The sequence below is a fragment of the Flavobacterium sp. M31R6 genome (genome assembly GCF_013284035.1).
Taxonomy (GTDB): domain Bacteria; phylum Bacteroidota; class Bacteroidia; order Flavobacteriales; family Flavobacteriaceae; genus Flavobacterium.
Map to the genome: position 1 here is coordinate 288,357 of NZ_CP054141.1, position 922,746 is coordinate 1,211,102.

The window sequence follows — 922,746 nt, forward strand, 5'->3', positions numbered from 1 at the left end:
TTGCATGGAAGCCATAACGGCCAATTCGTCGCATCTTTCGTTTTGAGGGTGATTATTGTGTCCTTTAATCCATTTGAAATCTACCTGATGTTTCCTGTAAGCAACTAAGAAGCGCTTCCATAAGTCAGGATTTTTTTTACCTGCGAATCCTTTCTTCTCCCAACCAAAAACCCATTTTTTTTGTACCGAATCCACAACATATTTTGAATCTGAGATGACCAAAACAGTAGTATTCTCTTTTTTCAATTTTTCTAAACCAACAATTACACCCAACAATTCCATCCTATTATTGGTTGTATATCGAAAGCCCTCATAAAATTCTTTTTTATAAGGTTTTCCAACCCATTCCATTACCACACCATAACCACCATTACCGGGATTGCCTTTGGCAGCACCATCCGTATATATATGTACGTCGTATTCCAAAGTATGATATTAAAGGTTAGAAGTTAGTAGTTTTTCAATAATAACCGGAAAATATTCTTGTTCCAATGCGTGGATTTTGACCGCTACCGATTCTGGGGTATCGGTTTCAGAAAGAGCAACACTTTGTTGAAATATAATATTACCTTCATCATAGTTTTCATTTACATAATGAATGGTAATCCCTGTTTCTTTTTCATTATTTTCCACTACCGCTTTATGAATGTAAATACCATACATTCCTTTACCTCCAAATTTTGGCAACAGTGCAGGATGTATATTTACTATGCGATTTGGATAGGCTTCAATCAAATTTTCGGGAAATTTTAATAAAAAGCCAGCCAAGACTATCAAATCAGGTTGAAAATCATTAACTTTTTGTAGTGTTTTTCCTGAATTTAATTCTTCTTTTGAAAAAATAACAGTTGGAACAGCTAATTTTTTTGCTTTATCAAGAACTGTTGCATTCGAATTATTTGAAAAAACCGCTACCACAGTTCCGGTAGATCTATTGCCAAAATATTTTATAATATTTTCAGCGTTAGTCCCCGATCCAGAAGCAAATATCAGTATTCTTTTCATAATTCGTTATTTAAAATTTATGCAAAAAAAGGAATAAAAAACGAAAATAAATAGATTTAAGAAATCTTTGTTGAAATAAATTTTATAAATTAGTACACACATTTATTCACTAAATAGTTGTTTTAAAATAAAGTTGTTTTATTTTTGCCAACAAATTAAATTCTAAAATTAAAAGATTATGTCAGACATTGCATCAAGAGTAAAAGCGATTATCGTAGACAAATTAGGTGTTGACGAAAACGAAGTTGTAACAGAAGCAAGCTTCACTAATGATTTGGGAGCTGACTCATTAGACACTGTTGAGCTTATTATGGAATTCGAAAAAGAATTTGATATCCAAATTCCAGACGATCAAGCAGAAAACATCGCTACTGTAGGTCAAGCTATCTCTTACATCGAGGAAGCTAAAAAATAATAATGACACACCCGATTTCTAAAATTTTAAAGTTTTAAGAATCGGGTGTTATTATTTGATTAAATAAATTTTTCGATTGAACTTCAATCAAATTATATTTACATTATAATACCCATGTCTCTTTTAGTTACTTCTTATAGTATAGAAAGCATGGGCTTTATTTGTTAAAAGATAACAAAAATAAAAACGTTATGGTTTTAAGAAGAGTTGTTGTAACAGGCCTTGGTGCTCTTACTCCCATTGGTAATAATATTGAGGAATTTTGGAATGGTCTAATCAATGGTGTTAGCGGAGCTGCTCCAATAACCTATTTCGATGCTTCAAAGTTTAGAACTAAGTTTGCTTGTGAAGTTAAAAACTTCAATGTTGAAGACTTCATAGACAGAAAAGAGGCAAGAAAAATGGACCGTTACGCACAATACGCTATGGTTGCATCGGAAGAAGCTTTAAAAGATGCCGGTTTCGATTTTGACAAAATAAACAAAGACAGAGTAGGTGTTATTTGGGGTTCAGGAATTGGAGGATTAGAAACTTTTCAAATAGAAGTTCTTAATTTTGCAGCCGGAGATGGTACTCCAAAATTTAATCCTTTCTTCATACCAAAAATGATTGCAGATATTGCAGGCGGTCTAATTTCAATGAAATATGGATTTAGAGGACCAAATTTCACAACAGTTTCGGCTTGTGCATCCTCAACAAACGCAATCATTGACGCTTTCAATTACATTAGATTGGGTCATGCCGATGCAATAGTAACCGGTGGTTCAGAAGCTGCTGTAACAATTGCAGGAATGGGCGGTTTTAATGCTATGCATGCCTTATCTACCAGAAATGACGATCCAAAAACAGCTTCTAGACCTATGGACAAAGACAGAGATGGATTTGTGTTAGGTGAAGGTGCCGGAGCACTAATCTTAGAAGAATACGAACATGCTGTGGCTCGTGGCGCCAAAATATACTGTGAAATTGGTGGAGGCGGAATGTCTGCAGATGCTTATCACATTACTGCACCACATCCTGAAGGATTGGGAGCTAAAAATGTAATGTTAAACTGTTTAAGAGATGCTGGTTTAGAGCCAACTGATGTAGATGGTGTAAATATGCATGGAACCTCAACTCCTCTTGGTGATATCGGGGAATCAAAAGCAATTCTACACGTTTTTGGTGAACATGCTTACACAATGAATTTGAATTCAACAAAATCAATGACTGGTCACTTACTTGGTGCTACTGGAGCAATTGAAGCTATATCTTGTATTCTTTCATTAAAACATGGTATTATTCCTCCAACAATCAATCATTTTACAGATGATGAAAACATTGACCCAAAATTAAACTTTACTTTTAACGTTGCTCAAAAAAGAGAAATGAACGTTGTCATGAGTAATACATTTGGTTTTGGCGGCCACAATGCTTGCGTTTTGGTAAAAAAATTAGATTACAAATCATAAATGCGTATACTTAAAAAAATATTCTCAAAATCCCGTTCTCTAGAAGACGGGATTTTTTTTGATGCTATTCAACCTATTCTCGGTTTCGATCCTGTAACGCTAGAATGTTACAAAAAGGCATTTACCCATCGCTCATCCAATCGTATCGATTTAAAAGGAAATCCTGTTAATTACGAAAGACTTGAATTTCTAGGAGACGCAATGCTAAGTGCCGTAATTGCAGCCTACTTATTTAATGAAGCTCCGCTTGGAGACGAAGGTTATCTAACCAAAATGCGTTCTAAAATAGTCAGCAGAGAACATTTAAATGAGTTAGGTAAAGATTTAAATTTAATCCAATTTGTCGAAAGCAAAGTTCCTGTTCATCATTTTGGCGAAAACATACATGGCAATATCTTCGAATCTTTGATTGGGGCCATTTACTTAGATAGAGGATATGAATATTGCGAAAAATTCATCCAAAAGAGAGTAATTGTCCCTTATGTTGACATTGCTCGACTTGAAGGAAAAGTAATTAGCTACAAAAGCCTTGTTATCGAATGGTGCCAAAAAGAGAAAAAACAGTTTCACTATGACATATTTGAAGACAATGCTATTGATGGCCAACGCCTATTTGGTGTAAAACTTAGTATTGATGACAAAGTAATTGCAAAAGCCAGAGCTACTTCAAAAAAGAAAGCAGAAGAAAAGGCATCTCAACGTGCCTACTTTGCATTTCAAGAGAAAATTGACAGAAAATAACTATTCTATTATCAATACTACATCGTTTTCGTTAATAAAATATCAAAATCATAGCCGCCTAGCAACCTTTTGCGACAATAGAAATACTATATTTACATCTTATTTTTTAATGAAATGGCAATTCATAAACTGGATTTTGGCGAATTTGACGAAATAGATTATAGTCTTATTGCTATTCACACTTCATTAGAAGATTACCGATTGGCTTATTTTATCAATCAAAAACTTCATGTTAATCTGAATAAATCTATAAAAGAAATTCAAATTACAGTTAAGGAAGGGGAAGCTCATTTTTCTAGATTTCATTATTATGAAAAGAAAAAAGAGATTTCCTGGGATTTGATACAGAATAAAAACGAAGTCATTCAACAACAAAACGAGGAAAATCAGAGTTTGTTTTCGAATGTAAATTTAGAAGTTGTCACAAAAGTGTATATGCTTCCTGAATTTAAAAAAGTAGATTACTTTTTGAAAATAGAAAACAGCGATGAGAATTTAAATCTTTTGAAAATACAGAATGAACTGAATACAATAGACAATATAGCAACGGTCTATATTGTTGACATAAATAAAATAAAATCTAAAAACAATTTAATTTTTTAATACCAATGCATACTAACAAAAAGACCAAAATTGTAGCCACACTTGGGCCTGCATGTAGCACACGAGAAATCATAAAAGACATGATTGAAGCAGGTGTAAATGTATTTAGAGTAAATTTTTCCCATGCTGATTACGAAGACGTAAAAAATAAGATAAGCATTATCCGCGGTATAAACGAAGAATTTGGATATACTACCGGAATTCTAGGAGATTTACAAGGACCTAAACTACGTGTTGGAGTAATGGAAGATGGAGTTGTTGTAAATGATGGTGATTTAATCACTTTTACAACTGCAGAAGATATAATCGGTACTTCAAAGAAAGTATTCATGAAATACCAAAATTTTCCTAATGACGTAAATCCTGGTGAAAGAATATTATTGGACGATGGTAAATTAATCTTTGAAATTGTTTCAACTGATAAAAAATCAGAGGTTGTTGCTCGTGTTATTCAAGGAGGCGAATTGAAATCAAAGAAAGGGGTAAATTTACCTAACACTAAAATTTCATTACCTGCAATGACCGAAAAAGACATCGCTGATGCCATTTTTGCAATAGAAATGAAATTAGACTGGATTGCTCTTTCATTTGTTAAAACACCGAGAGATTTACAAGACCTACAAGAATTGATCGCTAAACATTCTGAATATAAAATTCCAATTATAGCCAAAATCGAAATGCCAGAAGCATTAGAAAATATGGATAGAATTGTAGCTTATTGTGATGCTTTGATGGTTGCCAGAGGTGACTTGGGTGTTGAGTTACCAGCTCATGAAGTACCATTGGTACAAAAAGAATTGATTCGTAGAGCTAAAACAGCTAGAATTCCAGTTATTGTTGCCACTCAAATGATGGAGACTATGATTACTAGTTTGACTCCAACTCGTGCTGAAGTAAATGACGTAGCCAACTCTGTAATGGATGGTGCAGATGCAGTAATGCTTTCTGGAGAAACTGCCACTGGAAACTATCCGGTCCAGGTAATCCAAAAAATGACTCAAATACTTGAAGCAGTTGAAGATTCACCGCTTATCCAAGTTCCTCAAAACTCCCCTCAAGTAAGAACAAACCGTTTTATCACTAAAACTATTTGTCAACATGCAGCCATTATGGCCAATGCAATCAAAGCAAAAGCAATTTGTACCTTAACCAACAGCGGTTATACAGCGTTTCAAATTTCAGCATGGAGACCTTCTGCACACATTTTGGTTTTCACTTCTAATAAAAGAATTTTAACTCAGCTTAATTTATTATGGGGAGTAAAATCATTCTATTACGAAAAATCAGTTAGTACAGATGATACTGTTACGGATGTAAATAACATCGTAAAAGAAAAAGGGTTTGTAAAAAAAGGTGATTTCTTAATCAACTTAGCTGCAATGCCAATTTCCGATAAAGGAATGGTTAATACCTTAAGAGTTTCTGAAATAGAATAACTTTTAGCGCATTAAAATATAAAACCGTCTTAAATCTTTTAAAGATTCAAGACGGTTTTTTGGTTTAAATTTTTAATTATTTTTACAGGAAACAAATCCAACTTTAATGAATCGCTTTTCACTGTTTCTTATTATTTCACTTCTATCATTTCCCTTATTTGCTCAAAATAATTCAAATAATCTATTGCTTGAAATAGACAAGACTATTGAAAACAATTCCTATTATACACAAAAGAAAGAACACGGAATTACGCAGCTTAAAGTACAATTAAAACGCACCAATGATCCTGAGCAAAAATATAAGATTACACAAAAACTATATAATGACTACCAATCGTATCAATCAGATTCTGCATTGGTATATGCCAGAAAGAATTTTCAAATAGCGGAAAATCTGAATAAGCTTGAAAAATTAAATCAGGCTAAATTTAACCTCGTTGCCATAATGGGAACATTAGGCATGTACAAAGAAGGAATTGATGTTCTGAATGCCATTACCATTGCAGCTACTCCCAACTTAAAAGGTTCTTTTTATGGTGTTAGTAGAGTAATTTATGGTCAAATGGCCGACAATGCTTCTTCCCAACAAGAAAAAGAAAAATACCTTTTGTTTTCAAAAAAATACCGAGATTCCTGTGTGAATTTTTACCCCCATAATTCCACTCCATTCATTATTGCTAAGGCCGATTGGTATTTAGATAATAAAAACCCCGAAGAAACTCTTGACTTATTACTTCCTTTTTTTTCTAAAATTAAACAAAGTGATCCTAATAGAGCTATAATATCCTATATCATTTCACAAGCATACAAGCTGAAAAAAGATAGAAATCAAGAAAAAAAATGGCTAAGTATCTCGGCGCTATCTGATTTACAGTTGGCAAAAAAAGAATACATTTCGCTTCGATCATTGGCCTTTCTACTTTATGAAGATGGTGATATTGAGCGAGCTTATACCTACATAAAACGTTCTCTAGACGATGCAGTTATCTGCAATGCACGCTTGAGAACCTATGAAATATCGAAGATGTTACCCATTATCAGCGAATCGTATCAGCAACAAAACGAAACCAACAGGTATCAATTGATGGTGTTTTTAATTAGTGCAGGTTTTCTAGTACTCGTATTACTTGCCCTTCTGTTTTTACTCTTTAGACAAATGAAAAAATTATCAAAAGCAAAAAGCGATTTAAGCTCCGCCAATGATAAACTTTCCGAATTGAATGTTGAATTAAACACTTTTAATGAAAAACTAAATCTGTCCAACAACACTTTGACGGAAGCCAATTTTTTAAAGGAAATATATATCGGTCGATATATGGACCAATGTTCAGATTATTTGGGAAAACTTGATGAATACCAACGAAAATTAAATGTATTGGCAACTACTGGAAAAATCAATGATTTGGTAAGTGCGGTAAAATCAAAAGAATATATCGAAAATGAATTAAAAGAGTTTTATGCAAATTTTGACAAAACCTTTTTGCAACTCTTCCCTAATTTTATTGATGATTTTAATGCTTTATTAATCCCCACAGATGCCATTCAGCCAAAAGAAGGCGAACAGCTTAATACCGAATTAAGGATTTTTGCACTTATTCGTTTGGGAATAAAAGATAGTGCCAAAATTGCTGTATTCCTCAGATATTCCATTTCCACTATTTACAATTACCGTTCGCAACTCAAAAACAAATCGGCTGGACCTAGAGATGAATTTGAAGAAAAAGTGATGCAAATTGGAACAAGCAATAAATAAAATTTGTCATTTTAGTAATTTATCGCGATTATATCTATTCCTCTTTTAAATTTGGATTCACTTTTCTGCCACTTTTTTTTTAATTAAAAAATAATCAACTCATTGATTATAAGTGTTTTAAATTGTATTTTTGAAATTACAATCTACTTTTTTAAAACGATTGAATTTTTCAAACTCTAAAGCGTATACTTTTACTTTCACGAAAACGATATATCTTTTTTAACAATTAATAAATCGATTTCGCCGAAAGCCATTCAAAAAAATCAATCTCTAATTTATATTAAAAACAATGAAACATTTACTTTATACAGCTCTGTTCTGTTTTTTGGTTTTGCAGTCTGTCAATTCCCAACAGTTGAAATCCCCTAATGGAAAATTCATTATGGAATTTACTCTACAAAAAGACGGAACTCCAAGTTATAGCTTAAACTACAAAAACAAAACTGTCATAAAGCCAAGTAAATTAGGCCTTGAACTTAAAGACGACAAAAAATCGTTATTGAATGATTTTACAATAATTGATACCAAAACAAACTCTTTTGATGAAACTTGGAAACCTGTTTGGGGCGAAGTAGAAAACATCAGAAATCAATATAACGAATTAGCCGTTACGCTAAAACAGAAGGAAACAGACAGACAAATCATTATTCGTTTTCGCCTGTTTAATGACGGTTTAGGATTTCGATATGAATTTCCAACACAAAAAAACTTAGTTTATTTTGTCATAAAAGAGGAAAGAACTCAATTTGCAATGACTGGAGATCATACTGCTTTTTGGATTCCTGGAGATTATGACACACAAGAATACGATTACACCACTTCTAAATTATCAGAAATAAGAGGACTAACCGAAAAGGCGAAAACTGATAATTTATCCCAAACTTCCTTTTCACCAACTGGTGTACAAACTTCCCTTATGCTGAAAACAGCTGACGGATTGTATATCAATTTACACGAAGCTGCATTGATTAATTATTCTTGTATGCACTTGAATTTGGATGATAAAAATATGGTGTTTGAATCTTGGCTAACTCCTGATGAAAAAGGCGCCAAAGGATATATTCAAGCTCCAGCACATTCGCCTTGGCGTACCATTATTGTAAGTGACGACGCTAGAGAAATTCTGGCTTCAAAAATGACTTTAAATTTGAATGACCCTTGTAAAATCGAAGATACCTCTTGGATTAAACCGATAAAATACGTTGGTGTATGGTGGGAAATGATTTCTGGAAAAAGTTCATGGTCTTATACAGATGAATTTCCATCAGTACAACTTGGTGTTACTGATTTTTCTAAAGCAAAACCTAACGGTACACATGGCGCAAACAATGCAAATGTGAAGAAATATATTGATTTTGCTGCCGCAAATGGTTTTGGGGGAGTATTGGTTGAAGGCTGGAATGAAGGTTGGGAAGATTGGTTTGGTCATTACAAAGACTATGTTTTTGACTTTGTAACTCCTTATCCAGATTTTGATGTAAAAGCCTTGCATGAATATGCAAAATCCAAAGGTGTAAAAATGATTATGCACCACGAGACATCTGGGTCGGTTCGCAACTATGAACGTCATATGGATAAAGCGTATCAATTCATGAAAGACAATGGATATGATGCCGTAAAAAGTGGCTACGTAGGTAGTATCATATCGAATGGCGATAATCATTACAACCAATTTATGATAAACCATTATCAATATGCCATAGAAAAAGCAGCTGAATATAAAATTATGGTTAATGCCCATGAAGCGGTTAGACCAACAGGTATTTGCAGAACCTATCCAAACTTAATTGGTAACGAAGCTGCGAGAGGAACAGAATATCAAGCTTTTGGCGGATCAAAACCAAACCACGTTACATTATTGCCTTTTACTAGATTAATTGGCGGACCAATGGATTATACTCCAGGAATTTTCGAAATGGATTTGAGCAAATTTAGTCCCAACAATAAGTCGCACGTAAACAGTACTATCGCCAATCAATTGGCATTATACGTAACGCTTTACAGTCCATTGCAAATGGCGGCAGATTTTCCGGAACACTACAATAAATTTCCTGATGCATTCCAATTCATTAAAGATGTAGCGGTAGATTGGAGTGAAAGCAACTATCTAGAAGCAGAACCTGGTCAATATATAACAGTAGCAAGAAAAGCAAAAGGAACAAATAACTGGTTTATTGGGAATGTAAATGGGTACGAACCTCGTACTTCGAACATCAATTTTTCTTTCTTGGAAAAAGGAAAAAAATACACCGCCACAATTTATGCTGATGGAAAAGATGCCAATTACAAAACAAACCCACAAGCATATACTGTTCGAAAAATACAGGTAACCAATACCTCTAAACTTTCACAATTGAGTGCCTCAGGAGGCGGTTACGCAATAAGTATTATTGAAAACAAAAAATAAGAAATCGCCATAGACAGATTAAGATTGGCTTTCTGAACTCAGATTCCACAGATTTTCACAAAGTATTTTGTGAAAATCTGTGGAATTTGTGTTTAATTACTTATCCCCATAAATCTGAACATCGTCCACTTGAAAAGCACCATCCAAAGCAAGGTTTTTACCCGAACCCGTGTACTTGAACGCAATGTTTATTTTCCCAGTATAACTTGATAAATCCACTCCGCCAGAACCCACAAACTGATACCAAGGTGTCGCTTGTTTAGGCAATGTAACTTTGAGCGGAATCCACGTGGCTTTGTCAATATTCAAGCCGTCAAAGTTTTTGGAGACATACACTTCTAGCGAATTTAAAGGTGAATCCACATCCAGGTGATGCTGCGCCGATCTAAAAGTAAGCACTTCATTGGTATGTACATCCATATCAATTTTTGGAGAAATCAACCAAGCTATATTGGACGCTACTTTTGTTCCTGTTGTATTAAACTCCGCATATCCATTTCCTGCATACATTGTCCCAAGCCAAAACTTTGTTCCTTTTTGTACCATGTTTGTCCAGCCCGGAAGATTGAGTTTGGTATTGGTTTCGACACTTTGAAAGTTTTCGGAAAAGAACGGGACTGCAGCAGCACCTGTAAGGTTCACATCTTTTTCGGATCGTGCCAACAATTGATAATCTGAACCAAACTTGGTCAAAACTCCTTTTACTTTTCCCCTTCCGTCGGGAACAATTTTATCAGCAAAATCAGCAAAACTACTAGTTCGAAACAACACCCGATTCCCTAATTTATCCATCAAACTCCAATTGGTTCCACCACCAATATCATTGGATTCTTCATAATAATGTCTCCCAATCGCATCATTTGTAAATTGTACCTCCGACAATTCAACCAACGTATTGATGTTTGAATCCTGCAGCAAATCGGTTATTGAAATAGGCCGAACTAAAAGTTCCTCACTCACCATTGTGCAAGAAGCGTTCAGTACTTTTTTATAATCATTTGGAGAAATTCGTCCAACGCCACCTTCATTATACGTATTCACATAAATACTTCCTATACGCATTCCTCCGAAGTAAATATCCGTGTATTGATTTTTTATTTTGATATAAACTTTATTCCCTAATCGAAAATCAATGTATGTATTCGAAGCATCAACAGGAACGCTAAAACCCATCGCTGGAGTTGTGGCGGTTGCCAATGTTTGAAACGATATCGTTTTGAAAAAATTCCCAGCCTCATCACTGGAAACCACATATGCTTCAATAACATCATCGTAGGTGTATTGAGTCACTATGGAACTTGTCGCAGCTCGCACTTCTTCAACAGTGCGGTTTACTTTCAAATCGGGTTGAGTGCAGGTTAGTTTTGGCACATCAAATTCTTCCCTTGCACAGCTAGCAAAAGTTATTGCAATTCCTAAAAAAACAGTGTAGAATTTTAAACTCATCTTCTTCTATTTTAAAATTTATAAATTGATGTACAGGTTTACAAAATACGTCCGCCCGTAACCATAAAAATATTTGTTGCCAAAATTGGGAGTCCCACTGGAAACATCTTGGTTGAGTTGTCTGAAATTGGCATTTCTAGCTTGCTCATATCCTCCTGTTTTGTATTTCAAATCCAAAACATTATTTAACGTTGCAAAAAGTCCGATATTCTTTCCTTTAACTTTCCATGATTTCCCTCCTGAAATGTTCAACAAAGTAATGGGCTCAAACTCTTCTTGACTCAATAACTCCCTCGCTCTTTCCTCTGAAGCTTCAGGAAAATTGAAACCGCTTGCAGGATTTTTATAAAATGTAGCCGTTCTTGAGATAGGCGAAATATCTATAAAACTATTTGCTAAATAATTGATATTGGCCCCAATCCACCAATATTTGGGATCTCTATATTCGATTCCTAAAGCAAAAGCCTGTTGTGGCATTCCCGCCTGATTATAGTTTTTCATTGATGAAGTTCCAAAATCAAATACGGGATTGGGATTTTCAGCAGTGGCTTGAGCGTCATTGGTTATGGTGACATTCGGATTGCTGTCAAACGTAAACTGACCGTAAGCTGCCGAAAAATTAGTCATTAGCGTTGGGGTTAATTGGTATTGAAAACTAAATTCGGCACCGAAATTCTTTATATCCAAATGTGTTAAAGTCTGGCTTACAAAAGCATCTGTATTTGCATATCCTGCTCCATCATCAAATATTCCTTCAGCATAAAAGAAAGAAGTTTGTGTAACGTTCTTTATTTTGGCATAAAAAAGAGTGAGACGGGTTTGCCATCTTGGAGTTCTGTAAAAATAACTCGCATCGAAACTATTTATGTTTTCATTTTGGATACCCGCAACTACCGAATTGTTTAATCTCGCATTGGGAAATGTATTTCTGATGGCTGGAGCATTAGAAAGATAAGCACCATTAAAACTAAACTGCTGCCTACCCGAAATTTTGAAAAGAATTCCGCCTTTAAAACCAAAATTTTCAAATTGAACTTTCTCACTTTTCCCAAAAGAATTCGTCGGATAAATTCCGTTTTGATACAAACCTTCACGTTGATAATTCGTACTTATGAAATTTTGTGCCAAATAAAAATCGACTTTATCATATGTAAATTTAAAATTGGTAAAAACGTTGAACGTATTCGCAACATAATTAAAATTGTAACCATACGTATCACCTTCAACAACCTGCCTGTCGGGATGATTCAAATCCGATTGCGCTTGATTTCCATTATAAAAAACATCGATATCATCAAAATACAAACCTCCTAATAAGTCCGTTAATTGTTGGTAATTATGGGATTTTAAATGACTGTAAAAACCTCCTGCCGTCAAGAAAAGATTGTCACTTATTTGTGTATTGAAGTTAGAATTGGCCGTTATCGTTTGGTCGTCCGTTCGATCTTCGTACAAAACACAATTGCTTTTGGCGGGAATATAGCCTGTTATTTTCCCATTGGAATCCAAAACTGGAGTTTGATTCGCATTGTACAAAGCATTCCAATCGATTTGGCTATTTGCTAGAAACTGTTCCCTGCTTTTCCCAGCATTCTCATAATCGGGAGTAAATTCTCCAGAAAACTCTCCGTTATCCGGCGCATACATCGAACTGTAATAGCTCGGCATTTTTCTGTAATATGTTGGATCCGGGCTGTTGCCGTTTTGATAGTCGATGTTGCTATTGGTAATTTTTCCAAATTGATAGGTCAAACTCGAATTCAGCGTCGAATATTCATTGATGGTATAAAAATGATTCAGCATCAAAATAGGCTCCTCAATAGTTTTAATTCTGGCATTACGCTTTTTGCCGTCCTGCCAACCCCAATACGAATTGTACTTTTCGCTCGTTAATTCAGTTACTTCAGCGGTATTTGGTGAATTTTTGGCTCTCGAATTGGGTGTATAAAATCCGGAGAAATTCAAAGAATGGTGGTCATTTATTTTCTTTTCCACACTGATAAAACCCGCTAAAGCATTATAATTTGTTCCTTCAAAATATCCTTCCTCAGCCCAACGCGTTCCTGCCGAAACCACAAATGCCCAGCCTTTATTGTTCATTCCAGAAGCGTAGGTTCCCATCATTCGCCAATCGTAATTGGTATTGGTTCCCGAAAAAGATAAAATCATTCCAGGTTTATAAATCGAAGCACGGGTATTAATTTCCTGAGTGCCCAAAATCCCGCCAAAAGCATAATCTGAAGGAAAAGAACCTACCGTGAATTCCTGATTCCGAACCACATTATTCAATCCGCCCCAATTGCCCCATTGCGGCCTCCCGTCAAATAATTTGTTCATCGTAACACCATTGATCATCGTCGTTGCATATTGACTGTCTAACCCACGAATCCTAAATCGAGCCTGACCCCAATTGAAAGCCGCCGCTTGTTGAAAAGCATCTCTGGAAGATTGTAGAAGTCCCGAAGTGCTCTCGGAACCACTATTATCATCGCTTAAATCACTTTCGAGAAGCGCGATTGTTCCCGCCTGTTGCTCCGAAGTTTGATTATCCTCTAATGGAACAGCGCCCAAATCCAACATTTGGTCTTGTGTAATTACAACAGGAAGTATTACGTCCTTAAATCCTTGACTATGCAAAAGCAACAATTGATTTCCAGGAACCACAGCATAAAAACTAAAAACACCATCACTTGACGTGAGTTGCATCAACTGTGTGTTTGAAATCGTAACCACTACATTTTCTAATGGCTTTTGAGTTTTAGCATCAATGATTTTTCCCTTAATTCCTGTTGGTTTTTGGGCACAAACAAAAGACATTTTCAATAATAAAAGTATTCCTAACAAAAATTTACCCATACTTGTTTTGTAAACATATGGAACACATTGTATGCAAAATACAACGCCTCCAAAAATTAGATTTGTTTAAAAAAAGGATAAAATAGTTTTGGAAAAAAGAATTGTAAAGACCTAAATTAGGTGTGGCATCTTAATTTTCAATCGAATAAAAAAAGTATTCAATTAAATTTCAAGCGATAAACTTAAGAAAAAAACTATTAAGTAGTATAACAAATAGAAAAAAATTCTTAGTATTTAATCAATAGCTTTAATTCGGCTAACCATAAAAGCGATAAAAAAACCAAAAATCCCAATAAAGGCGAATGAAAATCGCAAACTAAAAAGTTCGGCAATGTACCCTATAACAGGTGGACCCATCAAAAATCCAAGAAAACTCACACTTGAAACAGTGGTCAAAGCTTCGCCAGTTGGTATTGTTGGATGTTTACCTGCAATGCTATACAAAGTAGGCACAACTGTAGAAACTCCCAATCCAATAATCATAAAAGCAATCATTGAGGGTATTATATAAGGAAAAGCAACTGCGGTAAAGAAACCGGATGAAATCATAATTCCACTAATTTTGATTACCGTTTTTCGCCCAAATCTATTGATTAATTTATCTCCGAAAAAACGACCACTCGCCATCATAATCATAAATGAAGTGTAACCTAAAATTATTAAAGCGCCAGGCGCTTTGACTATGTCTTTAAAAAAAACACCACTCCAATCAAACATAATTCCTTCACTGGCCATACAACAAAATCCAATAACTCCAAGCAAAACTAACGTAGCATCTGGTTTACTGAATCCTTTTTTCTTCTCTGTTTTAATGGTTTCTTTGGCCTTAATCAAAAATTTAAAATTTGATGCAATCAACAAAAATGCAATAAAAGCAACAATTAGGAAATGGGTATATGTACTGAGTTGCAATGCCAACATTCCCAATCCTACCAATGCACCAGTAAATCCTGCCAAACTCCACATCCCGTGGAATGAAGACATAATTGTTCTTCTAAAAAGTCCTTCTGTATAAACCCCTTGAGTGTTTACAGAAATATTAGTCAGGTTACCAAAGATTCCGAAAGCATATAATCCAAGCGCCAATTGCCACGCATTTTGCGCCAGTCCAATATTCGTTAAACTCACCGCATACATCACAATTGCAAAAGGCAAAATCCGATGACTTCCATAACGAGTAACCAATTTACCTGAAAAATACATCATCGTTAATTGTCCAACAGGCAAAGCAAAAAGAATGCTTCCTAATTGACCATCGCTTAAGTTCAAGGCTGCTTTTATGGTTGGAATACGACTTGCCCAAGTAGCAAAACACAATCCCATAGCAAAATAGAACATTGATACTGCCCATCGAATTCTAACCAAATAAGACGCTTTCGCATCTCGATAGTTTTTCTTGTATTTGCCCTTGGCCTTAAACCGACCTAAAAAATTTAAATCTATCAAAATAGTTGTTTTTTTTGGGAATCCTTTGTGTCAAAAGTACGAAAAGAAACAATCCAAAGACACAAACCCTTCCTCAACAATAAATTACAACGTTATTGTTAGAAAAACAAACCAATTTTATCCAAAATAAAAATAGTCTGGGGGTGCCACCATTAGAAAAATGGGCCAACTTAGCATATCGCTTAGTCGGCCCATTTCCCTAATGCTGTCGGGCTATCCGCGCTACTTCGGTAGCTAGCTTTTATCCCTCACCCAAGCTATAAAACGAGATATTGAGTGCTAAAAAACATCATTCATTACAACATAATGACTTTTCCTTGAGCATTACTTTCAATAGCAGCTTCAATAATTTGCATTACCTGCAATCCTTCTTTAGCTGTAACCGGTTCTTTGGTATCACTAATAATTGACTGATAAACACCTTCAAAAAAATCATAATAATTTCCCTGTAATGTTTCGACTTTCTCCTTAATAATTCTTCCGTCTATCTCTGTATGCAACAATCCTTCGTTACCCGGAGCTTCAGTACCCCACGTGGTAAGATTTGGTTTCTTCCCTAGTTTTAAATCATCTTCCTGAACATCACCACGTGGTTTCAGAAAAGAACCTTTTTTCCCGTGAATAACATACGCAGGATTAGCTTCTCGAACAAAAAAGCCAGCTTTTAATCGCACTCTAAAATCTGCATAATATAGCAAAATATCAATCCAATCATCTACCAAAGAATGTTCTCGTGTTACTCGAATATCGGCAAAAACACTTTGGGGAAACCCAAATAAAAACAATGCTTGGTCAATTAAATGTGGCCCTAAATCCTTCAGAATTCCAGCACCAGAATTAACAGTTTCCTTATGTCCTTTTGGACTCAAAAGTGGATTATAACGATCAAAATGAAATTCGGCTTCCACCAATTCGCCCAATACTTTATCGGCAACCACTTTTTGTACGGTTTTAAAATCACTGTCCCATCTTCGATTTTGGAAAACCGAAAGCTTCAATCCTTTTTCTTTGGCCAAATTCACTAATTCCTGAGCTTCGGCAACTGTAGTAGTAAAGGCTTTTTCCACCACCGCATTTTTCCCGGCAAGCAAAACTTGCTTGGCATATTCAAAATGAGTTCCAACCGGCGTATTTACAATAACCAAATCAATATCATCCTGAAGCACTTCTTCTAGAGTTGGATAACTTTTTACATTTGGATAATCCAATTGAATTAATTGTTTACTTCTTTCCCAAGAACCAACCAATTCAAATCCTGGATGAAAATCCAAAAAAGGAGCATGGAAAACTTTTCCAGACATTCCATAAGACAGTAGTGCGGTTTTTATTTTTTGCATATCTTTTTATGGTAGTTTACAATCCTGCAAGGTTTCCAAAAACCTTGTAGGTATGATTTTAAATTTAATACCTACAAGGTCAAAAAAAGATCTTGCAGCAAAACGTTTAAACAAGAACTTATCTCATTTTAGCTCTGTCATATTGTTTCGGCCATTGAACATCAACACCCAATTCCTGAGCAAAAGTCAATCCTAAATTCGGATTTCTAAGCGACTCTCTCGCAAATAAAACGAGATCCGCTTTACCGCTCGCTACAATCGCTTCCGCTTGTTGAGAAGTAGTAATCAAACCAACCGCTCCGGTCAAAATCCCCGTTTCCTTTTTAATTTTTTCGGCAAAATGAACTTGATAATTAGGCCCTAAAGGAATTTGTTGATGAGACACCAAGCCACCTGAAGAAACATCAATTATATCGACTCCTTTCTCCTTCAAAATTTTAGAAAGTCGCACTGATTCTTCAGCGTTCCAACCTCCATCAGCCCAATCTGTAGCTGAGATTCTCACCATTAAAGGAAGTTCTTTGGACCATTCAGACTGAACCGCCTGGAGCACTTCCAGAAGTAATCGAATACGATTTTCGAAAGCCCCCCCATACTCATCCGTTCTCGAATTGGACAAAGGCGACAAAAATTGGTGCAACAAATAACCGTGTGCTGCGTGAATTTCAAGGACTTGATATCCTGCTTTCTCGGCTCTTCTGGTGGCCAATTTAAAATCGGCAATTACTTTTTGGATTCCCGCTTTATCCAATGCAGTAGGAGTTTGCTCATTATCGTGATAACCAATTGCACTTGGTGCAAAAGTTTCCCATCCACCTTGATTTTGGGTCAATTTTTTATTACCGTACCAAGGTGACGAAACACTGGCTTTCCTGCCGGCGTGAGCCAATTGTATTCCTGGAACTGAATCCTGACTAATGATAAACTTAGTGATAGACTGTAATTTTTTGATATGATCATCGCTCCAAATACCTAAATCACTAGGAGAAATTCTCCCTTCAGGAGAAATGGCTGTGGCTTCCTGAATGATTAAACCTGAGCCACCCGTAGCCCGACTGCCAAGGTGTACCAAATGCCAATCATTGGCAAAGCCATCCTCCGCCGAATATTGGCACATTGGTGAAACTGTAATTCTGTTTTTGAGTGTGATACTTTTTATTTGTAATGGAGAAAATAATTGTGAAGACATAAATACAAGTATATTAATGTTTTAAGCCAAACAGCATTAAAACAAGATTTTTATGTAGTAAAGTTATTGCACTAACTTTAAAATAAAAATGAAAAATGCATTAATTAACAAACATTTAAAACGATCCAAAAAAATATAGCGCAAATAATAAAATAGAAAATAGTACTTTTGTCCGTCATTAAAGAACCGAAAATTAAAAAATGGAAATAGTTATCAAGCTTTCTCAATTTTTATTGAGCTTATCATTACTTATTATACTTCACGAATTAGGGCATTTCATTCCTGCAAAATTATTCAAAACCAGAGTCGAGAAATTTTATTTATTTTTTGACTTAAAATATTCCCTTCTAAAAAAGAAAATTGGCGAAACCGAATACGGAATTGGCTGGTTGCCTCTTGGCGGTTATGTAAAAATATCCGGTATGATCGACGAAAGCATGGACAAGGAACAAATGGCTTTGCCTGCACAACCCTGGGAATTTAGATCCAAACCAGCTTGGCAACGTTTGATAATAATGTTGGGTGGTGTAACGGTAAACTTTATACTTGCTTTCATTATCTATATTGGTATGGCTTATGCTTATGGAGATTCCTATATTTCAAATGCCGATATGAAAGACGGTCTTTTGATCGAAAATCAAGCGATGATAAATGCGGGATTCAAATCGGGTGATAAAATCGTTGCTGTTGATGGAGAAAAAATTGTACGTTTTGACAAGGAAATCAGTTCTAAAATTATCTTGGCTAAAGATGTGGTTATTGAAAGAAACGGCATCGAACAAACAATAAAAATGCCAAATGATTTTATAGATCAATTATCTAAATTCGAGAAAGCTCCTTTGGTAGCAATACGAGTTCCATTTGCAATCACAGAAGTTCCAACAGAATCTTTAAACAAAGAGCTTAAAGCAAAAGATATTATTGTGTCTTTAAATGGTCAAAAAACAAAATATCTTGATGAAGTACAATCTGTTTTAGAAAAAAACAAAAACAAAACCATTCCTGCTGTCGTTTTACGTAATCAAAAAGAAGTAGCTATTAACGTAGTTGTTTCGAATGTTGGAAAAATGGGAGTTTCAATAGGCGCTTTAGGACTTGAAACACTTGAGAAACTGGGTTATTACAAAATTACGCATCAAAAATACAGTTTCCTTGAATCAATCCCTTTTGGAATTGAAAAAGGAAAAGACCAATTGGTTGGATACGGAAAACAATTAAAAATGATTTTCAATCCAGAAACCAAAGCGTACAAACAAGTAGGAGGATTTCATGCCATTTATAATATTTTTCCAAGTTCTTGGAGCTGGGAAGTTTTCTGGAGCATCACGGCTATATTATCGATAATGCTTGGAGTTATGAACTTATTGCCTATTCCGGCACTTGACGGAGGACATGTGATGTTTTTATTGTTTGAAATCGTAAGCGGTAAAAAACCAAGCGACAAATTCCTTGAAAATGCCCAAATGGTTGGTTTTGTACTACTTATCAGTCTATTGCTTTTTGCGAATGGAAATGATATTTATAAAGCGATTGTAGGTAAATAAAAAAGAATGTTATTTTTGCTTTTTTTGTTTGCTACATTTAAATTTAATCCTATATTTGCACTCGCTAAAAAGAGCAACAACTTCCTCCTTAGCTCAGTTGGTTAGAGCATCTGACTGTTAATCAGAGGGTCCTTGGTTCGAGCCCAAGAGGGGGAGCAACTTTTTTTAGCAAACATATTTACCTTTAAGGTGATTCCTTCTTAGCTCAGTTGGTTAGAGCATCTGACTGTTAATCAGAGGGTCCTTGGTTCGAGCCCAAGAGAGGGAGCTTATTAAAAAGACTATCAGCGATGATGGTCTTTTTTTTTGCTCAAAACTCAACTCTTTTTTATCCAAAAAAAAATGATTCAAGATCTAAGTTGATTCAAGCCTAATTCCACAAATTAAGCTTATCTTCCATGAAGATACTTATATCTTCAATTATCAAAATGACCTGATAATTATGATATTATCTCCCATTTCATTTGAAGTTTGTTTAATAAATCACTAAATTGGTACTTCTCTAGCTTGTGCAATTATAGAAAAACGTTTTCCCAATATTTCCATAAACTAAAGCACTTCAAAACGTAAACTTATTTCAATCATTAATTTTCTCCGTTATGAAAAAACTCTCTATTTCATTTGTGCTTATTGCATTGATTTTTTCTTTGATATGCTGTCAAAACAACAAGTTATCAAATAACGACGACAACAGTCAAATCGACGGTCATCCCGCTTGGATCATGCAAGGCAATATTTATGAGGTCAACGTTCGCCAATACACGCCTGAAGGGACTTTCAATTCATTTGCAAAACATCTTGACCGGCTAAAAGCGATGGGAGTCCAAACGATTTGGTTCATGCCAATTAATCCTATCAGTAAATTGGACAGAAAAGGGTCTTTAGGAAGTTATTATGCCGTTTCCGACTATACCGCGGTTAATCCTGAATTTGGCACAATGGATGACTTTAAGAAACTTGTAGAGGCTATTCATGAGAAAGGAATGAAAGTATTAATTGATTGGGTACCCAATCACACCGGAGCAGACCATCGATGGATTACGCAACACCCGGATTTCTTCCTAAAAGACAGCTCCGGCAAACCGGCAGTAGCATTTGATTGGGCAGACACAAGACAATTAAATTATAAAAATCCTGTATTGCAGGACAGTATGATTCGCGCAATGAAATACTGGATTGAAGACACGAATATAGACGGATTTCGATGTGACGTTGCCTGGAACGTTCCGGCTTCTTTTTGGCGTAAGTCCATTCCGGAACTGAAAAAAATGAAGAATATCTTTATGCTCGCCGAAGGAGACAGCACTTACCTACCAAAAAGCGGTTTTGATGCCGTTTACCCTTGGCACATGTTCAAAATGATGGAAAAAGTAGCCAAAGGCGAAAAATCAGCCCTTGCTTTGGACAGCATCAACAAGGAAAATGAAACCTTATACCCAAAAAATACGATTCAAATGTATTTCACCAGCAATCACGATGAAAATAGCTGGAATCATGCCGATTTTGGAACTTTTCCAGGAATTATTCATGAGCCGTTTGCGGTATTTACTCAAACCATGAAAAACAGCATTCCATTAATTTACAGTGGACAGGAAGAACCCGTTTTAAGGGCATTAAAGTTTTTCGACAAAGATCCTATAAAGTTTAAAAATTTTCAAAGAGAAAAATTCTACACGACATTGCTGAATCTAAGAAAGAACAACGAAGCACTTTCCGCTAATGCCTCCTTCAAAAAAGTACACTTGGGAGACGACAAAGCGATTTACGCCTATGTAAGAGAAAAAGGAAACAAAAAAGTTTTAGTAATTCTTAATTTTTCCGCAAACGAACAAGCTGTATCCATAAAAGACAATTCTTTGACAGGAAAAGCACATAATGTCTTCAAAGAAAATGAAGAAACTTTAAGCTCCAAAGAATGGAAAATGAAACCTTGGGGTTATGAAGTTTATGAATATTGATTTGTAAAACAAATAAACAGCAGATTCAGTTAAGAAATACAACTTTCAAAAAAGACCATCACAATGATGGTCTTTTTTTGCTTTAATCTTTCTTTCTTTAATTCAAAGTATTAAAATCTTTATCACCACTCCCTATTAAAAAACGAAACTCATTTTAAAATCAAACTACAAAATACCCACTATTTAAATTGCTACAGTCTTAAAAACTCAATTTAGCGAATGCGAAATCAAAAAAAAATTGAATCAAAAAAATTAGAATTGATAAAAAAAGTTTGGCTAAAAAAGAAAGTCATATAAATTATCAAATAATCACATCATTAACTATTTCAGTGATAATAATTTAATAAATTAGTTCAAAATTCAGCCTTAACAGCTCATATTAAACTGAAATATTAATTATTTAATACTGAGAAATATGATGAAATTGGTACCACAGCTAAACCCAAAAGGGTGGGACGAGATGTTCTCAAATGAAGGCGTTAGAGATTCCTATGCTCAAGTTCTTCACACATTACAAAATCTAAATCCGGAAAGTCTAAACGATAAACAAATTCAGGCTTCGGATTTGTTCATGAATCAAGGTATAACATTTACAGTTTATAGCGACAATAATCAAGGAATAGAAAGAATTTTCCCGTTTGACATCATTCCCAGAATCATCACAAAAGCTGAATGGAGCGAAGTGGAAACTGGAATCAAACAACGATTAAAAGCCCTTAATTTATTTTTGGAAGATGTTTATAATGGACAACACATTGTAAAAGATGGCATAATCCCCGCTTCATTAATAGCATCTTGCCCTCATTATATACAAGAAGTTCACGGGATAAAAGTGCCGCATAATATTCATGTGCATATCGCAGGAATTGATTTAATTCGGGGGGCAAAGGGAGAATTTTATGTACTTGAAGACAACCTGCGATGTCCCAGCGGCGTGAGTTATATGTTGGAAAACCGCGAAATCACCAAACGAATTTTCCCAGATATGCTTACCTCCAATAAAGTAAGCATGGTAGGAAACTATCCGATGATATTTCATAACATATTGGTTTCGCTGTCCCCACGAAATGTATCCAATCCTAACGTGGTTTTACTTACACCTGGTGTCTATAATTCGGCTTATTATGAACATACTTTTTTAGCCCGTCAAATGGGAATTCCACTTGTGGAAGGAAGAGACTTGGTGGTTAATAATAATAAAGTATACATGAAAACCACTTCGGGATTACAGCAAGTAGATGTTATTTACCGCCGTTTGGACGATGAGTATCTCGATCCATTGGTTTTTAAACCCGAAAGTACACTGGGCGTACCAGGACTGATTAGTGCTTACCGTCACGGAAATGTAGCCTTGGTGAATGCTGTCGGTAATGGTGTTGCCGATGACAAAGCCGTCTATGCTTACGTCCCAGATATGATAAAATATTACCTTAACGAAGAACCTATACTTAAAAATGTTCCAACATACCAAATGGAAAACAGAGAGGAAAGAGAGTTGGTATTTGCCGATATGGAAAATATGGTAATCAAAGAAACCAATGGAAGCGGCGGATATGGAATGATAATGGGAAACAAAGCTACGCAAGAAGAACTAGAAAATGGTAAAACAGCCATTTTGGCCAATCCCAGAAATTTTATCGCACAACCGATCATTCAACTCAGTACCGTTCCCTGTTTAATAGATGGCCAATTGAAATTACGCCATGTAGATCTAAGACCGTATGCTTTATGTGGACCCAATGGAGTAGAAATTGTGCCTGGAGGATTAACTCGAGTCGCATTGACAGAAGGTTCATTGGTCGTCAACTCTTCGCAAGGAGGAGGAAGCAAAGACACTTGGATCATAAAGTAATTTCATTTTAATTTTTAAAATGAATCAAAATGAAAACAACTGCCTTAAACACAGAAAAAAACGAAAGCAAAAAGTTTGCCTTTTTACCCGAAATGGTTTTAGAACATTTAAACGACGCGAAACCAACTGAAACAACAGTAGAAAATTCAAATGAGCCTGAAGTTAAAAAAATAACAATAACAGCAGATCCAGATATACCAAATTTAGATTCAATTCCAGTTCCCGAAAGTGTTTCAAAAAAAGAAGAAATAAAACCCATTGAAACTGTAGAGGAATCCGATTTGGAAACAGCAAAAAGTGAAGCAGAAGAAAATTTAATCAAGCGATTTATAAATAAAATCAAAATCTATTAATCTTAATTTTAAAACCAATTCAAATGAAAACAACTATGCAAAGTGGAGTTACAAACGGGATGTTTTTACTCTACAATTACACAGATTCTCAGGCTCCTATCATAGAGTCAATAATAGAAACCATTGTAGAACCTATAATTTTCAAATGCTAAAATAGGGCATTATTTAGGCCATAGTTGTCAATCATTGTGAACTTGTAAGCATTACGAGAAGGCGATTTATGGGATTGCGTGAGGGATAGAAGCTAGCTACCGAAGTAGCGCGGATAGCCCGACGCTGTTGTGTAAAGGGGCCGTATAAGCGGCACTAAAAGTAAGCCCCTTTGCACAACAGGGTCACGCCCAAACGAGCCTTTGCGAACTGACGTAGTAAATAATTTTGGTTGAAAAAGTTACAGTTTTTTTATAATTTATAAATCGAATCAGATGAAGGCAAATATGCTAAGTCGAGTTGCAGACGGGATGTTTTGGCTCAACAGATATATGGAAAGAACCGATGGCATGTTATTAACTCTTAATACTAGTTACATACTATCATTTGACAAAGAAACCGATGATTGTCAAGGTTACAAACCATTATTGAAATATTATACCGACTTAACACACGACCAAATAAATGATGTGCAATACGACACCAACTTTGTGTTGAAATACATTATTTGCGATAGTTTGAATCATAATTCGGTCAAAAATTTGGTTGTAAAAGCGCGTGAAAACGCCAGAGGTTCGCAAGATAAAATAACAAAAGAACTTTGGGAACACATCAATTCATTGTATCATTTCATGAACTCCCCAGATCTTCCCAGAAAACTGGAAACCTCAGATGCCTTGCAAATTGTAAACAAACTCAATAAAGATCTCTTACTTTACAACGGCATATTGCATGTAACCATGCCAAGAGGACTCGGATGGAGCTTTTCGAATATTGGAAAACTGATAGAACGATGCTTGCAAACCATCTCAATGACTCAAGCCTATTATGCGCCTATCAATTATAATCTAGACGGAAATGAAGACGTAATGTACTGGCGAAGATTATTACTTTCGCTATCGGGTTACGAATTGTATCTTAAGAGTTATAGCAACATCAAGCACAATCGAAAAGTGGTACAACACGTTATTTTTAATCAAGATTTTGCCCATTCTGTAATCTTTACACTCGAATTAATAAATAAATATTTGGATTGTCTGGTCAAAGACAGCGAAATAAGTGAAGCGAGAAAACTGTACAATCAATTTGGAAGATTAAAAAGCTATGTTGACTTTACCGACTATCATCACTTGACGGACAAACAACTGGAAGAAATGCTGGAAACTACAAAAACACAACTGAATCAATTTTCCATCGATTTTTCAAAATTATTTTTCTCCTACACTTAGATAACTATGGCAATATTCAAGATAGTTCACATTACAAAATACCAATACAACTGGCCAATAAAAGAAAGCATCAACGAGGTTCGGCTATTTCCCCATAATTTTAGCAATCAAGACGTGCTCGATTACCAACTGTTAATTACCCATAATCCAGACGTAGAATTTTACCAAGACTATTACGGCAATCGAGTTGCCAATTTTAATAATCTGGAGTCACATGAAGAAATGGTAATTGAATCCCGAATGACGGTTCGAGTAAATCATTCGCTAAAAATACCAGCAATTGACAACACCACTGTTAAAGATATAGGGACAGAAAAAAGCGAAAACATAACCTTATTGAGACTTAGTTATCCTGAAGTTATTCAAAAACAACAGGAGATAAAAGCTATTTTGGCAGCAATAGATGTAGCTGACAAACCCATCATCGAAATTGCGCAATTATGCAATCAATACATATTCGATAACTTTACCTACACCAAAGGAATTACGAATATAGAAACCACCATTGATGAAATTTTAGAAATTAAAAAGGGCGTTTGCCAAGATTTTGCACATGTATTATTACAGTTGATCCGCACTGTAGGCATTCCTGCCAGATATGTAAGTGGATACATTTGTCCTTACGAAAGCGGATTACGCGGCGAAGGAGCAACCCATGCCTGGGTCGAAATTTATACGCCTACTCAAGGCTGGCTGGGTCTCGATCCAACAAATAATATATGGACGATGGATAATCATGTAAAACTGGCTGTAGGTAGAAATTTTTATGATTGCACCCCAATTAAAGGAACTTTCAAAGGACTGGCAAGACAAACGCTCTCCGTATGCGTTTCTATAGGCTATGAAGACGGCAGGCATTATGAAGAAATAAATGATGTCCTACTCGAAGAAATCCCTCAGGAAATTAACGATCAAATAAGTTATATTGAGCAACAACATCAGCAACAGCAATAATATTCATAGCTAAAAATTAAGCTGCTTCTTCAAATGCAATGAAGTTTACCAGTTCCCCTTTTTTATTAAAAATTGGAAAACCTTCAATATTACAATAATAGAGTTCTCCATTTTTTTTATAATTCAAAACTTGTTTAACGAATGGTTTTTGCAATGCAATAGCTTCTCTAATTTCACTGGAAGTATTTAAAACGGTTTCCTTTCCTTGAAACATTTTTGGTGTTTTGCCAAGAACTTCATTTTCAACATAACCATTCATTTTATGCATGTTATAAGAAGCAAAAACAATATTCAGTTTAGAATCGGTAATGAGTATTACTTTTTCTTCTAACTTATTTCTAAAATTCCAATTTACATTTTTCCATTTTTTATCTTGGGCAAGATTCGATATTTTATTGGTATCTAAAACAATCTTTTTGATTTCAGTTTGAAAAATCGCACTGAATCCCCAAGAAATTAATGGAATTGAGTTTCCTTTTAAAGAGGCGAAATACTTTGCTTTCGGATTATTGACTTGCTTTAGAGTTGTCATAATTTTGCTTTTAAAATTCAAAGATAAAAACAATCCAAAGAATACAGTCTCGATTGTAAGGTTTTAACTATTGTTGAACCTGTTTTTTACAAAATCAAAACTCAAATTTGAGCTGTACTACAACTGTCTTTTTGATTTCCGTATTTAGGTTGCTTAACGAAATTCCTAATAGCCGCACCGAATCTTTCATTTTCTCCTGATATAATAGTTCTTTAACCGTTTCAAAAATCAACGCTTTATCTGAAATAAAATAAGGCATTGTTTTGCTTCGCGTCTGTTGGGTAAAATCGCTGTACTTTATTTTTAGCGTAATCGTTTTGCCCGAAATCTGATGTTTTTTTAGACGGCGTTCCAATTCCAATGCAATTCTTTCAAGCTTTTCCAACATAAATATTTCAGAGGAAAGATTGATGTCAAAAGTGTGCTCAGCCGCTACCGATTTTGTAATCCGGTTAGATTTCACCTCACTATTGTGAATTCCACGAACTACATTGTAATAAAAACCACCCGACTTTCCGAAATGTTTTTCCAAAAATTCGACTGATTTACTTTTTAGATCCAAACCCGTGAAAATTCCGAGTTGAAACATTTTTTCGGCAGTAACCTTACCTACTCCGTAGAATTTTTGAATGGGTAATTGTTCCAAAAAAGAAATGACTTCATCTGGATTGACTGTCTTTTGACCGTTGGGTTTATTGTAATCACTGGCAATTTTGGCAACAAATTTATTGACCGAAATCCCCGCCGATGCCGTTAGTCCAACTTCATTAAATATTCTTTCTCGAATTTCCTGTGCCAATAAACTAGCACTCGGATTTCCTTTTTTGTTTTTGGTAACATCCAAATAGGCTTCATCAAGTGAAAGAGGCTCAACCAAATCCGTATAATCACGAAATATTTTATGGATCTTCTTTGAGATTTCTTTATAACGATCAAAACGAGGTCGGACAAAAATAAGTTCTGGGCAGTTTTTCTTGGCCAAAACACCACTTATGGCAGAACGGACGCCAAATTTTCTGGCTTCGTAACTGGCTGCCGAAACAACTCCCCGATTTTCGGCACCTCCTACTGCAATGGGCTTTCCGCGTAACTCAGGATTGTCCATTTGCTCCACCGAAGCATAGAAAGCATCCATGTCGATGTGTATGATTTTTCTATGTGAAAGTGGTTCGGACATATTACAAATTTAGAAACGTTTTGAAAAAAATGGAACGACAGAACTGTTAAAAAAATAAATGAATATCTTTGATGAACGCAACTAGCCCTAATAGAAGTGGAAATCCTTATGAGCCGGGGTTCACCTCATAAGGTTGAAACGAATAGCGGGATAAAGCTCCTAAAAAACAACATAAAAATGCTAGAAATAGAAAGGAAATTTTTGGTTACTTCGGATGCATTCAAACAAGAATCTTTTACCCAAAACAGAATAAAACAAGGCTATTTAAGCTCCGTTCCTGAAAGAACCGTAAGAGTCCGTGTGAAAGGCAACAAGGGTTTTTTGACCATAAAAGGAATCTCAAACGAATCAGGTATGTCTCGTTTTGAATGGGAAAAGGAAATTCCAATCGACGAAGCCGAAAAATTATTGCTTTTATGCGAATCCGGCGTAATTGACAAAACCCGATTTGAAGTCAAAACGGGTCGTCATATTATTGAAATAGATGAGTTTTATGGTGAAAATCAAGGACTGATTATGGCTGAAATCGAACTAAAGTCTGAAACAGATTCTTTTGAAAAACCAATCTGGCTAGGCGAAGAAGTTACGAACGATAAAAGATATTACAATGCCTACTTAAGCAACAATCCTTTTAAGAATTGGTGATTTTATTTTTGTAATTCCTCTATTTTCACAATTACCGCACCACTACTTTTGTTGGACGTAATATCCATAAAAGCTTTTTTGCTTAAATCTATTTCTCTTCCTCTTGCAAAAGGGCCGCGATCTATTACTTCTACTATTACCGCTTTTCCATTGGCTTCATTGGTAATTCTGAGTTTAGTGCCAAAGGGGAATTTTCTATGGGCTGCAGTTAATTTTTGATTGTCAAATCGTTTTCCGCTCGCTGTCCTTTTTCCGTTAAACTTGTCGTGATAATAAGAAGCGTGGGCATTTTTTTTGAAGAATACAAATTTTCCGGTTTCAACAGTAGTAGTATCTGGGGCGATTGTTACTGGTGTAAACTCTTTTTCGACAACTTTAGTTGTTTTTTTTACAGTGTCTTTATTGATGGAAAATTTTTTGCTGTTTATAATGGCACTTTGACCACTTACCAAACCAAAATTGGCAAGTATAAATAAAAGCGTGATTATTTTTTTCATTTATAGTTTATTAGGTGAAACTTTTGAATTGCAAAAAAATTATGGGTAAAAAAAAGTCCTTTTCAGGACTTTTAAAAATGGGTTTAAAACCACAAGGACCAAGGGATTCTACTTAAAATAAGTACTAATCCTAAACCGTAAAATATAGAGAAGGTTTTAAATTTTGATTCACTAGTCGTTAATTTTTTATGTTTTGACCAACCAATCGTAATTAAAACGATAGCAATGATATTGATTAATGGATGTTCCAATGAAGTTAAACGCAATGCTTTATCTGACATTTGCCCAAATGAGGCTAATCCTAGCGGAGAAACAAAATACAAAATTATACCAACCAATAATTGAACGTGTATTCCAATTAATCCGAACAAAGCAATTTTTCTGTCTTTTGGAGTAAATTCTTTTTTAGAAGACATTCCTATTATGGCATTAATAACCGCGATAACAAGAACTAACAATGCAATATAAGCCCAACCTGAATGAAATTTTTGTAAAATCGTGTACATAAATAATTTTTTAATTTAAACAAATATAAGCAAAAAAGTCATAAAAAAACCCCAACTTAAAATCAAATGAGATCAAAAAATTGCGTTTTAGTGTCTTCAAAAAATATAAGGCATAAAAAAAACCCAGAAATAATATCTGGGTTTTTGCTGAAAAAAAATATTATATTACAATGATTGCAAAACTTTATCAGTTATTTGAATTGAACCATTTGAACCTTGAATGTTAAGAACTTTTACATTAGCATTGACTGCTGGTGCAGACTTGTCAACAATTTTTAAGGTTGCTTTAGTTATTACAAATGTATAAGTAGGAAACAAAGTTGTAACAGTTATATCAGCAGTAGCTGAAAAAGCCGTTGTAGAAGCGGCAACTCTATTACTTTTTTCTAAATGATAGTTTAAAATTTTAGTGATATCAGCATCTGTTTTACCTACTAAATAACCACCAGTTCCTAAAGCTGTTGCAAAAGCATCATTAGTTGGAGCAAAAACGCTAACTGGAGCAGTCCCAGTTGCAGCATTCAAAGTTGCTAAAACAGTAGCTTGGGCAGGGCTTTTTACTAAACCTAACAAAGATGTCAAGCTTGGATTTGCAGCAATTTGATTTACGATTGTTGGCAATGCTAAAACAGCATCTATAACATGTACAACACCATTACTTGCGTCAATATCTGCAGTTGTAATTTTAGCTCCACCATTTGCAGCACCACCATTAATTAAGATATCTGTTGCTGGTTTATTAAAAAATATATTCAAATTAGCACCTGAAGTGGCTGCAGCTGTAGCTTTATAATAACCAAAAGTTTTATAGTAACCAACAGCTAATAAATCAGAAGTTCTAGTTCCAACACCAATAACGTGATTTTGCAATACTAATTTTAAATTAGCAATTACTGTTGCATCTGCAGGAACAAGAGGATTCAATGCATTTATAGAAGCGCTTGTAATTCCAGCAGTAGTAAAAGCAGCATTAGTTGGAGCAAAAACCGTATAAGATCCTGGGTTACCCAATGTTATATCCAAACCTGTTTTCTTCAAAGCATCTACAAGAATACTAAAATTTGCAGGATCAGCTTTAGCAATATCAACAATAGAAGGAAGTTTCACTACATCTTTGGTATCATCATTAGAACAAGAAAATGTCATTAATGCAACCGTTAAAATGGAAACAAAATATAGGATTTGATTTTTAAATTTCATAATTGTTATTTTTATGTTTATAAAGTATTCGTCTAGTTTTAAATAAATTTTTATTTTCCGAAAGTATATCTTAAAGTAAATTGAGCTTGCCAAACATCAGACACAGACGCATTTTTCTGGAAAGTATCTGTAGCTAAAAATCTTTTACCTTGATTATCCGTTTGAAAAGCCATAGTGTAAAAAGGAGTGAAATTATTAGCTACACTTGGTGCTTGTGCAACAGACAAAATATTTGGAGCAGTGGCACGTTGCGAAACACCCCAGTCTCTGTTCACCAAGTTTGTAAAGTTTAAGATATCAGCTCTAAACTGGAAGCTGTTTCTTTTACCTGCAATATTCACGTAGAAATCTTGTGTAATTGACAAATCAACTCTATGTAACATTGGTAATATGTTTGAATTTCTCTCCACATACTGTCCTCTTCTTTTAGACAAATAAGGATCTTGATCAATAAATTTATCAAAAGCTTCTTGTTGTTGTGCTTCAGTATAAAGTACAATTGAAGAGCCTCCTAAGTTTTGAGAAATTGGGTTAAATCTTATATCAGTTGCTTTTACTGGAACAAAAAGCAAATCATTTCCAGTAACTAAATCTCCATTCAAATCACCTCCGTAAGAATAAGAGAATGGATTTGCTTGTTCTCCGATATATCCTAAGTTGATAGATGTTGCTCCTCCGTATTTAGTACCATAATCAATTTTATACCCAATAATACCAACATATCGATTTGGTGTGTTATTATTAGAGATGCTTAAATCCTGAACATTGTTCCCATAAACAGACTTCGTTCCTGTTTGCCAAGTACCCGAAGCTGTTGATCCTGGAGAAATCAAATCATAAGCTCCAGAATGCGTATAAGCAAATGATCCCCAAAGTCCATTGTTAAATGGGTATTCTAATTTAAAGGTAGTAGAATAAAAATATCCTTGATTAGTGTTTGTCAGTACAATAGCGTTCGAAACATTATTATTAATTCGAGTTCCATTATCAGTACCAGCAAATAACGGTCTGTTATCAGGCCCGTTAATAGACCCAACTGGATTAGCTAAATTCGCATTATAATACCCTACTTCATTGATGTTTTTACTAAAGATTCCTTCGATACTTCCAACAAAACCAAATGGTAATTTTTGATCTACAGCAACTGTAGTTTTCCAAACTTGTGGAAACTTATAATCCTTATCTGTAAAAGCTAAGTCAAAAGTAGATGGTAAAGTTGGCGTAGCTGGTGTAAAATACTGAGCTGGATTTGCAGTAAAACCATATCCACCAGCGCCTACTGAAGCATTGCTAGCATCCACAAAACCTGTTAATACTCCATTGTTTCCAATAGCATTAGACAAATACACGTATGGTGGTCTTCCTGTAAATATACCTGTTCCTCCTCTTACTAGCGTTTTAGAATCTCCCGTAACATCTAAATTGAATCCAACTCTTGGTTCAAATAAGTACTGTGTATTTGGCATTTCACCAGTGTTGAATTTTTCACCATCTGCGAAAGTCATTGCTGTTACAGCCGTATTTTCAATAGCAGTGTTTTTAAAGAAAACAGTTGTAGCTCTTAAACCAAATATAATTTTAAACTGATCGTTTACTTTAAAGTCATCTTGTAAATATAAATCAATTTTATTAGACTCTAATAATTGCCATGGATCTGCACCACCAGGTAAAGCAGAATATCTAAATTGAGTTCTAACTGGCAAATTAGTTTTTGATGGAGCTCCACCTAAAGCTATAGATTCATTCGCTGCATTATAAAATTCATCTAAAGAGTTAAAAATAAAAACTCCGTTTGAACCAGAATAGAAAAGATTTTCTGATTTAAAATTTTCATAATTAGCACCAAATAATAAAGTATGTTTTCCTAAATATTTAGTAACGTTATCTGTAAAATGCAGAGTAGAATAATTCAATTTATTTCCTTGTGTAAAAGGATCTAATCCTACAGAGATAAAATTCGTATTTCCTGCACTATATCCTGTTGCAGGTGCTGGTAATGGCACTCCATTTTTAATATCTATAGTTGGAAACAAACCACCTCCTTGAAGTGCTCTATCTTCTATTTGCTTGTCATAACCTGCAATAAAGTTGTTACTCCATGTTTCTGATAACTTTGAGTCCAATTGCACAACAATAGATCTTGTATTATCCTCAATAACATATCCACTGTTTTTATAAGACATGGAATTCACATTTCCAGATCTATTACCAAACCCTAAAGAGCTTGAATTTGAAATAAGTTGATCAGAAGAAGAATCACTGTGTACATAACGAATCGAGAATTTATTATCGTCATTGATATTCCAATCTACTTTTGCAAGAAACTTTTTAGATTCCTTTTTAGAGTCAAAATTCTCCCAAGGTCCAGTTGTGTAATTGAAGTTTTTTTGCATGAAATCAGAAAGAGTTTGCATCTGATCATATGTTGGAGCCGAAACTTGAGCACTCCCATTTGGGGAATTGGTAGATGTCCAATTCGATGCAGGACTTGTATTATCAATAGTCTCAAAGTTCCCAAAAAAGAATAATTTATCTTTTATAATTGGAGCCCCAATTCTAGCTCCCCAAATTGTTTCATTAAATTTTGCTGGTACAATTCTAACATCACCTGCCTTTGTCCCTACAAAATTTTCATTATTACTTCTGAAAGAATTATACACTGATCCCTCCACTTCATTTGTTCCGCTTCGAGTAACACCATTAATACCAGATCCTGTAAATCCTGTTTGGCGAACATCAAAAGGAGCAATATTTACTTGCAATTGCTCTATCGCATCTAGTGAAATGGCTGTAGAACCTGTTCTACCTCCCGCTTGAGCATCGCTACCAAGACCAAAACCATTATTAAAAACAGATCCATCAATAGTAAAGTTGTTTAATCTTGAATCTTGTCCCCCAAAGGTTCCGCCACTTCCAGCATTAGCATTATATTTTGTGATAGCATTCATAGATCGAGCCCCTATAACTGGAACTGCATTGATCTGTCTATTAGAGAATTGCTGAGAAGCTCCCGTTTTCCCTTTAGAAAATGCACCGTTTTTTGATTTAGAGACAACAACCTCTTTTAGTTGGCTAGTTTCATCTTCAAGAACTACATTTACAGTAACTGTGCTTCCTAGTGGAGCTGTAATTTCTGTAGTCTCGCTTGCTCTTGAACCAATATAAGAAACCTTAACAGTATAAGGTCCTCCTGGTCGTATTGCCTGTACAGAGTATCCTCCTGTGTAATTTGTAATTGCATTATACTTTGTTCCAGTAGGCAAGTGAATCACTTGTACTGACGCTCCTGCAATGCTCTCGCCAGTAACAGATCTCACTGTTCCTGAAATCCCTGAAGTAGTTACCTGAGAATAACCGATAACCGACAGAAAAAAAATAAAAATAAAGGTGATTTTTTTCATATTATTTTGTTTGTTTAGTTTGGCAAAATTATAACATTTGAATCAATAAATGTTAACAATACTTTAAGAAATTGAACTTTTTACCATACATGCATACTAAATAAGCATATTTATATTAATTAATTAATATTTTACGTTTTTTTCTATATTTAAACATAAATAATAAGAATATAATAATATAAAATTCCTGAATAACAGTTTTGATTTGGATTATCCAAAAATTTACGCATTTTTTATTCATAAAAAAAGCCCTGATTTTCAAATATCAGGGCTTTTTTAATTTTTTGTACTACAAAAAGGATCTACTTGTTTTCTAAAAAATGATTCAATAAAAATTTAGTAGAACTATCGTGATTTTTAACTTGTTTCGTATTTATCTCGTCCAATATCGAATTAGCCAATTGTTTTCCTAGCTCAACTCCCCATTGGTCAAAACTAAAGATATTCCAAATAATACCTTGCACGAAAATTTTATGCTCATACATAGCAATCAAAGAACCTAATGATTTTGGCGTTAATTTTTGAATCAAAATTGTATTGGTTGGTTTATTTCCCGTAAATACTTTAAACGGCAAAAGAACACTTGCTTTATCAGCACTTAGTCCTTGTTTGTCAAATTCTGCCTGAACTTGCTCTTCTGATTTTCCATTCATCAAAGCTTCTGTTTGGGCAAAAAAGTTAGACATCAATTTATCGTGATGATCCTCATCTCCATATAATGGCTCTACAAATCCAATAAAATCAGAAGGAATCAATTTGGTTCCTTGATGAATTAACTGAAAAAAGGCATGTTGCGCATTAGTACCTGGCTCTCCCCAAATAATAGTTCCAGTTTCATAATTTACCGGTTTCCCATCACGCCCTACGCTCTTACCATTACTTTCCATCGTTCCTTGTTGCAAATAAGGAGCTAGTTTTTGCAAATATTGCGTATAAGGAATCAAAGCTTCACTTTCGGCACCAAAGAAATTATTGTACCAAACGCTCAATAATGCCAATGTTACCGGAATATTTTTATCAAAATCAGCTGTTTTGAAGTGCTCGTCCATTTCATTGGCTCCACTTAACAAATCATTGAAATTATCAAAACCAACAGCCAAACTTATAGAAAGTCCCACGGCACTCCATAAAGAAAAACGCCCTCCAACCCAGTCCCACATTGGGAATACATTGTCAGGATTGATCCCAAACTCGGTTACTTTTTGAATATTAGTTGAAACTGCAACAAAATGTTTAGCAACATCTTCTTGTTTAGCTGATTTTAAAAACCAAGCTTTAATAGTTTCAGAATTGGTTAAAGTCTCTTGAGTTGTAAATGTTTTGGAAACAATCACAAATAAGGTAGTTTCTGGATTTAGCTTTTTGATAATTTCATTTACGTGGTCCCCATCAACATTGGAAGCAAAATGTACATTTAAATGATTTTTATAATATTGCAAAGCTTCAACTGCCATGACCGGTCCCAAATCTGAACCTCCAATACCTATATTAACGATATCCGTAAATGGTTTTCCCGTATATCCAGTTCTTTTTCCAGAAACCACTTCGTTTGTAAATGATTTCACTTTGTTTTTTACCGCATATACTTCTGGCATCACATTAATACCATCAACATTAATCACAGCAGATTCTTTGGCACGCAAAGCAGTATGCAAAACAGCTCTATTTTCTGTTTGATTGATAATTGCTCCTCCAAAATAATCGGAAATAGCACTTTTTAAACCTGTTTCGTTTGCTAACTCAAGTAACAAATTAATTGTTTCCTGATTAATTCGGTTTTTGGAATAATCAACCAAAAAATCATTCCATTTCAAATGGAACTTCTCGGTTCGTTCAGCATCGGCTTGAAACATTGCTGTCATCGAAGCCTTTTGTATTTCATTATAGTGTGCCTGAAGTTTTTTCCAAGCAGAAGTTTCAGTTGGGTTTATTGTATTTAAAGCCATTTTAATTCTAGTTTTTTATAATTGTGCAAATTTACTGAAATAAGTTTGATTGGACTAAAATCAGTACATTATATAACAATTAAATTCAAATTAAAAGAATAAATTAACTTGGTTTAAATAAGCTTAAAAATCGTGTTTTCTATAAATTGGAAACACTATCCAATTCAAATTTCAATGGCTCGATTTTCTTTAAGAAACGTTCTTTATTTTTAGGGTTCATTGGTTCTCCGTTTGGCAATTTCAATCGTAATGCATCAACTTGAACTCCATTTTTCCAAAAACGGTAGCACACATGTGGACCAGTGGCCAATCCTGTACTTCCTACTAATCCAATGGTTTGCCCTTGATTTACATGCTGCCCACGTCTTACCAGTATTCGGGACATGTGCAAATATTGAGTGGAATAAACTTTGTTATGCTTTACTTTTACAAAGTTCCCGTTTCCGGCGGTATAGCCTGTTTGTTCGACTATTCCAGCAGCAGTTGTAGAAATTGGTGTTCCATATGGCGCAGCATAATCGGTTCCTTTGTGGGCTTTCCATATTTGCTGTACGGGATGAAAACGATTAGAACTAAAATGAGAGGTAATACGACTAAATTTGATTGGTGTCTTAAGAAAAAAATTCTTCAGCGTTTTTCCATCTTCATCATAATAGTCAACTTTACCCGAACCTAGATTTTGTTCAAACGGGAAAGCATAAATAATCTTCCCTTTGTATTCAAAAAAAGCGGCTTCAAGACTATCCACTCCATCATAAATTGAATCATTAATATATCTTTCCGTAAAAGTTAGTCCAAAGCGATCTCCCTTTTTAACTTTAAAGAAATCAATAGACCAAGCAAAAATCTTTGAAATCCTTGTTGCCAACGCTCCTTCAACGTTCGCAGATTCTAAAGTTTCAGAAAGGGAACCTTTTAACACTCCACCAATAGTTCGGCGTTTTAATGTTAAAGGTTTCGTTTTTTTGTAGGCTTTTGCTATTGAATCCCGCAAATCCACAACATAATAATTCAATGCATCTGGTTGGTATATAAAAACATCCAGTGTATTGGTTTTATTCTTAGAGCGAAGCAGTGTGTAATGTTTATTAATTCTAATGCTACGTACATCAAAAGTGTCTTTCACTTGGGCAACAATGTCAAATACTTTTTTGTCTCCAATGTTTTGATTTTGCAAAATACTCCCAAACGTATCTCCTGCCTTTACAGAATCTTGTACGACATTAAAATCAGAAAATTTAAATCCAAAATCACTTTTTTTGGACTTTGGAACTACTTGATTTTCCACAACATCCTCACTCCTATTACAGGATATCAGGGAAAACAGCACTACTAGAATTACAATTACCTGCTTCAAGTTATCTCTTTTTAATCTTATTTTTCTACTCCCCAATTGGCCAATTCCTCTTCACTCCACAAATCCGGGAAGAAAATTCTTCTCTGGTATCTTGGATGCATGTATTTTTTCCAATCACTTCCTCCTGTTGCCTCACCATCTCCTTTACCATTGTCAATATATTTTCTGGCAGCATTTAAGTGTCCCATTACCCAAGTAATATTTACCGTATGATCATAATGACGCATGGCTTTCACCAATTCCGGATTTTCGCGATCGGAATCTGGTAATTGCTTAAATTTCTGCCAAAGGTTTATTGTATTGTATTCCTCCATTTGAGTCAAAAATGCCCCTTTGTATTTACGTTCAAACTCTAATAACAAATAAGACTTCTCTCCCGTTTGATGATCTTTACCGGCAGCTTGCCAATACATATGATCCAAAGCATGTTCATAAGGTGTATTTCTATCAATAGTTGCTCTAAAACGATAATCTATAAGATTGATTAAATCAGTCGAAGCTATTTCAATCATTCTATATTGTGCACTTTGAAATCCACTAGCCGGAGTTAGGGTATTTCTAAATTTCATATATTGTTCTACTTCCATTCCGTCTCCCATAATATCAAAAGAAGTGGTAAGCATATCAAAGTAACGACTAATTCTCATTAATCTCTCGGTGAAAAAATCAGTTGTCAGCTTTTCAGCATAGGAAATTTGATGCATTTCCCAAAGTATCATTTTAAAAAGCAATTCATTGACTTGATGATACATGATAAAAACCATTTCATCTGGAAGCGTTGTTCTTTGAATTTGCAAATTCAATAATGCATCCGTTTGAATGTAATCCCAATAAGTTATCGGTTTTGACCAAAGCAATCCTTCAAGATGGGTTTCGGTTTTTTGATTTATGGCTTGGAATTTTTGATCAATTTCATCTAAAATTGATGCAGTGGTATCATTTATTGTCATTTTGATTTTAATTTAAACGGATTATTCAACCCTTTGTATTCTTCCAAATCGGCTTTGATAGACCCTACCAAAAGGGTCGCTTTTATACGAACCGGTATCTTATTGTAGTCATCTGAAATCCAAAGCGTTAAACTTTCCTCTTCCTTGAATATACGCCCAGACTGCACTAAAGGTCTAAAAATCATGGTAGAAACAATGCCAAATTTAGTTGTAATATCTTCTCTACCTATGAATTTTAACTTAAATTTTGTAGTCTCATTATCAAAAAACATATCGATAATTATTGATTCTCCTGTTTTAATTTTATTGATATTGGGATAATTCCGCAAATAATAAAAGGAAGACAATATATCCTGAGTGTTTTTGGAAAAGTTAAATGATTTTTCAGTATTGTGCTTGTAATCTTTCACCAAGATCTTATTGGTCTTTTTATTAAAGAAGCCTTCTTGATTTTTAGTATACCCGCCCTCGTTGATTTTTCGAACAAACTTATACGGATTTCTAGTATCCTTATCTATATAACTTTCATAAACATCTTCTACATTAAAAAAGAATTTGGTCATCCCTGTAGAAAATCCTTTTCCAATTACATGATAAACAGGCTGGTCGTTTAGCATCTCATCTTTGACTTCGATTGTTGCATAACCAGCATTTATGATACCATAATGTACTCTAAACTTTAGATATTCCCCCCCTGCAAAAGCCTCATCTTTTTGAGTATCGAAACCTAAAGTGATGACCACTATCAAGAAAATTATAATTTTTTTCATGGATTCGATACATTACAACTAAAATAACCTCAAATGTATTAAAACAAAAAAACTCAGTCAAATTAATGACTGAGTTTTTATGCTATTAACTAACCAAAAAACTATAAATTATGAAAATTTATATGAAACTAAGAAGGAAACCACCCCTTCCTGATTTGCGAGTGCAAAAGTACATCATCAATCGACGTTTTCTTAGCAAAAAGTCAAGTTTAACACAACATTTGCAACTTTAAGGGTTATTTAACTATTATTTTTTTTGATAATGCAATAAAAATGAAATTTTACAGAGTTCCTCGCAATTGCTGTTCACGCTCTATTGATTCAAAAAGCGCCTTAAAGTTCCCCGCACCAAATCCTTTTGCTCCCATTCTTTGAATAATTTCAAAAAACAAAGTTGGACGATCTTGAACTGGTTTGGTGAAAATTTGTAATAAATAACCATCTTCGTCGGCATCTACCATAATGGCAAGTTTTTCTATTTCGGCCAAATCCTCTTTCATCATATCCATATGCACTCCCAATCGTTCTGGAATGGCCTCATAATAGGTATGTGGTGGTGCCGATAAAAATTCTACTCCTCTTGCTTTTAATTGTGAAACTGTTTTTATGATATCATCGGTGGCGATGGCGATGTGCTGAATTCCAGGCCCTCCATAAAAATCCAAGTATTCTTCGATTTGCGATTTTTTCTTTCCTTCGGCTGGTTCATTGATTGGGAATTTAATTCTTCCATTTCCGTTTGACATTACTTTACTCATTAAAGCCGAATATTCGGTATTGATTTGTTTGTCATCAAAAGAAAGGAAGTTTACAAATCCCATCACGTCTTCATAGAATTTCACCCAAGTATTCATTTCGTTCCAACCCACATTTCCTACCATGTGGTCAATGTATTTCAGTCCTGTTGGTTCTGGATTGTAATCGGATTTCCATTCTTTGTATCCTGGCAAGAAAACACCGTTATAGTTTTTTCGCTCCACAAAAATATGGACTGTTTCACCATAAGTGTAGATACCTGAACGCACTACTTCCCCAAACTCATCTTTTTCAACCGTTGGCTCCATAAAAGAACGAGCTCCACGTTTCATAGTCTCCTCATAAGCACTTCTTGAGTCTTCTACCCAAAGTGCAGCTACTTTTACTCCGTCACCATGTTTTTTCAAATGGTCGTGTAGAGGAGAATCCTGCGTTAATGGAGTGGTTAAAACGATGCGGATTTTGTCTTGTTTCAACACATAAGACGTTCTGTCTTTTACGCCTGTTTCCAATCCGGCATACGCCAATGACTGGTAACCAAAAGCAGTTTTATAATAATGTGCCGATTGTTTTGCGTTGCCTACGTAAAATTCTACATAATCGGTTCCTAAAAGCGGAAGGAAATCTTGCGCTCCTTCGAATATTTTCTCTAATCCGTATTCTACTGATTTTACTTCTTTTGCCATGATGTTTATTTGTTTAATCGGTTAATCGTTAAATTGATGTGCCGAAATGTTGTTGATTTCTCTAAAGCCCTAGCCCTGATAGTAGTGGAAATCCTACCGATTTTTTTTCGGGAGATTGCAACGGATAGCAGGAAATAGCTCCTAATTATTTTTTAAATGTGATTGTTTTAAACTGATGTCCTAAACGTGATATACTAAGTGAGATTAGCTAACGCTCCGTTCGCTTCGCTCGGGTGCTTCGTTCCTCGCAATGACTTACTCTACCCAAGATTTATAATACTGTCCATCGTCTATTCCCATAGCTTCTTCGGTTACCATAAGTGGTCGAAAGGTATCGACCATTACTGCCAATTCTTGCGTCTCCTTGTGTCCAATACTGCGTTCCATGGCACCTGGAGCAGGCCCGTGCGGAATTCCTTTCGGATGTAATGTGATGTGTCCTTGCTCGATATTGTTTCGGCTCATGAAATCGCCATCTACATAATACAACACCTCGTCGCTGTCAATATTACTGTGATTGTATGGCGCCGGAATGGATTTCGGGTGGTAATCGTAAAGTCTTGGCACGAAAGAACAAACTACAAAAGTACCTGTCTCGAATGTTTGATGCACAGGTGGCGGTTGGTGTACACGGCCTGTTATAGGTTCGAAATTGTGGATGGAAAATCCGTATGGAAAGTTGTAACCGTCCCAACCCACAACGTCAAAAGGATGTGTTGCATAAACTACTTCATGCATCATTCCTTCTTTTTTCATTTTGATGACAAAATCACCTTTTTCGTCATGCGATTCCAATTCGTTTGGCAAAATAAAATCACGCTCACAAAATGGCGAATGTTCCAAGTGTTGTCCCGATTCATTTTTATAGCGTTTCGGCGTATAAAAAGGAGAATAGGATTCTACGTAAAACAAACGATTATCTTCGGTTTCAAACTCGATTTGATAAATGATTCCGCGTGGAATAATCAAATAATCCCCATACTCAAAAGGGATATTCCCAAGCATTGTACGAAGTTTTCCTTTGCCTTTGTGTATAAAAATCATTTCATCGGCATCGGCATTTTTATAGAAATAAGATGTCAATGATTTTCTTGGCGCTGCCAATCCTATGATGCAGTCTTTATTAACCAACATGGCTTTTCGGCTGTCCAAGAAATCGTCTTCGGGTTTCAATTCGAAACCTTTCAATAATAATGATTTTATGTTTTTCCCAATTGCAATTTTGGGCTCAACCGAATACGATTTTAGTATTTCTTTGACCTGAGTAGGTCGATGAATGTGATAAGACAATGAGGAGTGACCATGAAATCCCTCTGTACCAAATAGTTGTTCGTAATACAAACCTCCATTTGGTTTTTCAAACTGGGTGTGTCTTTTAGGAGGAATATTTCCTAGTTTATGATATATTGGCATAACAATTTAAATTAGATAGTAAACAATTCGTAAAAATCGTAGCGTCAAATAGTTAGCTTTTTTAAGCACAACTTTGATATACACAATCAAGTATTCAATTCTTTGACAATACTAATAGGCTAATTGCACCAATAAAATCACTCTGGATTTCTTTTGATTAGGAATTGAAGATACTCTAATAAACCCGTCCAATTTGTTTTCATAATTACAAATATCGTAATTTTTATTTAAAAAAATACAAATTAAAATATAAATCCAATACTAAACCAAAGGTATGAGTTTGAAGTTTCCGGAGACCAGGAATATTTTATTTCGACTGGACCAATCACGGTTTCCAATCCGTAACCCAAGGCATATCCTGAATACTTGGGCCACGAAATCCAATCCAAGGAATCGTATAAATCGTCTTCTAAATTGGCATAATTGGCCGAAAAATTAAGATGATTCTTTTTCAAAATTTCAAAGTCAAGTGTAATTGTGCTTTCCAAATAACTATTGCCCGCAATACTTAAATAATCATAGCCATAAAAATACTTGAAATTATTTGTACTATTAAATCCATAACCTCCCAAAATAAAGTCAAAATAAGGCAAACTTTTATTTCCAATTGAGGCACCTGCTTCGGCCTGAAACTTTATTGTTGTGTTCTTAAAAATTGTTCTTGCGATACCGGCTTCGCCACTTATAATGGAGAATGGCTCAAAATTAGCTGAACTTTCAGATGAAAACATATAAAACTGTGGATTTCCCGAAAAATACCACCCTTTTTTGGGGAAATATTTATTGTCGTAGGAATCGTATTTTATATACCCAAAAAGGCTGAAATAATTGCTTTTGGTAATCGTTGGCTCTAATTCAAGTGTTTCGGAAGTAATGTCAAGATATTCAAATTCTGCCCCAACACCGATAAGGAATTTTTGGGCAAATATGGATTGAAGATACACCTGATTGGACAAATCAAGATAATCTATATTTATAGAATTTGTCCCGTCACTATTATAGGTAATCACGCTAACTGGAATGTTTTTGTTAAATTGATGTAATTGAGACTTAAAACCATAACTCAACTGAAATCCATTGTCAATATAGTAGTCAAAAGAATACCTTATATTGTCTCCCAAAACCAAATCGGCTGATAAAAAATCATTTTTGAAAAACGTTTTTTTGTTGGTCACATTGGCCAAAATAGCACTTTTATACAACCCATCGTAATGCAATCCAAATTTTAATTGTGTTTTCACGGGACTTTCGGTTAACGTGAGAATCAAATCATCATAGGCTCCATTTTTCTCAAAATAATAGCTCACAGCACTGAAATTTTGGGTCGCATTAAGATTATTAATTCCCGTTTCCAAGTTTCTAAAACTTATTTTGGATCCTGGCTTAAAGTTTAATTTCCCAATAATATAATCTCTGGAATAATTTTGCAGTTCATTTGTTTTAATATCAACAATCGTCAAACTATCAGTCTCTACTTTTAATTTAGGTTTATGGTAAGGATTCGCTTTATCTACCAAAATGTCAATTTTTTCATATACTGCAAAAGTGGCATCTTCTCCTTTTTTGATAATTTCTGCGGCCTTGTCAAAGGTTACCACTCCGTAATTTTTTACGTCTGGTTTGATATAAACTTCAGTGAGATTTGCATTTACTTTCATTCTTTCAATCATTTGCAGATTGGTAATCTGAAAGAAAATTTTTGAAGCGCTTCTTAATTCGTCCTTACTGAGTAAACCCGATTGCACATCAACTCCTATTATTATATCAGCTCCCATTTTCCGAACTTCTTCAATAGGATAATTATTGATTACTCCTCCATCTACAATGAGGTTATTATCAATTACGACCGGCGAAAATATAGAGGGCAAAGAAGAACTCCCTGTTATTGCCTGGGCTAAAATTCCTTTGTCAAAAACCACTTGTTCCCCAAGTGCAATATTGGTACCAACACACAAAAAAGGAATTGGCAGTTCATTAAAATCACGAACATGTCGAACTGGCAATGTCAATCGACTCAATAAATTGAAATTATACATACCTTTTGACAATGCCTCGGGAGCACCAATACTGAATTTATTGAAAGGAAGTGTCAAGGCATACAATTCATCATTTCTCTTTTCATAAAAATTCTTAGAAGATCGGGGAATATAATCGTTCAGGACATTGCTGAAGTTGGTTACATTAATAATAGAATCGATTTGTTTGGCATTATATCCCATCGCATAAAGCCCACCAATAACAGCTCCCATGCTAGTTCCGCCAATGTAATCTATCTTTATTCCGGCATCTTCCAAAACATTTAGGACACCGATATGTGCAAAACCCTTGGCTCCACCTCCACTCAACACCAAACCTATCTTAGGCCTCTTTGGTGTGTCTTGGGAAAATGAATTCAAACAAGTAAAAAACAAAAGAATAAAAATCAGTATTCTATACATAAAGGGCAAATTACTTTGTTTTGTAAAAGTCGGTAATTTTTTTGGCTTTTGACATACCTATAACGTCAGAAATTTCTTTTTCGGTTGCCAATTTCAATCTTTTAACACTTTTAAAATGTTGAATTAACGTTTGCATTGTTTTTTCTCCAATTCCGGGAATACTTTCTATAGAAGAATTCAGCGCTGCCTTACTTCTTTTATCTCTGTGGAAAGTAATTCCAAAACGGTGTGCTTCATTTCGCAATTGCTGAATAACCTTCAATGTTTCTGACTTTTTATCCAAATACAGCGGGATAGAATCACCAGGGTAAAATAATTCTTCCAGCCTTTTGGCAATTCCTATAATGGCAATTTTACCTCTTAATCCCAAAGCATCAATACTTTTTAATGCCGATGATAATTGTCCTTTTCCTCCATCGATAATAATCAAATTGGGCAAAGGTTCGTTTTCGTCCAGTAACCTTTTATAACGACGATAGACTATTTCTTCCATCGAAGCAAAATCGTCCGGGCCAACTACAGTTTTGACATTAAAATGCCTGTAATCCTTCTTGCTCGCTTTTCCGTCTTTGAATACCACGCAAGCAGCTACAGGATTGGTTCCTTGAATGTTTGAGTTATCAAAGCATTCTATATGTCTAGGTTCTACCGGTAATCGCAAATCACTTTTCATTTGAGCCATGATTCTATTGGTATGGCGGTCTGGGTCTACTATCTGTAATTGTTTCAGCTGTTCGATTCTGTAAAACTTAGCGTTGCGAACCGACAAATCCAATATTTGTTTTTTATCCCCCAGTTGTGGTACCGTAATTTTTATCGTTGGCTCCAAATCCACATCAAAAGGAACAATCACTTCCTTGGACAGTAATTGGAAACGCTCCCGCAATTCTATTATCGCCAATTCTAGCAGTTCTTCATCCGTTTCCTCAAGTTTCTTCTTGATTTCCATGGTATGTGAACGAATAATTGATCCGTGCGAAATTTGCAGAAAATTGATAAAAGCGGCACTTTCGTCAGAAACAATGGAGAAAACATCTATATTCGTAATCTTTGGATTTACAATCGTAGAACGCGATTGGTAATTCTCCAACACTTCTATCTTTTCTTTTATTTTTTGTGCCTCTTCAAAATGCATATCCTGTGCCAAACTGGTCATGAGACGCTTGAAATCTTTCATGCTCTCCTTAAAATTTCCTTTTAGAATTTCGCGGATAGCATCGACTTGTTTTTGATAATGTTCTAATGTTTCAAACCCTTCACACGGTCCTTTGCAATTGCCAATGTGATACTCCAAACACACTTTGAATTTGCCACTATTGATATTATTTTGATTCAAATCGTAGTTGCAGGTTCGTAACGGATAGAGTTCTTTTATTAAATCCAAAATTGTATGAACCGTCTTAAAATTGGTATAAGGGCCAAAATATTCCGATCCGTCTTTGACCATTCTGCGGGTGGCAAAAATTCGGGAAAATGGTTCTTTCTTAATACACAGCCATGGATAGCTTTTGTCATCCCGCAGCAGCACATTGTATCTGGGTTGCAAGGTTTTTATCAGATTGTTTTCCAATAAAAGGGCATCTGTTTCGGTGGGAACAACGATGTGCTTGATCGTTACAATTTTCTTAACCAGAACATTCGTTTTAGCAGTGTCGTGTATTTTATTAAAATAAGACGAGACTCTTTTTTTAAGATTCTTGGCTTTACCTACATATAAAATCTTCCCTTCCTTGTCGTAATATTGATATACACCAGGACCATCAGGTAAGGTTTGTATTTGCAGAGCTAAATTAGGGTTGGTCATTTTTTTAAAAGCTTCTGAGAATTAATTCGTTGTGGTAAAAAAGTCCCAATTCTTCATTTTTTCAAATTTACAAATAACAATCACGCAAACCAATATGATTTTCTTAATACCAAATAAATAATTTCTATATTTAGATTTTTATTTTATAACATGAAAAACTCAAGACCATTAGTGATTTTTGGCGAAAGTGTTTTGCCTGGAGAAAGTAAAACAATTCAACTAGAAATTGCCAGATTACATACCACTACTAAACTAACGATTCCAATTATCGTAAAACGTTCCAAAATTGAAGGTCCAGTTGTCCTTTTTTCGGGCGGGATTCATGGAGATGAATTTAACGGTATCGAAATCGTGAGGCAACTCATCAGCAAAAAAATAAACAAACCCAAAAAAGGCACTATCATTTGTATTCCCATTATAAATATTTATGGATTTATAAATAGATCCCGAGATTTTCCAGATGGAAGAGACTTAAATCGAGTATTTCCAGGAAGCAAAAAAGGTTCGTTGGCCAGCCGATTTGCTTATCATATCATAACCGACATCATGCCTCTGGTAGATTATGCAGTTGATTTTCATGCAGGAGGTGCCAGCCGATTTAATGCTCCACAAATTAGGCTTACGCCAAATAACCCTGCTGTAAAACTATTGGCCGATGCTTTTAATGCACCATTCACCTTATTTTCAAAAAATATAGCGGGCTCTTTCAGAAGTTCCAGTGAAAAAATAAATGTAAAAATGCTTCTTTTTGAAGGAGGAAAATCTTTAGACATTAATCACGAAGTAGCACAGGAAGGCATCAATGGAGTCAAACGCCTTTTAAAACATTTGGATATGTTGGACCCTAAACATTACGTTCCAGCTCAAAAAAAGCCAACAATTTACATTGAAAAATCGGGCTGGTTACGTGCCAAATGTTCGGGTTTATTAATCGACAATAACTTAGTTGGACAGTTTGTAAAAAAAGGAACAATATTAGGAATGATAACAGATCCTTTTGGGAAATTTGAACGAAAAATAAAAGCTCCAAATGACGGATATGTACTCAACGCCAACCACTCTCCCATTGTATATCAAGGAGATGCGATTTACCACCTTTCAAATACTGCCGAAGAAGATAGCGAGTAAAACCTAACAATTATCATGTTTTCTCCCAACCAATACTCTTATTTTTGAATAAAATTTGAGATTATGTTATATTGGAAAAAGTTATCCCAAAAAGAGAGACAGGCCCGAATTGAGAAAGCATTAGAGGAAAATGTCAATTTTACTTTGGACACTTCTTTAGGATACCCAGCCTCAAAACTAGACAGTAAAGTATATTATGAGGATGCCTCTTTTTTGACAGATGCGCCCACTTTGAAAACTTATGTGGCCAATCCCAACCATATTGGCTGTCATACTCTGGGTACTTCCGAAAAAGCATTTAAAGGTACTCAAGAAATGGAACGTGAAGTTTTGGATGTACTGGCAGTCGATCTTTTCAAAGCACAACCCAAATCGTATGACGGATACATTTCTCCAGGTGGAACCGAAGCCAACATTCAAGCCATTTGGATGTATCGCAATTATTTCAGCTATAAACTTGGTGCCAATCCGTATGAAATTGCGATTTTAGCCTCAGAAGACACTCATTACTCTATCCCAAAAGCGGCCAATATCCTGATGCTTGATTGGCTAAAAGTTCCGGTTGATTTCAATACCCGAGAAATTGACACTTTCCAATTGGAAAACATCATTATTAAGGCCAAAGAAAAAGGCAAAAAATATTTCATCGTAATCTCCAATATGGGAACTACCATGTTTGGAGCTATTGACAATCCCAACGATTATATTGAAGTTTTAGAAAAACATCATTTGACTTATAAAATACATATTGATGGTGCTTATGGTGGTTTTATCTATCCGTTAAGTAACAAGGAATCGGAGCTTAATTTTGAAAATCCAAAAATCAGCTCCATAACCATCGATGCTCACAAAATGCTACAAGCCCCTTATGGCACGGGTATTTTTCTTTGCCGAAAAGGTTTAATTGAAAACGTTTTGACCAAAGAGGCTGAATATATAGAAGGAATGGATTTAACCCTTTGTGGTAGCCGATCAGGTTCCAATGCTGTAGCAGTTTGGATGATTTTATTCACCTATGGTCCTTTCGGTTGGTGCGAAAAAGTGCGTATTTTACAAATGAGAACGCAGTGGCTTTGCGACCGATTAGACGAATTGAAAGTAGCCTATTTTAGAGAACCTTTTATGAATATTGTTACCATTCAAGCTCAATACATTGAAGAAGCATTGGTCAAAAAATTTGATTTGGTACCCCAAAAACACAATGGTGATAATTCATGGTATAAAATTGTGATTATGGATCATGTAGAAGTAGATCATTTGAGTACTTTTATACACGATCTAAAAGAATCACTTTATGTTGAAAAAGGAATTAAGACAGAAGTATAAAGTATTAAGACAAAATCTTACTACTACTGAAATTGAGAATTTAAGCCTAGCTATCGCCAATGAGATACTGAAGCTTCCAATTTGGAATAAAACATATTTCCATGTTTTTTTACCCATTGAAGAGCAGAAAGAAGTCAATACCGAATTTATACTGCACCTCCTCTCTGGAAAAGACAAAGAAATTGTGATTTCCAAAAGCGATTTTACAACTCGAGAAATGACCAATTTTCTTTTGACCGACAATACCAAAATAAAGAAAAACGAATACAACATTCCTGAACCCGTTGATGGTCTTGAAGTTCCCGCAACAAAAATTGACGTGGTTTTTGTTCCTCTTTTGGCTTTTGACAAAAAAGGAAACCGCGTAGGTTATGGCAAAGGATTTTATGATAAATTCCTGTCACAATGCAAACCAGAAACTATTAAAATTGGCCTGTCCTTCTTTGAACCTGAAGAACTCATTTCAGATGTTTTTGAGAGTGACGTGTTATTGGATTATTGTGTGACTCCAAATGGGGTTTATGAATTCTAGTTTAGAAACAGTAATTTTGCGTTTTTAAAACCTATACTTAAATTATGAAAATCTTTAAAACCCCAAGATTTACAACACAAATTCTGATTATTCTATTTGCTGTTACATTAACAAACTGCAGTGTTGGAATAGGATCAACCCATAGTTCAACCAAAACAAAACAGGTTCCTCCAGGGCAAGCCAAAAAAATGACTGGAGAAAAAAGTGCCAAAAATCACGCTCCTGGTCATAATAAATAAAACGAAAAAGAGGCAATCTCATAAAGATCAGCCTCTTTTATTTTTTCAAAAAAGCAAAATAATTAATGTTTATGAAATGCTTTTTTGTTGAACACGATCAAAATTCCGACACCTGTTGAAATGGCCACATCGGCAACATTGAAAATAGCATTAAAAAAAGTAAAATTGCGTCCACCAAAATAAGGAATCCATTCCGGCATAGGATAATCTTTTATGAAAGGAAAATAAAACATATCGACAACTTGTCCGTTTAGCCAAGTCCCATAGGGTTTGTCTGTAAATATTGTAGCCAATTGTTGGTGGCTATCGTCAAAAATAACACCGTAAAAAACAGAGTCAATAATGTTTCCAACTGCACCGGCCAATATCAAAGCAATAGCGACAATCAGATAATTGGAACTCTTTTTTCGTTCAACAGCATCCCACAACCAATAACCAATTCCTGTTACGGCAAAAAGCCTAAAAACAGTTAAGATTAATTTTCCATAGGCTCCAGGAATTTTGGTACCCCAGGCCATTCCTTCATTTTCGATAAAATGAATCTGAAACCAATTGAATACATGAACCTCTTCACCTAAAACAAAATTTGTTTTTATATATATTTTAGAAACTTGATCGACCAATAATATAAGAGTGATGAGAAAATAAGCTTTGAGTAATGACATTTTTAAATTTTTAAAGGCGTAAAAGTAATAAATTAACCAAAAAAAACGCTCCCAAAGGAGCGTTAATTATTGAATGATAAGACATTTATCTTTGTAAGTTTTTTGCCTCGATGCTCATTGTGGCATGAGGAACGATTTTTAGTCTTTCTTTTCCGATTAATTTTCCTGTGATTCTACAAACCCCGTAGGTTTTGTTTTCTACACGGAATAATGCATTCTTTAAATCTCGTATAAACTTTTCTTGACGAATCGCCAATTGTGAGTTTGCTTCTTTAGACATGATTTCGCTACCTTCTTCAAATGCTTTAAACGTTGGAGATGTATCATCCGTACCATTGTTAAGGTCATTCATGTAGGCGCTTTTAATCAAATCTAAATCGGCTTGAGCCTTTACGATTTTAATCTGAATGATTTCCTTAAACTCTGCTAAATCAGCGTCAGAGTATCTTGCAACTTCATCTACCATAATACTAATTTTTTGTAATTGTTATTTTTGTTGTTATTCCATCAAAGTCAATTTCCGTGCCAAACTCTATAATTTCCTCAAAAACAAGGGTTTCTGTCAAAGTTTCTGATTTAATATAGTCCTCATTGGCCTTTACTGCTGTTTCCAAAGTATCATTATTTTGCAAATGAACTTTAATTTTATCAGTCACTTCAAATCCTGTATCTTTTCGGATATTTTGAATTCTGTTCACCAATTCTCTTGCAATTCCTTCTTGTTTCAGCTCGGGAGAAATTGTAATATCCAACGCAACTGTTATTCCGTTTGAATTGGCAACCAACCATCCTTCGATATCTTGTGATGATATTTCTACATCTTCTAGTGATAAAATTACACTATTTCCCGCAATTACAATGGTTAACGAACCTTCCTTGTCAAATTGTGAGATTTGTTCTGTAGTCAATTTTTGTATCTCTTTGGAAATCAATCCCATATCTTTTCCGAAGCGAGGTCCTAGAGCTTTAAAATTTGGTTTTATTTGTTTAATCAAAATCCCGGAAGCATCGTCCAAAAGTACGATTTCTTTCACGTTTACTTCCGCTTTTATTAAGTCTGAAACCGCTTCGATTTCGAGTCTTTGATTCTCGTCAAGTACCGGAATCATTACCTTTTGCAGTGGTTGGCGCACTTTAATCATCTCCTTTTTTCTTAGTGATAAGACAAGTGATGAAATGGTCTGCGCTTTCTGCATTTTGCTCTCTAACATTTTATTAACATACTTTTCAACTGAAACAGGGAATTGAGCCAAATGTACAGACTCAAAATTTTCTGTTTGTGTTGCTTTTGTCAGGTCTCTGTAAAGGGAGTCCATAAAGAACGGAGCGATTGGAGCACTTAATTTGCTGATCGTTAGCAAACAAGTATAAAGCGTTTGATAAGCAGCGATTTTGTCTTGTGCATATTCTCCTTTCCAGAAACGACGACGACATAAACGAACGTACCAGTTACTTAAATTTTCCTGAACAAATTCGGATATCGCACGAGCCGCTTTTGTAGGCTCATAATCGTCATAATACCCATCTACATCAGCAATTAAAGTATTCAATTCCGAAATAATCCATTGGTCTATTTCAGGTCTTTCGTTTACTGGAATTTCAGCTTCAGCATATTTAAATCCGTCAATATTGGCATACAAACTGAAGAATGAATAGGTGTTGTACAACGTTCCAAAGAACTTACGACGCACCTCAGCAATTCCTTCTAAATCGAATTTTAAGTTATCCCAAGGATTCGCATTGGAAATCATATACCAACGTGTGGCATCTGGACCGTATTCTTTTAAAGTTTCAAAAGGATCGGCTGCATTACCCAAACGTTTGGACATTTTTTGTCCATTTTTGTCTAGAACTAATCCGTTTGAGACTACATTTTTATAGGCAATTTTATCAAAAACCAAAGTTCCAATAGCGTGTAACGTATAGAACCAACCACGAGTTTGATCTACACCTTCAGCAATAAAATTCGCAGGAAAATCTTTGTTTTCGTCTATTTTTTCTTTGTTTTCAAATGGATAATGCCATTGAGCATAAGGCATCGCTCCTGAATCAAACCAAACGTCTATCAAATCGGCCTCACGCTTCATCGCTTTCCCTGAAGCAGAAACTAACGTAATTTGATCAACCACATTTTTATGCAAATCAATCAAATCATAATTTTCCTCAGACATGTTTCCAATCTCGAATCCTTTGAATGGATTTTCAACTTGAACACCAGCCTGAACTGCTTTTTCAATTTCGTTGTATAATTCCTCAACCGATCCAACCAGTATTTCTTCGGTTCCGTCTTCGGATCTCCAAATAGGCAATGGAATTCCCCAAAAACGAGAACGAGATAAATTCCAGTCGTTGGCGTTTTTCAACCAATTCCCAAAACGTCCTTCACCAGTTGCTTTTGGCTTCCAGTTGATGGTTTCGTTCAAGTCAAACATACGGTCTCTAACCTCGGTGATTTTTATAAACCAAGAATCCAAAGGATAGTATAAAATTGGCGTATCAGTTCTCCAGCAATGTGGGTAACTGTGAACGTATTTCTCTACTTTAAATGCTTTATTTTCTTCTTTTAATTGAATGGCAATCTCTACATCAATAGAACGTTCTGGAGCATCTCCATCTGCAGCAGTATAATATTCATTCTTAACATATTTACCAGAATATTGTCCTAAGCCTTGGATAAATTTCCCTTGTAAATTCACTAATGGAACTGGGTTTTCATTTTCATCCAATACTAACATTGGCGGCACTTCGGGAGTAGCTTCTTTGGCTACTTTGGCGTCATCCGCTCCAAAAGTTGGGGCTGTGTGCACAATTCCTGTACCGTCTTCAGTCGTAACAAAATCTCCTGAAATTACTCTAAAAGCATTTTCTGGATTTTGGTATGGCAAAACAAAAGGCAATAATTGTTCATAACGAATACCAACTAAATCGGCACCTTTACATTCGGCAAGTATGTGAAATGGTATTTTTTTGTCTCCCTCTTTAAAATTTTCAAAATCAGAAGCATCGGTACTTTCAAAAAATCCTTTCCCAAATTGTTTTCCAACAAGATTTTTAGCCAAAATCACATTGGATGGACGGAAAGTATATTGATTGAATGTTTTAACCAAAACATATTCTATCCTAGGCCCAACTGTCAAAGCGGTATTACTTGGTAAAGTCCAAGGTGTGGTCGTCCAAGCTAAGAAATGGATTTCATTCAAATCCAGTCTCTCAAACTTATAATGCTTTAAATTATTAGAACTGATATAGTTATAAAAAGTATTGAAAACCAATTCTTTTTGATCTTCTAAAACTTTGAACTGAGCAACAACCGTTGTGTCGGTTACATCTCTGTAACTTCCGGGTTGGTTCACCTCATGTGAGCTCAAACCTGTTCCCGCTTTTGGTGAATATGGCTGAATGGTGTAACCCTTGTACATCAAATCCTTATTGTAGATTTGTTTCAACAACCACCAAACCGATTCCATGTATTTGGATTTGTAAGTCACATACGGGTCTTCCATATCAACCCAATATCCCATTTTTTCGGTCAGGTCATTCCATACATCGGTATAACGCATTACGGTTTTCTTACACGCTTCGTTATACTCCTCTACAGTTATTTTCTTTCCAATATCTTCTTTGGTGATTCCAAGTTCTTTTTCTGTACCCAATTCCACAGGTAAACCGTGGGTATCCCAACCAGCTTTACGCTTTACTTGAAATCCTTTTTGGGTTTTATATCTGCAAAAAATATCTTTAATCGCACGTGCCATTACGTGGTGAATTCCAGGCAATCCATTAGCCGAAGGTGGTCCTTCAAAAAACACGAAAGGCTCATTTCCTTCTCGAGTGGTCACACTTTTCTCAAAAATGTTTTTTTCCTTCCAAAAATCCAGCACTTCTGACGCCACTGTTGGCAAGTCAAGTCCTTTGTATTCAGTAAATTTTGTACTCATTTTATCCTTTTCTTAATCGTGGTGCGAAAGTAAGAAATTTTAAAATAAAAAGGCAATGAGCATAAGTAAAAGTTACTCTTAGTTATTTTTTGTTTATCAAGCCATTATTTAAGCCCTTAAATTATTAAAAAAATAAGTCCAATAAATTCATGCAAAGCAGTTTAGAGATTAAAAACAGGTAATTATACGCGCATTTGATTTTTAAAATATTTGTACGTTTGATGCTCTTAATCAGTAAGTTAATAAATTTAAACAGAATGAATTTAGCTAAAATACTTGACAAACTTTCCAAGAAAATAACTTCTGAAATTACTGCATCAAATAATGGAGTTATAGTAAGTATCGAGCTAACAAATGTTGCCACTTTGAATGATGGTGATGAATTTTTACAAGAAAAATCTTCGATGATTCTTTCCATAGTAAATATTGAAGAAGATAAAACGCTAAAAAATCAAACTTTATACAAAGAATATCCAGGAAATGGCAACTCCATTGAGAAATATAAAAAGCCTACCCAAAACTTGATTTTGTCCCTATTGTTTACCTCCTATAATAAAAACCAAAACAAATATGCCGAAGGGTTAGATAAATTAGAATACATTATTAAATGCCTGCAAAACAACAACGTGTTTTATTATGATAATACCAATTTTTTTGAACAGACCGAAGTCTCCGAAAATCAAGCTAAATCAATGAATAAAATTATTCTCGACTTAGTCAGTTTAAAGTCGGAGCAACTCAACCAAATGTGGTCTTATTTAGGAAGCAAATACATGCCCTCTGTATTGTACTCCATGCGATTGATACGTGTTCAAAACGAAAATAACCTACCAACAGATCCAGTCATCGATAAAGCAAAAGTTCAACTTTGGACTAATGACAAAAGTGATATAGCGGGAGAAATAGAAGCCAGTTCATTCCTGTTAGAATAAAAAAACTTAGCATTCCAGCAAATTAAGAACCAATAAATATAAAGTCATGAATATTAGCTCTATTAAAACACCTGGGGTATACATCAATGAGATTGACGCATTCCCGCCTTCTGTTGCTCAAGTAGCCACTGCCGTACCTGCATTTGTAGGCTTTACAGAAAATGCTCCTACCCCTAATATTGTCACTAGGGTATCTTCCTTTTTAGAATTTCAACAACTTTATGGAGGGGCACCTCAACCTACGGGAATTACAGTCGACTTAGATGCTAATTCCTTGCCTACCGATAACTGTACTGTCGCTGAAAGTAAATTCAAACTCTACAATAGTTTGCAACTTTTTTATGCTAATGGTGGAGGAGAATGCTACATTCAATCCATTGGTTTGTATACAGATGCACCCGCTTTTGATGCTGGTACAAAAACCAAATTCATTACAGGTGTTGCGGCTATTGAAAAATTCGACGAACCTACCTTGCTCCTGTTTCCAGATGCTGTGAATCTTGCCTTTACAGATCTTGGTGAAGTCCAAAAACAAGCCTTAATGCAGTGTCAAAAACTAATGGATCGATTTGTCATTATGGATGTAAAATATGATAAAGCAAAAACTCCAATTAAAGACAACGAAGATTTTAGAGATGGTATTGGAACCAATAATCTAAAATATGGAGCGGCTTATTACCCATATCTGAATTGCAATTTCCCACAAGCTTTTAGATTGTCAGACATCAATACGGCATTGGCACCATCTGGCGGTTTCAAACAATTTTTTCCGAATGATAACGATCTTAAAACAAACATCACTTCTTTTGAAAGCCTTCATACAGATGTTTCTGGTCTAAAAACAACTAGCACAGCCGCAATCACAGCTAATAAATTACTGGATTGGACTCCTACAGTAAATGCAACAAAACTAAATGCTAATTTAACAAAAAGCTGGAATCTCATCAAAGTGTTTGCTAAACCAAACGATTTTACAAACCCAAAATTAGTAACCTATACCAATGCCGATTTAGTATCTATTTCTTTGAAACCAGTAGTTCAAAAATTAATTGATTTCAGGAAAGCGTATGAGAAATTAATAAAACCAGATGGTATTACTTTAGTTACTGCATTAGCATTAACCATAAATGATGGCGATTTTAATGGTAATTGGGGTTCCATTTCTGCAATTACAGAATCTCCAGTAAACGAATACGATGGCAAATTGAGTAACTTAATTCCTGTTGCCGGTCCAGTTCCAGCCCATAATGAACCCGATTTTGTAAAAATTCAAGCCGAACTCAACAAATTACACACTTTAGTGGTAAACACATTAGACACTGCCGTAAATGCAGTTTACAAATACGAATTGGTTCAGGAAAATAACCTCATCGCACAAATGCCAATTTATGGAAGTATTGTTTCCAAATTATCCCAAAGCATGAATACCGTTCCTCCAAGTGGTGCCATAGCGGGTATTTATGCCCAAACCGACGGCACAAGAGGCGTTTGGAAAGCACCCGCCAATGTGAGCATCAACGGAATCATTGGACTAACCAGAGACATCAATGACCTTGACCAAGAGCCCATGAATATTCATGAAACCGGAAAATCGATCAACGCAATTCGCAAATTTACAGGCAAAGGATTTTTGGTTTGGGGAGCACGCACACTCGATGGAAACAGTAATGATTGGCGCTATGTCAATGTGAGACGTCTTGCCAACATGATTGAAGAGTCTGTGAAAAAAGCCTGTATGCGTTATGTATTTGAGCCCAATGTTTCTCAAACTTGGGTGAATGTAAAAGGGATGATCGAAAATTACCTGACTTCGATTTGGAATGATGGTGCATTGGCTGGAGCCAAACCAGAGCATGCCTTTTTTGTCGCTGTGGGAATTAACCAAACAATGACTGCTCAAGATATTCTTGAAGGGCGATTGATTGTAAAAGTAGGTTATGCTCCATCGAGACCCGCGGAGTTTATCATTCTTGAATTCAAACAAATGCAACAAAAATCGTAAGCTCCCATAAAGAGAATGATTCGAAAAAATAATATTTAGTAACTAACATTTAAAAATATAAAGTTATGCCTAATACAGATTTTCCTATCCCAAAGTTCCATTTTAGCGTAGAATGGGGCGGTACAAAAATAGCTTTCACCGAGGTTTCCGGTCTAAATAAAGAAATGGACGTTATAGAGCACCGTGTGGGGTCTAGTCCAGAGTTCTTCAAGAAAAAAATGCCCGGTTTGCAAAAATTAAGCAACATTTCACTCAAAAGAGGTGTTTTTGCAGGCGACAATGAATTTTATCAATGGTACAATACAGTCGCGATGAATACTGTCGAAAGACGTAACATCACAATTTCGCTCTTGAACGAAAATCATACTCCCGTGGTAGTTTGGAAAGTAAAAGATTGTTTCATTGTTTCCTTAAAATGCTCAGACATGAAAGCTGATGCAAACGAAGCTGCAATAGATACAGTCGAGATTGCCAACCACGGATTTACGATGGAACACGTAGCTTAATGTTATGGCGAGTTCAAACCCTATAGTAGGCTTTCATTTCTCGGTGATTTTCGAGCTGTTACCTCAGTTTAGTATCGATACCAAGTTTCAAAGTGTGGGCGGTTTAAAAGGAACTCTAGAAATGGAATCGGTAAAAGAAGGCGGACAGAACCGATTTACCCATCAATTACCCATTCGATCGGGATATCAGGATTTAGTACTCAAAAGAGGACTTACTTCGGATATGTCAGGCGTATCAATGTGGTGCTTAAATGCTATCGAAAATTTCAATTTCAGTCCGGCCAATCTACTGGTTTCTTTATTAAATGAAAATGGAAATCCCGTAAAAGCTTGGTATGTATCACATGCCATTCCATTATCGATAGATTACGGGGATTTTAATGCCGAAGAAAATAAAATTGTCATTGAATCCATTGCTTTGAAATACAATTTCTTTAAAGAAATTCCGATTCCGAGTTTTTGAAAAACTAACGCACAAAATTATGCCAATAGAAATTAAAGAACTGCGCATTGTAGTAAAAATTGAAGAGGATAAACCTTCTTTTCAAGCCCAAATTCCGTTGGATAAAGTGCAGTTAGAATCTATAAAATCGGAGCTTATTCGAGAATGCACCTCTAAAGTTTTAGAAAAAATAAAAGAAAAATCCGAACGATGATACAAGCGGCTTTAGGCATTATAGACAAAATGAGAATTGAGGTTTTCGAGACCAATGAGTACGACAAAGACCCGAAGAAAACCATTTTTGTACAACTCAATCCAGAGAAATACACCATGAAACACAATGTTGTTTTTTCTGAAGGTCAGCCTATGGGTGCTACTGGCAATGATTTGAAATTTAACAAAATAGAAGGTGAAGAAGTAACTTTCGAATTTCTATTTGACAGTTCGGGTGTCGTTCCTCCCGGGAAAATAAAAGATGGAAAAGGTAAAATGTCATTTCTGGATAAAGCAGGTGATGTTTTTGATGCATTGAAACCCGCCATAGTCAATCCTTTTGACGAGGTTAAATCGGTAGAAGAAGATTTGGAAGCCTTTAAAAATCTATTATTAGGCTACAATGGAAAAACGCATCACACGGCCTATTTACAACTTCTGTGGGGAGGTTACAGTCTGCAATGTCGTTTGAAAAACATGGAAATTGAATATTATTTGTTTCGAAAAGACGGAAGACCAATTCGCGCCAAAGCCAAATGCACTTTCAAAGGAACAGTTTCGTACAAAACCATGCTCGCCGAGCAAAAGAAAAGTTCTCCAGATTTGACTCATGAACGCGAATTTGAAATGAATGATAAGCTTACTCTCATCGCTGAAAACATATATGAAAATCCAAACTATTATATAGATGTAGCCCAATCTAACTCGTTATTGAGTTTTAGAAATATCCGTTTTGGTCAAAAATTGATTTTTCCACCAATAAAATAATCGAGTATGCCTATAAAACCCTATATCGATGAAGATGAAGTCTTGAAACTGGAAATTCTGGTGAAGGATAAAAACGATGGATTGGATACCTTGCTGAAAGAAGCCCACGTTCATTTTGAGCTGAATAAAATACCATCGGCAAAATTCACTTTTATTGCTTCAAATAAGGATATAGATAAAAAAGAAACTTTTCCGAGTGATGCATTGAAGGAGAATGATGAAATCACTTTTAATGCCACTATTAAAAAAGAAAAAAAAACACTGTTCAAAGGGGTTATAAAAGCTACTGAAAAAGTGCAGGACGGCAACTTTATCAATATAAAAATTGAATGCAAAGACATTGCTTTTGATATGACATTGCCCAGCACAGAACCAGAAACCAACAACCAAACTTTTGAGGACAAACTGAAATTATTCACCAAAAAACTAAAACTCAATGATGAGTTGTCTGGGAAAGATTGGGGGAAAGAAAAAATAACACACAACTCGGCAACACTGCCTTGGGATTTTGTTTTGGGATATTTGGATTCGGTTGGGGTTTTTGTTTCCATAAAAAATGGTGAATTTAATGGTGTTGATTTATTAAAAACGCCTCCCACAGAAAAATATTTAGCCGAAAATGGTATTAATGTTTTCTCTTTCACGGGAAAATCAGATGAGACCAAAAAATTAAAAAAAGCAATCATTGAGCATTGGGATCCAGCAACGCAAAAAATAGTCAAAACTGAAGAAACACAAGAAGCCATAAACCCTTTTGAAAAATTAATAAAACTCAACGAAAACAGATTTAGTGAAGCGACTGTTAAACGAATGCTCAAAGCGATTCTTAAAAAAAGCGAACTGCAAACCATTAATGGAAAAGTGCAAACTTTTGGAAATCTGGAAGCGCATACGGGTGATTTTATAAAATGCAACAAGGTAAACGAAAAAATAGATGATAAAGCCATCATCATTAGCGCCATAGAACACACTATCGAGAATGGAAATTGGAAAACCGAATACACTTTAGGATTTGAGGGAGAACCTTCATTTGCAGAAAATGCTAGCAAACAAACGGCAAGTCCACAAGCACAAATGGGACAAACAAATGCTATTAGTGGTTTACAAATAGGCGTTGTTGTTCAAATTGAGGAAGATCCCAACAAAGAATTCCGAATTAAAGTTCGTATCCCTACACTGTCCGAAAAAGGAGAAGGCGTTTGGGCCAGACTTGCCACTCTCAATGCCTCAAAAGAAATGGGAAGCTACTTTATACCGAGTGTAGATGATGAAGTTATATTGGGTTGCTTGGGAAATAATCCAGACACTCCTATTATTTTGGGAAGTTTGTACAGCAGTGCAAAACCAATGCCCAACCCCATCAAAAAAGAAAATTACATAAAAGGTTTTATTACCAAAGAAGGAACCAAAATAGTACTCGACGACGAAAAAAAGTCAATTGAATTAAGTACCAAAAAAGGAAATAAACTCCTTATAAGTGATGATGAAAAAGGATTTGTCCTAGAAGACGAAAACAAAAATAAAATAACGATGAACAAAGATGGAGTTACGATAGAAAGCAGCAAAGACTTTATAGTAAAAGCATCTGGAGATGTAAAAATTGACGGAACAGGTTGCACTGTCAATGCATCCGGAAATATGGAATTAAAAGGGAGTATCATAAAAATAAATTAATATGCCAGCAGCAGCAAGAGCATCGGATATGCACGTTTGTCCATCCGTAACTGGGACAGTTCCTCATGTGGGCGGACCTATTTTGCCAGGTGGCAATACTACTGTACTAATAGGTGGAATGCCAGCAGCCGTGGTCGGAGACAATTGTGTCTGTACGGGTCCGCCCGATTCCATCTCAAAAGGCTCCGCAACCGTTACTATTGGCGGAAAAGCAGCCGCAAGAATGGGAGATTCAACAGCGCATGGAGGAACAATAATACTAGGATGTCCAACAGTTTTAATAGGAGATTGAAAATATGAAAGACGAAACATTTATAGGAACAGGTTGGAGTTTTCCACCCTCATTCAATCCCATTTCCGGGTCAGTAGAAACGGTGGATGGAGTAACCGACATCAACCAAAGTCTGCAGATTCTTTTGGGGACAAAACTCGGGGAACGCATTTTAAGATCCGATTTTGGGTGTAATCTCACCCCATTATTATTTGAAAATATAACCGTAACGCTGCTCACCAAAATAAAAGGAATTGTGAAAATGGCGATATTAAAATATGAACCCAGAATAGACCTCAACAATGTTTCATTTGGCGCTGAAGAAACATCACAAGGACTGATAAAATTAGAAATAGAATACACTGTAAGAACCACCAACTCGAGACAGAATTATGTATATCCTTTTTATCTGGAAGAAGGAACTTACATCAAATAAAGTGGTTAGTTATAAAATCTTTATACTAAAAATATAAAAATGGACAATTGCTCATCAAACATATCAATTCATCAAGGAATGGGAACTACCCAAGAAGAGCGATTTTTGATGGCTCTCAAACCCGATTATTTTCTTGTTGATGAAAGAAAAGAAGTTGATTTTATTGCTTTTGCCCAAAAATTGGCTGTCCATATAAAATTCTATAATGACTCCAATGTAGAGGACGGCAATTGGTCTAATTTTTTTCAGTGGGAATCGACTGCTATTCTCGTTCAGTTATATTTATGGGATGTGCGAAAATTACAAGAACAGTACAAAATCTGTAAAATTGAAGTCAAAACTTCAACAGTAGTTGCGGATCAAAAAAAAATACTTTTGTCCTATTTTGAAACCATAAACAGTCAATTCTTAGATTTTAATCGAAAAATAAATGTTCTGGATTCAACCCTTTCTGCCAAAGAAACCTTGCAAGGAACAAGTCCTTATTTCATCCAAAAAATAAAAGATTTGAATGACAAAATAACGGCAAGTACCAATCCAGTGGCTTTGATTTCTAATTCTCAATTTGACAAAAACGTACAACAGCTTTATGGATTAATGCACAATTGGAAACAAGTTGCTGGAGAAAACATCTCAAATCAATTGGAAAGCTACTCCAATCACAAACCTCATTTTACATTATATCTTTCCTTTTTAAAACTTTTAGGAATTGCACAAAGCCAACTCAATGAGTTTACAAAAAGACATCTTGATTTTTATTACCGAGACGTTTTACAAATACAACCTGCAAATGCACGACCTGACTATGTACATCTTGTTCTTGAACCTACTCCTGAAAAAGCAGTACTAGTCCCAAAAGGTCGTGTTTTTCCCGCAGGCAAAAATTCATTGGGCAAAAACAAATTCTATACCTCAACAGCAGACCAAGCCATTAATGACGGCAGATTACATTCTTTTTTAAGCCATTATAAAACTATAACTTCTCTTTGGAATCAATCGGATTTTATAAAATTGAATGCTCAAAATAAATCTTTCAATGTGTTTTCAGATTCGGGAACAATGGTAGAAACTGGCTTGCTTATCGCCAGTCCGTTATTCTTCTTGAGTGGCGGTTATAGAGTGATTTTTCTCAAAATAAACGATGAAACTTTAGATTTATCGCACTATAAATTTTTTATCACTGGCGAAAAAAAAGTAATCGAAATTAATGCTACTTATTACTATGGTAATTATATCTATCTAGAGATCTTAGCATCCGAAAAAAAAATAATTGCTCATGATCCCGGAATCCACGGCGGTGTAAATATAAAAACCGATTATCCCGTTCTCAAAATCGTATCTCTAAATGGAGCCAAGCAAATCGACATCACTCAGCTAGATATCTACATTTATGTTTCAGGTTTAAAAAATTTTGTTTTAGGCACCGACACCGGATTGGTTGATACCAGCAAAACGTTCAAGCCTTTTGGCGATTTTCCAAAAAATGGCAATGGTTTTGTCATTGGCTGTAACGAATTTTTTGTCAAAAAAAATGCCAATCTGTCTCTCAATATCAATCCTTATTTCAGCAGTGGCCTTGATTTGCAAACAGAAAAACTAATAGATGGATTGTGGAGCAATACTCAAACTTTTAATTATCAAATTGAAAATACAAATCCAATCCCGGAATATCAGGAAAAAAACACATTGCCAAACGCTTCCAGCGTTTCAGGTTATGCGAAAATTATACTAAACGACACCGATTTTGCAGGGGAAAAATTTCTTGAAACTTTTATTACTCAAAGTAAAGCAGACAGCGTTACTCTGCCTGTAGCTCCTACTATTAATGAAATTAGTTTGCAATATTCTGTTTCGGATACCTATGTCAATGGCGCATCAAATAACCCAATCGAAGTGTATCACATTTTGCCTTTTGGATACAAAAAAGATGAACTGTATGATTCCAAATTTCCTCATGATGGTCCAGTTGGTGGTGAGCTTTATTTAGGATTTGAAAAAGTAATTCCAGGAAACGGATTGTCACTTTTAATTCAGCTTGCAGAAGGAACCGCCAACCCAAGACAAGAACCAGCTACAGTCAAATGGTCTTATTTGAATCAAAATACATGGACACCAATTGATCCACATGAAATGGGTGACGAAACCAATGGACTTACACAATCCGGATTGGTGCAATTAACCATTCCTGAATTTGACACCAGTCAAACTACCATACTGGAGAAATCTCTTTTTTGGATAAAAATATCAGCAGATCGAACCGATGCCATTTGCCATTTTATTGGTGTTCACACTCAAGCATTGAAAGCAGTGCTAACTGATTTTGAGCAAAACGGAAATGTTTTCACCGAAAATACACCCAAAGAAACCATCTCAAAATTTCATGAACCTATTGATTTTATAAAAAAAGTCACTCAACCGTATGCATCTTTTTCGGGCAAGAAAAAAGAAGACGACGTATTGCTTTACCAACGCTCTAGCGAAAGGTTAAGACACAAAAAAAGAGCCATCACTTCATGGGATTATGAACGATTGATCCTCGATGAATTTCCAGAAGTGCATCGGGTAAAATGTCTAAATCATTACCGTTATAATGCTACCACGATATCCAATGTTTCGGCGGGCTATATCACTTTGATTCCAATCGCAAAATCCAATAATTATCAAAATCCTGTTTCCTGGAAACCTCTTTTGAGTTTGGGAACTATGAAAAAAATACAGCAGTATATTACCAAAATAGCTTCACCTCACGCTAGGATTTCGGTTAAAACACCCACTCTGGAAAAAATAGAAGTCAAATTTAAAGTCAAATACCATGAAATTCCGGGTGCCGATACTCGCTTATATGCCTCCGAGTTAATAAAAATAATTAACACCTATCTAAGTCCGTGGGCTTTTGAAAACAATGAAGTGGTTTTTGCCAATGCCATAGAAACCTCAGCACTGATTCAATTAATAGACAACCAGATTTTTGTGGATTATATAACTGATTTTGAAGTCAATCAAATCATTCTCAATGACACCAACGACAGCGTAAAAAACATATTTTATAAAGTAAAAGAAATTATTCCGATGACCGATTTCACTTTGTTTGTACCCAACGAGTCTCATTTTATAGAAGAAATAAATAATTGATCAATATGAAAACCGATTATTTTATAGCAAAAGACCGAAAACTACTTCCTTCTCAAGATTATGATTTCTTGAGAAAAGAAGGAATGAAGTATATAGAAAAACTGGGAAACAAACTTTGGACCGATTACAATGCACACGATCCAGGGATAACCATTCTCGAAGTTTTGTCTTATGCTATTACCGAGTTGGGGTATCGAAGCAGTTTTGACATTAAAAACATTTTATGCGACCGATATGGGAAAATTTCAAACCATACTTTTTTTCCTGCCAGTACTATTTTTTCTAATGCGCCACTTACCGAAATTGATTATAGAAAACTACTCATTGATATTGACGGTATTTCTAATGCTTGGTTTTTAGCAACCAAAAAAACAGTTGATTCTTCCGGTTTTATGGCACCACACGACAATGAGATTCCTGTTTATATAAATCCTGTAGAAGACAAACTGAGTTTAAAACCTGTTGACAAAAATAATACCGTACTGCAAAGATTACCGCTTAGAGGTTTGAACAAAGTGGTATTGGAACTGGAAGAAGATCCAATTTTAGGCGATTTGAATTCCACTCTTTTGGACTTCGAATTTCTTGACAAAGACCAATGGGTTCAGGTAAACATTAATCCGATGTTTGATTCTTGGAACAATCCAAAAGCCAATTTATTAGAAATATTGAGCAAACCGGCTAAGATAAAAAGCAAAAAAATTGAGAAAATTGACAACAAGGTAGTACTTACTCTTTTTAAAGTTCCAAATGGTGTCGAGTTCCTGACTTTTACCATTATTTGTTATGACCCAAGTGAAATAGATATTGTGTTAGCTCATTTTTCTGTTCCAAAAAATTATCTTGAACTGGTTACCCTTTTTAAAGATAAAAAAAATAAAGTCGATGAAACATTCCAAAGAGTACATAAAAAACTGCATCAAAACAGAAATTTCACTGAGGACTTTTTATGCCTTTCAATTATAGAAAGCATCGAAATTGGAATTTGTGTCGATATCGAAATGGAACCCCAAAGCAATGTAGTTGATGTTATGGCTCAAATTCAGATCGCCCTATTTGATGTTATAAACCCTCCTATTCGGTTTTATACATTGGCACAATTACTCGATCAAGGTTATCATTCGGAAGATTTATTTCTCGGTCCCAAACTAGACCACGGCTTCCTGAAAGAGGAGGAACTAAGTAATTGTTCCTTACCTACGGCGATTCACTCTTCGGATATTATTGCTGTATTGATGGGCATAAAAGGAGTGATTTCGGTCAATAATCTTTTGCTTACCGCTTATGACAAAAATGGAAAACCTATTCCCGGAAGTTCCAGTCAAGCTTGGAGTTTGCCTCTTTCTGGAGAAGTGAATCCGATTTTTACGCCTAAGAAATCCAAAATACTTTTGTTCCAAAAAAAGATTCCTTTTCTGCTTTCAGAAAACAATCAAATGTTGGTGGATCAAAAAATAGAAATATATAAGTCCCAACAAAAAAACTACAAATTACTTAACACCAATAACGAATTGCCTTATCCATCGGGAACTTTTTATCAACTGGATGAATATTACAGTATTCAGGATGAGTTTCCTCAAAATTATGGTTTGGGGAAAAATCAATTATCCAATAAAGAATCCGATTTACGAAAATCGCAGGTCAATCAACTCAAGGGTTACTTGCATTTTTACGATCAAATTTTGGCCGATTTTTTTAATCAATTGTACCATTCCAAAAATATTTTGGACACCACAACAATAGATAGAACTTACTTTCCCCAGTTTCTTTCCAAAAATGATTGGACAGGTGGTGCATTTTACTCCAAAGAACTTTACACTAAATCCTTTGAAGATAATTTGTGGATTTCGAAAAATGATCGTATTTCTATTTACGAAAACAAAACGGAGTTCTACGAACGACGCAATCGAGCATTAGACCATTTAATGGCGAGGTTCGGAGAAAGTTTCAACGATTACGTTTTTATGATGTATCAGGTCAATCAAGATGCAAAAGGGTTGGGCGAATTGAGTTTTCAATACGAAGATTTAATACGAGACAAGCAAAATTTTATCAATGACTATCCTGAAATAAGCAGTAAAAGAGGAATCGGAATGGATTACATAAATCCGAACACCCTCACTCCACCAGTTTTTTGGGGTTCCAATTCTAGAGGTGGTTATGAGCAACGCGTGGCTAAATTATTAGGCATTAATGACATTAGCCTAAGAGATATTGCCAATGACGATAGTCCGCAATCGCAATTGTCAATCCCAACAAAATTGGGGGTTATTCATTTTAAAATACAAAGTCCCGCAACCGATTTGGCCATTAAATGGAACTGGCTTCAAGAACATATTTTTGATCCCAATGTCTATACAATTCATAAATCGGGTACCAAATATTATCTCTATCTCGAAAAAGACGCTACTAAAATTGCCAAAGTCGATAAAGCGTTTGCCACTTTTGAAGTTGCACATGATTATTACAATTCTTTACTGCAAGCTCTGAATGAAGCTTTTGAAAATTTTTATACCATAGAACATTTGTTGCTGAGACCTTTATTGACTTCCAACAAAGACAGTGACTTACTAACGGTTTGTTTGCAGGACGATTGCAAGGACGAAGCCAACAATGATCCTTATTCTTTCAAAGCCACCATCGTTTTGCCTGGTTATCTGACTCGTTTTAGAAACTTGACTTTTAGAAAATATGCGGAGAAAGTTTTCAGACAAGAAGCACCTGCACATGTATTATTAAAAATTTGTTGGGTAAATGCAAACGACATGAAACAGTTTCAATTAGCCTATAAAAACTGGCTCGAAAACTACCGCTACTTTAGAATAAAATACTGTTCTAAAACATTACTATCAAAAGACGAAACCAGCTTCTTGCTTCATCATGCAGCAATGATAAACGCTCTCAATGAATTGAACACCATGTACCCCGAAGGAAATTTATTCGATTGTCATTTGAGTGAAATTACCAACCCCATATTATTAGGAAATACAGCATTAGGAACACTTTAAAAATAGTAACATGAAAGCATTTAACAACTCCAAATATCCCGTTTTTGAGGCAGATCAAGTTCTAAGCCAAAAACATCTCAACAGTGTTGTAAGTTATCTTGAAGAACAAGACCGCTTGTCTCGAACAGGGCTCTTAGGGATGGGAATTGTATGTGGATTAGAAATTTCGCATCCTCAACCCAACCAAATTAAAATAGGTTGCGGAACGGCTGTTACTTCATTGGGGTATGAAATTAACTGGGAAGAAAAACTGTTTACATTCTATCATAATTTAGAACTTTCAGCCAATTTTTTGGGAGCCAATTACAGCAAAGAACCTTTTTTGGAACCCATACTTAAATACGGATCTAAATATTCGCCTTTCAAAAATGCTATTGAATTGCTGGAGCCCACAACTACGGAACTAGTTAAAACAGCTATTCCCAATGGTTTTTTTAATGATAAAGTAGTCGTATTAATTCTGGAAACCGCATTGATTGATGAGAAAAACTGTGTCAATACCAATTGTGATGACAAAGGCAAAAGACTGGAATTTACCGTAAGGCCTTTGGTTATCAACAATTCGGATATTGCACCTTTATTACTCAGCGGTTTTGATATCAAAAAAGCATCTCAAAAACTAGTTACTCCCAGATATAACGTGCCTTTCAAAAATTTGGTGACAGGACAACAAGTGCTTGACGGTTTCAAAAACTGGTATGATGATGCATTTCTAACCACGCTTTCCAATCAAATAAATGCGATTTATAACACCAACAAAAATGTACTGAAATCAACTTCCGACTTTTCTTCGTTGAACAATTGCAAAACTCAATTAACACAAACCATCAACGCTAACAAAGACAAATTGCAAATTCAATATGTGTGCGATTGGATTGGTGATATCGTTTCCGCATATAATGAAATTGTAGATTTCGAAAATCAGAATCCTACTTTTTGTTGTTTTGACGAAAGTCAGTTTCCTTTTCATATCATTTTAGGAAACATCAATTTGGAAAATAATTTCAGAACGCCTTTTGTAAAAACAGGGAATACCGATAAAGAAATTCTACTAAGAAACAAACTCAACATCTTGTTTGAACGATTGGTGCTTTTGATAAAATCGTGGTCTATTACTGATACTGTTATCCGAATAACACCCACCATTTATGGCAAAACTCCTTTGTCCAAAAAATCGATTCCTTATTATTATTCGAACTTTTTGGATCTAAATAAAAAATGGAATCCCGATAAAACAGTAAAAAACAAAACCAACGAAATTCTTTCGTATCAATCCGAAAAACCAAATTATACCGATTTACAGTGGGTCAAAAAACCACTTTTGTATGATTTAGAACCGTATAACTTTCTAAGAATTGAAGGCCATATTGGTAAAAATTATCTGGAGGTACTTACTGAATTGTCTTCCTTGAAAGACACTTATAATCTACCATTCAAAACAATTGCACTTAATGCAGTTGATTATGTAGGCAAAGAGGTGGACATCACCAAACATCAAGGGGATTGGTCAGATCTGGAAGTTGATTATGATTTGGCCCGAAAAAAAGTGTACAATATCACCGAGTTTGTCATTAATTGGATTACTTCAAACAAAACGGAGATCATCGCGCAAACCTTCATGACCGATGCCACAATTACTTCTCTCAAAAACATTTTGAACGAAGTAAAAACGTTGCTAACAGAAGATTTAAGTGAATTTTTACCCAATTATAAAAGCTTTTACGAAATTTTCAAAAACTTAAATGTCCTCTTTTTATTCCATCGTTTTTGTCTTTTATGGGGCAAAAAAGATTTAAGCATTTTGGTTGAAGACTTAATTGATCATTTGGATCAAATCAATGAGTTGTTTCTTGAAGATTCCTTCACTGTATTATTTGATGAAGCCGTAAAAAGATGGAATGCCAGTTTCAAAGATTTGTTTCTTTCTACTTTTTTACAAAAAAACAAAGGAATGGAACACCACGCAGGTGTTTCGGTAGGAGGTACATTTATTCTGGTTTACTCGGATACCTCCATTTTTAAACCACAACAAATACCTCCAAAATATCTCGTGTTATTAGATTCTATTAAAAGTTATACGGATAGTTTCACTTTTGGAACGGTTGAGCAAACAAAAACAATCAAAGAAGATCTCACCAAAAGTGTATTATACAAAAAAACTAAATTTTCACATGCCGATTCCTATGATGAAGCTGCGCTAAAAGATTGTAAAAATCAAACAGAGAACATCAAAGCCAATTTGATAAAAGTGGCACAACAAAATATGGCCAATAATTATCCCTTGCATTTACAAGAATTTTTCTTGTCTAATATTACAACCCTATTTCAATTTGAACCGCTGATTTTGGCTGAAAATAGTGCTCCACAAAAAGTGGTGCTGGCCGATTTCTTCTTGCCTTATATTCAAAATCCCGAAGGAAATAACATCAATATCATTATAGGAAATACGGAAACAAAAGTTGGCGATTTTGAAAAAACAGATTTCAATAATGACGATTTTAACACTTAGCAACTAATTCTTAAAAAATAAAGTTATGGCAACCAAACAAGAAATAATTACAGCAATTGACGGCAAAATTATTGCAAAAGGAAATATAACTGCTGTTGACACTAACAAAATCCTTAAAGACATTCTGGAGTTTTCAGACAAACCTGTAACTCCAACTCCAATCGCTGGCTTTGATTTTGGGAATATCAATAAGCCCTTAAGTACCAAACAACTTGCAACGGTAAAAGTGAATTTTACAGGAATACAGGAACTTTCGTGTTCATTATATATATGTACTGAAGCACGATTGAAAGACCCTGCAAACACTGACCAAAAAAACAATCCCGAATGGTTGTTTATACCTTTAAAGGAAGAAGAATATAAAATTCTACAGTCCTTTTTGCCCAACATCAATGAGAAACAAATGTATCTCACTTTCATGGTTCCCTTCTATAAAGCAGAGGATAAAGAAGGTACTACTCCAAGTACAGCAGGAGGTTTCAATACTGATACAAGAGCAACAGTAAGTCGATCTGATTTTCCGATGACAATTATTGGCATTGGCTTACTTGAAGACAAAAAGAAGCAGAAAGGCGTTCACATTATATTGCCGGAAGCAGGTCATATTTCAACCTCTATGGCGCTTTTGTACAAACCAAACAAATTTGAATTTGGCCTATTCACAAAAGAAATGCAAGAGAATTTAGAAAAAGCATTGAATAGTATTCTTGAAGACAATGATTTAATTATTGATTAAAAACAATGCATTTAATACAACAACATACAATGGATATCAGCTGTGCTTCGACCGATTTTGGGAAAGAAGTACAAAATGTTGTTGCTGCATTATTAGAGAAAGAATTGTATCCAAAGCTTGAACTATTATTAAATCTCTATTCTTTTCAAAATTATACTTGGAAAATTGACAAACTGGAAATAACACTTCCTCCGCTTTCCAAAAAAAAATGGAAAGAAGAAATTGTGACACATTCATTGGAACAAATTGAATTTTATCTAAAAATGCATTTTGAAAATTTTGAACAAAACCCCAGCATAATTGAAAATTCGGAAATCGTATTTACAAAAAATAGCATTCTTGAAAGTTTATTTTTTGATTTTTTACAAAAAGGAATTCTTTCCGAAAATGGATTGATTAAAAACCTTGAAGAATTAATTGCAAGTGTAGAAGTAAATGAATCTTTTATTCAAAAACTAAAAGATTTATTTATAAAAAATCCGAAAGCCCTAATACGATTTATACTTGCATTCTCCGAAGAATTTAAGACGAAAATTGTAACTCAAATTGATGATTCGCAATCGGAATTAATAACAGTACTACAATTTGCATTGGCTTCAAAAGCAAATTCATTTCCTGGTAAAGCAATAGAAAATTGGATTGAATTTATGGCTTGGCAATTTTATTTTTTTAAAGAAAAAATGATCTCGAATTCGACCCTTTATAATACTGTTAAAACCATTACTTCCCAGTATTGGGACATAGAATCGGATTATTTGTTGATTTTAAAAGAATTATTAATCACAGAAAAAGGTCTTCATAAAAAATACATTTTGTTACAAAAAAATGATTTTATTGCTTTTTGGAACATCTTTTTGAATACCCTAGATTCTTTAAATTCAAAAGAGGAATCCGTAAGTGAAGAAATAAATACTTCAGAAATTAAGAAAAAAACAAAATTAGAAACTCCCGATTCAAAAACACAGAATATGATTTATGTTAAAAATGCCGGTTTGATACTATTCCATCCCTTCCTAAAATCGTTGTTTGAGCAATTAGAACTAACCAAAAATGACATTTGGACCAGTAAAATGAGCCAACACAAAGCGATTTTGTTAACTCAATTTTTAATTAGCGGAGAAACAAAAATAGGCGAAAATGAACTGGTGCTTAATAAGATTTTATGCGGTTTTCCCATAGAAAATGTGGTCAATACGCAACTGGAAATTACTCCTAAAGAAATAGAAAAATGCGAAAGTTTATTAAATGCCGTGATTGAACATTGGAAAATTCTAGGCGACACCTCCGTTGCAGGTTTACGGGAGACTTTTTTGCAAAGAGAAGGGAAAATCCTATTTACTGAGAATGAAAAATTAGAACTCTGGGTAAAACAGGAAGGTGTGGATATTTTATTGGCTCAATTACCCTGGGGAATCGAAATGATAAAAACCCCATGGATGGAAGATTTTTTGCAGTGTTATTGGAATTAAAGCGCTCGAAGATAAATCAATTTACACCTTAACCATTGAATAAAAATGTCTAAAACAGGACTTCAATTTAAACCGGTTAAAAAGCCACAGCGAAAACTGGTACCTTTCTTTCCTTCTGCAGCCAAGAAGAAAAAGAAAGAAACTGCTCTTGTGCCTGTTGCAGCAAAAACTACTAAAAAAGAAGCGCTAGATCCTGTACTTGACCCAAAAAAGGCATCCATACTAGACATTCAGAAGGCTAAAATTGTAAAAACTGCAAAAGCACAAAAGAAACACGGTACTGCTGAAGAGAAAAAATCGGAAATGCAAAAATCGGTTGCAATATCTCCCGCATTAGAAAAATCGAGTGTAGCCAAATCGAATCAGGTGGAAGACATGTCCAATCAAAAAACCAAAAAATTTGATTCCAAAAAATTTTCCGATGCTATTTTAGATAATATCAAAAAAGTAATCCCAAAAAACAAAGAGGAAATGGAGAAAGACCAGACCTCTTCTGAAAAAATGGGTGCTGCACAACAAGGCATTACAGATACTTTAGAAAAGGAAAAACAAAATACAAACGGCGATTTATCCAATGCTGTAAGTGCAGCTCCAGATCAAGCGAGTGTGGTCACAAAAGTAGCTACTCCATTGCCAAAAGAAGACATTGGAGCTTATCCTGTTGTTTCCAATCCAGGATTTGCACCTCCACTTAAAACTGCTCAAGACAACGATCTTTCAGCTGATTCCAAAAAAATTGATAGTGAATTGGCCAATAATAATGTGTCGGAAGAACAGCTTCAAAATGGAAATGAAGCCGCATTTGATCATTCATTGACAGAAAAAAAAGAAAGTCAGAAAAAAGCAGAAGGTACCCATCAGCAATATTTAAAATCGGCCAACCCAATTGCTGGTGCTACAAAAAATAGTACCAATGCCCTTACTACTGTCGGACTGGCCAAAATGAATGCAACCAGAAACAAACAATTAAGTCAAATAGATAAAAACAAAGAACTTAAAAAACAAAAAGAAGAAGAGGTTCGAACCAAAGTCGCAACCGATTTGAATAAGATTTATGATGACACCAAGCTTTTGGTAGAAACCAGACTGAAAAACCTTACCGAAAAAGTAAACAAAGATTTTGATGAAGCTCTCGATATTGCCAATAAAGCATTTGAAAAAAATGTAAAAGAAAGAACGGATACCAATTGGCTGGAAGATTTGGCCAATTGGGCAGCGGGAATTCCAAATGATATCAAGAAAGTTTTCATCGAAGAACAAGATAATTTCATCAATTCGTTGGCTCCTGTCGTGCGTAAAATTGGTGAATTTGTCGAAAAAGAATTGAGCCAAGCGACAAAAGATATTGACGACGGAAAACTCAAAACTCAAAACTATTGGAAAAATCAAGATAAAGACACCCAAAAAATTGCAGGTGATGTATTTGCCCATGCCACCGAGCGTTTTTCTGAATTGGATTCGAAAGTTGATGAAGCCAACGAAGGTTTAAAACAAAGTATTACCACCAAATTTAATGCGGCCGTTGCCAAGCTGGAAGAAACTTTTGATAAGATACAAGAAGAAAACAAAAGTTGGTTAGAACGTGCTTATGATGCAGTTGTTGGAGTCATCAAAGCTATTATTGAAATGAAAAATCTGTTGCTTACTGTATTGGCAAAAGTAGCAGACGTTGTTGGAAAAATAATTCTGGATCCTATTGGTTTTCTCTCCAATTTGCTTGACGCAATTGTTTTAGGCTTTCAGAATTTTGGCAAAAATGCTTTAGAACACCTCAAAAAAGGATTCTTCGAATGGTTGATGGGCAATATGCCTCCATCGATTAAATTTCCGAAGCAGTGGGACTTAACCGGAATTTTTGAATTTATAATGTCCGTTTTTGGTTTGACTTGGGAAAATATTAAGGCTCGAGCCACAAAGATGTACGGAGCAACGGTTGTCGCAGCGCTAGAAACTGGCTTTGAAATTTTTCAAATAATTCGAAAAGAAGGACTCGGAGGATTGTGGAACTACATCAAAGAAAAAATTGGCGACCTCAAAGTCATGGTCGTTGATGCCATACAAAACATGCTTATCGAAACGGTAATCAAGGCAGGAATCACTTGGGTAATCAGTTTGTTTAATCCTGTTGGTGCTTTTATAAAAGCGTGCAAACTCATTTACGACGTCGTTAGTTGGTTTATCAACAACGCCAGAAGAATATTGGATTTAATAAACAGTATTGTTGACAGTACAGCACTTATCGTAGCAGGAAAAATAACCCAAGCCGCCACATTTGTCGAAAATTCATTAGCCAAATTGGTTCCAATAGCCATTGGCTTTTTGGCGGGGTTATTGGGTCTTGGGGATTTAAGCAAAAAGGTTCAAGCTTTACTTGATAAGATTCAAGCACCTATCAATAAAGCCATCGATTGGGTGCTTGAAAAAGCTGGAAATGTGGTAAAAACTTTGTTCAAAGCGGGAAAAGCTGGTGTAAAAAAACTGATGAGCTTTTTTAGCATTAAAAAGAAATTCAAAACGGAGGATGGACATTCACATAGTCTTTATTTTGAAGGTACCGAAGAAAATGCTGAATTAATGGTAGCCAGTACTCCGGCAACTTTTGCAAAATTTATAAGCAAGTTAGGAAAAACAGATGCCAAAAAAGCGGAATCCAAAAAAAATGCACAAGCTGAGTTTAATTTGCTAAAAGTGGCTATTTCTAAGAAAAATAAATCTGCTAAAGGATCGGAAAAATATCAAACGGAACAAACCGAAAAATATGAGGTAGTTACAGATCATGTCAATAAACTGAGTAATCACATGATTCCGCTTTTTAATATGGAAAGCATCGGAAAGTTTGAACTTACATTTGGGTCATTACAGAATGGTTTTGGGACAAGCATGGAGGTGAAAAACCTTCACAAAACAACCAAACCACCGACGGGATCAGTACCGGGCGTTACCAACGCTGGTTATGAAACGCTTAAGAAAAAACGAAATGGCAGTTCAACTTACTATATCTTGGGACACTTATTAAATCACAATTTAGGAGGAAGCGGCAACGATTTTAGAAATCTTACTCCTCTGACCCGAAAAGGGAACAAGGATCACAATGCAGACATTGAAGAAACGGTAAAAAAGGATTTAGCCGACGACAAAGTAATAAATTATAAGGTGACACCAATTTATGGTGGAAATTCTGTAAAAAACCAACCGCAAAATTTATCGGCAAAAAGAAAAAAAATTATAGAAATGGAAGAGAAAACCCCCTCAATAATAAATTACGAATTCTCTTCCTGGAAAAAAGACGATCCAAATACCAAAGTTACAAAAAGTGATCATTTTAATAATGGATTGGACTATACTCATGGCGATTATATAGAATAGCACGAGAATATAAATTTAAATTAAACGAAATAACACATGCCATTTCAAATTCTAAAATCATTTCTCATTCAGTCCCTTCGCGTGACAGAGAACGAAGAAAAATCAGCATCTTATAACTTCGAGAATTCTTTCCTTGAAGTTTTAGATCGAAAAACGACTCATGATGAAGCCGTAATTTTACTATTGGCATTGGTTCCTAATATTCTACCTCATTTTTTTGATGAAATTATAAAAGAAGTTTATCCAGATGGCGGTGAACTCCCCGAATTGGGCGGAATCCGTTTGGACAATCACAGGGGAATGCTACCTACGGGTGAAACTGCACAATATGTTTTGGCAAAAGAAGATGTCGATCATCGATTGGAAATACAACAATTATTTGCGCCTTCACATTGGTTTTCCAAAGAAAATATTTTGTTCCTGGAAGAGGTAAAAGAAGGCGAACCCTTGATGAGTGGCCGTATTATTTTGCCTCCTGAAATGGTTCATCTTTTGTTTTTTGGCGAAAAATTAAAACCAAAATTCGGCACCAGCTTTCCAGCACAGGAAATTACCACTCAAATGGAATGGCAAGATTTAGTGGTAAATGAAAATACACAGGATCATATCAAACAAATCAAACTTTGGTTGAAACACCATAATCAATTGCGAAACGATTGGGGAATGGCCAAACAAATTGCTCCTGGTTATCGAAGTTTGTTTTATGGTCCATCGGGGACCGGGAAAACGCTTACTGCCACTTTGCTAGGAAAAGAATTTGGTAAAGAAGTCTATCGCATCAGCTTATCGCAAGTAGTTTCTAAATACATAGGTGAAACCGAAAAAAACCTGGAAAAAATATTCGTTCAGGCCGAAAACAAAAATTGGATTCTCCTTTTTGATGAAGCCGATGCGTTGTTTGGAAAACGAACACAAACCAAATCTTCAAACGATAAATACGCCAACCAAGAAGTGAGTTATTTATTGCAAAGAGTCGAAAATTTTAATGGATTGGTCATCTTAACTTCCAACTTTAAAAACAATATTGATGATGCTTTTTTAAGGAGATTCAATTCAATTATTCCTTTTAACAAACCCACGGCCGAAGAACGTTTGCAATTATGGAAAAATTGCATGCCGAAAAAAACAAAATTAAAAGACCACAATATACTCGAAATAGTAGCCAAAAATTATGAACTCAATGGTGCTCAAATAGTCTCGGCAATGGCTTTTGCCTGTTTACAGACACTTGATGAAAACACTACTGTTATCGATTCTCGACATATTTTGAAAGGAATCGAATTGGAATACAGCAAAGACGAAAAACTTTTTATTATGGCAACTTTGGTTTCCAAAACAGGATAAAAAAGGAGGGGCTGTCTATAATAATTTTAGCAAATCTTAAAAACAAAATACCATGCAAAAAACATTCTACAAAAAGGAGTTACTCATCAAAGCAACACAACAAAGAAATAGCACTACCAATAACAAAAAAGATATTGAAAAAATTCAATCTTGGCTCAATTTATTTGCTATGCAAAATCCAAGCTCAGGAACTGCCACAGGTATTGACGGTGATTTTGGACCGGCAACCGAAAAAGCAGTATTGAATTTTCAAAAATTCAATAGCTTATCCCAAACAGGAATTGTTGATCAAACTTTATTTAACTTGTTTACAACACCCTTAAAAAAAGCTTTTGAAGACCCCATTGCGGGTAATAACCTGAGAGAATTGGTGCTGAATGTTGCCAAAAATCATCTCAAAAATCATCCTTTTGAACTTGTTATCAATAATCAAAGTAATTCGGGACCTTGGGTACGAAGTTATATGGATGGAAATGAGGGAACCGATTGGTTTTGGTGTATGGGATTTGTACAATCAGTACTCGACCAAGCCGCATCCATACAAGGAAAAAACTTCAAAACGCTAATGCCGCTAACTTATAGTTGTGATACTGTAGACACTACTGGCATTCAAAAAAAATTGCTAACCCGTTACCAAATAGCGAGAACAAATCCAAGTGTTATACAACCAGCGGATGTGTTTTTATTACAAAAAACACCAAACGATTGGTTTCATACCGGAATTGTAACTGCTATTCATGGTGATGTAATTGAAACTATTGAAGGAAATACAAATGCAGATGGTTCCCATAATGGCAACGCCGTCATGAACCGAATCCGAAACTTTAAACAATCCAAAATTGACTTTTTCTCTATTGAGCCTTTGGTCTGAAAAGGAAAATTTATTTATATAAAAACCCGATTAAAGTTTCCATTTAATCAGGTTTTTAAAAATCTAATTTTACTTAAAGCTTCCAAAATAAACTTCTTTCATAAATATTCTATTGCCAAAAACGGGATTAACCTCCACTTTTTCTCTAAGCTCTTGATAAGAAGTTTCCCCATAATAATCTTCTATTTCGTTTAAGACTTTATGTGGAATTTTACCATTGTTTAATGCTAGTATCTCTCGGTAATCTTGAAAAATTTTTCTTTCGAAGGAAGATTTATTTCCCTTGAAATATTCAGTTTTTTCAAAAGAAACAATAGTAAAATTTTCTTTGTCGACATAGAGATTGTATTCGGTTTTAGGAACCGTTCGGTTACTGGAATTGAGTGTTTTTTCAAAGTAAGTAAGATGGTAACACAATCTTCCATCTGATATATCATCTGACACTAAATCAAACTTATTCCATAGATCAATTCGGAATGAAGTCAATAAATTCAATGGATCTAGATTGGTCACAATATCGGAATAATCAGAATTGTTTATTTTTTTCCATTTTTCGGTGCTGTTATCCATATCGTCATGAACCCATGATTCTGGACCATTTACGATTTCGAAATAATTATTGGGTGTTTTTTTCTTTAAAAGATAATTTTTCTCGGTTGCCCACTTTTCTTCCATTTGAGGCATATTGTTGTCCTCCAATTTAAGTTTCGACAGAATATGTGTTTTTTCTATTTTCTTAATGGCTTCACTACCTCCCAAGCTGTTTAGTATTTTGCCTAATAAATCTGAATTTTTTTGAAAAAATACAGAGTCTAATATATTCTTCCTCTCATTAATGCTTTTTTCAATAGCGTTAGTTCTGTTTATTTTCTCTTGTTCCCAATCGGCATCTTCCTGAATTATTCTTTCAAAAAAAGCAAGTCTCTCTTCTTCCTTTTCTTCCTTTATTTTGAAACCTAATTTTTTTAATTCAACAAAACGATTCGTATGCGTTCTTGTCATTTTATCAACAAAATAAGCTTTGTTGACACGTGCTATAATATCTGTTCCTTTAGAACTTTGTTTGTCATTTTTAATCACTAAATCAGCAAAATACAATGCTTTTTCTTTATTTTCTAAAAGCAAATACGTCAATGCCAAATCATAAGCGGTTATGAAACGAATATTTTCGTTTTCTGGCGCTTGTGGATACTTCGTCAAAAGACTCTCCAAGTATAGTAAATGAGGTATTAACGTCTTTGCATCCAAACCTTTTTCTAATGTCACTTTTCCCATTTGTTCCGTTATGGCATTTTCAAAGGCAAACATTTGCAGGTATTCCGGATGTGCCTTGGAAGTCATAAACTCAAATTTGTCTTTTACCAGATCATTATAATATCCCAATTTATAATTGAGTAAACGCTGGATTCGATCCATCGTAGAATAAATAACCGTGTCTATTCCTAACTCTTCAATTGTAAGGTTCTCTTTTATGTCAGAGTTCTTCATTTTTTCCCGGTTGTAAGCCACTGCCTCTCTAGCACTTTCTTTATTGTAACCACCCTGAAAAACATTCTTCTCGGAACTGACAAATACATCTGAGTAAATCAATTTATCGGCACACTTCACCTCTATATTTACTTTTACATCATAACCAGAATACGGATGATAGATCCATACTTTGGTTTTGCTATTGTAAACACTATCCATTTGAGTAGTCGTGTATCTTGGAAAAGGTATAGTGATATAAATTTTTAACTTTCCATTTGAAGGGTCTTTTATATAGCCATCAATATTGAAATAGCTCTTTTTCAAAACTTGTTCCTCGCTTTTCAACTCAGGATCCATTTGATAAAATGTAGTTTGGGTAATCACATTATCCAAACAAGGATATTGAGAGTACAAAATTGTTGGCACGAAAAATTTGCCTTTTTTATAAGTGACTTTGTCTTGTGAATGGATTGTATTAAATCCAAAAATAAAAAGGAGAAGTATTATTTTTTTCATATATGTAAAATATATTTTTCAGCTGTCATATATGTTAACGCCTTTTATGTATTGGTGTTTGCTTGCACAAACTTGCTGCCAATGGCGATTTCATATTCAAAAAAAAAGCCATCAAAATAAATTTTGATGGCTTTTGAGTTTTTTTGTTTTACTTTTTATTAAAAATTTCTATTGAATCATCTAACACGTAAAATATGTTTTGTGTAGCTGGATCAATTTCATAAACTGGATGATTGTTTTTAAATGTTACTTTATCAACCTCAACTCCGTCTGCTTTTCTAACTTTTACAAGCATTTTTTCACCAGTTTCTGTTTTTGCAAAAATATACGAAAAATCTCTGTTTTGTTTCATTGCATTAAAACGAGAACCGAATCTTGCCGCAACCATCGCCAATGCATCTGCTCCCGCAGCAGCAGCCATAGACTGATTTAATTGTGCTTTATTTTTTGATTTTACAACAGAAGTTGTCTCGTTTCCGTCTGCATCACGAGTAGTCATAGTCCATTCAGAACCTTGAATTCCTTTTGCTACAGAAGTAGCGCCCAATGCAAAACTACCAACCATTGCAGCACCTTTTAAAAACTGTCTTCCTGTTTCACCTGGTTGATTGTAAGTATTGTGATATTTTACAGTACCATCAAGTGCAACTCCCATTACTTCAACAGGTCCAGAAAGAGCAACTCCCCAAGGGAACATTTCGATGCTGTTTAACTCTTTCTCTCTTTTGATGTTTACTTCTGCAAATGGTTCCGGTTTGTCGTCAATTGAAGGATTAAATTTGTATAATTTTTCATCATTGTATACTAAGTAAGAATTTGTTGCCTCATCGAAAGTTGGCAATACGGGACGATCTTTATTAAACTTTATATTACGTTTCCATAATTTTTTACCCGATTTATAATCTACCATATTACCATAAGTTCCTGTAAGATACATTACCTTTTCTCCAACTTTCCCTAAGTAAAAAATAGGATCTTCTTTGTCATCTGCAATCTCAATAAAATTTTTCCAAAGTTTTTCTCCGTCCTTATTGATCAGCATCATTTCGTTTTCGGCTACATACAAAAAGTCTTTATCGATAGGAATTACTTTTTTTAATCCATCTCCACGAGCATCTTTCTTCCAAATTTTTTCTCCAGTTTTTAGGTCGAAAAAATTAAAGCCACTGTAATGGGCAATCAACAATTTGGTTCCCCAATCTTCAAGATAAACTACATATTTTGTTTTTATTGACTCTTTCCAGATGCTTTTTCCTGTATCAGTGCTTAAAACATTTATGTATTCTTTTGATGAAAAAGTTCCCGCTGAATTAATTACAACAATATTATTATCGTTTTGAGTTGGGAAAAATTTTGTATACTCTTCCTCGGCTTTCCAATTTAATTTTCCAGTTTCTCTATTGAAAGAATATAGTTTTCCATAAAGTAGGTAATAAATTGTAGCACCATTTACCTGAGCTTTATTGATAAGAGATTTTAGAGATAAACTAAAAAAAGATTTTGATTTATCTACAGGGGTTTTCCATTTGATGTTTCCACTTTCCAAATCAATTAAGGCAATATGCATCTCCCCTTTTTCTCTTAAGGTAAGTAAATATTCGTTGGTTTCAGCAAGGAAATCCGATTGTACAACCCAAAAAGATTCTTTGGAAGAATTGTAAACTATTTTTCCTGTATCAGTTTTAATTATTATGAATTTAGAATTGACATAAGCTTCCACATAAGGACTATTAGGGACGCTTTTCAATTCTTTTTTTTCTGCAAACATTTTGTCCAAATCGCCATCTCCTAAGAGTTCCATTGTTGTTGCATTACCATAATCTTCTTTGGTTAAAGTCCATACAATTTTTTTGGTCTCAGCATCTATTCCGCTGATTTTACCATTTCCAATAAAGACAATTATTCCGGTAATCTCGTTTTGCACTAAATCTTTGATAGTGCCGTCTGTTTTAATTACTTCATCGTAATTTCTTTGTGCGAATGCTGATATACTTACTAATAAAAGTAACAGCATTGAAAACTTAATTTTTTTCATTTTGTGGGGGTTAGTGATTCTTGATTTGGTTAAAAAAAACGCACCTCTTTTATGCAAAAAATTAGTACGTTTTTGGTTGCGGCAAATATAAAAATTTATATTTATTTTAAGAAAAAACTTCTTTCAAAACATCCAAAGATTTAGGTCTTTTGAATCCGTCGAGATGAAAACTGTAATAATCAATTAAAATCTTTAAAAGCAATTGTCTTTCAATGACATGAAACGTTTTTTGATCGTTATCAAATTTCAATTGAATTAATTTTTTGAACAACTCAGTTTCGTGTTCTGTGAGCGAACTAATGGCATGAAAAGGAGTAAAAACACCTTCGATCATTTCGAAGAAAGGCATGTCCATATCCGAAGTATCGGGGTAAAACCCGAGGTATTTTGTGGTTTCCAACATTAGAATCAAATGGAAATTGGAAATTTCATCGTGTTGGTCCAACCAATGCAAAGCCGTTTCTAGAAATGTAAACAACGATTCGTTTTTTTCTTCCTCATGTATCGAATGATGCAGAATTTCGGAAAGAAACAAAACGATGGTACTTTTAAAAATATCCGAATGTATCGAATGAAAAGGAGATGAAATTTTTACTTCTTTGAAATTTTCTAAAGTGCCTTTGTTTTTGTGAACGGCTTCAATTTCTATAATCGTCAAAGGTTGAAAATAGGCCATTTTTTGACTCGCTTTTCGAGACGAAAAAGCATCCCGAACAAAATAGGATTTCAGTCCGCTCGATAAGGTAAAGCATTTTACAATCAAGCTTTTCTCTTGAAATTTTAATGTTGAAATTACGATGGCTTTAGTTTTGACCAGCAAAATTGGATTGTTTGATTATTGGATTGTTTGACCTCTTCGAATTTACGCTTTTTAGACTTTTGAACTTTCGACTATCTAATTATCATTACTTTTTTGACTTTGGTTTCGCCTCCATCTTGAGCGGATACAAAAATCATATAGACACCCGATGCTACTCTGTATTTTCCGAAAGCGGTGGTATCCCATTCCAGAGTTCCTCCCTCAGTTGTGGCTTCGAAAACCAGATTGCCAGCAACATCTGTAATTTTTACATTGGCTTTGTTGAGCAATCCATTTATTTTTACCGTTCCTTGATATTCTGGGCGAACGGGATTGGGATATACGTATACATTACTCAAGTTTTCACTGGCAGAAGTTGCAATTCCTTTGAAAGAAATCAATCCTTTGGATGTCGCAATAAAAACCTCCCCAGTACTGCTGTTGATGCTAATATCGTTTACCACATTACTCGGCAATGGAGAATTATCTGTTGTAAAATGATACTTGGTTTCTTGTCCGTTTGGAGACACCATAAATAGACCGGCATCGGCAGTAGCTATCCATTTATTGTTGGCTCCGTCTACTTCTATATCGCTTATAAATTGCTCATACAGTAATTCCTGCGCCAGATTATCCTCCAAAATAATGATACTTTCTGTGGTCAACTGACTCTCGGTTTGAAAATTGTTCACATTAGACAAAACCCTCAATCCTTTAGTTGTTCCTATCCAAAGTTGATTCTTAGTATCTACTGCAACTGTTCTAACGTCTTGAATGGGTAAATTTCCTTGATCTGCCCCGAAAGTAATTTTTTTGAAGGTATTACTGCTTTCGTTAAAACCTATTACCCCATTTTTACTGGTTGCCATCCATTTGGTACCATACTTATCGATAACCATTGTCGCAAAATCATTTTCTGTTGGTGCCGAAAGAATTTTATCCATGGCATAACTTTTCCATTGCCCGCTTGGACTTAGCATTTTCAAACCATTTACAACCCTACAATTGGTTACCCATAAATTTCCAGATTTATCAAATGCCGAACCATTGATTCTTATGTCAATATAATTGGGATCTGGCGGGCTAACGGTTAGTGATTCTAAAGCACTATTGGTTTGATTGTACAAAATTGTTGGAATATCCTTTTCTATTTTCAACAAGCCTGAAAAAAAAGAACTGGCATAAACTTCATTTTCATTGGTTGGATTTACAGTGATTCGGGACATCGATTTGGCTCCAAAAACAGTATTAAAAGGAATGTTCAACCATCCCGATGCTGTGAATTTACTTATGCCAAAATCATCCAATGGATACGGATTGTAAAAAGTATCATAGTCCCCATAAACAGTCCAAAGCTGTGTTGGAGTAACTTGCATAGAGAAAATACTGTTTCGGGAAGGTCCAATCGGTGTTATGTTTTCATACGTTGAACCGGGAGAAAGTGAGGTAGTAATTAATCCATTTTCGGCAGTACCAATATAAATTGCATCACTTATAATAGTCGCACAGCTAAATGTTGAATTTATCTCTGGGATTTCATTTCTGTTTATTTGACGTTGCAACACCAGCTGTTTATTGTAAATAAAAATGGTATTGGCTGTCGTTATAATGAAATAATCTGTGGTGGAACGAAAATTTGTGGTTGCTTCCGATAATGGCAAAAACCCATTAAATGTATTGGAACCCGAATCGTATTTGTGAATGTGGCCTACTGTATTTACTGCATATAATTCGGTGCCAAAAGATGTGATTCCTGACCAATCGCCTGCGTTTATCACTTGCCATTGTTTGAAATCGATTAAATTGGGATTGGTTGTATCTCCTTTTCTAATTCCGCTTGAAGTGGATGCATAAATAAATCCGTTGAAAATGGCAGTTTGAGAAACTTTGATTTCGGCGCCATTGTCGCCTATGAAATAGGTATCACCAAACTTGGAAGTGGCCAGATTGAATTGAACAATCCCAAAATCGGTGGAGACATATACTATTCCACCAAATTCCATGAAATTATTGATTCGTTTTATACTACTTGGTAAATTTTTATTGATGATATCGACCACTTTGAGCATCGAACCATCAGCTTCGTTGATAACGATTAAAAGACCGTTTTGATAGCCGACAATAGTTTTATTGAACGTTGGACTGTAATAAAGCGCCGTAATGGTTTCGCCCGAAAGTCCATCTACTGTTGTGGTGGTTTTTACAATGTTTGTATTGTTGTTTCTGGAAAACAACGCATTTTCAGAAGCGGCATAAATAGTCGTTGGCGATTCGGAAACAGCTTTGATTTGAGTGTACGAGAAATATCCTTGCCAAGACAAATTGGTTTGGGCAAAAGTGATTTGTAGCACAAATAAAAAAAATAGATATAAAAGCCTTTTTTGCATTGAATCAATATTGGTTCACAAATATAGTACAAAGGAAAAGAGATTTTAGATTGCAGACTTTAGATTGCAGATTTTTGTAGCACTTTCTCGTATGCTTTTCTTTGTCCCCCTCTGAAATACACATGACCACAGAAACTGTAGCCCAATTTTTCAAAAACTTTCATCATTGCACTATTATCAAAATTGGTATCTGCTTTTACGCTGTATATGTTGTTCTGGATTGCAAAATCTTCTATACAGCCAATCATTTTTTGGGCACAACCTTTTCCCAAATATTTTTCGGAAACAGCTACTCGGTGGAAAACGACAAAGTCTTCATTAGTTAACCACTTCCCTTCAATTTTTGCATATTCAGGTTCGTCATTAATCAATATTGCACAATACCCAACTATTGTTTCTCCATCGGTCAAAACAAATCCTGCCTCTTTTTCAATGTCTTTTTGCACCACTTCGGGGTTGGGATAACCATCTTGCCATTGTTCACTTCCTTCTTCTTTTCTCCTTACTATAGCCAATTGTAAAATATCCCATATTTGAGGGATTTCAGAAATTGTAGCTTTTCTAAAGTGATAATCTGTCATTGTAATTTATTTTTTTATGTAATTGTAGTAACTTTATAATATTACAAGAAGTTTGGGATTAATTAAGTCCAACCAAAACTGGATGAACACAAACCAATCAATATCCTTTTTGTATTATTCCCAAATATATTGAATAATAAATTCAATTTCCCAAGAGTTTTTTTGAATATGAGATTTTGCTTTAGGTCTTGAAAGAACATAAATTTCTCGTTTTCCTTAAAGTTGTTATGTCTGCGAAAGGGATAGCAGCAAGCTACCGAAGTAGCGTGGATAGCCCGACCGCATTATGGAAAGGGGGCGAATAAGCGGCACCTAAAGTAGCCCCCTTTTCATAATGGGGTTTCGCCCAGATAACTTTAGAATTTAGATTGCAGAGTTCCGATTTTGGATTCCGTTTCCTATAAGCAAAAAAAATGCCTTTAATCTTTACAGAAAAAAGGCATTTTATATTATTCTAAATCTTAAATCGTTAATCAACAATCTAAAATCTGCAATCTCTATACAACTCCTTGAGCAAGCATAGCATCGGCAACTTTTACAAATCCTGCGATGTTAGCTCCTCTTACGTAGTCAACATAACCTGTTGCATCAGTACCGTATTTCACACATGAAGCGTGAATGTCTTTCATGATCATTTTTAATCTTTCATCCACTTCTTCTGAAGTCCAGCTTAAACGCAATGAGTTTTGAGACATTTCAAGTCCTGAAGTCGCTACTCCACCAGCATTTGAAGCTTTTCCTGGAGCGAATAAAATTTTAGCTTTTTGGAAAACGTGAACCGCTTCTGGCGTAGAAGGCATGTTTGCTCCTTCGGCAACACAGATACATCCGTTGGCAACAAGTTGTTTTGCTTCTTCTTCATTCAATTCGTTTTGAGTTGCACAAGGCAAGGCTACATCACATTTTACTTCCCAAGGTCGTTTCCCAGCTACATATTTTGCATTTGGATATTTTGCAACATAATCGCTGATTCTTCCTCTTAACTCATTTTTGATTTCCATTACATGAGCTAATTTATCTGTATCAATTCCATCTGCATCATAAATATATCCAGCAGAATCAGACATAGTCACTACTTTACCTCCTAATTGGATTACTTTTTCGGCAGCATATTGAGCTACGTTTCCAGATCCAGAGATAACTACAGTTTTTCCTGTAAAGCTTTCTCCTCTGGTAGCCAACATACTTTGTGCAAAATATACATCTCCATATCCAGTAGCTTCAGGACGGATTAATGAACCTCCGAAAGAAATTCCTTTACCAGTTAAAACTCCGGTAAATTCATTAACTAATCTTTTGTATTGACCAAACATATATCCAACTTCTCTTCCACCAACACCAATATCTCCAGCTGGTACGTCAGTATCGGCACCAATATGTTTAGATAATTCAGTCATGAAAGCTTGACAAAAACGCATTACCTCGTTGTCTGATTTTCCTTTTGGATCAAAATCAGCTCCACCTTTCCCACCACCCATTGGCAATGTAGTCAAACTGTTTTTGAAAGTTTGCTCGAAAGCCAAGAATTTCAAAATACTTAAATTTACAGAAGGATGGAAACGAATTCCTCCTTTATATGGTCCGATAGCCGAATTCATTTGAATACGGTATCCTCTATTTACCTGTGTATCACCTTTGTCATCTACCCAAACTACTCGGAACATAATGATACGATCTGACTCGACCATTCTTTCCAAAATCATTTTATTTTGGTATTTTTTATTTTGTTCGATGAAAGGAATTACTGTTTCAGCAACTTCAGTAACAGCTTGCATAAATTCCGGCTCGTTCGGATTTTTTTTGGCAACCAATTCGATAAAATCTGTAATACTTTGTGACATGATCATAAAATTATAAACGTTTCAAAAACGTTTCCGTTAGTTTTGCAAATATACATCTTATTCAAATATTTTAACTTTTTTTACGCATGATTACCATAAAATTATCTTTTTATTAATCATTTATAAAAAATTCAAAACATGGCATACTGTTTTTACGAAATCGATGTAGTTTTCGTAAAGAATAGAATAATATCCACTTATTTTTTATTTTAATATTATTATTATCAGTACTCCTAGTTTTTATATCTTTGTTGCGTATTCGAAAATACAATCTATCTATGATCAAACTTAAAATATTTGTATTATTCCTATTAATTGGTCTACCTCATAATTCCTTTTCTCAATTTGGAATTACACATGAAATTGGTGTAATTGCAGGTCGAGTTGAGTTTCGATCTGACTATGGACAACGAGATAACACCAGAAACAATTTAGAAAATCAGGGGTTTGGAGTTGCCGTTGTTGATTACATGAACTTTTCGTATACTGACAACTTGAATGACTATTTTAAAGAGCATTTCAAAGTAAGATCTGAACTTTCGTACAGTCAAGCCAATTTAAAACACTATGGTGAATGGGTTGAACGAGGTACTCCGGGATCCAATCGTCTCAAAGCAATGAGAGGCTCAACTGAATTGTTAAATTTAGGAATGCAACTTGAGTATAATTTAATACACATCCATGATTTTGAAAACACAATAGGCAGTTTTAATCCCTACATCGGTTTGGGACCACAAATCAGTTACTATACCGCAACTGCTACTTCTACTTTGGGGGAAATGGGCGATCCTAGTGTTACTCCTGCAAAATATTTAATCCCATCAGATGGTCATCCTCACGGATATTCCAATGAAAGTAAAGCGGTATTTTCTGCAACTCTTAATCTTGGAACTCGTTACAAGTTGACATCAATGTCTGATCTTATTCTTGACATGAGAGCTCAATATTTTGCTTCTGATTGGGTTGATGGCCTTAATCCAAATAAAGATTTATTCAAGGAAAACAAACAAAATGATTGGCTCACTTTTGTCGGCTTAGGTTATATCCTTTATTTAGACAATTAAAAAATATTTATTCAAAAAAAATCCCAACTCTTTAAAGTTGGGATTTTTTGTTTTATGCCAATGCCTGCTTCAAATCTGCAATCAAGTCATCAGCGTCTTCTATGCCAACGCTTAAACGAACCAAATCATCTGTAATTCCAACTTCTTTTCGTTTATCCTCTGGAATGGATGCATGTGTCATCAATGCCGGGTGATTCGCCAACGATTCTACACCACCTAGAGATTCTGCCAGTGTAAACACTTTTAGTTTTTCCAAAAACTGTACCGCTTCTTCTTTCTTACCTGATACAAACGTAAAAGAAACCATTCCTCCAAAGCCGCTCATTTGCTTTTTGGCAATTTCGTGATACGGATGACTCGGTAATCCAGGATAATAAACAGTTTTTATTTTGGGGTGATTGCTTAAGAATTCAACTACTTTAGTTCCATTTTCACAATGTCTTTGTACTCTCAAATGCAGTGTTTTTATTCCTCTTAGTACCAAAAAACTATCCATTGGCCCCAAGGTTGCCCCTGTAGCAAACTGTTGAAAATGCAATTGATTACCCAGGGCTTCGTCTTTTACAATCAAAGCACCCGCAATTACATCTGAGTGCCCTCCCAAATATTTGGTAGCCGAGTGCATAACGATATCCGCTCCTAAGTCCAACGGTTTTTGCAAATAAGGTGTTGCAAAAGTATTATCCACAGCAAAAAGGATATTATTCGCTTTAGTAATTTTGGCGATTTCTTGAATGTCGGCCAATTTCATCAAAGGATTGGTTGGTGTTTCTACCCAAACTAATTTTGTATTGCTATTAATTAATGACTTGAATTTATCCAAATCATTCATATCAACAAAATGAAACACAATTCCGCTATCTTTATAAATACGCGTAAACATTCTGTAGGTTCCTCCGTATAAATCATCCATAGCGATAATTTCATCACCCGCTTTAAACGATCTTAAAATACAATCGGTAGCTGCCAGTCCTGATGAAAAAGCCAATCCACGAGTTCCATTTTCAATACTGGCCAATGCCATTTCCAAAGCAGTTCGTGTTGGATTTGCAGCTCTACTGTATTCGTAATCTGGATTAAACGGCTTTCCGGGGCTTGTTTGCACAAAGGTTGACGTTTGATAAACGGGAGGCATTACTGCTCCTGTACTAGGGTCATGATGTTGTCCACCATGAATCACTTTGGTATTGAATTTCATTGTTTATTTTTTTTGATTTTTCTATCAGTAACTCTCTGACTTTTTATTTCCCCAAAAGTTATATAAACTTTCTTATGTTCATCATAATTCCAATATGCAATCCTTCATGGAAATTATTGAATTGTATAGCTCCTTTTGCGCTTTGCAAAACAAATCCCGTCGAAGTTGGATACTCCTGATAGTTTACAAAAACGCCATTGTTATAATCTTTTTCTGCCTGCTCAATTGCCTTAAACAATAAAGACTTTATTTCATCTACCTCTTCTTGGGTAACATCACTCTCAGGTTTGGTCCCTTTTCGATACTTTTCAATCATTTCATCAGACACCAATATTGGTAAACCCGATAATTTATATACCAATAATTGTTGTGTCACTACGATATGACCAATATTCCATATTAAATTATTACTGAATCCTTCCGGAATTTTATTCAATTGTTCGAGTGTATGATTCTCTAAAAATTGAGCCACCCATTTTCTGCTAGTTCTGCTTATTTCAAATGTATCTTGCATGATTGTAATTTTTGCATAAAATTAAACATTTTAAGTATCAAATGATTTTCTTTGCAATTAGAAAATAGAAAATAATGAACAAAATATACTATCTCGCATCTTGTGACACTTGTCGAAAAATAATAAAATCACTTCCAAAAGACCATGATTTGGTTTTTCATGACATCAAGCAAAACCCAATTACTGTTGAAGAACTAGAGGAAATGTATCGCCTTTCGGGAAGTTACGAAGCGCTGTTCAGCAAAAAGGCACAATTATATAAATCGATGGATTTAAAAAACAAATCCCTCACCGAAGATGATTACAAAAAATACATCTTGGAGCATTATACTTTCCTTAGTCGTCCTGTTTTTATCATAAATGACAAAATATACATTGGCAATACGCAACAAAATATTCTTCAAGTAATGAAAGCGTTGAGTTAATGTCAAAAAGAAATCTTGCCTTAATTGGCGCTACTATTGTTTCCATAATTTACGGTGTCACTTTTACCATTGCCAAAGATGTGATGCCAAAATACATCGATGCTTATGGGTTCATCCTTTTGCGTGCCGGTGGTTCTATGCTCCTGTTTTGGTTGGTTTGGCTTTTTATGCCAAAAGAAAAAATTGCACTCAATGATATCCCTCGAATTATAGCTGCTGCTTTTTTTGGGGTAGCATTCAATATGCTGACTTTTTTCAAGGGTTTGAGTCTAACCTCTCCCATTTCGGCGGCAGTAATTATGGTTTCGACTCCTATGATTGTATTAGTTCTTTCTGCCATAATCATGAAAGAACGGATGAAAAAAAGAATGATATTCGGCATTATTCTTGGTTTGATCGGAACTGCTTCTCTAATCCTTTACGGAAAGTCTATTGGTGACACCTCTCAATCTGGGCTGGGTAATTTTCTGGTTTTGGTTAACGCCATTTCGTATGGATTTTACTTGATTATTGTCAAGAAATTAATGAATAAATACAATGCTTTTACATTTGTAAAATGGATTTATTTGTTAGGTTTTCTAATGGTTTTACCTTTTGGCTGGAGCGAATTTTCAGCTGTTGATTGGACTATTGTTCCAACTGCTATTTACTGGAAAATAAGTTTTGTGGTCGTGATCTCGACTTTCCTAACCTATTTGTTGAACCTTCTTTCGATGAAAGAATTGAAACCAACCACTGTAGCCGTTTTTATTTATCTGCAACCTTTATTTGCTTCTGTTTTTGCGATAAGTTTAGGGAAAGATACACTGAGTCTGATTAAAATTGGGTCGGCCCTATTAATCTTTTCAGGAGTATATCTGGTTACCATGAAGAAGCCTTAATTCCGGTTTCTTGATATTATTTGAACATTCAAAACGGCCATTTATTTTTATTACATTTACATAAAAACAGGTAATATGGATAAACTCAAAGATTTTCTCTACCTCAACAAATATGAGATTTTGCTATTCGGATTGATTCAACACTTATTTATTGGTGTTTTATTTTCCGATTTATCAGGAGCTCTCAAAATAGTTTGGGTAATGAATATCATCATACTTGGTTTTACCACAGTTGGAATTTTTATCCAAAAAGGAAAAAGGAAGAATCAGATTCGGAATATACTTTTATTCTTGGTCGTTTTGATAACGTTAGGAATCCCATTTAACAATGAAAATTTGTTTTTTTTGATTGCCGTTAATGTGATCTATATACTGTTTTTTATTTTCATCTTTTGGGAGGTTTTGAAATTTTTAATTAGCCCCAGCTATATCAACAAAGATGTGATTTCTGCCGCCGCTTGTGGTTATTTTCTACTGATTGAAATTAGTGTTTTTATCATGCAAACCCATTTTTATCAAAATCCAAATGCCTTTAAAGGGATAGATACTTCAACGCCCTATGCCTCCTTCACGGACTTGGTTTATTTTTGTTGCATTACTTTTTCGAGTATCGGTTTTGGAGATATCACACCCAATAGTCAACAAACCAAATTATTCACCTCACTATTAGGTATAATAGGACAATTTTATTCTGTAGTCCTCGTTGGAATTTTGATTAGTAAATTTTCCTCCTATAAAAAATAAAAAAAATCGATTTCCTAATAAACGTAAGAATCCTGTAAGTCATTACAGAATATAGGCCTCTGAAACTTTTTCCTTATCTTTGAACACTTTTAGACAAAAATATGATACAATCGATGACTGGCTTTGGTAAAGCCACTTTGCAATTACCATCCAAAAAAATTACAGTAGAAGTAAAATCTTTAAACAGTAAAGGTTTAGATTTAAATGTACGAATGCCTTCTCTATATCGCGAAATGGAGCTGGGTTTACGCAACCAAATTGCACTGAAACTAGAAAGAGGTAAAGTAGATTTTTCTATTTTTATCGAAAGTACCGCAGAACAAACATCTACGAAGGTTAACGTACCTATCGTGCGAGCCTACATCAATCAACTAAGAGAAGTATATGCTGATGCTGATGAAACCGAATTGATGAAAATGGCAGTGCGTATGCCCGACACCATGAAAATAGAACGTGAGGAAATAGACGAAAATGACTGGATTCAAATCCAAACCGTGATCGAAGAAGCGTTACAAAATATTTTGAATTTCAGAAAAGACGAAGGACAATCTCTGGAAAATGAATTTCAATTGCGTATCGGAAACATTAGTCAATATATGAATGAAGCTTTGGCACTAGACCCAGAGCGCGTTCAAGCGATAAAAGACCGTTTGCAAACTGCCATTTCAGAATTAAAAGTAAACGTAGATGAAAACCGTTTTGAACAGGAATTGATTTATTACCTAGAAAAACTGGACATTACCGAAGAAAAAGTACGTTTGACAAACCATTTGGATTACTTCTTAGAAACAATAAACGGAACGGAAGCCAACGGTAGAAAACTAGGATTCATTACTCAGGAAATGGGACGTGAAATCAACACTATGGGATCCAAATCGAATCACGCGCAAATGCAAAAATTAGTGGTTCAGATGAAAGACGAATTGGAAAAAATTAAAGAACAGGTGCTTAATGTACTATAAAGTCAACCTGCAAGGTTTTTTTCAATCCTTGTAGGTTTCTTATTTTAAAACCATACCTACAAGGTTCAAAAAAAACCTTGCAGGAAAAGCATAAAACAATGAAAAAGGGAAAATTAATTGTATTCTCGGCACCATCGGGATCAGGAAAAACAACCATAGTTAGGCATTTATTAGGAAAAGAAGATTTGAATTTGGAATTTTCTATTTCGGCAGCTACGCGTGAAGCACGTGGTGAAGAAGTAAGTGGAAAGGATTATTACTTTATGTCTTTGGATGAATTTAAAAAACACATCAAAGCAGAAGATTTTGTGGAATGGGAAGAAGTCTATCGTGATAATTTTTATGGCACGCTAAAAAGTGAAGTAGAACGTATTTGGGCCAAAGGAAAAAACGTGATTTTTGACATTGATGTTGCTGGTGGTTTACGCATCAAACATAAATTCCCAGAGGAAACTTTGGCTGTGTTTGTAAAACCACCAAGTGTTGATGAGCTCAAAAGAAGACTCAAAGAACGCTCAACAGAAAGTGATGACAAAATCAATATGCGTATAGCAAAAGCTTCTGTAGAACTGGCGACTGCACCTCAATTTGATGTAATTATAAAAAACTATGATTTGCCTATTGCCCTTGAAGAAGCCTATCAATTGGTGAAGGATTTTGTAAACACGGATTCCACAAATTAGCACAGATTTTTGAATTTGTGAAAATTTGTGACATCTGTGTTATTTCAAATAATTAGTTTCTATGAAAATCGGACTTTATTTCGGAACGTTTAATCCCATTCATATTGGGCATCTCATCATTGCCAATCACATGGCGGAACATGCCGATTTGGATCAGGTCTGGATGGTCGTTACGCCACACAATCCTCTCAAAAAGAAGTCAACTTTGCTAGACGATTACCATCGTTTGCAAATGGTGTATCTTGCCACCGAAAATTTTCCAAAAATAAAACCTTCGGATATTGAGTTCAAATTATCCCAACCTAATTATACTGTAAATACATTGGCTCACTTACAGGAAAAATATCCTGATCATGAATTCTCGTTGATTATGGGTGAAGACAATTTAAAATCATTGCACAAATGGAAAAATTATGAAGTGATTTTGGAACATCATGACATTTATGTTTATCCCCGCATTTCCTCGGAAGCAGAAAATTTGGAACTAAAAAATCATCCGAAAATTCATTTGATCGATGCTCCTGTTGTAGAAATATCTTCGACCGACATTCGTCACAATATCAAAAAAAGCAAAAACGTTCAGCCTTTATTGCCCCATAAAGTTTGGGATTATATTGACCATAATAATTTTTATAAGAAATAGTTAGCCCAAAAGTTCTTTTAATTCCGTTTCAATTTCCTGAAAAATCGGACTCAAATTTTCATTTTTACCCGACAGTAAAAAAACATCAGTACTGGGCATTTCTTTGCTGTTCCATATCAGCTGTAGTTTTTTTTCTTCAATCATTTTTTTAGCATTAACGTCCCAAGTAACCGCAAATCCTGTGTTTTTACTAAGTATTTCAAGCATTTCATATTCTGATGGAATAATATAATTAGCCACCATCGAAGGTCTTTTTTTAGCAAAAACATGTAGCCAAAATAATTTTATATGCGGAATTCCTGCGTCATGGCTGTACCATTTTTGTTCGTTCAACCAGTTTTCGATGCCTAAAAAATCTTTACTTTTAATTTTTGCCTTTAAAACTGAAATATCAATATCTGTAGATCCCACAACTACTTGTTTGATATCACCCACTTTTTTCTGAATTGTATCAAAAGTGTCAAACTTCTTGGTTACTATTGCAAAATCTAATTTTTTGGAATTTACCAAATCAAATAGTGCATCATTATTATGGAACGTAAAATCTATAAAATCAAATTTGGCTACCAAAGCGCTCCCAATACTGCTCATCAAATGTCTCGAAATTCCAACGGACAATAACCGATTGGCATTGAAAGCCTTGGCTCTAAAACCATTCTCGACATTTTCCAATCGGTCTAAAGCATCAATGATTAAATTATTGAGTAACTTAGCATATTCTGTTGGTTCAACCCCCTTGGACTTTCGATTGAAAAGCTTGTAGCCAACATGTGCCTCCAACATAACTATTTGCTGACTTACAGCTGGTTGACTTATAAATAATTCTTTGGCTGCCAAAGAAAAATTTCCATTTTTATAAACAGATTTAAATGTCCGATACCATTCTAAATTAACCATGATATAAATATATTTATCACAAACATAATTTAAATTATTTTTACTAATACCATATTCCACATAAATTTGCGGTATCAAAAAAATTAGTGATGAAAAAAATAACTGTATTAACTATTCTAGCATTAACCGTGGGTTGCTTTATGGCAACTGCACAAAAACAAAATAACAAGAAGATGAAAAAAGTATTATTCGTAGTTACCAGTCACGATCAATTGGGTAACACAGGAGAAAAAACAGGATTTTGGACAGAAGAATTGGCTGCACCTTATTATGCTTTGCTTGACCAAGGCGTGATTATTGACATTGCCACCCCAAAGGGAGGACAACCTCCTATTGACCCAAAAAGTGCCGATCCTTCATCAGCAACCGAAGACACTAAACGTTTTGACGCCGATACCGTTTTATTGGAAAAACTAAAAAATACCAAAAAATTATCCGATGTGAATCAAGCTGATTATGATGCAGTTTTTTATCCAGGAGGTCACGGACCGCTTTGGGATTTGGTTGAAGATAAAAATTCCCTTGCATTAATTGAATCTTTTTATACCCATAAAAAACCAGTTGCTTTTGTGTGTCACGCACCAGCTGCTTTGAAAAACGTAAAAGTAAATGGAGAATTTTTGGTAAAAGGAAAAAAAGTAACTGGATTTGCCAATACCGAAGAAGAAGCAGTTGGATTAACCAAAATCGTTCCTTTTTTATTGGAAGATGCATTGCAAGCCAATGGAGCAACTTATAGCAAAGTAGCCGATTGGCATCCTTATGCTGTGGAAGATGGTCTACTAATTACAGGTCAAAATCCAGCTTCGTCTAAATTAGTTGCTGAAAAATTATTAGCTAAATTGAATTCAAAAAAATAACTTGAAGTTGCTAAGATTCTGAGAAACTAAGATTCTAAGTGTTCAAAACTTAGCGACTTAGTTTCTTAGTAACTTAGTTTCTCTTTTAAAAAACAAACACTATGTTAAATTTCGAATTATACAATCCTACCAAATTAGTTTTTGGGAAAGGACAAATAGAAAAATTATCAACCTTGATTCCTTCCAATGCGAAAATCCTTCTCGCTTACGGTGGCGGAAGTATTTTTAAAAATGGAATCCATGAGCAAGTTCGCAAAAGTCTGGAAGGATTCGAAATTGTCGAATTTGGAGGAATTGAAGCCAATCCACATTTTGAAACTTTGATGAAAGCCGTTGCTGTCATCAGAGAGCAAAAAATTGATTTTATTCTGGCTGTTGGTGGCGGAAGCGTTATCGATGGTGTGAAATTTATTTCGGCAGCTGTTCCTTTTGAAGGTGACCCAATTAACATTCTTAAAAAGCGAATTCTTTTCAAAGAAGGATCAAATGTGATTCCGTTTGGTACTGTTTTAACTTTGCCTGCAACGGGAAGTGAAATGAATTCCGGTTCGGTGGTGACTATTGCAGCGACTCAGGAAAAATTAGATTTTGGTGGATCTGCTTTATTTCCTAAGTTTTCAATTTGTGATCCTACCGTAATTGCTTCACTACCAAAAAGACAATTGCAAAATGGAGTTGTAGATGCTTACACTCACGTTTTGGAGCAATACCTAACCTATGTGCACGAAGGTTATTTGCAAGATAGAATTGCCGAAAGCATTTTGCAAACCCTAATTCAAATAGGACCAGATGTGGTAGAAAACCCAACCGATTATGCTCTAGCTTCCAATTTTATGTGGAGCTGTACCATGGCTTTAAACGGGTTAATCCAAAAAGGAGTTCCAAGTGACTGGGCAACTCATATGATTGGGCACGAATTGACAGCGCTTTACGGAATTGACCATGCCCGAACGTTGGCAATTATTGGACCAAACTTATACAAAGTAATGTTTGAAACCAAAAAAGAAAAATTGGCACAATACGGAAAACGCGTGTTTAATTTAACAGGAACAGAGGAAGAAATTGCTTCGGCAGCCATTGAAAAAACAGTAGCCTTCTTTCATACTATGGGAATGAAAACCTTGCTTTCTGAAAATGCTGAAAATTTTGAAAAAACAGCTGATTTTATAGTAGACCGTTTTGAAAAAAGAGGTTGGAAAGCTTTGGGAGAAAAACAAAATATTACTTTAGAAAAAGTGAAAGAGATTGTTTTAATGAGTTATTGATTTTAGTAAAAATACTGCATAAAAAAGGCGTTCACTTAACCAATAAGAACGCCTTTTTAAAATACTAAAACAAAACTAACTAACTCAATCTTCATATTTAAATTCTAAACAATTTATTTATAATGACTTACAACGCAAGTATTGTATTTATATTGTGTAAAATCAAAAAATATTGCAAATAATTTATTTTTTTATTAAAAACTTTATAAGGCCCCATAAATTCAAGCCTTGTTTAAAAAATTAATTTGTGTTATTGGTATATTTTTAAGTACTTTTGATGAAATTTAATAAAAAAATGGCCGATAATTTAAAATTTGCAGTGATTGGCGGCGGAAGCTGGGCTACTGCTATCGCTAAGATGTTGTGCGTAAATCTTCCCGAGATTTCATGGTATATGCGAAATGATGCTGCTATAGAACACATTAAAACCCACAAACACAATCCCAATTACTTAAGCTCTGTTGAGTTTGACAACAAAAAACTAAAACTTACCAACGATATCAACGAAGCCGTTGCTTATGCAGATTATATCATATTTGCAATTCCTTCCGCTTTTTTGAATAGCGAACTCGAAAAACTAACGGTTTCCCTAAAAGACAAAATAATTTTTTCTGCCATAAAAGGAATTGTTCCTGAAACCAGTTTGATTGTGGGAGAACATTTTCATTACAAATACGACATCCCTTATTATAATATTGGTGTAATTACAGGGCCTTGTCACGCTGAAGAAGTAGCATTGGAAAGACTTTCGTACTTAACCATTGCCTGTGGTGATCCGGACAAAGCCTCAATAGTAGCCAAAAATTTATCCGGAAATTATATCAAAGCAAAAATATCAGACGACATTATTGGAACTGAATATGCCGCAATGCTTAAAAACATTTATTCTATTGCCGCAGGAATTGCACATGGATTGGGTTATGGCGATAATTTCCAATCGGTTATAATGAGTAATGCCATTCGCGAGATGAAGAAATTCATCAAGAAAGTGCACAAAATGAAGCGTAACATCAATGATTCGGCCTATTTGGGCGATTTATTGGTTACGGGTTATTCTGTTTTTTCGAGAAACAGAATGTTCGGCAATATGATTGGGAAAGGCTACACTGTACAAGCTGCACAAATGGAGATGAGCATGGTTGCCGAGGGTTATTATGCCGTAAAAAGTGCCTACAAACTCAACCAAGGTTATGGTGCCAAAACTCCTATTATTGATGCTGTTTATGCCATTTTGTATGAAGGAAAAGAAGCTAAAGCCGTGTTCAAAAAACTGACTGAAGAACTTGATTAGATTTCAGTCTGCAGACCCGAGCGAAAGCGAACTGGCGGAGCAATTCAGATTGAGAAAAAACAACAAAAAAGGCATTTTCTAATTTAAGAAAATGCCTTTTTTGTTGTTATTATAAAATCTTTTATTTTACCATTACTCCATCAACAAACAAGAGTGGCACTTCTTCCACGTTGGTTTCATTGATGCTGTTGGCTTTGAAAATAAATTTTTTATCGTATAATGTGTTTCCGATGAAATACGTTACCATAAACTCATTGTTAAGTGCCAATACACTTTTTTCCATCATTTCGATTTTCACAACTGAAACAGCTGGAACCTCCATAAAAGCATGACGCAAAAGAGAGGTTTTTTTCATTTCTCCGTCGATGGTTCCAAAAGCTTTAGAAACTACCATAACGCTGTCAAGTTGGAAATCACTATCGTTTATTAAATAGGCATACCACACTTTTTCCATAAAATCGTCGCTCCATTCTTGGACGGCAGCAAGGAATACGTTTTCTACTTCGGGGATGGTGATGTCGGATTTCATTTGATTGTTGATTATTGATTAACGATTGTTGATTGCAGATTTAACTTCTAAAATTAAAAATCGTTAATTATTTATTGTTGTATTAAACTAAATATCTTGAATACGGAATGCCCTAGCCCAGATGGAAACGGCATCCTTTTTCTTTTTCCTTTAAAAAGAAAAAGATATAGTGGACAGCTGGAAATAGCTCCTTCCCCTGAATCTGATTAATGCTTTTTGATTTCAGGTTTAAACTTCTAAAATCAAAAATCTTAAATTTTTATATGCTTGATTTAAATTGTTCCAAGAAACGCACGTCATTTTCATAAAACATACGGATGTCACCAATTTGGTACAACAACATCGCGATACGCTCGATTCCCATTCCAAATGCAAAACCGTTGTACTCGTCTGGATTGATGTCGCAGTTTTTAAGTACGTTTGGATCTACCATTCCGCAACCCATAATTTCCAACCAACCGGTTCCTTTGGTGATACGGTAATCGGTTTCGGTTTTTAAACCCCAATAAATATCAACCTCGGCGCTTGGTTCTGTAAATGGGAAGTATGAAGGTCTCAAACGGATTTTTGATTTTCCGAACATTTCTTTCGTGAAATACAAAAGAGTTTGTTTTAGATCTGCAAAAGAAACGTCCTTGTCGATATACAATCCTTCCACTTGGTGAAAGATACAGTGCGAGCGCGACGAAACGGCCTCATTACGGAAAACTCTACCAGGAGAAATAGTTCTAATTGGCGGTTTGTTGTTCTCCATATAACGCACCTGGACAGATGAAGTGTGCGTACGCAACAAAATATCAGGATTCGTCTGAATGAAAAAGGTATCCTGCATATCACGAGCCGGGTGGTATTCCGGTAGATTCAATGCTGTAAAATTGTGCCAATCGTCCTCAATTTCCGGACCTTCGGAAACGTTGAACCCGATGTTTGAAAAGACATCTATAATTTGGTTTTTTACCAACGAAATAGGATGACGGGAACCAATAATTGTTGGTTCGGCCGTACGAGTCAAATCGCCGTAAATTCCTTTGGATTCTTCTTTATCAGCCAAAGCTTCCTGAATGGATTTTACTTTCTCTTCAGCAGAAGTTTTAAGTAAATTGATTACTTGTCCAAATTCCTTTTTTTGGTCATTGGGCACATTTTTGAATTCAGCAAAAAGATCTTTCAATAAACCTTTGGTTCCTAGAAATTTTATTCTAAATGCTTCTAATTCTGCTGTATTTTGTGTGGAGAACGCCTGAGCTTCACCAATATATTCTTTTATCTTGTCTATCATCTGTCTTTTACTAAGGGTGCAAATTTAAGAAATTTGTTTAAAGTTTAAGGTTTAAAAGTTTAAAGTTTCCCTTATAAATTCGGGTTTATAGAGAAAAATATTTACTTTATTTTAAAAACTAAAAATTTGTAGCCATTTTAATAAACTGAATACTAAAAACTGCTTACTGAATACTAATCTATCACTTCTCTTTCCAGAAAATAATTAACGATTGCTTCTTTCATTAAAACGGATTGTTCTCCTGCTTTTAGAGGCGGTAATTGCTCCTTTACTTTATAATGTGGCCAGCCTTCTTCATCAAAAAATTCGAATTCGTAGAATCCATAGGGTTCCAACAATCGGCAAATGGCGATATGCATCAAATTTAGTTTCTCGTCTTTTTTGTATTCGCGATGTACTTTTCCCAATTCCTGTACTCCTATTAGATAAATAATAGCATCCAAATCCAAATCTTCTCCTTGTGAAAATTGATTGGAAAGTATATCGACAAGCCGTTCCCAGCGTTCTTTTAATTGTGTGTCTCTTGACATTATTATTTTTGATTGTAGATTAACGATTTTTGATTGCAGATTTATTCCGCACATTTTCAAAAATGAAATCGAGTTATTTTGACAAAGATAAGAACTTGAAAATTGACAATGGTTACCGAACAATTCTTTTATCTTTGCGCCTTTAATATTTAAAATAAATAAATGAGTTTTTTTGATATTATCATAGGTGGTTTCTTGTGCTTCTCTTTTTATAAAGGAATCAGAAATGGACTTTTTGTTGAATTGGCTTCCCTAATTTCTCTTATTTTGGGAATTTACATTGCCATAAAATTTTCTGACGTACTGAAAAGTGTTATATCGGGTTCGCTGCATTGGAATCCTTATACTATTCAGGTGTTTGCATTTATCCTAACTTTTATTGTCGTGGTTATTGGTGTTTATATGCTTGGAAAGCTCTTGACCAATATAGCCGATTTTGCCTTTTTAGGCTGGATAAACAGTCTTGGTGGCGGTTTTTTCAGGGTATTGAAAACCATTTTGATCATCAGCATATTTTTTACGCTTTTTGAAAAAATGAACTACCATAACTATTTGGCCAAAAAAGAAACACTTGATAAATCTATTTTCTTTAACCCCATTCAAAAAGTTGCTGCGTTTGTTTTTCCTTCTATTGAAAAATGGTACGATAAAGCAAGGAAGTAGTTTTTGAGATAGCAGATTTTAGACTGCGGATTTTAGATTTCTTTAATCCCATAAGATTATTTTTTAACGAATAATACCTAATACCAAAAAATAGAGTAGCCGACAGTTGAAAACTGTGGACTACTCTATTTTTATTTTATAAATCTAGTTATTGTTTATTTATTTTGAAATCAAAATATTAATAGAACTTGAATCTGCTTTCTGAAATCTGAACACTAATCCTTCACTTCTTTAATCGACCTGGCATCAATCCACCCTTCGGTTCCATCGGTCAATTGAATTTTTTTCCAGTATCCTAATGTTTCCTCCACATAGACTTTAGTCCCTGCGTGCAGGACAAAAGTAGTTGCGCTTGCGTTTTGGGGTTCGCTTCTTACATCTGCAACTTCAGCAAAAACGATGGCTGGTCTTTCATTGTCGAAATGGCTTTTTTCGAAAAAAGCTGCCGAGATACTCATTACTAGAAGCAATAATATTACAAACATTCCCACAAAGAAAACTCTTTTTACAACTACTGTTTGATAAAAATAATACCCCATAAAAAACAACAAGAACAAGAAAGCAAAACTAATGGTAATCCAGGCCCAAGTATCGAAAGGATAAATCCCCGTAAAGTCGCGCAGCATTTTCCCGAAACCTACTTTTGGAACTTCTTTGATTTCGTCTATAGTTTGTTTTTGGGCAAATTTTATATTGTTTAAAGCATCTTTGTCGGAAGGGTTCAAAACCAAAGCTTTCTCATAATTATAAATTGCTGGAGCTATTTGGTGCAACTTATAATAACAATTCCCTAAATTAAAATATACTTCGACAGACTCTTTGTTGGCGGCCAAAACAGATTCATAGGCTTTGGCAGCCTCTTCATACTTCCCGTTTTGGTACAAAATATTTCCTTTTTCAAAACCCGTTTGGGCATAGAAAACTTGTGAGATTAATAATAGTATGTAAAAAATCTTTTTCATTTTAATTTTTTTTAAGATGCTAAGTTGCTAAGATTCTGAGTTTCTTAGAATCTTAGCAACTTAGGTATTAAATCTGTTTTTCTAATTCAGAAATGATGGCTACCGCTTTATCAAAATCATGTTGTATCGTTGCACTTGATGACGGTGCATATCTCGCAATCTCGCAATTCTCAGTAAGTGCAATAAAATCATTGACCACTTCCGGTTTGGCTTTTCTGGACAACAACAGTTCCTTAATATTATCTTTACTCATTTCTGAAGTCTCGATATGCAACTTGGCTTTTAAGAAATTATGCATCGCTTTCTCCAAGGCAACGTAGAAAGGTTCTTTGTTGTTGATTTGTTTTTTGGCTTCCGATAAATATTTCTTAGCCAATTTGTTGTTCATTTTGATTCGGTTTCCAAAAACATCACTGTCAATTGCTTCTTTTTTCTTTTTGAACAACACAATTATAGGAAGCAACAAAAATGGCAAAAACAATAATCCATAGAATTTATCAGAACCAAAAAACACAGGTTCATCTCTTGTGACCAATTTTGTTTTTAAGTCAATATATTTAAATTGCTCAACTCCATCTATTTTATTTTTCCCAACACTGGCCGTTGCAGATGCCTCTGCTGTTTGTGTAGGTCCGTCAAGAACATTGATTTTAATTTCAGAAGAACTTATTGTTTTGTAGGTTCCAGTCCCTAAATCAAAATACGAAAAATGCAACGGTTTTATGACATAGTCTCCCTTGTATTGTGGTATAATAGTATAAGAATCCGATATTTTACCGGTCATTCCAGACAGTGGTGTGTTTACTTTTTCGTCATGCACTGCATCATACATTTCTAATGCATTAGGCACTTCAGGCTTAGGCAAAGTAAACAATTTAAGATTTCCAGTTCCAACCACACTCAAAACTAAATCCAAACTTTCTCCATTCTTCAATGTAGTTTTAGATGGAATTGCCTTGAAATCAAATTTTCCTACTGCACCTGTAAAATCTAGTGGTTTACCAGCTTCTGGCAAAGGTTTTACATTAATGGTTTTGGCTCCGGCAGAAACTCTTTTGCTGTCTTCAACCAATATAACTCGACCGAATATATCTCTACGATTCGTTGGTAATTGAACTCCAATATTTAACGAAAGTGGTTCTATAACCAGTTTTCCTGATTTTTGAGGGTATAAAACTGTTTTACGCAAAACAACATAACGGTATTGCTCACCTTTGAACATTCCCTCTTCAGGAACCAATCGTTTGATATCAATGTTCTGATTCCAAAAATCATTATATTTTGGCTTGCTTACTTCTTCAAAACCATTAATCCCTATGTTGTTGAAATACAATTTATACACTACCGTAATAGGTTGATTAATGTATGGATTTGTGTTCGAGATATCAGCAACCAGATATAAATTACTATCAGCAGAAACTTGTGAATCATTAGGGTCTCTTGGTTGTTCCGTAGCTGCTGTTACATTGATCTTGATGGGTTGCGTTTTGTAAATCTGTCCATTATACTCAATCATTGCCTGTTTGATGACCAAAGCTCCTTTTTGATTTGGCAGCAAAAAATAAGAATAGCTTTTCTCGAAAGATGTTTTTCCATTTATCCAAGATTGGCTTACCTGCTGACTGGGCCCTGCAATAATTCTAAAGCCGTCAAAAGAAGGTTGCACAAAATTATCTCCATCAATATTCATCACAAAATCGATACGCAGTCTCTCGTTGAGTCCAAGCGTCGTTTTGCTTACTCTTGCCTCAAATTGTACTTGAGCCAAAAGTCCCTGAAAACTTAATAGGAATAGAATTAAATATCTTTTCATTACTTGTTTAATCTTTTTGTATTTAACGTTTAATCGAAAATTTAAAAACTTTAATTTCTTATTGACCGTTTAAAATTCTACCAATCTTTCTCAGTTCTTCTAGGCGAGCCTTTTTCTTTATTGGCATTTACCTTATCCTGAATTTTCTTTTCCTCATTGTTTACGGCATCCAAAAGATTTTCGGTTCGTTGTTTCGAAATACCTCCCGGTTTTGGTTTTGGTTGCCCTTTGTCATCTTTGGGTTTACCATCATCTTTTTTATCTTTGTCACCGTCTTTCTTGTCGTCCTTTTTGTCTTTATCGCCGTCTTTCTTGTCGTCCTTTTTATTTTTATCCTTGTCCTTGTCTTTATCTTTGTCCTTATTTTTGTCTTTGTCTTTATTCTTATCTTTATTTTTATCGTCTTTTGGAGGCGGATTGTCTTTTAGCATTTTTTTAGCCAAAGCATAGTTGTATCGTGTTTCTTCATCTTTAGGATCGTTTCTTAAGGCATTTTTATAGGCTTCCACAGCTTGGGTATAATCCTTCTCTTTCATAAAAACATTTCCCAAATTATGAAAAGCTTTGTGCTTTTGGGATCTTGTTTTCAAACTTTTCAACGCATTCGCATACACAAATTTGGATTCCGAAAATTGATTTTGTCTGTAAATAGAATTTCCTAAATTATACGTAGCAACTGTTCTGCTAGGGAATTTAGAATGTGAAATTCTATAGTTGGCTTCGGCATCCACAAAATTCTTTGCTACATATTCCTCATTTGCTTTAGGCAAAACTTTGTCTTTCTCTTGGGCGTTGGCCACAAAAGTTAAAAGCAATAGTAGTAAGTATATAATTCTATTTTTCATTTTCATTTAAATGTTCCTTTCAAAGTATTTGCGAATAATTGCGTCCTTAGTTTACCTTGATTTTAATACTTTATTTATTCTCGTTAAATAAATTCAACTTATTTACCCAGCTAGTTTTTCTTTCCAAAAAGAAAACATCCAAAAACAACAACACAAACCCAATTCCTAAAAACCATTGAAATTGTGATTGAAAATCGGCCATTTGGGTGGCTTCAAATTCTGTTTTTTGAATTTTATCCAATGTTGCTTTTATGTATTCCAAAACTTCTTTGGTATTGTTTCCGTTTACATAACCGCCACCGGTAATTTTTGCTATAGTCGCCAGACTGTTTGGGTTTAATTTGGTTATCACTATTTCACCATTATTATCCCTTTGGTAGCTTTCGACGATTCCATTTTTTTTCAGAGGGATAGTTCCCCCTTTCTCAGTACCCAGTCCAATGGTGACAATTTTCATTCCTAGCTTCTTCGCTTCCTCCGCTGCGGATTCTGCTCCTTCAGAATGGTCTTCCCCATCCGAAATCATGATCATCAGTTTGCTGGTCTTACTTTTATCGTCAAAATAAGTTCCAGATAATTTTATCGCCTCATCCAGCGATGTTCCTTGGGACGAAACCATTCCTGGTCCCATACTTTGCAAGAACATTTTTGCTACGCTATAATCCGTAGTTATCGGCAGCACTGGAAACGCGCTTCCGGCATAAGCCACAATTCCTATTCTGTCACTTCCTAATTGATTGATAATTTGAGATACAATTTGCTTGCTTTTTTCCAAACGACTAGGAGCAACATCTTCGCAAAGCATACTTTTGGAAACGTCCATCGCAAAAACAATGTCTATTCCTTCTCTTTTTACAGTTTCAACTTTGGTTCCAATTTTAGGGTTTACCAATCCAAAAATCAAGGCAATTAGTGCCAAAAGCAAAACGCCCAATTTCAAAAAAGGTTTGAAAACAGAACGTTCTGGACTTAGTCTTTTGATAACTTCCAAATCCCCAAATTCGCGTTGCTTCTTTCTTTTCCAATATAAATTAAATAGAAAAAGTACCGCCACAACTGGCAGTAAAAAAAGTAAGTATAAATATTTTTGTTCGTCTAATTCCATAATAATTTTTGATTTTGGATTAACGATTTTTGAATGCAGATAGCAATAAATCAGAAATCACAAATCGTTAATCTTCATTCATCAATCTTTTTATATAAAACTTCTGTACACTGTATTTCGCAAACCTATTTCCAGTAACAATAAAAACCCAGCCAACAATACAAAAGGTCTGAACTTTTCGTCATAATCATAGAATTTCAATTCTTCGATTTCAGTAGTTTCCAATTTATTGATTTCACTATAAATTTGAGCTAATTTGTCATTACTAGTCGCTCTAAAATACTTTCCTCCCGTTTTTCTGGCGATATTTCTCATCAATTGTTCATCAATCTCAACCTTCATCATTCGGAAAATCAATTGCCCATTTGGTCCAAGTGCATAAGGCGATTCTGCCATTCCATTAGTACCAATACCAATAGTGTACACTTTTATACCATATTGTTGAGCGATATCCGAAGCTGTTTCAGGCTCAATAAATCCTGCATTATTGACACCATCCGTCATTAAAATAATCACTTTACTTTTGGCCTTACTGTCTTTAAGTCGGTTTACGGCTGTCGCCAATCCCATTCCAATTCCAGTTCCGTCCTGTAAAACATTATCGTATTTAATACTGGCTATAGCTTCTTGAATAACTGCTTTGTCACTCGTTACCGGTGATTTGGTATACGCTTCAGAAGCATAAACCACAAGTCCAATTCTGTCGTTGGGTCTTTCGTCAACAAAAACTGAAGCAACTCTTTTTAGCGCTTCCATTCTATTTGGCTTAAAATCCTTGGCAAGCATACTCCCGGATACATCGACCGCCACCACAATATCAATTCCTTTTGTGGTTTTTGTTTTATTGCTAATGTCAACTGTTCTTGGTCTAGCCATTGCCACAATTAATAATGACAATGACAATAATCGCAAAACGTCTAAACCCGGTTTTAATTTTGCCAATAAAGATTCTGTTCCTTTGAACCCTTGAAGAGAACTCATTTTTAGGGTAGCCGATTGCTGATTTCTTTTCCAAACTAGCCAGACAATTGCTAATGGAATTAAAAGGAACAACCAAAAAAATTCTGGATTTAAAAAGGTTATTTTTTCCATTAGTTACTAGCTGATTTAAGTTCTACCGAATTCATAATGCGGTCTGTCAATTCCGTGGCATATCTATCTCCTTCTTCGTGAAGAATCATAATTTGCTGTAATCCGCCTTCTTGTCCAAAAAGCAAGATTTCATAATATATTTTGGAACTAGTTTGACTGTTACCATCTATTCTTGAAAAAGTACCGTATCCTTTTTTGCCGGTTACCCCATTATTGGTTTGAAAATCCTCTTCTTTAACTATCATGTTTTGTGCCCCTTGCGATTCCAAGACTTTCAAAGAACCTTCAATTGCCTTAGATAAATCCAGTGCTCCTTCCTTTTTATATTTCATGGTCGAAACCATAATGTAAAAATTATCCAAAAGACTTCCATACCCAAAGGACTGCATCTCTTTTATAAGTGCCATTCCGTCTTTTGGCAATGATTTTGTCAAATCTATTCGCTTCAAGACTTTTGGGGTTTCTATAATAACTCCTGGATTTCCATACTCGCTCTTAACCCATTCTCCTTCCAGCAATTCTTTTGTTGGATGTCCAAGAATATTGTCTTTAACGTAGTCAAATCCTTTGGTTGCTATGAAGAAAGTAGTTGTCGCAAAAAGTAAAAAAACAACAGATCCAACTGCAATTGCAATACGCTGATTTCTCTTTTTTCTAAGCAAAATTTGAATTTGTCTTTGCTTTTGGGCTTCGTTCAATATAGTATCTTCTTCTATTGGCACTTCAACTGGAATCGCTTCATCCAATGTTAAAATTGCTTTTTGAATTCTATTTCTATCTTCGGTGATTTCAAATTCCAAAGGTTTTGATTTGGCAAATTTCACTAAATCGGCTTGTTTCAAAACGGTAAACAAATTCTCAATCGTTTCTTGTGAAAGCTTCATTTTTTTCTTCAATGACGCCGCTTTAAGACCCTCAATCAATTCTGAAGTCGTACTTTCCATGGCCGGAATCTCTATCGCTTCTTCGATATAATTTCTGGTAATATCCGTCAATTCACTATAATATGCTTTAACCTCACCATGTTGCCAAAGCTCTTTTTTCTCCAAAGTATTAAGTAAACTTGTCGCTTTTTCTATTGGTGTTTTATAAACTTCTTCTTCAATTTTTTTCTTTTGGCGAATTTTTGTGTACCAATAAACGAAAGCTCCAATTCCTAAAATCAATAAAATTCCCAAAAGATATTTCCACCAATCTGAAGAATCTTCTGCCTTTACAATATCTTTGATATCATACATTTTTTGTCTTAACGTATCAACCTGAACATTGGCAACCTCAACTTTTATGGAGTCAGTCAAAAACTCTTTATTATTTATCAGAATCTTTATGCTTGGAATGGTATATTTCCCCGAATCAAATTGAGTCAAGCCATACTTTTTAATTAATTCGTATCGGTCGTCTTTTTTGATGGTGTCAATTGGATACGATTGAATTACTTCCAGTGCTCCAATGTTTTTTAGTTTTGGAAAAACAACTTTGGACAAAGTATCTACCGAAGTTTTTAAAGTCAATTTAAACTCAGCTCCAATTTTATTTTTTGTGGTATCGATACTGGTAACTACTTTTTGTTGTGCAAAAAGTGAAGTCGAAAACAGTAAGTATATTAATATTTTTTTAAACATTTATTTTGGGAAATTTTGATTTTTGATTGAAGATTAACGATTTTTGATTTCAGATTTTACTCCGCACAAAAATTGTTTTCAATCCAAAAAGTATATTATTTCAAATTTGTTTTTGCAGTTTTGATACTTGTTACAAAAATAGAAATCAACTCATTTACTTCTGCTTTTACTATCATTAAATTATTTAAATCTGACGTTAAATTTGCTTTTTCGACTATTCTTAGACATACGAAAGTTTCTCTCAATTCTTTTAAACAAATACCCATTTTATGAATAAAGTCCTTTGTGCTTTCAGCGCTTTGAGCTTCACCGTAATTTAATGCTGGTGAAGTTCCAGATCTAATAATTTGTCCTCCTAAATGATTCCCAGCATAGTTTCCTTTAAACGTACTAGCCGAAATTATTATAGTAGCCGCAAAATCTATTAATCTGTTTTCAAGTTCTTGTTTATTCATTATTGTATAATTAGTTTGCAAAAAATAACCTCAAATCCAAATAAATCAAAAATCAGCTATCGTTGATCTAAAATCTTTATCTCATTCCAGAAAATCAGCAATCAAAAATCGTTAATCTTCAATCTGAAATCCCTACCTCGATTTAAAATAGCCTAATAATTTGGTCACATAACTTTCATCCACTCTCGTGTTTACAACACCTGAACCCGACTTACTGAAAGTTTCTTTAAAATAATTCACATTATCATGATAGTGCTTCTCATAATTTGTTCGCACTGATTTTGAACCTGTATTAATCAATCGCGTTTCACCAGTCTCTGCGTCAATCATCGACACCATTCCTAAGTTTGGCATTTTCTCTTCTCGAATGTCATACACGCGAATACCTGTAATATCGTGCTTTTTTGAGGCAATTTTCAAAGTTTGCTCATAGTCGCCCGACATAAAATCGGAAATGACAAATACAATGGCTTTCTTTTTTTGAGTTCCCGATAGAAACTTCAAAGCTTGTGCAATATCAGTTTTGTAACTTTTAGGTTCAAATTCTATCAATTCACGAATGATACGCAACACGTGCGAACGCCCTTTTTTGGGTGGAATATACAATTCAATTTGGTCCGAAAACAAAATCAATCCTATTTTATCATTATTCTGAGTAGCCGAAAATGCCATTGTTGCAGCAATTTCGGTAACAATCTCTTTTTTAAACTGGTTCTTGGAACCAAAGCTTTCTGAACCCGAAATATCGACCATTAACATCATGGTCAATTCTCTTTCTTCCTCAAAAACTTTGACATGAGCTTCGTTGTACCTAGCAGTCACATTCCAATCGATGGAACGTATATCGTCGCCAAATTGATATTGACGCACCTCACTGAAAGTCATTCCGCGTCCTTTGAACGATGTGTGATATTCTCCCGAGAAGATATGATCGCTCAACCTTCGGGTCTTGATTTCTATTTTACGTACTTTTTTTAAAAGCTCTTTTGTATCCATTGTTAATTTGTTTAAAGTTTAAAAGTTTAAGGTTTCAAGTCCGTTTCCAAACAACTTGAAACATTAAACATTAAACAAATTTTTAAGGTACTTCGATTTCGTTTATGATTTTATTGATAATGTCAACCGATGTAATATTTTCGGCTTCGGCTTCATAGGTAACTCCGATTCTATGACGTAAAATATCATGAACTACGGCACGAACATCTTCAGGAATTACATATCCACGACGTTTGATAAAAGCGTAACATTTGGCGGCAGTAGCAAGATTAATACTTCCACGTGGTGATGCTCCAAAACTGATTAAAGGTTTCAAATCAGCCAATTTATATTTCTCTGGATAACGAGTTGCAAAAATAATATCCAGTATGTATTTCTCGATTTTTTCATCCATGTAAACCTCACGAACCGCTTCTTGAGCACGAAGAATTTGTTCTACAGATACTACTTGATTTACTTTTTCATAACTTCCTTTAAGGTTTTGACGAATAACCAAACGCTCGTCTTCCATTTTTGGATAATCGATAACTGTTTTCAACATAAAACGATCGACTTGCGCTTCTGGCAATTGGTATGTTCCTTCTTGCTCAATAGGGTTTTGAGTTGCCAAAACTAAAAATGGTCTGTCTAATTTGAATGTGGTATCGCCAATGGTCACTTGTTTTTCCTGCATCGCCTCCAATAAAGCCGATTGCACTTTGGCAGGAGCACGGTTAATCTCATCGGCAAGAACGAAATTAGCAAAAATTGGTCCTTTTTTAATAGAAAATTCATTTTGCTTAATATTATAAATCATGGTTCCAATAACATCCGCAGGCAATAAATCGGGAGTAAACTGGATTCTGCTAAAAGAACCGTGAATGGCTTGTGAAAGAGTGTTGATGGCTAATGTTTTTGCCAATCCTGGAACTCCTTCCAACAAAATGTGTCCTTGGCCCAACAGTCCAATTAACAATCTTTCGACCATGTGTTTTTGTCCCACAATAACTTTGTTCATTTCCATAGTGAGAAGGTCTATAAAAGCACTCTCTCTTTCGATTTTTTCATTGATTGCTCTAATGTCTAAAGTCGTTGTATTTTCTTCCATTTTTTTATATTTATTCCCTTAAATTTTTATCTCTTTTATTTGATGGTGCAAATTGAATTTTTTTTTAGAAGTAAGATGTTAAAAAATGGTTAAAACTTCGACCAATCCCCTAATTTTAAGGACGAATTATGATAGTATTTACCTATTTTTAAGAACTAAAAAAAATAAACATCAAATTCATAGATTTACCCCAAAAATCACTGGGGGGAATAACAAAATAAAACCATGAGTAAAATTCCATTTTCAAAAATAATTGCAGGCACGATGACTTGGGGTGTTTGGGGCAAAAACTGCTCTACTGCACAAATGATAGAACTAATGAATTCATGTCTCGAAAGTGGTATTTCCACCTTTGATCATGCCGATATTTATGGAGGTTATACTACAGAAGAAGCCTTTGGAAAAGCCTTTGGCGAAAGCCAGATTGACCGTAAAGATATTCAGTTGATTTCTAAATGCGGTATTCAAATGATGTCTGAAAAAAGAAACAATACCATCAAACATTATGCTTATTCTAAAGACTACATTATAGCCTCCGCCGAGCAGTCTTTAAAAAATTTACAAACTGATTATTTGGATCTTTTGCTATTGCATCGGCCAAGTCCGTTGATGCAGGCAGATGAAATTGCAGAAGCAGTCGAAAAGTTAAAAATTGAAGGTAAAATTTTAGATTTTGGTGTCTCTAATTTTACTCCAAGCCAAAGCGATTTGATTGAGACAAAAACCAAAATAAACTACAACCAAATTGAGTTTTCTGTTACGCATTTGGAACCAATGATTAATGGAAGTTTGGATCACATGCAAACCAACCGAATCACTCCCATGTGCTGGTCACCTCTTGGAACTGTTTTTAGAAAAGAGGATGAGCAATCACAACGTATTCAAAAAGTTTCAAATGAATTGGCTTCCAAATATGATGTCTCCAATGATATTATTTTATTGGCCTGGATACTGAAACATCCCGCTGGAATTTTACCGGTTTGTGGCACTTCCGACAAAAACAGACTTGCCCGTTTAATGCAGGCTACCACTATTGAAATGGAACTACAGGATTGGTTTTCACTTTGGACAGCGAGTACTGGAAATCCTGTTCCATAACTGACAGTATTAAGGTTAAATGATTTTTGATTTAAGATTTAGTAAGACGTAAATTAAAATCGGCAATTTTATTGATAATTTACATATTTTTTTTCTCTAAAATTTCGATACTCAAATCAAAAACCTTAATATCATTGCCATAAGGAGAGTATTTAACTATTATTTTTTTTAAAAATATAATTCAAAAATTCATAGGGTTTCTTGTAATACATCTGAGATCAAAAATCGTTAATCTTCATTCTAAAATCAAATGATAAACAAGCGCCTTCTTATCAAAAACCTATTGGCTCACAATGATGAGTCCAGTTTTTATGATAAAAAACGACAACTGAATTTGCATTCCAGAGAAGGAAAAGCCAAATTTTTGAAGCATATTTGTGCATTATCCAATTCAAATCCAACCAATAATTCCTATATAGTTGTTGGGGTTGAAGACGAGAACAATCAAATTGTGGGAGACGATTTTTTTGATGACAGCAGAATTCAGAATTTAGTAAACGCTTTTCTTGAAAATCCGCCCAAAATTCAATACGAAAATGTTCCTTTCCCTAATTTGCCAAAAGACAAAGTAATTGGACTCGTAACCATTAAGCCCAACAGCAAAATATCTTCTTTCAAAAAAGGTATACATACGATTCCTGCCAATAGTGTTTTCATTCGTCGGGGCAGTAATACAATGCCAATTGAAGGTGAAGTAGAGAAAAATTTTCAGAATACTGAAACAGTAATTGGTATCGAAAATAATTCAAGAAACAGCATCGAATACACACTTGATGGTGTAATTGATTTTATGAATTATCGCCATAAGGACATGGCTCCAAAATATAAAGTTTTCAAAGAGTTGTTTGTCATTTGCTGGGCTGGAATTGCCAAAAAATCCAGAAACAAAACCTTTCTTTCAAGAGTCGATATTGAACTGATTAACGAACAAATCAAGTTATTCTATTCGGCTCAAGATGTAGTTGAAATTACCTATGACGACGATAGTTTTACGATTATTGAATATGTTCCTTTGGGCTTGAATGACAGAACCAGTTATTATCCTTTGGAGGAACAAAAAATCCATTTTCATGATAACGGGTATTATAAAATTGACAGAAAAATGCTTTTTGAACCACCCGAATATAATAAGAAAATGTTGTACCATATTTATAATTCGAATGTGGCTCTTTTGAATAAACTTGAAAAAAACATCAAATTATCGGAACGGGAAAGAAAAGATTTGGATCATTTGCCTTCCACTTTTATGATTTGTTATCTCAATGGTTTTGAAGATGCCAAACAAAAATTGATTGATGCCAAAACGTTATTAAAACCGTTTACACAAGTCTATCTTTCGTTTAAAGAAGCATTACGAATTTTAAGGAAAATGAAATATGACGTACAATAAGGAAGTTTCTTATTGCAATTTGATCAGCCTTAATTAGCTAAACAAACCTGTTACCCAAACAACCACATCAATTATAATTTGACAAATAAAATTGGTCATTAAAAGCAATAAAGTGAGAAGTGCATTCATTTTAAAAATTTTAAGTAAAATTACAATGTTTCAATACAGCATACAATCACCAAAAACAATGATTTTTTTGAAACTCAAAAGTAGTTAAAAATACGATACCACAACCCGACATCAACTTGGAATTCAACGGATATAAATAGCTATTCGACGGTTTTATTCTTAATAAAAACTTAAAACCATTTTAATTGGGGCACTTCTATCATCTCTTTCAAAAAAAATGTTGAACCAACACTTCTTTTCTCTTATTTTTGTAAAAGAAGAAATAGAGAATAAATGAGAACATTAGTTATTGGTGACATACATGGTGGTTTAAGAGCTTTGCATCAAATTTTTGAAAGAGCTAAGGTAAGTCCAAAAGACAAACTCATTTTTCTGGGAGATTATGTAGATGGATGGAGTCAATCCCCACAAGTTATTGATTTTTTGATAGAACTAAAAACTACCCATGATGTTATCTGCATTCGTGGCAACCATGATGAATTACTAAGAGAGTGGCTAAAAGACAGCAAAGACAATGAACAATGGTATCAACATGGTGGAGAAGCTACTGTTTTGGCCTACCAAAGTGTAAATGGAGAAACTAAGAACAAACATATAAAATTCTTGGAGTCATTAGAGGATTATTACTTGGATGAACAAAATCGGATGTTTATTCACGCGGGGTTTACCAATATGAACGGCGTTAATTTTGAGTATTTTCCTAAATTGTTTTATTGGGATCGAACACTTTGGGAGACTGCATTGGCATTAGATCCAAACATGAAAACGGATCATCAATACTATCCAAAACGATTTACGCTGTACAAAGAAATTTATATTGGTCATACCCCTGTCTCGCGTATCGGAAAAACCACTCCTGTCCGAAAAGCGAATATCTGGAACATTGACACCAGCGCCGCCTTCAAAGGCCCGCTGACTATTATGGATGTTGACACTAAAGAATTTTGGCAAAGCGAACCCCTGCCTAGTTTATATCCTACTGAAAAAGGGAGGAATAAAATCTAAATACTATATTTGCCAAAAATTTATTACCTATTTTATATTATGAAAAAGATTATAACACTTTTGTTTTTGGCTTCTTTTGGTTTAACAAATGCACAACAGGCTTTTAAGGGAAAAGGCGATGCTAAATTTAATGTGGGTGCAAACTTTCAAGACGGAGGTTCCGGGATTCAGGCATCTGCTGATTTTGGTCTTGGTGAAAATTTCTCTTATGGATTTGTAGCAACTTATTTATTAGGAGTAGATGAATTTTCAGGGATCTATGGCGAAAACACTTATGTTAACGTAAAACCAGAATTTCAAGATCGTTTTGATGCAAAATTTAGAATTAATGCTAATTTAAGCAGTGTAATTGGTGTTGAACAATTGGATATCTATCCAGGTTTGAGTTTAGGATTGCACAATTTTGGGGGTCATCTTGGTGGTCGTTACTTTTTTACTGAAGGTTTTGGTGTTTTTACTGAACTTGGCTTTCCAATTGCAAAATACAGCAATGATAAAGAAGTATTTGATCATTTAAACAATCAGGTTACCTTTAGTTTAGGAGCTTCGTTTAATTTAGATTAAATTCCAAATAAAAAGTGGCTTGTTAACCAAAACAAGCCACTTTTTTTATGAATTATAATTACCTACAAATCAAATTTTATTCCTTGTGCCAAAGGCAAACTGGTCGTATAATTGATTGTATTTGTTTGACGACGCATATACACTTTCCAGGCATCAGAACCAGATTCTCTACCTCCACCAGTTTCTTTTTCTCCTCCAAAAGCACCACCGATTTCTGCTCCAGAAGTTCCAATATTAACATTGGCAATTCCACAATCAGATCCTACAACAGATAAGAAATGTTCCGCTTCACGCAAATTGTTGGTCATAATCGCAGATGACAGTCCCTGAGCTACTCCATTTTGAACATCAATCGCATTTTCTACAGTTCCTGAATATTTGATCAAATATAAAACTGGTGCAAACGTTTCGTGTTGTACAATTTCGAATGAATTTTGCGCTTCGGCAATAGCTGGTTTTACATAACAACCGCTTTCATATCCTTCTCCAGAAAGTACTCCGCCTTCAACTAGGATTTTACCGCCTTCGGCAACAACTTTAGTTAAAGCTTGGTTATACATTTCAACTGCTTGTTTGTCAATTAACGGTCCAACGTGATTTTTCTCGTCCAATGGATTTCCAATTCGCAATTGTCCGTAAGCTGATACAACAGCATCTTTCACTTTATCGTAAATACTTTCGTGAATAATCAAACGACGAGTAGAAGTACATCTTTGTCCTGCAGTTCCCACTGCTCCAAAAACAGCTCCAATAACCGTCATTTTGATATCGGCATCTGGCGTTACAATGATTGCATTGTTTCCACCTAATTCTAATAATGATCTTCCTAAACGACCTGCAACAGTTTGAGCCACAATTTTACCCATACGAGTAGAACCCGTAGCCGATATTAAAGGCACACGTTTGTCGGCAGTCATTAATTGACCTATTGTATAATCTCCATTAATCAAACAAGAAATTCCTTCTGGAAGGTTATTTTCTCTGATTACCTCAGCGATAATATTTTGACAGGCGATTCCACACAACGGTGTTTTCTCTGATGGTTTCCAAACGCAAACATCACCACAAATCCAAGCCAGTGCTGTATTCCAAGCCCAAACAGCTACCGGAAAGTTAAAAGCTGAAATGATTCCCACAAGTCCCAAAGAATGGTATTGCTCATACATTCTATGTCCTGGACGCTCAGAATGCATCGTTAATCCGTGCAATTGACGTGATAATCCTACTGCAAAATCACAGATGTCAATCATCTCTTGAACTTCACCGTATCCTTCTTGCAATGATTTCCCCATTTCATAAGAAACCAATTTACCTAAAGCTTCTTTATTTTCACGCAATTTCTCTCCAAACTGACGCACAATTTCTCCACGTTGTGGTGCTGGCATCAATCGAAATGTTTTGAAAGCTTCGGTAGCAGTTTGCATTACTTTTTCGTAATCTGCTGGTGTGCTCATTTTTACAGAAGCAATTAATTTACCATCTACTGGCGAAAAACTTTCTAGGATTGCTCCGTTTGAAAAATGATTAATCCCTGTCGAAGTTCCTTCGTTTATGGCTTTAACTCCCAATTGCGCTAATGCCTCTTTCATTCCAAATTGATCTGCTATTGTTGTCATTGTAACTTTTTTAGTTAAAATTGTTATATTTTTGCGTAAAGATATTATTTTAAGGTCAATTTTGATACTCTCAGGATGTTAAAATCAAAATTGGAATAAAATCGACTTTTTTATAAACATCCAAACCTTAAATTATGCAATAGTAAAATTATAGCATTTTAATGGGTTCCTATCGATTTTTTCAAAAAAACACATCCATTAAAAAAGAAGGAAGTAATTTTATAATCTGAAATAAAAATTTTAAAAACCACTTAAACATGACTTCTTTCAATCGATACTTCATTGTTGTATTTTTGATATCAGCACAACTATTTGCACAAAAAGCTGCTTTTGATGTAGTTCCTTTGGGCGTAAAAGGCGGTATTGACGAAAAAAATCTTTCGGCCTATTTGGTTGCTCCCATAAATACTCACGATTATATCTGTCTCGATGCGGGAACTATAAACGCAGGGATTGAAAAAGCAATTTCGAATAAAGTATTCAATGTTTCAACAAGTGAAGTTTTAAGGAAATACATCAAAGGATATTGCATTTCCCATGCGCATTTGGATCACGTTTCGGGTTTGATTATTAATTCTCCTGCTGATTCTTCCAAAACTGTTTATGCTACAAAAAAATGTATGGAGTCAATGGAAAAGCATTATTTTAATGAAGAGACTTGGGTGAATTTTGGTGATGAAGGACCTGGTTTTCAATTGAAAAAATATCACTTCCAAACTCTTACTATTGGAGAAGAAACCAAAATTACGAATACCACAATGACTGTAAAAGCATTTCCGCTAAGTCATGTGAATCCTTTTGAAAGTACTGCTTTTTTAATCAAAAACGGAAATAATGCTGTTTTGTATTTGGGCGATACTGGTCCGGACTCAGTTGAGAAAAGCAATGATTTAAGCGAATTATGGAAAGCTGTTGCTCCTTTAATTAAAAATAAACAATTAAAAGGGATTTTTATAGAAGTTTCATTTCCAAATGAACAACCGGACAACTTATTGTTTGGGCATTTGACTCCAAATCATCTTGTGAAAGAACTTCATAAACTAGAAGAATTAGCTGGAAAAGGAAGCCTTAAGAATTTCAAAATTATCATTACCCATTTGAAACCACCAAGTCAAAATATTGTAAAAATTAAAGAGCAGTTACAAAAAGGGAATGATTTAGGAGTACAACTGGTATTCCCTGAACAAGGAAAGCGTTTTGAATTATAGGCGTTAGGAGAAATTGAACCGCAAAGTTCGCAAAGAATTACGCGAAGTACGCAAAGCTTTGCGTACTTAACTTTACATTCAAACTATTAACCTTTGCGCACCTTGCGGTTAGAGCTTTACTTTTTTTCTTTTATCAGATAAACATAAACTGGAAAATGGTCACTAAAACCAATTTCGGTAAGTGAATGCCGTAATGGATAACCTTTGTATTTTCCACTTTTTTGAATTAAAAAGGGTTTGTTGTAAATTCCCGCTTTCCAATATTGTAAGGAGCTGTAATCCTTTTGCAACAGCGAACCAGAAACCATCACTTGGTCAAAAATATCCCAAGAATCCCGAAAAGCAATCGTTCCCAATCCTTTATTGGCCATTTCTTCGAATGGGTTGTAAATCCCAAACTCACCAACTTCCTTCAATTTACCTTTTGCACCGAGTCCTTTTTTCACACTATTATTAAAAGGACTGTCGTTTAAATCTCCCATGGTTATCACTTTGGCATTCGGGTTGATGCGCTGCAAGGAATCTATAATTTTTCTATTCAAAGCTCCCGCGGCTTCCCGATACGGACTTGTTTTCTTTTCGCCGCCCGATCGTGATGGCCAGTGATTGACAATAATATGAATTTCTTCCCCATTCAAAAAACCGGTTACCAGCAATTGGTCTCTGGTATAAACCCGATAATTTTTGGTGTTCACTTGGATGACATCCTCAGTTTCTAAATTCTCCACAGCATCTGTTTTTGGAGTTTCTTTAACTGGCTGTTCTCCTTTATACACATACAATGGAATATTAATGTAACTCGTGGGCTGGAATTGTTTCTTTTGGTACAACAAAGCAACATCAATTCCTCTTTTGTCAGGTGAATCAAAATGGATAATTCCATATTCTTTGTCAATCAATTTGGGCTGTTTGATCAAATCTTCGAGAACATCTTGATTCTCAATTTCGGCACCGCCTATGAATGTTGGGGAATTCGGATTTTCACCTGTACCAATTTCAGATAAAACCCGGGCCAGATTTTCTAGTTTTTGATGGTATTTTTTGGAGTTCCAATGTTGGGTTCCTGTTGATGTCCATTCTTCGTCATTAGTCGTTGGGTCATTAATGGTGTCAAAGCAATTTTCAAAATTGTAAAAAGCAACTGTATGTATCACAAAGGCTTTAGTTTGCGCATTGCTTTTTGAAATTAAAAAAAATAAAATCAGGTAGAAACAGGTTTTTTTGATAGTCATTATTTTCTTAAATAGATTCTAGTTTAGTAAATATAGTAATTTGATTACAATTATTTATTGTCTTTAAGAAATGTATATCTTTGCTTTAAGACAAAATCCATATAACAATTCATTTCGAAAAAAAGTTCCGCATGTATACCAATCCATTTTCTTTTATCCAAAAACAAGGTGCTTTGTATCCACTGCTATTGCTTATTTTTGTTTTACAATCTATAAACAGTCAAGCTCAAACTACTATGATCACACCACCTTATTTACAAAAAGGAGATACCGTTGCCATTGTGGCAACCGCCAGAAAAAACGTTGATGACAACCTAAAACCTACTATAGATTTATTGCATTCATGGGGTTTGGAAGTCGTTGTTGGAAGCACCATCGGATTAGATCTTAATCAATTGGCAGGAACCGATGAACAACGCGCCGCCGATTTTCAACATCAGATGGACAATCAAAATATCAAAGCAATTTGGTGTGCCCGTGGTGGATATGGTACGGTTCGAATGATTGATTTATTGGATTTCACCAAATTCAAACAACACCCAAAATGGATTGTGGGCTTTAGTGATGTTACGGTTTTGCACAATCATCTCAATACGATGGGCTACAAATCGATACATGGCACAATGCCTGTAAGTGTTGAAAGAACAGCTCCCGAATCGATTTCATCTTTGAGAACAGCATTGTTTGGTGATCCTTTGGCATATCAAATCGATCCGTTCCCGATGAATCGTTTTGGAAAAGCTACCGGTGAATTGGTGGGTGGAAATTTATCTATTTTATATAGTTTGTTGGGATCAAAATCGGCTATTGATTGTACCGATAAAATTTTGTTTATAGAAGATCTTGACGAATATCTTTATCACATTGACCGAATGATGATGAACCTGAAACGCAATGGCTGTCTTGAAAGCATCAAAGGAATTATTGTGGGTGGGATGACCAAGATGAAAGACAATGATATTCCTTGGGGGAAAAACGCAAATGAAATTGTTCAAGATGTAACGCAAAAATATAACATTCCGATTCTTTATAATTTCCCAGCAGGACATGTTCACGACAACAGAGCCTTAATTATGGGTAATATCGTGAGTATGGATGTGAATGAGAATTGCAATACTGTGATTTTTCAAAAGTAAAAATGATTTTTGATTGAAGATTAACGATTTTAGATTGCAGATTTGTTGCTGCCGAAATTTTCGCTCCAATCTGAGAATTAAAACTTATTTTCCATTTACTCTCTCTTTTTTCTACTTCTATAATCAAAAATCGTTAATCAAAAATCAAAAACCGAATGGCTTCACACAACGAACTGGGAAAACTCGGAGAAGATCTTGCGGTAGATTACCTTAAAAAAAATGGGTACACTATTCTGGACACCAATTGGACATTCCAGAAAGCCGAAATTGATATCATTGCTCAAATAGAAAATACACTTGCCATTGTAGAAGTAAAAACACGTTCATCTCTCGAATTTGGTTTACCCCAAGATTTTGTAAAACCAAAAAAAATTCAACTTTTGGTAAAAGCCGTAGATGCATACGTAAACGAAAAAGATTTGGATACTGATGTCCGCTTCGATATCATCGCAATCTACAAAGAAGGTAAATCCTTTGCCATTGAACACCTTATAGACGCTTTTTTTCATTTTTAAAGAAATTTAACAATGTTATATTTGTAACAAATTGTTTTTTATGTATATTTGCATCAGTTTTAAAACCGAAAACTAAGTACTAACTACGTAAAAACCACTATACATTATGAAAACAGTTTCCTCAATCGTTGAAAATTACATCAAAACAAAGCCCTTTTTGCTGAATGCATTGTCACTTGGTATTATCAATTTAACTTCTTTGTCACGAAATATTATGACCGAATTGGAAAGTGAATTTGGTAAAGAAGTAAAACAAGGAGCAGTGGTAATGGCTCTGAAACGATTGACCGAAGAGTTAGATTTTAGATTGAATCACAAAATAAATAAAGTAATAAAAAACATTGGAGAAATCACTGTACGTTCTGCTTTGACGGATTATACATTTGCAGTTTCAGACACCGTTTTGAACAAACAAGCCGATTTGATTACTGACATCAATTCGTTACCAGATATTTTTTATACCTCATCCAAAGGAGTGAATGAAACTAATATTGTAGTGAGCAATAGTGTCAATCACTTGGTTGAAAAACATTTTGCTTCTGAAAAATTAATTCAGAAATTGGATAATTTAGCTTCAATAACAGTAAAATTACCTAAAGAGAATATTGTAGTTCCTGGAATTTATTATTTCATTTTCCAACGTTTGGCTTGGGAGGGAATTATCATCAACGAGGTAATTTCAACTTCTAATGAATTTACGATTATGGTTAGTGAAAATGAAGTAGACGTAGCTTTCAAAGTGATTAAAGATTTGAAAAACTAAATCTTAATTAATTTAGGTAAATAGTTCAAAGGCGAGACTCATAGTTTTGCCTTTTTTTTATTTATACTTTTTAAGTAAAATATTATAAATGAATTGATTATATGATTCTTTTTTCATTAATTTTATAAGACTAATTTTTTCGTTAAAATTTACGCCTATGGATTATTTAGCTATTTTCCTTGCCTTAACTCCTGTTTTTCTTTTAATAATTTTACTAGGTTTTCTTAAAATTTCTGGTGACAAAAGTGCTTTATATACTTTGATAGTCACAATTCTTTTGGCAGCATTTGGGTTTAAGTTTTCAACATCTTCTATTGGCCTCTCAATAGTTTACGGCACACTAAAAGCTATTTTTCCGATAATTTTAATCATCATAATGGCAATTTACAGCTATAATGTATTGGTTTATACCAAGAAAATGGAAGTTTTAAAATTTCAATTTTCCAACATTTCCACAGATAAGAGCATTCAGGTTCTATTGCTGACTTGGGGTTTTGGCGGATTGCTCGAAGGAATGGCCGGCTTTGGGACGGCGGTTGCCATACCGGCAGCGATACTGATTGGTTTAGGATACAAACCTTTGTTTTCTGCATTAGTTAGTCTATTGTCCAATAGTGTTCCCACCGCTTTTGGCGCTGTTGGAATACCCGTAAAAGCCGTTGCCATAGAAATAGGCCATACCGATTTACAAAGTTTGGGGAGCGAAGTCGTGTTCCTATTGTCTCCCTTAATGATAATTATTCCTTTTATTATTGTATTTCTAACTGATCCCAGCATAAAATCATTACCGAAAAATATTGCCTTAAGTTTGGTCGTAGGAGCAGTTTCGATTGCTGTTCAATACTATTCGGTTATCTATATCGGGATAGAAACTCCAGCCGTTTTGGGAAGTATAGCCTCGATTATTGTAATCATTATTTGGGCAAAATTAACCGCCAAAAAAGATGATAATACTATCTTGGAAAGCAAAAGTTCCAAAGAGATTATGAACGCTTGGGCTGTCTATGGCTTGATTTTGCTGTTCATTATTGGCACTAGTCCTTTGTTCAACAACTTTAGGACTTTTCTGCAATCTATAGCAGCAACTCCAATAGAGCTAACCATAAATGGATCCGTAAAAACTATCAAGATATTTTGGTTGACAGATGGTGGAGTCCTGCTGTTTTTAGGTTCGGTAATTGGCGGATTATTGCAGGGAGCAAAGTTAAAAGAGCTATTAGGGGTTCTTGGAAAAACGTTTCTTCAATTAAAGAAAACATATATAACAGTAACCAGTCTAATTGTACTTTCCACCATAATGGATTTATCCGGTATGATTGTAGTGTTGGGAACCGCAATCGCCACTGCAACGGGTACTTTTTATCCGCTGTTTGCGCCGGCAATTGGCTGTCTAGGTGCCTTTTTGACTGGTAGCGACACTTCTTCCAATATACTATTTGGTAAACTTCAAGCCCATGTTGCCCAACAAATTGGAGGAGAACCTAGCTGGTTTGCTGCCGCAAATACAGTTGGAGCGACAGGCGGAAAAATCATCTCTCCACAAAGTATTGCTATTGCCACTTCAGCCTGTAATCAACAAGGAAAAGAAGGGGAAATTATGAAAAAAGCACTACCTTATGCCATATTTTACATAATTGTCGCCGGTTTAATGGTGTACTTCTTTGGAAAATAAATATTTAAAATACAAATGCTATGTTAGCTCCTTCTTATCAAAAGTTAAAAGACATTTTATCAGTCTCTATTGATCCCAAACGTATTTTGACCAATCCTTTGCAAACCCTTGCTTATGGAACCGATGCCAGTTTTTACAGACTGATTCCAAAAATTGTGATTCTGGCGCATAACGAAACCGAAGTAATCGAAATTATAAAACAGGCTAAATTACTCGATATTGCTTTGACATTTCGTGCTGCCGGAACCAGTTTGTCCGGCCAGGCCATTACCGATTCCGTTTTGGTAGTTGCAACTCACGGCTGGAAAAATCAGGAGCTTTTTGACAACAATCAAAAAATAAAACTAGAACCTGGAATCATTGGTGCCAGAGCCAATATTTTTCTGGCACCGCATGGTTTAAAAATCGGACCAGATCCAGCTTCGATCGGCGCCTGTATGATTGGTGGTATAGTAGCCAATAATGCCAGCGGAATGTGTTGCGGAACAGCGCAAAACTCCTATCAAACCATAGCGGATATTCGAATTGTATTGCATGACGGAACTATTTTGGACACCGCCGATGCGCAAAGCATTACAGCTTTCAAGAAAAATCAAACTGCTTTAATTCAAGAAATCGAAAGTCTTAGAGATGAAATTAAAGGCAATGAAACGCTTTACAATCAAATCAAAAATAAATTTAAGATAAAAAATACGACTGGTTATAGTATCAATGCCTTGGTCGATTATCAGGAGCCAATTGATATCATAAAACATCTAATGGTGGGATCTGAAGGAACTTTAGCTTTTATTTCGAATGTAACTTTCAAAACAGTCATTGACGAAAAATACAAATCCTGTTCATTGATTTTTTTCAACACGATTCAGGATGCCTGTAATGCCACTATTTTGTTGAAATCAAGTCCTGTTGCAGCAGTAGAATTATTGGACAGAGAATCCATTCGCTCAGTCGAGAATGACGATGATGCGCCTGATTATTTCAAAACTCTTCCCGAATCTGCTTGTGCTTTATTGGTAGAATGTCGAGACAATGATTTGGTTGTTTTAAAACAAAAACAAGAACAAATTCGATTGCAAATTCAATCCATTCCAACTTATACAGAGTATAAATTTACGAGCGATCCCAAACAATATTATTTTAACTGGAAAGCCCGAAAAGGTTTATTACCAACAGTTGGAGGGCTGCGAAAAAATGGAACAACGGTAATTATTGAAGACGTCGCTTTCCCTTTGCCACAACTGGCCGATGCCTGTTTGGAACTGAAAGATTTATTCAAAAAATACGAATACCACGATGCCGTTTTGTTTGGCCATGCCTTAGAGGGAAACCTGCACTTTGTGTTTTCCCAGGACTTTTCGAACCAAGCCGAAGTAGATCGTTACGAAAAACTGATGTCCGAATTGGCTGTTTTGGTTGTTGATCGTTTTAATGGTTCCTTAAAAGCCGAACACGGAACGGGTCGTAATATGGCGCCTTTTGTGGAAAAAGAATGGGGATCTACTGCCTACGAAATCATGAAACGTATCAAAAACATTTTTGATCCCAACAATAAAATCAATCCCGATGTATTAATCAATCCCGATCCCAAAGCACATCTCAAAAATTTAAAACCGCTTCCGGAATGCAACGATATTGTTGACAAATGTATGGAGTGTGGTTTTTGTGAACCGCATTGCGTATCCGAAGGATTGACTTTATCTCCCCGACAACGTATCGTCATTGCACGAGAAATTAGTCGTTTGGAAGAATCTAAAGATGATCCGCAACGCTTGGCCGACATCCGAAAAGATGTGACCTATCAACTGGATGAAACCTGCGCCACCGATGGACTTTGTGCCTTGGCATGTCCCGTTCATATCGACACTGGAAAATTTGTAAAAACTTGGCGTGCCAAAGAACTGGATTCAGGCAATAAAAAAATGGCTGCATATATTGGCTCACACATGGCAGGAACTACATCGATTTTGAGATTTGGATTGAAAATTGTTTCTTTTTTTCACGCCATTCTCGGAACCTCCGTTATGACGGCATTGTCAAATCTATCCCATTTTATCACTTTTGGGAAAATCCCGAAATGGATTCCCGAAATGCCAAAAGGAGCCGATAAAATTAACACGAAAAATTAACCAAAGATTCGCAGATTTCAAATTAAAAGAATAAATCATTGAGAAAAAATAATCTGCGAATCTGCGGTAAACATTGAAAAACAATAAATTCTGTTGCAAAAAAGCAACCGGTATTTGACAAATAAGAATTAAAATGAATACAACCGCTGATTTAAAAGTCGTTTACTTCCCTTCCTGCATCAACAGAAGCATGGGGAAAAATCATTTTCAAGACTCTGATGATCTTCAATTGACCGAACTGACACATCAGTTATTGGTTCGTGCCGGATTTACAATAATTTATCCCGAGTTCATGGACAACCATTGTTGTGGAATGCCTTTTTCGAGCAAAGGTTTTGCCGAAGCCAACCATGAACAATCCGAGGCATTGGAAAACGACCTTCTGAAAGCTTCTGAAAATGGTAAGTATCCCGTTTTGTATGATATGAGTCCTTGTTTTTACCATTCAAAAGAAGAATTTTCGAAAGCCTTAAAAATTGTTGATCCTATCGAATTTATGTTGGATTATGTGATGCCACAATTAGTAGTAAAAAACAAAAAAGATACGATAGCGGTTTTCCCGGTTTGTTCCGTCAAAAAAATTGGAAAAACAGAACAATTGGTGACCTTGTCTAAACTTTGTGCCGAGAAAGTTACACTTATCGACAGCAATTGCTGCGGTTTTGCCGGAGACAGAGGTTTTCTTATCCCCGAATTGAACGAACACGGATTGCGCGATTTAAAAGCTCAAATTCCGACTAACTGCAAAGAAGGTTATTCCACCAGCAGAACCTGTGAAATTGGTTTTGAAAAAATGAGTGGCATTGATTTTAAATCCATTTTTTATTTGATTGAGGAAGTAACGCGGTAAAAGATTCAATACCTATTTGCTTCGTTTGCTCCCTTTCCCTCGGGTCACTAATTTTCATAATTAAAAAAGGATAAAGAATTTTGAGCTCCTTATCCTTTATCTTTTTTACAAATTCACACCCCCCGAAACTTCAATACGTTGTCCATTTACCCATTTGGCATCATCAGTACACAAAAAAGCAACCACACCTCCAATATCATCAGGTAAACCTACTCTTCCCAATGCCGTCAGCGAAGCAATCTGCTGGTTTAACTGCTTGTTATCACGAACCACACCACCGCCAAAATCGGTTTCAATAGCACCCGGAGCCACAATATTCACTCTGATTTTTCTTGCTCCCAATTCTTTTGCTTGGTATTTTGTCAATGTTTCCATCGCTCCTTTCATACTGGCATAGGCAGCATATCCAGGAAATGAAAAGCGGGTCAATCCCGATGAAATATTTACAATTCCACCACCATCATTCATAAGTTCCAAAGCTTTTTGCGTTAGAAAAAATGGTCCTTTGAACTGTATATTAACCAAGTCATCAAATTGAGCTGTGGTAGTTGTTGCAAAACTTTCGTGAAGACCAACACCTGCATTGTTAATCAAAAAGTCGATTTTATCGGTTCCGAATGTGTCTTTCAAAGCCGTCTCAACCTTTTGAAAAAATAACTCAAAACTGTTTACTTCAGCAACATTCAATTGAATGACTACTGCTTTTTGTCCCAATTTTTCGATCTCAGTTACTACACTATCCGCTTCTTCTTTTTTACTGTTATAAGTTAATACAACATCAAGACCTTTTTTAGCAAGATTCAAAGCCATATCTTTTCCTAAACCGCGGCTTCCTCCTGTAACTAATGCTATTTTATTGTTTGAATTTACCATCTTATATTTTGTTTTAAATTGATAGGACAAAATTACTTCAGAAGTGAAGCTCTCCAATTGCAAATATCAATCGATAGTTTGCAAAATTCAAATAGTATAATTCCTTAGCCAAAAAAGAAGACAGCTAAAAACATCCTTTTAAATCTGCAAAATCTGCGTGCCATTATATTATTTTCAAGCAGATTCGACAGATTTTATTTTTAGGAATTCCTTATTAAACAGTTATCCAACTTAAATGAACTTATATTCCTTATCTGGTAAAAAAAAGGGTTGGCCTTACATCTCTTATTTGTTTAAACTCTAAAAGCTATAGGAGTAAATGCTGTTTGCTTTTTGAAAAAATTAGAAAAATGTGCCAGCTCTTCAAAACCTAGTGAATAGGCTATTTCCGAAATGTTCCAATCCGTTTCTTTCAATAAAATTTTGGCCTCATGAATCAACCGGTCGCTTATTAATTCGGTGGTTGTTTTTCCTGTATTTTCCTTTAGAACTTTATTGAGATGATTGACGTGAATGCCCAAACGAGCTGCAAAATCTTTAGCCGATTTTAATTCCAAGCGTTGACGAGGCGATTCAATAGGGAATTGTCTTTCGAGTAATTCTGCAAATAAGGAAGAAACCCTAGCCGCCGAATTATGCTTGGAATACAAGGCTGTCACGGGTTGCAGTTTTTGTCCAAAATGAATCAGCTCCGCCACATAGTTCCGAATCAAATCATATTTATACACATAATCCGAATTGATTTCTTGATGTATTTTTTTGAAAATCAAATCAACAGCAACAGTATCATCTTCCGTTAACTGAAAAATGGGATAACCATCCGTTTTAAAAATAGGTAGTTTATCCAAATCTATCCCGCTTTTGTCCTTAGTTAAAAACTCTGTGGTAAAAACACAGAAATGTCCGGATTGTTGGGTCTCCTGCGGAACATAATTATAAGGAATTTTGGGTGTAGCAAATAAAAGTGCATTTTCTTCTATTTCGACTATGCGGTCGGCATACTCCACTCTGTTTTTGCCTCGAATCAAGCTTATTTTATAATAGGCTCTTCGGTCATAAGGCATAAAAGACTTTTCCTTTAGCCTTTCATAAAGTTCTTTGATATTGAAAACATTGAAATGTCCAATTTCTTTTTGAATATCCTTGGGTAATAATGAGCTTGTTTCTATACTGGAGTCACCGGAAATTTCCTGGTAGAAATCCTCTATTGATTTTGATTTCATGGAAAATGAATTTGTAAAAATCAAATATACGATTATTTACAACTAACTGCTTTCCCCATTTTAAAATTAATAAAGTCAAACATTTTTCATATTTTAGCTTAAATTATTAACCTACAACCAAATAAATTATGGAAGAAAAATACGTTGTTAATCAAACATTAAAAAGGATTGAACCTATTGAAAAGAAATGCAGCTTCTGCCGAAAAAAAGAAATGTCATTGATGGACAGCTGTTTTTTCCAAACCCTTTATCTTGAACAAAAAAGAGCTAATTATCTTGTGGTACGAAAAGTAAATTTTAACAAAGTATCTATTGGTGTTCCCAGATGTGAAAGTTGCAAATCCATACATGATGAATCGGGAACAAAGGCCAAAAAATATATTTTTATCGCAGCTGGTATAATACTTGTTTTGCCAATGTTGTTCTCTTTCAGTTTGGATACTTTAACAAGCGCAATTATACCTGCTTTAATTGTTTTAGTTGCCGGTTTTTTGCTTAAAAATTATATTACTGAAAAAATAGTTTTTAATACCGATATTCTTTCTGAAAAAGTCGGCGCTGAATACAGCGTAATCGTTCAGGAATTCCTTGAGGAAGGTTGGCAATACGAACAACCAGAAGCTTAAAAACCCTTTACATTATAAAAATAACCGTTGAAATATCAGCGGTTATTTTATTTAATCTAAAAAGTAAATCGTCATACCAATCTTTTTTATTGGCTTTTAAAAACAAATGCTGGAGTTTAACTAATCGTTTCGTTTTCAAACATTAAACAAAATTTTTATTCTACTCCCCGCCCAACAACTCCATCAATTCCAAAGCTCTTCTGGTAGATTTCACATTATCAAAAGTCAATAACAGTCGTAAACCGTTTGGGGTTTGCTTTTCTTTCATAACACAAATATTGCTGTGGGTTTGCACAAACTGAATCACTTTATGGAAACGTTTGGAATGATAAAAATCGGATTGTTGATCGGAGACAAAATAGCCAATCATCTTGCCTTTTTTCATTACCAGTTTTTCGATTCCTACTCGAGTGGCAATCCATTTGATGCGGATACTGTTCATTAAGGCTAAGGCTCTTGGAGGCATTGGACCAAAACGGTCGATTAGTTTGTTTTGGAAAACAACCAGTTCTTCCTCGTTTTTCACGTCTGCCAATTCGTTGTACAAGCTCAAACGCTCCGTGACATTATTGATATATTCATCTGAAAACAACAACTCAAAATCAGTGTCGATTTGCAGATCTTTTACATACTCCTTGGTTTCGATATTATTCTCTTCAGGGTATAAATCTTTGAATTCGTTTTCCTTTAATTCCTCGATGGCCTCGTTCATGATTTTTTGGTAGGTATCAAAACCAATATCATTGATGAAACCACTTTGTTCTCCTCCCAATAAATCTCCTGCACCACGAATCTCAAGATCTTTCATCGCAATATTCAAACCGCTTCCCAATTCGCTGAATTGCTCCAAAGCCTGAATTCGTTTCCTTGCATCTTCGGTCATGTGTGAATACGGCGGACAGATGAAATAGCAAAATGCTTTCTTGTTGCTACGCCCTACTCGACCTCTCATTTGATGCAAATCAGACAAACCGAAATTATTGGCATTATTGATGAAAATAGTATTCGCATTCGGGACGTCCAATCCGCTTTCGATAATTGTTGTCGCCACCAAAACATCGAATTCACCGTTCATAAAGGCGAGCATCAATTCTTCGAGTTTAGCGCCTTCCATTTGTCCGTGTCCAATTCCCACTCGGGCATTTGGAACCAATCGCTGAATCATTCCTGCAAATTCCTTGATGTTTTCGATTCTATTATTGATAAAGAAAACCTGTCCGTTGCGCTGAATTTCATACGAAATCGCATCGCGAATCAGCTCTTCATTAAACCCAACCACATTCGTTTCTATAGGATATCTGTTTGGCGGAGGTGTTGTAATTACCGATAAATCGCGAGCTGCCATCAACGAAAACTGCAAAGTTCTCGGGATTGGGGTTGCCGTCAATGTCAAGGTATCAACATTGGCCGCTATGGTTTTAAGTTTGTCTTTTACGTTAACGCCAAATTTCTGTTCCTCATCGACAATCAATAATCCAAGGTCTTTGAAAACCACATTTTTGTTAACCAATTGGTGTGTTCCTATGACGATATCTAGTTTGCCTTCGGCTAGTTGTTTTAAGGTTTCAGCCTTTTGTTTGGCAGTTCTAAAGCGGTTCAAATAACCAATAGAAACCGGCATATCTTTTAGCCTTTCGCTAAAAGTACGGTAATGCTGATACGCCAAGATAGTCGTTGGAACTAGAATTGCCACTTGTTTTGAATTGTCCACAGCCTTGAAAGCCGCACGAATCGCCACCTCGGTTTTACCAAATCCTACATCACCACAAACCAAACGATCCATAGGGCGCTCGCTCTCCATATCGGCTTTGACTTCTTGGGTCGATTTGATTTGGTCCGGCGTGTCTTCGTAGATAAACGAACTTTCCAACTCGTTTTGCAGGTAACTGTCGGGAGCAAACTGGAATCCTTTTTCCAATCGGCGTTTGGCATACAGCTGAATCAAATTGAATGCAATATGTTTGACTCTTGCTTTGGTTTTTTGTTTTAAAGTCTTCCAAGCACTAGACCCTAATTTATAAATTTTGGGTGGTGTTCCGTCTTTTCCGTTGTATTTTGAAATCTTGTGCAGCGAGTGAATACTCACATACACGATGTCATTATCGGCATACACGAGCTTGATTGCTTCCTGTGTTTTGCCTTCTACCTGTATTTTTTGCAGTCCGCCAAACTTCCCGATTCCATGGTCGATATGCGTTACATAATCCCCAACAGACAAAGTCGTAAGTTCTTTTAAGGTTAAATTCTGTTTTTTCGAATAGCCGTTTTTGATGCTAAATTTATGGTAGCGCTCAAAAATCTGATGATCAGTATAACAAGTAATTTGATTTTCCTGATCGATGAAACCTTGGTACAATGGCAAAACAATCGTCTTGTATTGCTTGCGAATATTTTCGGAATTAGCTTCATCCAAAGATTCGAATATATCGTGAAAACGCTTTGTCTGCGCCTCATTCGAACAAAGCAAATAATTTTGATACCCATTAAAATGGTTATCGCTCAAATTATTCAGCAACAAATCAAACTGTTTATTGAACGACGGTTGCGGCTGAATGTGAAATTCAAACTTTTTGGTCGTTTTAAAAACAGGCTTAGAATTGAATTCGACAACCGAAAAATCCAACGCTCTTTTTACAAATTCCTTTTGGTTCAGAAATAATTGTTCTGGCGTGGCGTGCTTGATATCTTTGGATAATTTCTCAAAAGCTTCTTCGGCTCTGCCAAATTGCTTATCCAATTCGTATAAAAGATTCTCGGTGTTTTGAAAAAACAAAACCGTTCTTTCAGCTATATAATCTAGAAAACTCTCTCTGTTTTCCTGAAAAACTTTATTCTCGACATTCGGAATAATGGTAATTTTTTTCTGTTTCTCTAATGACAATTGTGTGCCAACATCAAAACTGCGGATACTTTCGACTTCATTCCCAAAAAATTCTATTCGGTACGGATTATCATTCGAAAATGAAAACACATCGACAATTCCACCACGAACAGAGAATTCGCCGGGTTCCGTGATAAAATCTACCCTTTTAAATTCGTATTCAAACAGCACTTCGTTCAAGAAATCAATCGAAATTTTATCGCCTAAACTTACTTTTAAAGTGTTTTGATCCAAGTTTTTTCGGGTCACCACTTTTTCAAAAAGCGCCTCGGGATAGGTAATGATGATTGCTGGTTTTTTGCGGGAATTGATTCGGTTGAGTACCTCAGCGCGAAGCAAAACATTCGCATTGTCGGTTTCTTCAATTTGGTATGGACGACGGAAAGAACCAGGATAAAACAACACATCCTGCTCGCCTATCATTTGTTCCAAATCGTTCAAATAATACGCCGCTTCTTCCTTGTTGTTCAAAACCACCAAAAAAGGAAGTTCCGATTTCTTGAAAACAGACTGAATCACAAAGGAAGCCGCAGATCCCAACAAACCGTCCAATTGCATTTTTACCTGATTGTTTTCCAACAAACGCGCCACAATCTGAGCCGTTTTTGGAGAAGAATCATAAACCGAATATATAGTTGCTTTACTCAACGCGTGGTTCATTTGAATTTTTTGGACTGGTCGCACCTCCCGGATTCCCAGGTATTGTCTGATTCCCTGGCATTTTCGGATTTCCGCGTAATGTCGGGTTTCCGGGCGTTGCCGTACTTCCTGGCATTGCTGGATTTCCTGCTTGTATCGCTCTTGTAGTGTCAAGCATCATCAATAATTCGGATTCTCCAACTTCCAATGGAATTTTGCTTTTCTCAACAATTTTATCCATTTGTCTTTGCAATGAAACCAGCTCCAAATTAATTTCTGCAAGACGTTCGGTTACTTTTTTATCCGAAACTTTATCAAGATTAATATATAAATCCAACATTCGAACTTGGGTAATCAAAGTTGCAATTCGGCTTCTTATCTGTGGGTTGTCAAATTGAGTGGGAATATTGGTGTTCAAAGCCATCACTTTGGTCGATAGCGCCTTGGCTTTCTTTTGAAAAGCCGTAATTGTTTTCTTTGGCTTAACGGACAACTCTTCCATAAAAGCTCTCCACTCTGGCCAAGTCTTCATAGTAGCTTCTGAAGTTGTGTTGATAGGGGTATCAATAAAATTCCACCCTTTATCTATTGTTTTAAAAATTAATTCTTTCTTTTTTGCATCCCTTAAATTATCGGCAAGTCTTACATCATTGTCGTCTTTACACGAAAACTGCATCAAAAGCACCAAAAAAAGTAGCGTTAATTTATTGTTCATTTCTAAATTATTTGAGTCACAAAGTTACAAAGTAAATTTACAATGGCAATTTCAATGACAATATCAATGGCAATGACAATGGTAAATTCAATAACAATTTCAATGGAAACGGCAATTTTAATGACAGAATATTAACACCAACAATTACGACCTTTTGTTGATTTTAGCTATTTTTTTACAATATCTACAAAAATGATTATCTTTATTCCTGATAATTTACGAAATCGTTATATTTGCATTTCAAAACAACACACAATGAATCCAAAGATCTTAATTATTGGTGCTTGCGGGCAAATCGGTACCGAATTGACCCACGAACTCAGAGCCATTTATGGAACCGAGAATGTTATTGCTTCTGACATTCGAAAGCTGAATAACGATGTCGTGAATTCTGGTCCTTTTGAGGTAATAAATGCCTTGGATTTTAACCAAATCGAACATTTGGTAGAACTTCACCAAATTACCGACGTGTATTTGATGGCTGCCTTACTCTCTGCAACTGCCGAAAAAAACCCTGCCTTTGCTTGGGATTTAAATATGAATTCATTGTTTCACGTTTTGAATTTGGCGAAAGCCGGAAAAATAAAAAAAATATTCTGGCCTTCGAGTATCGCCGTTTTTGGCCCTACAACCCCAAAGGAAAACACGCCACAATACACCATTATGGAACCTTCAACCGTCTATGGAATCAGTAAACAGGCCGGTGAAAGATGGTGTGAATACTACCACAACATTTTTGGGGTCGATGTAAGAAGCGTCCGTTACCCAGGATTAATCAGCTGGACAACATTACCCGGCGGAGGAACCACTGATTATGCCGTAGATATTTACCACAAAGCATTAAGCGATAGAAAATACGAGTGCTTTTTGAACTCCGAAACCAAAATGCCAATGATGTATATGGACGACGCTATTGCCGCCACCATCAATATCATGAAAGCACCTGTTGAACAAATTAAGATACGCTCTTCTTATAATTTGGCCGCCATGAGTTTCACTCCAACCGAAATTGCTGCCGAAATCAAAAAGCACATTCCGGAACTGGAAATAACATACGCACCAGACTTTCGTCAAAAGATTGCCGACAGTTGGCCTGCCAGTATCGACGACTCCCGCGCAAGAGAAGACTGGGGTTGGAACCACGAATTTGACCTGGAAATGATGACCGTCGATATGCTGAAAAATCTAGCGCCTCAATACAACACCGATTTACAATAACACACCAATTAATATTTCTTGGGCGTGCCACCATAAAGAAAAGGGACCAAATCACTATACGGTGATTCGGTCCCTTTTCTTTATGCTGCCGGGCTATCCGCGCTACTTCGGTAGCTAGCTTTTATCCCTCACGCGTCTTCGGTGTTCAAAAGATATTTTTGTTGCAAATTATACTGTGTAGGATTCTAATTATTATTTTCTACATTTGAAAAAAAGGAAAACGTGACGATTATCACTCAAAACCGACCAAATTTGGATGGCTTTGTGTGATTTTGTTACACATATGAATAAGTTATGGGGCAATTGTGCCGAAATTACGCAGGTAATTCCGATTTGGAAATGAAGTTTGTAACTCGCAGGAAATTTACAAAGCGGAAGCGTGAAAGTTGGAATCGCCAACCGAAGTCGGAAAATTAGAATTTGAAAAGCAAAAGCTTGAAAGTCGGAATCTGTAAGCAGAAACTTGGAAAATAGAAACGTAAAAATTTGAACTCTCCTACTCTAACGTGAAAAACAGAAACTTGAAAAGTTTTGCGCATAAATTAAAAAGTGAATAATTGAAAATAATACGCCGAAAATTGCAAACCGAAAACCTAAACTTAAAAATTGGATTTCGCCAACTGAAACGTGAAAATTTTGCGGTTTAATTGTAATTTCGACAAAACAATCGCCCCATAACACACGCTACAAGCAATTTGGGGCATTTGGATTAATGGAAAGATTTGTTTGTATTTGGAAGATTTGGCAAATCCGAAAGATAACGCTGATTTAATCCCAAACTGCTTGTAGCGCGGGAACGTTGGTGGCAATATTACAGAAGAATCAAGAATACAAATATGAATTAAATGGAGTTTTATTTTAATAACGAAAATATATCAAGAGCAACAGTTAGTGATTTGAAATGTACAAGTTGTAATTTTAAAACTCTAACATTTGAAATTATTGGAGATAGTTGGGCTATGAATTTTATTGGGATAATTGGTGTTTTTGATGTTGATAAGGAAGAATTATTTATTACTCATTTGACAAAAAATGAATATCAAAATTACCGAACAATAAATCAAAATGTAATCAGCGATAGACTGAAACTTTTGATAAATAGAGAAAACTTGATTTTCCTAAAAAATGAGATCGATCAAAATAATAAACTATATAAAAAATGTACAAAATGTGGAGAAAAGTTAGAGCAAACTAAAATGCAATCTCTAGTAGACTTTGTAACAAACGGTGGTAAAATTTATACCATTGGAATTTATTAAAAAAATACTGCCGCCAACAGCCACTACAACGGATTTGGGCATTGGGCTTAATGGAAAGATGGTTTTGTACTTGGAAGATTTGCTTCGCCTGTTCGCTATCGCTCGGGTGGCAAATCCGAAAATAGGTCTTAATTTAATCCCAAACCCGCTGTAGTGCCAGAACGTTGGCGATAATTATAGAATACCAAAGAAAATTCATTAATAATTTAACAAATGATAGAAAACGATAAAAAGTTTTTGGAAAATTCAGAAGAAATTTTCAATTGGACTTATCCAGGTGCAACTTTGTACTATAAAGATTGTGACTTAAAAAGTAATGTACTTAACCAATTTAAAGAAGGCCAAATTTTAAGAAATGGATACTTCCTTGATGTAAGTTGGAAAGGCGCAGGAATTGTTAAAAACACACGATTTATTATTGCATCATCTAAAGCTGCAAAATTACACGAAATCAATCCAGATGTTGAAAAATATGGGCATTGTTGCATTAATGCAAATAGCTATTTTAAAGTTTTGAATATATACCAATTAAAGGATAAAACACAAATTTTTCTTTTGCATATACCTGCCAACGGTCTAGATTATTTTTCTAAAGTTTCTTCCAATTTTGATCAACAATTTATTGATAAGGCTAAAAAAAGTTTTGATGATAAAATTGAAATGAATCCTATTCCAGAGTTATTGGAAAAAAGATGGACTGAAAGAACAGATTTTCCAGTAGGAATGGATGGTTATAATAACTTCTATCCTCTTGAAACTATTACACCTATTCCAAAACAAGGAGAACCATTGTATAGTGGAATCAGAAACTTAACAAATGATAATTCTGAGATAAATAATTCCAAAATTAAAATTGAAGATAAGCCTAGAGGTCTTTGGAATTCACTATTTGGAAAATAAAAACGATCCCCAACACACGCTACAAGCAATTTGGGTATTAGGCTTAATCGAAAAATTGGTTTGTATTTGGAAGATTTGCTTCGCCTGTTCGCTATCGCTCGGGTGGCAAATCCGCAGTAGTACCAGAACCTTGGGCGACATTATCACAACAAATCTTAAACATTGATTCATGAAGAAAATTCTATTTCTTGCCTTTTGCATGGTAATACTTAGTTCTTGCAACTTACCTTCTTATGTTTTCTACAATCCCGGACAAACAACAGGTGTCGATTTCACCAACGGAAAATGGCTACTTAATGAGATAGATGCGCCGGCAGATTGCACAAAATATCTTAAAGAAACTTCAATACGTGACTTCAAGATTCTTCTCGGCGAAAGATTAAATTATGTGACCGATGTTTCTGGTTTACTTTTGACACAGAAAAAAATTCCTTTGAATCCAAGTAAGCAAATCATTGCAGATATTAAAAAAGGAACTAACTATGACTTTTTCATAAACATTAAAGCTACCCAAACAAGAAATGATTTTGGTTCAATTGATTTGACTCCACATAGAATGAGCAGAGAAGGCATGAACAGTAATGAAGTAACAATCGAAATCTACGATTTAAAAAATTCTCAAATTATTTACACTCAAAAAGTAGTAGCTTCTGTAGGAAAACCAAAAGATAACTCTGATGTTCATTTTTCTAAGCCTTCAAGAAGTTTAATAATTGGCGCATATAATAAACTAATAAGAGATATTAAAAAAAAGTCAATAAAGTAGTAAAGCCGCCCAACACCTACTACAACAAATTTGGGCAATGAGCTTAATGAAAAGTTGTTCCTCCAAAAATCAATAATCAAACCCCTTTAACAGAATTTATTCACCTCTTCACAAAAAACAAAAGCTAAACAAATTCCCGTTTTAGGCCGATTCTGTAAATAAAATAATAAAACAATTCATAAATAACTTTTCATTAATTATCTCCGATGATTTTTGCCAATTATATACCGATTTTTATACGTGTTTTGTCTAAATTGCGACTAGAAATAAATTAGACAGGGTATGCCAGAAAGAGATCCAGAAAAAAACGCCGAAAAAGCACGTTTACAACTAAGAACCGATAATAAAGGCTGGAAAAAATGGGGTCCCTATTTAACCGAAAGACAATGGGGTACCGTGAGAGAAGATTATTCCCAAAGTGGTTATGCCTGGGGCAGCACTACTCATGACATGGCTCGTTCCAAAGCGTATCGCTGGGGTGAAGAAGGGATTGGGGGTATTTCCGACAACAAACAACATATCTGCTTTGCTTTTGCATTTTGGAACCATAAAGACCGTATCTTAAAAGAGCGCTTTTTTGGGTTAACTCCAGCCGAATCAAATCATGGCGAGGATGTCAAAGAAATTTACTTTTATCAAGATTCTACTCCTACACATTCTTACCAAAAGATGCTTTATAAGTATCCTCATGCCGTTTTTCCCTATGAAAAATTAATTGAGGAAAGTAAAAAGCGTAGCCGTCTGGAACCCGAATATGAATTGCTGGACACGGGGGTTTTTGACAAAGATGAATATTTTGATATCACTATTGAATATGCCAAAGCCGATGAACAAGACATATTAATCAAGGTAACGGTAGAAAATCGTTCCAAAATAATGGCTCCCATTACGGTATTACCTACTATCTGGTTCAGGAATACGTGGAGTTGGGGATATGAAAATTACAAACACAAACCTACTTTAATTGGAGTCGACAAATCACACATAGAAGTCAATCATCGATTGGTGGGACACTTCAATTTGTACGCCGAAAATGCCAAAGATCTTTTGTTTTGTGACAACAAAACCAATTTTGAAAAATTATATAAATCGCCCGCTCAATCTACTTATGCCAAAGATGGAATAAACGATTATATTATCAATCAAAAACGAACTAGCATAAACCCAGAAGCCATTGGTACCAAAGCATCGGTACATTATGATGATTACATTCCGCCACTTGGCAAAAAAGAATACCGCCTTCGATTTACAAATACCAATCCGGATAAACCCTTTGAAGATTTTGATGCTATTTTTAAACAAAGAATTGAGGAAGCCGACGAATTTTATGCACCACTTCAAAAAGGGGTAAAAGACGAAAAATTAAAATCCATTCAGCGACAAGCATACGCAGGTATGCTTTGGACCAAACAATGGTATTACTATAATGTTTTTGAATGGTTAAAAGGCGATCCATCAACTCCCCGACCCGATGCCAATCGAAAAGAGGGGCGCAACAGTGCCTGGAAACACATGTATACGTCCAATATTCTCTCGATGCCGGACAAATGGGAATACCCTTGGTTTGCCGCGTGGGATCTGGCTTTTCATACCTTGCCCTTGGCCAGATTGGATCCTGATTTTGCCAAAAGGCAATTATCGGTTATTCTTAGGGAATATTACATGCATCCCAATGGACAAATCCCGGCTTATGAATGGTCGTTCTCGGATGTCAATCCGCCCGTTCATGCCTGGGCAACCTGGAAAGTATATGAAATTGACAAAGAAGCCAATAATGGTGTTGGTGATACTGTTTTCTTGGAGCGTATTTTTCACAAACTTCTGCTCAATTTTACGTGGTGGGTAAACTTGAAGGATAAAAACGGAAATAACATCTTTGGGGGTGGATTCCTCGGAATGGATAATATTGGAGTATTTGACCGCTCCGCCGATTTACCCACAGGAGGTCATCTCGAACAAGCCGATGGTACGGGTTGGATGGCAATGTACTGCCTGAACATGCTGCGAATAGCCTGTGAAATATCGCTAAAAAATCCTGTTTATCAAGATATGGCATCCAAATTCTTTGAGCATTTTCTCCAAATTTCGGGAGCCATGCAATCTTTGGGGGATAATAAATTGAACCTTTGGGATGAAGAAGATCAGTTTTATTATGACATGCTCCATAAAGAAAACGGTGATGCCCAACTACTAAAAATTCGTTCAATGGTTGGATTAATTCCTCTATTTGCCGTCGAAGTTTTAACGCCCGAATTACTGGAAAAATTGCCCATCTTCAAGCGCCGCGTCGAATGGGTTTTGAAAAACCGTCCTGACCTAGCTGGTTTAGTTTCCAGTTGGTACAATCCAGGGAAAGGTGAAACCCGTTTACTTTCTACGCTTAGAGGACATAGAATGAAAATGATACTCAAACGTATGTTTGACGAAAAGGAATTTTTGTCCGATTATGGAGTTCGCTCTTTATCCAAATACCATAAAGACCAACCTTATAAATTCAAACATGATGGCGGAACCATTCAAGTAGATTATACGCCAGCCGAAGCCACCGGAGACATGTTTGGCGGAAATTCCAATTGGAGAGGTCCTATTTGGTTTCCTATGAATTATTTGATTTTGGATTCACTGGAAAAATTCCACAGCTATTATGGCAAAGACTTCAAGGTCGAATTTCCGACCGAATCGGGTAAATTGGTGAATTTACAAGAAGCCGCCGAAGGTGTAGCCGAAAGATTATTAGCCCTATTTGTTCCCGATGCTAATAAAAAAATCCCAATGTATGGCGAATACAAAAAGTTTCAGGAAGACCCTCTTTTCAATAAAAACCATTTGTTTTTTGAATATTTTGATGGAGATAGCGGTAAAGGTTTAGGAGCTAACCACCAGACGGGATGGACTGGACTTATCTCTGAAATTATAAGGCATTTGCATGAGGTAGCAGAATAACGTTTAACATACCACATAAAAATCACCAACAAGATATTTAAAAATCTTACTTGGTGATTTTTTATTTTTCCTACATTTGGGTGCTTTTAAAAACCAAAACTAAACCACTTCTTAATTTTAAAACATGAACAACACCTACAAACCGATTGAAGATAATAAAAGAACCACAATTGTTGATATTCTGAGAGGCTGGGCTTTACTTGGTGTTGTCATTGGTAATTATGTCGATTATAAATTTATTGGCTTACCTTCAGATTCTAATGCTAAAAATATAGTAACGACAATTCTTGGAAATATTCATCAATATGTTTTTGCGGCCAAATCTTGGACATTATTAAGTGTTTTATTTGGTTATGGTTTTGCTGTTTTAATTCAAAATGTAGAGAGCAAAGGCAAGAATCCTGTTGGCTTTTTTGCTTGGCGAATGTTGATTCTTTTTGTGCTGGCTTTTGTTAATTCGGCTATTTGGCTGGGTGACATTTTGAAAGATTATGCTTTTCTGGGTCTTATTTTATTATTGTTTTATAAATGTTCTGCAAAAACAATTCTTAGGGTGAGTTTGTTTCTTTTACTAACTATTCCTCTAATTTCTGGATATGTCAATACCCTTAAATATGTAGTGCCTGATGTATATTCGGATCCTAAACATTTACAATTGTATCATTCAAGTAACTGGTTCGATGTGTTTGAGTACAATCTATTGGGTACTTATTACGGTCAAATGCTAAATTTAACTTATGCAATAACGGTCCACATAATGATGTTTACTTGTATGTTATTGGGGTTTTATGCTCAAAAAACAGATTTTTTTACTAGGCTTCCAGAATTGAAAAAAACCTTAAAAAAGACATTTTTCATCAGTCTGGCAATTGCGCTTCTACTCATTTCCGTTTTTGAAATTGTTTTTTCAAAAGACTTAGTTTTTCCAACTTATTTTAGACCTGGTTATTGGTTAGTATTAAGTACCATGTTTTCTATTGCTACGGGAATTTGTATTTTATATAACCATAATAAGCTGCAAACCCTTTTTGCCTATTTTAGACTTTCGGGGAAAATGACTTTGACCAATTATGTTGTTCAAAACCTATTGGCTACCGTAATCTTTTCGGGAATAGGACTGAAATTATACAATACCATGCCTTTTTGGTTCTACTATATATTGGCGGTTTCGGTATTCATTATTCAATTGTTTGTGAGCAAATGGTGGCTTTCCAAATTCAATTATGGCCCTGTGGAATGGCTATGGAGAGTATTGAGTTACAAACAACTATTTGCGTTTAAGAAAATAGCAACCGAATCTATACCAAAAGAATCTGATGCTGTTGTTAAAGAACAGGAAACTGTGGTTGTTGAGCTTTAAAGTTTTTAAAAAACTAACTTTTTTATAAAATGAAATTGAAATTTAAACAATAGTTCACTGTGAAAATAAAAACAATAATTCTTTTAATAGTTTTTACTTTGTCAAATATTTACGGACAAAAAACCGAGTTAAGGGTTTCATTAAATTCTGGACTTTTTTCATTTTCTGGGCAATCAGCAGCTGAAAATTCACAAATCAATCTTTATGACCAATCTTCTAATACAGGTTATACTAATGATCCATACGGCTCAAAAAATGGCTTCTGTTATGGCGTTTCATTAAACTTAAAAAGAGTAACAAAAAGTAATGTTATTTATGGAATTGATTTTGGTTATGAAACCCTGAGAAGTAAAGTTTCTATCCAATCGGTAAATGGATTTGATGGAACTTCGCCATTTGCAAAAAATGCATCCGGGCAGACTTTTTTAAATATTAATTCTTTAAACCTAAACCCGTCTGTTGGGTATCGATTTAACATAAATAAATTCCCTTTAGACTTAGTTGGTGGTTTCGATATTGGTTATATTTTAAAAGCAAGGGAAATTGGGAATGCAACCGATATGGATGGGATTGAATATTCTACTTCACTTGACAGAAAAACAATAAATTATGATTTCCGCCCAAGAGTTCAAATCTCGACAGACTATAAAAAATTTGGTTTATATTTAGGATATTCTATCGGGCTGTCAAATTATTTAGAGGGATATATCGGCGGGGTAAATGAAGCTTATTCAAGAATGATGCGATTTGGAATAACATACAAATTAAAATAGTTGTCAATTATCACAAATTCATAATTTCTTTTATATAAAAATACCCCCAAACAGTATAAACTTTTTGGGGGTAATTTTTTTTCGCCTTTTTCACTTATTTCACTTCGTAAACATTATTACTTTGTTTGACATCTGCCATTAAACCGCTTGGGTCGATGGTGATTTTCTTGATAGTCGCCTTTGGTTCTGAAATGTTAAACTCAAAAGTAGGATACGCCCAAGCCCAATCGTTAAGAACGGTTCTTGTAATGGCAGGAGTTGGGTTTTCTTTTTCGAAACTCATCATTCGTAACGGAATGTAAAAACTCTCTTGAGTACCATCTGTATATTCTACCAATAAATCAATAGGCATTGGCATTCTACCGATGCGTTCTAAGGTTACTGTTGTTTTATCTGCATTTTCTTTAACGTCTTTGATTCCGTAATCGACAGTGTTTAATGTTTCAGTCCAATCCACCAAGTACCAATCTAAGTTAGCTCCCGAAACACGCTCGGCAGTTCTCTTAATATCGTTTGGTGTTGGGTGCTTGAATTTGAAATCTTGATAGTATTTTTTCAAGGTTTTGTTCAAGTTGTCCTGACCAATCACATAAACCAATTGGGAAAGGAATATACTTCCTTTTACATAAGACGCAATACTATAGGAACGGTTTTCATCATAACGATCTCCATGAGTTGACAGTGGTTGTTCCTTCCCGGATTCCACTAATTTATAGTAAGCGGCATAATTCCCCTTGAATGGGTTATCTTCTTTTTTGTCTTTCAATTCATTCAGAGCAGAATCTTCAATATAAGTGGTAAAGCCTTCGTCCATCCAAGGATGTTTCGATTCGTTGGATGCCAAAATATGTTGGAACCAAGAATGTCCCATTTCGTGAGTTGCGGTACCTAAAAGTCCTTCTAGTTTTCCGTTACCCAACATCAAAGTACACATGGCATACTCCATTCCGCCATCACCTCCTTGTATAAACGAGTATTGCTTGTAGGGATAATTTCCAACTGTATTATTGTAATAATCCATCACCTTCACCATCAAAGGTTCTAATTTTTTCCAATTATCGGCAACCTCTGGCGTGTTTTTGTAAAAGAAATGCAAATCGACATTATTTGGCCCTTTTACTATATCGTGTTGGTAATTTTTATCTGCAGCCCAAGTGAAATCATGTACCATTGGCGCTATAAAATGCCAAGTCAAGGTCTTTGCTTTTTTCGGGTAAACTACAGTGACTCCTTCGTCTTGGTAACCATGCCCTATTTCGTTAGGGTTTTGCAAATAACCGGAAGCTCCCAAAGTATAATCTTTGTCGATTGTGATGTTCACATCAAAATTCCCCCAAACACCATGAAATTCTCTTGCAATATAGGGATCGGCGTGCCAACCTTCAAAGTCAAACTCAGCCATTTTTGGATACCATTGTGCCATTGACAATTCGATACCTTCCACACTATTTCGCCCTGTACGACGAATTTGCACAGGCACTTGACCGTCAAAATCCAGTGTCAAAGTTGTTTTTGAATTTGGTAAAATTGGTTTCGCCAAAGTCACTTCCAAAATAGTACCTACTTCTTTGGCAACAGCCGTAACACCATCCTGTTTGAAATTGGAAATTTTCAAATACCCAATCTCATTCGGCTTCAAGTTTTTGATTCGGCTTTCTTTTACGTCAATACCGTCCACTTTTATTTTGTTTACCATACGACCATCAGGATCTTTGATTGATTGCAGTCTGGCATCCATTTCGCTTCCAGGTTGAAAAGCATTTGTATATAAATGATAATACACTTTCTTCAATGTATCTGAAGAATTATTGGTGTAAACCAGTTCTTGTTTTCCTTTATACTGATAATTTTTGACATCCATATTGACGTCCATTTTGTAATCAACCTGTTGTTGCCAGTAACCCGCTTTTTGGGCAAATAAATTACCTAGACTTACTGAAAAAAATACAAATAGAAAGAGTTTGCGCATGTTATTTAAAATAAAAAAATGGAAGAGCCAAAAACTCTTCCATTGGATTAATAGTAGTTAAATTATTTTTTAGACATTTTTTCGGCCATCAATAATGCGTTGTAAGCATTTACCATTTTTGCTGATTTTGATGATTGAGTCGATGAAACGGGTACAGGTTTTTCATTAGGATTTGGACTTTCACCCAAAGCAACCATTGCAGGAAGTGGTGTTCCAGAATCCATCAAGATTTGCTTCACTTGCTTGGCCGATAATTTTGGGTAATACGAACGAATCAAAGCAGCTACCCCGGCTGCATTTGGTGAAGCCATAGAAGTACCTTGTTCGTATTTGTATTTGTTATTTGGAACCGTTGCATAAATTTCAGTTCCAGGAGCATAAACATCAACGTTGATTGTGCCATAATTTGAAAAATCTGCAATTACATTTTCACCATATTTATTATTCAAAGCGCCAACAGTCAACACATTAGAAGCGAATTCTTTTTTATTGTCTTCAGAGTCATTTGGGAAGTTTATATTTTCGTCCAAGTCAATATTATTTCCGTCATTTCCTGCTGCATGTACAAATAAAACATCTTTCTTTTCGGCATATTTTATAGCATCAAAAACCCATTGTTTGTGTGGCGAATAACTCTTTCCAAAACTTCCATTAATTACTTTAGCACCATTATCTACAGCATAACGAATTGCCAATGCAATATCCTTGTCATATTCATCTCCATCTGGAACTGCTCTAACGGCCATAATTTCCACATTATTGGCAATTCCGTCACCACCAATATTATTGCCTCTTACCTGTGCTATAATTCCAGAAACGTGAGTCCCATGAAGAGCTTCTTCTTTGTCTGGGCCATAAACAGTGTTGTTACCGTATTTGGTATCTTTAATATCTTCTGGATTGTCACCTACCGCTTTTCTACCATCTAACTCTTTGTTCAAATTATAGTTAAGCTGTCCGTAAACGTATTTTGAGTAATCTTCAATTTCGGCTCTGAAAGTAGGCCCGGCATTGGTCAAGATGCGAGTCATAATCGTTTTACTTTTATTCAAATCGGCATCCGTAGTAACTATTCCGTTCAGATCTTCAATGGTATAATTTTCTTTATTCAAATGCTTTTGAATGGCTTTATCAGTAGCAATCAAGAAATCTACCTGCTTCTTGTCTTTCATCGCCTTATCGTATTTTTCATCATAAGCCGCCAATGCGCTTTTGTAGGTTGCCGAACCGTCATCACCCTTTTTTATAATACGGGTCATCTCTAGAGTTTCATGTAAATCATTCCCTAGAAAATTCCAACCATGAATATCATCGATATAACCGTTTTTATCGTCATCGATTCCGTTTCCGGCAATCTCTTTTTTATTGGTCCAAATCACTGCTTTCAAATCTTCGTGGTCAATATCAACTCCGGAATCCACAACACCTACAATCACTTTGACTCCTTTTTTACCTTTAAGCAATTCGGCATAAGCCTTATCCACGCTCATCCCCGGAATACTGTCTTTGGCCAAATCCAAGTGTGACCATCTTTGCAATTCAGGTTCACTTAGTTCTCCTTTTTTACCAATATAGTTGGTGGCAGTTTGCGCATTGGCCGAAAGACAAAAAGACAAAGCCGCAAGTAATGTCAATGACGTTAAATTTATTTTTTTCATATGTAGAAGTTTTCCAGTTTTACTAATTTATTTCAAAAATAGTGGAAGTAATTTAGATATTAAGCAATCATTAACGGTTTTTTAGGATAATATGCCTCTGTATAGGAATTTTGTTAGAAAAAATAAAAGGCGTAGGATATTCTTAAAAAATATTGTAAGAAAATAAATTAAATTTTGTACTCTTGCATTGCCTTATAACTAAAGCCAAAATCTATGAAAACAAAATTACTTATTTTGCTATTTTTAGCATCATTATCTACTTATGCTCAAACCAATTTGGTTCCCAATGGTGGATTTGAAACTTGGACGAATAGCACCACATTATCCAACTGGACGATAGAAAACAGTGTCACCCAAAACACTTCTTCTTACATTGAAGGAAGTAAGAGTGCACAACTGTCTATCGCAAACAGCACCACTAAACCAAAAATCACTGCTCTAGTACCAATGACCGCAGGAACTACTTATACTGTAAAATTTAAGTATAAGTATGTTACTGGTAACTATAGCGGTCAACATCCGATAAGTTTAAACATCAGTCAAAACGGCAGTGCAACAACACTATCCAGTAGCACTTTTGCAACAGACAACAATTGGACCGTAAAAGAAACCACTTTTACACCAGACCAAAACCTGTCTTATGATTTGAGTATTTCGTTATATACTTTTGATGCAGCAGCATTCAATGTTTTGATTGACGATGTGCAAGTGTACGTTCAAGGAACAGAACAATATACAACTATTCCAGATGTGAATTTTGAGAACAAGTTGATTGCAATGGGGATTGATTATGGAGCTGCAGACGGTAAAGTACTAACCAACAGCATCAATAAACTAACTTCCCTGAATATTTCTTCAAGCACAATAAGTGATTTGACAGGAATTCAGGATTTTGTGGCTTTGAAAATTTTACATTGTGATAATAACAAATTAACCAGTTTAGATGTGTCTAAAAATGTGACTTTAACCGAACTTTATTGTTACTCCAATAAATTAACCAGTTTAGATGTGTCTAAAAATGTAGCTTTAACTGTTCTTATTTGTAGAGCAAATTCAATACCAACTCTAGATATTACTAAAAACATTCAATTGCAATCTTTAGATATTGCATTGTATGCTTATGGCACAATGGGCGGTGGTCCAACAGGAAAGTTTACTTCTATAGATTTATCGCAAAACACAGGATTAACAAGTTTTATTTGCGACAACAATCCTATTACAACATTAGATTTATCTAAGAATTTAGCGTTAACATATTTATCCTGTGCAACTACAAAATTAACTGCTATAGATCTTTCTAAAAATGTAAATCTAAAATCATTAAATTGTCAATCAAATTCAATTAGCAATTTAGACATTACCAATAATATTGCTCTTACCGAATTAATTTGTAGAGGAACCTTATTATCAACTATTGATGTTACTAAAAATATAGCATTAAAATATTTAGAGATCGCTCATTATCTTAGTTTCACTAGTGGCAGTGAAATGGGAAAGATAACATCTATAGATTTGTCCCAAAATATAGCTTTAACAAGATTTATTTGCGACAACAACCCAATTACTGTATTGGATCTTACCAAAAATGTGAATCTAACATCACTATCATGTAGATCAAATTTTTTAAACAGTTTAAATCTAAAAAACGGAAAAAACACTTTATTAACATCTATAGATCTTTCATTAAATCCTAACCTAAGATGCATTACTGTTGATGATGTTTCCTATTCAAACAACAATTGGGCAAATAAAAAAGATTCTTTTGCTTTTTATTCTCCTTTTGTCTGCTCGACCATTACAAAAATTCCAGATGCAAAATTTGAAGACAAACTTATAGCACTTGGAATAGATACCGATGGTAAAAATGGTATTGTATTAAATTCGAGCATTGCAGCTATAACTTCACTAGATGTATCCAATAGTTCCATTGGCGATTTAACAGGGATACAGGCATTCACGGCTTTGACAACTTTAAATTGTTCCGGAAATTTATTAAAAAAAGTAGATGTTTCAAAAAACACTGTAATCGCTACTTTAAATTGTATTAATAACCCAAACCTAATCTGTATCCAAGTGGCTGATATAGCAGCAGCTGCAAACTGGGCTACAACCAAAGATACAACAGCAAGTTTTAGTCTAGATTGTACCATTTTTACACTTATCCCTAACGCCAAATTTGAAGACAAACTAATCGCTTTAGGTATAGATAGAGATGGTAAAAATGGAAAAGTAGCTACTGAAAGCATAGCTTCTTTAACATCACTAGATGTTTCATATAGTTCTATTGCTGACCTAACGGGGATTCAGGATTTTGTGGCATTGAAAACTTTAAATTGTGATTATAATGAATTAACCAGTTTAGATGTTACAAAAAATAAGGCTTTGACTAATTTGTATCCTTCTAGAAATCAGTTGACGACTCTAGATGTTTCTCAAAATCTTGCTTTAGTTAATTTACAATGTTGGAATAATCAAATAACTTCTTTGGATGTTTCTAAAAACATCGATTTAACTTCTTTAGGTTGTAGCACAAATAAACTAACGACATTAGATATTTCTAAAAATGTAGCTTTGACTTATTTTAATTGTTACTCAAACAGATTGACTAACTTGAATCTAAAAAATGGTAAAAACACTTTATTGAATGATATAACTCTTTCATCCAATCCAGATTTAAGGTGTATTGCTGTTGATGATGTTTCCTATTCAAATACCAATTGGGCTAATAAAAAAGATACTACTGCATTTTATTCCGCTTATGACTGTTCAACAATTACAGCAATTCCAGATGCTAAATTTGAAGACAAATTAATTGCATCAGGTATTGATACAGATGGCAAAAACGGTTTTGTATTAAATTCAAGTATAGCATCTATCAGCACATTGGATGTATCTAATGGTTCTATTGCCAATTTGAAAGGAATTGAAGGATTTACTGCATTGACAACTCTTAATTGTTCCGGAAATTTGTTTGTCAAAATAGATCTTTCTAAAAACGCTTCAATTACAACCCTAAATTGCTCTAATAATCCAACATTGGTTTGCATACAAGTAGCTGATGTTACAGCCGCTTCCAATTGGGCTACTACCAAAGATGCAACAGCTAATTTCAGTCTCGATTGTACTATTTATACACTAATTCCTGACTCTAAGTTTGAAGACAAACTAATTGCATTAGAAATAGACAAAGATGGTAAAAATGGTAAAGTGACTACTGAAAGTATTTCGAAATTAACAAGTTTGGATGTATCAAATAGCTCTATTGCTGACTTAACAGGTATTCAAGATTTTGTCGCATTGAAAACTTTAAATTGTTACAATAATAAATTAACAAGTCTAGATATTTCCAAAAATGTAGCTTTGACTTATTTGTATTGTTATTACAATCAATTAACAACACTAGACGTTACCAAAAATTCATCTTTGACTGTATTAGAATGTTATTCAAATAAATTACCTGAAATTAATGTTTCTAATAATACTTTATTACAAAAATTAGATTGTAGTGCAAACTTAATGTCAAGTTTAGATGTAACAAAAAACACAGCATTAGAATATTTATCAATTTCTTATTTCCCTAAAAATACAGGGGCGTCAGGAAAAGGGAAATTCGAATCGATTGATGTTTCAAAAAACATAGCTTTAAAAACACTTTATTGTCAGCAAAATAAAATAAAAGTATTGGATGTTTCCAAAAACATAAATTTAGAATATTTAAAATGTTCGGAAAATTATATAACAGACTTAAATGTTTCCAATAACATTTCTCTGGGAAATCTAGAATGTGATGTTAATCTATTAACCAATATCGATGTTTCAAATAACAATTTATTAAATTATTTAAGTTGTGATAGCAACAAATTAACAAGATTAGATGTTTCTAAAAATCTACAGTTAAATATTTTGGGATGTCGTGCCAATCAATTGAGAGATTTAGATTTATCAAAACACACTAAACTAAGTCAATTATTTTGTGACTATAATCAATTAAAAAGTTTGAATCTTAAAAACGGAAATAATCTTAAATTAGGCTATTCAAATTTTCAAAATAATCCTTATTTAAGTTGTATTGAAGTAGATGATATTACTTTTTCAAATTCTAATTGGAAAAATTACAAAGATTCTAGTGCAAATTACAGTAATAATTGTGCTAACTCAACTTTAATACCTGACCCCAAGTTTGAAGATAAATTGATTGCCTTAGGCATTGATACTGATGGAAAAAACGGTAAAGTTCTCACAGCAAATATTACTACTTTAACCTCTTTGGATGTATCAAATGTTGGGATTTCAGATTTAACAGGAATTGAAGATTTTACATCATTACAGAGTTTAAGTTGTAACAATAATGAGTTAACAAAGCTAAATCTGTCTTATAATCATAATCTAGAGAGTTTAAATGTTGCTTTTAATAAATTATCAATGTTAAATTTAGTGTACAATACTAAACTACAACTGATTCATTGTAATGACAATTTATTTAGAACACTTGATTTTTCTAAGAATACAAACTTGACCGAAATCTATTGCCCAAACAACAAACTAGTTTCACTAAATTTAAAGAATGGAAACAATACAGTTAATAATGGACCAAGTATCAAAAATTTTACCAATAATCCAGATTTAAACTGCATACAAGTTGATGATGTCAATTATTCCAATACAAACTGGTCTTTTTATAAAGACGCTACAGCGAGTTATAGTTTCGACTGTGCCTACTCTACGGCAATTCCAGATGCTATGTTTGAAGACAAATTGATTGCATTGGGCATTGACACTGATGGTAAAAACGGAAAAGTTTTAACTGGAAGCATAGCATCTGTAAGCTCACTTGACGTTTCTTCAAGTTCGATCACTGATTTGACAGGAATACAGGATTTTGTGTCTTTGACTACTTTAAAATGTAACAACAACCAATTAACAGCACTTGATGTGTCTAAAAACCTGGCTTTGATTACTTTAAATTGTTACGCCAACCAATTAACTTCAGTAGATGTTTCAAAAAATTTGGCTTTAGTTAATTTATATATTAGTAATAACAAATTAACTATTCTAGACGTTTCAAAAAATACAGTTTTGACTACTCTCTCTTGTCAAACCAATAAATTAACCTTTTTGGATGTTTCTAAAAATGTGGCTTTAATAATAATGCAATGTCATTCAAACAACCTTTTGGCTTTAAATCTTAAAAATGGTAAAAATACTTTAATCGATAAATCAACTTTATCTCTTTATAATAATCCAAACTTATACTGTATTTTGGTAGATGATGTGGCATATTCTAATACCAATTGGGCAACTAATAAAGATGCAACTGCCTCTTTTAATAGTGTAGAATGCAAAGCATTGTCATTGCCTGTAAACAATTTCAACGTTGAGTCAAAAGGGGAAACCTGCCTTAACTCTAATAATGGAGAAATAAATATTACAGCTACTGCGACTTTTGGATATAAAGCAAAAATAAATGCAGGCTCTTATTCTTTTACCAATAACAGTTTAAAAGTTCCAAATTTAACTCCCGGAACCTATACTATTTCCATTACTATTCCTAATGAAACATTCGAACAAAGCTTTACGGTAATTATTCCTAAAGGAGCAACAATTACTGGAAAATCGAGTGTTGCAGCTAATAAAGTTTCTGTAGAAATTACTGAAGGAACTGCTCCATATACTGTTTTTGTAGATGGTGTAGAACAATTTGAAACCACTGATTCTAACTTTACTGTAGATACCAAAAAAGGAGGTTTATTGCAAGTAAAAACCGCAAAAGCCTGTGAGGGAATTTATGCCAAAGATATTGCCCGCTTAGATGGAGCGATTTCTGCTTATCCAAATCCAACTTCAGGAAGTTTTGAAATTGAATTACCAACTGCTAAGAAAGAAGTGGTTATAACCTTATACACTTTGGATGGTCAAATGATTTCAACTAAAACCTATACTGTAGAAAACGGTAAAGCGCAACTTTCTCTTGAAAATCAAGCTACAGGAATTTATGTTGCCAAAATTGAGTTAGACACTCCAGACTATCTAAAAATTATAAAAAATTAAAAAAATGAAGAATTTTATATACCTATCAATCGTTGGTCTTTTATTTATTTCTTGTAGCGGAGGTGGGGATGATCCAGCACCTACTCCCACTCCAGAAGTTAAAAATGTTGCTCCAACAATACCTACATTGGTTACTCCAACGGATAACAAATTATGTGTAGATAATACAGTTGCTTTTCAATGGAATACTGCTACCGATGCAAACAAAGATGCTATAGTCTATCAAATTCAAATCGCTAAAGACAATACATTTTCACAAATTGTAAAAACGGCTGAGTCATCTACTGCAGCTCAAACTATTGCATTAGAAAAGAACACAGCCTATTATTGGCGAATTAAAGCAACCGACAGTAAAGGATTATCGAGTGATTATTCGGCTACATACAAATTTTATACTTCGGGTGATGCTATAGTGAACCACTTGCCTTTCTCTCCAGAAATAGTAGAACCGGCTATAAACACAGTTTTGAACACAACTACAGTCGCTTTAAAATGGAATGCAACAGATGTAGATGCAACAGATGTTTTGACTTATGATGTATATTTTGGAACTAGTAATCCTCCGACCGATAAAATAAAAGAAAATGCTACCTCAAAAACGCTTGATGTTCAATTAGAACTTGCCAAAGAATATTTTTGGAAAGTAGTTGTCAAAGACAATAAAGGAGGAGAAACTGTTGGACAAGTTTGGAAGTTTAAAACCAATTAACTTCTTAAAAGCACAAAAAAATTACTCTTAAAACGCCCCCATTTTTCATTCATTTGAAAATGGGGGTTTTGTTTTTATTGGAACATAGTATTTCTATTCTCCATTCTCTTTACTATTTTTATAATCCTAGCGATTTATAGTCGTTGATGTTTTCCAGTTTTAAACTTGTAAAGAAATATTTTCAAAAAAATAAAAAACGTAGGATATTCCGAAAAATTAATGTAGGAAAGTTAATTAAGTTTCGTACTCTTGTATTTGCCTTACAACTAAAGCCAAATAACCTATGAAAACAAAATTACTTTTATTTTTAACGCTATTCTCACTGATCATTAACGCACAAAACAATTTGGTTCCCAATGGGGATTTCGAAAATTGGACTTCTTCCTCACAGCCTGATAATTGGTTCCGGTATTTCAGTGGTTTTGTCTCACAAAGTACTTCGGCTCAAAATGGTTTATCAAGCACCAACATGATGATTGCTGATGGAACATTTAATTACATCAACAGTGAATATTTTCCAGTTGTGGCCAACAAAACCTACCGTATTACTTTGTATCACAAATTAGTTTCGGGCAGTTTTTCTGCTATTGACCTTAGTTTATACCACAAACCTGGTGCTTTTAAAGAGGAAATCATCAAAAAAACAGACGCTACATTTTCTAATAGTGAATGGAGACAAGTTGAATTTGACTACACTCCTGCGGTAAGCGAAAATATAGAGGTAGATATTTGGACTACCGGAACGTTAAATTCAGAGATTCTGGTTGACAATGTTTCTGTGATTGATGTAGCGACAATTGGAGCGCAATACACACTAATCCCCGATGTAAATTTTGAGAACAAATTAATTTCCTTAGGTATTGATTCTGGTGTGACTGATGGAAAAGTGCTAACCAGCAATATTAACACATTGACTTCATTGAATGTTTCCAATAGTTCTATTTCCGACTTAACCGGAATCCAAGATTTTGTGGCATTACAATCGTTAGATTGTCAAAAAAATAATTTAACTTCTTTAGACCTTTCTAAAAACGGTAATTTAATAGAGGTGAATTGTACTACAAACAAATTAACCAATTTCATCAATACCAGTAATCTAGGTTTGACGCATTTATACTGCTCTTCAAATCAATTAACTTCGCTTGATGTTACTAAATATATCGCATTGACAAATTTATATTTTAGTTCCAATAAGATAACTTCCATTGATGTTTCATCAAATAATCTATTAGTGAAATTATGGTGTAATTCAAATTTACTTACTGAATTGAACATCACAAATAATACATCCCTAATTGAGTTAAATTGTGCAACAAATCAATTAACCAATTTGAATGTTACAAAAAATACCGCATTAACAAAACTCTATTGTTACTACAATCAAATAACAAGTTTAGATGTCACTCAGAATATTCAATTAGAATGGTTTATGTGTCATTTTAATCAACTTACATCGATTGATATTTCAAATAATCCAAAACTAGATTTGTTTGATTGTTTAAATAATAAAATCACAAGTCTTGATATTTCAAAAAACCCATTGATCACAGAATTAGCTTGCGAAAACAATCAACTAACGTACTTAAACCTTAAAAATGGTGCCAATACAATTTTAGATCTGACTTATTCTAATTTTGTAAATAACCCTAACCTAAAATGTATACAGGTTGATGATGTAAATTATTCTAATGCCAATTGGACAAGCATAAAAGATGCAAATGCTACCTATAATATAGACTGTACAGCATATACATTGATTCCCGATGTGAACTTTGAGAACAAATTGATTGCACTTGGTATTGACTCGGGAGTTGCCGATGGAAAGGTACCTACTGCTAATGTGGACAAACTAACTTCTTTAGATGTTTCGTTAAGTTCAATTTCTAATTTAACTGGAATTCAAGATTTTACGTCTTTAAAAGAACTAATTTGTACCGCTAACTATTTAACAACACTGGATATTTCTAAAAACTCGGCACTACTTAGTTTACAATGTAATGTCAATAAGTTATCTGCTTTAGATCTATCAAAGAACTTGTCATTAGAAAGTTTAAAATGCTCTCATAATCATATAACTTCATTAGATGTTTCGAATAATCTTTCCTTAACGACTTTAATGTGTGACACGAATCAACTTACAGATCTAGATGTTTCCAAAAACCTTGCATTATCAGTCTTAATATTTGATTATAATAAGTTAACCACGATAGATGTTTCTAAAAACAAATCATTAAATACGCTTGGTTTCTCTTTTAATAATTTAACTGGTATAGATGTTTCAAATAATAATAATCTTGGTTTCTTAAACTGTCAATCAAATCAATTTACTGACCTAGATATCTCACATAATTTGCAATTAGGCACCTTATATTGTAATGACAATCAAATAACCTCATTAGATGTTTCCAAAAATGGCTCTTTAGGTTATTTGTTTTGTCAGAATAACAAGTTATTAGATTTAAATTTAAAAAATGGAAACCAAACTCATTTCGCAAATAACTATCTGAATTTTACCGGAAATCCAAAGCTAACTTGCATCCAAGTTGATGATGCGATTTATTCTAATGCAAATTGGAGCTCAATTAAAGACGATACTGCAAATTTTAATACAGACTGCTCTACCTCAAATCTATATACTTATATATCCGATGTTAAGTTTGAGAACAAGTTGATTTCTCTCGGTATCGATTCTGGTGTTGCAGATGGGAAAGTTCTGACCGCAAACGTGGACAAACTCACTTCATTGGATGTTTCGTCAAATTCAATTTCAGATTTGACAGGTATTCAGGATTTTGTCGCTTTGACTAATTTGAATTGTTCTCAAAATGAATTGACTACTCTCAATACTTCTAAAAATCTGGCACTAATTAGCTTAGAATGCAGTAACAATAAATTATCTACTCTAGATGTGTCTAAGAACTTATCTTTGGAAAGTTTAAGATGTTCTGCCAACAATATAACTTCTTTAGATATTTCAAATAATCTATCTTTGGAAACTTTAGCTTGCAACACAAATCAACTTTCTGATTTAGATGTCTCCAAAAACCTTTTGCTTATCGAACTATTTTTTGATTATAATAAAATATCCTCTATTGATGTTTCTAAAAACTCCAAATTAGGCGCTCTAACTTTCTCTTCCAATAATATAACCACTATCGATGTTTCAAAAAACAGTTCGCTTGGATTTTTAAACTGTCAATCAAATCAACTTACAAATTTAGATCTTTCTCATAATTTAATATTGAACTCTTTATTTTGTAATGACAACCAAATAACCTCATTGGATATTTCCAAAAATAATTCCGTCGTCTTTTTACTTTGTCAGAATAACAAATTATTAAATCTGAACCTAAAAAATAATGGAAACAAAGCTCTTTTCGATACTAGGTTTTTGAATTTCACAGGAAATCCGAACTTAACTTGTATCCAAGTCGATAATATCGCTTATTCAAATACCAATTGGGCAAATTTAAAAGATATTACAGCTAATTATTCAACAGATTGTAATCTTGTTTACACACTCATTCCAAATTCAAGTTTTGAACAAAAACTAATTGATTTAGGAATTGACACAGATGGTTTAAATGGAAAAATTTCTACTACTAGCATCGAATCAATTACCTCTTTAGATCTTTCAAATACTAATATTAAAGATTTAACCGGAATTGAAAACTTCACAGCTCTAAAGTATTTTACGGCTAACGGTACTAACTTAACGTCCGTAGATTTTAGCAAAAACCTGATGCTTCAATATGTCTCCATTAGTGGAAATAATCTAACAAGCTTAGATGTCTCTAAAAACACAAATCTTTCAGAATTAGATTTTAGCAACAATAAAGTAATGCAAATAGATCTTTCTCAAAATAAAGAATTAACAGTTTTAAATGCGCTAGGAAATCAATTGACCACGCTTGATATTTCACAAAATCCAAAAATAAAATCGCTAAATGTTGAGTTTAATCAACTGACATCATTAAATCTACAAAATGGAAATAATGCTAATTTTGTGTTAGCAAAACCTACTAATAAAATATCCCAAACGGTTGTGTACACCAGCTTTTCAAACAACCCAAATCTTTCGTGTATCAAGGTTGACAATGTAGCCTATTCCAATCAAAATTGGAGTCAAATAAAAGATGCAACAGCTACCTATTCCTCAACTTGTTCCAAATTAGGAATCGAAGATTCAGTTTTTGACAAAGTTGCAATTTTCCCAAATCCAACCAAAGGAGAATTACACATTGATAATATTGTGCTTGAAAAAGTAACCGTTTATGATGCTTTAGGGAAATTAATAAAAACAACAACATTTACTTCAGGGGCCAAAGACCATACAATACATTTAGAGGGTCTCCCTAGGGGCATTTACTATATCTATTTAGAAAGCGAAGGAGCCAATACTGCCAAAAAAGTCATAGTGAAATAGTTTATCATTTATAGTAATCAATAACCCCCATTTTTCATTCATTTGAAAATGGGGGTTTTATTTTTTATTGTAAATTTGAGTTCTTCGGGAAAACAATTATACGTTTCAGCAGCAATAAATCCAAGACCACATGGGCAAAATACAAGATTACTTTAAAATAAAAGAACGTGAAACTTCAGTAAAGCAAGAAGCTCTTGGTGGTTTGGTTACTTTCTTGTCTATGGCTTACATTATTTTTGTAAACCCAAACATACTGTCCATGACCGGTATGCCAAAAGAAGCACTCATTTCGGTGACTTGCATTGCAGCCATTTTTGGAACTTTGTTAGTTGGAATTTGGGCCAAAGTCCCTTTTGCAATGGCTCCCGGTATGGGACTAAATGCCATGTTTGCCTTTACACTGGTTTTGGGACAAGGGGTTTCCTGGCAAGATGCTTTGGGAGTTGTTTTCTTATCTGGAGTATTTTTTACAATAATATCCTTTTTTGGAGTTCGTCATAAAATCGTAGAAGCCATTCCTCCCTCCTTGCAGGTGGCTATGGGCTGTGGTGTTGGTTTTTTTATTGCCTTTATTGGGTTCAAACAATTAGGACTTATTGTGGCTCATCCAGACACTTTAGTAACATTAGGCAAATTTACTCCAGCTGTTGTAATTGGTTTACTTACCCTTTTTATCACTGTGATCTTAGAAATTTACAAAGTAAAAGGAGCCATCTTGATTGGAATCCTAATAGGAACTTGCTTAGGAATTGGATTTGACCCCAATGTACATTTACCAACCCACGTTTTTTCGTTACCACCATCCATTGCTCCTATTTTTGGGCAATTAAATATTTTGGGAGTCTTAAAATTAAGTTTTGCCTCAGCCATCTTCTCTTTCCTTTTTGTGAGCTTGTTTGATTCTATTGGAACTGCAATAGCCTGTTCGTATGAGGCAAATCTGGTTGGCAAAAATGGTAAAATGCCTCATCTCAAAAAAGTATTGGAAGCCGATGGTATTGCAACTATGTGCAGTGGAATTTTGGGCACAAGCAACACAGTGGTGTTTATTGAATCGGCTACAGGAATTGCCAATGGAGCCAAAACCGGATTAAGTTCGGTATTTGTGGCGTTATTTTTCTTTTTAGCCTTATTTTTCTCTCCTATTATCACAATCGTTCCTGCTTATGCAACCGCACCTGCTCTAGTTCTGGTTGGAATCTATATGTCCAAACATTTATCCAGAATCAATTTTACTGATTTACATATAGGTGTTCCAGCCTTTTTAACCATGATTATGATGCCTCTCACTTATAGTATCAGTAATGGAATAGCTTATGGATTTGCCTGCTATATTATCTTGGCTTTATTTACTAAAAACACCAAAGAAGTAACTCCAATGATGTGGGGTGTTGGTATATTTTCAATCCTAAGCATTATAATTGCACAAATGAAATAACAAAAGAAATCCCCATTTTCATCGATTTGAAAATGGGGATTTCTTTTGGCTCACTTATTTTGGATTTTAAAAAATATCCGAACAACTAAATACCTCTTTCAATCTCACTCCTTTTTCGGTATATTGAACTGTTATGATTTCGTTATGTGCATCGTGTTCCAGAAACAAGTAGTAATTGTTATCAGCGGCTGCGTTCAAGAATTTTGATTTCTCGGGCATAGTCAATAATGGTCTCGTATCATATCCCATGACATAGGGCAAAGGCAGATGTCCAGCTGTTGGCAATAAATCCGACATAAAAACAATGGTTTTATCTTGGTACTGAATATGTGGAATCATTTGCTTCTCGGTATGACCATCGGCATAAAAAATTCCAAATCCCAATTCGTTTGAAACTGCAAAATCGCCATCAGGTTTTGCAATAAAATGCAATTGACCACTTTCTTGCATCGGCAAAATATTCTCTGACAAAAAAGAGGCTTTCTCTCTGGCGTTCGGTTTTGTCGCCCACTCCCAATGATTTTCGTTGCTCCAGAATTTAGCATTTTTAAACGCCGGTTCATAACCTGTTTTGTCCTTGTTCCATTGTACACTACCGCCGCAATGATCAAAATGCAAATGCGTCATAAAAACATCGGTAATATCATCGCGATGAAAACCGTATTGAGCCAATGATTTGTCCATAGAATGAGTGCCCCAAAGCGAGTAATATCCAAAAAACTTGTCGGATTGTTTGTTTCCCATTCCAGTATCAATCAATATTAATCGGTTTCCGTCTTCAATCAACAAACAGCGGGCGGCAATATCTATCAGATTGTTTTCGTCGGCAGGATTGGTTTTGTTCCAAATGGTTTTGGGTACTACACCAAACATTGCCCCACCATCGAGTTTAAAATTGCCTGTTTCTATTGGATAAAGTTTCATTATTATATTTTATATGTTTAAAGAGAACCTGCAATTTAGCAAAATCCAATGGCTTAATTCTACCATATATAACAAATTTCTATTTTGGCATTAGTTATATAAATGTTATCACTTATGGGAAAAAGCATTTTATATAGTATCTTTGCAGTTAATTTAGACGAAATAAAGATAGCGCATAAATGAGCTTTACAGAATTATGTTCTCTTTTTAGAGATTCATTTTAAGCCATTTATGTCAAAAACACAAAACAAATACTACTAACAAATGATACAAGTTTCTGATACTGCCAAAAAGAAAATCATCGATTTGATGAAAGACGATGGTTTCGATGCCGCTGTGGACTACGTGAGAGTCGGCGTAAAAAGCGGTGGATGCTCTGGTTTGTCTTATGATTTGAAATTTGACAAAACTAAAGGCGAAGACGACAAAATTTTTGTTGACAACGATATCACAATCGCTGTCGAAAAAAAATCATTCCTTTATTTAGCAGGAACTATATTAGAATTTTCTGGAGGATTAAACGGGAAAGGATTTGTTTTTAACAATCCAAATGCTAATAGAACTTGCGGTTGCGGGGAATCATTTTCACTTTAGTCAAAAGGACAAATTCATAAAGTTGAAAGACTTACAATGACTTTATCACTTTAGACTTTAATACTTTTAAGACAAAAAATATGTCAAAATACACCGAAGACGATTTAAAAATCGAATTAGAAACTAAAGAATACGAATACGGATTTTATACTCAATTAGAGTCGGAGACGTTTCCTATTGGTTTGAATGAAGATATTGTTCGAGCTATTTCTAAAAAGAAAGACGAACCACAATGGATGACCGATTGGCGCATTGAGGCTTTTCGTGCTTGGGAAGAAATGATCGAGCCAGAATGGGCAAACGTTAAGTACCAAAAACCGGACTTTCAAGCCATTTCTTATTACTCAGCTCCAAAGAAAGCAGATCCAAACAAAACATTGGACGATGTTGATCCTGAACTTTTAGAAATGTACAAAAAGTTAGGTATCTCTATTGATGAGCAAAAAAAGATGAATAATGTTGCCATGGATATCGTGGTTGACTCAGTTTCTGTAGCTACAACATTCAAAAAAACATTAGGCGAAAAAGGAATTATCTTTATGAGTATTTCCGAAGCCATCAAAGAACACCCTGAATTAGTTCGTAAATATCTTGGTACTGTTGTTCCACAAAAAGACAACTTTTATGCGGCCTTGAATTCGGCTGTTTTCTCAGACGGATCTTTCTGCTATATTCCAAAAGGCGTTCGTTGCCCAATGGAATTATCTACTTATTTTAGAATCAATCAAGCTGGAACTGGACAATTCGAAAGAACACTTTTGGTTGCAGACGAAGGCAGTTACGTTTCTTACTTGGAAGGATGTACAGCACCAACCCGTGACGAAAATCAATTGCATGCTGCAGTAGTAGAATTGATTGCTTTAGATGGTGCCGAAATTAAATATTCTACTGTTCAAAACTGGTATCCTGGAAATAAAGAAGGTAAAGGCGGGGTTTTCAATTTTGTAACCAAAAGAGGATTCTGCGAGAAAAATGCAAAAATCTCTTGGACACAAGTAGAAACAGGATCTGCAATAACTTGGAAATATCCTTCTGTTATTTTAAAAGGAGACAACTCAATTGGAGAATTTTATTCGATTGCAGTTACCAATAATTACCAACAGGCTGATACTGGAACCAAAATGATCCATTTGGGTAAAAACACCAAATCAACCATTATCTCTAAAGGTATCTCTGCAGGAAAATCACAAAACAGTTATAGAGGTTTGGTTCAAATTGGGGCTAGAGCAGAAAACGCCAGAAACTTTTCACAATGTGATTCACTGTTAATGGGGAATCATTGCGGAGCACATACTTTCCCTTATATCGAAAGCAAAAATCCAACAGCAAAAGTAGAACATGAAGCTACTACCAGTAAAATTGGTGAAGACCAAGTTTTCTATTGCAACCAACGTGGAATCCCAACCGAAAAAGCAATTGCACTTATCGTAAATGGTTTCAGTAAAGATGTGTTGAATAAATTACCGATGGAGTTTGCCGTAGAAGCACAAAAATTATTGGAAATTTCGCTGGAAGGTTCTGTAGGATAATATCAATATGGGAAACAGAAAAGTTATTATTGTTGGGTCTTCTAGAAGCAACGGAAATACATCAAAAATAGTTGATAAAATTTCTCTTCAAATAAATGCAGATGTGATTGATTTAAGAGACTATTCTATTTCTTATTATGATTATGAAAGTCAGAATGTCACAGATGATTTTTTGCCTTTAATAAAATCGATACTAGAAAAATATGATACTTTAATTTTTGCCACTCCAGTATATTGGTACACAATGAGTGGTATAATGAAAGTGTTTTTTGATCGATTCTCTGATTTAATTAGAATAGAAAAAGAAACAGGAAGAAAGTTAAGAGGTAAAAATATGTTTGTAATTTCAAATTCTGATGAAGATAAATTAGATTATGATTTTTATTTACCCTTTCGATTATCAGCAGATTATTTAGGCATGACATATTTAGGAGAAAAACATTTTTCCTACCAAACAATAAAAGATCAAGAACATATAAATAGTATTTTGTCATAAAGAGAATTTAGAATTCTTTTAAAATTAAAAAAAACAAATGTTAAGTATAAAAAATTTACACGCCTCTATTGGAGACAAAGAAATATTAAAAGGGATAAACCTTGAAGTAAAAGCAGGAGAAGTTCATGCTATAATGGGACCAAATGGTGCTGGAAAAAGTACCCTTTCGGCTGTAATTGCCGGAAACGAAAACTACGAAGTAACTGATGGAGAAGTAATTTTGGATGGAGAAGATCTTGCAGAATTAGCTCCAGAAGAAAGAGCTCACAAAGGTGTTTTCCTTTCATTCCAATACCCAGTGGAAATTCCAGGGGTTTCGGTTACCAACTTCATGAGATCAGCAATCAACGAAACTCGTAAAGCTAAAGGTCAAGATGAAATGCCAGCAAATGAAATGCTGAAATTGATTCGTGAAAAATCAGAATTATTAGAAATCGACAGAAAATTTCTTTCTCGTTCCCTTAATGAAGGTTTCTCTGGTGGAGAGAAAAAAAGAAATGAAATTTTTCAAATGGCAATGTTAGAACCAAAACTAGCTATCCTTGATGAAACCGATTCTGGTCTTGACATTGATGCTTTAAGAATTGTTGCCAATGGTGTAAATAAATTGAAAAGCGATAAAAATGCTGTCATTGTAATTACACACTACCAAAGATTATTGGATTATATCGTTCCTGATTTTGTTCACGTTCTTCACAACGGAAAAATTGTAAAATCTGGTGGAGCTGAATTAGCACATGAATTAGAGGAAAAAGGATACGATTGGATTAAAGGAGAAAACTAAGATGGAGCTTAAAGAAAAATTACTATCGTCTTTTATGGCTTTTGAAGAGCGCGTCGATGTTCATTCGGAACTTCACAATGTGCGAACTGCAGCCATAAAAAACTTCGAAAATAAAGGATTCCCAACCAAAAAAGAAGAAAGTTGGAAATACACTTCGCTAAATGCTATCTTAAAAAATGATTTTAGCGTTTTTCCAAAAACAGAAAATGCCATTCAATATAGCGATGTAAAAAAGTACTTTTTACACGAAATAGACACCTACAAAGTAGTTTTTGTAGATGGTGTTTTTAGTTCCCATTTATCTTCGACTACTCACGACGGCATCGATGTTTGCTTAATGTCATCGGCATTAAACAAACCAAAATATAAAATGATTATTGATACTTACTTCAATAAGATTGCAAGCAAAGAGGAAAGTTTAACTTCTTTGAATACGGCTTTTGCCAATGAAGGAGCCTACATCAATATTCCAAAAAGCAAAGTTGCCGACAAGCCTATCGAGATCATGTATTTCTCTACAGGAAGCGAAACTGCACTTTTGGTTCAGCCAAGAAACTTGATTATTGTTGGTGAAAACTCACACGTACAAATCATAGAACGTCATCAAAGTTTGAACGAAAATCCAGTTTTAACCAATTCGGTCACCGAGATTTTTGCTCAAAAAAGGGCCATTGTGGATTATTATAAAATTCAAAATGACAACCTGGAAGCCAATTTGATTGACAACACTTATGTTTCCCAAAAACAGGAAAGTCACGTTTCGGTTCACACTTTCTCTTTTGGAGGAAACTTAACCAGAAACAATTTGAATTTCTACCACTTTGGAGAAAGATTGACTAGTACCTTGAACGGAATCACTATTATTGTTGATAATCAACACGTTGATCACTATACATTAGTGAACCACGCAACACCTAATTGTGAAAGTTTCCAAGATTACAAAGGAATCTTTAACGACCGATCCACAGGAGTTTTCAACGGAAAAGTATATGTGGAAAGAGAAGCTCAAAAAACAAACGCTTTTCAAAAAAGCAATAACATTCTGTTGAGCGACAAAGCAACCATTAACGCTAAACCGCAATTGGAAATTTTTGCAGATGATGTAAAATGTTCACACGGTTGTACTATTGGGCAACTAGACGAAACTGCTATGTTCTATATGCAACAACGCGGAATTCCTAAAAAAGAGGCCAAAGCATTATTAATGTACGCTTTCTCGAATGCCGTTATCGAAAACATCAAAATACCGGAATTAAAACAACGAATCACCAAAATTATTGCCATGAAATTGGGCGTTAAAATTGGATTTGATTTGTAATTTTTAACCGCAAGGTTTGCAAATATTTACGCAAAGAGCGCAAGTATAATATTTATACTTTGCGCTCTTTGCGGTTTTTCCCTTGTGTCCTTTGCGGTTAATCTTTCTTCACACTCCCGACAATCCCTTTTAACAAACTATTAAAATCAAATTTAGAATCACCAGTTAAACCCATTCTGACAATGACCAAATCCTGTGATGGAATAATAAACACTTTTTGTCCCTGAAAACCATTGCAGGAATACAAATCTCTTGGAGCATCTGGATAGAAGCCTCCAGCATTGAGCCAAAATTGTGCACCGTATTTTCCGTTTGAAGTATTTGTTGGCGTTGATACATATTTCGACCAACTTGCATCAAATATTTGTTCACCATTCCAATTGCCTTTATGCAAATACAGCAATCCTAATTTGGACCAATCCCTTGTCGTTGCCCAGCCATAAGACGAACCAACATAATTCCCTGCCATATCGCTTTCAATTACCATCGAATACATTCCGATTTTATCAATTAAAGCCGAATACCAAAAATCCAAATATTCCCGGTGCGTTTTGAACTGCTTCCGCAAAATTCCCGAAAGCAAATTGGTTGTTCCAGAAGAATAATTCCAATGTGTGTTTGGTTTGAATACTGCTGGTTTTATCAATTGAGATTGTGTCATATCTTTGTCTTGAAAAAGCATCTTTGTGGCATCACAGATTCTGTCATAATATTCATCCCATTCCAAACCGGAATTCATATGCAATAAATCATTGGTCGTAATGTATTTTCGATTGTCATTTTGCCATTCGGCAACAGGTGCAGGTTTGTAGATATCAAATCGCCCTTGCTTTTGAAGTATTCCAAAAAGCGTCCCCGTAATGCTTTTGGTCATAGACCAACCCAAAATAATACTATTTTTCGTAAAACCATCAGCGTATTTCTCAGCAATAATCTTGTCTTTGTAAATAACCAAAACCGAACGCGTTCTTTTCTCATCCTCCCCTTTGGCATCAAAAGCATTGGCGACAGCCTGATTCAATTTGGCATAATCCACATTGGCAAAAACCGTGTCTTTAGGCTCTGCATCTCCATAAGGAAAAGGAAGTTTACTGCTTGATTTAGTTCTTTTTGGAATTTCATACGGCTTCGTAACATCAAAACCATCATTGATTAATGTAGCTCCCAAACCTTCCCTGTAAATTGCTTTTCGCTTTTTTAAACCAAAAACATTCGATGTCACAAATCTACCCGATTCATTGATTTCATTGGTCGCCCAACCTATCACATCAAAATCATTATCGCTTTTTTCGATAATCTCCTGTGAACGATGGTCAATAAAATGGGCAGAAGTCACACTTTTGGCCGAAAATCCGGATATCACTTCTAGCTTGGGATAAGTGGCAAAACCAAAATAAACCAAAAACAGAAAAAAGATAAAAACACCTATTTTAAAATACTTTTTCATAATGAAAGATAATTCTACCAATTTAGTAAAAAAAGTAATACTAACTCCAAACAATTAAATTCCTTATCAGTTTAGCAACAACACTGTTCGCTTTAATACTATTTTTACAATTATTAACTATTGTTTCTTAGAAAACTAAATCAATTGTATTACTTTTGTATTTAGAAAAATTCTAAATAAAGCAATGTTAGATATTCAAAAAATAAGAGCCGACTTTCCTATTCTTTCACAAAAAGTAAACGGAAAGCCTTTAGTATATTTCGATAACGGAGCCACTTCACAAAAACCGCAAGTGGTTATTGATGCAATTTCAACCTATTATCAAGAAATAAATGCAAATATTCATAGAGGAGTCCATACATTGAGCCAGTTGGCGACAGATGCCTATGAAGTTTCCCGTGCAAAAATCCAAAATCATATTAATGCTAAATTCCTTCACGAAGTACTTTTTACTTCTGGAACTACTTTTGGCATCAACTTAGTGGCCAATGGATTTGCTTCGATTCTAAAACCAGGTGATGAAGTGTTGGTTTCAGCATTGGAACACCACAGCAATATTGTGCCTTGGCAAATGTTGTGTGAAAAAACAGGAGCCACACTCAAAGTCATTCCGATGAATGAAAATGGAGAATTGATAATGAGTGAATACGATAAGCTGCTTTCTCCAAAAACCAAAATCGTAACGGTTAACCATATTTCGAATGCATTGGGAACTATCAATCCAATCAAGTATATGATTGACAAAGCACACGAAGTTGGAGCTGCAATTTTAATTGATGGTGCACAAGCTGTACCACATTTAAAACCAGATGTTCAGGCTTTAGATTGTGATTTCTATGTTTTTTCGGGACATAAAATGTGTGGGCCAACAGGAACAGGAGTTTTATACGGAAAAGAAGCTTGGTTGAATAAACTTCCTCCTTATCAAGGTGGTGGCGAAATGATTAAAGAGGTTACTTTTGAAAAAACCACTTATGCCGATTTACCACATAAATTTGAAGCGGGAACACCCAATATCGCTGGTGGTATTGTTTTAGGAACTGCGATTGATTATATGAATGAAATTGGTTTTGAAAATATTCAGAAGCAAGAATTGGAATTATTGGATCACGCCACCAAGCGATTATTAGAAATAGACGGTTTGAGAATTTTTGGTACTTCTGAAACAAAAACTTCGGTAATCTCATTTAACATTGATGGTATTCATCCGTATGACATTGGAACCATCATTGACAAATTGGGAATCGCAGTAAGAACGGGTCACCATTGCGCGCAACCTATTATGAATTTCTTTGGTATTCCAGGAACGATCCGAGCTTCATTTTCTTTTTACAATACTAAAGAAGAAATTGATTTAATGGTCGAAGCAGTGAAAAAAGCCCAAATGATGCTATCTTAAAATAAAAAAGTATGAAAATTATAACACTCTTGTTTTTGACGCTAATACTTGGGAAAAACTGCCAAAGTCAAAATAATATGGATTTAAGTACAGCAAAAATTGAGTACACGGCCAATTCAAGAGGATTGTATAATAACACCGTTATAGAAAATAAAACAGTGTCCGTTACCAAAACAAGGGATGGGAAACCCGTTTCAAATTCCCTCACCGATACCGAATTGAATGCTTTGATAAATGAATTTCAAAAAGTAAATCTGGAGGAAATTCCGAGTTTGAAAGCACCTACCGAAAAGCGTTTTCATGATGGAGCGGCAATGGCTAATTTGAAAATAACATATAAAGGAAAAACCTACGAAAGTCAGACTTTCGATAATGGATATCCTCCTGAAAAAATAAAGAACTTAGTAAACACAATACTATCCTTTTCAAAAAAAGTAGAATGACAATAAAAGAAATACAAAACGAAATTATAGATGAATTCTCCATGTTTGACGACTGGATGCAGCGTTATGAATACATTATTGATTTAGGCAAAAATCTTCCTTTAATTAAGGAAGAATTCAAAACTGACAATAACTTAATCAAAGGATGTCAATCCAAAGTATGGTTGCAAGGAGAACAAAACGATGACAAAATCATCTTTACAGCCGATAGCGATGCGATTTTGACCAAAGGAATTATCGCTATTTTGATCCGTGCTTTTTCAAACCAAAAAGCAATTGATATATTAAACGCAGATACGGATTTTATTGATGAAATCGGTTTGAAAGAACATCTTTCACCAACAAGAGCGAACGGTTTGGTTTCGATGATAAAAAATATTAAAATGTACGCATTGGCATTCGATGCTAAGAAATAGACTTTTTTTAACCATATAAGAAATATAAGTTCATTTAAGTAATAGAAAAGAATTAGCTTTGTCTTTATAGATGTATTCTTACGAAACATTCAAAAGTAAGCTATGGTCACAAAAAAATATCTAACCGATTTAGTATATCGGGTTAACGGAGCAGCTATAGAAGTTCATAAACATTTAGGTCCTGGTCTTTTAGAAAGTATTTATCATAAATGCTTGATTAGAGAATTGATATTGAGAGAAATTAATTTTCAATCTGAATTAATCATACCTATTGAATATAAAGGGCTCGAATTAGAATCTGAATTAAGATGTGATTTATTTATAGAAAAGTGTTTAGTTTTGGAACTTAAAGCGGTTGATAAAATTGCACCTATTTATGTAGCTCAATTAATATCTTATATGAACTTATTGGAAGCACCTATTGGCTTAATGATTAATTTTAATGTTGAAAATATTTTTCATCAAGGTCAAAAAACGTATGTTAACTCATTATATAATAGACTTGAAGATTAACTAAATTGCATATTAAATCCGTTAGAAATAGTATTACAGACAGTTTAAAAACTTATATGTACTTATATTTCTTATATGGTTAAAAAAATTCCATGTTTACATGGTTTAAAAATAAAAATTATGACAGAAGAAATAAACACCGCAGAATTAGGAGAATCAATCGTAAAAAAATTAAAAACTATTTACGATCCCGAGATTCCAGTTGATATTTACGAATTAGGATTGATTTATGACGTAATGGTCAATACCGATTATGAAGTAAAAATATTAATGACCCTTACTTCACCAAACTGTCCAGTAGCAGAGAGTTTACCAAGAGAGGTAGAGGAAAAAGTAAAATCAATCGAACATATAAAAGATGCTGAAGTCGAAATCACTTTTGACCCGCCATGGAGCAAAGACTTGATGAGCGAAGAAGCAAAATTAGAATTAGGGATGTTGTAAAATTTGTTTCAGGTTTCAAGTTTCAGGTTACTCAGCCACAAACTTGAAACCTTAAACTTGAAACTTTTCAGATGGAACAAATAATCAATAAAGTAGCGAATAGTGTTCTGGAAGTTTTCGATCTTGAAGACTATTATCCGGCAGGAACTCGTGTGCAAATCGATATTTCACAATGGCTTCTTGAGGGTTTTTTGTTAAAAGAAAAAGACTTTAGAGAACAGCTCAACAATCAGGATTGGTCACAATATCAAGATCAATATGTTGCTGTTTCGTGTGGTACCGATGCCATTATCCCAAAGTGGGCGATAATCTTAGTGACTATGCATTTGGCTCCTTATGCCAAGAAAATTGTAAATGGTTATATGGAAGATTTAGACTCCGCTTTGTATGATGAGTTGCTTCCAAAAATCGATTACAGCGCTTATCAGGATAAGCCTGTTATCATAAAAGGCTGCTCGAGAAAACCAGTTCCTATGCGAGCTTATGTCTTGGCGGCACAATACCTGCAACCTTACGCCAGAAGCATAATGTATGGAGAAGCTTGTTCGGCTGTCCCTTTATACAAATCGGCAAAAAAATAACATATTTTTTTAACTTGTTGAATTATAGCGACTTATTCTTTTTATTATATTTGTATTAGAACTAATACTCTTACAATGAAAAAAATCATATTGTTAGTCTGTCTACTTCCCCTTTCAACACTGCTTCGTGCACAATCTTCTGAAAAAGATCTAATCAAAAAAACAGAAGATGCAGCAAAAAAAATTGAAGACACTATCCCGAACGGTTGGAAGTCAACCGGGAAAGTTACATTTCTTTTTAACCAAGCCAACTTTAACAACTGGGTTGCCGGAGGCGAAAATAGCTTTTCGGGAAATCTAGGACTTGATTATAAAATCGATTATAAAAAAGACGATTATTCATGGGAAAATAGAATTCTAGCTTCCTATGGTTTATTGCAAACACAAAACTCCAATTTTGAAAAGAAAACGGATGATCAGGTCGAAATCAATTCCATAGTAGCCAAAAAAACAAAAAGCTACTGGTATTATTCGTTTCTGGTAAATTTTAGAACCCAATTTACCAAAGGCTACTTATATTCCAATGATGTCAATGGTGCCGAAATAAGAGAAGAACACACCAATTTTATGTCACCAGGCTACTTACTATTTGGTCCAGGAATGTATTGGAAAAAAACCGAAAATTTCAAAATAAATTTAGCGCCATTAACCTCCAAATTTACATTTGTAGACAGTGGCTATACTTCCATTCCTGGATATGTGGATGGTGATTATTTTGGAGTTGATGCGAACAAAAGTATGCTTTATCAGCTAGGTTTTAATGCAACAGCTTATTATAAATTCACGATAATGGAAAACGTTACTGCCGAAAATCTTTTGAATTTATATTCTAATTATCTAAAAGATCCACAAAATATTGACATCAATTACAACTTAATTATAGTGATGAAAATAAACAAAGTATTATCGGCCAATCTAAATTTTCAAGCCATTTATGATGATGATGCTTTTGCTGGTTTCCAAACCAAAGAAGTATTTGGTGTAGGACTGAATTATAATTTTTAGCACGAGCAAAAAAGACCTTTTAACAATTGTTAAAAGGTCTTTTTTGTTTATTCATTATCTTCATCTTTCTCTTCCTTCTCCACCGCATCTTTATAATCTGGATATAAAAATTTATTGTATGGAAAACGGGTAATGTGAATTTGACGAACAGCTTCGTAGACACGCTCCCTAAATTCTTCGAAATTTTCTTTATTCGTTGCCGAAATAAACAAAGCTTTTTCGCCCCCTAATCGGTGCATCCAAGTTTGCTTCCAATCCTCAAGAGTAAAATGTCTTGGAGTTTTCTCGGTCATTAAATCATCTTCGTCAATAGTCAGATGTTTGTACGCGTCTATTTTATTGAACACCATTATAACCGGTTTATCATTGGCCTTAATGTCCATCAGCGTCTGGTTTACTGACTCAATATGATCTTCAAACTCGGGATGCGAAATATCGACAACGTGCAATAATAAATCGGCTTCACGAACTTCATCCAATGTACTCTTGAACGAATCCACCAATTGGGTTGGCAATTTTCTAATAAACCCTACCGTATCAGATAACAAAAAAGGCAAGTTCTTAATAACCACTTTTCGAACGGTAGTGTCTAATGTCGCAAAAAGTTTGTTTTCTACAAATACATCGCTTTTCCCAACAGCATTCATCAAAGTAGATTTTCCAACATTGGTGTATCCCACCAAAGCAACACGAACCATCGCACCGCGATTGCTGCGTTGCACTCCCATTTGTTTATCAATGGTTTTAATCTTCTCTTTTAATAACGCTATTCTATCACGTACTATACGTCTGTCCGTTTCTATCTCAGTTTCTCCAGGTCCACGCATTCCAATACCACCTTTTTGACGTTCCAAGTGAGTCCACATTCCGGAAAGTCTCGGTAATAAATATTGGCATTGTGCCAATTCTACCTGAGTTCTGGCGTAAGAGGTCTCAGCTCTTTGAGCAAAAATATCAAGGATAAGGTGAGTTCTATCTAATATTTTACAGTCAATTATTTTGGAAATATTCTTTTGTTGAGAAGGTGATAATTCATCGTCAAATACGAGAGTCGATATATCATTCTCTTTTACAAAAAGACAAATTTCTTCCAGTTTTCCTGTCCCCACAAAAGTTTTAGGATTGGGACGTTCCATTTTTTGCGAAAAACGTTTCACCACTTCACCTCCTGCGGTAAATGTCAAAAACTCCAATTCATCAAGATATTCATTGAGTTTCTCTTCACTTTGGTTTTGGGTAACAATACCAACAATAGCCGTTTTTTCGAAATTTATTGTTTCTTTTTCTAACATGTCTTTAAATAAGAATGCAAATTTAATGATTTGATGGCTACAAACCTTTTTATAGTGTTATAAAATAATCCTTTAAAAGCTAAATACCTCCCCTTAGCCCCGATAGAAGTGAAAATCCTTATAAGCCGGTGTTCGGCTTATAAGATTGCAACGGATAGCGGGACAATATTTCCTAAATGGACAAATCTTTCTGCTCCAAAATCAATTGGCCCACAGATGACACGGATTTAACTGATTTGCACTGATTATTATTTTTAAAAAAAAATACCCTTCATCTCTGAAGGGTATCGTTATATAAAATAATTATTGAATCTTATTTTTTGGACAGTTTGGATAGCAATCTTAAAAATTCAATATACAACCACACAAGCGTTATCATTAAACCCATTGCTCCGTACCATTCCATGAATTTTGGCATTTTTTGCTCAACTCCTTTTTCTATTCTGTCAAAATCCAAGAACAAGTTTAATGCTGCAATTACAATCACAAATACACTAATTCCAATACTCATCATAGAGTTTCCATAATGTACAGGCGTAAAACTAGTAAACATGGAGAACAACCAAGAAATTAAATAGTAAGTGGCAATTGCACATGTCGCTGCAACAACAACCGATTTGAATTGTTCGGTTACTTTTACAATTTTGTATTTATACAAACCTAGACAAACAGCAAAAGTGACAAAAGTAGCTCCAACTGCCTGTGTTACAATTCCTGGGTACTGAACTTCAAAAATAGCTGAAACTCCACCGATGAACAATCCTTCAAAAAGGGCATAACCCGGCGCTAAATAAGGAGAATATTGAGGTTTGAATGCTGAGATTACAACTAAAATCAATCCAACTATAGCGCCTCCAAATGCAGGAACTATTGGATTCAGACCATTAAAAGTGGCCCACCAAATTACCGTTGCGGAAGCAATAAGCAATAAAAAAAGAATTAAACTTCTATTGATGGTTCCCGCCAAAGTCATGTCTTGATTCTCATCAATAACAGTGGCCTGATGCACGTCGTCTTTTCTTGAAACAGCAGTTGAAAATGTTTTGTTGTTTAAAAAAGGATTATTCGAATTCATAGTTTTCAAATTTAAGTTTTATCAAATATAATTTATATTTTTTAGAAGAATGTTTAAATTTTATTAATTTATTTCTGCTATTTTCCCGCTAGCCAGGACCTCGGGTTAGTGTAGGTTGTATTTTGGGTGATCGCAAATTTCAATATTGTTTTCCCATCGCCATTGGTTTTTATTTTCCCTAAACTTTGTCTTATGCTCACATTGTCTCCTTTACTTACATTAACCGAACTCAAGTTTTGATATATGGTAAAAAAATCACCATGTTGGAGCATCACCAATTTATTCACGGGGGAAATAATAATAACGCTCGTAACTACCCCAGAAAAAACGGCTCTGGCACTGGAACCGGAATCGGTGGTGAATTCCAATCCGCTGTTGTGGATTTGAAGTTCTTTATACACCGGATGGAATTGATCACCATAACCCAAAGAGATAAATCCTCTTTCGACTGGCCAAGGCAATTTTCCTTTATTCGCTTTAAAATTATCCGAATCCACTTTGTCTTTAGGAGATAAATCCATTTTTGTGGTTGAAACAGCTACAGCTTGTTGAGTGACTGATGTTTCCTTCGAAACGACTGGCACTTCCTGAGCAATGGCTTTTTCAACTTCCTTCGGAATCGGAATTGGCTTTGGTTTTGGTTTCGAATTGGCTTTTGCTTGCGCTGCAGCTAATGCATTGGCTTTCTCGATTTCCTTTTTCTTTTCTATTGCTTTGGCTTTTTCTAAGGCAATAGCTTTAGCGGCTGCTTGGGCTTTAGCTTTTGCTATTGCATCGGCTTTAGCTTTTTCTTTCGCTAGTTTTTCCGCTTTTTCCCTAGCTGCTTTTCTATTGGCTTCAGCGATGGCCTCGCGAATTAATTTATCGATTTTTCTGTCTATCGTTTTAGCCTCTTGTTGCTTTTTCTTTATTTCGGCAATAATTTTCTTTTTGTCTTTCTTTAAAGACTCCACCAGTTTTAATTGTTCCTGCTTTTCTTTTTCCAAAGACAACCGTTCTTTATCATTTTCGGCTATGAGTTGTTCTTTGGCACTTTTTTGAACATCCAATTTGGCATTAAAAGTATAAAGCACATTCGTTTTGGATTTTATTTCTTGTCCTTGCATGTGTCTATAGTTTGTATATTGTTTCATATACTGAGCCCTTTTATAAGCTTGTAAAAAACTTTCTGATGACAACAAAAACATAGCACGACTTTCTTCGGAACGGCTTTTATAGGATTGAACAATCATTTTGGCATAATCCTCTTTGAGCAATTGTAGTTCCTTTTCCAATTTTGCAATTTGCGCTTGATTGGCAACTATCGAATTTCCTAGAAGCGATGTTTGTTTTTCGGTAGTAGCAATCAATTCTTCCTTAAGTTTAATTTTGTTGCTTTGTAAGACAATCGCTTTGGTCGCCGTTGTTTCTTTCTTCTTTACCGTTTGAAGTTTGGTTTCGTTTTCTAGAATCTCCTTTTGAATTTTAGCTTTACGCTCTTCTAATTTTTTTTGATTGTCTTGACTCCAAGTCAGAGTTGTTGTTATTAGAAAAATAAAACTTAGAAAATATTTTAACATCGCAAATTATATAAGGTGCAAACTTAATGAATGATTTTATTAAAAAGCAGCACTAATTTATTTTTGCAAATAAACTGGTGCTGCTTTTGCTCTTACAAAAACTACATATTGTACAACCAAGATGCAGGGTTGTTGTAGGTTGTGTTTTGTGAAATAGTGAACTTCAAGATTGTTTTTCCTTCGCTATTGGTTCTTATTTTTCCCAAACTTTGTTTGATATTTACTTTCTCTCCTTTGCTCACAAAAACAGAACTTAAATTTTGATATACCGTGAAGCAATCTCCATGCTGAATCATTACCGCTTTATTCACTGGAGACAAAACGATAACACTAGTTACTTCTCCGCCAAAAACGGCTCTTGCATTTGCACCTTGTTCCGTGGTAATTTCCACTCCGCTATTATGAATCACAAGACTTGGATAAACTGGGTGTGGTTGATCTCCAAATGGAAGTGACACGAAACCTTTTTCAACTGGCCAAGGTAATTTTCCTCTATTAGCCCTAAAATTATCTGCCAGTATTTTGGATTCGGCCGTTAACACAATTTTTGAAGAAGTGTAGGCTGCTACAGGAGCATTTGGGTTTTCGCTCGCTGCTTTTCTATTGGCCGCGGCAATGGCTTCCCGAATTAAACGATCGATTTGACGGTCGATAGCTCGCGATTCCTGTTGCTTTCTTTTAATTTCCGCGGTGATTTTTTTCTTGTCTTTTTTGATTGAATTCACCAACTTCAGCTGTTCTCTCTTTTCTTTTTCAAGAGACAATTTTTCTTTGGTGTTTTCAACTAACAATTTCTTTTTGGCTGCTTTTTGAATATTCAATCTTTCATTGTAACCCAAAAGTTCATTGGTTTTCGATTTGATTTCCTCCCCTTGCATTTTTCTGTAACTCGTATATTGTTTCATATACTGAGCCCTTTTGTAAGCCTGTAAAAAATTCTCAGATGACAGTAAAAACATGGCTCTACTTTGCTCTGATCTGCTTTTATATGATTTCACAATCATTTTAGCATAGTCTTCTTTAAGAATAGCCAGCTCCCTATTCAACTTGTTAATTTTCATTTGATTGATGTACATATCATTACTAAGAATCTTCGTTTGTTTCTCAGTAGTACGAATCAATTTTTCTTTCAATTTTATTTTATTGCTCTGCAAAATAATCACATTGACAGCCGACTTTTCTTTTTTCTTTACCGTCTGCAGTAACTTTTCATTATCCAAAATTTCTTGTTGAATTTCGGCTTTACGCTTTTCTAGTTTTTCTTGTTGCGATTCCTGTCCCCACATTACTGAGGTAGTGCATAACAAAAACAGGCCTAAGAGAAATTTTCGCATCTTACAATTATATTTGTTCAAATTTACTTAATTAAAATTCTTTTATAACCATTTGGAACACTATATGGAAAAGTAAGTTCTTCATTTATGGTTATAGTACTGTACCCCAAATTAATCTCTGTTTTGCCTTTTTCCTGTTCAGCATTAATGGCAATATCCGATGGAATTGGTGATTCATTATACATTTTATAATCCGAATAAGACACCTCTATCTTTCTGTTTTCAGATGACTGAGTAATCTCTTGCTTGTTTAATAGAAATTTATCTTTGTCTAAAAAGAAATATTTCTTGGTGTTCTCATTCAAAATATTTTCCAATCGATATGTCTGATCAACTAACGTATCTTTGTAGTTCCCTTTGGTTAAATCATCTATTGCTTGTCCAACCAAGATATTTTGCACTTTATTAAAATCCAAATCCGTTCCTAGCCATTTGCTCAATGTACTAAAATCACCTTCGAAATAACTGGCATTAAGCTTTTCATAATAACTTACTGAAGTTGGAGTTATTAAGGCTTTGGCCATAGTAATCCCTAGAAAACGAATGCTTACCAAAATTTGTTCGTTCTTTTTAATCTTAATTTCGGCAGTTAAATTTTGAGTTTGCTTATCGTCGCTATATTTTACATTGGATTTTATGTATAATGTGTTAAAATCGTTTTTGTTGGCATAGTAATTTTTTATAATCCGCTCTGCTGTCATGCGATTCGTATCTGTACTTTTACTCTCATTCACCACTTTTGCCTTTGCCTTACAGGACACCAACGTAAGCGAACTACCTACGCAAACCATAAAAACAAAAAGTACTCTTACTAGAAATCGATTCATTATTTTTTTTCTTTTAATAATTGATTGGCTTTATTGAAATATAATTCCTTTTTGGTTGCATCGCCTAAACCATTATAGGCTTCTCCGAGTTGAATATTGAAATTGATTTCTAAATTTTTATTTTCCACAACATAATCTAAACCCATTTCAAGAATGTCTTTGGCTTTCTTGAACAACTGCAATTGATTATTGGCCATTCCAGCATAATAATAAAACTGTGGTTCTGCAGGATAAGTATCAATCATTGCCATGGATTTTTTGACTACGGGTTCAAATTGTTTGAGTTCGGTATTGGCTTGAAGCCAAAGCAAATTGGTCTCCAAGTCAACTTCTGAACTATTTTTCTGTGATAGGTCATAATATTTAATTGCCTTTTCCCATTGTTTTTTATTGTGATAAAACTTGCCTATTTCTTTGGCTACATTTACGGATGGATCATTTTTAAAATATCCGATTGCATTATCCAAATCAGGCACAAATTGTGGATTTACATTGGCGAAAAGCAAAAACTCGTTCAGAATTCGGTGCTTTATTTTAGAATCAATTTTAGAACTTGCCAAAACCATATTCATTGATTTTACTGCATTGGCACCATCGTTATTATCGAGATAATTTTTGAATAAACTCACTTGAGCCCAAACCGATTCTGGAATTTCTTTTTCTAACTTCTTGGCAACTTCCTGTACTTTATCTTCATCATTATTGTTTGAATATAAAAATATCAAAGCAATATAATTGGATTCTTCTTTCGGATTTTTCTCAATTTGCTCTTTTAAATTATCGATCTCCGAATTTTGATATTTCCCTTCAGACAAGATTTCCATTTTATACATTTCCCTTCTCTCTGTCTTCCCTACCTTTTCGTTCAACTCATTAATTAACGCCAAAGCCTTGTCGTGCTGTTTGGTTACCATATAAAGCGAAACCAAATCTTCTTTGTATTCTGCATCGAAAGGGACTATTTTATTGACAAAGATTATGGCTTGATTGAAATCTTTGGTTTCATAACACACATCGTATAAACCTACCCAAAACCATTTATTGTTGGGGTCTATTTGAGCGGCGTGCTCATAAGAGGAATAAGCATTCTTGTAATCTTTGGAATATTGGTAATTCTTCCCCATTTCGAAATAAATGGTCGCATCATTGGGTTTCAATTTTAAACATTGCTCCAATGCGACCAATGATTTATCATAATTTTCGATACTTTTTTGAAAAATGGATTCATAGAAAAAATCTTGAAATTTGTCACTTTCCACTTTAATTTCCTCAGGTTCCGTTTGTGCCAATACCGTAACAGTATTGCTTAGCAAAACAGAAAAAGCGAATATGAAAGTCCATTTTTTTTTCATTGAAAAAGAATTCTTTGAGAACAAAATCAACAGTATTGTTCTCCTTTGCAAAATAAATTAAAAAAACAACAAAGCAGCATAATAAAAACTTAAATAATGCTGCTTGATATTTTTAAATATATGCTCTAAATTATTCTAAAACCGAATAATCGCCAATGCTTACATTCGTAAATTTTCCATCAAAACTAGCATGATTTCCAATCATTGCATTGTCTAAATTGGCATTTTTTATATGTGAATGTGTTTGTACCAAACTGTTTTGTATTGTACTATTTTGTACATGACAGGCATCACCCAATGATACATTTGGACCAACTGTAGCGTTGATTAGAATCACATTCTCCCCAATATAACAAGGTGGAATAATGGTCGAATTTTCTAACTTAACTGATGGATCCACCAAATTAATTCCATCGCTGTGCAGAAATCCTAACATTCTGGAATTTGTTTCTACGGTAACATCTTTGTTTCCGCAATCCATCCACTCATCTACTTTTCCTGGAACAAATTTCATGCCTTTGGCCATCATTTGTTTTATTCCGTCATTAATTTGATATTCTCCTCCGTGAATAATGTTATTATCCAAGACTAGTTGAAGTTCATTTTTTAAAACGGCAATGTCTTTAAAATAGTAAATTCCGATAACGGCAAGATCCGAAACAAATTCTTTTGGCTTTTCAACCAATTCAATTATTTCATTTATCTCATTCAAGTTTACCACACCAAAAGCTTCTGGCTGATCCACTTGTTTTACCCAAATAACGCTGTCGGCATCTTTATCCAAGTCAAAATTAGCCCGAATTAGAGTATCGGCATAAGCGATAACTGCCGGTCCGCTCAAAGAATCTTTGGCACACATAATGGCGTGTCCCGTTCCAAGTGCCTCATTTTGATAATAAATAGTCCCTTTGGCTCCCAACTTTTGGGCAATTCCAATTAAGTCTTCTTCTACTTTTTTTCCAAAACTTTCATGAATGATGAAAGCAATTTCTTCAATATCCTGATTTAAAACACCAGCAATATCTTCGACCAGACGGTGTACAATAGGTTTTCCGGCAACTGGGATTAAAGGTTTAGGGATGGTTAATGTATGTGGGCGAAGGCGTGATCCACGTCCTGCCATTGGTACTATTATTTTCATATGGTTGGTTATTTTAAATCAAAAATTATTGAAACTAATATTCTTATTCTATCTGAATATTGTATTTTTTTGCTACTTTATTAAATAAATCAATTTGGTTTTTCTCTTTTAAAAAATTATAATAATTTCCGATCAATGTTTCTGAATCGTGAATATATGGTGAATTTGTATTCTTGTAAATTATATAAGCTTGAAACATATAATCCAATCCATTTTCATAATCTTGATTTGAAAAAAAGGCACTTCCTGCTCCATAATAGCCTTCAGCGTCCTCAGGACTGTTTTTTATAATCTTCAAATACGTTTCAGAAGCTGATTTATAATCTTTTAAATAATCATAAGCCACTGCCATATTCTGTAATGGCATAGTTCCTTTTGGATCTGCTTCCAAAGATTTTTTATAACATTTTATAGCTTCCTCATATCGGTTTAACTTTCTATAACATAATCCCATATTATCCCAAGCAAAAGCAAAATCCGGATCGCTTTTGACTGCTTTATTATATTGAACTATTGCCAAATCATATTGCTCATTTAAATCATATTTCTGTCCTTCATGGTAATATTCTTTTGCTTTTTTCTTATTTGAAATAGAATTTTCAGATTCCTTGTCATTTGACATCATTAATTCTTTCACATTCGGACAGTCTAGGAACAATTTTTTTTGAATTTTATCAAAATCCTTGTCAGCAATAATTTCTAAATTTTTTCCACTAACATAAGTGGTATCCTTTTTATTCCATTTTAAAGTATCCATCATTTTGGATAGATCTTTAATAAGTTTTTCACTTTGAGAATTCATTATACTCTGAGTGATACAGCTATTAATAGAGTCTATTTTACTCGCTTTTTCAATATTGTATTTTATTTTTTTTATACAACTACAAGATTCGTCAAGTATTTTTTTATCAATTGAATCTTGCGCATAGTTAAAATTAAAGCTGGATAGTACAACTAAAAATAAAATTCCATTGAAGATTTTTTTCATAAGCTGATAGCTGTTTGTTTATAATTTATACTAATTGATTTCTGAATACTACCTACTGACTCCTGCAAACTACTTCACGCCCGTGCTTCCAAATCCACCTGCTCCTCTTGAAGTTTCCGTTAATTCCTGAACTTCAATCCACTCAGCTCGTTCGTGTTTGGCAATAATAAGTTGGGCAATTCGTTCCCCATTTTCGATAACAAATGGATCATTGGATAAATTTACTAAAATTACTCCTATTTCGCCTCTATAATCGGCATCGACTGTTCCGGGAGCATTAAGAACGGTTACTCCGTTTTTGGCGGCCAATCCACTTCTTGGTCGCACTTGAGCCTCATAACCTATTGGCAATTCAATGAAAAGACCTGTTTTCACAATGGTTCTTTCTAAGGGTTGCAAGGTTATTGATTGTGTTAAATTTGCCCTTAAATCCATTCCTGCAGAGGCAATGGTTTCATAATTTGGCAACGCATGCCCTGATTTGTTGATGATGTTTATTGTCATTATTTTTTAAATATAAAATGTATTTGAATACGGAATACCCTAGCCCCGATAGCAGTGGAAATCCTTTTCTTTTTTTCTTTAAAAAAGAAAAGATTACTTCACTTTGTTTTTATTTTAATAGGAGTTCAGTGAACTTCGTTTGCAACGAATAGCAGGAATAGCTCCTAACTTTTAGTTGGTCGTTTTAAAATTCGTAAAAGTGTTTCTTTTTCGTTATAATATATGAAGCCCATAAATACCGCTAAAAGTGATATCCCAATAAAATAATTACCGCTAAAACCATAAAAAGAAATACATGAAAAACCTGTTGATAAACCAAGATAACCAACAATTTTTTTCTTGTCATAAGGAATTGGATAGTACTTATTTCCGAGATAATAGGAAATGAACATCATGCTCCCATAAGCCGAAATGGTAGCAATTGCCGAGCCGTAATAACTGTATTTTGGAATCAATAAATAATTTAATATCAAGGTTACCGCTGCACCAACTATAGAAATATAGGCTCCAACATAAGTCTTATCGATCAGTTTATACCAAACGGAAAGATTGGTATAAATCCCCAAGAAAAAATTGGCCAAAATTATCAGCGGAACAACTTTCATCGCTTCCCAATAAGAGGAATTTGGAATCATAACTTGTTTCAAAAGATCGGCAAATACGATTACGGTCAATAAAATAAAAGATCCGAAAATGACAAAATATTTTGTAACTGTTGCGTAGGTTTGTTGTGCATTTTCGTTGGAGGCATGGCTAAAAAAGAAAGGCTCAATTCCTAACGTATAAGCGGTTCTATACAAAACCATAAAAAGTCCTAATTTATAACAGGCAGAATAAACCCCTACTTGCTCAGCTGCAATATTGGCCGGTAATAATTTACCCAAAAGAATTTTGTCAAACTGCTCGTTAATCGCAAAAGCAATTCCGGCAACCATAATGGGCAATCCATAACGCATCATTCGTTTCCAAAGTTCGTAATCGAATTTCCATTTTATTGTAAAATAGTCTGGAAAGAGCACCACAAAAGTTAGAAAACTGGCTATGATGTTGGCAAGGAAAATATACCCTATCTGGAAATTATCAATATAAACGGAGCTCAAAAAACTGTCGGGTTGTGATACCGAAATACTTGGCAAATAGAGTAGAAAAAACAAATTGAACGATAGATTGACTACTACATTTCCAATTTTGATTAAAGCATAAAACTTCGGTCTTTGATTAGCTCTCAACTTTGAAAAAGGAACAATTACTAACGCATCCAACGCTAAAATCCAAATGGAATAGGTGATGTATTGCGTATCCACTCCTGACCAAAGCGCTAATGAGTTTCGAAACAATAACGCTATAAAAACAAAAAGAATTGTGGACCAGAAAATGGAAACTGTTGTCGTCTCTACAACACTTTCTTTATTTTTTTCGGAATTATAAAATCTAAAAAAAGCAGTTTCCATACCATAGGCAAGAATGACATTGAAAAAAATCATCCAAGCAAAAATGATGGATACTTTACCATATTCTTCTTTTGGAAGCAAGTGAGTGTAAAGCGGCACCAAAAGGAAACTAAACATCCTTGGTATTACTGTGGCAAGTCCATATATGGCCGTTTGTTTAAAAAGCTTTTTATATAATCCCAAAATGAATTTTCTGTTAATTATTATAAAACAAAAATAACCAATTCTTTGGTTACTTTTTGTGTTTTGCTGTTGAATAAAGTTTCAAAAATGAAAATGAAATTATGTTAATCCATCTTCATTTAACATTTTCAAAAAATGAAAGCCACGAGGTTCATATCCTTGATTGTAATAAAAACGATGCGCTGTGAAATTTCCGGTGAAAGCATCCAAAACAATTGCAGTACAACCTTCCGCTCGAGCCTTAGTGTCAATGTAATCTGTCATCATTTTTCCTATTCCTTTAGCGCGATGTTCAGAATGAACAATAAAATTATCAATTTCTATATACTTTCCAGTCCAAAGTTTTATTGCTGTCCAAAAACCAGATAGTCCAACGCAGGTGTCATTTTCAAAAACCGCGACTTGTTTATAATTATGCGGAACCATTTCCTGCAAGTAAGATTGATACTTTTCTAATGTAAGTTTGGGATACAAATGTTGCATCACTTCGATTTGGGCGAGCATTTCTGGAACGGTGGTAAGTTCGACGATTTTCAATTGATCGGTATTTAAAAATATATGACAAAAATAATCAAAAAGAAACGATTCAAAAAAGTAAAGAAAATTTATTGAAATATCACTAAAAGTGGGTATTGCATAAACCTTTCCAATGACTGATATTTGTAGAACAAAATACAAGTAAGGGGTTTATAAAGCTAATTTGTCCCCCACAAAACAGAGCATAAGGGTTTATAAAGCTATTGTTCCCTTTAAAAACAGCCATAGGTGAAAGCTAAGATTCACCTTTAAAAAAACAGAGCATAGGGGTTTATAAAGCTAATTGTTCCCTCAAAAAAAAGCCCAGGGAAAAGCTAGATTAACCCTTAAACATAGAGCCAAGGACTATAAAGCTATTTGTTCCATTAAAAACAAAGCATAAAAAAAGAGCCGTTCGGCTCTTTTTTCATTTTATGCATTTTATACATTATCCTTTCAAAGCTTCCGCACCACCAACAATCTCTAGGATTTCGTTAGTAATAGCAGCTTGACGAGCCTTGTTGTAAGTCAATTTCAATTGATCTCTCAAGTCGGTTGCGTTGTCTGTTGCTTTGTGCATTGCAGTCATACGTGCTCCGTGCTCTGAAGCGAATGAATCACGAATACCTTTGTATAATTGTGTTTTCAAAGCTTTTGGGATTAACGTCATTACAATTTCTTCCTTTGCAGGTTCAAAAATGTAATCTCCCGATGAAACTGGTTTGTCTGATTGAATAGGTGCCAACGGCAAAAATTGTTCTGTTTGTACAATTTGAGTAGCGGCATTTTTAAATTGATTGTAAACCAATTCGATTCTGTCGTATTCACCTGAAACAAATTTATCAGTTAATGTTTTTGCAATAACAGCAACATTATCAAAAGTCAATTGATCAAAAACAGAACTTTGATTATCAATCACAGTCAATGTTTTTGATAAAATATCGTTTCCTTTTTTACCGATAGCAAAAATATCTACTTGCTTACCCGCATAATATTCAGAACGGTTTTTAGCTTCCTTAATTACATTCGTATTAAAAGCTCCACACAAACCTCTATTAGATGTGATGGTAACAATTAAAACTTTTTTTACTTCACGTTGTGTAGTAAATTCTCCACCAACATCTCCATCAAGAGAAGCTGAAAGATTTTGTAATAATTCCGTTAATTTTTCGGCATAAGGGCGCATTGCTGTGATCGCATCTTGTGCTTTCTTTAGCTTTGCTGCAGAAACCATTTTCATTGCCGATGTAATTTGCATCGTAGATGAAATGGAAGTAATTCTATTACGGATTTCCTTTAAATTTGCCATTTTATTTTTAAGTAAATAGTAATAAGTAATTAGTGATTAGCATTCGACCAATCACTAATTACTATTCACTAGATTAGTTATATTTCGCTGAAATTTCTTTTGCAACAGTTTCAAGTACGTCTGTAATTTCATCTGTTAATTTTCCTGCTTTCAAAGCATCAAGAGTAGCTCTGTGTTTGTTGTTCAAGAATTCCAAGAAATCTTTCTCAAATTCTTTCACTTTATTCACAGGAACATTTCTTAATAAGTTTTTAGATCCAGCATAAATAATTGCAACTTGGTCTTCAACAGTATAAGGGTCGTTCAAACCTTGTTTCAAGATTTCAACGTTTCTTTTTCCTTTTTCAATTACGTTCAATGTAACAGCATCAAGGTCAGAACCAAATTTAGCAAACGCTTCCAATTCACGGAATTGTGCTTGATCTAATTTCAAAGTACCTGCTACTTTTTTCATTGATTTAATTTGAGCATTACCTCCAACACGAGATACAGAAATACCTACGTTAATCGCTGGACGAACCCCAGAGTTAAACAAATCTCCATCCAAGAAAATTTGACCATCTGTAATCGAAATTACGTTTGTTGGGATATATGCTGATACGTCACCTGCTTGTGTTTCGATAATTGGCAATGCAGTCAAAGAACCTCCACCTTTTACGATTCCTTTCAAAGAATCAGGTAAATCATTCATATCTTTTGCAATTCCATCATCAGCAATCACTTTACAAGCACGCTCTAATAAACGAGAGTGTAAGTAGAAAACGTCTCCAGGATATGCTTCACGTCCCGGTGGTCTTCTTAATAAAAGAGAAACCTCACGGTAAGCAACAGCTTGTTTAGATAAATCATCATAAACAATTAAAGCCGGACGACCAGAATCTCTAAAATATTCTCCAATAGCAGCACCTGCGAAAGGAGCATAAACTTGCATTGGAGCAGGATCAGAAGCATTTGCAGCTACAATCACAGTATATGCCATTGCTCCTTTTTCTTCTAACATTTTTGCAATTCCTGCAACAGTAGAAGCTTTTTGGCCAATTGCAACATATATACAGAATACTGGTTTCCCAGCATCGTAAAATTCTTTTTGATTTAAGATGGTATCAATACAAACAGTAGATTTTCCTGTTTGACGGTCACCAATAACCAACTCACGTTGTCCACGACCAACTGGGATCATAGCATCGACCGCTTTTACACCTGTTTGCAAAGGCTCAGTTACTGGTTGACGGAAGATAACTCCAGGAGCTTTTCTTTCCAAAGGCATTTCGAATAATTCACCACCAATTGGTCCTTTTCCATCAATTGGAAAACCAAGAGTGTTCACTACACGTCCTACCATTCCTTCTCCTGTTTTAAGGGAAGCAATACGTTGTGTTCTTTTTGCAGTAGATCCTTCTTTGATTCCTGTTGAAGGTCCTAATAATACAACCCCAACATTGTCTTGTTCAAGGTTCAAAACGATAGCCTCTAATCCGTTTTCGAATTCAACTAACTCACCGTATTGAACATTTGAAAGCCCATAAATAAGAGCAATACCATCTCCAACTTGAAGCACTGTACCTACTTCCTCTAGCGTAGCACCAGATTCAAAACCTTCTACTTGCTTTCTTAATATTGCTGATATTTCAGCAGGTTTAATTTCCGCCATCTTAATTTATAATTTAGACACTTAAATGTGTAATAAAACTAATTACTTAACTCTCTCTTTAATATTTGTAATCTGTTGGCAACAGAAGCATTATACTGCTGATCACCTATTCTTAATATAAATCCTCCAATGATAGCAGGATCTACAATGTTTTCAATCGTGATTTTTTTATCAGAAAGTGTTGCTATTTTAGCCAAAACTTTAGCTTCAAGCGCAGCATCCATAGCAACTGCTGTAGTTACTTTTGCTACTTCAACATTATTCATGATATCAAATAATTTGCTATACTCTGCAGCAATAACATCTAAAATTTCAAATCTTTTGTTTTCAAATAACAAATGAAGCAAACCCTTAGTTACATTATTAACAGTAGCAAAAACTTCTAAAAGTGCTTTCTCTTTCACTTCTACTTTAATGGTTGGATTTTGAATAAAAGTACTCAACTCCAAATTACCCTTAATCGTTGAAGCAATAGATTTCATGTCATTATTCACAGCTTCAGCTACCCCTTTTGAATTGGATAAATCTAAAATTGCGGTTGCATAACGAATTGCTGCTCTAGTACTTGCCATGATTAGTTCAATTTTACGTCACCTAACAATTTCTCAACCAATTTAGTTTGAGCTTCTTTGTTAGATAGTTCATCTTTTAATATTTTTTCAGCAATGCTAAGAGATAATGTAGAAACATGTAATTTCAATTCAGCCATAGCTGCATTTTTTTCGCTTTCAATTGCAGCCTTCGCTTGATCGATCATTTTTTGACCTTGAGCTTGAGCTTCAGTTTTTGCATCATCAACCATTTTGTCTTTCATTTCGCGAGCATCTTTAAGCATGTTGTCACGCTCTAATCTAGCTTCTTGCAAAATACGTTGATTATCTGCCTGTAAATTTTGCATTTCTTTTCTAGCATTTTCAGCAGAAAGTAATGCGTTTTTAATTCCTTCTTCTCTATCGTTTACAGCATCAAGAATAGGTTTCCAAGCGAATTTTTTCAATAAGATTATTAATCCGATAAATATTAATACTTGCCAGAAAAACAAACCTAACTCAAACTGATTTATTAACTTTTCCATTTTTATAAATTGTATATATTTTTAAATTGTATTTTAAAAAATAAAATTTAATCTGTTTAATATAATTTTCAACATTTAATTAAAACAATAGTTACAACCAACCGTTGTAACTATTGTTTGTTTTTTAAGTGCTAATTAAGCTGCGAATAACGCTGCGAAACCAATACCTTCAATAAGTGCAGCTGCAATAAGCATAGCTGTTTGGATTTTTCCAGAAGCTTCTGGTTGACGAGCAATAGCATCCATTGCTGAACCACCAATTCTACCAATTCCTAAACCTGCTCCAATTACAATTAATCCTGCTCCTACGAAATTTAAACCTTCCATAATATATATATTAAAAATTAAACATTCAATTTGATTTCAGAATGAAGATTAACGATTTTAAATTTCAGAATGCAAATCTACATTCAAAAATCATAAATCTAAAATCTACAATCTTAATGAGCTTCCTCATGATGATGCTCTTCTACTGCCATACCGAAATACAAAGCAGAAAGCAAGGTAAAAATATACGCTTGTAAAAACGCAACTAATATTTCAAGAATAGAAAGTGCAAATGACAAACCAAATGACAAACTGCTTCCTATCCAGCTTTTAAAGATAAACATCAAACCAATAATACTCATCAATACAATGTGTCCAGCAAAAATATTCGCATACAAACGTATCATTAATGAAAAAGGTTTAATAACTACTCCTAATAATTCTATTGGAGCCAATACAATTCGCATTGGTTTTGGCACACCTGGCATCCAGAAAATGTGTCCCCAATAATTTTTATTGGCAGTGAGGTTTGTGATTAAAAACGTTAATATAGCTAATGAAAATGTAATAGTAAGATTTCCTGTTACATTGATCCCGAATGGCATCAAACCGAAAATATTTAAAAACAATATGAAGAAAAAGATAGTCAATAAATAACTCATGTATTTCTTATAATGTTTCTCTCCAATATTTGGGATTGCAATTTCATCACGAATAAACAATACAACTGGCTCAAAGATGCGCCCAACTCCAGAAGCAATTCCGTTATTTTTAGAGTATGATTTTGCCAAACCTGTAAAAAGTAAAAACATCAAAATCGCAGCTAATAGTATAGAGAAAACTGTTTTTGTAATTGACAAATCTATAGGACGCGCATTGGTTACAAATCCTGTTTTTTCATCTTCGGTAATTGTACCAGCCGCATCGGTTTTATAAATTTTCCCGTCGTGGTGGTTTATTTTGTAGAAATTTCCATTTGATTCAGCAACTGCTTCTCCATGTTCGAATTTTGAAGAAGAGAAAATTTGAAAACCATTATCATAAATAATAATAGGTAATGCAAAACCGTAATGAACTCCAGTTTCATCATCTTGAAAAAAAGAAAATTCGTGAGAATCTAAAACGTGATGTTTTATAAATGCCTTTACTTTAGATTTCACATCTGTTGGTTCAGCATGTGCTTCGTGGCTTGCTTCTGCACCTTCATGTGCTACTACAGTTTGAACAGTTGTAGTGTCCTTTTCAGGATTTGCCATACTAATAAAAGGAAGACATATAACGAAAGTCGCTATAATAAATCTAAGTGCTTTGTTGGAAATCACCATATCTCTTAAATATCTTATTTTTTAACGATTCTAAAATTTGGTGCAAAGGTACATTTTTTATTAATACTCAAAAGCATATAAAAGTATTTTTTTGAGAATTTGATTCACAGAGGTATCGATTATTGCTTTTCGTTTACTAAGCGTATTGTAAAAAGGGTCTCAATTGTTAAAAAGACAATAAACAATATAAGAAAATTTATTCTTTCTGTAGGATCACTCGGTTTTGGAACTTGCAATAATGGCCTCAAAATCAAATAACAAAAAACCATCTTTATGCTGGTGGCCAAAAGGAAAGACATCCCGACATTGTCAAAACTTCTTTTTTTAATTGTTAACAAAACTTTGAAAATAATCATCGACAAAACCGTGAAAAACAAATAAAGCGTTCCCAGAGAATAGTGAAAAGCCTTTTGGTTGACGTTTAAACCATAGAAAATCATTTTATGAATTACGTATAATAGGAATGCAATACCCCCTAAAGTTAAAAATGGGAGTGCTTTTTTAAAATTCATTATGCTTTCGATTTTATTGTTTTTTGTTGATTTCGTTTACTTGCCGGATAACATTATACATTGCCAAAACAACGCCTACCATTGCCATCACTTTTACATAATAGACTTTTGTGCTGGGATGATTCTCGTCCAACCAATTTCCAAAATAGGCAAACAGGAAAATAATAACCCCCATTTGGATTGGAATATTAATTAGAGCCAACCATTTATTGTAGTTGTTCTTTTTAGGGTCATTATTCGTTGGCATTTTTTGTTCCTTTAGTGCTATTAGATAACATAACACAGGTTGCATTGAAAGTGGCCCCTGGCTCTACAGATAATTTACCTATAATAACTTCTCCAATAATACTGGCCGATTCTTTAATGTTTAAAGTATCCTCAATCTGAATTTTCCCCTCGAATTTTCCTTCTATGTCTGCCGTATTACAAATGATATCCCCTTTGACACTTCCTGCGGGCCCAATCACCAATTTTCCACTAGATGTAAAATTCCCTATCAGTTCACCGTCTAATCTAAAATCGGCAGGCGAAATTATGTCCCCGTGTATTGTAGTACCTTCCACTATTCTATTAGTTTTTCCTAGAACATCTGTTAACGATTTTGGTTTTGTATCAAACATAATTACGATTTTTTTAGTAAAAGATATTCTTCAAAATTTTTCTTAATTTGAATTATTTTATAATTTTCATTTGAAATGACAATTCCTGGCTGGCTAATTTTGTATTTTTCGTTTTCTGCAAAAAGAGCAGCTACAAATTGGGCATACGATTGGGAATGGATTCCTTGAATAGAAATGAAGCTTTCTTTTTCAGTATAAGAATCACAAGTGTATTTTAACTTCTCCACATTTTCATTGGCAAAAAACAAAATCAACTTACTTTCAATTGCTGAAGCCGTTTTCTCATCATTTTTATCAATTCTAAAAATAACCTTCCAGTTTTTAGAATCAACTGTACTGAAACTCATTTTTTCCAAAAGCGGAATTTGTGTTTTAAGAATTTCAATAGCATCCTTTCCTTCATTACTATTGGCATAATTATCGGCTACATATTCTATTGCTTTTTTATAAGCTTCCAATCCGTATAATTTCCCAATGGTATACGCTTTTAGCAATTCAAATTTTGGGACAATGGCTTCCCCTGTGAAATTATTGATTAAACCATCTACTTGTTGTAAAACCGAAGCGAAATATTCCTGCTTGTACAATCGGTATAGATTGTCATATTCTCCCTCAGGTGTATTATTCCCAACCCCCTCTTGTGGACTGGAATTGGTAATGATTTGAGCGTAACGAGAATTAGGATATTGACTTACTATTTCATTTTTGATCGATTCAGCTTTTGCTGGATCGGTAATTTCATATATTTTATATAAATTGTATTTCGTAGGAAGAATTAATTTTTCCTCTGGTTGATACAATAACAATTGCTCCAATCTAGCCGACGCCAAATTGTATTCTTTGAATTTTTCTTTATAAATAACTCCTAATTGATAATAAATCGCATTCCTTTCTTTAGTAATGCTGTCAATCGCAGTTTGTGATTTTGGCAACTGCTTTATATAATAGTCTGTGGTATATTTTTCATTTACTTCTGTCGAGACTATTGGGCTATCTGTAGTCTCATCAACAGCATTACTTCCAGGTGTATTTTGATTTTGATTCGTTCCAGACGAAACTCTCCAATAACCATTTTGGGCTCTGTTACCCCATATTTTTTTGAACTCTATTTTTCCGTAAGCAACTGTATTGGGGTTATAAAAATAAAATGTATTTGAAGTTGCAGCTGGATTACTATTCGTTGGTGGTGCAAAAGATGGTGGACTCGCCACTTGACCATTTTGATTTGATATTGCATCATTGGGCATATTTGCCCCAGTATTTAATGCAATATTGTCATCAATTTTCTTTTGTTTCTCGGCAAGCAATTTTTTAAGCTCATCACTACTTTTTAGTTTTTGAATATAATTCTCATAATACACTACTTGTTCCGGTCCGTTTAAAGAAGCAACGTAGATAATACTGTCATTCCGTTTGGCGATAGCCTCGTTAACAATAGCCTCATCCAAGTTTTTTCTAATTTTAGAAATCTGAAGATATTCTCTGGTTTTTGGATCCAATAATTCCAAAGATTTGTCATAACTCTTGGCCGCAAAAAGATAATCGGTGTGTTTGAAATATAAATTCCCAATATTTCTATAGTTGGAAGCATTCAAATATGGATCGGTAGATTTGGCATCCAAAGAAGCATTATAATACTCTAATGCCTTTTCTTTCTCATTATTATTATCGTAAAAAATTCCAATGCTATGGTAAATCACATCCAAATAGGGCCTGTTTTCTCTGTCCTCCATAATCTTTTTGGATTTTTTGACAAATAAATCATAATCCTCGCCCTGATAATTATTGAGTTTTGCTTTTTTGGCGTAAGCCTGAATAACAAATTTCCTTTCGGCCTTTCTATTCATATCAATAACTGTTTGATAAAAATAAATGGCACTGTCTTTTTGGCCTGACTCTTCATACAATTGTCCCAACAAAAAAGAATAGCGTTCTTTTTCCTCATGGATTTTGGTATAGGCATTTGCCAATTTTAGCTTAACGATTGCGCTGTCCTTTTCTTCAATATTCAAAAAGGCACTTGTTAAAATAGCATTCGCATTAGCAAATTCTTGCTTTTTTAAATCGTTATCTTTAATGAGTTTTGAAATGTTTTTTATGGCCAAAGCATCGTTTCCTAAACGAACATTTGTTTTCTCGCGCCACATTTTGGCATCATAGATATTGCTGCTGTTGGGATACTTGTAAAGAATGTAATTGAATGCATCCAAAGCCGGAATAAATCTTTGATCATAATACCTTGCTTTTCCAAGCAATAAATAGGCTTCATCAATTTGATAGTTCTTTTCTCGACCGCCAATATTCATGGAATGCTTCTGTATCGCTTTGGTCGCTTTGGCTTCGGCAAGTTCAAAATCGGCATTTTTTGGTTTACCGTCAACGGGAACATCATCACTGACTTGCATTTTCTCAACAGGTAATTGTTTCCAAAAATTTTCGACAGTGTTGTCGTTTATTCCTTTCACTCCTTTATCTAATGCAATTTGCCCATTGTACAATATGTTCAATTTTGTACTCAAGGCATGGGAATTTCTAGCCAAAAAAGTATCCTTCTTGGTAGAACAGGCTATCAAAAAAGATATTAATAATGTAGCTAAAATGTATTTTGATGTATTGCTATTCAAAGGAAAACGTTTAGGTCATTAAACTTTTAAAAAAGGAATTTAGTATAATGACTTGTAAAAATACGTTTCTTTTTGAAATATATAAATTTAAACCGCAAAAAACAATTCCAATTCGTGGAGTGTCTCTTTTGTAGTTGGCATGTCCTTAACCAATTCCCCTTTATTCAATGCGACAATTCTATCACAAACTTCAACTGTATGTTGCAAATCATGACTAGAAACCAGCACCGTTATGTTTGGATTGTCGGCCAATTCTTTAATGATTTTTTTTAATCTATTTACCGTTGTTGGATCTAAATTGGCAAAAGGTTCGTCCAAAATAATCACTTCAGGATTCCCGATCAAAGTTGCAATGATTCCCACTTTCTTTTGATTACCTTTTGATAAATCGCGTAAATATTTTTTGTTTTTAAGAATTTCACCGTTGAAGAATTCTTCATATTGAATCAATAGTGCATCAACATCCGCTTTGTTTTGGCCTCTTAAATCACCTATGAAATAGAAGTATTCTTCGGGAGTTAAGTAGCCTATTAGAAAACTTTCATCCAGAAAAGAAGCCGTAAAAGGTTTCCAGTCCTCACTGGTATTCACCTGAATTTCATTGTTTAAAATATGCCCCGTTGTAGGCTGAATTAAATCCAATAACAAACTGAAAAAAGTGGTTTTTCCTGCACCGTTATTACCAACTAATCCAAAACTTTGACCTTTTGGAATTTCTAATGATTCTATATTTAATACCGAGGTTCCATTGTATTTTTTGGAAAGGTTATTTACTTGTATCATGATAATTGTAAATTTTTAGATTTTAAATGGAGCGTTAAAAACTCTCTTATTTCGAAGTTGACTATTTTTGCTTATAAGCCGCTATAGTCTCATATTTTTCTTTTTTATAAATATTTTCGATGAATTTAAAAGCCTGGTTTTTTAGGGCTAACCCCAAAAGACCAACAAATGCAACAAGTACTAAACCTAAATTGGTACTCATCAAATGAATTCCTAGCCAATACAATCCTATAGGCAATACCAATTTAGGAATAGAAAGCAACATCGTGTTTGTACTAAAGGCTTTTTTGTCGCCAAAAGCACCTTTTGACATCGATAAATCGATTGGTGTTTTTGTAAAAGCACCTCCCAATAGAACCAATAATGAATTGACTCCAATATTATAAATGGCACCAACTACAATAATCAAATAAACATGCCAACCAAAATACAAATAAAAAGAGGCCAAAATAGTTGAAATAACTGTACCAATAACAATTAACCACCACTTTGAATTCAAATACCCTCGATACGGAATATTCTGAGTCATCATTAATTGGTAATACGAACTATCCCAACTTGGAACAAACTGCCCGAAAGTGAATAAAAACCCTCCAGAAACAAATATTCCTGCAAAAATTTGCATCACCGGCGGTTGATGTGAATTACTGTTGAAAAAAATCAAACCATAAAACAAGAACATAATACTTAACCCAACGGTAGTTTTAGATCGTTTATTTCTTTTGATCAATTTAATATCGTTTTTCAAAAACGTTCCTAAGGTTCCAAATTGGTTCAACCAAGTGAGCTGTTCAGTTTTGGCTACATCATTTTTGACAGTTAATCCGGCATCCAGATACAAATCCCCTTTTAGATAAGTATATGTCCAATAATACAATCCCAACATAACCAAAACAGGAATCGAAAAAGCCCATTTGGTATGGAATAATGCCTCAAAAATTGGATACGTGTAATTGGTTATATCAAAGAGTTTGTAGTATTGACAACCCGCTAAAATCACAACAATAGTGATAAATATTCCCAATAAGTTGTCTTTATTGTTCAATAAAATATTCAAAAAATTATTGACAAATACAATTGAATAAAGAGCAGTCAACCAAAGTAATACGCTTATAACATCATAGCCCTCATAAATTAAAACTGCCGAAAAAGGCAGAAAGAAAAAAGCATGAACTATATTAAAAAACGATAATCCTGTTTTTCCTAAAGAGAAATGTACAATAGTTGATCGTTTGAATGGCATAGTCAACAATGGGCGAATGTTCATGACCGGAATCGCCTGCAGCAAAAGTCGAACAATCAAATCCATCAAGAAGTAGTACACTAAAAATTTGTTTACGGTAACCAACGGATCCAGTTTCATTTCCTTAAGGATATAAAAAGCGCCTACTCCCAAGGCTAAAAAAACTAATGTAAAATATAGGACCAGAAATCCCATTAAAATTTTCAAGGCCAAATTCGTAGCGAACGAAGCAGATCTCGTAAAGGATTTCCATTCGAGATAAATAAATTTTGTAAACATGGTTATTGGTTTGGTTTTGCAAATAAGTAGTTTAGAGTAGGAAAATGTTACAAAAAAATAGTAAAATCAAACTTGAATGGTACCAAATTCTTTCAATCCTAAATAGTTTTATTACTTTTGCAAAAAAATATTCCTATGCCATCCTTTTTAAAATTGATTGTAAAAGAAGTAAAACGCGAAACCAAAGATGCCGTTTCGATACTTTTTAATGTCCCTGAAGAATTAAAACCCAATTATACTTTCATTGCTGGTCAATATATAAATTTACGACTGACATTAGACAATGTCGAAATTCGTCGTGCCTATTCAATTTGCTCAGCTCCTGGAAGCGGTGAATTACGAATTGCGGTTAAAGCAGTTAAAGACGGTGTTTTTTCTCAATTTGCAAACACCAAATTAAAAGCGGGTGATGTTCTAGAAGTAGGAAAACCTGAAGGTAAATTTATTTTTGAACCCGAAATTGATCGTCAAAAAAATTATATTGCTTTTGTGGCAGGTAGTGGAATTACTCCCGTTTTATCAATTATAAAATCGGTTTTGAAAGGCGAACCTAAAAGTTCATTTGTCTTGGTTTATGGAAATAAATCTCCCGAACAAACCATTTTTCATCAAGAATTACACGACTTACAACTGCAATATGTAGGTCGTCTTTTTGTACATTATGTGTATAGTCAAGTAAATGTCGAAAATACTTTGTTCGGTAGAATTGACAAATCCGTTGTAAACTTTGCCTTGAACAATAAACATGCAGCATTGGATTTTGAAAAATTCTACTTGTGTGGTCCAGAAGAAATGATAAATACCGTTTCAGGTATTTTGAAAGAAAAAAACGTGAGAGATTCGGCGATAAAATTCGAACTTTTCAAAACCTCTTCACATGAAAACACCATTGAAGAGGCATTAGTTGGACATTCAAAAATTACCGTTATGGTCGATGATGATGAGACAACTTTCGAAATGTCACAAAAACAAACCATTCTTGAGGCATCCCTAAAACAAGGAATTGATGCACCTTATTCATGTCAAGGAGGTATTTGCAGCAGCTGTTTGGCTCGTGTAACATCTGGAGCAGCCTTAATGAAGAAAAATTCTATCCTTACCGACAGCGAAATTGAAGAAGGTTTAATCCTGACTTGTCAAGCGCATCCAACCACTCCAACTATTCGAGTTGATTATGATGATGTTTAAAATAGTTTAAATGATAGTAAAAACTTCTCTTTTCAGAGAAGTTTTTTATTTTATAAGTGGTTGTTTTTTTGTTATATTAGTAAAATAAATTAGACTAATCTTGATATCCCTAATTTTGGATAGGTTTGTTTGATAAATCTCTAATTTACATTGTTGCAGTAAGTTTAATAAAAAACTAAATACCATGACAATCCACCACCACATCCACCTGCATTTTATTTCGCTATTTGCGATAACAGCTTTTTTGTGCGCCATCGTAATAATTAAAAAATCGAGAAATAAAAAAGTACCAAAATTGCTTACAAAAGAAAAATACAATTCTACAATGACTGGGAAAATGGAAGAAATAACACCCGCAGAAGTGATTATTTTTAATATTTGGCCTTATGTAGATAAATTAAAATCGATCAAAATTCTATCGAAAAAAATTAAAGAACAGGAACTGATATATAAAATTTATCATAATTCTACAGGGGAATTTGAACACATTCTACTATCTACCGAAAAAGATAATAATTTTGTTGTAATTGTTGTAGATAGAAGCAAAAAGAAAATAATGGGTTATTTTCTTCTTGATTTGAATGGAGAATATAACTTAGTTGCTTAATTTTTACTTAATCAAAGACAAGCCAAAAAATGAAATGAAAAAGACAACGAAAATTGTCTTTTTTTTGTGCATTGTTGGACAGAACAAAATTCTATTATAAAAGCTTTGTTTGAATACTGGAAACTACTTTCTCAACAGGAATAGTTCGCATGGCATCTCCATAACCCTCCACTTTTTTATTGCCGTAAACAGATGTTGGTAATTTTGGGTACAAATTTCTATCCGAAACCAAGGCATTTTCCAAGGGTTGATTGAAAGGGGAAAATCCGGCATAAGGATGAGTAGCGCCCCAAAGCGTAATAACTTTTACCCCAAGCATAGCGGCAATATGGGCATTCCCAGAATCCATAGAAAGCATTACGTCAAGATTAGATATCAATTGCAATTCTTGTGGAAACTTGATTTTTCCAGCCATATTAATGACATTTTCTTTGCCAGAACTTAACGTATTCAAAACTTCGACTTCTTTTTTTCCTCCACCAAAAAGCAAAATGGTATTGTTTTTATCTAATGCTAAAACATCAATTACTTCCTGCATTAAATCCTGAGGATATACTTTGGAATCGTATTGCGCAAAAGGAGCAATCCCGATAAGTTTTTGTTGCGAATTTCCAATTAAATTCAGAATCTGCGAATCCAAAATGGCTTTTTTAGGAAATATTGGATTGGTTAAATCCAAGGAAAATCCAAGTTGTTCAAACACTTTCGCGTGTCTTTCAAACATTGTGGTCAATGGTTTTAAAATTTTATTTTCGGCACTTGTCAGGGCTTTTTTCTCGTCTCTTCCTTTATCAACCGAAGCTATTTTTTTTCCGCTTACAGCAAAAAGTGTTCGTACTACTTTTGAACGAAGCACATTGTGCAAATCAGCAAAAGCATCAATATTCAACGCTGTTAAATCCTGATACAATTTACAAAGCCCCAAGAATCCTTTATGTCTTTCTTTTTCATCAAAATCAAAAAAAGAGAGATTGGGAATTCCTTCAAAAAAAGGTTTGAAAAAAGGTCTGGAAACTACCGTGATTTTTACTTCTGGAAATTGATTCACAAAAGCACGTAAAACAGGAACCGTCATGGCGACATCCCCCATTGCGGAAAGTCTCATGACGGCTATATGTTTAATTTTTGGAGACAAATTAGTTGCCAAAAAACTACTTTTTATTTTGATACAAAACAGGATTCAATTCATCATCATTGTACATTTTCATTTGTTTGTACACTTTCATGAATTTATCGCCATTTTCGATGTCTTTCAATAAATCATCAATTGCCATTGACAAATCAGATCTTTGTTCCAAAAGGATGTTTAATTTGGCTTGACATTTGTCTCTATGGTCTTGTGAAGCTTCTGCACGAGTTGCTTCTTCATTCATATGATAAATTTTTAGTGCCAAAATAGACAACCTGTCAAAAGCCCAAGCTGGACTTTCTGAGTTGATTTTTGCATCATTCTTAACAGCAACATGGCTGTATTTTTGAAGAAAATAACTATCGATATATTCAACCATATCGGTGCGCTCCTGATTCGAAGCATCGATTCTTCTTTTTAGAGTCAAAGCTGCAACTGGATCAATGTTCGGGTCACGAATAATATCTTCAAAGTGCCATTGCACAGTGTCTATCCAGTTTTTTAGATACAACAAATGTTCGAATTTATCTTTTGGAAAAGGATTATTTATAGGCTGGTCAACATTATCAAATTGGTGATAATCTTTTATACTTTGCTCAAATACTGAATAAGCTAATTTTGAAAACATATCTTATGATTTTAGAAATACAAAGATACTTTTTATACTTTTGATAGTATAAAAAAAACTCCACAAATTAAATTTCTAATAACAACTCCATGGAAATTCATTATTTATCAGAAAAAAACAGTGTGCTTAACCACTTTTTGAGCCAAATTCGGAATATCGAAGTTCAAAAAGACAGTATGCGATTTCGCAGAAATATTGAACGCATTGGAGAGATTATGGCTTATGAAATGAGTCAGTCTTTTCATTACAGAGATATTGAGATAACAACTCCTCTTGGCGTTAAAAAAACAACTGAAATTGCAGATCAACTAGTTGTATGTTCCATTTTAAGGGCAGGATTAACTTTGCACCAAGGCTTTTTGAACTATTTTGACAGTGCCAAAAATGGTTTTATTTCGGCCTATAGGCACCATCCAAACCATGATGATTTCTTCGATATTCTGGTAGAATACCAAGCTATTGCTGATATTAACGGGAAAAATGTTTTGTTGGTAGACCCTATGCTGGCAACTGGTCAATCTATTGTGGCTGTTTATAATAAACTGATGGAAAGAGGTACTCCAAAAGAGCTTCATATTGCCGTGATTATTGCTGCTCCAGAAGGAATTTTGCATCTAAAACAAAATTTACCTGACACCTGCCATCTTTGGATCGCTTCTCTGGACGAAAAACTCAATGACAAAAGTTATATTGTTCCTGGTATTGGAGATGCCGGAGATTTGGCTTATGGAGATAAACTATAATTGAGAGAAAAAAGTAAAAAAACTACAAGCCAAAAGGACAAACAAAACAATTTCTTCTTTTAATTTTGGTTGTGATATCTCGATATGGGACGTCGCCATTATTGCCAATGGCGCAAAAGTAAAGACCAATAATTCATTGCTTTTATTGGCTGATAAAACAAAAACTAAAATTCCAATAAAAAACGAAGCAATTACTTTTTTATAAGAAGACAATAATACTAAAGGTCTGCTAGATAACGTAGTAAACATTGATATTACAAAAAACAAAGCTATTGTGGCGTAAATAGAAAAAGCTGCATTTTGATAATTATTGGTAAAGTAGTCAAGACTTAAACTGATTTTGCTTTTTTCCAGTAAAAATGCAATACTGTGTATCTCAAAAATTAAGGAGCATAAAACAAATAAAATTGATACTGCAAAAAGGGCAATAAAAGGAATAACCCAGTTTCTATAATCTCTGGAAACGTGGAATATTACGGATATAAAAACCAAAAGAATATACAAAATACTCCAAAATTGAAATAAAGCCGCTATAAAAATCCACAATGACGCATCAAAAAGTTTCTCTTTTGTTTCTTTTAAAGTTTGTAAAGAAACAAGTCGCCTAATAGCCAATAAAATAAAAAAATTGGCAAGAATCAGATTTGTGTTATCTAATAAATCTGGGAAAAAAAGCAAAAATAAAAAATAAAAAAAAGCAGTATAAGTACTGTCTCTACTCAACCCATTGCGTTTTGAAATAAAACTGCTCAGGAAAATAGATCCCAATAAAATCAACACTAATCCTGTTTTTTGAAGAATAGAAATAACAGAATTTGTCCAAGTCACATCTTGAATTTGATATAGAAAAAAGAAAACCAGCATTAAAATAATCACCAAAGAAAAATTTAATGGTGTAGATTTTTTAAAAACACTTGTTATCATAAGGATATTTTATACTTTTGTGACTGTAAATATAATACTTGTTTAAAAAGGAATGGGACAAGATTAAAAAAGATTCAATAGAAAATTTGTTTTTTGCCGTTCTAAATTCCAAAACATAAAATAATAAAATAAAAGAGATACATTATGACATCATTTTTTGAAGGAATACAATACTTATTTGTAAACATTTTATTCGCTCCTTTAGACTTTTTACGTTCATTAGAGCTAAAAACATGGTTTGGTGCCAATACTATCAACTGGATCTTTATGATTATTTGTTCAGTTGCTATAGTTTATTGGATTAAACAATTGAAATTACATAAAGAAAATGGAGAAGAGTTTCAAGACACAACAGCTCATTCTTTCTTGGATAAATAAATTCATTATCAAATAAAACAAAAACACGAATTGAACATAATTATAAGTTCAATTCGTGTTTTTTTGTTTTTAGATTAAATCAAATCCAATGTCTTTTCTGAAATTCATTTTGTCAAAATGCAATTGATTTACATTTTTATACGATTTATCTAAAGCTTCTTGAAAATTATCTCCATAAGAAGTAATAGCCATTACCCTTCCACCATTACTTACCACATTTCCGTTATCCAATTTGGTTCCTGCATGAAAAACAATAGAATCAGTAACTGTTTCTAATCCAGTAATTACTTTTCCTTTTTCAAAATCTTCAGGATATCCACCAGAAACAATCATAACTGTAGTCGCACTTCTTTCGTCAACTTCCAGGTTGAATTCATCCAACTTTTCATCGGCTACAGCCAAAAACAATTCAACTAAATCCGATTTTAATCTTGGAACAACAACCTCGGTTTCAGGATCTCCCATTCTTACATTGTATTCGATAACAATTGGTTCGTTATTGACGTTGATCAGTCCAATAAACACGAACCCTTTATATGGAATTCCGTCTTTTTGAAAACCTTCGATGGTAGGTTTTACTATGCGTGTTTCTATTTTTTCCATCAAAACAGCATCAACATAAGGAACTGGAGAAACTGCTCCCATCCCGCCTGTGTTCAAACCTGTATCACCTTCGCCTATGCGTTTGTAATCTTTGGCTGTTGGCAAAATTTTATAGCTTTTTCCGTCTGTCAACACAAAACAGCTCAATTCTATTCCATCAAGAAATTCTTCGATCACTACTTTCGAACTTGCTGCACCAAACTTTTGGTTTACCAACATATTTCTTAATTCAGATTTTGCTTCCGCCAAATCCTGAATGATTAAAACTCCTTTTCCTGCAGCCAAACCATCTGCTTTCAATACATACGGAGGTTGCAATGTTTCTAGAAACTTACATCCTTTTTCAACAGTTGCGGCAGTAAAACTATCATAAGCTGCTGTTGGAATTTTGTGTTTCATCAAAAATTCTTTGGCAAACTCTTTGCTTCCTTCTAATGTTGCCCCAATTTTTGAAGGCCCAATTACCGGAATATTCTTTAACTCTTGATCATTTAGGAAAAAATCATAAATCCCTTTTACTAAAGGATCTTCGGGCCCAACAACTACCATTTCTATATTTTCCTTGATTACCAATGCTTTTATGGCGTCAAAATCAGTAGCACTGATATCAATGTTTTTTGCAATTTGAGCAGTTCCAGCGTTTCCTGGGGCTACAAAAAGGGTGTCACAAAGTGGACTTTGAATCATTTTCCAAGCAAAAGCATGTTCTCTTCCTCCTGATCCTAATAGTAAAATATTCATGATGTAGTTATTTAGTTGCATTGCTGTCTTTTGACAGATGGTGCAAAAATAATTGCTTTTGAACGTAAAAAATAATTATATGTCAAAAAGTTGTAACTAAATCATCAATAGTTGTGGCTAAACATTATTTTTGACAAAATTTCTCTTCCGATGTTCAAAATATTCGACTTAACACTTCAAATAAACGGTTTTCCAATGAAGGAAGCCAAGTCTGAATTGCAAAAAATAATTGCCATTCCAGAGGAAGAATACGGTCAATTCATTGAACAAAAAAAATTGGAAATTGTCAATTTTCATTTAAAAAATAATTCCTCCTATCAAAAACTTGTTGATAAATCCTCTTTCAATAATTGGAATGATTTGCCTATAATGACCAAGAAAAACTTTCAAAAACCCTTAATAGAAAGGCTTTCAAATGGGTTTTCTTTAAATAATGTCTATATCAATAAAACATCTGGTTCAAGCGGTGATCCGTTTATTTTTGCCAAAGACAAATTTTCGCACGCCTTAACCTGGGCAAACATCATCAATCGTTTTGGTTGGCACGGGATTGATTTTAATACATCTTATCAAGCTCGTTTTTACGGAATTCCATTAGATTTTATTGGGAACCGAAAAGAAAGATTCAAAGATTTTTTAAGTCACCGGTATCGATTTCCAATATTCAATTTATCCGATAAAATTTTAGAGCGATTTTTAAATGATTTTAAAACCAAAAAAATCGACTACATCAATGGTTATACGAGTTCAATTGTTTTATTTGCCAAATTTTTACAACAAAAAAACATTGTTTTAAAAGCTATTTGTCCGACTTTGACAGTTTGTGTAGTAACTTCTGAAATGCTTTTTGACGAAGACAAAATCCTGTTAGAAAAACAATTTGGCATTCCAATTGTCAATGAATATGGAGCTTCGGAACTGGATTTGATTGCTTTTCAAAATCCTAAAGGAGAATGGCAAGTCAATTCGGAAACGCTATTTGTGGAAATTTTGGACGAAAACAACACTGTTTTGCCTTACGGAAAAGAAGGTCGTGTCGTCATAACTTCTTTGTACAACAAAGCACATCCATTTATCCGATACGATATTGGCGACATTGGGATATTGGACGAAAAAAGCACTTTGAAAAAACCCATTCTCAAAAAATTAATTGGCAGAACCAATGATGTTGCTATTCTGCCAAGCGGTAAAAAATCGCCTGGATTGACTTTTTATTACGTAACCAAAAGTATAATAGAAGACGACGGCAATGTAAAAGAATTTGTTATCAAACAAACTAAAATCGATACTTTTGACATTGAATATGTTAGCAGAATCGAATTGAATTTGGAACAAATTCAAAAAATTGAAGCCGCAATTGCGTTATATTTGGAAAAAGGGCTCGTTTTTACATTCATTAGAAAAGAAAAACTGGAGCGAAGCAAAAGTGGGAAATTGAAACAGTTTGTTTCGTTAATTAAAGAAATAGCATAATGAAAATCACCATAGTCGCAGGCGCGAGACCCAATTTTATCAAAATTGCACCCATTATCAAAGCAATTGAAAAAAAGCAGAATGTAGGGGCAAACGTTTCTTATCGATTGGTACATACCGGTCAACATTATGATAAAAACCTAAGCGATACTTTTTTTGAAGAATTAAATATTCCTAAACCCAACAGTAATTTAGAGGTGAAAAGTGGTTCGCAAGCAGAACAAACCGGTGCCATAATGGTAGCTTTTGAAAAAGAATTATTGCAAAATCCTTGTGATTTAGTTTTAGTGGTTGGCGATGTAAATTCGACAATGGCTTGCGCTATTGTAGCCAAAAAACAAAACATAAAAGTCGCTCACGTCGAAGCGGGAATTCGCTCAGGTGATATGACAATGCCTGAAGAAATCAATCGAATCGTTACCGACAGCATCACCGATTATTTCTTTACCACTTCAACCTCAGCATCCGAAAACTTATTAAAATACGGTGTTGATGAAACCAATATTCACTTTGTGGGCAACGTAATGATTGATACTTTATATCAAAATTTAAACAAAATTTCCGCACCACTTTTTTGGGATAAATTCCAATTGGAAAATGGAAACTATATCATTCTTACCCTACATCGCCCATCAAATGTGGATGAAGAACAATCTTTAATTCAATTACTCCAAGGCATTGATAAAATGGCTGATGACAAAAAAGTAATTTTTCCCATTCACCCAAGAACAAAAGCTATTTTGGGAGAAACAAATTTGAAATTGAAAAACATTCTTTTTGTCGAGCCGCAAGGTTATCTAAATTTTATGTATCTCATCAAAAATAGTTTTGCCGTTATTACTGATTCTGGTGGAATTTCGGAAGAAACTACCGTTATGGGAATTCCTTGTTTTACGATGCGAAACAACACCGAAAGACCCGAAACACAAAGCATTGGAACCAATACTTTAGTAGGGACTTCAATCGAAAATTTGAAAGACCTATTTGGAGAATTTCTTGAAAATGGAAGAAAAAAAGCTGGAATTCCAGAACTTTGGGACGGAAAAGCCTCTGAAAGAATAATTGACATCCTGCTTCAAAAATAATGGAAGAAATCCTCATCATATCGAATTATTATCCACCCGAAAAAGGGGCTGCCGCCAATAGAATTGAGCAATTGGCGCTTAAGTTAAATCAAAACAATTACAAAGTTTCCGTTCTTTGTCCGCTGGGAAATTACCCAAAAGGGGAATTATTTCCTGAATACAAAGGAAAATTTTCGGTAACGGAAAATCTTCAGAATATTACCGTAAAACGGCTTTGGATCTATCCGAGTGTTAGTAAAAACATCTTCAAAAGAACGCTTTCGGTTTTGTCGTTTTCTACTATGCTTTTTTTCTATTTATTGTTCAAAAAAACACCACATAAAGTTGTCGTTCAATCGCCTCCTTTATTATTGTCGTTTGTCTCAGTTTTGATACTTTCGCTAATGCGAAAAAAGATAATCCTGAACGTTTCTGATTTATGGCCTTTGGCAGCTATTGAATTGAAAGCACTGAAAAAAGGAAGTTTTTCACATAAAGTCTCTTTATTTTTTGAACGATTTATATATTCAAAAGCAACTTTAATATTCGGTCAATCTAACGAAATTATCACTCACATTCATTCTTTTTTTCCAGAAAAAAAATGTCATTTGTACCGCAATTTTCCCGAACATCAAACTACGGAAATGCATTTTACAACCAATAAAAATGAGCCCATAAAAATATTTTATGCTGGACTGTTGGGCTTAGCACAAGGTGTTTTCGAATTATGCCAAAAAATTGAATTGCAAGATGTCAACATCGAATTGCACATTTTTGGCGATGGTGCAGAAAAAACACAAATCGAGGATCTAATCAAACAAAATCCTGAGAAAAAAATCTTCTTCCATGGAATGTTGGAGCGCAATATTCTACATGAGAAACTCCAAACTTTTGATATTGCTATTGTTCCGTTGAAAACAAGAATTTATGGCTCTGTTCCTTCAAAGATATTCGAATATGGGGCATTGGGCTTTCCTGTGCTTTATTTTGGTGGTGGTGAAGGAGAAGCGATCGTGAAAGAAAATAATTTAGGTTGGGTTGCCCAGGTTGGAAATTTTGAAAGTTTAAATACTGCTTTAATCGAAATCTCAAAAACAGGGAAAGAACCCATTCAAATGTTAAAAAAACAAGTTTTTGATTATGCCGAAAATCATTTTAATCTCGATTTTCAAATTAAAAATTTAATCAATAAGGAGGTGTTTTAATATGCTTTTTTATCACCTTTTAAAGTATTATAAATGGTGTTGAAAATGATTTTAAAATCCAACAAAAGGGACCATTTTTCTATATAAAAAATATCATACCTCACCCTGTTTATAATATCGTTGTCTGTTTCAACTTCTCCACGAAACCCTTTGGTTTGTGCCAAGCCCGTTATGCCTGGTTTTATAAAATGACGCACCATAAATTTATCAATACGCTCTGCATACATATTGGTATGGCTTACCATGTGCGGCCTTGGCCCAACTACAGACATATCTCCCAATAAAACATTGAAAAATTGCGGCAATTCATCCATACTTGTTTTTCGGATAAACTTACCAACTTTTGTGATTCTTGCATCATTTTTAGAGACTTGTTCAATATCTGCCAACTCATTTATTTCCATAGATCGAAACTTAAAACAATTAAATTCCCTGCTATTCAAACCATTTCTTTTTTGAACAAAAAATAATGGCCCTTTGGAATCTATTTTAATAATAATGGCCAAAATGGGTGTCAACCATGATAATATACCCAATATGATTATCGTTGAAAAAACAACATCAAAAATGCGTTTGATGATTTTATGTAAGGATTCGTCAAGCGAAATTGTTCTTTGCGAAATTACTGGAATGTAATCATAATATTCGAAAACTGAATTTAAAGAAAGTAATTGCTTTTGATTTGGAATAAACTTAAGTGTTTTCAAATTATTATCTGCAAAAAATATAAAATCTTCTATTTGTTTACTTAACAAATCAGTCATAGAACAGTAAATTTCGTCGATTTTATTGTCTAAAATAAATTGGAAACATTCCTCAAGATATTCTGATTTATGGCTTTCTAAATCAAAAACTTTTATCAATTTATATCCATAATCTGGATTTTCCTCAAAAAATTGCTGCAAAGGATTAGTGCTTTTTTCCTTGCCTACAAGAACCACTGTTCTAAAATTACCACCAAATATAATTCGGTACTTTCTTAAAAAAAAATAAATAAATAATTTAAAACCAAGAACCAGCGCTACCGATCCTATAGTGAATAATAGTATTGTAGACAAACTATATCTTTCTGGGTAAAAATAAGCAAGGGCTAGACAACACGTTGTGAAAGCGACAGCTTGCTTCAAAGTGCAGTTCAAAATAGCAATTACTTTAGTGTATCTATAGACCTCGTAAAAACCTAAATTGGCAGCAATAATAAACCACGCACAACTAATAAAAAGAGCGTAAAAATCTTGAAAAACTGGAATACCGGAAAAATGTGCAGCAAGGAAATTGATAATTATCAAGTCCAAAATGCGCGAAAAGGGTCTGATGTAACCTGAATATCTTCCTGTTTTAGCTTTCACTAATTGATATACTTAGAAAAATCTTTATGTTCCTCTTTCGATAATTCTTCTTTGGATAATGATTTGAAATAATCATACGTAATTTTCATTCCTTCGGCACGATTTACTTTGGCTTCCCACCCAAGTAATTCTTTCGCTTTGGTGATATCGGGTTGACGTTGCAAAGGATCGTTTATTGGCAATGGATGATAAACTACTTTTTGATTCGTCCCAGTTAATTTTATAATCTCCTCTGCAAAATCTTTGATGGTGATTTCATCTGGATTACCAATGTTTACCGGATATACATAATCTGAATGCAATAGTCTAAAAATTCCCTCTACTTGGTCGTCCACAAAACAAAATGAACGGGTTTGCATTCCGTCTCCAAAAATAGTTAAATCTTCTCCACGAATGGCTTGTCCAATAAACGCAGGAATAACTCGCCCATCATTGAGTCGCATTCTTGGTCCGTACGTATTGAAAATTCGAACAATTCTGGTTTCTACTCCATGAAAGGTATGATACGCCATCGTGATCGATTCCTGAAAACGTTTGGCTTCGTCATACACCCCTCTTGGCCCAATTGTATTTACGTTTCCGTAATATTCTTCAGTCTGAGGGTGAACTAGAGGATCTCCATAAACCTCGGATGTAGAAGCTATAAGAATCCTTGCTTTTTTTACTCTTGCCAGGCCTAATAAATTATGTGTTCCCAACGAACCCACTTTCAAAGTTTGAATTGGAATTTTAAGATAGTCTATAGGACTTGCAGGCGAAGCAAAATGCAAGATATAATCTATCTTTCCCGGAACATGTACAAACTTGGTAATGTCATGGTGGTAAAATTCAAAATGCTCTAATTTGAACAAATGCTCTATATTTTTTAAATCACCCGTGATGAGATTATCCATTCCTATTACATGATAACCTTCTTTGATAAAACGATCACATAAATGAGATCCCAAAAATCCTGCCGCTCCGGTGATAAGTATTCTTTTCATAGTTGATATATACTACTGTAATTAACTTTTGTAATACGCACAAATGTACTAAAATATTTTACCTTTTGATTTACTGATAAATGATTAAGCACTAAACATTTTGTCATCAAATCATGTTTAATTAATGCCAAAACCACACTCTCGATCAAAAAAATTATAGTTAGTCAACTTTAAACTATTTTTGTTCCAATAAAATTAGCAATTTTGAAAGTTGTCCATATAATTGAAGCATTAGGAGGAGGCGTTTATACTTATTTCAAAGACTTGTCCTTTTATTTTGGAGATGATGAAGTAGTAAAAGACCTATCTACTACCATTATCTATAGTGGAAATCGTAAAGAAATCGATCCTGAAAAAATTGAATATGAATTTTCAAAAGGGGTGTCGTTGATAAAAATAAATATGGTTCGCGATTTTTCACCAATTCAAGATTTTAAATCCATTCTTCATTTACGAAAAGAACTTCAAAAATTAAATCCGGATGTCATTCATCTTCACTCTTCAAAAGCTGGTGTTCTAGGAAGGATTGCTTGTTTTTTACTGTTCAAAAGAATACAACTATTTTACACCCCACATGGTTACTCTTTCCTTAGAACAGACATTTCAAATTTGACAAAAAAAACATATTGGTTCATTGAAAAAAGTTTTCAGCAATTATTTGGCGGTATAACAATTGCCTGTGGAGACACGGAATATGAAATCGCCAAAAAAATTGGAAAATCAATGTTGATTCGCAACGGTATCAATATTGATGAAGTTAGTCGCCAATCCGTAAAACCCAAAAATCAAACCTTAACAATTGGGATTGTCGCCAGAATTACTACTGCCAGAAACCCAGAACTATTCAACACGATTGCGTTGCGTTTTCCTGATTTTAATTTTGTTTGGATAGGAGACGGTGAATTAAATTCAACATTAACAGCACCCAATATAAAAATTACAGGTTGGTTCATGGATAGAAATGAAGCGTTGAAAGAACTCAGTGTCATAGATATTTATATTCAAACCTCTCTTTGGGAAGGAATGCCTATCGCCGTTTTGGAAGCAATGGCTATGAAAAAACCGATTTTGGCAACCAATATTATAGGCAACAAAGACATCGTTGTTCACAATGAAACAGGCTTTCTTTTTAATGAAATTGAGGAACTTGATGACTATTTGCAACTGTTAAAAGACGACAAAATTAGGAATCAATTTGGCGATAATGCCTTAAAAAGATGTAATGATTTATTTGATAAAAACAAAAATTTTAAAGCTCTTGCTGCTCTTTATCAGCAATAACTTTTTGCTGTAACCAATGGCTGCCAAAAACAGCCATCCACAATCCGCTAAAAGCGATACCGTCAAAACGCAACAAAAAATCATCGGTGAGATTGGAGGTGAAGAAAAGGAAGAAGAAAGAAAGTACTACTGCGTTTTTTAAACTAAACCCCAAATAGCCAATTGTAAAAATATAGAGCAACACAATCAAAGGGCCCAATATTCCAAATTTTATTAAAAAATCAAGAAATTGATTGTGCGTTGGAAATTCATATTTTGCCAAAAATTGCTGATTGGTTTGTTTGAAATATTTAATTAATTCTGGTTTTCCATCCGAAGCACCAACACCAAAAAGAAGATTTTTTTTTGCAAGTTCCCAGGCTGATTTCCATATGGAAACGCGAGTTACAAGAGAATTAAACACTCTATATTCTGGATGATCAATTTCGTCCAGTTTCCCTACTTTATCCATATAAGCAAAGGTTACCGACGAATATTTCTCCTTCATATAGGGGTTATTTTGAACAAAAATGTAAAGTATACCGCCCAATACAAAGATTAAAACTACTAAAATTCCAATTACTTTTTTAAAATTGAATTTACGAATCACCTCTCCGAAAAAAACCAACGCAAACCCAACTAATACATTTAGCAAAGCCATTCTTGTATTAACAAATAGCACAAAGAAAAAAGAAAGTACAAAAACTAAAATACTCCCCATTTTAAGTAATCCCTTTTCGCGTAACCGAAAGGAATTAAAAACAAAAAAAAGACAGCTAATAGATACAAAAGCCAAATGCATATTTAATGCCGGTGCATGAATACCAATGCTGTTCGAAAACTCATATCCCATCTCCCATAAATCGTTTCCATTTAAATATTTATAAAACAATTCCGGATAATAAATAATGAATCGGATGAAGAAAAAAAATATAATTCCCGTCGTTATCACACTATAAAATAGAAGAATTTTTAGAAATTGAATCCTTTGATAGTTCCCCAAAATAAATAACGAAAAAACAAGAAGTGAACTGTATTTTTCTAATGATTTTAAACCTTTAGAAAAAGAATCATTGTTCCAAAACATTACTATTTCCAGTAGTAATGGAGATGCAATAAGCAATAATAAAATCAAGGATTGCTTGGAATAATTAAGCTTTTTTATAAAAAATAAATTAAAAACTGCAAATAATATAATCAACAAGGTACAGGGTTTTCTAAAAATCATTGTAATGGCCAATACTGCCAGAAAACCATTTAATATTTTAGTAAAGTTTTTTTCTGAAATGGTCATAATATAATGCATAATAAATTAGAGGGAAAACACCTATTTTGTGTCGAACTGCCGACCCTAAATCAGGTTCGAAAACACCTTGAACGATAAAAAATGCAAACAAAATAAGTAAAATCCAAAGTTCCTTTTTGTGTGTATCTCTCGTTACAATGCATCTGGAAAATCGCACAAGCAGAATGTAAAACAAAAAAAGCTGCCAGATCACAAAAACCAATATCTGAGGAGAAAAAATATACTTGAATCCGTTGACCGGGATATTTACGGAGAAAAAACCATACAAAATGCCAATAGTTTCCCCATACCAAGTATCTGGTTTTACTGGAGATATAATGCTGGAATTGGCATCTGCCGATCCTATCCTGGAACTATTTACCACTTCCCTGCTGATTTCAGAGAAATAATGCCCTGTTACCAGTCCATAAATTAAGGATAAAAATATGGCTATTACTATTCCGTAAAAAACCGTCGTCAGTGTCTTACTCTTAAAATTTACACCGCTTGTTCCATACATTACAACGGCAATAATTGGAATCAGAAAAAAATAAGGGCGATACAAAATACCAAAAAGTGCCAACAAAAATAAAGATGAAAAAAGTGCTGTTCGAAACGCAATCTTCTCATTTAAGAATAAAAAAACAATCAGGGAAACAAACAAATAGGTGATAAATTCTTTCGAAGGCATTGACATAAAAATGGCTATCATCAAGATTCCCAGATAAACAAGTATGTTTTTTATGTTTAATTTTTGGAAGTCAGTTGGAATTCCAATTTTATATAGAACATACATCAAAATGGGAAATTGAATCAATCCAACTATTGAAAAAGGCAAATACCGCAAGCCTGTAATTTTATAAAATAAAATAGTAAGCGGGTAACTTCCAAAAAATCCGATTTCATTACCTTTATCAAGCGCAATAACAACTGCATCATAAAAAAATCGTTTTGGCAAAACATAGAATGCAAGGACCGTAACCAATAAATTGAGTACAAATAATACAATAAAAGTCGCCGTACTTCTTTTGATTAAAACTTGCATAATTATACTATTGTTTGGTACAAATGTAGGTGTTTATCAACCATAATTTGAATGTCATATTGCTCTGCTCTTTTTAAACATGAAATTACAATTTCTTGATAATACGTTTCATTAATCATTAGCTTTTCGATTGTATTGGCTAAATCCTTCGCGTTTCCTTGTTTGAATAAAACACCTGCATCGCTAACTATTCTCTGCAAACCAGGCACGTCTGAAGCCACAAATGGTTTTCCTGAAGCCATTCCTTCAATACTCGACAAAGACAAACCTTCATGTCTTGAAGATAAAACAACCACATCGGCTGATTTTAATAATCTTGGCACATCCATTCTTAATCCTAAAAAAACAACACGCTCCTGCAATTGCAACTCTTGAACTAACGCTTGGCATTTTATTTTAAAAATTCCATCGCCCACCAAAATAAGCTTTATATTTTCGGGCAAATACTTTAAGGAATGAATTATTGTTTCTTGGTCTTTTTGTTTGTCGAATCGTGCAACCTGTATCATCACAAAATCTTGAGCACTAAAAAGATTAGAGGTTTCATTTTTAAAATACGGTTGTGCTGTATACATTTTTTGTAAATCAATCCCATTTTCAATAACAGTAAATTTAGATGCTTTTAAACCTGTATAATTTATAAATGTATTTGAAATTTCATTTGAGACACAGATTACTTTATCATAAAATCGATAAAAAAGGCGATCGAACACGGCAATGAAACGATTCTCTAATCTTGGATTTGTCGAGTTGTGTTCTGTTACTATTAATTTAATTTTAGAAAAAGACAAAATCTTTGCCAAGACAACCCAATATTGAGATGGAAATAAATGAACCTGTGCAATGTCATATTTTTTCAAAAAGGGAATTAATTTAAAAACCTGCATCGGATTATATACTGATTGTAAACCCAGCGAATAAATCGAACAACAACCTGTTTCTTTTAATGCCTCCAAAAAAGGACTTGGACTTCCGTTTAACAGCAATAGGTCAACTTCTATTCCTTTAGATTTATAAATAGGGATAGTGTCCAGAAGTAATTTCTCGGCGCCTCCAGATGCTAAACTATTTATAATATGTACTACTCTCATTCTTGAATTTTAGTTCAAAAAAACATTCACTTTATCCTTTTTATAAATCACGACAGCCGCAATACTATTCCACAAAACAGAACTAACCACAAAAGCTGTTGCAGCCCCCGTCATTCCATATTGAGGTATTAATATCCTATTCAGAATAAAATTTATAAGCACGGCAACAATTAAAATGATCTGAAAAACATGCTGTCTCCCAGTCATGTTCAAATAAACAGGTGCTGTTCCAAAGGCTGAACAAATTCCTTGACCAATGATTAAAATTAACAAAGCATCCTTGGCAGCTACGTATCCCTTTCCAAAAAAACCTAAAATATATTCTGGGAAAAAACAAATGATAAGCACTGCGGGAAAAGTCAATAGAAATATTAACCGTGAGGCATGCTGAATTGTTTTGATCAAATCTGTTTTGCTTTTACTAAAGAAATATTCCGAAATTTTAGCCGAAACCGTGATATTAACCGTGATGATTACCATCGAAAGAATAGTCATTAATTTTACCGCAACCGAATAAAATGCAACTGTAGCATCATCTCTGTATTTTTTTAAAAAAAGAATATCAAAACTCGTTAATAAAAACAAAGCCATCCCACTAATTGCTATGGGATAAGATTTTGTAAGTATATCTTTATACGTAAAAACAACATTTTCACTTTGATTTTTAGCTTTGCTGAAATAAATGAAAATTATAATTGTTGTTATTAACGAAAGAAGAACAAAACCAACCAAGAAAACGGTAACCAAATAGGCTTTTTTATCAAAATAAGACAGCAAAATTGCCCCAACAATCAGCGGGATATATTTAATGGTATTTCTAAAAAGTTCTGCAACATAAAAATGGTCCAATGCCCTAAAAACTTCGGTATTCAACGTTGTCAAACCATAAAAAAACAATATCATAATTGATTTTAAAAGAATGTCGTAAACTCCAGGATCGGAGAAATAATTGTTTACAAATTGTTCGTCAATAAACCAAAAAACACATAAAAGCAGAATTGACATCAATAACAACAATCCGACCATTTTTGCATATACTTTTTTAATTCCCTCTAAAGTATTTGAGCCTCCGAGCCTTCCTTTAAAATACAAAACAGACTGATCGCAGCCCAACAAACAAATACTGCCAACTACCAACAGAAAAGAACGAACAAAATCATATTGTCCAACAATTTTAGGAGGATAGGTTTTGGTTAGAAATACGGTGAAACCAAATAACGTAATTACCCCAAAAAACCTCAAAATCAAAGTGATTAAACTTTGTTGAACAAATGGATTTTTGTTGATTTTCAGTAGTTGATTCCGTGTTTTTTTTAACATATTTGCTTCTTCACAATCATTATTTATTTCAATTTTAGATTTGCTTTCAAAGATTGCTTTTTGTAAAAAGAAGTGAAAAAATGATATAAAACAAAAAGACCAACAAACACTAATGGCAGGATAAAAATTAGTTTTCCTTTTATACTTTTATTGTTTTTTATGTTCAAAACTACACCTCTTTCCTTTATGGTCTTGTCAGTGTTGTATTGTTCTATTTTTAATTTATCAATTTGATTGACCAAAGAATCTTTGGTTTTAATAACAGCACCCAAATTTAAATTTTCATTATAATAAACCAATTTTTCGTTATTGGGATGATTACCATAAGTACCTGAAAACTGGTTCAAAATTGCATCTATTTGAAGAATTGTAGCTTCTTTTGTCTTTATATTATTTGAAATATTTTGAGAATTAATCTTTTTATAGGTATCAAAATAGGAACTTGTATTCAAATAGTTTAAAAGGGGTTCTACAGTTTGATTTACAGTAACAGAACCCAAAGTTTTTATGGTAATGGTTTGGAGATCGTAATTTTTATTGGTTGTTGTTTCCTTGATAATTGATTTAAGATCCCCATTTTGTGCCATCAATTGAAGCAAATCCACATTTTCACCATTCTTATTCATCAAGTTGTAAACATCCACAATTGGTTCTATAGCAATTGAAACTATCGAAGAAGGTTTTTGAATGCCAATAGATTTAAAAAATAAAGTATCTCTTAATGCCGCTTTTGAAGCTAAAAATTCGATTTTAGAGTATAAATATTCTGCCGATTTAAAATTTGGAGCGACTATAATTTTTTGCTCATAGTTTCTGTTGACTTTTTCTAGCAAAAAACCAATCCCAAAACCCAAAACAATCAAAACAGCCACAGCGATTGCATTTTTTACAAAAAACCGAATGATTCTAAACAACAAAGTATTAATCCACTCAAAGAAATCCCCTATTCTGCTAAAAACAGTCAGTAAGTCAATTTCAGGGTTCTCTGGATTATTTTCTTTTTGTACACTCATACTGTATTGTTATTTTATATTAAAAATTTGTTCTAATATTTTAATCGTAATCAGATAGGTCGGTTTTACACCGGTGGTTCCCAGACCTCCTGAAGCCAACGTACTACCGGTTTCCAATGGGTTATCAGAAGCATAATAAGCATAACGTACTTTAACGTCCTGAGGAACACTTTTTCTGATTTTGGAAGCCGATTGAATAGCTTTTTGGTAATAAGACCCTTCCATTTCCAAACCAATAACGCCCCAAGTCGATTCATGAAAAAACTTTAATAAGTCCCTGTTTTGCAATGATGTTCCTAAAACCGTAACCATTGGTCCGGCAAAAACAGCGATGTCATTGCCCTCAAACATGTCAGCGGTTAACTCATTTTTAAAGAAATAATTGTCTGCCGTCCCTTCATTGATATGGGCATTCGGAATCATAATATCGCCTTTTCCTCCTTCCAGAATTCCTGCTTTTCCCATAATCGAAACCGATCTTACGTTAAGCAAAGTGTCTTTTTTATAGGGTTTCAATAATTCGTCTATCGTTTCATAGGCTTGTTCTCCAAAAGCATAATCCATTACAATAAGAACTGGTTTTTTCTCACCTAATTCTGCCTTTGGAAATGATGTTTTTGCCCAATCTATTTGCGCCGTATCAAAAATTTGTACATCAATATTGGTTCCGGACGTATCCGGCAAGAAAATCATTCCTTGTTTCAATGCTACAGCTTCAACTTGATTACGAACTTCATTGGCGCCAGACTTACTCAATTCTTCGTAAATAAAGAAGTCTGACTTATCCTTGAACTTTGTTTTCAAAATTGGTGTGGCAAAAATGGAATTCATCACCGAGTGCATATTGGCACTAATCACATGAATTGGTCTATCCAACAACTGATTGGCTTTCAAAACTTCTTTGATGTTGGTTGCCCAAACTTCTCCGTGAATATGATGTCCCAAGCGCTCACGAAGGATAGGACTAAATGTAATGGTTCTTTTATTACTGTCAACAACTTCTTCTATCGCCAGTTTTCCGAGCCAATAAATTACATGCAAAAAACGATCCGGCGCAGCTTCACTTCCAAAAGAATCATAAATATCCAAAACTTCTTCGAAAGTTCTGCCCAGAATATTGGCTGCATGAGAAATAGCTTTCTCTTTTTCGACCAAAGTCAATTTCTTGCTTTGAGATACTGCAATTTCCAGTTTTGTCCAATCACGGGAGACCTCGCCTGCATCATCCAATAAAACTCTATTTCTAATTTTATGGGATTCAATGAAAATAAACGTCAAATGGGTCAATATATCATAAATGTCCGATCGCCCTCTGGTGATTTCAACATTCATTTGTTCTTCGTCTATACGATAGCAATTGCGACGTCTTTTTGGAGGAACTATCGCTTTGAAATGCGATTTGGAATACCCTTCATCCGAAGTTAAATTAATAAAACGGCACTCCTCGATTCCAATCGGTAAACGTTCTATAACATATAAAAGTCCATTTAACTCGACTTTTTCTTCGGCAATATTTCCATAGATTTCAGGTCTTAGAGCCAATAATGCTTCTCTTAATGTGTCACCAGAAATTCCCATCGGTTTGTAAAATCCTCTATTGAAAAGATGGCGCATCGTAATGTACATTTTTTCAATTGCCGCCGACGATTCCTGTGCTCTAGATCTAGATATATTTTTGGTTTCTTTCATTCTGTTTTACTTTTATAATCTCAAATGTAAGGGTATTATTGTTTTTTATTTTCTGCTTTGTTTCTGAAAAACCTTCCTTCAATTAGGATCAAATGATAAATCAAATCCTTTTAAATTTTATAACTTAATCTTTTATGGTCTCAAAAAAACGTATTACACCACTTATTGTTTGTTGAAAACTTTCTGATTTATTAGTTTCAACATTTATAAATGGAGCTATTTTTTTGGCCCCTCCTACTTTTTGAAAATCTGGAACTATTTTTTTTATCTCATCAAAAGCATTGCAGTTATCTGGTATCCTAAATTTTGATTTATTTATATAATTTTGGTGCTTAAAACTTGGATAAGCTTTATTTACAGCTACAAAATCACCTATATACCAAGATTCAAGTTCTCTGCAAATTATCCGAACTAATTTCGGGCAATTACCATTTTGATTACAAATATTTAAAAGTTTTTGTTTAAGTATTTTACAATCTGAACTGTCTTGATCTTGCATAATAACAACTCCAACTGCTTCGTGATTCCAATTGCTTAAAAATTTTACTTTTGATGGTATGTTTTTCTGCAAATCACTTTTTCCTTCGAAACTTCTAATAAAATAATTTCCATTCAAATTCCATTGATTATCAAGAACATTTGGTAATAAGATGGTTAAAAATTCTTTCATCGATGGTTCTTCGACTAATATTTCTATTCTCGCCATAAATTAATTTTTAGGTCCACTACCAATAAAATATCCCTGTTTCCATAAATAACCAAGTTTATCACCATCATTAAACAAACTGGATATTGCATCATCATCTGATGCTCTTTTTATACTTGTAAAGCCCTTGTCTTTATTCAGCCAAAAAAGTTCATCCAATTCTAAGGCATTTACAAAATCCGGTGAGTGCGACGATATAAAGACTTGTCCTCCTCTATTAGCATAATCTCTAAATTCTTCTGCTAATTCAACTAAAAGTTCAGGATGCAAATAATTTTCAGGTTCTTCTATACATAATAAAGGATGTGGTTTAGGATCATTAAGTAAAACCAAATAAGCAAACATCTTAATCGTTCCGTCTGATACAAATCTGGAAATAAAAGGGTCTTTAAAACTACCATCACTAAATTGTAAAACAATTCGGCCATCTATGGTTTCAGTCGCTTCAACTTTATCAATACCAGGAACTCTCTCTTTCATTTTATCTAAAATCTTTTGAAAAGTATCTGGATAGTTTTCATATATATATTTGGTAACCTGAGCTAAGTTATCTCCCGAAGTTGATAAATGTTCGCTTAAACCAGTATCTTCAATATTTTGAGCAGCTTGAATTTGAAAATTAGAAACATACCAATTTTCTAGTAATCTTCTAAATGAACTAATAGCATTAAATTTTTGAAATTGTCCTAACCCTTTTATTGCCAAAATATCAGGACTATCCAAAGTTTGCTCCTCTCTTTGTTCTTTAAATTCTTGTTTAGCAGTTTCAAATTCACTTTCGTTTACAATTGCATTTCCTTTTCCATAAGTGAATTCTAAAAATCTATAAGGTCTCCCTCTATTCCCTCTCCTATAACTCAATACTTCTTTTGACACAACTGGCATGTTTGTTTCCCCTAAACAAACAGAAAGTTCATACGTTATTAAAGGTTGTTTTTTTCCATCTACATCAGGATTTCTGAACTTTATTTCAATCTCAATATCACCAACTCCATTTCTTGAATAAACTTCTTTATAGCCACCTCTTTTATTAAGTGCTGTTTTTACGTTACTCTTAAGTGCATCACTCAAAAAACCGAATACTTCAAAAAGTGTAGATTTTCCTGCACCATTTGCTCCGAGAAAGACACACATATTTGGTAAATCTCTAATTTCAGTATCTTGGTAAACTTTGAAATTTTTTATTCTTATTTTCTCGATTTTCATTTTTAGAACTTTTTGTTTAAATATACTTCAAAAATTTTAATGAAGAATAATATTATATACCAAAGCATTTCATTTATAAATAAATGCTATTAATCTTTACTATCCTGGGTTTTTTCTAACAAATCCACAATTTTCCTGTCATTGGAAAGCCTTGGGATTTTATTCTGCCCCCCTAATTTCCCAATGGATTTCATATAGTCCTGGAAACCGTTTTTAGCCACTTTGGTGACAACCAATTTTTTCAAAACATGACCCACAATCAAATCATCATAGTAAATGTTTTGTTTTCTCATGGCATTGTCCAGCGCTTCCGCAAAAGCAATACTGTCTTCCGGTTCGTTCTCAAATTCGATAAACCATTCATGATACGGCAAACCTTCAATAGGCGTGATTTGTGGCGCCACAGTAAATTCATTCACTCTTATTGTTGTTCCTATCATGGCTTCCTGCAAAGCGTGTTCAACTTCTTTGCCAATAACATGCTCTCCAAAAGCCGAGATATAATGCTTGATTCGACCTGAAACAATAACTCGATATGGTTTCAAAGAAGTAAACTGAACGGTGTCGCCAATATTATAAGCCCAAAGCCCTGCGTTGGTCGAAATAATCAAAACATAGTTTACGCCCAACTCCACTTCACCTATGGTATAACGTTTTGGACTTTCGGTAAAAAAGTCTTCGCTTTTTATAAATTCATAAAAAATTCCGGCATTCAGCAACAACAACATTCCTTTTTCTTTTTGGGAATCCTGATAAGCAAAAAAACCTTCCGAGGCGGGAAATAATTCGATGCTATCAACTTTTCTGCCTATAAGGTTTTCAAATTTAGCTCTGTATGGTTCATAATTAACACCACCATAAATAAACAAATTGAAATTCTTGAAAATCTCACCAACGGGCTTTCCTGCTCTTTGTTGCAGTTTTTCAAAATACATTTGTACCCATGATGGAATTCCTGAAATTATGGACATATCTTCGTCAATGGTTTCATTGACAATTGCATTTACTTTGGTTTCCCAATCTTCAATACAATTGGTTTCCCAAGAAGGCAGTCGGTTTTTTTGCAAATATTTTGGAACAAAATGTGCCACAATTCCAGACAATCTTCCCAGTTTTATTCCATATTTCTCTTCCAGAATGGGACTTCCCTGCAAAAAAATCATTTTCCCCTTTACAAAATCGGCATTTTTGGTTTCGTGTATGTAAAGCAAAATCGCATTTCGGGCTGCTTCAATATGATATGGCATTGATTCCTTGGTCAACGGAATGTATTTCGCTCCCGATGTCGTTCCCGAAGTTTTTGCAAAATAAAGTGGTTTCCCTTTCCAAAGTATATTTTCTTCCCCCTTTACTACTCTATCCACATAGGGTTTCAAAGCTTCGTAATCGCGAACAGGAACTTGTTTTGCAAAATCCTCATAGCTTTTTATCTGGTCAAAATCATGGTCTTTCCCAAATTGAGTTTGCTTAGCGGTCTGTATCAAACTTTGGAAAACAGCTTTCTGGGTTTCAACTGGAGAATTGGCCCAAGCTTGTGTCTTTTTATATATTTTTTGTGCAAAAATTTTTGCTGCAATCGATTTTAGTGACATTCTTTTGGGCTTTGTTTAAAAATTGTAATATTCTGTTATAATTCCGAAGCTATTCGGATTATTTTTTAGTGTTTAGGTTCTTTCCTTTTGGGGAGGATTGCTGAGTGTTCTCTTCTTTATTCACTCTTTCCCTCAACTCCTTTTCTTTTTCAGAAGCTGATAAATCTACTGGTTCTAAAGCTTCATCAGCACTTGAAAGGATAGAATCTTTGTTGAATTTGGCGTATTCCAAATCACCGTTCAGCACTTTTTGAATCGATTTTATATAGGCTTCATTTTTCTTCAAAGCTATGGAAAGGGAATCCGATTTTAATGCCAAAACCGTTGCGTCTCTCTTTAGTTGAGAAGAAGAATAACCGGGTATGAATTCTCGTAAAGGAGTAAAAGCAATCAAAACGGTTGTAATCGAAATCAGGAAAATAGCACCCAATGAAAGCGAAACAAAGACGCTCATAATGTTCAATTTAAAAGAAAAAATTTCCTCAAAAGTATCCTCGTTCAAAATTATTAATCGGTTTTTGATTAATAATCTGTCAAAAAACTTCTTCTTTTTTAATCGATTTCTGGACATGATATTTGTTTAAGTCACAAATATAATAATTTAAAGCGTTGCCAACACTAGCCTCCTCTAAGTAGTTGAATTCTTAAGTTCACAATTTTATAAAATATTTAACGCTGTCAAAAGCAAATAAATCAGTCAAAATGAATGCGTATTAAGTTATTCTATATACATTTGCACATTAGATTTATTACAAATTTGCTACGGCATTAAATATTCAATCATGGGAAGATTAGGTTTACCAGAAATCCTTGTTATATTGGCAGTTGTTTTATTACTTTTTGGAGGTAAAAAAATTCCAGAATTAATGAAAGGTTTAGGAAGCGGTGTTAAAGAATTTAAAAACGCAGCCAAAGACGATCAGCCAGCTGACAAAAAAGAAGAAGAAGTAAAGTAAGAATTTTTTATAAAAAATTCCTAAATCTTAAATTCCAAATTCCAATATTTATATAGGGAGTTTGGAATTTTTTATTTTATACAAAAAAGCCTTTTCAGGAGTTGAAAAGGCTTTTTTTGGCAACAAACTTAACTAATTTTTATAGGTAACCCCCATATCCTCAATCGAAAAATGATCAGTCAAGAGATGCAATAAATGATCTCTTAATTCGATATATTCTGGGGTTTTTACGATTTCAATCTTATTTCGGGGTCTTGCTAAATTTACCGTAACTATTTCACGAATCGTAGAGGCTGGGCCATTATGTAAAACCACAATTCGGTCTGACAAAAACAACGCTTCTTCGATATCGTGCGTAATCATTATAATAGTTTTTTCTCTGTTGTCCAGATTCCACAGTTTTAAAACTTCGAGCTGCATAGATCCTTTTGTTAAAGCGTCAAGCGCTCCAAAAGGTTCGTCCATCAACAATACTCCTGGATTAATGGCAAAAGCTCTCGCAATAGCCACTCTTTGCTTCATTCCACCAGAAAGTTGTCCAGGAAGTTTATCTTTATGTTGGAACAAATTAACCATTTTTAGGTTTTTGATCACGATTTCGTGTTTCTCTGCTGTGGAGCAATCCATAACAGAATCTACCGCCTGAAAAATGTTGTTTTCCACAGTTAACCAAGGCAATAACGAATAGTTTTGGAAAACAATTCCACGATCTGGTCCTGGCCCTTTGATGTTTTTATTATCTAATAATACCGATCCGCCAGTTGGGGTCAGCATTCCTCCTATCGCATTCATAATGGTTGATTTTCCACAGCCTGAGTGTCCGATGATGGATATGATTTCACCTTTTTTGATAGAAAGGTTAATGTCTTTTACTGCAATGTATTTTCCTTTTGGAGTTGGAAAAGATATTTCCAAATCTTTTATTTCTAAATAGCTCATGGTGTTTTTGTTTAATATTGTTTAAAAATTTAAGGGTAAAAGTTTAAAGTTGTTTAATGGTTTAAAGTTTGGGTGATAGTAAGCTTAAGTTTTTCAACTATATTAAACTTTTAAACAACTTTAAACCTCTAAACTATTTAAGCTTTATAAGACACTTTATTTTCAATCATTGTAAAAAATCCGTCAAAAATAATTCCCACAAATCCGATGATGATGATGGCTGAAATCACTTTTTCCAAACTCAATGCATTCCAGCTGTCCCATACGAAAAATCCAATTCCTGCACCACCTGATAACATTTCGCCGGCAACGATAACCAACCAGGCTACGCTGATGCTCAATCGCAATCCTGTGATAATGTGTGGCAAGGTGTATGGAAAAACAACTTTGGTTAAATATCTCCATTTTGAAAATCCAAAAGCCTTGGCTACATTTTTATGGTCTTGCGGAATCGTTCCCACCCCAAAAGCAGTGTTGATTAATGTGGACCACAATGAGGTGATAAACACTATAAATATGGTCGCCATTCCGGTGTCTTTGAAAACAACCAAACCTATAGGAAACCAAGCCAAAGGCGAAACTGGCTTTAAAAACTGAACTATAGGGTAAAATATTTTTTTGAAAAAAGCACTGGCTCCAATCAAGATTCCGAACGGAATTGCGAATAAAGAGCCCAATGAAAATCCCAATAAAACGGTTTTTATAGAGACAAACAATTGTAGGCCAATTCCTTTGTCGTTTGGGCCATAATCATAAAATGGATCGCTCAACATTTCGAATAAAACGGTTAATGTTGCCTTTGGTCCAGGAAGTGCATCTTTTGTATAATAACTCAATAAGCTCCAAAATCCGCAAAAAATGGTCAATCCAATACAAGCAAACGCAATTGATTTTGCTTTTTCTAAAATATAGCGTGACGCTTTTTTAAGGTTCTTTTTCTTAATTACTTTACCAAAAGTGTTTTGGAGAACGTAGTTTTTTTTAACTATCTCCGTTTCGATTGTTGCTGTAGTTGAATGTGACATAATGCTGTAATTTAATGTTGTTTTTTAGTTGCTGAGATTCTGAGAATCTAAGTAGCTAAGATTTAATAAACAATTTAAAAGAAGTTATAACACTTTTAAAAAAGACTTAGAATCTTAGCTACTTAGTTTCTTAGTAACTCCTCTTATTTTTTCACCACTTTTAAATAAGCAGATGGATTATTCGGGTTGAAAACCGTTTTGTCCATCGTAAGAGAAAAAGGTTTCATATCGTCTGTTGGGATTTTGATTTTCATGCTTTTGGCTACTTCTTCGTATAAATCCTGTAGAATCAGTTTATCGGCAATCGCTTTATAATTTGGTTCTTCTTTCAAATATCCAAATCGTACAAATTGTGCCATAGCCCAGATTGCGTATGATTTACGAGGGTAGTTTACGGTTCCTCCTTTGTAAAACAACATATAATCATCGGTATAAACTTCGGTTCCTTGGTTACAACCTAAGTTATAATCTCCCATCAGTCTGGATTCAATTACATCGGCAGGCGCGTTTACATAAGGCGCTTTCCCAATGATGGCGGCCGCTTTCTTACGATTCGCTGGATTATCCAACCAGATGCATGCTTCCATAATCGCTTTCATAACTTTCTTTAAATCTTCGCGACGTTTCTCGCTAAATTCTTTGTTGACAACCAAAGCTTTTTCTGGGTGGTCTTTCCAGATATCTTGAGAGGCAATTTGTGTAAATCCAATTCCTTGTTTTACTGCAACACCGCCCCAAGGCTCTCCTACGCAGTATCCATCCATGTTACCCACTTTCATGTTGGCAACCATTTGAGGAGGCGGAATCGTAATGATTTTTACCGCTTTTTGATTTAATCCTGCCAATGACATCCAGTTTCTCAACCATAAATCGTGAGTTCCTCCAGGGAAAGTCATGGCAAAAGTCACTTCTTTTTCGGCTTTCAATTTGGCAGCCACAACAGGAGTCACTTTATTCATTTGTTTGAATCCCACTTTCCCACAAAAATCATTGGATAGTGTAATTGCTTGTCCGTTTACGCTAAGCATCATAGCGATTTTCATCTCAGAACCTGCCTTTCCTCCTACTCCAGTGTACACTGAAAAAGGCATAGTGTATAAACAGTGTGCTCCGTCTAATTCGCCAGTTAAGATTTTGTCACGAACATTAGCCCAAGACGTTTCTTTGGTTACAACAACCTCAACGCCGTATTTTTTGAATAAACCCAATTCTTTGGCCATTACGATTGGCGAACAATCGGTCAAGGGAATGAAACCTAATTTGATCGGTTCGCCAGCAATTGGCGGTTTTGGATTTGTTTTGAAAGAAGAGAACAAAACCACGCACACTACCAACATCAAGGTGGTAAAAAGTGTGCTTATCTGTTTTTTAGTCTGTATCATTTTTATAGTTTTTAAATCGTTAATTCAATTACTTTTTGTTCAAAAAGTTTGGTTTAATATTCACCATCACATAAGCCCATTGTGGAGTAAGGTTCGCATTCGCAACATTTTTAACTTGTGCAGATGACATTGAATTGGTTGCTTGCATGAATGAGTAACCAGCTTCAATATTGATCATTTTCGTCATATTATAGGACATTTTCAAATCAAGCTCTGTTCCTAAATAGCTGGTTTGTTTTCCTCCAGCACCATTAGATAAAGAGTTTGCCGATTCAAAACAGTGTATGTCAGCAAAAAGAGTTAGATTGTCTTTTAAGTTGTATTTGGCTTTCAAAAAGTAATTCAGCAAACCTTGCGCTCCAAAACCGCTTGATGCGTAGAAGTAATCCATAGTTCCCCAAAATTTGTGAGGCGTTCCATAAAGCGGATCAAATAGATTGTTCTCTGAAGTCGCTGTAACGGCTTTTGTCCCATCATTTCCTGATAAATAATCAATTCCAGGGCCTACAAACAATTTTCTGCCCACTTGCAAAGTCGATGTAATCGAAGCCAAATTACTGTTCAAACCACGACCGTTTTTGTCGTGTCCAAACTGGTGGTACAAACTTCCTTCAAATTTCAATTTTCTGGTAGCATTCACATTATAGTAGAAACCAGTAGTGTTACGGGTCCAAATTCCTTGTTCATTCACTTTGGTTACAACAGGCGGAGTTCCCGCAGTTACATTCGTGTATTTGTTAAAATTATCGCTTAGGAACAAAAATGAAATGTCTCCAAAGAAAAATTTCTTAGCGATATAGGCATATTCCAATGATTTGTAATTGGTTCCCAAACCGTTGGTACCGGCGGTATAACCGGAAGTTGCTGCCGGAACACCATTATAAATTGTTCCTGCCAATAATTCTTTGTTTTGGTTAAAAGCGGCTCCAAAATCGGCTGTCCATCCTTTGTTAAAGTATTTCAAAACAATCGCGTCATGGTAACGCGCTTGTTGTAACCAATCCAATGCTCCTATTACCTTTTGATCATCATACGAAATCTCTTGACGTCCAATTTTTAAGGATAAATTTTGAATGCTACTTACAGTGTCATTCAGCATTATTTCGCCCCAGGCTTCGTGCAATTGAATTCCATTATTCTCTGCAGTCGTTACTCTGTTAATAGTTGAAGCATCTTGTCCCCAAACTCGAACATCCTGAACGGCAACAAAAAATTTGAATCTATATCCTGTAAACCCAACATTCAATCTTGTTCTTTGTGAAGTAAAAACAGCAGTCTCGGCGTCTTTTGATTGCAAAGTGCTGTAACCGTCTCTAAATTCTGTTCTTGGTCTGAATTGTCCTGATGCCGTTAGCTGTGCATTTGCAGCGTTATAACCAAACAATGTTATGGCCAAACCTAATAGTATCGATTTTGAATTTTTTCTTTTTTTAAGTGCTTTTATTTTTTGTATTGTGGTTGTAATCTTTTGCATGATAAATTGGTTTTGATTAGTATTAAGCAAATATACATACGTATTTATACTTACGTATTCGCTTTTTACAGTCTAAAACCTCTTTTTTACACAACAAAAATTATTCAGAAAACAATTAATTTTCTGCGTTAACGCAAATAATTATTGTTAAACCCTATAATTATTGACATCAACGGCCACTTAGTTTTTATCTAAAATACGTACTTAGCTCAACGTCAAAAAATTATTTTCCCTCCAATACTCCTAAAACGACATTTATTTCCACAAAAAAAGCCCCAAAAGGGCTTTCTAAATTCTATTTTATTATCCAAAACTACTTATACATACTTATGCTCCATAATTTCCATTTTCATTTTGTTGATTTGTTGCAATCCTATTTTCTTGCCAACGGTTTTAATTAATGTCTCTCTCTTCAAACTCGAAATTACTCGGGTTACCTGTTCTTCGGTGGTGCCGGCAAAATCGGCGATTTCTTTTCGGGACAAATCAAGATTGATTAAATCATTGGTTTGACCAAATTTTCTATGGATATATAATAAGGTATCAATCACACGCTCTCTCACATTCATGTGGGCAATCTTCCTGATGTTATTCTCACTCTTATTCAATTCCTCGGCATAAAAAAGCATCATATCATAAGTGAATTCGGGAACATTTTTAAGAATGTCCAGCATCACTTCATTGTTGAAATTACACAAAACTGTATCCTCCAGCGCATAAGCCCCTATCAAATACCGATTGCTCGTCCCAAACCCCCTAAAACCAACCGTGTCTCCATTCGTGGTAAACCGAACAATTTGTTCCCTTCCGTTGATTCCTGTTTTTACCGTTTTCACCTTTCCTTTTTGCACAAAATAAAGCCCCTGAATGGGCGCGCCCTCTATAATGAACTGTTGTGTTTTTTTACAGGTAAAACTGTGTTTTTTTTCTATATAACTTTGCATGTTGGGCAAATGAATATGCTTTTTTATAAAACAATTTTCATTACTACAACTGTTGCAAATAGCTTGATTCTCTTTCATCTGTAGTTAATTATTGTTTGTTTTTTAAGTGTTTGAGACATCCAAAACCAATATTTTAATCATCTTTAGGGCGTGACCCCGATCAGCAAAACGGGCCAACTTTAAAGACCGCTTATTCGCCCGCTTTACTCATCGGGGTCGGGCTATCCGGGCTACTTCGGTAGCTTCCTTCTATCCCTCACGCGAACGGTCAACGAGACATTTAGCACAATGAACAAATCTTGGTTAAATGACAAAATCAGTAAAAATTATACTGTAACTATCTTTATTTGAAGTAAATGTATAGGTTTTTCGCAATAAATGGTAATTGACTCAAGCTGACAAGTCAGGTTATCAGCTCAAAAAAAGACTCTTTTTTTATGCATTTTTTATAAATGAAACCGAAAAAATGACGTCAATTATCATTTCATCTACTTAGAGTCGGTGCTTATTTAGATATTCGCAATTCTTTACAAATAAGTAAAAATACGTAGTTATACGCGATTTGTAGTTTTTTACTTAAACATTTTTAATTACTTTCATCATGAATATGTATGAATGGCAAAGTTTAATAGTTTAGAGGCTCCTAATTAACTTTAATAATTACCGATTTTAAACGATTGTTTTAAATAAATAGACTTTTTCCTATTTACATTGCTTATACGATTTTTGCTTACTATATTCGGCAAAAAAAATATAAACCCTTATTATGAAAAAAATTTTATTGTCATTACTTGCCGTAATTTCATTTGCATTCACAAACGCACAATCTCGAGAAAAAGGAACTGTTGAAATTACTCCAAAAATTGGATATTCAGGTTTTGGCGAAGACAATGAAGGGAAAAGTACAGATTCTAATTCAGGCGCAGAATTTGGCGTAACAACTGATTATTATTTTAATAATCGATGGAGTTTACGTTCTGGATTAGTTTTTGACAAAATGGGAGGTAAATATAAAATGCTTGTTGATTATATATATGATATTTATACGACTCCTAATCCATATATAAATTACGAAGATAAATTAAACTATTTAAGTATTCCATTAAATGCCAACTGGCACTTTGGAAGCACTAGAAAATGGAATTTAAATTTTGGATTTAGCCCGTCTTTCTTATTGAGCGCTAAAGTAAATAGTACTGAAATCCCGAAAAGTACTATCAATTCTTTTCAATTAGCTTTGACCTATGGAATAGGATATAAATTTGAAGTTACTGAAAAATTTGGGATTTTAATTGATACTCAATTCTTCAATGGCTTAACAAATATTAACAACGCATCTGATAACAAAATTTTTAATGCAGGATATAGCTTCAATGTAGGTGGAGTTATTCAATTATAAAAAAAATTAAGAAATGTATAAAAAATGGGGTTCAAATTAAATGAACCCCATTTTTTATACATTTAAATTACCATTGTTAACTGAATACGTTTTCTGTCCTCATCTACTTCCGTAACTTTTACCTGAACGTGTTGGTGTAATTTAACAACCTCATTCACATCGCTCACAAAACCGGCTTTGAGTTGTGAAATATGAACCAAGCCACTTTCTTTGATTCCGATATCAACAAAACAGCCAAAATTGGTAATGTTATTGACAATTCCAGGCAAAATCATACCGGTTCTAACATCTTTAATCGATTTTACATTCGGGTCGAATTCAAAAACAGTGGCCGCTTTTCTAGGATCTAATCCCGGTTTTTCCAACTCTTTTATAATGTCTTTTAAGGTCAAAACACCGATATCATGAGTAATGTAATTTTCAGGTGTAATTAAAGCTGTTTTTTCTTTATTGGCAATCAAATCATTTACTGTTATTTTCAAATCTTTGGCCATTTTTTCAACAATAGCATACGCTTCGGGATGTACAGCCGAATTGTCCAAAGGATTCTTCGCATTCGAAATTCGGATAAAAGCAACTCCTTGTTGGTACGCTTTGTCACCCAAACGAGGCACTTTTTTGAGTTGCTTTCTATCTGTAAAAGGGCCGTTTTCGGAACGGTAGGCTACAATGTTTTCGGCTAGCTTCTCTCCTATTCCACTCACGTAACCCAATAAATGCTTACTCGCCGTGTTGATGTTTATCCCCACCGAGTTCACGCAACGAATTACCGTATTATCCAGTTCTTCTTTAAGTTTGTTTTGGTCTACGTCATGTTGGTATTGCCCAACTCCAATTGCTTTTGGATCAATTTTTACCAATTCAGCCAACGGATCCGATAATCGTCTCCCAATAGAAACCGAACCACGAACCGTAACATCATAATTAGGGAACTCTTCTCTCGCAATCTTCGAAGCCGAATAGACTGAAGCCCCAGCCTCCGATACGATGAATACCTGAACTGGTTTGTCAAATGCAATTTTCTTGATAAAGAATTCAGTTTCTCTCGAAGCCGTTCCATTTCCTATCGATATAGCATCAATATTATAGGCGTTGACCATCGAACGGATTTTTTTCATGGCCATGGCTTCCTCCTTTTGCGGAGCATGCGGATAAATGGTTTCGTTATACAACAAATCTCCTTTCTCATCCAAACATACCACTTTACATCCCGAACGAAATCCTGGGTCAATTGCCAAAATTCGTTTTTCACCCAATGGTGGCGCCAATAATAACTGCCCTAAATTATTCGCAAATACCTGAATCGAATTTGCATCGGCTTTAGCCTTAGCTTCTTGTAGCGTTTCATTCGAAATGGCAGGATTCAACAAACGTTTATAACTGTCCTCTATCGCCAATTGAATGTGTGGCGTCGTACTGTTATCTCCTTTTATGATAAGTTCGTCAATAATATCGTAAGCATCGTCTAACTCTACATCAACTTTGAACTTGATAAAACCTTCATTTTCGGCTCTCATAATAGCCAATAAACGATGTGAAGGTGCTTTGGTCAACGGCTCGGACCAATCAAAATACTGATTGAATTTCTGGGCACCTTCCTCCTCTTTTTTGGACTTAACAACCTTTGTTGTGATTGTCGCTTTACGCTCAAACAATCGTCTGAGTTGCTTTCTAACGTAGATATTCTCATTAATCCATTCGGCAATAATATCTCTTGCTCCTTGCAATGCCGATTCTTCATTAATCACATTTTCATTCAGATATTGTGTCGCCACGAAATCAACATCATCTTTGCTTTGCGCCATAATAATTTTGGCCAAAGGTTCCAATCCATTCTCTCTTGCTACATCGGCTTTGGTTCTTTTTTTCTTTTTATAGGGCAGATAAAAATCTTCCAATTCCTGTAAATCGAAACTTTGTTGGATTTTTTTATCCAATTCTGGTGTCAAAGCATTCTGTTCCTGAATGGATTTTAAAATCGCTTCTTTGCGTTTTACAATCGTTTCATATTCTTTTTGAAATTTGGCAATTTGTTCAATAAAGACTTCATCTAAGTTTCCAGTTTTGTCTTTTCGATATCTCGAAATAAACGGAATCGTGCAGTCTTCCTGTAATAATTGAACTGTGTTTTGAATATTGATTGTTGCTGTGGCAACGTACTTTGATATAAATTGTAAGTTGGTCATTGTAAATTTCTGTTTAAAAAGGAATCTTTTTCTTTGAAAAAAAGAGATGCTAAAATACTATCTTTAAATTTTAATTGAACTCCAATTATGATTTTATTATATACTTTTTTAACCGTTAATTTAATCGCTTTTGTATTAATGGGCTACGACAAACAATTAGCCATTAAAAACAAAAATAGAATATCCGAACAAACACTTTTGTTTTTGGTGGTTCTTGGCGGAACAATTGGATCATCCCTTGCGATGTCGATTTTTCGGCACAAGACAGCAAAAACAAACTATTTGTTGAAATTTTTTGGAATCGTTTCTTTTCAGATTATAATCATTATCACTTTGTTTTATTTGGATCTAATACCATTATAAAACAAAAAAAGCCCAGTTTTTAACTGAGCTTATACAAATATTTGGTGCGAAGCACCTCGCGATTTTTTTTATTGACAAGCGATTTTATTCACTCTGTTTTGATGTCTTCCTCCTTCAAATTCAGTAGCCAAGAAAGTTTCAACAATTTCTACAGCCTGTGGAATAGAAGTAAATCGTGCCGGAATACTAACAATATTGGCATCATTATGTAATCTTGTCAAAACTGCAATTTCCTTAGTCCAACATAAACCTGCACGAATTTTAGCATGTTTATTAACAGTCATGGCAATTCCGTTTCCGCTTCCGCAAATAACAATTCCAAAATCAGCTCTACCTTCACTTACATCTTCGGCAACCGGATGCGCAAAATCAGGATAATCAACACTTGCTTCAGTATCAGTACCGTAATTCGTTACTTCATATCCTTTTGCTTGAAGCATTGCAACAATAGCTTTTTTATAATCTGGTCCGGCGTGGTCATTCCCTATCGAAATTTTCATTTTTTTTGTATTAGATTTTGAACTGCAAATTTAACCAAAGTATTTCAGATATAAGCCAAAAAATAGTTATTCAATTCTAATAAATGGAATAAGTAATAAGGTAGAAACCTATATAATGCAAATACAATACAACTACTTGATTATAAGAAAATTTGAAGGTTATTAACATTTTCATAAATACACAATAGTCTGTAAATCAATGTACAGAATGTAATTAAAATGTTAATATTTTGTATTGTTAATAGTAAAAGCTAACTACTTGATATTCAGTTAACCTTAAATTAACATAAAATGTTTATAACTTTAGATAGAATTTTAGAAGTTTTTTGGGTTTGTAAACAAAAAATAAGTAATCCAAAACCTATATTTAAAATCCAAATAAAGTTTGATGAATTTTTAGAAAAGTTATCAATACTTAAAATTGGTTTTTCAACAAGAAAACAAAATTCACTTATTTACAATTTGTATATTTTTTGAATTGTTAACAGTTGTTAACTAATCTAAAAATTATCTTAAAAGACAGCAATTTAAGTTAAAATATCTATGTTAATAACTCAAGATAAAAAGCTAAAACTTCATTTCAATACATTTTTTTAGAAATTTATAGCAACTATTAACAAGCTATAATAACCATAAATAATTAATTTAAATTTAAATTTTCTTTTTGTTGTATTTAATATATGTTGACAACTTTAAAATTTGAAAACAAAAAAATTGAATTGAATTTTTGAAATTTCTTAAACGATAGAAAGTTTGGAATTCAAATTGTCTAGTATTTCTTGAACTTGTTCAAAATCGTTTGGGTGTACTTTCAATTGAATTCCACCGTAGGCAAAGCTTGCCAGTGGGTCAATGGAGACAATGTGTTCGTTTTCGAAAAAATAATGAATTTCTTCCTGATCCAGAATATGTCTAAGTACCACGATTTCATGTGGATAGTTAAAAATAGCAATCGTTTTAAAGTCTTTCATTTTGAATTTTTTATAAATGTAGTAAAGTTATTATTAGTTTAAAACTCTAGGTAGAATAAGGAATAGTGAATACAATTTTGTAATTTTAGACTTTTAAGAAAAGATACATGAGTAAAAGATTAAGAAAGCCGATAAAGAAAGAGAAGGATTTCTCAGATAAAATTATAAAAATATTATCGCAAAGTGCCAATAAAGCCTTTAATTATAAGCAAATAGGAGCCAAGTTAGAATTGGACGATACCCAAAGCCGTAATCAAATCATAAAAGATTTAAAGATTTTGGCTGCTTCAAAGAAAATTATAGAATCCGAACCTGGAAAATATTTGATAAAAGCAGCAAGTAAAGAGTATTACGAAGGAACAATTGATATGACCGGTCGTAAAACGGCGTATTTTATTTGTCCAGAATTTGAAGAAGACGTTTTTATTCCATCCAATAATTTGAATCACGCTTTAGATAAAGATACTGTAAAAGTGTATGTTTATAATAAAAGAAGTGGACGAAGAGCTGAAGGAGAAGTGATTGAAGTTATCGAAAGATACAAAACCGACTTTGTTGGGGTGATTGACATTCAAAAGAATTTCTCTTTTGTCTCAACTGCTAACCCAAAAATGTACACTGATATTTTTATTCCAAAAGATAAAATAGGGGAGGCGGAGCAAGGTGATGTAGTTTTGGTTCATATCGAAGATTGGCCTTCAAGAGCCGATAGTCCTTTTGGAAAAGTGGTAAAGGTTCTTGGAAAACCAGGTGAACACGATACTGAAATTCACGCTATTTTAGCCGAATATGGTTTACCTGCTGAATTTCCTATCGAAGTGGAAACCTTTGCCCAAAAGATTGATACTTCAATTGAAGCCAGTGAAATAGCCAAACGTCGTGATATGCGTGATACGCTAACCTTTACAATTGACCCAAAGGATGCCAAAGATTTTGATGATGCTTTGTCTTTCAAACAATTAGAAAATGGTAACTACGAAATTGGTATTCACATTGCGGATGTTTCTTATTATCTTGAAGAAGGAACTATACTTGATGATGAAGCTTATCAAAGAGCAACATCGGTTTATTTAGTCGATAGGGTAGTACCAATGTTACCTGAAGTGCTTTCTAATTTTGCCTGTTCATTGAGGCCACAAGAAGAAAAATACACGTTCTCGGCTATTTTTGAAATTACCGAAAAATGTCAGGTTGTGAATCAATGGTTTGGTAGAACTGTAATTTTCTCCGATCAACGTTTTGCTTATGAAGAAGCACAATACATCATAGAGACCAAAGACAATACTATTCCTGCCGAAATTTCCATTATAGGAAGTTCTTATGTAGTTTCGGATGAAATCGTGGCTGCTACGCTTAAAATGGATCAGTTAGCCAAAATATTCAGAAGAAACAGAATGAACGAAGGTGCTATTTCTTTTGATAAAGTAGAAGTAAAATTTAACCTTGATGCTGAAGGAGAACCGGAAGGCGTTTATTTTAAAGTTTCGAAAGATGCCAATCATTTGATCGAAGAATTTATGCTTTTGGCAAATAGAAAAGTGGCGGAATACATTGGTAAACAAAAGAAAACGTTTATCTATAGAATTCACGATGAGCCAAATGAAGATAAATTAATAGCGATGCAAAATCTTATCGCTAAGTTTGGTTATAAAATTGATTTTAGAAACAAAGGAGATATTTCGAAATCATTGAACGCATTGATGGAAGAGGTGAATGGTAAAAAAGAACAAAATTTAATTGATACTCTAGCTATTCGATCCATGAGCAAAGCTAAATATTCTACAGATAATATTGGTCATTACGGATTAGCTTTTGATTATTATTCTCATTTTACATCGCCTATTCGTCGTTATCCGGATGTTATGGTGCACCGATTGTTGCAGTACTATTTGGATGGGGGTAAATCAGTCGATGAAGATACATATGAGGCTAAATGTTTGCATTCATCTACAATGGAAGGTTTAGCAACTAATGCCGAAAGAGATTCCATAAAATACATGCAGGTTAAATACATGCAAAACCATAACGATCAGGAATTCCTTGGTGTTATTTCTGGAGTTACCGAATGGGGAATTTATGTTGAAATTATAGAGAATAAGTGTGAAGGTATGGTGAGAACCCGAGATATAAAAGAGGATTATTATACTTTTGATGAAAAACAATATGCTTTAGTGGGCGCCAATTCTGATCGATTATTGCAATTGGGTGATGAAATTTATGTAAAAGTAAAAAATGCCGATTTAGTTAAAAAACAATTGGATTTCAATTTTATAAGAAGGAATGAATAATGTTATTTTTAGATAGTGATATTAATAATTAAATTTTATTAAAATGAAAAGAATAATTTTTGTATTTTTTGTATTTCTAGTTCAATTTACTTTTGCACAAACCACAATAGTTCTCAAGGATTTTGATGATGTAAAAGTGTTTGATAAATTAAGTGTTACTCTAATAGCTTCCAATGAAACGAAGGCCATAATTACAGGACCTGAACAAAGTAAAGTGGAAATTGTTAATAAAAATGGACTTTTGAAAATAAGAATGCCATTAACAAAATTGATGACAGGAGATGAAGCAAAAGTGACATTATATTTCAAAAAAATTCAAAGTATAGATGCCAATGAAGGTAGTACGGTAACATGTGCTGATGCTTTTAAGCAAACAACCTTTGATTTAGGCACTCAGGAAGGTGCTAAGATTACAGTTGTATTAGATGTGGATAAAACAACTATTAAAGCCTTTTCAGGAGGAATTGTTACAGTAACGGGTAAAGCAGTCACTCAATCGGTTTCTGTTAATTCAGGAGGTATTTTTAATGGTAAAGAGTTAGAAACTTCCCAAACAACCGTAAGTATATTTGCTGGTGGAAGTGCCGATGTAAATGCAACTACTCTTGTTGACGCTAAAGTAAAAACTGGAGGTACTATTTTTATTTATGGTAAACCAAAAGAAATAAAGCAAGAAACAGTTATGGGTGGAACTATTGTTCAGAAATAATAAATAATTTTTAAAGTCATTTTTTAATGATAAACGATATTTTAACGGGGATTCCATGGGGAGTTCTCTTGAGTTTTATGATTGGCCCTGTGTTTTTTATTTTACTTGAAACAAGTATAATTAAAGGATTTAGAGCTGCTTTGGTTTTTGATTTAGGTGTTGTTTTAGGGGATGTTTTTTTTATAACAATTGCTTATTTAGGTAGTTATAGATTAATTCAAAGTTTAAATGATAATTCTTCCTTGTTCATTTTTGGAGGTTTTATTATGATGGCTTATGGCTTTATTTCTTTCTTAGGAACTAAAAAAGAAAAGAAAGTGAATACAAAATCAATTGATAATGAGATTATAAAAAAGAACTATCTGGGTCTTTTTTTTAAAGGTTTTTTTCTGAACATCATTAACATTGGTGTACTAGGTTTTTGGTTAGCGGTTATTATTTCGGTTGGACCAAAATTAGAAATGGAAACCTCAAGAGTACTTACATTTTTTATCTCAGTAATTATTACTTATTTAAGTATTGATTGCATTAAAATAGCCTTGGCTAAGCAATTGAAACACAAAATGACTCCAACCAATATTTACAAAATAAAAAGAGGAATTAGTGTTGTCTTGATGATTTTTGGAATAGTTTTAATCTTTCAAGGATGGTTTCCAAAAGAAAAGCAAATGGTAAAAAATGCTTTTGAAAAAATAGACAAGTAAATTTTTATCAAAATATTTAAGCAAAAGGGACTATTATTAGTCTCTTTTTTTTACTTCATTTTTTTTTAAATGATTATAAAAAAAAACAGCTAAAATTGCTTTAGAAGTCTAGACACATCGTCCGGATTCGAAGTACATCTTTATCTAATTTTTTCTAAAAATTAAACATAAAAAAAACCTCTAAATTGCTTTAGAGGTTTTAGAGGCATCGTCCGGATTCGAACCGGAGTAGGAGCTTTTGCAGAGCCCAGCCTAGCCGCTCGGCCACGACGCCATTCTTGAACGGATGGCAAAAGTAACTTAAAATTTTAAAGTTTAAAAGTTTAAAGTTAACTTTTTTCTATTTTTATACTAATTGCTATAATTTGAAATAACGCTCTTCTTCCATTTCTATGGTAACCGCTTCTACATCACCACCAATAGGAGGATTTATTTTTGAAACTCCCACTTTTATTTTTGAAATGGTTTCCAGTTCTGCCAAGGCTCTATCTATAATTCTTTTGGCAACATGCTCCAATAAATTGGAACGAATAGCCATTTCCTCAACCACAATCTTGTTTAAATGTACATAATCTACCGTATCTTTCAAGTTATCGGACTCCGAAGAATGCTTCAAATTTGTTTTTATTTCCAAATCGACACTGTAGTCTGAACCTATCTTTCCTTCTTCTATTAAACAACCGTGGTACGAAAAAGTGCGGATGTTTTTTAATCTTATTGTTCCCATTTTAATTCAGTTTAAAGTTTCAGATTTCAGGTTTAACGGTTGTTAAGTAACTTTAAACCTTAAACCTTAAACCTTTTTTTTATCTTTGCTAAAATAATTATAAAAAATGGCATCAGAAGAGAAATCACTTCATTTTATTGAACAAATTATAGAAGACAGTTTAACAAACGGTTTTCCTCAAGATAAATTACGCTTTCGTTTTCCACCAGAACCTAATGGATATTTGCATATTGGTCACGCCAAATCTATTTGTCTTAATTTTGGTTTAGGCTTAAAATACAATGCGCCAGTAAACTTACGTTTTGATGATACCAATCCAGCCAAGGAAGAGCAGGAGTATGTGGATGCTATCAAAGAAGATTTAAAATGGTTGGGATTTAATTGGTCTGAAGAATTATATTCATCTGATTATTTCCAACAATTATACGAATGGGCTGTTGCTATGATTAAAAATGGTAAAGCCTATGTTGACAGCCAGTCTTCTGAAGATATGGCAATTCAAAAAGGTACACCTACTCAACCAGGTGTTGATGGTCCTTATAGAAACCGTTCTATTGAAGAAAATTTAACTCTTTTTGAAGGAATGAAAAATGGTGATTTCCCTGAAGGAAGTCATGTTTTGAGAGCTAAAATTGATATGGCTTCGTCAAATATGTTAATGCGTGATCCATTGATGTACAGAATTTTACATCGTCATCATCACCGTACTGGAAATGATTGGAATATTTACCCAATGTATGATTATGCGCATGGTGAAAGTGATTACATCGAGCAAATTTCGCACTCAATTTGCACCTTGGAATTTGTGATGCACCGAGAATTATACGATTGGTTTTTGGATCAAATTTATGATGAAAATGAAGTACGTCCGCATCAATATGAGTTTGCTCGTTTGAACTTGAACTATACCGTTATGAGTAAGCGAAAGCTCTTGCAATTGGTACAGGAAAATATTGTAAATGGTTGGGATGATCCTAGAATGCCTACTATTTCAGGTTTAAGAAGACGCGGTTATACTGCTGCTGCAATTCGTAAATTTTGTGATGTGATTGGAGTTGCAAAACGTGAAAATATTATTGATGTTTCACTTTTGGATTTCTGTTTACGTGAAGATTTAAACAAAACTGCTCCAAGAGTTATGGCTGTTTTAGATCCTGTTAAAGTAGTTATTACCAATTATCCAGAAGGCGTAGAGGAGTGGCTTGAAGCAGAAAATAATCAAGAAGATGAATCGGCAGGCTATAGAAAAGTTCCTTTTTCTCGTGAATTGTATATAGAAAGAGATGATTTCCTTGAAGTGGCTCCAGCTAAGTTTTTCCGTTTGAGTTTAGGAAATGAAGTTCGACTTAAAAATGGTTATATAATTAAAGGAGAAAGTGTTACAAAAGATGCAAACGGTACTATTACTGAGATTCAAGTAACTTATGATGAAGATTCCAGAAGTGGAAGTGGGAGCGAAGCTAGTCAAAGAAAAGTGGCAGGAACCTTGCATTGGGTTGCTGTAAAAACTGCTGTAGAAGCTGAAGTTCGTATGTACGATCGTTTGTTTATAGACGAAGCTCCAGACAGTCATAAAGAGAAAAGTTTCTTGGAATTTATGAACACTTCTTCATTGCAAATCGTAAAAGGTTTTGTTGAACCAAGTTTATCAGATGCTAAAATTGGTGACCATTTTCAGTTCCAACGTTTGGGTTATTTCGTTGTTGATAAAGATGCAACTGACTCAAAATTAGTGTTTAACAAAACAGTTGGACTTAAAGATGCTTGGGAAGAAAAGGACAAAAAAGAAGCAAATTTGTTGATGAACACACAAAAAGAGATCAATAAATATGTAAAAGAAAAAGATGATAATAATGCTTCTGTTCTTTTAAATGCAATTGTTGATAACATCAAATCTATTGACAATTTTAGTTTACTTTGTCAAACGGTGGTCAAAAATGTGAAGAATGACAATAATTCTTTATTGTTTGCCAATTTGCTTTTACATTTTTCCGATAAAGTAAAAGCTAATGATATTGATTTAGAAATCGTGCACAAATTATATACGATGTCTTTGAAAAGTCAATTAGCAACTGTACGTATTTTTGTATTATTAAATCTAAAAAGGGATTTAGTTAATAATTTAGTTTTTGAAACTCAAATTGCTGAATTAAGAAATATTGAAAAAAATGAAAAAGTATTAGAAGTACTTAATTCAATTTAAATTTAACATATAGTTTTTATCAATCAAAAGTGCTTTTTATAAAGCACTTTTTTATTATATAAAATATTGATTGTTTTTAAATATTTTATAAATATTATTGATAAAAATCAACATCCATAAATTAAATTTAAGAGTGTTTTAGATTTTAGGGATATCAATTTATATTTTTAAATTTTTTATTCTTTAGAAGTTGTTATTTTAGTTTTTTATAAAAACAGCTCTTTTTTCCTTCATCAATCATATTTTCCTTCGTTGTTTTATAAAAAATTAGCTTTTTTAAAGTATAAATTTTTACTATTAAAATTTAACAGTAATAATATTAAACTATTATTTATTTTAAGTATTAATAAATAAATATTAATAGTTTATATTTATTGAAATTGACTTTTTTATCTTCTTTTTAAAACAATTTTATTTTATTTACATGTAAATATATAATTTTTAATTTTTAGTTTAAACAGGGGCTTAATTTTGGATTTTTGAGCAGTAATTTGCACTTTAACGGCTTGTTAACATAAGTTTGTTGATAAAGTTGTAATTTTATGAGTAGTAATCTTTAAATTTAATTAAAATGTCAAATAATACTGGAAATACAATTGTAGCTATTTTGGTTGGTGCAGCTATAGGCGCAGGTGTTGGAATTTTGTTTGCACCAGATAAAGGATCCAAAACTAGAGAAAAACTTAAAGATGGTTTTGATGATGCCAAACACAATCTTCAGGATAAATATCATGAGGTATCTGAAAAATTAGTTGGAAAGGCAAAGGAATTAATAGGCAAAGATGATATTGATGGTAATTATCAAAATATAGTTTCTTCATTAAGTCATAAGACTGAGGATGTTATTTCATTTTTAGAGAATAAATTAGCAGAACTTAAATTAAAAAATGCTAAATTTCAGAAATAAAATCAAGCATATATGGCTTTTGATAAAATAAAAAAAAACTCCGAGAATATTCAGGAACAAGCGCAGGCTTATTTTGAGAGTACAGCTTCCTATTATAAATTGTGGGGTTTTAAGGTTGCAATGAAATCTACCACAATGATTTTGAAGTTTACTTTGATTTTATTGTGTTTTAGTATGGTTTTGTTATTTGGCTCTTTAGCTGCCGCTCTTGCGATTGGCACTTATTTTGACAGTTATGCTATTGGATTTCTTATTGTTGGAGCATTTTATTTGATTATCACTTTCCTTTTATTTTTAATTAAGGAAAAAGTAATTGAAGGACCAATTTTAGAAAAATTTTCAGAAATCTTTTTTAACGATTAATTATGGAGACAAAAAAATACTCATCATATGCAGCAATTGATCGTGATCTTGAAATCTTAAAATTAGAAAAAGAAATTAGTTATCAAAAATTAGTTTTAAGCATTCAAAGAACTAAAGATGAAATAACACCAGAAAATATAGTTAGTGGTTTTTTGGCACCATACAAAGAAGCGATTCCAAATCAATTGCTTTCAATAATTAAAGCAGTGGTTCCATACATTATCAGTTATTTTATAAATAGAAAAAGAGGCGATTAAGCCTCTTTTTTATTGTAAAACATTTTCTTTTATGCTGGTTCTGTTGGCTCTGAAGTATCAGATGGGTTATAGTCAATAGCAGTATTATCTGTTTTTTTGACTCTTTTTGGTTGTTTTTTCATTTCTTCTCCAATAATATTTGAAGCAGTAAAACTGGTAACCATACTGTTTAGCATATCACTGGCTGCTTGCGGAGAGTTTGGTAATAATATCAAGTTTGAATTTGTATCAGCACCAATGGCTTGCAAAGTATCATAATGTTGAGTGATTACAATTAAGGCAGATGCTTCTTGTGAATTAATCCCAACATTATTTAAAACTTCTACACTTTCCACTAATCCACGAGCTATTTCTCGTCGTTGATCTGCAATACCTTGACCTTGTAGTTTTTTACTTTCTGCTTCTGCTTTAGCTTTAGCTACAATTCTGATTCTCTGAGCTTCAGATTCAAACATGGCTGCTGTTTTTTCTCTATCTGCAGCATTAATTCTGTTCATCGCATTTTTCACTTGAATATCTGGGTCAATATCAGTAACCAATGTATTGATAATATCATAGCCGTAAGTCAACATTGCTTCATTTAGTTCGCGTTTTACACCTATTGCAATATCATCTTTTCTTTCGAATACATCATCTAAAATTAGTTTTGGAACTTCGGCACGGACAACGTCAAATACATAAGCTGTAATCTGATCGTGAGGATATTCTAATTTGTAAAATGCATTATAGACATGTTCTTGAATTACTTTAAACTGTACTGAAACTTTCATTTTGATGAAAACGTTGTCTTTGGTTTTTGTTTCAATCAAAACATCCAATTGTTGTATTCTCAAATTTACGCGACCGGCAATTCTGTCTATCAGCGGAATTTTAAATTGCAATCCCGAATTTCTTACGCTCAGGAATTTACCAAAACGTTCTATTATAATACTCGTTTGCTGTTTCACTGTAAAAAACGAGGAAAGAAAAATAATCAAGCCGAAGATGATTATAAAAATAAAGGTAATGTTCATGGTTAAAGTTTTTAAGTTCGTGTATGTTATACGTAGGAATATCTTTTAAGTTACAAAAGTTAAGTTGTGCAATTTTATTTAATAATCTATGATTCATATTTTGTTAACAACTATGAATTACTATAACTGTATTTTTGGTAACTTATAGATAACCTACTTTAAATGAAACATTTTTACTTTTTATTATTTTTTATTAGTATGAATTCCTTTTCTATGGAATCTTTTCAAAGTTTTATTCTTACTAATAGTGGATCTAAGATTGCGATCAAAACAAATTTTTTTCGAATTGACTATATTGAAAAAACAGTTTTTTATAAACTTGAAAACTCTGAAATTGAAAAAAAAATAAGCTTTAAAGATTTTGATTATGTTCTTATTGGGAAGAATAAATTTAAAACGTTTAAATTAAATAATTCAAAAGAGATAAATGGTTATTTTGTGTTATCAGAGAGTGCTTCTAAACTACTCATTCTTTCATCTACATCATCGGATGATGAGGAAAGTAGTCTTGTGAATTATATTTTTTATATAATAGATTTAAACGGCAATATATTGGAAAGTCTTCGATTTGATAATCTTAAGAAGCCTAAATCTGTTTCTGTGCGAGGTGATATTTTTTCAAAAATTCAATTTTATTTTAAAGATTGTAACTTGTTGATGGATAGAATTTCTTCATATGATAATACATCTTTTGAGAATTCTAATCTGGATATTTTAGAGTTTTTTAATTCACCTGTCTATATTGAATGTCTTAAATAAAAAAGCTCCCAAATTGGGAGCTTTTTGTTTTATAATGTTGTTATTGCAGTTTGTAACCTTGAAATCGTTTCTTGTTTTCCAATGACTTCAACAATATCGAATAGGTGAGGGCCTTTAAGTGCTCCGACCAAACTCAATCGGAACGGTTGCATTACTTTGCCCATTCCAATTTCGTTTTTGGTCATCCAATCTTTAACGATTGTTTCAATATTTAGAGAAGTAAAATCACTTATTTCTTCGATTACCGATATCAATTCTTGCATTAAAGCCGGAGTTTCAGCTTTCCAATTTTTGCTTGCTTTCTCGTCATAACTTGTTGGTGCGATAAAAAAGAAATCACTCATTTCCCAAAATTCTGAAACAAAGTGTGCTCTATCTTTAACCAACGAAACAATTTTTGTCATTTCGATTAAGGAAAAATATCTGTTTAGATTCTTTAATTCAACAATTTTAGAGAATTCCTCAGCTAAAACAGTATCTTCTTTTTTCATCAAATACTGATGATTGAACCATTTGTTTTTTTCTGGGTCAAATTTTGCTCCTGATTTATGGACTCTTTTTAAATCGAAAGCTTCCGTTAATTCTTCCAAAGTAAAAAGTTCTTTGTCGGTTCCGTCATTCCATCCCAATAAAGCTAAGAAGTTTATTACTGTTTCTGGGAAAAAACCTTTCTCTCTGTACCCTGATGAAAGACCTTCTTCGGTTTTCCATTCTAATGGGAATACTGGAAATCCCATTTTATCTCCGTCACGTTTAGATAATTTACCGTTTCCAATTGGTTTTAGAATCAATGGTAAATGTGCAAATTCTGGGGCATCCCAACCAAATGCACGATATAACATTACGTGTAACGGCATAGAAGGCAACCATTCTTCTCCACGAATAACGTGTGAAGTCTCCATTAAATGATCATCTACAATATTAGCCAAATGATAGGTAGGCATTCCATCACTTTTGAATAGCACTTTATCATCCAAAAGATTCGTATCAAATTTTACATCTCCACGAATGATATCCTGCAAATTCAATGTTTCATTTATCGGAGTTTTAAAACGGATAACATAATCTTCATTATTAGCAATTCTTTTAGCTGTTTCTTCTTTAGTAATTACCAATGAAGTGTCTAATTTTTCACGATTATGATGGTTGTAAATGAATGTTTTGCCTTCTGCTTCGTGTTGTTTTCTATGGGCATCCAATGCTTCAGCTGTGTCAAATGCATAATAGGCATTACCTGATTCTATTAATAAATCAGCATATTGTTTGTAAAGTGGCTTTCTTTCACTTTGTCTGTATGGTCCAAATTTTTCATTTTTTCCAACAGTTTCTGAGGGTGCTATTCCTAACCATTCCAAGGCTTCCATTATATATTCTTCTGCACCTGGAACAAATCTATTTTGGTCGGTATCTTCTATTCTTAAATAGAAAGTTCCTCCATTTTTTTTAGCAAACAAATAATTAAATAAAGCGGTACGTACTCCGCCAATATGTAAAGGTCCTGTTGGACTTGGTGCAAAACGCACACGAACTGGTTTAGACATTATTGTAAATTTTTTGCAAATATACAATTTCAATTTGTCGTTTGTTATCTGTAATTAGTGTTTCTTCAACACGTTAATATTATGTTTTATTTACCTTTTAGTAAGCATTAAAATTATTACTTTTATTGGTTATTAAATTAATACGGCAATTTTGGAAAAGTCAAATTCGATACATCAAAAGTTAGAAGCTTTTATAAAGAAGTATTATACAAATGAATTAATTCGCGGCATTATATTTTTTATTGGTCTTGGATTAATCTATTTCCTTTTTACACTCTTTATTGAGTATTTCCTTTGGTTAAAACCACAAGGCAGAACCTTTTTGTTTTGGTTTTTTATCACTGTTGAAGCCATTTTATTGTTTCGTTTTATTTTATTTCCAATATTTAAAATATTAAAATTTCAAAAGGGAATCGATTATACACAAGCTTCGGTCATCATTGGAAGTCATTTTTCGGAAGTAAATGATACGCTAACGAATTATTTACAGCTTTCCAAGTCGGATATTTCTGCTTACAATTCAGAATTGTTATTGGCTTCTATCGAACAAAAAGCAAACTCTTTGCGTCCAATTCCTTTTGGAAAGGCAATTGATTTTAGCACCAACAGTAAATATTTGCCTTTGGCTATTTTACCGATTCTGTTTTTATTGTTCTTTTTTCTTTCTGGTAATAGTCGAATAATTTCTCAAAGTTTGAATAGGGTAGTGCACTTTAATTCGACATTTGCTCCGCCAGCTCCTTTTAAATTCACAGTTTTAAATTCAAATTTGGTTACAGAACAAGGCAAAGATTTTGTTTTACAAATCAAGTCGGTCGGTGCTGTAGTTCCCGAAAATGTTATGATTTTTATAGGTGATGAAAGTTATTATCTTGAAACCATTCATCCAGGAGAATTTCAATTTAAAATTGCCAAACCAATTACCAATGTTTCTTTCCATTTGGGAGCGAATGCTGTTGTTTCACCAGATTATGAATTAAAAGTGATTGCCGTTCCTACTATTTCAAATTTTGAAATGAAGTTTGTTTATCCAAGTTATCTCAATTTAAAAAGCACTATTGTAAAAGGAACAGGGAATGGTATTATACCTGAAGGAACTCAAGTTACTTGGGTTATGAATACAAATGCTACACAAAATGTGGTCTGGAAAAACGATTTACTGGCTTTTCCATTTGCTAAGTCTGATAATACATTTAATTTGACTAAAAATATAGTTCAAAACACAGAATATCAAATAATTACCTCAAATAATCAAGTAAAAAATTTCGAAAAGTTGAATTATCAGCTTAATGTGGTCAAAGATCAGTTTCCATCTATTAATATTACTAAAGCACCCGATAGTTTAAATGTCGAAAGCTCATATTTCGTTGGACAAATTGCAGATGATTATGGCTTGTCGAGATTACAGATTGTTTATTATGAGTCTGGAAAACCTCTTAGTGCCAAACGTGGAACAATAGCTGTTAAGCACGACACTTTTGATCAAATTGTTTTCAACTTTCCAAGTAATCTTGATGTAGAAAAAGGTGTAAACTATGATTTTTATTTTGAGGTCTTTGATAACGATGCGATTCATCATTTTAAAAGTTCTCGATCAACTGTGTTTTCAAACCGAATATTATCTGATGAAGAAAAGCAAAACAATACACTTCAAGAACAAAATGATGCCATAAACAGTTTGCAAAAAACATTATCTAAACAAGATAAACAGTTTTCTGAAATGGAGAAACTGCAGCAAACTAATAAAGAAAAGGATGGTTTGGATTTTAATGATCGTCAAAAGATTAATGATTTTATCAAGCAACAGCAGCAGCAAAATGAATTGATGAAGCAGTTTTCCAATAAGATGAAAGATAATTTAGACAAGTCAAATCCTCAACAGAAGGATGATACCAAAGAATTATTGCAAAAGCGTTTGGATAATACCGAGAAGGAATTGGATAAAAACAAAAAATTATTGGATGAACTCAAGGAATTAAATAATAAAATTAAGGATGAGGATTTTGTTCAGAAATTAGAAAAATTCAAAGAAAACAGTAAAACCCAAAATAAGAATTTAGCACAATTAGTGGAGCTAACAAAACGTTATTATGTTGAAAAAAAGGCTGAACAATTAGCTGATAAACTCGATAAATTGTCTCAAAAAGAAGATAAATTATCGGAGAATGAAAAAGAGAATTCTACTCAAGAGCAAAAGAAACTAACTGATGAGTTTGAAAAAATTCAAGAAGAATTGAAACAGTTGGACAAGGATAATGAAGATTTAAAATCACCAATGGACATTCCTTCTGATCTGGATAAGGAAAAAAGTATCAAAGAAGATCTTAATAAAGCTAATTCTGATTTGCAAAACAACAACAAATCTAAGGCTAAACCGAGTCAAAAGAGCGCCTCCAAAAAAATGAAAGAAATGTCCAAAGCTATGGAACAGGCAATGGAGGAAACTAGCAAGGATCAGATAGAAGAAGATGTTAAGATGTTGCGTCAGATATTGGATAATCTATTGGCTTATTCATTTTCACAAGAAGATGTGATGAACCAATTCAAGGCTACTAAGTTGGGCTCTCCTTCTTTCGGCAAGTACATTAGAAACCAACAGAATTTAAAAACGCAATTCAAACATATTGACGACAGTCTGTTTGCTCTGTCTTTACGTCAACCAAAAATTGCCGAATCTGTTACCAAAGAGGTTGCAGGTGTTCAATACAATATCGATAAATCACTTGAAAGTTTAACCGAATCGCAATTGCAAAGAGGTTTGTCGCAACAGCAATATGCTATTTCATCTGCGAATATACTTGCCGATTTATTGAGCGATTCGTTAAACAGTATGCAAATGCAGATGTCCGGAAGTAGCGGAGGTAAACCAAAACCCGGTCAAGGTTCAGGAATGCAATTACCTGATATAATCAAAAAGCAAGGGGAGTTAAGCGAGAAAATGAAGCAAGGAATGAAACCTGGCAATAGACCCGGAGAAGGAAACAAACCTGGCGACAGTCAAAACAAAGGTTCCCAATCGGGTAAAGGACAAGGTCAAAGTGGGGAGTCTGAGGGTGATGGAGAGGGTGATGCAAAAGCAACAATGGATATTTACAAGGAACAAAAACAGTTGCGTGAAGCATTACAAGAAGAGTTAAATAAAAAAGGTATAGGTAACAGTGGACAAAATGCTTTGGAGCAGATGAAACAGTTGGAAAAACAATTATTAAACAAAGGTTTTAATAATGAAACGCTTCAAAGAACTAATAATATTAAGCAGGAACTTTTAAAATTAGACACAGCTATTCGCTTACAAGGAGAGGATCCAAAGCGTCAATCTGAAACGAATACTAAGAACTTTACTAATCAAGCAAGTCCTCTGCCAAAGTCACTTTCAGATTATTTAAACAGCATCGAAATATTAAATAGACAATCGTTACCTTTGCGCTCGAATTTTAATCAAAAAGTTCAAGTTTATTTTAACAACAAATGATCAATTTTAATTACGAATCCGATTTTACACTAGATAACGAAGAAGCTATTGCTGCTTGGTTAAGTGCTGTAATAGTTTCGGAAAACAAAACAGAAGGGGAAATTAATTACATTTTTTGTAACGATGAGTACCTTCACAAGATTAATGTAGAATATCTTAATCACGATACCTTAACAGATATCATAAGTTTTGATTATACAATGGGCAACGAAATAGGAGGTGATATTTTCGTATCGGTGGAAAGAGTTTTAGATAATTCAAACGACTACAACACAAGTTTTAACGATGAATTGAAACGCGTATTAGTTCATGGAGTTTTGCACTATTGTGGATATAAAGACAAATCTGAAGCTGATGAAGTTTTAATGCGCAGCAAAGAAGATGAAAAATTAGCCATGTTTCACGTGGAACAGTAGCTATATACCTATCAAAATTATATAAAAAAGCAATACGTTCCACGTGAAACATCGTTAAAATTTTTAATTTTTACCTTAATTGTTTTTCGCGGTTTTTTATTAAAATGGCAATATGTTTCACGTGGAACATTGTTTTAAAGCTTTGAATTTTTTAAAAAAAACCAAAAATGTTTCACGTGGAACGAAATTTTAAAATTTCATAATTCCTTTAAAAAGGATTAATATTTAAGAAAATGTTTTTAGAAGAGTATGATGTAATTGTGGTGGGGGCAGGTCACGCAGGTTCAGAGGCCGCGGCAGCGGCAGCAAATTTGGGATCCAAAACTTTGTTGGTGACGATGAGTTTGCAGAATATTGCGCAAATGTCTTGTAATCCTGCAATGGGCGGAATTGCCAAAGGACAAATTGTTCGTGAGATTGATGCGCTTGGAGGTTACTCTGGAATTGTTTCAGACAGAACGGCTATTCAGTTCAAAATGCTGAACAAATCGAAAGGTCCTGCAATGTGGTCTCCGAGAGTTCAAAGTGACCGTATGCGTTTTGCCGAAGAATGGAGAATGATGTTGGAAGGAACTCCTAATCTTGATTTTTATCAAGAGATGGTCAAAGGGTTGATAATTGAAAATGGAAAAATAAAAGGAATCAAAACTTCGTTGGGAGTAGAGATTCGTTCCAAATCTGTTGTTTTGACAAATGGAACTTTTTTGAATGGTTTAATCCATATTGGAGAAAAACAATTTGGAGGTGGACGTGCAGGTGAAAGCGCAGCTTACGGAATTACCGAAGATTTAATTAATGCCGGTTTTGAAGCGGGAAGAATGAAAACTGGAACTCCTCCGAGAGTAGACGGAAGGTCTTTGGATTATTCTAAAATGAACAAAGAAAAAGGAGATGCGAAACCGGATAAGTTCTCCTATTCAGATTTGACGAAACCTTTGTCTGTTCAAAAATCGTGTCACATGACGTACACCTCGAATGAGGTGCATAATATTTTGAGAGAAGGTTTTGATCGTTCTCCTATGTTTAATGGAAGAATAAAAAGTATCGGCCCGAGATATTGTCCTTCTATTGAAGATAAGATTAATCGTTTTGCTGATAAAGAACGCCACCAACTATTTGTTGAGCCCGAAGGTTGGAATACTTGTGAGGTTTATGTAAATGGTTTTTCAACTTCGTTGCCGGAGGATATCCAGTTTAAAGCGTTGCGTACCGTTGTGGGTTTTGAGAAGGTGAAATTCTTTCGTCCTGGTTATGCAATTGAATATGATTATTTCCCGCCGACACAATTGAAGCACACATTGGAAACTAAATTGGTTGAAGGTTTGTATTTTGCTGGACAAATAAACGGAACCACAGGATATGAAGAAGCAGCTTCCCAAGGTTTGATGGCGGGTATTAATGCGCATTTAAAAGTATATGAACAAGCTCCGTTAATCTTGAAAAGAGATGAAGCGTATATTGGTGTTTTGATTGATGACTTGATTACGAAAGGAACGGAAGAACCATATCGAATGTTTACCTCGAGAGCCGAGTACAGAACTTTGTTGCGTCAGGATAATGCCGATTTCAGATTAACGCCGCTTTCGTATGAAATTGGTTTAGCTTCGGAAGCGCGTTTGCGTCGTATGGAGCATAAATTAAATGAATCTGAAAAAATGGTTGCTTTTTTCAAAGAGACAAGTGTTTCTGTTGCTGAGACCAATCCAATTTTGGAAGCAAAGGAAACGGCATTGATTAGTCAAGGGGATAAAATGTTTAAAGTATTTTCTAGACCGCAAATCGATTTGGAAGATATTATGAAATTTGAAAAGGTTAAGGAATACATTGCTGAAAATAATTTGGATCAGGAAATTTTAGAACAAGCCGAGATTCAGGTTAAATATTCTGGATATATCGAAAAGGAGAGAAATAATGCTGATAAGCTTACTCGATTGGAAGATGTGAAAATTCCGGAAAATTTTGACTATAATAAAATCAAATCGATGTCGATTGAGGCTAAACAAAAATTGAGCAAGATTCGTCCTGTGACCATTTCTCAAGCTTCAAGGATAAGTGGCGTTTCTCCAAGTGATGTTTCGGTGCTTTTGATTTACATGGGAAGATAGAGGATTTTTAGATTGAGGATTAACGATTGGCGATCTTAATTTTTTTGAGTTTTTATTAATTTTAAGCGTTTCAAATTATATAAAGCTTTACTTTAAGTGATTTTAATTTAAAATGATAAATAAATAATTTTTATTTCGTTGACTTTTTTAGAGAGGCAGGAATTGAGTCTTTCCTTTTTGTATTTAGAATCAAAAATCGTTAATCCTAAATCAAAAATCTTTTTGTTCCACGTGAAACTACGGCTGTAAACCCTATATTTGTTGAATAAATTGATTTTAATTTTTTTTTGATGAAAATTATTCAAACATTGGTTTTGACCGTGGAGGATAAATATGCGTTGCTTAAACTTTGGAACGCAGAATATCCTGAAAGAATCGGTTATAAAAATGTATTCGAATTGGAGAATTATTTAAATGAACTTTCAGATGTAAAACATTTTCTGATTGTAAATGATTTGAATCAAATTTCTGGCTGGGCTTTTGCTTTTGTACGAGAAGATGAAGATTGGTTCGGAATCATAATTGATTCCAAAATGCAGGGAAAGAAATTTGGAACGCTTTTGCTCGATGAATTAAAAAAGAATTACTCTTTTTTAAATGGATGGGCAACCGATCATCAAAATGATCTAAAAAGGAATAAGGAACCCTATTTGTCTCCCTTGGGTTTTTATATCAAATGTGGATTTGTAGTCAACCAAAACATACGAATGGAAAATGATAAAATTTCGGCAGTAAAAATAAGATGGGAAAGAAGATAACTAGCTAGTGAATTTCAATCTCATTAGAATTAATTAAAAAAGAATTTCTTTTCAGCTTTCGTAAAGAAGGTTGAAATTATTTATTTAAAAACACAAATGGACATTACAAACAAAAAACATTTTCTTACTGTACAGGATTATTCCGTCTCTCAGGAGGTTTTCGAGCTTTTTTATGATGAAACATTAGATATGTTGATTACGTATCCACAACCAAGCTTGGATGTTTTGGGTAAATATTATGAAAGTGCTGATTATATTTCGCATACTGACTCGAAAAGATCCATATTTGAAAAGGCTTATCATTTTGTAAAAAATATAGCATTAAAAAATAAATTGAATTTAATCAACTTCTATCAGCCTTCTAAAGGGTTGATTTTGGATATTGGTGCCGGTACTGGAGATTTTTTATCTGTTGCCCAAAAGGACGGTTGGAAAACGGTAGGAGTGGAGCCGAGTGATAAGGCTAAAGCAATTGCAAAAAATAAAGGCGTTTCTTTTGTGGTGAATACTTCCGAATTGGAAAGTCATAGTTTTGACGTGATTTCGATGTGGCACGTTTTGGAACACGTTCCTAATTTGGATGAACAAATCAAAGAATTAAAGCGATTATTGAAACCTAGTGGCACTTTGATTGTAGCTGTTCCTAATTTCAAATCTTTCGATGCAAAACATTATGGGAACTTTTGGGCGGCTTATGATGTGCCAATCCATTTTTGGCATTTCTCGAAAGCTGCTATTCAAAAATTGTTCGCTAAAGAAAATATGAACCTGGAAAAAGTACTTCCTATGAAATTTGATTCGTTTTATGTGAGTCTTCTTTCTGAAAAATACAAAACAGGTAAAATGAATTATTTTAAAGCCTTTTTCATCGGATTGCAGTCGAATTGGAAAGCCAAACAAAAAATGGAATATTCATCGCACATTTACATCCTAAAAAACAACTAAAATTTATTTTAAGTGATTTTAAGACAACTTTTAAAGCTTTATCAAGGAAACAGGTCTAATGTTTTAATTTGCCCCTCAAAAAGCTTCTATAGGACTCGTTTTTTATAATAATTTATTATCGTTTTATTTTTTTTAATAATTTAAATTTATATCAATAAAATAGTAGCATTTTTGAAAGTTTTTATCAATACTATCTATTTTTTTATATTTTTGTCATCCATACATAAAAAAACTTGAAATACACCAAAATGAAGAAAGCATTATTACTTATCGCAATTTCAATATCACTTGTAGCTTGTGATAAAAAAGAAGAAGTTAAAGGAAAGGAATTCAAAACGGCTTATGTTGATACCGCTGAGTTGATGAAAGAATATACAGAGACTAAAGATTTAGAGGCAAAATATAAAGGAGTTGCTGCTGAAAAAGGAAGACAGTTGGAAGCTGAGATCAATAGATTCAAACAAGATGCGGCTAATTTTCAACGTAATGCTCAAGCAAACGGTCAAGAATGGGCTCAAAAGAATGGCCAAGAATTGCAACGTAGAGAACAACAATTGGCTCAAGCGCAGCAAGGTTTGCAAATGCAATTACAACAAGAGAGCGGAAAAGAAATGGATTCTCTTGTAAAAGGAGTAAAAAAATTCATCAAAGATTACGGAAAAGAGAAAGGTTATGCTTATATCTACGGTACAGGTGATGCAGCATCTATTTTGTATGCTGAAGAAAAATACGATATTACTAAAGAAATAGTAAAACTTTTGAACGAAAAATACAAATCGACTGCTAAAGCAGAAGAAGTTAAGAAGTAATTTTTACTTTACATAAATTTATAAAACCTTCATCTTGAACAAGATTGAAGGTTTTTTTATTTTCGATATTTTCATATTTTAGCTCTTTAAATTACACGCCAAATGCAATCTATATCTGAAGCCGCAGCATATGCTCTCCGTTTTATCAATCAAACGCATCAATCCGTTTTTCTGACCGGAAAAGCAGGAACGGGAAAAACCACATTACTTAAGGAAATTATTGCAACCACTCATAAGAATACGGTGGTGGTGGCACCTACGGGAATTGCGGCCTTGAATGCAGGCGGAGTTACGATTCACTCGATGTTTCAGTTGCCTTTTGGCGGGTTCATACCAGACAATTCTGCCCCCCAATTTTCGGATACAACCAAGTTTGAAACGAAAGCCACTTTGCGTAGGCATTTCAAAATGAGTGGTCAAAAACGGGCGGTCATTAGGAATATGGAATTGCTTATTATTGACGAAGTGAGTATGTTACGGGCCGATTTGCTGGACGCTATGGATTATATGATGCAAACGGTTCGTAAGAAATCGGCACCTTTTGGCGGTGTTCAAGTATTATTTATAGGAGATTTATTACAGTTACCGCCTATTATTCGTGACGAAGAATGGCGAACATTGCGGAATTATTACAGAGGGAAATTCTTTTTCCATTCGCATGTTATCCAGCAGTATCCGCCGTTGTATATAGAATTGTCCAAAATTTATCGTCAAACTGACGACCGATTCATTTCGGTTTTGAATAATTTGCGTAACAACGAGATTACGGCCACCGATATCCAAATGCTTAATGAATTCGTAAAACCCGATTTTGACCTGAAAGCCAATAAAGGTTACATTACTCTGACCACGCATAATGTCAAAGCCGATGTGATGAATGCGCAATCGCTCGAAGATCTCGAAGGAAGACAAACCACTTTTCTACCCGAAATCACTGGTGATTTTCCAGAAAAAATATATCCCGTAGATCCCAATTTGCAGTTGAAAGTGGGAGCGCAGATTATGTTTGTCAAAAATGATTTGTCGATGGAAAAGAATTATTTCAACGGAAAAATGGGAATCGTGAAAACGATGACTTCCAAAGAAATTTGGGTGCATTTTCCTGATGAAGACAAAACCATCGAAGTCGACAAGTACGAATGGCAAAACATTCGATACACCGTAAACGAGATGACCAAGGAAATAGAGGAGGAGGTTTTGGGCTCGTTTGTACATTATCCGATCAAATTAGCTTGGGCGATTACCGTTCACAAAAGTCAAGGATTGACTTTTGATAAAGCTGCGCTTGACGTATCGCAAGTTTTTCTGCCTGGACAGGCATATGTGGCATTATCGCGTTTACGTTCCTTAAATGGGCTTGTTTTGCTTTCTCCGTTGCGAATGAATGGTATTTCAAACGATCAGGATGTGATGGATTATGCGGAGAACAAAGCAACAGAAGAAGCTTTGGCGAATGCTCTAAAACGTGAAACCAAAAATTTTATTGGTAACTATCTGAAAAACAGTTTCGATTGGAATGAGTTGGCGCAAGAATGGCGTAACCATCAATTCAGTTACAATGAAGATGCCGAAAACTCGGCCAAATCGAAACACCGCACTTGGGCAAATAACCAAGCCGGGGTGATTTGGCAATTGCTTGACCCATCATCTAAGTTTTTGTTGCAATTGGACAAACTGTTCCACAACGAACATTTAGAATTCAACCATATTTCAGATCGCATCAACGCCGCTTTCAATTATTTCATGAAACCCATGGACAAGCTGGTCTATGAAATCCTCTGGAAACTTGAGGAAGTAAAACGTCTCAAAAAAGCCAAAGCCTTTTATGACGAATTAATAGTTCTTGACGATTTACAAACTAAGGCTGTGCTTCAATTGATGAAAGCTAAATTAATGGTAGCCACTTTGGTAAAAGGAGAAACAATTTCGAAAGAAAAGCTGACTTCCCCAGAAATCAAGCAATACAAAAGCATCAAAGTCGAGCGCGTCAGTGAAGATTTCAAGAAAGCCAACATCACCCTAATCGAGGACGAAAAAGATGCAGAACGATACGGATCCAAGAAAACGGCAACTAAAGAACCCAAAAAATCGACAATAGAGGAAACCTATGAGCTATGGTTACAAAAGAAAACGGTAAAGGAAATTGGCACCATTCGCAAGTTCACGCAGGAAACCATTTTAGGACATCTGACCAAGCTAATACAAAGCAAAAGAATTACTGTCAGCGAAGTATTTTCGGAAGATAAATTGGCAGCGCTCACAGAGGCTTTTGAAGGCTACAAAGAAGAATCGGTTTCGCCATTAAAAGAAAAATATGGTGATAAATTCTCTTGGGAAGAACTCCGAATGTTTAAGGCCAGTTTGAATCTTCATTAGAACTAAGATTTTCAGCATTATTTGGGTGTGCTCTCGTTGAGAAAAATGGGCCGGCTATTCAAACCGCTTATTCGGCCCATTTTCTCAACGGGGTCGGGCTATCACAAGCGCTATGGTGCCTTGTTCAAATGAAATTCACTGAACTCCAATGAAGATAAATATTTAGTGAAGTAATCCCTCACGTTCTATCACAAGGTATTAGGGAAAGTCATTAAGTTTAGTATTGGAAAGAAAAAATGTTTTTTGTAAGAATTATTAAATATATTTGAAAATTCAATTTAGTCATTTTTTTAAAATTGCATACATTTTACGGAATTTTCGGCCATGCGAATATTTCTCAGGATATTGCAAACAGAAAATCCTAAGTGCGAAATGCAATTTATAATTTAATACTCTTCTAACCTACAAAATGAAAAAAATCACCCTACTACTGCTCTTAGTCCTTACACAAATTGTATTTGCCCAAACAAAACTTACTGAAAACCAAAAACTTGCCGCCACCTGTAAAGTTTGGGGCTATTTAAAATATTATCATCCTCAAGTAGCCAGTGGTAAAACTGACTGGGACAATCAACTTTTTGATGTGTTGCCTAAAGTTGAAAAGGCGAATACCAAAGATGAGTTTTCATTAGTTCTGGAAAATTGGATAAATTCTCTGGGAGAAGTAAAAGCAATCGCACCAATCACTGTACCAAAAGATGTTGAATATTTTGATAAAAACTTCGATTTATCATGGCTTAACAACGATAAATTGTTTTCAATAACTCTTTCAAAGAAATTAAAATTTATTGAAGACAATCGATTTCAAGGCGAGCAACATTATGTTGGATTTGATTCTCGTGATAATAGTTTTGTTAAAAACACAAATTTTGATAAACTAGATTATAGTGATAGAAATTCAAGAATTCTAGCCTTATTTACATATTGGAATGTGATAGAATATTTTTTCCCATATAAATATCGAATGGATCAAAAATGGGATAAAACTTTAGAAGAAATGTTACCTGTTTTCATTGAAGCCAAAAATGATGACGCTTTTTATACAGCGTTCCAAAAATTAACGGTTAAGCTCAATGATTCCCATGCTGTATTTCATAAATATAGCACTGGTAATGCAAATTTCTTGCCTTTCAACTGCAAAATTATTGATGAAAAAATGGTTGTTACAGAAATAACAGCAGACGAACTTGCAAAAGCAGATGATATAAAAGTTGGGGATGTTATTACTAAATTCAATGACAAAACAATTAAAGATTTTGTTGCGGAAAACAGGAATTTAATTAATGGGTCAAATGAAGCTGCATATCTTGGTAATTTGATGAAATTTGGTGTTTACGGATATTCGGACAATGTAAAACTGGATTTTCTGAAAGACGGAAAAACTATTACAAAGACTATAAATTGGTATGATTATAATAATGCCCATAAAAATGAATTTAAAAAAGGAATCCAAAAGGGAAAATTTAAAATGCTGGAAAACAATATTGGTTATGTAGATATGGGAGCTCTAAAAATTAATGATGTTCCTGAGATGATCGAAAAATTGAAATCAGCCAAAGCGATTGTTTTTGACATTAGAAATTATCCAAACGGAACTTATATTGATATTGCGAATTTTTTGAATTCTAAAGAAAGAAATTTTATAATGTTTACAAGGCCAGATTCACTTTATCCTGGAAAATTCATTTGGCATGGACCACGACCTTGTGGCTCAGAAAATAAAAATAATTACAAGGGTAAGGTTGTTGTACTGGTTAATGAGGAATCTGTAAGTCATTCAGAAGAAACAGCAATGTGTTTTCAAGCGGCTGATAATTGTACAATCATTGGTAGCCAAACGGCTGGAGCAGACGGGAATGTAAGTAATTTCGAGGCTATAAAAGCAGTTTTCACTAGATTTTCAGGAATTGGAGTTTATTATCCTGACGGACGTGAGACACAAAGAATTGGTATTGTTCCAGATATTGAAGTAAAACCCACTATTCTTGGTATCCAGCAAGGTAAAGACGAGGTTTTAGATCGCGCTTTACAATTCATTGAAAGCGGAAAGGAAACTAAATTAAAAACAACTCTAAACATAAAAAATGAAACTTTTTTAAAATAAAAAAAATTGCATTTTTATTACTCATAGTTCTTTCACAAAGCATCTTTGCAAAAACTAAAATAAGTGATACCCAAAAACTTGCTGGCACCTATAAAGTTTTGGGAAAATAAAGTTATTACGGAATAATAGGTAATTGACCAAAAAAATAGGCTGAATATTGATTCAGCCTATTTTTGTTATTTAATTGTTTTTCAATATTTTAAATCTATTGAAGTGTTTTTTATCCTCTTTGAGCGATATATTTTTTATAATAATATAGTGTCGCGAATGTTACTATGTTTAAAATAATAGCTAGTGACAGGATTGGATTAAATTCTATTGTTTTTTCAACATTTTTAATGTTCTTAGTAATCTCGCTTACTGCCATCACTAAAAATGAGGATATGCTAACATAAGCATATAGTAGGAATACAGATTGTTTGGTAGTTAAATTATTGGTTTTCATTTTTTTGGTTTTTTTGTTCAATAATTACTTCAAAAATATTTTAAAGCTTTAAAATTAAGACTTCTACAAACATAAATTAATGGTATTGCTATTAAAAATAAATCTGCTAAATAGCATAAAAATCGGATTAAATTACGAAAACATTCTTTTTTTAGTAATGAAAAAAATCTCTATTTTAGATTAAATTCAAAACGTAAATAATATTATCGTTACTATTTATCATTCTATTTTAAAGTTGTAAAACCTACAATTGTTAAGCAAGAAGAGCATCCACTCTTAGTTCTATACAAAACCAGGTTTAACTTATATTGGAAGATTCAAAGGATTGAACCACAATCTTGTGGTTATGAAAATAAAAACAATTTTAAGTGGTAAATTCGTTTTTCTGCTTAATGAGGAAACTGGAAGCCAATCAGAAGAAATGACAATGAGTTTTCAAACTGCTGATGATACAACCATTAGTGGCTGTCAAAACGAAAGCTCAGATGGGAATGTTAGTAATTTCGGATTAATAAAGGAAGTTTTCACAAGATTTACAGGAGTCGGAGTTTTTTATCCTAATAAAAAAGAAGCGCAAAGAATCGGTATTGTTCCAGATATTGAAGTTAAGCCGACCATTCTGGGCATTCAGCAGGGGAAAGACGAAGTTTTGGACCGAGCTTTACAATTTGTTGAAATTATTGAAAGTGGTAGATAAGACATAAAAAAAAGAGGCTAAATTATTGATTTAACCTCTTTTTATATTTTCAAAGCACTTTTGTTTATATCAATCATAAGAAATGGGGAATTTAGAATTCTAAAAGTTGTGATGATTTATATGGGAGTTATGTCTTTTTTTGTAATAATACAAGGATATAAATACGATCATATTTGAAACGATTAGCAGTGACACAATTGGATTGAAATCTAATGCTTTTTCAAGACTGTCTGTTATTTTGCTTATTAACATCAATACAAATGTAGAGATGCTTACATAGGCATAGATTAGGTAGAGGGACTCTTTGATAGTGATTTGATCTGTTTTCATCTTTGTTTGTTTTAAGTTAGTTATATACTCATCATAGTAACCAATAAATTATTAGTAATAAGACTGTTATAAATTTAAGCCAATGTAATTAGCATTAAAAATAAATCTGACCAATGGCTTTATAATCCGATAAAAGAACAAAAAAAAAAAGGACGTCAATTTAATCTTATTTTTGAGATTAAATCTACGATTAACAGATGATAATTTATTCGGAATTACTTTAGATTTATTTAGTGTCATTTTGTAATTATATGACAAATTCGACATTTCAAACAGGCATTGACAATGAAAATCCACTAGGCTTTAAAAACAGTTTTTGTTTTAAAACACTTAAAATGAATTATTTATAAGTGTAATTTTTAACATTTAAGATATTTTTTCCTAATTTAGCTACATTATGAGGAAGCCAATTCTCTGATTTAGCTATTTTTTTATGTAGCAAAAGGAAACGTTTTTAGAATTGCACCCAACTTATACTATTTCGGATATCAAAATGCTCTATAAATAAACTTAAAATATATGAGTCTTTTAACCCCTTTTTTCGATAAGCTAAAATCACATAATTATTCAATCATAACAGCCATAATTATTGGCATCATAACAGGGATATATCTCCTGATTATTGTGCCAAATAATGAGATAAAAGAAGATGCAAATAACTTGGCTGTTTTTAAAGGAATTGAAAGACAGTTAAAAGGGTTTTTTGATGATAAGGTTAAAGAAATAAGTCCCGAAATAAGGGATAGTATTATAGCCAAAAATCGAAAACTGAGCAATGATTCAGTCTTCATAGATAAAATAGAAATAGTTCGTTTGGATAGGGTTGATTCTATTCGAAAAAAACTTCAATTGATTAGAAAGATTAATTTTAAAAAAAATGGAGATTTAAAAATAATAGCGACAGTAACTGATACTGTTCAATTTGATTTGGATGAATTTATCAAAAGAGTTAGTACTTCCTCTAATTTTAACTCTTTTTTTATCTGCCCTGTAACTCTTTCAGATGTCAATGAAAAAAACGGTAAATGTTTAGCCAAGGATGTTTTAATTTCCCAAAATATCAATCTTAAGGATGAAGACAGTTTGTGCTTTTATAACAGGAACAATGGTAATATTACTTTTAAAAAGTCAGACAAAAGATATTATACCAGCCAAATAAAAATCCCGGACACCAATTTTACTTTGTTTGTAGCTGCAGGGATTAGTTCTTCCTATTTTCAATCCAATGTACAATTCATAAAACCCAATCTTTTAATTTTTAGTCTGTTATTGATAGCTATTTTGTTTTTGAGTATCTGTTTCATTAAGCCTGTTGTAAGCAGTTACAAAGAGCGGCTTTCACAAATGGATCTCATTACTGTTGCCTTTTCTACAGGTGCATTAATTGCGTTGTTTGTCATTTTTGGAATGGTTGGATTTTGGAAAACGACTATTTCCAACAGAAATAAATCTGATTTAAAACAATTAGTGGAACATATTGACCTATCGTTTAAAAATCAAATTGATACCTTACAACATTGGAAAGGAAATCAAATTCCAAACGATATAAATGGCTCTAAATTTCCTTACAGGAAATTATATTTGGTGTCAGATTCCAAAGTCAGTATGATTAACGGAGATTCAATAGTGGACAGTATTTCGTTTTCACCAAAGAATAAAATACTGAAATTAAATGCCAAATCTTTTAACAAAGCGGATAGCCTCGAACAAATAAAATGTTTAGATTCCTATTTTTGGATGGATAAAGAAGGTCTATTAACGGCAAGTTTGAATAAGGATAATATTAGTTTTCCGAGAAAATATAACGACAGGAAATATTTTAAATTACTGCAAAATAAGGAAATAGACACGATATTGACGGGTGTTTTTTCAAGGGAATCTGATGAATACCAATGGATTTATGCTGAAAAAGATGTTAAGAAAAACAATGGTTTTGGTTCTGAAAAGTCCGCAATAAAAGGAATTGCTTTTCGCGAACATTTCTCAAAGGAAATCAAACTGCCACCGGATACGGATTATTTGCTTGTCGACAGGGAGGGTTTTGTTTTAATGCAAAATAATCCCAATAAAAACCTGTACCAAAATGTACTTTCGGGATCGCACAACAATCTTATATTGGCAAGTATTTTGGCGGGTTGTAATATCGAAAATTTCAGAATGGATTATGAGGGAAATGAATACCAGGTATATGCAAAAAAATTAAGTGTCCCAACGGATCTTCCTGTTTATATTCTGGGAATGCGAAATTTATCGTATCTAGATTATTTGAGTTTGTTTACATTTAATAATGCCTTCTTAATTACTGTTCTATATGGATTTTTAATAGTTTTATTTACTTTGATTTACTCATCTCTATTTTACAGTGGGCGATTGGGATTATTTTCACGACATCATTTTTACTATCTGTTTCCCGATAACAGCAGGAAAGAAGAATATCAAAATTTATTTGTTGTCAACATTATTTGTTTTTGTACAGCCTTAGCTGTTTTTTTCTTTTCCTCGCCAATCACAGCGCTATATTTTTGTTTTTTGATAGGTATTAATATCACGTTCATCAATATAATTGTTTTAAACATTAGGTGCAGTAAATTCGAAAATTCGCTTTTAAAGTTCTATTTGTTAGTGATCTTTTTAGGTTTTGTTTTCCCGTTGCTGTTATTATATAAAGATCAACTGTATTTGTCTTTTATTTTTGTTGTTGGATCTCATTTAGGGTTAATTCTGTATTATAGAAATTGGAGGAACTGGAAAGACATAGACAGTAATGCCGAGATAGCAAACGCTGTTGCTAAAAACAAAGGGGTTCAACGAAAGGTTTATTTAAAATTCCTGACGTCTGGTCTGATTAATTATTTTGTGGTTTTCCCTTTCATACTTGTTTGTGCTTTTTACTCGAATGAAATAAATGATTACGCAAGATATTATTGCTCACCATCCCAGCCACAAAGTAAATTTGCTAAACACAAAATTATTAGTGCATACGGATGCGATTGCAAGCCGCAAACTGTTTTCGAATTGGGTAAAAATAACGAAGGTGTCATTCACAAATTAAACTTTGGTTTCGAACAACCAACTATGAGTGAGGTTAATAAATACACATTTAAGAAGTTGCACCGAAATTTTTATATCAAAACAAACACTATTCTTTTAAACGGAGGTTCGAATTTATTCTACTTTATTTTGTGTTTTACCCTGATCTTGTTATTGTCTAATGCGTTATTGAATTATTACAGTAATCGATTTTTCTTCTATGAACTGATGCAAGCTTCTTATGAAGGTTATTATCCCTGCAAAAAGAATCTATTTGCCAATGAATATATTTTTATCCCGATGGTCAATGATGAGGATTTAACCAATATGATTCAGAAAGACATGACCAATCCTAGTTCCCCAGATGCAGAAAGTGTGTCAGATCCCAATTGTCCAGACAGGATAATACCACTTGAAAAAGTTTTTGAAAAGGATAATAACAATGAAGTTCTTCCTTTTTTAAAAATGGAATTTATTTTAAACTCAAACCTTAAAAATTTTGACAAGGCTTACTTAAAAATTTGGGATTCTATTCCAAATACTGAGATGCAAAATGTACTCTATGATTTTGCCCAAGATCACTTTTTAAATTATAAAAATAAAGATATTCTTATGCAGTTAATGGATTTGGGCCTAATTAATCACGATAAACTAACGGGTAGATTAAAGGTCATGAGCTATAGCTTTCGGGTGTATATCATGTCAAAAAGCAAGTTGGATACAGAATTCGTTAAACAATTTGAGGATGAAAGTAAAAACGGCACTTACGACAAACTAAAATTGCCAATATTGATTATAGCAATAAGCTTTTTGGTATTATTAATGTATCTCAATAAAGACAGTTACGAGAGAGTGATGATTATGGGAAGCAGCATCGGTTCAGTAATCCTTTTGGTCAATAAGTTTCTGGATTTTGGAAAAAGTTAGTTTAAATTTATTTTTTTAATTTTTGATTAAAGCTTTTAAAATAGAAGCTTTAATCATAGACGATGAGTTTACTATTTTTTATATCTTAGATAAAATTTCACTTAAATCAGCAACAATATGTGTGCAAAAAAATCAGAAAATTTTAAGAGATTAAGTCAGGAAGAATGGGAAGAAGCTTGGCAAAAACATTGGAAAAAAGCACAATTGGACTATGAACTTCCAATAATAGAGTCGGAAGAGTATAAGTTTTTAAGCGAACAAAGAACTGCCGAGAAGGAAAAGGAGCGACTTGAAAGAATTACAGCAGAATTTGAAATGGGGTTTACCAAACTAAGTCAGCTAGGTCCTGCAGTAACCATTTTTGGATCAGCGAGATTCAAGCCGGGAGATCCTTACTACGAATTGTCAAGAGAAACCGGAAATGCGTTTGCAAAAGCTGGCTTTACTGTTTTGACAGGAGGTGGCCCCGGTGCGATGGAAGCCGCAAACAGAGGCGCCAAGGAAGCGGGAGGACCTACTTATGGACTCAATATCATTTTACCCAAAGAACAACAGCCAAATCCGTATGTTAATGACAGTTTTGAGTTTAAATATTTTTTCGTTCGAAAGGTGATGTTAGTAAAATATTCTTGTGCATTTATTGTTATGCCAGGAGGTTTGGGTACCTTGGATGAACTATTTGAGGCGGCAACATTGATTCAGTGTCACAAAATTGGTCCGTTTCCACTTATTTTGGTTGGAGGAAAATTTTGGAAAGGATTACGTGATTTTGTGGGATTCATGATGGAACAAGGTGTATTTTCTTCTGAGGAAATTGGATTTTCACGTATCGTTGAAACTCCGCAAGAAGCGATCGATATGGTTTTATCCAGCTTGCCGTCCGATTTCAAGAACTCTTTAAAACCATTGTAAATGCTTGTTAATAAAGCTGCTTTAAGAGTATAAATCCCTTCTTTTGATTAATAAATATTTATGCAAAACAATAAAAGAATACTTGCCATCATTGGAAGCACCAGAACCAATTCGTCTAATCTTAAGCTTATTCAACATTTTGGTGCATTGACAAGGGATTTATATGATATTACCATTTTTGAAGGGTTAAGTGGATTGCCTCATTTTAATCCAGATCTCGACAATGAAAACCCACCGAGTTCGGTAGATGAATTTAGGAAGCTTATCTCGAATGCTGACGGTTTACTTATTTGTACGCCGGAGTACGTTTTTAGTCTGCCGGGAAGTTTGAAGAATGCAATAGAATGGTGTGTTTCTACTACTGTTTTTTCCCAAAAACCAATCGGGCTGATTACGGCGTCTGCTTCTGGAGAAAAAGGACATGAGCAATTGCAATTAATTATGAAAACGGTTGAAACCAAATTTAATGATGATACTACATTACTCATCAGTGGGATTAAAGGAAAGTTCAATGAACAAGGAGTATTGATTGATATAGAAACTATTCGTCGACTCAATTTACTTGTTAGCGGTTTTAATAAACTTTTAAGCGATTGAATTTAAATGTATTATTTCTGTTTTCGTTAAAGTTGAATAAGATGAATTTTTATTTATTTTTGTGACTGATTAGTCAATCTATATGTAATGAACAAAAAAGAAATAATTTTAGCTACAGCACTTAGGTTATTTGTTGAAAATGGTTTTCATGGCACAGCAACTGCTAAAATTGCCCAAGAGGCAAATGTGGCCACAGGAACGTTATTCAATTATTTTCGAACAAAAGAAGAACTTATTGTTGTGATATATCATTCAATTTTAAAAGAAATGGATGATTTTATTGTCGAAAGAATGGAATCTCATTCGATTTCCAAAGAATCATTTCAATCGTTGTTTACTGCAACTCTTTCTTGGAGTCTTGAGAATCCCATTCATTATCAATATTTGCAGCAATTCAATCATTCTCCTTATTTTAATGTTATAGAGAAAACTATTGCCAGTCAGGACGAGCACCCACTTTTCGTTCTAATTAAAAACGGAATTGACATTGTTCTTATCAAGCAAATGCCGGTTTCTTTTATCTACTCTTTGTTTGCTGCTCAAATCAACGGTTTGCATTATTATATTATTTCGAATGTTTTGAGTAATGATAAGCAATTGGAACTTATCTCGGAAGCTTTCGAGATGTTGTGGAAAATGATTGAAGATTAAGTAAATATGATTGTGACTGATTAGTCAGTTTGTATTTTTAGTTGGCTATTTGTTTTTATAGAAAGCAGTGTTGAAGCTATATCTAAACGAAAACTGTAGTTTGACATCGTTTCCGCTATTGCCTTTTGCTGCTGGAAGATTAAATTGTGGATCGCCTTCAAAGTCATTGTTGTGGCGCATTCCCCATTGTAGTTCAGGTCCTAAAATGCAATTTTTGACTGGGGAATATAGAAGATTGAAACTGGCATATTGTCCCGTTTTATAAGCGGTTGATAACTGAGATTCGGTGGTATTGTTATTTAGTATTGAGTACCCAATTGCCGTACTGAATTTTTGGTTCCAATAAATGTCAAAATAGGTGACCACTCCCACCATTGGAATCGCGACTCCCTTTATCGGCGCAATTGCGTTGTCATATTGTCTTTTGATTCCAATATCTGCATCCGCGTCATTCATGTAGTTTTGGATGCCGGCTCCTGTTGTCAATGCACCATGAAAAATTACATTATTGGCGAGTTTTAAGCGGCTGGTAAAACTCAAGCCCCAACCGACAGCGCTACCAGACAAGTCGTATTGATCTGTATTGTGGTCTTCCCATTTGATGCTTCGAACGATACCCGCCAATTCTAAATATCCCCAACTGCTGCTGTATCGGTATTCTGCAGTTAAATCGGGTACAGAAAATCTAGCTTTGACACCATCAAGCAGTGATGCATATACAAAGTCTTCCCCATATTGTCCCTGGTCTGCCGTGGCTCCTGGTCGTTCAAGTGCAATTGCCAACGAATGATTTTGGTTTGAAATTGGGGTATAGCGTATTTGTACATTTCGAAGGAAAGGTAAGGCATTAGGACCCATAAACTCAACGATATTTGGATAGACATCGGTATCGGTGAATAGACTGTTGGTTTGACCTGCTCCAAATTTGCCTAATTCGCCATAAGCATGTTTAAGGCGGAAAGCGGTGTTGCCAACTTCTTTCCCCATTCCAAATAAATCAAATTCAAAATGTGTTTTGATTTGTCCCAAGGGCGTATCGAAATAGTTTTTTATGCCAAATGTACTCTGCCGTACGCTCATAAAAAAGACGCCTTGGCTTTGGTATTCATTTCCCTCTTTGTCCAAAATCTGGGTGGGACGCATAGTGTCATACCAATCGGGATTCATTCTTCCAAAATCATAGCCGGAATCCATCTGTATAAAACCAAAAATTTCCATGGTTTTGTCTGTTCCGGCGTTTTGGGCGTTCAGACCGCAGTAAAACAATAAAATAATCAGAGTAGCGTATCTTATTTTTATCATATTTTTTGGTTTTAAATAGTGATTGAAATACTGCCGTTTGATTTGTAAAAAACGTCAAATGAGAGGGGAAACAAAAAACGATGGTTTTTACTTATCAAATTTAATAAAAACTTTATAACTATTTTAATTACAATAGTTTATATTCTGTTTTTTCAATTGGACGATTTATTTAAAACGCAGCTAATAGAAGAAACCAATAATTTACGCCAGTTTTTTTGAAAGCAAAAGCGTTTTGAACTGTTGGAAGTGACAGCGAACGGTATTAAGTTGAGTTCAGTTTAAGTTTTAAGACTGCTTTTGTTTGATTTAAGGCAATTTTAAACCACAGACAGCTTCTTTGCTTGTTTATGGTAAAAACTAACGAATAAGCGCTAATTTTAGTTTTTCCGTTAAATCGAAAAGTAATATCGACAGAAAATAAAAAATCACGAAAAATACCGTTTTGATTCGGGTTTGTTCGTGATTTTGAGTATTAGAATTTAGATTTTTCTACAAAGATTGAATCAAAATCCAAGCTTCAGGATTATCTGTTTCTGTTATGGAGTCTTTTTCTTTTTCCGCTTCCGCAAAAGTAGCGTAGCTTCCGTATAAAACTGGGTATAGCCCGTTTTTGTTAATTCCCAAAACTCTTGCTTTAAAACCTTTGGCAATTAATTGGTTGTATCTTTTTTGTGCATTGGCTTCGCTTCTAAAAGCGCCGGCCATAATGTGATAAGGCATTTTTGTTTCTACTTCTTTCTCGGATTTCAAAGAAAGTGTAACGGCAGGAATTGGCGTTTGTATGAAGAAAGTTGCTTCCTGAATTTTATGTTGCACTTGTTTTTGAACGGCTGTTTCCACCAAAACAGTTTCAGAAGCTATTTGATTTTGATACATCGGATAACCGATAGATCCAGCAATTGCCAATCCGATAACGAAAACAACGGCATATTTTAGGTAAGGGCTTCTTTCTCTGGTTTCTGGTATGAAATTGAAAACAGGTTTTTCTTCCTCGATTACCACTGATGCAGCTGCAGATACAAATGTTGATTTTTCAAATGTTAATTCCGGTTTAGGAAGAGCTGCTTCTCTTTTCACCGCAGGCGAAACAAAAGAAGTCAATCCGAAAGATTGAGCCAAATAATTGGTCTGTTCGTTGGGTGTGAAAAGAATATTGTTCTCGGCAGTCAAAGTCAGAACACCGATATTTTTTATCGAAAAACTACGATTCTCCTGTAGTGTTTTTTTCCAGTTCAAAACCTCATATTCGATAGCGCTTACGGCATAATCGTATGAAGTTTTTTCCGCTTGTGCGATATGATTGGCTAATAACCCATCATTGTTTTTGATGTGCGTATTAAAGGAAATCACCTTTTTTGGAGGGAAAAAAGAATGGGTATTTTCAAGCAGTTGAGCCGATTGAATTTCGGTCAAGAACGCTCCAAAACCAGGAACAGTTACACATTGATAACGGTATAAAAGTTGCGCGATATAAAGTTCTATTTTCATAGTAGCAAAGTTATACAACGGGAATAGTTATCAAAATTTTATTCACAATTTTTATTAACAATTTGCATATGTAAGGTTATCAGTGTTTTATGTTTATGTTTTTGTTCGTTGAAAATTTAATATGTCCCTATTTTTCAAAAAAAGTGTCGAATTTTAATTTTTAACCTTTTTGATTTTCAAAAAATTGTCTTATAATTGTAAGATATGTCAGAAGAAAATAGATTTTACGAATTGGCTTTATTGCGGGTAGAAGGAGTTGGGGATATTATGGCCAAAAAGCTGCTCACCCATTTTGGGACTGCCGAAAATGTTTTGAATGCCAAAGCCTCACAGCTTGCCGCTATTGATGGGGTAGGTTCTGTTTTGTTGAAAAACTTTAAAGACAAAACCATTTTTGATAAAGCTGAACGGGAGCTGGATTTCATTCAAAAGAATAATATTGAAGTACTTTCTTTTCAAGATGAAAAATATCCAGAACGTTTAAAACACTGTATTGATGGCCCTGTCTTACTTTTTTCCTCCGGGAATATTGATTTGAAAAACCGAAAAATCATCAGCATTGTCGGTACGCGCCAAATAACGTCTTATGGAACTGAATTTTGCAGAAAACTGATAGAAGATTTGGCACCCTTGGATCCGATAATTGTCAGCGGCTTTGCTTATGGTGTCGATATCGTGGCGCACCAACTGGCGATGGAGCACGATTTGCAGACAATTGGCGTTGTGGCTCACGGTTTGAATCAAATTTACCCAAAACCACATAAAAAATACGTTGCTAAAATGGAGCAGAATGGCGGTTTTATGACCGAATTCTGGAGCACTTCCAATCCTGATAAGGAGAATTTTGTTCGACGAAACCGCATAGTAGCCGGAATGACCGAAGCCACAATCGTCATCGAATCAGCCGATAGAGGCGGTTCGCTCATCACTGCAAATATGGCCAACGATTACAATCGAGATGTTTTTGCAGTTCCGGGACGTACCACCGATAAATACAGCCAAGGATGCAATAATTTGATAAAAACCCAAAAGGCAAGTGTTCTTACTAGTGCTGCCGATTTGATTTACAATCTGAATTGGGATATCCAGGAAAAAACCAAAGCCGTTCAAAAGCAATTGTTTGTCACGCTTGATGATGACGAACAGAAAGTGCACGATTATCTTTTGAAAACTGGTAAAGAATTGATGGACATCATCGCTTTGAATTGTGATTTTCCCATTTACCGTATTTCGGGTTTACTGCTCAATATGGAATTGAAGGGCGTGATACGGCCTTTGCCAGGGAAAATGTTTGAGGCGATTTAACGCTATTACAGATTTATAATTATACTATTATCAGTTTTTTTTCATTTCATTATTCATATCAATTTTCATTTGTTCTACTATTTTTTTTATTTGTTCATTGGAAGACATCACATTTTCTGTTTGGGCTAACCACTTATCAAAGTTCTTTTTATCAATTTTATAAAAATAGCCTTGTAAAATATAAAAGGCATTTTCAGCAACATATGTTTTATCGGGGCAAACTTCCAACGAATTTCTGTAGCGATCGATAGCTGCATCTAACTGATGAGTATTTACCAATGCATAAATATATTCTTTATTAATGAAGGCATCTGTAGGATTTACAACTAGCGCTTTTTTTAGTACTTCAATAGCTTTTTTATATTGTTGCAAGCGATTATAAGAGTAGGCTAATTGGACAGACAATCCTTCATATTCGCTATTGATTTTAGATGCTTTTTCTAATAACTCCATTGCTTTTTGATATTCTCCCCAAGCATTATAGATAGAACCCCAGCTGTACAATTGTTCAATTGAGCCTTCTTTAAATTTATTTAAGCTTTGCGAATTAGGATCTTTTCTTATTTTTAATTGCTCGAAATTTGCTTCAGGTATTATAGCAATAAGGGTTTTACTTGGATATAAAGGGACTTTTATCGAAGAGTTCTCCTCATTTGGATATGCTTTAATCTTTCCTGTAGGATCAATTTTTAAATTACCTCTATACTCAAATGTAAGACCTGCTCGTGAATCCACGAAAATGAAACCATATTTATATAATCCACCATATTCCTCTGGAAATGCAACCCATTTATTTTCACAATCAAGTATTGTTTTGTCAAATGTTAACTGCGCAGATGATGTAATGCTAATCAGTAAAAATAAGGTGAAAAGAAGGATCTTCATGATGTAGTTTTTTTATCTGATTATAGTAAAATGGTATTATATACTTTGTTCTCACAGGGCTTTAGTTGTTTGGTAAATATAAACGATTTATACATAAAATTTATTTTGAAAGGAACCTAATAAAAAGTTGTTTGTGATTGCATGTTTTGATAGTATCAAAATATATTTAATATGATTTTAAAAAGATAATTAGGTTTAATCGGAAGCCAAAAAAAAGCAGATGTCCAAAAACATCTGCAATCTTAATTCGTTAATAATAAATCTAAAATCTTCATTTTAAAGCCTTAAAAAGTATCTCAACAGGATGAAATGCTTTTCGGCTTGTTCCATCGCTTATTTGGTGTCTGCAGCTCGTTCCCGAGGCAGAAATCAACGTGGCCTGTTCTTCTGAACGGATCGTTGGGAATAAAACCAATTCTCCTATTTTCATCGAAATGTCATAATGTTCTTTTTCATATCCAAAAGATCCCGCCATACCGCAACATCCGCTTGGGATATTGAGTACCGTATAGTTTTTTGGTAGCATCAAGATTTTCTTTAGAGGTACCAATGAAGACAAGGCTTTTTGGAAACAGTGACCGTGCATACGAACTCTTTCGGTGTTTTCCGTGAAAGAATCTGATGTGATTCGTCCTTCGTCTAATTCTTTGGCCAAAAATTCTTCGATAAGCATGGCTCTGCTCGAGAATGCTTTTGCTTTTTCTTTAAAATCGCCACGACATAAATCTGGATATTCATCACGGAATGATAATATGGCTGAAGGCTCAATTCCAATCAAAATGGCGTTTTCAGGCATTTCTTTGGCGAATGCCTGAGTGTTTTTTTCTGCCAATTCTCTGGCTTCTTTCAGCATTCCTTTCGAAAGATAGGTTCTTCCGCTGATACCGATTTCAGGAACCACTACTTCATAACCCAAACGGTTAAAAAGCTTTACGGCTGTTTGACCAATTTCGACATCATAGAAATTCAGGAATTCATCATTATACAAATAGACTTTCCCCTGAATGAAATTCCCTGTTTGTCTGTAGCTTTTGATCCACTTGGCAAAGGTAATTTTGTGCATTAATGGCAACGATCTTTCGGTTGCAAAACCGGTTGAACGTTTCATAAGATTTCCTATGATTCCTTTGGAACCAAAATTATACAACCATGGCAATGAAGCAAACAATTGATTGATTTTTGGTGTGTTACCAATTAATTTCGAACGGAATTTTACTCCGTTTTTATCATGGTATTGTTGTAAAGTTTCCGCTTTCAATTTAGCCATATCCACATTCGAAGGACATTCGGATTTACATCCTTTACAGCTCAAACATAAATCAAGAACTTCAAGTAAACCTTCATCGTCAAACTTATTTTCTTTGGTAGAATTGGTGATGGTTTCTCTCAATATGTTGGCTCTGGCGCGAGTGGTGTGTTTTTCATCACGTGTTGCCATATAACTTGGGCACATTGTACCACCGCTTTTTTCTGTTTTTCTACAGTCTCCCGATCCGTTGCACATCTCGGCAGCACGCACGATACCGTTGTGCTCGGAGAAATCAAAATAGGTTTCCGGCATTGGAGTATCTTGACCTGGGGTATATCTCAGGCTAGTGTCCATTGGAGGCGTATTTACCACTTTCCCTGGATTAAAAATGCCCCAAGGATCCCAAGTATTTTTCACTTGGATAAACATTTGGTAGATTTCTTCTCCCAACATCAGCGGAATAAATTCACCACGAAGTCTTCCGTCTCCGTGTTCCCCGCTTAAGGAACCTTTGTATTTTTTAACCAAATGGGCAATGTCAGTAGCGATAGTTCTGAAAAGTGCCGCTCCTTCTTTGGTTTTTAGGTCAATGATAGGGCGAAGGTGCAATTCTCCTGTCGCTGCGTGGGCATAATGCACACAACTTAGATTTCGCTCTTTTAAAATAGCATTAAAATCTTCGATAAAATCAGGTAAATCATTTACGTCAACGGCTGTATCTTCAATAACGGCAACCGCTTTGGCATCGCCAGGAATATTAGACAATAATCCCAATCCGGCTTTTCTCAAATTCCAAACCTTATTGGTGTCTTCGCCCCAAACAATTGGGAAGTGGTAACCAAGGTTTTTGGAACGCATCAGCTCTTCCATTTCTTGGGCGATTTGAATAATTTCTTCTTTCGAGTCCCTTAAAAATTCAACGACCAAAATTGCCTGTGGATCGCCTTCCACAAAGAATCTATTTTTGCTTTGCTCGATATTTTCTTTGGTACATTCAAGGATATAATGGTCGATTAACTCAACACTGTCCGGCTTGAATTTCAAGGCTTCCAAGTTGGCTTTCAACGATTCGTTGATGCTATTGTGGTGTACGCAGACCAAACCAGCGAAAGGTTTTAGTGCATCAACCAAATTCAGTTTAATCGCAGTCGAAAAGAACAAAGTCCCTTCGGAACCGGCGATTAATTTACAAAAATTAAATTTTTCGGTCGGATCGCCAAAAGGCTGACTATCTGCCAATAAATCCAATGCATAACCCGTATTTCTTCTCGGAATTGATTTTTTAGGATAATTTTCGTCGAATAAAGCTCTGTTAGCCGGAGATGACAATAATTCTTTGGTTTGAACATAAATAGCTTGTTCCAATGGGCTAACGACATTTACTCCGTTGCATTTGTCTTCAAACTCGGCATTGGTCAAAGCACCAAAAGTAACTTCATTTCCATCTGCCAAGAAACCTTTGATTTCAAGTAAATGCTCACGAGTGGAACCATAAATCACGGATCTTGCGCCACAGGCATTGTTACCCACCATTCCGCCAATCATACAACGGTTACTGGTCGAGGTTTCCGGGCCAAAGAATAATTTATAGGATTTTAAATGTAAATTCAGTTCGTCACGAATCACTCCAGGTTCTACCCAAGCCGATTTTTCAACGGGATCAACCGAAAGTATTTTGGTAAATTCCTGTGAAATATCAACCACGATTCCATTCCCGACAACCTGTCCAGCAAGAGAAGTTCCAGCTGCACGAGGAATTACGCTGCTTTTGTTTTCTCTGGCAAAAGCAATGATTTTTTGAATATCTTCTTTAGTTTTTGGAATGGCCACTGCCAACGGCATTTCTTTGTAAGCACTTGCATCAGTGGCATAAAGTGTACGCATGGTGTGGTCGTACAATAATTTTCCATCTAATTGCTTTTCAAGACTTTCAAGGTTCATTTTATTTATGATTGAGGATTAACGATTTTTGATTAACGATTTTTGATTTTGTTGAGACGAATCACTAAATTCTAAAAAAAACAGCATTTATTTTTTACCATATAAGTCATATAAGCTTTTTGATATCTAGTTAAATTAGTAATTAAAAAAGTTCATATAATTTAAAAATGGTTTTCAACATTTTTTCTTAAATGAACTTTGATTTTTCTTAATTCTGTTTTAAATAAAAACTTATATGACTTATATGGTTAATAATTTGTTTGATAAAAATGCCACTATTTGTAGAATTAACAGTTACGAATAAAACGTTAATCAGTAATCTAAAATCTTAATATAGAATTCTATATCGAATGGTATTTGGAATCTTTTTCAGTTTTTTCTCCAAATCTTTATTGTGGAAATTATCAATATCAGTAATTACATAACCCAAAGTTTCGTTGGTTTTCAAATATTGTCCCAAAATATTGTTATCATACTCCAAAAGAATATTATTGATTTGTGCCAAAATACCTTTCACGTTTTCGTGGATATGCATGATACGGTGCGCACTTTGAAGTTCAGGAAGCTGAATTTCAGGAAGGTTAACGCTTCCGTAAGTCGTACCTGTATTGATGTAATTAATGATTTTGTTGGCAACATAATGTCCAATATCTTCTTGTGCTTCTTCTGTACTTCCACCAATATGCGGAGTCAATATCACATTTGACAATCCTTGCAATTCGGACACAAATGGTTCGTCATTGTTTTTTGGTTCATAAGGGAAAACATCAACTGCAGCCCCGTGAATTTTTCCACTTTTCAAATTGGCTACCAATGCTTCAATATCAACAACGTGACCTCTGGAAAGGTTTAGAAAAACAACACCTGGCTTCATGTAATCAAAAGCGTCGGCATCGATTAAATTTTTATTGCTTGCGCGTCCGTCAACGTGTAAAGAAACAACATCTGAAAGGGACAATAATTCTTTCAAAGAAGAACATTTTTTGGCATTTCCAAGAGCCAATCTGTCAACGGCATCATAGAAAAACACTTTCATTCCTAATGCTTCGGCTACGATAGAAAGTTGTGATCCAATACTTCCGTATCCAACCAAACCTAGTTTTTTACCGCGGATTTCAACACTGTTTGTGGCCGATTTGTCCCAAACACCTTGGTGCATCAATTTGCTTTTTTCGAAAGTGTTACGAACCAACATGATAATTTGTCCCAATGCCAATTCCACAACTGATCTGGTGTTGCTGTATGGCGCATTGAAAACCGAAATCCCTTTCATGCTACAAGCGTTCAAATCGACTTGATTGGTTCCAATACAAAATGTTCCAACGGCGTGAAGTTTATTGGCATGTTCCAAAACCTTGGCCGTAACGTGAGTTTTTGAACGAATTCCAAGAATTGAAACGCCTTTTATTTTTTCGATCAATTCGTCTTCAGACAAAGATCCTTTGATAGTTTCAACATTATAGCCTTCGTGTTCAAAGATTTTAACCGCATCTTGGTGAACATTTTCCAATAACAAAACGTTAATTCTGTTTTTTGGATAAGAAACCGAAGCTTTATAAGACAGTTCATAAAGAATTTCGTCCAATGAAGGTGCTATTTGGCTGGCTTTTTCTACCACAATTTTACGACTTACATTTTCTGTAAAAGCAAAAAATTTAGATACTGCTCCACCTTCAAGAGTTTCATAATCGGTATAACCATCACCAATCATTATCGCTTCTCCTTTAAGGTTTAATGATTTGATTTTTTTTACTTTTCCTTGGTTTTCACACAATTCGTCTTTTTCGTCAAAACCAATTATTTTACCGTCATGGTCAAATTTGAAAGTATTGGCCAAAACATGCTCTGGCTTGATACCGTATTCCTGAACAATTGGGATAATAATTTCCTTAAAACCGTTTGAAATAATATAAATGTTTTCGGAATGTTGCTTAAAAAATGTTCTGTTTCTAATTACAGAAGCAGTTACTTTCTTTTTCAACTCTTCAATAACAGTCCCAATATGGTCTCTGTTGGCTTGCAATAACTGAATTCTTTTAGTCAAAGATTCTTTTAGGGACAATTTACCTTCCATTCCTAGGTCGGTTAATCGTTGAATTTCGCTTAATATTTGCTCACCAGCTGCACTATCTTGGTAAATTACTTCACATAACACATCTAGTGCTTCGACTTTAATAAAAGTACTGTCAAAATCGAATATAAATGTTTCCTGATTTTCTGTCATCTTTTTTGTGTTTGTCACAAATACAAATTATTTGTAAATTTTTTGCACAAAGATAAACCCTCGATTGTTATTCTGAAAATATATTGGTATAATACTAGCCCGTTTAACGATAATTGAGGTTATTGTTATAAATAGTCTTTTTGATTGTGTTTTGTTGCATTTAAACCTAGAAAATCAATTTTAAATTTTATTTTATTTATTTTGAAAAGTGTTTTTCATCAAGGGTTTTCGCAATAAGAGAGTGATATTTCTTAAAAAAGACAATAACTTGTCGTAATCCAATCCAAAAAACGGTGAATTTGACAAGTTATTGAATTGTTTTTAGCTTCTAATTTTGCAATTTCACATCTGTGCTTTCAAAAATTTTATCGGCTGATGAAGCCACAAATCCTTGGTATAAGTTTCCATCAGGCATAGCGTATCGCAAGGCAAATTCATAGTAGCAAGATGGAATTTCGATAGAACCTTCTTCAAAGGTAATTGTGTATAAATCTGCCAATGTACTGGATTGCTCCAAAAATTGTTCAGGTGTTCCTTTTATTTTTCCACCGGAAGCATTTAATTTCCAACCGTTTTCCTCCAAGAAATCGTTTAATTCTTCTAGTTTTTTAAAATGCTTAAGCGCATTTACACTAATCGTAAAATGATTGGCTCTAAAACCGTAGATATACATCCAAGCAGCGTATTCTGATTCTTCCAAGAGTGATTTGTATATCGCTTGTGAATCTGATTTCCAAAAAGTACTGTTCAAAGCCAATTGTGGGTGATTAAATTCATTCGGATCGCAATCGTCCAATAATTTTTTAACCGTGTTTTGTAACGATTCGGAACATTTTTCCAACTCTAATTCGGAGATAAAAATTCTCGGTGCATCTTTGTCTGTAGTATGTTCGTAATGTTTTGCAAATAACTTTTTAGATTCAAAAACATACTCTCCACGGGCTTCATATCCAACGTTTACGAAAATTTTTTCTAAAACAGAGATGTTGACTCTTTTGTCATTAAATGTTCTAATCGCAATATGATCATTTAGAATCGTTTCGCCTTTCTCTTCTAATAAAGTGTGTATTTTTTTTGCAGATGGGGTTATTTCAGCATATTGTTCCCATAGTTTCGAAAGCAGTTGATTTTTGTCCATTTCTGTCTGTGTTTTTAAATTGTAAGAATGACACAAAACTAAATAGAAATGTGTCGAACTAACATAATGTTGACTCGATTATTTATAAATAGACACATTTGAATAAAAATTATGTAATTTTGACATCAATAAGCATTGTTTCTGCTTTAGAATTGTCAATGTTATAGTTTTCAACCAAATAGTTAAGTGATGTCAAACTCCAAAAACAACGAAAATACTGATTATTTAGATCAAGAAATCATCAGAAAGCTGAGTGAGAACGGAAGAATTCCATATTCTGAATTAGCCAAAGAATTAAAAGTATCGAATTCTTTGGTGCATTTACGTGTAAAGAAATTACAGGAATCGGGTGTAATAGCCGGTTTTTCAGTAAAATTGAATGCGAAAGCAAATGGTTTTGAAACCATTACCTATACCGGAATCGCTACCAAAGAAGCTCGTTTCGCCTATTCAATAGCCGAGCAACTCAAATTGATTCCCGAGATTGTGGAATGCCATTGGGTTTCGGGGAAGTATGCTTTGTTTATCAAAATTGTGGCAGCCAATAACGAAGAGTTGCGCAAAATTATTTACGAACAAATTCACATTATCGAAGGAGTGGGAGGAACGGATTCCTTTATTTCTTTTGGTTCTGCTTTCGAGAAAAACTTGCCGATACAGTAAAGTTTATAAACACGAATTTCACTAATTAGCACGAATCTGTTCGTGTAAATTAGTGAAGTTCGAGTTTCCCTTAATCTTTTGATGCTAAAGAATCCTATTTTCTTCTTCTTTAAGCTCTTTTTTTTCAATTATAAAAAAGAGAAAAGTGCCTATTGTCAATGTAATAATACTCGCAACCCATAGAAAATAGCCCAATTGTAAAGATAAAATTTTTGCTTGTGAACCACTTTCAGATCCAAGTATTTCTGTCCAAAATGAAAAACTAATTGCTAATAGTAAAGCAATACAAATTAAAACAATTGCTTTTCGATCATTTCTTTGCAACATTATTATTGCAATTAGAGATAGGGGATTTGCAAACCATATGATTTGTTCTAATAAACCTCCGCCAAAAAAAGCGATACCTCCGGATAGTAAATAACTTATGGATGATGAATACAGGCATTCTCCATGGTAATATATTTTTACTGCATTTTGAGTTAATGAAATAAAGAACAATAGTAAGCTGATATTTATGGTTATACTCTTAATTCTTTCTGACTCCATTTTTTTGACTTTACGTTTTGGTAGTTAATAGTTTGGTTGTTATTTGAATTCAAGTTATTCTTTAAACCTCAAACCCTAATTTCTCTCTTACTCTCGCCAAAACACCATTAGCAACAATACTAGCTTTTACTGCCCCTTTTTTCAATAAGGCATCTACCTCTGGAAGATTATTGATGTAATAGTTGTATTTTTCTCTTTCGGTTTTGAATTTTCCCAAAATCAATTCAAACAAAGCTTGTTTGGCGTGACCATATCCGTAATTACCCCCTAAATAGTTGGCTCTCATTGCTTCGATTTGACTTTCGTCTGCCAATAATCTATACAAAGCAAAACAGTTACAGGTATCTGGGTTTTTTGGAGCTTCAAGTGGGGTACTATCGGTTTCAATACTCATGATTTGTTTGCGCAAGGCTTTGTCATCCAAGAAAATATTGATAAAGTTATTGGCTGATTTACTCATTTTCCCACCGTTTGTTCCAGGAATAAGCATACTGTCTTCTTGGATCTTGGCTTCTGGAATTACAAATGTTTCTCCCATTTGGTGGTTGAAACGGGATGCCACATCACGGGTAATTTCCAAATGTTGCAATTGGTCTTTTCCAACGGGAACAAATTGAGCATCATATAATAAAATATCAGCAGCCATTAACATTGGATACGAAAACAATCCGGCATTTACATCTTCCAATCGATCTGATTTGTCTTTGAAAGAGTGTGCCAATGTCAAACGCTGAAAAGGGAAAAAGCAGCTCAAATACCAAGATAATTCCGCTGTTTGTGCGACATCCGACTGGCGGTAAAAAATCACTTTTTCAATATTCAAACCACAAGCCAACCATGCGGCTGCGGTACTATAAGTGTTGGCTCTTAATGTGTCGCCATCTTTTATTTGTGTAATTGAATGCAAATCGGCTATAAAAAGGAATGATTCGTTTTCCGGTTTATTTGACAGTTCGATTGCGGGTATAATCGCGCCCAATAGGTTTCCTAAATGCGGAGTTCCTGTGCTTTGAACGCCTGTAAGTATTTTTGCCATTTTTATTTATTTAAATCTCGTATGATTGTATGCTGATGTAATATTTGACCGCAAAGTTAATTCTTTTGCTAAATTTTCCGCAAGTTTCCTTACTTTTGACTTTATGAAAAGTGTAAAAAAGATATTTTGGGCCATTTGGCGGGTATGGTTTTATGTGGTTATGCTCATACCCATCCTGATTATGCTTCCTTTTTTGGTGGCTTCCATATTGACTGAAAGAGGTTATCCTTATTTCTTTAAAATGTCCCGTATTTGGGCCAAATGTGTACTTTTTGGTATGGGTTTCTACTATAAAATAGAGAAAGTCCAAAAATTAGATCGCAAGAAAAGTTATATGTTTGTGGCCAACCATACTTCCATGTCGGACATTATGTTAATGCTTGCTTCAGTGGACAATCCTTTTGTTTTTGTTGGGAAAATGTCGCTGGCCAAAATTCCACTGTTCGGTTTTTTCTATAAAAGAACTAGTATACTAGTTGATAGAAGCTGTTCCAAAAGCAGAATGGAGGTGTTTAATGAAGCTCAAAAAAGAATTGATAGAGGATTAAGTATCTGTATTTTTCCAGAAGGAGGCGTGCCACATGATGAGACTATCTTTTTGGATAATTTCAAAGATGGTGCTTTCCGTTTGGCGGTAGAGCACCATTTGCCTATTGTTCCTCTCGTTTTCCCGGACAATAAGAAGAGATTGTCGTACACATTCTATAGCGGTAGTCCAGGTCTAATGCGCGTTAAGATTTTACCTTTAGTTGAAACGGTTTCAGATAATGGAGAACCATTGGACAGAAAGGAAGTTCGCGAACATGTTCGAAACTTAATTTACAATGAATTATTGGCCTTCAAAAAGCTGGATGAGTCAAAAAATAAATAAATAAAAAAGACCGCAATTTGCGGTCTTTTTTGTTTTTATGCTTCGGCTAATTCCTTGATGTGACTTTTAATTTTCACTTCTAGTTCATCGGCCAATTCCGGATTGTCCTTGATTAATGTTTTAACGGCATCACGGCCTTGTCCTAGTTTGGTATCACCATAACTGAACCAAGAACCCGCTTTTTTGATAATTTCAAATTCTACGGCAAGGTCTAGTATCTCACCTGTTTTCGAGATTCCTTCACCATACATGATGTCAAATTCAGCTGTTTTAAATGGTGGTGCCACTTTGTTTTTAACCACTTTTACTTTAGTTCTGTTACCCAAAACGTTTTCACCGTCTTTAATTTGTGTAGAACGACGAATATCCAAACGTACCGAAGCGTAAAACTTCAAGGCATTACCACCTGTAGTGGTTTCTGGATTTCCAAACATAACCCCGATTTTCTCTCTCAACTGGTTGATGAAAAACACCGTACAATTCGTTTTACTGATCGTTCCCGTTAATTTTCTCAATGCTTGAGACATCAAACGAGCATGGAGACCCATTTTTGAATCTCCCATTTCACCTTCAATTTCGCTTTTAGGCGTCAATGCAGCAACCGAGTCAATAACCACAATGTCAATCGCTCCTGAACGAATCAGGTTTTCGGCAATTTCAAGTGCTTGCTCCCCGTTATCCGGTTGCGAAATGATTAGGTTTTCGATATCAACTCCTAATTTCTCAGCATAATTTCTATCAAAAGCATGCTCAGCATCAATAAAAGCAGCAATTCCTCCCGCTTTTTGAGCTTCTGCAATTGCATGAAGTGTCAAAGTCGTTTTACCAGACGATTCCGGCCCGTATATTTCTATAATTCTTCCTTTTGGATAACCACCAACTCCCAAAGCCAAATCGATTCCCAAAGATCCAGATGAAATCGTTTCCACTTCCTCTATGGCTTTGTCGCCCATTTTCATTACAGTTCCTTTTCCGTAGGTTTTGTCTAATTTGTCAAGTGTAAGCTGTAACGCTTTCAACTTAGCTTCTTTCTCTGAACTGCTTTTTTCTTTCATCTCTATTTCTTTTGTTTATTCGGTTTTCCTTTATTTTCTTCAAAATAAGGGATCGTTTTTATATAATTTTCGTAAAAATACTTCTTTTTTTCGAAGTAGCAAAAGTTGTTTTTTTTAATAAATAAGCACATTTTTATCATTTGGGTGTGCCACCATAAAGAAAAGGAGGCTTACTCATCATTGTGGTAATTCGCCTCCTTTTCTTTATGCTGTCGGGCTATACGCGCTACTTCGGTAGCTAGCTCCTATCCCTCACACAACTTGTATTGTGATTAGATCAAGCTGTTAAAACACAAATGCCTTTTAGATTTATGCGTAATTTCTAAGCAGAGGCAAAAAATTTAATAATTTAGGATACGAAACAATCACTGTTATACTTATACTTTACAAAGTTACTTTTAAGAGTTGCTTCGTGCTTCCTTTTTTTCCTAAGAAAAATACGGAGTTACCAATTGATATACCATTTGCAACCATAAATGGCACTTCATTTTCTTCATCGCCCAAGATTTTTTCATATTCAAAATCCCCGTCATCATTTATTCTGATAAGATTAAGATTGGATTTGTTTGAACCTTTAAATTCTATTCTATTATTTTTTAATTCTTTTACTTTTTCGCCTGCATTAGTAAAGTAATAAGGCCTATTGCCGACAATAGTAGCTGTGTAAGAAACATAACTTTTGTCTAATTCATGCTGAAAACCTTCCTTTTTATTAATATTTCTTGCCCAAACCAAATCGCCTTCGTTACTTAATTTTGCGGATACAATATCATCATAATGATAAAAATAAGCCTGATTGCCGCCGCCAACACCGTTCATGCCAAATGCCCCAATGTTTGAAGATGTTGAATATTCTTCCTGGGCATTAAATATCAAATCATTATTTTTAGTGAAAAAATAGTTTTTATAGGTTAGATATTTCAACTCTTTATTTTTTTCTTTACCATATTTATCAATCATAAATTGTTCTGAAAACGGATTGTATTTTGCCCCAAAAATTTCTAGAGAATTGGTGTCTAACTTAAAATAGCTAATTCCTTTATATTTATAATCATTAATTTCAGAATAAAATCCAATGCAAATAAGCTGATTATTATGAAAAATAGATTTTAAAGAGCCAATAAAATTTTCTTTGGTATCAATTAATTGAGATTTTTGAGCATCAGGACCAATTTTTGTTACTTCAAATAAATATTTTCCACCCTCCTTTTTTTTCTGTTGGATGTCATTGTAAGATTTTCCTAATAAATAAATATAACTTCCATTTGGGTCGACTTGAATGTTTTGAAAAGCATATTTTATATCTTTGATTTCTCTTGAGAATTCAGTTTCTATTTTTTTATTTAATTTATAGTCAAACAAATACAATTTTAAATATTCTCCTTTTCTACCATTATAATCTATTGCAATTGCAAAAGCATTATTTGATTCATTCACTGTCATTACAATTTCTGACTTGGCTTTTTCTGAAAGATTTACCTTATTACTGATTGTGAAAAAATTTTCTGATTCTTCGTCAAATTTGCCTGAATTATCATTTGTCCATATTTTATGCATCCGATTATAAAATGTTGACTCCAAAGTAAAATATCCAATTTTTTTTATTTCTTCATTTGTTATTCGAAATAATTCTTTTTTGGTTATTTTAAAATCTTCGTCAATACAATTTGACTGACATACATATACCTTTTGATTTAAATCATAGTACATTTCAATTATTTGAACTTCATTTTCGAATGAACAGATTCCCACAACAAGATTGAATTTCTGATAGTTAGGATGTTTCATTTCAAATTCAAATTTTTTGTTCTGTACTAAATTTGAATCATAATTTTCAATATAAAAACCTTCATTATTTGAAAAGCCTGAACTACTATAAGAACGAACAATTAGTACTCCTCCATTTTTGTTTTCTTTTGTAAAAACAATTGCAGAATTTTTGAATTCATCTTTAAAAAGTTCACTTTTTTGTATTTTAAAAGGTATATTTTGAGCAAAAGTTGAAAAGGAGATCAATACAGCTCCCAACACTAAAATTAATTTATTCATGTAGGTTATTAAAATGGTTTGATACTATTTCCCCGTAAAAACAGCTTTTCTTTTCTCCAAAAACGCTTTGGTTCCTTCGTTGAAATCTTCGGTTCCAAAACACTTTCCAAAGTTTTTGATTTCGGTTTCATAGCCATTTTTCCCTTCGGTAAAATTAGCATTGATGGCTTTTATGGCTCTTCCAATCGCAAAAGGAGAGTTTTTTATGATTTTTTGGGCAATTCCAGTGCAAAATTCTATTAATTCAGCTTGTGGAACTACGTGATTTACCAATCCATATTGTTTGGCTTCGTCGGCAGTAATCATTCCGGCGGTCATAATCATTTCCATTGCACGACCTTTGCCAACTAATTGCGGTAAACGCTGTGTTCCTCCATATCCTGGAATTACACCTAGAGAAACTTCTGGAAGTCCCATTTTGGCATTGTCTGAAGCTACTCTAAAATGACAGGCCATAGCCAATTCCAATCCGCCACCCAATGCAAATCCATTAACGGCTGCTATAACTGGAGTTTTTAGATTTTCAATAAAGTTAAAAAGCAATTCTTGCCCCTGGAAAGCCAATTGTGTTCCTTCTTCGATGGTGAAATGGGCAAATTCCGAAATGTCTGCACCAGCAACAAATGCTTTTTCACCACTACCCGTAAGTATGATAACCTGAATTTCTTTGTTTTTACCCAATACTTTTATGGCTTTGTGCAAATCATTGATCGTTTCAATATTCAAAGCATTTAGTTTGGTTGGTCTGTTGATAACAACGGTTGCGATGTTGTTTTCCAATGTAATTAAAAGATTGTCGTAGTTCATTGTGTTATAGTTATGAGTTAATGATTGGTAGGGTAACGGTAAAGATGGTACCTCTTCCAAATTTAGATTCAAAGGTAATTGTTCCGTTGTAGTTTTCGATAATGTTTTTTATAATTCCAAGACCTAAACCCATTCCGCTGTTTTTGGTAGTGAATTTGGGTTCAAAGATGTTGTCGATATGTTCAGGACTTATTCCGGTTCCATTGTCTTTTATAGTGATAATGACTTCTTTTTTTATTCTTTGGATGGTAACCAATATCATTTTGGTTTCTTGATCTTCCGGAATGGCCTGTATGGCATTTTTAACCAAATTCGTAATCACTCTAATGAGCTGCGTACGGTCAATTTTGGAAATAATATCTTTTTCGGAACATTCAAAAACAATAAAATCTTCATGAAAAATATCCAAGGTCAGTTCTACGACTTCAACTACATTCAGCATTTCATTTTGTTGGGCAGGCATCGAAGCAAAATCAGAAAAGGCAGATGCAACGGCACTCATCGTGTCTATTTGCTGAATTAAGGATTCAGAGAAATCGTTCAGTTTTTGTTTAATATTTGGGTCTTCCGGATGAAATTTTCGTTGAAAACTCTGAATAGTGAGTCGCATTGGCGTTAGTGGATTTTTGATTTCGTGAGCCACCTGCTTGGCCATTTCCCTCCAGGCCAAATCTCTTTCGTTTTGAGCTAGTTTTATGGCGTTTCTTTCGAGTTCTTCAATCATCCTGTTGTAGGCGTGCAATAGCATATTGATCTCTTTGATTTTGGCCGAAAAAGGTATTTTTTCATTCTTTTGGTTCAAACTGGTATCCCTTAATTTTTCGGCAAAATCATAGATAGGTTTGGTGATAAAGGAAGAAAGTAAATAAGCCAATCCAAAAGCCAAGGCAATCATAAGGGCATACACCTGTACCAAACTAACAAAGAAATTGTTTAATTTTTTTTCATAATAGCCATCGTCGGGAACATTGGGTAGTTTTAGGATTCCAATGGGTTTGAATTTTTTGTTTTTTATAAGGCTGTAAGAAGAACGATATTTTATACCATTAATGGTTTTGACTTCGACAAATCTTTTATCAATGGAAGCATTGACCAAGCGCAGTATGAATTTTGATATTATTGGGCTTTGTGTCACCACTGAAAATGATTCTTTGGAGGATTTCAATAGTTTTCCATCCAAGGAATATATTTGTATTTCAGCATTTTGAATATCGGATATTTCATGGATTTTATCCTTAAAGATTAATTTGATATTGTCATCTGTCAGTGGGTATGTAGTATTGGAAAGCATATAATTGATATGCTTTTTTACATAATATTCCATGCTTTCAATGCGCTTTTGATTGTATTCTTTGGCGACGCTTTTATATTGAAAGATGGAAATGGTTATGAGCAAAAGGGAGGTCGCAATGATCAATACAACCATTGAAAGAAAGATTCTGACACGTAATGAAATTATAGGAATCTTAAAATTTCTAAGCATAATTACGATTTATTTCGCTCCCTAATCCTTTTGTAAAATTTAAAACCCAACATAATAGTAATCGAAAATAAGAAAATACCAATTACGCCGTAAATCCAGTTCACCGCATTTTTTAATATGACCAAAAACACGACTGCGAATAAAATTATGGTGGCTACTTCGTTCCACAAACGCATGAAATTGGTAGTGTATTTTACTTCGTCTCTCTGCAATTGACTGAAAATTTGTTGGCATTTTAAATGATATAAATATAGCACAAAAACAAAGCCAAGTTTTACATGCATCCATGGCATTTGCAACCAGGCATTTCCCAAATCGGTAAAAAACAGCATCCAAAAAGCAAAAAAGCTAGCCAATACGGCGGATGGCCAAGTAATGATATACCACAATCGGTAAGCCATAATTTTATATTGTTTTTGAAGAATTTCCTTTTCGGGTGAAGGTTTATCGGCTGCTTCTATTTGGTAAACAAATAATCGAACGATATAGAATAAACCTGCGAACCAGGTGATGACAAAGATGAGGTGTAGGGATTTGAGGTAATTATAGTAATCCATCGGTTGCTGTTATGGGATTGATATTCATTTCTTTTTTGAGGAAATAGGCTGTTATTATGGTTGAAAGCACGTCGGCAATAGGAAATGCAATCCATACTCCAAAAATACCTAAAAAATGTGGTAATATAAGTACCAAAGGAATTAAGAAAAAACCTTGTTTGGTCAATGTCAAAAATAAAGCTTTCTTGGCTTTTCCTGCTGCTTGAAAGTAGGCTGCTCCAATAAGCTGAATGGCAATAATGGGTGAAGCAGCAAATACCCAGCGTAATGCGTTTGGGGTTTCGGCAATTACTTTTGGGTCATTTGTAAAAACGGTCACTATTGATTGAGCAAAGAATAAAATCATAACAAAAATAATAGTAGCCAGCAAAGCCGCATATTTGATCGAAATAACCACGCTTTCATGAACTCTTTTAGTGTTTTTAGCACCATAATTAAAACCTGCTATGGGTAAAAACCCTTGTGTAATTCCCAGAATAGGGAACAGGGCAAACATCAACATTCGACTTATAATTCCATAAACAGTTATAGAATGTTCGCCTCCGTAAATGTATAAAGTGTGATTCAATATAATGGCCAGTATGCTTACTACTCCCTGTCTCGAGAAAGTAACAAAACTCAATTTGGTGATTTCTTTTAAAATTGGAATCTGAAATTTTAGATGTTTTGTTTTCAGTTGTAGTTCACTTTTGGACACAAAAAACCAAAAGACAAACGCAAAACACATAAAGTAAGAAATGGAAGTTGCAAATGCGGCACCGAATACACCCAAGTTCATCAATTTGATAAAAATGATATCAAGGACAATATTTACAAATGCCGGAATTATCATGGCTACCATGGCAAACTTAGCTTTGCCTTCGGCACGAATAATGTTATTTCCCATCATACAGAGCGCCAAAAATGGGACACTAATGATGATGGGTATAAAGAATTCTCTTGCGGGTTCCATAATCGCTCCTTTGGCGCCAAAAAGCAACAACATCTGTTCGCTAAAAATCAATCCCAAAATAGAAAATAGCATCGACAATAAAAATGTCAACATAATCTGATTACCAAAAGTATGCTTGGCTTTCTCCTTGTCGTTGGAACCTAAAGCTCTTGACAGGACAGAACCTCCGCCCACGCCAATTGCCATTCCTAATGACGAAATCAGAAACGTTATGGGTAAAACAACGGTGAGCGCAGCAATGGCTAGTGAACCAATCCACTGTCCCACAAATATGGTATCGATAAGGATGTTAACCGACATGAATAAGATACCAATAGAAGAAGGAACCGCTTGTTTAATCAAGAGTTTCTTTATGTCTTGCGTTCCTAATTCTTCGGAGGTTACGGCCATTTGAATTTATGATGTTAGACTGCTGATTTATGATTTTAGATTGCTCCGATTTTGATGTTTTTTTGATTATGTTGATTTTGAATTGGTAAAAGTTTTTAGGCTGTTACGGAAATCAGCAATCACAAATCGTTAATCATAAATCAGCAATCAACTATACTTTTGCCCACTCGTTAATCCAATTGCTTACCGTAGCGCACCATTCGTCGCTATCATTCAAGCAGGGAATAGCCAAGAAATTTTCGCCTCCGTGTTCTTTGAATTGGTGATTGGCTTCCATGGCGATTTCTTCGAGAGTCTCTAAACAATCCGAAACAAAAGCGGGTGTTACCACAGCTAGATTCTTAATTCCTTTCTCAGGCATTTTGTTTATTTCAACATCGGTATATGGTGTTAACCACTTGTCACCAGCCAGTCGAGACTGAAAAGTCTGGCTGTATTTGTCTTCAGGAATTCCTAGTGCGGCTACAACCAGCTTTGTCACTTCATAACATTGATGGCGGTAACAAAATTCATGTGCAGGCGAAGGCGTGTTGCAGCAAGTACCATCAATTTTGCAATGTGATTTGGTTATATCTGTTTTGCGAATGTGGCGTTCCGGGATACCATGGTAAGAGAATAATAAATGGTCGTATTCAAAGTTCTCTAGGCTTTTTTTGATAGAATCAGCTAAGTTTTTGATGTAGTCGGGCTTGTTGTAAAAAGCAGGAACGATGGTAAATTTCATTTCTGGAAAATGTTTTTTACGCAATTCTTCAGCTAAAACTAATATTGTGGTTGTAGAGGCCATCGCGTGCTGCGGATACAATGGGAAAAGCATTACTTCGGTAACACCTTTGTCGTGCAATTCTTGAAGACCTGCCAACATTGAAGGATTTCCGTAACGCATCGCCAAAGCAACAGGAACATCAACTTGTGGCTTTACTTTTTCGTGCATTCTTTTAGAAATGACTACTAATGGTGAGCCTTCGTCAGTCCATATTTTTGCGTAAGCGGCAGCCGATTTTTCGGGTCTGTTTCTAAGGATTATGCCACGTACCAATAAAGCTCTCAACAAATACGGAACGTCAATCACGTATTTGTCCATTAAAAATTCATCTAAATAAGGTTTTACATCTTTGGGAGTTGGACTTTCTGGTGAACCTAAATTGACTAATAATACGCCTTTCATTTGTTAAATTTTTTTGATGTTCCAAAAGTAGCTAATCATACTTTTGAATAAATTGGAGTTAACTATTTTTTAATTATTGTTGAATATGTAAATTTGATATTCTATTCAATTAATTTGAAATATCCTTAAAGATTCGAATTAATAGACATCAAATATTTCTTTGGGGTAGTGGCAAATTTCTTTTTGAAAGCCGCTATAAAATGACTTCCGGTGCTGTAACCAATTTTTAACCCCACTTCATTGACATTGTAGGAGCCACTGTCCAGCAATTGACGTGCATAATCCATTTTGTAATCAAAAAGGTAGCCATAAACAGTATCGCCATAAATTTGCTTGAAACCCATTTTGAGTTTCTTTAAAGTCAAACCTATTTCGTCTGCCAATTCTTGCAATCCTGGAGGTTCGGCCATATTGGCAATGATGATTTCTTTGGCTTTTTTAATTTTATAGACATTTTCTTCATCAATCAAAAACGGACATTGTTCGGCATTTGGGTCTTCAGAACGGTTGAAATATAAACTTAACAGCTCATATCCTTTGCCTTTGTAATATAAATTCTTGATCGAAGGATTTAAATTATAATGAAACAATTGACTCAAAACAATCGCCATTGATGGACTGATGTCTCCTTCTTTATAATATTTTTTGTCTTTATTCTCGTCGCTCAGAAATGGAATGTGTCCTGCATCATTAGAAAATAATCGGTGAAATTTTTGAATCGAAATTAAAATCGAAATTACCCAAGTATTAGGTGCCAATTCCAAATTGAGGGGTAATTCTTTTTGTGGATTGTAGAACAAATAGGATTTCTCCTCGTTCAAATCCAATATATAACTCCCTTGATTAAAGTTGAATTTTGCCTTCCCCTTCAATCCGAAATGAAATTGAATCAAGTCATTACTCACTTCGTGTTTGGCTTGAAAAGTTTCTAAACTATCATTTTGAAACCGAATTAATGTAAAATCTTCTTCGATTGTTATAATTTCTTGTGAACCCATAGCGATATTTTTTGAATAAAAAAATGACTTTTTCCGAAAGCTTTTATTTAGAATCGCTCTAAATAAATCGAAATTCGAGCCTTGATAGTGCCACAAAAATAACAGTTTTTATTATAAAACAACGAATTAAATCCAAAAAAGCATGCAGCGACACAAAAAGAACTTTTAGCGTTACTTTTATCGAAACCTTAGTAATATTTTTGTAGCACTTTAAGTTAAAGTGTATATATGGAAAATCATAACGTTTCGAAGCATCACTATTTTTACTCTGTTGGTCTTAGCTACAAAAAAGCCGATGCCGAGATAAGAGGTAAATTTAGTTTAGACACTTTATCTAAAACACGTTTGCTCGAACAAGCCAAAACGGAAGGCATCCAAAGTTTATTTGTGACTTCGACCTGTAATAGAACTGAAATCTACGGCTATGCCGAACATCCTTTTCAATTGATAAAATTACTTTGTGAGAACAGCAACGGTACCGTTGAAGATTTTCAAAAAGTCGCTTATGTTTATAAAAACCAAGAAGCTATTTCGCATTTATTCCGGGTAGGAACAGGTTTGGACAGCCAAATTCTGGGCGATTTTGAAATCATCAGTCAAATTCGCAATGGTTTTGCCGAAGCCAAAGCAATGGGTTTAGCCAATGCTTTTATGGAACGATTGGTGAATGCGGTAATACAATCCAGCAAAAAAATCAAAAATGAGACCGAAATCAGTTCAGGAGCCACTTCAGTGTCTTTTGCATCGGTTCAATACATTATCAAGAACGTTCCAGATATTGGAAACAAGAATATTTTACTTTTCGGGACAGGGAAAATCGGAAGAAATACCTGTGAGAATTTAGTAAAACACACCAAAAACGAACACATCACTTTAATCAACAGAACCAAAGACAAAGCCGAGAAATTGGCAGGAAAGTTGAACCTGATTGTTAAGGATTACTCGGAACTGCATATTGAACTGCAAAAAGCGGATGTGGTGGTGGTTGCTACGGGCGCCCAAAACCCTACTATCGACAAAGCTATTTTGAATTTGAAAAAGCCGATGTTGATTTTGGATTTATCAATTCCTAAAAATGTCAATGAAAACGTCAAAGACCTTGAAGGAGTTACTTTGATTCATATGGATCATTTGTCACAAATGACCGACGAAACTTTGGAAAACAGAAAAGCCCATATCCCAGCAGCAGAGGCTATTATTGAAGAAATAAAGGAGGAATTTATCGCCTGGACCAAAGTAAGAAAGTTTGCGCCAACCATAAATGCCTTGAAAGAGAAGTTGAATACGATTAAAAATTCGGAATTGGATTTTCAAAGCAAAAAGATGTCCAACTTCAACGAAGAGCAAGCCGAAATCATCAGTTCCAGAATCATTCAAAAAATTACGACCCATTTTGCCAACCATCTTAAAAATGAAGACACAATGGTAGATGAGAGCATCGATTGGATCGAAAAAGTTTTTCAAATAGAAACTACAAAATAAAATTTAACCATTAAGATATTAAGTTAATTAAGCTTTGACGATAAAAAATGGAACCATTAAGAGATTAAGAAAAATTAAGTTTTGAATTTATAAAAGCAACCTTAATTAACTTAATATCTTAATGGTGAAAAAAATCTTAAGTGGTAAAAAAACAAAAAAAGTTCTATGACAAAAAAAGAGGTTACACAATTAGCTTATGAAATTACAGGTTTCGCGATAAAAGTGCATAAAGCTTTAGGACCAGGACTTTTAGAAAGCATTTATGAGCAATGTCTTAAATATGAATTAGAACAAAACGGATACGATGTTAAACAACAATTAGTTGTTAAAATAGATTATTATGACCTTGAATTAGAATCTGATCTAAGAATTGATTTACTGGTAAATGATTGTGTAGTAGTTGAGTTAAAAGCAATAGAAAGCCTTTTGCCAATTCATGAAGCACAATTGCTAACTTACATGAAATTACTGCAAAGACCTCAAGGTTTATTAATTAATTTTAACACTTTAAACATAACAAAATCAATGAAACCACTTGTAAATGATTATTTTGCAAGATTAATAGATTAAACATAAACATTGCCGTAAAGAAATTGAACCATTAAGAGATTAAGAAAATTAAGTTAAACGTTTTAAAACTTAATTAACTTACATTCAACACAAAGCTTAATGTTCCTTAATATCTTAATGGTAAAAAAACTAAAAATGGCAGAAAAAACAATACGTATTGGAACCCGTGATAGCGAACTCGCGTTATGGCAAGCCCACACGGTAGAAAAAAAGCTAAACGATTTAGGCTATAAAACCGAAATCATTGCCGTAAAATCACAAGGAGATATCATTCTTGATAAACCGCTTTACGAACTGGGAATCACCGGTATTTTTACCAAAACGCTTGACATTGCTATGATAAATGGCCAAGTGGATATTGCTGTGCATTCGATGAAAGACGTCCCAACCGCTTTACCGATTGGCATCGTTCAAGGTGCGGTTCTCGAAAGAGCCAATACTTTGGACATTTTGGTTCACAAAGGAAATCTTGATTTTTTAGAAGGAAAAGGAACTATCGCCACAGGAAGCTTACGCCGTCAAGCCCAATGGTGGAATAAATATCCGAATCACAACGTAGTCGATTTGCGCGGAAACGTAAATACTAGAATGCAAAAACTACAGGAAAACGATTGGAACGGAGCCGTTTTTGCCGCTGCAGGATTGGAGCGCATTAACCTGAAACCAGAAAATTATATCAATCTCGATTGGATGATTCCTGCGCCTGCACAAGGAGCAATGGTTGTTGTGGCAATGGCGAACGATGATTTTTCTCGAGATGCCGTTGCGCAGCTCAACGATATCGAAACCGAAGTGTGTACTCATATCGAAAGACAATTTCTAAAAACCCTCGAAGGCGGTTGCACGGCACCTATTGGCGCTTTGGCAAAATACAATGAAATTGAAGATACCATCCATTTTAACGGAGTGCTGTTTTCGATTGACGGTCAACAAAAAATCGAAGTCAACAAAATCGTTCCTATCGAAGAATGGAAAAAGCTGGGTTATAACTCGGCTCAAGAAATCTTCGCAAACGGCGGAACTCAATTGATGGCAACAATAAAAGAAAGCTTAAAAAAATAAGGAGCGAAAGATTGGGGCATTTTTGCTAAGATGGGTTCCCGCTTTCCGTTGCAATCCTCGCTAAAAAAGCTCGGGATTTCCACTGCAATCGGGGCTAAAAGAGAAAGAATAGGCTTTTTCAGAATGATTCAAAAAACAAAAAATGAGTAAAACAGTTATATTATCTACCAAAACGCTGTCGGATATTCAGCGACGAGAACTTCTAAATGCTGGTTTTGAAGTGTTCGAAGAGGATTTCATTTCGACTAAGAAGCAAGAATTCGAACTTAATGCCATCAACGACAATTTGATTTTTACCAGTCAAAATGCGGCACAGAGTGTTTTAGAAAATTCGGATGTTGAGAATTTGAAAACCAAAAATGTTTTTTGCGTTGGACTAAAAACGAAAATTCTATTATCTGAAGCTGGGTTCAATGTGGTTGCTTACACGGGTTATGCTGCCGATTTAGCCGAGATAATCGCTTTGATTTATAGTCAAGAAAGCTACACTTTCTTTAGTGGAAATCTGCGTAAAGAAACACTGCCAAAAGCGTTGAAAGAAGCTGGGATAAAATTCAATGAGATTCAGGTTTATGAAACGCTATTGACTCCGATAAAGATTAAGGAGAAAATCGATGCAATTTTGTTTTTCAGTCCTTCTGCTGTTGAAAGTTACTTGAAAGACAATGTTATAAAGAAAGAAAACTGCTTTTGCATAGGCGAAACTACCGCAGAGGCATTAGATAAAATAACAAAAAACATTATCGTCGCAGATCAGCCCAGCGTTGAAGATGTGATTGAGGATGTAATAGCTGAGTATAAATAAGCATATATTCCTGCAAGGTTTTTTTCAAACCTTGTAGGTATGATTTGAAAAGTAAAATTAAATAATGTATACCTACAAGGTTTGAAAAAAACCTTGCAGGATAAAAAAAACAAAATGATAAAGAACGACCTATTTTTAAAAGCTTTAAAAGGAGAAACAGTACAACGCCCGCCAGTTTGGATGATGCGTCAAGCCGGAAGATATTTACCGGAATTTAGAGCTTTGCGTGACAAATACGATTTTTTCACCCGTTGCGAAACTCCGGAATTAGCTGCAGAAATTACCGTTCAGCCTATCCGCAGAATTGCTCCAGATGCCGCTATTTTATTTTCGGATATTTTGGTAGTGCCAAGAGCAATGGGAATTCACGTAGAATTGAAAGACAATTTGGGGCCAATTATCCCTAACCCAATTCGTACAATGGAACAAGTAAACCAAGTTTATGTTCCGGATGTAAATGAAACTTTAGGTTATGTTTTTGATGCCATAAAATTGACCAAAGAAATGCTGAATGATGAGGTGCCCTTAATTGGTTTCGCAGGTTCGCCTTGGACAATTTTCTGTTACGCTGTTGAAGGAAAAGGTTCTAAAAGTTTTGATACTGCCAAAGGTTTTTGTTTCTCAAACCCAGTAGCAGCACACACTTTATTGCAAAAAATCACCGACACCACTATTTTATACTTAAAAGAAAAAGTAAAAGCGGGAGTCAACGCTGTTCAAATTTTTGACTCTTGGGGAGGAATGCTTTCACCAGTAGATTACCAAGAATTCTCTTGGAATTACATTAACCAAATTGTTGATGCTTTGGCTGAGGTTACTCCAGTTATTGTTTTCGGAAAAGGATGTTGGTTTGCTTTAGGTGAAATGGGGAAAAGTAAAGCTTCTGCACTTGGAGTAGATTGGACTTGTACTCCAAGAAATGCTAGATACCTTTCAGGTGGAAATATTACATTACAAGGAAATTTTGACCCTTCAAGATTGCTTTCGCCAATTCCGACTATCAAGAAAATGGTTCACGAAATGATTGACGAATTCGGAAAAGACAAATACATCGTGAACTTAGGACACGGAATTTTACCAAACATTCCCGTAGATCACGCCAAAGCATTTATTGATGCGGTGAAGGAATACGGGAACTAATATGTTTTCTCGCTTTACAATATATCTCCTGCAAGGTTTTTTTCAAACCTTGTAGGTATGTTTGAAAACGTCGCCCAAAAAGCAATACCTACAAGGTTTGAAAAAAACCTTGCAGGATTATTTAGATAAAAGATATGAAATTAGAAGTTTTAGAAAAAGATGGTTATTATCATATTTATAACAGAGGTATAAATGGGTGTTTAATTTTCCAAAATGACGAAAACAAAAGCTTCTTTTTAAAACAACTTTCAAAATATTTAGTTGATAAAATCTCAATATTTGGATATTGTTTAATGGATAATCATTTTCATTTGGTTGTTCAATTAAATGAAGAAGAAAAAGTAGTAACGCAGGCATTTTCTAATTTTTTTAATTCCTATGTAAAAGCTTTTAATAAAGATATTGATAGGACAGGAAGTCTTTTTGAAAAACATTTCAAGAGAATAAAGCTCAATGATGAAGAGTATTTGAAACAATTGATACTGTATGTCCATTTGAATCCAAAGCATCATTTAGATTTAAAATTTGACAATTATAAGTATTCATCTTATCAAGCTTTTGTTTCAAATAAGGACACAAAAATTGAGAGAGAAGAGGTCTTAAGATTATTTGGAGGTCTTGAAAATTTTATTTTTTGTCATAATCAAAGAAATGATTTTCTAACTGAAAAATTTACATTTGAGTAAAGCGGGGGAGGGTTTCTCCTGCAAGGTTTTTTTCCAAACCTTGTAGGTATGTTTGAGAATGTCGCCCAAAAGTAATACCTACAAGGTTTGGAAAAAAAACTTGCAGGATGATCAAAATATATAGACTATGCTAAATAAAGGCTTAAGAGACCAGGAAAGTATTCGGATTGACAACGTGCTCAAAAAGCTGATGTCATTGGTTTATGTGCCTAAGTTTTGGAATTTAGAAGACCTCCTTTTCTTAGAAAATGAACTAAAAGACTTGGCGATGAATGTCGAAAGTCTTAATGAATTTAGTGAAGAAGAATTGATAGTTCACTTACAGCGCCTTCATTTAGATTGGAGTCAGTTGGAGTTATTCGCTGATTTTTTGGTTGTTTTTTCCAAAGAAGGTCAGTTTGATTTTTCACAAAAAGCCATTGCCGTTTACAATTATATCCAACAGGAAAGCAAGACATTTTCGTTCGGTATTTTTAACAAAATAACTGCCGCGAAGGCCAATTTATAATGGAAATGATAATCATTGAAAACATTTGTATTGATAAATTGAAACCGACGGATGCCAATCAGCTGCATCAGTTTATTATTGAGAATACGGAACGATTAAGTAAATTTTTCCCACTTACACTTTCTAGTAATAAGACATTTGAAAAATCAGTAGCATATATTGAAAGTAAAGAGAGAGAAATTCAACAGAAAGTAAATTTCACTTTTGCAATTAGAGAAATCGATACTCAAAAAATCATTGGATTAATTATCATTAAAAAAATTGATTGGACAAATAGAATTGGTGAATTTGCCTATTGTATTGGAAATGATTTTGAAGGGAAGGGTATGATTTCTAAAGCAGTTAAAGCTCTTTCAAGTTTTGCTTGCGATGAATTAGAATTAAAAACGCTCCAAATTATTGCTCACAAAACTAATTTGGGAAGCATTAAAGTGGCAGAAAATAATGGTTTTATTTGGCAAAAAACACTAATTGATGAGTTTAAACCAACAGATGAAGCTCCATTAGATATGGAATTATATGAATTAACAAAATGAAAAATAAATTTTACGCCTACATACAAAATCTTCAAGACCAAATCGTAGCAGGATTAGAAGCTGTTGACGGGCAAGCTAAATTCCGTGAAGATCTTTGGGAACGCCCGGAAGGCGGTGGAGGAAGAACCCGCGTAATCGAAAACGGAAAAGTTTTCGAAAAAGGTGGTGTCAATATTTCGGCAGTGCACGGAAAATTGCCAGATTCAATGCAAAAACTATTCAATGTAGGTGAAGCCGATTTTTTTGCCTGTGGTTTGAGTTTGGTTTTGCATCCAAAAAATCCAATGGTACCAACGGTTCACGCTAATTGGCGTTATTTCGAAATGTATGATGACAATGGAAGCGTGATTCAGCAATGGTTTGGCGGAGGACAGGATTTAACCCCTTATTATTTGTTTGAGGAAGATGCCATTCATTTTCATCAAACCTGTAAAACGGCTTGTGATAAACACAACCCTGAGTTTTACCCAAAATATAAAAAACAATGTGACGCCTATTTTTGGAATGCACATCGTAACGAAGCCCGCGGAATAGGTGGATTATTCTTTGATTATTGCAAAGCAACAAACGAAATGTCAATGGAAAATTGGTTTAACTTTGTTACAGAAGTTGGAAATAGTTTTCTTGAAGCCTATGTTCCAATAGTTGAAAGAAGAAAAAACCTGCCATATACTACTGAGAACAGAACGTGGCAAGAAATAAGAAGAGGACGTTACGTAGAATTCAATTTGGTGCACGATAAAGGCACTTTATTTGGATTAAAAACGAACGGAAGGATAGAAAGTATCCTGATGAGCTTACCGCCGAACGTGCAATGGGTTTACGATCATCATCCGGAGGCGGGAAGCGAAGAAGAAAAGTTATTGAAAGTATTAGAAAATCCTAAAGAATGGATTGCAGATTGATGATTAACGATTTGTGATTGCAGATTTTTTCTGTTGTCGCCAAGTTGTTTAAAATCATAATTCAGCAATCGTTAATCTAAAATCTAAAATCATTATGTTCCCATTACACAGAAACCGCCGTTTAAGAGTTAGCGAATCCATTCGTTCTTTGGTTAGAGAAACCACTTTAAGCCCAACCGATTTTATGTTTCCTATGTTCATCGCCGAAGGCGAAAATGTAAATGTCGAAATATCATCTATGCCCGGAATCTTCCGCCGTTCGATCGATTTGACGGTAGCTGAGGTTAAAGAAATTTATGCTTTGGGGATTCGTGCGGTCAATATTTATGTAAAAGTTAGCGAGAATTTAAAAGACAATACTGGAAAAGAAGCTTGGAATAAAGACGGCTTAATGCAGCAAGCCATTCGTGCCATCAAATCGGCTTGTCCGGAGATGATTGTGATGCCGGATGTGGCTTTGGACCCGTATTCCATTTATGGTCATGACGGAATTATTGCCAATGGCGATGTCGAAAACGACTCAACCGTTGCCGCTTTGGTAAAAATGGCTGTTTCTCATGCTGAGGCCGGAGCCGATTTTGTAGCGCCATCGGATATGATGGACGGACGCGTTTTGCGTTTACGCGAAGGATTGGACGCCGCAGGATTTCACAACGTTGGAATTATGAGTTATTCGGCAAAGTATGCTTCTGCGTTTTACGGGCCTTTTCGTGATGCATTGGACAGTGCGCCCAGAGAAGCGGATATTGCCGTTCCAAAGGACAAAAAAACATACCAAATGGACTATGCCAACCGCATCGAAGCCATCAAAGAAGCTTTATCCGATGTTGAAGAAGGTGCCGATATGGTAATGGTAAAACCCGGAATAGCGTATTTGGACATTGTTCGCGAAGTCAAAAATGCCGTGAATGTTCCCGTAACCGTTTTCCACGTATCTGGCGAATATGCGATGATCAAAGCCGCTGCCGAAAGAGGCTGGTTGGATAACGACAAAATTATGATGGAACAATTAATGTGTATCAAAAGAGCGGGAGCGAGTTTGATTTCGACTTATTTTGCGAAAGAAGCTGCTATTCTTTTAAACAAATAGTTATGAAAAAAGCACTTTTTTTATTCGCCGTTTTAGCATTCTTATCTTGTAAAAAAAAAAGTCAGGAACCATTTGGAAAACCTACAGAAAACACAACAGAAGTTCAAACACCGGAAGCATTAGGAAAGGAAATTTTCGAAGGCAAAGGAAATTGTGTCGCTTGTCATCAAGTGGATCAAAAAGTGATTGGACCAAGTATTAAAGAAATTGCCAAAATCTATAAAGAGAAAAACGGAAATATGATTGGTTTCCTTAAAGGCGAAGGCGAAGCGATTGTTGACCCAGCTCAATTTCCTGTGATGCAGGCCAATTTAGAAATCACAAAAGCATTTACTGAAGAAGAACAAAAAGCTGTTGAAGCGTATATAAATTCCAATCTGAAATAATAATTTTTAGGAGCTAATCCCGCTATCCGCTGCAATCTTTTACTTTTTAAAGAAAAAAGTAAAAGGATTTTCACTGCTATCGGGGCTAAAAAAAATAAGAACCATTTGTGTAAACGAGTGGTTTTTTTATTTCATCATTTTTAAATTCTTTACGAACTTTGCGATAACTTTGTGTTCAAATCTATTCAAAATTATGGAAACAGTCTACATCAAAACACCTTTGGGAATCGCAACAATTATAGGCGATGAAAATGGCGTATCGGTAATTTCAGTTTCCGATGAAGGAACAGTTTCGATAGAAATTCCAGCAGTTTTGCAGCAAGCCGTTTTGCAACTCAATGGTTATTTTGAGGGGAAGAGAGCCCATTTTGATTTCAAACTCAATCCACAAGGAACTGAATTTCAGCAAAAAGTGTGGAAAGCATTATTAGAGATTCCGTACGGAAAAACCAGAACATATCTCGAACAGTCAAAAGTTTTAGGAGATGTTAAAGCCATTCGTGCTGTGGCTTCAGCCAATGGAAAAAATCCACTTTGGATTGTTGTTCCTTGTCACCGAGTTATCGGTACCGATGGATCACTCACGGGCTACGCAGGAGGATTATGGCGAAAAAAATGGTTACTCGAACACGAAAATCCAACAACGCAACAAAGTTTGTTTTAAAAGATATTACTCAGATTACACAAATTTTCACAAATTGTTTTTTGTAATAAATTTTAACTACTTTTAAATTCCCAACTTCATTTTTGTATATTTAAAATCTGTGCAAATCTGTGTAATCTGTGTTTAAAAATGATTGAAAAAATAAACCTTAATAATATCCTTTTTCTTGACATTGAAACCGTTCCTGAAGTTGCGAATTACAACACTTTGGATGATGAAATGAAAGGACTTTGGGAACTCAAAACCCAATACCAACGTAAAGACGAGTTTTCGGGGGAGGAGTTCTACGATCGTGCCGGAATTTGGGCCGAGTTTGGAAAAATTGTCTGTATTTCGGTTGGGTATTTTACGATTAAGGGGGATATTCGTAATTTTAGAGTGACTTCTTTTTTTGGTGAAGAGCCAAAACTTTTGAAAGACTTCAATAATTTGTTGAACAATCATTTCAATCAACCACAACATGTTTTGTGCGGACATAACGCCAAGGAATTTGACATTCCGTTTCTTGCCCGCCGAATGATTATTAACCAAATTCCAATTCCCGAGAAACTTAATTTATTTGGGAAAAAGCCTTGGGAGATTGCACATTTGGATACTTTGGAGTTATGGAAATTTGGCGATTACAAACATTTCACTTCCTTAAAGCTACTGTGCAAAGTACTCGGAATCCCATCGCCAAAAGGCGATATTGACGGTAGTCAGGTAGGACACGTTTTTTATGTGGACAAAGACATTGACCGCATTGTCACTTATTGCGAAAAAGACACCATCGCCGTTGCCCAAATTTTCCTTCGATTGCGACGCGAAGATTTATTGATTGAAGAAGAGATTATTCATGTGTAAAAACAATGGCAATGGCAAAAATCAATAGCAATATTTAAACATCCAATTTTTGATTTTGATTAACTTTTGAAAATCAAGAATTTGATTTTTCATATTTAAAAATTCTTTTATTGATATTGCAGTTGATATTGATTTTTGCCATTGATATTGCAATTGACATTGATTTATTACATTTACAAAAATTATAAATTATGGTATTAAGTAGATTCTGGTTAGTCATTTTTATTTCATCGATTATCTTTATTGTTGTCAGTTTGTTTTCTGCCAATACGTACACCATTGATTATGTTTTGAATGGAAAAAAAGACGACCCAGTTTTAATTTCTGAAAAATATATCGAACAAGTTCCTGCTTTTATCAAAGACAGCATCAAGAAAGCAACGGATCAAACCATGATTATCAATCGTGATACGCTAAATGCCGATACGACTTATGTTTATAAAAATAAAACTGTAAAAATCTACAGTGGTGTTCAAAAATCGGATGGTTTATTGCCAACGTGTAAAAGCACTTTGCTTGATTTGATTTTGCCGCTTATGGCCTATTTAGCATTTTTCTGCGGATTGATGGAGCTTTTAATCATTTCTGGAGCATCCGGAAAATTGGCTAAATTGCTGAGTCCAGTATTTGTAAAAGTGTTCCCGAGCATACCAAAGGATCATCCGTCTATCTCCTACATGACTTTAAACTTTGCCGCCAATTTCTTGGGATTGGATTCTGCAGCAACACCATTTGGATTAAAAGCTATGGAAAGTTTACAAGAAATAAACCCCGAAAAAGACAAAGCGAGTGATGCTCAGATTATGTTTATGTGTCTCCATGCCTCAGGACTAACATTAATTGCAACTTCAATTATTGGTTATCGCGCTGCCGCTAATGCAACAAATCCTGCCGATGTTATGCTGCCTTGTATTATAACTTCTTTTATTGGTACAATTGCTGCTTTTTTAATTGTTGGAATTAGGCAAAAAATTAATTTCAAGAGCGCATCTCTAGTTATTGCTTTAATGTCATTAATTGCTGCCATTGTTGGGTTATTGATGTATGTAAACCATTTGGATTTAATCGGAAAAAACTATTTTACTTGTAATCTTTCGGCTTTGATATTAGTAGGGATTATTGCTTTTACTTTGATATTTTCATTTATTAAAGAGAAGAAATTTACCGAGGCTAAAACAACTGTTTTCGAAGCTTTTGTATCTGGAGCAAATAATGGAGTTAAAACAGGAGTTACAATTTTTCCTTATGTTTTGGGGATGTTAGTGGCGATTTCATTATTCAGAAACAGCGGATTGTTTGAAATTATCAGCAATTGGATTGCTTTTGCTTTTTCGAATATGGGAGTAAACAAAGAAATTACCGATGCTCTACCGGTAGCATTGCTTAGACCATTTAGTTCTGCAGGATCACGAGGTTTTTTAATTGATTCGATGAATACTTTTGGTGCCGATTCAATGACCGGAAGATTGAGCAGTATTTTTCAATGCAGTGCCGAGAGTACTTTTTATGTGATCGCGGTTTACTTTGGTTCGGTTAATATAAAAAATACCCGATACGCTTTAGGAACGATGCTTTTGGTCGATTTGATTTGTGTGATTACCGCAATTTTGGTGGCGGGTTGGTTTTTTTAACTAATTTGGTTAATAATTAATCCCCAAAAACCTGAGTTCGATTATTCAATAATTTATTATTTATTGATATCCTGCAAGGTTTTTTTCCAATCTTGTAGGTATGAATTCAGATGATAATTTATTTGTAAATAAGTTTTATTTTGTATAAATCGAACTCAGGTCAAAAGGATTTTATTTATGGTGTAATGTGTTTTGTTTCAGATTTTTTATTTTAAAAATTCTCAAAAATGATCAAAATTCCCTCGTATTCCTCAACATTTAAAATAATCTGTCTCAGTTTTTTATTGTTTTTTTTCAGTCTCTAGTTTTGCTCAGACCAAACCTAAAATGACTAAGGATGACCGAAAAAAAATGCTCCATGATACTCTTGACGGAAGATTGGACTTCAGTGCCATGATTGACAACACCAAAGGCTTTATTCCAGTACCGCTAATAATAACTGAAGCGGCTCTTGGTGGATTTGGTGTAGCTTTGGCGCCGGTTTACATTTCACCGCAAGAAAAACCCGTTGGTGACAAGGATTATATTGCACCTGCTGTAACAGGCGCTTTTGGAATGTACACGGCTAACAATTCTTGGATGATCGGAATTTACAGAAAAGAAGTTATTGCAAAATACGGATTGAAATACAAAGTTTTTCTAGGCTATATAGATTACAATCTTTCCTATTACAAAGAAGTCGAAAACAGGGACGACCAAAAATTTGATTTCAATTACAAGACGATTCCCGTTTTGTTGTCACTTTCTAAGAAAACCTTTAGTCATCTTTATCTCGGAGCAGAATATTTTCGTTCAAAAATGACAATCAGCCCTAATTTTGATTACGAACTCCCCCCAATATTACGGTCGAAGATTTCAAAAAAACCGTTGCCTCCCTAGGAGGTTTTTTGGATTGGGACAGAAGAAACACCATTTTTACTCCTGACAGTGGATATAGAATCAATGTGGCCTATAGCGTAAATGATGATTGGACCGGCAGTGATTACAAATTTGAAAAACTGGAGACTTTTGTGCATTATTTTTTCCCTGTTACCAATAAATGGATTTCAGGATTGCGCTTTGAGGCAGTACAATCCTACGGCAATGTGCCCTTTCATCAATTGCCAAGTATCAAACTGAGGGGAATTACAGCTTATCGGTACCAAGGGCAGGCGACTCTCGTTACCGAAACTGAACAGCGTTTTGACCTGAATACTCGCTGGAGCGTTTTAGCTTATGGCGGTCTTGGGAAAGTTTTCCAAAAGAATGAGAATTTCGCCGAAGCCAAGACGGTTTACAATTACGGAACTGGTTTTAGGTATCTTGTCGCCCGAACCTATGGGCTTCGTGCAGGTATTGATGTAGCCAAAGGGCCTGACAGTTGGGGGTATTATATTGTTTTTGGCCATAAATGGAATCGATAACAGATTTAAACTCGAATTGCTTTGTAGAAAATATTTCACGAAGATTCGCAAAATGGCTCCAAGATTCGCAAAGATTAATCCCTTTTTTAAGTATTATAGTAAACTTTGTGGTTCTTCGTGTTTTCTTTGAGAATCTTTGGGAAACAACTATTTAATGCAGATTTTCGATTAAATTCTGTTTGTTTTTTAAGAATAAATCCATGAGAGTAATTGCTAAAGGAAAAATGAAAACATCGAGAAAAATAATAATATATTTTTAGGAGTTTTAATTTATTTTTCATTCTTTTGGATCCAACTAACTCATTAAATAAATTTAAAAATGTCAAAATACACGAAATACATCGCAATAGGTTTGCTTCTTTTATTCTTAATTACTAGTTTCTTAAGATAAATCATTGATCAAAGTGCTCAAAAGTCTCGCTTAATGCGGGGCTTTTTGTTTTTATAAATCTAAATTTGATTGTAAATCTACAATCTAGCCAAAAAATCACCAATAATCACCATTAGCCCTGATCGAAACGGCATCCTTTGCTTTTTTCCTTTAAAAAAGCAAAGATATAGTGAAGAGCAGGAACCATATAACCAAAAATGCCCGATGCTTCTGCTTCTAAAAACAAACAATCAAACTTAAAATTTTTAATAATTTCTTTAAGGAACGTGATATAAATCAGTTAGGATTCCTTGAACAATTCTTATATTTGGCGTTCTTTAAAAAACAACAAACTATGGACTTTATATATCAGGATCCTTATCCAATTTTAAAAGACGATACCCAATACCGCAAAATCACATCCGATTTTGTAAAAGTTGAAAAACTTGGCGATAGAGAAATCTTGACTGTTGACCCAAAAGGCTTGGAGTTATTGGCACAAGAAGCTTTGAAGGACGTTTCATTTATGTTGCGTACTTCGCATTTGGAAAAATTAAGAGCGATTCTTGATGATCCCGAAGCGACGGACAACGACCGTTTTGTGGCTTATAATTTATTACAGAATGCAGTTGTGGCGATCGACGGGGAATTACCTTCGTGTCAGGACACCGGAACGGCGATTGTAATGGCCAAAAAAGGAGAAAACGTATATACAGGTGTTGACGATGCTGAATGGCTCTCAAAAGGGATTTTTAACACCTATCAAGAGAGAAATCTTCGTTATTCCCAAATTGTGCCTATCAGTATGTTTGAGGAGAAAAACTCGGGATCAAATCTTCCGGCGCAAATTGATATTTATGCCAAAAAAGGAGCTTCTTATGATTTCTTGTTTTTGGCAAAAGGTGGAGGCTCTGCCAACAAAACCTATTTATACCAACAAACGAAATCTTTATTGAATGAAAAATCTTTGGATGCTTTCATTCGTGCCAAAATAATGGACTTGGGAACTTCTGCTTGTCCACCGTATCACTTGGCTTTAGTGATTGGGGGAACCTCTGCGGAAGCAAATTTATCAGCCGTTAAAAAAGCATCTGCAGGTTATTTCGACCATCTGCCAACAACTGGAAATATGGCTGGCCAAGCTTTCCGTGATTTGGAATGGGAGAAACGAGTGCAGTTAATTTGCCAGGAAAGCCAGATTGGAGCGCAGTTTGGAGGTAAATATTTTACTCACGATGTTCGTGTAATCCGTTTGCCACGCCACGCAGCTTCTTGTCCAGTTGGATTGGGTGTTTCTTGTTCGGCTGATAGAAACATAAAGGGTAAAATTACTAAGGACGGTGTTTTCGTTGAACAATTGGAAGTAAATCCAAAACGTTTGTTGCCTGAAACGCCACCGCATTTGGAAGCAGCAGTTGATATTGATTTGAATCAACCAATGGCTGATATTCTTAAAAAATTGTCGCAATACCCAATCAAAACGCGTTTGAAATTAAACGGAACCTTGATTGTGGCTCGTGATATTGCACACGCCAAAATCAAAGAATTATTGGATTCCGGTAAACCAATGCCAGAATACTTTAAAAATCATCCTATCTATTATGCAGGACCTGCTAAAACTCCAGAAGGAATGGCTTCGGGAAGTTTTGGACCAACAACTGCAGGAAGAATGGATGTTTATGTGGAAGAGTTCCAAAAAAATGGTGGAAGTATGGTAATGCTTGCCAAAGGAAACAGAACCAAAGATGTGATGAATGCTTGTAAAACCTATGGTGGATTCTATTTGGGTTCAATCGGAGGTCCAGCGGCAATTTTGGCCAAAGAAAACATTCTTTCTGTTGAGGTAGTCGATTTTGAGGAATTAGGAATGGAAGCCGTTCGTAAAATCACCATTAAAGATTTCCCTGCTTTTATTATCACCGATGATAAAGGAAATGATTTCTTTGAGAATTTGTAGAAATTAACCGCAAAGAACGCAAAGTTTTACGCAAGGTTCGCAAAGAATATTTTACCGCGGATTCGCAGATTATTTCAAGTTTTTGAGATTTAAAATCTGCGAATCTGCGGTTTGCTTTTTTTGAAATATTCCTTGTAAATAAATTTTATTAAGCAATAGGCATTATTATTTATTTAGGACTTGCAGAGAAAAAAGATTGTACAATTTTCTCTTTAATGAGTTCCTTTTCTTTTTTGACTATAAAGACTAAACGGTAAGATAAAATAAAACCAATAAAGCCTAAAAAAAACAAGAAAATCCAATTAGCTCTATAGCCATATTTTGCAATAATTTCCATACCAGTTTTAGTACTTACTATCTGTGCCATACTGTAGCTCATAGTAAAAACGGACATAAATTTACCTTCGTGTTTTTTTAAAGATCGCTGTTTAACAAATGAATTAGCAAAAGGGAATGTCAGCATTACTCCAACGGTCATCAGAATCATCATCAATATTAAGGTGAAAATGTTATTTTCAATCAATAAAAACAAATATCCGATAGACATGGATAGAACGCCATATGAAAGCACTAAGAGTTTGTCTGTTTTTTTGGATTCAATATGCTTTACAATTGGTAATTCAAAAAGTAATATTATAACACCATTTAATGCCAAAAACAAACCTCCTTCTAGACTTGAAAAATGAAAAACTTCTTTATAATAAATGGATAAAGTGGTAAATATTTGAAAAAATAAAAAACCCGTTATCATAGTAACTAGAAGATGAATTAAAAAAGGCTTATCGTCAAAAACGGAACTAGTCTCTTTTAAATGCTTAAAGACTTTTAATTTATAAGGTAATTTCTTTTCCTTGACATAAATAGCAAATAATACAATACTTAAAATACAAGTTAATCCATCAATATAAAACAGGAAATTGTAATCTAAAACAGTGATTATAATGCCTCCTATAACAGGGCCAAACATAAATCCTAAATTTACCGCTGATCTTACTAAAGACAATGCCCTAGTTCTATCTGCTTTGAGAGCATAGGTATCTAACGAAACTAACATAGCTGGCCTATACATATCTGAAACGGTAGTTAAAAGCAAAACGCCAAAGCAAAAGCTATAAAAAGTAGTTAAAAACTGCAGTAAAATAAAGAGAATTCCTGTTGTGGACAAACTAAAAAGCATCACTTTGTAAAAGCCTATTTTATCTGATAACTTACCACTTATCCATGTTCCGATGAAGGAACCAATTCCGAAAAAAACCATCACCCAACCAATTTGGCTATACGTAAAATGGAGTTCCTCTAACATGTATTTAGATAGAAAAGGCACTACCATGGCGCCACATCGATTAATAAAAGTAGTTATTGCCAAAATTTTGACCTCTGGAGAAAATTCACTAAAATGTTGAAAATAATTTTTAAATATTTTTTTTATCATTGCATTTTTAATTTTGAAAAAATAACACTCATTTTAATTTTATTATAAATGGTTGAGATTCCTTTTTTATGGATTTAATTTCATTTCGTAATAATAATAATTGGAGATAAAGTTCATACGAGTAAAACCAAAACCTTCATAAAGCTGCTGTGCTGGATAGTTTTTGGTGTCCGTATTTAATGAAATATGATCTACTTTAGTTTTCCTTGCATACTCAATACATTTTATCATAATTAGTTTCCCAATATGTTTTCGTCTATACTCAGGTTTTACATATAGATAGGATATATGCCAGTTATAGTGTATTAGGGAAAGTACATTGACTTTGTGATATAAAACCATAAAAGCTATAGGAATGCCGTTTTCTTTTTTGACAAAAATCTTAGCTTTATTTCTGTCTAATTTATTTTTTAAAAATGATATTGCGTTTTCTAGATCAAGCAATTGTTCGTCAATTAATTTCGACTCATTAATTATATCAGCTACCAAATGAAAATCCCTGGATTTAATTTCTTCGATTTCATCTATATCCATTAAGAGAATGTTGGTTGTTGAGTTTCATATCATTGAATATTAGTCACTTACTTCTAAATAGTTTTAGGTTTGCTTGTGTTTATCTGCATAAAAGAAGTCTCAGTGTTATATAAAAACAAAAAATACCTCTTTCAAATAATCGAAAAAAGGTATAAATCACTGTCTTAAATTATATTAAAACACAAATCGAATAAAAAATTAACGGCTAAGAAGAAAGGCTAGAATGAATAATTCGATATATCTTCAATACTTTATTTATTATTGATGATTGTCTAAATTATTTAACATCACTAATTAAGTTTGAAATTTCAAATACGATTTGAGGAAAGAAAATTTATAATTTTCCAGAAATTTCTTTTTTGTATTTATTCAAAAGAGCTTTAGTCATTCCTAAATTTGCTTTAGATGAATCTACTGCTAAATAAATAAAATATTCATTGTTCTCTGAAATATCAATAATGTGTATTTGATTGGTTAGGTTGATCATAATATCATCAATAGACTCGTTTAGCCCTAAAGCACTAATAGCATTTAATTTGGCTTTTACTACTTCAAGATTGAAAGCTGAAGCTAATTCAGGATCAAAACTTGGGATAGCTGTATCACTATAATAGGATATTCCGCTTTTAATTTCAGATACGGCAACCGCTATGTATCCTGGTATGTTCTTTTTAACTTCTTCTCCAAATTGTTTTAAAAAATCTGACATGGTATTTGTTTTATGTTATCTGACAAAATTACATTATACAAATTAGAATATTTGTATATACAAGTAAAACAAATTGTTGAACAAACGTTAAATGAAATATTACCAATTAATTTGTTAATTTGTGCGTTTATATAGCGCAAAGACCTGGAAAAGCTTTATTTTTTTTATTTAATGAACAATTTCAAAAGAATAATTTCAAGTAAAACACAGTAATTTAATTAGATGATTTAACCTTTTCAGAAATTTAAAGGCATATTGTTTAACCAGAGTAATTGTTCTTTAAAATTGGTTTGGATAAATTAAGTACAATAAAGTGACTTTTTTGATAAATGGTACATAATAAAGAAGTATTCATTCAAAAAACATCAAATTACTTATGGTATTTCTGTTTTAAGATAAACTTTAGAGAGTAACTAATTTATATCACTGACTGTCCCTAACTCATACCAAGAATCTAAATATTGAAATTATACTTTGCGTCTCAGCGACTTTGCATGAAATTGTTTTCGAGCAGAGAGGCAAAGAACAGAAAGGATAAACTTTGTGAAAAACATTCAACAACTAATTTATTCTGTGAAGTGGTACTAGTCACGGATAGTCATATTAATTTATACAGGTAGACCGCCAAATGAGGCGGTCTTTTTTGTTTTTAAAACTGTCGTGAAAAGGGTTTTATTGGGAATTTACTTTTTAATGAACGTTTTGGTAAATTTTTGAGTTCCATCATTGAGTTCCAATATATAAACTCCTGGGCTTAAATAGTTGGTATTAATACTATTCTCAACTGTTTTTCCTGTAGCTATTTGGATACCAGATGATGTTATAATTCGATACGTGAATCCTTTATTTTCGGGATTGGTAATGTTTAAAATAGAACTGGTTGGGTTCGGAAAAATATAGTACGGATCTGTATTGGTAATGCTTTCAGAAGTGTTTGCAATTGGATTTGCAAAAGCAAAAATAGTGCTTGCGCCAATATTTACTGTATAATCTTCCACTTCGCCATAGTAGAAAGATTCACAGGCTGTTGATGCTGATGCTCTTTTTAGGGAAACCCGCATTCTTGTAGCACCAGTTAAAGCAGATGCTGGAACTGAAAAAGAGTACGAATTATTGGTAGCACTATTTGTTGATGTTGAAACTACTTTTTCGGAATTTTCAAAAGTTCCATTTTGATTGAAATCAATCCACACCCCCCAATAATCTTTGTATTTGTATGATTTGTATCCAATGCTCAATACTATTGTATTCGACCCATAAGGCAAATTTCCTGTTAGATTTGTGAAATTGCCATAACCTCCGTTGCCTGTTGTTGTGTTGGCTATTCCTCCGATGCCTACATAATCGATATATTCATATGCAACACTTGTTCCTTTAGACGCACAATAGGTTATGTTATTTGCAGCAGTTGTTACCGATACTGCATTGCTTGCAGGCGATAAGTTGTCTTTCGCATCCTTGGCTTTGATAGTAAAAGTATAGTCCGTACTTGGGCTTAATCCGGTTACAGTATAGCTAGTTCCGGTGACGGTGTTTACCAAAGTAGCACCATTATAGACATTATAACCTGTTACGGCTACATTGTCGGTTGCTGCTGTCCAAGACAAATTGGTGGTTGTGGATGTGGTGCCGCTGGCGGTGAGTGCTGTTGGTGCAGTTGGAGGCGTTGTGTCGGTTGCCAAAGTGGTAATATTGACTTCATTACTAGGATCCGATAAATTAGTTGCGGCGTCTTTGGCTCTAACCGTAAAGGTATAGGCTGTGCTCGGACTTAATCCAGTTACTGAATAACTTGTTCCTGTAACTGTTGTGATAAGTGTAGCTCCATTATAAACATTGTAACCCGTAACGGCCACGTTGTCTGTAGAAGCTGTCCATGATAAATTGGTTGCTATGTCTGTAGTTCCTGAAGCTGTTAAATTGGTTGGTGCAGTTGGAACTGTTGTGTCTGCGGGAGTAGGTAAGGTAGTTATTGACGCATCATTGCTAACAGCAGATAAATTGCCAGCTGCATCTTTTGCTTTTACGGTAAAAGTGTAAGCGGTAGATGCTGTCAATCCTGTCACATTGTAAGTTGTTCCTGTCACAGTTGTTATTAAGCTAGCACCATTATAGACATTGTATCCTGTTACGGCCACATTATCGGTAGCTGCTGTCCATGACAAATTTGTGGTTGTATCTGTAGTTCCCGAAGCGGTTAAGTCGGTTGGTGCTGATGGTGCGGTTGTATCAGTTGGACCCGCGTAGGCATCGCCAACACCTACTGCATAAAAAGCATTTGTTGTAGCGATTACTTCTGCTGATCCAGCTCCGTATAAATCGGTTGCTGATTGAATTCCGTAGGTTCTGGCATTGGCATAAGTTGAATTGGCCGTTAGGTAAACACTTTCAAGTCTAAAGGTTATTTTGGCTGCTTTTTCTATAGTAATTCCAGTTACCGAATAGCTCTTTCCTTTGTCATTTGTTCCCGATTTTCCCACGGACAAAATATAAAACCAATGATTTAAAACCCCGCTATTGGTGTGAACTCCGCAATAATCATTATAGCTAAAAGGAAAACCACAATTAGGGTTTTTCCAGTTGGTTCCGCCATAAGTGTCGGGCTGGCCTTCTGCTTTTGGATTGCTCATGGATCGTAAAGATAAATGTCCTGATCTTCTTTCGATATCTTCGCCTATAAGCCAAGTCGATTTGGTAGGAGCCGCAAAATATTCGATACAGGCACCCCAAATATCTGATAGTGCTTCGTTCATGGCACCTGATTCTTTTTGATAGGCTAAATTGGCTGTTTTCTCGCAGACGGCATGCCCAATTTCATGTCCGGCGACATCCAATGCCGTTAATATATCAAAATTAGTTCCGCTACCGTCGCCATAAGTCATTACGGAGCCGTCCCAAAAGGCATTATCATAGGCATTGTCATAGTGTACGTAGCTTTTGATTACGGCACCTGCATTATCATAACTATTTCGGCCATGTACGGTTGACCAATAATCGTAGGTTTTCTCGGCTCCCCAATGCGCATCGAAAGCTCCGTTGTCTTTGTTGGCGTTGTTATATTCGGCTGTGGTCCAATTGTTGTCTGCATCGGTGAAGTTTACGGCGTTGCTATAATTGGTGCCTTTTTTCATGTTGAAAGTGTTAATCCCGTTTCCTCTTGTGGCGTCGGCCAATATGTAGTTGGCTCCGCTTAAGGTTGTTTGTATGGTTTGGGAACCTGAATAACGAGTATCTGCATTGGCAGGAACAACCATTTTGTTCTGGTTTCCAGAATTTGTTTCTGCTTTTCCGTGGCTGTATTCCCCAAGATGTTTGATGGTCGCATTATAGAATAAGGTTTCTCCCGTTATGGCATCAATATAAATGTCGCCTCGACTTACTGGTTTTGTGGCATAAATGTCAAATTTATAGGCTAATCGCAAAGGGGTATCTTTCGTGTTAGAATTGTCCCCATCCAAAATTGGAAGCCAAACTAATTCGCCAATCGGTTTTTTGTAGTTGAACATTTTGGCGTCTTCTGGGATTTCCCAAAGGTAGGTTTGGGCTCCTATTTGTTGTAGCGCTTTCGCAAATGCTTGGTCTTGCGATAAAGTAGGAATGGCGTTCAATAAATCGGTTTTATAGAATTCACCGTTCATCGAGCTCAATTTTCCGGCTGCCGAATGCAAAGTGTATGTGGAAAATTCTACTTTGATACCGTTATGAAACAATTGAAATTTCTCATGGGAAACGCCCAATTTGTCAATTTCAGATTTGATTTTTGTAAAATTTGAATTGCCTTTTAATCCCAATTGATCTTTGAAAAGTTGTTGGTAATCACTTATCTTATAAGTTGATTTACTTGTAAAAGTTATCAAGGTCGGAATGCCTTTTTCGTTGGTGATTTTTTTTAAAACATTTTTATCTCCTTCTTGAGAAAATAGTGTCAGTGTGGAAAAGGAAAAAATGATTAGGCAGATACCCTTTTTAAGTAATGTGTTTTTCATGGAATTTATTATTAAATAATGAATAATCCGTTGTGAAAAATGGGGTAATCAAATTTAGGAATATTTTCGAAATTGGAAGGAATGTTTTTGGTTATTTTGCTCTTTATAAGGTTTTTACGTAAATAAACGTAGTCTTTTACATCAAATTTTTATTTTTCAGGTATAAAAAAAAGCAACTCAATCGAGTTGCTTTTTAATTGTTATTTTGTTTTTCTTTATTTGAAGTTAAATCCTACTATAGCTCCCAATCCAAATTGGAAAGAATTCGTATAAGTAGAAACCGCAACTGGCCCCCAATAACCCCAATAAGTGTCAGTACCGGTATTGATAACCATAGATTGAAGAGAGGCTTGTAGACTTATGGAAACAACAGAAGGTGTTTTGATTTTTACCCCGCCTTTAATTTCCCATGCAAAATTAGTCTCACTTCCTGAATGTGGTGTTTCTAAAATTCCTATACCAATTCCACCACCTAGATAAGGGACTGCATTACCGCCATGATCAAAATAATGATTTCCACCTAGAAGAACATAGTTTATTGCTCCACTGTCTCCTCCATTGTTGTTAATTTGACCTCCACCAGGAAGATCACTATAAGCTGGCATTGAAGTGTCCAATCTTAAGTATTTTAATTCGATAGATGAAGATTTTTGAGGGAAAAACTCAAAACCTACTCCGTATTCAAAACCATCATCTATAGTAGCATGGCCATAATCAAACTCAATTCGATCCGAAAAAACGTAGCTTCCATAAACATCTAGGACAACTGATCCTCTATCTTGAGCCATCATGCCTGCTGAAAATAAAAAAGCGATTAGTAATAAACTGTAATTTTTCATAATTTGTTTGTTTTGTTTGTTTCTAACAAATATAAATAAAAAATTAAAAGGATTACAAATTATATGTTAAATGACGGCTGTTTAATAAAAAAGCAATTTAGATGCTAGACAGTTATCTTAATTTTGTTTTTTTAGATTTAAGTAAAAAAAAACAACTCGTAAGAATTGCTTTTTTTAATCAGATGGAGTTTTAATCAATTATCATTTCCGGAATTTCACCTTCTATGATTAAATTGGCTTCTGTGGAAGCTATAATATGTTCTACCGTAACTCCAGGTGCTCTTTCCAATAGTTTAAAACCTTTTGGCGTGATTTCCAAAACGGCTAATTCGGTCACAACTTTCTTAACGCAGCCAACACCTGTTAATGGCAATGTACATTTTTTTAGTATTTTGGATTCGCCGGCTTTATTGACATGCATCATTGCCACGATAATATTCTCGGCAGATGCTACAAGATCCATGGCTCCCCCCATTCCTTTGACCATTTTTCCTGGGATTTTCCAGTTGGCAATATCTCCATTTTCTGAAACTTCCATAGCGCCCAGAATGGTTAAATCGACATGTTGTCCCCGTATCATACCAAAACTGGTTGCTGAGTCAAAAAAAGAAGCTCCAGGCAAAGTGGTGATGGTTTGTTTTCCCGCATTGATGATATCGGCATCTTCGTCGCCCTCGAAAGGGAAGGGTCCCATGCCCAGAACGCCATTTTCGCTTTGAAATTCGACGTCAATTCCTTTCGGGATATAGTTGGCCACCAAAGTTGGAATTCCGATGCCTAGATTCACGAAATAACGGTCTTTAAGTTCTTTTGCAATTCGTTTTGCAATTCCTATTTTATCTAATGCCATATGTTTTGTGTTTTAAAATCTAAAAAGCGAAATAATCTAAAAATTAATATTCAAGTATTATCTGCTCTCTAAAGATTCTATATTCTTTACTCTATATTCTAATTTCTGCAATCTGCGTTCTGCAATCTAAAATCTAATCTCTTTTTCTGGTCGTGCGTTGTTCAATTCTTTTCTCGTACTTTTCTCCTTGGAAAATGCGTTGAACCAAAATTCCAGGTATGTGAATTTGGTTGGGATCTAAAGTACCTGCTTCGACTAATTCTTCTACTTCGGCTACGGTGATTTTGGCAGCGCCACACATACACGGATTAAAGTTTCTGGCAGTTCCTTTGAAGATGAGGTTTCCGGCGGTATCGCCTTTCCAGGCTTTTACTATGGCAAAGTCAGCTTTGAAGGCGTGTTCCATAATATGCATTTTGCCATTGAATTCACGAACTTCTTTTCCCTCGGCCACTTCGGTTCCATAACCTGCTGGAGTAAAAAACGCAGGAATTCCTGCTTGAGCAGCACGACATCTTTCAGCCAATGTTCCTTGTGGGATGAGGTCTACTTCAAGTTCTCCCGAAAGCATTTGGCGTTCGAATTCGGCATTTTCTCCTACATAGGAAGAGATCATTTTTTTGATTTGTTTTTTTTGCAAAAGCAAACCAAGTCCAAAATCATCCACTCCTGCATTATTTGAAATACAGGTTAGGTTTGTGGTTTCTTTTTGAACCAATTCGGCGATGGAGTTTTCGGGTATGCCACACAATCCGAAGCCACCGAGCATAAGGGTCATTCCGTTTTCAATTCCTTGAAGTGCTTCTTTGACGTTATTTACTTTTTTGTTAATCATAATAATTCTTTTATAACTATATCGATTTCGTTTTTTGTTTTTAAAAATTAGAACATTTCGGTTTTCTGTGAAGTATTATTATTTAATGGATTGAAAAATGGACCTCAATTGAAGAAAACGAATTTATAAAGCAAATCTAATAAAATAATCGCATTAATTTGGTTTCAAAAAACATATTAAATGTGATAATATTTTATGGCCAAGATAAATATAAAACGGGATGGTTTGCAGGATTTGCGTGAGGGACAGAAGCAAGCTACCGAAGTAGCGCGGATGGACCGACACCATAAAGAAAAGGGACCGAATCACCGGCATAGTGAATTGGTCCCTTTTCTTTATGGTGGCACGCCCAATTTGAATTTAAATTATCCATTGTTGGGATGAAAGCCTATTTTTTATAATGAAAATTCTTCCGTGTCTTGTTCAGGAGTGGCAGTAGAGTCTTTTACTACTGCTGCTCGTGGAGTGTAACAATCTACTTTGATAGAAAGATTCTTAGGTCTTTCAAAATCTTCTTTGGATATGTTTAAGCCTTTGTCAGCATAACATTTTTCCATGAAATAGCCCCAAATAGGTAAGGATGTCGCAGCTCCTTGTCCATAGGTTAGTGTTTTGAAATGTGCGGAACGGTCCTCGCAACCTACCCAAACACCTGTTACTAGGTTGGGCACCATTCCCATAAACCAACCATCGGATTGATTTTGTGAAGTTCCTGTTTTTCCCGCGATTGGATTGGTAAACATATAGGGATATCCTGTCCAACGTTTGTCACCGTTTCCTCCATTTTGAGTTCTTAATCTGGCACCAGACCCAGTTTCGGTAACACCTTCCAATAATTTAATTACTGCAAATGCGATGTCTTTGTTTAAAACATCATGTGATTCCGGGATTGGTTCGTAGATAACTTCACCACTTTTGTTCTCGATTTTTGTCAAGAATTGTGGTTTGGTATAAACTCCTTGGTTCGCAAATGTACTGAAGGCAGCCACCATATCTTCTACGGTAATTTCCACAGCTCCCAAAGCGATTGACGGCTGATTGATGATTTCGGATTTAACCCCTAATTTATGGGTTAATTCAATTACGGCTTCTGGACCTACTTTGTCGATTAACTTAGCCGATACCGTATTGATGGAATGAGCCAACGCCTGTTTTAAAGTTACCATTCCGCGGTAATTATTGTCGGAGTTTCTAGGTTCCCAATCTTCGGTTACGTGGTGACGTCCTTTTCGAATTATAAAAGGCCCATCAAGAATGGAATCACAAGGAGACATATTCAATTGTTCGATTGCTGTAGCGTAAACGAACGGTTTGAAAGTTGAACCTACTTGTCTGGCTCCTTGACCTACGTGGTCATATTGAAAATATTTGTAATTGATACCACCAACCCAAACTTTGATATTACCCGTTTGAGGTTCCATAGACATCACACCCGCTTGTAAAAAATGTTTGTAATAACGAATGGAATCTAGTGGAGTCATGATAGTATCTCTTTCTCCTTTCCAAGTGAAAACCGTCATTTTTGTTTTTTCGCTGAAGGTTTTGATAATTTCTTCGTCGCTTTTGTCTTGTTCTTTCAAAGCAGCCCATCGACCAGACGATTTCATGGCTTGATTAATGATACGTTGGGTTTCAGCTTCAGAAATATTTACAAAAGGAGCATTTTTATTGCCTTTGGCTTGTTCGAAAAACTCTTCTTGCATATTAGCCATATGGGCAGCAACTGCTTCTTCGGCATAAGCTTGCATTCTGGAATCTATAGTAGTATAGATTTTAAGTCCATCTTTGTAAATATCATAATCGGAACCATCTGGTTTTTTGTTTTCGTCCACCCATTTCTTCATGTAATCACGAAGATATTCTCTAAAATAAGTGGCAGTTCCTTCTCTATGGCTTTCCAGTTTGAAATGTAAAGTAATAGGTAAACTTTGCAATTGATGTTTTTGGTCTTCGGTAATGAGGTTCGCTTTTTCCATTTGCGAAAGGACTACATTTCTTCGGTTTTTTACCCCAACTGGATTTTTTACAGGATTATAAAGTCCTGAGTTTTTGAACATACCCACTAAAATAGCCGATTCGTCAATGGTTAAATCTTTGGGTTCTTTTGAAAAATAAGTTTTTGCAGCTGAACTAACGCCTACGGAATAGTTTCCAAAATCATATACATTGCAATACATTGCTATGATTTCATTTTTGGTGTATTGTCTTTCCAAACGAATGGCGATAATCCATTCTTTAGCTTTTTGTACAATTCGGAAAGGCAAAAACTTAGATCCTTCACCGTGAAATAATTGTTTGGCTAATTGTTGGGTCAAGGTACTGGCTCCTCCGCTGGTTCCCAAACTGGCAATGGCTCTTAATGTTCCTCTTCCGTCGATACCGGAATGCTCATAAAAACGGGCATCTTCAGTAGCTATCAAGGCTTGAACTAAGTTTTTTGGTAAATCAGAATATTTTAATGCAGAACGGTTTTGCTTGAAATATTTACCCAAAACGACACCATCAGAGGAGATAATTTCGGTGGCAAGATTGGAATCCGGATTTTCCAAATCTTCAAATGAAGGCATGGATCCAAATAAACCCCATGAGGCAAATAGGAAAAATAAAGCAATGATTCCCAATCCATAAAAATAAATTTTCCAAAACTGTCTGGAATAATATTTAACATCTTTATCGATGCCTTTTGTCTGAGTGTTACTTTTTTTTATAGCCATAATCGTGTCTTAATCTTTGTTTTCTATTCTAAAACCTACTTCGGTAATTCCATCTAAAAAAGTAACTCCAGGCACTTTCCCGTTTTCTCTTACCGCTTGTTTGATATGTACTTTGTATTTTCCTCTAAAACGCACATTTTCTTTATAATAAAGCTTACTCTCCTTGATATCAGTAAAACCATCCCCCAATAATGTTCCGTCAGGTTCCGCCATCTGGTATTCCAAAGTATCAACTTTGGTGTAACCATTTGGGCTTTCCAGAGACACAATTAGAAAGAGATTGTTGTATTTGTAATTGTCGTTGTCTCTTAAATTCACAAACAAATTGTATCTTTTTGTCGAATCCAAAATGGGTAAGTCAAAAGTGACTATACTGTCTTTATTCCAAGCACTTCCCACAGATTTATACTCGTCAAAAACCCTTTTTTTATCACATGAAAAAAGGAGTACCGCCACAAAAAGCAGCAAAAGACTATTCTTTATTCTCATTTTTTTTAATAATTATTGGTTTTCTAGGTTGCTCTGGTTTGTTTTCGGCAGAAGCGGGACGATTGTTATTAGGTTTCTTACGATTGTTTTTATTGCGATTTTTATTGGCGCTATTACCGTTTGGATTTTCCTTAACAGTATTCTCTTTGTTGCCAACATTTGCGTTAGCATTGCTTGGTGGATTATTTTTTTGAATAGTTGGTTTGTTTGCATTGTTAGGAACAATCACATTTTCACCGGCTACTCTAGGTTTTTTGTTTGGTTTTTTCTTTCTCTTAGGTTGGTCAAAACGTGTTAAACTTTCTTGACCCATTGCATTATTGAAATTTTGTTCAGGTTCTGCTACTACTTCAATCGCATAATCTTCTAGAGAAGAAACTTTGTTTTTTAGTTTGTTTTCGGCAATAATTTCTTTGACTTGGTCAATTTTCAGGATGTGCCAGTTGGCAAAATTATTGGTGTAGGCAAACCACATCAATCCTTTGAAAATATCTTGTTTTTGGCAAATAGCATCTCCTTTTTCGGTAACCAATTTGGTTTCAAATTCAGGAAAATCTTTTAAAGCGTCCATGTAAGTGTCTAGTTCGTAGTTCAAACAACACTTTAATTTACCGCATTGACCTGCTAATTTTTGTGGATTTAAAGACAGTTGTTGGTAACGCGCTGCCGAAGTGTTCACACTTCTAAAATCCGTTAGCCAAGTTGAACAACACAATTCCCTTCCGCAAGAACCAATCCCTCCCAAACGAGCCGCTTCTTGACGGAAACCTACTTGTTTCATCTCCACTCTTGTAGCAAATTCTTTTGCGAAATCTTTGATCAAAAGTCTAAAATCGACTCTGTCATTGGCCGTATAATAAAACGTCGCTTTGGAACCGTCACCTTGAAATTCGATATCTGAAATTTTCATTTCCAGTTTTTGTGCAATCGCCAATTCGCGAGCACGCACTTTCATTGGTTCTTCTTTGTTTCGTGCTGCTGTCCAAATATCGATATCTTTTTGAGTTGCTTTTCGATATACTTTTGGAATTTCATTACTTAAGTGGTTGACTCCCTTTTTCTTCATTTGAATTTTTACTAATTCTCCTGTAAGTGTCACAATTCCAATATCATGTCCTGGTGAAGCGACAGTGGCCACTATATCACCCATACTCAAAGTCAAGTTCTCGGTATTGCGGTAAAATTCCTTTCTACCGTTTTTAAAACGAACTTCCACACAGTCAAAAGGAGCTTCGCCGTTTGGCAAACTCATGTTTGAAAGCCAGTCAAAAACCGTTAATTTATTGCAGCTATCGGTGCCGCAAGTCCCATTATTTTTACAACCCTTTGGTGCACCACCATCTGAAGTTGAACAACTTGTACATGCCATAATGCTATATGTAGTATTGCTATAAAAGCAATTTAAGTTCGTATTACGTTTAATGGGTAAAGATACTATTTTTTTGGTTTATGTCACAAGGGGTAAAAACGGCAAAAAATCATAAAGTTATACTAAAGACATTCTTTCCATAAAAATGCCCCCAAATAGTGTCTAACTTTTTGGGGGCAGTGCATTCTTAGGGACAACCTTTTTTGTTTTTATAAATATCCAATCTATTTCACTTTGACAACTACTTTCCCTTTGGCACGACCACTTTCTACATAGGCTAATGCTTCGTTGGTTTTTTCAAATGGAAACACTTTATCTACCACTGGTTTTATAATGTTAGATTCTATTAGTTTTGTAATCTGGCTTAACTGTTTTCCTTCAGCTCTCATAAATAAGAATTCATAACCGACATTTTGTTTTTTTGCTTTCTTGCGAATACCAGTGCTTATTAGGTTAAGTATTATTTTTACAAACCAAGGGGCTCCTCTTTCTATGGCTAAATCAGCTGTTGGTGGTCCCGAAATAGAAATAGCTTTTCCTTCTGTTTTTAGTACATTCAATGATTTCTCTAGTGTTTTTGTATCTTGACTGTTCAGGACAAGGTCATAGTCTTTCAATAGACTTTCGAAATCTTGTGTTTTATAATCGATCAACACATCTGCGCCAAGGTTTTTCAAGAATTCAAAACTCTTTTCACTAGCCGTTGTGGCAACAGTTGCCCCCAAATGTTTTGCGAGTTGTATGGCTATGGTTCCCACGCCACCTGAACCTGCTTGTATGAATATTTTTTGACCTTTTTTCAGATCTCCCTTTTCTATTAAAGCTTGCCAAGCAGTCAAAGCGACCAACGGTATAGATGCTGCTTCTTCCATAGAAATATTCTTCGGTTTCATCGCAACATCTTTTTCATCAATAGCAATAAATTCAGCCAAGGTACCTATCCTAAAATCGGAAACTCTTGAATATACTTCGTCACCTACTTTAAACTTCGTTACGTTTTTTCCAACTTTAATCACTGCACCAGCTACATCGTGACCTAAAATAATTGGAAGTTTATATGGCAAAATCAATTTAAATTCTCCAGTCTTTATTTTGGAATCTAAAAGATTTAAACCCGATGCGTGTATCTCGACCAAAATATCGTTGTCTTTTACGTCAGGAATTGGAACATCGACCAATTGTAACATGTCTTTTTTGCTATATTTTTTAATGGCAAATGCTTTCATCTTAATTATGATTTAGATATTGATTTGCTTTTTTTGGATTAATCAAACCAAATGTCAATTTTGGAAAAAAACGATTCAGTATATAAACCAATTTTGTATCGCCTACGCGAATGGTGTATTGATCTTTTTCTAATCCTAAAATTAATGCTTTTACCAATTCTTCGGTACTTATTTTTTTATCATTTCTAGCTACGGTCATTTCGGTGGCAACAAGAGGAGGAAGCAGTTCAAAAACTTTTACCCTGCTGTTTATAATCTCTAAATGCTTACGTAGTGATTTTGTGTAAAACGAAAGTGCCGTTTTAGATGCGGAATAAGTAGCTTCCAGCAATGAAGGCACAATACTTAATATTGAAGTGGTGTTAACAATGGCACTTTCTCGTCTTGATTGTAGCATTTCCATAAAAAGATTGTTCAGGCGGATTATCCCAAGGTAATTCACCTCCATTTCATAAATAGCACCTTCCAAATGTTTGTCATTGGGAATTCCTAAATTTAAAGGAGCCACGCCAACACCAGCATTATTATACAAAATGTCAATTCCCCCCAGTGCTTTTACCTGATTGAAAAGAGCAATTGCATCTGATTCGTTTCCAGCATCGCTTTTTATTGTAATCAATTGTGGGTACAATTTCTTTACAGCATTTAATTTTTCCTCATTTCTGCCCGTGATGATAACTTTGGCGCCAATCTCCAAAAATTGTCTGGCGGCTTCCATTCCAATGCCCGAAGCGCCTCCTGTTATCAATATTGTTTTTTCTTTTAAAATCATAATCTAATGAATTACAGTGTTATTAGGCTTCTACTTTTTGAAAAAACTGTTTGGTATCTCCAACAGGTACATCAAACTGATTTTTTTCTAAAGCAATGAAAAATTCATCGGCAACTTCTGATGGTGGAATTCCATTGGCACCACCAATCTCAGCCGAAAATTCTGTGTTGACCAATGGAGGATAAATTTCATAAACCTGAAGATTTTTATGTTCTTCATAAGTTTCTCTCAATGCAACGGTGTAACTATGCAATGCTGCCTTCGTGGCGCCATAAGTTGGTAAAAATTTATGACTGCCAAAAACAGCTATAGAAGATACATTAGCAACCGCAGCTTCCGATTTTTCTAGTAAATGAGGTAACATAAGCTCCGTAAAATGAATCACACTAAAATAGTTGGTATTCATCTCGATAACCGCTTTTTCGTGCGCATTGGTGGTTTCACTCAACAAATACCCGAAAGCCGCCCCTGCGTTATTGATAATGATATTCACTTCTGGGTAGTTAGTCTTTAGTTCTTTGGCAATATGAATTCTATCTGCTTCTACAGACAAATCCCCTTGAATGGCAACCGTATTTTCTAAAGTTGCCAATGCTTTTTGCAAACGTTCCTCATTGCGTCCGTTGATGATGATTGTATTGCCTGCAGCACTTAATTTTTTGGCCATAGCCAAACCAATTCCGGCACTTCCGCCACTAATAAATATGGTGTTTCCTGTTGTTTTCATTTTTGAAATTTTTGAAAATTATTATGTTTTGATAAATCTAAAGTTTGGTAATCGGTATATCCTTTTAGTTTACCATTGTATTTATAATTTAATTTGTAAATTTGCTTGCGTTTTGCAAGTGCAAATATACAAACTACTTTCAATTCGCAAGTGATTTTATAAATTATTTTTTATTATGAATACAAAAAAGAGATCGGATTGCCCAATTAGCAGCTCCCTTGACATTTGGGGAGACAAGTGGTCATTGCTTATTATCAGGGATTTAATGTTTGCCAATGAGTGTACTTATGGTGACTTTTTGAAATCGGAAGAGAAAATAGCTACCAATATTTTGGCGGCACGATTAGTATTGTTGGAAGAAAACGGAATTATTTTAAAATTAAGTCATCCCGAAAGCAAAGCAAAAGTGTTGTACAAACTCACTCAAAAAGGAATTGATTTGTTGCCTTTAATGATTGAAATAAATTTATGGGCAGATAAATATTTAGCCATTCCTGCTGACAGAAAGGAAATGTTGAAGGAAGTAAAAAAAGACAAAGAAGCCTTTATAAAAAGTATGATAAAAAAATTGATGAAGTAGAACTTAAATTTCGAAGATATTTTATAAAAAAAACCTCTTTTAAAGTGACTTAAAAGAGGTTTGGTTTTTTGTAGCTATTTTTTCTAGGTTTCTTTCACTGTAATGATTTTCACAGGACAGGCTTTCGCCGCCAATTCACAGCTTTCGGCTATAGTGTGGTCAGGCGATTTCAGAGTGAAAAAACCTTTGGCGTTTACACTTTTAATCAATACCGATTTCCCGTCTTTTTTGGACATTTGAAAATGAACGGGTGCCATTTCTACACAATAGTTGCACCCAATACATTTGTCTCTCTGTAGTGTTACGATAACCATTAGGCTTCGACTATTTTGTATAATTTGTCGGACATACGGATTCTGAAAGGCAATTTGAAAGTACAATCGTCTCCTTTGGTTGCTTTTTCTGAAGCTACATCATTAACGTACATTTCCTCGATAACCATTTCCTGTGCGCCGGTGCTTGGACCAGTAACCAGTATTTTGTCCCCGATTTTAATGTCGTAAGCCTCGATTTTGAATTGACCAATTTCGGCTTTTGGGAAAAAATGGGTTCCTTTCCCAACATAGACTTTCTTCTGCGTTGCCATCGATCCCGAAACATCGCTCCATTCCCCCAATTCCTGACCAAGATAATACCCTGACCAAAAACCGCGATTGTAAACCGTGTTCAGCGCTTCCATCCAAACGGCAATTTTTTCTTTGGTAAAAGTACCTTCATTATAACTATCTATTGCTTCACGATAGGTTTTTATTACGGTCGCAACATATTCTGGAGCACGGCCTCGACCTTCAATTTTCAAAACTTGAATTCCTGACTCTATCACTTGGTCAAGGAAATCCAAGGTGCATAAATCTTTTGGAGACATCATGTATTCGTTGTCCAACTCGATTTCAAAACCAGTTTCTTGGTCGATAACGGTGTATTTTTTACGACAGTTTTGTTTGCAAGCTCCACGGTTTGCCGATGAATTATTCGAATGTAAACTCAAATAGCATTTTCCCGAAACCGCCATACACAAAGCGCCGTGACCAAAGATTTCGATTTCCACCAATTTTCCGTTCGGCCCTTTGATTTGTTCTTTTTCGATTTGGGTCGTAATGCTTTTTACTTGGCGTAAACTCAACTCTCGGCTCAAAACCATGGTATCGGCAAATAGACTGTAGAATTTGATGGTTTCGATATTCGTAACGTTCAATTGGGTCGAAATATGAACTTCCATCCCAATTCCCCTTGCCATTGAAATTACGGCTTGGTCGGAGGCAATTACTGCGGTGATGTTCGCTTCTTTGGCTTTGGCCAATAATGTTTTTACCACGGATAAATCGTGATCGTAAATAATGGTGTTCAAAGTCAAATAACTTCTAACGTTTTTGGCTTCGCAACGGCGGGCGATTTCGGGTAAATCTTCCATCGTAAAATTCACGGTGGCACGAGCTCGCATGTTCAATTGCTCTACGCCAAAGTAAATAGAATCGGCGCCGTTATCTAATCCTGCCTGCAATGACTCAAAGTTCCCAGCGGGAGCCATAAGTTCTATTTTGTTGGTTGTTGTCATGATAAATTACTCTAAAATCTTATACAATTTATCAGACAACCGAATTCTGAAAGGTACTGTGAATGTTACTTTGTCGCCTATTTTGGCTTGAGTGCTTTCGGTTCCGTTGACAAGCATTTTATCCAAAACCATTTCTTGGTTTCCGGTTGTTGGCCCTACGATTAAGATTTTGTCACCCGAATTCAATTCTTGGTTTTCGATAGTGAAAAGTCCCACTTGCGCTTTTACGTAATAATGTTCCGCTTTGCCAAGTAAAGTCTTTTTAACTTTTATCTTTTTGCGAATATCAGTTGTTTTTGGAGCAGTCGCCAAAGCTGTGTCCGACAATTCTCCAGAATGTTTGAATTTTAAACTTTCCGATTTTCCTTTTCTAAAAACTTTGTTTCCAACTTGCTTTCCGGTTCTCAATCGTACTTGATCGACTAGAGGCATGTGGATAATCTCAAGACATTCGGTAGAACAGCAGTTTTCCATGGCCGTTTTGCATTCGTCACATTGAATAAATAACAAATGGCATCCGTCATTCTCACAATTGGTGTGATTGTCGCACGGTTTTCCGCATTGGTGGCATTGTGAAACGATATCGTCCGTGATTCTTTCGCCCAAGCGATTATCGAAAACAAAATTCTTTCCGATAAACTTGCTTTCCAAGCCTTCTGCTTCAATTTGTTTGGCGTAATTGATGATTCCGCCCTCTAATTGGAAAACATTTTTGAAACCTTGGTGTTTGAAATAAGCACTTGCTTTCTCACAACGAATTCCACCGGTGCAATACATCACCAGGTTTTTGTCTTCTTTGTGGTCTTGAAGTTGCTCGTTGATTATTGGTAAACTCTCTCTAAAAGTTTCAACATCGGGAGTTATGGCACCTTTAAAATGGCCCACTTCACTTTCATAGTGATTTCTAAAATCAACCACTATCGTGTTTGGATCATCCAGAATGTCGTTGAATTCTTTGGCTTTTAAGTGAACTCCTTTGTTGGTTACATCAAATGTATCATCATTCAAACCGTCAGCAACAATCTTGTGACGCACTTTGATCGTTAGTTTCAAAAAGGCGTGATCGTCATGTTCTACGGCCACATTCAAACGAATCCCTTTCATAAAATCATATACTTCCAAAGTCTCTCTAAAAGCTTCGAAATTTTCGGCAGGAACATTCATTTGGGCGTTGATGCCTTCTTGGGCAACGTAAATTCGGCCTAAAGCATCGAGTGCATTCCAGGCAATAAATAAATCGTTACGAAATTGTGTTGGATCTTGAATTTTGGCATACGCATAGAAAGACAATGTAAGGCGTTGTTTTCCGGCTTGATCAATAAGCTCGGCTCTTTCTTCTGCGCTTAAGGTGTTATACAGTTGCATGCTATAAACGTTTAAGTGAGAAAATATGTGGTGAGTTCTAAATGGAAGAACTCAAATCGGGCGCAAAATTAGTGAACTTTTGCGGTTTTATAATGCGAATTAGGGGAAATTTAGGGTTTACGGTCTATTGGATGTAAATTATTGTATTGAATCTTGCCATTGTCATTGAAATTGTCATTTATTTTTAACTGCACTAACGACCAAATCATCCACCGAAGTAGCGCGGCTGATATGTCCCAAAAGCATTTCGAGACCCTCGGCACGCAGACTGTCCCGAACTTCGGATCGCGCTTCCGCAATTTTTAAGGAAATGTTCTTGGCTTTCAAATCGACAAAAAGATGTTTTAAAAATCGGGCTCCAGCAATATCGATTCTGGGAGAGGAATTAAGGTCCAATATTACTGTTTTTAAGGGATCGGATTCGTTGTTGATTTTTTTCCAAAGCTGTTCTTTGATGTATTCAACATTGAAATACAAAATAGCCGATTCGATACGAACAATTAATAGTCCTTCAATCCTTTCGTTGTCAGGATGCCTTTCAATATCCGTATAGCGTTTGGTTCCCGGAATTCTTCCCAAGAAAGCCACATTCGGCTTGGAAGTAGCTTTGATTAATAGCAATAAAGTTACTATGGCTGCCAGTAAAACTCCAGTTAGGATTCCCCAAATAAGTACTCCGATAAGGGCTATGATGGCAACATAAAATTCTTGTTTGTTGATTTTGTACAAATGTTTCATTTCTTTTAGGTCAAAAAGACCTCTGATGGCTACCAAGACTATCGATGCCAAGACTACAGTAGGTAAATTTTGAAGGTATCCTGTTAAAAACAGCAAACATATTGCAATTGTTGCTGAAGCAAACACTAAGGATAACGGTGTTTTGGCGCCAGCAGTATCATTCACGGCGGATTGAGATAATCCTCCGGCTACGGGGTATCCTTGCCCGAATGCGACAGCAGCATTGGCAATGCCAAGGGCCAGTAATTCCTGGCGAGGGTCAATGACGTATCCGTTTTTTTGTGCCAATGTCCTTCCTGCCGAAACACTTTCTATATAAGAGAGTAAAAAACAAGCCAAAGCTAATGGGATTACTCCGTCTACGTCGCGGATGCGAAGTGAAGGTAGATGAAATTCAGGTAGCCCGGTTGGGATAGCTCCGACGGTTTTGAATTCTTGAATCCCTAATGAGGTGGTCGAAATGAGTAGTATGGATAGGATTACAATTATAAGAGCCACTGGTCGTCCCGGTGCTATTTTTTCGCCAACAATTAGGATAATAATGGCAGCCATACCAAAAACAAAAACTGTAGTATTAGTGTCTGGGAGTTGATTAAAAAGGGTTACAATGCGATCAATAAAATTTTCGCCACCACCTTTTATGCCAAATAATTTAGGTAATTGGGTTAAACCAATAGTTATGGCCGCACCGGCTTTGAATCCTACCAAAACGGTTTCGCTAATAAAATTGATAATTCCACTCAAACGCAAGAGATAAGCGAGTATTGCCATACCCGCAAATACAAGGGCCGTGAGTGAGGCAATGTCAGCCCAACGTTGAACATCACCATTGGCCATATCAGCAATGGTGGTGCCAATCAGTAACGAAATTGCCGATGTTGGACCTATGGCCAGTTGCTTGCTCGTTCCCAATAAGGCATAAAATAAGCCGCCAATAAGGTAGCCGTAAATTCCGTATTGCGGAGGCAGTCCCGCCAGCGTAGCATAGGCCAAGGATACGGGAATTCCATAAGCAGCCAGTGTTATTCCGGCTATAAAGTCGCTTTTTAAGGTTTTGGTATTGTACTCTTTAATCCATTCCGAAGGTGGAAAAAGTTTATAAGTCATAGTTTATTTAGTGATTAGTGAGTAGTCCTTAGTGATTAGCTTTTTGGTAGTGATTTAGAAAATAAGTCTTTTGGAATAGTGCTCCAGACTAATCACTTTTTACCAATTACTAGGGACTAATTAATCTTCTTCGTCCAGTAATGCTTTTTTAACAGCATTTAATTCGGCTATTTTTTCGGCACTTACTTTTGGATATTCTAATTCCATTTCATCCAATGCGTGAATAATTGCCGATGCAATGGCGATACGCGCATAGGATTTGTTATCGGCGGGAATCACGTACCAAGGAGATTTTTTGGTCGAGGTGTTTTTTATCAATTCCTGGTAAGCATTCATATAATCATCCCAGTAGCCTCTTTCTTTGGCGTCGGCCGCACTAAATTTCCAGTTTTTGTCCGGATCGTCCACGCGCTCAATGAATCGCTTTTTTTGTTCTTTTTTGGAAACGTTGAGGAAAAATTTGATGACAATTGTTCCGTTTCGGGTAAGGTATTTTTCGAAGTTTCGAATGTCCTGAAAACGTTCCTCCCAGATGTCTTTGGTAATCAGTTTTTCCGGAAGTTTTTGACCTTTTAAAATTTGCTCGTGTACGCGCACTACTAGAACTTCTTCATAATAGGAACGGTTGAAAATTCCAATACGTCCTCTTTCAGGCAAATGTTTTTGGCAACGCCAAAGAAAATCATGATCCAAATCTTCTGAACTTGGTGCTTTGAAAGAAGAAACCTGGCATCCCTGTGGATTTACGCCCGACATCACATGTTTGATGGCTCCATCCTTGCCCGCCGCATCCATCGCCTGAAAAACGAGTAGCAACGACCATTTGTCTTGGGCATATAAAATGTCTTGCATAGCGGCCAGGGCTTCAACTCCCATTTGCAAGGTTTGATTCACCAATGGTTTTCCTTCTTCCCCCAAATTGAAACTGGCTTTTGTCTCGTAATTTTTAAGCTTGAAGTCATCTCCATCTCCAACACAATATTGTTTTGAGAATTTTTTGGCTCTTTGAACAAGTTCTTTTTTGCTTAAAGAGGAAAGATCAACAAGGTTTTCTTCAAATTCATTGTGGTCTTTTTTATTGGACTTAGACATATTCTTGGAATTTAATGTTAGTAAAAGATGATGTAGATTAAAAACAATTAATGTTTTTTTTTATGTTGAGAATTACAGAATACAATCTACTAATTTAGTAAAAAAACAGTAACTGGAGTTTTTTTAACAAAGAATGATTGTGGAATTCGGAGATATGACTTGAAAGAATAGTCAACTATTAATTTTTTTATTAGTTACTGTGAATTATTCGTTTGTTTTTTGTAATTTCCTCGTGCTGATAAATTTAAATCAGTATTTTTGTTTATACTAATTTTAATAATAATTTTATGAATACGTTGAAAAAGATTAAAATATTATTTTTTGTTATAGTTCTCTCTTCATTTTATTCTTCTTGTAAAAAAGAAGCGGCACCAGAGGCCAAACCGCTCGAAATTTCGGTTGTAAAAGTGCTACAGCAAGATGTAAGACTCGAATCGGAATTTACTGGGCAAACCTTTGGACAATCGGATATACAGATTAACCCTAGAGTTGATGGCGTAATCGAAAGTCTAAATTTTAAAGAAGGAGGTTTGGTACACAAAGGTCAATTGTTATACACTATTGATCCGTTGCCGTTTCAAGAGAAAGTACATCAGGCAGAAGCAAATTTGGCAGAAATGCAGGCAAGGTTGGCCAAAACCAAATCTGATTATGACATGATGGTTCCACTTGCCAAAATGAACGCTGTGAGTCAAAGAGAATTAATAGCTGCAAAATCAGCGTATAGTGCAGCAACTGCTTCCATAAAAGCGGCAACTGCCAATTTAGAAAATTCAAAAATAGAATTGGGATATTGCTCAATTCTTGCTCCAATTTCTGGATTGATTGGGATTTCAAAAGTTAGGGTTGGAGATTATGTTCGTCCAGGTGCCGCATCGGTTTTGAATACCGTTTCGGATTTAGGGGATGTAAGAGTTCGATTTACAATGAGCGAGCAGGAATATCTTCGAATCTTTAGAGAAATAACTAAAAAAGATTCTAGTCTAAAAGGAGCCGGAAAATCAATTTCATTAGAATTGTCAGATGGGTCAGCTTATCCTGAAAAAGGAAAAATCAGTTTTGCCGATAGACAAATTGATCCAACTACCGGGGCAGTAACTTTTGAGGCTGCATTTGCCAATCCTGATCAATTAATTCGACCAGGTCAATATGTTAAAATTCATGTAGTTACTGATGTTCGTAAAAATGCATTGGTTATTCCGCAACGTTCTGTTATTGAAATGCAAGGAATTTATCAGGTTTATGTTGTAGACAATAGTAATAAAGTAGATATGAAAATGGTACAAATTGGTCCGTCATACAAAGATTCTTATTTGGTTCTTGATGGATTAACGGCTAATGATAAAGTTGCTATGGGAGGAACCTCTCTATTGAAAAGCGGTAGTGTTATAACTCCGAAAATTGTAGACTGGGCTCCAGGAAAAGCAGAAAAATAATTAGTGCTAATAAATAATTTAGAAACATCATTATGGGAGAATTTTTTGTTAGAAGACCAATTGTAGCCATGGTAATCAGTATCATTATTGTGATACTCGGATTACTTGCATTACAAAAAACGCCAATATCGCAGTATCCGGATATCAATCCACCTGTTGTAAAAATCACTACTTCTTTTACAGGAGCAAATGCTTTGAATGTTGAGCAAGCTGTTGCTACACCAATCGAACAAAAGGTAAATGGAGTAGAACAGATGCTTTATATAAAATCCACAAACACCTCTGATGGAGCTTGTACAATTGAAGTAACATTCGATGTGGGTACGAATTTGGATAATGCCAACATGCTTACCCAAAACCGCCAAGCACAGTCAGCACCATTTATGCCATCAAGTGTAAAACAACAAGGAGTTGTGGTGAAAAAATCATTATCGTTCCCGATGATGCTGTTTACACTTACATCTACAAATCCTAAATACGATTCTAAATTTTTGAATAACTATGCCAATATCAACATAGTGGATCAATTGGCACGTATAAAAGGGGTTGGTGAAGTTTCCCTTTTTGGGGGGAGTGACTATTCGATGAGGGTTTGGCTTAAGGCCGATGTAATGAGTAAGCTTGGGATAACTGTCGATGATGTAAAGAATGCTTTGAATGCTCAAAATATGATTAGTCCCGGTGGGAAATTTGGAGCAGAACCTGCTCCAATGGGGACTGATTTTACCTATGGAGTTACACTTCAAGACCGTTTGGTTACTGAAAAGGAGTTTGGCCAAATTGTAGTAAAAAGCAAATCAGATGGTTCCGAAGTACTATTAAGCGACATCTCCAGAATTGAATTAGGAACAGAGAATTATAGTTCAAACGCTCGCAGAAATGGTAGTGCCACTTCGGCAATTACTGTATTTCAGATGCCGGGAAGTAACGCTTTGGAAGTGGCTACACTTGCCAAAGAGGCTATGAAAAAAATGTCTGAAAAGTTTCCAAAAGATATTGCTTACCAAGAGTCATTGGATACTACACTTGCTATTACTGCGGGTGTTGATGATATCGTTCATACTCTTTTTGAGGCTGTCTTACTGGTTATTCTAGTTGTATTTATATTTCTTCAAAACTGGCGTGCTACCTTGATTCCTTTAATAACGGTTCCTGTATCGTTAATTGGTACCATCGCAGTTTTTCCATTGCTAGGTTTTTCAATAAATACCTTGTCTTTATTGGGATTGGTACTGGCAATTGGTATCGTTGTGGATGATGCCATCGTGGTTGTGGAAGCCGTAATGCATCATATTGAACACGGAAAATCACCGAAAGATGCAACAATACAAGCGATGCGTGAAGTTTCTGGGCCAGTAATTGCAATTGCACTTATTTTGATTGCGGTATTTGTACCAGTTGCGATGACACCAGGTATTACAGGTCGTTTTTACCAACAATTTGCGATAACCATTGCGGTCTCGGTGGCCTTCTCGGCGTTTAGTGCCTTGTCACTGAGTCCCGCGCTTTGTGCCATGTTACTGAAACCCACAAAACCAGTTAGTGAACAAAAAGGATGGCTGGCTAAATTTTTTGCTGGTTTCAATAGAATTTTTGAAAAAGTCACAGGAACTTATATAAATGGAGCTACTTTTTTTGCTAAAAAAGCAACGCGCATTATCATTTTATTAGGAGTAATTATTGGAGCTGTAGTATTACTGGGTTTAAAAATTCCAGCAGGTTTTATTCCAGAGGAAGATCAAGGATATGTATTAATTAATATTGCATTGCCCCCAGCATCTTCTCTTCAGCGAACAGATGAAATTTCAAAGAAAGTCGATGGGTTTTTAAAAGAAGAGGAATCGATATTGTCTTATACCACAATCAATGGGTTTAGTATGCTTACCAACTCCTATCAACCGAATAACGCTTTTATTTTCATATCCTTAAAACCATGGGAAGAAAGAGCTGAAACGGCGAAGCAATTGGTGGATCGTTTAAATAAAAAACTATCGACACAAATTACAACAGCAACGGCTTTTGCCTTTGGACCTCCTGCAATTCAAGGTTTAGGTGCCTCTGCAGGTTTTAGTTTAATGTTGCAGGATAGAGGTGGTAACACTCCACAATATCTTGCCCAACAAACACAAGCTTTTATTGCAGCAGCTCAAAAACGTCCTGAAATAAAAAGGATTTATACAACTTTTAATGCTGGTACACCTCAGATAAAGTTGGACATCGACAACGAAAAAGCCATGAAATTGGGAGTGCCAGTTTCTAAGGTTACCGAAGTATTGGGTGCCTTTTTGGGAGGGTCTTATGTGAATGACTTCAACCGTTTTGGACGTCAGTACAAAGTGTATTTACAAGGTGATGCCGTTGATCGATTAAAGCCTGAAAACTTGAATAAGATCTACGTGAGAAATGACAACGGCGATATGTTGCCTATATCCACTTTGGTTACAGCAACAAAAGTGGCAGGACCCGATTTTACCAACCGTCTTAATTTATTTAGGTCAGCTGAGATTGGGGGAAGTCCTAACGACGGCTACAGTAGTGCTCAAGCTTTGGATGCATTGGAAGAAGTTGCCAAAGAAACTCTACCATCTGATATGAGTTACGATTATATCAACTTGTCGTATCAAGAAAAACATTCTCCAAGTGGAGGTACTGTATTTCTAATGGCCTTAGTTTTTGTATTCTTAATTCTTGCCGCACAGTACGAAAGTTGGAAATTGCCTTTTAGTGTATTGCTTGGAGCGCCTTTTGCAGTTTTTGGAGCATTTTTAGGATTGTTTTTGGCTAGAATTGGTAGTGATGCTTATGTGAACAATGTGTTTGCGCAAATTGGATTGGTACTGTTAATCGGACTAGTCGCCAAGAATGCAATTCTTATCGTTGAGTTTGCCAAGGAAGAATATGAAAAAGGGAAACCACTATACGAATCGGCAATGGTTGCGGCTAAGCTTCGTTTTCGCCCAATCTTAATGACGGCCTTTGCCTTTATTCTTGGTGTTGTTCCTTTGCTTACCGCTACAGGTGCTGGGTCGCAAGCCCGTATTGTAATGGGTATGGCTGTGTTCAGCGGAATGTTGATAGCCACAGTTCTTGGAGTGTTAATTGTTCCGGGTTTATTTGTAATGATTGAAAACATCGGAAAAAACAAGGATGAGGTTGTAGCAACTGAAAATAGTACGGATTCAAAAACTACAGATCATGAGGAATAAATTAAAAATTATTGTTGTTATTGTTGTCCTTGCAGTTCTTCCTGTAGGTTGTTTGGTTGGGCCTAAATACGAAAAGCCAGAAGAAAAGAATGCTGAAAGTTTCCACTATGGTCCTGCAAATGCTGATACACTCGCTTCTGTGGTCAACGTAAAATGGTTTGATCTTTTTAATGATGATGTTTTAAAAGGCCTAATCACTAAAGGACTTGAAAATAACTATGATTTGAAGATTGCTATGGCGCGTATTGATCGTACCAGAGCAGAATTAGGATATACCAAAGCCGACTTATTGCCTGCAATTGGTTATAGCGCTACTGTAAACAGTAATGAGAAGACCTTTTTGCCTTCCAATGCGTCAGCTAATCTTTCTTGGGAATTGGATTTTTGGGGTAAAGTTCGCCACGAAAATAGAGCTGTTCAAGATGAATTAATAGCTAGTGAAGAAGGACGAAAAGTGATTCTTTCTAATTTGGTTAGTGATATTGCGGTTGCTTATTTTCAACTACGTGATTATGACAACCGACTACTTGTTGCGCAAAAGACTTTGGAATCTAGACAAAAAGGATTTGATATTATTAATCAAAGGTTTTCGGCTGGTTACGTTTCTGAAGTAGATAAGGTTCAAATCGAACAACAAGTAGCAATTGCCGAAGCAGCTATTCCTGCTTTTAAGAGACAGATTACCATTCAAGAAAATATTATTTCAATATTGATTGGTCAAGCTCCAGGACCGATAGAGCGTGGTAAAACCAACACAGAGCTTCAAGTAGCGAATAATTTACCCGTTTCTATTCCTTCTATTTTATTGAAAAACAGACCTGATGTAAATCAAGCAGAAAGGAATTATATGGCGGCTAATGAAAGAATAGGTGTTGCGCAAGCGATGCGTTTTCCTTCTTTCAATATTGCTGCATTGGCGGGATTCGCAAACAGTGATGTAAGTCATTTATTTGATGGTTCATCGTATTTGCAAAACGCAAGCGCTACTGTTGCAGGTCCAATTTTTAATTTTGGTAAAAACAGAAGGAGAGTAGAAATATACCGTCAAATTGCTGAAGAATCAAGACTTAATTACCAAAAAACTTGTCTTGTTGCCGTTGCCGAAGTAGAACAATCTTTGCAAAACGTGAAAACGTATAAGGAAGAATGGGCAGCTAGAAACAAGCAGGTTATTGCGGCTAGAAAAAACTTGGAATTATCGAATGCAAGGTATTATAATGGCTATGTTTCTTATTTGGAAGTTATACAAGTAGAAATAGATTTGTTTGATGCAGAATTAAGTCTTTCGGAGTTAACACAAAACCAATTGAGTTCAACCATCCAATTGTACAGAGCTTTAGGCGGTGGCTGGAATTAGTCATTATCTTTGTAAACAAAAAAACCACGCAAATAGCGTGGTTTTTTTGTTTTGCTTTTTAGCTTAACAGTACTCGTTGAAAGCGTCTTTTAAGTTTTCTGCAATAGTTTCTGCTGGGCGTCCTTCAATGTGGTGACGCTCTAGCATATGAACCAATTCACCGTCTTTGAACAAGGCAATACTTGGAGAAGATGGAGGGAATGGAAACATAAAACCTCTTGCAGCTTCTACAGCTTCGCGATCTACACCTGCAAAAACAGTTACTAGATTAGATGGTTTTTTATCATTATCCAAACTCATTTTGGCTCCTGGGCGTGCATTTCTTGCAGCGCAACCACAAACAGAGTTTACTACTACAAGTGTTGTTCCTGCTGATTTTATTGCGCTTTCTACAGCATCGGCAGTATGTAATTCTTGAAAACCAGCAGACGTTAATTCAGCTTGCATTGGTTTTACCATTTCTTCTGGATACATATTTTTTATTTTAAGTTTAACTTTTAGAAGTGCAAAGTTACAAAGTTTCAAACCAAGATATAAGTTTGAATTATAAAGTTTTGTTATAGTTTGATATTAGATTTTGAATCGAAATGAATATCCTAAAGCAAAATAATATTCCGGAGAAATTTTGGAGAGTCCAAAACCTGCAGAAACATCCAGTTGATGGTTTGGATTGAATAAATAAGTTAAGCCTCCATCAAATCGATGATCTGGTTTTTCTATTTGCGGTATAAAACCAAAGAATTCTATGTATCCACCAATTTTTTCAGAAAAAGAGTATCCCGTTGTCAAAGTGTAAATGAAAGTTGGTTCCAGAGTTACTCCGCTCCATTCGGCACCCAAATTATAACTTAAAGTTTGTCTATCAGAAATAGTGTGTTGCATTGTAAATCGAAATTCAGGAGTATAGTATGTTGCTTTTAAATCTGATGAAGCCAATTTTGGAAGACCGAGATGAGTGATGAAAGAGGTTGTTGGGATAATCCCTTTTTCTTCAAAAAGGCGTGTTTTAAAACCAATCAGAACTGGATTAATTCCTGATATTTTGCTTGAATTATTTTTTTCGATTGAATATTCCGTGATTAATCGTAGCTCAAAATGATCGTTGATCCCAAATTTGGTTAAAATTGTAGGAGCAACAATACTTTTGGAATCACCATCGATTTTTTCATAAGAAAATCCATTTTCGAATTGGAAATAACCTTTCGGTGTAATAAAAGGGCACTCGGTTTGGTCGGGTCTGTCTGTTTGAATGCTTGGCAAATCTTGCGATATTGCATAATTTGCGATTGACAGGAAGAATATAATTAGAATAAAATTTTTCATTTAGTTTGTTTTAAATTAAATTTTAGACAAAACTAAAAAATTATTTATGTATCGTAAAATTATTTTATATATTTGTTTTTTAAATGTTTAAATATGAGTAAATCACTTGAAGAGGTTCACCAATCGGTGGCGACGCAAAATAAAACTTCTGTATTCAGGAAAATATTGGCCTTTTTCGGTCCGGCCTATTTGGTTAGTGTTGGGTATATGGATCCAGGAAACTGGGCGACGGACATAGCCGGAGGGAGTCAGTTTGGATATGCATTATTATGGGTATTGTTGATGAGTAATTTGATGGCGTTGCTGTTGCAAAGCCTAAGTGCCCGACTTGGAATCGTTACACAACGTGATTTGGCCCAAGCATCACGGGAAACCTATTCGAAATTCATTAATTATATTCTTTACTTTCTAGCCGAAATTGCCATAGCTGCCTGTGATCTTGCCGAGGTTTTAGGAATGGCCATTGGTATCAATTTATTGTTTGGTATTCCGCTGATAGAAGCGGTCATGATTACGGTTTTGGATACATTTTTATTGCTTTTTCTAATCAATAAAGGCATTCGTAAAATGGAAGCGTTTATCATTGTACTTGTTATGATCATTGGATTATCTTTTATATTCGAAATGATATTTGCACAGCCAGAAATGGGGAAAGTGCTTTACGGTTTGATTCCTTCTTTGCCTAATGAATCAGCACTTTATATTGCCATTGGAATCATTGGAGCCACGGTAATGCCACACAATTTGTATTTGCATTCTTCTTTGGTGCAAACCAGAAAATTTGACCGAAGTCCTGCAGGAATCAAACAGGCGATTAAGTATAATTTTATCGATTCGACGATTGCTCTAAACTTGGCTTTCTTTGTAAATGCGGCTATTTTAATTCTGGCGGCAGCGACATTTTATAAAAATGGAATGTTTGAAGTGGCCGAAATTCAAGATGCTTACCGTTTTCTGCAACCGATATTAGGAACCAAGTGGGCTCCTGTTTTATTTGCGGTAGCCTTAATAGCCGCAGGACAAAGCTCGACGGTTACCGGAACATTGGCTGGGCAAATTGTGATGGAGGGTTATTTAAATTTGCGAATTCAGCCTTGGGTTCGTCGAATTATTACTCGTTTAATCGCCATTGTACCTGCCATGATTGTTATTTTTATTTTTGGCGAAAGCGTTACTGGAAAAATGTTGATCCTTAGTCAGGTAATTTTAAGTTTACAATTAGGGTTTGCTATCATTCCGCTGATTCATTTTGTGAGTGATAAAAGAAAAATGAAGGGATTTCATATTAGCAGAACAACGCAATTTGCATCTTGGATAGTGGCTTTGATCATTGTTTCACTCAACGCCAAATTGGTTTTTTCGGAAATACAAGGATGGTTGGAAACTTCAGAAAATCCATTAATTCTGTGGTTGACGGTAGTGCCCTTGGCAATTAGTTTCTTGATTTTATTGCTTTATATCGTAATTAAACCTTTTGTGACAAAATCAAAACCAGATATTCAAAACCATTCTCCGCATCTTTTGAGTTTGAAATTTTCTTCAACAGGAACCTACTCTAATAAAGACATTGCTGTTTCAGTCGATTTTTCTTCTGCAGATGAAGCGGCTTTAAACCATGCTTTTGAATTGGGAGGAATGGAGGCTAAATATACTTTAATACATGTGGTAGAAACCGTTGGAGCTATGATGTATGGAAATGAAGTTGACGATCACGAAACCACTATAGATGAAAAGCTATTGTTGGAATATAAAGAAATGCTTTCGCAAAAAGGCTTTAAAATTGAAACTGAATTAGGGTTTGGAAATCCTACCAAGATTATTCCAACGATAATAAATAAGGGTAGTTTTGATATTTTGGTCATGGGAACACATGGTCATACGGGTTTGAAAGATCTAATTTTTGGTACTACGGTTGATAAACTGCGCCATAAAATTTCAATACCTTTGTTTATTGTTAAAAATTAAAAATAGTTACTGAGATTCTGAGTTACTGAGTATCTAAGATTTTGGGATGATGTTTTTTTTTTTAATCTCTAATTTTTAATCTCTAATTTAAAATCTCTAATCTAAAATCTGCAATCTAAAATCTGCAATCAAATGACTTTCTCCGAAGAAAATTACCTGAAATCCATATATCACCTTACCACTAGTCTTGATAGTGAAGTAAGCACCAATGCTATTGCCGAAATGATGGAAACCAAAGCTTCCTCTGTAACGGATATGCTTAAAAAATTGGCCGAAAAGGATTTGGTGAATTATAAAAAATACCAAGGGGTTTCATTGACTGAAAACGGAAAGCTTGCAGCCAAAATGATTGTGCGAAAACATCGTTTATGGGAAGTATTTTTGGTTGAAAAACTTGATTTTTCTTGGGATGAAGTTCATGATATTGCCGAACAACTCGAGCATATCAAATCTGAAAAACTAATCAATAAGCTCGATGATTTTCTTGGGAATCCTACTGAAGATCCACATGGCGATCCAATACCGGATGCGCAAGGACGAATGATTGCGATAGAAAAACAATTGTTATCTGAACTGTTGGCAAATCAATCCGGAATATGTGTAGGGGTAAAGGACAATTCTTCCGATTTTTTGAAATATCTTGACAAACAACAAATTGGATTGGGAACCAAAATCGCAGTGGTTACTAAGGAAACATTTGATTTGTCTCTTAAAATAAAAGTGAACGATTCCGAATTTGTTATTTCCAATAAGATTGCTTGTAATTTGTTTGTGAAAGTAGTGTAGAATCTCGTTTTGAAATCTAAATTTTAAATATGCGATAGGCAAATTAGTCTAGGAGGGCTGTCTTAATTTTATTGGCGTTAACAAAACATTGCAAAAGAGTACGTTTATTTGGCACAAAATTTGATTTATCTGTAATTTATTCCAATAGAGAAATAAAATTATTAAGTTTAGTTTGCTATATTTACATTACAAATTTAAATCAGAATGTTATGAAAATAAGATTTTTATCATTTCTAGTAATAGCTATGAGCTTGTTTAGTTTGAATGCTTTTTCTCAAACAAGTGATACCGGAGAATTAGGTTTGCCAGGTGACAATCTAGATCTTTATGCTGTTTTGGATCTTTTTCAAAAATCTAAGACTATTGAGGACTTCGAAAAGTCATTAAATGACGAGAAGACTAAAATCAATAATTTGGATTTAAACGATGATAAAAAAGTTGATTTTATCAAAGTGGAAACCAAGAAAGATGGTGACGACTTTACATTTATCCTTAGAGACCCCATAAGTAAAACCGAAACCCAAGACGTGGCTGTAATTATGGTGTCAAAAGATAAAAACAAAAAGATAAGCTTACAAATTATCGGAGACAAAGATTTGTATGGGAAGGACTATATTGTAGAGCCAGCTCCAAAAGGGAGTGGCGGTGTAACGGCAAATCCAGCTTATACAGGAACTAATCCGGTTACAGTAAATGTGCCTGCCTCGACCACCACGGTTGTTGTTGAACAAGCTCCAATTGTTCAATATGTTTATTCTCCTGCTTATGTGCCATATTATCCTCCATATTACTATGGGTATTATCCCCCTTGGTTTGGATTTGCTACTGTTATGGCTGTAGGAATTTATCGTTCAAATCACTATGGCTATCATGGTGGAGGATATGGTTATCATAATACGAATGTTTATGTTAATCATAATAATTACAATAATTATAATAACAACAGTCGCAACACTTCGAATCGTGTTTCGCACAATAATATAAATAGTAATAACAGGAACAATGTAAATAACGGTAATAGAAACAGTAATAATAGTAATAGAAATACCGCTTCGACAAGAGATGCAAATAGAAATTCTGCTTCTACACGAGATGCTAGTAATAGAAATTCAGCTTCAACGCGTGATGCAAATAGATCATCTTCATCATCGAGACCATCGGCTTCCAACTCAATGAGTTCTTCCCGTTCTGGATCAGGCTCCAGTAGTTTTAATAGAGGAAGCAGTGGCGGCGGCAGTTATAGATCCGGCGGCGGCGGCGGCGGTTACCGAGGCGGCGGTGGCGGCGGTGGAAGAAGACGCTAAGTCATCTTGTTTTTAATTATAAAATTGCCCTGATAACAATTGTTGTCAGGGTTTTTTATTTGCAAAAAAGGTATATCGAACTCTAAATTGGAGTTTTGTCACCGATTCAAAATCTTGAAATTAAAGTTTATTTGAGTTTTTCAAAAATTGACTTTGCTGACTCTTTTGCCTTGATGGGATATAGCGGACAGCAGGAACGATGTTTCCCGGTAAAGCCAATTTTTTCGCTACTTGACATTTTTTTTAAGTGACTGTTTCTTTGGAATACGCTTTAAAAGAAAACGGCTCTCCGGATTAATTTTCAGAGAGCCTTTTTCGGCAACAAAAGTGTTGGTGTGTTTTTATTCGTTTGGCAAATCTGATGTGCTCATGTCTCTTAAGCAAACATATTTACCGTTTCTTTTTACAAATAAGCTCATGTAATTTCCTGAATTTACAACGGCCTCTGTAGAATCAACTACTTTATAAGTACCAACCTCCACTACTTGGTTTCCATCATTTGATACAAATACTTCGTCGGTTTTAAATGAGATTTTTTTGCCTACTGATATGGTATCCCTGTGCGTTTTTAAAAACTCAACGATTGCGGCTTTTCCCACTACTGGCGCACTATTTTGTGGATAGGTTATGGCATCATCAGCATGATACCCTATGTTTTTGACTACTCCAGAGTTGTAAGTGTCAGCAAATTCATTTTCCTTGGCTTGAATTTCTTCTTTGATTTGGTTAGCGTCAATAACTACTGTCGGCTCTTCTTTTTTACAGGAAATTAATAATAACAATACACTTGATACAACTAATCCTTTAATAAACGTTCTTTTCATAATATTCTGGTTTTTTTAAATTTAGGCATTAAGGAATTGAAAAATTAATGACATAAATTTAAGATAAAAAATGAAATGAAATGTTTTTTATATCAGAAATTAGTGTATTTCATGATGTTTTGACTTACATTATCAGCTACTTATAGTATTTTTAAGCAAAAAACCTGAAGGGAGAATTTTATTTTAACCAAAAAAGAAGTTCGAAGATAATTCGAAGAAAAAAATTAAAAGGAATAGAAACTTTTACTCAAAAGTTAAAAAAACGTTTTTAAGGTAATTGAAAACTAAATTAACTACATCCACAATCACCACTTCCACAGTTTTTATCCGATTTTTTTTTGAAGAAAAATTTTCGAATCAAAAAAGCAAGTGCGAGTACAAGGATTACAAAGGCTATTATTTCTTGAATCATAATGGCTATTTTAAGATTTGAAAAGCAATGAATGCCACTACATAAGCCAATGTACTCATAAAAACAAGCTGTCCGGCAGGCCATTTCCAGGAGTTGGTTTCTTTTTTTGTAATGGCAAGAGTACTGGCGCATTGCATGGCAAAAGCATAAAACATAAGTAATGATATTCCTGATGCAAAATTGAATATTTTTTCACCGGTTACAGGATTTACTTCTTCGGCCATTTTGTTTTTTATAGTATTTTCATTGTCTGTTCCGCCCACACTATAGATGGTTGCCAAGGTTCCTACAAACACCTCTCTTGCCGCAAACGAACTGATAATGGCAATGCCAATTTTCCAGTCATAACCTAATGGAGAAATAACGGGTTCAATACCTCTTCCCATTAGACCAATATAAGAATTCTCTAATTTTTGCGAAGCGACAGCATTATTGAACTCGGTTGTTGATAATGGATGTGCTTTGGTATTCTCCAATATTATCTGTTCGGCGTTTTTAAACTGTTTTCCTGGGCCATAAGAGGCCAAAAACCATAAGATAATAGATATTGCCAAAATAATTTTTCCGGCGCCAAAAACAAAGGCTTTTGTTTTTTCAATTACGTTAATGGCGACGTTCTTGAACATTGGCAACTTATAGTTGGGCATTTCCACCACAAAGAATGTTTTGCCTTTTACCTTTAGAATGATATTTAGGATATAAGCGGATAATATCGCCATTCCAAAACCAATAACATACAAAAGCATTAAAGTCAATCCCTGTACATTTAATATCCCTAAAACATAAGTATCCGGGATAACCAATCCAATAATAATGGCATAAACCGGTAGTCGTGCCGAGCAAGTGGTGAAAGGGGTTACGAGTATGGTGATTAAACGTTCTTTCCAGTTTTCGATGTTTCGAGTTGCCATAATTGCTGGAATGGCACAGGCTGTTCCCGAAATTAAAGGAACTACACTCTTGCCGGACAATCCAAATCGGCGCATAATTTTATCCATCAAGAACACCACGCGACTCATATAGCCGCTCTCTTCAAGTATGGAAATGAATAAAAATAAAAAGGCAATTTGTGGAATGAAAATTAAAATACCTCCAATTCCTGGTATTATTCCTTGTGAAATCAAATCGGTCAGCATTCCTGAAGGCAAATGTGCACTCGCTAATGCACTTAAAGAGGCAAAAGTACTGTCGATAAAATCCATCGGAATCTTGGACCACTGAAAAATAGACTGAAAAATCACAAACAATATGATGAAGAAAATTACATATCCCCATACTTTGTGAGTAAGGATGCGGTCTAGCTTACTTCGGAAATCCTTGGCAACAGTTGAGTCAACTTTTAAACCTTCTTTTAAAACATCATTGATGAACTGATAGCGTTTGATAGTTTCTTTTTGTTGCAAACGTTTCAAATCCGAATGTGATTTGGTAAAAGTGCTTCGAATTTCGTTACGCTCCAAATTCAAAAAGTTGACATCTTGGGTAATTACCAACCATAATTTATAAAGTAGTTGGTTGGGAAATGCGTGACGAAGACTATTGAAATACTCGACGTCAATCACCGACGCATTCAAGCACGGTTCTGAAGAAATGGTTTTATAACTAACGATTAAGTTCTTCAATTCCTCAATTCCATGTCCTTTTCTGGAGCTAATTAGAGCAATCTTGGTTTTTAAATGTTCTTCTAGATAAGGTATATCAAGAGTAATGCCTTTGTGTTCCATTCTATCGGCCATATTAATGACTAAAATGGTTGGAATTTCAAGGTCTTTTATTTGGGTATAAAGAAGTAAATTTCGTTTTAGATTCTCAACGTCAGTAACCACAAGTGCCACGTCTGGATAGAGACGGTCGTTTTTGTTAAGCAAAAGTTCAATAACGACGCTTTCATCAATGGAACTAGCATTTAAACTATAAGTTCCTGGTAAATCAAGAATGTTCGCTTTGATATTGTTGGGTAATTTGCAAAAACCCATTTTTTTCTCCACGGTAATTCCTGGATAGTTTCCCACTTGTTGGTTCAAGCCCGTAAGCTGATTAAAAACCGAAGTTTTCCCTACGTTTGGATTTCCAATTAAAGCAACATTGATGTTTTTTAAACTCATTTTTGTTTATTTTTAATGAGTTTCACTCCGATTTGTTTTGCAGTTTCAATACGAATGGCAAGATGAGAACCGTTAATATTCAAATACAAAGGATCTCCAAAGGGAGCAATTTGAAGTAATTCGACTTCATTGCCGGGCAAACAACCCATTTCTAACAGTTTTAATGGGATAACATCGATATCAAAATCCAGTATAATGGCTTTTTGCCCTTTTTTGAGTGAATGTATCGTTGTTTGCAAAGCTTATTTAGATTGAATTAAGATTGCAAAAATACATTTTTTATTATAATTACAGCTGATAATTATCAGTTTTACTCATTTTTTTCATTGGAACAAAGCCAATTAATATCTTCAATTAATCGCTGTATGTCCTCTTTCTTGGTTCCGTCATAAAAACCGCGAACACGTCTTTTTTGGTCTACCAAAACAAAATTTTCGGTGTGTACCATGTCATACAATTGTTCCGGTTTTCCAAGTTTTACAGCCAAGTAAGACTTTCTGGCCATGGTATAAATTTCCTTTTTGTCGCCCGTTACCAAGTTCCATTTTCCATCAATAACACCATACTTTTTGGCATAAGCCTTTAAAGCAGGGACACTGTCGGTCTCAGGGAAAACGGTATGGGAAAGCAACATTACTTTTGGATTGTTCTTGATTGCTTTTTGTACATCGACTAAATTGGTGGTCATTTTTGGGCAAATTGAACCACAAGTCGTAAAGAAAAAGTCGGCGACATATACTTTGCCTTCATAATCTTTTTGGGTAACGGTTTTTCCGTTTTGGTTCACAAAAGAGAAATCGGCAATCGTGTGGTACTTGCGGATGTATTGTACGGTACTGTCCACCAATTCTGGGTTTACATCCGAAGGATTATAGATTGGCAATGTTTTACTGGGTTTCAAAGCCGAATAAAACAAGTAAAGTGTTATGATGGAAAAAATTAATACAATACCAATATAGACTCTGTATTTTTTTAGAATAGATAACATAAAATTAATTTGGTGCAAAAATAAAGAAAAATACAACCATATAAAAAGATATGAGATTTAGTTATTTCAAATACATTCAAAACTTACAATTGTTTGGTTTTTAATATTTTATTAAATTAGTCTACATTATAGCTTCGCTGCTATTTTTCTTTTTTCGCATCGCATAATTAATCAGATATAATCCAATTAAAGTTATGCTTCCGCCAAAAATAATTGCCGTGGTTAATGGTTCCCCAAAAATAAAAGCGCCCAAAATCACCGCAACAATTGGGTTCACATAAGCATAAACACTGCTCAATTCAGTTGGGAGTTTTTGCAGGGCATAAATAAAAGCAATAAAAGTTAAAACCGAACCAATAAGAACCAAATAGAGAATTGACCACCAGGAATTGGCCGGAATTTCTGAAAGCGGAATGCTAGCACCCGTAGCTCCAACAAAGGAAAAAAGAAAAATGCTGGAAATAAACATTTGCAATCCCAAACTAAAATAAGGGTTAAAACTCGCTGCTTTTTTCTTGGTATATAATGTGCCAAAAGCCCAAGTAATTGTTGCCGCTATCGAAAGAATTATTCCAAATTGAAAGTCAGGTTGTAAAAAGTCGAGCAGATGCTCATAAAAAATAACACAAACCCCTCCAAAACAAACCAAAATTCCCAAAACAGCCAGTCTGGTAACTCTCTCACCCTTAAAAATACTAATGAGCACAATCCATAAAGGAACCATTGCACCAATAATTGCGCCCAATCCACTGCTGATGTATTTTACACCCCACGTGCTGAGTCCGTTGCTTAAAACAAAATTGAGTAAACTTAAAATGATGATGGTTTTCCATTGTTTTCCTTTTGGCCAAGGTGTTCCTTTAAGCAAGAAAAAGGCGAGATACAAAGAACCTCCAATAAATTGCCTAATCCCCGCAAGCTGTAACGCTGGCATGTGTTTCACCCCTTCTTTGGAGGCCAGCCAAGTGGTGCCCCAAAAAAAGCTTACCCAACATAAAGCCAAAATAGGTAGCCCAATGGCATTTACTCTTGATTTAAAAGCGGTTTGTATTTTTGTTCTCAATTTACAAATTGGTTTTAATGAAGGAATAACCTAAATCAGTTTCTACTTTATCACTCAAAATCAGTTTCCCAATAGAAGGCTTTGAATGGTCAAATTGCGGCAAAGGTAAGGCTAATTCGGTTGCTTTTTGTGTATAATAAGTCTCTCTTGTGGGATGGAAAGGACTCACACCATTGTAAATTTCGTTCCAGAAATCAGTAGCTATGATTTTAAGAATAATACCAATGCAATCTTCCTGATGAATAAAGTTGATAGGAGTTTTTGGATTTTCAAGATTTATTTTACCTGCTAAAGACTTTATCGGATTTCGGTCCTCGCCAATGAGTCCGCCAAAACGGAGGATCGTACTTTTGAAGTTGTTGTTATTCTGAAAAAGTGATTCCGCTTCCAGTAATTGTTTGCCACTTTCAGTATTGGGTTTTGGAACAGTTTCTTCGGATATCATTCCATTGACTTCGCCGTAAACGGAAGTTGAGCTTATAAAAAGTACATTTTTAATCGTCGATTTTTCAATATATGGAATCAGTGTTTTTATTTTTTCGACAAATACCTTTTCATTCGAAGCTGAAGTTTCTAAGTTTTTTCCTCTCAATTGTGGTGGAATGTCAATAATCAAAGTTTCACTTCCATTGAGAAAGTCTTCGATTGCACCTGTTATATTTTTGCTGTCAAGCGCAATCAAAAAAGGATTAATGCCTAATGATTTTAATGTAGAAAGTTTTCCTTCAGATGTAGTCGAGCCTTTCACGGAAAACCCATTTGTTAGTAAGGCTTTCGCCAAAGGCAAACCCAACCAGCCACAGCCCAATATGCTTATTTGTCTCATTTTATTAACTAATTATAAATTCAGAAAAGCGAATTTTGAAAATTATTTTTACAAAGGAACAAAATTTATACTTGGATTTGTATCAAATGAATTCATAGAATAATAAATGATTTTTTAAATGCAATTGTCTTAATTTTGAATTAGTATTCAATCTAAAAAACAATATAAATGGAAGCACAAATAAAACATTATGAAAACAAATTGGCATTCGAAATGGATCCGTCCGATTTGTTTGACGCTTTGAACAGTGGTGAAAAAGTAATTGCTCTCGACGCCCGAAAAGCATTTGGATTTGAGGCAGAACATATTCCAAATGCCATAAATATTCCGCATCGCGAAATGAGTCCGGAAACAACCGCTCACTTGGACAAAGAATTTTTGTATGTAACTTATTGCGATGGAATTGGCTGTAATGCTTCGACAAAAGGGGCTCTGAATATGACCAAATTGGGATTTAAAGTAAAAGAATTAATAGGTGGAATTGAGTGGTGGAAATTTGATGGCTATGCTACCGAGGGAACTCAAGGAAATAAAGATGGAGCGAAATTTGAATGTGCTTGTTGAAAGAAGAAAGTTATTTCGCAAAGTGCCTCAAAGGTGACACAGAGATTCGCAAAGGTTTATAAATTATTCTTTGTGTATCTCTGTGTTTTTTCTTCGTGCATCTTTACCAAACAGCCTTTATTTTACTTTATTCGTAGACTATCCTTAACCACCTTCGAACTATCCGTCAATACCGGTCGTGAGGCAACAGGTTTCATAACAGGCGCAACGAATTTTTGATGTCGTCTTATTTTTTGGGTAATGATCACCGCATCATTCAATACAAAAGGTGTTGGCATCATCCAGCTTTCTCTTGGAGTCATCTCAAATAGTGGATTAACCATCAAATCAAAGGAACTTTCCATTACATCCATATCGAGAACAGTCGCTCGGTTTATGGTAAATTGCAATATTAGTGGCTCATTGTTGACAACATAATAACTCAATATTTTTTTACCGTTTCTTTCCAATTCAGTTCCTTCCTGACCCAAAGTACTCACACCATTGGCTTTGAAATTGTAAAACCTCATTATTTCATTTGCAAAAATATCATAGCGATTGACCTTTCGGTTTGGAGTGATTAGTATTTTTAAGTATCTTTTTAAACCGACCACACTATCTTTGAGAAAAGTAATAGTTGGTTTTGCAATTCCTTTGTCTGGAGCTTCATTAGCATAAGTGAACTCTGAGTTGTATTTACTGAATAACTTTAGATCATTGAAGATTTTTGCCCCTTTCGGTTTTTCGCCCAAATAACCTTTCGTCCAGGAATCCAGATTGGTATCATAAGTTAACCAATAAGCTTTATTGTTATTTGCATTATAGAGATATACCAAACTATTGGATTTGGCTTCACCCGGTTCATAGCCTGAGTGGTATTGTGCTTTCGCCAAAAATAAAACAGACGTAAAAAAGAATAATAATGACCAGCTTCCTTTTTTGGCGAAAGCCCCAAAAACAGGTAGCAGTAATCCAAATGCCAAAACAGTCAAAATAGCACTTCCAAATAATACTTTTAAGCCCAAACCTACCGGAAACATTTGAATAAACGGAGCAACAATCAACAAGGCGGGAATTCCACAAATGATGTTTACAATCCAATTGGATCTTTGGCTAAACACAAAAACTGCAAAGGCAATCAGTCCAAAATATACTGGAATAATCAAGAATCCGGCACCACGCAAACTATTGGCAAGGAATCCATTCAACACAATCCAAAATAATAGTGGAACCACATAATGGTTCATCGTCACTTTTGGTTTGGAAGCTATTTGATAAAAGAAGAAACAAATCGAAAGACTTATCAATACAAAGGCTGCAATATAATCGTGACCATTGTAGGTAAATCCATTGAGTAAATCATTGTATTGCGGATTTAAAAGCAACAATCCTTTCCATCCGTAATAGGTGATTAATCCCGTAAAAATCAAAGAACCCAAAAATGGAAAAAAACCTTTCATAATGTCGTTCAGTTTCAGCATTCTTTTGGCTTTGCCCAAAAACACCAAAATGATTAACAAACCTGCGGCAATTAGTGTCATTGGAACAACCCAATCAAAAGGATAACTGATAAACGTAAACGGAATCGTGAAATAAACATCATCTGTCGTCGATGCCGTCGCATTCAAATCGGCATTCGAGAAATAATTCAGCAACGGCATCAAATACGAGCCTTGGTGTTTCAAAGTGCTTTTGTCCAAATGTGACACATCATCCTGTTGGGTATGATAATTAAAATGGTCGTCGATAAAAGCAAAATTGAATCCTTGAATGTCGCCTTGTTCTCTAAAAACCGTTAAGTCGGTATCATTTGGCAACATTTTGTAAATACTGTACATCAACGAATTCGACACCGGATAAGTAGCGTCCGCTTTTGCGAATTCCTTAACCAAACCAGCATTTCCTTTGTTCGTTTCCATCAACATATAACTTGGTCCCGATGAACCGCGTGCCTCAAAATTCAACACCAATCCCACTTCCTTAGCCCATTGGTGTTGGGTAACAAAAAGTGCGGCACCATTTAGTCCCAGTTCTTCCGCATCGGTAAACAAAATTATGATGTCGTTTTGATGCTTGGTTCTGGCATTCAAAAAAGCACGAACACCTTCCAGAATCGTCGCCACACCCGATGCATCATCACTCGCTCCATGCGAAAAAGAATGTGGTGCGCTGTCATAATGCGAAAGTAGTAGCAATGCTTTGGTATTTTTAGTTCCTTCAATGCGACACATTATGTTTTTGGATTTAACCAAATTCCCCCAGTCACTCAATGTAAAACCTTCCTGAACCGTTGTCTCCAATCCCAGTTTTTGAAGCTCCTTAATGATATAATTGGCAACAACCTCGTGATTTTTGGTGCCAACGTAATGCGGTTGTTTGGCAATCGCATTAATATGTTCCAAAGCTCTGCTCGTCGAAAACTCCGTTATTTTTTTGTCCTCATTAGGTGACCAGGAAGGCATTAAGAAAGCGAATAAAAATCCCAAAATCCCTAGGATGATGACGACGGTTATAATGGAGGAATAGTTCTTTTTCATAATTGGGGGTATTAAATATCTTTTTTAACTAGCATATAATAATCATTGTCCAAAACCATGTAGCCTTGGTCGTACAAGAAATAGTAGGTATTCCCCGTTTTGGTATTCAAAACATTAGTAAAAAACTCAAAATCAAAACCCTTGCTCATCAGCTTGGCTCGAGTTGTTTTGGATTTTCCATCAATATTTAGTTCCGACAAAATTCGGTAATTTTTGCGCAATTTGTTGTTGATATTGCGCATATAATTCGTACTATCCTTATTTATTTTGTTGTTGTAGGCATTTCGGCAACCATCGCTGCAGAATTTCTTGTCTTCTCGACCTACAATTGGGTCTCCACATTCGAGGCAGGTTTTCATATTTTTACTTTTAAAGTCTATTATTTTAAATCAATTTAAGGGTAAGATTGGCCACAGATGAAACGGATTCAACAGATTCGCACCGATTTTTTTTTAATCTAAAAACACTTAAATATTTAGAGTCCTAAGTTTTTAATCTGTGGAAATTTGTGAAATCTGTGTCGAATTTTTTTAATTCTCAATCTTTTTTATTTGATACAAATCGGTTCTTCGGTCTTTTAGGATTCTCACACTTCCATGTTCGTGTAATTCTTTCAACAATCGTAAATCGACATCAACAATCAAAGTCATTTCGGTATTTGGAGTGGCTTCGGCTTTGATACCATTACTTGGAAAAGCAAAATCCGAAGGCGTAAAAACCGCCGCTTGCGCATATTGAATGTCCATATTATTTACCTTCGGTAAATTCCCCACACAACCAGCAATGGCCACATAACATTCGTTTTCAATAGCTCTGGCTTGGGCACAGTGTTTTACGCGGATGTAGGCGTTTTGAGTATCGGTTAAGAAAGGAACAAATAGTATATTCATACCTTCATCGGCCATAATTCTCGAAACTTCTGGGAATTCGACGTCATAACAAATCATAATTCCAATTTTACCACAATCGGTGTCGAAAGTCTTGATTTCCGACCCGCCTTTCATTCCCCAGTGTTGCGCTTCATTTGGAGTTATGTGAATTTTGGTATACATCTCCGAAGTTCCGTCTCTTTTGCACAGAAATCCAACATTGTACAAGTTTCCGTTTTCCAAATACGGCATACTGCCCGATATGATATTGATGTTATACGAAATAGCCAATTCCTGAAACCGTTTCCGAATAGGATCTGAATGTTTCGCTAATTCCCGAATCGCCTCGGCCTCGGTCATATGATTGTAATCGGCCATTAAAGGCGCAATGAACAATTCAGGGAAAACTGCAAAATCACAACTGTAGCCCGAAACCACATCTATAAAAAATTCCGATTGTTCAAACAAAGCTTCGAGATTGCCCAAAGACCGCATTTGCCATTGAATTAACCCTAGGCGAATAACATTTTTTTCCGTGTTTATGAGTCTTGGACTTTCGTCAAAATAGATGTTGTTCCATTCAAGCAAAACCGCAAATTCCTTGGAGTCCTCGTCGCCAGCCAAATAGTTTTTCATGATTCGTAACACGTGAAAGTCATTACTCAGCTGAAACGAAAGCACCGGATCGTGCAATTGTTTGCTTTTTACTTTCTCAATGTATTTTTTGGGCGTCATTTTATCGGCATATTGACCGTAACTCGGGATACGGCCCGCAAAAACAATTGCTTTGAGGTTCAATTTTTCACACAATTCTTTTCGGGCATCGTACAGACGCCTGCCCAAACGCAAACCGCGATAATTGGGATGAATAAAAACATCGATTCCGTATAATATTTCTCCATTCGGATTGTGTGTCGAAAACGAATAGTCAGCTATTATTTGTGAGTAATTGTGTTTTTTATCGACCAACTTTTCATCAACAATCAAGGATAGGGCAGAACCCACCACTTTTCCATCGACAAGAATAACCAATTGCCCCTCAGGAAATACACCTAATAATGTCTCAATATCATTGGCACGCCAATAGGAATCGGCCATTTCAGGATACGATTCTACCATCGAGTTTTTGAGCTGTTTATAATCCTCAAAAGCTAAATTCCGTAATTCTACTTTCTTTATTTTAGCCTGCATAATAATGGGTGAATTTTATGTGAATAATTTGTTTAAAGCAATATTATTTTTTTAGAGCGAAAGAATTGGCTTTATTTGGTAATATGGGTTCCTGCTGTCATTCCAATCCACGCCCAAAAGCGTGGGATTTTCCCTTCCATCAGGGCTAGTTAGGATTTATGGTTTTGTGTTTGTTCTACTTTCACTTCACCACAACATTGTCATTCCGACGGAGGAGGAATCTCCGTAAGTAGCTCGATGATCTAAGTAATTTTTATTTATTTAATTGCATATCGTGATGTTATGTCCATAAATATTTCTCTGTCAGCGATTGAGAATAAAAGCATTTCTGTATAATATAGATTTTGTTTTTTTTCATTTTCATCATGCCATAATTTTTCATTAATAATTTTTATGAGATTGTTTAGTTCAAAATAAGCATCTTTTTTATGGATGAATAATTTTTTATCCGCATTATTTATGTAAAGTTTATGGTTTAAATGCTCAATATTTTTGGGTTGGTAATTTGAGATGTTTTTTAACCTGATTAAGACATTTAGATCGAAAGCAGACATTTTTGAGTTACGTCCTTCTGGAATTGGAAAAAATTGTTGCCCTGCATTTTCAGAAAGTATAATCCAATTAAGTGAATAAGCAACACGGGAATCGTATATTATGTTTCTGTCTGGGTATAAATATGAGCCAACTTTTGATGAGCTCGCGATTCGATTAAAATTTGGTTTTTCTTGAACTAAGAAGTCTTTTATGACATTTACTGTGTCTTTGTCGTTTGCACTTGTTATGCCCCCCCAATCTTTTACAATCCATAAACATAGTTGGTTAAATAAATCTGATCTCGATTTTAAAGTTTCATTTAGTTTTTTGCCTACAATTTTTTTTAATTGAAGTTCTTTCTCGTAATTGGTTAATGAGTTTATTTCATACACCTGCTCGACTGTTAATGTTTCAAGTTCAACAAGCCTTTCAATTTTAGCATTCCAATTATATAAGGTTGGCAAGTCTGATTTATGTTTTTCGAGGTATGTTACAATTTTGTCTATATCGAATTTGATTGTCATAATGTTGATACGTTTTTTGTATTGAGTGTTTTCTCCCAAATATACTCAAAAAAATCCATTTACAAACGGTTACAAATAATTACAACCGAAAGTAAGTAGTTAGTAACCGAATAACTTTTTGAAGCTGTCGCATCTTTGCCAAGTCGAAATCAAACAGAGTAATTACAAAAGCAATGTCAATTTCAATAATAATCATATACACACTAAAATTTAAATTTTACACGCCATGAAAAACAGAGTACAATTAATCGGAAACGCAGGAAACGACCCAATCATCAAATCTTTTGAGGGAGGGAAAAAATTAGCCAATTTAACTATCGCGACTAACGACAGTTATAAAAACGACAAAGGAGAACGAGTGGACCAAACCGAATGGCACAGTGTAGTGGCCTGGGGAAAAACTGCAGAAATTATTGAGAAATTCGTAACCAAAGGCAAACAAATTGCCATAGACGGCAAATTAACCCACAGAAGCTATGACGACAAGAATGGTGAAAAAAGATATATCACCGAAGTGGTCGTAAACGAAATTATGTTACTCGGGAAGTAGGTTTCAGAAAGCTGAAAACAGGTTTCAGAATTGAGATAGGAGATAATTTCTTAAATACCAAATGGTGTCTTTGAGCTATCGGTTACCACAAAAAAAAGAGTTCCGCTATCACGGAACTCTTTTTCAATACATATAAATTAACTATTACGACGGTTCATTTTAAACCAACAGGGAATTTAAAAATGTTTATTTATGCAATTCTATCTGCTAACTAGAACTAGGCTGTTTTTTTTAGCAGATCAAACATAGGGCAACGGCTGCAACGTTTTTTTTCACTTTTCATGTATTTTTCGCAACAACTAGACTTGCAGTTCTCAGCTACTTTTATCTTTTTAAGGAGTTCCTTTTTTTTGTCCTTTTTATTTTTCTTCTCTTTTTCTTTCTTGCTCAAGGTGTAAGGAATTAAAAACAAGGCAAATGTATATTATTTTTATCTGTTCTAAATAAATTTTAACATTTTTTGGAGCAAAAAAATCCCCAAAATGCAACTCAAGCATTTTGGGGTTATTATTTATGAAGGCTTCTCTTAATTATTTGACTGTCGCTGCCGCACTGGCTATCGCCATCTGTTGGATATCACGGTCAAAAAGATACAATCCGCCTTTGTCATCACCAATAAGATTGATTTTATCCAAAATGTTTTTGGCTGTTGCTTCTTCTTCTATTTGCTCGGCTACGTACCATTGCAGGAAATTATGGGTAGCATAATCTTTTTCTTCAAATGTGATGTGAACCAGTTTATTAATCGATTCCGAAACAAAAACTTCGTGTTTGTAAAGTTCTTCAAACATCCCTTTGAAAGTTTCGTAAGTCGTTTTCGGTGCTTTCAAGTCAGTAACTTGAGCGTGCCCGCCTCGTTCGTTAACATACTTGATTAACTTGAGCATGTGTAAACGCTCCTCATCAGATTGAGCGTACATAAATCGGGCGATTCCTTCCAGTCCATTTACTTCGGCCCAACAAGCCATAGATAGATAGGTTTGAGAAGATTCTGCTTCAATACGAATTTGTTTGTTCAGCGCGGTTTCGATATTTTTTAACAACATGATTTCTAGTTTTTAGTAAAATTAGAAAAAAATAGTATAATGTTGTTCTTTTAAGCCAAAAAAGACAGAATTCATTTCAATTTGGAATCTTTAAAGGCGCTTTAAAACAGCAATAAAATGGTTAAAGGAGTCATTTTTTTGTCAAAATAATGCGATGTAAACTAAAATAAAGACACAAAATAAACTTTGTCTCGTTGTTATCAAACATTTCCCTAAATTTGCTGTCATTATTTAGTTATAAAAATACAACTATGTTACAAATCGCATTTATTAGAGAGAATCAAGAGAAAGTAATCAACGCTTTGGCCAAAAGAAATATGGATGCCAAAGGGATCGTTGAAGAAGTGGTACAACTGGATGAAAAACGTCGTGCGACTCAAGTGGAGTTAGACAACACTTTATCCGAATCTAATAAATTATCCAAAGACATTGGAGATTTGATGAAAGCAGGTGAGAAGTCAAAAGCGGCTATTCTTAAAGAAAAAACAGTTTTGTTAAAAGAGAAAAGCAAAGCATTGGCCGAAAGTGCTGTTGCCATTGCCAATGAATTGACAGAGAAATTATATACTTTACCCAATCTTCCTGCCGATATTGTTCCAGTTGGAAAAACGCCGGAGGATAACTTAAACGTGTTTGAGGAAGGTGAAATTCCTTTATTGCACGAAGGTGCGCAACCACACTGGGAATTGGTTAAGAAATATGACATCATCGATTTTGAATTAGGTGTAAAGATAACTGGTGCGGGATTCCCTGTTTATAAAGGAAAAGGAGCTCGTTTGCAACGTGCTTTGATCAATTATTTCTTGGATAAAAACACTGAAGCTGGATACAAAGAAATGCAAGTGCCGCATTTGGTAAACGAAGCATCTGCTTATGGAACTGGACAATTGCCGGACAAAGAAGGTCAAATGTACCATGACGCTACCGATGACTTGTATTTGATTCCAACAGCTGAGGTTCCGGTAACTAATATTTTTAGAGATGTCATTTTAAATGAAAATGAATTGCCTGTTAAATATACAGGTTATACACCTTGTTTCCGTCGTGAAGCAGGTTCTTATGGAGCACATGTACGCGGTTTGAACCGTTTGCACCAATTTGACAAAGTGGAAATCGTTCGTGTGGAGCATCCTGATAATTCATATGCAGCACTTGATGGTATGGTAGAACACGTAAAAAGCATTTTGCAGGATTTGAAATTGCCTTATAGAATTTTACGTCTTTGCGGAGGGGATATGGGTTTCACATCGGCTTTGACTTATGATTTTGAAGTATATTCTACAGCGCAGGAGCGTTGGTTGGAAATTTCATCAGTATCTAATTTTGAAACTTTCCAGGCGAATCGTTTGAAATTGCGTTTCAAAGACAAAGACGGAAAAAACCAATTGGCACATACTCTTAACGGAAGTTCATTGGCTTTGCCAAGAGTCCTTGCCGGAATTTTGGAAAACTACCAAACTCCAGAAGGAATTGTAATCCCAGAAGTATTGCGTCCTTATTGCGGATTTGACATTATAGATTAATTTAGTTTTACTTAAAAAGTAGAAACTTTTAAACCATTAGGAAATTTAGAAGCATTAAGCTTCATCAACTTAATTTCTTAATGGTTTTAGATTTTTTATTTGAAATGTTTCATTATCGACTGATTCAATAATAATCACTTTTACAAATGATTACATTATGAATAAACTTTTTCTTTATATCTCACTTTTGTTTTCGCTGATTGCCTTTTCTCAGAACGAGCAATTGGCACAGTATTATTATGATAAAGGAGATTTTGAGAAGGCGTTGGTTAGTTATCAAGAGTTATCGGATGGTTTACCAACTAATCCTTTTTATTTTCAACGAAAAATAGATTGTATGCAGCAATTACTTCAATTCGAGCCAGCTGAAAAAGCAATTCAGGAGCGATTGAATAGATACAAACAAGCTACACTTTTGGTTGAATTGGGATACAATTTTCAATTACAGAAAAATGATTCGAAAGCCAAAAAGTATTATGACGATGCAATAGAGAAAATCAGGAAAAATCCAAATGAAGTTTATGGGGTTGCCAATGTTTTTGAAAAGAAAGTATTGCTGGAATATGCATTGAAATCCTATTTGGTTGCTAGTGAATTGGTGCCAACTTTTGATTTCAAATACCAAACAGCTTTGTTGCATGGGCAATTGGGAAATACTGATCAGATGATTGCGAATTTTTTGGATGAAGCAATTGAGAATCCGCAATCTGCATTGATGATTCAAAATCAATTGACGCGTTATATGTCAACCGATGGTGATTCTAAGTTCAATGATAGTCTTCGAAAAGCATTGATTATCAGGGTTCAAAAAAGCCAGGATGTTTTTTGGAATCAATTCTTGAGTTGGTTTTATATGCAACAAAAAGAATTTGGAAAAGCTTTTATTCAAGAAAAAGCCATCTATAAACGAAATCCGGAATCACTTTCCAGTATAATTAGTTTAGGACAAATGGCCATTGAAGAAGGTGACAATGAGGTTGCCACAGAAGTTATGGATTATGTGCTGCTAAACACTACTGACGTAGAGTTGATTGTGCAAGCCCAAACTTATTTGTTGAAAATGAAAATGGAAAAAGCGCAGGAAAAGGATTTTGCAGCTATCGATGCGCAATTTGTGCTTTTGTTAAAGCAGTACGGGATAACTCCAGTTACCTTATCTTTGCAGCTGAAACAGGCACATTTTGTGAGTTTCATAATGAAGAATCCTGTCGAGGGAAAAGCCATTATAAAGCGAGCCATGGAAATGCAACTGAATCCGTTCGATCAAGCACTATGTAAAATGGAGTTGGCCGATATTTTGCTTTCCGAAGAAAAGTTCAATCAGGCGTTACTTTATTATTCACAGATTGAGGAGAATCTGCAAAACAATGTTTTGTCACACGAAGCAAGCTTGAAATCGGCAAAAACAAGTTATTTTAAAACTGATTTTGAATGGGCATTGAAGCAATTCAAAGAGTTAAAATCAGCCAGTACACAGTTGATTGCCAATGATGCTTTGGAGTATTTTCTGTTAATCAATGACAATACCGTTGCCGATTCGACACAAACGGCGCTGAAGCAATTTGCCAAAGGAGATTATCTTTTGTACCAAAATAGAAATCAGGAAGCGATTGTTCAGTTTCAGTCTATTTTAAAAAGTTTTAAAGGGCAGGAAATTGAAGGGGTAACTTTGCTGAGATTGGGAAGAATATATGAAAAGTTAGGAGATTATACTTTAGCTTTGGCACAATATCAAGACATAATTGATCATCATAGCGATGGGATTTACATAGATGAAGCCTTATATTTTTCAGCGGATATTTACAACAAGCAATTGCAGCAACCTGATAAAGCCAAGGCTTTATATGAGAAAATTATTTTCAGCCATCAGGATAGCATTTATTTTGTAGATGCAAGGAGGAAATTCAGGGAATTACGGGGAGATACCAATTTATAAAGAAAGGGTAGAAGTTTAGAAAGATCAAAAGTTTAGTTGTTAAACTTTTTTGAAGAAAGCTAAACCCCCTAAACCTTTTTTTTAAACTTATAAACTAAGAAAGAATGATAATATACAACGTTACCACAAACATACACGAAAGTGTTCATGATAAATGGATGATCTGGATGCAGCACAAACACATTCCGGAAATGTTGGCTTGTGGAAAATTTATTTCTGCTCGTTTGGTTCGTGTTTTGGTAGAAGAAGAAATGGGCGGAGTAACCTATTCGGTTCAATACACTACTGACAGTAAGGAAACATTAGAAAGATATTACCAAGAAGATGCTCCTAAATTAAGGGAAGAAGGATTGAAATTGTTTGGCGATAAAATGTTGACTTTTAGAACCGAATTGCAAGTGATTTCAGAACATTAATGATTAAAAAGATTGCTTTGCGCCTTTGCGTCTCTGCGAGAAAATAAACCTAAAATACAGCGAGTAAGTTTTGTGCCTCGCATAGACAAAAATGGAAAAAGTAACAGCCAAAAAACACCTCGGACAGCATTTCTTAAAAGATGAAAGCGTAGCGAAAGATATAGCAGATACTCTTAATTTACAAGGTTATGAAGATGTGTTGGAAATAGGACCTGGAATGGGAGTGTTAACCAAGTATTTATTGGAAAAACCAATCAATACTTTCGTTATCGAAATTGATACCGAATCGGTTGAATATTTGGGTGTGCATTATGATAAATTGAAAGACAGAATCATCTCAAAGGATTTCCTAAAATACGATATCAACGAAGTTTTTGTAGGAAAACAATTCGCGATAATTGGTAATTTTCCCTATAATATTTCGACCCAAATTGTTTTCAAAGCATTGGAATATCGAAATCAAATTCCTGAGTTTGCTGGAATGTTCCAGAAAGAAGTTGCAGAACGTATCTGCGAAAAAAAGGGAACCAAAGCTTATGGAATCTTATCAGTTTTGGTACAGGCTTTTTATGATGCTGAGTATTTGTTTACAGTAGATGAAAATGTGTTCAATCCACCACCCAAAGTAAAATCGGGAGTACTGCGTTTGCGTAGGAAAGAAGATTATAGTTTGCCTTGTAGCGAAAAGTTATTTTTTACGGTAGTGAAAACGGCTTTTCAACAACGCAGAAAGACCTTGCGTAACAGTTTAAAAACCTTAAATTTGTCCGATAGTCTGAGAGAAGATGAAGTTTTTAATCTTCGTCCCGAACAATTGGATTACAAAGAGTTTATAGAATTGACCCAAAAAATCGAAGCCGATGGAGTTTAAAATCAGCAAAGAATTAATAAAAGAGTTAGAGCAACTCATTCAAAGTAAAAACGACGAGCAACTTGAAGTTTTGTTGAATGATATGCACCACGCTGATATTGCTGAAGTTCTGGATGAATTGGACTTTGACGAAGCTACTTATATTTTTAAGGTATTAGATAGTGAGAAAACTGCCGAAATCCTTTTGGAGCTTGAAGACGATTTGCGTGAAAATATATTAAGTAGGCTTTCGCCAAAAGAAATCGCCGAAGAGCTTGATGAACTTGAGACCAATGATGCGGCCGATATTATCGGGGAACTTTCCAAAGAAAAGAAGGAAGAAGTAATATCCGAATTACAAGACGTAGAACACGCCAAAGATATTGTTGATTTATTACGTTATAAAGAAGATACAGCGGGTGGTTTGATGCATAAAGAATTGGTGAAAGTCAATGAAAATTGGACCGTTTTTACTTGTATCAAAGAAATGCGCATTCAGGCCGAAAATATTTCCAGAGTGCATTCTATATATGTAGTTGATGACGAAAACAGACTTTTAGGGCGTTTGTCACTCAAAGATTTACTTACAACTTCGACCAAAACACCCATTAGTGAAGTCTATATCAAAAAATTAAATTCGGTTATGGTCGACACCGAAGATGTCGAAGTCGCGAGAATCATGCAAAAATACGATCTTGAGGCGATACCGGTTATTGATGAGTTGGGAAGATTGGCAGGACGAATTACCATTGATGACATCGTGGATGTAATCAAAGATGAAGCTGAAAAAGATTATCAGTTGGCAGCGGGTATTACAAATGATGTAGAGTCCAGCGATACCGTTTTGGAGTTAATGAAAGCAAGATTGCCTTGGCTTTTGATCGGAATGGTTATTGAAATCATTGCTTCAAAGGTGCTTGAAGGGAATCAAACGTCAGTTCAACAATATTTTACTTTAATGATTTTTGTTCCTTTGCTTTCGGCTACAGCCGGAAACATTGGGGTGCAGGCGTCAGCGATTGTGGTACAAGGTTTGGCAAACGGAACCCTAAAACAATACAGCAGGCAATACTTGACCAAGGAACTTTCGGTTGCTTTGATTTCGGGAACAATAATATCGTTGTTTTTGTTTTTATACCATTCTTTAATGTATCAACAATATTTAGTTGGATTTGCGATTTCTATTTCTATGCTCGTGGTAATATTGTTTGCAGCTACATTGGGAGTATTGGTGCCATTGTTTTTGCATAGAAAGAAAATTGATCCAGCTATAGCCACAGGGCCCTTTATCACTACTACAAATGATGTTTTTGGTATCATGATTTATTTTTGGATTGCTAGAATGATATTAGGATATTAACTATTGATAGTTTTGGAATTTAACAATTATCCCGAATTTATTTATATTAAAAAATAATAAATTCGGGATTTTTCGTGTACTTTGTAACCTGATTGTTTCTGCTCCATTTGAGGTAGAATCAAAGTCAGCTTGAATACTTTTTGATATTCTAAATGCTATTAACCAATCTAAGAATAAAATAAACCGAAATGAAAGTACACATTATAGGCGGAGGAAACCTTGGAGCTTCTATCGCTATAGGAATTGCGAAATTCACTACCAATAACAAAGTAACCGTAACCAGACGCAATATAAATCCTATTTCACATTTGCAAGATCTTGGAATTACCGTTACTACAGACAACACAAGCAATATTCAAGAAGCAGATATCATCATCTTGACCATAAAACCATATCAAGTGGATACCGTTTTGGCCGAGATATTGCCAGCTATTTCGAACAAAGTAATCGCTTCCGCCGTAAGTGGATTATCCATTGAGAATTTGCAAAACAAAATTGGGGATAGCCATAGTGCAGTGCGCATCATGCCTAATATCGCAGCTCAATTTGGTGCATCGGCAACTTGTATCGCCTTTCACGAAAAAAATAAAGAAAAAGCCCAAGCAACAGTAGCCCTTTTTCAAGCTTTAGGAACGGCTCCTATTATTGATGAAAAGCTAATGGATGCTGCAACGGTTCTTGCCGCGAGTGGAACTGCTTTTGCCTTACGTTACATTCGTGCATCGATGCAGGCGGGAATCGAGATAGGGTTTGACTGGCAAACGGCTTTGGCCATTTCTGCACAAACAGTAAAAGGAGCAGCAGAAATGTTACTTGAAGAAAAAGGGCACCCAGAGCAATTGATAGACCGTGTAACAACACCTCAAGGTTGTACTATTGCTGGATTGAATGAAATGGAATTACATGGTTTCAGTTCTTCTTTAATCAAAGGAATCAAAACCTCATTAAAACAAATCAAGGGATAAAAATCACTTGGGCGTGCCACCATAAAGAAAAGGGATCAACTCACTATTACGGTGATTCGATCCCTTTCCTTTATGCTGTCAGGCTATTCGCGCTACTTTGGTAGCTAGCTTCTATCCTTCACGCAATACGACACAAATCAACGGGTTATAAGGTGTTTTTGTCTTTTATGTGAATAAAGCTTTTAGTTCTGTGGCTTCATGAGGATTCATTTTACCGGCCAATACCAAGCTTAATTGCTTTCTTCGCAAAGCCGCATCATAACGTTGTATTTCCAATTCTGTTTGAGGTTCAATCAGTGGAACTTCTACAGGTCTTCCGGTATCATCTACCGCGACAAATGTGTAAATCGCTTCGTTAGCCTTGGTTCTGTTTCCGGACTGACGGTCTTCTACCCAAACGTCCAGATAAATTTCCATCGAACTTTTAAAAGCTCTGGATACTTTCGCTTCAATAATGACAACACTGCCAAGTGGAATGGATTTGTTAAAAGCCACATGATTTACTGATGCTGTCACACCAATACGGCGTGAATGTCTTCCGGCCGCAATACTTGCTGCTCGATCCATTCTTGCCAATAATTCCCCTCCAAATAAGTTATTCAAAGGATTGGTTTCGCTCGGTAAAACCAAATCGGTTAATATAGTTAAGGATTCTGAAGGATGTTTTGGTGTCATACTTTTATATGAGTATTAATTTTAATTTAATTTATTATTGAAAATGACTCTTTAGTTAAGCCAATATACTGCCATTACCGATGGAATAAAATACAATACGATGGTTCTGGCACCATCATAATCTTTGGCCAGGCGTTGTCCAAAAAGCAACATTATAAGTGTGATACAAGAAAAAATGGCACCATATAAGCCATATACTCTGCCGCTATTTACTGCTATTTCTATAGCACCTACCACACACAAAATACCGGAAATTAATTCTAAAATCAATACATTTACTAAAGCCAATGGCACTTGATTACGTAAAGGAGTTTCGGCAAAATGTTCTTTAAGCCAGTCGATATTGTCTTTCCAATGGAATAATTTATCCTGTGAAGACTGTAAAAAAGTGATAGCTAAAAAAACTAAGATTAAAATAGATGCAATATTGTTCATGGGGTTTTATTTTTTATGAATTAAACGAGTCAATTTTATGGATAAATCGGTCAATATTATTTTGGCATTACCGTTGCGTTCTATATGATACATAGCATCTGATAATTCTTTAAAAATTTCAGCAATGTTATTTCCATTTACAAAAGGCGCAAAGTTTTCAAGTTTGAATTTTTCTACTTTTGGCTCAATGTAAACAAGTGTTTTGGTTTCGTAATTAAGCAATAAAGCCTGTCTGAACATTTCGATACAGAAGTGGAGAAATTTCTTTTGTGTCTCTCTACCCAAAGCAGCAATCTGTTCACTCCATTCTATTAAATCTTGTATTGCTGCCGCGTTTCCTTTGGCCTTGAATGCCGCACGTACCCAGGTAACAAACCATTGTTCAAAAGGCAACGCCTCATGGTCATCATATAATAGATGTAGCGCTTTGTTATAATTCCCTTGGGATTGATGAGCAATTTTCAGAGCTTCTTTAAGTTCTATCTGTTCTCTTTCGATAAGTCCGTCCGTAATAACTTGTTCACTCAGTCCGCTAAAATGGGTAATTTGACAACGTGACCGAATGGTTTGGATGATATCTTCTTCATTTTGGGAGATGAGAATGAAAACTGTTTTTTCGGGTGGCTCTTCAAGTAATTTAAGAAGTTTATTGGAAGCAGCAATGTTCATTTTATCTGCCATCCAAATAATCATTATTTTGTATCCGCCTTCGTAAGATTTTAAGGAAAGAGATTTTAAAATTTCCTGAGCATCATCCACACGAATTTCTCCCTGTTTATTCTGAACTCCTAATTTGGCATACCAATCAAATAATCCGCCGTAAGGATTTTCTAAAACAAATTGTCTCCAATCTGCAATAAAATCAATACTTTTTGGTTTGACCTTAACTTCTTCGGTAGTAACTGTTGGATAGATAAAATGTAAATCAGGATGTGATAATTTTTGAAATTTAAGGCTGCAGGATTCGTTTAGACCTTCATTACTATGGCATAAGATATGATGAGTGTATGCGATTGCCATAGCTAAGGTTCCGCTACCTTCAGGGCCGATGAATAATTGAGCATGCGGTATTCTGCCTAAATTAGCACTTTTAATTAAGTGATTTTTAATGTAGTCTTGCCCTAAAATTTTTGAAAATTCCATGAAGCAAAGATAGGAGAAAATGATAGTTTCAAAAATTTTCTGTTAGAAAGTTTAGTTTCCGCAGAATTTTGGAAGTAAAATTCAAAAGAATAAGACAGCTATTTTTTTCTTTACTTTTTAACCAACAAATGTTAATAACTTCTGTATTATTTTTCTTCATTTTGTTTTATGAAGTTTTTTATTACAAATATAAACAAGTAAAAACTGATGTAAATTAATAAATTTGAAATAACTATTAATTTTTTTAAATGCAATTTATCCCGATAAAATGTCGAGTTTACTCGGTGTAAAACAGTTTTTTCGCTCTATTTGTAATTAAAAATATCTTTAATTTTTTCTACGGGACTTGCAAATTCAATTTAATTGTATATTTTTGTTTTATTAATTAATAAATCCAAGATATGAAAGGGAAAATTATATTTTTCAGTATTGTTATGTTAGCATTAACGTCTAAGGGCTTCGCACAAGCAAAACCAAATATGCCAAAAAGTATAGTTAGCACGAGCGCTGCAATACGTACTTACTATGACGACAAGACTCTTAGAGCAATGTCTAAAGGTGAATTAGTGGAATTGTATATTGAGCGTATGAAAGTAATTGTCAAAATATTACCTCATATTGCATTGGCTACTAAGCCAGGAGTAACTATGACAGACTTAGGTATTCCAGATGATGCAGATAATAGAAAAGCATTGGATTTAGAAACTGAAGCAACACAAACTTACATAGAAATTACTGTTAATTTCTTAAGAAAAATGCTTCCTTACGCAGACAAAAATCAACTTGTGACTATGGTTTTGTTCTATGAGCAAACTTTGAAATCACTTCATGAAGTTGAGCAACAATAAGAAATAATGTTTTTAGAATAAGATGTTATAATCTTAAGCTAAGTTCGATCTTTTACTCTTAATGAGATGATAAACTCTTGACCTACAGAGATTACAAATAATAATTTAATACCCCAAACCTATGAAAAATATATTTATTATATGGGTTTTCCTTGCGACTGTTTGCAGCGTAAATGCACAACAAGAGAAAGGGATAATTGGATCAAGCAATTGGTTGAATAACTGGACTGAATTTAAACCTGGCAAAGCTGATTACGGCGAAGCTACTCAGATTTTGGCTGGTAATATTAGTGAAAATACTAAACTGGTAAAAAAAGATGTTTACATTATACAAGGTAATGTTTATGTAACTAATAATGCAGTTCTTAGTATTGAACCTGGTACAGTTATTATTGGAGACGGTGAATCAAAGGGTACTTTGATTATTACTAAAGGTGCTCAAATAATTGCAGAAGGTCTAGAAACAGATCCTATTGTTTTTACATCTAATAAATCTATAAAGAAAGCTGGTGATTGGGGAGGCATTGTTATTCTTGGTGATGCTCCGATTAATAAGTTTGGAAATTATTCTTCTGTAAATTTTGATTTAGACCCAAGTTTAACTACTTATGGTGGTTTAAATCCTGCGAGTTCTTCAGGTGTTTTGAAGTATGTGCGAATTGAATACGCCGGTAAAAAGGTAAGAGGTTCTTCAGAGAGTTTTAATGCTCTTTTGCTTGGAGGAATTGGAAATAAAACAATCTTAGAAAATATTATGGTAAGTTATGCCGCTGGAGACTCATTTGAAGTTCTAGGTGGTGAGCCCGTAATGACTAAAATGGTTTCATATAAATCTAATGGAATAGATTTCAAATTTACTTTAGGTACTCAGGCTAAAATTGATAATTCGTTGGCTGTTAGGTCTTCTTATCTGACAAGTAGTGCTGGATCTCGTTGTTTGGATGTTTCTTCCTATACTAAGAAAGAAGAAGTAGACTTTACCAAAAAACAAACTCTAGTTACTGCGACTAACTTAACTCTTGCTAATGATAGTGATAATATTGATCAAGATATCAAAGCAGGTTTAGTTAAAGAAGGTGTCTATGTAGCTGAGAACAGTTCTTTAGTTTTAAGAAAAAGTGTGATTTCTGGATTTAGTCCTGCAGTTTTATTTGATAGTAAAATTGAAATCAACGACAAAAATCTTAAGAAAATTAGAATCGAAGACATGTACTTGAATTACTGTAATGGTAATATCTTTAGTGAAGGCTCTACTGAAAATGAAGATTTAGAAAGTTATTACGGAAACAGCGCTTTCTTTATTTTGTATTCTAAGACAACAAACTTAGAAACCTTTAATGATTTTGCAAATCCTAGAAGACCAGACTTTAGGTTGGCACTTTCAAAATTTACAGCAGCTACTAAATAAAATTTATAATTGTTTTAAAATTTATAAAATGAAAGTTGGACCTAATATGAATAAGGTTTAGCTTTCATTTTATTAATTTAAAATGGTTTTATATTCAGTTTAATAAGAATGAACTTAACCTAACGATTGGTTAAGAATAAATTGATGATTTGCGAATTGCATATGCCCCCTATGAATAGCAATAAATATCAACATATGAAAAGCAAACCTACTTCCTTTTTTTCTTCCGGCGCATTTATGTTTTTTTGGATGCTGTTGGTAGCCCCTTCAACTCTGTCTTTGTTTGCCCAGCAAATAAACCCTAAAATATTGGAATTTACGCAGATTTGTGCTGGTGGACCTCACCCCAACAAACCTGGTCAAGTATTTAATGAGTATCAAGCTTCTTTTTCTATTGTTGGATTTGCTTCGGACGTAATATTTAGAGTGGAGCTTTCTGACCCAACGGGTTCTTTCGCTACTCCGACTGCTACCACTGCTTTGGGACCTCTTCCTACAACACCTCCAGATACTGCAACGGATAAGACATTAGTGTTTGCAGTTCCTACAAATTTGGTAGGTTCTAATACTTATAAATTAAGAGTTGTAAGTTCTACAAACATTGCTAGTCAACCTTTTACTATTGGAGGCACTGCAGGTGTCAAAACATTTTCAGCTTATTATGAAGCCTACACAGGGCCTTTTGCAATCAATAATAATCAGCCGACAGTTAGTTTCTGTATTGGTGGAAAAGTAATTCTTACTGTATATAACCCGACTCCTTCGATTCCTAATTCCTCGCCAGCAAATTACCCTCAATTAAAATATTCCTGGTATAAAGATAATGTTTTGATTTCTGGTCAAAGTTCCAGTTCTTTAGAAGTTAACGCTGCAGGTGTTTATTTCGCTAAATTAGATTATGGTCTTTGTTCAGATGATAATTATCGTTCACAAGGTGTAACTGTAACAAGTGCCAGTGGAGCTTCCGCGGTAATTACTTCTAGTTCTGGTAATCCGTTTTGTGCTAGTTTAGGGAATACTACTTTAGCTGTTACGGGTGGTAATTCTTATGTTTGGAAAAAAGATAATGTCATTATTGACGCAGCTATATCTCAAACGTATCTAACGAATTTAGCAGGTGTCTATACTTGTGATGTTGATTTTGGAGGATGTAAGTCAACAGGTACAATAGACTTAAAGGTTTTAAAAACCAATAGTACTATTTCTGGAGTTGATGTTGTTAAAGTTAATAATATTACCGAAGGAGAAACGCTCAATGCCATCATAACCTCTGATGCTGCAGTTCCGTCCTATCAATGGTTTTTAAATGGTGTAGCTTTATCAGGTGCTGATAAATCTTCTCTGGACATTACAGATGAAGGGAAATATAAGGGAGTTGTTACCCAGACGACAGGTTGTATTATTGCTGATGAATTTCCTTTCGAAGTTTCTTTTAAAGTGAATTTAAATGTTCCAAAAATTTCAAATATTGTTACTCCAAACGGTGATGGTGTTAATGACACTTGGATTATTCCTGACAAATATTTAGCTGGAACAAATACTCATATTGTGATTTTAAGTTCTTTTGGCGAAATTGTTTATCAAACCGATAATTATGACAATTATAATGGTTGGCCACAGACAGCTATAGAATTTAATAACTTCAATCCTGTTTATTATTATATAATTACTCCAACTGGCGAGTCTGCCAAAAAGGGTTCGATAACTCTTCTGAAATAATATGAAAAAAATATTACTAAGCGTTTTCTTTTTTTGCTGTTCGATACATGTTTTCTATGCGCAACAAGAAGATGGTGTTGTATCTTATGTTATCCCTCCTGGAAACTCTTTGAAATTTAATTCTTTTGTAATTAATCCTACATTTAGTTTTGTAAGACAACAAAGTGCCTATATTACTTTGTTTAACAAAACACAATGGGCTGGTTTTGAAAATGCGCCGAAAACTTATTTATTAAGTTATTCAGGACGCTTTAGAGAAAATGAGGGTGTTGCTTTAGGTGTTTTCCAACAAACTCAGGGCGTACTTTCTACTACAGGTTTGGTTGCCAATTTTGCTCATAATATTTTATTGCAGGAAGACAGTAATTTGACTTTTGGGATGAATTTGAGTGCTTATAAAAGTGGTGTGAATAGTGGAAAAGTTATCTCAAATTATCCTGATCCATCATTAGAAAATATACCTTCAAATACAATTTTGACTATTAATCCAGGTATCAATTATGGAACCGCTTTTTTCGATTTTGGTTTGGCTTTCAATAATCTGGTTACCTATAATTTTAATTCTGGAATTTTAAAAGACGACCCTAACAAAGGAATAGAAGGTCATGTGATGTATACTGGTTTTATTGATTCTTATGGTTTTTTTGATAAAAGCAAATTCTCAGGTTTAATTAAAACTGAAGTTAATAAAGAAAAAACTATTTTTTCTGGTTCTGCTATGTTTACAATTCCAAAAGGGATATGGGTACAAGGGGGATACCATTCTGTTTTGGGTATGACCGCTGGTTTTGGTCTTAATATTACTCCGAAAATCGCTCTTGAATATTCTTATGGGATGGGCTTGGGTGATATCTCAGATTTGGGAGCTTCGCATATAATTGTATTAGCCTATAAGTTCAAAAATAATAATTTTGATTACGGGGATGATGAGGAAGAAGGGGCCTTGATTGAACCAGCTCCGATACAAAAAACATCGACTACAAAACCAAAAGCAGATGCAAAAACAGTTGCTGATGCCAAAGCTGCTCAGCAACAAAAAATTGCCGAAAACAGAGCTAAATTAGCTGCTGATGCGAAAGCAAAAGCTGACGCTATAGAAGAGGCTAAAAAAACGAAATTAGCCGCAGATGCTAAAGCCAAAGCTGATGCAGCCGCATTAGCGTTAGCAAAAAAACAAGAACCAATTTCTAAAACTAAACTGGCTGCTGATGCAAAAGCGAAAGCTGATGCCGATGCAGCCGCAGCAAAATTGGCTGCAGATAATAAAGCCAAAGCCGATGCCGAAGCTGCCTCTAGATTAGCAGCAGAGAATAAAGCCAAAGCAGATGCTGCTGCCGCGAAACTTGCCGCTGACGCCAAAGCGAAAGCCGATGCTGATACTGCCGCAGCAAAATTGGCTGCAGATAATAAAGCCAAGGCCGATGCTGATGCAGTCGCTGCTAAATTGGCTGCAGATAATAAAGCTAAAGCCGATGCCGATGCTGCCGCTGCTAAATTGGCTGCAGATAATAAAGCCAAAGCCGATGCCGAAGCTGCCTCTAGATTAGCAGCAGAGAATAAAGCGAAAGCTGATGCTGCTGCCGCGAAACTTGCCGCTGATGCCAAAGCTAAAGCCGATGCCGATGCTGTCGCTGCTAAATTGGCTGCAGATAATAAAGCCAAAGCCGATGCCGAAGCTGCCGCTAGAGTAGCAGCAGAGAATAAAGCGAAAGCAGATGCTGATGCTGCTGCCGCGAAACTTGCCGCAGATGCCAAAGTTAAAGCCGATGCCGATGCTGCCGCAGCAAAATTGGCTGCAGATAATAAAGCCAAAGCCGATGCCGAAGCTGCCGCTAGATTAGCAGCAGAGAATAAAGCGAAAGCTGATGCTGCTGCCGCGAAACTTGCCGCTGATGCCAAAGCGAAAGCCGATGCCGATGCTGTCGCTGCTAAATTGGCTGCAGATAATAAAGCCAAAGCCGATGCCGAAGCTGCCGCTAGATTAGCAGCAGAGAATAAAGCGAAAGCTGATGCTGCTGCCGCGAAACTTGCCGCTGATGCCAAAGCTAAAGCCGATGCCGATGCTGTCGCTGCTAAATTGGCTGCAGATAATAAAGCCAAAGCCGATGCCGAAGCTGCCGCTAGATTAGCAGCAGAGAATAAAGCGAAAGCAGATGCTGCCGCCGCGAAACTTGCCGCTGACGCCAAAGCGAAAGCTGATGCCGATTCTGCTGCAAAACTTGCTGCTGCTGCTCAGGCTGAGCAAGATAAAATTGAAGCTGCGGCCGCCGCTAAATTGGCTGTTGAGGCACTTGCTAAAGCTAAAGCCGACGCTATGCCAAAAGATGAGTATGGTAAATCAATGGATAATTTGACTAAGACACTCGAGGACTCTAAACGCAAACAACAACAATTGTTAACTCGTTTGGATGCATCTGTGGCCAATAAGCAAAAAGCATTGAAAGAAATGAGAGAAGAGAATGATTTAAGTGATAAAGGTATTGTAAAAACGACTGTAGAATTTAAGAGCACATCTGCTGAAAATGCCGAGCTTGAATCTATTAAGGCACAAATTGCGGAGGTCAATAGAGCTCAGGCAGAATCTTTGGACGAGTTTAATAGACTTTATGCTGAAAGACTTAAAAAGACTCCAAAAAATGATTTAATCAATCAAAATTATTTAAAGACTATTGAGAATTTAAAAGCGGAACAGTTAAAAGCGGAACAATCTAACGCCGTTTTAGTTACTAGATTGGAACAAATTAAAGTAGAAACAGAGATAGAGAAAAAACGTAGAATTAAGCGTGCCGCTTCGTTGAATGACCAAGATCGTTATGCACAAGATTTGGCTACTCTGAAACGAATAAAAGAAACGACAAAAGTAAGCAGTACGCCATTAAAACCCGAAGATTTTGATTTTGGAGAAAATCAGTCCAACATGCAGATCATAAAAAATAATAAAAATGTTGAAAGTGGTTATTATTTGATATTGGCAGTTCATACGGATGCTCAAAAACGTGATGCATTTGTTGCTAAAACTGTGGCTGCTGGACAAAAAGATGTAAATTTCTTCTATGATGCCAGTTCAAGCAAATATTTTATCTACGAAGCAATGTTCGATAATTTAGATGAAGCCACACAGGCATTAGGTGAAAAAGGGAAGAAGCCTTATAATGGAAAAATGGTTATTGTTAAAATTCAGAAATAACAATACCCTGTTTGATTTATTTTAACATAAAATAGTTTGCCATACATTTTGATATTGTTTTAAAATGTTTAATTTTAACTTTTTAAGTTATATTTTGTAATATAAATCACAAAAAAAACAGCTTTAAAAAAAGGTGTTATTATAAAGAAAATTTGGAATATTCAATTTTGGAGTTTAGTTTTTAATATAAAAAAGAACTTTATTGCAAGATTTAAGTTAAAAAAATAGCATTTAGATAAAATTAAAATGTCCTCTAATTTATTCAAACGCCCCAAAGAATAAATTAGAGTTTGAATCATAAAAATATAATAAACATGAAAAAACCTACTTTTTCTAAAATTGTTCATTGGATATTGTTTCTGTTTGAAAATTTCTTCCAAAAGAATTCGTTTGTTTATACATCTAAAATAAAAGAATTTGATAATTCGAGTGAAAGCAGTTATCTAGGAATTAACTGTTTTAAGAGACAGTATAATTTTTCTTTATTTCTGCTCATAGCATTTTTGTTTACTAGTGGACTTTCATTTTCACAGTTAGGGAAAGCGTTCGTGCCTAGATTACCAGGTGGAAATATGCGTATCAAGGGTGATGTTATTTTTGTAGGGAATAGCATGATGAGCCGTACAACAACTCAGCCCGTTTTTAGTGCTGCAGATCCAAATGGAACACCAACCAATCTAGCGACTCTAACAGCCGAAGCCAATCAAAACTATAATACTGCATCAAACAATAATGGTTTCAATCAAGAATATACTGATATTGATACTGATCCCACCACATTTGCGTCCAGTAGTGCGGAGTTGAATATTAATAATAGCTGTAAGCGTGTTGTGTATGCAGGTTTGTATTGGACGGCCATATATCCTTATGAAAGAAGTACAGCTTCAAATTCCGATACCAAAGGAACTCCCCGTTTAAATGATTGGAATCAGATTAAATTTAAAGTTCCAGGGGCTGCAAATTATACAACTTTAGTTGCTGATAATGCTGCCGATCCTGTTGGAGATGAAGATGAGATTATTTTTGATGGGTACAAAGCACCTCCCGCAACTTCGTTTACTAATTCACCTTACGTTTGTTATAAAAATGTAACAAGTATGTTGCAGTTATTGGCAGACCCGAACGGGAATTATTTTGCGGCAAATATTAGAGCTGCAAAAGGGAAAAAAAGTTCTGGTTCAATGGCCGGCTGGACTCTGGTTGTTGTTTATGAAAGCCCTACATTACCAAGTAGATACATTTCTACTTTTGATGGTTTTGCTGGGATAACTAGTGCATTAAAAAATCTAGATTTTTCTGTTAATGGTTTTAAAACTTTACCCTCTCCACTTCCTGTTAGAGCTACAATCGGAGTAGCAGCTCAAGAAGGGGAATCAAAGCTTTATGGGGATGATTTGCTTATAAAAGCCAATACCGTTGCGGCCTATACTTATGTAAACAACTCTTTGAATCCTTTAAACAATGTCTTTAATTCAACCATAACTGTTCCAAGTGCCACCACACCATTTTCGGTCAATGTAAATACTAGAGTGCCTAATAGTTTGAATACATTAGGATTTGATATGGATTTGTTAAATGTCAACAACCCTAATAATAAAGTCATACCGAATAATGAAACTGGTGCAACATACCGTTTAACTTCCACTTCAGATACTTATGGGGTTTATGTGACTACTTTTGCCGTTGATGTTATTGAACCTGAAATTGTTTTAACTAAAATTGTAAAAAATTCAGCAGGGGTCAATATCGGAAATTCAAATGTAACTTTGGGGGATTATTTAAATTATGAAATTGGATTCAAAAACGTGGGGAATGATGATGCGGATTCTTTTACCATAAAGGATATTTTGCCAGTCAATATTATTTTTGACCCTAATAATATAGTGGTGCCAAGTGGTTCAGGAATTACTTATACCTATACTGCAGCAACACGCACCCTTATTTTTACAATACCTAATAATCTTGTAAAAATAAATGGTAACCAATGGATCATTAAATTTGGAGTTCAAGTAGTTCCTAATTGTAATGACTTGAGTGATGCCTGTTCGGATCAAATTAAAAATCAAGCTTTTGCGACTTATAAAGGAGTAACAAATCCTGCAGTTATTACAGATGATCCAAGTATCTCTGTTTTTGGAAATTGTAACTTAGCAACACCTTCCGCAACAAATTTTTTAGTGGGAGTGAGTGGATGTAAATACACCAGAAAATACCAATTGTGTGGTGCTAATGTTACTATTTCGGCGGCCAATGGTTATGATAAGTATTCTTGGTCTACTAGTCCTACGGGAAGTCCAGTTATTGGAACAACGCAATCCATAACAGTTTCAAGTATTGGAACATATTATGTTCATAATACTGCAATAGCCCCTTGTGTGTCTATTGATGAAACAGTTACTGTGGAACCTTTTGGAACAACATCTGTTAATCCAGTGATTCCTTTTGCGGATGAAGTGGTTACTTGTCCAAACAATGGTAAAGTTCTTCCAAATATTTATTTATGTGGTGATAATGCCAAGCGTTATATTAGATCGGGTGTAACTGATACTAATTCCATCATTTGGGAAAAAAGTAGTTGTGCACTTGTAAGTGGTACAGTATGTGCAGATGAAACTAATGCTTGCACTTGGACACAAGTCGCTACTGGTCCAGATTTTAATGTTAGCGGACAAGGACAATATCGCGTTACTCTCAATTATGTGAATGGTTGTTTTAGCCGTTATTTCTTCAATGTATATGAAAATAAATTAAATCCAACTGCTACATCACGAGATATCATTTGTAATACAAATGGTGAAATTGTTGTGGGAACACCTGCTGCTGGAAGTGGTTATGAATATAGTTTGGACGGTGTGACTTATCAGGCGAGTAATATTTTGCCAATTAATACTCCTAATATATATACGGTTTACATTCGTTCTGTTGTAAATGTTCCAAATCGTTGTGTATTTACAATTCCTGGAATCCAAATTAGAAAGCGTGATTTTACTGTTGCCACTACAGTTAATGATCCTTTGTGTAATGGAGGAAAAGGGTCTTTGAAATTGGCAGCCAATGATGTTCGTGCCCAATACTATTTTAGTATTTCTAAAGGTGGAATACCAGTAAATAGCGTTGGACCAATTAGCCCAAATGATTATACCTTTAATAATCTCGATCCAGGGCTGTATGATGTTAAAGTCACAACTGATGACGGTTGTATTTATAACGGAACTGCAACATTGGTTGAGCCAGCAGTTTTGACTGCAACTGCAGCAATTACCAAACCATTAACCTGCGAAAGTGGCGAAATTACTGTAACTCCAGTTGGTGGAACAGGTCCTTATACTTATTTTGTAAATAGCACTACTGATTTTCAAGGGTCTCCTATTATTCCGGTTACTGCAGCTGGCACCTTTAATATTAGAGTAGTTGACTTTAACAATTGTGAAGTTACTTTAGCTCCAATCACAATCAATGATAATCCAAAACCAATATACACAGTTCCGTCAACTAACATTAAATGTTATGGTTCTAGTACTGGAGAAATTAAATTCAATGTAACCAATGCCAATGGATATAATTTGTCTTACAGCATCGATAATGGTGTTACCTATTCTTCTAATGGTACTTTTTCAAATTTACCTGTCGGTACTTATACAGCCATGCTTAAATATTCTTTAGGAGGAGTAGATTGTTTTGATCTGCCACAAACGATTGTATTGACTGAGCCCGGGCAGGCCTTGACTGCGTCAGCAGGTGTGTCAGAATTAGCCGGTTGTGGTGATGGTGTAACAGTTCCTAAAAATAACGGAAAAATCCGTATTACTAATCCTCAAGGAGGAATTGCACCATACTTGTACAGTTTTGACAATCAAGTGACTTGGTCGCCAATAAACGATGCATACAAGGCACCAGGTACTTACACTGTTTATATAAAAGATGCCAATGATTGTATTTATGCTATGCCAGGCATTATTATTGATCCGGAACCTGTTGCACCTAGTATAAATGTTAATACACCTGTAGATTTCAATTGTGATGGTACGGCCACCAGTAAAGTTATAATTAATAATCCAGGGCCAGCTTCGTATTCATATGATTATTATTTGGATAATGTAAAAAACACTAACGTACCATCGAACGAATTTATAAATGTTCCAGTTGGTACTCATGCTGTTAGAGTTGAATACAAAGTTACTTCTGTACCTACTTACAGTAATTTATTGAAAGAGGATTTTGGTAGTGGAGCTCCAACAACCACTTCGGGAATTGCAGCTGCTTATTGTTTTAATGATCAACATGTTTTAGCACCGTATTCTTGTCCAAATCCAACACGTTCTGTTGAAGATAATCAATATTCAGTGGCAAGTGATTTTTGGAGAAGTGACGACCCAAGCGGAACTAATTCCGGAGCATGGTATCACTTTAAAGATCATACAACGGCGGGAGCTGATCCAAAAGGGAGATTTTTATTGGTAAACATTGGTTCAGCAGCAGGACCTAATGGTGTATTATATAGTAAGCCTATAGTTGATGTTATACCTAACCAACCGGTGAAAGTTGATTTTTATGTGGCCAATTTGCTTAGAAGCGGAATCAATGGAGCTGCTCCTGACATTTTGGTGCAATTAGTTGACGGAAGTAATACCGTTGTAGCGCAACAATATACTGGTCTTATTGCGAATGCTTCAAATGATCCGAATCGTAACAAATGGGTACCTATTTCATTGACATTGGATCCTGGTAGCAATATCAACTTGAAGTTTGTAGTGCGCTCGGGTAGTATTGTTTATAGTGGTAATGATGTGGTTATTGATGATATCAGTGTTTACCAAGTTCCAAAATCGTGTATTACTACTAAAGATTTCACCGTAGTAGTGCCGACAGGAAAAGCTTTTACAGGGTCAATAACTGGTTTTAAAGACGCTAAATGTAATGGTGCCAATGATGGTGAAATTACTATTGCAGCACAAAATTTTGGTGCAAGCTTCCAATATTCTATAGATAATGGTGTAAATTGGACAACATCTACAACATCTCCTGTAACAATTCCGAATTTAGCAGCTACAACTTACAACATAAAAATAAGACCCGATGCTACTTCTGCAGTTGCATGTACCAAACCATTTACTCAAATTATTGCTGCTCCAGTTGCTATTGGAGCGAGCACAACAGTTACAACTTTGGCTACTTGTAGCACAGGAGCAACAATAACTACTACTGCTACAGGTGGTACGCCCGCTTACGAATATGAGTTAAGAAATGCAGCAGGAATTACAGTTGTTAAGGCTTACCAATCAAGTAATAAATTTACCAACGTGCTACCTGGAAGTTATACGATTTTTGTTAGAGATGCGAATCTTTGTTCTAATCCTGTGGGTGTCCCAGTTACAGTTGTTGCACCAACTGCAGTAACGGCTGTTTTAGCAGCAACTTCAGATTTATGTTATGACACTATAGATCAAGCCAAATTAGTAGTAACTGCAACCGGTACAGGTACGCTTACTTATCAATTAGACTCGAATGCAGCTCAAAGCAGTAATACTTTTACTAATGTTGGGCCTGGAAATCATACTATAATTGTAACCGACAGTAATAATTGTACGGCTACAATTTCGAATATTATCATTGCAAATCAATTACTTCCAGTGGCGAGTGTTACAAAGACTTTGGATTGTAGTGTGGCAACTCCAGATGCAGTTATTACAGTAAACATTGCTGGAGGAACAGGACCTTATACTTATACCGTACAAAAGGGGGCTAATCCTCCAAGTGCTGCTAGTGCTCCAAGTGCTGCGTTAAGTTTTACTCAGAGTGTAACCAATGCCAATGCCGATACTTATACTTTTGTTGTTACAGATGCAACTGGTTGTAGCGCAACAACAAAGGCTACGGTTAATGGATTAGTTCCTGTATCGGCCACAACAACAGATGTAAATCCGACCTGTAATGGAGGGACGAATGGTTCCGTTAAAATTGCAGCATCAGGAGGAGTTGGTCCTTATACTTATAATTTCAACGGACTGGGTTCATCTGGTACGACTTTATATACTGGACTGCAGGCAAATATTGCTTATCCTTATGTAGTTACGGACAGTAAAAACTGTACTTTCAGCGGTTCAGTTACATTGTCAGAGCCAGTTACAATTTCAGGGATTGCAGTAGTTACAGTACCTTATACGTGTTTGCAGAATGCGACTGTTGAAGCGCAGTCCGTTTTAGGAGGAACAGGAGCTTACCGTTACAGTATTGACGGAACTACTTTCCAGGTTTCCCCAACATTTACAGGATTGACAAATGGCACTTACACGATTACCATTAAAGATGTAAACAATTGTACTTTTGTTACGGCACCTGTTGCAATAGTGCCTTTGGCACCTCCAACGGATTTGACTTTTTCAAATACTGCTTTGATGTGTCCTGCAAATAAAACGGATGTTACTATAACAGGTACAGTTGGAGGATCAGGAACAAAAACATATCAGATAACAGCACCTGCTGCATCTGCTACACCATACCAATTATCAACTTTATTTTCAGGATTAGCGCCAGGAACTTATACATTCCAGGTAAAAGACGATAAAGATTGTACTTATCATGAAGATTTTACTATCAATGCTTTGCCGGCAGTAACGGTAGTCGGTCAGTTAGTAAACAATGTACAGTGTTTGGGTTCTTCAACAGGAGCGGTTCGATTCACAGTTTCAGGAGCGACTAATTTCACTTATACCATAAACGGAGTTGCCCAAGGAGTTGGAGCATCACCAATTAACCTTACGGGATTGGCTGCCGGCCCTTATGCTATAGTAATTACGAATACGGACACTAATTGTACGGCAACTACTTCGGTAACGGTGAATCCACCACCGGCTGCTTTGGCGGTTAATAAAACAGTTACGCCAATAAAATGTGGTACTAACGGAAGCGTTGTAGTAGCAGCCTCTGGCGGATGGGGAGGTTATTCTTACACATTAACTCAGCCTGATACATCAATACTTGGACCACAAGCAAGTGCTACGTTTACTAATTTATCTCAAATAGGCACTTATACGATTAGTGTTACTGACGCTAATAATTGTTCGGCTACCGATACGTTTGCATTAACGACACCAATTCAGCCAACGGCAAGTATTGCAGGATCTGATTTGTGTTATGATACGACGAATCAGGCTACAATAACCATAACAGCTTCATTAGGTGTTTCACCATACCAGTACAGTATTGACAACGGAGCAACGTATCAATTAAGCAATACTTTTGCCAATTTAGCACCAGGGAATTATTCTATTATGGTTAAGGATGCTTACGGTTGTACATCAGTTGCTTTGGCACAAACAATCGATGCGCAGTTAAAAGCAAATATAGTTTTAACCAAAGATTTAGATTGTAATGCTTCACCAGATGCTATCATTACAGGTACAATTTCAGGGGGTAAGGCTCCCTATACAGTAAGTGTAGTTTCGGGAACAGGGACCTTAACGCAACCAGTTGGTTTAGGAACCACTTTCACTTTTACAAGTACAACACCAGGAGCGAATCAGTTTCAGGTAACCGATGCAAATGGATGTCCGGCAAGTACTGGAATCATTACCATTAATGGATTAGTTCCTGTATCGGCCACAACAACAGATGTAAATCCGACCTGTAATGGAGGGACGAATGGTTCCGTTAAAATTGCAGCATCAGGAGGAGTTGGTCCTTATACTTATAATTTCAACGGACTGGGTTCATCTGGTACGACTTTATATACTGGACTGCAGGCAAATATTGCTTATCCTTATGTAGTTACGGACAGTAAGAACTGTACTTTTAGTGGTTCAGTTACATTGTCAGAGCCAGTTACAATTTCAGGGATTGCAGTAGTTACAGTACCTTATACGTGTTTGCAGAATGCGACTGTTGAAGCGCAGTCCGTTTTAGGAGGAACAGGAGCTTACCGTTACAGTATTGACGGAACTACTTTCCAGGTTTCCCCAACATTTACAGGATTGACAAATGGCACTTACACGATTACCATTAAAGATGTAAACAATTGTACTTTTGTTACGGCACCTGTTACAATAGTGCCTTTGACACCTCCAACGGATTTGACTTTTTCAAATACTGCTTTGATGTGTCCTGCAAACAAAACGGATGTTACTATAACAGGTACAGTTGGAGGATCAGGAACAAAAACATATCAGATAACAGCACCTGCTGCATCTGCTACACCATACCAATTATCAACTTTATTTTCAGGATTAGCGCCAGGAACTTATACATTCCAGGTAAAAGACGATAAAGATTGTACTTATCATGAAGATTTTACTATCAATGCTTTGCCGGCAGTAACGGTAATCGGTCAGTTAGTAAACAATGTACAGTGTTTTGGTTCTTCAACAGGAGCGGTTAGATTCACAGTTTCAGGAGCGACTAATTTCACTTATACCATAAACGGAGTTGCCCAAGGAGTTGGAGCATCACCAATTAACCTTACGGGATTGGCTGCCGGCCCTTATGCTATAGTAATTACGAATACGGACACTAATTGTACGGCAACTACTTCGGTAACGGTGAATCCACCACCGGCTGCTTTGGCGGTTAATAAAACAGTTACGCCAATAAAATGTGGTACTAACGGAAGCGTTGTAGTAGCAGCCTCTGGCGGATGGGGAGGTTATTCTTATACATTAACTCAGCCTGATACATCAATACTTGGACCACAAGCAAGTGCTACGTTTACTAATTTATCTCAAATAGGCACTTATACGATTAGTGTTACTGACGCTAATAATTGTTCGGCTACCGATACGTTTGCATTAACGACACCAATTCAGCCAACGGCAAGTATTGCAGGATCTGATTTGTGTTATGATACGACGAATCAGGCTACAATAACCATAACAGCTTCATTAGGTGTTTCACCATACCAGTACAGTATTGACAACGGAGCAACGTATCAATTAAGCAATACTTTTGCCAATTTAGCACCAGGGAATTATTCTATTATGGTTAAGGATGCTTACGGTTGTACCTCAGTTGCTTTGGCACAAACAATCGATGCGCAGTTAAAAGCAAATATAGTTTTAACCAAAGATTTAGATTGTAAAACGCCACCGGATGCTATCATTACGGGTACAATTTCGGGAGGGAAAGCTCCATTTACAGTGAGTACGGTGTCAGGAACAGGTACATTAACACAACCGATTGGTTTAGGAACGAGTTTTACTTTCGAAAGTGCAGTATCAGGGGCAAATCAGTTTCAGGTAACCGATGCAAATGGTTGTTCGGTAACTTCTGCAATTGTTACTATTCAACCGAAAGTAATGCCTTCAGGCTCAACAAGTGTAATTAATCTTACTTGTAATGGTTCTGCTAATGGAAGTGTTACTATTACTCCTAGTTTAGGTGTTGCTCCTTTCACTTTTAGTTTTAATGGAAGTGTATTTACTTCAAATGCAACTTATGGAGGTTTGGCTGCGGGAACTTATAATTATTCCATCAAAGACAGTAAAGATTGTCTTTTTAACAGTACTGTAACAGTAACTGAGCCAGCATTAATTACTTTTAGTACAGTTGTTAAAGATATGTCTTGCTCACTTGCAATCGTTCCTGGTTCAATTGAAGTAAAGAATGTAGCAAATGGGTTTGCTCCTTACACTTATGTTTTAAGGAATACTGTAACCAACGCTACTTTGTCTGCTCCTCTTCCAATAGCTTCGATAGGTGCTGATTATATTTTTGCGAATTTAAGTTTTGGGACATATGAATTGATTGTAACAGATTCAAAAGGATGTTCAGTTACCAAAACACCTTTGGATATAGCAGCTCCACCATCAGATTTAGATATTGATTTATCAACACCAATAGTAACCTGTACAGATGGCGCTACAATTGTTGTATCTGTAGCAGGAGTATCGCCGGCTCCTCTAGTACCGCGCTATTCTTTTGGAGTTTATGATATGACAGTTGCTCCTTTTTCGAGTATGTTACTTCCAAATGATCCAGGATTGACGTTACAACATACTTTTACAGGCTTAACACCGGGTGTAACGTATACTTTTGTTGTATTTGATAGTGTTACGGGATGTTATTATTTTGAAAAGGCGGCCGGTGCTGTAATACCACTTACAACATTAACAAGCACTATAGATGTTGTGAAAAATGTTACGTGTACAGGAACACCAACAGGGTCGGTTGTCTTTACCATTGATAATTATGATGCCACACAGGTAAAATATGAAATTTTTAGAGACCAAACGAATGTGTCTACCGGAATTGTTAATTTTATTAATACTGCAGCGCCTTTTACTTCTCTGCCTATTAGCGGATTAACGCCAGGAAATTATTATATTAAATTTACAGAAACAGGCGGTACATACCCTGGATGTACTTCATCATCAACTGTTTTTACAATTACTGAATCTGCAGTAGCCCTTACCGCCTCAGCAAATGTCGATAAGAAAGATAATTGTAATCATACAGGTCAAATTTCTGCAATTGGTCAAGGTGGTACTTTACCCTATCAATATGAGTTGGTTGGTCCTGTAAATATTGGGTATTCTAATTTCTCGACTTTTCCTAATGCTTCATCACCATCAGTACTAATGACGGGTAATTATACAGTTAATGTGAAAGATGCAAATGGCTGTATTGTTCCTATACCAGTATTCCTTGATATAGACCCAACACCGGTTGTTGCTGCAGTATTAAATACACAGTGCGGAATAACCGAAGGTAATTTTGTAATAGATGTTACCTTGCCAACTGCTGGTGTTGCACCTTACAGTTATAGTATTGACGGAGGTGTTTATCAAAGTTTGGTAGCTCCTTTTTCAATAACAGGATTATCATCGGGATCTCATACGGTTGAAGTAAAAGACTTTAATGGTTGTGGAAATGGTGTAGTCACTGTTCCAATTTTGGCACCATTGGGATTAACTCCAACAGTTAGTGCCATTGTAACCTGTCCATCAAATGTTGGAGAAATTAAAGCTACAGCTACGGGAGGTTCTGGAACTTTTACTTATACATTGTTAGATAGTGCATTGGTTGTTTTGGTAGGGCCTCAAGCTTCAGATACCTTTTCAGGCATTGCAGCAGGAAATTATAATGTTAGAGTTACGGATGGAACGTCTACTTGTGACGTTACTAAACCAATTCAATTAATTGCGCCAACACCAGTTACTTTTAGCACAACGGCAACAGATGTAAGCTGTAATGGCGATAGCAACGGAACGATAACTGTTGTTTTACCAATAGCAAATGATAATCCAAGTTATACTTATACTTTGACGGCTACTTCAGGTCCTGCATTAGTTTTAGGTCCTCAGTCCAGTAATCTCTTTACAGGTCTTTCGGCAAGATCCTACGATATTACAGTTACATCTGGCAAAGGTTGTTTTTTAACACAAACTGAAACAGTTGGAACACCTTTGGCGTTACTTGTAGATGCATCATCATCGGTAACTGCTTTTGGATGTGCACCAGACAATTCTGTAAATACAGCTACAGTGACTGTTAATGAAACAGTAGGGACAGGAACAGCACCTTACACTTATAGTATAGATGGAACTAATTATTTCACCACTAATACGTTTAGCATTATAGATACGGGTGTATCTTATGCTTTATTAGTTTATGTGAAAGACGCCAATGGTTGTATTGCTACACGTAATGTTCCTATTACTACATTGCCAAAAATCACTGCTGCGAGCGCAGCAGTAAATGCAGCTATTGATTGTAATAATACAGGATCATTAATCGTAAATGTTATTGGAGGTTCAGGAACCTTTACCTATCAAATGTTGCCAGGAGTTGTTACGCAGCCTTCAAACATATTTACGGTAACGACACCGGGTGATTATTATTTCAGAGTGAATGATGTTACTACAGGTTGTTATTTTGATACGGCTGCATTCACAGTTGCACCGTTTAACACTATTGATGTTGTTGCAACGGCGACTACTCCAGTAACCTGTTTTGGTGATTCAAATGGAGCTATTTCTATTAATGTGTCTGGATATGGAGGTGCATACAACTATGAGGTATTTAATAGTTTAGGTGCTTCGGTAACGACAGGTTCTGGAGATGTATCTCTTTTGAACCCACAACCAATTGCAGGATTGTTGGCAGGGAATTATACGGTAGTAGTAACAGAAACGGCAAGCCCATTCTGTGTGAAAACGTCCAATGTAGTGACGGTTGGTTCACCAAGTGCCGCAGTGTCATTATCGTTTACAACGGTTAACGACAATTGTAATGTGAATGCAGGACAAATAGTTGCCGATGCACAAGGCGGAACCGCTCCATATTTATATCAAATATTACCGGCAGCAGCCACACCTCCTTTGGTTACAGATCCAGGTTGGTCAGGTACTAATACATTAAATGCTGAATCTGGTAATTATGTAATATATGTTAAAGATGCAAATGATTGTCCTCAATCACTACCAGTTGTAATCGGGTTAGACCCAACGCCAGTTGTTGCTGCAGTATTAAATACACAGTGCGGAATAACCGAAGGTAATTTTGTAATAGATGTTACTTTGCCAACTGCAGGTATTGCGCCTTACAGTTATAGTATTGACGGAGGTGTTTATCAAAGTTTGGTAGCTCCGTTTTCAATAACAGGATTATCATCGGGATCTCATACGGTAGAAGTAAAAGACTTTAATGGTTGTGGAAATGGTGTAGTCACTGTTCCAATTTTGGCACCATTGGGATTAACTCCAACAGTTAGTGCCATTGTAACCTGTCCTTCAAATGTTGGAGAAATTAAAGCTACAGCTGCGGGAGGTTCTGGAACTTTTACTTATACATTGTTAGATAGTGCATTGGTTGTTTTGGTAGGGCCTCAAGCTTCAGATACCTTTTCAGGCATTGCAGCAGGAAATTACAATGTTAGAGTTACGGATGGAACGTCTACTTGTGACGTTACTAAACCAATTCAATTAATTGCGCCAACACCAGTTACTTTTAGCACAACGGCAACAGATGTAAGCTGTAATGGCGATAGCAACGGAACGATAACTGTTGTTTTACCAATAGCAAATGATAATCCAAGTTATACTTATACTTTGACGGCTACTTCAGGTCCTGCATTAGTTTTAGGTCCTCAGTCCAGTAATCTCTTTACAGGTCTTTCGGCAAGATCCTACGATATTACAGTTACATCTGGCAAAGGTTGTTTTTTAACACAAACTGAAACAGTTGGAACACCTTTGGCGCTACTTGTAGATGCATCATCATCGGTAACTGCTTTTGGATGTGCACCAGACAATTCTGTAAATACAGCTACAGTGACTGTTAATGAAACAGTAGGGACAGGAACAGCACCTTACACTTATAGTATAGATGGAACTAATTATTTCACCACTAATACGTTTAGCGTTATAGATACGGGTGTATCTTATGCTTTATTAGTTTATGTGAAAGACGCCAATGGTTGTATTGCTACACGTAATGTTCCTATTACTACATTGCCAAAAATCACTGCTGCGAGCGCAGCAGTAAATGCAGCTATTGATTGTAATAATACAGGATCATTAATCGTAAATGTTATTGGAGGTTCAGGAACCTTTACCTATCAAATGTTGCCAGGAGTTGTTACGCAGCCTTCAAACATATTTACGGTAACGACACCGGGTGATTATTATTTCAGAGTGAATGATGTTACTACAGGTTGTTATTTTGATACGGCTGCATTCACAGTTGCACCGTTTAACACTATTGATGTTGTTGCAACGGCGACTACTCCAGTAACCTGTTTTGGTGATTCAAATGGAGCTATTTCTATTAATGTGTCCGGATATGGAGGTGCATACAACTATGAGGTATTTAATAGTTTAGGTGCTTCGGTAACGACAGGTTCTGGAGATGTATCTCTTTTGAACCCACAACCAATTGCAGGATTGTTGGCAGGGAATTATACGGTAATAGTAACAGAAACGGCAAGCCCATTCTGTGTGAAAACGTCCAATGTAGTGACGGTTGGTTCACCAAGTGCCGCAGTGTCATTATCGTTTACAACGGTTAACGACAATTGTAATGTGAATGCAGGACAAATAGTTGCCGATGCACAAGGCGGAACCGCTCCATATTTATATCAAATATTACCGGCAGCAGCCACACCTCCTTTGGTTACAGATCCAGGTTGGTCAGGTACTAATACATTAAATGCTGAATCTGGTAATTATGTAATATATGTTAAAGATGCAAATGATTGTCCTCAATCACTACCAGTTGTAATCGGGTTAGACCCAACGCCAGTTGTTGCTGCAGTATTAAATACACAGTGCGGAATAACCGAAGGTAATTTTGTAATAGATGTTACCTTGCCAACTGCAGGTATTGCGCCTTACAGTTTCAGTATTGATGGTAGTGGTTACCAAACTCAAGCGGTTCCATTTTCAATATCTAATTTGTCATCTGGAGTTCATACTATAGTAATAAAAGATAAGAATGGTTGTGGTAACCCACTTGTTTCTGTTCCAATTTTAGCCCCATTAGCTTTAACTCCAACTATTACAACTACACCAAGTTGTGCTGGTAATGACGGTGTAATTACAGTAGTTGCCTCAGGTGGTTCTGCAAATTATACCTACAATATTGATGGTGGTGCTTTTGGCGGTGCAACTGTATTTAATGGTATTACACCTGTCCTTCATACAATGGGCGTACACGATGTAACCACAGGTTGTGAAGTTTTTGTGCCAATTACTTTAACACCTGCAACTCTTATTACTGGTTTTGCTTTGACTATGACCCCTGTAAGTTGTAACGGCGGAGGCGATGGTACTATTACGGCTACTATGGCTACACCTGCTTCTGGAGTAAATGATAATCCTGTGTATATGTATAGTTTGAACGGTGGAACTCCTCAAGCTTCTAATTTATTTAGTGGTCTTGTAGCCGGTGTTTATACTGTTGATGTTGTTTCGGCTAGAGGATGTACAGCTTCTTTACCTATAACTGTAATACAACCAAATCCAATTGTATTGCCTGCGGCAACGGTCACTCAATATGGTTGTGCTACAGGAAATGCTTCGAATTATGCCACCATAAGCATTGATCCATTAGCGATAACGGGAGGTTCAGGTAGTTATCTGAATTATGAATTTGTAAAAAATGGAACTCCTGTTTATTTGGGGGCCAGTAACAGTTATACTGAAGCTGATCTCCTTGGAGGATCTTATATAGTAAATGTTTATGACAGTAATGGTTGTGTAGGAACCACAATTGTGCCAATCGTTATTGCTCCTTATATTGCTTTGGACAAAGTAAATGTTGCAGTAAACAAAGCAATTACCTGTAACAATCTGGAAGATATAACAGTTACTGTTAGTACTATTGGTGGTACTCCAGCAAATATTGAATATACTTTGGTTGATACAAATGCAACAACTGGTGTAAAAGGTGGAGTTTATCCTCAACAAACGAATAGTAATGGAATTTTCACTGGATTACCGGTAGCGGATTATTTAATTACCGTTAAAAATTTAGACACCAATTGTGAAATCCAAGATGTTCACTATGTAAATGAGCCAAATACTTTTGATTTAAAAATTGATAATATTGTTGATGTTACTTGTTTGAACGGAACCAATGGTGGTGCCAAAGTGATTTTTATCGACAGAATTATTACGGCTACTGATCCTGATCAGGCAGGAGCTTTTGATTACACGATAGTTGATGCTTTAGGAATTGCATACCCAGGAGGTACATCAGCTAATGCTGGTCCAATTACTTTAACTAATTTGGGAGCTGGAACTTATACAGTAACTGCTACATTGAAGAATTCTCCTTTCTGTACAGTTTCGAGAAGCTTTACAATTACTGGTCCAACGGCTGCTTTAAAAGTTAGTGAAACTCATAACGAGATTACTTGTGTGGCACCTAATTCAGGATCTATTTCAGCTACTGCTACGGGTGGATGGCCTGGTGGTTACGAATACAAATTATCAGGTCAGGTAAATGTTGCCTATTCTGCGAATTCTGTCTTCACGAACTTAACCGCTGGAAATTATGTTATAAGTGTTAGAGACAGTAGTGGATGTGAAGATTCAATTCCATTGACACTAAACAATCCAACGCCAATTGCATTTACAGCTAATCCAAGCACGTTGTTGTTAACTTGTAATGGGGATACTAGTGCTAGTATTACGGTAGGAGTGCCAACTGGAGGTCAAGGTTCCAATTATTTGTACACTTTGAATAGAACTTCGGTTGCTCCAGTGATTTCTTCTGGACCGCAAATTTCAAATGTATTCACTGATTTAGGTGCGGGTACTTATACAATCACAGTTACTGATGGTTGGGGTTGTGGAACGACCTCTTCAACTATTACTATTGCTGAACCAAATGTGATTGTGGCTAGTTTGGTAAAAGCGAGTACACAAACTTGTGGTACTCAAGCTACTTTGACCCTTTCTGTGTCAGGAGGAACGCCGCCATACAGCTTTAGTAGTAGTTCAAATTTTGCTGGAAGTATAGCTATGGCTGGGTCAACGGTGACATTCCCGGTAGCTGTAGGGACTTACCATTATTATGTTCGTGATGCGAATGGTTGTGCAAGTATAGTATCCAATGATATTACTATTGATCCATTGCCAGTATTGAATGTTGCAGTAGATATTGTTAACTCTAAAGTAAATTGTAAAGGGGATGCAACAGGTGTTATCATTGCTACTGCTACAGGTGGTTTAGGAAATTATACTTATACACTGTTGAATGGTGCTGGTTTACCACTTGCATTTACAGCGACACAACTGACACCAGGGAATTTTACACAATTACCAGCGGGTTCTTATATTGTTCACGTTGATAGTGGTGACTGTCCTGCTAATTCAATATTAGTTGATATTAAAGAACCACCGACGTCCTTAAATTTCACATATTCTAAAACAGATGTGAAGTGTTCAGGTAATGGTGATGGTACTATTACAGTAAATGGTTTTGATGGTACAGGTATCATTAAATATGCAATAACGCCACGTTCTGATAAGTTTTTGGATACTGGCGTATTCACTAATTTGAAACCAGGGTCATATACAGTAATAATTCAGGATGAAAACGGTTGTTATTTAACTCAAGATGTAACCATTTTAGAACCACAGCCAATCGATGTTAAAGTGGATAAAACTACTGTTCAACAAGAATTATGTGCTGGTGAAAAAACAGGTGCATTTAAGATTAATATTGTAGGCGGAACTGGGCCATACAGTACTAGTATTGATAATGATCCATATACTCTAGGTAGAGATACTTTCTCTGGACTTTCGGGAGGTAATCATTTAGTTATTGTTAAAGATGCGAATTTGTGTGAATTTGAACTTGATGTTTTATTAGACCCAGCGGTTATCCTTAATCCTGTTGCAAGAATATCTAATGATTGTGTAAATGATTTACCTGCCAACAAAGTTACAGTAACCATTGACCCAAGTAATAAGGCAGCCGATGTTAAGTACTCTTTAGACAGTACAGGTATTGAGCAAGACAGCAATTTCTTTACTAATCTAACACCTGGTGATCACTTTATAATGGTACACCATAAAAATGGTTGTGTAGATGCAACGGATACTTTTACAGTTGATAAAATAGACCCATTAGCCATTTCAATAGATCTTGGTGGATTAAATGAAATTGTGGCAACTGTTACAGGCGGGTCAGGTGTTTATCAGTACAGTGTAAATGGTGAGTCAATAGGTCCAAATAATAAATATATTTATTTCAGATCTAGAGACTATGTTGTAACAGTGACTGATAGCAATGGTTGTTCGGTAAAGGCCACTAAGAACTTTGAGTTTATAGATATTAAAATACCACCTATATTTACGCCGACCGGTGATGGTACGAATGATACATGGAAACCAACCAATACGGAAAATTATCCAGATATTAAATTCGTTGTGTATGATCGTTATGGACGCGAAGTAGGTACTTTTGGTGCAGGACAATCTTGGGATGGTAAGTACAACGGAACGGAGTTGCCAATGGGTGATTACTGGTATGTATTGAAATTGAGACATTCTCAAGATGATCGTGAATTTATAGGCCACTTTACTTTATATAGATAACATTTGTAGAAAGAAGATTAGAGAGTGATTAGTTATCCAAAATGAAAAATAAAATGAAAAAGATCTTAATTAGCATTTTCCTCTTGACTGTAACAGCCAGTTACAGTCAAGAGCTTAATGTTCCTGTAGCGACACAATATTTGGCCGATAATCCTTATGTGATTTCACCCAGTTATGCTGGTATTGGAGATAACTTTAGAATCAACCTTAATGGATATCAGCAATGGGTTGGGGTACAGGATGCGCCTCGAAGTCAGGCTCTTTATGCCGACTTTAGGGTATTGGACCAATCCGGTGTGGGTTTGACTTTGTATAATGATTCCAATGGAAACACAAAACAGGCAGGGGGGAAACTTACCTTTGCACACCACATTATTTTGGACTATTATTCCAAACAATACCTTTCGTTTGGGCTTTCGTATATTTATAATTCGTTTCGTATAGATCTTCCAGATTTAGGTAATATTCCTCCCGATGCCGGAATTACGGATAATCGTTCTACTACCAATAATAACTTTGAGGTAGGATTGTTATATCGTAATAAAAATTTCTACGTAAGTGGTACTGCAACTAATATTTTGCAAAAAAACATTGATTTTACCACCACTAAACTTGAGCCAAATTTGCTAGCCAACTATCAATTGTATTCCGGCTATGTGTTTGACATAGGAAATAATGCAGAATTGGAACCGTCCGCCTATTATCAATTATTTCAAAGTGATGGTCGTTCTAATACGGATTTAAATATTAAGTATAGAAAGTTTAATAGATACGAAGATTACTATTGGGTAGGAGCCACTTATCGTTTTTTGAATGACCAAATTGGTCAGCCACTTGGGGTAGGTCCTATGGTTGGTTTTACAAAAGGATATATATCAATGGGCTATTCTTATCAAATTACACTAGATAATAATTTGGCGGCTCATAATTCCGGAACCCATTCCTTAACAATAGGGTTTAGATTCTTGCAAGGTGTTAGTAACTGTCCTTGTACCCAAAGTCCGGTACACGATTAGATATCGATTTTCTTAAACATAAAAAGCACAAATTGGTTCTGGTTTCTCAGAAATAATTTGTGCTTTTTTTTGTTGTATTTCCAATGGATCTGACGCGTATATTTTTATCATTAGGCCACCATTGATTAATGCATATTAATTTTACAAAGTTCATAATGGTTTGTGGTTATTTTGTATTTACATCGATTTCGTTAGTAAATTCATAATTTTTTTAGAATTTTCAAATTTAATACTTATTTAAAAGTTATATCTTTGTTATTCTTTCAAAAACAACTAAAAAAAAGAACCATGAAGACTTTGAATAACTTTGATTTCAATAATAAAAAGGCAATAATAAGAGTAGATTTTAACGTTCCCTTGGACGAAAATTTTAATGTAACTGATGCCAATCGTATTGAAGCTGCAAAACCTACTATAGATGCTATTTTAGCGCAAGGCGGAAGTGTAATTTTAATGTCACACCTTGGAAGACCAAAAGGTGTTCAAGACAAATATTCGTTAAGACATATCCTAAAAACTACTTCAGAAATATTAGGAGTACCCGTTCAATTTGCTGCCAATTGTGTTGGTCCAGTAGCGCAAGAAGCTGCCAATAATTTGAAACCGGGACAAGTGTTGTTATTAGAAAATTTACGTTTTCATGACGAAGAGGAAGCTGGTGATATTGCTTTCGCTAAAGAATTGGCTTCACTTGGAGACATTTATGTAAATGACGCTTTTGGTACAGCACACAGAGCACACGCTTCAACAACTATTATCGCTCAGTTTTTTCCAACAAGTAAATGTTTTGGACTATTATTAGCCAAAGAAATAGAAAGTTTAAACAAGGTTTTGAAAAACAGTGAAAAACCGGTTACTGCTGTTCTTGGAGGTTCGAAAGTATCTTCAAAAATTACAGTTATCGAAAATATTCTTGACAAAGTTGATCACATGATTATTGGTGGTGGAATGACATTTACGTTCGTAAAAGCGCTGGGTGGTAAAATTGGAGATTCTATTTGTGAAGATGATAAACAAGAATTGGCACTTGAAATTTTGAGATTGGCCAAAGAGAAAGGAGTTCAAATTCACATTCCAGTTGATGTTGTTGCTGCCAATGACTTTTCGAATACAGCCGATACGCAAATTGTGGATGTAAGAGAAATTCCTGACGGATGGCAAGGTCTTGACGCAGGGCCAAAGTCACTAGAGAACTTTGAAAAAGTGATTATGGAATCTAAAACTATCCTTTGGAATGGTCCATTAGGCGTTTTTGAAATGGAAACATTCGCTAAAGGAACAATTGCACTAGGAAATTATATTGCTGCTGCTACTGCAAATGGTGCTTTCTCCCTTGTTGGTGGTGGTGATTCTGTGGCAGCCGTAAAACAATTCGGTTTTGAAGATAAAATGAGTTATGTTTCTACTGGTGGTGGTGCCATGTTAGAAATGTTAGAAGGCAGAACATTACCTGGAATTGCTGCAATATTGGACTAAAGTCTTGATATTGGCATTAATGCTTATCCCTTGAATTTTTAAATTGTTAGTTATACTTTTTTGAAAATCAATTTAACCTTTAGTCGCTTTATTTGTGACTAAAGGTTTTTGTTTTTCTATAACACACTAAAAGACAGTATTTTGCGTTATGTTTACAAGTGATAGTGTCTATTGTAACTGCATTAAAGGCTCCATTTTTTTAATTAACATATTTTGCAATTGTATTTAATTAAAAAATATGTTTAAAGTTTTTGATTTGGGTTATTTTTTAAGGAGAAGTCTTTGTCGCTTTTTAAGTTACTATTTCTAATTTTTTTGAAATTATTTGCTTACAAAATTTAAAAAAATAAGTTAAATGTCGAATATTTTTGTATTTTTAACATTATTTATGGTTTGAATTAGAAAATACATTCTAAGTTTGCAGGAATTGATTTGTAATCGTTTGAATAATAGCGAATTGAAATTACAGTTATGACAATAAAAAATACCACCCTTTCCTTTTTTCTTTTGCTTTCTTTTGCAGCATTCTCACAGAATTCCGCGGGGAAAACAGAAATAGTTAGTTATGAAAAACCTGTTTCATATTTAGATTCCATCAAAAATTCTTTTGTTAAATACGATCGTACTGTCAAAACTGATAGTTTGTGGATGAATCAAATAGGTAGTACCTTAGATATTTATAATGATTTGGAAACGGAAATCAATACCGTAAACATTGATAAAGATATTGATAAAGAGTTGCCAACTGAATTGTTGAAAGAGCGATTGGCAGCGATGGATGCTAAATCTCCCTTTAACATCGAATACAATCAGGGGTTGGAAAATCTAATAAAGTCCTTCCTTAAAAACAGACGAAAAGCTTTTGCCAATCAAATGGCGGTTGCCCAATATTATTTCCCTCTTTTTGAAGAGGCATTAGCCAAACAAAATGTTCCTTTAGAAATTAAATATTTGGCTGTTGTGGAATCGGCTTTAAATCCAAAAGCAGTTTCAAGAGTAGGAGCAACTGGTTTGTGGCAGTTCATGTATCAAACCGGAAAACAATACAACTTGAGTATAGATTCTTATGTAGATGAACGTTCCGATCCTTTGAAATCTTCAGAAGCTGCAGCTCAGTATATGACTAATATGTACGCCATTTTTAACGATTGGGATTTGGTTTTGGCTTCTTATAACTCAGGACCCGGAAATGTAACCAAAGCCATTCGCCGTTCAGGTGGACAGCAAAATTTCTGGAATATTAAAGACAAGTTGCCAAAAGAAACCCAAGGCTATGTTCCTGCTTTTCTTGCCACAATGTACATCTACGAATACCACAAAGAACACGGCATTGTTCCCAAAAAAGCTTTAGTTAGACATTTTGCTACCGATACCGTAATGGTTAAAAAAGAAATGTCATTCGCTCAAATCTCCAATTTATTAGATATTCCAGTTGAGCAACTTCAAGCACTAAATCCTTCATACAAACGAAATGTGATTCCAAATTATGAGGGGAAAAGCCATTATTTGACTTTACCTTCAAGCAAAGTGGCTGTTTTTACTTCCAATGAAGATAAAATTTATGCATATGTTCAATATGAAATGGACAAAAGAGAGAAGATTAATGAGGGCAGAAAGTCTAATTTTATCAAAGATTCTACAGCTACTCTGTTAGCATCCAGTACCAAAATTAGATATTATAAAGTGAAGCGCGGCGATAATCTTGGTGATATTGCAAAAAGAAATGATGTTGCAGTGTCCGATTTGAAGAAATGGAATCACCTCAAAGGTAATTCTGTTGCCACAGGTAAATCATTGAAAATAATTATCGAAAAAGATTCGGATTCAAGCAGTGTTCAATTAGCCTTAAATAATAATAAAAATAAAGCTTTAATAGTAAAAGATAATACCAGTATTGCAAGTAAGGAAAACAAAGCAACTGTTGATAAAACAGATACGCTTGTTGCCAATGCAACGAATTTCTATATCGTTCAAAAAGGAGATAACTTAAACACTATTGCCAAAAAATACAACACTACAGTGGCAGAGATAAAAGAATGGAATCACCTTACTTCTCAAAATATTAAACTAGGTGCTTCATTACAAGTTGGTAATCTAGCCGCACCTGTAGCGAATGAAACTGCTGTTGCCGTAGTTGCAGCACCAGAACTTAAAGATATTCAATACGAAGTGCAAAAAGGTGATAACCTTGGAAGTATCGCTAAGAAGTTTGGAGCTTCTTTAGCCGATTTGAAGCAATGGAATAACCTGCATTCAAATAACATAGTTGTAGGTAATTCATTGGTAGTGGCTAAAAATGAAATTGCGATTAACACTAACAATGCTACAGTAGATTCTTTTAAGAAAAAAGACATTGCGACTGCTTCATCCAAAAATGATGATAGCAATTATCTAGTACAAAAAGGTGATTCTTTATTTAGTATTTCTAAAAAATACCCTGGAGTTACAGTATCCGATTTGAAAAAATGGAACAATATTACAGGGGATGATTTAAAACCAGGAATGGGATTGAAAATAAAAGGATAATTAAATAAACTGCAGTATATTTGAAGTCTATTCAGACTTTTCAAAATGAATAAAACTGCCATCTTGTTTTTATTTGCTATCGGGATCCTTTTTTCTTGCTCTAAGAAAAAAGAAAATAGTTCCAGACACTCTACCGGCAAAATTAATGCTATTTCAATTGTTATTGATAATCAATTGTGGAATGGTGTCGTTGGAGACACTATCAGGAATAAATTTGCAAGTCCTGTAGAAGGTTTACCAAAAGAGGAGCCTATTTTTGACATCAATCAATATCCAGCTAATGTAATGGAGGGTTTTGTAACCAAAAGCAGAACGATTATTGTTATAAAAATGGGATCTGAGAATCATTTTGAAGTACTAAAAAACCAATATGCCACTCCTCAAAGTGTATTTCATATTACTGGAAAATCAGTCGCTGAACTTCTGGAATTAATTGAAAAGAAGACTCCAGATATAATCCAGAGTATCAAAAAAGGTGAAATAGCTGCTCATTGGGAATTGTTAAAAGATTCTGTGGTGATTCCCAAAACACTCCAAAATCAATTTCAGCTTGATCTTAAGGTTCCAAAAAGCTATTCTTTCAGTATTAAAAATAAAAATTTCGTTTGGCTAAAAAGAGAATTTTCCAGTGGATGTTCCAGTATTCTGGTTACCCAGTTTCCTAGTGGCAACTTTAATCTGGAGGGCAATATTTTGAACCAGATTGTGAAAATTCATGATTCTATTGGAGCTGGCTATATTAAGGGTGAAGAACCTTCCTCAAACATGTATATTGACACATCCTATCCACTTTATCTTTTAGAAACTGCTTTGGATGGGAAAATGGCCTATGAAACCCGTGGGACATGGCGATTGAAAGATAGTTTTATGTTCGGCCCTTTTGTAAGTTATCTAATCGTAGATCCCAAAAAGAACAGAATTACATATCTCGTAGGATTTTGTTATGTTCCCTCGAAAGACAGACGTGATTTTATGCATGAATTAGAAACGATTTTAAAAGAGGTAAGGATAAATTGATTTTGTTTTGAATACTAATCGTTTTGAGTTTTATATTTGTAAACTTAAAAAAGAGAAAATAATAAAGATTCCAAGAATGACTATAGAATGGAAAATAAAGCCTTTTGAGGCATTATCAGTAAACGAATTGTATGACATACTACAATTGCGAAGCAGGATCTTTGTGGTGGAGCAAAACTGCGTCTATCTTGATCTTGATGGTAAGGATAAAGTCGCTTTGCATCTTTTTGGAATTTATGACGGTAAAATTGTGGCTCACGCCAGACTTTTCAAATCTGGAATTTCTTTTGATAATGCATCGATTGGAAGGGTAACGGTTGATCCCGATTATAGAGACAGAAAATGGGGGCAGGAATTGATGAAAGAAGCAATTTCGGGTATTTTGGAATACTTTGGCGAAAGCCAAATTACAATTGGAGCCCAATTATATCTTAAAAAATTCTATGAGTGCCTCGGTTTTGTGCAATCAAGTGAAATGTATCTAGAGGATGATATTCCGCATATTGAAATGGTGAGAGAGTAATTTGGGTTGCTCTTAGTAGTTTTATAAATAGTAAAGTGGGTTGTTTTTGGACTTTTGTGACCAAAAATAACCCAATTTTATTTCGTTCTTAGATGGTTTTGTATTAAATTTTCAAAATCGAATTGTATTCAGTCGAAGTGTTTAAAATATTTACTGCTTTTTTGATTTCAGGATTATTTTTTATGTAATAATCATAAAGGCCTTCTTGATATTGATAACGTTTGATGATTTCGTCCAGCAATAAACCTTTAATTTCTTTTTGGTTTTTATCCAATAATGCATTTTCCGATTTCTGAAGCGCTGTAAGCAATTGCTGATACTCTACACCAATTGATTCATCCAGTTTTTCTTTTTTGGCAGTTTCCAAAGTGTTTTTTAAAGCCACTTCGGTTTCGGTGTCAAAAGTTATCTTTTTGCTTTTTAGGAATTGTTTAAAATCGGCATAATCGGCATCTGTGATTACTGGGATTTTTGTTCCTAAATTGGGATTTTTATAATAATAGTAAGTGGCATAATTAAAAATACCATCGTTTTTTAAGAGGGCACTTGCAATTGGGCTGGTCTTGGTTTCTTCCATTTCAATGTCCGGTAAAATTCCGCCACCATCATAAACGGTTCGTCCTTTTCTGGTTTTAAAGGCATTGTAGTTTTTGGCATCGGTTCTGATTGCTACGCCGTTTTTGTCTTTATGTGCATAATCCAATGCTTGTATGCATCTTCCCGAAGGTGTATAGTAACGAGAGATTGTTACTTTAAGCTGTGTCCCATAAGTTAATTCTACAGGTCTTTGAACCAGACCTTTTCCGAAACTGCGACTTCCCAAAACTACCGCGCGATCTAAATCCTGCAAAGCTCCCGAAACAATTTCGGAGGCGGAAGCACTTCGTCCGTTAACTAAAATCACCAAAGGTATAGTGGTGTCTATAGGGTCTTTGGATGTTTTGTAGGTATTGTTGTGTTTTTCAATTTTGGATTTTGTCGTAACAATTACCTCATTTTTTGCAACAAAAAGATTGCAGATATTTACTGCTTCGTTCAATAATCCACCAGGATTTCCTCTTAAATCCAATACAATTCTTTCGGCACCTTCTTTTTTTAGTTGTTCCAATGCTTCTCTGGTTTCAGTTGAAGCTTTTCTGTTGAAGTGATCCAATACGATATAGCCTGTTTTGTCATCAATTTTAGCAAAATAAGGAACTGATTTGATTTCGACTTCATCCAATACAATTACAGTCGAATTGGTTTTACCCTGACGAATGTATTTGATATCGATTTTGGTGTTTTTGGAACCTTTCAATAATTGGGAAGCATCGTCTTTGAAGTCTGCCAAAGGGGTGTCACCTATTTGAATGATTTCGTCTCCCGCTTTGAGTCCGGCTTTATCGGCAGGAAAATTTTTATACGGCTCTTTTATGATTAGCTTGTCATCTTTTCGGGTTATTAACGCCCCAATTCCGGTGTATTCACCCGTATTGTTAATTTTAAATTTGAGCACTTCCTGTTCGTTAAAATAAACGGTGTACGGATCAAGCGAGCTCAACATTCCTTTGATGGCATTGTTCATCAACTCTGCGGGAGTTGTTTCATCGACATAGTTTTTGTTCAATTCCTTGAATAGCGTCGTGAAAATTTCCAATTGTTTGGCAATCTCAAAATAGTCGTCTTTGAAACTTACACCAACAAATAAAAAGGCGGAAGCAACAACAGGAATTATGATTTTTTTTTGAAAAAAGGTACGCATGATTATATGTTTTTTTTCTTGAAACGTTTTCTTATAAAATAAAATAGGACTGTTACTATAATAATAAATGGCCAAACTTCTAATAATCCCAAAAAGAAGCTTGAAATGCTATAAAATCCAGATTTAAAGGCATTCCATACTTTGGCTCCATAGGAAATTGTAACGCCGCTTTCTTCTGCAATTGTTTTATAAAACTCTATTGTAATGGTACTCAAAGAGACTTGGTTTTGCATGTATCTCAATTGGCCTTCTTTGGCTTCAATTTCTTCTCGAATAGCTGAAAGTTGAGCTTCAATAGCTAACATTTCAGACATTTTTGTTGCTTTTGCCAAAAGTTCAAGATACCTGTTTTCCAATTTTTTTTTGGCTTTCAATCTGGCATCAATGTCGATGTATTGTTCTGTTACATCTTGCGAACTAATCTCTTTATTGTCAAAATAAGCAACCCCGGTCGAAATTTCTTTTATGAAAGAATCAAAATTTTCACTTGGGATGCGAACAGTTATTCTTCTGTAAATGGAAGCATATTCTTTTCCTTCACTATCATTTTGTATGAAGGCTTTCCCTTTTTTTACAGCAATTTTTATTTGTTCATAAGTGGCTTCTAAATTGTAGGTTTCAAACTTAAGATTACCATTCCTGATTATTTTTTGTTCAATGATTTTGTCTTCTGCTTTAGGAGATTCAGAATTTGTTTCTGCTTCCTCGATCATTTTTGTTGCAGGTAATCTCACCGCTTGGATAGACATTTCTTCGGATGCAACTGCTTCCGCTTTTTTACAACTTAATACTGCGAAAAATAGAAGGGCAATTATTAATTTTGATCTCATGGGGCTGTAATTTATTTTAAAAATACAAAATTAATTTAGATTACAACTAAGCATTGATGTGGCTATTTAAATGAAAATGGATGAGACGGCTATTCTTCTTTCTTTATTTGCAACAAGAATTTCTCAAACAGTTGTATGGTTTTGGTATTGATTTCCTCATAGGACAAGCGGTCTTTGCTTTGGTAAAAAAACATAAAAGAGTAAGGTTGTTCCAGATTATCTATTAGTAAATGTTTATTTAGTCTATAAGTCTCGCGCAGTACTCTTTTGAAATAATTACGGTCAACTGCTTTTTTAAAATATTTTTTGGAAACCGAAACGCCTATTTTTATTTTTTCGCCTTCGCCAAAAGTTCCTGGATTATAAACCAATCGCAAAGGATATTTTGATACCGATTTTCCTTCGGTAAATAACAATCCAATGGCGATTTTGCTTTTGAGTTTTTCGTTTTTGGGATAGGTGAAGTTCATTTTAATTAGATATGCTGAATTATAATAGAGGCAAAGGTACAATTAATGCGGAGTCATGCAACAGACCGTTTTTGATGCCGTAGGATTTACAATTGGGACAAAAGTTTCTTTTTTATTTTGATAAATTATGATTAAAATTTTGTAAATTCATGTTTTACAAACAATTAGATGGGATTTGATTAATTGCCGGAGTTATAAATAGACCTAAAAATATATTTCTTACTTTTGTGGCAAATTTAATAGTATGCAAAAGTTAATTTCGTATCCCTTATCTTTTATTGTTTTAGTACTAGTTCTGTTGACTTTGGTTGTATTTCACCCCATTCAATGGATTTGTTTACACGTATTTGGATATCAAGCGCATAAAAAAAGTGTTGATTACCTGAATTTTATATTGCTGAAAATCGTTATTATTTTAGGAACGACTTTTAGTTTTGAAAATAGAGAAAGTATACCAAAAGGAGTGCCGGTCATTTTTGTTGCGAACCATCAGAGTCTGTATGATATTATTGCAATGATATGGTTTTTGAGAAGATCTCATCCAAAATTTGTCAGTAAAAAAGAATTAGCCAAAGGAATTCCAAGTGTTTCTTATAATTTAAGACATGGTGGATCGGTAGTTATAGATAGAAAAGATCCAAAACAAGCCATCCCTGCTATCAAAAAAATGGCAGATTATATAGAAAAGCATAAGCGTTCAGCGGTGATTTTTCCGGAAGGAACGCGCAGTCGGAACGGAATACCAAAAGAATTTGCACAGACTGGTTTGAAGATTTTATGCAAGAATGCACCATCGGCTTATATAGTTCCCATCAGTATCAATAATTCGTGGAAACTCTTAAAATACGGAACTTTTCCATATGGTTTAGGAAATCATATTACCTTTGTAGTGCATGAAGCATTTGCCGTGAAGGATTTTGAGTTTAAGGATATCATGCAAAAGACTGAATCAGCAGTCGTAAACGGAATAAAAATTTAATAATTTATAAATAATGTCTATAAAAAACATTCGTCTAGAAGTAATGCAATTTCTAGAAAACAAGGTAGAAGGATTTATGGAACAGTATCTGATTCCTGTAGAAAATATTTGGCAGCCTTCGGATTTTTTACCTAATTCTGAAAGTGATAATTTTTTGGAAGAAGTAAAAGAACTTAGAGAAATCTCCAAAGATTTACCTTATGATTTTTGGGTAGCTATGGTAGGAGATATGATTACCGAAGAAGCTTTGCCAACTTACGAAAATTGGTTGATGGAAGTGGAGGGTGTTGATAATCTGGAGAGAAACGGTTGGGCTCAATGGGTTCGTCAATGGACAGGAGAAGAGAATCGTCACGGAGATTTGCTGAATAAATACTTGTATTTGTCAGGTCGTGTGAATATGCGCGAAATCGAAATGACAACACAACATTTGATCAATGATGGTTTTGATATCGGAACGGGTAGAGATCCATATAAGAACTTTGTGTACACGAGTTTCCAAGAGTTAGCTACTTATGTTTCCCATAACAGAGTTTCGCAATTGGCTAAAAGTTATGGAGATAAGAAATTATCAAAAATGTGTAAAATGATTGCTGGTGACGAAATGCGCCATCATCATGCCTATAGCCATTTTGTTACTGAAATTTTCAAAGTGGATCCAAGCGAAATGATGCTTGCTTTCCAATACATGATGAAACAAAAAATAGTGATGCCAGCTCATTTCCTGAGAGAATCAGGAAACAAAATTAGTTCTGCTTTCGAACATTTTTCAGATTCAGCGCAACGTATTGGGGTTTATACTGCAAACGATTATGTGGAAATCATGCAAAAACTAATTGACAAATGGGAAATTGATAAAATAGGTGGTTTAACGGATGAAGCCGAGAAAGCCCGTGATTACTTGATGAAGTTGCCGGCTAGAATGGCAAGAATCTCTGAAAGATTAATTATTCCTAGTGAGTCATTCCAATTCAAATGGGTAGAACCGGCGAGACTGTAATTTAAGATTTAAGATTACGGAATTAAGATTTTTTAAAATTGACATTGATATTGCAATTGATATTGATTTTTGACATTGAAATTAACATTGCTGATTTTTGAGGTTTAGACTTTAAGAATCAGCATTTTTTATAAACATAAACAGCAAATGAGCAATCTAGATTTGATAAACAAAACCATCCTTTTTGTAAAAGAAAAATTAGCCAATGCCGAAGGTGGTCACGATTGGTTCCATATTCAAAGGGTGTATAAGAATGCATTATTAATTGCGAGAGGAGAAAACTGTGACGAAACTGTTGTTAAACTCGGTGCTTTGCTACACGATATAGCCGACAGTAAATTTCACGCTGGTGACGAAACAGTGGGGCCAAAAGTGGCTCGTGAGTTTTTGGAAAGCGAAGGTGTTTCCGAAAGCATTATTTCTCATGTTATCCAAATTATTGACAATATCTCTTTTAAAGGCGGAAAAACTGAAAAAACATTCTCTTCTATTGAATTGGATATCGTTCAGGATGCCGACCGATTGGACGCAATAGGTGCCATTGGGATTGCCAGAGCGTTTAATTATGGAGGATTCAAGAATAGAACAATGTATGATCCTCAAATCGCGCCAAATTTGCACATGAGCAAAGAAGAATACAAAAACAGTCAAGCTCCTACAATCAACCACTTTTATGAAAAATTGTTATTGTTGAAAGATAAAATGAATACCGAAACAGGTAAACAAATAGCTGAACAAAGACATCACTATATGCAGGGATTTTTGGGGCAGTTTTATGCCGAATGGGACGGGGAGTTATAGATTTAAGGTTTTAGATTAGCGATTGCTGATTTTTGATTTTCAATTAATATTCCAACCAAATCTGAAATCATAAATCAGCACTCAAAAATCTGAAATCAAAGTCCCCTCTCTTTCATTTCCAGAATCACATCCGATGCATTCTTAAAAGTAGGTGCTTGTTCAATAATACTTCCCACACGTTTTTTATTCAGTTTGAAGGTAATATCATTTTCGGTGGTGAATAAAAGTGCCGTCAGGAACGGGTTGTTCATGTATGGAGCCAAAACAATATAAGCTTCGTCAAGCGTGTGAAAACTTTCTATTTCCTCCGTTTTGTATCGCGCAGTAACCGAAAGACAAAAAACTCCATCATTCAAAACTGGACGCACATAAATATTTTTCAAATCAGTGTCGCCTATGGTTTTGGCCAAAGTCAATTTGGCATAAGTTTTATTGGCGATACTTTCTTTTACTTTTTCCCAAAACTCGGCAAATACAGGTTGAAAAGACATAGATTTTATTTTTAAGTATTATGGAAAGGCAAAATTAAGTTTTTGAAACCAAACAAAATACTTTTGTCTTAAGATAATCTAGGGTATTTTTTAGTGTTCTTTTCGATTAAGTGTCGTTCATTAAAATTATCCTGGCCTTTGGGTTTCTCAATTCGAAATGATGTTTTAAAAATGGTAAATGCGTATATTTGGTTTTAATAATGGATACGATTTTTTATACTGCTCGCGACTGTTAAGAAAATTAAAAAAATGAAAAGAATAACTGTATTTTGTGGTTCCAGTTCAGGAACCGAAGCAATCTATACTGCACAAGCGACTTCGCTTGGGCAAACATTAGCCAAACGAAATATAGAATTAGTTTATGGCGGAGCCAATGTTGGACTTATGGGAGCCATTGCTGACGGCGTTTTGAATAATGGCGGAAAAGCAATAGGAGTGTTGCCCAATTTTTTGAGGTCAAAAGAAATTGCCCACAAGCAGCTCACGGAACTGATTTTGGTGGATACCATGCACGAACGGAAAACCAAAATGAATGACCTTTGCGACGGCGTAATTGCACTGCCGGGTGGTTTTGGAACATTAGACGAACTTTTCGAAATGCTGACTTGGGGACAACTCGGACTGCATAAAAAACCAATTGGCATTTTAAACGTTGGAGGCTATTTTGATGCTTTAATTATTTTCACTCAAACAATGGTGGACAAAGGGCTTTTGAAAGAAGTAAATCAACAAATGCTTTTGGTAAGTGACACCATTGATGATCTTTTGGATAAAATGGAAAATTACGTTCCGCCAACAGTGGGGAAATGGATTGACAAGAAAGATATTTAAAGGCCGTTAATGAAAACTAAAGCAAACGAAAAAAATAATGCAGTGCATTTTATTGAGTTAGGTGAAATATTTATCGGAGATTTGCAGTGAAATTAAATTTCCTATCGTGGGTTTTTTGATTACATTTAAATTTTTAGAAATAGATTTTCAGAGTAAGGATGTACTAGTGGTTTTAAGAAACTGCAGACTCACAACAATTGATTCAAATCAATCAAAATGAAGAAAGATACCCATTCGACATATGCAATGTCAACAATTGAGGATTTCATTGCGCATAAACAAATAAAGGAAGCTGATTTATTACCCGATTCAGAATCGCGTTTGGATTCCATGGAAATGAAAGAAAGACCTATTTTGGATTCCAGTATTCCGTTTAGAGATTTGACTGATGCTGCAAGCAAGCGAGAAAGTATTGGTCGACTCATTGATAAACTGGATGTTGCCACAAATGTCAGGTATCAAAGAACAATAGAAGACACTTACTGTAATGTATATTCTTATGATTATTGCCATTTCTGCAAAGTGTATCTGCCTACCGTTTGGTGGACGGATGAATCCCTGGAAAAAGTATTAGAAGGAGAAGTCGTTGATGCTGTTTTTGAACAAACTGTTGATCGCATTTACTCCAGTGCCATCCACGATTGGTTTTTGGAATGGGGAGCCAATTTTGGATGGGAAAGGATGTTTACCGCTGAAGAAATTCAAAATAAAGTGAATGTCAATGGCGGTGTTGGAATAATTTGTGCCAAAAGAAAAGAAAAAGGACTCTCTGGGCATATCGTTCCTGTTGTTCCCGAAACTGATTTGCATCGAGCATACCGAGAGAATGGTAAAGTAGTGTATCCATTGCAATCACAAGCGGGAAAAGAGAATTATAACTACTTTTCGGAAGTCAGAAAAGACTGGTGGAATGATGAATTATATTCCTCTTATGTGTTTTATTATCACGAATAATTTAAAAAATTAATGTGATAACTTCAATATTTTGCATTATTATTGATTTTCAATGATTTAACTACTTGGAAATAAGATAATAATGAAGTACTTTTGCAACTTGGAAAAAACAAGGATGGCAAAAGTCACAATAAGGCTATTCATCTGCTTAAATTATTGATATAAAAGTGATTAATGACAATAGTATTTTTATAACCCCCATTATAAAATTTTACTTTTTATCAATCGTTCAGTCGATACAAGTGCAAAATTTCTGAGACTGAATACAAACATTCCTATTATTTAAAAATAAAGAACCGATTTTACAATTTGTTGAATCCGTTTGAAGGACTGTCTGTGTTTCGATTCCTAACAGATTCGATTCGTATTTCCGAATAAAAAATGATTTTAAAAGTTCAATTAACCATAAAAAGAAAATTAGTATAAATGAAAGACAATCAGACAAAAAAATATTATTGGGGTATAGGATTAGAAAACGAAACCTACATGCAATTTGAAGAATCCCTAATAGTTTCTGGTGAGTTTATACAAGAAAAGATTGGTTTTGAGAAATACAGTATTGATTATAGAAAATGCTATAAACCAGAAAGTTTAGGGCCTATATTGAAAAAGGCTTTTGGTTTGAATGAAAACTACAAAGTGAGCCGAATGATTAATAGTCATTCGCTAGAAAAACTCGATATAAATTACCAGCACAAAATGTTATCGGCAGTAAAATCATTAGCTGATAGTACCGAAACCGCTGAGGTAAATCCAAAACCCCTTGAAAATCCTGAATATCTTGGAAAATCCATCATGGAACTTTTCCTTGAGGATCAACCATACAATATTCAGAGTATGATCACCCAAAGAAATAAAACGATGGGGTCGGTACATTTTGATGGAGATTCTATCGAATTTGTAACCAAGTATTTTGAAAATCGAACGATAGCCGATTCCTGTAAAGAGCTAAAAGCAACCAAAAAATTATTTCTTGACAAAATCAATGAGTCATCTGTATTAAACGGAAAATTAAGCTTTCCCGATTACAATAATGGTCTTAATATGTTTATGACCAATCAGGAAAACCTTGTTTTGTTTAATAACGGCACGTATCATTTTCATATTACGTTGCCTTCATTAACGGAAGACAGCAGAATTGTAGATTATAATGATTTTGATAAAACGCACTCCAACGCTATTTATTTGTTGCAATGGTTTGAACCTTTTTTTATAGCAACTCTTGGAAGCCCAGATATTATGGGAGTGATAAGTGATAAATACAGTTTGGACAAGAATTTCACTTTGGGTTCTATGCGTAATGCGATGTCTCGTTACATAGGCGTAGGAACTTATAACAAAGCAATGCCAAAAGGAAAAATTCTGACCTACAAAGTAGATGATTTTAGAAAACTGCTAAAGTTTGAAAAAGAAGAAAACATTTGGTGGCGCGACCAGATTGAAGTCGACATGGAATATGAATTGCTGTCGGAAGTGGGACTTGATTTTAATCAGGAAAAAATGTACCAGAGCGGTTTTGAGTTCAGAAGCTTTGATGAATTTCCGGCTGAATACTTAAACGATGTTCTTTTTTCTATTATTTTGATATGTGAACATTCTCTGAATTTACCCGATGTTCAGTGGGGACATGACAGTGTGGTTTGGAATAACTTGGTTTTTAAAACTTTAAAAAACGGTTATTTAACCGAAATAAACGAAGTCGAAAAGAATGAAGTCCTAGATTTATTGCAAATAGTACAACCGTCAGACAGTGATTATAACACACTAAAAGCGGAATTTGAAGCCATTGTGATGCTTGATGCCTTTTTCTTCAAAATTTTGGCTGTTTTGCATGATAAATATAAAGACAACAATATTTGTTTGGATTCAATGTACGGTCAAAAAACAAGTTCTCCTCCAAAATGGGATAACTTCAACAAATACCAAACCGAAAGACATTTGCAACAAATAGGAGCTTTCTGCGAGAATTAGATCTTTTTATATAGTACTCAGTTTATTAAAATGAAGATTCAAATCCATCAATGAATTTACGCATCGTATATTGTTTGGCATACGTGTCATAATATCCCATAATATAATAGTTTTTGTAACGGATAATGCTGGGTGTCGTGACTTCGGGATGTTCCTCTCTGAAACGAGAAATAAAATCGACGGCAAGAGGTTCCTGTTCTTGTTTGGTATGGTCCAGTTTTTTATCGAATGTACTTTCAAAATATATAGTTGTTGGGACATTACGGAAAGCTAAATTAGTGTTGTCTTGACCAACATCAGTAAATTGGATATCACCTGTTCCACCCAATGTAATCAAGATGGATTTCGGCGTTTTATAAACGGTTAAACCTACTTCCAAATACACTAATTGATCCAAGAATTTGGCCGTGCTTTTTAACTCTTTTGGTCTGTCTCCTGCCAATTGTAACCACAAAGGAGAGCTTTTAAAAGGGATAGTTTCGGTTTTTGAAACGGGAATACTTTTGATGATTTCGCCTGATTTGTAATCTTTTATTTCAAACAGTAATTCTTCTTCATTGACTTTGAGTTGGTATATTTTGCTCTCGTGATAATAGGAATTGGAGAGGCTGACATAATTTTGCGTCGTGGTTTTAGAAATGTTTTTTTCCAAAATTTCAAAAGTTGCCAAGTCAATTTCGAAAGCTTGGGTTTCATTATCGTTATGGTCGAACGTGAGAAGCAATTTGTTTTTTAGGACATACAATTTCGTTTTTTGAGTGCCTTTGAACAATGGATTGAACTGGTTCGTTTCTATTTTTTCAATGGGGCAAACTTCCAGAATTTGGCTAAAAGTTATAGCTTTATTTTTACTGTTTTTAAAATTAAAAGAACCGAAATCCAATGTTTTCTCTTCTTTTTTTCCGTTTTTAAAAACATACAATATCAATTTTTGTTCGAAGTGTTTTTGCGAAAGAATATAAAAAGTATTGTTTTCCTGAAATTGTGTGATAATGGTTTGATTGAAAAAAGGTAAGTCATAATTGAAAACAGCAACTGTAGCTTTGGTATTCAAATCATATTGGACGGCCAGTATTTTAGTAAAGTCGGGGGTGGACCAATAAAGTGTGGGGTTGCCTTCGTCATTAAAACTATATCCTGCCAAAACCTTGTAAGTGATATCAGGTCTAGCCAAAGAATATTGATTGGTTAGGAACAACGCGCTATTGTATTTTAGGATTGTGAGTGTTTCTTTGTCGGAGGCAAATACAAAAACATCATGTGTAGCGGTATTTTCCGCATTTACAATTTGTTTATATTCTTTAGATTTTTTTAGTTCCAATGGAAATGTAGCCAATACCGTCTGACTAAAAAGAAAGTTACATTGGGTTAGAATCAAAAAAAGAATAAATTTTTTCATAAGTTCGTTACTTTCGGGATAAGATGTTTTTTAAAATGAATCCAAAATCTTATATCTAGTGAATTTATTGATTCATTATTTCTTGAAAATAATCTACCATTTGGCCTACATGCATGGCGTCCATCAATCCGTGATGGGCGTGGATTGACATTGACATTTTTCTCTTTCCTTTTTTGGAGAGTGTCATTTTTCCAAAAGAAATTTTTGGACAGCTGTCTGGAAAAGTCATATTGCGGGCATGGGAAAGCGAAGTGAAATTCAGCCAGGGAATTGCCGAAAAGTGAATGACATTATCCTCTTTAAATTCTCGGGTGAATAATCCAGTTGTACCTTGAATGCGATTGATTTCTTTTGTCGCCGTTTGTTCAAAAATGGCATAATCAGGATGATATTCTATTAGGGAAAATCCAAAAGTACCATCTGCTCGACTTATAGTTGCCGATCCGTCTATGCGGTCATGAATGTAAATATGGGTGTTCTCAATTCGGTATTTGAAATTTTCGAAAGCATTTACAGCCATCAAAGTTTTGTGTAAATAATAAATGAAAAAGGACGTGCCCTGTGCTTTGGATGTTTCATACGCTTTGGTACAATCAATAGTCACGTTAACTCCAAAAAAAGGTTCTTGCATTTGTTTAAAGAAAAGGAAATGTTCTTTTCGATTCCAATTGTCTAGGTCTAAAAGTCTTTTCATTTTTTAGTATTTAGGGTGATCCAATTCTTTAGCGGTCTGAAGGTTTTAAGGGAATACGTTTGAATTTAAAAACCTAGCTAAAATACTAAATAAAAAGCATTTTAAGTAAAATAAAAAAGCCTCAAAAGAAATTTCCCTTGAGGCTTTTAGTACTAATTCAATTTATTTATTTTACTTTGAAAGTAACTCTTCTCACTAGTTTTCTAGCTCCATCTGAGTCTTTATCAACAGAGGAATCTTCACCTGCACCAACAATATTTAATCTTGAAGAATCGATTTTAGCTTTTACAAGAACATCTTTAACGCTGTTAGCTCTTGCGTTTGACAGTTTGTCGTTATAATCAGATCTACCAATTTCATCGGCGTGCCCAATAATGTCTACTGAAGCTGTTGGGTTGTTTCTTAAATAAGTTAGAATAAAGTCAATTCCTTCCGTAGAAACATTTGTAGGTTTTGATTTTGCAAAATCAAAATAAGTTGTAACATATCCTTCATTGATTAAGTTACGAATCAATTCGTTATTGCTCAATATAACAGTTTGATCTGCTTTTTTGCCATACGTTTTGTCAAAGTAACGTTCTATTTCATCGGGGATATTATTATTGTTCAAATCAACCGCTCTACCTTTGCTGTCTACCATTACACCCGAAATAGTGTTTGGTTCAACATCAAGATAATCGACCACTCCGTCACGGTCCGTATCTTGCATTTTAGTATCAATATCGTTCAATCGTTTATTGATCATGTCAAATTCGTTTTCGTTATCGACAACCCAGTCAGCATGTTTTGCATTAGAACCTAAATACACGGTCAAACCTACTGTGCCATTGAAAAGAATTCCTGAAAAGCCTCTGTTTGCCGTTTGACTTGCCGCATCAAAAGTTCCGTCTTGACCAGCACTAAGAATGGTCGTGAAATCACCAGTTAGTGCTAGGCGATCAGATAATTTGATCTGACCAGTCACTCCAGCTAAAAAGTTACCTGTTCTGTCTTTAAATGAAGAATTCTGATCTTCTAATTGTGCTACACCAAAACCGGCATGACCTAATAAGCCAATAGTTTTTGTCCAAGTTTCAAAACTCATAATTCGCCCTAAATTAGCAACACCCTGTAATGCTACTCTGTAATATTTAGTGTCAAAATCAGCGGAATTGTCTCTTTCTTTAAAACTGTTATAGCCAAAATCAGCTTTCATACCGAATTTGTTATTGAACATGTATCGAATCCCTAAATCAGCAACAAAGGGGCTGGGAGTTGATGTAGAATAACCTAAAGTCATTGGTCTTTGTGGTTTGTTAACACCACCGGCTAGTTCAATCGACCATTTGTTGAAGTCGGTCTTTTCGCTTTTTTCTGTTGCAGTTTGGGCACTCAATGTGGTCATACCAGAAGCAAAAACCAATGTCAATATAATTTTTTTCATAATTTCATAATTTAAATTCCCGACAAACCTACATTACAAAGTTTGTTGGGAAATTTTAACCCGTGAATTATGAAAGTATTCGTTTTAGTTCTGTAAAAAACAGCTTTTAAAACTATTTTTCAATAGTTATTTGTAAGATTTTAATCATATAATGTAAATGCGGTCTATTGTAAAATCAAAATTATTTCTAGGTAAAAAGGATATAATATGAGTTTTTTGCGACCAAATAGTTTCTAGGTTATCCCAATTATCTTTATTTCAATTTTCGATTTTGTTGGAGAATCTGTTAATCTAGTTTTTTTAAAACCTCTGTTATTTTTTCAAAGGCTTGAAAATTTTTGTGCTCTACTTTATGATCAATTTTCTCATGTGCCCAAGTGGTATGAAAAGGAATGTGAACGGCGTATCCGCCAATGGCCAAAACAGGCAATACATCCGATTTTAAAGAATTTCCAATCATGAAAAATTCCTCGGGTTGAATTTCCAAACGTTTGATCAAATCCGAATAATCCACCTCTTGCTTGTCTGACATTACCTCGATATGGTGAAAATAATGTCCCAAACCGGAATTGTGCAGTTTTCGGCGTTGGTCCAATAAGTCGCCTTTGGTGGCAACCACCAATTTGTATTTTCCATGCAAAGCCTGCAAAGTTTCCTCGACACCATCAAGTAAAACGACTGGCTTTTCAAGCAATTCTTTCCCGTATTGAATGATTTTTTCAATAATTTCAATCGGAATGGTGTTGTTCGAAATTCGCATCGCCGCTTCAATCATCGAAAGAATATAGCCTTTGATTCCATAACCATACAATTTGAGATTGTCGATTTCAATTTTGAATAACTCCTTCGAAATTCCCTGATGCGACAAATAATCTTCCATCAAACCACAGAATTTTTTCTCGGTTTCATCAAAGTAGGTTTCGTTGATCCATAAGGTATCGTCGGCATCGAAGGCTATTACTTTTAGGTTCATGGTATTTGTTTTTTTAAACACAGATTTCACAAATTTTCACAAATTAATCTGTGAGAATTTGTGAAATCTGTGTTGCTCTTTTTCTAATTTATCGTCTCTCCATTCCCAACGCCATCTGTATCAGGATTCACAAAAACCAATTTTCCTTCAGCATTGGTAGTCATCAAAATCATTCCTTGACTTTCAACACCACGAAGGTTTCTTGGAGCCAAATTCACTAAGACAGTAACTCGTTTACCAATAATATCTTCCGGTTTAAAACTCTCGGCAATTCCAGAAACTATCGTGCGAACATCAATTCCGGTATCCACTTTCAAAATCAAAAGCTTGTTGGCTTTCGGCATTTTTTCGGCTTCAAGGATTGTTCCCACACGGATATCCATTTTGGCAAAATCCTCAAATTGGATTAAGTCTTTCTGTGGTTCTGCTTTTTTGTTCTCAGCAATATTTGCAGTTTTGGTTGCTTCCAACTTGTCTATTTGTTTTTGAATTTCCTCGTCTTCAATTTTGGAGAAAAGCAATTCAGCTTCCCCAATTTGGTGACCTGCAGGCAATAAATCAGATGTATCCGTTATTGTTTTCCATTTCAAAGGCGATTCAATCTTTAAGATTCTAGATAATTTTGTGGAGGTAAACGGCAAGAAAGGCTCACAAAGCGAACTCAAAGCAGCTGCAATTTGCAAGGCAACGTACATTTGGGTTTGTACTCTCGCTTCATCGGTTTTGATCATTTTCCAAGGCTCTTCGTCTGCCAAGTATTTGTTTCCAAGTCTGGCTACATTCATCATTTCGCCAAGAGCTTCTCTAAATCTATATCTTTCCAATGAACTCGAAATCACGGCAGGATATGCTTTCAATTCGGTCAAAGTTGCTTCGTCAACTTCTGATAATTCATTCGGTTGAGGTACAATTCCGTTGTAATACTTATTGGTTAAAACAACCACACGATTGATGAAATTTCCATAAATCGCTACCAATTCATTGTTGTTTCTCGCCTGAAAATCTTTCCAGGTAAAATCATTGTCCTTAGTTTCCGGTGCGTTTGATGTTAATGCATAACGCAAAACATCCTGTTGGTTTGGAAATTCTTCCAAATATTCGTGCAACCAAACCGCCCAGTTTTTAGAAGTCGACAATTTGTTCCCTTCCAAATTCAAGAACTCATTCGCAGGCACATTGTCCGGCAAAATGTAGCTTCCTTCGGCTTTTAGCATCGCTGGGAAAATCACGCAGTGAAAAACAATATTGTCTTTCCCAATAAAGTGAACCAACTTTGTGTCTTGATCTTTCCAATACGGTTCCCACTCTTTTCCTTCGCGCAAAGCCCATTCTTTGGTAGAAGAAATATAACCAATTGGTGCATCAAACCAGACGTATAATTTTTTTCCTTCGGCACCTTCTACCGGAACATCAATTCCCCAATCCAAGTCACGGGTTACAGCACGAGGTTCAAGTCCACCGTCGATCCAAGATTTTACTTGTCCGTAAACATTCGGTTTCCAGTCGTTTTTATGTCCAACGAGTATCCATTCATTCAAAAAGTCTGAATAACGATCCAAAGGCAAGAACCAGTGTTTTGTTGATTTCAAAATAGGAGTTTCTCCCGTAATGGTCGATTTTGGGTTGATTAAGTCGGTTGCATTTAGTGTAGAACCACATTTTTCGCATTGATCACCATAAGCTTCTTCATTACCGCATTTTGGGCAAGTTCCCACCACAAAACGGTCCGCCAAAAACTGATCGGCTTTGGCATCATACAATTGCTCGGTTACTTCTTCAATAAAATCTCCTTTATCATAAAGTGTTCTAAAAAATTCCGAAGCGGTATCGTGATGAATTTTTGCCGAAGTTCTAGAGTAATTGTCGAATGAAATTCCGAAATCAGAGAACGATTTTCTAATAATTCCATCGTATTTATCAATTACTTCCTGTGGCGTAATGCCTTCTTTTTTGGCTTTCATCGAAATGGCAACCCCATGTTCATCGCTTCCGCAAACGAACAAAACGTCTCTTCCCTGTAAACGTAAATAACGGGAATAAATGTCCGAAGGCACGTAAACCCCCGCCAAATGCCCAATGTGTATAGGTCCGTTCGTATAAGGCAATGCCGCCGTAATGGTATATCTTTTTGGATTCTGTATCATATGTTGATATTGATTTTTTTATGGAGGATATGTAATTCGCTAATTAAGATTGGTGATTACAACCAATTTTTGGTACGCTCATTTCATAACTCAATTTTATTGAGTGCAAAAATAAGCAATAGAATTTTATTTGGAGCTATTTAGCTGCGCTGAATCTGTGATGTCCCACTATCCATTATAAATATGTTCACTGGACTCGGCGATGAATAGAAACCAGTTGGAGTATTTTTTTGCTTAAAAAAAAAGAAAAGGATTTTTATTTTCTAGATGAGATTAGTAATTACTTAAGAATAATGAAAATACTATCAATAATTATATAACAGTTTTCAGGCACTCTAAAGTTAATTTAGCCATTATTAATTTTAAATAAATAAAGTATGAAAACTAAAAACATATTATTTGTATTAGCATTAAGTATCGGATTATTTGCAACGTCTTGTAATTCTAGTGATTCAAACGAAGGGGACACATTAGCTCCCTTAGAAGGGAAATGGAGTATTGTAAAAGTTGGTACCAATGTTAATGGTGTAGAAACATTAGCTGATCCGCCACAAAACACAGCAGGCTGCAACCATGATTTTATTGATCTAAAGATTAATAATACATTAATTTCAGGAGATTATGATTCTACTGTTAGTGCATGTGCATTAACAACTGTGTCAGGAACTTATTCCAAAGGAGATAGTAAAGTGACAATGGTTGTAAATGGTACAACCACAACTTATGACATCGTTAATCTTACACTTACTGAATTAAAGTTAAAGAATGGCAACGCTATCTCGGTTTACATCAGATAATTCATTTATTAAGGGTTAGATTCTGCATCTTTGAGATGCAATATAAAACGGAAATGGCTTTTTAAAAGCTATTTCCGTTTTTTTATGAATGATAATCAAAGCTAAAAAGGATCAGTACGATTTGTGCTTGCCTAAAATAGTTTTTCAAATTCAGTAGGCATTTTATTTATTGGTTTTATTTTGATGTCTTTGTAGTAAACTTCACCAGCTTCACTTTGCAATTGTATTTTTCCTTCGGTTAAAGGCTGAAATTTTTCACCATCAAAATAACGAGAATTCTGCAAAACCATGACCACTTTACCGTTGATGATGTGAAGACTTTTGCCTTCAAAACAAACCAACTCTATTTCTGTCCAACCATTATTTGGTGTTTCGGCTCTCATTTTTCGCATACAAAACCCAGTATTTTCAGTATGTGTTCCAAACGGAATAAATTGCTGACTTTCATCTGCCACGGCATTCATTCCACCTTCTGGAAGATAGGCTTTAATGTCAATTGCCGCATTTGCAATGTTCCAGTAATCACCAAAATGGCCTTCCATTATTTGAAATTCCTGTGATAACATCCAAGCGCGCCAGTAATCCACACCCGCTTTTCCTTGCGAATGATAGAGCACACCTGCATCCATAAGTTTATCGGTTCTGGGCTCCCATTTTTTAGTTCCAAATTTGACTTTTAGCTTCAAACGGTAGTTTTTGAAACTTTCTTTAGTAAAAACACAACCATAATATTCCCCAGTAACTTTAAGTACGGGTTCGTTGTTTTCCTGAATCACCGTAAACATATTGTTCACATTTTTATTGTAGCCAATAGGTAGGATTTCGTTCCCATTAGCATCTGTTGGAATTTTTCCGGAATAACCGTTCTGGTGTTTGTAACTTAGATACATATCCCATTTGCTAAGGTTGTTGTCCAGTAAATTTATCCAGCCATCTTCGGATGAGTACGTGATTTTAGTTGCAGAGGTCAGGCTAATAAGAAGTGCAAGTGCTATCAGTGTGGCGTATTTTTTCATATAATTGGTTGATAATATGGATAGAGATGATTTCTCAAATCTACTAAATAAAGTCTCAGGCAGGTTATGCTTTTTATTCAAAATCAGATACCATTTCTACATTTTATCTCTCTGTCAAATGATTTGTCAAGCTGAGATTCCTTTTATTGATTGCTTTAGATTTAAATAGAATTAATGTAAACAATAGTTTTGAGTAATAAATCAGAATATATTTTGCAACCTTTGCTCCTCAAAAAACAAATCAATTTTATGAGCAAGACAAAACTAATCATTAATAAAAACGGATCTATAAAAATAGAAGGTGATTTCGAAATTATGGATCAAGAAGGAACTGTTTACGGGCTACAAGGAAGGTCTGCTTTAGGTCTTTGCCGTTGCGGATTATCGGCGAATAAGCCTTTTTGCGATGGAGGACACCGCAATAATTTCGAACACGATTCAAAAGCATTTGATTTGCCCCTAATGAAAACGAACTAAGAGATTCTGTTTATTCGTTAGGATATAAAGAAAGCTGCATTACATAATGCGGCTTTTTTTATATATAAAGTTCACCTCGCATTGTAATAATGGACGAACCTCCAACCAAAATATCATTTTCCCTATTCATGACTTCAATCAGCGAAGGCTGATTTAACTTTACTCCCTGCAGAATTTTGTATTCTTTATTGGGTTGCGTAAACTTCTTTTTTGTCAAAAAACCAATTAACGGTCCTGCAGCTGTTCCTGTTGCAGGGTCTTCATTTATACCGATTAGCGGATTGAAAAATCGGGCTTCGGCTATGTTTTCTTGATCTTGTTTGGAGATTGTAAAACAATAAAATCCTTCAAATCCATATTCTTTTGAAATTTCGATTAAAAGTTTGTTGTCTGGTACACAGTCATTAAGTATTTGACTATTCTTGATTGGTACCATGGTGTGGGCAACCTCAGTTTTAACGATGGTTGGAACAAAGTCACTAACATCCAGATCTTCAATTTTTAAACCAAGTGCCACTGCTATTTTATAAGTTGGTATTTCCTGTTTAATTATAGCGGGTTTTTGATGCATTTGTACAATTGGATATTGCGTAACAGGATCAAAACTTGCTGTTAATTTTATGGGAGAATGCTTCATGATTACAAAACGATCGGTTTCATTTTGTTCATGAAAAATAGGTATTTGTTTTAATAAAGCACCACAAACAGCGCCCAACAAATTGTGTCCCGCTCCCTCTATTTCAATACCTGTAGGTGTAAAGGAACGTACGGTCAATGCTTTGTGCGCTGAGGAATAGTAAACAAAAGAAGTCTCAGAGTAACCAAATTCTTTCGCAATATTCTGATATACCTCTAATTTTAAATTACCGTTTGTAAAAACAACTGACAATGGGTTTCCTTTGTAACTTTTATTCGAAAACACATCCAAAACGTAGTATTCTAATGTAATTCTTTCTTCCATTTTGTGTTTTTTTACTTTTTTTGAACGAATAAAGTTACTACTTGTCAATGAATCAAAGCTATAATATTCCAAATTTTAAGTTTTTCACAACATTTTTCGTTCAAATCTTAAATATATTGCTTTTTTATACCTTAAAATTCTAGTTTTTTCTTGTGTAGAAGTCATAATTCAATGAACCATTACTTTTTTTTATATTTGTAAACTGATTTAAAATAATAGGTTATGGCAAAAGGACCCGAAAAAAACACCAAAAACAAAGCTTTACATACCAAATTACTAAATCGAAAGAAGACTAAACTTCAGGAAGAGAAAAAAGCACAGGCATTGCGTTTGAGAGCTTTAGTTGCAAAAATGAATGAGAAGAAGAACAATAACGAGACGGATAACATATAAATCAATTTGTATTTCTTTTCTGTTTTTATTTAACTGAAATTTGCACCAAAGTATTTAAATAGTAAAAACATGGAATTCGGTAGAATAATAGTTTCAGAAACGGCAATGAACAGTGATAATCTTCAAAATGTGATTCACTCCAATATTTCGGTAATCAATTTAATGCGTGAGGAAGGCGTGAATGACGAATTGATTCACGAAGATGCCCTAATGAGTTATTATCTGGACTATTATTATTCCCAGTATGTTGCGGGTAACTTTGCACATTTTGTGCATCATTCCGGTTGGAATGCTGAGTTAAATGAGCTTATTGAAGAAGGTTTGGCATTGATAGGTGCCTACAAACATTTGGAATTATTCCAACAGCAATCCAAAAAAGTAAAACTGATGAGCAGTGTAAAGCTCAATAAATTTCTAAAAGGAAAATTGGAAGGTGTAAATCCAATAAGAGATTTACTTATCAACGACACCTTTTTTGAAATTGAAGAAAATTTGGTTACTTTGAACGCCAATTTTTTGAAATCACACCCTGATTTCGAAGTGCTTTCCGTTGACGATATGTTTGCTTCTTTGGAAGAATTTGTAGGTCACGAGATTAAAAGAGAATAGGATTTTTTCCAAAATAAATAGCTTTTACTTTACCATATAAGAAATATAAGTTCATTTAAGCCTGAATCTTATATGGACTTATATTTCTTATATGGTAAACTTTTTTGTCACAGTGTTTTTCTAATTCTTCACAAATTTCAATTTTTTAGATCCTGCGTCCGTTTGTACACTCATAAAATAAACGCCAGAAGACCAGGAGCTAATATCCCAATTCGTTGCCGAGCGAGTTGTTTTTATTCTTTGGCCAGCCACATTGTAAAAGACAATTTTCTCAACTGTTATTCCGCTTAGTAGGTTAAGAGTAAGGGTGTCGTTTGATTGATTTAGCGATATTTGTGCTGTAGTCAATTCAAACTTTTCTTTACTTAAAGTTGCGGTGTTGCCTTTTGAAATGATGTTTTTTTTCGGGTCAAAAGTGATGCTCGAAATGGTAAAAGGAACATTTTCCGTAAAAGTTTCTCCATTAATGGTGTTGTTCAAAATTAGATCCAATTGTTGGCCGCCAGTTCCAAAAACACGAATAGGCACCGGCATTTCAAAATAGGAAACCGATGCATCTGATTGCGTTTGATTGATAGTAAATTTGGCTTGGCCGCCTCCTAAATTTTGAGCTGTAATGTTGTAAATTGGGTAACCTTGATTGTACACCCAGTCGTTAAAGAATTCTTCGAGACTACTGCCGGAAACCACTTCCAAATGCGATTGTAAATCGGGAGTTTTGGCATATTTGTAGGCTAGATTAGCGTCTTTCAGATAATTTTTGATTCCCTGAAAAAATAGCGCATCTCCCATTTTGAAACGAAGCATATTCAGAACCATGGCTCCTTTATTATACGTTAATCGGGAGTCGAATATTCGGTTGACATTGTTAAGTTCGGCATCCGTCAAATATACAGCTCCATTAGTTTTGGAAGTAATATTGTTAATCATTTTGGTTTTTTCGGTTACAAAAGATGCCTGGCCATCAAAATTTTCGATAACCAAAGCGGCGACATACGTAGCAAATCCTTCATTGAGCCAAATGTCTTTCCAACTGCCGCAAGTGATTTTGTCACCAAACCATTGATGTGCCATTTCGTGAGCAATTAGGTCTCTTTCGAAACTTACCATAAATGAAACGGTAGTGTGTTCCATTCCGCCACCCCAGCCAAATTGGGCATGACCATACTTTTCGTTATGAAAAGGATAAATTTCGAAAAGGCTTTCATACAAATTCAGAATCAATGGAGTTTGATCCAGTTGTGTTTGTACCGAAGCTAATGTTTCGGGATAAATGTAGTTGATTATCGGATATTGGTTGGGCGCGGTACCACCTGTTTGGTTGTAAACGCTGTAATTGGTTACTGCAATAGCAACCAAATAAGCCGGAATAGGATAACCATGATGAAAATGGGTCGTTTTGTAGGGACCACTAATGATTGGTGTTGTGGTTTCTATACCATTTGCAACGCTAATATACTGAGATGGTGCTGTAATATAAACATCGATACTGTCTGCTTTGTCATTCAAATCTTGTTTGCAGGGCCACCAATCGCGAGCACCATAAGGCTCGGACAAAGTGTATAAAACTGGTGAAGCATTATGTGTTGAGGTGGTAAAGGCTTGTTCACCATTTGGGGGAGCGCCAGAATAGGAGATTACAACGGTAGCCGAAGTGCCTGAAATGAGAATACTTGGCAAGGTGATAACCAATTCGTTGTTGGTGTTTTGTGTAAATGCTAATGCCAATCCATTTTGTGTCACGTTGCTTACCGTCAATTGATTGGTTAAGTCAAAAGTGACTGTCGAAAGATCCGATAATGCAGTAAAAGTCGTAGTTACAATCCCGGAAATGTAATAACTGGCAGGATTTACAGTAAAGCGAAGTTCATGATAGGTAATATCATAGTTTTGAGTGTTGGGATTGACTCTCAAGTTCATTTTCTTAGTAGCCATCTTCTGCTCGAGGATAGCAATATCTTGTGTTTGGCTTTCTTTTTTTTGGGCATAACCCGAAATCATTACAGCCAACAATACTATCAAACACCTTTTTTTCATTTTAAAATTCAATTTGTATATCAAATATAGTTAATGATTTGACTTTAATCTGTCATAGTTTCTGATTTGTTGAGTTTTAAAAAAGCTTTAACCAAAGTGCTTTATTTCATATTTATATTAAATTTAAAATTTATTTTGCTGTAAATCAATACGATAGTGTTAAATTTAAACAATGTAAATAAAAAAGGAATATCTTTATAGTTAGGAAATTAAAGTTTTTCTTGTTGTTTTTCTTTGCCCTAAATGCAGTTTTATTGTTCAACATAAAAATGGGTGTATGCAAAAAATTACTATTTTAATTAGCGGGTTTTTATTACTTTTTTTGGGAATCGTTATGTTTCCTATTTCGATTCGGGCAAAAGAGAAAAATCTTTCTTCATCGACTGTTTTTAGACACTTGCAAAAGGATTTTCATTCAAAAATTCAGGATAAAAACTTAATCAAAGGGAATTGGCAAAGAGATGATGCAGCGGTTGAATTGCATATCTCAAGACTTTTGGAAAATGGTTCGTTGCAGGTAAATTATTTGAATTCGAAATTTATTTACATAGAAAAAGCGGGCTGGACTAATTCTTCAGACGTTTTGCGGCTATTTGTTATATACAGGCAAGATGATAGTCCCGGTTATAGTTTGTCATTACAGTATCTTGCTGAAAAAGATATACTAATTGGTGCTTATGTTGACGGTTCGGATAGTAAATCTTACAATGTCACTTTCAAAAGAAGCAAGTAAATTCATTTGAAATGCAACAAAAAAAGCCACCTGATTTCTCAGATGGCTTTTCATAATTTGTATTTTATGACTTTAGATTTTAAAAGTAACTCCAAATTTGGCACCGCTTGTTGCTGAGCCGCCTCCTAATTCTAGATTAATACCAAATTTATCGGTAAAGAAATAGCGCCCACCTACTTGAAGGCCAAGGCCTAAAGCATCGTGGTCAGGATGAGGATTATTGTTGTAGTCATTATAATTCCAAATGTAATATGTAAGAGCGGCACCTGCATAGAAATCAAATTTGCTTGGCATATTCAATATTCTGTTGAAGTGATAATTCCCGTTTCCACCAATTCCTATTGCAGTAGAATTATAATTATAGCTGCTGTTATTATAATGATATGGATCATTATCTGTTTGAAAAGATATTTGCCCGCCAAGAGTCCAATCTTTTGCAATTCCGTAATCAAGACCAAAATAAACAGGAACTCCCCAGCCCGAAGCTCCTACACCTGCGTTTAATTGTACCCCACCTTCTTCAAGAGGAGCTTGTGCAAATACACCAGAGGATATAAAACCAAAGGCAATTATTAGAATAAATTTTTTCATAAGTTTTGTTTTTAAATACAACGTAAAAATAGGATTTTATTATAGTTTTCCTTTTAATTTTGGTCAAAAAAGGAGTTTTTCTGTGAATTTTACAAATGCACTTCTAAATAGGTTTTGTTATATATCTAAAAATTAGTGGTTATGAGTGCTTCAAAATACAATTAGATTATTGTCGAAATTTTAAACTTAAGAATTAATTTTTTTAATAAAACTGATTCGTAAATATAGATGGAGTTACAACACAATCATTTTAGCATTGAATTTGGTCCCATTATAAACCACTTGCACAATATAAGTTCCCGAAGATAACATCTGATTGGTATTGAAACTCAGAATATCGCCATCGACAGCATAAGCATTCCCGAAAATTTTAGATCCCAATAATGTATAAATAGTAACTTCTACTGTAGTATTTATAAAATTATAAAATTGAAGATTGATTTGGCTAGTTGTTACTGGATTTGGAAAAATCCTTACGAAATCGGTATTCGGATAATAAATTGATTTGTCTGTTTTGAAAATGGGTAATTTTTCAAAGTAACCTCCCAAAACTGCATCCGATTGGGCTTCGGTCATACACAACCAATCTTGCATGATGGTAGCGTAAATTTGTCTAAAGTCATGCTGAAGAGGTACCTGGTCATTGACTGTAGCCGTTTGGGGCAAATCTGGAGAAGTTCCAATCATTCCCGAAACAGGGTTTGGTGTTCCTTGGACTGTGCCTCTTCCTGTATTTAAGGCTGCGCCAAAAAAGAGAACAGGTGCAGCAGAGCCATGATCGGTACCTGAGCTGTCATTGCTTTTGATTCTGCGTCCAAATTCGCTAAAGGTCATTCCCGTAACAATATCCGCTTTTCCCATCAATTTCAGATCTTCTTGGAAAGCACCAATAGCTTGTGAAAGTATGCTTAAATTTTCGGCTTGTTTGCCCAATGTTCTGTCCGTGTCCAAAACCTGATTTTCGTGACTATCGAATGTTTTTGGATGATTTACCACATAAATGGGTGTTTGCAAACCTCCGTTGATGAGTTTGGCAACAATCCTCAGTTGATCGGCCAATCCATTTTTATTGGGATAAGTAGGCGATTGTGGTTTGGGAACGTTATAGGCTTTTTGAATCGATTCTCTATAGGCATTGCTCTGGTCTTTCATCAACCTCAAAAAAGTCAGCTCGTGACCATAATCGGAGTTGGGTGCAGGATCCGAGGTCTCATTGATTACATTCAATAAATCTTCGGGTTTAGGCACACTATAAGCCATGTTTATTTTTGGTCCCTGCAGTGAAAAAGGCAAGGTAGAACCTATTTGTATTGCCAATGGATCGGGCATATTGGGGTTGGGATAAGCCGTTGGGAAATTAGGATAGACTGTGTCTAGTGCTCTCCCAAGCCAGCCCGATTGTAATGATTTGTCACTATCCGAAGCGGTAAACCAAATGTCAGTGGCTCTAAAGTGGCTATAACTAGGGTTGGGATAGGAAACACCTTGAACAATCAACATTTTACCGTTATTGTACAACTGCTGCATTTCCTTCATGGCGGGATGCAAGCCAGTAGTTTCATTGTAATGCAAAGGCAAAACTTCGGTTTCTTTCATTAAAATATTGGGACGGGCGTTGGTCAATTCACTCCATTTGTCTCGGGCCAAAACGGTATTTAATCCGTCGTTTCCACCATTCATTTGAATTATGACCAATATTTTTCCGCAACCGGCCGCGGCACTAGCCAATAACTGTAAATTTTCGCTCTCGATTTGGGACGAAGCCATAACAGGAATATGATTAAAAACCAATGGTATTGTCGATGCAATAGCGGTTGTCTTTATAAATTTTCTTCTTTCCATTTTTTTATTTAGTTTCTAAGTTACTAAGCTTCTGAGTTTCTAAGGACCTTAAGCGTCTTAGCAACTTATAATCTTAGCCTGGGAGCTACATTAACTGATATTCGGCAAGTTCAACAATCGTCAGTAGTAAACTGCGTATTCTTGTTTTTACGATTGATTCTGTCATCTCGTTGGGATTGCTTTGGTAGGTTTTCCATGCGCTTGTCCAATAACCATCAGAAGCTTGACCGGTTAAAAGCGTTTGTGTTTTAATTGCATTTTTGGCTGTTAAACTCAAATCTATGGGCAATAAATAGTTAATGCATTCGCTAACCAATAGATTTGGGTCTTCGCAAGTTGCTTTTGGAAATTGTTTAACAAAGGCTATAGCATCGACTTCCATTCGGGTTGTTAAACCATTTTTTTCCAAGTCGAAACCATAAAAAAGATATTCGATCAGTCCATAACGTCTTTGAATCGAATTGGAATTAATCCAATATTCATGAAAAGAAGGTTTTTGATAAAAAGCTTGCCAGCCCGCTACATTTGGAATTGATCCCATAGCTTGTTGCATGTCGTACATGGCATAATTGAAAGTATTCCAAAGATTGTATTGTGCTTCATAATTGGAAGCATCAGACACATTATAGTTGAGGTTGAAAGTCCGCATGGTTCCCACAATAACGTCTAATGGCGATTTGATATAAACCCCACGATTGGCCATGTCAAAGAAGTGCTCACTTTTAAACAATTTGTCCAAAACAGGTAAAATATTCCAATTATTGGATACAAAATGCTGGGCCAAAGGAACAATTACGTTAGCTTCTATATTGGCATCGATATCATAATAAACAAAGAAACGATACAAACGACGACAAATGTATTCGGACACTACTTTCGATTTGGAGAAAATCATATCAATAAACAAATCCAATTCTCCGGCGCCAGAGTTGGCAATGGCGTTATTATTAAAAAACGATGAAAATTTTTTGGTGCTTGTGTCGTGTAGTTTGTCAACAAAATTGGTTGCTTCAGCAGTGGTATTCAAATCTTGAACTCTCCACCCTGTAAGCACTTTGGCGGCTTGGATAACGTCGGCTTCAGTATATTGGCTGGCTTCTTCTTTTCCCAGAGTGAAAAGTTCCATCACTTCACGGGCAAAATTTTCATCAGGTGCCGACTTGGTATTGGCTTGATTGTTCAAATAAAACATCATTGCCGGTTGGGTAGCCATGTTGCGAATCAAGGATTTGTAATTTCCTGTGGCATTATCGCGAAACATTTTCATGTATTTATAACAAATTCGTGCCGAATTGGTATTGCAGAATTCGTTGGAGGATTGCTTTACAAACTCAAAGTCTATCGGGATAAAATGATACCAAAACAAGGTCATTTTTTCTCGAATAGTGATGTCCTGATTAAAGGCAAGTCCCAAAGACCATGAACTTAAACCCGAAGTTCGGTTGCCATTAGTGTCACCACCTACATCATTGGTTGCAAAAGCATTATTGGTCCAATCTGCTCCATAGGCAAGTCCATTTTCATCCGGTTTTTCATTGTTGTAATGATTTACGGGAGGAGCAGGAGGGGTGTTGTCAACGGTCAAAATAAGATTAACCGCTTGGGGCATTGAAAGTCCCAATAAAGTATCTACATCTGATTTTTTGAAACCATAGCCCGTTCTTCTCAATAAGTGCAAAGCTTCAGAAGTCGACCAAGTTCCTGTGTAAGGCGCAAGACCACTTGTGACATTCGTGACTCTTTCGGTTTCTGGACCCGATTTGCCAGTAAGGTCTTTTTTGGGGTTTGTTAAAGAGGAATAACGTCGCCCATTGTATATTTTACGAGAGTATTTTTCGAATAAGGGATCTTTTTCTTGGGCACTTACCAATAATTTTTTAAGTAATTTGGTAAATAAAGCTCTTCTAGTCAGCGTAATGTTTCCCATAAAAGATGATTTCAAATTTTAGTTGTCTTGTTGTAGATGATAAAATACAACGACAAATATATAGAAATCGATATGAGAGGAATAAAAAATACGACAAAACACGTAGTTTTGCGTAAGACGTAAGAAAAAAATGTAATATGTGATTAAAGGTTTTTTAAGATGTTTTGAAAAAAGGGTACTTATTTATAACCATAATCAAGCTTTTTCCATCTCTTGTTTTCAAACTTGCTCTAAAAAGATCAAACTTGTTTTCTTGCGAAAGTTCCACTTCAAAGCTTTCAAATGATTTTAAAAATTCAAAATTTTTATTTTTGGCAATAATGTAAGGCCAATCTTTTGGCTGAAGTTTGTTGAAACGAACCTTTAAATATCCAATTTTAGGAATGGAAGGTTGGAAGTCCGAATTTTTTAATGAATTTGCTTCCAATGTTAAGGCATTATTTCGGATGGAAGTTTTTGTTGTCGCCAAAGGAAAATTCACGAATACATCACGATTGTCAATGGCATTTTGAGTTTTGAGATAATTATATGCTTTTTTAGAATTCTTAGTGAGTATTGAAAAGTAAAAAGAAGGTTCACGAGTAGTATGCACAACCACTTTTTTTATTGGATTAAAATCATCATCATAATCATAACTGATTGCCGAATCTTTCTTTTCTACTATTTCATTTAGCAATAATTCAGTTTTGGTTGGATTGTTAGCAAAAATCGAATCCAGATTAAACCCGATTATTTTGTTGATTTTGTCGGAATTTAGCTCGGTAATGCTTTGATTTCGAATCATCTCAAAATCGAAGCCCAATGATAATAAAGCGTTTGGGTTTTGAAGGAATTGCGTTTCTTTTTTATATTTCGATCTGAATTGTAATTGTCCGTCGATCGTTATTTCTTGGTCTTCCAATTTTAGATTTAGAATTCCATCATTTTCCAGAAAACTGTTTTTTTTAATCCAAAACGTTACTGCATTTTGTGTACTAATCGTTTTTTCTATTTTTTTGGCATCCAAAAAAAGCTTTTTCAAAAATAAATCGTCAGCTACTTTTACCGCAATATTTTTTTGCTTCTCAGAAATATTCGAAACTAGAATTTGATTTGAATACTTAATAAACAGAAGATTAAAGGAATTTGAATAATAAGAAGTCATTCCGTTTTGAAGTGCGATTTTGCGGAAATGCGATTTGACCATTACTTTTTCAAATGCCGTTTCATTTTCAATTTCGGCGGAAACAAACCACTGGAAAATTGGTTGGTTTTCAATGTGGAAAAGAGCTAAATAATCGGGGGTTTTTATTCCATAATTCGAAAGATCAAAACGGTTTTTGAATTCAGATTCTGTATCATTCCATCGGCATTCCGAAGGATTTTTTAGGCAGGAAAAAATAAAAAAATTTCGGATGTTTTTTATGTCGATCATTGCGATTCCATCGGTATTTTTGGGAATGCAACCTTGATTAAAATTTTTATGATAGCCAAACCAATACAAAAAAGCCATACTCCCAATGGCAATAAGAAGTATGGCGATTTTAGAAAAATAGCGGTTTAGGCTCTTCATGAATTATTCCGTAACGATTGTTTCCTTTTTGCTTTCAGCATATAATTCATTGATGACATCAAAGAAATACTGTAAACTATTAGTGTGTTCCCCTTTGATGGTATAGGATGCATCAGAAACAATAGCGCCATTTTTGAATTTGGATTCCATTGTAACTTCGCCTGCATTTTTCAATGCAATGTCATAGTAATTGCTTTTGACATCATTCCCAAATTCCGTTTTGGATGCTGTAATTATTTTTTGAATATCAAACCAAGCAGCAGAATTGTTTTTAGAGATGGATTTTTTGAAATCGGCCTGTAATGGCATTGGAGTTTGTTGAATCAAGTTTTCTATATTTACTTTTGAAGTAGTCAACATAACCGCGCCGTTTTTCATTCCAATGTATAAGTTCTCAAGCAGATTGTCCTTTTCAAAGTGAATGGTGTAATATCCATTGGTCAATTGATAATCGGTAGCTGTAAATTTGCTTTTATTCAAAGGCAGTTGCAGCAATTTGTTGACGAATGATTCATTTCTGGTGTTCATAAGAAATGTAAAGTCAGGCTGTATTTCATCTTTGATGCCTTTGGTTTCTATTTGCTGATAATTTTCATCATAATCGATGTTCACGAAATCTCTCTGTACTTTTTTGAGATCATGAAGCACAAAAATCGCGTTACCAGGAATGAGGTCTGCAATGGCTTTTTCGTCCAAAAATAACGCAACGGCATCAATCAAAACGTCGGCTTCGTTTCCGCTGGCATCTTTAGAGTAGGATTGGTAAACAGAATTCAAAGTGTTTTTTAAAACTTTGTATTCATAGTTCATAATGGCTTGTGTATCCATCGAAATGGAGTAATATCCCAAAACATTGTTGCCTATATAATTCAATAGGTTTTTATCAATTTTCGAATCACATATTTCCTGATATGATTTTTTGGTCTCTTCGCTTTTAGGAGCCATTACTTGATTCAAGCGGATTTTGTCTTTTTCAAAATAGCCATTGAGGTAGTAATTACTGTCTAAGATTCCGTTTTTGTAAATTCCCATCAAAGCAGAATTTCCTCCAGCAAAGCTTGAGTAAAGTTGATTGGTTAGTGCGTCCAAATCGGCGAAAATATAAAAGTCAGATTTAGGGTTATTATTTTTAAAAACAACGGAGCTTTCTGCTGTCGTTTCCGTTTTGGAATCGAAAGCTTCTTTGAAAATCAAATCAACAACAGGATTAATTTTTAATATTTCGATGGAATCGTTTTTTCTTAATTCGAGTTCCAATAATTTTCTGTTGGTTTCTTCCAGTTCTGCATTGGCCCTTTCTTGTGCAGCATAAATTTCCTCTTCGGTAGGTTCTACAATTACGGGTTCTTTAACTGCTTTTTTGGTTTTTTTTCCCTTATTGTTTTTTCCTTTTTTGGTTTTTTCGTTCTTCTCTGGATCAGGAGTTGGTTTTATTTCTTCAGGGACATAGGCAGGAGCAACTGTGTCATAGTTAACTGCAACAGAATCCACCAGAACGCCTGTTGTATCCATGCTAGTTAAATCAGCGTATGGTTCTGTTTCAGTGTAACTATTTTTATTGGGTTTGGAAAATGTGGCATTCACCAAAACAGCAAACTTGTCATTCCAAGCCAAATGATGTGTTTTTGAAGTAGCAACGCTATTGTATGTTCCTTGTTTTTTTACTTTGAGACTATCTCCGTATTTTGCTTGAACCAGTTTTTCGAACAACGCAGCATTATTTAGTGGAAGCAACACCACATAACTCATTACAGAGTCTTTGTTAATGTAATATTGATACTGTTTATTTGTTAAGTCAATACCTGTTTGACTTAGATCTTTCGGTAAAAATTTTAATTCTTTTTCCAATAACTCCTGCATCCAAGGATATTCCTGAATGGTTTTTATTGCTACTTTTTCGTTAAGGTTTTTTCCGTTAAAGCACAAAGCAAAAGGAGCGTTGTCAGGAACTTTGTTGGCCAAATCCTGAGAATATATTGTTGTGGAAAAACAAATAGCAAGGAATAGGAAATATTTTTTCATGGTCTATATTTAGTTGAGTGTGATTGTATTTTCAATTTTTTCGTTTCCGTTAATCACATTTATTACGGAACCGTTAAGTTTGATAGCTTTGTTGCTTTTGGATGTGACCGCATTTTTATTAGAAAAGGACTTGATGGTCGAATCAAATTTGTAAACCGAAGTGTATTTGGCGGTTTGAAAAACTTCCTTGTCGGCCTTTTCCAATTTATCGTAAAGGGCTTTTATGGGTATTTTTTGGCTGCGAGTAAACTTTTTGTCATTGAAAGTGAAATAGTCCGTGGCAATCGTCGGACTTATTTTTTTGCTGTTTTTTAGTTTTAAAAAGACTGCATTGAGATTGGTTATTTTTTGAAAATCCAAATCAATCGCAAAAATGTAATTAGTTAAGTCGATATTGGTTTTTACATTGGAAATTCCGGAGGTATTCTGTGCAAGTGCTTCCAGTTTGGCGGCTTCATTTTTGATTTCCTCTTTGGAAGGAATGGTATAGCCGTTGATTTTTTGCATTTTTAAAACCGAATTGATTTTAGTTTTGCTTTGGCTAAAATTAATTACAAAATTAAAATGCCCCGATCCGTCGTCTTTTATTTTCACTTCTTCAATCACTTCAAAGCAACTTTGGAACAAAAAGACAAAACACAATAAGGGTATAAAATAAACTTTTTTCATTGTATGTTTTGTTACAAGGTTTTTTTAAATCATTACCTGTAATCAATGGAGCTACAAAGGAAAGGATAAAATTTCTCTTTGAGATTTATTTAACACGTTTTTTATCCTATTTATTGGGTTTTAATCGATTTTCGGGAGCTTTAAAAGTGAGTTTTAGCCACAAAAAACCAAATGTTCCAGACAGGAAAGAGGCAATTAGAATGGCTATTTTTGAATAAGTTATGACTTCTTCACCATCGTTTTTAAAAGCTAATAAGGTTATGAAAATAGACATCGTAAATCCTATTCCTCCTAGCATTCCAGCGCCTAAAATGTTTTTCCATTTTAGATCTCTAGGCAATTTACTAATGCCTAAACTTACGGCAAGGAAAGAAAATAGCAAAATCCCGAGTGGTTTTCCTATCACAAGACCCAGAATAATTCCGATTGAATTTTCATGACTCAATCCTTCATACCAGCCTGTGTTGATGGAAATACAGGTATTGGCGATAGCAAATAAAGGAAGAATAATAAAAGCGACAGGTTCGTGCAGAAAATGCTGCAGTTTATAGGAAGCAGTATTTTTTCCGCCATCTCCAAACGGAATGACAAAGGCCAATAGCACCCCAGTGATAGTGGCATGTACACCCGAGTTGAGCATAAAATACCACATAAGAACACCTCCAATTAAGTATGGAGCCAAATGATGCACTTTTCGTCGATTCAATATGAATAAAAAGGCTAAGATGATAAAAGCGTAGAGTAAGTTGTCAAATGCAATGGTTTGAGTGTAAAATATGGCAATGACCAGAATTGCTCCTAAATCATCAATGACCGCAAGAGCTGTAAGGAATATTTTTAACGAGGATGGAATTCGGTTGCCCAATAAGGATAAGACTCCAATTGCAAAAGCAATGTCGGTTGCCATCGGAATTCCGGCTCCGTTTTGTGTTTGCGTTCCGTAATTCAATACCAGAAAAATTCCGGCAGGGACAATCATCCCGCCAAGAGCACCAAAAATGGGAAGAATAGCATTTTTGATATTAGCCAATTCGCCATGATAGATTTCTCGTTCCAGTTCTAAACCAATCAATAGAAAGAAAATCGTCATTAACCCATCATTGATCCAATGTGTAATGGAATGATGTCCGATTTCAGTGTTCCAAAAAGCGATATATTCAGTTTGAATTATTGAATTAGCCAACAATAAAGAGACTACGGTTACAAAAAGAAGTAATAGACCACTCGCTTTTTCGCTTTGAAAAAATGCAGTAAATGTTTTGGTTAATTTCATCTTTATATTTCGCTTTAAAAGTAAATTGCTAATTTAAGCATTGTAGGTTAATTATTCTAGGTTCAAACCATAAACCGTGATTTTTTAGTTAATTTTGAGACTCTAATTTAGCAATCCTTTTATATGGACATCAAAATCCTTCATATTGACAGTAATAATCCCATTCTATGGGAACAATTGGAACAGGCAGGTTTTATTAATCACGCCGATTTTACTTCTTCCAAACAAGAAATCGAAGCCAAAATTCAAGACTACCAAGGAATTGTTATTCGAAGCCGTTTTAAAATTGACAAGCAGTTTCTGGACAAAGCCACCAATTTGCAATTCATTGCTCGAGTAGGAGCTGGATTGGAAAGCATTGATTGTGATTATGCAACCTCCAAGAATATTGCATTGATTGCCGCGCCGGAAGGTAACTGTAATGCGGTTGCCGAACATACTTTGGGAATGATATTGTCCTTGTTCAACAAGTTAAATATTGCTGACAGCGAGATTCGTTCCGGTGAATGGAACAGGGAGAAAAATCGTGGTTACGAACTCGACGGCAAAACAGTTGGAATCATAGGATATGGAAACATGGGAAAAGCGTTTGCCAAAAAACTCCGTGGTTTTGATGTGGAAGTATTGTGCTATGACATCAAGGAAAATGTGGGTGATGCCAATGCCAGACAAGTTTCATTACAGGAATTACAGCAAAAAACAGATGTACTTAGTTTACACGTTCCTTGGACGCCTGAAACCGATAAGATGGTAAATTTGGATTTTATCAATGCTTTCGCAAAAAACATTTGGATTATCAATACTTCCAGAGGTAAGAATATCATAACGGCAGATTTGGTTACCGCCATGCAATCTGGAAAAGTTCTCGGGGCTGGATTGGATGTTTTGGAGTATGAGAAACTGTCTTTTGAAAACCTTTTCCAGAATAAAAATACACCAGAAGCTTTTCAATATTTATTGGATGGACGAAAAGTGATATTAACCCCGCACATTGCTGGCTGGACCTACGAAAGTCACGAGCGATTGGCACAAGTGATAGTGGATAAAATTAAAGCGTTGTATGGAAAAAGTTAAAGTTGTAAGGTTTTTAATGTCTTAAAAAATAGTATTTTATGATATTTTTTATAAATTAGACAACTATTAATTAACAAATTTAATTTTCAACTATGGAGAATTCAAAACAAGAAAATTGGAATAACCCACAACCAATTCCTCAAGAAAATAAAAAAGTTTTAGCTGGAGTTCTAGCCATCGTATTAGGAGGATTAGGGGTACACAAATTTATTTTAGGATATACACAAGAAGGAATAATTCAGCTCATTTTAGGTGTTGTTACTTGCGGAATTGGAGGTATAATTGGCCTTGTGGAAGGAATTATTTATTTGACTAAAACTGATGAAGAATTTTATCAAACCTATCAGGTCGGTAAGAAAGGCTGGTTTTAAAAAATAAAGAAAGTAAAAATCCTGAAATTTCAGGATTTTTTTATGTCTTATTTAATCTATCAGCAAAAATTAATTTTTTATAACAAGACATTTCTGTTAATATTTATATATTAGCAAAATTATGGAGTATCCGAAAATCCAAAATAGAGTAGGGAAGTAACCAAAAACCAAATTATTATAATGGATTCACAAAAAGTTGACATGTTCATGATGATGAACGCTAAGTATTTTGAAGGGCATCATCTAAATATCATCCGCGAAAAACTAATAACCTTAGACGAAAGTCAATGGCAAAGATTACAGTTAACCCAATTTAAAGACCCCACTACAGCATTGTTAATTTCGATTTTTGCAGGAGCTTATGGAATTGATCGTTTTTACATTGGCGATACAGGAATGGGTGTTGGAAAGTTACTTACTTGTGGAGGTTTTATGATTTGGGCTATTGTGGATTGGTTTTTGATTCAAGGTGCTACAAAAGAAAAAAACACAATTGCGTTTAATAATGCATTCCTTTAAAATATGTCAAAGAACAAGCTTTATATACTGATTTTATTTGCTTGTTTTTTGGGTTATAGTTGGTTACTCTTTTTGAAATTAGCACCCATAAAAAATTCAGGTTTGGATTTGACTGTTTGCGTGTTTAAAAGAGTAACCAGTTTTCCATGTCCATCATGCGGTACGACCAGAGCGGTCTCCTATTTGTTTAACGGAGAAATTGTGAAGTCGTTGTTTCTAAATCCTTTTGGAATCGTAGTTGCCGGTATTTTGGTTGTTTCTCCAGGCTGGATTGTTTGGGATATTGTCGCAAAAAAACAGTCTTTTTACAATTTTTACATTAAAACTGAGAAGTTAATTAGAAAGAAAGAAATTGCCATTCCCTTGATTGTATTGGTTATTCTCAATTGGGTTTGGAATATATACAAACACTTATGATCGCAACACAAAAATTTAATTATAAACCTTACGACAGCGAGTTGGAAAGAGCATCCAACAGTTATTTGATGTCGCTCGTTGTAGTGCTTTGCGGATTGCCATTGCCCATAATGAATTTGCTGGCATCCGTTTTCTTTTATTTAGGAAACAGAAAAAGCACAGCTTTTGTAAAATGGCATTGTACACAGGCATTATTGTCTCAATTGGGTATGTTTTTCTTTAATACCGTTGGATTTTGGTGGACTATTTCCATCGTATTTGATGGTGCTGAAGTGACGAACCGTTATATTGCCTACATAATTACCATTGTAGGTTTTAATCTGCTTGAATTTATTTTCACGCTTTATTTGGCCACACAAACCAGAAAGGGGAATCATATCGAAATGTATTTCTTTTCGGATATTACTAATTTAATCTGCAAGACCAATTATGAAAGCACTATTTAGAGGATTATCAATAGTGGTTGTCTTCTTTGGGATTTGGTTTTTGCTGTCTCAAATTGATTATATCACTTTTTTTAAAATAGATAAAGCCAAAAGCGCTACCGAAAAAGGAGTTGGCGATATGATTTGGGATCAAATAAAAACGACCGAAGACATAATAGTAAATGACTCGATTACCAAATCGTTGGACAAATTATTAAAACCATTGTGTAAAGAAAACGGAATAGAACGTGACAGCCTAAAAGTACATATTATACAAAAAGATGAGGTTAATGCTTTTGCGTTGCCGGATGGACATTTAGTGGTGTATTCCGGACTAATTGAAGCGTCAAAAAACGAACAGGCTTTAATTGGTGTTTTGGGACACGAAATTGCTCACATAGAGAACAATCACGTGATGAAAAAATTATCAAAAGAGGTTGGTTTTTCTGTACTGATGTCAATAACTACTGGGAATAATAATGGTAAGCTTGTTCGCGAGATTATGCATACTTTATCATCGTCGGCCTATGATCGTTCCCTTGAGAAAGAAGCCGATATCGCCAGCGTTGAATATATGCTAAAGGCTAAAATTGATCCAGCACCATTTGCGGATTTTCTATATGAAATGTCTTTTGACAATAAATTAGAAAGTGCATTGTCATGGGTAAATTCTCATCCAGAATCGGAAGAAAGAGCCAAATACATACTTGAATATATAAAAGGGAAAAAAGCTAGCCAGAAACATTTGTTGACACAAACAGAATGGACCGGTTTTAAAAAGGCCGTTAAAGAATACGAAAATTAAATAGATGTTTGTCTATGAAAAAATCCCGTTTCGTCTTTTTAAGCGAAACGGGATTTTATTTTATATTCTGTTTATTAAATACTGCTTAGTGACTACTGCTTTCTTCCTCTTTGTCATTTAGTTTGCGTTCCAATTCAGCCTGGAATTCTTCCATCACAGGTTTCATAGTGCTTTCCGGGATATCTGCAATTCGAATGTACATTAATCCATCGATAGCATTGTTGAATAAAGGGTCGACATTAAAAGCTACTAGTTTTGCGTTTTGTTTGATGTATTTTTTAATTAGTACAGGAAGTCTTAAAATCCCTGGTTCCAACTCATCAATAAGCTTGTCAAATTTATTTAAATCAGCTTCCGCTTCATCAAAAATAAAATCCTTATCGGCATCTTTTAATTTGACTTTGAATTCCTTTTTAGGATGGATGTATTGTGCAATATAAGGATCATAATAGTGCGATTTCATGAATTCAATCATCAATGATTTCGAAAAATCTGAAAATTGATTACTGATACTTACACCGCCTAACAAATATTTATGTTCCGGATAATGTAAAGTGGTGTGTATGATTCCTCTCCACAACAAGAACAGCGGCATTGGTTTTTGCTGATATTCTTTGATTATAAAAGCCCTACCCATATCAATGGATTTGCTCATCATGTCGTGCAATTCAGGTTCAAAACGGAAAAGACCGTTCAGATAAAATCCTTCAATACCATATTTAGGGTAAATATGAGATCCCAATCCCATGCGGTAAGCTCCCGCGATTTGTTTGGTGTCATCATCCCACAAAAAGAGATGGCGATAGTATTTGTCGTATTTGTCAATATCAATGGATTCATTCGTCCCTTCACCAACTTCTCTAAAAGTAATCTCACGCAAACGTCCAATTTCATGAAGAATATTTGGAATCTGTTTGGCCTCGGCAAAAAATACTTCGTAATTTTTACTTTGTAAAAGGCGAAGGTCGGCTACTCTTAAAGCTTCCACTTCGGCAATCATTTTGTCGGTACTGGCCGGAGTCACAATTTTTTTAGGGGCTTTCGAAGGCATTAAATTGGCCGTATTCAAAAAATTGTTCTCTTTTTCAAAAGGATTGGCTAGCATATAGGTTTTCTTTCTCAAGAACTCCGTGTAATCCTCAATCGATTCGTATTCGTTTTGTTCGGCAACCGAAATAGGTTTTCCAACACGTACCTTTATAATTCGATCTTTCTGAGTCAACAATTCCGATGGCAATTTTGCCGTTCTTAGTGTGTCGTTTATTCTGGACAGAAAATAAAATAAGCGACTGTTTTTAGCGTGAAAATAAATAGGTACCACAGGAACCTGTGCTTTTCGAATTACTTTTATAGCGCCTTCTTCCCAAGCTTTATCAACTACCAATTTTCCATCTTTATAAGTAGAAACCTCACCGGCAGGGAACATCCCCAATGGTTTACCATCTCTAAGATGGCGCAATGTTTCCTTAATTCCCACCACACTTGACTTAGCGTCTTTGTGATTTTCAAAAGGATTCACCGGCATGATATAGGGTTTCATGGGGTCAATTCGATGCAGTAAAAAATTGGCTATGATTTTAAAATTAGGTTCTCTTTCGAGCATTAATTTTAACAACAAAATACCGTCAATTCCTCCAAGCGGATGATTTGAAATGGTGATATAGGCGCCATCTTTGGGTAATCGTTTAAAATCTTCTTCCGGAATCTCAAATTTAATCTGAAACTCGTCCAATATAGCATTCAAGAACGGTAGCTCTTTCAAATGTTTGTTGCGGTCGTATATTTTGTTTAATGTCGAAATCTTTAAAACTTTCATCAACAACCAGCCCGAAAAAGTACCGAAAACGCCGTACTTGTCCGTATTTATTGTCTTTGCAACTTCTTTCGCGGTAACTAAACCCATTTATTTTTTCTTTTTTGAGCAAGAGACAAAGATAGCAAAATACTCCATTTTTTATGGTTTTTTTTGAATCAATCTTTCTACTTTTTACTACTTTTGGATTCCACAGAAAAAATAATCTTCCGGATTTGAGATAAAAAAATGGTTTTAAGAACCAGTTTTCGTCAAAATTTACTTCGGATTTAAAAAAAAATATAGTAATGAAAATTATCTCGTACAACGTAAACGGAATTCGAGCCGCTATCACCAAAGGATTTATAGAATGGTTGCAACATGCCAATCCCGATGTTATTTGCCTACAGGAAATCAAAGCGACCGAAGAGCAAATTCCCGTTTCCGACATTACCGCTGCGGGCTATCCGTATCAATATTATTACCCAGCGACCAAAAAAGGCTATAGTGGCGTCGCCATTCTTTCAAAAATTAAACCGAATAATGTAGTTTATGGAACTGGTATCCAGCATATGGATTTTGAAGGTAGAAATCTGCGCGCCGATTTTGACGACTGCTCTGTAATGAGTTTGTACTTGCCTTCGGGAACTAACATGGATCGTTTAAGTCATAAGTTTATGTACATGGATGACTTTCAAAACTATATTGACCAACTCAAAAAAGACATTCCCAATCTAATCATTTGCGGGGATTACAACATTTGCCACGAGGCAATCGATATACACGATCCAATCAGAAACAAAAATGTATCAGGTTTTTTACCCGAGGAAAGAGCTTGGTTGGATAAATTCATGAAATCTGGATTCGTAGACAGTTTTCGTCATTTTAACAGCGAACCACATCAATATTCATGGTGGAGTTACCGTGCCGGAGCCCGTGGGAATAACAAAGGTTGGCGCATCGATTACAATTTAGTGAGCGACTCCCTAAAACATAAACTCAAAAGAGCCGTTATATTACCAGACGCCATGCATTCCGATCATTGCCCGGTTTTGGTGGAAATTGAATAGGGTAAATTCAATATCAATGGCAATGTCAATTGCAAATAAAAAAGAATGAAAGTTATAAGGAGCTAATCCAGCTACCCGTTGCAATCTTGTTTGCAAAAATCATTTTTTGTAAGCTATTGCAGGAGCTTCCGTTGGTCGCTCTGCACTAGCAACAAAAAAAATAGATTTTTCACAAACAAGTATTTCCACTGTTATCTGGGCTAAGGCATTCCGTATTACAAGAACTTTTGACCTCAAATACCACATATAAATAGTAAAACTTAACAAAATGATTAAAAAAATTTCCATCGGACTTTTAATTATGGCATTGTCCACTTCTTGTGTTTCCAAGAAAATCTACAATGATCTCGAAAACCAATTTGCCAATTTAAAAAAGGAAAACAGATCCATTTCAGACGAGAATGCTGCTCTTTTGGCATCAAAAAAACAATTAGAATCAGAAAAAGCCGCTTTACAATCCAAATTGGATGACACCAATGCCAACTTGGCCAAAGTACAAGCCGATTATGAGGCTGTCAAAAACAAAATGAAAGTGATGCAGGATTCGTATGCTGCTTTAGAAAAAAACAGCAACGAAGCTTTGGAAGCCAACATGAAAAAGAATCGTGAATTATTGGCGCAGCTGGATGCTAAAGCAAAAGCTCTGGCATTGGAACAAGAAAAATTGAATGCAAGCAGCCAACGCTTGAAAGAACTGGAAGATTTAATCGCTGCCAAAGAAGCCAGCATGAAAAAACTAAAAGAAACACTTTCTAAGGCTTTAAACGGTTTTGAAGGGAAAGGATTAACTGTTGAACAAAAAAACGGAAAAGTATATGTTTCTATGGAAAACAAATTGCTTTTCAATTCGGGAAGTTGGGCTGTAGGAACCGAAGGAAAAAAAGCGGTTGTTGAAGTAGGGAAAGTTTTGGGCGATAACCCTGATATTTCTGTATTAATCGAAGGACATACTGATAATGACCCGTATGAAGGTTCTGGACCAATTGCTGATAACTGGGATCTTTCGACCAAAAGAGCCACAGCTATTGTTACTATTTTGGGAGAAAACAAAAAAGTAAACAAACAAAATCTTACGGCAGCCGGAAGAAGTGAATATTCTCCTTTAGCGCCCAATAACACTGCTGAAGGAAAAGCTAAAAACCGTAGAATCGAAATTATCCTGACTCCTAGATTGGACGAAATTTCAAAAATGTTGAATGATTTTTAAGAGAAAGACACTAAGTTGCTAAGATACTAAGTAGCAAAATTTACAAAAGGTTCGCGTGAAAACGTCGAACCTTTTATGTTAATATTAGGAAATGTCAAACCAAAAAAGAAGAACTAATTTTTATCTTTGCTGTCAAAAAAACTTAGCAACTTAGTTTCTTAGCCTCTTAAAAATATGAAATACACTACTTTACCGAATACCGATATAAAAGTCAGTAAAATATGCCTAGGAACAATGACTTTTGGGCAACAAAACACCGAATCTGAAGGGCATGCCCAGATGGATTATGCACTCGAAAAGGGAGTCAATTTCTTTGATACTGCCGAGATGTATTCTATCCCAGGTAAGAAAGAAACTTACGGAAGTACCGAAAAAATAATTGGAACGTGGTTCAAGAAAACCGGAAAAAGAGAAGAAGTAGTTTTGGCATCTAAGATTGCTGGACCAAGTCCTATTTTTGGTTATATGCGTGAAAAATTAGATTTTTCTCCTGCTAGTATTCAATATGCCTTGGACAATAGTTTGCAGCGTCTTCAAACTGATTATTTAGATCTTTATCAATTGCATTGGCCAGAACGCAAAACCAATTTTTTTGGACAACGTGGTTACAAAGTTCAAGATGATGCTTGGGAAGACAATATCCATGCTGTTCTGGAATCTTTGGATGGTTTTGTAAAAGCTGGAAAAATAAAACATATTGGAGTTTCCAATGAAAATCCTTGGGGAATGATGCGTTTTCTGGAAGAAAGCAAATACAATAATTTACCAAGAATTAAAACCATTCAAAATCCGTATTCGTTATTGAATCGTCTATTCGAAAATGCATCTGCCGAAGTTTGCCTTCGTGAGAATGTTGGGTTATTGGCGTATTCACCATTGGCTTTTGGTGTTCTGTCGGGGAAATTCTTAACTGGTGAATCCCATCCTAATGCACGATTGAGTTTGTTTCCGCAGTATTCGAGATACAGTAGTGCAAAATCTACTGAAGCAACAAAACTGTATCAAGAGATTGCTCACAAACATGGATTGACATTGACTCAACTGGCTCTGGCTTTTGTACAACAACAGCCTTTTTTGACGAGTTCAATTATTGGAGCCACTACAATGGAACAACTCAAAGAAAATATTGACACAATTCAGGTAACACTTTCTGATGATGTTTTAAAAGAAATAGATGCTGTTCAGGCCATTATTCCTGATCCGGCTCCTTAATCACTAAATGAAATAAATTAAAAAACCTGTCAGTTTTTGAATCTGACAGGTTTTTTGCTTTTTACAAATTCTCTATAACTTCATCTTTTGGATATCTCACTTTGTAACTAATTCTAATTTTCTTGGTTTCATTTGGTTTCATCTGCAATTGCCAGGTCAGGATTCCTGTTTCGGGATTTACTTTGGCATTGTCGCTTTGTAACAATTCAACTTCAATATCTTTATTAGAACTCAACGGATATTGATCTTTTAGCAACATCTCAATCGCTTCTTTTTTGTTGTTTCTAAGGGTGATGTCAAAGGTAAAAGTTTGCTCTTTTTTGGAAGACAAAAATTTGGTACCCGACTGATCGACTACTTTTTCTCGTTTGATGGTCACTTTTTTATCACGACCCATACTCAAACTCAAAGTGTCGCTGGTTTGGCTCGGCTCTATAAAAGTTTTGCCCACATACATACCTTCAAAAATGATATTGGCTTCACCTCTCAACAAATTGTATTTGCTGTAGTCGGCAATTTGTGCCAGTAAAAAAGCGTCTTTGTCCGCTTTTGGAACGGTATAATATTTATAAGATGCTGGTAGTTTGATTTCTTTTAACGAGACACTGTGTACTTTTCCATTTGATAAAATATCATAAGGGATATCGATGTCAAAAGAGACGTTCAGTTGGTTTTCGGATACCGTTGTGTAGTCAGAAACAGAAGATTCTGCCATCATTATAGGTTGTGCATTCATTTCTTGGTTAGCAATTTGAACACCCGCAACTTTTCCCTGCAATTGATTTGTTACTCCTTTTTTCTTCGAGCCATAGCCCATCACAACTACTTCTTGCAATCTTTCATTCGTTCTGTAGTTCAAGAACCAGGAACTTAACAAAGGCGCTTGATTGTTTTGATTTGGTACGCCGCTGGACAAAGTTAGTTTTACTTTTTTCCAATCGATTCCTGTGTTTTGAATCACCTGCGCTTTGTACATCATATTTATTGGTGCTGTTACACTTTCGGTACGCAAATCGTAGAAAGGAGTCCAAGAAGCATTATTCGACAAATAAGTAATATCTAGCGGAACTGCTCCGGCCAAATTATTCATCACTTGAACAATCAATTTACCGGACGAGGTTTTCTCTTCTTTGCTCGTATCTACTTCGAGTTTATTGTTCAATTTTTGAAGGGTCTCATTCAGTTTTTGTTCCTTTTCTGTTAATGAATTTATGGTGTTGGCGATTTCAGTTTGTTTGGCTTTGTAATAATCGACCATTTTCATTAATTCCATCACGTTCAAACCCGAATTTACGCCTGAAACTTGTTGGTTTTTGTCTAAAAGTGCCAATGTTTTCGTTTCCGAATTTTTGGCATTACCTAATTTTAAAATCTCTTTTTGTACCAAAACAATACTGTCTTTTACTTTTTTTAGCGCAGGCGATTTCAAATCTACTTCATACTCCGAAACATAATCATTGGTAAATTGAACAGAAAGTACTGTTACAGATGCTGGCGCACCTATTTGCACCGAATTTTCATTTAGGTCAACTGCTACATTTTTGATGACAATTTCACTTGTGCCCAAGGGTAAATTTACAGTGGTGTTTTGCGATATCTCGGCAGCATTAAAATACACCGTTGCGGCTTTTACTTTGGCGGTGGTAAAAATTGGTTTTTGTGCCAAAGCAAAAGCAGTAACCAATAAAAGGACTGATAGTATTGTTTTTTTAAACATAAGTAGGTTTTTAATTTTTATATGATAAGCATTACAAATAAAGTGTTTTTTACCATGTAAGCCATATTAGTATAAGAAAGTATTCAGCTTAGTGAATATGACTTACATGGTAAAAAATATTTTTTATCGTTCGACCGTATAGCCTTTTGCTTTCGCTAAAGCTACAATAGAAGTGTTTATGGCATTTCCCAAATCGTCTTGTGATTTTGTTTTTTTGGTTTCGGCATCGATATATTGTTGGCGTTTTTTGGCCAATTCACCAATTTCTTTTTGGATTATCTCTCTTTCTTTTGCTTTTTGGGTAACAATTACTTCCACTTCGGCTTCTGATTTGTTTTGAAGCTCCGCGGGTAATTCCTCTTTTTTGATTTTTGCAATCGCTTTGGGATCTTCTTTTACACGGTCAACTAAGTCCCAGCTTTCATTTTTATAGACTGCTTTGGATTTGCTTACGGCGCGTTCGGCATAATTGGCAGATGAAACTCCCTGTGCATTTTTGTCTTGTGCTTCTTGGTTCATTTTTTTAGAAGAACCCTTTGCTCCGTAGCCAATATAGGTGTTATTGATTTTTACATTGCAGTTGGATATTTGATCGTCATAAGGCGTTGATACGTATTGAACCGATAAGTTAGAATCAATGTTGAAGTATTTCCCTTTTCCATAATCGGCGCCGTCTTTCCAAAAGGTATTAATTCCTTCCATACTGCTTCCGCAGAAAATAGTGTTCACATAAATATCATTTTTCAAGGCATCGCTGATGGCTTCTTTGTAGTTTATTCCTCCTTGGTCGAAGGCTTCATTTCCTGCAATATAAATGAGTTTCATATTGCTAGTTTCTTTTTTCCATTGCAATTTTTTGGTTGCATCTTGAATTACCGCACCGCAATACTCATTTCCGCCGTTGGTTTTCAAAGCAAATAATTTTTCGGAGATCAAGTCCAAGTCGGTGGTAAGCGGTGTTACTTGTCTAATATAATTGGATTGTTGTGCCAATCCGTCGTTGCCGTATTCATACAACGCAATTTCGATATCGGGAGTTTTACCGGAATATTTAAGAGTTGTGAGCGTGTTTACGATGTTCCAAAGTCTGGATTTGGCTTGGTCGATTAATCCGTCCATACTGTTGGAAGTATCTAATAAAAGTGCGACTTGAATTTTGGTGTTTTCAGTTGGTTTTTCTGTTCCAATGTTTTTTATTGGCTTTGCATTCGAAGAATTACAGCTTGCAAAAGAAATTGTGGTTGCCAAAAGCGCGGAGATAAATAAAGTCGTTTTCATGATTTTTCGTTTTTAAAGGTTGATTACAGACCAAACTTAAAAACTAAAAACAGCACTTTTTTGGACAAATGGTGAAACGGCCTTTTGACTTGGTGAAACGAGTTGTAAAAGGAGTTTAAAATACTTTACTTTACAAAGTGGAATTTTTTTGGAAGAGGCTAAGATTTTAAGTGTCTTATAAAAACAAAATATTGTCTCTTAGCCCCGATTGCAGTGGAAATCCTTATAAGCCGGGGTTCGGCTTATAAGATTACTTCACTATACTTTTATTTTCATAGGAGCTCAGTGAACTTCGTTTGTAACGGAAAGCGGGACTAATGCTGATAAAAAAGCCAAATTTTTCTGCTCCAAATTATTATTAATTTGCTTAGTGACTCAGAATCTTAGTGACTCAAAAACTTAAAAAAAATGCGTTTACTAAATCTATATTTCATTTTCCTTCTAACGCTGTTGTTTCCTATCGGAACAATGGCTCAGGATTCTTTGTATAAAAGCAAATCGATGCCGGTTTCTAAGATGAGTAGGGTAAGTAATGATTTGAAAAAATCTTTGGAGGTAAATGACGAAGCTCAAATTGCCCAAAATTATGAACGATTGGCCAATGAATTTCTTAATAAAGGAGATAATGCCAAAGCCGAAGAGTATTTCAAAAAAGCCATCACGAGCTACGCCAAACTGAAGTTGGTTGATGATAAAACCCGCGTAACCAGAAGCCTTGCCAAAGTGCAGGAATCCCAGAAAGACTATGAATCGGCGATTAAAAATTATGATAAGGCAGGGAATATTGCTGCAGATAAAAGCCTTGAAGAAATCAATACGAATGATGCTAATCGTTTGCGTGCTGTTGCGAGTCCGGTGGCTCAAGTCGGCTACCTCAATTCGAATATAGAGTTGCTAAAAAAGGAAAATAAAGAAGAAGAAGTTTCAGCGGCCTATGTTCAAAAAGCCGAGAATTCTTTGCAACAAAAAAATAAGGAAGTTGCCATAGAAAGTTACCATCAGGCGCTCGCTTACGCAAAAGGAAAACCGGCAACGATCATCAAAATTAACAATGAAATTGCTAAAGTATATGCGTCAGACAATCAGTTTGACAAGGCAATTGGCATTAATGAAAAACTATTGGCAGATGCTAAAACCAAGAAAGATTTCAATACTCAAATTAAACAATTGCAATCGCTATCGGATCTATATTTCCAAAAAGAAGAGCCTAATAAAGCGGTCACGGCATTGAAGGAAGCCTTTGCTTTGGCACTTCAAAAAGGAAATTCTGCCGAGGCAAAAAAGAGTTTGATTTCGTTAACGCAGTATTACAATGAAAAAGGAAAGAACAGGGAAAGTTTGGCTTTGTACGGTCAATTTCTTCAAAATTTTGAGCAATTAGTGCAATCCGACACAACTTTGATGGATACCAAAGCGTTTCAGGTTAGCGAAGATAAAATCCGCCAATTGGAAAAAGAAAAATCGTTGAAAGACGAGCTAATTACCAAGACAAATACTTTTAATTACTTCCTTTTAGGTTCGATAGGATTGCTTTTGTTGTTGTTTCTGTGGATTGTAAAATCGCTTTTTTCTATCAAAACAAAGAACAAAGAAATTGCATTGCAGTCGTTACGACGCGAAATGAATCCGCATTTTATTTTCAACAGTCTTAATAGTGTGAATCAATTTATATCCGAGAACAAAGAATTGGAAGCCAATAAATACCTGACTTCGTATTCGAATTTGATGCGAAATACGATGGAGAATTCCAACAAGGATTTCATTACCTTGGATAACGAGTTGGAGCAATTGAAAAAGTATTTGGAATTGGAACATTTGCGCTTTCAGGATAAATTTGATTTCAAGATAAGCGTTGACCCAGAATTGGATCCCGAAAGAACTATGGTTCCCAATATGATTATTCAGCCTCATTTGGAGAATGCTATTTGGCACGGTTTGCGGTATTTGGATGCCAAAGGGTTGTTGCAATTGAATATTCAGTTATTCAACGGCCAAGTTGTGATTCGTATTGAAGATGATGGTATTGGCTTGACTAAAAGCCAAGAGCTGAAAACGAGTAATCAAAAAGCACATGAATCGCGAGGGATGAGCAATACGAAAGAGCGCATTGGTTTGCTTAATGAGTTGTACAAAAAGAATATTGCGTTCCAGATTTTTGAGAAAGCCTTGCCGGAAACAGGAACCGTAATCGAAATTGTTTTTCCATTAATTGATAAAATAGGATGAGTTTTCAAAAGATAAAAAGCGTAATTGTCGAAGATGAATTGGCGGCACGAGAAGTGCTCAAGAATTATTTGAGCAAATATTGTCCGCAAGTGGAGGTCATTGGCGAAGCCCAAAACATAAAAGAGGCTGTTCCGTTGTTGCACGAATTACAGCCACAGTTGGTTTTTTTGGATGTGGAAATGCCTTTTGGCAATGCTTTTGATGTTCTCGAAGCTTGCAAGGATTTGCATTTTGAGACTATTTTTGTAACCGCTTTTTCGGAGTATTCTTTGAAAGCGTTGAATCAAAGCGCGGCCTATTATTTGCTGAAACCCATTAGCATTGAAGAATTAATCGTGGCGGTAAACAAAGTACATCATCAAATTCTCAATCACGAAATTTTTAACAGAAACAGGATAATCGTTGAAAATTTTAAGGAAACTAAACCCGAAAAACAACAGGTAATTTTACCAACATTGGAAGGTTTTGAAGTAGTAAAAATGGAAGATATCGTCCGCCTTCGCGGTAACGGTAATTTCACAGACTTATATCTCCATAGCGGAAGCAAGAAAATGGCTTGTCGTTTTTTGAAGCATTTCTCGGAAATCCTGCCTTTGCCTTTTATCCGCGTTCACAAATCCCATATCATCAATTTGAACTATGTGAAATCGTATAACAAGGGTGGCATTATTACTTTAAACGATGCAACAGAAATTGAAGTTTCCCCAACGTACAAAGAGGATTTTTTGAGGAATTTTAAGTAATTGGATTAAATTTTACCACATAGAGACATAGAATTTGTAGTATTTGGAAAGAGTTGATAAGCGTTTCACTTTTCACATAGCCGATCTATGTGAAAAAATAGGCCTATTTCTATTCATCCTTTAATGATTTGCTATTAAATCTATGTCTCTATGTGGTTAGTTTTTTTAGCGATAGTTTAAAAATCAAATTCTTCTTTTGCCGATGTTGAATCAATAACAGTAGTATCTTGAACTTTGATGTTCAATAAAGAATGAGCACGACCCGTAAGTGTTATCGGAGCTGATAAACCAATAGTATCTTCGGGAACCAATAATCCACGGCGAAACATTAAGTTTCTCAAGAAAGCTTGCTGTTTAGTGGCGTATGCTTTTTGCAAACCTTCTTGGTCAAATTGCCACATGAATTTCTTTGGTTTTGGGATAATGGTAGCCAGGAATAGACATTCTTGCACATTCAAATCGGCTGGTCTTTTCTGGAAATAAAACTCGGCTGCTTCGCCAATTCCATATATGTTCGGACCCCATTCGATAATGTTGAAATATACCTCGAGCATACGTTGTTTGCTCGTGATTCGGTTGTTTTCAATGATATACACCAATAGAATTTCTTCCAGTTTTCTCGACAAGGTTTTTTCTCGGGTAAGGAATACATTTTTAACCAATTGCATGCTTATGGTACTTGCGCCACGAGAGAATTTTTTGGTGCGAATGTTTTTCAGAATCGATTGTTTGAAGGCTTCGTTTATAAAGCCATGATGTGACATAAAAGACGGATCTTCGGAGGTTAGAACACATTTTTGCAAGTAAGGTGATATTTGGTCCAAAGGCGTGTAATACGGATTGCTGGCGCCTACAAAAACGGGTCGTTGAGGAACGCCTTTGTCAATGGCTCGATAGGTAAACTCACCATTTAATTTGGCTAAATCTATATTCCCGTATTTGGTTATTTTTAAATTTTGTTTGGTTATGTTGCTTTTGAAAACAATGGTATTTGGCCTATTTTTGTTGAACATAAAATCCAATTTATAATCAAAATCTCCGGTGGCTTCCATACCTTGAAAATGGGTAAACAAACCATCAGGAAGAGAGGTGATAAAATCTTGAGCTTTCATTTTCGGAATAGCCACTTTTAGTTTATAAACCGTATCTTCTTCGGTGTTATAAGAAAGGTAAGGATGAAGTTTAATTTTGTTGAATTGAAAAGTCGAACTGCTGTCGATAGAAATAAAATCCGAACCCAATAAGAAACGGTAATCAAATCTCGCATTTTTGATAATGACATCTTTGTTGGCAATCCTTTTATGATTCATTTTCAAATTTGTAATCGAAGTATAACCGTCCAAGTGCAATTCGCCACCACTCATGTCAATATTTTGAACATTGAATCGAATGGAATCAAAACTAGCTTTTAGGTTGTAACGCTCATCAAAATAAGGAACTTTGATAGCGCCGGTGTCAATATTGAAAAAGTGTAAATCTCCTTTTTTGTTTCTAGGGTCTGCAATACCGTTGATTCTCCAACGTTGCGCAAAAGTGTTGGTTTGAACCTCGATAGACGATTCTAATTTAGTTTGATATAAAGTTAGTTTTTTGAAGTTTACGGTTGCTTTTTTGCCATTGTCATCGAGTTTGAATACCAAGTTTTCAAGAGTCATATCCGTTGGAACCAAATTGAGGACTTTGGAGATAATTCGATAGGCAAATTCGGCGTAATCTCTTTTTTTATTGGTTTTGGGTTCGTTTTTGTCTTTTTTCAAGAAAGCACCAAAGTTTTTGATCTTTCCTTTTTTGGTTAACTGAACATAACCATTTTTTATTTCAAGAGTTCCGAGCTGAACATCGCCAATTAGCAGACGCCATAAATTGACACTTGTTTTTATTTTTTGAATTTTAAAAATAGTGTCCCGGTTTTTTGGTGCCAGTGTGATTTCGTTCAATTCTATTCCTGAAATACCGTCAAAAGAAGCTTTTTTGATTGCAAACTCACTATTGTATTCCAGTTTCATTGTGGTAGAAACTTTGTCGATGGCCTGATCCAAAAGTTCGTTCCTAAATACAAGAAAACCAATTAAGAGTACAGCAATAACTATCCCAAGTATTTTGGAAGCAAGTAGTAACTTTTGTTTGTTAGTTCTCATATATGTAAAAGGAAAAGAAGTCTTTTTTAAAATAATGTTTTATCCGAACAACTGGCTGGCAACATCTTCGATTTTGGCCACCAATTGGATTTTTATTCCCGTATTTTTTAAGGCGATTTTATTGTATTTGGATACAAAAATAGTCGAAAATCCCAATTTTTCAGCTTCTTGAATACGCTGATCCACTCGGTTGACAGGACGAATTTCACCCGAAAGCCCAACTTCGCCAGCAAAACAAAAATCTTTGTTGACTGGAATGTCTTCATTTGATGATAAAATGGCGGCCACAACAGCTAAATCTATGGCTGGATCGTCTACGGAGATTCCGCCGGTTACATTCAAGAAAACGTCTTTGGCACCAAGCCTAAAGCCAGCTCTTTTTTCCAAAACGGCTAAAATCATGTTTAGTCTTTTGGCGTTATAACCTGTAGTGCTTCTTTGCGGTGTTCCGTAAACTGCGGTACTTACCAACGATTGTATTTCAATCATCAAAGGTCTCATGCCCTCGAGTGTAGTTGCAATGGCCGTTCCTGACAATTCTTCGTCTTTGTGAGAAATCAATATTTCGGATGGATTTGATACTTCTCGCAATCCGCTGCCTAGCATCTCATAAATCCCAATTTCGGCAGTTGATCCAAAACGGTTTTTCAGCGAACGCAAAATACGATAGACATGGTTGCGGTCTCCTTCAAATTGAAGCACCGTATCGACCATATGTTCCAATATTTTTGGACCTGCTATAGTTCCGTCTTTAGTAATATGTCCAATTAAGATTACTGGAATATTGGTTTCTTTGGCAAATTTGATAAGTTCTGCAGTTGTTTCTCGTATTTGTGAAATACTTCCTGCAGTAGATTCAATATAATCGGTATGCAAAGTTTGAATCGAATCGATTATGACAATTTCGGGCTGAATGGCTTCAATCTGTTTGAAGATATTCTGTGTTTTTGTTTCGGTAAGAATGTAGCAATTATCTCCGTTTGGAGTGATACGTTCGGCACGCATTTTTATTTGTTTTTGGCTTTCTTCGCCAGAAACGTATAAAGTTTTGTAAGGTAATTTTAAGGAAATTTGCAATAAAAGTGTACTCTTTCCAATTCCAGGCTCACCTCCCAGAAGGATAAGAGATCCAGGAACGATTCCTCCACCCAGAACTCTATTCAATTCGTTATCGGTAGTATCGAGACGAATTTCTTCTGCACTGTCAATTTCGTTGATTCGTAACGGTTTTGGTGCTTTACTAGTGGTAGATGATTCACTTTTCCAAGCTACTTTTTCCTGCTTTTGTATAATTTCCTCGGCAATAGTATTCCATTCTTTACAGGAATTGCACTGTCCTTGCCATCTGGCATATTGCGCACCACAATTCTGGCAAAAAAAAGTTGTTTTTACTTTGGTCATTATTATTGCTTTTTTTCTTCTGTAACAGGTGTGTCTGTGGCAGGAGTTTCTTCGATTACTTCTTGCTTTGCTTCAGTATCTTGGCCTACTTTTCCTTTTATTTTTGGTTTTTTGGCAAAGGTTTTTTTCAATTCTTCTGCTTTGGCGAACATCATGTCTTTGGTAAGATCGGCAATTTCTTCTTTATTGAAGCCCGACATATAATAGCGTACGGCTCTTGGATTATCTCCTTTTTTTTCAAACATGGTAGCTAATTCATAATCGCCTAGCATGCTTTTTGGGTAACTTTTGTCGGCAAGAATCGCTAAAGCATCTAGCTCGTTGTAATCTTTATTTTCAATAATAGCAGCTTCAATGGCTTTGAAATCGGTAATTCGAATTGGATTTTTTATGCCAAATGAATTTTCAATGATATCATACTTGTTTTTTAAATAATCAACATAGCCTTCTTTGAGCGTTACTATTTTTGTGTCATATTCTAGTACGGAAATAGGTTGAGCCGCAGCAAAAATTTGATACAAAGCTGTTGGGATAGAATGCAAAACTAGAGAGAAATGGGATACATCGTTAAAATTTTCAAACTTGTAATTTAGATTTGGATTTTTTTTGGTTTGAATTTTGGTATCAAAAATTTTAATTCTTTCTTGCATTTTTTTATCATCACCGTCTGCTGAAGAGAGATAATAAAAAATAGGCTGTTTGATAGAATCTAAAATATCCGGCATATCATTTTCCATATTCACCGGTAAATCAGGACTTAAACAAATATAAGCATTGAATAATGGGTTATCTTTATATAAAAAGAAGTTTGAGAAGGCTGCAGTTATATCGTGCCCCGCGATGATTTTAAAATTGGTAGTTCTATAGTCATGTTGTATAAATGGAAGGAGTTCCAGAGATATAAAGTCAAAGAAATCGACACTTTTCCCATCGGGCATTCCTGTTACTTCGTCCAAACCACAATCAATTGACCTTTGGTTGTTTTGACCTTGGCTTATTCCTACAACAATTACCTCAGGTAAATCATCCCAATGAGCCCCATAGTTTAAAGTTCCTAAAAACGGGTTCAGTAGATAGTCACCATCCATTAAAATTAATAGAGGGTATCTTTTGGTTGGATTTTTTTCATAGGAGGCAGGTAGAGAAACGTAAAGCTCTCTTTTTTCTTGAAGTTTTCCGGAATCGAAATGAATGATTTTTATTTGTGAGTAACCAGAAACAGAAAAAAAGACTAGTAATACTATAAATAAATGTTTCATATAATAATGGGGTTGGTTATTTTATGATAAATAGAGTAGCAATATAAACAATTATTTTATGTATTTACAAAGGAGGAATGGACAAACCTATTATGTCAATGAATTGTCTTTTTCATTTGGAAAAACAATCCAGGGTTTAAATGTCTTGGCTTCCTCAAATTCTAGAGTTGCATAGGAAATGATGATGATGATATCGTCCTTTTGAACTTTACGTGCCGCTGGTCCATTTAAGGTGATTATTCCGGAATTTTTTTCGCCAACAATGGCATAAGTATCAAAACGTTCTCCATTATTTATGTTAACAATGGAAACTTTTTCACCCTCTATTATGTTTGCTGCTTCTAATAATGCTTCGTCTATAGTGATACTTCCGATGTAATTTAAGTCGGCTCCTGTGACTCTTACTCGGTGGATTTTTGATTTAACAACTTGAATGTGCATGGTATTTTTTTAATTTAATGAAATGGTGTCTATTAGTCGGATGTTGTTGACAAATACCGCTACGAATGCTCGATATTTTTTGTTTTTACTTTTTCGTTTGCAAGTCGTAAGTGTTGTTTCATCTGCAATTTCAAAGTATTCTAAAGTAAATATTTTATTTTTATTGAATTCATTTTTAACCCATTGGGTAGTTTTTTCTGCGCTATTATTTGAGAATTTTGCTTTGGCTCCGTTTAGTATTTTATAGATAATTCCAGCTTCTTCTCTTTCGTGCAAAGTTAAGCGTTCATTTCGAGAACTCATAGCTAAGTTGTTGATTTCTCTATAAATAGGGCAAACAACAATTGTTACATCTAAGTGATTTTTTTCAACCATCTTTTTGACGATTTGCACCTGCTGAAAATCTTTTTCGCCAAAATAGGCTCTGGTTGGTTTTACGATTTCAAAAAGACGTTTTACAATGGTTCCCACACCGTCAAAATGCCCCGGTCTAAACTTTCCTTCCATTTTATTTTCCAATCCGTCAAAATCGAAAGATTGTGATAGGGTTTTTCCTTCATACATGTCGTCGACTGTTGGAGCAAAAACGATAATTTCCGGATTGATGTTCGAGATTTTTAGTATGTCAGCATCCAAAGTGCGAGGATATTTTTGCAAGTCTTCTGGATTGTTAAATTGAGTCGGATTTACAAAAATACTAACAACAGTTATATCATTTTCCTTAGTAGATTGAAGCATTAGCGACTGATGTCCCTCATGCAAAGCACCCATTGTCGGAACAAATCCAATTGAAGAATTTGTAGTCTTTAAGGAGATTAAATAGTCCATTAAAGCCGCTTTTCCATAGAAAATTTGCATGGCAGTTTTGTTTAAATTAGGTGCAAACTTAATATTTTAGTCCATAACTGCATAAAATTTTGTAATTTTGCGTGGTTTTTATTGCCAATAATTAATCAATTTATACTATGAAAGATAAGAGGATATTATACGTATCATCTGAAGTTGTACCTTATCTCGCTGAAAATGAGGTTTCATTAATGTCTTATGACGTACCAAAAATGATTAATGATCAAGGAGGGCAAATTAGAATTTTTATGCCAAGGTATGGAAATATTAACGAGAGAAGACACCAATTGCATGAAGTGATTCGGTTGTCTGGAATGAATTTGGTGGTGAATGATTTGGATATGCCCCTTATTATTAAAGTAGCTTCTATTCCGAAAGAAAGAATACAGGTTTATTTTATAGATAACGAAGAATATTTTAAAAGAAAAGCAACTTTTGCCGATGAGGAAGGGGTGATGTATCCCGATAATGATGAGCGTGCGATCTTTTTTGCAAAAGGCGTTGTAGAGACTGTTAAAAAATTAAATTGGGTACCGGATATTATTCATGTACACGGTTGGATGGCCGCCATGTTGCCTGTTTACATGAAGCATTTTTATAAAAACGAAGCGTTGTTTTCAGATACTAAGATTGTTACGTCTGTTTATAGTCAGTCTTTTGATGGAACATTGGATGTTGAAATGATCAATAAGGTTAGATTTGATGGTATTCCTGATGAAGCAATTGCCGAACTAGAAGTTCCAAATTATGAAAATATTATAAAAGCAACTATTCGTAATTCTGATGCTGTAATTATTGCCTCAGATGGACTCTCCCCAAGTTTAACAAAATTTATAGAATCTTCTAATAAACCTTTTCTACCTTTGAAACATAAAGATGAATTTTCGGTGGCTTATACTGAATTCTATAAAAATATGTTGTTATAAATCAATCTTTTACGAATAAATATGCTTAAAAATTCTTTTTTTAAAACAATTCCTTTCCTTTTATTTATTGTTCTTTTTAATTCCTGTGATAAAGAATTTAATGTTGTTGGTGAAGATATTATAGGCGATAATTCTTTTGATATACAAAAGAGGGAATATCCTGTGGTAGCATATAATCAAAAATTAGGGCCTATTCAATCAAATAATTTAGAGGTTAATCCTCTAGGGATATATAACAATCCTTCCTTTGGTACTACTAATGCGAATTTTGTTACTCAAGTAACTTTAGCGACTTTAGATCCTGCCTTTGACGCTTCAGCTACTATAAAAAAAGTGGTATTGACTATACCTTATTTTTATGATAAAAATAAAACTGTAGTAAATCCAGATGGAAGTAGTACTTATGTTTTGGATTCTATTTATGGTCCAGATAAGGCCAAAATGAAGCTCAGTGTTTATGAATCTGGTTATTTTATGAGGGACTTAGATCCTGAGGAACAATTTTCACAGCCTCAAAAATATTATAACAATCAATATTCGGATTTTAATCAGTTAAAAATTGGAGTCCCTTTAAATGACGGGTCGAATACAGCCGAAAATACAGAATTCTTTTTTGATCCGGCAGAGCATGTTGCAAAGACTACCAACTCAAATGGTACCGAAGTAACAACAAGAACGCCTCCTGGAATGGAGTTAAGTTTGAATAAGGATTTCTTCCTGAATAAAATAATTAAATCGCCAGCGGGACCTTTGATAGATAATAATGCGTTCAAAAATTACTTTAGAGGATTGTTTTTCAATATCGAAACTATAGGGGGTAATCCAGGAAACATGGCAATGCTTAATTTTAAGTATGGAAAGATAACGATTACTTATTCGGAGACTATAAATTCTGTAACTACAGATAAAACATTGGTATTAAATTTATCTGGTAACACTGTTAGTTTATTGGATCAAAGTAATATAAATATTAATTATGCAAATGCGACGGATCCCGCTAGTATTAACTCTGATAAAGGTGATGCTAATTTGTATCTTAAAGGAGGGGAAGGTTCAATGTCTATTTTGAAATTATTTGACCCAACTGACAATCATGGTCTTGAATTAAGCGATGGTCCGAACAAAGTTCCGGATGAGTTGGATGACATGAGAAGAAATAAATACCTTATTAATGAGGCAAGCTTAGTTTTTCATTTGAATTCGGGTGCTATGGGTACAAGTTATGTGCCGCAAAGAATTTATTTGTACGATTTTACAAACAACCAAGTGTTGATTGATTATAGAGAGACTACGGCTGTCGTTAGTAATACTAAAAACAATAAATATATTTTTGGGGGTATTCTAACCAAGAAATCCGATGTAGAAGGTGGTTCTTATTATAAATTTAGGATTACTAATCATATTAGAAATCTTGTCAAGTACGCTGATTCAACTAATGTTAACTTGGGATTAGTTGTTACAGAAGATATTAATAAGTCCAGTTTTTATGCTTTAAGGGATAAAACCGGTTTTCCTTTAAAAGCGCCGATGGCTTCTGTCATGAATCCATTAGGTACTATTGTCTTTGGTAATAATATTCCAACAGATGATAAGGATTATAACAAAAGATTGAAATTCGAAATTTATTATACAAAACCTAATTAAGAGAAACTATGTGCGGAATTGTTGGATATATAGGCTATAGAGAGGCCTATCCTATAGTTATAAAGGGGTTAAAAAGATTGGAGTATCGCGGGTATGACAGTGCCGGTGTGATGTTGTATGATGGCGAGACAATAAAATTATCTAAAACAAAAGGAAAAGTATCGGATCTTGAGGCGAAAGCTGAAAAAGAAATCACTACAAACGGGACTATTGGAATTGGACATACGCGTTGGGCAACTCATGGTGTGCCAAATGATGTCAATTCGCATCCTCATGTTTCTAATTCGGGAGATTTAGTGATTATACACAATGGGATCATTGAGAATTATGCTCCTTTAAAGGTAGAACTAATAAAAAGAGGTTATACTTTTACTTCGGATACAGATTCTGAGGTTTTGATAAACCTTATAGAAGAGGTACAGAAGAAAGAAAAATTAAAATTAGGAAAAGCAGTTCAAGTGGCTTTAAATCAAGTGGTAGGTGCTTATGCTATAGCTGTTTTTGATAAAAAAAATCCTAATGAAATTGTTGCGGCAAGATTAGGAAGTCCATTGGCAATAGGTATTGGTGAAGGCGAATATTTCATTGCTTCGGATGCCTCACCATTTATTGAATATACTTCAAATGCAGTGTATCTTGAGGACGGGGAAATGGCTAATATCAGGTTACATAGACCCATGAAGGTCCGTAAAATTAAAGATGATTCTATCGTTGATCCTTATATTCAAGAACTTCAGATGAATTTGGAGCAAATTGAAAAAGGTGGTTACGATCATTTTATGTTGAAAGAAATTTACGAGCAACCAAATGTAATTAAAGATACGTACCGTGGAAGATTACATGCAAATGAAGGGATTGTTCAAATGGCTGGTGTTGAAGATAACCTTGAGAAATTTCTAAATGCGGACCGTATTATAATTGTTGCTTGCGGTACCTCTTGGCATGCTGGTTTAGTAGCTGAATATGTTATTGAAGAGTTTGCCAGAATCCCTGTTGAAGTTGAGTATGCTTCTGAATTTAGATATAGAAATCCAATCATAAACAGTAAAGATGTTGTGATTGCTATTTCTCAATCTGGTGAAACTGCCGATACTATGGCGGCTATAAAATTAGCAAAAGAACACGGAGCATTTGTTTTCGGGGTGTGTAATGTAGTTGGGTCGTCTATTTCAAGAGAGTCGCATGCCGGTGCTTATACTCATGCTGGACCAGAAATTGGAGTTGCTTCCACAAAAGCTTTTACAACTCAAATTACAGTTTTGACAATGTTGGCATTGCGTTTGGCTAAAGCTAAAGGAACTTTGACGCAGTCCGACTTTCATACTTATTTACAAGAATTGGAATTCATCCCTGAAAAAGTTAAAGAAGCATTAGAAACTAATGATAAAACTAAGGAAATTGCAGCTGTATTTAAAGATGCTCCAAATTGTTTGTATCTAGGTCGTGGATATAACTTCCCGGTAGCGCTAGAAGGGGCTTTGAAGTTAAAAGAAATTTCGTATATACATGCTGAGGGTTATCCTGCGGCTGAGATGAAACACGGACCAATTGCATTAATTGATGAATTGATGCCGGTTATTGTTATTGCTCCAAAACAAGGACATTATGATAAAATTGTAAGTAATATTCAAGAAATCAAATCCAGAAGTGGAAAAATTATTGCGGTAGTCACCAAAGGAGATACGCAAGTTCGCGAATTAGCAGATTATGTTATTGAGATACCAGAAACATCAGATGCATTGTCGCCATTGATTACTACTATACCGTTGCAACTTTTATCGTATCACATTGCTGTTATGAGGGGTTGTAATGTTGATCAACCTCGAAATTTAGCAAAATCGGTTACTGTTGAATAACGAATTGTTATAGAATTTTAAAAAAGCGAGATTTATTTCTCGCTTTTTTTTGCTTTAGACTTTTTACGAAATCGTTGTAAATTTTGTGATAAATTTAATGGAATTACCAAATTATTATGTATGCATAGTATGTTATGCGATTAACTCATTATTTTATTATTAATTATGCAAAATGTAAAAATATTGAATTGTTATATAATGAACTGTTTTGTTAATAATAATAATAAATATTTTTATATTTCTTACTTATAATTAAAAAATATGTGTAATTTGGCGCCACTAACCAACAAAATTTTACCATATGAGATTGTATTTGCTTTTTTTAACATTATTCTTTTGTAGCATATCTTTTGCGCAAAATTCTATCAAAGGTGTTGTTACTGATGAAAATAATCAACCTATTCCAGGAGCTAGTATTAAAGTGTCTGGATCAAATGAAGGGACGACTTCGGATTATGATGGTTCCTTCGTGTTGGTTACCAAGCAGGCGCCTCCTTTTTCTATTGATATTACAGCGGTAGGACATGCTTCTTCCAGTGTAAATGTAGAGTCAGTATCTCAAAAAATTCAAGTAAAACTAAGTTCAGAAGAGACAAAATTAAATGAAATTGTAGTTTCTGCTTCTAGAGCACCGGAAAGAGTGCTTCAATCGCCTGTTACGATTGAAAGAATGGGAATTGCGCAAGTTAAAAGTACTACGGCTCCAACTTTCTATGATGGTTTAGAAAATTTAAAAGAAGTGCAATTCAATACCAGTAGTATCTCATTCAAAACAGTTAACACTAGAGGGTTTGCTGCTGTTGGGAATACTCGTTTTATGCAGTTGGTAGATGGAATGGATAATTCATCACCTGCGTTGAACTTTGTGCTGGGTAACTTAATTGGTCTTTCGGATATTGATGTGGCTAGTGTGGAGCTTTTACCTGGAGCTTCTTCTGCGTTGTATGGTGCTAATGCATTCAATGGAATTTTATTTATGAATAGTAAAAATCCTTTTACATATCAAGGGATTAGTTCTTATGTGAAATATGGTCAAACTTCTCAAGATGTTGCCGGTACTAATGATTATTTTGATATGGGAATTAGAGCGGCTACAGCTTTTAATAAATATTTTGCTGTAAAAGCTAACTTCAATTATATGAAAGCTACCGAATGGATTGCAGATGACAGAAGAAGTGTTACTGGTGGTTCAATTGGTCATGATGGGAACCAAAACTATGATGGTTTGAATATTTATGGAGATGAGGTAACTACTTTTATCAACAATGTTGGACAGGTAAGTAGAACTGGTTACCGTGAAAAAGATTTGAACGACAATAAAGTGAATAGCGTAAAAGCTGATTTTTCATTACATATTAGACCTTGGGCAGATGATACCGAAATCATGCTTCAGTATAAATTAGGTTTAGGAAATACAATTTACCAAGGAGCGAATAGATATGCTTTGAACGATTTCTTTATGAGTCAAACGAAAATTGAAATAAAAGGGAAAAACTTTTTTGCAAGAGCTTATCAATCTTCGGAAGATGCTGGTAACTCTTATGATATGCGTTTTGCAGGTTGGAATGTGCAAAGAGCTGCAAAATCAGACACTAACTGGTTTACAGATTATGCTACATCTTTTCAGTTGTCTTCAGCTGTTTTGGGACTTAATGCCGATCAAGCGGCCAATTATGCAAGATCTTTTGCTGATACCAACGTTTCGCCAGGTTTGAACTTAGTGCCTAATACAGATCCAACTAATCCTTCTGCGCCAAGAAATGCAAGATTTGAACCAGGAACTCCTGAGTTTACAAGTGCACTTAATGCTGTTAAAAGTAATCCTGATTTTACGCAAGGAGCTAAATTTACAGATCGATCTAAAATATACCACTCCGATGTTAATTATAACTTTAAAGACTTAATTAAGTTTGCTGAAATTCAAGTGGGAGGTTCTGCTCGTCAATACGAAATGAATTCTAATGGATCTATTTTTACCGATTATGATGGGCCAATTCGTTACAACGAATATGGAGTTTATACTCAAGGGTCTAAACTGTTTATGGAAGATCGTTTGAAAGTGGTTGCTTCTGTGCGTTATGACAAAAGTCAAAATTTTGACGGAAATGTTTCTCCAAGAGTTTCATTTGTTTATTCTGCTGGAGCACAAAAAAATCACAACTTTAGAGCTTCTTACCAAACAGGTTTTAGGAATCCTACTACACAAGATCAGTATATCGGACTTGACTTAGGGCCATTTGCTTTGATCGGTTCGGCACCGGAAAATTTAGTTCGTTATTCTGAAATTAGAAATGTGAGTGCCGCAGGACAAGCTGCAGGAGCAGCGGCTACAGTACCAATGAACGGTACCAATGCTTATAACAATTCTTATACATTAACTTCTGTTCAGGCTTTTGGTGCTGCTTTGTCTGCTAATCCTTCTGATGTTGCTGGAGCTGCTGCTTTATTGAAATCTGCAAATGTTCAGTTAGTTCGTCCAGAAGAAGTAAAAGCATATGAGTTAGGATATCGTGCCGTAATTAATAATGATTTATCGGTTGATTTGAATGGGTATTATAACCAATACAATCATTTCTTGAATACATCAAGAGTGGCTGGGGTTTATTATGGAGATGTTAATACAGCCATAAACTTATCAGACCCGTTAAGTCCTGTGTATGCTTTGGCAAGAAGTGACCGAAGAATTTATCAAGTATATTCTAATACTAGTGCTGATGTTGCTTCTTTAGGTTTTGGTGTTGGGTTGTCTAAAAAAGTGTATAAAAACTTTGAATTAGGAGCAAACTATAATTATTCTCAATTGGATTTCGATCAATCTCAAGATCCAGGATTTGTTACTGGATTTAATACTCCAAAACATAGGGTAAAAGCTTCGTTGGGAAATACAAGATTGTTTAAGAATTTTGGATTTAACACAAACGTAAGATGGAATTCTGAATATTTATGGCAATCTTCTTTTGCTGATGGAATGATTCCTTCTACCACTGTAGTTGATGCTCAAATCAATTATGCTGTTCCAACCTGTAAATTATTGTTCAAAGTTGGAGCTACTAATATTGGAGGTAAAGATTATATTCAAGTAATTGGAGCTGGATCTATCGGTCAACAATGGTTCGCTTCATTGACGATTAATCCTTAATTAAAAAGACAAGACAAAAACTTAAAAATATAGAGTATGATAAAAAATTTCAAATGGCTACTATTGGTTTCTCTAAGCTTTGTAGCATGTAATAATAATGATGATGAAGATGCAGTAGTTGAAATTCCAATTACACCTGGTTCAGCCACTTTTACTAGCTATGTGGCTTTGGGGGATTCTTTTGCAGCAGGATATAGTGATGGGGCTCTTTTTAAAGCGGGGCAATCTAATTCGTATGTGAATATATTGTCTCAACAGTTGGTGCCGGCAGGAGGTGGTGCTTTTACAACTCCGTTAATGGCTGATAATATTGGAGGGTTATTGTTGGGGGGTAATGTAATTGCTGGGACACGTTTGTATTTTAACGGAAAAGGACCAGTTCCAGTATCTGGAAAGCCAACTACAGAAGTTACGAATCACCTAGCGGGGACTTTTAATAATTTGGGTATTCCTGGAGCCAAAAGTTATCATTTGCTTGCTGCGGGATATGGAAATACTGCGGGTGTGGCCTCGGGTAAAGCAAATCCATATTATGCACGTTTTGCCACTTCGGGTACAACTACCGTATTAGCAGATGCTTTGGCTCAAAATCCAACTTTCTTTTCTTTATTTATTGGTGGAAATGATGTTTTAGCTTATGCTACATCCGGAGGTATTGGTGTAAATCAAACTGGGAATATAGATCCTTCTACTTATGGCTCAAATGATATTACTGATCCTAATGTTTTTGCGAATGTGTATAACGCTTTAGCGACTAATTTGACAGCAAAAGGAGCAAAAGGGGTAGTGGCTAATTTGCCATACGTGACAACTTTGCCTTATTTTACTACGGTTCCTTATAATCCAGTTCCATTAACTGCGGCTTCGGCGACACAATTGAATGCTGGTTATGCGCAATATAATGGTGGATTGCAAGCTATGGTTACTAATAAGTTGTTGACTGCAGAGGAAGCGACAAGAAGAACAATTAAATTTGTAGCAGGCAATAATGCGGTAGTTATAGTAGATAGTTATTTGACTAATTTGTCGGCTTATGGTCTTCCGTCTTATAGACAGGTGACTAAAGAAGATTTGGTTGTATTGACTGCTAGAACTTTCATTGGAACTGCTGTTGGAGGTGATCCAACAAAAGTGAATGGAGTTTCTGTTCCTTTAGCGGATCAATGGGTACTTTCAAAAGATGAAATTAAAGAAGTGCAAATTGCTACTGATGCTTACAATAAAACCATAAGTGCAATTGCGGAATCAAAAGGATTAGCATTTGTGGATGCTAAATCAGCTATGATGCAATTATCCACTACAGGGGTTCGCTTTGGGAATTATCACATGACTGCAGCATATGTTACAGGAGGTGCGTTTTCATTGGATGGTGTGCATCCTAGTCCAAGAGGATATGCTTATATTGCTAATCTTTTTGTGAATGCTATAAATGCTAAATACGGAGCGACTTTAAGAAACGTGGATTTGGCTCAATATCAAATTCAGTATCCTGCAACTATACAATAATTTTAATTTACAATAGTTATCGAAACCACCCGTTAATCAACGTGGTGGTTTTTTTATTTTTTGGCTAAGAACGAGATGTTTTGATAGTTTGAAACTGCTTAATAATCAATTCGATAAAAATTTAGCTTTTTTTATAAAAAAAAATATTGATTTTATATTTTAAAAAATTATCTTTGCACTCTGAAAAAAGTATCCATTCGATGAGATTCGATGGGCTGTATTTCATAAACCTAAATAGCTATTTAATAAATACATAAGTAATGTCAAAAGTAATAGGAAAAGTTGCCCAAATCATTGGACCAGTAGTCGATGTAGTTTTCAACGGAAAAGATGTTGAACTTCCAAAAATTTATGATTCATTAGAAATCACAAAAAAAGACGGAACGTTATTAGTTCTAGAAGTACAATCTCACATCGGTGAAAACACTGTTCGTACCATTTCGATGGATTCAACAGATGGTTTGAGCAGAGGTTATGAAGTAGTTGGAACAGGAAATCCTATCCAAATGCCAATCGGTGCGGATGTTTACGGTCGTTTGTTTAACGTAATTGGTGACGCTATTGACGGTTTGCCAGCTTTACCTAAAACAGGTGAAAACGGAACTTCAATTCACAAACAAGCTCCGAAATTCGAAGATTTATCTACATCTTCTGAAGTTTTATTTACAGGTATTAAAGTAATCGATTTGATTGAGCCTTACTCAAAAGGAGGTAAAATTGGATTGTTTGGTGGTGCTGGAGTAGGTAAAACAGTATTGATTCAGGAGTTGATCAACAATATTGCAAAAGGGCACGGTGGACTTTCTGTATTCGCAGGAGTAGGAGAAAGAACACGTGAAGGGAATGACTTACTTCGTGAGATGTTGGAGTCAGGAATTATAAAATACGGTGAGGAATTCATGCACTCTATGGAAAATGGAGGATGGGATTTATCTAAAGTAGATTTACCTGGAATGAGAGAGTCTAAAGCTACTTTCGTTTTTGGACAAATGAATGAACCTCCAGGAGCTCGTGCTCGTGTGGCACTTTCTGGATTATCTATCGCTGAATATTTCCGTGATGGAGCAGGTTCTGATCAAGGAAAAGATGTATTGTTCTTCGTTGATAATATCTTCCGTTTTACACAAGCAGGTTCTGAGGTTTCGGCTCTTTTAGGTCGTATGCCTTCTGCGGTAGGTTACCAACCAACATTGGCAACTGAAATGGGTGCGATGCAAGAGCGTATTACATCTACAAACAAAGGTTCTATTACATCTGTACAAGCGGTTTACGTTCCTGCGGATGACTTAACTGACCCGGCGCCAGCAACAACGTTTGCTCACCTTGATGCTACTACTGTATTGTCTCGTAAAATTGCTGAGTTAGGTATTTATCCTGCGGTGGATCCATTGGATTCTACTTCAAGAATCTTGGCACCTCACATTATCGGTAACGAGCATTATGACTGTGCACAAAGAGTAAAAGAAATTCTTCAAAAATACAAACAATTGCAAGATATTATCGCGATTCTAGGTATGGAAGAGTTGTCTGAAGATGATAAATTAGCGGTTTCAAGAGCTAGACGTGTACAACGTTTCTTGTCTCAACCTTTCCACGTTGCTGAGCAATTTACAGGATTAAAAGGTGTATTAGTTGATATCAAAGATACTATCAAAGGATTTAACATGATTATTGATGGTGAATTAGATCACTTGCCAGAATCAGCTTTCAACCTTAAAGGTACTATTGAAGAAGCTATCGAGGCTGGAGAAAAAATGTTGGCGGAAGCTTAAAATCAGTTTGTAGTTTACAGTTAAGCAGTATTCAGTTTTACTCATAACTCATAACTCATAACTTATAACTAAAAAAATATGTTATTAGAAATAGTATCACCAGAAGCGAAATTATTTTCAGGAGAAATCACTTCTATTTCTGTTCCAGGAGTAGATGGTCGTTTTCAAATGTTGAATAACCACGCGCCAATAGTTTCATTGTTGCAGAAAGGAACAATTAATATTACTGCTCCTGCCTTTGATTTAAACGAAGAAACTGCCAGTTTATTTACCAAAGTAAATGATCAAAATTATACTTTAGAAATTGCCTCAGGTACTCTTGAGTTAAAGGATAATAAAGTAATTGTTTTAGCAGATTAAGACAATTCAGCTCTTAAAATGAAAATGCCTGACGAAAGTCGGGCATTTTTTTGTTTAAAATATTTTTGAAAACAGTTGATTTAATTTATCATTTTGAATAAATCATTCAAGGGTTATATCCATATGGTATAATTTCAGAAATAAAGTATTAGATTTATTTTTTAGCTGCTCCGGGAGGGAAACCTGCCATAATGCTTTTTACGGAACTATTAATAAATTCTTCAGGATTGTCTGGTTTGTTGTCAATTTCGGCATTACCAATACCCTGCCAAACTAGTTTGTCGGTTTTTGTGGATATAATATCAATAACCAAGGAGCCGTCAACATAATTATAAGTGTTAAATGTTGTCGAGCCTCCTCCCATCACTGCACCTCCACCCCAATATCCGTAAGGGCGATACATACCACCATAACCATAGTAATTTGAATTGGCAGTAACCTGTGTTTTGTTTTTTAAAATCGCTACTGCATTTACTTTTAAATCAGGATTATCACTTGTTTCTTTAAAACCTTTGGCAGTCATTTCTGCGCGAATTGCTTTTGTAACTCGATCTACGTTTAATTGGTTTACCTGGCCTTTCTGTGCACTCAAATCAAAAGTTGCAAAAGTTTTGAATTCGCTAAAATTAACTGCGCGGTCATAATCCTGAGTAACGGTTACGGTTGGGCCACAGCTAAAAAACAATCCCAAAAACAGCATTGGGATTATACCTAATGTTCTTTTTTTAATGTTCATTTTATTAAATTTTAAAATTGATTTAATTGTTAATAGTCTATAGATTGTTATTTTGGATGTCTGTTGCAATAGGTAGACGACTTTCTTTAATTGCGTCCTACATTTTAACATAATCCGGATCATTTTAATCTGCATCCAAAACTGAAAAATGCGATAATGTATCGGCGAATTCATCATTTTTTCCATATAACCAAACAATCCAATTTTACTCCTTTTTGAGTAAGGCTCAATCAAATTGATTATCTTTTTTATCTAAGAATTTATCATACATAGATTCAGTTTAATTGAAATTTATTCTCTTTTTAAAATCCAAATAAACGCACTAACGTATTGATTATCAGTGTTAAATTTACTAAAATTTAAAACACTATAAAAGGGATTTTGATTTAAAAATACTTAGTTTTATGAATTAACTCTCAATTCGTATCAGTCGAATTGTTTTAATTTCTGACGAAGCTTAAATTATTTGCCTAAGATTACCTTTTTCCAGTCTTCTTTCATGTTAATTATACGCCGTCTGGTTTTTGAAGCTGGACGTAAAAAAGTGTGTCTTTTTCCTGATGGCTGTATTCTCTAACAGAATCATTCTGGTTTATTAAATTAGTTTGAATTGTGAAGTGCTGAAAAGGAAAATTATTTTTAAAACAGATGTTTGTCTCCTCTCTTTTTATAAAACATTTCAAAGGTGTAGGATTAGTTTGCTGTATATTTATCTGGCTTTTTTGCAACTTACAGTTTAGGAGTCAATTAAATGTATTGTCTGTAGAGGTTTGACCAATTATTTTTTTAACTTTACGTTATGAGTTTTTAAAGTGTCAGGTAATTTAAATTTTTAGAAAATGAAAAATAATAAATTTTTAGTATTTCTTTTTTTATTAATAAGTGCTATAGGTTTTTCTCAGGTATACACCAATAAAGTGGTGGGTAAAAAAAACGCAGCACTGCTTGACAGTCTTAAAGTAGTGGAGTATCCGTATGCTTTGCCTATATGGGGTGAAAAGGCAACACAAAAAGGTTATCAATTACCATATTCTGCGGGTCTTTCGGTTAATTACTTTTGGCAAGAATCAGATTTAACGATAAAGAATTTGGAAGTTGGGTTCAATAATGGGCCTATGTACAATCTGGATCAAATCATACGTTTTAATAGTGCCGTAGCATCTGGATATGCAGTCAATGTTAGGCCTGATGTTTGGTTGTTTCCTTTTTTGAATGTATACGGTATTTTTGGAAAAACTAGAATGTCTACTACGATAGATGCAGGTGTTTGGGTTCCAGATGCCGACAATAATTGGTCACAAGTAACTTCTTTTAAGTCCAAAGCTGATTTCGAAGGTACTACATTTGGATTAGGTATAACGCCAACAATTGGTGTCGGAGGGGGCTGGTTTGCCTTGGATATGAATGTGGCATGGACTGATATTAATTCACTTGATAAACCTGCTATGAGTTTTGTTTTTGGTCCAAGGTTGGGAAAAACATTTAAACTTAATAAACAAGATAGTAACATTGCTGTTTGGGCTGGTGGATTTAGGGTGCATCTAAAAAGCGGAACAAATGGTTCATTGGCTTTGTCAGATGTTTTGCCACTCGATGGAGCGCAAGCAAAAGTCGATCAAGGTTTGGCTACTGTAAATGATAAACAAGCCCAAGTGGACAATTGGTGGAGTGGGTTATCCAATGCTGAACAGGTGAAACCGTCCAACAAAGCAAAATACGAAACGGCGAATAGAGCATTAGAGACAGCCGGAAACCTTTTGAACGGTATTGACGGGGCGTTAAGCACGGCCGAAACTTCTACGGTACAATATTCTCTTGAAAAAGCGCCAAAAGATATGTGGAACTTTGTTTTAGGGTCCCAATATCAATTTAACAGGCATTTTATGCTACGTGCTGAATGTGGATTTCTAGCAAGTCGTACCCAGTTCATGACAAGCCTTCAATATCGATTTGGGTTGTAATTTAACGATTCACAAAAAAGTTAATTGCGAATCAGCAAAATTAATCAATAACAACACATGAAAAAAAGTTTCTTCTTCATTGCATTATTTTTTAGTTTTCATACTGTTGAATCCCAAGTGATAATGTCCTTAATCTTTGGAGATAAATTGAATTCTCCTAATATTGAATTTGGTTTGGAAGGAGGTGCCAATTTTTCGGCTATTTCAAATCTGGATTCGGATTATAGGAGGGATTTCAATTTGGGTTTTTATTTCGATTTTAATCTAAAGAACCCTTCCTGGATGTTCAACACGGGAGTAATCGTAAAATCGACAATGGGTGCCAAAGACATAGCGGTTTATTCGTTGAATGACGAGAAATTAGATGCTGTATTTGCTGAAGGTTCTGTCAAAAGAAATATAAACTATTTTAATGTTCCTTTGATGATTAAATATAAGTTTGACAATAACATTTATGTAAAGGCAGGTACGCAATTGGGGCTTTTGTCCACGGCTAATGATTTGTTCCGTCAAAATTATAATGGGGAGGATGTCGAGTATAAAAACAATATACGCGACAAGATTCATGTTGTCGATGCCGGTTTGGTAATTGGCGCTGGGTATCGAATAAAAACCAAGTACGGTATGAATGTTGGTTTGCAGTATTATTATGGATTGGTTCCGCTTCTAAAAGGGGATGACAGTTCAACCCAATACAATCGCTCCCTTTATATAACTGCGGGATTGCCTATAGGAAAAGGCAAAGCAGGAAAAAGGGCTGCTGAAAAGACAGCCGCCGAAAAGAAAGCATCGGAAGAAGGAACCTCTTTTCCTAAAAATTAAGTAGGTTTTTTTATAACTTTGCAGTTATGAATTTTCCAAAAAAACTGTCCGATAAACTAGAGTCACGAAGACAAAACAAATCATTACGTATTCTTCCGCAACCTAATGAATTAATTGATTTTGCTTCTAACGATTATATTGGTTTTTCAAAATCGGAAGTAATTTTCAATGCAACCCATCAATTTTTATTGGATCATAACATAAAAAGCAATGGCGCCACTGGATCGCGATTAATTTCCGGCAATCACACTTTATATACCGCAACCGAAAATTATATTGCTCAATTCCATCAATCGGAATCGGCTTTGTTGTTTAATTCTGGGTATGATGCTAATGTTGGTTTTTTTAGTTCCGTTCCCCAAAAAGGCGATTTGATTTTGTATGATGAACTCTGTCACGCTTCCATCAGGGACGGAATCCAATTGTCGAATGCGAAGTCCTATAAATTCAGGCACAATGATTTTGAAGATTTGGAGCTGTTGATTCAACGTAATCCTAACACCTTAATTTACATCGTAACAGAAACTGTTTTTTCGATGGACGGTGACTGCCCAAATATGGAAGAATTGATTGCTGTTTCTGGGAAATACAACTGCTATTTAGTGGTTGATGAAGCACATGCTTTGGGTGTTTTTGGAGAAAAAGGGGAAGGATTAATTCAGCATTTGCATTTGCAGGACAAAATATTTGCCCGAATTATGACTTTTGGCAAAGGCTTGGGCTGTCACGGCGCAGTGGTTTTGGGCTCGGAGGAATTAAAATCATATCTCGTTAATTTTGCCCGAAGTTTTATATACACCACAGGGCTTTCTCCCCATTCGGTAGCCACTATTTTAATGGGATATCACCATTTGGAAAAAGATAAAAAGGCTCTTGAATCACTTCGTGATAATATTGTTTTTTTTAATCAAGTAAAAAAAATGCTGTATTTGAGTCCGCTTTTTATTCGGAGTAAATCGGCGATTCAAAGTGTTATTATTCCAGGAAACGAAAAGGTAAAAAGTATTGCTGTTGCTTTGCAACAAAATGGTTTTGATGTTAAAGCGATACTGTCGCCAACTGTTCCCGAAGGACAGGAAAGACTGCGTTTTTGTTTGCACAGCTTTAATAGCAAAGAAGAAATAACCAAAGTATTGACGTTGTTGAGTAGCTTTGTATATTAAAGATGAATGTCTGAAATTATTACACAAAGGTTCACAAAGAGAAAGCGCAAAAACACACAAAGAAATTATTAAACAAAAATCTTTGTGAATCTTAGCTAAACTAAAAAAAAATGAAACTATTTATTACAGGAATTTCTACCGATGTAGGCAAAACGATTGCCTCTGCCATTATTGTCGAAGCTTTAGAAGCGGATTATTGGAAACCCATTCAAGCGGGTGATGTTGACCATTCCGACAGTCATAAAGTCAAATCTTTCATATCTAATAAAAAAACAATAATCCATTCGAACAGCTATTTGCTAAATACTCCAGCAAGTCCGCACCTTGCAGCTGCAATTGACGGAGTCACTATTGATTTGAAGCAAATAAAAGAGCCAATAATCCAAAACCATTTGGTTGTAGAAGGAGCAGGAGGAGTTTTCGTGCCTTTGAATGATACAGATTGCGTTATCGATTTAATCCAACGCGATTATAAAGTTATTGTGGTTTCAAGGCATTATCTGGGAAGTATCAATCATACCTTGCTTACGATCGAATCCTTGCTTAATCGTAAAATAGTGATTGGAGGAATTATTTTTTCAGGTGATGAAAATCCTTCAACCGAATCTATAATTCTGAAAAAGACTGGAATTAAATGTATTGGTAGAATAGAGCAAGAGCCTTATTTTGATCAAAATGTAATCAAGGAATACGCTGATCGATTTAGAGAGAATTTGTTAAAACTTCAATAGCAATGTCAATAGCAAAAATCAATTTCAATCTGGAATCTAATATCAAGAATCTAATGACTTTAATCGAACGAGACAGCCAACATCTTTGGCATCCTTATACACAACATAAAACGGCTGCACTTCCAATTGCTATCACCAAAGGAGAAGGCGCTTTACTTTGGGATGAAAACAATAAACAATATATAGACGCCATCGCTTCGTGGTGGGTGAATCCATATGGGCATTCCAATAAGTTCATTGCCGATGCGATTTATAAACAGTTGACAACATTGGAACATGTTTTGTTTGGAGGATTTACTCACGAACCTGCAATTATTTTAGCCGAAAAGCTATTGGCTATTTTACCGATGAATCAAAAGAAAGTTTTTTTTTCCGATAATGGATCTACATCTGTTGAAGTGGCAATCAAAGTGGCTTTGCAGTATTTTTATAATAAAGGCGAAAAGAGAAAAACGATTATAGCTTTCGAAAATGCCTTTCATGGGGATACTTTTGCCGCTATGGCTGCCAGTGGAATTTCGTTTTATACGCAGGCATTTCAAGGAATGTTTATTGATGTGGTTCGGATTCCCGTGCCTGTGAAAGGGCAGGAGCATTTCAGTTTTGATGCCTTGCATGAAGTAATCAAGAATAATGATTGTGCAGGATTTATATTTGAACCCTTGGTGCAGGGAGCTGCGGGTATGGTGATGTATCAACCCGAAGCATTGGACAAATTGCTTCAAATTTGCCAAGAAAATAATGTCCTTACGATTGCCGATGAGGTAATGACGGGTTTCGGGAAAACAGGAAAAACTTTTGCCAGTGATTATTTGACCCAAAAACCCGATATGATGTGTTTGTCTAAAGCCTTGACGGGTGGAACGATCCCGATGGCAATCACGACTTTTACTTCAGCTCTTTTTGATGCGTTTTATGACGAAGATATCAACAAGGCATTATTTCACGGACATACTTTTACCGCAAATCCGACGGGTTGCGCTGCAGCTCTGGCAAGTCTTTCTTTGTTGGAAACCGTAGAAATGCAACAAAATTTGATCCGAATCAATAAAAGCCATTTGGATTTCAAAAAGCGGGTTGAAAACCATCCCATGGTTACGGCAAGTAGAGTGCTGGGCGTTATTTTTGCATTGGAAATAAAAACAGAAACTTCGGCAAGCTATTACGGAACGCTACGCAATAGGCTCTATGATTTTTTTATTGAAAATGGGGTGATTCTTCGTCCTGTTGGGAACATCGTTTATATTTTGCCACCTTATGTGATTACAGATTCACAATTGCAAAGAGTGTATGAAGTGGTCGAAAGTGCTTTGGAAATAGTTTAGAAATTAACCACTAAGACTACTAAGAAGGCACAAGGCTCATAAAGTTTTTATTTGAAATAAATTTAATGCAATACCCTAATAGATTTACAATAGTGTCCTTAGTGACTTCTTAGTGGACTTCGTGTTTAAATAGTTCTCATTTTTAAGAAAAACTTTGCGACCTTTGCGGTTAAATCAGAATAGAATATTTTGTCACAAATTATCTCCATAACAGCAATAGCTTCCATTTCGTCATTAGGAAATTCATCGGAAACGATTTGGAAAAATTATCTATCGGACAATCCTTGTTTCTCGACACAATTTTTGGATCATCAAAATACGGCCGTTGCTGCACTTGATGAGGAATCCAAGGCAGAAGTCGAAGTGTTACGGCAATCGGATATAAAATACAAATCCTTAGATAAATCGGTATTGTTTGCGATGGTGGCTTCCCGCAAAGCCATGAAAAAAGCAGGCTGGACAAAAGGAGCTGAATTTGGAATTAACATTGGATCTTCTCGCGGTGCAACCGACTTATTTGAAAAGCATTTTCAAGAATATTTAGAAACAGGAAAAGCTCAAACTTTGGCTTCGCCAACGACCACTTTGGGAAATATTTCCTCCTGGGTGGCACACGATTTACAAAGTGAAGGCCCTGAGATTTCGCATTCCATTACATGTTCTACAGCTTTGCATGCCGTACTCAACGGTGTGGCTTGGTTAAGGGCGGGTATGTCCGATAAATTTTTGGTTGGTGGAAGCGAAGCTCCTTTGACGGATTTTACAATTGGTCAAATGCGAGCCTTGAAAATTTACTCCAAGAGCGAAGAACAATATCCCAATAGAGCTTTCGATTTGGACAAAAAGCAAAATACCATGATTTTGGGTGAAGGTGCTGGAGTGTGCTGTCTTGAAATCGGAAAAAAAGAAAATGCCATCGCATTTATTGAAGGTATTGGTTATGCGACCGAGATTTTGGAACATAATATTTCGATTTCGGCGGAAGCAACTTGTTTTCAGAAATCGATGAAAATGGCACTGGAAAATATTGATATTTCTGAAGTGGATGCTATTGTCATGCATGCTCCCGGAACGATAAAAGGAGATTTGACTGAGTACAAAGCAATTGAGAAAGTCTTTGGCGAAAGCCTGCCTTTGTTAACTACTAATAAATGGAAAATCGGGCATACTTTTGGTGCTTCTGGTATTTTGAGTATGGAAATGGCCATTTTGATGATGCAACACAATCAGTTCATCGGAGTGCCTTTTGCGGAAGCGCAAAAACAAACAAAATCCATAAAGAAAGTTTTGGTTAATGCTGTTGGTTTTGGAGGGAATGCTGTTAGTGTGCTTTTGAGTTTATAAAAGTTTGGCTATATCGCCAAGATTCGCGAAGGTTTCGCAAAGAGGCACAAAGGTTTTAACGTTTGAAACATAACAAAAAAACGTACAAGGAGTATTGTTCTATTCAAATTAATTTAGCGATTCTTCGTTTTCTTTGGGAATCTTTGTGGAATAAATAATTCGTTTAATCTGTGTTTCCGTTCTCCAGTTCTTTCACCTTGTCATAAATCAAATTGCTTTCAAATCCTCTGCGAAGCATATAATCGCAAAATTTCTTTCTTTTTTTGAGAGCATTGGTTTCTGTAATGGATTTCCAATTTCTTTCGGCGAGTTCCTCAAACGTGGCAATATATTCTTCGGGTTCAATTTCTTTTAGGGCAAGATTGATCAAGGTTTGATTAATTTTTCTAATTTTCAGTTCGTTCGTAATTCGAATTTTTCCCCAATGCTTGATGCGATGTTTTCCTCGGGCAAAACTACAGGCAAACCGAGCCTCGTTGAGAAAATTGTGCTCAATAAGATGCACGATGACTTCGTCTATTTCGTTTGGATCTAGTTTCATACTCCACAATTTCGATACCACTTCTTCATGACAGCGCTCTTGATAGGCACAAAAATGTTCAATTTTTAATTTGGCTTCTTTGAGGGAATAGACTTCTTTCATCGTAAAATATCAATTTTGCATTGGTTTTGCTAAAGCAAAAGTAGAACATTCCTTTTGGATGGAGAACTTGTTTTTTAATGTGTTTCAGATTCAATATCCAAAATTAAATACGATTAATGTAGTTGACAAAGAACTGTATTCTGTCACACAGATTGAGAGTCATAACTTCTAAATCAATAAATTTTTATTATCGATGAAAATTTATTGTAGTTGCATTAACACTATTTCGGATTCTACTTCTTTGTTTCGAATATTGTTGGAACTCATTCATGTCATTGATGTGTCTGATTGTAATATTTAGAAAGTTAAATACTATAATATTAAAAAAATAATGTATTTAATCGATAAAATATGCTTTTATTCGATTTATTCGGTTTCGTTCACTAGATTTGGTACGGTTAAGAATATTATATTTTAAATACTTAAAATCAGTCAATTAACTTTTGTTGGTGAAGTTGTATAATCTTGTTTTTTTAGCCATTTTTTAGATTGTTACAATTTGTTATTATACAGTTGGTTGTTTCAAATTTTTTATTAGTTCTGTCTATTAGAGGGACTAAATTAAATATATGATAGCATTCTATGTATAACCGTTTTAGCTAAATTGGAATGAATGGGATTATATAGAAACAGTGATAAATTTCAATCTTCTTTCTCTTTTTTACCTCAAAATTCTCTTGTTTAATAAATCAATTCGATATTGAATGTAGATTTTAACACCCATAACTGAAATGAAAAAACTATTACTTTTAACTATTACACTCTTTTTGATTTCGCAAATATCCTTTGGGCAGGCGGCAAGCAGTTATTATTTTACTGCTGTATCAGGGAGTTATATTCCGCTTTCTGGAGTTTCTGGGGTTGTTGATACGTCACTTGGAGCAACGGCTGATGCGGGAGTGTCTACGAGTATTACCTTGCCATTTGCATTTACTTTTGCAGGTACAGCTTATTCCGCTATAAAAGTATCGCCCAATGGCTGGCTTAGCTTTGGTGCTGCTACGGTAACCGATGCTCAAAACAATACAAATTCACTTGTGAATGCGGGTGTTGCTAAGCCTGTTTTATTTCCCTTGTGGGATGATTTGATGTGTACCGCAAAGCCTAGATACATAACGACGGGGATTTTTCCTCATAGAAGATTTAAAGTAGAATGGAGTCAGCAAAAATGGAATGCTCAATCTCCAGGAGATGTAATTTCTTTTCAAATTTGGTTTTTTGAGACTACAAATGTTATAGAGTTTTTATATAATCAAGGAGCTACAGCAGTAACGAATAATTCAAGTGGTGCTTCAATAGGAATTTGTGATGCAAACGGTAAATATTTAACACTTACTAATTCCGGAACAACCCCAACAGCAGAATATAATACATTTACGACAAGCATTAGCACCAAGCCGGCAACAGGACAAATTTATAGATTTACACCACCACCTGTCACCGGTCTTGAAGCCAGTAAATATTGCTTTAGTACAAAAACAGTAACCTATGGGATTTTAACTGGAACCACAGATGTTGTAGGGATAACGGCATCAGAAGATGATGCGGTTTCCAATGCCGTTACCTTGCAATTTCCATTTACTTTTGGAGGGGTCGTTTATACAGACGTGAGGGTTTCCAGTAATGGATGGCTTAGTTTTGGAGCGACGGCAGTTTCAGCTAGTCAAAATTATACAAATACTGCGGCTAATGCAGCTTTATCCAAACCTATTTTGATGCCTCTTTGGGATGATTTGAGGGGTACAACAATTCCTAGATATGTAACAACGGGAGTGGCTCCCAATCGAATTTTTAAATTAGAGTGGTATAAACAAAAGTGGGATTATCAAAATACAGGAGATGTAATATCGTTTCAAGTATGGCTTTATGAAGGATCTAATAGGATTGAATATATTTATAATCAAGGAGCAGCTGCGGTAACTAATGCTTCGGCTACTATTGGTATTTATGATGCAAATAGTAATTATTTGACATTAAGTAATTCGGGAACAAGTCCAACTGCCCAAACTGGAATATTTACTGCGGCTATTGCAACAAAACCAGCTTCAGGACAAGTGTATCAATTTACGCCACCTCCTATAATAGCTTATCCGGGTAACGCTTATATTGCCATTGGGAAAGTTGGGGTTACGCAAACTGGAGCTACAGGAGGTATGTATACATCCTCGCCTACCGGATTGAGTTTGAATTCTTCAACAGGAGAAGTGAATTTAGCGGCAAGTGCTGGAGGAACTTATACAATAGTTTATACAGTGAGTGGTTGTTCTAATGCAACTGCGGTTATGACTATTTTTCCTTTGTTGCCAATTCCTACCGCTACGGTGATAGAGGCTTCTTGCTCAACAGGTACTGATGGCACCATCACCATAACAAATATGAAGAACGCCGTAAAATTTATTGCAGCCGATAATGATTATATAGATTTGGGAAGTCCTTTACTTTCTAATAAAAGTGCTTTCACTATTGAAGGTTGGATAAAATTTAACATAGCTGATGTTACAGGAAGGATGAGTTTGTTTGGGCAAAATGATGCCATCGAGTTTGGTTTTGCAAATTCAACAACCATAGAATTATGGACTGCAGCAACTGGTTCAGTAACCGCTGCACTTCCGCCTTCTTTGGGAGATGGAGCGTGGCATCACATAGCGGCGGTAGGAAACGGATCAACAGTCAAAATTTATTTGAATGGAGCTAGTGTTGCTGTAACTGGGGGAGTAGTTACGACTGCAAACTATGGTAGCTCAAGTTCGAATGCAAAAATAGGAAGTGGCGTTTTTAATGCTTCGGGTGATTCTTTTACGGGGCAGGTAATGAAATTAGGACTTTATAATACTGCACTTTCTGCTATTGGTATAACCTATATGGCTATTGGGCCTACTACTTATTCGGGTTTTGAAACGGGCATTATTTCTGGTTATAATTTTTTCGTAGGATCTGGAACTACTTTGTTTTCCTATCCTTCTGGAAACAATGGAACTTTTCAAAATACTCCTGATTGGGTAGATCCATATACCTATAACTGGCAAAAAACTGGTGATGTAAGTTTTTCGGCTAATACAAAAAATTTAACGAATTTATCTCCCGGTGAATATAAAGTTACTGTTTCGCTAATAGGAGTGAGTAGTCCGAATGCTGCCAGTTTTACGGTTGGGTCTGCACCTATAGTAGTTGCATTGGCTGGTACAGGGGCAAATTGCAGCAATAGCATTACTGCAAACTGGACGGCATCTGCTGGTACAATAAGTTATTCCTTAGATGTTGCCACAGATAGTGGTTTTACAACTTTTGTTTCTGGGTTTAATGATTTTAATGTTGGCAATGTAACCAGTTATGTAGTAACAGGATTGCCTCCGGGGAATATTTATTACAGGGTTCACAAACACAGTAGTTGCGGAGAGAGTTCTTATTCTAATGTAATTACTTATGCAACTTTACAAATAAATGCGCCAACTGCTATAGATGCAAGTGACGTTTTGTGCAACGGATTTACTGCCAATTGGAATCCCGTTTCAGGAGCTACAGCTTATTATTTGGATATATCCACAAATTCGTCGTTTAGTACTTTTGTGACGGGGTATAATAATCTGAGTGTAGGAAATGTTAGCTCTCTTGTTGTTACACCATTAGCGTCGGGATTTACTTATTACTATAGAGTACGATCTTCAAACGCAACTTGTGGCACGGTTGCCACATCTTCAAATGTAGTTCAAGTTATAATTAATACAGGTCCAACGGCACCAATCGTGGGATTAATACAACAAATCTCGTGTGCTGTGCCTGGAGGTAGTGTAGCTTTAAGCGGATTGCCATCAGGGAGTTGGATTTTGAACTTCAATACTGGAGAATCATATTCAGGTAATGGGACAACTATAACCATTCCGGGGTTAGCAGCTGGGACTTATACTTGTGCAGTTTCTGAAGGGGTATGTTTTTCTCCTAATTCTTCTAATATTGTTATCAATGCATCTCCAATTTCCTTAACATCCTGGAATGGAACTTTATGGTCTAATGGGACTCCAACAGCTTTAAAACGTGTTGTTTTTAATGGAGGAGTAAGTGATGTTTTTACAGTTGGAACCGATTTGAGTATGTGCTCTTGTCAAGTTAATTCGGGTTCAATCATTGTTAATTCGGGAGTTGTACTGTCAGTACAGGAAAGTCTTGATGTTTTGGCTTCGGCCAGTTTTATTTTTGAAAATAAAGCGAGTTTAATTCAAGTGGATGATGCTGCAGTAAATACCGGAAAAATTATCTATAAGCGAGAAACTACGCCGATGAAGAATTTTGATTATACGTATTGGTCGTCGCCCGTGCAGGATCAAATGCTAAATGTTTTATCTCCTAATACTTTATCGGATAAATACATGAGTTATTCGATGAATAAATGGGTGATTGAGCCGGCAGCAAACACCATGAATCCTCCAGGAAAAGGATTTATTATTCGTGTTCCAAAGCCGCAATTTTGGCCAAATCCAGTGGCAGCTACTTATATTCAGCCGGTGCAGTTTGAAGGGATTCCTAACAATGGAGCTTACACCTTGTCAATTGATCCAACGGGTTATAGTAACCTGATCGGAAATCCATATCCATCGGCGATGAGTGCAGATGCTTTTTTATTGGAAAACAGCATCAATAATCCTAGGCTAGAGGGAACGATTCGTTTTTGGACACACAATACAGCTATTACTAATTTGAAATATTCGGGAACGGATTATGCTTCTTATAATTATCTAGGAGGAGTTGGAACCAGTGGTAATTTTGTGGATGCAAACGGGAACGGTGTTATGGATGCCGGAGAAGAACAAATTGTTAATAAGCCTTTAGGATATATAGCGGCGGGACAATCTTTCTTTGTGAAAAGTGCTACTGCAGTAGGGCCTGTTGTTTTTAACAATGGCATGCGTGTAGGGACTTCAGGTAAAAACGCTCAATTTTTTAAAGGGACTAGTTCCAAAACTGCTGCCATTGAGAAACATCGAGTTTGGTTGAATCTAACCAATACAGAAGGGGCTTTCAAGCAAATGTTAGTGGGTTATGCCACAGGGGCAACGAATGGTTTTGATAGTGTCTTTGATGGAAAATCACAAGACAGCAACAAATTCATTGATTTTTACAGTATCAATGAAAACACCAATTTTGTGATTCAGGGGCGTGCGGTTCCATTTGACAAAACGGATAAAGTGCCATTGGGTTATAAAACGACTATCGAAGGAACTTTTACGATAAGCATTGACGAAGTAGACGGGGTCTTGGCTACGCAGCCTGTTTTTGTTGAAGATAAAGTGACTAATGTCATTCATAATTTAAAGGACGGGCCATATTCATTCACTACGGCGGTAGGGGTTTTTAATGATCGTTTTGTGTTGCGTTACAAAGACAATACGCCAGTTGTAATTCCTCCTGTGGTAGTTGAGCCTCCGGTTGTTGTCGAACCCCCAGTGGCTGTAGATCCTCCGGTTGTGGTTGTGACTCCTGTGGTAGTTGAGCCACCAGTAGTTGTAGGGCCAGCCGTTGTTGTAACACTACCAGTGGCTGTAGATCCTCCGGTTGTGGTTGTGCCTCCTGTTGTAGTTGAGCCACCAGTAGTTGTAGGGCCAGCCGTTGTTGTAACACCACCAGTGGTTGTAGCTCCTCCGGTTGTGGTTGTGTCTCCTGTTGTAGTTGAGCCACCAGTAGTTGTAGAGTCACCCGTTGTTGTAACACCACCAGTGGTTTTAGATCCTCTGGTTGTGGTTGCACCACCTATTATTGTAATACCTCCCGTAGTTGTAGAACCACCGATTGTTGTAACACCGCCTGTGATAGTAATTCCTCCGGTAAGTGGTTTGGATCCAACATTGGAAAATCCATCTTTCGGCAAAAAAGATAAATCAGTTATTGTATCAGTAAAAGATCATCAAATAAAAGTCAACTCTTTTGATGAGGCAATTGCCGAGTTGATCGTTTATGACCTGAGAGGAAGATTGCTTTATGAGAACGGTAATGTGAATAAAAACGAGTTTATTATTCAGAATTTAACCTCAAGTGATCAATTTTTAATTGTTGTAACTCAATTGGTAAATGGTAAATTGGTTACTCAAGGAATTATTTTTTAGGAAGAATTAATGTAAGATCATTTTATTTTTAGGCTGCTCGAATAGCATTTTCGAGCAGTCTTTTATGTTCTCGATATTTAGTTTTGTATCTTCTGGCTATCACGGACTACCACCATTTATTGTAGTTGTCAATATTTATTTTTCTTTAAATTTTTTCAGTCTGCCCGTATCGATTCAGCATTTTTGATAGCCTATTTTTTGGTATGTTCAAATATGGGCCAAATGATTTTTTATTATTAAAAGGACGAATGAATTGTGACAGTCGATAAATATTTCAGTTGAATTAGTAATTGGAATTCTGCTCCTCCTTTTTCCATTGTTAGGGCATTTTATCTCAGAATTGTTATGCAAGATTTTCAGCTCGCTCTTGAATTGTCCTGGCATCGTCTCTGACTTTATCGTTTCTATGTATCTATCTTATTTTATTTAAATTGTTTTCATGTTTTAAGTAAGTTAAATACTATATATATTAATATTTGATGTATTTAATCGATAAAATGTGCATTTATTCGATTTATTTGATTTCTTTTTTTAATTTTGATATAGTTACTAAGAATTAGTTTAGTCTTCAAAACCAGTCGATTAATTTTATTTAAAAAAGGCTTGGTAAATTAATTTAAGAGGATTTTTTTGAAAGGCTAATTCTCTTTTAATTGTCATTTATTTCTAATCAGACTAATTTATTTATTAATAATGGGGATAGCTAATTTGACTGCAAGAGATTAATAATCGACAAGGTCAGCAGATCATAAAGGTTTGAACGTTTATTAAAGCGCAACAAAAAGCTCCCTATTTTCTATTAGATACATCACTATTGAATAACATATAAAACATAATAAAATGAAAAAAACTCTACTTTTAATTATCGGATTCTTTTTGATTTCGTTAATGTCATTTGGAAAATCAGCTAGTAGTGATGATTCTAAAGTGCTACATGGGGGTTATATTTCACTTCCAAGGAATTTCGGTGCCGAGGGCTCTTTTTTTAAAGAAACAAAATTAAATGCTGTTGCCATAGAGAGACATCGCGTTTGGTTGAATTTAACAAATGATGAAGGAGCTTTCAAGCAGGTATTAGTTGGATACATTACAGGAGCAACTAATGGTGTTGATACTGCATATGATGGTTTGAGTATAGACAGTAATAAATATATTGATTTTTATAGTAGAATTGATAATCAGAATTATGTGATTCAAGGACGTGCCTTGCCATTTAATGAAACAGATAAAGTGCCATTAGGTTATAAAACGGCTATCGAGGGAACTTTTGAGATAAGCATTGCTAAAGTGGATGGTCTTTTTGCGACTCAAAATGTTTTTGTAGAAGATAAAGTGACTCATATTATACATAATTTAAAGAACGGATCTTTTTCATTTACCACTGGTATAGGTGTTTTCAATGATCGTTTTGTGTTGCGATATACAGATGATGCTCCGGTAATGCCGCCGGTTGTGCTTGAGCCACCTGTTGTTGTAGTACCTCCTGTTATCATGCCTCCTGCAGTAGTTGATTCACCCGTTGTTGTAACACCACCTATTGTTACTGAGCCTCCAGTTGTGGTTGATTCGCCTATAGTTGTTGAACCAGTTGAGGTAGTAATACCTCCTATTGTTGCTGAGCTTCCAATTGTTGTTGAGTCTCCAGTTGTAGTTGAACTTCCTGTAGTTGTAGAACCAGTAGTTTCTGTAGCTGAGCCAATTGCAGTTGAGTCTACAGTAGTGGTTGATTCACCAGTTAATGTAGCACCAGAGGTTGTTGTTGAGTCTCCGGTTGTTGTTGTAACAGAGCCAATAGTTGCCGAGCCTTCAGTAGTGGTTGATTCATCAGTTAATTTAGCACCAGAGGTTGTTGTTGAGTCTCCGGTTGTTGCTGTAACAGAGCCAATAGTTGCTGAACCTTCAGTAGCGGTTGATTCACCAGTTATTGTAGCACCAGAGGTTGTTGTTGAGTCTCCCGTTGTAGTTGAACTTCCTGTAGTTGTAGAACCAGTAGTTTCTGTAGCTGAGCCAATTGCAGTTGAGTCTACAGTAGTAGTTGATTCATCAGTTATTGTAGCACCAGGGGTTGTTGTTGAATCTCCAGTTGTTGTTGAACTTCCTGTAGTTTTAGAACCAGTAGTTGTTTTAACTACGCCAATTGTTGCAGAACCTTCAGTAGTGGTTGATTCACCAGTTAATGTAGCACCAGAGGTTGTTGCACAACGTCCAGTAATTGCAGTACCTCCGGTGATTGTTTTGGATTCCACTTCAAAGAATCCATTATTAGATAGAAAAGAAAAATCAGTTGTAGTATCAGTAAGAGATCATCAAATTAAAATAAACTCCTTGAATGAGATTATGTCTACGGTTGTGGTTTATGACTTGAAAGGAAGAATGCTTTATGAAAATGGCCATATCAACGATAATGAGTTTATCATACAAGAATTGAATTCCAGTGATCAATTTTTAATTGTTGTAACTGAATTGGCTAATAAAAATAGAATTACTAAAAAAATTGTTTTATAAAGAATAAGTGAATTAAAATTATTTTATTTTTAAGCTGCTCGAATAATATTATTCGAGCAGCTTTTTTATGTTGTACTATTCTTACTTTATTTGTTTTTTAAAACTATTTCAATTTAATATAGTTTTACTTAGAAAAACTGCAAAGTTAAAACTTACAAAAGCGTTAAAAAACAGTGATTTAACTAAATATTTTCAGTTTTATCGGCAACTTTTTTTACCGCTAATTTTTAATGCTTAATTTTACGGCGTATAAATACGTGTTTTGGCTTTGATATGCAAAAATATCGTCTAAAAAAGTGCTACATTCGTTATTAAAAATATATAAAGGATGGCCTCTTTTTGAAGAATTGTATTATGCCCCAAATACCCCCAAATCTATGAATAGAATTTTACTTTTATTTACTGCTGTTTTATGTTTGTCTTTGAATAAACTTAAGGAAATAGTTTTGTCTCTTTTACAGGATAATAGTCAAGAAACTTTATCGAATAAAATAAAATGTAAAAATACGGGATCATTGAAGACTGTTTTCTTTTCAGTGTTTTTGTTGTTTGTGGTTTCGTTTGCGAATGCGGCGACTAAGGATAAAAGAGTTTTATTAGGTTCCAATGAGCTAGTGAAAGTTACTGCGGCTTACTGTAATTTTGGCTTTACAAATGTAATACCAATAACAAATGTGTTATTTGGATCAATTAATAATGCAAGTTCTACATCAACATCTTCTTCAGGTTACGAGGACTTTACTTCTAGTGTTACGGCAGCAGATGTAACAAGAGGACAAAATTATACTATAACCGTTAAGGGTAATACAAGTGGAGATTTTACGTATTATTATACAGCATTTTTTGATTGGAATAGTGATGGTGATTTTGCAGATTCTGGGGAGTCAATTAATATAGGTACAATACGAAATTCTACAGGAAGTGATAATAAATTGGCATCTGTTTTTTTACAGATTCCTGCAGCAGCAAATTTAGGGAATACAAGAATGCGTATTATAGGGCATTATGGAGCCTATAATACAAATCCATGTGGAGTAATAGATGTATTTAATTATGGTCAAGTAGAAGATTATACAATCAATATAATAGCTTCTTGCTCAGGAACTCCAGCGCCTGGGAATACATTGTCCACAGCAAATCCTGTCTGCTCTAACAATCCGTTTACATTGTCATTACAAAACGCAACTACTGGGGGAGCAACTTACAATTGGCAGACTTCGCCTGATGGAACTTCTTGGACAAATGCTGTGCCATCTCCAACAACATTTTTCAGTACTGATTTTTCTTCTATGCCAGCAGGAGCTAGTGTCTACGGAGCATCAACTTCAGTAGCAGGGGGAGAATTAATATTGACGCCTGTAAATAATAGTTATACAGGTGGATTCGTAATAAATTCTACTCCTGGATCTAATATAACACCTTTTACTGCTACGTTCGACTACCGAATGTTTGATGGTACTGGAGCAGATGGATTAAGTTTAAGTTATGCATCAAATATTAATAATGATTCTGGCCCAGGAGAAGAGGGAGAAGGAAGCGGATTAATTGTTAAGTTTGATTCGTATGATAATGATGGTGGAGCGACTGGAAGTAGACTTAAGATTAGTTATGCTAGTATTCCAATTTTTGCATCAAGAATTGGCTTGTTTGATTTAAGAAATACATCCTATAGAAATGTTGTATTGACAGTTGATGCGAATGGTTCATTGTCTTTAACTATTGCAGGGACAACCATTGTTTCGGGTCTTACATTGCCCGGATATGTTGGAGCAAATAAATCAACTTGGAAGTTCAAATTTTCAGCTCGTACGGGTGGATCAAGTGATAAACATAGTATTGATAATTTAACTATTAAATATCTCGATGTAGCTTCGACAAATCCAATCTTTACAACATCGCAAACAACTGCAACTTATTATCGTTGTCAAGTAACTTGTGGCGGTAATACTGGGACTTCGACTCCTGTTTTAGTAAATATGTCAACGCCTGCAGTTACCTTTACAGCGGAGCCAGGTGCAACTGCCTGTTCTAATACAGATGTAACCTATACGACACAATCAGGTCAAACAAATTATGTATGGGGAGTTCCGGGAACATTGGGTACAAATTATAGTATTAGTTCTGGAGGAATAGGGGCAACTAGTAATACAGTAACATTAAAATGGTTAACAGCAGGCAGTAAAACGGTAACTATTAATTATACGAATACAGCTGGCTGTACGGCAACTACTGCTACTTCCTCAATAACTACAACTGTAACAGCTACATTATCCGCCGCGCTAATTACACCTAATACAGCCCAAAATTTTTGTGCATCTGCGTTAACGGGAAATACGTTAACCGTTAGCCCAACAGGAGGAGGTACCGTTACGTATCAATGGGGTAAACGCTCTGCACCAAGTGGTGCAATCACAGCAATATCAGGGCAAACTACGGCAACTTATACACCTTCATATACAGATTTAGGAGTGGGAACTTGGTACGTTGTTTGTACTTCTACTCCAACTTGTGGAAGTGCGATTATATCTAATGAAGTTATTACAACAATTACAGGGCCAACAACAACTGGAGTAACCATTTGTCAAGGAGATGTGTCAGGAGCGGCTCTGCAAAGTACTGTTGCTTGTGGGACGGCAACATCTAAAAAATTTGTTGGGACAGTAGCAGTTGGAACCACAGGAACAAATTGGAGTAATGCAACAGTAGCAAGATTGGGTACTGATGATACTAATTATGCAGCAGTTAATGTTAATAATTCTACTTCAAGAATAATAAGTGCAACAAACTTCCAATTTAATTCTATGGGAGTGCCAAATAATTCTACTATAAATAATATTAATGTAGAGATTGGAAAGTTTTCTAATAATACAAATACTTTTGATTCAACTGTATCATTAATAGTAGGAGGTTCAATAATTGCAACAAATAATAAAAGCCTAACTGCTTGGACTACCACTAATACTGCCTTTGCAAATTATAGTTATACACCTGCTGGGTGGGGAACTCCTTCTTTAACTGCTTCTGATGTTCAAAATTCAGGCTTTGGTGTTGCTTTCGCTGTAACTTCGGCAAATAATAGAACAGCATCAGTTGATTATATTTCAATAGCTGTTACTTATACACCTATTACAACTTGGTACGACGCTGCAAGCGGAGGTAATCTTGTTGAGTCTGGCAATTCATTTAACCCAATTAATGATCCAGAAGTGGTTGCTTTGATTCCTGCTTTGGTCAATACTAACACTCCAGGAACCTATACTTTTTATGCAGAATGTTCTTCGAATCCAGGTTGTAGAACTCCAACAACATTTGTGATTAATGCAAAACCAACAGTAACACTTACTGCTGAACCAGGAGCAATAGCCTGCATTAATACTGATGTTACTTATACTACTCAATCAGGTCAAACTAATTATGTTTGGGCAATTCCGGGAGTTTTAAATACAGATTACAGTATTACTTCTGGAGGTTCTAGTGCTGACAATACAGTAACTTTAAAATGGCTAACAACAGGAAGTAAAATTGTCACTATAAATTATAATAATGCCTTAGGATGTACAGCTAGTACAGCTACTTCATCTATAGCAACAACGGTAAATGCAAGTTTCACATCAGGAGCTATCAATACCACCGGAGAAACGATTTGTTATAATGGAAATCCATCATTGATTGGAAGTACAACAGCAGCCAGTGGAGGAGATAATACCATTACGTACAAATGGCAAGCCAACGGAGTGGATATAGCGAGTTCAAATTCGGCTACTTATGATCCACCAGCAGGATTGACTGCTACAACAACTTATACCCGTTTTGCAAAAGACAATACTTGTAATACGACATTTACTGTTTCGGCAGGAAGTTGGGTAGTAACTGTAAATCCAAATTTACCTGCGAGCGTAAGTATCGCTATCACAGCGGGAACACAGATTTCTTGTTCCGGAACATCAGTAACTTTTGCAGCTACACCAACAAACGGTGGAACTACTCCAACCTATCAATGGACTAAAAACGGTTCAAATATTAGTGGTGCTACTTCTGTGACCTATACAGGAATTTCGGGAACAGCTTTTGCGAATACAGATGTAATAGCTTGTGTAATGACCTCGAATGCGACTCCTTGTTTAACAGGTTCTCCAGCTACGAGTTCGGGCTTGACTATGACGGTGAATCCAAATTTACCTGCGAGCGTAAGTATCGCTATCACAGCGGGAACACAGGTTTCATGTTCTGGAACATCAGTAACTTTTACAGCTACACCGACAAACGGTGGAACTACTCCAACATATCAATGGACTAAGAACGGTTCAAATATTAGTGGTGCTACTTCTGTGACCTATACAGGAATTTCGGGAACAGCTTTTGCGAATACAGATGTAATAGCTTGTGTAATGACCTCGAATGCGACTCCTTGTTTAACAGGTTCTCCGGCTACGAGTTCGGGCTTGACTATGACGGTGAATCCAAATTTACCTGCGAGCGTATCCATCTCAGCTTCAACAGCAACAACAATTTGCTCAGGAAACTCAGTAACTTTTACTGCTACGCCTGTGAATGGAGGAACAACCCCTACATACCAATGGTACAAAGGAGGTACCCCAATTTCAGGAGAAACAGCTGCTACTTATACATCAACCTCTTTGGTAAATGGTGATGTTATTACTTGTGAGATGACATCAAATGCAACTCCTTGCTTGACAGGAAGTCCAGCAATGTCTTCGAATTCAATAACAATGACTGTTAACGCTGTGCCAGCGACTCCAACGGCTAGCGCTACTTCTCAACCTACTTGTATAGTTTCAAAAGGAACTATTACAGTTACTGCACCAACGGGAATTAATTACAGTATAGATGGAACAGATTATACAAATACTACTGGAATTTTTGATAATCTAGCAGCAGGTTCTTATACAGTAACGGCTAGAAATGGATCGGGTTGTACTTCATTGGCTACTTTACCAATCCCAATAAATGCACCAATTACCAATACTTGGAATGGAAGTGCATGGTCAAAGGGGACACCGCCAACATCAACTGATATAGTTGTTTTTGCTGCAAACTACACCATAACAGCTCCATTAAACGCTTGTTCTGTCCAAATCAACCCAGGTGTAAAAGTTGTAGTAGGGTTTCCATCAGGGAGTCCACTGTATACAGCAGATAAAAATGCCAATGCTATTTTACATATCGAAAATGGTTTAACGGTTGATGATACTAATCCTACAAGCAGCTTGACTTTTGAGAACAACGCAAGTTTGATTCAAGTAAACGAGACAACAGGTTTAAATACTGGAAAAATCATTTACAAACGCGAAACCACACCGATGAAGAATTTCGATTATACCTATTGGTCATCACCGGTAGAAGATCAAGTTTTATATACCTTGTCTCCAAATACATTATTGGATAAATACATGAGTTATTCATTGAACAAATGGGTAGTTGAAATGTCTGGGGCGAGCATGATGAATCCTCCAGGGAAAGGATTTATTATTCGGGTTCCAAAGCCACAATTCTGGCCAAATCCTCTGGCAACAACTTATATTCAACCAGTACAGTTTGAAGGAGTTCCAAATAATGGTACTTACACTTTGCCAATTGATCCAAATGGGTATAGTAATCTAATCGGGAATCCCTATCCGTCGGTTATGAGTGCTGATAAATTTTTGGATGAAAACTGCGATAATAATCGAGTAGAGGGAACAATTCGCTTATGGACGCACAGTTCACCTATTATAAATCTAAAATATGTTGGTGCCGATTATGCTTCTTATAATAGGTTAGGAGGTACGGCGGCGGTTACTGGTGGAGAAATTCCATCTGGTAACATAGCGGCAGGCCAATCTTTTTTCGTGAAAAGTGTTGGTGGTGGCTCCGTTACTTTTAAGAATAGTATGAGAGTTGTTGTTGATGCGGGAGATAATTCTCAGTTTTTTAAAGGAACAAAATCAAAAAAGACTTCATTTGAAAAACATCGTGTTTGGTTAAGTTTAAGCAATACGGAAGGAGCTTTCAAAGAATTGCTGGTAGGATATGCTACAGGTGCTACCAATGGGGTTGATAATGCTTATGATGGAGCGGCTAGTAGCAGTTATAAATACGTTGATTTTTACAGTATTAATAACAATGCCAATTATATTATACAAGGACGTGCTGTTCCATTTGACAAAACGGACAAAGTGCCATTGGGTTATAAATCGACATTAGAAGGAACTTTTGTGATAAGCATTGATAAAGTAGACGGAGTTCTGGCCACGCAGCCTGTTTTTATTGAAGATAAATTGAACAATGTCATTCATAATTTGAAGGATGGACCCTATTCATTCACTACTGTTGCGGGAGTTTTTGATAATCGTTTTGTGTTGCGTTATACTGATAATACTCCAGTTGTAACACCGCCGGTTGTAGTCGTTCCTCCAGTAGTGGTTGAACCTCCAGTAGTTGTAGCTCCTCCTGTGGTAGTAGAGCCACCGGTTATTGTAGTACCCCCAGTGGTAGTTGATCCTCCTGTAGTAGTTGTGCCGCCAGTTGTTGTAACGCCTCCGGTAGTTGTAGACCCTCCTGTAGTAGTTGTGCCGCCAGTAGTGGTAGAGCCACCAGTTGTTGTAACGCCTCCTGTAGTGATTGATCCACCAGTTGTTGTAACGCCACCTGTTGTTATAGATCCACCAGTTGTTGTAACGCCTCCGGTAGTTGTAGATCCTCCTATTGTTGTAACTCCTCCTGTAGTTGTAACACCGCCAGTCGTTGTAGATCCGCCTGTTGTTGTAACACCTCCCGTGATAGAAATACCTCCTGTAACTGGTTTGGATCCGACACTGGAAAACCCATCTTTTGATAAAAAAGGGAAATCGGTTATAGTTTCTGTGAAAAATCATCAAATAAAAATTAATTCTTTTGATGAAACGATGGTTATGGTTATTGTTTATGACCTTAGAGGAAGGTTACTTTATGAAAATGATCATGTAAACAGTAATGAATTTATAGTGCAAGATCTCAATTCTAGCGATCAGTTTTTAATTGTTGTCACGCAATTGACAAACGGAAAATGGGTGACGAAAGAAATTATTTTCCAAAATTAATTTCATAGTATTACTTTATTAATAACCCCATTCTGATTATTCAGAATGGGGTTATTAATTTTTAAAAACAAAATCTTACAAATTTCATATTTAACATTTGTTTAGCTGATAAAGATGCTATATGTCACTAAATGAGTGGTTTTTAGTTTTATATTTGCAAAAATTTCTGCATGCCTTTATACAAAGGTATGCAATCCACTAATGGCAATACCAACTGATTGAAATCAGGTTCATTAGCAAAAATAAATTAGATTCTAAATACCACCCCCTATATGACTAGAATATTACTTAGGAAAATCCTTTTTTCATTTTTATTATTTTTTACATTATATACTAATGGCCAAACTTTTGTAGGTCCCGGTACAGATTGGAATACGGCTTCAAACTGGTCCCCATCTGGAGTTCCTTCGACTTCTATTTCGGGAATTATTATAATTAATTCGAATGTTAATGTTGCGAGTATCTCTGTCAAAAATAATGGTGAACTTATTGTTAATTCTCCTGCAGTTTTAACTGTTGGATCAATTGGTAATTCTGCATCTACACAGGTGGTAGATTTTCAAAACGGTTCTAAAGTTACTGTAAATTCAGGAGCGTCAATGATAGTGTATGGTTTGTTGAATAACAGCAATAATAGTAATAATGTTAAGTTTGACGGAGCGGTAAGCGTAGATGGGAATGTTACAGTTGGTAATGGTTCTACAATTACTGGTTCAGGCAGTTTGTCTACAACAGGAACAGTTACGGGTGGCGGTACAGTTTTTGGAACTGGAGATGATTGTACCAGTGGGAATGGATGTAATTATGGTTGTTCTGTCAATACTATTTCAGCTTCTCAGACGATTTGTTCCGGCAGTACAGCAACTCTTACAGGGAATATGGGTACGGGCTATTCTTATCAATGGCAATCTAGTACAACTTCTTCTTCAACAGGATTTAGTAATATTTCAGGGGCAACAGGAAATAATTATACATCATCAGCATTAACAACAACGACTTATTATAGACGTATTGTGACTGTGTCAGGTTGTTCATCTTCAAATTCAAATGTTGTTAAAGTTACGCCAACCCCATTACCTGCTGCGCCAACTAGCTTAGGTGGATGGAGTCCAAGTTGTAATGGTTATGTTGTAAGTTGGAGTGGTTCTGCTACAAAGTTTTATTTAGATGTGTCGACGACCAGTACATTCGATGTGGGGACTATTGTTTCGGCTTACGATAATAAAGATGTGGGTAATGTAAATAATGTAACATTAACTGGATTAACTTCAAATACTACATATTACTTTAGAGTTAGGGCATTTGGTTCTTCTTGTTTAAGTAATAATTCTTCCACAGGAACTTTTACGACATTGACGATAGCTACTCCAACAAATATTAGAGGAGATAATGCTAGCTGGTGTAGTTATATAGCAAGATGGGATGGTTCTGCTACAAAGTTTTATTTGGACGTGGCAACCAGTAATACATTTTCTGTTGGAACTATGGTCTCAGCTTATAGTAATAAAGATGTCGGAAACGTAAACAATTTAACTTTATCTGGATTGACACCAAATACGGTTTATTATTTTAGAGTTAGACGCCTAGAATCTTGCGGTTTGAGCGATAATTCGGCTGTAGGCAGTTTTACAACCTTATCCATACCCATACCTACAGCCAATACAGGATATGCTAATTGTAATGATTGGATGGCTCAATGGAACAACGCTAGTGTAGATGGGTATTATTTAGATGTTGCAATAGATAATGCATTTACAAATTATGTAAGCGGTTATCAAAATTTAGATGTGGGGAACGTTATCGCATATAATATAACTGGTTTAGCTCGTGGAGGAACTTATTATTATAGAGTGAAATCAAAAACCAGTTGTGGATTTGGGGGGTATTCTAATGTAGTTACCTTTGTAGAAAAGGGTAATAATTCTTCTAATCCAGGAACAATTTCTGGAGCATCATCGATTTGTGTTGGAGCGAGCACTACATTTACAAACAGCGGAAGTAATCCTTCAAATGGTACTTGGTCTATTTTTAATCAATCTGGAGCAGCAACTATTACGAGTGCTGGGGTTGTTACAGGAACATTGGCTGGTGTTGTTAGCGTAGTTTATACGGTAGGTACTGGCTGTTTATCTTCTACATCAAAATTATTAACAATTGATGGCGGAAGCGTTTCAGCTGCGTCATCAACTCCAACGGTTTGTTTCAATACAGCAATAACTCCAATAACCCATGTAACGAGTGGATTTACAGGAATTGGGAGTTCAACAAATTTGCCAGCTGGTGTGAGTGCATCTTTTGCATCAAATATTATCACTATTAGTGGAACTCCAACAGCATTAGGAACATTTAATTATAGCATTTCATTAATGGGCGGTTGTGGAGGTGTTAACGCTACAGGAACTATTACAGTAAATGCATCGCCAACAATTGTTGCAATTTCAGCACCAGCAGCACTGTGCTCAAGTGGTTCGTTGAATCCAACGGCACCAGTGGTTATAGTTAATGGTTCAGCAGTTACGGCATCAGGCTGGCAACTGGAAACAGCAGTTTCTAATGGATCATTTGTAAATCAAACAATGCCTTATACGGTTGCCTTTGCTGACAATGGTAAAAAGATTAGATATTATGCCACTAACGGTTGCGGTACAACAAATGGGAATGCGGTAACTGTAACAGTAAATCCAAATTTGCCTGCAAGTGTGACTATTGTAGCTTCAACAGCAACAACAATTTGTGCGGGGACCTCAGTAACTTTTACCGCCAGTCCAATCAATGGGGGAGCCCCTACGTACCAATGGTACAAAGGAGGCACCCCAATTTCAGGGGAAACAGCAGCTACATATACAACATCCACTTTGGCAAATGGTGATGCAGTTTCCGTAGTTATGACATCGACTGCGACTCCTTGTTTGACAGGTAGTCCGGCAACTTCGAATACTATAACAATGACAGTGAACGCAACTCCGATAGCTCCAGTTCTAAACAATGTGGTTTTGGGCTGTACGGATACTTCTGCTAATGAAGCTTGGGCTGCGGTTCTAAATAGTACAGATTACCGATTTGATCTTTCTCTAGATTCTTCATTTGGGACTTTTGTAACAGGATATCAAAATGTTTCTGTTGCACCATCAGCTACGCCTTCAGCTACTGTAAACGGATTAATGCCAGGAGTAACCTATTATGTCAGAGCACGTACTGTAGGCAGTTGCGGAACTAGTGCCAATTCAAATACAGCCACTATTTCGGTGCCTATTACTATAACCACAGATGGCGGACTTACCTGGTCTAATGGTATGCCGGATAGCACCAAAAAAGTTGTTTTTATAGGTAACGCCAAGATAACAACCCAATTAAATGCCTGTTCATGCCAAATTGACCCAGCAGCAAATGTGGTTGTTGGAGTTCCAGTTTTAGATCCATTATATTTACCGGGTAAGAATGCAGCTGCTATTTTAAAAATTCAAAACGGATTGCACGTTGATCCAACAGGTAGTTTAACCTTTGAGAACAATGCAAGTTTGATCCAAGTAAATGAGACAAGGGGTTTAAATACCGGAAAAATCATCTACAAGCGAGAAACTGCTCCGATGAAGAATTTCGATTATACCTATTGGTCATCACCGGTGGAAGATCAAGTTTTGTTTACCTTGTCTCCAAATACATTATTGGATAAATACATGAGTTATTCAATGAACAAATGGGTAGTTGAAATGTCTGGGGCGAGCATGATGAATCCTCCAGGGAAAGGATTTATTATTCGGGTTCCAAAGCCACAATTCTGGCCAAATCCGCTGGCAACAACTTATATTCAACCGGTACAGTTTGAAGGAGTTCCAAATAATGGTGCATATACCTTACCAATTGATCCAACTGGGTATAGCAACCTGATCGGGAATCCCTATCCGTCGGCTATGAGTGCTGATGATTTTTTAATTGAAAACGCGGTTACAAATACCAGAGTTGAGGGAACTATTCGATTGTGGACGCACACTACCGATATAACGAACCAAAAATATGCTGGTGCGGATTATGCATCTTATAATATTTTAGGAGGGGTGACTACCGGGAATGGTATCGTAATTCCATCAGGTAATATAGCGGCCGGTCAATCTTTCTTTGTAAAAAGCGTTGATGGTGGATCTGTTGTCTTGAAAAATAGTATGCGAGTTGGCGTTTCAGGAGAAAATGCTCAATTTTTTAAAGGAACAAAGTCAAAAAATACTTCAATTGAGAAACATCGTGTTTGGTTGAGTTTAAGCAATACGGAAGGAGCTTTCAAAGAATTGCTGGTAGGATATGCTACAGGTGCTACTAATGGGGCCGATAATGCTTATGACGGAGCGTCTAGCACCAGTTATAAATACGTTGATTTTTACAGTATTAATAACAATGCCAATTATATTATACAAGGACGTGCTGTTCCATTTGACAAAACGGATAAAGTTCCATTGGGTTATAAATCGACATTAGAAGGAACTTTTGTGATAAGCATTGATAAAGTAGACGGAGTTCTGGCCACGCAGCCTGTTTTTATTGAAGATAAATTGAACAATGTCATTCATAATTTAAAGGATGGACCCTATTCATTCACTACTGTTGCGGGAGTTTTTGATAATCGTTTTGTGTTGCGTTATACTGATAATACTCCAGTTGTAACACCGCCGGTTGTAGTCGTTCCTCCAGTAGTGGTTGAACCTCCAGTAGTTGTAGCTCCTCCTGTGGTAGTAGAGCCACCGGTTATTGTAGTACCCCCAGTGGTAGTTGATCCTCCTGTAGTAGTTGTGCCGCCAGTAGTGGTAGAACCACCAGTTGTTGTAACGCCTCCTGTAGTGGTAGAACCACCAGTTGTTGTAACGCCTCCTGTAGTGATTGATCCTCCTATTGTTGTAACGCCACCTGTTGTTATAGATCCACCAGTTGTTGTAACGCCTCCTATTGTTGTAACTCCTCCTGTAGTTGTAACTCCTCCTGTAGTTGTAGATCCTCCTATTGTTGTAACGCCTCCAGTAGTTGTAGATCCACCGATTGTTGTAACGCCTCCGGTGGTAGTCGAACCTCCTGTAGTAGTTATGCCTCCAGTTGTTGTAGATCCACCGATTGTTTCAACGCCACCGGTAGTTGTAGTTCCGCCTGTTGTTGTAACACCTCCCGTGATAGAAATACCTCCTGTAACTGGTTTGGATCCGACATTGGAAAACCCATCTTTTGATAAAAAAGGGAAATCGGTTATAGTTTCTGTAAAAAATCATCAAATAAAAATTAATTCTTTTGATGAAACGATGGTTATGGTTATTGTTTATGACCTAAGAGGAAGGTTGCTTTATGAAAATGATCATGTAAACAGTAATGAATTTATAGTGCAAGATCTTAATTCTAGCGATCAGTTTTTAATTGTTGTCACGCAATTGACAAACGGAAAATGGGTGACGAAAGAAATTATTTTTCAAAATTAATTCATAATGTAAGTTTTTTAAAATCCCATTCTGGTTATTCAGAGTGGGATTTTTTTATCAAGTTAAATAACTATATATGAATTGAATAAGCATTTCGTTTGAGTTTTAATATTTCTATAAAAGAGATAAAAACTTACTATTTTTTGAATTAACAATTGTTTAGCGAATAAAGATTGTTTTTGTCGATAAATCATTACTAATTAGTTTTATATTTGTCCAATATTACTAATATTAATACCAACTGATTGGAAGTAGGTTTATTAGTAAAAAACATATTAGACCACTCTATGAAATTAAAATTACTTTCTTTATTTTTCTTCGTATTATTATCTAAAAACATCAGTTTTGCCCAATGTACTTTTGCAAATCAGCCTTTTAATGGTGTCGTTCAGTCCATTTGTTATAATACTGAAGTTATTGCTCCAAATGTTGGTGAAGTAGCTACTACAGGAGTGACTGTGGGTTCTTATGTTGCTGTAAATGTTACGAAAGGCTATACATATTCTATAAAAACGACAAATACCGATTTGGGATTTATAAAAAGGATAACTTTATTTGACAGTAGTGCAACAGGAGTAAGTCTTGCAACTGTTATCTCAACAACGAATAATACAGCCATTTCTCTAGGATGGACCGCTAGTTTTACGGGCGTTTTGTATGTTCAATTCAATAATAATGGTAATAGCTGTGCATCAAGTTCGAGTGCTGATACGATTACTATAACTTATACCGGCGGAAATGACATATCCGATTCTCCAGCTACTTATGGAATCGATAGTTGGGTAGGTCATCTTTATAATTTTTCGAATGCAGTAGCTTCACCTCCTAGTGATGCTAATGCTTTTGGCAATTATCTAGGATATTTTAATGTAGGAACACAAAATTTTATTCAAAATTATGGAGGTAACGATGTGTGTTTTCCATATACGGCCAATGATGTTCCGGCCACCCTTAGAACAGATACTTTTGCGGTTAAATATAGAATGCAATCTACATTAACAGGATGTTATTTGGTGACTGTAAGAGGAGATGATGGAGTTCGTTTGACAGTGGATGGTGTTAAGGTTTTTGATAGATGGGTACAACAATCGGCCACTACTTATGATAATATTTTAGTGTATTTGAATGGTCATAGTGATCTGTTGCTTGAATATTATGAAAAAAACGGAAGTAATGATGTAAATTTTACAATGGTGCCATTTGTAGCGAGTACCAATTCAATAACTGGGCCAACACCTTCTTCAGTTTGTAGCGGTTTTGCACCTGGTGTAATTGATGGAAGCTCTTTTATTTATAATGGAGCAACGGTTAACCCAACAATAAATTTTCAATGGCAATCTTCGTCAGATAATGTTACGTGGAGCAATATTGCAGGAGCTACATCAGAAGATTATTCACCGCCAGCCACTACCACAACAACTTTGAATGTACCCGTTTATTATAGGCGAGTTGTTTCGGCAGTAGCGGCAACAGCCTCAAGTTGTGTTTATAATAGTAATTCAATTCTTGTTACTACAAGTCCAGTGGGAACTTTGACAGTTCCTGTAGCCAATACAGTTTCTGGCGTAACCTGTTCTCAAGTCGTTGCCAATTGGTCAGCATCTACTAACGCATCGAGTTATTTATTAGATGTGGCTACAGATTCTGGTTTTACCATTATTTTGCCTTCTTATTCTAATTTAAATGTTGGTAATGTAACTACTTACACTATTACTAATTTACCTCCGGCTGCTACTTATTATTATAGAGTTCGTGCTATGAATGGATGTAATACGACGGCGAGCTCAGGAACTATATCTTTTACAACATCCGCTTTTGTGCCTACAACATCGGCAGGAACTTATCAAATATGCGTAGACAGCCCAACTTTAAATACTATTGCAACGGCCCCTGTTAATTCAGGACAATATGTTACTCTTGATGTGGTTCAGGGTTTTACGTATACTTTTTCTGTAGGGGATGTTTTTTCTGGGCTTAATGAAAGTTTAAATATTTTGGATGCTTCAACCAATAACAATGTAAGCCCGACGGCATTTTCATCGGCGCCAACAGGAACGTCGATTACTTGGAAGGCTACATTTTCTGGATCGATTAATGTTGTGTTGTTTAGTAACGATTGTTCAAATAGTGGAGCAATAGGAGGATCTTTACAATTAAAATTAATTAGCGTAGGGAATACTTTAGATTTGCAAGCAGCAGTTGGAACTAATACATGGGTGGGCCATGTTTATAATTGGACGGGAGGGGTGCCCCCAGGAGGAGCATCGCCATCGGCACTAGCAGCAAGTTCCCCTTTTGTAAATGCGAATTATGTGGGTTATTATAATGAAGGTGCAGAAACTATAGCTCAAGGTTTTGGAGGTGATCCCTCATGTTTTAAGACATATAGTAATGGGGTTAATAGAACCAATATTTATGCGGATAAATTTGCAGTGCGTTATAGAATGAAATCGACTAAACCTGCTGGTTGTTATATTGCTACAATGAATGGTGATGACGGAATTCGTTTGTATGTGGATGGTGCATTGGTTTTTGATGCTTGGAAAGATCAAGGAAATACAGTTTACGGCAGCGTTTTGATCTATTTGAATGGGAATAGTGATTTGGTTTTTGATTATTACGAAAATGGAGGAGGGAATGTTGTAGGTTTTAGTTTGACTCCTTTTGTTGTAAGTCAGAATACAATAACGGCTCCAAATCCTGCATTGCTTTGTAGTGGAACAACTCCGAATGCTATCACAGGAACACTTACTTATAATGGAGCGACTGCCAATCCAACTATCAATTTTCAATGGCAATCGTCACCAGATAATAGTACATGGACAGATATAGCAGGAGCAACATCACAAAATTATACTCCGGTTGCTGTTACAACAACAACTTTAAATGTCACTGTTTATTATAGAAGAGTTGTGGTTGGTTCAAGTACGGCTACTTCGGGTTGTACTTATACGAGTAATGTCATTTCGATAACAACCAGTCCGGGAATAGCGGCAGCACCTTTATCTCCAGTTGGTTCTGCAGCTACTTGTAATCAATTAACAGCCAATTGGACTGCATCAAGTAATGTGACTAACTACCGCTTAGATGTTTCTACCTCAAATACTTTTGCGAGTTTTGTAGCAGGTTATAATAATTTGAACGTTGGAAATGTGATAGCTTACAATGTAACGGGTCTAACAGCAGGCATTACTTATTATTTTAGGATTCGCGCTGTAAATGGTTGCGGTACCAGTGTAGATTCAGCTACAGGAACATATGCTACTTTGCCTGCGACACCTGCACAACCGGGTATTATAGCAGGTACAACTCCTCAATGTCCTTCATTGACGGGACAAGTTTACAGCATAGCTGCTGTTACCAATGCTTCAACATATAACTGGACAGTTCCAACAGGTTGGGTTATAACAGGAGGTGCAGGTACCACAAGTATTACTGTGACTACAGGTACATCTGGACAAAACGGGAATATTGGTGTTGCGGCTGTAAATAGTTGTGGGACTAGCGCTGTGAGAAATCTTGCTGTAACAGTAGTTGCTACCGCAAGTGTAGGAGGAACTTTAGGGGGTAGCGCAACGGTTTGTTCAGGAACAAATAGTACTTTGTTTACACTATCTGGCTATACAGGTGTTATTCAAAGTTGGGAATCATCTACCGATAATTTTGTGTCCATAGTTACACCTATAGGCATTACCACAACAACATATACCGCTGCAAATTTGACTAGTACTACTCAATATAGAGTAGTTGTAAAAAATGGTGGAAGTTGTGCCGTGAACTCAACAATTGGTACGGTTACCGTTACACCTACCTTAACGGCTGCCAGTGTTCTGCCAAACAGTGGGCAATCTATTTGTGCCAATGGATCTGGAACTCTTTTGACAATTACAGATACAGGCGGCGGTGCAATTACTCATCAATGGGGAAAACGTGCTGTTTCAGGCGGAACTATTACGAATATATCAGGAGCTACGGGATCAACTTATACTCCAACAGGAGTTGATTTAACTCCGGGTACCTGGTTTGTAGTTTGTACATCAACACCAGCATGTGGCAGTCCTATAATCTCAAATGAAGTTCAGGTTGTCGTAAATACAATTCCTGCAGCACCTACAGTCGGTCCGATTGTGCAACCCAGCTGTACTGTAAATATTGGCTCTGTTTTGTTAACGGGATTACCCGTTTCTGGGACACTTAATCCTGGAAATATTACCTATTCTGGAACGAGTTATACTGTGAATGGCTTATCGTCAGGGACATATTATTATACCGTTTCAAATGGCACTTGTTCATCATTGTCATCTGCAGCTGTTTCAATAAATGCAACTACTACCAATACTTGGAATGGTTCTTCTTGGTCTGCAGGAACACCTACAACATCTCAAAGTCTTGTTTTTAATGGTAATTATAGCTTAACTGGGGATATTCAGGGTTGTTCGTGTCAGGTGAATTCTGGCTTTACCGTAACTATCCCTAGCGGAAATACAATGACAATCACCAATGCGGTAACTAATGGAGGTATTTTAATCTTCGAGAACAATGCAAGTTTGATTCAGTTGAATGATGGTGCTGTTAATACCGGAAAAATTATTTACAAGAGGGAAACGACACCAATGAAGAATTTTGATTATACGTATTGGTCATCACCGGTAAAAGACCAAGTTCTGAATGTATTATCTCCGAATACTTTATTTGATAAGTACATGAGTTACTCGATGAATAAATGGGTAGTTGAGCCAGCTACAAGCACTATGAATGGTCCAGGGAAGGGATTTATTATACGTGTTCCTAAGCCTCAATTTTGGCCAGACCCTATGGCAACTACTTATATTCAGCCGGTACAGTTTGAAGGAGTTCCAAATAATGGAGTGTATACTTTGCAAATTGATCCAATAGGATATAGTAACCTGATCGGGAATCCATATCCGTCGGTTATGAGTGCCGATGACTTTTTAATGGAAAATAGTGTCAATAATACTAGGCTAGAGGGAACCATTCGTTTATGGACGCATAGTTCGAGTATAGCGAACCAAAAATATGCTGGTGCGGATTATGCCTCTTATAATTTGACAGGGGGTACAGCGGCGGTTACCGGTGGCGAACAACCTTCCGGTAATATAGCGGCAGGCCAATCTTTTTTTGTAAAAAGTGCTGGAGCCGGCCCCGTAGTTTTTAACAATAGTATGCGAGTAGCTATTCATTCAGGAGATAATTCGCAATTTTTTAAAGGAACAAAATCAAAGAAGACTTCAATTGAGAAGCATCGCGTTTGGTTGAGTTTAAGCAATACGGAAGGAGCTTTCAAAGAATTGCTGGTAGGATATGCTACAGGTGCTACCAATGGGGTTGATAATGCTTATGACGGAGCGTCTAGTACCAGTTATAAATACGTTGATTTTTACAGTATTAATAATAATGCCAATTATATTATACAAGGACGTGCTGTTCCATTTGACAAAACGGACAAAGTGCCATTGGGTTATAAATCGACATTAGAAGGAACTTTTGTGATAAGCATTGATAAAGTAGACGGAGTTCTGGCCACGCAGCCTGTTTTTATTGAAGATAAATTGAACAATGTCATTCATAATTTAAAGGATGGACCCTATTCATTCACTACTGTTGCGGGAGTTTTTGATAATCGTTTTGTGTTGCGTTATACTGATAATACTCCAGTTGTAACACCGCCGGCTGTAGTCGTTCCTCCAGTAGTGGTTGAACCTCCGGTAGTTGTAGCTCCTCCTGTGGTAGTAGAGCCACCGGTTATTGTAGTACCCCCAGTGGTAGTTGATCCTCCTGTAGTAGTTGTGCCGCCAGTAGTGGTAGAACCACCAGTTGTTGTAACGCCTCCGGTAGTTGTAGATCCTCCTGTAGTAGTTGTGCCTCCTGTAGTGATTGATCCACCAGTTGTTGTAACTCCTCCAGTGATAGTAATTCCTCCGGTAAGTGGTTTGGATCCGACTTTGGGAAATCCATCTTTCGAGAAAAAAGATAAATCGGTTATTGTATCGGTGAAAGATCGTCAAATAAAAGTTAACTCTTTCGATGAAACAATTGCCACGTTGATGGTTTATGACTTGAGAGGAAGGTTGCTTTACGAGAATGACAATGTGAATAAAAATGAGTTTATTATTCAGAATTTAACCTCAAGTGATCAATTTTTAATTGTTGTGACCCAATTGGTAAACGGTAAGTGGGTGACGAAAGAAATTATCTTTAAAAATTAATCTATATATACTACAATTTGCAATCCCATTCTGGTTATTCAGAATGGGATTTTTTTGTTTTTAGTATTTAATGATTTCAAAATAGTTAATATAAATTAAGATACCCGAGGCGATATTTATCATTGGCACGCGAGGAGTAATTTGTTTTCATGTAAGAAATTAAATTAAAAATTATAAATACATTATAATATAATTCTTATTTTAGTATTGTGTTATTGTTTTTATGGGATTAATTCAATATTATGTTTATGAAAAAAAAAATTTTCGTTTTCCTGATTTTTATTTCTTCACCTATTTTAATTTTTGGACAATCTATATTTGATAATCCTATCAATGGAGTCAATCCTGATGAATCAAATCCTTACATTATTGGACAAATTGTAGACCCAAATATTACGGTTAGCGGTATTGGTAGAGGTACTGGAATATATGGTATAAATACAAATAATAGGTATAATGGCAGAGGCTGGAAATCGGATGTGTTAGATCCTAATGCTTATTTTGAGTTTACACTAATTCCAAATACAGATAAAAAAATTGATTTTATTAGTTTTGTATATACAGGACAAGTGTCTATAAATGGCCCCACTCTTTTTGCTTTTCGTTCCAGTCTAGATAATTTTACATCAGATATAGGTGTTGTTACGGCAACGGGTTCAACAGTTTCTTTGTCTGCTACTGAATTTCAAAATGTAGCTTCTTCCATTACCTTTAGATTATATGGTTGGGCAGCCAATATGGGAACAGGGACTTTTAGTGTTAATGATTTTCAATTTAATGGTAATATATCTTGTGCAGCTCCACAAATACCTATATTGCCGGAAACAAGTCTTAGCTGTTCATCGACTTCTTTTGCGTTGAATTGGTCAGCTTCTTTACAAGCTTCAAATTATTTTATCGATGTGGCTACTGATTCTGGTTTTATGAATAATCTTGCAGGCTATCAAAATAAAGACTTAGCAAATGCTTTATCCGAAACTGTTGGAGGATTGACAGCAGGGAAAACTTATTATGTTCGATTGCGTTCAGCCAATAGTTGTGCCACAAGTAGTTTTTCCAATACTATAAAAGTAGCTCCACTGGAAACTATTTATGATGGGACATGGTCTAATGGTATTCCTGATGCGACCAAGAACGTACGGTTTTTAAGTGATTTTAATGTAAATACGACTCTAGAAGCTTGTTCTTGTCAAATAGATTCGGGTATTGCAGTCCATGTAGATTCTGGCGTAGTTTTAAAGCTTGTAAATGGATTGGATGTAAAGGGTAGTGGCATACTAACTTTCGAGAATAATTCGAGTTTTATTCAGATAAATAATGCCGCAGTGAATACCGGAAAAATTATCTATAAGCGAGAAACTACGCCGATGAAGAATTTTGATTATACGTATTGGTCGTCGCCCGTGCAGGATCAAGTGCTAAATGTTTTATCTCCTAATACTTTATCGGATAAATACATGAGTTATTCGATGAACAAATGGGGGATTGAGCCGGCGACAAACACCATGAATCCTCCAGGAAAAGGATTTATTATTCGTGTTCCGAAGCCGCAATTTTGGCCAAATCCAGTGGCAGCTACTTATATTCAGCCGGTACAGTTTGAAGGGATTCCTAACAATGGAGCTTACACCTTGCCGATTGATCCAACGGGTTATAGTAACCTGATCGGAAATCCATATCCATCAGCGATGAGTGCAGATGCTTTTTTATTGGAAAACAGCATCAATAATCCTAGGCTAGAGGGAACGATTCGTTTTTGGACACACAATACAGCTGTTACTAATTTGAAATATTCGGGAACGGATTATGCTTCTTATAATTATCTAGGAGGAGTGGGAACCAGCGGTAATTTTGTGGATGCAAACGGGAACGGTGTTATGGATGCCGGAGAAGAACAAATTGTTAATAAGCCTTTAGGATATATAGCGGCGGGACAATCTTTCTTTGTGAAAAGTGCTACTGCAGTAGGGCCTGTTGTTTTTAACAATGGCATGCGTGTAGGGACTTCAGGTAAAAACGCTCAATTTTTTAAAGGGACTAGTTCCAAAACTGCTGCCATTGAGAAACATCGAGTTTGGTTGAATCTAACCAATACAGAAGGGGCTTTCAAGCAAATGTTAGTGGGTTATGCCACAGGGGCAACGAATGGTTTTGATAGTGTCTTTGATGGAAAATCACAAGACAGCAACAAATTCATTGATTTTTACAGTATCAATGAAAACACCAATTTTGTGATTCAGGGGCGTGCGGTTCCATTTGACAAAACGGATAAAGTGCCATTGGGTTATAAAACGACTATCGAAGGAACTTTTACGATAAGCATTGACGAAGTAGACGGGGTCTTGGCTACGCAGCCTGTTTTTGTTGAAGATAAAGTGACTAATGTCATTCATAATTTAAAGGACGGACCTTATTCATTCACTACAGCGGTAGGGGTTTTTAATGATCGTTTTGTGTTGCGTTACAAAGACAATACGCCAGTTGTAATTCCACCTGTGGTAGTTGAGCCTCCGGTTGTTGTCGAACCTCCAGTTGTAGTTGAGCCATTAGTTGTTGTAGATCCACCTGTTATTGTAACACCTCCAGTGGCTGTAGATTCTCCTATTGTGGTTACGCCTCCTGTGGTAGTCGAGCCCCCCATTGTTGTAACACCTCCAGTGGTAGTTGAGCCACCAGTAGCTACAGAGCCACCCGTTGTTGTAACACCACCAGTGGTTGTAGATCCTCCGGTTGTGGTTACGGCTCCTGTGGTAGTCGAGCCCCCTATTGTTGTAACACCACCAGTAGCTGTAGAGCCTCCAGTAGTGATTGTGCCTCAGGTAGTTGCAGAACCTCCAGTGATGGTTGATTCACTGATTGTTGTAACGCCTCCGGTGATAGAAATTCCTCCGGTAAGTGGTTTGGATCCAACATTAGAAAATCCATCTTTTGATAAAAAAGATAAATCAGTTATTGTGTCTGTCAATAATCATCAAATAAAAATCAGTTCGTTTAACGGAAATATTGGTAAAATATTGGTTTTTGATTTGAGAGGAAGATTGCTTTATGAAAAGAGTAATATCGAGAAAGAGCAATTTGTTATCTCAGATTTAATTCCAAAGCATCAAATTTTAATTGTAAAAACGGTTTTTGGCAGTAGTATCAGTCGCATTGATAAAATCCTTTTTTAATTTATGTCAAATAACTAAAAAACCCCATTTTCATGTCGAAAATGAGGTTTTACTATTCTGATAAAAAGATTTATTTTCCTTTTATGGATGCTTCCAAGTTTTTTTCAATCGTATGACCTGGTCTAGTCCATTTTGGTTTTTCACCAAGTGATTCAAATTGTGAATCTACTGCTTCAACAGTTGGTCGCTGTGCTGCTTTTTTAAATGGTTTTTGAGGTTTTAAACCTAATAAATCAAACATTTTCATGTCTTCATTAACATCAGGATTTGGTGTTGTAAGTAATTTGTCTCCGGCAAAAATAGAGTTGGCTCCAGCAAAGAAACACATGGCTTGCCCTTCGCGGCTCATATTCATTCTTCCAGCTGATAAACGGACTTGAGTTTCTGGCATTACAATTCTGGTGGTAGCAACCATTCGAATCATTTCCCAAATTTCCACCGGTTTTTCATCTTCCATCGGAGTGCCTTCTACAGCTACTAAAGCATTGATCGGAACCGATTCCGGTTGAGGGTTTAAAGTGGAAAGTGCCACAAGCATTCCTGCTCTGTCTTCTATGCTTTCTCCCATTCCAATAATTCCTCCGCTACAAACCGTAACACTGGTTTTACGAACGTTTTCTATAGTTTGCAAACGATCTTCAAATCCACGAGTCGAGATAACTTCTTTATAGTAGTCCTCTGAAGTGTCTAAGTTGTGATTGTAAGCGTAAAGACCAGCTTCTGCCAATCGTTGAGCTTGGTTTTCGGTAATCATACCCAAGGTACAACATACTTCCATATCCATTTTGTTAATAGTACGAACCATTTCCAAAACTTGGTCAAACTCAGGACCATCCTTTACGTTTCTCCAAGCGGCTCCCATACATACACGGGAAGAACCTCCAGATTTGGCTCTAAGAGCCTGTGCTTTGACTTGGTTTACGGACATTAAATCATTTCCTTCAACTCCAGTGTTGTATCTCGCTGCTTGTGGGCAGTAGCCACAATCTTCAGAACAGCCACCAGTTTTAATGGAAACCAAAGTAGAAACCTGAACCACGTTTGGGTCGTGGTGTTCCCGATGGATCGTAGCTGCTTCAAAAAGCAAATCCATCATGGGTTTATTATAAATAGCAATAATTTCTTCTTTCGTCCAGTTGTGTTTTGTGATACTCATCGATCCTTTATTTTGATGCCCCAAAAGTAATCAAATTGTTCTAAAGAAGCAATGTGCAAGGCTTAAAAAGACTTACTGTGAATAGTTTGAAAAAAGGAGTTTAATCGGCTATAAATTTGTCGTTATAGTAAAGTATTAATAGCAAAGTTACAATTACTGACGAGGCAATTCCTTCGAAAAACAATGAAAAGCAATACATATTGATTGAAGGATGGCCACCGAATAAAAAACTCTCCGATAAATTATGGATATAAGCATCGCCACCTCTCATATAGCTGTAAACCAGTAGTCCAACAACAGATAAAACGACACCGATTATACAAGTGGTTAAGGCAGCCAATATATTGGGTACAAATTTTGTCTTGCCGTGGGAAACCCTTGAGCGCAACGTGTCATTTACGGCATATATAACGAAGAACACATTCATCAACCTCAAATAGAAAATATTGGATAAACCCAAAAATTCCATTAAAAGAAAATAGGTTCCTATTGATATAAAGATGAAGAACCCGTTTTTAATTTCTTTTTTTACTTTCATGGTGTAGTTTTTTAAAAGTTAGAAATTCAATATGTATTTGGAAATCAGATATGTTGACATAAATTTACAAAAAATAAACGAAATCGATGTAATTAATTGCAGAAGAGTTTTATGTCCGCATTTTTGAAAAGTAATGTGAATTAATAGCTTGTAAAATCGTTTACTGCGTCAGTTCGCTAAAGCTCGTGTGGGAGTGCCACCATAAAGCAAAGGGACCAAATCACTATACGGTGATTCGGTCCCTTTTCTTTATGCTGCCGGGCTATCCGCCTACTTCGTTAGCTTGCTCTTATCCCTCACTCGAGACCAAGGCGTTTGGTTTATTTTTTCAACGATAATTATAGATTGGTCTTGCCCAAATCGAACATACTTATTCTTAAAGTAAATAGTAATTTATTGTTTTTTAAAATATGTCAAAGCCGTATTTCTGTCTTTTTCCAATTGCTCTTTTAAAAGCGCAACCGAATCAAACTTTTCTTCTGAACGGATTCTTTCCAATATGGAAACGGTGATTTTTTGATCGTATAAATCTTCATTAAAATCAAAATAATTGATTTCGATAGTTTGATTTTTGCCATCAACAGTTGGGTTAAAACCTATGTTCATCATTCCCAACACCATTTTTGAGTTTATAATGCTTTTGACAATGTAAACACCGTTTTTTGGAATGAGTTTGAAGTTTTCTTCCAGTTTTAAATTGGCAGTAGGAAAACCAATAGTTCTGCCCAGTTGTTTTCCTTTGGCTATAATTCCTGTTAATGAATAATTGTAACCCAAGAACTCATTGGCCAAAGCCACATTACCCTCGATTAAAGCCTGTCTTATTTTTGTGGAACTTACAGATACCTCCTTGATTTCCTGAGCCGAAATTTCTTCAACTTCAAAATCATATTGTTTTCCAAAAGCTTTTAAATCATCAATATTGGCAGTTCTATTGCGCCCAAATCGATGATCATGACCAATTATTATTTTATGGATATGAAATTGGTCAACAAGGATATTTTTTACAAATTCCTCCGCAGTCAATCTGGAGAAACTTTCGTCAAAGGGATGAATAACTAAATTTTGGATGCCTATTTTATCCAAAAGTTCTATTTTCTCGTCTATTGTATTGAGCATTTTAATATCCGAATCCTCTTGTAAAACCATGCGAGGATGAGGGAAAAAAGTAAGTACCAAACTTTCGTATTTTTCGTTTTCAGTGTTTTGAGTGACTTTTTCCAGTATTTTTTTATGTCCAAAATGAACACCATCAAAGGTTCCTAGCGTAAGAATTGTTTTTTTTGCATTTTCCCCAGATGCAACTTGGAAATCGTTTATAGAATGAAAAATTTTCAAAGTACCTATTTTTAAATATTTTGCAAATTTATACTATCTATTTTAAAAAGAAGAATAAGAAGTTTCTATTTTTATTAATTGTAACCCGTTGGGTGCAATTATTTTTAAACACATAGAGACATAGAATTTATAGTTTTTAAAAGAACTTGATAGACGTTTTACTATTCACATAGTCAATCTATGTGAAAAATAGTGCTATTTCTATTCGTTCTTAAATGATTTGATATTAAATCTATGTATCTGTGTGGTTCATTTTTTAATTGAATTTCACCCAACGGGTTTATTAATTGTAATGTTCATTATGTTAATAAATCTTCAAATTAAGTATTGTAACCTACTGTAATTGTTATGTTTTTCAAATCGTTTTTCAAATCGTTGTATATTCCATTGTAAATGAATTAATTTTGTATATCAATTTTGGATTTATATAATCGAAAATGGACCTCAATTGAAAATGTTTTATTTGTTCATCTATTGGTTCGGGTTATCAAATGCGAAAAACGAAATAGAGGCAGGTGAGATAAATATAAATGAAGTTTCATACTTCAAAACACACATTATCAGTATATGAAATGAGCATGAATGTAAATTGGCCGCAAACACCAATGAAGATATGCGAATTACATATGACCGATAAAAAACAATAAATATCAGCATATGAATAGATTTCTATTTTGTTTAGGATTATTAACTGTAAGTTTTGTTGGGTTTTCTCAAGCCAGATCATCTTGGTCAGTAGTGGGTTCTTCCCAAAGGGGGATTTCTCAAAAACAGGAGGGAGATATCGGATTGGAGCATCAGCTTTTGTACACCTTAAACGTGGCCGAATTCAAACAATCACTGGAAACGCTTCATTCGGATGCATCATTGGCCAAAAGTATAGCTGTTGCAATTCCGAATAGTGCCGGTAAAATAGAACAATTTACTGTAGTGGAATCTTCTAATTTTGCTCCTGAATTGCAGGCAAAATATCCAGAAATTCGTGCCTATTCAGGAACGGGAATTACTGACCCAAAGGCGTTCATTAGTTTTAGTGTTTCACCAAGCGGTATTCAAACGATGATTTTAAGAGGTGACAGTGGTTCTGAATTTATTGATGCATTGCCAGAGAATAAATCGATGTATGCGGTTTCTACTTCAAAAAATAGGAGTAAAGGAGTTTTGCCTTTAACCTGTAAAACAAGGGATGTCGAACTGAGTAAGGATCTGACGAAGAAAACAAGTCAAGTAAAATCAAGTAATGGTGTTTTTAAAACCATGCGATTGGCGCTTTCCTGCACCGGGGAATATGCCCAATATTTTGGTGGTACAGTTGCTAATGCGTTGGCTGGGATGAATGCTACAATGACAAGGGTAAATGGGGTTTTTAATAGAGACTTGGCTGTGAAATTAATAATTATTGCCAATGATACTGATATAATTTTCACGGATCCTCTTACTGATCCATACTCGAATGCGGCTCAAGGTGTAGAGGTAGTTGCAGGTTGTACCGGAAACAACTGTCCTGGAACTTGGAATGAAGAAGTACAAAAAACAATTACCACCAAAATAGGTGAAACCAATTATGATATTGGCCATTTATTTGGAGGCTCTGGAGGAGGCGGAGATGCAGGTTGTATCGGGTGTGTTTGTGATGCATTAACAAATACAGACTCAACACCAGTTTATACTGCAGGAAAAGGTAGTGCCTATACTTCACCATCAGACAGTAAACCAGAAGGTGATTCTTTTGATATTGATTTTGTGGCTCACGAAATGGGGCATCAAATAGGTGCAACACATACTTTTTCGTATAGTGTGGAAGGAACTGGAACAAGCGTGGAACCTGGGAGTGGCTCAACTATTATGGGATATGCAGGAATTACCAATTATGATGTTCAAAGTCAATCGGATGATTATTTTGCCTATGCCAGTATTTCTCAAATTCAGAGTAATTTGGCATCTAAATCATGTCCAGTTAGTACGACATTGAGTAATCAAACACCAACTGCCAATGCTGGAGCTGATTACACTATTCCAAAAAGTACTCCTTTTGTCTTGAATGGTTCGGCTTCAGATCCTAATGGGGACATAATGACTTATTGTTGGGAACAAAATGACTCGGCTACCAATAGTGAAAGTGATGCGAATAGTATCGCTTCTGCAACAAAAGCCAATGGTCCTAATTTTAGGTCATTTTTGCCTAGTAGCGCTACCAATCGTCATTTTCCAACTCTTAGTAAAGTGTTGGCTGGTCAATTGGTTACTACTTGGGAAGCACTTCCATCTGTGGCAAGAAATTTGAGTTTTGTATTCACTGCGCGAGATAATGCAGTTTCAGGATCTGCTCAAACCAATTCGGACGGGATGACACTTACTGTTGATGAAAATAAAGGGCCATTTGCAGTAACTTCGCAAAATATCTCTGATTCCAGTTGGGTGTTGGGCTCGTCACAAACGATAACTTGGAGCGTAAATAGTAGTAACTTATTGTTGGGAGCGACGAATGTGAATATTAAATTATCTACCGATGGAGGTTTGACTTTTCCAACCTTTTTGGCAACCAATACGCCAAATGATGGTTCTGAAGTGATTACTGCACCAACAACGGCTGCCAAGAATTGTAGAATTTTGATACAACCAACAGGGAATGTTTTTTATGCCGTAAATGGTAAGCCTTTTGCTTTGGGGTATAGTGTGGCGACTTCTTGTAATCCCTATGCTTTTGCAGGATCATACCCTATACCCGACAATGTAGCTGCTTACACTGAGAAAACTATTGTGGTCCCAGCATCGACTTCGGAAATTACAGATGTTAATTTTAGTGTTAATTTTACCCATACTTATATATCCGATGTTCAAATTGAATTGAAGAGTCCAAAAGGAACTATTGTGAAATTGTTTGATAAGTCTTGTGGCGCTACCGATAGTAGTTTGGTTTTGACTTATGATGATTTGGGTGGAGCTTTGAATTGTGGTTCAACTGCGAGTCAAACGGTTGTTCCGGCAGGAGTTTTGTCTGCTTTTAATGGGGAAAATCCAGGAGGAACATGGACGCTACGTTTTAGAGATACTAACGCCAATGATACAGGTACAATTAATTCGGCATCTATACAGATTTGTTCAAGTTCTTATACTACTTTGGCAATACCAAGTTTTGAAATCAATGATTTTGTGTTGTATCCTAATCCAAATAAAGGAGATTTTAATATTCGTTTTTCAAGTTCCAATACGACAGCTATCAAGGTTTTTGTAACCGATATGTTAGGTCGAAAAATATACCAGAAAGAGTTTGAAAATACTGGAGATTTCAATCAGAATATTCAATTGAAGAACGCATCAACAGGAACTTATATCGTTACGGTTGTAGATGGAGACAGAAAAGGTGTTTCTAAGATTATTGTTGAATAGATTTTTAAACTTATAATAAAAAAGGGGAGACATTCAAATGTCTCCCTTTTTTATTATATTTATTTTCCGTTGAATGTGGTCATGGTGTTTTCCAATCCTGCCGTTCCAAAAGATTTTATGATTTCGGAAGCGAGTTCCAGTCTTTCGGGAAGTTTTGCTTTTTCGGTATCGTCCCAATCTCCTAAAACGTAGTCAACTTGTTGCCCTTTTTTGAATTCATCACTGATGCCAAATCTAAAGCGGGTGTATTCTTGTGTGTTTAGAACGAGATTGATGTTCTTGAGTCCGTTGTGACCTCCGTCGCTGCCTTTTTTGCGGATGCGAATGGTTCCGAAAGAAAGGTTTAAATCATCGGTAATAACAAATATATTTTCTAGCGGAATATTTTCCTTGTCCATCCAATATTTTACGGCTTTTCCACTCAAATTCATGTAGGTATTTGGTTTTAAAAGCAGAAAGGTTCTTCCTTTGAATTTGTATTCGGCGAGTGCGCCCAGTTTTACGGTTTCGAATGGGATTCCTTCTTTCTTTGCAAGGAAATCCACAATTTTGAAGCCAATGTTGTGTCGGGTGTTTACGTATTCGGAGCCAATGTTGCCAAGGCCAACGATTAAAAATTTCTTACTCACGTTTTTTATTGTTTTTTGGTGTTCGTGAACCTCCGGTTTCCTATTATCTGTGTTCTCTGCTGTTTTTGGTGATGAAAACAGGTTTTGTATCCATTTTATCATGCTGCAAAAATAGGTTTTATTCGATTATTGGACTAAAAGATTATTGGATTTTTAGATTATTCACAAAAAACAAAACCATAAAACCTAACTAGCCCCGATGGGAGGGAATATTCTTTTGGGAACTTTGTCAAAGTTTTAAACTTTGACAAAGTTCCCAAAAGGATTGGAAGGACAGCGGGAATCCATGCTTCCTGAAATGCTCAATCTTTCGCTTCAACTCAAAAAAAAAGCACCAGTTGTGAAACTGATGCTTTTGATATAGATTGAAAAAGTATTATTTTTTCTTTTTTGCCGGAGCTTTTGCTGCTTTTGCTGCTTCTTGAGCTGCTTTCATAGCCGCACGAGAGATCTTCACTTGACAAATTACTGTATTGTCTGGGTGCATGATTTTGAAGTTTGGTGTTGGCACTTTAGTAACGTATAATTTGTTACCCATGTCAAGAGGTGTAATATCAGCTTCAACGAAATCTGGAAGATTTTTTGGTAAAGCTTTAACTTTTAATTTACGGTTGTTCAAACGTAAATCTCCACCTGCCATAACTCCTTTAGAGTTACCAACGATTTTTACAGGAACTTCGATAGTGATTTCTTTGTCATCAAAGATTTGAAAGAAGTCAATATGTAAAATTTTGTCAGATACCGGGTGAACCTGAATATCTTGTAAAACAGCGTTGAAAGTTTTTCCTCCTTCTAATTCAATCACAACTGTGTGTGCGTTTGGAGTGTAAACCAAGTTCTTGAAAGCTATAACTTCCGCTGAAAAATGAACTGCTTGACTTCCTCCGTATAATACGCAAGGAACCAATCCAGCATTACGTAAGGCTTTAGTAGCTACTTTGCCCACGCTTTCTCTTTCTGATCCTTTAATTGTAATCGATTTCATTGTAAATATTTATATAGTTATTAATTAAACTCTTGTTTATGGATTATTCGATTATTTGACTGTTCGAACAATCTAATAATCAATTCTTACATTAAGAATTTTCCGCTAATGGAATTGTTGTGGTGCACCATGTGCATTACTTCGGCAAAAAGAGGCGCACAACTCACTACTCTTATTTTGTTAGATTGTTTTTTTAACGGAATAGAATCAGTTACGATTAGTTCCAACAATTTTGAATTTTCTATTTTTTCGTAAGCACCACCCGATAAAATGGCGTGCGTACAAATAGCTCTAACGCTCAAGGCTCCTTTTTCGATCATTAAGTCGGCAGCTTTCGCCAAAGTTCCTCCTGTGTCAATCATGTCATCGACTAAGATTACATTTTTGCCTTTTACTTCTCCGATAAGCTCCATTGTTTCGATAACGTTGGCCGCTTTTCTTTGTTTGTAACAGATTACTACTTCAGAATTTAGGAATTTAGAATAAGCGTAAGCTCTTTTCGATCCTCCCATATCTGGAGATGCAATCATTAAATTATCTAGACCTAAGCTTTCTACGTATGGTAAAAAGATAGTGGATGCAAAAAGGTGATCTACTGGTTTCTCGAAGAATCCTTGTATTTGATCAGCATGCAAATCCATGGTCATTATTCTGGTTGCACCGGCAGTTTCTAACAGTTTTGCAACTAGTTTTGCTCCAATCGGTACTCTTGGTTTGTCTTTTCTGTCTTGTCTTGCCCAACCGAAGTAAGGTATAACAGCAGTAATGTGTCTTGCTGATGCGCGTTTTGCGGCGTCAATCATCAACAATAATTCCATTAAATTATCTGCAGTAGGAAACGTTGAGCAAACGATAAAAACACGTAACCCTCTGATTGATTCTTCGTAAGAAGGTTGAAATTCACCATCACTATAAGTAGACATGGTAACTTTCCCCATAGGGATTCCGTATTCCTTTGCAATTTTCTCTGCAAGATATTCACTTTTTGAACAAGCAAAAATTTTAGCTTCTGGTTCTAGGTGTGACATTTAATTTGTTGTTTTTATTTCGCTGCGCTTCATACAGTTCGGCTTCATCATTTGTTTAAAGCCAGAAGAATATAAATGCCTCGAGTGTAGTTAGTTGTGTGTATCGTTTTTAACGAGGTGCAAATTTAGAAAATAAAATCAACTCTGAAAGGAAAAATTTAAGTATTTTTATTAGAATGTTTAAAAATATTTTTTACATTTGCACCGTGTTAAAGGAAAAGATAATTGTTAATATTAATTGTCTCTTTATTGCGTTTGGAATGATTGTTTATTATTCCATGTCTAGCTAAGCCCGGATGGCGGAATTGGTAGACGCGCTGGTCTCAAACACCTGTGGGAAACCGTGCCGGTTCGACTCCGGCTCCGGGTACAAAAACCGCTTCGAAAGAAGCGGTTTTTTTGGTTTTATGGGGTTTTAATTCCCCTAAAATAATATCTTTTTAAGGTCTTCATACGTTTCTGGTGTTTTTTCAATCAAGTGCATTTTTATTTTTTGTCCGGAACTTTTGTTAATAATGGTGCTGAAATCATCATCTTTTATATAGGCAATCTTACTTTTATTAGTAATTCCCCAAAGTACGTTTTTATTGCTCGGATTGTATTTTACGGTTGAGGTATATCGGAATAATGCATTATTATTACTTTCTACTAAAACAATTCCAGTCAGGTGTAATGAATTCCCTTTTTCATCAACAAATATTGGATTAAATTCTCCTCCTTGAGGATAATTTATTGGGCGATCACAGTTTACAAATCCAAAATTATTTATTTCTAATGTCCGGATTATTTTTGACTCTACTTCTCGATTTTTTATTAATGAAGCATATTTCTTTTGATATATTTTTAATGCTTTATTATAATCTTTTCCTTTTTCAAATGCCAAATAACATTCGCATTTATGTTCTTCTTTATAGTTTCCTATTTTTAAAATAGATATAACTTCATAAATCCCGTTTTTCAATGGGTTTATTTTATAATCTTGTGCATCTCCTACTGAACATTTTAAAGGATCAACAGGTTCAAATAATACATTTTCATAGATTGCTATTTCTGGGTGTAATTCTTTATCAACTTCTATTTTGAAAGAATTTGAAGTAGAGACTCTTGGCATAGGTGGAATTGTTGGTGTTGATTTTAATTCTTCTTCCTTTTCTGAAAGACTTATAGAATCTTTTCCTTTCTCTATCCACTTTCCGCTAATTTTATCTAAATCGTAGGCATTGAATTCCTCAGATTTTGTCCAACTCAGCATATCTACTTTTATCTTGTTTTTCGGATTTACAAAAACTTCATTTTTATTGGATGTAGCATTTATTTCGACCATTCCGCCAGATTCAAATACTTTTTCAATTCCGTTTTCGTCATAGGTCATTGGTATTCCTGCTAAATAAAAATCTAGCGGGGAGTAGAATTCTCGAAAAGTGATGTCAACTTTGTCTTTGACAATATTGCCATCTTTGTCCAAAAATGCGTTTGAAGGTATTCTGATTTTAGTGCCTCGTGGAGTTGTTAAAACGGTTGCAGAATCAGGTTCAACTGTAAAGTTTTGATAGGCGATGTCCAACTTTGGAATTGGAGGTTTTATTATTGCAGTTCTTGAAGCTTCGCTAATTTGAGGTTCTGGTTTTTTCTTTCCTTCGCAAGAGCTGAACAATATTGTGGAGATCAATGCAAAAGCGATAATTGTGGTTTTGTTAGGCATACTTTTGTTAGGCATACTTTTGTTTTTTGGGTTTAATGAATAATCTTTTGTGGTTAAGATTCAAAACTCTGGAATCTCAATTATTATTGTATTGATGGTTTTTTTTTCGAAAATTAAATTTAGTCCTCCAAACCACATAAAGTCCTTCCTGAATTTTGAGATTCCTTTTTTGAAACACTATATATTTCAGTCGAACAATTGCTCAATCCTCTGCAGTTTTTATCATAATGATATTTTTTGGAATAAGGCCCTTTGCAGATATATACTGTATCATTTGTCAAAGTTTCAAAGCCAAATGCTGTAGGTAAAATGATTAGGGAGATTATAATAATTAACTTTTTCATATTTTTAATTACAATATTTTTTAATCAAATTATATGCATCTTCATCACCTAATTCTCCAGCTTTGCTAAAGTCTAAACAGCTTCCGTTTTTTTGTTTTAATCCTAATTTTGCAAAGCCTCTATTTAAATAGTAGGATGAATCATTCGGATAAATTTTTATTGCTTTGGTGTAATCAGTAATTGCTCCTTGGAAGTCTTTTGAATTTGCTTTTAGATTTCCTCGGTTATAATATGCTTCGTCATAATTAGGGTTTAATTCTATTGCTTTACTGTAATCAAGAATTGCCCCTCTATAGTCTTCTAAACTTGCTTTTGCTTTTCCTCTCCAAAGGTGAAGTTCTGAATTGTCAAAGCCAAGTTTTTTTGCTGTGGTGAAGTCTGCAATTGCACCTCTGAAATCCCCTAGCAGGCTTTTCCCTACACCTCTTTCGAAATAAGCATCAGGAATGCTATATAATTCAATAACTTTGGAATAATCCATAATTGCTCCTTTTATGTCATCTAAATGCATTTTAGCTTTTGCTAAAGCAAAATGGATCAATTCAAAATCTTTGCTGCCATTAAGCTCTATTATTTTGTTATAATCCAAAATAGCACCTTGATAATCTTCTAATCCAAATTTTACATTTCCTCTGTAAAAAAAGGCATCTATGAAATGAGGGTCTATTTCTATTGCTTTTGAACAATCTTCAATTGCTCCTTGAGGGTCTTTTAGCATATTTTTTGTTATTGCTCGTTTTTGAAAAGCAGTAGCGTAATTTGGATTAATTTCTATTGCCTTAGTATAATCCACTAATGCTTCTTGGTGATTATCAAGACTGTCTTTTTCAGTTCCGCTTTTATAATATTCCTCTGCTGTTTGACCGTTAGTAATGAAGCTAAACAAAAAAGCAACTATAATTATTGATTTTTTCATGATTCCATTTTTAATAATGTGTATTCGTATTATATTAACTCATTTCAAAATGCGTTAAAAGTTGTTATTTTGCAAAATAGAATTCATGAGTTTTAATAACATCATCCCTGCCCATCTGTACTAAATTCCCTGTTTTCTTTAAAAAGAAACATAAAGATTTTTCATTATAAATCAATTTCATTTCATCTGAATAATCGGTAACCAGATACATATCTCCTTCTATCTTAAAAAATGGAATTTCGGTTTTACCTTTTACTTTTATTCCTTTATTAACTAATGTTCCATTAGTTAATTTTTCTCTGATAACCGTTTCGTTTTTTTCACTGGAAGAAACTTTTGAATAGGCTACCATCATATTCATCCATTCGTCACTATCTATCAAAAACCATTGTACCCTACTGAAATCAATACCTTGGTCATTAATCCAACCGTTGCTGGTAAAGCAGAATAATACTTGTTTTTTGCCGTCAAGAACTGGATTATCTGATGGATTAAATTCTTGAATTTTAAAAGTTATAACAGACACAGAAGACATGTCTTTTGCTTTTTTACCATCAAAATCAAGAGTCTTTAATGAAAAGCTTTTTAATTCAGGATGATTGGCTATAATCCATTGAGTTGCGGTTAATTCTGCTCTTTCTTCCATATTGTCATGAGCCATAATTGCAGCGCCAATAACTAATGCAGCTGCGCCGGCAGCAGCAACAGCAGCACCTGTATTTTGTGCATCAGATTGTTTAGGCATTAATAACATAATAGTTATAATTACCAATGTAAATTTTTTCATAATTTGATTTTTCAAGCGAGAAACAAAAATGATGCCATTTGAAGATAAAAGACAATTTATAACGTTAAAAAGCGCTTAATTTTAATTATAACAGTCTTTATATTACAATTTAAAATACACTCAAATTCGAGAAGTGGTGAAAAAGAATGAATGAAATGGGTTTTGAAATTTTAATTTCTGATAATATTTAAACTTAGATAAATAAGTATTCAGCTTTTAAAACGGATTTAAATTTTCAACAAATAAATTTGACAATTCAACCTTAAACCAATAAAACCTCTTCGAAAGAAGAGGTTTTATTGGTTTTATGGGTTTTTTGCTTCACTTCACTTGCAATGTCAATCCCAACGCATTGATTATTTGCACAAAATTGGAAATTTGTAAATCGGTTTTGCCTTGTTCAATTTTGGCAATGTAGGCGCGTTCTTTGCCTATTTGGTCAGCTAATTGCTGTTGAGTTAGATGTTTTTCTTTGCGTTTTTCTTTTATCAATTCACCATAATAAAAAGACAATGCTTTTTTTGAAAATTCATCTCTCTCGGGTGTGCCTTGTTTGCCGTATTTGTCATCTAAATAGTCATTGGCAGTAGGTAACTCACTTTTTATTTTTTCTAAATCAAGTTTTGGTCTTGCCATTTTTCTAAAATTTTGATTGCTGTTTTTATTTGTTTGTCGTAATCTTTGGTCGATTTTTTCATGAATCCATTTAGAAATATTATATTTCTGCTTTGGCTTATATTGTCGTGGTCTATCGTAAAAACAATAATTCGATATTCATTATTGACCTGTATTCGCACTTCATAAAAATCCGTGTTGATTAATTTCTTGGCTATTTTAATATTAATTACGGGCTGTGTTATTATGATTTCCAATAGGTAATCTATTTTGTCCTTCACATTGGTTTCTGAATTGTTTAAAAATTCTAAAAATTCACGCGTTTTAAATATTGTCCTCATTGATGCTACTATTTTGCAAATGTAATTAATTCGTTACCAAATAAAATTAAGTTTATGATTTTTTTATGGAATGTTTCTAATAATCTTATAGTTTATTGTATGAAATCAAAAAAGGTTTGTAGATGAAAAAAATGTAAGATATAAATTATATTTTAAAAATTTACACTTGAAAATAATAATTTAATTTGAATATGATTTTAATCAATTTTTTGTCGTAAACTTGTAAGTGTAAAATAAACACTTATAATTATGAAAAAAATATACAGCTTACTTTTGTTAGCTATTTCACTAGCATCATTTGCCAAAACAACTACCGATTATTCGTTTGTCAATACCGATAAAACGATAAAAGTTGAATTTAACCTTAGTCCGAAGAAAACACCTTGTTACAAAGTTTTCTTTAAAAATAAATTGGTCATCAATACTTCTGAGCTTGGAATTGTTCGGGAAGATGCTAATTTTTATAGTGATATGAAGATTGTAAAAGTTTCTGACGCCAAAGCCGTAACTTCAAATTATTCGATGCTGCAAGGGAAAAGGAAAAACATCAGGTATACTGCCAATCAATATACGGTCAGTTTGCAAAGCAGTACCGGAGAAGCGATGGAAATTATTTTTCAGCTTTCTCATGACGGAATCGGGTTGCGCTACCATTTTCCTAAAACTTCGAATGATATCAAGAAAATTACGGAAGAGAAAACCACCTATAATTTTGATGCTTCCGCAAAAGCATGGTTACAGCCAATGTCTAAAGCCAAAACGGGATGGAAAGAAACCAATCCATCCTACGAAGAGCATTATTCGATGGGTGTTCCAGTAAATACAAAACCTGTAATTGGTGAAGGATGGGTGTATCCTGCTTTGTTCAATGCCAATGATGCTTGGGTTTTGATTACCGAAACAGGTTTACAAGACAATTATTGTGGTAGCCGATTGGTTTATAATGATGTCTCAAAAGCATTACAGGTAACTTTTCCGCAAAAAGAGGAGGTTTTTCCAAACGGAGCTCTTAATCCAGAATCACTATTGCCTTGGTACACGCCTTGGAGAATCATAACGATTGGTTCATTGAAAACCATTACTGAAAGTACGCTAGGAACCGACTTGGCCGATCCTGCTGTTCCAATGGATACTTCTTTTATCAAAAGTGGATTGTCTTCTTGGAGTTGGGTTTTGCTGAAAGATGATTCAGTTAATTTTGAAACTACCTTGCAGTTTATCGATTATGCATCCAGCATGAATTGGCCGTATTGCTTGATTGATGCTGATTGGGACACTCGAATTGGTGATGCCAAAATGAAGGAGTTGGTGGCTCATGCCGCAGCAAAAAACGTAAAATTATTGGTTTGGTACAATTCATCAGGATCTTGGAATAGTACAGAATACCATCCTAAAGGGAAATTATTGACACATGCTGATAGAGATAAAGAATTCTCAAGATTACAAGAAATGGGTATTGCAGGAGTTAAAGTTGATTTTTTTGGAGGTGATGGACAATCGATGATTGCATATTATCACGCCATGTTGAAAGATGCTGCAGAACATCAATTGTTGGTCAATTTTCACGGGGCTACTTTGCCAAGAGGTTTACAACGCACTTTTCCCAATTTACTGACCACCGAGGCTGTGAAAGGACAAGAATATATTACTTTTTTTCAAGATATAGCCGACTTGCAACCTAGCCATTGCGCGATGCTTCCTTTTGCCAGAAACGTTTTTGATCCAATGGATTTCACGCCGATGGTATTGGATTCTATCCCAAATATCAAGCGCAAGACAACTCCTGCTTTTGAGTTGGCTTTGCCTGTTTTATTCTTATCCGGAATTCAGCACATTGCCGAAACTCCTGTTGGTATGGCGAAAATGCCAAAATATGTGGTTGATTATCTAAAAGACATTCCGACCAATTGGGATGATTCCAAATTCATAGACGGTTATCCCGGAAAGTACATTGTTATGGCCAGAAAAAAAGACAACGTTTGGCATATCGTTGGAATCAATGGAGAAAATAAACCCAAACAAATAGAACTTGACTTGTCATTTGTAAATAACCCAAAAGGTTTTATTATTCTGGAAGATGAAAATGGTTTTCAACAGCTTCCTGTATCGAAAAACACAAAACTGAAAGTAGCGATGAAACCCAATGGTGGTTTTGTGGTGAAGATGTAGTTTTTTTTAAATAAATAAGCCCTATAAGTTCATGTTAGTAAACTTATAGGGCTTATTTATTTTACTTCACAAGTTGCATTATGAAAAACAGGAAAATTGCAAGAATTAGCAATAAAACACAATTGATTTGCTTTTTGATGTAAATCCAGAGCCATTTGAATTTTATCAGGATTGGCAATTGTTACTTCAGGATTTAATGTGACCTCAATAAAACGCCCGCTTCCGTCAGGAGAAACCTCAAGTGCTGCTTCAGCATTGTCTGAATACTCTAAAACTTCAATTCCGTTTTGAGAACAGACGTATAAATAGGACATCATGTGACAGGAAATTAAACTACTTAAAAGTAAATCCTCTGGATTGTATAATTCTGGATCACCTTTGAAAGCTTTCGCAGCCGAAACATTTAAAACCGGTTTTGCTTCAATTAAAATCTTGTGACTTTTGCTGTAAAATCGCTTTGTTGAATCTTCTTGATTTGAAGTCCACTTTGCTTCTGCTTTGAAGAGATGTTTCATTTTTTGTTTTGTTTGCTATGGCGAAGTTATGATTTTATATTTTGCTAATTATTAATCCCGAAAAGGCGTAAAGTCAAAAATAAAACTCAGCTGAGCAAAGTCTCCAGACTTTGTAGTTTTTTTTTAAATGTTCTTTAAGGGAATAAATCTAATAAAAGTCTCCCGACTTTTTCTGTGAATATCTTAGAAATTTTTCGAGCCTGTTTTACTTTATAAACAAAAAAACCTCGGAAGTATAACCTCCCGAGGAACTTAAAACCAACAAGTGTCAGTTTCTAAACTAGATATTCAACAAATAACCAAATTATATGATTTCTAGTATTTTAAATTACTTAACCGAAAATTTAAAAGTTGTTTTTGTTTTATAGTTTTCTCCCGGACTTAAGACAGTCGTAGGGAAATCTTTTTGATTTGGTGAATCTGGATAATGTTGTGTTTCTAGGCAAAAACCAGTTCTATGGGCGTATGTTCCGCCGTTTTTCATAGGTAAAGTTCCGTCTAGGAAGTTACCAGAGTAGAATTGGATTCCAGGTTGATCGCTATATACTTCCAACAGTCTTCCACTTCCTGAGTGATAAGCTGAAGCCACTAAACGCTCTCCTTTGTCTTGGTTGTTTAACACCCAGCAGTGGTCGTAACCCAATCCTCTTTTTAACTGTTCATCCTTAGCTTCGATTGCTGCCCCAACCAATTTTGGTTTTCTGAAATCAAATGGAGTATTGGTAACATCCGTTAATTGGCCTGTCGGAATAAGCGTTGCATCTACAGGAACCAATTTGTCTGCATCAATCATAATTTCGTGGTCCAAAATTGGTTTGGAGAAATCACCTGACAGATTGAAATAGGCGTGTTGCGTTAAGTTTACCACTGTTTTCTTATCGGTAGTCGCTTCATACAAAACGTCCAATGCGTTGTCTTTGTTCAAAGTGTAGGTTACGTAAACCGTTAAGTTTCCAGGGTATCCTTCTTCCATGTCTTTGCTTACATATTTCAATTTTAATGAAGCAGAGTCTCCGCCTTTGGCTTCTTCAGCAGTCCAAACCACATTGTGGAAACCTTGTGGTCCTCCGTGCAACGCATTTGGAGCATTGTTGATGGCCAAAGAATATTCTTTTCCGTCCAAAGTGAATTTACCTTTGGCAATTCGGTTTCCGTATCTTCCGATAAGGGCTCCAAAAAACGGATTGTCTTTCATGTATTGTTCCAATGAATTAAAACCAATTACCACTTCTTCGGATTTACCCGCTTTATTAGGCACTTTTAGAGTAGATATTCTACCCCCGAAAGTGATAATGTCAACTTCCATTCCGTTATGGTTTTTCAGTGTATATTGGTCAATTTGTACTCCTTTGTCAGTTTTGCCATATACCGATTTTGCTATAGAAACTGAATCTGTAGCGTTAGCTTCCAAGGCAGTTTCTTCTCCTGCCTCTGTTTTTTTTTCTCCTTTACACTGTACATTCATACTTGCTAAACTTAAAATGGAAATTCCATAAATACAACGTTTTATTACATTCATAATTATCTGGTTTTTAAGACTTAATTCTACAAACAAAAATATTTTTTTTGGCGTGCCCCTCCGTAAAAACTACGGGTCGTGCTGTACGTTCCCGCTTTTTTTATCCTGCAAAAAAAGCAGGATAAAAAAGAGCTCCACTGCCATCACTCACGCAAGCAGTGCTAACCTACATATTTTTTAGTTATTACAAACCATGTTGAAACAAATGAAAATAAGCTTCATTAGCATTGATAGTATCTTTGAAATTACGGATAGTCGTATTTGCATCAATCACAAGCAATTCGATTCCTGCAATATCAGCAAAATCTTCCATAAATTCAGTAGTTACCGCTTGGCTGTAAACTGTATGGTGAGCACCTCCCGCAAGAATCCAAGCCGTTGCTGCAATATCAAGGTTTGGTTTGCAATCCCACAATACGCGCGCTACTGGAAGTTTTGGCAAATCAGCCATCGGTTTTACTGCCGTTACTTCGTTTACAATCAATCTAAAACGAGTTCCCATATCTACAAGTGATACATTGATTGCATCTCCGGCAGGTGAATTAAATACCAAACGAGCTGGATCTTCTTTTCCTCCAATTCCTAATGGATGTACTTCGCAAGAAGGTTTTCCGTCAGCGATAGATGGACAGATTTCCAACATGTGTGATCCCAAAACATAAGATTTTTGAGGGGTAAAATGATACGTGTAATCTTCCATGAATGAAGTTCCTCCTTCAAGTCCCACATTCATAACTTTCAATGCTCTAACCATTGCGGCAGTTTTCCAGTCACCTTCACCACCAAAACCGTAACCATCGGCCATTAAACGTTGGGTTGCAATTCCAGGAAGTTGTTTCCAAACTCCTAAGTTTTCGAAAGTATCGGTAAATGCTCCGAAACCTCCTTCTTCCAAGAAAGCTCTCAATCCCAATTCGATTTTTGCGGCATCCGCCAAAGATTGTCTTTGTGCTCCACCTTCTAAAAGTGATGGTGTCAAGTTATAGGAAGCTTCGTAAACCGCCAATAAATCGTTCAATTGTTTGTCGGTTACTTTTTCCATGTGTTTGGTCACATCTGAAGAATCGTATCCATTAACAGAAACTCCAAAACGAATTTGAGCTTCTACTTTATCGCCTTCGGTAACGGCAACTTCACGCATGTTATCACCAATACGAGCTACTTTTAGGTTTTGAAGTTCGTTCCAACCTAGTGCAACTCTTGTCCAGTTTCCTATTTTGGTTTGAACGCGTTCGTCTTCCCAGTGTCCTACAATCACTTTGCGTTTTTTGCGCATTCTGGACATGATAAAACCAAACTCTCTGTCTCCGTGAGCCGATTGGTTCAAGTTCATGAAGTCCATGTCAATACTAGCCCATGGAATTTCAGCGTTGAATTGTGTATGTAAGTGACATAATGGTTTATTTAAAATACTTAAACCACCAATCCACATTTTGGCTGGTGAGAAAGTATGCATCCAAGCCACAATACCGATACAGTTTTTGTTGGAATTCGCTTCCAAACATACATTCGTGATTTGTGCAGGTGATTTTACTACATCTTTGTATACCAATTTTACTGGTAATTTTGAGGATGCGTCCAATCCTTTTGCAATTATTTGAGAATGTTCGGCTACTTTTCTTAATGTTTCTTCACCGTATAATTCTTGGCTTCCTACTACAAACCAAATTTCTTTTTGAGAGATATCTATCATTTTTTATATCGTTTAATCGTTTATTTGTTGAATTGTTTAATCGTAGAACGGCCTAATCGATTAAACGATTTACCGATTCACCGAATAAACGGTTATTGTCCGTAATAGGAATCTTTTCCGTGTTTGCGTTCGTAATGCTTTTTGATTAAAGAATCCTTCAATCGTGGAGCATTTGGATTTATTTGCAAAGTCAGATATGCCATTTCGGCCACGACTTCCAGAACTTTTGAGTTATAAACTGCTTTGGCAGCGTTTTTTCCCCAAGCGAAAGGCCCATGGTTTCCGATTAGCACCATTTCTGTTTCTTCGTACGAAAGGTTTTTTTCTTTGAAACAATCCAAGATTTGAATTCCGGTATTGTGTTCATAGTTTCCTTCGATAAGGGAATCGGCCATTGGCGCTGCACAAGGAATATCAGAAGTTAAGTGATCGGCATGAGTGGTTCCAAAAATCGGAATGTCTCGTTGCGATTGCGCCCAAGCCACCGAATAGGTTGCATGCGTATGAGCAACACCACCAATGTTTGGCCAGTTTTTATATAAGTAAGCATGTGTTTTTGTATCCGAAGAAGGACGTAAGCTTCCTTCAATGATGTTGTTGTCAAAATCAACAATAACAATGTCTTCCGGTTTTAGGTCTTCATAAGGAACTCCGCTCGGTTTAATGGCAAAAACACCATTTTTGCGATCGACAGCACTTACGTTTCCAAAAGTGTAAACTACCAAATTCAATGCGTTCAACTGCATATTCGCTTCGTAGCATTCTTGTTTTAAATCTTTATACTGTGAACTCATTTTTTCTTTTTTTAATAGATGGATCAGCATAAGCGCTCAATTGATCGTATGCTAAAAGCAATTTGTTGTAAGCAGCTACTTTGTCAAGTTGCGGAGTATATTCGCTTTCAAAAGGGCTTCCCATTTTTTGGGCAGCTTCAATTACGTTTGGATAAATTCCGGCAGCAACGGCAGCATAAATAGCAGCTCCCAATGCAGGCGCCTGATCTGATAAAGCTACTTTGATAGGTTTGTTCAATACATTAGCTAATGTTTGCATAATGAATGGCGATTTACGAGCCACACCACCAATACCAATCACCGTATCAATTCGAACACCTTCTTCCTCAAAGCGATCCACGATTTTTTTAGAACCAAAACAAATCGCATTTACCAATGATTTGAATACGTGCGGTGCTTTTGTTCCTAAAGACAAGTTCGATATTGCGCTTTTAAGTTCCTGATTTGCATCTGGAGTTCTTCTTCCGTTAATCCAATCCAATGCGATTGGAACACTTTCAGATAAAGGAATTTTCTCTGCTTCGGCAGTTAATTGTATGATTAAATTGTCGCTGATCTCCGCTTTCAATTCTTCTTTTTGTGCATCAGTCAAAAGGGTAGAAGTAGCCAATAAATTTTCTGTTGGCCATAGTAACAATTCTTTGTACCAAGCTAATAAATCCCCAAAAGCAGATTGTCCCGCTTCAAGGCCTATAAATCCTGGAATTACAGATCCATCAACTTGTCCGCAAATTCCACGAACAGTTTTTGTTCCGATAGATTCTTTGGTGTCAACAATAATATCACAAGTTGAGGTTCCCATTACACGTACCAAAGTGTGTTCGTCTATTTTAGCTCCCACAGCTCCTGAATGTGCATCGAAAGTTCCTACTGCAATAACTGTATCTGTTGAAAGTCCCAGTTTAGTTGCCCATTCTTGGTTTAAATTACCCGCTACCAAATCTGAGGTATAAGTTTCATCATATAATCTTCCGCGAAGCGATGCCAAATACGGATCCAATTTTTCTAGAAATTCTGTAGGAGGCAAACCGTTCCAGTCTTCGTGCCACATCGCTTTGTGACCCGCGGCGCAACGGCTTCTTTTGAACGATTTTAAGTCTTTATTGTCAATCAATAAATACGTCATTAAATCACAATGTTCCATCCAGGTATAGGCTGCTTTATTCACAGCTTCGTCCTGTCTGGCAACGTGTAGAATTTTCGCCCAAAACCACTCAGATGAATAGATTCCCCCTTCGTATTTAGTGAAATTTTCTCCGCCCCAATTGGCTGCCAATTCATTGATTTCGTTCGCTTCATTTATAGCCGTGTGATCTTTCCATAAAACCATCATGGCATTTGGATTATGTTCAAAACCTTTGGTCAGCGCCAATGGAGTCCCATCTTCGGCAACCGGCACTGGAGAAGATCCTGTAGTGTCAATGCAAATGCTTCGTATTAAGGAGGGATCCACTTTGCTGTTTTCAACTACATATTTTATGGTAGTTTCCAACCCTTCGATATGGTCCAAAGGATGTTGGCGAAACTGATTTATAGAGGCATTACAATATTCTTTATTTTTCCATCGCTTGTAATCACAAACGTTTGACGCTAATTCCTGTCCATTTTCAGTGTCTATCAATACAGCACGAACAGAATCTGAGCCGTAATCTAATCCTATTACATAATTTTTCATCACAAATACTTTTTTAATACGTACAAATATATATATAATTATTTAATAAGTGTATAAAAAACACTTAATTTATTTTATGCTAAAATTATTTCAATTTCAACTTCAAAACTGTTACAGAATAGGCAGGTACGCTCAATGATGCTTTTTCACTTTTCAAGATATATTCGCTTTCTTTCGGGCTGATTTTTTTAGGGGAAGCAAATGAATTTTCATCATTAGTATTTGGACTCGTAAGTGTAATAACGGTTCCTTTTGATTGGAATTTGCTTCCTTTTAAATCAACAGTAATGTCCTGCGCTTTCGCGGAAGTATTGACAACTTTTACAATTACTTCTTTGGTATTGGCATCTTTCACAGCCGATGCAAATAAGTCGTTTTGACCTGTAACTGCTTTACCGTCTTTGGTGATTGATAATAAATCAGTTCCTTTATTGTTAGCGAATAATTTTTGCACATAATAATTTGGTGTACCAAAGGACTCTAAATTATTAAACCAAATCATATCTGGTGTCCATTGCCAACCTTCTTCGTGAGCAAATAAAGGAGCATACGAAGTAAGATGAACTACTTCTGCATTGCGTTCCATTCCGGTCATAAAAGCGGCTTCAGAAAAAGCACATTCCCAACTGTTTTTGTTGTCAGGACTTGCAATGGCTACCGTTTGAGCAGCATATTCTCCAGCGAAAATTTTTGGCCCTTTGCGGTCGTAATTGTCGTAACGAGTTGCATTTTCTCTAAACCATTTTGGTTCTTTATAATAATGCTCATCAATGATTTCGGCATTCAATTTTTTAAGTTCCGATTGTGCATACTCAAAATAATCTCCTTCTGGAAATGGTCCGCTTCCTGAAACAATAGTAATTTCTGGATGTTTTGATTTGATTGCTTTTTCAAACACTTTGTAACGCTCGATATAATCGGTTCCCCATTGTTCGTTCCCGACTCCAATAAATTTCAAATTAAACGGTTTTGGGTGTCCCATATCCGAACGAACTTTCCCCCACGGAGTATCTACACTTCCGTTGGCAAATTCAATTAAGTCAATCGCATCTTGTACATAAGGATCCAATTGATCCATAGGAACCAACTCGCCAGTATTGAATTGACAAGCCATTCCACAACTTAAAATTGGTAATGGAGTTGCTCCGATATCTTCGGATAATTGAAAATATTCAAAAAAGCCTAAACCAAAAGACTGAAAATAATCAGGTGTTGGTTTGTGTGCAAATTCTGTATTCCAGCGGTTAACTAAGCTTTCTCTATTATCAACTTCTCCAACTGTTTTTTTCCATTGGTAACGTTGTGCCAGAGTTCTTCCCTCAACAATACAGCCGCCTGGGAAACGTAAAAAACCAGGTTTCATATCATATAACAATTGTACTAAATCTTTTCGAAGGCCATTTTTTCTATTGTTCCAAGTATCTTCTGGGAATAATGAAATCATATCCAAATCGATAGTTCCTGTCCCTTCAAAAGTAAAACGCAATTTTGCTTTTGCTTCTGTGGCTGTTGGAGTAAGCTGAGCGGTATACTCATTCCAACCTGAAGCAGTAGGAACAATGCTTGTTTCGCCTAAAACTTTATTGTCTTTTCCAATGAATTGAATAATAATCTTCGATATATTTCCAGCTTCTTTAGATGCTTTTAGAGTCAAATTGTATTTTGCTCCACTTTTAATTCCCATTCCTCTGAAACCTTCATTGATGATTTCATAGCCTTTAGCATCTTTTACCGTAACTCGGCAATAATTATGATTGTTCCCTTTTTTTGAAAATTGAACAGGAACAGCAATTCCTGATTCGGTATTAAAATTATGTTTGTCACTTTTTGGTTGTATCCAACCCATTAAAGGATCGTCAAATTCAAATGAGCGGTTTTTTACCATTTCGGCATACAAACCTCCATCGGCAGCAAAGTTGATATCTTCAAAAAAGATTCCATACATTGTTGGCTGAATTTTGGTTATTGTTTTGCTGGTATTTACTTCAAGAGTTGTTTGCTGCGCATTAGCATAAATGCCATTTAGTAAAAGACCGCAAAGGGTTATTTTGGTGATTAAATTTGCTTTCATATGTTTTTGTTTAAAGTTTCATGTTTAAAGTTTTAAGCTTTTGGATTGGCTTTTAAACTTTAATAATTATTCTGTTTTAGTCTCTATTATTCGACAGTCCGCAAAGTGTACCAAGTATTTTTTTTGCCACTGATTTCACTGATTTTCACTGATTTTATTCGCATTAATAAAGAAATCTGTGTGAATCTTTTTAATCTGTGGCTATTTTTATCGGTTTGGTATTGGTCACGGATAATCATATTATATCATCTCTTTTTACTTTTTCAAATCAATCCAAACTTTCATTTTTCCAACTCCTCTGTTTGACCAAGAATAATAAGGAATTGCTTTAAGTTTGTCAGTTTGAATGGTATTTACACCATTCAAAAGGTTTTCTTCTTTGGTTACTTTAAATTTATCATTAGCATCGATAGTGATTTTGTCAAAGTTGGTTGCATTGTCCATTTCTTCAATAGCATACACAATCGGGCCATATTCCAAAGCTACTTTACCAATATTGCCTTCCACTTTGGTATTGGTTACGACTTCTTTTACTTCCATTGGTAAGTCCAGTTTTATGGTGTCTCCTTTTTTCCATTTTCGGGTAATGCTGATGTATCCTTTATCTTCTTTATATCCTAAAGGTTTTCCGTTTATCGTCAGCGTAACTTTTGCGGAAGCGAGATTTTTATAACTATACAAATCGCCTGGTAAAACTTGGTTTCTGGCCCAACCCGGAATTCTTAATTTAATAGTGAATTCACTTTCTTTTTTGGGTGAAACGGTTAGCGCTACTTTACCGTCCCAAGGATAATTGGTTTGTTGTGAAATTTGTAATTCTGTTTTGTCTAAAGTAATTTTTGCAGTATTCGAAGCATATAAATTCACATAAAGCACGTTTTTGCTTGTAGAAAATATCAATCCCGGAATCGAAGGAATAAAACGAATTAAATTTGTTGGGCAACAAGAACAATCAAACCACGATTGACGGGTACAAGAACCTCTATTGTTTTTGTAAACTCCATCAGATTCCAGTGCATTTGGATAGAAAAATTGTTTTCCGTCCAATGAAATTCCAGAGATTAATCCGTTGTATAAAGAGCGTTCAATTACATCAAAATAATCGGAATTTCCAGTCAAATTATGAAGTCTGTGGTTCCAATACACATCGCCAATGGCTGCACAAGTTTCATTGTAAGCTGTTAGGTTCGGCAATTCATAGTTTGCTCCAAAAGCTTCTCCGTCATGTATTGCACCAATTCCACCTGTGATGTACATTTTTTTGTTGACCATATTTGTCCACAAATTATTCACCGCATTCAGGTAGTCTTTGTCATTGTATATGGCAGCAATATCAGTCAATCCGGAGTACATATAAACGGCTCTCACGGCATGTCCAACCGCTTCTTTTTGCTGGATAACTGGAATGTCATCCTGTGCATAAGCACCGTATAGTTTATGGTTTTTTGGATTTCCTCTATTGTCCAGAAAATATTTGGCTAAATGGAGATAGTCTTTATTGTTGGTAATTCTATAAAGATTTACCAAACCAGTTTCTACAATTTGATGACCTGGAACGCCATGGACTTGGTCTTTCCCGTCGCCAAATGTTGTCACCAACAAATTTGCATTTTTGATGGCAATGTCCAAGAAGTTTCTTTTCCCGGTCGCTTCATAATGCACTACCGCGGCTTCTATCATATGTCCTGAGTTGTATAATTCATGACTGATTTGTAAAGATTCCCAACGTTTTCCCTCTATAACCGGCACCCATGGTGCTGGTGGTTTGGCAGGATTGATCGTTCTCCAAGTAGTTAAATAACCGTCTTTTTCCTGTCCCACTTTAATAATACCAATAAGGGAATCCAGTAATTTTTCTAGTTTTGGATTGGGTTCACTTATAAGGGTGTTTGAGGCACCCTCGATTATTTTGTAAACGTCGGTATCGTCAAAAGGCATTTGTCCTTTTACTTCTCCTTTCATCTTTCCGCCTGCGATTAAGAAATTGTCCATACGTCCTTCTTCCTCGCATTTCTTAATTGCGTATTCGATGGTTTTTTCTTGAACTCTTTTTATAATTGGTAACCAAAAGTTATCAGTTAGTTTTACGTTTTGAATGTTAACTGGCGTTATGGTATATCCAGAGTTTTTGGACACAATGTTCTGTGCATTCATAGCGCTTGAGAGCGATAATGAAACTAACAGAAGCAGTGTGTGGTTTTTTAAATTAAAAATTTTCATATATGTAAAATTTAATTGTCATTGGTCATATATGGTATCGCCTTTTTATTTGTTGGTGTTTGCTTTCGCAAACTGTTTGTTAATGGCGATTTCATAAACGGTTTTTATTAGCAAGCTGCAAGATAAATAAAATAAGTGTATAAAATACATTTTTAAATGTTTTTATAGTTTCTAAGAATCTAAGGCAGTAAGTTGCTAAGATTATGCAGATAACTTTAACAGGGGTAATATTTTTTTAACTTAGTATCTCAGCAACTTAGGGACTTAGAAACTTTTTCTAAAGCCTTGGCCATAAATCAGCGTCCCATTTCACTTCCTTTATTTGCAGTAATGGTCTTCCATTTTGTTTGGCATTATAAGCGTGGTAAATGATATAATCTTTTCCGTCAAAAGTATAGGTACTGTTGTGTCCAGCTCCGAACCAGTTTTTGTCTCCTTGAATTAGTAAAGTTCCACCTCCTTCGGTTAATAATTTTCCGTCTTTGTCAACGTAAGGTCCCGTTATGGTTTTCGATCTTCCAACGACTACTTTATAATTGCTTTTTTCACCTCTGCAACATAAATCCCAAGAAAGGAATAAGTAGTAATATTCATTTTTCTTAAAAACAAAAGGAGCCTCAAGAGCTGCATCACCTGGATCTGCATCGGCCAGTCCAAATGTTCTTTTGCGTTTAGCAATCGTATGCCATTCTTGCGGTTGTGCTATTGACTTTAAATCGGGGTTCAATTTGACCATTTTTAATCCTTCCCAAAAAGAACCGAAAGCGAGCCATGGAGTATTGTTTTCATCGAATGTCAAATTAGGATCGATGGCATTCCAAAGGTCCCGGTTGGGAATAGATTGAATGACAATTCCCTGATCAACCCATTTGTAAGCTGGATCTTTTGGGTCTAAAGTAGTATTGGTCGTTACTCCAATCGCCGAAGTGTTTTTTGCGAAAGCGGAAACTGAATAATACAAATAATAGGTGTTGTTGTGAAAAGAAATGTCCGGTGCCCAAATGTGATTGTCAAAACCAGGAACCACGGCGTCCACCCAAAGGGGTTTTTCTTTAAATATTTGGGGTTCCGGGTTCCAGTTTTTTAAGTCTTTGGAACTGAATACGCTGATTCCTTTTCCAGTGCAATACAAATAGTAGGTGTCTTTTTGTTTAATCATTACTGGGTCATGAACTGTAATGTCCTGTGCGAAGGATGAGGTGCCAATGAATAGGATCAAGAAGAAGAGTAGTAGAGAGGTGTGTTTATGTAATTTCATATGTGTTGCTTTTTTAAACATTTAAGTCATTTTGTAAATTCAAGTTTTATGTCATTAGCTAATCTTTCTTTTCTCTACCAATGACGTTTTTTTTGCATCCCAACTACTCGCAAACTTGTCATGCTGACGAAGGAAGCATCTCTGTAAGTAGCACCGCAAAGTAAGGGACTCAGATTGTCGAGTTTGCTTCGCCAGTCGCTATCGCTCGTGTCTTGCGGAGATCCCTCCTCAGTCGGGAAGACAATATTGGGTGGAGGTATTGTGTAACTAGGACTAGTTGAATTTCATTGATATTGTATTCTTACAACCGCAATCTGAATACTTCTTACTCAGTTATCCCCTCCGTTGTCATAATTATCCTTTTCATAGACCCGTCTTTATTGTAAAACAAACGATCTACACAAACAGACCTCCTAAAGCTACCGCCATTCGGCTCGATGCTTCCATTGTGGTAAATGAAATAGGATTTTCCTTTGAAATCGATAATCGCTTGGTGATTGGTATTGGAGTTTCCAGCAATTTCATTCAAAATGCCTTTGTATTCCCATGGACCGTTGATAGATTTACTCATGGCGTAGGCAATTTTCTCAGGAAACTGATAGGCATATGATAAGTAATACCAGTTGTTGTGTTTGTGAATCCAAGGCGCTTCGGTATAATTTGGCAAAGAAATGGTTTGGATTGGGCCATCAAGTTCGGTCATGTTTGCTTTTAATTTGGCATAATGGCAAACGGTATTTCCCCAAAAAATATAGGCCTGTCCATCATCATCAATCATCACAGTTGGGTCGATATCGTCCCAGCTAATATTGGTTTGGGTCGTCATGTCATTGGTGATAAGCGCTTTTCCTAATGCGTCTTTGAAAGGCCCTGTCGGGCTGTCTGAAACAGCAACTCCAATCGCTTTCCCATTTATGGTTCCGTGTTCAATAGTGACATACCAGTAAAATTTGCCATTGCGCTCAATCACTTGTGCAGCCCACGCATCGGCTTTTGCCCACGCAAAGTCAGTTACTTTTAATGGAACGGGATGTTCTTGCCAATGCACCATGTCTGAGGTGGAATACACCAGCCATTCATTCATTTTATAAAAATTGAAATCATTTGGCGCTTCATCATGACCCGCATAGAGGTAGACTTTGTCTTTGTAAACCAAAGCTGCTGGATCTCCAGTGTATTTATCTTTGATAATTGGGTTATTGATTAGAGTCTTAGGGTCCGTCTTTTTTTCATTGGCGGAAGCCGAAACAGAATTTTGCGCAACAGTTTTGGACATTGAAATAATTGCCAAGAGGGATAAGGTTATGATTGTTTTTTTTGTTTTCATTTTTCTCTAAAAAGAAGTTAAAGAATATGGTTTAAAACAAATGCCTTTTTTAAATCATTAAAAAAGGCATTTGTTAAGTAATAGATTAATTTATTTTCTTGCCCCAAACAGGTATTCCTGCGGTGGTAAGTCCAGAGTAGGTTAGCGTTACTTTGCGGGTTGCGCTTTCCCAATCCCAGGCATCATTTACTTTACATTTTATACCATTTACGGTCAATGTTTTGGAAGTGCTGTCATACGCCCAAGTTCCTGAAACGCCACCGCTCACTTTTTTATCAGCAGTTAAGTAAATTGTAGCTGATTTTTGAATGGTGGCATATTGGTAATTCATAGTAATTTGTTCCCATGTTCCAACAAATGAAGCTTCAGAAATGGTAGTAGCAGGCACACCAGCGTAACGCTCTGGAGCAACTACCGGCCATCCATCCTCAGTCCATTGGATTTCGCGAACATGTCCCATCATTATGGCATTGGAAACATTGATTCCTGGAACATCTTTTGGTAAACGAGCTTGTGATGAGTAAAACCACTGTTTTGTTTCCGGATTTTGGAAAACAGCACAATGTGAAATTCCAACCCAGCCAGTATGATTATTGAAGCCGTAAGGATGTGTCAGCATTGGCCAACAATCGGCTCCGTTTGTTACATTGGCACCATCAATTCCTAGATAAGGTCCCATAATGTTTTTCGAACGACAAACTCTGGTGTTGTAGGGTACATCAAGTCCATCATAAGCCATAAAAAGATAATAATATTGTGTGTCTGGATTGTATATAATTTCCGGTCCTTCGGAGGCTTGCCAACGACTGGTTGCGCTACGTGTAGCGATGCGAGTTCCATAATCGCTCAAGGTTTTCAGTTGGTCTGGTTTTCCGGTTGTTGGATTCAGTTTTAAAGCTGCAATACCAGAATGCCAAGAACCGTAAATTAGGTATTGCTCTCCGGCTGGTGTTTCAATAAAACTCGGGTCAATTGCATTAAATTTAAAATAAGCATCTTCCCAATTTCTAGCACCAGTAAATGAATATGGTTTTAGACCATCGGGTTCTGAACAAACTACCATTCCTTTGTCTGTCCAAACTTTTGAAGCTAAATCATCTGTTTCGGCCAAACCAATAAAGGCTCTTTCTGACCAAGAGTTATCGAAAGTAGTTCCAATTATGGGGTTATCGACCACAATGCTATAATACATACGGTATTTGTTGCCCACTTTTCGAACACAAGGAGCCCAAAAGCCATAGTTAGGACTTGTAATTGCTGGCAAAATTGGATTCATTCTGGATCTCTTGTTGTTTACGGAGTCTAATACCCAAGCAGGTGCCGTGGCCATCGTAGATCCCATGAATTCCCAATTAATGAGGTCCTTGGAACGTCTGTAGAAAAAATGTCCATGTCCATCTGTTGCACCTCCGTAGGAAGCGTCTGTTTGATACATATAATAATAATCACCACATTTTGCTACCGACGGATCATGTACGTTGGCTAAATTCCATTTCGAATTATTACCCCAAGAGGAAATCGAGGAATAATTGTCGGCATAAGTAGGCCCATCGAACGTTGGAGTAGGAGTAGGTGTTGGTGTCGGCGTTGGAGTAGGAGTTGGCTCTGGTGTAGGATCATCCCCTTTGGAACAACTACCCAATGAGACTGCCACAGTTAGTACAAGGACTAAATAACATGCTACTCTTACAATGGAATTTGATTTTTTCATATGTAGATCTTTATTGTTTTTTATCTGTCATATGTAATTCGCATATTTTCATTAGTTATTGGAACCAATTTATCGACATGCTCATTTCATAACGGATTTTTATTTTCCTTCTAACATTATAACCGAAAAAGGAGGGACGTTAACTGTAAGTTTTCCTTTTTTATTTTCAAAACCTTTGAAAGGAACGGGTTGTATTTTTGTTGGATTATCAAATGAATTGAAATCTTGAAGTTTTGATGAAGTTATAGCTTGACCAGTGATGGTTTTGATTCCAAGTTCATTAAGGTCAATTTCAACTGTGTTTTCTTTTTTAGCATCTATATTTACCAATGAAATATGAACCAATCCTTTTTTGTCTTTCGAAGCCGAAGCTGACAAGGCAGGAAGTGTTTCGTCTTTATAAGTATATAGTGGTGATTTTATGGAAATAGGTAATTGTTGTGCGTCTTGGTGTACGCTGTACAATTGCATTACATAATAAGTCGGTGTCAAGATCATTCTGGCTTTGTCTGTAAGGATAACAGCTTGTAAAACATTAACACATTGTGCTAAGTTAGCCATACGAACTCTGTCTGCATGATTGTTGAAAATGTTAAGAGTTGATCCAGCCAAAACTGCATCTCTCATTGTGTTTTGTTGGTAAAGGAATCCAGGATTTGTTCCTTTTTCTACTTCATACCAAGCTCCCCATTCGTCTACAATCATTGCCACTTTTTTTTCTGGATCATACTTGTCCATAATGGCCGAATGTTTGGTAACCAATTCTTCCATTTTCAAAGCGGATTTCATCGTTTGGAAATATTCAAATTCTGTGTAATCTCTATCATCTCCTTTTTTTGTCCAATCGATCACTGCATAATGGTGTACTCCAACTCCTCCTAACATGTTTAGAGGAATGTCTTTCATTAAGGTTTCTGTCCAATTATAATCGGCACTATTAGAGCCAGAAGCAATACGAGTTAGACCTCCTGTGTTTTCCCAATCAGACATGAAAGTCGCGAATTTTCTATATTCTCCTACATAATAATCGGCTGTCATGTTTCCTCCACAACCCCAAGCTTCATTTCCAACTCCCCAGAATTTTACTTTCCAAGGCTCTTTTCTGCCATTTTTTATACGCAAATCGCTCATCGGGCTTTTACCTCCAAAGTTGGCATATTGTACCCAATCTGCCAGTTCTTGTACGGTTCCGCTACCTACATTGCCTGATAGATAAGGTTCTGCGCCTAAGGTTTCGCATAAATTTAGGAAGTCATGAGTTCCAAAACTATTGTCTTCGGTAGTTCCTCCCCACCATCTGTTTACGATTGTAGGTCTATTTTCTTTTGGACCAATACCGTCTTTCCAGTGATACGTATCTGCAAAACAACCACCAGGCCAACGAAGATTAGGAATTTTTAATTTTTTTAAGGCATCGATAATGTCGTTACGAACACCTGCTGTATTTGGTATTTTAGAAGTATCACCCACAAAAAATCCACCATAGATACACCTTCCTAAATGCTCTGCAAAATGGCCATAGATGTTTTTGTTAATAGTTGGAGCATTTGCAGTATTTTTTATGGTAACTACTGTGGTCTCTTTTTGTGCAAAACTGATTTGGCTACAAAAAGCAAGAATAGATAAGAAGAACAAGATTTTTTTCATAATGGCTTTATTTTATAATATCACGTGGCAAACTACTGAAAGTTCACCACATGATATTAAAAATTCTAACTAAACTAACTCAAATAAATATTAATAACTTGGATTTTGAACCATTCCAGGGTTGTTGTCCATGTCTAATTGTGGAATAGGGAAATATTCTCTTCCTGGTGCATACGAAGCATACTCTACATCTCTTGTTTTTAACCAAGCTAATTTTGCCGGATCCTGTAACCATCCCCAACGACGAATATCATCAAAACGGTGACCTTCAAGAGGGAATTCCAAGAATCTTTCGTGTCCTATTTGGTCTCTCATAGCAGCTTGACTAAGTCCTGGTTTTGCAGTGCTTAAGTTAGGTAAACCAACACGGTCTCTCACCATTTGAATATAAGTATACGCTCCCGGAGTATCGCCAGTTTCGTTCAAACATTCAGCATACATTAACAATACATCAGCATAACGTAACAAACGCTCGTTGATTCCTGAACGCCAGTCGAATTCGTTTGCATAGGCACCATCTGAGTTTTCATATTTTCTGCAAAATAAATCATTTAAATCTCCCGGATTAGCAGCATAAAATGTAGCAAAATCTTGTCCGTAAAGTTTTGTTCCAGGCTTGTTATAAAACATAGTAGCATCCAAACGAGGGTCTACAGCACCTGAAGTTGTTAATTCATCATGGTATTCATTAAATAAAGTCCAAGTTGGTTGTACGTCTGTCCATCCGAAAGCTCTCGGTCCGTATGTAATTGCTCTTGCTGAAGTTTTACCCCAGTTTGACGCGGGTATTCCACCCCATCCCAATGCAACGCCACCTGCTTCTCTACTAAATTGAACCTCGAATAAGGATTCTGAATTATTTTCGTTTGCATCTGTGAAGTTGTCGCGATAATTGGATACTAAAGAGTAAACACCTGAATCAATTACCTGTTTGAAAGTTGCTTTTGCATTTGTAAAATCTTTGGTAAATAAATAGGCTTTTCCTAAATATCCTAATGCGGCTCCTTTGGTTGCACGTCCTTTTTGTCCTGCATCTATACCTGGAATATTTGCATAAGTAGTAGGTAGTAAATCAGCAGCAGCTTTGAAATCAGCAATAACTTGAGCCCATCCTTCTTCTTGTGTTTTTTGGGGATAATAAACTGCTATTTCTGTTGGAACTGGTACGTTTTTAAACATGTTTACCATATGGAATAAATACAATCCTCTTAAGAAATAAGCCTGACCAAGTATTCTGTTTTTAAGTTCTGCATCAGTAAAATTGATTTTTGGTACATTAGTCAAAACTTGATTGGCTCTGAAGATTCCTTGATAACAAGTTTCATAGCACCAACCGTAAATGGCAGCATCAGTTACATTTGAGTTGAAACGACCTACATTGTACATCGCTCCCCAAGGGCTGTTGCTTCGAGTATCATCCCCTTTTAAGTCTAATAATAATGGAGTACTTCTCATGTATGTTCCATCAGTCAATAAGCTTGAATAAGTGGCATTGATCCCTTCAAGTGCATCTTGATCTGTTTTCCAGAATTTATCTACTGAATCATTATTTGGATCCAATTGGGTTAAAGCGTCATCACTAACGCAACTTGTGGTTATTAATGCAAGGGTAAAGAAACCAGCTGCATAATTAAATATTTTATGTTTCATTTTGATTCGTTTTTAATTGGTTAGCTAATTTAAAATTTCACGTCAAGTCCCAACGAAATAGTTCTAGGATTTGGGAAAGAACCTGCATCATATCCTCTTGAGAATAATCCGTCATTGCTATTAAAATCTGGATCGTATCCTTTGTAACTTGTTATTGTCCAAAGGTTTTGGCCATTTATATATACTTTAGCTTTTTCGATAAAAAAGGATGTAGGTACAGGGATTTGATATCCAATTTCCATTGTTTGTAATCTTACATAATCTCCTTTTTCCACGAAACGATTAGAGTCTCTGCTGTTACCATTTGGATCTCCAATAATTGGACGAGGAACATCAGTATTTGTATTCGTTGGAGTCCAATAATTAAGTTCATCTGTACTGTGATTGCCATATTGTCCAACCATTAAATCACGGTACATAGCGTTAAATACTTTATTACCGCCAGCACCTTGCCATACCATTGTGAAATCAAAGTTTTTGTACGAAGCGCCAAAATTAGCACCAAAACTGTATGTAGGAATTGCTGATCCTTGGAAAGTTCTGTCTTGGTCAGTAATTTTACCGTCACCGTTTATGTCTTTGAAACGGATGTCTCCAATACCTGCATTTGTTTGTGTCGGAGCAGCAGCGATTTCGGCAGCATTTTGGAAAATCCCATCGGTTTGGTATGCATAAATTTCTCCTGCAGCTCTGCCTACCTCTGTTTTGGAAGCGGCACCATAGATTGGATTTCCATTAACTCCAATTTTGGTTACTTCGTTTTTTAAGGTTCCTACGTTGGCACTAATGTTATATTTAAACTCATGATGTGAGTTGTTATATGCTAGTGAAAATTCATAACCACTGTTGTTCATGGCAGCACCATTTGTTAAAATTTGGGCTGGAAATGCACCAGTAGAGAAAGGTAGAGGAACATTAACTAAAAGGTCATCCGATTTTTTATTAAAATATTCTGCTGTAAATTGTAAATCATTGTTAAAGAAACCAAGTTCAAGTGCAATGTCGCTAGTTTCAGATGTTTCCCAACGTAAATTTGGGTCCAATGCGCTTACTACTGTTGTACCATTGGCCAAAGTGTTATTAAAGTCATAACCGGCAAAACGATTTACTGTTGTAGCAAATGAATAAGGAGCGATTGGATTGTTTCCTAAACGTCCCCAGCTTCCTCTTAACTTAATATTACTTACATATTCTGGCAAGTCAAGGAATTTTTCGTTGCTAATTTTCCAAGCTCCAGAAAATGAGTAGGAATTCACTTTGTTGTAGTTTTCCCCGAAAAGAGATGATTTATCTTGTCTGAAGTTTGCTTGAAATAAATAACGATCATCAAAAGAATAATTCATTCTACTGATATAAGATATACCTGTAATAGTGTTTTCAAATTCTCCACCGCTGATATCGTCAGCATATTGAAGTTTACTAATTTCTCCTGGAGTATAGCCTACACCTTTTGACCAATGATTGTAAAAGTCCTTTCTTTCTTGAATCCATCCACCCAAAACATCAAATTTATGTTTGCCTAACGTTTTTTCATAGGTCAATATGTTATTTAGGAATGTGTTTGTTTGGTTAGCATTTGCTATATCTAGAGAAGCTTCATCATTAGTTGTAATGTAATACCATCCTAAATCACTTGGTGGTATAAATAATCTATTTTGAGTATCTGTTCTGTCGTAGCTGGCATCAATTTTATATTTTAATCCTTTAACGATTTCAAGTTGTCCCCAGATGTCTCCAATAAAACGGTTTCTTCTGTCTTTATTTTCGAGTAAATTGTTGAAACCAATAACGTTCATTGATATAGCTCTTTGCGTTAAATTGTCCGTTCCGCCATATCCGCCTAATCTGTTTTCATCGTATACAGGCATTGTAGGTATTGCAGTCAATAGACTGGAAATAGCTGATTCGCCAACATAACTGTTGAATTTTTCTTTGCCTGACTGTGTATAAGCTATTTTAGAACCATAACTGAATTTTCCTTTTTTTCCTGATAAATTCAGATTCATAGTGTATCTTTCATAATCTTGGGGAGATTTCACATAACTACTATTTTTAAAGTAATCTAAATTCATGTTATAGGCTAAACCGTCAGATCCTCCACTAAGTGTCAATGCTTGATTTTGTATAATACCAGTGTCAAAAGCTTCATTTTGCCAATTGGTATTTACATTATTAATATAAAGAGCATTAGTTGGATCATTTCCAGGAGCAATTGTTAATCCAGCATTTTTCTCAGCTGCACTAGTGATGGTTTGGTATCCTACTCTGTCTGTTACGGACCATTTTTTTGGTACGGTTTGGAACCCTGTGATGGTTTTAAATCCAACACTCATTTTTCCTTGTTTTCCCTTTTTGGTTGTAATGATAACTACTCCATTGGCTCCACGTACTCCATAAATGGCAGCCGAAGCTCCATCTTTTAATACTTGCATTGATTCAACATCACCAGGAGCAAAATCATAAGGATTGTCTACAATCATTCCATCGATAATAAAAAGGGGGTTAGTATTGGCAAAAGAAGATATCCCTCTAATTTTAATATTAACAAAGCCACCAGGTTCACCAGATGATTGTACACTTACACCTGCTACTTGTCCTTGTAACATTTTTGCTGGATCATAAGTAACAATCGTTTTTGCTTCTTTTAAGCTAACTACGCTCACAGCTCCAGATAAATCAGCCTTCTTTTGTGTTCCATATCCAATAACAACTATCTCATTCAACTTGTTAGTATCGTCTTTTAAGGCATAATTGATTTGTGAACGGTTGTCAATAGTTAGTTCTTTAGTTTCATACCCTATGTACGAAAAAATTAGTACATCGGTTGGTTTTGCATTGATAGAATAATCACCGTCAAAACCTGTAGAAGTAGCTATAGAAGTTCCTTTTACTAAAATGTTTACTCCAGAAAGAGGCATTTTGTCTTTCTCGGAGGTAATCTTTCCTGAAACGACATTGGCTTGTTGTGCCGATACATTATAAGTGGCGAAAAGCATAACTAATAGTGCTAATAGCCATTCTTTTTTAGGCAATAAAAAATTGCAATAAAAAAATAATCTGTGGTTTGTTGTCATATTGATTGCATTTTGGTTAATTATAAGTGTAGTTTTTACATTTGTAAATTTAAATAAAAAAAAAGCATAAAAACAAATTAATCTGATAAAAAAAGTCGTTAAAAAAAACGGATATCCTAAAATATACTGATAAACGAGCGTATTTGTGTATTTTGTATCATTGAAAAACGTTTTCGTAAAATATAAATAACTGAATATCAATAATTTATAAATATTTTCTATTTCTAAATTAATTTTTAATTTTTTTATGAATCTTTTGCTTTTTGTCAAAAAAAGAATGATTTAGAGTACAAAATAATCATTTGTAAATTCATTATTTTTGCTTTAGCTACTCATTTTCAATTAATTTTTGGTATCTAATATGTCAAAAAAACGTTTGTAAATGTAATTTTAACACTTAATTTAGATGCTTGTATTAAAAAATAAGTCAAAATATGGACTATAAATCTTTGTTTTTAGATTCTAACAAGGATTAAGCGGAACTGTTGTGATTGCTGATAAAAATGCATGATTTAGTGAATCAGTGACTTAAAGTAGTTTTTTGAGTTTTATTTTTATTAGTGTAAAAACCACATTAAATAAATTTGGTAGTTTTAAGGAAGTTCTTATATTTACCACAAAATATATAGAAAATGCTAAATAGTTATAGTACAGCGGACAAAGTTCTTCTAGCGGTAGATTGTATCATTTTCGGCTTTGATGAAGATGGGTTAAAAATTCTTTTGATTAAAAGGGATTTTGAGCCAGAAAAAGGGAAATGGTCTTTAATGGGAGGGTTTCTTAAAAAAGAGGAAGTATTGGATACGGCAGCCATAAGAGTCTTGAATACTTACACCGGCTTGCAGGATATCTATATGGAACAACTTTATACTTATAGCGAAATTGATCGTGACCCGGTGGAAAGAACCATATCGGTGGCTTATTATGCGCTGATTAATATCGAGAATCATAATGCCGAATTGATTCAGAACTACCATGCAAAATGGTTTAGCGTTTCTGAAGTGCCAAAGTTGATTTTTGACCACGACAATATGTTGGAGCATGCTATCAGAAGATTGCGTTATAGAACCTCAATGCGTCCTGTTGGATTTGAACTTTTGCCAGAAAAATTCAAAATGAGTCAGTTACTTAAACTGTATGAATCCATTTTGGACAAACAAATCGACAAAAGAAATTTTATCAGCAAAATCAATTCGTTGGATATTTTGATAAAACTAGATGAGAAAGACATGACTTCGTCCAGAAAAGGTTCTTATCTCTATACTTTTGACAAAGAAAAATATGATGCAAAAGTTTTGAATAATTTTGCACTGAATTTTTAAAAAGTAAAGCAGCTTTGATTTTAAAGCAAATAAAAAAAGGAAACTTCTATTGCAGGAGCTTCCTTTTTTTGTTATCAATCGCTTCTCCTGCAAGGTTTCCAAAACCTTGTAGGTATGTTTTTATTAATTGAAATACCTACAAGGTTAAAAAAAACCTTGCAGGATACAAAAGATACGATTCCTAACTATTCCCTTTTTGGTAATCCGCCAAAAATGTTGCCAATCCACTATCTGTAAGTGGGTGTTTTAGCAAACCTTCAATAGCGCTTAGTGGACCTGTAATAACATCGGCGCCAATTTTGGCACAATTTATAATATGCATGACGTGACGAACAGAAGCTGCCAAGATTTGAGTTTCATAACCGTAATTATCGTACACCAATTTGATGTCTTCAATTAAAGATAATCCATCAGTTGAGATATCGTCCAGCCTTCCGATAAATGGGGACACGTAAGTCGCACCTGCTTTAGCGGCAAGTAATGCCTGACCAGCTGAAAACACTAATGTACAGTTGGTTCTGATTCCTTTGTTTGAAAAATATTTAATGGCTTTGATTCCGTCTTTAATCATTGGAATTTTTACCACGATTTGAGGATGTAATGCTGCCAATTTTTCTCCTTCGGCAATCATTCCAGCAAGATCGGTCGAAATAACTTCGGCACTTACATCTCCATCAACCAATTCACATATTTTCACATAATGCGCAATGATATTGTCGGCTCCGGTGATTCCTTCTTTCGCCATTAGCGAAGGGTTTGTGGTTACTCCGTCCAAGATTCCTAAATCATTGGCTTCCTTGATGTCTTTTAAATTTGCTGTATCGATAAAAAATTTCATGTGGATGTTTTTTTTTTTTGAGAATCTAAGTTTCTAAGTCACTAAGATTCTGAGTTTATATTTTTTTTAAAAGTTGATAAGTTTCTGAGCTGCTAAGATTCTAAGTTTTTTATCTTAGAAGCTTAGCGACTTAGTTACTGAGTACCTTAGTGCTTTCCTCAATATATTTTAGTATTTCCGCACAAACGTGTTGGCTCGTAAATCCAAATTTTTCATCCAAAACGCTCGCTGGTGCCGAATAACCAAAATGGTCCAATCCGATTATTTTTCCACTATCGCCAATGAGTCCTTCAAGGTTTACAGGAAGTCCAGCCGTAAGTCCGAAAACAAGTTTTTCCTTTGGGATAATGCTTTCTTGATACGATTTGGATTGCGATTTGAATAAGCCTTCGGAAATAATGGAAGCGATGTTTATTTTTAATTGATGCTCCTTTTCTAAAATCACTGCAGCATCGATAAGCGTTGAAACTTCCGATCCATTTGCAATCAAAGTGATGTCTGGATTTTGTACTTTTTTGACCAGATAGCCACCTTTCTTAGCTTCTGTTGCTTCTTCATACCTTGTAGTATAGCTGGCTGGAATATCTTTTATATTTTGTCTCGAAAGGATTAGAGCCGTTGGTGTTTTAGTGTTTTTCAAAGCCATATCCCAAGCCACTGAAGTTTCGATGGCATCGGCTGGGCGCAGTGCCAAAAGACTTTGGTGTCCAGAATGGTTTTTAACTTTTTCCAACAAACGCATTTGTGCTTCCTGCTCGATAGGCTGGTGGGTTGGTCCGTCTTCTCCAACGCGGAAAGAGTCGTGCGTCAAGACATATTTTATCGGAAGTTCTTGAATGGCTGCTAATCGAATCGCTGGTTTCATGTAATCGGAAAAAACGAAAAAGGTTGCCACAACTGGAATTACACCACCATGCAAAGCAATACCGTTGGCGATAGAAGTCATCGTCAGTTCGGCAACTCCAGCTTGTAAAAAGGCACCGTTGAAATTGTTTTTTTGCAATACAGATGATTTTTTCAAAAAGCCATCAGTTTTATCACTATTGGATAAATCGGCTGAAGAAACGATTATGTTTTCTACGTTTTCTGCCAAATAGGCCAGCACTGCAGACGAAGCATCTCTAGTGGCGGCATTTGGTTTTTGTACCACGCTGCTTAAATCCAATTCCGGCAGTTCACCTGATAAAAATAATTGCATTTTTTTAGCTAAAGCAGGATTTTCGTTTTCCCATTTAGCTATTTGCTGTTTTCTCAGAGAAGCTTTTTCTGTTTTTTTGGATAAAATATCAGAATAATGTGTTGCTACTTCTTCAAAAATAGCAAAAGGATCTTCTGGATTGGCTTTGAGGTTCAACAGTGTTTTAACGTAATCTGCTTTGGTGTCGCCAATTGGTTTACCGTGCAATTCGCATTCCCCTTCATACATAGAACCATCAGCAGTAACGCAACCTTTACCCATAATCGTTTTTCCTATGATTAAGGTTGGTCTTTCGGTTTCTAGGTTGGCAGTGTCCAACGCTTTGCGGATTTCCGAATGGTCGTGTCCGTTTATGGTAATCACATTCCATCCCCAAGCTTGGTATTTCATGGCCGTATCTTCAGAGGTCACTTCATCGGTCATTGAAGAAAGTTGCACGTCATTAGAATCATAAAACATAATAAAATTATTCAATCCCAAATGCCCTGCGATTCTTCCTGCTCCTTGAGAGATTTCTTCTTGAACACCTCCATCGGTGATAAAACCATATATTTTGTGATCGAAAAGACCTTTGAATCTAGCTCCAAGAAACTTGGCCGCGATTGCTGCTCCAACACCCATTGCGTGACCTTGTCCCAAAGGTCCGGAAGTGTTTTCAATTCCTCTCAACACGTCAACTTCAGGATGTCCTGGTGTTACCGAGCCCCATTGTCTAAATTGTTTTAGATCTTCTTTTTTGTAGTTACCTAATAAATAGTATTGTGCATACATCAAAGCCGATAAGTGTCCAGCATCCATAAAAAAGCGGTCTCTAAAAGGCCAATCCATTTGGGTTGGGTCAAAATCTAAATATTCGGTGTATAAAATATGCATAAAATCAGCGCCTCCCATGGCACCTCCTGGGTGTCCTGAATTTGCCTTTTCTACCATAGAAATAGCCAGTGCTCTTATATTGTCAGCGGCTAATTGGTCCATTTTGTGGTTCATAATTTATTGTATTTGTTTGTAATAGCAGTATTGTGGTCTCTATTTTTGTTGTAAAAAATTCTAAAAAAAGATGTTTTTTTGAACATAGTATAGAAACAAATTTTAGCATGTAAAACAACTTAAGTTTTAATTTCTTCGCTGTTTTAATCCAATAATAAAGTTTATTATTTTGTTCTGATATCAATTGATCGGCTTTGAATAACAGACTATTTTTGAGAGGATAAGGAAGAATAAAATAATAAGTGTAAAAAATACATTTGCAAATATAGCTAAATTTGTTTTACAAAAACAAAAAAAGAAAATATCATTTTGAAACTCTTCGCTATATCAATTTGTATATTGATTAATAGGTGCTAATTTGTGAATTGCTATGGCTTGCAATTATATTTTATGATAAAAAAATTGTTGTATTCTGTGATGAAAAATGAGTAAGATTACGAATTTACCCTTCTTTTTTTCCAATTTGCCCCTCGTCAGACGCCTTCATTGTTCGTTACTTCGCACTTGTAGATTCAATAATACAGTGGTTTGTTGTCGTTGATTCTAGTTATGTTTGCTTCACTGGGTTTTAATTCATAAACCCGATTATTTTAGTTAGTTAAAGAATAAAAGTAAACTTGTTTGGATTATTTATGCCCGTAGTATGCACTTCGGGTATAAATAAAAACAAATTGAAAAGTGAAATTATTTAAAAAATTAGTTTAAGTTTTGGTTCGAAATAAGCCGTCTTATTTTTTAATTCTAAAGGATTTTGGGTTACAATGAATTCCGAATTATCAAAGCGCTTTTGTTTTCTATTTGTTCTTTTTTGCCGGTAAGTACCATTTGAGCCAGTAGTTTTCCCATTGTGGTAAAATCAGTAGAAATAGTGGTAATCCCATTAGAAACGACTTTTTTTAGTGAGGTTTCATTATAAGAAATGATTCCAAAATCAGTTCCTAATTTCAAGTTTTGTTGGCGGGCTTTTTCTATTACACTAACCAAATCACGATCATTTGGAATGATGTAAACACCTCCTATTGTTATTTCGTTGTCTGTGAATTCACTGATGATTTCATAGTCGATAGCATATTCAGTGCAATAGTTTTCAAATCCTATTTTCATGCCCAATGGTTCCCTGAAACCGGGAAATATCATAATGAATTTTTTGTACTTGTTCAATCGTGTTTTCCCTTTGTATAATCCCTCGAAGATGTCTTTTTTGTGATTTTGATATATAGCGGGGAATGATTTTAGTTCATCATTAGTTTGATCGAGGATGATTACGTCATTTACTGGTAGGGTTTTTATGATCGCGGCTACATTGATTAAGTTGGTTGGCATAATGATATATTTGGTGTAATTTCCATTACTGTCATTTATCAGTTTTTGAAAAACCTGAACATTAAAATGATGGAAGAAAATATCGACCTGTACATTTTTGCCTATATTTTTTAAAAACGAATTATAAATATCTTCCTTGAAAATATTAAGCTCGTCAAATAGCAAAAATATCTTCTGTTTTATAGAGATTTCAACACTTTTTACGTAATATCCTTTGCCTGGGATGGCATAAATAATTCCTCTTTTTTTGAGATCATCATAAGCTTGCAGTGCGGTATCTCTGGATAAATTATAGGGAAGACAAATTTTGTTGATGGAAGGTAATTTGTCGTCTTTTTTTAAATCCTGGCTTTCAATTGCTTTTTCGATTGCATTGATGATTTGTTTGTATTTGGGTAAGCCAATGTTGTTTTGGATAGGGATTGCTTTCATTTTGTTTTCATTTTTTTTGCAAGATACAAAAACTGGTAGGTACTGGTATGTATTATTTGAATTTTATTTTACATTTGAATTTCAAATTTCATAATAATATGATGGAAATAAAACGCAATTCACAAATTAAAACCGCTCCTGTAATGAATTTGTTTGGTTTAATGCCGGATGGTACAGCCATATACTCTTACGAATTATCCAATAAAAATGGAATGAAATTAAAAGTAATTACATATGGAGCAACGATAACCGAATTAAAGATGCCGTTGAAAAATGACCAAGTGGTCGATGTTGTTTTGGGTTTTGATACTTTAGAAGCCTATTTGCAGTCATTTAATCTACCAAGTCCACCTTATATGGGAGCTACAGTCGGAAGATATGCCGGTAGAATTTGCAACAGTACTTTTAGTTTGAATGAGCAAAAAATTCTTTTGAATAAAAACAACAATGAGAACTCTTTACATGGCGGTAAAATTGGATTTAGCCAAAAGGTTTGGACAGTCAAAGATTTGCATGTAGGCAAAAAATCATCAATAACGTTGACCTATTCCAGTCCCGCAGGCGAAGAGAATTATCCAGGGGAATTAGTTGTTGAACTTACTTATACGTTATCCAAAGAAAATGAGTTGATTATTCAATACAGCGCCAGGTCTACCGAAGATACCGTTGTGAATTTGACCCACCATAGTTATTTTAATCTGGACGGCCATTTGTCTTCTGTAAAAGATCAGGAATTAATAGTAAATGCGCACCGAATGTTGGAAACAAATAATGAATATATACCCAATGGGAGGTTTTTAGAATTATATGATACCTATTTTGACTTTTATATTCCTAAAAAATGTCCTTCTAAAATAGACAATACTTTTGTAATAGATCAAACTGAAGGATTCGCGGCCTCCCTTTTTAATAAAAAAAATAATTTAAAAATGACCGTATATACGGATCAACCTGGAGTTCATATCTATGTGGGTGGGAATTGTTTTAATACGATAAAAGGCAAAGAAAACGCCGACTACCATTCATTAAGCGGGATATGTTTTGAAACCCAAAACTATCCGGATGCCCCAAATAATTCGAATTTTCCAAGTGCCGTTCTTAAAAAGGGAGACGAGTACACTCATAATACAATATATAAGTTTCAATCATTTTAAAATACCTCACCCTCATTATGAAGAAAGTCCTAACATTTTTGTCGCTTTTTGTCTTATTAACTGTGCAGTTTGCTTGTTCCAGTAGCGATACTCCTGATACACCGGTTACTCCACCTGTTGTAACTGATGACTTTATCAGAGCCGCCGATATTTCATTTCTTCCTCAGATTGAAAGTGCCGGAACTATTTTATACAACAACAGTAAAGCTGAAGACATGCTTACTACCTTGAAAAATTCAGGTTGTAATACGATCCGTATTCGTTTATGGAAGAATCCAGCCGATGGACATTCTGGATTGACCGAAGTAAAAGCGCTTGCCGCTCGAGTGAAACAAGCGGGTATGAAAGTATGGCTTACGGTTCATTACTCAGATACCTGGGCTGATCCTGGAAATCAAACGACTCCGGCGGAATGGGCAAGTTTGTCTTTTATCGATTTGAAAACAGCAGTGGCTAATTACACTTCTACAATCATTACAGAGATTAATCCTGATATTATTCAGATTGGGAATGAAATCAACAGTGGTTTGCTTTGGCCTCAAGGACATTTGATTAACCAAGAAGCGCAATGTATTGATTTATTAAAAACGGCTAGTGCTACCATTAGAAGCAAAGCGCCAAAAATAAAAATCATGATTCATTATGCAGGTGTTAATACATCGGATACGGATTGGTTTTTTACCAAAGTAAAAAGTGTAGATTATGATTATATAGGTCTTTCTTATTATCCAGTTTGGCACGGAAAAGATTTGACAGTTGTAAAAAGTACTATCGACGCTCTTGGAAGTAAGTTCAGTAAAAAAGTAATTATTGCCGAAACAGCTTATCCGTTTACGTTGGGTTACAATGATTGGACGGATAATATTGTAGGCTTGGATTCTCAATTGGTTTCGGGTTATCCTGCAACTCCCGAAGGACAAAAAAGTTATATGTTGGCAATAAAAAATCTTTTGAAAACCTCTCAAAGCGGTATTGGATTTTCGTATTGGGGAGGGGAATGGATTTCGTTCAAAGGAAATCAAGCAAAGAATGGCTCTACTTTTGAAAATCAAGCGCTTTATGATTTTAGCAATAAAGCATTGCCTGTCTTCGGGGTCTTTAACTTAAATTAAAAGAAGATGAAAAAGGTATTTTGTTCATTAATAATTCTTTCAGCATTGGTTTTTACATATTGTACTACCAATAGAACAATGCAGCAGCCCAAAGAAAATTCTTTTGCCAAAGGCGCTGATGTGGGTTGGTTGCCACAAATGGAAGCTACGGGTTATAAATTCTATGATGCCGATGGGACTCAAAAAGACTGTTTGCAATTGTTGAAAGATCGAGGAATCAATACCATAAGATTGCGTGTTTGGGTTAACCCTTCGAGTGACAAAGCGAGTGGACATTGCAGTAAGGAAGAAACGGTAACGATGGCAATTCGTGCACAAAAAATGGGAATGCACATTATGATTGATTTCCATTATAGTGATTCTTGGGCTGATCCCGGTAAACAAAATAAACCTTTGGAATGGAAAAATCATACTTTCTCAGAATTGCTGAACGATGTTTATTTCCATACCGAAGATGTTTTGAAAGCTTTGAAAAAGGCAGGTGTTACCCCGGAATGGGTGCAAGTGGGTAACGAAATTCCAGGAGGTATGTTATGGCCGGAAGGAAGTACAGACAACTTCGGTCAATTGGCACAATTACTGAATAAAGGATACGAAGCAACTAAAGCCATAGATCCTAAGATCAAAGTAATTGTTCACTTAGACGAAGGAAATAACAGTAAAAAGTTCAGATGGTTTTTTGATAATGCAAAAGCAAATAATGTAAAATATGATGTAATCGGAATGTCTTATTACCCATTTTGGATCAAAACGGATTATAAAGAAAATATTGCCGATTTGGCGAATAATCTAAATGACATGGCGGCTAGATATGACAAAGAAGTGATGGTTGTTGAAGTCGGCGGCATCGATACGCAAGAACAAAACACACATGACATGTTAGTTGCTGTTATAAAAGCGGTAAGAGCAGTGCCAAATAATAAAGGATTAGGCGTAATTTATTGGGAACCTCAAGGGGCAAAATCTTGGAGTCACTATGAATTGAGTGCTTGGAGATCAGATGGTAAACCCTCAATGGCTTTGGATGCGTTTAAAGAATAGTTATAAAGTTTTGGTTTTAACCATATAAGTAATATAAGTTCATTTAAGAAAGGGATGTAAAAAGCAAAAACTTATATTCTCTTATATTTCTTATATGGTAAGAATTTTTCTCAGCGGATTGGAAGCCTTCAATAGCATTGGATGGTTTAAAGAATAGGTTTGATAAGATAACCATTCTCCCTTTTGCGGAAGCGTGAGAATAGAGAGGAACAAATTTAATTGCAATAGATATTAAATAATTATATAGGTTTAAAAATGAAGAAACTGATACGAATTCTCGTTATATTTTTAGCATTTACGCAAATAGCTTTGTCTCAAACACGTGAGGTAAAAGTGTTAGATACTAATTGGAAATTTCAAAAAGGAGATTCTGAAGAAGCTTCTAAAGTAAATTTCAATGATTCGAAATGGGAATCGGTAACCGTTCCGCATGATTGGGCAATTTACGGACCTTTTGATAAAAATGTAGATATACAGAAAGTTGCGATTGTTCAAAACGGAGAAAAAGTTGCTACCGAAAAAACAGGACGAACAGGAGCTTTACCGCATATCGGGACAGCGTGGTACCGCAATAAATTTACATTACCGAAAGATTCAAAAGGGAAAAAAATAATTCTGCTTTTTGAAGGTGCAATGAGCGAACCTCAAGTGTATTTAAACGGGAAAAAAGTTGGAGAATGGGCATATGGCTATAGTTATTTTTATTTTGATGTTTCCCAATTTATACAAGAAGGAGAGAACACATTGTCGGTAAAGCTAACCAATAAAGAATTTGCTTCACGTTGGTATCCTGGCGCCGGTTTATATCGAAAAGTAAGTGTTATTATAAAAAATAACGAAAGCATTGACCAATGGGGGCAGTTTGTAACGACACCTTTTATCAGTGAGGAAGTTGCTAAAGTCAACATTAAGACCAAAGCTTCTGGGGAAAAAAGTCGTTTAGTTACCACTATTTTTGATGCCGAAGGGAATAAACTAAATTCAGAGGAGTCGGATATTAAATTCGGAAATGAGTTCGATCAAAATATTAAGGTAGAAAAACCAAAATTGTGGAGCCCCGAAACCCCTTATTTGTATAAAGCGGTTTCTCAATTGTATGTTGGAAAAGAATTGAAAGATGAGGTTTCAACACGTTTTGGAATTCGAGAAATAAAATACGAAGCTAATAAAGGTTTCAGTCTTAATGGAAAGGTAACCAAATTTAAAGGAGTTTGTCTTCACCATGATCTTGGTCCACTTGGAGCAGCAGTAAATAAAGCCGCGTTGCGCAGGCAAATGAAGATATTAAAGGATATGGGATGTAATGCCATTCGCAGTTCACACAATATGCCTTCTTTCGAGCAATTGGAATTGGCGGATGAAATGGGGTTTCTGTTTCTAGCAGAGAGTTTTGACGAATGGGTACTGCCTAAAGTAGAAAATGGCTATCATCGTTTTTTTGATGAACATGCCGAAAAAGACATCGTGAATTTAGTACAGGCAACAAGAAATCATCCTTCTATTGTGATGTGGAGTGCTGGAAATGAAGTGCCGGATCAATGGGGAGAAGCGGGTGTAAAACGAGCCAAATGGTTGCAGGAAATATTTCATAGAGAAGACCCAACACGTCCGGTAACTGTTGGTATGGATCAGGTAAAAGCGACTATGGAATCTGGTTTTGGTGCTTTGCTCGATATTCCGGGATTGAATTATCGTGTGCATTTATATGATGAGGCCTTTAATAAATTTCCGCAAGGGTTTATTTTAGGTTCCGAAACAGCTTCAACTGTTAGCTCTAGAGGGATTTATAAATTCCCGATAGTTCAAGAAAAAGATAAGCAATATACTGATTTTCAATCATCCTCTTATGATTTGGAAGCCTGCAGCTGGTCCAATGTACCTGATGAAGATTTTGTGCTTCAAGATGATAAACCTTGGGTAATTGGCGAGTTTGTCTGGACTGGTTTTGATTATTTAGGCGAACCTACGCCTTATGATGAAATGTGGCCTTCTCGAAGTTCTTATTTTGGAATTAACGATTTAGCCGGTTTGCCAAAAGACCGTTACTATTTATATAGAAGCCGTTGGAATACGGAGAAACCAACCCTACACATCTTGCCACATTGGAACTGGGAAGGACGCGAAGGACAGACAACCCCCGTTTTTGTATATACGAACTATAACAGTGCTGAGCTTTTTATAAATGGCAAGAGCATGGGAGTGCAGAAAAAAAACAAAAACACACCTCAGAACCGCTACCGCCTGATGTGGATGGATGTGAAATATGAGCCGGGAACTGTAAAAGTGGTGGCTTTTGACGACAATGGTAAAGCTGTCGCTGAAGAAGTGGTAAAGACTGCTGGCAAGCCTTATCAAATTGTTTTAGAGGCAGACAGGAAAACAATCACTGCCAATGGTGAGGATATCTCTTTCGTAACCGTATCTGTAGTTGACAAAAATGGAATTCCCTGTCCGACGGCAACTAATCAGTTAAAGTTTAAGGTCACAGGAGCGGGTACTTACAGGGCTGCCTGCAATGGCGATGCCACTTCATTAGAAATGTTTCATAAGGATACCATGAAACTTTTTAGTGGAAAGTTGGTAGTGCTTGTAAAATCGACAACAACTGCCGGCGATGTAAAATTGGAGGTAAATGGAGCTGGGCTTAAGAGCGGTAAATTGACCTTGGTATCGAAATAAATAAAACATGACAGTGCGTGACTAATACCAAAGCGACAAAAATTAGCCACAGATTAAAAAGATTTTCACAGATTTTTTTAATGATGCTTGTAAAATCTGTGTGAATCTGTGTAATCTGGGGCAAAAAAAAAGACTTGTTGCGCATTTAAGGAAAGTCATAAAATCTAATATTTTAATAATTTCAAAGTAATGAACGATTTATTAATTAACAAAACGACCGCTTTTTTTCAGGAGAAATTTGGCAATGCTCCAGAGAAAATTGTGCTTTCTCCAGGGAGAATTAACATCATTGGCGAACATATCGATTATAATGACGGGTACGTTTTGCCTGCTGCAATCGACAAGATTATTTGTTTCGCTTTTGCAAAAAGCAATTCAAAGCAATCCAAAATTTTTGCCATAGACTTGAACGAAGAATTTGAAGTCGATTTGACAGAAACGATTTCATTGAGTAAAGTGGTTTGGACGAATTACATTTTGGGCGTAATCAAGCAATTACAAGATAATGGATTTTCGTTCGATGGTTTCAACTGTGTTTTTAGTAGTAACATTCCTGTTGGTTCGGGATTGTCTTCGTCGGCAGCTTTAGAATGCGGAACAATTTTCGGAATCAAGGAACTTTTCAATCTGTCAATTCCAAAAGTAGATATTGCACTAATGGGACAAAAAGCAGAACACTGGGTTGGAATCAATTGCGGGATTATGGACCAGTTTTCAAGTGTTATGGGTTTAGAAAATAAAGTCATAAAAATTGATTGTAAAACATTGGAATACGAATACCACAACGCCGATTTCAATGATTATTCTCTGATTTTATTTGACAGTAACGTGAAGCATTCTCTGTTTTCTTCGGCTTACAATACCAGAAGAGAAGAGTGTGAAGAAGGGCTTTCGATTATAAAAAGTAACTTTCCGGAAATTACCAGTTTCAGGGATTGTACCGAAAGCCATGTGCTACAACTAAAAGATAAAATGACACCAAATGTGTTTGTCAGATGTCATTATGTGGTTAAAGAAATTCATCGTGTGGCACTTGCCTGCGAAGCTTTGGATAACGGAAACATCCAAGCATTAGGGAAATTACTTTTTGAAACCCACGAAGGCTTGTCTAAAGAGTATTTGGTAAGTTGTGATGAACTGGACTTTATCGTAGATACTTTAAAAAAGGAGGAAGCAGTAATTGGATCTCGCTTAATGGGAGGCGGTTTTGGTGGTTGTACCATCAATTTGATTAAGAAAGGAGAAGAAGAAGCTATCAAGACCAAGCTTACTAAGCTTTATAAAGAGGCATTTGATATTGATTTGAAAATTTATGATGTGAAAATCGGAAACGGTACATCATTATATCAGCCTTTAGGGTAAATAATAATTTTAACCGCAAGGAGCGCAAAGTTTTTTTGAAAACGCAAAGAACGCAAAGCTTTGCGCCCCTTGCGGGATATAGACAATTTTTGAAAATCATTGCGCACTTTGCGGTTAAACCAAAAAATAATAAAATGAAAAATTTTGATATAAACGAAGATCCGCACAGACGTTTCAATCCATTAATTAACGAATGGGTTTTGGTGTCTCCGCACAGGGCAAAAAGACCTTGGCAAGGACAAAATGAAACAATTCATACCGATGCACTTCCTGAATATGATGCAACTTGTTATTTGTGTCCAGGGAACGTTCGTGCCAATGGGGAAAGTAACCCAAACTATGAATCGAGTTTTGTTTTCGAGAATGACTTTGCAGCCGTAAAGCAAGAGCCAATCTTGTTTGAAGAAGAGTTAAAACCAACTTTCTTTAAAGCAAAACCAGAACGTGGTATTGCCAGAGTGGTTTGTTTTTCGCCAAGACATGATTTGACTTTGCCAGAAATGGAGCTTCCGGCAATTGAGACTATAATTAGAACTTGGCAAAAAGAATACACGGATTTAGGAAGTGTAGATTACATTAACCACGTTCAAATTTTTGAAAACAAAGGAAGTGTAATGGGATGTAGCAATCCGCATCCGCACGGACAAATATGGGCGCAATCTTCTTTGCCTACTCAAGTAGAGAAAACGCAAAACAGCCTAAAAGAGTATTTCGATAAAAATCAAAGTAATCTTTTGCTGGATTATTTAAAAGAAGAATTAGAGCTAAAGGAACGTATCGTAATTGAGAACGAACACTTCGTGGCATTGGTTCCTTTTTGGGCAATTTGGCCATTTGAAACAATGATTATCAGCAAAAGACATATTACAAAAATAACGGAGTTCACATCAGAAGAAGTTTCGGCTTATGCTTCTATTTTAAAGGCATTAACGATAAAATACGATAATCTTTTTGAGACCTCTTTTCCGTATTCTTCAGGGATTCATCAGGCACCAACAGATGGAGAATCACACCGGGAATGGCAATTTCATATGCATTTTTATCCACCGTTATTGCGCTCGGCTTCCGTAAAAAAATTTATGGTAGGTTACGAAATGATGGGCGAAGCACAAAGAGATATTACTCCAGAAAAAAGTGCCGCAGTATTGAAAGCGCTTCCGGAGGTACATTATAAAAACAAATAAGATGAGTAAGATAGTAGTAACAGGCGGTTTGGGTTTTATAGGATCCCACACCGTTGTCGAATTGCAAAATCAAGGTTTTGAAGTAGTCGTGATCGATAATCTTTCTAATTCTTCAATTGAAGTTTTGGATGGTATCGAACGCATTACGGGTAAAAAACCAACGTTATCAACAATTGATTTAAGAGAGAAATTGGCTGTCCAAAGTTTCTTTATGGAACATAATGATGTGGCAGGGGTTATTCATTTTGCAGCTTCTAAAGCAGTTGGCGAAAGCGTGAAAAATCCTTTGTTGTATTATGAAAACAACTTGGGTGCTTTAGTCTATATTTTGCAGGAATTAGAGAAAAAGAAAGGCGCCCATTTTATCTTCAGTTCGTCATGTACGGTTTACGGGCAAGCCGAAGTGATGCCTATTGCCGAAACAACTCCGATTCAACCGGCATTGTCTCCTTACGGAAATACAAAACAGATAGGTGAGGAGATTATTTCCGATGTAGTGAAAGTAAGTGGTATAAATGCTATTTTGCTTCGTTATTTCAATCCTATCGGTGCACATCCGTCTGGTGAAATAGGGGAATTGCCTATTGGTGTACCGCAAAATTTAGTTCCATTCATTACTCAAGCTGGAATGGGTTTGCGTGCCGAGTTATCAGTTTACGGAAATGATTACCCAACGGTTGACGGAACTTGTGTTCGCGATTATATTCATGTAGTCGATTTGGCGAAAGCCCACGTAATCGCATTACAAAGATTATTGAATAAAAAGAATGTGGAGCCATTAGAGATTTTCAATCTTGGAACCGGAACCGGAAGTTCTGTATTGGAAGTGATTGCCGCTTTTGAAAAAGTAAGTGGACAAAAATTGTCATACAAAATTGTGGAAAGGAGAGAAGGTGATGTAACTGAGGCTTATGCCAATACTGATAAGGCGAATACCATTTTGGGATGGAAAACCGTTTCGACTTTGGAAGAAGCCATGGCCAGTGCTTGGAAATGGGAGCAGAAGATTCGAACCAGTCCCGAATTTGCATCATAATAATTATAATTAAACAGGATAATCGTACTGTTTTGGGTTGTTAATGGCTAAATTTAAAATAAATGTAAAAAATACATTTATAAACATTAAAAATAAATATTTTTATTTTACATTTGGCTTCAATAATTCATAAAAAAATAATGGAATTAAAATACATATGATATTTTACAGTTGATTACATTGCCAAATCGCAATGTTTTTTGTAATAAGGTAGTGTTTTAGTGCCTGAAAGCAGTAGATTTCAGATTACAAAATATAAGAACAAAAGAATAACCACATTTTATTAATATTAATTTCTATAAAACTATTTACTCATGAGCCAGAACCTCGCTTTTGCGGATTACGCAGTATTTATTATTTATTTTGTCGTGGTATCCACTTATGGATACATGATTTATCGCAAGCGTGAAAAAAACGAACACGATGCCAAAGCTTACTTCCTTGCAGAAGGAACATTAACTTGGTGGGCTATCGGAGCTTCATTGATCGCTTCAAACATTTCGGCTGAACAATTTATTGGGATGAGTGGTGAAGGATTCTTTTTGGGAGTCGCTGTTGCTGCATATGAGTGGATTGCCGCTATTGCTTTGATAATCATCGCGATTTGGTTTATTCCTGTTTATTTGAAAAACAAGATTTATACCATGCCTCAATTTTTGAAAACAAGATATAACGAATCAACGGCTTTAATTATGGCTGTTTTTTGGTTGTTTTTATATGTTTTTGTTAACTTGACTTCTATTTTATACTTGGGAGCTGTTGCTATTAACGGACTTGCAGGTGGTGAATATTTGCATGCAATTATGATTGGTTTGGCTGTTTTTGCTTTGCTTATCTCTTTGGGAGGTATGAAAGTGGTAGCGTATACTGACGTAATTCAGGTAGCGGTTTTAATCATTGGTGGATTGGTAACCTCTTACATTGCTTTGACTACTGTTGGACACTATTTTGGTTTTGGTCAAGATGCAATCGCTGGTTTCAAAGTATTAATGGAAAAAGCACCGGAGCATTTCAAAATGATTATTCCAAGACCTACGGCTACATCTTCTCAATTGGAAATCAATAAGTATCTTACTTTCCCAGGAATGATGTCTTATTTGGCGGGTATTTGGATTATCAATCTTAACTATTGGGGTTGTAATCAATACATCACTCAAAGAGCTTTGGGAGCTGATTTGCAAACGGCTCGTACTGGTATTTTATTTGCAGGTATGTTGAAATTATTAATGCCCCTTATCGTTATGTTGCCTGGTATTGCTGCTTTTGTTTTATATGAAAACGGACATTTACCACATTTAGTTGGTGGAAAAGATGGAGCTTATTCTGCAATGTTGACGTTCCTTCCTACAGGTTTAAAAGGATTATCTGTTGCAGCTTTGACAGCAGCTATTGTAGCCTCTTTGGCCGGTAAAGTAAACAGTATCTCTACTATTTATACTTTGGACGTACACAAAAAATATATTCAAAAAAGTGCTACCGATAGAGCTCAGGTAAATATTGGGAAATACGCTGTTTTTGCAGCGATGGTTCTTGCAGTTATGTTTACTTGGAATGATTTATTAGGAATTGGTGGTGTGGGTGGTTTCACTTACATCCAAAAATATACTGGATTTATTAGCCCAGGGGTATTTGCAATGTTTATTCTTGGGATGTTCTGGAAAAGAACAACGGGTACAGCTGCAATTGTAGGTGTGATTTCCGGGTTCTTATTATCGGTATTTTTCAATGAATTTGCTCCTGCAATACTTGGAAACGAAACTTTGTTGTATACGGCTTGGCCTAATGGAAAAGGTGGTTTTGAGATTCCATTCCATATCTGTATGGGATTGTCATTCTTGTTTACTATGCTTCTAATGGTTGGAATCAGTTTTGCTGGACCAAAAGTGAATCCAAAAGCATTCGAATTGGATACTGAAATGTTTAAAGTTAAACCGCAAACAACAGTATTGATTGTAATTACATTATTGATTATTTGTGCTTTGTACGTGAAGTTCTGGTAATAAAGTTTGTTAGTTAGTTAAAAAAGTGTGAAGCTAAATTCGTTTGGTTTCACACTTTTTTATGTGGCTACTTTGTCTAAATTTCTAATGTTGTTTTGAAATTTTCTATTTGTCTTCGATGTCTTAAAATATGCACGATTGCATGTTCAAATAATTGTTCAATATCATAGACTTGTCCCCAAGATGTTTTTATTTTTTCTAAGTCATTGAAGCTTTCTAGATCACTGTCATAAATAGTGTCAAACGTCTCATAAGTATATAAAAGGACATTATTTAAATCAGTTTTATATTCTTCTGTAGATTTTCGAATTTCTTTCTTTGGACGTTCAATAGTCCCTTCTCTCAAATTTCGAATATAAACACAATATCCATATCCGGAATTCACTACATGGGCAAGTATGGTTTGAATTGATTTACAATCTTCGTCATTAGTTGCTGAAGTAATCGGCATAATTAACTTTTCGTCAGGGATATTCTGAATGACATTTTGCAATTCTACGATTACTTTTCTGTATTCGGAAAGCAGCGCATTTACAGCATTTTTACTTTTATTTATAGTCATTTTAATTTCTGGTTTTACTGCTAAATAAATTGTTAGAATCGGTTAAATCATCGATGAGCTAAAATTACGGAATACCGATGTATGCTTTTTGATAAAGAAAGTTAATATTTGGATCTAAATATTGTCAATTTAAAAATAATGACTACCTTGTAGTCAAATTAACCATAAGGCGATATTTTTCGAAACATATATTTGTTATAAAAGGAGTCTTAATTAGTTATTGGATCTCCAGACCTGAAAGTGTGATTAGCTTTCGGGTCTTTTTTTTTTGATATGAGAAAAAAAAGATTATGTTGTGGATCTGGATAGTGAAGATTCAACGAAAGTTAAATAGCTCCTAAGTAATTGAATTTTACACGAGACTAAAATTCGAAATTAAATCCTTTTTCGGTAAGTTTCTCGTAAATTTCTGGATCAAATTTGTACAATTTTGCGGCTCTATGCGAAACATCTTGTTGTTTTTCATCCAATGGAACCAATAATTTCATGTGTAAAATTTTTCTGCGAAAATTAGATTTGTCCAATTCAATCCCTAATATTTCTTCGTAAAGATGCATTAATTGTAATAATGTAAACTTCTCGGGTAAAAGATTAAAGCCAATAGGAGCTTGGCGTACCCGATTACGCAATTGCAATAAACTAAAATCTAAAATTTCGTTGTGGTCAAAAATTAAATTTGGTATGTCATTAATTTTAAACCATTTCGCTTCTCTTAAGGTAACACTGGCTTTTATATTATAGTCTTCTCGATTTACCAATGTATAGTAGGCAATGGTTAGAACCCTTCTTCCGCTTACACGATTTGGATTGGTAAAAGCCTTTAATTGCTCTAAATAGATGTTGTCAAGACTGGTTAGTTCATACAAAATTCGTTGTGCGGCATCATCGGCACTTTCTTCTTTTCGTAGCCACCCTCCAAGAAGTCCCCATTTCCCTACGCTCTCTCCCTCTGCATGTTGCACCAAAAGTATTTCAAGACTTTCTTTGTTAAATCCAAAAATGACACAGTCAATAGTTACGCCCTCAATAGCTGGTTCCTTAATGTCTTTATTCATATTGCTATTAATTTCGGGATTATTTTTAGGGGGGATAATATCATTTCTTGATTTAGTCTGTAATGGTTAAAATTCAAAATTAAATCCTTTTTCGGTAAGTTTCTCGTAAATTTCTGGGTCAAATTTATATAATTGAGCGGCACGATGAGATACATCTTGTTGTTTTTCATCCAAAGGAACCAGTAATTTCATGTGAAGAATTTTTCTGCGGAAATTGGATTTATCCATTTCGATTCCTAAAATTTCTTCATACAAATGCATGAGTTGCAATAAAGTGAATTTTTCGGGTAGCAAATTGAAGCCCAATGGAGCTTGGCGCACTCTATTGCGGAGGTTTTTTATACTGTAAGCTAGGATTTCGTTATGGTCATAAATTAAATCTGGAATTTCATTAATCTTATACCATTTGGCATCCGAAGCCGTAAAGCCTGCTTTAATATTGTAATCTTCTCTTTTTACTAAAGCATAATAACCAATGGTAATAACCCTTCTAAGAGGGAAACGGTCCGGTTCCCCAAAAGCTTTTAGCTGTTCAAGGTAAATATTGTCCATTCCGGTAAGTTCGGCCAGTAAACGGTGGGCGGCGTCATCTGTACTCTCTTTCTTTTTTATCCAACCACCAGGTAATCCCCATTTTCCTTTGCTGATACCCTCGGCGTGTTGTACTAAAAGTACTTCTAGTATACCGTTGTCAAATCCAAATATAACACAGTCAATAGTAATGGCATTCATGGCAGATTGCTCCACAATTTGTATTAGATCCCTATCTATAATTTTTCTGCTCATAGCCTTACAAAGTTTAGGACTAAATTAATATTTTTTTAAAGAGTCCAGTCGTACACAAAGAAATATATTTTGTAAAATAATTGTGATTAAACCTCTTTTTGGATTCAAAATTCCAAATATTTTTTATTTTTAAATTGAATAAAATGTAACTTATTTGTAATCAGCATTTTAAATGCTTAAAAATTTATTGTAACCCTATAAAAACTACTTTTTTACATAAGATATCGGTAAAAATAAAAACCTTTTTTTATCAATTACAAATATTTCAGTACAATTTTTTGTTAATATGAAAAATATGCCATATACTTGTAGTCAAATTAACCATAACGTTATGGTTTGTTTGACCAAAAGTACAAAAAGCAATAAGAATTCAATCATATACTACTAAGAATATGTATTTTTTAGGAATCGATTTAGGAAGTTCGTCCATAAAATTATCGGTATTTGATGCTGAAAAAGGGATTACTGTTGCGGCAGTAACGGTTCCTGAATTTGAGATGGATATTGTAGCCCGTGAATTTGGCTGGGCAGAACAAGATCCTAATAAATGGTGGGAATACGTGAAAAATGGTATCCAATTTCTTGGTTCAAAACAACATATCGATTTAAAGAAGATTGCTGGAATTGGGATCGCCTATCAAATGCACGGTTTAGTATTGACGGACGAAAATATGAATCCAGTTCGTTCTTCTATCATTTGGTGTGATAGTAGAGCAGCTAGCATTGGTAATGAAGTTTATGACAGAATCGGACATGAATCTTGTCAGCAACAAATACTTGGAAGTCCGGGGAATTTTACGGCATCCAAATTAAAATGGGTTCAAACCAACGAACCAGCCATTTTTCAAAAAGCGGTTTACATGATGCTTCCGGGCGATTTCATAGCTGCAAGACTATCCGGAAAAGCACAAATAAGTACTTCGGGCTTATCGGAAGCCGCTTTATGGAACTTCTCAAAAGGAACTTTGGCAAATGAAGTGTTACAGGTTATGGGACTTTCCGTAGATATGATTCCTGAAATTGTGCCCAACTTTGGGTATCAAGCAACAGTAGACCCAGATGTTGCGTCAGAATTGGGATTGAGTTCAGATGTTAAAATCACCTACAGAGGTGGTGACCAACCAAATAATGCGATGTCGTTGAATGTTTTAAAACCAGGAGAAATTGCCACAACAGCAGGTACTTCGGCAGTGATTTATGCCGTAAGTAATCAAGATGTTTATGACAAGGAAAACCGTATCAATACTTTTTTACATGTCAATAATACCAAAGTTCAAAAAAATAACGGGGTAATGTTGTGTATCAACGGTTCTGGAATTTTATACCAATGGCTGCGTAAAATCATGTCGACTGACAGGACTGGTTTAATCGCTTATGAAGCTCTTAATGCCGAAGCAGCAAAAGTTGCAGCAGGAAGTAATGGTTTGCGTTTTTATCCTTTTGGAAATGGGGTAGAACGCATTTTCAATAATAAAAAGGTCAATTCTGGAATTCAAAATTTGAATTTTAATATCCATCAGTCCGGGCACCTTATTCGTTCGGCTTGTGAAGGAATTGTGTTTGCCATGAATTATGGTTTTGATGTTATGAAATCAGTGGGTGCATCTGGAGAAATAGTTCGTGCCGGAAATGCCAATCTTTTTTTGAGCCCTGTTTTTAGAGAAATCTTTACCAATACAACACAAACCACATTAGAATTATACAATACCTCCGGATCTGAAGGTGCAGCGCGAGGAGCAGCTTATGGTTTTGGTTATTATGCTTCTTTGGATCAAGCTTTTGATGGTTTAAAATGCATAGAGAGAATAGAACCAAATCCAATTTTGACTTCACAATATCAGGAAATATACCAAGAATGGAAAAATCATATTAAACTAGAATCATGATAATGAATACAACAACACAATCGTATTTTAAAAACATTGATACCATAAAATTTGAAGGTAGAGAAAGCACTAATCCGCTAGCTTTCAAATGGTATGATGAAAATCGCGTGGTGGCAGGCAAAACGTTAAAAGAACATTTGCGTTTTTCTATGGCTTACTGGCATACCTTATGTAACAAAGGGGGAGATCCTTTTGGGGCAGGAACCGAAACCTTTGCTTGGGATAAAAGCCAAGATGTTATTCAACGTGCCAAAGATAAAATGGACGCAGCTTTTGAATTCATGAACAAACTCGGCATACCGTACTACTGTTTTCATGACATTGATATGGTCGACGATGCGCCTACTTTGGAAGAATTTGAAAAACGTGTACAGGCTTTGGTCGCTTACGCTAAAATCAAACAAGAAGAAACAGGAATCAAATTGTTATGGGGAACTTCAAACTTATTTAGCAATCCTCGCTATATGAATGGAGCTTCTACGAATCCAAATTTTGATGTAGTGGCGTATGCAGCAGCCCAAGCCAAAATTGCGATTGATGCAACGATTGCTTTAGGAGGAGAAAATTATGTGTTCTGGGGTGGTAGAGAAGGATATATGAGTCTTTTGAACACCGATATGAAAAGAGAATTGGAACACATGGCGAGATTCTTGACTATTTGTAGAGATTATGCGCGAAAACAAGGTTTCAAAGGAACTTTCCTTATTGAGCCAAAACCAATGGAACCGATGAAACATCAATATGATTTTGATGCGGCTACAACTTTAGGATTTCTTCACAAACACGGTCTTCAAAACGATTTCAAACTGAATTTAGAAGTAAATCATGCAACTCTTGCAGGTCATTCTTTCGAACATGAGCTACAAGTGGCTGTAGATGCTGGTATGTTGGGAAGTATTGATGCCAATCGTGGAGATTATCAAAACGGATGGGATACGGATCAATTTCCTATTGATGTTTTTGAAATTACCCAATCTATGTTGGTGATCTTAGAAGGTGGAGGAATTCAAGGTGGAGGGATCAACTTTGACGCAAAAGTGAGAAGAAATTCAATCGATATCGAAGATAAATTCATTGCCCATATTGCAGGAATGGATGTTTTTGCCAGAGGGCTTATCTGTGCAGACCATATTTTAAAAAATACCAACTATAAAGAATTACGCCAAAAGCGTTACGGATCATTTGACGGTGATAACGGAGCTAAGTTTGAAAGAGGGGAACTCTCTCTGGAAGATCTTAGTGCCATTGCCCGTGCAAAAGGAGAACCTCAATCAATAAGTGGAAAACAAGAACTATTTGAACAAATTATTGCCAATGCTTTTTAGAACCAATACTAACATTACTAACTTAAATTAACCAATTCTTAAATTATTATGAAAAGAAAATATTGTACATCGACAATGCTTCCCTTTTATATGTCACTCCTGTTCAGTGTGTTTATGCTGCAGTCAGGTTTTGCACAACAGAAAACTCTTTCTGTAACAGGGAAGGTAACCTCTACAAGTGACGGCGTGGGTATTCCCGGCGCAAATATTACTGTAGAAGGAGGAGGCGCAAGTACATCGACGGATTTCGATGGTACTTATAAAATTACCGCAAAATCAGATGACGTATTAAAAATTACTGTTTTGGGGTATAGATCCCAAAAAATTTCGGTAAATAATCAATCGACGATAAATGTTGCTTTGCAAACTGAAACTTCAGACCTTAAAGAGGTAGTTGTTATCGGGTACGGAACTCAGAAAAAGAAAGTTTCTACAGCTGCGACTTCAGTAGTTTCAGCCAAGGATATTCAAGCTGTTGCCGTTGGGGACGTAGTGAATGCTTTGCAAGGACAAAGTTCGGGTGTTAATGTTACCTCCTCTTCTGGGCAACCGGGAGCGGGTATGGTAATCAACATTCGTGGGGTAGGAACAGCAGGAAACAATTCTCCTCTATATGTTGTGGATGGAGTGGTTGTGGATAATGGTATTGGATATTTGGATCCGTCTTCTATTGAAAGAGTCGATATCCTAAAAGATGCAGCAGCTGCTTCTATTTATGGAGCTAGAGCGGCCAATGGTGTTGTATTGGTAACAACCAGAAAAGGAAAAGACGGTAAAATGAATGTAGCATTAAGTTCATACACAGGATTTCAACATGTGGCCAAAAAACTGGACTTGTTGAATACTCAAGAATATACCACTATCATGAATGAAGCAAGAGTAAACTCAGGACTCTCTCCTTTGTACACTCCAGCACAAATCGCTTCTTTCCCAAATCACGATTGGCAGGATGATATGTTTAATGAAGGGGCGATGAAACAAAATCACTCTTTATTGATTACAGGAGGTGATAAAAAATCAACTATTGCAACTGGATTGTCTTATTATGGTCAGGATGGACTTATTGGTAGTCAAAATAATCAATCTAAATATGGTCGTACTACTTTTACTGTAAATTCTACTTCAGATGTTATTGAAAATCATTTGAAAATAGGAGAGAATTTCTCTTATGCAAATATCAAAAGTAGTGGTGTTTCTGATCAAGGGATTTATAGTAACAGTATCAGAGGATTCTTGAATGCGGCGCCAATTGATGCAGCTTATGATTCAAATGGGGATTTTGCACATTCAATTATCGCATCTGATATCAGTAATCCACTTGGGTCATTATATTATAATAACTTCAATGAAAATAAAATTGACCGTTTCGTAGGTAACATTTTTGCGGAAGCGAAATTTTTGAAAAACTTTACATATAGAACTAGTTTTGGTGTAGATATTACAGATAGTGCTTACCGTTCATTTACTCCAGTGTATTCACTTTCTTCTAACAATAATGCCACTGTATCTAGTGTTACTCAGAGTTCAAATAAAGGTTTGGGTTGGTTGTTCGAAAATACATTGCAATACAAAGCGTCTTTAAATGATGTTCACCATTTTGATGTATTAGTTGGAACATCTGCCAAAGAAAACACTTCAGAATATATGAGTGCTACGGGTAAAGATTTGAATTTTGATGATTTTAAACATGCTTATTTGAGCAATGCAACAGACCAAACTTCAAATACGGTGTCTGGAGGTCGTTATGATTACAATATGCAATCTTATTTTGGACGTATATTGTATGATTATGACAACAAATATTTGTTCTCGGCTACTGTACGTAGAGACGGTTCGTCAAATTTTGGACCAAATAACAAATATGCAGTATTCCCAGCATTTTCTGCAGGTTGGAATGTTGATAAAGAAAGTTTCTTCCCAGAAAACAATGTGGTAACAAATCTTAAAATTAGAGGTAGCTGGGGACAAAACGGGAATGATCAATTCGCTAAGCAATTTGCTTATATGTCAACGATAAGTTCATATGACAAAAACTACCACTTTGGTACAACTGATGAAACATTGCAAGTGGGATCTAGCCCAGATGCGATTTCTAATCCTGATTTGAAATGGGAAACATCTGAGCAATTGGATTTAGGATTTGATCTTACTTTATTCTCTTCATTGACTTTTACTTTTGATTATTATGACAAAACAACCAAAGATTGGTTAGTACAAGCTTCGGTTCCAGATATTGCGGGAGCTACAGCGCCTTTTATCAATGGTGGTGATATCAACAATAAAGGATTGGAATTTGGTTTGGGTTATAGAACAAACTTCGGAAAGGATTGGTCTTTCTCAGCAAATGCAAATGCTTCTTTCAACCAAAATGAAGTACTTAGAATTGCAAATGCAGAAGGAATCATTCATGGAGATTCTAACTTGTTGTTCCAAGGAATGGATGAAATCAACAGAGTTGAAGTTGGAAAACCAATTGGGTATTTCTACGGATTAAAAACAGACGGAATTTTTCAAAATGCATCTGAACTTACTTCTGTTCAGCCGAATGCACAGCCTGGAGATGTTCGTTTTGTTGACTTGAACGGTGACGGAAAAATTGATGCCAATGACAAAACTAAAATTGGAGATCCAAATCCTGATTTTACTTATGGTTTCAATATGGATGTGTCTTATAAAGCATTCGATCTTTCTATTTATACTTATGGTGTTGCAGGAAGTCAAAATGTTTTTGGAGTTCATGATTATACTCGTGCCTATAATAATTACACTACTAGCATCTTAGACAGATGGACTACAGAAGGTACTTCAAACAGTATTCCAAGAGCTACTTATGGTACAGACCCTAATGGGAATTACACTAAATTCTCTGATTTGTATGTGCAAAATGCTGATTTCTTCAGAATTAAATCGGCTACATTGGGTTGTGATTTGACAAAATTAACAGACAATCTTAATTTCTTTAGCAAGTTTAGACTTTATGTAGCGGCGAATAACTTATTCACATTTACGAAATACCAAGGAATGGATCCAGAAATTGGATTTGGAAACACTAACCAATCATGGGCCAAAGGTATTGATGTAGGATTCTATCCACAGCCAAGAACATACATGTTGGGTCTTAATGTTAACTTTTAAAAAATGAAACCGATGAAAAAATATATAAAACTATTTGCAGTTTCGAGCTTATTCGTATTAGCGGCATGTTCCAATGATTTTTTGGAAAACGAACCCTATACCGAAAAAGTAACCGAGAATTTTTATAAAACGCCTTCAGATGCCTACGAGGGACTTGTTGCTATTTATGACATATTACAGCGTGAAGCTTACGGTGGACCTTTATTGATAAGTGAACAAGCTTCAGACGATTGTTTCGGAGGATATGGAATCGCTGATGCACAAGGAGATTTGGAATGGGATCGTTTTTTATATGTGTCTGACAAAGACATGAATAAAGATGCATGGAAAGTACCTTATCAAGGAATTTACAGAGCCAATATTCTATTAGAAAATTTAGATAAAATAGATTGGGGAACAGATACTGCACTGAAAACAAAATACGAAGCAGAAGCCCGTTTCTTAAGAGCTCACTTTCATTTTCAATTGGCCAAAATGTTTGGAGACATTGTGCCATTAGACAAAACAATAACTTCTGCCGAATTTTATTCTCCAAGAGCAACTCCAGAAGTAACGTATGCATTAATTGCTAACGATTTGAAATTTGCAGCTGATAATTTAGGTAGCGATAATTATTCTCAACCTGGAAACGCTAATTATGGTCGTATTACTAAATGGGCTGCTGAAGCATACTTAGGTAGAGCATTTTTGTTCTATACCGATTATTATAAAAAACCGGATTTGGCAGGAGTAGTTTCCAAAGCACAAGCAGTAACTTATATAAATGATGCTGTTAATAATAGTGGACACGCTCTATTGGCTGATTTCTCTCACTTATGGCTTGCAGCTTCTCTTGAAAATTATGCTGGTGAAGGAAATACCGAAATAGTTTGGGCTGTTCGTTTCAACGGATCAGGTAAAGGAGATTGGAATCTTCATGAAGGTAACCGTTTTCAAGTAGATATTGCTCCTCGTGGAGGTAGCATAGGACGTTATGCTACAGGATGGGGTGGTGCTACGGTTAACCCAAAATTGTATGCTGCTTATGGTGTAGGAGATACCCGTAGAGATGCTACTATCATTAATTTCGCTGGGGAAGGTTTAAATTTTGATGCTCAAGCAAGAGAACAACGTCAGTATACAGGTTATGCCTGGAAAAAATATTGCCCAATCACCGATGCTGCAGGAAAAGCAATTGTAGAAGCCAATGGAGGAAATTTCCAAATTGACAACTACCAAGATTTAGCGGTAATTCGTTTTGCTGATGTACTCTTGATGGCTTCAGAACTTAATTTGGGGACTAATGATGGATTTGCTCAAACCTGTCTTGATCGAGTGCGTGACCGTGCTTATCAAAACGCAACTCACCGTGTGACTGTTTCAAAAACAGCAATTATGGAGGAACGTCGTTTAGAGTTGGCTCTTGAAGGACAACGTTATTTTGATTTGATCAGACAAGGTACATCAGTGGCCAAAGCGGCTATTGACAATGTTGATGCTGACCCTCAGTTTAATATTACTTTTAGAACTGAAACATTGGGTTGGTTCCCACTGCCTCAATCTCAAGTCGTACTTTCAAACGGAGCGATGACACAAAACCCTGGTTGGTAATTTTAACTAATAAAAAAAGAAACTATGAAACGTAAACTATATATACTTGTAGCTGCAATAGCTCTAGGGTCACTTTTTTCCTGTGAGCCTATAGAAGATCGTAATAGCCTTCCTGAGATATCATTAACTCCAGAAACGCTAAAATTTTCGGTAGTACAAAATCCGCAGAAAAACAACGAAGTAAAATTGACGAATTTAGACCCTACGGTTATTCCGTATTGGTCTTATTCTGACTCAAAAGGAGAAATTGGACATTTTAATACAAATGTACAAACTGTGTTTTTCCCATTTGCTGGAACTTATACAATTAATTTTACAGCATACACTCCAGGGGGGCAGTTTATGCGAATCCTGTAACTGTAAAAGTTGACAAGAATGATCCAACATATTTTAGCGATCCTAAATGGGCAAAATTAACCAATGGAGCAGCAGGGAAAACTTGGGTTTTAGATATGAATGATCCAATTGCTTGGGGAGCCTTGAATTTTGCTGGTCCAGCTCCTTACTCAGGAGATTGGTGGTGGATTCCTGGATCATACCAAAGTTGGTCTATGGAGAACAAAAATTGGGGAGAAATGACTTTTGACCTTAATGGTGGCTATAATGTTAAAGTGGTTCAAACTGCTCTTAAGAGTATGGATCAAACTACTAAAACTGGAGTTTTTACTTATGATATTGCCAAAGATGCAATGGTTTTCAGCGGTGGACCTGAATTACTTTATGGAGGTGATTATTATCCAGATGTTAGTAACTGGAAAACTATTAAGGTCATTGAGATTAATGATACTCAAATGCGATTATCAGTAGTTAGAGACCAAAGTAGAAGCGGTGAAGGGAATTGCCAAATTATTTTTAATTATAAAGTAAAACCTGCTGCAAACTAGATTATTGGTTAGGTTAAAGGACTTTGGTTAGTACAGTTTTTTGGGTTTTAAACGGGTATGCAATATCAAGAGTTAGATTCATACAACTACTCTTGATCGCAATCCCAAAATAATAGGGATTTGTTTTAAAATTTAAAAAAACGTACAAAACTAAAGGTAATAATATTATGTATCGATAAGTGGTGTGATTTAAACACTTATCGATACATTTATACTACTTTAAAACCATTATAATTTTAAGAAAAAATGAAAAAAACAATCAATTTTATACAAACGTTGGCACTGTTGGGAATTACAATTCTAGTGATGTCCTATACTGGAAAAGAAAAGGAAACAATTTCCAATTCCAGGAAAGTGGCATTCAATTCAGGTTGGAATTTTCATTTGAACGACAGTATAAAAGATAAAGATACAATCAACAGCTCTACTACTTGGAGAACATTAAACTTGCCACATGATTGGAGTATCGAAGGAAAGTTTGATGAAAAAAGCCCTGCTGGTTATGGCGGAGGTGCTCTTAACGGAGGCTTGGGATGGTACAAAAAAACATTTAAGATTGCACTTGCGAATAAAGAAAAAATTACGTCAATAGTTTTTGACGGAGTTTACAAAAACAGCCAAGTCTGGATCAACGGACATTATCTAGGAAAACGCCCAAATGGTTATATCGGGTTTCAATACGACCTTTCTCCTTATTTAAACTACGGAGATAAAAACAATGAAATTATTGTCAAAGTTGATAATTCAAAACAACCCAATTCTCGTTGGTATTCCGGTTCTGGAATATTCAGAAACGTATGGTTGGAAACAACAGATAAATTATATGTTGAACAATGGGGAACTTATATTACCACCCCAAAAGTAACTTCTAAAAATGCTTCGGTACATTTAGAAACTACAATCAAAAATCAATACGCCGCTTCAAAAGGCGCAACCATTATAACTACAATTTTCAAAAACGACACTAAAGTAACTTCAGTTACTCAAAATATAAGTATTGCTGCAAATGCAAACCAAGTTCTAAGTCAAGATATTCTTGTTAACAATCCCGTTTTATGGTCTGATGAAAAACCAGAACAGTATACTGCGGTTACGACAATTAGCGTTGACAACAAGATTATTGACCAATATAAAACCAACTTCGGAATCAGAAGCTTCAAATTTGACCTCAATAAAGGATTTATTTTAAATGGAAAACAGGTCAAAATCAAAGGGGTTTGTATGCACCACGATTTAGGCCCACTGGGTTCGGCCATCAACACCCGAGCCATCGAACGTCAATTGGAAATTCTGAAAGGAATGGGAGTGAACGGAATTAGAACTTCTCATAATCCGCCAGCTCCAGAGCTTTTGGACCTTTGTGACAAAATGGGTTTCATAGTTATGGACGAAGCATTTGATATGTGGAAAAAAGCCAAAACCAAATACGATTACAGCCTTGACTGGGATAAATGGCATACCAAAGATTTACAGGATCAAATCCTTAGAGACCGTAACCATCCAAGTATATTTATGTGGAGTTTCGGAAACGAAATTCCAGAACAATGGAGTGATGAAGGTCCAGTAATTGCCAAAGAATTATCAGGAATCGTAAAAAAACTGGATACCACAAGATTAGTGACTGCCGCAATGAATCCTGCAGTTAATATGAATATTGATGATGTAACGCTACAATTTGAAAAGTCTAAAACCTATTTCAACAAATTAGCAACTTCGGGAGCTTTGGATATTATCGGTTACAATTATGCCCATCAAACTTTCGAACATCATCAAAAGAACTTTCCTAATGTACCTTTTATAGCGACTGAAACCACTTCGGCTTTAGAAACACGAGGATATTATGATAATGTTTCGGATGTCGTTAAAAAATGGCCGGTAAGATGGGATCTAAAATTTACGGATGGTAATCCAGGCAATACGGTATCTGCTTACGATCAAGTTCAGGCACCTTGGGGTTCAACCCACGAAGCGACTTGGAAAGTGATGAAAAAACACGATTTCCTTGCAGGAATGTACATCTGGACTGGTTTTGATTACATTGGTGAACCAACACCTTACGAATGGCCATCGATTAGTTCTTATTTTGGAATTGTGGATTTGGCAGGTTTTCCGAAAGATGTTTATTATATGTACCAAAGCGAATGGACTAATAAAACGGTTCTACACCTCTTCCCACATTGGAATTGGGCAGCGGGTCAAAACGTAGATGTTTGGGCATACTATAACAATGCTGATGAGGTAGAACTTTTCCTTAACGGAAAATCATTGGGTACCAAAAAGAAAGAAGGAGACGATTTGCACATTATGTGGCGCGTACCTTTTCAAGCAGGAACTCTGAAAGCGGTTTCTCGTAAAAACGGAAAAACAGTTTTAGAAACCGAAATCAAAACAGCCGGAGCAGCATCAAATTTAAAATTGTCAGCTGACAGAGCAACCATAAAAGCCGATGGAAATGATTTGTCTTTTGTAACGGTGGACATTACCGATGCAAATGGTGTGCTTTCGCCAAATGCCAATAACGAGATTCAGTTTTCTTTGAAAGGAAACGGAAAAATTGTAGGTGTTTGTAGCGGAGATCCAGTAAGTCACGAATCGTACAAAGGAACTTCACATACAGCCCTTAACGGAAAATGTTTGGTTATTGTTCAGTCTGATATTAAAAGCGGCAGAATAGAATTGACAGCTCAAGCAAACGGATTAAAACAAAATACAATTGTAATTAAAGCAGAATAAATATTTAACTAAATAACCTAAAATAAACACAATGAAAAAAATACAGATAGCTTCCTTATCTCTTTTTATGGGTTTTGGTTTGTTACTTTCGCCAAAAGCTTCGGCTCAAATTCAAAATGCAGATGTGTTGAATGCACCAATTGACATCAGTAAGGATTTTCAGAATTATCTAAATACCTTTTATTTTGCTGATGAACTTACAAGTTTCGATCCAGCAACTGGAAAAGGAACCATAAAATATTTACGTTACAACTATCAAACACGTCAGGCTTTCAACAATATGATGATGAAGCCGGGTGTTGTTCCTTCCAACGAATTTCCAACGACGGAGTATGCAGTTTCTCCTGAATTGCCTTTCCAAATTCAGTTTGTATCGGATCGATCCATTCGTATCAAAACGACTTCTGGACCACAATTTCATCCAGAAGCTACGTCTTTAATGTTGGTTGACGGAGTAGCTCCAAATCATCCGGAATTATGGAAATCTTCTAAGATCGAAGGCGGTTATAAATACACAAGTAAACATGGTTCTGTTGAGATTTTGTCAAAACCATGGCACGTAAAAATTTATGACGAAAAAGGAAAGCTGCTAACAAGCACGCTTCATGATTCTGATTTTAAAAACACCTATACTCCAACACTTCCGTTCTCGTTTGTGCGTAGAAACAGCGATTATTCCAGAAGTATGGGAGCTGCTTTCAGCTTAGAACCGGATGAAAAAATATTTGGTTGTGGAGAATCATTTACCCAATTCAATAAACGTGGACAAAAAGTGGTTTTATGGACGGATGATGCCAATGGCATTCAAAACGAAACTATGTACAAACCAGTTCCATTTTATATGAGTAGCCGTGGTTACGGGGTTTTTATGCACCATTCGACTCCTATTACATGTGATTTTGGAAAATATTTTGGCAGTGCCAATGAAATGTACATTGGTGATGATGAAGCCGATTTGTTTTTCTTCATTGGAGAACCAAAAGAGATATTGGATGAATATACAAACCTTACCGGAAAAGCTGCAATGCCACCACTTTGGTCATTTGGTTTCTGGATGAGCCGTATTACTTATTTCTCTGAAAAAGAAGGTCGTCAAGTTGCTAAAGATTTGCGTGCCTACAAAATCCCAACCGATGTAATTCACTTTGATACAGGTTGGTTTGATGTGGACTGGAGAAACAATTACGAATTTTCTAAAGATCGTTTCCCGGATGCAGTAAAAATGATGTCGGATATGAAAGATGACGGTTTCCATGTATGTTTATGGCAATTACCATATTTCTCTCCAAAAAATACCTTGTTCAATGAAATTATGGATAAAGGTCTTGCCGTAAGAGACCGTAAAGGGAACTTGCCTTACGAAGATGCAGTATTGGATTTTTCGAATCCAGCGACTGTGACTTGGTACCAAGCCAAATTGAAACATTTATTTGATCAAGGAGTTTCAGTTTTCAAAGTAGATTTTGGAGAAGCTGCACCGCCAGACGGAATCTACAATTCTGGGCGCACAGGTTTCTACGAACACAATTTATACCCATTGCGTTATAACAAAGCCGTTGCCGAAATTACCCAAAAAGAAAAAGGATATACTTTAATCTGGGCCAGAAGTACTTGGGCAGGAAGCCAACGTTACCCATTACACTGGGGAGGTGATGCCGAAACAAGTAATGGAGCAATGTCAGCCGAATTAAGAGGAGGACTTTCATTGGGATTAAGCGGTTTCAGTTTTTGGAGTCATGACGTGGGAGGATTTGCAACAAAATCACCTGAGAATTTATACAGAAGATGGGCACCGTTCGGAATGTTTACTTCACACGTAAGAAGCCATGGAGAGCCTCCGCGCGAACCTTGGTTATACAGCAAAGACTTCTTGGAAGGATTTAGAAACGCTGATAATATGCGTTACGAATTAATGCCTTACATCTATGCACAAGCCAAAGAAAGTTCTCAAAAAGGATTACCGATGATGCGTGCTTTATTCCTTGAATATCCAAACGATCCAGGTGCTTGGTTGGTAGACAATGAATATTTGTTTGGATCAAGTATGTTAGTGGCTCCTTTATTCGAAGAGGTAACAGAAAGAGACGTCTATCTCCCAGAAGGAACTTGGATTGATTACCAAACCAAAAAAGTGTACCAAGGCGGATGGCACAAAATCAAAGCGGGTGATATTCCAATCATAGTTTTGGTTAGAGACGGTTCAGCGATTCCTCATATTGGATTGGCACAATCCACAAAAGATATGGACTGGAGCAAATTAACTTTAAAAGTATATGCTACAGATGCTACCAATACAGCCACTGCTAAAGTATTCTTGCCAGGAACTGACGCTGTACAAACGATTACAGTTTCTAAAAAAGGAACCAATTTTGAACCAACTTCAAATCCATTAACTGGAAAAACTACTTTCAAAACGGAGTGGATAAAATAAATATGTTGAGTTAGTTTAGTTTTTTAATCGGGGTTTTAGAAATGTCTAAACCCCGATTAATTAAAATGAAGCAAGCCATAAAATAAATTACAATGATAAAGAAACTAATACTTCCCGCTTTATTACTATCCATAAGTATAGGTAATGCTCAAGGCAAAAAAACAAAATCCTATGAATTGACTTCTCCCGAAGGGAAGAACAAAATTCAATTTCAGTTGGTTGACAGCGCACCAAAATATGCGGTTAATCACGGAAAAATTCAGGTGATTACCCCATCTGACATGGGTTTTATGCTAAAGAACAATGACGACTTAAGCAAAAATTTCGAAATCATCAAAGTAGAGAATTCCACTTTCGACGAAACTTGGGAACAGGTTTGGGGAGAAAAGAAAAAAATAAGAAACCACTACAACCAAATGGTGGTTCAATTGCAGCAAAAAAACAACGAAAAAAGAAAACTGGAAATTCAATTCCGTGCTTTTGACGATGGTGTTGCTTTTAGATATGTGTATCCAAAGCAAGGAACAAAAGACAGTATTTTCATTATGGATGAAAAAACGACTTTTAACCTGAAAGACGAAGGAAAAGCGTGGTGGATTCCTGCTTACAAAGAAAATCGTTATGAGTATTTGTATCAAAATTCAAGCATAAATGCTATTGACACTGTTCATACACCATTGACAATCGAAAGCAAAAGCGGTTTGAAATTGAGTTTCCACGAAGCAAATCTGATTGATTATGCAAGTACAACATTGGTAAACAACACAGGAACACAATTAAAAACCGACTTAGTGCCTTGGGCTGATGGCGTGAAAGTAAGAGTAAAAGACACCTTCACTTCTTCTTGGAGAACAATCCAAATTGGAGAAAAATCTGGGGACTTGATTGATTCTTATTTGATTCTAAATCTTAATGAACCTAACAAAATGGGCAATCCATCGTATGTGAAGCCGTATAAATATTTTGGTATTTGGTGGGCAATGCACATTGGGAAATATACTTTTTGGGAAGGCGATAAGCAAGGTGCAACTACAGCTCACGCAAAAGAATATATTGATTTTACTGCCAAGGAAGGTTTACACCATTTATTGATTGAAGGATGGAACAAAGGTTGGACACCGGCTTGGTATGAAAATAAGATGCATATGTTCAGTTTCACTCAAAGTGCCGATAATTTTGACTTGGAAAAAGTCGTAGAATACGGAAAAGAAAAGGGGGTTGAACTTATTGGATACCACGAAACGGGTTCGAATTTGATTAACTATATGAAACAAATCGATGCTGGTTTTGCTTTATACAAAAAATTAGGAATCCACACCGTAAAAATCGGTCACGTAGGTTCAAAATTAAATATGAAAGAATGGCATCACGGACAGTTTGGGGTGAATTATTTCAGATACGTTTTGCAAAAAGCAGCCGAATATGACTTGGCCGTTTTCTATCACGAACCGATAAAAGATACTGGAGAACGCAGAACTTATCCAAATATGTTGGCTAGAGAAGCGGCTCGTGGACAGGAATACAACGCTTGGAGCGAAGGAAATCCACCAAGTCACGTTGTCATCTTGCCATTTACAAGAATGTTATCTGGACCAATGGAGTATACACCTGGGGTTTTGGATGTAGAAATCAAACAAGGATATCCTGGAAAAAGAGTTCACGGAACAACGGCGCAGCAATTGGCAATGTATGTAACATTTTATTCGCCTATTCAAATGTTGGCAGACCTTCCTGAAAACTACGCAGTGCCAGCGTATCAATTCCTAAAAGACGTTCCAACGGATTGGGCGGACACTAAAGTTTTGAATGCTGAAATTGGAGAATACTTGACAACCGTTCGTAAAGACGAAAACAGCGAAGATTGGTATTTGGGAAGTATGACCAATGAGAAATCAAGAGATTTAGAGGTTTCATTGTCATTTTTAGATTCTAAAACTACTTACGAAGCTCAGATTTACGCTGACGCTGTGGGAACTGATGAAACTCATAATCCAGAATCAGTAGCTATTTCCAAAAAGACAGTTAAGGCTTCGGATGTGTTGAAATTGCATTTAGGAGGAGCAGGAGGAACAGCAATTAGATTCAAAAAATTATAAAACACAGTTGTTTTTAAACCCAATAGGATTGAAATTCTATTGGGTTATTTTCTGTAACGATTTAAAAGAAATATAATTTTCTAATGAAAAATAACTTAGCAATAGTCTTTATTTTAATTATTCTAAACAATGTCAATTTGTTTGGACAAAATTCGAACACGGTAAAAACTGATACTAGAATTATAAAAGTCGATTATAATAAATCGGCTGGAGATATGAATGCTATGTTCAAAGAGTGCATTGGAGCTGGAAGAGCCAATGAGGGATTGCGGGCCGATTGGCAACAACAATTGGCTATGGTTAAAAAGGAATGTGATTTCAAGTACATTAGGATGCACGGTTTATTGACCGATGATATGGCCGTTTACAAAGAAGATAGTAAAGGAAATCCGGAATACAATTACCAATATATTGATGCTTTGTACGATTTTCTTTTGAGCATAAAAATAAAACCTTTCGTAGAATTAGGATTTATGCCTTCGGCCTTGGCCAGCGGTACCCAAACCATTTTTTGGTGGAAAGGAAATATAACTCCTCCTAAAGATTATAAAAAATGGGAAGATTTAATTCGTAATCTAACACAGCATTTTACCGAACGTTATGGAGCCGATGAAGTAAAGACTTGGTATTTCGAGGTTTGGAATGAACCAAATCTATCACCAGGTTTTTGGACAGGAACTCAAGCGGAGTATTTTAAATTATATGATTATACAGCAAGAGCCATCAAAAGTGTAAATCAAGCTTATAAAGTGGGAGGTCCTGCTACGGCCGGAGCGGCTTGGGTACCGGAAACAATTGAATTTGCTGCTAAAAACAATGTGCCTTTAGATTTTATCTCTACGCACGCTTACGGAGTTGGTCAAGGTTTTTTAGATGAATTTGGAGGTTCTGGAACGGTTTTGAGTAAAGATGCGTCGAGTGTGAGTGGAGAAGTAATTAATTCGCGCAAGCAAATTTCTAGTTCGATAAAACCAAATCTCGAATTGCATTATACGGAATGGAGTTCGTCATACACCCCGGCGGATCCAATCCACGACAGTTATCATTCGGCTGCCTATATTCTTCAAAAACTGAAACAAGTGGGCAATGCTGCAAACTCTATGTCGTATTGGGTTTTTACCGATATTTTTGAAGAGCCAGGGCCAAGATTCACCCCTTTTCACGGTGGTTTCGGATTGTTGAATACTCAAGGAATTAAGAAGCCAGCCTATTTTTCATATTCTTTTTTAAACAAATTGGGAGAAACAGAGCTTCAAAACACGGATACATCTTCTTGGGTGACTAAAAACACAAAAGGTAATGTTCAGGTTTTGTTTTGGGACTTTACCTATACCTTGCCGGATGCCACAAATAATCAACAGTATTATATAAAAGACTTACCATCAAAACCGAAAGGAGCTGTAAAAATTGAAGTGGCTGGACTCAAAAAAGGCAGCTATACTTTAGAAATATACAAAGTGGGTTACAAAGTGAATGACGTGTTTACCGATTATTTAGGAATGAATAAACCAAATCAGCTTAACCTTCAGCAAGTAAATACTTTGAAACAACAAAATAATGGTGCACCGATTGCAACAGAAAAAGTTACAATTGATTCCAAAGGAATGTATAGTAAAGAATTTAACATAAATGAAAATGATGTACTGTTGCTGAATTTCATTAAGCAATAGTTATAAAATAATAAGACCAAAAATTACCTGTTTATGAAAAATAAAATAATCAAATTATCCTTTTTTTCAATGTTATTGTTTACTGGATACAACGCGAATTCCCAAACGGTTAAAAACACAAAAACCAAAGAATCTACTGTGGCAAAATCCATAACTTCAAAATACGATGCCGAAATCGACAAGCTGATTTCAAAAATGACATTGGAAGAAAAAATAGGAATGCTGCACGGTAACAGTATGTTTGCTAATGGAGGTGTAAAACGTTTAGGTATTCCAGAATTAAAAATGGCCGATGGACCACTTGGAGTTCGTGAAGAAATTTCTCGTGATAGTTGGGCTCCGGCGGGACTAACCAATGATTTTGCGACTTATTATCCGGCAGCTGGAGCATTGGCTGCTACTTGGAATCCTTTGTTAGGGTACACTTTTGGTAATAGTGTAGGACAGGAATTGCGTGCTAGAGATAAAGACATGTTGCTTTCGCCGGCAATCAATATCGTACGTACGCCACTTGGAGGAAGAACGTATGAGTATATGACGGAAGACCCATTTTTGAACAAAAAAATGGCGGTACAAATGGTTATTGGTTTACAGGATAACGATGTTATGGCTTGTGTAAAACACTTTGCGGCGAATAACCAAGAAACCAATCGTGATTTTATTGATGTTCAAATGGACGAGCGTACCCTTCGTGAAATTTATTTGCCAGCATTCGAAGCTGCTGTAAAAGAAGGTAAAGCGTATAGTATAATGGGAGCTTATAACAAGTTTAGAGGCGAATATTTATGTGAAAACGATTACATGCTGAATAAGATATTGCGTGATGAATGGGGATTTAAGGGTGTCGTTGTTTCTGATTGGGCTGCGGTGCATTCGACAGTAAAATCTTTGAATAGCGGTTTGGATATCGAGATGGGAACACCTACAACAAAGTTCAACGAATTTTACTTGGCTGATAGATTAATTGCCGCTGTCAAAGCTGGAGAAATTTCAGAAGCCGAAATTAACAAACACGTAAAAAGAATATTAGGAGTCTTATTTCAAGTAAAAGCAATGGGAGGTAAAGACCGTGTTAAAGGAAGTATTGCTACCGAAGCACATTACCAAGATGCCTATAAAATTGCAACAGAATCGGTGGTCTTGTTGAAAAACGATAACAATGCATTGCCTTTGAAACTGGATGGCGTGAAATCTATTGCAGTAATTGGAAATAATGCAACTAAGAAAAATGCCTTGGGCGGATTTGGCGCAGGTGTAAAAACCAAAAGAGAGGTTACACCTTTAGATGCATTGAAAAGTAAATTGTCAAGCTCAATCAAAATCAACTATGCTGAAGGATATTTAGAACGCTATGAAGAAAAAAAGGTTGGTAAATTAGGAGATATTACGATGAATGGTCCTGTAACAATCGATCAATTGGATCCTGCTAAATTTGAGGAAGCTATCGAAGCTGCCAAAAATTCTGATGTTGCCATTGTTTTTGCAGGTTCCAATCGTGATTATGAAACAGAAGCTTCTGACCGTAGAAGTCTAAAGTTGCCATTTGGACAAGAAGAATTGATTCAAAAAGTATTGGCTGTAAACCCAAGAACCATTGTGGTTATGGTTGCCGGCGCACCTTTTGATATTGAAGCAATAAAAAATAAAACAAATGCTTTGGTTTGGAGTTGGTTCAATGGTTCTGAAGGAGGAAATGCATTGGTTGATGTATTGTTAGGGAAAATTAATCCTTCCGGTAAATTACCTTGGACAATGCCAAAAAACATTATGGATTCACCAGCACACGCTACAAACAGCTTCCCTGGTGGAAAAACAGTGGACTATGCCGAAGGGATCTTGGTTGGATACCGTTGGTTTGATACCAAAAATATCGAGCCTCTTTATCCTTTTGGATACGGATTGTCATACACCACTTTTTCTTTCGATAATGCTAAAGCTGATAAAAAGGAATACACAACCGATGAAACGATTTCAGTTACCGTAACGGTTAAAAACACTGGAAAAGTAGATGGTAAAGAAGTTGTTCAATTGTACGCTTCTAAATCGGATTCTAAAATTGAACGTGCTGCACAAGAATTAAAAGGATTCCAAAAAATATTGGTTAAAGCCGGAAATTCTGCAACAGTAACGATTAAAGTTCCTGTAAAAGAATTGGCATATTACAATGTAGAGACTAAGAAGTGGACTGTAGAACCAGGTAATTACACTTTGAAATTAGGAAGTTCTTCTCGTGATATCAAAAAAGAAGTAACCGTAACCATTAAGTAGTATTCGCATTCCTTATAATTTGAATTCAGAACCTGCAGTGGATTTCAGTGTTGATTCTGGATTAAATAACTAATCATAAAACCAAAAACAGCGAAAATGAAAAAAACAATAAACAATCGATTATTTAGCATCCTTTTATGTGTTGCTTTTCTAGGTATTTGCGCTTGTAGCTCCGATTCAGGTACAAAAGAAAAACCGGCAGCAATAACGCTTACCTCAGATACCAGTAAAATTGATTTTCAAACTAAAGGGAATGCAGCTGCGGTAAAAGTAACCACTAATGCGACCGCTTGGACAGTGACTACTTCAGATGCTTCTTGGATACAGTTGAGTCAGCTTACAGGGGGAACAGGTACAACAACATTTAATATAACAGCATCGGAGAATACGACTACTGCAACAAGAACCGCGATAATTACTATCAGTTCCAATCAAGCTGCATCTGTCCAAATTGCTGTTTCTCAGGTTGGGGTTGCTCCAGTTACGACTTTGTATCCAAGTTATAATACTAATCCGATAGCTGCTGATGCTACTGGTATGTCTAGTAATGCTGTGGAGCTTGCCGCCAAAATCACACTGGGTTGGAATATTGGGAATACACTAGAAGCTACCGGTGGTGAAACCGCTTGGGGTAATCCAAAAGTTACCAAAGCATTGATTGATTTGGTTAAAGCAAATGGTTTTAATGCGATTCGAATTCCATGTTCTTGGAATCAGAATGCTAATGCTACAACAGCACAGATCAATGCAACTTGGTTAGCTAGGGTAAAAGAAGTAGTTCAGTATTGTATAGACAATGATATGTACGTCATCGTTAATATTCACTGGGATGGCGGATGGCTTGAAAATAATTGTACCGATGCCAAAAAAATAGAAAATAACGCCAAACAAAAAGCTTTTTGGGAACAAATAGCGACTCAGTTGCGCGGTTTTGACGAACATTTGCTTTTTGCAAGTGCCAATGAACCTAACGTTGACAATGCGACTCAAATGGCAGTTTTAATATCCTATCACCAAACATTTATTGATGCGGTTCGTTCTACAGGAGGAAAAAATGCAAATCGTACACTAATCGTTCAGGGACCATCTACGGATATTGAAAAAACAAACAAATTAATGTTGACTTTGCCTACCGATAATGTTGCCAATCGGATGATGGTTGAAGTACATTATTACACACCATATCAATTTTGTCTCATGGATAAAGATGCTGATTGGGGCAAAATGTTCTACTATTGGGGAGCAAATTATCATTCAACAACTGATACAGCTCGAAATGCCACTTGGGGGGAAGAAGCAGATTTGGATAAATTTTTCCTATCTATGAAAACCCAATTTGTAAGTAAAGGTGTTCCTGTAATTTTAGGAGAGTTTGGAGCGATTAGACGTGATTTAACTGGTGATGACTTGACTTTACATCTCAATTCAAGAGCGTATTACTTAAAATATGTTGTAAAACAAGCTAAGGCTAATGGTTTGATTCCGTTTTATTGGGATGCTGGTAATATGGGAGTAAACAGTATGTCTTTATTCAATAGAACCAATAATACGGTTTATGATCAGCAAGCATTAACTGCTTTACAGGATGGATTGAAGTAACTTCGGAGTTGCTAAGTTGCTGGGATTCTAAGATGCTAAGTTTTATTTAAACTCAGTATCTTAGAGTCTTAATAGTTTATAGCCTTTTTTAAAAATAAAAAAATAAAAAAATGAAAAAAAGTATTGTATTTCTTTTTTTAATGGCAGGTATGTTGGCAAACGCCAATGTTCGAATGCCTTTGTTGTTTTCTGACGGAATGGTGTTGCAACGCAATAAAATAATTCCTGTTTGGGGTTGGGCAGACGCCAATGAAAAAGTTGAAGTTCGCTTTAATAAGCAAATCAAAACTGTTCAAGCTGATAAAGATGGGAAGTGGACGATTGGCTTAAATGCAGAAAAAGCAGGTGGACCTTTTGAATTAACCATCACTGGAAAAAACAAAATTGTAATAAAAGATGTTTTGGTTGGCGAAGTCTGGATTTGCAGCGGGCAATCGAATATGGAATTTCAAATGTATAAAACGATGAATTCCGAGAAAGAAATTAACGATTCGAATTATCCTATGATTCGTCATTTTGGTGTTGCCCAGGATTTGAATGGCGCTCCAAAAGAAGATTTAAAAGCTGGGAAATGGGCGGTTTGCAATAAAGATAATGTAAAAGATTTTACGGCTGTGGGTTACTTTTTTGCTAAAAAATTATATGCCGAATTAAAAATCCCAATCGGAATCATCAATACGTCTTGGGGAGGTACTTGCGTAGAAACATGGACTAGCCGAGAAGCATTTGAAAAAAGTGATGACTTCAAGGATATGATTGCCAGCGTGCCATCGGTAAATATGGATGCAATTCTTGAAACTTACAAAAAATCGCTTTTGGATAATATCAAAAAAATTCAAGGGTTTGAAGTGACTTTGGACAATGAGAATCAGTTTACAGCATTGAGTTTTAATGATGCCAACTGGCCAGAAATAAAACTGCCTTCTCTTTGGGAAAATCAACAAATCGGCAATATTGATGGGGTAGTTTGGATGCGAAAAACTGTTGTTTTATCGGCGGAGCAAGCCAAAAAAGAAGCTGTTTTGTATTTGTCCAAAGTGGACGATGAAGATATAACTTATGTAAACGGTATTCAAGTTGGAACCAACAACATTTGGGAAACCAAAAGAGTGTACAAAATTCCTAGTGGCGTTTTGAAAGAAGGAGCGAATGTAATTGCAGTTCGCATTTCCGATTATACAGGCGGTGGCGGAATTTACGGCGATCCTGCCGATTTGAGAATTGATTTTAAAGATTCTAATATAATGCTTCAAGGACTTTGGAAGTTTAATGTAGTGCAGGTAAAAGTAGCTTTGGCACCCAATAGTTACCCTTCATTATTGTACAATGCAATGGTGAATCCATTAATTCCGTATGCCTTTCAAGGGGTTTTATGGTATCAGGGCGAGGCCAATGTTTGGCGAGCTAATCAATACAAAAAAGCATTTCCGTTGATGATAACTGATTGGAGAACCAAATGGAATCAGGGAAATTTCCCTTTCTATTTTGTGCAATTATCAACCTTTGATGAATTTGGAGGAAACAGTACAAAAGGAAGCCGTTGGGCTGAACTTCGCGAAGCACAAGGCGAAACCTTGAAAGTGCCAAACACAGGAATGGTAGTAACTACTGATATTGGAAATGCAAAAGACATTCACCCAACAAACAAACAAGATGTTGCAAAACGTTTAGCAGCTATTGCGCTGAACGACGTTTATGGTAAAAAACAAGTTTGCAGCGGTCCAATGTACAAAGCAATGGAAATTAAAGGAAATCAGGTTACATTAAGTTTTGCATCCATCGGAAGTGGATTGTCAACTCCTGATAATTCAGTAAACGTGAAAGGTTTTGAAGTTGCAGGTGCCGATAAAGTTTTTTACCCTGCCAAAGCTACTATTAAAGACAACAAAGTAATTGTTTCTAGCGAAGCGGTTCCAAATCCAATTGCCGTTCATTACGGCTGGGCCGATGATGATACTGAAATAAACCTTTTCAATAAAGAAAAATTCCCTGCATCACCTTTCAGAACCGATGATTGGGAAATGATTACGGCAAACGAAAAATATAGTATTAGTAAGTAATTATAAGGGCGTGACCACATTTACAAAAGGCGCTATTCAGCAAGCCGCTTATTGTGCGCCTTTCGTAAATGCGGTCGGGCTATCCGCACTACTTCGGTAGTTTGCTGTTATCCCTCACGCATGTGAAGTGCAAATAAGATCTTTCATATAAATAAGTAATACATGAAATCAAATCTTTTAAAAAAACTGTTTCTAGTTTTCATCTGTTCCTCTTTTGGCGGAAAAGTTGTTGCACAATCCAATCATATTCTATGGTACAACCAACCGGCCGATTATTTTGAAGAAAGCTTGGTTTTGGGAAATGGAAAAATGGGAGCGACGGTTTTTGGAGGTGTCAATACGGAAAAAATTTATTTGAACGACATCACGCTTTGGTCGGGCGAGCCCGTAAATGCCAATATGAATCCTGAAGCTTACAAAAATATTCCCGCCATTCGCGAAGCATTAAAAAACGAGGATTATAAGTTGGCCGACGAATTAAACAAAAAGATTCAAGGCAAGAATTCCGAATCTTATGCGCCATTGGGAACTATGGAGATTAATAATTTTCACGAAGGAAAAGTTTCTAACTATTATAGAGAACTGGATATTTCCAATGCAACTTCCAAAGTCAGTTACGAAATAGATGGCGTAAAATATACCCGCGAATATTTTGTTTCTGCGCCAGATCAAATTATGGTCATTAAATTGAAAAGCAGTAAAAAAGGAGCTTTAAATTTTGATATTCATTCGAACAGTTTATTGAATTCGAATTCAGAAGTAAAGGACAAAGTTCTAGCAATGAATGGCACTGCGCCAATTCATGAAAACCCAAAATATACAGTTCCGCTCCCTTTTTTGACAGGAAAAGAAAGAGGGACACGATTTACAAATTTGATAAAAATAAAAAATACCGATGGGTCAATTGTAAGTTCAGCCAATAGTTTGGGTTTAAAAGATGGAACAGAAGCCATAATTTATGTTTCGATTGCAACCAGTTTTAATGGTTTTGACAAAAATCCTGCTACCGAAGGTCTAAACGACAAAGCAATTGCATTAGAAAATCTAAACAAGGCATTTGCAAAGCCATTCGAAAATATAAAACAATCACATATTGCTGATTATCAAAAATTCTATAATCGGGTTAGTTTAAATTTAGGAAAAACAACTGCGCCAGATTTGCCAACAGACGAACGTTTATTGCGATACGCCGATGGGAAGGAAGATAAAAATTTGGAAACATTATATTTTCAGTACGGACGTTATTTGCTGATAAGCAGTTCCAGAACCAAAGGTGTTCCTGCCAACTTGCAAGGACTTTGGAACCCACATCTAAACCCTCCATGGAGTTGTAACTATACAATGAATATCAATTTGGAAGAGAATTATTGGCTTGCCGAAAGTACCAATCTTTCCGAAATGCATATGCCTCTTTTGAGTTTTATAAAAAATCTTTCAGTGACGGGTAAAGTGACCGCCAAGACTTTTTATGGAATAAATGAAGGTTGGGCCGCTGCACATAATTCAGATATTTGGGCTATGACAAATCCAGTTGGAGTTTTTGGAAACGAAGATCCTGTGTGGGCTTGTTGGAATACGGCGGGAGCATGGTTAAGCACGCATATTTGGGAGCACTATATTTTTAGTCAAGACAAAAATTATCTAAAAAACGAAGGGTATCCGATTATGAAAGGAGCTTCTGAGTTTTTTTTGCAATGGATGGTTACGGACAAAAACGGAAGCTTAATCACTTCGCCATCAACTTCTCCAGAAAACAAATACAAGACCCCAGATGGTTTTATAGGTGCAACATTGTACGGAGGAACGGCAGATTTGGCTATGATACGCGAGTGTTTTGACAAAACCATTAAAGCCTCTAAAGTTTTAAATGTTGATGCCGAATTCAGGGCAAAACTTGAAACGGCGCTTTCCAAATTCTATCCTTATCAAATAGGAAAGAATGGAAATCTGCAGGAATGGTATTTTGATTGGAATGATGAAGATCCTCAACACCGTCATCAGTCGCATTTATTCGGGCTTTTTCCGGGTGACCACATTACGCCATTAAAAACGCCTGATTTAGCCAAAGCTTCGAGACAAACTTTAGAAATAAAAGGAGACGAGACTACAGGTTGGTCAAAAGGATGGCGTATTAATCTTTGGGCAAGACTTTGGGACGGTAATCGGGCTTACAAAATGTTCCGGGAACTGCTTCGTTATGTAGATCCCGACGGAAAGAAAACGGAAAAACCAAGAAGAGGTGGAGGTACGTACCCTAATTTGTTCGATGCCCATCCACCGTTTCAAATTGATGGTAATTTTGGAGGAGCTGCAGCCGTTGCCGAAATGCTGGTGCAGTCCAATGAAAACGAAATCCGATTACTGCCAGCCTTACCCGACGCTTGGGAAAGCGGATCTGTAAAAGGAATTTGTGCCCGAGGAGGTTTTGAAATTTCAATGAAATGGGAAGCCAAAAAGCTAAAGACAGTTTCAGTTTTTTCTAAAGTTGGCGGAAAAACAACGCTCATCAGTGGAGACAAAAAGAAAGATGTTGCTTTGAAAGAAGGACAGAAATTGGAAATAGTTTGGTAAAAAAGAGTCACACAGATCTATTTGTGATGCAGCTCAAAAAAATAAAAACGTAGATTTGCTTCGCCAGTTCGCTATCACTCTGGTCACAAATTAACACAGATTGAAATTTAGCCTAATTTCATTATACAATTTGTGAAAATTTGTGAAATTTGTGTTTAACTATTTAATATCAGTTTCCAATGATTTGATCCATCACCCAGCTGGTATGTGCAGCTGTAAATCCGTTGGATGGATGTTTTTGATTTCCTAGCAGCTGTTCCCGCATTTGTTCTGCATGATATAACTGAATGTTTTCCGGATGTTCAATGATGTGTGTTGATTCTCCTTCTTCCGTTTTAAGAATTAATGGTTCATTTTCGAAAACAGAGAAAGTGATTTTACCTTTACTACCGTAAATTTCAACGACATCTTCACGCTCAAAAGCGCCAAAATTCCAACTACCGCTACCTGTTATTCCAGATTCGTGAAGCCAATTGGCGACAGCTGCATCTTTTGAAGTGTATAATCCTTGTTGATTGAGACTAATTCCATGAACTTCTTTTATGGTTCCAAAATAATGGATGAATAAATCCAATCCATGACTGGCCAAATCATCGAAGTAACCGCCAGTTGCGATTTTTATATCGGTTCGCCAATTGTATTCGCCGGAACGATCTAGTTCGCTTGTGGGCTTGCTCAAATGCCATCTGATGTGCCTCACTTCGCCAATAGTTTTCGAATCGATCCATTTCTTGATTTGCTCGAATCGTGGTAGTGTTCGTCTATAATAGGCAACGAATAAAGGAACATTTTTAGTTTTGAAAGTTTCTGCAATGTCCAAACAATCTTGGTAATTGGGCGCTAAAGGTTTTTCGATACAGCAAGGTTTTCCAGCCTCGGCTACTTTTAAACCATAATATTTATGGGTATCGGGTGGTGTAGCAATATATACAGCATCAACTTCAGTATCATTAATCAGTTCGTCGGCATTTGTGTAATATTTGTTTATTCCATGTCTTTTGGCATAATCCGCCGCTTTTTCTGCATCTCTGCGCATTACTGCTGATATTGTAAAACCTTTTGTTTTTTGATAGGCGGGGCCACTTTTTAATTCCGTGACATTGCCACAACCAATAATTCCCCAACGGATTGTTTTGGTAATTTCACTCATATTTATTGTATTATTCACAACCGTCAATTCCGCAACTGTTTTCTCCATTGGTGTTTTGAAGTTTTAATTTGGTATCAAAATTTCCTTCTTCCCAGGTTTTTTCCAATGTCTTCAGAAACACATCGGTTGGTTGCGCACCAGATACAGCATATTTATTGTCAAATACGAAAAATGGAACTCCAGTTACTCCAATAGCCTGTGCTTCTTCTTGGTCTTGTCTCACTTCATTGGCATAAAGGTCAGTGTTTAATACGTTTTCAATTGCTTCCTTTTCTAATCCTACTTCGAGACCCAAAGATTCTAAAGTTTTCAAATCATTTACATCTTTACCATCTGTTAAGTAGGCTTTGAATAAAAGTTCTTCCAATTCATTGGATAAATTGTGTTTTTTGGCTAAATGCAACAATCGATGAGCATTTAATGAATTGGCCAAAATGGCTTTTTCAAAATGAAAATCCAATCCTGATTTTTTAGCATTTTCAGTCATGTTATCTATCATTGTTTGTGCCCAATCGCTATTTTTTCTATATTTTTCTGCCAAATGATCTACAATGCTTTCATTTGGTGTTGCTACAAAACTCGGATCCAATTGAAAACTTTTCCATTCAATTGCAACGGAATTTTTATTTTCAAATTGGTTTAGAGCTTCCTCTATTTTTCTTTTCCCTATATAGCAAAACGGACACATTACATCCGACCAGATTTGTATTTTTAATTGATTTTCCATATTTATTTTTTTCTGCGTAGGCAAAGGTTGTAAAATGCAAAATTATGAAATTGGATATTGAAGCTTTTGCATTTAGGATTTTATTGTGAATTGATTAAGTGTGATGCTAATCAGTTTTGTTTTTTTTATTTGGAAATTGATAGTTGTATTGTTTCAAATTCAATTTTTTTTCATTTTTCATTTTAGGGATAACAGTACTATATAATGGTTCTGTTTTATTTGAGATTGCTCTGTTGGATAGGTAATTGGTCAAATATTTTTTAAGTATTTGTATTTTGTCTACTTCAATAGAATAAATGGTTTTCTTTCCTTCGTTTTTTACATTTAATAGGTTGGCTTTTTTTAATTCTAATAAATGCTTGGATATCGTTGATTGTGCCAATGGAATTAACGCTACAATTTCACCACAAGTTCTATTGTTTTTTTTCCATAGTAAAGTCATAATCTGCATGCGTGTTGGATGACCTAATGCTTTGCAGATTTCAGCTATCGCATTTGTTTCTGTATCGAAATCTAAGTGTTTAGTTGTTCCCATAAGCATCCATTAATTTATATCGTAATTTAGCGATTATATTTGATATGCAGTGTGTTGTATATGTTTTATTTGATTTAATTTTTCTGTTTATTTAATAATTTTATTCAAAATGTTTGGCCTTACTTTATAAAAACCAAATTATATTTTGGTATGAAAATTCAGGTATAAATACGTGTAAAGGAAAATTTTTTAATTGATAGCTTTGAAAATATCAAAAAAGTATTAAGATTTCAAAATAGCTCAATTAGGTTTTTTTAGGTGGTTTTAATCTTTTTTTTGATTTAGATAATGTCCCAACATTTACCTTTTTTATTAATTTAAACTACCATTTATGAAAAGTACTTTTAAAACCCTTTTTAGTTTGTTGTTGTTTATTCCATTGACTTATGCTCAAAAAAATCAAATTAAAGCTGCTCAAAAGGAATCAAAAGCTGGTAATTCGGAACAAGTAATTGCAATTTTATCTCCGGTGGAATATTTGATTAGCAACGCTTCAGATGAAGACAGAATTCATTTTTACTATATAAAAGGAACTGCTTTAATGGATTTGGCCAACAAAAACATTAATACTTCCAAGAATCTTTCGCAAGCTGTTATAGCATTTAATGATTTGATTGAAGTCGAGAAAGAATCAAACCAAAATAGGTATACTTCTGAGGCAATCGAATCACTTCATAAGATAAAAGAAGGGCTTGTAAATAGTGCTAATGAGGATTTAACAGTCGAAAATTTTACGGAATCTTCCAGTAAATTTTATCAAGCTTATTTAATAGATAAAATAGATACGCTGCAATTGTATAATGCAGCAGTTAGTTTTAAAAATGCCCACGAAAATGATTTGGCGCTAAAATGTTACGAAGAATTAAAAGCGATTAAGTATTCAGGAAATATTGAGGTTTATATCGCTTACAGCAAAAGTAAATTGAAGGATGAGTATTTTGGGACTATAAAAGAGAGAAATACTCAAATTCAAAATGGAACCCATTTCAGACCTAGACAAGAATTTCAATCCAAAAAGGCCGAAATATATAAAAGCATTGCTATGATTTATGTCCAAAGTGGCTATAAAGAAAAAGCGATGAAAGCAATCTCACAGGCCCGAAATCTGGACAGTCAAGATTTGTCACTAGCCTTGGTTGAAGCCAATTTGTACTTGGAAACCAAAGATTATGATTATTTTGACAATCTAGTTTCAGTTATTATAGAATCAAATCCCAACAATGCACAATTGATGACTAATTTAGGTGTGAATTGCCAAAATGAACAATATTATGATGGTGCTGTATACTATTATAAAAAGGCTATAGAAATGAATCCTCAATACGCTGAGGCATATGTAAACCTTTCAGCGTTATTGGTGGAGAAAAGTATTAAAGTAGGAAACCAAATGAATGAATATTTGGGATCTTCAGACTCTGATAAAAAGACTTTTGGTGAATTGAAAACTGAGAAGGAACAAATTGTAAAAAGTGTGTTTAGAAATCTTCAAAAAGTAGTTAGTATTGATCCTTTCAATAGTAGTGTAAAACAATTAACGAATAGTATGAATGCGACAAACATTAATAATTCATCAAGAGGTGCTTTGGCATCTGGTGAATAAAGGATTTATAATATTGAAAAAAGGGTATAATAGTCAACTGGATTATATCAAAATAATAGCTAAAATTAGCTAGCAATAGTATAATGTTAAGTTTTGAGTTGAATTAGATTAGGGTAAAAAACCATCAATTATTACAATTGGTGGTTTTTTTTATGTCAAATAAAAAAGTCACTAACAGTAGTATTAGTGACTTAAAATATATTTTTTTTAAAGAGCTTAAGCTAATAGATCTAAAACTAGTGAAGGAAACAATCCTATAACGATATTTAGAAGAATAGCAACAACGGCAACTGCATAAATCAAGAATGGTTGTCCTGTACGAGCTTCGTTTGGTTCTTTGGTGTACATTGCTAAAATCAATTTAAAGTAGTAACCAACGCTTATAATTGAGTTGATAACTGCAAATATAACCACGACTAAATATCCAGCTTGAATCGTTTGGCTAAACAAAACCAATTTGGCAAAGAAACCTGCAAAAATTGGAATACCTGCCATAGAAAGCAATGATCCGGTTAAAATAGCGGCCAACAATGGATTTGTTTTTCCTAAACCATGAAAGTTTACAATATCTTCGTTTTCTCTGTTTTTACATACATATAATATAACGCTGAAAGCAGCAATACCAGATAATGCATAAGCAGAAGTGTAATACAATAAGCTTCCTGCTGATGTAGATAAACTCAGTAAGGTCATCAACATAAATCCAGCGTGTGAAACACCAGAGAAGGCTAGCATACGTTTTACATTGACTTGTCTTAACGCCATGATGTTACCAACTGTCATAGAAAGGATTGAAACAACAACTACCACAATTTGGAACGAGTAATTGATATCGGCATGCATACTTGACAATAATTTATAAAGTGTCGCAATTGCCACAACTTTTGCCAAAGTGCTCATTAATGCTGTAGTCAAAGTTGGAGAACCTTCATAAACATCAGGAGCCCAAAAATGAAATGGAACTGCAGCGATTTTAAATAGCATTCCTATTGTAACCAAAACAATTCCGATTGGAAACCAAATAGGAAGCTCAGCTGATTGGGACATATCGCTAATTTCAACGATGTCGAATGAGCCCATTGCTCCATAAATCATACAGATTCCAAATAAAATAATTCCTGAGGCAAAAGATCCCATCAAGAAGTATTTCATACCAGCTTCATTACTTTTTATATTTACTCTATTGCTTGCTGCAAGAACATAAAGCGATATTGATAATATTTCTATTCCTAAAAAGAACATGGCCAAATTTCCAAAAGAAACCATGGCAACGGCTCCAGACAATAAGAATATTTTAATGGCGATATAATCAGAAAGTTTGCTTTGGTGATTGTCATAGAAATTATGGCTCAATGCTACCAAAAAAATAGTCAGCACAATAAATAAACTTGAAAAAGAAACTGAAAATTTACTTACCGTAATCATATTATTATAGTAACTCGCAGGTGAGTTAAACTCAGAAACAGTAAGTCCTAGAATTGCTAATAATCCAATAATTGTTATTGGAATAATCGCTTTTCTAAAATCGAAGATTTCAAATATAAGGCATAAAACACCTAATCCTACTATAGCTATTAATGTTGTCATTTATATTATGCTTTTTTACTTAATTGTATTTATTAATAGTGTTTAAAATAGTCTCTAGACTTGGTGTTATCAAATCGTTGATTGGTTTTGGATACATTCCAAAGAAAAATAAAACCGCAATAATTAATACCATTGTCAAACCTTCAGAGAAAGTGATATCGGTAAAAAGTTTAGTGTTAGTTTCTCCAAGCATTACGTGTTGGAACATTTTCAACATATAATAAGCTCCCAAAATAATGGTTGTTCCACCCAAAATTGCAAACCAAATATTTATTTGAGAAAGGCTGTACAATACTGTAAATTCTCCAATAAAGTTAAAAGTTGTTGGTAAAGCCACAGAAGCCAATACCAAAATTAAAAACATAGAAGTGAATTTTGGTGATTGGTAACGAATACCTCCCATTTCTGAAATTGTTCTTGTTTCGTATCTTCTAAAAATGATTTCAGCGGCAAAAAACAATCCTACTACCACAAAGCCGTGTGCAATCATTTGTAAAACGGCTCCTCTAAAACCATCAAGGGTTAATGTATAAGTTCCGGCTGCAATTAATCCAACGTGAGCAAGGGAAGAATAAGCCAATAATTTTTTCAAGTCTTTTTGTCTTAGAGCAACAATAGAACCATAAATAACTCCTGCAATACCAACACCAATGAATATAAACATATATTCTTTAGCTGCTAACGGAGCCAAAGGCAATTGCCAACGGATAAGGCTGTACAATCCCATTTTTAGCATAATACCAGATAAAAGCATAGTTCCAAGAGTTGGAGCTTTTTGGTAAACATTCGCCTGCCAAGTATGAAAAGGAATTAAAGGAATTTTAATGGCATAAGCTAAGAAGAAAGCCGTAAAAATCCATTTTTGTTCATTAATTGTTAAGTCTAATTTATATAAATCCTCAATTAGGAAGCTTCCCGCTTTTTGATACATATAAACAAAAGCTACAAGCATGAATAACGAACCTGCAAGAGTATAGATAAAGAATTTAACCACTGCTTTTCTGCGTTCTTCGGCATCACCGTTACCCCAAATCAAAGCGATAAAGTAGATTGGAATCAAAGATAATTCCCAAAAGATATAGTACAGTAGACCATCGCTTGCCAAGAAAGTTCCTGTCATTGCAAAAGACATAAATAATATAAGGGAATAAATCGCTTTTGCATTTTTGAAATCATTACCAAAAGAAGATAAGATTATAATGGCAGTCAAGGCAGTTGTCAATAAAACCATGGCCAACGACAATCCGTCGGCTTGTAATGCAAATGAAACTTTTGGTAAAGTTATCCATTGGCTGCTGTAGCTAATGTTTTCGCCTAAATTAAAATGGTTTAACAAAACTATTGAGCAACCTGCAGCCGCTAATCCGAAAAACAATGCCACTTTTGAAGCGAGCTTGTCACCAGCTAAATAAGTTGCAAATGCGCCAACTAAAAGGATGATTAATATCAGAGATACATTCATTTGTAATTTTTTATTTTATTTTTTAAATGTCAAATGGAATAGACTTTTTTTAATTGTTTTTAAGTTTAAAAGCCTATTTCATAGTATATAATTATTGAGCTAGAAATAAAAATGAAACAATGGCACACATGCCTAAAACAAAAGCAAATAGGTATAGTCCAACACTTCCATTCTGCAATTTTTTACCTTGGTAACTAAGTTCACTAGTTACTTTGCCTAGTCCAAAAACTAGGGAAGAAATTCCTGTTTCCACATAGTCTCTAAAGAATTTTGACAAACTGTTTACAGGAGCTACAAATAATGAATCATATATTTCATCAACATAGTATTTGTTGTAAAGTACTTTTGATAATCCAGTAATTTCAGCATCCTCACTCGGAATGGTATTCTGTTTGATGTATTTAGCATAAGCAATCCCAATTCCAACTAATCCACCAACAACGGCAATTGCCATTAGCATATATTCAGTTGTTCCCAATCCATGCTCTTCTGATGTTGCTTTCGCAAAAAGTGGAGCTAAATATTCATTCAACCAACTATTCCCAGGTAAACTAATCACACCTCCAATAGTAGCCAAAATTGCCAATACAATCAAAGGGAATGTTATTAAAGCAGGACTTTCATGTAAATGGTGTTTTTGTTCTTCAGTTCCTCTAAAATCATTGAAGAAAGTCAGGAACATTAATCGGAACATATAGAAAGCAGTCATTATAGAAGCAACAGAAGCAATAACCCAAAGTGGGATGTTATGATGGAATGCTGTCATCAAGATTTCATCCTTAGAAAAGAAACCTGAAAATAAAGGAACTCCCGAAATCGCTAAAGATGATATAAGCATTGTCCAAAAAGTAATTGGCATGGCGCTTTTCAATCCACCCATCTTACGCATATCCTGTTCTCCATGTAATCCGTGAATTACAGATCCAGATCCAAGGAATAAACAAGCTTTGAAGAAAGCGTGAGTGATTACGTGAAATATGGCTACTTCATAAGCACCGAAACCTAATGCCAAAAACATTAATCCCAATTGGGAAACGGTAGAGTAGGCGAGTACTTTTTTAATGTCATTTTGAACCAGACCAATAGTTGCGGCAACCAATGAAGTTACTCCTCCTATTACGGCAATTATAGTTTGTACTTCTGGTGTTAAGTCAAATAAGAAATGCATTCTTGATACCATAAAAATACCTGCAGTAACCATTGTTGCAGCATGTATCAATGCCGAAACAGGTGTAGGGCCTGCCATCGCATCAGGTAACCAAGTATATAAAGGAATTTGTGCCGATTTACCACAAGCTCCAATAAACAATGCCAAAGCAGCAATGCTTAACCAAAGTGTATCAACATTTGAAGCTCCAGCGATAGCTGTTTTCAAAGTGGCAAAATCTAATGTAGAGAATAAACTACCTAAGATAAATATACCGATTAGCAATCCTAAATCCCCAATACGGTTCATGATAAAAGCTTTTTTCGCAGCATCGTTGTAATCTTGGTTTTTATACCAAAATCCAATTAATAAGTAAGAACAAAGTCCAACTCCTTCCCAACCAATGAACATCACCAATAAGTTGCTTCCAACTACTAGGGTAATCATAAAGAAGATAAAGAGATTCAAATACGCAAAGAAAGAATGCATTTTCTCATCATCATGCATATAGCTGATGGAGTATAAATGAATCAACGAACCAATTCCAGTTACAAACAATAACCATAAAACAGATAATTGATCCAGTAAAAAACCAAAACTAACATTGAAGTTACTAATCTGAATCCAATCAAATAATTGAATTGTTATAGCTTGTTTCGTTTGATTGATTTGTAGAAAAAAGGAAACCGTAACAATAAACGAAACCACTACCGAAAGTGTCCCGATGATTCCTGAAACAGATTTTCCTAAACTTTTTCCAAAGAAAACATTAATTAAAAACCCTAAAAAAGGAGTTAATAGTAAGACTAAAGCTAAATTGGTATCCATTGCCATTTATCCTTTTAAGTTTTTTAAATTATCGATGCTAATTGATCCAATATTTCTAAATATCGAAACTAATATGGCCAGTCCTACTGCAACTTCCGCCGCCGCTACCGCCATGGAGAAAAATACGAATACTTGTCCTTGTGCATCTTGGTGGTAAGTTGAGAAAGCCACAAATAATAAGTTAACGGCGTTCAACATGATTTCAATGGACATAAACACAATGATCGCATTTCGTCTGTATAAAACCCCAAAAATCCCAATACAAAAAAGTGTTACACACAGGAAGATATAGTTCTCTATACCAATTTGAGTTAAAATATTGTTCATTATTTTTCTAATTTTTCTTTTTTAGACAATAATACAGATCCAATCATTGCTACCAATAATAGAATAGAAGCAAATTCAAAAGGCACCATATATTCATTCAATAATGCTTTTCCAAGAACTTTTATCGATTGGTAATCCTCACCCGTATAATCATATTCAACAATAGGTTTAGAGTTGATAAATATTTTTATCAAAACCAAACAAACCAAACAAAAGGAAACAATAGCACCTAACCTTGTGAATCTCGGTTTATGAACTTCGTCGGCTTCATTAAGATTCATTAACATTATGGTAAACAGCAATAAAATCATAATCGCTCCAGAATAGACAATAATGTGAACAATAGCCAAGAATTGAGCGTTCAATAATAAATAATGGCCTGCTATAGAGAAAAAACAAATCACTAAGTAAATAGCACTATGTATTGGATTTCTACTAAAAATAGTTAAAAATGCTGTTAGCAATGTGATTGCAGACAATACGCAAAATAGAATAAGTACCGTTGACATTAGTTAGCGTTTTTAAGTTGAGTATTTTTCAAAGCCATTTCTAGTGGCATAACCAATTTGTCTTTTCCAAAAATGAAAGATTCCCTGTCATAACTAGCAGGAACCAATTCTTTGGAGATAGTCAAGTAAATAGCATCTTTTGGACAAGCTTCTTCACAAAGTCCACAAAAAATACATCTCAACATATTGATTTCATAGATTTCAGCATATTTTTCTTCTCTGTACAAATGCATTTCATCAGCTTTACGCTCACCTGCTTTCATTGTAATAGCTTCAGCAGGACAAGACAAAGCGCATAATCCGCACGCAGTACAATTTTCTCTACCTTGTTCATCGCGTTTCAACATATGCTGTCCACGATATACAGGACTCATCTCACGAACTTGTTCAGGATATTGAATCGTTGCTTTTTTTCTGAATAAATGCTTCAGTGTAATGATCAAACCTTTTACAATCGCAATCAGATACATGCGTTCCAAAAAAGTCATCTCCTTGTTGGAGACCATTTTTTTTCTTCCTGATAAGGATATAGTTTCTATTGACATTTTATATTTTTTATTTGTAGCTAATCCTGCTATCCGTTGCAATCTTTTATGTTTTAAAGAGAAACATAAAAGGATTTCCACTTCTATCAGGGCTAGTCCCCGTTAACATCGTGTCTTGGTTCTATTAAAATCCGAAATAAACAGCTATTTCACTTCTCAAAAGCACAACTCCTGTAATCATAATATTGATAATAGCAAGTGGAATCAAAATTCTCCATCCCAAATGCATCAATTGGTCATATCTAAATCTTGGTATTGTCCAACGAACCCACATGATAAAGAAAATAAAACCACATAATTTAATGAACAGCGCAGCCATTCCTAATACGTTGCCAATATTTACTCCCCAGTTTTCCAATACCCATCCCATGCCAGGATAATTATATCCACCAAAAAACAAAACAGCCAAAATAGTGGATGAAACAAACATATTTGCATATTCAGCAAATAAGTAGAATCCCATTTTCATAGAGGAATATTCTGTGTGGTACCCACCAATTAATTCCGATTCACATTCCGCCAAATCAAAAGGAGTTCTGTTTAATTCCGCAAAAGAACAAATCAAGAAAATTAAAAAAGTAAGCGGCTGATACAATACATTCCAATGCCATTCCGATTGCTGTAATGAAATTTCTTTTAGGCTCAAAGTTCCTGTCATCATAATCAAAGCGATTATGGACAATCCCATAGCTACTTCATAAGAAACCATTTGCGAAGCAGCTCTAATAGCACTCATCAAAGAGAATTTGTTGTTAGAAGCCCATCCACCAATCATAATTCCATAAACTCCCAGAGAAACAACTCCAAAAACATACAATATGGCAACGTTTACATCAGTTGCCTGCAATAAAATATCTCTTCCGAATAAGTGTAATTTGTCTCCCCATGGAATAACGGCACTTGTCATCAAGGCTGTAGCCATCGCGATACCTGGTCCTACAAAAAATAAAAATTTATTAGGTGTGTTTGGTTCAAATTCTTCCTTCGAGAACAATTTCAAACCATCGGCAAGTGGTTGGAATAATCCCAATGGTCCAGCTCTGTTTGGCCCAATTCTGTCTTGCAACCAAGCAGCTACTTTACGTTCTGCCCATGTAGAATACATGGCCATTAGCATGGTAAGAGCAAAAACCACTACAATAACAACACTCTTTTCTATAATAAATGTACTTTCCATTTCTTAAGATTTTTGAGTGTTAGTGTCCAAAGGATTGGCGGCCATACTTATTTTTTTTCTGTCTTGATCTCTACCCAAAAGAATATTTTTCTCAGTAGCAATTTCTACTTTTTCTAATTTTTGAGTGTAGTTATTTTGATTGATAACCGAATCTTTTTCAAATTCACGTGGTCCTTCAATTACCCAGTCAGAAACTTCTTTTTTGTCAAAACGACAAGTGTTACAAATGAATTCTTCTACTTCATGAAACTCATCTTTGCGACCTGTAACACGTTGGATTTCGTTTCCAAACATCCAAACCGTTGTTTTTCCACAACATCCTGGTGTTGTACATTCTCTATGTGCGTTATAAGGCTTGTTAAACCAAACTCTTGATTTGAATCTAAAAGTTTTATCAGTCAAAGCACCAACTGGACAAACATCAATCATATTTCCAGAGAACTCATTAGTTATCGCTTTTGAAATACAAGTGGAGATATTAGCATGATCACCGCGATCCATTACTCCATGCACTCTATCGTCAGTCAATTGATCGGCTACTTGAACACATCTTTGACATAAAATACAACGATTCATGTGCAATTGAATGTTCGGACCGATGTCTTCAGGTTCAAAAGTTCTTTTTTCTTCAATAAAACGGGATGCTGATTTTCCGTGTTCGAAGCTTAAATTTTGCAAATCACATTCTCCAGCTTGATCACAAATTGGGCAATCTAATGGGTGATTGATTAACAAAAATTCTGTTACTGATTTTCTGGCTTCCTGAACTCTTGGAGATGCTTTACTGGCGATTTCCATTCCGTCTTGACAGCCTGTTACACAAGATGCCATCAATTTTGGCATAGGTCTTGGGTCAGCGTCACTACCTTTGGTTACATCCACTAAGCAACAACGGCATTTTCCACCGCTCCCTTTTAGTTTAGAATAATAGCACATCGCTGGCGGAACAACATCTCCACCAATCATACGCGCAGCCTGCAAGATCGTTGTTCCTGCTTCTACTTCAATTTCTTGACCGTCTATGGTTACTTTCATTATTATTTTTGTTTGAAAGTTTCAGGTTTAAAGTTTCAAGTTGCTAGAACTTTAAACTTTAAACTTTAAACATTTTTAAACTGTTTCTTTGCTTACTAAATGCTTCACTTTTTCAAAAGGTTCTGCAACAAAATGGTCTCTCTTTTTTATTTTTTCTGGAAAACGAATATGGTATTCAAATTCATCTCTAAAGTGACGAATCGCCGCGGCTACAGGCCAAGCTGCTGCGTCACCAAGTGGACAGATTGTGTTTCCTTCTATTTTGCTTTGAATACTCAATAACAAGTCAATATCTTCTTCGCGTCCGTGTCCGTTTTCAATTCTATGCAATACTTTTTCCATCCAACCTGTACCTTCTCTACATGGAGTACATTGTCCACAACTTTCGTGGTGGTAAAAACGAGAGAAATTCCAAGTATTACGAACAATACAAGAGGTGTCGTTGTAAACGATAAATCCTCCTGAACCCAACATTGATCCAGTGGCAAAACCACCATCACTTAAGGATTCGTAAGACATCAAACGATCTTCGCCTGCTGCAGTTTTATAAATTAAATGTGCCGGTAAAACAGGAACAGAACTTCCTCCAGGCACAAAAGCTTTCAATGGACGGTCAGAACTCATTCCACCAAGATATTCATCAGAGTTCATGAATTCATAAACACTTAATCCCAATTCAATTTCATAAACACCAGGGTTTTTGATATGCCCTGAAGCAGAGATTAATTTGGTTCCAGTAGATCTACCGATACCAATTTTGGCATAATCCGCACCTGAATTATTTACAATCCACGGCACAGCTGCGATAGTCTCTACGTTATTTACTACGGTTGGATTAGCCCAAAGCCCAGAAACGGCAGGGAATGGCGGTTTGATACGAGGGTTTCCTCTTTTTCCTTCCAACGATTCAATCAAAGCAGTTTCTTCACCACAGATATAAGCTCCGGCACCACAATGAACATGTAATTCTAAATCAAATCCAGAACCTAATATATTTTTTCCTAAAAAACCAGCTGCTTTTGCTTCAGCAATGGCTCTTTCCAATATTTTGAAAACCCACATATATTCTCCGCGAATGTAGATATAGGAAAGGTTGGCACCCAAAGCATAACTTGAAGTAATCATTCCTTCAATCAATAAGTGAGGAATAAATTCCATCAAATAACGATCTTTGAATGTCCCTGGCTCAGACTCATCGGCGTTGCAAACCAAATGTCTTGGTTTTCCTGATTTTTTATCAATAAAACTCCATTTCATTCCGGCAGGGAAACCAGCACCACCACGACCGCGTAATCCTGAAGTTTTTACTTCTTCTACTACTTCGTCAGGAGTTAAGGTTTTTAAAGCTTTTTCTACCGAAGCATAACCACCATTTTGACGGTAAACTTCATAGGTTTTAATCCCAGGAATATTGATTTTATCTAATAATATTTTTTGTGACATCTTATTTATCGTGTAATATTATTTTATCGTCTTTACAATCGGCAATTAGTTGGTCGATTTTTGCTGCCGTCAAATGTTCTTTGTAAAAATCTCCCAATTGCATCATCGGAGCATAACCACAAGCACCTAAACATTCAACGCCTCTTACTTCAAAAAGACCGTCAGCTGTAGGTTCTCCCACTTGAACGCCTAATTTTTCACAAGTATAATCCATTAAATCCTCAACACCGTTTAAGCAACAAGGCGAAGTTTGGCAAAACTCAAACATGTATTTGCCAATTGGTCTTTGATTATACATGGTGTAAAAAGTAACCACTTCATACACTTCGATAGGTTTGATTTGTAGAATTTCGGCAACTTTATCTTGCAATTCAATACTCAACCAATTGTCGTGAGCGTCTTGAACTTCGTGTAAAACGGGAAGTAAAGCTGATTTTCTTTTGTCTTCAGGATAATGACTGATTAATTCATTGATGCGGGACATCAATGCTTCTGTCATGTTTATTTCTTGTTTGTAATGTGTGTGTACCATAATTTATGCGTCTAATTCTCCAGCAATAACATTTAAACTTGATAAAATAACAATGGCATCAGATAACATTGAACCTTTAATCATGTCTGGATAGGCTTGATAATAAATAAAACAAGGTCTTCTGAAGTGTAATCTATAAGGAGTTCTGCTTCCGTCTGTAACCAAATAAAAGCCTATTTCTCCATTTCCACCTTCAACAGGATGGTAAATTTCGGCAACTGGAACAGGAACTTCGCCCATCACAATTTTGAAATGGTATATCAAAGATTCCATACTTGTGTAAACATCTTCTTTTGGAGGAAGGTAATATTCAGGAACATCAGCGTGGTATTCATTTCCTTCCGGCATTTTATCCAATGCTTGACGGATAATGCTTAAACTTTCCCAAACTTCAGCATTTCGAACGCAAAAACGATCATATGTATCTCCCGATTTTCCTACTGGAACGATGAAATCAAAATCTTCGTATGAACTGTATGGTTGTGCAACACGTACATCGTAATCAATTCCGGCTGCACGTAAATTTGGACCTGTAAATCCATAAGCCATTGCTTTTTCTGCAGTTATGGCACCTACATTTACAGTACGGTCTATAAAAATTCTGTTTCTTTCGAACAAGTTTTCGAATTCTTTCCATGCGACTGGAAAATCTCTTAGAAAATCGTCTAGTTTTCTAAAGGCTTCTGGTGACCAATCTCTTTCGAATCCACCGATTCTTCCCATGTTGGTAGTAAGACGCGCTCCACAAATTTCTTCGTAGATTTCGTATACTTTTTCTCTGAATTGGAATACATAAAGGAAACCTGTATAAGCTCCAGTGTCCACACCCAGAATTGAATTACAGATCAAGTGGTCTGTAATACGAGCCAACTCCATTACAATAACTCTTAAATAATCAACTCTTTTAGGAACTTTAATGTCCAGAAGTTTTTCAAGGGTCATCCACCATCCCATATTGTTGATAGGTGATGAACAATAGTTCATTCTGTCAGTAAGTGGGGTGATTTGGTAAAAAGGACGATTTTCGGCAATTTTTTCAAAAGCTCTGTGGATGTAACCAATGGTTGGTTCTGCATCAAGAATTTTTTCACCATCCATCAACAAGATATTTTGAAAAATACCGTGCGTAGCAGGATGTGTAGGACCTAAATTCAGAATAGAAAGCTCGCTTCCGTCTTCATTGTGTCTCTCTTTGATTATTTTAGCATAGCGATGCTTTGGTGGTAATAATAGTTCTGACATTTATCTAATGTGAAAAATTATATTTATTTTTTTAGCTCTTGGTTGATTGTTGTTCTTCCAAAATACCTATCGTCTTTGTCGGTTCTTCCGCTGTCTTCCATCGGGAATTCTTTACGCATTGGGAAAGAAATCATCTCGTCCATGTTTAAAATGCGTTTTAATTGTGGATGTCCAATAAAATTGATTCCGAAGAAATCATAAGTTTCTCTTTCCATCCAATTGGCGCACAAAAAGATATTTGAAATACTTTTAATTTCCGGATTTGATCCATTTATGAATGCTTTAATTCGGATGCGTTTGTTTTCATACCAATTATGCAAATGATAAACTACAGCGAACTGTTTGTTTTCTTCATTGTCAGGGTAATGTACCGCACATAAATCAGTCAAAAAGTGAAAACGCAAAGTAGGATCATTTTTTAAATAAAGAATTACAGCAGTTATAATGTCTGAATCCGCTTCAAATGCAAAAATGTCTCTATCTTGATTGAATCCTAAAACCTTTGAACCAAAAGTTTCTACTAATTTATCTTGAATTTCTGTTGTTTCTAAAGCCATTTTACTTATTGAATATTATAAGATGCCAATAATTCTTGGTACTCTGGTGAACTTCTTCTTCTTACAGATTCGCTTTTTACTAAGTCTTGTAACCTCATAACCCCATCTACAATTTGTTCTGGACGAGGAGGGCAACCAGGAACGTACACGTCTACTGGAATTACCTTGTCAATTCCTTGTAATACAGAATAAGTATCAAAAATTCCTCCTGAACAAGCACAAGCTCCAACAGCAATAACCCATCTAGGTTCTGCCATTTGTTCGTACACTTGACGTAAAATCGGAGCCATTTTTTTTGAAATTGTTCCCATTACCAATAACATGTCGGCTTGACGAGGTGAGAAACTCACTCTTTCAGAACCAAAACGGGCCAAATCATAATGCGAAGCCATTGTTGCCATAAATTCGATTCCGCAACATGAGGTTGCAAAAGGTAAAGGCCAAAGCGAATTGGCACGAGCTAATCCTACGACATCATTCAGTTTTGTAGCAAAGAATCCTTCACCAACAACACCTTCCGGAGGGGCTACCATATTTATTTTTGAATCGCTCATTTTATTTTTTTTTATTTTGAATGTTGAATTTTAAAATTTGAATGTTTCAATTAATTTATAATTCAAGATTTATAATTTAAAATATTTTATTCCCACTCTAAAGCTTTCTTCTTGATGATATAGAAAAAACCAACCAAAAGAAGCATCATAAAGATAATCATTTTTAGCATTCCTTCAATTCCTAACTCTTTGAAGTTCACCGCCCAAGGATATAAAAATATCACCTCGACATCAAAAAGAACAAATAAAATAGCAACTAAGAAATATTTTACCGAAAAGGGAATTCTAGCATTTCCTACAGATTCGATACCACATTCGAAGTTTTTGTCTTTATTTTCCGATGATCTTTTTGGCCCAAGCTTGCCTGAAATTATGATGATAGCTATGACAAATCCTACAGCCAAAACAAGCTGCATGAAGACAGGGATATAGTTTAATTGTTCAGATTGCATAATTGTCAAATTTTGCTTTAAATTAAGCCACAAAGATAGCTTTAGTGTATTTAAAACACAAGTTTTGCAACGAATTTAGTGAGGACATTAACTTAATATAATCCTAATTTTTAATGATTATAAATAAAGACAATGCCTGCTGTTTTTTGGGATAGGCGAAAAAAAAAACGTTCCGAAACTAATCGGAACGTTTTTTAGACGCTTTTTGCAAAAAATATGTAACTATTTTTATGCTTAAAGAACTGCAACTTTAGCAGCAACTTTACCTTTTCTTCCTTCTTCCTCTTCATAGCTTACTCTGTCACCTTCGCGTAATTCTTCCGCGTTGATTCCTGATGCATGAACAAAAATGTCTTTTCCTGTTTCTTCGTCTGTAATGAATCCGTAACCTTTAGATTCATTGAAAAATTTAACTGTACCTGTACGCATTGTAATAGTAATAATAATTTATAATGAGGCAAATGTAATCTTTAATCTAATACGAAAATCATTCTCGCAATAATTTTTTTCTAAAATTATTGATATTCAACCTTTTCGCCTAATTTGTTAAATTTAATTTAATATGTAATTCCTTTAATTGTGATTCATCAATAACTGACGGAGCGTCAATCATTACGTCTCTTCCCGAGTTGTTTTTTGGGAATGCAATAAAATCACGAATAGTCTCTTGTCCACCTAAAATAGCGACTAGACGGTCCAATCCAAAAGCTAAACCACCGTGAGGAGGTGCTCCAAATTGGAAAGCATCCATTAGGAAGCCAAATTGTGCTTTTGCTTCTTCTTCTGTAAAGCCTAAATATTTAAACATTAATTGTTGTGTCGCTTTGTCGTGAATACGAATTGAACCTCCTCCAATTTCATTTCCGTTCAAAACCATGTCATAAGCATTGGCACGAACTTTTCCAGGATCTGTTTCCAATAAGTGCATATCTTCCGGTTTCGGAGAAGTAAATGGATGGTGCATTGCGTGGTAGCGACCGCTTTCTTCATCAAATTCCAATAATGGGAAATCTACAACCCAAAGAGGTGCAAATTCGGCTGGATTTCTTAATCCCAAACGAGTTGCTAATTCCATACGTAAGGCACTTAATTGTGCTCTTGTCTTGTCTGCTGGTCCAGAAAGCACAAAAATCATATCACCAGGTTTTGCTCCTGTTGTTTTTGCCCAATTAGTCAAGTCTTCCTGATCGTAGAATTTATCTACAGATGATTTGAAAGTTCCATCATCGTTACATTTTGCATAAACCATTCCGCTGGCGCCTACTTGTGGACGTTTTACCCAGTCAATCAAGGCGTCAATTTCTTTACGGGTATAATTTCCAGCTCCAGGAACTGCTATTCCCACAACCAATTCGGCTGCATTGAAAACTGGGAAATCTTTATGTTGTGCAAATTCGTTCAATTCACCAAATTCCATTCCGAAACGAATGTCCGGTTTGTCATTTCCGTATGTTTTCATGGCATAATCGTAAGTGATTCTTGGGAATTTGTCTACTTCGATACCTTTTATTTCTTTTAGCAAATGACGGGTCAAACCTTCAAATACATTTAAAATGTCTTCTTGCTCCACAAAAGCCATTTCGCAGTCAATTTGTGTAAACTCTGGTTGTCTGTCTGCACGTAAATCCTCGTCACGGAAACATTTCACGATTTGGAAATATTTATCCATTCCACCTACCATCAATAATTGTTTGAAAGTTTGTGGAGATTGTGGCAACGCATAGAATTGTCCTTCATTCATACGGGATGGAACAACAAAATCTCTAGCTCCTTCTGGAGTAGATTTGATTAAATAAGGAGTTTCCACTTCACAGAAATCAAGATCCGAAAGATATTTACGCACTTCCATTGCCACTTTGTGACGGAAAAGCAAACTGTTTTTTACCGGATTTCTTCGAATGTCCAGGTAACGGTATTTCATTCGGATGTCTTCACCACCGTCAGTTTCATCTTCAATGGTAAACGGAGGAGTTAAAGCGGCATTTAAAATATTCAGTTCAGTTACTAAAATTTCAATTTCACCTGTAGGAATGTTTTTGTTTTTGGCTTCACGCTCAATAACAGTTCCTTTTACTTGAATCACGTATTCACGACCCAGTGTTTTGGCAGCTTCAAAAACTTCTTTTATAGAACGACTTTCGTCAAAAATCAATTGTGTAATTCCATAACGGTCGCGTAAATCTACCCAATTCATAAATCCTTTATCTCTAGATTTTTGAACCCAACCGGCAAGTGTAACTTCTGTATTGATATGTGAGGCGTTTAATTCGCCACAATTATGACTTCTGTACATGATATAAATTTTAGACTGCAAAAGTAAACACAAAATTCAAATTAAAATAGTAAAGTGATAATCTGAGGGGTTTTAATTTTAAAGTTTTTGTTAATTATTAAATTTCACTACTCTTATTTCTTTAGATTTGATAACTAAAAACAAACTTTAAAGTATATGAAGAAAATTTTTGTCAGTAGCCTATTGCTTTTTGGCGCTTTGAATGTTATCGGTCAAGCCAAAGATCAAATTAAATTTACAGCTAAAATTGCAAATAGAAATAGTGACACTTTAGTCATTCAGGGAAAAGATTTTAAACAAGTTATTCCGATTAACAAAAAGGAAATCTTTGTGGCTTCTTTTGATGCTCCAAAAGGATTTTATGTGTTTTCTGATGGGGTTGAATCTTCGAGATTATATTTAAAACCAAATTCAGACATTACTCTAACAATGAATGCCAAGGAATTTGATGAAACTATTGTTTATAAAGGTAAAGGTGTAAACGAAAGTAATTTTCTGGCACAACAGGCTTTAAGGAATGAAAAACTTGAAGAGGCTTTTGCTAAAGAGCCTGCGGAATTTGCTGTGTTATTTGAGTCTAAGAAAAAAGCAGATATTGAAAGTTTGGAGAAAGGATCTTTCGATCCGGAATTTATAACTGCTATGAAAAGTAATTTTGTACGTTTTAATGAATTTGCTTCACAAGAAAATGAAAGAGTACTTAAAGCAAATAAAATGGTTGGGAATTCTTCTCCTGAATTTGATTATGAAAATCATAAAGGAGGAAAAACCAAACTTTCTGATTTAAAAGGTAAATATGTTTACATAGATCTTTGGGCAATATGGTGCGGACCTTGTAGAGCTGAAATACCTTTTCTTCAAAAAATTGAAGAGAAATACCACGGAAAGAATATCGAGTTTGTGAGTATTTCGATTGACAAAGCAAAAGATATTGAAAAATGGAAAAAATTTGTTGCTGATAAAAATTTAGGAGGAGTTCAATTATTTGCAGATAAGGATTGGGAATCTGAATTTGTAAAAAGTTATGGTGTAAACGGAATCCCGAGATTTATATTAATTGATCCAAACGGAAATATTTTAAATCCAGATGCTGATAGACCTTCATCTGCAGAATTACAGACACAATTAGATACTTTATTGAAATAATTCCCCCATAAGTATAATGTTGGGTTTAATTTTAAATATCTTCTAAAATACCAGAAAAACCAATGCTTGAGCGTTGGTTTTTTTGTTTTATGAAATTTTCCAATGTTAAGCTTTCGTCTGTGTTACTAAATTGTTACCAAAATGTTTTTTTAATGTAAATTTTGTTTCTAATTTTGGTATATAAGATGTAAACAATTAAAAACTAACGATATGAAAAAGCTTGTAATTTTAGTAGCGGTATTATTCTCAGGGGTTATTTTTGCACAAGATGCGAAACCCGTTTTAGAGCCATTCGGCAAAAAAATCAAAGCCACCTATTTTTATGAAAATGGGCAAGTGCAACAAGAAGGCTACTTTGAAAATGGTAAATTAGAAGGAATCTGGGTTTCCTATAATGAATCCGGAGATAAAACTTCCTCAGGAGAATATGTTGCTGGTGTAAAAACAGGCAAATGGTTTTTCTGGTCTCAAATAGATGGAAAAAATAGTCTTAGCGAAGTAGATTTCTCCAACAACAAAGTTGAAAAAGTTAAAAATTGGAGACAAGATGCTTTTGCAACTTCAAACGAGTAGCAATACATAGTTAATTTAAGAAAAGGAGAAAGTCATTATTGATTTTCTCCTTTTTTTATTGCTCTTTTGTGTGTTATAACTTTGTTAAGTTCGAACTCGTTTTATTGTATTTATTGTACCTTTATTATAGGAATTCAACATATGGTTTAGAGTGAAATAGAGAATCAGTTAGTTTTAAATATCTATTTGTCAGAGCTCTAAATTATAAAGTTTGCGTTTGCCAAGAAATCGGCTTTTATGGGTTACTGTATTAGCCGATTTTGACTGTTCTAGTGCTTTTTAAAGTTTATTGATCCTAAAAAGCAATTGTGTGTATCGCCCCTTTCTGCATAAAACTCTTTATTCCTTTTGCTTATTTCAAAGGGAACTTGAAAGAGATTTTATATAATTATTTTATTCTAATTTTTTAATCTGATTAGTATGCCAAAGTATGTTATTGAAAGGGAAATTCCAAACGCAGGGAATTTAACACCAGCACAATTAAAAGAGATATCAAATACGTCTTGTGATGTCTTAAGAAAAATGGGGCCAGAAATACAGTGGAAACACAGTTATGTGACTGATGACAAAATTTATTGTGTTTACATTGCTCCAAACGCAGAAATGATTAAGGAACATGCCGATAAGGGTGGGTTTCCAGCCAATAAAATAAGTCTTGTTTCGGAAATTATCGACCCGGTTACTGCGGAGTAGCAAGTTATGGCTTATTTTGGAAAAGGAGAAATTCGTTCGATTTTCTCCTTTTTTGTGTTTTTAGCCAAGGTAATCCTAAGTAAAAATTCAACCGCAGATTCGCAGATTTTATAATTAGAAGTTCTGCTTTTAAAGAAAATAATCTGCGAATCTGCGGTAAAACCAACTCATCCGTTTGCCCTTAGTTTGTAACCAATTGATTGTACTCAAAAACCCCATCCCATATCTCGTCTATTCTAATGAGTGCCTTGTCCAAAGGAATAACTGACCATTTGCCATTGGTTTCAGAACCAAGTCCGGTGTTTTTTAATTTAAATAAAGCATCTTTAACATCAAAGTCAAGGTCTGTATTGTGTTTTGTTTTAAACCAAGATTCAATTTGGTGATCGAGTTCTTCTTCTGTTATCGGAGTTTCGCTTCTGTTCAAAAAGGAGTAGGCCAAGATAGTTTCCTTAAGCACTTCTTCTTCCGAAGAGTTTAATAAAGAATAAAACGCACCGCTATTATTTCCTATATTTTTGAAATAAAGACTATCCGAAAGCATTTTCGAATACTTTATCTTCTTGTTCACAAAGTTGTTGTATTGACGGAATAAGTACGCACCCAATATTCCAAGTGCGATCAAACCTTGATTTAGCGACGTTTTACTGTTTAGCAAATCTATTGTTTCACCAGATTCAACGGCCGATTGCATTTTAATCAGTGCCGGAATTACTTTGGCACTCAATAAAGAAATTCCACCCACAAGACCCGGAACCCACAATAATAGCTTGTCGGTTGTGGACATCATCGGAACTGCATTCGGGAATATCGTTTCAACATCGTTTTTGGGAACTCGTTTGAAGATTTTCAAGACGATGGTGCCAGGATCAATCGGCATTTTGTTCGAACGGTTTTTCTTTTCCTTATAATAATCGGCCTCGTGGTAATTAAGGTAAATCATCACGCGATCATAATATTCGATCTCTATTTCCTTCTTCCAAAAAAAGTATTTGGAAACCTTTTCTTTTGCTTTATGCTGACCTCTAACATACAATCCGTATTCTTTATAATCGGCAATGTTAATGTCCAATTTCAAACCAATCAAATCCGAATCTTGAAAAGCCTTATCCAGAGTTTCCTGATCCACTCGGCTATAATTGCCTCGGTCCAAAACTTTAAGCAGCGTCTCTTTGAAAAGCGAAATGTCACTTTTGCCAACAAATGCCTCGCGTTCTTTTGGATTTATGTCCGGATCAAACAAGGCATAATTTTGTTTCAAATTACGGATTAGGTTAAAAGCTTCATAGTGGAAATAATGCTCAATGATATCAAACAGCTTTTTGAAATCCTCAGCCTGCTTTTCATCACCTGCGTATTCCGCCAGTTGTTCTTCGAGTAAGAATTCCTTATCAAATGGGATATAGTGTTCTAGTTGCATATTGAATTCAGGGCTTTAATGGGACTTTTTTAAGTCCGGCAAAGGTAAAACACAAAAGCCGAAATCTTTAATTTTTCAATATCAATTCTTCCACTGTTTCAATAATCATCTGAATGAGGAGCGAAACAATAGGCTTTATCGGGAGGCATCGTTCCTGCTGTCCGCTATATCTCGTCCCGTCAAAAAAAGACGGGACGGGATGCCTCTTCCATCAGGGCTAAAGGGCTGGCAAAGGTGATTTTTTGGAAAAACTGGGAGGATAGAAATTTGCGCCATCGGGGTTTTGGTAGCTTGCCTACCAAAACCATAGGTGAGCCTATCTAAAGCTATGGCTTGCCTAAACAATCCAATAGGCACACCTATCAAAATCAAAGGTGACACTTATAAAATCGATAGGCACGCCTATTAAAAAGACAGGTGTGCCTATCAAAAATGATGGTGACGCCTACAAAATCGAGAGGTATGCCCTAATATTATTATGGTGCTCGATTCTCAAAACACAGTGAAGGGACATAGGGAGACTTTTATCACGTTTATGATTTTTTAAGAGCTTAAAAAAACGCAAAGTCAAGAGACTTTGCGGCGTGGGCTATTTATATATGAATCTTCAAAGTTGGATGCTCAATTGGGTTTCAATATCCATTCTTTCATGTAAAATCCTGATGACCTCGATTTCATTAGATTCTATTTTCTTAAAAAAGACTAAATGAGATTTTACTTTTGAACATCTATAATTTTTTCTGACATTCCCAAAATCACGTGCCATTTCAAAATTATCAACTATATATTCGATTTCGTCAAAAAGCAAATTATAGTAGCGGTCTGCTTGCTCAATAGACCAGTTTTCAGCGATGTAAATCCAAATTTTGTTAATGTCGTCAAGAGCTTTCTCGCTTATTATATATCTTGGCATCTATGTTCTGAAATTTGCTTTAAGTTGCTCAAGATTTTTTTTGCGGTCAAAATTTTTAATCTTAGCACTTTTTTCACCAATTTTAAGTTCGTTGATTAAAGATTTTGTTTTGTTCTCTTCTTGCTCAAAAACTCTCAAAGCAGTTCTTACAACCTCACTTACAGAACTATATTTTCCAGAGGAAATTTGCTCATTTATAAAATTTTCAAAATGATCGCCTAATAATATAGAAGTATTTCGTGCCATAATCTTTTTTATCAAAGATACCAAGTATTGGTATTTTAGCAATGTGTTTTTACATTTTTTTTTTACATCATATCTTTTAATCGGACTCATTCCATTCCTACAAAAAAATAAAAAACCACCCAAAATCAAATTTCAGGTGGTTTTTTATAAAGATTTCAAAGTCTATATTTCGATAGGTTCAGCTTTTCTTCGATCTCTCAACCAATATTTCATTCTTTTCACCAAATAGAACATTACGGGTACCATTACCAAAGTTAATACCGTGGCGTAGGTCAGTCCAAAGATGATCGTCCAGGCCAAAGGTCCCCAGAAAATCACGTTGTCTCCTCCCATAAAAATGTGCGGATTCAAGTCGGTTATTAAGGAGAAGAAGTCAAAATTTAGTCCGATGGCCAGCGGGATCAATCCCAATACAGCCGTCAAGGCGGTTAGCAATACAGGACGCAACCTTGATTTACCGGATTCGATGATTACTTCCTTGATTTCTTCTATAGTAAGGTCGTCGTGGCTTTCCAAATGGTTATCGGCTACTTTTTTGTCCAATAATAAAACAAAGAAATCCATTAATACGATTCCGTTCTTCACCACAATACCCGCGAGAGAAATGATTCCCATCATCGTCATCAGGATCACGAAATCCATATTAGCAATCACGTAACCGTAAAATACTCCACTGAAACTCAGCAATACCGTAAAGAGGATAACCATAGTTTTGGAAACCGAATTAAACTGTAACACGATGATGATGGTGATTCCGGACAAAGCCAAAAACAGTGCATAGAACAGGAAGCTTTGGTTTTTACCTTGCTCTTCCTGTACTCCCGAAAAGGAATAGGTAACAGTTTTTGGTAAGTGATAGCCTTTTAAATCAGCTGCAATTTGCTTGGTAATTTCATCGGCATTGTAACCAGTCAAAACATTGGAATAAACCGTCATAATACGTTTTTGGTTTTTTCTTTTGATTTGGTTGTACGTGGTTGTTTTCTCTGTTTCCGAAACGGCAGAAATAGGTACTTGCATCATTTGTCCGTTGGTTTGGTTTCGGAACGTCAAGGACTGATTGAACAATATGTTTTCGTTCTTGCGTTGGTCATCCTGCATACGCATAGTGATGTTGTAATCATCATCGCCTTCTTTATATGTCGAGATTTCCTGCCCATATACGGAACGACGCAAATTGAATCCCAATTGCCCTGTCGAAACTCCTAAACTTCCTGCGCTTACACGGTCCACTTTTACCTCAAGTTCCGGACTTTCTTTATTGACATCAATACTCAAACGCTCAATTCCGGGTATGTTTTTAGAATTGATAAAAGTGATCATCTTGTCAGCTTCTTTCAACATTTCGTCATAATCAATTCCTGTCAACTGAATACTGATTGGATAACCGGCTGGTGGTCCATTGGCATCTTTTTCGACTGTTACGGTAGCTCCAGCAATTCCTTTTACTTTACCTCTAATTTCTTCTAGGATATCGGCGGTGTTGATTCCTCTTCTGAATTTGAACTCAGAAAAATTCACCGTTACTTTCCCTTTGAAAGGAGTTTCGGAGGCCGATCCCGCATCCACATTTGGATTTCCAGCACCAACACCCACTTGGGACACGATTGATTCGGCCAAGTAGTTTTTGTTTGTTTTTGGATCTACATATTTGCTCAAAATAGAAATCACCTGTTTCTCCACAAATAGCGTAGCCTTATTGGTTTTAGTAATATCGGTTCCTTGCGGGTATTCGATATAGGCGATTACCTGATTCGGGATGTTATCTGGGAAGAACAATACTTTTCTAGGGAATATCCCCAAAAGCACGAAAGAGAAAAATAACATTCCGATAATTCCCAGTAGGGCAATCCAAGCTCTTTTTTTGGTTAAAATTTTGGCCAAAAATGTTTTGTACTTATCTTCCATTCTCGGGAAAAAGCTGTGTTGGAAATCTTGCGTCCATTGGTACAATTTTAATTTGTATAACCACATAAATACAAAAGACAGTATCGCTAAATGCCCAATTGCTCTTGCCAATTTAGAATCATAAATATTCCCCAGAAGAACAAAAATAACTGCTATAATCGTAAAAATGATCGAGTATATTTTTGCAGATTTTTTAGTTACATTTTTGTCTTCAATTTCCATCGAGCCACCCGTCATAGCCGCATTGACAACCATCGCAACAAACAGCGAAGCTGATAATGTTACGGTTAATGTCATTGGGAAATACTTCATAAATTTACCCATTGTTCCCGGCCACAAAGCAAAAGGCAAGAATGCCATTAAAGTCGTTGCGGTCGAAGCGATAACTGGCCAGGCGATTTCACCAATACCTATTTTGGAAGCCTGAACACGAGGCATTCCCTTTTTCATATTGGCAAATACGTTGTCAACCACCACGATACCGTCATCCACCAACATTCCCAGTCCCATAACCAAGCCGAAAAGTACCATAGTATTCAAGGTCAGTCCAAATGCCGAAAGAATACTAAACGCCATTAACATCGATAATGGAATGGCAGCTCCGACAAACAAAGAGTTTCTAAGCCCCATTGTAAACATCAATACGATCATTACCAACACAATCCCGAAGATGATGTGATTGGATAATTCGTCAACCTGGTGCTCAACACGTGAAGATTGATCGTTTGTCAATTCAATTTTTAAGTTGGATGGCAAATAGGATGCTTGGGCTTCTTTAATTTTTTCTTTAACCTGTTCAATAGCCGAAATCATATTTTGATTCGAACGTTTCTTCACGTTCAACATCACCACTTCGGATCCTTTCTCACGGGCATAAGTCGTTTTTTCTTTTTCTTTGAACTTAACAACTGCAATATCTTTCAGGTAAACTGTTCCTCCATTGTGTTTTACAATGATGTTTTCCAGTTCTTTCGGATCTTTGATTTCACCCACAATTCTAATGTTGTTTCTAGATCCTTGAGAAATTAAATTCCCTCCCGAAAGTGTCATATTCTCGTATTTCACTGCATTTTGAATGTCGTCAAAAGAAACTTGTGCAGCTGTCATTTTAAAAATGTCAACGGCAATTTCCACTTCTTTATCATCAACACCCAGAATGTCTACTTTTTTTACTTCAGGAATTTCTTCAATATCATCTTGAAGCAACTCTCCATATTTTTTAAGTTGTTGGGTGGTGTAGTTTCCTTGTAAATTGATGTTCAGAATTGGCACTTCCTCCGAAATGTTCAATTCAAATACGCTTGGTTCTACTTTACTTCCATTGTCAAGATTTGGCCAGTCGGTATCTGCTTTTACGATATCTACTTTGTCCTTAATTTTGGTTTTGGCATCCAAGATGGTAACCTTATCTTCAAATTCAACGATAATCATTCCGTAATCTTGGAAAGAGCTAGACGTAATTTTATCTACTCCACTAATGTTCTTGATTTCCTTTTCAAGAGGTTTGATGATTAATTTCTCTACATCCTCAGCTGAGTTTCCTGGGAAAACAGATGAGATGTAAACTTTATTTTCTATAATTTCCGGAAAATCCTCTCGAGGCATCGTAACATAGGCAATAACTCCAGTGATTACAATCAATAAAGTCAAGATATATACTGTAACGCGATTTTCGACAGCCCAACTTGATATTCCGAATTCTTTACTTTGATGGCTCATTTGATTTGAGATTTTAGATTAACGATTTTAGATTTTTGATGTATGTTTCGTAATCAATATGATATAAGATTTGCTAATTTGAATAACGATTTTAGGTAGCAAAATCTGCAATCTAAAATCGTTAATCATCAATCTAAAATCTTTAAAAGTTTAATTTCATCCCATCCGAAATGGTGTTCATCCCCTCAGTAACTATTATGGCATCTGCATCCAAACCGCTTAGGATTTCGGTTACATTGTCTGAGGACTGTCCTATTGTAACAATCACTTTTTTGGCAATACCTGTTTTTCCGGTTGAGTTGGCTACGGTATATACAAAGTTGTTTTTCTTTGAATCCTGTTGAATCACATTTGTTGGAACAACCACAGCATTTTTGCTAACATAATCAATCACTTTCAGTTTGGCCACTTGGTTAGGACGCAATAAATTTTCTGGATTTGGAACACTAACTTCGATTCCGAAACTTCTGTTGTTTGGATTGATGAAATTACCTATTTGACGCACTTTTCCTTTGTAGGTTTTGCCCAATGAAGATAAGTATACATCCACTTCGGTACCGATTTTTAGTTTTCCGATATACGTTTCCGGAATAGAAGTGGAAACATACATATTGCCTAGATTTACGATTCGCATTAATCCTTTTGGACTGGCTGAAACAACTTCTCCTTTTTCAACAAAAAGTTCATCAATAGTTCCTGAAAACGGCGCTCTGATTACTGTTTTGGCTATTTGAGCTTTGATTTGGGCTACTGATTTTTGAGCAGAAATCATTTGGGTTTGAGCCTGAAGGTATTGGATTTCAGAACCAATCTTTTGACTCCATAGATTTTTTTGACGCTCAAAAGTAGTTTTGGCAAGAGCATATTGATTTTCGGCACTGGCCAATTGTTGACTCATACCTCCATCATCCGTGCGTCCTAAAACTTGCCCTTTGCTTACTTTTTGTCCCGCTTTTACATTCAACTCCACTAAGTTTCCTGGAAATTCAGGTTGAATCAATACATTTTCATTGGTATTAATATTTCCTTGTACTTCAAGATAATGGTTGAATAAAGTGTCTTTCAATTTTACGGCAGTAACCAACGCTTCTACTTCTTTGTTTACATCCAAAGTAGCCAATGCTTCGTCAATTTGGGTAAGTTGCGTTTGCAGTTCGGCTTTTTTTGCGGTTAATGCTTTTGCGTCTTTGGATGCAATGATACTCTCGACTGATTGGTTTTTCTCGGATGAATTACAGGCAATCAATACAATTGAAAGGGTGGTTAAGATTAGTATCTTTTTCATATATGTAGAATTTATTTGTTAGAGGTGATATATGTTATCGCCTTTTGTTTATTGGGGTTTGTTTGCAACAAACTTTCTGTTAGTGGCGATTTCATATGTTTATATTTAATGGTAGTGTCGTTATTTAGTGGTAATTTTTTCTAAACTGGCTTTTTTGTTGATGATGTTAACCATCGTTTGCAGGTACTTTTGTTGAGCACTATACAATTGACGTTGAGCATCATTGAAATCAAAACTGGTTGAAAGTCCTTCGGTAAATTTAATTTGCTGTTTTTTCTCAATTCTTTCTGCCAGATTCAAATTGCTTTTTGCGGTTTCATAATCGGCGATGCTGTATTCGTATTCGCTTTTTGCGGTAGCATATTGCAATTTTAATTTTTGTTCAGTTTCACTTAAAACCGTTTTTGCTTGATCCAAAGCAATTTTGGCCTGTTGTGTTCTGGAGCTTCTGGCCAAACTGCTGAAAATAGGAACATTCAGACCAAGTCCGATATTCGAATAGTTAAACCAGTTTTGGTTTTGGCTAAAAAAATCAAACTCATCTTTAAAAGCGGTATACCCAAAATTAACTTTTGCTTCCAGTGAAGGTAAAGCTTTGCTTCTTTGAAGTTTGTATTCTAATGTTCTTTGTTCTTCAAAATTGGTGGCTATTCTATAATTGATATTACTGTTCACGTCAAATTCGGTATTGGAAAAAGAAAGGTCCATATTTTGTATGGTCAGAATATCTAATTTGTCGGTTAATGTGATTTGGTCATTAATGTCAATACCCAAATTAATTTTTAGCATTTTATAGGTGATATCCAGTAAGCGCTTGTTATAATTTAAGGTGCTTTCCAATGAAGCTAATGTTATTTCCAGTTGTTCAACACTTTCTTCTTCGATTAAACCATTTTTGTAAATGGCTTTGGTGTCGTTCAACGTTTTTTGTAGGGAAGCAATGTTTTTTTCTAGGATTGCTATGTTTTCTTGGGCCAATAACACATTTCCATAAGAGTTGATAACCATTTCTTTGATGTCAATATCCGATCTTCTTTTGGCGTTTTCATAATAAGCCAAATAGGTTTTTGAAGCCTGAAGTGCCACTATGTAAGAACCGTCAAAAATAAGTTGGCTTAAAGTGGAATGAGCTACCATATTGTATTTGGTTCCAAAGGCAACTTCGATATAGTCTCCAGGTTTTCCTCCAGCGAATTCAGCAGGAATTACCGATTTTTGTAACACAAAATTATTGGTAAAATCCACACCGGCATTAATTTGCGGCAAACCCATTGCGGTAGTTTCCCATTTTTTTTCTCTGGCCGCTTCGATATCGCGACCAGAATTGATAGCCGAGTAATTATTTTCGAGAGCATGGTCTATGGCTTGCTGTAATGTAAAGCTGTAACTCTTAGGCGAGTCTTGTGCCTTGACGCTCAAAGCCAAAAGGGTAAGGGTTAGAATGAATATATTCTTCATTATATATTGGTTTTAAGTAATTGTTTTTCAAGTTCGGCTATTCCTTTTGGTGTTGCCATCGCTCTGGTGTGGTATTCCAGTGCCTGTAGTTCGAGTTTTGTAGCTTCTCTTTCGGAAATAGTGTTCTCCTTGATACTAAAAATTAACGAGTAATAAAATTTCACATAAACATCAATGTCCAAATCATTTCGGTATAAATCTTGTTGAATCCCTTTTTCTATGTTTTGTTTGAAACACATATTACATTCGTCCAATTCTCTGTTAATTACCTTTTGATAGATTTCGGGATAATGTTTTTTCAATTGGTATAATGGAGAAGTATCTGTGGCCTGAAACATTTCCTTAAACATTTTCCGAATCTCAAAATTCTCTTCAATCGCATTGTAATCTTTGGCAACAATGGTATTTATGACTTCATGAACGGTTTTGTGAACCATTTCCGTGCTTTCTTCGATCAATATTTCTTTGTTGCAAAAATATTTATAAATCGTTTTTTTGGAAATGCACATTTCACCAGCAATATCATCCATAGTGACACTTTTAAAACCAAGTTTTAAAAATAAATCACTTGCTTTGGATATGATTTTTTCTTTCATTTTGTTCTATATGTGGTTGTAAGTTAGTTGGTTAATGTAAAAGTGTAAAAGAAATATATTCAGTCAAATTGGATTTTTATCGATTTTATTGATGAACGAATTCTAAATTGGCTATAAGTTTAATGTCAGAACCAACGGCGTATCCTCCATTATTAAAATAGGTATTATGATTCAGTCCAAAATCCTTTCGGTTGATGTTTCCCGTAATTTCAAATGATGCTTTTTGAACTCCATTGTAGTTGTTGTAACCAATGAATTCGGTGTCCAATTCCACTTCCTTTGTAATATTTTTGATTGTCAAATGTCCTTTTAGGAAATTGATGTTTTTATTTATCTTTTGAAAAGAAGTCGATTTGAACTCAATGACAGGAGTTTCATCATAGTCAAAAAAGTCGATTAATTTCAAATCGGAGTTTCTATTTTTGTCGTTCGCTTTCAATGAAAATTCAATGGAGGCATCTTCGACTTCGTTGTTTTGTATGGCAACGTGTCCTTTAAAATTATTTTTGGATCCAGACATGTAGTCAATCAAAGAATGTCTCGTCTTTATCAATACGTCTGATTCGTTAGAATCAATTTCCCATTCGTTTTTCATGTTTTCTGATTTTTGTAATAATTTTGTAATGCAAATATAGATAAGGAAACTTTATAAACAAAATAAGTTTCCGCTGTTTTATTTTGATTGTATTGAAAATTAGATGATTATGTTTTTAGCAGGGTCAGAGTGCTATAATGTAGGCGAGCTCTGTTCTATTTTATCTTTTACGTCTGTAACTAATTAGATGAAAAAAATCCTGAAGAAACAAAGAATAAAAAATTAGCTAATTAAACCTTGTTAGCATTGTTGGTCTCTATACGTTAAGTAAATTTCCCATGACTCTTTGGAAGAGTAAAGAATTTTCTCTATCGCTAAATGAATGAGTTGAAATAATCAGGAATAAATGATTTCTTCATACAATTCTGATAATCGCTTTCGCAAATGTAAAACAGCATACCGTTTTCGCGAAAGCAATGTGTTGACCGAGATACCCGTTTCTGTGGATATTTCTTTGAATGACAAACCGTCTAATTCCGTTTTTTCAAAAACTTCCCTTTGTTCCTGAGGCAATTCTGACAATGCGTCTTCTAGTTCCACCCACAATAAAGAGCGTAAGTACTCTGTTTCGGGAGATGGTGATGTTTGTTTACTGAATAGCATTTCGGAAATATCTTTCAGGACATCATCATAGTCATCGTTTTGGTACGAAGGTAATTCTTCTTCATGCTTCTTAATTTGTTTATTGATTATCATGTTGCGAGCTACCCGGTACAGCCAAGCTGCCACTTGCTCAATGGGATTCATCGCAGTATCCACTTTTGCCAGTTGGTAAAAAACGTCCTGTAAAATGTCTTCTGCGTCTTCCTTGTTTGAAACGCGTTTACGGATAAACGCGTTCAATCTAGGTTTATAGGTTGTTACCAGAGTTCCGACATCCTGCCGTTGGTTATTACTCATTATCTTTTTTGTCGAAATCAGTTCTTTCAAAATCAAAATCGCTATCATCAAAGAAATTTCTGCGACCAAATCTTCCTCCGCACATGCGCTCTTTACGCTTGCTTATGAATTCTTTTCGTTCTTCAGGAGTCATGCTCGTCCATTTTTCACGTAAACCTTTTCTATGATGCATTCCGCCAAATCGGTGTCCTCCTGAGTGCCCGAAACCTCCGAACAAAAGACGTGAAAGTACAAGTAATCCCAATGCTTGCCAAAAACTGATAATTCCCAATCCGAATATGCTAGGAATAAGCGAATTCCACAACAACATTACTGCAAAAGTAAATCCTACAGCTGCTCCGATGCCAAGCAATACCATTCCTGCTATTTTAAAACCTTTTCTTTTCATTTTATAATTTTTTATTTGTTTTTAAATTCATTTCTAGAAGCCTTCTATTTATGTAGACAAATGAACAGGATATATATTTTACAGAAATGCTGTTTTTTTTAATTTTTTTTTGAAAGTACGAATAACATTGGATAAAATTACTGTAATGTGTCTGTTGTAAAGGCTCTTCAAGAGTGAAATTTTTTTTGGTATGGAAACAATTTCAATTTTGTTGCGTATATCCAAGGGGACGGATAAAGTTTTGATTACTAGCGTACAAAATTTATTTGTAAATATTATTTATTAAATTTGAAAGGCAATACAACTACCCTTTTTCTCAGACCAAACTCCCCAAATTAAGGTCGATTAGAGTGATTTTGCAAGACCTATAAATGAATTAGTGGTCATTGTAAGATGTTCGCAAAAACAACAACGAATGATAAAATGATAATTAGAGACAAGATATGAGAAAGATAATTGCAGCTATCAATATGACACTTGACGGGGTTTTCGATCATACGGCAGGAATTCCCGATGAAGAAATTCATCAGCATTATACGGAACTATTAAAAGAAGGAGATGCAATTCTATACGGCAGAATAACCTATCAACTTATGCAATATTGGCAAACTTTGGTTAAAAATCCTTCAGGGGAAAAATCAATGGACGACTTTGCTATGGCTATTGACAAAATTCCAAAAATCGTCTTTTCACATTCGCTGAAGAATACCGATTGGGACAGCGCTAAATTGTCAAATCAAACAATTGAAGAAGAAGTTTTAGAACTCAAGCAACAATCGGGTGGAGCGATTTTAGTTGGTAGCCGGAGTTTAATCATACAGTTAATGAAACTTAATTTGATTGATGAATATCAATTTTGTGTTTATCCTGTGATAGCGGGAACCGGTTTGCCGTTATTTGAAAATATAAACGAAAGGACTATTCTTAAACTTATAAAAACTAAAACCTTTAGTGGTGGTGCAGTAATCCTTTACTACGAACTGAAAAAAGAATAGAAAAAATGAATCGCTAACAGAGTTTTGGCGTAAAGTCGGGTGAAGCGTTTCTATTAAACAGTGGTGATAAAAATTCGCATATATTGACATTGTATTTACTTTTTAAAAACTAAAATTATAGTTAGCATGAGAAAAATAATTGTTTTGTCCTTTATTTCATTAGATGGAGTAATGCAAGCACCCGGTGGACCCGAGGAAGATCCGTCGGAAGGTTTCAAATTTGGCGGATGGAGCGCACCGTTCGATGATGAAGTTGGTGGCAGAGTAGTGCAAAAAGAACTGGAACAACCTGCAGATTATCTTTTGGGCAGGAAAACATTTGAGATTTGGGAATCCTTCTGGCCGGAACATGCCGATATTTGGCCTGGTATCAATGATGGTAAAAAATATGTTATGTCTAATACGGTTACTACATCAGGCTGGAAAAACACTGCATTTATCGAAAGTTTGGAAGATATAAAAAAGCTAAAAAATTCAGATGGTTTGGATATTCAAGTTTGGGGCAGCAGTAAATTAGTAAAACTATTGCTTAAGAATGATTTGGTGGACGAACTCAGTCTCAAAATTCACCCGCTGATTCTTGGTGAAGGAAAAAAGTTGTTTGATGATGGATCGATTCCTGCAGCTTATACTTTAACGGAAAGTGTGGTCACACCATCCGGAGTGATTATTGCCAAATACAAACGTGGCGGAGAAGTCGAGACCGGTACAATGGGAGCTTAAGGAGAAACGAAATTTAAAAGAGCTATTTATAACAACCCTAAAAATAAAAATTAATAAGATGGCCACAACAGAACTATTTATAAAAATGACATTCGACAGATGGAATGGATCCATTACGAATTTGAATGCAATTCTCAATAGTATAACTGACGAAGCTTTGCAAAAGGAAATTGCACCGGGCAAAAACAGAGGGATTTATTTATTGGGACATTTAATAGCAGTACACGACGAAATGCTGAAACTATTGGATTTGGGTGAAAAACTTTATCCCGAATTGTATGAGCCGTTTATTAAATCGCCTGACAAAGCAGTAACGCAAATTCCAACGGCAGCAGAATTGAGAAATTTTTGGGCCAAACAATGTGAAGTATTAAAACAAAAATTTGATAGCTTGAAACCCGAAGAATGGTTTGAAAAACATACCGCAGTCTCTGCCGAAGATTTTGTTAATGAACCCCATCGCAATAAGTTAAATATCATCATCACCAGAACCTCCCATTTGCAATACCATTCAGGTCAGTTAGTATTACTTAAATAATTTTTAAAAAATAGAAATCATGGCACTTATCAATCCTCACGTTAACTTCAATGGGAATGCCGAAGAAGCATTCAATTTTTACAAATCAGTATTTGGTGGAAAGTTCGAAAGAATTGTTCGTTTCAAAGACATATCAAACGATGAATATCCGGTACCCGAAAAGGAAGCCAATAAAATAATGCACATTGCTTTATCTATTGGCCCAAATTTTTTGATGGGCAATGACGTTCCGGAAATTATGGGTAAAGTAAATGAAAATGAAAACAGATCTAAAATATGTGTTATGCCAGCAAGTCGTGATGAAGCCGACAAGCTGTTTAACGGACTTTCGGCAGGCGGAAATGTTGAATACCCTATTGGTGACAGCCCTTGGGGTTCTTATTTTGGTATGTTTAGAGACAAATACGGCATTGAATGGATGATCGATTTTGTAGCAAAAGTATAACCAGGGACGGCTTTAGACCTATCCCCCCGCTCCGCAAAGTCTCATGACTTTGCGTTTTTTACAAGTTCTTGAAAACTCAAAATAGGATAAAAGTCTCCCGACTTTTTCCGAAAAGAGCATTGTTAAATCCATAAAAAAGGGCTTTCAATATATTTGAAAGCCCTTTTTTGAATTAGTAAGCAACCTATTTTTAAACCGTATGCTTCGGATTAAAACCATCCTCGCTTAGTTCTTTATGATCATAATCGGCAACCATTTCGGCTTCATAATCGATTTTTTCACCTTTAGATAATTTGGCTTTGATTTTCTCCATGATTTCATAAATAACAGGAACAATAATCAAGGTTAGGAATAACGATGAAATCAATCCGCCAATAATTACCCAAGCCAAACCGTTTTTCCATTCGGCACCAGCTCCAGAAGCCAATGCAATAGGGAACATACCGAAAACCATCGCAATTGTTGTCATCAAAATAGGACGAAGACGAGCGTGATTCGCTTGAATCAATGCTCTTCTGATAGATTCTCCTGCGGCTCTTCGTTGGTTGGTGTAATCCACAAGCATAATCGCATTTTTACACACCAGACCAATTAACATAATGATACCCAAAATGGTAAATATATTCAATGTGTTATTCGTCAATGCCAAAGCCAGCATCGCTCCAATAAACGAAAGCGGAATAGCAAACAATACCACAAACGGGTGCATAAAACTATCATACAAACCAACCATTACAAGGTAAACCAAGACAATAGCGGCCAATAAAGCAATTCCTAAAGTACCAAAACCTTCGCTTTGATTTTCTTGATCACCACCCCAAATGTAATTTACACCAACTGGTTTTTTAAGTTTGTCCAGTTTCGCTTGCCATTGTGTTACAATAGTTCCTGTTGGAACCCCAACGTTTTGACCTTGTACCGTTACCGAAGCCGATTTGTCACGACGTTCCAATTGGCTAGGTCCTGAACCTTCAGTAATAGCAGCAAACTGTGACAATTTTATTTGTTGACCCGCATTGTTGATGAAAATCAGATTACTTACGTCAGTAATATTTTTTCTGTCAAAAGCATTGTATTTAATGTTGATGTCATATTCGTATTCACCAGCTCTAAACTTACCATCAGTATTACCACTATAAGCAGTTTGCATCGTCATACCTACAGTTTGTAGTGTTAGTCCTAACGCAGCCATTTTATCACGATCAACCTGTACATTGATTTCAGGATTTCCGTCTTCAACGGTTAATTTAATTTCGGTTGTTCCTGGAATGGTACGCAATTCAGCTTCGGCTAATTTGGCGAAAGCCATGGCAGCTTCTGTAGAAGGCCCTGTTACAATCAGTCCAAGTTTTGCATTTTCGGCAGTACCTAAAATTCCAACTGGAACTGTTTTTACTTTGGCTCCAACCAATACTTTTTCCAATTTACGTTTGATTTTTGCAGCATATACTGAAGCATCATCTGTACGTTCTGCTTGGTCAATCATTTTTACGTCAATCTCCGCTTTGTAAGCAGTAGCTTGTGCAGCACCCATACCTTCACTGGTTTGTCCTACAGTCGTAATCTGGCTGTGAACATACTCTTCGTTTTTCAAAAAGGCTTCCGCTTTTTGAGTCATAAAGTTAGATTGTTCCAATGAAGCGTCTTTTGGCATTTCGATTTGAACTAAGAACTCCCCACTATCTGAAGAGGCAAAGAATTCTCCACCAATAAAACCACCACCCATTAATCCGATTGTTGATCCGAAGAACAAGACAAGTACAACAGCAATTGTTTTGAAATAATGATCCAAACACCAGTTTAATAATCCAGTAACCCAGTTTGTAAAACGAGTTAAATAACTTTCGAATCCAAGTATCGTTTTCCCGAACAAGTTTTTGCCTTCAATATGTTCCAATTTCCCAAAACGAGAAGACAACCACGGAATAATAGTAAACGAAGCCAACAATGAAAACAATGTTGAAATAATTACGGTAACACAAAACTGTGTAATAATATTGGATACCAATCCAGAACTCATTGCAATTGGTAAAAACACCACCACAATTACCAATGTAATCGAAGTTACAGTTCCACCAATTTCGGCAGTACCGTCAAAGGCTGCACGAACACGGCTTTTACCCATTTCCATATGCCTGTAGATATTTTCCAATACCACAATCGCATCATCGACCAGAATACCCACAACAAGTGAAAGTCCCAATAAACTCATCAAGTTCAACGTATATCCCATTAGGTAAATTCCGATGAAGGTCGCAATTAACGAAACAGGAATCGAAACCATTACAATCAATGAGTTTCTGATACTGTGTAAGAAGAACAACATTACAAAGGCAACCAATACTACCGCGATCATTAAATCGTGAATTACAGAATCTGCAGCTTCCAGGGTATAAACCGTACTGTCTTTGGCTATTTCCAGTTTTAATTGATTGGTTTTATAATCGCTTTCTAATTTACTAATGCTTTTATGCAATAGTTCACTTACCGCTACGGCATTCGCATCTGATTGTTTAATTACCTGTAAAATAATCGCGCTTTTTTGATCGACGCGAGAAATTTTCTCGGCAATTTTTTGAGCATCTTGTACGTCGGCAATATCTCTCAAACGAATTTCAATTCCGCCTTTCGAAGAAACAACCAAGTTTCTTAGTTCTTCAACATTCTTGTATTTTCCGGCAAGACGAATTAATATTTTTTGATTACGGGTTTGGATGTTTCCTGTTGGGAAATCCAAGTTCGAAGTCAGAATAACTTGTTGTACTTGTGGAACCGAAAGTCCGTAACCTTGCATTTTTACGGCATCAAGATTCACTTGAATCTCTCTTTCCTGACCACCAATAATATTTACCTGAGCCACACCGGTTACACGGGATAAAACGGGAGCGATTTTTTTATCGATCAAATCATAAAAAGCAGCTTCGTCCATTTTTCCGTTGGCACCAATAGTCATAATCGGTAAATCGCTCAACGAGAATTTAGATAAGGACGGTGTTTTGGCATCATCCGGTAAATCACTTATCAAAGCATTGATTTTTCGTTGTGCGTCATTCATCGAAATATCAACTTTTGCCTGTGTTGTCAATGTAACCGTAACTACAGACAAACTTTCGTATGATTTGGAATCAATCTTTTTGATGTTTTCCAAAGAGGCGATTCCGTCCTCAATTTTTTTGGTAACCGTATTTTCGACCTCACTTGGAGAAGCTCCAGGATAAACGGTGGCAATGGTGATAACGTTTTGTTCGAATTTAGGAATCAATTCATAGCCCAATTGGCTATAGCTGAACAGTCCACCAAGGGTAAGAATCGTAAACAATACAATTATCAACGACGGACGTTTTATGGATATTTCTGCTAATTTCATATTTCTTTATTTTGGTCTTGAAGTTTTATGATAGTTCGCGAAGAATAGCAAACATTTTTTTGCCACAGATTAAAAAGATTAGCACAGATTTCTCCTCTAATGTGAATGCAATCTGTGAAAATCTTTTTAATCTGTGGATAATTATATCAGTTTGGTATTAGTCAGGGTTAATCATATTACAATTATTTAATAATTTCTACTGTATTACCGTCTTGCAAGTTAATTTGCCCTGTAACAATTACAGTTTCACCATCAGATAATCCGTCAACTATTTCTACTTGTTCTCCTATAATTCTTCCAGAGACTACTTTTTTCAATTTAGCGATACCATTTTCTACAACAAAAACTTCATTACTGCTCACACTTCCTACGAAAGCATTTCTAGGAACTACTTTTAATTGTAGTTTTTGTTTAGAACCAAAATTGGCAGTTCCGTACATTCCCGCTTTTAAGCTTTTGTCAGCGTTGTTTTCGATTTCAAGTTCCACTGGGAAATTCAGGCTTTCATCAGCTTTGGCAGCAATAAAAGTAATTTTCCCTGCAAATGTTTTATCAGGAAATACACTTGAAGTAACGTTTATAGTGTTTCCTAATTTCAAACTCGCTACTTGACTTTCATTTACCGTAACTTTTAATTTCAATTTAGATACATTCACAATGTCAAACATTGCAGTTGCTGGCATTCCTGTCAAAATAGAACCTGGCTCAATGTATTTTTTATTGATAAAACCTTTAATTGGAGCTTTTACTTTAGTGTCTCCTACGTTGATGTTGGCTTGTTTCAAGTTGTTTCCGGCATTGGTCAGAGCCAATTTTGCCTGATCCAATTGTTGTTTGGTCACACCACCTGTTTTAAAAGCGTTTTCATAACGGTCATAATCCGATTTTGCATTGTCATAAGTTGCTTTTGCAGTTTGTGCATTTACGTTTATAACGTCGCTTCTAACGATTACCAATGTTTGACCAACATTTACATAATCACCTTCTTTTACTAAAACACTGATTACTTTACCTGATTTTTCAGCAGAAAAAGTCAATTCTTGAATTGGTTCAAAATTTCCATTGGCTAAGAAATCCAATGAAACATCTTCTGTTTTTACCTGAGCTGTTTTTACGGATACCGCTGCATTTTTTTCGGCAACAATATCAGTTTTAGCTTTGTTCTCCGCTTTATTCTTATTTAAAGTAAAAGCGATAAGCGCTAATGCTCCTAAAATTACGGCTATGGTTATTATATTCTTTTTCATCTTGTTTTAGTTTAATAGGGTTTTAAGTTCTCCTTTTGATTTGATTAATGATATTTCTGCTATTTTGTAGGCTAATACAGCTCTGGTATAATTGTTCTGTGCTTCAAGTGATGCGTTTTCGGCATCCAATAAATCAGTCAATGATGCTAAACCTTGTAGATAATTGTTTTTGGTATTTTTCAAAATATCTCCGGCCAAACGCATATTTTCTTTTTGATTTCTGATGGTTATAATGTTGTTCTCAATTTGAGTTTTAGCGTTTCTGTAATCTAAATCAAGAGAAAGTTGCGTGTCTTTAATGTCTTCTTGTAACGTTCTGATGTCAACATCAGCTTGTCTTACTCTGGCACGAGTTCCAAAACCAGTAAAAATAGGCACTCTCAAATTCAATCCAATTGCAGAGTAATCCGACCAATAAACACCATCGGCAGGTTTTGCAAAAAGAGGTACTTCTGGTCCTTGTCCTATGTAGTTGTATCCAGCCACCAAAGAAAGTGTTGGGTAATATTCCGCTTTAATGGCAGTTTTTTGAAATTGCAATAATTCTTCTTGTTTTTTCAAAAGCAAGTATTCCGTTCTGTTTTCAGTATTTGGCGCTTCAGATAGTGCAGCTGGTGTTGCTTCAAATTCTGTTTTAGGAATCACGATTTCAGTTTCAATAGGCATTCCCATAAAAAACTTCAATGCATTTTCCTGTAATTGAATTTGGTTTTTGATTTGTTGACGATCCGTATCAATGTTAGACATTTTTACGATGATTCGGTCCAAGTCAATTTTTTTGGCCAAGCCATTATCAAATTGTCCTTTTACAATGTCGCGAACCTTTGAGGTATTCACATAATTGCTGTCCAATAAAGCCAATCTTTCGCGTTGTACGTAAACAGAGTAGTAGTTGTTGGCTACTTTTTCAATTACTTGTTCTTCTGTTAATTGATTGTTTATTTGATAGAATTCACGAGTGGTTTGCGCCGCTCTCAATCCTGTAAAAACAGATTGGTCAAAAATCGTTTGGCTTAATGAAACTCCGGCGCCCGATGTCCATTTTTGTCCAAAAGAAGCCTGAATTGTAGTTCCTGGAGCACCAAAAGCAGATCCGTCAATTACATTGGTTTGTAAAATAGGATTATAGGTTAAGCTTCCGTTTGCTGTGATATGTGGCAAAGCTCTTGAGCGAACTTCTTCGATTTGGTATTCACTGTTTTCAACACTTAATCTTGCTTTTTTAGCATCGGCTTTGTTCTCGAGTGCGTAGGTAATTGCCGCTTTTAGCGTAAGCGGATTTGTTGCTGTTGTGCTTACCCCTTGGGATTGTGCGGTGAGAGCAAAGGTTAAGAATGTTAATAAAAGTATTCTCTTCATGATAAAGTTGGATTTTGTAATTGTTTTTCTAGTTCTATTATTCCACTAGGTGTTGCCATTGCTCTAGTGTGATATTCTAATGCTTCTAATTCTAATTTCTGTGATTCTTTTTCAGAACTCGTCATCCCGTGAATGCTGAAAATAAGGTTGTAATAAAATTTAACATAGATGTCGATATCCAAATTTTCCCGGTATAAACCCTGTTGAATCCCTTTCTCAATATTTTGTTTAAAGACCGTGTTGCATTCGTTTATTTCCCTAGACATTACTTTGTCATAGATTTCAGGGTAATGTTTTTTCAATTGATGAGCTGGTGAAGCTTCTCCAGATTTAAACATTTCTTTGAACATCTTTTTGATTTCGAAATTTTCTTTGATTGCATTGTGATTTTTTGCTGCGATTGTATCAATGCTTTCATGAATCGTTTTATGGACCATCTCGGTGCTCTCTGCGATTAGAATTTCTTTGTTACAAAAAAATTTGTAAATCGTTTTTTTTGAAATGCACATTTCACAGGCAATGTCATCCATAGTTACACTCTTAAAACCAAGTTTTAAGAAGAGTTCTGTTGCTTTTGATATAATTTTCTCTTTCATTTTATGGGTAACTTATTGTAATAAAAATTTGGAATAATACAGTAAAAGTTAGTTGTCAAATGAGTTTTGGGTTGTTATTGTGCTTTATAAGAACTGGTTATTCTTAATGTGAAAATTCTAAGTTGGCAATGAGTTTAATGTCTCTGCCTATCGGGTGACCTCCATTTGGTGAAAGAATATTGTAATTCAGTCCAAATTCTTTACGGTTGATGTTTCCCGTAATTTCAAAAGAGGCTTTCTGAACACCATTGTAATTATTGAATCCGATAAATTCGGTATCCAACTCAACCACTTTGGTGATGTTCTTTATTGTCAAGAAGCCTTTCAGGAAATTGATGTTTTTGTTAATCTTCTGAAAAGAAGTTGATTTGAATTGTATCAAAGGCGTTTCATCTTCCTCAAAAAGATCGGTGAATTTTGGATCTTTATTTTTTTGAATCGAATTGGATTCTTTGTCATTTACATTTAATGAAAATTCAATCGATGCATCCTCCACTTCGTCATTTTGTATGGCTACGTGTCCTTTGAAATTGTTTTTGTTTCCAGGCATGTAGCCTATTAGAGAATGTCTAGATTTTATTAATACGTCTGATCCGTTTGAATCAATTGCCCATTCATTTTCCATGATTCTTATTTTAAGTAATGTTATTTCCTGATGTTTTGTTTTATAAAATTTTGATAGTGCAAATACAATGGAAACTTTAAACACTAATATAGTTTCTTTTGTTTTTGATGACGCAAATGTAAGCAGGAAACTTTAAATACCAATAAAGTTTCCAATGTTTTTTTAAAATAAATGTATAGGCAAAAACTATGCCTCTATTTTACTCCGATTTGCAAGGCAATAATTCATATTTGAATTGTATCTTTGGGCCTCGCAAATCAGATTTTCATTTATGCACGATATCAGTCAGTACCAAGATTTTTTTGTTAGTTATTTAAAAAACCAAAGTGTAAATAAAGAGCCCAAAAATCTTTATGAGCCCATAGATTATATATTGAGTTTGGGTGGGAAAAGAATACGTCCTGTTTTGACTTTAATGACTGCTGAAGTTTTTAACGCAGATTATAAAAAAGCACTTCCGGCGGCGATGGCGGTTGAGGTTTTTCATAATTTTTCGTTGGTTCATGATGATATTATGGATGATGCGCCACTGCGAAGAGGTTCGCAAACCGTTCATGAAAAATGGAATATCAACACCGGAATCCTTTCGGGTGATGCCATGTTGATTTTGGCTTATCAATATTTTGAGCAATACGAGCCAATTATTTTTAGGGATTTGGCTAAGTTATTCAGCAAAACAGCTCTCGAAGTTTGTGAAGGCCAGCAATGGGATGTCGATTTTGAAACCCGAAAAGATGTTACCATTCCGGAATACCTCAAAATGATAGAATACAAAACGGCTGTTTTGGTAGCGGCTGCCATGAAAATGGGCGCTATTATTGCCAATGTATCCGAAGAAAATGCTAATTTAATTTACGATTTTGGACTCAATTTAGGATTGGCTTTTCAATTGCAGGATGATTATTTAGACGCTTTTGGTGATCCCGAAACTTTTGGAAAACAAGTAGGAGGGGACATTATCGAAAACAAAAAAACCTATTTGTATTTAAAAACATTGGAATTTTCAACTCCTAAAAGAGCTTCGGAATTAGAGAAATTATTCAGTTCGCAATTAGAAGATAATGCCGAGAAAATAGAAATTGCAAAAGCTATTTTTAATGAATCAGGTGCATCAAGGGCTACTCAAGAAGCTATAGAAATGTATACCTTCAAGGCATTTGAAACCTTAGAGAAAATGGATATTGAACTACCTAAAAAAGAAATGCTAAGGACTTTTGGTGAAAACCTGATGGGAAGGAAGGTTTAGATTTAAGATTTCAGAATGCAGATTTTAGAAGTTTTGCATTCGATTAAACCGACCTCTTTTTAAATCTGAAATCAAAAATCGTTACCCAAGCCTTAAAGATGAACATGCGAAGCAATCATCACTCTGAAATCTAAAATCTGCAATCTAAAATCTCCATGTTTATAGCACCAATAAGTACCGATTTACTGCTCCAGGAAGCTGAGAAAGAAACGCTTTATGTTAATTTGATTGTTCAATTGAATAAGGATTTTAATTTGGCAAACGAAGCGGTAGATTTTCCAATAAGTCTGAGTCCAGACGAATTGAAAGTGCAATTGCACGAAAAAATCTACAGACTTATTCAGTACAAATTTGCCGAGTATCTTAATTTGCTTTATATCATTGATGTTTCCGAAGAGGAAGTCAAAAAACTAGACGGTTCTGATTTGGTTATTCTTGCGGAACAAGTTGCTTTTTTAATTTTGAAAAGAGAATGGCAGAAAGTTTGGTTCAGGAATAAGTACAAATAAGTCTCTAAGAATCTAAGTTACTAAGCTTCTAAGATTTTTAAGAGTTTGACTTGTAATTTAGTAAAAATGTTGTGTTATGGATTCTTTGAAGACTTAGAAACTTAGCGTCTCAGAAACTTAGTAACTTCGATTAAAAATAAGCTCTCACAAAAGGCATAAGGGCATCACCATAGACATTGTCATTTTCGTCAAATAATATATTATAGGCAAGTCCAACGGTTACATTTCCAGTTCGGTAACCCGCTCCAAGAAACAAAGCAGTATTCCAGAAATTATCGGTATAGCCACTATAGCCATTGTAGGCTTCATAATGATTATTAACATAGGATTGATTTAAATTTATCGACAGCTGAATTTGAGGAATTGGGTTAATGAAGGTGAGTATACTTGCTCCATAAATTCCGGAATCGTAATATCCTTTGGATGAAGCATAGCTGGCTTGTAAGCCTAGACCAACTGCTAAATAAGGATTTACATTATAAATAGCACTCGGAGCAATAGAGATATCAGTGTATCCACTGCCAAAACTCAATCCTAATCCACCTCCAAATTGTACATTACTCCAAAACGGACTTCTCGATTGAGGAGTTTGCTGGTATTGAGCTATTACGTTTTCGTAAAAGAGCAAGGTAAAAAAGATGAAAAGGTACTTTGTTAGGGAGGAAAAGGTAGATTTTTTCATACTTCAGGCTTTTTTTAACAAATTTTTACGTAAAAGTACGTAAAAAAATAGATTTAAATAATTTGCTTTATTGTATTTTTGCCGGACTATTTAACAAAAGTATATTCAATAACAATATTATGGATAGGTTTTCATTTTTAAACGCAGCACATACAGAATTTTTCGCGCAACTATACGATCAATATCTAGAAAATCCAGATAGCGTAGAGCCAAGTTGGAGAAGTTTTTTTCAAGGTTTTGACTTTGGGATGACCACATATAATGATGAAAATCCTGTTCAGCAAATTGTTGAAGTGTCCACTGGTACTGTGGATTGCAGTTTAGTTTCAGACAAATTGCAAAAGGAATTCAATGTATTGAAATTAATCGATGGTTACCGTTCTCGAGGTCATTTGTTTACTAAAACAAATCCAGTTCGTGATCGTAGAGTATTTACGCCAACTTTGGATATCGAAAATTTCGGATTAACAACCGCTGATTTATCAATAGTTTTTGATGCAGCGCAAGTTATAGGTATTCCGCCTAGTTCCTTACAAGATATTATAACACGTCTTAAAGCAATTTACTGCCAGCATATTGGTGTTGAATATATGTATATCAGAAATCCTGGTGTTGTAAAGTGGGTTCAAGATAAATTGGGTGTAAACAATAATCAGCCAAATTTTTCTGCGGATGAGAAAAAAAATATATTGAACAAACTGAATCAAGCAGTTTCTTTTGAGAACTTTTTGCATACTAAATATGTAGGTCAAAAACGTTTTTCACTAGAAGGAGGGGAAACAATTATTCCAGCATTGGATGCTTTAATCGAAAAAGCAGCCGAACAAGGAGTAGAGCAATTTGTAATGGGAATGGCTCACCGTGGTCGTTTGAACGTTTTGGCAAATATTTTCGGCAAATCGACTCAAGACATTTTTGGTGAATTTGACGGTAAAGATTACGATCAGGAATATTTTGATGGAGACGTAAAATACCACTTAGGTCTTACTGCCGACAAAAAAACAAGAACTGGTAAAAGCATCAATATCAATTTAGCGCCAAACCCTTCTCATTTAGAAACGGTTGGAGCTGTTATTGAAGGAATTACCAGAGCAAAACAAGAGAAATATTTCCCGGATGACTTTTCAAAAGTATTGCCGATTGCCGTTCACGGTGATGCTGCAATTGCTGGGCAAGGTATTTTGTATGAAATCATTCAAATGGCATTGCTTGACGGTTACAAAACAGGTGGTACCATTCATATCGTAATCAATAATCAGGTTGGTTTTACAACTAATTATTTAGATGCTCGTTCTTCTACATACTGTACTGATGTTGCCAAAGTAACACTTTCGCCAGTATTACACGTAAATGCAGATGATGCCGAGGCAGTTGTTCATGCAATGTCTTTTGCATTGGATTACAGAATGCAATTTGGACGTGATGTATTTATCGATTTGTTAGGATATAGAAAATACGGTCATAACGAAGGTGATGAACCTCGTTTTACTCAACCTGTTTTATATAAAATTATTGCAAAGCATCAAAATCCAAGAGACATTTATGCCGAAAAATTATTGGCAGAGCGTGTTATTGACGCTACTTATGTTAATGGTTTAGAGAAAGAATATAAAGCTACTTTGGAGGTTAATTTAGAAGCATCTCGTAAAAAAGATTTGACTATCATTACTCCATTTATGCAAAACGAATGGCAAGGTTACAAACAAGTAACAGCTGTTCAAATGTTGGAAAAAGTGGATACTTCTTATCCAAAAGAAAAATTAACTGAAATTGCCAATGCTATTTCAAACTTACCAACGGATAAAAAGTTTATTAGTAAAATTCAAAAACTAATCAACGACAGAAAAACAATGTTCTTTGAAACGGACAAATTGGATTGGGGAATGGCGGAGCATTTAGCTTACGGGTCTTTATTACAAGAAGGTTTTGACGTTCGTATTTCTGGACAGGACGTAGAAAGAGGAACTTTCTCCCACCGTCATGCCGTGGTTAAAGTAGAAGATTCAGAAGAAGAGGTAATTTTAATAAACAGTTTGAAAGATAAAAAAGGAAACTTTAATATCTTCAATTCACACTTGTCAGAATACGGTGTTTTAGGTTTTGACTACGGATACGCTTTGGCAAGTCCAAAAGCGTTGACCATTTGGGAAGCACAATTTGGAGATTTCTCAAACGGAGCCCAAATTATGATTGACCAATATATTTCTTGTGGTGAAGATAAATGGAACAATCAAAACGGTATTGTTTTATTGTTGCCACACGGATACGAAGGACAAGGAGCAGAACACTCTTCGGCTAGAATGGAGCGTTACTTACAACTTTGTGCAAGACAAAATATGTTTGTTGCCGATTGTACTACGCCGGCCAACTTCTTCCACTTGTTACGTCGTCAATTGAAAACGGAATTCCGTAAGCCATTAATCGTATTTACTCCAAAAAGTTTACTGCGTGATCCAAGATGTGTTTCTTCTGTTGAGGAGTTGGTAAACGGAAGTTTCCAAGAAACTATTGATGATACTACAGTTAACAAGAAAGATGTAAAAACATTGGTTTTCTGTACTGGTAAATTCTATTATGATATTACTGCTGAGAGAGAAAATAACGGTAGAAAAGATGTGGCGGTAGTAAGAATTGAGCAGTTGTTCCCATTGCCAGTAGAGCAATTAAAAGCAATCATTGCCCAATATCCAAATGCCGATGATTATGTTTGGGCACAAGAAGAGCCTAAAAATATGGGAGCTTACAGTTATATGTTAATGAATTTTGATCTAGTAAAATGGAGATTGGCTTCATTACGTCAGTACGCTGCACCTGCTGCAGGTAGTTACACACGTGCAAAACGTCGTCACGCCGATGCAATCAGAATGGTATTTGACAAAACGTTATTTAGATAAAAAGAATTGTTTCAGGTTTAAAGTTTCAGGTTTAACACAGCTTGAAACTTTAAACAATTTAAACTTTAAACAAAAATTGTATGATTTTAGAAATGAAAGTCCCATCACCAGGGGAATCAATCAAAGAAGTTGAAATTGCAACTTGGTTAGTAAAGGATGGAGATTATGTAGAAAAAGACCAAGCTATTGCAGAGGTTGATTCAGACAAAGCAACTCTTGAATTGCCAGCGGAAGTAAGTGGAATTATCACGCTAAAAGCGGAAGAAGGAGATACTGTTGCTGTTGGCGCAGTAGTTTGCCTTATCGATACTGATGGCGCAAAACCAGCTGGTGCTGCACCAGTTGCTGAAGCTGCCAAAGCGGTGGAAGCACCAAAGGCTGAAGTAAAAGCAGAGGCACCAAAAGCGGCTCCTGTTGTAGCTTCTTATGCTGCAGGAACGCCATCACCAGCGGCCAAAAAAATATTGGAAGAGAAAAACATAGCTCCAGCTACTGTTACAGGTACTGGAAAAGCTGGAAGAATCACAAAGGATGATGCTGTAAATGCTGTGCCATCTATGGGAACTCCAACTGGTGGATCTCGTGGTACCGAAAGAACGAAATTGTCTATGTTACGTCGTAAAGTAGCCGAAAGATTGGTTGCTGCCAAAAACGAAACAGCAATGTTGACTACTTTCAACGAAGTAAACATGACGCCAATCAACTTGATTCGTAACGAATACAAAGATGCGTTCAAAGCAAAACATGGTGGCCTTGGTTTAGGATATATGTCATTCTTTACTAAAGCAGTTACAAGAGCCTTAGAATTGTATCCAGACGTAAACTCTATGATGGATGGTGACCATAAAATCGCTTTTGATTTTGCAGATATCTCTATCGCAGTTTCTGGACCAAAAGGATTGATGGTTCCTGTAGTTCGTAATGCTGAAAACTTGACTTTCCGTGGAGTTGAAGCTGAAATTAAAAGATTGGCACTTAGAGCTCGTGACGGACAAATCACAGTTGATGATATGACTGGAGGAACATTCACAATTACTAATGGTGGTGTTTTTGGATCTATGTTATCTACGCCAATTATCAACCCTCCTCAATCTGGAATCCTTGGAATGCACAACATTATCGAGCGTCCAATTGCCGTAAACGGTAAAGTGGAAATTCACCCAATGATGTATGTGGCTCTTTCTTATGACCACAGAATTATCGACGGTCGTGAGTCTGTTGGTTTCTTAGTTGCTGTAAAAGAAGCTTTAGAAAATCCATTAGAATTGTTGATGGGCGGTAATGCTAAAAAAGCATTGGAATTGTAGTTTGACAAATTCATGAAATAAAAAAAACCGTCTCGTTCCAAAACGAGACGGTTTTTTTGTTTATTTGCCTGACAAATCAAATACTATTTATGGCTTCAAACAAAAAACAAGCTGCTATCGGCTTTATCTTCATCACAATGTTAATCGACATTACAGGCTGGGGAATTATTATTCCAGTTATTCCAAAACTGATTAAAGAATTGATTCATGGAGATGTTAGCGAAGCAGCAAAATACGGTGGTTGGTTAACTTTTGCGTATGCGATAACCCAATTTATGTTTGCGCCACTAATTGGTAATTTGAGTGATAAATTTGGGCGAAGACCCATAATCCTAATTTCGCTTTTTGCTTTTTCCCTGGATTATATTTTATTGGCATTTGCTCCAACGATTACATGGTTATTTATAGGGAGGATAATTGCCGGACTGACAGGAGCAAGTATTTCAACAGCTTCGGCGTATATAGCCGATGTGAGTACGCCTGAAAATAGAGCCAAAAACTTTGGTATGATTGGTGTGGCTTTTGGGCTCGGATTTATAATTGGGCCTGTTATCGGAGGTGTTTTGGGGCATTATGGCTCCAGAATCCCGTTTTATGCTGCAGCAGTTTTGTGTTTACTAAATTTCTTGTACGGTTATTTTATTTTGCCCGAATCATTATCAAAGGAAAATAGGAGACCATTGAATTTGAAAAGAGCCAATCCAATTGGTGCATTTTTGAATTTAAAAAAACACCCTTCGCTATATGGATTATTATTTGCTTTGTTTTTGATTTACGTTGCGTCGCATGCGGTAGAAAGTAACTGGAGTTATTTTACCATGTACAAATTTAGCTGGGACGAAAAAATGGTCGGTATTTCACTAGGTGTTGTTGGTGTTTTAGTAAGTCTTGTTCAAGGAGGATTGATACGATGGACTAGTCGGAAATTTGGAAACGAAAAAAGTATTTATGTTGGCATGACATTATATACAATTGGAATGTTTTTGTTTGCTTTTGCTTCGGAAAGTTGGATGATGTTTCTCTTTTTGATTCCATATTGTCTTGCCGGGATTGCTGGTCCAGCATTGCGAGCCATAATTTCGAATCATGTTTTGCCATCAGAACAAGGCGAAATTCAAGGGACAATTGCGAGTTTAATGAGTGCCGCAACCATTATTGGACCACCCATAATGTCGAGCCTTTTTTATTATTTTACACATAAAGGCTCACCATTTGAATTTGCAGGAATGCCATTTATTCTTGGTGGTTTATTGATGATGGTTAGTGGTATTGTTTCATATTTTTCGTTGAAAAAATATGCTACTTCAAATACAAACAATGGTTAAAGTAATCAATAATTCCTTTGCCTTTCATTAAAACATCGGCACCAATAATTCCATGAACGGGCTTTACTTTATAGTGACTCAAAGCTTCATTGACGTGAGATAAATCAAAAATAACAAGGTCTAGTTTATTGTTTTTCCATTTGCCTAATCGAAGTTTGTTGTTTGTGGCGGTTTGTGTGAGCATACCTGTTGCTCCTGCACCCGAAGCTTTGGTTTTGGAATTTTTGGCTTCCAATGCAAAATGTTCAATACTTTCAAATCCCACACAACTGTTGGAAGCGCCCGTATCCAATATAAAATTTCCTTTGACTCCATTGATTTTTGCTTTAATCAAAAGGTGCTGTGTCTTGGTGACTTTAAACTTGACTTTTTTATAATCTACCTTCTTTAGTTTTTCGTGTAAGTTTTTCATGTGGGAAGCGACTTTTTGCAAGGTAAAAATAGTATTCCTAACGATGCTTTTTCTTTTTGGACTTGATTTTTTCTTTTTTTATTCTTTTAGCGATTAATTTGAATAATAAAAAACAACCAATAAGTGTAGCAATAGTTACAAATCCTATTAGTACATAGTTGTTTTTTTCTTTATTTTCCAAACTGCCATAATATACGAAAGCTGCCCAATAATACGGTGATTTTTTGGCATTTGAGATGTTTTTGGTTTTTAAAAAATCGAGTTTGGCTTTTGCATTGGCCTCAAAATAGGAGTCATTTTGTTTGACATATTTGTAGAAATCCCCATGAATACGGATGTTGTATAATCATTTACTTTCCATAAAGAGAATAATAAGTTTTGAGCTCCTGCAAACTGAAATCCTCTGGCAACACTCATCGCTCCTTCAGATTTGTAGAGTTTACCAATTCCCGTTTCGCAAGCACTTAAGACAACCAAATTCGGATTTATGTCAAGGTGATATAGCTCGGAGTATAGGACTTCGCGATCGTAGAATTTAATGCTGGCAGGTGTTTCTATGTCTCCGGCAGTGGCATGGGTTGACAAATGCAGTATGGAATAACCTGAGGCATTATTTTTGAAGTTTTGAAAAGTGGCAGAATCATTTTCAAAAAAACGTCCTTTGAAACTGGTTTTAATGGATTGTAATTCGGTTTTTGAATAGGTCAATGCATAATTGGTCTTTTCAAAAACAGGAAAAATGCCCAAAACCGTTTTTTCTTTTGGTATAAAAGGTTTCGCATTTAAATAAAAAGTGGCCGAATTATTATAGGCAATATTGAAATCATGCAACAAATAATGCATTTTTTCAAAATTGGTGGTGTTTGACTCCTCGGTGATTAAAGCCTCAAACGGAAGAAAATCGAGAACGCCATCCGGTATGATTACTAAGTTTTTACAGCATGCGTTTTTGGGGAATTGTAATCTGTCATAGGCTATCTTTCCAAAATGATTGTAGCCATTTATGTCATTTGTAATAACATTGGCATCATTAAAATAAGCGATAAATTGCCAAAAATAAACAGAGTAGCGGGCATTATTGCTAAATGAATGTAATGCAATTTTTGGATTTTGAGATTCTCCCAAAACAAAATAATACATGTTCTCATAACCCGAAAAATAGTAAACCATGAACGCATCATCAGATTCGAGTTTAGAATACAATGCATTCAAATCTATCGATTCTTCTTTAAAGCTGCTGTTATTAGCCTGAAGTTCTTTAAGCAAAAGCATTGTTTCGTTTTGCTTTTTGATGGCTTTGTTTATTTTGTAAATGTTGGCGTATTCGCCTTTTTGTTGTTCTTTAAGGATTTCATTATTCCAAAATTGCAATTCTTGAATTTTTTGTTTTTCTTTTTTTGAAGCAGCTTTGTTTCTGGAAAGCTCACTTTTTAAAACACCCGATTTGGTGCGTTCAGCGAGTTGAAAAGCTTCTTCGATATAACTGATTTTGTTTTCTTTTTTATATAAAAGGTTATAAATAGCAATGCATTTTTCGGTTCGATTGCTCATCCGGACTTGGTTGATGATTTTTGAATTTTCATAAAGCAACAAACTACCCATTAACTCTTCGATAGGAAAACAAAGGCTATATATCTGTAATGCTTTCTTAGGTTGGTTTTGTTGGTTATAAATGTCGGCTTGTAAATCTAAAGCGTCGAGTAAAACGGTTTCGGCATACAAGGAACTTTGCAGTGGTACAGTTCTTTTTTGACTGCTGTATAAGGGAATTAAGGTTTGATAAACAAGCTGAACAGATTGAAGTGCTTGAGGTATTTTTCTTTGCTCATAAAACAGCAAAGCTTCTTCATAATATAACTTTGCTATGGATCGAACACCACGGTTTTTGGAGGAAAAGAAAAGGTTTTTTGCTTTTGCGAAATAGCTGTTTGCTTCTTCAAAATCGTTTCTTTGTCCGTTAAGGGATGCTAGGTTTCGATAGCAATTGGATAAAGCTTCGGATTGATTTTTTTCATTTTTTAAAAGCTCAACCGCTCTTTTGTAGCAGTCCTCTGCCTTGAAGAATGTTTTTGGTGCGAAGGATTTTTTTTTGGCGCTTAGCAAATAATTATTTCCAAGATTATTCAATAAAATCCCTTTTTGAATTGAGGAAAGTTTTGCTGTTTTTAAGGTGTTTTCTAATAAATCAATAGCCATGCTGTTTTTGCCAGAACTTTGATATACATTGGATAAGTTGATAATGGCCGCTATTTTAGCGCTTTCATTTTTCTCCTCGTTGGCAATAAAATAATAGTGTTTGATGGTGTTTTCGGCATTGTCATAATCACCCATTATTGTGTATAAATTACCTAATGGTTTTAGGCAATAATCAATAATATCGTAATCAGTGAGTTGGTAGGTTTGGTATGTTTTCCAAGCCTTTTCATAACTGGTTATGGCTTGGTTTGTTTTGCCAAATTCATTTTCGAAATAGGCTTTGTTGCAGTTTAAAATCACGATGGATAGCAATCCTTCTTTTGATTTTTTGTCTTGGTTTTTCCAAAAATTGGCTTCAATGGTGTTGAGGTTATTTATTCCTTCCAATGATGGATTGGCGACAAAATAATCGATAGCATCATAGGTTATATCTTCTTGCGTGTGTTTTTTTTGTCCGAATACATTCAGAGAAATTAAGAGGTACAAGAAGATTATTTTTTTTGGCATAACTTTTATCTTATTGGTGTTTTCTAGGGATTAAATCCTAGAACTTCCATATACCATACAACTGAATATAATTAAAGTTATTGTCAAAGTTGAGTACATAACGCGCTCCCAAGCTAGGACCAATTCTTGCAAAACCAGCTGTAAAGTCGAATAATAGTCCCGATTTTAATTCGGCAAACGAATTTGAGGATGTAGTGGTTGAGTATTCCGTTCGTATGAGGAACTTGTCTGAAGTTCCTTCGTAGACATCGGTTTTGATGTTTTGTGTTTGCTGTTCGGATACATTCATATTGATTTGGAATCCTGCCCCGACGCCAAAATAAGTGGAGATGTTATATCGGAACAATACTGGAATTTCCCAGTTAATATTTTTGTTTTCAATGGATGTGGTGATTTTTTTTAAATTCACTGTGCCTGCACTTTGATCAACTTTTTCTGAGAAAGTGGTTGCTCCATCATAAGACGTAAAACTATTTAAAAATTCGGCTTGCCCATAATAGCGATACGATTTGAAAGGAGAAACAGTGGCGCCAACAAAATAACTTTTGGAATTGTCTAAATTGGAGTAAAAGTTATAACCCGCTTTGGCTCCAATAGATATACCGGGAGTGAATCGGGTAGTGGCATAATTGGTGATTATGGGTTCGTTTTTGTCAAAAATAATAGCCGTTCTGCTTTTGGTTTTTATTTTATGGAAATCCTCATTGAATTTCATCGAGTATTTTACAAATCCTTTGGTGCTGTCAATTTCTTTTACATTTTTCTGGTTGCTTCCGGGCAAATAGATGTTTCTGAAAACGAAAAATATCTGGGTTTCTCTTTCAATAACGTCCAAACAACTGGTAGTTGCCACTTCGCCTTTGGGACAAATGGGACATTCGGGATACATGCTTTCAATTTTTAATGAAGTTTTGTCAAACATATCGGGAATATCAGTTTCGAGCTGAATTTTTCGGGCTGGACCTTCACCGTTGTTTTGGAAGCTGGTTTTGAATTTGACTCTTTTGTAACGTACAAATCTGTAATTCATGAAACTTCCGTTGGAGCCCATTTTGTTGGGGTCGTGGGAAGTGACAATTTCCATTTCCAGATTTTTTATTTTATGGTTTTTAAAACTTCGGTTGGGGACATAAATACTTCGCATCGTTATGGTGGCACTGGTGTCTTTGATCATTTGACGAGTGGTTTTGAAAGTATAAAAAACATTTCGGGTCTCGCCGGGATTGTGATCGTCTATTTCCAAAATGGAAACATCTTTATACATATTTTTTGCTGCTAATAAAGTGGAATCCAAATTGGTTTCATTGGTTGTTTCTCTATAATTTTTGGTGAAGGCCAAAGTGTCATTCGAAGCCAAATAACGGTTTGAATTATCGATATCATCTGCTGAAACAACATTGTTTTCTTTTACGGTTCTTTCATTAAAATAAGATCTTACTTCCTGTAAATCGAAATTGTTGTTTTTGAATTGCTTTTCATTGAAAAAAAGATAGAGTTTTCCATTAGTTACATAGTTTTCCAAATTTTCATAACTCACCACTACTTGTATTTCCTGTTCTGGAATGGGGTCGCAATTTTTAAAAATAGTCAATCCGCTTTGATCAGCAATCGATGCGATGTCTTTGTAATTGGTATCTTCGATATCATTGACTACTACTTTTTTCGGTCTGGTAGCCGGAGGTTTTCCGTTGTCATAATTATTGGTTACAGCCAGTCGTGCAGTATAAACTCCTTTGTTTTTATAGACATGTTTGGGTTCAGCTTCTTTACTGTAATGGCCATCGCCCAATTCCCACAAATAGGAGTAACTTGGTTTTGGAGCTCCCGCAATAGGAATTAATGGAGGTGTTTCGGGTTTGAAATTGACTAAATTTCCTTTTTGATCGTATCCTATATTTGCTCTTCGGGTAATGGTATCTTTTACTTTTACTTGTGCGTAAAAAGGGAATGCAATGATTAGAAAAAGTACTACTAGCGATTTGTTCATATTTGGTTATTTTGGTCAGTCATTATAGGTTTTGGAGCGTTCTAAAACGCGATTTAAATTCAAATTATTTTTTAAATGTAAAAAAAAGCGGTGAGCAAATCACCACTTTTTCTTCTTTATTTGAATTTGTAACTTATTGAATAGCATTGATTGCGGCTATTAATTGATCTTCGGTCCCTACAGTTGTTTCGGCTAATGTGAAAGTGTAAACATCATTTGCAGCTACAGTAACAGCTTTGATGGCATATCTCCATTGTCCATTCTCTTCGGTGGCAAAAATTACGTGACAAGCCAACCCGATTGGAATTTGACCGTAGTGCTCACTGAATAATCCTGCGGCAGTATAAGTGTCTAGTTTGGCTAGAGCATTTTGACCTTCTCCATCGTATGACAAATAGATGGCGCTATTGGTATTGTCATATCCTGTTGGTGCAGCAGCAAGAATTGTGGTTTTAGGTCTTGGGTCGCTGTAGAATTTATCAACATTGGTCCATCCAAAGTTTCCAAATGAAACATAATAGTTACCACCTTCTCCTTGTACTCCGCCTTTTCCACCGTTGGTGCCAGCAGCATCAGCAACGTTTCTCCAAACTAAGTTTTCCGGGTCTTCTAAATTACCTGTCCAAAGTAGCATTCCTGTTTCAATACCTCCGGTTAAGCTTGCTGGGACAAGAAGGGTCATTGTGGCTAATGATTCAAGTGCTACTCCGTCTTGGGTTGCTTTGATGTAGAATTCTCCGCCAGAAATCAGTAAGTTTTTCTTTCCATCTGTCGTTAATCCCATGGTAGGTTTGTTGGCTACTAGCATGTGTCCTTTGTCAAATAATTCAACATATTCGATGTTGATAGCACCGGTCACTGCGACTCCATTTTTTCTAAGATAGTCTCTGTTGATTATTAATTTTACTCCTTTCGCTGAAGTTAGGGTTACTGATCCAGAAGCTTCGGTGATTGTGAATGTTTGTTTTAATTTGGTTAGTGCTTCGGTTCTTACGTCTTTCAATTCAGAGGCAGTCGGTGGAACATTTTGAATTTCATTGTTATCGGTAATGTTGTCGTTTGTACAGCTTACCATTGCGATTGTTCCTAAAAATAAAAGAGCGATTGATTTTAAATTTCTGTTCATGATTTCTAAGTTTTTTAAATCTGTCTTGGAAATGTCCAAGAGGTTGTTTCAGATTCTGGTTGTTAATTATAGTTTCTTTTGTCTATATCAATTAAGGTTTGATATTGTTACCCTTGTTTTTGAAATTTCTTTTTTAATTCTAATTTCATTCTTATATCAACTTTAGTTTTGATTTGTTACCCTTGTTTTTATCATCGAGTAATTAAAGTCCAAAGTTTATTGACGAATGAGACTCCTATTTTTTTTAAATTTTCCATACTCTAAAAGTTTTAAAAAGTTCCAATTATTGATTTATACCGCTATATCAACTTGGTTTTATAATTGTTACCCCTTGCTTTGATTTTAGTTCGGAATATCTGATTTTACGTCTCTGCGTAAGGGATAGCAGTAAGCTACCGAAGTAGCACGGATAGCCCGACCGCATTAGGAGAAGAGGCCGAATATGCGCAAAGTCGAGTAGGCCTCTTGTTATAATGGGGTTACGCCCAAAGGTTTATTGGTATTTATAAAAGAGATCGGGTAATGGTTTTCTCTCTTTTTTTAGTATTTTCGGTAAAAAGTTTTTTTATGGCTCCAACGACTGTTCATCCCGATCAAATGTATATTGAAGGATTGGCGAATAATGATTCGGCGATTATTCATGCTATTTACAAGAAGTTTGTGCCAAAAGTGGTTCATTATATAAAGAACAATTCTGGTGATGAAGATAGGGCGCAGGATGTAATTCAGGAGGTGCTGATTTTACTCTTCAATCAGGCCAAATCGGGACAGTTACGATTGACGTGCCCATTTGATGCGTACTTTTTTTTGCTGTGTAAACGAAAGTGGCTCAATGAGTTGAAAAAACATTCGAATAAAGGGGTAACAATTAAAGACGATTTGACATCTATACATGAATCTGCTGATGAGATGGTTTTGCAGACCGAACAATTTGATGAGAAGCAACAACTGTATGATATGATGTTTCAAAAACTCGGGGAGAAATGCCAAGAGTTGTTGAAGTTGAGTTTTACGCTTCCATCGATGGAGGAAGTGGCCGAAAAGCTAGCGGTAACATACGGTTATGTACGTAAGAAAAAATCACTATGCATTGGTCAATTGACGCAATGGATTCAGGAAACCAATCGCTTTAAATCTATAAAAAACACCTAGCCATGAACGAAGAACACTTTTTGGAATTTGACGAATATCTTCAAGGCGAAATGTCCGTTGAAGAGAGATTGGCTTTTGAGCAACAGTTAAAAGATCAGCCTGATTTGGCTATGGCTTTTGAAACCTATAAAGAATTGCATCTTCATTTGAAAAATAAGTTTGGTCAAGTTGATGAATTAAACGATTTCAAGAAGAATTTGAAAGGGATTTCTAAGGAACATTTTAGAAAGTCCAAACCTAAGGTGATAGCATTGAAACCATGGTATTATGCGGTGGTAGCATCGGTTGCGGTTTTGTTTGGATTGTTCTTTTTGAATCAGAATTCGAATCCAACGTTTGAAGATTACAATCAGCCTGAAATGGCTTTTTTTACAGAGAGAGGGGAGGCGAATGATAATTTGAAACTAGCTCAGGATGCTTTTAATGCGAAAAGATATAAAGCTGCAATTCCGCTTTTTGAAACTATTTTGAAAGCAGATAAAAGTGCCGAGATTCAGTATTTTTATGGAGTGGCACTACTGGAAGAGAATAGATTGCCAGAAGCCGAAGCGGTTTTTACAAGTTTGGAGAAAGGGAATTCCATTTATAAAAATAAGGCGATTTGGAGTTTGGCTTTGACTAAATTGAAGCAAAAAGATTATAAATCGTGCAAAGAGCTTTTGTTGACGATTCCTGAGGATTATGAAGGAAATGATCAGGTGGATGCGTTGCTGAATGATTTGGATTAATATTCTATAACGGTTTTTTCGCGAAGATTCGCAGAGGATTACACGAAGATTCACAAAGTTTATTTTTAAAGATTCGCTGAGATATTAAAATCTTTGCGAATCTTTTTTTTCTTTGTGAATCTTTGGGAAATATTTTTTGCGCAACTCCTTTTTTGGTAAAGCCCGTTTTTTCGAGTAATTTTGCGGAATTAAAATTTACACTTGGAAACAAAAACAATACTTACAGATACCCACACCCATTTATATTCAGAAGAATTTGATTTGGACAGAAGCGAAATGATGCAACGCGCCATTGATAATGGGGTTACACGCTTTTTTGTTCCTGCGATAGATTCTACTTGTACGCAAAGCATGTATGATTTGGAACGAGATTATCCCAATAATATATTCTTGATGATGGGTTTACATCCTACTTATGTAAAGGATAATTATCTGGAGGAATTGCAGCATGTTGAAACTGAGTTGACTAAAAGAAAGTTCGCCGCTATTGGTGAAATAGGGATTGATTTGTATTGGGATAAAACACATTTGGTCGAGCAACAAATCGCGTTTAGAAAACAAATTCAGTTAGCCAAACAATATAAACTTCCGATAGTGATTCATTGTCGTGAGGCTTTTGATGAAATATTCGAAATTTTGGAAGAGGAGAAATCACCTGAATTGTTTGGAATTTTTCATTGCTTTTCGGGAACTTATGAGCAGGCCTTGCAGGCGATATCGTATAATATGAAATTAGGAATAGGCGGGGTTGTTACATTTAAAAATGGAAAAATAGATCAATTTTTGAATAAAATCGATTTAAAACATATTGTTTTGGAAACAGATTCCCCATATTTGGCTCCAATTCCTTATCGCGGCAAACGCAACGAAAGCAGCTATTTAATAAATGTTGTCGATAAATTGGCCCAAATATATAGCCTTTCGGCAAATGAGATAGCGGCCGTAACAACCGATAATTCTGCAAAAATATTCGGTATTTAATATCGATTTTCTGTAACTTTAATATTTTTTTTGTTCTTTTGTCCAACTAAATTGAAAACTAACAATGAATAAATTTGATGCGATTCGGTCTTTTTATGATTCCGAAATAAACGAAGGAATAATAAAAGTTATTGATCATCCGATGATGAAAGCTTTAATGAACTTTTGTTTTCCAGGAGTAGAAGATGAAATTTGGAAAGAACAGCTTCGCAAAACTCATTCAATTCGTGATTTTCAATGTAACTTTATTTATTATGGAGTGCAACAGGTGTTGGAGAAAAGCTCGGAGGGCTTAACCACATCTGGTTTTGAAAAGTTAGAAAAGAACACTGCTTATCTTTTTATCTCGAATCATAGAGATATCGTTTTAGACACAACTCTGTTAAACTCTTCTTTGTTTGAACATGGTTTGGATATGACTTCGTCGGCTATTGGTGATAATTTGGTGAAAAAATCTTTTTTAAAAACATTAGCAAAACTAAACAGGAACTTTTTGGTTCTACGTGGATTATCACCAAGAGAATTACTGGTGAGTTCCAAATTGCTGTCTGAATATATGGCTCAGTTGTTGTTACACGAAAATCGTTCGGTTTGGATTGCGCAACGCGAAGGAAGAACCAAAGATGGAAATGACGAAACCAATCCTGGGGTTTTGAAAATGATTGCCATGGGATCTGACGAACCTAATATAATGGATTATTTTAAGAAAATTAAAATTGTTCCGGTTTCAATTTCATACGAATATGATCCAACAGATGCTTTGAAAATGCCACAGTTATTGGCAGAAGCAAATAATGAAATTTACAAGAAAGAGAAAAACGAAGATTTCAAGACTTTGTTGAGTGGAATCATCGGGCAAAAGAAAAGAATTCACATACATATAGGTGATGTTCTGGATACTGAAATCGATGAAATTATCAAAAATGTAGATACTACCAACAAGCAAGTTCAAGCATTGGCTCAAGTAATTGACGATTCCATTTTGAGCAATTACAAATTGTGGACAACCAATTTTATCGCTTACGATATTTTGAACTGCTCGAATCGATTTTCTCATTTATATACCGAAAACGAAAAATTGCTTTTTGAGCGACGTTTGGAGATGAGAATTGATCACGAACATCCAGTTGCCAAACAAGGGTTTTTGGACATGTACGCAAATCCAGTTGTCAATAAATTAAAATATGTTAATGAACTCTAAACCTAAAATCCTCTTGATTTATACCGGTGGTACCATTGGTATGAGAAAGGATTTTGAGACAGGAGCTCTTAAGGCTTTCAATTTTAGTAAACTCCTTCATAATATTCCCGAATTAAAATTACTGGATTGCGAGATAGATACTTTTTCGTTTGAAAATCCTATCGATTCGTCCAATATGAATCCTGAGCATTGGGCCGAAATTGTTCGTACAATTGAGAATAATTATGCCAATTTTGATGGTTTTGTGGTATTACATGGTTCGGATACCATGTCGTATTCGGCTTCGGCATTGAGTTTTATGCTCGAAAATCTATCAAAACCTATCATTTTTACGGGCTCTCAACTGCCTATTGGAGATTTGAGAACCGATGCTAAAGAAAATTTAATTACAGCGATTCAAATTGCTTCTTTACAAGAAAATGGCAAACCGCTCATCAAAGAAGTTTGTCTTTATTTTGAATACAAATTATACCGTGGTAATAGAACGACAAAGATAAATGCCGAACATTTTCGTGCTTTTGTTTCTCCTAATTACCCTTTTTTGGTGGAGTCTGGAGTGCATTTGAAAATCAATTCGGAATTGTTTTTACCAGCAAATGATGGAACTTCTTTGAAAGTTCATACACATTTGGACAATAATGTGGCAATTATCAAAATGTTTCCGGGAATAAGTGAAACCGTACTGTCTGCGATTTTAAATATTGACAGTTTGAAAGGAATTGTACTTGAAACCTACGGCGCAGGAAATGCACCTACAGAAGAGTGGTTTTTGGCACTTTTGCAAAATGCAATAAATAGAGGTTTACATATTGTAAATGTTACGCAATGTTCGATAGGCAGTGTGAGTATGGGGCATTATGAAACAAGTACCACTATGAAAAAACTGGGAATTATCTCTGGAAAAGATATTACTACTGAAGCTGCAATTACCAAATTAATGTATTTATTGGGGCAAAATATAGCTTCGTCAGACTTCAAAAATGTATTCGAAACTTCATTAAGGGGAGAAATGCAATAATATTGATTTTTTACTTTCAAAATTCATTTTTTTTAATGTTCTTTGCAGACCCAAATAAAATAGAGAGGTGTCCGAGTGGTTGAAGGAGCTAGCCTGGAAAGCTAGTATATGGGTAACTGTATCGAGGGTTCGAATCCCTTCCTCTCTGCGAAAACAAGTGATGTTTCTCGCTTAAATCGTTTTAAAGTGCTAAAAACCTGCAAGTTATGAATTTGCAGGTTTTCTTTTTTTATACCCTGGACCTTCATAATTTTCAAAAAGGCTCCTATTTTTTGTGGCACATTCGTGGCGCAACGGGCTGGGAAAAAAAGTGTGCCACAAAATCGTTGTAACTGATTGATTTATAACATGTAAACTGCATTAACGACTTGATTTTAAAGAACTATAGTTCGACCTTTATTAACTTAAAATGTTGAATTATGTTAGAGAACAGTTTTGGATTAACTTTCTTTTTGAAGAGTCCGCGAAAAAAAACTAATGTCAGATCTATTTATTTAAGAATTACAGTTGATGGGATTCCTAAAGAAACATCTACGAAGTACAGTTGGAATGTAAACCGGTGGGATCAGAAATTGGAAAGAGCTACTGGAAGTAAGGAAGATTCTAGAGTATTAAATGAATTTTTGAATTCGCTGGAATTGAAAGTCAAAAAAAGAAAAACAGATTTGCTTTACAGTGACCAAACGATCACTGCGCAGAAACTCATTGATTACGTTAAAGGGAAGGTAGCTTCAAAAGCAAAAGTTTTAGAAGAGTTTCAAAACCATAATAATGAAGTCAAAGCGTTGGTGCCGAAAGAGTATGCTCCAGGCACGCTTGAGCGTTATGTAACAGCCAAATCTCATGTTAGTGATTTTATAAGGTTTAAATATAACGTAGATGATCTTGAATTCAGGGAGCTAAATTATGAATTTATAAAAGATTACGAGTTTTACCTTAAAACAGTACAAGGATGCAGCAATAACACTTCTTTAAAGTATATATCTAACTTTAAGAAAATTGTGCTCAGAGCCATAGCTAAAGAGATTATTACAACTGATCCTTTTAAGCTGTTCAAGGGTAAAAAGACCAAAACGAATAAAAAACCCATGACTGCAGAAGAGCTTTTTATATTGGAGGATCGCGATTTTGCCATAGAGAGACTAGAAGTAGTTAGAGATGTTTTTATTTTCCAATGTTATACGGGATTAGCTTATATAGATGTTTTCCAACTGAAGCTGGCAAATATTAAAATCGGTATTGATGGGGGACAATGGATTATGTCCGCGAGGCAGAAAACGGATTCCGAAACTAATATTCCATTGCTTCCAAAAGCTGTTGAAATTATGGAGAAATACAAAAAACATCCTTTATGCCTGAAACGTGGTACTGTCTTGCCTGTTTTGTCAAATCAGAAGATGAATGCCTACTTGAAGGAAATCGGTGATTTATGCGGTTTCAATTTCACATTGAACACACATAAAGCGAGACGTACTTTTGGAAGTACAGTTACGCTGAACAATGGTGTGCCAATTCATGTAGTTAAAGAAATGCTTGGTCATCAATCTGTTAAGCAGACTGAGGAATACGCATTAACAGAACAAGTGACAATTGGTAGGGAGATGCAAGTATTAAAGAATAGATTGGATAGGGAAAAAATTATTACCCGAGGTGAGGGGCTTTCTGTTCTCGAAAGAATGGAAAGGGAAATTCAAGAATTGAAGCAGCAATTTGCTACTGCTGATAGTGCGCAGAGTATTGTACATAATGCTGAAGAACTTCTGGATATAGATTTACAGATGGTAAAGTTACGTAAGGTTTTTAATGTATGATAAAAGCATTTTAATATTACCAAGGAACACTTAAGATAAATCGTGAGGCTTTATTGTTATTTCCACTTCGCTTCGATATCCTGGATGATAGGATGGTCTGTAATTGATATAGCCCATTTGCTGCAACTCCTTAAAGTATTTATGATAGGTTGGGATTGTGCTAATATGCGATAGTGACATTATCTTGCTACGACTCACTTTAATGATCCTAGTCTGTCCTTGCTTATAAGCGAGACAAAGAATTGCACTTAAGAGTGCAAAGTGCCAAACATTTAGTCTGTGATCTTCTTCTAAAAAGGAAAGGTACTTTAAAAGCTTTTTAAGTCTCATATTATTTTTTATCGTTGAACAGATTCATTAAATCTGATTTGTTGTAATAGTAAGATCCTAAAATTTTTTTGAAGCGCACTTTTCCAGTAATCCGGAGATTCTGTAACGATGCTGCAGACATATCCATTAGTTTCTTGACAACACGGCTTTTAATCCATTCTGGATTTAGGTCGTCATCGTCTTTATTCTGGTTGTTCTTTATAATTTGTTTGAATTGGTCTACAAGCAATAGACCAAATTGCCTTAAATCATCTTTATTTATATTGTCGTTCATCATCGCACCTCTCATTTATTGTTAATTGTGAGCTAAGTTATGGCGCAATGTTTTTCTTTGCTTAAAAGTGGCGCTTTGGGTAGCTTTTAGGCATTAAATGTCCATGCGTAGGAATTTAATAGGTAGAATTCCTCGAGGCTTTGCCTCGGGGTTAAAGAGGAAAATTTGAAAACCTTAGGTTTCCATAAAACTAAAATTTACTCTTTTCCGATTGATACCTCGATGACTCTGCCTCGGGGTAATTCATTTTTGGAAGTAGGGACTTTTTCAATGCCTTTCATCTAATAGCCTCATTTTTAATAATAATTCCTTATATGGAACTATTTATTATAAGAGAATCGTGTTAGGAGCACTGCAATTATTTTTTTAAATGAATATCCAAATTTAGATTGCGTTCAAGAGAGGTGTCTTTTGAAAGCATCTCTAAATTGGTACAGCAAACGCTCAAATAATCGTAAATCCTCGGTAACAATATTAGAAGTACCTGATATTTATTGCTGAAAAACGATTTGTTTTTTATAAGAGGTTTCTAAGCCGTTTGGTAAGGGAATTCTAATTAATAAATTACCTTCTTTGTCAGGAGTTAGCGAAATGGCTTTTACAATTCCTTTTACAATGTCAAATTCTCTATCAGGATAATTCTCCAATCGAATATTTACAATTTCCCCCACTTTTATTTTGCTAGAATTATGGGCAGTCGCTTTTATAATTCCAATATACTTTTTTCCTTGTTGGAATTATGGCAAAAACATTATCCCTAGGCTATAGTTTCATTGCAGAGATTTTTTCAATATTTAAATTACTTTGCTATCAAAGTGATAAAAAAATCGGTTTAGTTCTAAGTTGAACTAAATTTTATTGCCAAGGAATTTTGGTGTCATTTTCCCCATTAGATTTGTCTTTAATGTTAACTATTTAGTTTATACTATTATTTTTATATATATTATAAAAAAGCAAAGAATAATTATTATGAATTGAAAAGTGATTAAATAGTAAGGATATGTTTAATTTTTTTAGATTTATTAATCGTTTTATTGATATTTTTGCCTTGTTAATTTTTGATGGATTGATTTTATGTTTGTGAGATTAACTTTTATCAATTTTAGATTTTATGACTTTAGATAATTGGCCAAAATATATTCAGAAGTATCTTTTTCTTCTTAAAGATGATTTTTTTAAACTTCCTTATTTATTTAATTCTCCAAAAATAATGCTGGAGAGTATCTTAAAACTTCCAATAACGAATCATATTCCTTTAAAACAACTTATTTCTTTCAATACTGCTCTTTGTAAAGCAAAGATGTATTATCGTGAAATTGAGGATGGTTTTTGGATTTTGGAAGTGGATATGAGTGTTAAGGAAAATATTGTTACTAAATCTCGTTATGATAAGAATGAATTAAGTGAGTATTACTTGCTTACATTCTCAGTATTTGAGTACAAGTTTTCTTTTAAAGATAGTCAAGAGATATTACTTTTAAGTACTTGTTGGACTTTCAGTAAGCCAGAAACCAAAGTGTCTAGTTATTTTTACAAAGGAACAACTGGTAAATTCTTTAGTTTTGCTATTAGAAAAGATTGGGTTGATAAAAATTTTTCCTCTAAAAAATTCCAACACAGAAAGGCTATCAGGAACTTTTTAAATGCTAAAAAAGGGTCTTATACTTGGTTAGACATTGCACCGCAGGCGCATAATATAACGAAAGAGATTTCGATAATTTTGAAAAATGTGGATGATATACAATCTGATAGAGCGAGATTGAAGAAGAAATGCATAAACTTAATGGCTGATTTTTTTGATAACTCTTTTGAAGACAACCGTATTTTAGATAATATTTCCTTGACTAATTTAGACTATCATAATGTAGCCAAGGCAGAAAAAATTATTTTGCATAATTTGCAACTGCCTTTTATCGGTATCGAATCCATTGCAAAGGAAGTCAATACATCTCCTACAAAATTGAAGTCAAATTTTAAAGTAGTTTTTGGGTTCTCTATGTTGCAATATCATAAAGAGAAAAATATGCTTTTGGCTATGCAATTAATTCAAAATTCAAATATCCATATTCAAGATATTGCAGTTGTTACAGGTTATGATTCTGCTAGTCGATTTGCTTCTAACTTTAAAAAGCGCTTTGGAAAATTGCCTTCTGAGGTTCGTTTATGACTTTTTTAAAAAAAAAAGATGATATAATGTTTTTTTTCTTTTTTTTTCTTTATTGCTTACGAGAGTTTATGTGTTGAATTACAGTATTTTGTAAAATACTTAGATTCGTTTAAATATTTTTTTTCTTTCAAATAAATAGCTAAGTTTAGTCATGCTAATTATGTCCGAATTGACTATTCAGAGTTTTTTTTTTCTTCTATTTTCGTTGCCGAAATGAATGAATTATCAGGGATAAAAAACATACGCACCTGTATTACTCATAGTTCTTGTTGTTTTTTTTTGCTTCATTTAAAATTTATGGACAACTTTAATTAATGTTATACGCTTGGTTTTATTTTGAAATTTCAATTGATAATATTGGTTTTAATTTTTAATCTAATTTTCAATTCAAATTTAAATTCAGATGTTTTTTAGTCAATTTTAGTTTTTTTGTAGTTGTAATTTTTAATTTTTAAATATTTAATTTAAGTTTTTAAGAGTGTTTATTTCTTACATATTTAGAACATTAATGTTTTTTAAAGGAAATATGCGCGCTTTGCCGATTTTTTAATCTTAATGTGCTATTAATTATCAAATTTGCAACTATTTTTTTTATAATTTTTTGATTGTACAAAAATAAATTTCAAGTCTAAAAATGAATAAGTTTTTAGGGTAAAAAATTATATTGAAGTTAAATTACCCAGATTTAATAAATACCACAACCTATGCATAACACTACTTTTTTTAAGAAAAAAGCAATTTTTTCTGTAATCTTATTTTTGCTAATTTTCACGAGCAATAAAACACTATCCCAAACAAATATTTCAGGAATTGTTAATTCATACACTTCTGTCACAAGTTTAAATCTTCCTAGCTGTGCGGCATGTAGTTTAAGTTGCAGTCATACAATCACAGTTACTGATGCTTCAAATTTTGCTGTGGGAGATAAGGCTCTTATTATTCAAATGAAAGGAGCAACGATTAGCACGTCAAATACAGTTGCTGGTGGAAGTATAACAGCTATTAATGATGCTGGTAATTACGAATTCTTTGAGATTGCAAGCATTGTAGGTAATATAGTAACACCTCGCTATCCATTGATTCGAAGCTATAATGTAGCTGGAAAAGTACAAGTGGTTAGAATTCCTAATTATACTTCTGCAAATATTAATGGAACTTTAACTTCTTTAGATTGGAATGATGCAGCTGGCATCGGTGGTGTTGTAGCGATAAGTGCTAAAACGCTTACATTCAATGCTGATATTGATGTAAATGGAAGAGGATTCAGAGGAATTCAGATGCCAATTAATGGGACGCCAAATAATTGTTCTGTCACCCCTTCTACACAATTTGTCTTACCCGACACTAATAATTCATCCTATACTAGAGGAGAAGGTATTGCCTTATTTAATTCAGCAACAGATAGAGGTAGAGCGCCAAGGGCAAATGGTGGTGGATCAGGTGTTTCGGGAGATTCAGGAGGAGGAGGAGGATCCAATTATGGTGCTGGTGGTGAAGGTGGAAAACGCTGGTGCGACGTAAGTGGAGCGAATGCAGGAGGAGTTGGAGGATATGTAATGACAACTTACCTTGCACAAGATAAAGCTTTCCTTGGCGGAGCTGGTGGGCCAGGTTGGGTTTCAACAAGTAATCCTTCTACCGCCGCTGATGGAGGAGGAATTGTCATTATTTTTGCAGATGAAATAATTGGTAATGGTCATTTTATAAATGCAAATGGGTTATCACCTTTGGCAGTTAATCCTGTTGGTGCTCCTGATGGAGGTGGTGGTGGTGGTGCTGGTGGGTCAGTTGTATTAAAAGTAAATAAATACACAGCTAATCTTACAGTTAATATCAATGGCGGTGACGGTCAAGATTTAAATACAAATACGTATCATGGTCCAGGTGGAGGTGGAGGTGGAGGTGTTTTACTTTATTCAAAAGCTACACTTCCAGCAAATCTTTCTGTAAATACAACAGGTGGTATAGGAGGACAGCATTTGGATGGTTTTAGAAATGATTCTCGTGACGGTCAATCTGGAGGTGCAGTATCTTTGTATATTCCGATTGAAAATCCAAATTATGTTGGAAACACAGATACCGATAGTGTTCCTCAAAATTGTGATTTAGATGATGATAATGATGGAATTTTAGATACTGTTGAATATGGAGCTTTACCAGATCCTTTTGGAGATTCTGATTCGGATAAAATTCCTAATTATTTTGATCCTTCAGTTGCAGGTTTTATTGATACTAATGCCGACGGAATAGATGATAGATATGATACAGATCTTGATGGTGTTTTAAACCAACTAGACTTAGATTCTGATAATGATGGTTGTTCTGATGCAAATGAGTATTATAATTCTAGCTCTGCAGACGGAGGTGATGGTGGTGTTTATGGAACTGGAATTCCAACTGTTGATGCCTCAGGAAGAGTAAATGGTCCTGTTGCTGCTTCGTATTCTGGTGATTATACAAATGTTATTATACTTGGTACCGCTAGCATAATAGATACACAACCTACAGATGAATCAGTTCTTGCCGGTGCTAATACTACATTTTCGGTAGCTGTTTCCGGAGGTTCAGGAGTTACTCAACACCAATGGCAAGTAACTACTGATAATGGTACTTCTTGGACAAACATAACCAATACTGGTGTTTATTCTAATGTTACTTCTACAACTTTAACTATTACCGCAGCAACCGCAGCAATGAATGGATATGATTACAGAGATGTAATTACCCAAAGTAATTTTGTTTGTGGAACGGTTACCTCTGCAAGCGCTAATTTAATAGTACTTGACGACGCTCCGGCAGCAGCAAACGACACACCATCCGACGTAGCGGAAGACAGCGGATTAACCAACATCGCAGTATTAGGGAATGACAGTTTTGGCGGTGACGGACCAAGCACAGGCAGCATTACAGTAACTCCGATCTCAGCATTAGTTGGAACAGCGGCAGTGAACAATAACGGTACAGCAAATGATCCGACGGATGACACGATAGACTTCACACCGGCGTTGAACTACAACGGCGCGGTAAGCATCAGTTATACCATTACCGATGCCGACGGAGATACCTCTGCAGCAACAGTTACGTTCAATGTAACGTCAGTTGATGATGCTCCGGCAGCAGCAAACGACACACCATCCGACGTAGCGGAAGACAGCGGATTAACCAACATCGCAGTATTAGGGAATGACAGTTTTGGCGGTGACGGACCAAGCACAGGCAGCATTACAGTAACTCCGATCTCAGCATTAGTTGGAACCGCCGTATTGAATAATAACGGTACAGCAAATGATCCGACGGATGACACGATAGACTTCACACCGGCGTTGAACTACAACGGCGCGGTAAGCATCAGTTATACCATTACCGATGCCGACGGAGATACCTCTGCAGCAACAGTTACGTTCAATGTAACGTCAGTTGATGATGCTCCGGCAGCAGCAAACGACACACCATCCGACGTAGCGGAAGACAGCGGATTAACCAATATCGCAGTATTAGGGAATGACAGTTTTGGCGGTGACGGACCAAGCACAGGCAGCATTACAGTAACTCCGATCTCAGCATTAGTTGGAATCGCCGTATTGAATAATAACGGTACAGCAAATGATCCGACGGATGACACGATAGACTTCACACCGGCGTTGAACTACAACGGCGCGGTAAGCATCAGTTATACCATTACCGATGCCGACGGAGATACCTCTGCAGCAACAGTTACGTTCAATGTAACGTCAGTTGATGATGCTCCGGCAGCAGCAAACGACACACCATCCGACGTAGCGGAAGACAGCGGATTAACCAACATCGCAGTATTAGGGAATGACAGTTTTGGCGGTGACGGACCAAGCACAGGCAGCATTACAGTAACTCCGATCTCAGCATTAGTTGGAACCGCCGTATTGAATAATAACGGTACAGCAAATGATCCGACGGATGACACGATAGACTTCACACCGACGTTGAACTACAACGGCGCGGTAAGCATCAGTTATACCATTACCGATGCCGACGGAGATACCTCTGCAGCAACAGTTACGTTCAATGTAACGTCAGTTGATGATGCTCCGGCAGCAGCAAACGACACACCATCCGACGTAGCGGAAGACAGCGGATTAACCAACATCGCAGTATTAGGGAATGACAGTTTTGGCGGTGACGGACCAAGCACAGGCAGCATTACAGTAACTCCGATCTCAGCATTAGTTGGAACCGCCGTATTGAATAATAACGGTACAGCAAATGATCCGACGGATGACACGATAGACTTCACACCGGCGTTGAACTACAACGGCGCGGTAAGCATCAGTTATACCATTACCGATGCCGACGGAGATACCTCTGCAGCAACAGTTACGTTCAATGTAACGTCAGTTGATGATGCTCCGGCAGCAGCAAACGACACACCATCCGACGTAGCGGAAGACAGCGGATTAACCAATATCGCAGTATTAGGGAATGACAGTTTTGGCGGTGACGGACCAAGCACAGGCAGCATTACAGTAACTCCGATCTCAGCATTAGTTGGAACCGCCGTATTGAATAATAACGGTACAGCAAATGATCCGACGGATGACACGATAGACTTCACACCGGCGTTGAACTACAACGGCGCGGTAAGCATCAGTTATACCATTACCGATGCCGACGGAGATACCTCTGCAGCAACAGTTACGTTCAATGTAACGTCAGTTGATGATGCTCCGGCAGCAGCAAACGACACACCATCCGACGTAGCGGAAGACAGCGGATTAACCAATATCGCAGTATTAGGGAATGACAGTTTTGGCGGTGACGGACCAAGCACAGGCAGCATTACAGTAACTCCGATCTCAGCATTAGTTGGAATCGCCGTATTGAATAATAACGGTACAGCAAATGATCCGACGGATGACACGATAGACTTCACACCGGCGTTGAACTACAACGGCGCGGTAAGCATCAGTTATACCATTACCGATGCCGACGGAGATACCTCTGCAGCAACAGTTACGTTCAATGTAACGTCAGTTGATGATGCTCCGGCAGCAGCAAACGACACACCATCCGACGTAGCGGAAGACAGCGGATTAACCAATATCGCAGTATTAGGGAATGACAGTTTTGGCGGTGACGGACCAAGCACAGGCAGCATTACAGTAACTCCGATCTCAGCATTAGTTGGAATCGCCGTATTGAATAATAACGGTACAGCAAATGATCCGACGGATGACACGATAGACTTCACACCGGCGTTGAACTACAACGGCGCGGTAAGCATCAGTTATACCATTACCGATGCCGACGGAGATACCTCTGCAGCAACAGTTACGTTCAATGTAACGTCAGTTGATGATGCTCCGGCAGCAGCAAACGACACACCATCCGACGTAGCGGAAGACAGCGGATTAACCAACATCGCAGTATTAGGGAATGACAGTTTTGGCGGTGACGGACCAAGCACAGGCAGCATTACAGTAACTCCGATCTCAGCATTAGTTGGAACAGCGGCAGTGAACAATAACGGTACAGCAAATGATCCGACGGATGACACGATAGACTTCACACCGGCGTTGAACTACAACGGCGCGGTAAGCATCAGTTATACCATTACCGATGCCGACGGAGATACCTCTGCAGCAACAGTTACGTTCAATGTAACGTCAGTTGATGATGCTCCGGCAGCAGCAAACGACACACCATCCGACGTAGCGGAAGACAGCGGATTAACCAACATCGCAGTATTAGGGAATGACAGTTTTGGCGGTGACGGACCAAGCACAGGCAGCATTACAGTAACTCCGATCTCAGCATTAGTTGGAACCGCCGTATTGAATAATAACGGTACAGCAAATGATCCGACGGATGACACGATAGACTTCACACCGGCGTTGAACTACAACGGCGCGGTAAGCATCAGTTATACCATTACCGATGCCGACGGAGATACCTCTGCAGCAACAGTTACGTTCAATGTAACGTCAGTTGATGATGCTCCGGCAGCAGCAAACGACACACCATCCGACGTAGCGGAAGACAGCGGATTAACCAATATCGCAGTATTAGGGAATGACAGTTTTGGCGGTGACGGACCAAGCACAGGCAGCATTACAGTAACTCCGATCTCAGCATTAGTTGGAATCGCCGTATTGAATAATAACGGTACAGCAAATGATCCGACGGATGACACGATAGACTTCACACCGGCGTTGAACTACAACGGCGCGGTAAGCATCAGTTATACCATTACCGATGCCGACGGAGATACCTCTGCAGCAACAGTTACGTTCAATGTAACGTCAGTTGATGATGCTCCGGCAGCAGCAAACGACACACCATCCGACGTAGCGGAAGACAGCGGATTAACCAACATCGCAGTATTAGGGAATGACAGTTTTGGCGGTGACGGACCAAGCACAGGCAGCATTACAGTAACTCCGATCTCAGCATTAGTTGGAACCGCCGTATTGAATAATAACGGTACAGCAAATGATCCGACGGATGACACGATAGACTTCACACCGACGTTGAACTACAACGGCGCGGTAAGCATCAGTTATACCATTACCGATGCCGACGGAGATACCTCTGCAGCAACAGTTACGTTCAATGTAACGTCAGTTGATGATGCTCCGGCAGCAGCAAACGACACACCATCCGACGTAGCGGAAGACAGCGGATTAACCAATATCGCAGTATTAGGGAATGACAGTTTTGGCGGTGACGGACCAAGCACAGGCAGCATTACAGTAACTCCGATCTCAGCATTAGTTGGAATCGCCGTATTGAATAATAACGGTACAGCAAATGATCCGACGGATGACACGATAGACTTCACACCGGCGTTGAACTACAACGGCGCGGTAAGCATCAGTTATACCATTACCGATGCCGACGGAGATACCTCTGCAGCAACAGTTACGTTCAATGTAACGTCAGTTGATGATGCTCCGGCAGCAGCAAACGACACACCATCCGACGTAGCGGAAGACAGCGGATTAACCAATATCGCAGTATTAGGGAATGACAGTTTTGGCGGTGACGGACCAAGCACAGGCAGCATTACAGTAACTCCGATCTCAGCATTAGTTGGAACCGCCGTATTGAATAATAACGGTACAGCAAATGATCCGACGGATGACACGATAGACTTCACACCGGCGTTGAACTACAACGGCGCGGTAAGCATCAGTTATACCATTACCGATGCCGACGGAGATACCTCTGCAGCAACAGTTACGTTCAATGTAACGTCAGTTGATGATGCTCCGGCAGCAGTAAACGACACACCATCCGACGTAGCGGAAGACAGCGGATTAACCAATATCGCAGTATTAGGGAATGACAGTTTTGGCGGTGACGGACCAAGCACAGGCAGCATTACAGTAACTCCGATCTCAGCATTAGTTGGAATCGCCGTATTGAATAATAACGGTACAGCAAATGATCCGACGGATGACACGATAGACTTCACACCGGCGTTGAACTACAACGGCGCGGTAAGCATCAGTTATACCATTACCGATGCCGACGGAGATACCTCTGCAGCAACAGTTACGTTCAATGTAACGTCAGTTGATGATGCTCCGGCAGCAGTAAACGACACACCATCCGACGTAGCGGAAGACAGCGGATTAACCAATATCGCAGTATTAGGGAATGACAGTTTTGGCGGTGACGGACCAAGCACAGGCAGCATTACAGTAACTCCGATCTCAGCATTAGTTGGAATCGCCGTATTGAATAATAACGGTACAGCAAATGATCCGACGGATGACACGATAGACTTCACACCGGCGTTGAACTACAACGGCGCGGTAAGCATCAGTTATACCATTACCGATGCCGATGGCGATACCTCGACAGCGGCAGTTGCCTTCAATGTAACATCAGTTGACGACGCACCAGTAGCAGGAGCCGACAGCCCATCCAACGTAACGGAAGACAGCGGATTAAGCAATATCGCAGTATTAGGGAATGACAGTTTTGGCGGTGACGGACCAAGCACGGGCAGCATCACCGTAACTCCGATTTCAGCATTAGTAGGAACAGCGGTAGTGAACAACAATGGCACTCCGAACGATCCAACCGATGATACGATTGACTTTACACCAGCGTTGAACTACAACGGTCTGGTAAGCATTAGCTATACGATAACCGATGCCGATGGCGATACCTCGACAGCGGCAGTTGCCTTCAATGTAACATCAGTTGACGACGCACCAGTAGCAGGAGCCGACAGCCCATCCAACGTAACGGAAGACAGCGGATTAAGCAATATCGCAGTATTAGGGAATGACAGTTTTGGCGGTGACGGACCAAGCACGGGCAGCATCACCGTAACTCCGATTTCAGCATTAGTAGGAACAGCGGTAGTGAACAACAATGGCACTCCGAACGATCCAACCGATGATACGATTGACTTTACACCAGCGTTGAACTACAACGGTCCGGTAAGCATTAGCTATACGATAACCGATGCCGATGGCGATACCTCGACAGCGGCAGTTGCCTTCAATGTAACATCAGTTGACGACGCACCAGTAGCAGGAGCCGACAGCCCATCCAACGTAACGGAAGACAGCGGATTAAGCAATATCGCAGTATTAGGGAATGACAGTTTTGGCGGTGACGGACCAAGCACGGGCAGCATCACAGTAACCCCAATCTTAGCATCAGTAGGAACAGCAGCCGTGAACACTAACGGGACGCCTAACAATCCGACAGATGATACGATAGACTTCACACCAGCGTTGAACTACAACGGAGCGGTAAGCATCAGTTATACCATTACCGATGCCGACGGTGATACCTCTACAGCAACCGTTACGTTCAATGTAACGTCAGTTGACGACGCTCCAGTAGCAGCAAACGACACGCCATCCGACGTAGCCGAAGACAGCGGATTAACCAACATCGCAGTATTAGGAAATGACAGTTTTGGCGGGGACGGACCAAGCACTGGCAGCATCACAGTAACCCCAATCTTAGCATCAGTAGGAACAGCAGCCGTGAACACTAACGGGACGCCTAACAATCCGACAGATGATACGATAGACTTCACACCAGCGTTGAACTACAACGGAGCGGTAAGCATCAGTTATACCATTACCGATGCCGACGGTGATACCTCTACAGCAACCGTTACGTTCAATGTAACGTCAGTTGACGACGCTCCAGTAGCACAGGACAATGCGTACAGCGGATTGGAAGATGCGGTTTCTATCACAGGAAACGTAATCACCGATACTGATGCAACAGCAGGACTGGACAGTGATTTGGATTCAGCAGTATTAACAGTTCAGAGTTATACCATCGCAGGCATCGCAGGGACTCAGACAGTAGGATTTGCAGTAACGATTCCAGGTGTTGGAGCTATCACGATATTGTCAGACGGAAGTTTAACTTTTGTACCTGTAAGCAATTACAACGGAACAGTTCCAACAGTTACTTATACACTAACCGACGGATCTCTTACCGATACAGCTGATATTGTTATCAGCGTAACGGCATCATCAGGATTTAGTATTCAAGCAAATAACGACGATGCAGGAAGTGTAGATGGAAGCAAAGCATCAACAGGAATCTACAATGTACTGACAAATGATACTTTTAATGGATTACCTGTTAATCCATCAGATATAATATTAACAGCAGATCCAAATCCTAATTTTATATTTAATTCGGATGGAACGATAGATACTTTAGCCAATATTCCTGGAGGTACATATATCTTAAATTACAGTATTTGTGAAAAAGCAAATCCTAGTAATTGCAGTAGCGCAACAGTTACAGTATTTGTATCTAGACCAAATATTGCGTTGGTGAAAACAGCTCATTTTAATGATGAGAATGGAGACGGTTATGCACAAGCAGGAGAGACTATTACTTATAGTTTTGAAGTGGCAAATACAGGAAATGTCCCTTTAACTAATGTAACTATAACAGATCCGTTACCAGGAGTTTTAATGTCAGGAGTTCCATTATCACTGGCAGTAGGTGAAAGTAATACAACTCATTTCAAAGGGGAATATTCTATAAAACAAGTGGATATCAATTCAGGATCTGTTTCAAATCAGGCCATAGTTTATGGTACGAGTCCAGACGGAATAAGAATAGAAGATAAATCAGATGATTTAAATTTGGGCGAAGATAATCCTACGGTACTTTTGGTTTCAGGATGTGCAATAGAAGTATACAATGCGCTTACAATTGATGGAAGCGGTCAATATGATAAATTTTATATCAGAGGATTGGAATGTTATCCTGATAATTCGATACAGATTTTCAACCGTTGGGGAGTATTAGTATTTGAACGCGAGCATTATGATAATGTAAATAATGCATTCAAAGGCATTTCTGAAGGACGAGTGACAGTTGAAAAGTCACAAGAATTGCCAGTAGGAACATATTTTTATATACTGAAATACACGGACAGTAATTCTAATACTTTAGAAAAATCAGGTTACTTGTATTTGAACAGAAAATAATAAGATAAGTTCCAAATTATAAATAAAAAACTGCACATGAAAACAAAAATAATAAGGTTGGTAATAATGCTTTTCACCATTGTGAGTTCAGCACAACAAGATGCTCAATACACTCAATATATGTACAACACAATTGTTGTTAATCCTGCCTATGCGGGCTCTAGAGAAGCTATGAGCATATTCGCTTTGCATCGTAATCAGTGGGTTGGAGTAGAAGGAGCTCCAGTTACGAATTCATTATCTATTAATACTCCTATAAGCGAGAGTAAAGTAGGCTTGGGTTTATCTATTATAAATGACCGTATAGGACCCTCTGTTGAAAATAATATAGCAGTTGATTTTTCCTATACTATACCCGCTTCGCAGAGATATAAAATGTCTTTTGGATTAAAAGCTAGTGCCAATTTGTTAAATATTGATTTTGGAAAGCTAAAGTACCAGCCTGGCGATCCCAATCTGTACGAAGATAATATTGATAATAAATTTTCACCTAATATTGGAGTCGGATTCTATTTGCATTCTGACAATAGCTACATAGGGATATCAGCACCCAATTTAATTGAAACAGAACATTTTGATAAATCTGCAACTTCGAGTTCTACAAGTCATATTGCCACCGAGAAGATCAATTATTATTTGATTGCAGGTTATGTATTTGATTTGAGTACTAGTGTAAAATTAAAACCATCATTGCAAACCAAATACGTTCAAGGAGCCCCGCTTCAAGTGGATGTAAGTGCCAATTTTATGATGAATGAAAAATTCGTGGCAGGATTAGCTTACAGGTGGAGTGCCGCTATGAGTGCTATGGTAGGTTTCCAAGCCAGCGATACATGGTTTATAGGGTACAGTTATGACTTTGATACTACAGAATTTGCACGATACAATTCAGGTTCACATGAGATCTTTTTGCGATATGAATTATTTAATAAATACGACAAAATTATTTCTCCAAGATTCTTCTAAAAATTACGCTTATGAAAATTAGAAATATAGTTTACAGTCTGTTTTTGAGTGCTTTCTTTTTACAAGGATTTTCACAAAAAACAACTGTCAGCAGAGCTGAAAAGGACTACGATCGTTTTGCCTATGTAGATGCCATAGATAATTATGAGAAAGTTGCCGAAAAAGGATATCAGGATGAGAAAATGTTCCAAAAGCTTGGAAATGCCTATTATTTTAAAGCGGAATTACCACAGGCTCTTAAATGGTATGACCAACTGTTTGCGGTATATCCCAATCAGGAACCAGAGTATTTTTACCGCTATTCACAAGCATTGAAATCAACTGGGGATTATGTCAAAGCCGATCAAATATTAGAACAATTCAACCAAAAAAAGGGTAACGATAAACGCGGAATACTTTTTAAAGAGAATAGAAATTACCTAGAAGAAATCAAAGCCAATTCAAGCAGATTCCAAGTTGTGGATGCAGGTGTGAATTCAAAATTTTCAGATTATGGGAGTTCATTTTTTGGGACAAAGTTGGTATTTGCTTCGGCTAGAGATACTGGAGGGATTTCTAAGAAAGTATTCAAATGGACTAATAAATCTTTTACTAATCTGTATTGGTCAGAGATGAAACCCGATGGGGAAATGGGAACGCCGGAACGTTTTGAACGTAAGATCAATTCTAAGTTTAATGAATCGACCCCTGTGTTTACAAAAGATGGGCAGACGATGTATTTTACCCGAAACAATTTTCTAGAAGGTAAAAGAGGAAAAGATGCCAATAAAAACACTTTGCTTAAACTTTACAAAGCCACAATTGATAAAGAAGGAGAATGGAGAAATGTGACTGAATTGCCGTTTAACAGCAATAATTATAGTGTAGCGCATCCAGCTTTGAGTGTTGATGAAAAAACTTTATATTTCGCTTCTGATATGACAGGAACATTAGGACAATCAGATTTATTTAAAGTTAAAATAAATGAAGATGGGACTTATGGTGTTCCAGAGAATCTTGGACCCGAAATCAATACAGAAGGCAGAGAAACCTTTCCTTTTGTTTCTAATGATAACGAATTGTATTTTGCAAGTGACGGGAGACCTGGCTTAGGAGGATTAGATGTTTTTGTAGCCAAAATTGAAGTTGACCAAAGCTTTTATGGTATACAAAACGTAGGAGAGCCAATAAATAGTAAACAAGACGATTTTGCATTTTTAATCGACAGCAAAAATAGAAATGGATTTTTCACTTCGAATAGGGAAGGCGGAAAAGGATATGATGATATTTACCGATTTGTAGAGAATAAAAAATTGATTTGCGAGCAAACCCTCATGGGACTTGTAACTGATTTGGATTCGGGTCAAATACTTCCAAATGCCAAGATAAGTTTGTTTGATAACAACTTCAAACCTCTTCAAGTGATGCAGACAGATGCACAAGGGCATTACAGTTTTCCAGTGGATTGTGGTAAAACCTATTATGTAAGAGGAGAGAAAGAAGAATATCAAACCAAAGAAGCATCTGTTACAACTAAAATATCCAGTGGCAGTAAAGATTTTCCTTTGGTTCTAGAGAGACGCATAAAGCCAATAGCTGTTGGAACTGATTTGGCTAAAACATTGGATATTCCTCTCATCTATTTTGATTTAGACAAGTCTTTTATTCGCAAAGATGCAGCTTATGAGCTGGCTAAAGTGCTGGAAGTGATGCGTCAGTATCCAGAGATGAAAATCGAGGTGCGTTCGCATACCGATAGCCGTCAGACAGCAAAATACAACAAAATATTATCGGATAAGAGAGCCAAGTCCACAGTAGATTGGCTGGTAAAGAATGGAATCAATTCGGTTCGGTTAATAGGGAATGGCTTCGGAGAATCTCAGTTGGTAAATCATTGCGCTGAAGGAGTAAAATGTTCCGAAGAAGAGCATCAAGCTAATAGGCGAAGCGAATTTATTATTGTCTCGATGAGATAATAGTTTTTACTTCCTAGTACAGAAATGTTAAAAGCTGCTAGTGAATCTTGCAGCTTTTTTATTGGTCTCAGGTCGGGGTGCAAGAAAATGTTTCCAAGAACAATACATGCAGTTACACTAGAAGGGTTTTCTACTAACGCTAACACTATTTGTCTGTGGACTGTAATTAAACAAATCGATTAACTAGCAACTTGAATTAATTAAATGTCCAATTGTAATTTTAATAAAACGGCGACTTTGGACACGTTTTCCAGCCCCTGCAGGGGCAAGTGGTTTTGAGATGCTGAATTCATTTCAAGCATCTCAAAACACAACTTGCTATTTTCTTTTGAAAATATTATTGCAGATGGTTTTAATTGGAAGGGCTGATGCCCTTTTTTTTTCGGTAATTTAAAAAGTGATTCACCCTCAAAGACGCTTAAGGTTACAAATAGTTTCGAGGATGATAATAAGCTCCTTTTGTTTAAGGTTGTTAAAAACACCTTACCAATATGCCTAACATAATTTATTTTTTGCAGTCTGTTAAATAATGAATTGTGTAAGGTATCTGCAAAAGTATAAAACTATAAAAGTAGTAAGGCTGTTTTTACATACATATGCTTTTACATGAATACGCTTTTACATGCAAATGTTTTTATTTGAATATGCTTTTACGCATAGGCAAGAATACATATTTGAACACAGGCACATATTTGTATGTAAATATTCAAGCTTTCAAATATTGCTGTATGTGCATATGTAAAGCCATAAATATAAATTCAAAAGAAAACAGAAAAACCATAAAAAAGAAAAAGAAAGCAATTTAACAGGGCTGGCATTAAACTTAGCAAAAGGAAACGGAATAAGTCCCGCAAGGGTGGCTTGTGAGGAACGAGCAAGACATTATGCCGTAGTCTTTTGCTAAGTTTAATGCATGGACTAACTTCGTTTTCTTTTTATTTATTTGTTCGTAAGAATGGCTTATAGTCTAAAAACTAGATCCAGTGGTAGGGTTTATCCTTACGGTTAAGATAGCAGTACATCTCTTCCTTTTTAAGTTCAGGAAACAATTTTAAAGCCTTGTCAATGGCATAATTAGGAAGAAAATAAATTTCGTCACGAATCGCTTTTACCACCTTTTTAAGGCCGTAGAAACGAACAATTTCGTCGATTTCTTCTTGTCCTCCACGCTCTACGATACGGGCAATAATAGTTTTATAGGCTCTCTCAAAGTCCATTGCATCTATGTCGAAATCCCAAAAAAATATTGGGTTTAGATTTGGGATTTCCTTATTTTTTTTAACTCGTGCCATGAAGTAAATATACGATTTTTTATCTTCTTATTCAAACGCTTAGCGTCTAAATCCACGTCCTTTATTGGGTGGAGGAATTTGATTTTTTGATTCAGAAAATGAAATGGAAGGATTGAAAACTGCTTTTTTTAGCCGCTGGGTCATTTTGTTCCAATTGGTTTCTTTGCCTTTCAGGAGTTTGACTTTTTCTTCTTTGTCTATATTCCTATGATCCATTAATGCAAGAGCAGCCAGTCTGGGATTTCCATCATATTTGTTTTGGTAAGCTTCTAAATAGGTTTTAAGGGGATGGTGTTCTAAAAGAAAATACATATCGACAAAATCCTTAATCCTTGTACCGTTTTGGAAGATTGCATGTAGCTTCATGGCACCGATGTCATATAAAGACACCAACCTTATTCCTTCTTCATTCTGGATAGGTTCCTGCCATGGATATTTATGGGAGATAATGTCTACCTTGACACTACCTATATCCAAAAGCATTGTGTTCTTATGAATCTCCCTGATTTTTATCGGATACTGATTAGCTAATTGGGCAAGCATGGCTTGATCATCAAAGTCTTTTGTGGTGAACAGATCCAAATCGATACTTAATCTATGGCCAATCATTAGGCTGAGAGCTGTTCCTCCTACAAGGTTAAAATCTTTCAATTTTTCATCTTTCATGAGTCTTTGAAGAAGTTCCCACATCTCTTTGGTAACTGTTTCTTTGTAGAGCATAATTTCACGTTTTTTATGAAATTAATCCCGAAAGCGAGGCACTCTTAGAAAGTGTCCTGTCGTGGCTTTATTTGACGGAAGTTGTCCTTAAAGCGAAAATCCACATGAGGAAATAATAAGCCAAATGCTTCCACATCCACCAATATTTAGATGGCATTACTAATAATAAAATATATTGGTTTTAAAATTCTTTAGACGAAACCAGTAATAATAGTTATGGAAAGCAACGGCAAAACAACTCCGCATAAAGGAGGCAGGCATCCCAAGAAAGATCCCGCCGTTCACCGCTATTCCATAAGCCTTACGGCTGAAGAAAATGCACGATTCCTTTCTCTTTATGAAGCTTCACGCATGGATGTAATGGCACATTTTATTACCGCATGTGTATTCCAAAAAGGGATTACGACAGTAAAGGTTGACAAGGCAGCCATGGATTACTATATGCGCCTGACCACTTTATTCGGCCAGTTCAGGGCTGTAGGAACCAATTATAACCAAGTGGTAAAAATACTTTACCGCAATTTTTCCGAAAAGAAAGCCGCAACCTATCTCTATAAACTGGAAAAACAGACTGCGGAAATGGCGATGTTATGCCAAAAGATTATCCAGCTAACGGAGGAGTTTGAAGCAAAACACCTGAAAAAATGATAGCTAAAATAGGAAGAGGAAATAATCTTTATGGGGCATTGGTGTACAATCAGCTTAAAGTGGAAAAAGATAATGGACAGGTTTTGTATACCAATAAGATAATTCAAACCCCCGATGGCAGTTATACCGTCAGCCAACTGTTGCGTTCTTTTGAACTGTACCTGCTCGCCAATCGAAAGACAGAAAAACCAGTATTGCATATATCGCTGAATCCTGATCCGAACGATAAGGTAAGTGATGAGCAGTTTGAAAAGCTGGCTCAGGAGTATATGCAGAAAATGGGTTACACAGAACAGCCTTTTGTGGTATTCAAGCATACTGATATTGACCGTACCCATATTCATATTGTATCGGTTTGCGTGGATGAAGAGGGAAGAAAAATATCTGATAAATTTGAAAAAAGGCGTTCTATGGATGTCTGTCGTGAATTGGAAAAAGAATACTGCCTGATATCGGCAATCGAGAAAAAGCAAAATCCACAAAATCAAATATTCAAACCCGTTGATTACAAGGCTGGGGATATAAAGAGCCAGATGGCTTCGGTAATCAGTCATTTACCAAAAAACTATAAATTTGAAGGTTTCGGGACCTATAATACCCTACTTTCCCTTTTCAATATTACCGCCGAAGAAGTCAAGGGCGAATATAACGGAATCCCAAGGCAGGGACTGGTATATTTTGCATTAAATGAAAAGGGAGAAAAAGCAAGCAATCCCTTTAAGGCTTCGCTGTTCGGTAAACAGGCAGGATATGTTCAGCTTCAACAACACTATGCCCAGTCCAAAGAATTGTTGAAAAATGAGCCATCCAAAGCTTTGCTTAAGACAACCATTGAGATGTCCTTTCAGGAGGCATCGAATGAAAGGGAATTCAAAAAACGGTTGTTGGAACGAGGAATTAATACCGTTGTAAGACGAAATGGTGAAGGCAGAGTTTACGGAATTACCTTTGTAGACCATGCTTCAAAATCCGTGTGGAACGGTTCACAATTAGGCAAAAGCCTTTCGGCTAACGTTTTCAACGACTGGTGGAACAATGGCAATAAGATGGAGCAGTCTCTACAGGGAAATCTTGCTTCAAAGAACAATGCCACTACAAATGAAGAGGTCAAACAACCAAACAATCTGTTTGGCTTTTTGGATAAGGAATATCTGTCCTATTACCACGAAGAAAACAATCTTATTGAAGTATTTGGAGGATTATTGCCCAATGCAAAAGCAGAAGACTATGATGAAGAATTATTTGCCAACCAAATGAAAAAGAAAGCCAGACGCAAAAAAAGATAGTAAATACTATCAATTTAATCGCCGGCCTTTTTGGGGATTCACGACAGAGGAGTGATTCATCAAATTGGCTGTATCATTTTAAAAAAATAAAGGCTATCCCGACTTAAGTAGGAGGGAGTGCCTTTGTTTTTTATAACTGTTTCCAATTATTTCTTTGAGACTAAGACAGCCAAAGCGCTTCTTAGGAGAATTTGATAGGCTGTATTTTTTTTGGGATTGGTTAATCTCCCAAAGGGGTGTGTTTGACACAAGTATCTCCTTTAATTAAAAGGTAAATCGTAGCATTGCAATTCAAGTAATCCAGATGAGGGAATAGGGAAAAAGTGATCGAAAAAAGGAATTTAATTTGATAGAAACTAACAATCTTTTATTATATTTGAAGAATATTAAGTTGAATTTTGTTCTTTAAAAGAAAGGTTGTTTTCTTGTAGAAAGCACTTTAAGATACTGAGGAGTGTTTTTGGATATTAAAATGATTTTGTGGCACATTCGTGGCACACGAAGTTTAAAATTTCAGAAAGTATTATTAACACGGGGTTTTTTGGCAATGGTTCGAATCCCTTCCTCTCTGCTGTTAAAAATCGTAAAGCACCATATATAAAGGCTTTACGATTTTTTTTTGTTTAAAATTCCCGACATAGTCCCGACAATTAAAGAAAACCTATATTTTTTTTCTTTTTTTTTGAGTTAATCCTAAAAAAGAGTTTAAAGATTTTTATTATGAATCAATATTTTTAAACAACAATGTAATATGTATATTACAAAAATAAAATAAAATAAATAATTCGAACTTTCTTTAGTCGATACCAAGTAAACTAGATAGAAAACACGAGTTAATAATTGCTTTTGCATCCTCACGCCTGCTTAGAGTATTTTGGTAGTATGTATAACACAATAGCTGGGACTAAAGAATTTAAAACCTCTCTTTTTATTTAAATAAAACACGAGTTAATAATTGCTTTTGCATCCTCACGCCTGCTTAGAGTATTTTGGTAGTATGTATAACACAGTAGCTGGGACTAAAGAATTTAAAACCTCTCTTTTTATTTAAATAAAACACGAGTTAATAATTGCTTTTGCATCCTCACGCCTGCTTAGAGTATTTTGGTAGTATGTATAACACAGTAGCTGGGACTAAAGAATTTAAAACCTCTCTTTTTATTTAAAGCCTTCAAAATTTGACTATTAGATGTTTATAATATTTGTTCCAGTTTGATGCTTTTCAAAATCCAGTCGCTCCACTGCAGAAGGTTGCATTTGTGCCAATGAATAGAGCCAATGGATGCTCCAGTTTGATGCTTTTCAAAATCCAGTCGCTCCACTGCAGAAGGTTGCATTTGCGCCAATGAATAGAGCCAATGGACGCTCCAGTTTGATGTTTTTCAAAATCCAGTCGCTCCACTGCAGAAGGTTGCATCAGTTTCAATTACAAACCGCAAAACTGATTTTTAGAAAAAAGCATTTTAAGAATGTGATTGTAAACCAATGGATGCTCCAGTTTGACGCCTTTCAAAATCCAGTCGCTCCACTGCAGAAGGTTGCATCAGTTTCAATCCTAAACAGCAAAACTGATTTTTAGAAAAGAGCATTTTAAGAATGTGATTGTAAACCAATGGATGCTCCTGTTTGATGCTTTTCAAAATCCAGTCGCTACATTGCAGAAGGTTGCATTTGTGCCAATGAATAGAGCCAATGGACGCTCCAGTTTGATGCTTTTCAAAATCCAGTCGCTCCACTACAGAAGGTTGCATTTGCGCCAATGAATAGAACCAATGGACGCTCTAGTTTGATGTTTTTCAAAATCCAGTCGCTCCACTGCAGAAGGTTGCATCAGTTTCAATTACAAACCGCAAAACTTATTTTTAGAAAAGAGCATTTTAGGATGTGATTGTGAGCCAATAGATGCTCCAGTTTGACGCCTTTCAAAATCCAGTCGCTCCACTGCAGAAGGTTGCATCAGTTTCAATCCTAAACAGCAAAACTGATTTTTAGAAAAGAGCATTTTAAGAATGTGATTGTGAGCCAATGGACGCTCCAGTTTGATGTTTTTCAAAATCCAGTCGCTCCATTGCAGGAGGTTGCATTTGCGCCAATGAATAGAGCCAATGGATGTTCCAGTTTGATGCTTTACAAAATCCAATCATTCCACTGCAGAAGGTTGCATCAGTTTTACTCCTAAACCGCAAAACTGATTTTTAGAAAAGAGCATTTTAGGATGTGATTGTGAGCCAATAGATGCTCCAGTTTGACGCCTTTCAAAATCCAGTCGCTCCACTGCAGAAGGTTGCATCAGTTTCAATCCTAAACCGCAAAACTGATTTTTGAAAAGAGCATTTTAAGAATGTAATTGTGAGCCAATGGACGCTCCAGTTTGATGTTTTTCAAAATCCAGTCGCTCCATTGCAGAAGGTTGCATTTGCGCCAACGAATAGAGCCAATGGATGTTCCAGTTTGATGCTTTACAAAATCCAATCATTCCACTGCAGAAGGTTGCATCAGTTTCACTCCTAAACCGCAAAACTGATTTTTAGAAAAGAGCATTTTAAGAATGTAATTGTGAGCCAATGGACGCTCCAGTTTGATGTTTTTCAAAATCCAGTCGCTCCATTGCAGAAGGTTGCATTTGCGCCAACGAATAGAGCCAATGGATGCTTCAGTTTGATGCTTTTATACTTGCTTTGGTAAAATTTACCAAAGCAAGTATAAAAGCAATGTTAAACCAGTTTGATGTTTTTTTTTTAAATCGATAAAACAATATTAATCAAAACAAAATCTGCACAACCCCCCCCAAGAAAATAAACCCAGAGTAAAATTCTAATTAAACAGCGATGTACGCTAATTCAGAACCCCAGAGATTTCACCCCATACCCCACCGACAGCAACAACAATAAAAATCAATAATCATTAATAGTTTGCCAGTTAAAACAATAACTTATATTTTCTTTTTATTAAATAAAAAAAAATAAATAAAAGAGAGCGATTACAATCTCTCAATTATTTATATCAATTTGTTTATATCAGTTTGTTTATATAAATATTTATATAACTGATATAAATATATTTGATACCCCAATCAAATATATTTGACACCTCTACTAAATATATTTGACACCTCTACCAAATATATTTATAACCCCTATTAAATATATTTAATACCCTATTGATTATAAAATCAATACCCAATGATAATACAACTATTGCATATTAACAACACAATCATTATCAGGTTATCATATTGTTATTTCCAATCTTGGAAAACCTATTGATTTTACATGTATATTTATTTCCTTATTTTCCATGAAGTAATAAACTTAATTAATCCACTTCTAATATCTTCTAAATCATAACTACCCTCAAAATACCTATATATATCAAATGTCAAAAACATTTCTTCCGCTTCTTCTTCTGTACAACGATGACTTTTTTTCGCAAAAGCAAACACTTGCTCATACGTTTTTACATCATGCTTTTTTAAATGTTTTGTATGTGTGTTTTTATTTGTGCCAATCCATTTATTTAACAAGCTCCAGTTTACCGATATGTATCTTTCATTATTATTTTCAATAAATATTAATATGTAACCTAAATCTTTTAATAATGCCAGTTTATTTGCTACCATTTTTGTTTTTATTTTTGGTAATTGCTTCAAAAAAACACTATTGTTAAGTAAAATATATCTATCGCCTTCATGATCTTTACGTTTAAAAAAACCATTTTCATACTTCATTGAAATAATAATAAACGACAATAAAACATAATGATCATAACTTAATTTTTTAGTATCAATATTATTTTCTTTTTCAAATTCAATACACGCTTTTTGATTTATGAATATATTAAATTGATAATTTTCATCTTTACCCATATATTTATACTTTAAAATAGCCATTCCAAAAACTGTTAGTTCAAATAAAGAGAGAGGTTTAAAATCCTCTCTCTTTATTTTTTAACTCGTTATATTCTAAGTATTTTGCACCCGCTTTATAATAAAATATTTTACCAGTTACAAAGTTTTTTGTTTTTTCGATGTAACCAAAATTCACTAAATCTTTGAAAATTTTTACAAATGTAGGTTTTGAATTAATTACACCAAAAAGAGATTTTAAAACCTCAGTTTCATTAATAAATACAAATTCAGAATTAAATTTGTTTTTTTGATTTTTATCAATTGCATCTAATAAAAACCAATGCAACGGACTTAATCTTCCATCGAAAAAATAAGTTTTGTTTTGATCAATTACTACTTCATTTTTGTTGTTTTCGAAATATAATTTAAAATTTCTCGAAGGCTTTAGAAAGGTTTTAGATAATTTAGCATTATTTATATGCCTTTCAATAAACCCTAAATCAATTAGATTATTTACAATTTTTAAACACGTAACTTTATTAAGCTTCAAAATTGGAACTTCTGTAATAATTTGCGAATAAGAACACCCGAACCAAACCCCGTTTTCATCTGTTATACATTCAAATGGCGAAATAGATTTATTTTGAAAAACATGATTTATTGCACTCAAAATAATTGCACTGCGATAATTTAAAGTAAAACCATGATTTACAATATTTCCTTTATTAATAATAATATTATCCATTTTACAAAGTGTTTGAGTTAAATAATTTATTTTCAATTTCTTTTCGTTCAAAAAAAGTTTTATTTCCCATTTTGTACGGTTTTAAAATTCCTTTTTTTACCCAATCATGAACGCAAAAAAGAGATATTTTTAAAAAAGTTGCCGTTTCTTGTCTGCTTAAAAATTCAGTTTTTTCAGGAGACTCGATTTCTTTTTTAAATTTTTCCATTTCAACTTTTACACCGTTCAAAATTTTTTCGGTTAATTCGTCGGGACTAATCCCATGTAACATTGTTGTATTCATAATATCAATTTTTAGATTAAAATATTTTTATTGTTGTTTTTAATACTGATACAAACTTCTTTTAAATCTTAAATAATAATGGTTAACTTAGTTAACTATATACAAAAGCAGTTTATAGTTATTTTTGACTCTTACTTTAGATTTCAATTGCCTTTATTACATTATAATTAAGCATAATAAATTAGAACTCAACAAACGTACTTTTACTTTAAAATAAAAATGGTTGAACTTTTCAACTTTCTTAAAATAATCGTTATTTGTAGTTATTTTTGACTCTTATTTTAGATTTCAATTGTCTTTATTACATTATAATTAAGCATAATAAATTAGAACTCAACAAACGTACTTTTACTTTAAAAATAAAAAAGATGAAATTGTTCCCTTTTTTTTATGATTCAAAATATTTTTAATTTAACATTTACAAAATCAAGTCGTTCCATTGCAGAAGGTTGCATTTGTGCCAATGAATAGAACCAATGGATGCTCCAGTTTGATGCTTTACAAAATCCAGTGGCTCCACTGCAGAAAGTTGCATTTGCGCCAATGAATAGAGCTAATGGATGCTCCTGTTTGATGCTTTACAAAATCCAGTCGCTCCATTTCAGAAGATCGCATCAGTTTCAATTCTAAACCGCAAAACTAGACTTCAGAAAAGAGTATTTTAAGAATGTGATTGTGAGCCAATGGATGCTCCTGTTTGATGTTTTTCAAAATCCAGTCGCTCCACTGCAGAAGGTTGCATCAGTTTCAATCCTAAACAGCAAAACTGATTTTTAGAAAAGAGCATTTTAAGAATGTGATTATGAGCCAATGGATGCTCCTGTTTGATGCTTTTCAAAATCCAGTCGCTCCACTGCAGAAGGTTGCATTTGCACCAATGAATAGAACCAATGGACGCTCCAGTTTGACGCCTTTCAAAATCCAGTCGCTCCACTGCAGAAGGTTGCATCAGTTTCACTCCTAAACCACAAAACTGATTTTTAGAAAAGAGCATTTTAAGCATGTGATTATGAGCCAATGGATGCTCTAGTTTGATGCTTTTCAAAATCCAGTCGCTCCACTGCAGAAGGTTGCATCAGTTTTACTCCTAAACCACAAAACTGATTTTTAGAAAAGAGCATTTTAAGAATGTGATTATGAGCCAATGGATGCTCTAGTTTGATGCTTTTCAAAATCCAGTCGCTCCACTGCAGAAGGTTGCATTTGCGCCAATGAATAGAGCCAATGGACGCTCCAGTTTGATGTTTTTCAAAATCCAGTCGCTCCACTGCAGAAGGTTGCATCAGTTTCAATCCTAAACCGCAAAACTGATTTTTAGAAAAGAGCATTTTAAGAATGTGATTATGAGCCAATGGATGCTCCTGTTTGATGCTTTTCAAAATCCAGTCGCTCCACTGCAGAAGGTTGCATCAGTTTCAATCCTAAACAGCAAAACTGATTTTTAGAAAAGAGCATTTTAAGAATGTGATTATGAGCCAATGGATGCTCCTGTTTGATGCTTTTCAAAATCCAGTCGCTCCACTACAGAAGGTTGCATTTGCACCAATGAATAGAGCCAATGGACGCTCCAGTTTGATGCTTTACAAAATCCAGTCGCTCCACTGCAGAAGGTTGCATTTGCGCCAATGGACGCTCCAGTTTGATGCTTTACAAAATCAAGTCGCTCCACTGCAGAAGGTTGCATTTGCGCCAATGAATAGAACCAATGGACGCTCCAGTTTGATGTTTTTCAAAATCCAGTCGCCACTGCAGAAGGTTGCATCAGTTTCAATTACAAACCGCAAAACTGATTTTTAGAAAAGAGCATTTTAAGAATGTGATTGTGAGCCAATAGATGCTCCACTTTGACGCCTTTCAAAATCCAGTCGCTCCACTGCAGAAGGTTGCATCAGTTTTACTCCTAAACCACAAAACTGATTTTTAGAAAAGAGCATTTTAAGAATGTGATTATGAGCCAATGGATGCTCTAGTTTGATGCTTTTCAAAATCCAGTCGCTCCACTGCAGAAGGTTGCATTTGCGCCAATGAATAGAGCCAATGGACGCTCCAGTTTGATGTTTTTCAAAATCCAGTCGCTCCACTGCAGAAGGTTGCATCAGTTTCAATCCTAAACCGCAAAACTGATTTTTAGAAAAGAGCATTTTAAGAATGTGATTATGAGCCAATGGATGCTCCTGTTTGATGCTTTTCAAAATCCAGTCGCTCCACTGCAGAAGGTTGCATCAGTTTCAATCCTAAACAGCAAAACTGATTTTTAGAAAAGAGCATTTTAAGAATGTGATTATGAGCCAATGGATGCTCCTGTTTGATGCTTTTCAAAATCCAGTCGCTCCACTACAGAAGGTTGCATTTGCACCAATGAATAGAGCCAATGGACGCTCCAGTTTGATGCTTTACAAAATCCAGTCGCTCCACTGCAGAAGGTTGCATTTGCGCCAATGGACGCTCCAGTTTGATGCTTTACAAAATCAAGTCGCTCCACTGCAGAAGGTTGCATTTGCGCCAATGAATAGAACCAATGGACGCTCCAGTTTGATGTTTTTCAAAATCCAGTCGCCACTGCAGAAGGTTGCATCAGTTTCAATTACAAACCGCAAAACTGATTTTTAGAAAAGAGCATTTTAAGAATGTGATTGTGAGCCAATAGATGCTCCACTTTGACGCCTTTCAAAATCCAGTCGCTCCACTACAGAAGGTTGCATCAGTTTCAATCCTAAACAGCAAAACTGATTTTTAGAAAAGAGCATTTTAAGAATGTGATTATGAGCCAATGGATGCTCCTGTTTGATGCTTTTCAAAATCCAGTCGCTCCACTACAGAAGGTTGCATTTGCACCAATGAATAGAGCCAATGGACGCTCCAGTTTGATGCTTTACAAAATCCAGTCGCTCCACTGCAGAAGGTTGCATTTGCGCCAATGAATAGAGCCAATGGACGCTCCAGTTTGATGCTTTACAAAATCCAGTCGCTCCACTGCAGAAGGTTGCATTTGCGCCAATGAATAGAACCAATGGACGCTCCAGTTTGATGTTTTTCAAAATCCAGTCGCCACTGCAGAAGGTTGCATCAGTTTCAATTACAAACCGCAAAACTGATTTTTAGAAAAGAGCATTTTAAGAATGTGATTGTGAGCCAATAGATGCTCCACTTTGACGCCTTTCAAAATCCAGTCGCTCCACTGCAGAAGGTTGCATCAGTTTCAATCCTAAACAGCAAAACTGATTTTTAGAAAAGAGCATTTTAAGAATGTGATTGTAAACCAATGGATGCTCCAGTTTGACGCCTTTCAAAATCCAGTCGCTCCACTGCAGAAGGTTGCATCAGTTTCAATCCTAAACAGCAAAACTGATTTTTAGAAAAGAGCATTTTAAGAATGTGATTGTAAACCAATGGATGCTCCTGTTTGATGCTTTTCAAAATCCAGTCGCTACATTGCAGAAGGTTGCATTTGTGCCAATGAATAGTTTGCAAATTCTTTAGTGGCTACTACTGTGTATTACCCACTAGCGAAATACGAGTTAATAGTTGGTTTAGCATCCTCATGCCTGCTTAGAGCATTTTGGTAAATTGTATAGAACTGTTGAAAAAAAAATAAAATTTACTGGATATCTTTTTGTTAAAAATATTATTAATATTAGGTTTTTATTCTAAAATAAAGATTATTCCAGTTTGATGTTTTTTAAAATTCAGTCGCTACAAGGCATAGGAACGCTCCAGTTTTACTAATATCGCAAAAGTGGTTTTTTGAGAGAGTATTTAAAGAATGTGATTATGAGCCAATGGATGCTCCTGTTTGATGCTTTTCAAAATCCAGTCGCTCCACTGCAGAAGGTTGCATTTGTGCCAATGAATAGTTTGCAAATTCTTTAGTGGCTACTACTGTGTATTACCCACTAGCGAAACACGAGTTAATAGTTGGTTTAGCATCCTCATGCCTGCTTAGAGCATTTTGGTAAATTGTATAGAACTGTTGAAAAAAAAATAAAATTTACTGGATATCTTTTTGTTAAAAATATTGTTAATATTAGGTTTTTATTCTAAAATAAAGATTATTCCAGTTTGATGTTTTTTAAAATTCAGTCGCTACAAGGCATAGGAACGCTCCAGTTTTACTAATATCGCAAAAGTGGTTTTTAGAGAGAGTATTTAAAGATTGTGATTGTGAGCTAATGGATAAACCAGTTTGACGCCTTTCAAAATCCAGTCGCTCCACTGCAGAAGGTTGCATTTGTGCCAATGAATAGTTTGCAAATTCTTTAGTGGCTACTACTGTGTATTACCCACTAGCGAAACACGAGTTAATAGTTGGTTTAGCATCCTCATGCCTGCTTAGAGCATTTTGGTAAATTGTATAGAACTGTTGAAAAAAAAATAAAATTTACTGGATATCTTTTTGTTAAAAATATTGTTAATATTAGGTTTTTATTCTAAAATAAAGATTATTCCAGTTTGATGTTTTTTAAAATTCAGTCGCTACAAGGCATAGGAACGCTCCAGTTTTACTAATATCGCAAAAGTGGTTTTTAGAGAGAGTATTTAAAGATTGTGATTGTGAGCTAATGGATAAACCAGTTTGATGTTTTTCAAAATCCAATCGCTCCACTGCAGAAGGTTGCATTTGTGCCAATGAATAGAACCAAATAAATTAAAAAAAATCTTTTCTATTATTTAGAAAAGATTTTTTTACAAGATTTATTAATTTCTTATCATTCCGCAAAACTGTAAAAAATTATCATATCTTTTTACTCCAAATAATTCTAAATATAAATTATTTACTTTCTCAAAAGCTAATTCTTTACTTACATAGTTTTTCAGTTCTTCAAAATAAGACTCATAAAAGCCTATTGATGTTGAAAGTTTTTTCATTATTTCATTTTCCTTTTCGAGTTTAGTAATATAATTTTGTGCTTTTTCTTCTCCTGTAGTTACCATAATTTAGTTAATTAGCGATTTGTAAAACGGTCTTTTGTTCTTTTATTTGTTCTAGTTTATTCCAATAAGTTCTCAATATTTCAGCATTATCAATTGAAGATTTCCCAATATAAGCCAAAAACATTTTTTCAGTTGTATGACCCGTCGCAGACATTAAAACAGGCGTAGGTAATTTTCCGTAATGATTAGTAGCAAAAGAACGCCTTGCAATGTGAGTTGAAACAAGTTCCCACTTTTTGTAAATATCTTTTTGTTTGCGAAATATTTTAGGTTTTTTTATTTTACTATTTTCTTTATTGTTAATATCAACACTTTTTGACCCTTCTATTAATTCGTTTAATCCAACCTCTTGACATACCAATTTAATATAATCATTATATTTTTGAGTTGAAATTTTATGTGGTAATCCATTGCATTTTTCTAAAATTGCTTTTACCTGCCAATGCATTGGTATAACGATTTTTTGTTGTGTTTTTTGTGCTACGTATTCTATAAAATTGTTATTGATTTTTTTATCTGTAAAGTTCAATAAATCGCCAGCCCTTGCGCCAGTCCAAACACCAATAATTAGCCAATTTCTAGCATTATCCAAGCTCGGTTTATCACTAAAATCTTTATTAAATATTAAATCAATTTCATTTTCGGAAAGTGTAACGAAAGTTGTTTTTTCTCTAATCTGTTTAAATTCCTTTTTCTCAATTTCATGATTAATATTTAAATCATGGTTTTTTGCATCATAAACAATAGTTTTTACAAATTGTATATATTTTCCAACCGTATTAAAATTAAGTTTTTCAATATCATGTAAATAATAAATAAAATTTTCATGAAATTTTAAATTAATATCAGTCAAAAGTAATTTTTTCTTAAAATGCTTTTCGTAATCAGTAACTTTCTTTATTACGGTTTTTATTTTTGTTATGGTTGCTTTTGTAACTCCCATTTTACCGTCGTGTCTTTTTGTAGAAGGTAGCTTTTTTAAATAATTTTCAGCATAATTAATAAAGTAATTTAAATCTGTTATTTCTTTTCTGTTTAAATGCTTGTTTAATTGAACCTCTAACCATTCCGCATTTATAATTATGCCGTTTGCATAGTCATTATTAAAATTATCAATAATTGCGTTTTCTAAATCACTTAATTTTTTTTGAAAATTAATTTTGTCGCTAAATTCAGAAATTTGTTTAACAACTCCCTTTGTATTGTTCCAAAATTTAGGATTTATCAATAACGAGGTTGATTTCGTAATATCAATTTTTCGCCCGTGATAAAACCTAACATAAATTGTTGAAAGATTACCGTTTCCTTTTGTGAAAAACTTAAATGATGCCATTTTTAATTTTTTTAAGACTTTTCAAATATAGTGAAAATTTTAATAATTCCCGACATAGTCCCGACATTTATCTAACTAACTCATTTAGTTGACAACATAAAAATACACACTTTTAAATAAAAACCTAATTATAATAAGGCTTTACGCTATATTTTAAAGATTGCATAAGTTATATTAAATTATATTTAATTGTATAGGTTGCGTTCCCTTCCTCTCTGCTGAAAAAAAAGCGTTGTGTCAAATCTAACTCAACGCTTTTTTAGTTTATGATCTTTTATGCTAAATATCTTTTAGCAAAGGATAAACCTTTTTGAATTTCTCAAATGCTTTTTCATAAATCAATCTGTGATTTGGGTTGGGGTAAAAAATCGTTTCAATTTTATTTTCTAATGATTTTGTATTTCCAGTAGCTTTAAATCCAATTAAAACAGCTCCCCAGGCTGCTCCTTCAATGGTTTCGGAAACAACAACGTTCATTTGAAAGATATCGGCCACCATTTGCAGCCATAACTCACTTTTGCCAAAACCACCGCTGACCATTACGGTAGTTTCTTTTCTTATTTTGGAATCTGGAAGTAAAATTTCGACAACACTAAACAATCCAAAAAGAATGCCTTCGAGAGTAGCTCTTATAAAATGGACTTTATGATGGGTGATTTTAATACCCAATAAAGTTCCTTGTGCCTCGGCATCCCAAATTGGTGCTCTTTCTCCAAGTAAATAGGGAACAAAAAGCAAACCATCAGAACCTGCGGGAATTTGTTTTGCTTGTTCTAAAAGGGTTTCGTACGATTCATTTGTTTTTAAAAGGGATTCTTTAAGCCATTGTAAAATGATTGCGCCATTATTTACCGCTCCCAATTTTAAGTATTGATTGTTCATTAAATGATAACATTGTGTCCGCATTTCAGCATCAATGTAAGGTTGCTCAATGGGAATTCGTACAGCTCCGCTAGTGCCTATCGATAAGGCAATTCGATTTTTTTCCATTGAACCAGTTCCTAGATTCGCCAATGGGCCATCTCCGCCGCCTAGAATGTATAAAAAGTCATCTTTAATTCCTTTGGATTTGTGCGTTGGTGACACAATTTTCGAAAGTTGATTTTCTTTTATATTTAAATAATTAAGAATAGTTTCATCCCATTGCAAAGTGTGGATGTTCATTATTCCAGTACCCGATGCCATCGAGGAATCGATAACATATTCTCCTGTAAGTTGATGCCAAATATATTCCTTGAGGCTGATAAATTTAAAAGCATTGTTGAATAAATTGGGTTCATTTTCTTTTAACCAAGCTAGTTTTGTCATTGGAGAAAAAGGATGGATTGGAATACCTGTTTTTTGATAAAAAATAGATCCAAATTCAGATTTTTTTATGGCTGTAGCAATTGAAGTAGCTCTATTGTCTGCCCAAAGTAGCGCATCGCTTATTGGAGAACCTTCTTTATTTATGATAAGAATGCTTTGCATAGCAGCACTAAAACTGATGAATTCAGGTTTTGTGTTTTTTGTAATTTCTTTAATGCAGGCTAAAACGGAATCTAAAATTTCATTTGGCTTTTGAGTGCTCCAATTTTCTTCAGGATGGTACATTGGATATTCTTTGGTGATTTGATGCAATACGTTTCCGTTTGCATCAAAACAAATTGCTTTTGTAGCCGTTGTGCCAATGTCGATTCCTATGTATGTTTTTTCCATGTTTTAAATAGTCACAAATTGATTTAGAATTAAAACACCAATCAATCCCATAATCCCAATAATCGTTTCCATTACAGTCCATGTTTTAAAAGTGTCTTTTAGACTAATGCCAAAATATTCTTTGAACATCCAAAAACCGGTATCATTGACATGGGAACACATCAGACTTCCAGCTCCAATAGAAAGCACCATCAATTCTGGACTGATGCCTGAACTCGCCACCAAAGGTTGAACTATTCCTGCAGCGGTTAATCCTGCCACTGTAGCCGAGCCTATTGCTACTCGAATAATTGTGGCAATTAACCATCCTAGGATTAAGGGTGAAAGTGTAGATTTTTCGAAAAACACGGCTAAATCTGTTCCAATGCCACTATCAATAAGAACTTGTTTGAAAGCACCTCCTGATGCAATAATTAAAATAATCATAGTTACCGATGCAAGTGCTGTACTTGATTTGTCTATGATATCTTGCATTTTTTGACCTCTCTTTATCCCTAAAAATACAAATACAAACAGAACGGCAATTAGTAGGGCTATTGTTGGGTTTCCGATATATCCGAGAATGATTCGGATAGAATTGGTTTCGGCTAATGTCAATTCGGTTATGGTTGCCAAAGCCATTAGTAAAATTGGAATCAAAGCGGAAACGATGCTTATGGTAAAAGAAGGAAGTTCGGATTCTTGAAATGTTTTACTTTCGAATAAACCTTTTGGAGGATTGGCACTGATTTTTTTAATAAATTCCGGAAATATAATTCCCGCTATGAGTAAAGCTGGGAGCGCTACAATCAATCCATAAAGTAAGGTTTTGCCAATATTGGCTTTGAAAATTACGGCAATGGCAGTTGGTCCAGGATGTGGAGGTAAAAAACCATGGGTAATAGACAATGCGGATGCCATAGCAATACCTAGATAGATAAGAGGTTGTTTAGTACTTGTGTTGACTGCAAACACCATTGGGATCAAAATGATAAAACCAGCATTGTAAAACATGGAAATACCAACGGCAAAACCAGTTATAGCCATCGCCCATTTAATGTGTTTTGCGCCAAATAATTTAGTCATTACGGAACTTATTTGTTGTGCCGCTCCGCTATTTGATAATAAGTTACCAAGAATTACTCCAAAGGCTAGAATTAAAATTAAAGAACCGAGTGTGCTGCCAATACCTTGTTGCAATGAGTTTATGATTTCGGGGAAAGGCATTCCTTTTGTAATTCCAACAAAGAGAGCGGTAATGATTAGTGCAATAAAGGCATTGAGCTTGATTACAGAAATCAGAATCAGTAACAATACAATGCTTATAATTAAAATCAATATGGACATGTATTTCTTTTTAGATTAAAATTCAAATGGAATGATTTGACTCAATTTATTCGTTTTTCTCAACGGCGTGGCCTCCGAACTCGTTCCGAAGTGCGGCCACTACTTTTCCGGAAAAAGTATCCTGCATTTGAGAACGGTATCGCATCATTATCGAAAGCGCAATTACCGGAGTAGGTACACCTAGGTCTAATGCAGTTTCTAATGTCCATTTCCCTTCACCGGAAGAATGCATAATGCCTTTTATACCGTCTAGTTTTGGGTCTTTGGAAAAAGCACTTTCGGTAAGTTCCATAAGCCAACTGCGAACAACTGAACCGTGATTGAAAAGTTTGGCCGTTTTCTCAAAATTAATATCGTACTCAGAATGTTCAAATACCTCAAATCCTTCGGCTATGGATTGCATCATGCCATATTCTATTCCGTTATGAACCATTTTTGTAAAATGCCCGCTGCCCGCCTCTCCGGTATAAAGCCATCCATCGGTTACTGAAATTGCTTGAAAAACATTGGAAACATAATCAAAAACAGCTGCGTCTCCGCCAACCATAGTACAAGCGCCGTTTAAGGCTCCAGAAGTACCGCCAGAAGTGCCACAATCCAGAAAGTCAAAACCAAGTTCTTTGAGTTGTGCGTATCTTCTTTTGGAATCTTTATAATTAGAGTTTCCTCCATCAATGATAATGTCATTTTTATTTAAAAAAGGAAGTAGGGAAGTAATTACTCCATCGACGATTTCTCCGGCGGGAACCATTAGCCAGATTACTTTTCGATTTTGTAGCTGTTGACATAATTCTTCAACAGTAGTTGCTGTTTTTATTCCTTCATCTTCGATATTTTTGACGAAAGTGGTATTCACATCATGGGCAATAACTTCATATTTATTTCGATTTAGATTTAAAGCCAAATTAAATCCCATTTTCCCAAGTCCTATAATTCCTATTTGCATTTTTATCTGTTTTTAAAGTGCTGTAAATGTTTGTTTTGTGTTGTTTATGTATGTAAATAGTAAAAATATATGTTTTAATTAATAAGTAATACTTTTTTCAGATATTTTGAATGATTTTTATTCGATTATCTCTGTCGAAGTTTAATTTATATTTAAAAGTGTTATCAAACTCCCAAAATCTTATATTTGTAAAGGCAATTGGTTTTAGTAAACTTTGAATGCTGTAACTCTTCATCTAATTCTCAAAATAATGATGCGATTATTTCTTGGCTGTTTTCTTTTTTTATCATTTTTAAGAGGGTATTCTCAAGAGAATACGTTTTCAATTGATACTTTGCACGTCAAGATTGATAGTCTTTATAGAGAGGATCAGTTTTATGCCGGACTTAACTACAATTCGATCTTAAAGAAACCTTCAGGGGTTTCCCAACAAAAAATATCTTTTGGCTTTTCAGCGGGATTTCTTAGGGATATGCCAATAAACAAAAGCAGGACTTTTGCAATAGCGCCTGGAATAGGTTTCTCGTTTAACAACTATCTTCAAAATATGGCTATTACAGGAACTAGCCAAAATCCTGTTTATAGTGTAATACCATCTACTGTAAACTATGATAAAAGCAGGTTCGAACAACTGCGCGTGGAAATCCCAATTGAGTTTAGGTGGCGTAATTCAACTCCTGTAGAGTTTCAGTTTTTTAGAATTTATGGAGGTGTTAAAGTCAGTTATTTACTGGCAGATAAATCAGTTTACGATGATGGCACTGATAAAATTGTCATTAAAAACAATAAAGATTTTGAAGACTTTCTTTATGGGGTGTATCTTTCAGTGGGGTACAGTGCTTTTAATCTGCAAGTGTATTACAACATAAACTCCTTTTTTAAATCTTCAGCTCAAATAGATTCTGTGCCCATCACCATGAATGCTTTGAGTATTGGTGTTGTATTTTATATTTTATAGCCATAAAAAAAGAAACAGCAACTGCGGAATACTGCCCAAAAGTAATCCTATTATCAATTCCTTTGGCGTATGCGCTTGCATAACCAAACGTGAAGAAGCAACAAAACCATTCATTAGCAGAAGAAAAGGGACTAAGTATATATTTCCCATTTGTAGATGAATATTCAAGCCGAAAACAAAAACCGTTAAAGCTGAAATAGCGAGCATATGCAAACTTGCTTTGGTTTTGGTATATAATAATCCAAGTGCGAATAAAGTGCTAAACAAAGCGCCTAAGAAGAAAAAATGCAACTCGGGGTAATATTCTAATGAGATGGTTTTTCTTAGCAATAAAATGATTATAAAGCTTTGAAATATTAACGGTATTTTGCGTTGTTCCATATCGGCAATCATTATGGAATCCACTTTGTTTGTATATCGCAATAAATAATACAGTGCCATTGGAGTGACAATGGTTATGATTGAAATTTGCAGAAAAAACGAGCTAACCTGTTCTATCTTGTAATCTGCAATATGGAATAAAAAATAGAAAAAGCAAGCTTGTATCGGTGTGAAAAGCGGATGGAATATATACGAAAATATGGGGAGTATCTTTTTCAATTTCAAAAAGAGATTTGAGGGATGTTAAGTTTGAAAAACGGTGCTTATAATTTTTTTCTCATACGGGCAACGGGAATTTCCAGTTGTTCGCGGTATTTTGCAATCGTTCTTCGGGCGATTGGATATCCTTTTTCTTTGAGAATTTCAGCCAAAAGATCATCAGGAAGCGGATTTTTTTTATCTTCTTCTTCGATGGTATTTTGAAGAATTCTTTTGATTTCAATTGTGGATACTTCTTCCCCCTGATCATTTTTCATCGCTTCCGAAAAGAATTCTTTTATCAGTTTTGTGCCGTAAGGAGTCTCTACATATTTACTGTTGGCCACTCTGGAAACAGTCGATATATCAAGTCCGACCATATCGGCAATATCTTTTAAAATCATTGGTTTCAATCGCGTTTCATCACCATCTAGTAGATAATCTTTTTGATAATGCATTATGGCGTTCATCGTTACGTACAAAGTGTCTTGGCGCTGTTTGATGGCGTCTATAAACCATTTGGCCGAATCCAGTTTTTGCTTGATAAACTGCACTGCATCTTTTTGCGAATGCGATTTGTCTTTAGATTCTTTATAGGTCTGCATCATTTCCTGATAATCTTTGGAAACGTGTAGGGAAGGGGCATTTCTGCCATTTAAGGTAAGTTCCAATTCTCCATCAACAATGCGAATGGTGAAATCAGGAACTACATTTTCGGTGATTTTGTTGTTTCCGGAAAAAGACCCTCCAGGTTTTGGATTAAGCCTTTCGATTTCATGGATAGCATTTCGAAGCTGTTCATTGGAGATATTGAATTTCTGAATCAGTTTGTCATAATGTTTTCTTACGAAAGAATCAAATTGCTGTTCAATAATAGCCGTGGCCAAATCAACGGATTCCGTTGGGGTTTTATGTTTTAATTGCAGTAACAGACATTCCTGTAAATCACGTGCTCCAACGCCTGTTGGTTCGAGTTCGTGAATGATATGCAATATAGCTTCAACCTGTTTTTCAGTGGTGTACAATCCTTGGGTAAAAGCCATATCATCGACCAAGTCTGAGACGGTTCTTCTGATATATCCCATATCATCAATGCTTCCCACCAAAAACTCGGCAATATCACGTTCTTCATCATTGAGGATGAAGGTGTTTAGTTGATTGATGAGGTCTTGATGAAAACTTATCGTTGCGGCAAATGGCGTTTCTTTGGTTTCGTCGTCTTCACTGTAATTGTTGGCCTGCGTTTTGTAATCAGGAGTGTCATCGCTGTTTAGGTATTCGTCTATGTTAATGTCTTCGGCTTCGACTCTGTCTGCTTCCGAATCATCATAGTCGTCATATTGTTCTGTATCGAATTCGTCTTTTTCATAATTATCCTCCTCTTTCCCAGATTCAAGAGCAGGATTCTCATTCATTTCTTCCAACAATCTTTGTTCAAATGCTTGCGTAGGCAACTGAATTAACTTCATCAACTGGATTTGTTGTGGAGATAATTTCTGTGATATTTTTAAATTTAAAAATTGCTTTAACATTTGTATTGTTTAATCGTTTATTTGTTCAATCGGTTAACCGCATCAACGATTAACCGATTAAACTATTTTTTAAAATTCAGCATTCTGTGGTGTTCTTGGAAAAGGAATTACGTCACGTATGTTAGTCATTCCTGTTACAAAAAGCACCAGTCTTTCAAAACCAAGTCCAAAACCAGAGTGTACCGCAGAACCAAATCTTCTAGTATCCAAGTACCACCATAATTCTTCTTCGTCGATTCCTAAGGCTTTCATTTTTTCAACCAAAACATCAAAACGCTCTTCTCTTTGAGAACCTCCCACGATTTCTCCAATTCCAGGAAAGAGGATGTCCATTGCACGAACTGTTTTTCCATCTTCGTTCAAACGCATGTAGAAAGCTTTGATATTTGCAGGATAATCAAACAAGATTACCGGACATTTAAAGTGTTTCTCCACCAAATAACGCTCGTGTTCCGACTGTAAATCCGCCCCCCATTCGTTGATGATATATTGAAATTTTTTCTTTTTGTTTGGAGTGGAATCTCTTAGGATATCAACTGCTTCGGTGTAGGAAACGCGTTTGAAATCGTTATTCATAACAAAACCTAATTTTTCCAACAAAGGCATTTCGCTTCTCTCAGCCTGTGGTTTTGATTTTTCTTCTTCGATCAAACGGCCTTCCAAGAATTTCAAATCATCACTGCAATTGTCAACTGCATATTTCACTACATATTTAATGAAATCTTCGGCCAAGTCCATATTGTCATTCAAATCATTGAAAGCAACCTCTGGTTCAATCATCCAAAATTCAGCCAAATGGCGAGAAGTATTAGAATTTTCGGCTCTAAAAGTTGGTCCAAAAGTATAAATCTGTCCCAAAGCCATTGCGAAAGTCTCGCCTTCCAATTGTCCCGAAACCGTTAAATTCGTATGTTTTCCGAAGAAATCTTTTTTATAGTCAATGTTGCCTTCTTCTGTTTTTGGTAAATTGTCCAATGGCAATGAAGTCACTTGGAACATTTCGCCAGCACCTTCTGCATCGGCTCCTGTAACAATTGGCGTGTTTACATATACAAAGCCTTTTTGCTGAAAATAGCTGTGTACTGCAAAAGATAAAACCGAACGCACACGCATAATCGCTCCAAAAGCATTTGTACGCACGCGCAAATGTGCATTTTCGCGCAAGAATTCCAATGAATGTTTCTTAGGTTGCATTGGGAATTTCTCGGCATCCGAATCTCCAAGGATTTCCAGTTTATTTACTTGAATCTCATATTTTTGTCCCGCACCTTTGCTTTCTACCAAATTTCCGGTAACCGATACTGCGGCTCCGGTTGTAATTCTCTTCAAAGTTTCGTCCGGAGTATTCTCAAAATCGACAACACACTGTATGTTATTGATGGTTGAACCATCGTTTAAAGCAATAAACTGATTGTTTCTAAAAGTTCTAACCCAACCTTTTGCATTAATTTCCTGTAACGTCGTTGTACTGTTTAGTAAGTCTTTAACTTTTGTATGTCTCATTTTGATTTTTGATTTTAATTTTAGATCAAAACAAAAAATGGTGTTTTAATCTAAATGCAAATATAAATCATTTGTTTGTAATTGTCATTGTGAGATATAGTGTAATAAGGAGTAATTTTTAGCGATTCTCCATATCTTTTATTTTTTAGGAAAAAGTTTCATGTTGCCTGGAGAAGGGCCGATGGCAAGGATAAATGTTTGGTTTAATTTAAATTTGTATTTGAACTAAAATATTTTCTTAAGTCTAAGTGTTTTTGTTTATGGCTTTGATACATAGGGATATGACATTTTTTCAACCCAATTCTGAAAAAATGTCATTTTTTTCTAATGGCATATTTTTTGTTTTTAGGTATATAACTTGCGCAAGTTTAGAATAAATAGAATATTTGTTTAACAATTTTAAAAGTAAAACAGTTATGAATCTTATTAAAAGAAATGTAGGTCAAGCGCCAGCTTTACATCGTTTGTTCTTTGATGATATCTTTGGCCGTGATTTTTTCAATTGGGAAAATAATAATTATTCAACAACAAGTACCACGCTGCCTTCTGTTAACATCAAAGAGACTTCCGATAATTATGAAGTCGAAGTTGCCGCTCCGGGTATGGATAAAAATGATTTCAAGATTACACTTGATGGGAACCAATTAACTATCTCTTCGGTGAAAGAAAATGAGCAAACAACAGGGAACGAAAATTATAGCCGTAGAGAATTTAGTTACCAATCATTCCAGAGAAGTTTTGAATTGCCTAAAAACGTAGTGGATGAGGATAAAATAATAGCTCGTTATGAAAATGGACTTTTATTATTGTCCATTCCAAAACGTGAAGAGGCCAAACCAAGACCTCCACGAATGATCGAAATTTTATAAATTCTAATTAATTATCTTTTTTGGAAGCTGCCGTCTTTAGGCAGCTTTCTTCATTATAAAAAACACGAAGATGTTGTCACAATTATTCTCCGGGATAGCTGTGCTGTCCTTTATGGTTTTATTATTGATATTGCTTTTGCGACGATTAAAGCAACCCTATTTTATTGCTTATATAATTGCTGGTTTGTTATTAGGACCTCAAGTATTTAACGTTATTTATGAACCCGAAGTAATTTCAGAATTGGGACAAATTGGGATTGTGCTTCTAATGTTCTCCATTGGCAATGAAATCGATCTTCATTATCTATCGCATAATTTTTACAAGCCTCTTTTAATCGCACTGGTACAGATTGTACTTAGTTTTATTTGCATGTATATTGTTGGTTCATATTTGGAGTGGAAAATGGCAACTATAATTTTGATAGCTTTTATAATAAGTTTGAGTAGTTCTGCGATTGTGTTCCAATATTTGGCAAAGACGGGTGAGATTAAAAGTCAGCTCGGAATTATTACCTGTGGCGTTTTACTAATGCAGGATATACTTGTTGTTCCCATGATATTGACTCTGAATTTTATGTCAGGAAATAATATTTCAGCTGTAGAATTGACAAAAGTTTGCGTAGGAGGACTATTGATTATTCTGTTTATGAAAGCGGCTATCAGTAAAAAGCTTTTCTCAATCCCCATGCGAAGAGAAATTATTGCCGATCATGAATTGCAGGTTTTCATTGGTTTCAGCATCTGTTTTGGTATGGCATGGATTAGTGAATGGTTTGGACTGTCTCCTGCCTTTGGAGCTTTTATCGCTGGTGTTCTAATTGGACACGACAAGGCGACACATTGGCTAGGTAAATCCCTGATTCCTTTCAGAGTGTTTTTTATGGCTTTCTTCTTTCTTGCAGTAGGTGTTCAGCTTGATATCAAGTTTTTTATTGAAAATATTGGAACTATAATATGGATTTCAGTTGCTGTGCTTTTTATAAATAGCCTGATCAATGCCATACTTTTTAAACTTACAAAAAACTCATGGCGTGATAGTTTGTATGGAGGAGCACTTTTATCACAAATTGGAGAATTTAGTTTTGTTTTGATGACCTTGGCATCTTCTTTGCAACTTGTGGGGATTTATACTTATCAAATAACCTTGGCTGTTACCACTCTTACAATGTTTCTTAACACATTTTGGCTTATGATAATCCAGGAATTAATTTATAAACTGCCGGATTACAAAGAAAAATCTTTTTAGTATTGAATTTGAACTATAAGATCAAAAGGGATTTTGGAAGTCATATTCATAATGAAACAACTGGCTGTTTTTATTATGAATATGCTTTTTGAAATAAAAATATTCCTGATTAATGTGTTTGCTCTAATTCTTCTTTTTTAGTTCTTTTCTTTTCAAATGTCAATACCAAAGCCGGTAAAACCAATAAATTGGCAAACATAGCAAACATCAAGGTGCATGAAATCAATCCTCCAAGTGCTATCGTACCACTAAAACTAGACAATGTGAATGTGGCAAATCCCACAATCAATACAATTGAAGTGTAGAAAGTACTGATACCGGTTTCTCTCAAGGCACTAAATACTGATTTTTTAATTTTACCATTATAGAGATTCAAATCATGGCGGTATTTGGCCATAAACTGAATCGCATTATCAACCGAAATACCAAATGCAATACTAAATACCAATATCGTCGAAGGTTTCAGCGGTATTCCAAAATACCCCATCAGCCCAGATGTGATGCAAAGTGGTAATACATTTGTAATCACCGATGCCATAACCATTTTGGCAGAACGGAATAAATAAGCCATCAATCCGGCAATAAGGAAAATAGCAAAAATAAGCGATTCGATAAGGTTGTCAATTAGGTAAGAAGTTCCTTTTTGGAAAACCAAAGCTTTCCCGGTAAGGGTAACTTCATAGCGATCTTTTGGGAATACTTTGTCTATTTTGGTTTTTAGTTTCTTTTCGACTCTGGCCATTTCCTGAGTTCCAATGTCTTTCATGAAAGTGGTGATTCGGGCATATCGTCCAGTCGAATCCACATAGCTTTTCATCAGGTTGGTCTTGGTGTCTTTGGTGGCATTTTTGGCATACGACAATATAAAAGCCTGCTCTTGTGAAGTAGGTAATTCATAATATTCTGGCTTGCCATTGTAATAGGCTTGTTTAGAATATTTGACCAAATTGACAACAGAAACCGGTTTTGATAATTCAGGAATCTCCGCAATTGTTTTTTGCAATTCATCCATCTTTTTCATTGTAGATAACTTCATTACCCCTTTTTTGTGTTTGGTGTCCACCATGATTTCTAACGGCATTACACCATTGAACTCTTTTTCAAAAAAGATAATGTCTTTAAAGAACGAGGCAGTTTTCGGCATTTCGCCTATCAAACTTCCCGAAACTTTCATTTGGGAAACCCCAATTACACTAAAAACCAATAACAATCCGTAAATAATATAGATCATTTTGCGGTTGTTTTTTACGACGCTTTCAACCCAGTTTAATAGGGCAGATATATAGGTTTTGCTTAGATGTTTTAAATGTTTTTCTTTGGGAACATCCATAAAGCTGTACACAATTGGCACAATTACCAAGGTGAGCAAGTACACCGTAATCACATTTATAGAGGTTACTAAACCAAATTCGAACAACAAATCATTTCCGGTAATCATAAAAGTGGCAAATCCAGCTGCTGTCGTCAAATTGGTCATTAAGGTGGAAACCCCGATTGTCGAAATTACACGTTGTAAAGCTTTGGCCTGATTTTGATGGGTTTTTATTTCCTGTTGGTATTTGTTGATGAGGAAAATACAGTTTGTGATTCCAATTACAATAATCAACGGCGGAATGATAGCCGTAAGAATTGTGATTTTGTAATGAAACAAACCTAGCGTTCCAAAAGACCACATTACACCAATAATCAAAATACAGATTGAGATAAAAGTGGCTCTGTACGAACGAAAGAATAAAAAGAAAATTAAAGACGTTATGAATAATGCGGCGCCAATGAATAGGCCAATTTCGCCTTTCATATTTTCAGCATTTATGGTTCTGATGTAAGGCATTCCGGAAACACGGAGGTCAATTCCGGTTGTTTTTTCAAACTTGTCAATTTTTGGAACTAAATTTTCCAAAATGAATGTCTTTCTCGAAGCCGTATTTACAATATTTTTCTTGATATAAACCGCAGAACGGATACTTCCTGACTCTTTGTTGAACAATAAACCTTCATAAAAAGGAAGATTATGAAACAATTCGAATTTTATTTTTTGAATGTATTCTGGATTCGCAGTTTGACTTTGGTTAATAAACGGAACCAATTTAAATTTCTGCGCAACAGTGTCTTTTTCAAGCGTTTTTAGATCATTCAGAGAAACGACTAATTCCACTTCTTTAGAATTTTTCAAGCCAGTCATCAATTCATTCCAAGCGGCAAAAGCTTTGGGCGTGAAAAAAGCATCATCTTTAAAACCAATGACAATAAGGTTTCCTTCTTCTCCAAATTTATCTAGAAAGTCTTGATACTGTTTGTTTACGATATGTTTTTTAGGAAGTAAATTAGCTTCAGTATAGGTCATAGCCAAATTTTTCCACTGAAAAGAAAGGAAAATAGTTATGGCAAGTATTGCAGCTAGTATGGTTATTCTGTTTTTAAGTACAATGCGGGCTATGTTCTGCCATAACCTATCAGTGAATTTCTTTTTCATATACGTTTTAAAATGCATGCAAATGTAAACAAAACAGTTAGAAATTACATGAAAGTCCTTCGATTTTCTGGTTATTGTATGGGTGTTTTTTTGACTTTATTTTTGTTTACAATAAGATAATTTGTGCATTATAAATTATATATTTGAAATTCTCATCTTAGCGCTTTTGTTAATGGGATAAAGAAGTCAAAAAAGGTATGAAAAAGTACAAGAATACATTATTTTATTTGGGAGTTACAGGTGGTTTTACCGCAGTAATGTATTGGATTATAAAAGAGGGCAAGCATCTTGAGGGAAATAAAATAATCATTCATCCAACGGCAAGCGTAAGTTCTTGGGATGATTTTCTCACTTCAATGATTCATAATGTACAGGACCCTTTGGCTATTTTATTGGCACAAATTATAATGATTATCCTTGTGGCTCGCCTTTTTGGCTGGTTTTTCAAAAAAATAGGGCAGCCTTCGGTAATTGGTGAAATTATTGCAGGAATTGCGCTTGGGCCATCTTTATTAGGTTTGTATTTTCCTGATTTTTTCCATGCACTTTTTCCAGCTAATTCCTTAGAGAATTTAAAATTTTTGAGCCAGATTGGGTTAATACTTTTTATGTTCGTAATTGGTATGGAGCTTGATATCAAAGTGTTAAAAAACAGGGCGAAAGAAGCGGTTGTTATAAGTCATGCGAGTATCGTAATTCCATTTGCATTAGGAATCGGATTGGCCTATTTTGTTTACAACCGTTTTGCTCCGGAGGGAGTTAAGTTTCTTTCGTTCAGTTTGTTTATGGGGATTGCGATGAGTATTACCGCCTTTCCTGTTTTGGCACGAATTGTCCAGGAAAGAGGGATGCATAAAACCAAATTGGGAGCTATTGCAATCACCTGTGCCGCCGCCGATGATATAACGGCTTGGTGTCTATTGGCCGTTGTAATTGCCATTGTAAAAGCAGGAACTTTTGAAAGTTCAATGTACATCATTTCGTTGGCTGCTATTTATGTAGTCGTGATGATCTATCTGGTAAAACCTTTCTTGAAACGAATTGGAGATTTGTATGGGGCCAAAGATAGTTTGAGTAAACCCGTTGTTGCCATTTTCTTTTTGATATTGATTATTTCTTCCTATGCTACAGAATTAGTTGGAATTCACGCTTTGTTTGGTGCTTTTATGATGGGGGCCATCATGCCGGATGTCCCTAAGTTTAGAACTGTTTTTATTTCCAAAGTCGAAGATGTATCCGTAATATTATTATTGCCTTTGTTCTTTGTGTTTACAGGTTTGCGTACCGAAATAGGTTTGTTAAACGAGCCTTATTTATGGAAAGTAACTGGGTTTATCATTCTTGTTGCGGTTGTGGGTAAATTTTTCGGAAGTGCTTTGGCAGCCAAATTTGTTGGACAAAGTTGGAGAAATAGTCTTGTGATAGGAGCCTTGATGAATACAAGAGGTTTGATGGAATTAATTGTATTGAATATCGGACTAGCTCTTGGAGTTCTTACGACCGAAGTCTTTACGATGATGGTAATCATGGCCCTGGTGACAACTTTTATGACTGGCCCTGCATTAGATTTAATCAATTACATTTTTAAAACCAGTGACATAATAGATCATGATGAAGAAGTAAATCACAGCAAGTATAGAATTTTAATTTCTTTTGGTAATAATGAAAAAGGAAAATCTTTGCTGCGTTTGGCTAATAGCTTGGTGAAAAAGCAAAAAGAAACCTGTTCAGTAACAGCATTGCATTTGTCCTTAAGTGATGAAATGCATACGTTCAACATGGAAGATAAAGAGAAAAGCAGCTTTAATCCTATAATGAAAGAAGCAGTTATTCTGAAACAAGAAATCACTACTATTTTCAAAGCGACAATTGATATTGAGACAGAAATAATAGATATAGCCAATCAAGGGGATTATGATTTATTATTGGTAGGACTTGGAAAATCCATATTTGAGGGTACTTTATTGGGCAAAGTAATTGGGTTTACTTCCCGAATTATTAATCCCGAAAGATTGTTGGATAAATTTACGGGCAAAGAAGGGTTGTTCGTAAATTCACCATTTGATGAAAGAACACGACAAATTGTTTTGAAAGTCAAAATGCCATTGGGAGTTTTGATTGACAAGGATTTAAAAGAAGTAAATCAGGTTTTTGTTCCTATTTACGGTTCTGAAGACTCTTTTTTAATTGACTATGCCCAAAAAATAATTTTCAATAATGATGCTACCGTTTCCTTTTTGGACATCAATGGTCATATGCAATCCAATTTTGTAATTGCAAGTGCTCTAGGTTCCTTAAAACAAAAATTTCCAGATAATGTAATTTTGGATAACGAATCTATTTTGACAGAGGAGTTTTTGATCAAACAAGATTTAATGATTGTGAGTTTGGAGAGTTGGAAAGACTTATTGGATACTCGTCCGGTTTGGTTAAGCGGTATGCCTTCGGTATTGATTATAAAGCCTTAATCATAAATTATTGGGGATGGACTCAAAAGTTTTTAAATTTCTCTTTGAGAACTGTGTTTTCATTTTTCAAGAATTCAAATCAATAACTAGATAGCTTATGTATAAAATTATTTACGCACCACTATTACTGTTAATTTTCACCCATTTCAGCTTCGCACAAACAAAAAAGCAAAATTTTACTTTAGAGCCTAAAACAATTGCAAGTTTCCCTTTTGATTCCATAATTTCTAAAAAAGAGAATGGACAAATAGTTATTAGAAGAGAGTACCAATATATAGATTCTTTGAATTTTTATGGATTTAATTACCAGTCTTTTGATAACTTAAGAATAAGAGGTTTTTTGATTGAGCCAAAAAAGAAAGGTATTTATCCCGTTTTAATTTATAACAGGGGAGGGAATGGAGATTTCGGAAAAATTCCTTTTCAGTATTTAGCACGTTTCCTGGGCAAGATAGCAAATAAGGGTTATGTTATAATTGGTTCTCAGTTAAGAGGAAATGCTGCTAGTGAAGGGTTTGACGAGTTTGGAGGAAAAGACGTAAATGATGTGTTAAGCCTTTTGGACATTATTGACCAACTACCTAATGTTGATAATAAAAGAATTGGAGTTTTTGGTTGGAGTCGAGGGGTAATGACTAACTTTTTGATGCTAAAAAAAACCAATCGAATCAAAACCAACATTGCTATTGCAGGCCAAGCTGATTTATTGGATAATAAAAGGCTTGATATGTTTGGAGTTTTTAGACAAAGAATACCAAATTATGCTAAAGATTCTATTGCAGCTTTAAAAACACGTTCTAGTTTATTGGCAATCGATTCTATCCAGAATAAACAGCTTACTAATTTTATTATTCAAGGAAATAAGGATGAAAGGGTGCCTATTGATAATGCTTTTAAATTTTATTCAAAATTAAATAGTTCGAGTTTTACAACACGATTACTAGTCTATGAAAATGAAAATCATAGCCTAGAAAGTGTGAGAGATAGTAATTTATTGGATGAAATAGAAGATTGGTTAAGAAGATATTTGTAATTAGTCTTAATGATATTCCTGTTTGAGCTTGTCAAATGATATTATTTATAGCTGGGGGTAACTCAACAAAATCAATATATTTGTTTCATATTTATACAAATCATGAATTGGATCTTACTTATTATAGCTGGTTTTTTTGAAGTAGGTTTTGCGACTTGTTTGGGCAAAGCCAAAGAAACTTCTGGTATGACATCTACTTTGTGGATGATAGGTTTTTTTATTGCACTTTCTATTAGTATGACTTTGTTATACAAAGCTTCCCAAACCTTGCCAATAGGCACCGCTTATGCTGTATGGACAGGAATTGGAGCAGTTGGCACAGTTCTGGTTGGTATTTTTATATTCAAAGAGCCCGCAACTTTCTGGAGGCTTTTTTTCTTGTTTACTTTGATATCGTCACTAATTGGGTTGAAATTTGTTTCGGCACATTAATGAAGTTGAACCCTTTTTTAATCATTTCATATTTAATCTAAAATGGATAACGTAGAAGAAAACAATAACATCATATATGTGTTGCTGATAATTATACTGGTATTCATAGTGGTGCTTTGTTATCTTGTCTATCGGTTGATAGAATCTGGCAAAGCCAAAAAAAGTGTTGAAGAGAAATTTGATTTGCTTGAAATGAAAGTAAATAATTTGCAGTTGGAAACATTGGAATCCAAACTCAATCCGCATCTTTTCAAGAATATTCTCAATTCGATTCAGTCACATGCCTACCAAACTTATTTTGCTTTGGATAAACTGGCTAATGTTTTGGATTATATTTTATATGAAAGCCAAAAAAAGTTTGTTTCTCCAAAAGAAGAAATTCAGTTTGCTTTAAATCTTATTGAAATTAACAAAATTAAAGTAAGTCCGCTTTTTGAGTTGAAAGTAAAAACTAAGATTAATGATGGAGAAAAGTTGTATGAACAGAATCTTCTGGCTCCTTTGATTTCGATTGATTTGATTGAAAATGCATTTAAACATGCCGATTTGCAAAGTGCTGATGCCTTTATTTCAATACTTTTTGAGTTTAAAGACAATTGTTTTTATTTGACTGTTTCCAATAAAATGTCGGAGAAAAAAGCCTTAAAAAAAGAAAGAAGCGGAATTGGCGCAACTACATTGGAACAACGATTGAAAATTATATACAAAAATCAGTTCAAATTGGATAAATTTGTCGAGAACGACATTTATATTGCGCATTTAAAAATCAATCTTCTTGAATACAAAAATCAAATGTTTACTGCTTGATGATGAATTACCGGGTTTGACTTACCTGAAAATGCTTTGCGAACAAATTCCGGAATTAGAAGTCATAAAGTCGTTTAACGATCCTCAAAAATTATTGGATGAAGTGCCCGACCTCGATTTTGATTTGTGTATTTCCGATATTGAAATGCCGGGGATTGATGGATTGACTTTGGCTAATTTGCTCCAAAATAAATTAGTAATTTTTACCACTGCATACAAGAATTATGCTGCCGAAGCTTTTGATATTAATGCAGTAGATTATATCACCAAGCCAGTTACCAAAGAGCGTCTGGAAAAAGCAGTTGCCAAAGCTTTGGAACGATTCCAAAAGCTGGAAAGTTCAAAGAAATTTATTCATTTGAATACAGATAAGGGGAAATCATTACTATATTTTAGTCAGATTCAATACATTAAAACAGCATTGGTCGATAGTAGGGATAAGGAAGTTCATCTTACAGATGGCAGTATTTTAATTCTTAAAAACATCAATTTCGCTTCGCTATTAAATCAGCTACCCAATGCTGATTTCTGCAGAGTCAATAAAAAAGAAATTATTGCAATAAAGGCTGTTCAATATTTCAATCATAATGAAATTACGCTCTCTATTCATGGAAAAAGCGGTAAACCAATCGTATTATTTTTGAGTGATACCTATCGAAATGATTTTTTGATGAAAGTGAAAATCTAACTTATTACAAAGTTTTCTACTCTTGTTACATTCCTTTAAAATTTGATTGGAATTCGTTTTATACCTCAAAAATCTGTTCTCATATTTGCATGGAAATTAAATTAATTTAAGAGTGCCGTATGAAGAATATTAAAAAATCTTTTTTTTATCTGACAATTATAGGTGGATTTTCGGGATTAATCTATTGGATTATTCTAAAAGGGAAAATGCTGGAATCTGGACGAAATATTGTCTCTCACCATGTAGAACATGGGCATTGGAATGATTTTCTGACAGCGATGATGCAAAATTTGCAACATCCGTTAGCCATTCTTTTGGCACAAATTGTAACAATAATTTTGGTTGCTCGTTTTTTCGGCTGGGTTTGCAGAAAAATTGGACAGCCAACCGTAATAGGTGAAATGATTGCGGGTATTGTTTTAGGTCCCTCTTTAATCGGGATGTATTTTCCTGAATTTTCGGCAATGCTGTTTCCAAAGGATTCGTTGGGCAATCTTCAGTTTTTGAGCCAAATAGGATTAATCCTTTTTATGTTTGTCATCGGTATGGAACTCGATTTGAAAGCGCTCAGAAACAAAGCGCACGATGCTGTAGTTATCAGCCATGCCAGTATCATAATTCCTTTTGCGCTAGGGTTAGGCTTGGCCTATTTTATCTATCATTCTTTTGCTCCTCAAGGGGTTGAGTTTATCTCTTTTGGATTATTCTTGGGGATTGCCATGAGCATTACTGCATTTCCTGTTTTGGCAGGGATAGTTCGGGAACGTGGAATTCACAAAACGAAATTGGGAGCAATTGTTATTACCTGTGCCGCTGCCGATGATATTACTGCGTGGTGTATTTTGGCAGCTGTAATTGCTATTGTAAAAGCGGGTTCATTTACCAGTTCGTTATACGTTATTGTATTGGCGGTATTTTATGTACTGCTAATGTTGAAAGTGGTTCGTCCTTTTCTAAAAAAGGTTGGTGATTTGAGTTCAACAAGAGAAAGTCTAAGCAAACCTGTTGTCGCTATTTTCTTTCTGACTTTATTGCTGTCTTCTTACGTTACAGAATTAATAGGGATTCATGCATTGTTTGGAGCCTTCTTAGCAGGAGCAATTATGCCTGAAAATAATAAATTCCGGTCTATTTTTATCGAAAAAATAGAAGACGTTTCAGTGGTTGTGTTACTTCCTTTGTTTTTTGTATTTACGGGATTAAGAACTCAAATCGGATTGATTGATGACCCGCATTTGTGGAAAATTACAGGGATCATTATTTTGGTTGCTGTAGCAGGTAAGTTTTTTGGCAGTGCGCTTGCAGCAAAATTTGTCGGTCATACTTGGAAAGATAGTTTGTCTATTGGGACCTTGATGAATACGAGAGGTTTGATGGAATTGGTTGTGCTGAATATTGGGTATGATTTAGGCGTTTTGTCAACCGAAATTTTTACAATGATGGTCATCATGGCTTTGGTAACTACGTTTATGACTGGTCCCGCTTTGGATTTAATAAATTATGTTTTTAGAGACAAACCTACTATTATCCCAGAAGAAATAAGTAACAAAAGCAAATACAAAATTCTTATTTCTTTTGCTTCACCAGACAAAGGAAAAACGTTGCTAAAAGTAGCCAACAGTTTGGTTAAGAAACAAGGCGGGAATACAATTTTAACGGCAATGCATTTGTCATTAAGTTCAGAGTTGCATTCTTTTGACGTTAAAGATTATGAAAAGGAAACTTTTTTGCCTGTTCTTTCCGAATCAGAAAAGCTTAATCAAAAGATAGTAACTCTTTTTAAAGTCAGCAATGATATAGATTTTGAAATTGCCGAGACGGCTAATCAAGGGGATTATGATTTATTGTTGGTTGGTTTGGGACAATCTATTTTTGAAGGAACGTTGTTGGGGAAAGTGCTCGGCTTTACAACTCGAATTATTAATCCAGATCGTTTGATCGATAAAATTACGGGGAAAGAGGGCCTATTCGAAAACTCTCCTTTCGATGAAAGTACAAGGCAAATTATCGCTAATAGCAAAATGCCAGTTGGAATTCTTGTCGATAAAGAGTTGGAAGAAATAAATCGTGTGTTTATGCCAATTTTCAGCAAAGAAGATGGATTTTTGATGGAGTTTGCACAAAAGCTGATACACAATAATGGTTCTCAAATTACTGTTTTGGATACAGATGGGCAAGTAAGAAACAGTAGAGAAATTCAGGAAAATGTTCGCTCGATTGAACAAATTGCTCCCAATCATATTATGATGATGCAGGAAAGAACAATTAAGAAAGAATTTTTGGAACAACAGGATTTAATGATTATTAGCCTAGAAAGCTGGAAAAAACTAATTGACTCTCACAGTACCTGGCTTAATAATACGCCATCGGTGCTAATTATTAAACCTTAAAAGTAACCGCAAAGCTCCCTGAGTTTTGCGGTTAATAATATAATGAATCAAGTGGATATTTTTTTAGAGGATATTTTCACCAATTAATCCTGGAAATGCCTTGTCAAAAATTTCAAGCAAAGCTTCCTTGTTCATAGGTTTTTGTTTAAAAGCTGAGATTTCTTGAATGGATTCTGCTTTGGCTCGGTCGGCCGGGTTGAAAGAACTGCTGAGCATTACAACAATGATATTCTCTTTGTTTTCCAGATTCAAATTTTTATAGGCTTCTATAAATTCCCACCCATCCATGACAGGCATATTGATGTCCAATAAAATTAGTTGAGGTCTCGGATATTCATTATCAACTGTCGATTCGAATTTTCCTTGTTGGCACAGGTAATCAATGGCTTCTTTGCCATTTAAAGCTACGTGGATATGTTCTGTTAAATCAGTTTTTTGTATGATTTTTTTGTTAATGAAATTAGTGGCAAAATCATCGTCAACTAATAATACGCAATTTAGTTTTTTGTTCATTTGTGGCATTGTATGAGTTTTAATATTTTGTATTGTTAATTTAGTTCTACAGGTAAGGTCCATTTGAATGTACTTCCCTTGTTGTAATTGGATTCGACCCAAATCTTTCCATTATGGTGTTCTACGATTTTTTTGCAAAGCGATAATCCGATACCGATCCCTTGGTATTCATTGTGATTGTGCAGTCTTTTGAAAATCACGAATATTTTATCTTTATCTTGCTCTTCAATCCCGATTCCATTGTCTTGAATTGAAAAAAGCCAGTTGTTTTCCTCTTTTACTGCAGCTATTTTTATTTTTGGCTGTCGGTCTTTTTTTTGATATTTATTGGCATTACTGATTATATTTTGGAATAGTTGTCTTATTTCGGTAGTGTAACCTTCGATAACAGGTAGGTTCTCACATTCAATAAAGGCATTGCTTTTTTTTAGGATAACATCCATATCCGTAAGAACATTGGCAACAATTTCATTACAATCTATGCAGTTATTTTTTCTTTCTTTGCCGATTCGGGAGTAATCCAATAGTCCTTTTACCAATAACTGCATTCTTGCTGTGGAGCTGTTAATGAATTGTAAATATTGTTTTTGATCTTCGTCCAAATTTTCATTTAATTCCTCTTGAAGCATCTGTATACAATGGATTACTGTAATTAACGGTTCCTGTAAATCATGGGATGCTATGTAGGCAAACTGTTCTAATTCTGTATTTTGAAATTCTAGTTGTCGGTTTTTTGTCAGCAACTCCTTTTGAAAGGCTATACGGTCGTTAACGTTTCTCATGGATTTTTCTATGTAGATTGGCTCTCCATTCTCATCATATATTAAACGTGCATTTACTGAGAAAAACACAATGTTTTCATTCCCATCTCTAAATCGGATATCGCAATCCCTAACTTGACCATCTTTTTTTAGTTTTTGCAATAAGGATTCTCTATCTTGGTTATCGTAATATAAATCAAAGACAGAATTGTCTAATGCAAACGAGCAAGGCTTATGGAAATTTTTTTCGAATGAGGGACTGACATCAAGGACCGTCCCGTCCATTGTTGTTCTGAAATAGACATCTTCAAAATTTTCAAAAATAGAACGGAATTTTGCCTCGCTTATCTTTAGTTTTTCCTCCACTAATCTTCGTTCGGTAATGTTTCTAAAAGAGCCGATTGCAAATTCGGGTTCTCCATTTGAATCAAAAATGATTTTGGCATTGATTGATACATAAAAAAGCTTACCATTTATAGTAATTTCATTATTGTGGTCAATAACTTTTTGTTCCGTTATTATTTTTTGTAACATCAATTGCATTTGATTCTTGTCGGAATAAATAATTGACATACTTTGACCAATTAGTTCTTCTCTTGTTATTCCATTAAAAGTGCTGCAAGACGGACTGACATCCAATATCTCTCCTGTTCTTATCGATGTTTTAAAAAAGACGTCCTGAACATTTTCAAATAAAATACGATAGGTTTCTTCACTTTTAAGGAGTTTTTCTTTAGCCAATTTTCTTTCCATAGATCTGGAAAGAATATCTGACAATGCTTCCAATAATTTGATTTCTTCTTCTAAAAAAATTGTTTCTTTTTTTAATTCTTTTGCATTGTAATAACCAATTTCAATAAAGCCGTATTCTTCTCCATTTACAAAAATATTTTGTTTGAGAGTCCAATCGTTTTGTTGATAATTGGCAGAAAAGAATTCTTCCTCACACATTTGGATTCGACAATTGGCAATTTCGGGAAATTGCAGTGCTTTTGGAATAATTTGAACGGAGGCCTCCATTTTTTCGGGTTTTGAAAGCGCTTTGTTGCTAATGATTTCCGAAATGTCATATAGACAACGGAGCTCTTTAATACGTTGATTAAGTGAAATGTTGTTTTTTTCTAACTGCATTTCTTTTAATTTTAATTCGGTGACATTGGTGACAATTGTGGTTGCTCCAATGATTTTACCTTCCTCATTTTTGATGGGTGATTTAGCAACATTCCAATATGCCCCTGTGGAATCTTTTTCTTCCGCAGAATAGGTGTTGCCCTTTAAAACATTATTAAATATGGAAATGATTTCTTCTTTTCGGCTTCTTCTTGGAATTAAATCAATATGATTGTCCCCGATTTTTATTTCGACTCCATATTCATTTTTCATATATTTTGAATGAGCCGAATTGAAGCTTAGATAGTTTAAGTTGGTATTCAGAGAAAAAATACTGACTTCTTTTGGGCTTTCGACGGTTGCTTTGAGTATGTTTTTCTCCAGGTCTAAGTCTTGTTCGGTAATTTTTAATTTGTTCTCTTCGTTTTCCTTTTGTTCTAAAATTGCCTTTAGAAATAGGACTGAGACCATATTTACAAATAGGAACAATTGTAACATGAAAAAATCTTTATTCCAACCAATAAAAGTAAAACCACCCATCTGATGGCTGGTGCAATATATTGATATAATAGTAATGACTAAGGAGACTAGAGTGATAATTTTCATCCCAAAACGACACGCTGCCCATATCAGAAAAAAGAAAAGAATGGATTCGTTGTTTGCATGTGTTTCAAATATATATATAGTTGTAAAAAGAGTAAAAATAATTAGCATAAAGGCTTCCATTTTTTTAACTGCTGACCATCCAGTGAATTCTTTCGTGCGAAGTAACCAAGAAAGTACAAATGGGGTAAATATAATTGCACCCAAAACATTTCCCCTGAGCTTGTTACTCCAGATTAAAATGAAGTTATCCAGCGAGAAATAGGGAATGATTGTTAGAGTAATAAAACCAGTGCTAACACTTACAAAAGTTCCCAGTAAACTGGCCAAAGCAAAAAAAATGACATTTTTTTCATTGTCGAAAGGATATTTATTTTTGCACCACAATTTGGTCAAATAAGAGACGAGAAATGCATTTATAGAGGCTATGATTGGCCTAACAATGCATAAAGCCAAAGGTTTAATAAGTTCTTTAAATGTTGTCGCATTTTGAAAATCACTTAGATATAAACTTATGGAAAATAGTAAACAGCCTATCGCTACACCTAAAATTACTTTTCTTCCTAAAAGTAGAGTTGTAGCTATTGCAAAACCAATCGCTGGAAAAAATGGAAGTATATTAATTTCGGTAACGAATATAAATAGGGATAATTTGGAAATTAGAAAATATAGTATAGCGGTACTGGCAACAATTTTGGTCGTCGAATTTAGAAACGTAGGAATGTTGTATTGTCCGATATTTATATTTTCAGCCATTTGTAAGTTCTTTTATTCTCTATTTTATTCAAAGTAATAATGTACAAATATATTAAGTATATGATTACTTTTTTATATCATAAGTGCATTTTATCGGGTTAATTTGCTTTTTATCGAAACAAATCTAGCTCCAAATTTTTTATAATGTGTAATTTTGTTCTTTTTGGACTTAAAAACAAGTGTTTTTTAACAATAAAGAAGTCTTTTTCCTATGTATTTATCCATTGCTGAAAATTTCATAATGTATTTGTAAGTTCCTTATTTTGAATGGATTGTTTGCAAAAAATGGGTAGGACAGGTCGATCCAAAAAATAATAATTTTGGATATTGGGTTTCGATTTTGCTTAGGGTAAATTTAAGAAGAGGATTTTGGGTTAAATTCCCAAATCAAGAATAAAAGTCAGTTTCACAGCAATATTGTCTTTGAAATTGCTTAAATGATTCGGTCCATAACGGTAATAACCACCAAGTCCCAATCCGTTAAAGATTTTATTGAGTTCAATGCCGGATTCAAAGAATCCTTTGTTCAAGGTTTTAAAGTCAAGTCCAATATGATTTTCTGGATTTTTCATATTTCCCCAAGCCATTCGAGTTACAAAATCAAGCGAAGGCTTTAGTTTATTAAAAATATAAATTCTGTTAAAACCATGTTTGAACTGAAAAGACATGTATTCACTAGAGAAAAACTCATTGAAATACATGGTTTCAAAACTGTTTCTACCCGCAAAGGTAATTCTCTTAAAAATCGTTTCTTTGTTTAAATTATTTGGTGAGTTGCTGTATAATTGAGGGAGTGGTAAATCACCAAAGGCTCGTCCGGCTTCAAATAACAAAAAAGTTCGCTGACCATTTAAATACTTGATTTGGTAATCGGCTTTAAAGTCAATTTTGGTATAAGTAAAATCATTGTTCAAAACATCGGGAAGTGATTGAGTCACCTGAAAAGTAAACTTTGGAAACCTTTTTTCGGTTTCAATTCTTCCTGTTGGGGTTTGCATATAATCACTGTATGGACTCCATTTCAAAGATATTGTTGCGGTTGTCATCGTGTAAGTCTTGTAGGACTTGCCATTCAGGTTGTAAGTATATTCGAATTGTGGGGTTACAAAAGTATTGGCAAGTGCGAAAACACTTTCCACTTTTGGAATGATTTTGGATTCTAATGCAATTCTCCAATGCTCATATCTATAAAAAGTGTTGAAATTGATCGAACGTGGATCATAGATTTTGAAAGCTTTTTTTTCGACAACATAGTCGGTACTTGCAATGTCTCTAAGGTCATCGGTATAGCTTATTCCAATCCAAGTATTGGAGAATTTATCTATTCTGGCTCCAATTCCTAAATTATACTTGAAATCATAATCTCTTAAACCATAAGCCGTGTAACCTTCGAGACGGTATTTTTTGGAAAAAAAATCATTGGTTATACCGCCAATTCCTAATCGTAATCCTTCATAATTATTATAACTTAATATTTTACGTAAATTAAAATCCCAAATCTTAAAAGGGAGGTATCCAGTTAAGATTTTACGGCCAAAATTGAGCCTGCTCTCTATTCTTTTTTTTATCGAAATACTGTCTAATGATAGATAGGTTTTCTCACTTCGGCTGTCCAAACTGTCTTTTCGGTATTCGACCCAAAAGCTTTCGGGTTTATTTATGGCATTCTCTTTAATCTCTACCTGAACTATTGGCTTTTTGATTGCTACGGGAGTGGAGTATTGAATGTCAAAATTTGTTGTTTGGGAAAGCAGATAGATATAATCAGATTCGACTCTTTTCCTGGGAGTTAAGTCTTCTTTTATGTCGCCATCAAATTGAATTGTTCCTCCCAATATTTTTATATCATCATCATTGGTTCCTTTTACAATTTTAAACTTGGTTGCGGTAGGAAACCACAAATATTTTTCTGGAATGAATTGAAATTCATGAATTCCACTGATATCTAGTATCCCTTTGATACGCATAATTGCTTTTGCAACAGCAAAATTAACTTGATCGATGTACAAAATCCCTTCAAGACCAGCGGCTCTTTTCTCTTTTTTGTTTTTAAAGTAAACCATATAAGTGTTTCGACCATTTATGACTACAGTGTCTAGTAGTTTGTAGTTATAATCATCCAAGGCATCATTTGCAATTGGACTTTTGTATTTGGTTTCGAAAAGCTCATATTTAGAATCGTATATGGAGTATGATTGAAGGTTGAAAGTGAGTATTTCGTAAACAGGTTGTTTGAATCCTGCCATTCTCGTTCCTAAAATGGTTTCTTTCAATCTTTTGCCGTCGAATTGATATTTTGATACTTTCTCAGTTTGAAACAAATGCTGTTTCTTGATGAGTTGTTTGAATTTGTAATCAGTTGAATCCAGTTTTTTTAGATAAGTTTCATACGAATTGGTTACAAACACAGAGTCTATAGTTCCATTAATGGAGTCTGGATTGGCAGTAACGATGAGTTTATTGTAGGATTTGAATTCAAAGCTTTTGAGTTTTTTCTGCGGATTGTTTTCTGCTTTGTTCTGAATGGTCTTTTTTATAATGGCCAATGCTGGATTTTCATTAGAAACTAAAACTTCTTTGAGCTGGTTTGCTTTTTCAACAAGATCTATTTTATAAAATAGCTTATTGTTTTCTATACTAATCGTATTTTTTAAATAACCAATATAAGAAACGGTTATGGATGTTATTTTGTTTTTGGATGAAATACTGAATTTTCCATCAACATCCGAAATGGTGTTGGAGCCGTCATTTGTAATGATAGAGGCAAATGGAAGTATTTTTTGGGTTGAAGCGTCTTTGACAATTCCATTTACTTGAAATTGCGCTTGAAGCGAAAGCGTAAAAAAGAAGAACAGTAAAAAAAAGTACTTCATAAAACGATTTGTTGCAAAATGTGTTCAATTACATTTTGTAATGGCAAAAATAACTATAAAAAAATCTGTCTTGTTCCTAAAAACGAGACAGATTTATTAATTGTAGAATCCAAAGATTAAACTTTCATGATTTCGGCTTCTTTTACTGCCAGAAGTTCATCAATTTTTTTGATAAATGAATTAGTTAAGTTTTGAACTTCTTCTTCTGCGCTTTTGCAAATGTCTTCCGAAGTTCCTTCTTTTTCTAATTTTTTGATATCCGAATTAGCGTCTTTTCGGGCATTTCTAACACCAATTTTGGCATCTTCAGCTTCAGACTTGGCTTGTTTGGCTAGTTCACGTCTGCGGTCTTCGGTAAGAGGTGGGACACTAATGATAATCATGTCTCCGTTATTCATTGGGTTGAATCCAAGATTGGCAACCATAATTGCTTTTTCAATAGGATGCAACATGTTTTTTTCAAAAGGTTGAAGCGTGATGGTTCTTGCATCAGGCACACTGATTTTTGATACTTGAGATAGTGGAGATGCCGATCCATAATAATCAACAAAAACACTTCCCAACATAGCAGGAGATGCTTTTCCGGCACGAATATTTAAAAAGGCTTTTTCTAAATGCTCGATAGAACCCGTCATAGATTCTTCTGTACTATCTAATATAAATTCAATTTCTTCTGTCATTTTTTTTAAGATTTCAGAGTTTAGACTTCAGTTTTCAGATTCTTGTACTGTCATCTGAAAACTGCCTACTGCTTTTTATATGTTTACTACGGTTCCTATATTTTTCCCTTCACAAATTTTCAATAGATTCCCTATTTTGTTCATGTCGAATACTACTATCGGTAATTTGTTTTCTTGGCTTAAAGTAAATGCAGTGGTATCCATTACATTTAATCCTTTTTTCAATACATCTTCAAAAGAGATGAAATCAAATTTTATTGCAGACTCATTTTTCTCTGGATCACAGTCATAAACACCATCTACACGAGTTCCTTTTAGAATCACATCAGCATTTATTTCGATACCACGTAAAACGGCAGCTGTATCTGTTGTGAAATATGGATTTCCGGTTCCTGCTCCAAAAATAACGATTCTTCCTTTTTCCAAGTGACGATCAGCTCTTCTTTTGATATAAGGCTCTGCGATTGATTCCATTTTTAAGGCAGTTTGCAAACGGGTTTTCATGCCTTTATCTTCAAGGGCACCTTGCAATGCCATTCCGTTGATAACTGTGGCCAACATTCCCATATAATCTCCCTGTACTCTGTCCATCCCAGAACTGGCTCCTGCAACACCTCTAAAAATGTTTCCTCCACCAATTACTATAGCGATTTCAACTCCTTTTTCGTGAATTTGCTTGATTTCGTCGGCATATTCGGCCAATCGTTTTGGGTCAATTCCGTATTGTAAATCACCCATTAAAGCTTCACCACTCAATTTCAGAAGGATTCTTTTGTATTTCATCAGTCAGTTTTTGTTTTTTAAGGTCTCCCTTCGTTATCGAAAGTAAATTGCATCACTGATTGGGTTCAATGCTGTCAAATTTGTGCAAATATAGACATATTCTGTTTTTTTTGAAAATAGTGCTCCTTAAATATTTAAATTAAGTTTATTGGTGACTATTTCGTACTCTTATTTTGATACTAATGCGCTGAGAGTCTATGTTTTTATAATGTTTAAAGCTTTTTTTAGAAGTCAGAATATTATTTTTCGTTTTTCAAATAGGCTGTTTAAATCTTAGCAACTTATTAATTTTGCGTCTAGCGATGAGTTAAGTTTTTTATAAGTTTTTTTTGCCGATTCGTATCCAATATCGAAAATTGCTTCCATTTTGGATTTGCTGGTTTCGAATGTACTATAGAGTGATAAAGCTTCGGGTTCTATCAACCAGTCGCAATGATCAAATTTATGTATGCTGGAATTGGCCGAGAATAGATCAAAAGCTCTAGCGGTTACCGATTTGATGGAAGTTAAATCTTTGGCTTCTATTTTTTGGATTGGACTAACATAAACGCCAATTAAAGTGTCGCATTTCTCTTTTAAAATATCGGTTGGAAAATGATTGAGAATACCTCCGTCACTATAAAGTTTTCCGTTAAATTCATAAGGAGACATTACTCCCGGAAATGATGATGAGGCTAAGATTGCATCTATTGTTTTGGTTTCGGGGCCAAATATTTTTGATTTTCCTTTAATCATATCGGTTGCGGTAATGTGAACAGGAATTTTAAGTTCAGACAAAGTAGTGTCTTTAAATATTTCATAGAAATATTCTTTGAATGACTCCGAATCAATTAGTCCAGCTTTGGAGAATGTAAAATGTTTCCAATGAAAAAAATATATGGATTTAAAGAATTCCAAAATAGCATCGGGCGATTTACCACTTCCGTATAAAGCAGCGACAATTGAACCAGCACTTGAACCTGCAATTTGGGTAGGAACGATATTTTTTTCTTCCAAAAATTTTAAAACGCCAGCATGCGCGATGCCTTTTGATCCACCGCCGGATAGTATTAAACCGATTGATTTTGATTTGCTGTCCATTTTATAAAAATATGCATTTTGTTTGTTACAAAGTGATTTTTATCACGTTTTTAAACAACGGGTATTGTTAATTTTGCTTCAAATAAATTTGTATAATGAAATGAGCATGTCGTCATTGGAAGTATACACCAATGAAGATGTGCCGTTTTATGAAACAAAGGGAAAAAGATTTAGTTATGAAAAGTTCAGTAGCGAAGGCTTTGTTTAATAGTTATACTTATCAAGAATACAAAAAAATCGTATCCGATTTGCTATCCGAAGGAAAGTCAACCGGAATCGAACAATCGGAAGATTTACTGCAATATAGTGTCTTAAACGAAATCCGTTTGAAACGTTTGGATAAAACAATAAGCGTTCCGGAGGACGTCAGTTCCAAATTAAAAGCACTTGAAAAAGAATATATTTGGATGGTCATCGCCGAAGGCTGGTGCGGGGATGCAGCCCAGATTTTGCCAATATTGAATAAAATGGCTTTAGAATCGGATAAGATAGATTTGAAAATTGTTTTACGTGATTTGAATGATGATTTAATGAATCAATTTTTGACTAATGGAGCCAGAGCCATTCCAAAACTCCTTATAATTGATAAAGAATTAGGTAAGGTTTGCAACCATTGGGGACCAAGACCAAAAGGTGCTTCGGATTTAATTAAAAACTACAAAGAAGAGTTTGGCATTGTAGATGAAGAGGCAAAAAGACAATTGCAACTGTGGTATTTACACGACAAAGGATTCTCTGTTCAAAACGAAGTAGTTGAGATGATGTATTCTATAGAGGAATGCGTTGGCGTATAAAAAGAATTAAGTAATTTTAATTTTTAAAAATTACTCTTTTTTAGGACTTAAAGTAGCCTCAAAATCATTTACATCTATAGCATCATTTACATTGTAATCGCCAATTTTCGTGCGTCGCAAAACCGTTAAATGCGATCCTGAATTCATGGCGCGTCCAAAATCATACGCCAAGGAGCGAATGTAAGTTCCTTTGCTGCAAACTACCCTAAAATCGACTTCAGGAAGTGCAATTCTTGTGATTTCAAATTCATGTATAGTAGTTTTTCTCGAAGCAATTTCTACCGTTTCCCCAGCTCGGGCATGTTCGTATAAACGTACACCGTCTTTTTTTATGGCCGAAAAAATAGGCGGTTTTTGATCAATTTCACCCAAAAACTGTTTTACGGTTTCGTGAATTAGAGATTCGTTGATATGATTTGTCGGGAAAGTTTTGTCAATTTCGGTTTCCAAATCATAGGATGGTGTAGTGGCTCCAATATAGAACGTTCCAGTATATTCTTTGGGTTGTCCCTGTAATTCGGCAATTTTTTTGGTAAATTTTCCAGTACAAACCAATAATAATCCAGAAGCCAAAGGATCCAAAGTTCCTGCGTGTCCAATCTTGAATTTTTTTGGCAATCCAGCTTTATTGATTAAGGCATATTTAAGTTTGTTTACCGCCTGAAAGGAAGTAAAATGCAAAGGTTTGTCAATTAAGAGAACTTGGCCGTTTAAAAAATCTTCAGTTGTCATTAAAGTACGGTCAAAGGATGAATGAAAAAGTGTATTGCCAATAATATGATTCCTGCAATAATTCGGTAATAACCAAAAACTTTAAATCCATTTTTTGTCAAAAATCCGATGAAGCTTTTAATCGCCAAAAGGGCAACAATAAAAGCAACCACATTTCCTATAATTAAGAAATTGATTTGGTCGTCGTTCAAAACAAAACCATCTTTGTAATAATCGTAACATTTTTTTACAGTAGCACCCAGCATTGTTGGAACCGCAAGGAAAAAAGAGAATTCTGCGGCAGATGTGCGAGATAGTTTCTGAGACATTCCGCCAACAATTGTCGCGCCACTTCTGGAAACTCCAGGAATCATTGCAAGGCATTGGAACAAACCTATTTTTAAAGCTTGAAGATAAGTGATTTCTTGAGTCGTTTCGGAAGCTGTGGCACTGTTGAACCATTCATCTACTTTTAATAAAATGATTCCACCTATCAATAATGAAACGGCGACAGTCACTGGATTTTCGAGCAAAGCATCAATTTTTTTACTGAAAAGTAATCCGAAAACAACTGCGGGAATAAAAGCAACCAATAATTTGAAATAAAAATCAAAGGATTGAAAAAAGCGTTTGAAATACAAAACTACCACTGAAAGGATTGCTCCCAATTGAATCACAATAGTAAAAAGTTTGGTAAAATCATCGTGTGCAATTCCAAAAAAAGAAGAGGCAATAATCATATGCCCTGTAGAAGAAATAGGTAAAAATTCAGTAATTCCTTCGATAATGGCAAGGATGATAGCTTGTAATGTATTCATTTTGTGAAAGTTTTCAGTTTTCAGACTCGGGCGATAGCGAACTGGCGAAGCATTTCAGTTTCCAGACTGTTACTAACTGAACACTGAATACTGACGACTGCTTACTATTTTTTAGGGTTTTTAAGAATGGCATAAATGGTAATTCCAAATCCAATTAAAACGGTGGTTGGAGCCAAACGAATTCTACGGAAATCAAATACAGAGTCGTTAAAAACATTAGGATCATCGCTTCCTCCACCAGACATTAGTATAAATCCCAATGCAATTACTCCAATTCCAATCAATAGAAATTTATAGTTTATTTTTTCAAAAAGGAATTCGTGTTTGTGTTCTTCGTTTTTCATTTTGTCATTGCGAGGGACGAAGCAATCTCATCCGCTGTTTTAAATTTATGTTTTATTACTGAAATCTGCAGTCTAAAATCTGCAATCTAAAATTAATAAAGATCGTCTGTTCTTAAATTCAAGAAACGTTGCGTTGCAAAATAAGTACTTAACCACGTGATTAAAACGCCAAGTCCAAATACGGCAACCAATACAAGTCCTATCAATAACTTGTCATCTAGGATGCCAAGGTCTGGAAAGCTGTTTTCAAGATAAATCAAAACACCTATTAAGGCAAGAATAGCAAGTCCTGCGCCAATCATTCCCAATTTTATGCTGCGCATTACAAAAGGCTTTCTGATAAAGGCTTTGGTTGCACCTACCATTTGCATGGTTTTGATGATAAATCGGTTGGAATATATCGACAGACGCAATGAGCTGTTGATTAAAAGTACTGCAATAAAAGTCAAGAAAGCACTAACAATTAAAATCCACATACTGACTTTTTTGATGTTGTCGTTTACTAAGTTGACCAATTGTTTGTCATAAACAATATCTGAAACCATTGCGTTTTTGCGTAAATGGGATTCGATTTTTGCTATACTGTCTCTTTCAACGTAATCCGCTTTTAAATGAATGTCGTATGAATTTTGCAAAGGATTTTCGCCCAAAAAGGTCACGAAATCTTCACCAATAATGTCAGTGTGTTCTTTTGCTGCCTGTTCTTTGGAAACGTAGACGAAAGTTTTAGAAAACTTGGTGGTTTTCAGTTCCTGTCCAAAGGCCTTAAGAATAGAGTCATTGGCTTCATTTTTAAAAAAAACAGTCATTGCTATTTTTTCTCTGAAGTCATCGGCCAGTTTTTTGGAATTGATAATAAAAAATCCCAATATGCCTAGTAGAAATAATACTAAGAATACACTTAGCACTACTGAAAAATAAGAGGAAATTAACCTGCGCTTTTGAAACTTTTCAAAGGATGAACTCATAGTATATCTAAATTATGCGGTAAAAATAATAAACATATTCTTTAATTTGAAGTTAATAACTCCCAAAGTTTTAACTTTTGTGTAAATAACTCGCATTAGAGGTTGAATAGCTGAAGGTTGATTGGTTTTTACCGCCAATTCATGATATAACCTGAATGATTGGATTAAAGGCTTTTGAGGCAACCAATACTTTTTGTCCAATTTTGAAATCCTTTATTTCGTCCTTGGTGGCTACCACTTTTACGATGTTATTACCAGAAAGTACTTGGACGACATAAATAATATCGCTTTTGATGATGCTGATTATTTCTCCCGTCAGCTTGAATTTACTGCTTATTTTTTCTTCCGAAAACACATTTACTGGTGTTCCTTCTTTGATGATTTTTCCTTTATCCAGAATAATGACTTTGTCCGAAAGCTTGAATATTTCAGGAATAGAATGGGTAATCATTAAAGTGGTCAGTTGATATTTTTGATGGATTTTCAAGATATAATCCTGAAGTTTAAACCGCATTTCATCATCAAGTGCCGAGAGCGGTTCGTCCAATAAGAGGATTTTCGGTTTGCGGACAATCGCCCTTGCCAAAGCTACGCGTTGTTTTTGCCCGCCCGATAAATTTTGAGGTTTGCTGTTTTGCAAAGACTGTAATTCCATCAGTTCGATCAATTCGGAAACGATTTGGGTATTGTCATTTTTTTGCAGAGCAAATTCTAGATTCTCTTTTACGGTTAAATTTGGGAACAATGCATAGTCCTGAAAAACAAAACCAATAGAACGTTTTTGGACAGACAGATGCATTTTGTTTTGAGAGTCATCCCAAATTTCATTGGCAGCTTTAATCTGTGTTTTGTCGGCTTGGGTAAGTCCTGCCAATATTCTGAGCAGCGTTGTTTTTCCGGCTCCAGAATTTCCATAAATAGCAAGAAACTGTCCTTCCTCGATCGTAAAAGAAACATCCAGGGGCAATTCTCCATCTGCTGTTTGCAGCATTTTATAGGCATTAAACTGTATCATTAATAGAGAGTTGCTTTTCTTTTGTTATTGATTAAATGAACGGCCAGCAAAATTGAAAAAGAAAACACAAACAGTATTCCCGCGTAAACATTGGCATTATCGTAATTCATCGATTCAACTTCTTCGTAAATTGCAATGGAAACTACTTTGGTTTCTTTAGGGATGCTTCCCCCAACCATTAAGACAACGCCAAATTCGCCCACTGTATGCGCAAAGGTCATTATGATTCCAGTGAGCAATGAAGGTCGAATATTTGGAAGGATGATTTTTAGGATGGTTGAGAATCTTGATTTCCCCAAAGTGAAAGAAGCCTCCTGCAAAGAAGCTGGCAGATTTTTTAAGCCCGACAGAATTGGGTTCACCATAAAAGGTAGGCTGTATAAAACGGAAGCCAGAATTAAACCTTGAAAAGTGAAAACCAACTGCAAATCAAAATAATCGGACAGGAATTTGCCAAAAGCATTTTCAGGACTAAAAGCAATCAAGAGATAGAACCCCAAAACTGACGGAGGCAGCACCAATGGTAAACTGATAATGGCTTCGATTACAGCTTTGAATCGGAAACGGCTATATGCTAGCCAATAGCAAAGTGGAATTGCCAAAAGCAGGAGAATAAGCGTTGTGATAAACGCCAATTTTGCCGTGAGCCATAATGGGTCAAAATCAATCATTGGGAGATAAGCTTATTTCGTTCGTTTTTATTAAAGCCAATACTGCATCGTTTTTTTCTAATTGCAATTGTTCGCAGGCATTGGTCGTTATTATGGATTCTACGATTGTTCCGCCAAAGTTAAGGTTGATTTGACTTAGGAGAACGCCTTTTTTTATCGATTCAATGGTGCATTGCAATCGGTTTTGAATACTGATGTTTGGTTCGGAATCTTTGGAAATAATAACTTCGGTTTCCTTAAAAATGATTTTTACGGAATGGTCTGTTTCGAGATATGTGGCCGTTTCCGGTGTGTCGAGAACAATTGAAGTGAAAATAGTATCATTAGATTCTACTTTCACTAATGAAATTCCCTCGTGCGATTGAATTGCTGTAATATTTCCGTTTAGTGTGTTCATTATTGTTGGGTATGCATCTATTTAGCGTTCAGCTTGTGAAAATATTTTAGCCACAAATTACACAAATTTTCACAAATTACTTTGGAGCGAATAAATAATGACAGAGGCTTTACCGCAGATTTGCAGATTTTAATAAAAATTTCATCTGTAAATTAACCGCTTTCAGCGGAATTAGCGCGAATTAATTTCCCTAAAATTATTAAATTAAGTTTTCAGGAAGTAATCTGCGAATCTGTGGTTATTTTTCTAGTCAGGTGTTTGCCTGTAAATAAGTGCTGTTAGCTTGCAGAATTTCAATCGGCTAAAGCAAAAAAGAAGATTTTAAGTCAACGGTATTTATTTAGTTGAATAACCGTAAAATTTTAAAATAGCTGCCGCTTTTTTTGAGGAAATAAAATTATAAAATTTAGCAGCGGTTGCATTTCCTTGTCCGTGTTTCAGAATTACACAACCTTGTTCCAAAGGGGCGTGACTTTTTTCGGGGATGATGTAATATTTACCTTTCTCTTTCTGCATATTTGGGGTGAGAACGAGTGATAATGCAATGATTCCGATATCAGCGGCTCCAGTTGTGGCAAATTGTGCGGCTTGCGTGATGTTTTCGCCAAAAACCAATTTGCTTTTTACCTTATCATATACTTTGTAGAATTTCAAACTTTCTACGGCTTTTTCGCCATAAGGTGCTGTTGCTGGATTGGCAATGGCTATTTTAACGATGTTGGCATTCAAAAGGCTGTTCATCTTTTTGATGTTTGGATCTGTTTTTTTGCTCCAAAGGGCCAGTTTTCCTTTCGCGTACATTTTAACTTCTGATGCCGTTAGATTTTTTTTCTTGAGTTCGTTGGGATAATCCATATCGGCGGAAAAGAATAAATCGAAAGGAGCACCATTGGAAATTTGCTCAAATAATTTTCCCGAAGCACCATAAGTCACTTGTGCGTCAATCTTTGGGTTTTGGATTTTGAAAACGGTTGTTATGGAATCTAAAGCCACTTTTAGATTGGCGGCGGCAACAATGGTGATTTTTTGCTGGGCTTCGGCTGTTCCAAATGCCAACAGTATAAACGGCATTAGCATTGAGAACATTGATTTTTTAATAATCATACGTTTAGATTTAATTTTCATTGTATTCTGGTTAATATACCAAAATTTGTGGGCTAACTTTCACAATGGAATTCTATTTAATTGCCTCGTAGAGGCTTACTGTCTGTAGCAATGATTTGGTATTTGTTGAAAAGCTCCGTAGGAGCGACCTGTTGATCATTGAATCCATTGAAATAAATATTTTTCATCATATTCAATTTCAAATTTTTCTAAAAACGAAATATATTCTTCTTTAAATGTTTGTTTTTTATGATGGTCTTCTTGATTTAGAATGTATTTTATCACATTATCGAGTTGACTTTTTGAATATGAAAATGCTCCATATCCTTCCTGCCAATTGAATTTTTCGTTAATCCATTTACTGTCATTAATGAATTTTGACGAACCCGCTTTTATATCCCTTACTAAATCTGAGATTGTGATACTTGGTTTTATTCCAATCAAAATATGAACATGGTCTGGCATTGCAAAAATAGCTAATAACTTTTGTTCTCGATTGGAAACAATACCTGTAATGAATTTATGCAATTCTTCGCGGTTTTCTTTTTTAATAAGGTTTTCACGTCCTTTTACAGCAAAAACAATTTGGATATAAATTTGTGAATAGGTATTTGCCATAGATTCTTTTTTTCAGGTCGCTCCTATGGAGCTAAAATTAAAACCGTTTATTTTTCTACAAACAGTAAACCTCTACGAGGTTTTTTTATCTATTTTAATAGTTGATTAAATGTTGTTTTTAGGTTATAATCCAAATTTAATTTTAAAATTACAAGTATGTAAACTTTATTTAGTTCATCATTATTGCCTTGTAGAGGCATACTGATTGTAGTATTTAATAGGTATTTTGAGAAAAACTCCGAAGGAGTGACCAGTTTGTCATTGAATCCGTAGCGATGACAATTGTTTTATCCTAATCGATTTCAAATTGAATATAAATTTGTGAATAGGTATTTGTCATAAATTTTTTTTTCAGGTCGCTCCTATGGAGCTAAAATCAAAATTACTTATTTTTCAACAAACAGTTAACCTCTATGAGGTCTTATATTCGTTGAATTATAACTAATCTCAAATAAGAAACATACAATCAAAAATAAGTATTTTCACTTATATTTAGTGATTTATTTTTTTGTTTAAGAAATAACTTTGGCACATAGCACAATAAACGTAAATTTGCCAACTGAAAATTAAGAGAATAAAATCTTAGAAACTTAGCGACTCAGTAGCTTAGAAACTTGAAGAAATGACTTGAGTGTGCGAAAGCATGACTCCATTAAAAAAACAATATAAAAGGGGAATGAAATACAATCCGAACGAAATAGAAGCCAAATGGCAAAAATACTGGGCTGACAATAAAACTTTTGCAGCCAAAAACGATTCAGACAAACCAAAACATTATGTGTTGGATATGTTTCCGTATCCGTCTGGAGCGGGACTGCACGTGGGGCATCCGCTTGGCTACATCGCTTCGGATGTGTACTCTCGATACAAAAGGCACCAAGGTTTTAATGTATTGCACCCGATGGGGTACGACAGTTTTGGATTGCCGGCGGAGCAATATGCGATTCAGACGGGGCAACGTCCTGAGGACACTACTCGGGTAAATATTGACGGAGGCGTTGACAAAGAAGGGAAAGTGATTGCCGGTTACAGAAAGCAATTGGATAAAATAGGATTTTCATTTGATTGGGGTCGTGAAGTTCGTACTTCGAATCCCGATTATTACAAGCATACACAATGGATTTTTATCCAATTGTTTAATTCTTGGTACAATAAAAACACTGACAAAGCAGAAGATATTTCGACTTTGATTTCGATTTTCTCTGCTGAAGGAAATGCGAATGTAAATGCGGTTTGCGACGATAATATTGAATTGTTTTCGGCAGATGAATGGAACGCTTTCGCAAAAGAGCAACAGGAGAAAATTTTGTTGCAATACCGATTGACGTATTTGGCGGAGACCGAAGTGAACTGGTGTCCGGGATTAGGAACGGTTTTGGCGAATGACGAAATCGTGAATGGTGTTTCGGAACGTGGTGGATATCCTGTGATTCGTAAAAAAATGACACAATGGAGTATGCGAATTTCGGCTTATGCGGAACGTTTGCTGCAAGGTTTGAACGACATTGACTGGAGCGAAAGCATCAAGGAAAGCCAAAGAAACTGGATTGGAAAATCCGTAGGGGCGATGGTGGATTTCAGATTGCAGAATTCAGAAAGCAGTATTTCGGTTTTCACAACCCGCCCTGATACGATTTTCGGAGTTACGTTTATGACTTTAGCGCCGGAACACGAATTGGTTGCTCAAATCACGACTCCAGAACAAAAAGCAGAAGTAGAGGCCTATATCGAAAAAACAGCCAAGCGTTCCGAAAGAGAGCGTATGGCGGATGTAAAAACTATTTCGGGTGTGTTTACAGGAGCTTTTGCTGAGCATCCGTTTACCAAAGAACCGATTCCGGTTTGGATTGGGGATTATGTTTTGGCAGGTTACGGGACAGGCGCTGTGATGGCAGTTCCTTGCGGTGATGAAAGAGATTATGCTTTTGCGAATTTCTTTAAAGGGCAAAAAGGAATGCCCGAAATCAAAAACATTTTTGCGAATGTGGATATTTCCAAAGAAGCTTACGGTTCCAAAGACAACTTGGAGATTGCTAATTCGGATTTCCTAAACGGATTGAATTACAAAGAAGCAACCAAAAAGATAATTTCAGCACTTGAAGAAATAGGCCAAGGAAAAGGGAAAATCAATTACCGTTTGCGTGATGCGGTTTTCTCCCGCCAAAGATATTGGGGAGAGCCTTTCCCGGTGTATTATGTGAATGGCTTACCGCAAATGATCGATGCACAACATTTGCCGATCATCTTGCCAGAAGTAGAGAAATATTTACCAACCGAAGACGGATTGCCTCCATTAGGAAATGCAACAGTTTGGGCTTGGGATAGTGTGAATAATAAAGTGGTTGAAACGAGTTTGGTTGATAATGCTACTATTTTTCCATTAGAATTGAATACTATGCCGGGTTGGGCGGGAAGTTCTTGGTATTGGATGCGTTACATGGATGCGCACAACGAGAACGAATTTGCCAGCAAGGAAGCTTTGGCATATTGGGAAAGTGTGGATTTATACATTGGCGGAAGCGAACACGCTACAGGCCACTTATTGTATTCCCGTTTTTGGAATAAATTTCTTAAAGACAAAGGTTTTGCACCAACCGAAGAACCATTCAAGAAACTGATTAATCAGGGGATGATTTTGGGGATGAGTGCGTTTGTATATAGACTGGAAGGTACAAATACGTTTGTTTCAAAAAATAAAATTAACGGACAAAATGTTCAGCCTATCCATACTGATGTTTCATTTGTAAATGCTTCGGAAGAATTGGATATTGAGAAGTTCAAGCAGTTTAGAGAAGATTATAAAGATGCTGAATTCATTTGCGAAGACAACGGTAAATACATAGTAGGTCGCGAGGTTGAAAAAATGTCGAAATCCAAATATAATGTAGTTACTCCGGATGATATTTGTAACGAATACGGAGCCGATACTTTGCGTTTATATGAAATGTTCTTAGGACCATTGGAACAAGCCAAGCCTTGGAATACAGCTGGAATTTCAGGGGTCTTTGGTTTCTTGAAAAAATTGTGTCGTTTGTATTTTGACGAAAATGGTTTAATAGTTACCAGTGATGAACCAACGAAAGACAACTTAAAATCATTGCACAAAACCATCAAGAAAGTGGCGGAAGATATCGAGAATTTCTCTTTCAATACTTCAGTTTCACAGTTTATGATTTGTGTGAATGAATTGTCAACTCAAAATTGTCATTCTCGTGCTATTCTGGAACCATTGGCAATTGTGATTTCGCCTTACGCGCCACACATCGCCGAAGAATTGTGGTCATTGTTAGGGAATTCAGGTTCTATTGCTACAGTTGCTTTTCCAGCTTTAGATGAAAAACATTTGGTGGAAAGTGATAAAGAATATCCGGTATCTTTCAACGGAAAAATGCGTTTCACAATCAATTTGCCTTTGGATTTAACCAAAGAACAAATCGAGGAAATCGTAATGAAAGACGAAAGAACCATCAAACAATTGGACGGTAAAACACCAAACAAGGTGATTATTGTTCCAGGGAAAATCATCAATTTGGTGGGATAAAAGAAAATCAAATTCTAAATTTTAAAAGATTCCAAATTCCAATTTTACAATTGGGGTTTGGGATTTTTTCGTTCCGGAATAATTTAACAAGAGTTTACAAGTGACAAGATGACATTTTGTTAATTTTGGTTTGTAATTTGATGTTTATTTAGAAACAGAAAATAAAAAAAACAAAATATGGGACTAAGTTATTTAATTCTTGCTGGAGGTATTATGCTGGCAAGTTGGTTAGTGAGTTCTACGCTAAAGAGTAAATTTGAATTTTATTCGAAACTGCATCTGCAAAACGGAATGTCTGGTCGTGAAATCGCCGAGAAAATGCTTGCAGATCACGGAATTCGTGATGTTAGGGTAATTTCGGTTGAGGGACAATTGACCGACCATTACAATCCAACAGATAAAACGGTTAATTTAAGCGAAGCGGTTTATAACCAACGGAATGCCGCCGCCGCCGCCGTTGCAGCACACGAATGTGGGCATGCGGTACAACATGCCACAGCTTATAGTATGCTGACATTGCGTTCTCAGTTGGTTCCAATTGTCAATGTGGCTTCGTCCTATATGCAATGGATTTTATTGGCGGGAATCTTGATGTTGCGTACTTTTCCTCAGTTACTATTGGTTGGAATTGTGATTTTTGCTGCAACGACTTTGTTTTCAATTGTTACTTTGCCGGTGGAATACGATGCGAGTAACAGGGCTTTAGTTTGGTTGGAGAATAAAAATATGTTGACACGAGAAGAACAAGCAGGCGCGAAGGATTCTTTGAAATGGGCCGCAAGAACGTATGTGGTTGCTGCATTAGGGTCTATTGCTACTTTACTGTATTATATATCGATTTTTAATAATAGAAGATAAGAAAGTATAAATTAAAAAAAATCCAAATCCCAATTTTACGATTGGAATTTGGATTTTTTTATTGTTATTGAAATTGCAAATGTTATTGCCATTTCATTGGTGTCTATTTTCCTTTATTCGCTTCGGCTATATATTTTTCTAAAGCCATTGTCATCGATGGAGTTCCTGGTGTTGGAGCCATAATGTCTATGCGTAATCCGTGATCCAAAGCTTCTTTTTGAGTGGTGCTTCCAAAAACGGCTATTCGAGTATTGTTTTGTTCAAAATCTGGAAAGTTTTTATATAAAGATTTAATTCCGGTTGGGCTAAAGAAAGCCAAAACATCGTAATAAACATCTGCTAAATCAGACAAGTCGCTCATAACCGTTTTGTAAAAAGTGGCTGGAGTCCAGTCAACTTTCAAAGCGTTTAATGTTACGGGAATGTCGGCGTTCAATTGGTCAGATGCCGGTAATAAGAATTTCTCGTCTTTATATTTTTTGATTAAAGGCGACAAATCAGCAAAATCTTTAGGGCCTACATAAATTTTACGTTTTCTGTATACTACGTATTTTTGCAGGTAAAATGCAATTGCTTCCGATTGACAGAAGTATTTTAATCCTTCAGGAACTTTATAGCGCATTTCATCTGCCACTCTAAAAAAGTGATCCACACCATTTTTGCTTGTTAATATAATAGCAGTGTAGTTATTAAGATCGATTTTCTGAAGTCTAATCTCTTTTGCGCTTACCCCTTCTACATGAATAAAAGGTCTGAAATCAATTTTTACTTTATGCTTTTGTTGCAGCTCAAAGTATGGAGAATTTTCCACTTTAGGTTCTGGTTGTGATACCAAAATTGTTTTCACTTTCATATTTAAATAATTTCTAAACGCTACCTTTTGTAAACCAATAATACATAAAATAATAGGGTGCTATTTCAAGAGTGCAAAGATATAAAATAAAATAAAACAACTTGCTGAAAATTTCCTTTCTGTAATTTTTTATGGAGTACACATATAGTAAAACGTTTAAAACTAAGATACTATATAAAACCAGTAGTGGGATATTTTTTAAAATAGATTCATAATAGAATAAAATGATGTCAATTGGCAGTAGTAATAAGCCTACATATGTTCGGTAGGTAACTTTCTGTAAATTAAACTGTTCGACAAGTTCTTCAATTCTGAATGAAGTTGCAATTATTTTTTCGATTAAAAATTTTGATAAAATGAAGTAAATGACAAAAGTGAATATTTGTATGAATAGGATCAAATCTGTTTTTGAACCATAACCAAAATTGCTCAGTAAAATTTGGATAAAAAACGAAAACGAAATAATTTGAACAATAAATAAAGAGATGGAAAACATTCCCATCAAATGACTACTGTCTCTGTATATTCGAACGTATTTGTCTGAAAATATCAATTTAGTGAAATCTTCAAAGCGATTTTCATAGACGGATTTGGTTAAAGCAATAATGCCAAAAGCCAAGATAAAAACGAGTGTTACCCAGTCGTTAGTGTCGGTTATTCTAGGATGAAGTACGTGTTCAGTCATAATTAGAGCAAAATTAGTGATTTTTATATCATTATTTATTATAATTTTATAATAATCAAATGGCATAAAAAGGTTACTTTTGCACGGAAATTACGCGAAACATGAACAATTGTATTGTTATAATCCCCACCTATAACGAAATTGAAAACATAGAAAGCATTATTAGAGCAGTGCTCTCTCAACACAAACCTTTCCATGTCTTAATTATTGATGATAACTCTCCAGATCATACTGCGGATAAAGTGGTTATGCTTCAGTCAGAGTACAACGGTAGGTTGTTTTTGGAAAAAAGAGCGAAGAAATCGGGGCTGGGGACTGCCTATGTGCATGGTTTTAAGTGGGCATTGCAAAATAACTATGATTTTATTTTCGAAATGGATGCTGATTTTTCTCATAATCCTTCTGATTTAGAGAAATTATATGATGCGTGTCATTTTGGAGATGCTGATTTATCGATTGGATCGCGTTATGTTACTGGGGTAAATGTTGTCAATTGGCCTTTAAGTCGTGTTTTAATGTCGTATTTTGCATCGGTTTATGTTCGTATGATTACCGGAATGAAAATACACGATGCTACCGCGGGATTTGTTTGTTACAAAAGAGCAGTACTCGAAACAATTAATTTGGATAGAATTAAATTTGTTGGATATGCTTTTCAGATTGAAATGAAATACCGAACGTATTGTAAAAAATTCGCCATTTCGGAAGTGCCTATTATCTTTACCGATAGAACCAAAGGGCAGTCCAAAATGAGCAATTCCATAATTGTTGAAGCCGTATTTGGAGTTATAATGTTGCGTTTAAAAAAGTTAGTTAACAGTTTGTAAAAGAAAGATACTATGAATAGATATTTGATTAAAAATGCTAAAATAGTAAATGAAGGAGTTATTTTTGAAGGGGATGTGCTGGTAGAGAATGACCTTATTGTTGAGGTTTCTGAGAACATTAGCCTGAAATCTTCAGATTGTATGATCATTGATGCAGAAGGGAATTATCTTTTGCCTGGAGTTATCGATGATCAAGTGCATTTTAGAGAACCGGGATTAACTCATAAAGGGGATATTGAATCGGAATCTAGAGCTGCGGTTGCAGGCGGAATTACATCTTACATAGAGCAACCAAATACAGTTCCTAATGCTGTTACCCAAGAAATTCTTGAAGAAAAGTATAAAATTGCAGCCGAAAAGTCTTTTGCCAATTATTCTTTTATGATGGGCGCCACCAATGACAATCTTGAGGAAGTTTTAAAGACAAACCCTAAGAATGTTGCTGGAATCAAAATATTTTTAGGTTCTTCAACGGGAAACATGTTGGTGGATAATGAAGCAGTTTTGGAAAAAATATTCGCTTGTACATCCATGTTGATTGCAGTTCATTGTGAAGATGAAATGACAATAAAGAATAATTTAGAAAAATACAAAGAAGAATATGGTGAAGATGTTCCGGTAACTGCACATCATCTTATCCGCAGCGAAGAAGCCTGTTATATTTCGTCTTCAAAAGCTGTTGCTTTGGCCAAAAAAACGGGTGCAAGATTGCATGTCTTTCATCTTTCGACTGCCAAAGAAATGGAATTGTTTACCAATAAAATTCCACTTGAGGATAAAAAAATTACCGCCGAAGTTTGTGTGCATCATTTATGGTTTACCAATGATGATTATGCTACAAAAGGAAATCTAATTAAATGGAATCCTGCTGTAAAAACTGCTAACGATAGAAAAGTGTTATGGGAAGCGCTTAATGACGGACGCATTGATGTTGTGGCGACGGATCATGCTCCACATACATTGGATGAGAAAAAACAAAAATACCTGCAAGCTCCTTCTGGTGGGCCATTAGTGCAACATGCTCTTGTGGCTATGTTTGAGGCGCATCATCAAGGAAAAATAAGTGTCGAGAAAATTGTCGAGAAAATGTGCCACAATCCGGCCAAGATTTTTAAAATTGAAAAAAGAGGTTTTATCAAAGAGGGTTATTTTGCCGATTTGGTTATTATCAATGCAGGATTGCCTTGGAGTGTAAAGAAAGAAAATATACTTTCGAAATGTGGTTGGTCTCCTTTTGAAGGCTTTACTTTTAAATCTAGAATTACGCATACTTTTGTAAATGGTAAGTTGGTTTATTCTGGTTTTAAGGTAAAAGATATTCGTGCAGGTAAAAGAATGTTGTTTGATAGATAAAATCTTATATGAAAAAATACATTTCCCTTTTTGCTTTAGTTGCCTTGTTTTTGAGCTGCAATAAGGATTTGGTTGAAAAACCAGATAATCTTATTGACAAAAAAGTAATGGGAGATATTTATTATGACATGTCAATTTTGGAAGCTTTAAAATATCAAAATCCAAATTCATTATACACGAACGGAATCAATCCAAAGACTTATATTTTTAAAAAATATAAAATTGACAGCCTTCAATTTGCGAAAAGCAATGCTTATTATGCCGCTGATTATAGAGAGTACAAAAAAATGTACGATGCCCTTAACGACCGTTTGAAAAAGGAAAAAACAGCAGTAGATTTGATAATAAAAAAAGAGGCAAAAAAAGAGGCAGCACTTAAAAAAGCAAGAGCAAAAAAGGTGCAGGATTCTATAACAAAGGCGAAAAAAATAAAGGATTTGAAAATCAAAAAAGAAAAAGATTCCATTGCCCAAAAGAAACAAGAAATAAAAGCCAAAAAATAAAAGCAGTTACAAATTTGTAATTTCCTTTATATAAGTATGAACGTCTATGAATGTAATATTCAAGGCGTTTTTTATTTTTTCATTGGAATATAAATCAGTTGTGTAAGAAGATCTTGCAGAGGCTTTGCTTAGTTGTCTCTTTAGGCTAAAAACATTGGAAGCAACCCAGTCAAGTTTTGATAAAACATTTATCATAAATGGAGTTGCATGATATTTAGGTCTTTTGACTTTTAGAGCATCGGCAATAGAAAAAAGCAGATCCTTAAAAATAATATTCTCGCTTATTAATGTAAATCGTTCGCCATGAATGGGGCTTTTCATTAGCAAATACATTACGTCTACCACATCCGAAACGGCTACAAAACCTGTTAATCCTTTGGTGTAAAAAGCTAGTCCGTTTTTTACTTTTGTGAAAAGTTCACCGCTTCCTTGGTTCCAAAATCCTGGACCAATAATGACACCTGGATTTACAATCACTACTTCAAGTCCTTCTTGCAGTGCACGCCATATTTCCATTTCGGCACCATATTTTGAAATAGCATAATCGCTATGCGGTTTTTCGGGATTCCATTCAGTTTCTTCGGTAATAATGGATTCGTGCTCCGGCAAGTCGCCAAGAGCAGCTATGGAGCTCACATGACAAAGTTTTTTGACATTATTGGCTAAACAAAAATTGACAATGTTTGCTGTGCCTTCGATATTGGTTTTTCGAACGAGTTCTTCCTCTTTTGGGTCAAAAGAAATCATCGCTGCACAATGGTATACTTGATCTATTCCCTGAAAGGCATTCTCTAAAGTGGGAATATCCAGAACATCACCTTGAATCCATTGGATGGAATCATAAAGACCATTTTTTTGGTACAATGAAAAAAGAGCTTTGGTTTTTTGGGTGCTGTCTAAATTTCTATAGATGGCACGTACATTTTCTCCCTTTTCCAATAGGTGAATTAAAAGATGTGCGCCTACTAAACCTGTTCCTCCTGTAACTAATACCATTTTGTAAATGTAATAAAATCAATTTCAATGGCAATTTCAAAAATCAAAAATCAATTTAAAAACATTGAATTATCGTTTCCATTGCCATTGAAATTGAAATTGAATTTTGCCATTGAATTTCCTACCTTTGCTCAAAATTGATTATTTTATAGATGAAAAATATTATTTCCGAATTACAATGGCGTGGTTTAGTACATGACATCATGCCTGGGACTGAAGAACAACTTTTAAAAGAAATGACAACCACTTATATTGGATTTGATCCTACATCAGATTCATTGCATATTGGTAGTTTAGTGCCGATTATTTTATTGGTTCACCTTAAAAATTTTGGTCACAAACCAATTGCTTTGGTAGGTGGTGCGACTGGAATGATTGGTGATCCTTCCGGAAAATCAGATGAGAGAAATTTATTGGACGAAGCCACTTTAAATCATAATGTTGAAGGAATAAAAAGTGTTTTGTCTCGTTTTTTAGATTTTAATGATACTGCTGCCAATGCTCCGGTTTTGGTAAATAACTACGATTGGATGAAGGGCTTGTCATTCATTAATTTTGCTCGTGATGTGGGTAAACGCATCACTGTAAATTATATGATGGCCAAAGATTCTGTAAAGAAAAGATTGTCTGGCGAAGGCGAGGGGATGTCATTTACGGAGTTTACTTATCAATTGATTCAAGGATATGATTTCTACCATTTGCATAAAGAATACAATTGTTTGTTGCAAATGGGTGGTTCGGATCAATGGGGGAATATCACCACAGGAACCGAATTAGTTCGTAGAATGAACGTTGGAGAAGAAGCCAAAGCTTTTGCAATGACTTGTCCGTTAATTACCAAAGCTGATGGTTCTAAATTTGGAAAATCCGAGGGTGGAAACGTTTGGTTAACTGCAGATAAAACTTCGGTGTATAAATTTTATCAATTCTGGTTAAATACTACCGATGTCGATGCGGAGAAATATATCAAGATTTTTACTTTCCTTGGGAAAGAAGAAATTGATGCTTTAATTGAAGAGCATAAAATGGCTCCGCATTTAAGAGTTTTACAAAGAAAATTAGCTGAAGAGTTAACTGTTTTTGTTCACTCAAAAGAAGAGCTGGAAAAAGCAATTAAGGCTTCTAATATTCTTTTTGGAAATGCTACTGCCGATGATTTGAAGCAATTGGATGAAACTACTTTTCTAGAAGTTTTTGACGGTGTTCCTCAAGCTGAGATTTCAAAAAGCGATGTTGAAGCAGGATTGGATATTGTTCAAGTTTTGAATGAAAAGACAGGTTTCTTTAAATCTAATGGAGAGGCAAGAAGAGCCTTAATTGCCAATTCTATTTCGGTGAATAAAGAAAAAGTGAACGAAACATTCGTGCTTTCTGCTAAAGATTTAATAAACAATCAGTTTGTGCTTTTGCAAAGCGGTAAGAAAAATTATTTTGTGATTAGAGTTAAATAATATTTTCTAACTTTACTTTAAATAAATAATGCTATGGAAACTCAATTTTTGACAGATGAAAAGGGAAATAAGACAGCTGTTTTGTTGCCTATAAAAAAATACAATAAAATGATTGAGCAATTGGAAGATTTGCATGATATAAAATTGTATGATGAAGCTCAAAAAGATGATGATGGTTTTCGCATCTCTATAGATGAAGCTTTTAAAATAATTGAAGAAAAGCGGAAAGTAGTAAAATAATGGCGTATAGTATTGAATTTAGAAGCAAAGTTTTGAAAGCTTTGATTAAAATTAACGAGCCTTATTATTCTGCAATAAAAAAACAAATTTACGATTTAGCGGATAATCCTCGTCCACAAGGATGCAAGAAGCTAAAAGGAAGAAAAGGATATCGTATTCGGGTGGGAGATTATAGAGTGATTTATGAAATTTTTGACAAAGTTCTTTTGATAGAAGTTGTTGATTTAGGACATAGGAAAGATATTTACGATTAAACCACCATCAAATTACAACCTCGTATATCTGAATTATCAAAACGTCCCAATACTTCGAAAGTGGTATTGGGATATTTTTTGCCCAAATCTTGCGTGGCAATAAATGAACAAGAGTTGATGTTGGCTAGATCGATAACGTTAATTCCACCCGTTTTTCCGTCGTTTATATAGGTTAAAGCATCTTCGGTGTCGCGAATGTGTATTTGCATCCATGAAGGGCATTCAAATAAGCCATTTCCTAACGAATAAGCTTGGGATAACAATTCGGTCATACCATATTCAGAATGGATGGCTGAAACTCCAAATCCGTTACAAAGCTGCTCGTGCAATTCTTCTCTAATCATTTCTTTGCGTTTTCCTTTCATACCACCGGTTTCCATGATAATCGTGTGCTGCAGTTGGAATGTTCTTTTTTCGATTAAATCCAATAAAGCATAGGTAACTCCAATGAGAATTACATTTTGTCCCGCTTGGTCTAATTCTATCAGTTTTTGAATGAGTTCCTCGTGATTGTTGAGATAAAATCCACTATTGCTATTGTTTGTGAGTTGTATCAAATCTTCGACCATGTAAATCAAAGAAGAGCCTTCTCTTTCCAAATAAGATGGAAGTAAAGCCAAAACCACATAATCCTCAATATTTCCGTAAAATTGAGAAAACCCTTTCCGATAGCTTTCTTCATAAATGGAAACATCGGTAACCAGATGTCTGCTTGTGATGGTACCTGTTGTTCCGCTACTGGTAAAAGTGGCTTCGACAGGATTGTTGTTTGATACAACAGTATGACTTTTGAAAAATTGTATAGGCAAAAAAGGAATTTGATGCAACGATTTTACTTTTTGCGGATTTATTTTTAGCAAATCACAAAATTCTTGGTACACCAAATTGTTTTCATATTGAAATCGGAATACTTTTAAAGCTATTTTTTCAAATTGCTTCTGACTCGAAATGGTAAATATGTCGCTGGCTGTAATCAAGATCTTTTTTTTAAGACAAAGGTATTATTATTTTGGAACCTTTTTTTGGTTTTTGATGTTTAAGACTTTGAAAAGTTTCAAAAAAAAAGTTCCAATTTTAATTGGAACTTTTGTGAATATTTTAAGAAGAATTATTGGATTATTAATTTTCTGCTGCTCGTTGCGCTTTCTTCAGTGATTTTAATGATGTAAACCCCAGGAGAAAGGTTGGAAACGTTTAGTTCTTTGTTGCTAATAATGGTTTGCAATACTTTTTTTCCTAATACGTCAAAAATGATAATTTCTTTTTCTAAGTCGTTTTTTGAAGAAATATATACTTTACCATTAGTCACGGGGTTTGGATACAAATTTAACCCTTCAATTGAAGTGCTTTCTTGTATTTTTGGCGGTTGTTTACTTTCTTGTGCAGTAGCACCCGAAGTAAAGAAAATGGCCAATAAGAGAATAATATAAAAGTAGTTTTTTGTCATTCACATTATAAATTACCCGTAAATATAAGAAAAATATTTTAGATAAAAAAAATACCTCTCAGTTTTTGAGAGGCATTTTTAACTAATTCAAAGATTTATTATTTTATTAAAGTATTTCCGTCTACAGTTGACCAAGCTCCGTTTGTCAATGAAGCTCCTGTTGCATTAGTACTGGTTACAAATTGACCAGCAGGGAAATTAACAGCAAGTGGTGTGCCAGAAACAGTTGCTCCTAAAATGTTTACACTAGTGTTTGTAATAGTTACATTAGTCATTTTAATTCTAGAACCATTTACTTGGTTAGTGTTTGTAGAAGCATCTTGAATTTTACAAGCTGCACCAGTATAAGTTACACTTCCTTCAGTATAGTTACCATATCCGTCAATGATGATGTTGCTGTAATCTCCATTTCCTTCTTTTTTGAATTGGAAGGCATCAACTTGTACATCACCCGCTACTTCTGGTGTAGTACCTGCAGCTCTTTTTAAAGTGATATTAGTAACTTTTGGCCAAAATGTATTATTATTAGCTGAACATTCAATTTCCATACCATAGTTTCCTTTAGCAGTTTGGTAAGCATACCAATTGCTATTGTTTTGACCTTGCCATCCATCTTGCCAGTCAAAAGCATCATCGTAATTTCCGTAAGAAATTGCATTAGTCATACTTACAGTTCCTCCAAAAAATTCATATCCGTCATCTGCTCCTTTGTAAGAAACTAAGTGATCTAAAGTTGTTCCTGAACCTACAGAGTAAAAAGTAAACCCATTGTTTTCTTTTGTTCCATCAGCCAATTTTGCTCCGGCATATTCTACTCTAGCATATACTAATGATCCGCCATTGTGAGTAGCATTTGTTCCTCCGTAAGGTAATGAATTTCCATCTTCAGAAGTTGAAGTTGTTACACCACCAACAGCTTTGATAGGTGCATCACCATAGATAATGATTCCTCCCCAAGATCCTGGAGTTTTAGATGCTTCAGTAAATACAACTGGTTTGTCAGCTGTTCCTTTGATGATTAGTTTACCACCGTTCAAAACCACTAAAGCATTGTCTCCTGTAGTTTTGTTACAAGTAATGGTAGAACCTGCTTCAAAAGTTACTGTTACACCTGAAGCTACCTTAACGATACCTTTCAAAGTGTAGTTACCATAAGCGTAAGTTTTGTCAGCTGAAAAAGTTCCTGTAATTTCTCCAGTTGCAGCTGGAACTGCAGTTACTGTTACTGTTTTTGTTACTGATGCGGCTGCTCCAGAAACTGTATAAGTGATTAAAGATGTACCAACAGATACTGCGGTAATTACACCTGTTTTAGCTTCAACTGTTGCTACCGCGGGAGTAGCACTTGTAAAAGTACCTCCTGTAGTTGTACTTGAAAAAGTAGTAGTTGTACCTACAACGATACTTTCGGTCCCCGTTAAAGGAGCTACTGTAATTGGATTCTCATCATTACTACTACATGATGTGATAAATAAGCCTAAAGACATTGCTAAAGCTAAAAATTTTGTTTTCATAGTTTGAGTGTTATTTTTCATAATTTGATATGTCAAAAGTACTTTGTGAGTTCGGAATAGATGTTACGGAATAATTACAAAAAAGTTATTAAAATCAATCTTAATTGTGATGTTAATGTTAAGAAATTTTGGTGCTGATAAATAAAAAAGCCTCTAATGAATTAGAGGCTTTATGTGGATGGTGTACCTTTTAGAAGGTATATCCTAAACTCATTGAGAATTCAACACCTTTCTTGTAATTGCGAATAGTTGGATCCTCTAGTAAAGGAGCGTTACCATCATTTCCTTGTTCGAATTTTATATTTGGATTTAAGATGTTTTGAGCCGAAAATTTTAAATCTATGTTTTTGGATACTTTACTTCCCCAAACAAAATCCAATTGATTAACCGGTAATTCATATATATGGTCTAAACCTCCTGTACCAATTGCGTAAATTCTTTTTCCGAATACGGAGTATACTAGAGATAATGTGTTGCTCCATTCTGAGCTAAAATTGAATTGGTATTTTAAATCTGAATTAATTAAATATTTTGAAGCTCCTTGTAGCTCTCTTTTTTGATGTGTTTCAATAGAGGTAGTAACATTTCCATCAGCATCTGTGAAAGTAGGTTTTACATCTACTTGAGTGTGCATTAATGAAGTATTGAATCCCCAAGAGAAATCAGCTAAGTTTTCATTGATTCTTCCTAAATCATACAAGAAATCAAATTCAGCTCCAAATAGTACTGCTTGATCCGAATTTAAATAGGTTGTTATTGTTGTATTGGCTGCATTGGCAATGAAGGTACGTTCTATAGGGTCTAAAATTTTCTTTCCAAACAGGCCTACCGAAAAAAGTTCTTTTGCAGATGGGAATATTTCATATTTCAAATCTACATTGTAGTTTTCGCTATTTAATAAATAAGGATTTCCTCTTGTAGAAGTTCCATCGGCATTGATGTATTCTATTGGATAGGCTTCCATTATAATAGGCAAAGTATATGTTTTTGTTGCAGAAAAACGCATGTTTGAAGCGTCAGTAACTGCATATTTCACATTCAATGAAGGCAAGAAGTATAAATTATCATAGGATAATTTTATAAATGGATCGTTGAAAGATCCTTGTGCTCTGTATTGAGTTTCTCTCAAAGTGCTTTCTACTCTCAAACCTCCGTTAACCTCCCATTTGTTGTCAAAATTGTATAATAGGTTAGCATATCCTGCATTCGCCGATTGAAATAATTTGGCTTGCCAAGTTGCGTTAGAACTTTCTCTAAAAGCAAAATCATTATTGGCTAAATAGCTGTTTAATTGAGTATCGATATTGTTAATTGGTCCAGTGAAAGTTGGTCCGGTTGTAGGAACCACAAATCGATACGAAGATTCCATGTTTGATGCATAGCCATTATAACCAACCGAGAATTTTTTGTTTTTTTCTTCTTTTCCGAATTTATAATTGTACTCTGCCAACCCTGAATAATAATAATCACTGGTGATGTCTAGATATTGGCGAATAAAATTGTTTCCTGCAATTGAGGTAGTGATATCAGTATCTCCTGATTTTGGTCCAGAGAAAAATTTACGGTCTGGTTGAGCAAATTTTGTAAAAGCATAGGAAACTCCAGCTTTTATATTTTGATCATTATTATCTGTTAGAGCATATTCTCCTAATAATTGGTTGTTCAGATATGCTGTTTCATCCAATTGATTCGTTCTTATTAAAACATCATTGTTTGCTGTACTGGTATTTGGAACTCCAAATTGATCTTGTATTAAACTTTTGGTTGTCTTAATGTAAGTAGTGTTGTAAGACAGTTTTAGTTTTTTTGTATTGTAGTTTAAACCAACCAATCCTGTAAAAGAAGTTTCATAAGAGTAATCAGTTGTTACAAAATTACTGTTGTAAACATAACCCGATGGATTGTTATTGAAGTTTCTTTGTACCCCGTTTGTGATTTTATAGTCATTATCAAATGAAAGTGACAATAAATAAGAAAAGCTTTTTTCGTTTTCGAAATCAAATTTTTCTGAATTCAAGAAACTAATACTCGTGTTTAATGGGCTTTTAGTATCGGCAACATTGAAACCACTGTCTTTATAAGCATTCAACGATTGCTCTGGAGTCAAGGTTACAGATGCTGGTGAACTCCCTAATGCAGAAGGAATTTTTCTGTATTTTCCAGTTAATCCAAAAAAACCTTCCGGAGAATCGGCATTTTCGGCAATTAAAAAATCAGAAAAGCTATTGTTTGTAGTGTAACCAATGCCAATGCTTAATTTAGTGATGCTTTTTGATGGTCTTGTTGTTTGGATATTAAAAGTACCTCCGGCGAAATCACCGTAAATGTTAGTATTAAACGTTTTGTACACATCAATTACACCTACAATGTCAGTTGGGAATAAATCCAAAGCGATGTATTTGTTGTATGGATTGTTTGAAGGTGCAGCTAAATCATTAATCAATAAATTATTGTAACGGTCTTCCAGTCCGCGTACGAATAAACCTCTTGAGCCTACTTTTGTGATTCCGGTTATTTTGGTTAAACCTTCTTCTACATCGCTAACTCCTTTTCTTGACATTTCTTGGGCACCGATACTTTGTTTAATAACTGTAGCATTTTTTTGCTCCAATAATAATGCGGTTTCTTTTTCGCGTCCGCCACTTGATTTGACAACTACGTCTTTTAGTTTGTAACTTCCGGAACCCAAAGAACTATTTATAGTTACAGTTTCATTGGCGACTACAGTTACAGGAACTTCTGTAGTTTCATAACCTACAAAACTAAATTGTACAGTGTAATTTCCTGGAGCTATAGTAATTGTATATTTTCCTTCTACATCAGTGTTGGCGCCAATTTTTGTTCCTTTTATTTGCACATTGGCAAATGGTAAGGATTGATTGTTGGAATCTTTGTCTAATAAAACACCTGTTATTGTTCCTTTATTTTGTGAAAAACCAATAACACAAATAAACAGTGTAAAGAATAGAAATTTTAATTTCATTTTTAGTAGTATTTAATTTTCTGCAAAGAAATGGTGGGATTCTAGTCTTTGTGTTAACATCAAGTTATGAATGGATATCATAATTATTATGAAATCGTTAACATATTAAATTAAGGTTAAGTCCGCTTTTTTAGTATTGATACTTACCGTTTATTATTACTTTTACATTGCAATAAAAAGTCATTGTGTTTAATTAAGAGATAAATACAATAGAAAAACTTAATTTTTGCTATTAATATGAAGAAAAGAAACACCAAAATTCTACTGGTTGATGATGAACCAGATATTTTAGAAATTGTAGGCTATAACCTAGCACAAGAAGGATATCAGATTGTTACGGCTGTCAATGGTAAAGATGCTATTGAAAAAGCAAAAAAAGAAATGCCAAGCCTTATCATAATGGATGTTATGATGCCAGAAATGGACGGAATGGAAGCTTGTGAACATATTAGAAGAATACCTGAGTTGAATAATGTTATCATTACATTTTTGACGGCAAGAAGTGAAGATTATTCTCAAGTAGCTGGTTTTGATGCTGGTGCCGATGATTATATTACTAAACCGATAAAACCAAAATTATTGGTTAGCAAAGTGAAAGCATTGTTGCGAAGATTGAAAGAACAAGATCAAAACAGCGAAACACTTAATGTGGGCGGAATCGAAATCAACCGCGAAGAATATAAAATTGTAAAGGATAATCTAGAAATTGCCTTACCAAGAAAAGAATTCGAGTTGTTTTATCTACTGGCTTCAAAACCCGGAAAAGTTTTCAAACGAGAAGAAATACTGGATAAGGTTTGGGGAAATGATGTAGTGGTTGGTGGTAGAACAATCGATGTTCACATTAGAAAACTTCGTGAAAAAATAGGGGATGATCTTTTTAAGACCATAAAAGGAGTAGGGTATAAATTTGAAGTTTAAATAAATGGTACTTTTGATAGATTTTAAAAGTCTTTTCAAATAACCATAATGCGCGTGCTAAAATAATAATGAAAATCAATTTCAAAAAAAGTTACAAGTTTGCTATAAAATCAGCTTTGTATATCAGTTTATTTGTCTCAGGATTTTGCATGATTCTATCTGTAATACTGTTTAAATCTTCTTTTGTGAGCATGTTGTTGTTTGGTTTTATCAGCCTGTTTTTTGTTTATGTATTTTCATTTTTTGTTTTGCAATACCGAGTGGAACGATTTATTTACCGCAGAGTAAAGAAAATTTACGATGATGTCGCATTGTTGGAGTCAAGTACATTTATCAATAAGCCCATCACCACTGATATGGAGACGTTAACACGGGAAGTAAAGAAGTTTGCTACCGACAAAAAGTTGGAAATTGAGATGCTTCAAATACGTGAAGAGTATAGAAGAGAATTTTTAGGAAATGTTTCCCATGAGCTTAAAACGCCATTATTTACGGTTCAAGGTTATTTGTCAACACTTATTGATGGTGCCATGGAGGATAAAACCATCAGAAAGAAATACCTAAAACGTGCCGAAAAAGGAGTGGAGCGATTGATTTATATTGTCGAAGATTTGGATATGATTACCAAATTGGAATCGGGGGATCTGAATCTTGATTTTACAAAATTTGATATCGTAAAATTAATTCAGAATGTTTTCGATTTGTTGGAAATGAAAGCCGATAAGAAGAATATCACTTTGGCATTCGAAAATGATAACATTCAGCCCATTTTTGTTAATGGTGATAAAGACAAAATCCAGCAAGTAGTCGAGAATTTGATTGTAAACTCGATAAAATATGGAAAAGAAGGCGGTTTGACCGAAGTTTCAATTGTGAATTTAACCAACAAAAAAGTATTGGTCCGGGTTACCGATAATGGAGAAGGAATTGAGCCTCAAAATATACCAAGACTTTTTGAGCGATTTTATAGAGTGGACAAAAGTGGTTCTCGTACCGAAGGAGGTTCAGGATTAGGACTTTCCATAGTGAAGCATATAATTGAAGCTCATAAAGAAAAAATTTATGTCGAAAGTGAGTTTGGAATAGGTTCCGAATTCTCTTTTACACTCGAAAAGACATACATCACTGATCAATTTGGCTTAAAAAAGAAATTAAATTAAACATTAGTTAACTTTAAAGGAATGTTTGTAAGTAGTTGATTTTTAGGTTAAATAAAATTTTGAATAAGAAAATTACATATTAAATTGACTAGGAAAAACCCCATTAACATTAAATTATCATCTAAATAACATTGCGTTAACTTTAACTTAACATTGCATTATCACCTTTGCGGCAAATTAACATTCATATTAAAAGAAAATGAAAAAAGTTATAGTTGCAATAATGATATCAATTTGTGGTATAGTTAATGCTCAGGAAGTTGAAAATGACTCAATTAAACCAATTAGTCTTGACTCATTACAACAAGCCATAAATGAACATCAATTAAAATTTGATGCTCTTAATGAACAGCTATCTCCTTTACAGGAAGAGGTTGACAGAATGTCTAAGTTGAAAATATCGGGTTATATGCAAGTTCAGTATGAGATGTATAATTATCAAGATGTACCGACTGCTACAGGAATGTTTCAATTGAAACCTGGAACATCCGAAACCAACGTGCCTTTGACTACCAATCCTGTTGATGTCTCTAATTCTTTCGTGATAAGAAGAGCAAGGGTTAAATTTACATATAAGCCTATTGAGGGAGTGGCATTCGTTTTACAGCCTAATTTTTCTTTTAGCGCGGTAACTTTGAAAGATGCCTATGTACAGTTGAATGATCCTTGGTTAAACACTTTTCAATTGTGGGTTGGACAATTCAACAGACCTGATTATGAGGTAGAATTTTCTTCAAGAGACAGAATAATATTGGAAAGAAGTAGAATGACAACTATTTTATATCCTCAAGAAAGAGATTTGGGAGCAAAGTTTGTTGTTGATTTTGCTACTAGATATGAAATTCCTTTGAAAATTGATTTCGCAGCATTTAACGGAAATTTTGGAGAAGGGCCAATTGCTAATCAAGTTTCGGATGTGGACAGTCACAAAGATATTGCGATAAGAGCAACTTATTCCTTGAAATTTCCAAGCGCAGGTTTAGGAATTGATTTTGGTGGAAATGGTTATTTTGGAAAAAATACTGTTTTTGCGGCTGGTACCTATAGTGATATTAATAACAATCCATTTACGGCAGCGGTTGGCGATATATTAGATAAACATTGGTTTGGGGCTGAGCTTCAAATGTTTTATGATGTTTTAGGTGGTTTTGCTTTGAAGTCTCAATTCAATAAAGGAGTTATCTCTGGTACAGCAGGAAGTGCCATAGTAAACAATAATCCTTCATTTAACTTTAGTGGAGAAAGAGAATTCTTGGGGTATTATGTAGAATTGGAAAAAAACTTTGGGACAAAATTTCAAGCGGCAGTTCGTTATGATTCATGGGATCCAAATTCAAGATTATCTGGTGATGCGGTTACTGTAGCTCCAGATTTGAGAGTACATACTTGGTCATTTGCTTTTGACTATTTCTTTACTAATTATACAAAAATTGCTTTAGGATATTCAATGCCAATAAATGAAACAAGTTCAACAGTTGGTGGAATTTATACTAGTGATGTTAAAAACAATACAACAACCTTGAGATTTCAAGTTAATTTCTAAAAATTTTAAAAAAAATATTAATTTATATCAAAATGAAAACAACAAAATTAAAAGTAGCATTAATTATGCTAGTAGTTATGGGAATTGGTTTTTCTTTTACTACAGTTAACAAAGTAACAGTAAAAGGGTCTGACACTATGGTTATTTTGTCTCAAAAATGGGCTGAAGTATATATGAAGAAAAACCCGGGTGCTTCTATCCAAGTTACAGGTGGTGGATCTGGAGTAGGTTTAGCGGCATTAATTAACGGTTCTACGGATATTGCCAATTCAAGTCGTCCAATTAAACCTTCTGAAGTTGAAAAATTGAAAGCAAGATACGGATCAGTTGGAGTTGAGATTCCTTGTGCCAAAGACGGTTTGTCTGTTTATTTGAATAAGGCCAATCCGGTTACTACACTTACCTTGAAACAAATTGGACAAATTTTTGCTGGAAAAATTACCAACTGGAGTGAAGTAGGTGGTCCAGATGCTGCAATCAAATTATACGGAAGAGAAAGTAGTTCAGGAACTTTCGGTTTCTTTAAAGACAATGTTGTAAGAACTGATTTTTCACCATCTTGCCAGACATTACCAGGAACAGCTGCAATTGTAAATGCAGTTAAAAAAGATAAATATTCAATTGGTTACGGTGGAGCGGCTTATGCTGAAGGTGTAAAGGATTGTGCCGTGAAGAAAGACGACAAAAGCCCTGGGATTTTGCCAACTGCGGCAACGATTAAAAATCACACTTACCCAATTTCAAGGTATTTATACATGTATTTGAAATCAAGACCGACAGGAGAGGTTAAAGCGTTTATTGATTGGATTTTAAGTGCCGAAGGTCAAGCTATCATTGCTGAAGTAGGTTATTATCCTTTAAAGTAATTTGAAGTAAAATATCCCTCATTTTAATTTGAAGTGAGGGATATTTATGTTTATTCTATACGAATTCCTAAATAAATAAAATGGATTCCCAATTACCAATCAAACAAAGTTTCACTAAAGAAAGCTTAAAAAAGAAATTCAGGCTTTCTGAGTTTCTGGCCGAAAAAATTATTTCGTCGATTGCTTTTCTATCAATAGCAATTATTTTTCTGATTTTCATTTTTGTTTTCAAAGAATCGTTGCCATTATTTAGTTTAGGTAGTGATGCTAAAGCAAAAACTGAAGCTCAAGTAACAACTGCAAATAAATCGGAATCTTACGGTGCTTCTTCAGAAGAGTTGAAACCTGAGTCATATGGAGCTGATACAGCTGAGGATTTAAAACCGGAATCTTACGGTACGGAAACAACAGAGGAATTAAAACCAGAGACTTATGGTTCCGAAACTGCAGCAAAAGATGATTTGAAACCGGAAAGCTACGGAGACACTCCAAAAGAAGATTTAAGTGTTGCGCCGGCAGGTGAGATGATGAATGCAGAATCCCAAAACAAAGAGGGATCGGATAAAACTTGGAGCACTTTTTTTAGTACTGAGTGGGTTCCTGTTTCAGATAATCCGAGGTTTGGATTAATTGGTTTGTTAATAGGAACTTTGAAAGTGACTATTATTGCCATGCTCATTGCGGGTCCATTGGCAGTATTGGCCGCTTTGTTTACCTCTTGTTTTGCTTCCAAAAGAATCAAAGAAATCATAAAGCCTATTATTGAAATGCTTGCCGCTTTTCCATCGGTGGTTATTGGTTTTTTTGCATTGATGGTTTTGGCTAGCTTTTTTCAGGATGTATTTGGATATGATTCCAGATTAAACGCTTTTATCGGTGGGGTGGCGATGGCTTTGGCCGCTATTCCAATTATTTATACGATTTCGGAGGATGCGTTGGCATCGGTTCCAAAAACTTATACCGAAGCAAGTCTGGCATTGGGTGCCAGTAAATGGCAAACTGCTTTTTTTGTGGTTTTACCGGCGGCAACTCCAGGTATTTTTGCCGCATTACTGCTAGGAGTTGGAAGGGTTTTTGGTGAAACAATGATTGCATTGATGGCTACCGGAAATGCAGCTTTACTTTCTGCTAATCCTTTTGAAAGTGTGCGTACGTTTGCTGCAACAATTGGTTCTGAAATGGCCGAAACTGTATTTGGAGAAACGCATTACAGTGTTTTGTTCTTTATTGGGTCATTACTTTTTATTTTCTCTTTCGCCTTAAATGCTGTGGCTGAGTTTTATGTAAAAGGCAAATTATTGAAAAAATTCCAAGGAAAATAATTATGGATAAAGTTATAAATGAATCAGAAAATCACTTTTTTTCCGGTAAAAAAAGTACTTCGGAAATAAAAGGAAAAATTTTCATTGGTATTACTCAATTAGCTGTAATCCTAATTATTGCCATTCTTTTTATTATTTTGGGAATCATAATTTACCAAGGAAGAACTAAATTCTCATGGGAATTTATATCTACTTTCCCAACAAACGGAATGACCGAAGGGGGAATTTTCCCAGCTTTGATAGGCACTTTTATTTTAGTGATTGTTATGTCTATTGCGGCAGTTCCTTTTGGAACAATTACCGCACTTTACTTAACGGAATACGCCAGTGAAAATTCCAAATTTGCGGCTGCGGTACGATTTTCGGTTCGTACTTTGGCGGTAGTGCCATCGATTATATTTGGTCTTTTTGGTCTTGGATTTTTTATCCAATTTTTGGGAGCTGGTGCCGATACTGTTTTTAATGATGGGCAATTGCGTTGGGGCCAACCCAATATTCTATGGGCGAGTTTAACGATGTCTTTATTGACTCTTCCAGTTATCATTGTTTCTGTTGAAGAATCCTTGAAAACTATCCCTCGTGAATTAAGGGAAGCCAGTTTGGCACTTGGCGCAACGAAATGGCAAACCATCAAAAAAGTAGTGCTTCCAGGTTCTGTTTCCGGAATTATGACAGGAACTATTCTTGCCGTGAGTAGAGGTGCTGGTGAGGTAGCCCCAATATTATTTACGGGTGCGGCCTATTATTTGGCTACGCTGCCAGGATCTTTGAGTGATCAATTTATGAATTTAGGATACCACGTTTACATTATGTCAACTCAATCTTCGGATGTGGAGAAGACGATGCCAATACAGTTTGCCACAACTTTAGTATTGTTAATTTTGACACTGTCACTAAACGTTGTTGCCGTAATTATTAGATCAAGAATTAGAAGAAAAGCAAAATAAGACTTAGTTCAACTAAATAGATATTCTTTTAGATATAAAAAATATACAATGAAAGACATAAAAATAAAAGTTAATGATTTGTCATTATACTATGGTGAAAAGAAGGCGCTGAATGAAATCACAATGGATATTCCATCCAATAAAGTGACAGCCTTAATTGGACCTTCGGGTTGTGGGAAATCTACTTTTTTGAGATGCATCAACAGAATGAATGACTTGATTCCAAGTGTTTCCATTACTGGTCAAATGTTAGTGGAGGAAGTTGACATCTACGATAAAAATGTGGATGTAGTTAATATCCGAAAGAAGATTGGGATGGTTTTCCAAAAGTCGAATCCTTTTCCTAAATCTATTTATGAAAATATTGCTTACGGACCTCGTATCAATGGGATAAACAATAAAGCGGAATTGGATGAAATTGTAGAAAAATCATTGCGTCAGGCGGCGATTTGGGATGAGTTGAAAGATCGTTTGGAAGATTCTGCATTGGGACTTTCTGGAGGACAACAGCAACGTTTGTGTATTGGAAGAACGTTGGCGGTAAGTCCAGATATTATTTTGATGGATGAACCAGCAAGTGCCTTGGACCCAATCTCTACTTCAAAAATTGAGGAGTTGATACACGAGTTAAAAGAACAATACACAATCATTATCGTGACGCACAATATGCAACAAGCGGCTAGAACGAGTGATCACACTGCTTTCTTTTATATGGGTAATTTAATAGAAATGGGAAAAACAAATTCTATTTTTACCAAACCAATGCAAAAACAAACGGAAGATTATATTACAGGAAGATTTGGTTAATGGTTTTAAGTATATTAGTTTTGGTATGATAGTTGATTTAAACTATTGAACTTTTAGACTATTAAATTTATAAACTTCTACAATTTTAAACAAAATACAATGGCAACACATTTCGAAATGGAACTAGATAATTTAAAAAGTATTATTAAAAAAATCGGAAAATTGGCTGAAGGCCAAGTGAGCGAAGCAGTCAAAATACTTTTACAGGAACCGGAAGCCGCTGAAGGAAAAGTCATAAAAAAGACCGAGAATAAAATTGATAAATTAGATGTCAAAATAGACGAAATCTGTCAAAGTATTTTTGCTTTGAAACAGCCTGTTGCTTCTGATTTGCGTTTTATTATGTCGGCAATGCAAATCAGTAATGAGATTGAACGAATAGGGGATTTATCTATTAGTATCGTTAAAAAAGCAAAAAACATAAAGGAAAAACACGATTTGATCTTAAAGTTCGATATTGGCGATATTGCAAGGCAAGTTGAATTAATTACGGCTAAAACCAACAATTGTTTTTCTGAGCAAAACGGTAAAGCAACCGGAGAGATATTCGTTTTAAATAAGGACATAAGAAATAGCTGTGAAGATGCCATTCATGATATTATCAATGAAATGAAGGTGAATTCTAAAGCTGTGGTATCAGGGACCAATTTGGTTATTGTTTTGAAACATTTGGAACGCATTTCTGAGCATTGTACCAATATCGCGGAGTACGTTTATTTTACGGTTAATGCCAAAATTATCAAACACGATAAATTCGATGATTTGAGATCGGAAGACTAGTTTTTCTTTCAGAATTTAAAGAGTATAAATTTTAAAAAGTCGGAACATTTGTTTGTTCCGACTTTTTTGTTTTTGCAATGATGATATTTTCTTTAAATTCAATTGTTTAACTTTATGCTTTGACTTCTATTTAATCCTTATGAAATGTTTTTTGCTACCTTTCTTTTTACTATTTTGTATTGGATTGTACAGCCAAAATGACACGCTATATTTTAAAAACAAAGAAATGATGGTTGGGAAAGTGAAAAGTATGTCAAATAATATACTTATTGCTGAAACTAAATATAGTGATCAGGATTTTAAAATTGAATTTGATAAAGTGGAAAGACTAATTTTAGTCAATAAATATTCTATTTATTTAGTTGATGGCAGTAGTTTTTACGGTACATTAAAATCAAATAAGGATAATGAAGTTACGATCACTTTTGGGGATTTAACACAGGATGTAAGGGTTAATAAAATAGTCAGGTTGAATAAAATTGAAAATGGTTTTTGGAAACATTTTACAGGCTCATTTGATTTTGGATATAACTTAACAAAAACAAATAATAGTCAACAATTAACTTTTGCCTTACAATTGAATTATATTAGTGAAAAGTGGATTCACACCATTAAATATGATGAATTGAACACTGTTCAGGATGATGTTGAAGATATTGAAAGAGTGGATTTGGAGTTGGACACTAAAAAATATTATAAAAATAATTGGTTTTTTAATTCAAATTTTTCTTTTTTGTCAAATACAAGTCAATCCATAAAAGGAAGATATAGTCCAAGTTTGGGTATGGGGAATTATTTGGTCAGAAATAATAAACTTTATTTTTTGGTTGGAGGAGGCTTGACTTATAATATTGAAAAGTATTTTGATTCTGCAACAGACAAAAATTCATTTGAAGTGGTTTTGTCCACAGAATTTAATATGTTTAATTTTAAAGATATCAATATAAACACATCTATTTTAATGTTTCCTAGTTTGTCCGAAAAAGGTAGATTTAGAACAGATATTGATTTTTCATTCAAATATGATTTGCCCTTAGATTTTTATATAAAATCGTCTATCAGTGCCAATTATGACAATCAACCTTCACAAAATACAACAAAATTGGATTATGTTTTTTCAACAGGATTTGGTTGGAAACTAAAACATTGATTTTTTCTTTCGTATATCAAATGAACATAAAAAGGTTTTATTGTCTTATAAAAACAAATAAAAACAAACTTAGAGTAATATTATTTTAGAATATTTTGAAGAGTTCTTCCCAATTTACTGTTGTTTCTATTTCAGGAAGTCCTTTGAATTGCTCTATTTGCGAAAGATTTTCAATTCTAAAGGCTTCTTGGGTTGCATAAGGTACTAAGCCTTCATTTTGCAGTTTTTCGGCCAGATAAATTTGTTCATATTGCCCGGGAGTGGGGATGAAAAATGCTTTTTTATGTAGTTTGACTAAATCCATTATGGTAGTGTATCCAGAACGGCACAGTATTTTTTTGCTTTCATTGAAAGTTTGTTCCAATTGACGGGTTTTCATGAAATTATAATAAGTTACATTTCCAACTTGTTCCTTTTTTTGTTCGGCTTCGATAATGCCTTTTACGAAAACTACTTTTCCTTGAAATCGCTTTATCTCTTCGGTAAGATGGGCTTCCAGTAATCCGCGTTGTGGTTCCGGTCCAGACAGTATAATCATTAAGTCGTATTGAATAGGCAAGGCCATTTTGTGCATACGGCTCAATGGCCCCAGATAACGTAAGTTTAAAGAGTTGTTTTCCAGATGACCCAATTTTCCTGTGAGATTCAATTTTGCATTGACATCGGGTATCCAGCATGCATTGTATTTTTTTATAATATGTTGGTGTAATTTGCTGGTAATCCAAGTGGTATTTCCAGTCATTACATTCAATTGATGGGTGATAAATACCGATGGGATTTTGTTACTGAAAACCCCCAGTCGATTATCGGATATGATGCCGTCTATTTCATATTTCTGAATCCATTTTTTCACGATTCTTTTTTCTTCCCTGATTGCCTCGATCATTTTTGGGAGGTTTTTCATCAGTTTCCATTTGAAGTTTTTGCCGTTTTTGGCATATTCAATTTGGTAGGAAGGCAATTCGAGGGTTTTTAAATAAGGGAATTCTTTTCGAAGTAACTCAAGGGCAACTCCATCTGAAGCAATTATTGGGGTAAAATTATTTTCTTGTAATGCTTTAATAATAGGAATGCAGCGGGTAGCATGACCCAGTCCCCAATTCAATGGAGTTATCAAAATAGTTTTATTTTTAGAGTCTAAATTCATGTGTCAGTCTTACAGTTTAGTTGTAAGGCGAAAGATACTGGATGCTTTGTTTTTTAATGTTTGCAATGTATTACTAAAAGATTATTTAATTTAATAAATTGAGATTTTCTATGCTAAAATAGTATTGAAAAGCGGTAGTAAACAAAAAAGGCTAACCAATTTGGATAGCCTTTACAGTATTTAAAAAAACAAAACTATTGTTTGATATAAGTTTTGTTTCCGTTTGAATTGATATAGTATTGGCCTCCCTGTGGGCCAGTATATACTTTTTTACCATTGTATTCTCCAGTTACTTTATCTTTTGTTTTTGCTGCTGCTTCATTTTTGGCGCTGGCAGTTTTGTCTGTTGCTGTTTTTTTAGCTGCCGCTTTTGGATCTTGGGCTACTTTGGTTGCTTTGTCAGCTTTTGCTTTTGCTTCAGCTTTCGATTCTTTGGCATCTTTTACTTTCGAATTGCTAGATGTTGTGCTGATGTTTTTTTTAGCTTCTGTTTTTACTCCATCTTTAGCTGCTGTTTTCGGATCATTGGCCACTTTTGTTGCTTTGTCTGCTTTTGCTTTTGCATCTGCTTTTGTTTTTTCAGCTTCAGATTTTGTTTGTTTGGCGTCATTTACTTTCGAATTGTTAGATGTAGTGTTTACGCTTTTTTTAGCCTCTGTTTTGACTTCGTTTTTTGCTTCCGTTTTTACTTTTTCTTTCGCTTTGGTTTGACCGTAAAAAGTACCTGATGCAATAAATAGGAAGCTTAATAGCAATAATTTTTTCATGTCTATTAGTTTTTAGATTAAACCTAAATTTACTACTTTATTTTTAATATTGAATTTAAAATAGTTAAAAATAAGCTCTAAGCTCCACGCTTCCAGTATGAATAGCGTCACTTGTTTCGCTTTTTCGGCCTTGGTAAACAAAATTTAAATCCAAGAACTTTGTCAAATTCATTTGAAACAGGGTTCTCCAGGTTACATTTTGTCCTCTTTGCAATCCTTCCAGCATTTGGTATCCAGCCGAAGAAAATTCATTGCCCACAAAATCATTTTCATACAAAGAGACTTCTCCGTTTACGTTAAACTTGGAATTGCCAACGTAACTAAAAGAAGTTCCAAATCGATTTTGGGTCAAAGTATCCAAGGTGCCAATTTGATTTTCCTTGTTTATGTATTCGTAGAAAAGATCTAAGCTAACATTCTTGGAGAAAAGATAACTAATTTTTGGAGTCCATAGATAACCTTCAATAGTATAGTTTTTTTCTGCAAATGTTTGTGATTCTGTTGCAGTTTGGATGGTTTTGGCCAGTATATCAAAAAGCCAGCTTTTTTGCAATAAGTGTTGGTATTGCAGTTGATGGAAACTGTTTTTGTTTTGGATGGTTCCAATGGACAATAAATTTTGGGTTTCGTTTTTTGTAAAAGTGTACGTAACCGAATTATCTCTTTTTCCTCTGTTGTACGATAAACTATTTGTAAAGGTTTTGATAAGCCCCAAAATATCTTCCGAAGACGATTCAAATGGATTCAGGACCAAATGTTCTCCGCTGTTTTTAATCTTTCGATCCATAATAAAGGAAGTCTGCATATAAAAATAGGACAGCTTTTTCTTGAACGAAGTACTATTTTGCCAAACAATAGGATTGATTATAAAAGACTGGGAGAATTTGTTTTGGTTGGTTTTGACGTAAATCTGATTTGGTAAAAAGATTCTGGTGTAGGTCGCCAAATCAGAAAATGGGGCAATTTCAAATTCTTCCAAATCTTTTATTCCATTGCCATTGTAATCATTCCAAGTATATTTTCCCTGTCCAGCAGGAACTTCCACATAAGTGTAATCTTGGAAAGGCATGGTTCCGGAATTGGTTTGATAGAGTGTATTGCTTTGAATCAATTTATTGAAAAATTGGTCATTGTACAGCATTTTTGCATTTAGCGACGGAGTTGTTTTTAAAGCTGGATCGGTGTAATTCAATTGTCTGTAATTAACGAATAAGGATATATCACGACTCTCAGTTTGAAATAATTTGGTTTGCAAATTATAACTGTTTGAGGTGTTTACTCTTTGCAATAAACCGTTTTGAACACTGTCGTTTACTCTTTTTACATAACCCAATTGGACATAAACTTTGGTGCTGTCGCCATGTCCGGCATATATTCCGTATTCCGAAAAGCGTTGGCTTAGTAAAGAGAATTGTTGGGTTGCCTTGTTTTTTTCTTGATTGTCTTCAAAGCGTAAAGTACTACCAATCCAGTTTTTTTTGGAATTGTAGCGAACGTGCGAAAAGTTTCTTAAGAACTTTGAAGTGTTTTTCAAGTCGTCACTTTTTAAATAACTCCCGTCGTTTTTGATACTCCAATCAGTAAATTCAAATCCTGCGTTGAGGTTGTTTTTTACACCCGAATACGTATTTGAAAGATTGAGTTTTTGGAAAGCATAGGTAATTGTGGCTATGTTTTTGGAGTTTTCATTCGGAATTAAATTAAAATTCAACCCCGTTCCCAATAAACTTTGGTCTCCAATTGTTGTAGTGTTTACATTCCAGTCTCGGTAGAATTCGATACTATTGATGCGCTCTACAGGTTTGAAATCGGCGTCTATGCCTTGATAATTGAAGAAAGCATCAATATTCCATTTTTTGGAATACAATCGCTGCTTGGCGTTAATTTCGCCCGACAATCCTTGATTGTTGGTGTCGTCTATCGAAGAGAATAAATTTTTATCGTTGTTACTGACGGCCAATTCAAAATCGACAGCAGTTTTTTCCGAAGGATTGTATTTTCCAAAGAAAGTGGCTACTTGGGCTTTTATTGGAGCAACCAATTGTATAACCGGTTCGTATTTTCCCTGTGGAATTCCGTTTACTGGTGCAACATATTCAAATATTTTGTCAACACTGGTAGGGTTTGTCAGTATGTAATTTCCTTTGGCTTGGCCAATTAAAGTAAATTGAACATTGTATAGCTCGTCATCGGGGTTTGTGGAATATTCGTAGATAGTTGAAGCCCCAAGAATGTTTTTTTTATATTGTATTTTCTTTTCGTCATAGGTATCAGGAACGGCTGATGGAGCAACCATCATATTGGGATTGTCTCCGGCATTCGCCAAAATTTGAGCCTGCTCACTGGAAAGGTTTTGCTGTACGGGTTGGTTTTTTAAATCATTTTCGGAATATACGGCGGCTCCAAAATTCCATTTTTTGTCGGTATAACTTCCGCCGTCGTAGGTGATGAATCTCGTGTAATTGTTTTCGGAATATTGATATTCTACTACAATTCGCATTTCGGAAGTAATAGGGAATTGAGCGTTAAACACAATTTCCCCCGAATTATAATCAATAATATAGTCGAAGTTTTCGCCTCTTTTTAATAAAACGCCATTGACATAAACCCGCTCCGAACCGATGATGACCAAAACATACAATTCGCCATTTTTCCCAACCAATTTATAGGGTCCTTGATTTCCTTCCTGTCCTTTGAAATTACTGCTGGCATAATTCCCAGTTACCAACCCGCCCGATGCGAAAACATTGGTCTTGCTGTCTTCATTTCCAAAATTAACAGTAGCAGACAATCCTTGTATTTTTTTGTTGAAAGTAAGAAAACGAGTAGTGTTGTTGCCAATAAAAACATCGCCTGCACGAACATTCCAACTATCGGTAAAAAGCTCCATGAAAATGTTGTCGTATTGGTTCAGCCGTTGTGAGTAACTGCCTTCTTGAACCGGAATATTTGTATCTTGAATCGAAGCTCGAATGCTGACTTTTTCGGATATTTTTCCCGTGATTTGAAAGTCTAGATTTGAATTGACCACCGCATTTTGATTGTTGCCTACAGTAACACCACGGGAAAGACTTCCTGTTGCTAAAAGGCCATCAAACGGAATGTTTTTTGGAGCCGAAATACTCTCCATCCTGTATAAGTTCGGATTGGTGGCATCGTTGTCAATGATTTTGCTGCTGTCGTAAATGGTATATTCTTTGGTTAAAATATCCGGTAGTTTTAGATAATGAACCGTCAGAGAATCAGTAGGAGAGAAGTTTTGGTTTTTGAATAGAAGATAGCCTTTGGGAAAGTTGATTTGATACAAAGTACTGTCAACCACTTGGTTTTTGGTATCCAATATTTTAAAAAAACTGGAGTTGATGCTTACGGATTCCAAGTGAATAGTGTCTGTGGTAAAAGCTATTTTTTTGGTGGTGTAAGTCGAATCTATTTCTTGCGCCTGAAGCCCAGAAAAATAAAAAATGACAACCCAAAATAATACCTTTTTTAGCATAAATAGTATAACTCCAAAGTGTCAAAAATAGTGTTTATTATTTTTATAATGTGTTAATTAGTCGATGTGACAATTCAAGATATTGAAAATGATTTTAAGGATTGAATTTTAGATAATTAGATACATTAAAAATAAAAAAATGGAAGCCGAATTCTCAGCTTCCATTTTTAAAGGTAATCAGTTTTTTGGTAATGTATTAATTCTCTTTGGTTACAATTTGCATTGTTTCTCTACTCACTTGTTTCAAAAGAACTGTTTTGTTTTCTTCTACCGTTTGAGCGGCATTTTCATTAAAATGTCTAATGGTGTATAAAGTAACATTTTCGGTAAAATCTACTTTGAATTTTTTGGAAAGAATAGCATTCAATTCATTGAAATTTCCAAATTTATCTTCCACACAAACAGAAAAACTAATCGCAGAATTTTGGATTAAGTTTACTTTTAATTTGAATTGGTGAAATAAACCAAATATCTCGCTGATATTTTCTTCCATGATGAAAGAGAAATCTATCGAAGACAATGAAATCAATAATTGGCTTCTTTTTACAATGAAACATGGTAAATATGGTTCTAAATCTACTCCTTTAGAAACGGCAGTTCCTTTTAACAATGGATTTATAAACGATTTTACATATAATGGAATTTCCTTTTTCTGTAAAGGTTGTAAGGTTTTTGGGTGAATAACCGATGCGCCATAAAAGGCCAATTCGATAGCTTCACGATAAGAAATTTGATTAAGCAAACTTGCATTTTCAAAATATCTTGGGTCGGCATTCATAACTCCAGGAACGTCTTTCCAGATTGTTACGCTTTCGGCATTCAAGCAATAAGCAAAAATTGCGGCGGTATAATCCGAACCTTCACGACCTAAAGTGGTAGTGAAATTGTTTTCATCAGAACCCAAGAATCCTTGAGTAATGTTCAATATTTTGCGTTTGATGTTGTTGGCAATATTTTTTTGCGTCAATTCCCAATCCACTTCCGCATCTCGGTAAGTTGAATCTGTTTTTATAAAGTTTCTAACGTCCAGCCATTGTGTTTGAATACCTTTGAATGCCATAAAATGACTCAAAATAGTAGTCGAAATCAATTCTCCGAAGCTTACGATTTGGTCGTAAACAAAATTGTAATTTGGAGATTTATTATGGGCCAGAAAATATTCTAAATCAGCAAACTGAGCATTCACAGCGGCAAAAACTTCATTTGTTTCATCTTCAAACAAATCCAACAAGATTTGATTGTGGTATTTTTTTACTTCTTGTACCGATGAATTCAATTCTGGAGATTTGTCAAAATAGTTTTTGATAACCTCTTCCAGAGCATTAGTTGTTTTTCCCATTGCCGAAACAATCACTAATACATCCTCATAACCCACTTGTTGCAAAACGTCGTAAACGTTCTTGATACCGGCTGCATCTTTCACGGAAGCACCACCAAATTTAAATACCCTCATTTTAATTTAGATTTTAGATTTCAGATTTTGGAATTTCTCCAAAACGAAATCATATTTTATTTTTTTTAATTTCTTAATTTGTTGTCCACAAAATAGTTGATTGCAGCTTCGTCCATTTGTGCAACTCTCCATTCGTCTAAAACTTTGGCTCCTGATTTTTCATAAAAATCAATTGCTGGTGTGTTCCAGTCCAAGACATTCCAATCAATTCTTCGAACCTTATCTTTTTTGGCTTGTTTGATGATTTCAGAATACAGAGCATAACCCAATCCGGTTCCGCGCATGCTATCTTTAACTACTAAATCTTCCAAATGGATTGTTTTTCCTTTCCAAGTAGAGTATCGGTAATAATACAAAGCAATGCCTACAATTTCTTTTTCAACCTCGGCAACAAAAACCTGAAACAATGGATTTGTTCCAAAACCATCACGAATTAAATCTTCTTCGGTGATCAAAACGGCATCTGGCTCTTTTTCGAATACGGCCAACTCCTTAATTAATGCCAAAACACCGTGCATGTCCTGTTTTTCTCCTTTGCGTATTTTCATGATTTCGTATTATTATTCTTGAATTCTATTAAAAAACAGTCAAATAGTGACTAGTTTTTATGGAATATGTAGCAAATATACAATACTGATAAACTATCTAAGTATTATTCTTTTCAATTTCACAAAAAAAACGATATTTGTGACTTCAAACTAACTACATCGATTTCGTAATGGAAGAAAGAAACAAAACACTAGGGGAATTTATTATTGAAAACCAAAAAGCTTTCCAATATTCATCAGGTGAATTATCCAGGATTATCAACTCAATTCGTTTGGCGGCCAAAGTGGTCAATTACAAAGTAAATAAAGCTGGATTAGTCGATATAATAGGAGCAGCCGGAGAACAAAATATTCAAGGCGAAGACCAACAAAAATTGGATGTATATGCCAATGAGATTTTTATTCAAACCTTAATTAACCGCGAAATTGTTTGTGGTATCGCTTCAGAAGAAAATGATGATTTTATTACGGTAGAAGGAAGTGATAGCAGTCATAATAATAAATATGTGGTTTTGATGGATCCTCTTGATGGATCTTCGAATATTGATGTAAATGTTACAGTGGGGACTATATTTTCGGTTTATAGAAGAGTAACGCCTATAGGAACTCCGGTTACATTAGAAGATTTTTTGCAACCGGGTACGCAACAAGTAGCTGCAGGTTATGTAATTTATGGAACGTCAACTATGCTTGTATATACTACAGGTCATGGAGTAAACGGATTTACTTTGAATCCCGCTATTGGAACATTTTACCTTTCGCATCCCAATATGAAATTCTCTGAAGATGGTAATATCTATTCCATCAACGAAGGAAATTATGTTCATTTTCCGCAAGGGGTGAAAGATTATATCAAGTATTGTCAATTGGAAGAAGAAGATCGTCCTTATACTTCTCGCTACATTGGAAGTTTAGTGGCGGATATTCATAGAAATATGATTAAAGGGGGGATTTATATTTATCCTACCAGTAAAAAAGCACCAAAAGGGAAGTTACGTTTGTTATACGAATGTAATCCTATGGCATTTATTGTGGAGCAGGCTGGTGGAAAAGCTTCGGATGGTTTTGATAGAATAATGGAAATCCAACCTACAGAATTACACGAAAGGGTGCCTTTCTTTTGCGGTAGCATAAAAATGGTTGAAAAAGCAGAAGAGTTTATGTATAAAGCAAAACTGAGTAAATATTAAACCAAGAAACAAACCAAAGATTAAACCAAAAAACAGCTCCTAAATTGGAGCTGTTTTTTATTTATACATATTCTTCATTTCATATATAAAAGTATCTAGATCTACATGTTTATCAACCAATTTGAGTGCTTTGTCCACAATATAATTCACATTGGCAGGAGTAAATCCTAAAGCTAATGCAAATTTAACCATTAAGTGTTCTTGCTGATCTCCCAGTTGATGGTCTCGGCGAACTATTCTGGCTAGTTTGTGGAGACTTTCCAGTCTTTCAATGTATAAGTATGGTGCGTTGATTGGATATTTGTTCGGATCTTTTAAAATCTCTTTGTATTCTTCTTCGGAAATTTCAAGATCCACAGCAAGTTTGTCCAGAAATTTTTGTTCTTGTTCCGTAATATTTCCACCGGCATAGGCTACCCGCACAATGGCTGAAAAATGGCCTTTGTTTGCTTGGTTGAATTCGCTACTAAATAAATCTGAGAATGGCATAATTGTGGTGTTTAAGGTTTGACATAAAGATAATTAATTTTTCACTAATGATTTTTGTTTTTAATGACTTTTTTGTACGATTGACCTCTATTTTTTATTTTTTTTGAAGAATGATTTTTTAATCAAATATTCCATTTTCAAAATTAATCGTAAGTTTACAACCCCATATCAATTTAATTATTTTATGATGTCAGAATTTTTGATTTACTTTCAAATAGGATTGAAACACGTACTGGATATACATTCCTATGATCATGTTTTATTTTTAATTGCTTTGTCTGTTCCTTTTTCGTTTAATGACTGGAAAAGGATTTTGCTTTTGGTAACTGTGTTTACTTTGGGACATACAACCGCATTGTTTCTTTCCGTTTTTGGAATTATTTCAGTTAAGGTAAATGTGGTAGAACTGCTTATTCCGATTACAATATTAATAACGGCTCTCTATAATTTGTTTACAGCTGGTAAATCCAGTAAAAATGGTAGTGTCAATTTAGTTTTTATAATAACGCTTTTCTTTGGAATCATTCATGGTTTAGGTTTTTCTAATTATTTTAAAACGATATTAGGAGGAAGTCCAAGTTCGAAGTTATTGCCGATGGCCGAATTTGCACTGGGAATCGAAGCCGCTCAAATTGTGGTAGTGATTGTTGTGTTGATTTTGTCGTATATTGTACAAACGGTATTTCGTTTTTCAAAACGCGATTGGACATTAGTGATGTCGGCATTTATAATTGGGGTAGTGTTGCCTATGATTCTGGAAAGTGAAATCTGGAAAAGATAATTCAAAATATGAACAAAATAAAATTAAATAAATACGACAAAGCCTATCTTAGGATTGCTACAGAATGGGGTTTGTTGTCCTATTGCCAAAGAAAAAAAGTAGGTGCTATCATAGTAAAAGACCGTATGATTATTTCGGACGGATATAATGGAACACCATCAGGATTTGAAAACTGTTGTGAAGACGAAGAAGGTTTGACACGTTGGGATGTTCTCCACGCTGAAGCAAATGCGATATTGAAAGTGGCCAGATCAACTCAATCCTGTGAAGGGGCGACTTTGTATATCACACTTTCGCCTTGTAAGGAATGCAGCAAATTGATTCACCAATCGGGGATAAAAAGAGTGGTTTACCACAATGGATACCGTGATGATTCCGGAATACAATTTTTAATGAAAGCAGGCATAGAAGTAGAACATATTCCCGTTTTGGAAGATTAAAAGCAAATGAAATTCGACAACAAATATTTACCCATACTTATCGGTGGCATTTTTGCCCTTGGAATTTTTATTGGCAGTTTGTCCGGTACGCCTTTGTCCAAATCTTTTATGGCCAAAAAGAATACCAAAGAAAAACTCAATAAACTGATTGATTTCATTGACAACGAATATGTAGATGATGTAAATACCGATTCGATTGTTAGTCTTACGGTAAATAGCATCTTAGCAAAATTAGATCCACATTCCGTGTACATTCCGCCAAAAGATCAAGCCGAAATAGCTGAGACAATGAAAGGCGATTTTGTTGGGATTGGAATTAATTTTTATATGCACAATGATTCTGTTGCGGTTATAAATCCAGTTAAAAATGGCCCTTCGGCAAAAGCAGGAATCAAGGCTGGAGACCGAATTTTGTATGCAGATAAAACTAAGTTATTTGGTCGAAAATTGCCTAATGACAGTTTGTTTGCCACGCTAAAAGGGGAGGCAGGGTCGCAAATTGAATTGACGGTTTATAGAAAATCCGAACACAAGAAAATGAAGGTTACCATAAAGCGCGATGTAATTCCTTTAAAAAGTGTTGATGTTGCAATGCTTTTGGACAAAAATACGGGTTATATCAAGATTAACCGTTTTGCGGAAACTACTTTCGATGAGTTTAAAAAAGGTTTGACTTCTTTGAAAAAACAAGGAATTAAAACACTGGTGATCGATGTTCGGGATAATGGGGGCGGTTATATGGAAGAAGCCATTGCTATTGCCGATGAGTTTTTGAAAGACAAAGAATTAATTGTTTTTACCAAAAGCAAGAAAGAGCCAACTGAAAAAACCTATGCTACAGAAGAGGGTAGCTTCGAAACCGGAAATGTATTTGTTTTGATTAATGAAAACAGTGCTTCGGCGAGTGAAATTTTGGCTGGAGCGATACAGGATAATGATCGTGGAACTATTGTGGGAAGACGATCATTTGGAAAAGGATTGGTACAACGTGAGATGGATTTTAATGACGGTTCAGCTGTGCGATTGACCATTGCCAGATATTATACACCAACGGGTAGGTCTATTCAAAAGCCATATTCTAAAGGGAATGAGGAATACTTCAAAGAATCGGATGATCGTTTTTTGCATGGCGAATTGTATAAAAAAGACAGCATAAAAGTGGTTGATTCTTTAAAGTTTAAAACCAAAAAAGGGAAGATTGTTTATGGCGGTGGCGGAATTGTGCCCGATGTTTTCGTGCCTTTGGAAGCAGAGCATGGAGCAGAAAATATTTCATATTTGTTGCAGTCAGGTATTGTAGGACATTTTGTTTTTGAAGAGTTAGACAAAGATAGAAATGCATTTACCAAATTGACTTTCGATCAATTTAAAATGCAAATAAACGCTACCGATTCGTATTTTAATGCTTTCCAAAAATACCTTTCCAAAAACGGTTTGGAGGTTAATCTTGGGAACTATAAAACATTGGTAAAAAGATATGTCAGTGCAGAGTTTGCAAAACAGTTATTTGGGGATACTTACTACTACGAAATGGTTTTGAAAGACGACGCTATGATAAAAGCAGTTTTGAAGGAAAATTCTAAACTTGAAACTTCAAAGTAATTTAATATAGGTGTAAACAGTTTATTTTCTAATGCTGTCGTGCGAATGCGTCTGAATTCCCTCGTTCCATAAAGTAAGTAAATCGGTAGCGACAGCTGCGCCACTCCCTGCGGCAATAGCCAATTGGCTTCGCCAGCCCGCAAGAGTTCCTATTACATAAATACCATCAGCCACTTTATGGTCAATATTCTTAAGTTGAATCCTTTGTTTTTCGGGAAGGGCTTTTTTATGCGGTTCCACAAACTGCATTAAGCCTTCGATAGCAAAAGTATTGGCTGATCCAATCCCAATTACGATAGTAGCAGTTTTGTATGTGTTTTTGTTTGTAACAACTGTAAATTCGGGATAGAGACCTTCTATTTTCAATACTTTTTCCTCTGGGATTTGAAGAATATGGGGATAAGTGTTGGATAAATGATCGATGCTCTCAATTAGTAATTCCGAACCTAATTTTCCAGGAGGAATTCCGTAAGCATTGTTGAAAAGGGCCTCTTGAAGAGATGAAGTCTTTTGATGCGTGAGAATTCCGATTTTCTTAGACGAAACAAAAGTTTTCTTTTTAGCGGAACCCAATACCATAGCGCATGATATTCCGGAAACGCCACCGCCTATAATTAATACGTCAAACACAGTTATGCGTTGTCGTTCATTTTTTCAACTATTTTTTTAGACATTCTAAAAATAAGAAGAATTAATACCGCACAAAATGAAGCGACTACACCAACGAACGCCACTATGCTATCTCCTTTAAATGGATTTTGAAAATCAATTAAAGTAATATTGAAAATAAGAAGCGCAACTGCCAAAAGCACTAAAATGTTAGTGAAAGTTTTCATAGGTTTAATTTTTTTATAAAAAATGCCAAAGTATTTTTGAGTCTAATTTTGAAATAAAAATTGCTTAAAAATGGGCTTTAATCTTTGACGAATAAAATATTTAGGGGGTAAATTTATAATTTTTTTTTTTAGACAAACAAACCTTTAACATTAGCGGCGAATAATTTAACAGCTATTGCTAAAAGTACTACACCAAAAGTCTTACGAATTACGCCAAGTCCATTTTGTCCAAGCATTTTTTCAATTTTACCGGATGATTTCAGGACAATATAAACCAATATAATGTTCAATATAATTGCGAGGACAATATTTATAGTGTGGAATTGTGAACGTAAAGAAAGTAAAGTGGTCATTGTTCCTGCGCCCGCAATTAATGGAAATGCCAATGGTACAATCGAGGCGGAACTCGCTTCTTCGTCTCGATAAATACGAATACCTAAAATCATTTCCAAGGCCAAAAAGAATAATACAAAAGAACCTGCCACTGCAAATGAATGGACATCAATTCCTATTAGGCTTAAAAATTCCTCTCCAATAAACAAAAACAATATCATAATCAATCCTGCTACCAAAGCTGCTTTTTCCGATTCGATATGGCCGTGTTTGGCTCTCAGCCCCACTATGATTGGAATAGATCCAACTATATCAATTACGGCAAAAAGCACCATTCCTACGGTTATTATTTCCTTCAAATTAAAATCCATCATAAGTATTATTTTTTTTATGAAAAGTTGGGTAAATCTTTTTTGTCTTTCAAAAATACGGTTATTTTTTCATTTTGGGAATTCTATTATTAAATGATTGAAAAGTAGGTTTTTTTGCTTTTTGTTGAATTATTAAAATAGGATAAATCAAACGTTAAAATATTTAACTTACTGAAAATCAATTAGTAAATTTGTTTGTAATTTTAAATATACTAACTATGAAAAAGATGTGGTTTGTTATAGTACTCTTGGTTTTGTTGTTTTCATTTGATGGTTCACAGGCACAGATTTGGAAACAAGTTCAAAAAGCTGCGGAGCAAAAAGCGCTGAATAAAGCTTCGCAAAAAGCAAATGCTGCAACGGATAAGGCTTTAGATGAGGGAGATAAAGCCATTGGGGAAAGTGTGGACCAAAATGTAAATAGGAATGAAGCGATTTTGGGTTACGGCAAAAATAAAGTGGATGCTTCTCAAATTCCAGATTCGTATACTTTTAGCTGGAAATACGTTATGGAAATTAAAGGTGCTGATGCTAAGGCGATGAATGCAGATTATTTTCTGGAACCCAATGTGTCTTATTTTGGATTTAATGTGTCGCAGGGAAAAGGGCAAAACATGTTTATGGTTATGGATATGAAAAACAGACTAACGGTGACTTCTTTTGGAAATGGCAAGGATAAAATGGCTTCGGCTTCCAAAATGCCTGATTATTCGGAAATGACAAAGAAAGAGAGTGAGAAATCTAAATTCACTTATAAAACATTGCCAAATAAAATATTTTTAGGTTACAACTGCAAAGGGATTCAGGCCACAAATGACGAATATGATATCATTTTTTATTTTACAAATGAAGCCAAAGTGAGTTTTGGTGATATGTTTAAAAATCAAAAAAATTGGAAAATGCCAGATGCTTTAGCCGGTTATCTCAAGCCCAATGAAAAAACATTGTTAATGGATATGAGTATGAAAGATTTGAAAAACAAGGAAAAAGTGACGACTATGAAATGCGTTAGTTTGGAGAAAAACGCTTATGTGTTCAATAAAGCAGATTATAAATTTATGTAAGTAAAATAGTTGCAATGTGTTAATTTGTCTGATTTGGGAGTTTATGTTTGTTAGTGGGTTTTTTATTTCTTGAATCTTTGGTTACCTTTGCAAAATGTTTCAACTAGGAAAAACCATCGTCTCGGAGGATATACTCGAAAAAGAATTTGTTTGTAATTTGTCAGCTTGCAAAGGAGCCTGTTGCGTCGATGGCGATGCAGGAGCACCATTGAGTTTGGCAGAAACAAAAATATTGGAAGAAATATATCCAAAAGTAAAACCATTTTTAAGAAAACAAGGAATTGAGGCTATAGAAGCCCAAGGGACTTGGGTTAATGGTGTTGATGGGGATCTTGAAACTCCGCTAATTGATAATAAAGATTGTGCCTACGTTATTTTTGACGGAAAAACTGCTCTTTGTGGAATTGAGCAAGCCTATAATCAAGGTATAATAGACTGGAAAAAACCTGTTTCCTGTCATTTATACCCAATACGAGTTAAAGATTTCACCGAGTTTGCAGCTGTCAATTATGACAAATGGGATATTTGTGATGCAGCCTGTTCTTTAGGGCAAGAACTCGAAGTTCCTGTATACAAATTTGTCAAGGAAGCCCTTATTCGTCGCTTTGGTGAAGATTGGTATTTGGAACTTGAAAAAGTTGCCGAAGACTTAAAAAAAGGTTTGTAAAATCTAAAGCTAATTTCTATTTCTTATCTTTTAAAATTCCTATATTTTACGGGAGTTTATCTCTTTTAGTTATAATTAAAATATTGTTAATCAGTATGTTAATTATTTAGCAATTAAATAAGGGTTTTTTCTTATTTGTTAAAAACTATGAGGTATTGTGAATAAGTTTGGCTTTTAATAACAACATTAATTCACAATCTTTGTAATTCAAATTTCGCATCTATTTTCAGTATAAAAATCAAAATAAACAAAAAGTCAAATGTCTCAAATTGAACCAATTTTACAAGAAAACAAAAATCGTTTCGTGATTTTTCCAATTAAACATCATGATATTTGGGAAAGATATAAAATGATGGAGGCTAGTTTCTGGACTGCTGAAGAAATTGATTTGTCACAAGATTTAAATGACTGGAATAATAAGCTAAATGATGACGAACGCTACTTTATAAAACACATTCTTGCTTTTTTTGCAGCGTCGGATGGAATTGTCAATGAAAATCTAGCGGAGAATTTTGTTAATGAAGTACAATATGCTGAAGCTAAATTTTTCTATGGTTTTCAAATTATGATGGAGAATATTCACAGCGAAACGTATTCGCTTTTGATTGATACTTATGTAAAAGACGAAAACGAAAAATCTGAATTATTCAATGCGTTGGATGTTTTTCCAGCAATTAGAAAAAAAGCAGACTGGGCTTTGAAATGGATAGAATCTGATTCTTTTGCCGAAAGGCTAATCGCTTTTGCAGCGGTAGAAGGGATTTTCTTTTCAGGAGCATTTTGTTCTATTTATTGGTTAAAAAAACGTGGATTGATGCCGGGCTTAACTTTTTCTAATGAGCTAATTTCTCGTGATGAAGGAGTTCACTGTGATTTTGCGGTGCATTTACACAATCATCATTTAATTAATAAAGTGCCAAAAGAAAGAATAAGAAGCATTATCGTTGATGCTTTGAATATCGAAAGAGAATTCATTACCGAATCGCTTCCAGTAAGTTTGATTGGGATGAATGCAGGTTTAATGACTCAATACTTAGAATTTGTTGCCGATAGATTATTGGTAGAATTGGGTTGTGACAGAGAATACAATGTTGCCAATCCGTTTGATTTCATGGATATGATTTCACTTCAAGGAAAAACTAATTTCTTTGAGAAAAAAGTTGCAGAATATCAAAAATCTGGGGTTAAAGTTACCGAAGGTGATTCCCAAAAAATTAGCTTCGACGCCGATTTTTAGAATACAGTTTTGATTTTTCAAATGTTTCCTATAGCTTTTGAAAGCGCTAAAAAAAAAATAAAAGAAAAAATAATAATTAAGTAGTTTTTTAAGATCCCCAAATCTAAAAGCTAAGTTAATTCAGCCCGATTAATTTTGGGTCAAATGACGGCGTTTTGTTTCATCTCATTTATGCGATGAAACAAAATATCGAAATGGTTTATGGATTGACCGTGAGTAAAAAATGATTTATGAATTCCTGCTATTCGTAAGTCACAATTCATTAATTAAAAATTGATAAAAGTATGTATGTAGTAAAAAGAGACGGCCACAAAGAACCTGTAATGTTTGATAAAATTACAGAGAGAATTAAAAAATTATGTTACGGCTTGAACGAATTGGTTGATCCAGTTAAAGTTGCTATGCGAGTTATCGAAGGTTTGTATGATGGGGTTTCTACATCTGAACTTGATAACCTAGCTGCCGAAACCGCTGCGTCAATGACCATTGCTCATCCAGATTATGCACAATTGGCTGCTCGTATCGCTATTTCAAATCTACATTCAAATACCAAAAAATCATTCTCGGAAACGATGAATGAAATGTTTCATTACATCAATCCTAGAACCAATCAAGAATCACCTTTATTAGCCGAAGAAGTTCATAAAGTGATTATGGAAAACGCTGAATTTCTAGATTCACATATTATATACAACAGAGATTTTAATTACGATTATTTTGGTTTTAAAACACTGGAACGTTCGTATTTATTGAAAATAAACGGAAAAATTGTAGAACGTCCGCAACATATGTTGATGCGTGTTTCTGTTGGTATTCACCTGGACGATTTGAAATCGGTGATGGAGACTTATGACTTAATGTCTAAAAAATTCTTTACCCATGCAACACCAACTTTGTTTAACGCGGGTACTCCAAAACCTCAAATGTCTTCTTGTTTCCTTTTGGCAATGCAAGACGACAGTATTGATGGTATCTACGATACTTTAAAACAAACTGCAAAAATTTCACAATCAGCGGGAGGAGTTGGACTTTCTATCCATAATGTTCGTGCAACAGGTTCTTACATTCGTGGCACAAACGGTACTTCAAACGGAATTGTACCAATGTTGAGAGTGTTTAATGATACCGCTCGTTATGTAGATCAAGGTGGTGGAAAAAGAAAAGGAAGTTTTGCTATCTATATCGAAACTTGGCATGCTGATATTTTTGATTTCTTAGACTTGAAAAAGAATACAGGTAAAGAAGAAATGCGCGCAAGAGATTTATTCTTCGCGATGTGGACTTCAGATTTGTTCATGAAACGTGTACAGGAAGATGCTACTTGGACTTTGATGTGTCCTAACGAATGTCCAGGTTTGTATGATGTGTATGGAGAAGAATTTGAAGCTTTATATACCGATTACGAATTTAGAGGAAAAGGTAGAAAAACCATCAAAGCACGTGAGTTATGGGAGAAAATTCTTGAATCACAAATCGAGACCGGAACTCCTTATATGTTGTATAAAGATGCTGCCAATAGAAAATCAAATCAAAAAAATCTAGGTACTATTCGTTCGTCGAATTTGTGTACTGAGATTATGGAATTCACGTCAAGTGATGAGGTGGCTGTTTGTAATTTAGCTTCTATTTCTTTGCCAATGTTTGTAGAGAATGGAGCTTTCAACCACAAATTATTGTACGATGTGACCAAGCGTGTAACTCGTAACTTGAACAGAGTAATCGACAGAAATTACTATCCTGTAAAAGAAGCTGAAAACTCCAATATGCGTCACAGGCCAATTGGTCTTGGTGTACAAGGACTTGCCGATGCTTTTATCATGTTGCGTTTGCCTTTTACATCTGATGAAGCCAAAAAATTAAACCAAGAAATATTCGAAACCCTTTACTTTGCAGCTTGTACTGCCTCTATGGAAATGGCAATCGAAGAAGGTCCGTATTCTACTTTCAAAGGGTCTCCAATGTCAAACGGAGAATTCCAACACAATTTGTGGGGAATGAAAGACGAAGAACTATCAGGAAGATGGGACTGGGCTTCGCTTAGAAAAGAAGTAGTGAAAAATGGAGTTCGTAACTCTTTATTGGTTGCGCCAATGCCAACGGCTTCGACTTCTCAAATTTTGGGTAACAACGAAGCATTCGAACCATATACTTCGAATATTTATACAAGACGTGTATTGTCTGGTGAATTTATTGTGGTGAACAAACATTTATTGCACGATTTAGTGAAATTAGGATTGTGGAATGACAATTTGAAACAAGAAATCATGCGTCATAACGGATCGGTTCAAAATATTGATATAATTCCTCAAGACTTGAAAGAATTGTATAAAACCGTTTGGGAAATGTCTATGAAAGACATTATCGATATGTCTCGGCAAAGAGGTTATTTTGTGGATCAGTCACAATCATTGAACTTGTTTATGCAAGATGCCAATTATTCTAAATTGACTTCAATGCACTTCTACGCTTGGCAATCAGGTTTGAAAACAGGAATGTATTATTTGAGAACCAAAGCTGCCGTTGATGCAATCAAGTTTACACTGAACAACGATAAAAAACAAGAAGAAATTCCGGTGACAGAAGCTATTGATGTTGAAGATTTCAAAGCGATGTTGCTAAAAGCACAAGCCGCAGATCCTGAAGATTGCGAAATGTGTGGATCGTAATCAATAGATTAAAGAACAAAGAATAAAGAGAAACAGCTGTCGATTATGATGGCTGTTTTTTTTTAGGAGCTAATCCCGCTTTCCGTTGCAATCTTTTTATTTTTAAAGAAAAAATAAAAAGGATTTCCACTTCAATCGGGGCTAAAACACATTCGTTTTCACAATTTAATTTGTCTAAATTTGTGAAATTGATTTAAAGATATTATTTAAAAATCCAATTCCCTTGAGTTTATTATATTTCACAGACCGAAGCATTGTTCATCTCGAAGATGTAGTGTTTAACGAAGCCGTTTCCGAGCAAATCAATCAGTTCTTGAAGGAATATCAGTTTCGTGCCGTTTTGGAGCAATACGAGTTGCCTGTTGTGAATAAAATATTGCTACACGGCAAAACAGGCTGTGGCAAAACCATGACTGCAAAAGCGATTGCAAGAAAACTGGACAAAAAGCTAATCATTGTCAATCTCTCTCGAATTGTTTCTTCCAAATTGGGGGAAACCTCCAAGAATATTGAAGGATTATTCAAAGAAGTGCAATACGAAAGTTCGGTTTTATTCTTCGATGAATTTGATTCTTTGGGTCAAATCCGGGATTATGACAACAAAGACAGTACGGAGATGAAACGGGTAGTGAACTCGATTATTCAATTGATAGATAATTTCCCCAATCGATCAGTCTTAATTGCCGCCACCAATCAAATCCAGATGATAGATGAGGCTTTGGTGCGTCGTTTCGAAATGCAACTGGAATTTACGGCTCCTTCCAAGGAAGTTTTAGATAACTATTACACAAAGTTGCTGGCCAAATATCCTGTAGAATTTCAAGATGTAAGCCGTATTTATGATATTACTTTTGCGGAAGCAAAAAATCATTTACTCAAAGAAGTGAAAAACAATATCATTCAGGCAGAGATTAATAAACAAAAGTAAAAGGGTTTAACTAAGTAAACCTTAGTTTCTTGATGTGCAAAACACATTGTAATTGGTAGTTTTCTAGTCAATAATTGTGGAAATAATTCATTATATTTGAGTTAGTTATTGTTTTTGGCATATTTTTTTAGATAAATAAAAAAGAAACTATGGAACATAAAAAATTTACAATTACCGATGATTTATTGGCTTCACAAGGACAGCGTTTGGCGAATTTGATTATTGATTTAGTGGTGCAATATATTATTTGGATCAGTATTGGGGAAACTATAGCCATATTAGCAGATGTTGCTAGTGGTTCTGTTCTTAAGACTTGGATTAGTAGTATGGGAATAGTAGAAAAAGGGATTACTTTTGCCGTTATTGCTGGTTTTTACTATTATTTGACTGAATTGTATTTCTCTCGTTCAATGGCTAAATTTTTGACCAAAACCTATATAATCATGAAAGATGGTTCCAAACCAAATTATAAAAGCATCTTGAAACGTACACTTTGTAGATTTATTCCGTTTGAAATTTTTTCTTTTTTAGGTGGTACAGCGGGAGGATGGCACGATTCTATGTCAGAAACCTATGTGGTTAAAAAGCATGAATTTGAAAAACAAAAGAAAATTATTATTTTGCCTTAATGCTTTTATGACCTTTTAAATAGAATCTATAATAAAAAAATAATCCTGGTAAATAATCAAATTTACTGGGATTTTTATTTTTTAAGTAGTTGCGGTATTCTCAATGGCAATACTTATTTCTTTTGAGTCGGCAGCAATTTCAATTTATGTTTTTTATAGGTTCCATGTAATTTAATTACCAAATCACTTTTGTTTTTAAAATCTATCTATTTCTCTATCTTTGAAAACAAATCCGAAAAATACATCATGAACTGGGAACAATTATTATCACTAAAAAGACAAGGAGATACAGGTAAAAGATTAAGAATCGAACAGGACGAAACCCGTTTGGGCTTTGAAGTTGATTATGACCGAATCATATTCTCCTCTGCTTTTAGAAGTTTGCAGGACAAAACGCAAGTGATTCCGCTTTCCAAAACCGATTTTGTACACACTCGTTTAACGCACAGTCTCGAGGTTTCGGTTGTGGGACGTTCTTTGGGACGATTGGTTGGTAAAAAAATATTGGAGAAATATCCGTATTTGCAGGAAGTTCACGGTTACCAAATGAATGATTTTGGAGCTATCGTGGCTGCAGCATCTTTGGCTCATGATATAGGAAATCCTCCTTTTGGACATTCGGGAGAAAAAGCCATTGGGGAATATTTTTCGATAGGAAATGGTTTGAAATACAAAGAGCAATTAACAGCCAAAGAATGGCAAGATCTAATTGATTTTGAGGGAAATGCCAACGGATTTTCAGTTTTGAACAGTTCTCGTCCAGGTGTTGAAGGCGGAATCAGACTTTCCTATGCCACTCTTGGTGCTTTCATGAAATACCCAAAAGAGAGTTTGCCTAAAAAGCCAACTAAAAACATAGCTGATAAGAAATATGGTTTTTTTCAAACCGATAAAGCTTTCTTTCAGGAAGTCGCTTCCGATATGGGAATGATTGCCAATAAAACAGGAAATGATATTGGTTTTGAAAGACATCCGCTTGCCTACCTTGTTGAAGCTGCCGATGATATTTGCTATACCATAATTGATTTTGAAGATGGAATCAATTTAGGCTTGGTTTCCGAAGATTTTGCTTTGGAATATTTAATCAAATTGGTGAAAGACAGTATTGATACTTCAAAATACAAGACTTTAGAAACCAAAGAAGACCGAATCAGTTACTTGCGCGCGCTGGCTATAGGAAGTCTGATTAATGATGCCGTGAAAGTATTCGTTCAAAATGAAGAGGCAATCATGCAAGGAAAATTTCCTTTTGCCTTAACTGACAAAAGCAAGTACAAAGCCCAAATGGACGATATCATCAAAATTAGCGTCAAGAATATCTATCAAAGCCGTGAAGTAGTGGAAAAGGAGATTGTTGGCTACCAAATTATACAAACGCTTTTGGATAAATTTGTAACGGCTTTCAATAATAAATTCGAAGGAAAAATGTCCAATTATGACAATCTTATCCTGAAAATGTTACCCGAAAAACACCATTTGGAAAAAGAAAATCTATATGAAAGATTGCTTCATATTTGTCATTTTGTTTCGATGCTGACAGATGGGAATGCCCTGTTGTTTTACAAAACAATAACGGCAGCAAAGAGTTAGTTGAAAAACGAATATAACGAAAACGCCCTCAAATAGTTGACTGTTTGAGGGCGTTTTTATTTTATTTAAGTATTGTTTTAAAAAACATATTCTAGACCAATTCCCAATACTTGCTTTAGCTGTACTTTGGCACCTTCATTAATTTTTACGCCATTTTCTTCTTTAATGACGTCAATATCTTCGTCGTAAACCAAATTGAAACCAACGTTTGCTTTTACGTATTCATTTACTTTTAAATCTGCGTAAGATTGCCAATCAACATCGATATTGCCGAAATTGTGTAGATAATCGGTGTACAAAGACAAACGGTTTTTTATGATTATATTGGTAAAAACTTCTTTTTCAATATAAGAAGTTGCTAAGATACCAAGCTCTGTTTTGGAACGTTCTCCCTTGAAAATTAAATTTCCATCTACATCATAAACTGCTTTCTTGACACCATAGGCACCTGCATCGGCTAAATTTTGGTCAAGGACAAGTGTGCTTTTTAATGTTAGGGGAGATAAATAGAGGTTTAATTTTTCGGGTTTATAAATGTACTCTGATCCAATTCCTAAAAAGGTATATGCCGGAGCAAATGGTTTTGAAATAGGGTTTTTGGTATTTGGATAATTGTATCCATCGGTAAATTGGGTATTGAAGTTAAATTTAGCCGAATGATACCAATTTGATGATGTGTTTGTTCTATATCCATATGTGGAGTTGATTTTAAAAACATCATCTGTTTTTCTGAGTTCAATTCCTTCTTGTTTGTTCATGCCATATCTGAAAATAAGTTCACTTGCCCAAACTTGATTGTCGTCTTTGTAATCTCGTTTAAGATGCCCTCTTACCAGTCCTGTTATGGCACTGGTACCCCCAGCACTCCAGTTAACAAATGCAATTTCTGAAATGTCGATTCCCATAATGTTCTTGTTGGTCCAATATGAAACAGTATCCGGCTTTGATGTTATAATGGTTGTAAGAGCCTGATCAATCTTGTTTGCATTTATGGTGTCCGCTTTAGTGGTAATTATTTTAATTTGTGCGAAACTACATATTGAAAGTAGTAAAAATAAAACTAGAATAGGTTTGGTTACAAAGGTCATAGTAAGGCTGTGGTATTTTAAGGTTGCAAAGTAATTAATTTCAATAACTTGAGAAAATTATTTCTAAACTATCAACGGAGATTTTACAATATTGTTGTAATTCATCAATAGAACCTTGTTCAATAAATACATCTGGTATTCCTAAAAGTTGTATTGTAGAGGTATAATTATGGGTAGCCGCAAATTCCAGAATTGCACTTCCAAATCCGCCTTTTATGATTCCATCCTCAATAGTTATAATCGTTTCGAATTGGTTAAAAATAGCATGTAGCTCGTTTTCATCAAGAGGTTTTACAAAAGCAAAATCATAATGGGCAAAATTTTCAGGATGTTGTATTTTGGCTAGGGCCAATGTCACATTGTTCCCAATTGTGCCCGTAGATAAGATAGCTACTTTTGAGCCACTTTGCAGAAGTTTTGCTTTCCCGATTTCTATTTTTTCGTATTTTCCTAAATGTAATTTTTTCCAATTATTGGTTACACCTCGTCCTCGCGGATAGCGTATCGCAATGGGATGGTTTAAGCCCAATTGTGCGGTATATAAAATATTTTGTAAATCAATTTCATTCAACGGGTCATAAATAATCATGTTTGGAATACAGCGTAAGTAGGCCAAATCAAAAACACCGTGATGCGTTGCGCCATCTTCGCCAACTAAACCGGCTCTGTCCAAACAAAAAATAACGGGTAAATTTTGTAATGCCACATCATGAATCACTTGATCGTAAGCGCGCTGTAAAAAAGTGGAGTAAATATTGCAATACACAATCATTCCCTGTGTAGCCATTCCAGCAGACAAGGTTACGGCATGCTGTTCCGCAATTCCTACATCAAAAGCTCTTTTCGGAAAGGCATCCATCATGAATTTCAAAGAACTTCCAGAAGGCATTGCTGGAGTGATTCCAACAATTTTTTCATTCTTTGTGGCTAAATTCAAAATGGTTAATCCAAAAACGTCTTGGTATTTTGGAGGTAAATTCTCTTCTTGTTTTGGAATGATTTCACCAGTTGTGGCATCGAATTTACCAGGAGCGTGGTACTTGACTTGGTTTTCTTCTGCTTGTTGAAGGCCTTTGCCTTTGGTGGTAATAAGGTGCAGAAACTTCGGCCCTTTTATTTTTTTCAGCCGCTTCAATTCTTTGATCACCGCAAAAATATCATTACCATCAATTGGTCCGGAATAATCAAAATTCAATGACCGAATCATATTGTTCTGTCTCGGGTTTTTTCCCTCTTTTACGGAAGTGAGATATTTTTTGAGCGCACCCACACTCGGGTCAATCCCGATGGCATTATCATTTAGAATAACCAATAAATTGGCATCGGTAACTCCGGCGTGATTCAGTCCTTCAAAGGCCATTCCTGATGCTATCGAAGCATCGCCGATTACTGCAATGTGTTGTTTGTTGAAATCGCCTTTTAAATTGGAAGCAATCGCCATACCCAAAGCCGCTGAAATAGAAGTCGAGGAGTGGCCTACACCAAAAGTGTCATAAATGCTTTCACTTCTTTTTGGGAAACCCGAAATACCGCCCAATTGACGATTTGTGTGAAAAATGGTTTTCCTTTCGGTAAGGATTTTATGTCCGTAAGCCTGATGGCCCACATCCCAAACCAATAAATCGTCGGGAGTGTTAAAGATATAATGCAAAGCAATCGTGAGTTCCACCACGCCAAGACTAGCGCCAAGATGACCTTCTTTGGTCGCGACAATATTGATTATAAAATCGCGTAATTCTTGAGCCAATTGAGGAAGTTGCGCTTCGTCAAGTAAGCGTAAATCGATTGGGGAATGGATATGTTCGAGTAAGTTGCTTTTCATTATAGTTTAAAAAGCGAATTTACGGTTTTAAATTGAAAGTTTTGTTTAATACGTTTGCTCGTCTTTAATGGAAATTGAATCAATTTTTGAAATATATTCAGTCCTAAAAAAAGATTTTTTTAGGACTTTTGTTTTGACAAATAAGGTTATGTAATATTTATTACTTACTGGTTTTCCATTTTGAAGACCTGGACGCCAATTTTTAGCTGTTTTTAAAAGTTGGACAAACTCTTCTCCAGTTCCGTTTTCTAAATCTTTTATTATTTTAATGTCACTTAAGCTTCCGTCTTTTTTAATTATATATGAAGCTTGAATTTTACCGTTTAGGGATTCTCTGTTTTTGGGGAAAATATAATTTTTCTGGATATGGTTTTTAAATTCATTTTCGCCTCCAGGATATTCAGGATTGTTATAAATAGTTTCCCAGATTGTCACGGTTTCTTTATCAATATCTTTTGTTTTGTTTGAAATCACTTTGTTATTGATTCTCGAAAGATCGATAGTGACTTCTGGAGAAATATTACCCATAGTAGTCATTTCAATAAGTGAATCATTGTTAGGTTTACGATATTTGTACTTCTTCTGATTGGGCTGTTTTGTAAATTTAACCTGGTCTATTTTGGGAGGTGGTGGAGGTGACGGAATATTATGAAGTGTATCATTTGGATTGTACTTCGCATCGCCAACCATAATTCTATCAGTTTCTGGTTTAGGTTCGTTTACAATTTCAATTTTATCGATTTTTTGTTTGCTTCCGTTTTTATCAGAACAACTAAATAAAGTCGTTCCCATTGCTATAAATAAAGCCAATAAAAACATTTTGTGATAATGCGTTTGCGAATATAAAACTTGATTTGGAATTTGGATCGTCAACGAATTCAATTGAGAATTCTTAAATCGTCCGCAAATGTTGTTGTGCTGTTGAAAATATAATTGGATTTCATCAGGCAACATATTGGTAAAATCGATTACATTTTTGGAACAGCTTCCACAAAATCGGCCATTGTCATTTGAAGTCATTTTGTTCCAATCTTCGTGACAGGGTTTTGGAATGGTGATTTTGTGTTTTGTGTGCATAATTTCGATTACTGAATTTTAAAAGTAATGAAAATTACTTCAAAAGTGTACTTTTGTTTTATGGAAAACATCTTTACGGACGAGTACTTTATGAAGAAAGCTTTGCAGGAAGCTGAAACGGCTTTTGCTAAAGGCGAAATCCCTGTGGGAGCTATAATTGTGGTAAATAATACCGTAATTGCCCGAAGTCATAATTTAACCGAATTGCTAAATGACGTTACCGCTCATGCGGAAATGCAGGCCATTACCGCTGCTGCCAATTTCCTTGGCGGAAAATACCTTAAAGATTGCACGCTTTACGTTACATTGGAACCTTGTCAAATGTGCGCCGGAGCTTTGTACTGGAGCCAGATTACCAAAATTGTTTATGGAGCCAGTGATGATCACCGTGGTTTTATGAAAATGGGTACTCAGTTACATCCCAAAACAGTTGTTGTTCGCGGGGTTATGGCGAATGAAGCTTCGGAACTGGTGAAACGGTTTTTTGCTGAGAGAAGAAAATAGTCTTTTTAACCGAAATCCCTAGCCCAGATTGCTTCGCCAGTTCGCTCCGCTCGTGTAAAGTAATCTTTTTATTTTTCCTTTAAAAATAAAAAGATTACTTCACTTAATTTTTATTTTCATAGGAGTTTAGTGAACTTCGTTTGTAACGCATAGCTGGAAATAGTTCCTAAAAATTACCTTCAAAAAATATTTTACCCCCAAAGAATTTTCTTCTTAAAATAATAAAATAAATACTATACTTTTACTACAATATAATATGTGTTTTTGCAGTTATGGTTTTGACTGCGATATGTTGCCAAAATTTTAATTTGTAACCCATTAACTCTAAATAAAAGTGAAAACAAAAGGATTAATTTTCGTGTTTTTTGTATGTGTTTTGTTTCAGGCTTGCGGCCGAAAATCAGCCGCCGATTTTAATTCCGATTTTTCATTATTTAAAGAGTATATAGTCAGTTTTACGGGGGGAATTGTCTCGGCACAATCGGATATTCGCGTGGTTTTGGCTTTTGATAATAACAATTGGAAAGTCAATCAGGTTTTGGACGATGATTTGTTAGATATTTCTCCAAATGTGCACGGAAAAGTGGTAGCACTTTCGAACAATACGATTGCTTTTATTCCTGAAAAAAAGCTGGACTCGGGTACGGAATATCAGGTGACGCTGCATTTGGATAAACTGAATCCAAAAGTGGCTGAAAAAAATAAGGAACTTTCCAATTTTAATTTCACGGTAAAAATCATCAAGCAGGATTTTATTGTGAACACGCTCGATGTTCAGTCTTACAGCAAGGAATACCAATATCTGAATTGTGTGCTGAAAACAGCAGACAATATCGATTTTGAAACTGCCAAAAAATTGGTTGAAGCCGAACATAACGGTAACGATTTGCATATTGTTTTTGAGAAATCGAATGCGGTTGGCAAAGAATTTAAATTCAGAATCGACAGCATTCAGCGAGTGGATTCTGCAAGTAATCTCGAGATAAAATATGACGGAAGCGATTATGATATGGACCAAAAAGGGACTATTGATTTCCCGATTACGGCACTGAATGAGTTCAAAGTAATAAAAACCGAATTGCAGGAGGGAAATAACCAAATGTTGTCTATTAATTTCTCGGAACCATTGGAGAAAGGACAGGATTTTAAAGGATTGGTGGCAATTCAAAATACCAGTAATTTAAAGTTTTCTACACAAGGAAATGTATTGAAAGTTTACTTTAATAATGACAAAGCCGTTGAAAAACCGGTTGAAGTGGCTACTGAAGTTGTAGTTTCAGATTCTACTTCTGTTGCTGTCGATACTGCCACAGTCGCAGAACCTGAAGTTGTGGAACCTGAATCTGCGCTTACTTCCCAAAAGCTCTCAGGAGAATTATTGCTGGAAGTTTTTCAAGGGATTGAAAGTGAATACGGCAAGAAATTAAATGAAAATTACTCCGAGAAGATTTCATTTGATCAAATTAAACCCAACGTTCGTTTCATCAAGAACGGTACTATTTTGCCAAGTTCCAGTAATTTAAAACTTAATTTTGAAGCCGTAAATCTAAGTGCGGTTGATGTCAAAGTGTTTAAAATTTACAAAAACAACATTCTTCAATTTCTTCAGGACAATGAGCTGAATGGTACTCGAAATTTGAAAAGGGTCGGACAGCCCGTTGCTAAATCAACGCTTTATCTCAATGAAAACAAGTTAGTCAATCCAAGCAAATGGAACACTTTTGCTTTGGATTTGTCCAAAATTATAACTCCAGAACCGGGGGCTATTTACAGAGTGGAGTTCTCGTATAAAAAAGCCTATTCTTTATACAAATGTGAAAACTCAGAAGCAGATGATAGCGACAATGAGGAAGCAGAAGAAGTGGATGAAAAAGAGGTGAATTACAGTCAAAACGCCTACGATGATTACTACTATGACGATTATGAATGGAGGGAAAGTCAAGATCCATGTTCCAGTTCGTATTATTATAATGCCAAGATCGGAACCAATATTTTGGCGTCGGATGTTGGGGTAATTGCCAAAAGAGGAGAAAATAAATCGTATTTATTTGCCGTAAACAATATCATTACTACCGAACCCATTTCAAATGCAAGAGTGGACTTGTATAGTTTTCAACAGCAAAAATTGGCTACAGGCACAACAAGTAGTGAAGGGATTGCCAGTTTTCAGTTGGACACCTTTGCCTATTTTGCCATTGTGACTTATGGAACGCAATCCACTTATGTACGTCTCGATGACGGAAATTCGTTGTCAGTGAGTAATTTTAATGTTTCGGGCGAAACGTTGCAGAAAGGTCTCAAAGGCTTTATTTATGGGGAACGCGGGGTTTGGCGTCCTGGCGATAATTTGTATTTGTCTTTTATTTTGAACGATGCTTCGAATAAATTGCCGTTGGGACATCCTATAAAATTCAGATTGAGCGATCCTAACGGAAAAGTGACGTATCAAACGGTTCAAAAAATAAATGAGTGGAATCATTACGCTTTTACCGTGCCAACAGAAGCAGATGCACCAACGGGAAGTTGGGAGGCAATGGTCAGTGTCGGTGGAGCGAAGTTTTACAAAAACATCAAAATCGAAACCATCAAACCGAATCGTTTGAAAATTAAAAATACGTTCAAAAGAGCGGTGCTTTCGTCTTCGTACCCAAACACAAGTAATCTTGAGGTGACGTGGCTTCACGGGGCTGTCGCCAAAAATTTGAATGTCGAAATGCAGGCTAAATTTTCACAACAAGCAACGACTTTCAAGAATTATGAAAAGTATGTTTTTGATGATTTGGTACGACAATTCAGCACTGAGGAAATTACTGTTTTTTCGGGTAAATTAGATGCCAACGGAAAAGCCAATACTGCTATAAATCCAAAAATACAAGGAGTGGCGCCTGGTATGCTCAAGGCTTCGTTCATCACAAAAGTGTATGAGGAAGGCGGTGATTTCAGTACTGATGTTATCTCGACTACCTATTCTCCATTCAATACTTATGTTGGTTTGAAATCACCGGAGCCTAATAAATACGGTATGTTGGAAACCCGTAAAGTGAATCAATTTGATGTTGTTACAGTTGATGAAAACGGCAGACCAAAATCGGTCAAAAATCTGGAAGTAAAAGTCTATAAAGTAGAATGGCGCTGGTGGTGGGATGCTTCAAGCGATAATCTGTCTAATTATAACTCGGATGATGCTACGACTTCCTATAAAACTTTTAGAATAAACACTGATTCAAGAGGGAAAGGGAGTGTAAGTTTTGCATTGACCGATGAAGAGTGGGGACGTTATTTAATTAGAGTCTCCGATGAGGTTGGAGGACACGCTACGGCTTTAACTGTAAATATCGATTGGCCAATGTGGTCTGGGAAAACCAAAAACACTGATGCTTCAACGGCGAATATGTTGGTTTTTTCTACCGATAAAGAAAAATATGCTGTGGGCGAAAATGCTCAAATTTCTTTCCCTTCGAGTGAAGGGGGAAGGGCTTTTATCTCTATCGAAAATGGTTCGAAAGTAGTGCAAACACTTTGGGCAGAAACCAAAAAAGGAGAAACGAAAGTAAGTATTCCAATTACGGCTTCGATGGCGCCGAATGTGTATTTCAATATTACGTTGTTGCAACCACACGCTTCGACCAAGAACGATTTACCAATACGTATGTACGGAATTGTTCCGATTGAAGTCGTGGACAAAAACACGATACTCGCTCCTAAATTAGTGATGCCTGATGTGTTACGTCCGGAACAGTCATTTGCTGTAAAAGTAAGCGAGCAATCCGGCAAAGCAATGACTTATACAATTGCGATTGTTGATGAAGGTTTGCTAGATTTAACGCGTTTCAAAGCTCCAAACGCTTGGGATAGTTTTTATGTTCGAGAAGCTTTGGGTGTAAAAACCTGGGACATTTATGATGATGTGATTGGTGCCTATGGTGGAAAAGTGAATCAGATTTTCAGTATTGGTGGTGACCAAGATTTGGGTGGCGGTAAAGCTAAAAAAGCGAATCGTTTCAAACCAGTTGTGATTTTTATGGGGCCTTTTAAATTGGAGAAAGGTCAAACCAAAACCCATCAGATAAAATTACCTAAATACATTGGTTCGGTAAAAACAATGATTGTTGCTGGTGATGCGACTACAAGTGCCTATGGAAGTGTTGAAAAAGCAACTCCTGTGCGCAGTCCGTTGATGGTTTTGGCTTCGTTGCCGAGAAAAATTTCTCCATCTGAAAAAGTGACGATTCCGGTTACTGTTTTTGCAATGGAAAAAAACATCAAAAGCGTTACGGTTCAGATTAAAACCAATAATGGATTAAAAGTTATAGGTAGCGCAACACAAAGCTTATCATTTGCCCAACCTGACGAAAAAATGGCCTATTTCAATTTGGCTGTTGGTTCTGTTACCGGAATTGGAAAAGTGCAGATTGTGGCGACTTCGGGCAAGGAAAAATCCGTATATGATGTAGAGATTGATATGACGAATCCTAATCCTGTTACCAATGCGTTTACAGACGTGATTTTGGAACCAAACAGTTCTAAAACTATTTCTTGGAAAACGTTTGGTATTTCGGGAAGCAACAAAGCAAAATTGGAGATTTCTTCGATGCCAACCATCAATTTGAATGGAAGATTGCAGTATTTGATCCAATATCCTCACGGTTGTGTGGAGCAAACTACATCGTCTGTTTTTCCGCAATTGTATTTGAATGATATTGCCGATTTGGATGCCTATCGCAAAGATTTGATTCAAAAAAATGTAACCGCAGGAATTACCCGACTGGGAGGTTTTCAATTATCGAATGGTGGAATAACGTATTGGCAAGGCGGTACAGAGGCAGATGATTGGGGTTCTTCCTATGCCGGGCATTTTATGATAGAAGCAGAGAAAAAAGGATATTTTTTGCCTATCAACTTTAAATCAAAATGGATTTCGTATCAACAAAAAGAAGCCAAACAATGGCGATTTGAAAAACGATACGGTAATGATATGGCTCAAGCGTATCGCTTGTACACCTTAGCATTGGCGGGTGCACCCGATTTGTCTTCAATGAACAGATTACGTGAAACCAAAGGTATTTCGAACGAAAGTAAATTGCGTTTGGCTGCGGCTTATGTATTGGCTGGACAAAAATCAGCGGGTTTGACTTTATTATTGAACAGTACAATTGATGATGATTCTAACTACAGTTATTACTATTATGGTTCTGTCGATAGAAACCGTGCAATGGCTTTGGAAACGATGTTATTGCTTGGGCAAAAGCAAAAAGCATTTGCAATGGCAACAAAATTGGCCAAAGATATGTCAAGTGACCAATGGATGAGTACGCAAACTACAGCTTATTGCCTTTATGCAATGACCAAGTTTTCGGTAAGCAACGGTGCCAAAGGAATCGATGTTCAGTTTAGTAAAGACGGAAAAGCGCAAACTATCAAAACGATGAAAACGATCGCAGATAGAAGTTTGGTTGTAAAAATGGGCTCGAATAGTTTGACTCTAAAAAACAATAGAAAAAACAGGTTATTTGTTCGTGTGCTGAATACAGGAATTCTACCAATAGGGCAGGAAAATGCTATTCAAAGTAATGTTTCGGCTTCTATTGTTTTCAAAAATAGAAAAGGGGGCGTTATTAATGTGTCCAAAATTAATCAGGGAACAGAGTTTATTGCTGAAGTAACCGTTAGAAACCAGAAAAATGAGCATGTAGAAAATGTAGCATTATCTCAAATTTTGCCTTCGGGTTTCGAAATTGTAAATACCCGTTTCACGGATTACGGAGACGCAACCAATAACGTAGCCGATTATATTGATATTCGCGATGACAGGACGAACTTCTATTTTGGACTGAAAGCTGGAGAAGTAAAAACTTTTAGAATATTATTGAATGCTTCTTATTTAGGAACCTATTATTTGCCAGGATTGCAATGCGAAGCGATGTATGACAATACATTTTTGGCAAGAACCAAAGGTTTTTGGGTTGAGGTGATAAAGTAAACATTGCTATTAATGAGTCACGGATGACAAGGATAGAAAGGATTTTACACTGATTGAAATAAGGTGTTTGGCTCATGAAAAAATCTGTGTGAATCTGCAAAATCTGCGTGCAATATTTTCGCGCAGATTTTGCAGATTTGTGCTGATAAAATGGAGGTAATATATTGTCTTAAATTTGTATAATACTTTGCGAATAACTTTGTGACCCTTGCGGTTAAATAAAATTACTTTGAAAAACAAACTAATAGCGTTTCTACAACGCATAATCACTTGGATAAAACAGCATAAATTTAAATCATCAATGACATTTTTGCTGTTGGTGGTTTATTATTTTTCGTTGCCTAGAACTCTTTTTCAGGAACCTTATTCTACGGTGATAGAAAGTAAAGAAGGAGAATTGCTTGGTGCCAAAATTGCACTTGATGGACAATGGAGATTCCCAGCACAGGACAGCGTCCCTGACAAATTCAAGAAGTGTATCGTCTATTTTGAAGACGAATATTTTTATAAACATCCCGGATTCAATCCTGTGGCGATGGTCAATGCTTTTCAGCAAAACAGAAAAGCAGGTAAAGTCGTTCGCGGTGGAAGTACGTTGACACAACAAGTCATTCGTTTGTCCAGAAATGGGAAAAGGAGAACTTATTTTGAAAAAATAATCGAACTTATTCTTGCAACGAGATTAGAGTGGGGTTATTCTAAAAACGAAATTTTGGAATTATATGCATCTCACGCCCCTTTTGGCGGAAATGTGGTAGGTCTCGAAATGGCTTCTTGGCGGTATTTTGGCGTGCAATCTCATCAATTGTCTTGGGCGGAGAGTGCTACTTTGGCCGTTTTGCCCAATGCACCCAGTTTGATTTATCCCGGAAAAAACCAAATCAAATTATTGAGTAAACGCAACCGACTTTTGTTAAAGCTAAACCAAGAGGGAATTATCGACAAGCAGACCTACGAACTTTCGATAGATGAGCCTTTGCCTCAAAAGCCATATGATTTACCTCAAATTGCACCTCATTTATTGCAACGCGTTGCTAAGAATCAGGTAGGAACTCGGGTGAAAACTACGATAGAAATTGGACTGCAAAACAGGGTCAATCAAATTGCAAAGTATTATTACAGTCAATACAAGCAAAATGAAGTTCATAATTTGGCTATTTTGGTTATTGATGTGTCTAATAGAAAAGTATTGAGTTATGTTGGCAATTCGCCTACGGACGGCAACCATCAAAAGGATGTAGACATTATTGACGCGCCAAGAAGCACGGGTAGTATTCTTAAACCGCTCTTGTATGGAGCTATGCTCGACGATGGCGAGTTATTGCCCAATACTTTAGTGGCTGATATTCCAACACAGATTTCGGGTTATACACCTCAAAATTTCAACTTGACATTTGACGGCGCGGTTCCGGCGCATCGAGCATTGTCGCGCTCGTTGAATATTCCTGCCGTATTGATGCTACAGGATTTCGGGGTGAATAGATTTTATGAAGAATTACAGCGATTCAAATTGCGGGATATTTCAAAACCGCCAGATCATTACGGCTTATCGCTTATTTTGGGGGGAGCCGAAAGTAATTTGTGGGATTTGTGCCGAACGTATGCCGGTTTGTCCTCAACTTTGAATTATTTTAATAGAAATCAAGGACAATACAGAATCAATGAATTTGCCGAATTAAATTATGATGATAATTTTCAAGTCGATTTTGGAGATGAGACTAAGCAAAAAAACATCTTGGGAGCAGGCTCGATTTGGCTAACTTATAACGCAATGGAACAAGTCAATCGCCCCGAAGGAGATGAAGCTTGGAAATTTTATGACAGTTCGCTCAAGATTGCTTGGAAAACGGGAACAAGTTTCGGAAATCGTGATGCGTGGGCGATAGGAACTAATGCCAGATATGTGGTAGGTGTATGGGTAGGAAATGCAACAGGCGAGGGGAGACCTACATTGACAGGAGTTACCAGCGCAGCACCCATTTTGTTTGATGTTTTTAATCTGTTGCCAAGACAGCGATGGTTCGATACTCCGTATAAAGATTTGGAAGAAGTTGAAGTTTGCAGTTTGAGCGGTCATTTGGCCAAAGAAGGTTGTCCTGTCATAAAACAGCTCGTTCCCAAAAAAGGGAAAAACACTTCCATTTGTCCGTATCACAAAACGGTGCATTTGGACAAAACACAGCAATTTCAAGTCAACAGTAGTTGCGAAAACATAGAGAATATTGTGACCAAAAATTGGTTTGTATTGCCGCCCGTAATGGCTTGGTATTATAAAAGCCAGCATATCGAGTACCAGCCACTACCTCTATTTCGAAATGATTGCATGGGAATGCAAACGGCAACAATGGATTTTATTTATCCCAAAACGAATAGCAAAATCTATCTGACCAAAAATTTCAACAGCGAGGTACAGCCTGTGATTCTAAAAGTGGCTCATTCGCAACGCGAAAGCAAACTGTTTTGGTATGTCGATAATGTTTACAAAGGCGCAACCAAAACTTTCCATGAAATGCCTATTTCGGCTACGACGGGGTTTCACTACATTACTGTTGTTGATGAATTTGGAAACGAAATCCGAAGAAAAATTGAGATTGTAAAAGAGTAGTCAAGATATTTTGGGCATGCCATCATAAAGAGAAGGGCAAACTCATCGTGATGACGGTGAGTCGGCCCCCTTCTTTTTATGCTGTCGGGCTATCCATGCTACTTCGGTAGCTTATTTCTATCCCTCATGCGGTCATAGCAAGACTATTTATTGGAACCTGAATTCTGCTTTCTGTTATCCGGACACTACTTTTTAGCCGATAAATAAACGCCCACCAAAATTATAAAAGCGCCAATACACTGAACAAATGTCAATACCTCATTATCCAGCAATCCCCAAAAGAAAGCAACAATAGGAATTAAATAAGTAACCGAAGTTGCAAAGACTGGTGACGAAACCTGAATCAATTTAAAGAATATAACGTTGGCAATTCCTGTTCCGACAACTCCCAAAATCAATATAAACCAAAGAGAGTGCTGTACTTTTTCAGCGTGGACAACCTCAAAAAAATCAGTAAAATACAAAATCCCCAAAGCAGGAAATAGCAGGATTAAAAAATTCCCGGTCGTAATGCTCAAAGGCGTCAAATCTGATAAGTATCTTTTGATTAAGTTAACATTCGTGGCATAACATACCGAAGCTATCAAAACCAGAATAGCATAATAGTAATTTTGTTCGGGATGGTTGACTGCTCCGTTAAAAACTAGAAGCATACTTCCAAAAAGACCAATGATTACGCCCCAAATTTGGCTTCTCCTGAAAGTAATTCCAAAAAAAGCGGCTCCCAAAATCAGTGTGTTCAGTGGCGTTAATGAATTTAAAATAGCCGTTATCGAACTGTCGATTTGGGTCTCGGCTATCGCAAAAAGATAAGCTGGCACAAATGTTCCGAATAGTGAAGTTAATGCAATATATTTCCATTGATGATGCGGAATTTTAACCAAACTCTTAAACCCAATCAGGAGCAGAAAAATTGCCGCAAAAATAATGCGCAATGATCCCAATTGAAAAGCGGTCAATCCGATCAACCCTTTTTTTATCAATATAAAAGAACTTCCCCAAATTAAGGATAGAACAAACAAATAAACCCACTTCAATTGCTTCGACATCATAAACACTGTTTTGATGCAAAATTGTGAAAATTTTAAAAACTTCCACCTCTTTTTTCATTAATTTTGCAATCAATCAGAAGAAACTTAATCAATTAAAATAGTAGTAAAATGAATTTTACAAAATCAATCGCAATTATAGCACTTTCAGGATTGCTTTTTGCAAGCTGTAAAGACAATAAGGCCGAAGTAAAAACCGAAGCCGCTTCAACTGAAGCAACAGCTCCAAAAGTTAAAAAAGAAATTGCTGCCGCCAATTTACAAACAGCAAGTTTCAAAATAGAAGGAATGACTTGCGCCATAGGTTGTGCCGCAACAATTCAAGAAGAACTGACAGCACTAGATGGCGTTCAAACCGCCAAAGTAGATTTTGACAAAAAACTGGCTACTGTAACTTTTGACAAAACCGTTCAAACTCCAGAAAGCTTAACCAAAGTGGTTCAAGCAGCAGGTGACGGAAAAACATACAAAGTTTCCAATATGAAGTCCTAAACAGACTGATATTCTATAAAAAAAAGCATTCGCCACTGACGAATGCTTTTTTTATACTCTTTATTTCCATTTTATGGTTTCCATCAAACGCTGCATGTCGTTTTTGATATAACTGGCAGCCGGCATAATGGAATCAAAATTGGGTTTGGCATAAAAATAAACCGAACCTGTTACAAAATGCTTGATGCTGTCAGTAGCGTAAAACTGGGAATTGGTAGCAGCATTTCCATCTACTTGATAAAACATTCCATACACTTTTTTATCTGGGTTTAGATATGGTTGTTCTAATATGTCATCCGCTTTGATGACATGCTCGTAAGTTAATTTTTGAGCATCCCTAAGCAGCGCTTTTATATTGCCGTTTACAGGTTTATAGGTCAGGTAAATAGTAGCTTTCATCTTTGGATATGTGATAGAATATCCACAATCTTTGTCTTCTTTTATAATTGCTTTGGAATTCATATCAAATTCAAATGGGCAATGACCTTTAAGTGTGACATATTCCGCTTCGGGGTAATCTAGTCTTAAATAACTGGCTGGTTTAGGCAAAACATCATTTTTACATCCAACTACAGTATAAAAGAATGTAAAAAGTAGCGCTATAGCTATAAATTTTTTAAGCATTTTAATTTTATTCAATCGTTACTTTAATTTGTTTGATACGTTTTTGGTCCGCGGATTCGATGACAAACGTACAGTTTTCAAAAACTATTTTATGCCCCTTTTTAGGAAAATTGCCTAAAATTTCAAGAATAAATCCTGCCAACGTTTCTGCTTCCCCTTTTTTCTCTTCAAATAAATCTTCATCAACATCAATAATCCTATAGAAATCTTTCAGGTTTATTTTGCCTTCAAAAATATAATTTTTATCATCAATTTTAGAAAAATTAACGGGTGCATCATCATATTCATCACTGATTTCCCCAACTATTTCTTCAATAACATCCTCTAACGAAACCAATCCTGATGTTCCTCCATATTCATCAACCACAATGGCCAAATGGCTTTTCAAACTTTGAAAATCTTTGAGCAAATTGTCCAATTTTTTATTTTCGGGAACAAAGAAGGGCTCTCTTAATAAAGTGGTCCAGTCAAATTCGATATCATTGATATATGGAAGTAAATCTTTGACAAACAAAACGCCTTCTATTTGGTCAATATTATCTCGATACACAGGAATTCTGGAGAATCCTTTTTCTATGATTTTTGGGTAAATTACTGCAAAAGACTCGGTGATTTCCAAAGCAAAAATGTCTATTCTTGGACTCATGACTTGTTTAGTGTCTGTGTTTCCAAAAGACACGATTCCTTCCAGTATTTTTTGTTCTTCGGTTGAAGTCTCACCAGTATCGGTCAGTTCTAAAGCTTGAGATAGTTGGTCTATCGAGAAATTTGATTTTTGTTTTCCCAATTTATTCTGTAAATACAAGGTGATCGAACGCATTGGAATACTTACTGGTGACAATACTTTGTCTAATCCTGAAACGGGATAAGCAATTAATTGGGCAAACTTTATATTGTTTCTGCTGGCATATACTTTTGGCAAAACTTCACCAAAAAGCAATAACAGGAAAGTAACTAAAATTACTTCGGTTATGAATTTTAAAACAGGCGATTGTATCGCTGCAAAAAGATCTTTTCCAACAAATGAAAATAGAATAACAACTGCAATGTTAATGAAATTATTGGCTACGAGTAATGTTGCCAAGAGTTTTTTTGGTTTCTCCAAAAGGCGGGATATTATTCTTCCTTTGGAATTATTTTCCTGAAAGGAATCGTCTAAATCTTTTTGCGATAAGGAGAATAATGCTACTTCGGCACCCGAAACTATTGCAGAGCAAAACAGCAAAATAATAATTCCGATAAAACCGAATATTAAGGTAAGGTCAACTTGAGAGGCAATCTCTAAACTGGGCTCTGGGTCCAAATTCTTATAAATTAGTTAAACAATTAAAACGGCAAGTCATTGATAGGCAAGTCGTTATTTTGTGGGTCAAAGTTAGTGTTTTTTGTGGATTCCGAAGAATTTATTGCTTTATTGCTTTCAGTATCTTTTTTGGTAGTCAAAAAAGTAAACTCGGTCACCTGAATTTCCATTGTATGTTTTGTCGAACCGTCTTCGGCTTGCCATTGTCTTGATTTTATTCTACCCTCTACATAAATCTTATCTCCTTTCGAAAGGTATTTTTCGCAGATTTCAGCCGCTTTGTTGCGAACTACTAGATTGTGCCATTCGGTAGAAGTGATTTTTTCGTTGGTCGTTTTGTTGACATAGACTTCATTTGTGGCTAATTGAAATCTTCCGATACAGTTTCCTCCGTCAAAATAATGCATTTTGACATCGTCGCCAAGATGGCCTATAAGCATCACTTTATTTAATGTTCCGTTCATGATTTGGTGGTATTTCTATCAAAGGTACATTATTTTTTGAAAACTACTTTTATTGGATTTCTATAAATAATTGCATTAATCCCGGATTCAGGATTAAAGAGCTTATAACACAGATTTACACAGATTAATTTGTGATAATCTGTGAAATCTGTGTTGTAACTAATAGGTTTTATGTCTAATGCGTAATCTCGGTTAATTCAGTTTTACTAACCCCAAATTACTTTTGCTACTTCCCGCTTTTTTTGATTAATGCCCAAACGCTTTCGTTAAAGTTGCTTCTGTTGATTCCTGTTAGTTTCTCAAGAACCTTGAAATAATTATCATTGTTTTTTTCGTATTTACCACAACTAAGCAATTCAATAACGGCAGGGAATCCTTTTTCTTTTTCGATTTTTTCAACGATTAAAGCGTTAATCAAATAGCTAACGATTAGATGTTTTTCTTTGCTTTCGCCAAAATTATAAAACCCGTCATACAAACTCAACCAATCTGATTTTGGATTGGAGGCTACTTTTTCTTTGAATGTCTTTAGGATTTGTGCCCAACTAATTCCCCAACTTCCTCCGTAAAGATAAGCGCAACCTTCATCAACTGGTTTGTTGATTGTATTTTTTGGAATAGCATTTCTAGCTCGTTCGTGCCATAAATCGTGGGGGTCAAAACTATTGAAATTGGTATTATAAGTTCCATTTACCAATAAAGTAGTATTGTTTTCATTGGCATTAAAAGTGCTCACAGAACGTCCATTATATTCTAATTTATACAAAACTCCAATGCTTTTAAGCAGTTCCGGCATATCGTTGCATCCGTACCAACTGATATTGTCCTGCTGGGCATTTAGTTTCTTGTCAAACAATGCGACATCTTTTACATACTCAGTGGCGACTTTGGTGTTTAGTTCTTTTTTAAAATGAAAAGTAGTATTCCCTATTTTTTTGGTTTGCCAAGAAAGTGTGTTACGTTGCAAAGGGGATAGGAAATAGAATTTGTCGTCTATGTATTTGGCAAGAATTTCAAAACTGGCGTTTAAAACTGGTGTGTTTTCATTTATACCTATGTAAGAGAACTGGATTATGAAATTGCTTTTGTCGATTTGCACCACATTGGTTAAATAACCTTTGTAGAAATTATCATCTTTGAATTTGACACTTTTCTCAATTCCTTTCATTTCGTCCAAAAGGATTGAAGTTTCAAGTAAATCATCTTTTAAGACAAAAACATTCTCTTTGTTTGGGCTTTCTTTTTGACTCAAAAAACCATTTAAGGATTTCAGAAGATGATTGGCTATCAAAGTGTCTTTTGGTAAAACGATATTTGAAGGGACGATTAAAGGATTGGTTTGTGCAAAAGAAAGAGTCGTTATAAAGAGTAATTCGATTAATAAAGATTGTTTTGATTTCATATTATTGTTTGCATTAACATTGAGATTAGTAATGAAGTAGGCATTGATTTATGATTTCCATCGTACTTGATAAGGATATATTTCATAAACGACATTATCCTCATTTAATGTATAACCCGCTTTCCCGTCTTGTTTTGCTTCTTCATATAACTTATTTGCTTCTTCTTTTTTATTCAATCGAACCAAGCAAATCGTTTTATAATATTTTGCATCAGATAGATTAGGGTACAATTTTAGTGCTTTATCAAAAACAACAATTGCTTCTTCCCATTTTTTTTGTTCATATTTTGAAACTCCATAATAAAATAAAGCGGTAGGATGCTCTAGTCCTTGTCGGTTTTTAAAAATATCATCATTGTATTCTCCAAAAAGTTTCTCTGCTTTGGCATATTCATTCAGTTGCAAATAGCATAAGCCAATATAAAAATTATAGGTATGGTTCATTACGTAGCTATTTCCAAATTTCTTGATGCAATCTTCGAAATCCGAAATGGATTCCTTGTACGTTTTGGCAAAAATACATTTGATAAAAGCTCTGTAAGCTTGATGTTTTTGAGGATTCAGTTGTACGGCTTTGTCTAAATATACCATCCCAACTTCGTATTTTCTAGCTTTGAAATAAGGCATGGCTTTTTGTTGCCACAAATATGATATGGTACTGTCTTTTTGTATTCCGGTATCAAGACATTGTTGCCATTCGGTCATTTCATAATTATAATTATGTTTTTCGGCACAATTTGTAACAAATTCTTCGATTATGGCTTCTTGGTTTTTCTTGATTGTTTCGGGATTGGTTTGCGCAAATATTGTCAATCCAAGATTCAGACTTAATAAAAGAATAATTTTTTTCAAAGTGAAGTGTTTTTATGTTATAAAAGTAGAAATATCCTACGTATGAAACAAAGTAGTTTGGCTTTAATTTAACATCAATAGTTATTCGTGGTGTGTTTTATAATGATATTTAGGAAGAAAGTTATAAAGACTTTTGTTGTTAAATGTCATCATAAATACTGAACTTCTTGTTCCTTGACTTGGGTGAGGGATAGCAGCTAGCTACCGAAGTAGCGCGAATAGCCCGACGCTATAAAACAATGGGGCAAAATTCGCGTTGCTATAATTTGGCCCCGTTGTTTTATAGGGTCACCCCCAATTAATTTCACAGTTTCTCTTCTATGAAATTATGAATCACGATCGGGAATGGGAAAGTTTTGGCTGTTTCGAGGTCAATACCATTTTCGATTGTGCCTTTTAAACTTGCTTTCCAAAACTTGATGTGCAAATGTTGGTGCGAGAGTTTATGGACGATACTTTCTTCATTGTATTCCAATAGGCTCTCTATTTTGTTTTCCTGGAAAAAATTTTGGCTGATTTGTTGGGCCACGGTTTCGAAATCTTCGACTTTGTCGGTTTCGATTAAAGGGAACTCATATAGATTGTGCCAAATTCCTTTGGCGGTGCGTTTCTGGATGATAGTGTTCTCCAAATCATCGACGGCTACTATATAATTAAAGTAGCGATTTCGAACTTTAGTTTTCTTTAATTTTACGGGTAATTGATCTACTTTCTTTTTTTGCAGAGCGGCACAGCTATTATTAAAGACACATTCGGTGCAATTTGGATTTTTTGGTACGCATTGCAGTGCGCCAAATTCCATTATGGCTTGGTTGAATAGCGCAGGGTTGTCTTTTGGCATTAGTTCGAAAGCCAAAGCAGCGAATTCTTTTTTGGCTGAAGCTTGTGCAATGTCGGTTTCCACGTCAAAATAGCGTGAAAGTACCCGGAACACATTTCCGTCAACCACGGGAACACATTCATTATAGGAGAAGGACGCAATTGCCGCGGCAGTGTACTCGCCAATTCCTTTAAGTTTTAGCAAGTCGGCATAATTGTCCGGAAAGATGCCGTTCATTTCAAAGGCGACGGTTTGTGCGGTTTTGTGCAAATTCCGTGCGCGTGAATAATACCCTAATCCTTGCCAAAGTTTTAGGACTTGTTCTTCATTGGCTTTTGCCAGATCAAAAACAGTCGGAAAAGCCGTAGTAAATGATAAAAAATAAGGTGTTCCTTGAGCCACTCTTGTTTGTTGAAGCATGATTTCGGAGAGCCAAATCGGGTACGGATTGGTAGTTTTTCGCCACGGTAAATCGCGCTTGTTTTGTAAGTACCACTTAATTAGCGTGTTGTGAAATTTCATTGTAAAAAATTTGAAAACAAAAGTAATTGTTTATGTAATTAAAATTTAACGAATTAGGTTGATTTATTGTTTTTTAAATTCATATATTTGCAAACTCAAAAAAATTATTACAACATAATAAAAAGGAAAGAAAATGACGAAAGCAGATATCGTAGCGAAGATTTCAGAAAAATTAGGTCTTGAAAAAGGGGATGTGCAAGCAACCGTAGAGACTTTTATGAACGAAGTAAAAAACTCACTTGAAACTGGTGACAATGTTTACCTAAGAGGTTTCGGTAGTTTTATCGTTAAAACAAGAGCTGAAAAAACTGGAAGAAATATTTCCAAAAATACCACTATTAAAATTCCAGCACACAACATTCCTGCATTCAAACCTGCGAAAGTTTTTGTTGAAGGTGTAAAAGTGAACAACGAAGCAAAATAACACTATTAATTAATCATAAAATCTATTAGATATGCCAAGTGGTAAAAAAAGAAAGAGACATAAGGTAGCGACGCACAAACGTAAAAAAAGAGCGAGAGCTAACCGTCACAAAAAGAAAAAGTAGTTTTAAACTACTTTTTTCTTTTTTAAGTTCATTGAAATTGAGATTTAAGATTGTAGATTACCGATTTAAGATTGCAGATTTAAAAAATCTAAAATCAAGAATCAATCCCGATAGATATCGGGACAGAAATCTAAAATCTCCCCGGGTACAATACCTGTTAAATTATTGTTTAATCCATCTGTACTAAAAAGTTTTTGGTTTATTGTTTTCTGTTTATGGTTCAAACTATAAACTACAAACAACAAACAACAAACACAAAGTGCGGATAAAAATTTACAAATGAATAAAGAATTGATCATTCGGTCTAGTTCTGATTTTGTGGATTTTGCCTTATTAAAAGATGGAAAACTAATTGAATTACACAAGGAAGAAGAGAAAAGCAACTTTCAAGTAGGTGATATTTTTATTGCCAAAATAAGAAAACCCGTTGCTGGACTTAATGCTGCTTTTGTAAACGTAGGCTTCGAAAAAGATGCCTTTTTACATTATCATGATTTAGGACCTAACTTAGCTTCCCAACTGAAATTCATAAAACTTGTAAGCGCAGGTAAAATAAAAGATTTCTCCCTAAAAAACTTTCAGTTTGAAAAAGAAATAGACAAGAATGGTACGATTACAGATGTAATTAGTGCCAATCAATCTGTTTTGGTACAAGTTGTCAAAGAACCAATATCGACCAAAGGGCCAAGGATAAGTGCAGAGCTTTCCCTAGCCGGAAGATTTATTGTTTTGGTTCCGTTTTCTGACCGAGTTTCTATTTCACAAAAAATAGAAGACAAAAAAGAAAAGGAACGTTTGAAACGTCTTGTACAATCAGTCAAACCAAAAGGATTTGGCGTTATTGTTCGTACAGTAGCCGAAGGCAAAAGCACAGTAGAATTAGAAAAAGATTTGCAGAACCTGCTAAGCAGATGGACTGCAATGTGTAAAAAATTACCAACTGCTCATCATCCTTCCAAAGTATTAGGAGAGCTCAACAGAGCTTCTTCAATATTAAGAGATGTATTTAATGATACTTTCAGTAGTATTCAGATAGATGATGAAGAGTTGTACAACCAAACAAAGGATTACTTGCAAGAAATTGCACCATCCAAACAATCAATTGTCAAGTTCTATCAGTCCAAAGACACACCAATTTTTGAGAAATACAATATAGAGAGACAAATCAAAACTTCATTTGGGAAAACAGTTTCCATGAGTAAAGGGGCTTATCTTATTATAGAACACACAGAAGCTTTACACGTCATTGACGTAAATAGCGGAAACCGTTCCAATAAAGCTACCAACCAAGAGGATACAGCCATGGAAGTCAATATGATTGCAGCCGCCGAAATAGCGAGACAATTGCGTCTTCGTGATATGGGCGGAATCATAGTAGTTGATTTTATCGATATGTCTAATCCTGAAAATCGTAAAGTCTTGTTCGACTTCTTGAGAGAAGAAATGAGCGACGATAAAGCGAAACACAAAATCTTACCACCGAGTAAATTTGGGTTGGTCCAAATTACCAGACAACGCGTAAGACCAGAAGTTAACATAAAAACTAGAGAAGAAGATCCAAACAATGAAAATGGCGAAATTGAAGCGCCAATATTAATCATTGACAAAATCGCTTCCGATCTGGAAAGAGTTTTAAAAACCCACAATAAAGTAGTGCTTAATGTACATCCGTTTGTGGCTGCATACCTCAGTAAAGGTTTTCCATCATTGCGTTCAAGATGGTTTTTTGAACACAAAAAATGGGTGAAAATCATACCACGTGACGCTTACACGTATTTGGAATATCATTTCTACGATAAAAAGGGAGATGTTATTAAGGAATAAAACAAAGAACCGCCTTTCGTGAGATTGGCGGTTTTTTTGTGTCTTGTTCTGAATGGTTTTTTATTGGTCCAAACTGAGTTCAATTGTTGTTTTTTGGAGCAGAAAGATTTGGCTTTTTTGGAAATATAGTCCCGCTTTTCGTTTCAATCTTTTGTGCCGAACCCCGGCACAAAAGGATTTCCACTTTAATCGGGGCTAAAGAGTTGGATTTTTGCTTTTTTGCCATCATTCAGAAAAAAAGGAATAATCAAACTCAGTTGGTAAAAGAAAAATACGAATTATTGAAAATCAGTATCTTTTACACTTTCGTTGATTGTGATTTCAGACATTTTTATATCCAGTTCAATGCCTATGTTTTGTATGATATTAAAAGGGATTTTCACACTTTTTACTTCTCGATAATCGTTGAAATTGGTAGTCACAATAATTGTTTCTTCGTCTTGATCTATGATTTTAGATTCGGCTAGTTTAAGTCCGTTTTTGGTATCGTAGAAATAGTTGTTTTTCCCGTTTTTGACAACATAGGTATCGTTTCCATTGATGGTTTCAATTCTGTCGATAGTTAGTTCGTTCATCTTTAATAAAAGAAGTTCTTCAAATGGAGTTGCTGATGCTTGCATTTCGGCTAACTCTTCTCCTTCAAAATCTTTGCGTTGTCCTTGTTCAATGGTGTAGGCTCCTTTTGGGGTAATTACCTGTTTCATCATACTCATTCCTTCCATTGAAATTTCTACCAAAGAATTTCCTTTAGTGTCTGTTTTTGAGGTATAGGTTAAAGGTGTTGGGGCCTGTGGAATTGTGGCTGATCCTATCATAGTAATAGATTTTACCGACGAAACTGCTTCCTGTCCTCCAATTGCTTTGATGTAATTCTCAAGTACATTTTTGACAGAGATTCCTGTTGGGATTTCTTTGTTCAAAATCGGTTTTTCTATAGGGTTTCCATATTTGTCAAAATAGAACATCGGAATTTTTAGTTTTTCCAATCCTGGAGTAATTTCAGATCCTTTGCCTGCAATTACAATTCGCATATTGTCTATTAAGAAATATTTGTTGGCTACACGCAGTACATCATCAGCTGTCACGGCGTTGATTGTTTGTATGTATTTCTCGTAAAAATCAGCTGGAAGTTTTTCGGTTTCTATGTTTAATGCATAACGAGCAACGGCTTGTGGTTTTTCAACCTGCATCACAAATCTTCCAATGTAACCTGCTTTTACGGTTGCAAGTACTTCTTCGGTAACTTTCTCGGTACGGATTCGTTTTATTTCTTTGATAAATTCCATAACGGCACTGTCGGTAACGGCATTCCTTACGGCAGATTTAGCAAAGAATTTGGATGTGTATTTTCCAGCTGCTATGCCGGATCTTGCGCCATAAGTCCAAGCGTGTTCTTCACGTAAATTCATGTTTAAATAACTGTTGAAATCTCCTCCCAGAATTTGATTGGCAATTACGGCAGGAAAAAAATCAGAATCTCCCATTTTTAAACTTACGGTATTTACCAATGTGATTTCAGACTGAACTGCATTTGGTACATCAACTAAATTGATTTGTAAATTTGATACATTAGCAGGGATGTCATATGGTGTTTTTGGCGTGTTTTTTTTCTCCCAAGAACCAAATAATTTTTCTACGACTATTTTTACATTATCGTATTTAACATCGCCAACAATTACTAAGTATGCGTTTTCGGGAACGAAGTAAGTTTTGTAATTTGTTTCTACGTCGGCAAGAGTTATGTTGTTTAGTGTTTCTTCAGTCATAAATTCACCTGAAGGATGGTTCTTTCCAAAAGCTAAAGCATCGACAACGCGACTGGCAATTGCAGGAACGCTTTTTTCTTCGGCTTTCATCCCTTCGATTAATTTGGCCTTTTCTTTTTCAAAATCTTCTTGTGTGAAATTTGGATGTAAGACACCTTCTGCCATTAGTTCCAAAATTCTTCCACTGTATTTGGAAAGTGAATTTGCTGTAGCCCCGTGGGAACTAAAATTGATATCTACTCCCCAAAAGTCGATTTCTTCATTGAAAGCAGTCTTTGTTGTTATCTTACTACCATTTCCAATTAAGTTACTGGTCAATTCATCGACTCCTTTTTTGTTGCCTTCTGCAAAAGGAGCGTTGTCTAACGTTAGATTGAAGGATACTTTAGGTAATTTATGATTTTCTACTACCAATATCTTCATACCATTGTCCAAAACAAAGCTTTGTGGTTTTTTGATATTGATTATAGGTGATTTTCCGGGTTTGGGTTGCGTGCGTTCTGTTGCTTGCATAATTCCTGTTAGTGATGAAAAGGATGAATACTGTAATAGTCTTTTTATGATATTGGGCTCTTTAATTAAGGGGTTTTGCCGGTATATAATCTAAAAGTAAACGTTGGTTTGGATTTAGGTATTTGTTGGCGACCTCTCTTATTTCTTCCCGTGTAATCGAGTGGTACAGTTCAATTTCGGTGTTGATTAGGTTGATGTCTTTGTATAATAGGTAATAAGATGCCAGATTGTTCGCAATCCCTTCTATAGTTGCATTTGTGTTCACGAAAGTGTTATCGAATTTGTTTCGCAATTTTTCATAATCTTTTTCAGAAATCAAATCGGTTTGGATTTTTACAATTTCTTCGTCAATTTCTTTAAGCATGTCTTTGGTGGTGAAGTTGGCCATTGGTAATCCATATATTATGTACATGCCGTAATCTTCTTGGCTAAAGCCAACAGCTCCAACTTGTAGTGCCATTTTTTTATCGTCTACTACTTTTTTGTACAATTTTGAACTTTTGCCATCGCTCAAATACGAAGAGATTAAGTCCAATACTCTGGCGTCTCTACTTTTCATGGATGGAGTTCGGTAACTTGCTACCAACATTGGGATTTGAATGTTGGGGTCTTCGTAGGTAGCTGTGATCGTTTCAGTTATTGGTTCTTCGATGAAGGTCTTTTTAGGAACAACTTCTCCCTTCGGAATTGGACCAAAGTATTTTTGAATCCATTCTTTGGCTTGTTTTTTATCGAAATCTCCGGCGACAACCAAAACAGCATTATTAGGCAAATAGAATTTTTTGTTGAATGCTTGAAATTCTTCTAGAGTTGCAGCATCTATGTGTTCCATTGAGCCGATAGTTGTCCATCGGTAAGGATGATTTTTGAACATATTTTCTTTTACCGCCGCAAGGATGTTTCCATAAGGTCTGTTGTCGTAGCTGGTTCTTTTTTCTTCTTTTACGACTTCGTTTTGGGTGTCAACCCCAATTTTGTTGATTATCGGGTGTAATAATCTTTCGGATTCCATCCAAAGTCCCAATTCTAAATTATTTGATGGAAATATTTCGTAATAATAGGTTCTGTCGTCGGTGGTGTTGGCGTTATTTGTTCCTCCATTTGAAGTTACAATTTTAAACCATTCACCTCTCTTGATGTTTTTGGTTCCTTCAAATAATAAATGTTCGAAGAAATGTGCAAAACCGGTTCGGTCTGGATTTTCGTCTTTGGCACCCACGTGATACATGACAGAAGTAATAACAACAGGGGCAGAATCATCATGGTGTAAAATAACATGCAAACCGTTGTCTAAATCGTATTCCTCGAAAACTACTTTTTGAGCTGAAGCAACTCCTCCTAATGTTAATACGGCACTTGACATCATTGTTTGTTTTTAATGGTAATTGTTTTGTGATTTTGTCATAGCAAAAATACCTTTTTTTATCCTGTAGAAAGTAGGTAAATTCATCATTGGGAATATATTAACGTTATTTTACTTTGCAACGGTAAGTGTTTCAAAAATAGGATGAAATAGGTGAAGAAAAAGCTATGAAATATTTTTCAGTAAAGGATTGCAGGGTAAATATTTAATTGTATATTTGCAACCTTAAAAATTATTAAAACAATTCAGTATGTATGCAATCGTAGAGATAGCAGGGCAACAGTTTAAAGTAAGCAAAGACCTAAAGGTTTACGTTCACCGTTTGGCAAATGAAGAAGGATCAAAAGTTTCTTTTGATAAAGTTTATTTGTTAGACGATAACGGTTCAATCACAATAGGCGCCCCAGCTATAGAAGGTGCTTCAGTAGAAGCTAAAGTGTTACAACACTTAAAAGGAGATAAAGTTATCGTTTTCAAAAAGAAAAGAAGAAAAGGATACAAAAAAAGAAATGGTCACAGACAATATCTTTCTCAAATTGTAATTGAAGGTATTACTGTTGGAGGAGCTCCTAAAAAAGCAGCTTCTAAAAAGGTAGCAGTTGAAGCAACTACAGAAGAAGTAGCAGAAGTTGCTCCTAAAGTAAAAAAAGCTCCAAAAGCTAAAAAAGAAGATACACAAGAATAATAACAAAATAAACTAATACGTCATGGCTCACAAGAAAGGTGTCGGTAGTTCCAAGAATGGTAGAGAATCAGAATCAAAACGTTTAGGCGTTAAGATTTTTGGTGGACAAGCTGCTATCGCAGGGAACATCATCGTAAGACAAAGAGGTTCAAAACACAATCCAGGTGAAAACGTTTACATCAGTAAAGATCACACCCTACACGCAAGAGTAGATGGAGTTGTTCACTTCCAAAAGAAAAGAGATAATAAATCTTATGTTTCTATACTTCCATTCGAAGCATAATCATAAAGATTCTATATTATTACAAAACCCGTTTCGAAAGAAGCGGGTTTTTTGTTTTAGAATTGTTCTTAATTGCGTCGATTAATTTAGTTTATTCGCTATTTGGTTAAATGCATCAAGTTGATTAGCATATTGCAAAGGAGTGACGTTGGATCGCAAGCTTAATCTTGTAAATACGTGAATGTCAGAATCCATTATTTGCGCATCAATATGAGCTCCTGTACTTGTTTTTAAGCCTTTGTAGATTAATACGGTACTTGTTGTGCTTGCAACTGGATCGTGTAATGAATGGAACACTTTAAAATAAGTTCCAGATGGAAGTGTTATTCCATCTTCTAAGCCTTTGCGTACCACTTTCATTACATCATTAAGTTCATTGATTGTTTGATAGGGTCTAAAACGATACCAGTATTTATTTTCTTCTGAAGTTTGGTCCGATTCAGCATAAACAATCATTGGTCCAACTATACCAATAATAGATTGAAGTTTGTTGGAAGAGACTACTATTGGGTCGATTAAAAATAAATTTTTAGGAGGCAGATGGCTATTGAAATAACCGGATTTTACTAATTCCAGAATTAGGGTTCCTCCCGTAGATGAGCCGGCGATGCTGATTTTGGTGTAGCCAAGCGCTATTAGTTTTTCATATTCATCAGTTATGGCAGAACGCCAGTCTTCCCATTTTGAGGCTTTAAAAGAATCGTAATCCCTGCCATGTCCGTCGAGTAAAACTTGAGAAATTCTATAGGTAGATTCGTTTGACCAATCTTTGAATTCCTGCCATTCAAATGTGGTGGCAGAATATCCGTGAATAACCAATATAATGTGTTTGCTTAAATCTTCAGGTGTTGGATTTGGGTATTTAGCCGAAACCAAAAATTGTCCAGGATTGTATAAGGAAGGATCAAAAATGACATTGCCATCGAGCAGATCATCCGTAATGGTTGGATCGCTACAAGAATAGAATAAAGCCATAATGACGAATAGGAAAAATAGGTTCGATTTATTCATTAGATATGTTTTTTAAACAACGTATAATAAATGTCAAGATGGAAGTATAAAGGCTGTAAAGTTCCTGGTGAATAGCCTTCTTTTTCTGTGATAATATAATATCCAGTGCCAAAATTTAGAGAGACCGGCACTTGTGGTATATTGAATGTAAAACCAATTTCAGGTGAAAAAAGAAAGGCGGTATTTGGAATTTCATTGAAAATTTCCTCTTCTAAATCCGAGTAAAAATAGCCCATATTCAAACGGGTAACAAAATGATAAGGTTTATTTTTGTTGAATTGCCAACTGCCAGAAAAGATGTAATTATCTTGTTTGATAGCGTTTGAATTATAGGCAGATCCCAATCTGGAAGTTACGTAGTCAAACCCAATGAAAAATTGATTGGGTTTAAATTTCGCGAAAGAATATTGGGCTGAAACACCATTTTCCCAATACATTTCTTGTGTCTTTTGAAAGCGTCCACCTAATTTGAGCGTTTGGGCTTGGGAGATGATGGTGCATAATATCAACGAAACTACGAATGTTTTTTTCAATAGAAATGGTTTAGGTTAATATTTGAAAATGAACTTTTTGGTAAATTTGACGTAAATTACATAATTTATTTATAAATAGATAGTTATGATTTAGCTATTTCAAAAATGAATCTTTCAGTATAGGGTCAATATCGGTACTGAGAGGTTCATTAAAAATATATTTTGATCGTAATTTGGTTATTAGTTTGATGGATTAAAAGAAAATCCAACACTAAAAAACAATCTCACTTTGTCTATATTATTGACCCATGAAACATCAAAATGGATTGGACCTAAAATAGATAGATAAGAAGCGGCTGCTCCTCCGGATAGTAAAAGACTGGTTTCTGTGCCATTATCCCAATTCCCTTTTGGATTAAAAGCATCACCAATGTATTCGTTGAAATTATCAAAACCAACAGTTGCAATATTAAAATGAGGAGTTAGATAAATTTTCCCTAATGGATTTATTTGTGCACCAAGTTTGATCGCCATATATTGAGAAGCATTGACTTCGTCTTCGTGTAATCCTGGAAAAGAAAAGCGGTTGCTGCCAGAACTAGGTAAAATGCCACCAAGGAAATATTTTGAAGCATAACCGTAATCAGAAAATGAAACATCACCATTCTCAAGTTTGTCTTGAAAAATAAAGTTAGCATCAAAACCCATTATACAAGTAACTTTCTTTTTTAGCTGCATTCTTTTTTCAAATCCGAATCCGAATTTAGTGAACCCATTTGTTTGTCCCGAATAATCGGTTAAATTCGTATCCGTATAGTTTATATTGGTATCGCTAAAAAGAGAACGGTTTATGTTTGCTCTTAAAATCATTCCGTTTGTTGCAAAAAAAACTTTGTCCATATTGTTGTATGAATAATGCGCATTCATCTCAATGTCTTCAAAGTTGTAATTGTTAAGGGATAGTATGTTAGGGTTTAAATTGGGATCATTTTTGGGTTTTACCTCTGTGTAATTGTAGTTTAAGCCAAGGCCAATATAGCTTCTTAGAGAATTTAAATTTCGGTTTGCTTCATTATTGAATTCAAATGCATTGTAAAGCATATTGTCAGCCGATTTTCCACTTATAAAGAGTTCTTGTTTTAAAAATGCTCCATAAAGTTCAGAACCCCACCACCAGTCTTTGTTTTTTCCAAAATTTTTCTGAAAATCGATTCTTGCTTTTGGTTGTTCTGCAATATCAGCTGTAACGACAAGACGAGAGGATTGAGCGAGAATATTTCGGGCTGTATAGTTAAGAATTAATCCAACACCTCTATAGGTATCATAGTGCAAAGATGCGTTTACCTGATTTTTGGAATATTCAAAACCATTTAGTGTTAGGCCTAATTTGTCTCCGTCTTTTATAAAATAACTGTAGGTAATTTGATTAAAAAGATTGGTCCCCATAGCTCTATTGATGCCTTGAATCAAATCTTTGGTGGTGTATATTCTATGTGGTTTGATATCTGTTCGGGCAATTACCAAGGGAATGTTTTCTTTGCTAATATTTTTGTAAACAATTGTATCGATCAAAAATTCGTTGGGGACTTTGGGGAGGTAGTGTGTGCGTTGTTTATAGTTTTTTAATTTATCGGCTAATGCAGACAAAGCGTCTAAGTTGAGTTTTGTGGCAATTTTACCATCTTTGTAGATTTCGTCACTTTTATTAAAATCTGCTGTGGAAAATCTTAAATTAGGCATATGATCCACCAAGATATCACATAGTTTTCGGTTCTCAGGATCTTTGATGTTGCTTGGAAACATGCTGGTTTGCATTAGTACAGTTACCAAGTTGTTTAATTTATCCATAGGTTCCATTCCTCCTCCAACATCGCTACCAATTATGATATCGGCTCCCATTTGTTTGGCAATATCCGTTGGAAAATTATTCATTACACCTCCATCTACCAAAAGGGTTTCGTCATAAGACATAGGTTTAAAAACAGCGGGTAATGACATACTTGCTCTCATGGCAAATGCTAAACTTCCTTTGCTTAATACAATTTCTTTTCCATGTACAACATCTGTAGCCATGGCTCTAAATGGAATGGGGAGATTGTCAAAATCTTTGACATTGTAAACAGGAAAAGTCAGTTCAGAAAGGTATTCTCTTAAGTTCTGGTCGTTTAATAAGGAGCTGACGCTAGTTGGTTTTCCATCTTTTATACCTATTCCGGCCAGATAACGTTGAAATTCACTTTTCTCTTCCACGCTAACATTTCTTAGAGATAAACTTCCTCCGAGCAATTTGTCCCAATCAATGTTTTGTGTTATGCTTGCAATGCTGTCGCCGGAATATCCCATGGCATATAAACCTCCGATAACACTTCCCATACTGTTTCCAACGATAAGGTCAGGGACAATGTGTAAAGAATCCAATGCTTGCAATAGCGGAATATGCGCTATTCCTTTGGCGCCGCCACCGCTTAATACTAAAACTACTTTAGGTTTTTTCTCTTGAGATGAAATAATTTGAGAGAATATCAAAAATATAAATAAAAGGAAGAGGGGGGATTTTCTTTTCAAAGCGTCTTGTTTTGAGTTGATAATTAAAGAGTAAAAGCGGTTCGTTTTATTTAATTATAAACACTAAGATATTGAAAATTATGTTTTTGAAGCAATAAAAAGTGCATTTAAGTTCGATTTCTTTTATAATGTGAAATTTTTAAAATATGTTAACCGCTAGTTTAGGTGTTTTTATAAAAAAAAAGCTCCTAAACTTTGATAGATTAGGAGCTTTGATGTTGTGTGTTTTGAAGAGATTGCTATTTGTCATTGTAATGTCCCAAAGCCGAAATGATAATTACCACTATTTCATGGTCGATAATTTCATATATTAATCGGTCTTTTTTGTTAATCTGTCTAGACCAAATATTAACGTCTTTGTATTTTAGTTTTTCAGGTTTGCCAATTCCAATTGTTGGGTGGATTTCTAATTCTAGAAAGATTTTTTCAATTTTTGAGATATCCGTTTTCTTGCCCGACTTTTTTATTTTTGACAAATCAGCAAGAGCTTCTTTGCTTATTTCTATTATATATCTGCCCATATATCTTTAGTGTCTACTTTGGTGTAGTTATCTTCTCTATAGGCGGGATTCTGAAAGTTTTTTTGGTGTTTCTCCAATCTTTCGATTATCGCTGGATTTGTAATTTCATTATTTTGCTCAATTACTTCCACATCAAAAGCTTTCAAAATTTTTTTGATGATTGCAATTTGAGAAATGTCTTTTATATTTACGGTAAGTGTAGTCATTTTGATAAGTATTCAATTGAAATACAAAGATATAAAATATTTGAGTTTGTTGTTGAGTGCTTTTTTAAACATAGTTTATTGGATAGTATCCTTTTGGTTATTATGTGTTTTGTTGTACTTGGGATTGTGTTTTTTTATTAATTCCTTTTCAATGCGATTATACTCATTTATGTCATTAATACTAATGTAGTTCCAAGATGTGAATTTCTTATCAGAATCTTTTCTCGTATGTTCAGCAATTCTAAGTAAACAATTCCACCCTTTGCCTATATATACAAGCTCATTTCCATCAAAAAGAAAGTAGATTCCAGAGCAATTGCCTTCTAAAAATTTGCTAGATTTAAACAGGTTATCGATTTCTTCCATCTTTTTTTATAAATTTCTCTCAAATGTACACAATTTTAAAGAAGGTTTAAAATCCAAACAAAAGACCCTCACATTTCTGCAAGGGTCTTAATACTTAATACTAAAATCTTAATACTAATATCTATAATATTCTGGTTTGAATGGACCTTGAACTTCAACTCCAATGTAAGCAGCTTGATCGTCACGTAATGTTTCCAATTCAACGCCTAATTTAGCCAAGTGTAACATAGCTACTTTTTCATCTAAATGTTTTGGCAACATATAAACTTCATTGTTGTAAGCAGCGCTGTTTTTCCACAATTCGATTTGAGCCAAAGTTTGGTTTGTAAATGAGTTACTCATTACAAAACTTGGGTGACCTGTAGCACAACCAAGATTTACCAAACGGCCTTCAGCCAAAATGATGATGTCTTTTCCAGCGATAGTATATTTGTCAACTTGTGGTTTGATTTCGATTTTTGAAGCACCGTGGTTTTTGTTCAACCAAGCCATGTCAATTTCGTTATCAAAGTGTCCGATGTTACAAACGATAGTCTTGTCTTTCATTTTTTCGAAATGAGAACCCAAAACGATGTCTTTATTTCCAGTTGTAGTGATGATAATATCAGCATTAGCAACAACAGTATCTAGTTTTTTTACTTCAAAACCGTCCATTGCAGCTTGTAATGCACAAATTGGATCGATTTCAGTAACAGTTACGATAGATCCAGCACCTCTAAAAGAAGCTGCAGTTCCTTTTCCAACGTCTCCGTATCCACAAACGATTACTCTTTTTCCAGCCAACATAATGTCTGTAGCACGACGAACCGCGTCAACAGCACTTTCTTTACATCCGTATTTGTTGTCAAATTTAGATTTAGTAACAGAGTCATTTACGTTGATAGCAGGCATTGGTAATGTTCCAGCTTTTACTCTTTCGTATAATCTGTGTACACCTGTTGTAGTTTCTTCAGACAATCCTTTGATTCCAGCAACCAATTCTGGGTAACGGTCAATAACCATATTAGTCAAATCTCCACCATCATCAAGAATCATATTTAATGGTTTTCTGTCTTCACCAAAGAATAAAGTTTGCTCGATACACCAGTCAAAATCTACTTCGTTCAAACCTTTCCAAGCATAAACTTGAATTCCGGCGGCAGCAATAGCAGCAGCAGCTTGATCTTGAGTAGAGAAAATGTTACAAGAACTCCAAGTTACTTCAGCACCAAGAGCAATCAATGTTTCGATCAAAACAGCAGTTTGAATTGTCATGTGCAAACATCCTGCAATACGAGCACCTTTAAGAGGTTGTTCGTCTTTATATTCAGCACGAAGCGCCATTAAACCTGGCATTTCAGCTTCAGCTAGTTCAATTTCTTTTCTTCCCCAGGCTGCTAGAGAAATGTCTTTTACTTTGAAAGCCACAAAAGGCATAGTCGTTGTACTCATTTATAGTATATTTGTATTGTAAAATTTTTTGCAAATTTAGGCAATAAGTTTAGAAATAAACTAATTTATGCGAGATTTGTGATTTGTTTAATGTCTTAATCTTTTGGACATTAGATAAATAATTTTTTTTGGAGCTAATCCCGCTATTCGCTGCAATCTTTTTGTCTCGAAAAAAACGAGACAAAAAGGATTTTCACTTCTATCGGGGCTAAATTATACATGGAGTTTATCAATTCATAATTTATAATTCACAACTCATAATTCAAGAATGCCTTTATACAAAACAATAGTCCTAAATTCATCAACTAAAATTTTTGTTTGGGAAATAACCGAATCCTATCAAGAGCTTTTTGAGGCAGTCGTTCTCAATGATAGCAATATGAACCGATTGAACTGCATGAAGTCCGAAATGCATCAGCGTGCTTTTTTAAGTGTTCGTAAACTGTTTCAGAAAGCGGGCTATACAGACTTTGATTTGTATTATGACGAATTCGGGAAACCACATTTGTATGACGGAAAACATATTTCCATTACCCATTCCCATCAATTTTCTGCCGTAATTTTAAGTGATGAAGTTGTTGGGATTGATATCGAATTGCAACGTGAAAAAATTATCCGCATTGCCGATAAATTCGCCGATACGGAGTTTCTCTTTTTAAACCCTGAAGAAAGAATAGAATACATAAGAAAACTGACTGTGATTTGGGGTGCAAAAGAAGCTATTTTTAAAATTAGGAACGAAAAAGGAATCAGTTTTAGAGATCATATTAAAGTAGAAGCTTTTGAATTATGCGACGAAAAAATTAAAACGGAACTTCATTTTGATGATATAATCAGAGATTTTTGTGTGTGTTTTGAGGAATTTGAATCAAATGATACAAATGGTTTAAAACAAAGTTTCACACTTGTTTACGCTTTCGAATAATAAAAAATAATTTTAAATCTTTGAGTAGATTTGTGTCCTCTTAGTTAATCTCTGTGTGACTGCGTATGACGAATATTTATAATGCCATAATTCAGGCCAAAACTGAAAATCGAAAATTACTTGCCATTCTTTTGGATCCGGACAAAATTGTTTGGGACAATTTGGGGTATTTAATCGAAAAAATCTATCAGTCACCGGCAACGCATATTTTCATTGGCGGCAGCCATGTCCAAAATAATATTTTGGATGAATTGATTATTTGTCTAAAAGAAAGAATAAATTTGCCAATTGTCCTTTTTCCGGGAAACCCATCTCAAATTTCTGCTAATGCTGATGCAATTTTATTTCTTTCCCTAATATCAGGCCGAAATCCAGATTATTTAATCGAGCACCAAGTTGATGCTGTTCCAATTTTGAAAAAAACTGAACTCGAAATTATTTCGACAGGATATATGTTAATCGAAAGTGGTAGTGAAACGGCGGTCGCAAGAGTGAGTAATACAAAACCATTGGATAGGGATAATAGCGATTATGCTATGCACACCGCCCAAGCCGGGGAAATGTTGGGAAATAAACTCATTTATCTTGAAGCGGGAAGTGGTGCCAAAAAAGCTGTTCCTTTTGAAATGATAAAAAAAGTATCAAATAATATTGAAATTCCTCTAATAGTTGGTGGCGGAATTATAGATTTGCAGGGCATTCAAAAAGCTTATGAAGCTGGAGCTGATTTGGTTGTTATTGGAACCGCTTTTGAAAATAATCTAGATTTTTTTGAGTATAAGGAGAAATCTAAAAGTCTAAAATCGTTAATCAACAATCTAAAATCAAATGTTTGACTATTTTTTTGCACAATACAAAGGTTATCCTCTTCACGAAGTATATTTGGAATTGATTGCCGTTTTTTTTGGGCTTTGGAGTGTTTGGTGCGCCAAAAAAGATAATATTTGGGTTTTTCCAACTGGATTAATCAGTACGTTTATATATGCATATTTACTTTGGCAGTGGAGTTTGTTGGGAGATTCAATGATTAATGTCTATTATTTCATAATGAGTATTTATGGCTGGTACCACTGGACTCGAAAAAAAGGAGATGTTGATGAATTTCCAATTTCGGGAATGACAAAAAAAGAGCATTTTCTAGCTATTGCTATTTTTATGTTAACACTTGTCTTCGTAATATTAGTGTATCTTTATTTTGATAAATTTAAAAGTTGGTATTCATACGTAGATACCTTTTTGACAGCAATATTTTTTGTTGGTATGTGGTTAATGGCCAAAAGGAAAATCGAGAATTGGATTTTTTGGATTGTAGGAGATTTACTTTCTATACCGCTTTATTTTGCAAAAGGATATACCTTTACCAGTTTTCAATATATAGTATTTACAATTATTGCCGTTTATGGCTATTTAGAATGGAAGAAAATCTTGAACAGCTCTCAAAATCTGGAGCTTCGCCAATTATAAAAATTGCTATTTTTGGTCCCGAATCTACCGGTAAAACCACTTTGGCCACACAACTCGCCGAATATTATAAAACGGTTTGGGTTCCCGAATTTGCACGCGATTATCTACAGGAAAAATTAGATAGCGGACGTGGTATTTGTGATATTGATGATATGCTTCCCATTGCTTATGGTCAAACCAAATTGGAAAACGAAAGTGCATTAATTGCCAATAAATACCTTTTTTGCGACACCAATTTGCTTGTAACTAAAGTGTTCTCTGAATTGTATTATAATTTTTGTGATTCTTTATTGGACAAGGCTGCCCGTGCCCATCAATATGATTTGTTTTTCCTGACGGATATTGATGTGCCTTGGGAAGATGATGGTTTGAGAGACAGTCCTGAAGGTAGAGAAACAGTATTTGAAGTGTTTAAACAATCCTTGATTGATAATAAAAAGCCGTTTATTACTATCTCTGGTAACAAGGAAACACGTTTGAAAAAAGCGGTAGCCATTATTGAAGATTTGACTAAGGCTTTGCAAATGGGATTCACTTCTCTCGATTTTTTGCAAATTTACGAGCACAGTATTCCTTTGGAAAAGATAAACAAGCAACTGGCCATTTTTAATGAAGGAATTTTAAAAAGTGTTTTGGTTCAACCAGCAACTTTAAATGATGGGATTCTTAAATTATCGGAGGCTGAATTTGGGCAAAAGGCAACTTTTTTTGATGCGAATAAAAATGCATTCAAAATAAAGAAATTTGTTCCGGCATCAGGTGCTGCATCCAGAATGTTTAAATTTTTAACTACTTTTCTGAATGAATTTGATTTCGGAAATGAAACCATAAACGCCTACATCAACAGAAAAAAAGACACGGAATTATCTCTTTTTATTGTTGGGATGGATAAATTTTCTTTTTTTGAAGAAGTAGATAAAAAGCTGAAAGAAATATATCCAGATTTTAACTCTTTGAATCGCGATTATAAAAATTATTATTTTATAAAGACGCTGTTGTCTCCGGAATATTTCGATTTTGCCAATAAACCCAAAGGGATTCTTCCGTTTCATAAATATCCAACACATGTTGCAACGCCTATTGAAGAGCATTTGTATGAATGTGGTTTTTATGCTGCCTCCAATAATCAATCCAATTTACATCTAACGGTTTCAGATAATCATCAATCACAATTTGAAGAAATTATCGAAAAGGTGAAAGGTGAAATCGAAGAAAAATCAAATACAAGTATAGAAGTGAGTTATTCGTATCAAAAAAAAGAAACGGATACCATTGCTGTAGATTTAAAAAATAAACCTTTTCGAAATGAAAAAGGGATGCTGGTTTTTAGGCCTGGGGGTCACGGTGCTTTGATTGAAAATTTAAATGCAATTGATGCCGATGTTGTTTTTATCAAAAATATAGACAATGTGATTCAAAATAATATTCAGCAAATATCTTTTTATAAAAAAGCATTAGGCGGAATCCTTTTAGAGTTGCAGCATCAAATTTTTGGGTATTTAAATGAATTGGATGCTCAGGAAATGACTGTAGAAAAAATTAGTGAAATTTTATTTTTTCTAAAAAAAGAGTTGAATGTTGAATTGAATGATGATTTCCATAAATTTAAATTGAAGAACCAAATCAGCAAGCTAAAAGAGATACTAAATAAACCGATTCGTGTTTGTGGAATGGTTAAAAATGAAGGAGAACCTGGTGGAGGACCATTTTGGGTGAGAGGAACTAATGGGAGGTTAAGTTTGCAGATAGTAGAAACCTCACAGGTTGATTTGAGCAGCAAGCAACAATTGAAAATACTGGCTAGTGCCACTCACTTTAATCCAGTAGATCTAGTTTGCGGATTGAAGAATTACCAAGGTGAAAAATTCGATTTAAGACAGTTTATCGACCCAAATAGTGGTTTTATCGTGCATAAAAATCACGCGGGAATTGATTTGAAAGCATACGAACTACCTGGTTTATGGAATGGAGCTATGGCCAATTGGTTAACCGTTTTTGTCGAGGTTCCGTTGTTTACATTCAATCCGGTAAAAACTGTAAATGATTTATTAAAACAAGCGCATCAACCGTTATAAAATGGAAATTCAAACGATCCTCTCGGAGGTGAAATATAAAGCAGTAAGAAGTAGTGGCGCTGGAGGACAAAACGTTAATAAAGTTTCGTCCAAAGTAGTGCTTACTTTTGACTTGTCTAGTTCTCAAGGATTTTCGCAGGAAGAAAAATTGCTGTTAGAAAACAATTTGCAGAATAGATTAACGGCGGATTTGATTTTAATCCTAAATTGCGATGAAGACCGAAGCCAACTCAAAAACAAAGAAATTGTTACCAAGCGTTTTTTGGAAATAATAAAAAAAGGATTGCATGTTCCCAAAGAACGAAAGCCTACAAAAATTCCAAAGTCAGTAATCCGAAAGAGGATTAAGGATAAAAAAAGCCTGTCCGTAACCAAACAAAATAGGAGGAAACCAGATTTTTAAATTTTTTCGCAATTCATAATTTATAATTCACAATTTATAATTAGTTTTGCGTCGTCTCAAAGGGGTGCTCCAAATAACGAGCTGAGATCATACCCAAAGAACCTGGGCGGGTAATGCTGCCAAGGGAAAAAACGACAAAAAAAAATAGCGTGCAAACTATCTATTTGTTGTAGAACAATCATTTATTAATTTAAACAAAAGAATAATTCCCCCTTTTATTCGTAATTTTTTACGGATGAAAAATTTATTTAGCTTTAAAAGCACCAACTTGAAAACGACTCAATTCTCAAAACGTTTTCTATTTTCTATTTTCTTTTCTATAACATCGTTACTCTCTTTTGCGCAAGTAAAAGACAGCACAAAAGTCAATCAACTCGATGAAGTTTTGGTTTCGGCTATACGTGTGACCACAAAAACGCCTGTAACGTTCAGTAATTTGGATAAAAAAGACATTAAAGCCAGAAATTTAGGTCAGGATATCCCTATTTTGATGAATTATTTGCCTTCTGTGGTAACTACTTCGGATGCCGGAAATGGCGTGGGTTATACTGGAATTCGTGTGCGTGGTAGTGATGCTACCCGTGTGAATGTAACTATCAACGGAATTCCATACAACGATTCTGAAAGCCAAGGAACCTATTGGGTAAATATGCCTGATTTTGCGTCGTCGGTAGAGAGTTTGCAATTGCAACGCGGTGTGGGAACTTCTACAAATGGAGCTGCAGCTTTTGGCGCGAGTTTGAATATGTTGACCGATTCTTATTCAGATAAGGCTTCGGGTGAAATTTCCAGTTCTTATGGAAGTTTTCATACGTTTAAAAATACCGTAAAATTCAGCACAGGTTTGATGAATGACCATTTTGAAATTGCTGGTCGTTTGTCTGCATTAAAGTCAGATGGATATGTGGATCGAGCGAGTTCTGATTTGAAGTCGTATTTTCTTCAAGGGACTTATGTAGGCAAAACAACATTAATCAAAGCACTGGCTTTTGGTGGAACCGAAAAAACGTACCAATCTTGGTTTGGCGTGGATGCAGCAACTTTAGAAAGTGACCGAACTTTCAATGCTGCCGGAATGTTTACAGATGAGTTTGGTAACATTCGTTTTTATAATAATCAAACCGATAATTACCAACAAGATCATTATCAATTGCATTGGAATGAAAGAATTTCTGAAAATTGGAGTACGAATTTAGCATTTCATTATACAAAGGGTAAAGGATACTATGAGGAATATAAGGAAGATCAGGGTTTTACTGATTATGGTTTAGCACCAATTCCTGTTGCGCCAACTGTAAATACAACTGATCTTGTGCGTCAAAAATGGTTGGATAATGATTTTTATGGAACTACTTTTTCTGCCAATTATAAAGAAGACAATTGGGACGTCATTTTAGGAGGTGGATGGAATAAATATCAAGGAGACCATTTTGGAAAAGTTATCTGGGCAAGATACGCTTCACAAACCGAGTTGGGTGATCATTACTATGATGATTTTGCTTCGAAAACGGATGGTAATATTTTTGCAAAAGCGAATTACAAAGTAGCTGATAAATGGAGTTTGTTCGGGGATTTGCAATTGCGAAATGTTACGTATAAAGCCAATTCGTCAGAAACAGGTTTGGTGGATGATAATTTTAATTTCTTTAATCCAAAGGCGGGAGTGACTTATGAATTAAACAAAATGAATAGTTTGTATTTTTCATATGCGAGAGCCAACCGTGAACCAAACAGAACGGATTATGAAAATGGAAGTCCGAAACCGGAAAAGCTAAATGATTTTGAATTGGGATGGCGATATCATTCGGATAAAATTAAGCTGAATGCCAATGCCTATTACATGAAATACCAAGATCAATTGGTTTTGACGGGAGAATTGAATGATGTAGGTGCGCCAATAAGAGCCAATAGTGGTGACAGTTACAGGCTCGGAGTGGAGTTGGATGCAACTTTTCAGCTTTCGGAAAAATGGGTGTTGCAACCGAATGTGACTTTGAGCCAAAATAAAAACAGAGATTTCTATTTTACAAGAGACGGTGTTCTGCAAAATTTAGGAAATACCAATATTGCTTATTCTCCAGATGTAGTTGCTGGAAATCGTTTAGGATTTACACCTATTAAAGATTTTCAAATATCCTTGTATTCCAAGTTTGTTGGAGAACAGTATATGGCAAACATCGATTCGGAAGGGTCAAAACTGGATAGTTATTTTGTAAATGATTTGAATGTGTCGTATGAGTTTAAACCAAAAAGTATTTTTAAGTCGATTTTGGTTACAGCTTTAGTCAATAATATTTTTGATTTGAAATATGTCAGCAATGGATATTTCTATACTTATGATGATGACTACAGCAATCCACCTGCGATAAAAACAATTGAGGGAGCTGGGTATTATCCTCAAGCGGGGATTAATTTCTTGGTTGGACTGAGTTTGAAGTTTTAGAAAATAATATCTTGGTCACGCGTGAAGGATGGAAGCAAGTTACCGAAGTAACGCGGACAGCCTGACACCATAAAGAAAAGGGAGCGGCTCACCAGTGCGATGAGTAGCTCCCTTTTCTTTATGGTGGCACGCCCAAAAGGACTTAATTATAAATACGAATAAGGGTTTCACTTATTACTTGTACGCGGTATTGTTTCATTGGGTAAGTCGCTGCTGTAGTTGCTTGACCGGTGAAAAGATTGTATTCTTTTTTGTCACAAGAACAAACGGCGTTGATCCCATTGATAGTCATTGTTGAGCAAGAACTTAATTCTTGATTAGGGCAAGCAGCATCAAAAGCATTGTAGCCACTTCCTGTATAGATGACAATTATGCCTCTAGCACCCGCATCAGCATAATAAATTGGATTACTAACGTACTTTAAGTTTGAATAAAGAGGAAAGTTCAGATTCAAGTCTACTGAGAAAGAATAATTGGGTATATATGGGTTTTTATTGGAGTTTTCATTGTTGCTGCATCCCAGGAAAAAAAGCGAGATAATAATTATAAGGAAGTATTTTTTCATGTCAAAAATTAAGTGTAAACTATTAGCGAAACAAATTTAATTTATTTAACTTTGAATTTGTTATGATTAACATATAATTGTAAACTAAAAACAAAAATATACTATCTTTGTGGAAAGAAATCCCGTCCTGATGGGATTTTTTCTATTTTATATAAATGACGAAATTATGAGCGCAATATCTTATTACACAGCGGAAGGATTAAAAAAATTAAGAGACGAATTAGATTATTTAAAAAGTGTGATGCGCCCAAAGGCATCTGCAGATATAGCTGAGGCAAGAGATAAAGGAGATTTATCGGAGAATGCAGAATATGACGCAGCCAAAGAAGCCCAAGGAATGCTTGAAATGAGAATTGCAAAATTGGAAGAGGTGCATTCTAATGCAAGATTAATTGATGAAACACATTTGGACCTTTCTAAAGTGTTGGTTTTGTCGATTGTGAAAATCAAAAACCAAACCAATGGAATGGAAATGAAATACACATTGGTAGCCGAAAGTGAAGCTGATTTGAAAACTGGTAAAATATCGGTTACTTCTCCTATCGGGAAAGGTTTATTGGGTAAAAAAGTAGGCGAAGTTGCTGAAATTACAGTGCCTAACGGTGTATTAAAATTTGAAATTCTTGAGATTTCAAGAGAATAGTTTTTAATTGTTAAATCGTTTATCTAAATAATCGATTTTAGAAATAAATCAATCAAAATGAGTTCTATTTTTAAAAAAATAATCGACGGAGAAATCCCTTGTTACAAAGTAGCAGAGGATGAAAATTTCTTGGCTTTTCTAGATGTTAACCCAAATGCAAAAGGACATACACTTTGTATTCCTAAGAAAGAAGTAGACAAGTTTTTTGATATTGAAGATGATTTGTATCTTGGATTGATGGCTTTCTCAAAAAAGGTAGCCATAGCGCTAGAAAAAACAGTGCCTTGCTTACGAGTAGGAATGGCGGTGATAGGTCTTGAAGTACCTCATGCACATGTTCACCTAATTCCTTTGAATGAAATGGGAGAAATGACATTCAGACACAAAGTAAGTTTGACTAAGGAGGAGTTTGAATCTTTGGCGAAAAGTATTCAAGCAAATTTATAAAATAATATAGGACTAAGAACACGAATCTTTTAAGGAGTAATTTAAAAGGTTCGTGTTTTTTTATGCCTAAAAAAGTAATGGTTATGAGGTGCATGTTTTTATTTTTGATGTTTACTGTTGTCAGTTTTGGCCAAACCAAAGGAATTTATGATTTGGTTGATGCTAAAGTGGACAGAATTCCCAATGATTTAAGCAAAACAACTGTTGGAATCGCAGAATATATAAACGCTAATTTCAAATCTGAAAATGATAAAGTAAGAGCAGCTTTTTATTGGACAGCCTCAAACATCAGGTATGATATTGAGAATATAGAATCCATTGATTACAAAGAGATTTCTCAGGATAAAATAAAAAACGCGGTGCTAACCAAAAAAGGAGTTTGTATCCATTATGCTGAGGTTTTTAATGATATTGCCAAAAAAGTGGGAGTCAAATCCTATCTCGTTTACGGATATACCAAGCAAAATGGGAAAGTAGATATACTGGCACATGCTTGGTGTGCCACTAGAATTGACAATGTTTGGTGGCTTTTTGATCCCACTTGGGGAGCGGGTTATGTTGATAAAAAGAAGTTTTTTAAGAAAATAAACAATCTCAATTATAAGGTTGCTCCAAGTCAATTTATCGCATCACATATGCCTTTTGATTATTTATGGCAGTTTTTAAATTACCCAATTACCAATCAAGAATTTATTGAGGGGAAAACCCAGTTGAATAAAGCCAAGCCTAATTTTGATTTTTCAACTCAAATTGCGGAGTATGATAATATGTCGGATTTGGATAAAGCAAGAACGACTTTAATTCGAATGGAGAAAAATGGAATCAAAAACAAATTGATTCAAGAGATGGCTCTTTCGATAAAAAGTGACGTTGCTGCCCTGCAGAATAATGAAGCAATGGATAAAATGCAGGCAATCAGTGATGATTACAATCAAGCCATCGCAATGTTTAATGATTTTATTTATTATCGGAATAATAGATTCAAACCAGTCTTGCCAGACGAAGAGATTAAAGCTATGATTGAATCTCCAAAACAGAAAATAATGGATTGTCAAAGCCGCATTTATAAAATTGGTACTTATAATGACAGCAATACTGCAAGTGTAAAATCATTAAAAAATTCTATCATTGATGTTCTCAAACATATCGAAGTACAAGAAAAATTTGTAAACGACTATTTAAGCAAAAGTAAATCTGGGAGAAAAGGAATGTTTAGCACGACGACTTTTTTCGGAATCCCGGTTAGATAAGAGCGCTTGCTGCTTCAGGTGACAGTATTTTGTCAGACGAATTGTTAAACATATAAGTCATATAAGTTTTTAGTCGAAACAAATGAAGTAAAATTAAAAGTTCATTCAAGTAAAGATATTTGACTTATATTCTCTTTTTAACGACTAAGCGAATAAACAGTTTTAAAAAACTTATGTGACTTATATGTTAAAAATTAAATATAGCTGATAAAATCTACGTTTTCCTTAAGATAATTTGCATCGTTGTTCCTTTTCCTATCTCAGAATGCAGTACTTTGATAGTGCCCTTGTGGTATTCCTCAACAATTCTTTTGGTTAAGGAAAGCCCAAGTCCCCATCCTCTTTTTTTGGTGGTAAAACCGGTTTCAAAAATACGATGGAATTCTTTTTTAGGAATGCCACTACCAGTATCGGTTACGTTTATTTTTAGATGATGATTGTCTTCTTCAATTTCCATTGACAATTTTCCTCTTCCTTTCATCGCATCAATGGCATTTTTGACTAGATTTTCTATCGTCCAACTGTGTAAAGTGGGGTTCAGAAAAATGCGTATTGGTTTGGAAGGCGCTTTGAATGAAAATTCAATTTGGTCCGAAAAACGAGAAATTAAATAATTATAAGATTGTTTGGTTTCTTCAACTGCGTCTTTTAATTCTAATTTGGGTTCGGAACCAATTTTAGAAAAACGATCGGTAATAGTCAGTAAACGTTCGATATCTTTTTCGATCTCAAGAGTTATGGATTCGTCAATATTCTCCATTTTTAAAATTTCCAGCCAACCGATTAAGGAAGAAAGAGGTGTTCCTATTTGGTGAGCCGTTTCTTTGGCCATTCCTGCCCACAATTTGTTTTGGGTTGACATTTTGTGGCTGAGGTAAAAATTATAAATAAGAATGCCACACAAAACGATGATTAGTGACAAAGCGATTGGATAATATTTCAGTTTGTCTATCAAGGAAGAATTGCCATAATATAATTCCTGTGATTTTCCTGGGGCATAAATGATTTTGATAGGCTCATTTTCGCTTTTTAATTCGTTCAAATATTCAATAGCCCTTTTTTTGTTTTTTATGATTTCCTCGTCAATATTTACGGAGTTAATAATGCTGTCATTCTCAGTCAATATAAGCGGAATCGTGGTGTTATTGTTGAAAATCTGTAGCGGTAAATCCACTTCGGTATTTTCTTGGGCATTTATTAATGTTTTTTCGGCTGTAGCCCAAAGATTCATTTTTATTCGCTCCTCATTTTTGAATATTTGAAAAAAAGTATAGGTATTCCAAAGAATAATGGTAATTATCAAAAAAGAAATAAAAATAATGATCCAACGTATGGGGTTGCTATTTTCAGAAAAATTCATAAAAGTAAATTTGTGGTATAAATATAACGAAATAATGGACTTTGGATTGTGTAGGTGCGAAAAATCATTGTATTCATTTTATCGATCATAATTGTTCTTTGGAGCTAATTCCTGCTGTCCACTATATCTTTTGTGCCGAACCCCGGCACAAAAGGATGTCGTTTCCATCAGGGCTAGGGCATTTATTCTCCTAATATAATTGTTGAATTATCGACAATCTAACTCCTATTTTATTATTTTTGTCCAAATAAAAATTTTATGATTAGTATTGATCCAAAAAGCATAGACACCGTAAAACTACAGGGTTACTTACAAAGCTCAGTTGGGCCTCGACCTATTGCTTTTGCTAGTACTATCGGTAAAAATGGAATTCCAAATTTGTCTCCTTTTAGTTTTTTTAATGTGTTCAGTGCCAATCCGCCAGTGCTTATTTTTTCACCTGCAAGACGCGTAAGGGACAATACGGTTAAACACACCTTGATAAATGCCGAAGCCACTTCCGAAGTCGTAATCAATGTAGTGAATTATGATATGGTGCAGCAAACTTCTTTGGCCAGTACAGAATACGCGGAAGGTGTTGACGAGTTTTTAAAAGCTGGATTTACGCCGGTTCCTTCCGATGTGGTAAAACCATACCGAGTAAAAGAATCGCCTGTGCAGTTTGAATGCAAAGTGACGCAGATAATTCCTTTGGGAACAGAAGGTGGTGCAGGGAATTTAATTCTTTGTGAAGTGGTTCGTATTCATATTAATGAAGCGGTGTTAAATGAAAATGGAGCTATCGATCAACATAAAATTGACTTGGTTTCAAGATTGGGAGCCAATTGGTATTCCCGATCAAATCAAGGATTGTTTGAGGTGCCAAAACCGCTTACAACTCTGGGAGTTGGAGTTGATTCAATACCTGATTTTGTTAAAAATAGTTCCGTTTTTGATGGAAACGATTTAGGGATGTTAGGGAATATTGAAGCCTTGCCTACTAAAGAGGAAGTTAGTATATTTGTAAACCAAAATTTTGCAATAAAGGCCGTTTTGAGTTCTGATGACCTTGAAAAACAGCACTTAGAAGCCAAAAGATATCTTTTAGACAATGATGTACTTTCGGCATGGAAAGTGCTTTTAGCTAAAAAAATAGAATCAAAGTAACAATAATAAAACAAAAAGAAGATGGAAGTATTAGGAAAAGTTAAAGTTGTTAATCCTGAGCAACAAGTAAGTGCGGCATTCAAAAAAAGAGAACTTGTTGTTACTACAGATGAGCAATATCCACAACACATTTTAATTGAATTTACTCAAGATAAATGTGATTTGTTGAATAGTTATAATATTGGTGAAGCTGTAAAAGTTTCTATCAATTTGAGAGGAAGAGAATGGATTAATCCACAAGGAGAAACAAGATATTTCAACAGTATTCAAGGTTGGAGAATTGAAAGATTGGCTGCTGATGCACCAACTCAACAAGCACCTCCAATGCCAGCTGCTGCAACTTTTGCGCCAGCAACTAACTTAAATGAAGAAGAAGCAGACGATTTGCCATTCTAGAAGTTAGAACAAAGAGATTAGAATAAAGAATTTAGAAAATGAGTTTAGAAATAAGTCTTATTTTTTAAGTTCTTTTTTTTTATTGAATTTTGCCATTGCCATTGAAATTGATTTTTGAAATGTATTATTTATCTAATGATTTATTCTTTCCTCCAGTTTCCCACGCCGACAGCGATGGAATTCTTGCCTTTGGAGGTGACTTGACTCCAGAGCGTTTGCAGCTAGCTTATAGAAGCGGAATTTTTCCTTGGTTCAACGAAGGGGAACCCATTATTTGGTGGTCACCTAATCCAAGAATGGTATTATTCTTGGACGAATTGATTGTTTCCAAAAGTATGCGAAACATCCTAAACCGGAATATTTTCAAAGTTACTTTCAATCAAAAGTTTAGGGATGTTATTTCCAATTGCCGGCAAGTAAAACGCGATGGACAAACAGGAACTTGGATTACCAATGAAATGATTGAAGCTTATTGCAAACTCAATGAACTTGGAATAGCAAAATCGGTTGAAGTTTGGCAAAATGACCAACTAGTTGGCGGATTGTATGGAATCGATTTGGGACATGTGTTCTGTGGCGAAAGTATGTTTTCATTGGTTTCCAATGCTTCTAAAGTGGCGTTTATTGCTTTAGTAAATCAGCTTAAAAAAGACAATTATCGTCTGTTAGATTGCCAAGTTTATAACGAGCATCTTGAAAGTTTGGGCTGCAGAGAAATAGATCGGGAAGCGTTTATGGTAATTTTGAAGAGTAAATAGTTTAAAAAAAGACAGCATTGTTAAAAGTTTTACCATATAAGTAATATAAGGACATATAAGAGTTTAACGTTCTAGCTTAAATGAACTTATATTACTTATATGGTTAAAATTTTATTTTTGTAAAACTCCAATTCAAAGTGCTGAACAATACCAATTCGTTCTTTAAAGAAGGTAAATCCATTATAAGTTTCAACGTTTCGTGAGCCATCATGGTGCCAATTATTCCGGGTAAAGTTCCCAACACGCCATTCATATTGCAATTGGGCACGTCTTTCGGGTTGGGAGGTTCCGGAAATAAATCCCGAAGATTTTTGCTTCCGTTGTGATTGAAAACGGCCAATTGCCCTTCAAATTTCAAAATACTTCCATAAACCAATGTTTTTCCTAAAGCCACGCAAGTGTCACTGACCAAATAGCGGGTTTCAAAATTATCCGATCCATCAACAATAAAATCATAATTCTTGATAATTGTAGCGGCATTTTCGGAGGTCAGTTTTTCTTCGAATGCCACGATGGAAATCAAAGGATTCATTTCTTCCAATGTTTCTTTTGCTGTTATGGCTTTGCTTTTGCCGACCTGGTTTTGTGTATATAAAATTTGACGATGGAGGTTATGAATTTCAATTTTATCAAAATCTACAATTCCGATAGTGCCAACACCTGCGGTAGCGATATATTGCAAGATTGGGCAGCCCAATCCGCCGGCACCAATGACTAGTACTTTTGCTTTTTTTAGTTTTACCTGCCCTTCGTCGCCTATTTCGGCTAGCATCATTTGGCGGTTGTATCTTAAATATTCTTGAACTATACTCATGGGATTTTAGATTTTAGATTAACGATTTCATAATTTTTGATTGAAATGAAAGCTATAGGTTTGCTATGCCTTATTGTTATTTTGAGTTAGATTTGATAATTAATTATGATTTTAGGGTTATACATCTGCAATGCTTCGCCAGTTCGCTATCGCTCGGGTCAAAAATCGTTAATCAAAAATCTGCAATCATAACTTCTATCCCAATCTTTCCAAACCGGTTCGTATCCTTTGCCAGTAATTATTTTGGCAATTTCTTGGGCCGAACGTTCGTCGCTAATCTCAAATTGTTCCAAAGATTGTGGATCAACGACATAACCGCCCGGATTGGTTTTGGATCCTGCACTCATGCTGGTCACCCCAATCGGAATGATATTGTTCCTGAAATTTTCGTTCTCTCGTGTTGAAATGGAAATCTCCAAATCTTCATTCCATAAGCGATAGGCACAGATTAGTTGCGTCAAATCTTTGTCGTCCATAATAAAGTTGGGTTCGATAATTCCTTCAGCAGGCCGCAATCTCGGAAAGGAAACTGAATATTTTGTCTGCCAATAGGTTTTCTGTAAATAATCCAAATGCAAGGCATTGAAAAAACTGTCCGTTCGCCAATCTTCTAGGCCTAGTAAAACGCCCAATCCAATTTTGTGAATCCCAGATTTCCCAATTCGGTCCGGTGTGTCCAAACGAAAATCAAAATTGGATTTTTTGCCTTTGGTATGGTATTTTTTATAGACTTCCTGATGATAAGTTTCCTGATAAACCAAAACTGAATACACTCCAGCTTCGTGCAGTTTTTGGTATTCCTCGGTGGAAAGGGGCTGTACTTCCACCGAAATGGTTGAGAACTGCTCTTTTATTTGATCAATCGCATTTACGAAATAATTAATGTTTACGGTATAATTGGCTTCTCCCGTAACCAATAATACGTGGTCAAAACCGGCTGTTTTCAAGGCTTCCACTTCCAGTTTTATTTCAGTATCAGATAATGTTTTGCGTTTGATTTTGTTGTCCAAACTGAAACCGCAATAGGTGCAAATGTTTTGGCATTCATTGCTCAAATACAGCGGAGCATACATTTGGATCGTTTTTCCGAAGCGTTTTTTGGTCAGTTCGTGGCATTCTTGTGCCATTTGCTCCAAGTAAGTTGTCGCAGCAGGCGAAATCAAAGCCATAAAATCATCGAGGTTTCGTTTGCTTTTTGCTAATGCCTGTTCGACTTGTTTAGTGGTCGTTTGGTATATTTTGGTTTGAATGGTTTCCCAATCATGACCTTCAAAAACCGATTTGAATGTTTTCATAATGTTTTTTTTTACCGCAAGGTTCGCAAAGTTTTATATTTTTAATTTTAAGTTAAGTCCGCAAAGCTTTGCGGACTTCGCGTAAATCTTTGCGTCCCTTGCGGTTAATTTTGTGACAATTACACATTTAAAAACGCAGTCAAGGGACTTGAAGCCACTGCGTGCTTGTATTGTTGTCCCAGTTTTGCCTCAAATGCTTTTCGTCCAGCGATTACGGCTTCCTTAAAGGCTTCGGCCATCAATTTTGGATTTCCGGCTACGGCAATTGCAGTGTTGACCAATACAGCATCAGCTCCCATTTCCATTGCCTTGGCAGCATCGGATGGCGCTCCAATTCCAGCGTCGATAATAACCGGAACCAAACTTTGTTCGATGATTATTTCCAGAAAATCTATAGTTTTCAATCCTTTGTTGCTGCCGATAGGGGAACCCAATGGCATTACGGCAGTCGTTCCCGCATTTTCCAGGTGTTTACACAAAACCGGATCGGCATGAATGTAGGGCAAAACGATGAATCCTAGTTTTGCTAATTCTTCTGTTGCTTTCAAGGTCTCAATGGGATCCGGCATTAAGTATTTCGGGTCGGGATGAATTTCAAGTTTCAGCCAATTTGTTTCCAAAGCCTCTCTTGCCAATTGTGCTGCAAAAATGGCTTCTTTGGCATTCCGTGCTCCAGAAGTATTCGGCAACAAATTAATTCGTGGATGTTTCAAGTGATTTAAAATCGCATCGGTGTCGGTTTCCAGATCGATTCGTTTTAAGGCCACGGTTACCAATTCACTTTCGGAAGCCAGTATTGCTTCTTTCATTTCTATATTGGAACCAAATTTCCCAGTTCCTAAAAATAATCGGGACTCTAGTGTTTTGTCTCCTATCTTAAACAATGACATTGCCATATAATTTCTCGTTAAGTTGTGTAATGAGTTCTTGTTTGTCATCGCTTTTGGTAATAATTCCAGAAACTGCAATTCCATGAATTCCTGTTTTAATCAGAGTATTAACATCTCCCAAGGTAATGCCTCCAATAGCATAAACGGGTACATCAATTTGCGCCTGTTCCATTTGAATAATTATGGAACGATAACCTTCTATTCCAAGTATTGGACTGAGATTGTCCTTGGTTTTGGTGTGTTGGAAAGGCCCTAAGCCAATATAATCACAGCCGTTGTTGGCTTGACGGATTATATCTTCATAAGTGTTTGCGGTCGCACCGATGATTTTTGTTTTACCCAGTATGGCTCGTGCATCTGCAACGCCCATATCCGAAAGGCCAAGATGAACACCGTCAGCATTAATGTGCTCTGCCAAATGCACATCATCATTGATGATGAAATTGGCTAGATATTCTTCACACAAAAATTTGGTGGCTTCCGCCAAAGCCAGTGCTTTTTTCGGTTTTTGATGTTTGAATCGCATTTGTATCCAATCACAGCCATTGTCGAGGGATTGATGAATGTTGTACAATTGTTCTTCGACGCTTTCTCCTTGAGAGATGTATTGTAGTTTGTTATACATGATGGAATCCTAGTTTAGTTGGGTTAGACAGTAAATATTTTTCAGTATATGTTTTTGCATTTCCACAAGCTGTTTGCAGATTTTGACCCAATGCAAGGTTGGCCGTAATTGCGGAAGATAGTACGCAGCCTGAGCCGTGTTTTTCATAACATTCGATTGTTTTTGGCAGATATGTATAAATGTTATTTGTAGTAAATAAATAATCGACTCCAATTTCATCACTGTTATGTCCGCCTTTTAGTAAAATCGAACAATAAGTAGAAAAGAATTTTGCAATTTTTTGCGGGTCTTTTTCTTCAGGATTAAAATGTTTGATTTCGTTGTAATTTGGAGTAATCAACACAATTTGTTGCAGGATTTCGATCAAAGTCTCCTGATTTTCTATGGACAAAAAATCAAATTCAGTGGAAGATTTTAAAATTGGGTCCCAAATAATTTTGATTGATGGTGAATGCTTTTTTAGGCAAAAAACAATTTGTTTCAAATAATCCAATGATGGTACAATGCCTATTTTAACAGCGCTGATGGCATAACTATTCAAAAGGGTTGTTATGGATTCTAAAACAAAATCGATAGCTGTCCATTGGATTTTATGGAACACATTTTCGGTTTGAATGGTATTGGCAGTGTTGATGGCAAAACCATACACTTTATGTTGCTCAAAAGTTTTGATGTCTGCCAAAACCCCCGCTCCACCCGAAGGATCAAATCCTGCGATTGTTAAGTCGATTGGACGATTTTCTGACATGATTTAAAGTTTTTAATGGGATTGTTTTGATTCCAAATGGTTCCTAGTAAGGCTACATTATCAAAGCCATTTTGTAATGTTTGCTCTGTGTTTTTTGATTCTATTCCGCCCAAAGCGATGAGTTTTGTCGAATAATTAGTTCTGCTTTTAATGACTTGAAACCAATCTATTTTTGAAAAATAATTTTCTTTAGAAATGCTTGGAAAAACAGGGCTCAAAAAAGCATATTCAAACACGTGATCCAAAGCATTGAAATCTTCCATATTATGAACCGAAGTCGATAAATGGAAACCTTTTGTTTTGTATGTTTCAAATGCTGATTTTCCGAATATGGTTGCTGTTTTTTTTCTTTCGCTTTCGCTAAAGTGAATACGATTTATACCAAATGACGAAGTCAAATGATGATGGCTGTGCAAAACCAATTGTCCTCTTAAATCCGATTTTATTTCCGACAAGTATGATCTCATTTCTGCGGCAGATAAATCAGGTTTGCGAATATGAAGCAACTCCAATCCATTCCCAAAAAGAGAATGAATGGTGTCGATTTCATTGGCTATCGAAACTGGATTTGTGATTACAATCATAATCTATTTTCTTAGATATAAATTTCTTTACCCTGTTCAATAAACTCTTCTGATTTTGCAGCCATACCTTTTTCGGCTTCGGCGACATCACGGATTTCCTGTGATATTTTCATGGAACAGAATTTAGGCCCGCACATCGAACAGAAGTGTGCTACTTTGGCGCCATCTGCCGGTAATGTTTCGTCATGGAATTCTCTTGCTGTATCTGGATCTAGAGATAAATTGAACTGGTCTTCCCAACGGAATTCGAAACGCGCTTTACTCAAGGCATTGTCGCGGTATTGCGAACCTGGATGGCCTTTGGCCAAGTCCGCGGCGTGAGCGGCTATTTTGTATGTGATTACGCCGTCTTTTACGTCTTTTTTGTTAGGTAAACCAAGATGTTCTTTTGGGGTGACATAACACAGCATAGCGCATCCGTACCAACCAATCATCGCGGCACCAATGGCAGAAGTAATGTGGTCGTATCCAGGTGCAATATCAGTTGTTAATGGGCCCAAAGTATAAAAAGGCGCTTCATCGCAATGTTCCAATTGTTTATCCATGTTTTCTTTGATCATGTGCATTGGGACGTGACCCGGGCCTTCGATGAAAACTTGGACATCTTGTTTCCAGGCTATTTTTGTCAGTTCGCCAAGTGTTTCCAATTCGGCGAATTGTGCGGCATCATTGGCATCGGCGATGGAGCCTGGGCGTAAACCGTCTCCTAGAGAGAAAGCGACATCGTATTGTTTCATGATTTCGCAAATCTCTTCAAAATGGGTGTAAAGGAAGTTTTCTTTGTGATGAAATAAGCACCATTTTGCCATAATCGAACCGCCTCGGGAAACAATTCCAGTAACTCGGTTTGCGGTTAAATGAATGTATCGCAATAATACTCCGGCGTGAATAGTGAAATAGGAAACTCCTTGTTCGGCTTGTTCGATAAGGGTGTCACGAAATACTTCCCAAGTTAAATCTTCGGCGATTCCGTTTACTTTTTCGAGGGCTTGGTAGATAGGCACAGTTCCGATTGGAACTGGGGAATTACGGATAATCCATTCTCTGGTTTCGTGTATGTTTTTTCCTGTGGATAAATCCATAATGGTATCGGCTCCCCAACGGCAGGCCCAGACGGCTTTTTCAACTTCTTCCTCGATGCTTGACGTTACGGCACTATTCCCGATGTTAGCGTTTATTTTTACCAAGAAATTGCGTCCCACAATCATAGGTTCACTTTCGGGATGGTTGATGTTGTTTGGGATAATGGCGCGACCTCTGGCGACTTCACTCCTTACGAATTCGGGGGTGATTTTGATTTTTGGGGTTTGGGCTCCAAAACTATGGCCTTGGTGTTGGCATTGCATGGCTTGGGTTTGCTCGTTCAGTTGTTCGATGCGCTGGTTTTCTCGAATGGCTATATATTCCATTTCGGGAGTGATGACGCCTTGTTTGGCGTAATACAATTGTGAAACATTGGCTCCTTTTTTGGCACGCATTGGTTTGTGTAAATATTCAAAACGTAAGTCGTTTAATTTTTCGTCATTCAAGCGTGTTTTTCCATATTCTGAGGAGATTTCGGTTAGTTCTTCTACGTCATTGCGGTCTAGTATCCATTGTTCGCGAATACGGGGCAATCCTTTGCGGATGTCGATTTCGATATTGGGGTCGGTAAAAGGGCCGGAAGTGTCGTAAACGGTTACGGGTGGATTTTTTTCGATTCGTCCGTTGGACATTTTGGTGTCAGCCAAGGAGATTTCTCGCATGGCTACTTTTATCGGGTGGATTTCTCCCTCGATATATATTTTTTTGGAGTTTGGAAAGGGGGTTCTAGAGATTTTTTCTTCGTTGTTCATAGCTTTTGCTTTTATGTTGTGAGTAGTTATCTTTTTAGTTGAAAATGAAAAGTTCTTGGTTTGGGGGATTGCGTGAGGGATAGAAGCTGGCTACCGAAGTAGCGCGGATAGCCCGACAGCATTGGGGAAAGGGGGCGAATAAGCGTAAAGATTGGTTGCCCCCTTTTCCTAATGGTGGCACGCCCAAAAGGACATGATTATTTTACCCGCCTTGTGTGGCAGAAATGATGAGAATGTCGTCTGTTGGGTTTAGGAAATGAGAATTCCAATCGGACTTTGGAATCACGGTATTGTTAATGGCTAGGGCGATTCCGTTTTGTTTTTCGGGAATTTCCAAGTCAAGAAGCGCTTGCACAGTGAGACTGTCAAGGGGGAATTGTTTGGTTTGATTGTTGATTTTTAGTTCCATTCCTTTTTGAATTTAGTATAAGTTATACTTTAGGAATGGCTACAATAGTACACGCAATGGTACATGGAAGTCATCTTACTTTTCCCTACGCTAGTATGAACTAGATCAGGTTCAGAGGGTAAAATCTCAGCCTGCGATTGCAGACACCCCTAAAGTGTGAAGCAAATGTAATTAAAAAAGTTTAGAAGTTTAAACGTTTAAAAGTTTAAAAGTTTAAAGTTGTTACAGGTGTAACTTGTGTTTTGGAGGATTAAAACGGTAATTGTGTGTTAATTTCTTTTCCAACAATCGGCTACGTGGTCGTCGACCATTCCGGTGGCCTGCATGTGGGCGTACACTACGGTGGAGCCGACAAACTTGAATCCGCGCTTTTTTAAGTCTTTGCTGATGGCATCGGAGAGGGGAGTTGTAGCTTGAACTTCGCTCAGGCTTTTTCGGTTGTTTACGATTGGTTTTCCATCGACAAAGCCCCAAATGTACTTGGAAAAACTGCCAAATTCGTCCTGAATTTTCATAAAGGCTATTGCATTTGAAACTGCAGAATAAACCTTGAGTTTGTTTCGAATTATACCTGAATCTTGGAGTAAATCCTGAATTTTATCTTCGGAATAATTGCCTATTTTTTTATAGTCGAAATTGTCAAAAGCGTTGCGGAAATTTTCTCTTTTGTTTAAGATGGTAATCCAACTTAATCCCGCCTGGAATGTTTCGAGAAGCAGGAATTCGAAAAGTTTTTGGTCTTCATAAACGGGAACGCCCCATTCTTCGTCGTGGTATTTTTGGTATAATTCGCTCGAATTGCACCAAGCGCATCTTGTGATTTCTTTTTGCATTATTTGTTTATTTCCCAGTGGTAGCCTTTTACGGAAGGAATGTAGGCTGATCCGTTATTAAGTATCAATTCAGTGTATATTTTTTTATTGTATTTAATGCCGATTGCACCCCCCGATACATAGGTTTTGTTTTTTTTGAACGTGAAAATCATAGTATCGTTTTCGAATTCGGCATCCGAGACTTTTTCCACAAGCCAGGTGGAGCCCCAGTTGAAATATAATTTGTTTGGTCCGACGCAAGTTACATGTTTTATCAGATCTACTGCTTCTTTAGGGAATTTGTATTCTTCAATAAGTTCTCTTTTGGAGTACGATTTCCCTACCTGAGCTTGTCTCAATAAGTTTCTTAAGGGAGTGTTGACGATAGTTTCTGCCTTTTCCGCTGTAGGTGTTGCAATAGTTACAACGATTTGATCTTGATTATTGCTATTTTTTTGGGTGCTTTCGTTTGAAATTTGTGAATTTGGGATTTGTCTTTGTATAGCTGTAGCCAGACCTGAGTCGGAATCATTATCAGCGTCTTCTGTTTCTGTGTTTTCAGTTTCAGTATTTGACCCTACGTTTTCAGTCTTTGTGTCTGGAGTGGCTGTTGTAATGTTTGAAGTTTGGGTGTAATTGGTTTCTATTTCCCCCTTTTCTTCAGGTTCATTTTTCCCACAACTAAATAGGGAAGCAAGAAATATAAAAGAAAGTATTATTTTAAAGTTCTTCATGATTAGAGCGTTATGATGCTTAATTACTCAAATTTAAACTTTTTTTTAAAATCTTAATCATAAGAATTGTTGAAAAGTGCAAAAAAAATCCCAAACATATAATGAATGGGATTTAATTTTTTGCAATTTATGTTTGGACTATAAGCTTAGTATATTTGTTTTACACCTTTAGCATTGTCAAATACATAACTAACTAACCATGCGATTTGACCTTGTTTAGCGAAATAAATCTTTTTGCTTTGTATGTTAGGAATAACTTCAAGCGAAGTTTCCAAAAGATTAAAAGCAGCGATTAAGTATTTTTGTTGGTAAGTGTTCAATACTTTTTTCATTTCAACATTACTTTCAGCACTAGTCACAAATCTTTGATAATTGTTTTCTGCAATTGTTCTGATAGCTAGGATATCATCATATTGTACCTGAGTAAAGTTTTCTTCGGCTTTTGCTCCATTTAAAAGAGTGTAAAAAGCCCAAGCTGCACCGCCAGAGATGTAAACATTACTTTTATCTTGTGATTCCGCTCTACTTGTATACATTTTTTTGAAACTCTCTCTCATAGTTGGTAAATAGTCAAACAAGTTTTCGTTGAATTCGAAAACCGTTTTTTGTTTACACTTTTTATTGATGATTTCAGTCAAAGTTACTGTTCCAAGATCACATGAAATTGGGAAAAATACAGATGAATCGTTGATGTCTTTAGCATAACCTCCTTTAGTATTTCCACCACCTATGTCAATAATAACAGAATTTAAATAGTTTTTAGGAGGAATACAGCCTCTCAAAAGTAATTTTGCTTCTAGTGATGAGGAGATGATTTCTATTTTTTTATTTGTCAACTCTTTTATTTTCACTACTAAATCATTAGTGTTTGTCGCAAGACCAACACCTGAAGAGGCAACCACGAAAATATTTTTGTCTTCAATCTTGTATTCATTAAGCATTTTTTTGTAGTTGTTGTAAACTACTGCGCCTGCTTTATCAATGTCTTCTTTTAATAAAGTACCGTCTATTCCGATACCAGCTGCTATACCTACGTTTTCAGTCCAAAACTCCTTTACATCGTAGGTGTTTCTTTTAATACTTTCAACTTGAAGAACGGTCATTTTGATACCTTTACTTCCTATTTCAATTCCGCCATAGAGTTGGGCCTGTGCTGTGTAGGTAAAGATTAGGCCTATTATTAAATAGTAAATTTTTTCTTTCATAATTATTATTATTTGGGGTTAATGCTGTTTGCAAATCTATATTAAAAATCTATAATTTCCTTTTTTTTAATGTTTTTTTTGAATAACTTTTTTTTTAACCAAAATTGTTTTAGAATTGTTATAAAATTATTATGTTTTTTAACTACTTGATTGTTGGTTGATTGAAAAAAAAATCTATTTTTGCCAAAATGAAAAAATTTTTTGCCCCAAAAAAAATTAATTATGATAAAAAAATACCTAGACAATTTTAAAGATTTTCCAAAAGAAATTTGGATACTTACTTTAATCACATTCATCAACAGAGCAGGGACCATGGTGATTCCCTTTCTCTCAAAGTACATGAAAGAAAATTTAGAATTCAGTTACAGTCAAATTGGCTGGGTGATGGTTTTCTTTGGAGCTGGTTCTATAATCGGAACATGGCTTAGTGGTAAATTATCTGATAAGATCGGCTTTTATAAAGTGATGGTCTTCAGTTTATTTGCTAGTGGTATAGTGTTTATTTTGTTGCATTATGCAACTACTTTTGAGGAGCTATGCGTAGGAATACTTGTATTGACAACTATAGCCGATATGTTTAGGCCTGCAATGCTTGTGTGTTTAAAGACATTTACCACAAAAGAAAACAGGGCTCGTGCTTATTCATTAACCCGTGCAGCGATTAACTTGGGATTCCTTTTTGGGCCAGTCCTAGGTGGATTGATTATTATGCAGTTGGGATATGAATATATATTTTATGTTGATGGATCGACCTGTATCTTAGCAATAATTGTTTTCATGTTTTTTGTGAAAGAAAAGAAATTGCAAGTCAAATTGAAAAAACATCACGAGAACGCTGTTAAGAAAGTTTCAGTAATGAAAGACAAGCCTTTTATGCTTCACTTGGTAATTTGTTTGATTACAGGAATATTATTTTTCCAGATTTTTACAACTTTGCCTCTGTATCATAAAGAGCGATTTAATATGTCAGAGTTTGATAGCGGATTGCTTTTGAGTTTAAATGGACTGCTTATTTTGCTTTTCGAACTTCCAATTGTAAATTATGTAAGCAAAAATAAAATCAATAATCATAAAGTAATTTCTTTAGGGTTATTGCTTATGGCAACTAGTTTTTTACTTCTGTTGTTTCCTTGGGAAGCTATTTTGATTCCTATGATGCTTTTTATGACATGTGGAGTAATGTTGACTTTCCCATTTGCTAATTCATTCGCAATGGAGAGATCTAATGAGATGCAAGAAGGTAAGTATATGGCAGCTTTTACCATGAGTTACAGTTTTGCACATATTTTAAGCGCTAAAACAGGTATGGAAATCATTCAGAATTCTGGCTATGAGTCGAATTGGATGTTTATGACGGTTCTTGGTATGGCAGGTACTTTACTTGTTTTCAAGTTGTCTAAGATGGTTGAAAAAGAAGAGTTGAAAGAGAGAATGATACCCGTAGAAAGTAACGAAAATAATTAGTTTGGTCTACTTTTAAAAGGTGGTTCAAGACTAATAAAAAACAGAATAATAATTAAAAACAGCAGTAAACTTTTTGTTTACTGCTGTTTTTTTTTGCTCTAGGCTTATGTTGCTTTTTTTGTTGATGCTTTGTTAAAAGTTATTAATTGTTTTTTGTTAAAGTATTTTTAGAAGCCTAGATCATGTCAGTTTTTTTGTTCTAAAAACTTATTTTAAAATGATTAAAGAAAGGCATAAAAAAATCCCATTTCGTGATGAAATGGGACTTTATGAGTAAACGAAAATCTGAAATTAGATATCGTTGATATAATCTAATTGATTATCCTAAAGTAACTCTTTTGAAACCTGTAATTTCAACATTGAATCCTTTAACGTAATCACCAACTTTTTTACTGTCATCTTTGATGAAGTTTTGATCTAATAAGGCTTTCTCTTGATCTAAAGTAGTGTTGTCAGAGATGAAACGTTGAACTTTTCCTGGAATAATTTTATCCCAAATTTGTTCTGGTTTACCTTCAGCTTTTAATTCAGCTTTAGCATCTTCTTCAGCTTGTTTGATAACTTCTTCAGTTAATTGAGAGTAAGAAATATATTTAGGAACATTTTTTAAAGTTTTTCCTAAACGTTTTGCTTCTTCATTTTCTTTTTCGATTATAGCAATACGAGCAGCAAGTTCAGAAGCAACGAAGGCTGGATCAAAATCTTTGTAAGATAATGTATCAGCTCCCATAGAAGCAACTTGCATAGAGATGTCTTTAGTTAAAACGTCACCATTAGCAATTGGTGCAGAAATTGCAGTTAATGCAGCAATTTTGTTAACGTGAACGTAAGATCCAACGAAAGCACCTTCTAAAATTTCAAAACCACCGATTTCGATTTTTTCACCGATAACACCGGTTTGTTCGATTAATTTTTCAGCAACAGTAATTCCGTTGAAATCTGAAGCTAAAAATTCTTCTTTAGAAGAGAAGTTAATAGCTCTTTCTACTAATTCTTTAGCCAAAGTTACGAAAGCCTCATTTTTACCTACGAAATCTGTTTCGCAGTTTAAAGTGATGATAGCTCCTTTAGTTTTGTCAGCATTAATAAAAGAAACAGCAGCTCCTTCAGAAGACTCACGGTCAGAACGGTTAGCAGCAACTTTTTGTCCTTTTTCTCTAAGGTTTTGTATAGCTTTATCGAAATCTCCTTCAGCTTCAACTAAAGCTTTTTTACAGTCCATCATTCCGGCACCTGTAGTTTGTCTTAATTTATTTACGTCTGCAGCAGTAATTGTTGCCATAATATAATGTGTTTAATGTTATAAAAGTAAAAATTCCAATTTTCAAATCCCAAATTCCAATTTTATTAAATTATCAACATACTGTTTCTAATTTTTTATGGAATTTGGAATTTAAAATTGGAATTTAAAATTTGATTTATTCTTCAGTTGCTGGAGCTACAGGAGCTTCAACTGCTGGAGTTTCAGCTACAGGAGCTTCTGCTTCAGCAACAACTTCAGTAGCATCAGTTTCTTTATCAGAAGTTCTATTTGCAAGACCGTCGATAATTGAAGCAGTTACTAAAGATAAAATTTTATCAATTGATTTAGAAGCATCATCATTTGCAGGGATAACATAATCTACTTCACGTGGATCAGAGTTTGTATCAACCATTGCAAAAACTGGAATGTTTAATTTTTGAGCTTCTTTTATTGCGATGTGTTCAGCTTTGATATCTACTACGAACAATGCTGCAGGAAGTCTAGACATATCTGCGATTGATCCTAAGTTTTTCTCTAGTTTTGCACGAAGACGATCAACTTGTAAACGCTCTTTTTTAGAAAGGGTCATGAAGGTACCATCTTTCTTCATTTTATCAATAGTAGCCATTTTTTTAACAGCTTTACGGATAGTTACGAAGTTAGTTAGCATTCCACCAGGCCATCTTTCAGTGATGTAAGGCATGTTTGCAGCTTTTGCTTTATCAGCAACGATGTCTTTTGCTTGTTTCTTGGTAGCAACAAATAATATTTTTCTACCTGATGCAGCGATTTTTTTCAAAGCGTCATTTGCTTCTTCAATTTTTGCTGCAGTTTTATATAGATTGATAATGTGTATACCATTACGCTCCATATAAATGTAAGGAGCCATATTTGGATCCCATTTTCTAGTCATGTGTCCAAAATGAACACCTGCTTCTAGTAATTCTTTTACTTCTACTTTGTTTGACATTTTTTGTACTAGTTTACGTTCTGTTGATTAGCAATGCATGAATGGCGATAGATCGGCTACATACATTTAGATGCTAAACTAATTTCCAACCTCGGTCGGACAACAACAACATTGTTTTAAATTTTTTAATACATTCTAGGATGTCTTGCACGAATGATACAAGACTGGTAATATTAACGTTTAGAGAATTGGAATCTCTTACGAGCTTTCTTCTGACCGAATTTCTTACGTTCAACCATTCTTGGATCTCTAGTTAATAAACCTTCTGGTTTCAAGATAGCTCTGTTTTCAGCATTTACTTCACACATAACGCGTGCCAATGCCATTCTTACAGCTTCTGCTTGTCCAGTTGAACCACCTCCATAAACGTTTACTTTTACGTCAAAGTTAGATGCGTTTTCTGTCATAGACATTGGTTGCAAAACTTTGTACTGTAAAGTAGCAGTTGGGAAATAAGTTGCGAATGGTTTTTTGTTTACAACGATAACTCCTGTTCCTTCAGAAACATAAACACGTGCAACAGCGGTCTTTCTTCTACCGATTTTGTGAATAACTCCCATTACTTAAGATCGTTTAGGTTAACAGTTCTAGGTTTTTGAGCCCCTTGTTTGTGCTCAGATCCTACAACAACATTTAAATTTCTAAAAAGTTCAGCTCCTAATTTGTTTTTAGGTAACATTCCTTTTACAGCTTTCTCTACTAGTAATGCAGGGTTTTTTGATTGCAATACTTTAGCAGTTAAAGTTCTTTGTCCTCCAGGGTAACCAGTGTGACGGATGTATGTTTTCTCATCCATTTTGTTACCTGTTAGGTTGATTTTTTCTGAGTTGATAACAATTACGTTATCTCCACAGTCCACGTGTGGCGTATAACTTGGCTTGTACTTACCTCTTAAAATCATAGCGACTTTTGAAGCAAGACGACCTAAGTTATGACCGTCAGCATCTACAACAATCCATTCTTTTGTAGAATTGGCTTTTGTTGTTGAAATTGTCTTGTAGCTTAATGCGTTCACAATAATATATTTTAATTAAACATTCCATCCCCAATAAAGGGGTTGCAAAAGTACAATTAATTATTTTAAATACAAATAGCTTATTTGAATATTTTTTTGTTGGATTCCTGCTGATTATCAAATATATATTTGGATTGAGTCAAATAACATTTAGTTTGAGATTCATTTTTTTAAAATAATTTACTGGAATATTTTTTTTGATGTTGCATTTTTTTTGTAATTTTCGCTTTTAACCTTTCAAATGCCTGTTAAATTTTATATATTTAATAAAAATTTAGCATGTTTTGTTTAATCCTTTGTTGTTTTAATTTTTTTAACGACTCTTAATATAGTACCAAATACCATTCTACAATGAAAGCAAAAGCAACATTAAAACAAATTGCAAAAGAACTTAATGTTTCGGTATCGACTGTTTCTAAGGCACTTAATGATAGTCCGGAAATAAGCGAGCAAACAAAAATTAGAATTAAAGAATACGCCAAATTAAAAAATTATAAGCCCAATGTTATTGGTTTGAATCTTAAAAACAGAAAAACCAAAACGATTGGTGTTATTATACCTAATATATTAAACTCCTTTTTTGCCAAAGTTTTTAGTGGTATTGAGAAAGTGGCTGACGAGAAAGGATACAATGTTATTATGTGTATTTCCAATGAGTCGCTAGAAAAAGAAGCCCACACTCTTGAAATGTTGAGTAATGGTACTATAGATGGATTTGTTTTGTCAATTTCTGAAGAAGCGCAAAAGTTACATGAATACAATCATTTCAAGGATATTATAAATGATGGTACTCCGATTGTGATGTTCGATAGAACCACAGACGAAGTGGAATGTGATAAAGTTATTGTGGATGATTTTGATTCAGGTCATAATGCGACGCAGCATTTAATTGATTTGGGGTGTAAAAATATCGCGTTAATTTCATCGGTGGATAATTTGAGTGTCGGTAAATTGAGAGCTGAAGGATACTTAAAGGCATTGAGTGATAATAATATTACAATAAATGAGAATATTATTATCAGAACAGATTCAGAAATGGATCTTATTGATAAAATTACGGACTTGTATTCGAATAATCTTGTTGACGGTGTTTTTGCATTAGATGAAAACGATTCCGTTGCAGCTTTGAAAGTAGGTGCTAAGAAAGGATACAAAATACCAAAGGATCTTAAAATTATTGGTTTTGCGGATGGGATTCTTGCCTCAAGAAGATTATCCCCAAGTTTAACGACAGTTAGTCAACATGGAATTGACATTGGTGAGGTTGCCGTAAAATTGTTAATTGACAGATTGGAATCCAAGGAAGAACACAAGCCTTATGAAACCGTTGTTATCAAAACAAAATTAAAGGAAAGAGAATCTACTAAATAATAAAAAAAGCCATTCAAAATTAAAGAATGGCTTTTTTTATGGAGGGTTTTTAATGTTTATGATTTGTTTATTAGTGATATAAAATAAACAAATAAAATTATTACGATAAGAGCAATTCTAAAAGACTTTTGTTGTTGCGCTTTAAGAGTGTAACCATCTTTTTTCAATTCCCAAGTAAACAGTAATTCAAAAATTGTTGATTTAGGTTTTAAAATAAAATCTGAAATTTGATAGCTTTTTTTAGCTTTTTTTAATTCTTCGGCTTCTTCATTTTTGATAGCTAACATGACAGCATTGTCAATTTCTTTTGTGTCAACGTTTCTATTTGATAATTCACTCTTTGCTAATTTGAGTGCTTCAGGGTTCCATTTTTTTGGAGAACCTACAATCGCTAGTAAATCATTCGTCGTTCTGCTTTTAATAGGAGGTTTGAAATTGTCAATCATTCTTAAATTTGTGTTTTATAAAATTGCAAAATGGTTTAATTTGCTGTCTATTTTTTACCATCAATCCTCTGTGAACTGCTGCTGAATACTGAACACTTTCTTAATGCGCTTCCAGCCAATCTTTTCCGGCTCCTATCTCTACATCCAAAGGAACTGCCATTGTAAATGCATTTTCCATCTCATATTTAATCATTGGTTTGATTTTTTCCAGTTCAGAATTGTGAACATCAAACACAAGCTCATCATGAACTTGGAGTAACATTTTGCTTTTCCAGTTTTCAGATATTAGTTTTTTGTGAATATTGATCATCGCAATTTTGATAATATCTGCGGCACTTCCCTGAATAGGAGCATTCACAGCATTTCTTTCTGCTGCGCCACGAACTACGGCATTCGCTGAATTGATGTCTTTTAAATAGCGACGACGACCAGATATGGTTTGTACATATCCGTTTTTTCTGGCAAAATCCACTTGATTGGACATGTATGATTTTAGTTTTGGATAAGACGCATAATAGGCATCAATCAGTTCGGCACTTTCTTTTCGCGAAAGTGAGGTTTGATTGCTTAATCCAAAAGCCGAAACTCCATAGATTATTCCAAAATTCACCGTTTTGGCATTGCTACGTTGTTCTTTTGTAACTTCTTCTAATGGGACATGGAAAACTTTTGCAGCGGTACTTCTGTGAATATCTTCGTGGTTTTTGAAGGCTTTAATCATGTTTTCTTCGCCAGATAAAGCCGCTATAATTCGCAGTTCTATCTGAGAATAATCCGCAGAAACCAAAGTGTAATTTTCATCACGGGCGATAAATGCTTTTCTAATCAATCGTCCTCTTTCGGTACGGATCGGAATGTTTTGTAAGTTCGGATTGTTTGAACTCAAACGCCCCGTTGCCGCAACAGTTTGCATATAATCGGTGTGAACACGTCCTGTTTTTTCATCAACTTGGTTAGGTAAAGCATCAATATAAGTGCTTTGCAATTTCACCATTTGTCTCCATTCAAGAATATCGCGGACAATTTCATTGTCATTGGCCAGATACGATAAAACCTCTTCGCCAGTGGCATATTGACCGGTTTTGGTTTTCTTTTGTTTGGCTCCGCCAATTTTTAATTTGTCAAATAAAACATCACCAAGTTGTTTTGGGGAAGCCAAATTGAATTTCTCGCCAGCGGTTTCATAGATTTTTTGTTCCAATGCATTACTTTCGGCAGCCATTTCAACCGACATTGATTTTAAGAAAGGAACATCCAGATTAATTCCTTCCAATTCCATTGCTGCCAAAACAGGTATTAACGGAATTTCGATTTCTTCAAAAAGCTTTTTTGTTTCGGCTTTATCTAGAATCGGACTGAAATTTTGCTTCAATTGATAAGTAACATCGGCATCTTCGGCGGCATATTCTTTAATGTCTTCCAATGGAACCTCACGCATCGTTTTTTGACCTTTTCCTTTTTTGCCAATTAAATCTTCAATGGATTTTGGTGAATATTTCAAATAGGTTTCCGATAAAACATCCATATTATGACGCATATCAGGATTAATCAAGTAATGCGCAATCATCGTGTCGAATAATTTTCCTTTGATTTGAACGCCATAATGAGAAAGAATCTTTAAATCGTATTTGACGTTTTGACCAATTTTTTCGATGTTTTCATTTTCGAAAAAAGGTTTGAATTTGTCAACTAAAGCTTGTGCTTCGTCTCGGCTCTCTGGAAACGGAATATAAAATGCTTTCCCTTTTTCATATGAAAATGACATTCCAACCAGTTCAGCATTCAAGGCATCAATTCCTGTAGTTTCGGTGTCAAAACAAACCGAAGTTTGGTTCATTAAGTTTTGCAACAGCAATTTCACGGCAAAATCGCCTTGTATACTTTGGTAAAAATGTTCCGTATTTTCTAAAGTGGCATAATGCGAACTCGATTTTACCTCGCCAGTTTCTTCATCTGAAAAACCGAATAAATCAAACTGGTCTTCATTGGATTTTTTGGCAGGAGCTTTTTTAATTATTTTTTCGCTGTCATTGTCACTGCCATTACCATTTCCGTTACCATTGGTATCGATTTCATCGTAGTCTTTTCCAGTTCCAAAAAACTTGTCAAACTGTGCTTTCATTTGACGAAATTCCAATTCCTGGAATAATTCGTCTGTTCTTTCAACATCGGGTTTCGATAATTCGTAGTCACTTTCATTAAATTGTACAGGACAATCAAGTAAAATGGTTGCTAACTTTTTAGACAAAATTCCTTTGTCTGCATTGGCTTCAATTTTCTCTTTCATGGCGCCTTTCAGCTTGTCGGTATTAGCCAAAAGATTTTCCATTGATCCAAATTCCTTCAGTAATTTCTTAGCAGTTACTTCGCCTACACCCGGAAGTCCCGGTATATTATCGGCAGCATCGCCCATCATTCCCAGATAATCAATAACTTGCTCTGGACGTTCTATTTCAAATCGGGCTAAAACTTCTGGAACTCCCCAAATTTCTATACCATTTCCCATACGTGCGGGTTTGTACATAAAAATATTCTCGGAAACCAATTGGGCAAAATCTTTATCAGGAGTAACCATAAAGACTTGATAGTTTTCTTTTTCTGCCTGTTTAGCAATGGTTCCTATTAAATCGTCCGCTTCATAACCGGGTACTTCAATAATCGGAATATGCATTGCCTTCAATAATTCTTGAATGTAGGGAACGGCAATCTTGATCGCTTCTGGAGTTTCGTCGCGATGTGCTTTGTATTCTTTATACATTTCGTATCGATAGGTGCTTCCGCCTTTGTCAAAAGCCACTGCCAAATGGTCTGGCTTGTCTCGTTTTATAACATCCATCAAGGCATTCATAAATCCCATAATAGCCGAAGTATCCATTCCTTTCGAATTGATTCTTGGGTTTTTTATAAAGGCAAAATAACCACGAAATATTAATGCATAAGCATCAAGAAGGTAAAGGCGTTTTTGAACAGACATATAAAAAATTTAGTCTGTAAAAATAGGCAATTGAGTTTTAAAAATGAATTTGTTATCGAAATTTATAATTACCAATAGAAAAGTAATAATGAACTCTTTTTTTGACTTTAAAGATGAGTTCGTTAAGGCAAAGTTAAACTTTTATTGAGGGGTAAATCTTCATTTTGTCTTCATTTATCGGTTATACATTTGACCTATAAATAACAAATTATTAATTCAAAATTTTAGAAATCATGAAAAAAGTATTGTTGTTAATCGCAGTATTATTTGGAACAGCAGTGATGGTAAATGCTAAAACACTGCCTGAAAAATCAGCTACAGTGAAAGAAGTGAAAATGACTAAACATCCAAAACACAAAAAAGCGAAAAAAGAACAAAAAGAAGCAGCGCCAACTGGAGCGTCAACTTCTAAAACAAAAAAATAATTAATGTTTCTGTTTTGTTTGCATATGAGGATGGACGCAAAACAAAAGGGTTGATTGTTTATGAAAGTCAGTGGAGAAATTTACTGGCTTTTTTGTATTTTTAGATACGTTAAAATTTTAATAACGTTTTGTGTTTTAATTTTTCATTAGTTGTTACTTTGAGTGTTTTTTAATAAAAAATATTTATGAAAATTCTTATTGTTGAAGATAATCCCGAATTGGCTTTGGAAGTGAAAGAATATCTTTCCAGCAATGGCTATATCTGCAAAATTTCCAAGAATTGTGAAGAGGCATTGGAGGAAATCAACAGTAATGATTATGACATTATGCTTTTGGATTTAGGCTTGCCCGACGGAAGTGGTTTTGATGTTTTAAAAAGCATTCGTAAAACAGATTCCAAAGTTGCGGTGATTATCATTACTGCCCAAGGAGAATTGGAAGACAGAATAAATGGACTGCAACTTGGCGCAGATGATTATTTGACAAAACCTTTTGCTTTAACAGAGTTGGGAGCTCGTTTATTTGCCATTATTCGAAGAATGCACGGATATACTGTTAATCAGTTGGATGTTCATGGGTTTAGTTTGAAGTTGCAAGATTACAAAGTAAGTTATGATGAGATTCCAATTAATTTGACCAAAAAGGAATTTGATATTTTTCAATATTTAGTTTTAAACAAAAATCGTGTAATAACACGTTTGCAATTGACCGAGCATATTTGGGGAGATATTCTTGAAGTAAATTCCGATTCCAATTTTATAGATGTCCATGTTCGAAATCTTAGAAAAAAATTAGATAAACATTCCCAAATCGAATGGTTTGAAACTGTTAGAAATGTGGGTTATAGGATAAATGTGTAGCGTTTAATAATTAATATTCTGTATATGAAAATCAAGCATCAATTGGCTATTTTTAATGCATTGTCGCGTTTGTTGCTGATTTTGGTTTTATGGCTAATGCTTCCTGTTTTGGTCGAAAAAGTGGTTTACAATCACATAAACAAGAGTTTACTGGAGAAAAAACAAAAGTTCATTGAGCATTTAGACAAGGAAGAAATAAATGATTTCATTGTTCGGAATGACACTTCCGAGACTTATGCCAGTTTTTCAACTTTACATAGTGAGTTCCTTTCGCTTTCCAGAGTACCTTCTAAAGTCAAAATTGATCAAACACTTTTTATTACAGAGCAAAGAATAATTGAAGATGAGCGAAATGATTATAGAATTCTTCAGTATTATTTTAAGTATGAAAACACAAACTACCTTTTGGAAATTGGAAATAGTTTAAGCGAAATCGACGATCTTACCTTTGTAATTCGATTTTTCTTCATAATTGTTTTAATTATAATTGTGGTCATTACTTTTTTGGCAGATACTTTTTATATCGAATATTTATTAAAGCCTTTTTATAAAATTATTGATACTAAAATCCGTCATGTAAATGAACCCGAATCTTTTGATCACACTCCAATAAAAACACATTCTAGGGATTTTCAGGAATTGGATACTGTTCTAAATCAAATGATGGACAGAATTACTGAATTGTTTAAGAAGGAAAAGCAATTTATAGCCAATGTTTCCCATGAACTTTTGACTCCAATTGCATTATTGAAAAACAAATTTGAGAATTTACTTCAAAATGAATCTTTGGATGATAATGCAGTGGATAAAATTGTAGGTTCTCTAAGTACATTAGATCTGCTGAAAAAGATAATTGCCAATTTATTGTTGATTTCAAAAATCGAAAACAATCAATATGAAGCAAATGAGACGATTGATTTTGATGCTATAATTACCGATTTACTAGCAGACTTGCAAGATAGGATTGAAGATAAGGAATTGTCTTTTAATAAAAATTTGGAACATCATTTTAGTTTTAGGGGAAATAAAACCCTGATGCATATTCTCTTTTATAATTTGATAGTCAATGCGATTAAATACAATAACCCTTTAGGTACAATTGAAATTAAGGACGGTTTTTTGCATGGAAATTATTTCTTGTCAGTTTCGGATTCGGGTATCGGAATGAATAAAAAACAACAGCAGAATGTTTTCAAACGATTCACCAGAGTAAGTTCTGATCAGGAAGGGCAGGGGCTGGGGCTTGCAATTGTTGAAAGTATTGCTCAATTTCATCATATTACTCTTGAGATAACTTCAGAAATAAATATTGGTACCACTTTTATTTTGTTGTTTCCAAATGAGTCAAAACCCAATTAAAAGTTAATTTTTTCGAGAAGACCAAAACTTCATTTAATCTTCATTTAGCATGTATAGCTTTGACCTATTAATAAACTAAATTATTAATCTAAAATTTAAAATCATGAAAAATTTATTGATGGTATTGGCAGTAGCTTTAGGAACAACAGTTATGGTAAGTGCACAAACTACACCAGCTCAAACTACACCTACTAAAGAAGTAAAAGCTACTAAAAAAGAAGCAAAAAAAGAAACAAAAAAAGCGCACAAAACAGAAGTTAGCAAACCAACTACTACTGAGACTGCAACTCCAAAAAAATAAAACAATCTTTTGTTAGTGAATATTTCATAGAATATTTCAAAAGATGTTAAAAGTTGGTTTTAATAGGAGAAAAGGGGAGATAAAGAAATTTACTCCCTTTTTTTGCGTTAAAATTATGGTAATATGGGTATTTAGCATTTTCAATAGTTGTTACTTTGTATAAAATTTTATAAAATAATGATCTTACGTTTATTCTTTATAGGTGCTATTCTTTTTGTTATTGAGCTTTATGCTTTTCAGGCAATTAAAACTTTAATTAAATTGAAATGGCTGCTGATTTCTTATCAAATAATAAGCCTTTTTCTTTTTGTATTTATCCTTTATTCTTTCACGCAATTTGACCGTTCAGTTGGGCAAACCAAGCAGACGATGTTTACTATGGGCTTGTTGCTGGTGGTTTATCTTCCTAAAATTGTAATGACGGTAATTCTTTTGGGAGAAGATGTATTCCGACTGGCAGCGGGGTCAATCAATTATTTTATTGATAATAATAGTAATTCCGATTTTTTGCCTTCCAGACGTAAATTTGTTAGTCAAATAGGTTTAGGGTTGGCTGCCATTCCTTTTTTATCGCTAATTTATGGAATATTTGAAGGGAAGTATAATTATAAAGTCATAAAGCAAGCGATACATTTTCCGGATTTGCCCGATGCTTTCGATGGCTTTACAATTACCCAAATTTCAGATGTACATAGCGGTAGTTTTGATAATCCTGAGAAGATTAATTACGCTATTGATTTGGTGAATGCCCAGAATTCTGACATGATATTATTTACGGGTGATATTGTTAATACACATGCCAAGGAAATGCATCCCTGGATTGAAACTTTTAACAGGATTGATAAACATGAATATGGTAAGTTTTCGGTTCTTGGAAATCATGATTATGGAGAATATGTGACTTGGCCAACACAAGCCGCCAAGGATAAAAATTTTGAGGACATAAAAAAGTTATACGGTCAAATAGGATTTCAACTGTTATTGAATGAACATACTTTTATCGAAAAAGACGGCGATAAAATTGCATTGGTTGGAGTAGAAAATTGGGGTAAAAATTTCAAACAGGCTGGTGATTTAAAGAAAGCAGCACAACATTTGAGTAAGGAGGATTTTAAAATCTTAATGAGTCATGATCCAAGCCATTGGAATGAAGTGGTTCAGTACGACGATAAGCATTTTCATTTAACCTTGTCTGGACATACTCACGGAATGCAATTTGGGATTGAAATTCCAGGTTTTTTTAAGTGGAGTTTGGCTCAATATGTTTACAAACAATGGGCGGGATTATACGAAAATTTGGGGAGATATGTGTATGTAAATCGTGGTTTTGGATTTCATGCCTATCCTGGCAGGGTTGGGATTATGCCGGAAATCACAGTAATTCAACTAATAAAGAGTAAAAAATTAGCATAATTAGTTTAAAATGCTAAATTTGCAGGATGATATCTCTTTTCGAAAGTAATAGAAATTAAATATTTTGGTTTTATGTCAAAATTTGGAGAACTTATAAATACTCAAGTTCCTGTGTTAATAGATTTTTACACAGATTGGAACGAATCTTCGGTATCGATGCATCCTGTTATAAAAGATGTAGCAGCGGCGCTTGGTGACAAAGTAAAGGTAATCAAGATAGACGTTGACAAAAATCAAGAATTAGCTGATGCTTTACGCATAAAAGGCTTGCCTACTTTGATGATTTATAAAGAAGGTATGATGATCTGGAGACAGTCTGGTGAGTTGGATGCCAATACTTTAATCGGAATAGTGCAAGAGCAATTGTAATCTTTGGTTTTAGATTATTGAATTACTTCAAAAGTAAATCCCCTCTGTTTTAATATTTCCAAAGATCTTGGGAGTGTGTATTCTAAGTTTTTGAATGCTTTTACACTGTCATGGAATACAATTATACTTCCCGATTCTACATTTTGCAATACATTTTCCAGACATTTTTCTGGTGTTATGGTTTGGTCAAAATCAGCGCTAAGTACATCCCACATGATTATTTTATAACCTAATTGTTGCAATTTTTTGGATTGCGAGTTTTTTATTTTGCCGTAAGGTGGACGAAAAATTTTAGATTTTAGATTGGAGATTTTAGGTTGCAGATTTAAGATTTCCGATTCGCACAAGGCAATATTGTATAAATAGTCTTCGGTTGGTGTATTCCATCCTTTCAAATGATTGTAGGTATGATTTCCAATGGAATGGCCTTCTTCTATGGTTTTGAAAAAAATCTCTCCGTGATTGTTTATGTTTTTTCCAATGCAGAAAAATGTGGCTTTTGCGTTGTATTTTTTTAGTTCTTTCAATACCCATTCTGTGATCTCAGGAGTTGGACCATCGTCAAAAGTGAGGTAGATTTTATTCTCCACATTTGGAATGTCCCAAATGTAATTGGAGAATATTTTTTTAATAAAGTTATTTGTTTTAATCCAATAGGGTTTCATAATTCAATAGCACAATTCACTGCAATTTAAACAAAAAAATGCAGTGCTTTTTTAATTGCACTGCATTTTTAAGTGATGATTTTAATCTTGACACTTATTCTTTTTTGCGTCCAAATCGAGCAAATATTTCAATATAAGTATTGAAAGTTTTTTTGCTTGAATTGTAATAATCAATGTCTTTACTGTCTTTCATCACAATCAATAAACCTCTGTAGCGTTCTAAGTCAGTTATGATTTCAATACTGATGCTAGATTGTTCAGATGGAGCTAATTTGGCATAATAATTAAGGTTCTCCTTGTATTTTTGCATTAGTTTATCCAATAAGTCATGAGCTTTTGCTTTTTCTCCAACATCATAATATCCTTTTGCGAATGGCTCTACAAGTGAATAGTAGCCAAACTTTTCCAAAGGCATTTTTGTCATAGCCAAATCAATGATGTTTTTCGCTTTGTCAATCTTTCCTTCAGCAATGAGTTTGTTCATCAAGCGAGACAAATTCATTCTGTAAGTAAGACTTTCTCTGCGGGTTTCAGGATCGTGGTATATTTTGTCACTTTCGCTATTACCCCAGTCCCATTTCATTACTTTATTATACATATTATCTGCATCAATTCGACCCATATCCATTTGACCTGAATCTTCTGGCAATGCCGTTTTTATTGGAACTAATTTGTAAACCATCCCTTCTAATTGAAGATAGTCTTTCATCCATAAATAATCTTCGGCATCAAAAGCTCCTCCACTAAAATACACCGGTCTTTTCCAATTGTTGTTGTTAATTAGATCGAGCATCATTAACCTGTTTTTATAGATGGCGCTTCCTTTGATGTCAATGTCGATGTACGGAACAATAGAATCGCTAAGTTTAGGATCAACCACTTTATTCTTTAGGATATTTGCTTTGTCTATCGGAATTCTGATTTTATTTGTTGGGAAGAAATGTATGGTTTGCCCGTTTTGCATTTCTACTGTAGATCTTGGGTCTTTTATAAATTTTATAAAAGCATTTAAATCCCAACGGCTTTCGGTTTTTTGAATGTGTGCTACATAGTCAAGTTTGTCTCCAACGTATTCATCATGTGTAAATGATATCGGTAAAGCTTCAGACTGGTACGCTTTTCTTTTCATTTGATCAATATACCAGTCTGTCATGAATAAGCTGGTGTTAACAATCTTAATGTCGGTACGAATGCCTTCTATTTCTTGAGCATACCAAAGCGGGAAAGTGTCGTTATCCCCAATTGTGAATAAAATCGCGTTAGGGTCACAGGATTCAAGATAGGCTTTTGCCATTGCAGTAGCGGTATATTTTCCAGAACGGTCATGGTCATCCCAGTTTTGGTATGCCATAAGCATTGGCGCAGCCAATAAACATCCACCGATAAGCAGTGGTCCGGCAATTTTTGGAGCAAGGTATTTTTGTGCACTTTCATACAATGCATATACTCCGAATCCAATCCAAATCGCAAATACGTAAAACGAACCTACTAAGGCATAGTCTCTTTCGCGAGGTTCAAATGGTCGTTCGTTTAAGTAGATCTTCAATGCAATCCCCAAGAAAAGGAAAAGAGCCAATAAAACATAGAAGCTTTTTCTGTCTTTGCTTGCATGATACATGATTCCGATAAGACCAAGTATAAACGGTAAGAAGAAATACACGTTTCTGCCTTTGTTATTTAAAACATCAGAAGGTAGGTTTTCTTGTGAGCCTAAATGTAAGTTGTCAAGGAATGTAATTCCGCTTATCCAGTTTCCATCCAGATAATCATATCTTCCTTGTTCGTCGTTTTGTCTTCCAACAAAATTCCACATCAAATATCTCCAATACATATAGCCAAATTGGTATTCAAACATAAAGCTGAAATTGTCAGCAGTAGTTGGCTTTTCAATGATTAAATAATCTCCATAATGTTTTAGGAAAGAAACATAACCTTCATTGTCGATCTGTTTTTGAGCATAGGCTTGTCTGAACTCGGCTATCGTTTTTTCAGTTTCGTTTTTTAATTGAGCAATAGCTTTATTGTAATCTTCCTCGCTTAATTTACTTGGATCCAATCCGTATTTTGCTAAATCCTCTTCATAAGGATAGTCAGGATTCATTCTAAATGCTGGTGGATTCGTGAAATTAATGTAGTTTTCGATATGTTCTGTGCTCCACATTCTTGGCAAAATAGTTTTTTGATTATCATCACTATTTTGTTCTGCTTTTATGTAGTTGTTTACAATAACATATTTCCCGGTTTTATAATCTCTCTCGTAATTAGGAGCTTTGTCTAAATACGGATTGTTAGGATCTAATCCTGCAAAAGCTTCTGTGTATTGTGGGCCATAAAATAATGGATTTACACCATATTGCTCTCTGTTGTAATAAGCAAGAACTTCGGCAGCATCGGATGGTTTATTTTCGTTAATAACCGTATTTGAATTGGCGCGAATTGGTAACATTAACCAAGTTGAGAATCCAATTAGGATAAAAAGAACGCATAAAATAAGGGTATTATAATGTATTAATCCTTTTTTATGGGTGTAGTTTAAACCAAAATAAAAGAAAGCTATAAGAAGCAGAGTTACAAAAATGGTTCCTGAATTAAAAGGCAATCCCATTGAATTAACCATGAAAACTTCGGTTTTACCAAAGAATGCCATCGTTAAAGGAAGTAATAATTTGAATATAAAAAGTAAAACAGAAACAACAACAATATTCGCTATAATGAAGTTTTTAACAGTGACTACTTTATAGTTTTTGAAAAAATATAAAAATCCTATTGCAGGAATTGTCAATAGAGACATAAAGTGTACCCCAAAAGACAATCCAACTACCAAAGAAATTAAAAGAAGCCATCTGTTTCCTCTGGGAGTGTTCATGTCTTGTTCCCAGCGCAATCCTAACCATAACAGTAAAGAGATTAATAAGGTAGCCATCGCGTAAACTTCAGCTTCAACAGCATTGAACCAAAAACTATCCGAGAAGGTGTATGCTAAAGCACCAACTAAAGAACTTCCAAGGATTACAATCGAATTGTTTGTGTTGATTTCTGAATATTGTCCAATTATTTTTTTTAGTATCATTGTTGATGACCAAAACATAAATAATATAGTAAACGCACTGGAAAATACAGAAGTCATATTCACCATTAAAGCAATGTGCTCTTTATCCATGGCAAACATCGCAAAAAAAGCACCAATCATTTGGAATAATGGGGCTCCTGGTGGGTGGCCAACCTCAAGTTTGGCGGCTGTAGCGATATATTCACCACAATCCCAAAAACTCATTGTGGGTTCAACAGTAAGTGTATAAGTTATTAGTGCGATTGAAAAGGCAAGCCAACCTGTAATTGTATTCCATTTGTTGAAATTGAATGATGTCATATACTAGTCTTCTGTTTTTTTATATGTTTTAAAAAGTGTTACAAAGAAAATGTTTTTTTTTTTAAAGTTAAGTCGCATTATTATAATTTTATTGAAAATAATCGTTTTGGTAAATGCTTTGTCTTTCAGTATTTTAATCAGATTTTGTTTTTTAAATTGAAATTTGTTTCATTTTTTTTGAAGAAAAAGGCAAAAAAAGTTTGCACAGCTTGGAATTTGTTTTAAATTTGCACTCGCTTAGCAGAAATGTTAGCAACAAAGCTGGTCTATGGTGTAATGGTAACACAACTGTTTTTGGTGCAGTCTTTCTAGGTTCGAGTCCTAGTAGACCAACGGAAGCCCTTCAAAATTGAGGGGCTTTTTTTATGGTATTAATTGAAGTGTTAATATGTGAAAAAAAGAAAGCCTCTCAAAATTTGAGAGGCTTTCTTTGTGTTGAGAATTATATTCTAAATGTTAATACGGGTTTTGTGGCGTGATTTACCAAATCTTCTGAGATGCTTCCGGCAAAAAAATGGTTAAGGCCGGTTCTTCCATGAGTGCAAAATGCGATCAAGTCGGCATCTTTTTCATTGGAATAGTTGATTATTCCTTTTTCTACATTGTTTTCGTTGTATATTTCAAATGAGTATTCAGGCATGTCAAAATCAGCTACAAAATCGGTAACTATTTTGCGTGCGGCCGAAGTGCTTTTGAAGCTATTTGGCGTGCAAATCATTACCAGATTTAGTTTTGATCCAAATAATTTGGTAAAATCAAGCATTTTTTGAAATGGTTTTTTGATTTCTTTTGAAAAATCGGAAGCAAAAATGATGTTTTGGATTTTGAAATTATTTATTTTGCTTTTAATAACCAAAACAGGGGTTTCTGATTGTCTTACTACTTTTTCAGTATTCGATCCAATGATGATTTCGTTGATTCCGGTTGCTCCATGTGAACCCATAACAATGAGGTCTATGTCGTTTTGTTTGATGTAATTGTTTATTCCGTGATAAGCTCCATCAAGTCGTACTACTTCGGTAATTTTGATGCCAGCCAGATAAGGACGGTTTTTGATGTTTTTTAATGTTTCTTCTGCTTTACGTTTGAATAACATTACCTCTGGTATGCTTGTTCCTCCTGTTAAGGCGTCATTCATTTGACCTGGTAGTTCAAGCATATGGAGTAAAATGATTTCACAGTCGTTTTTTTTTGCAATTTCTGCGCCAACTTCTATTGCTTCATCAGCATATTTAGAGAAGTCAGTGGGAATTAAAATTCTTTTCATGGTGTTCGGGGTTTGATTTATCAGTAAAACTGTGCTAATTTAATAGATTAAAGATATAAAATTTTTTAATAGTAATCAATTTTTTTGATTTATAAAAAAACACTATATTTGCACCGTTATTTATTAATATACTAGATAATGAGGCACGCATAGCGTGCCTCTTTTTATAAAGATATGACATTTAAAGAAAAAGTAAAGCAAGTATTAGAAGAGGCTCTTCTTGAAAAACCATCTGTTTTTTTAATTGACCTGACCATTACGGACAGTTTTAAGATTATTATTGGTATTGATGGGGATAATGGTGTGGTTTTGCAAGACTGTATTGATATAAGTCGTGCTGTTGAGAATAATTTAGATAGAGAAGAACAGGATTACTCTTTAGAAGTGGCTTCTGTTGGAGTAGGTTCTCCTTTAAAATTGGTTAGACAGTATAAAAAAAATATAGGTAGAACATTAATCGTTAAGACGAATACAGAAAATATTGAAGCAGAATTAGTTGAAGCTAATGATCTTTTTATAATTTTGTCGTGGAAAGCTAGAGAACCCAAAAAAATTGGTAAAGGAAAAGAGACGGTTCAAAAAGAACAACAAATTCCTTACTCAGATATTAAAGAAGCAATTGTTACAGTAACATTTTAATTAAAGAATTCGCATGGAAAATTTAGCATTAATCGATTCATTTTCAGAGTTTAAAGATGATAAACTTATTGATCGTGTAACGCTTATGGCAATTTTGGAAGATGTATTTAGAAATGCATTGAAGAAAAAATACGGTTCAGATGATAATTTCGATATCATTATAAATCCTGATAAAGGAGATATGGAGATTTGGAGAAGAAGGGTAATCGTTGCTGACGAGGATTTGGATTTTGAAAATGAGGAAATTACATTAACTGAAGCTAGAAAAATAGAAGCCGATTTTGAAATTGGTGAAGAGGTTTCTGAAGAAGTTAAGCTGATAGATTTAGGTAGAAGAGCGATATTGGCTTTAAGACAAAACTTAATTTCAAAAATACACGAACACGATAATACTAATCTTTACAAACAGTTTAAAGATATTATTGGTGATATTTACACAGCGGAAGTACATCATGTACGTCCAAGAGTTGTAATTTTGGTGGATGATGATGGAAACGAAATCATTTTACCAAAAGAAAAACAAATCCCTTCAGATTTCTTCCGTAAAGGTGATAATGTGAGAGGTATAATTGAAAGCGTTGAACTAAAAGGAAATAAACCTCAGATTATTATGTCTAGAACTTCAGATAAGTTCTTGGAGAAATTGTTTGAGCAAGAAATACCGGAAGTTTTTGACGGTTTGATTATGGTTAAAAATGTTGTGAGAATTCCAGGTGAAAAAGCAAAAGTAGCTGTTGATTCTTATGATGATCGTATTGATCCGGTTGGTGCCTGTGTAGGTATGAAAGGGTCGCGTATTCATGGAATTGTTCGTGAATTAGGAAATGAAAATATTGATGTAATCAATTATACTAGCAATATTCAATTGTATATTACTAGAGCATTAAGTCCTGCTAAAGTTTCTTCAATCAAAATTAATGAAGAGACAAAAAGAGCTGAAGTGTTTTTGAAATTGGAAGAAGTTTCTAAAGCAATCGGTAGAGGAGGTCATAATATTCGTTTGGCTGGTTTGTTAACTGGTTATGAATTGGATGTAATACGTGAAGGTGATGTAGCTGGTGCGATTGCAGATGATGACGATGTTGAATTGACTGAGTTCTCAGATGAGATAGAAGAGTGGGTAATTGAAGAATTTGCAAAAATTGGGTTGGATACTGCTAAAAGTATTTTGAAACATAATGTGGATGATTTAGTTAGAAGAACAGACCTAGAAGAGGAAACGATTCTAGATGTAATGAGAATATTAAATGAAGAGTTTGATAGTTAACATGCTATTAATTCCTCATATAAAATAAATTTCTATTTTTATTATAAAATATAAATAGAACAACGAATAAGGTAAAAATAAAAAGGTTTTATGTCTGAAGAGAGAATTATTAGAATAAACAAGGTTTTAAGGGAATTAAATATTTCGTTAGAAAGAGCTGTGGATTATCTAAAAGATAAGGGTATTGCTATTGAGTCAAACCCAAACACAAAAATTTCTGAACAGGAATTTAATATCCTACAAAGTCAGTTTGCAGGCGACAAGGGGAATAAAGAAGCTTCGAAAGAAGTGAGTGAGGAGAAAAGGAAAGAGAAAGAAGCGTTGCGTATTGAGCGTGAAAAAGAAGTTGAAGACAAACGTAAATTAGAAGAAGATCGTTTGAAACAACAAGAAGTTATAAAAGCTAGAGCTGTTTTGTCGGGTCCAGTACAAGTTGGTAAAATTGATCTTAATCCTAAAAAGCCTACTGTCACTCCAGATCCTGTTGTTGCTGAAAAAGTAATTGCTCCTAAAGAGGTAGTTCCTGAAGACAAACCTGTTCTAAAAGAAGAAGTTAAAAAAGAAGCTGTTGAGAATGTTATAAAAACTGACTCTCCAGTAGAAAAAGTTAAAAAAGAGATCCCAACTTCTGAGGTAAAAGATAAACCAAAGTTTAAGGAGGTTAAAAATGTTGAGAAGCCAGAAGCGGTAACAGAGAAAAAAACTGAAGCAACTTCAGGTGAAGCTCCGGTTGAAGAATCTATCACGACTCAGTATCAAAAACTTTCTGGTGCAACTTTAACGGGTCAAGTTATTGATTTGTCTCAATTCAATAAACCGAAAAAGAAAAAAGAAGATCCAAAAATTACGCCTAATAAGCCTGGGGCTCCTGGAGCGGCTGGTGCTAATAATGCTAATAAAAATAAACGTAAAAGAATTGCTCCAAAGCCAGGTGCGCCTAGACCGCCTGCTACTCCTGGAGTTCCTGGAGCGCCAAATCCAAATAAAATCACTCCAAACACTGGAGGTGGTGGTTTCAATGCAAATAGAAGTGCAAGACCAGGATTTGTAAAAGGAAATCGACCTGCAATTGTTGCAAAAGTGGAGCCTACCGAGGAAGAGGTTAAAAACCAAATCCGTGAAACTTTGGAGAAACTTCAAGGTAAAGGAGGTAAATCTAAAGCTGCAAAATACAGAAGAGATAAAAGAGATACACACCGTCAGAAATCTGATGATGAGCAAAGAGCTTTAGACGAAGGAAGTAAAACAATCAAAGTTACTGAGTTTGTTACTGTAGGTGAAATTGCAATCATGATGGATGTGCCAATTACTAAAGTAATCGGTACTTGTATGTCACTTGGAATCATGGTTACCATGAACCAACGTTTGGATGCTGAAACATTAACTATTGTTGCAGATGAATTTGGTTATGATGTTGAGTTTATTACTGTAGATATCGAAGAAGCTATTCAAGTTGTTGAAGACAAAGAAGAAGATTTAGTATTCAGAGCTCCTATTGTAACTGTAATGGGTCACGTCGATCACGGTAAAACATCTTTACTGGATTACATCCGTAAAGAAAATGTTATCGCTGGTGAATCCGGAGGAATTACACAACACATTGGTGCCTACGGAGTAACTTTAGATAATGGTCAAAAAATTGCATTTTTAGATACACCAGGTCACGAAGCTTTTACTGCGATGCGTGCTCGTGGTGCTCAAGTTACAGATATTGCAATTATTGTGATTGCTGCAGATGATGATATCATGCCGCAAACTAAAGAGGCTATTTCTCATGCTCAAGCAGCGGGAGTACCTATTATTTTTGCAATCAATAAAATTGATAAACCAAATGCTAATCCTGAAAAAGTAAAAGAAAGATTGGCGGGTATGAACCTTTTGGTAGAAGATTGGGGTGGAAAAATTCAATCTCATGATATCTCTGCAAAAGTGGGTACAGGTGTTAAAGAGTTGTTAGAAAAAGTATTGCTAGAAGCTGAAATTTTAGATTTGAAATCGAATCCAAATAAAGCGGCTCAAGGAACAGTTGTTGAAGCTTTCTTGGATAAAGGAAAAGGATATGTTTCTACTATATTAGTACAACATGGTACTCTTAAAATTGGAGACTATATGTTGGCTGGAAAACATCATGGTAAAATTAAAGCCATGCATGATGAAAGAGGTAATATAGTTACTGTTGCAGGTCCTTCGACTCCGGTTTCTGTTTTAGGTCTTGATGGTGCAGCTACTGCCGGGGATAAATTCAATATTTTTGAAGACGAAAAAGAAGCAAAACAAATTGCTGCAAAACGTTCTCAATTAATGCGTGAACAATCAGTACGTACTCAACGTCATATTACATTAGATGAAATTGGACGTAGAATTGCATTGGGTCAATTTAAAGAATTGAACATAATCCTTAAAGGGGATGTGGATGGTTCTGTTGAGGCATTGTCTGATTCGTTCTCTAAATTATCTACTGAAGAAATCCAAATTAACATTATACACAAAGGAGTTGGTGCGATTACAGAAACTGACGTTATGTTGGCTTCTGCTTCTGATGCAATCATTATCGGATTTAACGTTCGTCCTGCTGGAAATGCTAGACAATTGGCTGATAAAGAAGAAATCGATATCCGTTATTACTCTATTATCTATGCAGCTATCGATGATTTGAAAGATGCAATGGAAGGAATGTTAGCTCCTGAAATGAAAGAAGAAGTACTTGGTACTGCTGAGATCAGAGAGATATTCAAAATTTCTAAAGTTGGTTCTATCGCAGGATGTATGGTTATGGATGGTAAAATTGCCAAAAATGCCAAAATCAGAATTATCAGAGAAGGTGTGGTTGTATTCACAGGTGAACTACTTGCATTGAAACGTTTCAAAGACGATGTGAAAGAAGTGGCTAAAGGATATGATTGTGGTATTCAAATAAAAGGTTACAATGATATTGAAGAAAGAGATGTTATTGAAGCATACCATGAAGTTGCAATCAAAAAGAAATTGAAATAAGATTTTATAGATCTATAATTAAAAATCCCAATTCGTTGGGATTTTTTTGTTTAGGTAATGATCGTTTTGTTGTTTGTTAATTTAAAAATTGACAATAAGTTGAAGTTGAATATTTGTTTTTAGGAGCAGAAAGATTTGGCTTTTTTGTAATGATGGTTTCCTGCTGTCCTTCCAAATCTTTTGTGAACTTTGTCAAAGTTTAAAACTTTGACAAAGTTCACAAAAGGATTTTCCCTCCCATCAGGGCTAAGGGGAAAAATTTTACTTTTTTGCCATCATCCAAAAAAAGATAAAAAGTAATAATCGAATTCAGATTTAAAACAAAATGCAGTATATGAATAGAATTGGAATTCTTGGCGCAATGCCCGAGGAGATAAGTGGTGTTGTTTCTTTGTTAAAAGACAAAACGGAAGTCGTAAAGGGAATGCGTACCTATTATTTAGGGACAATAAATGATATTGAAGTAGTTGTCGTTTTTTCTCGTTGGGGAAAAGTGGCTTCAGCTACAACTGTTACCCATTTAATTATTGAGTTTGGAATAACGGAATTATTTTTTACTGGAGTTGCAGGTGCTATTCATCCAGATTTAAATATTGGTGATGTTGTTATAGCTAACAGTTTAATTCAGCATGATTTGGATGCACGTCCCATAATGAAGAGGTTTGAAATTCCTTTATTGGGGAAAACAATACTTTGTCCTCCAAAAGAGATGTTGGATAAGGCAGTAGAGAGTATCGATGAATTGATAAGGGATGAGAGTTTAATTCATTTGCTTTCGCCAAAACAAAGAGAGAAGTTTTCTTTATCGAATCCCAAAATGGTTGTTGGTCAAATTGCCAGTGGAGACCGTTTCTTTGCAAGTCATGAAGACAAAGAAGGTCTTTTGGTAATGCTTCCTGAAGTTTTATGTGTTGAGATGGAAGGTGCTGCAGTAGCACAAGTTTGTTTTGAATACAATATACCTTATGTTATAATTCGGACTATTTCAGATGAGGCAAATGATAATTCTGTGGTCGATTTTAAAGAATTTATATCTCAGATAGCTTCACGGTTTGGAGTTGAAATAGTAAAAAAAATGCTAAAAAAATAGCCCTTTTAAGGGCTATTTTTTGTTAGAAACATTATTTACTTGGTTTTATTAAAAACACATTTTTATATTTCTTTTGGATGTCAATAAGATTCCTTTCGGCTTCCATTCGAGTTCTGAAATTACCAACCCAAACTTTGTAATTTGGTGTATTGAAAATAATAGTTCCATCTAAGTTTTTAAATTCTTGGCGAAATTCGTTTAAAGTTTTTTTGGCGCTTTCACTTGCTCCATTGAAAATTTGAATTTTATAACGATCGGAATAAGATAAATTTGAGTTGGATTTTCTTTTTTCATTCAACAATTGCTCAAATTTGGGGTCTTGATTTACGCTTAAATTGGAGTTCTGAGCTGTTATTCTGGTTGTTGTTATTAAAAATAAAGTAAATAGCAACAGTGCTTTAAGGTTTCTTAAAAATCTCATAATGTGATTATTTATTCTGCAAAAATAGTTTTTTAACAGGAAATCGTAATAGTTTTGTTATTTAGATTTAATATAAATTATAATTAAGATTATTTTAAGGTTTTGAGAATAGTTCTTAAGTCGTATTTTTGTGCAAGTTTTTAAATAAGGTTCGTTTTGTCTTCTATTTTTTTAGAATACAAGCGAACAATTTTTTAGTAGATAATCAATATATTAATATGAAAAAGGTGGGTAACCATAATTCGAATTCAAGGAAATTATTTTTAAGCTTAGCATTGATGTTGAGTATTTCCGTAGCTTCATTTGCTCAGGATGCAGCTCCGGTTGCAGCTGCTGCAACTACAGCAGCTCCAGCGGCGAGTTCTGGAGGTGATGCGGCAAAAGGTAAAGAGCTTTTTAATGCCAATTGTGCAGCATGTCACAAATTAGATGCTAAATCTACGGGTCCAGCTCTTAGAGATGTTATTTCAAGACATGAAATTTCTTGGATTTATAAGTGGGTTCACAATAGTTCGGATTTAATTAAATCTGGTGATGCTGCTGCTGTCAAAGTTTTTGAGGCAAATAACAAAATTCCAATGACTGCATTTCCTCAGTTGTCTGAAGGAGATATTGATAATATTATTGCTTATACATCTGAGCCAAAAGCTGCTGCTCCTGCCGCAGCTGCTGGTGCTTCTGCCGCTGTGCCTGGTACAGTTCAAGAAGAGGGGATTTCTAATAATGTAATATTAGGTGCTTTGTCATTAGTGATGGCGATACTAATAGTGATGTTGGTTTTGGTCAACAACGTATTAAGAAAGGTGGCTGCTGCAAACGGAATTGAAGTAGTTGCAAAAGAGCCTACTTTGCCTATTTGGAAAGCATTTGTTAAAAATCAGTTTTTAGTTTTGGTTTCTGCTATATTCTTATTGCTTTCAGGAGCTTATTTAGTATATGGATTTTTAATGCAAGTTGGTGTAGATCAAAACTACGAGCCAATTCAGCCAATACACTACTCTCATAGAATTCATGCTGGTGATAATGAAATCAACTGTAAATATTGTCACTCTGCTTCTCGTGTAAGTAAGAACGCAGGTATTCCTTCTTTGAATGTTTGTATGAACTGTCATAAAAGTATTAGCGAGGTTGCTGAAACTACTGCGACTCCGGAATACAGCAAAGCTTTTTATGATGAGCAAATCCAGAAATTGTATAAAGCTGTGGGATGGGATGCAACTTCTCAATCATACACTGGAAAAACTGAGCCTGTAAAATGGGTTCGTATTCATAATTTACCTGACTTTGTTTATTTTAATCACTCACAACACGTTACTGTAGCTGGTATTGAATGTCAAACATGTCACGGTCCGGTTCAAGAATTCGAAGTCATGAAACAATTCTCTCCGCTTACAATGGGATGGTGTGTTAATTGCCATAGAAAAACTGATGTTAAAATGGAAGGTAATGAGTATTACACAAAAATACACGAAGAGCTTTCTAAAAAATATGGTGTAGATAAGTTAACCGCTGCTCAAATGGGTGGATTGGAATGTGGTAAATGTCACTACTAAAAAAGGTTTAAAGTTTTAAGATTAAAGTTGCCTTTGTGTGACTTGAAACTTGAGACAAAGAAAACTTGAAACTAAAAAAAATTATTAAGATTAATATTTATATATAATATGTCATCAAACAAAAAATACTGGAAAAGTGTTGAAGAACTAGACGGAAATAGTTCTATTGTTGAGGCGCTTAGAAATAACGAATTTGTTGAAGAGATTCCTACAGATGAATTTTTAGGGAATGAAGCAGCTTTGTCTTCTTCTTCAACTACACGTCGTGACTTTTTAAAGTACGTTGGTTTTAGTACAGCGGCAGCTTCTCTAGCTGCGTGCGAAGGTCCTGTGCATTTGTCAATTCCTTATGTGTTACAACCAGAACAAATTATTCCTGGAGTAGCGGATTATTATGCAACTTCGGTTTTTGATGGATTTGATTTCGCAAACCTTTTGGTAAAAACGCGTGAAGGTCGTCCAATTAAAATAGATAATAACACTATTGCTGGAGCTAAGTTTGCAGCTAATGCTAGAATTCATGGTTCGATATTGTCATTGTATGATAATATGCGTTTGAAAGAGCCTAAGCTTGATGCTAAAAATGCTTCTTGGTCTGCAGTTGATTCAAAAATCAAATCTAGTATTGTTGATGCTAAAGCAAAAGGTGGGCAAGTAGTATTTTTGACAAATACATTGGCAAGCCCTTCTACCGAAAAATTAATTGCTGATTTTATCGCCAAGAATCCAAATGCAAAACATGTAATATATGATGCTGTTTCTTCTTCAGAAGCTTTAGATGCTTTTGAAACTGTTTATGGAGAAAGAGCTTTAGTGGATTATGATTTTTCTAAAGCTTCGGTTATTGTTTCTGTTGGAGCTGATTTCCTTGGTGATTGGCAAGGTGGAGGATATGACTCCGGTTATGCTAAAGGAAGAATCCCATCTGGTGCTGTTGGAAAGAAAACAATATCAAAACACATACAATTAGAGTCTAATATGACTTTATCTGGTGCTGCAGCTGATAAGCGTGTTGCTATGTCAACCGCTAATCAAAAACAAGCATTAGTTCAAATATATAATGTTGTTACTGGATCCTCTGTAGCAACTTCATTGGATGCTGCTTTCAAAGCAGATGTAATTAAAGCAGCTCAACAATTGAAAGCTGCTGGATCTAAAGGAGTTTTAGTATCAGGTATTCAAGATAAAAATGCTCAATTATTAGTTCTTGCTATCAATCAAGTTTTGGCAAGTGAAGCTTTTACAACTTCTGGAACTAGACAAATCCGTAAAGGATCTAATGAGAAGGTTGCTCAATTAGTAAAAGATATGAATGCTGGAAGTGTCCATACTTTAATTATGAGTGGTGTTAATCCAGTTTATACTTTAGCAGACAGTAAATTATTTGTTGAAGGATTGAAAAAAGTAAAAACTTCTGTTTCGTTGTCGTTAAAAGAAGACGAAACTGCTTCATTGTCTACAATTGCTGCACCAGTTCCTCATTATTTGGAAGCTTGGGGAGATCTAGCTTTGACAAAAGGAACTTATAGTATTACTCAACCTACTATTCGTCCATTATTCAATACAAAACAATTTCAAGATATTTTATTGTCTATAAACGGAATTCCTGGAACGTACTATGATTATTTGAGAGCGTTTGCAGCTTCAGTGATTGTGGGTTCATCTTGGAATAAAGTTTTACATGACGGTGTTTATGTAGGTGTTGTGCCTACATCTGCAGCTGGTACTGTTGATTACAATGGTGCTGCAAACACATTGGCTCAAGCCAAATCTACCGGTATTGAATTGGTATTGTATACTAAAACAGGAATGGGAGATGGTCAACAAGCTAATAACCCATGGTTGCAAGAGTTCCCAGATCCGTTGACAAGAGTATCTTGGGATAATTATGTTACTGTTTCTAATGCGGATGCTAAGAAATGGGGATTGACAAATGAAATCGTTGCTAATGGCGGATTAAATGGTAGCTATGTTACTTTGACCGCTAACGGTGTAAAACTTGAAAATGTTCCTGTAATTGTTCAACCAGGTCAAGCTGTTGGGACTGTGGGGATGGCTTTAGGATATGGCCGTAAAGCAGCTTTAAAGGAAGAAATGCAAGTAGGTATTAATGCTTACGCTTTATATAGTGGATTTAATAATGTACAATCTGTTTCAATAGTGAAAGCAGACGGTGAACACGAATTTGCTTGTGTTCAAGGTCAAAAAACATTAATGGGAAGAGGAGATATCATTAAAGAAACTACTCTTGAAATTTTCAATACTAAAGATGCTGAATTTTGGAATGAAAAACCAATGGTTTCTTTAGATCACAAAGAAGTTGAAGCTACTTCGGTAGATTTATGGGGTTCATTTGATCGTTCTACTGGACATCACTTTAATCTTTCTATTGATTTGAATGCTTGTACTGGATGTGGGGCTTGTGTAATTGCATGTCATGCTGAGAACAACGTTCCTGTAGTTGGTAAATCTGAAGTAAGAAGAAGTAGAGATATGCACTGGTTGCGTATTGACAGATACTATTCTTCTGAAAGTACTTTTGCAGGGGATGATGAAAGAAAAGAAAATATTGCTGGTTTATCTAGTTCATTATCTACTTTTAATGAAATGGAAAAAGCGGGCGATAATCCACAAGTTTCTTTCCAACCTGTAATGTGTCAACATTGTAATCACGCTCCTTGTGAGACTGTTTGTCCAGTTGCTGCAACTTCACACGGTCGTCAAGGTCAAAATCAAATGGCTTATAACAGATGTGTTGGTACTCGTTACTGTGCTAACAACTGTCCTTATAAAGTACGTCGTTTCAACTGGTTCTTATATAACAAAAACAGTGAATTTGATTATCATATGAATGATGATTTAGGACGTATGGTTTTAAATCCAGATGTTAACGTTCGTTCTCGTGGAGTAATGGAAAAATGTTCAATGTGTATTCAAATGACACAAGCAACAATTTTGAAAGCTAAAAACGAAGGAAGAACGATTAAAGATGGTGAATTCCAAACTGCTTGTTCAAATGCTTGTTCTACTGGAGCAATGATATTTGGAGATGTAAATGATAAAGAAGCGGCTGTTACTAAATTGGCAGAAGACGAAAGAAGTTATCATTTATTGGAGCATGTTGGAACAAAACCAAATGTTGTATACCACGTTAAAGTTAGAAATACCTAGTACAAAAATTATTAATTAAGAATCAAATAAAGGATTATGTCGTCTCACTACGAAGCAGCCATTAGAAAACCCTTAGTTATAGGTGATAAATCTTATCACGATATAACTGTTGATGTAGCCGCACCTATCGAAGGTAAAGCAAATAAACAATGGTGGATTGTATTTACAATTGCATTAACAGCTTTCCTTTGGGGATTAGGCTGTATTATATACACAGTGTCCACAGGTATCGGTACTTGGGGATTGAATAAAACAGTTGGTTGGGCTTGGGATATTACTAACTTCGTTTGGTGGGTTGGTATTGGTCACGCAGGAACTCTTATCTCTGCTGTACTTTTATTATTCCGTCAACGATGGAGAATGGCGATTAACCGTTCTGCAGAGGCGATGACAATTTTCTCTGTAATCCAAGCAGGTTTATTTCCAATTATACACATGGGACGTCCTTGGTTGGCGTATTGGGTATTACCAATTCCAAATCAATTTGGATCTCTTTGGGTGAATTTTAATTCTCCATTACTTTGGGACGTATTCGCTATCTCAACTTATCTTTCGGTATCGTTGGTTTTCTGGTGGACTGGATTGTTACCTGACTTTGCAATGTTGCGCGATAGAGCTATCACACCTTTTAATAAAAGAGTTTATTCTATCCTAAGTTTTGGGTGGAGTGGTAGAGCTAAAGATTGGCAACGTTTTGAAGAAGTTTCATTAGTTCTAGCAGGTTTGGCGACTCCTCTTGTACTTTCTGTGCATACTATCGTATCGATGGACTTTGCTACTTCTGTTATTCCAGGATGGCATACTACAATTTTCCCTCCATACTTTGTTGCTGGAGCTGTTTTCTCCGGATTTGCAATGGTGAACACTTTGCTTATCATTATGAGAAAAGTTTCTAATCTTGAAGCTTACATTACTATTCAACATATCGAATTGATGAACATTGTAATTATGATTACTGGTTCCATCGTTGGGGTTGCTTATATTACTGAGTTGTTTATCGCTTGGTATTCTGGAGTAGAGTATGAGCAATATGCTTTCTTGAACAGAGCAACTGGACCTTATGCTTGGGCATATTGGGCTATGATGACCTGTAACGTGTTCTCTCCGCAATTTATGTGGTTCAAAAAATTAAGAACAAGTATTATGTTTTCTTTCATTATTTCAATTGTTGTAAACATTGGAATGTGGTTTGAAAGATTTGTAATTATCGTAACTTCATTACATAGAGATTATTTACCATCTTCATGGACTATGTTCTCTCCGACATTTGTAGATATTGGAATTTTTATCGGGACAATAGGTTTCTTCTTTGTGTTATTCTTATTGTATGCAAGAACATTTCCTGTTATTGCGCAAGCCGAGGTTAAAACAATATTGAAAGCTACAGGAGAACATTATATTAAAGAAAGAGAAGCTAATAAACATTCACATCATGAGTAATAAAGTTATATACGCCATTTATAATGACGATGATATTTTGATGGATGCCGTAAAAAAGACACGTGCAGCTCATCACCATATTGAAGAAGTATTTACGCCTTTCCCAGTTCACGGATTGGACAAAGCAATGGGACTTGCACCTACACGTTTAGCGATATGTGCTTTTATCTATGGTTTGTGTGGTTTGTCTTTTGGTACTTGGATGATGAATTATATTATGATTCAAGACTGGCCTCAAGATATTGGAGGTAAGCCAAGTTTCAGTTATATTGATAATATGCCAGCTTTTGTGCCTATTATGTTTGAAGAAACGGTATTTTTTGCAGCTCACTTAATGGTTATTACTTTTTATATGAGAAGTAGATTGTGGCCGTTTAAAGAAGCTGAAAATCCTGATGTAAGAACTACTGACGATCATTTTTTGATGGAAGTAGCGATTAACAATAACGAAGAAGAATTAGTTTCTTTCTTTGAAGGTACTGGGGCAGTAGAAGTTAAAGTAATTGAAAAGCATTAATTGTAATATGAAAAGTTTATATAAAATAACGCTTGTATTGGGTTTAATGATATTGGTGTCGTCATGTCATAGTAATGATAAGCCAAATTATCAATATATGCCTAATATGTATGAAGCAGTGAGTGGAGAAACTTATGCTTCAGCTCCAGTTGATGTATTTAAAAACGGTAAAGAAGGTCAGCTTCCTGCTGTTGGTTCAATAAATAGAGGTTTTGAGCCGTTCGAATATGAAAATACTCCAGAAGGATATGCTTTGGCTAAAGCCAATTTAAAATCTCCTTTAGATTCTTTAGATAGAGATTCTGGTAAAGGAAAAGAGCTTTTTGAGATTTATTGCATTAGCTGTCACGGTGCTGCTGGTGATGGTAAAGGAAAATTAGTTGAAAGAGAAAAATTTCTTGGTGTTCCTAATTATAAAGACAGAGAAATTACTGAAGGTAGTATTTTTTATGTGGAAACTTATGGTTTAAATGCTATGGGTTCACATGCTAATCAAATGAGTGCACACGAACGTTGGTTAGTTGCTGACTATGTTCTTAAACTAAAAGCACAATAATAATTGTTGAACAAACTGATCGTAATAGATATGTATACATTTTCAAGTAAATTAAAAACTTTTTCTTTCGTCTTAATGGCTGTTGGTCTTTTGGGAATTGGATATGGTTTTTTAACTGCACCTAAAGATATTCAAGATGTTGAAAAAATACTTGCTGCTGATGCTCACGGTAGTCATCATGAGGCAAGTAGCGAATCTGAAGGAGCTCACGCAGTTTCTGCTGAAGCAAAAGTGAAAGCTGAAGCCGAACATACAGAACATTTAACTCATGTTTTGCATCAATTAGAAAATAAACCATGGTCTGCATTATATGTAGCCTGTATTTTCTTTATGTTACTTTCTTTAGGAACATTAGTTTTTTATGGTATTCAACAAGTAGCACAAGCAGGTTGGTCTCCTGTTCTTTTTAGAGTGATGCAGGGAATTACTGCCTACTTACCTGTAGGGTCGGTTATTTTCTTTATATTTTTAATTTTATGCGGCTTACATTTTAATCATTTGTTTATTTGGTTAGATCCTGAAGTAGTTGCTCATGATAAAATTATTGCCAATAAATCTGGGTATTTAAATTTTCCTTTTTGGATTGTTAGAGCCGCTATCTTTTTAGCAGGTTGGAATGCCTACAGATATTTTTCAAGAAAAAATTGTTTGGCTCAAGATGAATCAGATGATAATAGTTTCTATAAAAAGAATTTTAACATATCAGCTATGTTCTTAGTATTCTTTATTGTTTCAGAATCTATTATGTCTTGGGACTGGATTATGTCTTTAGATCCTCACTGGTCTAGTACACTTTTTGGATGGTATGTATTTGCTAGCTTCTTTGTAAGTGGTATTACTATGATTGCCATGGTGACTATTTATCTAAAATCTAGAGGGTATTTAGAAAATGTAAACACAAGTCATATCCATGATTTGGCTAAGTTTATGTTTGGTATCAGCGTATTTTGGACTTACTTATGGTTTTCTCAATTTATGTTGATATGGTATGCTAATATACCTGAAGAGATTACTTATTTTGTGATGAGAATTCAAGTTTATAATTTACCTTTCTTTGGTGCTGTTGTTATGAATTTCTTGTTTCCAGTTTTAATTTTGATTAATACTGATTTCAAAAGAATCACTTGGATTTTGGTTATGGCTGGTATTGTAATTTTGTTAGGTCATTATATTGACTTCTTTAATATGATTATGCCGGGTACCGTTGGTGGTAGTTGGTTTATCGGTGTTTCAGAAATTGCATCCGTTTTATTCTTTCTTGGATTATTTATTTTTGTTGTCTTCTCAGCATTAACTAAAGCTCCTTTGTTACCAAAAAGAAATCCATATATAGAAGAGAGTAAACATTTTCATTATTAATATTTAAAGAGATAAACAGATGACAAGTTTGTTGGTAATTATAGTTTTAGTTTTATTGGCTGTTGCTGTTTGGCAATTGACGAAAATATTCGATTTAACACAAGTTGCTTCGACTTCGGACAATTCCCAAATTGCAACCGACGATGACAATAATGTGCAAGGGTATTTGATGTTTGGTTTCTTAGCCTTCATCTATATCTTTACAATTTACGGAGTTTATACATGGGGACCATTAGTTCTGCATACTCCTGCATCTGAACATGGTGCTTTGATTGACAACCTGATGAATATCACTTGGGTATTGATTTTTACTGTTCAGGCAATTACTCAAGTTCTATTACACTACTTTGCTTTCAAATACAGAGGTAATAAGGATAAAAGAGCCTTGTATTTTGCAGACAATAATAAATTGGAAGCAATCTGGAGCGTTATCCCTGCTGTTGTATTAGCTGGTTTGATTCTTTACGGTCTTTATGCATGGACAAATATCATGTTTATTGATGAAGATGAAGATACAGTTGTTATTGAGTTATATGCTCAGCAATTTAAATGGACTGCAAGGTATGCTGGAGCTGATAATGTTTTAGGGAAAGCAAATGTTAGATTGATCGAAGGAGTTAATACTCTTGGAGTTGATTTATCAGATCCATATGCTCAAGACGATATTGTAGTTTCTGAATTGCATATTCCTAAAGGCAAGAAGATTCACTTTAAGATGAGATCTCAAGATGTGTTGCACTCAGCGTACTTCCCTTATTTTAGAGCTCAAATGAACTGTGTACCAGGGATGGTTACTGAGTTTGCTTTTACTCCAATTTATACTACTGCTGAGTATCAAGCTTTACCATTCATGATTGAAAAAGTAGCTAATATTAATGCTATTAGAGCTAAAAAAAGCTTAGAATTGGTAGCTAAAGGTGAAACTGGTTTAGATCCTTACACTTTTGATTATTTGTTATTATGTAACAAAATTTGTGGAGCTTCTCACTATAACATGCAAATGAAAGTTGTAGTTGATACTCCTGAGGATTATAAAAAATGGTTAGGCGAAAAAACTACTTTAGTTAGCGAAGTAAAAGCTTCTAAAGCTGAACCAGCTGCTCCAGATGCAGCTTCAGCTCCAGGAAAAGATTCAACTCTTGCAAAAGATACTGCAGCTGTTGCGAAAATAGCTATGAAATAATTATTAAGAAAATTTAAAGTATAAATATATGTCAGCAGAAGGTCACGATCACGGACACGATCACGAACACGAACACCACCATAAGGACACATTCATTACTAAATATATTTTTAGTATTGATCACAAAATGATTGCCAAACAATACCTGCTTACTGGTATTATTATGGGAGTTATAGGTGTTGGTATGTCTATGCTTTTTAGAATGCAATTAGCTTGGCCAGAAGAATCTTTTAAGATTTTCAATATATTACTTGGAGACAAATGGGCTCCAAACGGAGTAATGGCAAACGATATTTACCTTTCATTAGTTACAATACACGGAACTATAATGGTATTCTTTGTTCTTACCGCAGGTTTAAGTGGTACTTTTAGTAACTTATTGATTCCACTTCAAATTGGAGCAAGAGATATGGCATCAGGATTCATGAATATGATTTCTTATTGGTTGTTCTTTTTGTCTAGTGTATTAATGGTTTGTTCATTATTTGTTGAATCAGGACCTGCTAATGCTGGTTGGACGATTTACCCACCTTTAAGTGCGCTTCCTCAAGCTATATCTGGTTCAGGTGCCGGTATGACTTTATGGCTAGTTTCAATGGCAATTTTCATTGCGTCTTCATTAATGGGATCTTTGAACTATGTTGTAACTGTGATTAACTTGAGAACAAAAGGAATGTCTATGACAAGATTGCCTCTTACTATTTGGGCTTTCTTTGTGACTGCAATTATTGGTATCGTTTCTTTCCCTGTCTTATTGTCAGCAGCATTGTTGTTGATTTTTGATAGAAGTTTTGGTACTTCTTTCTTCTTATCCGATATTTATATTGCTGGTGAAGTTTTACATTACCAAGGAGGTTCTCCTGTTCTTTTTGAACATTTGTTTTGGTTCTTAGGTCACCCTGAAGTTTATATTGTAATCTTACCTGCATTGGGGATTACTTCTGAAATTATTGCTACAAACTCTCGTAAACCAATTTTTGGTTATAGAGCGATGATTATGTCAATTATTGCGATTGCATTTTTATCTACAATTGTTTGGGGACACCACATGTTTATTTCTGGAATGAATCCATTCTTAGGGTCAGTATTTACATTTACAACCCTGTTGATTGCAATTCCATCTGCTGTAAAAGCATTTAATTATATTACAACACTTTGGAAAGGTAATCTTCAAATGAATCCTGCCATGTTGTTTTCTATTGGTTTGGTTTCTACTTTCATTACTGGAGGTTTAACTGGAATCATTCTTGGAGACAGTACATTAGATATTAATGTTCACGATACTTATTTCGTAGTAGCTCACTTTCACTTGGTAATGGGTATATCGGCTCTTTACGGAATGTTTGCTGGAATTTACCACTGGTATCCAAAAATGTTCGGTAGAATGTTGAATAAGAATTTAGGATATGTTCACTTTTGGGTAACTGCAATCTGTGCTTATGGAGTATTTTTCCCAATGCACTTTATTGGACTTGCAGGTTTACCAAGACGTTACTATACTAATACAAACTTCCCGTTATTCGACGATTTGCAAAATGTAAATGTATTGATCACAACATTTGCCTTAATCGGTGGAGCTTTCCAATTGGTGTTTTTATATAACTTCTTTAGCAGTATTTTCTACGGTAAAAAAGCAGTTCAAAATCCTTGGAAATCAAATACTTTGGAATGGACAACACCAGTAGAGCATATGCATGGTAACTGGCCTGGAGAAATCCCAGAAGTTCACCGTTGGCCTTATGATTACAGTAATCCTGCTCATGAGGAGGATTTTGTACCTCAAACGGTTCCAATGAAAGAAGGTGAAGTAGTTTTACATCACTAGAATTTCAAAATCATATAAATGCCTTTCAATATTGAAAGGCATTTTTTTTATATAGAATGATTACTTTTTTTACCTTTACCCCATGAATGAAAACTTAGATCCAACAAATAATAATTTTAGTTCCGAAGAACTGGATATTGAGAAAAGATTAAGACCATTATCTTTTGATGATTTTGCAGGTCAAGATCAAGTGTTGGAAAACCTTAAAGTTTTTGTTGCGGCAGCCAATCAAAGGAAAGAAGCTCTTGATCACACCCTTTTTCACGGCCCTCCAGGTTTGGGTAAAACTACCTTAGCCAATATTTTAGCCAATGAATTAGAAGTGGGTATCAAAATCACTTCTGGTCCTGTTTTGGATAAGCCGGGTGATTTGGCTGGCTTACTGACGAATCTCGAGGAAAGGGATGTTTTGTTTATTGACGAGATACACCGTTTAAGCCCTATAGTCGAGGAGTACTTGTATTCAGCTATGGAGGACTTTAAGATTGACATTATGATTGAATCTGGGCCAAATGCAAGAACGGTTCAAATCAATTTGAATCCGTTTACGCTTATCGGAGCAACTACACGTTCGGGGCTTTTAACCGCTCCTATGCGGGCCCGTTTTGGTATTTCTTCAAGATTGCAATATTATACTACTGAGCTTTTGACCACTATTGTGGAACGTAGTGCCATGATTTTCAAAATGCCCATTACTATGGAAGCCGCTATCGAAATTGCAGGTAGAAGCAGAGGGACACCTCGTATTGCGAATGCTTTATTGCGTCGTGTCCGTGATTTTGCTCAAATAAAAGGTAATGGAACCATTGATATAGAAATTGCCCGTTATGCCTTAAAGGCATTGAATGTAGATGCCCATGGTTTGGATGAAATGGACAACAAAATTTTGAATACCATCATTGATAAATTCAAAGGCGGTCCCGTTGGTTTATCGACTTTGGCTACAGCTGTATCCGAAAGTAGTGAAACTATTGAGGAAGTTTATGAGCCTTTTTTGATTCAAGAGGGTTTTATTATGCGTACCCCAAGAGGGCGTGAAGTTACGGAAAAAGCTTATAAGCATTTAGGTAAAATCAAAACCAATATTCAAGGCGGACTGTTCTAATAGTTAGGAGCTATTCCTGCTATCCACTATATCTTTTCTTGCTTAAAGAAAGCAAGAAAAGGATGCCGTTTCTATCAGGGCTAAGGCAGTAGTGTTAACTAAGTTATTTTCTTTAAAATAAGGAACCATAAACAATAAGTCTAAATACACGCAATTTATAAAATCCGAGGCCAAGCGTCTCGGGTTTTTATCTTGTGGTATATCGAAAGCTGGTTTTCTGGAGCAGGAGGCACCTCGTTTGGAAAATTGGTTGAATCAAAATTATAATGGACAAATGTCCTATATGGAGAATCATTTTGACAAACGTTTGGACCCAACTTTATTGGTCGATGATGCCAAAAGTGTGGTATCTCTTTTATTGAACTACTATCCTTCGGAATTTCAAAATCCTGATTCTTATAAAATATCCAAATATGCTTATGGGCAGGATTATCATTTTGTCATAAAAGACAAACTTAAAGAATTGCTTTTTTCAATAGAATCTAATATTGGTGATGTATCTGGACGTGCTTTTGTAGATTCTGCTCCTGTTTTGGATAAAGCTTGGGCTGCAAAAAGTGGTTTGGGTTGGATAGGCAAAAACAGTAATTTATTAACACAAAAAGTGGGTTCTTTTTATTTCATCGCAGAGCTTATCATAGACCTAGATTTAGAATATGACCAGGCTGTCACAGACCATTGTGGAGCTTGTACCGCCTGCATTGATGCTTGCCCAACAGAGGCAATTGTGGCACCTTATGTTGTGGATGGCAGTAAATGTATTTCTTACTTCACTATTGAACTTAAGGAGAATATTCCATCAGAGATGAAAGGGAAATTTGATGAGTGGGCATTTGGCTGTGATATTTGTCAAGACGTTTGTCCTTGGAATCGTTTTTCAAAATCTCATAATGAACCTTTGTTTAATCCCAATTCAGAATTACTTTCGATGTCCAAAAAAGATTGGATTGAAATAACCGAGGAAACTTTTAAAATCGTGTTTAAGGATTCTCCTCTTAAACGTGCTAAATATCAAGGTATTAATAGGAATATTTCGTTTCTGGAATAATTCTTTTTTTTTAACAAGTTTTTAGTATTACTTGTTGATGACGTTTTTTCTCTTCCTTAGAAGAAATCATTAAATTATTCGTTATAATTGTTTGTAATTTAACGTTTTAATTTGTATTTTATCGAGTAAAGCGCTTATTAGCGACAAAATTTGCAGTTAAACGGATTTTGTTAATAAGTTATTAATAATTATATAGTTTTGTAGAACCCAATCTATTGAAACTTAATGCTTAATTATGACGAACTTTACTTTCAAAAGGCTTAACCTTATTAAGCCATTGTTAATTGTTGCTTTATTTTTATTCAGTAGTCATACTGTTTTTTCTCAATTTTACACGAAACACTATGTAGCTCCGGCACCATGGCAATACTTTAGTAAGGCTAATGAAATTATCATAGCTACAAATTCTACTACTACTGTAAATATAGCTTTGAAAAAAAGTGATGGTACTTTAATAACGAATTTAACGGCAATTAAAGGGACGCCAGCAGTTTATAGATTTTCAGGCCTTCCAAGTGCTTTAGGTGTTCATCCTTTTAATACAATTGTAAATGCAGCAGGACTAATAATAACTAGTGATGGTCCTACTTCAGTTAATTTAAGAAATGTGGCCTCAGATAATTTAGGTTCTGATGGAACTGATGCTAATATAAAAGGGAATGCATCGTTAACAAGTTTTGGTGATGCAGGAATTGGGGTACGTTATAGAATTGGGTATTACAGAGATGGAAGTTTGGCGGGTACGGAAAAGCCGACTTACAGTATAATGGCTATAAATAATGGCACAACAATAAAATTAAATGGCGTCGTTTTAACGACATTAAATGCAGGTGAGAGTTATTTGTTTCAGGCAGCTATAGGTTCTTTGGTGGAGTCTTCTAGTGGGACAGTTATGAATACTTCAGCAAGACTCGATGCGCCAGGGGGCTGTGGAGACGGAGCTTTTGATCAGATACCACCGGAATCTGTTTTGGGTGCTGAATATTTTATAGAAAGAGGTAAAGGAAATGATACTGCCGAGCAAACAACGGTAGTTGCTATAAAGGCCAATACGGTATTAACCATTAATACATTTTCAACAACTGGAACTTTGACGGGTACAGTAACTACCACTCTTGTGAATGCAGGAGATTTTTACACATTTAAAAATGGAGTTTCCAATACTCCATTTACCGCAACAAGAGTTTCCTCAACAGAAAATGTAGCTGTTTATTCAGGTACTGCACAATCTTGTGAGGTGGATATTTCAGTAATTGCTCCGGTATCTGCCTGTGGAGGCTCAAACTTTATAGAGACCAAAAAATTTAGAGCTTATAATTCTGCTACTTCTTTACCTTATTTTGGATATGTCCTTTTGAAAGACGCAACAGCTGTTGTTGATGTTAATGGGGTTAATATTGAAACTCTTGCAGGGGCAAGATATCAATTAGGTACAACTGGATGGTATTTAATAAATTTTACGGATACACAAATAAGTAGTCCTGATATAATTTCGGTTTCAAGTTCGGCTAAGTTGACCGTTTCTATTGTACAGCAAGGAGGAGGGTTTTCTATGGCAGGTTTTTTCTCGAATTTTGCACAACAGCCAGATGATCCTACTTTGACTTATATTTCAGGAGGTGGATGTACTAATAATTCGGCAATTTTATCTACACCATCTGGATTTGCTCCTTATCAATGGTATTATAATGGAGTTGCTATTTCAGGAGAAACTTCAAATACATACACAGCTACACAGACTGGTTCGTATTCAGTTGCGTCAACTTTAGTTTGCGGGTCTCTGATTCAATCAAGACCGATTATTGTTACTTTATGTACTGATCTTGAAGTACTCAAAACAGTTGATGTTGCTAATCCTTGTGTCGGTTCAAATGTTGAATTTACAGTTAAGGTGACTAATTTAGGTCCCAATAATGCTTCTGGATTATCGGTTAACGATTTATTGCCTTCAGGCTACACATATATAAGTTCTGTTCCATCGGTTGGAACGTATAATTCAACTACAGGTATTTGGAGTATAGGTAATTTAAATAATGCGCAGGTTATTACTTTAAAAGTTTTGTGTAAAGTAAATGCTAGCGGAGTATATTTGAATACGGCTGCTATTCCAGCAGGTAGTCAGCCAGACAGTAACACTTCAAACAATTCAGCTAGTGTATCGACTACTCCCGTTGCATTACCCACAGTTCTTTCTTTAACAGGCAGCACAATTTGCGTGTCTCCTGGCTCAAATGGCACAATAACTTCAACGACATCAGTAAGCGGAATAACTTATCAATTGTATAATTCCGGTAACGTCGCGGTACAAAGTGCTAAAGCAGGAACAGGATCAGGATTAACATGGTCTTCATTGCCAGCCGGAAATGGTTATTATGTTGTGGCTACCAATGCTGCACTTTGTACTGCAACGAGTGGTACTGTAAATGTTTCAACAACTCCCAATCCAACAGCTCTTTCTTTAACAGGAAGTACAATTTGTGTATCTCCTGGTTCAAATGGCACAATAACTTCAACGACATCTGTAAGCGGAGTGACTTATCAATTGTATAATTCCGGTAATGTCGCGGTACAAAGCGCTAAAGCAGGAACAGGATCAGGATTAACATGGTCTTCATTGCCCGCCGGAAATGGTTATTATGTTGTGGCTACCAATGCTGCACTTTGTACTGCAACGAGTGGCACTGTAAATGTTTCAACAACTCCCAATCCAACAGCTCTTTCTTTAACAGGAAGTACAATTTGTGTATCTCCTGGTTCAAATGGCACAATAACATCAACAACATCTGTAAGCGGAGTGACTTATCAATTGTATAATTCCGGTAATGTTGCTGTACAAAGTGCTAAAGCAGGAACAGGATCAGGATTAACATGGTCTTCATTGCCAGCCGGAAATGGTTATTATGTTGTGGCTACCAATGCTGCACTTTGTACTGCAACGAGTGGTACTGTAAATGTTTCAACAACTCCCAATCCAACAGCTCTTTCTTTAACAGGAAGTACAATTTGTGTATCTCCTGGTTCAAATGGCACAATAATATCAACAACATCTGTAAGCGGAGTGACTTATCAATTGTATAATTTGGGTAACGTTTCTGTGCAAAGTGCTATAGCAGGAACAGGATCAGGATTAACATGGTCTTCATTGCCCGCCGGAAATGGTTATTATGTTGTGGCTACCAATGCTGCACTTTGTACTGCAACGAGTGGCACTGTAAATGTTTCAACAACTCCCAATCCAACAGCTCTTTCTTTAACAGGAAGTACAATTTGTGTATCTCCTGGTTCAAATGGCACAATAACATCAACAACATCTGTAAGCGGAGTGATTTATCAATTGTATAATTCCGGTAATGTTGCTGTACAAAGTGCTATAGCAGGAACAGGATCAGGATTAACATGGTCTTCATTGCCAGCCGGAAATGGTTATTATGTTGTGGCTACCAATGCTGCACTTTGTACTGCAACGAGTGGTACTGTAAATGTTTCAACAACTCCTAATCCAACAGCTCTTTCTTTAACAGGAAGTACAATTTGTGTATCTCCTGGTTCAAATGGCACAATAACATCAACAACATCTGTAAGCGGAGTGACTTATCAATTGTATAATTCGGGTAACGTTTCTGTGCAAAGTGCTATAGCAGGAACAGGATCAGGATTAACATGGTCTTCATTGCCAGCGGGAAATGGTTATTATGTTGTGGCTACCAATGCTGCACTTTGTACTGCAACGAGTGGCACTGTAAATGTTTCAACAACTCCCAATCCAACTACTGCCAGTGCAGGAGCGGACCAAATAGGAGTGACTACATGCGGACTTACTGCGGTTGTTCTTGATGCAAATACTCCTACAGTTGGTACTGGTAAATGGACTATTGTAAGTGGAACGGGTGGCTCCTTTGTTTTGGATACCAATCCAACTACAACTTTCTCAGGCATAGCAGGAACAGCTTATGTGCTGCGTTGGACAATTTCTAATGCTCCTTGTACAGACTCTGCGGATGATGTTAATGTTACTTTTAATTTGTTCCCTGCGGTTCCGACTATTGCCTCGGTTGCGCCAACATGCGCGGCAGCGGGGACAAGCACCATCAGCAATTACATTGGAACAAATACTTATACTTTCAGCCCTGCGGGTCCAACGGTGGATGCTACGGGATTGGTAAGTTCAATGGTGTTTGGCACCAGTTATACGGTTACCTCAAACAACGGAAGCTGTACTTCGGGGGCTTCGGCTTCGTTCAGCAATCTGGATAAGTTGGTTACTCCTGCGGTTCCGACTATTGCCTCGGTTGCGCCAACATGCACGGCGGCTGGGACAAGCAGTATCAGCAATTACATTGGAACAAATACTTATACTTTCAGCCCTGCGGGTCCAACGGTGGATGGTACGGGATTGGTAAGTTCAATGGTGTTTGGCACAAGCTATACGGTTACTTCAAATAACGCAAGCTGTACTTCAGGGGCTTCGGCTTCGTTCAGCAATCTGGATAAGTTGGTTACTCCTGCGGTTCCGACTATTGCCTCGGTTGCGCCAACATGCGCGGCAGCGGGGACAAGCAGTATCAGCAATTACATTGGAACAAATACTTATACTTTCAGCCCTGCGGGTCCAACGGTAGACGCCACGGGATTGGTAAGTTCAATGGTGTTTGGCACCAGTTATACGGTTACCTCAAACAACGGAAGCTGTACTTCGGGGGCTTCGGCTTCGTTCAGCAATTTGGATAAGTTGGTTACTCCTGCGGTTCCGACTATTGCCTCGGTTGCGCCAACATGCGCGGCAGCTGGGACAAGCAGCATCAGCAATTACATTGGAACAAATACTTATACTTTCAGTCCTGCGGGTCCAACGGTGGACGCCACGGGATTGGTAAGTTCAATGGTGTTTGGCACCAGTTATACGGTTACCTCAAACAACGGAAGCTGTACTTCAGGGGCTTCGGCTTCGTTCAGCAATCTGGATAAGTTGGTTACTCCTGCGGTTCCGACTATTGCCTCGGTTGCGCCAACATGCGCGGCAGCGGGGACAAGCAGCATCAGTAATTACATTGGAACAAATACTTATACTTTCAGCCCTGCGGGTCCAACGGTGGACGCCACGGGATTGGTAAGTTCAATGGTGTTTGGCACCAGTTATACGGTTACCTCAAACAACGGAAGCTGTACTTCGGGGGCTTCGGCTTCGTTCAGCAATCTGGATAAGTTGGTTACTCCTGCGGTTCCGACTATTGCCTCGGTTGCGCCAACATGCGCGGCAGCTGGGACAAGCAGCATCAGTAATTACATTGGAACAAATACTTATACTTTCAGCCCTGCGGGTCCAACGGTAGACGCCACGGGATTGGTAAGTTCAATGGTGTTTGGCACCAGTTATACGGTTACCTCAAACAACGGAAGCTGTACTTCGGGGGCTTCGGCTTCGTTCAGCAATTTGGATAAGTTGGTTACTCCTGCGGTTCCGACTATTGCCTCGGTTGCGCCAACATGCGCGGCAGCTGGGACAAGCAGCATCAGCAATTACATTGGAACAAATACTTATACTTTCAGCCCTGCGGGTCCAACGGTGGACGCCACGGGATTGGTAAGTTCAATGGTGTTTGGCACCAGTTATACGGTTACCTCAAACAACGGAAGCTGTACTTCAGGGGCTTCGGCTTCGTTCAGCAATCTGGATAAGTTGGTTACTCCTGCGGTTCCGACTATTGCCTCGGTTGCGCCAACATGCGCGGCAGCTGGGACAAGCAGCATCAGTAATTACATTGGAACAAATACTTATACTTTCAGCCCTGCGGGTCCAACGGTGGACGCCACGGGATTGGTAAGTTCAATGGTGTTTGGCACCAGCTATACGGTTACCTCAAACAACGGAAGCTGTACTTCGGGGGCTTCGGCTTCGTTCAGCAATCTGGATAAGTTGGTTACTCCTGCGGTTCCGACTATTGCCTCGGTTGCGCCAACATGCGCGGCAGCTGGGACAAGCAGCATCAGTAATTACATTGGAACAAATACTTATACTTTTAGCCCTGCGGGTCCAACGGTGGATGCCACGGGATTGGTAAGTTCAATGGTGTTTGGCACCAGTTATACGGTTACCTCAAACAACGGAAGCTGTACTTCAGGGGCTTCGGCTTCGTTCAGCAATCTGGATAAGTTGGTTACTCCTGCGGTTCCGACTATTGCCTCGGTTGCGCCAACATGCGCGGCAGCTGGTACAAGCAGTATCAGCAATTACATTGGAACAAATACTTATACTTTCAGCCCTGCGGGTCCAACGGTGGACGCCACGGGATTGGTAAGTTCAATGGTGTTTGGCACCAGTTATACGGTTACCTCAAACAACGGAAGCTGTACTTCGGGGGCTTCGGCTTCGTTCAGCAATCTGGATAAGTTGGTTACTCCTGCGGTTCCGACTATTAGTTCAAGCAGTTCAGTTTGTTCAGGAAGCGATGCTATCTTTACAATAACAGGCACAGCAGGGAATATAGTGACCTATTCTGGAGCCGCTTCGGGCACTGCGACAATAGGAGTCGCAGGAACTGTAGATATTACAATAACAGGAATAACAACCGCCACAACATTGAATCTAACAACTGTTAGTAATGGTAGTTGTACACGTCCATTGAGTGCAACAACTACAGTAGCGATAATACTAAGACCCGATGCTGGAACGGATGGTACTTTGACCATTTGTTCAGGTAGTACGGTAACTGCAGGACAATTATTTGCACAATTAGGTGGAACACCAACAGCAGGAGGGATTTGGACACCGGCATTGGCGGGAGCTGGAACCTATACTTATACCGTTGCTGCTACGACACCTTGTACGGTTGATGCGACAGCCTCGGTGGTGGTAAGTGCGCAGGCACAACCTAGTGCTGGAACTCTTTCGGGGATACAAGCTGTTTGTGTAGGAGGAAATACGACATTCAGTTCAACAGTAACAGGAGGAATTTGGACTAGCGGAGATCTTTCGAAAGCGACTGTTGATTCATTAACAGGGGTAATTACAGGATTAACTGCAGGAACAGTAACGATTACTTATACTGTAGCGGGAACTGGAGTATGTTCAGATGTGACTGCGACAAGAGATGTTAGTGTAATTGCCTTGCCAGTTGTACCTGCAATCACAGGGGGTTCAATTAATGTATGTGCTGGTTCAGGAACAGTAACTTTCTTAAATGCTATGGCAGGGGGAACATGGTCTGTAACCAACGGTACAGGCACAGCAAGTATTACAATTGGTGGAGTTTTAACTGGACAAACAGCTGGAACGGTAACAGTAGAATACACAATGACTAACATAATTGGTTGTGCTGTCAAGCAAGCGTTTAATTTGACCATAAATGCTGCTCCAAATGCAGGTACATTATCTGGAACACAAGCTATTTGTGTAAGCGGAAGTACTACATTTAGTTCAACCGTAGCTGGTGGAAGTTGGTCTAGTAGTAATGCTTCAATAGCGACAGTAGATCCTGTAACAGGATTAATTACTGGAATCTCATCAGGAACAGCTACCATAACATATAAAGTTGTAGGAACTGGCGGGTGTCCTGATGCAACCGTTACGAGAACTGTAAGTGTTTATTCGCCGACCGTATCTTTATCAGGTTCTACAAATGTTTTAGAAAATTCAATAGGAACGGTTGATTTAACAGCAAGTTTATCTACAATATCATATGAAGATGTTACAGTTAATTTATCGTTTACAGGTACTGCAAGTGGTCTAGATTATAATGCATCGGGTATTTCAATTGTAATTCCTGCAGGTTCTTTGTCAGGAACAGTAAGCATTGATCCTATTGATGATAGTATATCGGAAGGGAATGAATCAGTTATTGCTAATATAACAAGTGTAGTAGGAGGTTGTGCTGTTGAAAATGGTATTCAAACGGCTACAGTAACAATATTAGATAACGAAGCCACGCCAACGGTGAGCATCAGTAACCCAACGGTTACCGAAGGAGCCAACGCGGTATTTACGGTATCGATAGACGTTGCAAGTTCAGTTGATACGGTTGTTGACGTTGTAACGGCTACAGGCACAGCAGGAACATCGGATTACACGGCAACGACTACGACAGTAACCATCCCAGCGGGACAAACCAGCGTTACGGTAAGCGTTCCAACGACGGACGACATTATAGATGAGCCATCGGAGAGTTTTACTTTGAACGCTACGGTGACATCAGGGAATACAAGCAATACATCGGTAGCGGGAACTGCCACTATCACTGATAACGATGCCACGCCAACGGTGAGCATCAGTAACCCAACGGTTACCGAAGGAGTCAACGCGGTATTTACGGTATCGATAGACGTTGCTAGTTCGGTTGATACGGTTGTTGACGTTGTAACGGCCACAGGCACAGCGGGAACATCGGATTACACTGCCACCACTACGACAGTAACAATCCCAGCGGGACAAACCAGCGTAACAGTAAATGTGCCAACGACAGATGATGCAACGGATGAACCAGCAGAGAACTTTACTTTAAACGGAACAGTAACCTCAGGCAACACTAGCAATACAACTCCATTCGGAACAGCGACAATCAATGATAACGATGCGACTCCAATGGTAAGCATCAGCAGTCCATCGGTTATCGAAGGAGCCAATGCGTTATTCACGGTATCGATAGACGTTGCAAGTTCGGTTGATACGGTTGTTGACGTTGTAACAGCTACAGGTACAGCAGGAACATCGGATTACACTGCCACCACTACAACAGTAACCATCCCAGCGGGACAAACCAGCGTAACGGTAAGCGTTCCAACGACGGACGACATTATAGATGAGCCATCGGAGAGTTTTACTTTGAACGCTACGGTGACATCAGGGAATACAAGCAATACATCGGTAGCGGGAACGGCCACTATCACTGATAACGAAGCCACTCCAACGGTGAGCATCAGTAGCCCAACCGTTACCGAAGGAGCCAACGCGGTATTCACGGTGTCGATAGACGTTGCCAGTTCAGTAGATACAGTAATTGATATTGTAACCAATACAGGCACAGCGGGAACATCGGATTACACGGCAACGACTACGACAGTAACGATCCCAGCGGGACAAACCAGCGTAACGGTAAGCGTTCCAACGACGGACGACATAATAGATGAACCATCGGAGAGTTTTACTTTGAACGCTACGGTGACATCAGGGAATACAAGCAATACATCGGTAGCGGGAACTGCCACTATCACTGATAACGATGCCACGCCAACGGTGAGCATCAGTAACCCAACGGTTACCGAAGGAGCCAACGCGGTATTTACGGTATCGATAGACGTTGCTAGTTCGGTTGATACGGTTGTTGACGTTGTAACGGCCACAGGCACGGCAGGAACATCGGATTACACCGCCACCACTACGACAGTAACCATCCCAGCGGGACAAACCAGCGTAACGGTAAGCGTTCCAACGACGGACGACATTATAGATGAGCCATCGGAGAGTTTTACTTTGAACGCTACGGTGACATCAGGGAATACAAGCAATACATCGGTAGCGGGAACGGCCACTATCACTGATAACGAAGCCACGCCAACGGTGAGCATCAGTAACCCAACGGTTACCGAAGGAGCCAACGCGGTATTTACGGTATCGATAGACGTTGCAAGTTCAGTTGATACGGTTGTTGACGTTGTAACGGCTACAGGCACAGCAGGAACATCGGATTACACTGCGACCACCACGACAGTAACGATCCCAGCGGGACAAACCAGTGTAACGGTAAGTGTTCCAACGACGGACGACATTATAGATGAGCCATCGGAGAGTTTTACTTTGAACGCTACGGTGACATCAGGGAATACAAGCAATACATCGGTAGCGGGAACGGCCACTATCACTGATAATGATATTCCTGCTCCTGCTCCACCAGCAGTTTTTGCAGTTGATGATCTTTCAGGTCCTATAACAAGTAGCAATGGTGTTCAAAATATTTTGAATGTCTTGGACAATGATTTTGTAGATTTAAACAAAGCCACTTTGAGTAATGTGACATTATCGACTGTAGCAGCAGATTCTACTGGATTTATGAAATTAAAACTTGACGGAACTATTGAGTTAGCGGCCAATACCCCTGCAGGAACTTATAGTTTAACTTATTCAATTTGCGATATAAATAATACTAATAATTGTGCATCTGCAAAAGTCACACTAACGGTAATATGTAATTTGTCTACAGCTATTTCAGGAGTAGTTTATAATGCGGGGACAAATACACCATTAGCCAACGTTCCAGTTACATTAAAACCAATCAATAATGCAACCGGCCCTGTTTTATTAAGTTTAACAAAATTAGATGGTTCTTATGCATTTACTGGAATGATTCCTGGAGATTATGTATTGCAAGTCCAGGATGCTAATTTGAATGCGGCTCAAGAATTATTTAATACAACTCCTAGTTTCCTGATATTAAAAGTTGAAGATTGTAACTATCAAAAAATTGATTTTGGGTATGATAAAACAGATTTATTAGTACTAGGTGATTTTGTATGGTATGACATAAATAACAACGGAATACAAGACGAGTGGTATGATGCCAACAATGACGGACTTGTGACTAAAAATCTACCAGATGCCAATGGAGTTGTCGATTACAGTAAATGGGAATGGATAGATTTTAATGGAGACGGTAGTTATAAAGGAAAAGAAAATACGGGAGAATTAAATGCAGCAGGTTTCGGAAATGGTACAACCAATGTTCCAAATATATTCGTAACTGGTCCTAATGGATTCTCAAGAAGTGTAACCATGGGTGTTGAAGGATATTGGAGAACAAGAGCACCAAAAGATGCTTACGGGGAATATAAAATTGAGTTTATAAAAGAAGCTAATTTTGAAATGGCTTCCGAAGCGATGTCTGCATCTGGATTGGTAAAAGTATTACCAAGCCTTACTCTTAAACAATCCAGCACTAATAAATCAAAAAGTTATGTTGATTGTGGATTAACAACGAATAATATTTTGTACGCACAATTTTCAGCAACGGAGAAGGTTCATTTGGATCTGGATTTTGGAATTAGTTGTAAAACATATGCTGATATATTAGCAAACAATGATGATGCTGGAATAATAGATGGATTAAAAGCATCAAATGGAATTTTTAATGCTATTGCCAATGATACTTTTAATGGGGTGCCTATAAATCCGTCTGATGTAATCTTGACATTTACTCCAAGTCCCAATTTTACAATGGGTACAAATGGATTGTTAAATACGTTGTCAAATATTCCAGGCGGGACTTATACTTTGACATATAGTATTTGTGAGAAAGCAAATCCAAATAATTGTAGTACGGCTTCAGTCAATGTTTTTGTGGCACGACCAAGTATAGCATTGGTAAAAACGGCCCATTTCAATGATGAGAACGCTGATGGTTATGCGCAAGCCGGTGAAACTATATCCTATAGTTTTGAAGTAACGAACACTGGAAATGTGCCATTGACGAATGTAACCATATTAGATCCATTACCTGGAGTTGTAATGACAGGGACCCCGTTGACATTGGCAATAGGAGAAACTAATGCAACCCATTTTCAAGGGGTATATGCGATTAAACAAACGGATATTAATAAAGGATCCATTTCGAATCAAGCAACGGTTTTTGGAACGAGCCCAAATAATAGAGTGGTTGAGGATAAATCAGATGACATAAATGTTGTCAATGACAACCCTACAGTATTGACAGTCTCTGGATGCGCAATTAAAGTGTATAATGCAGTAACACCAGACGGAAGTGATAAATATGATAAGTTATATATTCAGGGAATAGAATGTTATACTGATAATTCAATAGAGATTTTTAATCGTTGGGGAGTTTTAGTATTCGAGCGAGAACACTATAACAATGATGATGTTGTCTTTAGAGGTATCTCTGAAGGAAGAGTGACCGTCGAAAAATCACAGGAATTGCCAGCTGGGACCTATTTCTACATACTGAAATACAAAGACAGTGAATCCAATGCTTTTGAGAAAACAGGTTATTTGTATTTGAATAGAAAATAGTCATATGAGCCCAAGTATTATGAATAAAAAACAGCACATGAAAACAAAAATAATCGGGTTGGTAGTAATGCTTTTCACTATTGTCAGTTCTGCACAGCAAGATGCTCAATATACCCAATATATGTACAATACGATAGTGGTGAATCCCGCTTATGCAGGATCCAGACAAGCGATGAGTATTTTTGCTTTGCATCGTAACCAATGGGTTGGAGTAGATGGAGCCCCAGTGACGAATTCCTTTTCTATTAATACTCCTTTAAATGAAAGTAAAGTTGGATTGGGATTGTCCGTTGTAAATGATAAAATTGGAATTTCTACAGAGAATAATATTGCTGCGGATTTTTCATATACAATACCAGCATCTGAAAGGTATAAAATCTCTTTTGGAATAAAAGCAAGTGCCAATTTGTTAAGTGTTGATTTCAACAAACTTACATATCAACCCGGTGATCCTAATATGTATCAGGATAACATCGATAATAAATTTTCTCCTAATATCGGAGTTGGATTCTATTTGCATTCTGATAATAGTTATATCGGAATATCGGCACCGAATTTGATTGAAACCGAACATTTTGATAAATCTGCGACATCAAGTTCTACAAGCCATGTTGCTACAGAGAAAATCAACTATTATTTGATAGCAGGATATGTATTTGATTTAAGTCCAAGCTTAAAATTGAAACCTTCTTTGGAAACTAAATACGTTCAAGGAGCTCCTTTGCAAGTGGATGTGTCGGCTAATTTTATGATGAACGAAAAATTTGTCGCAGGACTGGCTTACAGATGGAGTGCTGCTATGAGCGCCATGGTAGGATTTCAGGCAAGCGATTCATGGTTTATTGGATACAGTTATGATTTTGACACCACTGAATTTGCGAAATACAATTCCGGTTCTCACGAAATCTTTTTGCGATACGAATTGTTTAATAAATATGACAAAATTATCTCCCCAAGATTCTTCTAAAACCGACACTTATGAAAATTAAAAAATTACTATATAGTTTGTTCTTGAGTATTTTCTTTTTGCATGGATTTGCCCAAAAATCTACGGTAACCAAAGCCGAAAAAAATTATGATCGTTTTGCTTATGTAGATGCGATAGATAATTATGAAAAAGTTGCCGCAAAAGGGTATCAAGATGAGAAAATGTTTCAAAAATTAGGAAATTCCTATTATTTTAAAGCGGAATTTTCACAAGCTTTAAAGTGGTACGATCAACTTTTTGCGTTATATCCTAATCAAGAGCCAGAGTATTTTTATCGTTATTCCCAGACTTTAAAATCCAATGGTGATTATAGTAAAGCCGATCAAATGCTGGAGCAGTTCAATCAAAAAACAACTAACGATAAACGAGGAAAACTGTTCAAAGACAATCGAAATTACCTTGACGAAATCAAAGCCAATTCAGGTCGCTTTCAAGTTGTAGATGCTGGGGTAAACTCAGTTTTTTCAGATTATGGAAGTTCAATTTTAGGAAATAAACTAGTGTTTGCATCTGCTAGAGATACAGGAGGAGTCTCTAAGAAAGTATTCAAATGGACTAATAAATCTTTTACAAACCTTTATTGGTCTGAGATTAAACCCGATGGGGAAATGGGAACACCGGAACGATTCGAACGCAAGATTAACTCCAAGTTCAATGAATCAACTCCTATATTTACGCAAGACGGTCAAACGATGTACTTTACCAGAAACAATTTTTTGGAAGGGAAAAGAGGTAGAGATGCCAATAAAAATACTTTACTTAAATTATACAAAGCCACACTCGATCAGGAGGGTCAATGGAGTAATGTTACGGAATTGCCATTTAATAGCAATGAGTATAGTGTAGCACACCCAACGTTGAGCGTTGATGAAAAAACGTTGTATTTTGCTTCGGATATGCCCGGAACATTTGGGCAGTCAGATTTGTTTAGAGTTAAAATAAATGGCGATGGTACTTATGGAGTTCCTGAGAATCTTGGTTCAGAAGTCAATACTGAAGGTAGAGAAACCTTTCCTTTTATCTCCAATGATAACGAATTATATTTTGCCTCTGATGGAAGACCAGGTTTAGGCGGATTAGATGTTTTTGTGGCTCGAATAGGGACAGATAATAGCTTTTATGATATACAGAATGTAGGTGAACCGATTAATAGTACGCAAGATGATTTCGCTTTTTTAATTAACAGCAAAAACAGAAATGGATTTTTTACCTCAAATAGAGAAGGCGGCCAAGGATACGATGATATTTACCGATTTGTGGAGAATAAAAAACTGGCTTGTGAACAAACGCTTTCAGGATTAGTAACCGACTTGGATTCAGGCCAAATTTTGATTAATGCTCAGATGAGTTTGTTTGATGCTAACTTCAAACCTCTTCAAGTGGTTCAAACGGATGGGCAAGGGCGTTATAGCTTTCCTGTGGATTGCAGTAAAACCTATTATGTAAGAGGGGAGAAAGAGGAGTATCAGACTAATGAAGTTCCTGTTACAACAAAGACGTTCTCTGGTAGTAAAGACCTTCCTGTGGCGCTGGAACGACGCATCAAACCAGTAGGAGTTGGGACTGATTTAGCCAAAACATTGAATATTCCGATTGTTTATTTTGATTTGGATAAATCGTCCATTCGTAAAGATGCGGCCTATGAATTGTCCAAAGTATTAGCAGTGATGCAACAATATCCAGAGATGAAAATCGAAGTTCGGTCGCATACAGACAGTCGTCAAACGGCTAAGTACAATGATAAATTATCAGATAAGAGAGCTAAAGCCACAGTGGATTGGTTAGTGAATAACGGTATCAATTCGGTTAGATTAATAGGGAATGGTTATGGGGAATCCCAGTTAGTAAATCATTGTTCTGATGGAGTGAAATGCACCGAAGAAGAACATCAAGCCAATAGAAGAAGTGAATTCATCATTGTTTCGATGCATGAATAGTTAATAAGAATTTATGAAAATCAGCTTCTTTGTGAAGTAATTCAGAGATAAGCTTTTTTAGATATACTTAGCGAGTAGTTGATTCTCGTATAATAATATTGGTTTCCAGTTCTATGGTTCTTGGTGTAAAAGGTAGTTCATCTCTATGGGCGTTCATTTCTTCCAATAATAAATTAAAGGACGCAACTCCCATTTCATGACTTGGTTGGTCAACTGAACTTAATTTTGGTGAAATTACTTGGGACATGAACCAATTGCTAAAACCAATTACAGCAATTTGATGGGGTATTTTAATTTGGTTTTCGTTGCAATATGATATAACACCCGAAGCAGCTAAATCAGTGATAATAAAGATACCGTCTACATCAGGATGTTCCTTTATTATTTGTGCTGTAAAATCGTAACCTTCTTGAAAAGATACTTTGTCACAAGTATAAACAAGGTTTGAATCGTATGGAATGTTGTTTTTTTCTAATGCTTTTTTGTATCCAATAAAACGATCAATGGAATTTTGCGGATTAAGCGGTCCACGAATATGTGCTATTTTTTTGCATCCGATATTTATTAAATGTTGAACAGCATTAAAACCGGCTTTTTGATCATCTATAATGACTTTAGAACAAGAAGCCAACTTGGTTATCTTATCAAACATTACAAAAGGAATTTTTCTATTTATAATCTGTTGGATGTGATCATCATAATTACTTTCATTGGACAAAGACATCAAGATACCATCAACCCTTTTGTTAATTAATAAATCAACTTGTTTTCTTTCTAAATCAATAGATTCATTTGATTGTAGGATGATAACCAAATAACCATTTTTTTCAGCCTCGTCTATAATGGCGTTAATTACATTCGAAAAAAAATGGTGCATTACCTCTGGAATAATCAAACCTATGGTTTTGGATTCTTTCGTTCGTAAGTTTACGGCAAAACTATTCGGGGTGTAATGTAAATTTTGGGCAAGGTCAATTACCGCCTGTTTGGTTTTGGCACTTACATCTGGATAGTTTTTTAAAGCTTTTGAAACCGTAGTAATTGAAATTCCTAATGTAGTCGCTATTTCTTTAAGAGTAATGTCTTTCATAATTAAAAGAGGCTAAACTAAGTTTAAAATTAAGTTTTGGTGTTTAAAATGCTTCGGCAATATATTAATTATAATCGAATAACCAATTAAGTGGATTCTCTTTCTAAAATAGATGTTCCCAATTCTATAGATTGAAAAACAATAGGCTCATTTCGTTTTTTTGAATTGATTTCATCAAACAAAACCGATGCAGCAACTCTGCCTATCTCAAATCCTGGTTGGTCAACTGTTGACAGTCTTGGAGTGGTTACTTCGGTGACAAATGAATTACAAAAACCAACAATGGCAATTTGTTTTGGCATTGAAATACCTACCTCATTTAAGTACTTGAGAACACCAACTGCAACCATGTCGGTTACAGTAAAAATCCCATCTAAATAAGGGTGTTCAGCAATGGCTTTTATCGCATTTGCATAACCGTCTTCTAAGTCGGTATTGTTGTCACAAACATAAACTAAAGATGGGTCATAAGGAATATTGTGATCTTCAAGTGCTTTCTTGTATCCTAAAAATCGATCAATTGAGTTTTGAGGCATATAAGATCCACGGAAATGCGCAATTTTTTTACGTCCTTTTTTAATTAAGTAAGCGGTTGCATCATAAGCCGCTTTTCTGTCATTTATGGTTACTTTGGAACAATTAACTAATTTGGCAATTTTATCAAAAAGGACTAAAGGGATATTTTGTGCAAGTACGTTTTTTATATGATCAAATTCACCCGTTTCATTGGATAGTGAAATGATAATTCCATCGACTCTTTTGCTTAATAGTAATTCAAGTTGTTTTTTTTCTAATTCTAATTTTTCATTAGATCGTAGAATGATAACTAAATAATTTCTTTTCTCGGCTTCTTCCAATACTCCTTGGAATACTTTAGAGAAAAAATGATAATCCACAGTTGGTATGATTACTCCAATGGTTTTGGACTCTTTGGTTCTAAGGTTTACGGCAAAGCTATTTGGGGTGTAGTTTAGAGAAGTAGCTAAGTCAACTACCATTTTTTTTGTAGCAGGGCTTACATCGGGATAGTTTTTAATCGCTTTTGAAACAGTAGTGATGGAAATACCTAGCTGATCAGCGATTTGTTTGAGTGTTGCGTTTTTCATAATAGTAAACCCAGATGTAAAAATCTAATTAAAAAAAACTGTTACTTGAAAAACAAACATACAATTTATTTATTGTATTTCCATTTTTCAAGTAACAGTTTGAAATTAACTTTACTTAAAATATTAAATTGATTTTTTTTTAAATAGTTAATAATCAATTAATAAAAAAAGTATATAATATTATGTTGAGTTTCTATTAAAATTATTTCACTAACTTTTAGTTTTTTGTGGGAATTTAAGCAAGTTCTTACCCTAAAAAGGTGCTTCCTTGCTGTAAAAGCATTTTTTTTTGAAGGTAATTTAAATAGTTACCAGCCTTAGAATTTGTTTTTAAACATAGTAACCAAACTATTAACTAAATAAAATAGGGTTTTAAGAGTGTTCAGTCAATTAAAGACCCATAATTTTATCCATCTAAGACTGTGTAACTAAATAATATATTGTGCTCGATAAATTAAATTATTCGGCTCCATCTGTTTTGGCTCTTGCCACTGCAAAGTTACCAACTGTTTCGCCAAGAATCAAACCTTTTTCGCAATCACTTCTGTAATGAATGGCTCCAAACATTCTAGAGTCTGATGCTTCTTTGGCCAAAGTCTTGAAATTTTCTGCTTTGGCTGGTAAAATATGAGACAAAACAGTACAGGCTGCTCCACTAAAAGTAGAGTGTCCAGATACATATGCCGGAAAATTTGGAACGCCAGTTGTTGTTTTTATGGACGGATCCATTTGACATGGTCTTGGATTAAAATAAAAATACTTAGCATCCCAGCAACTTATAGCTGCATCCATCATGGAGATGTTTAATAAAGCCATGTTTCTAGCCCATCTTACTTCACTATAGTTTTGTTCTACAAATGCTTCTGAAGCAATGGCATTCCAGTGTCCTGGTGGAGTGTAAGTACCAACACCATCAGCCCAGAAAGTAACAATTTCTTGATGTTTTTTAGAATTGTCTTCGCTAAATGCTTTTATTTCTGCCAATTCTTTTGCAAATTGTTCCGATTTTGTGGAAGGAGGCGGTACTGGACGACTGGCTACAACCATAGCAGGAGTCATCAAGAAAGATTTTACTTTTCCAAACAAAGGTAACATTGGAGGTCTTGCTGGCATTTCTAATGATTTCCAAGGCGTTTCACCTGTTGCCGCAGTTTGTGTTTCGAGCAGAGTCCATAAGTCTTGATTTCCTACAGCAGCCCCAGCCCCATCTGTTGAAGCACGTGCGATAAACTTGGCGGCTATTTTTCGTCCTAAACTTATTCCAGCATCGACATCGCTGCGAACATTGGCTCCACTAATAATACGGTATAGTTTTTCTTCTTCTGCTTTTTCTTGAATGAAAGCAATTTCGGTTGGGAATAATAATTTTAATAATTCAACAGTAACGCCTGCCAAAACAGCATCTTCGCAAGGATAAGATGGTAAACTGCTTTTTGGAATTAAAACAGGTAAAGTTGCATCTACAACAAATGGAGCTGGTCTATTATAAAGTTTTTTGTAATGCCAAGCAGCAATCATTGCGTCATATTGTGCGGCACTTACATAAGCATAAGCCCTGGCAGAATATGGAGGATTTGAAAATGGAAATTCTGGATTTGCAAAAGGATTTGCGCCAGAAGGAATAGGGTAGGTTCCATCAGGATTTTGAAAAGGTGGGCGATTGTGTTTGGCAACCAGAGTTCTCATGATTTCATTCCAACGCAAGACTCCGCCAGCACTCCAATAGTCAATGATGGCCTGTTGTTCTTTGGTGATATTGGCTTGGTAGCTTTTTATTTCGTTTATTTCTCTAGTGTAGGCTGGTAATGTTGTTGCTATAGGAGCATCTAATGGGAATTCATCGGGAGCGGTTAATAGTATAGGTTTCCATGTTCCAGCAAGCTCGTCTGCGTTTGTTGGGTTTAATTGAGGGAATTGATTGTTACGTTCAGAAATGTCATCGTTGCAGGCATAGTTGAATGCTACTAAAAGTATTAAGAGACTTTTTGAAAGAGTTATTTGAATTTTATTTTTCATCTTATTTCGCTTTTTTGTTAAAATTGATTACATAAAATGCACCTCCGTAAAAACTAGTTGATTGACCTACGTTTCTGCCGTCAATCACATAATTAGTTCCTCCAATAAAGGCGAGTTCTGGAATCTTTTTTAAAGTGTATTTTATGTTTGTTCCCAATCGTAAAGCATTCATGGTGTTGCTTGGAAACGGCATGTTGTTTTGTGTTATATCAAATCCGCCAGATTGCGTAACCCAATTGTCAATAATTGCTTCTGCAATTAATCGGTCAGAACGATAACCAATTCTACCATTTATGTTGATTACATTAGGCATATCCACTTCATTAGTGTAGTGCATCTCATCAGTGAAATAAGTGTTTCTTTCAATATTGACATTACTTCTGAATAAATAAGCTCCTGAAAAAGTGGCAAAAAATTTCCCTAGCTGATAGTCTCCCATCAATCGAAAGGTGGCTACTTGACTGCCTAAACCTAGGCTTAATGGCAAATAATCAACAGCATAGTTGGAAACCGGAGTGGAGTAGCTGCCAATAGTGTATAAAGAGTAAGTAGCATTTTTAATTTTCTTTTCAAAAGGCATGTATTTCACTGTCAAAGAGAGGTCTTGGATGCCTTCTTGTCCTTTCATGGTTCCGGCTGAAGCATTTGTTTTTACATAAGGGATATTAAAAAGAACATTGATTTTGTCCGTAATTCCATAGTTGCCCATTACTCCAATGGATTGAGTAGAAACCGTGCCCAAATTCAAATTTTCTCTTTTGTTAGTTCCTTCCCAATACTTGTCCCAACTGCTGTATTGGTAAACGGAACCAACGCAGAATCGGTTTTTGCTCATCATAATCGCATCAATCTCTGTTTGAGCATTTGCAAAAAAAGTGCCTAGTAAAAAGCAACCTAAATAAATTTTCTTCATGTTTTAATTCTTTTTTAAATCTTATAAATTAACTGTTACGTGTTTTTTCTTTCCAAGTCCAAATCGATAATAGTATCCCACATTAAAGGAATAATCGGCAAAAGCAGCGTCGCCTTGTACGTGAACGTATTTACTAGGATCGGTTATTTTAGAGTTTGCTAAATCTTGTGTAGCAATATCTGCTGCACTTTGAATACGGTTTTTTACAATGTTGTAAGGAATGAATAAACTAAAACCATGATGGCCTAATGTATAAGCAAAACCATATTCGACAGCTATGACATAGCCAGGACGACGATAGGCAACTTGTCCGCCAAATGCATCATATGCTGGAATCCCTTCAATACGACCAGCTAAAGAAACATTGAAATTCTGGTTTTTGTCTACGGCAACCATCAATCCACCACGAGCAAAATATTGATCAGGGCAGGCATATATTTCATATCCTTCTAGACCTGCTTTTGGGGCTGATTTGAATGTGCCGTTAGATTCTTTTGGATTGAATAAGTAATATCCATTGGCAAAACCGTAAAGGCGATCAGTTAATTTTCTAAAAAGTTGAAGTTCTGATATAATACCTACTCCTCCGTCTCCAGGTTGGATTGCTTGGTCCATTACAACATTTTGTATGCTTCCGTCGGTTTGTGGTGCATTGTCCATTTCGTCATGGCTACCATTGTTTAGTTTTACTCCTAAACCTACCATGATATTTCCTTTTGGCATTTTTGAGGGATCAAATATCCAAAAATTAGCGCTCAAGCGAATGTCTGCTATTCCATCAGCATATACGCTATAGCGATAGTTTTTGGTTGTTGGATTTTGTTTTAAAACTTGGGAACGTTCGTTGTTAACGTAAGGCAATGTGGCGTTCAACTGAATGCGGTCGGTTAATCCGTAAGAAATGTTTAAATCAAAAGCATGTGAATAGATGTTAACGGCATTACCACGTTCGTTTCCGTTTTCGTCCAGTCCTCCTCCAGTGGTTTGTCTTTGTGGTTGCTCTTCTTTGCCAACAAAATGTCTCCAAGAATGGAAATAACGATAATTTCCACCTACTTGAAAATCACCCTTGTTTAAATTATAGGAGTTGGTCAACGTCATATTGAGTCCTCCCATTTGTCGTACAGCTACACAACCTTGAGCATTGATTTTTTGAGACTGAAAGGCCGTGAAAAATGATAGTATTAGGGTAAATGTAATATATATAGTAGGGTTTGATTTTTTCAAAATTTTGATTTTACTTGTTTAGTTTTGGACCTATGTGATTTATGGAACAGGTTTGTTTTGAACAAAACTGTTTTGTGTGAACTAAAAATAATTTTAGCTCCAATCGATAGGCTTTTTGATTTTTTAAGTTGGAAAGAAAAAAGGGAGAACCGTAAATTTGAGTTTGCTAACAATTAAATCCTAAAATGCGAAAATGGAAATTGTTTGAATCCAATTAATCGAATATTTTAAATATGTCCATCCAGAATAATTTCATTCATCACAATTGATGATTGATCATGAAAAGATTTATAATAAATACGAATAAATGGTAATCTCAAATAAAAGTAGTCTTTGCCTTTTTTCTATAAATAAGAAAAACTAAACTAAGTCTGGCGGAGAGTAAAATGAAGGTACAAATCCAGCATGCAATTTCTCATTTGAAAAAGAAATTAAAGGGATTGATTTGAAATCTGTAGTATTATTGATTGTAATAGATTCTGGATATTGTATAAAATAATCTACCGTAAAAGACTTAACGATTTTTTTTGAAGCTCCTTTATTTTCATTGCTAGAATTGAAAAGTTGCATATCAACTATGTTTTCAATCTCTTGGGTTGATAAGGAAGAATTAACATTAGGTAGATAATACAAATTAAGAATATTGTCCTTGATTTGTTTTTTGAAAATATGGTAACTCTTATTGTTGATTGAAATATTTTCATTTACATATTCTAATTCCGTATCATCTGCAAAAGTGTATAATGAAGCGTTTAGGCGAATTACCTTAAATTCAGGGTCTGGAATTTTTTTCATAGCAGTTACCCATTCCTGCTCTTGGTCAAAAGCAAAAAGCATACGATATCCCAATGCATTGTAAAACAATGTTACAATTAGTGTTGTGAATAGTAATATGTAGGCTATTTTTTTCATTTGTTCCAAAAATAACAATTAATATTGATTGTTGTTAATTAAAATAAAAAATTAAGAAATAATTTTTAATATGTTAAAAAATAAGTTAATTTATTTTGTTATTTGTTTTTAAATGTGTTTTTTTGGTTTGTTTGATTGCATTTTCGCAAATTGATTTTTAATGTTTATGCTTAAAATTTATAATTAAGACTCATTTAGTGCCAAAACAAGTGCCTCAAAAGGTCTCAATTCATTTGTTTTGTTTGAAGTTGAATAATTGTTAAGTAATATGGTTGATTTTTCTAGATTATAGCCACAATTATACTTTGCATTTTCTGATGAAAAATTAAGTAGAATAATTATTTTTTCAGCTTCATATGCTCTTAAATAAATATAAACTTTCGAGTTGTTTTCGTCTAATAAAGTATAGCTTCCATAAACCAAAGCAGGTTCTTGTTTGCGTAATTGAACAAGTTTTCTAAAATAGTTTAAAGTTGAATCTGGATCTTTTTCTTGAACTTCGGCATTAATCGTTTTATAATTAGGATTTACTTTTAGCCAAGGTTTGCCATCTGAAAAACCTGCATTTTTTGATCTGTCCCATTGCATCGGTGTTCTTGAATTTTCTCGTGAAGCTTGTTTTTGTTCTTCAAGGAAAGCCTTCAAATCTCCGTTTTCGTTTTGTAAAGCGATGTATTTGTTTTTCGTGTCAATATCATTATAGTCATCAATGTTGTCAAAGCGAATATTGATCATTCCTAACTCATCTCCTTGAAAATAATAAGGCGTCCCTCTCATCGTAATGACAAATGTGGAAAGCATTTTGGAACACATTTCTCTAAATTCGGGAGTGTCATTTCCAAATTTACTCACCATTCTGGGTTGGTCATGATTAGCCAAGAAGATAGAAAGCCATCCTTTGTCTTTGAACCCTTCATCCCATCTGGAATATAATTTTTTGTAGTTTACAAACCCATATTCGTCCAAGTGTTTGCCAATTTCAACGCCTTCCAGATGATAGGCCATACTCAGTTCATTTCGGTCTGGATCTACAAAAAGCATCGCTTCTTCGGGAGAAGCACCCGCGCCTTCGGATACCGTCATAACTTCGTATTGACTCAAAACTTCGCGATTCATTTCCTGAATGTATTCGTGTAAGTGTGGTTCTCTTCCATAAAATTTCATAATTTCGGGGATATTACCCAAAATCTCAGATGGCAATTCTGGGAAAGAATCATCCTTCGAAATAAACTGAAACGCATCCATTCGAAACCCATCAATGCCTTTGTCTAGCCAAAAACGCATTACTTGATATAGTTCCTGACGTACTTTTGGATTGTTCCAGTTGAGATCAGGTTGCTTTTGTGAAAAGTAATGCAAGTAATAAGCATCAGTAGTTTCGTCATATTTCCAGGCATTGCTGTTTACGTCAAACCAACTCCATCGATAGGGAGGAATTCCTTTTTCGGCTGGCCACCAGTAATAATAATCGCGATAAGGATTGTCTCTAGATTTTCTGCTTTCCTGAAACCAAAAATGTTCATCGCTACTGTGATTGAATACCAAATCCATGATGAGTTTGATTCCACGTTCTTGTAGCCCTTTCATCAGTAAATCAAAATCTTCCATAGTGCCAAAATCGGCTAGAATTGAGCAATAATCACTCACATCATATCCATTGTCATCGTTGGGAGATTCATAAATGGGATTAATCCAAATAGCATCAATTCCTAAACTTTTGAGGTAATTCAATTTGGAAATAATTCCCTCTAAATCACCAATTCCATCACCGTTACTATCTTTGAAACTGCGAGGATATATTTGATAAATAATGGCTTCTTTCCACCATTTTTTATCTATTTTTGAAACTATAGTGGTTTGTTTGTCTGGGTTTGATGGGGTGTTCAAAATAAATGGATTTAATAATTATTTGATTTACAACTGATAAATTATGGCTTCATAAGGTCGCAATTCTTTAGATGTTGATGGAGTAGAATAATTGTTCATTAACACTTTAGCTGTCTTGAGATTGATTCCTGTTTTTGCAGAAGCATTTTTAGAAGTGAAATTCAAAAGGATTAGCAATTTTTCGCCATTTAATTCTCTAGTATAACCAAAGATAGCAAGATTGTTTTCGTCTACCAATTCAAATTTACCATAAATCAAGGTGGGTTCCTTTTTACGTAATTGAACTAATTTTTTAAAATAATTCAATGTCGAATTAGGATCCTTTTCTTGTTGGGCAGCATTTACGATAGTATAATTTGGATTGACTTTAAGCCAAGGTGTTCCAGTTGTAAAACCTGCATTTTGTTTCGAATCCCATTGAAAAGGAGTTCTTCCGTTTTCTCTGGATGTTTGTTTTTGCTCTTCTAAAAAAGCCTTCAAATCACCGCCTTTATTTTTTAATGCAATATATTTATTGCGGGTGTCAAGGTCGTGGTAATCGTCAATATTATCGAAACGTATATTGTCCATTCCTAACTCATCACCGTAATAATAATAGGGAGTTCCTCTCATTGTCATTAAAAAAGTGGAAAGCATTTTGGATGAAATTGCTCTAAATTCGGGTGAATCATTGCCAAATTTACTCACCATTCTCGGTTGATCATGATTGGCAAGAAAAATTGCCAACCAACCTTTGTCTTTAAATTCTTGGTCGTATCGAGAAAAAATAGCTTTGTATTTGACCAGCCCAAAATCACTTAAATGTTTTCCAATATCTACACTTTCAAAATGATAGGCCATATTTAATTCTTTTCGAGCAGGATCAACAAAAAGCATGGCGTCGTCGGGAGAACTTCCAGCACCTTCGGCAACGGTCATAATATCGTATTTGCTAAAAACTTCTTTATTCATTTCTTGCAAATAATCATGTAAATGGGGTCCTACTCCGTAGTATTTTATAATGTCTTTTTCATATCCTTTTGGTAGTTCTGGCCAAGTAGTGTCTTTGGCAGCAAACTGAAAAGCATCCATTCTAAATCCATCGATGCCTTTATCCAGCCACCAACGCATCATATCATAAATGTCTTCTCGGACTTTTGGATTCTCCCAGTTGAGGTCGGGTTGTTTTTGTGAAAAATAATGAAGGTAATACGAATTGGTTGGAGCATCGTATTTCCAAGCATCACTATTTACATCGAAAAAGCTCCATCTATAAGGAGGTTTTCCTTTTTCGGCTGGCCACCAATGGTAATAATCTCGGTATTTATTGTCTCTCGAACTTCTGGATTGTTTGAACCATTCGTGTTCATCACTGCTATGATTTACCACTAAATCCATTATGAGTTTAATGCCACGTTTGTGCATTTCTTTCAATAAAAGATCAAAATCTTGCATGGTTCCAAAGTCCTTCATAATGGCTCTGTAATCACTAATGTCATAGCCGTTATCGTCGTTTGGCGAGGCATAAATAGGATTGAGCCAAACCGCATCAATTCCTAGACTTTTTACATAATCCAGTTTGGAAATAATCCCTTTCAAATCACCAACGCCATCTCCGTCACTATCCTTAAAACTGCGTGGATAGATTTGATACACTACAGCTTCTTTCCACCATTTTGTGTCTACGTCTTTCAATAGTAGCGTCTTATTGTTTTGAGCAGTAAGAGTAGCAGATGAGATTAAGATTAAACCTACGTATAAAAATAAAAAGTGATTTAACTTCATGTTTACTTTAGTTTTAAAGTTGGTAAAGTATCGCTTCATACGGTCTAAGTTCTCCCGTTTTTGATGGCGTTGCATAATTGTTGATTAAAACTTTGGCTTTCGAGATGTTGATTCCAGTATTTGCGGAAGCATTTTTAGCGCTAAAATTCAATAGTACCAATACTTTCTTGCCATCCAATTCTCTGGTGTAGGCATATACATTTGGATTGTCTTTGTCCAAAAGTGTATATTTTCCATAAACCAGCACAGGATTATTTTTACGAAGTTTGACCATTTTTCTAAAATAATTCAACACCGAGTTGGGGTCTTTATCTTGCGCTTCAGCATTCAAAGTAATGTGATTGTCATTTACTTTTATCCAAGGAGTTCCTGTCGTGAATCCACCATTTGCGGAAGCATTCCATTGAAAAGGCGTTCTTCCGTTGTCTCTGGCTCCACCGGTTTTTTGATCTTCAATGAATTGTTTTAAATCGCCGCCTGCATTTTTTACTTTTTCGTATTCAGCAAAAACTTCAATATCACGATAATCTTCAATTTTGTCAAACTTGGCATTTACCATTCCTATTTCATCTCCGTTATAATAATAAGGAGTTCCTCTCATTGATAGTAAAAAGGTAGTCAGCAATTTAGAGGAATAATCATGAAATTCAGGAGAATCATTTCCCCATCTTGTTGCCATTCTAGGTTGATCGTGATTGCCTAAATAGATGGTTCCCCAACCTTTGGTTTGGTAAACGGCATCCCAGTCTGAATAGATTTTTTTGAAATCGACTAAAGAATATGGCCCTGCTTTTTTGAAATAGCCAGGAACGTAACCTAAATTGGTTCCTTCAAAATGGTAACCCATATTCAATTCTTTTCTGTCGGCATCCACAAAATTCAACGCTGTTGATGTTAGCATTCCGGCACCTTCGGCCAATGACATGCAATCGTATTTACTCAAAACTTCACGATTCATTTCTTGAAGGTATTCGTGTAAATGCGGCCCGCTTCCCATATAAACGTCCCAACGGCCATGATAGTTTTTGTCTAATTCTGCTTGAGTGATTACTGGAAAACTTGGATCTTTGGAAATAAAAGGAATCACATCCATTCTAAATCCATCAATACCTTTGTCCAGCCACCAACGCATCATACTGTAGATTTCTTGTCTTACTTTTGGATTTTCCCAATTCAAATCGGGTTGTTTGAAATTGAAATAATGAAGGTAATAAGAGTCGGTGGTTTTGTCATATCTCCAACCACTTCCATCGGCTTCAAAAGCTCCTGGGCGAAACGCTGGTTTTCCTTTTTCTGCCGGCCACCAATGGTAGTAATCTCGGTATGGATTGTCACGAGATTTACGGCTTTCTTGGAACCATTTGTGTTCGTCACTACTGTGATTTACAACTAAATCCATGACTAATTTGATGCCTCGTTCATGCATTCCTTTTAACAAAGCATCAAAATCCTGCATTGTGCCAAATTCTTTCATAATATTTTGATAATCGGAAATATCATAACCGTTATCTGCATTTGGAGAACTGTAAATTGGATTCAGCCAAATGATATCGACACCCAAACTTTTTAAGTAGTCCAGTTTGGAAATAATTCCTTTCAAATCGCCTACGCCGTCACCATCAGAGTCTTTGAAACTGCGCGGGTAAATCTGGTAAACGACCGCTTCTTTCCACCATTTTCTGTCAATAGGAGCTTTTTTTTCTTGAGCTGTCATAGTATTGCAAAAGATATTAATTAGTGTAATTAATACGAGCGAAATTGTGATGTTCTTTTTCATTTTAGTTGTTGTTTATTTTTTTATTGGATTCATAAAAGAATCTATAGTTGACTCGTTGATTTTAGGATTGGCTCCTTCTTTTTGTGCTACTAATGCCCCGATGGCGCAAGCAAAATCGATAGCTTTTTGCGGGTCTTCTTTGGCTAATAATTTACTTAAAAGGCCAGCCAAAAAGGAATCACCAGCTCCAACAGTATCAGCCACTTTTATTTTGTAACCACTATTGTAATAGAATTGATTGTTATAATACAAAACGGCTCCATGATTACCCTTGGTCACGCAAATATGTTTGGTGTTGGTTTGTTCGGCCATAAAAAGAATGTTTTGTTCCAATGAATGAAAGGGTGATTGTAGATAATCACTGATTTCATAAATTTCATCATCATTGAATTTTATAAAATCGGCTTCATGCATCAGATGATTGAGTACTTCTTTAGTATAAAATGGTGCTCGTAAATTGACATCAAAAACAGTGTATTTTGCATAATTTATTAATTCAAATAAAGTGTTTTTCGAAATGGCATCTCTACATACTAAACTGCCAAAAACCAATGCGTCAGCTTTTTTCACAATAATTTCGTCTTCTAGTGTGCCAATAATTTTATCCCAAGCAGCAGGATAATTAATGGTGTACGAAGCGGAACCTTTTTCGTTTAATTCTACAATGACTTCGCCTGTTTTTAGATTTTCATCAACTTGTATGGAATCCGAATTTACCTTGTGGTCTTTAATATATTCTAGCAATTCTTTTCCTATTTCGTCATTTCCTATTCGGCTTATTATTTGAGATTGTATTCCCAATGAAGCCAGTCGAATAGCCACGTTTAATGGAGCTCCTCCTATTTTTTTATGAGTTGGAAAAACGTCAAACAAGACTTCTCCAAAACATACCACACTGATTTTTTGATTTGTTGCTTTCATTCGGTTATCATTTTTAGTTCTAATTCTTCAAGTGATAATCCTTTGGTTTCGGGCATCATAAACAAAACGAATACCAATTGCAATACCATCATAAAAGCAAAAAACGCAAAAATAGGCCAAGGATTTTCGTGAAATAAATCAATAACCACTGGGCCAAGTAAAGTAATTAATGCAGCAAAAATCCAATGAATACTGGTGCCGAAAGATTGCCCGCGAGCACGAACGGTATTTGGAAATATTTCGGATATAAAAACCCAAATTACAGCTCCTTGACCAATTGCATGCGAAGCGATAAAAACAAGAATGGATGTTAATAAAATGACAGGTCCTGCATTAGCTTTGAAAGCCCAAGCAATTATGCATAAGCTCAAAATATAACCAATACTGCCAATTGTCATTAATAATTTTCTACCCAAAATGTCAATTAATCGCATGCCAATAATGGTAAAAATTAAATTGACAATACCAATTAGTATCGAGTTCATCAAAGATTCTTTCGAGCCTAATCCTGCCATTTCCAGTATTTCCGGTGCGTAGTATAAAATAAAATTAATTCCGGACAGTTGGTTAAAAAAAGCAATTAAGAAAGCCAAGACGATTGGCCATTTGTATTTTTGGGTAAATAAATTTTCTTTTTCGGTGGAGTCAACCACATCTTTTTTGATTTCATTAAAATTTTCCAAAGCTTCTTCTTTAGCATAAATCATTTCAAGGACTTTCAATCCTGTAGCGTCATCTTTCTTGTTTAGTATCAACCAACGGGGACTATCTGGAATTTGAAAAACGATGACACTATAGATTAATGCTGGTAAAGCGACAATCCCAATCATCCATCGCCAGTCATTTGCACCTCCAAAACCTTCAAATAAATAATTGGAAAAAAAGGCAATCAGGATTCCAAACACAATATTGAATTGAAAAAGAGCAACTAGTTTTCCTCTGTTTTTGGCACTTGAAATTTCGGAGATATAAATAGGCGCGGCTACCGAAGAAGCTCCAACTCCGATTCCTCCTATAAATCTAAAAAAAGAAAAAACATACGGATTGGGAGCTAAAGCCGATCCTAAAGCTGATACTAAAAACAGGATTCCAATCCATAACAAGGTTTTTTTTCTTCCCCATTTGTCACAGGGAATCGCACCAAACAATGCTCCCAAAACGGTTCCCCATAATGCCATGGACATAATGAATAATCCATGGAATAGGGGAGTTGTGTGCCATAATTCCTTGATGGGTAAGTTGGCTCCTGATATTACTACAGTGTCAAAACCAAATAGAAACCCAGCGACCGCTACCGTTATGGACCATTTTTGTACGTTATTCATTTTTTATTTTTTAGTGGTTTTCAATAAAGTGTTTGTATCCCAAATGCCTTTTATTTTAGCAATACTCAGGTTCTTGATTTCTTGATTTTCATCAGATTGTATGCTTAATTTAGTATAAGGCTTGTTTGGGAAAATTTGTTCCGTAAAGGCATAAACTCCGTCATTTAAGAAAATTTCTATAGAGGACCAATCCAAAATAATTTGATAATCTAAAGTTGTTGTTGTTAGATTTGGTGTTTCGGTTTTGTGAATTGATTTTCCAAAATCGGCTTCAAAATTGACTAATCCAGAATGGGTTCTGTCTATTGAAAAGGAATTCATTTTACGATCATAAATAAGAACTAATGAGTCATTGACTTCATTTGAAAACGTCAATTTTAAATTTTTGGCTAAAGCTTTAAAATCAATTTGAGATTGATTAAGATGATTGTACTCAAAAGCTATTTTTTTATTTGCTTGAATGTTCAATAATTCTTCTGAATATTCAGGGATTATAATTGTTTTCAATTGTTGGATTGGACAGTTTTTAAGAATATAATTAGTACCTATTTTTTCTAACGAAAGTTTTCTGGGCAAGGTCATGGCACTTCTCCAATTTTTTGTTGGAGTATTTCTGGCATACAACCAATTACTCATCCAGCCAATAAAAATGCGTTCATTATTTGGAGCATTATTATACGTCACACCAGCGTAATTGTCCGTTCCGTAATCAATCCACTTAATGTCTTTTTGATTGGTTTTAAAACTTTTTCCATCATAATCGCCTATGAAATATTGTGTTCCGGAACCTCCATTTGGAGCCCCAGGATTGATACTGATGAGTAAAACCCATTTTTCTGCTGTAGAATTTTCAACCTTTAGTTTGAACAAGTCGGGACATTCCCAAACACCGCCGTGAGCGCCACTGTTTTTGCCAAATTGACTCATGTAAGTCCAATCAATTAAATTTTTTGAACTATAAAATTGAGCATGATCACCTGCAACGAGTGTTAAATTCCAAAGTTTTGTTTCTCGATTCCAAAATACTTTTGGGTCCCTGAAATCTTTCAGACTCTTGTTTCCAATAATCGGATTTCCTTTGTATTTAGTCCAAGTTTCTCCTTCGTCTAAGCTGTAGGCCAAACCTTGGGATTGCGTATTTATTTTTCCAGCCTTTTCGATTTCCATATTATGATAAGTAAAAATGGCAATCATTGGTGGATTTTCAACAGAGCCTAGTCCTGAAGTGTTATTGATGTCAACAACGGCGCTTCCAGAAAAAATAAGGCCTAATTTATCTGGAAATAAGGCGATTTTATGATGTTTCCAATGAATTAAATCTTTACTGGTGGCGTGTCCCCAATGCATTGGTCCCCAAACAATATCACCTGGGAAATATTGGTAAAACAAATGATAGGTTCCTTTGTAAAATACCAAACCGTTTGGATCATTCATCCATTTTTGTTCGGGGGAAAAATGAAATTGTGGACGAAAGGGTTCTTTGTAAAACAAATTAGAATCTGTTGCAATTGCTTCCGTCGTAGCAATAGTTATTGTGTTGGTATTTTCTTTTTTTTTGCAGGAAAAAAGCAATGCAAGTAGATTGAATGACAAAGCGAATAATATCCGATGGATTTTCAATTGCATTGTTTTTTGTATTTAAGTTAAAAAAAAATGGAATTATAAATTTAGGATTCCTTTTTTAGTTATTTCTAATTATAAAAATCGAAAACGTTTTCGGGACCTCGAAAACGTTTTCGATTTAAATTTCAATGAGTTACAGAATAAATGTTTTAAGTTTGAATAACTAAAAAAAAAGAAAATATATGATTTCAAAAGTAAAAGGGTTGTTTTTCATACTCATGGTTGGATCAGCGATGTTTGGTCAGGAAAAATCCGATGAGTGGCATTTGTATGCTAATTCTAGAGAAAATTATTTTGGGGTGGCTATGGCCAATGGTAAAATTGGTATTGTAACTGATGATACCCCTCTAAAAACCAAGGAAATTATTCTGAATGGTGTTTATGATAGCAGTCCTGAAAACGGAATCAGTAGAATAGTGCGCGGTATAGAGTTTTTGAATCTCCATTTGAGTATTGATGCACAGGAAGTCAAATCAGATAATATTTCCAATTGGAGCCAGATTGTCAATATGAAAGAAGGAACAAGCACCACTTCATTTTCGTTTAAAGATTTTGCTACTATCAATTATACAATTTTTGCAAATAGAGCTGTGCCTTATTCGGCTATGGCGATTGTTACTATTATTCCCAAAAAAGACATTGAAATTGTGGCTAATAATTACATGACGGTACCTGATGAACTAAAGGAAGCAGAAAGTCAGTATCGAGTGTTAAAAGACAATCAGTATTTGATGCCTGTTTTTGGGACAACTGCAAAAACATTGACTGGTAAATATACAGTTTCGGCTGCCACGACTTTTTTGTTTGATGGCGAAACTGAAGTCTTGAAGCAAACAGGAAACGAAGTAGGCTTTTCGAAAAAGTTACTGAAAGGAAAGCAATATAGATTTGCAATTGCAGGAGGAATCTGCACTTCCAAGGATTTTAATGATCCATTGAATGAATCCGAAAGACAACCTATTTATGCCTTGCAACAGGGAATTGATAATTTACTGAATCGTCATAAACAGGCCTGGGCCGAATTGTGGAATACAGGGGATATTCAAATAGAAGGGGATTTGGATGCGCAACAGCGTGTTCGTTTTGCATTATTTAATTTGTATTCCTACAACCGTCCTGAAACCAGAGAAAGTATTGCTCCTATGGGATTGTCTTCACAAGGATATAATGGGCATATTTTTTGGGATAGTGAACTTTGGATGTATCCGACACTTTTGGCATTACAACCGGATATGGCCAAATCATGTTTGGACTATCGTTTCGATCGCTTGGAAAAAGCCAAACAAAAAGCCACTATTTATGGGTACAAAGGTGCAATGTATCCTTGGGAGTCGGATGATACAGGCGAAGAAGCCACACCAACTTGGGCTTTGACAGGAATTTTTGAGCAACATATTACTGCTGATGTGGCTATTGCTTTTTGGAATTATTACTCATACACTCAAGATAAAACTTGGCTAAAAGAAAACTACAAAGTGCTTAAGGAAACCGCCGATTTTTGGGTAAGTCGCGTAATCAAAAATGGAGATGGTAGTTATTCTATTCTAAATGTCGTTGGAGCTGACGAGTATGCACAGCATGTAGATGATAATGCATTTACTAATGCTTCGACTATAGAAGCTTTGAAAAACACAATTAAGGCGGCAACCATTTTGAATGAGCCTATAAATCCAATGTGGCTGGATGTTTCGAATAAATTAATTATTCATTCTGAAAATGGAATTACCCAAAACTACAAAGGATACAAAGGGCAAATGATCAAACAAGCTGATGTGAATTTATTGGCATATCCACTACATGTTATCACAGATAGAAAACAAATCGAAAAAGACTTAGAGTATTACACTGAAAAAATTGATAAAAAAGATGGACCCGCTATGGCTTCGGGAGTATTATCTGTTTTGTATGCTAGATTAGGCGACAAGGACAAAGCGTATGCTTATTTTGTAAAATCGTATTTGCCTAATAGTCGTCCGCCATTTGGAGTGTTTTCGGAATCGGCTAATAGTAATAATCCTTATTTTGCAACTGGTGCGGGCGCAATGCTTCAGGCGGTTATTTATGGTTTTGGAGGTGTGGAGCAAACGGATAAAGGATTGAAGTACAATAAAGGGCTTTTGCCTAAACAATGGAAATCTTTAACGATAAAAGGAATTGGTCCTGACAATAGTATAATTACAATAAAATAATATTTTTTTATTACCACAAACCTTAAAGTTGAATTTTTTAAAGAAAATTCAACTTTAAGGTTTGTGGTTTTTTTATGCTCAAAAATTGGAATTATTTTATTAATTAGCTGTAGGTTAGTTGTTTGTGATTTTTGCTATCAAATCAATTTGAGTGCCTATCTTTATTATAAGTAAAATAGGATTAAAATTATTTAATTTTTCTTTTTATTTTGAATTTTTCAATTAAAATGCTTAAAAATAATTAAATGTGTTTTTTTTACACTTTTTTATTCCATTATATATTTTTATTTCTTAAAATTTTAACACTCAATTTTCGAAATCGAAAACGTTTTCGGTCTTACTACAACGTTATAGTTTTGGTTTTCTTAAAATTTTCTTAATAAAATAACTATGTTTGACTTTATATTTTAAACAAATAACCAAATTATTAACTAACTTATTTATTACGTATGAAAAATAGTCTACAAAAAGGCTTAATGGTTTTCATAACCATGCTATGTACTAGCTTGATATATTCGCAAGATATATCAGGATTGGTGACTGATGCGAGTGGCCCACTCCCTGGGGTTTCGATATTAGTGAAAGGAACAAAAACGGAGACACAAACTGATTTTGATGGAAGATTTACAATTAAGAATGTGGGTTCAGACGCAGTCTTAGTCTTTACTTACATTGGACTTAAAACTCAGGAAGTAAGTGTTGGGGGTAAAAGCACTATAAATGTAAAAATGGCACAAGATCAGAGCCAATTGAATGAAGTTATTGTTGTAGGTTATGGCTCTGTAAAAAAGAAAGATGCAACTGGTGCTGTAGACATGTTAAGTTCAAAACAATTTGACAATATTTCAGCAACTTCTCCATCAGAATTATTGAGAGGAAAAGTGTCAGGGGTACAGGTGACACAAACTAGTGGTGAACCAGGAGCTGGTGTTTCGGTTAGAATTAGAGGAAACTCATCTATTCGTTCTGGAAATAATCCATTATATGTTGTAGATGGTGTTCCATTAGACGGTGGAGATGTTTCGTCAGGAGGTTCTGATGTGGCAGGATTGGGATCTTCTTCTGCAAGAAACCCTTTAAACTTTATCAATCAAAATGATATCGAAAGTATTTCTGTTTTGAAAGATGCTTCTTCAACTGCAATTTACGGGTCTCGTGGAGCAAATGGAGTTATTGTGATTACAACCAAAAAAGGAAAAACAAAAGTTCCTACATTAACATTTAATTCTTCTATGAGATTTAGTACAATGTCAGGAGATTTTAGATTGTTAAACGGAGACGAGTTTGTAGCCGCTGGAGGGCCAGACAAAGGATCTAGATCTTACAACTGGGAAGATGCTATTTTAAGAAGTGGATTTACTTCTAATAATGATGTATCCATAAGCAGTGGGTCAGATAGCTCTAATACAAGACTTTCATTGGGTGCAAGTTCTACAGATGGAATCGTAAAAAATACGGGGATCGATAAATATACTGCTTCATTTAACAATACAAATGACTTTTTTGGTGGAGTACTTAAAATAGATACGAATATTTTATATGCAGGACTTAAAGATCAAACAACTTTGATAAGTAATGATGCTGGATATATTGGAAACTTAATTGGAACTGCTTTGTATTGGAATCCTACTTTACCGATATACCAACCAGATGGTAGTTATACATTTGTTGCGGAAGATTATTTGAATCCGGTTCAATTGTTAAATGCGTATGATGACCATACGCAAACAAACAAAGTACTTGGAAGTGTTGCAGCAACTTTGAAATTAGGTTCTCATTTTAAATATAAATTTTTATTTGGTGTTGAATCATCTAATTCAGTTAGAAAAAGACAGTTATTACCAACAATGAAAATAAACAGCCAGGATTTAATTAAAAATGATCCTGCTAACGGAGGTATTGCAAAAAGAGGTTTTGCAGAAATATCAGGAATAAGTAAATTTAATAAAACAATAGAGCACACATTGACTTATGATAATAATTTCAGTGATAATGTATCTCTTAATGCATTAGCTGGTTTTTCTTACTACTCTTATGATACAGAAGGTTCTAATGCAAGAGGAGTTGGTTATGTGCCAGAACAAACATTACTTGTTGATAATATTCAAGGAGGTATTGCTCAAGAATTTAGAACTACTTCATTCAAAAATAGAATTGAATTACAGTCTTATTTTGCTAAGGCAGAAGTTACATTGTATAAAAATTTAATTATTAATGGTTCAATACGTGCTGATGGATCTACAAAATTAGGAGCTGATAACAAATGGGGTTATTTCCCAGCAGTTGGAGCGGCTTATAAAATCATCAATAGTAATGATGGGGCTTTGAATGATATCAAAGTAAGAGGTAACTGGGGTATTACTGGAAATCAAGAGTTTCCTGTGAATTCAGCTCTTAATAAAGCCAATTATGGAAATGGTGGTTCCCCACAAACAGTTTCGGGTGCAAATAGCGAATTACGTTGGGAAACTACCACTTCATATGGGGTAGGTCTTGATTTTGCATTTTTAAATAATCGTTTGTCAGGATCATTGGATTATTACAAAAGAGATACTCAAGATTTGATTGCGCCAGTACCACAAGCTACTGCGCAACCAGGGCCAGGATCTAATAGAAGTGTTAATTTACCTGGAAATTTAATCAATGATGGTATTGAAGTTGCTTTGAACTACAAAATTATTGACAAAGATGATATGTCTTGGGATTTTGGAATAAACGCTGCTTTCTTGAAAAATAAAATGACTAATTTTGGTTCAGTTTCTTTACTGGCAGGTGGTATCAATGGACAAGGTTTGTCAGGTGCTAATGCTGAGATTATAAAAGACGGATATCCCTTATATACTTACTTTTTGTATGATTTTAAAGGGTACGATGCTACTGGTAATTCAATTTACGCAGCAGCTGATGGATCAGATACTGGTTTAGGTAATGCGGATAAAAAATTATTGGACAAACAACCTTTGCCAAAAATTAATCTTGGATTTAATACTAGTTTTAAATACAAAAATTTAGATGCTGGAGTTTCTTTCTATGGTGCTTTTGGTCATTATTTGTATAATAATACTGCCAATGCTTACTTTTTCAAAAGTGCATTGTACGGGGGTAGAAACGTTACTCCAGAAGTTGGTAGTTCTCCACAAAATGGAAGTGATCCAAACTCACCTTCAACTAAATACTTAGAAAGTGGAGATTTCTTGAGATTAGGAAATTTAACTGTTGGTTATACTTTCAAAGGAGCGTTTATGGATAAAATAAAATTAAGTTCAGCTCGTTTGTTTGTAAGTGGTGAAAACTTGTTTGTAATCACAAGTTATTCTGGATTTGACCCAGAGGTGGATACTAATAAAGCCCTTAACGGAGTTCCTTCTGCAGGTATGGATTATTTATCATATCCAAAAGACAAGAGTTTTTCTGTAGGACTTAATGTAACATTTTAATTTAGAAAAAAATGAAAAGAATAAATATAATTAAAAGCATCTTTTTTGTAAGTACTGTAGCTTTAGGCGTTAGTTGTACAAATTTAGATGAAGAAGTTTTAGACGGATTTGTAGTAAATAACAGTGGTTCTGGAACTGTAAATACTGCTTCTTTCTTGCAATCTGCTTATGAAGGTTTAAGAGGTTTTCAAGACCAAGACAAAATGTTTACTTTGGATGAGATGTCCGGTGATGGATTAGTTGGTCCTACTAGAGGTGGTGACTGGGATGACAATGCAAAATGGAGACAATTCCACGTGCATACTTGGGGATCTGATAACGTAGAGATTAGAAATGCTTGGAATGCCTTGCTAACTAATGTGTATAACTGTAACTTGGTTATTTATAACCCAGCTACTGATTCTCAAAAAGATCAAGCTCGTTTTTTAAGAGCGTTTTATTACTATAATATTATTGATTTGTTTGGGCAAGCACCTTACAGAGAAGAAGGCTCTGATATTACAGATAATCCTAAATTTTGGACTAGAAAAGAAGCTACAGCTTTTGTAATAAGTGAATTGGAGGCAATAGTTGGTAAATTACCTGCTCGTGTTGCTAATGATGCTAGTATTGCTAATGCAGATGCTGCTCACTTGCTGTTAGCTAAATTGTATTTGAATAAAGGAGTATTTAATGCTGATAATGCAGCAGGTCCTTATACATTTGATGCTGCTGATATGAATAAAGTGATTTCAAATGTAGATGCTATTTCAAGTTCATTGGCTCCTGAGTATTGGAGCAATTTTGCACCAACAAATAACACTTCAAACGAGATTATTTTTTCTTCTAAAAATGTGCTAGGGTCTGGTGGAGGAATACAATCAAGATGGAGAATGGGAATGCACTACAATCAAACTCCTGATGGATGGAATGGTTTTGCAACCGTAGCCGAATATTATAATAGATTTGATGCTGCAGATGATCGTAGACAACATACTTCGCCTTCAATCATAGCTAATTTTGGTAATCCAATTGGGTTCCAATATGGACAAATGTATAAACCCGGAGGAGTTATCGCTTTGAAAGACAGAAATGGTAATCCATTATTCTATACTAAAGAGCTAACTATGATTACTAGTGGAAAAACTTTGGAAACAGCAGGGATTCGTACTCAAAAATACGAACCAGATGCTGCCAATTTAGGAAATCCAGAAAATGATTATGTATTAATGCGTTATTCTGATGCTTTGTTAATGAAAGCTGAAGCTGCCTTAAGAGGTGGTACAGGAGGAGCAGCCGTAGCAAAAACAATTCTTGATCAAATTGATGTAAGAGCTAAATTACCTGCGGGTTCTACTCCAGCAACTTTGGACGGTATTTATCTAGAAAGAGGAAAAGAATTATGGTATGAAGGATGGAGAAGAAATGATATGATTCGTTTCGGAAAGTTTTTAGCTCCTAGAGAATTAAAACCAACAACTTCTGATCCTAAGTATGCTTTATATCCTATACCAGCAGATGCATTATTTAATCCTAATGTAACGCAAAATCCTGGATACTAAGAAATTGTTTACTTCATTTTGTTTTGAGTTAGTTATAAAGAGGGTAATTTATTACCCTCTTTATTTATTTAATTTTTTATATTTTTTGCTTTTTTATTACTAATTATTTTATATTTTACACCGTAATAACAGAGCCAATTCCCTAACCAAATTCTACCTTTATTATGTGCAATCGAGTTGTCCTATTTTCTCTTTTTATTGTTTTTTTTTCTAATTGTTCCAAAGAAAATAGCACTAATGAAAACAGTTTATTTACGAAACTAGAATCTTCCAAAACCGGAATTAATTTTATTAATGAAGTTAAGAACGGAAAAAACATGAATATTTTCAAATACCGAAATTTTTACAATGGTGGTGGTGTTGCTATTGGAGATATCAATAACGATGGCTTATCGGATGTTTTTTTTACTTCGAATCTAGGAGAGAATAAATTGTATCTAAATAAAGGCAATTTCAAGTTTGAAGATATTTCTAAATCTTCTGGAATTGTGATTTCTAAATCATGGTCTACTGGTGTAGAAATGATCGATATCAATGGAGATGGATTATTGGATATTTTTGTCTGTAATGCTGGAAATGGCATTGATGCCAAAAGAAAGAGCGAATTATTTATCAATAACGGAAACCTGACTTTTACTGAAAAAGCAGCTGAGTACAATCTTGCCGATACTGGTATTACGACTCATGCCGCTTTTTTTGATTATGATAAGGATGGTGACTTAGATGTTTATATTTTAAATAATAGTTTTATTCCTGTAAGCAGTCTTAATTATTCTAACAAAAGAGAATTGAGAGACAAAGATTGGGCGGTTAGTGACATTCTAAAAGGAGGAGGCGATAAATTGATGCGTAATGATAATGGAAAATTTGTAGATGTAAGTGAAGCTGCGGGTATTTATGGAAGCCTTATTGGTTTTGGACTTGGTGTAACTGTTGGCGATGTTAATGGAGATTTGTATCCGGATATTTACATTTCAAATGACTTTTACGAACGCGATTATTTGTATATCAATAATAAAAACGGAACTTTTAGTGAACAAATTCAAGGTTGGGCATCACATACAAGTCAGTCTTCAATGGGGGCTGATATGGCAGATATAAATAATGATGGAAAGCCAGATATTTTTGTTACCGATATGTTGCCGGAAGGTGATGAGCGTTTGAAAACCACAACGAGTTTTGATAACTATGATTTGTTTAGAAGAAAATTAAATATGGATTTTTTCTATCAATTTATGCAAAATACTTTGCAGTTGAATAACGGAAACAATCAATTTCTTGAAATCGCAAATTATGCTGGAGTTGCCAAGACAGATTGGAGTTGGGGAGCTTTAATATTTGATATGGATAATGATGGGTATAAAGATATTTATGTGTGTAATGGAATTAATAATGATTTGACCAATCAGGATTTTATGGACTTTTTTGCCAACGGAATAATTCAAAGAATGGCGGTTACAGGCAAGAAAGAACAAATGGAAAATATCATTGGTAAAATGCCAAGTACTCCAATACCAAACTACGCTTTCAAAAATAATAAAGATCTAACCTTTACCAATGAAATTACTAACTGGGGATTAGATACTCCTAGTTTTTCAAATGGAGCAGCTTATGGTGATTTGGACAATGATGGTGATCTTGATTTAATCGTAAATAATGTTAATCAAGAGGCTTTTGTTTTTCAAAATAATTCGGAGAAAAAGAAAGACAATCATTTTGTAAAAGTAAAACTGAAGGGTGAAAACCAGAATAAATTTGCCATTGGTAGTGTAGTCGAATTGTTTTCTGGCAAAGAAATCCTGAGACAAGAATTAATTCCTTCCAGAGGTTTTCAGTCTTCTATAGATTATGTAATGACTTTTGGAATTGGAACCAAAAAAATTGATTCTCTCCAAGTAATATGGCCAAACGGGAAATACCAAACCATTAAAAAAGTGGCTAATAATTCGACTGTTAATTTGAATATCGCAGACGCGACTTTAAATTATACTTTCAAAAAACCGAATGTAAAACCTTTATTTTCTGAAAAACCAAGCTCATTTTTGGCGCACAAAGAGAATGATTATATTGATTTTGATTACGAAGGGTTGATTTCCAAAATGCTTTCTCAAGAAGGACCTTCACTTGCTGTTGCCGATATTAACGGTGATGGGAATGATGATGTTTTTATTGGCGGAGCCAAAGGAATGTCTGGAAATATTTATTTAAGTAAAGGTAACGATACTTTTACAATCACTAAACAAACGGATTTGATTGCCGATGCCAATTATGAAGATACCGCCGCCAGTTTTTTTGATGCCGATAATGATGGAGATCTTGATTTAATGGTAGGCTCAGGCGGGAACGAAAAAGCAGATCAGGGAAATTATAAAAATCGTCTGTATTTGAATAACGGGAAAGGCATTTTTACTAAAAGCAAAACCAGTATTCCAACCACCAATAATAACGTTTCTGTAATTGCTTCCTATGATTATGACAATGATGGTGATATGGATGTTTTTGTGGGAAGTAGAAGTGTGCCTGGAGTATATGGAATCGATCCAAAACAATTATTTCTGGAAAATGATGGAAAAGGAAATTTTACCAACGCTACAGATAAAAAAGCATTCAAACTGAATGAAGTGGGAATGATCACCGATGCCGTTTGGGAAGATATTGACAACGATGGAAAGAAAGATTTAATTGTGGTGGGTGATTGGATGGCTCCTCGAATATTCAAAAATACGGGTCGTCGTTTGGTTGATTTTAAATCTAATCTTGCCAATTTAAGTGGTTTTTGGAACGCAGTAAGTTGCGTTGATCTAAATAATGACGGCAAGAAAGATCTAGTTTTAGGAAACAAAGGAACCAATACTTCATATAAAGCTTCCGAGAAAAATCCAATGAGAATGTTTGTCAATGATTTTGATAATAACGGAACCATTGAACAAATTACCACGCGCTCTATCGATGGAAAAGATATGCCTTTGCATTTGAAAAAAGAATTAGCAGGCCAAATTCCTTCCATAAAAAAGAAAAATTTGAGTTATGCTGACTATTCAAAAAAATCATTTCAAGAAATATTCGCTCAAGACGTAGTTGATAATTCCATTCAGAAAACTGCAACAATTCAGCAGAGTGTAATTGCTATCAATAAAGGCAATGGCAATTTTCAGGTTAAGGCACTTCCAAAAGAAGTTCAGTTTTCATGTGTAAATACTATTTGTGTAACCGATGTAAACAAAGATGGAATTCCAGATCTAGTTCTTGGAGGAAATCAATATGAATTCAAACCTCAGTTCGGAAGAATGGATGCCAATTGTGGAAGTGTACTTTTGGGAAGTAAATCGAGTTCTTATTCTTGGTTGCCTTATAACCAATCGGGTTTCTTTTTGAAAGGAGAAATCAAGCACATTCAGGCTTTAAAGAATAAAAATAAAGGAGTTTCAATACTTACAGTTACAAATGATAATGCCCCAAAAATATTTAAGAGCAATGAATAAGTTTTATAGTTTAGGATTAGTTGCATTGCTTATTTTGAGTTGTTCGAAAAAACAAGATCGTTTGTTCGAAAAATTAGATTCTGCCACTAGCAACATTACTTTTAAAAATGAATTATTGGAGTCAAAAAATATCTCCATATTAGATTACCTCTATTATTACAATGGTGGAGGTGTTGCCTTGGGAGATATTAATAATGATGGTTTGGTAGATATTTATTTTACTTCAAATCAAGGGAAAAATAAATTGTATCTCAACAAAGGCAATAATAAATACGAGGATATTTCAAAAAAAGCAGGAGTAGAAGGAGAAAGCGATTGGAACACAGGAACGGTGATGGCCGATGTAAATGGAGATGGTTATCTCGATATTTATGTATGTGCTGTTGTTGGAATCAATGGTTTTGAAGGACATAACGAGTTATTTATTAACAACAAAAACAATACGTTTACCGAAAGCTCAGCCGAGTACGGTTTGGATCTCGATAATTACAGTACATCGGTAGCATTTTTTGATTATGATTTAGACGGAGATTTGGATATGTATTTGTTAAATCATGCAGTACATTCGGAGTTGTCTTTTGGGAACGCCAATATCAGAAATAACAGAAACTATGAATGCGGTGATAAATTATTTAGAAACGACAATGGAAAATTTGTTGATGTAAGTGCTCAAGCTGGAATTTTTGGTGGAGCCAATGGATATGGATTGGGTATCGCTGTTTCTGATTTTAATTTAGATGGTTATCCAGATATTTATATAGGAAATGATTTTCACGAAGACGATTATTATTACCTCAATAATGGAGATGGAACTTTTACGGAAAGTTTGAAAAGCTATTTTGGACACACAAGCAGATTTTCGATGGGTGTTGACGTAGCCGATATAAATCATGATGGTTTTCCAGATATAATGTCGTTGGATATGCTTCCGGAAGACGAAAAAGTTTTAAAATCATCTTTGGGAGACGATAACGTTCAAATGTTGAAATTGAGAACCGAAAAGTATGGCTATCATAATCAATATACGCGAAATATGTTGCAAATAAATCAAGGAGGAAAGTATTTTACGGAAACGGCCTTGTTGAGCGGCGTGGCTGCAACCGATTGGAGTTGGAGTGCCTTATTTGCTGATTACAACCAAGATGGAGAACAGGATATATTTGTATGTAATGGAATTCCAAAACGACCAAATGATCTGGATTATGTGAAATACTTTTCGAATGAGCAGGTCAAAAGGAAAATTGGCTCAACGAAATTACTAGACAAAGAAGCATTGAAAAAAATGCCAAAAGGTAACGTAACCAATTATGTTTTTGAAGGGGGAGCGGATCTTCAATTTATAAATAAATCAGATCAATGGATTGAGAATGATTCCATTATATCAAATGGAAGTGGTTATGCTGATTTGGATAATGACGGAGATTTGGATGTGGTAACGAATAACATCAACGATATTGCATCGGTTTACATCAACCAAACGAATAATAAATCTCATTATTTAAAAGTAAAACTTCAATTTATTGGCAAAAACACTTATGGAATTGGAGCAAAAGTAATCTCTTATTCAAAAGGGAAAAAACAATTCAAAGAATTGCAAACTACTAGAGGTTTTCAATCATCATCAGAACCGATGCTTCATTTTGGATATGGAAAAATTGCATCTATTGATTCTCTTGTAGTAATTTGGCCTGATAAAACGTATCAGACATTAAAAAATGTTAAGTGCAATCAAACTTTGACCATAAAGGCAAATGCTAACAGAAAAGCATTTGATTATCAAAAATTGCATCCAGCTGTTATGCCTGTTTTCAAGAAAGTTGAAACTGGATTAGGTGTTGATTTTACGCATCAGGAGAATGATTATATTGATTTTGTGTATCAAAAATTAATTCCTTACGGACGTTCCGATAGAGGTCCTGCTACTGCGATTGGAGATTTAAATGGCGATGGCAAAGAAGATATCTTTTTTGGCGGATCTAAAGGTAAAAAAGCAGCAATTTATATTCAAAACACAAATGGATTTTCTAAAAAAGGCTATAATGAAATTGAAAAAGATTCTGTTTTTGAAGATGCTTCTGCAGTAATTGGAGATTTTAACAACGACAAAATAAATGATTTGTTCGTGGCTTCTGGAGGTGGAGAAAATGCTTCAAATTTACAAGATCGATTGTATGTTGCCAAAGGAAATCAATTGGTAAATTCTGTTTTGCCTGACCTTTCTCAAAATGCATCAGTGGTCAAAGCTTTTGATTATGATAAGGATGGAGACTTAGATTTGTTTGTAGGCAATAATTCATTGAATAATAGATTCGGAAGTACACCTGACTGTTATTTACTAAAAAACAATAAAGGGGTATTTGCATTAGCGGAAGCGAAAACATTCGAAGGTATTGGAATGGTTACCGATGCTGTTTTTAGTGATTTCAACAAAGATGGTAAAATCGACTTAATCGTCGTTGGTGAATGGATGAAACCGACCTTTTTTGCTAATAAAAATGGAAAATTTGTTAATGTAACCGAAACTGTTTTTGCAGAAAAAAGTAACGGATTATACCAATCGATTATTCCATTTGATATCGATAATGATGGGGATCAAGATTATTTGCTAGGAAACTGGGGAATGAATTCTAAGTTTAAAGCATCACAAGAATTTCCTATGAAAATGTATTATGATGATTTTGATAAAAATGGAACTTATGAAACCATTTTAGCTAAAGAAAAAAACGGAAAATATTATACGATATTAGGACTTGATGAACTAGTGGAAGAGTTTAGTGGTTTGCTGAAAAAGAAATTCAACAGTTACAAATCATTTGCAGGAAAACCGCTTGAGGAAGTTTTTGATATGAAAATGCTGGAACAAGGAAAATTGTATGAAGTGCATAACTTGAAATCGGGCTATCTGAGAAATGATAAAGGGAAATTTACTTTTGTTTCTTTTGGCAATAAATTGCAAGTGTCTCCTATTACGAGTTTTGTGAAATCCAATTTTGATAGCGATTCAAAAGAAGAAGTTTTTGCTGCCGGAAATTATTTTGGAGTTACACCTTATCACAGTAGATTTGACGGATTCTCTGGTGCTTTAATCAAAAATGAAAAAACAATATTCTTAGGCAATCAGATAGGAATTGACTTGGCCCAGAAAGCGGTACGACACTTGGATGTTATTCATTTTAACGGTAAAAAATACTTATTGGTTACCATAAATAATAAGAAAGCGGAGATTTATGAATTACCGATGAGTTCTAATTAACAAAAAACTAAAACCTACTCAAAATTTAATAATATATAATATGAAGTCTAAATTATATACGATAGCAGCAGTTTGTTTGCTTTTTATTTCATGTGGAAAACATGAAAAAATAGTCGTGTCAGCCAGTGATTTTCGTGCTGCGGTTGATACCGTTTCAGAAATAATGATTCATGATATTTTTTCTCCTCCTGTAGCAAGTAGAATATATGCATACCCAAATATTGCAGCTTATGAAGTTATTGCCCAAAACAGCAAAACATACGCAAGTTTACAAGGTCAGCTGAATGGATTGGATTCTATCCCAATATTGGATTCTAAAGCAGGTGTCAACCAAAAGTTGGCTGCGATAATTGCACACATGGAAGTAAGCAAGCAATTGATTTTCTCTGAAGATGCATTGGAGAAATTTAGAGATAGTTTGTATAAAAAATGGGAAGGCGAGAATTCAAAAGAATTTGAAGTTTCCAAAGAGTATGGATTGAAAGTTGCCGAGCGTATTAAAAAATGGATGGGAAAAGATAATTACAAACAAACTAGAACCTTGCCTAAATTTTCAGTATTTGCGAGTCAACCTGGAAGATGGCAACCCACTCCACCGGCTTATATGGATGGAGTTGAGCCGCATTGGGGAGAGATAAGAACGATGGTTTTAGATTCGGCTTCACAGTTTAAACCGACTCCAGCAATACCTTTTTCATTAGATAAAAAGTCAGCTTATTTCAAGGAAGTAATGGAGATTTACAGCATAAGTCTAAAAATTTCTGAAGGATTAAAAAAATCGGAAGAATCTAAAAGCAATCCAGTTCCAGAGGAATCAAAAGTTGCCGTTTTTTGGGATTGTAACCCTTATGTGACCGTAAGTCAAGGTCACATGATGTTTGCCAAAAAGAAGAATACTCCAGATGCACACTGGATTGGTATAACCAAAATTGCATGTGTAAAAACCAATGCCGATTTTGAAAAAACAGTTTATGCTTATACCAAGACATCAATAGGGATTTTCGAGTCGTTTATCAGTTGTTGGGACGAGAAATACAAAAGTAATATGGTGCGTCCTGAAACGGTAATCAATCAGAATATTGATGAGAATTGGAAACCCTTGTTACAAACACCTCCATTTCCTGAATATACAAGTGGACATTCTGTAGTTTCAACTTGTTCTGCAGCACTTTTAACCACCATTTTTGGAGATAATTTTGCTTTTGTTGATGATTCAGAAATTCCTTTTGGATTACCAACAAGAAAATTTTCATCTTTTAAAGCAGCGGCAAAAGAAGCGGCAAATAGTAGAATGTATGGAGGAATACATTACAGGGCGGCGGTTGAAAATGGAGTTGTTCAAGGTCAAAATATAGGGGATTTTATTATTTCAAAATTGAAGATGGTTAAGTAATTATGAAAAATAAAATTATAATTGGTTTTAGCTTATTGCTATCGTTTTTTTTGATTTGGTATTTGTTTATAAAAGAAAATGATTATAGGATTTCGTTTACTGTAAAAGCTGCAACTGGAACTGTTTTTCAAGGAATTAAAGAATGGAGTGCAGTTCAATTAGAAAAAGAAAAAGAAAGTTATAAAATCATTGCTAAGAATAATTTTGATTTTATCCAGCAAAAAATGACTAAAGGTAATTCTCAAATGGAATATACTTGGGAAATGGTCTCTATAAATGATTCAATGACGAGGGTAAATGTGGGCATAAAAGAGTTGGGACATGGATTGTACAATAAAATTACCGCTCCATTTTGGAATACATCATTTAAAGTAGGTCAAATAAAAAAGATAAAGTCTTTTAAAGAGGGTTTGAATGACCATATTTCAAAATTTAAATACAAAATTGATGGAGAAGGTTCGTCAAAAGAAGAGTTTGTGGCATACCTATCATTAAAAAGTGTTTTGCAAACCAAAGCACAAACCATGATTGGGAATGATGGGTTAATTACTGGTTTTCTGCAAATTCATAATATTAAAATTCAGGGAAGACCTTATGTTGAGGTTACAAAATGGGATTTGGATAAAGAAACGCTAGATTTTAATTATTGTTTTCCAATTGATAAAAACACGAAAATTATTGCCGATAAGGATGTAAAGTTTAAAACTATTCCACCAATGAAAGGTTTGAAAGCGACTTATTATGGTAACATGAGAACGTCAGATCGTTCTTGGTTTGCGTTGTTAGATTATGCAAAAAAGAATGGTTATGAGCTAAATAATAAGCCGTTGGAACATTTTTTTGCAAATCCTTTTGATGGGGGGGATGAACTTACTTGGAAGACTGAAGTTATTATTCCTTTCGAAAAAAAATAATAGCTCAATTCTTTTTGCTTTACGAAAACGTTTTTGGTGTTTTCGAAATCGATTTCGATTTTATATTATGTTTTAATTGCTTGTATAGAATTACTTTTAATTAAATATTAACTAAACCACGGTATGAATTTTAAAGCAAAAATGAGTTTTTGGCAAATTATCAATATGAATGTTGGTTTTTTTGGCATTCAGTATAGTTTCGGATTGCAACAAAGTGCTGTAAATCCGATTTATGATTTTTTACATGCAAGTCCAGATCAAATTCCTATATTAAATCTTGCCGGGCCATTGACGGGTTTATTGATTCAACCCATTATCGGGGCAATGAGTGATAAAACTTGGCATCCAAGATGGGGAAGACGTAAGCCTTACTTTTTTATTGGTGCAATAGTTTGTAGTATTGCTTTATTTTTATTCCCATTTAGTAGTTCATTATGGATGGCTGCAGGTTTGCTTTGGATTCTAGATGTTGGTAATAATACTGCTATGGAGCCTTATCGTGCCTTTATTGCGGATACATTGAATGAAGACCAGCAACCGATGGGTTTTCAAGCGCAAAGTTTTTTTACTGGTTTCGGGCAGTTTTTGGCTTATATTTCTCTTTTTCTATTTCCAATATTTTTTGTCGGTTACACTGGATCTTTGCCCACTTGGATTTATGCCTCCTTTTTTCTAGGGGCAGTACTTTCTGTAACTTCCATTTGGTGGAGTATGAGCAAAACAAAAGAAATCCCTCCAACAGCAGACGAATTAACCATTTTAAAAGCAGAACCTTTAAATGTTTTTTCGCCTTTTATTGATATTTACAAAGCGGTTTTAGGGATGCCAACAGTAATGTGGCAACTGTTTCTGGTGTATTTGTTTCAGTGGTATGCTTTGCAGTGCTATTGGCAAAATAATGCAAAAAGTATTGCTTTGTCCGTTTGGAATGTAACGCCAAAGAATGCAGTAGGATATGAAAAAGCAGTGGAGTGGAATGGATTGATCGGTGCTTTTGGGTTTATAGTTACATTTTCAGTAGCCTTTTATTTGGCAGTATTAGCCAAAAAACATGGTGCAAAAATAGTTCATTTTGTATGTCTTTTATTAGGAGCTATTTCTTTTTTGTGGTTTCCAATAGTTCAAAACCAATATGTGTTTTTTGCTGTAGTTATTGGCTACGGTATTGCTTGGGCAAGTATGATGGGAATTCCTTACTTGATGGTCGTTGCTGTTGTTCCAAAAGAGCGTTATGGAGTCTATATGGGAATTATTAATATGATGATTGTGATTCCAATGATTATTCAAAACCTTTCATTTGGTTATATTTTAAAGCATTTTTTAAATAATGATCCTCGACAAGCAATCAATTTTGCAGGAGTATTGTTAGTTACTGCTGCTCTTTGTACATTATTGATTAAAATAAAAAAGACAAAATTAAGTGAATAATACAATAAATAAGAATATGAACGAAATAGATATCCTTTGTGTTGGTGAAGTTCTTGTAGATTTTATTGGTCATCAAGAAGGAGTGCTTATTAATGAAACTAGGGATTATCATAGGTATTTAGGAGGTTCGCCTACTAACGTTGCTATGAATTCAACAAGATTAGGTTTGAATACTATCATGGTTGCAACAGTAGGCAACGATGGTTTTGGTTCCTATATTACAGAACGGTTAACGAGTGTTGGAATAAATACAAACCACGTTAACGTTCTAGATGATAAATCGACTAGTGTTATTTTTGTTTCGAGGTCCGAGGGGACACCAGATTTCATACCGTATCGTTCAGCAGATTGTTGTATTTATGAAGAACAAATTTCCAAGGAAATACTATCCAATACCAAGATATTTCATACTACTTGTTTCGCATTAAGTAAAAATCCTGCTCAGAAAACTATCTTAAAGAAAGCACAAGAAGCACACGATTTAGGATGTCGGCTTAGTATCGATGTTAACTATGCAAGAAAGCTATGGAAAAGTCAAGAGAAGGCTTTTAAAGTAATCAAAACCTATTGCCAGTTTAATCCATTAATAAAAATTAGTGAAGATGATATGCTCCGCCTTTTTGAGAAGGAACTTCCTCATGAAGAAATATTTGATTTTTTTCACCATCAAGGAGTAGATACTGTTTGCTTAACTCTGGGTAGCAAAGGGGTGAAATTATCACAAAAAGGGAAAGAAGTAATACAAATGCCAGCGATAAAAATTGACAAAGTGATGGACTCCACTGGAGCAGGAGATGCTTTTTGGTCCGGATTTTTATTTGCTTATATAAAGGAAAAATCAATTAATGAATGTTTGGATATCGCTTTAAAATTAGCAGCTTTAAAACTGCAAAATGTAGGTCGATTACCGGATAACATAAATATCCTTTCTAAACTTTTATAAAATACGATGCAACAAAATAGTAAAAAGATCAGTAATGGTGTAATGCTCAATGTTTATCCAGATAGTATTGGAGAAAAATTTAATGACACCATAGCCATGCTAAAAATGGCAGAGTTTAAAGATGTATTTTCTTTAATATACGTGTTGCCTACCTTTTTTAATAGTGATTTAGATAGAGGTTTTTCTATTATTGATTATGATATAAATAAAGATTTAGTAGATATAAAAGATTTAAAGGACTTGGATGAGCTCCAGATAAAGTTGAAATTTGATATTGTGTTAAATCATCTTTCTGTGGCTTCTCCTCAGTTTAAAGACATGCTGCAACACGGTAAACAATCTAAATTTAAAGATTTTTTTATCAATTGGAATGAGTTCTGGGAGGGAAATGGAGTGAAAAATGAAGATGGAATTGTAATTCCAAAACCAGAGTTTCTCAATAAATTATTCATGAGAAAGTCCGGGTTGCCCATATTGAAAGTCCGTTTTCCGGATGGTACAGAACAGCCTTATTGGAATACTTTTTATCAGCAAATAACCTATAATCCGATTACTGTAGCAGATTTACAAAATGTAAAAGGATTAACAGACGAGCAAAGTTTATTTGTTGTTGCTGTAATTAATACCGCAATTAAGGAGAATCAAGATTTTACGACCATTGATTTTGAAGATTGTACTCCTTTGAAATCAGAATTTTTACAAATTGTAGAACAAAAACGTTCCTATTTGGGACAAATGGATGTCAATGCTGCATCATCTTTAGTATGGGATTTTTATGAGGAGACACTAAAGAAATTAAATGGTTATGGTTGCAATATCCTTCGATTAGATGCTTTTGCCTATTTGCATAAACAAGTAGGGGAGTCCAATTTTTTTAATAAACCCGGAACTTGGGAATATTTAGAGCGTATTAAGAAAATAGCCCAACAAAATAATTTGATGCTATTGCCAGAAATTCACGCAGAATATGGTTTGCATTTACATGATGAGGTAGCCAATGAAGGATATTATATCTATGACTTTTTCTTACCAGGTTTAACGATACATACTATCGAAAATAAAACTAGTAAAGCCCTGTTAAGTTGGGCTAAGGAAATTATTGCTAAAGGATATAAAACAGTAAACATGCTTGGTTGCCATGACGGAATACCTGTTCTAGATTTGAAAGGTAAGGAGGTAAATGGTGTTTATAATAAAGGATTGTTAGAAGATGCCGAGATAGAAAGTATCATGAATAAAATCATGGAACGTGGTGGTCGTGTAAAGAATCTGTACGATCCTTCAGGGAATAAAATTTCTTATTATCAAATAAATGCTACATTCTTTAGTGCACTAGGTGAAGACGAACAAAAGTTACTCCTTGCAAGAGTCATTCAAATGTTTATGCCAGGAATACCGCAGGTTTGGTATTTAGATATTTTTGCAGGTAAAAACAATTATGAAGCTGCAGATAATGGTGGTAGTGCCGGACATAAAGAAATTAATCGTACCTCGTTGACAATGAAGGATATTTCGCAAGGGCTTAAAACGGAAGTTGTAAATAAACAATTAGAAATTATGCACTTAAGAAATACTTCAAATGCGTTTTCAGGTCAGGTTGAAATAAATGATGCTGTAGATGCTATTATAGATATCAAATGGGTGAACGGTAACACAGTTGCGCACCTAAAGGCAAATCTTGAAACCAATGGTTTTACAATTGACCATACGGTAAATGGAATGACAAGCACTATGGGTTTCTAAATTTCATACTATAATGGAAGAATTAGGCCTGTTAAAATATCAAAATAAAAATAGTGACGCGTGAAAGGATTTAAAATCTTAATTGTTTAAATGATTAAAAAATAAAATATGAAGAACATCACCATTAAGCTCGCATTATTTATCAATTATTTTGTTTTCGCAGCCCTTTTGAATAGTGTGGGATTGTTGATTCAAAAGTCTCAAAATATGTATGGTGTTTCTGAGGTACAAGCAAGTGTTTTGGAACCTGCCAAAGATTTAACCATTGCATTTGTTGCTTTTTTGATAGGTTCATTGCTTCCTAAGTTAGGTTATAAAAAAGGAATGTTAATCAGTTTGGCTGTAGTTTTTACAGGGTGTTTTGTGATGTATTTTGGGGATTCGTTTTGGAGTGTCATCGTGCTATTTGCTTGTACAGGGTTTTCGTTTGCGATAATCAAAGTGTCTGTTATGGCTTTAATAGGTGTAGTTACCGATACTGAAAAACAGCATAAGGCCTTTATGAGTTATATCGAAAGTGTTTTTATGTTAGGGATTGTGTTTGCCTATGTGATTTTTCCAATGTTTTATAGTGAAACCGATCCGAAAGCTTGGCTCAATGTTTACTTGGTTTTAGCGGGATTGATAGCCCTTGTTTTTGTTTTTATTTTAACCTCAAAATTTAATTTGCCCAAAGTAGAAAACCCTAAATCTTTTCAAGAAGATTTTAAAGATATGTTGGGTTTGTTGAAAAGACCTTTGATTTTGCTTTTTGCTGTTTTTGCTTTTATGTATGTGATGACCGAACAGGGAATAATGTCTTGGTTACCTACTTTTAATCAAAAAGTATTGCATCTTAACGAAAGATTAGCGGGTCAGATGGCCGTGATTTTAATGCTCTCTATTGCCTTTGGGCGTTTTGTTTCGGGGATAATTGTCAAGAGAATTCACTGGTATGTTTTTTTGACTATTTGTTTATTTGCGGCCGCGAGTTTAGTTGTCTTTGTTCTGCCAATGGCTTCTGGAATTGAGATTAGGGAGATTAATATGTTATCCGAAGTTCCATTAATAGGATTTGTGTTTCCATTGATTGGTTTGTTTTTGGCCCCCATTTATCCAATAGTAAATTCAACAATTATAAGTGCTACTGAGAAAAATTTTCATGGAGCTGTTGCTGGTTTACTTACTTTTTTCTCCGCAATTGGAGGAACTTGCGGATCGGTAATTATTGGATATTTATTCCAAAAAATTGGAGGAAGTAAAGCGTTCTATTTTTCGCTAATTCCTCTGACAGTTCTAGTTGTTGTTCTCTTTTTTATTAATAAAATAACTAAAAAAAATGAAGTTCTTACTTAAAGTCGACCAAGTGTTTGAAGCGCTGTTGCTTCAAGAAGATACGGATTATGATAAAAAAATTACCAAAGATGATTTAGGGCCAAAAATATTTGTGTTGGTAGATGAAAATACCAAAGAAAAGCAAATTATTGAAGGGACTTATCATTTGTCAAATTTACTACAAGAATTGGCTTTGCTAAAAGAAAATGGAGAAGTGTTAGGAGAAGTAGATTTGGATTATATCCAAGAAAATCCTGTGGAAAGAATTTCCAGGAAAATCAAAGAAGATTATTGGGACGAACTGACTCGGACTATTGATAAAAAAGGGTTGAAGCTAATTATTGAAGATGTAAAAACTTCCAATGAATTAGCCACTCTATATGTTTCTGAAAAAGATTCTCAAGGTGTTGCTTATTTTAAAGAATTAGAAAAGGAGTTGGAAAACTTCGAAGTGATCGTTATGCCTTCAGTTATTTCTGAAGATTATGTAGCAACATTAGATCATAAGCCAGGGATTTTAGCTTTAGCCTTACAGAAAAAAGTTTACAGTTTACAGGGAGTTCCTTTTGTGGTGCCAGGGGGAAGATTCAATGAAATGTACGGCTGGGATAGTTATTTTATTGGAGTTGGATTATTGATTGACAGAAAGTTAGATAAGGCAATTGCTATAGCCGAGAATTTTAAATATCAAATCCTGCATTACGGAAAAATCTTAAATGCCAATCGCAGTTATTACCTCACCAGAACACAGCCGCCTTTGTATTCTTCACTACTGGTCGCTATTGTTAAAGAGGGTAATGTCAGTCAAGAATGGTTGCAAAGCCATCTGGAAACCGTGATTTTAGAGTACAATACGGTTTGGATGGTACAAGGAAATAGGTTGACACCAACAGGCTTGAGTCGATATAAAGCGGATGGTATAGGAATGCCTTTTGAGGTGGAACCAGGTCATTTTGATGATGTATTAGAACCGTATGCAATTAAATATAATTTGCCAATCAGAGAATTCGAAAAACAATATTTGGCCAGAACGATTACCGATCCAGAATTGGATTTGTATTTTGTACACGATCGAAGTATGCGTGAAAGCGGTCACGATACAACCAATCGCTTAATTAATACGTGTGCCAATTTGAATTCAGTTGATGTCAATAGTTTTTTATACAAATATGAAAAAGACATCGAAAGTTTAATCAGTGATTATTTTGAAGGTTCATTTACTGTTGAAAAGGTAACATATACTCCAAGTGAATGGGCTAAGAAGGCCGAGTTCAGAAAAGAGAAGATGAATGAATTGTGTTGGAATGAAAATGCAAGCATGTATTTTGATTACGATTTTGTAAACAAAAAACAATTTCCATTTGAAGCAGCGACGACATTCTTTCCTCTTTGGGCGGGATTATGTGACGAACATCAAGCTCAAAAGTTAGTAGAAAACGCTTTGCCTCTTTTTATAAAAATGGGTGGAATTACAGGAAGTACCCAAAACAGTTGGTTAGAATCGGATCCAAATGCTCCACAACGACAATGGGATTACCCTTTCGGTTGGGCGCCTCATCAAATGTTGTTATGGGAAGGATTACTGAAATATGATTATAAAGATAAAGCTCAGGAAATGGTTTATCGTTGGCTTTGGTTAATTACAAAAAATGCCGTAGAATACAACGGAACTATTCCGGAAAAGTTTGATTTAGAGACTAGTTCGCATAAAGTTTTTGCCGAATATGGAAATGTGGGAACTGAGTTTGATTACATTGCAAAAGAAGGTTTTGGTTGGGTAAATGCATCGTATCAGTATGGCTTGCAAATTTTGGATGGTGAATTAATAGACGAATTGAATCGATTGACATCTCCAGACGAATTGTTTTAGTAAATAAAATTTATTGCTTTTTTTACTTTTTGTATATGATTTTTTTCTAAATTTAGCTTTCTAAAATTTATCTATTATGACTGTAAATCAAATACTAAGCACAAAAGGAAGAGAGGTTTATTCTATTGTTTCGACCATTACCGTTTTCGAGGCGTTGAGAGTAATGGGGGAGAAAAACATAGGAGCTATTCTTGTAATTGAAGATGGAGCTTTAAAAGGAATTCTATCAGAAAGAGATTATGCTAGAAAAATTGTTTTAAAAGATAAGTCTTCAAAGAAAACACCTGTTAGCGAAATCATGGAGAATGATGTGGTGACTGTTAAACCATCCGATAATTTAGATTATTGTATGGAATTAATGAGTAAAAGAAGAATCAGACATTTACCAGTGATTGAAAATGGAGAGATAATTGGACTTGTTTCAATTGGTGATGTCGTAAAATCAATAATAGAAATTCAAAAAGAAACCATAAAACATTTGGATTCCTACATTTCACAATAACAGTTAGTTAAAAATACTTTTAAGTAGCTACATCATGTGTAGCTATTTTTTTTGGTTATAAATTATCTTAAATCTTAATAAAAGAGAGAGATATAGGCTTCGGTTTTAAAGGAAGTCCGTTACCTTTGTGAATTAGAAAAAAAAATAAAAATGGATAAGAACAGTAAAAGAAGAGAAGCGTTATTGTACCACGCCAAACCTACTCCAGGTAAAATCCAAGTAGTCCCTACCAAAAAATATGCAACACAAAGAGATTTGTCTTTGGCCTATTCTCCAGGTGTTGCAGAACCGTGTTTGGAAATCGCAAAAGACATTAATAATGTTTATAAATATACCGCTAAAGGGAATTTAGTGGCTGTTATCACAAATGGAACCGCCGTTTTGGGACTTGGTAACATTGGACCAGAAGCTTCAAAACCAGTAATGGAGGGAAAAGGTCTGTTGTTTAAAATATTTTCTGATATTGATGTGTTTGATATCGAAATTGGAACCGAAAATGTTGAAGAATTTATCCAGACAGTAAAGAATATTGCGCCCACTTTTGGGGGAATCAATCTTGAAGATATTAAAGCGCCGGAATCGTTTGAAATCGAGCGCAGACTAGTTGAAGAACTGAATATTCCTGTAATGCACGACGATCAGCATGGAACAGCAATTATATCTTCAGCAGCTTTAATTAATGCATTGGAATTGGCCGATAAAAAAGCAGAAGATGTAAAAATGGTCGTGTCTGGTGCAGGATCTGCAGCTATTGCTTGTGCCGATTTGTATGTTTTATTGGGAGTAAAAAGAGAGAATATTTTAATGTTCAACAGTAAAGGTCTTTTGACGAAAGATAATCCTGCTTTGTCTGAATTGCAATTGAAATATGCTGTAGAAGGAGCTTCTCTTACCCTTGAAGAAGCACTGACAGGGGCCGATATTTTCTTGGGATTATCAACTGCAAATGTGATGACGCCCCAAATGTTATTGGCAATGGCAGATAATCCTATTGTTTTTGCCATGGCAAATCCAGATCCTGAAATTGCATACAATCTCGCTATTTCAACACGCAAAGATGTTATTATGGCAACGGGACGTTCAGATCATCCTAACCAAGTAAATAATGTACTTGGATTTCCATATATTTTTAGAGGAGCACTTGATGTTCGTGCCACAAAGATCAATGAGGCTATGAAAATGGCCGCAGTAAAAGCACTTGCAGCACTTGCCAAAGAAAATGTTCCAGAACAGGTAAATATTGCTTACGGTGCTACTAAATTGGTTTTTGGTAGGGAATATATCATTCCTAAACCTTTTGACCCTAGATTAATTGCTGTTGTTGCACCAGCTGTAGCTAAAGCTGCAATGGAATCTGGTGTGGCATTGAATCCAATTACAGATTGGGAAAAGTATGAGGAAGAACTTTTGAATCGTTTGGGGAATGACAATAAAATGATTCGAATGATTACCAACAGAGCCAAAACTGATCCTAAGAGAGTTGTTTTTGCGGAAGCGGAACAATTGGATGTTTTAAAAGCTGCTCAAATTGTTTATGAAGAAGGTATCGGGTTCCCAATTTTATTAGGGAATAAAGAAATCATATTGGAATTAAAGGAAGAACTTGGTTTTGATGCTGATGTTCAAATTATAGATCCAAAACTTGACGAAGAACAAGATAGAAGAACAAGATATGCTGTTGAATTATGGGAATCCAGAAAAAGAAATGGAATTTCACTTTTTGATGCTGAAAAGTTCATGAGAGAGCGAAATTATTTCGCTGCAATGATGGTGAATACTGGTGAAGCCGATGCTTTAGTTTCTGGACATTCTAGAAGTTATCCTTCGGTTGTGAAACCAATGTTGCAAATAATAGGCAAAGCCCCAAATGTTTCTTTGGTGGCTACCACAAATATTATGATGACTAATCGCGGTCCGATGTTTTTATCGGATACGGCGATAAATATAGATCCAACTGCCGAAGAATTGGCTAAAATTGCTGTAATGACTGCCAATACGGCAAAAATGTTTGGAGTTGAACCTGTGATTGCGATGGTGTCTTATTCAAATTTTGGATCTTCTGTAAATAAAAGCGCTTCAAAAGTGAAAGAAGCGGTAGCTTATTTACATGAAAATCATCCAGATATTATCGTTGATGGAGAACTTCAAGCTGATTTTGCTTTGAATCCAGATATGTTATCTGCCAAATTCCCTTTTTCAAAACTAGCAGGGAAGAAGGTAAATACCTTAGTTTTTCCAAACTTGGAATCGGCCAATATTACTTATAAACTCTTGAAAGAGTTGAACAAAGTTGGTTCAATTGGACCAATTATGATGGGAATGAAAAACCCTGTCCATGTTTTCCAATTGGGTGCCAGTGTTGAAGAAATGGTAAATATGGCTGCAATTGCAGTAATTGATGCACAAGAAAAAAGTATGAGATTAAAAGGGAAATAAATTTAAATACCCATAGATTAAAATTTGAGATTTTAAGATTAAAATGTAACGTGTTGGTTTATACATAAAAGTGTACTCCATTAAACGCAATACAATTGTCTTTTAATCTCAAATTTTATTATATTTGAACAGATAATTTATTTTATGATAGCACATTTACAAGGAAAATTAGTGGAAAAGACACCTACAGATGTTGTGATAGACTGTAGTGGAGTTGGTTATCACGTAAATATATCTTTGCACACTTATTCATTACTGCCCAATACCGATTTTGTAAAACTTTATACCTATCTTCAAATAAAGGAAGATGCCCATACTTTGTTCGGTTTTGTAGAGAAATCTGAAAGAGAAATTTTTAAAATGTTGCTTTCGGTATCTGGAATTGGAGCCAGTATTGCACGAACAATGCTTTCTTCTTTGGAACCCAAGCAAATTATTAATGCCATAGCGTCGGGAGATGTAGTTACCATTCAAAAAATAAAAGGAATTGGTAGCAAGACGGCTCAAAGGGTAATTCTTGATTTAAAAGAAAAAGTGTTAAAATTATATGATTTAGATGAAGTTTCAATGTCATTGAGCAATACAAATAAAGATGAGGCGTTATCTGCTCTAGAAGTTCTTGGTTTTGTTCGAAAAACATCTGAAAAAATCATTGAAAAAATTGTAAAAGAAGATCCAGAGGCTACTGTGGAGGCTATAATTAAAAAAGCTTTAAAAAATTTATAAGAGGATAATAGAGGCCTAATCGATATGCATAAAATTTACATTTTTTTGCTGGTATTATTTTGTGGTTTTGTATCGCAGGCTCAAGTGCAAGGTGTTGTTCAGGATACCATAAAAAAAGGATACGATGTTGGTGAGGTTCAGATGGCAAATCCTCAAAGCATTTTGTCTGCATACACCTATGATCCAGTTACGGATACTTATGTCTATACCAATTCTATAGACGATTTCAATATCAATTACCCTATTGTTTTAACTCCTGCCGAGTATGAAAAGTTGATGCTAAAGGAATCAATGAATGATTATTTTGGTAAAAAGTTGGATGCTATTGATGGAAAAAAAGAAGGAAGTGATGCAGCCAAAAAGGATTTACTGCCTCGATATTATATAAAATCTGGACTTTTTGAATCCGTTTTTGGAAGTAATACCATTGACGTAAAACCTACTGGATCTATCGAGATCGATTTGGGACTATTGTATACCAAACAAGATAATCCGGCTTTCTCTCCTCGCAATAGAACGAACACCTCATTCGATTTTAATCAAAGGATAAGTATGAGTTTGTTAGGAAAAGTGGGGACAAGACTGCAGGTTAATGCCAATTTTGACACCCAATCTACCTTTGCTTTTCAAAATTTATTAAAATTAGAATATACTCCAGCTGACGATGACATTGTTCGTAAAATTGAAGTCGGGAATGTTAGTATGCCCTTAAACAGTACTTTGATTCAAGGAGCTCAGAGTTTATTTGGTGTAAAAACGGAATTGCAGTTTGGTAAAACAACGGTTACGGGAGTTTTTTCAGAACAAAAATCGCAAGCCAAAAGCGTAATTGCCCAAGGTGGAGGAACGATTCAGGAATTTGAAATGTATGGTTTGGATTATGACAATGATCGCCACTTCTTCTTGTCTCAATATTTCAGGGATAAATATGATGCTTCATTAAAGAATTACCCTTTTATTGATTCAAGGGTTCAAATAACAAGGCTGGAAGTTTGGATTACAAACAAACAAAACCGAGTAAACACAACCAGTAATAATTTAAGAAATATTATAGCGCTTCAGGATTTAGGTGAGGCACAAATAACGGGGTTGCCGGATAATAAAGTAGTAGTGCTGAATCCTTCTACAGGAATGTTTGTCAAACCAATTGATTCTCCATCAGATAATACCAACAACCTTTATGACCCCGCTTTAATCAAGACGAACACAGGTTATTTGAATGATAATATTCGTGAAATAGTAACCGCAAGTTCTGGGTTTTC

Annotated in this window: 722 protein-coding genes, 6 tRNA genes, 2 pseudogenes and 1 riboswitch (2 of these 731 running past the window's edge); of the genes and pseudogenes, 355 read left to right on the plus strand and 375 right to left on the minus strand. The window is 35.3% G+C overall.

The window, feature by feature from the left end; translation table 11 throughout:
• Positions 1-426, minus strand: partial view of a ribonuclease HI gene (gene rnhA, locus HQN62_RS01210; RefSeq protein ID WP_173503013.1) — the 5' portion only. 54 nt of this gene lie to the left of the window's left edge; the window shows 426 of its 480 coding nt (coding positions 1-426); its start codon is at positions 424-426; its stop codon lies off the left edge, out of view.
• Positions 427-435: 9 nt separating this feature from the next.
• Positions 436-1,005 (minus strand): phosphoribosylglycinamide formyltransferase, encoded by a 570-nt coding sequence (gene purN, locus HQN62_RS01215; RefSeq protein WP_116796781.1) that lies wholly within the window; start codon positions 1,003-1,005, stop codon positions 436-438.
• 178 nt (positions 1,006-1,183) lie between these two features.
• On the opposite strand from purN, the gene HQN62_RS01220 reads away from it, so the two are divergent.
• The 7 genes from HQN62_RS01220 to HQN62_RS01250 all read left to right on the plus strand — a co-directional run bounded on the left by HQN62_RS01220 (position 1,184) and on the right by HQN62_RS01250 (position 9,811).
• Positions 1,184-1,420 carry an acyl carrier protein gene (locus HQN62_RS01220; protein WP_007137004.1) on the plus strand — a complete coding sequence of 79 codons (237 nt, stop codon included), beginning with the start codon at positions 1,184-1,186 and terminating at the stop codon, positions 1,418-1,420.
• Between the two features lie 191 nt (positions 1,421-1,611).
• On the plus strand, positions 1,612-2,871 hold the full coding sequence (gene fabF, locus HQN62_RS01225; RefSeq protein ID WP_173503014.1) for a beta-ketoacyl-ACP synthase II: 1,260 nt from the start codon (positions 1,612-1,614) through the stop codon (positions 2,869-2,871).
• Complete coding sequence (rnc, locus tag HQN62_RS01230; protein WP_173503015.1) at positions 2,872-3,612, plus strand: ribonuclease III; 741 nt, start codon at positions 2,872-2,874, stop codon at positions 3,610-3,612.
• Between the two features lie 114 nt (positions 3,613-3,726).
• Positions 3,727-4,215 carry an IPExxxVDY family protein gene (locus HQN62_RS01235; RefSeq protein ID WP_116796778.1) on the plus strand — a complete coding sequence of 163 codons (489 nt, stop codon included), beginning with the start codon at positions 3,727-3,729 and terminating at the stop codon, positions 4,213-4,215.
• A 5-nt stretch (positions 4,216-4,220) separates the two neighbouring features.
• Positions 4,221-5,651, plus strand: a complete 1,431-nt coding sequence (gene pyk, locus HQN62_RS01240) for a pyruvate kinase (protein ID WP_173503016.1) — start codon at positions 4,221-4,223, stop codon at positions 5,649-5,651.
• 184 nt (positions 5,652-5,835) lie between these two features.
• Positions 5,836-7,404: a DUF6377 domain-containing protein gene (locus tag HQN62_RS01245; protein WP_173503017.1), complete on the plus strand. Its 1,569-nt coding sequence runs from the start codon at positions 5,836-5,838 to the stop codon at positions 7,402-7,404.
• Between the two features lie 289 nt (positions 7,405-7,693).
• Complete coding sequence (locus HQN62_RS01250) at positions 7,694-9,811, plus strand: glycoside hydrolase family 97 protein (RefSeq protein ID WP_173503018.1); 2,118 nt, start codon at positions 7,694-7,696, stop codon at positions 9,809-9,811.
• Between the two features lie 96 nt (positions 9,812-9,907).
• On the opposite strand, the gene HQN62_RS01255 is transcribed toward HQN62_RS01250, so the two are convergent.
• The 5 genes from HQN62_RS01255 to HQN62_RS01275 form a co-directional block, all read right to left on the minus strand.
• Positions 9,908-11,257, minus strand: a complete 1,350-nt coding sequence (locus tag HQN62_RS01255) for a DUF5689 domain-containing protein (RefSeq protein ID WP_173503019.1) — start codon at positions 11,255-11,257, stop codon at positions 9,908-9,910.
• 18 nt (positions 11,258-11,275) lie between these two features.
• The gene (locus HQN62_RS01260; protein WP_173503020.1) at positions 11,276-14,113 is read right to left on the minus strand and encodes a carboxypeptidase-like regulatory domain-containing protein; all 2,838 of its coding nucleotides are present in this window, start codon (positions 14,111-14,113) and stop codon (positions 11,276-11,278) included.
• Between the two features lie 234 nt (positions 14,114-14,347).
• Positions 14,348-15,559 carry an MFS transporter gene (locus tag HQN62_RS01265; RefSeq protein ID WP_173503021.1) on the minus strand — a complete coding sequence of 404 codons (1,212 nt, stop codon included), beginning with the start codon at positions 15,557-15,559 and terminating at the stop codon, positions 14,348-14,350.
• 296 nt (positions 15,560-15,855) lie between these two features.
• Positions 15,856-16,896 (minus strand): Gfo/Idh/MocA family oxidoreductase, encoded by a 1,041-nt coding sequence (locus HQN62_RS01270; protein ID WP_173503022.1) that lies wholly within the window; start codon positions 16,894-16,896, stop codon positions 15,856-15,858.
• 118 nt (positions 16,897-17,014) lie between these two features.
• Complete coding sequence (locus HQN62_RS01275; protein WP_173503023.1) at positions 17,015-18,085, minus strand: NADH:flavin oxidoreductase/NADH oxidase; 1,071 nt, start codon at positions 18,083-18,085, stop codon at positions 17,015-17,017.
• 200 nt (positions 18,086-18,285) lie between these two features.
• Between HQN62_RS01275 and rseP the strand changes: the two genes are divergently transcribed.
• The 9 genes from rseP (at position 18,286) to HQN62_RS01315 (ending at position 26,125) form a co-directional block, all read left to right on the plus strand.
• Positions 18,286-19,629 carry an RIP metalloprotease RseP gene (gene rseP / locus HQN62_RS01280; protein WP_173503024.1) on the plus strand — a complete coding sequence of 448 codons (1,344 nt, stop codon included), beginning with the start codon at positions 18,286-18,288 and terminating at the stop codon, positions 19,627-19,629.
• A gap of 82 nt (positions 19,630-19,711) precedes the next feature.
• Positions 19,712-19,785: transfer RNA gene (locus HQN62_RS01285), tRNA-Asn, on the plus strand.
• A 38-nt stretch (positions 19,786-19,823) separates the two neighbouring features.
• Positions 19,824-19,897: transfer RNA gene (locus tag HQN62_RS01290), tRNA-Asn, on the plus strand.
• 331 nt (positions 19,898-20,228) lie between these two features.
• Complete coding sequence (locus tag HQN62_RS01295) at positions 20,229-21,587, plus strand: alpha-amylase family glycosyl hydrolase (RefSeq protein ID WP_173503025.1); 1,359 nt, start codon at positions 20,229-20,231, stop codon at positions 21,585-21,587.
• Positions 21,588-22,002: 415 nt separating this feature from the next.
• The gene (locus tag HQN62_RS01300; RefSeq protein WP_173503026.1) at positions 22,003-23,439 is read left to right on the plus strand and encodes a circularly permuted type 2 ATP-grasp protein; all 1,437 of its coding nucleotides are present in this window, start codon (positions 22,003-22,005) and stop codon (positions 23,437-23,439) included.
• A 29-nt stretch (positions 23,440-23,468) separates the two neighbouring features.
• Positions 23,469-23,792 (plus strand): hypothetical protein, encoded by a 324-nt coding sequence (locus HQN62_RS01305; protein ID WP_116796766.1) that lies wholly within the window; start codon positions 23,469-23,471, stop codon positions 23,790-23,792.
• 23 nt (positions 23,793-23,815) lie between these two features.
• Positions 23,816-23,944, plus strand: a complete 129-nt coding sequence (locus HQN62_RS19000; protein ID WP_256412695.1) for a hypothetical protein — start codon at positions 23,816-23,818, stop codon at positions 23,942-23,944.
• Positions 23,945-24,217: 273 nt separating this feature from the next.
• Positions 24,218-25,171 carry an alpha-E domain-containing protein gene (locus HQN62_RS01310; RefSeq protein ID WP_173503027.1) on the plus strand — a complete coding sequence of 318 codons (954 nt, stop codon included), beginning with the start codon at positions 24,218-24,220 and terminating at the stop codon, positions 25,169-25,171.
• A 6-nt stretch (positions 25,172-25,177) separates the two neighbouring features.
• Positions 25,178-26,125: a transglutaminase family protein gene (locus HQN62_RS01315; RefSeq protein ID WP_173503028.1), complete on the plus strand. Its 948-nt coding sequence runs from the start codon at positions 25,178-25,180 to the stop codon at positions 26,123-26,125.
• Positions 26,126-26,141: 16 nt separating this feature from the next.
• On the opposite strand, the gene HQN62_RS01320 is transcribed toward HQN62_RS01315, so the two are convergent.
• Both HQN62_RS01320 and dinB read right to left on the minus strand, forming a co-directional pair.
• Positions 26,142-26,657, minus strand: coding sequence for a PAS domain-containing protein (locus HQN62_RS01320; RefSeq protein ID WP_116796763.1), 516 nt, complete (start codon positions 26,655-26,657; stop codon positions 26,142-26,144).
• Between the two features lie 94 nt (positions 26,658-26,751).
• A complete protein-coding gene (gene dinB, locus HQN62_RS01325; protein ID WP_173503029.1) occupies positions 26,752-27,834 on the minus strand; it encodes a DNA polymerase IV in 1,083 nt (360 codons plus the stop codon).
• A gap of 177 nt (positions 27,835-28,011) precedes the next feature.
• Between dinB and HQN62_RS01330 the strand changes: the two genes are divergently transcribed.
• On the plus strand, positions 28,012-28,479 hold the full coding sequence (locus HQN62_RS01330) for a CYTH domain-containing protein (RefSeq protein ID WP_116796761.1): 468 nt from the start codon (positions 28,012-28,014) through the stop codon (positions 28,477-28,479).
• Positions 28,480-28,481: 2 nt separating this feature from the next.
• On the opposite strand, the gene HQN62_RS01335 is transcribed toward HQN62_RS01330, so the two are convergent.
• The 12 genes from HQN62_RS01335 to uvrC all read right to left on the minus strand — a co-directional run bounded on the left by HQN62_RS01335 (position 28,482) and on the right by uvrC (position 46,203).
• The gene (locus HQN62_RS01335) at positions 28,482-28,976 is read right to left on the minus strand and encodes a septal ring lytic transglycosylase RlpA family protein (RefSeq protein WP_173503030.1); all 495 of its coding nucleotides are present in this window, start codon (positions 28,974-28,976) and stop codon (positions 28,482-28,484) included.
• 83 nt (positions 28,977-29,059) lie between these two features.
• Complete coding sequence (locus HQN62_RS01340) at positions 29,060-29,482, minus strand: hypothetical protein (protein ID WP_173503031.1); 423 nt, start codon at positions 29,480-29,482, stop codon at positions 29,060-29,062.
• A gap of 165 nt (positions 29,483-29,647) precedes the next feature.
• On the minus strand, positions 29,648-30,682 hold the full coding sequence (locus tag HQN62_RS01345; protein ID WP_173503032.1) for a fasciclin domain-containing protein: 1,035 nt from the start codon (positions 30,680-30,682) through the stop codon (positions 29,648-29,650).
• 50 nt (positions 30,683-30,732) lie between these two features.
• Positions 30,733-34,083 (minus strand): TonB-dependent receptor, encoded by a 3,351-nt coding sequence (locus HQN62_RS01350; protein WP_116796757.1) that lies wholly within the window; start codon positions 34,081-34,083, stop codon positions 30,733-30,735.
• A gap of 302 nt (positions 34,084-34,385) precedes the next feature.
• Positions 34,386-36,029 (minus strand): glucose-6-phosphate isomerase, encoded by a 1,644-nt coding sequence (gene pgi, locus HQN62_RS01355; protein WP_173503033.1) that lies wholly within the window; start codon positions 36,027-36,029, stop codon positions 34,386-34,388.
• 139 nt (positions 36,030-36,168) lie between these two features.
• Positions 36,169-37,386: a M23 family metallopeptidase gene (locus HQN62_RS01360; RefSeq protein ID WP_173503034.1), complete on the minus strand. Its 1,218-nt coding sequence runs from the start codon at positions 37,384-37,386 to the stop codon at positions 36,169-36,171.
• 17 nt (positions 37,387-37,403) lie between these two features.
• Complete coding sequence (locus tag HQN62_RS01365) at positions 37,404-38,336, minus strand: tryptophan 2,3-dioxygenase family protein (RefSeq protein WP_173503035.1); 933 nt, start codon at positions 38,334-38,336, stop codon at positions 37,404-37,406.
• Entirely contained in the window at positions 38,333-39,106 is a 774-nt protein-coding gene (locus tag HQN62_RS01370; protein ID WP_116796753.1) for a DUF3108 domain-containing protein, read from the minus strand. The genes HQN62_RS01365 and HQN62_RS01370 overlap by 4 nt, the downstream gene beginning before the upstream one ends.
• Positions 39,107-39,387: 281 nt before the next feature.
• Positions 39,388-40,548, minus strand: a complete 1,161-nt coding sequence (gene hppD, locus HQN62_RS01375; RefSeq protein ID WP_173503036.1) for a 4-hydroxyphenylpyruvate dioxygenase — start codon at positions 40,546-40,548, stop codon at positions 39,388-39,390.
• Positions 40,549-40,803: 255 nt separating this feature from the next.
• On the minus strand, positions 40,804-41,961 hold the full coding sequence (locus tag HQN62_RS01380; protein WP_173503037.1) for a homogentisate 1,2-dioxygenase: 1,158 nt from the start codon (positions 41,959-41,961) through the stop codon (positions 40,804-40,806).
• Positions 41,962-42,203: 242 nt separating this feature from the next.
• On the minus strand, positions 42,204-44,399 hold the full coding sequence (locus HQN62_RS01385) for a patatin-like phospholipase family protein (RefSeq protein WP_173503038.1): 2,196 nt from the start codon (positions 44,397-44,399) through the stop codon (positions 42,204-42,206).
• Between the two features lie 10 nt (positions 44,400-44,409).
• Positions 44,410-46,203: an excinuclease ABC subunit UvrC gene (gene uvrC / locus HQN62_RS01390; protein WP_173503039.1), complete on the minus strand. Its 1,794-nt coding sequence runs from the start codon at positions 46,201-46,203 to the stop codon at positions 44,410-44,412.
• Positions 46,204-46,353: 150 nt separating this feature from the next.
• Here uvrC and HQN62_RS01395 point away from each other — a divergent pair, with 150 nt between their 5' ends.
• From HQN62_RS01395 to HQN62_RS01410, 4 genes are all read left to right on the plus strand, one after another.
• Positions 46,354-47,331, plus strand: coding sequence for a succinylglutamate desuccinylase/aspartoacylase family protein (locus tag HQN62_RS01395; protein ID WP_116796748.1), 978 nt, complete (start codon positions 46,354-46,356; stop codon positions 47,329-47,331).
• A 63-nt stretch (positions 47,332-47,394) separates the two neighbouring features.
• Positions 47,395-48,657: a pyridoxal-dependent decarboxylase gene (locus HQN62_RS01400; protein ID WP_173503040.1), complete on the plus strand. Its 1,263-nt coding sequence runs from the start codon at positions 47,395-47,397 to the stop codon at positions 48,655-48,657.
• Positions 48,626-49,189 carry a 5-formyltetrahydrofolate cyclo-ligase gene (locus tag HQN62_RS01405; protein WP_173503041.1) on the plus strand — a complete coding sequence of 188 codons (564 nt, stop codon included), beginning with the start codon at positions 48,626-48,628 and terminating at the stop codon, positions 49,187-49,189. The genes HQN62_RS01400 and HQN62_RS01405 overlap by 32 nt, the downstream gene beginning before the upstream one ends.
• A 44-nt stretch (positions 49,190-49,233) precedes the next feature.
• Complete coding sequence (locus HQN62_RS01410; RefSeq protein ID WP_116796745.1) at positions 49,234-49,428, plus strand: hypothetical protein; 195 nt, start codon at positions 49,234-49,236, stop codon at positions 49,426-49,428.
• 62 nt (positions 49,429-49,490) lie between these two features.
• Here the strand turns inward: HQN62_RS01410 and HQN62_RS01415 are convergent, their stop codons facing one another.
• The 3 genes from HQN62_RS01415 to ileS form a co-directional block, all read right to left on the minus strand.
• Positions 49,491-50,093, minus strand: a complete 603-nt coding sequence (locus tag HQN62_RS01415) for a lipoprotein signal peptidase (protein WP_116796744.1) — start codon at positions 50,091-50,093, stop codon at positions 49,491-49,493.
• 85 nt (positions 50,094-50,178) lie between these two features.
• Positions 50,179-50,559, minus strand: a complete 381-nt coding sequence (locus HQN62_RS01420) for a TraR/DksA family transcriptional regulator (protein ID WP_077372364.1) — start codon at positions 50,557-50,559, stop codon at positions 50,179-50,181.
• A gap of 4 nt (positions 50,560-50,563) precedes the next feature.
• Complete coding sequence (gene ileS, locus HQN62_RS01425; RefSeq protein WP_173503042.1) at positions 50,564-54,031, minus strand: isoleucine--tRNA ligase; 3,468 nt, start codon at positions 54,029-54,031, stop codon at positions 50,564-50,566.
• A 257-nt stretch (positions 54,032-54,288) separates the two neighbouring features.
• On the opposite strand from ileS, the gene HQN62_RS01430 reads away from it, so the two are divergent.
• The 17 genes from HQN62_RS01430 to HQN62_RS01510 all read left to right on the plus strand — a co-directional run bounded on the left by HQN62_RS01430 (position 54,289) and on the right by HQN62_RS01510 (position 77,710).
• The gene (locus tag HQN62_RS01430; protein ID WP_173503043.1) at positions 54,289-54,963 is read left to right on the plus strand and encodes a Pvc16 family protein; all 675 of its coding nucleotides are present in this window, start codon (positions 54,289-54,291) and stop codon (positions 54,961-54,963) included.
• Between the two features lie 46 nt (positions 54,964-55,009).
• Positions 55,010-56,965 (plus strand): phage tail sheath C-terminal domain-containing protein, encoded by a 1,956-nt coding sequence (locus HQN62_RS01435; protein ID WP_173503044.1) that lies wholly within the window; start codon positions 55,010-55,012, stop codon positions 56,963-56,965.
• A gap of 65 nt (positions 56,966-57,030) precedes the next feature.
• The gene (locus tag HQN62_RS01440; protein WP_111408249.1) at positions 57,031-57,471 is read left to right on the plus strand and encodes a phage tail protein; all 441 of its coding nucleotides are present in this window, start codon (positions 57,031-57,033) and stop codon (positions 57,469-57,471) included.
• Between the two features lie 4 nt (positions 57,472-57,475).
• Positions 57,476-57,934, plus strand: coding sequence for a phage tail protein (locus tag HQN62_RS01445; RefSeq protein WP_116796740.1), 459 nt, complete (start codon positions 57,476-57,478; stop codon positions 57,932-57,934).
• A 19-nt stretch (positions 57,935-57,953) separates the two neighbouring features.
• The gene (locus HQN62_RS01450) at positions 57,954-58,127 is read left to right on the plus strand and encodes a DUF5908 family protein (protein WP_173503045.1); all 174 of its coding nucleotides are present in this window, start codon (positions 57,954-57,956) and stop codon (positions 58,125-58,127) included.
• A complete protein-coding gene (locus tag HQN62_RS01455) occupies positions 58,124-58,894 on the plus strand; it encodes a CIS tube protein (RefSeq protein ID WP_116796739.1) in 771 nt (256 codons plus the stop codon). Before HQN62_RS01450 ends, HQN62_RS01455 begins: the two co-directional genes overlap by 4 nt.
• Positions 58,895-58,900: 6 nt before the next feature.
• The gene (locus HQN62_RS01460; RefSeq protein WP_173503046.1) at positions 58,901-60,568 is read left to right on the plus strand and encodes a phage baseplate assembly protein V; all 1,668 of its coding nucleotides are present in this window, start codon (positions 58,901-58,903) and stop codon (positions 60,566-60,568) included.
• Between the two features lies 1 nt (position 60,569).
• Positions 60,570-60,860, plus strand: a complete 291-nt coding sequence (locus HQN62_RS01465) for a PAAR domain-containing protein (protein WP_173503047.1) — start codon at positions 60,570-60,572, stop codon at positions 60,858-60,860.
• Between the two features lie 4 nt (positions 60,861-60,864).
• Entirely contained in the window at positions 60,865-61,275 is a 411-nt protein-coding gene (locus HQN62_RS01470) for a GPW/gp25 family protein (protein ID WP_173503048.1), read from the plus strand.
• Between the two features lie 39 nt (positions 61,276-61,314).
• Positions 61,315-64,407: a baseplate J/gp47 family protein gene (locus HQN62_RS01475; RefSeq protein WP_173503049.1), complete on the plus strand. Its 3,093-nt coding sequence runs from the start codon at positions 61,315-61,317 to the stop codon at positions 64,405-64,407.
• 5 nt (positions 64,408-64,412) lie between these two features.
• Positions 64,413-67,415 (plus strand): hypothetical protein, encoded by a 3,003-nt coding sequence (locus HQN62_RS01480; RefSeq protein ID WP_173503050.1) that lies wholly within the window; start codon positions 64,413-64,415, stop codon positions 67,413-67,415.
• Between the two features lie 10 nt (positions 67,416-67,425).
• Positions 67,426-69,924 (plus strand): hypothetical protein, encoded by a 2,499-nt coding sequence (locus tag HQN62_RS01485; protein WP_173503051.1) that lies wholly within the window; start codon positions 67,426-67,428, stop codon positions 69,922-69,924.
• A 25-nt stretch (positions 69,925-69,949) separates the two neighbouring features.
• Complete coding sequence (locus HQN62_RS01490; RefSeq protein ID WP_116796732.1) at positions 69,950-70,660, plus strand: hypothetical protein; 711 nt, start codon at positions 69,950-69,952, stop codon at positions 70,658-70,660.
• A gap of 5 nt (positions 70,661-70,665) precedes the next feature.
• A complete protein-coding gene (locus HQN62_RS01495) occupies positions 70,666-72,129 on the plus strand; it encodes a contractile injection system tape measure protein (protein ID WP_173503052.1) in 1,464 nt (487 codons plus the stop codon).
• Positions 72,130-72,174: 45 nt separating this feature from the next.
• Entirely contained in the window at positions 72,175-75,495 is a 3,321-nt protein-coding gene (locus HQN62_RS01500) for a DNA/RNA non-specific endonuclease (RefSeq protein WP_173503053.1), read from the plus strand.
• A gap of 36 nt (positions 75,496-75,531) precedes the next feature.
• Positions 75,532-76,839 carry an ATP-binding protein gene (locus HQN62_RS01505; protein ID WP_173503054.1) on the plus strand — a complete coding sequence of 436 codons (1,308 nt, stop codon included), beginning with the start codon at positions 75,532-75,534 and terminating at the stop codon, positions 76,837-76,839.
• A gap of 52 nt (positions 76,840-76,891) precedes the next feature.
• A complete protein-coding gene (locus tag HQN62_RS01510; protein ID WP_173503055.1) occupies positions 76,892-77,710 on the plus strand; it encodes a peptidoglycan-binding domain-containing protein in 819 nt (272 codons plus the stop codon).
• A 69-nt stretch (positions 77,711-77,779) separates the two neighbouring features.
• Here the strand turns inward: HQN62_RS01510 and HQN62_RS01515 are convergent, their stop codons facing one another.
• The 6 genes from HQN62_RS01515 to gdhA all read right to left on the minus strand — a co-directional run bounded on the left by HQN62_RS01515 (position 77,780) and on the right by gdhA (position 87,339).
• Positions 77,780-79,696 carry a hypothetical protein gene (locus HQN62_RS01515; protein ID WP_173503056.1) on the minus strand — a complete coding sequence of 639 codons (1,917 nt, stop codon included), beginning with the start codon at positions 79,694-79,696 and terminating at the stop codon, positions 77,780-77,782.
• A 148-nt stretch (positions 79,697-79,844) separates the two neighbouring features.
• Positions 79,845-81,731, minus strand: coding sequence for an outer membrane protein assembly factor BamB family protein (locus tag HQN62_RS01520; RefSeq protein ID WP_116796726.1), 1,887 nt, complete (start codon positions 81,729-81,731; stop codon positions 79,845-79,847).
• 106 nt (positions 81,732-81,837) lie between these two features.
• Entirely contained in the window at positions 81,838-82,551 is a 714-nt protein-coding gene (gene recO / locus HQN62_RS01525) for a DNA repair protein RecO (RefSeq protein WP_111408263.1), read from the minus strand.
• Positions 82,552-82,622: 71 nt separating this feature from the next.
• Positions 82,623-84,881: a type IX secretion system anionic LPS delivery protein PorZ gene (gene porZ, locus HQN62_RS01530; RefSeq protein WP_371811628.1), complete on the minus strand. Its 2,259-nt coding sequence runs from the start codon at positions 84,879-84,881 to the stop codon at positions 82,623-82,625.
• A 95-nt stretch (positions 84,882-84,976) separates the two neighbouring features.
• Complete coding sequence (locus HQN62_RS01535) at positions 84,977-85,498, minus strand: GNAT family N-acetyltransferase (protein ID WP_173503058.1); 522 nt, start codon at positions 85,496-85,498, stop codon at positions 84,977-84,979.
• A gap of 497 nt (positions 85,499-85,995) precedes the next feature.
• Positions 85,996-87,339: an NADP-specific glutamate dehydrogenase gene (gdhA, locus tag HQN62_RS01540; protein WP_116796721.1), complete on the minus strand. Its 1,344-nt coding sequence runs from the start codon at positions 87,337-87,339 to the stop codon at positions 85,996-85,998.
• Between the two features lie 278 nt (positions 87,340-87,617).
• On the opposite strand from gdhA, the gene HQN62_RS01545 reads away from it, so the two are divergent.
• Positions 87,618-88,403 (plus strand): THC0290_0291 family protein, encoded by a 786-nt coding sequence (locus HQN62_RS01545; RefSeq protein ID WP_116796720.1) that lies wholly within the window; start codon positions 87,618-87,620, stop codon positions 88,401-88,403.
• A 52-nt stretch (positions 88,404-88,455) separates the two neighbouring features.
• On the opposite strand, the gene HQN62_RS01550 is transcribed toward HQN62_RS01545, so the two are convergent.
• Together HQN62_RS01550 and HQN62_RS01555 are read right to left on the minus strand one after the other, a co-directional pair.
• A complete protein-coding gene (locus tag HQN62_RS01550; RefSeq protein WP_173503059.1) occupies positions 88,456-89,601 on the minus strand; it encodes a cystathionine gamma-synthase in 1,146 nt (381 codons plus the stop codon).
• Between the two features lie 58 nt (positions 89,602-89,659).
• Positions 89,660-90,115, minus strand: coding sequence for a DinB family protein (locus HQN62_RS01555; RefSeq protein WP_116796718.1), 456 nt, complete (start codon positions 90,113-90,115; stop codon positions 89,660-89,662).
• A 74-nt stretch (positions 90,116-90,189) separates the two neighbouring features.
• Here HQN62_RS01555 and HQN62_RS01560 point away from each other — a divergent pair, with 74 nt between their 5' ends.
• From HQN62_RS01560 to nadD, 6 genes are all read left to right on the plus strand, one after another.
• Positions 90,190-90,540: an arsenate reductase family protein gene (locus HQN62_RS01560; RefSeq protein ID WP_173503060.1), complete on the plus strand. Its 351-nt coding sequence runs from the start codon at positions 90,190-90,192 to the stop codon at positions 90,538-90,540.
• Positions 90,540-91,421 (plus strand): DMT family transporter, encoded by an 882-nt coding sequence (locus tag HQN62_RS01565; RefSeq protein ID WP_173503061.1) that lies wholly within the window; start codon positions 90,540-90,542, stop codon positions 91,419-91,421. The genes HQN62_RS01560 and HQN62_RS01565 overlap by 1 nt, the downstream gene beginning before the upstream one ends.
• Before the next feature lie 75 nt (positions 91,422-91,496).
• Positions 91,497-92,165: a potassium channel family protein gene (locus tag HQN62_RS01570; RefSeq protein WP_173503062.1), complete on the plus strand. Its 669-nt coding sequence runs from the start codon at positions 91,497-91,499 to the stop codon at positions 92,163-92,165.
• Between the two features lie 101 nt (positions 92,166-92,266).
• Positions 92,267-93,127, plus strand: a complete 861-nt coding sequence (locus tag HQN62_RS01575; protein ID WP_173503063.1) for a YicC/YloC family endoribonuclease — start codon at positions 92,267-92,269, stop codon at positions 93,125-93,127.
• A 98-nt stretch (positions 93,128-93,225) separates the two neighbouring features.
• Entirely contained in the window at positions 93,226-93,810 is a 585-nt protein-coding gene (gmk, locus tag HQN62_RS01580; RefSeq protein ID WP_173503064.1) for a guanylate kinase, read from the plus strand.
• 61 nt (positions 93,811-93,871) lie between these two features.
• The gene (nadD, locus tag HQN62_RS01585) at positions 93,872-94,453 is read left to right on the plus strand and encodes a nicotinate (nicotinamide) nucleotide adenylyltransferase (protein WP_173503065.1); all 582 of its coding nucleotides are present in this window, start codon (positions 93,872-93,874) and stop codon (positions 94,451-94,453) included.
• On the opposite strand, the gene HQN62_RS01590 is transcribed toward nadD, so the two are convergent.
• Positions 94,454-95,350, minus strand: coding sequence for a LysR family transcriptional regulator (locus HQN62_RS01590; RefSeq protein ID WP_173503066.1), 897 nt, complete (start codon positions 95,348-95,350; stop codon positions 94,454-94,456).
• Positions 95,351-95,439: 89 nt separating this feature from the next.
• On the opposite strand from HQN62_RS01590, the gene HQN62_RS01595 reads away from it, so the two are divergent.
• The 3 genes from HQN62_RS01595 to HQN62_RS01605 all read left to right on the plus strand — a co-directional run bounded on the left by HQN62_RS01595 (position 95,440) and on the right by HQN62_RS01605 (position 98,766).
• Positions 95,440-96,210: a type 1 glutamine amidotransferase domain-containing protein gene (locus HQN62_RS01595; RefSeq protein ID WP_173503067.1), complete on the plus strand. Its 771-nt coding sequence runs from the start codon at positions 95,440-95,442 to the stop codon at positions 96,208-96,210.
• Between the two features lie 101 nt (positions 96,211-96,311).
• Positions 96,312-97,475, plus strand: a complete 1,164-nt coding sequence (locus HQN62_RS01600; protein WP_173503068.1) for an iron-containing alcohol dehydrogenase — start codon at positions 96,312-96,314, stop codon at positions 97,473-97,475.
• Positions 97,476-97,770: 295 nt separating this feature from the next.
• Entirely contained in the window at positions 97,771-98,766 is a 996-nt protein-coding gene (locus HQN62_RS01605) for an NAD(P)H-dependent glycerol-3-phosphate dehydrogenase (RefSeq protein WP_116798443.1), read from the plus strand.
• Between the two features lie 121 nt (positions 98,767-98,887).
• Here the strand turns inward: HQN62_RS01605 and HQN62_RS01610 are convergent, their stop codons facing one another.
• From HQN62_RS01610 to HQN62_RS01620, 3 genes are all read right to left on the minus strand, one after another.
• The gene (locus tag HQN62_RS01610) at positions 98,888-99,295 is read right to left on the minus strand and encodes a hypothetical protein (protein WP_116796709.1); all 408 of its coding nucleotides are present in this window, start codon (positions 99,293-99,295) and stop codon (positions 98,888-98,890) included.
• A 259-nt stretch (positions 99,296-99,554) separates the two neighbouring features.
• Positions 99,555-100,574 carry a phenylalanine--tRNA ligase subunit alpha gene (gene pheS, locus HQN62_RS01615; protein ID WP_116796708.1) on the minus strand — a complete coding sequence of 340 codons (1,020 nt, stop codon included), beginning with the start codon at positions 100,572-100,574 and terminating at the stop codon, positions 99,555-99,557.
• 173 nt (positions 100,575-100,747) lie between these two features.
• Positions 100,748-101,104: a hypothetical protein gene (locus tag HQN62_RS01620; protein WP_111408279.1), complete on the minus strand. Its 357-nt coding sequence runs from the start codon at positions 101,102-101,104 to the stop codon at positions 100,748-100,750.
• Between the two features lie 162 nt (positions 101,105-101,266).
• Between HQN62_RS01620 and HQN62_RS01625 the strand changes: the two genes are divergently transcribed.
• On the plus strand, positions 101,267-101,767 hold the full coding sequence (locus HQN62_RS01625) for a CvpA family protein (RefSeq protein ID WP_116796707.1): 501 nt from the start codon (positions 101,267-101,269) through the stop codon (positions 101,765-101,767).
• Between the two features lie 215 nt (positions 101,768-101,982).
• Here the strand turns inward: HQN62_RS01625 and HQN62_RS01630 are convergent, their stop codons facing one another.
• The 9 genes from HQN62_RS01630 to HQN62_RS01670 form a co-directional block, all read right to left on the minus strand.
• On the minus strand, positions 101,983-102,729 hold the full coding sequence (locus tag HQN62_RS01630) for a tetratricopeptide repeat protein (protein WP_116796706.1): 747 nt from the start codon (positions 102,727-102,729) through the stop codon (positions 101,983-101,985).
• Positions 102,730-102,796: 67 nt separating this feature from the next.
• Complete coding sequence (locus HQN62_RS01635; protein ID WP_116796705.1) at positions 102,797-104,542, minus strand: BatD family protein; 1,746 nt, start codon at positions 104,540-104,542, stop codon at positions 102,797-102,799.
• A gap of 77 nt (positions 104,543-104,619) precedes the next feature.
• Positions 104,620-105,387 (minus strand): tetratricopeptide repeat protein, encoded by a 768-nt coding sequence (locus HQN62_RS01640; RefSeq protein ID WP_116798442.1) that lies wholly within the window; start codon positions 105,385-105,387, stop codon positions 104,620-104,622.
• A gap of 70 nt (positions 105,388-105,457) precedes the next feature.
• Positions 105,458-106,492 (minus strand): VWA domain-containing protein, encoded by a 1,035-nt coding sequence (locus HQN62_RS01645; protein WP_173503069.1) that lies wholly within the window; start codon positions 106,490-106,492, stop codon positions 105,458-105,460.
• A gap of 90 nt (positions 106,493-106,582) precedes the next feature.
• Complete coding sequence (locus HQN62_RS01650) at positions 106,583-107,584, minus strand: vWA domain-containing protein (RefSeq protein WP_116796703.1); 1,002 nt, start codon at positions 107,582-107,584, stop codon at positions 106,583-106,585.
• The gene (locus tag HQN62_RS01655) at positions 107,584-109,206 is read right to left on the minus strand and encodes a phenylalanine--tRNA ligase subunit alpha (protein ID WP_173503070.1); all 1,623 of its coding nucleotides are present in this window, start codon (positions 109,204-109,206) and stop codon (positions 107,584-107,586) included. The genes HQN62_RS01650 and HQN62_RS01655 overlap by 1 nt, the downstream gene beginning before the upstream one ends.
• A gap of 95 nt (positions 109,207-109,301) precedes the next feature.
• A complete protein-coding gene (locus tag HQN62_RS01660; RefSeq protein ID WP_173503071.1) occupies positions 109,302-109,661 on the minus strand; it encodes a four helix bundle protein in 360 nt (119 codons plus the stop codon).
• Positions 109,662-109,793: 132 nt separating this feature from the next.
• On the minus strand, positions 109,794-110,657 hold the full coding sequence (locus HQN62_RS01665) for a DUF58 domain-containing protein (protein ID WP_173503072.1): 864 nt from the start codon (positions 110,655-110,657) through the stop codon (positions 109,794-109,796).
• 82 nt (positions 110,658-110,739) lie between these two features.
• A complete protein-coding gene (locus HQN62_RS01670) occupies positions 110,740-111,744 on the minus strand; it encodes an AAA family ATPase (protein WP_116796699.1) in 1,005 nt (334 codons plus the stop codon).
• 225 nt (positions 111,745-111,969) lie between these two features.
• Here HQN62_RS01670 and HQN62_RS01675 point away from each other — a divergent pair, with 225 nt between their 5' ends.
• From HQN62_RS01675 to HQN62_RS01690, 4 genes are all read left to right on the plus strand, one after another.
• The gene (locus HQN62_RS01675) at positions 111,970-112,842 is read left to right on the plus strand and encodes an aldo/keto reductase (RefSeq protein ID WP_173503073.1); all 873 of its coding nucleotides are present in this window, start codon (positions 111,970-111,972) and stop codon (positions 112,840-112,842) included.
• 250 nt (positions 112,843-113,092) lie between these two features.
• Positions 113,093-114,232, plus strand: coding sequence for an ATP-binding protein (locus tag HQN62_RS01680; RefSeq protein ID WP_173503074.1), 1,140 nt, complete (start codon positions 113,093-113,095; stop codon positions 114,230-114,232).
• A 402-nt stretch (positions 114,233-114,634) separates the two neighbouring features.
• Positions 114,635-115,366, plus strand: a complete 732-nt coding sequence (locus HQN62_RS01685) for a metallophosphoesterase family protein (RefSeq protein ID WP_173503075.1) — start codon at positions 114,635-114,637, stop codon at positions 115,364-115,366.
• 39 nt (positions 115,367-115,405) lie between these two features.
• The gene (locus HQN62_RS01690; RefSeq protein ID WP_116796695.1) at positions 115,406-115,930 is read left to right on the plus strand and encodes a DUF6646 family protein; all 525 of its coding nucleotides are present in this window, start codon (positions 115,406-115,408) and stop codon (positions 115,928-115,930) included.
• A 62-nt stretch (positions 115,931-115,992) separates the two neighbouring features.
• On the opposite strand, the gene amaB is transcribed toward HQN62_RS01690, so the two are convergent.
• Entirely contained in the window at positions 115,993-117,546 is a 1,554-nt protein-coding gene (gene amaB / locus HQN62_RS01695; protein ID WP_173503076.1) for an L-piperidine-6-carboxylate dehydrogenase, read from the minus strand.
• Between the two features lie 257 nt (positions 117,547-117,803).
• Between amaB and HQN62_RS01700 the strand changes: the two genes are divergently transcribed.
• On the plus strand, positions 117,804-118,754 hold the full coding sequence (locus HQN62_RS01700) for an MBL fold metallo-hydrolase (RefSeq protein WP_173503077.1): 951 nt from the start codon (positions 117,804-117,806) through the stop codon (positions 118,752-118,754).
• A 116-nt stretch (positions 118,755-118,870) separates the two neighbouring features.
• Here HQN62_RS01700 and HQN62_RS01705 read toward each other — a convergent pair whose 3' ends face one another.
• Positions 118,871-119,986 carry an endonuclease/exonuclease/phosphatase family protein gene (locus HQN62_RS01705; protein WP_173503078.1) on the minus strand — a complete coding sequence of 372 codons (1,116 nt, stop codon included), beginning with the start codon at positions 119,984-119,986 and terminating at the stop codon, positions 118,871-118,873.
• Positions 119,987-120,117: 131 nt separating this feature from the next.
• On the opposite strand from HQN62_RS01705, the gene HQN62_RS01710 reads away from it, so the two are divergent.
• From HQN62_RS01710 to HQN62_RS01735, 6 genes are all read left to right on the plus strand, one after another.
• The gene (locus HQN62_RS01710; protein ID WP_173503079.1) at positions 120,118-121,122 is read left to right on the plus strand and encodes a S66 peptidase family protein; all 1,005 of its coding nucleotides are present in this window, start codon (positions 120,118-120,120) and stop codon (positions 121,120-121,122) included.
• 155 nt (positions 121,123-121,277) lie between these two features.
• Positions 121,278-121,637, plus strand: a complete 360-nt coding sequence (locus HQN62_RS01715; protein WP_173503080.1) for a YraN family protein — start codon at positions 121,278-121,280, stop codon at positions 121,635-121,637.
• 106 nt (positions 121,638-121,743) lie between these two features.
• On the plus strand, positions 121,744-122,400 hold the full coding sequence (locus tag HQN62_RS01720; RefSeq protein WP_111408296.1) for an aspartate kinase: 657 nt from the start codon (positions 121,744-121,746) through the stop codon (positions 122,398-122,400).
• A 157-nt stretch (positions 122,401-122,557) separates the two neighbouring features.
• The gene (locus tag HQN62_RS01725; RefSeq protein ID WP_173503081.1) at positions 122,558-124,072 is read left to right on the plus strand and encodes an L-lactate permease; all 1,515 of its coding nucleotides are present in this window, start codon (positions 122,558-122,560) and stop codon (positions 124,070-124,072) included.
• 20 nt (positions 124,073-124,092) lie between these two features.
• Positions 124,093-126,198: an FAD-binding and (Fe-S)-binding domain-containing protein gene (locus HQN62_RS01730; protein WP_173503082.1), complete on the plus strand. Its 2,106-nt coding sequence runs from the start codon at positions 124,093-124,095 to the stop codon at positions 126,196-126,198.
• Between the two features lie 133 nt (positions 126,199-126,331).
• A complete protein-coding gene (locus HQN62_RS01735) occupies positions 126,332-127,048 on the plus strand; it encodes a heterodisulfide reductase-related iron-sulfur binding cluster (protein ID WP_173503083.1) in 717 nt (238 codons plus the stop codon).
• Positions 127,049-127,153: 105 nt separating this feature from the next.
• On the opposite strand, the gene HQN62_RS01740 is transcribed toward HQN62_RS01735, so the two are convergent.
• Positions 127,154-127,921, minus strand: a complete 768-nt coding sequence (locus HQN62_RS01740; RefSeq protein ID WP_173503084.1) for an SDR family NAD(P)-dependent oxidoreductase — start codon at positions 127,919-127,921, stop codon at positions 127,154-127,156.
• A gap of 293 nt (positions 127,922-128,214) precedes the next feature.
• The gene (locus HQN62_RS01745; protein WP_173503085.1) at positions 128,215-129,144 is read right to left on the minus strand and encodes a helix-turn-helix domain-containing protein; all 930 of its coding nucleotides are present in this window, start codon (positions 129,142-129,144) and stop codon (positions 128,215-128,217) included.
• Positions 129,145-129,272: 128 nt separating this feature from the next.
• On the opposite strand from HQN62_RS01745, the gene HQN62_RS01750 reads away from it, so the two are divergent.
• Positions 129,273-129,770 carry a hypothetical protein gene (locus tag HQN62_RS01750; protein ID WP_116796685.1) on the plus strand — a complete coding sequence of 166 codons (498 nt, stop codon included), beginning with the start codon at positions 129,273-129,275 and terminating at the stop codon, positions 129,768-129,770.
• 160 nt (positions 129,771-129,930) lie between these two features.
• On the opposite strand, the gene mfd is transcribed toward HQN62_RS01750, so the two are convergent.
• The gene (mfd, locus tag HQN62_RS01755) at positions 129,931-133,311 is read right to left on the minus strand and encodes a transcription-repair coupling factor (RefSeq protein ID WP_254454464.1); all 3,381 of its coding nucleotides are present in this window, start codon (positions 133,309-133,311) and stop codon (positions 129,931-129,933) included.
• Entirely contained in the window at positions 133,292-134,005 is a 714-nt protein-coding gene (locus tag HQN62_RS01760; RefSeq protein WP_173503086.1) for a hypothetical protein, read from the minus strand. The genes mfd and HQN62_RS01760 overlap by 20 nt, the downstream gene beginning before the upstream one ends.
• A 255-nt stretch (positions 134,006-134,260) precedes the next feature.
• Here HQN62_RS01760 and HQN62_RS01765 point away from each other — a divergent pair, with 255 nt between their 5' ends.
• From HQN62_RS01765 to HQN62_RS01795, 7 genes are all read left to right on the plus strand, one after another.
• Entirely contained in the window at positions 134,261-135,223 is a 963-nt protein-coding gene (locus HQN62_RS01765; RefSeq protein WP_173503087.1) for an L-threonine 3-dehydrogenase, read from the plus strand.
• An 845-nt stretch (positions 135,224-136,068) separates the two neighbouring features.
• Positions 136,069-136,482 carry a hypothetical protein gene (locus tag HQN62_RS01770; RefSeq protein ID WP_173503088.1) on the plus strand — a complete coding sequence of 138 codons (414 nt, stop codon included), beginning with the start codon at positions 136,069-136,071 and terminating at the stop codon, positions 136,480-136,482.
• Positions 136,483-136,695: 213 nt separating this feature from the next.
• Positions 136,696-137,382 (plus strand): hypothetical protein, encoded by a 687-nt coding sequence (locus HQN62_RS01775; RefSeq protein ID WP_116796681.1) that lies wholly within the window; start codon positions 136,696-136,698, stop codon positions 137,380-137,382.
• 169 nt (positions 137,383-137,551) lie between these two features.
• On the plus strand, positions 137,552-138,148 hold the full coding sequence (locus HQN62_RS01780) for a hypothetical protein (protein ID WP_173503089.1): 597 nt from the start codon (positions 137,552-137,554) through the stop codon (positions 138,146-138,148).
• 282 nt (positions 138,149-138,430) lie between these two features.
• Complete coding sequence (locus tag HQN62_RS01785; protein WP_173503090.1) at positions 138,431-141,091, plus strand: MGH1-like glycoside hydrolase domain-containing protein; 2,661 nt, start codon at positions 138,431-138,433, stop codon at positions 141,089-141,091.
• Between the two features lie 124 nt (positions 141,092-141,215).
• The gene (locus HQN62_RS01790; RefSeq protein ID WP_173503091.1) at positions 141,216-142,451 is read left to right on the plus strand and encodes a DUF418 domain-containing protein; all 1,236 of its coding nucleotides are present in this window, start codon (positions 141,216-141,218) and stop codon (positions 142,449-142,451) included.
• Positions 142,452-142,549: 98 nt separating this feature from the next.
• A complete protein-coding gene (locus HQN62_RS01795) occupies positions 142,550-143,224 on the plus strand; it encodes an outer membrane beta-barrel protein (RefSeq protein ID WP_173503092.1) in 675 nt (224 codons plus the stop codon).
• Positions 143,225-143,318: 94 nt separating this feature from the next.
• Here HQN62_RS01795 and HQN62_RS01800 read toward each other — a convergent pair whose 3' ends face one another.
• Positions 143,319-145,193, minus strand: a complete 1,875-nt coding sequence (locus HQN62_RS01800) for a M1 family metallopeptidase (RefSeq protein WP_173503093.1) — start codon at positions 145,191-145,193, stop codon at positions 143,319-143,321.
• 62 nt (positions 145,194-145,255) lie between these two features.
• Complete coding sequence (locus HQN62_RS01805) at positions 145,256-146,851, minus strand: S8 family peptidase (protein ID WP_173503094.1); 1,596 nt, start codon at positions 146,849-146,851, stop codon at positions 145,256-145,258.
• A gap of 213 nt (positions 146,852-147,064) precedes the next feature.
• Here HQN62_RS01805 and HQN62_RS01810 point away from each other — a divergent pair, with 213 nt between their 5' ends.
• The 4 genes from HQN62_RS01810 to HQN62_RS01825 all read left to right on the plus strand — a co-directional run bounded on the left by HQN62_RS01810 (position 147,065) and on the right by HQN62_RS01825 (position 159,472).
• Entirely contained in the window at positions 147,065-152,899 is a 5,835-nt protein-coding gene (locus tag HQN62_RS01810) for a T9SS type A sorting domain-containing protein (RefSeq protein ID WP_173503095.1), read from the plus strand.
• Positions 152,900-152,903: 4 nt separating this feature from the next.
• Positions 152,904-153,608 carry a glycoside hydrolase family 78 protein gene (locus tag HQN62_RS01815; RefSeq protein WP_173503096.1) on the plus strand — a complete coding sequence of 235 codons (705 nt, stop codon included), beginning with the start codon at positions 152,904-152,906 and terminating at the stop codon, positions 153,606-153,608.
• 283 nt (positions 153,609-153,891) lie between these two features.
• The gene (locus tag HQN62_RS01820; protein ID WP_173503097.1) at positions 153,892-158,034 is read left to right on the plus strand and encodes a T9SS type A sorting domain-containing protein; all 4,143 of its coding nucleotides are present in this window, start codon (positions 153,892-153,894) and stop codon (positions 158,032-158,034) included.
• 130 nt (positions 158,035-158,164) lie between these two features.
• Complete coding sequence (locus HQN62_RS01825; RefSeq protein ID WP_173503098.1) at positions 158,165-159,472, plus strand: NCS2 family permease; 1,308 nt, start codon at positions 158,165-158,167, stop codon at positions 159,470-159,472.
• Between the two features lie 66 nt (positions 159,473-159,538).
• Here HQN62_RS01825 and HQN62_RS01830 read toward each other — a convergent pair whose 3' ends face one another.
• Entirely contained in the window at positions 159,539-160,396 is an 858-nt protein-coding gene (locus tag HQN62_RS01830) for an MBL fold metallo-hydrolase (RefSeq protein ID WP_173503099.1), read from the minus strand.
• A gap of 264 nt (positions 160,397-160,660) precedes the next feature.
• Between HQN62_RS01830 and HQN62_RS01835 the strand changes: the two genes are divergently transcribed.
• The 5 genes from HQN62_RS01835 to sufD all read left to right on the plus strand — a co-directional run bounded on the left by HQN62_RS01835 (position 160,661) and on the right by sufD (position 165,117).
• The gene (locus HQN62_RS01835) at positions 160,661-160,990 is read left to right on the plus strand and encodes a HesB/IscA family protein (protein WP_077374886.1); all 330 of its coding nucleotides are present in this window, start codon (positions 160,661-160,663) and stop codon (positions 160,988-160,990) included.
• 80 nt (positions 160,991-161,070) lie between these two features.
• Complete coding sequence (gene sufB, locus HQN62_RS01840) at positions 161,071-162,519, plus strand: Fe-S cluster assembly protein SufB (RefSeq protein WP_173503100.1); 1,449 nt, start codon at positions 161,071-161,073, stop codon at positions 162,517-162,519.
• Between the two features lie 7 nt (positions 162,520-162,526).
• Positions 162,527-163,015 carry a flavodoxin family protein gene (locus tag HQN62_RS01845; RefSeq protein WP_173503101.1) on the plus strand — a complete coding sequence of 163 codons (489 nt, stop codon included), beginning with the start codon at positions 162,527-162,529 and terminating at the stop codon, positions 163,013-163,015.
• A gap of 37 nt (positions 163,016-163,052) precedes the next feature.
• On the plus strand, positions 163,053-163,799 hold the full coding sequence (gene sufC / locus HQN62_RS01850) for a Fe-S cluster assembly ATPase SufC (protein ID WP_173503102.1): 747 nt from the start codon (positions 163,053-163,055) through the stop codon (positions 163,797-163,799).
• Between the two features lies 1 nt (position 163,800).
• Positions 163,801-165,117, plus strand: a complete 1,317-nt coding sequence (gene sufD / locus HQN62_RS01855; RefSeq protein WP_173503103.1) for a Fe-S cluster assembly protein SufD — start codon at positions 163,801-163,803, stop codon at positions 165,115-165,117.
• A gap of 97 nt (positions 165,118-165,214) precedes the next feature.
• Here sufD and HQN62_RS01860 read toward each other — a convergent pair whose 3' ends face one another.
• Complete coding sequence (locus HQN62_RS01860; protein WP_173503104.1) at positions 165,215-166,564, minus strand: serine hydrolase domain-containing protein; 1,350 nt, start codon at positions 166,562-166,564, stop codon at positions 165,215-165,217.
• 184 nt (positions 166,565-166,748) lie between these two features.
• Here HQN62_RS01860 and HQN62_RS01865 point away from each other — a divergent pair, with 184 nt between their 5' ends.
• The 7 genes from HQN62_RS01865 to HQN62_RS01895 all read left to right on the plus strand — a co-directional run bounded on the left by HQN62_RS01865 (position 166,749) and on the right by HQN62_RS01895 (position 171,365).
• On the plus strand, positions 166,749-167,963 hold the full coding sequence (locus tag HQN62_RS01865) for an aminotransferase class V-fold PLP-dependent enzyme (RefSeq protein ID WP_173503105.1): 1,215 nt from the start codon (positions 166,749-166,751) through the stop codon (positions 167,961-167,963).
• Positions 167,964-167,974: 11 nt separating this feature from the next.
• Entirely contained in the window at positions 167,975-168,406 is a 432-nt protein-coding gene (locus tag HQN62_RS01870) for a hypothetical protein (RefSeq protein WP_173503106.1), read from the plus strand.
• A complete protein-coding gene (locus tag HQN62_RS01875; RefSeq protein ID WP_173503107.1) occupies positions 168,403-168,822 on the plus strand; it encodes a SufE family protein in 420 nt (139 codons plus the stop codon). Before HQN62_RS01870 ends, HQN62_RS01875 begins: the two co-directional genes overlap by 4 nt.
• A gap of 102 nt (positions 168,823-168,924) precedes the next feature.
• Positions 168,925-169,335 carry a GxxExxY protein gene (locus tag HQN62_RS01880; protein ID WP_173503108.1) on the plus strand — a complete coding sequence of 137 codons (411 nt, stop codon included), beginning with the start codon at positions 168,925-168,927 and terminating at the stop codon, positions 169,333-169,335.
• A gap of 120 nt (positions 169,336-169,455) precedes the next feature.
• Entirely contained in the window at positions 169,456-169,779 is a 324-nt protein-coding gene (locus HQN62_RS01885) for an SUF system Fe-S cluster assembly protein (RefSeq protein ID WP_077374862.1), read from the plus strand.
• Between the two features lie 71 nt (positions 169,780-169,850).
• On the plus strand, positions 169,851-170,360 hold the full coding sequence (locus HQN62_RS01890) for a DUF2480 family protein (protein WP_173503109.1): 510 nt from the start codon (positions 169,851-169,853) through the stop codon (positions 170,358-170,360).
• 75 nt (positions 170,361-170,435) lie between these two features.
• Positions 170,436-171,365: a DUF3078 domain-containing protein gene (locus tag HQN62_RS01895; protein ID WP_173503110.1), complete on the plus strand. Its 930-nt coding sequence runs from the start codon at positions 170,436-170,438 to the stop codon at positions 171,363-171,365.
• Positions 171,366-171,412: 47 nt separating this feature from the next.
• Here HQN62_RS01895 and hflX read toward each other — a convergent pair whose 3' ends face one another.
• The 23 genes from hflX to HQN62_RS02005 all read right to left on the minus strand — a co-directional run bounded on the left by hflX (position 171,413) and on the right by HQN62_RS02005 (position 195,275).
• Complete coding sequence (gene hflX, locus HQN62_RS01900) at positions 171,413-172,657, minus strand: GTPase HflX (RefSeq protein WP_173503111.1); 1,245 nt, start codon at positions 172,655-172,657, stop codon at positions 171,413-171,415.
• A gap of 313 nt (positions 172,658-172,970) precedes the next feature.
• Positions 172,971-173,732 carry a Bax inhibitor-1/YccA family protein gene (locus HQN62_RS01905; protein WP_116796658.1) on the minus strand — a complete coding sequence of 254 codons (762 nt, stop codon included), beginning with the start codon at positions 173,730-173,732 and terminating at the stop codon, positions 172,971-172,973.
• 77 nt (positions 173,733-173,809) lie between these two features.
• Complete coding sequence (locus HQN62_RS01910) at positions 173,810-175,291, minus strand: murein hydrolase activator EnvC family protein (RefSeq protein WP_173503112.1); 1,482 nt, start codon at positions 175,289-175,291, stop codon at positions 173,810-173,812.
• A 101-nt stretch (positions 175,292-175,392) separates the two neighbouring features.
• Positions 175,393-176,625 carry a murein hydrolase activator EnvC family protein gene (locus HQN62_RS01915; protein ID WP_116796656.1) on the minus strand — a complete coding sequence of 411 codons (1,233 nt, stop codon included), beginning with the start codon at positions 176,623-176,625 and terminating at the stop codon, positions 175,393-175,395.
• A gap of 23 nt (positions 176,626-176,648) precedes the next feature.
• A complete protein-coding gene (lolB1, locus tag HQN62_RS01920) occupies positions 176,649-177,452 on the minus strand; it encodes a lipoprotein insertase outer membrane protein LolB1 (RefSeq protein WP_173503113.1) in 804 nt (267 codons plus the stop codon).
• Positions 177,452-178,804, minus strand: coding sequence for a tetratricopeptide repeat protein (locus HQN62_RS01925; RefSeq protein WP_173503114.1), 1,353 nt, complete (start codon positions 178,802-178,804; stop codon positions 177,452-177,454). The genes lolB1 and HQN62_RS01925 overlap by 1 nt, the downstream gene beginning before the upstream one ends.
• 130 nt (positions 178,805-178,934) lie before the next feature.
• Entirely contained in the window at positions 178,935-179,945 is a 1,011-nt protein-coding gene (locus HQN62_RS01930) for a sugar phosphate nucleotidyltransferase (RefSeq protein ID WP_173503115.1), read from the minus strand.
• A gap of 43 nt (positions 179,946-179,988) precedes the next feature.
• On the minus strand, positions 179,989-180,933 hold the full coding sequence (locus HQN62_RS01935) for a tetratricopeptide repeat protein (protein WP_173503116.1): 945 nt from the start codon (positions 180,931-180,933) through the stop codon (positions 179,989-179,991).
• Positions 180,934-181,002: 69 nt separating this feature from the next.
• Positions 181,003-181,437, minus strand: a complete 435-nt coding sequence (gene dut, locus HQN62_RS01940; RefSeq protein ID WP_173503117.1) for a dUTP diphosphatase — start codon at positions 181,435-181,437, stop codon at positions 181,003-181,005.
• A 164-nt stretch (positions 181,438-181,601) separates the two neighbouring features.
• Positions 181,602-183,071: a lipopolysaccharide biosynthesis protein gene (locus tag HQN62_RS01945; RefSeq protein ID WP_173503118.1), complete on the minus strand. Its 1,470-nt coding sequence runs from the start codon at positions 183,069-183,071 to the stop codon at positions 181,602-181,604.
• A 99-nt stretch (positions 183,072-183,170) separates the two neighbouring features.
• Entirely contained in the window at positions 183,171-183,575 is a 405-nt protein-coding gene (locus tag HQN62_RS01950) for a GNAT family N-acetyltransferase (protein WP_173505495.1), read from the minus strand.
• 460 nt (positions 183,576-184,035) lie between these two features.
• Positions 184,036-184,896, minus strand: a complete 861-nt coding sequence (gene atpG, locus HQN62_RS01955) for an ATP synthase F1 subunit gamma (RefSeq protein WP_173503119.1) — start codon at positions 184,894-184,896, stop codon at positions 184,036-184,038.
• A 73-nt stretch (positions 184,897-184,969) separates the two neighbouring features.
• On the minus strand, positions 184,970-186,547 hold the full coding sequence (gene atpA / locus HQN62_RS01960) for a F0F1 ATP synthase subunit alpha (RefSeq protein ID WP_077374826.1): 1,578 nt from the start codon (positions 186,545-186,547) through the stop codon (positions 184,970-184,972).
• Positions 186,548-186,585: 38 nt separating this feature from the next.
• Positions 186,586-187,119, minus strand: a complete 534-nt coding sequence (gene atpH / locus HQN62_RS01965; protein WP_173503120.1) for an ATP synthase F1 subunit delta — start codon at positions 187,117-187,119, stop codon at positions 186,586-186,588.
• A gap of 2 nt (positions 187,120-187,121) precedes the next feature.
• On the minus strand, positions 187,122-187,622 hold the full coding sequence (locus HQN62_RS01970; protein ID WP_116796647.1) for a F0F1 ATP synthase subunit B: 501 nt from the start codon (positions 187,620-187,622) through the stop codon (positions 187,122-187,124).
• A gap of 135 nt (positions 187,623-187,757) precedes the next feature.
• The gene (gene atpE, locus HQN62_RS01975) at positions 187,758-187,949 is read right to left on the minus strand and encodes an ATP synthase F0 subunit C (RefSeq protein ID WP_100842815.1); all 192 of its coding nucleotides are present in this window, start codon (positions 187,947-187,949) and stop codon (positions 187,758-187,760) included.
• Between the two features lie 113 nt (positions 187,950-188,062).
• A complete protein-coding gene (atpB, locus tag HQN62_RS01980) occupies positions 188,063-189,214 on the minus strand; it encodes a F0F1 ATP synthase subunit A (protein ID WP_173503121.1) in 1,152 nt (383 codons plus the stop codon).
• A gap of 119 nt (positions 189,215-189,333) precedes the next feature.
• Complete coding sequence (locus HQN62_RS18885; protein ID WP_371811629.1) at positions 189,334-189,726, minus strand: DUF6168 family protein; 393 nt, start codon at positions 189,724-189,726, stop codon at positions 189,334-189,336.
• Between the two features lie 13 nt (positions 189,727-189,739).
• Entirely contained in the window at positions 189,740-189,973 is a 234-nt protein-coding gene (locus HQN62_RS01985; protein WP_116796644.1) for an AtpZ/AtpI family protein, read from the minus strand.
• A complete protein-coding gene (locus tag HQN62_RS01990) occupies positions 189,960-190,346 on the minus strand; it encodes a bactofilin family protein (protein WP_116796643.1) in 387 nt (128 codons plus the stop codon). The genes HQN62_RS01985 and HQN62_RS01990 overlap by 14 nt, the downstream gene beginning before the upstream one ends.
• A 2-nt stretch (positions 190,347-190,348) precedes the next feature.
• Complete coding sequence (porW, locus tag HQN62_RS01995) at positions 190,349-192,970, minus strand: type IX secretion system periplasmic lipoprotein PorW/SprE (RefSeq protein ID WP_254454465.1); 2,622 nt, start codon at positions 192,968-192,970, stop codon at positions 190,349-190,351.
• Between the two features lie 87 nt (positions 192,971-193,057).
• Positions 193,058-193,753: an ABC transporter ATP-binding protein gene (locus HQN62_RS02000; RefSeq protein ID WP_116796642.1), complete on the minus strand. Its 696-nt coding sequence runs from the start codon at positions 193,751-193,753 to the stop codon at positions 193,058-193,060.
• A 61-nt stretch (positions 193,754-193,814) separates the two neighbouring features.
• On the minus strand, positions 193,815-195,275 hold the full coding sequence (locus HQN62_RS02005) for a DUF5687 family protein (protein WP_173503122.1): 1,461 nt from the start codon (positions 195,273-195,275) through the stop codon (positions 193,815-193,817).
• Between the two features lie 135 nt (positions 195,276-195,410).
• Here HQN62_RS02005 and HQN62_RS02010 point away from each other — a divergent pair, with 135 nt between their 5' ends.
• Together HQN62_RS02010 and HQN62_RS02015 are read left to right on the plus strand one after the other, a co-directional pair.
• Entirely contained in the window at positions 195,411-196,463 is a 1,053-nt protein-coding gene (locus HQN62_RS02010; protein WP_173503123.1) for a ferredoxin--NADP reductase, read from the plus strand.
• A gap of 295 nt (positions 196,464-196,758) precedes the next feature.
• Positions 196,759-197,070 (plus strand): hypothetical protein, encoded by a 312-nt coding sequence (locus tag HQN62_RS02015; RefSeq protein ID WP_243412090.1) that lies wholly within the window; start codon positions 196,759-196,761, stop codon positions 197,068-197,070.
• Positions 197,071-197,164: 94 nt separating this feature from the next.
• Here the strand turns inward: HQN62_RS02015 and HQN62_RS02020 are convergent, their stop codons facing one another.
• Positions 197,165-198,175 carry a glycosyltransferase family 9 protein gene (locus HQN62_RS02020; protein WP_173503124.1) on the minus strand — a complete coding sequence of 337 codons (1,011 nt, stop codon included), beginning with the start codon at positions 198,173-198,175 and terminating at the stop codon, positions 197,165-197,167.
• A gap of 46 nt (positions 198,176-198,221) precedes the next feature.
• A complete protein-coding gene (locus tag HQN62_RS02025; protein WP_116796635.1) occupies positions 198,222-198,827 on the minus strand; it encodes a DUF4254 domain-containing protein in 606 nt (201 codons plus the stop codon).
• 89 nt (positions 198,828-198,916) lie between these two features.
• On the opposite strand from HQN62_RS02025, the gene upp reads away from it, so the two are divergent.
• The gene (gene upp / locus HQN62_RS02030; protein ID WP_173503125.1) at positions 198,917-199,570 is read left to right on the plus strand and encodes a uracil phosphoribosyltransferase; all 654 of its coding nucleotides are present in this window, start codon (positions 198,917-198,919) and stop codon (positions 199,568-199,570) included.
• Here upp and HQN62_RS02035 read toward each other — a convergent pair.
• Positions 199,565-200,494 carry a DUF6427 family protein gene (locus HQN62_RS02035; RefSeq protein ID WP_173503126.1) on the minus strand — a complete coding sequence of 310 codons (930 nt, stop codon included), beginning with the start codon at positions 200,492-200,494 and terminating at the stop codon, positions 199,565-199,567. The two genes, upp and HQN62_RS02035, sit on opposite strands and share 6 nt — an antisense overlap.
• A 144-nt stretch (positions 200,495-200,638) precedes the next feature.
• Between HQN62_RS02035 and HQN62_RS02040 the strand changes: the two genes are divergently transcribed.
• Positions 200,639-200,872, plus strand: coding sequence for a DUF6341 family protein (locus tag HQN62_RS02040; RefSeq protein ID WP_116796632.1), 234 nt, complete (start codon positions 200,639-200,641; stop codon positions 200,870-200,872).
• 69 nt (positions 200,873-200,941) lie between these two features.
• Here HQN62_RS02040 and purD read toward each other — a convergent pair whose 3' ends face one another.
• The gene (purD, locus tag HQN62_RS02045) at positions 200,942-202,216 is read right to left on the minus strand and encodes a phosphoribosylamine--glycine ligase (protein WP_173503127.1); all 1,275 of its coding nucleotides are present in this window, start codon (positions 202,214-202,216) and stop codon (positions 200,942-200,944) included.
• A gap of 150 nt (positions 202,217-202,366) precedes the next feature.
• Between purD and HQN62_RS02050 the strand changes: the two genes are divergently transcribed.
• The 3 genes from HQN62_RS02050 to HQN62_RS02060 are packed head-to-tail and all read left to right on the plus strand — an operon-like array spanning position 202,367 to position 205,958.
• Positions 202,367-203,689 (plus strand): phenylacetate--CoA ligase family protein, encoded by a 1,323-nt coding sequence (locus tag HQN62_RS02050; protein ID WP_173503128.1) that lies wholly within the window; start codon positions 202,367-202,369, stop codon positions 203,687-203,689.
• A complete protein-coding gene (wecB, locus tag HQN62_RS02055; protein ID WP_173503129.1) occupies positions 203,689-204,774 on the plus strand; it encodes a non-hydrolyzing UDP-N-acetylglucosamine 2-epimerase in 1,086 nt (361 codons plus the stop codon). Before HQN62_RS02050 ends, wecB begins: the two co-directional genes overlap by 1 nt.
• The gene (locus HQN62_RS02060; RefSeq protein ID WP_116796629.1) at positions 204,774-205,958 is read left to right on the plus strand and encodes a glycosyltransferase family 4 protein; all 1,185 of its coding nucleotides are present in this window, start codon (positions 204,774-204,776) and stop codon (positions 205,956-205,958) included. The genes wecB and HQN62_RS02060 overlap by 1 nt, the downstream gene beginning before the upstream one ends.
• On the opposite strand, the gene HQN62_RS02065 is transcribed toward HQN62_RS02060, so the two are convergent.
• Together HQN62_RS02065 and HQN62_RS02070 are read right to left on the minus strand one after the other, a co-directional pair.
• Entirely contained in the window at positions 205,955-207,307 is a 1,353-nt protein-coding gene (locus tag HQN62_RS02065; protein WP_116796628.1) for an exopolysaccharide biosynthesis polyprenyl glycosylphosphotransferase, read from the minus strand. The two genes, HQN62_RS02060 and HQN62_RS02065, sit on opposite strands and share 4 nt — an antisense overlap.
• Complete coding sequence (locus HQN62_RS02070) at positions 207,307-208,290, minus strand: UDP-glucuronic acid decarboxylase family protein (RefSeq protein ID WP_116796627.1); 984 nt, start codon at positions 208,288-208,290, stop codon at positions 207,307-207,309. Before HQN62_RS02070 ends, HQN62_RS02065 begins: the two co-directional genes overlap by 1 nt.
• 204 nt (positions 208,291-208,494) lie before the next feature.
• On the opposite strand from HQN62_RS02070, the gene HQN62_RS02075 reads away from it, so the two are divergent.
• A complete protein-coding gene (locus HQN62_RS02075; protein WP_173503130.1) occupies positions 208,495-209,571 on the plus strand; it encodes a glycosyltransferase in 1,077 nt (358 codons plus the stop codon).
• On the opposite strand, the gene HQN62_RS02080 is transcribed toward HQN62_RS02075, so the two are convergent.
• The 10 genes from HQN62_RS02080 to HQN62_RS02125 form a co-directional block, all read right to left on the minus strand.
• Positions 209,540-210,844, minus strand: coding sequence for an O-antigen ligase family protein (locus HQN62_RS02080; protein ID WP_173503131.1), 1,305 nt, complete (start codon positions 210,842-210,844; stop codon positions 209,540-209,542). The genes HQN62_RS02075 and HQN62_RS02080 overlap by 32 nt on opposite strands.
• Positions 210,816-211,880, minus strand: a complete 1,065-nt coding sequence (locus HQN62_RS02085; RefSeq protein ID WP_173503132.1) for a hypothetical protein — start codon at positions 211,878-211,880, stop codon at positions 210,816-210,818. The genes HQN62_RS02080 and HQN62_RS02085 overlap by 29 nt, the downstream gene beginning before the upstream one ends.
• A 2-nt stretch (positions 211,881-211,882) precedes the next feature.
• Positions 211,883-212,971: a glycosyltransferase gene (locus HQN62_RS02090; protein ID WP_173503133.1), complete on the minus strand. Its 1,089-nt coding sequence runs from the start codon at positions 212,969-212,971 to the stop codon at positions 211,883-211,885.
• A 9-nt stretch (positions 212,972-212,980) separates the two neighbouring features.
• Complete coding sequence (locus HQN62_RS02095; RefSeq protein WP_173503134.1) at positions 212,981-214,291, minus strand: MATE family efflux transporter; 1,311 nt, start codon at positions 214,289-214,291, stop codon at positions 212,981-212,983.
• Positions 214,292-214,314: 23 nt separating this feature from the next.
• On the minus strand, positions 214,315-215,304 hold the full coding sequence (locus tag HQN62_RS02100; RefSeq protein WP_173503135.1) for a hypothetical protein: 990 nt from the start codon (positions 215,302-215,304) through the stop codon (positions 214,315-214,317).
• A gap of 9 nt (positions 215,305-215,313) precedes the next feature.
• Complete coding sequence (locus tag HQN62_RS02105; protein ID WP_173503136.1) at positions 215,314-216,993, minus strand: DUF6909 family protein; 1,680 nt, start codon at positions 216,991-216,993, stop codon at positions 215,314-215,316.
• A gap of 124 nt (positions 216,994-217,117) precedes the next feature.
• Positions 217,118-217,699 (minus strand): DUF4276 family protein, encoded by a 582-nt coding sequence (locus tag HQN62_RS02110; protein WP_173503137.1) that lies wholly within the window; start codon positions 217,697-217,699, stop codon positions 217,118-217,120.
• A gap of 3 nt (positions 217,700-217,702) precedes the next feature.
• Entirely contained in the window at positions 217,703-218,905 is a 1,203-nt protein-coding gene (locus tag HQN62_RS02115) for an AAA family ATPase (protein WP_173503138.1), read from the minus strand.
• 89 nt (positions 218,906-218,994) lie between these two features.
• Positions 218,995-220,497 (minus strand): GH3 auxin-responsive promoter family protein, encoded by a 1,503-nt coding sequence (locus HQN62_RS02120; protein WP_173503139.1) that lies wholly within the window; start codon positions 220,495-220,497, stop codon positions 218,995-218,997.
• A gap of 58 nt (positions 220,498-220,555) precedes the next feature.
• A complete protein-coding gene (locus tag HQN62_RS02125) occupies positions 220,556-220,951 on the minus strand; it encodes a peptidase (protein ID WP_371811630.1) in 396 nt (131 codons plus the stop codon).
• A gap of 328 nt (positions 220,952-221,279) precedes the next feature.
• On the opposite strand from HQN62_RS02125, the gene tatA reads away from it, so the two are divergent.
• On the plus strand, positions 221,280-221,453 hold the full coding sequence (gene tatA / locus HQN62_RS02130; RefSeq protein WP_173503140.1) for a twin-arginine translocase TatA/TatE family subunit: 174 nt from the start codon (positions 221,280-221,282) through the stop codon (positions 221,451-221,453).
• Positions 221,454-221,585: 132 nt separating this feature from the next.
• On the opposite strand, the gene HQN62_RS02135 is transcribed toward tatA, so the two are convergent.
• The 5 genes from HQN62_RS02135 to HQN62_RS02155 form a co-directional block, all read right to left on the minus strand.
• On the minus strand, positions 221,586-222,392 hold the full coding sequence (locus HQN62_RS02135; RefSeq protein WP_173503141.1) for an ABC transporter ATP-binding protein: 807 nt from the start codon (positions 222,390-222,392) through the stop codon (positions 221,586-221,588).
• A 137-nt stretch (positions 222,393-222,529) separates the two neighbouring features.
• Positions 222,530-223,417 (minus strand): nitrate ABC transporter permease, encoded by an 888-nt coding sequence (gene ntrB, locus HQN62_RS02140; protein WP_173503142.1) that lies wholly within the window; start codon positions 223,415-223,417, stop codon positions 222,530-222,532.
• A 143-nt stretch (positions 223,418-223,560) separates the two neighbouring features.
• A complete protein-coding gene (locus HQN62_RS02145) occupies positions 223,561-224,799 on the minus strand; it encodes a CmpA/NrtA family ABC transporter substrate-binding protein (RefSeq protein ID WP_173503143.1) in 1,239 nt (412 codons plus the stop codon).
• 28 nt (positions 224,800-224,827) lie between these two features.
• On the minus strand, positions 224,828-226,273 hold the full coding sequence (locus HQN62_RS02150) for an alginate export family protein (protein ID WP_173503144.1): 1,446 nt from the start codon (positions 226,271-226,273) through the stop codon (positions 224,828-224,830).
• Positions 226,274-226,590: 317 nt separating this feature from the next.
• Complete coding sequence (locus tag HQN62_RS02155) at positions 226,591-227,295, minus strand: Crp/Fnr family transcriptional regulator (RefSeq protein ID WP_173503145.1); 705 nt, start codon at positions 227,293-227,295, stop codon at positions 226,591-226,593.
• Between the two features lie 688 nt (positions 227,296-227,983).
• Between HQN62_RS02155 and HQN62_RS02160 the strand changes: the two genes are divergently transcribed.
• Entirely contained in the window at positions 227,984-228,616 is a 633-nt protein-coding gene (locus HQN62_RS02160; protein ID WP_173503146.1) for a porin family protein, read from the plus strand.
• A gap of 62 nt (positions 228,617-228,678) precedes the next feature.
• Here the strand turns inward: HQN62_RS02160 and HQN62_RS02165 are convergent, their stop codons facing one another.
• Positions 228,679-230,802, minus strand: coding sequence for a Tex family protein (locus HQN62_RS02165; RefSeq protein WP_173503147.1), 2,124 nt, complete (start codon positions 230,800-230,802; stop codon positions 228,679-228,681).
• 87 nt (positions 230,803-230,889) lie between these two features.
• On the opposite strand from HQN62_RS02165, the gene HQN62_RS02170 reads away from it, so the two are divergent.
• Positions 230,890-231,165 (plus strand): DUF1294 domain-containing protein, encoded by a 276-nt coding sequence (locus HQN62_RS02170; RefSeq protein WP_254454466.1) that lies wholly within the window; start codon positions 230,890-230,892, stop codon positions 231,163-231,165.
• A gap of 68 nt (positions 231,166-231,233) precedes the next feature.
• Here HQN62_RS02170 and rpiB read toward each other — a convergent pair whose 3' ends face one another.
• Positions 231,234-231,665, minus strand: coding sequence for a ribose 5-phosphate isomerase B (rpiB, locus tag HQN62_RS02175; protein ID WP_173503148.1), 432 nt, complete (start codon positions 231,663-231,665; stop codon positions 231,234-231,236).
• A 737-nt stretch (positions 231,666-232,402) separates the two neighbouring features.
• Positions 232,403-232,636 (minus strand): DUF2007 domain-containing protein, encoded by a 234-nt coding sequence (locus HQN62_RS02180; protein WP_111408370.1) that lies wholly within the window; start codon positions 232,634-232,636, stop codon positions 232,403-232,405.
• Positions 232,637-232,743: 107 nt separating this feature from the next.
• Between HQN62_RS02180 and rnr the strand changes: the two genes are divergently transcribed.
• From rnr to HQN62_RS02195, 3 genes are read left to right on the plus strand one after another with little or no spacing between them, the layout of a single operon-like run.
• The gene (gene rnr / locus HQN62_RS02185; RefSeq protein ID WP_173503149.1) at positions 232,744-234,924 is read left to right on the plus strand and encodes a ribonuclease R; all 2,181 of its coding nucleotides are present in this window, start codon (positions 232,744-232,746) and stop codon (positions 234,922-234,924) included.
• A 43-nt stretch (positions 234,925-234,967) separates the two neighbouring features.
• A complete protein-coding gene (locus tag HQN62_RS02190) occupies positions 234,968-235,633 on the plus strand; it encodes a head GIN domain-containing protein (RefSeq protein ID WP_173503150.1) in 666 nt (221 codons plus the stop codon).
• A 26-nt stretch (positions 235,634-235,659) separates the two neighbouring features.
• Positions 235,660-236,337 carry a LysE family translocator gene (locus tag HQN62_RS02195; protein WP_116796608.1) on the plus strand — a complete coding sequence of 226 codons (678 nt, stop codon included), beginning with the start codon at positions 235,660-235,662 and terminating at the stop codon, positions 236,335-236,337.
• Positions 236,338-236,540: 203 nt separating this feature from the next.
• Here the strand turns inward: HQN62_RS02195 and HQN62_RS02200 are convergent.
• Together HQN62_RS02200 and folB are read right to left on the minus strand one after the other, a co-directional pair.
• Positions 236,541-236,611: transfer RNA gene (locus HQN62_RS02200), tRNA-Cys, on the minus strand.
• Between the two features lie 84 nt (positions 236,612-236,695).
• Positions 236,696-237,064, minus strand: coding sequence for a dihydroneopterin aldolase (gene folB, locus HQN62_RS02205; protein ID WP_173503151.1), 369 nt, complete (start codon positions 237,062-237,064; stop codon positions 236,696-236,698).
• Between the two features lie 106 nt (positions 237,065-237,170).
• On the opposite strand from folB, the gene HQN62_RS02210 reads away from it, so the two are divergent.
• The 4 genes from HQN62_RS02210 to HQN62_RS02225 all read left to right on the plus strand — a co-directional run bounded on the left by HQN62_RS02210 (position 237,171) and on the right by HQN62_RS02225 (position 240,794).
• Positions 237,171-239,267, plus strand: coding sequence for a glutamine--tRNA ligase/YqeY domain fusion protein (locus HQN62_RS02210; protein ID WP_173503152.1), 2,097 nt, complete (start codon positions 237,171-237,173; stop codon positions 239,265-239,267).
• Between the two features lie 571 nt (positions 239,268-239,838).
• Positions 239,839-240,174, plus strand: a complete 336-nt coding sequence (locus HQN62_RS02215; RefSeq protein WP_077377526.1) for a YtxH domain-containing protein — start codon at positions 239,839-239,841, stop codon at positions 240,172-240,174.
• Positions 240,175-240,186: 12 nt separating this feature from the next.
• Complete coding sequence (locus HQN62_RS02220; protein WP_173503153.1) at positions 240,187-240,537, plus strand: competence protein; 351 nt, start codon at positions 240,187-240,189, stop codon at positions 240,535-240,537.
• Between the two features lie 2 nt (positions 240,538-240,539).
• A complete protein-coding gene (locus HQN62_RS02225; RefSeq protein ID WP_116796604.1) occupies positions 240,540-240,794 on the plus strand; it encodes a DUF6327 family protein in 255 nt (84 codons plus the stop codon).
• A gap of 29 nt (positions 240,795-240,823) precedes the next feature.
• Here the strand turns inward: HQN62_RS02225 and HQN62_RS02230 are convergent, their stop codons facing one another.
• Complete coding sequence (locus HQN62_RS02230; protein WP_116796603.1) at positions 240,824-241,807, minus strand: SPFH domain-containing protein; 984 nt, start codon at positions 241,805-241,807, stop codon at positions 240,824-240,826.
• Between the two features lie 213 nt (positions 241,808-242,020).
• Here HQN62_RS02230 and HQN62_RS02235 point away from each other — a divergent pair, with 213 nt between their 5' ends.
• Positions 242,021-242,566: a hypothetical protein gene (locus tag HQN62_RS02235; RefSeq protein ID WP_116796602.1), complete on the plus strand. Its 546-nt coding sequence runs from the start codon at positions 242,021-242,023 to the stop codon at positions 242,564-242,566.
• 29 nt (positions 242,567-242,595) lie between these two features.
• On the opposite strand, the gene gltX is transcribed toward HQN62_RS02235, so the two are convergent.
• Positions 242,596-244,107: a glutamate--tRNA ligase gene (gene gltX, locus HQN62_RS02240; RefSeq protein WP_173503154.1), complete on the minus strand. Its 1,512-nt coding sequence runs from the start codon at positions 244,105-244,107 to the stop codon at positions 242,596-242,598.
• 151 nt (positions 244,108-244,258) lie between these two features.
• Between gltX and HQN62_RS02245 the strand changes: the two genes are divergently transcribed.
• The 9 genes from HQN62_RS02245 (at position 244,259) to HQN62_RS02285 (ending at position 258,234) form a co-directional block, all read left to right on the plus strand.
• Positions 244,259-247,579 (plus strand): coiled-coil domain-containing protein, encoded by a 3,321-nt coding sequence (locus HQN62_RS02245; RefSeq protein WP_173503155.1) that lies wholly within the window; start codon positions 244,259-244,261, stop codon positions 247,577-247,579.
• Positions 247,576-247,995: an rRNA maturation RNase YbeY gene (gene ybeY, locus HQN62_RS02250; RefSeq protein WP_173503156.1), complete on the plus strand. Its 420-nt coding sequence runs from the start codon at positions 247,576-247,578 to the stop codon at positions 247,993-247,995. Before HQN62_RS02245 ends, ybeY begins: the two co-directional genes overlap by 4 nt.
• A gap of 233 nt (positions 247,996-248,228) precedes the next feature.
• Positions 248,229-250,100 (plus strand): tRNA uridine-5-carboxymethylaminomethyl(34) synthesis enzyme MnmG, encoded by a 1,872-nt coding sequence (mnmG, locus tag HQN62_RS02255; RefSeq protein WP_173503157.1) that lies wholly within the window; start codon positions 248,229-248,231, stop codon positions 250,098-250,100.
• Positions 250,101-250,390: 290 nt separating this feature from the next.
• Positions 250,391-250,858 carry a GNAT family N-acetyltransferase gene (locus tag HQN62_RS02260; RefSeq protein ID WP_173503158.1) on the plus strand — a complete coding sequence of 156 codons (468 nt, stop codon included), beginning with the start codon at positions 250,391-250,393 and terminating at the stop codon, positions 250,856-250,858.
• Positions 250,859-250,954: 96 nt separating this feature from the next.
• Entirely contained in the window at positions 250,955-251,803 is an 849-nt protein-coding gene (locus HQN62_RS02265) for a class I SAM-dependent methyltransferase (protein ID WP_173503159.1), read from the plus strand.
• A gap of 248 nt (positions 251,804-252,051) precedes the next feature.
• Complete coding sequence (locus HQN62_RS02270) at positions 252,052-252,612, plus strand: OmpH/Skp family outer membrane protein (protein ID WP_116796595.1); 561 nt, start codon at positions 252,052-252,054, stop codon at positions 252,610-252,612.
• A 102-nt stretch (positions 252,613-252,714) separates the two neighbouring features.
• The gene (locus HQN62_RS02275; protein ID WP_173503160.1) at positions 252,715-254,988 is read left to right on the plus strand and encodes a helix-turn-helix domain-containing protein; all 2,274 of its coding nucleotides are present in this window, start codon (positions 252,715-252,717) and stop codon (positions 254,986-254,988) included.
• A gap of 409 nt (positions 254,989-255,397) precedes the next feature.
• Positions 255,398-257,092, plus strand: a complete 1,695-nt coding sequence (locus tag HQN62_RS02280) for a S41 family peptidase (RefSeq protein ID WP_173503161.1) — start codon at positions 255,398-255,400, stop codon at positions 257,090-257,092.
• Between the two features lie 791 nt (positions 257,093-257,883).
• Positions 257,884-258,234: a S41 family peptidase gene (locus tag HQN62_RS02285; protein WP_173503162.1), complete on the plus strand. Its 351-nt coding sequence runs from the start codon at positions 257,884-257,886 to the stop codon at positions 258,232-258,234.
• A gap of 99 nt (positions 258,235-258,333) precedes the next feature.
• Here HQN62_RS02285 and HQN62_RS02290 read toward each other — a convergent pair whose 3' ends face one another.
• The gene (locus HQN62_RS02290; RefSeq protein ID WP_133243377.1) at positions 258,334-258,564 is read right to left on the minus strand and encodes a hypothetical protein; all 231 of its coding nucleotides are present in this window, start codon (positions 258,562-258,564) and stop codon (positions 258,334-258,336) included.
• Between the two features lie 519 nt (positions 258,565-259,083).
• Here HQN62_RS02290 and HQN62_RS02295 point away from each other — a divergent pair.
• The 4 genes from HQN62_RS02295 to HQN62_RS02310 all read left to right on the plus strand — a co-directional run bounded on the left by HQN62_RS02295 (position 259,084) and on the right by HQN62_RS02310 (position 264,681).
• Positions 259,084-262,521, plus strand: coding sequence for an APC family permease (locus HQN62_RS02295; protein WP_173503163.1), 3,438 nt, complete (start codon positions 259,084-259,086; stop codon positions 262,519-262,521).
• A gap of 117 nt (positions 262,522-262,638) precedes the next feature.
• Positions 262,639-263,433 carry an LOG family protein gene (locus HQN62_RS02300; RefSeq protein ID WP_173503164.1) on the plus strand — a complete coding sequence of 265 codons (795 nt, stop codon included), beginning with the start codon at positions 262,639-262,641 and terminating at the stop codon, positions 263,431-263,433.
• A gap of 60 nt (positions 263,434-263,493) precedes the next feature.
• Positions 263,494-264,030, plus strand: coding sequence for an NADPH-dependent FMN reductase (locus HQN62_RS02305; protein WP_173503165.1), 537 nt, complete (start codon positions 263,494-263,496; stop codon positions 264,028-264,030).
• Positions 264,031-264,117: 87 nt separating this feature from the next.
• Entirely contained in the window at positions 264,118-264,681 is a 564-nt protein-coding gene (locus HQN62_RS02310) for a TetR/AcrR family transcriptional regulator (RefSeq protein WP_173503166.1), read from the plus strand.
• A 45-nt stretch (positions 264,682-264,726) separates the two neighbouring features.
• Here HQN62_RS02310 and HQN62_RS02315 read toward each other — a convergent pair whose 3' ends face one another.
• On the minus strand, positions 264,727-265,983 hold the full coding sequence (locus HQN62_RS02315) for a DcaP family trimeric outer membrane transporter (RefSeq protein WP_173503167.1): 1,257 nt from the start codon (positions 265,981-265,983) through the stop codon (positions 264,727-264,729).
• A gap of 489 nt (positions 265,984-266,472) precedes the next feature.
• Positions 266,473-267,471 carry an HU domain-containing protein gene (locus tag HQN62_RS02320; RefSeq protein ID WP_173503168.1) on the minus strand — a complete coding sequence of 333 codons (999 nt, stop codon included), beginning with the start codon at positions 267,469-267,471 and terminating at the stop codon, positions 266,473-266,475.
• 204 nt (positions 267,472-267,675) lie between these two features.
• Here HQN62_RS02320 and dprA point away from each other — a divergent pair, with 204 nt between their 5' ends.
• Entirely contained in the window at positions 267,676-268,776 is a 1,101-nt protein-coding gene (gene dprA / locus HQN62_RS02325) for a DNA-processing protein DprA (protein ID WP_173503169.1), read from the plus strand.
• A 30-nt stretch (positions 268,777-268,806) separates the two neighbouring features.
• Here dprA and HQN62_RS02330 read toward each other — a convergent pair whose 3' ends face one another.
• The 4 genes from HQN62_RS02330 to HQN62_RS02345 form a co-directional block, all read right to left on the minus strand.
• Complete coding sequence (locus HQN62_RS02330; RefSeq protein ID WP_173503170.1) at positions 268,807-269,661, minus strand: tetratricopeptide repeat protein; 855 nt, start codon at positions 269,659-269,661, stop codon at positions 268,807-268,809.
• A gap of 271 nt (positions 269,662-269,932) precedes the next feature.
• Positions 269,933-272,851 carry an FAD-binding and (Fe-S)-binding domain-containing protein gene (locus HQN62_RS02335; RefSeq protein WP_173503171.1) on the minus strand — a complete coding sequence of 973 codons (2,919 nt, stop codon included), beginning with the start codon at positions 272,849-272,851 and terminating at the stop codon, positions 269,933-269,935.
• A 328-nt stretch (positions 272,852-273,179) separates the two neighbouring features.
• The gene (gene serA, locus HQN62_RS02340; RefSeq protein WP_173503172.1) at positions 273,180-275,075 is read right to left on the minus strand and encodes a phosphoglycerate dehydrogenase; all 1,896 of its coding nucleotides are present in this window, start codon (positions 275,073-275,075) and stop codon (positions 273,180-273,182) included.
• 328 nt (positions 275,076-275,403) lie between these two features.
• Positions 275,404-276,213 carry a DUF1338 domain-containing protein gene (locus HQN62_RS02345; protein WP_173503173.1) on the minus strand — a complete coding sequence of 270 codons (810 nt, stop codon included), beginning with the start codon at positions 276,211-276,213 and terminating at the stop codon, positions 275,404-275,406.
• A gap of 189 nt (positions 276,214-276,402) precedes the next feature.
• Between HQN62_RS02345 and HQN62_RS02350 the strand changes: the two genes are divergently transcribed.
• Positions 276,403-276,876 (plus strand): Lrp/AsnC family transcriptional regulator, encoded by a 474-nt coding sequence (locus HQN62_RS02350; RefSeq protein WP_116796579.1) that lies wholly within the window; start codon positions 276,403-276,405, stop codon positions 276,874-276,876.
• Positions 276,877-276,960: 84 nt separating this feature from the next.
• On the opposite strand, the gene HQN62_RS02355 is transcribed toward HQN62_RS02350, so the two are convergent.
• On the minus strand, positions 276,961-277,422 hold the full coding sequence (locus HQN62_RS02355) for a hypothetical protein (protein ID WP_173503174.1): 462 nt from the start codon (positions 277,420-277,422) through the stop codon (positions 276,961-276,963).
• A gap of 61 nt (positions 277,423-277,483) precedes the next feature.
• On the minus strand, positions 277,484-278,458 hold the full coding sequence (gene trpS, locus HQN62_RS02360) for a tryptophan--tRNA ligase (RefSeq protein ID WP_173503175.1): 975 nt from the start codon (positions 278,456-278,458) through the stop codon (positions 277,484-277,486).
• 103 nt (positions 278,459-278,561) lie between these two features.
• On the opposite strand from trpS, the gene HQN62_RS02365 reads away from it, so the two are divergent.
• A complete protein-coding gene (locus HQN62_RS02365) occupies positions 278,562-279,329 on the plus strand; it encodes a lysophospholipid acyltransferase family protein (RefSeq protein WP_116798431.1) in 768 nt (255 codons plus the stop codon).
• A gap of 35 nt (positions 279,330-279,364) precedes the next feature.
• Here the strand turns inward: HQN62_RS02365 and recA are convergent, their stop codons facing one another.
• The 8 genes from recA to HQN62_RS02405 form a co-directional block, all read right to left on the minus strand.
• On the minus strand, positions 279,365-280,384 hold the full coding sequence (recA, locus tag HQN62_RS02370; protein WP_116796576.1) for a recombinase RecA: 1,020 nt from the start codon (positions 280,382-280,384) through the stop codon (positions 279,365-279,367).
• A 384-nt stretch (positions 280,385-280,768) separates the two neighbouring features.
• On the minus strand, positions 280,769-282,433 hold the full coding sequence (locus HQN62_RS02375; RefSeq protein WP_173503176.1) for a hypothetical protein: 1,665 nt from the start codon (positions 282,431-282,433) through the stop codon (positions 280,769-280,771).
• 24 nt (positions 282,434-282,457) lie between these two features.
• Complete coding sequence (locus HQN62_RS02380; RefSeq protein ID WP_173503177.1) at positions 282,458-283,240, minus strand: enoyl-CoA hydratase/isomerase family protein; 783 nt, start codon at positions 283,238-283,240, stop codon at positions 282,458-282,460.
• 10 nt (positions 283,241-283,250) lie between these two features.
• A complete protein-coding gene (locus tag HQN62_RS02385; RefSeq protein WP_173503178.1) occupies positions 283,251-284,666 on the minus strand; it encodes a sensor histidine kinase in 1,416 nt (471 codons plus the stop codon).
• Between the two features lie 59 nt (positions 284,667-284,725).
• Complete coding sequence (locus HQN62_RS02390; RefSeq protein ID WP_173503179.1) at positions 284,726-285,280, minus strand: CopD family protein; 555 nt, start codon at positions 285,278-285,280, stop codon at positions 284,726-284,728.
• Positions 285,267-286,622 (minus strand): MATE family efflux transporter, encoded by a 1,356-nt coding sequence (locus tag HQN62_RS02395; RefSeq protein WP_116796572.1) that lies wholly within the window; start codon positions 286,620-286,622, stop codon positions 285,267-285,269. The genes HQN62_RS02390 and HQN62_RS02395 overlap by 14 nt, the downstream gene beginning before the upstream one ends.
• A 151-nt stretch (positions 286,623-286,773) precedes the next feature.
• Positions 286,774-287,790, minus strand: a complete 1,017-nt coding sequence (hemH, locus tag HQN62_RS02400; protein WP_173503180.1) for a ferrochelatase — start codon at positions 287,788-287,790, stop codon at positions 286,774-286,776.
• Positions 287,791-287,915: 125 nt separating this feature from the next.
• Positions 287,916-288,788: an AraC family transcriptional regulator gene (locus tag HQN62_RS02405; protein ID WP_173503181.1), complete on the minus strand. Its 873-nt coding sequence runs from the start codon at positions 288,786-288,788 to the stop codon at positions 287,916-287,918.
• Positions 288,789-289,016: 228 nt separating this feature from the next.
• Between HQN62_RS02405 and hemA the strand changes: the two genes are divergently transcribed.
• The 17 genes from hemA (at position 289,017) to HQN62_RS02490 (ending at position 304,826) form a co-directional block, all read left to right on the plus strand.
• The gene (gene hemA / locus HQN62_RS02410) at positions 289,017-290,270 is read left to right on the plus strand and encodes a glutamyl-tRNA reductase (protein WP_173503182.1); all 1,254 of its coding nucleotides are present in this window, start codon (positions 289,017-289,019) and stop codon (positions 290,268-290,270) included.
• Positions 290,271-290,435: 165 nt separating this feature from the next.
• Entirely contained in the window at positions 290,436-290,840 is a 405-nt protein-coding gene (locus tag HQN62_RS02415) for a GxxExxY protein (protein ID WP_173503183.1), read from the plus strand.
• Positions 290,841-290,975: 135 nt separating this feature from the next.
• Positions 290,976-291,902, plus strand: coding sequence for a hydroxymethylbilane synthase (gene hemC / locus HQN62_RS02420; protein ID WP_173503184.1), 927 nt, complete (start codon positions 290,976-290,978; stop codon positions 291,900-291,902).
• A gap of 142 nt (positions 291,903-292,044) precedes the next feature.
• Positions 292,045-292,707 carry a uroporphyrinogen-III synthase gene (locus tag HQN62_RS02425; RefSeq protein WP_173503185.1) on the plus strand — a complete coding sequence of 221 codons (663 nt, stop codon included), beginning with the start codon at positions 292,045-292,047 and terminating at the stop codon, positions 292,705-292,707.
• A 114-nt stretch (positions 292,708-292,821) separates the two neighbouring features.
• Entirely contained in the window at positions 292,822-293,847 is a 1,026-nt protein-coding gene (hemE, locus tag HQN62_RS02430; RefSeq protein ID WP_173503186.1) for a uroporphyrinogen decarboxylase, read from the plus strand.
• A 134-nt stretch (positions 293,848-293,981) separates the two neighbouring features.
• On the plus strand, positions 293,982-294,533 hold the full coding sequence (locus HQN62_RS02435; RefSeq protein ID WP_173503187.1) for a hypothetical protein: 552 nt from the start codon (positions 293,982-293,984) through the stop codon (positions 294,531-294,533).
• 127 nt (positions 294,534-294,660) lie between these two features.
• Entirely contained in the window at positions 294,661-295,041 is a 381-nt protein-coding gene (locus HQN62_RS02440) for a hypothetical protein (protein WP_173503188.1), read from the plus strand.
• A 5-nt stretch (positions 295,042-295,046) separates the two neighbouring features.
• Positions 295,047-295,577: a GNAT family N-acetyltransferase gene (locus HQN62_RS02445; RefSeq protein WP_173503189.1), complete on the plus strand. Its 531-nt coding sequence runs from the start codon at positions 295,047-295,049 to the stop codon at positions 295,575-295,577.
• Positions 295,574-296,482, plus strand: a complete 909-nt coding sequence (hemF, locus tag HQN62_RS02450) for an oxygen-dependent coproporphyrinogen oxidase (RefSeq protein WP_173503190.1) — start codon at positions 295,574-295,576, stop codon at positions 296,480-296,482. Before HQN62_RS02445 ends, hemF begins: the two co-directional genes overlap by 4 nt.
• A 94-nt stretch (positions 296,483-296,576) precedes the next feature.
• Positions 296,577-297,572, plus strand: a complete 996-nt coding sequence (hemB, locus tag HQN62_RS02455) for a porphobilinogen synthase (protein WP_173503191.1) — start codon at positions 296,577-296,579, stop codon at positions 297,570-297,572.
• A 2-nt stretch (positions 297,573-297,574) separates the two neighbouring features.
• Positions 297,575-297,958, plus strand: coding sequence for a c-type cytochrome (locus HQN62_RS02460; RefSeq protein WP_173503192.1), 384 nt, complete (start codon positions 297,575-297,577; stop codon positions 297,956-297,958).
• A gap of 193 nt (positions 297,959-298,151) precedes the next feature.
• Positions 298,152-298,622 (plus strand): methylated-DNA--[protein]-cysteine S-methyltransferase, encoded by a 471-nt coding sequence (locus HQN62_RS02465; protein WP_173503193.1) that lies wholly within the window; start codon positions 298,152-298,154, stop codon positions 298,620-298,622.
• A 129-nt stretch (positions 298,623-298,751) separates the two neighbouring features.
• The gene (locus HQN62_RS02470) at positions 298,752-299,465 is read left to right on the plus strand and encodes a 3'-5' exonuclease (RefSeq protein ID WP_173503194.1); all 714 of its coding nucleotides are present in this window, start codon (positions 298,752-298,754) and stop codon (positions 299,463-299,465) included.
• Between the two features lie 191 nt (positions 299,466-299,656).
• Positions 299,657-301,096 (plus strand): nucleoside recognition domain-containing protein, encoded by a 1,440-nt coding sequence (locus HQN62_RS02475; RefSeq protein WP_173503195.1) that lies wholly within the window; start codon positions 299,657-299,659, stop codon positions 301,094-301,096.
• A gap of 327 nt (positions 301,097-301,423) precedes the next feature.
• On the plus strand, positions 301,424-301,975 hold the full coding sequence (locus HQN62_RS02480) for a hypothetical protein (RefSeq protein WP_173503196.1): 552 nt from the start codon (positions 301,424-301,426) through the stop codon (positions 301,973-301,975).
• An 8-nt stretch (positions 301,976-301,983) separates the two neighbouring features.
• Entirely contained in the window at positions 301,984-302,499 is a 516-nt protein-coding gene (locus tag HQN62_RS02485) for a BamA/TamA family outer membrane protein (protein ID WP_173503197.1), read from the plus strand.
• Between the two features lie 725 nt (positions 302,500-303,224).
• On the plus strand, positions 303,225-304,826 hold the full coding sequence (locus HQN62_RS02490; RefSeq protein ID WP_173503198.1) for a fumarate hydratase: 1,602 nt from the start codon (positions 303,225-303,227) through the stop codon (positions 304,824-304,826).
• Positions 304,827-304,995: 169 nt separating this feature from the next.
• Here the strand turns inward: HQN62_RS02490 and HQN62_RS02495 are convergent, their stop codons facing one another.
• The 13 genes from HQN62_RS02495 to HQN62_RS02555 form a co-directional block, all read right to left on the minus strand.
• A complete protein-coding gene (locus tag HQN62_RS02495; RefSeq protein ID WP_173503199.1) occupies positions 304,996-306,258 on the minus strand; it encodes an MFS transporter in 1,263 nt (420 codons plus the stop codon).
• Between the two features lie 66 nt (positions 306,259-306,324).
• A complete protein-coding gene (locus tag HQN62_RS02500; RefSeq protein WP_116796554.1) occupies positions 306,325-306,792 on the minus strand; it encodes a GNAT family N-acetyltransferase in 468 nt (155 codons plus the stop codon).
• A gap of 334 nt (positions 306,793-307,126) precedes the next feature.
• Positions 307,127-307,501, minus strand: a complete 375-nt coding sequence (locus tag HQN62_RS02505) for a hypothetical protein (RefSeq protein ID WP_116796553.1) — start codon at positions 307,499-307,501, stop codon at positions 307,127-307,129.
• A gap of 683 nt (positions 307,502-308,184) precedes the next feature.
• Positions 308,185-311,487 (minus strand): M4 family metallopeptidase, encoded by a 3,303-nt coding sequence (locus HQN62_RS02510; protein ID WP_173503200.1) that lies wholly within the window; start codon positions 311,485-311,487, stop codon positions 308,185-308,187.
• A 215-nt stretch (positions 311,488-311,702) separates the two neighbouring features.
• Positions 311,703-312,326: a hypothetical protein gene (locus HQN62_RS02515; RefSeq protein WP_116796551.1), complete on the minus strand. Its 624-nt coding sequence runs from the start codon at positions 312,324-312,326 to the stop codon at positions 311,703-311,705.
• Between the two features lie 190 nt (positions 312,327-312,516).
• Positions 312,517-313,176 (minus strand): CoA transferase subunit B, encoded by a 660-nt coding sequence (locus HQN62_RS02520; protein WP_173503201.1) that lies wholly within the window; start codon positions 313,174-313,176, stop codon positions 312,517-312,519.
• A gap of 133 nt (positions 313,177-313,309) precedes the next feature.
• Positions 313,310-314,011 (minus strand): CoA transferase subunit A, encoded by a 702-nt coding sequence (locus HQN62_RS02525; protein WP_173503202.1) that lies wholly within the window; start codon positions 314,009-314,011, stop codon positions 313,310-313,312.
• Positions 314,012-314,406: 395 nt separating this feature from the next.
• The gene (locus tag HQN62_RS02530; protein WP_173503203.1) at positions 314,407-316,725 is read right to left on the minus strand and encodes a penicillin-binding protein 1A; all 2,319 of its coding nucleotides are present in this window, start codon (positions 316,723-316,725) and stop codon (positions 314,407-314,409) included.
• 9 nt (positions 316,726-316,734) lie between these two features.
• Positions 316,735-317,214 (minus strand): gliding motility lipoprotein GldH, encoded by a 480-nt coding sequence (locus HQN62_RS02535; protein ID WP_116796546.1) that lies wholly within the window; start codon positions 317,212-317,214, stop codon positions 316,735-316,737.
• Positions 317,198-318,583 (minus strand): PSP1 domain-containing protein, encoded by a 1,386-nt coding sequence (locus tag HQN62_RS02540; RefSeq protein WP_173503204.1) that lies wholly within the window; start codon positions 318,581-318,583, stop codon positions 317,198-317,200. Before HQN62_RS02540 ends, HQN62_RS02535 begins: the two co-directional genes overlap by 17 nt.
• Positions 318,584-318,807: 224 nt before the next feature.
• Entirely contained in the window at positions 318,808-319,809 is a 1,002-nt protein-coding gene (locus HQN62_RS02545; protein ID WP_173503205.1) for an NADP-dependent oxidoreductase, read from the minus strand.
• 1 nt (position 319,810) lies between these two features.
• Positions 319,811-320,581 carry an SDR family oxidoreductase gene (locus tag HQN62_RS02550; RefSeq protein WP_173503206.1) on the minus strand — a complete coding sequence of 257 codons (771 nt, stop codon included), beginning with the start codon at positions 320,579-320,581 and terminating at the stop codon, positions 319,811-319,813.
• A 22-nt stretch (positions 320,582-320,603) separates the two neighbouring features.
• Positions 320,604-321,308, minus strand: coding sequence for an SDR family oxidoreductase (locus HQN62_RS02555; protein ID WP_173503207.1), 705 nt, complete (start codon positions 321,306-321,308; stop codon positions 320,604-320,606).
• 175 nt (positions 321,309-321,483) lie between these two features.
• Between HQN62_RS02555 and HQN62_RS02560 the strand changes: the two genes are divergently transcribed.
• Positions 321,484-321,888 (plus strand): winged helix-turn-helix transcriptional regulator, encoded by a 405-nt coding sequence (locus HQN62_RS02560; RefSeq protein ID WP_371811631.1) that lies wholly within the window; start codon positions 321,484-321,486, stop codon positions 321,886-321,888.
• 83 nt (positions 321,889-321,971) lie between these two features.
• Here the strand turns inward: HQN62_RS02560 and HQN62_RS02565 are convergent, their stop codons facing one another.
• From HQN62_RS02565 to HQN62_RS02585, 5 genes are all read right to left on the minus strand, one after another.
• Positions 321,972-322,202: a ferredoxin gene (locus HQN62_RS02565; protein ID WP_173503208.1), complete on the minus strand. Its 231-nt coding sequence runs from the start codon at positions 322,200-322,202 to the stop codon at positions 321,972-321,974.
• Entirely contained in the window at positions 322,202-323,443 is a 1,242-nt protein-coding gene (locus tag HQN62_RS02570; RefSeq protein WP_173503209.1) for a peptidase U32 family protein, read from the minus strand. The genes HQN62_RS02565 and HQN62_RS02570 overlap by 1 nt, the downstream gene beginning before the upstream one ends.
• Before the next feature lie 6 nt (positions 323,444-323,449).
• A complete protein-coding gene (gene trhO, locus HQN62_RS02575; protein ID WP_173503210.1) occupies positions 323,450-324,808 on the minus strand; it encodes an oxygen-dependent tRNA uridine(34) hydroxylase TrhO in 1,359 nt (452 codons plus the stop codon).
• A 174-nt stretch (positions 324,809-324,982) separates the two neighbouring features.
• A complete protein-coding gene (locus HQN62_RS02580; RefSeq protein ID WP_116796540.1) occupies positions 324,983-326,653 on the minus strand; it encodes a SulP family inorganic anion transporter in 1,671 nt (556 codons plus the stop codon).
• Between the two features lie 120 nt (positions 326,654-326,773).
• Complete coding sequence (locus HQN62_RS02585; RefSeq protein WP_116796539.1) at positions 326,774-327,745, minus strand: polyphosphate kinase 2 family protein; 972 nt, start codon at positions 327,743-327,745, stop codon at positions 326,774-326,776.
• A gap of 287 nt (positions 327,746-328,032) precedes the next feature.
• On the opposite strand from HQN62_RS02585, the gene HQN62_RS02590 reads away from it, so the two are divergent.
• Genes HQN62_RS02590 through HQN62_RS02600 form a run of 3 tightly spaced genes read left to right on the plus strand, consistent with a single transcriptional unit; the run spans position 328,033 to position 333,744 of the window.
• Positions 328,033-329,181 carry an efflux RND transporter periplasmic adaptor subunit gene (locus HQN62_RS02590; protein WP_173503211.1) on the plus strand — a complete coding sequence of 383 codons (1,149 nt, stop codon included), beginning with the start codon at positions 328,033-328,035 and terminating at the stop codon, positions 329,179-329,181.
• Positions 329,182-329,213: 32 nt separating this feature from the next.
• On the plus strand, positions 329,214-332,387 hold the full coding sequence (locus tag HQN62_RS02595) for an efflux RND transporter permease subunit (RefSeq protein WP_116796537.1): 3,174 nt from the start codon (positions 329,214-329,216) through the stop codon (positions 332,385-332,387).
• Entirely contained in the window at positions 332,377-333,744 is a 1,368-nt protein-coding gene (locus HQN62_RS02600; RefSeq protein WP_116796536.1) for an efflux transporter outer membrane subunit, read from the plus strand. Before HQN62_RS02595 ends, HQN62_RS02600 begins: the two co-directional genes overlap by 11 nt.
• Before the next feature lie 63 nt (positions 333,745-333,807).
• Here HQN62_RS02600 and HQN62_RS02605 read toward each other — a convergent pair whose 3' ends face one another.
• Positions 333,808-334,218: a BrxA/BrxB family bacilliredoxin gene (locus HQN62_RS02605; protein ID WP_173503212.1), complete on the minus strand. Its 411-nt coding sequence runs from the start codon at positions 334,216-334,218 to the stop codon at positions 333,808-333,810.
• A gap of 96 nt (positions 334,219-334,314) precedes the next feature.
• Positions 334,315-335,067 (minus strand): transporter, encoded by a 753-nt coding sequence (locus tag HQN62_RS02610; protein ID WP_173503213.1) that lies wholly within the window; start codon positions 335,065-335,067, stop codon positions 334,315-334,317.
• A 93-nt stretch (positions 335,068-335,160) separates the two neighbouring features.
• On the opposite strand from HQN62_RS02610, the gene HQN62_RS02615 reads away from it, so the two are divergent.
• The 3 genes from HQN62_RS02615 (at position 335,161) to HQN62_RS02625 (ending at position 339,122) form a co-directional block, all read left to right on the plus strand.
• The gene (locus tag HQN62_RS02615; protein ID WP_116796535.1) at positions 335,161-337,032 is read left to right on the plus strand and encodes an Nramp family divalent metal transporter; all 1,872 of its coding nucleotides are present in this window, start codon (positions 335,161-335,163) and stop codon (positions 337,030-337,032) included.
• Between the two features lie 132 nt (positions 337,033-337,164).
• Entirely contained in the window at positions 337,165-337,818 is a 654-nt protein-coding gene (locus HQN62_RS02620) for a metal-dependent transcriptional regulator (protein WP_173503214.1), read from the plus strand.
• A gap of 209 nt (positions 337,819-338,027) precedes the next feature.
• Entirely contained in the window at positions 338,028-339,122 is a 1,095-nt protein-coding gene (locus HQN62_RS02625) for a hypothetical protein (protein WP_173503215.1), read from the plus strand.
• 341 nt (positions 339,123-339,463) lie between these two features.
• Here the strand turns inward: HQN62_RS02625 and HQN62_RS02630 are convergent, their stop codons facing one another.
• From HQN62_RS02630 to HQN62_RS02660, 7 genes are all read right to left on the minus strand, one after another.
• Positions 339,464-339,946: a YybH family protein gene (locus HQN62_RS02630; protein WP_173503216.1), complete on the minus strand. Its 483-nt coding sequence runs from the start codon at positions 339,944-339,946 to the stop codon at positions 339,464-339,466.
• Between the two features lie 289 nt (positions 339,947-340,235).
• Positions 340,236-340,442 carry a FeoB-associated Cys-rich membrane protein gene (locus HQN62_RS19080; protein WP_371811632.1) on the minus strand — a complete coding sequence of 69 codons (207 nt, stop codon included), beginning with the start codon at positions 340,440-340,442 and terminating at the stop codon, positions 340,236-340,238.
• Positions 340,364-342,463: a ferrous iron transport protein B gene (feoB, locus tag HQN62_RS02640; protein WP_173503218.1), complete on the minus strand. Its 2,100-nt coding sequence runs from the start codon at positions 342,461-342,463 to the stop codon at positions 340,364-340,366. The genes HQN62_RS19080 and feoB overlap by 79 nt, the downstream gene beginning before the upstream one ends.
• Positions 342,460-342,702 (minus strand): FeoA family protein, encoded by a 243-nt coding sequence (locus HQN62_RS02645; protein WP_116796529.1) that lies wholly within the window; start codon positions 342,700-342,702, stop codon positions 342,460-342,462. Before HQN62_RS02645 ends, feoB begins: the two co-directional genes overlap by 4 nt.
• Positions 342,703-342,773: 71 nt before the next feature.
• A complete protein-coding gene (locus HQN62_RS02650) occupies positions 342,774-343,451 on the minus strand; it encodes an SCO family protein (RefSeq protein WP_173503219.1) in 678 nt (225 codons plus the stop codon).
• Between the two features lie 121 nt (positions 343,452-343,572).
• Entirely contained in the window at positions 343,573-344,514 is a 942-nt protein-coding gene (locus HQN62_RS02655) for a DMT family transporter (protein WP_173503220.1), read from the minus strand.
• 1 nt (position 344,515) lies between these two features.
• Positions 344,516-345,340 carry an NAD-dependent epimerase/dehydratase family protein gene (locus HQN62_RS02660; RefSeq protein ID WP_173503221.1) on the minus strand — a complete coding sequence of 275 codons (825 nt, stop codon included), beginning with the start codon at positions 345,338-345,340 and terminating at the stop codon, positions 344,516-344,518.
• A 168-nt stretch (positions 345,341-345,508) separates the two neighbouring features.
• Here HQN62_RS02660 and HQN62_RS02665 point away from each other — a divergent pair, with 168 nt between their 5' ends.
• Complete coding sequence (locus HQN62_RS02665; protein WP_173503222.1) at positions 345,509-345,904, plus strand: rhodanese-like domain-containing protein; 396 nt, start codon at positions 345,509-345,511, stop codon at positions 345,902-345,904.
• 122 nt (positions 345,905-346,026) lie between these two features.
• Here the strand turns inward: HQN62_RS02665 and HQN62_RS02670 are convergent, their stop codons facing one another.
• The 4 genes from HQN62_RS02670 to HQN62_RS02685 all read right to left on the minus strand — a co-directional run bounded on the left by HQN62_RS02670 (position 346,027) and on the right by HQN62_RS02685 (position 351,478).
• On the minus strand, positions 346,027-348,420 hold the full coding sequence (locus HQN62_RS02670) for a M28 family peptidase (protein WP_173503223.1): 2,394 nt from the start codon (positions 348,418-348,420) through the stop codon (positions 346,027-346,029).
• A gap of 11 nt (positions 348,421-348,431) precedes the next feature.
• Positions 348,432-348,779: a DUF2116 family Zn-ribbon domain-containing protein gene (locus HQN62_RS02675; protein ID WP_173503224.1), complete on the minus strand. Its 348-nt coding sequence runs from the start codon at positions 348,777-348,779 to the stop codon at positions 348,432-348,434.
• Between the two features lie 171 nt (positions 348,780-348,950).
• Positions 348,951-350,480, minus strand: a complete 1,530-nt coding sequence (locus HQN62_RS02680; protein WP_173503225.1) for a carbon-nitrogen hydrolase family protein — start codon at positions 350,478-350,480, stop codon at positions 348,951-348,953.
• A 257-nt stretch (positions 350,481-350,737) separates the two neighbouring features.
• The gene (locus HQN62_RS02685; RefSeq protein WP_254454467.1) at positions 350,738-351,478 is read right to left on the minus strand and encodes a hypothetical protein; all 741 of its coding nucleotides are present in this window, start codon (positions 351,476-351,478) and stop codon (positions 350,738-350,740) included.
• A 286-nt stretch (positions 351,479-351,764) separates the two neighbouring features.
• Here HQN62_RS02685 and HQN62_RS02690 point away from each other — a divergent pair, with 286 nt between their 5' ends.
• A complete protein-coding gene (locus HQN62_RS02690) occupies positions 351,765-352,088 on the plus strand; it encodes a single-stranded DNA-binding protein (protein ID WP_173503227.1) in 324 nt (107 codons plus the stop codon).
• Positions 352,089-352,305: 217 nt separating this feature from the next.
• On the opposite strand, the gene HQN62_RS02695 is transcribed toward HQN62_RS02690, so the two are convergent.
• Both HQN62_RS02695 and HQN62_RS02700 read right to left on the minus strand, forming a co-directional pair.
• A complete protein-coding gene (locus HQN62_RS02695; protein ID WP_165830382.1) occupies positions 352,306-352,479 on the minus strand; it encodes a hypothetical protein in 174 nt (57 codons plus the stop codon).
• Positions 352,480-352,618: 139 nt separating this feature from the next.
• Positions 352,619-353,134 carry a ferritin gene (locus HQN62_RS02700; RefSeq protein WP_116796520.1) on the minus strand — a complete coding sequence of 172 codons (516 nt, stop codon included), beginning with the start codon at positions 353,132-353,134 and terminating at the stop codon, positions 352,619-352,621.
• A 251-nt stretch (positions 353,135-353,385) separates the two neighbouring features.
• Between HQN62_RS02700 and serS the strand changes: the two genes are divergently transcribed.
• The 6 genes from serS to proC all read left to right on the plus strand — a co-directional run bounded on the left by serS (position 353,386) and on the right by proC (position 360,184).
• Positions 353,386-354,657, plus strand: coding sequence for a serine--tRNA ligase (gene serS, locus HQN62_RS02705; protein ID WP_173503228.1), 1,272 nt, complete (start codon positions 353,386-353,388; stop codon positions 354,655-354,657).
• A gap of 157 nt (positions 354,658-354,814) precedes the next feature.
• Positions 354,815-356,593, plus strand: coding sequence for a tetratricopeptide repeat protein (locus HQN62_RS02710; RefSeq protein ID WP_173503229.1), 1,779 nt, complete (start codon positions 354,815-354,817; stop codon positions 356,591-356,593).
• Positions 356,594-356,697: 104 nt separating this feature from the next.
• Positions 356,698-357,009, plus strand: a complete 312-nt coding sequence (locus HQN62_RS02715; RefSeq protein WP_173503230.1) for a DUF4286 family protein — start codon at positions 356,698-356,700, stop codon at positions 357,007-357,009.
• Between the two features lie 91 nt (positions 357,010-357,100).
• The gene (rsmA, locus tag HQN62_RS02720) at positions 357,101-357,880 is read left to right on the plus strand and encodes a 16S rRNA (adenine(1518)-N(6)/adenine(1519)-N(6))-dimethyltransferase RsmA (protein ID WP_173503231.1); all 780 of its coding nucleotides are present in this window, start codon (positions 357,101-357,103) and stop codon (positions 357,878-357,880) included.
• Positions 357,870-359,219 carry a magnesium transporter gene (gene mgtE, locus HQN62_RS02725; RefSeq protein WP_173503232.1) on the plus strand — a complete coding sequence of 450 codons (1,350 nt, stop codon included), beginning with the start codon at positions 357,870-357,872 and terminating at the stop codon, positions 359,217-359,219. The genes rsmA and mgtE overlap by 11 nt, the downstream gene beginning before the upstream one ends.
• Before the next feature lie 188 nt (positions 359,220-359,407).
• Positions 359,408-360,184, plus strand: a complete 777-nt coding sequence (proC, locus tag HQN62_RS02730) for a pyrroline-5-carboxylate reductase (protein ID WP_173503233.1) — start codon at positions 359,408-359,410, stop codon at positions 360,182-360,184.
• Positions 360,185-360,349: 165 nt separating this feature from the next.
• Here proC and HQN62_RS02735 read toward each other — a convergent pair whose 3' ends face one another.
• Genes HQN62_RS02735 through HQN62_RS02745 form a run of 3 tightly spaced genes read right to left on the minus strand, consistent with a single transcriptional unit; the run spans position 360,350 to position 362,437 of the window.
• Positions 360,350-360,859 carry an acyl-CoA thioesterase gene (locus tag HQN62_RS02735; protein ID WP_116796514.1) on the minus strand — a complete coding sequence of 170 codons (510 nt, stop codon included), beginning with the start codon at positions 360,857-360,859 and terminating at the stop codon, positions 360,350-360,352.
• A 51-nt stretch (positions 360,860-360,910) separates the two neighbouring features.
• Positions 360,911-361,294 (minus strand): DoxX family protein, encoded by a 384-nt coding sequence (locus HQN62_RS02740; protein ID WP_116796513.1) that lies wholly within the window; start codon positions 361,292-361,294, stop codon positions 360,911-360,913.
• Positions 361,295-361,300: 6 nt separating this feature from the next.
• Positions 361,301-362,437, minus strand: a complete 1,137-nt coding sequence (locus HQN62_RS02745; protein WP_173503234.1) for a DNA polymerase III subunit — start codon at positions 362,435-362,437, stop codon at positions 361,301-361,303.
• A gap of 548 nt (positions 362,438-362,985) precedes the next feature.
• Between HQN62_RS02745 and HQN62_RS02750 the strand changes: the two genes are divergently transcribed.
• The 10 genes from HQN62_RS02750 (at position 362,986) to HQN62_RS02795 (ending at position 394,195) form a co-directional block, all read left to right on the plus strand.
• A complete protein-coding gene (locus tag HQN62_RS02750) occupies positions 362,986-363,285 on the plus strand; it encodes a hypothetical protein (RefSeq protein WP_371811633.1) in 300 nt (99 codons plus the stop codon).
• 121 nt (positions 363,286-363,406) lie between these two features.
• Positions 363,407-364,693, plus strand: coding sequence for a hypothetical protein (locus HQN62_RS02755; protein ID WP_116796510.1), 1,287 nt, complete (start codon positions 363,407-363,409; stop codon positions 364,691-364,693).
• Between the two features lie 195 nt (positions 364,694-364,888).
• Entirely contained in the window at positions 364,889-366,412 is a 1,524-nt protein-coding gene (locus HQN62_RS02760; RefSeq protein ID WP_254454468.1) for a T9SS type B sorting domain-containing protein, read from the plus strand.
• A 1-nt stretch (position 366,413) separates the two neighbouring features.
• The gene (locus HQN62_RS02765) at positions 366,414-369,599 is read left to right on the plus strand and encodes a PorP/SprF family type IX secretion system membrane protein (RefSeq protein ID WP_173503235.1); all 3,186 of its coding nucleotides are present in this window, start codon (positions 366,414-366,416) and stop codon (positions 369,597-369,599) included.
• 314 nt (positions 369,600-369,913) lie between these two features.
• Positions 369,914-387,637 carry a T9SS type B sorting domain-containing protein gene (locus tag HQN62_RS02770; RefSeq protein WP_173503236.1) on the plus strand — a complete coding sequence of 5,908 codons (17,724 nt, stop codon included), beginning with the start codon at positions 369,914-369,916 and terminating at the stop codon, positions 387,635-387,637.
• A gap of 53 nt (positions 387,638-387,690) precedes the next feature.
• Positions 387,691-388,653, plus strand: a complete 963-nt coding sequence (locus HQN62_RS02775; protein WP_173503237.1) for a PorP/SprF family type IX secretion system membrane protein — start codon at positions 387,691-387,693, stop codon at positions 388,651-388,653.
• A 288-nt stretch (positions 388,654-388,941) separates the two neighbouring features.
• Entirely contained in the window at positions 388,942-390,129 is a 1,188-nt protein-coding gene (locus HQN62_RS02780) for a phosphoglycerate kinase (RefSeq protein ID WP_173503238.1), read from the plus strand.
• Positions 390,130-390,600: 471 nt separating this feature from the next.
• Positions 390,601-392,655 (plus strand): LysM peptidoglycan-binding domain-containing protein, encoded by a 2,055-nt coding sequence (locus HQN62_RS02785; protein ID WP_173503239.1) that lies wholly within the window; start codon positions 390,601-390,603, stop codon positions 392,653-392,655.
• A 45-nt stretch (positions 392,656-392,700) separates the two neighbouring features.
• A complete protein-coding gene (locus tag HQN62_RS02790) occupies positions 392,701-393,672 on the plus strand; it encodes a DUF4837 family protein (protein ID WP_173503240.1) in 972 nt (323 codons plus the stop codon).
• 76 nt (positions 393,673-393,748) lie between these two features.
• Positions 393,749-394,195, plus strand: coding sequence for a GNAT family N-acetyltransferase (locus tag HQN62_RS02795; RefSeq protein WP_173503241.1), 447 nt, complete (start codon positions 393,749-393,751; stop codon positions 394,193-394,195).
• 103 nt (positions 394,196-394,298) lie between these two features.
• On the opposite strand, the gene HQN62_RS02800 is transcribed toward HQN62_RS02795, so the two are convergent.
• The 3 genes from HQN62_RS02800 to HQN62_RS02810 form a co-directional block, all read right to left on the minus strand.
• Entirely contained in the window at positions 394,299-395,936 is a 1,638-nt protein-coding gene (locus HQN62_RS02800) for a S41 family peptidase (protein ID WP_173503242.1), read from the minus strand.
• A 2-nt stretch (positions 395,937-395,938) separates the two neighbouring features.
• Positions 395,939-396,766, minus strand: a complete 828-nt coding sequence (locus HQN62_RS02805; protein WP_173503243.1) for a DUF4349 domain-containing protein — start codon at positions 396,764-396,766, stop codon at positions 395,939-395,941.
• A gap of 89 nt (positions 396,767-396,855) precedes the next feature.
• Entirely contained in the window at positions 396,856-397,236 is a 381-nt protein-coding gene (locus tag HQN62_RS02810; protein ID WP_173503244.1) for a ribonuclease P protein component, read from the minus strand.
• 244 nt (positions 397,237-397,480) lie between these two features.
• Here HQN62_RS02810 and HQN62_RS02815 point away from each other — a divergent pair, with 244 nt between their 5' ends.
• The 3 genes from HQN62_RS02815 to HQN62_RS02825 all read left to right on the plus strand — a co-directional run bounded on the left by HQN62_RS02815 (position 397,481) and on the right by HQN62_RS02825 (position 400,016).
• Complete coding sequence (locus tag HQN62_RS02815) at positions 397,481-398,215, plus strand: lysophospholipid acyltransferase family protein (protein ID WP_116796502.1); 735 nt, start codon at positions 397,481-397,483, stop codon at positions 398,213-398,215.
• A 13-nt stretch (positions 398,216-398,228) separates the two neighbouring features.
• Positions 398,229-399,215, plus strand: a complete 987-nt coding sequence (locus HQN62_RS02820) for an acyl-ACP desaturase (protein WP_116796501.1) — start codon at positions 398,229-398,231, stop codon at positions 399,213-399,215.
• A 147-nt stretch (positions 399,216-399,362) separates the two neighbouring features.
• The gene (locus tag HQN62_RS02825; protein WP_173503245.1) at positions 399,363-400,016 is read left to right on the plus strand and encodes an HD domain-containing protein; all 654 of its coding nucleotides are present in this window, start codon (positions 399,363-399,365) and stop codon (positions 400,014-400,016) included.
• A 95-nt stretch (positions 400,017-400,111) separates the two neighbouring features.
• Here the strand turns inward: HQN62_RS02825 and HQN62_RS02830 are convergent, their stop codons facing one another.
• Complete coding sequence (locus HQN62_RS02830; RefSeq protein ID WP_173503246.1) at positions 400,112-400,507, minus strand: hypothetical protein; 396 nt, start codon at positions 400,505-400,507, stop codon at positions 400,112-400,114.
• Between the two features lie 249 nt (positions 400,508-400,756).
• On the opposite strand from HQN62_RS02830, the gene HQN62_RS02835 reads away from it, so the two are divergent.
• The 3 genes from HQN62_RS02835 (at position 400,757) to HQN62_RS02845 (ending at position 404,263) form a co-directional block, all read left to right on the plus strand.
• Positions 400,757-401,338: an LOG family protein gene (locus HQN62_RS02835; RefSeq protein WP_173503247.1), complete on the plus strand. Its 582-nt coding sequence runs from the start codon at positions 400,757-400,759 to the stop codon at positions 401,336-401,338.
• A 216-nt stretch (positions 401,339-401,554) separates the two neighbouring features.
• Positions 401,555-402,292: a hypothetical protein gene (locus HQN62_RS02840; RefSeq protein WP_116796497.1), complete on the plus strand. Its 738-nt coding sequence runs from the start codon at positions 401,555-401,557 to the stop codon at positions 402,290-402,292.
• A gap of 426 nt (positions 402,293-402,718) precedes the next feature.
• A complete protein-coding gene (locus HQN62_RS02845) occupies positions 402,719-404,263 on the plus strand; it encodes a hypothetical protein (RefSeq protein WP_173503248.1) in 1,545 nt (514 codons plus the stop codon).
• Between the two features lie 25 nt (positions 404,264-404,288).
• Here HQN62_RS02845 and HQN62_RS02850 read toward each other — a convergent pair whose 3' ends face one another.
• The 5 genes from HQN62_RS02850 to metG all read right to left on the minus strand — a co-directional run bounded on the left by HQN62_RS02850 (position 404,289) and on the right by metG (position 410,896).
• The gene (locus tag HQN62_RS02850; protein ID WP_173503249.1) at positions 404,289-405,662 is read right to left on the minus strand and encodes a hypothetical protein; all 1,374 of its coding nucleotides are present in this window, start codon (positions 405,660-405,662) and stop codon (positions 404,289-404,291) included.
• Between the two features lie 64 nt (positions 405,663-405,726).
• Positions 405,727-406,356, minus strand: a complete 630-nt coding sequence (locus tag HQN62_RS02855) for a chloramphenicol acetyltransferase (RefSeq protein WP_173503250.1) — start codon at positions 406,354-406,356, stop codon at positions 405,727-405,729.
• Between the two features lie 166 nt (positions 406,357-406,522).
• A complete protein-coding gene (locus HQN62_RS02860; protein WP_116796493.1) occupies positions 406,523-407,779 on the minus strand; it encodes an OmpA family protein in 1,257 nt (418 codons plus the stop codon).
• Positions 407,780-408,065: 286 nt separating this feature from the next.
• Positions 408,066-408,752 (minus strand): HAD family hydrolase, encoded by a 687-nt coding sequence (locus tag HQN62_RS02865; protein ID WP_173503251.1) that lies wholly within the window; start codon positions 408,750-408,752, stop codon positions 408,066-408,068.
• 83 nt (positions 408,753-408,835) lie between these two features.
• A complete protein-coding gene (metG, locus tag HQN62_RS02870) occupies positions 408,836-410,896 on the minus strand; it encodes a methionine--tRNA ligase (protein WP_173503252.1) in 2,061 nt (686 codons plus the stop codon).
• A gap of 377 nt (positions 410,897-411,273) precedes the next feature.
• Here metG and HQN62_RS02875 point away from each other — a divergent pair, with 377 nt between their 5' ends.
• Positions 411,274-411,693 (plus strand): lipocalin family protein, encoded by a 420-nt coding sequence (locus tag HQN62_RS02875; protein WP_116796490.1) that lies wholly within the window; start codon positions 411,274-411,276, stop codon positions 411,691-411,693.
• 131 nt (positions 411,694-411,824) lie between these two features.
• Here HQN62_RS02875 and HQN62_RS02880 read toward each other — a convergent pair whose 3' ends face one another.
• The gene (locus HQN62_RS02880) at positions 411,825-412,709 is read right to left on the minus strand and encodes a 3-keto-disaccharide hydrolase (RefSeq protein WP_116796489.1); all 885 of its coding nucleotides are present in this window, start codon (positions 412,707-412,709) and stop codon (positions 411,825-411,827) included.
• A gap of 249 nt (positions 412,710-412,958) precedes the next feature.
• Between HQN62_RS02880 and HQN62_RS02885 the strand changes: the two genes are divergently transcribed.
• Positions 412,959-413,186, plus strand: a complete 228-nt coding sequence (locus tag HQN62_RS02885; protein WP_173503253.1) for a CDGSH iron-sulfur domain-containing protein — start codon at positions 412,959-412,961, stop codon at positions 413,184-413,186.
• A 58-nt stretch (positions 413,187-413,244) separates the two neighbouring features.
• Here HQN62_RS02885 and HQN62_RS02890 read toward each other — a convergent pair whose 3' ends face one another.
• Positions 413,245-414,147, minus strand: coding sequence for a PhzF family phenazine biosynthesis protein (locus HQN62_RS02890; protein ID WP_116798421.1), 903 nt, complete (start codon positions 414,145-414,147; stop codon positions 413,245-413,247).
• A 222-nt stretch (positions 414,148-414,369) separates the two neighbouring features.
• Between HQN62_RS02890 and HQN62_RS02895 the strand changes: the two genes are divergently transcribed.
• The gene (locus HQN62_RS02895) at positions 414,370-414,540 is read left to right on the plus strand and encodes a hypothetical protein (RefSeq protein ID WP_173503254.1); all 171 of its coding nucleotides are present in this window, start codon (positions 414,370-414,372) and stop codon (positions 414,538-414,540) included.
• A 69-nt stretch (positions 414,541-414,609) separates the two neighbouring features.
• Positions 414,610-415,149, plus strand: a complete 540-nt coding sequence (locus HQN62_RS02900; RefSeq protein ID WP_173503255.1) for a DMP19 family protein — start codon at positions 414,610-414,612, stop codon at positions 415,147-415,149.
• Positions 415,150-415,269: 120 nt separating this feature from the next.
• Here the strand turns inward: HQN62_RS02900 and HQN62_RS02905 are convergent, their stop codons facing one another.
• Positions 415,270-417,186 carry a M1 family metallopeptidase gene (locus tag HQN62_RS02905; RefSeq protein WP_173503256.1) on the minus strand — a complete coding sequence of 639 codons (1,917 nt, stop codon included), beginning with the start codon at positions 417,184-417,186 and terminating at the stop codon, positions 415,270-415,272.
• A gap of 277 nt (positions 417,187-417,463) precedes the next feature.
• Here HQN62_RS02905 and HQN62_RS02910 point away from each other — a divergent pair, with 277 nt between their 5' ends.
• Entirely contained in the window at positions 417,464-417,919 is a 456-nt protein-coding gene (locus HQN62_RS02910; protein ID WP_173503257.1) for a hypothetical protein, read from the plus strand.
• Positions 417,920-417,991: 72 nt separating this feature from the next.
• Here HQN62_RS02910 and HQN62_RS02915 read toward each other — a convergent pair whose 3' ends face one another.
• The 7 genes from HQN62_RS02915 to nhaA all read right to left on the minus strand — a co-directional run bounded on the left by HQN62_RS02915 (position 417,992) and on the right by nhaA (position 427,795).
• Positions 417,992-418,510 (minus strand): outer membrane beta-barrel protein, encoded by a 519-nt coding sequence (locus HQN62_RS02915; protein WP_173503258.1) that lies wholly within the window; start codon positions 418,508-418,510, stop codon positions 417,992-417,994.
• Between the two features lie 234 nt (positions 418,511-418,744).
• Positions 418,745-420,352 carry a DUF1501 domain-containing protein gene (locus HQN62_RS02920; RefSeq protein ID WP_173503259.1) on the minus strand — a complete coding sequence of 536 codons (1,608 nt, stop codon included), beginning with the start codon at positions 420,350-420,352 and terminating at the stop codon, positions 418,745-418,747.
• An 85-nt stretch (positions 420,353-420,437) separates the two neighbouring features.
• Positions 420,438-422,279, minus strand: a complete 1,842-nt coding sequence (locus HQN62_RS02925; RefSeq protein WP_173503260.1) for a DUF1800 domain-containing protein — start codon at positions 422,277-422,279, stop codon at positions 420,438-420,440.
• Between the two features lie 154 nt (positions 422,280-422,433).
• A complete protein-coding gene (locus HQN62_RS02930) occupies positions 422,434-423,831 on the minus strand; it encodes a hypothetical protein (protein WP_173503261.1) in 1,398 nt (465 codons plus the stop codon).
• A 3-nt stretch (positions 423,832-423,834) separates the two neighbouring features.
• Complete coding sequence (locus HQN62_RS02935; RefSeq protein ID WP_173503262.1) at positions 423,835-425,853, minus strand: hypothetical protein; 2,019 nt, start codon at positions 425,851-425,853, stop codon at positions 423,835-423,837.
• Positions 425,854-425,862: 9 nt separating this feature from the next.
• On the minus strand, positions 425,863-426,522 hold the full coding sequence (locus HQN62_RS02940) for a hypothetical protein (RefSeq protein WP_116796481.1): 660 nt from the start codon (positions 426,520-426,522) through the stop codon (positions 425,863-425,865).
• A 106-nt stretch (positions 426,523-426,628) separates the two neighbouring features.
• Complete coding sequence (gene nhaA / locus HQN62_RS02945) at positions 426,629-427,795, minus strand: Na+/H+ antiporter NhaA (protein ID WP_173503263.1); 1,167 nt, start codon at positions 427,793-427,795, stop codon at positions 426,629-426,631.
• A 123-nt stretch (positions 427,796-427,918) separates the two neighbouring features.
• On the opposite strand from nhaA, the gene HQN62_RS02950 reads away from it, so the two are divergent.
• The 6 genes from HQN62_RS02950 (at position 427,919) to HQN62_RS02975 (ending at position 431,406) form a co-directional block, all read left to right on the plus strand.
• Complete coding sequence (locus tag HQN62_RS02950; RefSeq protein WP_173503264.1) at positions 427,919-428,869, plus strand: 2-hydroxyacid dehydrogenase; 951 nt, start codon at positions 427,919-427,921, stop codon at positions 428,867-428,869.
• 92 nt (positions 428,870-428,961) lie between these two features.
• Positions 428,962-429,240 carry a TM2 domain-containing protein gene (locus HQN62_RS02955; protein WP_116796478.1) on the plus strand — a complete coding sequence of 93 codons (279 nt, stop codon included), beginning with the start codon at positions 428,962-428,964 and terminating at the stop codon, positions 429,238-429,240.
• A 180-nt stretch (positions 429,241-429,420) separates the two neighbouring features.
• Entirely contained in the window at positions 429,421-429,759 is a 339-nt protein-coding gene (locus HQN62_RS02960) for a TM2 domain-containing protein (protein WP_116796477.1), read from the plus strand.
• A gap of 3 nt (positions 429,760-429,762) precedes the next feature.
• Entirely contained in the window at positions 429,763-430,176 is a 414-nt protein-coding gene (locus HQN62_RS02965) for a DUF2752 domain-containing protein (RefSeq protein WP_173503265.1), read from the plus strand.
• On the plus strand, positions 430,173-430,622 hold the full coding sequence (locus HQN62_RS02970; RefSeq protein ID WP_116796475.1) for a magnetosome magnetite crystal formation protein family: 450 nt from the start codon (positions 430,173-430,175) through the stop codon (positions 430,620-430,622). The genes HQN62_RS02965 and HQN62_RS02970 overlap by 4 nt, the downstream gene beginning before the upstream one ends.
• Complete coding sequence (locus HQN62_RS02975) at positions 430,606-431,406, plus strand: M48 family metallopeptidase (RefSeq protein WP_173503266.1); 801 nt, start codon at positions 430,606-430,608, stop codon at positions 431,404-431,406. The genes HQN62_RS02970 and HQN62_RS02975 overlap by 17 nt, the downstream gene beginning before the upstream one ends.
• An 85-nt stretch (positions 431,407-431,491) precedes the next feature.
• Here HQN62_RS02975 and HQN62_RS02980 read toward each other — a convergent pair whose 3' ends face one another.
• Positions 431,492-433,309 carry a GNAT family N-acyltransferase gene (locus tag HQN62_RS02980; protein ID WP_116796473.1) on the minus strand — a complete coding sequence of 606 codons (1,818 nt, stop codon included), beginning with the start codon at positions 433,307-433,309 and terminating at the stop codon, positions 431,492-431,494.
• Between the two features lie 197 nt (positions 433,310-433,506).
• Here HQN62_RS02980 and HQN62_RS02985 point away from each other — a divergent pair, with 197 nt between their 5' ends.
• The 3 genes from HQN62_RS02985 to HQN62_RS02995 all read left to right on the plus strand — a co-directional run bounded on the left by HQN62_RS02985 (position 433,507) and on the right by HQN62_RS02995 (position 436,687).
• A complete protein-coding gene (locus tag HQN62_RS02985) occupies positions 433,507-434,268 on the plus strand; it encodes an exodeoxyribonuclease III (protein ID WP_173503267.1) in 762 nt (253 codons plus the stop codon).
• A gap of 268 nt (positions 434,269-434,536) precedes the next feature.
• Positions 434,537-435,475 carry an OmpA/MotB family protein gene (locus tag HQN62_RS02990; RefSeq protein ID WP_173503268.1) on the plus strand — a complete coding sequence of 313 codons (939 nt, stop codon included), beginning with the start codon at positions 434,537-434,539 and terminating at the stop codon, positions 435,473-435,475.
• A 174-nt stretch (positions 435,476-435,649) separates the two neighbouring features.
• On the plus strand, positions 435,650-436,687 hold the full coding sequence (locus HQN62_RS02995; protein WP_173503269.1) for an aldo/keto reductase: 1,038 nt from the start codon (positions 435,650-435,652) through the stop codon (positions 436,685-436,687).
• 61 nt (positions 436,688-436,748) lie between these two features.
• Here the strand turns inward: HQN62_RS02995 and HQN62_RS03000 are convergent, their stop codons facing one another.
• Positions 436,749-438,404 carry a DUF4139 domain-containing protein gene (locus HQN62_RS03000; protein WP_173503270.1) on the minus strand — a complete coding sequence of 552 codons (1,656 nt, stop codon included), beginning with the start codon at positions 438,402-438,404 and terminating at the stop codon, positions 436,749-436,751.
• Between the two features lie 123 nt (positions 438,405-438,527).
• Positions 438,528-439,682, minus strand: a complete 1,155-nt coding sequence (locus HQN62_RS03005; protein WP_173503271.1) for a vWA domain-containing protein — start codon at positions 439,680-439,682, stop codon at positions 438,528-438,530.
• Between the two features lie 408 nt (positions 439,683-440,090).
• Between HQN62_RS03005 and HQN62_RS03010 the strand changes: the two genes are divergently transcribed.
• Both HQN62_RS03010 and HQN62_RS03015 read left to right on the plus strand, forming a co-directional pair.
• Positions 440,091-441,908, plus strand: a complete 1,818-nt coding sequence (locus tag HQN62_RS03010; RefSeq protein WP_116796466.1) for a tetratricopeptide repeat-containing sensor histidine kinase — start codon at positions 440,091-440,093, stop codon at positions 441,906-441,908.
• Positions 441,905-442,651: a LytR/AlgR family response regulator transcription factor gene (locus HQN62_RS03015; protein ID WP_116796465.1), complete on the plus strand. Its 747-nt coding sequence runs from the start codon at positions 441,905-441,907 to the stop codon at positions 442,649-442,651. Before HQN62_RS03010 ends, HQN62_RS03015 begins: the two co-directional genes overlap by 4 nt.
• A gap of 176 nt (positions 442,652-442,827) precedes the next feature.
• Here the strand turns inward: HQN62_RS03015 and HQN62_RS03020 are convergent, their stop codons facing one another.
• The 5 genes from HQN62_RS03020 to panC form a co-directional block, all read right to left on the minus strand.
• Positions 442,828-444,789, minus strand: a complete 1,962-nt coding sequence (locus HQN62_RS03020) for a transglycosylase domain-containing protein (protein WP_173503272.1) — start codon at positions 444,787-444,789, stop codon at positions 442,828-442,830.
• Positions 444,790-444,828: 39 nt separating this feature from the next.
• Positions 444,829-446,190 carry a DNA repair protein RadA gene (gene radA, locus HQN62_RS03025; RefSeq protein ID WP_116796463.1) on the minus strand — a complete coding sequence of 454 codons (1,362 nt, stop codon included), beginning with the start codon at positions 446,188-446,190 and terminating at the stop codon, positions 444,829-444,831.
• A 2-nt stretch (positions 446,191-446,192) separates the two neighbouring features.
• Complete coding sequence (locus HQN62_RS03030) at positions 446,193-447,449, minus strand: alpha/beta hydrolase (RefSeq protein WP_173503273.1); 1,257 nt, start codon at positions 447,447-447,449, stop codon at positions 446,193-446,195.
• A gap of 90 nt (positions 447,450-447,539) precedes the next feature.
• Positions 447,540-447,890, minus strand: coding sequence for an aspartate 1-decarboxylase (gene panD / locus HQN62_RS03035; RefSeq protein WP_077378752.1), 351 nt, complete (start codon positions 447,888-447,890; stop codon positions 447,540-447,542).
• A 9-nt stretch (positions 447,891-447,899) separates the two neighbouring features.
• The gene (gene panC / locus HQN62_RS03040) at positions 447,900-448,748 is read right to left on the minus strand and encodes a pantoate--beta-alanine ligase (RefSeq protein ID WP_173503274.1); all 849 of its coding nucleotides are present in this window, start codon (positions 448,746-448,748) and stop codon (positions 447,900-447,902) included.
• A gap of 107 nt (positions 448,749-448,855) precedes the next feature.
• On the opposite strand from panC, the gene HQN62_RS03045 reads away from it, so the two are divergent.
• The 7 genes from HQN62_RS03045 to HQN62_RS03075 all read left to right on the plus strand — a co-directional run bounded on the left by HQN62_RS03045 (position 448,856) and on the right by HQN62_RS03075 (position 459,939).
• Entirely contained in the window at positions 448,856-449,662 is an 807-nt protein-coding gene (locus HQN62_RS03045; RefSeq protein WP_116796460.1) for a glycogen/starch synthase, read from the plus strand.
• Between the two features lie 21 nt (positions 449,663-449,683).
• Positions 449,684-451,306: a BamH family beta-barrel-assembly machinery protein gene (bamH, locus tag HQN62_RS03050; RefSeq protein ID WP_173503275.1), complete on the plus strand. Its 1,623-nt coding sequence runs from the start codon at positions 449,684-449,686 to the stop codon at positions 451,304-451,306.
• Positions 451,307-451,314: 8 nt separating this feature from the next.
• Positions 451,315-453,162, plus strand: a complete 1,848-nt coding sequence (gene glmS / locus HQN62_RS03055) for a glutamine--fructose-6-phosphate transaminase (isomerizing) (RefSeq protein ID WP_173503276.1) — start codon at positions 451,315-451,317, stop codon at positions 453,160-453,162.
• Between the two features lie 301 nt (positions 453,163-453,463).
• Complete coding sequence (locus HQN62_RS03060) at positions 453,464-456,301, plus strand: TonB-dependent receptor domain-containing protein (protein ID WP_116796457.1); 2,838 nt, start codon at positions 453,464-453,466, stop codon at positions 456,299-456,301.
• Positions 456,302-456,337: 36 nt separating this feature from the next.
• Positions 456,338-457,807 (plus strand): SGNH/GDSL hydrolase family protein, encoded by a 1,470-nt coding sequence (locus HQN62_RS03065; RefSeq protein WP_173503277.1) that lies wholly within the window; start codon positions 456,338-456,340, stop codon positions 457,805-457,807.
• A gap of 260 nt (positions 457,808-458,067) precedes the next feature.
• Positions 458,068-459,579 carry a F0F1 ATP synthase subunit beta gene (atpD, locus tag HQN62_RS03070; RefSeq protein ID WP_111408535.1) on the plus strand — a complete coding sequence of 504 codons (1,512 nt, stop codon included), beginning with the start codon at positions 458,068-458,070 and terminating at the stop codon, positions 459,577-459,579.
• 78 nt (positions 459,580-459,657) lie between these two features.
• A complete protein-coding gene (locus HQN62_RS03075) occupies positions 459,658-459,939 on the plus strand; it encodes a FoF1 ATP synthase subunit delta/epsilon (protein WP_116796455.1) in 282 nt (93 codons plus the stop codon).
• A gap of 154 nt (positions 459,940-460,093) precedes the next feature.
• On the opposite strand, the gene HQN62_RS03080 is transcribed toward HQN62_RS03075, so the two are convergent.
• On the minus strand, positions 460,094-460,675 hold the full coding sequence (locus HQN62_RS03080; protein WP_111408537.1) for a DUF4136 domain-containing protein: 582 nt from the start codon (positions 460,673-460,675) through the stop codon (positions 460,094-460,096).
• Positions 460,676-461,514: 839 nt separating this feature from the next.
• Here HQN62_RS03080 and HQN62_RS03085 point away from each other — a divergent pair.
• From HQN62_RS03085 to HQN62_RS03110, 6 genes are all read left to right on the plus strand, one after another.
• On the plus strand, positions 461,515-462,636 hold the full coding sequence (locus tag HQN62_RS03085) for a hypothetical protein (protein ID WP_173503278.1): 1,122 nt from the start codon (positions 461,515-461,517) through the stop codon (positions 462,634-462,636).
• A 57-nt stretch (positions 462,637-462,693) separates the two neighbouring features.
• Positions 462,694-463,458 carry a porin family protein gene (locus HQN62_RS03090; RefSeq protein ID WP_173503279.1) on the plus strand — a complete coding sequence of 255 codons (765 nt, stop codon included), beginning with the start codon at positions 462,694-462,696 and terminating at the stop codon, positions 463,456-463,458.
• A 26-nt stretch (positions 463,459-463,484) separates the two neighbouring features.
• A complete protein-coding gene (locus HQN62_RS03095) occupies positions 463,485-464,621 on the plus strand; it encodes an aminotransferase class I/II-fold pyridoxal phosphate-dependent enzyme (RefSeq protein WP_173503280.1) in 1,137 nt (378 codons plus the stop codon).
• 110 nt (positions 464,622-464,731) lie between these two features.
• Positions 464,732-465,352, plus strand: a complete 621-nt coding sequence (gene bioD / locus HQN62_RS03100; RefSeq protein ID WP_173503281.1) for a dethiobiotin synthase — start codon at positions 464,732-464,734, stop codon at positions 465,350-465,352.
• A gap of 53 nt (positions 465,353-465,405) precedes the next feature.
• A complete protein-coding gene (gene bioA / locus HQN62_RS03105; RefSeq protein ID WP_173505500.1) occupies positions 465,406-466,677 on the plus strand; it encodes an adenosylmethionine--8-amino-7-oxononanoate transaminase in 1,272 nt (423 codons plus the stop codon).
• 189 nt (positions 466,678-466,866) lie between these two features.
• Complete coding sequence (locus HQN62_RS03110; RefSeq protein ID WP_173503282.1) at positions 466,867-468,021, plus strand: beta-ketoacyl synthase N-terminal-like domain-containing protein; 1,155 nt, start codon at positions 466,867-466,869, stop codon at positions 468,019-468,021.
• 163 nt (positions 468,022-468,184) lie between these two features.
• On the opposite strand, the gene HQN62_RS03115 is transcribed toward HQN62_RS03110, so the two are convergent.
• Positions 468,185-468,664 (minus strand): regulatory protein RecX, encoded by a 480-nt coding sequence (locus tag HQN62_RS03115; protein WP_116796451.1) that lies wholly within the window; start codon positions 468,662-468,664, stop codon positions 468,185-468,187.
• A gap of 731 nt (positions 468,665-469,395) precedes the next feature.
• Here HQN62_RS03115 and HQN62_RS03120 point away from each other — a divergent pair.
• From HQN62_RS03120 to HQN62_RS03145, 6 genes are all read left to right on the plus strand, one after another.
• Positions 469,396-474,759, plus strand: coding sequence for a LamG-like jellyroll fold domain-containing protein (locus tag HQN62_RS03120; protein WP_173503283.1), 5,364 nt, complete (start codon positions 469,396-469,398; stop codon positions 474,757-474,759).
• A gap of 840 nt (positions 474,760-475,599) precedes the next feature.
• Entirely contained in the window at positions 475,600-477,264 is a 1,665-nt protein-coding gene (locus HQN62_RS03125) for a T9SS sorting signal type C domain-containing protein (RefSeq protein ID WP_173503284.1), read from the plus strand.
• Between the two features lie 377 nt (positions 477,265-477,641).
• The gene (locus tag HQN62_RS03130; RefSeq protein WP_173503285.1) at positions 477,642-484,343 is read left to right on the plus strand and encodes a GEVED domain-containing protein; all 6,702 of its coding nucleotides are present in this window, start codon (positions 477,642-477,644) and stop codon (positions 484,341-484,343) included.
• A 272-nt stretch (positions 484,344-484,615) separates the two neighbouring features.
• Positions 484,616-489,796, plus strand: a complete 5,181-nt coding sequence (locus HQN62_RS03135; RefSeq protein ID WP_173503286.1) for a T9SS sorting signal type C domain-containing protein — start codon at positions 484,616-484,618, stop codon at positions 489,794-489,796.
• A 287-nt stretch (positions 489,797-490,083) separates the two neighbouring features.
• Complete coding sequence (locus HQN62_RS03140) at positions 490,084-496,023, plus strand: T9SS sorting signal type C domain-containing protein (protein WP_173503287.1); 5,940 nt, start codon at positions 490,084-490,086, stop codon at positions 496,021-496,023.
• 248 nt (positions 496,024-496,271) lie between these two features.
• A complete protein-coding gene (locus HQN62_RS03145; protein WP_173503288.1) occupies positions 496,272-499,193 on the plus strand; it encodes a T9SS sorting signal type C domain-containing protein in 2,922 nt (973 codons plus the stop codon).
• Between the two features lie 70 nt (positions 499,194-499,263).
• On the opposite strand, the gene bioB is transcribed toward HQN62_RS03145, so the two are convergent.
• The 3 genes from bioB to HQN62_RS03160 all read right to left on the minus strand — a co-directional run bounded on the left by bioB (position 499,264) and on the right by HQN62_RS03160 (position 502,225).
• Complete coding sequence (bioB, locus tag HQN62_RS03150; protein WP_116796445.1) at positions 499,264-500,349, minus strand: biotin synthase BioB; 1,086 nt, start codon at positions 500,347-500,349, stop codon at positions 499,264-499,266.
• Between the two features lie 100 nt (positions 500,350-500,449).
• Positions 500,450-500,887, minus strand: a complete 438-nt coding sequence (locus HQN62_RS03155) for a hypothetical protein (protein ID WP_173503289.1) — start codon at positions 500,885-500,887, stop codon at positions 500,450-500,452.
• A 393-nt stretch (positions 500,888-501,280) separates the two neighbouring features.
• A complete protein-coding gene (locus tag HQN62_RS03160; protein ID WP_173503290.1) occupies positions 501,281-502,225 on the minus strand; it encodes a bifunctional riboflavin kinase/FAD synthetase in 945 nt (314 codons plus the stop codon).
• 657 nt (positions 502,226-502,882) lie between these two features.
• Between HQN62_RS03160 and HQN62_RS03165 the strand changes: the two genes are divergently transcribed.
• On the plus strand, positions 502,883-505,615 hold the full coding sequence (locus HQN62_RS03165; protein ID WP_173503291.1) for a zinc-dependent metalloprotease: 2,733 nt from the start codon (positions 502,883-502,885) through the stop codon (positions 505,613-505,615).
• A gap of 59 nt (positions 505,616-505,674) precedes the next feature.
• Here the strand turns inward: HQN62_RS03165 and pth are convergent, their stop codons facing one another.
• The 3 genes from pth to HQN62_RS03180 form a co-directional block, all read right to left on the minus strand.
• Positions 505,675-506,346 carry an aminoacyl-tRNA hydrolase gene (gene pth / locus HQN62_RS03170; protein WP_173503292.1) on the minus strand — a complete coding sequence of 224 codons (672 nt, stop codon included), beginning with the start codon at positions 506,344-506,346 and terminating at the stop codon, positions 505,675-505,677.
• Between the two features lie 274 nt (positions 506,347-506,620).
• Positions 506,621-507,229, minus strand: a complete 609-nt coding sequence (locus HQN62_RS03175; protein WP_116796440.1) for a 50S ribosomal protein L25/general stress protein Ctc — start codon at positions 507,227-507,229, stop codon at positions 506,621-506,623.
• Positions 507,230-507,315: 86 nt separating this feature from the next.
• On the minus strand, positions 507,316-508,257 hold the full coding sequence (locus tag HQN62_RS03180; protein WP_116796439.1) for a ribose-phosphate pyrophosphokinase: 942 nt from the start codon (positions 508,255-508,257) through the stop codon (positions 507,316-507,318).
• Positions 508,258-508,547: 290 nt separating this feature from the next.
• Between HQN62_RS03180 and HQN62_RS03185 the strand changes: the two genes are divergently transcribed.
• Positions 508,548-508,627 (plus strand) — tRNA-Leu (locus tag HQN62_RS03185).
• Between the two features lie 54 nt (positions 508,628-508,681).
• Here HQN62_RS03185 and HQN62_RS03190 read toward each other — a convergent pair.
• From HQN62_RS03190 to HQN62_RS03215, 6 genes are all read right to left on the minus strand, one after another.
• Positions 508,682-509,974 carry a hypothetical protein gene (locus tag HQN62_RS03190; RefSeq protein WP_173503293.1) on the minus strand — a complete coding sequence of 431 codons (1,293 nt, stop codon included), beginning with the start codon at positions 509,972-509,974 and terminating at the stop codon, positions 508,682-508,684.
• A 104-nt stretch (positions 509,975-510,078) separates the two neighbouring features.
• On the minus strand, positions 510,079-510,303 hold the full coding sequence (locus tag HQN62_RS03195; RefSeq protein ID WP_173503294.1) for a hypothetical protein: 225 nt from the start codon (positions 510,301-510,303) through the stop codon (positions 510,079-510,081).
• 4 nt (positions 510,304-510,307) lie between these two features.
• Positions 510,308-511,219, minus strand: a complete 912-nt coding sequence (locus tag HQN62_RS03200; protein WP_173503295.1) for a tetratricopeptide repeat protein — start codon at positions 511,217-511,219, stop codon at positions 510,308-510,310.
• 64 nt (positions 511,220-511,283) lie between these two features.
• Positions 511,284-512,006, minus strand: coding sequence for a hypothetical protein (locus HQN62_RS03205; protein WP_173503296.1), 723 nt, complete (start codon positions 512,004-512,006; stop codon positions 511,284-511,286).
• Between the two features lie 321 nt (positions 512,007-512,327).
• A complete protein-coding gene (locus HQN62_RS03210) occupies positions 512,328-512,642 on the minus strand; it encodes a helix-turn-helix domain-containing protein (protein ID WP_173503297.1) in 315 nt (104 codons plus the stop codon).
• The gene (locus HQN62_RS03215) at positions 512,618-512,962 is read right to left on the minus strand and encodes a type II toxin-antitoxin system RelE/ParE family toxin (RefSeq protein WP_173503298.1); all 345 of its coding nucleotides are present in this window, start codon (positions 512,960-512,962) and stop codon (positions 512,618-512,620) included. The genes HQN62_RS03210 and HQN62_RS03215 overlap by 25 nt, the downstream gene beginning before the upstream one ends.
• 249 nt (positions 512,963-513,211) lie before the next feature.
• On the opposite strand from HQN62_RS03215, the gene HQN62_RS03220 reads away from it, so the two are divergent.
• Positions 513,212-515,131, plus strand: coding sequence for a glycoside hydrolase family 97 protein (locus HQN62_RS03220; RefSeq protein WP_173503299.1), 1,920 nt, complete (start codon positions 513,212-513,214; stop codon positions 515,129-515,131).
• A 56-nt stretch (positions 515,132-515,187) separates the two neighbouring features.
• Here HQN62_RS03220 and HQN62_RS03225 read toward each other — a convergent pair whose 3' ends face one another.
• The 13 genes from HQN62_RS03225 to HQN62_RS03285 form a co-directional block, all read right to left on the minus strand.
• Positions 515,188-515,646: an OsmC family protein gene (locus HQN62_RS03225; RefSeq protein WP_173503300.1), complete on the minus strand. Its 459-nt coding sequence runs from the start codon at positions 515,644-515,646 to the stop codon at positions 515,188-515,190.
• Positions 515,647-515,974: 328 nt separating this feature from the next.
• Positions 515,975-517,165, minus strand: coding sequence for an aldose epimerase family protein (locus tag HQN62_RS03230; protein ID WP_173503301.1), 1,191 nt, complete (start codon positions 517,163-517,165; stop codon positions 515,975-515,977).
• A 184-nt stretch (positions 517,166-517,349) separates the two neighbouring features.
• Positions 517,350-518,858 (minus strand): L-arabinose isomerase, encoded by a 1,509-nt coding sequence (gene araA, locus HQN62_RS03235; RefSeq protein WP_173503302.1) that lies wholly within the window; start codon positions 518,856-518,858, stop codon positions 517,350-517,352.
• Between the two features lie 92 nt (positions 518,859-518,950).
• The gene (locus HQN62_RS03240; RefSeq protein WP_173503303.1) at positions 518,951-519,652 is read right to left on the minus strand and encodes an L-ribulose-5-phosphate 4-epimerase; all 702 of its coding nucleotides are present in this window, start codon (positions 519,650-519,652) and stop codon (positions 518,951-518,953) included.
• Positions 519,636-521,327 carry a ribulokinase gene (locus tag HQN62_RS03245; protein ID WP_173503304.1) on the minus strand — a complete coding sequence of 564 codons (1,692 nt, stop codon included), beginning with the start codon at positions 521,325-521,327 and terminating at the stop codon, positions 519,636-519,638. The genes HQN62_RS03240 and HQN62_RS03245 overlap by 17 nt, the downstream gene beginning before the upstream one ends.
• A gap of 85 nt (positions 521,328-521,412) precedes the next feature.
• On the minus strand, positions 521,413-523,398 hold the full coding sequence (locus HQN62_RS03250; RefSeq protein ID WP_173503305.1) for an alpha-L-arabinofuranosidase C-terminal domain-containing protein: 1,986 nt from the start codon (positions 523,396-523,398) through the stop codon (positions 521,413-521,415).
• A gap of 255 nt (positions 523,399-523,653) precedes the next feature.
• Complete coding sequence (locus HQN62_RS03255; protein WP_173503306.1) at positions 523,654-525,618, minus strand: glycoside hydrolase family 127 protein; 1,965 nt, start codon at positions 525,616-525,618, stop codon at positions 523,654-523,656.
• Positions 525,619-525,895: 277 nt separating this feature from the next.
• Entirely contained in the window at positions 525,896-526,876 is a 981-nt protein-coding gene (locus tag HQN62_RS03260; protein WP_173503307.1) for an arabinan endo-1,5-alpha-L-arabinosidase, read from the minus strand.
• 325 nt (positions 526,877-527,201) lie between these two features.
• A complete protein-coding gene (locus tag HQN62_RS03265; protein WP_173503308.1) occupies positions 527,202-528,203 on the minus strand; it encodes a glycoside hydrolase family 43 protein in 1,002 nt (333 codons plus the stop codon).
• A gap of 85 nt (positions 528,204-528,288) precedes the next feature.
• A complete protein-coding gene (locus tag HQN62_RS03270) occupies positions 528,289-529,914 on the minus strand; it encodes an arabinan endo-1,5-alpha-L-arabinosidase (RefSeq protein WP_173503309.1) in 1,626 nt (541 codons plus the stop codon).
• Positions 529,915-530,013: 99 nt separating this feature from the next.
• Positions 530,014-531,561 carry an alpha-N-arabinofuranosidase gene (locus HQN62_RS03275; protein ID WP_173503310.1) on the minus strand — a complete coding sequence of 516 codons (1,548 nt, stop codon included), beginning with the start codon at positions 531,559-531,561 and terminating at the stop codon, positions 530,014-530,016.
• A 90-nt stretch (positions 531,562-531,651) separates the two neighbouring features.
• Positions 531,652-533,211: a RagB/SusD family nutrient uptake outer membrane protein gene (locus HQN62_RS03280; protein WP_173503311.1), complete on the minus strand. Its 1,560-nt coding sequence runs from the start codon at positions 533,209-533,211 to the stop codon at positions 531,652-531,654.
• 29 nt (positions 533,212-533,240) lie between these two features.
• Positions 533,241-536,285, minus strand: a complete 3,045-nt coding sequence (locus HQN62_RS03285; RefSeq protein ID WP_173503312.1) for a SusC/RagA family TonB-linked outer membrane protein — start codon at positions 536,283-536,285, stop codon at positions 533,241-533,243.
• A gap of 632 nt (positions 536,286-536,917) precedes the next feature.
• On the opposite strand from HQN62_RS03285, the gene HQN62_RS03290 reads away from it, so the two are divergent.
• A complete protein-coding gene (locus HQN62_RS03290) occupies positions 536,918-537,607 on the plus strand; it encodes an NUDIX hydrolase (RefSeq protein ID WP_116796420.1) in 690 nt (229 codons plus the stop codon).
• Between the two features lie 181 nt (positions 537,608-537,788).
• Here HQN62_RS03290 and fsa read toward each other — a convergent pair whose 3' ends face one another.
• From fsa to HQN62_RS03305, 3 genes are all read right to left on the minus strand, one after another.
• Positions 537,789-538,445, minus strand: a complete 657-nt coding sequence (gene fsa / locus HQN62_RS03295) for a fructose-6-phosphate aldolase (protein ID WP_173503313.1) — start codon at positions 538,443-538,445, stop codon at positions 537,789-537,791.
• A 130-nt stretch (positions 538,446-538,575) separates the two neighbouring features.
• Entirely contained in the window at positions 538,576-540,630 is a 2,055-nt protein-coding gene (locus HQN62_RS03300; RefSeq protein WP_173503314.1) for a transketolase family protein, read from the minus strand.
• A gap of 756 nt (positions 540,631-541,386) precedes the next feature.
• A complete protein-coding gene (locus tag HQN62_RS03305; protein WP_173503315.1) occupies positions 541,387-542,385 on the minus strand; it encodes a GntR family transcriptional regulator in 999 nt (332 codons plus the stop codon).
• A 98-nt stretch (positions 542,386-542,483) separates the two neighbouring features.
• On the opposite strand from HQN62_RS03305, the gene HQN62_RS03310 reads away from it, so the two are divergent.
• The 8 genes from HQN62_RS03310 (at position 542,484) to HQN62_RS03345 (ending at position 553,953) form a co-directional block, all read left to right on the plus strand.
• Entirely contained in the window at positions 542,484-543,539 is a 1,056-nt protein-coding gene (locus tag HQN62_RS03310) for an aldose epimerase family protein (RefSeq protein ID WP_371811634.1), read from the plus strand.
• A 17-nt stretch (positions 543,540-543,556) separates the two neighbouring features.
• Entirely contained in the window at positions 543,557-544,651 is a 1,095-nt protein-coding gene (locus tag HQN62_RS03315) for a glycoside hydrolase family 53 protein (RefSeq protein ID WP_173503316.1), read from the plus strand.
• 6 nt (positions 544,652-544,657) lie between these two features.
• Positions 544,658-545,692 (plus strand): glycoside hydrolase family 53 protein, encoded by a 1,035-nt coding sequence (locus tag HQN62_RS03320; RefSeq protein ID WP_173503317.1) that lies wholly within the window; start codon positions 544,658-544,660, stop codon positions 545,690-545,692.
• A gap of 255 nt (positions 545,693-545,947) precedes the next feature.
• The gene (locus tag HQN62_RS03325; protein ID WP_173503318.1) at positions 545,948-548,371 is read left to right on the plus strand and encodes a DUF4982 domain-containing protein; all 2,424 of its coding nucleotides are present in this window, start codon (positions 545,948-545,950) and stop codon (positions 548,369-548,371) included.
• Positions 548,372-548,560: 189 nt separating this feature from the next.
• Positions 548,561-549,733, plus strand: coding sequence for a galactokinase (galK, locus tag HQN62_RS03330; RefSeq protein WP_173503319.1), 1,173 nt, complete (start codon positions 548,561-548,563; stop codon positions 549,731-549,733).
• Positions 549,734-549,867: 134 nt separating this feature from the next.
• Complete coding sequence (locus tag HQN62_RS03335; protein WP_173503320.1) at positions 549,868-550,917, plus strand: UDP-glucose--hexose-1-phosphate uridylyltransferase; 1,050 nt, start codon at positions 549,868-549,870, stop codon at positions 550,915-550,917.
• Position 550,918: 1 nt separating this feature from the next.
• Entirely contained in the window at positions 550,919-551,953 is a 1,035-nt protein-coding gene (gene galE / locus HQN62_RS03340) for a UDP-glucose 4-epimerase GalE (RefSeq protein WP_173503321.1), read from the plus strand.
• Positions 551,954-552,267: 314 nt separating this feature from the next.
• Complete coding sequence (locus HQN62_RS03345; protein WP_173503322.1) at positions 552,268-553,953, plus strand: sodium/sugar symporter; 1,686 nt, start codon at positions 552,268-552,270, stop codon at positions 553,951-553,953.
• 76 nt (positions 553,954-554,029) lie between these two features.
• Here the strand turns inward: HQN62_RS03345 and HQN62_RS03350 are convergent, their stop codons facing one another.
• The 3 genes from HQN62_RS03350 to HQN62_RS03360 form a co-directional block, all read right to left on the minus strand.
• Positions 554,030-554,515 carry a DinB family protein gene (locus HQN62_RS03350; protein ID WP_116796409.1) on the minus strand — a complete coding sequence of 162 codons (486 nt, stop codon included), beginning with the start codon at positions 554,513-554,515 and terminating at the stop codon, positions 554,030-554,032.
• Positions 554,516-554,877: 362 nt separating this feature from the next.
• Positions 554,878-555,570 carry an NUDIX hydrolase gene (locus tag HQN62_RS03355; protein WP_173503323.1) on the minus strand — a complete coding sequence of 231 codons (693 nt, stop codon included), beginning with the start codon at positions 555,568-555,570 and terminating at the stop codon, positions 554,878-554,880.
• 66 nt (positions 555,571-555,636) lie between these two features.
• Complete coding sequence (locus HQN62_RS03360) at positions 555,637-556,356, minus strand: NUDIX hydrolase (RefSeq protein ID WP_116796407.1); 720 nt, start codon at positions 556,354-556,356, stop codon at positions 555,637-555,639.
• A gap of 392 nt (positions 556,357-556,748) precedes the next feature.
• On the opposite strand from HQN62_RS03360, the gene HQN62_RS03365 reads away from it, so the two are divergent.
• The 14 genes from HQN62_RS03365 (at position 556,749) to HQN62_RS03425 (ending at position 582,604) form a co-directional block, all read left to right on the plus strand.
• Complete coding sequence (locus HQN62_RS03365; protein WP_173503324.1) at positions 556,749-558,242, plus strand: xylulokinase; 1,494 nt, start codon at positions 556,749-556,751, stop codon at positions 558,240-558,242.
• Between the two features lie 2 nt (positions 558,243-558,244).
• On the plus strand, positions 558,245-559,567 hold the full coding sequence (gene xylA / locus HQN62_RS03370; protein ID WP_173503325.1) for a xylose isomerase: 1,323 nt from the start codon (positions 558,245-558,247) through the stop codon (positions 559,565-559,567).
• Between the two features lie 48 nt (positions 559,568-559,615).
• On the plus strand, positions 559,616-562,702 hold the full coding sequence (locus HQN62_RS03375; RefSeq protein WP_116796404.1) for a SusC/RagA family TonB-linked outer membrane protein: 3,087 nt from the start codon (positions 559,616-559,618) through the stop codon (positions 562,700-562,702).
• A gap of 12 nt (positions 562,703-562,714) precedes the next feature.
• The gene (locus HQN62_RS03380) at positions 562,715-564,292 is read left to right on the plus strand and encodes a RagB/SusD family nutrient uptake outer membrane protein (RefSeq protein ID WP_173503326.1); all 1,578 of its coding nucleotides are present in this window, start codon (positions 562,715-562,717) and stop codon (positions 564,290-564,292) included.
• Between the two features lie 24 nt (positions 564,293-564,316).
• Complete coding sequence (locus HQN62_RS18890) at positions 564,317-564,649, plus strand: hypothetical protein (protein ID WP_254454469.1); 333 nt, start codon at positions 564,317-564,319, stop codon at positions 564,647-564,649.
• 95 nt (positions 564,650-564,744) lie between these two features.
• Entirely contained in the window at positions 564,745-565,176 is a 432-nt protein-coding gene (locus HQN62_RS18895) for a hypothetical protein (protein WP_254454470.1), read from the plus strand.
• Between the two features lie 306 nt (positions 565,177-565,482).
• Positions 565,483-567,909, plus strand: coding sequence for a glycoside hydrolase family 2 TIM barrel-domain containing protein (locus tag HQN62_RS03390; RefSeq protein WP_371811646.1), 2,427 nt, complete (start codon positions 565,483-565,485; stop codon positions 567,907-567,909).
• A gap of 31 nt (positions 567,910-567,940) precedes the next feature.
• The gene (locus tag HQN62_RS03395; RefSeq protein WP_173503328.1) at positions 567,941-570,340 is read left to right on the plus strand and encodes a glycoside hydrolase family 31 protein; all 2,400 of its coding nucleotides are present in this window, start codon (positions 567,941-567,943) and stop codon (positions 570,338-570,340) included.
• A gap of 92 nt (positions 570,341-570,432) precedes the next feature.
• Positions 570,433-572,436, plus strand: coding sequence for a glycoside hydrolase family 97 protein (locus HQN62_RS03400; RefSeq protein WP_173503329.1), 2,004 nt, complete (start codon positions 570,433-570,435; stop codon positions 572,434-572,436).
• Between the two features lie 83 nt (positions 572,437-572,519).
• Positions 572,520-574,106: a GH39 family glycosyl hydrolase gene (locus HQN62_RS03405; RefSeq protein WP_173503330.1), complete on the plus strand. Its 1,587-nt coding sequence runs from the start codon at positions 572,520-572,522 to the stop codon at positions 574,104-574,106.
• Positions 574,107-574,139: 33 nt separating this feature from the next.
• Positions 574,140-576,374, plus strand: coding sequence for a glycoside hydrolase family 3 C-terminal domain-containing protein (locus tag HQN62_RS03410; protein WP_173503331.1), 2,235 nt, complete (start codon positions 574,140-574,142; stop codon positions 576,372-576,374).
• A gap of 96 nt (positions 576,375-576,470) precedes the next feature.
• Positions 576,471-577,973, plus strand: a complete 1,503-nt coding sequence (locus tag HQN62_RS03415; protein WP_173503332.1) for a cellulase family glycosylhydrolase — start codon at positions 576,471-576,473, stop codon at positions 577,971-577,973.
• 110 nt (positions 577,974-578,083) lie between these two features.
• Positions 578,084-580,033 carry a sialate O-acetylesterase gene (locus HQN62_RS03420; protein ID WP_173503333.1) on the plus strand — a complete coding sequence of 650 codons (1,950 nt, stop codon included), beginning with the start codon at positions 578,084-578,086 and terminating at the stop codon, positions 580,031-580,033.
• Between the two features lie 162 nt (positions 580,034-580,195).
• On the plus strand, positions 580,196-582,604 hold the full coding sequence (locus HQN62_RS03425) for a glycoside hydrolase family 95 protein (protein WP_173503334.1): 2,409 nt from the start codon (positions 580,196-580,198) through the stop codon (positions 582,602-582,604).
• A 169-nt stretch (positions 582,605-582,773) separates the two neighbouring features.
• Here the strand turns inward: HQN62_RS03425 and HQN62_RS03430 are convergent, their stop codons facing one another.
• The 3 genes from HQN62_RS03430 to HQN62_RS03440 all read right to left on the minus strand — a co-directional run bounded on the left by HQN62_RS03430 (position 582,774) and on the right by HQN62_RS03440 (position 585,016).
• Entirely contained in the window at positions 582,774-583,754 is a 981-nt protein-coding gene (locus HQN62_RS03430) for a Gfo/Idh/MocA family protein (protein ID WP_173505502.1), read from the minus strand.
• A gap of 10 nt (positions 583,755-583,764) precedes the next feature.
• The gene (locus HQN62_RS03435) at positions 583,765-584,481 is read right to left on the minus strand and encodes a DsbA family oxidoreductase (protein WP_173503335.1); all 717 of its coding nucleotides are present in this window, start codon (positions 584,479-584,481) and stop codon (positions 583,765-583,767) included.
• A gap of 106 nt (positions 584,482-584,587) precedes the next feature.
• A complete protein-coding gene (locus HQN62_RS03440; protein ID WP_165818102.1) occupies positions 584,588-585,016 on the minus strand; it encodes an ArsR/SmtB family transcription factor in 429 nt (142 codons plus the stop codon).
• Between the two features lie 331 nt (positions 585,017-585,347).
• On the opposite strand from HQN62_RS03440, the gene HQN62_RS03445 reads away from it, so the two are divergent.
• Positions 585,348-586,616, plus strand: coding sequence for a tetratricopeptide repeat protein (locus HQN62_RS03445; RefSeq protein WP_173503336.1), 1,269 nt, complete (start codon positions 585,348-585,350; stop codon positions 586,614-586,616).
• Positions 586,617-586,832: 216 nt separating this feature from the next.
• Here the strand turns inward: HQN62_RS03445 and HQN62_RS03450 are convergent, their stop codons facing one another.
• The 16 genes from HQN62_RS03450 to aspS all read right to left on the minus strand — a co-directional run bounded on the left by HQN62_RS03450 (position 586,833) and on the right by aspS (position 602,306).
• The gene (locus HQN62_RS03450; RefSeq protein WP_173503337.1) at positions 586,833-588,203 is read right to left on the minus strand and encodes an NADH-quinone oxidoreductase subunit N; all 1,371 of its coding nucleotides are present in this window, start codon (positions 588,201-588,203) and stop codon (positions 586,833-586,835) included.
• 19 nt (positions 588,204-588,222) lie between these two features.
• A complete protein-coding gene (locus HQN62_RS03455; RefSeq protein ID WP_173503338.1) occupies positions 588,223-589,665 on the minus strand; it encodes a complex I subunit 4 family protein in 1,443 nt (480 codons plus the stop codon).
• 91 nt (positions 589,666-589,756) lie between these two features.
• On the minus strand, positions 589,757-591,640 hold the full coding sequence (gene nuoL, locus HQN62_RS03460) for an NADH-quinone oxidoreductase subunit L (protein ID WP_173503339.1): 1,884 nt from the start codon (positions 591,638-591,640) through the stop codon (positions 589,757-589,759).
• 6 nt (positions 591,641-591,646) lie between these two features.
• Entirely contained in the window at positions 591,647-591,967 is a 321-nt protein-coding gene (gene nuoK / locus HQN62_RS03465) for an NADH-quinone oxidoreductase subunit NuoK (protein WP_077377981.1), read from the minus strand.
• Complete coding sequence (locus HQN62_RS03470) at positions 591,967-592,476, minus strand: NADH-quinone oxidoreductase subunit J family protein (RefSeq protein WP_116796387.1); 510 nt, start codon at positions 592,474-592,476, stop codon at positions 591,967-591,969. The genes nuoK and HQN62_RS03470 overlap by 1 nt, the downstream gene beginning before the upstream one ends.
• Positions 592,476-593,021, minus strand: coding sequence for a NuoI/complex I 23 kDa subunit family protein (locus HQN62_RS03475; protein ID WP_173503340.1), 546 nt, complete (start codon positions 593,019-593,021; stop codon positions 592,476-592,478). Before HQN62_RS03475 ends, HQN62_RS03470 begins: the two co-directional genes overlap by 1 nt.
• A 124-nt stretch (positions 593,022-593,145) precedes the next feature.
• Positions 593,146-594,198, minus strand: coding sequence for an NADH-quinone oxidoreductase subunit NuoH (gene nuoH, locus HQN62_RS03480; protein ID WP_173503341.1), 1,053 nt, complete (start codon positions 594,196-594,198; stop codon positions 593,146-593,148).
• A gap of 3 nt (positions 594,199-594,201) precedes the next feature.
• Entirely contained in the window at positions 594,202-595,233 is a 1,032-nt protein-coding gene (locus HQN62_RS03485) for an NADH-quinone oxidoreductase subunit G (protein WP_116796384.1), read from the minus strand.
• A 75-nt stretch (positions 595,234-595,308) separates the two neighbouring features.
• Complete coding sequence (nuoF, locus tag HQN62_RS03490; RefSeq protein WP_173503342.1) at positions 595,309-596,676, minus strand: NADH-quinone oxidoreductase subunit NuoF; 1,368 nt, start codon at positions 596,674-596,676, stop codon at positions 595,309-595,311.
• Position 596,677: 1 nt separating this feature from the next.
• Positions 596,678-597,208, minus strand: a complete 531-nt coding sequence (locus HQN62_RS03495) for a complex I 24 kDa subunit family protein (protein ID WP_173503343.1) — start codon at positions 597,206-597,208, stop codon at positions 596,678-596,680.
• A 3-nt stretch (positions 597,209-597,211) separates the two neighbouring features.
• Positions 597,212-598,450, minus strand: coding sequence for an NADH-quinone oxidoreductase subunit D (locus HQN62_RS03500; RefSeq protein WP_173503344.1), 1,239 nt, complete (start codon positions 598,448-598,450; stop codon positions 597,212-597,214).
• Positions 598,451-598,473: 23 nt separating this feature from the next.
• Positions 598,474-599,007 (minus strand): NADH-quinone oxidoreductase subunit C, encoded by a 534-nt coding sequence (locus HQN62_RS03505; RefSeq protein ID WP_116796380.1) that lies wholly within the window; start codon positions 599,005-599,007, stop codon positions 598,474-598,476.
• A 5-nt stretch (positions 599,008-599,012) separates the two neighbouring features.
• The gene (locus tag HQN62_RS03510; RefSeq protein ID WP_116796379.1) at positions 599,013-599,561 is read right to left on the minus strand and encodes an NADH-quinone oxidoreductase subunit B; all 549 of its coding nucleotides are present in this window, start codon (positions 599,559-599,561) and stop codon (positions 599,013-599,015) included.
• A gap of 86 nt (positions 599,562-599,647) precedes the next feature.
• Entirely contained in the window at positions 599,648-600,013 is a 366-nt protein-coding gene (locus HQN62_RS03515; RefSeq protein WP_116796378.1) for an NADH-quinone oxidoreductase subunit A, read from the minus strand.
• A gap of 234 nt (positions 600,014-600,247) precedes the next feature.
• Positions 600,248-600,442, minus strand: coding sequence for a cold-shock protein (locus tag HQN62_RS03520; RefSeq protein WP_077378011.1), 195 nt, complete (start codon positions 600,440-600,442; stop codon positions 600,248-600,250).
• Positions 600,443-600,551: 109 nt separating this feature from the next.
• Positions 600,552-602,306 (minus strand): aspartate--tRNA ligase, encoded by a 1,755-nt coding sequence (aspS, locus tag HQN62_RS03525; RefSeq protein ID WP_116796377.1) that lies wholly within the window; start codon positions 602,304-602,306, stop codon positions 600,552-600,554.
• A 156-nt stretch (positions 602,307-602,462) separates the two neighbouring features.
• Between aspS and HQN62_RS03530 the strand changes: the two genes are divergently transcribed.
• The 3 genes from HQN62_RS03530 to HQN62_RS03540 all read left to right on the plus strand — a co-directional run bounded on the left by HQN62_RS03530 (position 602,463) and on the right by HQN62_RS03540 (position 604,718).
• Positions 602,463-603,452, plus strand: a complete 990-nt coding sequence (locus HQN62_RS03530; RefSeq protein ID WP_173503345.1) for a TlpA family protein disulfide reductase — start codon at positions 602,463-602,465, stop codon at positions 603,450-603,452.
• Between the two features lie 210 nt (positions 603,453-603,662).
• Positions 603,663-604,025, plus strand: coding sequence for a toxin-antitoxin system YwqK family antitoxin (locus tag HQN62_RS03535; RefSeq protein WP_116796375.1), 363 nt, complete (start codon positions 603,663-603,665; stop codon positions 604,023-604,025).
• A gap of 420 nt (positions 604,026-604,445) precedes the next feature.
• Positions 604,446-604,718, plus strand: coding sequence for a DUF4242 domain-containing protein (locus tag HQN62_RS03540; protein WP_173503346.1), 273 nt, complete (start codon positions 604,446-604,448; stop codon positions 604,716-604,718).
• A 181-nt stretch (positions 604,719-604,899) separates the two neighbouring features.
• Here the strand turns inward: HQN62_RS03540 and HQN62_RS03545 are convergent, their stop codons facing one another.
• The 10 genes from HQN62_RS03545 to HQN62_RS03590 form a co-directional block, all read right to left on the minus strand.
• Positions 604,900-606,138 (minus strand): TMEM143 family protein, encoded by a 1,239-nt coding sequence (locus HQN62_RS03545; RefSeq protein WP_173503347.1) that lies wholly within the window; start codon positions 606,136-606,138, stop codon positions 604,900-604,902.
• A 607-nt stretch (positions 606,139-606,745) separates the two neighbouring features.
• Complete coding sequence (locus HQN62_RS03550) at positions 606,746-607,051, minus strand: type II toxin-antitoxin system RelE/ParE family toxin (RefSeq protein ID WP_173503348.1); 306 nt, start codon at positions 607,049-607,051, stop codon at positions 606,746-606,748.
• Complete coding sequence (locus HQN62_RS03555; protein WP_173503349.1) at positions 607,052-607,297, minus strand: type II toxin-antitoxin system ParD family antitoxin; 246 nt, start codon at positions 607,295-607,297, stop codon at positions 607,052-607,054.
• Between the two features lie 162 nt (positions 607,298-607,459).
• Entirely contained in the window at positions 607,460-610,924 is a 3,465-nt protein-coding gene (locus tag HQN62_RS03560; RefSeq protein ID WP_173503350.1) for an efflux RND transporter permease subunit, read from the minus strand.
• A gap of 142 nt (positions 610,925-611,066) precedes the next feature.
• Complete coding sequence (locus HQN62_RS03565; RefSeq protein WP_116796369.1) at positions 611,067-612,209, minus strand: efflux RND transporter periplasmic adaptor subunit; 1,143 nt, start codon at positions 612,207-612,209, stop codon at positions 611,067-611,069.
• Positions 612,210-612,329: 120 nt separating this feature from the next.
• Positions 612,330-613,667: a TolC family protein gene (locus tag HQN62_RS03570; RefSeq protein ID WP_116796368.1), complete on the minus strand. Its 1,338-nt coding sequence runs from the start codon at positions 613,665-613,667 to the stop codon at positions 612,330-612,332.
• Positions 613,667-614,263 carry a TetR/AcrR family transcriptional regulator gene (locus HQN62_RS03575; RefSeq protein WP_173503351.1) on the minus strand — a complete coding sequence of 199 codons (597 nt, stop codon included), beginning with the start codon at positions 614,261-614,263 and terminating at the stop codon, positions 613,667-613,669. The genes HQN62_RS03570 and HQN62_RS03575 overlap by 1 nt, the downstream gene beginning before the upstream one ends.
• Before the next feature lie 85 nt (positions 614,264-614,348).
• Positions 614,349-614,858, minus strand: a complete 510-nt coding sequence (locus HQN62_RS03580; RefSeq protein WP_173503352.1) for a YceI family protein — start codon at positions 614,856-614,858, stop codon at positions 614,349-614,351.
• A gap of 336 nt (positions 614,859-615,194) precedes the next feature.
• On the minus strand, positions 615,195-615,806 hold the full coding sequence (locus HQN62_RS03585) for an RNA polymerase sigma factor (protein WP_254454471.1): 612 nt from the start codon (positions 615,804-615,806) through the stop codon (positions 615,195-615,197).
• Positions 615,751-616,146 (minus strand): hypothetical protein, encoded by a 396-nt coding sequence (locus HQN62_RS03590; protein ID WP_173503353.1) that lies wholly within the window; start codon positions 616,144-616,146, stop codon positions 615,751-615,753. Before HQN62_RS03590 ends, HQN62_RS03585 begins: the two co-directional genes overlap by 56 nt.
• 443 nt (positions 616,147-616,589) lie before the next feature.
• Here HQN62_RS03590 and HQN62_RS03595 point away from each other — a divergent pair, with 443 nt between their 5' ends.
• The 4 genes from HQN62_RS03595 (at position 616,590) to HQN62_RS03610 (ending at position 618,847) form a co-directional block, all read left to right on the plus strand.
• Positions 616,590-617,141 carry a dihydrofolate reductase family protein gene (locus HQN62_RS03595; protein ID WP_173503354.1) on the plus strand — a complete coding sequence of 184 codons (552 nt, stop codon included), beginning with the start codon at positions 616,590-616,592 and terminating at the stop codon, positions 617,139-617,141.
• Between the two features lie 126 nt (positions 617,142-617,267).
• Positions 617,268-617,864, plus strand: a complete 597-nt coding sequence (locus tag HQN62_RS03600) for a dihydrofolate reductase family protein (RefSeq protein WP_173503355.1) — start codon at positions 617,268-617,270, stop codon at positions 617,862-617,864.
• A gap of 58 nt (positions 617,865-617,922) precedes the next feature.
• A complete protein-coding gene (locus HQN62_RS03605) occupies positions 617,923-618,402 on the plus strand; it encodes a DinB family protein (protein ID WP_173503356.1) in 480 nt (159 codons plus the stop codon).
• Positions 618,403-618,421: 19 nt separating this feature from the next.
• Entirely contained in the window at positions 618,422-618,847 is a 426-nt protein-coding gene (locus HQN62_RS03610) for a VOC family protein (protein ID WP_173503357.1), read from the plus strand.
• A 190-nt stretch (positions 618,848-619,037) separates the two neighbouring features.
• Here the strand turns inward: HQN62_RS03610 and HQN62_RS03615 are convergent, their stop codons facing one another.
• From HQN62_RS03615 to HQN62_RS03635, 5 genes are all read right to left on the minus strand, one after another.
• Positions 619,038-622,214 (minus strand): efflux RND transporter permease subunit, encoded by a 3,177-nt coding sequence (locus HQN62_RS03615; protein ID WP_173503358.1) that lies wholly within the window; start codon positions 622,212-622,214, stop codon positions 619,038-619,040.
• 182 nt (positions 622,215-622,396) lie between these two features.
• Complete coding sequence (locus HQN62_RS03620) at positions 622,397-623,461, minus strand: efflux RND transporter periplasmic adaptor subunit (protein ID WP_173503359.1); 1,065 nt, start codon at positions 623,459-623,461, stop codon at positions 622,397-622,399.
• Positions 623,462-623,467: 6 nt separating this feature from the next.
• Positions 623,468-624,820 carry a TolC family protein gene (locus HQN62_RS03625; protein WP_116796358.1) on the minus strand — a complete coding sequence of 451 codons (1,353 nt, stop codon included), beginning with the start codon at positions 624,818-624,820 and terminating at the stop codon, positions 623,468-623,470.
• The gene (locus HQN62_RS03630; RefSeq protein WP_116796357.1) at positions 624,817-625,416 is read right to left on the minus strand and encodes a TetR/AcrR family transcriptional regulator; all 600 of its coding nucleotides are present in this window, start codon (positions 625,414-625,416) and stop codon (positions 624,817-624,819) included. Before HQN62_RS03630 ends, HQN62_RS03625 begins: the two co-directional genes overlap by 4 nt.
• Before the next feature lie 103 nt (positions 625,417-625,519).
• Positions 625,520-626,041: a YceI family protein gene (locus tag HQN62_RS03635; RefSeq protein ID WP_111409744.1), complete on the minus strand. Its 522-nt coding sequence runs from the start codon at positions 626,039-626,041 to the stop codon at positions 625,520-625,522.
• Positions 626,042-626,312: 271 nt separating this feature from the next.
• Between HQN62_RS03635 and HQN62_RS03640 the strand changes: the two genes are divergently transcribed.
• Positions 626,313-627,287, plus strand: coding sequence for a polyprenyl synthetase family protein (locus HQN62_RS03640; RefSeq protein WP_173503360.1), 975 nt, complete (start codon positions 626,313-626,315; stop codon positions 627,285-627,287).
• A 155-nt stretch (positions 627,288-627,442) separates the two neighbouring features.
• The gene (locus HQN62_RS03645; protein ID WP_173503361.1) at positions 627,443-627,796 is read left to right on the plus strand and encodes a hypothetical protein; all 354 of its coding nucleotides are present in this window, start codon (positions 627,443-627,445) and stop codon (positions 627,794-627,796) included.
• A gap of 130 nt (positions 627,797-627,926) precedes the next feature.
• Here the strand turns inward: HQN62_RS03645 and HQN62_RS03650 are convergent, their stop codons facing one another.
• The gene (locus HQN62_RS03650) at positions 627,927-628,478 is read right to left on the minus strand and encodes a hypothetical protein (protein ID WP_173503362.1); all 552 of its coding nucleotides are present in this window, start codon (positions 628,476-628,478) and stop codon (positions 627,927-627,929) included.
• 119 nt (positions 628,479-628,597) lie between these two features.
• On the opposite strand from HQN62_RS03650, the gene HQN62_RS03655 reads away from it, so the two are divergent.
• The 3 genes from HQN62_RS03655 to HQN62_RS03665 all read left to right on the plus strand — a co-directional run bounded on the left by HQN62_RS03655 (position 628,598) and on the right by HQN62_RS03665 (position 634,004).
• Positions 628,598-631,372, plus strand: a complete 2,775-nt coding sequence (locus tag HQN62_RS03655) for a 2-oxoglutarate dehydrogenase E1 component (RefSeq protein WP_173503363.1) — start codon at positions 628,598-628,600, stop codon at positions 631,370-631,372.
• An 80-nt stretch (positions 631,373-631,452) separates the two neighbouring features.
• Positions 631,453-632,679: a 2-oxoglutarate dehydrogenase complex dihydrolipoyllysine-residue succinyltransferase gene (odhB, locus tag HQN62_RS03660; protein WP_173503364.1), complete on the plus strand. Its 1,227-nt coding sequence runs from the start codon at positions 631,453-631,455 to the stop codon at positions 632,677-632,679.
• An 89-nt stretch (positions 632,680-632,768) separates the two neighbouring features.
• Complete coding sequence (locus HQN62_RS03665) at positions 632,769-634,004, plus strand: TCR/Tet family MFS transporter (RefSeq protein WP_116796352.1); 1,236 nt, start codon at positions 632,769-632,771, stop codon at positions 634,002-634,004.
• Here the strand turns inward: HQN62_RS03665 and HQN62_RS03670 are convergent.
• The 4 genes and pseudogenes from HQN62_RS03670 to HQN62_RS03685 form a co-directional block, all read right to left on the minus strand.
• Positions 633,979-634,416 (minus strand): retropepsin-like aspartic protease, encoded by a 438-nt coding sequence (locus HQN62_RS03670; protein WP_116796351.1) that lies wholly within the window; start codon positions 634,414-634,416, stop codon positions 633,979-633,981. The genes HQN62_RS03665 and HQN62_RS03670 overlap by 26 nt on opposite strands.
• Before the next feature lie 37 nt (positions 634,417-634,453).
• Positions 634,454-637,119, minus strand: a pseudogene (locus tag HQN62_RS19085) (CHAT domain-containing protein).
• Positions 637,120-637,156: 37 nt separating this feature from the next.
• Positions 637,157-639,106, minus strand: coding sequence for a DUF7849 domain-containing protein (locus tag HQN62_RS03680; protein ID WP_173503365.1), 1,950 nt, complete (start codon positions 639,104-639,106; stop codon positions 637,157-637,159).
• Positions 639,107-639,239: 133 nt separating this feature from the next.
• The gene (locus HQN62_RS03685; protein WP_173503366.1) at positions 639,240-640,232 is read right to left on the minus strand and encodes a hypothetical protein; all 993 of its coding nucleotides are present in this window, start codon (positions 640,230-640,232) and stop codon (positions 639,240-639,242) included.
• A gap of 567 nt (positions 640,233-640,799) precedes the next feature.
• Here HQN62_RS03685 and HQN62_RS03690 point away from each other — a divergent pair.
• From HQN62_RS03690 to HQN62_RS03720, 7 genes are all read left to right on the plus strand, one after another.
• Positions 640,800-641,384 (plus strand): RNA polymerase sigma factor, encoded by a 585-nt coding sequence (locus HQN62_RS03690; RefSeq protein WP_173503367.1) that lies wholly within the window; start codon positions 640,800-640,802, stop codon positions 641,382-641,384.
• Positions 641,385-641,386: 2 nt separating this feature from the next.
• Positions 641,387-642,112 (plus strand): tetratricopeptide repeat protein, encoded by a 726-nt coding sequence (locus HQN62_RS03695; protein ID WP_173503368.1) that lies wholly within the window; start codon positions 641,387-641,389, stop codon positions 642,110-642,112.
• Positions 642,113-642,313: 201 nt separating this feature from the next.
• A complete protein-coding gene (locus HQN62_RS03700; protein ID WP_173503369.1) occupies positions 642,314-643,093 on the plus strand; it encodes a TatD family hydrolase in 780 nt (259 codons plus the stop codon).
• 64 nt (positions 643,094-643,157) lie between these two features.
• Entirely contained in the window at positions 643,158-644,294 is a 1,137-nt protein-coding gene (locus tag HQN62_RS03705) for a 1-acyl-sn-glycerol-3-phosphate acyltransferase (protein WP_173503370.1), read from the plus strand.
• Positions 644,284-645,312 carry an asparaginase gene (locus tag HQN62_RS03710; protein ID WP_173503371.1) on the plus strand — a complete coding sequence of 343 codons (1,029 nt, stop codon included), beginning with the start codon at positions 644,284-644,286 and terminating at the stop codon, positions 645,310-645,312. Before HQN62_RS03705 ends, HQN62_RS03710 begins: the two co-directional genes overlap by 11 nt.
• A 61-nt stretch (positions 645,313-645,373) precedes the next feature.
• Positions 645,374-645,460, plus strand: a tRNA-Ser gene (locus HQN62_RS03715).
• A gap of 271 nt (positions 645,461-645,731) precedes the next feature.
• The gene (locus HQN62_RS03720; protein WP_173503372.1) at positions 645,732-647,123 is read left to right on the plus strand and encodes a site-specific integrase; all 1,392 of its coding nucleotides are present in this window, start codon (positions 645,732-645,734) and stop codon (positions 647,121-647,123) included.
• Positions 647,124-647,454: 331 nt separating this feature from the next.
• On the opposite strand, the gene HQN62_RS03725 is transcribed toward HQN62_RS03720, so the two are convergent.
• Positions 647,455-647,742 carry a DNA-binding protein gene (locus tag HQN62_RS03725; protein ID WP_254454472.1) on the minus strand — a complete coding sequence of 96 codons (288 nt, stop codon included), beginning with the start codon at positions 647,740-647,742 and terminating at the stop codon, positions 647,455-647,457.
• Positions 647,743-648,218: 476 nt separating this feature from the next.
• Positions 648,219-648,398: a hypothetical protein gene (locus HQN62_RS18905; RefSeq protein ID WP_254454473.1), complete on the minus strand. Its 180-nt coding sequence runs from the start codon at positions 648,396-648,398 to the stop codon at positions 648,219-648,221.
• 440 nt (positions 648,399-648,838) lie between these two features.
• Between HQN62_RS18905 and HQN62_RS03735 the strand changes: the two genes are divergently transcribed.
• The 5 genes and pseudogenes from HQN62_RS03735 to HQN62_RS19165 form a co-directional block, all read left to right on the plus strand.
• Positions 648,839-649,894 (plus strand): helix-turn-helix transcriptional regulator, encoded by a 1,056-nt coding sequence (locus HQN62_RS03735; RefSeq protein ID WP_173503373.1) that lies wholly within the window; start codon positions 648,839-648,841, stop codon positions 649,892-649,894.
• Between the two features lie 704 nt (positions 649,895-650,598).
• Complete coding sequence (locus HQN62_RS03740; RefSeq protein WP_173503374.1) at positions 650,599-660,360, plus strand: tandem-95 repeat protein; 9,762 nt, start codon at positions 650,599-650,601, stop codon at positions 660,358-660,360.
• A gap of 36 nt (positions 660,361-660,396) precedes the next feature.
• Positions 660,397-661,326: a PorP/SprF family type IX secretion system membrane protein gene (locus HQN62_RS03745; RefSeq protein WP_173503375.1), complete on the plus strand. Its 930-nt coding sequence runs from the start codon at positions 660,397-660,399 to the stop codon at positions 661,324-661,326.
• 11 nt (positions 661,327-661,337) lie between these two features.
• Complete coding sequence (locus HQN62_RS03750) at positions 661,338-663,281, plus strand: OmpA family protein (RefSeq protein ID WP_173503376.1); 1,944 nt, start codon at positions 661,338-661,340, stop codon at positions 663,279-663,281.
• 72 nt (positions 663,282-663,353) lie between these two features.
• Positions 663,354-663,447: pseudogene (locus HQN62_RS19165) on the plus strand (IS982 family transposase); the annotation flags it as partial.
• Between the two features lie 808 nt (positions 663,448-664,255).
• Here the strand turns inward: HQN62_RS19165 and HQN62_RS03755 are convergent.
• Complete coding sequence (locus HQN62_RS03755; protein WP_173503377.1) at positions 664,256-664,573, minus strand: DUF6922 domain-containing protein; 318 nt, start codon at positions 664,571-664,573, stop codon at positions 664,256-664,258.
• A gap of 39 nt (positions 664,574-664,612) precedes the next feature.
• A complete protein-coding gene (locus HQN62_RS03760) occupies positions 664,613-665,293 on the minus strand; it encodes a nucleotidyl transferase AbiEii/AbiGii toxin family protein (RefSeq protein WP_173503378.1) in 681 nt (226 codons plus the stop codon).
• 216 nt (positions 665,294-665,509) lie between these two features.
• Between HQN62_RS03760 and mobA the strand changes: the two genes are divergently transcribed.
• Complete coding sequence (mobA, locus tag HQN62_RS03765) at positions 665,510-665,941, plus strand: conjugal transfer protein MobA (RefSeq protein ID WP_173503379.1); 432 nt, start codon at positions 665,510-665,512, stop codon at positions 665,939-665,941.
• Positions 665,938-667,227 carry a conjugal transfer protein MobB gene (gene mobB, locus HQN62_RS03770; protein WP_173503380.1) on the plus strand — a complete coding sequence of 430 codons (1,290 nt, stop codon included), beginning with the start codon at positions 665,938-665,940 and terminating at the stop codon, positions 667,225-667,227. The genes mobA and mobB overlap by 4 nt, the downstream gene beginning before the upstream one ends.
• A gap of 1,222 nt (positions 667,228-668,449) precedes the next feature.
• Here the strand turns inward: mobB and HQN62_RS03775 are convergent.
• The 24 genes from HQN62_RS03775 to gnd all read right to left on the minus strand — a co-directional run bounded on the left by HQN62_RS03775 (position 668,450) and on the right by gnd (position 682,337).
• Positions 668,450-668,644 (minus strand): hypothetical protein, encoded by a 195-nt coding sequence (locus HQN62_RS03775; protein ID WP_173503381.1) that lies wholly within the window; start codon positions 668,642-668,644, stop codon positions 668,450-668,452.
• A gap of 46 nt (positions 668,645-668,690) precedes the next feature.
• Positions 668,691-668,978 carry a hypothetical protein gene (locus HQN62_RS03780; RefSeq protein ID WP_173503382.1) on the minus strand — a complete coding sequence of 96 codons (288 nt, stop codon included), beginning with the start codon at positions 668,976-668,978 and terminating at the stop codon, positions 668,691-668,693.
• A gap of 89 nt (positions 668,979-669,067) precedes the next feature.
• Positions 669,068-669,367, minus strand: a complete 300-nt coding sequence (locus tag HQN62_RS03785; RefSeq protein WP_173503383.1) for a hypothetical protein — start codon at positions 669,365-669,367, stop codon at positions 669,068-669,070.
• Complete coding sequence (locus tag HQN62_RS03790; RefSeq protein ID WP_173503384.1) at positions 669,368-669,517, minus strand: hypothetical protein; 150 nt, start codon at positions 669,515-669,517, stop codon at positions 669,368-669,370.
• 45 nt (positions 669,518-669,562) lie between these two features.
• Entirely contained in the window at positions 669,563-669,745 is a 183-nt protein-coding gene (locus HQN62_RS03795) for a hypothetical protein (RefSeq protein WP_173503385.1), read from the minus strand.
• 762 nt (positions 669,746-670,507) lie between these two features.
• Complete coding sequence (locus HQN62_RS03800) at positions 670,508-671,116, minus strand: hypothetical protein (RefSeq protein WP_173503386.1); 609 nt, start codon at positions 671,114-671,116, stop codon at positions 670,508-670,510.
• 34 nt (positions 671,117-671,150) lie between these two features.
• Positions 671,151-671,819 (minus strand): hypothetical protein, encoded by a 669-nt coding sequence (locus HQN62_RS03805; protein ID WP_173503387.1) that lies wholly within the window; start codon positions 671,817-671,819, stop codon positions 671,151-671,153.
• A 1-nt stretch (position 671,820) separates the two neighbouring features.
• Positions 671,821-672,102, minus strand: coding sequence for a helix-turn-helix domain-containing protein (locus HQN62_RS03810; RefSeq protein WP_254454474.1), 282 nt, complete (start codon positions 672,100-672,102; stop codon positions 671,821-671,823).
• A 661-nt stretch (positions 672,103-672,763) separates the two neighbouring features.
• Entirely contained in the window at positions 672,764-673,096 is a 333-nt protein-coding gene (locus HQN62_RS03815) for a hypothetical protein (RefSeq protein ID WP_173503388.1), read from the minus strand.
• Between the two features lie 13 nt (positions 673,097-673,109).
• Positions 673,110-673,430 (minus strand): hypothetical protein, encoded by a 321-nt coding sequence (locus tag HQN62_RS03820; protein WP_173503389.1) that lies wholly within the window; start codon positions 673,428-673,430, stop codon positions 673,110-673,112.
• A 140-nt stretch (positions 673,431-673,570) separates the two neighbouring features.
• A complete protein-coding gene (locus HQN62_RS03825; protein ID WP_173503390.1) occupies positions 673,571-673,786 on the minus strand; it encodes an LbetaH domain-containing protein in 216 nt (71 codons plus the stop codon).
• Positions 673,758-673,886 (minus strand): hypothetical protein, encoded by a 129-nt coding sequence (locus tag HQN62_RS19005; RefSeq protein ID WP_256412877.1) that lies wholly within the window; start codon positions 673,884-673,886, stop codon positions 673,758-673,760. The genes HQN62_RS03825 and HQN62_RS19005 overlap by 29 nt, the downstream gene beginning before the upstream one ends.
• Positions 673,887-673,910: 24 nt before the next feature.
• Positions 673,911-674,243, minus strand: coding sequence for a hypothetical protein (locus HQN62_RS03830; RefSeq protein WP_173503391.1), 333 nt, complete (start codon positions 674,241-674,243; stop codon positions 673,911-673,913).
• Between the two features lie 140 nt (positions 674,244-674,383).
• The gene (locus tag HQN62_RS03835; protein ID WP_173503390.1) at positions 674,384-674,599 is read right to left on the minus strand and encodes an LbetaH domain-containing protein; all 216 of its coding nucleotides are present in this window, start codon (positions 674,597-674,599) and stop codon (positions 674,384-674,386) included.
• A complete protein-coding gene (locus HQN62_RS19010) occupies positions 674,571-674,699 on the minus strand; it encodes a hypothetical protein (RefSeq protein ID WP_256412877.1) in 129 nt (42 codons plus the stop codon). Before HQN62_RS19010 ends, HQN62_RS03835 begins: the two co-directional genes overlap by 29 nt.
• A 24-nt stretch (positions 674,700-674,723) precedes the next feature.
• Positions 674,724-674,849, minus strand: coding sequence for a hypothetical protein (locus HQN62_RS19015; protein ID WP_256412880.1), 126 nt, complete (start codon positions 674,847-674,849; stop codon positions 674,724-674,726).
• Between the two features lie 66 nt (positions 674,850-674,915).
• Positions 674,916-675,191, minus strand: coding sequence for a hypothetical protein (locus HQN62_RS03840; protein WP_173503392.1), 276 nt, complete (start codon positions 675,189-675,191; stop codon positions 674,916-674,918).
• A gap of 24 nt (positions 675,192-675,215) precedes the next feature.
• Positions 675,216-675,341, minus strand: a complete 126-nt coding sequence (locus tag HQN62_RS19020; RefSeq protein ID WP_256412882.1) for a hypothetical protein — start codon at positions 675,339-675,341, stop codon at positions 675,216-675,218.
• 1 nt (position 675,342) lies between these two features.
• Positions 675,343-675,573 carry a hypothetical protein gene (locus tag HQN62_RS03845; RefSeq protein WP_173503393.1) on the minus strand — a complete coding sequence of 77 codons (231 nt, stop codon included), beginning with the start codon at positions 675,571-675,573 and terminating at the stop codon, positions 675,343-675,345.
• 1,224 nt (positions 675,574-676,797) lie between these two features.
• Entirely contained in the window at positions 676,798-677,034 is a 237-nt protein-coding gene (locus tag HQN62_RS03850; RefSeq protein ID WP_173503394.1) for a hypothetical protein, read from the minus strand.
• Positions 677,035-677,041: 7 nt separating this feature from the next.
• Positions 677,042-678,367: a phage integrase SAM-like domain-containing protein gene (locus HQN62_RS03855; protein WP_173503395.1), complete on the minus strand. Its 1,326-nt coding sequence runs from the start codon at positions 678,365-678,367 to the stop codon at positions 677,042-677,044.
• 279 nt (positions 678,368-678,646) lie between these two features.
• Positions 678,647-680,065, minus strand: coding sequence for a gluconokinase (locus tag HQN62_RS03860; protein ID WP_173503396.1), 1,419 nt, complete (start codon positions 680,063-680,065; stop codon positions 678,647-678,649).
• 3 nt (positions 680,066-680,068) lie between these two features.
• Positions 680,069-681,391, minus strand: coding sequence for a gluconate:H+ symporter (locus HQN62_RS03865; protein ID WP_173503397.1), 1,323 nt, complete (start codon positions 681,389-681,391; stop codon positions 680,069-680,071).
• Positions 681,392-681,437: 46 nt separating this feature from the next.
• Positions 681,438-682,337 carry a phosphogluconate dehydrogenase (NAD(+)-dependent, decarboxylating) gene (gene gnd / locus HQN62_RS03870; protein WP_173503398.1) on the minus strand — a complete coding sequence of 300 codons (900 nt, stop codon included), beginning with the start codon at positions 682,335-682,337 and terminating at the stop codon, positions 681,438-681,440.
• A gap of 250 nt (positions 682,338-682,587) precedes the next feature.
• Here gnd and HQN62_RS03875 point away from each other — a divergent pair, with 250 nt between their 5' ends.
• A complete protein-coding gene (locus HQN62_RS03875) occupies positions 682,588-683,295 on the plus strand; it encodes a porin family protein (protein ID WP_173503399.1) in 708 nt (235 codons plus the stop codon).
• Here the strand turns inward: HQN62_RS03875 and HQN62_RS03880 are convergent.
• The 3 genes from HQN62_RS03880 to asnS form a co-directional block, all read right to left on the minus strand.
• Positions 683,290-683,895: a hypothetical protein gene (locus HQN62_RS03880; protein ID WP_173503400.1), complete on the minus strand. Its 606-nt coding sequence runs from the start codon at positions 683,893-683,895 to the stop codon at positions 683,290-683,292. The two genes, HQN62_RS03875 and HQN62_RS03880, sit on opposite strands and share 6 nt — an antisense overlap.
• 44 nt (positions 683,896-683,939) lie before the next feature.
• Entirely contained in the window at positions 683,940-685,406 is a 1,467-nt protein-coding gene (rpoN, locus tag HQN62_RS03885; RefSeq protein WP_116796339.1) for an RNA polymerase factor sigma-54, read from the minus strand.
• 69 nt (positions 685,407-685,475) lie between these two features.
• The gene (gene asnS, locus HQN62_RS03890; RefSeq protein ID WP_173503401.1) at positions 685,476-686,909 is read right to left on the minus strand and encodes an asparagine--tRNA ligase; all 1,434 of its coding nucleotides are present in this window, start codon (positions 686,907-686,909) and stop codon (positions 685,476-685,478) included.
• A gap of 416 nt (positions 686,910-687,325) precedes the next feature.
• On the opposite strand from asnS, the gene HQN62_RS03895 reads away from it, so the two are divergent.
• Together HQN62_RS03895 and HQN62_RS03900 are read left to right on the plus strand one after the other, a co-directional pair.
• Entirely contained in the window at positions 687,326-687,778 is a 453-nt protein-coding gene (locus HQN62_RS03895; protein WP_077378097.1) for an Hsp20/alpha crystallin family protein, read from the plus strand.
• A 70-nt stretch (positions 687,779-687,848) separates the two neighbouring features.
• Positions 687,849-689,024 carry a cation:proton antiporter gene (locus tag HQN62_RS03900; protein WP_116796337.1) on the plus strand — a complete coding sequence of 392 codons (1,176 nt, stop codon included), beginning with the start codon at positions 687,849-687,851 and terminating at the stop codon, positions 689,022-689,024.
• Between the two features lie 109 nt (positions 689,025-689,133).
• Here HQN62_RS03900 and HQN62_RS03905 read toward each other — a convergent pair whose 3' ends face one another.
• Positions 689,134-691,497: an efflux RND transporter permease subunit gene (locus HQN62_RS03905; RefSeq protein ID WP_173503402.1), complete on the minus strand. Its 2,364-nt coding sequence runs from the start codon at positions 691,495-691,497 to the stop codon at positions 689,134-689,136.
• Positions 691,498-691,694: 197 nt separating this feature from the next.
• Here HQN62_RS03905 and HQN62_RS03910 point away from each other — a divergent pair, with 197 nt between their 5' ends.
• The 6 genes from HQN62_RS03910 to HQN62_RS03935 all read left to right on the plus strand — a co-directional run bounded on the left by HQN62_RS03910 (position 691,695) and on the right by HQN62_RS03935 (position 699,315).
• Positions 691,695-693,965: a cation:proton antiporter gene (locus tag HQN62_RS03910; RefSeq protein ID WP_116796335.1), complete on the plus strand. Its 2,271-nt coding sequence runs from the start codon at positions 691,695-691,697 to the stop codon at positions 693,963-693,965.
• Between the two features lie 97 nt (positions 693,966-694,062).
• Entirely contained in the window at positions 694,063-694,998 is a 936-nt protein-coding gene (locus tag HQN62_RS03915) for an alpha/beta hydrolase family protein (protein WP_116796334.1), read from the plus strand.
• Between the two features lie 102 nt (positions 694,999-695,100).
• A complete protein-coding gene (locus tag HQN62_RS03920; protein WP_173503403.1) occupies positions 695,101-695,430 on the plus strand; it encodes a DMT family transporter in 330 nt (109 codons plus the stop codon).
• A 42-nt stretch (positions 695,431-695,472) separates the two neighbouring features.
• Complete coding sequence (locus HQN62_RS03925) at positions 695,473-696,237, plus strand: sensor histidine kinase (protein WP_173503404.1); 765 nt, start codon at positions 695,473-695,475, stop codon at positions 696,235-696,237.
• Positions 696,206-696,925 (plus strand): LytR/AlgR family response regulator transcription factor, encoded by a 720-nt coding sequence (locus tag HQN62_RS03930; protein ID WP_173503405.1) that lies wholly within the window; start codon positions 696,206-696,208, stop codon positions 696,923-696,925. The genes HQN62_RS03925 and HQN62_RS03930 overlap by 32 nt, the downstream gene beginning before the upstream one ends.
• Before the next feature lie 119 nt (positions 696,926-697,044).
• Positions 697,045-699,315: a cation:proton antiporter gene (locus HQN62_RS03935; RefSeq protein WP_173503406.1), complete on the plus strand. Its 2,271-nt coding sequence runs from the start codon at positions 697,045-697,047 to the stop codon at positions 699,313-699,315.
• A 63-nt stretch (positions 699,316-699,378) separates the two neighbouring features.
• Here the strand turns inward: HQN62_RS03935 and HQN62_RS03940 are convergent, their stop codons facing one another.
• The 6 genes from HQN62_RS03940 to HQN62_RS03965 form a co-directional block, all read right to left on the minus strand.
• On the minus strand, positions 699,379-699,828 hold the full coding sequence (locus HQN62_RS03940) for a response regulator (RefSeq protein WP_173503407.1): 450 nt from the start codon (positions 699,826-699,828) through the stop codon (positions 699,379-699,381).
• 35 nt (positions 699,829-699,863) lie between these two features.
• On the minus strand, positions 699,864-703,058 hold the full coding sequence (locus tag HQN62_RS03945; protein WP_173503408.1) for a PAS domain S-box protein: 3,195 nt from the start codon (positions 703,056-703,058) through the stop codon (positions 699,864-699,866).
• A gap of 374 nt (positions 703,059-703,432) precedes the next feature.
• Positions 703,433-705,931, minus strand: a complete 2,499-nt coding sequence (locus HQN62_RS03950) for a DUF5686 family protein (protein ID WP_173503409.1) — start codon at positions 705,929-705,931, stop codon at positions 703,433-703,435.
• Positions 705,932-706,047: 116 nt separating this feature from the next.
• Complete coding sequence (frr, locus tag HQN62_RS03955) at positions 706,048-706,611, minus strand: ribosome recycling factor (protein WP_116796328.1); 564 nt, start codon at positions 706,609-706,611, stop codon at positions 706,048-706,050.
• 75 nt (positions 706,612-706,686) lie between these two features.
• Complete coding sequence (pyrH, locus tag HQN62_RS03960) at positions 706,687-707,394, minus strand: UMP kinase (RefSeq protein ID WP_116796327.1); 708 nt, start codon at positions 707,392-707,394, stop codon at positions 706,687-706,689.
• Between the two features lie 273 nt (positions 707,395-707,667).
• Positions 707,668-708,474, minus strand: a complete 807-nt coding sequence (locus HQN62_RS03965; protein WP_116796326.1) for a patatin-like phospholipase family protein — start codon at positions 708,472-708,474, stop codon at positions 707,668-707,670.
• A 176-nt stretch (positions 708,475-708,650) separates the two neighbouring features.
• Between HQN62_RS03965 and HQN62_RS03970 the strand changes: the two genes are divergently transcribed.
• Positions 708,651-709,268: a thioredoxin family protein gene (locus HQN62_RS03970; RefSeq protein WP_173503410.1), complete on the plus strand. Its 618-nt coding sequence runs from the start codon at positions 708,651-708,653 to the stop codon at positions 709,266-709,268.
• A gap of 30 nt (positions 709,269-709,298) precedes the next feature.
• Here the strand turns inward: HQN62_RS03970 and truB are convergent, their stop codons facing one another.
• The 9 genes from truB to tnpA all read right to left on the minus strand — a co-directional run bounded on the left by truB (position 709,299) and on the right by tnpA (position 715,914).
• Positions 709,299-710,000: a tRNA pseudouridine(55) synthase TruB gene (gene truB / locus HQN62_RS03975; RefSeq protein ID WP_173503411.1), complete on the minus strand. Its 702-nt coding sequence runs from the start codon at positions 709,998-710,000 to the stop codon at positions 709,299-709,301.
• A complete protein-coding gene (locus HQN62_RS03980) occupies positions 710,000-710,797 on the minus strand; it encodes an undecaprenyl-diphosphate phosphatase (RefSeq protein WP_173503412.1) in 798 nt (265 codons plus the stop codon). The genes truB and HQN62_RS03980 overlap by 1 nt, the downstream gene beginning before the upstream one ends.
• A 104-nt stretch (positions 710,798-710,901) precedes the next feature.
• A complete protein-coding gene (locus HQN62_RS03985) occupies positions 710,902-711,141 on the minus strand; it encodes a DUF3098 domain-containing protein (RefSeq protein WP_173503413.1) in 240 nt (79 codons plus the stop codon).
• Between the two features lie 92 nt (positions 711,142-711,233).
• Positions 711,234-712,109: a cell division protein FtsX gene (locus tag HQN62_RS03990; protein ID WP_116796322.1), complete on the minus strand. Its 876-nt coding sequence runs from the start codon at positions 712,107-712,109 to the stop codon at positions 711,234-711,236.
• Between the two features lie 139 nt (positions 712,110-712,248).
• Positions 712,249-713,100 carry a sulfate/molybdate ABC transporter ATP-binding protein gene (locus HQN62_RS03995; protein WP_254454475.1) on the minus strand — a complete coding sequence of 284 codons (852 nt, stop codon included), beginning with the start codon at positions 713,098-713,100 and terminating at the stop codon, positions 712,249-712,251.
• 23 nt (positions 713,101-713,123) lie between these two features.
• Entirely contained in the window at positions 713,124-713,795 is a 672-nt protein-coding gene (modB, locus tag HQN62_RS04000) for a molybdate ABC transporter permease subunit (RefSeq protein WP_173503415.1), read from the minus strand.
• Positions 713,788-714,192: a TOBE domain-containing protein gene (locus HQN62_RS04005; protein WP_173503416.1), complete on the minus strand. Its 405-nt coding sequence runs from the start codon at positions 714,190-714,192 to the stop codon at positions 713,788-713,790. The genes modB and HQN62_RS04005 overlap by 8 nt, the downstream gene beginning before the upstream one ends.
• 336 nt (positions 714,193-714,528) lie before the next feature.
• Positions 714,529-715,296 (minus strand): molybdate ABC transporter substrate-binding protein, encoded by a 768-nt coding sequence (modA, locus tag HQN62_RS04010; protein WP_217362505.1) that lies wholly within the window; start codon positions 715,294-715,296, stop codon positions 714,529-714,531.
• A gap of 156 nt (positions 715,297-715,452) precedes the next feature.
• Positions 715,453-715,914 carry an IS200/IS605 family transposase gene (gene tnpA / locus HQN62_RS04015; RefSeq protein ID WP_173503417.1) on the minus strand — a complete coding sequence of 154 codons (462 nt, stop codon included), beginning with the start codon at positions 715,912-715,914 and terminating at the stop codon, positions 715,453-715,455.
• A 676-nt stretch (positions 715,915-716,590) separates the two neighbouring features.
• On the opposite strand from tnpA, the gene leuS reads away from it, so the two are divergent.
• Both leuS and HQN62_RS04025 read left to right on the plus strand, forming a co-directional pair.
• Positions 716,591-719,455 carry a leucine--tRNA ligase gene (gene leuS, locus HQN62_RS04020; protein ID WP_173503418.1) on the plus strand — a complete coding sequence of 955 codons (2,865 nt, stop codon included), beginning with the start codon at positions 716,591-716,593 and terminating at the stop codon, positions 719,453-719,455.
• 177 nt (positions 719,456-719,632) lie between these two features.
• Positions 719,633-720,313: a zinc metallopeptidase gene (locus HQN62_RS04025; protein ID WP_173503419.1), complete on the plus strand. Its 681-nt coding sequence runs from the start codon at positions 719,633-719,635 to the stop codon at positions 720,311-720,313.
• Positions 720,314-720,416: 103 nt separating this feature from the next.
• Here the strand turns inward: HQN62_RS04025 and HQN62_RS04030 are convergent, their stop codons facing one another.
• Together HQN62_RS04030 and HQN62_RS04035 are read right to left on the minus strand one after the other, a co-directional pair.
• Positions 720,417-721,166, minus strand: coding sequence for a uroporphyrinogen-III synthase (locus HQN62_RS04030; protein ID WP_077378154.1), 750 nt, complete (start codon positions 721,164-721,166; stop codon positions 720,417-720,419).
• A 13-nt stretch (positions 721,167-721,179) separates the two neighbouring features.
• Entirely contained in the window at positions 721,180-721,851 is a 672-nt protein-coding gene (locus HQN62_RS04035; protein ID WP_116798402.1) for a DUF4271 domain-containing protein, read from the minus strand.
• A 101-nt stretch (positions 721,852-721,952) separates the two neighbouring features.
• Here HQN62_RS04035 and HQN62_RS04040 point away from each other — a divergent pair, with 101 nt between their 5' ends.
• The 3 genes from HQN62_RS04040 to HQN62_RS04050 are packed head-to-tail and all read left to right on the plus strand — an operon-like array spanning position 721,953 to position 724,534.
• Positions 721,953-722,678, plus strand: coding sequence for a polyprenol monophosphomannose synthase (locus HQN62_RS04040; RefSeq protein ID WP_116796316.1), 726 nt, complete (start codon positions 721,953-721,955; stop codon positions 722,676-722,678).
• A 12-nt stretch (positions 722,679-722,690) separates the two neighbouring features.
• Positions 722,691-724,031: a dihydroorotase gene (locus tag HQN62_RS04045; RefSeq protein ID WP_116796315.1), complete on the plus strand. Its 1,341-nt coding sequence runs from the start codon at positions 722,691-722,693 to the stop codon at positions 724,029-724,031.
• An 8-nt stretch (positions 724,032-724,039) separates the two neighbouring features.
• A complete protein-coding gene (locus HQN62_RS04050; protein ID WP_116796314.1) occupies positions 724,040-724,534 on the plus strand; it encodes a DUF4296 domain-containing protein in 495 nt (164 codons plus the stop codon).
• 6 nt (positions 724,535-724,540) lie between these two features.
• Here HQN62_RS04050 and HQN62_RS04055 read toward each other — a convergent pair whose 3' ends face one another.
• Positions 724,541-725,530 carry an NAD-dependent epimerase/dehydratase family protein gene (locus HQN62_RS04055; RefSeq protein WP_173503420.1) on the minus strand — a complete coding sequence of 330 codons (990 nt, stop codon included), beginning with the start codon at positions 725,528-725,530 and terminating at the stop codon, positions 724,541-724,543.
• 152 nt (positions 725,531-725,682) lie between these two features.
• Between HQN62_RS04055 and tyrS the strand changes: the two genes are divergently transcribed.
• From tyrS to HQN62_RS04070, 3 genes are read left to right on the plus strand one after another with little or no spacing between them, the layout of a single operon-like run.
• A complete protein-coding gene (tyrS, locus tag HQN62_RS04060) occupies positions 725,683-726,981 on the plus strand; it encodes a tyrosine--tRNA ligase (protein WP_173503421.1) in 1,299 nt (432 codons plus the stop codon).
• Positions 726,982-727,014: 33 nt separating this feature from the next.
• Positions 727,015-727,221, plus strand: coding sequence for a hypothetical protein (locus tag HQN62_RS04065; RefSeq protein ID WP_173503422.1), 207 nt, complete (start codon positions 727,015-727,017; stop codon positions 727,219-727,221).
• On the plus strand, positions 727,221-727,475 hold the full coding sequence (locus tag HQN62_RS04070; protein WP_173503423.1) for a type II toxin-antitoxin system RelE family toxin: 255 nt from the start codon (positions 727,221-727,223) through the stop codon (positions 727,473-727,475). The genes HQN62_RS04065 and HQN62_RS04070 overlap by 1 nt, the downstream gene beginning before the upstream one ends.
• Here the strand turns inward: HQN62_RS04070 and HQN62_RS04075 are convergent.
• The 4 genes from HQN62_RS04075 to HQN62_RS04090 form a co-directional block, all read right to left on the minus strand.
• On the minus strand, positions 727,472-728,452 hold the full coding sequence (locus tag HQN62_RS04075; protein WP_173503424.1) for a LuxE/PaaK family acyltransferase: 981 nt from the start codon (positions 728,450-728,452) through the stop codon (positions 727,472-727,474). The two genes, HQN62_RS04070 and HQN62_RS04075, sit on opposite strands and share 4 nt — an antisense overlap.
• A gap of 131 nt (positions 728,453-728,583) precedes the next feature.
• The gene (locus HQN62_RS04080) at positions 728,584-728,922 is read right to left on the minus strand and encodes a T9SS type A sorting domain-containing protein (RefSeq protein ID WP_116796310.1); all 339 of its coding nucleotides are present in this window, start codon (positions 728,920-728,922) and stop codon (positions 728,584-728,586) included.
• Between the two features lie 98 nt (positions 728,923-729,020).
• Entirely contained in the window at positions 729,021-730,436 is a 1,416-nt protein-coding gene (locus HQN62_RS04085) for a hypothetical protein (RefSeq protein ID WP_254454476.1), read from the minus strand.
• A gap of 190 nt (positions 730,437-730,626) precedes the next feature.
• Complete coding sequence (locus tag HQN62_RS04090) at positions 730,627-733,419, minus strand: TonB-dependent receptor (RefSeq protein ID WP_173503425.1); 2,793 nt, start codon at positions 733,417-733,419, stop codon at positions 730,627-730,629.
• Between the two features lie 237 nt (positions 733,420-733,656).
• Here HQN62_RS04090 and HQN62_RS04095 point away from each other — a divergent pair, with 237 nt between their 5' ends.
• The 9 genes from HQN62_RS04095 (at position 733,657) to HQN62_RS04135 (ending at position 742,915) form a co-directional block, all read left to right on the plus strand.
• Positions 733,657-734,340 carry a response regulator transcription factor gene (locus HQN62_RS04095; RefSeq protein WP_111409632.1) on the plus strand — a complete coding sequence of 228 codons (684 nt, stop codon included), beginning with the start codon at positions 733,657-733,659 and terminating at the stop codon, positions 734,338-734,340.
• A 68-nt stretch (positions 734,341-734,408) separates the two neighbouring features.
• Entirely contained in the window at positions 734,409-735,500 is a 1,092-nt protein-coding gene (locus HQN62_RS04100; protein WP_173503426.1) for a sensor histidine kinase, read from the plus strand.
• A gap of 199 nt (positions 735,501-735,699) precedes the next feature.
• Positions 735,700-737,043, plus strand: a complete 1,344-nt coding sequence (locus tag HQN62_RS04105; RefSeq protein WP_173503427.1) for a porin family protein — start codon at positions 735,700-735,702, stop codon at positions 737,041-737,043.
• A gap of 32 nt (positions 737,044-737,075) precedes the next feature.
• A complete protein-coding gene (locus tag HQN62_RS04110; protein WP_173503428.1) occupies positions 737,076-737,909 on the plus strand; it encodes a phosphate ABC transporter substrate-binding protein in 834 nt (277 codons plus the stop codon).
• 80 nt (positions 737,910-737,989) lie between these two features.
• Positions 737,990-739,231: a phosphate ABC transporter permease subunit PstC gene (pstC, locus tag HQN62_RS04115; protein WP_173503429.1), complete on the plus strand. Its 1,242-nt coding sequence runs from the start codon at positions 737,990-737,992 to the stop codon at positions 739,229-739,231.
• A 2-nt stretch (positions 739,232-739,233) separates the two neighbouring features.
• The gene (gene pstA, locus HQN62_RS04120; RefSeq protein ID WP_173503430.1) at positions 739,234-740,178 is read left to right on the plus strand and encodes a phosphate ABC transporter permease PstA; all 945 of its coding nucleotides are present in this window, start codon (positions 739,234-739,236) and stop codon (positions 740,176-740,178) included.
• Positions 740,179-740,226: 48 nt separating this feature from the next.
• Positions 740,227-740,985 carry a phosphate ABC transporter ATP-binding protein PstB gene (gene pstB / locus HQN62_RS04125; protein ID WP_173503431.1) on the plus strand — a complete coding sequence of 253 codons (759 nt, stop codon included), beginning with the start codon at positions 740,227-740,229 and terminating at the stop codon, positions 740,983-740,985.
• A 99-nt stretch (positions 740,986-741,084) separates the two neighbouring features.
• On the plus strand, positions 741,085-741,765 hold the full coding sequence (gene phoU, locus HQN62_RS04130) for a phosphate signaling complex protein PhoU (protein ID WP_116796302.1): 681 nt from the start codon (positions 741,085-741,087) through the stop codon (positions 741,763-741,765).
• 226 nt (positions 741,766-741,991) lie between these two features.
• Positions 741,992-742,915: a DUF481 domain-containing protein gene (locus tag HQN62_RS04135; protein WP_173503432.1), complete on the plus strand. Its 924-nt coding sequence runs from the start codon at positions 741,992-741,994 to the stop codon at positions 742,913-742,915.
• An 85-nt stretch (positions 742,916-743,000) separates the two neighbouring features.
• Here HQN62_RS04135 and HQN62_RS04140 read toward each other — a convergent pair whose 3' ends face one another.
• From HQN62_RS04140 to HQN62_RS04160, 5 genes are all read right to left on the minus strand, one after another.
• Positions 743,001-744,062 carry a glycosyltransferase family protein gene (locus HQN62_RS04140; RefSeq protein ID WP_173503433.1) on the minus strand — a complete coding sequence of 354 codons (1,062 nt, stop codon included), beginning with the start codon at positions 744,060-744,062 and terminating at the stop codon, positions 743,001-743,003.
• Between the two features lie 194 nt (positions 744,063-744,256).
• Positions 744,257-744,829 carry a hypothetical protein gene (locus tag HQN62_RS04145; protein ID WP_173503434.1) on the minus strand — a complete coding sequence of 191 codons (573 nt, stop codon included), beginning with the start codon at positions 744,827-744,829 and terminating at the stop codon, positions 744,257-744,259.
• Between the two features lie 64 nt (positions 744,830-744,893).
• A complete protein-coding gene (locus HQN62_RS04150) occupies positions 744,894-748,325 on the minus strand; it encodes a hypothetical protein (RefSeq protein WP_173503435.1) in 3,432 nt (1,143 codons plus the stop codon).
• 196 nt (positions 748,326-748,521) lie between these two features.
• Positions 748,522-749,778 carry an aspartate kinase gene (locus tag HQN62_RS04155; RefSeq protein ID WP_173503436.1) on the minus strand — a complete coding sequence of 419 codons (1,257 nt, stop codon included), beginning with the start codon at positions 749,776-749,778 and terminating at the stop codon, positions 748,522-748,524.
• 65 nt (positions 749,779-749,843) lie between these two features.
• Positions 749,844-750,326: a GNAT family N-acetyltransferase gene (locus HQN62_RS04160; RefSeq protein ID WP_173503437.1), complete on the minus strand. Its 483-nt coding sequence runs from the start codon at positions 750,324-750,326 to the stop codon at positions 749,844-749,846.
• 170 nt (positions 750,327-750,496) lie between these two features.
• Here HQN62_RS04160 and fbp point away from each other — a divergent pair, with 170 nt between their 5' ends.
• On the plus strand, positions 750,497-751,516 hold the full coding sequence (gene fbp, locus HQN62_RS04165; RefSeq protein WP_116796295.1) for a class 1 fructose-bisphosphatase: 1,020 nt from the start codon (positions 750,497-750,499) through the stop codon (positions 751,514-751,516).
• A gap of 57 nt (positions 751,517-751,573) precedes the next feature.
• Here the strand turns inward: fbp and HQN62_RS04170 are convergent, their stop codons facing one another.
• Complete coding sequence (locus HQN62_RS04170; protein ID WP_111409646.1) at positions 751,574-752,005, minus strand: tellurite resistance TerB family protein; 432 nt, start codon at positions 752,003-752,005, stop codon at positions 751,574-751,576.
• Positions 752,006-752,192: 187 nt separating this feature from the next.
• On the opposite strand from HQN62_RS04170, the gene HQN62_RS04175 reads away from it, so the two are divergent.
• From HQN62_RS04175 to HQN62_RS04185, 3 genes are read left to right on the plus strand one after another with little or no spacing between them, the layout of a single operon-like run.
• On the plus strand, positions 752,193-752,786 hold the full coding sequence (locus tag HQN62_RS04175) for a HupE/UreJ family protein (protein WP_116798400.1): 594 nt from the start codon (positions 752,193-752,195) through the stop codon (positions 752,784-752,786).
• An 8-nt stretch (positions 752,787-752,794) separates the two neighbouring features.
• Positions 752,795-753,226: a deoxycytidylate deaminase gene (locus tag HQN62_RS04180; protein ID WP_173503438.1), complete on the plus strand. Its 432-nt coding sequence runs from the start codon at positions 752,795-752,797 to the stop codon at positions 753,224-753,226.
• Between the two features lie 6 nt (positions 753,227-753,232).
• Positions 753,233-754,828, plus strand: coding sequence for a S41 family peptidase (locus HQN62_RS04185; protein ID WP_173503439.1), 1,596 nt, complete (start codon positions 753,233-753,235; stop codon positions 754,826-754,828).
• Between the two features lie 21 nt (positions 754,829-754,849).
• On the opposite strand, the gene HQN62_RS04190 is transcribed toward HQN62_RS04185, so the two are convergent.
• The 3 genes from HQN62_RS04190 to HQN62_RS04200 form a co-directional block, all read right to left on the minus strand.
• Positions 754,850-755,458 carry an FAD-dependent oxidoreductase gene (locus HQN62_RS04190; protein WP_116796292.1) on the minus strand — a complete coding sequence of 203 codons (609 nt, stop codon included), beginning with the start codon at positions 755,456-755,458 and terminating at the stop codon, positions 754,850-754,852.
• 2 nt (positions 755,459-755,460) lie between these two features.
• The gene (locus HQN62_RS04195; protein WP_116796291.1) at positions 755,461-755,664 is read right to left on the minus strand and encodes a hypothetical protein; all 204 of its coding nucleotides are present in this window, start codon (positions 755,662-755,664) and stop codon (positions 755,461-755,463) included.
• Between the two features lie 128 nt (positions 755,665-755,792).
• On the minus strand, positions 755,793-756,368 hold the full coding sequence (locus HQN62_RS04200) for a MarC family protein (protein WP_371811647.1): 576 nt from the start codon (positions 756,366-756,368) through the stop codon (positions 755,793-755,795).
• A gap of 218 nt (positions 756,369-756,586) precedes the next feature.
• On the opposite strand from HQN62_RS04200, the gene HQN62_RS04205 reads away from it, so the two are divergent.
• The 7 genes from HQN62_RS04205 to HQN62_RS04235 all read left to right on the plus strand — a co-directional run bounded on the left by HQN62_RS04205 (position 756,587) and on the right by HQN62_RS04235 (position 765,149).
• Positions 756,587-757,432 carry a hypothetical protein gene (locus tag HQN62_RS04205; protein ID WP_173503440.1) on the plus strand — a complete coding sequence of 282 codons (846 nt, stop codon included), beginning with the start codon at positions 756,587-756,589 and terminating at the stop codon, positions 757,430-757,432.
• Between the two features lie 94 nt (positions 757,433-757,526).
• Positions 757,527-758,099, plus strand: a complete 573-nt coding sequence (locus tag HQN62_RS04210; RefSeq protein ID WP_116796288.1) for a DUF3109 family protein — start codon at positions 757,527-757,529, stop codon at positions 758,097-758,099.
• Between the two features lie 259 nt (positions 758,100-758,358).
• The gene (locus HQN62_RS04215; protein ID WP_173503441.1) at positions 758,359-759,336 is read left to right on the plus strand and encodes a ribonucleotide-diphosphate reductase subunit beta; all 978 of its coding nucleotides are present in this window, start codon (positions 758,359-758,361) and stop codon (positions 759,334-759,336) included.
• Between the two features lie 284 nt (positions 759,337-759,620).
• Positions 759,621-762,002, plus strand: coding sequence for a ribonucleoside-diphosphate reductase subunit alpha (locus HQN62_RS04220; protein ID WP_173503442.1), 2,382 nt, complete (start codon positions 759,621-759,623; stop codon positions 762,000-762,002).
• Positions 762,003-762,225: 223 nt separating this feature from the next.
• Positions 762,226-762,930 carry an AAA family ATPase gene (locus HQN62_RS04225; RefSeq protein WP_173503443.1) on the plus strand — a complete coding sequence of 235 codons (705 nt, stop codon included), beginning with the start codon at positions 762,226-762,228 and terminating at the stop codon, positions 762,928-762,930.
• A gap of 149 nt (positions 762,931-763,079) precedes the next feature.
• Positions 763,080-763,559, plus strand: a complete 480-nt coding sequence (locus HQN62_RS04230) for an RDD family protein (protein ID WP_173503444.1) — start codon at positions 763,080-763,082, stop codon at positions 763,557-763,559.
• Between the two features lie 246 nt (positions 763,560-763,805).
• On the plus strand, positions 763,806-765,149 hold the full coding sequence (locus HQN62_RS04235) for a deoxyguanosinetriphosphate triphosphohydrolase (RefSeq protein ID WP_173503445.1): 1,344 nt from the start codon (positions 763,806-763,808) through the stop codon (positions 765,147-765,149).
• A 77-nt stretch (positions 765,150-765,226) separates the two neighbouring features.
• On the opposite strand, the gene HQN62_RS04240 is transcribed toward HQN62_RS04235, so the two are convergent.
• Genes HQN62_RS04240 through HQN62_RS04250 form a run of 3 tightly spaced genes read right to left on the minus strand, consistent with a single transcriptional unit; the run spans position 765,227 to position 769,136 of the window.
• Positions 765,227-766,237 carry a DUF3078 domain-containing protein gene (locus HQN62_RS04240; RefSeq protein ID WP_173503446.1) on the minus strand — a complete coding sequence of 337 codons (1,011 nt, stop codon included), beginning with the start codon at positions 766,235-766,237 and terminating at the stop codon, positions 765,227-765,229.
• Positions 766,238-766,277: 40 nt separating this feature from the next.
• Positions 766,278-768,059 (minus strand): 1-deoxy-D-xylulose-5-phosphate synthase, encoded by a 1,782-nt coding sequence (locus HQN62_RS04245; protein ID WP_173503447.1) that lies wholly within the window; start codon positions 768,057-768,059, stop codon positions 766,278-766,280.
• Positions 768,060-768,104: 45 nt separating this feature from the next.
• A complete protein-coding gene (locus tag HQN62_RS04250; RefSeq protein WP_173503448.1) occupies positions 768,105-769,136 on the minus strand; it encodes an energy transducer TonB in 1,032 nt (343 codons plus the stop codon).
• 60 nt (positions 769,137-769,196) lie between these two features.
• Here HQN62_RS04250 and HQN62_RS04255 point away from each other — a divergent pair, with 60 nt between their 5' ends.
• From HQN62_RS04255 to pbpC, 3 genes are all read left to right on the plus strand, one after another.
• Complete coding sequence (locus tag HQN62_RS04255; protein WP_173505508.1) at positions 769,197-769,640, plus strand: nucleoside deaminase; 444 nt, start codon at positions 769,197-769,199, stop codon at positions 769,638-769,640.
• Positions 769,641-769,974: 334 nt separating this feature from the next.
• The gene (locus tag HQN62_RS04260; protein WP_173503449.1) at positions 769,975-775,620 is read left to right on the plus strand and encodes an alpha-2-macroglobulin family protein; all 5,646 of its coding nucleotides are present in this window, start codon (positions 769,975-769,977) and stop codon (positions 775,618-775,620) included.
• Positions 775,621-775,849: 229 nt separating this feature from the next.
• The gene (gene pbpC / locus HQN62_RS04265) at positions 775,850-778,225 is read left to right on the plus strand and encodes a penicillin-binding protein 1C (protein WP_173503450.1); all 2,376 of its coding nucleotides are present in this window, start codon (positions 775,850-775,852) and stop codon (positions 778,223-778,225) included.
• Positions 778,226-778,410: 185 nt separating this feature from the next.
• On the opposite strand, the gene HQN62_RS04270 is transcribed toward pbpC, so the two are convergent.
• On the minus strand, positions 778,411-779,277 hold the full coding sequence (locus HQN62_RS04270; protein WP_173503451.1) for a DMT family transporter: 867 nt from the start codon (positions 779,275-779,277) through the stop codon (positions 778,411-778,413).
• Positions 779,278-779,385: 108 nt separating this feature from the next.
• Between HQN62_RS04270 and HQN62_RS04275 the strand changes: the two genes are divergently transcribed.
• A complete protein-coding gene (locus HQN62_RS04275) occupies positions 779,386-779,766 on the plus strand; it encodes a heavy-metal-associated domain-containing protein (protein WP_116796277.1) in 381 nt (126 codons plus the stop codon).
• A 60-nt stretch (positions 779,767-779,826) separates the two neighbouring features.
• Here the strand turns inward: HQN62_RS04275 and gldD are convergent, their stop codons facing one another.
• From gldD to mutY, 6 genes are all read right to left on the minus strand, one after another.
• Complete coding sequence (gldD, locus tag HQN62_RS04280) at positions 779,827-780,390, minus strand: gliding motility lipoprotein GldD (RefSeq protein ID WP_173503452.1); 564 nt, start codon at positions 780,388-780,390, stop codon at positions 779,827-779,829.
• Between the two features lie 7 nt (positions 780,391-780,397).
• On the minus strand, positions 780,398-781,693 hold the full coding sequence (locus HQN62_RS04285; protein ID WP_116796275.1) for a gliding motility-associated protein GldE: 1,296 nt from the start codon (positions 781,691-781,693) through the stop codon (positions 780,398-780,400).
• Positions 781,694-781,716: 23 nt separating this feature from the next.
• Complete coding sequence (locus tag HQN62_RS04290) at positions 781,717-782,157, minus strand: single-stranded DNA-binding protein (protein WP_116796274.1); 441 nt, start codon at positions 782,155-782,157, stop codon at positions 781,717-781,719.
• A gap of 226 nt (positions 782,158-782,383) precedes the next feature.
• Positions 782,384-783,559, minus strand: a complete 1,176-nt coding sequence (locus HQN62_RS04295; protein WP_173503453.1) for a hypothetical protein — start codon at positions 783,557-783,559, stop codon at positions 782,384-782,386.
• Positions 783,560-783,607: 48 nt separating this feature from the next.
• Positions 783,608-784,411 carry a tetratricopeptide repeat protein gene (locus HQN62_RS04300; RefSeq protein ID WP_254454477.1) on the minus strand — a complete coding sequence of 268 codons (804 nt, stop codon included), beginning with the start codon at positions 784,409-784,411 and terminating at the stop codon, positions 783,608-783,610.
• Positions 784,412-784,715: 304 nt separating this feature from the next.
• Complete coding sequence (mutY, locus tag HQN62_RS04305; RefSeq protein WP_173503454.1) at positions 784,716-785,753, minus strand: A/G-specific adenine glycosylase; 1,038 nt, start codon at positions 785,751-785,753, stop codon at positions 784,716-784,718.
• 133 nt (positions 785,754-785,886) lie between these two features.
• On the opposite strand from mutY, the gene HQN62_RS04310 reads away from it, so the two are divergent.
• Positions 785,887-786,177 (plus strand): HU family DNA-binding protein, encoded by a 291-nt coding sequence (locus HQN62_RS04310; RefSeq protein WP_035634379.1) that lies wholly within the window; start codon positions 785,887-785,889, stop codon positions 786,175-786,177.
• A gap of 403 nt (positions 786,178-786,580) precedes the next feature.
• Entirely contained in the window at positions 786,581-788,125 is a 1,545-nt protein-coding gene (locus tag HQN62_RS04315) for an Rne/Rng family ribonuclease (protein ID WP_116798396.1), read from the plus strand.
• A gap of 278 nt (positions 788,126-788,403) precedes the next feature.
• On the opposite strand, the gene HQN62_RS04320 is transcribed toward HQN62_RS04315, so the two are convergent.
• On the minus strand, positions 788,404-790,404 hold the full coding sequence (locus HQN62_RS04320; RefSeq protein WP_173503455.1) for a M16 family metallopeptidase: 2,001 nt from the start codon (positions 790,402-790,404) through the stop codon (positions 788,404-788,406).
• A 61-nt stretch (positions 790,405-790,465) separates the two neighbouring features.
• Positions 790,466-791,770, minus strand: coding sequence for a M16 family metallopeptidase (locus tag HQN62_RS04325; protein WP_371811636.1), 1,305 nt, complete (start codon positions 791,768-791,770; stop codon positions 790,466-790,468).
• 247 nt (positions 791,771-792,017) lie between these two features.
• Here HQN62_RS04325 and rplU point away from each other — a divergent pair, with 247 nt between their 5' ends.
• Positions 792,018-792,452, plus strand: a complete 435-nt coding sequence (gene rplU / locus HQN62_RS04330; protein WP_173503456.1) for a 50S ribosomal protein L21 — start codon at positions 792,018-792,020, stop codon at positions 792,450-792,452.
• 22 nt (positions 792,453-792,474) lie between these two features.
• Positions 792,475-792,735, plus strand: a complete 261-nt coding sequence (gene rpmA, locus HQN62_RS04335) for a 50S ribosomal protein L27 (RefSeq protein WP_100432219.1) — start codon at positions 792,475-792,477, stop codon at positions 792,733-792,735.
• 81 nt (positions 792,736-792,816) lie between these two features.
• Here rpmA and HQN62_RS04340 read toward each other — a convergent pair whose 3' ends face one another.
• The 7 genes from HQN62_RS04340 to ahcY all read right to left on the minus strand — a co-directional run bounded on the left by HQN62_RS04340 (position 792,817) and on the right by ahcY (position 799,308).
• Positions 792,817-793,746 (minus strand): alpha/beta hydrolase, encoded by a 930-nt coding sequence (locus HQN62_RS04340; RefSeq protein WP_173503457.1) that lies wholly within the window; start codon positions 793,744-793,746, stop codon positions 792,817-792,819.
• Positions 793,746-794,279 carry a hypothetical protein gene (locus HQN62_RS04345; RefSeq protein ID WP_173503458.1) on the minus strand — a complete coding sequence of 178 codons (534 nt, stop codon included), beginning with the start codon at positions 794,277-794,279 and terminating at the stop codon, positions 793,746-793,748. Before HQN62_RS04345 ends, HQN62_RS04340 begins: the two co-directional genes overlap by 1 nt.
• A 180-nt stretch (positions 794,280-794,459) precedes the next feature.
• Complete coding sequence (locus HQN62_RS04350) at positions 794,460-796,784, minus strand: patatin-like phospholipase family protein (protein ID WP_254454478.1); 2,325 nt, start codon at positions 796,782-796,784, stop codon at positions 794,460-794,462.
• 239 nt (positions 796,785-797,023) lie between these two features.
• Positions 797,024-797,305: a Txe/YoeB family addiction module toxin gene (locus tag HQN62_RS04355; RefSeq protein ID WP_173503459.1), complete on the minus strand. Its 282-nt coding sequence runs from the start codon at positions 797,303-797,305 to the stop codon at positions 797,024-797,026.
• On the minus strand, positions 797,290-797,511 hold the full coding sequence (locus tag HQN62_RS04360) for a DUF2683 family protein (protein ID WP_173503460.1): 222 nt from the start codon (positions 797,509-797,511) through the stop codon (positions 797,290-797,292). Before HQN62_RS04360 ends, HQN62_RS04355 begins: the two co-directional genes overlap by 16 nt.
• 75 nt (positions 797,512-797,586) lie before the next feature.
• Entirely contained in the window at positions 797,587-797,877 is a 291-nt protein-coding gene (locus HQN62_RS04365) for a GIY-YIG nuclease family protein (protein WP_173503461.1), read from the minus strand.
• A gap of 114 nt (positions 797,878-797,991) precedes the next feature.
• Complete coding sequence (gene ahcY, locus HQN62_RS04370) at positions 797,992-799,308, minus strand: adenosylhomocysteinase (RefSeq protein WP_116796265.1); 1,317 nt, start codon at positions 799,306-799,308, stop codon at positions 797,992-797,994.
• A 268-nt stretch (positions 799,309-799,576) separates the two neighbouring features.
• Here ahcY and HQN62_RS04375 point away from each other — a divergent pair, with 268 nt between their 5' ends.
• From HQN62_RS04375 to HQN62_RS04400, 6 genes are all read left to right on the plus strand, one after another.
• Positions 799,577-800,233, plus strand: a complete 657-nt coding sequence (locus HQN62_RS04375) for a 4'-phosphopantetheinyl transferase family protein (protein WP_116796264.1) — start codon at positions 799,577-799,579, stop codon at positions 800,231-800,233.
• A 65-nt stretch (positions 800,234-800,298) separates the two neighbouring features.
• Positions 800,299-801,069 carry a phosphoglycerol geranylgeranyltransferase gene (locus HQN62_RS04380; protein WP_173503462.1) on the plus strand — a complete coding sequence of 257 codons (771 nt, stop codon included), beginning with the start codon at positions 800,299-800,301 and terminating at the stop codon, positions 801,067-801,069.
• Positions 801,062-801,697: a nicotinamide riboside transporter PnuC gene (pnuC, locus tag HQN62_RS04385; protein WP_116796262.1), complete on the plus strand. Its 636-nt coding sequence runs from the start codon at positions 801,062-801,064 to the stop codon at positions 801,695-801,697. Before HQN62_RS04380 ends, pnuC begins: the two co-directional genes overlap by 8 nt.
• Entirely contained in the window at positions 801,646-803,772 is a 2,127-nt protein-coding gene (locus HQN62_RS04390) for a DUF4301 family protein (RefSeq protein WP_173503463.1), read from the plus strand. The genes pnuC and HQN62_RS04390 overlap by 52 nt, the downstream gene beginning before the upstream one ends.
• A 1-nt stretch (position 803,773) precedes the next feature.
• Positions 803,774-804,175 carry an alternative ribosome rescue aminoacyl-tRNA hydrolase ArfB gene (gene arfB, locus HQN62_RS04395; RefSeq protein WP_173503464.1) on the plus strand — a complete coding sequence of 134 codons (402 nt, stop codon included), beginning with the start codon at positions 803,774-803,776 and terminating at the stop codon, positions 804,173-804,175.
• Between the two features lie 235 nt (positions 804,176-804,410).
• A complete protein-coding gene (locus tag HQN62_RS04400) occupies positions 804,411-806,618 on the plus strand; it encodes a TonB-dependent receptor (protein WP_173503465.1) in 2,208 nt (735 codons plus the stop codon).
• 142 nt (positions 806,619-806,760) lie between these two features.
• Here the strand turns inward: HQN62_RS04400 and HQN62_RS04405 are convergent, their stop codons facing one another.
• Positions 806,761-807,183 (minus strand): Rieske (2Fe-2S) protein, encoded by a 423-nt coding sequence (locus HQN62_RS04405; RefSeq protein ID WP_173503466.1) that lies wholly within the window; start codon positions 807,181-807,183, stop codon positions 806,761-806,763.
• Between the two features lie 166 nt (positions 807,184-807,349).
• Between HQN62_RS04405 and greA the strand changes: the two genes are divergently transcribed.
• The 3 genes from greA (at position 807,350) to HQN62_RS04420 (ending at position 809,523) form a co-directional block, all read left to right on the plus strand.
• On the plus strand, positions 807,350-807,826 hold the full coding sequence (gene greA, locus HQN62_RS04410) for a transcription elongation factor GreA (RefSeq protein ID WP_116798394.1): 477 nt from the start codon (positions 807,350-807,352) through the stop codon (positions 807,824-807,826).
• A gap of 57 nt (positions 807,827-807,883) precedes the next feature.
• Entirely contained in the window at positions 807,884-808,273 is a 390-nt protein-coding gene (locus HQN62_RS04415; protein WP_173503467.1) for an HIT family protein, read from the plus strand.
• A gap of 62 nt (positions 808,274-808,335) precedes the next feature.
• The gene (locus HQN62_RS04420) at positions 808,336-809,523 is read left to right on the plus strand and encodes a transglutaminase domain-containing protein (RefSeq protein ID WP_173503468.1); all 1,188 of its coding nucleotides are present in this window, start codon (positions 808,336-808,338) and stop codon (positions 809,521-809,523) included.
• 214 nt (positions 809,524-809,737) lie between these two features.
• Here the strand turns inward: HQN62_RS04420 and HQN62_RS04425 are convergent, their stop codons facing one another.
• Positions 809,738-810,883, minus strand: coding sequence for a sensor histidine kinase (locus HQN62_RS04425; protein WP_116796255.1), 1,146 nt, complete (start codon positions 810,881-810,883; stop codon positions 809,738-809,740).
• Positions 810,884-811,141: 258 nt separating this feature from the next.
• Between HQN62_RS04425 and HQN62_RS04430 the strand changes: the two genes are divergently transcribed.
• From HQN62_RS04430 to aat, 3 genes are all read left to right on the plus strand, one after another.
• Positions 811,142-812,029: a flavin reductase family protein gene (locus HQN62_RS04430; protein ID WP_173503469.1), complete on the plus strand. Its 888-nt coding sequence runs from the start codon at positions 811,142-811,144 to the stop codon at positions 812,027-812,029.
• 21 nt (positions 812,030-812,050) lie between these two features.
• Complete coding sequence (locus HQN62_RS04435) at positions 812,051-812,425, plus strand: DUF3127 domain-containing protein (protein WP_173503470.1); 375 nt, start codon at positions 812,051-812,053, stop codon at positions 812,423-812,425.
• Positions 812,426-812,544: 119 nt separating this feature from the next.
• The gene (aat, locus tag HQN62_RS04440) at positions 812,545-813,183 is read left to right on the plus strand and encodes a leucyl/phenylalanyl-tRNA--protein transferase (RefSeq protein ID WP_173503471.1); all 639 of its coding nucleotides are present in this window, start codon (positions 812,545-812,547) and stop codon (positions 813,181-813,183) included.
• Between the two features lie 103 nt (positions 813,184-813,286).
• Here the strand turns inward: aat and HQN62_RS04445 are convergent, their stop codons facing one another.
• The 11 genes from HQN62_RS04445 to HQN62_RS04495 form a co-directional block, all read right to left on the minus strand.
• Positions 813,287-813,997 (minus strand): HesA/MoeB/ThiF family protein, encoded by a 711-nt coding sequence (locus HQN62_RS04445; protein WP_173503472.1) that lies wholly within the window; start codon positions 813,995-813,997, stop codon positions 813,287-813,289.
• 158 nt (positions 813,998-814,155) lie between these two features.
• Positions 814,156-815,292, minus strand: a complete 1,137-nt coding sequence (gene thiH, locus HQN62_RS04450) for a 2-iminoacetate synthase ThiH (protein ID WP_173503473.1) — start codon at positions 815,290-815,292, stop codon at positions 814,156-814,158.
• 119 nt (positions 815,293-815,411) lie between these two features.
• The gene (locus HQN62_RS04455) at positions 815,412-816,188 is read right to left on the minus strand and encodes a thiazole synthase (protein WP_371811648.1); all 777 of its coding nucleotides are present in this window, start codon (positions 816,186-816,188) and stop codon (positions 815,412-815,414) included.
• Complete coding sequence (locus tag HQN62_RS04460; protein WP_173503474.1) at positions 816,169-816,807, minus strand: thiamine phosphate synthase; 639 nt, start codon at positions 816,805-816,807, stop codon at positions 816,169-816,171. Before HQN62_RS04460 ends, HQN62_RS04455 begins: the two co-directional genes overlap by 20 nt.
• Positions 816,800-817,555, minus strand: a complete 756-nt coding sequence (locus tag HQN62_RS04465) for a hydroxymethylpyrimidine/phosphomethylpyrimidine kinase (protein ID WP_173503475.1) — start codon at positions 817,553-817,555, stop codon at positions 816,800-816,802. The genes HQN62_RS04460 and HQN62_RS04465 overlap by 8 nt, the downstream gene beginning before the upstream one ends.
• Positions 817,528-818,139 carry a thiamine phosphate synthase gene (locus tag HQN62_RS04470; protein WP_173503476.1) on the minus strand — a complete coding sequence of 204 codons (612 nt, stop codon included), beginning with the start codon at positions 818,137-818,139 and terminating at the stop codon, positions 817,528-817,530. The genes HQN62_RS04465 and HQN62_RS04470 overlap by 28 nt, the downstream gene beginning before the upstream one ends.
• An 11-nt stretch (positions 818,140-818,150) precedes the next feature.
• Complete coding sequence (gene thiC, locus HQN62_RS04475; RefSeq protein ID WP_173503477.1) at positions 818,151-819,974, minus strand: phosphomethylpyrimidine synthase ThiC; 1,824 nt, start codon at positions 819,972-819,974, stop codon at positions 818,151-818,153.
• A gap of 202 nt (positions 819,975-820,176) precedes the next feature.
• Positions 820,177-820,383 carry a sulfur carrier protein ThiS gene (gene thiS, locus HQN62_RS04480; protein ID WP_116796244.1) on the minus strand — a complete coding sequence of 69 codons (207 nt, stop codon included), beginning with the start codon at positions 820,381-820,383 and terminating at the stop codon, positions 820,177-820,179.
• Between the two features lie 65 nt (positions 820,384-820,448).
• Positions 820,449-820,544: riboswitch (TPP riboswitch) on the minus strand.
• 108 nt (positions 820,545-820,652) lie between these two features.
• Positions 820,653-821,216: a DNA-3-methyladenine glycosylase I gene (locus tag HQN62_RS04485; protein WP_116796243.1), complete on the minus strand. Its 564-nt coding sequence runs from the start codon at positions 821,214-821,216 to the stop codon at positions 820,653-820,655.
• Positions 821,216-821,929, minus strand: coding sequence for a hypothetical protein (locus HQN62_RS04490; RefSeq protein ID WP_173503478.1), 714 nt, complete (start codon positions 821,927-821,929; stop codon positions 821,216-821,218). The genes HQN62_RS04485 and HQN62_RS04490 overlap by 1 nt, the downstream gene beginning before the upstream one ends.
• Positions 821,930-822,075: 146 nt before the next feature.
• Positions 822,076-823,134 carry a Ppx/GppA phosphatase family protein gene (locus HQN62_RS04495; RefSeq protein WP_116796241.1) on the minus strand — a complete coding sequence of 353 codons (1,059 nt, stop codon included), beginning with the start codon at positions 823,132-823,134 and terminating at the stop codon, positions 822,076-822,078.
• A gap of 222 nt (positions 823,135-823,356) precedes the next feature.
• Here HQN62_RS04495 and HQN62_RS04500 point away from each other — a divergent pair, with 222 nt between their 5' ends.
• Positions 823,357-824,598 (plus strand): MFS transporter, encoded by a 1,242-nt coding sequence (locus HQN62_RS04500; protein WP_173503479.1) that lies wholly within the window; start codon positions 823,357-823,359, stop codon positions 824,596-824,598.
• Between the two features lie 319 nt (positions 824,599-824,917).
• On the opposite strand, the gene tsf is transcribed toward HQN62_RS04500, so the two are convergent.
• The 4 genes from tsf to rplM all read right to left on the minus strand — a co-directional run bounded on the left by tsf (position 824,918) and on the right by rplM (position 827,826).
• Positions 824,918-825,880, minus strand: a complete 963-nt coding sequence (gene tsf / locus HQN62_RS04505; RefSeq protein ID WP_116796238.1) for a translation elongation factor Ts — start codon at positions 825,878-825,880, stop codon at positions 824,918-824,920.
• Positions 825,881-826,016: 136 nt separating this feature from the next.
• A complete protein-coding gene (gene rpsB, locus HQN62_RS04510; RefSeq protein ID WP_116796237.1) occupies positions 826,017-826,811 on the minus strand; it encodes a 30S ribosomal protein S2 in 795 nt (264 codons plus the stop codon).
• A gap of 173 nt (positions 826,812-826,984) precedes the next feature.
• Entirely contained in the window at positions 826,985-827,371 is a 387-nt protein-coding gene (gene rpsI, locus HQN62_RS04515) for a 30S ribosomal protein S9 (protein WP_077371473.1), read from the minus strand.
• Positions 827,371-827,826: a 50S ribosomal protein L13 gene (gene rplM / locus HQN62_RS04520; protein ID WP_111409710.1), complete on the minus strand. Its 456-nt coding sequence runs from the start codon at positions 827,824-827,826 to the stop codon at positions 827,371-827,373. The genes rpsI and rplM overlap by 1 nt, the downstream gene beginning before the upstream one ends.
• Before the next feature lie 351 nt (positions 827,827-828,177).
• On the opposite strand from rplM, the gene HQN62_RS04525 reads away from it, so the two are divergent.
• The gene (locus HQN62_RS04525; protein WP_116796236.1) at positions 828,178-829,197 is read left to right on the plus strand and encodes a LacI family DNA-binding transcriptional regulator; all 1,020 of its coding nucleotides are present in this window, start codon (positions 828,178-828,180) and stop codon (positions 829,195-829,197) included.
• 56 nt (positions 829,198-829,253) lie between these two features.
• Here the strand turns inward: HQN62_RS04525 and HQN62_RS04530 are convergent, their stop codons facing one another.
• Both HQN62_RS04530 and polA read right to left on the minus strand, forming a co-directional pair.
• Positions 829,254-829,643, minus strand: a complete 390-nt coding sequence (locus tag HQN62_RS04530; protein WP_173503480.1) for a hypothetical protein — start codon at positions 829,641-829,643, stop codon at positions 829,254-829,256.
• 100 nt (positions 829,644-829,743) lie between these two features.
• Positions 829,744-832,617 carry a DNA polymerase I gene (gene polA / locus HQN62_RS04535; protein WP_173503481.1) on the minus strand — a complete coding sequence of 958 codons (2,874 nt, stop codon included), beginning with the start codon at positions 832,615-832,617 and terminating at the stop codon, positions 829,744-829,746.
• 233 nt (positions 832,618-832,850) lie between these two features.
• On the opposite strand from polA, the gene HQN62_RS04540 reads away from it, so the two are divergent.
• The 6 genes from HQN62_RS04540 (at position 832,851) to HQN62_RS04565 (ending at position 837,344) form a co-directional block, all read left to right on the plus strand.
• Complete coding sequence (locus HQN62_RS04540; RefSeq protein ID WP_173503482.1) at positions 832,851-833,042, plus strand: hypothetical protein; 192 nt, start codon at positions 832,851-832,853, stop codon at positions 833,040-833,042.
• Positions 833,043-833,227: 185 nt separating this feature from the next.
• A complete protein-coding gene (locus HQN62_RS04545; protein WP_173503483.1) occupies positions 833,228-833,902 on the plus strand; it encodes a response regulator transcription factor in 675 nt (224 codons plus the stop codon).
• Positions 833,903-833,926: 24 nt separating this feature from the next.
• The gene (locus HQN62_RS04550; protein WP_254454479.1) at positions 833,927-835,261 is read left to right on the plus strand and encodes a sensor histidine kinase; all 1,335 of its coding nucleotides are present in this window, start codon (positions 833,927-833,929) and stop codon (positions 835,259-835,261) included.
• Between the two features lie 103 nt (positions 835,262-835,364).
• Positions 835,365-835,562, plus strand: coding sequence for a hypothetical protein (locus tag HQN62_RS04555; RefSeq protein WP_173503484.1), 198 nt, complete (start codon positions 835,365-835,367; stop codon positions 835,560-835,562).
• A gap of 177 nt (positions 835,563-835,739) precedes the next feature.
• Positions 835,740-836,975: a metallophosphoesterase gene (locus HQN62_RS04560; protein ID WP_116796230.1), complete on the plus strand. Its 1,236-nt coding sequence runs from the start codon at positions 835,740-835,742 to the stop codon at positions 836,973-836,975.
• Positions 836,976-837,047: 72 nt separating this feature from the next.
• Entirely contained in the window at positions 837,048-837,344 is a 297-nt protein-coding gene (locus HQN62_RS04565; protein WP_077371545.1) for a thioredoxin family protein, read from the plus strand.
• A gap of 14 nt (positions 837,345-837,358) precedes the next feature.
• On the opposite strand, the gene HQN62_RS04570 is transcribed toward HQN62_RS04565, so the two are convergent.
• Both HQN62_RS04570 and HQN62_RS04575 read right to left on the minus strand, forming a co-directional pair.
• Positions 837,359-838,009: a polysaccharide deacetylase family protein gene (locus HQN62_RS04570; RefSeq protein WP_173503485.1), complete on the minus strand. Its 651-nt coding sequence runs from the start codon at positions 838,007-838,009 to the stop codon at positions 837,359-837,361.
• 94 nt (positions 838,010-838,103) lie between these two features.
• Positions 838,104-841,379, minus strand: a complete 3,276-nt coding sequence (locus HQN62_RS04575; protein ID WP_173503486.1) for a glycosyltransferase family 117 protein — start codon at positions 841,377-841,379, stop codon at positions 838,104-838,106.
• A gap of 262 nt (positions 841,380-841,641) precedes the next feature.
• On the opposite strand from HQN62_RS04575, the gene HQN62_RS04580 reads away from it, so the two are divergent.
• Positions 841,642-841,712 (plus strand) — tRNA-Gln (locus HQN62_RS04580).
• Between the two features lie 109 nt (positions 841,713-841,821).
• Here the strand turns inward: HQN62_RS04580 and HQN62_RS04585 are convergent.
• Positions 841,822-842,646, minus strand: coding sequence for a universal stress protein (locus HQN62_RS04585; protein WP_173503487.1), 825 nt, complete (start codon positions 842,644-842,646; stop codon positions 841,822-841,824).
• A 174-nt stretch (positions 842,647-842,820) separates the two neighbouring features.
• Between HQN62_RS04585 and rimP the strand changes: the two genes are divergently transcribed.
• The 4 genes from rimP (at position 842,821) to HQN62_RS04605 (ending at position 848,636) form a co-directional block, all read left to right on the plus strand.
• Positions 842,821-843,285, plus strand: coding sequence for a ribosome assembly cofactor RimP (gene rimP, locus HQN62_RS04590; RefSeq protein WP_173503488.1), 465 nt, complete (start codon positions 842,821-842,823; stop codon positions 843,283-843,285).
• Positions 843,286-843,298: 13 nt separating this feature from the next.
• A complete protein-coding gene (nusA, locus tag HQN62_RS04595) occupies positions 843,299-844,552 on the plus strand; it encodes a transcription termination factor NusA (protein WP_173503489.1) in 1,254 nt (417 codons plus the stop codon).
• Positions 844,553-844,642: 90 nt separating this feature from the next.
• A complete protein-coding gene (gene infB / locus HQN62_RS04600; protein ID WP_173503490.1) occupies positions 844,643-847,546 on the plus strand; it encodes a translation initiation factor IF-2 in 2,904 nt (967 codons plus the stop codon).
• A gap of 334 nt (positions 847,547-847,880) precedes the next feature.
• Positions 847,881-848,636 (plus strand): 5'-methylthioadenosine/adenosylhomocysteine nucleosidase, encoded by a 756-nt coding sequence (locus HQN62_RS04605; protein WP_173503491.1) that lies wholly within the window; start codon positions 847,881-847,883, stop codon positions 848,634-848,636.
• Between the two features lie 31 nt (positions 848,637-848,667).
• On the opposite strand, the gene HQN62_RS04610 is transcribed toward HQN62_RS04605, so the two are convergent.
• A complete protein-coding gene (locus HQN62_RS04610) occupies positions 848,668-849,057 on the minus strand; it encodes an SPOR domain-containing protein (RefSeq protein ID WP_116796222.1) in 390 nt (129 codons plus the stop codon).
• A gap of 218 nt (positions 849,058-849,275) precedes the next feature.
• Between HQN62_RS04610 and HQN62_RS04615 the strand changes: the two genes are divergently transcribed.
• The 13 genes from HQN62_RS04615 (at position 849,276) to HQN62_RS04675 (ending at position 877,752) form a co-directional block, all read left to right on the plus strand.
• On the plus strand, positions 849,276-850,610 hold the full coding sequence (locus tag HQN62_RS04615; protein WP_116796221.1) for a cytochrome c3 family protein: 1,335 nt from the start codon (positions 849,276-849,278) through the stop codon (positions 850,608-850,610).
• Positions 850,611-850,718: 108 nt separating this feature from the next.
• Positions 850,719-853,781: a TAT-variant-translocated molybdopterin oxidoreductase gene (locus HQN62_RS04620; protein ID WP_173503492.1), complete on the plus strand. Its 3,063-nt coding sequence runs from the start codon at positions 850,719-850,721 to the stop codon at positions 853,779-853,781.
• Between the two features lie 36 nt (positions 853,782-853,817).
• Positions 853,818-855,221 carry an NrfD/PsrC family molybdoenzyme membrane anchor subunit gene (nrfD, locus tag HQN62_RS04625; RefSeq protein ID WP_111409728.1) on the plus strand — a complete coding sequence of 468 codons (1,404 nt, stop codon included), beginning with the start codon at positions 853,818-853,820 and terminating at the stop codon, positions 855,219-855,221.
• Entirely contained in the window at positions 855,214-855,738 is a 525-nt protein-coding gene (locus HQN62_RS04630; RefSeq protein ID WP_116796219.1) for a DUF3341 domain-containing protein, read from the plus strand. The genes nrfD and HQN62_RS04630 overlap by 8 nt, the downstream gene beginning before the upstream one ends.
• 7 nt (positions 855,739-855,745) lie before the next feature.
• A complete protein-coding gene (locus tag HQN62_RS04635; RefSeq protein WP_116798392.1) occupies positions 855,746-856,294 on the plus strand; it encodes a c-type cytochrome in 549 nt (182 codons plus the stop codon).
• A gap of 30 nt (positions 856,295-856,324) precedes the next feature.
• Complete coding sequence (locus HQN62_RS04640) at positions 856,325-857,653, plus strand: quinol:cytochrome C oxidoreductase (RefSeq protein WP_173503493.1); 1,329 nt, start codon at positions 856,325-856,327, stop codon at positions 857,651-857,653.
• Positions 857,654-857,672: 19 nt separating this feature from the next.
• Positions 857,673-858,836, plus strand: coding sequence for a cytochrome c oxidase subunit II (locus tag HQN62_RS04645; protein WP_173503494.1), 1,164 nt, complete (start codon positions 857,673-857,675; stop codon positions 858,834-858,836).
• Between the two features lie 28 nt (positions 858,837-858,864).
• On the plus strand, positions 858,865-860,661 hold the full coding sequence (locus HQN62_RS04650) for a cytochrome c oxidase subunit I (RefSeq protein ID WP_116796216.1): 1,797 nt from the start codon (positions 858,865-858,867) through the stop codon (positions 860,659-860,661).
• 82 nt (positions 860,662-860,743) lie between these two features.
• Positions 860,744-861,766, plus strand: coding sequence for a Holliday junction branch migration DNA helicase RuvB (gene ruvB / locus HQN62_RS04655; protein ID WP_116796215.1), 1,023 nt, complete (start codon positions 860,744-860,746; stop codon positions 861,764-861,766).
• 127 nt (positions 861,767-861,893) lie between these two features.
• Positions 861,894-862,814, plus strand: a complete 921-nt coding sequence (gene queG, locus HQN62_RS04660) for a tRNA epoxyqueuosine(34) reductase QueG (protein ID WP_173505514.1) — start codon at positions 861,894-861,896, stop codon at positions 862,812-862,814.
• 235 nt (positions 862,815-863,049) lie between these two features.
• Positions 863,050-874,827, plus strand: coding sequence for a Calx-beta domain-containing protein (locus tag HQN62_RS04665; protein ID WP_173503495.1), 11,778 nt, complete (start codon positions 863,050-863,052; stop codon positions 874,825-874,827).
• Positions 874,828-874,864: 37 nt separating this feature from the next.
• On the plus strand, positions 874,865-875,794 hold the full coding sequence (locus tag HQN62_RS04670) for a PorP/SprF family type IX secretion system membrane protein (RefSeq protein WP_173503496.1): 930 nt from the start codon (positions 874,865-874,867) through the stop codon (positions 875,792-875,794).
• A gap of 11 nt (positions 875,795-875,805) precedes the next feature.
• Positions 875,806-877,752: an OmpA family protein gene (locus HQN62_RS04675; protein ID WP_173503497.1), complete on the plus strand. Its 1,947-nt coding sequence runs from the start codon at positions 875,806-875,808 to the stop codon at positions 877,750-877,752.
• 67 nt (positions 877,753-877,819) lie between these two features.
• Here the strand turns inward: HQN62_RS04675 and HQN62_RS04680 are convergent, their stop codons facing one another.
• The 12 genes from HQN62_RS04680 to HQN62_RS04735 form a co-directional block, all read right to left on the minus strand.
• Positions 877,820-878,842, minus strand: a complete 1,023-nt coding sequence (locus HQN62_RS04680) for a LacI family DNA-binding transcriptional regulator (RefSeq protein ID WP_116796211.1) — start codon at positions 878,840-878,842, stop codon at positions 877,820-877,822.
• Between the two features lie 86 nt (positions 878,843-878,928).
• Positions 878,929-879,948: a LacI family DNA-binding transcriptional regulator gene (locus tag HQN62_RS04685; RefSeq protein WP_116796210.1), complete on the minus strand. Its 1,020-nt coding sequence runs from the start codon at positions 879,946-879,948 to the stop codon at positions 878,929-878,931.
• Positions 879,949-880,407: 459 nt separating this feature from the next.
• Positions 880,408-881,964 carry a vanadium-dependent haloperoxidase gene (locus tag HQN62_RS04690; RefSeq protein WP_173503498.1) on the minus strand — a complete coding sequence of 519 codons (1,557 nt, stop codon included), beginning with the start codon at positions 881,962-881,964 and terminating at the stop codon, positions 880,408-880,410.
• Between the two features lies 1 nt (position 881,965).
• Complete coding sequence (locus HQN62_RS04695; protein WP_173503499.1) at positions 881,966-882,877, minus strand: hypothetical protein; 912 nt, start codon at positions 882,875-882,877, stop codon at positions 881,966-881,968.
• A 21-nt stretch (positions 882,878-882,898) separates the two neighbouring features.
• Positions 882,899-884,104, minus strand: a complete 1,206-nt coding sequence (locus tag HQN62_RS04700; protein WP_173503500.1) for a hypothetical protein — start codon at positions 884,102-884,104, stop codon at positions 882,899-882,901.
• Between the two features lie 360 nt (positions 884,105-884,464).
• On the minus strand, positions 884,465-885,016 hold the full coding sequence (locus tag HQN62_RS04705; protein WP_116796206.1) for a hypothetical protein: 552 nt from the start codon (positions 885,014-885,016) through the stop codon (positions 884,465-884,467).
• 183 nt (positions 885,017-885,199) lie between these two features.
• Positions 885,200-886,903, minus strand: coding sequence for a glycoside hydrolase family 13 protein (locus HQN62_RS04710; protein ID WP_254454480.1), 1,704 nt, complete (start codon positions 886,901-886,903; stop codon positions 885,200-885,202).
• Positions 886,904-886,930: 27 nt separating this feature from the next.
• On the minus strand, positions 886,931-888,667 hold the full coding sequence (locus HQN62_RS04715; protein ID WP_173503501.1) for a glycoside hydrolase family 13 protein: 1,737 nt from the start codon (positions 888,665-888,667) through the stop codon (positions 886,931-886,933).
• Positions 888,668-888,680: 13 nt separating this feature from the next.
• Entirely contained in the window at positions 888,681-890,444 is a 1,764-nt protein-coding gene (locus HQN62_RS04720; RefSeq protein ID WP_305798027.1) for a glycoside hydrolase family 13 protein, read from the minus strand.
• A 12-nt stretch (positions 890,445-890,456) separates the two neighbouring features.
• Positions 890,457-891,365, minus strand: a complete 909-nt coding sequence (locus tag HQN62_RS04725) for a carbohydrate kinase family protein (protein WP_173503502.1) — start codon at positions 891,363-891,365, stop codon at positions 890,457-890,459.
• Entirely contained in the window at positions 891,362-892,690 is a 1,329-nt protein-coding gene (locus HQN62_RS04730; protein WP_173503503.1) for a sugar porter family MFS transporter, read from the minus strand. Before HQN62_RS04730 ends, HQN62_RS04725 begins: the two co-directional genes overlap by 4 nt.
• Before the next feature lie 3 nt (positions 892,691-892,693).
• Positions 892,694-894,316, minus strand: coding sequence for a glycoside hydrolase family 32 protein (locus HQN62_RS04735; protein ID WP_173503504.1), 1,623 nt, complete (start codon positions 894,314-894,316; stop codon positions 892,694-892,696).
• A gap of 179 nt (positions 894,317-894,495) precedes the next feature.
• On the opposite strand from HQN62_RS04735, the gene HQN62_RS04740 reads away from it, so the two are divergent.
• The 16 genes from HQN62_RS04740 to sov all read left to right on the plus strand — a co-directional run.
• Positions 894,496-896,502 carry a kojibiose hydrolase gene (locus HQN62_RS04740; protein WP_254454481.1) on the plus strand — a complete coding sequence of 669 codons (2,007 nt, stop codon included), beginning with the start codon at positions 894,496-894,498 and terminating at the stop codon, positions 896,500-896,502.
• A gap of 449 nt (positions 896,503-896,951) precedes the next feature.
• Positions 896,952-899,939, plus strand: coding sequence for a SusC/RagA family TonB-linked outer membrane protein (locus HQN62_RS04745; RefSeq protein ID WP_243412064.1), 2,988 nt, complete (start codon positions 896,952-896,954; stop codon positions 899,937-899,939).
• 11 nt (positions 899,940-899,950) lie between these two features.
• Positions 899,951-901,480, plus strand: a complete 1,530-nt coding sequence (locus tag HQN62_RS04750) for a RagB/SusD family nutrient uptake outer membrane protein (RefSeq protein ID WP_173503505.1) — start codon at positions 899,951-899,953, stop codon at positions 901,478-901,480.
• 164 nt (positions 901,481-901,644) lie between these two features.
• Positions 901,645-904,962: a VCBS repeat-containing protein gene (locus tag HQN62_RS04755; protein WP_173503506.1), complete on the plus strand. Its 3,318-nt coding sequence runs from the start codon at positions 901,645-901,647 to the stop codon at positions 904,960-904,962.
• The gene (locus tag HQN62_RS04760) at positions 904,955-908,215 is read left to right on the plus strand and encodes a VCBS repeat-containing protein (RefSeq protein ID WP_173503507.1); all 3,261 of its coding nucleotides are present in this window, start codon (positions 904,955-904,957) and stop codon (positions 908,213-908,215) included. Before HQN62_RS04755 ends, HQN62_RS04760 begins: the two co-directional genes overlap by 8 nt.
• A gap of 40 nt (positions 908,216-908,255) precedes the next feature.
• Positions 908,256-909,608, plus strand: a complete 1,353-nt coding sequence (locus tag HQN62_RS04765; protein ID WP_173503508.1) for a vanadium-dependent haloperoxidase — start codon at positions 908,256-908,258, stop codon at positions 909,606-909,608.
• Between the two features lie 2 nt (positions 909,609-909,610).
• The gene (locus tag HQN62_RS04770; RefSeq protein WP_173503509.1) at positions 909,611-910,522 is read left to right on the plus strand and encodes a GyrI-like domain-containing protein; all 912 of its coding nucleotides are present in this window, start codon (positions 909,611-909,613) and stop codon (positions 910,520-910,522) included.
• 123 nt (positions 910,523-910,645) lie between these two features.
• A complete protein-coding gene (locus HQN62_RS04775) occupies positions 910,646-911,950 on the plus strand; it encodes an MFS transporter (RefSeq protein ID WP_116796195.1) in 1,305 nt (434 codons plus the stop codon).
• A gap of 16 nt (positions 911,951-911,966) precedes the next feature.
• Positions 911,967-912,893 (plus strand): carbohydrate kinase family protein, encoded by a 927-nt coding sequence (locus tag HQN62_RS04780; protein WP_173503510.1) that lies wholly within the window; start codon positions 911,967-911,969, stop codon positions 912,891-912,893.
• 6 nt (positions 912,894-912,899) lie between these two features.
• The gene (locus tag HQN62_RS04785) at positions 912,900-914,636 is read left to right on the plus strand and encodes an alpha-amylase family protein (protein WP_173503511.1); all 1,737 of its coding nucleotides are present in this window, start codon (positions 912,900-912,902) and stop codon (positions 914,634-914,636) included.
• Between the two features lie 108 nt (positions 914,637-914,744).
• On the plus strand, positions 914,745-915,971 hold the full coding sequence (locus HQN62_RS04790; protein ID WP_173503512.1) for an MFS transporter: 1,227 nt from the start codon (positions 914,745-914,747) through the stop codon (positions 915,969-915,971).
• Entirely contained in the window at positions 915,955-917,820 is a 1,866-nt protein-coding gene (locus HQN62_RS04795; protein ID WP_173503513.1) for a trehalase family glycosidase, read from the plus strand. The genes HQN62_RS04790 and HQN62_RS04795 overlap by 17 nt, the downstream gene beginning before the upstream one ends.
• Before the next feature lie 76 nt (positions 917,821-917,896).
• Positions 917,897-918,322: a CBS domain-containing protein gene (locus HQN62_RS04800; RefSeq protein WP_116796191.1), complete on the plus strand. Its 426-nt coding sequence runs from the start codon at positions 917,897-917,899 to the stop codon at positions 918,320-918,322.
• 150 nt (positions 918,323-918,472) lie between these two features.
• A complete protein-coding gene (locus HQN62_RS04805) occupies positions 918,473-920,758 on the plus strand; it encodes an NADP-dependent malic enzyme (RefSeq protein ID WP_173503514.1) in 2,286 nt (761 codons plus the stop codon).
• Positions 920,759-920,902: 144 nt separating this feature from the next.
• Positions 920,903-921,484 (plus strand): Holliday junction branch migration protein RuvA, encoded by a 582-nt coding sequence (gene ruvA, locus HQN62_RS04810; RefSeq protein ID WP_116796189.1) that lies wholly within the window; start codon positions 920,903-920,905, stop codon positions 921,482-921,484.
• Positions 921,485-921,508: 24 nt separating this feature from the next.
• Positions 921,509-922,746 carry the 5' end (the start) of a T9SS outer membrane translocon Sov/SprA gene (gene sov / locus HQN62_RS04815; protein WP_173503515.1) on the plus strand. Its footprint extends 5,911 nt past the window's final position, so only the first 1,238 of its 7,149 coding nucleotides appear in the window; it begins with the start codon at positions 921,509-921,511; its stop codon lies off the right edge, out of view.

Coding starts and splice junctions, on each gene's coding strand:
- purN (WP_116796781.1), bottom strand. CDS start 1,005: ATGAAAAGAATACTGATATTTGCTTCTGGATCGGGGACTAACGCTGAA.
- HQN62_RS01220 (WP_007137004.1), top strand. CDS start 1,184: ATGTCAGACATTGCATCAAGAGTAAAAGCGATTATCGTAGACAAATTA.
- fabF (WP_173503014.1), top strand. CDS start 1,612: ATGGTTTTAAGAAGAGTTGTTGTAACAGGCCTTGGTGCTCTTACTCCC.
- rnc (WP_173503015.1), top strand. CDS start 2,872: ATGCGTATACTTAAAAAAATATTCTCAAAATCCCGTTCTCTAGAAGAC.
- HQN62_RS01235 (WP_116796778.1), top strand. CDS start 3,727: ATGGCAATTCATAAACTGGATTTTGGCGAATTTGACGAAATAGATTAT.
- pyk (WP_173503016.1), top strand. CDS start 4,221: ATGCATACTAACAAAAAGACCAAAATTGTAGCCACACTTGGGCCTGCA.
- HQN62_RS01250 (WP_173503018.1), top strand. CDS start 7,694: ATGAAACATTTACTTTATACAGCTCTGTTCTGTTTTTTGGTTTTGCAG.
- HQN62_RS01255 (WP_173503019.1), bottom strand. CDS start 11,257: ATGAGTTTAAAATTCTACACTGTTTTTTTAGGAATTGCAATAACTTTT.
- HQN62_RS01260 (WP_173503020.1), bottom strand. CDS start 14,113: ATGGGTAAATTTTTGTTAGGAATACTTTTATTATTGAAAATGTCTTTT.
- HQN62_RS01270 (WP_173503022.1), bottom strand. CDS start 16,896: ATGCAAAAAATAAAAACCGCACTACTGTCTTATGGAATGTCTGGAAAA.
- HQN62_RS01275 (WP_173503023.1), bottom strand. CDS start 18,085: ATGTCTTCACAATTATTTTCTCCATTACAAATAAAAAGTATCACACTC.
- rseP (WP_173503024.1), top strand. CDS start 18,286: ATGGAAATAGTTATCAAGCTTTCTCAATTTTTATTGAGCTTATCATTA.
- HQN62_RS01295 (WP_173503025.1), top strand. CDS start 20,229: ATGAAAAAACTCTCTATTTCATTTGTGCTTATTGCATTGATTTTTTCT.
- HQN62_RS01300 (WP_173503026.1), top strand. CDS start 22,003: ATGATGAAATTGGTACCACAGCTAAACCCAAAAGGGTGGGACGAGATG.
- HQN62_RS01305 (WP_116796766.1), top strand. CDS start 23,469: ATGAAAACAACTGCCTTAAACACAGAAAAAAACGAAAGCAAAAAGTTT.
- HQN62_RS19000 (WP_256412695.1), top strand. CDS start 23,816: ATGAAAACAACTATGCAAAGTGGAGTTACAAACGGGATGTTTTTACTC.
- HQN62_RS01310 (WP_173503027.1), top strand. CDS start 24,218: ATGAAGGCAAATATGCTAAGTCGAGTTGCAGACGGGATGTTTTGGCTC.
- HQN62_RS01315 (WP_173503028.1), top strand. CDS start 25,178: ATGGCAATATTCAAGATAGTTCACATTACAAAATACCAATACAACTGG.
- HQN62_RS01320 (WP_116796763.1), bottom strand. CDS start 26,657: ATGACAACTCTAAAGCAAGTCAATAATCCGAAAGCAAAGTATTTCGCC.
- dinB (WP_173503029.1), bottom strand. CDS start 27,834: ATGTCCGAACCACTTTCACATAGAAAAATCATACACATCGACATGGAT.
- HQN62_RS01330 (WP_116796761.1), top strand. CDS start 28,012: ATGCTAGAAATAGAAAGGAAATTTTTGGTTACTTCGGATGCATTCAAA.
- HQN62_RS01335 (WP_173503030.1), bottom strand. CDS start 28,976: ATGAAAAAAATAATCACGCTTTTATTTATACTTGCCAATTTTGGTTTG.
- HQN62_RS01340 (WP_173503031.1), bottom strand. CDS start 29,482: ATGTACACGATTTTACAAAAATTTCATTCAGGTTGGGCTTATATTGCA.
- HQN62_RS01345 (WP_173503032.1), bottom strand. CDS start 30,682: ATGAAATTTAAAAATCAAATCCTATATTTTGTTTCCATTTTAACGGTT.
- HQN62_RS01350 (WP_116796757.1), bottom strand. CDS start 34,083: ATGAAAAAAATCACCTTTATTTTTATTTTTTTTCTGTCGGTTATCGGT.
- pgi (WP_173503033.1), bottom strand. CDS start 36,029: ATGGCTTTAAATACAATAAACCCAACTGAAACTTCTGCTTGGAAAAAA.
- HQN62_RS01365 (WP_173503035.1), bottom strand. CDS start 38,336: ATGACAATAAATGATACCACTGCATCAATTTTAGATGAAATTGATCAA.
- HQN62_RS01370 (WP_116796753.1), bottom strand. CDS start 39,106: ATGAAAAAAATTATAATTTTCTTGATAGTGGTCATCACTTTAGGTTTC.
- hppD (WP_173503036.1), bottom strand. CDS start 40,548: ATGGCAAAAGAAGTAAAATCAGTAGAATACGGATTAGAGAAAATATTC.
- HQN62_RS01380 (WP_173503037.1), bottom strand. CDS start 41,961: ATGCCAATATATCATAAACTAGGAAATATTCCTCCTAAAAGACACACC.
- HQN62_RS01385 (WP_173503038.1), bottom strand. CDS start 44,399: ATGTATAGAATACTGATTTTTATTCTTTTGTTTTTTACTTGTTTGAAT.
- uvrC (WP_173503039.1), bottom strand. CDS start 46,203: ATGACCAACCCTAATTTAGCTCTGCAAATACAAACCTTACCTGATGGT.
- HQN62_RS01395 (WP_116796748.1), top strand. CDS start 46,354: ATGAAAAACTCAAGACCATTAGTGATTTTTGGCGAAAGTGTTTTGCCT.
- HQN62_RS01400 (WP_173503040.1), top strand. CDS start 47,395: ATGTTATATTGGAAAAAGTTATCCCAAAAAGAGAGACAGGCCCGAATT.
- HQN62_RS01405 (WP_173503041.1), top strand. CDS start 48,626: ATGTTGAAAAAGGAATTAAGACAGAAGTATAAAGTATTAAGACAAAAT.
- HQN62_RS01410 (WP_116796745.1), top strand. CDS start 49,234: ATGAAAATCTTTAAAACCCCAAGATTTACAACACAAATTCTGATTATT.
- HQN62_RS01415 (WP_116796744.1), bottom strand. CDS start 50,093: ATGTCATTACTCAAAGCTTATTTTCTCATCACTCTTATATTATTGGTC.
- HQN62_RS01420 (WP_077372364.1), bottom strand. CDS start 50,559: ATGGTAGATGAAGTTGCAAGATACTCTGACGCTGATTTAGCAGAGTTT.
- ileS (WP_173503042.1), bottom strand. CDS start 54,031: ATGAGTACAAAATTTACTGAATACAAAGGACTTGACTTGCCAACAGTG.
- HQN62_RS01430 (WP_173503043.1), top strand. CDS start 54,289: ATGAATTTAGCTAAAATACTTGACAAACTTTCCAAGAAAATAACTTCT.
- HQN62_RS01435 (WP_173503044.1), top strand. CDS start 55,010: ATGAATATTAGCTCTATTAAAACACCTGGGGTATACATCAATGAGATT.
- HQN62_RS01440 (WP_111408249.1), top strand. CDS start 57,031: ATGCCTAATACAGATTTTCCTATCCCAAAGTTCCATTTTAGCGTAGAA.
- HQN62_RS01445 (WP_116796740.1), top strand. CDS start 57,476: ATGGCGAGTTCAAACCCTATAGTAGGCTTTCATTTCTCGGTGATTTTC.
- HQN62_RS01450 (WP_173503045.1), top strand. CDS start 57,954: ATGCCAATAGAAATTAAAGAACTGCGCATTGTAGTAAAAATTGAAGAG.
- HQN62_RS01455 (WP_116796739.1), top strand. CDS start 58,124: ATGATACAAGCGGCTTTAGGCATTATAGACAAAATGAGAATTGAGGTT.
- HQN62_RS01460 (WP_173503046.1), top strand. CDS start 58,901: ATGCCTATAAAACCCTATATCGATGAAGATGAAGTCTTGAAACTGGAA.
- HQN62_RS01465 (WP_173503047.1), top strand. CDS start 60,570: ATGCCAGCAGCAGCAAGAGCATCGGATATGCACGTTTGTCCATCCGTA.
- HQN62_RS01470 (WP_173503048.1), top strand. CDS start 60,865: ATGAAAGACGAAACATTTATAGGAACAGGTTGGAGTTTTCCACCCTCA.
- HQN62_RS01475 (WP_173503049.1), top strand. CDS start 61,315: ATGGACAATTGCTCATCAAACATATCAATTCATCAAGGAATGGGAACT.
- HQN62_RS01480 (WP_173503050.1), top strand. CDS start 64,413: ATGAAAACCGATTATTTTATAGCAAAAGACCGAAAACTACTTCCTTCT.
- HQN62_RS01485 (WP_173503051.1), top strand. CDS start 67,426: ATGAAAGCATTTAACAACTCCAAATATCCCGTTTTTGAGGCAGATCAA.
- HQN62_RS01490 (WP_116796732.1), top strand. CDS start 69,950: ATGGCAACCAAACAAGAAATAATTACAGCAATTGACGGCAAAATTATT.
- HQN62_RS01495 (WP_173503052.1), top strand. CDS start 70,666: ATGCATTTAATACAACAACATACAATGGATATCAGCTGTGCTTCGACC.
- HQN62_RS01500 (WP_173503053.1), top strand. CDS start 72,175: ATGTCTAAAACAGGACTTCAATTTAAACCGGTTAAAAAGCCACAGCGA.
- HQN62_RS01505 (WP_173503054.1), top strand. CDS start 75,532: ATGCCATTTCAAATTCTAAAATCATTTCTCATTCAGTCCCTTCGCGTG.
- HQN62_RS01510 (WP_173503055.1), top strand. CDS start 76,892: ATGCAAAAAACATTCTACAAAAAGGAGTTACTCATCAAAGCAACACAA.
- HQN62_RS01515 (WP_173503056.1), bottom strand. CDS start 79,696: ATGAAAAAAATAATACTTCTCCTTTTTATTTTTGGATTTAATACAATC.
- HQN62_RS01520 (WP_116796726.1), bottom strand. CDS start 81,731: ATGAAAAAAATTAAGTTTTCAATGCTGTTACTTTTATTAGTAAGTATA.
- HQN62_RS01535 (WP_173503058.1), bottom strand. CDS start 85,498: ATGACAGATTATCACTTTAGAAAAGCTACAATTTCTGAAATCCCTCAA.
- gdhA (WP_116796721.1), bottom strand. CDS start 87,339: ATGTCACAAAGTATTACAGATTTTATCGAATTGGTTGCCAAAAAAAAT.
- HQN62_RS01545 (WP_116796720.1), top strand. CDS start 87,618: ATGATCAAACTTAAAATATTTGTATTATTCCTATTAATTGGTCTACCT.
- HQN62_RS01550 (WP_173503059.1), bottom strand. CDS start 89,601: ATGAAATTCAATACCAAAGTGATTCATGGTGGACAACATCATGACCCT.
- HQN62_RS01555 (WP_116796718.1), bottom strand. CDS start 90,115: ATGCAAGATACATTTGAAATAAGCAGAACTAGCAGAAAATGGGTGGCT.
- HQN62_RS01560 (WP_173503060.1), top strand. CDS start 90,190: ATGAACAAAATATACTATCTCGCATCTTGTGACACTTGTCGAAAAATA.
- HQN62_RS01565 (WP_173503061.1), top strand. CDS start 90,540: ATGTCAAAAAGAAATCTTGCCTTAATTGGCGCTACTATTGTTTCCATA.
- HQN62_RS01570 (WP_173503062.1), top strand. CDS start 91,497: ATGGATAAACTCAAAGATTTTCTCTACCTCAACAAATATGAGATTTTG.
- HQN62_RS01575 (WP_173503063.1), top strand. CDS start 92,267: ATGATACAATCGATGACTGGCTTTGGTAAAGCCACTTTGCAATTACCA.
- gmk (WP_173503064.1), top strand. CDS start 93,226: ATGAAAAAGGGAAAATTAATTGTATTCTCGGCACCATCGGGATCAGGA.
- nadD (WP_173503065.1), top strand. CDS start 93,872: ATGAAAATCGGACTTTATTTCGGAACGTTTAATCCCATTCATATTGGG.
- HQN62_RS01590 (WP_173503066.1), bottom strand. CDS start 95,350: ATGGTTAATTTAGAATGGTATCGGACATTTAAATCTGTTTATAAAAAT.
- HQN62_RS01595 (WP_173503067.1), top strand. CDS start 95,440: ATGAAAAAAATAACTGTATTAACTATTCTAGCATTAACCGTGGGTTGC.
- HQN62_RS01600 (WP_173503068.1), top strand. CDS start 96,312: ATGTTAAATTTCGAATTATACAATCCTACCAAATTAGTTTTTGGGAAA.
- HQN62_RS01605 (WP_116798443.1), top strand. CDS start 97,771: ATGGCCGATAATTTAAAATTTGCAGTGATTGGCGGCGGAAGCTGGGCT.
- HQN62_RS01610 (WP_116796709.1), bottom strand. CDS start 99,295: ATGAAATCCGACATCACCATCCCCGAAGTAGAAAACGTATTCCTTGCT.
- pheS (WP_116796708.1), bottom strand. CDS start 100,574: ATGATAGACAAGATAAAAGAATATATTGGTGAAGCTCAGGCGTTCTCC.
- HQN62_RS01620 (WP_111408279.1), bottom strand. CDS start 101,104: ATGTCAAGAGACACACAATTAAAAGAACGCTGGGAACGGCTTGTCGAT.
- HQN62_RS01625 (WP_116796707.1), top strand. CDS start 101,267: ATGAGTTTTTTTGATATTATCATAGGTGGTTTCTTGTGCTTCTCTTTT.
- HQN62_RS01630 (WP_116796706.1), bottom strand. CDS start 102,729: ATGAAAAAGATTTTTTACATACTATTATTAATCTCACAAGTTTTCTAT.
- HQN62_RS01635 (WP_116796705.1), bottom strand. CDS start 104,542: ATGAAAAGATATTTAATTCTATTCCTATTAAGTTTTCAGGGACTTTTG.
- HQN62_RS01640 (WP_116798442.1), bottom strand. CDS start 105,387: ATGAAAAATAGAATTATATACTTACTACTATTGCTTTTAACTTTTGTG.
- HQN62_RS01645 (WP_173503069.1), bottom strand. CDS start 106,492: ATGGAATTAGACGAACAAAAATATTTATACTTACTTTTTTTACTGCCA.
- HQN62_RS01650 (WP_116796703.1), bottom strand. CDS start 107,584: ATGGAAAAAATAACCTTTTTAAATCCAGAATTTTTTTGGTTGTTCCTT.
- HQN62_RS01655 (WP_173503070.1), bottom strand. CDS start 109,206: ATGTTTAAAAAAATATTAATATACTTACTGTTTTCGACTTCACTTTTT.
- HQN62_RS01660 (WP_173503071.1), bottom strand. CDS start 109,661: ATGAATAAACAAGAACTTGAAAACAGATTAATAGATTTTGCGGCTACT.
- HQN62_RS01665 (WP_173503072.1), bottom strand. CDS start 110,657: ATGGATACAAAAGAGCTTTTAAAAAAAGTACGTAAAATAGAAATCAAG.
- HQN62_RS01670 (WP_116796699.1), bottom strand. CDS start 111,744: ATGGAAGAAAATACAACGACTTTAGACATTAGAGCAATCAATGAAAAA.
- HQN62_RS01675 (WP_173503073.1), top strand. CDS start 111,970: ATGAGTAAAATTCCATTTTCAAAAATAATTGCAGGCACGATGACTTGG.
- HQN62_RS01680 (WP_173503074.1), top strand. CDS start 113,093: ATGATAAACAAGCGCCTTCTTATCAAAAACCTATTGGCTCACAATGAT.
- HQN62_RS01685 (WP_173503075.1), top strand. CDS start 114,635: ATGAGAACATTAGTTATTGGTGACATACATGGTGGTTTAAGAGCTTTG.
- HQN62_RS01690 (WP_116796695.1), top strand. CDS start 115,406: ATGAAAAAGATTATAACACTTTTGTTTTTGGCTTCTTTTGGTTTAACA.
- amaB (WP_173503076.1), bottom strand. CDS start 117,546: ATGACAACAATAGCAGATCAATTTGGAATGAAAGAGGCATTAGCGCAA.
- HQN62_RS01700 (WP_173503077.1), top strand. CDS start 117,804: ATGACTTCTTTCAATCGATACTTCATTGTTGTATTTTTGATATCAGCA.
- HQN62_RS01705 (WP_173503078.1), bottom strand. CDS start 119,986: ATGACTATCAAAAAAACCTGTTTCTACCTGATTTTATTTTTTTTAATT.
- HQN62_RS01710 (WP_173503079.1), top strand. CDS start 120,118: ATGTATACCAATCCATTTTCTTTTATCCAAAAACAAGGTGCTTTGTAT.
- HQN62_RS01715 (WP_173503080.1), top strand. CDS start 121,278: ATGGCTTCACACAACGAACTGGGAAAACTCGGAGAAGATCTTGCGGTA.
- HQN62_RS01720 (WP_111408296.1), top strand. CDS start 121,744: ATGAAAACAGTTTCCTCAATCGTTGAAAATTACATCAAAACAAAGCCC.
- HQN62_RS01725 (WP_173503081.1), top strand. CDS start 122,558: ATGGATTATTTAGCTATTTTCCTTGCCTTAACTCCTGTTTTTCTTTTA.
- HQN62_RS01730 (WP_173503082.1), top strand. CDS start 124,093: ATGTTAGCTCCTTCTTATCAAAAGTTAAAAGACATTTTATCAGTCTCT.
- HQN62_RS01735 (WP_173503083.1), top strand. CDS start 126,332: ATGAATACAACCGCTGATTTAAAAGTCGTTTACTTCCCTTCCTGCATC.
- HQN62_RS01740 (WP_173503084.1), bottom strand. CDS start 127,921: ATGGTAAATTCAAACAATAAAATAGCATTAGTTACAGGAGGAAGCCGC.
- HQN62_RS01745 (WP_173503085.1), bottom strand. CDS start 129,144: ATGAAATCAAAATCAATAGAGGATTTCTACCAGGAAATTTCCGGTGAC.
- HQN62_RS01750 (WP_116796685.1), top strand. CDS start 129,273: ATGGAAGAAAAATACGTTGTTAATCAAACATTAAAAAGGATTGAACCT.
- mfd (WP_254454464.1), bottom strand. CDS start 133,311: ATGAACCACGCGTTGAGTAAAGCAACTATATATTCGGTTTATGATTCT.
- HQN62_RS01760 (WP_173503086.1), bottom strand. CDS start 134,005: ATGAACAATAAATTAACGCTACTTTTTTTGGTGCTTTTGATGCAGTTT.
- HQN62_RS01765 (WP_173503087.1), top strand. CDS start 134,261: ATGAATCCAAAGATCTTAATTATTGGTGCTTGCGGGCAAATCGGTACC.
- HQN62_RS01770 (WP_173503088.1), top strand. CDS start 136,069: ATGGAGTTTTATTTTAATAACGAAAATATATCAAGAGCAACAGTTAGT.
- HQN62_RS01775 (WP_116796681.1), top strand. CDS start 136,696: ATGATAGAAAACGATAAAAAGTTTTTGGAAAATTCAGAAGAAATTTTC.
- HQN62_RS01780 (WP_173503089.1), top strand. CDS start 137,552: ATGAAGAAAATTCTATTTCTTGCCTTTTGCATGGTAATACTTAGTTCT.
- HQN62_RS01785 (WP_173503090.1), top strand. CDS start 138,431: ATGCCAGAAAGAGATCCAGAAAAAAACGCCGAAAAAGCACGTTTACAA.
- HQN62_RS01790 (WP_173503091.1), top strand. CDS start 141,216: ATGAACAACACCTACAAACCGATTGAAGATAATAAAAGAACCACAATT.
- HQN62_RS01800 (WP_173503093.1), bottom strand. CDS start 145,193: ATGCGCAAACTCTTTCTATTTGTATTTTTTTCAGTAAGTCTAGGTAAT.
- HQN62_RS01805 (WP_173503094.1), bottom strand. CDS start 146,851: ATGAAAAAAATAAATTTAACGTCATTGACATTACTTGCGGCTTTGTCT.
- HQN62_RS01810 (WP_173503095.1), top strand. CDS start 147,065: ATGAAAACAAAATTACTTATTTTGCTATTTTTAGCATCATTATCTACT.
- HQN62_RS01815 (WP_173503096.1), top strand. CDS start 152,904: ATGAAGAATTTTATATACCTATCAATCGTTGGTCTTTTATTTATTTCT.
- HQN62_RS01820 (WP_173503097.1), top strand. CDS start 153,892: ATGAAAACAAAATTACTTTTATTTTTAACGCTATTCTCACTGATCATT.
- HQN62_RS01825 (WP_173503098.1), top strand. CDS start 158,165: ATGGGCAAAATACAAGATTACTTTAAAATAAAAGAACGTGAAACTTCA.
- HQN62_RS01830 (WP_173503099.1), bottom strand. CDS start 160,396: ATGAAACTTTATCCAATAGAAACAGGCAATTTTAAACTCGATGGTGGG.
- HQN62_RS01835 (WP_077374886.1), top strand. CDS start 160,661: ATGATACAAGTTTCTGATACTGCCAAAAAGAAAATCATCGATTTGATG.
- sufB (WP_173503100.1), top strand. CDS start 161,071: ATGTCAAAATACACCGAAGACGATTTAAAAATCGAATTAGAAACTAAA.
- HQN62_RS01845 (WP_173503101.1), top strand. CDS start 162,527: ATGGGAAACAGAAAAGTTATTATTGTTGGGTCTTCTAGAAGCAACGGA.
- sufC (WP_173503102.1), top strand. CDS start 163,053: ATGTTAAGTATAAAAAATTTACACGCCTCTATTGGAGACAAAGAAATA.
- sufD (WP_173503103.1), top strand. CDS start 163,801: ATGGAGCTTAAAGAAAAATTACTATCGTCTTTTATGGCTTTTGAAGAG.
- HQN62_RS01860 (WP_173503104.1), bottom strand. CDS start 166,564: ATGAAAAAGTATTTTAAAATAGGTGTTTTTATCTTTTTTCTGTTTTTG.
- HQN62_RS01865 (WP_173503105.1), top strand. CDS start 166,749: ATGTTAGATATTCAAAAAATAAGAGCCGACTTTCCTATTCTTTCACAA.
- HQN62_RS01870 (WP_173503106.1), top strand. CDS start 167,975: ATGAAAATTATAACACTCTTGTTTTTGACGCTAATACTTGGGAAAAAC.
- HQN62_RS01875 (WP_173503107.1), top strand. CDS start 168,403: ATGACAATAAAAGAAATACAAAACGAAATTATAGATGAATTCTCCATG.
- HQN62_RS01880 (WP_173503108.1), top strand. CDS start 168,925: ATGGTCACAAAAAAATATCTAACCGATTTAGTATATCGGGTTAACGGA.
- HQN62_RS01885 (WP_077374862.1), top strand. CDS start 169,456: ATGACAGAAGAAATAAACACCGCAGAATTAGGAGAATCAATCGTAAAA.
- HQN62_RS01890 (WP_173503109.1), top strand. CDS start 169,851: ATGGAACAAATAATCAATAAAGTAGCGAATAGTGTTCTGGAAGTTTTC.
- HQN62_RS01895 (WP_173503110.1), top strand. CDS start 170,436: ATGAAAAAAATCATATTGTTAGTCTGTCTACTTCCCCTTTCAACACTG.
- hflX (WP_173503111.1), bottom strand. CDS start 172,657: ATGTTAGAAAAAGAAACAATAAATTTCGAAAAAACGGCTATTGTTGGT.
- HQN62_RS01905 (WP_116796658.1), bottom strand. CDS start 173,732: ATGAATTCGAATAATCCTTTTTTAAACAACAAAACATTTTCAACTGCT.
- HQN62_RS01910 (WP_173503112.1), bottom strand. CDS start 175,291: ATGTTAAAATATTTTCTAAGTTTTATTTTTCTAATAACAACAACTCTG.
- HQN62_RS01915 (WP_116796656.1), bottom strand. CDS start 176,625: ATGCGAAAATTTCTCTTAGGCCTGTTTTTGTTATGCACTACCTCAGTA.
- lolB1 (WP_173503113.1), bottom strand. CDS start 177,452: ATGAATCGATTTCTAGTAAGAGTACTTTTTGTTTTTATGGTTTGCGTA.
- HQN62_RS01925 (WP_173503114.1), bottom strand. CDS start 178,804: ATGAAAAAAAAATGGACTTTCATATTCGCTTTTTCTGTTTTGCTAAGC.
- HQN62_RS01930 (WP_173503115.1), bottom strand. CDS start 179,945: ATGAAAATAATAGTACCAATGGCAGGACGTGGATCACGCCTTCGCCCA.
- HQN62_RS01935 (WP_173503116.1), bottom strand. CDS start 180,933: ATGAAAAAAATCTTCAATGGAATTTTATTTTTAGTTGTACTATCCAGC.
- dut (WP_173503117.1), bottom strand. CDS start 181,437: ATGACAATAAACATCATCAACAAATCAGGGCATGCGTTGCCAAATTAT.
- HQN62_RS01950 (WP_173505495.1), bottom strand. CDS start 183,575: ATGCTCGCCCAAATCGAAGTGATGCAACATTTGTATCCCAAACTTACA.
- atpG (WP_173503119.1), bottom strand. CDS start 184,896: ATGGCAAATTTAAAGGAAATCCGTAATAGAATTACTTCCATTTCATCT.
- atpA (WP_077374826.1), bottom strand. CDS start 186,547: ATGGCGGAAATTAAACCTGCTGAAATATCAGCAATATTAAGAAAGCAA.
- atpH (WP_173503120.1), bottom strand. CDS start 187,119: ATGGCAAGTACTAGAGCAGCAATTCGTTATGCAACCGCAATTTTAGAT.
- HQN62_RS01970 (WP_116796647.1), bottom strand. CDS start 187,622: ATGGAAAAGTTAATAAATCAGTTTGAGTTAGGTTTGTTTTTCTGGCAA.
- atpE (WP_100842815.1), bottom strand. CDS start 187,949: ATGGAAGGTTTAAATTTCGTAGGAGCAGGATTAATTGTAATTGGAGCA.
- atpB (WP_173503121.1), bottom strand. CDS start 189,214: ATGGTGATTTCCAACAAAGCACTTAGATTTATTATAGCGACTTTCGTT.
- HQN62_RS18885 (WP_371811629.1), bottom strand. CDS start 189,726: ATGAATTTTAAAAAAGCACTCCCATTTTTAACTTTAGGGGGTATTGCA.
- HQN62_RS01985 (WP_116796644.1), bottom strand. CDS start 189,973: ATGCCAACGAATAATGACCCTAAAAAGAACAACTACAATAAATGGTTG.
- HQN62_RS01990 (WP_116796643.1), bottom strand. CDS start 190,346: ATGTTTGATACAAAACCAAAATCGTTAACAGATGTTCTAGGAAAAACT.
- HQN62_RS02000 (WP_116796642.1), bottom strand. CDS start 193,753: ATGATACAAGTAAATAACCTTTCCAAAAAATACAATGGAACCTCGGTA.
- HQN62_RS02005 (WP_173503122.1), bottom strand. CDS start 195,275: ATGTTTACAAAATTTATTTATCTCGAATGGAAATCCTTTACGAGATCT.
- HQN62_RS02010 (WP_173503123.1), top strand. CDS start 195,411: ATGCCATCCTTTTTAAAATTGATTGTAAAAGAAGTAAAACGCGAAACC.
- HQN62_RS02020 (WP_173503124.1), bottom strand. CDS start 198,175: ATGAGACTTTCCGCAATGGGGGATGTCGCCATGACGGTTCCTGTTTTA.
- HQN62_RS02025 (WP_116796635.1), bottom strand. CDS start 198,827: ATGTTTTCAAAATTAGCTTATTCAGTATTTGAGCAAAGTATAAAAGAT.
- upp (WP_173503125.1), top strand. CDS start 198,917: ATGGAAATTCATTATTTATCAGAAAAAAACAGTGTGCTTAACCACTTT.
- HQN62_RS02035 (WP_173503126.1), bottom strand. CDS start 200,494: ATGATAACAAGTGTTTTTAAAAAATCTACACCATTAAATTTTTCTTTG.
- HQN62_RS02040 (WP_116796632.1), top strand. CDS start 200,639: ATGACATCATTTTTTGAAGGAATACAATACTTATTTGTAAACATTTTA.
- purD (WP_173503127.1), bottom strand. CDS start 202,216: ATGAATATTTTACTATTAGGATCAGGAGGAAGAGAACATGCTTTTGCT.
- HQN62_RS02050 (WP_173503128.1), top strand. CDS start 202,367: ATGTTCAAAATATTCGACTTAACACTTCAAATAAACGGTTTTCCAATG.
- wecB (WP_173503129.1), top strand. CDS start 203,689: ATGAAAATCACCATAGTCGCAGGCGCGAGACCCAATTTTATCAAAATT.
- HQN62_RS02060 (WP_116796629.1), top strand. CDS start 204,774: ATGGAAGAAATCCTCATCATATCGAATTATTATCCACCCGAAAAAGGG.
- HQN62_RS02070 (WP_116796627.1), bottom strand. CDS start 208,290: ATGAAAAGAATACTTATCACCGGAGCGGCAGGATTTTTGGGATCTCAT.
- HQN62_RS02080 (WP_173503131.1), bottom strand. CDS start 210,844: ATGACCATTTCAGAAAAAAACTTTACTAAAATATTAAATGGTTTTCTG.
- HQN62_RS02085 (WP_173503132.1), bottom strand. CDS start 211,880: ATGCAAGTTTTAATCAAAAGAAGTACGGCGACTTTTATTGTATTATTT.
- HQN62_RS02090 (WP_173503133.1), bottom strand. CDS start 212,971: ATGAGAGTAGTACATATTATAAATAGTTTAGCATCTGGAGGCGCCGAG.
- HQN62_RS02095 (WP_173503134.1), bottom strand. CDS start 214,291: ATGTTAAAAAAAACACGGAATCAACTACTGAAAATCAACAAAAATCCA.
- HQN62_RS02100 (WP_173503135.1), bottom strand. CDS start 215,304: ATGAGTGTACAAAAAGAAAATAATCCAGAGAACCCTGAAATTGACTTA.
- HQN62_RS02105 (WP_173503136.1), bottom strand. CDS start 216,993: ATGAAAGAAACCAAAAATATATCTAGATCTAGAGCACAGGAATCGTCG.
- HQN62_RS02110 (WP_173503137.1), bottom strand. CDS start 217,699: ATGGCGAGAATAGAAATATTAGTCGAAGAACCATCGATGAAAGAATTT.
- HQN62_RS02115 (WP_173503138.1), bottom strand. CDS start 218,905: ATGAAAATCGAGAAAATAAGAATAAAAAATTTCAAAGTTTACCAAGAT.
- HQN62_RS02120 (WP_173503139.1), bottom strand. CDS start 220,497: ATGTCACTAAAATCGATTGCAGCAAAAATTTTTGCACAAAAAATATAT.
- HQN62_RS02125 (WP_371811630.1), bottom strand. CDS start 220,951: ATGAGCGTCTTTGTTTCGCTTTCATTGGGTGCTATTTTCCTGATTTCG.
- tatA (WP_173503140.1), top strand. CDS start 221,280: ATGGGAAGATTAGGTTTACCAGAAATCCTTGTTATATTGGCAGTTGTT.
- HQN62_RS02135 (WP_173503141.1), bottom strand. CDS start 222,392: ATGAGCTATTTAGAAATAAAAGATTTGGAAATATCTTTTCCAACTCCA.
- ntrB (WP_173503142.1), bottom strand. CDS start 223,417: ATGTCACATTCAACTACAGCAACAATCGAAACGGAGATAGTTAAAAAA.
- HQN62_RS02145 (WP_173503143.1), bottom strand. CDS start 224,799: ATGATACAGACTAAAAAACAGATAAGCACACTTTTTACCACCTTGATG.
- HQN62_RS02150 (WP_173503144.1), bottom strand. CDS start 226,273: ATGCAAAAGATTACAACCACAATACAAAAAATAAAAGCACTTAAAAAA.
- HQN62_RS02155 (WP_173503145.1), bottom strand. CDS start 227,295: ATGAAAGAGAATCAAGCTATTTGCAACAGTTGTAGTAATGAAAATTGT.
- HQN62_RS02160 (WP_173503146.1), top strand. CDS start 227,984: ATGAAAAAAATTTTATTGTCATTACTTGCCGTAATTTCATTTGCATTC.
- HQN62_RS02165 (WP_173503147.1), bottom strand. CDS start 230,802: ATGACCAACTTACAATTTATATCAAAGTACGTTGCCACAGCAACAATC.
- HQN62_RS02170 (WP_254454466.1), top strand. CDS start 230,890: ATGATTTTATTATATACTTTTTTAACCGTTAATTTAATCGCTTTTGTA.
- rpiB (WP_173503148.1), bottom strand. CDS start 231,665: ATGAAAATTTCGATAGGGAATGACCACGCCGGACCAGATTATAAAAAA.
- HQN62_RS02180 (WP_111408370.1), bottom strand. CDS start 232,636: ATGAAAGACTTTAAAACGATTGCTATTTTTAACTATCCACATGAAATC.
- rnr (WP_173503149.1), top strand. CDS start 232,744: ATGAGTAAAAGATTAAGAAAGCCGATAAAGAAAGAGAAGGATTTCTCA.
- HQN62_RS02190 (WP_173503150.1), top strand. CDS start 234,968: ATGAAAAGAATAATTTTTGTATTTTTTGTATTTCTAGTTCAATTTACT.
- HQN62_RS02195 (WP_116796608.1), top strand. CDS start 235,660: ATGATAAACGATATTTTAACGGGGATTCCATGGGGAGTTCTCTTGAGT.
- folB (WP_173503151.1), bottom strand. CDS start 237,064: ATGGGAACAATAAGATTAAAAAACATCCGCACTTTTTCGTACCACGGT.
- HQN62_RS02210 (WP_173503152.1), top strand. CDS start 237,171: ATGGCATCAGAAGAGAAATCACTTCATTTTATTGAACAAATTATAGAA.
- HQN62_RS02215 (WP_077377526.1), top strand. CDS start 239,839: ATGTCAAATAATACTGGAAATACAATTGTAGCTATTTTGGTTGGTGCA.
- HQN62_RS02220 (WP_173503153.1), top strand. CDS start 240,187: ATGGCTTTTGATAAAATAAAAAAAAACTCCGAGAATATTCAGGAACAA.
- HQN62_RS02225 (WP_116796604.1), top strand. CDS start 240,540: ATGGAGACAAAAAAATACTCATCATATGCAGCAATTGATCGTGATCTT.
- HQN62_RS02230 (WP_116796603.1), bottom strand. CDS start 241,807: ATGAACATTACCTTTATTTTTATAATCATCTTCGGCTTGATTATTTTT.
- HQN62_RS02235 (WP_116796602.1), top strand. CDS start 242,021: ATGGAATCTTTTCAAAGTTTTATTCTTACTAATAGTGGATCTAAGATT.
- gltX (WP_173503154.1), bottom strand. CDS start 244,107: ATGTCTAAACCAGTTCGTGTGCGTTTTGCACCAAGTCCAACAGGACCT.
- ybeY (WP_173503156.1), top strand. CDS start 247,576: ATGATCAATTTTAATTACGAATCCGATTTTACACTAGATAACGAAGAA.
- mnmG (WP_173503157.1), top strand. CDS start 248,229: ATGTTTTTAGAAGAGTATGATGTAATTGTGGTGGGGGCAGGTCACGCA.
- HQN62_RS02260 (WP_173503158.1), top strand. CDS start 250,391: ATGAAAATTATTCAAACATTGGTTTTGACCGTGGAGGATAAATATGCG.
- HQN62_RS02265 (WP_173503159.1), top strand. CDS start 250,955: ATGGACATTACAAACAAAAAACATTTTCTTACTGTACAGGATTATTCC.
- HQN62_RS02270 (WP_116796595.1), top strand. CDS start 252,052: ATGAAGAAAGCATTATTACTTATCGCAATTTCAATATCACTTGTAGCT.
- HQN62_RS02275 (WP_173503160.1), top strand. CDS start 252,715: ATGCAATCTATATCTGAAGCCGCAGCATATGCTCTCCGTTTTATCAAT.
- HQN62_RS02280 (WP_173503161.1), top strand. CDS start 255,398: ATGAAAAAAATCACCCTACTACTGCTCTTAGTCCTTACACAAATTGTA.
- HQN62_RS02285 (WP_173503162.1), top strand. CDS start 257,884: ATGAAAATAAAAACAATTTTAAGTGGTAAATTCGTTTTTCTGCTTAAT.
- HQN62_RS02290 (WP_133243377.1), bottom strand. CDS start 258,564: ATGAAAACAGATCAAATCACTATCAAAGAGTCCCTCTACCTAATCTAT.
- HQN62_RS02295 (WP_173503163.1), top strand. CDS start 259,084: ATGAGTCTTTTAACCCCTTTTTTCGATAAGCTAAAATCACATAATTAT.
- HQN62_RS02300 (WP_173503164.1), top strand. CDS start 262,639: ATGTGTGCAAAAAAATCAGAAAATTTTAAGAGATTAAGTCAGGAAGAA.
- HQN62_RS02305 (WP_173503165.1), top strand. CDS start 263,494: ATGCAAAACAATAAAAGAATACTTGCCATCATTGGAAGCACCAGAACC.
- HQN62_RS02310 (WP_173503166.1), top strand. CDS start 264,118: ATGAACAAAAAAGAAATAATTTTAGCTACAGCACTTAGGTTATTTGTT.
- HQN62_RS02315 (WP_173503167.1), bottom strand. CDS start 265,983: ATGATAAAAATAAGATACGCTACTCTGATTATTTTATTGTTTTACTGC.
- HQN62_RS02320 (WP_173503168.1), bottom strand. CDS start 267,471: ATGAAAATAGAACTTTATATCGCGCAACTTTTATACCGTTATCAATGT.
- dprA (WP_173503169.1), top strand. CDS start 267,676: ATGTCAGAAGAAAATAGATTTTACGAATTGGCTTTATTGCGGGTAGAA.
- HQN62_RS02330 (WP_173503170.1), bottom strand. CDS start 269,661: ATGAAGATCCTTCTTTTCACCTTATTTTTACTGATTAGCATTACATCA.
- HQN62_RS02335 (WP_173503171.1), bottom strand. CDS start 272,851: ATGAACCTTGAAAGTCTTGAAAAGCAATTAGATGGAAAATTATTGTAC.
- serA (WP_173503172.1), bottom strand. CDS start 275,075: ATGACAGAAAATCAGGAAACATTTATATTCGATTTTGACAGTACTTTT.
- HQN62_RS02345 (WP_173503173.1), bottom strand. CDS start 276,213: ATGGACAAAAATCAACTGCTTTCGAAACTATGGGAACAATATGCTGAA.
- HQN62_RS02350 (WP_116796579.1), top strand. CDS start 276,403: ATGTCAAACTCCAAAAACAACGAAAATACTGATTATTTAGATCAAGAA.
- HQN62_RS02355 (WP_173503174.1), bottom strand. CDS start 277,422: ATGGAGTCAGAAAGAATTAAGAGTATAACCATAAATATCAGCTTACTA.
- trpS (WP_173503175.1), bottom strand. CDS start 278,458: ATGGCAAAAATACTTACAGGCGTTCAAAGCACAGGAACTCCGCATTTA.
- HQN62_RS02365 (WP_116798431.1), top strand. CDS start 278,562: ATGAAAAGTGTAAAAAAGATATTTTGGGCCATTTGGCGGGTATGGTTT.
- recA (WP_116796576.1), bottom strand. CDS start 280,384: ATGAAAGAAAAAAGCAGTTCAGAGAAAGAAGCTAAGTTGAAAGCGTTA.
- HQN62_RS02375 (WP_173503176.1), bottom strand. CDS start 282,433: ATGAATAAATTAATTTTAGTGTTGGGAGCTGTATTGATCTCCTTTTCA.
- HQN62_RS02380 (WP_173503177.1), bottom strand. CDS start 283,240: ATGAACTACGACAATCTTTTAATTACATTGGAAAACAACATCGCAACC.
- HQN62_RS02385 (WP_173503178.1), bottom strand. CDS start 284,666: ATGGTTGTATTGATCATTGCGACCTCCCTTTTGCTCATAACCATTTCC.
- HQN62_RS02390 (WP_173503179.1), bottom strand. CDS start 285,280: ATGGATTACTATAATTACCTCAAATCCCTACACCTCATCTTTGTCATC.
- HQN62_RS02395 (WP_116796572.1), bottom strand. CDS start 286,622: ATGGCCGTAACCTCCGAAGAATTAGGAACGCAAGACATAAAGAAACTC.
- hemH (WP_173503180.1), bottom strand. CDS start 287,790: ATGAAAGGCGTATTATTAGTCAATTTAGGTTCACCAGAAAGTCCAACT.
- HQN62_RS02405 (WP_173503181.1), bottom strand. CDS start 288,788: ATGGGTTCACAAGAAATTATAACAATCGAAGAAGATTTTACATTAATT.
- hemA (WP_173503182.1), top strand. CDS start 289,017: ATGGAAAATCATAACGTTTCGAAGCATCACTATTTTTACTCTGTTGGT.
- HQN62_RS02415 (WP_173503183.1), top strand. CDS start 290,436: ATGACAAAAAAAGAGGTTACACAATTAGCTTATGAAATTACAGGTTTC.
- hemC (WP_173503184.1), top strand. CDS start 290,976: ATGGCAGAAAAAACAATACGTATTGGAACCCGTGATAGCGAACTCGCG.
- HQN62_RS02425 (WP_173503185.1), top strand. CDS start 292,045: ATGAGTAAAACAGTTATATTATCTACCAAAACGCTGTCGGATATTCAG.
- hemE (WP_173503186.1), top strand. CDS start 292,822: ATGATAAAGAACGACCTATTTTTAAAAGCTTTAAAAGGAGAAACAGTA.
- HQN62_RS02435 (WP_173503187.1), top strand. CDS start 293,982: ATGAAATTAGAAGTTTTAGAAAAAGATGGTTATTATCATATTTATAAC.
- HQN62_RS02440 (WP_173503188.1), top strand. CDS start 294,661: ATGCTAAATAAAGGCTTAAGAGACCAGGAAAGTATTCGGATTGACAAC.
- HQN62_RS02445 (WP_173503189.1), top strand. CDS start 295,047: ATGATAATCATTGAAAACATTTGTATTGATAAATTGAAACCGACGGAT.
- hemF (WP_173503190.1), top strand. CDS start 295,574: ATGAAAAATAAATTTTACGCCTACATACAAAATCTTCAAGACCAAATC.
- hemB (WP_173503191.1), top strand. CDS start 296,577: ATGTTCCCATTACACAGAAACCGCCGTTTAAGAGTTAGCGAATCCATT.
- HQN62_RS02460 (WP_173503192.1), top strand. CDS start 297,575: ATGAAAAAAGCACTTTTTTTATTCGCCGTTTTAGCATTCTTATCTTGT.
- HQN62_RS02465 (WP_173503193.1), top strand. CDS start 298,152: ATGGAAACAGTCTACATCAAAACACCTTTGGGAATCGCAACAATTATA.
- HQN62_RS02470 (WP_173503194.1), top strand. CDS start 298,752: ATGATTGAAAAAATAAACCTTAATAATATCCTTTTTCTTGACATTGAA.
- HQN62_RS02475 (WP_173503195.1), top strand. CDS start 299,657: ATGGTATTAAGTAGATTCTGGTTAGTCATTTTTATTTCATCGATTATC.
- HQN62_RS02480 (WP_173503196.1), top strand. CDS start 301,424: ATGACTAAGGATGACCGAAAAAAAATGCTCCATGATACTCTTGACGGA.
- HQN62_RS02490 (WP_173503198.1), top strand. CDS start 303,225: ATGGACTTTATATATCAGGATCCTTATCCAATTTTAAAAGACGATACC.
- HQN62_RS02495 (WP_173503199.1), bottom strand. CDS start 306,258: ATGATAAAAAAAATATTTAAAAATTATTTTCAACATTTTAGTGAATTT.
- HQN62_RS02500 (WP_116796554.1), bottom strand. CDS start 306,792: ATGGATATAGATGAAATCGAAGAAATTAAATCCAGGGATTTTCATTTG.
- HQN62_RS02505 (WP_116796553.1), bottom strand. CDS start 307,501: ATGTCAGATTTTTTAAAACAATTTGGAGAAGAAGTTAAAAAGAACATA.
- HQN62_RS02510 (WP_173503200.1), bottom strand. CDS start 311,487: ATGAAAAACACATTACTTAAAAAGGGTATCTGCCTAATCATTTTTTCC.
- HQN62_RS02515 (WP_116796551.1), bottom strand. CDS start 312,326: ATGAAAAATTACAGTTTATTACTAATCGCTTTTTTATTTTCAGCAGGC.
- HQN62_RS02520 (WP_173503201.1), bottom strand. CDS start 313,176: ATGGCATTAGATAAAATAGGAATTGCAAAACGAATTGCAAAAGAACTT.
- HQN62_RS02525 (WP_173503202.1), bottom strand. CDS start 314,011: ATGATTAACAAAAAAGTAAATAACGTCAAAGAAGCACTTCAAGGAATT.
- HQN62_RS02530 (WP_173503203.1), bottom strand. CDS start 316,725: ATGGCTATAAAAAAAAGTAACACTCAGACAAAAGGCATCGATAAAGAT.
- HQN62_RS02535 (WP_116796546.1), bottom strand. CDS start 317,214: ATGAGAATAAAGAATAGTCTTTTGCTGCTTTTTGTGGCGGTACTCCTT.
- HQN62_RS02540 (WP_173503204.1), bottom strand. CDS start 318,583: ATGGCATGTACAAGTTGTTCAACTTCAGATGGTGGTGCACCAAAGGGT.
- HQN62_RS02545 (WP_173503205.1), bottom strand. CDS start 319,809: ATGAAAGCATTTGCCATTAAAAAATATAGCAAAAAAGACATGTTACAA.
- HQN62_RS02550 (WP_173503206.1), bottom strand. CDS start 320,581: ATGATTTTAAAAGAAAAAACAATATTGATAACAGGAGGCGCTTCGGGC.
- HQN62_RS02555 (WP_173503207.1), bottom strand. CDS start 321,308: ATGAAAACAACAGGAAACACCATATTTATTAGTGGCGGAAGTGCCGGA.
- HQN62_RS02560 (WP_371811631.1), top strand. CDS start 321,484: ATGAATACAAAAAAGAGATCGGATTGCCCAATTAGCAGCTCCCTTGAC.
- HQN62_RS02565 (WP_173503208.1), bottom strand. CDS start 322,202: ATGGTTATCGTAACACTACAGAGAGACAAATGTATTGGGTGCAACTAT.
- HQN62_RS02570 (WP_173503209.1), bottom strand. CDS start 323,443: ATGACAACAACCAACAAAATAGAACTTATGGCTCCCGCTGGGAACTTT.
- trhO (WP_173503210.1), bottom strand. CDS start 324,808: ATGCAACTGTATAACACCTTAAGCGCAGAAGAAAGAGCCGAGCTTATT.
- HQN62_RS02580 (WP_116796540.1), bottom strand. CDS start 326,653: ATGACTTATAAACTTTTTCCACCTTCGGAATGGATTAAAGAGTACAAT.
- HQN62_RS02585 (WP_116796539.1), bottom strand. CDS start 327,745: ATGTCTAAGTCCAATAAAAAAGACCACAATGAATTTGAAGAAAACCTT.
- HQN62_RS02590 (WP_173503211.1), top strand. CDS start 328,033: ATGAATACGTTGAAAAAGATTAAAATATTATTTTTTGTTATAGTTCTC.
- HQN62_RS02595 (WP_116796537.1), top strand. CDS start 329,214: ATGGGAGAATTTTTTGTTAGAAGACCAATTGTAGCCATGGTAATCAGT.
- HQN62_RS02600 (WP_116796536.1), top strand. CDS start 332,377: ATGAGGAATAAATTAAAAATTATTGTTGTTATTGTTGTCCTTGCAGTT.
- HQN62_RS02605 (WP_173503212.1), bottom strand. CDS start 334,218: ATGTATCCAGAAGAAATGGTAAAACCAATGCAAGCTGAATTAACGTCT.
- HQN62_RS02610 (WP_173503213.1), bottom strand. CDS start 335,067: ATGAAAAATTTTATTCTAATTATATTCTTCCTGTCAATCGCAAATTAT.
- HQN62_RS02615 (WP_116796535.1), top strand. CDS start 335,161: ATGAGTAAATCACTTGAAGAGGTTCACCAATCGGTGGCGACGCAAAAT.
- HQN62_RS02620 (WP_173503214.1), top strand. CDS start 337,165: ATGACTTTCTCCGAAGAAAATTACCTGAAATCCATATATCACCTTACC.
- HQN62_RS02625 (WP_173503215.1), top strand. CDS start 338,028: ATGAAAATAAGATTTTTATCATTTCTAGTAATAGCTATGAGCTTGTTT.
- HQN62_RS02630 (WP_173503216.1), bottom strand. CDS start 339,946: ATGAAAAGAACGTTTATTAAAGGATTAGTTGTATCAAGTGTATTGTTA.
- HQN62_RS19080 (WP_371811632.1), bottom strand. CDS start 340,442: ATGGCCTGCCGGACAGCTTGTTTTTATGAGTACATTGGCTTATGTAGT.
- feoB (WP_173503218.1), bottom strand. CDS start 342,463: ATGAGTTTAAAAAACATCAATGTTGCTTTAATTGGAAATCCAAACGTA.
- HQN62_RS02650 (WP_173503219.1), bottom strand. CDS start 343,451: ATGTTATCTATTCTAAAAAAATACAGAGTCTATATTGGTATTGTATTA.
- HQN62_RS02660 (WP_173503221.1), bottom strand. CDS start 345,340: ATGAGACAAATAAGCATATTGGGCTGTGGCTGGTTGGGTTTGCCTTTG.
- HQN62_RS02665 (WP_173503222.1), top strand. CDS start 345,509: ATGGAAGCACAAATAAAACATTATGAAAACAAATTGGCATTCGAAATG.
- HQN62_RS02670 (WP_173503223.1), bottom strand. CDS start 348,420: ATGAAAAAGAACTATTCCTCCATTATAACCGTCGTCATCATCCTAGGG.
- HQN62_RS02675 (WP_173503224.1), bottom strand. CDS start 348,779: ATGAAAACCTGCCTCGAATGTGGAGACCCAATTGTAGGTCGAGAAGAC.
- HQN62_RS02680 (WP_173503225.1), bottom strand. CDS start 350,480: ATGCAGGCTAAAATAAAGAAAGTAGAATTACGGAATTTAGCTTTTGAG.
- HQN62_RS02690 (WP_173503227.1), top strand. CDS start 351,765: ATGAAAAACAGAGTACAATTAATCGGAAACGCAGGAAACGACCCAATC.
- HQN62_RS02700 (WP_116796520.1), bottom strand. CDS start 353,134: ATGTTGTTAAAAAATATCGAAACCGCGCTGAACAAACAAATTCGTATT.
- serS (WP_173503228.1), top strand. CDS start 353,386: ATGTTACAAATCGCATTTATTAGAGAGAATCAAGAGAAAGTAATCAAC.
- HQN62_RS02710 (WP_173503229.1), top strand. CDS start 354,815: ATGAATAAACTTTTTCTTTATATCTCACTTTTGTTTTCGCTGATTGCC.
- HQN62_RS02715 (WP_173503230.1), top strand. CDS start 356,698: ATGATAATATACAACGTTACCACAAACATACACGAAAGTGTTCATGAT.
- rsmA (WP_173503231.1), top strand. CDS start 357,101: ATGGAAAAAGTAACAGCCAAAAAACACCTCGGACAGCATTTCTTAAAA.
- mgtE (WP_173503232.1), top strand. CDS start 357,870: ATGGAGTTTAAAATCAGCAAAGAATTAATAAAAGAGTTAGAGCAACTC.
- proC (WP_173503233.1), top strand. CDS start 359,408: ATGAAAGTACACATTATAGGCGGAGGAAACCTTGGAGCTTCTATCGCT.
- HQN62_RS02735 (WP_116796514.1), bottom strand. CDS start 360,859: ATGACACCAAAACATCCTTCAGAATCCTTAACTATATTAACCGATTTG.
- HQN62_RS02740 (WP_116796513.1), bottom strand. CDS start 361,294: ATGAACAATATTGCATCTATTTTAATCTTAGTTTTTTTAGCTATCACT.
- HQN62_RS02745 (WP_173503234.1), bottom strand. CDS start 362,437: ATGGAATTTTCAAAAATTTTAGGGCAAGACTACATTAAAAATCACTTA.
- HQN62_RS02750 (WP_371811633.1), top strand. CDS start 362,986: ATGTCTAAAGGTGAATTAGTGGAATTGTATATTGAGCGTATGAAAGTA.
- HQN62_RS02755 (WP_116796510.1), top strand. CDS start 363,407: ATGAAAAATATATTTATTATATGGGTTTTCCTTGCGACTGTTTGCAGC.
- HQN62_RS02760 (WP_254454468.1), top strand. CDS start 364,889: ATGAAAAGCAAACCTACTTCCTTTTTTTCTTCCGGCGCATTTATGTTT.
- HQN62_RS02765 (WP_173503235.1), top strand. CDS start 366,414: ATGAAAAAAATATTACTAAGCGTTTTCTTTTTTTGCTGTTCGATACAT.
- HQN62_RS02770 (WP_173503236.1), top strand. CDS start 369,914: ATGAAAAAACCTACTTTTTCTAAAATTGTTCATTGGATATTGTTTCTG.
- HQN62_RS02775 (WP_173503237.1), top strand. CDS start 387,691: ATGAAAAAGATCTTAATTAGCATTTTCCTCTTGACTGTAACAGCCAGT.
- HQN62_RS02780 (WP_173503238.1), top strand. CDS start 388,942: ATGAAGACTTTGAATAACTTTGATTTCAATAATAAAAAGGCAATAATA.
- HQN62_RS02785 (WP_173503239.1), top strand. CDS start 390,601: ATGACAATAAAAAATACCACCCTTTCCTTTTTTCTTTTGCTTTCTTTT.
- HQN62_RS02790 (WP_173503240.1), top strand. CDS start 392,701: ATGAATAAAACTGCCATCTTGTTTTTATTTGCTATCGGGATCCTTTTT.
- HQN62_RS02795 (WP_173503241.1), top strand. CDS start 393,749: ATGACTATAGAATGGAAAATAAAGCCTTTTGAGGCATTATCAGTAAAC.
- HQN62_RS02800 (WP_173503242.1), bottom strand. CDS start 395,936: ATGCGTACCTTTTTTCAAAAAAAAATCATAATTCCTGTTGTTGCTTCC.
- HQN62_RS02805 (WP_173503243.1), bottom strand. CDS start 396,766: ATGAGATCAAAATTAATAATTGCCCTTCTATTTTTCGCAGTATTAAGT.
- HQN62_RS02810 (WP_173503244.1), bottom strand. CDS start 397,236: ATGAACTTCACCTATCCCAAAAACGAAAAACTCAAAAGCAAAATCGCC.
- HQN62_RS02815 (WP_116796502.1), top strand. CDS start 397,481: ATGCAAAAGTTAATTTCGTATCCCTTATCTTTTATTGTTTTAGTACTA.
- HQN62_RS02820 (WP_116796501.1), top strand. CDS start 398,229: ATGTCTATAAAAAACATTCGTCTAGAAGTAATGCAATTTCTAGAAAAC.
- HQN62_RS02825 (WP_173503245.1), top strand. CDS start 399,363: ATGAGCAATCTAGATTTGATAAACAAAACCATCCTTTTTGTAAAAGAA.
- HQN62_RS02830 (WP_173503246.1), bottom strand. CDS start 400,507: ATGTCTTTTCAACCTGTATTTGCCGAGTTTTGGGAAAAAGTAAAAGAA.
- HQN62_RS02835 (WP_173503247.1), top strand. CDS start 400,757: ATGAAAAGAATAACTGTATTTTGTGGTTCCAGTTCAGGAACCGAAGCA.
- HQN62_RS02840 (WP_116796497.1), top strand. CDS start 401,555: ATGAAGAAAGATACCCATTCGACATATGCAATGTCAACAATTGAGGAT.
- HQN62_RS02845 (WP_173503248.1), top strand. CDS start 402,719: ATGAAAGACAATCAGACAAAAAAATATTATTGGGGTATAGGATTAGAA.
- HQN62_RS02850 (WP_173503249.1), bottom strand. CDS start 405,662: ATGAAAAAATTTATTCTTTTTTTGATTCTAACCCAATGTAACTTTCTT.
- HQN62_RS02855 (WP_173503250.1), bottom strand. CDS start 406,356: ATGAAAAGACTTTTAGACCTAGACAATTGGAATCGAAAAGAACATTTC.
- HQN62_RS02860 (WP_116796493.1), bottom strand. CDS start 407,779: ATGAAAAAAATTATATTGACATTGGTTTTTGCTTCTGGTATGACCACA.
- HQN62_RS02865 (WP_173503251.1), bottom strand. CDS start 408,752: ATGAACCTAAAAGTAATAGCCTTCGATGCCGACGATACCTTATGGATC.
- metG (WP_173503252.1), bottom strand. CDS start 410,896: ATGATACAGAATCCAAAAAGATATACCATTACGGCGGCATTGCCTTAT.
- HQN62_RS02875 (WP_116796490.1), top strand. CDS start 411,274: ATGAAAACTAAAAACATATTATTTGTATTAGCATTAAGTATCGGATTA.
- HQN62_RS02880 (WP_116796489.1), bottom strand. CDS start 412,709: ATGAAAAAATACGCCACACTGATAGCACTTGCACTTCTTATTAGCCTG.
- HQN62_RS02885 (WP_173503253.1), top strand. CDS start 412,959: ATGAGCAAGACAAAACTAATCATTAATAAAAACGGATCTATAAAAATA.
- HQN62_RS02890 (WP_116798421.1), bottom strand. CDS start 414,147: ATGGAAGAAAGAATTACATTAGAATACTACGTTTTGGATGTGTTTTCG.
- HQN62_RS02895 (WP_173503254.1), top strand. CDS start 414,370: ATGGCAAAAGGACCCGAAAAAAACACCAAAAACAAAGCTTTACATACC.
- HQN62_RS02900 (WP_173503255.1), top strand. CDS start 414,610: ATGGAATTCGGTAGAATAATAGTTTCAGAAACGGCAATGAACAGTGAT.
- HQN62_RS02905 (WP_173503256.1), bottom strand. CDS start 417,186: ATGAAAAAAAGGTGTTTGATAGTATTGTTGGCTGTAATGATTTCGGGT.
- HQN62_RS02910 (WP_173503257.1), top strand. CDS start 417,464: ATGCAAAAAATTACTATTTTAATTAGCGGGTTTTTATTACTTTTTTTG.
- HQN62_RS02915 (WP_173503258.1), bottom strand. CDS start 418,510: ATGAAAAAATTTATTCTAATAATTGCCTTTGGTTTTATATCCTCTGGT.
- HQN62_RS02920 (WP_173503259.1), bottom strand. CDS start 420,352: ATGGAAAGAAGAAAATTTATAAAGACAACCGCTATTGCATCGACAATA.
- HQN62_RS02925 (WP_173503260.1), bottom strand. CDS start 422,279: ATGGGAAACATTACGCTGACTAGAAGAGCTTTATTTACCAAATTACTT.
- HQN62_RS02930 (WP_173503261.1), bottom strand. CDS start 423,831: ATGAAGAGCCTAAACCGCTATTTTTCTAAAATCGCCATACTTCTTATT.
- HQN62_RS02935 (WP_173503262.1), bottom strand. CDS start 425,853: ATGAAAAAATATTTCCTATTCCTTGCTATTTGTTTTTCCACAACAATA.
- HQN62_RS02940 (WP_116796481.1), bottom strand. CDS start 426,522: ATGAAAAAAGTTTATTTTATACCCTTATTGTGTTTTGTCTTTTTGTTC.
- nhaA (WP_173503263.1), bottom strand. CDS start 427,795: ATGAAATTAACCAAAACATTTACTGCATTTTTTCAAAGCGAAAAAGCG.
- HQN62_RS02950 (WP_173503264.1), top strand. CDS start 427,919: ATGGACATCAAAATCCTTCATATTGACAGTAATAATCCCATTCTATGG.
- HQN62_RS02955 (WP_116796478.1), top strand. CDS start 428,962: ATGGAGAATTCAAAACAAGAAAATTGGAATAACCCACAACCAATTCCT.
- HQN62_RS02960 (WP_116796477.1), top strand. CDS start 429,421: ATGGATTCACAAAAAGTTGACATGTTCATGATGATGAACGCTAAGTAT.
- HQN62_RS02965 (WP_173503265.1), top strand. CDS start 429,763: ATGTCAAAGAACAAGCTTTATATACTGATTTTATTTGCTTGTTTTTTG.
- HQN62_RS02970 (WP_116796475.1), top strand. CDS start 430,173: ATGATCGCAACACAAAAATTTAATTATAAACCTTACGACAGCGAGTTG.
- HQN62_RS02975 (WP_173503266.1), top strand. CDS start 430,606: ATGAAAGCACTATTTAGAGGATTATCAATAGTGGTTGTCTTCTTTGGG.
- HQN62_RS02980 (WP_116796473.1), bottom strand. CDS start 433,309: ATGGGTTTAGTTACCGCGAAAGAAGTTGCAAAGACAATAAATACGGAC.
- HQN62_RS02985 (WP_173503267.1), top strand. CDS start 433,507: ATGAAAATTATCTCGTACAACGTAAACGGAATTCGAGCCGCTATCACC.
- HQN62_RS02990 (WP_173503268.1), top strand. CDS start 434,537: ATGATTAAAAAAATTTCCATCGGACTTTTAATTATGGCATTGTCCACT.
- HQN62_RS02995 (WP_173503269.1), top strand. CDS start 435,650: ATGAAATACACTACTTTACCGAATACCGATATAAAAGTCAGTAAAATA.
- HQN62_RS03000 (WP_173503270.1), bottom strand. CDS start 438,404: ATGTTTAAAAAAACAATACTATCAGTCCTTTTATTGGTTACTGCTTTT.
- HQN62_RS03005 (WP_173503271.1), bottom strand. CDS start 439,682: ATGAAAACGACTTTATTTATCTCCGCGCTTTTGGCAACCACAATTTCT.
- HQN62_RS03010 (WP_116796466.1), top strand. CDS start 440,091: ATGCGTTTACTAAATCTATATTTCATTTTCCTTCTAACGCTGTTGTTT.
- HQN62_RS03015 (WP_116796465.1), top strand. CDS start 441,905: ATGAGTTTTCAAAAGATAAAAAGCGTAATTGTCGAAGATGAATTGGCG.
- HQN62_RS03020 (WP_173503272.1), bottom strand. CDS start 444,789: ATGAGAACTAACAAACAAAAGTTACTACTTGCTTCCAAAATACTTGGG.
- radA (WP_116796463.1), bottom strand. CDS start 446,190: ATGACCAAAGTAAAAACAACTTTTTTTTGCCAGAATTGTGGTGCGCAA.
- HQN62_RS03030 (WP_173503273.1), bottom strand. CDS start 447,449: ATGAAACATTTATTTATAGTATTACTAGTCTTTTTTTCTGTTTCTGGT.
- panD (WP_077378752.1), bottom strand. CDS start 447,890: ATGCACATTCAAGTTGTTAAATCAAAAATCCACCGAGTAAGAGTCACA.
- panC (WP_173503274.1), bottom strand. CDS start 448,748: ATGCAAATTTTCTATGGAAAAGCGGCTTTAATGGACTATTTAATCTCC.
- HQN62_RS03045 (WP_116796460.1), top strand. CDS start 448,856: ATGAAAGATAAGAGGATATTATACGTATCATCTGAAGTTGTACCTTAT.
- bamH (WP_173503275.1), top strand. CDS start 449,684: ATGCTTAAAAATTCTTTTTTTAAAACAATTCCTTTCCTTTTATTTATT.
- glmS (WP_173503276.1), top strand. CDS start 451,315: ATGTGCGGAATTGTTGGATATATAGGCTATAGAGAGGCCTATCCTATA.
- HQN62_RS03060 (WP_116796457.1), top strand. CDS start 453,464: ATGAGATTGTATTTGCTTTTTTTAACATTATTCTTTTGTAGCATATCT.
- HQN62_RS03065 (WP_173503277.1), top strand. CDS start 456,338: ATGATAAAAAATTTCAAATGGCTACTATTGGTTTCTCTAAGCTTTGTA.
- atpD (WP_111408535.1), top strand. CDS start 458,068: ATGTCAAAAGTAATAGGAAAAGTTGCCCAAATCATTGGACCAGTAGTC.
- HQN62_RS03075 (WP_116796455.1), top strand. CDS start 459,658: ATGTTATTAGAAATAGTATCACCAGAAGCGAAATTATTTTCAGGAGAA.
- HQN62_RS03080 (WP_111408537.1), bottom strand. CDS start 460,675: ATGAACATTAAAAAAAGAACATTAGGTATAATCCCAATGCTGTTTTTG.
- HQN62_RS03085 (WP_173503278.1), top strand. CDS start 461,515: ATGAAAAATAATAAATTTTTAGTATTTCTTTTTTTATTAATAAGTGCT.
- HQN62_RS03090 (WP_173503279.1), top strand. CDS start 462,694: ATGAAAAAAAGTTTCTTCTTCATTGCATTATTTTTTAGTTTTCATACT.
- HQN62_RS03095 (WP_173503280.1), top strand. CDS start 463,485: ATGAATTTTCCAAAAAAACTGTCCGATAAACTAGAGTCACGAAGACAA.
- bioD (WP_173503281.1), top strand. CDS start 464,732: ATGAAACTATTTATTACAGGAATTTCTACCGATGTAGGCAAAACGATT.
- bioA (WP_173505500.1), top strand. CDS start 465,406: ATGACTTTAATCGAACGAGACAGCCAACATCTTTGGCATCCTTATACA.
- HQN62_RS03115 (WP_116796451.1), bottom strand. CDS start 468,664: ATGAAAGAAGTCTATTCCCTCAAAGAAGCCAAATTAAAAATTGAACAT.
- HQN62_RS03120 (WP_173503283.1), top strand. CDS start 469,396: ATGAAAAAACTATTACTTTTAACTATTACACTCTTTTTGATTTCGCAA.
- HQN62_RS03125 (WP_173503284.1), top strand. CDS start 475,600: ATGAAAAAAACTCTACTTTTAATTATCGGATTCTTTTTGATTTCGTTA.
- HQN62_RS03130 (WP_173503285.1), top strand. CDS start 477,642: ATGAATAGAATTTTACTTTTATTTACTGCTGTTTTATGTTTGTCTTTG.
- HQN62_RS03135 (WP_173503286.1), top strand. CDS start 484,616: ATGACTAGAATATTACTTAGGAAAATCCTTTTTTCATTTTTATTATTT.
- HQN62_RS03140 (WP_173503287.1), top strand. CDS start 490,084: ATGAAATTAAAATTACTTTCTTTATTTTTCTTCGTATTATTATCTAAA.
- HQN62_RS03145 (WP_173503288.1), top strand. CDS start 496,272: ATGAAAAAAAAAATTTTCGTTTTCCTGATTTTTATTTCTTCACCTATT.
- bioB (WP_116796445.1), bottom strand. CDS start 500,349: ATGAGTATCACAAAACACAACTGGACGAAAGAAGAAATTATTGCTATT.
- HQN62_RS03155 (WP_173503289.1), bottom strand. CDS start 500,887: ATGAAAGTAAAAAAAGAAATTAAAAACGGGTTCTTCATCTTTATATCA.
- HQN62_RS03165 (WP_173503291.1), top strand. CDS start 502,883: ATGAATAGATTTCTATTTTGTTTAGGATTATTAACTGTAAGTTTTGTT.
- pth (WP_173503292.1), bottom strand. CDS start 506,346: ATGATAAAATGGATACAAAACCTGTTTTCATCACCAAAAACAGCAGAG.
- HQN62_RS03175 (WP_116796440.1), bottom strand. CDS start 507,229: ATGAAATCGATTACAATTAAAGGATCAGAAAGAGAAAGCGTGGGCAAA.
- HQN62_RS03180 (WP_116796439.1), bottom strand. CDS start 508,257: ATGTCACACCTAGAACCAGAAGCTAAAATTTTTGCTTGTTCAAAAAGT.
- HQN62_RS03190 (WP_173503293.1), bottom strand. CDS start 509,974: ATGCCTAACAAAAGTATGCCTAACAAAACCACAATTATCGCTTTTGCA.
- HQN62_RS03195 (WP_173503294.1), bottom strand. CDS start 510,303: ATGAAAAAGTTAATTATTATAATCTCCCTAATCATTTTACCTACAGCA.
- HQN62_RS03200 (WP_173503295.1), bottom strand. CDS start 511,219: ATGAAAAAATCAATAATTATAGTTGCTTTTTTGTTTAGCTTCATTACT.
- HQN62_RS03205 (WP_173503296.1), bottom strand. CDS start 512,006: ATGAAAAAATTTACATTGGTAATTATAACTATTATGTTATTAATGCCT.
- HQN62_RS03210 (WP_173503297.1), bottom strand. CDS start 512,642: ATGGCAAGACCAAAACTTGATTTAGAAAAAATAAAAAGTGAGTTACCT.
- HQN62_RS03215 (WP_173503298.1), bottom strand. CDS start 512,962: ATGAGGACAATATTTAAAACGCGTGAATTTTTAGAATTTTTAAACAAT.
- HQN62_RS03220 (WP_173503299.1), top strand. CDS start 513,212: ATGAAAAAAATATACAGCTTACTTTTGTTAGCTATTTCACTAGCATCA.
- HQN62_RS03225 (WP_173503300.1), bottom strand. CDS start 515,646: ATGAAACATCTCTTCAAAGCAGAAGCAAAGTGGACTTCAAATCAAGAA.
- HQN62_RS03230 (WP_173503301.1), bottom strand. CDS start 517,165: ATGAATGTAATAAAACGTTGTATTTATGGAATTTCCATTTTAAGTTTA.
- araA (WP_173503302.1), bottom strand. CDS start 518,858: ATGATAGATATCTCTCAAAAAGAAATTTGGTTTGTAGTAGGAAGCCAA.
- HQN62_RS03240 (WP_173503303.1), bottom strand. CDS start 519,652: ATGAGTTCACAGTATAAAGATTTAAAACAAGAATGCTACGAAGCGAAT.
- HQN62_RS03245 (WP_173503304.1), bottom strand. CDS start 521,327: ATGAAAAATTATGTAATAGGATTAGATTACGGCTCAGATTCTGTTCGT.
- HQN62_RS03250 (WP_173503305.1), bottom strand. CDS start 523,398: ATGAAAGCAAATTTAATCACCAAAATAACCCTTTGCGGTCTTTTACTA.
- HQN62_RS03255 (WP_173503306.1), bottom strand. CDS start 525,618: ATGAAAATTTTTAATTTAAAAAACCACACACTGCTTCTGTTAGTTTCA.
- HQN62_RS03260 (WP_173503307.1), bottom strand. CDS start 526,876: ATGAAATTACATAAACACACCTCTCTACTACTCTTCTTCTTGATCCTA.
- HQN62_RS03265 (WP_173503308.1), bottom strand. CDS start 528,203: ATGAAAACAAAAAAAACAATCATAACCTTATCCCTCTTGGCAATTATT.
- HQN62_RS03270 (WP_173503309.1), bottom strand. CDS start 529,914: ATGAAAAAATCAAATTCCATTGTAAGAGTAGCATGTTATTTAGTCCTT.
- HQN62_RS03275 (WP_173503310.1), bottom strand. CDS start 531,561: ATGAAAAAAATCTTGTTCTTCTTATCTATTCTTGCTTTTTGTAGCCAA.
- HQN62_RS03280 (WP_173503311.1), bottom strand. CDS start 533,211: ATGAAACATAAAATATTTAATTATGCAGCTGGTTTCTTTACCCTTGCA.
- HQN62_RS03285 (WP_173503312.1), bottom strand. CDS start 536,285: ATGACAACAAACCACAGATTATTTTTTTATTGCAATTTTTTATTGCCT.
- HQN62_RS03290 (WP_116796420.1), top strand. CDS start 536,918: ATGCTAAATAGTTATAGTACAGCGGACAAAGTTCTTCTAGCGGTAGAT.
- fsa (WP_173503313.1), bottom strand. CDS start 538,445: ATGAAATTTTTTATCGATACAGCAAATTTAAAAGACATCAAGGAAGCC.
- HQN62_RS03300 (WP_173503314.1), bottom strand. CDS start 540,630: ATGAACCACAAAATGGACCAATTAGCCGCTGACAATATAAGAGCACTG.
- HQN62_RS03305 (WP_173503315.1), bottom strand. CDS start 542,385: ATGAAAGCAATCCCTATCCAAAACAACATTGGCTTACCCAAATACAAA.
- HQN62_RS03310 (WP_371811634.1), top strand. CDS start 542,484: ATGATGGAAATAAAACGCAATTCACAAATTAAAACCGCTCCTGTAATG.
- HQN62_RS03315 (WP_173503316.1), top strand. CDS start 543,557: ATGAAGAAAGTCCTAACATTTTTGTCGCTTTTTGTCTTATTAACTGTG.
- HQN62_RS03320 (WP_173503317.1), top strand. CDS start 544,658: ATGAAAAAGGTATTTTGTTCATTAATAATTCTTTCAGCATTGGTTTTT.
- HQN62_RS03325 (WP_173503318.1), top strand. CDS start 545,948: ATGAAGAAACTGATACGAATTCTCGTTATATTTTTAGCATTTACGCAA.
- galK (WP_173503319.1), top strand. CDS start 548,561: ATGAACGATTTATTAATTAACAAAACGACCGCTTTTTTTCAGGAGAAA.
- HQN62_RS03335 (WP_173503320.1), top strand. CDS start 549,868: ATGAAAAATTTTGATATAAACGAAGATCCGCACAGACGTTTCAATCCA.
- galE (WP_173503321.1), top strand. CDS start 550,919: ATGAGTAAGATAGTAGTAACAGGCGGTTTGGGTTTTATAGGATCCCAC.
- HQN62_RS03345 (WP_173503322.1), top strand. CDS start 552,268: ATGAGCCAGAACCTCGCTTTTGCGGATTACGCAGTATTTATTATTTAT.
- HQN62_RS03350 (WP_116796409.1), bottom strand. CDS start 554,515: ATGACTATAAATAAAAGTAAAAATGCTGTAAATGCGCTGCTTTCCGAA.
- HQN62_RS03355 (WP_173503323.1), bottom strand. CDS start 555,570: ATGAATAAAGACATTAAGGAACCAGCTATTGAGGGCGTAACTATTGAC.
- HQN62_RS03360 (WP_116796407.1), bottom strand. CDS start 556,356: ATGAGCAGAAAAATTATAGATAGGGATCTAATACAAATTGTGGAGCAA.
- HQN62_RS03365 (WP_173503324.1), top strand. CDS start 556,749: ATGTATTTTTTAGGAATCGATTTAGGAAGTTCGTCCATAAAATTATCG.
- xylA (WP_173503325.1), top strand. CDS start 558,245: ATGAATACAACAACACAATCGTATTTTAAAAACATTGATACCATAAAA.
- HQN62_RS03375 (WP_116796404.1), top strand. CDS start 559,616: ATGAAAAGAAAATATTGTACATCGACAATGCTTCCCTTTTATATGTCA.
- HQN62_RS03380 (WP_173503326.1), top strand. CDS start 562,715: ATGAAAAAATATATAAAACTATTTGCAGTTTCGAGCTTATTCGTATTA.
- HQN62_RS18890 (WP_254454469.1), top strand. CDS start 564,317: ATGAAACGTAAACTATATATACTTGTAGCTGCAATAGCTCTAGGGTCA.
- HQN62_RS18895 (WP_254454470.1), top strand. CDS start 564,745: ATGAATGATCCAATTGCTTGGGGAGCCTTGAATTTTGCTGGTCCAGCT.
- HQN62_RS03390 (WP_371811646.1), top strand. CDS start 565,483: ATGTCCTATACTGGAAAAGAAAAGGAAACAATTTCCAATTCCAGGAAA.
- HQN62_RS03395 (WP_173503328.1), top strand. CDS start 567,941: ATGAAAAAAATACAGATAGCTTCCTTATCTCTTTTTATGGGTTTTGGT.
- HQN62_RS03400 (WP_173503329.1), top strand. CDS start 570,433: ATGATAAAGAAACTAATACTTCCCGCTTTATTACTATCCATAAGTATA.
- HQN62_RS03405 (WP_173503330.1), top strand. CDS start 572,520: ATGAAAAATAACTTAGCAATAGTCTTTATTTTAATTATTCTAAACAAT.
- HQN62_RS03410 (WP_173503331.1), top strand. CDS start 574,140: ATGAAAAATAAAATAATCAAATTATCCTTTTTTTCAATGTTATTGTTT.
- HQN62_RS03415 (WP_173503332.1), top strand. CDS start 576,471: ATGAAAAAAACAATAAACAATCGATTATTTAGCATCCTTTTATGTGTT.
- HQN62_RS03420 (WP_173503333.1), top strand. CDS start 578,084: ATGAAAAAAAGTATTGTATTTCTTTTTTTAATGGCAGGTATGTTGGCA.
- HQN62_RS03425 (WP_173503334.1), top strand. CDS start 580,196: ATGAAATCAAATCTTTTAAAAAAACTGTTTCTAGTTTTCATCTGTTCC.
- HQN62_RS03430 (WP_173505502.1), bottom strand. CDS start 583,754: ATGAGTGAAATTACCAAAACAATCCGTTGGGGAATTATTGGTTGTGGC.
- HQN62_RS03435 (WP_173503335.1), bottom strand. CDS start 584,481: ATGGAAAATCAATTAAAAATACAAATCTGGTCGGATGTAATGTGTCCG.
- HQN62_RS03440 (WP_165818102.1), bottom strand. CDS start 585,016: ATGGGAACAACTAAACACTTAGATTTCGATACAGAAACAAATGCGATA.
- HQN62_RS03445 (WP_173503336.1), top strand. CDS start 585,348: ATGAAAAGTACTTTTAAAACCCTTTTTAGTTTGTTGTTGTTTATTCCA.
- HQN62_RS03450 (WP_173503337.1), bottom strand. CDS start 588,203: ATGACAACATTAATAGCTATAGTAGGATTAGGTGTTTTATGCCTTATA.
- HQN62_RS03455 (WP_173503338.1), bottom strand. CDS start 589,665: ATGAATGTATCTCTGATATTAATCATCCTTTTAGTTGGCGCATTTGCA.
- nuoL (WP_173503339.1), bottom strand. CDS start 591,640: ATGGATACCAATTTAGCTTTAGTCTTACTATTAACTCCTTTTTTAGGG.
- nuoK (WP_077377981.1), bottom strand. CDS start 591,967: ATGAACAATATTTTAACTCAAATTGGTATAGAGAACTATATCTTCCTG.
- HQN62_RS03470 (WP_116796387.1), bottom strand. CDS start 592,476: ATGTCAACGGTACTTATTCTATTTTGCGTATTGTCTGCAATCACATTG.
- HQN62_RS03475 (WP_173503340.1), bottom strand. CDS start 593,021: ATGTCAATAGAAACTATATCCTTATCAGGAAGAAAAAAAATGGTCTCC.
- nuoH (WP_173503341.1), bottom strand. CDS start 594,198: ATGGAAAGTACATTTATTATAGAAAAGAGTGTTGTTATTGTAGTGGTT.
- HQN62_RS03485 (WP_116796384.1), bottom strand. CDS start 595,233: ATGAAAGTAACCATAGACGGTCAAGAAATTGAAGTAGAAGCAGGAACA.
- nuoF (WP_173503342.1), bottom strand. CDS start 596,676: ATGTCACAAAAAATATTATTAGATAAAATCAATATTCCTGGGATTAAA.
- HQN62_RS03495 (WP_173503343.1), bottom strand. CDS start 597,208: ATGGTACACACACATTACAAACAAGAAATAAACATGACAGAAGCATTG.
- HQN62_RS03500 (WP_173503344.1), bottom strand. CDS start 598,450: ATGTCAGAACTATTATTACCACCAAAGCATCGCTATGCTAAAATAATC.
- HQN62_RS03505 (WP_116796380.1), bottom strand. CDS start 599,007: ATGGCTTTAGAAACAACAGAAATTCAAGATAAATTAGTAGAAACTTTT.
- HQN62_RS03510 (WP_116796379.1), bottom strand. CDS start 599,561: ATGAGCGATTCAAAAATAAATATGGTAGCCCCTCCGGAAGGTGTTGTT.
- HQN62_RS03515 (WP_116796378.1), bottom strand. CDS start 600,013: ATGCAATCTGAACAATTAAACTATATCCCTGTCTTCATGCAGCTTGTT.
- HQN62_RS03520 (WP_077378011.1), bottom strand. CDS start 600,442: ATGCGTACAGGTACAGTTAAATTTTTCAATGAATCTAAAGGTTACGGA.
- aspS (WP_116796377.1), bottom strand. CDS start 602,306: ATGTACAGAAGTCATAATTGTGGCGAATTAAACGCCTCACATATCAAT.
- HQN62_RS03530 (WP_173503345.1), top strand. CDS start 602,463: ATGAAGAAAATTTTTGTCAGTAGCCTATTGCTTTTTGGCGCTTTGAAT.
- HQN62_RS03535 (WP_116796375.1), top strand. CDS start 603,663: ATGAAAAAGCTTGTAATTTTAGTAGCGGTATTATTCTCAGGGGTTATT.
- HQN62_RS03540 (WP_173503346.1), top strand. CDS start 604,446: ATGCCAAAGTATGTTATTGAAAGGGAAATTCCAAACGCAGGGAATTTA.
- HQN62_RS03545 (WP_173503347.1), bottom strand. CDS start 606,138: ATGCAACTAGAACACTATATCCCATTTGATAAGGAATTCTTACTCGAA.
- HQN62_RS03550 (WP_173503348.1), bottom strand. CDS start 607,051: ATGCCAAGATATATAATAAGCGAGAAAGCTCTTGACGACATTAACAAA.
- HQN62_RS03555 (WP_173503349.1), bottom strand. CDS start 607,297: ATGGCACGAAATACTTCTATATTATTAGGCGATCATTTTGAAAATTTT.
- HQN62_RS03560 (WP_173503350.1), bottom strand. CDS start 610,924: ATGAGCCATCAAAGTAAAGAATTCGGAATATCAAGTTGGGCTGTCGAA.
- HQN62_RS03565 (WP_116796369.1), bottom strand. CDS start 612,209: ATGAAAAAGATACTAATCTTAACCACCCTTTCAATTGTATTGATTGCC.
- HQN62_RS03570 (WP_116796368.1), bottom strand. CDS start 613,667: ATGAAGAATATATTCATTCTAACCCTTACCCTTTTGGCTTTGAGCGTC.
- HQN62_RS03575 (WP_173503351.1), bottom strand. CDS start 614,263: ATGAAAGAAAAAATCATATCCAAAGCAAGTGATTTATTTTTAAAACTT.
- HQN62_RS03580 (WP_173503352.1), bottom strand. CDS start 614,858: ATGAAAAACGAATGGGAAATTGATTCTAACGAATCAGACGTATTGATA.
- HQN62_RS03585 (WP_254454471.1), bottom strand. CDS start 615,806: ATGATAGCGATTTTGATTTTGAAAGAACTGATTTCGACAAAAAAGATA.
- HQN62_RS03590 (WP_173503353.1), bottom strand. CDS start 616,146: ATGAAAAGAAAAGGTTTTAAAATAGCAGGAATGGTATTGCTTGGCATC.
- HQN62_RS03595 (WP_173503354.1), top strand. CDS start 616,590: ATGAGAAAGATAATTGCAGCTATCAATATGACACTTGACGGGGTTTTC.
- HQN62_RS03600 (WP_173503355.1), top strand. CDS start 617,268: ATGAGAAAAATAATTGTTTTGTCCTTTATTTCATTAGATGGAGTAATG.
- HQN62_RS03605 (WP_173503356.1), top strand. CDS start 617,923: ATGGCCACAACAGAACTATTTATAAAAATGACATTCGACAGATGGAAT.
- HQN62_RS03610 (WP_173503357.1), top strand. CDS start 618,422: ATGGCACTTATCAATCCTCACGTTAACTTCAATGGGAATGCCGAAGAA.
- HQN62_RS03615 (WP_173503358.1), bottom strand. CDS start 622,214: ATGAAATTAGCAGAAATATCCATAAAACGTCCGTCGTTGATAATTGTA.
- HQN62_RS03620 (WP_173503359.1), bottom strand. CDS start 623,461: ATGAAAAAGAATATAATAACCATAGCCGTAATTTTAGGAGCATTAGCG.
- HQN62_RS03625 (WP_116796358.1), bottom strand. CDS start 624,820: ATGAAGAGAATACTTTTATTAACATTCTTAACCTTTGCTCTCACCGCA.
- HQN62_RS03630 (WP_116796357.1), bottom strand. CDS start 625,416: ATGAAAGAGAAAATTATATCAAAAGCAACAGAACTCTTCTTAAAACTT.
- HQN62_RS03635 (WP_111409744.1), bottom strand. CDS start 626,041: ATGGAAAATGAATGGGCAATTGATTCAAACGGATCAGACGTATTAATA.
- HQN62_RS03640 (WP_173503360.1), top strand. CDS start 626,313: ATGCACGATATCAGTCAGTACCAAGATTTTTTTGTTAGTTATTTAAAA.
- HQN62_RS03645 (WP_173503361.1), top strand. CDS start 627,443: ATGTTTATAGCACCAATAAGTACCGATTTACTGCTCCAGGAAGCTGAG.
- HQN62_RS03650 (WP_173503362.1), bottom strand. CDS start 628,478: ATGAAAAAATCTACCTTTTCCTCCCTAACAAAGTACCTTTTCATCTTT.
- HQN62_RS03655 (WP_173503363.1), top strand. CDS start 628,598: ATGGATAGGTTTTCATTTTTAAACGCAGCACATACAGAATTTTTCGCG.
- odhB (WP_173503364.1), top strand. CDS start 631,453: ATGATTTTAGAAATGAAAGTCCCATCACCAGGGGAATCAATCAAAGAA.
- HQN62_RS03665 (WP_116796352.1), top strand. CDS start 632,769: ATGGCTTCAAACAAAAAACAAGCTGCTATCGGCTTTATCTTCATCACA.
- HQN62_RS03670 (WP_116796351.1), bottom strand. CDS start 634,416: ATGAAAAACTTACACGAAAAACTAAAGAAGGTAGATTATAAAAAAGTC.
- HQN62_RS03680 (WP_173503365.1), bottom strand. CDS start 639,106: ATGAACAAATCGCTAGTAGTACTTTTTCTAATCATTGCATTCCCTTTT.
- HQN62_RS03685 (WP_173503366.1), bottom strand. CDS start 640,232: ATGAACAGAAATTTAAAATCAATCGCTCTTTTATTTTTAGGAACAATC.
- HQN62_RS03690 (WP_173503367.1), top strand. CDS start 640,800: ATGGCTCCAACGACTGTTCATCCCGATCAAATGTATATTGAAGGATTG.
- HQN62_RS03695 (WP_173503368.1), top strand. CDS start 641,387: ATGAACGAAGAACACTTTTTGGAATTTGACGAATATCTTCAAGGCGAA.
- HQN62_RS03705 (WP_173503370.1), top strand. CDS start 643,158: ATGAATAAATTTGATGCGATTCGGTCTTTTTATGATTCCGAAATAAAC.
- HQN62_RS03710 (WP_173503371.1), top strand. CDS start 644,284: ATGAACTCTAAACCTAAAATCCTCTTGATTTATACCGGTGGTACCATT.
- HQN62_RS03720 (WP_173503372.1), top strand. CDS start 645,732: ATGTTAGAGAACAGTTTTGGATTAACTTTCTTTTTGAAGAGTCCGCGA.
- HQN62_RS03725 (WP_254454472.1), bottom strand. CDS start 647,742: ATGAGAGGTGCGATGATGAACGACAATATAAATAAAGATGATTTAAGG.
- HQN62_RS03735 (WP_173503373.1), top strand. CDS start 648,839: ATGACTTTAGATAATTGGCCAAAATATATTCAGAAGTATCTTTTTCTT.
- HQN62_RS03740 (WP_173503374.1), top strand. CDS start 650,599: ATGCATAACACTACTTTTTTTAAGAAAAAAGCAATTTTTTCTGTAATC.
- HQN62_RS03745 (WP_173503375.1), top strand. CDS start 660,397: ATGAAAACAAAAATAATAAGGTTGGTAATAATGCTTTTCACCATTGTG.
- HQN62_RS03750 (WP_173503376.1), top strand. CDS start 661,338: ATGAAAATTAGAAATATAGTTTACAGTCTGTTTTTGAGTGCTTTCTTT.
- HQN62_RS03755 (WP_173503377.1), bottom strand. CDS start 664,573: ATGGCACGAGTTAAAAAAAATAAGGAAATCCCAAATCTAAACCCAATA.
- HQN62_RS03760 (WP_173503378.1), bottom strand. CDS start 665,293: ATGCTCTACAAAGAAACAGTTACCAAAGAGATGTGGGAACTTCTTCAA.
- mobA (WP_173503379.1), top strand. CDS start 665,510: ATGGAAAGCAACGGCAAAACAACTCCGCATAAAGGAGGCAGGCATCCC.
- mobB (WP_173503380.1), top strand. CDS start 665,938: ATGATAGCTAAAATAGGAAGAGGAAATAATCTTTATGGGGCATTGGTG.
- HQN62_RS03775 (WP_173503381.1), bottom strand. CDS start 668,644: ATGCAACCTTCTGCAGTGGAGCGACTGGATTTTGAAAAACATCAAACT.
- HQN62_RS03780 (WP_173503382.1), bottom strand. CDS start 668,978: ATGCAACCTTCTGTAGTGGAGCGACTGGATTTTGAAAAGCATCAAACT.
- HQN62_RS03790 (WP_173503384.1), bottom strand. CDS start 669,517: ATGCAACCTTCTGCAGTGGAGCGACTGGATTTTGAAAGGCGTCAAACT.
- HQN62_RS03800 (WP_173503386.1), bottom strand. CDS start 671,116: ATGGCTATTTTAAAGTATAAATATATGGGTAAAGATGAAAATTATCAA.
- HQN62_RS03805 (WP_173503387.1), bottom strand. CDS start 671,819: ATGGATAATATTATTATTAATAAAGGAAATATTGTAAATCATGGTTTT.
- HQN62_RS03810 (WP_254454474.1), bottom strand. CDS start 672,102: ATGAATACAACAATGTTACATGGGATTAGTCCCGACGAATTAACCGAA.
- HQN62_RS03815 (WP_173503388.1), bottom strand. CDS start 673,096: ATGCTCTTTTCTAAAAATCAGTTTTGTGGTTTAGGAGTGAAACTGATG.
- HQN62_RS03820 (WP_173503389.1), bottom strand. CDS start 673,430: ATGCTCTTTTCTAAAAATCAGTTTTGCGGTTTAGGATTGAAACTGATG.
- HQN62_RS03825 (WP_173503390.1), bottom strand. CDS start 673,786: ATGCAACCTTCTGCAGTGGAGCGACTTGATTTTGTAAAGCATCAAACT.
- HQN62_RS03830 (WP_173503391.1), bottom strand. CDS start 674,243: ATGCTCTTTTCTAAAAATCAGTTTTGCGGTTTAGGATTGAAACTGATG.
- HQN62_RS03835 (WP_173503390.1), bottom strand. CDS start 674,599: ATGCAACCTTCTGCAGTGGAGCGACTTGATTTTGTAAAGCATCAAACT.
- HQN62_RS19015 (WP_256412880.1), bottom strand. CDS start 674,849: ATGCTCTTTTCTAAAAATCAGTTTTGCTGTTTAGGATTGAAACTGATG.
- HQN62_RS19020 (WP_256412882.1), bottom strand. CDS start 675,341: ATGCTCTTTTCTAAAAATCAGTTTTGCTGTTTAGGATTGAAACTGATG.
- HQN62_RS03850 (WP_173503394.1), bottom strand. CDS start 677,034: ATGGTAACTACAGGAGAAGAAAAAGCACAAAATTATATTACTAAACTC.
- HQN62_RS03855 (WP_173503395.1), bottom strand. CDS start 678,367: ATGGCATCATTTAAGTTTTTCACAAAAGGAAACGGTAATCTTTCAACA.
- HQN62_RS03860 (WP_173503396.1), bottom strand. CDS start 680,065: ATGGAAAAAACATACATAGGAATCGACATTGGCACAACGGCTACAAAA.
- HQN62_RS03865 (WP_173503397.1), bottom strand. CDS start 681,391: ATGTCCATATTGATTTTAATTATAAGCATTGTATTGTTACTGATTCTG.
- gnd (WP_173503398.1), bottom strand. CDS start 682,337: ATGCAAATAGGAATTATAGGACTTGGGAAAATGGGATTTAATTTGGCT.
- HQN62_RS03875 (WP_173503399.1), top strand. CDS start 682,588: ATGATGCGATTATTTCTTGGCTGTTTTCTTTTTTTATCATTTTTAAGA.
- rpoN (WP_116796339.1), bottom strand. CDS start 685,406: ATGTTAAAGCAATTTTTAAATTTAAAAATATCACAGAAATTATCTCCA.
- asnS (WP_173503401.1), bottom strand. CDS start 686,909: ATGAGACATACAAAAGTTAAAGACTTACTAAACAGTACAACGACGTTA.
- HQN62_RS03895 (WP_077378097.1), top strand. CDS start 687,326: ATGAATCTTATTAAAAGAAATGTAGGTCAAGCGCCAGCTTTACATCGT.
- HQN62_RS03900 (WP_116796337.1), top strand. CDS start 687,849: ATGTTGTCACAATTATTCTCCGGGATAGCTGTGCTGTCCTTTATGGTT.
- HQN62_RS03905 (WP_173503402.1), bottom strand. CDS start 691,497: ATGAAAAAGAAATTCACTGATAGGTTATGGCAGAACATAGCCCGCATT.
- HQN62_RS03910 (WP_116796335.1), top strand. CDS start 691,695: ATGAAAAAGTACAAGAATACATTATTTTATTTGGGAGTTACAGGTGGT.
- HQN62_RS03915 (WP_116796334.1), top strand. CDS start 694,063: ATGTATAAAATTATTTACGCACCACTATTACTGTTAATTTTCACCCAT.
- HQN62_RS03920 (WP_173503403.1), top strand. CDS start 695,101: ATGAATTGGATCTTACTTATTATAGCTGGTTTTTTTGAAGTAGGTTTT.
- HQN62_RS03925 (WP_173503404.1), top strand. CDS start 695,473: ATGGATAACGTAGAAGAAAACAATAACATCATATATGTGTTGCTGATA.
- HQN62_RS03935 (WP_173503406.1), top strand. CDS start 697,045: ATGAAGAATATTAAAAAATCTTTTTTTTATCTGACAATTATAGGTGGA.
- HQN62_RS03940 (WP_173503407.1), bottom strand. CDS start 699,828: ATGAACAAAAAACTAAATTGCGTATTATTAGTTGACGATGATTTTGCC.
- HQN62_RS03945 (WP_173503408.1), bottom strand. CDS start 703,058: ATGGCTGAAAATATAAATATCGGACAATACAACATTCCTACGTTTCTA.
- HQN62_RS03950 (WP_173503409.1), bottom strand. CDS start 705,931: ATGAAGTACTTTTTTTTACTGTTCTTCTTTTTTACGCTTTCGCTTCAA.
- frr (WP_116796328.1), bottom strand. CDS start 706,611: ATGACAGAAGAAATTGAATTTATATTAGATAGTACAGAAGAATCTATG.
- pyrH (WP_116796327.1), bottom strand. CDS start 707,394: ATGAAATACAAAAGAATCCTTCTGAAATTGAGTGGTGAAGCTTTAATG.
- HQN62_RS03965 (WP_116796326.1), bottom strand. CDS start 708,474: ATGGACAGCAAATCAAAATCAATCGGTTTAATACTATCCGGCGGTGGA.
- HQN62_RS03970 (WP_173503410.1), top strand. CDS start 708,651: ATGAAAAGTTCAGTAGCGAAGGCTTTGTTTAATAGTTATACTTATCAA.
- truB (WP_173503411.1), bottom strand. CDS start 710,000: ATGACAACTGAAGATTTTTTAAACGGCCAAGTTCTCTTAATTGACAAA.
- HQN62_RS03980 (WP_173503412.1), bottom strand. CDS start 710,797: ATGAATACATTACAAGCTATCATCCTTGCCATTATCGAAGGAATTACT.
- HQN62_RS03985 (WP_173503413.1), bottom strand. CDS start 711,141: ATGAAAAACGAAGAACACAAACACGAATTCCTTTTTGAAAAAATAAAC.
- HQN62_RS03990 (WP_116796322.1), bottom strand. CDS start 712,109: ATGAGTTCATCCTTTGAAAAGTTTCAAAAGCGCAGGTTAATTTCCTCT.
- HQN62_RS03995 (WP_254454475.1), bottom strand. CDS start 713,100: ATGCTGCAAACAGCAGATGGAGAATTGCCCCTGGATGTTTCTTTTACG.
- modB (WP_173503415.1), bottom strand. CDS start 713,795: ATGATTGATTTTGACCCATTATGGCTCACGGCAAAATTGGCGTTTATC.
- HQN62_RS04005 (WP_173503416.1), bottom strand. CDS start 714,192: ATGAACACACTAAACGGAAATATTACAGCAATTCAATCGCACGAGGGA.
- modA (WP_217362505.1), bottom strand. CDS start 715,296: ATGATTATTAAAAAATCAATGTTCTCAATGCTAATGCCGTTTATACTG.
- tnpA (WP_173503417.1), bottom strand. CDS start 715,914: ATGGCAAATACCTATTCACAAATTTATATCCAAATTGTTTTTGCTGTA.
- leuS (WP_173503418.1), top strand. CDS start 716,591: ATGAAATACAATCCGAACGAAATAGAAGCCAAATGGCAAAAATACTGG.
- HQN62_RS04025 (WP_173503419.1), top strand. CDS start 719,633: ATGGGACTAAGTTATTTAATTCTTGCTGGAGGTATTATGCTGGCAAGT.
- HQN62_RS04030 (WP_077378154.1), bottom strand. CDS start 721,166: ATGAAAGTGAAAACAATTTTGGTATCACAACCAGAACCTAAAGTGGAA.
- HQN62_RS04035 (WP_116798402.1), bottom strand. CDS start 721,851: ATGACTGAACACGTACTTCATCCTAGAATAACCGACACTAACGACTGG.
- HQN62_RS04040 (WP_116796316.1), top strand. CDS start 721,953: ATGAACAATTGTATTGTTATAATCCCCACCTATAACGAAATTGAAAAC.
- HQN62_RS04045 (WP_116796315.1), top strand. CDS start 722,691: ATGAATAGATATTTGATTAAAAATGCTAAAATAGTAAATGAAGGAGTT.
- HQN62_RS04050 (WP_116796314.1), top strand. CDS start 724,040: ATGAAAAAATACATTTCCCTTTTTGCTTTAGTTGCCTTGTTTTTGAGC.
- HQN62_RS04055 (WP_173503420.1), bottom strand. CDS start 725,530: ATGGTATTAGTTACAGGAGGAACAGGTTTAGTAGGCGCACATCTTTTA.
- tyrS (WP_173503421.1), top strand. CDS start 725,683: ATGAAAAATATTATTTCCGAATTACAATGGCGTGGTTTAGTACATGAC.
- HQN62_RS04065 (WP_173503422.1), top strand. CDS start 727,015: ATGGAAACTCAATTTTTGACAGATGAAAAGGGAAATAAGACAGCTGTT.
- HQN62_RS04070 (WP_173503423.1), top strand. CDS start 727,221: ATGGCGTATAGTATTGAATTTAGAAGCAAAGTTTTGAAAGCTTTGATT.
- HQN62_RS04080 (WP_116796310.1), bottom strand. CDS start 728,922: ATGACAAAAAACTACTTTTATATTATTCTCTTATTGGCCATTTTCTTT.
- HQN62_RS04085 (WP_254454476.1), bottom strand. CDS start 730,436: ATGAAAACAAAATTTTTAGCTTTAGCAATGTCTTTAGGCTTATTTATC.
- HQN62_RS04090 (WP_173503425.1), bottom strand. CDS start 733,419: ATGAAATTAAAATTTCTATTCTTTACACTGTTTATTTGTGTTATTGGT.
- HQN62_RS04095 (WP_111409632.1), top strand. CDS start 733,657: ATGAAGAAAAGAAACACCAAAATTCTACTGGTTGATGATGAACCAGAT.
- HQN62_RS04100 (WP_173503426.1), top strand. CDS start 734,409: ATGAAAATCAATTTCAAAAAAAGTTACAAGTTTGCTATAAAATCAGCT.
- HQN62_RS04105 (WP_173503427.1), top strand. CDS start 735,700: ATGAAAAAAGTTATAGTTGCAATAATGATATCAATTTGTGGTATAGTT.
- HQN62_RS04110 (WP_173503428.1), top strand. CDS start 737,076: ATGAAAACAACAAAATTAAAAGTAGCATTAATTATGCTAGTAGTTATG.
- pstC (WP_173503429.1), top strand. CDS start 737,990: ATGGATTCCCAATTACCAATCAAACAAAGTTTCACTAAAGAAAGCTTA.
- pstA (WP_173503430.1), top strand. CDS start 739,234: ATGGATAAAGTTATAAATGAATCAGAAAATCACTTTTTTTCCGGTAAA.
- pstB (WP_173503431.1), top strand. CDS start 740,227: ATGAAAGACATAAAAATAAAAGTTAATGATTTGTCATTATACTATGGT.
- phoU (WP_116796302.1), top strand. CDS start 741,085: ATGGCAACACATTTCGAAATGGAACTAGATAATTTAAAAAGTATTATT.
- HQN62_RS04135 (WP_173503432.1), top strand. CDS start 741,992: ATGATGGTTGGGAAAGTGAAAAGTATGTCAAATAATATACTTATTGCT.
- HQN62_RS04140 (WP_173503433.1), bottom strand. CDS start 744,062: ATGAATTTAGACTCTAAAAATAAAACTATTTTGATAACTCCATTGAAT.
- HQN62_RS04145 (WP_173503434.1), bottom strand. CDS start 744,829: ATGAAAAAATTATTGCTATTAAGCTTCCTATTTATTGCATCAGGTACT.
- HQN62_RS04150 (WP_173503435.1), bottom strand. CDS start 748,325: ATGCTAAAAAAGGTATTATTTTGGGTTGTCATTTTTTATTTTTCTGGG.
- HQN62_RS04155 (WP_173503436.1), bottom strand. CDS start 749,778: ATGAGGGTATTTAAATTTGGTGGTGCTTCCGTGAAAGATGCAGCCGGT.
- HQN62_RS04160 (WP_173503437.1), bottom strand. CDS start 750,326: ATGAAAATACGCAAAGGAGAAAAACAGGACATGCACGGTGTTTTGGCA.
- fbp (WP_116796295.1), top strand. CDS start 750,497: ATGGAAGAAAGAAACAAAACACTAGGGGAATTTATTATTGAAAACCAA.
- HQN62_RS04170 (WP_111409646.1), bottom strand. CDS start 752,005: ATGCCATTCTCAGATTTATTTAGTAGCGAATTCAACCAAGCAAACAAA.
- HQN62_RS04175 (WP_116798400.1), top strand. CDS start 752,193: ATGTCAGAATTTTTGATTTACTTTCAAATAGGATTGAAACACGTACTG.
- HQN62_RS04180 (WP_173503438.1), top strand. CDS start 752,795: ATGAACAAAATAAAATTAAATAAATACGACAAAGCCTATCTTAGGATT.
- HQN62_RS04185 (WP_173503439.1), top strand. CDS start 753,233: ATGAAATTCGACAACAAATATTTACCCATACTTATCGGTGGCATTTTT.
- HQN62_RS04195 (WP_116796291.1), bottom strand. CDS start 755,664: ATGAAAACTTTCACTAACATTTTAGTGCTTTTGGCAGTTGCGCTTCTT.
- HQN62_RS04200 (WP_371811647.1), bottom strand. CDS start 756,368: ATGGATTTTAATTTGAAGGAAATAATAACCGTAGGAATGGTGCTTTTT.
- HQN62_RS04205 (WP_173503440.1), top strand. CDS start 756,587: ATGAAAAAGATGTGGTTTGTTATAGTACTCTTGGTTTTGTTGTTTTCA.
- HQN62_RS04210 (WP_116796288.1), top strand. CDS start 757,527: ATGTTTCAACTAGGAAAAACCATCGTCTCGGAGGATATACTCGAAAAA.
- HQN62_RS04215 (WP_173503441.1), top strand. CDS start 758,359: ATGTCTCAAATTGAACCAATTTTACAAGAAAACAAAAATCGTTTCGTG.
- HQN62_RS04220 (WP_173503442.1), top strand. CDS start 759,621: ATGTATGTAGTAAAAAGAGACGGCCACAAAGAACCTGTAATGTTTGAT.
- HQN62_RS04230 (WP_173503444.1), top strand. CDS start 763,080: ATGGAACATAAAAAATTTACAATTACCGATGATTTATTGGCTTCACAA.
- HQN62_RS04235 (WP_173503445.1), top strand. CDS start 763,806: ATGAACTGGGAACAATTATTATCACTAAAAAGACAAGGAGATACAGGT.
- HQN62_RS04240 (WP_173503446.1), bottom strand. CDS start 766,237: ATGACCTTTGTAACCAAACCTATTCTAGTTTTATTTTTACTACTTTCA.
- HQN62_RS04245 (WP_173503447.1), bottom strand. CDS start 768,059: ATGAAAAGCAACTTACTCGAACATATCCATTCCCCAATCGATTTACGC.
- HQN62_RS04250 (WP_173503448.1), bottom strand. CDS start 769,136: ATGCACACAAAACACAAAATCACCATTCCAAAACCCTGTCACGAAGAT.
- HQN62_RS04255 (WP_173505508.1), top strand. CDS start 769,197: ATGGAAAACATCTTTACGGACGAGTACTTTATGAAGAAAGCTTTGCAG.
- HQN62_RS04270 (WP_173503451.1), bottom strand. CDS start 779,277: ATGATGTCGAAGCAATTGAAGTGGGTTTATTTGTTTGTTCTATCCTTA.
- HQN62_RS04275 (WP_116796277.1), top strand. CDS start 779,386: ATGAATTTTACAAAATCAATCGCAATTATAGCACTTTCAGGATTGCTT.
- gldD (WP_173503452.1), bottom strand. CDS start 780,390: ATGCTTAAAAAATTTATAGCTATAGCGCTACTTTTTACATTCTTTTAT.
- HQN62_RS04290 (WP_116796274.1), bottom strand. CDS start 782,157: ATGAACGGAACATTAAATAAAGTGATGCTTATAGGCCATCTTGGCGAC.
- HQN62_RS04295 (WP_173503453.1), bottom strand. CDS start 783,559: ATGAAATCAAAACAATCTTTATTAATCGAATTACTCTTTATAACGACT.
- mutY (WP_173503454.1), bottom strand. CDS start 785,753: ATGAAATTTCACAACACGCTAATTAAGTGGTACTTACAAAACAAGCGC.
- HQN62_RS04310 (WP_035634379.1), top strand. CDS start 785,887: ATGACGAAAGCAGATATCGTAGCGAAGATTTCAGAAAAATTAGGTCTT.
- HQN62_RS04315 (WP_116798396.1), top strand. CDS start 786,581: ATGAATAAAGAATTGATCATTCGGTCTAGTTCTGATTTTGTGGATTTT.
- HQN62_RS04320 (WP_173503455.1), bottom strand. CDS start 790,404: ATGCAAGCAACAGAACGCACGCAACCCAAACCCGGAAAATCACCTATA.
- HQN62_RS04325 (WP_371811636.1), bottom strand. CDS start 791,770: ATGATGTCAAGTGCCGTATTAACATTAGGAGGAGTTGCTTCAGCTCAA.
- rplU (WP_173503456.1), top strand. CDS start 792,018: ATGTATGCAATCGTAGAGATAGCAGGGCAACAGTTTAAAGTAAGCAAA.
- rpmA (WP_100432219.1), top strand. CDS start 792,475: ATGGCTCACAAGAAAGGTGTCGGTAGTTCCAAGAATGGTAGAGAATCA.
- HQN62_RS04340 (WP_173503457.1), bottom strand. CDS start 793,746: ATGAATAAATCGAACCTATTTTTCCTATTCGTCATTATGGCTTTATTC.
- HQN62_RS04355 (WP_173503459.1), bottom strand. CDS start 797,305: ATGGGCAGATATATAATAGAAATAAGCAAAGAAGCTCTTGCTGATTTG.
- HQN62_RS04360 (WP_173503460.1), bottom strand. CDS start 797,511: ATGACTACACTTACCGTAAATATAAAAGACATTTCTCAAATTGCAATC.
- HQN62_RS04365 (WP_173503461.1), bottom strand. CDS start 797,877: ATGGAAGAAATCGATAACCTGTTTAAATCTAGCAAATTTTTAGAAGGC.
- ahcY (WP_116796265.1), bottom strand. CDS start 799,308: ATGAGTACAACGACTATGCCTTTTGTGGCTTTCAAAGTAAAAGACATT.
- HQN62_RS04375 (WP_116796264.1), top strand. CDS start 799,577: ATGCCTTTATACAAAACAATAGTCCTAAATTCATCAACTAAAATTTTT.
- HQN62_RS04380 (WP_173503462.1), top strand. CDS start 800,299: ATGACGAATATTTATAATGCCATAATTCAGGCCAAAACTGAAAATCGA.
- pnuC (WP_116796262.1), top strand. CDS start 801,062: ATGTTTGACTATTTTTTTGCACAATACAAAGGTTATCCTCTTCACGAA.
- HQN62_RS04390 (WP_173503463.1), top strand. CDS start 801,646: ATGGAAGAAAATCTTGAACAGCTCTCAAAATCTGGAGCTTCGCCAATT.
- arfB (WP_173503464.1), top strand. CDS start 803,774: ATGGAAATTCAAACGATCCTCTCGGAGGTGAAATATAAAGCAGTAAGA.
- HQN62_RS04400 (WP_173503465.1), top strand. CDS start 804,411: ATGAAAAATTTATTTAGCTTTAAAAGCACCAACTTGAAAACGACTCAA.
- HQN62_RS04405 (WP_173503466.1), bottom strand. CDS start 807,183: ATGAAAAAATACTTCCTTATAATTATTATCTCGCTTTTTTTCCTGGGA.
- greA (WP_116798394.1), top strand. CDS start 807,350: ATGAGCGCAATATCTTATTACACAGCGGAAGGATTAAAAAAATTAAGA.
- HQN62_RS04415 (WP_173503467.1), top strand. CDS start 807,884: ATGAGTTCTATTTTTAAAAAAATAATCGACGGAGAAATCCCTTGTTAC.
- HQN62_RS04420 (WP_173503468.1), top strand. CDS start 808,336: ATGCCTAAAAAAGTAATGGTTATGAGGTGCATGTTTTTATTTTTGATG.
- HQN62_RS04425 (WP_116796255.1), bottom strand. CDS start 810,883: ATGAATTTTTCTGAAAATAGCAACCCCATACGTTGGATCATTATTTTT.
- HQN62_RS04430 (WP_173503469.1), top strand. CDS start 811,142: ATGATTAGTATTGATCCAAAAAGCATAGACACCGTAAAACTACAGGGT.
- HQN62_RS04435 (WP_173503470.1), top strand. CDS start 812,051: ATGGAAGTATTAGGAAAAGTTAAAGTTGTTAATCCTGAGCAACAAGTA.
- aat (WP_173503471.1), top strand. CDS start 812,545: ATGTATTATTTATCTAATGATTTATTCTTTCCTCCAGTTTCCCACGCC.
- HQN62_RS04445 (WP_173503472.1), bottom strand. CDS start 813,997: ATGAGTATAGTTCAAGAATATTTAAGATACAACCGCCAAATGATGCTA.
- thiH (WP_173503473.1), bottom strand. CDS start 815,292: ATGAAAACATTCAAATCGGTTTTTGAAGGTCATGATTGGGAAACCATT.
- HQN62_RS04455 (WP_371811648.1), bottom strand. CDS start 816,188: ATGGCAATGTCATTGTTTAAGATAGGAGACAAAACACTAGAGTCCCGA.
- HQN62_RS04460 (WP_173503474.1), bottom strand. CDS start 816,807: ATGTATAACAAACTACAATACATCTCTCAAGGAGAAAGCGTCGAAGAA.
- HQN62_RS04465 (WP_173503475.1), bottom strand. CDS start 817,555: ATGTCAGAAAATCGTCCAATCGACTTAACAATCGCAGGATTTGATCCT.
- HQN62_RS04470 (WP_173503476.1), bottom strand. CDS start 818,139: ATGATTGTAATCACAAATCCAGTTTCGATAGCCAATGAAATCGACACC.
- thiC (WP_173503477.1), bottom strand. CDS start 819,974: ATGAACAACGAAGAAAAAATCTCTAGAACCCCCTTTCCAAACTCCAAA.
- thiS (WP_116796244.1), bottom strand. CDS start 820,383: ATGGAACTAAAAATCAACAATCAAACCAAACAATTCCCCCTTGACAGT.
- HQN62_RS04485 (WP_116796243.1), bottom strand. CDS start 821,216: ATGCAAAAAGAAATCACAAGATGCGCTTGGTGCAATTCGAGCGAATTA.
- HQN62_RS04490 (WP_173503478.1), bottom strand. CDS start 821,929: ATGAAGAACTTTAAAATAATACTTTCTTTTATATTTCTTGCTTCCCTA.
- HQN62_RS04495 (WP_116796241.1), bottom strand. CDS start 823,134: ATGAAAGAAAAAATTTACTATTTAATAATAGGCCTAATCTTTACCTAC.
- HQN62_RS04500 (WP_173503479.1), top strand. CDS start 823,357: ATGATAAAAAAATACCTAGACAATTTTAAAGATTTTCCAAAAGAAATT.
- tsf (WP_116796238.1), bottom strand. CDS start 825,880: ATGGCAACAATTACTGCTGCAGACGTAAATAAATTAAGACAAACTACA.
- rpsB (WP_116796237.1), bottom strand. CDS start 826,811: ATGTCAAACAAAGTAGAAGTAAAAGAATTACTAGAAGCAGGTGTTCAT.
- rpsI (WP_077371473.1), bottom strand. CDS start 827,371: ATGGGAGTTATTCACAAAATCGGTAGAAGAAAGACCGCTGTTGCACGT.
- HQN62_RS04525 (WP_116796236.1), top strand. CDS start 828,178: ATGAAAGCAAAAGCAACATTAAAACAAATTGCAAAAGAACTTAATGTT.
- HQN62_RS04530 (WP_173503480.1), bottom strand. CDS start 829,643: ATGATTGACAATTTCAAACCTCCTATTAAAAGCAGAACGACGAATGAT.
- polA (WP_173503481.1), bottom strand. CDS start 832,617: ATGTCTGTTCAAAAACGCCTTTACCTTCTTGATGCTTATGCATTAATA.
- HQN62_RS04540 (WP_173503482.1), top strand. CDS start 832,851: ATGAAAAAAGTATTGTTGTTAATCGCAGTATTATTTGGAACAGCAGTG.
- HQN62_RS04545 (WP_173503483.1), top strand. CDS start 833,228: ATGAAAATTCTTATTGTTGAAGATAATCCCGAATTGGCTTTGGAAGTG.
- HQN62_RS04550 (WP_254454479.1), top strand. CDS start 833,927: ATGAAAATCAAGCATCAATTGGCTATTTTTAATGCATTGTCGCGTTTG.
- HQN62_RS04555 (WP_173503484.1), top strand. CDS start 835,365: ATGAAAAATTTATTGATGGTATTGGCAGTAGCTTTAGGAACAACAGTT.
- HQN62_RS04560 (WP_116796230.1), top strand. CDS start 835,740: ATGATCTTACGTTTATTCTTTATAGGTGCTATTCTTTTTGTTATTGAG.
- HQN62_RS04565 (WP_077371545.1), top strand. CDS start 837,048: ATGTCAAAATTTGGAGAACTTATAAATACTCAAGTTCCTGTGTTAATA.
- HQN62_RS04570 (WP_173503485.1), bottom strand. CDS start 838,009: ATGAAACCCTATTGGATTAAAACAAATAACTTTATTAAAAAAATATTC.
- HQN62_RS04575 (WP_173503486.1), bottom strand. CDS start 841,379: ATGACATCATTCAATTTCAACAAATGGAATACAATTACAGGTTGGCTT.
- HQN62_RS04585 (WP_173503487.1), bottom strand. CDS start 842,646: ATGAAAAGAATTTTAATTCCCACTGACTTCTCTAAATATGCTGATGAA.
- rimP (WP_173503488.1), top strand. CDS start 842,821: ATGACATTTAAAGAAAAAGTAAAGCAAGTATTAGAAGAGGCTCTTCTT.
- nusA (WP_173503489.1), top strand. CDS start 843,299: ATGGAAAATTTAGCATTAATCGATTCATTTTCAGAGTTTAAAGATGAT.
- infB (WP_173503490.1), top strand. CDS start 844,643: ATGTCTGAAGAGAGAATTATTAGAATAAACAAGGTTTTAAGGGAATTA.
- HQN62_RS04605 (WP_173503491.1), top strand. CDS start 847,881: ATGAATAGAATTGGAATTCTTGGCGCAATGCCCGAGGAGATAAGTGGT.
- HQN62_RS04610 (WP_116796222.1), bottom strand. CDS start 849,057: ATGAGATTTTTAAGAAACCTTAAAGCACTGTTGCTATTTACTTTATTT.
- HQN62_RS04615 (WP_116796221.1), top strand. CDS start 849,276: ATGAAAAAGGTGGGTAACCATAATTCGAATTCAAGGAAATTATTTTTA.
- HQN62_RS04620 (WP_173503492.1), top strand. CDS start 850,719: ATGTCATCAAACAAAAAATACTGGAAAAGTGTTGAAGAACTAGACGGA.
- nrfD (WP_111409728.1), top strand. CDS start 853,818: ATGTCGTCTCACTACGAAGCAGCCATTAGAAAACCCTTAGTTATAGGT.
- HQN62_RS04630 (WP_116796219.1), top strand. CDS start 855,214: ATGAGTAATAAAGTTATATACGCCATTTATAATGACGATGATATTTTG.
- HQN62_RS04635 (WP_116798392.1), top strand. CDS start 855,746: ATGAAAAGTTTATATAAAATAACGCTTGTATTGGGTTTAATGATATTG.
- HQN62_RS04640 (WP_173503493.1), top strand. CDS start 856,325: ATGTATACATTTTCAAGTAAATTAAAAACTTTTTCTTTCGTCTTAATG.
- HQN62_RS04645 (WP_173503494.1), top strand. CDS start 857,673: ATGACAAGTTTGTTGGTAATTATAGTTTTAGTTTTATTGGCTGTTGCT.
- HQN62_RS04650 (WP_116796216.1), top strand. CDS start 858,865: ATGTCAGCAGAAGGTCACGATCACGGACACGATCACGAACACGAACAC.
- ruvB (WP_116796215.1), top strand. CDS start 860,744: ATGAATGAAAACTTAGATCCAACAAATAATAATTTTAGTTCCGAAGAA.
- HQN62_RS04665 (WP_173503495.1), top strand. CDS start 863,050: ATGACGAACTTTACTTTCAAAAGGCTTAACCTTATTAAGCCATTGTTA.
- HQN62_RS04670 (WP_173503496.1), top strand. CDS start 874,865: ATGAAAACAAAAATAATCGGGTTGGTAGTAATGCTTTTCACTATTGTC.
- HQN62_RS04675 (WP_173503497.1), top strand. CDS start 875,806: ATGAAAATTAAAAAATTACTATATAGTTTGTTCTTGAGTATTTTCTTT.
- HQN62_RS04680 (WP_116796211.1), bottom strand. CDS start 878,842: ATGAAAGACATTACTCTTAAAGAAATAGCGACTACATTAGGAATTTCA.
- HQN62_RS04685 (WP_116796210.1), bottom strand. CDS start 879,948: ATGAAAAACGCAACACTCAAACAAATCGCTGATCAGCTAGGTATTTCC.
- HQN62_RS04690 (WP_173503498.1), bottom strand. CDS start 881,964: ATGAAAAATAAAATTCAAATAACTCTTTCAAAAAGTCTCTTAATACTT.
- HQN62_RS04695 (WP_173503499.1), bottom strand. CDS start 882,877: ATGAAGAAAATTTATTTAGGTTGCTTTTTACTAGGCACTTTTTTTGCA.
- HQN62_RS04705 (WP_116796206.1), bottom strand. CDS start 885,016: ATGAAAAAAATAGCCTACATATTACTATTCACAACACTAATTGTAACA.
- HQN62_RS04715 (WP_173503501.1), bottom strand. CDS start 888,667: ATGAAGTTAAATCACTTTTTATTTTTATACGTAGGTTTAATCTTAATC.
- HQN62_RS04720 (WP_305798027.1), bottom strand. CDS start 890,444: ATGAAAAAGAACATCACAATTTCGCTCGTATTAATTACACTAATTAAT.
- HQN62_RS04725 (WP_173503502.1), bottom strand. CDS start 891,365: ATGAAAGCAACAAATCAAAAAATCAGTGTGGTATGTTTTGGAGAAGTC.
- HQN62_RS04730 (WP_173503503.1), bottom strand. CDS start 892,690: ATGAATAACGTACAAAAATGGTCCATAACGGTAGCGGTCGCTGGGTTT.
- HQN62_RS04735 (WP_173503504.1), bottom strand. CDS start 894,316: ATGCAATTGAAAATCCATCGGATATTATTCGCTTTGTCATTCAATCTA.
- HQN62_RS04740 (WP_254454481.1), top strand. CDS start 894,496: ATGATTTCAAAAGTAAAAGGGTTGTTTTTCATACTCATGGTTGGATCA.
- HQN62_RS04745 (WP_243412064.1), top strand. CDS start 896,952: ATGAAAAATAGTCTACAAAAAGGCTTAATGGTTTTCATAACCATGCTA.
- HQN62_RS04750 (WP_173503505.1), top strand. CDS start 899,951: ATGAAAAGAATAAATATAATTAAAAGCATCTTTTTTGTAAGTACTGTA.
- HQN62_RS04755 (WP_173503506.1), top strand. CDS start 901,645: ATGTGCAATCGAGTTGTCCTATTTTCTCTTTTTATTGTTTTTTTTTCT.
- HQN62_RS04760 (WP_173503507.1), top strand. CDS start 904,955: ATGAATAAGTTTTATAGTTTAGGATTAGTTGCATTGCTTATTTTGAGT.
- HQN62_RS04765 (WP_173503508.1), top strand. CDS start 908,256: ATGAAGTCTAAATTATATACGATAGCAGCAGTTTGTTTGCTTTTTATT.
- HQN62_RS04770 (WP_173503509.1), top strand. CDS start 909,611: ATGAAAAATAAAATTATAATTGGTTTTAGCTTATTGCTATCGTTTTTT.
- HQN62_RS04775 (WP_116796195.1), top strand. CDS start 910,646: ATGAATTTTAAAGCAAAAATGAGTTTTTGGCAAATTATCAATATGAAT.
- HQN62_RS04780 (WP_173503510.1), top strand. CDS start 911,967: ATGAACGAAATAGATATCCTTTGTGTTGGTGAAGTTCTTGTAGATTTT.
- HQN62_RS04785 (WP_173503511.1), top strand. CDS start 912,900: ATGCAACAAAATAGTAAAAAGATCAGTAATGGTGTAATGCTCAATGTT.
- HQN62_RS04790 (WP_173503512.1), top strand. CDS start 914,745: ATGAAGAACATCACCATTAAGCTCGCATTATTTATCAATTATTTTGTT.
- HQN62_RS04795 (WP_173503513.1), top strand. CDS start 915,955: ATGAAGTTCTTACTTAAAGTCGACCAAGTGTTTGAAGCGCTGTTGCTT.
- HQN62_RS04800 (WP_116796191.1), top strand. CDS start 917,897: ATGACTGTAAATCAAATACTAAGCACAAAAGGAAGAGAGGTTTATTCT.
- HQN62_RS04805 (WP_173503514.1), top strand. CDS start 918,473: ATGGATAAGAACAGTAAAAGAAGAGAAGCGTTATTGTACCACGCCAAA.
- ruvA (WP_116796189.1), top strand. CDS start 920,903: ATGATAGCACATTTACAAGGAAAATTAGTGGAAAAGACACCTACAGAT.